Origin of the sequence: Wolbachia endosymbiont (group A) of Longitarsus flavicornis (assembly GCF_963931955.1) — a bacterium.
GTDB lineage: Bacteria > Pseudomonadota > Alphaproteobacteria > Rickettsiales > Anaplasmataceae > Wolbachia.
The window spans coordinates 980418-1627592 of record NZ_OZ008337.1; the positions used below are offsets into that span (position 1 = coordinate 980418).

Below are 647175 nucleotides of genomic sequence, written 5' to 3' on the forward strand. Positions count from 1 at the left end.
TGTTAAGTGAACATCAGCAACTGAACTTTTATATATGCTTGAAGAGTGAAAAGACATATCACTAATTGTTGAATTGCTCAAATTGCTAAGAAAAAAACTAGTTTTCCTAAAGGCATTAGCGTGAAGCAAAGAAGATCTGAAATCGCTTTCAATAAAATTTGAATTAGTTACTTTTAAATTGGACCAACTCGAATTATCAGCTAATAAATTAAAGAATGTTGAATTTTCTATTTCACTGGAATCAATATTATGGCGAGAAAGCGTACTGTTATAAACTTGAGAGTCTTGGATTTTTATCTTATACATTGAAGTTGTAGAAAGGTCTGAATCTTCTATCTTTGCAGAGGTAAATAGTGAATGGTCAAAAAATGAGCCATTCATGTTAGAATTCGCAACTTTAGTATTATGAAACTTTCCATGACGAATGTCAGCATTAGAGACATTAACTTGATGCAGTTCACTAAAACTAAAATCAATATTGGATAAATCAGCATCCTGAAGATTTGTTTCAGAAACATATGCATGTTTTATCTTGGAACCATTTAGTATAGATTGAACAAAACTTGAATTATCGTCATTCACATAGGAAATTTGTGTGTTGCTTAAATTAGTTTCGTCGAAGTTACTGTCAATTATGATAGAAGAATTAAGGCAGGCATCGGAAAGATTGCTACCTGTAAAGTCTGATTCTTTTAACTCTGCACCATATATGTTAGCATTTTTTAATGAAGAAAATTGTATCTTTAATTTATATGCATCCACTCCAAAGAAACTTGCATTATCAAGGTTGTTTTTCTGCATAACGGTATCGTTTATTTCACTATCACTAAAATTTACGTAGCTAACATTCGAGTTTGATAAGCTAGAAAAACTCATTTTCACATTCGAGAAATTAGTATGCACACCAATTACATTGTGCATACTTACTTTTTTGAGATCGGAACTGATAAAATCAGCATAACTAACATTGGACTGGTCAAATACGATATCTGTTAAATTTGCAGAAACAAATTTTGTAAAACTCAAATTTGTACCTTTTATTTTAATGCCATGTAAATTAGCATTGGAGAAATTAGCACCACGTAAATCAACATCAATGAAAGACACATCTGATAAATCGGTGTTAGAAAAATCAGCACCAATTAGACTTACTCCATCAAAAACAGATTTATTGAGATATAATTGACTAAAATTAGCTCCATTTAAGTTAGAACCAAAACCTTTCTTAAAATCTTCTGGCACGCCCTCTTTGTGGCACTGCACCAAAAATTCAGCAAAGTCTTTTTTACTATAAGATACATATTTTACATCATGCAGAGCGTTTAAAAAATCACTAATCGGATTTTTTTCATCATTTATTTCGTTTCCATAACATAAATGACCAACTAAAATTAATATCAAGAATCTAATCATCTTGCTTATCGCACTGTATTTCTTTCGTTTTCACAGCCCAATCGTACATTGCTGAGCTTTCTTTATTGTCTATTTTTCTATCCTCCAAAAGATGTGGCATCATTTCAGCAATCGCATTTATTATCTTGACTTGCTTTTTTTCGATTGCTATATCAATTGAGGATTGAAAATTATTATTAACTACTCTAAGATCAGCGCCTTGTAATAAGAGAAAGCGCACTATGTCTACCTCACCTTGTTTAACTGAATAAATGAGAGGAGTATCACCCAATTTATTTCTAAATCTTAGTATCTCTTGAATTGTTAATCCAATTTTTTCTAGCTTACTTATTACTCCTCTTAAGCAAGTTAAGTTGTTCTTCTTAATGCAGTAAAAAAATTGTTTACTGTAATCGTCAATAAATATAGTTGTAGGAAGATGCTCATTAAGGCTATCATATTGTCGTTTATATATTGACTTGCTTTGTATATCTTTATGACCCCATTCTTTTATTGGTTCTCTGTTTAGCTTTGTCCATTTTTGTAAATTTTTCTTTTCACTTTGCTCTTCTTCATCTTTTTTAGTTATAGGTTTTACTCTATTGCGGTCCTTAGAATTATTGTTTATTTCTTTCACTTTTTTTTCTTCAGACTGACTTCCTACTTCTTCTTTTTTTTCTTCTGATAATTGACTCGCATCACTTTTTGAAAGTTCATTATCTTTTATATCAATCTTCTGATCAGCTTGTAGATTTTTTTGCGGGTTAGCTGTATTCTCATTTAAATCAGCACTTAAAGGCAAAGGCTCTGGTTTTAAATCTTTATTCACTTCTTTATTGGCCACATTTGGTAAATTTCGAGCAAATTTGTCTGTGCTTTCTTCTAGCGGGTCATTTGGCAAATCTTTATCAATCTTTTCACCCCCACTTATAGTTTTTTCAACCACGGAAGCTTTATTCTCGTTGTGTTGCAGCTTCTCTTTATCGGTAGTGTCGTCTAATCTTTTGCTCTCAGCCTCTTGTGTTTGTTTAGCATCGACGTTGCTTTTCAACTCATCTTTTTGATTTGTACTGCTCAGTAAATCTTGCTTTCTTGCACCTACATTTTCGTTTTTATGAACTGACCCAATTTTCTTTTCTTCACGCTGCTCTATGGCAAACAGGCTCAGTGATCCAAATACAACAACTAATAGTATGAAATATAAAATATTTTTCATAAATGTTCAAAACATAAGCTTAATTAAAATGATACTATAATCAAATGATTAATCTACAGTAAAAAATGCCTAAGAACCTGTACATGATCTCAAGAAAGGAATAAACTAAGAGATAATGTATATAAGTTAGGATATATGAGGAGTTTATACCCAAGTAATATAAGTCGGGAAAGATTTGAGATTATATTACCAGATCTAGAGTCCTGTAGAAAAAAAACAAAACCAAGAAAACTTGATTTGTATGATGTATTTTGTGGAGTGTTATACGTTCTGAAAAGCGTTTGTCAGTGGAGAATGCTACCAAAAGAGTTTCCAAAATGGCGCAATTGTTACGACTATTTTAAGAAGTGGAGTGAAAAACCAGATGCAAATAAAGAAAGTGTTCTGGAGCTGGTGTTAAAAAAAAATAGTTGGCGTAGTCCGACAAAACAATGGTCGGAAAGAAAAAACCAGCTTCTGCATAATTGATGCACAGAGTGTAAAAAATGCAGATACTGCTGAAGAAAAAGGCTACGATGCAGGCAAAAAGATTTCAGGAATAAAACGCCATATTGCAGTAGATACGCAAGGTTTGCCACATGCAATTTATGTAACAACAGCAGAGATAACTGACCGTAGCAGTGCTGTGAGAATGGTAGAAAATGCAAAAGAAAACCTCTCGGGAGTTAAAAATGTACTGGTTGATGCAGGCTATACGGGAGAGAATTTTGCAACACAAATAAAAGCAACTATTGGTGCAACTGTTGAGGTAATAAAACGCAGTGAATTACATACCTTTGCTGTATTGCCAAAAAGATGGGTTGTAGAGCGTTCTTTTGCTTGGTTGGAAAAATGTAGACGGTTATGGAAAAATTGCGAGCGTAAACTCAACACCAGCTTGCAAATGGTAGTTCTTGCTTTCACTGCTTTGTTCCTCAAAAGATTATGAACAGGTTCTAAGAAATTTTGATTTGGTAAAGATGCTTCAAATTCTCTATGTGTTTCATTTATTGATTGCTCAAATTTTTGGAACTCCTTTTCCCACTTTAAATTTATCTGTCCTGTAATGTTCTCATCTTTGCGTAAAGGGCCAATAAAATACCAGATTAAATTTTTTCCTCCAATTGTTTTATAGTCTCTTGAAAGCTGCTACAAGATTCAATCACATCTAAAATATCCTTTTTCTGCTGTTCATCTACATCTAAACTTTGACTTTCAGCTATAAATACATTTTCGTTTTCCTGTGGCATAATTTTACATTTTAAAAAATATACTATAATATTAACAGATTTCTTTAAAAAGTCAACTAATTGTTGGATAAATAAACTTGAGCATTTGGCCAAAATGTTATATAGTAGTCACTTCAAGAAGTACAGTATGGACAATACCATTATAAGAAAATACGATATTAGAGGTATAATAGGCAAAGACTTGCAGATTAATGATGGGTACGAGATAGGTAGAAAGTTTGGCCAAACCGTAGCTAGTGTTTGTGTCGGCTACGATAGTAGAATAGATTCACCAGGTATAGAAAGAGAATTAATGAGGGGCTTAACTTTATCCGGTGCAAATGTTATACGCGTTGGACTATGCTCTTCACCTATGCTTTACGCTGCAACACAAATCACACAGGCGGATCTTGGTATCATAATAACTGCCTCTCATAACCCCAGCGAATATAATGGCTTTAAATTTTTTAGTAATAAAAAAGTCTTCTCAGATCAAGAAATGAAGGAAATTATAAGCAGTCCAATTAAAAACAGTACAAGAATTGGAAGCTTAATTAACATAAATATACATGGTGAGTACATTAGCATATTAAAAAGTGCAGTGAAGAACGATACTACACAGAAATTAAAAATAGCCTGGGATTGTGGAAATAGTCCAGCAAGTGGAATTATAAGGTATATTGAAAAGATCTTGCCCGGTCATACGCACATCGTAACCAATAACTCTATAGATGGGGCATTTCCACTGCATGATCCAGATCCCATAGAGGAAAAGAACCTCGCTCAATTAATTGACATTGTGAAGGAATGTGAATGTGATCTTGGCATTGCGCTAGATGGTGATAGCGATAGGGTGCGCTTAATTGATAATAAAGGCAACGTTGTTTCCAATGACCATTTATTTATAATTTTTGCACGTGAAGTGTTGGAGGAATATCCAGAAAGCAAAGTTATTGCTAACGTAAAAATGAGTATGAAAGTGCATGATTTTGTTAGCAAGTTAGGAGGGCAAGTTATTACCTGTGCTACTGGACATTCACTGGTTAAGAAGAAGATGGTAGAGGAAGAGGCAAAGTTTGCTGGTGAATTAAGCGGGCACTTCTTCTTTTCTGAGCTGGGTTTTGATGATGGACTATATTCTGCTGTTAAAGCAGTTGATATCTTACTTAAGAAAAACCAAAGCCTATCTCAGGTGATTGAGGATTTACCAAAGTTATATATCACTCATGAAGTGAAGATTGTAGTGAAAGATGAGAAAAAGTTTCAAATAATTGAATCAATAAAGAAAACACTGGAGCAGCAAAATATTGTATTTTCAGATCTTGATGGTGTTAAAGTAACCGATAATAAAGGTTGGTGGCTTCTTAGGGTATCAAATACGCAAAACTGCATTACAGCAAGATGCGAAGGAGAGACTTTAGAGGGTTTTGAACTTACTAAAAAGGTTTTGTTCCATTACATTGATGAAGCAAGGTCTTTAAATTGTAGCTACTCACAGAAATAAACTTGATTTACAAAGTTGGCATAAAAGTATTATCAGAAGTATATATACGCAGCTTAAGAGATGGTATGAAAAAGGAGTTTGGCTTGAGCTGATTGAGAATTGCCATAATTCTTGTACAGCAATGAACATGTTTATAAATGAATATTTACTCTTCTTTTTTATTGTTTTTGGGTTTTTCTTGATCAACCATTTCTCCACCGATCTCTTTTATTTTTAGTATCAACGACTCTGGTACATATATGTCAATTACTTCTTCTGCTGTCACAAATAGAGTCTGATAAGAGTGTGAATTTATTATCCAATTAGGCAATATGTCTTCTGCTTCTATTTTAGACTCTCCCTCTTTTTTGTCATATACTGTGTAGCAATATAAGTGCACAGCAAAAAATAATACATAAGAGAGCAATATTCCTTTAAGCACTCCGAGAAAGATTCCAGTAACTCTATCGATAAACCCCAATCTTATGGGCGATAATATGTACATTAGCCAGTTATTTATTATCATCAATATAATATTAAGTATAATAAATACAGAGATTGTAGAAAGTATGTTTAATGTAACTTTAGAATCAAAATATTTACTATAATTTAGAGTGAAAAAATCATAGTGATTAGCTGTCAGAAAAACTGATAAAAATAGAAACATTAGTGCGCATAGCTCTTTTATGAAGCCTCTAGTTACCGAGATTATTACACATAGAACAACAATGAAGATAATTAGACTATCGAAAAGCATATTTTATATCTGTATGGTTTTCAAGATATAATAGTTATAAATAACGAGGTTGTAAAATTAATTGTATTTATGCTGCATCAGTTGATCTAAATACCTAGCGATCATGTCAATTTCTAAATTCAGATAATCATCTACTTTGTTGTACTGAAAAGTTGTATTTTCCCATGTGTAGGGAATTATATTTACTGTAAATTCGGCAGACCCCTTTTGAAATTCGATTTCTGATGGCAATTTTGTTGTCAAAGCTTGACTGTGCTCCTCAAATACATTTAAGTATTCTGCGGTGCTCGCCTGTGCTTCTCCTAAAAATTTCTCACCACAAACAAATTTCGAAAGGGGTCTGATGATAACTGAGTTCACTGTGAGAGAAACCCCATCTAGTGTAACGGAGCCTTTTTTTGCAACAAATTTAATTAATTCTTGTGAGCACGATAGCTTGATTTCATGAGAATCTAAATTTCGCTCAATTGTTAAAATTTTTACTATCCCGTCAACATGACCCTGAACTAGGTGGCCATCGATCTTATCACTTAATCTCATTGCTTGTTCTAGGTTTATTTTTTCCCCTATTTTCCACGTATTTAAGTTAGCAACCTTCATAGTTTCTTGAGACACTTGGACTGTAAATATATCGCTCATTATATCAACAACAGTTAAACACACACCAGAGCAAGCTATTGAATCTCCTTTACTTATAGAGGATAAATTTTGTGTTTTGATATGGAAAGAGTTGGAGTGGGTGGTAGTATCAGTTATAGTCCCGATATCCGTGATAATTCCTTTAAACATATGGTGAAAATAAATAATTTTACCATGAAAGATCTCTTAGGACAACTTGTTTACATTAGACTTCTTTCAAAATTCATGTATGGAGCTCAAAATTGTGAATTGCAGCAATCAAATTAAACCTTAAACCAAAACGTTTTCGTCGGTTTCTATACCTGTCCGAGATGATTTTAAACCTTTTCAATAAGCCAATTACGTTTTCAACAATTGCCCTTTGGCTCATAAGTGCCCTGTTCTCTTTTTTTTGTTCTTTGCTTAACGGATTCTTTTTCATTTTCCTGTGCGGTAATACAACATTTTTGTGTATCTTCTGCATTCCCCTGTAGCCGGCATCAGCTAAGATTTTGGTGTCCGGTAATATTGCTACCTTTGATTCTCTAAACATCCGAAAATCGTGTTTTCTACCATTCGAGAAAGATGTGCATATGACTTTTTTACTCTTCTTCTCTGTTACTATTTGTGTTTTTATAGTATGCCTTTTTTTCTTTCCAGAGTAGAAGGGCTTTTGCTTTTTTTTGGTCTCTCTACTGGCGTTTCAGTTCCGTCTATTACTAAAACTTCATATTCTACATCACTCTTTAATAGCTCTTTTTTTCCTGGTAATGCAAAATCTGGATGTTTTATTAATATGTCTTCTACCTATCTTATTATTTTAAAACTGTTACTTTCACTCATGCCATAGCTTTGCCCAATATGAAAATATGTACGATATTCTCTTATATATTCCAGTGCCATAAGTAGCCTGTCTTCTATGCAAAGTTTACTTTTTCTTCCACTTCTAGCTTTTTTTCTTTTATCCTCCACTTCTAGAATTTCTACCATTCGCTCAAATGTTGCTTTTTTTACCCCTGTTAAACGTCGAAACTTTTCTCCTTCTAACTTTTCTATTTCCTTATATTTCATGCTTTCAAATACTTCATCTTACACTCCCTCTAACAATTTTGAAAGAAGTCTATTTTGGGTAAGTTTAAATGCGAGAAGGAGATTTGTTCTGTTCAATAGATTCTACAGAATATTCAGAATATATAAAGCGAGCTAAATTCAAAATACACAGCGCGATTAATATTGGTAGTCCTATGTTCAATGCTAGCCCAATACTTTCTCTTTTTTCTGGTGGTACTAATCCTTTTAACATTGACACTTTTCCTAACGGAAAATGCCATAAGCAAAGTGTCGATGCAGATGCTACTATTATAAATAGACAAAAATAAGCCTTTTTTGAGGAAAATACAGTTTTTAATGATGATTTGAGTGTAATGTTAGTAGGTGGTAGAGTTTTAGCTTCATTTGTTGCTGGTGAAAGATCTTTAATTGGTAAAGGGTTTGTAGATTTGTGAGGAGTATTTTCATGTTGTGGAGAAGGTTGTTGTATATAAACACCTGAAACTAATTTAAGCAATTGCTCTTTTTTTCTATATACTTGTTTTTGTAAATATTCTCTACCTAAAAGTGAGTTACTAAGAGGTTGTGGCCTTTCGAGTATCTGTAATACTTCTGATATTTCGCCTGGCTCTAAGATTGCATGTAATTGTTTATCTTGAAAGTAAACAATATTGAATACTGAGCTAAAAATATTGCGAAATGTTTCTGGATCTTGATTTTTGTACCCACTCATCACTTCAATAAATATTTCATCGAGTTTTTTTCCCCTGCGCTCAATCTGGTTATCTATCATAGCTACTCTAGCATCATTTCGTGCTTGTTTTATGGTAGGTTGTTTTTCTTCTTCTGGTAGTTCTTGAGCTTGCTTTTTCGATTTTTTTCTATTAGCTTTAAAATACTCTGTGTGCGAAGTAATTTGACCGAAATCAGAAATAAGCATTGTGACGTCTTCTATTCTTCTTTCGTCGATTCCATCTTTTTGTGTTACCTTGTCCTGTTTTGTCTCTTGAAGTGTTGGATGGTAAGTCAAAGCCCTCTGGTTTCGTATGGACAGTTTTGGTGGCTGTTGAAAGAAGAATTGTATTGTATTAAAAAAATTGGGTAGCCGAAAAGAAGATCCAAACCAAAAAAAATTGTCACGCATTGCAGCAACAACTATTGGAACCCGCATCACTTGCTTTTTACTACTTGTTAAATTATAGCCAAACAGGCCTGTAACTGGTACGATTTGTCTATTTTGTGCGTTTTTTTGGTTAGTCTCACTCTGTTCTTTTTTGTCTTCATTTTCAGTTTTTTCTGTATGTTGTAGCTTTTCATTTAGAAATAACTCGATTTGGTGCAAGTTGTCCAGGTTAATGTTTTCAACGTCTGTTTGTAGCGTTATCGTTGTGCCCTGCAGAAGGATTTGAGGCGGAGCATTATTTACGAATTCTTCTACAGTTTTATAACTGTTAGTTTTACAGTAGTTATTATATAGTTCACTGCTTTCTTTGGGCACTTTTATGTTTGCTGTAAAATTTTTTTCCCGGGAAAGGCAGATTTTGAAAAAATTAATTAAAGAGTTTATTCGAAATAATCTTATATTAAAGGTGTCTTTATCTGTTGCTGTTAGCTCAAATGAAAATTCTTGTATATTACTTTCAATACTTCTCGAGCGAATAGTACTGATCTTAATTGTTTCGCTAGAAAATGCTTTACTTATGTTTCTGGATTTTTCCTTAAAGAGCTTAGGTAAATCCTCTATTTTATACTTATTCTTAGTTTCAGTATTACTGTTGTGCATAGTTGATACAGCAAATTCATCAACGCAAAGGTAAATAAAAAAGATTAATCAGTCAATAAATTAATAATCAGAATAGGGCAATTTTTCGGATTGTTGATGATATTTAAAATTTCACTATAATGAAAGTTTAAGCCAGCGTTTTTAAGATGAATAAAGAGTTATTAGATGACATACTTTCACTTGAAGATAAAGCAGTTTCCGAAATTGAGAATGCTTCTTTTTTGCAAGATTTAGAAAAAGTTAGACTATTATATTTGGGAAAAAAGGGTGTAGTTAGAGCGTATTTTGATAACTTAAAAAAGATAGAAAATGCAGAGAAAAAGCGTGATTTAGGCGCAGTTATTAATGCTTTACGTGATAAGATAGATCATCTTATCATGAATAGGGAAAATGTGCTAAAAACAGAAGAAGTTAACTTTAAATTGCAGAACGAGGCAGTTGATATTACGTTGCCTGTTAGACCAGAAAAAATCGGCAAGATCCATCCACTCAGTAAAGTTATAAATGAAGTAAAGCTTATTTTTGCACATATGGGTTTTAAAGCAGTTGATGGCCCTGATATTGAAGATGAATTTTATGTATTTGATGCACTGAATACTCCAAGTCATCATCCTGCGCGAGAGGAGCAAGATACCTTCTACTTAAAGAATAAAATAAACGATAAAAGAATGGTACTGCGCACTCACACTTCATCTGTACAGATTAGAACCATGGAAAAAACAAAAAAATTCCCAATTAAAATAGTAGCCCCTGGTAGGGTATACAGAAATGACTTTGATGCAACTCATACTCCTATGTTTCACCAGATAGAAGGGTTATATGTCGATGAAAACGTCAATATGGGCCAGTTAAAATTTACTATTCATCACTTCCTTAATAAGTTTTTTGGAGATAAAGGGCTGAAGATACGTTTTCGTAATAGTTTTTTTCCTTTTACTGAACCCTCTGCGGAAGTGGACATAAGTTATAAAGGTAGTAAATGGATAGAAGTGCTTGGATGTGGTATGGTGCATCCAAATGTCTTTCAAAATGTTGGAATAGACCATACTAAATACAACGGTTTTGCGTTTGGCATTGGTATAGAAAGGCTTGCGATGCTAAAATATCAAATCAGCGACCTAAGAAGCTTTTACGATAACAAAATCAGTTGGCTTGATCATTATGGTTTTCATTTTTCATCTTTAAGATAAGTGATAAATAAAGCTCATACTTTTATCATACTTGCTGCCGGGCATGGCAGGCGGATGAATTCAGATTTGCCTAAGGTTCTGCACGAAATAGGCAATTTTTCCATGCTTCAGCATGTCATTTACAATGCAAAACAGTTAAATCCTGAAAATATTGCTGTTGTAGTTGATCAGCCTTTAATTGAAAGACTAAAGTGCTTTGAGGATATACAGTTAATTACACAAGAATCAACACTCGGCACGGGGGATGCAGTCAAAACTGCGATGAGAAACCTGAAAGAATTGCCAGATTCGAACATAGTTGTTGTGCAGTATGGAGATACTCCGCTCATAAAAAGCAGCACAATAACTAAAATGATTAGTTATTTAGAAGGCAAGGCTCTAGTTTGCCTAGGTTTTAGGGCAAGCAATAAAGAATATGGTAGGTTAATCATTGAGAATGGTTCCTTAAGAGAAATCGTAGAAGCAAAGAGTGATAAAAATAATCATGAAGAGTTTCTTGCCAATGCTGGAATAATGGTTGCATATGCAAAGAATTTACGTGAATTGGTGGAGAAAATAGAGTGCAATAGCTCAACTCATGAATATTATTTGACCGATATAGTTTCCATTGCAGTGAAGAGTAATTTAAATGTCGGTTACGTTATTACGGGTGGAGAAGAAGCAACGGGAATAAATAACAGAAATGACCTTATAAAAGCTGAATTTTACTTTCAAGAAAATAAAAGAAAAATTTTTACCGACGCCGGAGTAACACTTGTTGCGCCAGAGACTGTTTTCTTTTCTCTTGATACGCAAATTGCCAGAGATTCAGTGATTTACCCATACGTTTTTTTTGGTCCTGGAGTGAAAATAGAGTCTGGTGCGAAAATGCTGCCATTTTTGTATTTAGAAAACTGCTTAATTAAAAGTAATGCTGAGGTCGGTCCATTTACCAGAATACGCGGAAACACAACAATTGGTAATAAGGCAAAAATAGGAAATTTTGTGGAAGTGAAAACAAGTGAAGTTGGTCAAAACACTAGAATAAAACACTTAAGTTATATAGGAAATGCTAAAGTAGGGCAGGGGAGTAATATAGGAGCAGGCACTATTGTTTGTAATTATGATGGGAAAAATAAATATGAAACGAATATAGGGAGCAATTGCTTTGTTGGCGCCAATAGCTCACTAATTGCGCCGCTTAATATTCATGATGAATCTGTAATTGCAGCAGGTAGTGTTATAGTTGAGGATGTACCAGAAAAAAGCCTTGCAATAGCAAGAGAAAAGCAGGTGATTAAGAAAATAAAGTAATTTGCTGTAATTATATTAGACTTCTTGCATAACCATATAACAAACTTTTATTAGGAATAGAAACGAAAAAACTTACTTGACAAACTCCGCCAGCGCCCTTATCATGAAACTGAAGCTATATTATTTAACTTCCCAATCTGTGCAGATTAAAACGACAAGAAAACTTGTATTTGGCGTACTATGCTTAATTTTTTGCACTATGTGTACCTTATGTCTTTATCAAATTTCTAGGTTTTTACCTATATAAGCTGAAACGCGCTTATAAAGCGTTCAAGACATCACCCAACGTCAAATTTTAAAATAGAGAGTGAATAACTAGCTACTGCGGGTTTTCTATGCCTTTTTTTTCTGCCTGGTAAATTTCTTAAATATTAAAGCTAAGGTTAGTTGCATTTAAAAGCAGCTAAATTGCAGCGTTTAAGACTTAAAAACGCCAATACTGAAAATAGACAATGACTAGGGCTTCTTTTGCCTTTTTTTTCGTTTGGTAAATTTCTTAATGTTTGTAGCTAAAAGAGCCCAAGAGAGGTGTCATTCCAATGCCCCTGTGATGTCATTCCAGCGCGTGACGCTGGAATCCCAAAAAAAGGATGATGTCATCCCAGTGCCCTGACTACTTGGATCCAGAAAACTTAACTTTAAATAAGTGGCTGCATAATAAAGACTAGATTCCAGACTGGAATGACATCACAGGGGTACTGGGATAACATCATCATAAAGGAACCAGTGTCAAGCTACTCGGATGACAGGAGAAGGGGCTACTTGCATGACGGTGTCGGTAAACTTAGAGCTATAATAACTATTTGCCTTTTTTCTGCTTAGGTTATGCAAGAAGTCTACTGTCTGAGAAAAGGTAGATAAAAGATGAAAACAGATAGAAGTATTTAAGTAGCTCAAAAGGAACGTTAAGTCATGTTTTTTATTTATATTGACAGTATATATGACATCGTTTACGATTAAAGTTAATAACAATAATTTATATTTATCATGTTTGCAGTAATTGAGACTGGTGGAAAGCAATATTTAGTAAAAGAAGGCAGTATAATAAAGGTAGAGAAGTTAGAAGCTGAAGAAAAAAAAGAGGTGGAAATCAATAAGGTGATTTGTATTTCAAATAATGGCTTATCTTATTCATCTAATGCTACTGTTAAAGCTGAAGTATTGGAGCAGTGTAGAGGAGAAAAAATTATAATCTTTAAGAAGAAAAGAAGAAAAAATTACCGTAGGAAAACTGGTCATAGGCAGTATATAACTGTTCTTCGTATCAATGAAATTAATCTTCAAAAGTAAGAGGTAAAATATGGCAACTAAAAAATCAGGTGGTAGTTCCTGTAATGGTAGAGATTCGGCAGGTCGTAGGTTAGGAATAAAGAAGAATGGGAAGGTTATTCCTGGTAACATAATTGTGCGCCAAAGAGGCACAAAATTCCATCCTGGAAAGAATGTTGGTATAGGTAAAGATCATACGATTTTTGCTAAAATAGAAGGCTGGGTCAGCTTTAGAAGGTCAGCAAATAAAAAGACTTTTATTGATATCTTGCCTACAGATAATATGAAAGCTTCAGCTTGAATAAATCATGGGTCTGTAGCTCAGGTGGTTAGAGCGCACGCCTGATAAGCGTGAGGTCGGAGGTTCAACTCTTCCCAGACCCACCATTTAATAATTACTAACTGTGTTTTTTATAGCGGTTTTGGTATTATATAAGCAGAAACCTAAAGCATGAGTTTATATAAAAATTTAGTAACCAGTGAATCAGTGGCGGCTGGTCATCCAGATAAAGTAGCAGATCAAATTTCAGATGCAATACTTGATGAATACCTTTTCACTGATCCTTTTGCGCGAGCTGCAATAGAGACTTTAGTCACCAAAGATAACGTTATTATAGCTGGGGAAGTATTCGGACCTAACATCAAAAAGGGCAGGATTGAAAGTATTGTACGGAATACAATAAAAGATATTGGTTATGAGCATGATGGTTTCCACTGGAGAAAAGTGAAGGTAAATATATTATTACATGAGCAATCAAATGACATTGCAATAGGGTTGGATCAAGGTGCTGGAGATCAGGGCATAATGTATGGCTATGCAACAACAGAGACAAAAAACCTTATGCCGGCACCCATTTTTTATGCGCACTCGATTCTGAAAAATATCATGAGCGCAGTTAAAGAAGCAAAACTTGGTCCAGATGCAAAGTCACAAATCACTTTGGCATATGAGAATAACCTCCCGGTACGTGCTGAAAGTATTATTGTCTCAATACAGCACCCTGAGGATTTGGATCAATCAAAAGTAAAAGAAATAATTTACCCTTACATAGTTTCATTTTTACCTGAAGGATGGATGTGTCCTGAGGAAAATCTCTTAGTCAATCCAACTGGTAGATTTGTTATTGGTGGGCCGGTTGGTGATTGTGGATTAACCGGACGGAAAATTATGGTTGATACTTATGGAGGTTATATTCCACACGGTGGAGGAGCATTTTCCGGAAAAGATGCAACCAAAGTTGATAGATCTGCAGCTTATATGGCAAGATACCTTGCTAAAAATATTGTCTTTGCAGGGTTGGCTGAACGTTGTCTGGTGCAGTTTTCTTATGCAATTGGTATATCAAAACCTACTTCATTCTATATTGATACATTTGGTACGAATACGGTAGAGGAAGGAGTAATTAAAAAGTTTATCGAGAATAATATAGATTTATCAACAAAAGGCATAATCAAGCATTTATCGCTTAATCATCCTATATATAAACGTACAGCCTGTTATGGACATTTTGGTAAACAGTCGGAAAGTGACGGTGGATTTTCTTGGGAAAACATGAACTTGTCCGCTGATCTTTGTAGAGAATTCAATATAGAAGGTAATAGTAAGATTTCTTTAGATTGCTAAAATTTTTGATTTACAGCCCAATATTTATATACTAGCTTATTGTTAAAGTATAATTGCTTTTTCATAATAATTATACTATATTAGTGATAATTTTTTTATATTCAGTTTTTATTGTGAGGCTCATAAGGTGTATAACGAAATAGAAGGAGAACTGTACAACGTAATTGTAAAAGAGTTTTCCGATCTTATTGATAGGATGAAAGAACATCCTTTTTATGTTGAATTGGTGAATGGTACTTTAGATTATAAAAGATTTAAATTTTACCTTCAGCAGGATTTTCTATGTTCTGTAGATAACGCTCGTGCTCATTTAGTGGTTGCAGCTAAAGTTAATGATGTTGAGACAATGAGTAGGTTAATTGATATAACAAAAGGAACATTTGATTTTCGAGAACAATATAAAAAATATTTCGAGGATTGTGATCTATCTGATAATAATAAAAAGTCAAGAGCTTGTTCTGCCTATGCTGACCTTTTCATGAGTACTGCGTATCACAATTCTGTTACTGAGACCTTAGTGTTGTCTTATTCTCTCTTTAATGTATACCAAATTGTTATATGCCATATGGCAAATGAGATAACAACTAAGGGGATTAAAAGTAACAAATACAAAAAGTGGATTGATATCTGTAATAGCAAAGGAATGGACGCGGTGGTTGAAGAGGTTAGTGATATTACAAGTGAGCTATACAAAAAAGCTAGTGACTGTGAAAAGGAAAAGATATATGAGCTTTGTAGAAAAGGACTGGAGCTAGAGATAGTGTTTTTGGATGAGGCATATTACTCTAATATACCTCAATAAAAACGCATTAGCACAAATTGTTTACGTTGGCAGTATTGTAGTGTTCAGTGGTATAATTAAGAGTTGTTATGGATCAAATCTTTTAAAGGATATAATTGAGCATCCTTTTAATGTTGAATTGGCGAATAACACTCTAAGTATAGAAAGTTTCAGATTCTATATTCAACAAGGTACATTACTCTTGAGTGATTATATTCGTACCGTTTTAATTACTGCATCCAGGGTAGAAGACTGTAACAATGTTGTTTCACTTATTAGGGTGGCTCGAGGGGCAATTGCTATTGAAAGAATTTTGCATAACCACTACTTTGCTATATATGCTATAAATCGTGGAGAGAAATCTCTTGAGTGCTTAAATTTCACTAATTTTCTTTTGTCTACATCATATAGCAACACTTATGAAGCCATAACAGTTTTGTATTCTTATATGTTTATATACAAGACTACCGTTGATAGTATGAAAAATAGATTCAAGAAAAATAATAGATATAAGGATTGGTTTGATTTTTATAGCGGTAGTTTTATAGAATCTGGATGCATTATTTTAGAAAATATTGTTGATGAATATTGCAGCAGGGCAAGAGAAAATGAAAAGAGCAGAATGCTTAAGTTATTTAAGATAAGCGCCCAATTCATATTGGATTTTTTGAACGGTGCATATAATTTTTCACAAATCAATCAAGATTTTAAGGAATATTGACAATTTTAAGCTAATTTGTATTCTTAGTATGTATTTTTAAGATGGTATGAAAAGTAAGGAACATGATTTTCATTTAGTGGACCAAAGTCCTTGGCCAATTGCTATATCAGCAGCAATTCTTATTCTTGCACTTGGATTAGTTGGCGCGCTTCATAAACAAATTTTCGGAATGTTTTGTTTAGTTCTGGGAATCTCCGCAGTATCAGGGGTGCTGTTCTACTGGTGGAGAGATGTAATAAGGGAGGCCATTTATGACAAATGTCACACTGCCATTGTAAAACATGGACTCAAATTTGCAATGTACTTATTTATTCTCTCGGAGGTTGTATTTTTTATAGTGTTCTTTTGTTCATTCTTTAAAGCCTGGCTTGATCCAGTTTTTTTATTTGAGGCGTTTTCTCCTGCAAAAAAAGTTGAATGGCCCCCTGAGGGAATTTTGCCGCCTGATCCGTGGTCACTACCATTCATGAATACGTTAATATTATTGCTTTCTGGTACAACAATTACTTGGGCAAATCACTCTTTACTCGAAAACGATAAAAAGAGCATGATTAAAATGCTGTCCATAACTATATTGCTTGGGGTTTTTTTTATAATAGTGCAAGCAATAGAGTATCATGAAGCGAGTTTTTCTCTACAAGAAACAGGAGAAAAGCTTATTTATACATCCAATTTTTATATGATTACCGGTTTTCACTGTGCACACGTTATAATAGGAATAATATTTTTATCAGTGTGTTTATTTAGAGCGCAGAAAGACCAATTTACACCTCAGGACCATTTGTGCTTTGAGTTTGCCTCCTGGTATTGGCACTTTGTAGATATAGTCTGGATATTTTTATTTTTATTTGTCTATTGGTTAAGCATTTAATTAAGTGGTTAAAATAATAGGTCTAGATCCAGGGATAAGCAAGACTGGGTGGGCCATTATCGACCTAAACGAAAAAAATAATATTGAATTTTTGGGCGGTGGTACCATATCAACTGATGGTAAATTGGATACAGGTGAACGCTTACATATAATTTTTGAACAATTAAAGAAAGTAATTTCCCTATACTCTCCGAATGAAGCTGCGGTAGAAAAAATTTTTGTTAATAAAAATCCTAAATCTTCACTAACTTTAGGATATGCAAGAGGGGTCGTAATTTTAGCGTTGAAAATAACAGATCTAACTATAAATGAATATGACGCAAACTATGTAAAAAAAAGCATTACCGGAAATGGCCATGCTGATAAGGATCAGATTATATTTATGGTGAAGCAGATAGTTAAAAATTTGAATATAAAATGTCACCATGCTGCTGATGCTCTTGCTGTAGCAATTTGTCATGCTTATACGAAAGGTTCTTGTTTTGTTGAGTAACTTTATATGAGGTTCAGTTTGAAAATTTCCAGATCTGGAAAAACTATTTGATTGCCTTTATTTTATCTAAGGCTCGTTGCAAAATAATACATGCGGAAATTTTATCATCTATTTTTTTCGATTTTGTGATTGATATTCCAGTGATTTTTAGTGTATGAGTTGCAATAGATGTTGATAAGCTCTCGTCTTGTAAGTATATATTTACTTTATATTTTTTTATTATTTTATTTGCAAATTGGATTATGGTTTTACACCATTTAGTTTCTTGCTCGTCTATGTTTAATGGTATTCCTATTACCATTGATCCAGCTTCATTTTCTTTGAATATTCTATGCAGATAACCTAAATCTTTGCTCATATTTTTCCTGTAATATATACTATGAGCTGTGGCTATAAGCTGTGTTTTATCACTGAATGCTATGCCTATTTGCTTTTCTCCCATGTCAAGGCACATTATGCGCTTATCTTTTGGAATAGACTTTAGAAACTCATCTGGACTGCTATGTAGCATCTATTGACACGACAAGCATTCATCGTAGTCAATATCTGTTTTTTGTTGCAATATTTCACTTTTTTTGAATATGTCATGCGAGACCTTATCGGCTCTCTGCATTGATTGTGATCTGCAGTAATATAAGCTCTTCAATCCTTTTTTCCAAGCAAGCATGTGTATTTTGTGCAAGTAACGTTTATGTACGTTGGCAGGTAAGAACAGATTTACTGATTGAGACTGGCAAATATACGAAGTTCTATCACTTGCATGTTCTATAATCCATCTTTGGTCAAGCTCGTACGCTGTTTTAAATGTCAATTTTTCATGCTCACTAAGAAAATCTAAATGCTGAACGGAACCCTCGTTTGTTGAAATTGAAGACCATATTTTATCATTGTCTTGATTTTTTTCTGCTAATAGTTTTTGCAAGAATTTATTTCGCACTACAAATGAGCCTGTAAGTGTCTTTTGTATGAATACGTTTGCTGCGTATGGTTCTATTCCAGGGGAGGTATTACCTGCAATAATGGAGATCGAGGCAGTAGGAGCAATAGCGAGTTTGTGTGTAAACCTTTCCATTAGATCAACTTCTTTGGCATCAGGACATGCTCCCTTTTCTTCTGCTAATTTTTTAGAAACTATATCTGCTTGCTCGCGTAAATACTTAAATATTTTTTTATTCCATTGTTGTGCTGTTACTGATTCAAAAGGAACCATTTTGCTTTGTAAAAATGAGTGAAAGCCCATCACACCAAGACCAATACTGCGTTCTCTGGCTGCAGAATATTTTGCTCGCTGCATTTCATTCGGTGCTTTATTTATGAAATCTTCCAATACATTATCAAGGAAACGCATTATATCTTCTATGAAGAGTTTATCGTCTTTCCATTCTTCGTAGTACTCAAGATTTACGGATGATAGACAACACACAGCAGTGCGTGACTTATTCAGGTGATCATAACCTGTGGTTAAAGTTATTTCACTGCATAGATTTGACATCTTGATGTCTAAGTTGAGCTTTTTGTAAGATTCTGGCTTATTGTTATTTGTTGCATCAAGGAAAATAATGTAAGGTTCTCCAGTTTCAACTCTTGCTGTTAATATCTTGATCCATATATCCCGCGCTTTTACAGTTGAAATAACCTTATTGTTGTGAGGGCTTATTAAATTCCATTCTTGATCATTCTCAACAGCCTGCATAAATTTATCTGTTACTATTACAGCATGATGTATATTTAACGCTTTGCGATTTGGGTCACCGCCTGTTGGCTTGCGTAAATCCAGAAACTCTTCTATCTCCGGATGGAATACAGGAAGATAAACTGCTGAACTTCCTCGCCTTAAGGATCCCTGACTAATTGCAAGCGTTAGAGCATTTTGCACTACAATAAATGGAACAATTCCTGATGTTTTGCCGCTACCCTTTACGCTTTCGCCTATTGAACGCAGGTTTCCCCAATAACTACCTATTCCTCCACCACGTGCAGCAAGCCAAACATTTTCATTCCATAGATCAACTATTCCCTGCAAGCTGTCTTCGGTTTCATTAAGAAAGCAAGAGATAGGTAACCCTCTCTTAGTGCCACCATTGCTGAGTATTGGTGTTGAAGGCATGAACCACAAGTTGCTCATGTAGTCATAAAGACGCTGCGCATGTTCTTTATTATCAGAATAGTAATTAGCAATACGTGCAAAGAGGTCTTGATAACTTTCATTTTCTATTAAATACCTGTCTGATAGAACTGCTTTTCCAAAGTCGGTTAATTTGCTGTCCTTTGCGTAATTAATGGTAATGTTATTCATAAAGTTCCTTTTATTCTTTTATTATATATAGGTACTTAAAAGTCATTTTGAGCGATTTTTAAGTTAGGTTTTTCGGATTTTTTTGTTGATGCTGTAATGCAAACAAGATACCGTCAACCTGACTGCCATATATTTTACAGTAACTCATATAACTTATTTGCATATTTATTTCTTTTGCAACATGTTGAACATAACTTTCTGAGTGACGAAAATAGTCTCCTTTGTTTACAAAGTCAATACCTTCACCTTCCTTTCTTCTTATTAAACATACAATAACCCCTTTTTTGCTCGTAGATCTTTTTGCTAATTCCAATTCTTCTTGAAAGTCATGTAGATAATGTAGCACTTCAGCAAAGATAATTACATCATACTGCTGGTTTTTCTCTTGTTTAAGAAACTCTTTCATTTCCATATGTATTAATTCATTGTAAACAGGCTTACCTTTTATAAAGCATCCTCTTGCGATATTTAGCATTCTACTTGAAATGTCAATTCCTGTTATGTGGTTTCCAATACTATTTATTTTCAAGAAATGACCACATATTCCAGTTCCACAACCAAGGTCAAGTATATTGAGCTCAGAAGTGGAGTTGTTGAAGATTTTTGTAATTATCATGTGTACAAGTTCATGCCCTCTATACTGTTTAGCAATCAACCAATGTTCAACAAAATATTCACCTGTGTAATCAAAATATTGTCTTATGAGGTTTTTTGGCAATTCTGTAATAGGCGCTGAGTTTGTCATTTTTTTTATATAGTAAGACGCCTCCTCGTGGTCACTATCTAATTTTAGTGTCTTTGTTAAATAATTATAAGCTTTGTTAGTATTCCCTACCGCAAAATGACACCTTCCGATGTTATACCAGACTATAGGTAAATGGGGGTAAAATATGCTAATTAACCAAAATCGTAACTTTGCATCTGATATGCTACCTTTATAAAAGTGATATAAACCGATTTCAATGTTGGTATTTAACAGGTTCTTAGATTTTTTAAGAAGCACTATCATTTCTTTATGAAGAGTATTATATTTATTCACAATGAAGTGTTTTACTTTCTTAATATTTAATACGCCAATGAGCTTAGACATACAATTTAAAGCAACGTTTTTTATAAAAGAGAGATTACTTTTCATACATTAGAAATACTCCGAATGTTCATTATCATTTTTAGGCAATTGATTTTAACACATTTTATCTTACAAAATATCTTTTTCATTAATTTTTACTGTATATATAAGTTTACCGCATATTTCTCAGATTGTACTGTTTAGGATTGCTAGTATATTGTTGTTGATAATATAAGTAAATGTTTTGTGCAAAAAGGCGTTGACATATTATTTATTAGGTTATAATATATAAAAGATTAATTTAGTTTTTAGATGTTTGACAAGTTTTATGGTAGAGATTAATTTAATCTCAATTCAATTTTAATAATATTTAACTCTGCATATTCTGCATATAGTCGGATAAATAAATTATTAAGAGCACTTGATGGATGCCTTGGCGTTAAGAGGCGATGAAGGACGTGGCAGGCTGCGATAAGCTGTGGGGAATTGTCAACAAATTTTGATCCGCAGATTTCCGAATGGGGAAACCCAACTAGCTTAGCTAGTTATTACATACTAAGTATGTAAAGTAAACTTGGTGAACTGAAATATCTAAGTAGCCAAAGGAAAAGAAATCAACCGAGATTCTGTTAGTAGTGACGAGCGAAAGCGGAAAAGGCTAGTGATTTAAGAATAAGAATTAGAATACTCTGGAAATAGTAACCATAGAAGGTGATAGTCCTGTATAAGTAGAAAGTTCTTAAGTCCTTGAGTAGAGCGGGGCACGTGAAATCCTGTTTGAATATGGGGGGACCATCCTCCAAGCCTAAATACTCCTTAACGACCGATAGTGAACAAGTACCGTGAGGGAAAGGTGAAAAGAACCCCGGGAGGGGAGTGAAATAGAATCTGAAATCAAGTGCTTACAAACAGTTGGAGCTCTATATCAATTTATTGATATTTAGAGTGACAGCGTACCTTTTGCATAATGGGTCAGCGAGTTAATCTATGAAGCAAGCTTAAGCCGTTAGGTGTAGGCGTAGCGAAAGCAAGTCTGAATAGGGCGTTTTAGTTTTATGGATTAGACCCGAAACCAAGTGATCTAGTCATGACCAGATTGAAGGTGTGGTAAAACACACTGGAGGATCGAACCAGTTAATGTTGCAACATTATTGGATGAGTTGTGATTAGGGGTGAAAGGCCAATCAAACTTGGAAATAGCTGGTTCTCCGCGAAATCTATTTAGGTAGAGCGTTGTATGTATGTTGTTGGGGGTAGAGCACTGGATAGACTAGGGGGATTCACCGTCTTACCAAATCTAACTAAACTCCGAATACCAACAATTAATTATACAGCAGGCACACTACGGGTGCTAAGTCCGTGGTGGAAAGGGAAACAACCCAGATCACTATCTAAGGTCCCAAAATTACAGCTAAGTGGGGAAGGAAGTAGAAAAACCATTACAGCTAGGAGGTTGGCTTGGAAGCAGCCATCCTTTAAAGAAAGCGTAACAGCTCACTTGTCTAAATAAGTTTTTCTGCGCCGAAAATGTACCGGGGCTAAAGCTGTATACCGAAGATGTGAGTACTTGTTGATTTCGATCAATGGGTGCGGTAGCGGAGCGTTCCGTAAGTCTGTGAAGGTGGTTTGTGAAAACTGCTGGAGATATCGGAAGTGAGAATGCTGACATAAGTAGCGTAAAAGAGTGTGAAAAACACTCTCACCAAAAATCTAAGGGTTCCTACGTTAAGTTAATCTGCGTAGGGTTAGTCGGTTCCTAAGGCGAGTCCGTAAAGGAGTAGTCGATGGCAATTAGGTTAATATTCCTAAACCTCTTAAGTGTGACGGGTTTCGTATTTGTATAGATCTTATTGGATTGATCTATGCTTAAAAGAAGCTCCAGGAAATAGCACTTATATTTATGAGGCCGTACCGCAAACCGACACTGGTGGATGAGTAGAGTATACTAAGGTGTTGAAAGAATGATGTTGAAGGAACTCGGCAAATTATACCTGTAACTTCGGAAGAAGGGTAACCTGCTTTTAGGCAACTATGAGTAGGTGGCACAAAATAGGGAGTAGCGACTGTTTACTAAAAACACAGGACTCTGCAAACACGTAAGTGGAAGTATAGGGTCTGACGCCTGCCCGGTGCTGGAAGGTTAATAGGAGGGGTGCAAGCTCTAAATTGAAGCCCCAGTAAACGGCGGCCGTAACACTGACGGTCCTAAGGTAGCGAAATTCCTTGTCGGGTAAGTTCCGACCCGCACGAATGGCGTAACGATTTCTCCACTGTCTCCAACATCACTTCAGCGAAATTGAATTCCCCGTGCAGATGCGGGGTACCCGCGGTTAGACGAAGAGACCCCGTGCACCTTTACTATAGCTTTACATTGCTATTAAAAGTGTGATGTGCAGGATAGGTGGGAGACTTTGAAGTTATGGCGCTAGCTATAATGGAGTCAACCTTGAGATACCACCCTTTACACTTTTGATATCTAACTATGTTTCATTATCTGGAACTAGGACATTGTATGGTGGGTAGTTTGACTGGGGTGGTCGCCTCCTAAAAAGTAACGGAGGCGTGCGAAGGTAAGCTAGAGCTGGTCGGAAATCAGCTTGATAGTATAATGGCATAAGCTTGCCTGACTGCGAGGCTGACAAGCCAAGCAGAGACGAAAGTCGGTCATAGTGATCCGGTGATTCTGTATGGAAGGGTCATCGCTCAACGGATAAAAGGTACGCCGGGGATAACAGGCTGATGGTGTTCGAGCGTTCATAGCGACGACACCGTTTGGCACCTCGATGTCGACTCATCACATCCTGGGGCTGAAGAAGGTCCCAAGGGTTCGGCTGTTCGCCGATTAAAGTGATACGTGAGTTGGGTTTAGAACGTCGTGAGACAGTTCGGTTTCTATCTGCCGTGGGTGAAGGAAATTTGAGAAGGTCTGACTCTAGTACGAGAGGACCGAGATGGATATACCTCTGGTGTACCAGCTGTTATGCCAATAGCATCGCTGGGTGGCTATGTATAGATGGGATAATTGCTGAAAGCATATAAGCAAGAAACCCTCTTCAAAAAGATTTCCCAATTAAGGCCGTGGAAGACTACCACGTTGATAGGCTAGGTGTGGAAGCATGGTAACATGTGAAGCTAACTAGTACTAATAGCCTGATTGATTTATTTGCTTTCTGTATGTGTGTATGCAGTGTTAAATATTAAGTTAAAATTGTTAAGTTAGAAATTTTTATTGACTTGGTGGCTATAGCAAAAATGAACCACCCGATCTCATATCGAACTCGGAAGTGAAACTTTTTAGCGCTGATGGTACTTGAAAAGGGAGAGTAGGTCGCCGCCAAGTCTATAAAAATTTCTTTGTTAATTGGATAGTAGGTATACTTATATTGTAACTTTCTTGTTGTGTTACTATTCTTTAAGTTTTTACTTTAACCACGATGTCTTTTTTTTCTTATATGTTCTTGGTCGTTTTCTACATTATTTAGCATTGTTCCTACTTTCCCTAATTGACTCCCTTTTGAAGGAGAATTACTGATTTCTGGTAATATTACATTACCTCCTACTTTTTTAAATAATTCTTCTTGTTGGCGAAATGCTGACCTCCAATCTGTTCCTGTTCCTTTAGGAAGAAATAAGAATTGATACATCTGACCAAAGCCTGTGTTATTTACCTCTTTTATATGCTCCACCATTCACCACACCCATTAACTATTTTTAAAAATTTTACCTATATTATCATAAAAAATATAGTTGTAAATACCTTAATTGAGATTTTTTTTTATTTTATCTTTTTTAAGCAAATAGTTAGATCTTTTTGTAAGTTTTTATAACTTGCTTGCATAATGTTTCTATGAGTTAGTATTATGTAGTAGTGCCCTATATTACTTATATTTAAAATGCTAATTTTAGCAAGTATTCGTAGTTGTCTTTTTATTTTATTTCTTTTTGCTGCTTTTCCGGCTTTTTTACTGATAGCCAGACCTACTCTAATAGTATGAATGTACTTTTCAGGTTCTCTTTCTTTTATAGCGTACAGTGATATATAAAGCCCACGATAAAAAAGACTGCTGAGTGCTAACTTATTTTTGAAAGCAAAGGAAAAATCTTTTTTTTTATACTTACTATGCGCATAACTTGTTACACCCTAATGAACGGCGCCTATTAAGGATTTTTCTTCCAGCTCTTGTTGCCATACGTGAACGAAATCCGTGTCTACGCTTTCTTATCAAATTTTTTGGTTGAAATGTTCTCTTCATTGTTTTTATATTAATATAATTATTTATTTTAAATTATTTTACTTTATTGTCAAATAATGGTGAACTTGTATGACATTTTCGTAGAATAAAATTTGATGCATGGGAAAATGAATTCGGTGATAATCATACCTGTCTTACTAATCCTTTTATTTTGTTTTAGTAGGTTTCAAGAAGTAAATAAGGTTAAATCTTATCTATATCTTAGTTGTGTAATGGTGAACTTGTATGACATTTTCGTAGAATAAAATTTGATGCATGGGAAAATGAATTCGGTGATAATCATACCTGTCTTACTAATCCTTTTATTTTGTTTTAGTAGGTTTCAAGAAGTAAATAAGGTTAAATCTTATCTATATCTTAGTTGTGTATGGATGCTAACTTGGTTGTCAGTATTCTATAATAATTGTTTTGTAACTTTTATTTCTATAGCGTTACTTTTTTTCATGCTTGCTTTTATCTTTAAAAATAAAAGAAATAAGGTAATAAAACTTTCGTTATTTGTGGCTTTGGCCATATCATTTTTTATCACTTTATTTATAATGCTATCTATTTTTATTCAATCCATTAGTTTTTTTAATAAAGTAGCTATTTCAGAATTCTTGTTCTGCTTGAAATGGGGCCACAATGTAGTCACTATCAATGAAGAGAAGATAGGATGTTTTGGTATAGCGCCGCTTTTAGTTGGTACATTACTTATAACTATTATAGCAATGTTAGTTGTCGTTCCGCTTGGTTTATTTTCTGCAATATATATTAGTGAATATGCGAGTGAGAAAGTGCGTTATATTGTTAATACAACTTTGCAAGTTTTGTCTGCTATTCCTACGGTTGTATATGGATATTTCGCGGTTGTGTTTTTGTCTTTCTTTATAAAGCAGGTAGCAAATTTTTTTGGTTTAAGTATACACTCAGAAAGTGCCTTAGTTGCCGGTTTATCGATTGGGATAATGATTCTTCCTTTTATTATTTCTTTACTCGAAGATGCCATAAGATCTGTTCCAAAAAGCTTGCGTTATGGCTTCATGGCACTTGGTGCAACTCCAGCGGAAACTATATGGCATATAACAATACCTTATGCAATGCCTACAATTTTAAGTGCAATTTTATTGTCAATTTCAAGAGTAATAGGTGAAACAATGATTGTGCTAATGGCTGTGGGAATCAACGCAAATTTGACTTTTAACCCTCTTAATTCAGTTACTACCATTACCGTGCAGATCGCTACATTACTTACCGGAGATCAGGATTTCAATAGTGTACAAACTCTTGCTGCTTATGCGCTTAGTTTAGTGTTGTTTGTTATTACTTGGCTATTAAATGCATTTGCATTGTTTGTAATGAAGCGTAACTAGTAAGCGTTTTAATGTTGCAAAATTTCTATTAATAATATAAAATTTATTTTCTTTAGAAGTTCTTTTATGGAATTATAGTGTTAGGTGATAAAAATAAAGAGATGAATATAGGTAGAGCGATTAAGGTAACTCAAGCAGTTGTTGATATAAAATTTGAAGGTGAATTGCCTAAAATATTTAATGCTTTAAAAAGCAAACTAAAATATAAGGATAAGGAGCTGGTTTTAGAAGTTTCGCAGCATATAGGTGACAATATAGTTCGTTGTATTGCTATGGATAGCACAGATGGTATGTCAAGGGGGGATGAATTTGTTGATACAGGTGCACCAATATCGGTGCCAATTGGGCGTTCAACTTTAGGAAGGATTTTTAATGTTGTTGGAGAGCTTATAGATGAGTGTGGTCCACTGAAGGGAAAATATAACTTAGAGCCTATACACAGAGCACCTCCAAGTTTTACTGAACAGAGAATACAGGAAGAAGTTTTAGTTACGGGAATAAAAGTTATAGATCTTCTTGCACCTTATCTTAAAGGAGGAAAAATTGGCTTATTTGGTGGAGCCGGTGTTGGTAAAACAGTCCTGATAATGGAATTAATTAATAATATAGCAAAAGCTCATAAAGGATTTTCTGTGTTTGCCGGGGTAGGGGAGAGAACGCGTGAAGGTAACGATCTTTATCACGAGATGATCACTTCAAATGTAATAAATATAAATGAGCATGAAAAATCTCAAGCTGTTTTGGTTTATGGTCAGATGAATGAGCCTCCTGGAGCAAGGGCTAGAGTTGCTTTAACAGCACTTACTATGGCAGAATATTTCCGTGATAAGGAAAATCAAGATGTTCTATTTTTTGTAGATAATATCTTCCGTTTTACACAAGCTGGTTCTGAAATTTCTGCTTTACTTGGAAGAATACCGTCAGCTGTTGGTTATCAGCCAACCCTTGCAACTGATATGGGTGCAATGCAAGAAAGAATAGCTTCAACAACTTCTGGTTCTATTACTTCTGTGCAAGCTATATATGTTCCTGCGGACGATTTAACTGATCCAGCTCCAGCAACTACATTCTCTCATCTTGATGCCACCACAGTGTTATCAAGGCAAATAGCTGAAATGGGAATATACCCTGCTGTTGATCCACTTGATTCAACTTCTCAGTCTTTATCTGCTGAAATCATTGGTGAAGAACATTATAAGGTAGCTTCTGAGGTGAAACGTATATTGCAAACTTATAAATCACTGCAAGATATTATCGCAATACTTGGTATGGATGAGCTATCTGATGAAGATAAAATTATTGTTGATAGGGCTCGTAAGATTCAGAAATTTCTTTCTCAACCTTTTCACGTTGCAGAAATATTTACTGGCATGCCTGGTAAATTTGTTTCACTTTCTGATACTGTTTCCAGTTTTAAAGGGATTGTTGAAGGCAAATATGATCACTTACCAGAGGCCGCTTTTTATATGGTGGGGAATATAGATGAAGCAATAAAAAAGGCTGAATTAATACAAACTGAAGCTAAGTAAAAGTTAAAGATTATGAATACTTTTAAAGTGCAATTTTTCTCTCCTGATGATCAAATTTCATTCAGTGGAGTGGTTTCTCTTTCAGTAACTGGGCTCGAAGGGGAGCTTATGATTTTAGCTCACCATGCTCCTTACTTAATTTATTTATTGCCTGGTATGATTACTGTTAAAATGAGTAACCAAACAGAAAAGAAGGTTGTAATTGATAGTGGCGTATTAGAAGTTGCAAATAATAATTGTAGCATTATAACAAGTCAAATTCAGTTTTTTGATCATTTGATTCATGATGAGAGATCGTTTAAAAATAAGAGAATTAGTATATATTTAAGTTATCTTGATGAGAAATTTCTTTCTTAGTTATTTTAGGCAAAAAGTCGGTCTTGTCATCCGAGTAGCCCAACTTTTGTCATCCAAGTGCTTTTTTTTCTGTCATCCAGTATTCTCTTCCCTGTCATTCCAGTGCTCACCTTTGTCATCCCAGTGCGTGACACTGGGATCTAGGTGTAAAAATATTTGTAAATTATGCAATTGGCAGGGGATTCTAGGAACATATGTCAAAAACAATTTCTATGATGAAATAGGCTGGATTCCAGTGTCAAGCACTGGAATGACATGAAAAAAAAGTACTGGAATGACAAGAGGAGGGCGTTTGGATGACAAGATTTTGCAAGGGTATTTTTTTTATGGGAGATTAATATGGAAATTTTTCTTGATAGCGTTGATTTAAATGAAATTAAAGAACTAAAGGAGTTCATTGACGGCATAACAACTAATCCTTCTTTAATAGCAAAGTCCGGGCGTAAAGATAAATACGAGGATTTAGTGCGTGAAATATGCTCTATTATCAAGGGGCCTGTTAGTGTTGAAGTTGTTGCAGATAGCCATGAAGAGATGGTTAAAGAAGGCCTTAAGTTAGCGAAAATCGCTGATAATGTTGTGGTAAAATTGCCCCTTACATATGAAGGATTAATTTCTTGTAAAAAGTTGTGGACAGAGCATAAAATACCTGTTAATATCACATTATGTTTTTCTCCTGGACAAGCACTGCTTGCCGCTAAGGCCGGTGCTTGTTTTATTTCTCCCTTTGTTGGTCGTCTTGATGATATAAGCTATGATGGCTTATCGCTCATAGAAGATATATGCACTATATATTCTAATTACGGGTTTGATACTAAAGTTCTTGTTGCATCAGTGAGAAGCCCAGCACATGTAATAGAAGCTGCAAGGATTGGTGCTGATTCAATTACTGTTCCAGCAAAAGTACTTAAACAATTAATTAACCACCCGCTTACTGACCAAGGGCTAGCAATATTTGAAAAAGACTGGGGTGCAAAACAATAAACGGTTACAAATGTAAAGATTGGCAAGTTTAGGGTATCTGTTTAGGAGAGCGGCAAATAAGGTAAACTTGGAAAAAGAGAATGAAAGTTTAAAAGCAGAAAATAAGGCTATAAAGATAGAGGACGCTGAATTAAAGGAATGGCAATGAATTTGTACAATTTTTGATAGAAGATCATCAGTTGAGTTACCTATCAATCTCACCAAAAACTATATCGAGTGAGCCAATAATTGCTGCAATATCAGCAAGCATATGTCCTTTTGCCATGAAATCTAAGGCTTGTAAATGTGCGAAGCCAGGTGCTCTTATTCGGCATCTATAAGGTCTATTGGTACCATCTGAAACTATATATACTCCAAACTCGCCTTTTGGTGCCTCAACAGCAGCATAAGTCTCACCTTCTGGTACATGATATCCTTCTGAGTAAAGTTTAAAATGGTGGATCAGAGCTTCCATAGATTTTTTCATCTCCGCTCTTGGCGGTGGAGAAATTTTTCTATCTTCAGTTTTTATTGGGCCTCCAGGCATCTTCTCTATACATTGCTTAACCAAACTAATAGACTGTCTAATCTCTGCCATTCTAACTAGATAACGGTCATAACAATCGCCATTTTGGCCAATAGGTATATCAAAATCCAGTTGATCATATATCTCATATGGCTGGCTTTTTCGCAAATCCCAAGCAAGCCCAGCAGCACGTAGCATTGGTCCACTAAAGCCCCAATCAAGTGCTTGCGCTACTGATATTTCACTGATTCCTACGGTGCGTTGCTTCCATATCCTATTTTCTGTTAAAAGCTCATCAACATCGTCTATATACTTTGGAAATTGCTCTATAAACTTTGCAATATCCTCAATCAAGCCTTCTGGAATATCTGCTGCAATTCCACCTGGCCTTATGTAAGCTGCGTGAAATCTTGCACCTGAAGCTCTTTCGTAAAATTCCAATATTTTTTCTCTTTCTTCAAAGAGCCATAAAAGAGGAGTCATTGCTCCAACATCAAGTGCTTGAGAAGAGACATTCAGTAAATGATTTAGTATTCTCGTCAATTCACAAAATAAAACACGCAAGTATTTTGCCCTAATTGGTACTTTACATTGCAACAATTTCTCCACACATAGTGAATATGCATGCTCTTGTGACATTGGTGATACATAATCAAGACGATCAAAATAAGGCAAAGCTTGAAGATACGTTTTGTGTTCTATTAATTTTTCAGTGCCACGGTGCAAAAGCCCAATGTGAGGATCAGCTCTTTCAATCACTTCGCCATCCATCTCTAAAACAAGACGCAACACTCCATGTGCAGCTGGGTGTTGAGGTCCAAAATTTAACATCATTGTCTTTAGATCGGGCATATTTGACAGCTTAAGATATTGAAATTGTATAGGCTAAAGTGCGCTTAAAGTCAATAGACTTCTTTCAAAATTCATGTATGGAGCTCAAAATTGTGAATTGCAGCAATCAAATTAAACCTTAAACCAAAACGTTTTCGTCGGTTTCTATACCTGTCCGAGATGATTTTAAACCTTTTCAATAAGCCAATTACGTTTTCAACAATTGCCCTTTGGCTCATAAGTGCCCTGTTCTCTTTTTTTTGTTCTTTGCTTAACGGATTCTTTTTCATTTTCCTGTGCGGTAATACAACATTTTTGTGTATCTTCTGCATTCCCCTGTAGCCGGCATCAGCTAAGATTTTGGTGTCCGGTAATATTGCTACCTTTGATTCTCTAAACATCCGAAAATCGTGTTTTCTACCATTCGAGAAAGATGTGCATATGACTTTTTTACTCTTCTTCTCTGTTACTATTTGTGTTTTTATAGTATGCCTTTTTTTCTTTCCAGAGTAGAAGGGCTTTTGCTTTTTTTTGGTCTCTCTACTGGCGTTTCAGTTCCGTCTATTACTAAAACTTCATATTCTACATCACTCTTTAATAGCTCTTTTTTTCCTGGTAATGCAAAATCTGGATGTTTTATTAATATGTCTTCTACCTATCTTATTATTTTAAAACTGTTACTTTCACTCATGCCATAGCTTTGCCCAATATGAAAATATGTACGATATTCTCTTATATATTCCAGTGCCATAAGTAGCCTGTCTTCTATGCAAAGTTTACTTTTTCTTCCACTTCTAGCTTTTTTTCTTTTATCCTCCACTTCTAGAATTTCTACCATTCGCTCAAATGTTGCTTTTTTTACCCCTGTTAAACGTCGAAACTTTTCTCCTTCTAACTTTTCTATTTCCTTATATTTCATGCTTTCAAATACTTCATCTTACACTCCCTCTAACAATTTTGAAAGAAGTCTATTATCTTCTCATGCTTCCAACCAAGCAATAACTATTCATACCATCTGGGTAAGGTCAATTCTAGCTGGAATGACAGAGGGTAATGCAAGAAATCAACGAACTGCCTGTCATTTCATCCGGTTTCTTAATTCCAAGTAGCTGTAAAATAGTAGGGGCAATGTCAGATAACCTTCCGTCTCTTAGTTTTAGATTATTGCAAGACACAATAAATGGCACTTTATTTAGAGTGTGTGCTGTATGAGGTGTATTATTTTCTTCATCGAACATACATTCCACATTACCATGGTCTGCAGTGACAATTAACGCGGTGTTGCTTGACTTTTTAACAGCACTCAGCACTTTTGCAAGACAATCATCTACAGCTAGCACAGCTTTCTCGGCTGCTTTTATATTACCTGTATGCCCTACCATATCAGGATTAGCGTAATTTACAACTATCAGTGCGAATTCTTGGGAGTGAATTTTTTCTACAAGCTTTTCTGTGAGCTCGAAGGCTGACATTTCGGGCTGCAAATCGTAAGTTTGAACTTTTGGTGAGGGAATGAGTATTCTTTCTTCACCAGAGAAAGGTTCTTCTTTTCCACAATTGAAAAAGAAAGTCACATGAGCGTATTTCTCGGTTTCGGCGATACGTAATTGTCGTAATTTATTGTCTTCTATTGTTTGTCCTAGAGTATCAGCGAAAGAAGTAGGAGGAAAAATATAAGGAATTTTGAGATCTTCTTTATACTTCATCATACTTAAAATTGAAGAGAATTTTGCTACCTTAGCGTAATCTGTTTTGCCAAGCAAAATACTTGCTAATTGTATCATTCGATCAGCACGAAAGTTAGCCAACAGCACTCCATCTTCTGGTTTTATACCTTGATAGTCACCTATTACTGCGGGCCTAATAAACTCATCAGTTATGTTATTTTGATAATTTTCATCAATCAACGATACTGCATTATCATGACAAGGTGCCTTTGCAAATGCGATAGCCTCATAAGCTTCGATTGTTCTCTCCCACCGATTATCACGGTCCATAGCATAGTAACGCCCAGAAACAGTAGCAATTCTTGTGTCATTTCCCTTTATACTCTTTGTAAATTCTTGAATGCATTTTTTTCCTGAATTTGGCAATGTGTCTCTGCCATCTAAAAATGCATGTATCACCACTTTTATTCCATGCTGTGATATTTTATTTGCTAAAGTTGAAATATGCTTTTGATGCGAATGAACACCACCATCGGACACCAATCCCATTATATGGCATACTCCATTCTTACTTTTTAGATCATTAATAAAACTTTGTAGATTTACATTGTTTTCTATTGTTCCAATCTCTTGATTAATGCGCTGAAGGCTTTGTATTACCACTCTACCACTGCCAATATTCATATGGCCAACTTCTGAGTTACCTATTTGACCACCAGGTAACCCCACATCAGTTCCACAGGCGGATAAACTGCATTTTGGATAATTAGAGCTAATATATTGCCAACAGGGTGGATTTGCGTTGCTGATAGCATTGTATTTACTGCTTTCTACTCCATTTCCCCAGCCATCTAGTATACATAAAACGACTGATTTAATGCCCATATAAAATCAACACTAGAATTCAACAGAGAAGAGCTCCCCGGGCCGGATTCGAACCAGCGACCAATTGGTTAACAGCCAACTGCTCTACCACTGAGCTACCGAGGAATAAACCGTCTTTAATTTATCATATTGAGCGCTGATTGTAAACGGTTTTTGTATACAATTATGATCAAAGCAATGTTAAATGCGCGAAAAAGTGTACATTGACATGAGATACAAGCCTAATGAAAGAAACTGCGAACGCCAGTGAAAAACATAGCAATTTTATTTTCATTTGCAGCTTTTATCACATCTTGATCTTTCAGCGAGCCACCAGGCTGAATTATAGCTGTAATTCCATGTTTTGCACTTTCTACTATGCTATCTGGGAATGGAAAAAATGCATCTGAAGCAAGCACCGCACCTTTACATTTTTCACCTGCTTTTTTCACTGCAATGTTAACACTATCTATTCTGCTTGTTTGTCCTGCACCGATGCCAATAGCACAACCATCTTTTGCTATAACTATTGCGTTGGATTTCACATGCTTACATATTTTCCAGGCAAAAATAAGATCTTTTTTTTCTTTGTCTGTTGCAGTGCATTCTGTTACTTGTTCTGCTTTTATTGTGTGGTCATTATTTTCTTGCACCAAAAACCCACCAATAACATTTTTAGTTTGGTATTTCACATTTTGTTGAAAAGATTTATGAATAATCACTCTTAAATTTTTCTTTCTTTGTAAAATTTTTAGCGCCTCATTGTTTACTGATGGTGTTATCACAACTTCTAAAAATATCTCGTTTAATTTTTCTGCTAGCTTTAAATCTACCTCCCGATTTAAGGCAACTATACCACCAAAACTGCTTACTTCATCACACGATAGGGCCTTTTCATATGCCTCCAAAGCATTATCACCAACAGCAGCGCCACACGGGTTATTGTGCTTGATTATCACTGCTGCAGGTTCTTCGAATTCAGAAGTTATGTTAAGTGCGGATTCTATATCTACTATATTATTATAACTCAACTCTTTTCCATGTATTTTTTCCAACGGATATTTGGTAAATTGATTACTATAAAATGCAGCTTTTTGATGGGGATTTTCACCATACCTGAGTTCTTGCACTTTATGCCCGTACAGAGCGAAAAACTCTGGCAACTCATTATTTTTACTCTGTGATAAAAACCAACTGTGAATATTAGAATCATAGTGTGCAGTGAGAGCAAATGCTTTGGTTGCTAAATGTTTTCTATATTCCAATGTTGTTTTATTGTTATTTTTTATCATCTCAGCTTTTAGTGCTTCATAGTCTTGAATGCTAGAAATAACTGAAGTAAAACGAAAGTTTTTTGCTGCAGCTCTAATTAACGCCACTCCGCCGATATCAATTTGTTCTATAATTTGCTCTTCATTTGAGCTGCTACTTACTGTCTCCCAAAATGGGTATAGGTTAGTTATAAGCAGGTCTATTGGCTCAATTTCTAGATCTTGCACTTCCTTTTTGTGCTTTTCTCGATCATAAAGTATTCCTCCATGAATTTTAGGGTGTAAAGTTTTCACTCTACCACCCAGTATCTCTGGAAATTGTGTGTAATCTGAGACCTCTTGTGTTTTTATTCCTGCACTAGATAGCACTTTATAAGTATTGCCCGTTGAAAGAATTTCTATTTGTTGCTGCGTTAAAAACGATGCAAGATCAATTATATTCGTTTTATCGTATACTGATATTAAAGCTCTTTTTATTTTCATTTTTATATGGAAAGTTTTTTAAAATTATATCTAAGAAAAAGGAATTTGTCTATATATAGCTACTACGTCATACCGCCGCGGTATCCACAACTGTACGAACATTGTGATACAAGAGACCAAGAAAGATGTCATCCCAGTCTGGGATCCAGAAAACTTCACTTTAAATGAGCACACCAGGTGGCTGTACAATAGAAACTGGATTCCAGACTGGAATGACACCATCTACTACTCAAATTACCTGCAAATTGCAATGTTCGTACACCAAAACGCGGTATCTTGTTGTAGATTCCGCTAACAAGCAGCGGAATACCAAATTGTAGAAGTTGCTTTAGCCCTCCTAACCTTCCCTTCAAAGTAGTCATTCTATAAATTTTTTTACCATGCTTGATTTTAAGCCACGAATAAAATCTTCAATACTGCAAGGATTTCTTCCTTCCATTTGTACAACTTTAGGAATTAAAGTGCCACCTTTTAAACTTATGTGCATATTATCGTTAACAATCTCACCTTGTTCTGAAGCGAAAGCTTCAAAGTCAGCATCAAGTATCCTGATACGTTTATTCTCTATCTTGATAAACGCTTTTGGGTAAAACGCTTTAACCTTTCTATAAGCAACTTCACAAGCATCACTTGCATAAATTTTATAGTCTTCCACTTTGTCAGCGTAACATGCATCATTATCGTTCTGTTTTAAGGGAAGCTGTTTTTCAATTTCGTTTAGCACTTTCAGCAGTAAATCACTGCCTAGCTTAGATAATTTATCATGCAATGTCTTGTAATTATCGTTCTTTTCGATAAGAAATTTTTCCTGTTTTAAAATAGGGCCGGAATCTAATCCTTCATCCAATTGCATAATGCTAACCCCGGTTTCTTGGTCTCTTGCTAAAATTGTGTGCTGTATCGGAGCTGCACCGCGCCACCTCGGTAATAATGAAGGATGAATATTAATACAACCACATTTTGGAATATTCAAAATTTCTCTTGGGAGTATCAATCCATACGCAGCTACAACTGCAACGTCTGGTTTGAAATTTCTAAATTTTTCCTGCTCTGCCGAAAACTTTAGAGAGATAGGAGTACATACCTCTATGTTACTTTCTTCAGCGATAACATGTACTGGAGATTTCGTTGGCTTCTGTCCACGCCCTGAAGGTTTTGGAGCCTTGGTGTATACTGCTACTATTTTATTCTGTGATTTCAATAGTAAGTTTAGCGTACTAACAGCGAATTCTGGTGACCCCATGAAAATAATTCTCATGGTGTCTTTGCTTTAAGAATTCTCTGCTAATTTACCACTTACAGCTTCTACTAATTTGGCAAAATCATCCTTATAATTAACGGCCATCTCAGCAAGAATCTTTCTATTTAAATCAATGCCGGCAAGTGTAAGACCATGCATAAACCTACCATAAGTAAGCCCATGCTCTCTTACTGCTGCATTAATACGTATTATCCATAAACCACGAAAATCACGTTTACGATTTCTTCTGTCTCTATAAGCATATTGCAGTGCTTTTTCAACTCTTTGTAATGCAATTCTATAACAACTTTTTGCGCGCCCTCTATAACCCTTTGCCAGTTTCAATATTTTTTTATGACGAGCGTGAGTAGTGACTCCACGTTTTACCCGAGCCATTTTATTTTACCTCCATTTTATTAAATACCATAAGGCATATAAAGCTTAACTATACGCGAGTCAGATTTACCAAGAATCGTTGTACCGCGCTGATTACGAATATTAGATTTACTTCTCTTTACCATGCCATGCCTTTTGCCTGACTGAGTAGAAATGACTTTACCCTTAGCTGTAAGGTGAAAGCGCTTTTTGACAGAGGATTTGGTTTTTAATTTTATTTTCTTCATATTCTAAACAAATTTACAAGCATTACTATTGAGTTCTTTAATAGTAATTAAGTAGTAGTATAAATAATTTTATTAAAGAATCAAATTAAAATTGTATATCAAAGGAGTTTAAAAGTAATTACGCCCAATATATGTGTTATACCTTCTTTATTCCCAAGTGGCAACAATACTTGCCTCATTTTAACACTTTCACTTTCTTCCTCTTCGTTGATTGGACATTTACTCTCTATTACAGTATCAAGTTTATCAATAACTGCATCTATTTTATATAGTCGCAAAAATGGTGCATCAATTGCATACTTATTATCAATGCGCGTCTTGTTTTCAAAACCATAGAATTCAACAGCCTTTTCTCCTGCATTTTCACAAATATAACCTTGATCCTTGACTTCAATGATAAAACAATGCTGCCATGACTCCATTATTTCTGCAGTGTCTATTTCATGCCTTTCTGGCCAATCTCTGTCTGATCCTTTTATGTCACTCCAGTGTTGAGTCACCACATTTGCTATTCTTTTTTCTTTGCCTACATAAATTTCCATTCTAATTTCCACATATAAAATACAGATATGAGGTGAATTTATCGTGAATATATTGATTTTTTCTTACCACAAGGTGCATGCCACTAGAAGTTCTTGTACCGATTCCTATTTATAGAATAAACAATATGGGAAACAAGATTATACAAGGTAAATATAGCTAGTTGGTTTAGGGTAGCATTAACACCAAAATTATTAAATGAAAAAGTTGTGGATTTAGTAAAGGAAATATTAAAACAGGATATACAATTCTATTGATTTATTAAAGAATCCTGTATGTGAATTTTGGGGATGTTTAAAAAACATCCCCTAGTTTGGACAAGCGCTAATATTCGGTGCTAATTTGAGAAGATAGATGCGCTACTGATGTGGCATTGCTTACTTTGCTGAGCAAAGATTCTCTTTCCTTGTTCTCAGAAAGGCTTTCCGTCTCACCATTGCCTCTCTGTGCTTTTTCAATATCATAGCTACCTTCCCTATTTTTTCTGTGCCATATCAAATATCCTAATCCTCCAACAGCCCCTAAAACTAACATTCCCAATATACCACCAGCAACCCCTGCTGCTGATATTCTTATATATTGTCCTCCATTTATTTCCGGTAATTTAGGCCCTTCCACATCCGTACTATTAAATATAGGACGTTCTAATACTTCTTTTGACTTGTGATCAAAACGGGAAACACTACTTATATCTTCAGGTGTAATTCCATCACTAGCATTTGATCTTATTATTTCCTCTATTACGTCGTTGATCTCTTTGGTAGTTGCTTTGCTTGATGCAAAATCAAATAATTCTGGCTCTTGTTTTTTTAAAGGAGCTGGTTCCATAGTTACATATTCGCTATCTTCTTTCATCTGATAATCAACCACTTCAGTAGTAGATCCTCTCAATTGGTTAAAATTAGATGATTTTGTTGTTGTGCTACCAGCAGTGCTAGTACCTTCAGTGGTTTTTTGACTGTTCAGGTCACGAAGTGCTTTGATAAAAGGTGAGAATGTCTCATTACAGAATTCTTTACCATCATAGTATGTCCAGATTTCAAGTTTTTTTATGTTGTTAAATACATTGGTTAATAATTTATAACCTTCACTTCCTTGTTTGAAGGAACATAAATCTGTGCTTTGTTTATAATGAGAACCATTTTCTTTTTTTACCCAGCCATATGATCCAAGTCCTATAATATCACGATAGTTTTCCACTGCGGAAAGACGACCATTACCATTGCTGTGCTTAATAGCAAAGAACTCAACGGCACTATTATAACTTCCTTTAACCTGAAAGGACATATAATTATCAGATCGAGATGTAACTTTAATTTCTACTCCATTGTTTGTAATTGAATTATAAAACTTTTGAAGCTGATTCATTTGTAATGACCCTCTGGGCATTCTATACTCCTTAAATTAATTAATAAAATATTATTTGAATTAACAAATATTACTACATATATGATGGATAAATTATTTTAGTCTATAATTTTTATTAAAATTTTTATATAAGAATTATATATATTATACTAAATAATATATATCAATATTTAAATTGATGAATTGATTTTATTTCCATTGCAGCTTATTATGCATAGATAACCTCAGTAAAAACGATGAAGCTAAACGAAATCAGAAAAAGATTTATAAAATTTTTCGTAAGTAATGACCACAAGCAGGTTTCTTCTTCTCCTTTGATTCCAGAGCATGACCCAACGCTCATGTTCACAAATGCTGGTATGGTGCAGTTTAAAAATATTTTTACTGGTGCTCAAAAAACTGAAATGAAGCGTGCTGTTTCAAGTCAAAAGTGCCTAAGAGCAGGTGGTAAACACAACGATCTTGAAAATGTTGGCTATACAACTCGGCATCACACATTTTTTGAAATGCTCGGAAATTTTAGCTTCGGTGATTACTTTAAAGAAACCGCGATAGAATTCGCGTGGAAATTTATCACTAAGGAGTTGTCCCTCGATAAAAACAGACTATCCATAACCGTCTACCATACTGATGATGAGGCGTACGAGATTTGGCGTAAGATAAGTGGCTTTTCAAGTGATAAAATCATAAGAATTGCAACGGATGATAACTTTTGGAGTATGGGAAGCACTGGTCCGTGCGGTCCATGTTCTGAAATTTTTTATGACCATGGGAGTCCTAATTTACAAGAGGGCGATAGAATTGTTGAAATCTGGAATCTGGTATTCATGGAGTTTAACAAAGATGAAGAAGGTAATTTACACAAATTGCCAAAAAAATGCATCGATACTGGAATGGGCATTGAAAGAATAGCGGCTGTTATGCAAAACGTCCATGATAACTATGATATTGATCTATTTTCTGCTCTGATAAATAAATCTCAAGAGTATTGTGGAAGAACAGAAAATAAAATAGCGCATAAGATCGTAGCAGATCATCTTCGCGCGGCTGCATTTCTCATCGCAGAGGGGGTACTCCCTGGAAATGAGGGTAGGAATTACGTATTACGCAGATTAATTAGGAGAGCCGCGCGTTATATCCACCTGCTTGGATATAATGATTCCCTACTCCATCGCGTTTTTCCGGTGCTGATAGATAGCACGAGTTCGGCTTATATGGGGGATATTTATCCTGAATTGATCAGAGCTAAAAGCTTAATAGAAACGACGTTAAAATCAGAGGAAGAAAACTTTAAAGACACTTTGATGAAAGGCATTAGTCTATTGGAAAAATTCACTGCAGATTTAAAACCAGGTGACACTCTGCCTGGAGAATTAGCGTTTAAGCTATATGATACTTATGGATTTCCTTTGGATATTACACTTGATATTTTAAAAGAGAAAAAAATAAATTTTGACCAGAAGGGTTTTGATGATGCAATGGGAGAACAAAAAGAGAGAGCACGTGCTAAATGGGCTGGATCTGGTGAAAAATCTGTTGAGCAAGTATGGTTTGATTTGATCGATAAATTTGGCAAAACAAAATTTGTTGGTTATGAGTTCAATGAAGTAAATGATGCGAAAATACTAGCTATAGTTTCCTCTAAAAATGAAGTAATTGATTCTGCAAAGGAGGGAGAAAAGATAACCATTATACTTGATAAAACACCTTTTTATGGCGAGTCAGGTGGACAGGTGGGAGATACTGGAAGTTTTATTGTCATCTCAGTTGGGCCAGCGTCACGCGCTGGAATGACACAAGACCTAGGTGTAATCACAGTGGAAAATACCAATAAGGTTAATGACCTATGTTTGCACAGATGCATAGTTAAATTCGGTTCAATTTGTAAAGGTGACACAGTTACAGCAAGCATAGATAAGGAAAGAAGGCAAACCTTAAGGAGAAATCATTCAGCTACACACCTTTTGCACTTTGTATTAAGAAAAATCTTGGGTGATCATGTCACTCAAAAAGGTTCCCTAGTTGCACCGGATAAGTTACGATTTGACTTTAGTCATAACACTCAAGTTACTCAGGATCAGCTATTCTTAGTAGAAGATATGGTAAACTCTCTAATCAGAGAAAACCTTTCTACGTCTACAAAAATTCAGAGCATGAATCAGGCAATAGACGAAGGAGCTATGGCGTTATTTGGTGAAAAATATGGCAACCAAGTAAGAGTAGTGAAGATTGGAGATTCAAGGGAACTGTGTGGTGGCACACACGTTGAACATACTGGAGAAATTGGTTTGTTTAAGATAGTAACAGAGAGTTCTGTTGCTTTTGGAGTGAGGAGAATTGAAGCTTTAACTGGTCAGGAAGCAATCAATTATGTACGTGATAATGAAATTAACTTAAAAAAAGTTGCAGAATTTGTAAAAGCGCCAGTAAGTGAAATAATAAACCGATTAAATATTTTAAATCAAGAGCGCAAAGAATCTGAAGCTAAAATAAAAAATTTATATAAAAAACTTATAAGCGCAGAGAGCATAAAAAGTACTGAAATAAATGGAATAAATTTTGTAAGTCATGCTTTTACCAATATTCCAGCGAATATAATAAGAGAGTTTGTTTTGCAGCAACAAAAACCAAAAACGATAATAGCTTTCACGGCAACAGAAAAAGATAAAACAGTCTTGATTATTAAAGTAAGTAAAGACTTAGCTAATAAAATTAGTGCAAAAGAACTAGTATCAATAGCAGTTGAAAAAAACTGTAGTGGGAATGCTGAACTTGCACAAACAGGCTGTGATAGCAATAAAATAGATGATGCCATTACAGCCATTTATAGCAAAATAACAGCTTCTAAGCACTGTACGTCATACCGCCGCGGTATCTCTTAGCCGCTAACAAGTAGCGGGATCTGATATTGCCCACATAATAGGTATCTTGAGAACCCAAATAACCTGGATGTTGCGTCTCAATTTCACCATGAGCTTCCCTTTGTTCTTTCACTTTTTCTAAAGCTGCAAGTTGTTCTTCAGTTAAAATCTTGAGCTACTTTTGTCTCTAGTGCTTTAAGTCTTCTAAGAAACTTCCTTCATAATCAGATCTTTCTCCATCATAACATAACCAAATTCCTTTGCTTTTTTGATCAAATTTTTTATAATTTTCTCTTTATAGCGTTTTTCATAATATTCTATACCTCTTTCCACATACTCTTTCCCAAACTTTAGCATATTGTAAAAAGTGCATGCTATTTTTCTTGCTGTAGCGGTAATAGCTTTAGGAGTGCCCAATCGTTTTTTTAATCCCCTGCCGTATGCACCAAGTGCACTTTTACTGTTTAATGCAGAATTAGCTGCCATTCTAAACGCATCTGCAGCGCGATTAATTACTCTACGAGTTCTTGTTCCTATTACTTTCTCACCTGTTATTCTATTAGCAGGACTCAACCCTAACCATGAAGAAAAATGTTTTTCTGTTGGCCATTTATTAGGATTCATACCAACTTCTGAAATAATAGTTTGTATAGTTAATACATCAAGTCCAGGAATTCCCGTAAAATCAACACCTATCACTCGATACAATTCCCCATGTAATGCAAAGTTCGGCTTGTTTTTTGTAGATTTATTTTTTGCTTTACTACACTGTTTGTTTTCGTCAGGTTTTGTTTCAAATTTTTTATAATAGCATTCAATAGCTTTATCACATTCTGCTATTTCTTCTTGATATACATTATATAACTTAAATTCTTGCTTTAGTGTAAATAAGTGCTCCTCCCTATAGTCACCTGTTAATGCTTTTGCAATAGTAGACTTATTACTTTTTATCCTATAGTCTTTCAACTCAGCCAATTTATCAGGGTTACTCTCTCCTTCAATTATGGCCTTGATAATTCGCATACCAGTTGTACCAGTAATATCACTTATTACCTTATGTAATTGAAGGTTCATTTGAGACAATGCTTTTTGCATACGATTAATATGTATAGCTGCAGTTCTAATCAGGCTTTCTCGTTGTCTAATGTAACTGCGTAACACACAGATTTGATCATCTGGCCTGAATGATCCTTGAAGTAGCCCATAGCTATGTAATTGTTGCAACCATTGGCAATCTTGGACGTCTGATTTTCTACCAGGAACATTTTTTACATGTCGTGCATTCACCAATATTACGTCAAATCCATAAGACTCTAGTACCTGAAACGGAGGAATCCAGTATACTCCTGTTGATTCCATAGATACTGTTTTGATTCCACATTCTTTCAACCATTTTGCTAAATTATGCAGATCTTCTGTAAAACACCCAAACTTTTGAATTCTTTGCTTACTCCTTCCTTCAGGTACACATGCATAATGTACTTCCGAACCAATATCAATTCCTGCTGCATCAGGATTAATCATTTTTAACTCACCTTTCATTTTTTTCTTTTTTACTTTTTTCATGTTAATTTCCTCTTTATAATTTATAATAGAGAAGTGCTTCAGCTTGGAACGGTTAAATAATACACTCTTCTAATCGGGGTTATATACCACCAATGGTTCAACCGTTCCTATCCAAAACCATGCTAACGCACGGGCACTTAAAGCACCATTGACTTAGTGGATCATAACTGCAAAAGCACTCCTGAAAAATTATATCCAAAAACTTCCAGGTGTATAAATGATTATGATAATGAAGTTTCTTTTTTTGGTATAACACACACCGTGGGTCGGAGCTAACGTGAAACGATTTCATGGAACGGAGTAACCACATGGAAGCTCTTATTATCCTTTGTTTAAAAAGGATAACTAAGAAGGTGGCCCACTGAATGCTTCTATGTGGAGGGATTGTTTAAGAAGCTAATGCCTAAAGTAATATTTGGGATATGCAGAAGTAAACACTGTAGTTTGGAAGGTAAAGTTGTGAATAGTAGTGAATATGTCATGAGCCAACAAAATGTTAGGTATGAATGGAATGAAACTCCCTGGCGTAAGCTGGAGAAATCTTCATTTAAGCTACAAAAACGAATTTACCGAGCTTCTAAATGTAATGATATCAAGAAGATGCATAAACTTCAGAGATTATTACTAAAATCAACAAGTGCAAGAATGCTCGCTGTTAGGAGGGTAACTCAGGATAACAGAGGGAAAAAGACTGCAGGTATTGATGGAAAGTCTAATCTTAATAAAAAGGAAAGATTGCTATTAGCAAATTCTTTAAATATAAGAGAAAAGGCAAAGCCATCAAGAAGGGTATGGATTGTATATTAAGTCAAAGTCGCAAGACTATAATGAGCTAGCTGTCAATTGGATTGATTGGGTAGGGATCTTAGTACACTCCTAGCTAGAAAAAATGTAGTACGAACGGTAGGGGGATCTAAAAGATCGAATCACAATCCTGTTACATTATTATTACAAGCGTAAACCTGCCAAAAATCTACTATTACATAGTGATCAAGGTTCACAATATACTTTGCAAGGTTATCAATAGACTTCTTTCAAAATTCATGTATGGAGCTCAAAATTGTGAATTGCAGCAATCAAATTAAACCTTAAACCAAAACGTTTTCGTCGGTTTCTATACCTGTCCGAGATGATTTTAAACCTTTTCAATAAGCCAATTACGTTTTCAACAATTGCCCTTTGGCTCATAAGTGCCCTGTTCTCTTTTTTTTGTTCTTTGCTTAACGGATTCTTTTTCATTTTCCTGTGCGGTAATACAACATTTTTGTGTATCTTCTGCATTCCCCTGTAGCCGGCATCAGCTAAGATTTTGGTGTCCGGTAATATTGCTACCTTTGATTCTCTAAACATCCGAAAATCGTGTTTTCTACCATTCGAGAAAGATGTGCATATGACTTTTTTACTCTTCTTCTCTGTTACTATTTGTGTTTTTATAGTATGCCTTTTTTTCTTTCCAGAGTAGAAGGGCTTTTGCTTTTTTTTGGTCTCTCTACTGGCGTTTCAGTTCCGTCTATTACTAAAACTTCATATTCTACATCACTCTTTAATAGCTCTTTTTTTCCTGGTAATGCAAAATCTGGATGTTTTATTAATATGTCTTCTACCTATCTTATTATTTTAAAACTGTTACTTTCACTCATGCCATAGCTTTGCCCAATATGAAAATATGTACGATATTCTCTTATATATTCCAGTGCCATAAGTAGCCTGTCTTCTATGCAAAGTTTACTTTTTCTTCCACTTCTAGCTTTTTTTCTTTTATCCTCCACTTCTAGAATTTCTACCATTCGCTCAAATGTTGCTTTTTTTACCCCTGTTAAACGTCGAAACTTTTCTCCTTCTAACTTTTCTATTTCCTTATATTTCATGCTTTCAAATACTTCATCTTACACTCCCTCTAACAATTTTGAAAGAAGTCTAGTGATAAAGTTGTAATTTTGGTGCATGTAAAAGACAAGACTTAATCTGACAGTGATGAATTAGCTGACAGAAGAATTGAGGTAGTCAAAACTAATATCAGACTGTTGTTTAATGCTACTAATATTTTTCTGAAAAGCAAAATGCTTCTTCTCCTCCATTTTCATATAACTCCTTAAAGCGATAAAATGTATCTCTTGAGTATCCCATCACTTTGCATGCTTGAGACACATTTCCTAGTTGTTTTGCTAGTTCTCTAGCTTTGGTTTTAATATTTTTGTCTGTATTGTACTCATATCTAACACTCCTTTATTTTTAACTTACTTTTTTAAAGTGTCAGGTCAAGTCTTGTTTAATACAATTTATCACTAGTGCCTAAAGTGATCTCCTTTATCCTCTCATCTGCTAATATTTTTAATTTCTCCCCGTATCTATAATAATTTCGCTTTATAATGTATAATTCAGCAGCAGCATCATCATCTAATTTAGGGTAATATTCGTAATCGCAATTTTCTTCAATGCTTATAGATGATGCTAAAAGTGGAAATAGAATTAATAGTAAAATAAGTAAAAAGCTTTTCATACCAATTATTTAAACTCAATTGTGTTATAAATGTATTAATAACGAAAAAAGAAAAACAAGGTTTAATTTTCTTTTTTATTTGCGATTTATCTATTAATTAACCGTGAAAGGTTACGTGTAATGCTCCTTCACATAATTATCAATAATTGCCTTAAATTCTTCAGAGACATTATCACCTTGTAAAGTTTTGAAATATTTGCCGTCTTTGTAGACTGCTGAAACAGGTTTTTCTCCATATCCAGGTAAGCTGATTCCCAAATTTGCGTGTTTGCTTTCTCCAGGACCGTTTACTATGCATCCCATGACAGCAATGCTCATATGCTCTACACCTGGATTTTTTTTCTTCCATATCGGTATATGAGTTTTTATATAGCCATTCACCTCTTCAGTTAATATACGAAAACGATCGCTACTCGTGCGCCCACAACCAGGACATGAATTAACCTGAGGGTTAAAGTATTGCAAGCCTATAGACTGCAATATTTCCTGACACACCACCACTTCATTAGTACGCGATTCACCAGGACGTTGAGTCAAAGAAGCCCGTATTGTATCTCCAATGCCATTTTGCAATAAATAAGTAAGCCCTGCTGCGGTATTTACCACACCTTTATTGCCCATACCAGCCTCAGTTAAACCCAAATGCAGCGCATAATTGGAAGATTTTGCAAGTGCCATATAAACTAAAATTAAATCTTGTACTTTGCTAACTTTACATGAAATGATTATTTTGTTTGAATTTAGACCAATTTCTTCAGCTTTTTTTGCACTATCAAGAGCGGACATCACAAGTGCTTTGCGCAGTATAACGTCAGAAGGCCTTGAATTACTAAGCGAAGAGTTTTCATCCATCAATTTTTGCAAAAGGTATTTATCAAGACTACCCCAATTTACTCCAATTCTAACCGGAAGATCGTGCATTATTGCATACTCTATCACCCTTTCAAACTTCTCATCACGTTTGTCGCCAAAGCCTATATTGCCTGGATTGATTCTAATTTTACCCAGCATTTTGATGTTGTCTGGATAATCTTGAACTAATTTATCTAGCTCATACTGACCACAGCCTACCAATATTTTACCGTCAAAGCCTTCTTTATTTATCTCTTCTACTATATAAGGTATTGCCCTTGCTACTTCCTCTGAATTCAAAGCAATCCGTACTAACTCTGAACCTGCACGTGCTAGTTCTGTTATCTCTTTTGCATAATGTTTTGCGCTACTTTTTATATTATCAGAATCTATATGCACGCCAAGCGCCATAGATTGTACAACTATAGGATTATTTCCACCTATCTTTACTTTTCCAACTTCTACAACATGAGTTTTGTGCCTGGAAATCGGCGATAATTCATATGCATCATCATTCAATATCAGGTCTTTATCTAGCATATTATTAATGGCCAATATTGTGATACTATTTTACTGTGTCAGCTACGCTGCCAAATGAACTCGAACCATTCAAACTATAAGCATCTACGTTATCCAAATTAGCAATAGAATCACGTGAGCACGTTCTTCTTGATGGAGTTTCTTTTATAGTGATATTCATAGGAGAAACTTTTTTTTCTCGTGTTGAAGTAATTTTTTTTCCTTCTTGTTGTTCACTTTCATGCTGCTTATTTTCATACTGGAAAACTGGCTCTTGATCTATAAATACAGCACCCCTTAAACGTGCGATATTAATACCATGCTGATTTATCATAGCGCTCTCTTCATCGTCGACTATGCAAGCTTCCACGTCATTTGGCTCATTATCAAGACTAGCAATTTTTTTCTCTTTTAATTTTTTGATTAGATCTTCTTTATTTATAGCTCGATCTTGTAACTTTTTTTTCTTGAGCAATTCCATACGCTTCTCATACAGTTTATATGACTCAGCAAAATCCTCATCTGTATGAAAGCTTGCACCACCAGGGTTACCAGGAGGTATGTATCTCTTACTGAGCTTAGATTTAGCTTCAGCACTATGCACAGTAAAAAAGCTAGAAACCAAAAACATTAATATAAACAAAACTTTAGAAAAAATCCTAAGCATATAGTGCTATAGTAAATATCGTGTTTTAAAAGATAGCAATTAACAAACTTTAAGTAAACCAGAATCTTTACTAACTTTACAATACAAATATTTTTCTAAAAAGTGATATGTTTACTATCAAAAAACCTACATAGGCTAAGAGAAGAGTAAGGTGCTACAAGTTGCGTAACACCTCCTCAAGAAGAGTGTTATTCAGCTACATGTTTGCAGCTTTCCGTAGTCCTTTAGTATCATCGGTATTCACATTATTAAGTTTTGCGTCTGGTGTATCTTGATCAAGCGAGTTCTTTTCTTTCTCCCTCTCAAGCTTAACTCCCTGATAGATGCAGAATGCAACAAAACTAGTTATCGCTATTACGGCAACAGCAGTGGCTATGGTACAAATTAGTAGTGTTTTTTCTTGATCTGCTACTGCCTCTGCAAGTGTTTCCACTTTTTCTTGCAGGCCGTTTAAGTGCTCTTGCATAGCTTGAAACTGCTCAGTACCAATCTTGTCTTCTAATGCACTAAAAACTTTTTCAAACTGCTCAGCATCTATCTTTTGAGCTTCTTGCCATTCTTTTAATGCACCAAAAACTTTTTCAAACTGCTCAGCATCGATTTTTTGACTTTTTTGAAATTCTCCTAACAGATTAGATATTTTTTGGAATTGCGTAGCATCACCTAATTGGCTTTCCTGCAGTGCTGTTACATCTGATTTGTCAAAACCGAACACAAATTTAGTTATACCCATTTTTAACCCCCTAGTTAATTAATATATTATAATTTTACATTCCCAATGTTTAAATTATTATTAAATTAACTGTCATTATGTATTGACCTTTTAATAATTTTGTTTGACTTGCTTTTTGAAAGTGCGAAAACTTAAATTAAGGTACTTACGAAATACATGAAGAAAAATGCTTATTGTATTTTTGTAACCATTCACACTTAATTCTGCAATTCTTTGATCTCACTCATGGAGAGGCCAGTAAACTTAACAATAGTGTTGACATCAACATTATTAGCTAGCATTGCTTTTACGACTTCAATTTTTCCTTTCCGTACACCTTTCTCTTCAGCAAGATCAAGTCTGTATTCAAGGATAGCTTCTTCTTTCTGTAGATCCATCACTCTTTCTTCATAAGCTAGGAGATCTTTTTCACTCCAGTGAAACTTGTCTAATTCATCGTATGCTAGCTTTATTATTGGTGATTCCTCTGCAATTTTCTTTAGATCTTCATCTGTCGTTTCTTCTGCATGCTTAAAAAAGAAGCACCACCTTTCTATTGTGCTTTCTAGTTCCTCCACTCTGCTTTTTGAAAATTTAGGTAATTCTATAAAGACAAATTGAAAATCTTTTAAGTAATGGCCGTTGGTTTTTATATCACGTATATTGTGAGTAGAAATATACTCAACCTCTTCAGGGAATAGCATACCATTGGAAATAGCAATGAAGAAAACCTTCTTTAAATTAATGTAATTTTTATCAGCCTGCCTTGAGTAAGCCTTAGCAGCATAGAGTTGTGCGCGCTTTTCAAAGCCCTTGTCGCGAGCGAGCTGCATCTCAATTATATATCTTGACCCACTAGAATCCCTGCAAAGAACATCAACTATACTTTGTCTATCAGAGGCAATTTCAGGGTCCATAATGGTGCTTAAGAATTCTACTTCTTGTATAGTATTGACTTCAGTACATCCTAAAATATCATTTAAAAAATGGATAAGAATATTCTTATTTTTTTCAGTACCAAAGATTTTCTTAAATGTTAAATCTAACTTTGGATCGAGAAATTTAGAAAGAGCCATGGCAAGAATGCTTGAAAATATTAATAATTATACACTATTATTAACAATTATTCAATTATATTTTTAAGGAAGACAACTTTTAACTTTGTAAAAGATAGCCAAGAAAGTTGCATTTGCAGCAAATTTTAAGATACCCATCTATGGCCTAACTTAACGCGCATGAACGTTCTCAGAAGCCCTGTTATTCTACTAATATCTCTCTTTTCCCTGAGTAATTTGGAGCGCTGACAATACCTTCCTTTTCCATTCTTTCAACGATGTTTGCTGCTCTGTTATAGCCTATTCTAAGCTGCCTTTGAATGTAACTGGTTGAAACTTTTTGATCTCTTTGAATGATGGCCACTGCTTGGTTGTAAAGGTCGTTTTCTTCATCCTCTGTTTCACCTTCTGATTCCACAGAAGAATTTTCATCTTCCTTGGTAATTTCCTCCATGTAATTTGGCTCACCTTGCATTTTCAGATGATCAACTATATCTTGCACCTCATCATCGCTCACAAATGGGCCGTGAATCCGAATAATCTTACCACCAGAGGCCATATAGAGCATATCACCCATGCCGAGCAATTGTTCAGCCCCTTGTTCGCCAAGTATTGTGCGGCTATCTATCTTAGAAGTAACAGCAAAACTGATTCTTGTTGGAAAGTTTGCTTTTATCACACCTGTTATCACATCCACAGATGGACGTTGTGTTGCCATTATGATATGTATTCCTGCAGCTCTGGCCATTTGCGCCAAACGCTGAATAGAGCACTCTATCTCTTTGCCGGCAACAAGCATCAAATCTGCCATTTCATCCACGATCACTACAATATATGGAAATGTTTCCATTTTGATTGGCATTTTTTCAAACAGAGGTTTGCCTGTTGTTGAGTTAAAGCCAATCTGTACAACACGTTCTAATTCTATCCCACTATTCATCGCTTCTATGATTTTTTGATTATAGTTTATAACATTGCGTACATTCAAATACGACATCATGCGATAGCGGTTTTCCATTTCTTTCACTATCCACTTAAGAGCGACTACAGCCTTTTTTGGCTCTGTTACTACTGGCGTTATTAGATGTGGTATTGCATCATATATTGAAAGCTCAAGCATTTTGGGGTCGATCATTATCATCTTGCATTCGTCAGGACTTAATCGATAAACGAGTGAAAGAATCATAGTGTTAATCGCAACTGATTTACCAGACCCTGTGGTTCCAGCAACGAGCAAGTGGGGCATTTTAGTTAGATCTGCAATAACTGGTTTTCCACTTATTTCTTTGCCAAGCGCAATTGGAAGATTTAAGTTTGCATTCTGGTATTCTGGTGATTCAAGCAAATCACGCAGCATTACAATTTCTCGTTCCTTGTTCGGCAACTCTATTCCCATAGCATTTTGCCCACGAATTATTGAAATACGTGCAGAGAGTGCACTCATCGAACGTGCAATGTCATCTGCAAGGCCAATTACTCTTGCAGATTTCGTGCCAGCTTGTGGTTCAAGTTTGTACAAAGTCACAACCGGCCCATAGCATACACTGATAATTTTTCCTTGCACGCCAAAATCACTCAGGACTTGTTCCAGCAGAGATAAATTTTTATTGCTCTCCATTTCATTTAGCTGTTTTCTCTGCAAAGACTCTTCTGCTTTAGAAAGTAAATGGATACTTGGAAACTTAAACTCACTTAAAACCTCCTCGGTAGCTTTTTTCTGTCTTTCTTTTGGTTGTTGTTTAGTAGTGATTTTAGTTCTATGTTTTTCTTCTACTACTAATGGTGCAATTGAATACTCAGTAGTTTTATGTGATCTGAAGAATGGAACATTTATAAATAAGCAAGCTATTTTTTTGAATAGGAAAAATATAGAGTAAATTGTTCTCTTCCAACCAACAGATCCTACAAGACCTATTGATGTTACTATCACAAATATATAAAACGGGCAGTTATTAATTAGTGCATTCCCTATTATTCCACTGTGTCTGTACCTTGCAGTGATGCCTAGCGAAAGTTGTGGTAGTATAGCACATATCCCTAAATTGATTAATATTAAATAGAGAATTTTTAGCAGCCTTTTTGATGGCCTGAAGATCAACAAGTAAACTATGGTTGTAGCTATTGTAACACTAGTTAATCCAAGAAATTGAACCAATATATCAGCTAAATATGAACTTACTATTCCACCTAAATTTGTCACTTCCTCATTTGTAGCTGTGTTTAAAGAAGGATCTTTATAGTTGTAGCTAAAAACTGATATATATATATATATTAAGAGTGAGAGATATACTGCTGCTTTTAGATATCTTTTTAGCATCTACTTAAAAGTAGTAATTCATTGTATATTGTACAAAGCGAATTGCTATTAGCAATATCATTATAGATAAATCTAATCCGTTGAACGGTGGTATGTATCTTCTGATAATTTTTAGTGGTGGATATGTCAATTGGTTCAAGATGTGCATTATGCTACTGACAATTTCATTATATATGTTCACCATATTAAGTTTAATCAGCCAGTTTAGGATAACCCAACATTGACCTTACCCAAAAAAGTGGAGAGAAAGTTAAGAAAATTTTTTACAAAAAGAATAATGAATCAAATAGCTCAGGAATGCAATAGACTTCTTGCATAACCCAAACTAAGTAGAAAAAAGGTATCATCTAAGTAGCTGACACTGGTTCACCTTATGGTGCAACCTCCCCTGTCATCCGAGTAGCTGACACTGGGATCTAGGTTTTTTAGAGCTATCATAGGATGACAGAAGCACACTTTGTCATCCCAGTGCGTGACACTGGGATCTCATTTCGTAACTTCATAGTATAAATTATTTCAAATTGTATCTATTTGCAAATATATAAATATAGTAATTTTGCATAAAAAATTAGATCCCAGTGTCACGCACTGGGATGACAAGAAGAGGGCTACTCGGATGACAAAAAAAGGAGCACTGGCCTACCTAGTAGAGATCGCTTTTGTAATTGCAGTATTCGTGCAATCTTTAGCTACAAACATTAAGAAATTTACCAAATGAAAAAAAAGGCAAAAGAAGCCCCGTGGTTGGCTAATTACTTACATTATACTTTCAAGTATGGCGTTTTTTTATTCTAAACACTTAATAACCGCGATTCAGTTGCTTTTAAACCGCAACTAATCTAAATTATAAACGTTAAGAAATTTACTAAACAGAAAAAAAGGCAAAAGAAACCCTAGGGTAGCTAGTTATTCACTATCCATTTTTTAAGTTGGCGTTTTTTTATGTTTTAAACGCTTTATAAGCGCGTTTCAGCTTATGTAGGTAGAAATTTTATAAGACATAAGGTGCACATAGTGCAAAAAATTAAACATGAGACGCCAGATACGTGAGTTTTTTTGTCATTTAATCTGTACAGAGAAGATAAATAAATAGCTTCAGCTTCATGATAAGAGGGCTGGCGGAGTTTGTCAAGTAATCTTTTGCATTTAACCCGTTTCTATGGGTAAAACAATCTGAATCGTTCAACTAATATGAGTTTTGTTTTGACTTTTTGTGTTAATTTTGCAGAATATTAAGATTATCATCTAAATAAAATACATGACAAAAGAGGATTGGGAAGCGGTAATTGGGCTTGAGGTGCACGCTCAAATTTCTTCTAATACGAAGCTATTTTCTAGCTCATCAACGGAGTTTGGTGCTGAGCATAACACTCAAGTTTCTCTAGTTGATGCGGCAATGCCAGGTACACTGCCAATACTAAATTATTACTGCATAGAGCAAGCAATACGCACCGGTCTTGCACTTTCTGCAGAAATTAATAAGTGTTCTTACTTTGATCGGAAAAATTATTTTTATCCTGATTTACCGCAAGGTTACCAGATAACTCAGTTTTTTGAGCCAATAGTTAAAAATGGTAGAGTATTTATCAACGACAATGAAAAGGAAATAAGAATCGCGAGAATTCATTTAGAGCAAGACGCAGGAAAGAGCGTTCATGAGGAAAGCAAAACTTATGTGGATTTAAATCGTGCAGGAGTTGCTTTAATGGAAATTGTTTCAGAACCAGATCTCCGTTCATCTGCGGAAGCTGCAGAATGCATGAAAAAATTGAGGCAGATTTTGCGGTACATTGGTTCATGTGATGGTGATATGGAAAAGGGATCACTTCGTTGTGATGCAAATGTTTCTGTCCGCCTAAAAGGCAGTAGCACATTTGGCACTCGTTGTGAGATAAAAAATCTGAACTCGATACGTTATATTGTGCAAGCTATAGACTATGAAATACAAAGACAAATTGAAATTTTAGAAGGTGGGGAAGAAATAAGTCAAGATACCTTATTGTTTGACGTTGCTTCGGGAAAAACAAAAGTGATGCGAAACAAAGAAGATGCAAGCGACTATAGATACTTCCCTGAGCCTGATTTATTACCTGTTGAGGTAAGCCAGGAGAAAATTGATTTAATTCAATCATCTTTGCCCGAGTTGCCAGATCAAAAAAAGCTGCGATACATTGAGGAATTGGGTATCAACGAATACGATGCAAACGTCATTACTTCCGATAAGGCAATTGCTGATTACTTTGAGGAATTGATAAAAAAACATGATTCAAAGCTCGCGGTCACCTGGTTAACCGTAGAGCTTTTTGGTCGTTTAAATAAAGCAGGTATTGATATTGTGAGCTCTCCAATCAAAGCAAATGCCTTGTTGGAACTCTTAGATTTTATCGTTGATGGAACAATCTCTGCTAAACTTGGCAAACAAATTTTTGATATTATGTTTGAAACTGGCAAACCTGCATCCCTTATTATAGAAGAGCAGGATCTCAAGCAAATAACCGATAAAGGTCAAATATCAGAAGTTATCGACACAATCATCAATAGCAACCAAGATAAAGTTCAAGAATACAAAAGCGGTAAAACAAGATTATACGGATTCTTTGTTGGTGAAGTTATGAAACTTACCAAGGGAAAAGCCAGCCCTGATGTCGTGAATTTAATTTTGAGTGAGAGATTAAGTAATTAGTCACATTTTTTTATTTACATAACAGCACATCTCGTAGATATTCCAAGGTCTTTGTTACGATATCTGTACATCATGACATATAACTTTTTTACCATTTGTCGGTACTATTTTTAAAATTATGTGAGGTTGAGGATGCTTGAAGATCATCCTGTTTGGGGGGCAAAATGTTCTCGCCATGGTATTGACTATCAAGAGTTGTGGCTCATATTATTTCTCATGCGTGTGATGGATAAAAAATGTCCTTTCCGCTTAGCTACAGAATTGAAGTCAGCTGCAGGCTTTGATGATGTTGTTCTCCAATGTAAGCAAAATAAAACAACAATACATAGGTTTGTGCAAGTCAAACACAAACAAGATGGAACTGAAAAAATCAGTGTAGGTAGCTTATTAACAAAGAGTGGTGAGTTTAATTTGTTGAAATACTTTATTGCTTATTTAAAGATCAAAAGTAATGGAAAGTTTAAGGGTGAGATGAAGTATTTTGCTATTGTTACGAATATTGATTTTGATTTCACAGATTCAGCACAACATGAAGTGAGAAAGCTGAGAATGATGTCGAGTGGAAAGAATAAAGAAAAGGAAATTTCAGTTATAAGAATAGACACACAAGATGAGTTTCTGGATGTAGGTGATGGTGTAAGATATAAATTTGATAATAGTATTATCTCATACTTGCAGGAAAATAAGGATTTTATAAAGGGTAAGGTAGGTAGAGAAGTCAGTGATAAAGAAGTCGAAGACTTTTTAAATGAACTAGTGTTTGCGGTTAATTTGCCCAATGAAAGTCAGCTAAAAGAATTGTTTAAAGGTGAGATGAGTGGTAGATTGGCCAAAAAGTTTGGCTATGTTGGTGACAATGAAATCTTTTGCAATGACCTTCTGGAGAAAATATCAGACTGGGTGAAAGATATAAAAGGACGTTTTCTTTCGCCAGAAGAAGGAAAAGAATTTTTCCAAAAAGTGGAGCTATGGGCCAGCACTCTATGTGGGATAGAACGAGGGGTAAAGAAAGGGAATAAAGGAATTGATAAAATAGCAAAACAACAGCATAAGGATAGTAAAACACTGAATGAAATACATGCAGCTGTAACAGCGCAAAATAACAAGCAAAGACCCCATAAGAAACCTTATGGTCCTCGTGACAAAAAATCGAAAGCAAGAGAAGAAGGAGATATAGAAGAATCAGATGAATTTGATGAAATAGAAGCTTTAGAATTTGTTAAAAGGGCTTTGAATATAGAAAACAATTTACAGAATAAGGAAATAAAAAAGCTAGCACAGGAACTACAATATTCCCAATTGGCTTTAAAACTAGCGGTTACATATATTAGTGAAGAAAATATTGTATTTAGTCATAGGGGTAGAAAAAGGATTAGAGTTGGTGGCTATCTGAAAAAGTGTGAAAAGATAGCAGAGAAGCTACTTGACTTTAAGTCCGAATATAAAAGTGATCGTTATGCTAAGGCAACTTTCATAACTTGGAAAATTACAATTGATGCTATAGCGCAAAAAAAATTTGGGCCGGAAGCATTGAGCATTCTCGAGATAATTGCCTATTTTTCTCCTAATGAGATTTATATAGAAGAAATCTTTTCACAGCAAGTAGCTAATGATAAAGAAGCGTTGTGGAATGCTGTTGAGTTACTTAATCGATATTCAATAGACTTCTTTCAAAATTGTTAGAGGGAGTGTAAGATGAAGTATTTGAAAGCATGAAATATAAGGAAATAGAAAAGTTAGAAGGAGAAAAGTTTCGACGTTTAACAGGGGTAAAAAAAGCAACATTTGAGCGAATGGTAGAAATTCTAGAAGTGGAGGATAAAAGAAAAAAAGCTAGAAGTGGAAGAAAAAGTAAACTTTGCATAGAAGACAGGCTACTTATGGCACTGGAATATATAAGAGAATATCGTACATATTTTCATATTGGGCAAAGCTATGGCATGAGTGAAAGTAACAGTTTTAAAATAATAAGATAGGTAGAAGACATATTAATAAAACATCCAGATTTTGCATTACCAGGAAAAAAAGAGCTATTAAAGAGTGATGTAGAATATGAAGTTTTAGTAATAGACGGAACTGAAACGCCAGTAGAGAGACCAAAAAAAAGCAAAAGCCCTTCTACTCTGGAAAGAAAAAAAGGCATACTATAAAAACACAAATAGTAACAGAGAAGAAGAGTAAAAAAGTCATATGCACATCTTTCTCGAATGGTAGAAAACACGATTTTCGGATGTTTAGAGAATCAAAGGTAGCAATATTACCGGACACCAAAATCTTAGCTGATGCCGGCTACAGGGGAATGCAGAAGATACACAAAAATGTTGTATTACCGCACAGGAAAATGAAAAAGAATCCGTTAAGCAAAGAACAAAAAAAAGAGAACAGGGCACTTATGAGCCAAAGGGCAATTGTTGAAAACGTAATTGGCTTATTGAAAAGGTTTAAAATCATCTCGGACAGGTATAGAAACCGACGAAAACGTTTTGGTTTAAGGTTTAATTTGATTGCTGCAATTCACAATTTTGAGCTCCATACATGAATTTTGAAAGAAGTCTAATGTCAATTTTGACGTTTTCATAATGTTTTTCCCCCTATTAAGATTTATTGATTTAGTTGTAGTAGTTGAAATAGCAAACCGGTTAGGTTGCCTAGTTTGGTTCTTTCTTTCAATCAAAGGTATTCTACTGTTTTAAATTCCCTGTAAAGATTTAGCTTATCTTTTACATCTAAACAGCATTAACACGATTTGGCTTTTTGTAGATGAGTAATTCTCTAGGGATTATCCTATTGAATTCTATGATATTATTTTTTGTAACATTGTTATACACGTCATGAAACTGAAGCTATATTATTTAACTTCCCAATCTGTGCAGATTAAAACGACAAGAAAACTTGTATTTGGCGTACTATGCTTAATTTTTTGCACTATGTGTACCTTATGTCTTTATCAAATTTCTAGGTTTTTACCTATATAAGCTGAAACGCGCTTATAAAGCGTTCAAGACATCACCCAACGTCAAATTTTAAAATAGAGAGTGAATAACTAGCTACTGCGGGTTTTCTATGCCTTTTTTTTCATTTGGTAAATTTCTTAATGTTTATGGCTAAACGACAACCGTCATCCCGCTGCTTGTTAGCGGGATCTATGTTGAGAGATACCGCGAATGAATCGCGGTATGACGGTGTAGATAGTATCCCACTACGTGTTAGCGGGATCTAGAGATACCACGGCGGTATTACGGTTCGTGGCGGCATGAAGATAAGCTCGTCATTCCGCTACGTGTTAGCGGGATCTAGAAATACCGTGAATGAATCGCGGTATGACGGTTCGCGGCGGTATGACGATAAGCTCGTCATCCCGCTGCTTGTTAGCGGAATCTCTTGTTAGTGGCTAAGAGATACCGCGGCGGTATAGCTATACTTAAAAATATGGTTGAATAGTTGTTAATAATAGTGTATAATTATTAATCTTTTCTCAGTATTTTTACTATGGCTCTTTCTAAATTTCTCGATCCAAAATTGGACCTAACATTTAAAAAAATATTTGGTACTGAGAGAAATAAGAATATTCTTATTCATTTTTTGAACGATATTTTAGGATGTACTGAAGTCAACACTATACAAGAAGTAGAATTCTTAAGCACCATTATGGACCCTGAAATTGCTTCTGATAAACAAAGCATTGTTGATGTTCTTTGCAGGGATTCTAGTGGGAACAGGTATATAATTGAGATGCAGCTCACTCGTGATAAAGGCTTTGAAAAACGTGCACAACTTTATGCTGCTAAGGCTTACTCAAGACAAGCTGATAAATCTGGTAAATACGTTGATTTAAAGAAGATTTTCTTTATCGCGATTTCAAATTGTACCTTATTCCCTGATAAGCTTGACTATATATCTAGCCATACCATAAGAGATGAGAAAACCAATGAACATGACTTAAAAGATTTTCAATTTATCTTCATAGAGCTGCCAAAATTTCCTAAGAGTAGAGAAGAACAACTGGAAAGTGTAGTAGACCGTTGGCTATTTTTTTTCAAATATGCAGATGAAACAACGGATGAAGATCTCAGAAAAATTGCGGAAAAATCACCAATAATAAAGCTAGCATATGATGAATTAGATAAGTTTCACTGGAATGAAAAAGATCTAGTAGCTTATGAAGAAAGAATAATGGATCTGCGCAAAGAAGAAGCCATTCTTGAATACAGACTTGATCTTGCTAAAGAGGAAGGTAGAAAAGAAAGGGAAATTGAAGTTGCAAAAAATCTATTTAAAGCAGGGGTTTCTATTGATATCATAGCTCAAACTACTGGTCTTTCCATGAGTGAGATCAAAGAATTGCAGAATTAAGTGTGAATGGTTACGAAAAATATAAGTTTTTGCGATAAACGACATAGTGATGTATTTGTTGTTCAGCATGTCAGTGGAATATTTTCTGAAAAATTTCCACATAACTCTTTCAGATTTCATAATATCTCTTGCCACTCATCTGAACAGATACCCATTTTGGAGGGATACCAATAATAGTTGTGAGCGGCTAGTCCACAAGCATAACACGCTCACGAAACTTTAATGCGATAGCTTGGTTTCTACTGAAAGACAGCATTATGCCAAGTGCGATGCTCGAAGATAAAAGAGAAGAACCACCATAGCTAAGTAACGGCAGGGTTATGCCGGTGGTTGGAAAAACACTCAATGTTACCCCTATGTTTATTATGAATTGTGTGATGAATTGAATTGAGATACCGAGAATCACCAACAGATTAAATAATTCATTTTCCCTATATGCAACGTAAAGCAAGCGGGCGGAAATGATGCCAAATAACATCAATGTGGCTAAGCACGTAATCAAACCAAATTCTTCTGCTAAAACAGAAAACACAAAATCTGTATGACAATCAGGAAGAGAGGCTTTTATGCTACCTTCACCAGGTCCAACCCCAGTTAATTGACCTCTTTTGAATGCTTCTAATGATTTTGTGACTTGAAAGTTATCGCGCTGCGTAAAAAAGACAAAATTGTAAATCCTTTGCTTTATATGTGGGAGGCATAAGTAAGCTATTGTAGTTCCAGTTGTGGCCATTCCTATTATGCATAGAAAGTATAAAAATGGTATACATGCAATAAACATTTGACCAATAAAAGAATATGTTAAAAGCATGGACATACTGAAATCAGGTTGCAAAAGTAACAACACAAAAACTAACAGAAATATTATGATTGATATGTGTATTTTAAACTTCATTTCGCTGGCCAAGATACTAGCTATAACAACAGAAAAAAATGGCCTTACGAACTCAGATGGTTGAACTGAAATTTTGACAATATGTAACCATCGTTTCGCACCTTTTACCTCTATACCAAGTATTATCGCAGTTGCTACTAGAATAGTAAATAAAGCGAAACCTGCGAATGAGAGGTTAAGTATAGTTCTTGTGTTGAGAAAAGAAAATGTCACCAAGGTAATTAGTGACAGGACTATATAAATTGTATGGCGCCGTATAAAATAATCCTGTGGTAGAGAAAGACGCTGCGCAATTACAGGGCTTGCTGAATAAACAAGAATGAAGCTTATAGTGAGCAAAAAAAACACTGGAAGGATGAGATAATAATCCAGCGTTCTATACCAGAGTTTAATATTCATTTTGTTCCAATGTGTAATGCCACTATTCCATAGCTCATATTATGAAACTCAACATTCTTAAAGCCTACCTCTTCAATTTCCATTTTAAAATCAGCCTGAGTTGGAAACTCTCTAATGCTCTTCACTAAATATTCATAAGAACTCTTGTCTTTAGCAACTATGCTGCCAATTTTAGGAATTACTTTAAATGAATATAAGTCATAAAGTTTGGTAAATATCTCATTTTGATAGTGCATAGGGGCAAATTCTAAGCAGATAAATTTCCCATGTGGTTTTAATACCCTGTGCGCCTCATTTAAAGCCTTCTTGCGGTCAGAAACATTTCGAATGCCAAAAGCTATTGTGCAATAATCAAATTCGGAGTCTTCAAATGGTAAACTTTCTGCACTTGCACATACCCAATCAAAATTAATTTGGTTTGAATTTATAGCTTTATCACGTCCTCTGTTTAGCATGTTTTGATTTATATCGCATACTGTAACCTTAGCACTTGGCTCTTTTCTTACTATTCTTATTGCTATATCTCCAGTTCCTCCAGCAACATCTAAAACCTTAGAGTTTTTTGTAAAATGCACACTATTTACCATCTTATCTTTCCATAATCTGTGCATTCCGAGGCTCATTATATCATTCATGGTGTCGTAGCGACTTGCTACGGAGTCGAATACCTCTTTAACTAATTGTGATTTCTTCTCGATTTTTATAGTAGACATTACGTAAAGTCGCTCAACTCCTTTATAATTAGTAAAAATTAATTTGAATTAACACAAATGTCAACGGCAGGCCTTGAGCCTGTTAAAATCTTCTTCAGCGTGGTATGATGACCGAGTTAGTGGGCTTGATGCAACCACTAAGAAACCTTTGGAGTAAGCAATATATTTATAATGCTCAAACTCTTCTGGGGTAACATACCTATCAAGTTTTGCATGTTTTGGAGTTGGTTGTAGATATTGACCAATTGTAATAAAATCAACCTCAGCACTACGCAAATCGTCCATAACCTGAAATATTTCCTCTTTTGTTTCTCCAAGACCAACCATAAGCCCTGACTTTGTGAAAACTTTAGGATTAATCTGCTTTACCATCTTCAACAAATATAGTGAATGAAAATAGCGAGCTCGTGGTCTTATTTTTGCATACAATCTCGGCACTGTTTCAATATTGTGGTTATAGACATCAGGTGATGCAACAGCAATTGCTTCAAATGCTCCTTTCTTATTTAAAAAATCAGGAGTTAAAATCTCTATTGTTGTTTCTGAAGTTATCTTTCTAATTTCTTCTATGCACTGTATAAACTGATTTGCGCCACCATCTGGTAAATCATCACGATCAACAGAAGTAATAACAACATGCTTCAAGTTCAACTTTTTTATCGCTTTTGCTAAATTTTCTGGCTCATGAGGGTCTAACTTATCAGGAATGCCAGTTGCAACGTTGCAAAATGCACAAGCACGAGTGCAAACAGAACCGAGAATCATCACAGTAGCGTGACGTTTATTCCAACATTCACCAATATTTGGACATGCAGCTTCTTCACATACCGTATGTAAGTTATGCAGTTTAACGATGTTTAAGGTTTCATTGAATACTTCACCGGTCGGAGCTTTTGCTCTGAGCCATTGAGGTTTGTTATGCATCTGAAACGGCTAACTCTACCTCTTGCTTTACTAAAACTTTTTTCAACCTTCTTTTTATCTTCTGCGCTTTCTCACTTAGTTTAATCGTTCTTGTGTTGAGCAAAAAAGCATCTAAATCACCTTTGTAATCTATAGTTCTCAAAGTTCTTGTTGCCACACGAAATCTAAACTTTTTATTCAATATATCACTTGTCAACGTAACCTTATGTAAATTTAAAAGAAAGGTACGCTTTGTTTTACGATTCGAATGTGATACCTTATTACCAAAAGATTTTTTTCTATTTGTTAATTCACAAACTCTACTCACTTCAATATACCAAATTATTCTATGTACTTAGATTACCTTATATAGTCAAATAGTCAATACTCTCTTGCTTAATTTTTATACCATATACTGCTTTATAACCAAAAAATATCGTAATTTTTTCTATTATAAGAGAAATCATATGCTGAATTTCCAATGCTTTACTGCCATTTGTTACTACCAGATGCAACACACCAGAATTTATATTCTGTGCATATGAGATCTTTTTCGGTTTTGTACACTCTGCTATTTCTTTCCCTACTATATTTCGCCAGTTTAAAATCAGACGTATTTCATTTTTGCTAATCTTATTTTTCATGCATTTTAATGCATAGTTTTCTATTATAGACTTTAATTTTTTTGGACCGCTACGTTTGAGCATTTTTCTGCTATGAACCAGATTCTTCCATGGTTACAACATAGTGTGATGGATATTGTTTATAAGCTCCAGTAACTGTGTCAATCACAAAACCAGGCAACCACAGTAGGTTTAATAAAACAACCTTATTAAAACTTTCACCTACCATCACATTTAATTGTTTATAACCTGCTTTTTACAATCAACAAACAGTGACCCTGAACCTCGCTGAATAACCATTACCCCAGGGTTAGATGTAATAGAATGGCTCATTCCAGATGGGTCATGTACGACGCATCTAACTTTTTCTATCAAGTCACCATTATCATCTACTACTTTCATTTGAATTGCTTGTGTAGAACCGGAAAACATTGTTGCAAAACAACCGGTTAGTAACACAGTTATAGACAATATTAAACAAATATTTAGTAATCTAGAATGCATGCAATATTGATATAATCTAAACATAGTAATCTCAAAAATCAATTTTTATCATTCTATAAATTTAATATAGAGTACAATTGTTTGTCAATCCCAGTGTTACAACTGGGATTGTAGCTGCTTTAACAACAACTCTACCCTCTGGCCTCACACCGTAAAAGCAGTATTTTTATGCAAAACTTATCTCAACGTAGCACTTGTCAAGATCGTTCCATTTACCAAATTTTGTGCTGTCATCTTTGCCTCATAATTAACCTTATAGCTGTTTTAATTGTAATTAGTTAAATTATTATTAACCTGCCAGGCTAGATCCAAAAAACAATTGTGTGCTGCAGTAACAAACAAAGTAATGTTTGTGAGAAGTTTTGTTGAAGATGAAGAAAGGTCCTTCGAAATCGATTTTCAGGAGCAGGTTTCAAACTCCTATACGAAGTCATTACATTTTGTGAATCTCACCGGTGGCAGAATCTGGGTAACGAGGTCTTCTTCCTATACTCCATAATAAGAACAGAAAGTACCTCAGAAAAAGTGCCACGCGCTGGAATGACAATTGGATTTTTGCTTTATGCAGAATAGTTTTCAAAGAGATCTGCTACATTTTCCTCATGCCACTTATAACTTCTACAAACAATGCAAACATAAATGAAGAATACAAATATCCTTTTGGTAGTTCTATGTGAAGTCCATCAAGTATGAGGTACATACCAACAAGTAAAATAAATAAAATGGCGATTATTTTTAACCCTGGGTTAGATTTGATTAACTTAGCAGTATAACTTGATAAAAATAGCATTGCTAATATAGAAAATGTAAATGCTGTAGCAATTATTACCATGTTATGAGTTAATGCTATAGCAGTTAATATCGAATCAACCGAAAAAACTAAATCTATTAATATAATTTGTAGCACAACTAAAAAAAATTTTGATTTAACGTTTGCCTTTGTTTTATTCTCCTTACGCACAAAAATGTCGTTCCATAACTCCATAGAGCTTTTAACAATAAGGAATAACCCTCCTGTAATCATAAGTAAATCCTTTGCTGAGATATCCAGCGATGCAGCGTGAAATATAGGTTTTTGCATTGACAATATAGATGATGTAAAAAATAGTATTACAAAACGCATTAATAGCGCTAATCCAAGACCCATAAGGCGCACTCTTTCTCTCAGCGCATTTGGTACCTTATCTATTGCTAGAGAAATAAAGATTAAATTATCTATACCAAGTATAGTTTCAAGTAGTGTAAGTGTCAGTAAAGTCCAAGCATCGGCTAGCATTTTTGTCCCAAATTCGGCTCTTCTTACTCTACAATAGATGTGTAAAAATTAAATGACTTCACTCAGAAGTTTTATAGCAGCTCTCCAGAAAAACAGAAGGTCATTAATTGAGAGAGTTTCTTAGGAGGAGACATAATATATATAAAACATGAGATGAATAAAGATTATGTTAAATATAGAATTAACGAATTATTATATAGCTTTTAGTAGGATGACAGTATTATAAAATTTAGAGGCATCAAAATGGAAAATCACGCTAAAGAGAGTATAAAGCATAAAATAGTGTTACCAAACTCAAAAACAATCAATATTGAAGGAACAAACTTTAAGTATGAAATACATTATGATCAATTAAATGATAAAGATCTTCTTACGATCGAAAAATACGCTAATTATATTTTTCATGCCTACCAAGAGAGATATGGTTTAGATATGAACACAGATCATACTGTTAAAGGCTTTATATATAACAACTTAGCAGATTTGTCTGACGATGCTTATCATTTTATTACCGCGGATTATCACGAATACCATTATCACAGTAAGTCTATAGCTAATGATTTGACAACAATGATTTATTCTACTCTAAATTTGTATACTCAGAAAAATTACGCTACTTCTTTCCCAAGAGGCAATTTTATAAGAGATGTAGTAAAAGAATTAGAGGAAAAAAGTTGCCAAGAAGAAATCAGTACAGAAACAATGTTGCCACATTCAAAAATAATCAATATTGAAGGAACAAAATTTAAGTTGAAAGTACATTACGATCAATTAGATGATAAAGATCTTCTTACGATTGAAGCACGTGCTAATTCTATTTTCCATGCCTATCCAGAGAGAAATGGTTTAGATATGAACAAAGATTATACTTTTGACACTAATGTGTATAATAACTATTTATCTGATGGAGACAGTTATCTACAGGAAGTTTTAGAAAATCAAATTTATTATTCTCTAGCTAAAGCTGGTTATGATATGTATTAAAGAGGACTTGATCTGACACTTTGATGTATAGTCCAAGACTCAACCATTATCGGCTCTCAGCCGATAATGGTTGAGTCTTGCGCTGGAAGCGGGGTTAAAGCTACTTCAATCTTATGCTAGATTGAGGTTGATGTGCATCTGTATGTTTATTGATGTACTCATTAATAACCTCATCTGTCACTGGTAGCAACTAAAATACCCTCTATACACCTATTTAAATTTTATGTTATCCACATGTACAATATAATCTATAATAACATTGAATTTATTACCAATATAATATGTCAAAAAATATTATGAGCTTCGTAAAAGAAAAAAACACCCCTGTGATGGAACAATATTTGAACCTGAAAGCTCAATACAAGGATCATCTGCTATTTTATAGGCTAGGAGATTTTTATGAGTTGTTTTTCGATGATGCTATTAAAGCTGCGAAATTGCTGAATATAGTGCTAACCAAGAGGGGCAATTCAAATGGGCAAGAAATACCAATGTGTGGAGTGCCAGCACACAGTAGTGAATCTTACCTACACAAGCTAATAGATTTAGGATTCAAAGTAGCAATCTGTGACCAATTAGAAACTGCTGATGAAGCAAAAAAGAGGGGCTACAAATCCATAGTAAAACGTGATGTAGTGCGAGTTGTAACTCCAGGTACAATTATAGAAGATTCGCTACTGGAGGATAAAAGCAATAATTATCTTGCGTCCATAGTTGAACAAAATGACGAATATGCTATTAGTTGGCTTGAATTATCAACGGGAAAATTTTTTCACACTTTAACGAGTTTGAAAGCTCTAGATAGTGATTTGTTGCGTATATCACCAAGAGAATTATTAATTTCTGAAAAATTCACTGAGGATGAAAAAATTAGATCGATTTTAAAAAATTATAAAATATCAATTACACAACACGCCCAGAGTTTTTTTGAGTATAGTAAATCTCACAGAACGTTATGCGAGTTTTATAAAATCAGGGAACTTGGGAGTATAGGAAATTTCAGCAAAGTAGAAATCATGGCGTGCGGTGCACTGCTTGAATATGTCAGAGTAACACAAAGGGGCTCCATTCCAAGGCTTGAATTCCCAAAAACCTATAAGCAACAAAATTTCATGCTTATTGATGCTTCAGCAAGGAGAAATCTTGAGTTGTTTTCAACTCAATTTGGTGAAAAGAAAGGTTCACTAATTTCAGTTATTGATCACACAGTTACAGCTTCTGGTGGACGCCTGCTCAAACAAATGCTCGCTTCACCACTTGCTTGTTCTAAGGCAATTAACCTAAGGCTCAGCACCGCTCAATTTTTTGTAAATAATCATGAGCCACGCAGAAAAATACGAGAGATATTATCTAACATTCCAGATATTGAGAGGTCTTTATCGCGCTTAATACTAGGGCGTGGTTCACCAAAAGATATGAACCTATTAAAAATAGGCCTAGGAAAGACTTTAGAATTGTCTGAGTTCTTATGTAAAATTGAATCAGGTGAAAATGGATCTCTCCCACAACAATATGTCATCCAAACTGAGATCCAGCCAGCGTCACGCGCTGGAATAACAGTAAAATCAGACGAGAGTGAACTAAGCACAATACATAAAAGCCTTGGCAATCATAAAGACCTATTTGAACTGTTAAATAGTGCTATACTCGATAATAACCTCAGTTCCGTGAAAGAAGGAGGATTTATTCACTCAAAATACAACTCAGAATTATCTGAGTTATCCTACATATTAAATAATAGTAATAAACTAATAACCAAACTCCGTGAATCTTATCGCGACCTAACTGGCATTGCCGCACTCAAAATATTACACAACAACATACTTGGTTATTACGTTGAAGTGTCGGCAAATCACAAAATAACTTCGGATATATTTATTCATAGGCAAAGCTTAGCAAATAGCATGCGCTACACTACTAATGAATTGAAAGAACTAGAAAATAAAATTCTTACGGCACGTGATGCTGCAATCGGCTTAGAAATGAAAATTTTTAGTGAACTGTGTAGTGAAGTCGCTAAAGAATCTGAAAAAATTGCTCTTGCTGCAAATGCTTTGGCAAAACTTGATATTAGAACCGCATTTGCAGAGCTTGCAGTGCAAAATAATTACGTAAAACCCATTATTGATGACAGCAAAGAGTTCAATATCTGTAGCGGAAGACATCCAGTGGTTGAAGTTAACGATAAATTCATTGCAAATAGCATCAATTTAGCTGGTATACATCTAATTACTGGTCCTAATATGGCTGGAAAAAGCACTTTCTTGAGGCAAAACGCTCTCATTGCAGTTTTAGCTCATATGGGATCGTTTGTGCCAGCAGAGAGTGCGCATATTGGAGTGATTGACAAGATATTCAGCAGGGTTGGCGCAACGGATAATATAACAGCTGGTTATTCTACCTTCATGGTAGAGATGATCGAAACAGCAACGATAGTAAATCAGGCAACGGACCGTTCCTTGGTGATACTTGATGAAATTGGTAGGGGCACAGGGGTGTATGATGGATTATCTATTGCACAGGCGGTGATTGAACATATTCACAATGTAAATAAGTGCCGCGCCATTTTTGCAACTCATTATCATGAATTAACTAAAGTAAGCAAATACTTGAAGAACGTGAAATGTTTTTGTGTAAAAATAAGAGAGTGGAACGGAGAGGTTATTTTTCTACATGAAGTAATTGAAGGCATTGCAGATGAGTCATATGGAATACATGTAGCAAAATTTGCTGGTTTTCCTGATTCTGTTTTAAATAGAGCAAGTGAAGTGTTTGATGAGCTGAAGGCTTGAGAGGAAATTCTTACATAACTATTGTTTAAGTGAAGAGTCGCCCACACAGTCCACCATATGTATCAAACCAAGCTCAAGCTTGTAAGCTTAAAATATGGTTAACCTTACCCAGAAAAAGTGGAGAGAAAGTTTGGAATGTTTTTTACAAAGAGAATAAAATGCTCAAGAATGCAATAGTTAATAGTGACGTTGTTTGTTATAAAAAATTTCTATATATTCAAATATAGCAGTTTTGATATGCTGTTTAGAGTGCCGAGAGGTGTCTATTGGTAACTCCCTTTTTAGAGAACTTTTCCACAACAGAATTGTCGTAACAACAACCTTTATGACTCATCTATGTTTTTTATGGACAAGAGATATTAGACTTCTTTCAAAATTGTTAGAGGGAGTGTAAGATGAAGTATTTGAAAGCATGAAATATAAGGAAATAGAAAAGTTAGAAGGAGAAAAGTTTCGACGTTTAACAGGGGTAAAAAAAGCAACATTTGAGCGAATGGTAGAAATTCTAGAAGTGGAGGATAAAAGAAAAAAAGCTAGAAGTGGAAGAAAAAGTAAACTTTGCATAGAAGACAGGCTACTTATGGCACTGGAATATATAAGAGAATATCGTACATATTTTCATATTGGGCAAAGCTATGGCATGAGTGAAAGTAACAGTTTTAAAATAATAAGATAGGTAGAAGACATATTAATAAAACATCCAGATTTTGCATTACCAGGAAAAAAAGAGCTATTAAAGAGTGATGTAGAATATGAAGTTTTAGTAATAGACGGAACTGAAACGCCAGTAGAGAGACCAAAAAAAAGCAAAAGCCCTTCTACTCTGGAAAGAAAAAAAGGCATACTATAAAAACACAAATAGTAACAGAGAAGAAGAGTAAAAAAGTCATATGCACATCTTTCTCGAATGGTAGAAAACACGATTTTCGGATGTTTAGAGAATCAAAGGTAGCAATATTACCGGACACCAAAATCTTAGCTGATGCCGGCTACAGGGGAATGCAGAAGATACACAAAAATGTTGTATTACCGCACAGGAAAATGAAAAAGAATCCGTTAAGCAAAGAACAAAAAAAAGAGAACAGGGCACTTATGAGCCAAAGGGCAATTGTTGAAAACGTAATTGGCTTATTGAAAAGGTTTAAAATCATCTCGGACAGGTATAGAAACCGACGAAAACGTTTTGGTTTAAGGTTTAATTTGATTGCTGCAATTCACAATTTTGAGCTCCATACATGAATTTTGAAAGAAGTCTAATCCTTGCTTCAAACCTGGCTTTCAAGGCTAATTCTTCTGTTCCAGGATCTTTTCCCGATTCTAAACTCACAAGCTCTACAAATACCGCTGGCGCTAATAATTCTTTTCTTATCGATGGATAAATTTCACATGTCTGTATAGCCGATATTTCTTCCTTCAGTGTGCTGCAAATTGCTTGATGTAAATCTGTCCAGAACTTTGTCATATCTTTAAAATATAGTTTAGCTCATGCTTAAAGTATTTCTCAAACTCTCTCTCACTCTCATAATTAACAAGGTCTTTTATTATTCTTGAGCCTTCAGGTTCCAGCGGTAGTTTTACTTCCTTTATTGGCAATGCTGCTCTTCCTTCACGTTTAAACATACCGCTATTTCCTTTTGGCATAACTGCTGCAAATCCTCCTATAAACTCATGCTTTCCTACTTTCGATCCTCTTCTTGTTTTTTGTATTTTGCCAATTGCCGATGCTCTAATGTCATAGAGATTTGCTCTAATTAACACTTCTAATCTGCTAGTTTTCGCCTTAAAAATTCTTAATCTCTTTCTTATCAAACTTAATTTTATCTTCTTTTCCTCACTGATTTCCTTAGCTGCTTGCGCTTTTAACCATAGTGCTGTTCTATTTAGTGCTTTTATAGCTGCCAGTTTTACTTTCTGCTCTTTTTCGTCAATATTGTAGACTATTTCATTAATATTGTTACTAATTTTAATATCAAACACTTTCTATTGCCTCAATTTTCCATATTTCACTCGAAGAATCTTTTAACGGTGGTTCAAAAATCTTGTAGAACCTTTTTTCAATCTTGATATAATCACCTATGCTAAAGGAAGTAACGTCCTGATCACGTATTTCTATAGAAGCAATTTGCTGAGTTAATGCTCCATCTGCACCTAGAGAGTACGTAGTCTCAGGACGTTTTATTAGCACTTTTATTCTACGAATACCCTCCTTATTTTGATTACAATATATGGCTTCCACTCCTAGATGCTTAAAACAATCCTCCAATAATCGCTTAATATTCTCTTGCATATTTCTTTTTGATATACTAACCTTTACATGCTAAGAAAGCGCATACCGGTAGAGTCGTTCTGTGCCTCACCACCTTGTAGTTACTCTACCAGTATGTTATGCTATAGTGACTTTGATTAATGTTCCTGGTCTATGGCACATTGGCAATGGATTCGACTGCGTATGTAAATCAGTTCCTCTATCAAACCTCCTTGGTTCTTGTTTTGCATAGAGTGGCTGTCCAAGAGTATTTACTGTCTCATTAAAGTCTGCTGGTGCAAAATATGTTGTAAATGTGCTCGCTGTTCCTAGTGGAAAACAGTGCCCTGTATCTTTTTCTATAAATCTTCTTACTGTTCCTTCAGGATCAGTTGCTTGCCCTCTATATTCCTCAAATGTTATACCACAAAACGTAAATCCTGACCTCATATCATTTCGAAGCGCTGCTCCTTCTTGCCATCTCTCGTATGCTTCTTTCACTTTACTATGCGAAGTTAGTGCATCAAAAAACTCAGGGCTTACCAAGGCATGAATTCCGGTCATATATTCACCACTTAGATTATCTTCTATATGCCGGAGTACTTCCAGACACTTACGTTTTACGTCAGTTGTTGCTGTTCCAAGGGCAAAATTTACTACTTTTGGTGTTATTTCAAATTCGTTGTACAGATTTAATAATTCTGACCCATCAGCATCTAAAATTATTCCTTTGAGCGCTCCCATTCGCAAATGCTCTAATGTTATTGCATGTTTGTTTCTCATTGATTGCAAATGATCAGTTATTACATCTGCTAGCGCTTTCAGTTCACTTTCTGATCCAAATGCCCTTATTCCTTGCACTTCTTCTGGCAGCACTACATCATCATGAGGAATGTGCGGAATCGTAAACGTCCTTACCTTTCTTTTTCCTCTTTTTCCTACTGTTGCTGGTGCTCCTGGAACTTGCGTTGGTAGTAAACTTAATACTCCGTTGTGTTCTTCTATGGTAATATGTCTAAATCTCACTGACCTACTTGGAAACAAATTTAGATTTTCAACTCGTCCATAATTTATCGGCAATATATTCATTGCATTTGTTAGTGCCGTCATGCTAAATGCTGTATTTGTAAATGGATTTTGCATTTTTTATTTTCCCCCTTTTGTGTTTTTAATAGTTTTTTTAAGCTCCCTTGCGGATAATGATCCCTCGTCCTTCAAGTTGCTTTATTGCTTCAGCTTTCTGTTCTTCAGTGATATTTGCTGGCCACACCACTGCATGATCTGCTAGCATTGCACTGCGAGTAATAATTACTCCTTTCATATCAGAATCTTTGCTATGTATATCGGTTGTAATTACTCCTACTGCTGTTTGTGTGCCGTCTGTTCCAGTGGGGTTCAGCATTCTAATAAAACCATCATCTGTCTTCTTGGCAACTACTGTACCAAGTTTAATATTTTGACCTTTTGCTACAGTTATTTGGTCTCTTGAATATAGACTTGATGTCTCATACTTTAATAAGTCACCCAGATTATTTTGTTCGCTTATACAACTCATAAATTTCTCTCCTTAACTGCTTACCGCCGCTTTTATCAATGCTATATACGGCGGTTATAAAAATACTTTAACTCCTACGACTTTTCGCTACCTGCATCATCAATTCTTCTCCTGAATTCTGTGGTATTGCACTCAGTATCTCTGTCTTCTTTGTTCTCTCTGCAAGTAATTCCATTAAAACTTCCCTAGCTTGCTCAACACTTACACTTTGCTCAATAAATTCTCCTATCTTTTCTGGCATCTTCGATAAATTACATAAACGTATTAATTCAAGAACTTCAGTACGATACTTGGTTAAATTATCAGTTTCTAGGTCATTTGTAGTTTGTTCATTCATAGTAATACTCCTGTTTTTATTAATAGATGAAAGAATTGTCATTCCGTCTGCAAGGCCTATTTCTACTGCTTTCTCCCCAAAATATAGCCCTGCCTCTGTTAATCGAATCTTTTCAATTGAAAGACCTCTGTTCCTTGCTATTAGCTGCAAAAACATTTCATATAGTCGGTCTACTTCTTTTTGTAAGCTTTCCAGACTTTCAGACGTCATTGGCTCATGCGGATTTAAATCATTCTTTCGACTGCCAGCAAAGATTGTGGTGTATTTTATTCCCTGTTTTTCATCAAACCCACTTTGATCTATATGACTTGCTATTACTCCAATACTGCCAACACCAGAAGTGCGGGTGAGAAAAATCTTCTCAGCGCTAGAGGCTATAGCGTACGCAGCAGAATATGCATCATCATTTGCTAATGCCACAATTCTCTTTTTTGCTCTTGATTCATAAATAAAATCAGCCAGGTCAAATATACCGTTTACCTCTCCTCCTGGGCTGTCTATTTCCAGTATAATTGTCTCTATGCTACTATCTGCTAATGCTTGTGTAATTTGCTCTTCTATTTGCTCATATGATGTCATTCCCAGAAAGACGTCAAAAGCTCCTGGTTTTTTAGTCAGAATTCCATGAATTGGTATTATTGCAGTTCTTTCTACGTTACTTTTGATGGAGTGCTTTATGTTTTTAAACGTGGGATGTTTTTGATTGTTCAATGACAATAGCTCAAAACTTCTTGGCTCAAGCATTAATGGTTTTCCTAAGAGCATCATAACCCTTTACAATCAGAGTCAAACATTAAATTGAGACTATTTGCACGCTTTTGATCTTCTGCTATTTCTTGATCAATTTCTTCAACATCGTAACCCATTTCTGATACTACTTCTGCTCGACTCTTAAATCCATTTCTTACTGCCATTTGCTGTGCTTGCTGATCTTTCAGTGGATCCACCCAATCAAATCCCTGTGGTATCCATTTTACTTCTTCTTTCGCTGCTTTTACTACTTTTTCATCTATACTCAGTTCTCCACAAAGCACTGCTAATTCTAGCCATCTATTCCAAATAGGTCTACAAAACTGGAACACTATCACGTTATGCTGTAACATTTCACACCTTCTGCGAAACTCTATCAGCCCTGCTCGAATGGATGAATAATTAACACCTGTTAAATCTCCTGTTAGCTGCTCATATGTTATTCCCGTACCTATTGCTATTGCCCTCAGTTGCTGTCTCATGAATGCTTCATAACTTCCTCCAACATCTGATGGCTCTGAAAATTTTATGTCCTCTCCTGGGTCTAAAAGCTGCATTGTTCCAGGTTCCAGGCCAGATAGTGCTACTCCTTGCTCACTTGCTTCACCTTCTCCCATGATATTTGCTTCTGGATCGAGTCTCGTAATAAATCCAGCAAACATTGCTGCAGTTTTCTTTCTCACCAGCTCTGCATCATCATATTGATCAAGCTCATAAAGCTTCAGCAGTATATTAGAAAGCCAAGGCTCCCCTCTAACTTGCCCAGGTCTTAGTGGTCTGTAAATATGTAAAACATCATTTGCTGGCACTCTCACTGATTCTCCAAACATACTTTCACCAGGGTGTTCTTTAAATAGGTAGTATGCTTCTCTTTGCCCAAGCCTGTTAAACTCAATCCCGTTTCTTATTACATTACCATTTCCTAAAGTTTGATTTGTTTTATTATCTAAATGTTCAGACTCAAGTACTTGCAGTTGTAATGGTACAGAAAATCTATCTTCCAGCTTTCTCGTTCTTAAACGTACAAAACATTCTCCTCCCTCTATCATACTTCTGCACACTAGAGCTTGTAATCCATAAAAATCACTTACTCCGTTACTGTCTGCTTCATCTGTCCATTTTAGCCATAATTCTTGTACTTTCTTTCGAAATTCTCCATCTCTTGCCTTTGATTGCGGCTTTATTCCTGTTCCAATAGAGTTACTCACTATTGTATCAATGATATTTGCTGCATACGGATTTTTTCTCACCATGTCACGTGATCGACTACGTAAAGTTTCAAGGTTTTGAGACAGCAAATTGTTTATACTTCCTGACTCTGGTTGAAAGTGAAAAAATCTTCTTCCTGAGCCTGCTGCATCCCAGGCTGAGCTTTTTATCTTTGGCTTGTTAAATAATTGTTTAAATGACTTTAATAGCATTACTTTTCCTTATCTGAAATTTTTGATAACTCAGCTTCCAGCTCTTCTATTGTTGGCAAGGCTGTCTTTACATTCTCTGGTAGATTTTCAGTAATTTTATATTCTGCCAACCCTATCGGTTTATTTATGTCTTTCAATGTATACTTAGCTAGTACATTATCCTTTGACTTGCATAAAATTAATCCTATAGATGGTTGATCTGTCTCATGCTTTAGTAAATCATCAACGGCTGAAAGATAAAAATTCATTTTACCTGCATACTCTGGCTTGAAATCCTTGTCTTTTAGCTCAATTACTACAAAGCAACGTAGCTTTAAATGATAAAACAATAAGTCAATATAGAAGTCTTTATTTCCAACATCTAAGTGAAACTGCCTACCAACAAATGCAAATCCTTCCCCTAGCTCTAGCAGAAATTTTTCCACATGGCCTACAAGACCTTTTTCTACTTCTCTTTCATGAGCGTCATCTCCTATACTCAAAAAATCAAAAATATATGGATCTTTTAATGTATAATGTGCTAAATCTGATTGGGGAGAAGGTAACTTATCTTTGAAGTTAGTAACAGCTTTTCCTTGACGTTTGTGCAATTCACGTTCGATTTGCATCACCATTATACTACGTGACCAACCGTGCTCTATAGCCTTTTGAAAATAAAATAGTCTTTCTTTTGGATCTTTTACTTTATCTAAAATAACTACAATATGAAACCAAGGCAATTGTGCAGCAACCTGCTGCGTAAATTCAGTATCTTGATACTCTGCAGCAAATTGACGCATATAAGTAAGATTCCTAGCGCTAAATCCCTTCATTTCTGGAAATGCGCTTCTTAAATCCTTACTTAGCTGATCTATGATTTTAGCACCCCAGCCATGTTCTTTTTGGCGCTTTAAGATCTCTGTACCAATATGGTGGTAAAGCACAATAAGCTTGCTATTTACTGCCAGTGCTGCTTTATAACGACTAGTAGCAATCTGTTCTTTGAGCTGCTCTAAAAATTCTGTATATTCTTTTGCTATAATTTTTGTCATGTGATTCCTTTCAACGATTTTCATCATTATATGATCCCCTTACTCGTTGAAAAAACAATCTTTCTCTTCGGCTTCATTCCAGCAATCTTTAGTTCACTTTTGATGCGTTGTCTGAGGCTGAGCAAGTCATTTATCTGTACTTCAGCATATCTCACAACATGATCACCATATGCAATTGATACCACTCTTTCGCCACTCTGAAGCTTCTTTATTGCTTGTTCAACTTGAAACAAATACTCTTCGTTATACATTTTTCAACCACTTACTCTGTCTTACTTTTTTAGGCTTTTTACTTTCCATTTTTCCACTCAAACTATTCCATTTACTCTCTGGCCATCTGTCTACTCCCAGTGCTATCGATGCTGCTCTTGCGTAAATTCGGCAATCTAGTACTTCATTTCTTTCTCTTACCTTTTGCCACTCTTGTTTAGTGTATCCTTTTACTACCTTGCTGACTAATTGCTCTGCCGTTAGCTGCTTAAAATATTCAGGTGCATACTCAGGAAAATGACAATAGACTTCTTTCAAAATTCATGTATGGAGCTCAAAATTGTGAATTGCAGCAATCAAATTAAACCTTAAACCAAAACGTTTTCGTCGGTTTCTATACCTGTCCGAGATGATTTTAAACCTTTTCAATAAGCCAATTACGTTTTCAACAATTGCCCTTTGGCTCATAAGTGCCCTGTTCTCTTTTTTTTGTTCTTTGCTTAACGGATTCTTTTTCATTTTCCTGTGCGGTAATACAACATTTTTGTGTATCTTCTGCATTCCCCTGTAGCCGGCATCAGCTAAGATTTTGGTGTCCGGTAATATTGCTACCTTTGATTCTCTAAACATCCGAAAATCGTGTTTTCTACCATTCGAGAAAGATGTGCATATGACTTTTTTACTCTTCTTCTCTGTTACTATTTGTGTTTTTATAGTATGCCTTTTTTTCTTTCCAGAGTAGAAGGGCTTTTGCTTTTTTTTGGTCTCTCTACTGGCGTTTCAGTTCCGTCTATTACTAAAACTTCATATTCTACATCACTCTTTAATAGCTCTTTTTTTCCTGGTAATGCAAAATCTGGATGTTTTATTAATATGTCTTCTACCTATCTTATTATTTTAAAACTGTTACTTTCACTCATGCCATAGCTTTGCCCAATATGAAAATATGTACGATATTCTCTTATATATTCCAGTGCCATAAGTAGCCTGTCTTCTATGCAAAGTTTACTTTTTCTTCCACTTCTAGCTTTTTTTCTTTTATCCTCCACTTCTAGAATTTCTACCATTCGCTCAAATGTTGCTTTTTTTACCCCTGTTAAACGTCGAAACTTTTCTCCTTCTAACTTTTCTATTTCCTTATATTTCATGCTTTCAAATACTTCATCTTACACTCCCTCTAACAATTTTGAAAGAAGTCTAATAGACTTCTTGCATAAGCCACAACTGTCATTATGTGTTAAGTAATTCCGTTTCTTATAAAACGCACTGATAAAGAGAAACTCTAAGTTGTAGTTGCACAACGTCTGCTGTTAATGATTATTTCACCTATTGTAACTGCTGCTAAAATAAAGCAATAATATACTTTTGTTAATAAAGAAACAGGTGATACAGAAGCTATACTTCCTGCTAGCAATAGTTGAGAACCATAAGGTAAGATGCCTTTTGTAGCACAAGCAAAAACATCTAATAAGTATGCGCTGCGATGTGGTGCAATACTGTGTTTTTGTGCAAGCCTTTTTGCAATACCACCACTTAGTAAAATAGCAATGGTATTATTGGCAACCAAGGTAGTAACCATAGACGCAATTCCTGCTATCACAAATTCAGCTTTAGTTTTTGTGATATTGCTTTCATCGATGAGTTTATGCAACGCTTTTTGACCTTGTTTGTACATTATATGGCTCAACCCACCGATAAATAGAGCAAATATCATTATCTCGTTTACTTTTTTGAAACCGTCATACACGTTATGAGGAAATTGAATGATAGCATAGTCAAAAAAAGTTATTCCTAGCACACCAGCAATAATTATGTTTACAGTTATTGTTACTAAAGTGGTGACTTCAAGCAGCCCCATGATTATTAAAGAAATATAAGGAATAATTTTTATTATAGAATAATAATCTAAATTTGATATAGAAATAATTTTTGTACTACTTGAAATCACTGCCAGATAGGTGAGTGTTATAATACCTGCAGTAAATGCAACCTTAGAGTTTATTTTAAGTTTATCTTTTGCTGAAGCTCCCTGTGAAGAAACAGATGCAATGGTGGTATCAGATATCATCGAAAGGTTATCGCCAAATACAGCACCACCTACTACAGTTGCAGTTCCTATTTCAAGACCAAAAGCTCCACTTTTTGCCAGATTAACAGCTATAGGTACCATCAGCGCAACAACTCCCATAGATGTACCAATCGCAGTTGAAATAAAAGCAGAAGCCAAAAATACTCCAGGAAGTAGTAATCGTGCTGGAAGGAAATTAAGAATTAAATTAGCAACAGTGTCTGCGCTGCCAATTGATTGAGTAACCGCAGAAAATGCTCCGGAAAATAGAAAAATCAAGCACATAGTAAGGGTATTTTTGTCACCCATGCCCTCGATAACAGTATCGATGTTATGCTGAATTTTATTTGTACCACGTGAGACAGCAAAAAATAGTGCTGGTAACAAGCATATTACTGGTGAAACCTGAAGAAGTGGATTATCAGTTCCGATAAAAGAAAAATAAGCACCGCTTCCAAGGTACAAGATTAAAAAAATAATCAAGGGGACAAAAGCTGTCATTTCACTGTACCTCAAACTTACAACTATAACTAATTAAGTGGTCTTAAGCAAGTTTGGTTCACTGGGAATGTTCAAAAAAGTGTGTCAAACCGAGAAAAAAAGTAATAAATTGATATAAAAAAATGGAAGTTTGACAATGAGTCAGAAAGTAGTAAACAGAATTACCGGTTTGGTAGATTATGAAGCAACTTATAAGATTTTTGACTATATATTATCAAGTATAGCGTGATTAATTTCGATTTTATACTTTGATTTCAGGTAGCTAATTAATTGCTCTTTTAGCGATATCATCACACGTTTTCCAGTGTCAAGCATGTTTAATTTGCCATTTGATGAATGCATTTCTTTTAGAACACCTATTATAATTTCATTATTGTATTGAATAGGGTCTGTCACTGAACCAGTTGTTTTCATATTGAAAATCTCTTCTACAAAAGAAAATGGGTAGTTTTGTTCATTGCGATGCATCTGCTGATCTTCAACTAATTCCACACCTTGAATTTTTTCCCAATCTGTTTTTTCTCTTAGTTGCACTGCAACCTCTTGCCCAATTTTAAACATTCTTTCTTTTATAAACTCACTCTGCCAAAGCTCTACTGCTAATGCCCTGCCTTCTTCAAAACTTTGTGATTTAGGTGGAACGATATCGATGATTTTTACACTAACAACAGCGTCCCCAACGCCCTTAAAATAACCTTTCTGATCCTTTTCTCGCGAAAAAATGAAAGAAATCAAATCACTAGAATCTCCTACGTTATTACCGTTTTGATCTTTTTCACTCGCATCTACTGGACCAATAGTTTGTATAGGTAAATTATATTCACTCAATATTTCTTCAATTGTTGAACCATTGTATATCTTATAGTTCACTTGGTTTATGAAATCATTGACTCTTTCAAAAGACTTTTGGTTAGTTAGAACTGACTTTATGTCTTTTTTTAAATCAACTAAGTCTTCATCAGAGATTTGATGCGCATTTTCCACTTTTATTATGTGCCAACCAAAACTGCTTGCTAAAACTTCACTTACTTCACCTACTTTAAGAGCAAACACCTTCTCTCTCATGTCTTCCGGTAGAAAATCCTTAGTTATATTATTTACTCTAGTTTCTTCAAGTTCTGCTTTGCCAAACTCTTCTACTATCTGTTCAAAGCTTGTTTTACCCTCCTCAAATGCTCTTCTTGCTGTCTCAGCTTCTTCTTTGGTAGAAAATATTACATTGAATATATCTCTTTGATCTTTAAGTTCTTGTTGTTCTATTATACCATCAACTTCTTCATCTGAGATCTTGATTTGATCTTCAAAATACTTTTGGCCTAGGGAAATATATTGCGCAGTTCGATACTCAGGATAATAAAAATGGGATTTATTTCTTTCGTACAAATCAAGTAAGGCTTGATCATCTGGTTCAGGAATGTTTGTAACTGCATCTTCAGTTATTTTAACAATATCAACTACTCTAGTTTGGTAGCGACTTTTGTATATCTGCTCATCAATTTTCTCGCCAAAAGTTACTGGATAATTATCTTTAAATAATGAAGTCATGAACATCATTGCAGGCAGGACTTTCTCTAGCTTTGCTATATACTCTTTCTCTGTCATATGCAGGTCATTTAGCGTTTCATAGAATTTATTTTTGTCAAATTCACCTTTATCATTTTGAAAGTATTTGGTGTTTTTAATATGGTTTTTTATAGACTCTTCTCCAACTGTCAACCCCAGCTCACTAATTAGGTTAAACAATAGTTTTTGCTCTATAAGTGCGTTAAGCAAATCATATTTCAGCTTTTTTACTTGTTCTCTACTCGCATCAGATCCAGAAATTTGCTTTTCATAATTTTGATATAGTGATTTATACTCATCTGACGTTATAACTTCTTTTCCAACCCTAGCTACCTCTTCTTTTTCATCATCACCTGATAAAAGGTTGCCAATTCCCATGAAGATTAACAAGCAAGCTAAAAGGACAACGGTTACTTTAGTGAAAAAATTTTTAACATTCATTTTAAACTCAGTTAATTAATGGTTAATTATAGAATAGTGATAATTTAATACTTGTAAACCTGTTGCTTTATTAGCTAATATATATAATATTACAATATATTAACTTAAAATTTAACTCTCTTCTTAAATAGAAACATATGTTTAACTGAGTTATACTATACCTTAAGAAGGGAAAATATGCTTAAAGGTGAGAGCATTTAATTAACTTAAGAGGTGGGAAGTGACAAACAAAAAATCATTGAATGACAAAATTAATGCTTTTTTAGTTTTAATAGCTTATATTTTAGCTCTGTATAACAGTAAGGGATACTTTGAATGGGAGATGCTTTTTTGATGTCAATGGAATCTTCTAAGGGCAATAACGATAGAAATAAACAGTTTCTCATGCAAATAGCTGCTTGGCTAGTAGATAACACTGGTTTAACTTTTAATCAAATAGCACAATGTTGCAGGTTGGCCCTTGAAGAAGTACAAGACATAGCTGATGAGGAAATAGAAGTTGAAAAATATAACCCTATTATTTCTGGGGTAATTACTGAAAAAGAAATCGATGATTGCAAAAAAAATCCAAACCGTGTACCAAATTTGATTATAAAAAATATAAAAAAAAGGAGTAAAGCGATTGGTAGCATTCTTGGCTTTGCCTCTACGGCAAGGCGTAGAGATAAACCTGATGCGATTTATTATTTAGTAAAAAAATTTCCTATCTTGGACAATAACGTTATAGCCAAATTAATTAGTACAACAAATTACACAGTTGAGCAGGTAAGAGATGGATCTCATCATAACATGCAAAATATAAAACCCCAAGATCCTGTACTACTTGGCTTATGTAGTCAAGAAAATTTAGAAGCAGAAGTGGAAAAAGCAAAAGTAGAAGAAGAGAAGCAAGAAAGGTTAAAAAATATAAAGAATAGCTATTGAAAATCCTCAAATTTTTGTGCTTTGTTAACATTAAATTAACTTGACTTGCTAGTGTTTATTAGTATAATATAAGTAAAGTACGGGGTTTAATGATAATTAAGCTTAATACGTACTGAAACTAGCTCAGCCTAATTTATTATCTTATAGTCACATTTTAGGTTAGTAAGCATCAATTAAAATTTTTGGAGGATTATGACAACAATCAATGAAGATGTTTTGGCAAAAGGAAAGGTTACAGCTCAACCTGAAACAAGTGAGCAAATTCACAATAACGATACAGTAAAACAGATGGTCAATGAAGGTACTGAGAAAAACAGAAAAACATTAGATCTGAGCGAATTAAAAGAGAAAACAGCAGAAGAATTGTTAGAGTTAGCTGAAGAAAGAAAAATTTTAACTAACGGTAAAAGCAATGGTAGAATGCTAAAGCAGGAAATAATATTCAGCTTAATGAAGAAAATGAGTGAAGAAGGAGGCATAACCACAGGGAGTGGAATAGTGGAAATATTGCCTGATGGTTTCGGTTTCTTACGTTCAGCAAGTGCAAATTATGCCCCAAGTACCGATGATGTTTATATTTCCAACGGGCAAATAAAGAAGTTTAATTTACGTACAGGAGATATGGCATATGGAGAAATAAGGCCACCTGGTGATAAAGAAAGATATTTTACTTTAACTAAGGTTCAAAGTATAAACTCTACTGAAGTCAGTGAATTAAGAAAGTATGTCCATTTTGATAATTTGCTTCCTCTTTATCCTGAGGAAAGCATAGTACTTGAGTGTAATAATGGTGATGATAAAAAAGGCTTAAGCATGCGTGCTATAGATATAGTAGCTCCTCTTGGGAAAGGGCAAAGAGCGTTAGTAGTTGCTCCACCTCGTACAGGAAAAACTGTATTGCTTCAGCAAATGGCTAACTCTATAGCTATAAATCACCCTGAAGTAGAATTAATAGTGTTACTTATAGATGAAAGACCTGAAGAAGTAACAGATATGATACGTTCTGTAAAAGGTGAGGTAGTAAGTTCTACGTTTGATGAGCCTGCTTACCGTCACGTACAGCTTGCTGAAATAGTAATAGAAAAAGCTAAAAGAATGGTTGAGCATAAAAAAGATGTGGTAATTCTACTTGACAATATTACTAGACTTGCACGTGCTTATAATGCTGTTATTCCTTCGTCTGGGAAAGTTCTAACTGGTGGTGTGGATTCAAACGCACTGCAGAGACCAAAACGCTTTTTTGGAGCAGCTCGTAATATTGAGAATGGGGGTTCTTTAACTATAATCGCCACAGCTCTTATAGAGACTGGCTCAAAAATGGATGATGTTATTTTTGAGGAGTTTAAAGGTACAGGAAACGCTGAGATCATACTTGATAGAAAACTTTCTGATAAACGTATATTTCCAGCTATTGATATTACAAAATCCGGAACAAGGAAGGAAGAGCTATTAGTTGATAAGGCTATACTAAATAAAATATGGGTGTTGCGTAGAATACTTAATCCTATGGGACCTGTTGAAGCAATGGAATTTTTACGTGACAAACTACTTTTAACAAAGAGCAATGCTGACTTTTTTAACTCCATGAATCACTAAAAGTAAGCCAGTTATGATGGACATGCTGAGCAAAAAGTAAAACGCTCTTATAGCTAAAATAATTTGGATTTACCAAAATATATTTATAGTTAAGTTGGCAATTTACCTTAAGTTAGCGCGTGACGCTGGAATGACAAAGAAGAGTGAGTTGCTAGTTTTTATATGGGTATGCAAGGAGTCTGATCTTTTTCTTTGTTAATATTATTCTAAATTTTCATCAAAATAAGCTGTTTTATCCTTTTTTTCCTTATATTCTTCTGCTGTATAGAGAGGTTGCTTTTTAGCTGTAATGTTTGGCCATTTTTGTGAGTATTCTACATTTATATCGTAAAATAACTTGAAAGTTTTTTGTTCGCTGCTCAGCAACTCTTCATCTAGTTCTAAAATGTCTTTTATGGAATCATCAGTTACAATTGCATCCACTGGACACTCAGGTATGCACACTCCGCAATCAATACATTCATCTGGGTTAATCACAAGCATGTTTTTACCTTCATAGAAGCAGTCAACGGGACATACTTCTACACAGTCCGTATATTTACATTTTATGCATTTATCTGTAACAAAATGCGTCATAAAACACTGTATATTTGCATTATCTTGGGTACACTAAATTGATAAGAAATTCAAGTCTTTTATGAAGATAAATAAATTGAACAACAAAGAATTAGAAGTATGGTTAAGCTTGGCTAGAACTATAGGACCAATAAAGTTTTTTAGTATACTAAGAACACATGGATCGCTAGATGAGGTGCTAAAATATCTCAATAGGGTGGCTAATAATAAGTTGTATGGCATTCAAGATGCACGAGAAGAAATCAATAATGCAGAAAGAATTGGAGCTAAAATTATACCCGCATGTGACCCAGATTACCCTGATCTTTTAAGAAATATCTCGAATTGTCCTCCTGTAATAACTGCACTTGGTGATATATCATTATTAAGCCGTGAGATAATTGCAATAATCGGTGGGCGTAACTCTTCAATGAATGGAAGAAATTTTGCCAATAAGTTGGCACTTGATTTAAGCGAAGCTGGTTTTGTTATTGTTTCTGGACTTGCAAAAGGAATCGATACTGCAGCAAACAGTGTAATATACAAAAATCATCCCACTATTGCTGTTACAGCAAGCGGAATTAGACTTCTTTCAAAATTCATGTATGGAGCTCAAAATTGTGAATTGCAGCAATCAAATTAAACCTTAAACCAAAACGTTTTCGTCGGTTTCTATACCTGTCCGAGATGATTTTAAACCTTTTCAATAAGCCAATTACGTTTTCAACAATTGCCCTTTGGCTCATAAGTGCCCTGTTCTCTTTTTTTTGTTCTTTGCTTAACGGATTCTTTTTCATTTTCCTGTGCGGTAATACAACATTTTTGTGTATCTTCTGCATTCCCCTGTAGCCGGCATCAGCTAAGATTTTGGTGTCCGGTAATATTGCTACCTTTGATTCTCTAAACATCCGAAAATCGTGTTTTCTACCATTCGAGAAAGATGTGCATATGACTTTTTTACTCTTCTTCTCTGTTACTATTTGTGTTTTTATAGTATGCCTTTTTTTCTTTCCAGAGTAGAAGGGCTTTTGCTTTTTTTTGGTCTCTCTACTGGCGTTTCAGTTCCGTCTATTACTAAAACTTCATATTCTACATCACTCTTTAATAGCTCTTTTTTTCCTGGTAATGCAAAATCTGGATGTTTTATTAATATGTCTTCTACCTATCTTATTATTTTAAAACTGTTACTTTCACTCATGCCATAGCTTTGCCCAATATGAAAATATGTACGATATTCTCTTATATATTCCAGTGCCATAAGTAGCCTGTCTTCTATGCAAAGTTTACTTTTTCTTCCACTTCTAGCTTTTTTTCTTTTATCCTCCACTTCTAGAATTTCTACCATTCGCTCAAATGTTGCTTTTTTTACCCCTGTTAAACGTCGAAACTTTTCTCCTTCTAACTTTTCTATTTCCTTATATTTCATGCTTTCAAATACTTCATCTTACACTCCCTCTAACAATTTTGAAAGAAGTCTAATGACAAGAAAGGGGTACTTGGATAACAAGAAATAGGCACTGGAATTGCAAAGAGTTTGCAAATGTTAATCGTTACCTGTAGAATATAGAGAAATTAGTAAGAATTTTAATAGGGAAATAATATGCCATCTGTTACTTTTATTTTACCTGATGGGAGTAAGAAAAGCTATGAAGCTGCAGAGGAAGAAACTTTGCTTAATTTAGCCCACAGAAGTGATCCAGATCTGCTTGAAGGTGCATGTGAAGGCTCTCTTGCTTGTTCTACATGCCATGTAATTGTTGACCCAAAATTCTATGATGCTGTAGAAACACATAACCCCATATCTGATGAGGAAAACGATATGTTAGATCTGGCTTTTGGCTTAACAGAGACATCAAGACTAGGGTGCCAAATTAAAATAACAAAAGATATTGATGGTTTGTGTGTTAATATACCAAGAGGTACAAGAAATATATCGCTGGATAAACAAGGGAGTGATTAGCTATGCGTAAGGTTTTTATCTATATTATCATCTCTCTACTTTTGTTTATTCCTGTAGCGTATAGTGGTTTTTGGTATTTTTCTGCATGTAAGGTAAAAAATCTTTTAGCTGAAACAATACTATACATTAACGACGAAAAGTTTGATATTTCACATGATTTTAGTGGACTTCCTTCTAACCTAATTTTCCGTGTGACAAACCCAAAATTTTCCAATGAGCAATTAACCATCTCATCTGATGCTTTATTGATAAAAAATAGATTGTTTGATAAATCAGTATATATCTACATACCAAGCAATGAAGTCAACATTGTTGTTCATGGTGATGAGAAAAAGAATATAAAATGCCACACAAACGATAGCAGCCACTTTGTTGTTAGACTAAATGATTTACCATCTTCATTGCGATTCAACAGAAATAGTACCGTGATAGACTATATAGATACACTTCGTTACGAAGATTATGGATTAAAATGTGATGTTTCAGAAAATCAGCAAAGTGTTATAACTGAAGTGAATGATAAAAGTAATTACATTCAATTTCACCTCGATAAAGAACCAAGTGGAAATACTAAACTAGGATTTGATTTTTATACTTATCGGTATAAAAATACTGCAAGTCCTGAAAGTTACCTTAGTATCGACACTAAATTTGATTACGAATTTGTAAACCACATCTCAGCTTCCAGAATTAATTTCAACATAGAGAAATTTTTAATTCAAAGTAATAATTTTTCTCTTGCTGCAGATGGTGGAGTGCAAAATTATAATTTGGTTACGTCTTCATTTAAAGACAAAATCAACGTGGCTATATCAAATTATAAAGAATTAATCTCGTTTATGATTGGTGACTCAAAAACTTCAGATGCGTTTGAAAAATTAATGTCTTCCTTATCAGAAAAAACAACTGATGACAGCGTTCAATTTTCAATAAAGTACGATGATGATGTAGGGTCAAGCTTTATTGGAAAGTTATCCATCACTGATTTTATGAACCAGCTCAGTAAAATAACCCAATTAACCAAGGATGAGAGCAGTAGTTAGTTTACTTTTCATATTGATATTCCACTCAGGCGTAAACGCTTTTACTCTGGATAATAAACTCAGAGATAAAGGCATGGAAAAACGAGCAACAAGTTTATTTGAAATAATAAGGTGTCCAATATGTTCTGGCGAATCATTGTCTGAATCTGGATCTCAGATCGCGTATGATATGCGAGGAGCAATTCGTAAAAAAATCAATGATGGATACACTGATGAAGAGATAATCTCAGAGTTAAAAAATTCTTACGGCAATTCAATTATAATCGTACCACCTAGCACTTACATTTTGTGGTTTATTCCACTTACAACTCTGCTTATTGGGTGTTTTCTAATACGAAAATACAGTATCCGTTCAGGAGAGTGACAAAATTACACAAATAAAAAACTTTAAAAAAAACATAGTTGATAAGGTAGTATAAAAAGATAACCATAGAGTAAAAGTGAGTTTACAGCAAATGCAAGTAGCTTGACTCTGGAATAACGTCCTCCTTTGTCATCTAAGTAGCCGACACTGGGATGACACCCTCTTGGTAGATAATGTTCGTACTATATATTATTTGCCAGCAAACAGAACTGCTCAATAGTTAAGTTTTCTGGACGTTCATTTCCACTCAATTTAGCGTTTTCAAGGACAGTTTCAGCGTGGTTCGTTATATTTTGCAAGCTATTTCTCAGCATCTTTCTTCTTTGAGAAAAAACGGCACGTGTTAATCTTGTTAAGGTTTCCAAATTTACTGCAAACTTTGGGGTAGGCAAAGGATTTACTGTAATTACTGAAGAATGTATTTTTGGTCTTGGAAAAAACTCTTTAGGTTCAATATCAAATTCCTTTTTTATATCACATAGTAACTGGCTTAGCACTGATAAGGAACCATAATCTTTAGAATTGGGTCTTGCCGTAATGCGATCTGCTACCTCTTTTTGAAACATTAATGTCAAACTCGTAAAAAATTTTATATTATTTAACCACTTTAAAAATAACACTACCGAGATATTGTAAGGCAAGTTAGCAATAACTTTAACTGGGCGCTCTATCAGCTCTTCTTCTATAACATGCAGTGCATCCGCTTCTATAATTCTATACTTTCCTTGATGCTCATTTAGCAGTTGGTCATGGTGTTTTACTAAATCTCTATCTTTTTCTATAGAAAGTAGAGACTTTGGATTATGCACCAATATTTCTCTTGTTAATGCACCATATCCAGGACCAATTTCAATGACATTAAAATTTTCCAGACTATCAGCTAAAGCGACGATTTTTTTTGTTATCTCACTCGATAAAATAAAATTTTGCCCTAGACTCTTTTTTGGCTTCAGTAAAAATTTTCTCATATTATTTTCATTATACAGTATTTTAAAAATCAGTTGACTAAAATCCATTGATAATTGTATATTATTAATGGCCGGCTTAGCTCAATTGGTAGAGCAACTGACTTGTAATCAGTAGGTTGTCAGTTCAAGTCCGACAGCCGGCACTCTCGCCCATATAAGTAAAGTTGATGTCCTTTTTAATAGTAGCAAATTGGAAAATGAATGGAATGCGTTCTTCATTTATTGACTTTATAGGCAAACTTAACGACAAGAGCAACGAAATTACCTCTAAATTAGTAATTTGCCCTCCTTTTACGTCATTTCCAAGCAGTATAGAGTTGAACAATAATATTAATATAGGAGCACAGAATTGCCATCATAAAAAGTTCGGTTCTTACACAGGTGAAATTAGCGCAGAAATGTTAAAAGCACTAGGGTGTACTTACGTAATACTTGGGCATTCTGAAAGGGCCAATGAAAAAGATAGTGAAATAAAATTTAAGTCGGAAATAGCAATAGAATCAGGCTTACACCCAATTATCTGTGTAGGTGAAAATTCAGAAGATTATAAGAATGAAAAAACAAAAGAAGTAATAGAATATCAATGCAAAAACCGCTTGCCAACACACGGTGAATATACCGTAGCATATGAGCCAATATGGGCAATAGGCACAGGTCATGTGCCAAATAATGATGCAATTACTGAGGTGATAGAGGTAATAAAATTGTGTACTGGTAAAAAACACATTATATATGGTGGTTCAGTCAGTTCAGAAAATATAGAAAATTTGCTCAGTATCTCAAATTTATCAGGAGTTTTAATTGGCAGTGCAAGCTTAGATTTCGATCACTTTTATCAAATCATACAACAAGTTGAAAAAAAGTTTTCTCTTATCAATTCTAAAATCAGCAACTAAGAATCCTATAACAAATGACATCATTTTAGTGTCAAGCATATATCTGTACGAACATCTAGTAAAACGACATACTGACCTATAGCTAAAGTGACTTAGGTTTACCGATAATTTGAAAAACAAAAATTCGTCATTCCGCTACTTGTTAGCGGAATCTATGCTGAGATACCGCGGCGGTATGACGTAGGAAAACCTTTCTTGGGTTAGCTATAGCTAAAGTAATCTAGAAAATTAACGATATTTTATTCCCCGGTGAACGCTCTATTTTGTTTTCCAACTCTAGTTCCAAAAGAGCCATTAGAGCTATGTTGGTAGAAAGTCCGCTTGCTAATATAAGTTCATCTATATCAACAGGTACAGAGTTAATATGATCAACTATAACAGATTTTGCCTGTTGTAATTTTTCTTGTTTTTGGTTAACAAAATGGTGCTCAACATCAAATAGGTTTTTTTGCTGCGGAGGTAAACTAAACCTAATACTCTCTATTATGTCATCAGCGGATTCGATAAGCTTAGCACCGTTTTTAATTAAATAATTACTACCACTACAGCGTGAATCTAAAGGGAAACCAGAAACTGCAAACACCTCTCTCCCTTGATTTAAAGCAAAATCTGCTGTTATTAGAGAGCCAGAACGTTTCGATGCTTCAATCACTGCAACACCCAGCGATAGACCAGATATAATTCGATTCCTTTGAGGAAAATATTGAGGCTTTGGTTTAGTAGCAAATGGAAGCTCAGTAATTACTAACCCACCGTTCTCAGTGATTTTTTTGTATAGATCAAAATTCTCTTTTGGATACACCACATCAATAGACTTCTTTCAAAATTCATGTATGGAGCTCAAAATTGTGAATTGCAGCAATCAAATTAAACCTTAAACCAAAACGTTTTCGTCGGTTTCTATACCTGTCCGAGATGATTTTAAACCTTTTCAATAAGCCAATTACGTTTTCAACAATTGCCCTTTGGCTCATAAGTGCCCTGTTCTCTTTTTTTTGTTCTTTGCTTAACGGATTCTTTTTCATTTTCCTGTGCGGTAATACAACATTTTTGTGTATCTTCTGCATTCCCCTGTAGCCGGCATCAGCTAAGATTTTGGTGTCCGGTAATATTGCTACCTTTGATTCTCTAAACATCCGAAAATCGTGTTTTCTACCATTCGAGAAAGATGTGCATATGACTTTTTTACTCTTCTTCTCTGTTACTATTTGTGTTTTTATAGTATGCCTTTTTTTCTTTCCAGAGTAGAAGGGCTTTTGCTTTTTTTTGGTCTCTCTACTGGCGTTTCAGTTCCGTCTATTACTAAAACTTCATATTCTACATCACTCTTTAATAGCTCTTTTTTTCCTGGTAATGCAAAATCTGGATGTTTTATTAATATGTCTTCTACCTATCTTATTATTTTAAAACTGTTACTTTCACTCATGCCATAGCTTTGCCCAATATGAAAATATGTACGATATTCTCTTATATATTCCAGTGCCATAAGTAGCCTGTCTTCTATGCAAAGTTTACTTTTTCTTCCACTTCTAGCTTTTTTTCTTTTATCCTCCACTTCTAGAATTTCTACCATTCGCTCAAATGTTGCTTTTTTTACCCCTGTTAAACGTCGAAACTTTTCTCCTTCTAACTTTTCTATTTCCTTATATTTCATGCTTTCAAATACTTCATCTTACACTCCCTCTAACAATTTTGAAAGAAGTCTAATGAGACAATCAGACAAATACTGCTATCCTATGCAAACTTTTGGATAGTAAACATATTGCTTTTCAAAAAAATATTAGTAGCATTAAACAACAGCCTGATATTAGTTTTAATTCTTCTGTCAGTTAATTCTTGTCTTTTACACATGCAAGTAGCTGACGCTGGAATGACATTGAAAAAAGGATCTACTCTGAATCGGTTGACAAATTGGACGTTTGATAAGCGTAATTTGGAGCTTCTTGTGTAATGACTACATCATGAGCATGACTCTCTCTTAATCCTGATGCAGTAATAGTCACAAATTTGCAGTTTTTCTTCATTTCTTCTATATTCCTGTTACCGGTATATCCCATTGCAGCTTGCAATCCGCCAATCAACTGATGGATTACTCCTGAAGCTGGACCTTTGAATGGAACTCTTCCTTCCACTCCTTGTGGAACTAATTTGAGTTTTGAATCTTTATCTTGAAAATAACGGCTAGCTGAACCTCGTTTCATTGCACTAATAGATCCCATTCCTCGATAGCCTTTATATGCTCTGCCCTTATACATGATAATCTCACCTGGGCTTTCGTCAGTGCCAGCAAAAATCGAACCAATCATCACAGAGTCAGCACCAGCTGCAATAGCTTTTGCAACATCTCCTGAGTATTTTACCCCACCATCAGCAATTAGTCTTACGTTTCTTGCTCTACACGCCTCTGCAACATTCTTGATTGCAGAGAATTGTGGCACACCAACGCCTGTAACTATTCTGGTTGTGCAGATTGATCCTGGTCCTATTCCAACCTTCACTGCATCAACACCCGCATCAATCAACACTTCAGCAGCCTCCTTTGTTGCAATGTTTCCGCCAATTAATTGCGTATTAGGATACATCTTTTTTATTTCCCTAATGGTATTGATAACGTTTTCGGAATGACCGTGAGCAGTATCCACAACAACTACATCAACTTCTTCTCCGATCAAAGCTTCACATCTTTCTATACCATCTTTTTTACCAGTGCCAATTGCAGCGGCAACTCTGAGCCGCCCTTTACTGTCTTTACATGAATTTGGGTATCTATTGTATTTTTCAATGTCTTTAACCGTAATTAAACCTATACAACAAGAATTTTCATCTACGACCAAAAGCTTTTCTATTCTATTTTCATGCAACAATTTCATTGCTGAGGCACTATTCACTCCCTGCTCCCGCACTGTTACTAACTTATCTTTTGTCATCACTTCGGAAACTTTTACATTCATGTTCTGGTCTTCAATAAACCTCACATCTCGATTAGTTAAAATTCCAACTAACTTGCGTTGATCAACTACAGGAATGCCAGAATAATTGTGCTCTCTCATTAATGAAATTGCTTCCGCAACCGTTTTATCTGGTGAAATCGTAATTGGGTTATACACGATCCAACTTTCATATTTTTTCACCCTTCTTACTTCTAAAACTTGTTCATCTATTGATAAATTCTTATGTATGCAACCTATTCCTCCATGTTGGGCAATAGCTATTGCAAAGCCCGATTCAGTAACAGTATCCATCGCAGAGGATATGAGAGGGATATTTAGTTCTATATTATTTGTTAAATAAGTTTTTGTATCTGTATCGCAAGGCAATATATTAGAATAGGCTGGCAAAAGAAGTATATCGTCAAATGAATAACAAGCTTCCATTTTTTTCATAGGCTTTATTTAAAGCTTATACGCCAATTAATTAAATTGCAATAGGGCTTTTGCAAAATGACCTTACCCAGATGGTATGAATTAGGTATTGCTTGGTTGGAAGCAAGAGAAGATAATCACTTCTCAGAGTGGATAGGTGGCAGGTTGGCACTTTTTCTGAGGCACTTTCTGTTCTTGTATAAAGTATATGAAAGAAGACCTCGTTACTCAGATTAACCGCCCCTGCCAACGAAAATCATCGTGAGGCTCACAAAATGTGATGACCTCGTATAGGAGTTTGGACCAACCAGTACTCTGATATATTGAAATGTGCAACTGGAGGAAAAATATGCGTCACGCGCTAACTTAAATTGTTCAATACAACCATAAAATTTGTTTCGGTAAACCTAATTTGGGTTAGCTATAGAATTAAATATTAAAAAACCTTGATTTATAATTAAATAAAGGTGATATAATCTATGTGTTACTTGACTCCAGTCAAGTTTTAATATTTAAAGGTCAATATTTTAAATGGAGGTGAAAATGAGTTTAGGACCATGGCAATTGTTTCTAGTCTTAATAATAATTTTAGTTCTGTTTGGTGCAGGCAAATTACCGCAAGTTATGGGTGATTTAGGAAAAGGCATCAAAAATCTTAAACAGGAGCTTAAGGACTCAGAAAAATTATCGTCTAACGAACCAGATCGTTAGCGTCTTCATACTTCGTGACACGCACTAAGGTGCGTGTTACTCACTTAAAGCATCAATTATTTTTCCGCTTAAGCTGTTGCGTCTGCTTCACCTTCCTCTGATTTTTCTAATATTGTTAAAATGCTTTATAGAAATTTTCGCGGTCACTTTATATAGCGTACAAACAAGTCTTGTAGTGAAAATTTAAAAATACAATCATTATTATTAATAAATTTTTATACATACTATACTGATAATGTAAGAGTAAATTTATTCAAATAGTGAGGTACGAAAATGAGTAAAAATAACAATCAACAATACAAAAACTATTCTGAAGGTTATAATGGTAAAATAGGTATTGACACTAATGGACAAAAGTTTCAATTCATCAAAAGTAACTCAGATCCTGTATACAATTATGAAGTTCGTGATATGGATGGAAATCATATATCTAACATTAGAGAACAATGTATACCAAAACTCTTTAATAAGATATATAAGCCTTCAGAGTCAAAGATCTTTGACAAAGCACCAGAAACTGTAGAGGAAGTATTATCAAAAGTATTTTCATTCGAAGATGAAGGTATAAAATATAACATAAGGTATGACGACATGTCATCAAAGGAAAAATTCCAAATTCAAAAGGACATTCAGGCTGCTTATGAAAATTTTAAAAAATTGTTTGATGTAAACAAACCTGAAACAACTTTAAATTTAGAAGTTAATGTTTTTAACAACAAGAATGATTACCAGAAATATAATGAATTAGCTGGTATCGACAAGGATGATACTTATGGTGCAACTGATGGTAAAACGATAATAGACTTCTTTCAAAATTCATGTATGGAGCTCAAAATTGTGAATTGCAGCAATCAAATTAAACCTTAAACCAAAACGTTTTCGTCGGTTTCTATACCTGTCCGAGATGATTTTAAACCTTTTCAATAAGCCAATTACGTTTTCAACAATTGCCCTTTGGCTCATAAGTGCCCTGTTCTCTTTTTTTTGTTCTTTGCTTAACGGATTCTTTTTCATTTTCCTGTGCGGTAATACAACATTTTTGTGTATCTTCTGCATTCCCCTGTAGCCGGCATCAGCTAAGATTTTGGTGTCCGGTAATATTGCTACCTTTGATTCTCTAAACATCCGAAAATCGTGTTTTCTACCATTCGAGAAAGATGTGCATATGACTTTTTTACTCTTCTTCTCTGTTACTATTTGTGTTTTTATAGTATGCCTTTTTTTCTTTCCAGAGTAGAAGGGCTTTTGCTTTTTTTTGGTCTCTCTACTGGCGTTTCAGTTCCGTCTATTACTAAAACTTCATATTCTACATCACTCTTTAATAGCTCTTTTTTTCCTGGTAATGCAAAATCTGGATGTTTTATTAATATGTCTTCTACCTATCTTATTATTTTAAAACTGTTACTTTCACTCATGCCATAGCTTTGCCCAATATGAAAATATGTACGATATTCTCTTATATATTCCAGTGCCATAAGTAGCCTGTCTTCTATGCAAAGTTTACTTTTTCTTCCACTTCTAGCTTTTTTTCTTTTATCCTCCACTTCTAGAATTTCTACCATTCGCTCAAATGTTGCTTTTTTTACCCCTGTTAAACGTCGAAACTTTTCTCCTTCTAACTTTTCTATTTCCTTAGAACCTGTTCATAATCTTTTGAGGAACAAAGCAGTGAAAGCAAGAACTACCATTTGCAAGCTGGTGTTGAGTTTACGCTCGCAATTTTTCCATAACCGTCTACATTTTTCCAACCAAGCAAAAGAACGCTCTACAACCCATCTTTTTGGCAATACAGCAAAGGTATGTAATTCACTGCGTTTTATTACCTCAACAGTTGCACCAATAGTTGCTTTTATTTGTGTTGCAAAATTCTCTCCCGTATAGCCTGCATCAACCAGTACATTTTTAACTCCCGAGAGGTTTTCTTTTGCATTTTCTACCATTCTCACAGCACTGCTACGGTCAGTTATCTCTGCTGTTGTTACATAAATTGCATGTGGCAAACCTTGCGTATCTACTGCAATATGGCGTTTTATTCCTGAAATCTTTTTGCCTGCATCGTAGCCTTTTTCTTCAGCAGTATCTGCATTTTTTACACTCTGTGCATCAATTATGCAGAAGCTGGTTTTTTCTTTCCGACCATTGTTTTGTCGGACTACGCCAACTATTTTTTTTTAACACCAGCTCCAGAACACTTTCTTTATTTGCATCTGGTTTTTCACTCCACTTCTTAAAATAGTCGTAACAATTGCGCCATTTTGGAAACTCTTTTGGTAGCATTCTCCACTGACAAACGCTTTTCAGAACGTATAACACTCCACAAAATACATCATACAAATCAAGTTTTCTTGGTTTTGTTTTTTTTCTACAGGACTCTAGATCTGGTAATATAATCTCAAATCTTTCCCGACTTATATTACTTGGGTATAAACTCCTCATATATCCTAACTTATATACATTATCTCTTAGTTTATTCCTTTCTTGAGATCATGTACAGGTTCTTAGACCCCGAATTAGTTGGAAATTTGATTGGGAATCAAGTAGAAGAAGAAAATAAAAAAGATATAGATAGTGGACGGACAGAAGAATATAAAACTGAAGAATATGGAAATCCAGCTCATAACTATGCATTAAAGCTTGGAAAAAGCGATGAAAATGATAAAAGAGAAGTGCAAGAAGAAACCGCTAAGCTAGATGACAGCACAAAAGAAAGTCAATCTACACAAACAAGTGAACCTGGTATATCTTCATCTATTGCATCTATTTTTGGAAGTTTTATATCATGGATATGGAGCACAGAAGAAGAAAGCGAATCTGTCAAATTATTACAGAGTTCATTGCATTCTGATTCATTAAGTGACGAAAGTCATTATTCGCAGTCAGATACTCATAATCTGCTATAACTTTTTTTTATAGGTAGTTTAACCCTTGCGTGTATACCCAAAAAACACGCAAGGGAAAACTGTATTGCATTGGTGCTGTAATAAACAACTTCATTTGCACCAACTGCAAGTATAATGATAAAATTACGATTGTACTTTAACTCTAACAATTAACAATAATAAATGTATATTGAAATACAGCAACAACTATGTTAGCTTAAGAGGAATATTTTATTAAAGGATAATTGTGCAAAAAAGTGAGAAACTAACTAAAGATAAAAAACTAGCTTCTGATATTCTAAAAGAGGTTGCAGATACCAATAACAATGATAGCAATAAAGTAACTTTGTTTGACATTAAAACAGCTTTGCATGAGCGCGGTTTTGGTATTTTAATAATCATCTTCTCCTTGCCGCTATCGGTGCCTATACCGGTTCCACCTGGTTATACAACTATTCTTTCTATACCTTTAATCTTATTCTCACTGCAGCTTCTATTTGGATTTGATTCTCCTTGGATGCCGCATTGGTTGGAAAGAAGGTCTTTTCAGCGTTCAACACTAGCTTTTGTGGTAGAGAAAACTTCTCCAGCATTAAAAAAAATAGAAAAGTTCATGAAACCAAGAATGTCTTTTATTTTCTATGGGCCCGGTGAAAAGATTTTAGCTTTTGTAATGTTGCTTTCTGCATTATCGATAGCTCTTCCATTGCCTCTTACTAACTTCATTCCTGCAATTGGTACGACTCTTATTTCGCTTGGCATTATGAGTAAAGATGGGTTTCTATCCATATTGGGAGTTTTAATATCATTGTGTGGGCTATTGCTTACTCTTGTTGTAGTAGTCAAAGGGCCACAACTTATCATTGGGGCATTTTCTTTTCTCAAAAGCTTCGTATATGGTTAGGCTTTACAATACCTTAACAAAAAAAAAGGAACTTTTTACACCAATCGATAAAGATCATGTGAAAATGTATGTTTGCGGACCAACAGTATATGACACAGCACATATAGGCAATGCACGATCTGTTGTTGTGTATGATGTGTTATTTCAGCTACTTAAGTTTTGTTATGGCAAAGTTACCTATGTGCGTAACATAACCGACATTGATGATAAGATAATTAATGCAGCAAGTGAGAAAAATAGCAACATAGAAAGTATAACCACATATTACATTAAAGCTTTTCATGATGATATGGAAAGCATAAATTGTAAAAAGCCAACATATGAACCAAAAGCAACGGAAAACGTAGATTATATTATAAAATTAATTGAACATTTGCTGCAATCAGGCCACGCTTATGAATCTGACAAACACGTGTATTTTAATATAGAATCTTACCATGAATATGGTGCTTTATCAGGAAAAAAAACTGATGAATTGGTTCCAGGTAGCAGAGTTGAAGTTAATGAAAATAAAAAGCACCCGGGAGATTTTGTGCTGTGGAAGCCTGCAAGTGATATTGACTACAAACTTTCAAGTTATTGGGATAGCCCATGGGGAGAGGGCAGGCCTGGATGGCATATAGAATGCTCAGCAATGTCATATGCTTATCTTGGCAAAGATTTTGATATTCATGGTGGCGGCATAGATTTACAATTTCCTCACCATGAAAATGAAATTGCACAGAGTAAGTCCGCATTTGCTGGATCAATGTTTGCAAAATACTGGATACATAACGGCTTTCTTACAGTAAATGAAGAAAAAATGAGCAAGTCCTTATTTAATATAGTCAAAGTAAGAGATTTGCTAGATAGTGGAATAAAGGGTGAAGTAATACGCTATGCACTGCTCAAAACTCACTACAGAAAACCACTTGATTGGACAGAAAACGTTATTTCTGATGCACAGGAAACCTTAAACAAATTTTATCGGTTATTACGTGGTTTAGATATAACGAATATTGATGAAAGTAACGCAGAGATTTCTAAAGATTTTATAGACGCTTTAAAAAACGACTTAAACATCCCTGAAGCTCTAGCTATATTACATGAAATGGCTGCAAAAATTAACAAAATGAGTAATGAAAGTGAAAAGCTTAAATTAACTGAGAGTTTTGTTAAGAGTGCCAGATTTATTGGTCTTCTTGAGTCAAGTTATCAAGAGTGGTTTACTGCTGGTGTGAGTCATCAAGAAATAGAAAGATTGATAGATTTAAGAAGAGCAGCAAAACAAAATAAAGATTATAATACTGCAGACAAAATAAGGGACCAGTTGAAACAAATAGGGGTTACAATTTCTGACAATGAAGATGGTACAACAACCTGGTAAATTCATATGGAAAACTACTTCCTGTTATTCACAGATAGTCTAGTATCATCATTAGTCTTACCCATACATCAAGGTTTTGTGTTCAATACCATGCTTTATTTCAGGTCGTATCACACTCCACTACTGATGTTATTTTTTGGAGTACTAGGATCAAGCCTTGGTGGAATAGTTAATTGGTACTTAGGTAAAATAACAATCTCTATACGAAAATCATACCACAAATTAGAAAACGAATATACAATGCCAAAAGTTACAAAAAATTTGCTAATTTTTGCAACTTTATTACTTTCGTGGGTGCCAGCACTTGGAAGTGTGATTCAAATTTTATCAGGTTATTTCAAGTTAAACCTTTATATCCTTGCCCCTTTAATCATTCTATCTAATTTCTTCTATTTGTTATATCTAATACTTACTTTTGGCGTATAACAGCTATAGTACTACAGCTATTCAAGCCCACTTCTGTCATCCTATGGCCTGACAGAGGCTGAGCTATAAATTAAATGCAAAATTTCAATAGTCACGGGATGCACCATGAGCTAAAAGCAATAGACTTCTTTCAAAATTGTTAGAGGGAGTGTAAGATGAAGTATTTGAAAGCATGAAATATAAGGAAATAGAAAAGTTAGAAGGAGAAAAGTTTCGACGTTTAACAGGGGTAAAAAAAGCAACATTTGAGCGAATGGTAGAAATTCTAGAAGTGGAGGATAAAAGAAAAAAAGCTAGAAGTGGAAGAAAAAGTAAACTTTGCATAGAAGACAGGCTACTTATGGCACTGGAATATATAAGAGAATATCGTACATATTTTCATATTGGGCAAAGCTATGGCATGAGTGAAAGTAACAGTTTTAAAATAATAAGATAGGTAGAAGACATATTAATAAAACATCCAGATTTTGCATTACCAGGAAAAAAAGAGCTATTAAAGAGTGATGTAGAATATGAAGTTTTAGTAATAGACGGAACTGAAACGCCAGTAGAGAGACCAAAAAAAAGCAAAAGCCCTTCTACTCTGGAAAGAAAAAAAGGCATACTATAAAAACACAAATAGTAACAGAGAAGAAGAGTAAAAAAGTCATATGCACATCTTTCTCGAATGGTAGAAAACACGATTTTCGGATGTTTAGAGAATCAAAGGTAGCAATATTACCGGACACCAAAATCTTAGCTGATGCCGGCTACAGGGGAATGCAGAAGATACACAAAAATGTTGTATTACCGCACAGGAAAATGAAAAAGAATCCGTTAAGCAAAGAACAAAAAAAAGAGAACAGGGCACTTATGAGCCAAAGGGCAATTGTTGAAAACGTAATTGGCTTATTGAAAAGGTTTAAAATCATCTCGGACAGGTATAGAAACCGACGAAAACGTTTTGGTTTAAGGTTTAATTTGATTGCTGCAATTCACAATTTTGAGCTCCATACATGAATTTTGAAAGAAGTCTAATGTAATATGTCAAGCGACTGGCCTACACAATCTTGAAGCTATAAGATAATTTCTTTAGAGAATCTCTTAAACTATTAACCTAATATTATCTCCTTTCTGCCATTTCCTCTTGACTTGAGTGGGCTTCATTCTTCTTTTACTTCATTCTTTCCTAACTTGGTGCGTATAATTACAATAACTCTGGAATGGTGTGAAGAATTATATTGTCGTTTTCATCGTTTCCTGTAAGGTAAAACTCGCTATTTGCATCTGTTGCTGTGTATTTTTTATTAATTTTAGAAGGATCATAAACACCATACTCTGCTTTTGTATGGTAATCACAATACTGAAACTTACCCTTTTTATTGAAAGAGCCAAATTCATCAATTAATGTAGCCATTTTCCTACCTTTTTTACCACTTATGAATTCGAACACGGCAACTGAATAGTGACCTGGAGAGCCTGGTTCAGGAGATTCTTCTGTAATAAAAAATGATGGCCGGTGGCTAAATAATTCCCAAAGATTCGGATTACATTCTTTTTTCGCACAATTTAAACTGATGAATTTATATTCGTCTGAAACGTTCGAATACTGTGGATCGTATTTTTTGTATTCAAAGAATTCATTACCTAAAAAATTACAAAACGTTAATTTATAATCATCATTATTAAATTTAATAGCTTTTAAATAGTGAAAATCCCTTGGGATAACTACCTTCTCTTGTGTAACGTGATTACGCATGACCAATTGATCATCGAGCATGTAGTAACCTATTTTTGGTAAAGTAGCTATGGGCTTATCATTCAAAGCAATATTTGCTTCATAGATATCAGGCAATAATTCTTCCCCTTTTTGCAAAGTGAATTTCTGTTTTTCGTTGTTAGTCTTGGTTAAATTGCCTATTATTGTTGATACATCACTTATTGTTAGTGCATCGCATGTATTTTGTTTATATTGATACTGGTAGCATTTACCTCTATCATATACTGAGACACAAGTTCCATCTTCACCTGATATATAGATATTATCATCTTTTATTGTAAAATAAAGTCCACCTTTTTCCTCTTTAATCTTGTTGAGTATTGGATCATTTTCATCATAAAAATTAATAAAGTTTAGTACTTCTGTTGTTTTCCTAGATCTAGGAATGAGTAAGGTGATAATAGAATCCGAACTACCTTCTATGTCTTTAAGAGAAATCTTTACTGGCTTTGATTCAAGCTTTTTTATAATATTATCCCTGTTTTCACATATAATAGCTTCTTGTTCTATAGTAAAGTCCTCTCCATTTTGGAGCTTCAGAGCTGAGTTTCCTTCATATAAAACTATTTTATCCTTGTCCCACTTTAATTCCACATCATCAGTATTCTCTATTTCCACCGTACCATTATTGTGTGAATAGATAGTATACCCGCTGCCATTTTTCTTTAATCTGTAATATGCAGTAGGAAGTTTTATCAGCTTTTTATAAAGCGGATCTTTATTATCTATTCTAAATGTGTATTGTCCCATAATTTTACCCAAACTTACTTCAAAAGCTTTTTACCTCAACAGCCCCCTGATTAATAGCATTTAGGCTTGTATCTTGTAAAAAGCATCTAATACTCCTGATCTTCTATATGATTTTTAGGGATAGAATCAAGAGTAACTATTTTGATAGTGTTTGGATTATTAAGATCATTATAGTAATCGTAATAATAATATTGACCTGAATTATTAACTAAAGCTAGCTTATAATCACCTCCTGCTTTTTCTAGCTTTAATTGTAGTCCTTGAGATAAATTGGTTAGTACGCTGTTCATCGGATTGTGTCTAAAGTTAGATATGACAAAATGATCCTTATCGAAAATGTAAGATGTGAAAGGTAAGTTAATTCTTTCTTCGTTATTTATTTTGACAGCTACGAGCTTACTTCTACCATCACAAAAAGCATCTCCTGGTTCTAAATTAAAACGCACTTTTACCCCCTTTGTGGTCTATATTTTAGATATAGTTAATTTGCAAATACTAATTATTTATATGCTGTAGCTACAGGATTGTACCTTCCTGTTTGTGTGATTGTCTTTTCCTAACCAACCCATTCCAAAACAAAATCTTCAAGACCTTTGTTTCTAGTTGCTGAAAATGGCCATATTGTTTAGGCTTTTAATATCACATACTAATAAGTTAGTAATGATTTACTTGAAAATTTGAATAGCAACAGAAGCACATATCATTCTTTGATTTGCTTATATTTTCACAACATATATAGTATATATTCAGAAAAGTAGATTTCTCAGTGTATTTGCATATCAATAAAGGTGTAGAGGCTTTAACTGAATGAAAATACCAAAAAGACTACATAATCATTCAGCAACTAGCCTCCTCAATGAAAAAGATGAATTCATTCAAGTCATAGTTGGTAAAGTAAAAGCAGATGCCTTGAGAGAGTTTTTAAATACAGATAAAGGACAAAATATGTTTGATATTGTCTGTGAAAATAAAGTTAGACGTAATATGTCCAGTATCTTGAGTGGAGCAGGAGCTAATGCTAAAGATGCCTTTCAAGATTTATATAACCTTTGGTTTGATGAGAAAGGAAACAAAACAGAATGTTTGAAAACTCTAGAGGAAGAAGGAATAGATCTGGCTCGTATGTCCAGCATTCTAAATGGAGCAGGAGCACGTGCTAAAGACGCTTTTCAAGGTTTGTATGGTCTGTGGTTTGATGATAAAGGAAACAAAACAAAGTATTTAAAAACTTTAGAGAAAGAAAGAATGGATCTAGTTCGTATCTCCGGTATCCTAAGTAAAGCAGGAGCGCGTGCTAGAGATGCTTTTCAAGGTTTATATCATCTTTGGTTTGATCAGCAAGGGAAGAAGAGAAAATGTCTTGAAACTCTGGAGAGAAAAGGAATAGATCTAGCTCGTATTTCCAGTATTTTAAGTGGAGCAGGAGCTAAGGCAAAAGAAGCTTTTCAAGGTTTATATCATCTTTGGTTTGATGAGAAAGGAAACAAAACAAAGTATTTAAAAACTCTGGAAAAAGAAGGAATAGATCTAGCTCGTATCTCCAGTATTTTAAGTGGAGCAGGAGCTAAGGCAAAAGAAGCTTTCGAAGGCTTATATAAGCTTTGGTTTGATGTAGAAGGAAATAAAACACAACATTTGAAAACTCTAGAAAAAAATGGAGTAGATCTAGCTCGTATTTCCAGTATTTTAAGTGGAGCAGGAGCTAAGGCAAAAGAAGCTTTTCAAGATTTGTATGGTCTGTGGTTTGATGATAAAGGAAACAAAACAAAGTATTTAAAGACTCTAGAGAAAGAAGAAATAGATCTAGCTCATATGTCCGGTATCTTAAATGGAGCAGGAGCTAAGGCTAAAGACGCTTTTCAAGGGTTGTATCATCTTTGGTTTGATAAAGGCAAAAAAACGAAATATTTAAAAACTCTAGAAAAAGAAGGAATAGATCTGGTTCGTATGTCCAGCATCTTAAATGGAGCAGGAGCTAAGGCTAAAGATGCTTTTCAAGGTTTGTACCATCTTTGGTTTGATGAGAAAGGAAACAAAACAAAGTATTTAAAAACTTTAGAGAAAGAAAGAATGGATCTAGTTCGTATCTCCGGTATCCTAAGTAAAGCAGGAGCGCGTGCTAGAGATGCTTTTCAAGGTTTATATGAATCTTCGGTTTGATAATAAAGGCAAAAAACCAGAGTATTTTAATGATATAGGTTATGTGTAAAAGACAAGAACCTTCCTGTCTGTGTGATTGTCTTTTCCTAGACCATGCCATCCCAAAGAAAAGTGTTCTCACCGCCCTTGATTTTGACCATTGGAAATGGCTGTTTTATTTGAGATCTTAATAATATATTTTGCTAAATTAATATTGATTTACTTGCGGAAGAATTAAGACAAGCTTATGACAAAAATAAAATTTAAAATAAACAAGAGATCATGTATTTTGACTATTAAGAGGCTTTTGTCAAAAGTTATTCAAGCCTAAAAAATTTTTCTAAAATAGTGATTGACAAAATTTAGAGATAGGATATCTTGCCTAAAATAGTATTAAATTACTATGGTGTATGTTAGGTGTACCAGTTTCTATGTTTTTCCATTTATAGAGGGTTGATTATGCTACGTTCAGATATTCCAGAAATTTTATTTTCATCTATTAGAGAAGATGACCCTTATAGAGCATCTAAGCTTTTTCAAATTGAACGCTGGTGCTATGCAAATTGGCGTTTACACCAAAAAAGTGGCAAGAAAGGACGTAATTTTCTTGCACAAGTGCTGTCTAGTGAGGATTGTTGGAAAAAAGTAGACAATTTACACGGAGTTAAGCTTGATAGGCAAGTGGTAGGCAAAAAGTTGATTGCGCCAGATTCAGGTAATCTCTTTGATAAGTATGCTATTGCCTGTCGGTACTGTCTAGAAGAAGATATTATTGCTTTATTTGAGGAAAGAAAAAAAAGTCTATCAGCTCAAGGTAAGAGTAGTCTGTTGGAGTATGAGCACTTAGTTAGGTGTTGCGGATCGGGTCTTTTAGCGCAGTTTTGGTCACATTTTATCAGCGGTTATATCTCTAAATTAAATTTAGATGGCTGTCATCCATATGAGTACGGGCTTAAATGTGCTATGAGTTTTACGCAAGAGCAGGCAGTAGAATTCTTCTGGAATAAAATAAAGTCATTACCTGAAGATGAAATGAGCGCACAAAAAAAGGATGAGATCTTCATGAAAACAGCGGTGTATGCAGCAGGTAGTCGTTGTAATAGTTATCCTGAAATATTCGAATTTTGTTTTAGTCAAATAAATCCTGATAAATATCCAGAACTTCTAAAAAGAGACTTAGCTGAAAATGGTTATTATGGTAGTTTAGATACTCTACAGAGTGCACTTCGCTTCGATCAATTCCAAAAATTGTTTGACTGCTTAGGGTCAAGTGATGTTTCAGAAGATTATTATTATATTTGGTTAAGGTATATAGAAGAATTAGAAAATTATTCAAAATCTTGTATAGATGAAGGAGTAAAGCTTTTTATGTATGTGTGGACAAGGGAGGGATTTGATAGTCATCGTGCCTTATTATTAAATAAAGAGATGAATAGCAATTCCGTATTTCAAGGGAGGTTGTTAGTCCCTTTAATTGATAGAGCTTGTATGGTACCAGTATGGGCAATATTAGATAAGGCTAATTCTGGTCAGATTAAAGAATTTATGGATTCTAGACAAGCGGAGTATATACGATCTGTATTAGAGAAAAGAGATATTGATTCATTAAATAAATTTTTATCATATGGTAAGTCTAGATCTGAAGGGCCTGCTAGCTTAACTGAAGTAAAATTAAGCAAAGCATGTGAGCAATTAGGGTTGGGTAATTAAGAGGTATTATAAGGCAATTCTATAAAGCAGGTGGTGGTTTCTTGTTACTACTTTAGCTTCTGTCAAAAAGGTGTTGCATTATAATACAAATGTTATATATAAGTTGGTATATAGATAAAAATAGCTTTTATTGTTGGTATCTCTGATAATAAATAGTGGGTTTGGTATAATGTAATGAAGGGGGCTTTATGTTTAAGACACAATATCCAACAGATCATCTAGAAAAAGAAGGCGTTAATTCAAAGATTACCGAATCATCGGGTGAGATACAATATATAGAGCAAGCTAAAGAATTTCCTCAATTTAAGCGCTATCGGAGGTCTGATGTTGATTCCGAAAGTGAAAGTAGGTTTAAAAGAATCGATGTTCCAGGAGATGGTAGCTGCTTATTTTGGTCCATTACGCTGCTTATTTTGGTCCATTACTATGGCTTACTTAATACCTGTCAGAAACGACGACGCTCTATTTCGACAAAGGTATGAAGCTCTGTTTGGAAATGAAGGAGCTGTAACCCAAAATTTAGATCATATTAGAAGTTTGGTTCGGAATTTAAGTGCTGCCAATTATGATGATACATTTGCAAACTTAGTAAGAAATGTGTTTCGCAGTCGAGTAGTTAATTATATAAGTGCTCATGAGAACGAGTTTAGAAATTTTGTTGAAGGTGAAAGTGGACTCAGTTTCAAAGATTACTTAGAAAATATGAGAAAACTTAATACTTGGGGAGGTGAACCTGAAATAAGAGCAATGAGTGAAATGCTTAGCGCAAGAGTTAGTGTTTCTGGTGAAGTTGAAACCCAATATGATAATGGAGATATTCGAATACAGTTATTTCATGTTGGCGCACCAGGCAAACGAAACCATTATAATTTTGGTCTTGAGAGAGGTACTGTTGATAATGATGTAGAGCTTGCGAAAGGTTTAAAAAAAGTCATGGGCAAAGGAAGGCCACAAGATTTTGAATTAATACAGTTATTAATAGAGGAAGCAGGTAAAAAAGTTGGTATAAGCCGGCAAGATGAGGATTTTAAATCTTTTGAAACGAGATTTCAGTCATTTGTGGATCAGATTCCATCTTATTTACACTCTATAGAAAAAGCAGGGTTTTTTACGCACTTCTTCTTAGGGAGTTTTTCTACTTTGCTGGATACAGAAATTGCAGAAAAGTTAAATATTAAAAAGATTTATTTTAGTTTTGATACTTCAAGAACCTTAAAGGTAGCTATTGTTAAAAATGGTCAAATTGGAAATGCTGAAGACGCTGTTAATAATATAAATTTATTCTCCATTTCAGAAGGTAAGCGCGGCCATCAATTTACTTCTGGTGAGTTGGAGAACATATTAAAAGAGAACATAGCGTCTGAGGGACTGACTGAACAAGATATTAAGAATAGAATTGAAGAGATTAAGAATAAAATTAATGGTAAAATGGAATCCAGATTAGTACAGATCTACAAAGGAAAGGATGGTATTTTTGTTAATATGGAAGCTAAAGAGATACTTGATTCTGCTACTAGCAAGGAATTTTATGAAATAGAAAAAGGAATATGGAGTAATCCGGAAGGTGATATAGCTGGGCTAAGTTCTAGTAGAGAGATAGGGGTTAAAGAATCTCTTAAGGGAATTCTTAGAGAGATTAGTAAAGTGCATTCTAAATATGAAAATTCATTAATCTATGATAATAGTGCACGTGAAGCAGCACATCATGGATTTATGGTAGGCGTTTTCATGAATTTCCATTATAGGTACAACCTTAGAGTCTATCCAGAGCAATTTGCAGGAAGGGGTTATGCAGATATTATCTTGTTAGCTCGTGGTCCTAATCGTGCATTGGATTCTATTCCCATTATTATTGAATTAAAAGCAGGAGCAGCTACTCCAGATAAGGCTTTGCAGCAAGCAGAAAAGTATGTGCAAGGTTTCCAACCAAATGTTCAGCGAGTTCTAACCACTGCAGGTGGCATTTTATGTGTTGGTGTAAATCTTGATAATCCATCTCCTATCTCTGATATTAAAGTATCAAATCGTGGGAAAGAAATAATTCCTCTTTTTCAAGATATGCTAAAATCTGCTGATGACTGGGATACGCAAAGGATTGGAACAATAGAATTAAAGGGACAGGTGAAAGATAATCTAGAACGTATTTATCATACGTTTCCTGGTACACCGGAGAAGGGAAATAATCATTATTTTAGTAGGTTTTTACTAGGGCAATCACTATTGCTAAATAGAGTTGAAGATTTAAAAACTGGTTTTAAAAAATACATTTTTATCTATGGAGATAATATACCTACTGAAGTGCATCCTAATCTTCGTGAGCTTGGACGTCCAGCAGCTAAAAGAGCCAGAGAAAGACTGTCAACTAATCTTGATGCAAGCCACGCAGTTGTAACAATGGTGCTGATTCCAGGAAATACAGAGAAGTTGGTTTATGTAATAAATATTGTTGAAGCTAACAGAAAGGATGTTCTGAACGGTCTGGATGAAGTGCTTCCTTTTGATAGATTAAATAGAGAGATAGGAAATAGGGAAATAGTTGAATTAAGTCTTAATTTTGATACTAGATACAAGTCAGATTTTAAAAGATATCTTACTGTTTGGACTGAAAAATACAATTCTTTACAAGAGTACAACAACGGAGATAATAGATTTCAAGGTACTTTCAAGGAAGTTACTTATCCTAATGAGTTAAAAGAAACATTTGATAAAGCGCTAGATACCCAGTCTTCATCAATAAATGAGTATAATAAATTATTAGAAAAAATTGGAGAGGGAACATTTCCTTTTAAGACTCTTGTCAATAAAGAAGCTCATTTTCAAGGGATATTGCATGGAGCATTTAGTTATTATAGCGACCTAAAATTACAAGAATCACCAGAAACTAGAGCATTAGTTTTAACTGAGTTTCAAACTGGCAGAGGGGAACGTATTGACATGCTAGTTCATGGTATTAAGTTTGTGGCTCAAGGTGGAAATGCTGAGGAGTACAATCCAATAGGATTGGAACTTAAGGCATCAAGGCAGGGTAAGGGAGCTCAAGCTTTATTGAAGGAAGCAAATGATCAAATAAATGAAGAGTATAAAGAAGGTGTTACCTATAAAACACTGACAGATGGTGACGAGGTAAAATTTATCGGTGTTGTTTTTGATAAAGGATCTAATAATCCAAATAAACTTATTTTAACAAGTAGGACAACCAAGGAAGGATTTATTCCTGTTGAAGTAGTTCATAGTTCAGTTCATATGCTGCCTACTGGTGAAGCAACACAATCTTTGAATAAGTTAAATCTTAATGGCTGTGCAAAGCAAAGCAATAGAAAGAAGAGAAGTATTAAATGTTTATTTTCAAAGGATGATGTGGAAAAGTTTAGTAAAGGAAAGGTAGATGAAAATAATGTAGATAAGATTATAATTGATAGTGAAAAGTTCCTAACTTATGTTAAAAGCAGTCAAGATGAAGGGAAAAATGCTCAGCTAATAGAGTTCATTGGAAACAAAAATATTGAAGGTGACTATAAATATTTAGTTGATAAGGTGATTGGAGATCAAGGATATGAGCGCTATATTCAGAATGAGCGTATCAAGGATTTATATGGTGACGTTTTACAGCAAAACAGTGATTTAACAAAAAAAACAAAATTAAAAAGCAGGTTAATGAATGCTGCAGGTAGAATACAATTAATCAGAGGAATTCATGGTGCTATTGTATCTTGCAAGGATGGAACAGCAACGGATTGTGGATTAAATCTAGGCGGAATAGGATGGTCTTTTGCGTCTCAACCAATTGAGAATGTAATGGTTAAAATTGCTCCAAAAGTTGTAACATCAGCTGAAAAAGTTGTAGGAAGGATTATACCGGGTACTTTAGGTAAGCAGACAAAATTTGTTGTTCAAGTTGCAGGAGTAAAATTTGGAAGTAAAATAGCGAAAGGCACGGCAGGAGCTATAGCTGGTATATTTGATATTATTGATATAGGCATATCAGCAAATAATCTTGTAGACTGTAAAAATAGAGAAGATAGTAATAATCCATGTGGAGAAAAGGAGATAAGAGATAATATAGCTTCTATAGCCTTTTCTGGTGTGTCATTTGTTTCTGGTGTTGCTCTTACAGCAGCTAGTCTGCCTGGAGTTGGTATTGGAGTTGGATTTGGACTCATGGTAACTCATGGAGTTTATAGTGGTATTAGCAATATTATAGAGTATGAAAAGAAGTATGATACAACTCATGGTGAGAATTTGGATATTTTTTTGCATACGCTTTTACTTTCATCTATGCCATATGACCTAGAGCACCTTGCAGCCAGAAATAATATGGTTAATAGTCAAGCTAAAAGAGCCTGGAAAGCTTTAAGTGATAGTCCTCATGATGTAGTTGCCTATGGAATTGGTTTTGGGGTGGATAGCGACACACCATCTCTTCATGCAGGGTATGGAAAGATTCTAATGAATAGAACAGATGCTGATACAACAGGCCTCTCACGTATTATACCTGACCCAATTCAAAATGCTACGATGATTTGCTTACCACAAGTCACTAGCGAAATTTATGAAAAAGGTATTAAAAAATCAGTTCCAACAGCTGTGCATCACTGTGAAAATACAATGGTTATTGCTGATAGAAGAAGAATGCAAAATGGTACAATAATTCTTTATAATTTAGAAAGCATAGATGAAGGTACCATTGTTGGAAGTAATAAATTAAATAACTACTTCTTGATTTTTAGAGGAAACACAGGAATAACTGGTGGTAATAATACTGTTAACAAATTTATTCTTGTGAAACCTGGAGGTTTTTCGGGTAAAATTATTGGTGGAAGTAATGCTACTAATATACTTGACCTAAGTCAATCAACAGAATACGACTTTGTACAAGCAAAAATTGACTATCGTTTTAGACCTAACGCTCCCGGTCTTTTAAGGTTAACAACAAATCTTCATCGATTGATCAATGATTATGTTGATAGCAATGTCGATGCTTTCAGGTATAGCTATATTGGAAGGCAAAATAAGACAGATAATGTTTTATGTACATATAATTCTAGGCGTCTTACCAGAAACGATAATCGTGACGTCTTTATAAATAGTGGTGGAGGTTTGAGCAAAAATGAGAAGGATACAGTTGATAATTGTAAAAAAGTAGCTATTGCGCCATACACTAAAGTTACAGGTGCAAAAAATGATTATACCTTTTATATAAAAACCACAGATTACGAGGCTAAAGATTTATATTCAGAAATTGATGTAAAAGGAACGGGAACTGTAATCTTTCCGGAAACTAATCTGCTAGATGATTGTGATGAAATATCTTATTTCTCGACTAATAATACTTTATCTTTAAAAATAGGGCTGGGTCAAGGTAATCAATATACCCTTGACATTAAAAATTATATTAAGCAAGGCAGTAATCAACCTAATTTTATGCTGATAGATAAAAATGGTAGTAATATTATTCCTAAAATTGAGAAACTAGAATCATCCATTACAAAAATTAACTCGTTCGAGTTACATACAGAACATTCTCTTGATAGCTTTGATGCTGCAGAAAATCATTACAAGGAAATACTCATTAATAATAAGGACTATAAAGTCTTTGGTGTTGTTAGAGCAAAACTACAAAGCAATAGCGCATTCCAACATATGGTATTTGGTTCTTCAGGAGAAGATATAATAAATTTTGACCAAAGGAGTATGTTTGCTAGAGGTGGAAATGGAAGTGATATGTATGTTATTGATAGTAACATAGAGAAAAGAGAGATTATTATTGATAACAACTCAGATGATAAAAAATTAGATATGTTAGTTATGCCAGAAGTTCCTGAGGAATTTTCAATTCAACAGTGTAACTTGCATTTAAGCTACAATAATACTCGTGTTCAAGTAAGGAATTATCTTCAGGGTAACAGCTATAGGCATCTTATGGTTATGAACAGCAAAGGAGAAACCTTTATTCCTTATGTACAATCAATGTCATGTGCTGGCTCTTCCGTAGAAAGTGGCAAATTATCTCCCTTTTTCCATGCCACACAGACTCAGAATATGTTTTTGTTGCCTAAGGATTTTGAAGGTGATCATGTAGTGATTGATTCTAATCTTGAAGATATCGAGAAATATAAAGATGAAGATGATCTCTTATTAACAAGAGAAGGTGAGATTCCTTTTATTATTAGAGTAGAAGATTTTTATAATGACCAAAGTAAATGGAGAGATGTTAATTTTCTTCTGTGGAACAATGGTAATTTTTTTCCATATTTAGGTTTACAGCAAGAGGTTGATGGAATAATGGACTATCAAGATAAACTTAAGGGTGATTATAGAAAGATCATAAAAGAATATAATGTAGATTTTACTAAGTCTATCAGTATCACACATAATCAAGATGGCACTTTAACTTCGGTGGGGCAAGATGAAGAACGCATAGGAGTAGTGATATTAAAAGATATTACTCCAGATCAGATTAGGGTTTCCAGTAGTAATACAGATTTGGTGTTTTCCGACGAAGTATCTAACCATGTAATCAATGTAAAAAATTGGAATAATTCTGAGTCTTATAGGATTTCTACATTGGAATTCGATTTAGGGTTAGAACCAATAATAATCCGGAGATTAGACAGGTTTAGTTTGTCTGATATAGCAGAAATACAAGGTCTGATTAATAAAGCTTCAGAGATTTGCCAAAAGAAGGCTGGGTGCGAAGCTAACATTGAAGCTAAAAATAACGATGGCCAAACACTTTTTCATGTTGCTGCTCAAGAAGGCAAATTGCGTTCTATTAGGTTTCTTATAGGTAAAATTGAAAGTATGAATTTTGAAGATAATTTGTATGCAGAACCTGATGAACTAGTAAAAGCAGTTCGCCAAAGAGAAAGATTAAAGTCTCTCATAAATGAAAAAGATAAGTTCGGTTATACACCGCTGCAATATGCTGCTAAAAATGGTAAGTGGGATATAGTCAATCTTTTCCTTGATAAAACTGCTGAAAGAAATCCAGATGATGTTGCAAATAAGGATCGATTCTCAATAAGCTGGACCACTGTCCACTATGCTGTTTACAATGGTGATTTGAATCTACTTAATGATATATTTCAATTTCTTTCAGATAAAGAAACTATCATTAATACTAAAGACAGTAGTGATTGGACACCTCTACACTATGCTGTATATTACAATGCTCTAGATGTGGTAAAATTTCTTGTGAACAAAGGTGCTGATATCAATGCTAAAGATAAGGATAGTAAAAGACCTTTAGACTTAGCTGCTCAAGAGAATGACACAAGTGTAGCAGAGTTTCTAAAGCAAACGGAATTAGATAAAAAATTGTTAGCTGCAGTGCAAAATGCAGGTCTTAATGAAGTTAAAGATCTTATTAATCAGAAGGCTAATATTAATGCTAAAGACATGTACGGTTGGACGCCTTTACACTTTGCTGCTTCTCGTGATAAACTTAGTGTAGTTGAGTTTCTCTTCAATAACAATGCTAATATTAAAGCTAAAGATGTGTATGGTAATACACCATTACATGTAGCTGCCCAGTACAGTAGTAATCTTGAAATAGTTAAGTTTCTTTTAGACAAGGATATTAGCGGTATTAATGATATAACCAATAATGGTTGGACACCATTGCATGTAGCTATACAAGGAAACAAATTAAATACAGTCGAACTCCTTCTCGGCAGAGGTGCTGACATTGAAGTTAGAGATATTTATAACCAAACATCTTTAGACTTAGCTACTCGAAAAGGTTACCTAGATATAGCAGGGATTTTGAAGCAAGTACAATTAGATAGAAAATTGTTGACTATTGTGGAAAGCGGTGGTTTTAATGAAGCTAAAGGTCTTATTGCTCAAGGTGCTAACGTTGATACCAAAGACAAGGATGGCAGTACACTACTGTATTCAGCTGCTGAAATGGGTGATTTAGATAGAATAAAATTCCTTCTTGATAATGGCGCTAATATTGGAACTAAAAATGGGAAATATCAAGCAAATCCTTTACATGGAGCAGTTGCAAACTACAGACTGGATGTAGTCAGGTTGCTTCTTAGTCGTAGTGCTAATATTAATGCTGAAGACAAAGATCATCAGACACCTTTACATTATGCTGCTAACACCGATAGACTTGATATAGTGAAGTCTCTTGTAGATGCTGGTGCTAATCTCAGTGCTACAGATGATTACGGTAAAACACCACTAGATATTGCTAAAGATAAAGGACATAGTAGTATTGAAGAATATTTAGAGAAAAAACTCAATGAAAAAGGAGAAAAACCTGTGCAACGCAGACGCCTTCATCACTATGGGGATCACAATCGCAATCATAATCACTCATCACATAAATTCCTTTCTATAGATTCAAGTAATCAACCTGAAATAGCAACAAGCAATGCGGCAAGGACATCTTCATGGATAAATGATTTGTTTAGTTGGGTAAAAAGCTCTATAGGTGGGTTATTAGATTCCAAACCAAATACTGCAAATTCAATCTCACAAGTTAATGCACCAATAGATGTAAATGGCACAATAATGTTACTTGACGTGCTCATTAGAAAGATTACAGGTCAAAAATATATGTCTTCAGTAGATCAACCTGTATCCTTATTAGAAGCACAAGGTCATGCATTTAATATTACAAAGGAATTTAAGAAAGTAGTAGAGCAAGCTGCATTAAAAAGTGACATATCAATGCACAGGTTAAATATTGATTTTATGGAAATGCAGAAAGAGATTACTAGAAAAATCATAGGTGGTAAATTTGATGAGGTTTCAGGGGTTTTAAAATCACATATAGAGAAAGCATGCCCTGGTAGAGAAGCAGGATGTCCTGGTAAATTAAGTCCGAAGAGATTTGACAAGTTTATAGCTCAATTTAATAAGGGGCTGCTAAATCAATCAATACAACAGATATTACACAATGGAGATGGTACATTAGAAGTTGGTGGTGCAAAGCAAATGAATTTAGAGCCTCAAAGTTATTTAAGTAATGCTTCCGTTCAAGGCCATTTGACTCAGAATAAGGTTAAATTAATTTCTTAATCTCATCTAAAGAAAGGCCCGTAGTTTGTGATACAACGTCAATAGAGATGCCAGCTTTAAGTAAATTTTTTGCAACTTCAATTTTACCTTCAATTTTACCTTTTTGATGGCCGATTTGAATGCCTCTTTCTTCTCCAACCCTAAGGCCCTCATCAAATTTTTGAGCGAAAGCAGCAATCTCATCCATTATGCGTTTTTTCATTTGTTCATATGCTAGTAACTCTTCTTCTGACCAATTAAACTTATTCATCTCTTCATAAGCTCGTTTTATTATTATGTCACTACCAACTATTTTATCTAGGTCCTCTTCGCTTGTTTCTGCTGCATATCGAAAAAAATAACACCATTTTTCTACTATATTTTCTAATTGATCTTCCTTCGTCTTTGTAAATTTAGGTAGTTCTATGAATACGAAGTAAAAATCCTTTAAGTCATGTTCAAAGCTATTTTGATCTAAAATGACATGATTAGATTTGTACTCAGCCTTATCTGGAAAAATAATACAATCAGCAACAGCAATAAAGATAATTTCTTTGAGGTTATGATACTCATCACCTTGATCAGCTTGACTTGAGTAGGCTTTGGCAGCATAATATTGAGCACGCTTTTCGAAGCCCTTGGTCTTAGTGAACTGCATTTCTATAATATATCTTGAACCTTGAGAGTCTTTACAAAGAACATCGACAATACTCTGCTTTTTAGCGGCAATTTCAGGGTCTAAAATGGTAGCTAGGAATTCAACATCGTGAATAGCAGCCAAGCCAGTAAAGCCTAAAATATCGTTCAAGAAATGAATGAGAATATCTTTATTCTTCTCGGTGCCAAATATTCTTTTAAAGGCATAATCATTACGTGCATCAAGAAATTTAGAAAAAGCCATGATAAATTAACCTAAAAAGCATTAATAATTATACACAATTGTGAAGAAATATTCAACTAAAATTCAAACATAGAAGTTTTTGTATATCTTTATTTGGTAGTATTAACCTGTATAATATCTATTTCTGTATGGCAAAGCATACTACTACTATCTCTCTAAGATACCAAATAGCACAAAAAGTAAGAAGCTGGAGGTTAAAGCGAGGTTATACTCAAAAAGATTTAGCAAAAAAAATCGGCGTAACATATCAAATAGTACTACAATATGAAAAAGGAACACGAAAAATTTCGATTGAAAAGTTGTGCGCTATAGCAAAGGTGTTATCAATTAATATTACGGATCTTATTCCTGTATCAAATGAAAAAATTTGCCTTAAAAACGAAGAAGAAGAGATACTAAATCTAGTAAGAGAATATAAAAAGATTAACGATCAGGAGTTACGTAGAATGCTTTGTTTACTAACTAAAATTGCCAGAGTGAGTGAAGAAAATAGTAAAAAAACGGAGAGAATAAAAATTGCAAAAGCTCTGGTTAAAGCAGGAGTTTTTGTTGATACTGTTTCAAAAACAATTGGTCTATCTGCTGATGAATGTGTTGAAGAAAAAACGGATTCTATCTACTACAAAATAGGAAAAAAGATAAAAGAATGGAGGGTATTACGGGAGTATACTCAAAAGGATTTAGCAGAGAAAATGAGCACAACACGTGACGAAATAAGCAATTATGAACAAGGAAGGGTTGCTGTTCCACTTGATAAATTATATGGAATGGCAGAGGTGTTATCGATTAATATCGTGGATCTACTTGAACTAGCAGAAGATGCAGATGAAAGAGTAGGAAATGAATTACCGAATTTAATTGAAGAATACAAAAAGATTGAAAGCCAAGAACTACGTAATGCACTAATAAAATCTTTGTTTGAAGGGATACGAATTTGCGAAGAGAAAGTGAAAAGAGCAGAAAAGATGAAAATTGCAAAGGATTTAGTGAAAGGAGGAATTTCTATTGATATTATTTTGCAAGCGGTAGGCATTTCTTTAGATGAAATTCAACAAGTTTAAAATAAAAAAATCACCATATATTAATATCTTCACTTCTTGATGAAAAAATAAGTAAAAAAGATTGAGAAATTGATTTGACTTCACTCGAAAGCTATGGCTCTATGCCAATGCTGATAAAAAACAGCAGTAAATATTTAAAAAAAGTTTGTTGTTAGTGAAAGGTAAATTATATGAATAAAAGTAAAGAGGAAATAGAGTTCAGAATATTAGAAAGCAAAGGCAAAGCACTACTTGATCGTGAAATAATGGAAACGTTTCTAAGTGCAGTACATGAAAGACCACAGGCTCAAGAAATTGCTAAAAATCTGGTGAATACTTATACGGGAGTAGGAAGGATTTTAGGTAGAGAAATGGATGACCTGAAAGTTATAGAAGGAGTAACTGATTCTGCAGTAGCAATGATTATGTGTGTTAAGGAAACACTAGAAAGGGTACTGAGAGAAAAGCTCAAGAGTGAGCCAATAATGGACTTACAAGGGCTAGTAGAGTACTTAAACGTAAGTATAGGACACTCAGAAAGGGAATGTGTAAAAATACTGTACTTGAATAAAAGGCGCCAATTAATCGGAGAAGAATCCTATATTGGTGAAATGGAAAAAGCACCAGTATACATAAAGGAAATTACAAGAAAAGCATTAATAAAGAATGCAACATTAGTAATAATGTCACACAACCACCCTGGGGGAAGTTTAGAACCTTCAGAAGAAGATCAAGCAGTAACGAAGAGCTTAGCAGCAGCGTGTAGTACTGTAAGTGTTAGATTATTTGATCATATTATCATTACAAGTGGGGGTTATTTTAGCTTTAGAGAAAACGGATTGTTATAGCAGAAAGTATTTGCAAATCTACCCACTATAATTTATAATGAGTAATATAATGTATAATAACAAAGTTTATTGTACACTTAAAAAGTATTTTTAATATGAGGTTTATATGACTAGTAAAGATCAGAATAAAAAGACTAATGTTAATCACAAGAAAATATTTGGTGCTCTTGAAAGCGTTGATATAGAGCAGTCTAAATTTGTGAGTAAAATTAATAGCCAGAAGGAGATAAAACTGGAAGATACAATGCCTTTCCCTAGCAGAAACGTTCGCGAAAACAAAATCAACTATGGAAAAGGACTTGATTATATATATGGCACAAAACCTGTAAGTGATCAAGAAGATAAAAATCCATTTGCCTCAGCTTTGCAAAAAATAAAGCCAAATACAGAGAAGCTGAGCTGGTTTAAGAGTTCTATAGTAGAGGCAAAAAACGTAAATGAATTGCACAAAGTTATAGACAAAGTACTAGCTTCTGGAGCAAGGATAAATGCATGTAATGATGGAGAATGGAGCTTCGCGGAATATGTGATACTGGGCACACATTTTCATAAATTTGATAAGGCTGATCGTAAAAAGCTAATACGTAAATTAATGCTAAACGGTGCAGAGTTTCATGATACTTTATTGGAGAATAAATTGATAGGTGAAATCTATAATGAGCTACAACCAGAAGTTCAGCCACAGATAGATGAGAGACTAGAAGAACTAGAGAAAGCTGGCGAAAGTGCTGTGCAAGAAGGAGAATTAATAGATGTTGAGATAGATAATACAACATCGTATATAGAATTTTCTGGGAATAGTAAGGTAGAGGTAGCCAAAATACTGGAAGCAAACAGAAAATTAGGAAGTAATATTGTAAAAATTGGCAATGATGCAGTTGAGGTTAAAAGTGAGAAAGGAGGTGTAAGAAACTATACCGATATGTCAGATGGAAGTTCTGTTGTATTAGAATTTCCTACAAGCATTGGTGAGCTAAATATTATATTGTACCAGGACGTAAAAAATTGCAATCAAGTACAAGTAAAAGTAGCGGATAAGGAACTATGGGCTGAATTACAAAAAAGGGGGGAAGAAATAGGAAAAAATTGCCTTTTCGGTGGAGTAAAACTTAAAGAAGCAGTAGAGAGAGGTAATTTCACTAGATGTGGCATATGGAATGAAAAGTATGCTATAAAAGAGGTTAGCAATAATGAAGTATTGTCTCCGTGGGTAAATAGAATACGTGAAGGTAGTAAAGAAACCTTTAGAGAACTTTAATGCGTCTACAGCCAACTTTAAGGTTCCAGAGGTTTTTTCTTACCGTTATATCTGGAGCCTTTGAGCTATAGTAGAAAATATTATATGTATGGTTCTTTGTATGGAAAAAAGTCTAGACTATGAAGTAGGGCAAAAAGTGAAAAGTTGGAGGTTAGAGAGAGGGTATACTCAGAAGGATTTAGCGGAGAAAGTTGGTGTAAAGTATTGGGTGATACTGCAATATGAGAAAGGGAACCGTAGAATTTCAATTGAAAGGTTGTATGCTATAGCTGAGGCACTATCAATCAGTATTACTGATCTTATTCCTGTATCAAAAAGTTGTCTTGAAGATGAGGGAGAGGAAATATTAAATCTAGTAAGAGAATATAAAAAGATTAACGATCATGAGTTACGTAGGATGTTTTGTTTATTAACCAAATTTGTTCAAGTTAGTGAGAAAAATAGTAAAAAAACGGAGAGAATAAAAATTGCAAAAGGTCTGGTTAAAGCAGGAATTTCTGTTGACGTTGTTTCGAAAACAACTGGTCTCTCTGCTGATGAATGTGTTGAAGAAAAAACAGGTTCTATATACTGCCAAATAGGAAAAAAGATAAAAGAATGGAGGCTAGTGAGGGAGTATACTCAAAAAGATTTAGCAGAGAAAATGAATACAACACGTCACGAAATAAGCAACTATGAACAAGGAAGGACTGCTGTTCCACTTGATAAATTATATGAAATGGCAGAAGCGTTATCGATTAATATTACAGATCTACTAATAGAGAAAGATGAAGGTAGTACAGTGGAAAATGAGCTGCTTGATTTGATTAAAGAATACAAAGAAATTGAGAGCCAAGAACTACGTAATGCACTAATAAAATCTCTGTTTGAGGGAATACGTATTTGTGAGGAGAAAGTGAGAGAGATAGAAAGGATTAAAGTTGCAAAGGATCTAGTAAAAGGGGGAATTTCTATTGATATTATTTTGCAAGCAGTAGGTTTATCCATTGATATGGTTTTAGATGGATAGCTCGTAAAAAAATTATAGCAATAAAGTTTTTTCTTAAATGGAGGTATATGTGTTTGTTTCTGCAAGCAATGTTAGTTATAGAATAGGGCAAAAAATAGAAAATTGTAGGTTAATGCGAGGTCATACTCAAATAGGATTAGCAAGTCAAATAGGTTTAACATACCAAGAAGTAAACAGCTATGAAAGTGGCTATAGCGCTATTCCTGTTGAAGTATTATATATAATAGCAAAAGCATTATCAGCTACTGTTATAGATCTGCTACCTGAATCAGTAGTAGTAAGAGAGTATAAAGATGAAGACGAAGAAATACTCTATCTAACGAAAATATACGAGGATCAAAAGTTAGGTAAAATAGTACCTTCATTAGTCAGGTTTGTTCATATTAGCGAGAAAATCAATCAAGAGGAGGCAAGATTAGAGGTAGCAAAAAATCTAGTTAAAGAAGGAGTTTCTACTGATATTATTTCCCAAGCAACCGGCTTATCTATTTACGAGTATGATAATACAGAGAGAGAAATCTGCACTGATTCTATATACTACAGAATAGGACAAAGAATAAGAGAATGGAGATTGATAAGGAGATATACTCAAAAAGATTTGGCGGATAAAGTTGGTTTAACACTCAAGGAAATATACGAATATGAAAAAGGATACGCTGCTATATCATTTGACAAATTATATCAAATAGCAGGAGCATTGTCAGTGAATATTAAAGTTCTGCTACCTAAAACAAGAGAAAGCAAAAAGCTATTGAGTTTAATGGATGAGTACAGAGAAGATGAGACTCAAGAATCACTAGTCAAATCTCTATCTGAAAGTATAAAAAGTGGCAAGAAAAAAGTTAAAAAAACAGAAAAAATCAGGGTTGCAAAAAATTTAGTAAAGGCAGGTATTGCAATTGATATTATTATGCGAGCAAGTGGCCTAACTGCCGATGAGTTGGGTGATTGTGAAAATTGAATTGTGTTAAATAATATATTAAGATATGAGTAAAGATGGTTATGTATTTAATACATCTATTCTGAAAATTTGTTTAGCTGACTCAACTGAAGCATTTTCATAAAGTTTTGCTGCTAACTTGCTTGTTTGATAACTTTCTTTAACGTCATCACAGCTAACACTGAAAACACATATTGCTAATGCTAGCAGAGAAGCTAGTTGGTAAAATCGCCACAGCCGTCAGTACTCCCGATTACTTTTCCTGATAATGTGATAGTATCCGCAAGTATTATCATATATTACAAAAAAATCAGTTAGCATTTCTGTTTATTAAAATTATGCAATAAAGCTGCATTTTATATAACACTTCTCAAATTATTTCTACTAAATATTTATGAATATGGTTAAACAGTAGATAGAAGAAACCTTTTCTATTATTGATCTTTTGTACAGTAAAGTTATCTCATAAAATATTAAATTTGGAGTTTTATGGATCACAGACTAAGAGCTTATTTGCTTGGAGTTACCTGGTTTATACTCAGTTTACTTAGTAGTGTAGTTAATGATACTATATCAAAGTGTCTCGGTTTACACCTTCAAAGTTTTGAGATAATCTTTTTCCGTTTTTTATTTAGCACTATTACTCTTATACCTTTTATATTTTACTATGGAATAGGAGTTTGTAAAACAAGTCGAATATCTATTCAAATAACTAGAGGTGCATTGTTGTTTTGTGGAATGACCTTATGGACCTATGGGTTGACTATTTGCCCAATAGTAACTGCAACAATTATAGGTTTCTCAATACCATTATTTGTTATGCTTCTTGCAATTCCTTTTCTGGAAGAAAATATAATTTGGCAAAGATGGGTAGTAGCTGTCATTGGTTTTATTGGTATTGCTATTACTACTAAAGCTTATAGCGAAGACTTTAATCCTAAAATTCTTATTTTTATTGTATCCGCATTAATCTTCGCTACACTAGATGTACTTAATAAGAAGCTTGTAATGAAGGAGTCAATAGTAAGTATATTATTTTACTCAGCTCTAACAACAACAATTTTTTCCATTCCATCTTTGTTATTTTATTGGCATATGCCTTCCTTGTCAGAATTAATATTACTGCTGATTTTAGGAATAAGTTCAAACCTAATTCTGTTCTTCATGTTAAAAGCTTTTGCTCTTACTGATGCCACTGCACTTGCACCGTATAGATACATAGAGCTAATAATTTCTGCAATAGTAGCATACGTTATATTTAATGAATTACCTGATAAAAGTGCTTTATATGGTACTTTGATATTAATACCATCAACCTTGTTCATAGCTTATTCGGAAGGTAAGGCAATTAAGAAAAATAGTGTAACAACAAAAGTTTATGACTCAAATTGTTAATGATGTTTATTTTAGATGCTAAGCTACATTTTTAAGGATTAGGAGTAGTATCTGGTACAATGTAAGCGTTTGACATAAATACTAAGAACTTTTGAAATCAGGAAAAATTCCCTTATATGAACCTGGATTAGCAGACATTAGACTTCTTTCAAAATTCATGTATGGAGCTCAAAATTGTGAATTGCAGCAATCAAATTAAACCTTAAACCAAAACGTTTTCGTCGGTTTCTATACCTGTCCGAGATGATTTTAAACCTTTTCAATAAGCCAATTACGTTTTCAACAATTGCCCTTTGGCTCATAAGTGCCCTGTTCTCTTTTTTTTGTTCTTTGCTTAACGGATTCTTTTTCATTTTCCTGTGCGGTAATACAACATTTTTGTGTATCTTCTGCATTCCCCTGTAGCCGGCATCAGCTAAGATTTTGGTGTCCGGTAATATTGCTACCTTTGATTCTCTAAACATCCGAAAATCGTGTTTTCTACCATTCGAGAAAGATGTGCATATGACTTTTTTACTCTTCTTCTCTGTTACTATTTGTGTTTTTATAGTATGCCTTTTTTTCTTTCCAGAGTAGAAGGGCTTTTGCTTTTTTTTGGTCTCTCTACTGGCGTTTCAGTTCCGTCTATTACTAAAACTTCATATTCTACATCACTCTTTAATAGCTCTTTTTTTCCTGGTAATGCAAAATCTGGATGTTTTATTAATATGTCTTCTACCTATCTTATTATTTTAAAACTGTTACTTTCACTCATGCCATAGCTTTGCCCAATATGAAAATATGTACGATATTCTCTTATATATTCCAGTGCCATAAGTAGCCTGTCTTCTATGCAAAGTTTACTTTTTCTTCCACTTCTAGCTTTTTTTCTTTTATCCTCCACTTCTAGAATTTCTACCATTCGCTCAAATGTTGCTTTTTTTACCCCTGTTAAACGTCGAAACTTTTCTCCTTCTAACTTTTCTATTTCCTTAGAACCTGTTCATAATCTTTTGAGGAACAAAGCAGTGAAAGCAAGAACTACCATTTGCAAGCTGGTGTTGAGTTTACGCTCGCAATTTTTCCATAACCGTCTACATTTTTCCAACCAAGCAAAAGAACGCTCTACAACCCATCTTTTTGGCAATACAGCAAAGGTATGTAATTCACTGCGTTTTATTACCTCAACAGTTGCACCAATAGTTGCTTTTATTTGTGTTGCAAAATTCTCTCCCGTATAGCCTGCATCAACCAGTACATTTTTAACTCCCGAGAGGTTTTCTTTTGCATTTTCTACCATTCTCACAGCACTGCTACGGTCAGTTATCTCTGCTGTTGTTACATAAATTGCATGTGGCAAACCTTGCGTATCTACTGCAATATGGCGTTTTATTCCTGAAATCTTTTTGCCTGCATCGTAGCCTTTTTCTTCAGCAGTATCTGCATTTTTTACACTCTGTGCATCAATTATGCAGAAGCTGGTTTTTTCTTTCCGACCATTGTTTTGTCGGACTACGCCAACTATTTTTTTTTAACACCAGCTCCAGAACACTTTCTTTATTTGCATCTGGTTTTTCACTCCACTTCTTAAAATAGTCGTAACAATTGCGCCATTTTGGAAACTCTTTTGGTAGCATTCTCCACTGACAAACGCTTTTCAGAACGTATAACACTCCACAAAATACATCATACAAATCAAGTTTTCTTGGTTTTGTTTTTTTTCTACAGGACTCTAGATCTGGTAATATAATCTCAAATCTTTCCCGACTTATATTACTTGGGTATAAACTCCTCATATATCCTAACTTATATACATTATCTCTTAGTTTATTCCTTTCTTGAGATCATGTACAGGTTCTTAGAAGAGCTAAGGAGAGTTTGGAAGAAGGTATATGGAGAAGAAGCGCCTAGATACTCAAAGAAATACCTGATACCGAGATTAGCATATAGAATACAGGAGGAAGCATATGGAGAAATGTCAAGAAAAGGGTCAAAAAGACTAGATTATTTAGCAGATCGACTAGAGAAGGGAAAAAGAATAAGTAGCGATAAATTACCAGTAGAAGGGACAGAATTGATACTAGAGAGAGGAGAAGAGACTCACGCGGTAAGGGTAACAGATAAGGGTTTAATCTACCGAGAAGAATTTTTCACGTCATTGTCAGCAGTAGCCGGAAGAATAATGGGAATGAGTTACAACGGACCTTTATTATTTGGAATGCGTGATAAAAATGGGAGCTGAAGAGGAGAAAATGCTGAAAGAGGTGAGATGCGCAATATATACGAGGAAGTCAAATGAAGACGGTCTAGAACAAAAGTTTAATAGTCTTGATGCGCAGCGAGTAGCATGTGAAAAGTACATAAAGAGCAGAGAAGGCTGGGTAGCATTGGCAAAAAGGTACGATGATGGAGGATTTTCAGGGAAAAATTTAGAAAGACCAGCAATAAAGGAATTATTTGAAGATGTAAAGGCAGGAGAAGTAGATTGTGTAGTAGTATATACGCTAGATAGGCTCTCGAGAGAAACAAAAGATAGCATTGAAGTAACATCATTTTTTAGAAGGCACCGAGTAAATTTTATAGCAGTAACGCAGATATTTGACAATAATACGCCAATGGGAAAGTTCGTACAAACAGTGTTATCAGGAGCAGCACAACTAGAAAGAGAAATGATTGTAGAAAGAGTAAAAAATAAAATAGCAACATCAAAGGAGCAGGGGTTATGGATGGGTGGAACTTTACCGCTTGGATATGATGTAAAGGATAAAGAATTAATAATAAATGAGAAAGAAGCAAAGTTGGTAAAGCATATATTTGAGAGGTATATGGAGCTGAAGTCAATGGCAGAGTTGGCGAGAGAGTTAAATAGCCAAGGTTACAGAACAAAATCAGATATCTTTAAAAAAGCAACGGTGAGAAGAATAATAACAAATCCAATATATGTGGGAAAGATAAGACATTATGACAAACAGTATGAGGGAAAGCATGAAGCAATAATAAAAGAGGAAAAATGGCAAAAAGCGCAGGAATTGATAAAGAATCAACCATATAGAAAAGAAAAATATGAGGAAGCATTGCTTAGGGGAATAATTAAGTGCAAGAGCTGTGGTGTAAATATGACACTAACGTATGCAAAAAAAGAAAATAAAAGGTACCGATATTACGTGTGCAATAACCATTTAAGGGGAAAAGGTTGTGAATCAATAAACAGAACTATAGTAGCGGGAGAGGTGGAAAAAGAAGTAATGAGAAAGACAGAGCAGCTATATGAAAAATGGGGAGAAGAATGGAAAAATTTAAGTTTCAGAGAACAGAAAGAAGTAGTGAAAAAGTTAATAAAAGGAGTAATGATAAAAGAAGATGGAATAGAGGTGAGTTTAGAGGATAAGGTGGAATTTACACCAATAAAAAAGAAAGGAAATAAATGTACAGTAGTAGAGCCAGAAGGAAAAACAAATAATGCGCTACTGAAAGCAGTGGTGAGAGCCCATTCCTGGAAACGTCAACTAGAGGAAGGAAAATATGGGAGTGTGAAGGAGCTGAGCATTAAAATTAATATAGGTACAAGACGAATACAACAAATTTTAAGATTAAATTATTTAGCACCAAAAATTAAAGAAGATATAGTAAATGGGAGGCAGCCAAGGAGTTTAAGGTTAGTGGATTTAAAAGAAATACCGATGTTATGGAGTGAGCAAATAGAAAAGTTTTATGGATTAGCAATGTAACGTTTATAAAAGTAACAATATGAAAAAACGTTGAAAAAAGTATGTGCCAGAAAATTAAAAAAGGTTATTACAAAAGGAGCTACTACAAAGGGCCACACAAAAAGATGCTGAAATTGATATAGAAAAGTATAGCTTTTCTTATAGTAGTCCGAACAGGGTAAGATATGTGTTTATGGCTATAGTAGGCCAGTAGCATATTATGATTTATTTGGATTATTGTGAAAAGAGCTATAAGTCAATGTTACAGAATCAATTATGTGAAAATATCAATATAAATAATGAAGATTTTAGCATACTGGATGCAACAATGGTAGAAAATGATCCAAAATCTATAAATTATAGTAGTTTATATTTAAATAATAATCTTTAACCTTTATGGCAAATTAATCTACCTAGAAACTTCTCCCCCTAGAATCAGAAGTTCTTCTTAACTCTTCACGTCCTGTCCATTTGTTGTTAGACTCGCTTATTACTTCAGGACGCATTAATCCACCAGATCTAGCAAAAACACCTTGATCTATAGCTTCAATAACCGATAAACCTCCCAATAAGCAATTTTGCCCTATTTCTTCATGACTTGCTATTTCTTCAAATAGATCTTCATCGCTCACTTCTACTCTTATCAATTTTTTATTGTTCTCATCAGGATATAATCTAACTTCTAATTCTCCTAAACTAGTATAAAAAGTTAATACTATACCGCTGCCTTCTGTAAGGTCTGTGTAATTCCTTTTGCCATCTTCAGTTTTAATTTCTACTTCACTATTGCCGATCTTTACTATATTTCTTCCACACTTTACATCTCCATGGGTTAGTCCTAAATCCCTTGTTCCATCTGTAATCTGCGCAACATCTATTATACTGTCTTCTGAATATTCTAAGTAAAAAGTAGCGTTATCCATTTTTGCACAATTTAACTTGCCGTTGGTCGCATTTTTTGCGATTTTCAGAAATTTATGAGTACGATCAACACACTGTTCATGAGCTTTTATCATATTAGCTTTGTGCTCTTTAAACTCCAGTTCTATTTCATCAATAACGTTTAAACTATTCCAGTCACTTAACCTTGCTCCTTTTGATATTAATGTACATACTATATTGCTAGCAACTTCATGGTTTTTTTCTAGTTGGTCAATTCTTTCTAGTATGTAATCTGTGAAACACTGACCTCCATCTTTAGTAAGATTCAATCCCACTCCAGACATGATAGCCTTATCGACAACTTTCTGTAATTCAGCTATGTTTGCAGCTTTTGGTATTTCACTTACAAACTGATTTAGTTGCCTTAGTTGATCTGTTAAACAAATGTCCAATAAACATTGATGTGGTACATAAGTTTCCTCTGTCTCTTGCTCAGTTACCATTAATTGTGATTGAGTTGCCGAGAGTAAATTTATCACTTCAGTATACATATAATCTTTAAGTATTTCTAAATTATTTTCTTCATCCCTAATACTCAAAATCATCTTTAAATCTTCATTGTTTTTATTTTTATCTAAGAACTTTTTCAGGTCCTCAACACCTTGAACGTTATATTTGGAAGAACCATTCTCAAGTTTAGATGTACCTTCAATTAGCTTGTTTAATTCTTCATACAATTTCTTTTGCTCTAAATTAAAGAAGCACTCTGCAACATCCAAAGTACCTTTATCAATTGCAATTTGTAGAGGAGTTTTTCCATTATTATCCTTTATATTCAAATCAGCTCCATAGCTTACAAGAGAATCCACATATTTCTTTTCAACAGGATAAGTAGCAGCATAGTAATGTAGAGGTGTTTTTCCCTTATAATCTTGTATATTTGGTTCAGCTCCTGCTTTTAAGAGACAATCCACTAAAGTACAACTATCAAATGAATTTAGGATTGTTGGAAGTATATGTAACAATGTTAACTCTGACGCCCCTACTTTAAGATCGAGAACAGTTTTTAGATCTGGATTACTCTTAGTTTTCTGTAAAAATTGTTGGAGTGTTGAAGTATCACGACTATTAATAATATGAAATAACTTTTGAATTAACTTCTCCTGATTCTTTGTTAATTCTGATCTATGCGCTTTAATAACCCATTCTTTTTCTAATAAGCTCCAATTACTTGTATTATCCATTAAGTTCATATTAATCCAAAATAAACTTTGTTTAATGAGTTCGTAGTAGTCATCTTTACTACTTGTTGGTAATTGAGTTATTTCTAATTCCTGGTCATCTGTGCTTGGCCATCTTTGCCCAGTGCTTGGTTTCCATTTCGGTTCCTGCTCATTTGTTTGATCACTTTGCCGATTGGTAAGTTTTATAATATGTTCTACAAATTCTTTAGTCTCAACCACAGCTACCCCCTAATTCTAAATATAGGATGTATTATGTATAATATATAATATTGGTCAAGCTAATTTCAACATAATATTTTTACTACTCATATTTTTGTTAAGTTTTTATGGTGAGTACTACTACTAGGTTAAAAGTTGTTTATTACTGGAAGTTTTAGCCAGTTTTACTATAGATCAAAAAAATTGAGAACACCAGCTATATTTAATATTACTATTATAGGAATATGATGCTTTAAAGGAGTACGGAAACTGCTGAAGTTTTTTTACAACAAACTTGTACGGAGCAACTTCAGCAGAATAAACAAACACATGCCAGTATTAGTAGAGAATTATTTATAAGTCAACTAACTTTTTCAAAAAATATTTTAGTGAAGATACCATGCTAGCTAGTGTTATAAAGAATTGAATTATTGACTCTTCCTAAGATTGCAAAAAAGGTCGTATATTTGTGAGAACAAGCCGCGTAAAAATAAAGTTACAAAAATAGAAGATTTAAATTATTTCCATAAGTTTAGGCAAATCAGTTCGTATGTAAATGTGGTTGAAGTAGGCTGGTATAGCTAGTTTTGCGGTATAGTAAAATCGTTATATAGAAAAGTTCGTACGGATCACGTGGTAGACCAACCCATCCCAAAACAAACTCTTCTCTCATTAGCTGGTTTTGAGTTCTGGAAATGGTTATCTTACTTAAGATCTTAATAATACATTCTGCTAAATTAATACTAGTTTATTTTAGAATAATAACTAAGGTAGACTTATAAAAAACAGAATTTAAAATAAACAAAACGTCATGTATCTCTCATATTAAGAGGCTTTTGTTGAGAGTTATTCAAGTCTAAAAAAATTTTTCAAATTGAGGATTGACAAAACTTAGAAAAGGGATATCTTACTCGAAATGGTATCAAGTTACTATAGTGTATGTTAGACGTAACAGTTTCCATGTTTTTCCATTCATAGAGGGGTAATTATGCTGCGTTCAGATATTCCAAAAGTTTTGTTTTCGTCTATTAAAGAGGATGATCCCTATAGAGCATCTAAGCTTTTTCAAATTGAGCGCTGGTGTTATGCAAATTGGGACTTGCACAAAAGGGGTGGTAAAAAGAGGCACAATTTTCTTTCACAAGTGCTATCTAATGAGGATTGTTGGAAGAAAGTAGACAATTTACATAAAGTTAAACTTGATAGGCAGGTGATAGGTAAAAAGCTGATAATGCCAGGCAGTCCCTTTAGTAACCCTAGCTATGAAATTGCCTGTAGGTGCTGCTTAGAGGAAGATATTATTGCTTTATTTGAGGAAAGAAAAAAAAGATTATCAGCTCAAGGTAAAAGTAGTCTGTTGGAGTATGGTCACTTAGTTAAATCTTTAACAAGCGACCTTTTAACAGGTTTTTGGTCACATTTTGTTAGCGGTTACATCTCTAAACTAAATCTAGATGGTCGTCATCCATATGAATATGGACTTAAATGTGCTATAGATTTGAAACAAGCGGAAGCAGTAGAATTCTTCTGGAATAAAATAAAGTCATTACCTGAAGATGAAATGGGCTCACAGAAAAAGGATGAGATCTTCATGAAGACAGCAGTGTATGCAGCAGGTAGTCGTTGTAATAGTTATCCTGAAATATTCGAATTTTGTTTTAGTCAAATAAATCCTGATAAATATACAGAACTTCTAAAAAGAGATTTAGCTGAAAATGGTTATTATGGTAGTCTAAACACGCTACAGGGTGCACTTCGCTTTGATCAATTTCAAGCATTGTTTGACTATTTGAAACCAAGTAATGTTTCAGAAGATAAATATCTTGTCTGGCTACACTATATAAAAACAGAGAACAGCTCATATTATGCTGGTGAAGGTGCAAAGCTTTTTATGCATATGTGGAGAAAGGAGGGATTTGATAGCCATCGTACTTATGTGCTGAAGGAAGAAGTTTCTAATAGATCTTGCTTTCTTGTTACAAGTTTATTAGTACCTTGGGTAAATCAAAGTTACATGGAACCGGTATGGGCAATATTAGATAAGGCTAATCCTGATCAAATCAAAGAATTTATGGATTCTAGACAAGCGGAGTATATACGATCTGTATTAGAGAAAAGAGATATTGATTCATTAAATAAATTTTTATCATACGGTAAGTCTACAGCTGAAGAGCTTACTAGCTTAACTGAGGTTAAATTAAGTAAAGCATGTGAGCAATTAGGGTTGGGTAATTAAGAGGTATTATGAGGCAATTCTATAAAACAGGTGGTGGTTTCTTGTTACTACTTTAGCTTGTTTAGTTTTCGTCAAAAAGATATTGCATTATAATACACATATTATATATAAATTAGTATATAGATAAAAACAGCTTATATTAATTAGGCTTGATATAGTGAGTTTAATATAATGAAGGGGGTTTTATGTTCAAGATACAGTATCCAATAGATCATCTAAAAAAAGGAGGCATTAATTCAAAAATTACCGAATCATCGGGTAAAATACAATATATAGAGCAAGCTAAAGAATTTTCTCAACTTAAGCGTTATCGTAGATCTGATGTTGATTCCGAAAGTGGAAGTCAGGTTAAGAGAATCGATGTTCCAGGAGATGGTAGTTGCTTGTTTTGGTCTGTTACTATGGCTTACTTAATACCTGTCAGAAACGACGATGATTTATTTCGACAAAGGTATGAAGTACTATTTGGAAATGAAGGAGCTGTAATTCAAAATTTAGATCTTATTAGGAATTTGGTAAGGAATTTAAGTACTGCCAATTATGATGATACATTTGCAAACTTAGTAAGAAATGTGTTTCGCAACCGAGTAGTTGATTATATACGTGATCATGAAAATGAGTTCAGAGATTTTGTTGAAGGTAATTTTGATAATTACTTAGAGAACATGCGGAAACCTAATGCTTGGGGAGGTGAACCTGAAATAAAAGCAATGAGTGAAATGCTCAGAGCAAGGATTAGTGTTTCTGGTGCAACTGAAAGTCGATATGAAAATGGAAATACTCAAATACAGTTATTTCATGTTGGCGCACCAGGTAAACGAAATCATTATAACTTTGGTCTTGAGAGAGGTAATGTTGATAATGATGTAGAGCTTGCGAAAGGTTTAAAAAAAGTCATGGGTAAAGGAAGACCACAAGATTTTGAATTAATACAGTTATTAATAGAGGAAGCAGGTAAAGGAGTTGGTATAAGCCGGCAAGATGAGGACTTTAAATCTTTTGAACCGAGATTTCAGTCATTTGTGGATCAGGTTCCATCTTATTTACACTCTGTAGAAAAAGCAGGATTTTTTACGCACTTCTTCTTAGGGAGCTTTTCTACTTTGCTGGATACAGGGATTGCAGAAAAGTTAAATATTAAAAAGATTTATTTTAGTTTTGATACCTCGAAAACTTTAAAAGTAGCTATTGTCAAAAATGGTCAAATTGGAAATGCTGAAGACGCTATTAATAATATAGATTTATTTTCCATTTCAGAAGGTAAGCGTGGCCATCAGTTTACTGTTAATGAGTTGGAGAGCATATTAAGAAATAATATAGATAGGAGTAAGATTAGAGATCGGAACGTTGAGCAAAATATTAAGAATGAAATTCAAGATAGAATAAAATCCAGATTAGTACAGATCTACAAAGGAAAGGATGGAATTTTTGTTAATATGGAAGTTAAAGAGATACTTGATTCCCCTGCTGGTAAAGAATTTCATGAAGTAGAGAAAGGAATATGGAATAATCCCGAAGGTGATATAGCGAAGCTATCTGATTCTGATGCGCAAACAGTTAGCAGGTCTTTAAAAAAAGTTCTTGAAAAAATTAATAACGTTCATTCTGAATATGTAGAATCAGTAGTCTATGATAATAGTGCACGTGAAGCAGCACATCATGGATTTATGGTAGGCGTTTTCATGAATTTCCACTATAGGTATAATCTTAGAGTTTATCCAGAGCAATTTGCAGGAAGGGGTTATGCAGATATTATCCTGCTAGCTCGTGGTCCTGATCGTGCATTAAACTCTATTCCCATTATTATTGAATTAAAAGCAGGGGCAGGTCCTAATGCCACTCCAGATAAGGCTTTGCAACAAGCAGAGAGGTATGCACAAGGCTTCCAACCAAATGTTATGCGGGTTTTAACCACTGCGGACGAAATTTTATGTGTTGGTGTCAATCTTGATAGTTCATCTCCTATTTCTAATATCGGAGGGTCGAGCCGTGAGGGGAGAGTAATTCCTCTTTTTCAAGATATATTAAAGTCTGCTGATGATTGGGATACGCAAGAAATCTACACAAATGCGCTAAAAAAACGAATAAAAAATAATATGGAACGTATCTATCACACGTTTCCTGGTACACCGGAAAAGGGAGATAATCATTATTTTAGTAGGTTTTTACTAGGGCAATTGTTATTATTAAGTGAAGATTCAGGAACAAGTTTAAAAAAATACATTTTTATCTATGGAGGCAATATACCTACTGAAGTGCATCCTAATCTTCGTAGGCTTAGACGTCCAGCAGCTGAAAGAGCCAGAGAAAGACTATCGGCTAATCTTGATGCAAGCCATGCAGTTGTAACAATGGTGCTTATTCCAGAAAATACAGAGAAATTGGTTTATGTGATAAATATTATTGAAGCTAACAGAAAAGATGTTCTGAACATGCTAAATGAAGTGCTCCCTCTTGATAGATTAAATAGAGAAATAGGGAATAGGGAAATAGTTGAATTAAATCTTAATTTTGACACTAGATACAAGTCAGATTTTAAAAGATATCTTACTATTTGGGCTGAAAAATACAATTCTTTACAAGAGTACAACAACGGAGATAATAGATTTCAAGGTACTTTCAAAGAAGTTCCTTATCCTAATGAGTTAAAAGAAACATTCGATAGAGCATTAGATATTCAATCTTTATCAATAGGAGGATATAGTAGATTATTAGAAAAAATTGGAGAAGGAATATTCCCTTTTAAGAGCCTCGTTAATAAAGAAGCTCATTTCCAGGGAATATTGAATGGAGTATTTAGTTATTATAGCGACCTAAAATTACAAGAATCACCAGAAACTAGAGCATTAGTTTTAACTGAGTTTCAAACTGGTAGAGGGGAACGCATTGATATGCTAGTTCATGGTATTAAGTTTGTAGCTCAAGGTGGAAATGCTGAGGAGTACACTCCAATAGGATTAGAACTTAAGACATCAAGGCAGGGCAAAGGAGCTAAAGCTTTATTGAGGGAAGCAAATGATCAAATAAATGAAGAGTATAAAGAGGGCGTTACCTATAAAACACTCACAGATGGTGATGAGGTGAAATTTATCGGTGTTGTTTTCGATAAAGGATCTAATAATCCAAATAAACTTATTTTAACAAGTAGGACAGCTAAGGAAGGATTTATTCCTATTGGTGTAGTTCATAGTTCAGTTCATATGTTACCTACTGTAGGGCAGTGTTCTAAAGGAGAAAAAAGAGAACCTTCATCACCAGAGTATCCACCAAGTAAAAAACCAAGAAGAGAAAGAAGTGTAAATATGGCCTGCAAGGATTCGTTTGATGAAGAAGAGATTACAGAAGAGGAAAAAGAACAACGTATCAAAGAGTTGTTTAATGCTGACAAGGTAGCAGAAAGAGTAAAGAATATTGAGTTTTATGATCAGCTTTTCAAGGTTTCTGAGCGAATATCTAGAGGTGAAACTATAGACCAAAATGTTGAAGAAGCATTTATCGCAAAAGTTAAAAATATAGATCTAAGTTCAATAGATCCAGAGATTAGGGATATTGTGAAGGAGATGAAGGACAACATAGAAAATAAAGAAGAAATGAAAAATATCCTGAGAAGGTCTGGAGTAGCAGAAAAAATAGGGAAAGTAGCAGAAGGTGCAGGTCTTGCCTTTACGGTATTTTTAGTTGGTAAACATATAGCAAATGGAGATGTAGAAGGGCTAGGTTATGATGCATTAAATCTCTGGGTAATGCCAAAGATTGGTGAAAAGATCTCTGGAAAAATATTAGAGTTAGGAACAAAGCTTGATTCTCAGATGTTAAAAGGATTTGCCCCAGTTATGGGACGTGCTATAGGTAACTTTGCAGCATTTTTAGGGCTAGCAGAGTCAATAAAAGCAAGGCAGAATGCAATAGATCCTGTAGATATAAAGATTGCTGACTTAAACATAGCAACTAACTCCATCTTTATATCTGCAGATGTACCTGCAGTTGTTACTGAAACAATGTCAGTAGCAGGTTTAGAAACCGGGGTAATAGGAGAATTTGCTGGTCCAGTTGGTGCTGGTATCTCAGTTGCTGCTATTATCATATCACAATTTGCAGAAGCAAAGCTTGAGGTAGAAAAACTAGAAGAGCACATAAATCTTACAGATCAGGAAAAGCATGACTTTTATTGGGATTTCTTTCTTGGTAAAAAGGTACCAGATTATATAGAAAATGATATAGAAGCAGAAAACATTTATAAACAGTATATATCAAATGTTATAAATAAATTTAGAGATAGGTATGATAGAATAGCTATGACATTACCTACAATACTGGAATCCAAGGGAGTATATAATGCTTGTCATCTTAGGCGAGTTGGAAACAAAATTGCTTCAGGCGGCTATTACAAGAATGAATGTAGAGATGGTTCCGAATCATATAGTATGACTTTAGATTCTAGTATCCAAACACACATTAAGTATCCTTTGCAACTTGATGGTACTGTCTCAAGGTTAGTTCCTATTATAGATGAGTATAATGTGGTTTGTGGGCCTATTAGTAATGATATATCGTTCAAAGTATATAATCGAACAACAAAAGGTGAAGAGTATAGTGCTAGTTACACCAGAACAGTAACAACAACAAAAACAAAATTTTTTTTCAAGAATTTCCCGTCTGCCTGTAGTAACATAATTATATATGAGAGAAAAAGTTCCCGTGGATATGGGCATATATATTATATTACATCTCAAAATACTTTTATAGATGTAACTTCTAACTATACCATCGATGTTATTTTTAATGGTAATAATATACTACTTAATAGTTATGGAATCGATAATCAAGGATCTAGTGCACAGAATAGGTATTATTTTACAAATCAGTTAAGTAATTGTGATGTTCATAAACAAGGAACAAATTTCTTCTACATAGCAAAAGATAATTTTGTATGTAATTTAGGTGGATCTTCTATTGGACAAAATAATATAGTTGTAACGCGAGGTAATTTTACAGATTCAGAGAATATATATTCTATTATTGGCAGTGATAAAGCTAATCATATAGAAGTTTCTCATGCGGATTATGTAGATGGTAAGGGTGGAAATGATGTAATAACAGCAAAAAACTTTACTACAATAAAGGGTTATTTTGGTGATTCCATTCATGGAAAAGGTTTAGTATTATTACCGATAAATTTTAATGATATAGGTAACATAACACACATTAACAATATAACAACCATCTATAATAAAAGTAGAGCTTTTATAAGTGTAGATAAACAAACATTGGTAAAAACAGCAGATGGTTTATTTGTAACACCAACAAAAGTAGATGATAAGACTGGCGTAGTAACAAACTTGCATGTGACAAAAAGCATAAGTGGTGATGTTGTGTTAGATGATGAGTTGGATAATTTACGGAAGATAGATAATTCAAACTTTAATATTACAAAGCAATTATCAAGTGCCAATTATCATAGCACTATAGGTAGTTCCAGTAATCATATTTTTTATCCTGATAAAGAACATCATAATTTTTACTGGGAAGCTCCAAGCAATATAAGTCATCTTTATCTTTTCGATAATAGAAACGCTAATATTACAATTGCTCAAGCAAATGGTATATTGGATTTTAGCCAATTAAATTGTACATTAGATGATATACCATTTATAGAAAATAATAAAGGAGAAATAAAGATTAATAAAAATGGCCTAAATGTAACCTTGCTACCAGATTATAAAGATGTCACAGTTACATTTGATGGGCAAGAATATTACAAACTTCAGAATGGAGAATTAGAGCGAGATTATTGCTCTCATAGCTTGAAAATAGATGGAAGATTTAGTGTTAATGGTACTGACCTTTTAAATCATCATAATTGTTTTGTATTTGACTCAGATAAAGTGCTTTTTTTGAAACTAAATAATGATTTGCTGTTGTTATCAGATAGAGGGGCATTATCAATATCGGATTACTATTCTTCTGTTCATAAAAACTGGGATTTATCTGTAGGACTGAACAATAGAATTATAGAACCAGAAGAATTTGGAGAAAGAGCTGATGAATTTAGTTCTTTCAGATATTACCAACCAGATGAGCAAGGGTTACAGATTTATCATAATCAACCTATTAACAAGAATGATATTGGTTTAGTTGATTTGAAAGATAAGTCTATATTAGATTGCGATATGAAAGTTATGAATGATACCTTATTGCTATCACATAAAAATAACACTCTTGTAAAAGTAGAGAACTGGAATACTTATCAACCAGCAAGAGAAATGATGTTTGCTTTCAATGATACAATGGTTTCTAACTCAAAATGTATAGCTTCTACTTGTAATTCAGAAGATGTTATAGTGGAGCTTAATAAAGAAAAAGCAGTTCTATCGACAGAGCAGCTGTTTAATGCTGTGAGACAAAATAATCTTAGTGAAGTTGATAATCTTCTTAGTATGGGTGCAGATGTTAATATTAGAGATAGACGTAATTGGACACCTTTGCACTGTGCTGCCGACAATGATAATAAGCTTGATATATCTAGGGCAATTTTAAATCGAAATGCTGATATTGAGGCTAGAACTAACGTTGGTGAAACACCTTTACATATAGCAAATGCTTATGGTCAATTGAAAATAATTGAGCTTCTTATAGATAAAGGGGCTAGCCTTGAAGCTAAAACTAATGATGGTTTAACGCCTTTGCATGTGGCTATTCAGCATAATAGTGCTACACCTGAAATAATTGAGTTTCTTCTTAATAAAGGTGTTAATATTGAAGCTAAAACGAAAGATGACTGGACACCTTTACATTATGCAGTTTTCAAAGACAGGCTTGATATAGTTAAAGTACTTTCAAGTCGAGGGGCTAACATTGAAGCTAAAAATAAAGATGGAAAAACACCCTTAGACTTAGCTATTCAAGGTAATTACACAGATATAGTAGGGTTTTTAAAACAAACACAATTAGACAAAAAATTATTGACTGCTATAGAAAATGGAGATCTTCCTGAAGTCAGGAAATTTGTTAGTCAGGGTGCTAGTGTTAATGCTATAGAAGTGGGCATTTTTGGTAGGAAACCTATACACATTGCTGCTGAAAAAAATTACAAAGATATTATAGAGTTCCTTCTCGGTAAGGGGGTAAGCGTTGATGATACCAGTAACTATGGTTGGACACCGCTACATTATACAGCGTCGAAAGGCTGTTTAGAAGTTGCAAAGTTTCTCGTTGACAAAGGGGCTAATATTAATCCTCAAAATGTTTATGGCAGAGAGCCTATACACATTGCTGCTGAGCACGATAATAAAAATATTATAGAACTTCTTCTTAATAAAGGAGTAAGTGTTAATGAGGTTGACAAAGACGGCTGGATGCCTCTGCACTGGGCTTCTTGGAATGGCCATCTTGATATAATAGAATACCTTGTAGGTAAGGGAGCCAATATCAATACTAAAGATAGGAATGGTAAAATGCCGCTAGATATTGCTAGAGATAAGGGACATGATAATGTTGTAGAATACTTACAACAAACACAATTAAGTCTAGATAAGCAATTGTTTACTGCAGTACAAGATGGTAGTCTTAATAAAGTTCAAGATCTTGTAAGTCGAGGTGCTAACTTAGATGCTATAGATATTCATGACGCTACGGATGACAATAATCATGGCTGGACGCCTATACTCTATGCTGCTAAAGGAAGTAAATGGGATATAGTAAAATTCCTTATAGTTCGTGGTGCTAAGTTTAATAATGAAATAACGTATCAAGGAACACCTTTGCATTTTGCGGTTCAAAAAAATGATTTGGGTATGGTTCAATTTCTTCTTAATAAAGGTGCTAAAGTTGAGTCTGAGGACAGCTATAATCGTAAACCTTTGCATCTTGCTGCTGAAGTAAGCGGATTAAATATAATGAAGCTTCTTCTGGGTAATGGCGCTAATGTTGATGCTATAGATATGTATCGTCAAACACCTTTGTATTTTGCTATTGATAAAGATAAATCAGACGTAGTGAAGCTTCTCCTTGACAGTGGTGCTAATGTTGATGTCGTAGATGTGAATGGCCAGACACCTTTATATTTAGCTAAACAAGAAAGGCATGCGGGTATAGTAAAAATTTTAGAACAAGCCAAATTGAATCAAGAATTGTTGACTGTTACGAAAATTGGGGATCTTAGTAAAGTGAAAGATTCTGTTAAGCAAGGAGCTGATATTAATGCTGAAGACAAAGATGGTAACACTCCTTTACACAATGCTGCATCGAAAGGTTACTTAAATGTAGTTAAATATCTTATTGAGAAAGGTGCTAATTTAGAGGCTAAAGATCATGATGGTAGAACCCCTATATATGATGCTTCCTGGAATGGTCATTTAGATATAGTAAAGTGTCTTATTGAAAAAGGTGTTAATGTTAATGCTACCGATAAAAATGGTTGGACACCATTACATTGGGCTGCATCAAAAGGCAATTTAGAGATTGCAAAATCTTTAATAGAAAAAGGTGCTGATATTAATGCTAAAAATATTTATGGTAAGAAACCTATACATCGTGCTGCTGAAAAAAATTATGAAACCGTTATAGAGCTTTTGCTCAGCAAGGGAGCAAATGGTGTGCCGTAGAGACACAAAGAATGTTCAAGTAAGAGCAAACTAAGTGCAAAAGCTGCACAGTAGATGAGGGTAGGTCCCTTGGAGCCGGTTTACAAGAGCAGGCTTCAAACAACCATAAGCTGCTTTGGTAAAGAGCCAAGGTAGTGAGCGTTATGGAAAAGGCATAATTATATGTCATGTAAGGAATAGAGAGATGAACGAAAGTGAACCACTGATGAAGTGTCGAAACCTTTTAAATGACGTCAAAACCAGGGGGTCGTTTGTAACCTGGGATAAATCTATCGGGAGCTTGTTTACTGGATAGATGGCGTCCGGCATAAAGGTGGCATGAATCTATTTCAGGCTATTGTGTGGAACTACGGGAACCTGTCGTTTCGATGATAAGGGAGAAATCCAAGGAGCTAAACTCTAAGGATGAGAGTACCGATGCGAAAAACAGGGGCGGATCAGCTCGTAGTAGTGAAGAAGTTTCTGTAATGGAAATGGAGCGAAGGAGCTGAGTTATTCAGTTTTAATTATGTATCAACCGAAAGGGAGGAGTTAATGAATAAAACAAAGTCTTTTGATATACCAAAGCAACTTATTTGTAGGGCTTATAAACAAGTATCGAAAAATAAAGGTGCGGCTGGTGTGGATGAGGTTTCGATAACAAAGTTTGAAGAAAATCTAAAAGATAATCTGTACAAACTATGGAATAGGATGTCATCCGGAAGTTATTTTCCAGAGCCGGTAAAAGCTGTTGCGATACCAAAAGATACAGGAGGGCAAAGAATTTTATGTGTTCCTTCAGTATTCGACAGGATAGGGCAAACGGCTGCTGCTATGTATCTAGAGCCGCTGGTAGAACCAAAATTTCATGAGGATTCATATGGTTATAGACCAAATAAGTCTGCACTGGATGCGGTAGATACAGCTCGTAAAAGATGCTGGAGGTACGATTGGACGATAGATCTTGATATATCTGGATTTTTCGACAATTTGGACCACGGCTTGGCATTGCAAGCTATCAAAAAGCACACAGACTGCAAATGGGTCATACTGTATGTTGAGAGGTGGATGAAAGCCCCCATTCAGCAAGCAGATGGCAGTAAGGTAGTTAGGGATAAAGGAGTTCCGCAAGGAGGTTCAGTTAGCCCAATCATCTCTAATATATTCATGCATCATGTGTTTGATATATGGATGAAAAAGAACTACCCGACAGTACCATTTGAGAGGTATGTGGATGATGCGATAGTGCACTGCAGAACAGAGAAACAGGCAGAGTTTGTGAAAGTAATGATCGAAGAAAGATTGGCTGAGTATAAGTTGAAATTGCATCCTGAAAAGACACAGATAGTGTACTGTAAGGATGACAATAGGAGTGGTGAATTTCCTAAACAAAGTTTTAATTTTCTGGGTTACACATTCAGACCCAGGTTAGCAAGAAATAAAATAGGGAAGTATTTTGTTTCATTTCTTCCAGCAATTAGCAACAAGGCCAAGAAAAAGATTACTACAACCATAAGGTCATGGAAAATGCTACGAAATACGCATATAACATTAGAGGAGATATCAGGAAAAGTAAATCCAATAGTCAGAGGCTGGTATCAGTACTATGGCAAATTTTACAGAACTGAAGTATACAAATCTCTAAAGAATATAGAGCGGCATCTAGAAAAGTGGGTGAAAAGGAAATATAAGAGACTCAGGAGTCACGGAAGACTAGCAAGACAATTTCTAGGAAAGGTGAGAAAGAGGTCTCCGGATATTTTCTATCACTGGACACTAGGGTTAGGCCAAAAGGCTGAATAATGGAAGCTGTATAAATCGAGAGGTTTACGTACAGTTTTGCGAGAGACTGGTGGGGAAGTTCCACTGGTCTACTCTCCTTAATGATACTGATAAAAGTGGTTGGACACCATTACATTGGGCTTCTCAGAATGGCCATTTGGATGTAGTAAAGTATCTTGTAAACAGAGGAGCAGAAGTTAATGCTAAAGCTAATGATGGCAAAACGCCGCTAGATATTGCTATTGAGCAAAAACATAATAATGTTGTAGAATATTTGGAAAAAGTTAAGGAAGAAAGAGGAGAACCTTTACAACGCAAACGCCGTCATCATCATGGAGATCATAGTCGTCATCACTTATCACGTAAACCTCTTGCTATAGATTCAAGTAATCAACCTGAGATAGCAGCAAGTAGTGGCACAAGACCATCTTCATGGATAAATGATTTATTTGGTTGGGTAAAGAGCTCTATAGGTGGGTTATTAGGTTCTAGAGCTGCTTTACCTGAGAAAACATTCACTCAAAGTTCAATCTCACAAATTAGTGCACCAATCGATGTAAATGGTACAATAATGTTACTTGACGTGCTCATTAGAAAAGCTACAGGTCAGAAGTACATTTCTACAGTAGATCAGTCTATATCTCCACTAGAAGCACAGGGCTATGCATTGAATATTACAAAGGGATTTGAGAAAGTAGTAGAGCAAGCTGGATTAAAAAGTGGTGTGTCAATGCATCGATTAAATATTGATTATATGGGAATGCAGAAAGAGATTACTAGAAAAGTCATGAGTGGTAAATTTAATGAAATTTCAGGGATTTTAAAATTGTATGTAGAGAAAGCATGTCCTGATGAAGAAGCTGGTAAATTAAGTCCGAAGAAATTTGACAAGTTTATAGCTCAATTTAATAAGGGTCTGCTAAATCAATCAATAGAGCAGATATTACACAACAGAGATGGTAGATTAGAAGTTGATGATGCAAAGCAAATGAGTTTAGAGCCTCAAAGTTATTTAAGTAATGCTTCAGTTCACAGCCATTCAAAAGTATCAACTTGTCTTTCTGAGATAGGAGTAACCAAGCTTAGAGGTAATCTCAATAGGTGAGTTATAATATAAGGGGTGGAGCTATAATATGCCAAGTAGTGGAAAATTTAAAGTGAAGGTAGCCAAAATAATTAGAGATACCAGACCAAGTTTGATGGTTCTAATACTAACATGGATGAAGTAGATATTACAGATAATAATGCTAAGTGGTTAATGTGTTTTCCATATTGAACTTACAGCACGTAGCTTTGATATAGAAGTTTGGGTAACGTTATGATAGTAATTTATATAATTCTTTGTGCAATCTTTATAGCTGTTTTAGACAGTTCATTAGACTCTTAATTATGGGGTATGTTTAACTTAAGAAAGGTTTTCATAAATGTTGAAGTGAATAAGTTGTAGTATTTATGTTTTTTCCCTGAGTTGTAAAATTTCAGAATGAGAGAGACCGGTAATTTGAGCTATAACATCTATAGAAACACCGGCCTTGAGTGAGTTTTTTGCAACTTCAATTTTACCTTCAATTTTACCTTTTTCATGGCCGATTTCGATGCCTTCTTGTCTACCTTCTTGTCTACCTTCTTGTCTACCTTCTTGTCTACCTTCTTGTCTACCTTCTTGTTTAGCATCATCGAGTTTTTGAGCAAGAACAGCCTGTTCATCACGAATACGCTTGATCTCTTGTTCATAGGCAATAAATTCTTTTTCAGACCAGTTGAACCTATTTAGTTCTTCATAAGCTCTTTTAATTATTAGATCACTTCCTATTATTCTCTCTAGCTCTTCTTCACTAGTTTCGTCTGCATATCTGAAAAAGTATACCCATTTTTCAACTATACTTGAAAGCTGATCTTCTTTGGTTTTTGGAAATTTAGGCAACTCAATAAATATAAAGTAAAAATCTTTTAGATCATGTTCATTAGTATCTTCATCGCGAATAGTGTGCTTTGATTTATACTCAGACTTATCAGGAAATAAAATACAATCTGCTATAGCAATAAAGATAATTTCCTTAAGGTCATGATATTGATCACCCTTACTAGCTTGTCTTGAGTAAGCTTTAGCTGCGTAATATTGGGCACGTTTTTCAAAGCCTTTGGTTTTAGCGACCTGCATTTCGACTATGACTTGCAGCCCATTTTCATCTCTACAAAGAACATCGACAATGCTTTGTTTTTTAGAGGCAATATCAGGGTCTTGAATAGTACTTAAAAACTCTATATCCTTTATTGCACTTTTGCCGGTGAAGCCAAGAATATCATTAAGAAAGTGAATAAGGATATCTTTATTTTTTTCAGTGCCAAAGATGCGCTTGAACGATATATCATTCTTTGGATCGAGAAACTTCGAAAGAGCCATGACGGATTAACCTAAAAAGCATTAATAATTATACACAATTGTGAAGAAATATTCAACGTTTTTGTGCTAAAGTCTATTAAAGTTAGCTAAATTTCAAGAGTTGGCAAAAAACTACCTTCATAGATGACCATAGAATGCTACTGCGCACCTTAGCTGTTTATTTTATCATCTTTTACAACTCCCTCCATAAACCCCAGCAAATGAATTCATGAGCTATAAAGAGCTTTAAAAACACTTATTTTGGGTGTGAGAGATTAACCTCCTAATAAAAATACAAGCCCAAAAGCTCAATTACGATTTACCTAATATCGTGAGGACAGGTTCATTAATCTCCCACACCTTTACATGATAAAGATCTTGAAACTTAGTGTCAACATTTCAGTAGCAAATTTATGTTAAATCTATATCTTGTCAATATGGACAAAAAGAAGGTTATAATATATACAGATGGAGCTTGTTCTGGAAACCCTGGTCCCGGTGGATGGGCAGCCGTGGTGATGTATGAAAATAAAAGTGTCTTTATCAAAAAACGTATCTCTGGAGGTGAAGAAAACACAACAAATAACAAGATGGAGCTAAAGGCTGTAATTAATGGACTAAAGATGTTAAAAATTTCCTGCAAAGTTATTGTACACACTGATAGTCAGTATATTAAACAAGGTATAACAGAGTGGATCAACAAGTGGAAAATAAATGGTTGGAAGACAGCCGATAAAAAGCCAGTGAAGAACAGAGAATTATGGCAGGAACTAGATGAAGTTGCTTTGCAGCATGATATTAATTGGAAGTGGGTTAGAGCTCACAACGGTAATATGTACAATGAGGAGGCAGATAGACTTGCTAGAAAGGAATCTAAAAAGCTAAAATATAGAGATTGTGAGGTCAAGAAATCACCAAAAAATAGAGGGAACTCTAAGTTTCATAGATTGGGTGGAGTATTATGGCAATAATTCTTTTAGACACAAAAACTATAAATCGTATAGCAGCGGGAGAGGTAATAGAGAGGCCAGCAAAAGGAATTAGTAGAAAATGCAATAGATGCTGGAAGTTCAGAGATAGAGATCAAGATAGAAAGTGGTGGACGTAACCTTATAACTGTAACGGATGATGGAAATGGAATAGAAAAGAACGATCTGGAACTAGCACTTATGAGGCATGCCACTTCAAAATTAAGTGATAGTGAGTTAATAGAGATCAGACATCTTGGCTTTAGAGGAGAGGCTCTGCCTTCAATTGCAGCAGTAAGCAGAATGAAATTATCATCTAAGGCAAGTGGAGCAAAGGAAGCATGGTCTATAAGATATGAGGGAGGAGAAAAAATAAGAGAGATTATCCCTTGTTCTTTGTTGCAAGGTACATATATTGAAATTCGTGACTTATTTTTTGCCACACCAAATAGATTAAAATTTCTAAAAACCGAGAGGGCAGAAACACAAAGTATTGTTGATATTGTGAATAACTTAGCGATGATTAATTATAGTATTGGGTTTACTCTCACTTCCGGTAATAAAAAGCTCTTAAAATATGTTAAGCAAACTTCATTATTTAACAGATTATGTGAAACAGAAGAAGAATTTCAGAGCAATTCGCTGGAAGTTAAAGAGGAAGAAGACGGCATCAAACTTACGGGACACATCTGTAAACCAACTATTAGTCGTGGTAATTCAACTCAGATCTATACGTTTGTTAATGGCAGGCCAATAAAAGACAATCTACTTATTGGTGCAATTAGATATGCGTATCAAGATTTTATTCTAAGTGGGAGGTATCCTTTTGCAGTGTTGCACTTAGAGATACCATACGATCAAGTAGATGTAAATGTGCATCCAAATAAATCAGAAGTAAGATTTCAGAATAAAAGGTCAATATATGAAATAGTGAGAAGAGGGATAATAAAAGCATTATTGACGAGGTTCGCAGCAAGTGATGTTAAGTCTCAAAGTATTGAAGAGTTTGATAGCCAAGAGAAGGTTAATAGTGAAGAGGAAAAAAATCAAAAAGAGTTTTATGAAAAGAGACCAAGTCTTTTAGAAAATCGTCTAATGAAAGAATTCAATGCACCAGATGAAAGAAGGCAAAGCTTACCAGAAACGTTTAAGTATGGAGAATCTCCACCCCAAAAGGGAGCGATGGTTCTAGAAAGGGAGCAAATTGATTTAATAGAGGATCATCCTCTAGGGTATGCACGCTGTCAGGTCCACAGTACTTACATTATTGCTGAGGCTAAAGGCAAATTAATTATAGTAGATCAGCACGCAGCTCATGAAAGATTGATATACGAGTGCTTAAAGCAAAAATCAAGCATAAAAAGACAGAAACTTCTTCTTCCTGAAACAGTTGAAATCAAAAACCAAGCTGGAATGGAGATGATTGAAACTTATAAAGATGAGCTTTTTGAAATGGGTTTTGGTATTGAAATAGAATCAGAAGATAAAGTAAGGGTGAAAGAAATACCTGCAATCTTGGGAACAATAGATATAAAAGAGATGCTAGTTGATATAGTAGATAAGTTAATGGAAATGAAAGATACGGTGCCAATAGAGGATAAGGTGAATAAAATATCAGCCACAATCGCTTGCCATGGAGCAGGAAGAAAAATGAAATTGGAAGAGATGAATGAGATACTAAGACAAATTGAGAAAACTCTATATTCTGGTCATGAAAGACCAACGTATATAGAAATAAAACTAAGTGATATAGAAAAATTGTTTGAAAGGAGATGAGTTCAGTTTGTCAAAAAGGTTCCCAATTAGGTATACGTAACGGCTCTTCTGATTATGAGTATAAAATGTGAAAAAAGAGAATAATTACTCTAATTTTTTATATTATAAAGTAGTAGGACAGAAAGTAAGAAGTTGTAGGATAGCAAAGGGGTATACTCAAAAAGATTTAGCAAAAAAAATCGGTGTAACGTATCAAATAGTACTACAATATGAAAAAGGAACACGAAAAATTTCGATTGAAAAGTTGTGCGCTATAGCAAAGGTGTTATCAATTAATATTACGGATCTTATTCCTGTATCAAATGAAAAAATTTGCCTTAAAAACGAAGAAGAAGAGATACTAAATCTAGTAAGAGAATATAAAAAGATTAACGATCAGGAGTTACGTAGAATGCTTTGTTTACTAACTAAAATTGCCAGAGTGAGTGAAGAAAATAGTAAAAAAACGGAGAGAATAAAAATTGCAAAAGCTCTGGTTAAAGCAGGAGTTTTTGTTGATACTGTTTCAAAAACAATTGGTCTATCTGCTGATGAATGTGTTGAAGAAAAAACGGATTCTATCTACTACAAAATAGGAAAAAAGATAAAAGAATGGAGGGTATTACGGGAGTATACTCAAAAGGATTTAGCAGAGAAAATGAGCACAACACGTGACGAAATAAGCAATTATGAACAAGGAAGGGTTGCTGTTCCACTTGATAAATTATATGGAATGGCAGAGGTGTTATCGATTAATATCGTGGATCTACTTGAACTAGCAGAAGATGCAGATGAAAGAGTAGGAAATGAATTACCGAATTTAATTGAAGAATACAAAAAGATTGAAAGCCAAGAACTACGTAATGCACTAATAAAATCTTTGTTTGAAGGGATACGAATTTGCGAAGAGAAAGTGAAAAGAGCAGAAAAGATGAAAATTGCAAAGGATTTAGTGAAAGGAGGAATTTCTATTGATATTATTTTGCAAGCGGTAGGCATTTCTTTAGATGAAATTCAACAAGTTTAAAATAAAAAAATCACCATATATTAATATCTTCACTTCTTGATGAAAAAATAAGTAAAAAAGATTGAGAAATTGATTTGACTTCACTCGAAAGCTATGGCTCTATGCCAATGCTGATAAAAAACAGCAGTAAATATTTAAAAAAAGTTTGTTGTTAGTGAAAGGTAAATTATATGAATAAAAGTAAAGAGGAAATAGAGTTCAGAATATTAGAAAGCAAAGGCAAAGCACTACTTGATCGTGAAATAATGGAAACGTTTCTAAGTGCAGTACATGAAAGACCACAGGCTCAAGAAATTGCTAAAAATCTGGTGAATACTTATACGGGAGTAGGAAGGATTTTAGGTAGAGAAATGGATGACCTGAAAGTTATAGAAGGAGTAACTGATTCTGCAGTAGCAATGATTATGTGTGTTAAGGAAACACTAGAAAGGGTACTGAGAGAAAAGCTCAAGAGTGAGCCAATAATGGACTTACAAGGGCTAGTAGAGTACTTAAACGTAAGTATAGGACACTCAGAAAGGGAATGTGTAAAAATACTGTACTTGAATAAAAGGCGCCAATTAATCGGAGAAGAATCCTATATTGGTGAAATGGAAAAAGCACCAGTATACATAAAGGAAATTACAAGAAAAGCATTAATAAAGAATGCAACATTAGTAATAATGTCACACAACCACCCTGGGGGAAGTTTAGAACCTTCAGAAGAAGATCAAGCAGTAACGAAGAGCTTAGCAGCAGCGTGTAGTACTGTAAGTGTTAGATTATTTGATCATATTATCATTACAAGTGGGGGTTATTTTAGCTTTAGAGAAAACGGATTGTTATAGCAGAAAGTATTTGCAAATCTACCCACTATAATTTATAATGAGTAATATAATGTATAATAACAAAGTTTATTGTACACTTAAAAAGTATTTTTAATATGAGGTTTATATGACTAGTAAAGATCAGAATAAAAAGACTAATGTTAATCACAAGAAAATATTTGGTGCTCTTGAAAGCGTTGATATAGAGCAGTCTAAATTTGTGAGTAAAATTAATAGCCAGAAGGAGATAAAACTGGAAGATACAATGCCTTTCCCTAGCAGAAACGTTCGCGAAAACAAAATCAACTATGGAAAAGGACTTGATTATATATATGGCACAAAACCTGTAAGTGATCAAGAAGATAAAAATCCATTTGCCTCAGCTTTGCAAAAAATAAAGCCAAATACAGAGAAGCTGAGCTGGTTTAAGAGTTCTATAGTAGAGGCAAAAAACGTAAATGAATTGCACAAAGTTATAGACAAAGTACTAGCTTCTGGAGCAAGGATAAATGCATGTAATGATGGAGAATGGAGCTTCGCGGAATATGTGATACTGGGCACACATTTTCATAAATTTGATAAGGCTGATCGTAAAAAGCTAATACGTAAATTAATGCTAAACGGTGCAGAGTTTCATGATACTTTATTGGAGAATAAATTGATAGGTGAAATCTATAATGAGCTACAACCAGAAGTTCAGCCACAGATAGATGAGAGACTAGAAGAACTAGAGAAAGCTGGCGAAAGTGCTGTGCAAGAAGGAGAATTAATAGATGTTGAGATAGATAATACAACATCGTATATAGAATTTTCTGGGAATAGTAAGGTAGAGGTAGCCAAAATACTGGAAGCAAACAGAAAATTAGGAAGTAATATTGTAAAAATTGGCAATGATGCAGTTGAGGTTAAAAGTGAGAAAGGAGGTGTAAGAAACTATACCGATATGTCAGATGAAAGCTCTATTATATTAGAATTTCCTACAAGCATTGGTAAGCTAAATGTTATATTGTACCACGATGTAAAAAAATATGATCAAGTACAAGTCAGAGTAGAAAACAAGGAAATGTGGGCTGAATTACAACAAATAGGGGAAGAAATTGGAAAAAATTGCCTTTTCGGGGGAGTAAAACTTAAAGAAGCAGTAGAGAAAGGTAGTTTCACTAGATGTGGCATATGGAGTGAAAAGCAGAAGGAAGTAAGTGAAAAATTGTTTTCATGGGTAGACAAAGTACGTGAAAATAGTAAAGAAACTTGTAGGGCACTTTAATTTAAAGGTTCCAGAGTCTGGCTATTATATCTGGAGCCTTTGAGCTATAATAGAAAATATTATATGCAAGGTTCTTTTTGTGGAAAAAAGTCTAGATTATAAAGTGGGAGAAAAATTAAAAAGCTGGAGGTTAGAGCGAGGGTACACTCAGAAAGATTTAGCAGAGAAAATTGGTGTAAAATACTGGGTGATATTGCAATATGAGAAAGGGAATCGTAGAGTTCCAATTGAAAGGTTGTATGCTATAACTGAGGCACTATCAATCAGTATTACGGATCTTATTCCTGTATCAAAAAGCTGTCTTGAAGATGAAGAAGAAATATTAAATCTAGTAAGAGAATATAAAAAGATTAACGATCAGGAGTTACGTAAGATGTTTTGTTTGCTAACCAAATTTGTCCAAGTTAGTGAGAAAAGTAGTAGAAAATCGGAAAAAATAAAAATTGCAAAGAGTCTGGTTAAAGCAGGAGTTTCTGTTGATATTGTTGCAAAAACAATTGGTCTGTCTGCTGATGAATGTGTTGAAGAAAAAGTTGGTTCTATCTACTACCAAATAGGCAAAAAGATAAAGGAATGGAGACTAGTGAGAGAGTATACTCAAAAGGATTTAGCGGAGAAAATGAGTACAACACGTGACGAAATAAGCAACTATGAACAAGGACGCGTAGCTACTCCACTGGGAAAATTATATGAGATAGCAGAAACATTATCGATTAGTATTACAGATCTACTAACAGAGGAAGATGAAGGTAGTAAAGTGGAAAATGAGCTACCGAATTTGATTAAAGAATACAAAGAAATTGAGAGCCAAGAACTACGTCATGCACTAATAAAATCTTTGTTTGAAGGGATACGTATTTGTGAGGAGAAAGTGAGAGAGATAGAAAGGATTAAAGTTGCAAAGGATCTAGTAAAAGGGGGAATTTCTATTGATACTATTTTGCAAGCGGTAGGTTTATCTATTGATATGGTTTTAGATGGATAGCTCGTAAAAAAATTATAGCAATAAAGTTTTTTTCTTAAATAGAGGATAAATGTTTGTTTCTGCAAGCAATGTTAGTTACGGAATAGGGCAAAGAATAGAAAATTGTAGGTTAATGCGAGGGCATACTCAAATAGGATTAGCAAGTCAAATAGGTTTAACATACCAAGAAGTAAACAGCTATGAAGATGGGTATATTCCTATTCCAATTGAAGTACTATATATAATAGCAAGAGTATTATCAGTTGACGTTGTAGATTTATTACCTGAACCAGTAATAGTAAGGGAAGACAGCTATGAAGACGAGGAAATACTCTATCTAACGAAAATATACGAGAATCAAAAGTTAGGCAAAATAGTACCTTCATTAGTCAGGTTTGTTCATATTAGCGAAAAAATTAATCAAGAAGAGGCAAGGTTGGAAATAGCAAAAAATCTAGTGAAAGAAGGGGTTTCAGTTGACATAATTTCCCAAGCAACCGGCTTATCTATTTACGAGTATGATAATACAGAGAAAGAAGTCTGCACTGATTCTATATACTACAGAATAGGGCAAAGAATAAGAGAATGGAGATTGATAAAAAGGTATACTCAGAAAGATTTAGCAAACAAAGTTGGTTTAACACTCAAGGAAATACACGAGTATGAAATAGGATACACTGCCATATCATTTGACAAATTATATCAAATAGCAGAAGGATTATCAGTGAATATTAAAGTTCTGCTGCCTAAAACAAATGAAGATAGTGAACTACTTAATTTACTAAGAAAAACTGAAGAGCAAGAATTAGTGAAGAAATTTTTATCTAGGGATATGAAGAATAGCAAAGAGAAAGTTAAAAAAACAGAAAAGATCAAGGTTGCGAAAAATCTAGTGAAGGCGGGTGTTTCTACTGATGTTATTTTGCGAGCAAGTGGCCTAACTGCCGATGAGTGTGAAAATTGAATTGTGTTTAAGATACAAGTAAAAATAGTCAATATATTAACCATTCTAAATCCTTGTTTAGCTGACTCAACTGAAGCATTTTCATAAAGTTTTGCTGCTAATTCGTGTTGTTTGATAAACTTCAAATTTAATGCTTTTAAAATTGATGCTGAAAACACATATTGCTAATGCTAGCAGAGGAGCTAGTTGGTAAAATCGCCACAGCCGTCAGTACTCCCGATTACTTTTCCTGATAATGTGATAGTATTCGCAAGTATTATCATATATTACAAAAAAATCAGTTAGCATTTCTGTTTATTAAAATTATGCAATAAAGCTGCATTTTATATAACACTTCTCAAATTATTTCTACTAAATATTTATGAATATGGTTAAACAGTAGATAGAAGAAACCTTTTCTATTATTGATCTTTTGTACAGTAAAGTTATCTCATAAAATATTAAATTTGGAGTTTTATGGATCACAGACTAAGAGCTTATTTGCTTGGAGTTACCTGGTTTATACTCAGTTTACTTAGTAGTGTAGTTAATGATACTATATCAAAGTGTCTCGGTTTACACCTTCAAAGTTTTGAGATAATCTTTTTCCGTTTTTTATTTAGCACTATTACTCTTATACCTTTTATATTTTACTATGGAATAGGAGTTTGTAAAACAAGTCGAATATCTATTCAAATAACTAGAGGTGCATTGTTGTTTTGTGGAATGACCTTATGGACCTATGGGTTGACTATTTGCCCAATAGTAACTGCAACAATTATAGGTTTCTCAATACCATTATTTGTTATGCTTCTTGCAATTCCTTTTCTGGAAGAAAATATAATTTGGCAAAGATGGGTAGTAGCTGTCATTGGTTTTATTGGTATTGCTATTACTACTAAAGCTTATAGCGAAGACTTTAATCCTAAAATTCTTATTTTTATTGTATCCGCATTAATCTTCGCTACACTAGATGTACTTAATAAGAAGCTTGTAATGAAGGAGTCAATAGTAAGTATATTATTTTACTCAGCTCTAACAACAACAATTTTTTCCATTCCATCTTTGTTATTTTATTGGCATATGCCTTCCTTGTCAGAATTAATATTACTGCTGATTTTAGGAATAAGTTCAAACCTAATTCTGTTCTTCATGTTAAAAGCTTTTGCTCTTACTGATGCCACTGCACTTGCACCGTATAGATACATAGAGCTAATAATTTCTGCAATAGTAGCATACGTTATATTTAATGAATTACCTGATAAAAGTGCTTTATATGGTACTTTGATATTAATACCATCAACCTTATTTATAGCTTATTCGGAAGGTAAGGCAATTAAGAAAAATAATGTAACAACAAAAGTTTATAATTGTTAATGGTATTTATTTTAGATGCTAAGCTATATTTTTAAGGTGATAATAAAATGCACATAACTATTATAGGAGTAGGGTATGTAGGCTTAGTATCTGGTACAATGTTATCGGAGCAGGGCCATAAAGTTGATTGCATTGACATAAATACTGAGAAGATTGAACTTTTGAAATCAGGGAAAATTCCTCTATATGAACCTGGATTAGCAGATTATTTAGAGAATAATATAAAGTCACAAAGGATAAGATTTTTTGATTCGTATTCTCAAATAAATCCCAATACAGAAGTAGTATTTGTAACTGTAGATACTCCATCAGACTCCCTAGGAAATGCAAATTTAAAGAATGTATATAATGCAGTAAGTGAAGTTTCTGAGAGAGTTAATCAAGATTGCTTAATAGTGATAAAGTCAACTGTTCCTCCTGGTACTGCAGAAAATATACATAATTATTTATCTAATAAGGGCTATAACTTTGATTTAGGAGTTAATCCAGAGTTTCTCAAGCAAGGCTCTGCAGTATCAGATTTTTTATACCCAGATAGGATAATAATAGGAGTAAAAACTAAGCTAGCTAGGGCAAAACTAGAAGTTATATATAGATCATTTATAGATAAGAATATTCCGTTAATAGTCACTGATACAGTTACTGCTGAAATGATTAAATATGCTTCTAATGCCTTTCTAGCAACAAAGGTTGCTTTTATCAATGAGATGGCAGGTTTATGTGAGCTATTAGGAGCAGACATTGACCTTTTAGCTAACAGTATGGGAATGGACCATAGAATAGGTAAGGAATTTCTCAAAGCTGGTCCAGGATTTGGAGGATCATGTTTTCCTAAAGATTTATCGGCCTTAATAAGGCTTGCTGAAGATCACAATGTCAAGCTACAAATTTTAAATTCAGTTAAGGAATCTAACTATAATCATATAACAAACATTGCTAAAAAGGTAGAATATCTATTAAATGGAGTCCAAAATAAAAAAATAGCAATATGGGGGCTAACTTTTAAGTCTGGTACTGATGATGTAAGAAATAGCCCAGCTATAGATATTGCACAATTGTTAGTGAATAACAAGGCTAAAATCACTGCATATGACCCAATGGGGATGGATAATGCTAGGCAAGTTCTAAAGGATATAGAGTACGCGGACAATGCTATAGGGGCTGCAAGGGACGCGGAAGCCTTGTTATTATTAACAGAGTGGGGGGAATTTAAAAATCAAGATTTTGCAAGTTTAAAGAGTATTATGGCTGCACCTAATGTTTTTGATTTCCGTAATTTATTAGATAGCGAGCTGTTACTAAGATATGGTTACCATGTTTATTCCTTGGGTAAAAAATCTATCTACAAAGTTTAACTGTTGAGAAATGTTTTTTACACCGCTTTACTTAGTTTTTTAAGATCTTTGCTTGATAATATGGAAAAGCAAACGAGTGCAATAACAGAGCAAATGGAAAAAAATGAAAACATAATACTGTTACCACAGTGCTTAACAAGTACTCCTAAGAGCACGCATGAAAATATTGAACTTGCAATATACCCAAATAATCCTGTCAAGCTTACAATTGTACATACATTATTTTGTGGAGCAATGTCTACAGCTATAACACCTGTTAGTACTTGTACTCCAAATATAAAAAATCCTGATAAAGCTGCACCAAGACTCATAAGAACTATGTTTTGACAAAAGTTCATTCCAATAAAAGTGAGTGCTATACCCAGCATGTAAAGTAATGCTAGCAAACTTCTATTTTGAAAGAAATACATATCACTAATTCTTCCTGTGATTAAAGTTCCAAGGATTCCACCCAAATCATAGACACCTGTGATTAGTGAGGATTGTACAAGAGAGATTTGTAATCTATCTTTTAAAATTATAGGAAACCAAAAGAAGATTCCCATTTTTATAATATAAGTACAAAAAGTAGCATAACATAGAAACCATATGGAACTTGTCACCTTAATGCCAATTTTAGGTTTCTGCACCTTATAGATAGTAGGAGTAGTACTTTCTCTGTAATATGCTTTTAATGTTATGTAAATTCCAAAAAGTAAGCATAAGAGGCCAGAATACAAAAATGCACTTTTTACACCATATATTTTGATTATACTTGGTAACACAATTAAAGTAAGGCAAGAACCAAGTTGCTGAGATGCACTCATAACCCCCCACAATGATGCAATTGAAGAGATACTAGAGTTTGTAATCATAAACTTGGTAATAGCTGGCCAACCTACTCCTTGTGCCCAAGCTAATAATATCAATGTTAACAGTAATAAGGTTAGGTTATTGTATGATAAAATTATACCAATGGTTGATATTCCAGTTACAATATTGCATAGCCCAAACATAAATAATGGATTATCTTTGAAGTCCATGATTATCCCGTTAAAGAATTTCGATACTCCGTAAAAAAAAGAAAAGCAGGCAAAAAAATAGCTTAATTTTACATGGTCAGTATCTATTAACAGTGGTAGAGCAATTGGTATACTCTGCCTTGAGAAGTAAAGTAGCACATATCCAAAAAAGAATAGTAAATATTGAAAGAAAACAAAGTTCACACCTATTCCCCAAACAGTTCCATGCAAATACTAGCATAATACTATGTTGGTATAATATTGTTTTACAAGAAGTTTGCAAACCATTAATGTAGAAAATTGATAACAATCGAAATTACCTATTCAGTATCTTTCTTATAGTAGATATAGTAGTATTAATATCTTCACAGCTTATATCTCTATGTGTTATAACTCTGATTTTACCTCTTATGTTAGCCATCCTAATTCCATAATTTGTCATTAGTATATTTATTAATTCTTGAGCAGATATACAATCAGTACGTAATGAGAAATACGCTATATTAGTTTTGTATAGGTCAATATTGATTATAACTTGATCTATAGAGCTAAGACCTTTTATAAGGTGCTGCATTTTTTTATGATCTTCTATTAAAGAATTCATGTTGTTGTTGAGAGCATATAAACATGCAGCTGAAATAATGCCAGCTTGGTGCATACCTCCGCCAATTTGAAACTTATAGTACCAAGCTTTTTCAATAAACTCTTCACTTCCAGCCAATACTGCACCCATTGGAGCGCCTAATCCCTTACTAAAATCAATAAACACCGAATCAAAATAATTTGCATATTCTTTTGGAGATATTTTAGCATAAGCACAAGCATTGAACAGCCTTGCTCCATCTAAATGAGAGGATACGTCGTTCTTTTTGCAGAGACTTGAGATCTCTTGAATATACTCTAAAGGCCACACAGCTCCACCACCAAAATTCGTTGTTTGTTCGACAGAAACAAGCCCAACTTTTGGAACATTCCTTAAGCTAGGACGAGTAATAAACTCAACGATTTGCTCTCCAGTAAATATTCCTCTTGTTCCTTTAATAGGTAAAGGAGTGGCATGTGCCTGGGCTGCAATTAATCCAGATTGCACTATTAATGGATGCGAAGTTTCATCGAGTAACAAATAATCACCAGGTCTTTGAATGTGCACTTTATAAGCAATTACATTACACATCGTTCCCGAAATCAAAAATATTCCTGCTGGCTTACCTAATATTTTACATGTGGTTTCTATTAATTCGTTTACAGTTGGATCTTCACATGCAGCTTCATTTCCAACTTTTGCTTTAGCCATTACTTCCCTCATTTCAGATGAAGGATTAGTGTTTGAATCGCTAAAGAAATCTATTTTTACTCTCATACTAAATTTAATACAACCTCCTTTATAATTTCAGCAGCATTTATTATGTCTGCTTCCTCTATACCAAGATGAACAACTGCTCTTATATGAGATTCGAGCCAAGGAAAGAGCAATAAACCATAAGCTTGGCATTTACTCAAAAAAAACTCATTAGTCACATTTAGTTCTTTTATACTAAAGCTTACTATGTTAGTTTCTGGATAAGGTAGTATCAGCTTTACATGTGGAATTTCTTTAATCTTGTCTGCAAACAATTTAGCGAGCTTATTATCTTCTTTAAGCCTAGAGATATTATTCTGTAGTACATATTTTGCTGCATTAGCGCAGTACCCAATTTGATGATAACCACTCCCCAACCAAACCTGTAACTTCTTAGCCTTTTCAATTATCTCTCTTTTACCCATAAGCATTGAACCAAAAGGAGCTCCAAGTCCTTTAGTAAAAGAAAAGCTCATTGTATCTACATATTTAGCATAGTCAGCTAAAGCAACATTTGTTTCAGCATGAGCATTAAATATTCTCGCACCATCTAAATGAAGACTTATATTGTGAGCTTTTAAGAAATTATATAACTCTACTTGTTTCTTAAAAGGATAAATTTTACCGTTAAACCCGTTTATACTATTTTCTATAGAAACTAGACTCACCTGAGCAAAAATTTTATATCTCGGTTTAGAGTTAATAGCATATTCTACTTCATCAATATCTAAGATTCCGGTATTATTCCTAATACAGTTAAACACTATACTATTTACTTTTGCATTGCCTGCACTATCGAAAAAATTAACATGATAATTATAATGAGTAATTAGTTCATCACCAGGACTTGTTTGACTGGCAATAGCTAACCTATTTGCAAGCATACCACTGGTTACGAACAATGCTTCTTCTACTTTGAATAATTGTTTACAATATTCCGATAAGTTGTTACAGCTTTTGTCTTCACCGTAAGCAAAATCTCCAACGATTGCACTACTTATTGCGTGTATAACGTTGGAGCTTTGTAAAGTTGTAGTGTCACTTCTCAGGTCGATAGTTTTTTCCATTTTCTTTTTTGATATTTAGACAGCCAATTTGAGCATCCCAAAGTTCTTTATAAAGACCTTTCTTGCAAACTAGTTCAGAATGTTTACCATCTTGGACAATTTTTCCTTTGTCAAATACTAGAATTCGGTCCATATGTAAAAGTGTAGAAATACGGTGTGCTATAGTAATGGTGGTTTTATTTTCCATCAACTTAAATAAACTCATTTGAATTGTTTTCTCTGTTATAGAATCTAACTGACTAGTTGGCTCATCGAGAAATAATATCGGAGCGTTTTTTAGAAATGCTCTCGCTATGATTATTCTTTGTCTTTCCCCTCCAGATAGCTTTATACCTTTTTCTCCAACTATAGTTTCATATTGATCGGGTAGAGTCATAATAAAATCGTGAATACCAGCTAGCTTGGCAGCTCTCATTATTTCTTTGACAGTAGATCGAAGTTTACCATACATAATATTTGCTAAAATAGTATCATGAAATAACAATGGGTCTTGAGGTATTACAGATATGTGCTGCCTCAAAGAACTCTGTGTAACTTCCGATACTACTTGATTATCAATCTGTATATTACCTTTTTTAACATCAAATAGTCTTAGGATTAGGTTTATAAAAGTAGATTTACCACCTCCAGAATAACCAATTAGACCTACTTTTTCGCAAGGATTAATAGTAACTGAAAAATCTTGAAATAATGGCTTCTGACCTTCATAAGAAAAAGAAACATTATTAAATGTTATCTTTCTGCTTAATATATTTAATTCCTTAGCGTTTTTCTTATCTTGAATTTCCGGTACAGTAGTTAAGATTGGCAATGCATATAAAACTTTGCCAAAGTGAGCAGAAAATTGGGTAAGATTTTTAGTTAAATGGTTAAGAAACTCTACAATGGATATATTAATTCCAAGTACAAGAGCAATATCTCCTATTGCAATTTTGTTCAATTGATAATCATGGATTAAAAAATACAAATTTACTGCTTGTAGTAGGTCAAATGAATAGCCATATATAAACCAAAGCCAAAAGTATGCCCATTGTAATTTTCTTTCTGCAATAGTTTTTTTCTTGCATACTTGAAAAAATTTATGCCTCTCATGCGCTTGCCGAGAAAATAACCTTACTGATATAACATTTAAAATACTGTCGGCTATACCCGCTATTACTTGTGAACTTTGTTTAGAATGATCATCGGCTAATCTGGTAAGCACCCGAAAACTGAAAACCGAAATCAAAATAAAAATGTTCACCCAAATGAATGTAGCTATTGCAAACTTTATATTTACTAGTGATAAAGTATAAATAGCCAAGATTAATGCTATACTATAACTAAAGAAACAGTCTATAAGCAGTCTTATTAGCTCTATCACACTATCCATTAAGTTACTGACCTTATATACTAAACTTCCGGATAGGTTGTTTTGATAATAGGAATGGTCTTGCTGAAGCAGCCTGTAAAAAGACATATCAGCTATTTTTTGACGCATTGAGGTAAACATTCGAATGTCAACAAAATAGCCATAGAATCTAAAAGCAGTAGTAATAAGTAATGCCATACAAACATAAGCGCTTACAGGTAATAAAAGATTTTCAATTACATTACCTTCTTGATATTTTACAGCTGTATCTAAGATATTTTTTACTAAATACTTTCTAAAAGATAAATCAACAGCCACTACTAGGGCAACCAGGAACATTACAAGCACATTAAGCTTAAACTTGGATAAGATATTCAAAATGAACACCAATATATACTTGAAACTACCAACTCTACTTTTGTTCATTTATAATGCTAGCTCCACCACATTGACTTTTTTATTGAGAAATACAAGCAGTGAAAACCATAAATTTTTGTATATTTTTCCTGAAATGTCTCCAGCATCATGTAGTGCTGACGCTTGATTCAGAATAAGTAGTTTATATAAATCTCGCTTAGCTTCAGCAGTGTTGACCTCAGAAATATTTGTAGTTGTGTCTGTAATAAAGGCTAACCAGCTCTTAATAAGTTCTTCCATATTTTTTATTTTTATACTTTCCTGGCGACGAAATAATGATAAGTATTCTCTCAGTATAAATTCTGTTAATGCACCACAGTTTAATATACCAAAAACTGAAGGCTGAGGTTTTGGCACACAAGGAAGACTTTTATCTTTTACAACCCATCTCGTAACATAAGCAAACCTATCTTTAGCATCTATATTCTTATCACTACCATGCCATAACCGTGAATCAAAAACTATCGCATCTCCTGCTGAAATAGGTAGTGACTTAATTTTATAATTTTCCCGGTTATCCGAGTATTGATCCAAAAAGTATGGATGCCAAAAATCAACTAGAGGCTGTATTTTCCAGTTGTGACTATCTTCTATAACTTGTAGTGCACCTGAAGTTTTATTGACATTATTCAAAGCTAGCCAAACAGAAAAATGATAAGGGTCATTAAAGCTATAAGAGATGTCCTGATGGAAGGGAACTGCATCTATTAAATCAGCAGTTTTACATATAACATTTGATTTTTTCTGCAGTATCTGGCATTGAAGTGACTTTTCAAGATAATTTTTAATAATTTTATCTAATACTTGAGATACAATTCTAGTTACCTGAGATGACGTGCCCCATCTGCCGGTACAGTTTAAGTAGTCAGAAGTTGAAACACTTAGTTCTTGGGATAGCTTTGATATCTTATTTGTTATATCACTTAAAGACTGAGTTATTAGCTCTAAAGGAACCAGATTTTTGATAATAAAAAAACCATTTTTTTGTAATGTTTCCATATGATTAACACCTGACATCAATAACTGATAAGTAATCTGTTAAAGGTATAACAGCAAAAATTTTGAATCCTTTTACTTGTTTGAGTATTTTTTCCCAATCGCTTAATGTTCTTAGTTTACCTCCTGTTTCAACCATGACATTAATATCTACAGAGCCTCCAGCTGGAGAGCGGTAATCTAAAATAGTTTCTATCAATAAAATACGAGATATTCCTTTGACCAATTTTAAATAAGATAATACTTTATCATCATCATAATGCTGTAGAAAGCGGCAAAAGACACCTAATTCATAATTTGTAGCTGATAGTTCTTCCTGAGTTATAAGTTTGACTTTTAAATTTTCTACTAACTGTCTTGGCACTTTATGTTCGTTATATAGGCCTATGGAACCTTTATTGTGTATATCAGAATAAGCAAGAAATAAAGAGTGTACACCAAATAGCAATATATTCTTAGCACCATCTATATTAATCCTAGAATTAAACTCTTTAGTATCAAACCTAGAATATCCTAGCAATGCTTGGTAAAACGCTATTTTCTTATCTTCTGATGCTTCTCTTTCCTTAAAAGATTCAAATGAAGAGATTGACTTCTGTTTTAGTATATCGGCAATCTTTAACCAATTCTTTTCAGCGGCAACTCTTGCCCACATCGTTGCTGCTTTTGGCAAAAATGGTATTTCCTTAAAACACTTACCTTTTGATGATAGTTGCCATAAGTCCTTGTCCTTATCGTAATCAATAAACCCTATTTCCCACAACGCCCTTAACAGCCTTTCTAGATTTGGTACGATAATGTTTAACTTTTTAGATAAAAACGGCACAGTTGCAGGTAAAATATTTAACAAATCAAGTTCAATAGCAACGCTTGTTAGGTAAGTTTTCCAAAAGGCTGAAAGTTCTGCAGAAATCCTATGCACTTGAGATTCTTTACCTAAATCAAAAATACTAAACTTTACATTTCCGGTAATATCGATTTGTCCTAACACACCTTCAAAAGTTTCAACTTTTGCCATCCCATTATAAAATGCTTCTACCATTTTAAATCTCTGCTGGTAAACAGGATCACCATTAATATCTATATGAAACCAACCATGTTGATCTTCTGCAATAGAATACCCTTTATGAAAAACATTAAGTTTTTTATACCATTTATTATGTACTAACTTTCCATGATGATTAATATGTGTAGCTTTACCATCCTTATAGACTACAGCGATACCATCCTTAAAATCTCCAACATAATCATATTCCTCCTGATAAATCCTGTTGCCATTTAAATTAATATGAAAACATTTATCATGTCTTCTAACTACACAAATATCTTCCTGATAATTTCCAATCCATTGATACAACTGTTTGTATACTCTACATCCAGATGAATCAATATGGTAACACCCTGTATCATCTTCTACGGCCGCTCTATTAAAGTAGAATCCAAAAGTTTTTAGAAATCTATGATGATAAACTGCTTCTCCTCTTACATTGATATGATAAGCACCTGTCTGATCATAAACCGGTGCAAGACCGGGCTCATGAAATTTACCAACCTTTATAAACCTATCTTCATACAAAGGATTTCCTAGTAATTCGTGAAAACTCTCACACGGTGAAATTTTAATAGATTTAAGATTATCTTTGATTAATTGATCAAAGGTTTTCTCATGTTGCATGTTTTGCATAATTTGTAATTTAAATAATTCTTTTGTAAGCTTAGGTACTCACTACTCTGCCATATTTCCTCGAGTTTAACCTCATTAACATTACCAAAATTTCCTAATGTCTTACGGAGTTCATCTGGAGCACAGCAAGGACTAAACTTTCCTTCATTGTTTATCCATGCTTCTTTACCTAAAAATGGGCATTGACCACCTGGAGCCAAATCCTTAATACCTTCTTGAGAAAGAATTGTAAAATTTTCTAATTTTATCTTTTTACCATTTGGTAATAGCATATTATCTCTAAGCTCATATAACCTTCTCACCTCTGTATTCCATCTACTAATTGCTAACTCATCTCTTCTCATAGATAGATCCTTAATTTCCTCAAAATGTGCCCAAAGATGATGTCCTTTAACTCTATCTATGCCGTTTTTTATGGCCATCTTAACTATGTCATAGAGTTCATGTAAATTACTTTCCAAAAATGTTAATTGTAAAGTAACGGTACACCTTTCACCTGTATCGCTAAAGTATTTATCTCTAACTTCAAGGAAAGTTTTTAAATTTTCTGTCACTACTTCCCATTTTGAACCTTTCATGATTCTTTCATGAGTTTCTTTAGTTGCCCCATTCCAGGAAATCTTAACATCAGATAAAATTGGTACCAATAGTTCAGCCCATTTTCTAGCTCCTTTAATGGGAAAAGAACCATTGGTTGTGAGGTTAAGCTTAAGGCCGAACTCATGGCACAAATTGATTATTTCATCAAAGCTTTTATACATTAAAGGCTCACCCATAGTAGAAGGAATGATTTCCCTTAAAGGTGTTCCATCTGCTTCCTTAATTACCTTCCTGATAGTTTCTATTGACATTATCTTGGGTTTTATCCCTTTAGCTTTCTTCTCCTCTTTAACTTTACTATATGGTGAAAAGCATTCACACATTACACAAGCAAAGTTGCAGTAATCTGGATTAGTATCAAAAGTAATTCTCCAAGGACCAGGTTTTGTAGCCACTGATTTGCCTTTATTTTCAATAACATTACGGTAAATTTTGTTAAGTTTCTCAGTATGCTCACTTATAGAAAGCACATTACCATTTTTAGTATAAAGATAGCCTCTTTGGGTCAGTTCACTGTATAATTCCTGGTCTGTAGATAGGACTTGCATTTTTTCTGACAAACTATTTGTATCTCTATGCTTAAATAATAGTCCGTTTATTCCATCTCTTACATATTCTGCCATGCCACCATAATCAGCCGTTATTACTGGTACACTCAGTTGCTGTGCTTCATGTGTGACTAATGGTGAATTTTCACCCCAAATTGAAGGAACAACTATCGCATCAACTTTATTAAATACATCAGTAACTATATTTTTATTGTTATAACTTCCCATCCATTCTATCCTTTCTTTAACAGCATGTGGAAACTGATCGGCAATTGCTTTTAAAGCTTTAGTTTCTTCCCTTGCCGCTCCCCAAATTCTAAGTTTTGCTTTAGATGATAAGTGAGAAAAAGCCTTCAATAATAGGTCAACACCTTTCTCGGGAGTATGAGTACCTATATAACCGAAAATAAACTCTTTTTCTTGCACCCTATTTCTATTCTTAAGACGATTTAGATCAAAACCATAATCAAGATAAGAAATTTTGTTTATCGGAACATTAAAGTCTTGAGTAAATTTATCCATTAAGAATTTTGACGGAGCAATGAAGTAATCTATATAGTCCACTACTTTCTTTGTTTGCTTCATTCTAGTTGCAACCCATTGTTCCCAATAATTTAAGTCTGAATTCAAGAATTCTTCATCTCCTGTAAAATACCCCTTGTAACATTGGGTTGCACATTTTTGATCCTTCTGTCCATCACAAAGCCGTAACAAATCTTCAGAATTACGTTGAATAAATCTTCCTCTTGGACACATTAACCAAAAATCATGTAGCGTAAAAATTGTAGATATATTTTCTTTAAAAGCAACTTCTGGTAAAGTAATTGATAGATGATTAAGATGACCAAAATGTATAAGATCTGGTTGAAAGTTATCTATTATTCTTTTGAATTTTATATTTACTTCTTCATTGATAAATTTGTAACGATATTTAGTTGTAGGTATATTAATTAAATTCAGTAAGATCCGGGAATCACTACAGTCCAGAGCTGTAGTATAATGGAAATCAGGTAAGAAGCTGTTTTCATGCCTAGTAAATATTTGTACCTCATTATTATTGGCTAGTTCATGGGCAAGAGTTTGGCTGTAAACCTCCGAACCAGCGCTATAATAAGGAGGGTAACCATGAATAACTTTTAATATTTTCATATATTACCATATCTATATTGTTAGGATATTCTTGTGTATTGTTTTGTAGACTTTTTATAAATTTACCTAATCCTACTTTTAATGAATGCTTTGGAGACCAACCAAGTAGCTCTTTAGCTCTAGTAAAATCACCATGGAACTTAGTTACGTCAAAATTTCTTGGAGGATAAAAATCAATTCTAGAATCACTTTCCGTGACTTTTAATATTGTTTTTGCTAAGTTTTCTAAAGTACATGGGCTATTAGTAGTAAGATGAATAGCAGGAAGAGAAGATTTCTCGTTTTGTAAATATTTAACAGTTAAGTATATACCCTCTATAACATCATCCAAATAGGTAAAATCAAAAACACATTCTTTACCTTCTATCCTAATTGGATCGCCTTTCAATGCATTGATACAGAGTGCAGGAATTACTCTACTACTATGATCTAGTAAACCACCATATACATTTGAGAAGCGTAATATTGCTACATTAAAGTTAGAACCTTTTAAATTTATTACTTGTTCTTCAATAAACGCTTTACCTTTGGCGTAATTATTTATTGGGTTAATACTAGCAGACTCTGCAACTGGTAGTTCCTTTTGTTCTCCATATACTTCTCTACTGCTTGCATATATAAACCATGGTTTATTCGGAAGCGACTTGCAGAATTCTAAGAATTGGATTGTACCATCGACATTAACTTTTTGGCACAATTTAGGATAAAGCTCACCATGTATAACTCGAGAAATTGCAGCCAGATGAATAACCCCCGTACACTTAGCGAGTAGCGGCATTATATCTTCTGAAAAAAAACTGAGTGGGTTGTCGCGAAACCTAATATCGCAGCTTATTACTTCATAACCCTGCTTTTCTAACTTTTCTACTAAAGCCGATCCTATCAAACCTGCAGCACCTGTTATTAATATTCCCATGTGTCCCTCTCACTACAACCAGGAAAATCTTTCACACCTATCATCTTACAAGTAAGACTTAAAAAGCATTATAAAACTAGTATAAAACAAATGTCAACTTAAATTAAGGATCAATGAATAAAAAAATATAGTTATGAAAGAAGGGTTGGTTGTCTTCTTCTATTTGCCTGAAAATAACGTTCTGCTTTGACCAAATCCTCTTTGTTATTTACCCCCATTGCTTCCTTTTCGTCAGCGACTACATAACCTGCACGTAAGTTATTGCTTGCTGCAATGGGTATTATATCATTAAGACAACATTCGTTGGTCGAATCATTAAATTTTACTTCTTTTATTAGGGTATAAAGATCTTTAGCGTATGAAACCATTATTCCAGAGTTTGCAAGAAGAATTTCATCTTCACTTTTCAAGACTTTTTGAACATTGTCATTATCATCAATTACTAATCTTCCATATTGCTTATCTTGACTATTAAATCCAAGAAGAACTAAATTTTTATTATTACACTTTAAACAATCAGTCATTCTCATAACTGTATCACTAGATATAAACGGGGTGTCTCCGTACTGTATTAAAACTATGTCTTGGTCAGATAACCGCTCCAGGCTTTCTAGGGCAATTTTAACTGCAGTGCCAGTACCTGTAATATTTTCTTGAATTATCAATTTTATATTATATTTATCAATTATATCTTTTAAGGTACTAAATCTTTCTAACTCCTTTAGAAAAGGCTTGTTAATGACAATTGATAGACTTTTTAAACTCAGCGGTTTTGCATTGTGAATTATATGCTCTAAAAGAGTAAAATTTCCCACTTGGTGCAACGCTTTTGAATATTCAGAATTCATTCTACTGCTCTTTCCTGCTGCTAATATTATCAACGTGTTATCCATACATAACTCAAGAACTTACTAGGAGGTAAGTTAAGTGATAATTAATGAGTTGTAAAGTCTACTATAGTTTCCTAAATGATCCAGAAAAAATAATTAACATGCTTGAAATATATAAATCCTCTATGACGCTAATATAGATTAGCCGATAAAGTAAGCTTCCCAGAACTACTCATTTATATTGACCCATCAGTACTTATACAAAAGCTAGTTGATCGAGAAAATAGGCAAATCCTTATCAACGGCCTACTACTTTCCCTAACTTATGCTTCCTTGTTATATTGTTGAGTATACTTTTTAAATAGTTTTTTTCTGTTTTCTATCAACCAATAGAAGTTTCTTTTAGCCCATAAGGATATTTATATAGGAACTGATATTTTCTATGCTGGCAAGAGTCTTGACGCCGTAAAAAAAACTACTCAATAATTGGGTAACTTCTGATGACATTTTCACTGTACATTTATCGCACAACATTAGTGCTACAATCACAGGTGTAAAGGTATTAAACAACCTTTAAAAAGTTTCACTTTTCCCTTAATCAATTTTTCCTTTGATATAAGTGTTTATTGCTTTTGCCCTCTCTGTTGTTATAATTAACATTTTGTAGTAGTTCAAGATGAGTTTTGCATATTCAGAGAAAATCATCCATAGAATCAGCATCTAGCTTATCTAGGTTAAAATATATAGTTTTACAAGATGACTATTTATGGAAGAACATGGTGGGGAGAAAAATGGCTTCAGTGCTTCAATAGAATTGATTATGATAACCGTCTTCCACGTGGCAGAACTTGTGCTAATACTGGTCGAGCTTTTGGTATTAAAATTAATGGTCACATAGTTACAGCTAAAGTTCATAGCTCAGGATCTTACCCATATCGTGGTTCAAAACCTCAACCATATAAAGTCAAAATTATACTCAATGAATTAAGCTCATCAGAACAACAGACCATTCGTCAAATTATTGAAACTTCACCTTCTATACTATCTAAATTAATAAATAGGCAATTACCAACCAGCTTGTTTGATAAGCTTAATGATCTTGGGATTAAATTGTTTCCTTCAAATTGGGAAGAGATGAATGCAAATTGCAACTGTCCTGATTGGGCTATGCCTTGTAAACATATTGCTGCTGTAATTTATCTTATTGCTGCAGAAATTGATAAAAACCCCTTCATGATTTTTAATATTCATAATTGTAATTTGTCAGCACTTATCGATGATTTTGGGAATGGAAAATTAGAAAATGCTCAAAATATTTTAAAGATAGATGATATATTTAAGGCATGTTCTAAAATTAGAATACATAACCAAGCAATTTTAAATGATATTGATTTATCAACTATTCCTAACCTTTTTGATTGTATCAGTAGTATTTTAACAGATAATCCACTTTTTTTTGAAAAAAACTTCCATAATATTTTACAGATAGCTTATAAGCACTGGCAAAAGTATCCTGCAGGAAAGTTAGTGTACTATCCAGCTTCTAAGAAGGAACTATCAGAAGAGGAGCTATTTATTAAAAGATGGGGAAATATTGAGAATTGGCAAACATTTCAACTATTCATTAGACTTCTTTCAAAATTCATGTATGGAGCTCAAAATTGTGAATTGCAGCAATCAAATTAAACCTTAAACCAAAACGTTTTCGTCGGTTTCTATACCTGTCCGAGATGATTTTAAACCTTTTCAATAAGCCAATTACGTTTTCAACAATTGCCCTTTGGCTCATAAGTGCCCTGTTCTCTTTTTTTTGTTCTTTGCTTAACGGATTCTTTTTCATTTTCCTGTGCGGTAATACAACATTTTTGTGTATCTTCTGCATTCCCCTGTAGCCGGCATCAGCTAAGATTTTGGTGTCCGGTAATATTGCTACCTTTGATTCTCTAAACATCCGAAAATCGTGTTTTCTACCATTCGAGAAAGATGTGCATATGACTTTTTTACTCTTCTTCTCTGTTACTATTTGTGTTTTTATAGTATGCCTTTTTTTCTTTCCAGAGTAGAAGGGCTTTTGCTTTTTTTTGGTCTCTCTACTGGCGTTTCAGTTCCGTCTATTACTAAAACTTCATATTCTACATCACTCTTTAATAGCTCTTTTTTTCCTGGTAATGCAAAATCTGGATGTTTTATTAATATGTCTTCTACCTATCTTATTATTTTAAAACTGTTACTTTCACTCATGCCATAGCTTTGCCCAATATGAAAATATGTACGATATTCTCTTATATATTCCAGTGCCATAAGTAGCCTGTCTTCTATGCAAAGTTTACTTTTTCTTCCACTTCTAGCTTTTTTTCTTTTATCCTCCACTTCTAGAATTTCTACCATTCGCTCAAATGTTGCTTTTTTTACCCCTGTTAAACGTCGAAACTTTTCTCCTTCTAACTTTTCTATTTCCTTAGAACCTGTTCATAATCTTTTGAGGAACAAAGCAGTGAAAGCAAGAACTACCATTTGCAAGCTGGTGTTGAGTTTACGCTCGCAATTTTTCCATAACCGTCTACATTTTTCCAACCAAGCAAAAGAACGCTCTACAACCCATCTTTTTGGCAATACAGCAAAGGTATGTAATTCACTGCGTTTTATTACCTCAACAGTTGCACCAATAGTTGCTTTTATTTGTGTTGCAAAATTCTCTCCCGTATAGCCTGCATCAACCAGTACATTTTTAACTCCCGAGAGGTTTTCTTTTGCATTTTCTACCATTCTCACAGCACTGCTACGGTCAGTTATCTCTGCTGTTGTTACATAAATTGCATGTGGCAAACCTTGCGTATCTACTGCAATATGGCGTTTTATTCCTGAAATCTTTTTGCCTGCATCGTAGCCTTTTTCTTCAGCAGTATCTGCATTTTTTACACTCTGTGCATCAATTATGCAGAAGCTGGTTTTTTCTTTCCGACCATTGTTTTGTCGGACTACGCCAACTATTTTTTTTTAACACCAGCTCCAGAACACTTTCTTTATTTGCATCTGGTTTTTCACTCCACTTCTTAAAATAGTCGTAACAATTGCGCCATTTTGGAAACTCTTTTGGTAGCATTCTCCACTGACAAACGCTTTTCAGAACGTATAACACTCCACAAAATACATCATACAAATCAAGTTTTCTTGGTTTTGTTTTTTTTCTACAGGACTCTAGATCTGGTAATATAATCTCAAATCTTTCCCGACTTATATTACTTGGGTATAAACTCCTCATATATCCTAACTTATATACATTATCTCTTAGTTTATTCCTTTCTTGAGATCATGTACAGGTTCTTAGATGAAAGTTTATTTGGAGATCTTCTTTCTGATTATTCAGGGGTAAAAATAGAAAAAGATGGACCAGTGTTATCATTTGGAAGAGTAAATTTTTTCAGGTCTAGTGGTCCAGTTATTAGGATTATAGAAAACTATCTACGCGATCATTATGAACGAGCTTTAAGCAATGATATATATCGCCTAGATGTAGCAATCCTTGGAGAAACCGAGCCTCACACAAAGAATTATAACGGTATTTATGAAAGAAATCATTTGTGGTACAACTTAAAAGCACTATATCCATTACCACAGAGTTTATTACCATCGATTAAATTTGCAAAAGCGCAGATAGTATTATCGGACAGTTGGAACTTAGGAGAAACAAATGCGTGCTTTCCGGTTGGTAGCATAGAAGAAGAAGGAAATAAATTTGTATTGGGAAACGATAAACTTTCATGGCAACGTTGGAATTTAAAACACAAACCAATTTTAGAAAGGTTTAGCGTTACTCACCACTACAAAGTAGAAAATTATACTGATCAGAAGATTACAAACTATGTTTTAGCAGAACACAATGTTTACTATAAAAACGATTTAGAGCAAGAAGACTCAATACATGAATTAGAAAAGCATATTTTGGTATTTTACCCAGGAGTACTGAAATGGCACGAACATCGACATTTGCACAGAAGTTGGAAAAATAGTCAAGCAATATGTGTAATAAGTTAAATGCTTGTATTTAGATCCTCATATATTATATTAATAATAGGTAAAAGTGTATGAAATAAAAAGAAAAGGACTTGCTTTCTCATGCTAAAACGGACATAACTTGAATAGCAGCAGGTAAATATAAGAAATTTATCTAACGCTAGAAAAGCTAGTTTTGTGAGGTAAGTATGAAGTTTAGCAAAGAATCTTTTAGTAAGTTTTTTAAAGAAGTATCAAGTAACGATATTAATAAAAGAAATGAAGAAGGAGAGACGATATTGCACCAAGCAGTGGAAATCTCTGATTACAAAACAGTGAGATTATTAATAAAAAAAGGGGCAGATGGTGTGCCGTAGAGACACAAAGAATGTTCAAGTAAGAGCAAACTAAGTGCAAAAGCTGCACAGTAGATGAGGGTAGGTCCCTCGGAGCCGGTTTACAAGAGCAGGCTTCAAACAACCATAAGCTGCTTTGGTAAAGAGCCAAGGTAGTGAGCGTTATGGAAAAGGCATAATTATATGTCATGTAAGGAATAGAGAGATGAACGAAAGTGAACCACTGATGAAGTGTCGAAACCTTTTAAATGACGTCAAAACCAGGGGGTCGTTTGTAACCTGGGATAAATCTATCGGGAGCTTGTTTACTGGATAGATGGCGTCCGGCATAAAGGTGGCATGAATCTATTTCAGGCTATTGTGTGGAACTACGGGAACCTGTCGTTTCGATGATAAGGGAGAAATCCAAGGAGCTAAACTCTAAGGATGAGAGTACCGATGCGAAAAACAGGGGCGGATCAGCTCGTAGTAGTGAAGAAGTTTCTGTAATGGAAATGGAGCGAAGGAGCTGAGTTATTCAGTTTTAATTATGTATCAACCGAAAGGGAGGAGTTAATGAATAAAACAAAGTCTTTTGATATACCAAAGCAACTTATTTGTAGGGCTTATAAACAAGTATCGAAAAATAAAGGTGCGGCTGGTGTGGATGAGGTTTCGATAACAAAGTTTGAAGAAAATCTAAAAGATAATCTGTACAAACTATGGAATAGGATGTCATCCGGAAGTTATTTTCCAGAGCCGGTAAAAGCTGTTGCGATACCAAAAGATACAGGAGGGCAAAGAATTTTATGTGTTCCTTCAGTATTCGACAGGATAGGGCAAACGGCTGCTGCTATGTATCTAGAGCCGCTGGTAGAACCAAAATTTCATGAGGATTCATATGGTTATAGACCAAATAAGTCTGCACTGGATGCGGTAGATACAGCTCGTAAAAGATGCTGGAGGTACGATTGGACGATAGATCTTGATATATCTGGATTTTTCGACAATTTGGACCACGGCTTGGCATTGCAAGCTATCAAAAAGCACACAGACTGCAAATGGGTCATACTGTATGTTGAGAGGTGGATGAAAGCCCCCATTCAGCAAGCAGATGGCAGTAAGGTAGTTAGGGATAAAGGAGTTCCGCAAGGAGGTTCAGTTAGCCCAATCATCTCTAATATATTCATGCATCATGTGTTTGATATATGGATGAAAAAGAACTACCCGACAGTACCATTTGAGAGGTATGTGGATGATGCGATAGTGCACTGCAGAACAGAGAAACAGGCAGAGTTTGTGAAAGTAATGATCGAAGAAAGATTGGCTGAGTATAAGTTGAAATTGCATCCTGAAAAGACACAGATAGTGTACTGTAAGGATGACAATAGGAGTGGTGAATTTCCTAAACAAAGTTTTAATTTTCTGGGTTACACATTCAGACCCAGGTTAGCAAGAAATAAAATAGGGAAGTATTTTGTTTCATTTCTTCCAGCAATTAGCAACAAGGCCAAGAAAAAGATTACTACAACCATAAGGTCATGGAAAATGCTACGAAATACGCATATAACATTAGAGGAGATATCAGGAAAAGTAAATCCAATAGTCAGAGGCTGGTATCAGTACTATGGCAAATTTTACAGAACTGAAGTATACAAATCTCTAAAGAATATAGAGCGGCATCTAGAAAAGTGGGTGAAAAGGAAATATAAGAGACTCAGGAGTCACGGAAGACTAGCAAGACAATTTCTAGGAAAGGTGAGAAAGAGGTCTCCGGATATTTTCTATCACTGGACACTAGGGTTAGGCCAAAAGGCTGAATAATGGAAGCTGTATAAATCGAGAGGTTTACGTACAGTTTTGCGAGAGACTGGTGGGGAAGTTCCACTGGTCTACTCTCCTGAATGCTAAAGATATAGAAGGATATACAGCACTGCACCTAGCGGTAACGGAGAAACGTCTAGAAATCGTGAGAGAATTGATAAAATCAGGAGGGAATGTAAATGCTGAGGAATATGGAAATAAATGCATACCTCTACACCTTGCGTGCATGGTAGGTGAAAAAGAAATAGTGGAGGAGCTGGTAAAAGCTGGAGCAGAAATAGAGCAAGCGGATAAATTTGGAATGACAGCGATGGATTATGCGAAAAATAGTAAAGAGGTAGCTGAAGTATTGAAGAAAGAAACAGACAGAATTGAAAAGTTATTTATGAAAGGCTAAAAATATGGAGAAAGAAACAGAAAAGAAAGTAATGAATTTAAAGAGAAAACCTTTGGATGAGCTGAAAAAAATATGGAAGAAGGTATATGGGAAAGAAGCGCCTAGGTATTCAAAGAAATATCTGATACCAAGATTAGCTTATAGAATGCAGGAAAAAGCGTATGGAGAAATGTCAAGAAAAGGAGCAAAAAGACTAGAGTATCTGGCAGATCGGCTAGAGAAAGGAAAAAGAATAAGTAGTGACAAACTTCCAGTAGCAGGAACAGAGTTGATATTGGAGAGAGGTGAGGAAACGCATGCAGTAATGGTAACAGATAAGGGTTTAATCTACAGAGAAGAATTTTTTACGTCATTGTCAGCGGTGGCAGGCAGAATAATGGGAATGAGCTATAACGGACCTTTATTATTTGGAATGCGTGATAAAAATGGAAGTTGAAAATGCTAAAAGAAGTAAGATGTGCGATATATACGAGAAAATCAAATGAAGACGGTCTAGAACAAAAGTTTAATAGTCTTGATGCACAACGGGTAGCATGTGAAAAGTACATAAAAAGCAGAGAGGGCTGGGTAGTATTGGCCAAAAGGTACGACGATGGAGGCTTCTCAGGAAAGAATTTAGAAAGACCAGCGATAAAGGAATTATTTGCAGATGTGAAAGGAGGAGAGATAGATTGTGTAGTAGTATATACTCTGGATAGGCTATCAAGGGAAACAAAAGACAGCATTGAAGTAACGTCATTTTTTAGAAGGCATCGAGTAAATTTTGTAGCAGTAACGCAGATATTTGACAATAATACGCCAATGGGAAAGTTTGTACAAACAGTGTTATCAGGAGCAGCACAGCTAGAAAGAGAAATGATAGTAGAGAGAGTAAAAAATAAAATAGCAACATCAAAAGAGCAAGGATTATGGATGGGAGGAACTTTACCGCTTGGGTATGATGTAAAAGATAAGGAATTAATAATAAATGAGAAAGAAGCAAAGTTGGTAAAACATATATTTGAGAGGTATATAGAGCTGAAGTCAATGGCAGAACTGGCAAGAGAGTTAAATAGCCAAGGGTACCGTACGAAAGGGAAATCAGATATCTTTAAGAAAGCGACGGTGAGAAGAATAATAACAAACCCAATATATATGGGAAAAATCAGGCATTATGAGAAAGAGTATGAGGGAAAGCACGATGCAATAATAGAAGAGGAAAAATGGCAAAAAGCGCAGGAATTGATAAAGAATCAACCATATAGAAAAGCAAAATATGAGGAAGCATTGCTTAGGGGAATAATTAAGTGCAAGAGCTGTGGTGTAAATATGACGCTGACGTACTCAAAAAAGGAGAATAAAAGGTACCGATATTACGTGTGCAATAACCATTTAAGGGGAAAAGGTTGTGAATCAATAAACAGAACTATAGTAGCGGGAGAGGTGGAAAAAGAAGTAATGAGAAAGACAGAGCAGCTATATGAAAAATGGGGAGAAGAATGGAAAAATTTAAGTTTCAGAGAACAGAAAGAAGTAGTGAAAAAGTTAATAAAGGGAGTAATGGTAAAAGAAGATGGAATAGAAGTATGTTCTGAATCAGAGGAAAAATTTATACCAATGAAGAAGAAAGGAAACAAATGCACAGTAGTAGAGCCAGAAGGAAAAACAAATAATGCGCTACTGAAAGCAGTGGTGAGAGCCCATTCCTGGAAACGTCAACTAGAGGAAGGAAAATATGGGAGTGTGAAGGAGCTGAGCATTAAAATTAATATAGGTACAAGACGTATACAGCAAATTTTAAGGTTGAATTATTTAGCACCAAAGATTAAGGAAGACATAGTAAATGGGAGACAGCCAAGAGGTTTGAAGCTATCTGATTTGAAAGAAATACCGATGTTGTGGAGCGAGCAATTAGAGAAATTTTATGGATTAGCATCTTAATTTACAAAAGCAACGGGAGATTGAAAAGAGTATGTGCAAGAAGGAGCTGCTACAAAGGGCCATGCCAAAAGATATTGAGATTGATGTAAGTCGATATTACAAAATCAATTATGCGAAAATATTAATATAGATGATGAAGATTTTAGCATACTAGATGCAACAGTGGTAGACAATGTATACAATTTAGCTGCATATTTTAATAGTATAGCTTTTCTTATAGTAGTCCGAACAGGGTAAGATATGTGTTTATGGCTATAGTAGGCCAGTAGCATATTATGATTTATTTGGATTATTGTGAAAAGAGCTATAGATCTGGAAAAAAAATTCTGTAAAAGGTCGGCTCAGCCAATCGTGTTTTAATACAGTCTCATATCCTGAAAATACACCTTGTGGCCAGCTCCTGTACAATGACATCTCATTTTCCTGAAAAACAACATAAAAGAGTATTCTTAAAAGATTATTGATATCGATTCGACTCCTTTGCAATAATTTATTAACTGTAGTAATTTATATTTAAATAATAATTTTCAATTTTTATGGTAAATTAGCAATTTTTTCCCTAGAATCAGAAACTCTTCTTAATTCTTCACGTTTTACCCATGAACCCTTCTGCTTATTGGATTCGCTTATTAATTCAGGACGCATTAACCCACCAGATCTAGCAAAAACACCTCGGTCTATGGCTTCAATGACTGATAAACCTCCCAGTAAGCAATTTTGTCCTATTTCTTCATAATTTTCTATTCCCTCATTACAATCTTCTATTGCTTCATTATAACTTTCTATTTTATCAAGTAGAAGTAGGCCTTCTTCACTCACCTCTACTTTTATCCAATTTTTATTTTTCTCATCAGGATATAACCTAACTTCTAATTCTCCCAAACTAGTATAGAAAGTTAATACTACATCGCTGCCTTCTGTAAGATCTGTGTAATTCCTTATGCCGTTTTCGGTTTTAATTTCTACTTCATTATTACCGATCTTTACTATATTTCTTCCATATTTTATATCTCCATCGGTTAGGCCTAAGTCCCTTGCCCCATCTGTTATCTTTGTAATGTCTATTTTACTATCTTTAGAATATTCTAAGTAAAAAACGGAGTTGTCTATTCTTATATCTTTCAGCTCGCTACTAGTTGCACTTTTTGCGATTTCAATAAACTTATGAGTATTGCTAATATAATCTTCATATGCTCTTTTCGTGTTAGTTCTATGCTCTTTAAATTCTGATGTCAGCGTGTTAATCATATTAGCATCAACTGTATTACCAAACACTGCTCCTTTTGATACTAATTTACATATTATACTACTAGTAACTTTAGGATTTTTTTCCAACTCACTGATTTTCCTTATCACATAGTCAGTAAAACTGTACTCAGTACCTAAAAAGTAATCTTGTAAAGAAGAATAATTTAAACGTACACCAGACTTTATAGCATCATTTACAATCTCTTCAAGTTCAGCCATGTTTTGAGCTTGAAATACCTTACCAGAAAACTTACTTAGCTTTTCCTTTTGATTTGAAGTTAACTTAACAAGTAAGGTACTGGTTTGTCCTTTCTTTTGCTTAGGGTGATTGATATTTATATCATAATTTAATGCTCCTGCTTCTAGAAATATCTTTCTCAATTCTTGAGCAAAATCCTCATTATCCCAATAAAGACGTTCAATATATGAAAACACTTTTGACTCACCCATTCCGTGCCGAATATTTAGCACCACTTTTAGATCTGAATCTCTTTTATGCTTACTTAAAAACTCCTTTAAATTTTTAGTGCAGTCTGAATCGAGTACAAGTAAGTCATACAATTCCTTGTTCAACTTTTTCTGTTTATCAGTTAAGAATAATTCTTCTATATTATAGCAGAGTTTATTAGTTGCTATTTGTTGTGGAGTTTTGCCCTTTCTGCTTGTTATATTAGGTTTAGCTCCTTTCAAAAGAAGAGAGTTTGCATTATCGTGGTGACCTTTGGCAGCAGCAAGGTATAATGGTGTTTTTCCTTTATTATCTTGTATGTTAGGATCTGCGCCTGCTTCTAAGAGTAAATCTATAGCCTGATTTCCTGTGCGACGAAATCCACCAATATTTGCTCCTGCAATCGCATGCAATACTGTTGATTGAGATTCTCCTCTTCTGAGATTAAGAATTACTTTTAAATCTTTATTGTTTTTATTATCATCTAAAAATTCTTCAAGAGGTTCAGTATTATCAAATGAACCACAGTTAGAAGCTAAACATTTTAGAGCACTAAGTAACTTCTTGTTTAAATTTTTTTGACTTGGCGTAAGATCGTGGTCCAGAGCAAACCAAACACAAATTTGTTCGTTTAGTCCAAGTTTGCTATCTATTAAAGAAGGTAGTTCATTATGATTTCTAACTGATGGTAAATCTCCTGAGTACCACATATCATTCATCAGCTCATTTAATAAATGTTCTTTAGATGATAGATGTTCTATAATGGATTCATATTCAATATCAGATAGTTCTGGTTTGGATTTTGGTTGATTGATGATAGATTTCATCGTCTCAGTAAAATCACCCATACTTACCCCTCTAAACATACATACATAATATATTATATGCAATATATAACATTAAATCAATAACCATAATCTTTTTACTACTTATGTCGTTTGTTAAGTTTTTATGGTGAGTAACAATGGAGTATGTGTTGCTTATGACTCCAAATTTGAGCTAATTTTACTATAAATTAACATGGTTAAGACCTATATTTGATATCACTACTATAAGAGCATGATGGATTATGCTTTAAAGGAGTACGGAAACTGCTGAAGTTTTTACAGCAAATCTGCATGGAGCAACTTCAGCAGAATAAACAAACACATGCCAGTATTAGTAGAGAATTATTTATAAGTCAACTAACTTTTTAAAAAAATATTTTAGTGAAGATACCATGCTAGCTAGTGTTATAAAGAATTGAATTATTGACTCTTTCTAAAATTGCAAAAAAGATCGTATATTTGTGAGAATAAACCACGTAAAAATAAGGTTCTAAAAATAGAAGGTTTAAATTATTGTAACAAAGTTAGGCAAACCAGTTCGTATGTAGATATGGATAAAATGGGCTAATATGGCTAGTTTTAGCGTATAGCAAAATCACTATATTAAAAAGTTCGTATGGTACACTTGGTAGACCACACGATCCCAAAACGAAATGTTCTCACCGCCCTTGTTTTTTGGTGCTGGAAATGGTTGCTTTATTTGAGATCTTAATAATATATCTTGCTAAGTTAATAATAATTTGTTTGTGGAAGAATTAAGATAAACTTATAAAAAACAGAATTTAAAAATAAATAAAATATCATATATTCAGCCTATTAAAAGGCTTTCATTGAAAATTACTTTGGGTTAGAAAGTTTTTCTAAAATAGTGATTGACAGGTTACAAAGATGTAGTACGATGTTAAAAATGATATAGAATGTATAAATTATCATAGTTCTATATCTTAATACGCTTTTGTTTGTGGAGGTAAGAATTATGGACTTAGATGACCTAACCAAGGCAGCTTTCTCTATTATTAAGGATGACGATCCTTATAAAGAATCTAAACAACTTCAAATAAGGAATTGGGGGCGTGGGTACTTGGAGACTATTAATACCGGAAACCTTCCTTTTTTCCTTGATATATTGTCAGATGAAGAATGTTGGGAAAAAACCGATACGATACATGGTATCAAACTCAATAGAAGAATAGTGGCTAAAAAGATGATTGAACCCAAGAGTTGGAAAGGTACAAATAATCCGCTAGATGATTTTGATCGTTACCAAATTGCATGTTGGTGTTGCTTAGAAGAAGACATCATTACCCTATTTGAGCATTTTAAACGGGAAGATGAAATAAAGGATGGAGATTCAGATGCATTAAAAAAGTTAGTCAAATCAGTAAGTGGAAGTTGGTATACAGATGCGATGATGCAATTTTGGTCGCATTTCGTTAGTGGATACATTGCAGAGTTAGATCTAAAAGATCAGCATCCCTATGTGCTTGGTTTACACCGTGCAGCAATAAGTATGCGTAGAAAACGTGTAGAAGCAGTAGAGTTCTTTTTGAATAAGATAAAATCATTACCTGAAAGTGAGTTAAGTGCTCAGGAAAAAGATAAGGTTTTTATGAAAATTGCAGTGCATGCAGCACACGATAATGGATATCCTGATGTGTTTGAATTTTGTTTAAGCCAAATAAATCCTGATAGATATCCAGAGCTTTTGAAAAGAGATTTGGAGAAAAATGGTTATTATGGTTCTCTAGGTAGAATGTTAGAAATGTTTAACTTTGATCAATTTCAAAAGTTATTCGACTGCTTAAAGCCAAGTGATGTGGTGGTGGGTAGTTATTATTGTACCTGGTTAAGAAATATAAAAATTGGAGGTTGTTCTGGGCAATACTTAAATGTAGGTGCGAAGCTTTTGATGCATATGTTGATGAAAGATGGATTCGATAGTCATCGTACCTTAGCATTAAATGGAGAAGTGATGAACAATTCTACTTTTCAAGGAAGTTTATTAGTACCTTTGGTTGAGAAAGGTTGTATGGAGCAAGTGTGGGCAATATTGGACAAAACTAATTCTAAACAGATTGAAGAATTTATGAGTTCTAAGCGAGCAGGTTACATATGTTCCATCTTAGAGCAAGGAGATCGCGCTTCATTAAATAAGTTTTTATCTTATAGTGGTTCTGTTGATGTAGATCTTGACCAAAAGAGTATACCTGGTCCAAGTGGTGATTTATCTGATGTAAAGCTTAACAAAATGCATGATAAATCTCATATAAGGTTAGGTGAATAAAAAGTTATTATATAATTTAGGGGGCTATATGTTAAGTCAAGAAAAACCACAAGATTTTGAATTAATAGAGCTGTTAATTCGAGAAACAGCGGGAGTTAGTCAACCTGGCCCAAGTACTTCAACCCAACAAAAAAGTGATTTTGAATCTTTCAAAGCAAGGTTTCAATCATACATTGACCAGGTTCCATCATATTTACATTCGGTAGGTAAAGAAGGGTTTTTTCCGCATTTCTTTTTAGGAAGCTTTTCTATTTTACCAGATACACAAATTGCGGAAAGATTAGGTGTTAAAAAAGTTTATTTTCGTTTTGACACTGCAAAAACATTAAAGGTAGTTGTTGTTAAAAATAGTCAAATTAAAAGTGATGTAGATGCTATTGAAGGTATAGAACTATTTTCTATTTCAGAAGATGGTAATTCTGGTCATCAATTTACTTCTGGTGAACTGGAATATATATTAAAAGAAAATTTGCATCCTGACACTCAACAAAAGATCGGTACGGCACGAGGCATTAAAGATAGAATTAAAGGTAGGGTTAAATCTAAGTTAGTGCAAATCAACAAAAATGAAGAAAATATTTTTGTTGAAACACAAGATAAAGAAATACTTGACTCTGCTATTAGTCATAATTTTTACGAAATTAAAAAAGAAGAGGAAATATGGAAAGATCAAAATGATAATACAAAAAGCAAGCCCGAGGATTATATAGCTGAGTTAACTAATTCTGATGCAAGTAAAGTTGAAGAATCTTCCAAGAAAGTCATTGATAGAATCAGTAAAGTTCACTCAAAATACAAGGGTTCGTTTACTTATGCTGATAAAGCACGAGAAGCAGCACATCATGGGTTTATAGCAGGTGCTTTAGTAAATTTCCGCTATAGACATAATCTTAGGGTTTACTTGGAGCAATTTGCAGGAAGAGGTTATGCTGATATTGTTCTAGTGCCTCGTGGTAAGGATAGATCATTAAATGCTGTTCCAATTATTATAGAACTGAAAGCTGCCACTAAAGAAGAGTTAAAAGAGTTAGAGAAAGGAGGTAAAGTAAAAGATGGGAGTCAAACTACACCAGCTATTGCATTAGAGCAAGCAAAAGATTATGCAAAAGGCTTTCAGCCAAATACAATGCGTGTTTTGACTATTTCAGATAATGTACTGTGTGTAGGGTTAAATTTGGATTCAACTGAAGGTGAAAAATTTTCAATGCATATATCACCTCGTGAAGACAGAGAAATTGCTCTACCTACAATGCAAGCACTCTTGAAGGAAGCTTCAGATTGGGATGGAAGACAAGATACGGTCACTAATGTTAAAGAAAAAATCAAGCAGCCACTGGAGCGTGTTTATCACACATTTCCTGGTACGCCAGAGAAAGGAGGTAATTACTTTAGTAGATTTCTCTTAGGGCAACTTCTTCTTGCTGATAAATTTAAAAGAGCGGATCTAAAGAAATTTATATTTTCATACGGTGAATATTCTCTTGCTTCTACCACAAGATCCGGAAAGCCTGTAACAACTTTTGCGTTGATTAGAGAAGGTCGTAGTAAAGAGGTATTTATTTTTCATGTTAGAGAAGGGGGAAGAGGGGATCGTAGCAGTAAAAAGATACCTATACCTGGTGATCTACCGGAGCAAAGCAAAATCACAGAGGTATACATAAGTTTACATGAGGAAAAGAAGTCAGATTTTTTTAACATAGAGGAGGTTAATAGATATAATTCCTTAAATGAATACAAAAAAGGGAAAGAGTTTTTCAAAGGAGAATTAAAAGATGTTCCTTACCCTAATGGACTAAGAGAGGCATTTGATGAGGCACTTAAGTCTCAAGTTACTCCTGCAGCAGGTCAGTCTCTACCAGTAGATAAATATAATTCACTACTAAAGAAAGTTGGAGAAGGAATGTTTTCTTTTAGAGATTTTATTAATGAAGAGGCTCATTTTCAAGGAGTGTTACATGGGGCATTTAGTTATTATAGTGATTTGAAATTAGAAGAATCTCCTAGAGCATTAGTATTAACAGAGTTTCAAACTGGCAGGGGAAAACGTATTGATATGCTGGTTCATGGTATTAAGTTTGCAGAAGGAGCTAGTAATGCTAAGGAGTATGATCCAGTAGGATTAGAGCTTAAGGGACCAAGGGAAGGTAAAACAGCTGATGCATTAGTAAAAGAGGCAAATGATCAGATAAATAAGGAGTATGTAAAAGGTGTTACTTATAAAACGCTTACAGATGGCAGGAAAGTGGCTTTTATGGGTGTTGTCTTTGACAAAGGAGCGAGTAATGCAGATTCTCTTATTCTACCAAGCAAAAATGAGTTTACTCCTGTTAAGGTAGTTCATAGTTCTATTTTTAGTTTTAGCCAATGTGCAACAAGGAAAAGACGTGATATAGGTATACCCTGCATAGATTCACGTGATGAAGAAAAGATTACAGAGGAAGAAAAAAAGCAGCGTGTTAAAGAGTTGTTTGATGCTAATAAGGTAGTGAAGAAAGCAAAGGATATTGAGTTTTATAATCAGCTTTTCAAGATTTCTCAACAGATGTCTAAAGGTGAAGCTGTAGATCCAAGTATTAAAAAGGCTCTTGTAACAAAAGTTAAAAACGTAGTTTTTTTAAATTCAATGGATACAGAGATTGAGGGTATTGTAGGAGAGAACAAGGAAAATATTGAAGCTTTAAAAACTTTTACACAGATTAATGAACATTTATCCGATAATTTAGATGTTGTTAGTAAGCGTCAAACAGACGAAATCTGTCAAACCAGGAAGAAACTCCCAATTTAAGTTTTGAGTAATTTCTGATATAACTTTGTGAGAAGCGCTTTTGCAGTTATAACCGACCAAGTCACTGGTGCCTTTAGTGCCCGTTCGTAAGCGTGGTTTTGGGAGGAACGGTCAAATCATTGATGGAGTTTTTGTAGACTACCTCGGTTAGGAGATTGTACTATCAACCGTTCCAAGCTGAAGCGTTTCCCTATTACAAATTATACGAAGGAGTTGCCATGAAAAAAGCAAAAAGTAAATTAGAAATAGTGAATCCTGATGCAGCAGGGATTGATGTTGGTTCATCTGTACATTATGTATGTGTACCTGAAGGAAGAGATGAACAACGTATCCAAAAATTTGGCTGCTTCACTGAAGACCTTCATAATTTAGCACGGTGGTTGAAAAAATGTAAAGTTACAACTGTAGCTATGGAATCAACAGGAGTATACTGGATTCCTTTATTTCAAGTACTCGAATCATATGGGTTTGAAGTAAAACTGGTAAATGCGCGACATGTAAAAAATGTACCTGGAAGAAAGTCAGATGTTCAGGACTGTCAGTGGTTACAACAACTACACAGTTATGGACTACTTCATGGATCATTCAGACCCGATGATCAAATTTGTGTATTGCGTAGTTATGTGCGGCAACGTAAAAGTCTTACTGAAAGTGCATCTACACATGTTCTGCGTATGCAGAAGGCATTAATTCAAATGAATATACAGCTGCATAAAGTTATAAGAGATATTACTGGAGTAACTGGTATGAAAATTATCAAGGCTATAATCGAAGGCGAAAGGGATCCTGAGAAATTGGTTGAATTCAGGGATGCACGAATAAAAAATGATCAGTCTACTATTGCAAAAGCGTTAGCTGGTGACTATAGAGAGGAACACTTATTCACGCTAAAGCAAGAATTTGAACTATATAATATCTATCAAGAAAAAATAGCAGAATGTGATAGAAATATTGAGGCCTATTACAAAACGTTCGAAACAAAACCTGGCGAAAGTAAACAGTTGAGTAAGGAAAAGAATAAGCATAGAAAAAGTAAGCCAAACTTTGCTTTGCACGAGGAACTGCACCGGATAACTGGTATGGATTTTACTAAAGTTCCAGGGCTTGATGTACTAAGTGTACAGACCATAATTTCAGAAACTGGTATAAACCATAGTAAATGGTCAACAGAAAAACACTTCTCATCGTGGTTAGGACTCAGCCCTGCCAATAAAATTACAGGAGAAAAAGTGTTTAGCACAAGAACGCGTAAAGTCATTAATCGTGCTGCGAATGCATTTCGAATGGCTGCTAATTCTGTGGGAAATAGTAAAAGTGCATTAGGTGCATACTACAGGAAATTAAAAAAACGATTAGGAGCGCCAAAAGCAATAACAGCTACTGCAAGAAAGATAGCGTGCATATTTTATAGTATGCTCAAATACGGACAGGAATATGTAGAAAAAGGAATGGAATACTATGAAATACGCTATAAAGATAGAACTGTAAAAAATTTGATCAAAAGAGCAAAGGAACTTGGCTATCTCTTGGTAAAAAAAGATGAGTTAGTTCAAGGAGTTTCTTAGGAGGTATCAGGTGAAAGTTCAGGTTATTTTTTACAGATATGCAAAATTGATCTATTGAAAATTGTTTTACCTCTAATTAAAGATAAAAATTTTAAAAATCTTCTAATGAACAACTCGGAAAAATTGACAAAAGACGCAGAATTATTAAATGATGTCTTTACAGAAATTAGTGAGAAAGTTTCTACGAAATATAGCCATTCACAGCAACTACAAGATGCTGATTTTGAAAATTTTAAGGATGAAATCGATCAAGAGATCTTTAGTAAACAACGTGAAAGAGTTAATCAAATCGCTACTTTAGATGTAAATAAGAGTAATTTGCTAAATCATGTACTTGAATCTATGAAATTGAGTAAAGTACTACTATCAATGAATCAACAAGAGATTAATAAAAACTTACAAAAGATGGTGTGTTATAATACACTAATTGATCTTGGAATACTTGTTAGTGATCATAGGAATTATGTTCAGACAAATAATCTAGGTAATTTATATTCTCTAGCAGATAGAGTTTGCAGCAGCCAATTATTAAGCATAGCTCATGGTTTGCACAGCTTAAGAGACGAAATTGATATCAATTATAGTAAATTTAGTGATGCAGTAATGAAGAATTACTTCAGTGATGATAATATTATGGATTTCAATATTGAAATTGAGGCTTACGACAAGGAAATTATTACCAAAGAAATTATAACTATAGGTCATGATCAAGTGTTTGATGAGATAGGTAATGCTGATAGGACTGATGTATATGTAGAAGTAAAAGATGATAATGGTAATAATAAAAAATTGGTGATAGGCGATATTACAGAAATGAGGAATGCAGAAAGATATTTTGTAAATGATTATAGTGATGGTATTGAGATCTTAGTAAAAGTAGGTAGAAATAAGAATCACGTTATAAAAGAAAAAATAAAAGGACAAAATATTGAGTATTATTTAAGCATCGATGGCTATGAAGTAAAATTCGATAATATAATTAAAGATTTTACTACAGATGTAGAGGAAGAGGCAATTCTTGATAAATTACATCAACTATCAAATGATAAGCAGTTATTAGAAAATAAAAAATATATTGAAGATATAGGTGATGTTCAAGATGTTGAAACTGATCAAGGTTACAATAATATTGTAGAGGAAATTAAACAGAACTTATTAGCAAAAGGAGTTAGGGAAGATACTTTCGACAGGTTTAAAAGTCATTTTGATGATCTTGGTGAAAAAGTTTTTGCAGATTATATTAGTAATGTAGAAGGCAGTTTTAAAGAAAAAGGAATTGCATTTGATCGTAATAAATTTGATTCAGCAAAAATAAAAGGAGTAAAAGGTGGAAAGTTTTTCTCCCTTATGGCTATATATGACTTGCTTGATAGTATAGGTGATACAGCAACACTTGGACGGCATGATAATGATGCTTTAAAGCAAATATTTGGTATCAATGGTATACTAGATGCTATGGATGATGTTAGAACCAGTTTAAATATTTCTCCTAATAGTAAAGTAGGAAGATTGATTAACAAAATACCACAACCTATACGCCAAGCTTTTGTTAAGATTATCGATAATCCTGTAGTTCAAAGTATTACATTTGCGACTATCGCTTATCAATTTGGATATAGTGTAAATGAAATAGCTCAAGGTAATAATCATCCATTAAATTATTATTGGACAGCTAGTAGTGGTATAAAACTAGCAAGCATGAGTATAAGGCCTATAAGTGCAGGAGTTAGTTTTACGATAAAAAGTATAAGTGCTACTACTAAGATTTTAAGAGGGTTATCTGCTGCAGGTAAAGTTTTAGGCAGAGCAGCAGTAGTTACTATGGTTGCTGATGTATTAATAACAATTGGTGTAGAGATTCATGAGAGAATAGAGTATACAAAAGCAATAGCAGAGCAAGTACCTCTACTACCTGGTAATGAGCAGGCAGAAGTCTTTTTTGCAAAGGTGATCAAGTTTTTTACAGGGAGAGATGTAGAAAAGGAATATGGGGATATAATTAGAGTAAAAGGTTATTTAAACCATGTAAAAGAAGTAGCTATTAAATTGTTAGATGATAATTATAATATAGCCGCAATTGTACAATATGTAATCTCTATTGAAGAAAAATATAGTGAGATAATTAGAGATGCAGATCGTGTGTGTCCAACTGCTGTCGCATTCGCGGGGTTCTGTGATAATATGTGTAAGTTAGAAAAAAAATACAATAACATCTCTTTTAGTAATGTTAACACAGCTTCTAATGCGGAGAAAGATTTATCTTCCCTTGATATCTCTAAAACACTACCTATGAGATCTTATACTTTGGTTATGAATGAAGGTTGGGAAAGGTCTATCTGTTATATAAAGAATAGTCCTCAATGCTATCAAGGGATCGAAGAAAAGAAAGTTTATGTTGTTAATACGGATGCAAAGCATATTCCTCATCTGACCAAGTATGAATATGAAAACCTTGGCTTAAGAATTGTAAAGGTACCGTTAAAATACTCAGGACCAAAATCGCAATGCGGTAAAGTAATTAATGAAGAGAATAAATATGGTGATATTCACCGCCCGTGTAATACTGGGAAAATCCATAAGAGGTGTCAAGAAAGCTTTACTCTTTCAGGAGAACCTTTTATTTTTACTAATCCAAAAAGGAAAGATCCTGGTAATACAAAAAAGCAAACATTTCCTAGAGGATCAGTATTATATATTTCAGGACCGAAAACGTTGACAGCAGCAAATTATCCAGCAGTAATGCATATCCCAGAAGGTAGTTATATACGTTATGTTGGCTCAAAAAATAATGAAACTATTTTTATTATTAATGACCATACGTCTGGTACTCTTGAAGGTGGAGCAGGAAAAGAAAATACTCTAGTAATGAATGTTAAAGCTAATAATATCGCTGCAAATTTGCATAGTGGAACTATACGTTATGGTAATAGTAATAACATAAGATTGGTTAACACATATAACTATGTATCTAACTCTGACAACAAGCAAAATATTACTACTCACTGTGAAACGAGATTAATTAATGTAAAAAACGCGGAAGTTTGGCAGAATTCATCTAACTGCACAGATAAAGATTATGAAGTTAGAGTAGTCAACAAAGAAAACGTGCATCACAGGGGATTAAAGCAAACAATATTTATCGTTAATGAAGACAGTGATAATGCTAGGATAATAAGTGATTTAGGCAGTACAGAAAAAATAAAAGGAAATATTGATGTAATAAGGGTTCAAGTTAATAATATCACACAGTGGGGAGTAAGTAAAGATACAGAAAAAGACAGCTATAGCTTAGATCTTTTAGCTAATGATACACAAAGTATTGCTTCAAGTACTACAATCGATGATTTTAAAAATCTAGTAATTCAAGTAAATTGCCAGGGGATAACAGAGTCTGTTACAATACAAGATAAGTCTTTGTCTGATACAATAGAAGATATTAGGTATCAAAAGTTGAGAAATTCAGGAAGTGATACTGACAGAGAAATCATACAAAATAGTGAAAAAAAGTTAAAAGCATTTATACAAGCAAGTATTCTAGATCAAGAATTGCCTAGTACTTATCAAGTTGTAAAAGATATTGCCAATAACAATAATTTTAACATACCAATATTTCAAATAGAAGTCACTAAAAATCATATGGGAATACCTAGTGAAAAAGTGATAATTGCTGGCATGTACTCAGATCAGGTAATTGTTGATTTTAGCTATAATAATTCTGACGTTACAAGTAGTTATCAGAAATACCGTAATAATGGAGGAAGCTATGATTATGATCACTATATGACACTATGTAATTACTATCAAGATGTTACAGTAGAAGGGGGAGAAGGACAACATCAGTATATTATCAAACTACCAGATACATTAAATAGCGAAGTTTCATCGTCGCCGATAAGGATCAATCTAAAAATAAAAAACAAAGCAGCACCTTATCAAAGTATGTCTTACAATATTATTGACTTTGCTGAGTTGAATGTAACAGATGTTGATAGTATAAGCATACAGAAAGGTAAAAGGAGTTATACAAATGAATGTTATAACCAATCGATCTCTGACCTTACAGAGGATAGCTTAGAGATAAAAGATATTACAGTACTTGGTAGTGAAGGTACTAGATGGTCTTTATCCGTTGGTTTAGTTGATTATTTTCAAAGTCCAGAGCATCAGCAAATTGTATTACAAATGAACAATAAGCTTTATAAAATTGACAGTACAAATTTAAAGCTTGAGCATGTAGAGATGGATCCTAACTCTTTCAGATACTATCAGCCAGATGAACAAGGATTACAGATTTATCATAATCAACCTATTGACAAGAATGAGGTTGGGTTGGTTGATTTTAGAGATAAGTCTATATTGGGTTTTGATATGGAGATTGCTGATGATAGTTTAGTGCTATCATATGGAAATAGTACCATTGCAAAAGTGGAGAATTGGAGTAATTATCAACCAGCAAGAGAAATGATGTTCGCTTTTAATGATACAATGGTTTCTAACTCAAAATGTATAGCTTCTGCTTGTAATTCAGAAGATGTTGTAGTGGAATTTACCAAAGAAAAAGAAACTTTATTAGGGGAGTTATTGAATGCTGTGGCACAAGGTAATCTTGATAAAGTTAAAGATTTTATTAAGAAGGGTACAAACGCTAAGGGTAAGTACAATAATGGCTGGACTCTTATGCATTATGCTGCTTATGAGGGTAAGCTAAATATAGTAATATATCTCGTAGATAAATGGGCTATTTTAGAGATAAAATACAATGATGGTAGAACTTTTTCATGCAACACATCTTTAGATAGTGCCTCAGATCTTGTGAATAGTTACTTCGATACAATGAAATGTCTCGTAGGCAAAGAAAATAGTTTAGAGATTAAAGATAATAATGGTAGAACTCCTCTGCATTATGCTGCTTACAATGGTAAGCTGGATATAGTAAAGTATTTTATAGATGAAGAGAAAATTGACGTTAGCATTAAGGACAATGGTGATTGGACGCCACTACACTGGGCTTCCTGGAATGGTCAATTAAATGTAGCAAAGTATCTTATAGGTAAAGGAGCTAATCTTGTTAATATAAAAGACAAAGATGGAAAAACACCTCTAGATATTGCTGATCAAAAAGGTTACACAGATATAGTAGAAATTTTAAAGCAAGCGCAATCAGGCCTATATAAAAAATATAATGAGTTGTTGATTGCTGTACTGGAAAATAATCTTAGTAAAGTCGAAGATCTTGTAAGTCAAGGTACTAGCTTAGAAACTAAAGATAGTTATGGCTGGACGTTATTACATTTTGCTTCTATTCATAATTACTCAGATATGGTAGAATACCTTATAAATAAAGGTGTTGATATTAACGCTAAAGACCAGTATGGTAAAACTCCTCTACACCTTACTTCATGGCTCAATCGCTTAGATGCAATGAAGTGCCTTATAAGCAATGATGCTAATATTAATGCTAAAGATAACAATGGTAAAACACCTCTAGATGATTCTGGTTTTAATTCAGATGCAAAAAGAGTTTTAATGCAGGCATACTTAGATAAAGCATTATTAATCACTGTAGAAGATAGTGATCGTGAAAAAATTAAAGACCTTGTTGCTAAAGATGTTAGCGGAGGCGAATTTAAGCATGGTGCGTATTATTGTGCTTGGAGTGGTCACTTGGATATGGTAAAGCTTCTTGTTGAGCGAGATGTTGATGTTAATGGTACTGATAAATACGGTTGTACATTACTGCATTGGGCTGCATTGGGGGGATTTTTAGAAATTGTAAGTTTTTTAATAGAGGCAGGTGCTAATATTAACGCTGAGGATATCTTTGGCAGAAAGCCCATGGATGTTGCTATTATAAGCAATCATAAGGATATTATAGAATATCTTAAAGGATATAGTGATAGTATGAAACGTTTAGAAGAAAAACTCAGTAGAGACATAGAAAAACCTGCACAACGCAGACGTCGTCATCACCATGGAGATCATAGTCGTCATCAGAATCACTTATCACGTAAACCTCTTGCTATAGATTTAGGTAATCAACCTGAGATAGCAGCAAGTAGTGGCACAAGACCATCTTCATGGATAAATGGTTTGTTTGGGTGGGTAAAAAGTTCTGTAGGTGGTTTATTTTATTCTAGAGCTGCTTTATCTGAGGAAGCATCAAATACTGCAAGTTCAATACCACAAGTTGATGAGCAATTTGCCAAAGCTTCGGTAAGTAATAGTAGTTCAATAAGTACCACACTACCATCTGATGGTACAGATAAAAAACAAGAAAATGGAGGTTTCTTTCGAGACAACATTGATTATGTAAATGCAAATATAAAACAAATGCGTGAAAGGCAAACACCTGTTAAATTTAAACCTAGTGGCGGAAATACAATACTAGAAATGGGAGATCACTATCTATCACAGGTTGATTTTAATGGTACAATAATGTTACTTGATTTATTAATTAGAAAAGTTACAGGTCAGAAGTATATTTCTACAGTAGATCAGTCTATATCCCCACTAGAAGCACAGGGCTATGCATTAAATATTACAGAGGGATTTGAGAAAGTAGTAGAGCAAGCTGGATTAAAAAGTGGTGTATCAATGCATCGATTAAATATTGATTTTGTGGAAATACAGAAAGAAGTTACAGGAAAAATCATGAGTGGTAAATTTGATGAGATTTCGGGAGTTTTAAACTCATACCTAGAAGAAGCATGTCCTGGTAGAGAAGCAGGATGCCCTGGTAAGTTAAGTCCGAAAAAGTTTGACAAGTTTATAGCTCAATTTAATAAGGGTCTGCTAAATCAATCAATAGAGCAGATATTACACAACAGAGATGGTAGATTAGAAGTTGATGGTACAAAAAAACAGCAGATGAGTTTAGAGCCTCAAAGTTATTTAAGTAATGCTTCAGTTCACAGCCATTCAAAGGACAAAGTATCAACTTGTCTTTCTGATGTAGGAGTAACCAAGCTTGGAAATACTTTGAGTAAGTAGATGAGAATATGGAAGGTATAATATGCCAAGTAGTGGAAAATTTAAAGTGAGGGTAGCCAAAATAATTAGGGAAACAACCAGTAGCAAGTTTGATAGTCTTAATACTAAAATGGATGAAGTAGACATTAAATGCTAAGTGGTTAATGTGTTTTCCATATTGAACTTACAGCACGTAGCTTTGATACAGAAATTTGGATAACGTTATGATAGTAATTTATATAATTCTATGTGTAATCTTTATAGCTGTTTTAGACAGTTCACTAGATTCTTAATTAGGGGATATGTCTAACTTAGAAAAGGTTTTCATAAATGTTAAAGTGAATAAGTAGGAGTATTATGTTTTTTCTTTGAGTTGTGAAATTTCAGAATGAGAGAGACCGGTAATTTGAGCTATAACATCTATAGAGATACCGGCCTTGAGTGAGTTTTTTGCAACTTCAATTTTACCTTTTTGATGGCCGATTTGGATGCCTCTTTCTTCTCCAACCCTAAGGCCCTCATCAAATTTTTGAGCGAAAGCAGCAATCTCATCCATTATACGTTTTTTCATTTGTTCATATGCTAGTAACTCTTCTTCTGACCAATTAAACTTATTCATCTCTTCATAAGCTCGTTTTATTATTACGTCACTACCAACTATTTTATCTAGGTCCTCTTCGTTTGTTTCTGCTGCATATCGAAAAAAGTAACACCATTTTTCTACTATATTTTCTAGTTGGTCTTCTTTTGTCTTTGTAAATTTAGGTAGTTCTATGAATACGAAGTAAAAATCCTTTAAGTCATGTTCAAAGCTATTTTGATCTAAAATGACATGATTAGATTTGTACTCAGCCTTATCTGGAAAAATAATACAATCAGCAACAGCAATAAAGATAATTTCTTTGAGGTTATGATACTCATCACCTTGATCAGCTTGACTTGAGTAGGCTTTGGCAGCATAATATTGAGCACGCTTTTCGAAGCCCTTGGTCTTAGTGAACTGCATTTCTATAATATATCTTGAACCTTGAGAGTCTTTACAAAGAACATCGACAATACTCTGCTTTTTAGCGGCAATTTCAGGGTCTAAAATGGTAGCTAGGAATTCAACATCGTGAATAGCAGCCAAGCCAGTAAAGCCTAAAATATCGTTTAAGAAATGAATTAGGATATCTTTATTCTTCTCGGTGCCAAATATTCTTTTAAAGGCATAATCATTGCGAGCATCAAGAAACTTCGAAAGAGCCATGAGAAAGTAAGATAAAAAGCATTAATTATTATACACAATTGTGAGGAAATGTTCAATCTTTTTATTGTTTTAAATGTGTTGATGAAAAAACGTCTGTCAGAGATCATCTGAGAATTGCATTTAAGGCTTTAGATGTAGAATTTGGATCATCTTTTTATAATTGCCTTATAAAATACCTTAAAAACCCCAGCAAATGAATTGATAAGCTATGAAGAGCTTAAAAATATTTATTTTCAGTGTGAGAGATTAACCTCCTAATAAAAATACGAGCCCAAAAGCTCAATTACGATTTACCTAATATCGAGAGGACAGGTTTGTCAATCTCTCACACCTTACATTTTAAAATATTCAAAAAATAATATCAACATATTTCGGTAGCAAATTTACGTTGAATCTATATCCTGTAAGTATGGGCGAAAAAAAGAAGGTTACAATATATACAGATGGAGCATGTTCTGGAAATCCGGGGCCTGGTGGATGGGCAGCTGTGATGATGTATGAAAATAAAAGTGAAAAAACGTATCTCTGGAGGTGAAGAAAACACAACGAACAACAAGATGGAGTTAAAGGCTGTGATTAACGGGCTAAAGATGTTGAAAGTTTCTTGCAAAGTTGTTTTACACACTGATAGTCAGTATATTAAACAAGGTATAACAGAGTGGATCAATAAGTGGAGAACAAATGGTTGGAAGACAGCCAATAAAAAATCAGTAAAAAACGTTGAGTTATGGAAGGAATTGGATGAAATTGTCTTGCAGCATGATATTAACTGGAAGTGGGTTAAGGCTCACAGTGGTAATACCTATAATGAAGAGGCAGATAGACTTGCTAGAAAGGAATCTAAAAAGCTAAAATATAGAGATTGTGAGATCAAGAAATCACAAAAAAATAGAGGGAGCTCTAAGTTTCATAGATTGGAGGGAGTGTTATGGCAATAATTCTTTTAGACACAAAAACTATAAACCGTATAGCAGCAGGAGAGGTAATAGAAAGGCCAGCGAGTGTAGTAAAGGAATTAGTAGAAAATGCAATAGATGCTGGAAGTTCAGAGATAGAGATCAAGATAGAAAGTGGTGGACGTAACCTTATAACTGTAACGGATGATGGAAATGGAATAGAAAAGAACGATCTGGAACTAGCACTTATGAGGCATGCCACTTCAAAATTAAGTGATAGTGAGTTAATAGAGATCAGACATCTTGGCTTTAGAGGAGAGGCTCTGCCTTCAATTGCAGCAGTAAGCAGAATGAAATTATCATCTAAGGCAAGTGGAGCAAAGGAAGCATGGTCTATAAGATATGAGGGAGGAGAAAAAATAAGAGAGATTATCCCTTGTTCTTTGTTGCAAGGTACATATATTGAAATTCGTGACTTATTTTTTGCCACACCAAATAGATTAAAATTTCTAAAAACCGAGAGGGCAGAAACACAAAGTATTGTTGATATTGTGAATAACTTAGCGATGATTAATTATAGTATTGGGTTTACTCTCACTTCCGGTAATAAAAAGCTCTTAAAATATGTTAAGCAAACTTCATTATTTAACAGATTATGTGAAACAGAAGAAGAATTTCAGAGCAATTCGCTGGAAGTTAAAGAGGAAGAAGACGGCATCAAACTTACGGGACACATCTGTAAACCAACTATTAGTCGTGGTAATTCAACTCAGATCTATACGTTTGTTAATGGCAGGCCGATAAAAGACAATCTACTTATTGGTGCAATTCGATATGCGTATCAGGACTTTATTCCAAGTGGGAGGTATCCTTTTGCAGTGCTGCACTTAGAGATACCATACGATCAAGTAGATGTAAATGTGCATCCAAATAAATCAGAGGTAAGGTTTCAGAACAAGAGGCTAGTATATGAAATAGTGAGAAGAGGGCTAATAAAAGTGTTGTCAATGAGAATAGGTACCTCTTCAGTGAGTGATATTGATGGATCTAGGTGTCAAGGTATTGGAGAAGAACTGGGTGGTTCGTCTTTTGATGTTAGTGAAAGTCAAAGGAATAATGAGCGTGTTAATAATGGAAAAAGCAGAGAAGTAAAGGGTCGAAAAGAATTTTACGAAAGAAGGCCAAGTCCTTTTGAGAATCAGCTAATGAAAGAATTCAACTTGCCAAATGCAGGAGAGAAAGGCTTATCAGAACGGTCAGAATCATTTGACTATACTGGTATACAGAGATTACCACTACAAGCGGAGACTATGGTTTTAGAAAGGGAGCAAATTGATTTAATAGAGGATCATCCTCTAGGGTATGCACGCTGTCAGGTCCACAGTACTTACATTATTGCTGAGGCTAAAGGCAAATTAATTATAGTAGATCAGCACGCAGCTCATGAAAGATTGATATACGAGTGCTTAAAGCAAAAATCAAGCATAAAAAGACAGAAACTTCTTCTTCCTGAAACAGTTGAAATCAAAAACCAAGCTGGAATGGAGATGATTGAAACTTATAAAGATGAGCTTTTTGAAATGGGTTTTGCTATTGAAATAGAATCAGAAGATAAAGTAAGGGTAAAAGAAATACCTGCAATTTTAGGAACAATAAATGTGAGAGAGATGGTGATGAATATAATTGATAGATTAATGGAGATAGGAGATACTCTACCTATAGAAGAAAAAGTGAGCAAGATACTAGCTACCATTGTGTGCCATAGAGCTGGAAGGGAAATGAAGTTGGAGGAGATGAATGAGTTGATGAGACAAATGGAGGAAACACCGTATGCTGATCACGGAAGACCAACGTATATAGAAATGAAACTAAGTGATATAGAAAAATTGTTTGAAAGGAGATGAGTTCAGTTTGTCAAAAAGGTTCTCAATTAAGCATACGTAACAGCTCTTCTGGTTATGGAGTATAAAATGTGAAAAAAGAGAATAATTACTCTAATTTTTTATATTATAAAGTAGTAGGACAGAAAGTAAGAAGTTGTAGGATAGCAAAGGGGTATACTCAAAAAGATTTAGCAAAAAAAATCGGAACAACATATCAGGTAATACTGCAATATGAAAAAGGAACACGCAGAATTTCAATTAAGAAATTATATGAATTAGCAGAAGCATTATCAACAACTGCTAGAGATCTAGCTTGCGGACAAGAAGTATCAAATGAGGAAAGGTATGAGGAAGAAGAGATATTAAATCTAGTAAGAAGACATAAAGAGATTAAGGATCAAGAATTACGTGAGACGTTTTATTTATTAACTAAATTCATCCGTATTAGTGAGGAAGAAAGTGGAAAGGCAGTAAAAATAGAGGTGGCAAAGGGTTTAGTTAAGGAAGGAGTTTCTGCTCATGTTATCTATCAAACGACCAGTTTATCTATTGATGAATATGATAATGATGAGAAAAAAATTTCCATTCCGTATAAAGTAGGTCAAAGAATAAAAGAATGGAGGTTGAGAAGAGGATACACTCAAGAAGATTTAGCAAGTAAAGTGGGTATAATAAATCAAAGAATATATGAATATGAACAAGGACGAGCTGCTGTTTCACTTGAAATGTTAGATGAAATAGCAAAGGTACTATTAATTAATATTACAGATCTGCTTCCAGAAACAAGAGAAAATGAGAATAGTGAAGTGGAACTATCAAGGTTAATAGAAGAATACAAAAAGATTAAAAGCCAAGAACTACGTAATGTACTAATAAAATCTCTGTTTGAAAGCATACAAATTTGCAAAAAGAAAGTGAAGAAAGTAGAAAAGATGAAAATTGCAAAGAATTTAGTTAAGGAAGGAATTTCTATCAATATTATTTTAAAAACAGTAGGCATCTCTTTAGACGAAATTCAACAAATTTAAAATAAAAAAATCAGTATCTATTAATATTTTTACTTTTTGATGAAAAAATAAGTAAAAAAGATTGAAAAATTGATTTGACTTCACTCAAAAGCTATGGCTTTATGCCAATGCTGACAAAAAAACAGCAGTAAATATATAAAAACATTTTGTTATTAGTGAAGGGTAATTTTTATGAATAATAAGAAAGATCGTAGAGAAGAAATAGAATTCAGAGCATTAGAAAGCAACGGTAAAGCACTACTTGATCGTGAAGTAATAGAAACGTGCAGTGCATGACAGGGAAGAAGCTCGAGTTATTGCTAGAAAGCTAATAGATAATTTTGGAATAGGAGGAGTTCTAGGCCAGGAAATAGATGACTTGAAAACTATAGAAGGGATAACTGACTCTACAGTAGCAGTAATTTTATGCCTAAAGGAAGCTGCAAAGAGGGTACCAAGAGAAGAGTTAAAGAAAGGACCTGTAATGGATAACTTGGAAACCATCGTAAAATATTTGAGGGTGAGTATTGGTTATTCAGAGTAGGAAAAGATGAAAATAATATATTTTGATCAAAAGTGCCGTTTAAAGGGGGAAGAAGTGTTTACTGGTACAGTGGATAAGGTACCTTTTTACATAAGAGAAGTAACAAGAAAGGCATTAATAAGAAAAGCGACGTCAATAATAATATCGCATAACCACCCAGAAGGAAGGTTAAAGCCATCTGATGAGGATCAAGCTGTAACTAAAGACTTGGCTGAAGCTTGTCAGACTATAGGGATTAGGTTACTGGATCACATTATCATTACAAGTGTTGGATATTTTAGTTTTAAAGAGCAAGGACTGTTATAAAGCAGATATTTGAAGATTTTCATGAGTTGTTTAACTACTTGAATGAAGAAAGTATTTGCAAGTACATTAACCATTGCTTATAATTAATGAGAAAGTATATATTGAATTAATAATAAAGTAATAAAGTCGGTTGTAGACTTAGTAAAGTATATTTAATAGCGGAGGCTAATATGAGTAATAAAATAATTGTACCTTTTGATGATCAAGAAGGAGGTACTTACGAGTTAAACATTGATCTTGATAGATTATCAAAAGGTGAGGTGTTAAATGCTATTGTAGGAATTGGTCGTACTAAGGAGCAATCCACCTTTATAAGCAAAATTAATAAGGCTAAAAAGCCTGAAGAAATAGCACCTTTCCCTGGTAGAGAAGTTCGCGAAAACAAAATCAACTATGGGAAAGGATTTGACTATGTTTATGGCACAAAACCTGTAAGTGATCAAGAAGATAAAAATCCATTTGCTTCAGCTTTGAAAAAAATAAAGCCAAGTGCAGAAAAGTTGAGCTGGTTTAAGAGTGCTGTGGTAAGAGCAAAAAGTCCAAATGAACTGCACAAGGTTGTAGACGAAGCACTAGCTGCTGGAGCAAGGCTAAATGCATGTAATGATGGAGAGTGGAGATATCAACTATGTTTAAAATTTTTTATTTGTGTAATTTTGCAACTTCATATGGGCAATAAAACCCCGTTTTGTTGTATAAGAATAGAATTTATATCAAACAGCTACTACCTTAAGCCAATGAATATGTGCTTTTAGTGTGTGTGGACGCACATATTCATTAACTAATTTTAATTATTGCCATGTAAATTTCTAAACATGCAAATTAATTGCTTCTTTAAGTCTGGCATTGGCGATGACTATAATTTTACGCATAAGTGCAGTGAGTGCTACCATCTTTCTTTTACCACTATCAATAAGCTTACAATAGACTTCTTTCAAAATTCATGTATGGAGCTCAAAATTGTGAATTGCAGCAATCAAATTAAACCTTAAACCAAAACGTTTTCGTCGGTTTCTATACCTGTCCGAGATGATTTTAAACCTTTTCAATAAGCCAATTACGTTTTCAACAATTGCCCTTTGGCTCATAAGTGCCCTGTTCTCTTTTTTTTGTTCTTTGCTTAACGGATTCTTTTTCATTTTCCTGTGCGGTAATACAACATTTTTGTGTATCTTCTGCATTCCCCTGTAGCCGGCATCAGCTAAGATTTTGGTGTCCGGTAATATTGCTACCTTTGATTCTCTAAACATCCGAAAATCGTGTTTTCTACCATTCGAGAAAGATGTGCATATGACTTTTTTACTCTTCTTCTCTGTTACTATTTGTGTTTTTATAGTATGCCTTTTTTTCTTTCCAGAGTAGAAGGGCTTTTGCTTTTTTTTGGTCTCTCTACTGGCGTTTCAGTTCCGTCTATTACTAAAACTTCATATTCTACATCACTCTTTAATAGCTCTTTTTTTCCTGGTAATGCAAAATCTGGATGTTTTATTAATATGTCTTCTACCTATCTTATTATTTTAAAACTGTTACTTTCACTCATGCCATAGCTTTGCCCAATATGAAAATATGTACGATATTCTCTTATATATTCCAGTGCCATAAGTAGCCTGTCTTCTATGCAAAGTTTACTTTTTCTTCCACTTCTAGCTTTTTTTCTTTTATCCTCCACTTCTAGAATTTCTACCATTCGCTCAAATGTTGCTTTTTTTACCCCTGTTAAACGTCGAAACTTTTCTCCTTCTAACTTTTCTATTTCCTTATATTTCATGCTTTCAAATACTTCATCTTACACTCCCTCTAACAATTTTGAAAGAAGTCTAATATCTACAAACTTATCAGCAAGAAGAAGTTGCCCTAATAGAAATCTACTAAAGTAATTACCCCCTTTCTCTGGCGTACCAGGAAATGTGTGATAAATACGTTCTAGTGGCTGTTTTATCTTTTCTGTTATATCAGTAATTGCCTCTTCTCTTCCATTCCAATCGGAAGCTTCTTTCAAAAGTGCCTGCATTGTAGGTAGAGCAATTTCTCTGTCTTCACGAGGCGATATATGCATTGAAAACTTTTCACCTTCAGTTGAATCCAAATTTAACCCTACACAAAGCACATTATCTGAAATAGTTAAAACACGCATTGTATTTGGCTGAAAACCTTTTGCATAATCTTTTGCTTGCTCTAATGCACTACCTGGCGTTGTACCAGCAGCTGTTCCTGCTTTTAATTCAATAATAATGGGAACAGCATTTAATGACCTATCCTTACCACGAGGCACTAGAACAATATCAGCATAACCCCTTCCTGCAAATTGCTCCAAGTAAACCCTGAGATTATGCCTATAGCGGAAATTTACTAAAGCTCCTGCTACAAACCCATGATGTGCCGCTTCTCTTGTTCCTTGAGCATAGGTAAGTGAATCCTTATATTCAGAGTGGATTCCACTAACTTTTTTAAGAATATTTTCAACAGGTTTTTTCACTTTTTCCACATCAGGATTAGTCAGCTTAGTTATGTCATTCTCTGGTTTATTCCATACCCCCTTTTTTATTTCCTTAAACTCATGTATTGTAGAAGCATCATTGTCCAATTTATTATTTTCCACATTAACAGATATTCCTGCCATTTTCCCTTTGGCATCTTTTTCTTTAGTGATTTCTACCAATCTCACACCTAGCTTACCTTGATCTCTAGCTAGCCTCACAATGTTATTCCTGGCGACTTTAGTATTGCCTAATATCTTATCTAACTCACCATAACTAAACTTTTTCTTTGTGCTACCAGATTCTGCAATAACAAAGAGCTTTACTTTATCAGCAACATCCTCTGGGCTTTTGATTTCTTCATTTTTTATAACAGCTACTTTTAGAGTCTTTGAACTGTCAAAACTAAAATATATTTTCTCAATATTCAGCTTTGTTGCAATTTCTGTGTCTATCAAAGTAGAAAAGCTTCCTAAAAAGAAATGCGGAAAAAATCCTTCTTTACCTACTGAATGTAAATACGATGGAACTTGGTCAACATACGATTGAAACCTTGCTTTGAAAGATTCAAAATCATTTCCTTGTTGAGTCGAAGTGCTTGAAGCAGCTCCTGTTTCTCTAATTAATAACTCTATTAATTCAAAATCTTGCACTCCTTCATTATCAACTTCTCCTTGTTTTCGTTTAGGCATATAACCCTCCTTTTAGATATATAATACTCTTTAATGATCACCTAACCCCACATAAGATTGACCATGCACTTTACTGAGCTCTACCTCAGCTAAATCACCACTTGGGCCAGGTATGTTTTTTTGATCAAGTTCTTCATTAGCAAACTTACCATACGCTAAAAACTTATTTAATGAAACATGATCTCCTTGCTCTAATATAGAACGTATATAATTTGCTTTTTTAGAAGACATAAACTCCCTGATTTGTCTAAGATTAGCCTTATCTAGCATTTCCCATACTGGCGCCATATAACTTTTTTCAACCAAATGCACTGAAAATTTTCCTTGAAAAGAAGAATCTTCCATCATTTCCTCGTCCAATGTGAAAGTACGATGATTATCAAATCCTTCTTTTTTCCACATATGCATAAAAACTTCCACACCAGCACCTAAATAATGCTCTGGACAGTCCTTTATCATGAATTTCAACCAAAGAGAGTAATCATCTTCTGAAATTTCACTTGATTTTAAACAATCAAATAATTCCTGAAATTTATCAAAACTAAATACATCCTTCATTCTATTTAAAGATCCATAATAACCATTCTTTCCTAAGTCTCTTTTCAAGAGCTCCGAATATTTATTAGGACTTATCTGACTTAAACAAAATTCAAACACATCGGGATAGCCACTATCACCTGCTGCATGCACTGCAATTTTCATAAAAACTTCATCTTTTTCCTGAGCACTTAACTCACTTTCAGGTAATGAATTAACCTTATCCCAAAAGAACTCTACCGCTTCTACACGTCTTCTCCTCGAACTTATTGCTGCACGGTGTAAACCAAAGACATAAGGATGCTGGCCTTTCAGATCTAGCTCTGAAATGTATCCACTAATGAAATGTGACCAAAATTGCATCATTGCATCTGTACACCAACTTCCACTTATTCTTTTTGCTAGCTTTTTTAATGCGTCTGGGTCACCATCTTTTACTTTATGCTTCTGTTTAAAATGTTCAAATAGAGAAATTATATCCTCTTCTAAGCAACACCAACACGCGATTTGGTAAAGATAAAAGTCCTCTAGTGGATTACTTATACCATTACAACTTTTTGGTTCTATCATCTTTTTAGCCACTACTCTTCTATTGAGTTTGATACCATGTATTGTATCGGTTTTTTCCCAACATTCTTCATTTGATAATATATTAAGAAAAAAGGGAAGATTCCCGGTATTGATAGTCTCCAAATATCCCCGCCCCCAATTTTTTATTTGAAGTTGTTTAGATGATTTATAAGGATCGTCATCCTTAATAATAGAAAAGGCTAACTTGGTTAGGTCATCTAAGTCCATAATTCTTACCTCCATAAAAAAAGCATACAGAGCTATAATAATTTATAAACCCCATACCAATTTCAACATCATATTCCACCTTTGTAATCTGTCAACTACTATTTTAGAAAAATTTTCTAACCTAAAGTGATTTTCAGTAAAAGGCTCTTAATAGGCTTAATATACAGTCTTTTGTTCACTTTTTAATTCTGTTTTTTATAAGTTTATCTTAATACTTATTGTTAAATGAATTACTATTAATTTAATATTATATATCGCTAATGAATTAAATAATATAACCATCTCCATCACTAAAAACCAGCTAGTGAGAGAAGAGTTTGTTTTGGGATGGCATGGTCTACCAAGTGTACCATACGAACTTTTTAATATAGTGATTTTGCTATACGCTAAAACTAGCCATATTAGCCCATTTTATCCATATCTACATACGAACTGGTTTGCCTAACTTTGTTACAATAATTTAAACCTTCTATTTTTAGAACCTTATTTTTACGTGGTTTATTCTCACAAATATACGATCTTTTTTGCAATTTTAGAAAGAGTCAATAATTCAATTCTTTATAACACTAGCTAGCATGGTATCTTCACTAAAATATTTTTTTAAAAAGTTAGTTGACTTATAAATAATTCTCTACTAATACTGGCATGTGTTTGTTTATTCTGCTGAAGTTGCTCCATGCAGATTTGCTGTAAAAACTTCAGCAGTTTCCGTACTCCTTTAAAGCATAATCCATCATGCTCTTATAGTAGTGATATCAAATATAGGTCTTAACCATGTTAATTTATAGTAAAATTAGCTCAAATTTGGAGTCATAAGCAACACATACTCCATTGTTACTCACCATAAAAACTTAACAAACGACATAAGTAGTAAAAAGATTATGGTTATTGATTTAATGTTATATATTGCATATAATATATTATGTATGTATGTTTAGAGGGGTAAGTATGGGTGATTTTACTGAGACGATGAAATCTATCATCAATCAACCAAAATCCAAACCAGAACTATCTGATATTGAATATGAATCCATTATAGAACATCTATCATCTAAAGAACATTTATTAAATGAGCTGATGAATGATATGTGGTACTCAGGAGATTTACCATCAGTTAGAAATCATAATGAACTACCTTCTTTAATAGATAGCAAACTTGGACTAAACGAACAAATTTGTGTTTGGTTTGCTCTGGACCACGATCTTACGCCAAGTCAAAAAAATTTAAACAAGAAGTTACTTAGTGCTCTAAAATGTTTAGCTTCTAACTGTGGTTCATTTGATAATACTGAACCTCTTGAAGAATTTTTAGATGATAATAAAAACAATAAAGATTTAAAAGTAATTCTTAATCTCAGAAGAGGAGAATCTCAATCAACAGTATTGCATGCGATTGCAGGAGCAAATATTGGTGGATTTCGTCGCACAGGAAATCAGGCTATAGATTTACTCTTAGAAGCAGGCGCAGATCCTAACATACAAGATAATAAAGGAAAAACACCATTATACCTTGCTGCTGCCAAAGGTCACCACGATAATGCAAACTCTCTTCTTTTGAAAGGAGCTAAACCTAATATAACAAGCAGAAAGGGCAAAACTCCACAACAAATAGCAACTAATAAACTCTGCTATAATATAGAAGAATTATTCTTAACTGATAAACAGAAAAAGTTGAACAAGGAATTGTATGACTTACTTGTACTCGATTCAGACTGCACTAAAAATTTAAAGGAGTTTTTAAGTAAGCATAAAAGAGATTCAGATCTAAAAGTGGTGCTAAATATTCGGCACGGAATGGGTGAGTCAAAAGTGTTTTCATATATTGAACGTCTTTATTGGGATAATGAGGATTTTGCTCAAGAATTGAGAAAGATATTTCTAGAAGCAGGAGCATTAAATTATGATATAAATATCAATCACCCTAAGCAAAAGAAAGGACAAACCAGTACCTTACTTGTTAAGTTAACTTCAAATCAAAAGGAAAAGCTAAGTAAGTTTTCTGGTAAGGTATTTCAAGCTCAAAACATGGCTGAACTTGAAGAGATTGTAAATGATGCTATAAAGTCTGGTGTACGTTTAAATTATTCTTCTTTACAAGATTACTTTTTAGGTACTGAGTACAGTTTTACTGACTATGTGATAAGGAAAATCAGTGAGTTGGAAAAAAATCCTAAAGTTACTAGTAGTATAATATGTAAATTAGTATCAAAAGGAGCAGTGTTTGGTAATACAGTTGATGCTAATATGATTAACACGCTGACATCAGAATTTAAAGAGCATAGAACTAACACGAAAAGAGCATATGAAGATTATATTAGCAATACTCATAAGTTTATTGAAATCGCAAAAAGTGCAACTAGTAGCGAGCTGAAAGATATAAGAATAGACAACTCCGTTTTTTACTTAGAATATTCTAAAGATAGTAAAATAGACATTACAAAGATAACAGATGGGGCAAGGGACTTAGGCCTAACCGATGGAGATATAAAATATGGAAGAAATATAGTAAAGATCGGTAATAATGAAGTAGAAATTAAAACCGAAAACGGCATAAGGAATTACACAGATCTTACAGAAGGCAGCGATGTAGTATTAACTTTCTATACTAGTTTGGGAGAATTAGAAGTTAGGTTATATCCTGATGAGAAAAATAAAAATTGGATAAAAGTAGAGGTGAGTGAAGAAGGCCTACTTCTACTTGATAAAATAGAAAGTTATAATGAAGCAATAGAAGATTGTAATGAGGGAATAGAAAATTATGAAGAAATAGGACAAAATTGCTTACTGGGAGGTTTATCAGTCATTGAAGCCATAGACCGAGGTGTTTTTGCTAGATCTGGTGGGTTAATGCGTCCTGAATTAATAAGCGAATCCAATAAGCAGAAGGGTTCATGGGTAAAACGTGAAGAATTAAGAAGAGTTTCTGATTCTAGGGAAAAAATTGCTAATTTACCATAAAAATTGAAAATTATTATTTAAATATAAATTACTACAGTTAATAAATTATTGCAAAGGAGTCGAATCGATATCAATAATCTTTTAAGAATACTCTTTTATGTTGTTTTTCAGGAAAATGAGATGTCATTGTACAGGAGCTGGCCACAAGGTGTATTTTCAGGATATGAGACTGTATTAAAACACGATTGGCTGAGCCGACCTTTTACAGAATTTTTTTTCCAGATCTATAGCTCTTTTCACAATAATCCAAATAAATCATAATATGCTACTGGCCTACTATAGCCATAAACACATATCTTACCCTGTTCGGACTACTATAAGAAAAGCTATACTATTAAAATATGCAGCTAAATTGTATACATTGTCTACCACTGTTGCATCTAGTATGCTAAAATCTTCATCATCTATATTAATATTTTCGCATAATTGATTTTGTAATATCGACTTACATCAATCTCAATATCTTTTGGCATGGCCCTTTGTAGCAGCTCCTTCTTGCACATACTCTTTTCAATCTCCCGTTGCTTTTGTAAATTAAGATGCTAATCCATAAAATTTCTCTAATTGCTCGCTCCACAACATCGGTATTTCTTTCAAATCAGATAGCTTCAAACCTCTTGGCTGTCTCCCATTTACTATGTCTTCCTTAATCTTTGGTGCTAAATAATTCAACCTTAAAATTTGCTGTATACGTCTTGTACCTATATTAATTTTAATGCTCAGCTCCTTCACACTCCCATATTTTCCTTCCTCTAGTTGACGTTTCCAGGAATGGGCTCTCACCACTGCTTTCAGTAGCGCATTATTTGTTTTTCCTTCTGGCTCTACTACTGTGCATTTGTTTCCTTTCTTCTTCATTGGTATAAATTTTTCCTCTGATTCAGAACATACTTCTATTCCATCTTCTTTTACCATTACTCCCTTTATTAACTTTTTCACTACTTCTTTCTGTTCTCTGAAACTTAAATTTTTCCATTCTTCTCCCCATTTTTCATATAGCTGCTCTGTCTTTCTCATTACTTCTTTTTCCACCTCTCCCGCTACTATAGTTCTGTTTATTGATTCACAACCTTTTCCCCTTAAATGGTTATTGCACACGTAATATCGGTACCTTTTATTCTCCTTTTTTGAGTAGGAGAGTAGACCAGTGGAACTTCCCCACCAGTCTCTCGCAAAACTGTACGTAAACCTCTCGATTTATACAGCTTCCATTATTCAGCCTTTTGGCCTAACCCTAGTGTCCAGTGATAGAAAATATCCGGAGACCTCTTTCTCACCTTTCCTAGAAATTGTCTTGCTAGTCTTCCGTGACTCCTGAGTCTCTTATATTTCCTTTTCACCCACTTTTCTAGATGCCGCTCTATATTCTTTAGAGATTTGTATACTTCAGTTCTGTAAAATTTGCCATAGTACTGATACCAGCCTCTGACTATTGGATTTACTTTTCCTGATATCTCCTCTAATGTTATATGCGTATTTCGTAGCATTTTCCATGACCTTATGGTTGTAGTAATCTTTTTCTTGGCCTTGTTGCTAATTGCTGGAAGAAATGAAACAAAATACTTCCCTATTTTATTTCTTGCTAACCTGGGTCTGAATGTGTAACCCAGAAAATTAAAACTTTGTTTAGGAAATTCACCACTCCTATTGTCATCCTTACAGTACACTATCTGTGTCTTTTCAGGATGCAATTTCAACTTATACTCAGCCAATCTTTCTTCGATCATTACTTTCACAAACTCTGCCTGTTTCTCTGTTCTGCAGTGCACTATCGCATCATCCACATACCTCTCAAATGGTACTGTCGGGTAGTTCTTTTTCATCCATATATCAAACACATGATGCATGAATATATTAGAGATGATTGGGCTAACTGAACCTCCTTGCGGAACTCCTTTATCCCTAACTACCTTACTGCCATCTGCTTGCTGAATGGGGGCTTTCATCCACCTCTCAACATACAGTATGACCCATTTGCAGTCTGTGTGCTTTTTGATAGCTTGCAATGCCAAGCCGTGGTCCAAATTGTCGAAAAATCCAGATATATCAAGATCTATCGTCCAATCGTACCTCCAGCATCTTTTACGAGCTGTATCTACCGCATCCAGTGCAGACTTATTTGGTCTATAACCATATGAATCCTCATGAAATTTTGGTTCTACCAGCGGCTCTAGATACATAGCAGCAGCCGTTTGCCCTATCCTGTCGAATACTGAAGGAACACATAAAATTCTTTGCCCTCCTGTATCTTTTGGTATCGCAACAGCTTTTACCGGCTCTGGAAAATAACTTCCGGATGACATCCTATTCCATAGTTTGTACAGATTATCTTTTAGATTTTCTTCAAACTTTGTTATCGAAACCTCATCCACACCAGCCGCACCTTTATTTTTCGATACTTGTTTATAAGCCCTACAAATAAGTTGCTTTGGTATATCAAAAGACTTTGTTTTATTCATTAACTCCTCCCTTTCGGTTGATACATAATTAAAACTGAATAACTCAGCTCCTTCGCTCCATTTCCATTACAGAAACTTCTTCACTACTACGAGCTGATCCGCCCCTGTTTTTCGCATCGGTACTCTCATCCTTAGAGTTTAGCTCCTTGGATTTCTCCCTTATCATCGAAACGACAGGTTCCCGTAGTTCCACACAATAGCCTGAAATAGATTCATGCCACCTTTATGCCGGACGCCATCTATCCAGTAAACAAGCTCCCGATAGATTTATCCCAGGTTACAAACGACCCCCTGGTTTTGACGTCATTTAAAAGGTTTCGACACTTCATCAGTGGTTCACTTTCGTTCATCTCTCTATTCCTTACATGACATATAATTATGCCTTTTCCATAACGCTCACTACCTTGGCTCTTTACCAAAGCAGCTTATGGTTGTTTGAAGCCTGCTCTTGTAAACCGGCTCCGAGGGACCTACCCTCATCTACTGTGCAGCTTTTGCACTTAGTTTGCTCTTACTTGAACATTCTTTGTGTCTCTACGGCACACCATCTGCCCCTTTTTTTATTAATAATCTCACTGTTTTGTAATCAGAGATTTCCACTGCTTGGTGCAATATCGTCTCTCCTTCTTCATTTCTTTTATTAATATCGTTACTTGATACTTCTTTAAAAAACTTACTAAAAGATTCTTTGCTAAACTTCATACTTACCTCACAAAACTAGCTTTTCTAGCGTTAGATAAATTTCTTATATTTACCTGCTGCTATTCAAGTTATGTCCGTTTTAGCATGAGAAAGCAAGTCCTTTTCTTTTTATTTCATACACTTTTACCTATTATTAATATAATATATGAGGATCTAAATACAAGCATTTAACTTATTACACATATTGCTTGACTATTTTTCCAACTTCTGTGCAAATGTCGATGTTCGTGCCATTTCAGTACTCCTGGGTAAAATACCAAAATATGCTTTTCTAATTCATGTATTGAGTCTTCTTGCTCTAAATCGTTTTTATAGTAAACATTGTGTTCTGCTAAAACATAGTTTGTAATCTTCTGATCAGTATAATTTTCTACTTTGTAGTGGTGAGTAACGCTAAACCTTTCTAAAATTGGTTTGTGTTTTAAATTCCAACGTTGCCATGAAAGTTTATCGTTTCCCAATACAAATTTATTTCCTTCTTCTTCTATGCTACCAACCGGAAAGCACGCATTTGTTTCTCCTAAGTTCCAACTGTCCGATAATACTATCTGCGCTTTTGCAAATTTAATCGATGGTAATAAACTCTGTGGTAATGGATATAGTGCTTTTAAGTTGTACCACAAATGATTTCTTTCATAAATACCGTTATAATTCTTTGTGTGAGGCTCGGTTTCTCCAAGGATTGCTACATCTAGGCGATATATATCATTGCTTAAAGCTCGTTCATAATGATCGCGTAGATAGTTTTCTATAATCCTAATAACTGGACCACTAGACCTGAAAAAATTTACTCTTCCAAATGATAACACTGGTCCATCTTTTTCTATTTTTACCCCTGAATAATCAGAAAGAAGATCTCCAAATAAACTTTCATCTAAGAACCTGTACATGATCTCAAGAAAGGAATAAACTAAGAGATAATGTATATAAGTTAGGATATATGAGGAGTTTATACCCAAGTAATATAAGTCGGGAAAGATTTGAGATTATATTACCAGATCTAGAGTCCTGTAGAAAAAAAACAAAACCAAGAAAACTTGATTTGTATGATGTATTTTGTGGAGTGTTATACGTTCTGAAAAGCGTTTGTCAGTGGAGAATGCTACCAAAAGAGTTTCCAAAATGGCGCAATTGTTACGACTATTTTAAGAAGTGGAGTGAAAAACCAGATGCAAATAAAGAAAGTGTTCTGGAGCTGGTGTTAAAAAAAAATAGTTGGCGTAGTCCGACAAAACAATGGTCGGAAAGAAAAAACCAGCTTCTGCATAATTGATGCACAGAGTGTAAAAAATGCAGATACTGCTGAAGAAAAAGGCTACGATGCAGGCAAAAAGATTTCAGGAATAAAACGCCATATTGCAGTAGATACGCAAGGTTTGCCACATGCAATTTATGTAACAACAGCAGAGATAACTGACCGTAGCAGTGCTGTGAGAATGGTAGAAAATGCAAAAGAAAACCTCTCGGGAGTTAAAAATGTACTGGTTGATGCAGGCTATACGGGAGAGAATTTTGCAACACAAATAAAAGCAACTATTGGTGCAACTGTTGAGGTAATAAAACGCAGTGAATTACATACCTTTGCTGTATTGCCAAAAAGATGGGTTGTAGAGCGTTCTTTTGCTTGGTTGGAAAAATGTAGACGGTTATGGAAAAATTGCGAGCGTAAACTCAACACCAGCTTGCAAATGGTAGTTCTTGCTTTCACTGCTTTGTTCCTCAAAAGATTATGAACAGGTTCTAAGGAAATAGAAAAGTTAGAAGGAGAAAAGTTTCGACGTTTAACAGGGGTAAAAAAAGCAACATTTGAGCGAATGGTAGAAATTCTAGAAGTGGAGGATAAAAGAAAAAAAGCTAGAAGTGGAAGAAAAAGTAAACTTTGCATAGAAGACAGGCTACTTATGGCACTGGAATATATAAGAGAATATCGTACATATTTTCATATTGGGCAAAGCTATGGCATGAGTGAAAGTAACAGTTTTAAAATAATAAGATAGGTAGAAGACATATTAATAAAACATCCAGATTTTGCATTACCAGGAAAAAAAGAGCTATTAAAGAGTGATGTAGAATATGAAGTTTTAGTAATAGACGGAACTGAAACGCCAGTAGAGAGACCAAAAAAAAGCAAAAGCCCTTCTACTCTGGAAAGAAAAAAAGGCATACTATAAAAACACAAATAGTAACAGAGAAGAAGAGTAAAAAAGTCATATGCACATCTTTCTCGAATGGTAGAAAACACGATTTTCGGATGTTTAGAGAATCAAAGGTAGCAATATTACCGGACACCAAAATCTTAGCTGATGCCGGCTACAGGGGAATGCAGAAGATACACAAAAATGTTGTATTACCGCACAGGAAAATGAAAAAGAATCCGTTAAGCAAAGAACAAAAAAAAGAGAACAGGGCACTTATGAGCCAAAGGGCAATTGTTGAAAACGTAATTGGCTTATTGAAAAGGTTTAAAATCATCTCGGACAGGTATAGAAACCGACGAAAACGTTTTGGTTTAAGGTTTAATTTGATTGCTGCAATTCACAATTTTGAGCTCCATACATGAATTTTGAAAGAAGTCTAATGAATAGTTGAAATGTTTGCCAATTCTCAATATTTCCCCATCTTTTAATAAATAGCTCCTCTTCTGATAGTTCCTTCTTAGAAGCTGGATAGTACACTAACTTTCCTGCAGGATACTTTTGCCAGTGCTTATAAGCTATCTGTAAAATATTATGGAAGTTTTTTTCAAAAAAAAGTGGATTATCTGTTAAAATACTACTGATACAATCAAAAAGGTTAGGAATAGTTGATAAATCAATATCATTTAAAATTGCTTGGTTATGTATTCTAATTTTAGAACATGCCTTAAATATATCATCTATCTTTAAAATATTTTGAGCATTTTCTAATTTTCCATTCCCAAAATCATCGATAAGTGCTGACAAATTACAATTATGAATATTAAAAATCATGAAGGGGTTTTTATCAATTTCTGCAGCAATAAGATAAATTACAGCAGCAATATGTTTACAAGGCATAGCCCAATCAGGACAGTTGCAATTTGCATTCATCTCTTCCCAATTTGAAGGAAACAATTTAATCCCAAGATCATTAAGCTTATCAAACAAGCTGGTTGGTAATTGCCTATTTATTAATTTAGATAGTATAGAAGGTGAAGTTTCAATAATTTGACGAATGGTCTGTTGTTCTGATGAGCTTAATTCATTGAGTATAATTTTGACTTTATATGGTTGAGGTTTTGAACCACGATATGGGTAAGATCCTGAGCTATGAACTTTAGCTGTAACTATGTGACCATTAATTTTAATACCAAAAGCTCGACCAGTATTAGCACAAGTTCTGCCACGTGGAAGACGGTTATCATAATCAATTCTATTGAAGCACTGAAGCCATTTTTCTCCCCACCATGTTCTTCCATAAATAGTCATCTTGTAAAACTATATATTTTAACCTAGATAAGCTAGATGCTGATTCTATGGATGATTTTCTCTGAATATGCAAAACTCATCTTGAACTACTACAAAATGTTAATTATAACAACAGAGAGGGCAAAAGCAATAAACACTTATATCAAAGGAAAAATTGATTAAGGGAAAAGTGAAACTTTTTAAAGGTTGTTTAATACCTTTACACCTGTGATTGTAGCACTAATGTTGTGCGATAAATGTACAGTGAAAATGTCATCAGAAGTTACCCAATTATTGAGTAGTTTTTTTTACGGCGTCAAGACTCTTGCCAGCATAGAAAATATCAGTTCCTATATAAATATCCTTATGGGCTAAAAGAAACTTCTATTGGTTGATAGAAAACAGAAAAAAACTATTTAAAAAGTATACTCAACAATATAACAAGGAAGCATAAGTTAGGGAAAGTAGTAGGCCGTTGATAAGGATTTGCCTATTTTCTCGATCAACTAGCTTTTGTATAAGTACTGATGGGTCAATATAAATGAGTAGTTCTGGGAAGCTTACTTTATCGGCTAATCTATATTAGCGTCATAGAGGATTTATATATTTCAAGCATGTTAATTATTTTTTCTGGATCATTTAGGAAACTATAGTAGACTTTACAACTCATTAATTATCACTTAACTTACCTCCTAGTAAGTTCTTGAGTTATGTATGGATAACACGTTGATAATATTAGCAGCAGGAAAGAGCAGTAGAATGAATTCTGAATATTCAAAAGCGTTGCACCAAGTGGGAAATTTTACTCTTTTAGAGCATATAATTCACAATGCAAAACCGCTGAGTTTAAAAAGTCTATCAATTGTCATTAACAAGCCTTTTCTAAAGGAGTTAGAAAGATTTAGTACCTTAAAAGATATAATTGATAAATATAATATAAAATTGATAATTCAAGAAAATATTACAGGTACTGGCACTGCAGTTAAAATTGCCCTAGAAAGCCTGGAGCGGTTATCTGACCAAGACATAGTTTTAATACAGTACGGAGACACCCCGTTTATATCTAGTGATACAGTTATGAGAATGACTGATTGTTTAAAGTGTAATAATAAAAATTTAGTTCTTCTTGGATTTAATAGTCAAGATAAGCAATATGGAAGATTAGTAATTGATGATAATGACAATGTTCAAAAAGTCTTGAAAAGTGAAGATGAAATTCTTCTTGCAAACTCTGGAATAATGGTTTCATACGCTAAAGATCTTTATACCCTAATAAAAGAAGTAAAATTTAATGATTCGACCAACGAATGTTGTCTTAATGATATAATACCCATTGCAGCAAGCAATAACTTACGTGCAGGTTATGTAGTCGCTGACGAAAAGGAAGCAATGGGGGTAAATAACAAAGAGGATTTGGTCAAAGCAGAACGTTATTTTCAGGCAAATAGAAGAAGACAACCAACCCTTCTTTCATAACTATATTTTTTTATTCATTGATCCTTAATTTAAGTTGACATTTGTTTTATACTAGTTTTATAATGCTTTTTAAGTCTTACTTGTAAGATGATAGGTGTGAAAGATTTTCCTGGTTGTAGTGAGAGGGACACATGGGAATATTAATAACAGGTGCTGCAGGTTTGATAGGATCGGCTTTAGTAGAAAAGTTAGAAAAGCAGGGTTATGAAGTAATAAGCTGCGATATTAGGTTTCGCGACAACCCACTCAGTTTTTTTTCAGAAGATATAATGCCGCTACTCGCTAAGTGTACGGGGGTTATTCATCTGGCTGCAATTTCTCGAGTTATACATGGTGAGCTTTATCCTAAATTGTGCCAAAAAGTTAATGTCGATGGTACAATCCAATTCTTAGAATTCTGCAAGTCGCTTCCGAATAAACCATGGTTTATATATGCAAGCAGTAGAGAAGTATATGGAGAACAAAAGGAACTACCAGTTGCAGAGTCTGCTAGTATTAACCCAATAAATAATTACGCCAAAGGTAAAGCGTTTATTGAAGAACAAGTAATAAATTTAAAAGGTTCTAACTTTAATGTAGCAATATTACGCTTCTCAAATGTATATGGTGGTTTACTAGATCATAGTAGTAGAGTAATTCCTGCACTCTGTATCAATGCATTGAAAGGCGATCCAATTAGGATAGAAGGTAAAGAATGTGTTTTTGATTTTACCTATTTGGATGATGTTATAGAGGGTATATACTTAACTGTTAAATATTTACAAAACGAGAAATCTTCTCTTCCTGCTATTCATCTTACTACTAATAGCCCATGTACTTTAGAAAACTTAGCAAAAACAATATTAAAAGTCACGGAAAGTGATTCTAGAATTGATTTTTATCCTCCAAGAAATTTTGACGTAACTAAGTTCCATGGTGATTTTACTAGAGCTAAAGAGCTACTTGGTTGGTCTCCAAAGCATTCATTAAAAGTAGGATTAGGTAAATTTATAAAAAGTCTACAAAACAATACACAAGAATATCCTAACAATATAGATATGGTAATATATGAAAATATTAAAAGTTATTCATGGTTACCCTCCTTATTATAGCGCTGGTTCGGAGGTTTACAGCCAAACTCTTGCCCATGAACTAGCCAATAATAATGAGGTACAAATATTTACTAGGCATGAAAACAGCTTCTTACCTGATTTCCATTATACTACAGCTCTGGACTGTAGTGATTCCCGGATCTTACTGAATTTAATTAATATACCTACAACTAAATATCGTTACAAATTTATCAATGAAGAAGTAAATATAAAATTCAAAAGAATAATAGATAACTTTCAACCAGATCTTATACATTTTGGTCATCTTAATCATCTATCAATTACTTTACCAGAAGTTGCTTTTAAAGAAAATATATCTACAATTTTTACGCTACATGATTTTTGGTTAATGTGTCCAAGAGGAAGATTTATTCAACGTAATTCTGAAGATTTGTTACGGCTTTGTGATGGACAGAAGGATCAAAAATGTGCAACCCAATGTTACAAGGGGTATTTTACAGGAGATGAAGAATTCTTGAATTCAGACTTAAATTATTGGGAACAATGGGTTGCAACTAGAATGAAGCAAACAAAGAAAGTAGTGGACTATATAGATTACTTCATTGCTCCGTCAAAATTCTTAATGGATAAATTTACTCAAGACTTTAATGTTCCGATAAACAAAATTTCTTATCTTGATTATGGTTTTGATCTAAATCGTCTTAAGAATAGAAATAGGGTGCAAGAAAAAGAGTTTATTTTCGGTTATATAGGTACTCATACTCCCGAGAAAGGTGTTGACCTATTATTGAAGGCTTTTTCTCACTTATCATCTAAAGCAAAACTTAGAATTTGGGGAGCGGCAAGGGAAGAAACTAAAGCTTTAAAAGCAATTGCCGATCAGTTTCCACATGCTGTTAAAGAAAGGATAGAATGGATGGGAAGTTATAACAATAAAAATATAGTTACTGATGTATTTAATAAAGTTGATGCGATAGTTGTTCCTTCAATTTGGGGTGAAAATTCACCATTAGTCACACATGAAGCACAGCAACTGAGTGTACCAGTAATAACGGCTGATTATGGTGGCATGGCAGAATATGTAAGAGATGGAATAAACGGACTATTATTTAAGCATAGAGATACAAATAGTTTGTCAGAAAAAATGCAAGTCCTATCTACAGACCAGGAATTATACAGTGAACTGACCCAAAGAGGCTATCTTTATACTAAAAATGGTAATGTGCTTTCTATAAGTGAGCATACTGAGAAACTTAACAAAATTTACCGTAATGTTATTGAAAATAAAGGCAAATCAGTGGCTACAAAACCTGGTCCTTGGAGAATTACTTTTGATACTAATCCAGATTACTGCAACTTTGCTTGTGTAATGTGTGAATGCTTTTCACCATATAGTAAAGTTAAAGAGGAGAAGAAAGCTAAAGGGATAAAACCCAAGATAATGTCAATAGAAACTATCAGGAAGGTAATTAAGGAAGCAGATGGAACACCTTTAAGGGAAATCATTCCTTCTACTATGGGTGAGCCTTTAATGTATAAAAGCTTTGATGAAATAATCAATTTGTGCCATGAGTTCGGCCTTAAGCTTAACCTCACAACCAATGGTTCTTTTCCCATTAAAGGAGCTAGAAAATGGGCTGAACTATTGGTACCAATTTTATCTGATGTTAAGATTTCCTGGAATGGGGCAACTAAAGAAACTCATGAAAGAATCATGAAAGGTTCAAAATGGGAAGTAGTGACAGAAAATTTAAAAACTTTCCTTGAAGTTAGAGATAAATACTTTAGCGATACAGGTGAAAGGTGTACCGTTACTTTACAATTAACATTTTTGGAAAGTAATTTACATGAACTCTATGACATAGTTAAGATGGCCATAAAAAACGGCATAGATAGAGTTAAAGGACATCATCTTTGGGCACATTTTGAGGAAATTAAGGATCTATCTATGAGAAGAGATGAGTTAGCAATTAGTAGATGGAATACAGAGGTGAGAAGGTTATATGAGCTTAGAGATAATATGCTATTACCAAATGGTAAAAAGATAAAATTAGAAAATTTTACAATTCTTTCTCAAGAAGGTATTAAGGATTTGGCTCCAGGTGGTCAATGCCCATTTTTAGGTAAAGAAGCATGGATAAACAATGAAGGAAAGTTTAGTCCTTGCTGTGCTCCAGATGAACTCCGTAAGACATTAGGAAATTTTGGTAATGTTAATGAGGTTAAACTCGAGGAAATATGGCAGAGTAGTGAGTACCTAAGCTTACAAAAGAATTATTTAAATTACAAATTATGCAAAACATGCAACATGAGAAAACCTTTGATCAATTAATCAAAGATAATCTTAAATCTATTAAAATTTCACCGTGTGAGAGTTTTCACGAATTACTAGGAAATCCTTTGTATGAAGATAGGTTTATAAAGGTTGGTAAATTTCATGAGCCCGGTCTTGCACCGGTTTATGATCAGACAGGTGCTTATCATATCAATGTAAGAGGAGAAGCAGTTTATCATCATAGATTTCTAAAAACTTTTGGATTCTACTTTAATAGAGCGGCCGTAGAAGATGATACAGGGTGTTACCATATTGATTCATCTGGATGTAGAGTATACAAACAGTTGTATCAATGGATTGGAAATTATCAGGAAGATATTTGTGTAGTTAGAAGACATGATAAATGTTTTCATATTAATTTAAATGGCAACAGGATTTATCAGGAGGAATATGATTATGTTGGAGATTTTAAGGATGGTATCGCTGTAGTCTATAAGGATGGTAAAGCTACACATATTAATCATCATGGAAAGTTAGTACATAATAAATGGTATAAAAAACTTAATGTTTTTCATAAAGGGTATTCTATTGCAGAAGATCAACATGGTTGGTTTCATATAGATATTAATGGTGATCCTGTTTACCAGCAGAGATTTAAAATGGTAGAAGCATTTTATAATGGGATGGCAAAAGTTGAAACTTTTGAAGGTGTGTTAGGACAAATCGATATTACCGGAAATGTAAAGTTTAGTATTTTTGATTTAGGTAAAGAATCTCAAGTGCATAGGATTTCTGCAGAACTTTCAGCCTTTTGGAAAACTTACCTAACAAGCGTTGCTATTGAACTTGATTTGTTAAATATTTTACCTGCAACTGTGCCGTTTTTATCTAAAAAGTTAAACATTATCGTACCAAATCTAGAAAGGCTGTTAAGGGCGTTGTGGGAAATAGGGTTTATTGATTACGATAAGGACAAGGACTTATGGCAACTATCATCAAAAGGTAAGTGTTTTAAGGAAATACCATTTTTGCCAAAAGCAGCAACGATGTGGGCAAGAGTTGCCGCTGAAAAGAATTGGTTAAAGATTGCCGATATACTAAAACAGAAGTCAATCTCTTCATTTGAATCTTTTAAGGAAAGAGAAGCATCAGAAGATAAGAAAATAGCGTTTTACCAAGCATTGCTAGGATATTCTAGGTTTGATACTAAAGAGTTTAATTCTAGGATTAATATAGATGGTGCTAAGAATATATTGCTATTTGGTGTACACTCTTTATTTCTTGCTTATTCTGATATACACAATAAAGGTTCCATAGGCCTATATAACGAACATAAAGTGCCAAGACAGTTAGTAGAAAATTTAAAAGTCAAACTTATAACTCAGGAAGAACTATCAGCTACAAATTATGAATTAGGTGTCTTTTGCCGCTTTCTACAGCATTATGATGATGATAAAGTATTATCTTATTTAAAATTGGTCAAAGGAATATCTCGTATTTTATTGATAGAAACTATTTTAGATTACCGCTCTCCAGCTGGAGGCTCTGTAGATATTAATGTCATGGTTGAAACAGGAGGTAAACTAAGAACATTAAGCGATTGGGAAAAAATACTCAAACAAGTAAAAGGATTCAAAATTTTTGCTGTTATACCTTTAACAGATTACTTATCAGTTATTGATGTCAGGTGTTAATCATATGGAAACATTACAAAAAAATGGTTTTTTTATTATCAAAAATCTGGTTCCTTTAGAGCTAATAACTCAGTCTTTAAGTGATATAACAAATAAGATATCAAAGCTATCCCAAGAACTAAGTGTTTCAACTTCTGACTACTTAAACTGTACCGGCAGATGGGGCACGTCATCTCAGGTAACTAGAATTGTATCTCAAGTATTAGATAAAATTATTAAAAATTATCTTGAAAAGTCACTTCAATGCCAGATACTGCAGAAAAAATCAAATGTTATATGTAAAACTGCTGATTTAATAGATGCAGTTCCCTTCCATCAGGACATCTCTTATAGCTTTAATGACCCTTATCATTTTTCTGTTTGGCTAGCTTTGAATAATGTCAATAAAACTTCAGGTGCACTACAAGTTATAGAAGATAGTCACAACTGGAAAATACAGCCTCTAGTTGATTTTTGGCATCCATACTTTTTGGATCAATACTCGGATAACCGGGAAAATTATAAAATTAAGTCACTACCTATTTCAGCAGGAGATGCGATAGTTTTTGATTCACGGTTATGGCATGGTAGTGATAAGAATATAGATGCTAAAGATAGGTTTGCTTATGTTACGAGATGGGTTGTAAAAGATAAAAGTCTTCCTTGTGTGCCAAAACCTCAGCCTTCAGTTTTTGGTATATTAAACTGTGGTGCATTAACAGAATTTATACTGAGAGAATACTTATCATTATTTCGTCGCCAGGAAAGTATAAAAATAAAAAATATGGAAGAACTTATTAAGAGCTGGTTAGCCTTTATTACAGACACAACTACAAATATTTCTGAGGTCAACACTGCTGAAGCTAAGCGAGATTTATATAAACTACTTATTCTGAATCAAGCGTCAGCACTACATGATGCTGGAGACATTTCAGGAAAAATATACAAAAATTTATGGTTTTCACTGCTTGTATTTCTCAATAAAAAAGTCAATGTGGTGGAGCTAGCATTATAAATGAACAAAAGTAGAGTTGGTAGTTTCAAGTATATATTGGTGTTCATTTTGAATATCTTATCCAAGTTTAAGCTTAATGTGCTTGTAATGTTCCTGGTTGCCCTAGTAGTGGCTGTTGATTTATCTTTTAGAAAGTATTTAGTAAAAAATATCTTAGATACAGCTGTAAAATATCAAGAAGGTAATGTAATTGAAAATCTTTTATTACCTGTAAGCGCTTATGTTTGTATGGCATTACTTATTACTACTGCTTTTAGATTCTATGGCTATTTTGTTGACATTCGAATGTTTACCTCAATGCGTCAAAAAATAGCTGATATGTCTTTTTACAGGCTGCTTCAGCAAGACCATTCCTATTATCAAAACAACCTATCCGGAAGTTTAGTATATAAGGTCAGTAACTTAATGGATAGTGTGATAGAGCTAATAAGACTGCTTATAGACTGTTTCTTTAGTTATAGTATAGCATTAATCTTGGCTATTTATACTTTATCACTAGTAAATATAAAGTTTGCAATAGCTACATTCATTTGGGTGAACATTTTTATTTTGATTTCGGTTTTCAGTTTTCGGGTGCTTACCAGATTAGCCGATGATCATTCTAAACAAAGTTCACAAGTAATAGCGGGTATAGCCGACAGTATTTTAAATGTTATATCAGTAAGGTTATTTTCTCGGCAAGCGCATGAGAGGCATAAATTTTTTCAAGTATGCAAGAAAAAAACTATTGCAGAAAGAAAATTACAATGGGCATACTTTTGGCTTTGGTTTATATATGGCTATTCATTTGACCTACTACAAGCAGTAAATTTGTATTTTTTAATCCATGATTATCAATTGAACAAAATTGCAATAGGAGATATTGCTCTTGTACTTGGAATTAATATATCCATTGTAGAGTTTCTTAACCATTTAACTAAAAATCTTACCCAATTTTCTGCTCACTTTGGCAAAGTTTTATATGCATTGCCAATCTTAACTACTGTACCGGAAATTCAAGATAAGAAAAACGCTAAGGAATTAAATATATTAAGCAGAAAGATAACATTTAATAATGTTTCTTTTTCTTATGAAGGTCAGAAGCCATTATTTCAAGATTTTTCAGTTACTATTAATCCTTGCGAAAAAGTAGGTCTAATTGGTTATTCTGGAGGTGGTAAATCTACTTTTATAAACCTAATCCTAAGACTATTTGATGTTAAAAAAGGTAATATACAGATTGATAATCAAGTAGTATCGGAAGTTACACAGAGTTCTTTGAGGCAGCACATATCTGTAATACCTCAAGACCCATTGTTATTTCATGATACTATTTTAGCAAATATTATGTATGGTAAACTTCGATCTACTGTCAAAGAAATAATGAGAGCTGCCAAGCTAGCTGGTATTCACGATTTTATTATGACTCTACCCGATCAATATGAAACTATAGTTGGAGAAAAAGGTATAAAGCTATCTGGAGGGGAAAGACAAAGAATAATCATAGCGAGAGCATTTCTAAAAAACGCTCCGATATTATTTCTCGATGAGCCAACTAGTCAGTTAGATTCTATAACAGAGAAAACAATTCAAATGAGTTTATTTAAGTTGATGGAAAATAAAACCACCATTACTATAGCACACCGTATTTCTACACTTTTACATATGGACCGAATTCTAGTATTTGACAAAGGAAAAATTGTCCAAGATGGTAAACATTCTGAACTAGTTTGCAAGAAAGGTCTTTATAAAGAACTTTGGGATGCTCAAATTGGCTGTCTAAATATCAAAAAAGAAAATGGAAAAAACTATCGACCTGAGAAGTGACACTACAACTTTACAAAGCTCCAACGTTATACACGCAATAAGTAGTGCAATCGTTGGAGATTTTGCTTACGGTGAAGACAAAAGCTGTAACAACTTATCGGAATATTGTAAACAATTATTCAAAGTAGAAGAAGCATTGTTCGTAACCAGTGGTATGCTTGCAAATAGGTTAGCTATTGCCAGTCAAACAAGTCCTGGTGATGAACTAATTACTCATTATAATTATCATGTTAATTTTTTCGATAGTGCAGGCAATGCAAAAGTAAATAGTATAGTGTTTAACTGTATTAGGAATAATACCGGAATCTTAGATATTGATGAAGTAGAATATGCTATTAACTCTAAACCGAGATATAAAATTTTTGCTCAGGTGAGTCTAGTTTCTATAGAAAATAGTATAAACGGGTTTAACGGTAAAATTTATCCTTTTAAGAAACAAGTAGAGTTATATAATTTCTTAAAAGCTCACAATATAAGTCTTCATTTAGATGGTGCGAGAATATTTAATGCTCATGCTGAAACAAATGTTGCTTTAGCTGACTATGCTAAATATGTAGATACAATGAGCTTTTCTTTTACTAAAGGACTTGGAGCTCCTTTTGGTTCAATGCTTATGGGTAAAAGAGAGATAATTGAAAAGGCTAAGAAGTTACAGGTTTGGTTGGGGAGTGGTTATCATCAAATTGGGTACTGCGCTAATGCAGCAAAATATGTACTACAGAATAATATCTCTAGGCTTAAAGAAGATAATAAGCTCGCTAAATTGTTTGCAGACAAGATTAAAGAAATTCCACATGTAAAGCTGATACTACCTTATCCAGAAACTAACATAGTAAGCTTTAGTATAAAAGAACTAAATGTGACTAATGAGTTTTTTTTGAGTAAATGCCAAGCTTATGGTTTATTGCTCTTTCCTTGGCTCGAATCTCATATAAGAGCAGTTGTTCATCTTGGTATAGAGGAAGCAGACATAATAAATGCTGCTGAAATTATAAAGGAGGTTGTATTAAATTTAGTATGAGAGTAAAAATAGATTTCTTTAGCGATTCAAACACTAATCCTTCATCTGAAATGAGGGAAGTAATGGCTAAAGCAAAAGTTGGAAATGAAGCTGCATGTGAAGATCCAACTGTAAACGAATTAATAGAAACCACATGTAAAATATTAGGTAAGCCAGCAGGAATATTTTTGATTTCGGGAACGATGTGTAATGTAATTGCTTATAAAGTGCACATTCAAAGACCTGGTGATTATTTGTTACTCGATGAAACTTCGCATCCATTAATAGTGCAATCTGGATTAATTGCAGCCCAGGCACATGCCACTCCTTTACCTATTAAAGGAACAAGAGGAATATTTACTGGAGAGCAAATCGTTGAGTTTATTACTCGTCCTAGCTTAAGGAATGTTCCAAAAGTTGGGCTTGTTTCTGTCGAACAAACAACGAATTTTGGTGGTGGAGCTGTGTGGCCTTTAGAGTATATTCAAGAGATCTCAAGTCTCTGCAAAAAGAACGACGTATCCTCTCATTTAGATGGAGCAAGGCTGTTCAATGCTTGTGCTTATGCTAAAATATCTCCAAAAGAATATGCAAATTATTTTGATTCGGTGTTTATTGATTTTAGTAAGGGATTAGGCGCTCCAATGGGTGCAGTATTGGCTGGAAGTGAAGAGTTTATTGAAAAAGCTTGGTACTATAAGTTTCAAATTGGCGGAGGTATGCACCAAGCTGGCATTATTTCAGCTGCATGTTTATATGCTCTCAACAACAACATGAATTCTTTAATAGAAGATCATAAAAAAATGCAGCACCTTATAAAAGGTCTTAGCTCTATAGATCAAGTTATAATCAATATTGACCTATACAAAACTAATATAGCGTATTTCTCATTACGTACTGATTGTATATCTGCTCAAGAATTAATAAATATACTAATGACAAATTATGGAATTAGGATGGCTAACATAAGAGGTAAAATCAGAGTTATAACACATAGAGATATAAGCTGTGAAGATATTAATACTACTATATCTACTATAAGAAAGATACTGAATAGGTAATTTCGATTGTTATCAATTTTCTACATTAATGGTTTGCAAACTTCTTGTAAAACAATATTATACCAACATAGTATTATGCTAGTATTTGCATGGAACTGTTTGGGGAATAGGTGTGAACTTTGTTTTCTTTCAATATTTACTATTCTTTTTTGGATATGTGCTACTTTACTTCTCAAGGCAGAGTATACCAATTGCTCTACCACTGTTAATAGATACTGACCATGTAAAATTAAGCTATTTTTTTGCCTGCTTTTCTTTTTTTTACGGAGTATCGAAATTCTTTAACGGGATAATCATGGACTTCAAAGATAATCCATTATTTATGTTTGGGCTATGCAATATTGTAACTGGAATATCAACCATTGGTATAATTTTATCATACAATAACCTAACCTTATTACTGTTAACATTGATATTATTAGCTTGGGCACAAGGAGTAGGTTGGCCAGCTATTACCAAGTTTATGATTACAAACTCTAGTATCTCTTCAATTGCATCATTGTGGGGGGTTATGAGTGCATCTCAGCAACTTGGTTCTTGCCTTACTTTAATTGTGTTACCAAGTATAATCAAAATATATGGTGTAAAAAGTGCATTTTTGTATTCTGGCCTCTTATGCTTACTTTTTGGAATTTACATAACATTAAAAGCATATTACAGAGAAAGTACTACTCCTACTATCTATAAGGTGCAGAAACCTAAAATTGGCATTAAGGTGACAAGTTCCATATGGTTTCTATGTTATGCTACTTTTTGTACTTATATTATAAAAATGGGAATCTTCTTTTGGTTTCCTATAATTTTAAAAGATAGATTACAAATCTCTCTTGTACAATCCTCACTAATCACAGGTGTCTATGATTTGGGTGGAATCCTTGGAACTTTAATCACAGGAAGAATTAGTGATATGTATTTCTTTCAAAATAGAAGTTTGCTAGCATTACTTTACATGCTGGGTATAGCACTCACTTTTATTGGAATGAACTTTTGTCAAAACATAGTTCTTATGAGTCTTGGTGCAGCTTTATCAGGATTTTTTATATTTGGAGTACAAGTACTAACAGGTGTTATAGCTGTAGACATTGCTCCACAAAATAATGTATGTACAATTGTAAGCTTGACAGGATTATTTGGGTATATTGCAAGTTCAATATTTTCATGTGTAGTTTTAGGGTTACTTGTGGAATGTTTTGGTAATAACATGATGTTCTCATTCTTCTTTATTTGTTCTGTTATTATATCCATTTGCTTTTGCGTATTATCAAGCAGGAACCTAAAACAACTGCATAAAGTTGACATAGGGAATATTTCTTAACATTAAACTTCCCAGGTAAACTTAGATTTTTTGCCCAGAGAGTAAACATTGTAACCATATCTTAGCAACAGTTCACTATCTAATAAATTACGAAAGTCAAAAATATTAGGTGTAGCCATAACATCCTTTAAAATTACAAAGTCTTGACTTTTAAATTCCCTCCACTCCGTTAACAATAACAAGGCTTCTGCGCCCCTTGCAGCTTCTATAGCGTTATCCGCGTACTCTATATCCTTTAGAACTTGCCTAGCATTATTCATTCCCACTGGGTCATATGCAGTAATTTTAGCGTTGTTATTCACTAACAATTTTGCGACATCTATAGCTGGACTATTTCTTACATCATCAGTACCAGGTTTAAAAGTTAGCCCCCATATCGCTATTTTTTTATTTTGAGCTCCATTTAGAGCATATTCTACCTTTTTAGCGATGTTTGTTATATGATTATAGTTAGATTCCTTAACTGAATTTAAAATTTGTAGCTTGACATTATGATCTTCAGCAATCCTTATCAAAGCTGACAAATCTTTAGGAAAACAGGATCCTCCAAATCCTGGGCCAGCTTTTAGAAATTCCCTACCTATTCTATGGTCCATCCCCATGCCATTAGCTAAAAGGTCGATGTCTGCTTCTAACATCTCACATAAACCTGCCATTTCATTGATAAAAGCAATTTTTGTTGCTAGAAAGGCATTAGAAGCATATTTAATCATTTCAGCTGTAACTGTATCAGTGACTATTAACGGAATATTCCTATCTGTAAATGATCTATATATAGCTTCTAGTTTTACTCTAGCTCGCTTAGTTTTTACTCCTATTATTATTCTATCTGGATATAAAAAATCTGATACTGCAGAGCCTTGCTTGAGAAACTCTGGATTAACTCCCAAATCAAAGTTGTAGCCCTTATTAGATAAATAATTATATATATTTTTTGTAGTACCAGGAGGAATAGTTGATTTTATAACTATTAAGCAATCTTGATTAACTCTCTCAGAAACTTTACTTATTGAATTATATACATTTTTTAAATCCGCATTTCCTAAGGAGTCTGATGGAGTATCTACAGTTACAAACACTACTTCTGTGTTGGGATTTATTTGAGAATACGAATCGAAGAATCTTATCCTTTGTAACTTTATATTATTCTCTAAATAGTCTGCTAATCCAGGCTCATATATAGGAATTTTTCCTAATTTCAATAATTCAATCTTCTTAGTATTTATGTCAATGCAATCAACGTTATGACCCTGCTCTGATAACATTGCACAAGATACTAAACCTACATACCCTATTCCTATAATGGTTATATACATCTTGTCATTACCTTAAAAATATCCTAATGTAGCTCAACTGCTTAAACATTTAAAAAGAACATCATTAACAATTAGAGTCATAAATTTTTACTCTAGCGTTGCATACATTATTTTTCTTAATTACTTTACTTTCTGAATAAACTATAAACAAAGTCGATGGTATTAATATTAAAATACCATACAAAGCACTTTTATCAGGCAACTCATTAAACATAACATATGTTACTATTGCAGAAATTATTAGCTCTATGTATCTATATGGTGCAAGTGCAGTAGCATCTGCAAGAGTAAAAGCTTTTAATATGAAGAACAGAATTAGATTTGAATTAATTCCCAAAATCAGTAGTAATACTAATTCTAACAAGGAAGGCAAATGCCAATAAAACAGCAAAGGCACAGTGGAAAAAATAGTTGTTGTTAGAGCTGAATAAAATAACATACTTATTACTGACTCTTTTATTGCGAGTTTCTTATTAAGTATGTCTAATATAGCAAAGATTAATGTAGATACAATAAAAATAAAAATTTTAGGATTAAAGTCTTCACTATAAGCTTTGGTAGTAATAGCAATACCAACAAAGCCAATAACAGTTACTGACCATCTTTGCCAAATTATATTTTCATTTAGTAAAGGGATTGCAAGAAGTATAACAAATAATGGTATAGAAAAACTTATAATTGTTGCAGTTACTATGGGAAAAATAGCTAACCCATAGGTCCACAAGGTTATTCCAACAAATAACAATACTCCTCTAGTTATCTGAATAGATATTTGACTTGTTTTAAAAGCTTCTCTTCCATAGTAAAGCATAAAAGGTACAAGGGTAATAGTGCTAAATAAAAAGCGGAAAAAGATTACTTCAAAACTTTGGAGATGTAAACTTAGATATTTTGATATAGTATCATTAGCTACACTACTAAATAAACTAAGTATAAACCAGATAACTCCAAGTAAATAAGCTCTTAGTCTGTAATCCACAAAACTCCTAATTTAATATACAAACTTCCATGATGTGCTCATATAACTTCGCTGCAAAAAAGGTTGATAGCATACAGGCTCTCTTCTACTTACTGTTCTAACCATATTCACAAATTTTTGCTAAAAGTAGCATTAGAAGTATTATACAAGATATGTCTTTAATTGCGTAATTTTAATAGATTTAGAATAGAGATTATCTGAGCAGGGAGTTACTGACTGATTTTTTTGTAATATAAGATAAGAATGATAGACATTAGACTTCTTTCAAAATTCATGTATGGAGCTCAAAATTGTGAATTGCAGCAATCAAATTAAACCTTAAACCAAAACGTTTTCGTCGGTTTCTATACCTGTCCGAGATGATTTTAAACCTTTTCAATAAGCCAATTACGTTTTCAACAATTGCCCTTTGGCTCATAAGTGCCCTGTTCTCTTTTTTTTGTTCTTTGCTTAACGGATTCTTTTTCATTTTCCTGTGCGGTAATACAACATTTTTGTGTATCTTCTGCATTCCCCTGTAGCCGGCATCAGCTAAGATTTTGGTGTCCGGTAATATTGCTACCTTTGATTCTCTAAACATCCGAAAATCGTGTTTTCTACCATTCGAGAAAGATGTGCATATGACTTTTTTACTCTTCTTCTCTGTTACTATTTGTGTTTTTATAGTATGCCTTTTTTTCTTTCCAGAGTAGAAGGGCTTTTGCTTTTTTTTGGTCTCTCTACTGGCGTTTCAGTTCCGTCTATTACTAAAACTTCATATTCTACATCACTCTTTAATAGCTCTTTTTTTCCTGGTAATGCAAAATCTGGATGTTTTATTAATATGTCTTCTACCTATCTTATTATTTTAAAACTGTTACTTTCACTCATGCCATAGCTTTGCCCAATATGAAAATATGTACGATATTCTCTTATATATTCCAGTGCCATAAGTAGCCTGTCTTCTATGCAAAGTTTACTTTTTCTTCCACTTCTAGCTTTTTTTCTTTTATCCTCCACTTCTAGAATTTCTACCATTCGCTCAAATGTTGCTTTTTTTACCCCTGTTAAACGTCGAAACTTTTCTCCTTCTAACTTTTCTATTTCCTTATATTTCATGCTTTCAAATACTTCATCTTACACTCCCTCTAACAATTTTGAAAGAAGTCTAATGTTGGTAAAATTGCCACAATCGTCCCAGCGGTCAGTAAAAATGCTAACTTCTTGCTCCCGATTATCTTATTTTTCTTAACCTTTATTGGGTTTAATTTTTTTATTTTCCCTTTTAGCTTTTTGAAGCCTTTTTTGAACACGTTGCCCTTTTTCAGCTCTTTCTCTACGGGTTTCGTTTTGAAGCTTTTTATTTTTTCTTTTATTCCTTTTTTATCTTTTTTTACTTTAGAGGTCTTCTGCTCTAGTGCCATCAACTTTAGAGGTTGCTCATGTAGCGGTTTTGGCTTATCGTTTGAAATTTTAGCTTCTTGATCCTTAGTTACGGCTTTATGTTTTTTGGGCGAAATTATATTCTTCAAGCCCTTCTTTGCTTTTTTGTATAAGTTCTTTATCTTGCTTGGCATTTCAAAAATTTATCTATTACTTCCTGGTTGTCCTCTATCATTGCATTTGCCTCCTGCTGCAGACATTTAATATTTTTTGATGTAATATTATCCATCTCAGCCGACGCTACTTTTAGTTGTGATTGAATAGACTTCTTTCAAAATTGTTAGAGGGAGTGTAAGATGAAGTATTTGAAAGCATGAAATATAAGGAAATAGAAAAGTTAGAAGGAGAAAAGTTTCGACGTTTAACAGGGGTAAAAAAAGCAACATTTGAGCGAATGGTAGAAATTCTAGAAGTGGAGGATAAAAGAAAAAAAGCTAGAAGTGGAAGAAAAAGTAAACTTTGCATAGAAGACAGGCTACTTATGGCACTGGAATATATAAGAGAATATCGTACATATTTTCATATTGGGCAAAGCTATGGCATGAGTGAAAGTAACAGTTTTAAAATAATAAGATAGGTAGAAGACATATTAATAAAACATCCAGATTTTGCATTACCAGGAAAAAAAGAGCTATTAAAGAGTGATGTAGAATATGAAGTTTTAGTAATAGACGGAACTGAAACGCCAGTAGAGAGACCAAAAAAAAGCAAAAGCCCTTCTACTCTGGAAAGAAAAAAAGGCATACTATAAAAACACAAATAGTAACAGAGAAGAAGAGTAAAAAAGTCATATGCACATCTTTCTCGAATGGTAGAAAACACGATTTTCGGATGTTTAGAGAATCAAAGGTAGCAATATTACCGGACACCAAAATCTTAGCTGATGCCGGCTACAGGGGAATGCAGAAGATACACAAAAATGTTGTATTACCGCACAGGAAAATGAAAAAGAATCCGTTAAGCAAAGAACAAAAAAAAGAGAACAGGGCACTTATGAGCCAAAGGGCAATTGTTGAAAACGTAATTGGCTTATTGAAAAGGTTTAAAATCATCTCGGACAGGTATAGAAACCGACGAAAACGTTTTGGTTTAAGGTTTAATTTGATTGCTGCAATTCACAATTTTGAGCTCCATACATGAATTTTGAAAGAAGTCTAATGTCTATCATTCTTATCTTATATTACAAAAAAATCAGTCAGTAACTCCCTGCTCAGATAATCTCTATTCTAAATCTATTAAAATTACGCAATTAAAGACATATCTTGTATAATACTTCTAATGCTACTTTTAGCAAAAATTTGTGAATATGGTTAGAACAGTAAGTAGAAGAGAGCCTGTATGCTATCAACCTTTTTTGCAGCGAAGTTATATGAGCACATCATGGAAGTTTGTATATTAAATTAGGAGTTTTGTGGATTACAGACTAAGAGCTTATTTACTTGGAGTTATCTGGTTTATACTTAGTTTATTTAGTAGTGTAGCTAATGATACTATATCAAAATATCTAAGTTTACATCTCCAAAGTTTTGAAGTAATCTTTTTCCGCTTTTTATTTAGCACTATTACCCTTGTACCTTTTATGCTTTACTATGGAAGAGAAGCTTTTAAAACAAGTCAAATATCTATTCAGATAACTAGAGGAGTATTGTTATTTGTTGGAATAACCTTGTGGACCTATGGGTTAGCTATTTTTCCCATAGTAACTGCAACAATTATAAGTTTTTCTATACCATTATTTGTTATACTTCTTGCAATCCCTTTACTAAATGAAAATATAATTTGGCAAAGATGGTCAGTAACTGTTATTGGCTTTGTTGGTATTGCTATTACTACCAAAGCTTATAGTGAAGACTTTAATCCTAAAATTTTTATTTTTATTGTATCTACATTAATCTTTGCTATATTAGACATACTTAATAAGAAACTCGCAATAAAAGAGTCAGTAATAAGTATGTTATTTTATTCAGCTCTAACAACAACTATTTTTTCCACTGTGCCTTTGCTGTTTTATTGGCATTTGCCTTCCTTGTTAGAATTAGTATTACTACTGATTTTGGGAATTAATTCAAATCTAATTCTGTTCTTCATATTAAAAGCTTTTACTCTTGCAGATGCTACTGCACTTGCACCATATAGATACATAGAGCTAATAATTTCTGCAATAGTAACATATGTTATGTTTAATGAGTTGCCTGATAAAAGTGCTTTGTATGGTATTTTAATATTAATACCATCGACTTTGTTTATAGTTTATTCAGAAAGTAAAGTAATTAAGAAAAATAATGTATGCAACGCTAGAGTAAAAATTTATGACTCTAATTGTTAATGATGTTCTTTTTAAATGTTTAAGCAGTTGAGCTACATTAGGATATTTTTAAGGTAATGACAAGATGTATATAACCATTATAGGAATAGGGTATGTAGGTTTAGTATCTTGTGCAATGTTATCAGAGCAGGGTCATAACGTTGATTGCATTGACATAAATACTAAGAAGATTGAATTATTGAAATTAGGAAAAATTCCTATATATGAGCCTGGATTAGCAGACTATTTAGAGAATAATATAAAGTTACAAAGGATAAGATTCTTCGATTCGTATTCTCAAATAAATCCCAACACAGAAGTAGTGTTTGTAACTGTAGATACTCCATCAGACTCCTTAGGAAATGCGGATTTAAAAAATGTATATAATTCAATAAGTAAAGTTTCTGAGAGAGTTAATCAAGATTGCTTAATAGTTATAAAATCAACTATTCCTCCTGGTACTACAAAAAATATATATAATTATTTATCTAATAAGGGCTACAACTTTGATTTGGGAGTTAATCCAGAGTTTCTCAAGCAAGGCTCTGCAGTATCAGATTTTTTATATCCAGATAGAATAATAATAGGAGTAAAAACTAAGCGAGCTAGAGTAAAACTAGAAGCTATATATAGATCATTTACAGATAGGAATATTCCGTTAATAGTCACTGATACAGTTACAGCTGAAATGATTAAATATGCTTCTAATGCCTTTCTAGCAACAAAAATTGCTTTTATCAATGAAATGGCAGGTTTATGTGAGATGTTAGAAGCAGACATCGACCTTTTAGCTAATGGCATGGGGATGGACCATAGAATAGGTAGGGAATTTCTAAAAGCTGGCCCAGGATTTGGAGGATCCTGTTTTCCTAAAGATTTGTCAGCTTTGATAAGGATTGCTGAAGATCATAATGTCAAGCTACAAATTTTAAATTCAGTTAAGGAATCTAACTATAATCATATAACAAACATCGCTAAAAAGGTAGAATATGCTCTAAATGGAGCTCAAAATAAAAAAATAGCGATATGGGGGCTAACTTTTAAACCTGGTACTGATGATGTAAGAAATAGTCCAGCTATAGATGTCGCAAAATTGTTAGTGAATAACAACGCTAAAATTACTGCATATGACCCAGTGGGAATGAATAATGCTAGGCAAGTTCTAAAGGATATAGAGTACGCGGATAACGCTATAGAAGCTGCAAGGGGCGCAGAAGCCTTGTTATTGTTAACGGAGTGGAGGGAATTTAAAAGTCAAGACTTTGTAATTTTAAAGGATGTTATGGCTACACCTAATATTTTTGACTTTCGTAATTTATTAGATAGTGAACTGTTGCTAAGATATGGTTACAATGTTTACTCTCTGGGCAAAAAATCTAAGTTTACCTGGGAAGTTTAATGTTAAGAAATATTCCCTATGTCAACTTTATGCAGTTGTTTTAGGTTCCTGCTTGATAATACGCAAAAGCAAATGGATATAATAACAGAACAAATAAAGAAGAATGAGAACATCATGTTATTACCAAAACATTCCACAAGTAACCCTAAAACTACACATGAAAATATTGAACTTGCAATATACCCAAATAATCCTGTCAAGCTTACAATTGTACATACATTATTTTGTGGAGCAATGTCTACAGCTATAACACCTGTTAGTACTTGTACTCCAAATATAAAAAATCCTGATAAAGCTGCACCAAGACTCATAAGAACTATGTTTTGACAAAAGTTCATTCCAATAAAAGTGAGTGCTATACCCAGCATGTAAAGTAATGCTAGCAAACTTCTATTTTGAAAGAAATACATATCACTAATTCTTCCTGTGATTAAAGTTCCAAGGATTCCACCCAAATCATAGACACCTGTGATTAGTGAGGATTGTACAAGAGAGATTTGTAATCTATCTTTTAAAATTATAGGAAACCAAAAGAAGATTCCCATTTTTATAATATAAGTACAAAAAGTAGCATAACATAGAAACCATATGGAACTTGTCACCTTAATGCCAATTTTAGGTTTCTGCACCTTATAGATAGTAGGAGTAGTACTTTCTCTGTAATATGCTTTTAATGTTATGTAAATTCCAAAAAGTAAGCATAAGAGGCCAGAATACAAAAATGCACTTTTTACACCATATATTTTGATTATACTTGGTAACACAATTAAAGTAAGGCAAGAACCAAGTTGCTGAGATGCACTCATAACCCCCCACAATGATGCAATTGAAGAGATACTAGAGTTTGTAATCATAAACTTGGTAATAGCTGGCCAACCTACTCCTTGTGCCCAAGCTAATAATATCAATGTTAACAGTAATAAGGTTAGGTTATTGTATGATAAAATTATACCAATGGTTGATATTCCAGTTACAATATTGCATAGCCCAAACATAAATAATGGATTATCTTTGAAGTCCATGATTATCCCGTTAAAGAATTTCGATACTCCGTAAAAAAAAGAAAAGCAGGCAAAAAAATAGCTTAATTTTACATGGTCAGTATCTATTAACAGTGGTAGAGCAATTGGTATACTCTGCCTTGAGAAGTAAAGTAGCACATATCCAAAAAAGAATAGTAAATATTGAAAGAAAACAAAGTTCACACCTATTCCCCAAACAGTTCCATGCAAATACTAGCATAATACTATGTTGGTATAATATTGTTTTACAAGAAGTTTGCAAACCATTAATGTAGAAAATTGATAACAATCGAAATTACCTATTCAGTATCTTTCTTATAGTAGATATAGTAGTATTAATATCTTCACAGCTTATATCTCTATGTGTTATAACTCTGATTTTACCTCTTATGTTAGCCATCCTAATTCCATAATTTGTCATTAGTATATTTATTAATTCTTGAGCAGATATACAATCAGTACGTAATGAGAAATACGCTATATTAGTTTTGTATAGGTCAATATTGATTATAACTTGATCTATAGAGCTAAGACCTTTTATAAGGTGCTGCATTTTTTTATGATCTTCTATTAAAGAATTCATGTTGTTGTTGAGAGCATATAAACATGCAGCTGAAATAATGCCAGCTTGGTGCATACCTCCGCCAATTTGAAACTTATAGTACCAAGCTTTTTCAATAAACTCTTCACTTCCAGCCAATACTGCACCCATTGGAGCGCCTAATCCCTTACTAAAATCAATAAACACCGAATCAAAATAATTTGCATATTCTTTTGGAGATATTTTAGCATAAGCACAAGCATTGAACAGCCTTGCTCCATCTAAATGAGAGGATACGTCGTTCTTTTTGCAGAGACTTGAGATCTCTTGAATATACTCTAAAGGCCACACAGCTCCACCACCAAAATTCGTTGTTTGTTCGACAGAAACAAGCCCAACTTTTGGAACATTCCTTAAGCTAGGACGAGTAATAAACTCAACGATTTGCTCTCCAGTAAATATTCCTCTTGTTCCTTTAATAGGTAAAGGAGTGGCATGTGCCTGGGCTGCAATTAATCCAGATTGCACTATTAATGGATGCGAAGTTTCATCGAGTAACAAATAATCACCAGGTCTTTGAATGTGCACTTTATAAGCAATTACATTACACATCGTTCCCGAAATCAAAAATATTCCTGCTGGCTTACCTAATATTTTACATGTGGTTTCTATTAATTCGTTTACAGTTGGATCTTCACATGCAGCTTCATTTCCAACTTTTGCTTTAGCCATTACTTCCCTCATTTCAGATGAAGGATTAGTGTTTGAATCGCTAAAGAAATCTATTTTTACTCTCATACTAAATTTAATACAACCTCCTTTATAATTTCAGCAGCATTTATTATGTCTGCTTCCTCTATACCAAGATGAACAACTGCTCTTATATGAGATTCGAGCCAAGGAAAGAGCAATAAACCATAAGCTTGGCATTTACTCAAAAAAAACTCATTAGTCACATTTAGTTCTTTTATACTAAAGCTTACTATGTTAGTTTCTGGATAAGGTAGTATCAGCTTTACATGTGGAATTTCTTTAATCTTGTCTGCAAACAATTTAGCGAGCTTATTATCTTCTTTAAGCCTAGAGATATTATTCTGTAGTACATATTTTGCTGCATTAGCGCAGTACCCAATTTGATGATAACCACTCCCCAACCAAACCTGTAACTTCTTAGCCTTTTCAATTATCTCTCTTTTACCCATAAGCATTGAACCAAAAGGAGCTCCAAGTCCTTTAGTAAAAGAAAAGCTCATTGTATCTACATATTTAGCATAGTCAGCTAAAGCAACATTTGTTTCAGCATGAGCATTAAATATTCTCGCACCATCTAAATGAAGACTTATATTGTGAGCTTTTAAGAAATTATATAACTCTACTTGTTTCTTAAAAGGATAAATTTTACCGTTAAACCCGTTTATACTATTTTCTATAGAAACTAGACTCACCTGAGCAAAAATTTTATATCTCGGTTTAGAGTTAATAGCATATTCTACTTCATCAATATCTAAGATTCCGGTATTATTCCTAATACAGTTAAACACTATACTATTTACTTTTGCATTGCCTGCACTATCGAAAAAATTAACATGATAATTATAATGAGTAATTAGTTCATCACCAGGACTTGTTTGACTGGCAATAGCTAACCTATTTGCAAGCATACCACTGGTTACGAACAATGCTTCTTCTACTTTGAATAATTGTTTACAATATTCCGATAAGTTGTTACAGCTTTTGTCTTCACCGTAAGCAAAATCTCCAACGATTGCACTACTTATTGCGTGTATAACGTTGGAGCTTTGTAAAGTTGTAGTGTCACTTCTCAGGTCGATAGTTTTTTCCATTTTCTTTTTTGATATTTAGACAGCCAATTTGAGCATCCCAAAGTTCTTTATAAAGACCTTTCTTGCAAACTAGTTCAGAATGTTTACCATCTTGGACAATTTTTCCTTTGTCAAATACTAGAATTCGGTCCATATGTAAAAGTGTAGAAATACGGTGTGCTATAGTAATGGTGGTTTTATTTTCCATCAACTTAAATAAACTCATTTGAATTGTTTTCTCTGTTATAGAATCTAACTGACTAGTTGGCTCATCGAGAAATAATATCGGAGCGTTTTTTAGAAATGCTCTCGCTATGATTATTCTTTGTCTTTCCCCTCCAGATAGCTTTATACCTTTTTCTCCAACTATAGTTTCATATTGATCGGGTAGAGTCATAATAAAATCGTGAATACCAGCTAGCTTGGCAGCTCTCATTATTTCTTTGACAGTAGATCGAAGTTTACCATACATAATATTTGCTAAAATAGTATCATGAAATAACAATGGGTCTTGAGGTATTACAGATATGTGCTGCCTCAAAGAACTCTGTGTAACTTCCGATACTACTTGATTATCAATCTGTATATTACCTTTTTTAACATCAAATAGTCTTAGGATTAGGTTTATAAAAGTAGATTTACCACCTCCAGAATAACCAATTAGACCTACTTTTTCGCAAGGATTAATAGTAACTGAAAAATCTTGAAATAATGGCTTCTGACCTTCATAAGAAAAAGAAACATTATTAAATGTTATCTTTCTGCTTAATATATTTAATTCCTTAGCGTTTTTCTTATCTTGAATTTCCGGTACAGTAGTTAAGATTGGCAATGCATATAAAACTTTGCCAAAGTGAGCAGAAAATTGGGTAAGATTTTTAGTTAAATGGTTAAGAAACTCTACAATGGATATATTAATTCCAAGTACAAGAGCAATATCTCCTATTGCAATTTTGTTCAATTGATAATCATGGATTAAAAAATACAAATTTACTGCTTGTAGTAGGTCAAATGAATAGCCATATATAAACCAAAGCCAAAAGTATGCCCATTGTAATTTTCTTTCTGCAATAGTTTTTTTCTTGCATACTTGAAAAAATTTATGCCTCTCATGCGCTTGCCGAGAAAATAACCTTACTGATATAACATTTAAAATACTGTCGGCTATACCCGCTATTACTTGTGAACTTTGTTTAGAATGATCATCGGCTAATCTGGTAAGCACCCGAAAACTGAAAACCGAAATCAAAATAAAAATGTTCACCCAAATGAATGTAGCTATTGCAAACTTTATATTTACTAGTGATAAAGTATAAATAGCCAAGATTAATGCTATACTATAACTAAAGAAACAGTCTATAAGCAGTCTTATTAGCTCTATCACACTATCCATTAAGTTACTGACCTTATATACTAAACTTCCGGATAGGTTGTTTTGATAATAGGAATGGTCTTGCTGAAGCAGCCTGTAAAAAGACATATCAGCTATTTTTTGACGCATTGAGGTAAACATTCGAATGTCAACAAAATAGCCATAGAATCTAAAAGCAGTAGTAATAAGTAATGCCATACAAACATAAGCGCTTACAGGTAATAAAAGATTTTCAATTACATTACCTTCTTGATATTTTACAGCTGTATCTAAGATATTTTTTACTAAATACTTTCTAAAAGATAAATCAACAGCCACTACTAGGGCAACCAGGAACATTACAAGCACATTAAGCTTAAACTTGGATAAGATATTCAAAATGAACACCAATATATACTTGAAACTACCAACTCTACTTTTGTTCATTTATAATGCTAGCTCCACCACATTGACTTTTTTATTGAGAAATACAAGCAGTGAAAACCATAAATTTTTGTATATTTTTCCTGAAATGTCTCCAGCATCATGTAGTGCTGACGCTTGATTCAGAATAAGTAGTTTATATAAATCTCGCTTAGCTTCAGCAGTGTTGACCTCAGAAATATTTGTAGTTGTGTCTGTAATAAAGGCTAACCAGCTCTTAATAAGTTCTTCCATATTTTTTATTTTTATACTTTCCTGGCGACGAAATAATGATAAGTATTCTCTCAGTATAAATTCTGTTAATGCACCACAGTTTAATATACCAAAAACTGAAGGCTGAGGTTTTGGCACACAAGGAAGACTTTTATCTTTTACAACCCATCTCGTAACATAAGCAAACCTATCTTTAGCATCTATATTCTTATCACTACCATGCCATAACCGTGAATCAAAAACTATCGCATCTCCTGCTGAAATAGGTAGTGACTTAATTTTATAATTTTCCCGGTTATCCGAGTATTGATCCAAAAAGTATGGATGCCAAAAATCAACTAGAGGCTGTATTTTCCAGTTGTGACTATCTTCTATAACTTGTAGTGCACCTGAAGTTTTATTGACATTATTCAAAGCTAGCCAAACAGAAAAATGATAAGGGTCATTAAAGCTATAAGAGATGTCCTGATGGAAGGGAACTGCATCTATTAAATCAGCAGTTTTACATATAACATTTGATTTTTTCTGCAGTATCTGGCATTGAAGTGACTTTTCAAGATAATTTTTAATAATTTTATCTAATACTTGAGATACAATTCTAGTTACCTGAGATGACGTGCCCCATCTGCCGGTACAGTTTAAGTAGTCAGAAGTTGAAACACTTAGTTCTTGGGATAGCTTTGATATCTTATTTGTTATATCACTTAAAGACTGAGTTATTAGCTCTAAAGGAACCAGATTTTTGATAATAAAAAAACCATTTTTTTGTAATGTTTCCATATGATTAACACCTGACATCAATAACTGATAAGTAATCTGTTAAAGGTATAACAGCAAAAATTTTGAATCCTTTTACTTGTTTGAGTATTTTTTCCCAATCGCTTAATGTTCTTAGTTTACCTCCTGTTTCAACCATGACATTAATATCTACAGAGCCTCCAGCTGGAGAGCGGTAATCTAAAATAGTTTCTATCAATAAAATACGAGATATTCCTTTGACCAATTTTAAATAAGATAATACTTTATCATCATCATAATGCTGTAGAAAGCGGCAAAAGACACCTAATTCATAATTTGTAGCTGATAGTTCTTCCTGAGTTATAAGTTTGACTTTTAAATTTTCTACTAACTGTCTTGGCACTTTATGTTCGTTATATAGGCCTATGGAACCTTTATTGTGTATATCAGAATAAGCAAGAAATAAAGAGTGTACACCAAATAGCAATATATTCTTAGCACCATCTATATTAATCCTAGAATTAAACTCTTTAGTATCAAACCTAGAATATCCTAGCAATGCTTGGTAAAACGCTATTTTCTTATCTTCTGATGCTTCTCTTTCCTTAAAAGATTCAAATGAAGAGATTGACTTCTGTTTTAGTATATCGGCAATCTTTAACCAATTCTTTTCAGCGGCAACTCTTGCCCACATCGTTGCTGCTTTTGGCAAAAATGGTATTTCCTTAAAACACTTACCTTTTGATGATAGTTGCCATAAGTCCTTGTCCTTATCGTAATCAATAAACCCTATTTCCCACAACGCCCTTAACAGCCTTTCTAGATTTGGTACGATAATGTTTAACTTTTTAGATAAAAACGGCACAGTTGCAGGTAAAATATTTAACAAATCAAGTTCAATAGCAACGCTTGTTAGGTAAGTTTTCCAAAAGGCTGAAAGTTCTGCAGAAATCCTATGCACTTGAGATTCTTTACCTAAATCAAAAATACTAAACTTTACATTTCCGGTAATATCGATTTGTCCTAACACACCTTCAAAAGTTTCAACTTTTGCCATCCCATTATAAAATGCTTCTACCATTTTAAATCTCTGCTGGTAAACAGGATCACCATTAATATCTATATGAAACCAACCATGTTGATCTTCTGCAATAGAATACCCTTTATGAAAAACATTAAGTTTTTTATACCATTTATTATGTACTAACTTTCCATGATGATTAATATGTGTAGCTTTACCATCCTTATAGACTACAGCGATACCATCCTTAAAATCTCCAACATAATCATATTCCTCCTGATAAATCCTGTTGCCATTTAAATTAATATGAAAACATTTATCATGTCTTCTAACTACACAAATATCTTCCTGATAATTTCCAATCCATTGATACAACTGTTTGTATACTCTACATCCAGATGAATCAATATGGTAACACCCTGTATCATCTTCTACGGCCGCTCTATTAAAGTAGAATCCAAAAGTTTTTAGAAATCTATGATGATAAACTGCTTCTCCTCTTACATTGATATGATAAGCACCTGTCTGATCATAAACCGGTGCAAGACCGGGCTCATGAAATTTACCAACCTTTATAAACCTATCTTCATACAAAGGATTTCCTAGTAATTCGTGAAAACTCTCACACGGTGAAATTTTAATAGATTTAAGATTATCTTTGATTAATTGATCAAAGGTTTTCTCATGTTGCATGTTTTGCATAATTTGTAATTTAAATAATTCTTTTGTAAGCTTAGGTACTCACTACTCTGCCATATTTCCTCGAGTTTAACCTCATTAACATTACCAAAATTTCCTAATGTCTTACGGAGTTCATCTGGAGCACAGCAAGGACTAAACTTTCCTTCATTGTTTATCCATGCTTCTTTACCTAAAAATGGGCATTGACCACCTGGAGCCAAATCCTTAATACCTTCTTGAGAAAGAATTGTAAAATTTTCTAATTTTATCTTTTTACCATTTGGTAATAGCATATTATCTCTAAGCTCATATAACCTTCTCACCTCTGTATTCCATCTACTAATTGCTAACTCATCTCTTCTCATAGATAGATCCTTAATTTCCTCAAAATGTGCCCAAAGATGATGTCCTTTAACTCTATCTATGCCGTTTTTTATGGCCATCTTAACTATGTCATAGAGTTCATGTAAATTACTTTCCAAAAATGTTAATTGTAAAGTAACGGTACACCTTTCACCTGTATCGCTAAAGTATTTATCTCTAACTTCAAGGAAAGTTTTTAAATTTTCTGTCACTACTTCCCATTTTGAACCTTTCATGATTCTTTCATGAGTTTCTTTAGTTGCCCCATTCCAGGAAATCTTAACATCAGATAAAATTGGTACCAATAGTTCAGCCCATTTTCTAGCTCCTTTAATGGGAAAAGAACCATTGGTTGTGAGGTTAAGCTTAAGGCCGAACTCATGGCACAAATTGATTATTTCATCAAAGCTTTTATACATTAAAGGCTCACCCATAGTAGAAGGAATGATTTCCCTTAAAGGTGTTCCATCTGCTTCCTTAATTACCTTCCTGATAGTTTCTATTGACATTATCTTGGGTTTTATCCCTTTAGCTTTCTTCTCCTCTTTAACTTTACTATATGGTGAAAAGCATTCACACATTACACAAGCAAAGTTGCAGTAATCTGGATTAGTATCAAAAGTAATTCTCCAAGGACCAGGTTTTGTAGCCACTGATTTGCCTTTATTTTCAATAACATTACGGTAAATTTTGTTAAGTTTCTCAGTATGCTCACTTATAGAAAGCACATTACCATTTTTAGTATAAAGATAGCCTCTTTGGGTCAGTTCACTGTATAATTCCTGGTCTGTAGATAGGACTTGCATTTTTTCTGACAAACTATTTGTATCTCTATGCTTAAATAATAGTCCGTTTATTCCATCTCTTACATATTCTGCCATGCCACCATAATCAGCCGTTATTACTGGTACACTCAGTTGCTGTGCTTCATGTGTGACTAATGGTGAATTTTCACCCCAAATTGAAGGAACAACTATCGCATCAACTTTATTAAATACATCAGTAACTATATTTTTATTGTTATAACTTCCCATCCATTCTATCCTTTCTTTAACAGCATGTGGAAACTGATCGGCAATTGCTTTTAAAGCTTTAGTTTCTTCCCTTGCCGCTCCCCAAATTCTAAGTTTTGCTTTAGATGATAAGTGAGAAAAAGCCTTCAATAATAGGTCAACACCTTTCTCGGGAGTATGAGTACCTATATAACCGAAAATAAACTCTTTTTCTTGCACCCTATTTCTATTCTTAAGACGATTTAGATCAAAACCATAATCAAGATAAGAAATTTTGTTTATCGGAACATTAAAGTCTTGAGTAAATTTATCCATTAAGAATTTTGACGGAGCAATGAAGTAATCTATATAGTCCACTACTTTCTTTGTTTGCTTCATTCTAGTTGCAACCCATTGTTCCCAATAATTTAAGTCTGAATTCAAGAATTCTTCATCTCCTGTAAAATACCCCTTGTAACATTGGGTTGCACATTTTTGATCCTTCTGTCCATCACAAAGCCGTAACAAATCTTCAGAATTACGTTGAATAAATCTTCCTCTTGGACACATTAACCAAAAATCATGTAGCGTAAAAATTGTAGATATATTTTCTTTAAAAGCAACTTCTGGTAAAGTAATTGATAGATGATTAAGATGACCAAAATGTATAAGATCTGGTTGAAAGTTATCTATTATTCTTTTGAATTTTATATTTACTTCTTCATTGATAAATTTGTAACGATATTTAGTTGTAGGTATATTAATTAAATTCAGTAAGATCCGGGAATCACTACAGTCCAGAGCTGTAGTATAATGGAAATCAGGTAAGAAGCTGTTTTCATGCCTAGTAAATATTTGTACCTCATTATTATTGGCTAGTTCATGGGCAAGAGTTTGGCTGTAAACCTCCGAACCAGCGCTATAATAAGGAGGGTAACCATGAATAACTTTTAATATTTTCATATATTACCATATCTATATTGTTAGGATATTCTTGTGTATTGTTTTGTAGACTTTTTATAAATTTACCTAATCCTACTTTTAATGAATGCTTTGGAGACCAACCAAGTAGCTCTTTAGCTCTAGTAAAATCACCATGGAACTTAGTTACGTCAAAATTTCTTGGAGGATAAAAATCAATTCTAGAATCACTTTCCGTGACTTTTAATATTGTTTTTGCTAAGTTTTCTAAAGTACATGGGCTATTAGTAGTAAGATGAATAGCAGGAAGAGAAGATTTCTCGTTTTGTAAATATTTAACAGTTAAGTATATACCCTCTATAACATCATCCAAATAGGTAAAATCAAAAACACATTCTTTACCTTCTATCCTAATTGGATCGCCTTTCAATGCATTGATACAGAGTGCAGGAATTACTCTACTACTATGATCTAGTAAACCACCATATACATTTGAGAAGCGTAATATTGCTACATTAAAGTTAGAACCTTTTAAATTTATTACTTGTTCTTCAATAAACGCTTTACCTTTGGCGTAATTATTTATTGGGTTAATACTAGCAGACTCTGCAACTGGTAGTTCCTTTTGTTCTCCATATACTTCTCTACTGCTTGCATATATAAACCATGGTTTATTCGGAAGCGACTTGCAGAATTCTAAGAATTGGATTGTACCATCGACATTAACTTTTTGGCACAATTTAGGATAAAGCTCACCATGTATAACTCGAGAAATTGCAGCCAGATGAATAACCCCCGTACACTTAGCGAGTAGCGGCATTATATCTTCTGAAAAAAAACTGAGTGGGTTGTCGCGAAACCTAATATCGCAGCTTATTACTTCATAACCCTGCTTTTCTAACTTTTCTACTAAAGCCGATCCTATCAAACCTGCAGCACCTGTTATTAATATTCCCATGTGTCCCTCTCACTACAACCAGGAAAATCTTTCACACCTATCATCTTACAAGTAAGACTTAAAAAGCATTATAAAACTAGTATAAAACAAATGTCAACTTAAATTAAGGATCAATGAATAAAAAAATATAGTTATGAAAGAAGGGTTGGTTGTCTTCTTCTATTTGCCTGAAAATAACGTTCTGCTTTGACCAAATCCTCTTTGTTATTTACCCCCATTGCTTCCTTTTCGTCAGCGACTACATAACCTGCACGTAAGTTATTGCTTGCTGCAATGGGTATTATATCATTAAGACAACATTCGTTGGTCGAATCATTAAATTTTACTTCTTTTATTAGGGTATAAAGATCTTTAGCGTATGAAACCATTATTCCAGAGTTTGCAAGAAGAATTTCATCTTCACTTTTCAAGACTTTTTGAACATTGTCATTATCATCAATTACTAATCTTCCATATTGCTTATCTTGACTATTAAATCCAAGAAGAACTAAATTTTTATTATTACACTTTAAACAATCAGTCATTCTCATAACTGTATCACTAGATATAAACGGGGTGTCTCCGTACTGTATTAAAACTATGTCTTGGTCAGATAACCGCTCCAGGCTTTCTAGGGCAATTTTAACTGCAGTGCCAGTACCTGTAATATTTTCTTGAATTATCAATTTTATATTATATTTATCAATTATATCTTTTAAGGTACTAAATCTTTCTAACTCCTTTAGAAAAGGCTTGTTAATGACAATTGATAGACTTTTTAAACTCAGCGGTTTTGCATTGTGAATTATATGCTCTAAAAGAGTAAAATTTCCCACTTGGTGCAACGCTTTTGAATATTCAGAATTCATTCTACTGCTCTTTCCTGCTGCTAATATTATCAAAATGTTACTCATACATAACTCAGGAATTGATTAGGTAGTAAGTTAATTTATAATTAGTAAGATGTAAAGTCCACTTTGATTTTCTAGAGGAAAATAACTACCATCGAACAGACAAAATTCGTTAAATTAGCATCTGTAGTAATTCTTAGCAATTATTAAGTAAAATTTTAGAAAGAGACGCCCCATAGTTATAATTGAGTGTGTGCTACTTTCAAGTATGGTTTTTATTGATGAAACCTCTTAGACCACTCTGTTTGAAATAAGGTAACTACTGCTTAATTCACCAAAAAGCCTGTAATTAAGTTTTAAAGCGAGTGCGCCCCCAACCCCATCGATTGTACCTCTTTAGCGTCTGTAATGCCCTTTAAAATTTGAATAAGATGTACTTATACTAATTCTATTAGTATAAAATAAACTTGCGCATGATTTTGTCGTCATTTTTATTCATTGTAAAGAAAATTTTGTATGAAGGTTTTTTTAGAAAAATCACTTGCCCCTCTTAAATGCTCTCAACATCCTGAAAATTTGAATAAGTGAAAACATAGGCTGTTTGTAAACAAAAAAGTAATTGCTATTTTCAGAAACTTTTTGAAAAATTACCACAAAATATCTAAATCTTTAATAGGCAAGACCGCACCATTTGCTTGTAGATAGTAATGTGTTGGCTTTATTAACTTGTGCTCTACTTTATCTCCTACTGAAACTTTAAATTCCATATCCTGCACACAAAGAAATCCATATTTAGAATTGGTCCCATATCCTGCAGCATTACGAAAGAATTTAATCTGTCCAAGAGTTGCAAGATTATTTATTCTTTCTCTAATATTGCGCTCACTGCCAAGACCCTCTTCTCCTTCAAAACGCTTTGCAAATTGTCCAGCAGTATAAATATTACCTTGATATGCGCTACTGCGAATTAAACTCAAGATAACCTCATGTTTTCTCATCCGTTCTAAATCCAACTTTTTACTATATTGATCTCTGATTATTGGTTCTGAATTTAAAACTGAATTGTCATGTACAAATGCCCCATTTTTCCAGTAAAGTGTCATTTGCCCGTTATTGCACTGCGAATAGTTAGATTTTTTGCGCGATAAAATTCTCTCATCAGGAGAAGCATTAGCTTTATCTGGTCTAGTCAAATACCAACGAGACCTTACTGTATTATTCCATGCTGTTGAACCACCTGTACCAGTTTTACGTATTATTCCCGCATCAGAAGGATGGGCAAGTAATAAAACAGCTCCTTTTATTGCTTGAGCTATTCGACCACAACAACCTTGAATAAATTGTCTCACATGAGAACGGTCGTTTTCATTTCCTCCAAATAGGTCTGCTGCTGTATCTAATACCACAAGCTTCGGCTGAAACGATTTAATATCCTCAAGTAACTCTTGAAAGTAAGTAGTTAATTGACCAGTATCTTTATTATTAAAAACCATAAGTTGATTATTGTGCCCTGCTCGTGACCATAAGCCAACATTATCCTGAAAATCAGAAGATTCCATACCTGATTGATAAAATTCATTTATTGCGCATTGCCGACGCCAAAGTTCTTCTTCATCATCTTCACAGAACACACCGTATGTCTTTATTTTTTCCAGATCTATTCCAAGCCAAGGTTTACCAAAAGCAGCGGCTGTCATTAATTGTTGAGCAAGGAGAGATTTTCCAACACCACCATCACCATAGAGAGCTGTAACACTTCCTACAGGGAGCCAATCCTTAATAACCCACTTTCTTTCTGGAGGGATATTGGTCCAAATTGTAGTATCAATTCTTTTTGACTTTCTTGAAGAATAAGGGCTTTTGTTGTTAAGGATAAATTCTTCAACGTTCATTCCTTCTAGCACACTATCTGCAGCATCCCAAGATTTTGGCTTATCTTGAGGAATCTTGAGAATAGAAAGTGATGCAACTCCAAAACCAGAAAGCTTTTTTGCGGCTTCTTGAGCATAATCTTTTCCAGGATCATCGTTATCTGGCCATATAATAATGTGTTTACCTTTAAGTGGAGTCCAATCAGTTTTCTCAATAGGTGCTTTTGCTCCAAACATTGCTGTTGTTGCAGTGATCCCTTGTTCTATGAGTAGCTCAGCACATTTTTCCCCTTCTACCAATATCACTCTATCAGATTCAGTGATGCCTGGAATGTTATACAGAGGCCTGATCTCAGGTGCAGTAAAGGTAGATTTTTTAGCATCAAATGGTTGATAACTTTTTCCTGAAGCAGTATCATAACGATATTTGCTGGCAATCAACTGATTATCCTGATCGAGATAGTCCCATTGAGTTATTTTCTTTTGCTCTTTAGTAGGTCGCTTGTTACATCCTATCCATTCACTTATCGAAGAAATTACTTCAACAAATTCTATTTTAGCATTTTTCCCATGTGCAGCTGCCCAAAGATCAATAATGTCACCACCGTCCCAAGTTGCAAAATCAATCCATAATCCGACCTTGCCATACGCTAATTCAACTTTGAGGCTTTTGCCTTTATTACCTTGTACATCACCTATCTGAAATTTGTCACCATGAAAAGTTCCTCTTGGAAATAAATAAGAAAGGCATGATCTGATGTTTAATAATAGTTGTCTTTTTATTTCTTCTACATCAAATTGCTCTAATGGTTCTAAATGTGAGACAGCGTTGTTAAAATCATAATTTAAAGTATTTTTTTCTTTGACATCAGTTAAAAAATCTTGTACCATAGGTTGAAGCTCCTTTTAAAGTTAAGTGTTTGAAAGGTTTTTGAGCAAGGCTGTATTGGTTGCGGTCTTGTTCTCTTATCATGAAGTAAAAAATGCAGTAGGTGGTTCTCTTGGCAAAGCTTGAAAAATATATTAATAAGTGAAGGAAGTTAGTTCAGGTTTATAGTAAAGGTAAGATTGAAGGCTCTTAGGGTTTTCTTTCTTTTAAGACAAAATACTCTAATATAATTCTACAATATTTTCCTCACTATGTCAACTTCCTATTAAATAATCATAATGCTTCTATTTTGTCACATTGATATATTACATATTTATAGTATGTAATATATATTATATATAAGGAAATTTGCCATTTAACATTTTGGTTAAACCTCCACATATACGCAGCTTTGGAGCCGATTGGCAATTTTGCCAAATGAAATTTTATTTGCCATTTGAAATTCTCTTAAGATATTGATTTTCTTGTATTTCTCTTTGTAAGTTCATCTGGTTATTTGGTAGGTTTGCCAAATGATTTGCATTTTGAAGCTTACTTTAATAAGTAAATATACTTATATGGTAGAAAATTTATAACAGTTGCTTACTGCATAAACTAAGTTCACTTATTAACATAACTCAAGAGATGCTTATATTTCTGTACCATTTACTATAGTATACCGGATACCTTATCGATCTTTCCGGAAGTGAGGGAAATTTTTCCAAAACACTTTTACTCCTTATTATAAAAACATCTAACTTTAAACTTACACTGTTCCCTTACTATATATGTTCACCAAAATTATAAAAACTGTTCACTTTTTTAAAAAATTTTGCACAATTCCGCTTTCTATTAGCTTTCATACCCCACTAAATGACCTCTTTTCTAAACAATATATACTAGAAATGCAGTCCGAAATATGAATTGCTCTAAAATTTTTTTTATTACGATTTTTCTATTAAACTTTAATAGAGCTTAACGTGTTTACAATATACCCAGGGGAGAGATTTTCCGTCTATAAGAAGTATCCACAAAAATGCTGTATTAGTAAAGTTATTCATAATAATTATTTGTGAATTAAGTACTTTAGATTCGAGATTACATAGATTTTTGGCAGTTTAAGCCATTTTAGATTGGAAAATGAAATCTCATTAAGCTGAGAAGTGGGCTACTGTAGGGGAGTTTAACATAATTTAAGGTTACAAGTCAAGCAAACTACTATAATATCATAAAAGGCTGCTCCTTGGCTGATTTTGAGTGTTTCTTAGTTTAGAGAAAAACCCTATTATTATAAATAATAAAAATAAGGTATATAATAATACCCTATTTATATTTTTCATTCTTATTTATTCTTTAATTTTTTAACCTTTGTAGATGACTCTCTAAAAAAAGGATTTGAGACAGGAAACGTTAAATTCTTTTTAAAAAATTTTCTTTACAAGGCATGAAGATTTTATTAAACTTACAAGTAAGTTTGCTTCGTGATAGTAAGACTACTGAAAATACCTTTTAGTTGAGTTTAGAGTTGTTTTATAAGCGATCTTTAATCAGGTGGCTACTGTTTTTACTTAAAAATTGTAGCTAGCTTTAAAGAGAAACGCCTTTTTCATGTTTGTATCTTTGTGCCAAGAACTTTTTTACTACAGTAAGCAGAGATGACTAAGGTTGGTTTGTGAAATTTGCAAATTTGTTTTTTAGCTGGTAAAAGTTCTAACTACTTATGCATATAGGTGGACCAGGGAATAGATTACCAGCTGCATTATATTAGTAGACATAAACCTAGTTATTGTAAGATAGTCAAAGGCATCACTCAAAGGAAGATAAATGTGTGGCCTATTCTTCAAAGTAAGGTTTTAAGGAATAAGAAGCCGTTCTGAGTTTTGTGATTTCCAGTAAAATTGAAAAATTAGGAACAAAAACATACTATACTTAACTCACTGAATTTCTATGCTTTTAGCCACTTAGTGTATTACTTTTCTATTTCCAAAAGACTTAATGAATCAGATCGCCCTAAAACCCGCCACAGTAGCTAGCTTTCCACTTTCCGAGAATCTTATATATTATTATAATATGTAAATAATACTATACATATATATACTAATAATAATAGGAAATAATAATAAACAATATGAAAGTATAATGAATTAATAAGGTTAAAAAGTAATACCTAGGGAATGAAAAAAAAGAAGTCAAGGGAATTGGAAAAGTTTTAAAATATTCATAAGTACAAGAAATAGCCTTTAATGCGGATTTAAAGTGATTCTACGACTTCAGGGTACAACACCAAAACCTAAGTTGCTTATGTAAGGTAGCTTAAAACTCGATTAAGAGTATCCATTCAGACTTACGGCTTACTGAAATTTTTCACGATATGGAAAGAGACAAACTAGAACGTATGGTACAGTAACTTTTACAGGTGAAACAGTTAGTAAAAGGAATGTCTAAAGGTTCAGAGAGGATAAGTGGCTTGAAGTTATAACAGGACCATTTGCTCGTGGTATAGGAAAATTCACCCCTGGAGCTGAAGATTTTAGCTATAGGCAAAATTTAATGTTAGGATAAGTCTTTTTTTATGGGTAAAAATATTTTAGAGTTTACCAAGTTTTCTCTATTGCCCTTTCAATCTATAGCTACTATCAATTTACATCCACTCAACTAAAACTTAGCACTTAAGAAATAGCACCATCAATGATTGTATTACATTCCTAATTCCTAGGTTCCTAAATCAGTAATTAGAAATCAGGAACCTAAATTCTGCGTGAGAGCTAGCTTTTTTGCCTACGTTCCTAAAAGCGTTCCTAGAAACCACATGTCTAAAGTCAGCCAGTGAGGCGGATTCTAGCTTCCTAAAACCCTTATATATTATATATATATAATAGTAATAAATAATAACAGTAATAATAAATATAAAATATATTGGATAAATAGAAATAAAGAAGACCTAGAGAGATTACCACAAAACATTACTTAAATTTAATGAAAAAAATACAACTTTGAGACAATTGCATTTAGTGCGGATTTAAAGCGATTATACGACTCCAGGGTACAATTATACTACTAAGACCTAAGTTACTTATGTAAGGTAGCTTAAAACTCGATTATGAGGCACTTCTAAATTATCTTTTACCTTAAACTTTTACTTGCTATAAAAAAGCCTTACCTTAGTCTATCACGTTTTTTATTTGTTGTAAAATATTTTTTCAAAAAAGTGAATGGTCTTTTAAATCGGTGCAATAAAAGCTGGTTATTTTGGAGGTCTTATTGAAATATAACGACTTTTATCTAAAACTCTTAAGAAAATATTTCAGATAATCTCTATAAACAAATTGTAGGTGAAGATAAAGAAAAAAGTTTGAAATTGCTGCAAACATAAGCTACAAAACCGCTTAAAACAGAGACAAAGATCAAAATTTATTTATTTACGTCTCCAATTTTATCGCATATAATAGAGACAAAATTTCCACTATATTATTGGTAGATAGAGATATAGAGCTTTCTAAAGGGTGGGTCACCCCCCTTGAAATTAAAACAAAAGCAAGATGTCAAACACAGATAACTCAACTATAAGCTGGTCTTTGTTGTAGTTATTTTCTCACCTGCTTTAATTAATTCGTCAAAATCAGATTCATACTCTGTACAGCCTTTCTTATAATAGTCCGAATGCGATAAGATATGTGTTAGCAGGCCAAATGTTGTTTTTTTACATTTTTAAGATAAGAAGTGGATAGCTGAACTTGTTTTTTATACAGCATTTCTTATATTGATCAAATCTTTCAATTGATTATTGCTAAATTCTGTAATCCAACTCTCGCCGCTACTTATAGTTAAGTTTGCTAACTCTTTCTTACTTTGAATCATCTCATCAATACGCTCTTCAAAAGTACCTGTTGAAAGTAGCCTGTACACCATAACATTACGTTCTTGCCCAATACGGTACGCTCTATCTGTTGCTTGTGCTTCCACTGCTGGATTCCACCATAAATCGTAATGTATTACATGGTTTGCTGCTGTTAAATTAAGCCCTGTTCCACCAGCTTTTAAAGATACTATGAGAATATTTGATCGAAATGAGTTTTCAAAATCATTAACCATTTTGTCTCGTGCTTTACGGGATAAACTTCCATGCAAAAATGGCACTTTTGATTCAAACTTTTCTTCAAGTAGCCTAGCTATAATCTCACCCATTTCAGTGTATTGAGTAAATATCAATGATTTTTCTGCAAGCTCACTAATTCCTATCAATATCTCTTCTAGCATCTGCATCTTTCCTGACTGTTCAATACTTGCACGCTTTTTCTTGCCAAAATGCGATGGATGGTTACAAACTTGCTTTAAAGCATTGATAAGCTTAAGAATTAGACCCTTACGCTCAATTCCTTCACTCTTTTCTATCTTTTTCATAGTTGTGTTAACTACTTCTTGATAAAGTGCTGTTTGCTCTGGAGTTAGAGAACAATAACGATTATTTTCAATTTTATCTGGTAGATCCTCTATAATGCTTTTATCACTTTTTACCCTACGTAGCATAAAGGGATGAGTAACTTTCATGAACTTCTCTAGACAAACTTTGTCTCTCGCTTTTTCAATTGGTGTTGCAAAATGAGTTTTAAATTCCTTAGGAGTACCAAGGTAATATTTATTAGTAAAATCAAAAATACTCCAATATTCTAGTAGCCTATTTTCAACAGGTGTACCACTCATTGCTATTCTATTTTTTGCTGCAATAGCTTTTATAGCTTTGCTCTGTTCACTGTGGGGATTCTTTATATTTTGGGCTTCATCAATCACGAGCAAAAACCATCCTACTCTGTTAAGCTCTTTTTTATCACGACGTGCAAGACCATAGGATGTGAGAGCTACATCATAATCATTTGCCAATTCTCGATTTTGTCCATGATAGATAAAAAGCTTTAATTCTGGTGCAAAACGTTCCATCTCTCGTTGCCAATTGCTTAATATGCTTGTTGGTGCTACTATCAAGACTTTATCTTCATCTAAAAATCCTGCATTCTTACAGTATAAAATGGCTGCAATAACTTGTAGTGTTTTACCAAGACCCATGTCATCAGCAATTATACTACCAAATCCCGTCTCTATGTTCTGCACAAGCCAACTAAATCCACGTTTTTGATATGGACGTAACTGTGCTGTTAGGTTACTTGGTACATCAACAGGTACATAAGTGTTAAGCTTTTCAAATAGGCTTTTAATCTGCTGATCAAGTCCTACCTTTGCTCCATCTAGTTCACCTCCTAAAGCAGCTTGCATCAGCTCTGCTTGACTCAAGTGTTCAGGTAACTTATCAAATTTTTTCAGTAGAGCTTCTACCTCCTTATCATCCAAAAGCACATATTGGTCTATAATCTTTATAAGTCCACGAGAATCTTTCAGTAGCTTTTTAAATTCTGTAATGCTTATCTCTTTATCACCTATCGCTATTTTCCAATCAAACTTCAATAATTTTTCAAGCGTTAAGAAACTTTTCCGATCTTCTTCAATTTTGCCTTTAGCAGATAAATTAAGACTCAACTTTGGCTTTAGGATTTTTTCCAGTGATTTTGGTAAGATAACTATAACGCCAATTGCTTTTAACACCGGCAAGATATTTAAAAACAATGGTGCAAAATCATCTAAGCTAAACAGTAATCTACTGCTGTCGTCAATCGATCTTTCTAGCTCAGGTATGTATTCGGACAGCATTCCCATATCAGATAAAATGCTCAGTTTTGTGCTGCAGTTAGACAATGCTTTTTTCAGCTTTATTATCGATTTTCCATCATCTAAAGATACCTGTATATCAAGCTCAAATCTTTCATAATAATCTTTTACCATTAAGTAAAGTTTGTATGGTTTATCTGTTAAATAAAGCCGTGATAACCAGAGATTAATTGCTTGAGGTATTTCTCTGTTGCTAAACTCACTAAACTTGTATGCTGATCCAGTAAAAAATAATGCAAAGATGTGCTTGTCTCTATACTTGTCCATTGATGAAGGAAAGGTATTCTTTTCTCTATACTTATCAAGTGCTGCAGGAAAATTATTTGCCATGTATTCCAAAAGGATTAAAGAAATTGCAATATTAACCTGTTCTTCAGGCTCTATAGAAGTTTTCTGATATTGAATTAGCAGAGGTGGACACATAGATGATATTTTTCTATGAATTTCTTTGACTGATTCATTAAACAACGCAGGGATCCACCTAATTATGAATTCTTCTCTTTTATTTTGTAGTATTTGTGGTACTAGTGCTGATTTTTCCATGAGCATACGTGCAAACTGTGAAATCATATGCATGAAGCGAAGCTCAGGATTAAGCTTATGAAGCAATGAAATAGGAATATCGTTTAAAAATTGTGCTATATTCCTCGAAACACTTTCGCTGAGCATAAATGAATTAGCTATACCATTGCTTACTTGAATAACTTGGTATTGGTCATTGATAAATAATTGAAATGTTTGCCAGTGTTCAATACTTCCCCATTTGCTAGTAAACAATTCTTCTTCCGATAGCTTTTTCTTGGAAGAGTAGAAAGAATTTCCCGTAGGATATTTTTGCCAATGCTTGTAAGCTATTTGCAGAATACTGTGAAAATTTTTTTCAAAAAAGAGTGGATTATTCGTCAAGATATTTTCGATACAGCTAGCAAGGTTAGGAATAGTCGATAGATCAATATCATTTAAGTTTACTTGGTCATATACTTTAACTTTAGAAGACGATTTAAATAGATCATTAATTTTTAGAATACTTTGAATGTTTTCTAATTTTCCATTTCCAAAATCATCAATCAGCGACAACAAGTCACAATTATGAATATTGAAAATTACGAAAGGGTTTTTATCAATTTCTGCAGCAATAAGATAAATTACAGCAGCAATATGTTTACAAGGCATAGCCCAATCAGGACAATTGCAACTTGCGTTCATTTCTTCCCAATTCGAAGGAAATAATTTAATACCTGAGTCGTTAAGCTTATCAAACAAAAGTGTTGGTAATTGTCTATTTATTAATTTAGGCAATATAGAGGGCGAATTTTCAATAATACAACGGATAGCTGATGAATTTAATTCATTGAGTGTTATTTTAACTTTATATGGATGAGGTCTTGAACCACTAACTTTGGCTGTAATTGTATTGCCGTTGATTTGAATACCAAAAGCTCGACCAGTATTAGCATAAGTTCTACCACGTGAAAGGCGGTTATCGTAATCAACTTCACTGAAAGATTGAAGCCATTTCTTACCCCACCATGTTCTCCCGTAAATAGACATTATATATATTTTAGCCTAAATAAACTCAAGTAATCTAACATAAATCACTACAAAATGCCAAGAAAACAACAGAAAAGGCAATATGAAAACCTTTTTTTCTACAGTCTCTTCATTTTTTGTGATTAAAAATTATTTTAACTTTTTTTTAGAAAATCTCGGAAAAAGTAGTAAGAAATCCGGTATATATATAATAAAGGGGCATTGTTTCAATGAGGTTAGTTTACCTCTACGCGCTTCAAACACAAAAGTTTCAAATAAATGTCAATCCTAACACTAGACCTCGGCAAGCAAACTGGCTGGGCAATTCTGACAGATGGAGTAATTGAAAGTGGAAGCAAAAGTTTTCATGGTAGTCGTTTCAGTGGTGGTGGAATGTGTTTCTTGAATTTTCGTAATTGGCTTAACTCTTTGAGAGACATTTCTGCAGTGTATTTTGAAGAAGTGAGAAGACATCTAGGAACTGATGCAGCGCATTGCTATGGCGGTTTTCTCGCAGTTCTGTCTGCTTGGTGTGAAGAACATCATGTGCCATACAAAGGTGTTAATGTTAAAACTATAAAACGCTTTATAACAGGCAAAGGCAATGCAAGTAAGAGTGAAGTTATTGAAGCGATACGTGAAAAAAGTTTTTTACCTAGAGATGATAATGAGGCCGATGCTTTGGCATTAATGTTCTATATTAGTAAAGATATTAATAAGATGAAAAATCCATAAAAAGTGGGTCCTTTCGGCCATAATGGCGGGTTTGGTGGGTCAGACCCCAGGCCTTCTTTAGCGTCAGAGATATTTTGAATATTAACTTTTTAATTAGTACAGTAATTATATGAATTTAGCAATCCACTATTATCCTACTCAAAATCTGGTCGAATATGAGCGTAATCCACGTAAAAATGATGACGTAGTAAATAGAATGTGTGCTTCAATCAGGGAATTCGGCTTTCGTATTCCAATAGTTGCAAAAAGCGATGGAACTGTGGTTGATGGTCATTTAAGACTTAAAGCAGCAAGAAAACTTGGTATGGAAAGTATTCCAGTAGTCCTCAGTGATAATTTAAATGAACCACAAACTAAAGCTTTTCGACTGCTTGCCAATCAATCAGCTAATTGGGCAAAGTGGGACGATGATCTTTTGAAGGTGGAAATTCAAGAGCTAGAAGATTTGCAGTTTGACTTAAAAATGACAGGATTTGAATTGGAAAAAGTTCAACGGTTTCTTGATGATTTAGATGGTGAAGAAGAAGATCTTTCTGACTTAGTTGTTGATGACAAAAAAGTAGAAATAACAAAACCAGCTGATCTATGGATTTTAGGTGATCATCGAATCTATTGTGGTGATAGCTCTTTAGTTGAATCATATAAAGCGGTATTAGATAATAAAATGGCAGATATTACCGTATGTGATCCTCCATATAACGTTGATTACGGTAGCAGTCAGGAAAGAGAAGAGAAAAAAATATTAAACGATAATCAAGGTGAAAAGTACGAACTTTTTCTCTACGACATCTGTTCCCATATTTTAGCATATACGAAAGGTGCAATTTACATCTGTGCATCATCATCAGAGTTTTCAACGTTGCAAAAAGCATTTGAGGAAGCGGGAGGAAAATGGTCAACTTTTATCATTTGGGCGAAGAATCACTTTACGCTAGGAAGATCAGATTATCAAAGACAATACGAAGCAATGCTCTATGGATGGAAAAGCGGCAATAAACGTGAGTGGCATGGAGGTAGAAATCAAAGTGATCTGTGGTTTTATGATAAGCCAACGCACAATACACTACATCCAACGATGAAGCCAGTAGAGCTAATGGAGAGAGCAATAGTAAACAGCAGCAGACCAGGAGACATAGTACTTGATCCATTTAGCGGTTCTGGAAGTACACTGATTGCATGTGAGAGAACAGGAAGAATTTGCAGAACAATAGAGCTAGATTCAAAATTTGTAGATGTAACCATAAAACGTTGGCAAATATATACCGGAAGAGATGCCATTTTAGCCGGTACTGGTAAAACTTTTGCAGAAATTCAAGGAGAAAAACAGTAGGAAAAAAGTGAAAATTACACAAACAGAATGGGCAAGAGAGATAGGAGTATCAAAGCAATATGTCTGTTATTTAGTAAAGAAAGGAATAGTTGAGTTGGAGGATGGTTTGATCAATAGAGAACAAGCAAATGAAGCAGTAGCGGCAATAAGAGATCCAAGTCAGCCACTGAGGAGGAAAAATCCAGAAAACGAAAATACAAGTAACCTTTCCACGATGTTGCTAAAAACTCGAATAAAAAATGAAATGGAACGAGGTAAACTTCTTGAGGCAAAAGCTAGGGCTGAGATAGGAGAACTTGTAGCAGTAGAAGAAGTAAAGCGCGATGCATTTAATGTAGCAAGAGTTGTCCGTAATAATTTACTTAATATTCCAAATAGAGTTTCAGCATTGCTTGCATCACTGAGTGACACTGAAAAGATTCATATGGCGTTAACTGAAGAGATTACAAACTCATTACAAGAATTATCTAACACTAAATTTCAAATATAAGAAAGATTTTGAATATAAAATGGCTAAGTTTAGAGTTAATAAAGTGTCTAACCTGGATTAGATGTAAATGTTAGAGGATTAAACGGAAAAACCCCACTACATTGCGCTATAGAGTTTGATGAATTAAGTATGGTAGATCTGTTACTCACGAAAAAGAACATTAATCCTTTTATAGAAGATAATGATGGTAAAACATCTCTTGATTACGCCAAAGAAGGGAAAAAAGCAGAAATATTACAAGCGCTAATCAACAATAAATATGGATCAGAGCAAGATAGTTTACTTCATTTAGCTGCAATGATAGGTGAAGTTAATGCAGTTAGATATTTGATAAGAAAAGGTGTTGACGTTAATGTACGAAATGCTCTGCATCATACTCCATTACATCTAGCAGCAGGAATAGGACATGCAGAAGTTGTAAAGATTTTGATAAGAGAAGGAAAAGCTGAAATAGATGTCTTTGATGCACGAAATCAGACACCAATGCACTATGCAGTTAATAATAAAAAGTTGGAGATAGTAAAGTTACTGCTGAAGCTAGGAGCAGATGTAAATAGTGCACGCATGGGACAAAACTCAATGAAATTGTCGCCTGTGCATATAGCTGTAAGTAATACTAATTACGATGAAAGAGACTTATGTCTTGATATCCTCAAATGCTTAATAAAGGAGCCTAATGCTCAAGTCAATTTGCAAGACTACGAAAATAAAACACCACTACATTACGCTGAAAGACTTAAAACAATAGAAGTTTTACTAACGCGAGAAGATATAGACCCTCTGGTAAAAGACGATAGCGGCAAGACACCATTTGATTACGCTAAACCTGAGATAAAGAAGGCTTTGGTGAGTAATAAATACGGTTCTGAAAAGAATAGTCTACTCCATTTAGCTGCACAAAGAGGAGAAATTGAGATTGTAGATGCAATTTTAAAAGAAGAAATCAATATTGATATTGTAAATAATAAAGGTCTATCACCAATTTATCTTGCTGCAGAAAAAAGGCATTTACATGTAGTAAAGTTATTGCTGAAAAAAGGAGCAAACTATACACCTGTTTTGCACTTAGCAATCAAGTCAAATAATTTAGAATTGCTAAAAACTTTATTTAAAGAAAAGAGCATCAAATTACCAGACGAGATAGGCAAGTCTGTACCAGTTTATTATAGTGTATAGAACATAGAGATGCAAAAGTAAGAAAATACACCAATGTGATCTGTGTTTTTACCTCAGTAAGTGCAGTAGCAATAGCGGTATGTATAGGGTTAACAGCAACAACAATAAGCAGTGCAATCATTTTTGCAACAATAACAGGGATATTTGCGCTTATTATAGCAATAATGATAAGTGAGATGAGCAAAAGATATATAGAAAACGAATTTCAGAAAAAGATGTTTATGGAATTGGAGGAGTGTGGAGGAATAAACTCTACTGTTAACAATATTGAGATAGAACCAATTATGAGTAGATGCAGACAATGATATACGCTAGAGCTTTTTCTGAAGGTTTAAGACCAGATCCAGAGCTTAAAGTATCAGAGTGGGCGAATGAGTATCGAGTTTTAGCGCCAACTGCAGCATCAGAGCCAGGAAAGTGGAGAACGGAAAGAACTCCTTATTTAAAAGAAATAATGGATTCACTATCTCCTTCTTCACAGGCTGAAAAAGTAGTATTTATGAAGGGAGCGCAGATTGGAGGAACAGAAGCAGGCAACAATTGGATTGGCTATATCATCGATCAAACACCAGGACCAATGCTAGTAGTACAGCCAACAGTTGAAATGGGAAAGCGTTGGTCAAAAGGAAGATTTGCGCCACTGATTGAAAGTACACCATGTTTAAAAAGTAAAGTAAAAGACCCAAGATCAAGAGATTCAGGCAATACTGTACAAAGTAAGGAGTTTCCAGGTGGAATTGTAGTAATAACCGGAGCAAACAGCAGTGTGGGACTTCGCTCTATGCCAGTAAAGTATCTCTTTCTTGATGAAATAGATGCATATCCAGGAGATTCAGGAGGTGAAGGAGATCCAGTACTGCTCAGTATTGCACGAACTAATACATTTGCACGGCGAAAGATTTTTTTAGTATCAACACCAACGATTCATGGAATAAGTAGAATTGAGAAAGAATTTGAAGCAACAGATAAGCAGTACTTTTTTGTACCATGTCCGTATTGTAATTACTATCAAGTTCTAAAATGGTCACAAATTAAATGGGAAAACAACGACTCAAGAACAGCACATTATGTCTGCACTGAATGTAGCGGCAAAATAGAAAATCATCAAAAGACAGAGATGCTAGACCGTGGAGAATGGAGAGCTACAAATCAAGTACACAATAGCAAAGTAATAGGATTTCACCTTTCAAGTCTTTATAGCCCAGTTGGGTGGTATAGTTGGCAACAAGCAGTAGAGGATTTTCTGCATGCAAAGGAAAGTGAACAATTACTGAAAGTTTGGATCAACACAACGCTTGGAGAAACCTGGGTAGATAAGGGAGAAGTACCAGACTGGAAGCAATTATTCAACAGAAGAGAATTTTTTCCCGTAGGCACAGTACCAAAAGGTGAAGTGGTTCTCACAGCAGGAGTAGATGTCCAAAAAGATCGGTTAGAAGTAGAAGTTGTAGCATGGGGAAAAAGCCGTGAAAGTTGGTCAATAGACTACCGAGTATTTGAAGGAGATACAGGAAGTGGAGAAGTATGGAAAAAGCTTTCAGAGCTGTTAAATCATCATTTTATCGGTGAAAATGGGCTTGAATATATGATAAGCATGATGGCGGTTGATGCAGGGTATGCAACGCAGGAAGTATACAACTGGGTAAGAGGTCATCAGGGCTCTGGAAGAGTAATGGCAGTCAAAGGTGTAAATAAAGCTCTAGTGCCACTTAGCAGCCCAAGTAGAGTAGATATAACAGTTGGTGGCCAAAAGCTAAAGAGAGGAATAAAGCTCTGGCCAGTAGGAGTATCGATATTAAAGTCAGAGCTTTTTCAATTACTTAATATTTTAAAAGATGGTGAAGAAACACCGCCAGGATATTGTCATTTTCCGGAGTATGCACCTGAATATTTTAAGCAGCTAACGGCAGAGCAATTAGTCAGCAAAGTGGTAAAAGGATACACCAAACAAGAGTGGCAAAAGGTAAGAGAAAGAAATGAAGTACTGGATTGCCGAATTTATGCGAGAGCAGCATCTATTGCGCTTGGAATTGATCGTTGGCCAGAGAGTAAATGGAATAGTTTGAGTGGAAAAATGGAAAGCAAAAAGCCTAAAAAAGTAAGACAGAGTAAGTGGCTTGGTAATCAAAATGTACAGTGAAAAATATTTAACTCAAGTTGAGAAAGCAATTCAAAAACTGCAAAGCGGAGAAAGAGTTGTCTCAATTGCATATGGTGACCATGTTGTGCGGTACGGGGAAGTTCAAATAAAGGATTTATTGGAGCTCAGGCAACGAATAAAAGCGGGGTTAAAAGTTGCAGGCATGAGGCCAAAGAGGAAAATTGTTTTTTCAACGAGTAAAGGAATTTTATAAATGCTGCTCAAAACCTTCAAGCAATTATTTAACAAACCAAAGATAAAAAGCTCTGCATGGGATGCAGCAGGCTCAGGAAGAAGATTTTTTCACTTTCAACCAGAGTTAGGAAGCATAAATAATTTACTTTCTCAGAGCCTTGGGCACTTACGTAGCCGCTCTCGGGATATGGTAAGAAAAAATCCATATGCAGCAAATATCATTGATACAATAGTAAGTAACTCTATTGGAACAGGAATAAAACCGCAATCAAAAGCAAAGAATGCAGAATTTAGAAAGAAAGTGCAAGAATTATGGCTAAGATGGACAGATGAAGCAGATAGCTGTGGAATAAGTGATTTTTATGGATTACAAGCTCTAGTATGCAGAAGTATGATAGAGGGAGGAGAATGTTTTGTACGTTTAAGAACGAGAAAGCTGGAAGATAGATTTTCTGTGCCATTACAACTGCAAGTACTTGAGTCTGAACATTTAGATAATAAAACAAATCAAACTTTAGGAAATGGTAATGTAATAAGAAACGGGATTGAGTTTAACAAGCTTGGGCAAAGAGAAGCATATTACCTATTTAAAGAACACCCTGGTGAAGGCTCGTTTGGTGAATCAGTGAGAGTGCCAGCAAATGATGTTTTACATATTTATAGACCATTAAGACCTGGGCAAATCAGAGGGGAGCCTTGGCTTTCTAATATACTGCTGAAGCTTTATGAGCTTGATCAATATGATGATGCAGAGCTGGTGAGAAAGAAAACTGCAGCAATGTTTGCTGGATTTATTACGAGACTCGATCCAGAAGCAAATATTTTAGGAGAAGGTGAAAGTAATGAGCAAGGAGTAGCATTATCAGGTTTAGAGCCAGGAACAATGCAGCTTTTAGACCCAGGAGAAGATATAAAATTTTCAGAGCCGTCTGATGTTGGAGGAAGTTATGAAGCATTCATGAGACAGCAACTGAGGGCAATAGCAATAGGTACAGGAATAACATATGAGCAGCTAACAGGAGATTTAACCGGTGTTAATTATTCATCAGTCAGAGCAGGATTAATAGAGTTTCGTCGTAGATGTGCTATGCTGCAACACAACATTATGGTATTTCAATTTTGCAGACCAGTATGGAGTAGATGGCTAGAACTTGCCACTTTATCTGGAGGGCTTTCTACAACAGATAATCAAATATTTAAAGATGTAAAATGGATACCACAGGGATTTGATTGGGTAGATCCACTGAAAGACCAGCAAGCACAGCAAATGGCAGTAAGGAATGGATTTAAGAGTCGAGCAGAAGTAGTATCAGAAATGGGTTACGATGTAGAAGAAATTGACCAAGAAATAGCAGAAGATCAAAAGCGTGCAAATAGTCTCAACTTAATGTTTGACTCTGATTGTAAAGGATTATGATGCTCTTAGGAAAACCATTAATGCTTGAACCAAGGAGTTTTGAGCTGCTATCGTTATACAAAGAAAAACAGCCAATTTTCAAAAATCTCAAGCACTCCATCAAAAGTAACGTAGAAAGAACTGCAATTATACCAATTCATGTAATTTTAACTAAAAAACCGGGTGCGTTTGATGAAATGCTCGGGATGACATCATATGAGCAAATAGAAGTACAAGTAAAGCAAGCATTAGAAGATAGTAGTATAGAGACTATTTTACTGGACATAGATAGTCCCGGAGGAGAAGTAAACGGTATTTTCGACTTAGCTGATTTTATCTACAGTGCAAGAGCAAAAAAGAGAATTGTGGCAATAGCAAACGATGATGCGTACTCTGCTGCATATGCTATAGCTTCTAGCGCTGAAAAGATTTTTCTCACCCGCACTTCAGGAGTTGGGAGTATAGGAGTAATAGCAAGTCATATAGATCAAAGTGGGTTTGATGAAAAATGTGGAATAAAATACACAACTATTTTTACAGGCAAGAGAAAGAATGATTTAAATCCACATGAGCCGATAAGTTCAGAAAGCTTAAAAAGTTTAGAGTAGGAAGTAAATCGCTTATATGAAATTCTGACTGAACTTATAGCACGTAACAGAGGACTTTCTGTACAAGCAATAAAAAATACAGAAGCAGGGCTTTATTTTGGCAAGAATGCAATAGAAGTGGGACTTGCCGATGGAATAACAACATTTTGTGAATTTATTAACAAAGGAGAAAATACTATGAATGAACAAACTACAACTGACCTAAAAACTGATAATTTAACTAAGTATCGTACTGAAGTTCTTGAATTAATACGTTTATGCAATTTGTCAAAGGTGCCAGAGAAAATAGGAGAATTTATAGAGCAGGGCGTAAGTGTTGAGCAAGCCAGGGAAGTTTTAATGGAATTACTTGCAGAGAGAACGAAGAAGACAGAGATTTTGAGTACAATACCACAGAATTCAGGAGAAGATTTAATGATACAGGTAGCAAGAAGTCGTAGGAGTTAAAGTATTTTTATAGCCGCCGTATATAGCATTGATAAAAGCGGCGGTAAGCAGTTAAGGAGAGAAATTTATGAGTTGTATAAGCGAACAAAATAATCTGGGTGACTTATTAAAGTATGAGACATCAAGTCTATATTCAAGAGATCAGATAACAGTAGCAAAAGGGCAGAACCTAAAGCTTGGTACAGTAGTGGCTCTCGATAAAGATAGCATGGTTAAGATAATAAATCCAACTGCCACAGATGGTACACAAACAGCGATAGGTGCAGTAGTAAGTGATGTAAATGCGACAGAAAATGCTAAAGCAGTAATTATTACTCGTGGTGCAATACTAGCAGATCATGCAATTGTGTGGCCAGCAAATATCACTGAAGAGCAGAAAGCTGCAGCAATAAAGCAACTTGAAGCACGAGGGATCATTGTCCGCAAGGGAATTTAACTAAAATTAATAGGAAAAAAAGGAGAGAAAAAATGCAAAATCCATTTACAAATACAGCATTTAGCATGACGGCACTAACAAATGCGATGAATATATTGCCGATAAATCATGGACGAGTTGAAAATCTAAATTTGTTTCCAAGTAGGTCAGTAAGATTTAGACATATTACCATAGAAGAACACAACGGAGTATTAAGTTTATTACCAACGCAAGTACCAGGGGCGCCAGCAACAGTAGGAAAAAGAGGAAAAAGAAAGGTAAGAACATTTACGATTCCACATATTCCGCATGATGATGTAGTGTTACCAGAGGAAGTACAGGGAATAAGGGCATTTGGATCAGAAAGTGAACTGAAAGCGCTGGCAGATGTAATAACTGACCATTTACAGCTAATGAGAAACAAACACGCAATAACATTAGAGCATTTACGAATGGGAGCGCTGAAAGGAATAATTTTAGATGCTGACGGGTCAGAATTATTAAATCTGTACAACGAATTTGAAATTACACCAAAAGTAGTAAATTTTGCCCTTGGAACAGCAACAACAGATGTAAAACGTAAGTGTCTGGAAGTATTGCGGCATATAGAAGATAACCTAAGTGGTGAATATATGACTGGAATTCATGCCTTGGTAAGCCCTGAGTTTTTTGATGCACTAACTTCTCATGCAAAAGTAAAAGAAGCATATGAAAGATGGCAAGAAGGAGCAGCACTTCGAAATGATATGAGGTCAGGGTTTACATTTTGTGGCATAACGTTTGAGGAATATAGAGGGCAAGCAACTGACCCTGAAGGAACGGTTAGAAGATTTATTGAGAAAGATACAGGGCACTGTTTTCCACTAGGAACAGCGAGCACATTTACAACATATTTTGCACCAGCAGACTTTAATGAGACAGTAAATACTCTTGGACAGCCACTCTATGCAAAACAAGAACCAAGGAGGTTTGATAGAGGAACTGATTTACATACGCAGTCAAATCCTCTGCCAATGTGCCATAGACCTGGCGTATTAGTAAAAGTCGCTATAGCATAACATACTGGTAGAGTAATTACAAGTTGGTGAGGCACAGAACGACTCTACCGGTATGCGCTTTCTTAGCATGTAAAGGTTAGTATATCAAAAAGAAATATGCAAGAGAATATTAAGCGATTATTGGAGGATTGTTTTAAGCATCTAGGAGTGGAAGCCATATATTGTAATCGAAATAAGGAGGGTATTCGTAGAATAAAAGTGCTAATAAAACGTCCTGAGACTACGTACTCTCTAGGTGCAGATGGAGCATTAACTCAGCAAATTGCTTCTGTAGAAATACGTGATCAGGACGTTACTTCCTTTAGCATAGGCGATTATATCAAGATTGAAAAAAGGTTCTACAAGATTTTTGAACCACCGTTAAAAGATTCTTCGAGTGAAATATGGAAAATTGAAGCAATAGAAAGTGTTTGATATTAAAATTAGTAACAATATTAATGAAATAATCTCCAATATTGAAAGAAAAGAGCAGAAAATAAAACTGGCAGCTATAAAAGCGTTAAACAAAACGGCACTATGGTTAAAAGCGCAAGCAGCTAAGGAAATCAGTGATGAAAAGAGAATAAAATTAAGTTTGATAAGAAAGAGATTAAGAATTTTTAAGGCAAAAACTAGCAGATTAGAAGTGTTAATTAGAGCAAATCTCTATGACATTAGAGCATCGACAATTGGTAAAATACAAAAAACAAGAAGAGGATCGAAAGTAGGAAAGCATGAGTTTATAGGAGGATTTGCAGCAGTTATGCCAAAAGGAAATAGCGGTATGTTTAAACGTGAAGGAAGAGCAGCATTGCCAATAAAGGAAGTTAAATTGTCACTCGAACCTGAGGCTTCAAGGATAATAGGGAATCTTGTTAATTATGAGGTTGAGGAAGTGTTTGAAAAGTTCTTTGAACGTGATATTACAAGAAATATATGAATTTTAAAGATTTGCATAACGCAATCTGCACTACGCTGAAGAAAGAAATACCAGCAATTCAAACTTGTGAAATTTATCCATCGATAAGGAAAGAATTATTAGCGCCAGCGTTATTTGTAGAGCTTGTGAGTTTAGAATCGGGAAAAGATCCAGGAACAGAAGAATTAGCACTGAAAGCAAGATTTGAAGCACGAATTGTGATTGATAGCACAATAGAAAATGCAGCTATTATTGTCAGAACATTAGCAGCAGAAGTAGCAAGAGTAGTGAATAAAAATACTTGGAATGTGGAAAATGTTTCACCAGGAGAATTTATATCAGGAGGAGGAGATGATTTTAGGCCAGAACTTGATGCATATTTAGTGTGGTTGATTGAATGGGTCCACTATCTGCATGTGGGAGAATCAGTCTGGTTAGAGGGAAAAATTAAGCCACATACAATAAACGTAGGAAATATAAATGTTGGATCATAGTTTTGCGATTTCAGAGCTGAATAGGAAGCTAGCAAACGTTATTCGTATAGGAGTTGTAAAAGAAATAGATTATGAAAAAGCAAAAGTAAGAGTTAAAATAGGAGAATTTTTAACAGATTGGTTGCCATGGATAACGAGCAAAGCAGGAAAAGATAGAAATTGGTCTCCGCCAGATATTGATGAGCAAGTAGTTATACTTTCCCCGCTGGGAGAATTATCTTTAGGAGTAGTACTTCCTGGAATATATCAACACAAGTACTCTGCACCAGAAAATAAAAAAGAGGTGAGTAGCTTAACATTTCAAGATGGAACAAAGTTGTCATACGATAAAGATAAACATCATTTAGAGATTGAAGTAGTAGACAAAATAACACTGAAAGTTGGGGGATCAAGTATAGAAATGACAAAAAGTGGAATAAAACTGAAAGCAGAAAGGATCGACTTAAATTGAACAAAGGAATAGTGAGGTTAGGAGACTACTGTGGAGAAGCTATACCACATTTCTGCATTAGCGGAAGTAATAATGTTTTTGTAAACGGTAAGTCAATATGTAGACAAGGAGACAGTTTTAGTGAAGGAAAAGTAATGATTCAAGGATCAAAAACAGTGTTTGCAAATGGTCTTAGTGTAGGAAGAGTAGGAGATATAGTTTCATGTGGGTTTAAAGTAATAAAAGGCAGTGAAAGCGTCTTTGCAAAATAGAAATGAAGGGTATGGATGCTAAAACAGGAAAAACGTTAGAAGGAATAGAGCACTTAAAGCAGTCGATAATTGATATACTGACCACTCCTATTAACAGTAGAATAATGAGGAGAGATTATGGGTCAAGACTATTTGAATTAGTAGATAAGCCAATAAATAGAGATTTAACTTTGGAAATCTATTCAGCAGTAGCAGAAGCTCTACAAAGGTGGGAGGAAAGATTTAAGCTAGAAAAAGTAAAAATGACAGAGGTGAAAGAAGGAAAAGTAACGCTTGACCTAGAAGGATTATACTTACCAAGCGGGAAAAACATTCATTTTGATGAAATTGTAGTTTAAAGATGCAGCAGCTAAATATTGTAGAAAAGCCAAATTTCGAGGAAATATTTTCAAGAATGAAAGAAGAGTTAGTCCGTAGAGATGAAACCTTTTCAGGATTAGTAGAATCGGATCCAGCAGTGAAAGTTCTGGAGGTAGCAGCATGGCGAGAACTTTTACTCAGACAAAGGATAAACGAAGCTGTAAAGGGTAATTTACTTAAATTTGCAACGGGAGAAGATCTTGATAACTTAGCTGAGTTTTATGGAGTGGAAAGACAAAAAGAAGAAGAGGATGAAAGATTTAGAAAGAGGGTAAAAGCAAAAATAGCAGGTTGGTCAACAGGAGGAAGTAAGGAATATTATAAATATCATGCACTGTCAGCAGATAGTAGAGTAAAAGATGCACTAGTGGAATCAACTATACCAGGGAAAGTACAAATTTCAATCTTATCAACACAATTATCCACAACTGGCATAGCTTCAGAAGAGCTACTTGAAATTGTAAAAAAGCAGGTTACTAGAGATGATATAAGGGTTTTAACAGATACAGTAACAGTAATTGGTTGCAATATTACGGAAATAGATATTCACAGCAGAATGAGCATAAGTCCTGTAATATCGAAGGAGGAAATCAAGAAGCAGTTCATTAAGAAGTTTGAAGCAAATAGAAGGCTGGGATGGAATGTTACAAGATCTTGGATAATAGCAAATTTGTTTGTAGAGGGTGTAGAAAACGTAGAATTAATCGAGCCAAGAGAGGATGTTGTGGTTCTGGGGAATGAGTGTGCAGTGCTTGGCTACGTCAAGTTAGATAGGATTTAAAACGTATTTTTTTGTTTTGTGGAATCGTACCAGTGAGGGGATTGCGTGCAATAAGTGGTTTAAGGTTTACTGGATCCAATGTTAGGGAGAGGAAAGTATTGATTTTCTTCCAGAAGTTGTAATTTGTTTTTTAAAGTATGGATAATATGGTCAAATATTAAGGAAAGTGTTTTTGATATTAAGAACATCTTTATTTTTGATCAGTTCTGCAATGATCTCTTGCTTACTCATAAGCTACCTAAATAAAGGAAATTAAAGCAACTTGAAAGAAAAGACAAATGAAAAGTTTATTACCGCCAAACGCAACAAAGCAAGAGCAAGCACTGGTTGATGCAATAGATTATAAGGTTGATCCAAGCTGTATCAAAGGATTTAAGTTTAATCTTAAAGAAGAAACATTGCCGTGGTTGATTGAGGAATATGAATTGGGGGAAATACTACGTTGGATAAAGGATAAAAGAAAAGCCGTAGTAGAAGGAGTAAAATTTCAAAGACTGAGAGGAACTCCAGCATCACTAAAAATAGCATTAAAATGGGCAAATATAGAAGATATTACAATTATTGAAGAGCCACCCGGTAAACACTTTTTTGAGTTGCAAGTAGGGATAAAAGAGGTACCAAATGACTTCTTCGTGGATGCAGTAGTAGAGCTGGCAAAACTATCACTGCCTGTAAGATCCAGATTGATGAGGATTTTTAACGATTATTATAATGTGCAGAGATTTATATTGGATGAGAGTTTATTTGGAGATCTTCTTTCTGATTATTCAGGGGTAAAAATAGAAAAAGATGGACCAGTGTTATCATTTGGAAGAGTAAATTTTTTCAGGTCTAGTGGTCCAGTTATTAGGATTATAGAAAACTATCTACGCGATCATTATGAACGAGCTTTAAGCAATGATATATATCGCCTAGATGTAGCAATCCTTGGAGAAACCGAGCCTCACACAAGGGATTATAAAGGCATCTATGAAAGAGATCATTTGTGGTACAACTTAAAAGCACTATATCCATTACCACAGAGTTTATTACCATCGATTAAATTTGCAAAAGCGCAGATAGTATTATCAGACAGTTGGGATTTAGGAGACATAAATACGTGCTTTCCAGTAAGTAGCGTAGAAGAAAGAGGAAATAAATTTGTATTGGGAAGCGATAAACTTTCAGGGCAATATTGGAATTTAAAACATAAGCCAATTTTAGAAAGATTTAGCGTTACTCACAACTATAAAGTAGAAAATTATACAGATCAGAAGGTCAGAAAATATGTTTTAGCAGAACACAACGTTTACTATAAAAATGATTTGGATTCAGAGCAAAAAGACTCAATACACGAATTAGAAAAGCACATTTTAGTATTTTACCCGGGAGTACTGAAGTGGCATGAACATCGACATTTGCACAGAAGTTGGAAAGATAGTCGAATAATATCTATAATAAGTTAAGTACTTATATTTAGATACTCATATATTATATTAATAATAGGTAAAAGTGTATGAAATAAAAAAACGGACTTGCTTTCTCATGCTAAAAAGGACATGACTTGAATAGCAGCAGGTAAACATAAGAAATTTATCTGGCGCTAGAAAAGCTAATTTTGTGAGGTATGAAATGAGTTTTAGCAAGAGTAAGTTTTTTAAAGAAGTATCAAGTAACGATATTAATAAAAGAAATGAAGAAGGAGAAACGATCTTGCATCAAGCAGTAGAAATCTCCGATTACAAAACAGTGAGATTATTAATAAAAAAAGGGGCAGAGGTTAATGCAAGAGATAAAAATGGTTATACACCTCTGCACTGTGCAGTATTCGCAAAAAGTTTAGAAAATGTAAAAGTACTGCTAAGAGAAGGAGCAGAAGTAAATGCCACTCAATATGTTACTGGATGTACGCCACTGCACTCTGCGTGCAAAATAGGAGGAGCAGGAGTTGAAATAATAAAAGAGCTAGTAAAGGCAGGAGCTGAAGTTAATCAACTGAATAAGTATGGTGCAACACCAATGTATTACATCTGGGAAAGTGAAAAGTATCGTCTATGTGATAGCAAAGAGAGTGAAAAGGCGAGTAAATTTTTGAGAGAAAAAGGAGGAATAACAAAAAGTAGAGAACTGACGTGCTATGGAATAGAGAGGCTAGTGGGAGAAATAGCAGACATGTTGAATGGAAGCTACATGCCGGAGCTAAAAATAATAGAGATAGGAGAAATAAGGAAGAGAGACAAATCGCTAATAAAGAAAGAATGTAAAAATTTAGCAAGCAAAATAATGAGCCAAGTGAACGAAATGATAGATGAGGTAGCGAAAAGGAAGGTTTAAAAGAGGGATTTAAATTTAAAGAAAAGGTGAGGTGGATTATGTTAAAGCTTGGCAAATTTAATAGGTCAGCAAAAGAATTATTAGAGAACTCATATGAAAATATTTATGAAAGAGACGAGAAGGAAAGAACAGCTCTGCATTATGCAGTAGAAGTAAAAACAGTGAAGTTATTAGTTGAAAAAGGAGTGAATGTGAATGCAGCAGATGTGAAAGGATACACAGCACTGCACCTAGCGGTAACGGAGAAACGTCTAGAAATCGTGAGGGAATTGATAAAATCAGGAGCAGAGGGTGTGCCGTAGAGACACAAAGAATGTTCAAGTAAGAGCAAACTAAGTGCAAAAGCTGCACAGTAGATGAGGGTAGGTCCCTCGGAGCCGGTTTACAAGAGCAGGCTTCAAACAACCATAAGCTGCTTTGGTAAAGAGCCAAGGTAGTGAGCGTTATGGAAAAGGCATAATTATATGTCATGTAAGGAATAGAGAGATGAACGAAAGTGAACCACTGATGAAGTGTCGAAACCTTTTAAATGACGTCAAAACCAGGGGGTCGTTTGTAACCTGGGATAAATCTATCGGGAGCTTGTTTACTGGATAGATGGCGTCCGGCATAAAGGTGGCATGAATCTATTTCAGGCTATTGTGTGGAACTACGGGAACCTGTCGTTTCGATGATAAGGGAGAAATCCAAGGAGCTAAACTCTAAGGATGAGAGTACCGATGCGAAAAACAGGGGCGGATCAGCTCGTAGTAGTGAAGAAGTTTCTGTAATGGAAATGGAGCGAAGGAGCTGAGTTATTCAGTTTTAATTATGTATCAACCGAAAGGGAGGAGTTAATGAATAAAACAAAGTCTTTTGATATACCAAAGCAACTTATTTGTAGGGCTTATAAACAAGTATCGAAAAATAAAGGTGCGGCTGGTGTGGATGAGGTTTCGATAACAAAGTTTGAAGAAAATCTAAAAGATAATCTGTACAAACTATGGAATAGGATGTCATCCGGAAGTTATTTTCCAGAGCCGGTAAAAGCTGTTGCGATACCAAAAGATACAGGAGGGCAAAGAATTTTATGTGTTCCTTCAGTATTCGACAGGATAGGGCAAACGGCTGCTGCTATGTATCTAGAGCCGCTGGTAGAACCAAAATTTCATGAGGATTCATATGGTTATAGACCAAATAAGTCTGCACTGGATGCGGTAGATACAGCTCGTAAAAGATGCTGGAGGTACGATTGGACGATAGATCTTGATATATCTGGATTTTTCGACAATTTGGACCACGGCTTGGCATTGCAAGCTATCAAAAAGCACACAGACTGCAAATGGGTCATACTGTATGTTGAGAGGTGGATGAAAGCCCCCATTCAGCAAGCAGATGGCAGTAAGGTAGTTAGGGATAAAGGAGTTCCGCAAGGAGGTTCAGTTAGCCCAATCATCTCTAATATATTCATGCATCATGTGTTTGATATATGGATGAAAAAGAACTACCCGACAGTACCATTTGAGAGGTATGTGGATGATGCGATAGTGCACTGCAGAACAGAGAAACAGGCAGAGTTTGTGAAAGTAATGATCGAAGAAAGATTGGCTGAGTATAAGTTGAAATTGCATCCTGAAAAGACACAGATAGTGTACTGTAAGGATGACAATAGGAGTGGTGAATTTCCTAAACAAAGTTTTAATTTTCTGGGTTACACATTCAGACCCAGGTTAGCAAGAAATAAAATAGGGAAGTATTTTGTTTCATTTCTTCCAGCAATTAGCAACAAGGCCAAGAAAAAGATTACTACAACCATAAGGTCATGGAAAATGCTACGAAATACGCATATAACATTAGAGGAGATATCAGGAAAAGTAAATCCAATAGTCAGAGGCTGGTATCAGTACTATGGCAAATTTTACAGAACTGAAGTATACAAATCTCTAAAGAATATAGAGCGGCATCTAGAAAAGTGGGTGAAAAGGAAATATAAGAGACTCAGGAGTCACGGAAGACTAGCAAGACAATTTCTAGGAAAGGTGAGAAAGAGGTCTCCGGATATTTTCTATCACTGGACACTAGGGTTAGGCCAAAAGGCTGAATAATGGAAGCTGTATAAATCGAGAGGTTTACGTACAGTTTTGCGAGAGACTGGTGGGGAAGTTCCACTGGTCTACTCTCCTGAATGCTGAGGAATATGGAAATAAATGCATACCTCTACACCTTGCGTGCATGGTAGGTGAAAAAGAAATAGTGGAGGAGCTGGTAAAAGCTGGAGGAGAAATAGAGCAAGCGGATAAATTTGGAATGATAGCGATGGATTATGCTAAAAATAGCAAAAAGATAACCGAGGTATTAAAGAAAGAAACAGACAGAATTGAAAAGTTATTTGAACAGCAAAGTAGGAAATCTTCTATGAGAGGCTAAAAGCATGGAGAAAGAAATAGAAAAGAAGGTAATGAATTTAGAGAAAAAAGCGTTGGTAGAGTTGAGAAGAATATGGAAGAAGGTATTTGGGGAAGAAGCGCCTAGATACTCAAAGAAATATCTGATACCGAGATTAGCTTATAGAATGCAGGAAAAAGCGTATGGAGAAATGTCAAGAAAGGGAACAAAAAGACTAGAGTATCTGGCAGATCGGCTAGAAAGGGGAAAGAGAATAAGTAGCGACAAATTACCAGTAGAAGGGACAGAATTAATACTAGAGAGAGGGGAAGAGACTCATACAGTAATGGTAACAGATAAGGGTTTAATCTACCGAGAAGAATTTTTCACATCATTATCAGCAGTAGCCGGGAAAATAATGGGAATGAGCTACAACGGACCTTTATTATTCGGTATGCGTGATAAAAATGAAAATTGAAGAGAATAAAATGCTAAAAGAAGTAAGGTGTGCGATATATACAAGAAAATCAAATGAGGATGGGCTAGAACAAAAGTTTAACAGTCTTGATGCCCAGCGAGTAGCATGTGAAAAGTACATAAAGAGCAGAGAAGGCTGGGTAGCATTGGCAAAAAGGTACGATTATGGCGGATATTCAGGGAAAAATTTAGAAAGACCAGCGATAAAGGAATTGTTTGAAGATGTTAAAGGAGGAGAAGTAGATTGTGTGGTAGTATATACGCTAGATAGGCTCTCGAGAGAAACAAAAGACAGCATCGAAGTAACGTCATTTTTTAGAAGGCATAGAGTAAATTTTGTAGCAGTAACGCAGATATTTGATAATAATACGCCAATGGGAAAGTTTGTACAAACAGTGTTATCAGGAGCAGCACAGTTAGAAAGAGAGATGATAGTAGAGAGAGTAAAAAATAAAATAGCAACATCAAAGGAGCAGGGGTTATGGATGGGTGGAACTTTGCCGCTAGGGTATGATGTGAAAGATAAAGAATTAATAATAAATGAAAAAGAAGCAAAGACGGTGAAACATATATTTGATAGGTACATGGAGCTGAAATCAATGGCAGAACTGGCAAGAGAGTTAAATAGCCAAGGGTACCGAACAAAATCAGATATCTTTAAAAAGGCCACGGTAAGGAGAATAATAACAAATCCAACATATATGGGAAAAATCAGACATTATGAGAAGCAATATGAAGGGAAGCATGAGGCAATAATAGAACAAGAAAAATGGCAAAAAGCGCAAGAATTAATAAAGAATCAGCCATATAGAAAAGCAAAATATGAGGAAGCGCTACTAAAGGGGATAATAAAGTGCAAGAGCTGTGATGTAAATATGACGTTGACCTATGCAAAAAAGGAAAATAAAAGGTACCGATATTATGTGTGCAATAACCATTTAAGGGGGAAGGATTGTGGATCAGTGAACAGAACAATAATTGCTGGAGAAGTGGAAAAAGAAGTGATGAAGAAAGCTGAACAGCTATATGAAAAATGGGAAGAAGAGTAGAGAAATCTAAGTTTTGGAAAGCAGAAAGAAGTAGTGAAAAAGTTAATAAAGGGAGTAATGGTAAGAGAGGATGGAATAGAAGTGAGTTCAGAGGATAAGATAGAATTTATACCAATAAAAAAGAAAGGAAACAAATGTACAGTAGTAGAGCCAGAAGGAAAAACAAATAATGCGCTACTGAAAACAGTGGTAAGAGCCTACCTGTGGAAACGGCAACTAGAGGAAGGAAAATACGCAAATATAAAAGAGCTAAGTGCCAAAATTAATATAGGTACAAGACGTATACAGCAAATTTTAAGATTAAATTATTTAGCTCCAAAAATAAAGGAAGACATAGTAAAGGGGAGGCAGCCAAGAGATTTGAAGTTAGCTGAATTAAGGGAAATACCGATGCTTTGGGGTGAGCAATTGAAGAAATTTTACGGCTTAGCATCGTAACGTTTATAAAAACAACAATATGAAAAAACATCGAAAAAAGTATGTGCCAGAAAATTAAAAAAGGGAACGTTCAAAAAAGTGTGTCAAGCCGCATTTTTAGTTCAACTCAATTTTCAATCTATCTGGAAAGAAAATATCAAGTTGAGACATAGTTAAAGCCCAATTAGGGAGAGCCATAATCCACTTTTGCTCTACCTTTTTTATAGCACAATATACCTGTTTGTACAAGGCATTTGTACTAGTAAATGAACCCTTAGTTTTAGTAAATTTCCTGATTTGTCTATGCAACCCCTCAATTGGATTAGTGGTGTAAATCAGCTTCCTAACTGGCCCAGAATACTTAAAATAACTGGATAAGTTTTCCCAATTGTTCTGCCAGGATTTTATAACTAAAGGATACTTTTCTCCCCATTTTTCTTCCAGCTCAAGCAGATAATTCTCAGCAATTTCTTTACTTGAAGCACGATATATTTTTTTCAGATCATTCATGAAAACTTTTACATCTTTACTGGATACATATTTCAGAGAATTTCTTATTTGGTGTACTATACATAGCTGCACTTCTGCACTGGGAAATACACTGTTGATGGCTGCAGGAAAGCTTTTTAGCCCATCTACACATGCAATCAGAATATCTTCTACTCCTCTTTCTTTGAGGTCATTTAAAACTCCCAACCAGAAGTTAGCTCCCTCACTTTCAGCCAGATAAAAACCTAATACTTCTTTTCTGCCATTTTGATTTATACCCAATATATTATACATGCATTTACTTACGCAATGTCCGTCCTCCTTGACCTTAAAAAACATGCCATCCATGAACACTATTGGATACACTGATTGCAGTGGACGGCTGCGCCATTCATTGATTATTGGTAGCAGTTTATCAGTAATACTGGATATCTCTGCTGCTGATATTTTATGGTCATATATTTCCTCAACGTGTGAAGCTATGTCTCTGTATCCCATGCCACTGGCGTATGTACTTAAGACCTTTGCTTCAAGTTCTGGATGTAGGCTTGTTTGCCTTTTTTTGACTATTTGCGGTTCAAAGCTTCCTTCTCTGTCTCTTGGTGTTAATAGTTCAAATGAGCCTGAACTTGTACGTAAAGTTTTTGCATTCCTTCCATTTCTTCGGTTATTTTCTTCACTTTTAGCTGACATGTGGCTTTCTATTTCACCTTCCAGACTTGCCTCTAGCAACCTTTTTATAAACGGTGTTAATGCTCCATCTCTTCCTGTCAATGGTCTTCCTTCTCGTATAGATGACAGGATATTTGTTTCTAATTCTTTATAATCTACCAAACCAGTAGTTCTATTTGCTTGACTCATATCAAACCTCCATTTTTTATATCAATTTATTACTTTTTTTTTCGGTTTGACACACTTTTTTGAACGTTCCCTTAAAAAAGGTTATTGCAAAAGGAGCTACTACAAAGAGCCACACAAAAAGATGTTGAAATTGATACAGAAGAGCAAATAAATGTTACAAAATCAATTATGCGAAAATATCAATATAAATGATGAAGATTTTGACATATTAGCTGCAACAGCGGTAGAAGATGTATCCAATTTTAGCTGCATATTTTAATAGTAGATCTGGAGAGAAATTCTGTAAAAGGCGGCTCAGCCAATTGTATGTTCCATATCCTCATTTTGTAGCCAGCTTAAAAACAATATAAAAGAGTATTCTTAAAAGATCATAGACATTGATACGAACTCCTTAATCTATAAATTACAGTAGTTTATATTTAAATAATAATCTTCAACTTTTTTAGCAAATTAATCTACCTAGAAACTTCTCTCCTAGGATCAGAAGTCCTTCTTAACTCTTCACGTTCTGTCCATTTGTTGTTAGACTCGGTTATTACCTCAGGGCGCATTAATCCACCAGATCTTTCAAAGTACCCATTTTCAATAGCATCATAAACCAAATCTTCACCAAGTGCGCAATCATTACCTAATTCTTCTTTTCGATCTTTGAATTTTTCTAATATTTCCTCTCTATTACTCACTTTTACTATAATTTTGCTTTTATCCTGTATGTCAGGATACAGTCTAACATCTACATTTCCCAAACTAGTATAGAAGGTTAATACTATATCGCTGCCTTCTGTAAGATCTGTGTAATACCTTATTCCACCTTCAGTTTGAATTTCTACTTCACTACTACCGATCTTTACTATATTTCTTCCACACTTTACATCTCCATCGGTTAGACCTAAATCCCTTGCCCCATCTGTTATCTTTATAATGTCTATTTTACTATCTTTAGAATATTCTAAGTAAAAAACGGAGTTGTCTACTCTTGCATCTTTTAGCTCGCTATTGGTTGCACTTTTTGCGATTTCAATAAACTTATGAGAATTGCTAATATAATCTCTATAAGCTTTTTTTAGGTTAGTTTTATGCTCTTTAAATTCTGATGTCAGTGTGTTAGCATCAACTTTATTACCAAACACTGCCCCTTTTGATACTAATTGACATATTATATTACTAGCAACTTTAGGATTTTTTTCTAATTCACTGATTTTTTTCATCACATAATCGGTAAAAGTGTACTCATTACCTGAAAAGAAATCTTGTGAAAGAGAATAGTTTAATCGTACACCAGACTTTATAGCATCGTTTACAATCTTTTCAAGTTCAGCCATATTTTGAGCCTGAAACACCTTATCAGAAAACTCATTTAACTTTTCCTTTTGATTTGAGGTTAAATTAACGAGTAATTTACTGACCTGTCCTTTCTTTTGCTGACGATAAATAATATTTTTATCATAATCTAATGCTCCTGCTTCTAGAAATATTTTTCTTAACTCTTGAGCAAGATCTTCATTATCCCAAGCAAAACGATCAACATACGAAAACACTTTTGATTCACCCATTCCTTGCCTAATATTTAGCACTACTTTTAGGTCCGAATCTCTTTTATGCTTACTTAAAAACTCCTTTAAATTTTTAGTGCAGTCTGAATCACACACAAGTAAGTCATACAATTCCTTATTCATCTTTTTCTGTTTATCAGTTAAAAATAATTCTTCAATATCATAGCAGAGGTTATTAGTTGCTATTCGTTGTGGAGTTTTGCCCTTTCTACTTGTTATATTAGGGTTAGCTCCTTTTAAGAGAAGAGAGTTTGCATTATTGTAATGACCTTTGGCAGCAGCAAGGTATAATGGTGTTTTTCCTTTATTATCTTGTATGTTAGGATCTGCGCCTGCTTCTAAGAGTAAATCTATAGCCTGATTTCCTGTGCGACGAAATCCACCAATATTTGCTCCTGCAATCGCATGCAATACTGTTGATTGAGATTCTCCTCTTCTTAGGTTAAGAATTACTTTTAAATCTTTATTGTTTCTATTATCATGTAAAAATTCTTCAAGAGGTTCAGTATTATCAAATGAACCACAGTTAGAAGCTAAACATTTTAGAGCACTAAGTAACTTTTTGTTTAAATTTTTTTGACTTGGCGTAAGATCGTGATCTAGAGCAAACCAAACACAAATTTGCTCGCTTAGTCCAAGTTTGCTATCAACTAAAGAAAGTAGTTCATTATGATTTCTAACTGATGGTAAATCTCCTGAGTACCACATATCATTCATCAGCTCATTTAATAAATGTTCTTTAGATGATAGATGTTCTATAATGGATTCATATTCAATATCATATAGTTCTGGTTTGGATTTTGGTTTTAGTAGATTGATGATAGATTTTACCATCCCAGTAGACTCACCCATACTTATCCCTCTAAGCTAAGATATATGATATATTGTATGCGATATGTAACATTAAGTCAATAACCATAATCTTTTTACTACTCACGTCGTTAAGCTTTTGTTAAGTTTTCATGGTGAGTAACAATGGAGTATATAGAGAGGTTAAAAGTTGCTTATGACTCCAAGTTTTAGCCAGTTTTACTATAGATCAACAAAATTGAGAAGCACTAGCGATATTTAATATATAGGAATATGATGCTTTAAAGGAGTGCAAAAACTGCTGAAGCTTATACAGTAACCTGCGGAGCCACTTCAGCAGAATAAAAAACACATGCCAGTATTAGTAGAGAATTATTTATAAGTCAACTAACTTTTTTAAAAAATATTTTAGTGAAAGTACCATGCTATAGTGTTTTCTAAAATAAATGATAGTGCACTAACATACAAACTCGCAGCTTTTAGGGGGTAATCTCGTAATGAAAATTTATCATTCATTTTCGAAACTACTATAGTTAGTGTTATAAAGAATTCAATTGTTTACTCCTATGATTGTTGTCAATAAGAAATTTCATATTTTGTAAAATCTTTGAAAATCCAGTTGTTTTTAAGAGTATAGAAAATAGTTGTGAGAAACTTCCTAGCAGTAGCAATAATAGCCTTAGCAGAACCACGCTTTTTTTTCACACGCTCGTAAAAACTTTTCAGATAAGGACTATAACGTATAGCAATCCAAGTACACTGTACTAAAGAAGTACGCCCAATTTTTGATCCACGTTTAGTAATTCTTCCAATTGTGCATTGTTGATTGGATTGAGAAACTCGCGGTACAACTCCAAAATAAGCTGTAAGTTTTTCAGGATTACTAAAATCATTAATATCACCAATTGTTGCAACAAAAACTGCTGCAGAAATCGCACCAATACCTTTAATGCTGATGAGATTATTAAATCCAGGAAGCTGCTGAGCAAAAGCTATAATTTCCTTTTCAAGTTTTTTGAGACTTTCTCGAATGACTTCCAGATTACTGCTAATCACTTCAATCTCAACCTTTTCCAAGTGACTCCAATCATGTTTACCAAGAGAGCATTCAAATCCCGCTTTGGTTGTCAGTACTTCCTTTTTAATCTTTATTCCGTGGTAATTGAAAAGTCCATGTATTTTATTGATTAAAGATACCCGTGATTTTACTAACTGATCTCTTGTTTTAAGAAGAGAAGCTAACTGTTGGCATTGTTTGCTCTTGCATTTTGCTTCAGGCAACATATCTTTGCTGAGAAAAAAAGCAATAGCTCTTGCATCATGTTTATCTGTTTTGTTCACAGAACGACGAATAACTTCAAATTGCAAGGGAGCAACCACAACAACGCGCTTAACGTAAGGTGACACTTCATCATAAAAGAAACAGCTATTTCCCGTTGCCTCTAAGGCTACTTCATCTGTTTCTTGAAGATTTTTGATAAAATTACCTAAATCCTGTAAGCGAAACGTTTTAATATACTCTGGTTTTTCCTGTTCTAAGTAGCAAGCAGTGAAACTATTAGTATGTAAATCAACACCTATGTAACGCATAAATCTTCTCCCTTATTGAATACTCCAACATATCAGAGTAGAATATTACCGGTTGGTCCATTCTCCTATACGCGGTCACTAAATTTTATAGGCCGCACGATGGTTTTCGGTGGCAGGGGCGATTAATCTCCTTCACGAGGTCTTTTTCCTATACTGCAAAAAGCAGAAAGGGCCTCACAAACATTTTCAATCTGCCACCTATCCACTCTGAGAAGGTATTATCTTCTCATGCTTCCAACCAAGCAATAACTATTCATACCACCTCCTTCAAAAAAGGTCATATATTTGTGAGAACAAGCCGCGTAAAAATAAGGTTATAAAAATAGAAGATTTAAATTATTTTCATAAGCTTAGGCAAAATAGTTCGTATATAGATATGGATGAAATAGGCAATGATCAAATTTACGTACAGGGCAAACTTAAATAAAAATGTGATATAAAAAGAAGTAAGACGACTATTTCTTAAGACTAGATCACTGATTAACTGCTCGAGATGGACCTGCTTGTTGAACATAAGGTTGTTGGAGATTACCTGGCTGTTGACCAAAAGCAACCACAGAACTATGTCTTACATCTACCTCTACAAACTCATCACTAATTTTTATAAGGGAACCTTCATCTGTTGCACCTTCATTAAAAACAGCATACACCAGTTTCACTTTGCCAGCATCAGTAATTACCTTATACGCTTCACCTTCTTTATATCTTGTCAACTGGTCCTTAGCCTCTTTTTCTTTTTTATCCAAATCTCCTTTCTTAGCAAATTTTAGCTCTATTCCAACTGGGGGGTATTCTTTTTTTTGATCAGTAGCATTTATAACCAACATAACATCCAACTTCTCTCCACCACCTATTTGAAATTCAGTAATAACTTTTATATTATCTTCTCCGTAGCTACTAAATAAACCATGCAATACAGCTTGAAATGTAGCCTCATTGCTTATTAATGATTTGAAAGGATGTAGTATATGAGAAATTTCTTCAAATAGTTTTTTGTAATCATCATATTTACCAGATTTTATAGCTTTGCTCAAAGCTGCTTTAAATTTTTTATTTTCCACAATTGGAGTAAAATTACCTTGTAAAATTTCTTTACCTCTTTTATATTTATCCAATGAGTCATACGTATTTACTGTAATCCCCTTATTCTTATTACAGTACTGATCAAATGGATTCTTATTACTAGGTGTATCATCCAGATGGCAATTCACCTCACTTATTTTTATATCTTTAATTTTTTTAACTCCGTCTATATTTTCAATGGGACTGATTTTATTATCTTTCATCGCCTCTACTTCATGTATAACGAAATTACCCAAAGCAGCTTTTAAGCTTTTTTTATTATCTTCAGACATCTCAGTAATATTCAATATAAGTACTTTATTACCTAAAATTAATACGGTAGTCGTAACACAATCTAAAGCGTACTTATCTATAACGTTTGGACGATTTCTCGAGGTTCGTTCTGATGTACCTTGATTACAAATAAAAATACGTTTGCTTAATTTTTCATCTTCAATTCTATCAGGAATAAGCATTAACTGTCCTATAATAAACCGACTTACGTAATGTATATTATCACTACCTCCATTGCTCCAAACAATTCCATAGTAAAGATACTCTAGCTGTGTTCTTATCACCTCAGCATTCGCTGCTTCAGTGCCAAGTAACTTTTCTATTACAGAATTACCTTCTCGACTAAGAAAATTTTCTACATCAATTTTAACATTTTCGTGATGAACCATGTCAAAATTTAATCCTACACAAATAGCTTCATTAGCTATAGTAATCATTCTTATAGAGTTAGAAAAAGAGCCCTTAACATAATCTTGTGCTTGCTTCAATGCTTTTATCACTGTACTTATCTCACCAGTACCTGCTTTAAGCTCAATAATAATAGGAATAGAGCTTAGCGACTTATCAGAACCGCGCACAAGTAAAATAATGTCTGCGTAACCTTTTCCAGCAAATAATTCGAGATAAAGTTTTAGGTGAAAACGATACTTAAAATTTATCAAAAACCCAGCTAAAAACCCATGATGACTTGATTCTTTACCGCTAAATAGAGTTTCTTTTTCATATTTCTTATAGACATTTGTAATATAATTAAACATTCTTCTAGCGTTCTTTTTTACTTCTTCGAAATCTTGATTACTCAATTTTGAAATTAAGCTCTCTAGGTCTTGTTGGTCACGATCTTTTTCTATTTCTGTAAAACCTTTTTGTGAATAATCAGTCTTTTTACTAAAAGCTGGATCAACCTTTCCGTACTTTACTTCTTTTCCTGTAATTGTTATTTCATGCTCTTCTTTTTCTAGTTTATCAAACTCTGCTCCCATTTTCCATTTCTGTGCTATTTTTTCTAACTCTCCTTGAGAGAACTTTAGATGCATGTTACCATCAACTTGATCAGACACCGTTATACACTTAAGTCCCTCATTAGTTAATATAGCTATTTTTAAAGTTCTATTATCATCAAAACGAAAATGAAGTTTTTTGATACCAATTTTAGTAGCAAGTTCTGTGTCTAATACAGTAGCAAACATACCAAAAAAGAAACTAGGGAAAAAGCCTGGCTTTCCAACTGAATGCAAAAAAGAAGGAGATTGATTGATAAACGATTGGAACCTTTTTTGAAAATCTAGGAACTCGTCTTTTGATTTATTTCTCATTAACAGAAGCTGTACCAACTCAAGCGGCTTGACATTACTTGGCATATTACTCTCCTATTTGCTATGGCCTAAAGATTTTATATTATATGGGGTATCAGTCGTACTGAGACTTGACTGTGGCAAAGTATCACCAGCTTCACGCAAAATTGATTCTTTAGAAGCTTCTTGAGCTAATTTAGAAAATACTTGTTCTCCTAATTGCAATTTTTTACCCCCATGAAATAACTGAATTTTACTTAATACAGAATCTTTAACCTTTATCATCTCTTCACCACTCATTTCTTTTACGTGCTTTAATATCTTCCCTAATATTTCTTCTTTACTTACCCCTTGTCTACTTGGATCCACAATTAAATTTGCTATTGTATATGTAACTGAATAGTCTACAAAAATAGAGGAAATAGATTGCTCCCCGCGGTCTTGAGTTTTTAATTTTATTATACGTTCCCAAACATTCATCATACATTTTTTTGTTTCTTCAGACAGATCTGGATTCTTCAGTACTTGATCCGATAATGAAGATAAAAAAGTTGTGTAACGTTCACATTCAATCTGACTACACAATCGGCTTAATTCCATAAAAGAATCAAAGTAATACTGACCTACTAGCACATTCAACACTGCATAATAAGTATTTTCCTTATAATCTCTATTTAGTAATTTTTTCTTTTGTTCATCATCCATTTTAGACAGGCAAAACTCTATGGTGTCTACTTCTTTGTAACCCTTTACTGCAGATAAAGCTGCTTCAATTAACAGATCATCTTTATCTTGACTAGAAATATTAGGATCTCTGTGCAATTTATTATAAAAGTATTCTATACCCTCTTCCCAATTTTTACGTGAGTTTACTCGTATGGCTTCTTTTAAACCTTCAACTGTTGTATATTCGTTTAGTTTTCCAATCTGTTTATTAATAAGGGAAGACCAAAAAGCTTTTATAGGGCTACTCTCTTTATGGTGATCCAAAAGTTCATCTTTTAGCTCATCATCAGAAACATCTTCTTCAAATGCACTATTTTTAAACTTTATAAATACTTGCTCAAATAATCTAGGTATCTCACCTTCTAAGCAGTATTTACATGCTAAGTAATATCTTTTAGAAATGTTTAATGGATTCTCTTTTCCATTTTTATTTTTTTCTTCAGTTAACCTTTCACCAACAATTTCATTTTTTAATCTTACTCCATCCCAACAAGAATTATCAGAGAATATATCAGAAAAAAAAATTAGTTTTTCCTCATCAAAATCTTCAATTAATTGAATATAAACCCTCAACCATCTTTCTACTCTAAGATGTTTTCTTGCTTTAACTTGATTATCGTCGCCTTTAATAGCACCTTTTAATATATCAAGTATTTTATTGTAATTGTGATCCAAACCAGATTCCATACCCGCAACCCCATTTTGTATTTTAATATAAACTTTAGTCTAGTAAATTATCGTTGCCAAGCCAATCTTTTTCTCCAAACCTTACCACTGCACAACAGGAAATTTCTTGAGAGCCAAGTATGATATTTTCATTCTAATAATTAATTATTATAAAACATTTTTATTTACGAAAAAATAGACCTTGTTGTAACTAAAGAAACGTCTATTTTAGTGCTGCAAAAATTTGAATTATTGACTCTTTCTAAAATTGCAAAAAAGGTCGTATATTTGCGAGAACAAGCCGCATAGAAATAAGGTTATAAAAATAGAAGGTTTAAATTATTTTCATAAGCTTAGGCAAAACAGTTCGTACGTAGGTTTAGTAAAAGTGAGCCAATATAGCTGATTTCAGCGTATAGTGAAATTATTATCTAGAAAAGTTCGTATGTATCGTTTGGTAGACCATCCCATCCCAAAACGAACAATTCTCACCGCCCTTGGTTTTGACCACTGAAAATGGTCACATCGTTTAAATTTATTAATGCTATATACTACCAAATTAATAGTTGCTCATTTAAGAACCTCCTTCAACTTTACCCAACTCGACACATATACTTTTTGAAACATTGCTGCAAGTAGAAAAAAACAGGTTACCCACCTTAACTTCTTTAAATTTGCTCACAATCTCTACTTGATGCATAAGGTTTTTGTTACACTCCTTTCATCTACCGATTACCTCTACCTACCGCCTTTACCTTTGCTAAGGTCAGAAACACGACTAGCTTCAGGACCTTCTAAACTCGACTGTGGCAGGCCACCAAAATTACTGGAATCACTAACACTAAGCGATATAGGTGCTTCTACTGGTCCACACCCTCCTCCCACTCTGTGATATCCTAATTCTAGATAAGTACGTAGTAATGGATCAATTTGTTCTCTATTTTGAATGTATGCTTGCAATTGCACATCTTGAAATCCCGGATCATTCCTGAATAATTGTGAAATGCTCACTCTTATGTTCTGAAAGTAATTTCTATCTCTGTTTGGGTGGCCTCTTCCAAGAAAATCACGCATAATATTTACAACATTCTGAACTTGTTCTCCAGGATTTTCATTTAGGACTCTATTAATATCTGTAGCATTTTCTAATGCCCATAAACCACAATTCCAACCATCTGTTTGCTGACGAACAGAAACATTATTAATCCTGATATTATTGCCTAAGTTATTTTGAATGATATCGATAATACCACCTGGAACAGCAGTAGCAGTTGAATCAGCATAGTACCCAACATAGTTCCCATTTTGACGTTCAATCACTAGTGTAACCCAATGAGTATTATTTAAAGTAATGATTAAAGTTAAACGCTGTTGTTCTTCATTTTCCCTAAATTGATTTAATACTCTAACAATGTGCTCGTTACCGTCATTCCTTGCCAAATTAGCTACTTCAAAAGTGTGATTACCTTCAGTACGAAGCTGATATCGCAATCTTCCAGCGTGAGCTATATCAATTTGTTGAAGCCAGTAATCATAATGTCCATTTCTCGTCGCAAATTCTAGTGTAAGTAGATCATTTACTTCTATCCCTTGATTTCTAAGAATATCTCTTATTTGTCTTCTTATCTCTTGTGCTGTAGGAATGGAATTATCACCTCCCCTTATTCTTGACCTTAGTATTTCTAGGAGTTGTTGTATACTACCTTCGAAGGTAATAATAGTAACACATCGATTATCACCTAGATCAAACGGTAAAATCCGATTCCGTCCGGGATTTTCTCGAATATAATTTATTAAATTTTCACGAGTCTGATCTGATAATAGACCCTCTGGTGGATTTTCATCAATAACACTATTAGGCCCTAATAGCCCTCTAGTTCGTCCTGAAGCATGACTGCGGTCAAACCTATGTATATATAGTTCTTGTGGAACAGATATAAGATCTTCTACTCTCTGTGCACCTGCATTAAATACAGCATAAGATAAAACCACCTCATTTCCAGGAGTAATGGGCAAATATCCTCTTTGCTTGTCCATAAGTCTTGTTATTTGCTGTTCTGCATTACGTCGCTCTTGTGCTAATGCTTGTTGAGTATTAGCAAACCCTAATACATATCCAATTGGATGAGTATCTTCTGGATGATTTATTGTAGATCTCAATAATAGAAGACCTAATCTCTGTTCTGTAACTCTTGTACTTACTTCTCCTGCCATTCTTATATCAGGACTATACGTTTGACCTACCTTGTATGCAGTAACCACTTTATCAGGATTGTCACAAACATAAAATATACTGTGCAGTATAGAACGAAATTTGTCATTGTTACTTACATCTATTATTGCATTACCATTCATATTATCTGGCATTAACACTCTAGAAATAGCTCTCAATAATTCTCTATGCTGAGGTATACTTTGCCACCCATCATTCATAACTTGATTCAAAGTATTATGTACATTTTCAGCATTAGGCACTTCTATAAGATTACCATCAAAAGAAGCATACCTAGTTATACGTAGGTAATGATCAGGCGAATTAAATCTATCTAATAGAACATTTAGTCCATATTGATCATTAAGTATGTATGTAACTCTATTCACAGCACCATTATAACCTGGTGGTAGAGCGATGGCTTTTACTGATCGTATATCATGGGGATTTCTAATATCAAGTATAACTATAGGAAAGCCTTGAGCATGGAAGACCATAGTTAAAGCATGTTTTCTTAAATTCTCATTATCATATCTAAATATGTATTTTATTACTCGCAGTCTATTGTTTTGTATTAATACCTGCTCGTGATCAAAAGCACTGTTCCCAAAAGCAAAACCAGTTATACAATCAAGTATTCTGTCACGATTTTCTGCATTTCTTGGTATTTCGATAGGAAAATGTTGAAGCAAGAAATCTATAACATTTTCTCTAATGCCTCCATCTTCTACACACTCAAATAATCTTTGTACTAAAGGAAATCTATTCTGTTGAAGCTCTGCTATGCCAACCCTAAAAGGGGCTAGATGTGAATTAAAATTTAATCCAACACAAACAGCATATCCTGATTCAGTATGCACAGGTATAAATGAAGAAGCATGTAATCTTTGAGCGTCACCTCTAGCGCGTTCTAATGCAAACAATGTTCTCCATCCAATATTAATAACGATAGGAATGTTTTCTCTCTCTGCTTGATGGTGTACAAGAAAAGCAACGTACGAATTTACAAGAGATAAGTTAAGGTCAATATCTATTGTGCAAAGATGACTAAAATTCGCTAAAAAACCTAATAAAAACCCATGACTCTCAAACTTTTGATTGCGATCTTGAATATCATTTTCTAATGTGCCTGCGTAATTACGATAGATTCGAGTTATATATCTAAAAATTACTGTGCTATTGTCTCGTAAAGTTCGTACAACTCCACTTCTTAACATTTCCGCAAAGTTATCAATTCTTTGTTGACCTAGTGCAATTTGCACAAAATCGACCAACTCATCAAGCTGTCCATGCTGATTTTGATCGAGGTCCATCCCTTCTATTTCCTTAATTGTTAATTCGTGATCTTCTAAGAGCACTCTAATAAGATTGATTTCAGATGCTGAATATTTGGCAAATCTATCTCCACCTCGAGAATCTTTTTCGCGAATTTCTTCAAATACTACTGCTCCTTTCTCTCCCTGGCTCTTGCCTTTCCCATGCGTACACACTTTGTATTGCTCAAAACTTAGGCCTTCTTCCCTTAAATCCCGATTTTCCCGTCCAATCTCTTGCACTAGAGAATTTTTCTCCCTTTCACTAAATCTTAACCCATCACTATTAGGGACATCAGAGATGCTGTAACACCTGACAACTCGCTTTTTACCAAGGGATTTATTAGTTAAAACTGCAACCTTCAGGTTTCCTGTACTTCTATTCCTACCATCTGTATCAATACCATGATTATCAAAACGAATATAGACTCTCTCATCTGGAGCTAAAATACCTGCGTCATGTGCAGTAGCAAACATACTGAAAAAGAATACAGGAAGGAAACGACCTGTACCCACGTGATACAAGAAAGATGGACATTGATCTAAAAAGGATTCAAACTCTCGTCTAAAACCTTCAAGATTTTTATTGACCAAACTTCTGATAAATCCATCACCATTATTCATATAATATACCTTTCTACTTGCTACGGCGAGAAAAATCACTTACACCAGGGGTTCCAAGAATGGATTTTGGAGCATCACCAGAACCATCATGTCTAATAGAAAGACTAGAATCTTCAGCTTCCACTATGGATATGGACCGTCTTCGATAATCACCGGAACCATCATCTCTAGGAGGTAAAGTTGCTTTTTCTAACTCAGAAAACAATTCTTTTGCGAAATTACCGTAGTCTATATCTTCTTTCATTCCTTCTCTACCACATAATCTAAGGTCTTCTATCATAACTTCTTTGAAGGACTCAAACTTTTCAGGAAAGCAATCCTTGGCAAATAACATTATCTCTAATATTTCTTTTTTTTCATCAGACTTACGACCAGATCGTTCCCAATTAACCACTAACCCTGCAAGTGCATTTTCTATAGGAACTTGGAAGTTAGAAGTATCGACAGCAGCCTCCTTGTGTTTATAAAAGCGATCACATCTCCACATTTCCATAATAAGAGATCTAGCTTGAGCATTAAACTCAGGATTTTCCAACATAACATTTGAAAGTGAGGAAAGAAGAAGTTTATATTCTTCATATGAGAATATTTTCTCTGAATGATCTCCGCCTCCACGTTCTGAAACTCCTTTATAACACCAGCACTGTACTAAATCATGCACTGTATCAAAAAAATACGAATCTATTAATTCAGCAAAAAGGGAATATACTCCTTTATCTTTCTGCGATAATTTCTGCAAAAGAGTATCTTTGTCAGCTACCTTATTTACACAAAAATCTAAAATAGGAGCATCTTTCTCAACAGATTGAACGCGAGACAGAACAAGAATAGTGTCTGTAAGCTTCTTCTCTTTATCTTCTTCTTTTAAATGATTATAAAAATACTCTACTCCTTCACTCCACTTAAGTCTTACAGCACTGTCAAAACCTTCTGCTGCATTACCAGGTTGCCTTAATTCCCCAGATTCCTTATCTATCCAGAAACTTAGTACAGGATCTTCCCTTTTCATCCCATACAAAAGTGAATTTAGTATATATTTATTATCATCTTTTACAGGACGACCATTACCATCAACTGCATTAGATGAAAAACTTCTTTTATAGGAATCAAATTGCTCTTCAAAGAGAGAAGGAATTTTATCTACTACACAGTATCTACAAGCCATATCATATCTGCGAAGCGGATTATCAATTTCTCCTATTTTCTCTTCAGTTAATCTTTGACCTAAAACAGCATTATCTAACCTTGCACCTGACCAACAATTTTCATTTTGGAATATATTGTACAAAAACTGCAGCTTATCACCCTCAAAAGATTTAATATTCTCTATATAGGTCTCCGCCCACCTTTTAATAGCTAACTTCCTCCCAGCAGCAATTTCAGGATCTGTATGTTTTATAATATCTTGTAGATTTTTAAGTAGTGCAGCTTGACGCTTTGTTTCTATTGGCATTTCACCCCCTATAAAAAATATTTACTGCATTATGCAAAAGTTAGAATCAAATATCAACACTAAATTTATCAAGAATAAGAAAAATTTTATGAAAAACATTTTCTATATTTAGATATTATGCGTTTAACTGATACGTAGAATTGGTGAGAAAATCAAACAGGCCATAGCGAGAATAGCGAAAGAGTTAGATATAGGCTCTAGACTAGTGGATAAAGAAATATAATAAGTTAAAAATGGACAGAGCTTTAAGGGAGTTGCAATACTTAGGCTTTTTCTTTAAGTTGTTCAGTTTCATCTATCGAAAGGCCGGTAGACTCAGCTATTAAGTTAACAGATACGCCAGCTTTCAGTAAGTTTTTTGCAACTTCAATTTCCCTTTCTTTTCTGCCTTTTTCGTGACCGATTTGGATGCCTTCTTGTCTACCTTCTTGTCTACCTTCATGTTTAGCATCATCGAGTTTTTGAGCAAGGACAGCCTGTTCATCACGAATACGTTTGATCTCTTGTTCATAGGCTATAAATTCTTTTTCTGACCAGTTGAATCTATTTAGTTCTTCATATGCTCTTTTAATTATTAGATCACTTCCTATTATTCTCTCTAGCTCTTCTTCACTAGTTTCGTCTGCATATCTAAAGAAGTAGACCCATTTTTCAACTATACTTGAAAGCTGATCTTCTTTGGTTTTTGGAAATTTAGGCAATTCAATAAATATAAAGTAAAAATCTTTTAGGTCATGTTCATTAGTATCTTCATCGCGAATAGTGTGCTTTGATTTATACTCAGACTTATCAGGAAATAAAATACAGTCTGCTATAGCAATAAAGATAATTTCCTTAAGGTCATGATATTGATCGCCTTTGTCAGCCTGTCTTGAATAAGCTTTAGCGGCATAGTATTGGGCACGTTTTTCAAAGCCTTTAGTTTTAGCGACCTGCATTTCGACTATCACTTGCAGCCCATTTTCATCTCTACAAAGAACATCAACAATGCTTTGTTTTTTAGAAGCAATATCAGGGTCTTGAATAGTACTTAAAAACTCTATATCCTGTATTGCATTTTTTCCAGCAAAGCCGAGAATATCATTAAGAAAGTGAATAAGGATATCTTTATTTTTTTCAGTGCCAAAGATGCGCTTGAACGATATATCATTTTTTGGATCGAGAAACTTCGAAAGAGCCATGAGAAAGTAAGATAAAAAGCATTAATAATTATACACAATTGTGAAGAAATATTCAACTAAAATTCAAACCACAGGAGATAACATTTCGGGCTGGGTTTTTACAACTATTTCTGTTTTTAAATTAGTTGAGACATCTAATAGAGAACTTGATTTGCATTGATATTCAAGCTATATCCTGATAAGACTGAGAGTTGGAAATATGGCAATAATTCTTTTAGATACAAAAACAATAAACCGTATAGCAGCGGGTGAAGTAATCGAAAGGCCAGCAAGTGTAGTAAAGGAATTAGTAGAAAATGCAATAGATGCTAGAGATAGAGATCAAAATAGAAAGTGGTGGGCGTAATCTTATAACTGTAACAGACGATGGAAATGGAATAGAAAAGGAAGATTTGGAACTTGCGTTTATGCGCCACGCTACTTCAAAATTAAGCGATAGTGAGTTAATAGAGATCAAACATCTTGGCTTTAGAGGAGAGGCTCTGCCTTCAATTGCAGCAGTAAGCAGAATGAAATTATCATCCAAGGCAAGTGGAGCAAAGGAAGCATGGTCTATAAGGTATGAGGGAGGAGAAAAAGTAAGAGAGATTACCCCTTGTTCTTTGTTGCAAGGTACATATATTGAAGTTCGTGACTTATTTTTTGCTACACCAAATAGACTAAAGTTTCTAAAAACCGAAAGGGCAGAAACACAAAGTATTGTTGATATTGTGAATAACTTAGCGATGATTAATTATAGTATTGGGTTTACTCTCACTTCTGGTAATAAAAAGCTCTTAAAATATGTTAAGCAAACTTCGCTGTTCAACAGATTATGTGAAATAGAAAAAGAATTTCAAAGCAATTCACTGGAAGTTAAAGAGGAAGAAGAAGGCATCAAACTTAAGGGACACATCTGTAAACCTAATGTCAATCGTGGCAACTCAACTCAGATTTATACGTTTGTTAATGGAAGGCCAATGAAAGACAATCTACTTGTTGGTGCAATTAGGTATGCGTATCACGATTTTATTCCAAACAATAGGTATCCTTTTGCAGTGTTGCATTTAGAAGTACCATATGACCAAGTAGATGTAAATGTGCATCCAAATAAATCGGAAGTAAGATTTCAAAATAAGAGGTTAATATATGAAATAGTGAGAAGAGGGCTAATAAAAGCGTTGTCAATGAGAATAGGTACCTCTTCAGTGAGTGATATTGATGGATCTAGGTGTCAAGGTATTGGAGAAGAACTGGGTGGTTCGCCTTTTGATGTTAGTGAAAGTCAAAGGAATAGTGAGCGTGTTAATAATGGAAAAAGCAGAGAAGTAAAGGGTCAAAAAGAATTTTACGAAAGGAAGCCAAGTCTTTTAGAAAATCGTCTAATGAAAGAATTCAATGCACCAGATGAAAGAAAGCGAAGCTTATCAGGAAGTTTTAAGTATGAAGGTATAGAGAAATCTACACCACAGAAAGGAGTTATGGTTCTAGAAAGAGAGCAAATTGATTTAATAGCGGATCATCCTCTAGGGTATGCACGCTGTCATGTCTACAATACTTATATTATTGCTGAGGCTAAAGGCAAATTGATTATAGTAGATCAGCACGCAGCTCATGAGAGATTGATATACGAGTGCTTAAAGCAAAAATCAAGCATAAAAAGACAAAAACTTCTTCTTCCTGAAATAGTTGAGATTAAAAACCAAGCTGGAATGGAGATGGTTAAAACTTATAAAGATAAGCTTTTTGAAATGGGTTTTGGTATTGAAATAGAATCAGAAGATAAAGTAAGGGTAAAAGAAATACCTGCAATCTTGGGAACAATAGATATAAAAGAGATGCTAGTTGATATAGTAGATAAGTTAATGGAAATAGAAGATACGCTACCAATAGAGGATAAGGTGAACAAAATATCATCCATAATCGCTTGCCACGGAGCAGGAAGAAAAATGAAATTGGAAGAGATGAATGAGATACTAAGACAAATTGAGAAAACTCCATATTCTGATCACGGAAGACTAACGTATATAGAAATGAAACTAAGTGATATAGAAAAATTGTTTGAAAGGAGATGAGTTCAGTTTGTCAAAAAGGTTCCCAATTAAGTATACGTAACAGCTCTTCTGGTTATGGAGTATAAAATGTGAAAAAAGAGAATAAATGCTCTAATTTTTTAGATTACAAAGTAATAGGACAGGAAGTAAGAAATCGTAGATTAGCAAAGGGCTATACTCAAAAAGATTTAGCAAAAAAAATCGGAACAACATATCAGGTAATACTGCAATATGAAAAAGGAACACGCAGAATTTCAATTAAGAAGTTATATGAATTAGCAGAAGCATTATCAACAACTGCTAGAGATCTAGCTTGCGGACAAGAAGTATCAAATGAGGAAAGGTATGAGGAAGAAGAGATACTAAATCTAGTAAGAAGACATAAAGAGATTAAGGACCAAGAATTACGTGAAACGTTTTATTTATTAACTAAATTCATCCGTATTAGTGAGGAAGAAAGTGGAAAGGCAGTAAAAATAGAAGTGGCAAAGGGTTTAGTTAAGGAAGGAGTTTCTGCTCATGTTATCTCTCGAACAACCAATTTATCTATTGATGAATATGATAATGATGAGAAAAAAATTTCCATTCCGTATAAAGTAGGTCAAAGAATAAAAGAATGGAGGTTGAGAAGAGGATACACTCAGGAAGATTTAGCAAGTAAAGTGGGTATAATAAATCAAAGAATATATGAATATGAACAAGGACGAGCTGCTGTTTCACTTGAAATGTTAGATGAAATAGCAAAGGTACTATTAATTAATATTACAGATCTGCTTCCAGAAACAAGAGAAAATGAGAATAGTGAAGCAGAGCTATCAAGGTTAATAGAAGAATACAAAAAGATCAAAAGCAAAGAACTACGTCATGTACTAATAAAATCTCTGTTTGAAAGCATACAAATTTGCAAAGAGAAAGTGAAGAAAGTAGAAAAGATGAGAATTGCAAAGAATTTAGTTAAGGAAGGAATTTCTATCAATATTATTTTAAAAACAGTAGGCCTCTCCTTGAACGAAATTCAACAAATTTAAAATAAAAAATCAGTATATATTAATATCTTTACCTATTCATGAAAAAATAAGTAAAAAAGATTGAGAAATTGATTTGACTTCACTCAAAAGCTATGGCTTTATGCCAATGCTGACAAAAAAACAGCAGTAAATATATAAAAACATTTTGTTATTAGTGAAGGGTAATTTTTATGAATAATAAGAAAGATCGTAGAGAAGAAATAGAGTTCAGAGCATTAGAAAGCAACGGTAAAGCTCTACTTGATCGTGAAGTAATAGAAACGTTTCTAAGTGCAGTGCATGACAGGGAAGAAGCTCGAGTTATTGCTAGAAAGCTAATAGATAGTTTTGGAATAGGAGGAATTTTAGGCCAGGAAATAGATGACTTGAAAACTATAGAAGGGATAACTGACTCTACAGTAGCAGTAATTTTATGCCTAAAGGAAGCTGCAAAGAGAGTACCAAGAGAAGAGTTAAAGAAAGGACCTGTAATGGATAACTTGGAAACCATCGTAAAATATTTAAGGGTGAGTATTGGTTATTCAGAGGAGGAAAAGATGAAAATAATATATTTTGATCAAAAGTGCCGTTTAAAGGGGGAAGAAGTGTTCACTGGTACAGTGGATAAGGTACCTTTTTACATAAGAGAAGTAACAAGAAAGGCATTAATAAGAAAAGCGACGTCAATAATAATATCGCATAACCACCCAGAAGGAAGGTTAAAGCCATCTGATGAGGATGAAGCTGTAACTAAAGACTTGGCTAAAGCTTGTCAGGCTATAGGGATTAGGTTACTGGATCACATTATCATCACAAGTGTTGGGTATTTTAGCTTTAAAGAGCAAGGACTGTTATAAAGCAGATATTTGAAGATTTTCATGAGTTGTTTAACTACTTGAATGAAGAAAGTATTTGCAAGTACATTAATTATTGCTTACAATTAATGAGAAAGTATATATTAAATTAATAATAAAGTAATAAAGTCGGTTATAGACTTAGTTAAATATATTTAATAGCGGAGGCTAATATGAGTAATAAAATAATTGTACCTTTTGATGATCAAGAAGGAGGTACTTACGAGTTAAACATTGATCTTGATAGATTATCAAAAGGTGAGGTGTTAAATGCTATTGTAGGAATAGGTCGTACTAAGGAGCAATCCACCTTTGTAAGCAAAATTAATAAGGCTGAAAAGCCTGAGGAAATAGCACCTTTCCCTGGTAGAGAAGTTCGCGAAAACAAAATCAACTGTGGGAAAGGATTTGACTATGTTTATGGCACAAAACCTGCAAGTGATCAAGAAGATAAAAATCCATTTACCTCCGCCTTGCAAAAAATAAAGCCAAGTATAAGCGAAAGTGAAAAGTTGAGCTGGTTTAAGAGTGGAGTGGTAAAAGCAAAAACCCCAAAAGAGATGAACAAAGTTATAGATGAAGTAATAGGTGATGGAACAAGGCTAAATGCATGTAATGATGGGGAATGGAGTTTCTCAGAGTATGTAGTATTAGGTACACATTTTCATAAATTTGATAAGGTTGATCGTAAAAAGGTAATACGTAAATTAATGTTAAGCGGTGCAGAGTTTCATGATACTCTACTACAGAATAAACTGATAGGTGAAATCTATGATGAGCTACAACCAGAAGTTCAGCTACAGATAGATAAGCAACTAGAAGAACTAGAAAAAGCTGGCGAAAGTGCTGTTCAAGAAGGATCCTTAATAGATCTCGAGATAGACAATACAACATCATATATAGAATTTTCTGATAATAGCAAGGTAGAGGTAGCCAAAATACTGGAAGCAAACAGAAAGTTAGGAAGTAATATTTTAAAAATTGGTAATGATGCAGTTGAGGTTAAAAGCGAGAAGGGAGGTATAAGAAACTATATCGATATGTCAGATGAAAGCTCTATTATATTACAATTTCCTACAAGCATTGGTCAGCTAAATATTATATTGTACCACGATGTAAAAAAATATGATCAAGTACAAGTCAGAGTAGAAAACAAGGAAATGTGGGCTGAGTTACAAAAAAGAGGCGAAGAAATAGGAAAAAACTGCCTTTTTGGGGGAGTGAAACTTCAAGAAGCAGTAGAGAAAGGTAATTTCACTAGATGTGGCATATGGAATGAAAAGTATGCTATAAAAGAGATTGGCAATGATGAAGTATTGTCTTCATGGGTAAATAGGGTATGTGGAGGTAGTAAAGAAACCTTTAGGGAACTTTAATTCATTTATTTTAAGGTTCCAGAGTTTACTGGAGCCTTTGAGCTATAGTAGAAAATATTATATATATGGTTTTTTGCGTGGAAAAAAGTCTAGATTATGAAGTAGGACAAAAAGTAAAAAGTTGGAGGTTAGAGCGAGGTTATACTCAGAAGGGTTTAGCTGAGAAAATTGGTGTAAAGTACTGGGTAATACTGCAATATGAGAAAGGGAACCGTAAAATTCCAATTAAGAAGTTATATGCTATAGCAGAAGCATTATCAGTAAATGTTAAAGGTCTAGTTTGTGGAGAGACGCTACCAAATGAAAAAAGATATTTTGAAGATAAAGAAATATTAAATTTAGTAAAGGGGTATAAGGATAAAGAATTAAGCGAAGTATTTTATTTATTAACCAAATTTATTCGTTTGAGTGAGGAAAGAAGCAGAAAAGCGGTAAAAATGGAAGTAGCAAGGGGTTTGATGAAAGTAGGAGTTTCTGCTCATGTTATCTCTCGAACAACTAACTTATCTATTGGTGAGTATGAGGAGAACAAAATTCCGGTTCCATACAAAGTAGGGCAAAGGATAAAAGAGTGGAGATTGATACGAGGATATACACAAAAAGATTTAGCGAATAAAGTTGGCATAACAAATCAAGGAATATACGAGTATGAACAAGGGAGAGCTGCTGTCTCACTTGAAATGTTAGATGAAATAGCAAAGGTATTATCAATCAGTATCATAGATCTACTTCCCGAATCAGATGAGGATAGTGAAGCGGAAGAAAAGCTATCAAACTTGATAGAAGAATACAAAAAGATTGAGAGTCGAGAATTACGCGATATGCTAATCAAGTCTTTATTTAAAGGTATACATGTTTGTAGAGAAAAGGTCAGAGAGGAAAAGAAGATTGAAGTTGCAAGTGAAAGAAGGAATTTCTGTTGATATTATCTTGCAAACGACAGGCTTATCAAATTATATGATTGAGAAATTTTTGTGATTTCATAAAAACTTAGCCAATAGTGGATTTTTTTGTGATAGAATATATGTTTGCTTCTGTAGGAAAAACAGCTTTTAGAGGATTTATCTATGATAATTCAGAGCATATTGGCTCAGTAAGCTACGAGCTAGGGAAAAAAATAGAAGGTTGTAGGATAGTACAAGGGTATACTCAGGCAAAACTAGCAAGCAAAATTGGTTTAACACATAAGGAAATACATAACTTTGAACTAGGGTGCAAGGCTATTACAATCAAAGAATCGTATATAATAGCAGGAGCATTGTCAGTTAGTGTTGTAGATCTACTTCCAGGACCAACAGTACTAAAAGAAAACAGTTGGTATGAAGATGAGGATAAAGAAATAGTCTATCTAACAAAAATACATAGAGAAATTAAGGATCAGGAATTACGTAAGAAGCTGTATCCATTAGTAAGCGTCAAACAGACGAAATCTGTCAAACCAGGAAGAAACTCCCAATTTAAGTTTTGAGTAATTTCTGATATAACTTTGTGAGAAGCGCTTTTGCAGTTATAACCGACCAAGTCACTGGTGCCTTTAGTGCCCGTTCGTAAGCGTGGTTTTGGGAGGAACGGTCAAATCATTGATGGAGTTTTTGTAGACTACCTCGGTTAGGAGATTGTACTATCAACCGTTCCAAGCTGAAGCGTTTCCCTATTACAAATTATACGAAGGAGTTGCCATGAAAAAAGCAAAAAGTAAATTAGAAATAGTGAATCCTGATGCAGCAGGGATTGATGTTGGTTCATCTGTACATTATGTATGTGTACCTGAAGGAAGAGATGAACAACGTATCCAAAAATTTGGCTGCTTCACTGAAGACCTTCATAATTTAGCACGGTGGTTGAAAAAATGTAAAGTTACAACTGTAGCTATGGAATCAACAGGAGTATACTGGATTCCTTTATTTCAAGTACTCGAATCATATGGGTTTGAAGTAAAACTGGTAAATGCGCGACATGTAAAAAATGTACCTGGAAGAAAGTCAGATGTTCAGGACTGTCAGTGGTTACAACAACTACACAGTTATGGACTACTTCATGGATCATTCAGACCCGATGATCAAATTTGTGTATTGCGTAGTTATGTGCGGCAACGTAAAAGTCTTACTGAAAGTGCATCTACACATGTTCTGCGTATGCAGAAGGCATTAATTCAAATGAATATACAGCTGCATAAAGTTATAAGAGATATTACTGGAGTAACTGGTATGAAAATTATCAAGGCTATAATCGAAGGCGAAAGGGATCCTGAGAAATTGGTTGAATTCAGGGATGCACGAATAAAAAATGATCAGTCTACTATTGCAAAAGCGTTAGCTGGTGACTATAGAGAGGAACACTTATTCACGCTAAAGCAAGAATTTGAACTATATAATATCTATCAAGAAAAAATAGCAGAATGTGATAGAAATATTGAGGCCTATTACAAAACGTTCGAAACAAAACCTGGCGAAAGTAAACAGTTGAGTAAGGAAAAGAATAAGCATAGAAAAAGTAAGCCAAACTTTGCTTTGCACGAGGAACTGCACCGGATAACTGGTATGGATTTTACTAAAGTTCCAGGGCTTGATGTACTAAGTGTACAGACCATAATTTCAGAAACTGGTATAAACCATAGTAAATGGTCAACAGAAAAACACTTCTCATCGTGGTTAGGACTCAGCCCTGCCAATAAAATTACAGGAGAAAAAGTGTTTAGCACAAGAACGCGTAAAGTCATTAATCGTGCTGCGAATGCATTTCGAATGGCTGCTAATTCTGTGGGAAATAGTAAAAGTGCATTAGGTGCATACTACAGGAAATTAAAAAAACGATTAGGAGCGCCAAAAGCAATAACAGCTACTGCAAGAAAGATAGCGTGCATATTTTATAGTATGCTCAAATACGGACAGGAATATGTAGAAAAAGGAATGGAATACTATGAAATACGCTATAAAGATAGAACTGTAAAAAATTTGATCAAAAGAGCAAAGGAACTTGGCTATCTCTTGGTAAAAAAAGATGAGTTAGTTCAAGGAGTTTCTTAGGAGGTTTGTATATATTAGCGAGAAAATTAGCCAAGAAGAAGCGAAAATAGAAGTAGCAAAGAATCTAGTGAAAGAAGGAGTTTCAGTTGATATTATTTCCCAAGTGACTCGCTTATCTACTTATGAATATGATGATATAGAGAAAGAAATTTGTACTGATTCTATACTCTACAAAGTGGGGAAAAGGATAAAAGAGCAGAGATTAATACGGGAATACACTCAGGAGGACTTGGCAAATAAAATCGGTTCAACACCTAAAGAAATACACGACTATGAACGAGGATATACAGACATTCCAATTGAAATATTATATAAGATAGCAAAGACATTATCAGTTAACATTAAAGCTCTTGGACTAACAGAATATGAAAATGAGCCAGTTTTTGGGTTTATAGGTAAATGCGAAAAAATTGAGGATCAAGAATTACTGGATACGGTAGCCAGATCTTTATCTGAAGGAATGCAAACTGGTAAAGAAAAGGTTAAAAAAGCAGAGAAAATCAAGATTGCAAAAGATCTAGTTAAGGAAGGTGTTGCTATTGATATTATTGTGCGAGCAAGTGGCCTAACTGCTGATGAGTTGGGTGAGTGTGAAAATTGAATGTCTTTAAGATATAAGTAAAGTTAGTTAATGATTTAACCAGTAGAATTTGCTAACCAACTTTTTTGGCTCAGTTGAATTTTGCTTGGTATAAATTAAGATATGAAATCGCAAAGTTTATCTATTAATTTCTGGTTGTCCTCTATCATTGCATTTGCCTCTTGCTGAAGAGATTTGATATTTTTGAGTGTAATATTGTCCATCTCAGTCGATGCTACTTTCAATTGCGATTGTATTCTTATATATTTATCGTCTATTACTTGTTCTAGTTGATAATCAACGCAATCCAATCCAGAGGCAAACATCACATTCAGTAGTGGCTTGATCCACCCTATTTTGCCAAATTTCCTTGAGTTAGCATACTTTATACTTCTATCTGTTCCACCAGTGCCTATTGATAGCAGTATAATCTCATCATTTGGAAATAACCTCTTACCACTTGCATATGCACAAGCCGCTGGATTATTTGCAAACACTCCACCATCTATCAATACTCTCTCTGTTTGGCTAATTTTCAGACGTTTTGGTGTGAAGTACGTTGGAGCAGCTGTTGTAGCTCTGAGTGCATCTTTCAACTTAATGTTTTTTTCTTTCCAACTTTTGAAGAAAAATTCACAACTATTGTGAATGTCATAACTGGTGAGTAGTAGATTACTCGCAACATCGGCCATAGTACTTTCACCAAAGTATTTGTTGAGAATAAATTCCATATTTCTATATGAGTACTGAGAACCACTCAGCCAAGAAGCAATTGATTTTCTCCAAAATGATGATTGAAAGATATATGCTCCATACTCTTGATAAAGTTCAACCAAATCATTGGCAGAGTATTGAAGTTTATTGCTTTTACAAAGTCCAGCAACAATAATCCCACCGGTTGAGGTTCCTGCCATTAAATCAAAAATCTGGGAAATTGGCTTTTTTGTCCTAGATTCAATTTCTGCTAGAATAATGGCAGGTATTATCCCTCTAATGCCACCTCCATCTACAGATAAAATGTACTTTGTCACTGTAAAATTTATTTGTGTTTGTGAATAGCTTCAAGTTCGTTGACTTCTTCAGTGAGGTTTTTCACTCTCTCTTCAAGTCGATAGACTATTTCGATTAGTTCTTGGTTTTTTTCTATAAATTTATCATGGATGTGTACACGTAAGTCAAGTTTTGCCAACCACCATATGAATCCTACAGTCTGTAGAACTATTGTTATTATTACCGCTATTGGGATTTTTTGCTTTTTCATGTGAAAGTATTAATCTATTATGGATGGTTTTGGGAGTTTATATAGAGATCATAAAAAACTTACAGCTTTAGTGATTTCTTTATGTTATCGGTTCTCTGCTTCTGCAAGTAGCTTTATTATTTGATCGTAGGGCTTGTCTTTGTTTTGCCTTGATTCTATTACAGCTACATCTCGAGGGTTTTTTCCACTTCTATCTCTAACATTAGGATTTGCACCTCTTTCCAGTAAAAAACTCACTACTTCTAAGTGCCCTTCTAATGCAGCAAAATGTAATGCTGTCCATCTTTCATTTTCACCTAATGCACTAATGTCAGCTCCTTGGTATACTAAAAATTTAGTAACTTTCAAGCATCCTGAATCAGATGCATGATGTAATGCTGTTAATTTAGGAACTCGTGTGTTAACACTTAATAAATTTTCTACTGAAAACTTTACTACATCTAAGTTACAATTTTGAGAAGCAATGCGTAGTATCGTTTTATAATTACCTTCAGCTTTTGCCTTCATGTAGGAATAGGTAGCAATAATACATACTATTACTGTTATAAGCCACCAAAAATGCAGCTTGTTTTTTGTATCTTGACCCAATTTATCCATATTCAACATCTTTTTAATATTAAATAGATCATTTACTCATTTTTTATTAACATTACTTACTCAAAGATGCTGACAACATAGTAAGGTAACCTGAGCTATTTAAAGTATGCTTCGCTCTATTAACTATCCATTTACCATCTACCGCTTGATTAAAACCTATAAGATTAAGTTTAGCTTCTGCAAATAACTCTGGATTACCAGGCATAGTTATATCTAAAGTTTCATTGTTACGCTTCAATTGTTTCAACTTGGCATTTGCTGCACTCAGCGCTGACTCTGCATTTGGATAGATTTCTAGCATAATATAACTTGGCTCGCCACTACCAACTGTTTCTTTAATAGTCTCACCCTTTTCATAGCTATGCCATTTTGCTACTACTGAATTATACTTATCACGTACAGTAAAATGCACTTTCCAATTAATTGTGTCTTGAGGTCTAATAGTCGTTGTTCCTAAAGCTTTTCCTGTGGCTGATTTTGCCATGTTTTTTGAAATAAATAATATGTACCCACCAGCTAATTTTGCCATTGCTTCACGCTCTGTTGCGATCTTTGTTAACAGACTTATATCACTTTCATCTACCTGATTAATATGGGGTATTAATACATTCTTAAATTCCTCAGCGACTTTGTATCCATATCCATGTTTTTGGGCTATTTCTTTTACTAAGTTTTCTATGGTAATTTGGCGCCATTCTTTTGATACTTTTGCCTTCAAAGATATTCTTAAATTTGTTGCATGAGCTTTGATTAGTAGAGTCTTAGGTGGGCCTTGTATCGTAACTTCGTTGACTGTATATATACCCATTGGAAAGATTCCCGTTTCCTTATAACCTAGTGCTATGTTCAATTCATTTGGAACTTCTACATTTTCATTGCCATAATCAACGAATACCTCTGCAACATCATCTATAGTACCAGATTCATCAGTAAGATGCACCGATATTACATGATCTTTTATTCCTTCAATGCTAAATTCAGGTTTCATTTATTCCCACACTTTTAACTTCGATTTTTTTAATTGCTTTTGTATTGTAGGTAACTTGATCTTTAATCCTGTAGGCAAAAAACTTCCATACTCTGCAAGACCAGGGTTTTCTTCTAATACTATTTCTACTGCTCCAGAGCTATATCCATAGTGCTTAAAACATATGTAATCTAACATTTCATTTTCTCGGGTTATATAATGTACTGTCATACATAACTCCTTAAACTTAAGCTAAATTCAACCTTTTTTGGTAATCCACAGGGAAAATACGACGTTTGCTTTTCTTCTAACCGCACAATAACAAATCTTCCCAAAACATTTCCTAATTTGTCTACTAAGATACTTGGTTCATGATTTTTCTCAGTTTCTTTCATACTTTTTAATTGATTTAAATCATTGAGATTATGGAAATAAATTATTCCTTCTAAGTCTATATTTTCTGTACCTTGGCCAATATTTTGTAATGAAGGTATTTTACCAATAGACTCAATTGTACTCCAACGATTTTCTTTACTATACCTTACACTTGTTGGAGAAAGCTTATGTTGACCAAGTGATAGCATTAGTAAATTGGTTCTATTGAATCAAATAAAACATCACGAGATTTTTCCCTTATTCTTTTTATTACTGCATCAGCAAGACTACGTACATCTTGGTTAGGTTCTGCTTTTATACTTATATTAAATGTAAAAGTTTGATTGAAAATTTTTTGTTCACACTTTTCACAGTCTTTTAAAACTTTCTCTGAATTATCTGCTACAGAACTTTTTTCTGTAATCACACTTTCAATATTCGTTCTACTATTCGAAATTCTACTAAAAGCATTATTATTCAATAAAGGATTTCCTTTACTAAAAACATTATTTTCACTAGTTGCACTGCCTATTTTTGCTTCTACTGGTTTCTCTAATGCTTTTATTGGACTATCATTAAAAAATTTTCCTATACCAATCCAATTTTCTATAGATTTTGTAATTGATTTCCAGAGACTTGAAAAAAAGTCCTTTACCTTTTGCCAATTAGCAATTACAAGCGCTGCACCAACTGATAGTCCAGCAATAGCAGCTCCTATAGGATTGGTTAGCGTTAAAGCTTTCAGTCCCATGATTACTGCTGGAATTACTCGCGCTGATAACGAAGTTAATACTGGCAAAAGTGTTCCCTGCAAAATAGCCTTAAAAGTTAGTATTCCACCTCCAGCCAATGCAAATGCATAACCAAAACCTACCACTGCAATCTTGCCAATAATAAGAGCTGAAATTATGCTCATAACTCCTGTAGTTAAAATTGGACATTTCTCTGCGAACCAAGCTATACCTGTAGATATTGACCTCAAAATCTTACTTATCCAATTTAAAGGAGGTAGCATAACTGACCCTAAGTTCATTCCTAGCTCTGCTATTGTATTTTTAAGTAGCTGCAAATTATTTGCTGTAGTACTTGCACGGTTATTAAATTCCTTTTGCATAGATTTATTATACTTTTCTTTATCAGCCACAAAATCTATTGCTTTTTTATATTCTTCCAAACTCCCAACTATCAATGCAATATCATCTTGATATTCTTGACCAAAGAGATTGAGAAGGATTTGTGAACGTTCCTGTCTATCTACTTTTTCTAAAATTTCAAAAAAATGAAGTAGAGCGTTTTGCCCGTTTTCAGCAACCTTTTGTGACATTTCCTCTGCAGTGATACCTATCGATTCCAATGCTGCTTTGAACTCTTTTCCTTGCCCTTCAGCAGTTTGAAGTTTAGAAAGCAGAGCATTGACAGCAGTTGCTGCTTTTTCAGGTTGTTTACCTAAACTAACGAAGGCATTTACTAAACTACTTGTCTGATTAATATCTAAACCAAATTGTTTTGCATTACCACCCACTCTAGCGAGTGCTTCAATCATATCGTTCGCCTTAGCTGCAGTATTATCTGATAGGTAATTTATAACATCACCAACTTCTTCCATCTTCTCTACTGCGATTCCATAAATGTTAGCGAGTTTGGCAATAGAATCACCAGCTTGTTCAGCAGACATGTCAAATGCTGTGGCCATTTTAGCTACTGTTGTGGTAAATTCAAGTAGCTTACCTTTGTTGATACCAAGCTGTCCACCACTTGCAGCTATTTGTGCTAACTCTGAAGCTGATAATGGTATTTCACGGGATAATTTCTTCAATTTTTGAGCAAATTCTTCGGCTTCATTTGTTCCATCCTTGAAATTTACTACCTTTTTAACATCAGCCATAGCACTTTCAAAGTCAATCGCAACTTTAATTGGTGCTGCAAGTGAAAGACCTAGTCCTATAGTTTCCATTACTTGTGATCTATAATGCGCTTTTTTTGCCAAAGCATTTCGCTGTTTTTGTATTACAGATCCTAATTTACTGTATTTTCCTTTTAGTACTTCAATAGATGAACCAAGTTTAGTTTGATCTCTCACTAAAGATTTGACATCCTTTCCACTTTTCCTGATTTCTTCATTTAATGTGTGAAGTGCATCTCTCTTTTTGATATAAGCCTCTTTTGCTTTTGATGCTGATGCTTTCAATTTTTCGAATTCATTTCTCAGTGCTTTGCTTGGCTCTTTTTTTTCCTTCTTCTCTTTAGCAATTGCTGCAGCTGATTCTTTTGCTTTTTTCTCCGCTTCCTTCCAATTCTTCATTGCTTCAAGGGCATCATAATTTAGTTGCTTAAATTTGGAAACAGATTTCATTGACGAATCAAGCTGCCTTATACTATCACCCAGCTTAGAAAGCTTTGCTGCACTACCTGTCATTGCATTATTAAAACTTCCATCTAACGTCGCACCTATTTTTATTGAAAGCATTGACATTTTTTTGCTACTCCTTTACTTATTTCTACCCATGATAAAAATTCATTTACATCCATATTAGTAATCTGCTCAATTCCACTTCCTGAAATAGAACTGAGTAGTAATACATTATACTTTAAGTTCTCTGTTCCAGCGGTGACAAAAAATCTTTTAGCACCTTTTGTATTTCTACATAATCTTTAATACATAAATCCTCAACTGCTTCTTTTGGCACGGATGTTAGATTAGCAATTAAAGCTACTTCTTTCAAGGCTTCTCCTTCTATACGTTCTATAGCAAGTAAATCTCTTACTTTAGGTTCGCGCATCGATAACTCTGAGACAGAAATTCCATCAACTGTAATTGGGTTGTTTAGTGTTATAGTTTTCATAAAATTCTCCTAAAAAATAAAATATTTTTACACTTTTAAAGTTATTTTAATATGCTTCTCCTTAAAAAATAAAATTTCAAATAAGTTTTCATATTCCTAAAACCGTTTGCAGCAAGGCCATTTGATCAACGCCATTTATCTTTCTTATCATATTTTCAGCATCGATCTCTATCAGCTCATTGCCACCTATGGTAAGTTTATAGTAATGAGCAGCTACAGTACACTTCAGCGTTGCTTTTTCAGCAGGTTTCCAGCTACCAAAATCAAATTCTTTGAATATGCCTCTAAGGTTGATAATTACTCCTTCAACCTCATTGCTACCACTACCTTGCATTCCTCCACGGAGCGTTAAAGATACTGAGTTTCCATCTATCAAGCCAAAAAGTCTAAATAGTTCTGAATCATACTCAGCGAAAGTAAAGTCTGCTTCAAGTTTCTCCATGCCCATATCAATATTTATTGGAATATCCATACCACCAGCACGGTACTCCTCTGTTTTTATGGTAAGTTTTGGTAGGGTAATTTCATCTATTTTTCCTGCGTAACCCCGACCATCTACGAATACGTTAAAATTCTTTAAAATCTTCGGTAACATTTTTTCCTCTTTTTTATAATATTGTACCACTCACAAGATGTGACCTGAAAGTAATCTGTTCTGCTGGATATGGTGGTGTAAACTCAAAGTCAAAGTATACTTTTCCACTTGCAATGTTTGTTGGTGTATTGAGTTCTGGGGTTGCATAACATTTTCCACTGATAATAGCTCCTTGCGCTTTTAAATTGGCCAAATAAGAATTCACCCCCTCAATCACATCATCTATATAAGTTTTGGTGATATTGCGATCAACTGCCCATAGATGAGCTCGAAGTAAACTATCGTTGATTAAATCTGCAGTCCTTCTCACTGACAGAAAAGCCCATTTTGAGTCATTTGAACATGTTCTATTTCCCCAAAGCCTATAGCCGTTTTGATGAATTATCGTTGTTACTTCATTTTCATTTAAGTGGTTTGCTCTGCAATTTGTATTACCGAGCGTAAAATCAATAGGCCTGCTTGTTCCAACAATACCGTTTATTTCTTTATTTGAAGGTGAGTGCCAGAAGCCTTGCTCGCTGTCTATCTTAGCTATTAAACCAGCGACAAATGGACTTGCTGGCCTTTCTTCCCCTTCAAATACCTTAACCCATGGGTCAACCACGTAAACTCTTGAGCTGCCTACACTTTTTCTCCACTTTATTGCTTCTTCATCATTGGTATTTGGACCATCTGCTACTATTATGCTTCTCAGCTTTTCTGCTACTCCTATCAAAGCTGCTACTACTGGGTTTTTAGGATTTTCAGATTCAGGCAATTGATGAGTAAATTGAGGTGCAATTAATATTCTTGGAGCAACATGAATTATACTTTCACTGCTGAGGAATGCCTCTATCCCTTGATACTCTCCAGTCTCTTTATCAACACCGCCAATTATATTTTTCAGCGTCTCTTCTTCTTTTAATTTTGGATCGCTGTTTTCACTTTCTTCAACTCTAATTACTACTATTGTTGCACCAATTTGGGAAAATATTCCGTTTATTGCAGAAGGTAAACTGCCACTCTTTCCAAGCTTTGCTGCTTCCTTCAAGCTTCCTGCAATTAACACTGGTTTATTCAGTGGAAATTTTTGCCCATCTGCTTCAGGTGCGGTACCAATTACACCTATCACTGATGATTTAGCTGTACGTACTGTTTTTGCCCCTGAGGTTACCTCTATAACATTTACTCCGTGTAAAAATTCTTCAGCCATTTCTTTGTATCTTTTGTTTAAAATCGTTTAGTAAGTTCTCTAGCTCATTTTTACTTTTGGCTTCTGCAATTTTCTTCTTGGTAATGTCTTCCAACTCTTCACATTTAATTATTTCTTTTACTGCTTTTTTTGCTTTTTCTTCAATTATTCTTGCCATTTCAATAACCGTAATACCACGGACTTTTGCTAAAGGTTCTATAATTTCTTTATCCTTTTTATTCATAGATTCTGGTGCTGCTAGAATGTTTTCTGCGGCTTTTGCTTGTATTTCGTACGACTTAAGCTTCTGATGAGAATATCCTGCGTATTGGTGAGTATAGTTATTATAATAAGTACGGAGACTAGAAAGTGCAGAAAGTTTTGCATTTTCCAATAATTCCAGCTCAATATCTTCCTTATTCCTTTCAACAATTTTCTCCCCTTCTGTTAGACAATAGCTTTTTTGCCAATCAAAATCTTCTGGTGCTTCATGCCAATCATTTCCAGTTGGCTTGTTTTCAAGTGTTGTTGTTTCAATCTGCTTGTGGTTTTCAAAACGTATATAAATAGTCATAAATTCCTCCTCATTGCCATATTTGATTAGTTCGTTCTAATCCTGGACATTGCCAAGCTTTTAGCGTTCTCTCCACATCTACTTCAAGTCCTGTAGTTAGAACATTGCTACGTATGTTATAAATCCCCCACTGAATAAATTGACCATAGTTATGTACATAATTTGATGCAAGCATACCTTGACTAACTTGTGTCCTGGAATACAGGTAAGATGATGTGTAAAGTAATATTGCAACTGTTTTTCCTGCTGGAATCTCCACATTACCAGATCCAGCTAACTTGCTATCAGAACTCGTGTATTGGTAAACATTTTTCCATATTATTCTTGAAATACTTGATTTATTAGAATTGGTATTATCTGGTGTTCCCACAAATAACCCTGCTCCCCCATACTCCGTACTCGAATACGATGATCCAACAAATTCTATTGCTTTATTTATGTTCACATTGGTTGTATTTTTTACAAATACTACTCCAAGTGCAGCATATGGGTAATAGTATATCTCATCATAACTACCCGAAAAGCTTTTTGTGCATAACTCTCCGTAAATAAATGTTCCTTTACTTCCCTCTATAAAACTTAGTTGTCTTGGCCGATAAAAACTAACGTAATCTGTATTGTACGTATGGCTACCTGCTAGTAGTTGTAACATATAGTCAGTTTTTGTTATATCACTACTCCACTTTCCAAGCTCTGTCGTAAAAGTTCCGTGGCCAAAATAATTATTTTTTCTGCCAAGTACACCAAATAAGAAAGGTAATGACCCTGGTTCAACCATGTTGCGCTTTCTTATTTCATTTATAAGAGACGCTTTTAACTGTTCATCCCGAGTTTTTACCTCATTAAGGATGTTTTCAATTCGAGTTTCTATTTCCCTAATAATTGATGAGCCACTTGGCACATCATTAACAGTACGGAAGTTATTCACTAAACCTTTAAGACCATCTTTATGATCATTGCCAACACTATTTATTGCTGCAATATTGGCATTCTTTCTCGTATCAAGTAGCGATAAATTTGTTGTTCCTTTTTCATCAATTCTCTTTAATAACTGCTTCTCTGATTCAGAGATCACTGCTAAAGAACTAGCTTTTTTATTATCCAGATCAGCTAAGTGTTTTTTTGCACTATCAAGAAGTTCTTTTAGCTTACCATCAGTCATCTGTACAATTTCAGAAACTGCACTTTTGTCGACTATTGATTCCAATGCTTTAGCAAGATATGCTAATTGATCTGGTGTACTGTTTGCTGCTAAATCCTTAAGCCTCTTTTGTAGTGAATCAATTATCTCTTTTACCTCAGTCATCTGCACAATGTCAGCAATAGCTTTTTTATCTGCTATCAATTCCAGCGATTTTGCAAGATATGCCAGTTGATCAGGTGTGCTGTTTGCTGCTAAATCCTTTATCCTTTGGTATATTGCTTCTTTCATTTCCAAAAATTTAAAAAAGTCTCAAAATTAAACCGCTCAAAATTACTCTTAAGTTGATTATGCTCATCTTCTCTTTCGGTAATATCTTCATCTATTTTCTCAATTGTGGTACGGATACGAACAACATCCTGCACAGCAATATTTTCTGGATGTGGTAGTGTATATCCTCGTTTGCTTTGGTCATTTGGCATTGATTTAAGTAATAATCACTCGCAAATTTTTGACTTTAGGACGATAGACAACTGTTCCACTTAAAACTAATTTTATCCTTGTCTCATTACCATTAAAGTTTGTTAGCACATGAGTTCTCTCTACCCAATTTTCCCCTATTGGTTTTCCCGAGGTTAAATTTACTAGCTGCCATTCTTTGACGCTTTTCTGCACATATGCTTTTACGTCTGCAGTGCCAGGTATTAGCGCATCATATGTTATGGTAATCTTAGTGTTAGCTCCTGCTGTAATGCTTCTTGTAACATAATCTCCTTTTTCCCCTATATTACCCATAACTAGCTGTAACCCAGGATAAAGAACTGGACTTTTTTCTCGCCCTCCTTTTAGGCTTGCTTTTACCGTTAGCTCTCCAGATAATCTTTCACGCAGTGCAAGTGGCAAATTATCAGACAAAAAGTTTTCTCTTCCCTCTTCATCTGTTAAGATAAATTCTACATTGGTATCAAATGCTACTTTTTCGACGTTCGTCAAAACAATTAAATCTGATACGTTATTTGCAGTAACTTTGCCCAGATCAATAACGTGAGAACTTTCGCTAAATTTTGCAGCTAGTAATCGAAACGTTAAATCTAAATTTTGATGTGGAGTCCACGTACTTGCATTGCTAGACGACAGTAATACTCCTACTTGATATGGCTGACTTGTTACCCAACGGCTATTTACTGCATCATATTTGCCAAGTTCTGCTATCTTTACTGCAGTACCAGGATCATCAGTAAGCAGTACTATTGCATGCTCCTCTCCTGCATGGCAAAACACTGGCGACCATTCTATACGTGTTGCTGTGCCATCTACTTTTATATCTTTCGGCTCAATATAGCTTTCAGCAATAACAGTCTGCGATGGCATTCCCACTGCTGTTTCTCTAATCTGCACAACAACACGTTTTTTGCCTTTATTTATAAACCATAGCTCCACGCCTCCTATGTGTCTGCTCTCATTTAGCGTAAATGTTTGCGCTAAAGGATCAACTCTTCTTGCTGCGATAACTCTTCTTCTTTCCTCTATGGTAATAGTTTTTTTACCAGTATAAGTTGCTTCTCCATAACTGCCTTTATCACCGAAGAACTGCACTAACTTAGTCCCAGCAGGAATGTTTCTTGGTACAGTAAATCTTCCTTTTATTTTTCCTCTGTTATCAGCAATAAATGTTGCGATCATGTTTTTCTTTCAAATATTTTCTATGCTTGAGGTTGAATAAAAATTCCATCAAACTTTAATTTCTTAAGCTTTTCACCAGTTGCAAAACCTTCAATCTCAAAATTTTGAGTTGCTTCTCTCATAAATTCAGTTTCGTATGAAGTACTTGACAGCAGCTCTGTCGTTTCTTTAACATTAAATACTCTTGTTACTGGACTTTTCCAATTCGTGGTAACCTCTGTCCAGTGGTCAATGTTTTTATTTAGAGTAATTTGCGCCGGGACTGGATCAAAAGCTTGATATGGATTGATCTTTTCTCCTTTGGTCTGTAAAAGCTGCTCCAGTACCGGTTCAAGTTTATAAGGCAAAAGATATCTTTCCCCACCTTTTTCAATATCTGCAACTTCTACATCTATTGGCAGAACTAGCTCTCTATTTACTATTGCTGCAGACTGCGAAATTCCTTGATCACGCATATCATCATCAAAGAATGAATCAACAAATACTCCTTTTTTGGTGGTAGGTTCTCTTGAATTTGCATCATTGCGTAGACGTTCCTCTGCAACCAGCGCATAAAGATCATTTATTCCTTTTTTCATTGCTTCAAGCTCATTCATCGGTACAGCATGAATAGCATTATTCACTATTTTTACCCCTTCTTTTTCTCCGTTTTTCCACGTCTGATGAATGTAGCAGAGCAAAAGTTGTCCGCTAGGTGCTTTAGGCATTGATGGTCGCCAAGGGTGAGCTATACCTTTTATTCTCCTTACTACTCCTTTGCTATCGATAGTAATTAAATCATAGCGGGGCATTTTCCAGGTGTAATCAACCAGAACCAAGCTGTTATCAACGGCACCTCTTACTTTACATCCCTCTTCACTTATATCTTCAGGGCTTACATGAGTACGACAGCGGTAAGTTATTTGATAACTACTTCCAGGAGCTGGCTCTTTACCAGGTAATGACCAATCGACGTTTCCTGCGTTTAATTTGTAATCTATACTATTTTCATAAATAACATTGCCTTGTTTAATTTGAATAATTTCAAGTACTGCAGAGTCAGGTATCGGATCAATGGCTCCTGAATATGAACCGTGAGTAATGGTAATAGTTTTTTGAACAGTTATATCTACTTTTTTGATTTCACTTATTGGAAAATCATTAACCTTCAGTTCCATTACTCTTTGGCTATTTGGCTGAAAAGTATGTGGCTCTGATTCAACTGATTTTATATCCGGATCTTCATCAAAAGAAACACGAATACTGTGAGGAAGTTCAATCTCATAGCCATCAACATGAGCTTTGCCCTCATTAATCACAAATATTTTTTTTCCTCCTTCTCCCTCTTCCTTTTGCAGGAACATTACTTCAAGACCATTTACGACGTAGGAACCATTTGCCTCTTTGTCATAACGAGCAAGAGCGGTAGTTACTATATTTGCTTGTGGTGGAGGTGAATGTTCTATTAATACTCCATTTTCAATATTGTAAATTGGGTAAAATTCGCCATTTGTAGAGTTAACAGTAACACTTTCTACTTGGTATCCCCAAATGGTGGAAACTTTAAGCCTTGCTGCTCCTACTTCCTGATAATTTCTTGTACCAATTGCAGGATCACGAAGGTTTTCATCCTCAAGTTCTGTAATGGTAGATTCTACATAATAAACACCTATGCGAACTATAGTACTCAGTGGAATAGTAAATTCTTCTTTTTCGACTTTTCTAACTGCTCCACGAAGATAGATTTTTCCTGATTCAAGCGTAACTTTACCAGTTTCTCTATCTATAATACAATTGCTTCCTGTTATAACATCACCATCACGAAATATTGCATCGCCTATGCCTTTAAGCTTAGAGAGAGCATACTCCTGAGTCTCGTTTAATTCTGCAGACTGTAGACCTCTTCCTGCAAGAAACAAGCTTTTTTCGTATTCTTTATCAGGATTAAAGCGGTTATAATAGGCGTTTAAAGTCATTTTGTTTCAAAAAGTTACAACAAATGAAAAAGTTTCCCGAGTTGCAGATGTTCTGATAAGTGGTACGGTATGTTCCAAAACCAATAAAATCCCATGGTCTTCTATATCTTGAGGTTCAAAATATCTCTGTCCTTCAGGTAATTCTTTTTTTACTTTAGTACCAACCATAACCCCTAGCTCTCTGATCACTCGATTTGCTGCATCCGTGAAATCGAAAGTGAATTTGAGAAAAAGATTATTGGTTGGTACATCAGAAGGCCTAAACCTTCCAGAAGGAGTCACAAGTTCACCGTTTTCATCACCAGTACAAAAGAGCACTTCATCCGCAGTACGTCTGCCAAGTTCATTCAAGAGCTTTATAGAATTTATAGGTTCAGGTGGTGTGCTTTCAGTATACTGTACAGTAACTTTATCACTTACTGGAATAGAGCTATTTTCCGTACGTTTTATTAGACCAGTACTACTATCAACTGTATAGTCAACACTTGGCTGATAAGTTGTTTGTCCGATAAAAACTTTTACGTCTTTAATGGGATGGTGATCTAGGGCTATTTCATCCTCAACAAAAACTTTTTCGACTTGATGACTACTTTCCCAATTGGCATCACCACTGCCCCAAGCAAGATGTATTGGTTGCTCTTTTATGCTTGCTGCTATTGCTGCTCTTCCTGACTCTGTGAGTATTGACATTTCCCTTTTTACGCAGACCTATTACTTAATATATACATTTTTCATTGTTGTATGTTTAAGTGAAAGAAAAATATTTTTATCGATTTGTTTTCTTAAATCTTTGTTATAATTTTTACCGTTGACTAGTTTTTGAATTATGTTAAATGTAGCGTATTATATTACACATAATATATGGTTAATCTTTATCCTAGTAGAGAATTCTGGGAGAGTAGTTTGGAAATGCCAGTAGATCATTGGCTGACTAGCTTTCAAGATGAAGAAATACGTAAAAATTGGCTTTATTCTCTTTCAGGTAGACAACTAAATGTTATTTTTCAGTATTCCTTTGCACATAAGCAAAATGGCCAATTGTTTGAATTTCAGAAGCATGATGATATTTCAGTTCAAGAACAACGCAAAATGCTTATAGGTTGCTCAGACTCTTTGTTCAACTATTATCTACTTAGCCACTTCAACCATTCTAAACTTGAGTCTGCTGTTGTTGAAGTAGCAAGGTCTGTTTTGGCTGAAGAGTTGATCGCAAACTTTTTATGTAAAAATAACAAACATGATAAAAAATCCTTAGTTTTTGCTTTATTCCATAGTGACCCAGAATTAATCAAATGTGTTTACCATTTTGATAAAGTACAAAAGAGAGGATTTTCATCTTTTACTTTACAGAACTCTCCAAGGCAGATGAAAACTCCATTTAAAAACTTTATATCAAAAGAAGTTACTTACCGATTACTAAAAGAATACGATGCTGAAAAAGATGATGGCTTTGAAACTCAACTACAAGGTTTTTTCTATCACCAAAATCGTATATATGTGTTTATACGTCGAGCTAGCGATAAGGACCTACTCTTCAATTCAAATCGTATTATCCATGGATATAGACCAAGTTGGATTATTCTGGATTTTTCACTTCATGGTAATCAAGTAAACCTGTGTGCTAAGGATTTTAATGAAAGCCTAAAAATAGCAAATAGCATCGTAAGTAATTATTTTGAATGTGAATGCTTATTTATCGACATGAAAGACCAGAATTGTACACTTCTTGTTGCAACATTCTTAAAATCTTCCATAGAAGGTACTGATCCTAATATTTGTCTATTTGAGGTAAAATTTCGTTCAACTCAGCTGAAAAAAGACACGTACTTAGTTGTAGTTACTAATCCAGTTAACTCAATTGCTAGGGAATTACAAATGCTAAAACTAACAATTGAGCAAGATAATTCACTTGTTGAATCTATTCGTATTGTATTTCTAGAAAAGAAAGTAACTCTGTTCTTTAAAAGAAATGAACATTATACTATTATTTATTACTCAGAGCACATACTTAATAAAAAAGAGCGTGAAGATTTTAAATCATTAATGAAAGAAACCTATGGACTTACAATCCTCCCAAAAGCAAGCTGTTGCAGATATTCTGAGATCTCATGACTCTTGGATTGATCCTAGTAAAGCTTATTTAGAAACTGCATTGTGGTTGTCTGACCTCAGCTTTATTAAGCTAAAAGAAGTTGATTTTATTATTTGTTCCCGCATAGAAGACCATCTAGATTGGCCTAATGTATTCTACCCAGATTGTAATAATGAAATTCCTATTAGTCGAGATTTTGATGAAGAGTGTGATGACATGATTTGTGAAGATTGTTGTCGCTACATTTTACCAAATACACATCAAAAACAACGATTTCACCTACTATCAACCAATCTTAACTTAGAAAAAATTGCAAGTTGGTTCGAGGATTTATTAAGCGGCTCAAGATTAATCTGGCGAAGAGCAGCAGAAGGAGTTTATCACATAAGCAGCCAAAGTAGTATAGTAAGCGTAATTATTCTTGACCTTTGCACTGATGCAGTACATTTAACCGTAGATAAACTGAGAATTCAGCCCACTATTCTAATTACCGTAAGAGAATATGTACCAAACTTGCCATTAGTTTTACCTATTGTAAAAATGTCTGATCTTTTTTGTGAGCATAAAACTTTAAATGAAATACTTTGTGGAGCAGCTATACCAGAATTAATTGCTAATGTCTCCACGCAAATATTTCCCATTATTTCACTAAAGGAAGTCAAACCTAAATCACCAAAAAAGGTTCTACAACTAAAGTTTTCACATGGTGTAGTTTACATTAATGATATTGAAGTAGTAAATAAACGAGCTACATTGTGTATTAGTATTTTTAGTGTTTTATTCAAACAATTCCTTAATGATTTTGAAAATGATGTACCGTTAGAGAAACATATGCCCCTTAGCATTGAAAAAATAGCAGACCGTTTAACTTTTCATTCAGAAATTACAGATTTAGAACAACAAATAAGATATCCTCTGAATAAAATGCAAAGAACGATAAAAGAAAAACTAGCCAATCAATTGGGATTAAGCATTAAACGTGATGATGTTATTCAAACCATTGGTTGGCCAGAATTAACTTGTAAAGAACACGGTTATCGTCTTAATCCCTTTACTCTTATGTTAAAAAGGTAAATTTCTGCTTCACCTCTTGTATTTCCTTATTCTCAGTTAAACACACAAATGTATCTGGTTCATTCATTACACCAAATTCCGAAAAACCTTCTTCTTTAAACCCTATTCTTTTGCATACTAAATACCGCAAACTTGTGAATACCAACTGCCATTAACCTTACTGATAAACTTTGTTGGCAAGGACTGACCATTTTTTGACTCAAACATTAACTGGCGAATATTTTCCTCTTCGATTGGTTTTAACATGAGCATACCAGAAGTATAAACATTTCTTAAACTGCTTGCACCACTTAAACTTTGAAAAGGATTTTCCTTAGGAAGCTTTTTATTAACATTGTGAGTTAAGATAACTCCTGCACTTGGATTAATTGTAGAACGTAACTTTTCGACTTTTTCCTGCAAAAAGGAATACATAACATTGTTGTCATTTTCATTTCTATAGTTAAAGACATTGCGTAAAGAGTCAATAACGATAACATCTACCTCTGCTGGGTTGAAAAATTGTTTCACGGTATTATAAACTTTACTCTCGTCAAGTAGTAAATTAGTATCAGATGTAATAGCAAAGTTATTGACAACTAAGTTCAAAAGTTTGCTGTCAATCTTAAGTTGTTGTAGTCTCTCACGCATATAGTGATAGCCAACATCAGTTTGTAGATAAAAGATTTTTAGAGGTTTTACTGGTACCATATCAAAAAATGGAACACCTGCTGACATATTAGCGAGCCAAGAAATCAAAAAATCAGTTTTTCCCACTTTAGGAGTACCACCAAATACTAATAATCCACCTGGTATTAAGATTCTTGGGGAAATTATATCTTTTGGTATTGGTGACTTATCGTTTAAATACTGCTTTACAGAAAAAGCTGAGATGTTTTCTTTAACTACTGGATTGGCTGATATTAACAGCCGGTTTATATCTATTTCTTCTGCAATAGCATCAAGAGCACTCCATCCACTCTTTTTACCTTCTGGAATGTTGAGAATAGAGCACTTTAGGTTACTCAGCTTATTAGCTATTTTTTCAGCATACTGCTTACCTACTTCATTATTGTCTGGCCAAATGATGATCTGCTTTCCATTAAGAGGTGAAAAGTCTGTCTGATCAATTGAGTCAAACATTACTGTTGTTGCTGTGATACCATGATTTGTTAATTTTTCAGCACATTTTTCGCCTTTTACTATAACTACTCTGTCTGATTTTATGATTTCAGGAATGTTGAAAAGTGGCTTTGAATTACTACTGCGCGTTTTAGTATTCCAAGCATAACAACTGTTATCATTATAAAGATAGACATAAATAATGTCTTTGCCGTTTTCATCACGGTAAATGAATCTTTCAGCATTGAGCCATTTTGATATTAAGCCAATAACGTCAAAAAGTTTAGTTTTACCAGTAACAAATGCCCAAAGACTGATGATATCTCCACTTTTACCGGTAACTAGGCTAGACCAATTTCCTGCCTTCATGTCGACTACGATTTGGTCCTTTTGTAGATCAGCAATACAAAACTTCTTTTTATAGAATCTTCCATTAGGAAAAAGATGAGAAATGCATGCTTTAATATTATGAAGTAGCAGTGATCTAATTCCTAAAACATCTTCAGAATCTTTCCACAAAAAGTTTTCTGTAATACTCCAAAAATCCATATATCCCCCATATTTATTTTTTTACTTTTAAATTTTTTAATTCCAATTAACTGTTGCCTTCATAAAACTCGCGTAACTACCATATTCTGGAGTAATCACTGAGATAATCTTATTTTTTTCACCATATCCACTAGTTTCTGTGCCAATCTTAACTAAACATTCCAGGCCATTTAGTTCTGAAATGGATTTAATTTTACGGGCAAGATTTGCTTCTTCTCGATCATCATGAGGATAGATATTGCGAGCTGACTCCAAAATACTCCTAATCATCGAACGACCCATTTCTCCCCAGACATCTTCTCCATTTTCGTTGAGTTTACTCCCTTGAATACCAAAGATTTGATAGATCTTACGTTTTGAGTATGGTCCTTCTACCACAGTAAATTCGAGATTTAAGTAAATGCTGCCAGTATTTTTACTTTTCGTCAGTAAGCCATTTGGTTCATAGCCTCCAGGACAAATTTTAACCAATACTTTTGCTATGGTACCCGCTGGTATTAAGCTACTCCTTGGTTTCGCAGTATTAAAATCAGTTAAAAAATCTGTTAGCATATTGTTCCCCATAAATTAAGTAAAAAAAAGAATCAGCTGCTCCATTGGTCTACAAGCTCCCAACGACCATTTATCTTATCGACAAGCTTGCTTGCCACACGTTCACCATTACGCAGTTCAAATACTATCTGACGTACAGTACTTTCTTCATCATGAGAAAACATCACCATGCCAGTACTATAAAATCCCCTCAAAGAACCAGCACCGCTTAAACCCTGAAATGGATCTTCTTCCAGCATCTTTTTCGATAATTTTTTTGTATGATGAGTGAGTACAATACAAGCATCTGGATTGACAGCACTGCGCAGCTTTTCAAGAGTCTTTTGCAGAAAAAACAGCATAGCACTATTATCATTTTCATTTCCATACTCGCTGCTAAAGATGTTACGTAATGGATCTATGGCCAAAACATCAGGTTTAAAGCGTTCATTCACAATTTCCTTAATTTCACTCATTTCATCATGATTAAATGATAAGTGCACCTTTGGCGTAATGATTAAGTTGTTAGCAGCTATATCCAAAAGTTCCTCATCAAGTTGAAGTTGTTGCAAACGTTCTTTCATATATTCATATTCAATTTCAGTTTGCATGTAGAAAATTTTCAAAGGTCTATTTGGTGTCATACCGAGAAATGATCTACCAGCAGCCATGTAAACAAGCCAAGAGATCAAAAAGTCGCTTTTGCCAATCTTAGGAGGGCCACCAAATACTAACAAACCTCTTTTAGTTAGAATTCTTGGTGAGATTATATCCTCTGGTATTGGCGTTTGATCATTCAAGTATTCTTTCACACTGAAAAAGGGAATTTTTTGACCGATATTGAAAAAGCTTTGTTCCATATTACTCCTTTTAAAATTAAATTTAGGCAACAGAAGCCAAGGTTTTGGCTTTAATTTTCGCAAGTAATTTACCCAAATGAGGTTCTTCAACCATATTCAGGCAGCCACTACGATCTTTAGCTGGATATCCCCAAGAGTTAATAGTCTGACAGACAAATGAGCGAACCTCTGTGCCATCATCTTTCTTGATTCCAACCATGCTAATTACTTCATCAACTATCCCAGGAATTTCACTAGCAGTTTTAGCTCCTTCACATTGAGGCAGCCATGTTGAACGATTGCAGTCATCAAGATATTGACCTAATGTGCCAACTATGATGATGTCTTTATCTCGAATATGTTGAAATTGATTGAGCCAAGCCATCATTTCTTGAGCAAGCATTCCGTAAGCAGCTCTCATGTCTTGCTTTCCACTTCTCTCAGAAAAAGCTTCCGGTTGCATTTTTGCCCATAATAGACATAAACGTGAAGCAACAGTTATACTATCTACAAAGATGCATCGGTATTTAGAAACTTCAGAAAGAAGATCTTTATACTTGCCAGATACATGTTCATGGTGTCTTTGGCTGTATGCTTGATCAGATTTTAGTGCAGGGTTTGGCCCACCAATAAGACAAGCAATATCTCTGGCCTCATTCCAAGTGCGCATCTCGATTGAATCTCCTTTCCAGTCTTGAACGGCAAGAAGTCCTGCTTCAAAATCAAGACAAAGTGTTGGTTCATTTATGGTCTTTAAGAGACTAGTTTTACCTATACCATAAGGACCAAAGATTACTATCTTTACACCTGTGACCATTTTTGTCCTTTCTTTGCTGTTTATTATTTTTAAAGTCATATATCATGGCCCTCCTATAAGAGTTATACTAGAACTGTTACTTGTTGTTTGATTTGCTAAAAAAAATTTTTATGTGCCGTCTTATTCGTTGCAAAGTGTTATAAACTGTTGTGCGTGGTATTCCATTTATTTCAGCTATTTCTGGAACGCTGAAAAATTCCAGTTGTCTGCATAGTACTTGCCATTCTTGGGGTAGTGTTGAGATAACATCGTTCATATCAATACGAGTTGTGATTTCAGTGATAAAATGACATCTATCATCAACTACTTCATGTAGATCATCAGGATCAACATAGAATATACCTTCTCTGCCACCGCGTTTTTTGCAGAGTTGCTTATTGATAAAATTAATAGCTCGACACTTAACAAGTTGACATACAAAGGTAGAAAAAGAGCTTCTACTTTCGTCATATTTCTCAATAGTAGGCCAAATCATACAGAAAAGTTCTTGCTCAATATCTTCAAGACTTTCATGAACAAAACACTTTAAATTCTTTATGCATTTTGCGTAATGTCTGACGTACTTAACAATTATGGGATCAATCCCCGAGTAAGAATTCTTTGATTTCATTGAAGCTCCTTGAATAACTAACTGTCAAGGATGACCTTTATAGACGGTTAATTGCAGGTTCGGGGAAATTTAAATAATTGCGGTGCAATTTTTAACCTATTGATATTCGCTTGCTTTTTTTTGAGAATAATTGCGGTAGCATTTAAAATAATGTCGATGTAAACATTAGCCTTCAAAACTTGAATAACTCTTATATAAGGTTATTTGTGGTTTTATTATGAATATCGATTCTAAATCTTTAAATGATAAAACAGAACTATTGCTTAACATAAGATCTTGCCTTTTCTACCTTTTGCCAAGAGGAACTTTTCGTGGTGATAAGTTTTACGTAGGTGATGTGCATGGTAACAAAGGAAAAAGTCTGGTAGTAGAATTAAGTGGCAGTAGAGCTGGGTTATGGAATGATTTTGCAACTGGAGAAGGTGGTGACATTATCGACCTTTGGGCAGCTGTGCATAGAAAGAATGCAAGGACAGAGTTTCCTGAGGTAATAGCTTCAATAAGTGAATGGCTCGGAAATAATAAAAAATACATCGAGAAACAATATGTTGATGAAGACTTCGAGAAATTTATTACCCACAGTTGGAATTATTATGATGAAAATGGCCAGGTAATTGTAAAAGTTTACCGTTCTGATCCTCCAGGAAAGAAAAAAGTATACAAGCCTTTTGATGTCAAACAATCTAAGTTTGCAGCACCAGAGATAAGGCCACTCTACAACATTCCAGAAATCTTAAAGTCTGATAAAGTTATTCTGGTTGAAGGAGAAAAATGTGCAGAAGCGCTGATAGAACAAGGAATTGTAGCTACAACAACAATGTCTGGAGCAAACGCAGATGTTGATAAAACAGACTGGTCGCCCCTAAAGGGTAAACATATTATTATATGGCCAGATAATGATGAAGCAGGTAATAAATACGCAAAAAATGCTGAAAAAAAGCTTTTAGAGATCGGAGTTGAATCACTTGTTATTCTTAATATTCCACAAAATAAAACAAAAGGCTGGGATGCTGCTGATTGTGTGTTAGAAGGAATAAGAGCTTCTGAGTTTATTGAAAGGAGGTTAAAGAAAAATGATAAACTCAATATTTTAGATTGGAATCTCAGCCGTTATTTAGGTGAAGTACCAACACAAAAGTTCCTAGTTGAAGGGTTATTTCCTTTAGGCGTTACTTCAATAGTAGCTGCTATGGGAGATACAGGCAAAGGAATGCTACTACTTGATTTAGCCCTCAAAGTTGCAAGTGATACAGATCAGATCTGTGGTTTTGGTTCGCTTGTAAAAGAGCACGGATCAGTGGTAATTTTTTCAGCAGAAGATGATGCAGATGAGATACATCGTCGCTTAGAACGTCTTGATCCTGAAGGTAATAGAGCAAAGTACCAGGATCGTGTATTTATTGTACCTATGCCAAACACAGGAGGACCATTTTCTATAATAAAAACCAATACGCGTGGTAAATGTCCTGAAACTTCAGAAAAATTTGAAGGTATTAGCGAACAATTAAATGCAATTGAAAATTTAAAACTGATTATTTTTGATCCATTAGTATCGTTTGTTCATGCTGATATAAATTCAGATCCAGAACTTGGGTGGTATTCAACAGGATTGCTTGCAAGTTTGGCAACTGAAACAGGAGCGACTGTAATTGCTGCACATCATATGAGAAAACCTAAATGTGGATCAATTACAACCGTAGAACAAGCAAGAGATGCAATAAGAGGTACAACTGCACTTGTTGATGGAGTTAGATGCTCTTTTGCATTATGGCCTGCACCAGTAGAGCATCAAAATTCAGTGTGTAATACACTAAAGCTTGAAAGAACTCATAGTAAAATTTATCAGGGAGCAGTGGTTAAGTCCAATGGGGCAGCAGACAGAAGTGTAAGAACTTATTCGCGTTCATCAACAGGCTTGCTAGAAGATATATCTGAACAAATTAATGCTATTAAGTCCTCTGATGAAGAGTTAAAAAATATACTTATTCACTACATTAAACTTTCAGCCCACGAAGGCCATCCATTTACGCATACAGGTGGTCCTGGAGTTTTCAAGCAACGGCATAAATTACCACCCATGTTTCATAATGCTAGCAGACATAAACTTGAACGTTTAGTACAGAGTTTGCTAAATGAAAATAAGATAGTAAAAGGTATGGCTGCAGATTCAAAAGAAGATAAGTGGCTTGATGTTCCAACTGGTCCTTTTGCAAGAGGTGAAGGTAAATTTAAGCTGGGTGCAGGGAAATTCAAAGTTGCTAATAGTCTTTAAAAACAGTTTATACCAATATTCGTTATTGGGAAAACAAATGGGACGCGTTATAAATTTGCTTAATTCCCCAATTATAGGCAAAAAGAGCTCTTTTGCATTTGTTTCATTACTAACGGGACTTGGTATTACAGCCATCAGCATAAATCTGCTATAATAAAAGGTTAATTACAAACTTGAAAAAACTTTTATTAAAAAAATGGGTCATACAAAAAGCATTTAAGCCAAACTGGGAATACAAATTTCGCAACTATAGGCAAGCTTGATGTATTTCATTACTTTGGCTAGGCCGATCTGAGTTTTATAGTTTCCGTGATTTCCGGCAAAATTTCAAAATAAGGAAACAGAAATATAATACACCTAAACCATTGAAATTCAGTATTTTTATCCATTTAATATCTATAAGACTTTATCTTTCCATTTCCAAAAGACTTAATGAATCAGATCGCCCTAAAACCCGCTACAGTAGCTAGCTTTCCACTTTCCGAAAATCTTATATATTATTATAATATGTAAATAACACTATACATATATATATACTAATAACAAATAATAATAAACAATATGAAAATATAATGAGGTTAACTAGAATTAAAGTAATGCTTAGGGAGTGAAGAAAAAAGAAGTTAGGGGAACTGGAAAGGTCTTAAAATATTCATAAATACAAGAAATAGCTTTTAATGCGGATTTAAAACGATTCTATGACTTTGGGGTACAATTATACCACCAAGACCTAAGTTGCTTACGTAGAATAGCTTAAAACTCAATTACAAGGGACTTCTAAATTATTTTCTACTTTAAATTTTTACTTGTTATAAAAAAACTTCATTTTAGTTTATCACGTCTTTTATTCGTTGTAAAATATTTTTTCAAACAGGCAAAGTAGTCGTCAACTGATGTTTGAATTACGTATGCTATTCCATCAAAATATAAATCAATAACTGCTGGCATATCAGAGGCTTATAAATATGGTCATAAGTTAGATGCAGAACGTTCTCGTAGACATTTTTACACTTGTGTTGAAGGTATGGAAGAGAAAGTTACAAACCAACTAAATAAGGATATTACAGTGTATGAAAAGATTTTACCAACCGATTACAAATCGCCAGAATATGGAAGTATTGTGCCAGTTGAAGATTCAAACATTTGGCTTTACTATAATTAGATCTCAGCTACAATACCAGACTCCAGAGTCTTGGCAGAATCTGGTGCAGTTTATGAGATCTGGTACTTTCTGCTAGCAAAAAAATGATGTATTTTCAATAGTTTAAGGGTTGACAGATTTCTGAGCTGCAATCTGGTTTAGGTGGCAAAAAACTTAGGAATATTGAGGGGTTTTGACCAGTTTTCAGTCTCTAAAGTTTTCTATTATTATATAATAATAAGTAGTATGAATTAACATATACTACTTTCATCTTACTACTCAGAAAACTTAACTTCTGCAAAAAGGTAAAAGCCACTACAATTAAGTTTCAAAGCGATTATACAACCCACCAACAAGATAGCTTAAAACTCAATTAAAAGGCATTTCTAAATTGTTTTTTACTTTTATGAAATTTAGCTCTAAGTTTTTACACTTTTTTGATCAAGACTTTTCTTTTCTTCCACCAATTTATCAAAGTCTGACTTATATGACTTATCCTGTGTTTTTCTAAATACCTCATATTCTTTTGTAGCTAGGGCAATTGCTACTTCATGAGAGGTTTTGCCATAATTCTGTAATATATCTTGCTCATTAAATCTTAAAAATGCATCGAGTTTCTCTTTCCAATCCTTCATATACATTACTTTACCCCTGGCAGCTTGAAACTCTGCGTAATCTATATACATATTTACTATTCTGTTTAGCTGAGCAATTTCATTTTTATCTAAATAGTTTTTTGCTACTTGCGTGTCAGAAAGAAAGATTTTTCCCTTAGGCCCCTTACGCCAATTTGTTAATCCCATATTAGGTTTACTTCTATCCACTCTGTTAGCAATAATTTCTGCTGCTGTATTTCCAGTAATAGCAAAATGCAATTTATTCTGCACTATAGCAAAGAAATTTTTTGTTTCAGTTGAACAGCTTGCATAGTCTACTGAAGTTGCATAAATGTCTGTGATTTTCTGATAAGCCATACGCTCACTTGCACGAATTTCTCTAATTTCTTCAAGCAACTCATCAAAAAACCGAGTGTCAAATCTAGAGCCATTTTTAAATCTATTGCTATCAATCACGAAACCTTTGAAAATATACTTCTTTAGCTTATCAGTTGCCCATGTGCGAAAAGCAGCACCACGCTCTGAATTGACACGATAACCAACTGATATCACAGCCTCTAAATTGTAGAAAACCACATCACGTTTTACTTCTCTTTCTCCCTCTTTTTGAACTATCGAGGATTCCTCGGTAGTTGAGTTTTTATCTAGTTCTTTACATAGATAAATGTTTTTTAGGTGCAATGAAATATTATCAGTTGAACAGCCAAATAACTCAGCCATATGTTTCTGAGTAAGCCATAGATTTTCATTTTCAAATCTAACTTCAATACATACCTTTCCATCATCTGTTTCATAGAATAAAATTTCATTATGATTCCTGTTCATACACTTCCTTTAACACCCTTTGAAAAGCAAATAAAAAGTACTACTAATGATTAGATTGATATAAATAAACTTACAGGTAAGTTTAACACCGTTTTTATTCATTGTAAAGAAAAAATTTGTATGAAGGAGAAAACTCACTTTGCAACAGCTTTCATAAGTTCCTTGTATCTCTCATCTTTTTTTATTGAGTGTTCCCAGAAAACCTTTAAATTAGCTGATAGCAAGAGAAACAAAGTGTTTGCTAAGTTGCGTAATTGAGAAGAAATAACTTAACTCAAACAAAAAAAATTTAGTGCAAATCAAATTTCCAACCTCATTTCTAGTATATATCTGTTAAGAGGTAGTTGAAAGAGCTACTATAACGTAGACAACCTTAATCCATATACTTCTTATACCAATATTCGTTATTGGGAAGACAAATGGAACACGTTATAAATTTGCTTAATTCCCCAGTTATAGGCAAAAAGAGCTCTTTTTCATTTGTTTTATTACTAACGGGACTTGGTATTAGGAGTAGCACATGATTCTCGAATTTCCGTTGTTGGCCAACAAAAAAACTATAAACCGCTTTTTGATAGTACGTTCGAGGAACCAGACGATATTTTGGAATCAGTGCTACTTATAGTTTTAAATAATGTCAATCCTAACACTGGACCTCGGTAAACAGACAGGCTGGGCAATTCTAACAGATGGAGTAATTGAAAGTGGGAGCAAAAGTTTTCATGGTAGCCGTTTTAGCGGAGGTGGCATGTGCTTCTTGAATTTTCGTAATTGGCTTAATTCTTTGAAGGACATTTCTGCAGTGTATTTTGAGGAAGTAAGAAGACACTTAGGAACTGATGCCGCTCATTGCTACGGTGGTTTTCTTGCCGTTCTATCTGCTTGGTGTGAAGAGAACAATATTCCCTACCAAGGTGTTAATGTTAAAACTATCAAACGCTTTATAGCAGGCAAAGGCAATGCAAGTAAGAGTGAAGTTATTGAAGCGATACGTGAAAAAAGTTTTTTACCTAGAGATGATAATGAGGCCGATGCTTTGGCATTAATGTTCTATATTAGTAAAGATATTAATAAGATGAAAAATCCATAAAAAGTGGGTCCTTTCGGCCATAATGGCGGGTTTGGTGGGTCAGACCCCAGGCCTTCTTTAGCGTCAGAGATATTTTGAATATTAACTTTTTAATTAGTACAGTAATTATATGAATTTAGCAATCCACTATTATCCTACTCAAAATCTGGTCGAATATGAGCGTAATCCACGTAAAAATGATGACGTAGTAAATAGAATGTGTGCTTCAATCAGGGAATTCGGCTTTCGTATTCCAATAGTTGCAAAAAGCGATGGAACTGTGGTTGATGGTCATTTAAGACTTAAAGCAGCAAGAAAACTTGGTATGGAAAGTATTCCAGTAGTCCTCAGTGATAATTTAAATGAACCACAAACTAAAGCTTTTCGACTGCTTGCCAATCAATCAGCTAATTGGGCAAAGTGGGACGATGATCTTTTGAAGGTGGAAATTCAAGAGCTAGAAGATTTGCAGTTTGACTTAAAAATGACAGGATTTGAATTGGAAAAAGTTCAACGGTTTCTTGATGATTTAGATGGTGAAGAAGAAGATCTTTCTGACTTAGTTGTTGATGACAAAAAAGTAGAAATAACAAAACCAGCTGATCTATGGATTTTAGGTGATCATCGAATCTATTGTGGTGATAGCTCTTTAGTTGAATCATATAAAGCGGTATTAGATAATAAAATGGCAGATATTACCGTATGTGATCCTCCATATAACGTTGATTACGGTAGCAGTCAGGAAAGAGAAGAGAAAAAAATATTAAACGATAATCAAGGTGAAAAGTACGAACTTTTTCTCTACGACATCTGTTCCCATATTTTAGCATATACGAAAGGTGCAATTTACATCTGTGCATCATCATCAGAGTTTTCAACGTTGCAAAAAGCATTTGAGGAAGCGGGAGGAAAATGGTCAACTTTTATCATTTGGGCGAAGAATCACTTTACGCTAGGAAGATCAGATTATCAAAGACAATACGAAGCAATGCTCTATGGATGGAAAAGCGGCAATAAACGTGAGTGGCATGGAGGTAGAAATCAAAGTGATCTGTGGTTTTATGATAAGCCAACGCACAATACACTACATCCAACGATGAAGCCAGTAGAGCTAATGGAGAGAGCAATAGTAAACAGCAGCAGACCAGGAGACATAGTACTTGATCCATTTAGCGGTTCTGGAAGTACACTGATTGCATGTGAGAGAACAGGAAGAATTTGCAGAACAATAGAGCTAGATTCAAAATTTGTAGATGTAACCATAAAACGTTGGCAAATATATACCGGAAGAGATGCCATTTTAGCCGGTACTGGTAAAACTTTTGCAGAAATTCAAGGAGAAAAACAGTAGGAAAAAAGTGAAAATTACACAAACAGAATGGGCAAGAGAGATAGGAGTATCAAAGCAATATGTCTGTTATTTAGTAAAGAAAGGAATAGTTGAGTTGGAGGATGGTTTGATCAATAGAGAACAAGCAAATGAAGCAGTAGCGGCAATAAGAGATCCAAGTCAGCCACTGAGGAGGAAAAATCCAGAAAACGAAAATACAAGTAACCTTTCCACGATGTTGCTAAAAACTCGAATAAAAAATGAAATGGAACGAGGTAAACTTCTTGAGGCAAAAGCTAGGGCTGAGATAGGAGAACTTGTAGCAGTAGAAGAAGTAAAGCGCGATGCATTTAATGTAGCAAGAGTTGTCCGTAATAATTTACTTAATATTCCAAATAGAGTTTCAGCATTGCTTGCATCACTGAGTGACACTGAAAAGATTCATATGGCGTTAACTGAAGAGATTACAAACTCATTACAAGAATTATCTAACACTAAATTTCAAATATAAGAAAGATTTTGAATATAAAATGGCTAAGTTTAGAGTTAATAAAGTGTCTAACCTGGATTAGATGTAAATGTTAGAGGATTAAACGGAAAAACCCCACTACATTGCGCTATAGAGTTTGATGAATTAAGTATGGTAGATCTGTTACTCACGAAAAAGAACATTAATCCTTTTATAGAAGATAATGATGGTAAAACATCTCTTGATTACGCCAAAGAAGGGAAAAAAGCAGAAATATTACAAGCGCTAATCAACAATAAATATGGATCAGAGCAAGATAGTTTACTTCATTTAGCTGCAATGATAGGTGAAGTTAATGCAGTTAGATATTTGATAAGAAAAGGTGTTGACGTTAATGTACGAAATGCTCTGCATCATACTCCATTACATCTAGCAGCAGGAATAGGACATGCAGAAGTTGTAAAGATTTTGATAAGAGAAGGAAAAGCTGAAATAGATGTCTTTGATGCACGAAATCAGACACCAATGCACTATGCAGTTAATAATAAAAAGTTGGAGATAGTAAAGTTACTGCTGAAGCTAGGAGCAGATGTAAATAGTGCACGCATGGGACAAAACTCAATGAAATTGTCGCCTGTGCATATAGCTGTAAGTAATACTAATTACGATGAAAGAGACTTATGTCTTGATATCCTCAAATGCTTAATAAAGGAGCCTAATGCTCAAGTCAATTTGCAAGACTACGAAAATAAAACACCACTACATTACGCTGAAAGACTTAAAACAATAGAAGTTTTACTAACGCGAGAAGATATAGACCCTCTGGTAAAAGACGATAGCGGCAAGACACCATTTGATTACGCTAAACCTGAGATAAAGAAGGCTTTGGTGAGTAATAAATACGGTTCTGAAAAGAATAGTCTACTCCATTTAGCTGCACAAAGAGGAGAAATTGAGATTGTAGATGCAATTTTAAAAGAAGAAATCAATATTGATATTGTAAATAATAAAGGTCTATCACCAATTTATCTTGCTGCAGAAAAAAGGCATTTACATGTAGTAAAGTTATTGCTGAAAAAAGGAGCAAACTATACACCTGTTTTGCACTTAGCAATCAAGTCAAATAATTTAGAATTGCTAAAAACTTTATTTAAAGAAAAGAGCATCAAATTACCAGACGAGATAGGCAAGTCTGTACCAGTTTATTATAGTGTATAGAACATAGAGATGCAAAAGTAAGAAAATACACCAATGTGATCTGTGTTTTTACCTCAGTAAGTGCAGTAGCAATAGCGGTATGTATAGGGTTAACAGCAACAACAATAAGCAGTGCAATCATTTTTGCAACAATAACAGGGATATTTGCGCTTATTATAGCAATAATGATAAGTGAGATGAGCAAAAGATATATAGAAAACGAATTTCAGAAAAAGATGTTTATGGAATTGGAGGAGTGTGGAGGAATAAACTCTACTGTTAACAATATTGAGATAGAACCAATTATGAGTAGATGCAGACAATGATATACGCTAGAGCTTTTTCTGAAGGTTTAAGACCAGATCCAGAGCTTAAAGTATCAGAGTGGGCGAATGAGTATCGAGTTTTAGCGCCAACTGCAGCATCAGAGCCAGGAAAGTGGAGAACGGAAAGAACTCCTTATTTAAAAGAAATAATGGATTCACTATCTCCTTCTTCACAGGCTGAAAAAGTAGTATTTATGAAGGGAGCGCAGATTGGAGGAACAGAAGCAGGCAACAATTGGATTGGCTATATCATCGATCAAACACCAGGACCAATGCTAGTAGTACAGCCAACAGTTGAAATGGGAAAGCGTTGGTCAAAAGGAAGATTTGCGCCACTGATTGAAAGTACACCATGTTTAAAAAGTAAAGTAAAAGACCCAAGATCAAGAGATTCAGGCAATACTGTACAAAGTAAGGAGTTTCCAGGTGGAATTGTAGTAATAACCGGAGCAAACAGCAGTGTGGGACTTCGCTCTATGCCAGTAAAGTATCTCTTTCTTGATGAAATAGATGCATATCCAGGAGATTCAGGAGGTGAAGGAGATCCAGTACTGCTCAGTATTGCACGAACTAATACATTTGCACGGCGAAAGATTTTTTTAGTATCAACACCAACGATTCATGGAATAAGTAGAATTGAGAAAGAATTTGAAGCAACAGATAAGCAGTACTTTTTTGTACCATGTCCGTATTGTAATTACTATCAAGTTCTAAAATGGTCACAAATTAAATGGGAAAACAACGACTCAAGAACAGCACATTATGTCTGCACTGAATGTAGCGGCAAAATAGAAAATCATCAAAAGACAGAGATGCTAGACCGTGGAGAATGGAGAGCTACAGAGGCAAAAGAAGGGGAGAAAAAAGGATTTCATCTTTCAAGTCTTTATAGTCCAGTTGGCTGGTATAGCTGGACTCAAGCAGTAGAAGATTTTCTTCATGCAAAAGAAAGTGAACAATTACTAAAAGTTTGGATAAATACCACTTTAGGAGAAACTTGGGTAGATAAGGGAGAAGTACCTGACTGGAAGCAATTATTTAACAGGAGAGAATTTTTTCAGATTGGCACAGTACCAAAAGGTGAAGTGGTTCTCACAGCAGGTGTTGATGTACAAAAAGATCGTCTAGAGGTAGAAGTTGTAGCCTGGGGAAAAAGCCGCGAAAGTTGGTCAATAGACTACCGAGTATTTGAAGGTGATACTGGAGGAGGAGAAGTATGGGGAAAACTTTCGGAGCTCCTCAATCATCATTTTATCGGTGAAAATGGTCTTGAATACATGATAAGTATGATGGCGGTTGATGCTGGGTATGCGACACAAGAAGTATACAATTGGGTAAGAGGTCATCAAGGATCTGGAAGAGTAATGGCAGTCAAAGGTGTAAACAAAGCGCTAGTACCACTTAGCAGCCCAAGTAGAGTAGATATAACAGTTGGTGGTCAAAAGCTAAAAAGAGGAATAAAGCTATGGCCAGTAGGAGTATCGATATTAAAGTCAGAGCTTTTTCAATTACTTAATATTTTGAAAGAAGAAGAGAAAGTGCCAGCAGGATATTGTCATTTTCCGGAGTATGCACCTGAATATTTTAAGCAGCTAACGGCAGAGCAATTAGTCAGCAAGGTAGTGAAAGGATACACTAAACAAGAGTGGCAAAAGGTAAGAGAAAGAAATGAAGTATTAGACTGTAGGATTTATGCAAGAGCTGCATCTATTACGCTTGGAATCGATCGTTGGCCAGAGAGTAAATGGAATAGTTTAAGTGAAAAGCCAGAAAGCAAAAAACCTAAGAAAGTGAGACAAAGCAAATGGTTGAATGAGAAGTAAGATGTACAACGAAGAGTATTTAATTCAAGTCGAAGAAGCGATAAAGAAACTACAAAACGGAGAACGAGTGGTATCAATTGCATATGGTGACCATGTTGTGAGATATGCTGAAGTTCAGATAAATGATTTGCTCAGCCTCAGACAACGCATCAAAGGTGAACTAAAGATTGCTGGAATGAAGCCTAAACGAAAGATTATTTTTGCAACAAATAAAGGAGTTATATGAGGGAAAATTTTCTGAGAAAAGTTGTAAAAGAGGAATATTCTGAATTTTTAGAGCAATTAAAAACTTTTATAAAACTATGGGAGAATAGAGAGAGTTCAGTAAATGGAATAATAGATTTGTCACATTGGCAAGAAAATGTGGATTTTGAGTTAGCTAAAGAGAGTGGTATAATTGGAGTAATTCATAAGGCAACACAAGGACTAAAATATGTGGATTCAAAGTATGCGAAGAGAAGAAAGAAAGCTGAAGAAGAAGGATTACTCTGGGGAGCATATCATTTTGGCACAGAAGGAAACGGCAAAAATCAAGCTGATCATTTTCTAAAAACGGTAGGCGAAAGCAAAAATACTATACTTGCGCTGGATATTGAAGAAAATAAAAGTGGCAAAAATATTACAGTTAAGCAAGCTGAGGAATTTGTAAAGAGAGTTGAAGAAGTAACAGGAAGATTACCCCTAATTTATGGCAGTAGCTATTTTCTTAAGGATTTTGCCACGCCAACTTTGACAAAATGTCCATTATGGATAGCAAGCTGGAGAAAAGAGCTGACATTACCAAAAGGCTGGAATGATTGGATTTTATGGCAATATACTGACGGTAAAACAAGTCCAGAGCCACATGAAGTAGAAGGAATCGGAAAATGTGACAGAAATAAATTTAACGGAACTTTGAAAGAATTAAGAGAATTTTGGTTAGTATGATGCTGAAAAATTTCAAACAACTATTTAGTAAGCCAAAAATCAAAAGTTCTGCTTGGGATGCGTCAGGCTCAGGAAGAAGGGTAATATATTGGCAAGGAGAAGCGGGAAGCATAAATAATTTACTTTCTCAGAGCCTTGGGCACTTACGTAGCCGCTCTCGGGATATGGTGAGAAAAAATCCTTACGCTGCAAATATAATTGATACGATAGTAAGTAACTCTATTGGAACAGGAATAAAACCGCAATCAAAAGCAAGAGATGGAGAATTTCGAAAGAAGGTGCAAGAATTATGGCTAAAATGGACAGATGAAGCAGACAGTAACGGAGTAAGTGATTTTTATGGATTACAAGCTCTGGTATGCAGAAGTATGATAGAGGGAGGAGAATGTTTTGTACGTTTAAGAACGAGAAAGCTGGAAGATAGATTTTCTGTGCCATTACAACTGCAAGTACTTGAGTCTGAACATCTAGATAATAAAACAAATCAAACTTTAGGAAATGGTAATGTAATAAGAAACGGGATTGAGTTTAACAGGCTTGGGCAAAGAGAAGCATACTACCTATTTAAAGAACACCCTGGTGAAAATACCTTTGGAGAGTCAGTAAGAGTGCCAGCAAACGATGTTTTACATATTTATAGACCACTAAGACCTGGGCAAATTAGGGGAGAGCCATGGCTTTCTAATATACTGCTAAAGCTTTATGAACTTGACCAGTATGATGGATGCAGAATTAGTGAGAAAAAAGACAGCAGCGATGTTTGCAGGGTTTATTACGAGACTCGATCCTGAGGCAAATATTTTAGGAGAAGGCGAAGCGAATGAGCAAGGAGTAGCATTATCAGGTTTAGAGCCAGGAACAATGCAGCTTTTAGACCCAGGAGAAGACATAAAATTTTCAGAACCGTCAGATGTAGGAGGAAGTTATGAAGCATTCATGAGACAGCAACTGAGGGCAATAGCAATAGGCACAGGGATAACATATGAGCAGCTAACAGGAGATTTAACAGGAGTGAATTATTCATCAATCAGAGCTGGATTAATAGAGTTTCGTCGTCGATGTGCTATGCTGCAACACAACATTATGGTATTTCAATTTTGCAGACCAGTATGGAATAGATGGCTAGAACTTGCCACTTTATCTGGAGAGCTTTCTACAACAGATAATCAAGTATTTAAAGATGTAAAATGGATACCACAGGGATTTGATTGGGTGGATCCACTAAAAGATCAGCAAGCACAGCAAATGGCAGTAAGAAATGGATTTAAGAGTCGATCAGAAGTAGTATCAGAAATGGGTTACGATGTAGAAGAAATTGACCAAGAAATAGCAGAAGATCAAAGACGTGCAAGTGAACTGGGCTTAAGTTTTGATTCTGACGTTACGGCCAATCAAGAGGTGATATGAAACAACAATGGCTAAACAGATGTGTAATGGTAGAACCGAGGAGTTTTGAATTACTGTTACTACAAACAGGAAAGCAGCCCATCTTTAAAAATATAAAACATGCAGTAAGAAATAGTGAAAGAGGAATAATACCGATACATGGGATCTTGACAAAAAAGTCAGAAGCTTTTGATGATATTTTGGGAATGACTTCCTATAATCAAATAGAAGCACAAATTACACAAGCAATAGAAGATAGTGATATAGAAACAATCCTGTTGGATATAGACAGTCCTGGAGGAGAGGTCAATGGAGTGTTTGATCTTGCTGATTTTATTTACAATGCAAGGGAAAAAAAGAGGATAATAGCGATAGCAAATGATGATGCATATTCTGCAGCGTACGCTATAGCTTCTAGTGCTGAAAAGATTTTTCTTACCCGCACTTCAGGAGTTGGAAGTATAGGGGTAATAGCAAGTCATATAGATCAAAGTAGGTTTGATGAAAAGCAAGGTATTAAGTACACCACAATTTTTGCTGGTAGTCGAAAGAATGATTTAAACCCGCATGAGCCAGTGACGTCTGAAAGTCTGGGAAGCTTACAAAAAGAAGTAGACCGACTATATGAAATGTTTGTGCAGCTAATAGCAAGAAACAGGGGTCTTTCAATTGAAAAGATTCGATCAACAGAGGCAGGGCTATATTTTGGCGAGAAAGCAGTAGAAATAGGTCTTGCAGATGGAGTTACAACATTTTTTGAATTTATCAATAATCATAGGAGTGTTAGTATGACAACTAATGAGTTAACTGAGGAAGGCTACGAGAACTGTCGTAGAGAAATTTTAGAGATAATAAGATTATGTAATGTATCAAAGATGCCAGAAAAGATAGGAGAATTTATTGAGCAAGGCGTAAGTGTTGAGCAAGCCAGGGAAGTTTTAATGGAATTACTTGCAGAGAGAACGAAAAAGACAGAGATACTGAGTGCAATACCACAGAATTCGCAGGAAGATTTGATGACACAGGTAGCGAAAAGTCGGTGCATTTAAATTTTATAACCGCCATATATAGTGCTCTGCGGTAAATAAGTGTCCAAAATGTGCCATAATGGCTAATTATAAGGTAATAACCGCGGTGTATAGCAGTTATAAACACGGCGGTAAAAAAATAAAAAAAGGAGAGAAAAAGACATGATAAGTATAACTGAAGGAAATAATTTAGGCGATCTTTTAAAATATGAAGTGTCCAACCTATATTCAAGAGACCAAATAACGGTAGCAAAGGGTCAAAATCTGAAGCTAGGGACAGTTGTTGGTCGTGATAAAGACAACATGATTAGGATAATAAATCCAATTGCCACAGATGGCACACAAACAGCAATAGGTGTAATAACAAGTGATGTAAATGCGACAGAAAATGCCAAAGCAGTAATCATTACACGTATAGCAATGCTAGCAGATCATGCAGTTGTATGGCCAGCAAATATCACTGAAGAGCAGAAAACTGCAGCAATAAAGCAACTTGAAGGACGAGGGATCATTATCCGTAAAGCAGTCTAAGGCTATATTAAACAATAAAAAAACACAAAGGGGGAAAAGAAAAAATGCAAAATCCATTTACAAATACAGCATTTAGCATGACGGCACTAACAAATGCGATGAATATATTGCCGATAAATTATGGACGAGTTGAAAATCTAAATTTGTTTCCAAGTAGGTCAGTAAGATTTAGACATATTACAATAGAAGAACATAATGGAGTTTTAAGTCTACTACCAACGCAAGTACCAGGGGCACCAGCAACAGTAGGAAAACGTGGTAAAAGAAAGGTAAGGACATTTACCATTCCTCATATTCCTCATGATGATGTGGTGTTACCAGAAGAAGTGCAAGGAATAAGGGCATTTGGATCAGAGAGTGAACTGAAAGCGCTGGCAGATGTAATAACTGACCATTTGCAGCTAATGAGAAATAAACATGCAATAACGTTGGAGCATTTGCGTATGGGAGCGCTGAAAGGAATAATTTTAGATGCTGATGGGTCAGAATTACTAAATCTGTACAACGAATTTGAAATAACACCAAAAGTAGTAAATTTTGCACTAGGAACAGCAACAACAGATGTAAAGCGTAAGTGTCTGGAAGTACTCCGGCATATAGAAGATAATCTAAGTGGTGAATATATGACCGGAATTCATGCCTTGGTAAGCCCTGAGTTTTTTGATGCATTAACTTCGCATAGTAAAGTGAAAGAAGCATATGAAAGATGGCAAGAAGGAGCAGCGCTAAGGAATGATATGAGGTCAGGATTTACATTCTGTGGAATAACATTTGAGGAATATAGAGGGCAAGCAACTGATCCTGAAGGAACGGTGAGAAGATTTATAGAAAGAGATACAGGGCACTGTTTTCCAGTAGGAACAGCAAGTACATTTACAACATATTTTGCACCAGCAGATTTTAATGAAACGGTAAACACTCTCGGACAGCCACTATATGCAAAACAAGAGCCAAGGAGGTTTGATAGAGGAACTGATTTACATACACAGTCAAATCCTCTGCCAATGTGCCACAGACCAGGAACATTAGTAAAAGTCGTTGCAGCATAACAATACTGGTAGAGTAACTACAAGTTGGTGAGGCACAAGAGGACTCTACTAGTATATACCTTATTAGCATACTTATGAAAGAATGCAAGAGAATATTAAGAGATTACTAAAAGATTGTTTTGCCCATTTAGGAGAAGTGGCTTTGTATAAATCAAAGGATAAGTCATACATGGTACAAGTATTAAAGCAACAGCCAGATAAATTATACGAGATTGGTGAAGGACAATTTGTGGGAGAGATGCTTTTTCTTGAGGTAAGCATTTTTGATATACTGAGGCCAATTGTAGGAGATATTTTTGTTATAGGTGATTGCAAATACAAAATACACACACCACCACTTAGAGATAAATCTGGAATGGTCTGGCGAATCGAAGCGTATGGGGTGTAAAATGTCTGTGCATATAGAAGTTGAGGTAATAGAAAGTGTAAATGCTAAAAGAAAAAAAATAGAATTAGCAATAGTGAGAGCGTTAAACAGAACAGCACTATGGCTAAAATTGAAGACAGCAAAAGAAATTAGTGAGGAAAAGAAGATAAAATTAAGTTTGATAAGAAAGAGATTAAGAATTTTTAAGGCAAAAACTAGCAGATTAGAAGTGTTAATTAGAGCAAATCTCTATGACATTAGAGCATCAACAATTGGTAAAATACAAAAAACAAGAAGAGGATCGAAAGTAGGAAAGCATGAGTTTATAGGAGGATTTGCAGCAGTTATGCCAAAAGGAAATAGCGGTATTTTTAAGCGTGAAGGAAGAACAGCATTACCAATAAAGGAAGTTAAATTGTCACTGAAACCAGAGGCTTCAAGGATAATAGGTAATCTTGTTAATTATGAAGTTGAAGAAGTCTTTACAAAGTTTTTTGAACGTCAATTGAGCTATAAAGGATGAATTTGAAAGATTTACATGATAAAATTTGTACCACGCTGAAGAGAGAAATACCAGCAATACAGACGTGCGAAATTTATCCAACAATAAGGAAAGAATTGATAGCACCGGCAGTATTTGTGGAACTTAGTGGCTTTGAAAAAGGACATGATCCAGGAACAGAAGAATTAGCGTTGAGAGCAAAATTTGAAGCACGAATTGTAGTTGATGGAACAGTCGAGGATTCCTCGGTAGTTGTAAGGTCATTAGCAGCAGAAGTAGCAAGAGTAGTAAATAAAAATACTTGGAACGTAAAGAATATTTCTCCTGCTGAATTTCTCTCTGCAGAGCCTGATGGATTTAGACCCGAATTAGATGCATATTTGGTGTGGATGGTTGATTGGAGTCATCAGCTTCATTTAGGTAAATCAGTATGGGAAGAGGGGAAAATTAAGCCACATAAAATAGCAGTAGGAGAAATGCATGTTGGAAAATAATTTTGCCATTGCAGAGTTACAGAGAAAAGTAGCGAATATCATTCGTATAGGAGTTGTAAAAGAAGTAGATTATGAAAAAGCAAAAGTAAGAGTGAAAATAGGAGAATTTTTAACAGATTATTTACCGTGGATAACAAGTAAAGCAGGAAAAGATAGAAATTGGTCTTCACCAGGTATCGATGAACAAGTTGTGGTATTTTCTCCTTTTGGTGAACTATCATTAGGAGTGGTATTAGGAGGAATATATCAGAAAAAATACCCTGCACCAGAGAATAAAAAAGAAATAAATAGTATAAAATTTCAAGATGGGACGAAGTTTACATATGATAAAGGTAAGCATCATTTAGAGATTGAAGTAGTAGACAAAATAACACTGAAAGCTGGGGGATCGAGAATAGAAATGACAAAAAGTGGAATAAAATTGAAGGCAGATAAAATAAACCTTAATTAAATGAATAAATCGGTTGTGCGAGTAGGAGATCATTGTGCAGAAGCAACACTACATTTTTGCGTTAGTGGCAGTAACAATGTTTTTGTAAATGGTAAGCCAGTTTGCCGAAAAGGAGATAATTTTACAGAAGGTAGAGTATTAACTGAAGGATCAAAAACAGTGTTTGCAAATGGGTTTGGAGTGGGAAGAGTTGGTGATATGGTTTCTTGTGGTTCCAAGGTGATCAGTGGTAGCAGTAACATTTTTTCAGGATAAAATATGCTATACTTATCAAAAATAAAGTTATGAATATGGATATAACTACTAGCCTATTAGGAGACATTAGTAATTTAATAGATAGAGCAAAAAATCATCTTTCTGTTCAATTCAATTCTACTCTAGTATTGTTAAACTGGGAAATTGGCTCTAGAATTGATCAAGATATTCTAAAGCACAAACGTGCAGATTATGGGAAGCAAATCATCTCCCAACTTGCAAAAGAACTTCAGATTAAATATGGACGTGGTTTTGATAGAGCGTCATTATTTCGTATGGTGCAATTTTCTAAATTCTTTTCTGATCAAGAAATTGTCGCGACACTGTCACAACAATTGAGTTGGTCACATTTTGTAGAAATTATTGCAATTTCTGATGAGCTAAAGCGTAATTATTATATAGAAATGTGTCGTATTGAAAGGTGGAGTGTTAGGGCACTACGTAGTAAAATCGATACTATGTTGTATGAACGTACAGCGCTAGCAAAAAAAACTGAAGAGTTTATAAGAAGGAGTATAAAAAATTTACGTGAAGAAAATATGTTAGCACCAGAATTCATTTTTCATGACCCATACTTCCTTAGCTTCATGGAATTGCCATCAAGTTATAGTGAGACTGATCTAGAAAATACAATCTTGGATGAATTGACAAAATTTTTACAAGAGTTTGGAAATGATTTTTGTTTTGTAACACGTCAAAAAAGGATGAGTACTAAAACAACTGACAGGTATTTGGACCTGCTATTTTTTCACAGAGGATTAAAACGCCTTATAGCAATAGAACTAAAAATAGGTCGCTTTGAACCAGCTTATAAAGGACAGATGGAATGGTATTTAAATTGGTTAGATAAAAATGAACGAAAAGCAGGTGAAGAAAAACCGTTAGGGATTATTTTATGTGCTGATAAGGATCAAGAGGATATAGAATATCTTGAACTCGAAGGCTCTAATATTCATGTTGCACAGTATTTAACACAGCTTCCTTCTAAAGAAATTCTTGAAAAGAAGTTGAGAAAGGCTATTTCTATAGCACGTGAAAAACATGCAAGTATTAAGTCAAATCCATGAAAAATATATGAAAGGAATGGATGCTAAAACAGGAAAAGCGTTAGAAGGAATAGAGCACTTAAAGCAATCGATAATTGATATACTGACCACTCCTATTAACAGTAGAATAATGAGGAGAGATTATGGGTCAAGATTATTTGAATTGGTGGATAAGCCAATAAATAGAGATTTAACACTTGAGATATATGCAGCAACTGCAGAAGCACTGGGGAAATTTGAGAGGAGATTTAAGTTAGAAAAAGTAAAAATGACAGAGGTGAAAGAAGGAAAAGTAACGCTTGACCTAGAAGGATTATACGTACCAAGTGGGAAAAACATTCGCTTTGATGGAGTCGTAGTATAAAGATGCAGCAGACTAACATTATTGAGCCACTGAACTTCGAAGAAATTCTGTCTCGGATGAGGGAAGAGTTGGTGAAGCGTGACGCAAGTTTTACAGCATTAGTTGAAAGTGATCCAGCGATGAAGGTATTAGAAGTAGCAGCATGGCAAGAACTTTTGCTTAGAGAAAGAATAAATGAAGCAGTAAAGAGTAACTTACTTAAATTTGCGACAGGAGAAGATCTTGATAATTTAGCTGAGTTTTATGGAGTGGAGAGGCAAAAAGAAGAAGAGGACGAACGATTTAGAAAAAGAATCAAAGCAAAAATAGCAGGTTGGTCAACAGGAGGAAGTAAAGAATATTATAGATATCATGCACTTTCAGCAGATAAAAGAGTAAAGGATGCGCTGGTTGAGTCAAAAGTGCCAGGAAGTGTAGAGATCTCAATTTTATCCACAGAGTTATCCACAGTGCCAGAAGACCTACTTGAAATTGTAAAAAAGCAGGTTACCAGAGATGATATAAGGGTTTTAACAGATACAGTAACAGTAATTGGTTGCAATATTACGGAAATAGATATTCACAGCAGGATCAGTGTTAATTCACAGGCACTACCAGAAATTATTGAAATAGCAAAGAAACAATTTATCGAAAAATTTGAGTTAGCAAAGAGATTGGGGTGGAGTGTGACAAGATCATGGATAATAGCGAATTTATTTGTAGATGGTGTAGAAAATGTGGAATTAATCGAGCCAAAAGAAGATGTTGTGGTGCTAGGTAATGAGTGTGCTGCTTTAAGAAACTTAGAGATTGAGTTGAATTAATGTTATTGCCACCAAATGCAACAAAACAGGAAAAAGCGCTAGTAGATGCAACGGATTATAAAGTTGATCCAAGTTGCATCAGAGGGTTTAAGTTTAGTCTTAAAGAAGAAACATTGCCGTGGTTGATTGAGGAATATGAATTGGGGGAGATACTACGCTGGGTAAAAGATAAAAGAAGAGCGATAGTAGAAGGAGTAAAGTTTCAAAGACTGAGAGGAACCCCAGAATCACTCAAAATAGCACTAAAATGGGCAAATATAGAAGATATTACAATTATCGAAGAACCACCTGGAAAACATTTTTTTGAGCTGCAAATTGGAATAAAGGATGTGCCAAATGACTTTTTTGTAGATGCAGTTGTAGAATTGGCAAAGCTGTCATTACCAGCAAGATCAAGGCTAATGAGGATTTTCAATGACCACTACAACATTGATAGGTTTATTTTAGATGAAAGCTTTTTTGGAAGTTTGTTATCGGATTACTCGGGGATAAAAATTGAAAAAGATGGACCAGTACTGTCATTCGGTAGAAAGAACACATTTGAGCTAAAAAGCTTAAATCCAAATTTTAAGTTTAGCACTTTTCGGATTCATTATGAGCAAGCATTTAGTAATGATGTATATCGATTAGATGTAGCAGTACTTGGAGAAACAGAGACTCACACAAGGGATTATAAAGGCATTTATGAAAGAAGTCATCAGTGGTACAACTTAAAAGCACTATATCCATTACCACAGAGTTTATTACCATCGATTAAATTTGCAAAAGCGCAGATAGTATTATCAGACAGTTGGGATTTAGGAGACATAAATACGTGCTTTCCAGTTAGTAGCGTAGAAGAAAGAGGAAATAAATTTGTATTGGGAAACGATAAACTTTCAGGGCAACGTTGGAATTTAAAACACAAGCCAATTTTAGAAAGGTTTAGCGTTACTCACCACTACAAAATAGAAAACTATACAGATCAGAAGATTACAAAATATGGTTTGGCAGAACACAACGTTTACTATAAAAATGATTTAGATTCAGAGCAAAAAGACTCAATACACGAATTAGAAAATTACATTTTAGTATTTTACCCGGGAGTACTGAAGTGGCATGAACATCGACATTTGCACAGAAGTTGGAAAGATAGTCGAATAATATCTCTAATAAGTTAAGTACTTATATTTAGATACTCATATACTATATTAATAATAGGTAAAAGTGTATGAAATAAAAAGAAAAAGACTTGCTTTCTTATGCTAAAACAGACATGACTTGAATAGCAGCAGGTAAATATAAGAAATTTATCTAACGCTAGAAAAGCTAATTTTGTGAGGTAAGTATGAAGTTTAGCAAAGAATCTTTTAGTAAGTTTTTTAAAGAAGTATCAAGTAACGATATTAATAAAAGAAATGAAGAAGGAGAGACGATATTACACCAAGCAGTAGAAATCTCTGATTACAAAACAGTGAGATTATTAATAAAAAAAGGAGCAGATGGTGTGCCGTAGAGACACAAAGAATGTTCAAGTAAGAGCAAACTAAGTGCAAAAGCTGCACAGTAGATGAGGGTAGGTCCCTCGGAGCCGGTTTACAAGAGCAGGCTTCAAACAACCATAAGCTGCTTTGGTAAAGAGCCAAGGTAGTGAGCGTTATGGAAAAGGCATAATTATATGTCATGTAAGGAATAGAGAGATGAACGAAAGTGAACCACTGATGAAGTGTCGAAACCTTTTAAATGACGTCAAAACCAGGGGGTCGTTTGTAACCTGGGATAAATCTATCGGGAGCTTGTTTACTGGATAGATGGCGTCCGGCATAAAGGTGGCATGAATCTATTTCAGGCTATTGTGTGGAACTACGGGAACCTGTCGTTTCGATGATAAGGGAGAAATCCAAGGAGCTAAACTCTAAGGATGAGAGTACCGATGCGAAAAACAGGGGCGGATCAGCTCGTAGTAGTGAAGAAGTTTCTGTAATGGAAATGGAGCGAAGGAGCTGAGTTATTCAGTTTTAATTATGTATCAACCGAAAGGGAGGAGTTAATGAATAAAACAAAGTCTTTTGATATACCAAAGCAACTTATTTGTAGGGCTTATAAACAAGTATCGAAAAATAAAGGTGCGGCTGGTGTGGATGAGGTTTCGATAACAAAGTTTGAAGAAAATCTAAAAGATAATCTGTACAAACTATGGAATAGGATGTCATCCGGAAGTTATTTTCCAGAGCCGGTAAAAGCTGTTGCGATACCAAAAGATACAGGAGGGCAAAGAATTTTATGTGTTCCTTCAGTATTCGACAGGATAGGGCAAACGGCTGCTGCTATGTATCTAGAGCCGCTGGTAGAACCAAAATTTCATGAGGATTCATATGGTTATAGACCAAATAAGTCTGCACTGGATGCGGTAGATACAGCTCGTAAAAGATGCTGGAGGTACGATTGGACGATAGATCTTGATATATCTGGATTTTTCGACAATTTGGACCACGGCTTGGCATTGCAAGCTATCAAAAAGCACACAGACTGCAAATGGGTCATACTGTATGTTGAGAGGTGGATGAAAGCCCCCATTCAGCAAGCAGATGGCAGTAAGGTAGTTAGGGATAAAGGAGTTCCGCAAGGAGGTTCAGTTAGCCCAATCATCTCTAATATATTCATGCATCATGTGTTTGATATATGGATGAAAAAGAACTACCCGACAGTACCATTTGAGAGGTATGTGGATGATGCGATAGTGCACTGCAGAACAGAGAAACAGGCAGAGTTTGTGAAAGTAATGATCGAAGAAAGATTGGCTGAGTATAAGTTGAAATTGCATCCTGAAAAGACACAGATAGTGTACTGTAAGGATGACAATAGGAGTGGTGAATTTCCTAAACAAAGTTTTAATTTTCTGGGTTACACATTCAGACCCAGGTTAGCAAGAAATAAAATAGGGAAGTATTTTGTTTCATTTCTTCCAGCAATTAGCAACAAGGCCAAGAAAAAGATTACTACAACCATAAGGTCATGGAAAATGCTACGAAATACGCATATAACATTAGAGGAGATATCAGGAAAAGTAAATCCAATAGTCAGAGGCTGGTATCAGTACTATGGCAAATTTTACAGAACTGAAGTATACAAATCTCTAAAGAATATAGAGCGGCATCTAGAAAAGTGGGTGAAAAGGAAATATAAGAGACTCAGGAGTCACGGAAGACTAGCAAGACAATTTCTAGGAAAGGTGAGAAAGAGGTCTCCGGATATTTTCTATCACTGGACACTAGGGTTAGGCCAAAAGGCTGAATAATGGAAGCTGTATAAATCGAGAGGTTTACGTACAGTTTTGCGAGAGACTGGTGGGGAAGTTCCACTGGTCTACTCTCCTAAATGCAAGAGATAAAAATGGTTATACACCACTACACTGTGCAGTATTTGCGAAAAGCTTAGAAAATGTAAAAGTGCTGCTAAGGGAAGGAGCAGAAGTAAATGCCACTCAATATGTCAGTGGATGTACGCCACTCCACTCTGCATGCAAAAAGGAGGAGTTGAAATAATAAAAGAGCTAGTAAAAGCAGGAGCTGAGGTTAATCAACTGAATAAATATGGTGCAACACCAATGTATTACATCTGGGAAAGTGAAAAGCATTGTCTATGTGATAGCAAAGAGAGTGAAAAGGCGAGTAAATTTCTGAGAGAAAAAGGTGGAGTAACAAAAAGTAGAGAACTGACGTGCTATGGAATAGAGAGGCTAGTGGGAGAAATAGCAGACATGTTGAATGGGAGTTATTTACCAGAGTTAAAAATAATAGAGATAGAAGAAATAAGGAAGAGAGACAAATCGCTAATAAAGAAAGAATGTCAAAATTTAGCAAGCAAGATAATCAGCCAAGTGAATGAAATGATAGATGAGGTAGAAAATGTAGTAGGAAGAAAGGCTTAAAAAGGGGACTTGATTTTAAAGAAAAGGTGAGGTGGATTATGTTAAAGCTTGGCAAATTTAATAAATCAGCAAAAGAATTATCAGAGAACTCATATAAAAATATTTATGCAAGAGACGAGAATGGAAGAACAGCTCTGCATTATGCAATAGACGCAAAAACAGTGAGTTTATTAGTTGAAAAAGGAGTGAATGTAAATGCAGCAGACGTAGGAGGATATACAGCACTGCACCTAGCAGTAACGGAGAAACGTCTAGAAATCGTGAGAGAATTGATAAAATCAGGAGCAGAAGTAAATGCTGAGGAATATGGAAATAAATGCATACCTCTACACCTTGCGTGCATGGTAGGAGAAAGAGAAATAGTGGAGGAGCTAGTGAAAGCTGGAGGAGAAATAGAACAAGCAGATAAATTTGGAATGAAAGCAATGGATTATGCGAAAAATAGCAAAGAAGTAACCAAGGTGTTGAAGAAAGAAACAGACAGAATTGAGAAGCTATTTATGAAGGGCTAAAAATATGGAGAAAGAAATAGAAAAGAAAGTAATGAATTTAGAGAAAAAACCTTTGAATGAGCTGAGAAAAATATGGAAGAAGGTATTTGTGGAAGAAGCACCTAGATACTCAAAGAAATATCTGATACCTAGATTAGCGTATAGAATGCAGGAGGAAGCGTATGGAAAAATGTCAAGAAAAGGAGCAAAAAGACTAGAGTATCTAGCAGATCGACTAGAGAAGGGAAAAAGAATAAGTAGTGACAAACTTCCAGTAGCAGGAACAGAGCTAATATTAGAGAGAGGAGAAGAGATGCATGCGGTAATGGTAACAGATAAGGGTTTAATCTACAGAGAAGAATTTTTTACGTCATTGTCAGCAGTAGCCGGAAAAATAATGGGAATGAGTTACAATGGGCCGCTTCTATTTGGAATGAGAGATAAGGAGAAAGAATGCTGAAAGAGGTAAGATGTGCGATATATACTAGGAAGTCAAATGAAGACGGGTTAGAGCAGAAGTTTAACAGTTTAGATGCGCAGCGAGTAGCATGTGAGAAATATATAAAGAGCAAAGAAGGTTGGGTAGCATTGGCAAAAAGGTACGATGATGGAGGCTATTCAGGAAAGAATTTAGAAAGACCAGCGATAAAGGAATTATTTGAAGATGTAAAAAAAGGAGAAGTAGATTGTGTAGTAGTATATACGCTGGATAGGCTCTCGAGAGAAACAAAAGACAGCATCGAAGTAACGTCATTTTTTAGAAGGCATAGAGTAAATTTTATAGCAGTAACACAAATATTTGACAATAATACGCCAATGGGAAAGTTTGTACAAACAGTGTTATCAGGAGCAGCACAACTAGAAAGAGAAATGATAGTAGAGAGAGTAAAAAATAAAATAGCAACATCAAAGGAGCAGGGATTGTGGATGGGGGGAACTTTGCCGCTTGGATATGATGTAAAGGATAAAGAATTAATAATAAATGAGAAAGAAGCAAAAGTGGTAAGTTATATATTTGAAAGATATTTGGAGCTGAAGTCAATGGCAGAGTTGGCAAGGGAGCTAAATAGTCAAGGTTACAGAACAAGGTCTGATATCTTTAAAAAAGCCACGGTGAGAAGAATAATAACAAATCCAATATATATGGGAAAAATACGGCATTATGAGAAAGAGTATGAAGGAAAACATGAGGCGATAATAGAGGAAGAAAAATGGCAAAAAGCGCAGGAATTGATAAAGAATCAACCATATAGAAAAGCAAAATATGAGGAAGCGCTACTTAGGGGAATAATCAAGTGCAAGAGCTGCGATGTAAATATGACATTAACGTATGCGAAAAAAGAGAATAAAAGGTATCGATATTACATATGTAATAATCACTTAAGGGGAAAAGGTTGTGAATCAATAAACAGAACTGTAGTAGCAGGAGAAGTAGAAAAAGAAGTGATGAAGAAAGCTGAACAGCTATATGAAAAATGGGGAAAAAAAGCGGAAGAGTGGAAAAATTTAAGCTTTGGAAAACAGAAAGAAGTAGTGAAAAAGTTAATAAAAGGAGTAATGATAAAAGAAGATGGAATAGAGGTGAGTTTAGAGGATAAGGTGGAATTTATACCAATAAAAAAGAAAGGAAAGAAATGCACAGTAATTGAGCCAGAAGGCAAAACAAACAATGCACTACTGAAAGCAGTGGTAAGGGCTCATCTGTGGAAACGTCAACTGGAGGCAGGAAAATATGCAAGTGTGAAGGAACTGAGCGTTAAAATTAATATAGGTACAAGACGTATACAGCAAATTTTGAGGTTGAACTATTTAGCACCAAAGATTAAAGAAGACATAGTAAATGGGAGGCAGCCAAGGGGTTTGAAATTAGTTGATTTGAGAGAAATACCGATGCTGTGGAGTGAGCAAAGGGAGAAATTTTACGGCTCAGCGTCGTAACGTTTATAAAAACAACAATATGAAAAAACATCGAAAAAAGTATGTGCCAGAAAATTAAAAAAGGTTATTGCAAAAGGAGCTACTACAAAGGGCCACACAAAAAGATGCTGAAATTGATATAGAAAAGTAAGTCAATGTTACAGAATCAATTATGCGAAAAATATCAATATAAATAATGAAGATTTTAGCATACTGGATGCAACAATGGTAGAAAATGATCCAAAATCTATAAATTATAGTAGTTTATATTTAAATAATAATCTTTAATCTTTATGGCAAATTAATCTACCTAGAAACTTCTCTCCTAGGATCAGAAGTCCTTCTTAATTCTTCACGTTCTGTCCATTTGTTGTTAGACTCGCTTATTACTTCAGGACGCATTAATCCACCAGATCTTTCAAAATATCCCTGTTTAATAGCATCGTAGACCCAGTAGTTACCAAGCTCGCAATCATTGCCTAACTCTTCTTCGCGATCTTTGAATTTTTCTAATATTTCTTCTCTATTACTCACTTCTACTATAATTTTGCTTTTATTCTGTATGTCAGGATATAGCCTAACGTCTACATTTCCCAAACTAGTATAGAAAGTTAATACTATATTGCTGCCTTCTGTAAGATCTGTGTAATACCTTATTCCACCTTCGGTTTGAATTTCTACTTCACTTTTACCAATCCTTATTATATCTCTTTCATATTTTATGCTTCCCTGAGTTAATCCTAAATTTCCTGCTCTATCTGTAATCTTTGCAACATCTATTATGCTGTCTCCAGAATATTCTAAGTAGAGAGTAGAGTTATCTATTCTTACATCATATAACTCACCATTGATGGTACTTTTCGCCAATTCAATAAATTTATGAGCATTGCTAATATAATTTTCATGAGCTTTTACCACATTAGCTTTATGATCATAAAATTCTGACTCCAGTGCATCAACTACACCAATACCAATTTTATTGTTAAACACTGCTCCCCTTGATACCAACTTACATATTATGCTGCTGGCAACTTTAGGATTTTTCTCTAATTTACTGATTTTTTCTATTACGTGATCTACAAAATTATATGCTTTTTTACCTTGAGAAGAACGCTCAGAAAAACCAATCCTTACTCCGGAACTTATAGCTTTATTTACGACCTCTTCTAGTTTATACATATCTCGAGCCTCAGATATCTTATTTAAAAATTTGTTCAGCTTTACCTGATTTGGTGTATTCCATAAAGTCGATTTTACACAATACTTTTCTCCCACATTATAAAAAGATCCACGACAATCCAAGAGAGAATCTTCTTTCTTGCAAAAACTACCTGCGTCTACTGATAGAAATAAATCTACTACTTCCTTATCAATGTCCCGAGCATAATTAAGTATTTTTGACCTACCATCTCTGTCTCGAATACTGAGAATCATTTTCAGATCTTCACTACTCTTGTGTTTATCTAGAAACTCTTTTAAACTTTTAGTGGAGTGAACGAAGTTAGCGAAATAACCTGGACGATCTTCATCTTTACTCCAAATACAATCCTGATATGCATAAAAACATTCATTAAGTATAAAATACAATTCTTCACTCAAATTTTTTTGTTTGTCAGTGAAAAAGCATTCCTCAATATAGTAGTAATGATTATCAATTGCGATCTGCAGTGGGGTTGCTCCTTTTTTATCCTGTATGTTAGAATTAGCTTTTTTCTCTATAAGTAAATTAACATAGTCAGCATGACCAATACTAGCGGCATGATGTAAGGGTGTTTCTCCTCTGTGATCTTGTATATTAGGATTGGCCTTTCCTTTTAAAAGAGAAGCTGCACTAGCAAGAACATCAGTATAATGCAGGGGAGTCCTTCCTTTATCATTCTGTATATTAGGATTAGCACCTGCCTCTAAGAGTAAATCTACAGCTTCATTATATTCTTCAGTTACCTTACCTACAGAAGACACTAGGTGCAATACTGTTAATCCAGATTCTCCTCTTTTAAGGTTAAGAACAGTTTTAAGGTCTTGATTATTCTTATTGATTTGTAGGAAATTTTTAAGTTTTTCAATATAGTACTCACAATGTCTATCTTCTTTTTGATCATAATGACATGGATCTAAACTTTTAAGAATATTTAGTAATTCTCTATTTAACTCCTTTTGACTTCCTGTTAAATTAGGTGTACTAGCAATCCATGTACATACTATACCCTCAAACGAAAGTTTACTATCCATTAAAAGACGAGAATTAAGCGATGAAAAAAGATGTTTTTTTATCAATTGATACTCTGCATCTAATATTTTGTCAGTGCTTAAATCTTCTCCTAGCTTTTGCTCATATGCTTTTTTATCTTGCCCAGTAATACATTCATTAACAATCATATCACACCTCTTACTAGCCTAGATATATTATGTACAATATATAATATTAGTCAAGCTAATTTCAACATAATCTTTTTACTACTTATGTAGTTAAGCTTTTGTTAAGTTTTTATGGTGAGTAATAATGGAGTATATAGAGAGGTTAAAAGTTGTTTATTACTGGAAGTTTTAGCCAATTTTACTATAGATGAATATAGTTAAGACCTATATTTGATATTACTACTATAAGAGCATGATGGATTATGCTTTAAAGGAGTGGAAAAACTGCTGAAGATTATACAGTAACCTGCGGAGCAACTTCAGCAGAATAAACAAACACATGCCAGTATTAGTAGAGAATTATTTATAAGTCAACTAACTTTTTCAAAAAATACTTTAGTAAAAGTACCATGCTAGCTAGTGTTATAAAGAATTGAATTATTGACTCTTCCTAAGATTGCAAAAAAGGTCGTATATTTGTGAGAACAAGCTGCGTAAAATAAGGTTATAAAAATAGAAGCTTGAAATCTTTGCAACAAAATTGGGTAAAACAGTTCGTATGTAGATATGGATGAAATGGTCTAATATGGCTAGTTTTAGCGTATAGCAAAATCACTATATTAAAAAGTTCGTATGGTACACGTGGTAGACCATAAGATTCCAAAGAAAATTGTTCTCACGCTTGCTTGTTAATTATGCAAAGGTAAAATCATATTACTAATTTAATAATAAAAAATATAAATATATATACCAATCTTTTATTAGTCATAAAAAAAAACTTGCCTTGATGATTTTTTTTAAGTAACTTGCTAAAAGTTTAATATGATGAGTTTTATATGTTTAAAGCAAAAGTAAATGACATACCTGATAAATCACCTAATGATGCCGCTCTAAAAAGGTCTGTTACTAGAGAACCTATTTCCATTTTTAGTCAGATAAAAAATGCAAAGGATGAAGAGAAAAAGGAGCTTAATCAACTTTTAGAAATACTAAGAAAGAAATTGCCTGAGGGCTTTAAAATAGGAGCTGCTGTAGGTGAAGGGGATTGTTTCTTTGATTCCGTAGCTCAAGGGTTGAATGAGCTAAAAGATAAAGGTCTGATTACAGGTAGTAAAGGATTTAGTGTAAAGTCTTTGCGGGAAAGTTGTAAGCAATATGCACAACAAGTTGATCAATCAAAAGAAGGCTCATGGTTGGATAATGCTTTAAAAGTAGAAATTGAAGAACTTTGTGAATATATTCCGCGTATTGAATTTACTGCAGAAGACATTAAAAATGCAAGTTCTGGTTCAGAAATAAAAATTCTAAAGTTGGAAAACGCTATATGGGGAAGACCTGAAGTTGAAGGAAAAATGATATGTGAAAAGTATGGCGTAAAAATTAGGACTATAGAATTGAGAGATGAAGAGATAGATGGATTATATGTTACTAAAGGTAAGGTAGGTGCAGGTAATAATATTATTTATATAGTGAATTACAGGAACCATTTTGTACCACTTCTTAGCAATATTGAAAAAGATATAAAGAGAAGCATAAAAGTTTCTAGAGAGGAAGCTTACGGTAATGTGATAGGTTTAAATTCAAACAATATTTCTCAATCTTACATTTCTATACCATTACGAGATATTGAAAATTCCTCACATAAACAAAGTGGTTCTTCAAGGAGTCCAGGTAAGAAAAATCGTAAAACGAGTAGAAAACGTGGGCGTTCTGTTACAGACAAAGGTAATAATGCACCGAAATGGGCGCGCATGGATGTCAATGTCACTAGTAATGAAGATTCAGAATTTCCTAGTGATTTACAAGATGAACCTAGACAGGATGAATTACATAATGCTTATCAAACTAATCGATGCATTCCTCATAAGCTGATTAGACTTATGTATCAATTAGACTTGTCGGTGCTTTGCTCACTTAGAGAGTCTATATATAAACATAAATATCCTTCATTATCATTAGCGTTTGGAGATTCTGAAATTGATGAATTTAATAATATTGTTCTTCGTTATAAAAAGAAGTCTATTCATATACAAATTGAAAATGTAGACAAATATTATATAGATAATGGTATTAGTTATGCTAGATTATTTACTAAAGAAAAACGAAGTTTTTCTATTAATAATTACTTTGATAGTTTTGTTAAACATCTAATATCTAAATCAGATAGTTTATTAAATAATATAGAATATCTTATCATCTATACTGATTCATGCCTGGATTTTACAGAAGAAAAGGAATTAAAAAAAGGAAGATTTAAAAATTTTTACCCTTTTAAATTTAGTAGCATAGATATGGAGAAATATGACATTTTGAAAGACTTTTTGTTTACAAATGATAATGCGCAGGGGTGTGGTTTTTATCAATTTTCGCAAGATAAAACAAGAGAAGAACTTTTAAAGCGATTAGAGTTTTCATCTGTTATGCAGAAAGTAATAAAAGAAAGAAAACTTTCTCAGAAAGAAATAAAAGAAGCATTTTTAGATAAATTAGTATTTGCAGTTAATCAGCCCAGTAGAGAAGAGCTGAATAGTATTATTAAAAGTGAAATGGAAAAAAATAGTACAACTGAAGATGATTATATAGCATTACAAGAAAAAATATTACGTGATTTAACAGCTCCAGAAAATGATAAAAAACTTAAGAATTATGTGTCTGGAATTATATATGAATTCAATTTATTGATGCTCTTCTTGCATGACATGTTCTTGCATAAAAATATGTTTTTCATAAATTTTGAAGGAAAAAGCCGTGATATATCTAATGGCATTACTATCAATTATAAAGATAGATTTACTTACGTAAAGGCTCATAATACAAATAGTAATGTTGGTTATAGTCAGTTATTTCCCTCTAAACAACAGGATAATACATTTTCTATTGATAAGCTTTTTATTGAGAAATTAAGAGAAGATATAGAATATTTTATTATCTATACTAATGCAGATCTAGACCTTACAGAAGAAAAGGGATTAAAAAAAGGGCAATCTAAAGATTTTTATCCTTTAAAACTTGATAGTATAGATATTCAAAAGAAAAAGTATAAAATTTTAAGAAATTGTTCGTGTATAAATGAAAATGGTCTTTATCGATTTTCGCAAGAAGAAATAACAAGAGAGAAGCTTTTAAGTCTATTAAATCTTCCACCTTCTTTGCAGAAAGAAAAAGAGGAAGGGAGATTCTCTGATGAAAATGAAAAAGAAATAAAAGAGAAATTTTTAGATAAACTAATACTTGCGATTAACCAACCTAATAGAGAAGAATTGAATAGTGTTATTAGAAATGAGATAGATAAGTCTAATGTTCCATATAATTATGAAGAATTACATGAAATAGCGTTACGTTGGTCAGAATCTAATGAATTTGGCCCTATTACAAAAGGAATAATGGAAAAGCTTTTAGAAGATATCAAAAATAATAGATCTAGTTATCAGGAGATTCAAAATAAAGGCATTGATAAGGAAATTAAATTTGCTAAAAGTGTAGTTGGTAAAGAAGGTATACCTGCATTTGATCAGTTCTTGGGTTTTTTAATTAAAGGGGAAGGAATAAAGTATCTAGAAGTTCTAAAAAATAAAGGAATAAATCTATCTAATATGTCCAGTATTTTGAGTGAAGCAAGAGCTAATGCTGAAAAAGCTTTTAAAGACTTATATAATCTGTGGTTCGATAAGCAAGGAAATAAAACACAATATTTAAAAACTCTAGAAAAAGAAAGAATAAATCTATCTAATATGTCCAGTATTTTAAGCGGAGCAGGAGCTAATGCTGAAAAAGCTTTTAAAGACTTATATGATCTGTGGTTTGATGGAGAAGGAAATAAAACACAATATTTAAAAACTCTGAAAAAAAAAGGAATAAATCTATCCAACGTGTCCAGTATCTTGCATGGAACAAAAGCTAATGCTGCGAAAGTTTTTAAAGACTTATATGATCTGTGGTTTGATGGGGAAGGAAATAAAACACAATGTTTAAAAACCCTAGAAAGAGAAGGAATAAATCTATCTAATATGTCCAGCATTTTAAGTGGGGCAAGGGCTAAAGCTCCTAAAGCTTTTAAAGACTTATATAATCTGTGGTTTGATGGAGAAGGAAATAAAACACGATATTTAAAAGCTCTAGGAAAAGAAGGAATAAATCTATCTAATATGTCCGGTATTTTGAATGGAGCAGGAGCTAATGCTGAAAAAGCTTTTAAAGGCTTATATGATCTGTGGTTTGACGAAGAAGGAAATAAAACACAATATTTAAAAACTCTGGAAAAAGAAGGAATAAATCTATCCAATGTGTCCAGTATTTTAGGCGGGGCAGGAGCTAATGCTGAAAAAGCTTTTAAAGGCTTATATGATCTGTGGTTTGACAAAGAAGGAAATAAAACACAATATTTAAAAATTCTGGAAAAAGAAGGAATAAATCTATCCAATGTATCCAGTATTTTAGGCGGGGCAGGAGCTAATGCTGAAAAAGCTTTTAAAGATTTATACGATTTTTGGTTTGATAAAGAAATACAATATTTAAAAACTCTAGAAAAAGAAGGAATAAATCTATCTAATATGTCCAGTATCTTACATGGAGCAGGAGCTAATGCTGCAAAAGCTTTTAGAGACTTATATGATCTTTGGTTTGATGAGCAAGGAAATAAAACACAATATTTAAAAACTCTGGAAAAAGAAGGAATAAATCTATCTAACATGTCCAGTATTTTAGGTGGAACAGGAACTAAAGCTGTAAAAGCCTTTAAAGGCTTGTATGGTCTTTGGTTTGATAAGCAAGGAAATAAAATGCAATATTTAAAAACTCTAAAAAAAGAAGGGGTAGATCTACTTAATATATCCAGCATTTTAAGTGGAACGGGAGCTAATGCCGCAAAAGCTTTTAGAGACTTATATGATCTTTGGTTTGATGAAGAAGGAAATAAAACACAATATTTAAAAACTCTAGAAAAAGAAGGAATAAGTCCGGCCAATATATCCAGTGTTTTGAGTAAAGCGGGAACTAAAGCTCCTAAAGTTTTTAAAGGCTTATATGATCTGTGGTTTGATAAGCAAGGAAATAAAACACAATATTTAAAAACTCTAGAAAAAGAAGGAATAAATCTATCTAATATATCCAGTATCTTGCATGGAGCAGGAGCTAATGCTGTGGAAGCTTTTAAAGAACTATATAATACTTTTTGTGATGAGCAAGGAAGTAAAACACAGCATTTAAAGCGCTTTATTAAGAAAAAAGATGGGGAGAAAGAAGTTTTTACACTGCATAATTTATCTGGTATATTAAGTAAAGCAGGAGCTAACGCTAAAGACGCTTTTGAAAAATTGCATAGTGTTTGTTTTAACGACGAAGGAAAAAAAACAGAACTTTTAGATGATTTCTATAATGCAGGTTTTAGGCCACGTAACTTATCCTGTATGTTATGTGGAGCAGGAGTTCGTGCTGCTTCTATTTTAAAAAGATTGCATAGTGTTTGTTTTAATGAAAAAAGAGAAAGAACAAAACTTCTAGATGATTTCCATAATGCAGGTTTTAGGCTGTGCGATTTATGCAATATATTGAGTGCAGCAGCGGATAGTTTAGAAGAATTTCATAATTTTTGTTTTATAGGAGAAACAAAGGAGTATTTAAGTCATTTCTTAAACGAGAAAGAGGGTTTTACGCCGAAAAATTTATCTAAGATACTACATGGAGCAGGAGCTAACATTTGTTCTGCTTTAAAAGGTTTTCATGATATTTGTTTTGATGAAACAGAAAACAAAACACCGCTTTTGGCTGATTTCCATAATGCAGGTTTTACACCGAGCAATTTATCCAACATATTATCCATGGCAGGAAATAATGCTGCTTCTATTTTAAGAAATTTTCATAAATTGTGTTTTAATAAAGAAAATTATTTAAATCACTTCTTAGCCGAGGAAGAGCTTTTTACGTTGAAAGGTTTATCTAAGATATTAGATGGAGCAGGAACTAAGATTTGCTCTACCTTTGAAAGATTGCATGATCTTTGTTTTGATAAAGTAGGAAACAAAACAGGTTATTTAGATAACCTTATCAAAAACAACCCACAAAATAAGATACTTAATATATTATGCGAAAAAGTGAGAAAAGCTCCCTCTACTTTCTTAGATGAGCAGAGTATTAGTGAAGGAGACAAAGCAACCAATGCAGGTCTTAAACCGAGTAACTCATCTGGTAGAACGGAGCAAAAACAAAACTTAGATAGTTTACAACAAAGTGATTCTAAAGTTAAGAAAAAAACCCGGAAGGGTATCACTAACCAAAGTAAGAACAGGCAAGATGATAAAATTTTAGACACAGTAGCAGGAAGCTCTTGTAGCTCAAGAGATTTATCCCCAAAACAAATACAGTCAGTACACCATAACAAGAAGCAACGAGAAGTGTCTTCACACTTATCAAAATTTGTATCATCCATTGAACCAGCAAGACAAGGGCTTTATTTACCTTCATTTGAAAAACGTGGGGTTGAGATTGATGGTAAATGTGTAGCAATGACACGTAGCTTATCTCAAGCTTTATTATCGCAGAATGACAAATCATTTTTAAGTAATTTAGAAACTTCGGCTGAAATTTATGAGCGTATAGCACAAGGTAAGCAGGTATTTAAAAGGGAAGAAAGAGAAGTTTTTGCTTTTAGTAAATTACTTGATAGCTTTGAGAAACAATTAGATTCTTCTATGAATAGCCTACCTTCAAGCTCAATTCATACTAATGGCTACAAAACACTTGGTGATTTATCAAATTATATAGCTGGAGTTAAGGGTAATTTTGCTATTCATTTAGTAACAAGTAATCATGTTGTTGCTATTTATAGAACTGGTGACAACTATGCTTATTTTGATAGCAATGTAGCATTTGTTTCTGGGTTAAAAAGTGTTGATCAGCTCATGCAAGTTATAGAAAGAGAGGTAAAGTTTGCTGGCTATGAAGTGGGAGAAAAAGGCTTTCTTGTTGAACACTTTAATGTTGATAAAGCCAACAGCCAATTATCCAGTGAAGATAAACAAATTCTAGCAAAAGAAATTAAAACAGAGCGTCAACTTCTCGCAGAGCAAGATAAGGAATTTGGCCTTATTAAGATGAATGGTCAAGAAGTGTCCAGAGTACAGTTATATGATTTTGGAACTAAAATTGATGTAGAAGGTAGTGTACCGTTACTTATTAATGCTGATATGAACTTAAGTAGCAAAAAATTCCAGGATCTTATAGATAAAGAAGAAGTGGGTATGACAGCTAGAGAATATCTTGGTAACTTGAAAGATAGCAAGAATGTAGAAGAAGTGGTACAAGCAACCAAGTTTATTCCTTTCATAGGTTCAAAACGTGAAATTGAAGAAGCAAAGCAAACACGCAAGCCAAAACAATCTTTATTAGAGTTGGCTAAAGGAATAATTAATTGCATACTTGCTGCTGTTTCTCTTACTAGCGCTAGTTGGTCAAAGAGTCAGTTACCAGAAAAAGCAGGCAATGAACCTCAAACTTATTTAAATGATCCAATAGTAGACAAGCAGCTACAAAAATCACTGTGATATTTCTTCCTTGAGTTGTGCAATTTCAGCTTGAGGAAGGCCAGTAGATTCAGCTATCAAGTCGATAGATACACCAGCTTTAAGTAGGTTTTTAGCCACTGCTATTTTAGCCTGTTTTTCGCCCTCTTCTCTGCCTTTTTCATGTCCGATTTGGATGGCTTCTCTATTTATGAGCTGCATTAGCTGTGGTATTGTGTAGCAGGATTTCCTATTATCCAATCTGGTGCTTCTCTGCCATTTTCCCACTTAGCAAATCTCATCTTTTCCTTGAGATAATATCTCCTATAAGCTTCCACAGCACTGCTGCATTTATACTGATCTGGCAGTGCTTGTATAAAAGCTTGCATATCAGTTGATCGAAAAATGAGTAAATCCTTATTACTATCACACCAATTTATTACTTCCTCTGATTTATGCTTCCTTTTGCATCGCCAAGTGTACTCTTTACATAATTCTCTTCCGTACTCTATCAACCAATAAAAGTTCCCTTTTGATTGCCTAGCCCACAAAGAACAAGGATGATTGTTGTGAGTCAGTTTATATGGAATTTCTATATCCTGATCTATGACACTAACAAAAGGATTTGGCACTTTCAATGCTGTTGAAAAAACATTACTCAGTAATTGAGCAGTTTCTAATGGCATTTTTACTATATGCTTATCACATAACATTTGCGCCGCAATTGCTGGGTTTTCATCTAGTACAAAGATGTTCATCACACCCAAAGATAGAATTAGCTTAAGTCTTTGACTTCGTTAACTGTAAGACCAGTAGTTTGAGCTATAATATCAATAGAAACACCTGCTTTTAGTAGATTCTTTGCGACCTCAATTTTCTCTGCTTTTCTGCCTTTTTCATGTCCGATTTGGATGCCTTCTTGTCTACCTTCTTGTTTACCTTCATCTCTGGCATCATCAAGGCGTTGTTCCCAAATAGCAGCTTCTTTCTGTACACTCAATACTCTTTCTTCGTATGCTGCTAGATCCTCTTCTTCCCAACTAAACTTGTCTAATTCATCATATGCTAGCTTTATTATTGGTGATTTTTCTGCAATATCTTTTAGGTCTGCATCTGTAGTATCTTCTGCATACCGGAAAAAAAAACACCACCTTTCTACTGTACTCTCTAGTTGCTCTACTTTGTTCTTTGTAAATTTAGGCAACTCAATAAAGACAAATTGAAAATCTTTTAAATAATGTCCGTTGGTTTTTATATCACGTATATTGTGAGTGGAAATATACTCAACCTCTGTAGGAAATAGCGTACTGTTGGAAATAGCAATAAAGAATACTTTCTTAAAATCAATGTAATTGCCAGATTGTCTTGAGTAAGCTTTAGAAGCATAAAGTTGGGCACGTTTTTCAAAGCCCTTGTCACGAGCGAGCTGCATCTCTGCAATATATCTATTCCCGAAAGAATCCTTACAGAGAACATCAACAATACTCTGTTTATCAGAAGCAATCTCAGGATCCATAATAGTGCTAAGAAACTTAACATCTTGAATTGTGTTAACACCAGTAAACCCTAAGATGTCATTCAAAAAGTGGATAAGAATATTCTTGTTTTTCTCAGTGCCAAACACCCGTTTAAAGGGCAAATCGTATTTAGGGTCGAGGAACTTAGAAAAAGTCATAAGAAAGAACCTTAAAAAGCATTAATAATTATACACAATTCTGAAGAAATATTCAACTTTTTTATTTTTAGTTTATTTTTTAAGTTTTGAATGTGTTGATGAAAAAAATGTTTCCCATAGATGGCCCTAGAATGCTACTACGCACCTTAGACGTCTAATTTTGTGCATCTTTTATTAACCCTTCTATAAAGCATCTTAAAAGGCTAGCAAATGGATGCGATGAGTTTGAAGCTGTAGGAGACATCAAAGATACGCTTTTTGGTGTGGGAGCCTAATAAAAATACGAGCGTAAAAACTCAAATACGATTTACCTAACACCGTGAGATTAACCTCCCACACCCTTATTATAAATAACTCAAAAATAGTATTCAATAATTTTTAGTGGAAAATTTTACAATTGAAGTTATATCTGAGTAAGTATGAATACAAAAAAAAGTAATGTACACTGGCAAACGAGGAGGCGGATAGACTGGCTAGAAAAGAAACTAAAAAGCTGAAATACAAAAACTACCAAAAAAGAGACATAAATTGAAGACCATAGCAATATAAATTTTAGCATAATTTTCAATTAAAGATTCTATAATGCTTGTCATAGCGTGAGCATTGAATATACTAGTTTTCAACAGGCAGATCTTACTGCTGAGAGATAAAATCTTAAAACAGATGTTTGTTTGTGTGAAAAAGAGTGACCGCTAGTAACATTAATAATAGCCGTATAAAGCATATTAACGCTACAAGATACAAAATAGCACAAAAAGTAAGAAGCTGGAGGTTAAAGCGAGGATATACCCTGAAAGCTTTAGCAGATAAAACAGGCATAAAATATTACACGCTGCTAAAATATGAACAAGGGGTACAAGGTATTCCAACTAAAGACATAAAAAGACTAGCGGACGCATTCTCAATTAAGGCTGGAGCTCTATTTCCTAGACAAAAAGTACTAAGAGAAAACTGTTGTTTTGATAAAGCCAAGGAATAAGCAATATACAATCTCACGGCACAAACAAGAACGCGAGAATCACGCAAGGCAATTTATGGCTTCCCGTTATAATATCACCATCGCGGAATATCGCATCTCCTATGCCTTTGAGCCTCAAAAGAGCATAATCTTGAATCTCATTTAATTCTGCTGATTGCAAACCTCTTCCTGCAAGGAACAAGCTTTTTTCGTATTCTTTGTCAGAGCGATTGTAATAGCTATTTAACGTCATCTTTTTCCCCTTTTGCTAAAATGTAACGACAAAGGCAAAGGTCTCTCTTGTGGCAACAGTTCTAATAAGTGGTACCGTGTGTTCTAAAACTAATAAAATTCCCGGGTCTTCTATATCTTGTGGTTCAAAATATCTCTGCCCTGGAAGCAATTCTTTTTTCACTTTTGTACCAACCATAACCCCGAGTTCCCTGATAACTTGATTTGCTGCGTCCGTGAAATCGAAAGTAAACTTGAGAAAAAGGTTATTGGTTGGTACAGCGGAAGATTTAAACCTTCCAGATGGAGTCAAAAGCTCTCCGTTTTCATCACCTGTGCAGAAGAGAACTTCTTGAGCGGTACGTCTACCAAGTTCATTGAGCAGTTTTTCAGACGTTATCGGCTCTGGTGGTGTATTTTGAGTATACTCTATAGTGACTGCATTATTTGCCGTGATAGAGCTGTTTTCCACCAGTTTAATTACACTAGTATTGCTATCAATTGTATAGTCTATACTTGGCTGATAAATTATCTGTCCTGTAGTAACCTTCACATCTTTGATGGGGTGATGATCTAGGGTTAGTTTGCCATCAGTGGTAAAAATCTTCTCCACTTTATGGCTACTTCCAGAGTTTCCATCACCACTGCCCCAAGCAAGATGTATCGGTTGCTCTTTTATACTTGCTGCTATTGCTGCTCTTCCTGATTGTGTGAGAATTGACACCTGTGATGAGTTCGAAAGGCTTATATAATATATATTCAGGATTTGGAAAATTTTTGTCCAAAAAAAATGAATTTTTGCCTAATTTTTTGTTGCAGTATTATTTAAATTTGGATGTGTATTATTCTTGAAGAAAAGTAATTGAATATCAGTAGTTTAAAAATTGCATCTGTATTATTTATTTTTGCCCCTGTCCTACAAAGTGCACCTATAGGTTCTCATCCTTAAAGCATTAATTGTTTTAGGGAAAGATTATGAAACTAAAAACTGCTATAGTTGTTCAAAATATACGCTATCAAGCTAGGAGATTAAAACTTTTTGAATGCTTTACTCATGAAACTCATGAAGATCTTGAGCAAGAACTTTTCTGTGAAATTTGGACTTATCTTGATAGATATGATGAAAGTAAAGGTAGCTTTAACACTTTTGTAGCAAGATTAACTGAACGTCGTGCCAACAACTTATTAGAGAAACAACTATGTATAAAACGCAATATTAATAACTACATCAATATTGAGAAAACAGAAGCTTTTGAAAATGAAGTAGCGAAACGTACTGATGTAGATTACATGATTTCAACACTACCAAGAAAGATGCAAAAGATATGCGAGCAACTCAAGTACTTTAACTTATATGAAGTTGCTAAGATGAACAACATATCAAGAACTACTTTAAATACTATGTTAAGAAAAATACGTATAAAACTCTCTTCCATCTACTACAAGGGCAAAAAGAAAAATTGAACATAAATTTTACCTTTCCTGAATATATAACATATAACATTGAGGTGAATAAATGACTTTTAAAATTTTAAACAATAATGAAAGACTGAAAACAACTACAGGCATAAAAGTAGTAATTTTTGGTCCTTACGGTATTGGTAAAACCAGTCTCTTAAAGACTATAAGTGAACCAACACTTTGTCTTGACTTTGAAGCAGGTCTGCTTGCTGTTCAAGATTGGCAAGGAGATTCAATCAGTATTCGTACTTGGAATCAAGCTCGGGATATTGCCTGCCTAATTGGTGGTCCGAACCCTGCACTAAAATCTGATCAAGCGTATAGCCAAAAACACTATGAGCACGTATCAAGTAAATACAATGAAGAGTTTTCTAAATATCGATGTATTTTTATTGATAGCATCACTGTAGCATCACGTCTTTGTCTCTTATGGGCAAAAATGCAACCGGAAGCTTTTTCTGAGAGAAGTGGAAAGCAAGACATGAGAGCTGCTTACGGAATACTTGCGCAAGAGATGATGGGATGGCTCAATCAGTTTCAGCACATTCCAAATAAAGATATCATTACCGTTGGTACTTTAGGTCAATATTTAGATGACTTCAATCGTCCGACCTGGCTACCTCAATGTGAAGGGGCTAAAACTGCCAGTGAAATTCCCGGCATTGTTGATGAAGTAATCAGCATGGTTGGCCTCAAGAAAGATGATGGCACAGAGGTACGTTCATTTGTCTGTCAGACGATTAATCCTTGGGGATATCCGGCTAAAGATCGAAGTGGATGCCTGGATATGGTTGAAGAGCCGCATCTGGGAAAATTACTTACGAAAATTAAAGCTAAAGCCTTTTCTACTGCTGCTTAATGGAGAATAATTATGCTACAAAACATTTTCACTATTGGTCAAAAAGTCCCTTTTTTCAGTGTAAAAGAGTATTTAAGTGACAAAGCACCAATCCCAGAAGACATCATCTACCCAAGGATATTAACTCCAAGGGGTTTGTTGGTATTTGGCGGGCCACCTAAAATTGGTAAAAGCGATTTTCTAATTTCATGGCTCATGCACATGACTGCTGGTGTTTCATTTCTGGGTATGATTCCTAATCAGCCTATGAAAGTTCTCTGTCTGCAGACTGAAATTGATGATGGATATTTAAAAGAGCGTCTACAGGAGTTAAAACTTGATAAAGAGCTTTTGGATATTGGTGCAAACAACTTCATGATCACGCCAAGAGTACAACTATCGTTTAGTAGTGAAGAGATAGATGAAATAAAAAACTCTCTAGAGGAAAAAAGTTTCAAGCCAGATATTATCGCCATAGATCCTCTACGAAATATCTTTAATTCAGGTAATGAGAACGATAACAGCGCTATGCTATTCTTCCTGCAAAAAACGCTTGAAAGACTGAGAAATGTTATTAATCCAGACGCTGGGATAATTTTGACTCATCACACAAAAAAATTGTCCAAAAAGATGCTAGAAGAAGATCCATTTCAAGGTTTAAGTGGTGCTGGATCTTTAAGAGGGTTCTATACTACAGAAATGGTGATGTTCCGAAAGGATGAAGAAAATGACGATGAAAAAACCGCATGTCAAATAGTTTTTGAGTTACGCAATGGAAAACGTGTTCTGCGCAAGACTGTCGATAAGATAGATGGTCGCTGGCAGTTCGTTGACCAATGGAATAACTGATTTCAACTTTATTATGGGAGTATTTATGTTACAGGATTTAACTGATTTTAACACGGCAAAGTCGCAAAGTAATTTAATACCTAAAGGTACAACTGCAAAAGTCAAAATGGCTATTAAACCAGGAGGTTATGAATGCTGGTTCACCAAAAGTCCCACTACCGGTAGTATCTATTTAAATGCAGAATTTACCGTCATTGAAGGGCCATATGCAAAACGTAAGATTTATCAAGTAATTGGGATAAAAAGTGGCAAAGCAAGCGTTGAAGGAGAAGATACTTGGGGAGAATCTGGACGTTCTATGCTTAGAAGTATTTTAGAGTCAGCACGGAACATTCATTCAAATGACACTTCAGAAAAAGCAGTTATTGCTAGAAAAGTCAACTCTATAGCTGATTTTAACGGGGTAGAGTTTACTGCAAAAGTTGGTATTGAAGCTGATCGATATGGAGAAAAAAACAAGATTGCCACTGTTATTACTCCAGAACAATCTGAAGTTGATTGGTTGCCATTTTGAAGTACGACGAAGAGAAGCTCTGGATTGCTGTAATTGAGAGAGCTATCAAAGATGCAGCAGTAGAGCTAAAGAAAGAAGCAATTAAATGGTTTGATTCAGAGTCTTTTGAAACTGTTTGTGAGCTAGCTAATCTCAGCTCTAAACGTATGAAAAGTATGTATGGGGGTTTTATGCAGAGAAAGGAAATAAAAGGATTATTGATTGATAATATTAAGGAGTGTGTACCTTACCTAATTCCAAACGGTAATTTTTATCGAGAGAGGACTTATGTTGGCAATTGTGATGGGGATACGATTACAGTTAAAATAGTGGGTAAAGAAGCTGGAAATTGGCGTAATTTTACTAAAGGAATCAGTGGTGATATTATTGATCTTTGGACTTTAGTTAAAGGTGATATAAATTCCGCTAAGAAGTGGTTAAATACTAAAGAAAACACAACAGAACATAAAATTACATCGTTTTCAGCAAGGCATTACTTGAATGATAAATCACCAATGCCAAAAGATATAATAGGCCCAAGAATTTTAACTCCAGGCGGTCTTTTGGTTATAGGTGGAACTCCCAAAATAGGAAAAAGTAATTTTCTACTTTCCATGTTGGTACATTTAGCTGCAGGAGTATCATTTCTTGGTATGAAGCCTGCAAAGCCACTTAAGATATTCTATCTACAGAATGAAATGGAATATGATTACATAAGAGAGCGCTTACAGAAGCTAAGAATCAGCAAGAAAATCCTTGATACAGGAACAGAAAACTTAGTTATTACTAAAAAAGTACAGTTAACTTTGAATGTGGAAAAAATAAAAGAAATTATGTCGGAAAATCTCGATGTAAAAACAGTTGATCTTGTAGTGATAGACTCTCTTTTTGATTATAGAAGTATGATCTCTTTTCTGCAAAATGGCATTGATGAACTACGATCTATAACTAATCCTATGGCTGGAGTAATAGTTACACATTACACCAAAAAAGTGTCAACAACCACGTTAAAAAAGAATCCATTTCAAGCATTGAGTGGTGCTAATGTTTTAAGAAGTTTATATACATCTGGAGTAATAATATTTAAGCCAGAAAAGCAAAGGAATACTCTGCAATTGATGTACGAACTTAAAAACGGCAAACCAATACCAACAAAATTCATAAACATGATAAACGGACGCTGGATAGCTACAGCTTAACCAAATTTCTAAACTTTAAATATGTTGGAGATTTTATGGATATCTATTGTGATTTTAATACTGCAACTCCACTAAAGAATGGACATTATAAGCCATTAGAGGAGAAAAAACAGTTAAAAGATCAACTTCTACTAAATATCAGGTCTTGTCTTTCATACCTATTACCAAAGGGAACTTTTCGTGGTGATAAGTTTTATGTGGGTGATGTACAAGGTAATAGAGGCAAAAGTATGGTAGTAGAATTAACTGGTAGTAAAGCCGGACTTTGGAAGGATTTCGAAAAAGATGAAGGTGGTGATATCATCGATCTTTGGGCAGCAGTACATGGAAGAAGTGTCAGAACAGAGTTTCCTGAAGTAATGGCTTCTATAGGTGAATGGCTTGGAAAAAAACATACTAGGAAATATGAAAATCTAGAACAATTTTTAACATGCAGTTGGAACTACTATGATGAAAACAATCAAGTTATTGTCATAGTCAACCGTTATGATCTTCCCGAAGGAAAAGAATATCGTCCTTTTGATGTGAAAAAATCTACTTTTACTGCACCAGAAATCAGACCTTTGTACAACATTCCAGGTATCTTAAAGTCCGATAAAGTTATTCTAGTTGAAGGGGAAAAATGTGCAGAAGCATTAATAAAACAAGGTATTACAGCAACAACAACAATGTGTGGGGCAAACTCAGATGTTAAAAAAACTGATTGGTCACAACTTAAGGGCAAGCATATTACTATTTGGCCAGATAATGATGAAGCAGGTCAGAAGTATGCTGAAAATGTTATTACAAAACTCATCAGCTTAGGTATTGCATCACTTTATATGGTTAAAATTCCAGAGGGTAAACCGGAAGGCTGGGATGCTGCTGATTATTTACAAGAAAATACAAACGTCTCTGACTTTATCAAGAATAATGCAAAAAAAGTAATTATCAAACCACCACTAAATATTTTAGACTGGACTGCAGAGCGCTTTATAGGCCCAGTACCAGAACAAAAGTTTCTTGTTGAGGGTTTATTTCCTTTAGGTGTTACTTCAATAATAGCAGCAATGGGAGATACAGGCAAAGGTATGCTTCTTCTTGACCTAGCGCTTAAGGTTGCAAGTGATAAGGATCAGATGTGTGGCTTTGGTTCACTTGTTACTGAACATGGATCAGTAGTGATTTTTTCAGCAGAAGATGATGCAGGTGAAGTACACCGCCGCTTAGAACGACTTGACCCTAAATGTGAAAGATTAAAATATAAAGATAGATTATTTATCGTGCCACTACCAAACGTAAGAGGGTCACTTACAATACTGAGAAATGTTCGTGGTAAAATTGTTGAAGTCTCTCCTGAATTCGAATCTGTAATGAAACAGCTTGAGGAAATTAAAGATTTGAAGTTAGTTGTATTTGATCCTCTTTCATCGTTTATCCATGCAGACATAAATGCTGATCCTGCTGTAGGAGATTATTTAATGTGTTTATTATCTGATTTAGCAAATAGCACTGGAGCTTCAGTAATTACTGCACATCATATGAGAAAGCCAAAGAGTGAGAAGCCTATATTAACTGCTGAACAAGCACGAGATGCCATCCGTGGTACCTCTGCTCTTGTTAATGGTGTCAGATGTTCCTATGCTTTTTGGCCAGTGGAAGATACAGCTAAGCCAGAGATCTTTAGGTCAATGGGGGAGATTCCAAGACAAAATGCTTTATTTTATGGGGCGGTTGTTAAGGCAAATGGGTTAGCTGATCGCACTGTACGTACTTACCTAAGAAATCAAGAAACAGGGCTACTAGAAGATATAACAGCACAATTGAAAGTTAAAAACATTAGCGATAAAAGTCTTAAGATATATCTTATCGATGCAATTAAACGATCTGCTATTGCAGGGCATCCATTTACTCATACAGGAAGTGCAGGAGTATATAAACAACGGCATAGACTGCCTGAAATTTTTCACAATATGGGAAGAGATAAATTAGAACGTATGATACAGGAACTTTTACAGGTAAAACAGTTAGTAAAAGGAATGTCTAAAGGTTCAAGAGAGGATAAGTGGCTTGACGTTACAACAGGCCCCTTTGCTTGTGGTATAGGAAAATTCACCCCTGGAGCTGAAGATCTTAACTGCAAATAAAACTTCTGTAGGTAAATTCTTTACAGCTATTTTTAATAGATCTCTTATTCAAATACTTGTTCTGTAGGCTTTGTTGCATTGCTCCTAACCATACTTTTCTATATATGGATATATACAATATTCAGTTGCTAGTTTACGTTGAATGCTACAATAGATAGATATATAGTAGAATGGAGAAACAACCAGAAATAGCTATGCAACAAAACCATACCAGATGGGCTATTGGTTTTTCAACAGCTATGCAAGAATATTTTTACAAACAGACATTAATCTCTTAAAAATTGATATCTATTATAGGTAGCATTATATTCCTAATTCCTAGGTTATCAGCTAAATAGTTAGAACCTGTTCATAATCTTTTGAGGAACAAAGCAGTGAAAGCAAGAACTACCATTTGCAAGCTGGTGTTGAGTTTACGCTCGCAATTTTTCCATAACCGTCTACATTTTTCCAACCAAGCAAAAGAACGCTCTACAACCCATCTTTTTGGCAATACAGCAAAGGTATGTAATTCACTGCGTTTTATTACCTCAACAGTTGCACCAATAGTTGCTTTTATTTGTGTTGCAAAATTCTCTCCCGTATAGCCTGCATCAACCAGTACATTTTTAACTCCCGAGAGGTTTTCTTTTGCATTTTCTACCATTCTCACAGCACTGCTACGGTCAGTTATCTCTGCTGTTGTTACATAAATTGCATGTGGCAAACCTTGCGTATCTACTGCAATATGGCGTTTTATTCCTGAAATCTTTTTGCCTGCATCGTAGCCTTTTTCTTCAGCAGTATCTGCATTTTTTACACTCTGTGCATCAATTATGCAGAAGCTGGTTTTTTCTTTCCGACCATTGTTTTGTCGGACTACGCCAACTATTTTTTTTTAACACCAGCTCCAGAACACTTTCTTTATTTGCATCTGGTTTTTCACTCCACTTCTTAAAATAGTCGTAACAATTGCGCCATTTTGGAAACTCTTTTGGTAGCATTCTCCACTGACAAACGCTTTTCAGAACGTATAACACTCCACAAAATACATCATACAAATCAAGTTTTCTTGGTTTTGTTTTTTTTCTACAGGACTCTAGATCTGGTAATATAATCTCAAATCTTTCCCGACTTATATTACTTGGGTATAAACTCCTCATATATCCTAACTTATATACATTATCTCTTAGTTTATTCCTTTCTTGAGATCATGTACAGGTTCTTAGATTATAAGGTTGAAAATAATCCAGATTCTAAATTATTGCTAGGAATGAAAGGATTATTATCAGAACGTGAAAGTACAATTATTATGGAACATAGTCGTAGAGGAAAGCTCCATAGAGCAAGGAAAGGTTGTGTAAGTGTAATTAATATTGTGCCTATTGGTTATAAGCGTATAAAGCATGTAGATAGAGAAAAGACACAAATTGAAATTAATGAAGAAGAAGCAAAAATAGTAAGGCAAATATTCATGTGGATAGGACAAGAAAGAATAAGCATAAGGGAAGTGATACGAAGACTAAGAGATAGGTCAATAAGAACAAGAACTGGAAAGAAGGTTTGGCGTCCAATAATAATTTGGAAGATGTTAAGAAACCCAGCGTATAAGGGACAAGCAGCGTTTGGTAAGTTAAAAAGGGTTGAAAGAATATCAAGAAAAAAAAGTAAACAAAAGGTAAAAAATGTTTCTGTTTATCGTACAGATGAAGAAAGTTGGATTTATATACCAGTACCAAAGATAGTTGATGAAGGATTATTTAACAAGGTACAAAAGCAACTGGATGAAAATAGAAAAAGAGCAAGAATGCAGAGAAGGGAAGAGATAAATCTACTACAAGGTCTAACTATATGTCAAAACTGCAAAAGTACGTATAGTGGTGTGCATCATAGGGATGGGGAAAAAACGTATAGCTATTATCGCTGTAGTAGTATAGTACGTATTACTGATGATGAGGAAAAATGTAACAATAAATTAGTCCGAGCAGATATGTTAGAAATAGCTGTATGGGGAAAGGTGAAAGATGTACTAAAAAACCCAGAGATGATAAAAAAGGAATACCAACGTAGAGTATTAGAAAATAAAAATGATGAATCATCAGAGAAAAAGTTTGCAAGAAGAGAAAATCAAATAAAAGAAGGTATCGAAAAATTAATGGAAGATTATTATAGTCAAGAAAATGTAGGAGAGAAAGGATATATAAGCGAGGAAGAATTTAAACAGACAATGAAAAAAATGAAGGAACGCTTACAAGGGATAGAAGAAGAGAAAAAAAAGGTAGTTGATCAGAAGGCAGTAGAAAAAGGAATAAGTCTTATTATAAATAGTATAAAGAATTTTTATTCTAGTGTAAAATCGAACCTGGAACAGCTAGATTGGCAAACTAAGCGCGGCATTATTAAAGCATTAATAGGACAAATTAACATTGGTCGTGATCAGGTAGAAGTAGGATTTCAGATCGAAGAACCAGAGTAGGATGGGGGAATTCTTAATTTGTATCATTGTACTACACATCATGATAAGGGCGCTGGCGGAGTTTGTCAAGTAAGTTTTTTCGTTTCTGCGAGCTACTACCCTTTCTTGGTGGACTAAAATCACAACAGCTGCAGAACCTAAATTGCTTCATACTACACCTTTCCCCTGAAACTAAAATCTATATACTTAACTTTAGAAACTTTAAAATAAGATGCGATCTAATATTAGGCAGTTATTTTACTATATAAAGCCTAATCTATCTTATTTCATCATAGCTTTTATTGCAGTTTTATTTTCAGCCTTAACGATCCTCCTCTTTGGCAGAGGCTTAAGCAATATAATTGATTCTGGCACAGAGCACGATTTTACTACCAAACTATTAGTTGCAATACTTATAGTTTTAGCCATTTCTCTCACTGCATTTACTCGGTTATATTTCATTGGCATTGGCAGCGAGAAAGTTATCGCAAGAATCAGATATGACTTATATAGCAGTATCACTGACTTGCAACCAAGTTTCTTTGAGAACACAGGCGTACAAGATGTTATTTCAGCATTGATTACTGATACATCTGTGCTGCAATCAATAATAAACAGCAGCTTACTAACCATATTACGAAATTTTGTGATTCTGATTGGTAGTGTTGCCATGTTATTATATACAAATATACAACTAACTGCGTATGCAGCCGCAATAATACCTATACTACTCATTATCATGACCTCACTTGGAAAAAAAGTGCGTAGCTATGCACGCTTTGCCCAGGATAAATTAAGTGAGCTTGCGTCATTTAGTGAGGAAAATTTTAGATCTATAGTGACTATCAAGTCGTTTGTACTCGAAGAAAATGAAAAAACCCGTTTTAAAGAGTATTTAAACTCAGTATCAAAATCATACGTAAAATTAGTACTCTTGCGTGCTATTCTAGTAACTCTCGTTATCATGTGTGTGATAGGTTCACTAGTTGTTTTGCTCTTTTTTGGTATTAAAGAAGTCTTAAGCAATAATATAACTATTGGAAAACTCTCCTCATTTGTGTTTTATTCAGCGCTCGCAGCAGGAGCTATAAATAATTTGAGCGATAATATCAGTGATTTACAACGAGGTCTTGGAATAGTAGAGCGTTTATTTGAATTTAAAAATATGAAAAGCTCTATAGCAGATGCCGATGATCCTATAAAAATTTGTAGTGTTCAAAAAGGAATTTCGTTTAATGGCGTAACATTTTTTTATGCTGATAAGCCAGCATTAGATAACGTATCATTTTCTATAGAGGCAGGTCAAGCAGTATCAATTGTTGGACCATCTGGCAGTGGTAAAAGCACCATTTTAAAACTTCTGCTCCGTTTTCATGATCCAAACAAAGGCAGCATTACTATCGATGGGCACAATATTAAGTCAATTGCGCTAAATGACCTCAGATCGTTGTTTGGCTTAGTGCCACAAGATCACATGATATTTTCTTGCTCAATAATGGAAAATATACTATATGGCAAACCGGGTGCTGAATATGAGGAAGTGAAGCAAGCAGCTATCAGTGCTTATGCGATGGAATTTATTGATAAGCTGCCTGATAAATTTGATACATTTGTAGGAAAAAGAGGATTAAAACTTTCTGAAGGACAAAAACAACGTATTATAATAGCAAGAGCCATACTCAAAAACCCTCAGGTTTTAATACTGGATGAAGCAACCTCTGCCCTTGATTATAAAAGTGAGAACCTCGTGCAAAAAGCATTGAGCGAGTTAATGCAAAACAGAACAACAATCGTAATTACACACAGGCTATCAACCGCACTCAAGACTGACAAGATTATAGTAATTAATCATGGAGAGGTAGAAGAAGTAGGAACTCATGACTCTCTAATAAGTAAAGACGGGCTATATGCAAAATTAGCGAAGATACAATAGGCATGAAATATTATGTAAATTAAAAGAGAATTTAAGCTATATCGTTGTTGATTTAACGAGTATGCTAGATTTAATATTAAAATTATTAATTTTTTAATTTTATTATTTTATAATGGTTCCATAGTTATCCGGAAATTTCGTGATCTGTGGTTTCTTTCATTCACGTTATATTCATAGCTTGTTCTATCTTAATGTAATTCCAATTTTGACTGTATAGGAGGTCTCTATGTTAAAACATAACTATAGTGATAAAATCAATAATCGCTATTCATATACTAACAAATTTTCTCATAGTGACGAAGGTGTAGATGAGACGATCAAGGATCAAATCACAACTGAAGATCAGGTAGTAACTGATGATGAGGTTACAACTGAGGATCAGGTTACGGATCTAAGAGATCAGATCGAAAAAGGGAAAAGGGATGCTGAACTTGCCAGAGAAGCACTTGGAAAGTGCGAAGACAAGGCTAAGAAGGCAGAAGGTGATGCTGAAAAGACAATAAAACGTGCAAAAGAGGATGCTGCAAAGGCAAGAGAACGTGCAGAAGAGGATGCTGAAGCTAAAGAAGCAGCTGAGAAAGTAGCAAAACAAGCACAGGGTGAAGCTAAAGAAGCAAAAGAGCAGTTTACAAAATGCGAAGAAAATGCTGAGAGGATAAAAAAAGACGCTGAACAGGCAAGAGAACGTGCAGAAGAGGATGCTGAAGCTAAAGAAGCAGCTGAGAAAGTAGCAAAACAAGCTCAAGATGAGATTGAAAAAGTGAAAGCAGAAGCTAAACAGGTAAAAATAGAGGTTGAGAAAGCAAAAGAGGAGGCTGAAAGGATAAAAGAAGCACTTGTACAGTGTGAAAAGAAAGTTGAGAAAGCCAAAGAAGAAGTTGTAAAGTGTAAAATTGGAATGGCAAAGGCAGAGGTTGAGTGGTATAAAAAAGAAGCTGAAGAATGCAAAAAAGAGAAAGGAATTGGTACAGGCAAACCTGATACTGGTGAAAAAGGAGATGAAACTGGTACAGGCAAACCTGATACTGGTGAAAAAGGAGATGAAACTGGTACAAACAAACCTGATACTGGTGAAAAAGGAGATGAAACTGGTACAAACAAACCTGATACTGGTGAAAAAGGAGATGAAACTGGAAAAGCAAGTGTCATTACATCTCAAGAAATAACCTTAGATTGTTCCCGAGCTGAAAATTGTGGAGCGCATGCTTCTTGGTATACAACTTATAATAAGATAGGTCATCAAGGTTTTAATACATCTGATTTACTAAAGGAATTGTATCCTGAGATGTATAGTAATCCTAAAATTGCGACACATATAGAAAAGGGAATAGAGGGTTATTACGGTGTAGTAAATTTTAAATTTGCCTTTACAGAGCTTTTTGATTCAGCACACTATTTTAGTAATATGTCATGTAAAAAATGTATGGATAATCCACAAGAGATAGCCTGTCAAGACGATGAAATTAAGAGTTTCTGTTACCCTGCCGGTTATCATAATAATAAAGAATACAACAAAAGCTTTTTTGTTAGAGAATCATGTCCTGATCTCATTAGAGAGTCTGATCGAACAATTGTTGCAAAAGCAAAACAAATTGCACCATTGATACTTGTTAACACATTAGGACAAATGATAGATAAAGAGGGCAATAACACTCAGATATTGTATGGTTCATTAAAGCCTTATCTAAAGGCTAATGGCAAAATAAAGGACTGTGGAGTTGACAAAAAGTGTGAAGATTTTGCTAAAATTATGAAGAAAGTTGCATGGGACAGTGATAAGGAAGTACTATTAAAAACTGTTTTCGATAGTACGGAAACAAATCCTTACTATTATGATAATGAGGATAGTCCTGTTTCTGTTGATACTAGTTTTATATAAGATTGAATGCTTTCTGGGCTTTTCAGCCCAGATGGCATTTTTGCAGAAAAATAGGGTGAGTAACCAGGATCGAACTGGCGACATTCAGCACTACAAACTGACGCTCTGCCAACTGAGCTACGGTTGCCAATAGGAACTCACAACTCTCTAATAAGTAAAGACGGGCTGTATGCAAAACTGGCGAAGATACAGTGGAATTGAAAGAAAATTTAAATCATACCGTTAGTTGATATGCTAGATTTATAATTAAAATTATTAAATTTTTAATCATTTTAATTTATAATAATCTCATAGTATTTTTTAAAGGATCATTATGGTTTATAATTATAGTCATTTACCAAAGCTACCATGTACGGCTTTTAATTCGCCAGCATCAGTTTCACCAACACCAGTATCGAACTGTGCACAAGCTTGTGCACCTGCACAAGCACCTTGTGCTACTAATTCGTGCCACAATCATTTTAACTCATATCATAACTATTATGACACATGTCATAATCCTTGTGATGAATTTGGGTTTCTTTATTAGAAGATTGTTTTTAAACAACTCATAAACGCACGTCTAGCTATACGTGCTTCCAAGAGCACATGGGTGTTATTCAACCCATGTGTTTCATGTTTTGCTTGAGAAGATAAGCAATTGTTATTCACAGTAACCATATATTACAATTTATTTCAGCAACACGACTAATTTGACTACTGACAGCTTCTTCTTGGGATCTTGTCATTATTCTACCATAGTAAAACTTTTAACTCTAATATCTGCTACATTAAAGTCGTATTTTGAAATGTACTGTAAGTTAAGGACTGTGTGTATGCTAATTTTAGCCTTAAAATTATTAAATCATTAACTTTTTTATCCTATAATAATCTAATAGTTGCTTTTTAAAGGATTTTTATGACTTACAATTTTTCTTCGTATCCACGTATGGATTCATGTACTCCTGTGCGCACAGCTTGCATAACTGACCCACGGTACCATCATAACTTTGACCCACGTTGCCATAACCGCTTTGACTCGCGGCATGATGGACTCGAATTAAATATACAGCTTCCCGAATTCGATTTAAATATACCACCTTGTCCTGCTTGTCCTGATACTGTTTGTCCCCCTGCTCCTGCTTGCCCCCCTGTTCCTGCTTGTCCTGCTTGTCCCCCTTGTCCACAAGTTAAGCCTGAACCTGAATCTAAAACAATCGTTGATTTTTCAAAGCTTGCAATAACGGTCAACCCAATAACTGATGATATTCTTGATATTGAGACCAAAGAGCCAACAGGCTACAAGTTTAAAGAATGTGCAAAAACTATTCAGAATGCTAAAAACAACCTTCAGGTTATAGATGGTAAACTTGTGGGCAGTTGTGAAAACAATTCTGAATGTGATGAATGTGTAGAAGCAATAAACTCTTCTATATTAGATGCAAAAAGTGCTGAAGCCTTTTTTTCTACCCACAATATGTCAGTGCTAGAAGGCACTGTTCATATTATATAAAAGTAATACAGTGTGTACATTGTTAGTACACACTTCCATCTTATGGTTAATTTTTTAATAATTTTATTTACTAATGGAGATATTTTATGCCAACGAATACTTTTTCTTGTCCGAATCAAAAAAATGCAAATCATGTACGTATATTGCCACTTGATACGTGCTATGTCAGTGATATGTTGAAAATTAATTTGTTCACAAAGTTGGATGATTGTAAAGTCAATAAGAGTAAGTTGATTTATGATAAATGTGGTAAAGATCTTAAGTGTAAGATTGATGATAAGACTATGAATGAACTGAAAAAATGTTTTAAGTTTGAGATTGATGATAAGACTAAGAATGAACTGAAAGAAAATATTAAGGATGAACTGGAGAAAGGTCTTAAGTTTGAGATTGATGATAAGACTAAGAATGAACTGAAAGAAAATATTAAGAATGAACTGGAGAAAAGTCTTAAGTTTGAGATTGGTGATAAGACTAAGAATGAACTGAAAGAAAATATTAAGAATGAACTGGAGAAAGGTCTTAAGTGTGAGATTGATGATAAGACTATGAATAAACTGAAAGAAAGTATTAAGAATGAACTGAAGAAAGGTCTTAAGTGTGAGATTGATGATAAGACTAAGAATGAACTGAAAGAAAATATTAAGAATGAACTAAAGAAAGAGAAAGAGCCTGATGATGTTAAAGAACCTGATGGTGTTAAAGAACCTGATGATGTTAAAGAGCCTGATGATGTTAAAGAACCTGATGATGTTAAAGAACCTGATGCTGGTAATGATGGTTACAGCGAAGGTATGGCTTTCTCTTACCATGGTTACAGCAACGACTTAATATAAACTCTGATCCAGGAAGATAAAATAGTTAAGATAAACCTTCAACTAGCCCCACTTATTCGCTATATTGTTGGAGGTTTTCATAGTTTTTCTAGTTGATGAACATTTTCAAAAGGGCTTCTTCCTTAATTTTGAGTAAATTAAACGAGTTGAAGCAAAGGGGTATTATAAATACAGATACAACAAACTTTATCGTAGAACCCCCAAGTAACAGAGCACATGGAGACATTTACACAAACGTTGCCATGGTGCTTGCAAAGCATGAAAAGAAGAATCCCATTGAAATTGCAGAGGTTTTAGCCAAAGAATTTGAACTTTTTGATGAAGTTGCAAAAGTGGAAATAGCGGGCCCTGGTTTCATCAACATACACTTAAAAATAAAAGTATGGCATGGGATTTTAAAACAAATAAATGAGCTAAAAACAGAGTTTGGCACCCTAGATATAGGGAACAATCAGGCCATCAATGTTGAATTTGTATCTGCAAATCCAACTGGTCCACTGCATATTGGTCATGCAAGAGGGGCAGTATTTGGTGACGTTCTGGCAAACTTACTAAAAAAAGTTGGTTATAAAGTTACTAAGGAATACTATATTAACGATGCTGGAGCGCAGATAGATACACTAATAAAGTCAGTATATCTGCGGTACAAAGAAGCTCTGGGAGAAAAAATCAGTATAGAAAAAGGTTTATACCCAGGTGAATATTTAAAACCGATAGGGGAGGAGCTGGCCAAAAAATATGACAAGGAGCTTCTAAAAAAGCAAGATAATCAGATAATTAGAGACTATACTTTAAGTTCTATCTTAGAACTTATAAAGGAAGACATGAACTTGCTTGGAGTAAATCATGATGTTTTTACTTCAGAGTATGAGCTACAAAAAAGTGGCAAAATTGAAGAGAGTATAAAGATATTGTCTGACAAGGGTCTAGTGTATGAAGGGTACTTGGAGAAACCAAAAGGCAAAGAAAGCGAAAATTGGACTTCCAGAAAAGAAATGTTATTTCGCTCTACAAAATTTGGTGATGACGTTGACCGCGCACTGAAAAAAGAGGACGGCAGTTGGACTTATTTTGCCTCGGATATTGCTTACCATTTTGATAAGATATCACGTGGTTTTAACAATATGATCTTAGAGGTTGGTAGTGACCACGGCGGTTATGTCAAAAGACTCAAAGCAGTCGTCTCTGCGCTCAGTGATGATCAAGCAAAAATAGAGGTAAAACTGCATAATATTGTGAATTTTTTCGAGAACGGCAAACCTGTTAAGATGTCCAAAAGATCAGGAAACTTCCTCACAGCAAGAGATGTAGTGGAAGAAGTTGGCAGGGACATAACTCGTTTTATAATGTTAACACGCAAGAATGATATGGTCTTGGACTTTGATTTTGCTAAAGTTAAAGAACAGTCAAAAGACAACCCTATTTTTTACGTGCAATATGCGCATGCTCGTGCTCACTCATTAATGCGTAATGCTCCAAAAGAGCTCCCAACAGCAGATTCTTCACTTTTAAAGACCGATGGGGAGCTCTTCCTCATAAAAACCTTAGCAAAGTGGCCAAATGTGATAGAAACTGCAGCAAGGCTTTATGAGCCACACAGAATTACTTTCTACTTACTTGAAGTTGCAGAAGCGTTTCACGTTTTATGGGGGTATGGCAAGAGTGATTTAAACATGCGGTTCATACTGGAAGACAACTTAAACCTCACCGCTGCAAGAATGTTTCTCGTACAAGCCTTAGCGCACGTCATCGCTTCTGGACTTTCTATCTTCAATATAGAGCCTTTGGAAGAGATGAGTTGATTTTTTTATGCAAGATTGTTTTTTCAACGAATAGAGAAGTTGACAAAATTAAGTAAAAATGTTATAGTTTATAGTAGTATTTTCTGGTTAATATATGGCTCACAGTCAAAAAAAGCTCAATGTTAATGTAAGTTTTGACAGTAAATTGGCTCAGTATCTTACAGAAATGGCAGAGACTCAAAATAAAACTATTCCTGAAGTTTTAGTAGATTTAGTGGAAGAAGAGTTCGAAGAAGATGTAGAGCTATCCAAAATAGCTGACGATCGCCTCTCTGAAGGTGAAGAAGAAGTAGAGGATGATGAAAACATCTGGAAATAAAACTTACACTATAAAATTCTTAAAAAATGTTATTGAAAAAGAAATTCCAGCTCTTCCGGCAAAGATTAAATTAATGGTTCAGGAGGCCATAAAGAACGCCTTACAGTTGATCCTTTTAATCTAGGAAAGCCTTTATGTCATAGCTTTAGAGGGCAATATAGGATAAGGGTTAGCAACTACCGTATATATTTACAGCATAAATCATTCAGAGCGCAGAGTACTTATTACTGCAGTGGGGCATAGAAAAAACATTTACAAACACAGGAGATTACACAATTAAAAATATAAGAAGACAACTTAAACCTTACCGCTGCAACTCGTGCAAGCCTTAGATCGCTTCTGGACTTTCCATCTTTAATATAGAACCTCTGGAAGAAATGAGTTGATTTTTTTTTGTTACAATATGTAATGATCAAAATATTATTCAAAGTAGGGTAAAGTTATGACAATCAGTTTTAGGGAGTATTCAACTGTATTCACTGAAGTTGCGGAACAGACAGATTTAAATGGAAATAACATAATTGAAAGAATAAAAGGGCAGTTTAAATCACGCCAAAGTGACTATGAGGAGTGGCAAGCAGCCAATTTTCATGTGGACTTCTTATTTCAATCTATTCTTTGTCAAGGTAACGAAGAAGATAAACACACGTTATTACATTTAGCTGCTCACACAGGCCGTATCAAGATAATCAAAGCTCTAATAAAAAAAGGGGCAGATGGTGTGCCGTAGAGACACAAAGAATGTTCAAGTAAGAGCAAACTAAGTGCAAAAGCTGCACAGTAGATGAGGGTAGGTCCCTCGGAGCCGGTTTACAAGAGCAGGCTTCAAACAACCATAAGCTGCTTTGGTAAAGAGCCAAGGTAGTGAGCGTTATGGAAAAGGCATAATTATATGTCATGTAAGGAATAGAGAGATGAACGAAAGTGAACCACTGATGAAGTGTCGAAACCTTTTAAATGACGTCAAAACCAGGGGGTCGTTTGTAACCTGGGATAAATCTATCGGGAGCTTGTTTACTGGATAGATGGCGTCCGGCATAAAGGTGGCATGAATCTATTTCAGGCTATTGTGTGGAACTACGGGAACCTGTCGTTTCGATGATAAGGGAGAAATCCAAGGAGCTAAACTCTAAGGATGAGAGTACCGATGCGAAAAACAGGGGCGGATCAGCTCGTAGTAGTGAAGAAGTTTCTGTAATGGAAATGGAGCGAAGGAGCTGAGTTATTCAGTTTTAATTATGTATCAACCGAAAGGGAGGAGTTAATGAATAAAACAAAGTCTTTTGATATACCAAAGCAACTTATTTGTAGGGCTTATAAACAAGTATCGAAAAATAAAGGTGCGGCTGGTGTGGATGAGGTTTCGATAACAAAGTTTGAAGAAAATCTAAAAGATAATCTGTACAAACTATGGAATAGGATGTCATCCGGAAGTTATTTTCCAGAGCCGGTAAAAGCTGTTGCGATACCAAAAGATACAGGAGGGCAAAGAATTTTATGTGTTCCTTCAGTATTCGACAGGATAGGGCAAACGGCTGCTGCTATGTATCTAGAGCCGCTGGTAGAACCAAAATTTCATGAGGATTCATATGGTTATAGACCAAATAAGTCTGCACTGGATGCGGTAGATACAGCTCGTAAAAGATGCTGGAGGTACGATTGGACGATAGATCTTGATATATCTGGATTTTTCGACAATTTGGACCACGGCTTGGCATTGCAAGCTATCAAAAAGCACACAGACTGCAAATGGGTCATACTGTATGTTGAGAGGTGGATGAAAGCCCCCATTCAGCAAGCAGATGGCAGTAAGGTAGTTAGGGATAAAGGAGTTCCGCAAGGAGGTTCAGTTAGCCCAATCATCTCTAATATATTCATGCATCATGTGTTTGATATATGGATGAAAAAGAACTACCCGACAGTACCATTTGAGAGGTATGTGGATGATGCGATAGTGCACTGCAGAACAGAGAAACAGGCAGAGTTTGTGAAAGTAATGATCGAAGAAAGATTGGCTGAGTATAAGTTGAAATTGCATCCTGAAAAGACACAGATAGTGTACTGTAAGGATGACAATAGGAGTGGTGAATTTCCTAAACAAAGTTTTAATTTTCTGGGTTACACATTCAGACCCAGGTTAGCAAGAAATAAAATAGGGAAGTATTTTGTTTCATTTCTTCCAGCAATTAGCAACAAGGCCAAGAAAAAGATTACTACAACCATAAGGTCATGGAAAATGCTACGAAATACGCATATAACATTAGAGGAGATATCAGGAAAAGTAAATCCAATAGTCAGAGGCTGGTATCAGTACTATGGCAAATTTTACAGAACTGAAGTATACAAATCTCTAAAGAATATAGAGCGGCATCTAGAAAAGTGGGTGAAAAGGAAATATAAGAGACTCAGGAGTCACGGAAGACTAGCAAGACAATTTCTAGGAAAGGTGAGAAAGAGGTCTCCGGATATTTTCTATCACTGGACACTAGGGTTAGGCCAAAAGGCTGAATAATGGAAGCTGTATAAATCGAGAGGTTTACGTACAGTTTTGCGAGAGACTGGTGGGGAAGTTCCACTGGTCTACTCTCCTTAATGCAGTGAGTCAAAATCATAAAAATACTCCTTTGCATGTGGCTATTGGCGAGATAGATGTAATAAATGCTCTATTAGACAAGGGTGCAAAGGTTAATGCAGTGAATAAATTGGGAGATACTCCTTTGCATATAGCTGTTAAGGATGGCAATGTAAATTTAGTAAAGGCTCTATTAGATAAGGGTGCAAATTTTTTATTAAAGAATAAAGATGGCAAGACTCCAAAAGACTTAGCTATAGATGATAGAATAAAAAAGCTTCTGAAAGAATCTACATCAGCAACCCAAAAAGGTATTTACGCCGGTAGTGCAACCGCATTATTAGGCACTGCAGCAGCAGCACTAGCAGTTGGTGGTGTTACATATATGATGTTAAAGCCTAGTACTGAAATGGATGAAGTGAAAGAAGAACAAGGCATAACTGGTGATGAGCGGAAAGTATAGCCGCTTGATCTGCTGGATCCCAGTGGGCTTTGTTGCATAGCGTTCAGGAAAACTAGCAGTTACTGACAAAATTCATTATAAAATAGCCATTTAACTGCTTAAAGAAAAAATATGCCACAGAAAATGAAAGTCAGTAACCAAAACGAATATAACAAATTCCTTGAAAAAAGGGGAAATATTTTTCACTTCATTAACGAAGCAATTGAAAATTGGTATGAAAATAGTCCAAAAATGCAAGGCGGCAGCTATATTTACAGTGATAAAGTTGTAATTTTGGTGCATATAATCGTCAATCTCTTTAGAATTGGTTTAAGACAAACAGTCGGATTTATAAAAGGATATTTGCAACAAATAGGAAAAGATTTGCAGCTATTCGCAAGCTTCAAAAAAAACTTAATATTAAGATCAATGATTGCAGAAAATAATATGAAAGATATTGAAGTTGCCGTAGATAGCACAAATTTATAACATGTATTAAACAAGACTTGACCTGACACTTTAAAAAAGTAAGTTAAAAATAAAGGAGTGTTAGATATGAGTACAATACAGACAAAAATATTAAAACCAAAGCTAGAGAACTAGCAAAACAACTAGGAAATGTGTCTCAAGCATGCAAAGTGATGGGATACTCAAGAGATACATTTTATCGCTTTAAGGAGTTATATGAAAATGAAGGAGAAGAAGCATTACATGAAATAAGTAAGAAAAAACCGCTATTAGCAAACAGAGTTTCCGACGATATAGAAAGAGCAGATAGCAACAGAATTTCCAGCATATGGGCAAGAAAGAGCTGCAAATGAACTGAGAAAAAGAGGTATCCCAAGGAGGATGTATGGCTTCTAAGAAACTCCCTCAACTAGTTCCACAATGTTCGTACAGTTGTGCATAGGATGACAAAAGAGTAAACTTTATCTATGTGAGCTATATCTTATAACAATTCCAGACTAGATTATTTTCTTGCAGCGAATAAGTGGAAACTTTTCGCTTAACTGTAGAGTAGAAGAGAGCTCACTAAAAAACTTTGCTAGCGTATCATCTTTAGGCTTATGGTATATATCGCTAGAAACTCCTGATTGAATAATTTTACCATTTTTCATTACGTAGATAAAATCTGCAACTTTCAATGCTTCTTGCGGGTCATGAGTTACCATTAGCACAGGGATATTTTTACTTCTAAAAAGGGACAATATATGTTGTCTTATTCGGCACTTGAGCAGTATATCTAAATTAGAAAATGGTTCATCTAACAACACAACATCAGGGTTTTGTGCCATCACTCTTGCTATTGCAACTAATTGTTGCTGTCCTCCAGATAAGGCGTTAGGGTACATATTTTCGTATTTTTCTATATTGAGTAACTTCAAAATTTCCAATGCAATTAGGTGCTTTTCTCTCTTGGAAGAGCTGCGGATAGCAAAGGTTATATTTTCTACTACTGTTTTATGAGGAAATAATGCAGAATGCTGAAAAATCAATCCGATATTTCTATGCTCTATAGCGACTGATGCCTTATTGCTTGCAACTAACCTATCATTTATAAAAATAGTTCCAGATTTTGGATTTTCTATCCCCGCAATTAATTTCAAAATTGTTGACTTGCCACAGCCAGAATGCCCCAATAAACATGCAACATTTCCTTTCTTTACTTTAATGTTTATATTGTTTAAAGCAAAGTCGTTTTGATTGTTATAGAAATAACCAATGTTGTTAACTAGCATTAATCTTACTTAAACCATGTTATTAAATATAATAGCATTATACTCAAGAAGTACAGAAATGTTTTTTGTCGTCATAAATTGGTTATGCAAGAAATCTAGAAAAGAGAAGGATTTTTTGCTATAACTTTACATAAATGGTAGGAAACATGGGACTATAGCTCAGCAGGATAGAGCGTTGGACTCCTAATCCGAAGGTCGTGCGTTCGAATCGCACTAGTCCCACCACATTAAATTTCATGGAGATTTTTTCTCACAAATACACACACCTTTTTTTGCGGTTTTAAGATATAAATTCCCTTTAAGTTAATATTTATAGCGAAACAACAACCGTCATCCCGCTGCTTGTTAGCGGGATCTAGAGATACCGCGGTGGTATGACGTAGAGCCAGCATAACACAACACTTTTATACTCACCAACTCAGTATCCTGGATTCCAGTGTCAGCTACTTGCATGACACCGTCATAAAGAGAAGAGATGCTACAGCGGAAAAGTTGAAAAAGGCAGCTACCACTGAATTGAAATAAGTAGCTACCCAAAGTTCAGTACAACATGGTGTTTGTAAAACTTAATTTGTCGCTTCCTAGTAATTCTGATATAGTTACTTTAGTTAAAGTCTACAAAAGTTTATAAATGGCAACCTTAAGTGTAAGAGAAGCTTTATGCACAGCAATTAGAGAAGAAATGCAAAACGACCCTGATGTGCTTATCATGGGTGAAGAAGTTGCAGAGTATGATGGTGCTTATAAAGTAACGAAAGGATTACTGAAAGAGTTTGGAGAAAGTAGGGTAATTGATACACCTATTACCGAACATGGATTTGCTGGTCTTGCTGTTGGAGCAGCATTTGCTGGGTTAAAGCCAATCGTTGAGTTTATGACTTTTAATTTTTCTATGCAGGCTATTGACCAAATTGTGAATTCCGCAGCAAAAACAAATTATATGTCAGGCGGACAACTTGGATGCCCTGTAGTATTTCGTGGACCAAATGGCGCTGCAGCAAGAGTTGCTGCACAACACTCTCAATGCTTTGCATCTTGGTATTCGCATATACCGGGGTTAAAAGTAATAGCACCCTATTTTGCCTCCGATTGCAGAGGTCTGCTTAAAGCTGCAATTCGTGACCCTAATCCGGTAATATTTCTAGAAAACGAAATAGCTTATGGACATGAGCATGAAGTTTCTGACTCTGAGCTATCAAACAAAGATTATCTACTTGAGATAGGCAAAGCTGCTGTTATACGGGAAGGAAAGGATGTAACTATCACTGCTTTTTCATTAAAATTAATGGATGCCTTAAATGCAGCAGATTTACTTTCTGATGAGGGCATAGAAGCTGAAGTTATTGACCTCAGAACCTTAAGACCACTTGACACTCAAACTGTTATTAACTCTATTCAGAAGACTAATAGGTTAGTTAGTGTAGAAGAAGGATGGCCATTTGCAGGAATAGGAGCAGAGCTGTCAGCCGTTGTCATGGAACAAGGATTTGACTACCTTGATGCTCCAGTTATACGCGTAACTGGCGAGGACATCCCCTTACCTTATGCTACGAATCTAGAAAAAAAAGCATTACCACAAGTGGAAGATATAGTTGAAGCGGTGCATCAGGTCTGTTTTAGAAAAAAATAAGTTTTAATTTCCAATACGATAAAGAAAGCAACTTATTGACAAAAGGATCTATTTCTTTTTGTCCACTCCACATTGGTCCATCAAAGAAGTATTTCCACCTATACCACCCATTACTTTTGTCACAATAGTTTTAGCACCGAAAAATACAGCACAAAATACACCGAGTGCAAAAAGAGCTGGCCATGGCATTCTACCAAATATCGCAAGCAAAGCTGCACCTATTATCACTACGGTCATAAGCGGTCCACCTATTCCCCAAACGTAGCCAATGATATTACATATTACTTGAGCAGTTGTATCGTCATTAGCGTTAGCAGCACTTCCAACATGAGAGAAAGAAATAAATAATACTATAAGAAAAATATTGAAAATTCTCTTGATTGTAGGGTTCATCCCTATACCTTAAATTTAGATATTGCAATTATACCTAAAATACTATAATTTTTAGTAAAACTAGCATAAAGATTGAATAACAAGCGGTGCCACAAAAGTAGTTGACACACAACTGCACGAACATTGTAATATGGCACGATATCACATAGTAAACGATGTCATCCCAGTGCCCAGACACTGGGATCCATTTTCTTTTTTCTAGATTCCAGCGTCACGCGCTGGAATGACAGCAGTCCTACGTCATACCGCCGCGAACCGTCATACCGCGATTCATTCGCGGTATCTCGGCAATAGATCCCGCTAACAAGCAGCGGGATGACGGTTGTCGATAAACATTTAAGAAATTTACCAAACGAAAAAAAAGGCAAAAGAAGCCCTAGTCATTGTCTATTTTCAGTATTGGCGTTTTTTAAGTCTTAAACACTGCAATTTAGCTGCTTTTAAGTGCAACTCACCTTAGTTTAAATGTTTAAGAAATTTACTAAGCAGAAAAAAAGGCAAAAGAAACCCCGTGTTAGCTAGTTGTCACTCTCTAATCCTGCAAAATCGGCGTACTATACTGTCTTAAACGACTTATAAGCGCGTTTCAGCTTATATAGGTAAAAACCCAGAAATGTTGTGAAGACATAAGGTGCACATAGTGCAAAAAATTAAAAATAAGACGCCAACTACGTTGTTTTCTTGCTGTTTAATCTGCACAGATGAAGGTAACTGAATACCTTCAGTTTTATGATAAGGGGGCTGGCGGAGTTTGTCAAGGAATTTTTATGGCTGCGCTGGAATGACATTTGGGAGTTGTGGTCCACTTCTAAATGATAAGAGCCTCAATGAATTTATTAGTTTATTACATGTCTCTTTTCATGTATAAATCTATAGAAAGTTTTATACGGAAGTTGTTTTATGAGCAAAATTATAGAAATCAGAGCACCAAAAACTCTTGGTGGTGAGTCAGTTACGGAAGGTATAGTAAAAATAAAGAAAAATATTGGCGAGGCAGTAAAAGTAGATGATCTGATTTTTGAAATTGAGACTGATAAAACAGCACTCGAATTAACTGCAGAAACTTCGGGGCAAATAACTGAATTTCTTGTAAAGGAAGATGATGTGATAAGTCCTGATCAATTATTAGCGAAGCTTTCCGTGGGAGAAGTAAAAGAGGAAGCAAGAAAAGAAGATACAAGCGAAAGTGCTGCTAAAAAAGATGCTCCATCAGCTCGTAAAATTATGGAAGAAAATGCAATCAGTGCAGAAAGCGTCAAAGGAACTGGCATGGGAGGCAGAGTAACAAAAGCAGATGTAATAGGTCATATGAACAAAGCAGAACAACCTGCAATAAAACAATACGAATTGCCAAAAAGTGTAGTAAGTGGAGAGCAAAGAGAGGAACGGGTGAAAATGAGTAAAATAAGGCAAGTAATTGCCGCTCGTTTGAAAGCGTCGCAAAATACTGCCGCAATACTGACCACGTTCAATGAAATCGACATGAAAAATGTCATGGATCTAAGAGCAAAATATAAGGACGCCTTTGAAAAAAAATATGGAATAAAACTTGGTTTTATGTCGTTTTTTATAAAGGCAGTGGTGCAAGCACTGAAAGAAATTCCTGAAATTAACGCTGAAATCTCAGGCGATGAAATCATATATAAACATTACTATGACATAGGTGTTGCTGTTGGCACTGACAAAGGCCTTGTTGTGCCAGTTATTCGAAGTGCTGATCAGATGTCATTTGCAGAAATTGAGTTGACTTTAGTTGCTCTTGGCAAAAAAGCTCGCGAGGGTAAATTACAAGTATCAGAAATGGAAGGTGCAACATTTACCATCTCAAACGGCGGAGTATACGGTTCGCTCCTTTCTACTCCCATAATAAACCCTCCGCAATCTGGAATACTTGGAATGCATTCAATACAAAACAGGCCAGTTGCTGTTGGTAATGCAGTAGAAATCAGACCTATGATGTACATTGCTCTCTCTTACGATCACAGAATAGTTGATGGCAAAGGAGCAGTAACTTTCCTCGTTAAAATAAAAAATTATATAGAAGATCCAAGCAGATTAGTTTTGGAAGTGTAGCTCAAATGAGTTATTGTTAATCTAGTGTTGCTAAAAGCCTAAATATCATCTAGCTCTGCCAGCAGTTTAGCAACTTCCGGATGATTTGAGTAGCGATGTTTCCTAAAGATGGATGAAGCCCGTGCAAACAACTCCTTTTGTTTCTTATGGTTACCTAGAGCACTATAGGCGTCGCTTAGGTTTATCAGTAGTGTAGCAACTTCCGGGTGATCAGGGCCATAATGTTTTTCAAGAATAGGCAAGGCCTGTTCAAACAGCTCCTTTTGTTTCTCGTGGTCACCTAAGTCCCCATGAGAGATGCCGAGGCTTACCAGTAGCTTAGCAACTTGAATATGACCAGAGCCATAATGTTTCTCAAAAATAGGTGAAACCCGTTCAAACAACTCTTTAGCTTTCTGAGGATTACCTAAATCCCTGTAAACGTTACCTAGATTTGCTAGTGTTCTGGCAAATTCGAAATGATCAGGCCCATAATGTTTCTTTTGAATCGCTAGAGCCCGTTTAAGCAGCTCTTTAGCTTTCTGAGGATTACCTAAATCCCTGTAAGCATTACCGAGACTCACTAATACTCTAGCAACTTTGAAATGATCAGGGCCATAGTGTTTCTCGAAAATAGGTAAAACCTGTTCAAGCAACTTTTTTGCCTTCTGAGGATTACCTGAAGCCCCAAGAGCATTGCCTAGAATTTCCCATAGTTCAACAACTTTAGAAGTAATCATGGACATGATGCTTCTCAAGAATAAATGAAGCCTGCTCAAGCAACTCCTTTGCTTTCCGAGGGTTACCTAAATCCCCATAGGTGATACTTAGGTTTGCCAGTAGCTTAGCAACTTGAATATGACCAGAGCCATAATGCTTCTTAAAAATAGGTAGAGCCTGTTCAAATAACTCTTTTGCTTTCTGAGGATCACCTAAATCTCCATAAGTTCCGCCTAGGTTTTTTAGTATTATAGCAACTGTAAAATGATCATGCCCATAATGTTTCTCTTGAATTGCCAAAGCTCGTTCGAGCAACTCTTTTGCTTTCTGAAGATTGCCTAAATCCCCATGAACATTACTTAGGTTTGTCAGTGTAATAGCAACCTGGAAATGACTGGAATCATAATGTTTCTCTTGAATTGCCAAAGCTTGTTCAAGCAACTCTTTTGCTTTCCATGGATTACCTAAGCCCCTGTAAACGGTACCGAGGCTCACTAGCGTTCTAGCAACTTCGAAATGATCAGATCCATAATGTTTCTCTTGAATTGCTAAAGCCCGTTCGAGCAACTCTTTTGCTTTCTGAGAATTACCTAAATCTCCATAGGCATCACCTAGATTTGTCAGTGCAATGGCAACTTGGAAATGATCAGAGCCATAGTGTCTCTCAAGAATAGGTAAAACCTGTTCAAGCAACTCCTTTTGTTTCTGAGGATCACCGGAGGTACCATAAACGATACTGAGGTTCATCAATGTAATGGCAGCTTGAAAATGATCAGAGCTATAATGTTTCTCTTGAATTGCTAAAGCTCGTTCAAGCAACTCTTTTGCTTTCCGGGGATTACCTAAGCCCCTGTAAACGGTACCGAGACCTACTAATGTGCTAGCAACCTGGGGATGATCAGGCCCATAATGTTTCTCTTGGATTGCTAAAGCCTGTTCAAGCAACTCCTTTTTTTTCTCATGGTTACCTAAATCCCCATAAACAATACCAAGGTTTGTCAGTGCAATGGCAACTTGGAAATGATCAGAGCCATAGTGTCTCTCAAGAATAGGTAAAACCTGTTCAAGCAACTCCTTTTGTTTCTGAGGATTACCCAGATTCCCATAGGCGTTGCTTAGGTTTGTTAGTGTAATAGCAACTTGGAAATGATCAGAACCATAATGTTTCTCAAGAATAGGTAAAGCCTGTTTAAGTAACTCCCTTTGTTTCTTATGATTACCTAGATTCCCATAGGCGATACTTAGGTTTGCCAGTGCTATAGCAACTGTAAAGTGATCAGAACCATAATATTTCTTAAAGATAGATAAAGCCTGTTTGAGCGACTTCTTTTGTCTTCTAGGATTACCCAAGTAATAATATCCATCATTCATCCACGTTAACAAATTCACAAGATAATCCTTTTCTATTGCTTGTTTTTCTGGAGGATTTTTTGCTAGCCAATTATCTATATGTGACAGAAATGCTTCTAAATGAGGCAATAATTGTCGTTTCTTAGCGTGATCTTCTAATTTATCACTGTCATGAGGAAAACTTTCTTTCAGTAATTCAAAAGTCTTTTTCACAACCTTGTTTTTGCCTTGTTTTTCTAACTCTATTCTTGTTACTTGCTGTACTAACCTGTGAACGTTGACTGAACTTTGCTCTTCTCCTGAGTTGATCATTGAATATTGCTTAAGTAGTTGGATAGCATCACCTAACTTTTCTCTATTGCGTTCTAATCCTAAAAACATTTCTACAGGAATATTGTCAGAGGCAATATAGGCGATAATATCTAAAATTTCTTTGGCTTGCTGGCCATACTCTGCGTTGTCTTTGATTTTATTAATAGTAATTCTCCAGGTTATAAAAGTTGTCTCGGTGTAACTATCATTGCTGTCTTCAGGAAACTTGAAATCAAGCAATTTTTCTGCTTCCTCTTTATACCTTTTTAAATAATCACTGATTTCAAACCTCAAGCCTACATTCTTTAATGCTATATCCCTTTCTTTTATGTATGCAACTGCCTGCTGCAGGGCTAAAGGAAAATGCTGTAATGTCTCTGCTAAATTCTTTATTTCATTTTCTTGTGATCCATCCTTTATATCCAATGCTTTTCTAATGAAGTCTATGGACTCTTTAAATATACCCAATGTTAATACTTCTATATCTCCCCATTTTTGATTACGCGAGGTAATCAAAACACTAGGTTTATTATCATCAGATGATAAAAAGTGGGACGGTAAAAATTGACTAATACCAGCATCTTGACCTTCACTTCTATATTTTTCTGCATTATCGAAAACAAAGAGACTTTTTCTCTTGGCAAAAAAAGCATATATATCTCTTACAATAGATTCAACATCCCTATCTTCTGTAGGAATGCCTAAAAGACCTTTAGCTAATCTGAAAAAAGACTGCACTATAGTTTCATAGGTTGCAGCATTTATCCATATAATATTGTTGTCATAATCTTTACTGTGCTTTTCAATATATTTTCTGACTAACTCAGTCTTACCGATTCCTCCCAAACCACTGATAGAAGCTAGATGCGATATTACTGTGGCTACACCTTGGCTTTCTTGTATTGACTCATGCAACTTTTTTAGCTCTGTCTTTCTTCCAGTAAACGATCCTACTGGGTTTCTTACCTCAAATCGAAAGCCTCCTAAGAACCTGTACATGATCTCAAGAAAGGAATAAACTAAGAGATAATGTATATAAGTTAGGATATATGAGGAGTTTATACCCAAGTAATATAAGTCGGGAAAGATTTGAGATTATATTACCAGATCTAGAGTCCTGTAGAAAAAAAACAAAACCAAGAAAACTTGATTTGTATGATGTATTTTGTGGAGTGTTATACGTTCTGAAAAGCGTTTGTCAGTGGAGAATGCTACCAAAAGAGTTTCCAAAATGGCGCAATTGTTACGACTATTTTAAGAAGTGGAGTGAAAAACCAGATGCAAATAAAGAAAGTGTTCTGGAGCTGGTGTTAAAAAAAAATAGTTGGCGTAGTCCGACAAAACAATGGTCGGAAAGAAAAAACCAGCTTCTGCATAATTGATGCACAGAGTGTAAAAAATGCAGATACTGCTGAAGAAAAAGGCTACGATGCAGGCAAAAAGATTTCAGGAATAAAACGCCATATTGCAGTAGATACGCAAGGTTTGCCACATGCAATTTATGTAACAACAGCAGAGATAACTGACCGTAGCAGTGCTGTGAGAATAGACTTCTTTCAAAATTCATGTATGGAGCTCAAAATTGTGAATTGCAGCAATCAAATTAAACCTTAAACCAAAACGTTTTCGTCGGTTTCTATACCTGTCCGAGATGATTTTAAACCTTTTCAATAAGCCAATTACGTTTTCAACAATTGCCCTTTGGCTCATAAGTGCCCTGTTCTCTTTTTTTTGTTCTTTGCTTAACGGATTCTTTTTCATTTTCCTGTGCGGTAATACAACATTTTTGTGTATCTTCTGCATTCCCCTGTAGCCGGCATCAGCTAAGATTTTGGTGTCCGGTAATATTGCTACCTTTGATTCTCTAAACATCCGAAAATCGTGTTTTCTACCATTCGAGAAAGATGTGCATATGACTTTTTTACTCTTCTTCTCTGTTACTATTTGTGTTTTTATAGTATGCCTTTTTTTCTTTCCAGAGTAGAAGGGCTTTTGCTTTTTTTTGGTCTCTCTACTGGCGTTTCAGTTCCGTCTATTACTAAAACTTCATATTCTACATCACTCTTTAATAGCTCTTTTTTTCCTGGTAATGCAAAATCTGGATGTTTTATTAATATGTCTTCTACCTATCTTATTATTTTAAAACTGTTACTTTCACTCATGCCATAGCTTTGCCCAATATGAAAATATGTACGATATTCTCTTATATATTCCAGTGCCATAAGTAGCCTGTCTTCTATGCAAAGTTTACTTTTTCTTCCACTTCTAGCTTTTTTTCTTTTATCCTCCACTTCTAGAATTTCTACCATTCGCTCAAATGTTGCTTTTTTTACCCCTGTTAAACGTCGAAACTTTTCTCCTTCTAACTTTTCTATTTCCTTATATTTCATGCTTTCAAATACTTCATCTTACACTCCCTCTAACAATTTTGAAAGAAGTCTAATGGTAGAAAATGCAAAAGAAAACCTCTCGGGAGTTAAAAATGTACTGGTTGATGCAGGCTATACGGGAGAGAATTTTGCAACACAAATAAAAGCAACTATTGGTGCAACTGTTGAGGTAATAAAACGCAGTGAATTACATACCTTTGCTGTATTGCCAAAAAGATGGGTTGTAGAGCGTTCTTTTGCTTGGTTGGAAAAATGTAGACGGTTATGGAAAAATTGCGAGCGTAAACTCAACACCAGCTTGCAAATGGTAGTTCTTGCTTTCACTGCTTTGTTCCTCAAAAGATTATGAACAGGTTCTAAGAAAACGTCTCCCTTTTTCTTTCAGCCAATCTAGCATTTCTTCTTGAAATCGGGCGTAAACATTCTTTCTGTCAATATCATTAAATTGCTCACCTAGCTCACTTTTGATAATATCCGCTAGTTTTATTTCATTAGGCTGATTTACTGCAAATACTAATTTGTCAAAAAATTCTTTTATACTCTCTTCTAACCCATTCTTTATTATTTGTTTAAATTTGCCTTGCCACCTTTGATTTCTTTCCAATTTTCTTTTTGAGTCCTGATCTGGTTTACTTTGAAGTTTTTCTATCTCCTCTTTTAATTCTTTTATCGTCTCTTCCACAGCACCCTTAAATGTCGGTTGCATTATTGAAATCATGTTATCGTGAGTACAAAAGAACTTATATCTAGTGCCGCCGTCTTTAAAAAAGACATCACTAGTGTCGATTACTTCAACTAAAATTTCTATTTCCTCGTTTGGTCCTGAAGTTTTTACCTTCAATTTCCTCACTGTGTTTTGTGCTGTACTTTGATCCAGATCAAAATCGATATTAGTACAGATAATAAAATCTTTCAGGTTACCATCTGCAAAATCTTGATTATTTTTAATCTTTAGATAAGAGATGAAATACTTTGCTAACCTAAATTCATCTCTATTTTTATCTTTTGTAAGTAAGTCCCTTACTTCAATTTTTCTATTATCTTCATCTTGTGTATGTTTAGCCTGCAAAAAGCGGTATGCTTTCTTACTACCCTGGGTATATTCAAACACTAAGTCATCAAACTTTCTGGCTTCTTCTATTTCTCTACCTAAGCGAAAAGAATGCTGATAAAGTACTCCGCGATGCAAAAACAGCATCAATACCTTTAACTGATAGATATTACCGTGCATAACTAGTTACCCCATACAGGCTGCAATAAATTTATTTAGTCTAGAATTAAAGATTACCAAATACCTCAAATAATACAACGGTATCTTCAATATTTTGATAGAAGGCCTTCGAGGGTAGGAATTGCTTAGCAAACTCTTAATTCTTGATTTAAAAAAGACTTTCCAAAGATTTCCCAAATCTAATATATCATTGCCGCAGGCTGCATTTAGTAATATAATCTCATATTAAATAAGACTTTACTTAAGTTTATGCTAGATTCTCCGCTAATTTTGACAGCCATTCTTATATTTTTCATTTTTACGTTGTCATTCTTTTTTATAAGAAAGATATTTGGGTCAACAAATAAGAAGATAATAAAATCCTTTAGGAAAATTGTTCAGCAAATAAATGCATTAGAAACAGAAATGCAGAGCTTATCTGATGAGGAGCTTGCTGGTAAAACTGAAGAATTCAAACGAGAATTGAAAAATGGGAAAACGTTAAATGATCTTCTCGTACCTGCATTTGCAGTTGTGCGTGAAGCCTCTCGAAGGTTTCTTAACATGAGGCACTTTGATGTTCAACTGATTGGTGGAATGGTGCTCCACAATGGCATGATATCAGAAATGAAAACAGGAGAGGGAAAGACACTCGTTGCAACTTTAGCAGCATATCTAAATTCCTTAGAAGGGAAAGGCGTACATGTCGTAACTGTTAACGACTATCTTGCAAAACGGGACACAGAGTGGATGAGCAAATTATATAATTCTCTTGGGGTTTCTGTTGCGTTTATTACGAATAACTTGACAGACGAAGAGAGGAAAGAGGCTTACAGTGCAGATATCGTGTATTCCACAAATAACGAGCTTGCCTTTGATTACCTGCGAGACAATATGAAATTTTCTCAAGAAGACATGGTTCAGAGAGGCTTTCACTACGGAATAGTTGATGAAGTGGACTCAATACTCATTGATGAAGCTCGCACTCCGCTTATTATTTCTGGCCCGGTTGAGGAAAACAATCAGATATATAAGCATATCAATAAAATAGTAACCAAATTAGTTGACTCCGATTATGAAGTAGATGAAAAAGGTAGAACGGTATTCTTGACTGAAGATGGTATTTCACGAGTGGAGGAACTACTAAGGTCATACAATCTCATTCCTGAAAATTCCTCGCTCTATGATACTGACAGCATGATAATGACTCATTATATAGACCAAGCATTACGTGCATATAAGCTGTTTACTGCTGATAAAGATTATATAGTAAAGGATGGCAAGGTAGTGATTATTGATGAATTTACTGGGCGTATGATGGAGGGCAGGAGATATTCCGATGGTCTTCATCAGGCACTTGAAGCGAAGGAGAATCTTGAAATTCAGCATGAAAACCAAACTTTAGCATCGGTCACATTTCAGAATTACTTTCGTATGTACAATAAACTTTCCGGAATGACGGGAACAGCAGCAACAGAGGCAGAAGAGTTTCGTGATATATACAGATTAAATGTAGTAAAAATTCCAACCAATGTACCTGTAAAAAGAGTTGATATTGATGATGAAATTTACGGTACAGAAAAGGAAAAATTTAATGCTGTACTAAAATTTATAGAAGAATGCCACAAACGCCTTCAACCGGTCCTTGTTGGCACGGTAAGCATTGAAAACTCTGAGAAGCTTTCTGCGCTTTTGCAAAGCCATTCTCTTAAGCACTCAGTATTGAATGCTCGTTATCATGAACAAGAGGCGTACATAATAGCACAAGCTGGAGTGCCAGGCAGTGTCACCATAGCAACTAACATGGCAGGGCGTGGAACTGATATTCAGCTTGGTGGAAATGCTGAAATGATCGCAAAGGTGGAGCTAAAGAAGATAAAAAATGCTGATGAAAGAGAAAAAAAATACCAAGAAATAGTCGAAAGAGTAAAAAAAGATAAGGAAATTGCTATAAAAGCTGGTGGTTTATGTGTGGTTGGAACCGAAAGACATGAAAGCAGGAGAATAGATGATCAATTACGTGGCCGTTCTGGCCGTCAGGGTGATCCTGGACTTTCTAAGTTCTTTTTATCACTTGAAGATGACCTAATGAGAATATTTGGTTCTGATAGAATGAGAAGCTTTTTACAAAAAGTAGGGTTAAAGAATAACGAAGCTATTCATCATCCATGGATCAATAAGGCACTCGAGAAAGCGCAAAAGAAAGTTGAAGCTAGAAACTATGATGTGCGAAAATCTTTGCTTAAGTTTGATGACGTAATCAATAACCAACGTAAAGTTATTTTTAAGCAGAGAAACAATATCTTAGGTGACGAAATTAATGATTTGTTTGAAGTGTATAGCGAAGTAAATGAGAGCGTAGTAGAAGGTATAATCCAAAGTGGCTATTATGAGGATTATATTGAAGATATAGTCAAAGAATTCCATACGAGGTATGGAATAATGCTTGATAAAGAAGATTTAGCAAAGTTTTTAAACAAACAAGAAGTTTTGAATTATATAAATGATAAGATACAAGAATTTTTTACTGAGAAAGAAAAATATTTCAACAGTCAGCACACTACAGATTTGTGGAATACGATCGTGAAGCAAATGATGATAATGACACTTGATCATTTATGGAGGGAACACCTTTCAGTTCTAGAGAGCCTAAGACAAAGCATAAGCTTACGTGCCATGGGGCAGAAAGATCCACTGAATGAATTTAAACGCGAAGCTTTCTTGATGTTTGAGTCAATGCTTGAAAAATGGAAGGAACTCACCATTCACCGCCTAGCGCACTTTAAGTTGGCAGACAACCAAGAGATAGGCAATAGGTTACATTCTGCTAGAAATAGCAGACTTCCCAAAGTCTCAAGAAACGACAAATGCCCTTGCAACTCCGGAAAGAAGTACAAACACTGCCACGGTGCGGTTACTGTGGTAAATTAGCAGCTGTGGTCTGTTCACCTATATTACTGCAGCTAACCTCACTTAATTCGCTATTTAACGAATGTTCTGATACCTTATATGCAACTCCATAGGCAATACCACCAACGATCAGTGCAGATGCTACAGTAATTCCAACTATTGCTAGTGGAGGTAATGCAGTGGGATAGGCAAGTACTAGTGGAACTACAACGGCAGATATAACAACCCCAGCGGCTCCTGCTTTTGTAACTTTAGGTCTATGAATAAATGATGGATCTGCACCATATTCTAGTAGAAGTTTTGCTGTTTTTGAATATTTACTATGCAAAGCATGACCCAAAGGGGTATATCCATTTTTATCTTTCAGATCGATATTAGCTCCATTTTTTAGTAGAAGTTTTGCTGTCTTTATATGCCCATGTTCGGCAGCATAATGCAGAGGAGTTTTTCTATCTTTACCTTGTAGATTAACCTTTGCTCCTTCTTTTAACAAGAGTTCTACTACTTGCGTATGCCCGTATGCGGCAGCCCCATGTAAAGGAGCTGTACCATACTTAACTTTTACATCGATCTTCGCTCCATTTTCTAGAAGATTTTTTACTACTTTTATACATCCATGTCTAGCAGCAACGCACAAAAGAGTTTCTCCTTGCTTCAGGAAGAATTTTAGTAATTCTTCCTCATCTTTAGCTAATTTACTTAATACAAAATCCTGTATAAATAGGTGATTTATATCAAATTCGCTTTTTTTCCACTCATCATATATAAGTTGATTTGCCTGCTGCAGCTTATCTTTAATTCTATCAATTAAATTTTCCTTACTCAGACCTGGACTACTGTTAACTTCTTCTAATATTGCTTTGAACATTCTCCTAGTACAAACCATAAAAATTCATCACAGTGTATAGTTAGACTATATCATGTCAATGAGAATTTAAGAAAACACAGTAGGATTTTTACCTTATGATTCAATTACTATAACGGACTGCTTGCCTATCATCAAATTAGCGGTACAGGTTCTTCTTTTTTTCTAGATTCCAGCGTCACGCGCTGGAATGACAAGAAAGGAGTGCTGTAATGACAAAGAAGAGTGAAATTAGCACTCATTTATTATTTGTGTCGTTTTCAGTAAAAGCTTCCTCCCATGTGCCTTGAGTTGCTGCGCGGCTATACTCTGTTACTCTATTTTCAAAGAAATTCGTATGTTCCACGCCATTTAGTATTTCATCAAGCCATGGAATAGGATTATCATTGACATCATATATGGACTCAAGACCTAATTGCATTAACCGTCTGTTTGCTACGTAGCGTATGTAATTGCGCACTTCTTCTGCGGATAGTCCTTCAACGTCTCCAAAATCAAAAGCAAGCTTTATAAACTCATCCTCAAGCTCAACAATAGTGCGACATGCAGAATATAATTCCTCTTTAAACTCGTCGTCCCAAATTTCATTATTCTCTTTAATAAATGTATTAAACAACATGATAATTGAATTGGTGTGCAAAGTTTCATCACGGGCTGACCAGGCGATTATCTGCCCCATTCCTTTCATTTTTCCAAAGCGTTGGAAATTGAGCAAAATTGCAAACGATGCGAATAACTGCAACCCCTCGGTAAATGCACCAAACACTGCTAGGGTTTTAGCTACATGTTTTTTATCATGTTTTTTGCTTTCCTCAAATTCTAGCATGTACTCATACTTCTTTCTCATAGCATCATACTTTAAGAATGCTTGATACTCGCTTTCTGGCATGCCAATTGTGTCTAAAAGATAAGAATAAGCTGCAATGTGTATAGTTTCCATATTGGAAAAGCTTGCAAGCATCATGCATATTTCTGTTGGCTTAAATATATTTGAATAATGCCTCATGTAGCAGTTATTTACTTCAATGTCTGCCTGAGTAAAAAATCTAAAGATCTGGGTTAGTAGATTTTTTTCTACACTTGAAAGTTTAGTTTTCCAATCCTTCACGTCATCAGCGAGCGGAACTTCTTCAGGTATCCAATGTATCCTTTGTTGCTGTAGCCACGCATCATAAGCCCAAGGGTAATTAAAAGGTTTGTATATTGGATCTGCTTTTAACAATGACATAAGACACCTATTATTTTCTAAAGTAAATATTATATTAAGTGATATTTAGAATCAGTCAATTTAACTTTTTGAAATTTGACGGCAGGTAATTTATTAGTGTATTATAGCTTCAAGTAATTTATCAACAGAAATGCGAGTATTAATTTTTATTTTATTATTTACAGTGAGCTGCACTCACACTATTCACAATCACGGAGCTCCTGGCATTAATTTTGAATTGTGGAACAAGATAAAAGTAGGTGACGATAAAGAAAAAGTGGTTCACACTTTAGGATCACCAACATTAGTATCAAAGTTTGATGGTAACGTTTGGTACTATGTCTCATATAAAATTAAACAAGCTAACTTCTTAGGAAAAAGGAAGTATAGCAGTAAGTCTCTGCAAATTTCATTTGATCAGGACGGTAAAATTGCAGATATAAAAGAAACTGACATCTCAGAGAGATCTTTGGCTGTTTTTTCTGATTGAAAATCTGCTCAGATCTCTTCACGTCATACCATCACAACTGTACGGATTTCTTGCGTTGTAGTAGAATGAATGTAGGATGTTAACCGCCGGTAGCGCGTGACGCTAGGCCATAAAAATTCCTTGACAAACTCCGCCAGCCTCCTTATCATGAAACTGAAGCTATTTATTTATCTTCTCTGTACAGATTAAATGACAAAAAAACTCACGTATCTGGCGTCTCATGTTTAATTTTTTGCACTATGTGCACTCTATGTCTTTATCAAATTTCTGGGTTTTTACCTACACAAGCTGAAATACGCTTATAAAGCATTTAAAACATTAAAAAACGCCAACTTAAAAAATGGATAGTGAATAACTAGCTACCCTAGGGTTTCTTTTGCCTTTTTTTCTGTTTAGTAAATTTCTTAACGTTTATAATTTAGATTAGTTGCGGCTTAAAAGCAGCTAAATCGCGGTTATTAAGTGTTTAGAATAAAAAAACGCCATACTTGAAAGTATAATGTAAGTAATTAGCCAACCACGGGGCTTCTTTTGCCTTTTTTTTCGTTTGGTAAATTTCTTAATATTTATGGCTAAACGACAATCGTCATCCCGCTACGTGTTAGCGGGATCTATTGCCGAGATACCGCGAATGAATCGCGGTATGAAGGTTCGCGGCAGTATGACGTAGGACTGCTTTCATCCGAGTAGCTTGACACTGGGATCCAGTTTTCTTTACAAATTCACAAAAAGTGCTTCATTCTATAACGCAAAACCCATACTCACCAAACCCAATGCATTACTTGCAATTAAGTTTCCTGGATCCCAGTGTCAAGCACTGGGATGACACCCTTTTGGATGGAAAGCTACTTGCATGACACCATTCTTTTTCCTGGATTCCAGTGTCAGCTACTTGGATGACAAAAAAAGGAGTACTGGGATGACACCCTCTGTTGTACGTCACGCGCTGGAATGACAGAGAAATCTAATTGAAATTGTTAGACCTAATTAGGTTCTTAGTTTCTCAAAAAAATCCTTTAACAAAAAAGAGCATTCTGTTTCTAATATTCCACCATAAACTTCAGGTATATGGCTGCAAAATTGAAATATCTTAGCACCATTTTCAATACCTCCACCTTTTGGATTATAAGCTCCAAAGTACAATCGTTTAACTCTGGCAAAGGAAATAGCTTGAGCACACATCGGACATGGTTCTAATGTTACGTACATATCAGTATCACAAAGCGTGGAAGTTGAAAATGCTTGTCTGATCGCTAACATCTCTGCATGTGCAGTTGGATCGCTGGATATATTGTGTGCAGAAGAAACAACATTGCTTCTACTTACTATTATAGCACCTATGGGAACCTCATCATTTTTTTGAGCGAGTTTGGCTTGCTCTATGGCAAGCTCCATATATTGATACTTGAACACTTTCCTTTGCTAATCTTCTTTTTTTAAATTTTTTTAACTGCTGCCTTAATAAACGATATAAAAAGAGGATGAGGAGAAAACGGCTTTGATTGAAACTCTGGATGAAACTGCACACCAATAAACCACGGATGACTCTCTAACTCCACTGCCTCTATGCACGTTCCATCTTCTGATATGCCACTGCATAGAAGCCCATTTTTTTCCAAATCATCTTTATAATCTGAATTGATTATGTATCTATGCCTATGCCTTTCTGAAATAGTAGTGTTACTATATGCATCCATCATTTTAGAGTTTGCATTTATATTACATTTGTATGCCCCAAGTCTCATGGTTCCACCAAGATCGTCATCTTGATCGCCAGCTAACTTAACGATTGGATGTTTACAGTTATGAAATTCTTCAGAGTGTGCATCTTCAAGCTTAACAACATTACGAGCAAACTCAATAATTGCAAGCTGCATACCAAGGCAAATTCCGAAAAATGGGATATTATTTGTACGGGCATAATTTATTGCTAATATTTTACCCTCTACTCCGTCATCACCAAACCCCCCTGGGACAAGGATTGCATGAGAATTCTGTAATTTCTCTCCTATAAGTTTTTCATTTATAGGCTTTTCTTCCTTTTCTCTTGAGTTAACCCAATTTATCCTTATTTTGACTTTATTACTAATCGCACCATGATTTAATGCTTCAACCAGTGATTTGTACGCATCAGGGAATTCGGTATATTTCCCTACTATAGACACAGTAACTTCCTGTGTTGGGTGCCTTATAGAGTGCACTATTTGATCCCATTCAATCAAGCTTGGTTTTGGCTTACTTAAATGAAAGTGCTCTAAAATTTGCGTATCAAGCCCACATTGGCTATATAACACCGGTAACTCATATATATGACTCACATCAGGAGCAGGTATCACATTGGACAAAGAAACATTGCAAAGCTTAGCTATTTTCTCTCTTTGATTATCGAAAATTTCTTTCTCACTGCGGCATAATATAATATCTGGTTGTAACCCCGCGGAATTTAACTCTCGAACTGAATGCTGCGTTGGTTTTGTCTTTAATTCTTGCGCTGCGGTAAGATATGGTATTAAAGTTAAGTGAATCAGGATAACTCTTTGTTTTCCTAATGTGTAGTTAACTTGGCGTATAGCCTCCAAAAATGGTTGGCTTTCAATGTCACCTACAGTTCCGCCTATTTCACATATTACAAAATCTAAACCTTCCGTACCATTAAAAATGAACGATTTGATCAAATCTGTCACATGAGGAATGACTTGCACAGTTTTGCCCAGATAATCACCACGCCTCTCTTTCTTCAATAACTCATGATATATCTTACCAGTTGTTATATTGTCATCTTTTGTTGCTTTAATTCCAGTAAAACGCTCATAATGCCCAAGATCCAAATCAGTTTCAGCACCATCCTCGGTAACAAATACCTCTCCGTGCTGAGTTGGGTTCATTGTCCCAGGATCAATGTTGAGATACGGGTCAAGTTTTCTGATACGGATCTTAAAACCGTGAGCTTGAAGAAGCGCACCAACGCTTGAAGCAACTAAGCCTTTACCAAGCGATGACACAACTCCACCTGTGACAAAGATAAATTTAGCTTCCTTCATTAATTTTCAAATGGAACAGAAGTAGGTTCACTTTCTTGCTTTTTTTCTAATATAATTTTTTCTGCGATCGATTTTTTATGTACGTCTTTTGAACATAATCCTGACAATAGCAATGTGTTTATAATAAACAATCCAGCAACAATAGCCGTTATTCTGCTGAGCGGGTTTTCAGAAGATTTCACCGGAATCATCGAATTGACCCCCTGTTGTGCATTACTAAAACCACTTAACGAACTACTTCCAGGTGGCTGCAAGAGCACTAAAATTACTAACACAACAACCAATATTATTTGAAATATACTTAATACCGCTACTGACATTATAGATAGGGCTGAAAATAAAAATTTTAGCAGTACAAAGCACGTAAGTCAAGAACATCTGTCACCCAAATAGCTTGAAACCTAAGTATGTATTTACTGCCTACCTTATTTTGATTAACATATGCATAAGACTTTGGGCTTAATATGTATCACATTTTAAAATACAAAGATTATGAACCAAAAATAGACGAAAGTGCTTTCATCGCAGGTGGTTCGCATATCATAGGTAAGGTTGAAATAGGAAGAAATGCGAGCATCTGGTTTAATTGTGTAATCAGAGGGGACGTTGGATCAATAAAAATAGGTGATGGAACAAATATTCAAGATGGAACGGTAATTCATGTGGATAGAAACCCAGGTGGTGACACAATTATTGGCAGCATGGTAACAGTGGGACATTTTTGTATGTTGCACGCATGCACGGTGCATGATAAAGCGTTTATTGGTATGGGCTCTACCGTGATGGACCATGCAGTTGTGGAGCCTGAAGCTATGGTAGCTGCTGGCTCACTGGTGACACATGGAAAAGTGATAAAAAGTGGAGAAATATGGGCTGGCAGGCCAGCAAAATTCTTCAAAAAAATGTCGAATGAAGAAATTAAACATATCGCGCAGTCGGCACAAAATTATATCATGCTAATGAAGGAATATAAAAATTGTAGTTGAAAGCATATGCGTTAAATTAAGAAGAAGGCTCGTTTGTTTTTGTGTATCTTACTATCTTTATATTCTGTGCAAATAAGTTCTTCTAAATCTTTACAAGATTTTTCCCTTGCTTCCTCTGGCTGCAGTTTTCCACTCATTATTAAATCTATTAAAGCAGTATAATTAGCCAGCGTTTCTGACATGAACCAAATCTTTCAAATTCTGCACTCACCACTACCTATAACTCACTTTCACGCAATATTGATCGTTCTTAAAAAGCAATCTAACATTTTTTATTCCTTGATTGCGAAGCTTTGATGCAGCTGATTTAGCAGCCTGAGCACTTTTAAAAAATGCAACATATCCCTTACTTTCTGCACTGTCTTGTTTTGGGTGACGTTTCTGCATTTCTTTTTCATATTGCTTTCTGTAATGAGGAGTATTTTGTATCAATTGTTCTGACATCTTTCTTAGGTATTGGACTTTTACCTTTGCAAGCCCTACTTTATGAAATCCTAAGACTTGAGCTGCTTTTTCTGATAAGTCTATTATTCTGCCTTTAATAAATGGTCCTCTATCGTTAACCCTTGTAACAAGCTTTCTTCCATTTTCTAAATTAGTGACAAGAACAAAGCAGGGTAGGGGCAAAGTCTTATGCGCTGCAGAGATCAAGTGACGGTTAAACACTTCACCATTTGCTGTAAGCGTGCCATGATCTTCTATTCCATACCACGACGCTGTCCCTATCTCTTCGTAGTGTTTACAGTTTTTTGGATAATAAGTTATACCATTTATTGTGTAGCTGCTGCCAATTTTGTAATGACCTGCAGTGCAATTAAACCTGTTGCTAAAACTGCAACTACTCATCAAAACGAATATTAGACATAGGAAGGCTAGGTTTTTTATCATTGTATTCGGTAAGAGGGTTCGATACTATGAGGATTTTAAATTATACTATAATAAATTTAGTAATGAGTAAACATCTACTGCTAAATATTAACAAAACTCAAGAAGGAATAATACATATTATTGGTATAGGTGGAATCGGAATGAGTGCCATTGCTGAAATTCTTCACAATTCCAATTGCAAAGTTCAAGGCAGTGATGCACAATCAAACGACAATATAAATAGGTTACAAAAGCTGGGCATAGAGGTTTTTATTGGTCACAATGCTAATAATATAAGCCAAGCTCAAATAGTCGTACATTCTTCTGCAATAAAATCTGATAATGTGGAGTTAATTGCGGCAAAAAATAACAATAAAACCGTTTTGCATAGATCAGACATACTTACTGAAATTATGAAAGATAGGTGTGTAATAGCGGTTTCAGGTTCAAGCGGAAAGACAACGACAACAGCAATGATTGCTTCCATTTTTGATCATTCTGGCATTGATGCGACTGTAACTGTAGGAGGGATATTAAATTCCTATAAGAGCAACTTCAAACTTGGAGGGAGTGACACTTTTCTGATCGAGGCTGATGAGTCTGATGGAACTATGCTAAAAATCCCTGCAAAGATTGCTGTCATAACAAGTATCAACAATGACCACATAGATTATTACGGCACATTTGATAATATCAAAAATGCATTTTCCCAATTCGTGAATAATGCAGGTTCTGCAGTTTTACCTGATTCTGTAGACATCGATTATGATGCGGGTAATTCTATAACGTTTGGGTTTGAGAATGGTAGCATAAGAGCCAGCAACATCGAACAACATAATAACAGCATGGAATTTGATGTGTTGATTGACAATAACCACAGAATAAAAAACGTAGTACTATCAAACACAATAGGAATGCATAAAGTAAGCAACGCCTTAGCTGCAATATCAGTTGCGATAAAGCTCGGGATTAGCGATGCAGAGATTAAAAAAGGCCTTTTGGAATTCAAAGGAGTAGCAAGAAGATTCTCTTTGATTGCCAATATTAAAGGTGTTAAGTTAATTGAGGATTATGCCCATCATCCAAATGAAATATATGCAACTTTAACGGCTGCACGTTCGATTACTAAAGGAAAAGTAATAGGAATTATCGAACCACTTCGTTTTGCTCGCATTCGTAATTTTTTTGATGAATTCATACGAATTTTCATGATGTTTGATTATGTCATCCTCACTCCTGTTCATCCCCCAGAAGACAAGCCTATTCCTGGTTGTGGAATTGATGATATACAAAAAGCTTTAATCAGTAATGGATTTAATAACACAAAAATTATGAATGATGCTTTGCTCATTTCACATTTTATTAGTGATTCGACAAGTCCAGGTGATATAGTATTATTTATTGGTGCTGGTAGTAATATAGCTAAATTGGCAAAAGAAACTGCAGCACTTATTGCAGAAGTTAAGGTTTAATGCGATGAATAAGATAATCAATAACGTATTTGCAAGAGAAATTTTAGATAGCAGAGGTTATCCCACTGTTGAGGTGGAAATTGAACTCTGTGATGGAGTAATAGGTAGAGCATCTGTACCTTCTGGAGCTTCAACCGGTAAATTAGAAGCCTTGGAACTCAGAGACCAAGATGAGAAAAGGTATTGTGGTAAAGGAGTGCTGAAAGCTGTTCAAGCTGTAAATGGGATAATAGCAGATGAAATCATTGGAATGAATGCAGCGGACCAAAATGCAATTGATAAAGCATTAATTGAACTAGATGGAACAAAAAACAAATCAAAACTTGGAGCAAATGCAACTTTGGGTGTGTCTCTTGCGGTTGCAAAAGCAGCAGCAAACAGTTTTAAAGTGCCGCTCTACAGATATTTGGGGGGAGAGCAGACGAGTGTTATGCCGGTTCCACTCATTAACATAATTAATGGCGGAGTACATGCAGACAATAAGCTCGATTTTCAAGAATTCATGATTCTTCCGGTCGGGGCTGAGACTTTCAGTGAAGCAATCAGAATGTCTGCGGAGGTGTTCCACAACTTACGTAGCATTCTTAAGAAAAAAGGTTATAGCACAAACGTAGGAGATGAAGGTGGTTTTGCACCAAATATTGAAAGTACTGAAGAAGCACTTGACTTGATCATATACGCTATAGAATCAGCAGGTTATTCAGCGCAAAGTGATTTTGCACTGGGCCTTGATGTTGCTTCATCTACTTTTTATGAAGATGGAATTTACAAATTTGAACACAGAGATCTTACTTCGGAAGAATTGGCTGAATACTATTGTAACCTTGTGGAAAAATATCCAATAGTTTCTATAGAAGATGCAATGAGTGAAGATGACTATGAAGGTTGGAAATTACTTACTGCAAAATTGGGGAGTAAAATTCAATTGGTTGGGGATGATTTGTTTGTTACAAATTGTGAACTGATATGCAAAGGAATAGAGGAAAAAATGGCAAATGCTGTACTGATCAAGCCAAATCAAATAGGGACGTTAACAGAAACTTTTGCTGCTATTGAAATGGCAAAATCAAATGGCTATAAAGCTGTTATTTCTCATCGCTCAGGTGAAACAGAAGACACAACAATATCTCATATAGCAGTTGCATCAAATTGCGGACAAATAAAAACCGGATCGCTATCGCGTTCTGATAGACTCGCGAAGTATAACGAGCTAATGAGAATAGAAAGCACGTTAGGAAAGGATGCTAAATATTATCGTGGGTTAGCATGGGTTTTATAGACGAAGTAAAATTGTGTTTAAAAGCCGGTGACGGTGGTGATGGCTGTGCAAGTTTTCGTCGAGAAAAGTTCGTTGAATTTGGTGGTCCAAATGGTGGTAATGGAGGAAAGGGTGGAAACATAGTTTTCATCAGCGACGCTAATCTCAACACTTTGCTTCATTTTCGTTATAGAAGACACATTAAAGCAGATAGTGGAAAAAATGGTGCAGGCAGGGATAGATCTGGCACAGCAGGGAAAGACGTTATACTTAAAGTTCCAGTCGGTGCACAAATAATTGATGAAGAAAGTGAAGAGATAATAGTAGACCTTGACAAGCCTGTTATGGAATTTCAAGTAGCACAGGGTGGAAAAGGTGGACTTGGAAATACTAATTTTAAATCTTCTACTAATAAGGCACCAAGACATTTTACTTACGGTCAGCCTGGCGAAGAAAAACATGTATTATTAAAACTAAAAGTTTTATCAGATGTTGGAATTATTGGCATGCCAAACGCAGGTAAATCAAAATTTTTGACTCGCTGCTCAAATTCCGATACAAAAGTAGGCGATTATCCATTTACCACCGTAAGACCCCACTTAGGTGTGACAAAAGTGGATGATAGCGAAGTTATAATAGCAGATATTCCTGGAATAATCACCGATGCTCACCTTGGAGTTGGGCTCGGGCATAAATTTTTAAAGCACATAGAAAGGTGTCAAATTTTACTTCATTTAATTGATGCAACTCACGATGATGTGATAGCAGCTTATAATTGTATCCATAATGAATTGGAACTTTACAATAGTGATCTTGTTGAAAAAGAAGAGATTGTAGTACTGAACAAATGCGACTTATTGAGGGAAGCAGAAATTCTGGAAAAGAAGAATCACCTAGCTAATTATCTTAATAAAGAAGTGCTGTGCTTATCAATTAATGATGATTTACAGCCCATTTTGAGATTATTAAGTGAAAAATTGAAAAAGAGTAATCCTAAGGAAATCGATGTATATGATCCTTTTAAGATGTGAATTTCATTTATTTTATCATATAACTAGAATATATTTGTACGAACGTTTGTTTTTGAAGGTGATTTGCACTCCGCTTGTTCTGTGCGAACTTTTCTTTATAATAATTCTACTATATCGTAAAACCAGCCACATTAGCCTACTTTTGCCACATTTAGATATGAACCAATTTACCTAGCTTTGTTGCAACAATTTTATGTTTTCATTTTCACAACGCCGCTTTTGTTTAAATTATTCTCACAAAGGTAGGTACTTTTTTGTGCTTTTTGGAAAAGTAAATAATTAGAGGTTGTCCGGAAACTAGTAAATTCAGTCATATTCCCTCTTTAACATAACCCTACTCATAGCTAGGTATATGAAATTCTCAGTGGATGTTGTGAGTAAATCATACTCCTTCGATAGCCTTCTATTCCTATTAACCCAAGCAAAAGTCCTTTCTACAACCCATCTTCTTGGCTGTACTTTAAACCCTTGTTCTCTTGTTGGTAGTAGCTCAGGTGGCGTATCTTTGTGCACCCAAAATCTACATGGAGGCCTTTTAACAATTTCAATATCTATGTCATATTCTTCCTTTATGTGATTCTTTAAATTTCTTCCTTGGTATCCCATGTCAGCCCACATTTTTTTAACTTTAGTATATTTTGTTCTCATATTGTTTAATGCTATTTTAATACCATCTCTATCATTTTCGTTAGCAGCGCCTACGTAACAACCTAGTATAAAACCCTGAGTGTCTGTAATTATATGCCTTTTTCTACCCTTTACTTTTTTACTTCCATCATAGCCTTTGATCCCCCTTTTTCTGTAGTCTTTACAGATTGACTATCTACTATACAAGCACTCGGCTGCTCATTCCTTCCTATTTTTCTTCTACTATATTTTGTAATTTCATAATTCATTTTCTCAAAAATTCCCTGCTTCTTCCATTGCCTGAACTGCTCATACACAGTCTTCCATAGCGGAAAATCATTTGGTAAATACCGCCATTGACACCCTGTACGCAATACATAGAAAATTGCTTCTAATATTTCTCTTTTGCTATACTTTGGCGGCCTTCCTCCTTTCTTGTATGATACTCTGAAGTGTTTTTCTATTCTTGCCCATTCCCTTTCGCTTAGATCTGTTGGATACTTTTTTCTCATCTTTACCCCGTACTAAAATTTCAGATATTATAGCCTTTTACTAGTTTCCGGACAACCTCTAAAACTTTTGTGATGCTACAGAATCCAGTATTTTCTATAAATTATTATGTGGCTTGTTAACATCATATAAAGTAATTGACAGTTACTAAAATGTCAGCTAGTATATTTACATAATGTATATAGAAATCAGTCATTGGTTATGTGCTGCCTGTTTTTCTAGTTATAGTATAATAAAATAAATAATTTGAGGTGTAAATTATGGAATTTAACCAGTGGTCAGAAATATTAAGTGCAATAAATGCTGACAATAGTTTAAATGAGAGTAACGTAATTGAAAAAATAAAAGAAAAATTAAAGGAAGAAGACAAAGATGAGTATGAAAAGTGGGAAAAAGCTGATTTTGATGTAAGTCACCAGTTTAAAGATGGATCTACATTATTATATTGGGCTACTAAAATGGGAAATAAGGAGGTAGCAGAGCTTCTAATAGAAAAGGGAGCTAATCTGGATTTACAGGATAACGATGGAAAAACTCCTCTACGTTTTGCTATTGAAAAGCAGGATAAAAATGTAGCAGAAGCCCTAATTCGAGGAACATTAATACAAAATTCTAGTATACAAAAACCAGATTACTTGACAGATGAATTTTCTACTTATTGGGATAAACATAAAAAAGTCGTTACTGGTCAATTAGCTGATCGTGAACGTAGTACAGCTTCTTCAAGTGCTAATCAATCTATATCCAATAGTAATCATACTTCAGTGCAAAGCAACATAATGCCAATTTTAAAAAAAGGTAACACTAAGAATAATAATGTACCACCGAGCGATTTAAGTAAAAACGTTAATACTCCACACAGTACACAAGAAAGTAAGCTGCCTATCATAACTGCTTCCATTGGCTTGTTGTTAGGCTTAAGCATAGCATACCTTACAGGGGCTGCTGCTTTAACTCCAGCTATTGCTGCTGTTGCAGTATTTATTGCAGCTGCAGTAGCGGGTGCGTTGTTAGGTTATGGTATTGGAAAGGTTAGCGGCCAGTTCTCTGATGCATCTATTTCTGAACATGATTCAAAACAAGCAGCAGCCGGTTTAATTTAAATTATCAAGCATATGCTATAAGCTCTGTTAGTTTTAGCATATGCAAATTTTCTATCCAGCCAGCTTTATTGCGTAATTGCCTGTGAAGGGTACAGATGGGATATAGCGAGTTCAAGAGTACGTGCGCTCAAGAACAGTTAAATGACTATTTTATAATGAATTTTGTCAGTAGCCACCAGATTTTTTCGGTTGCTATGCAACAAAGCCATTCCAGTGTCAGCTACTTGCATGACATCGTCATAACATTGTACCATATTGCAATGTTCGTACACTTGACACTGAAATCCAATATGATTTAATTAACCAAGAAATGTAGTAAGTAGTAGAATAACAGAATTCTAATGCAAAGGAAAAAGTATGGTAAGAATAGAATCAGATAGCTTAGGGGAAGTAAAAGTACCAAGTGAACATTACTGGGGAGCGCAGACTCAGCGTTCTTTAGAAAATTTTAAGATTGGCACAGAAAAAATGCCAGAGCCTCTGATTAAAGCATTAGCAATAGTAAAACTTGCAGCAGCGCGTGTTAATATGAAACATGGTGTTATAGATGATAGGGTAGGGGACGCAATTTGCACAGCCGCGAGGGAAGTAATAGATGGCAAATTTAATAATGAATTTCCGCTTGTTGTTTGGCAAACCGGATCCGGAACGCAGACTAATATGAATATGAATGAAGTAATCAGCAATCGTGCAATAGAGATTTTAGGTGGTAATTTGGGTAGTAAATCTCCGATACATCCAAATGATCATGTGAATTATGGTCAGTCGTCAAATGACACCTTTCCAACAGCAATGCATATAGCAGCAGCAGAGCAAATAAACTGCTTGCTTATTCCAAATCTTGAAAAATTGCATAAGGTGCTGGATAATAAGGTTCAGGAATTTAAAGATATAATAAAAGTAGGACGTACTCACTTACAAGATGCAACGCCCCTAACACTGGGACAGGAGTTTTCTGGCTATGCAGCCCAGATTAAAAAGGGGATAGAGAGAGTAAAATCAACTTTAAGTGATATATGTGAGCTTGCACAAGGTGGCACTGCAGTTGGCACGGGACTCAATACTAAAAAGGGTTTTGCTGAAGATTTTGCTAGAGAAGTTGCAAAAATCACTAACCTTCCATTTACTTCAGCAGGCAATAAATTTGAAGCGCTAGCAGCAAATGATGCTTTAGTTGAGCTCAGTGGAACACTCAATACAGTAGCAGTCAGTTTAATGAAAATTGCAAATGATATAAGGTTGCTTGGTTCTGGTCCAAGATGCGGAATTGGGGAAATAATGTTACCAGAAAATGAGCCTGGTTCTTCAATTATGCCAGGTAAAGTGAATCCAACTCAGTGTGAAGCAGTAACTATGGTGTGCACTCAAGTTATGGGAAATCATGTTGCTGTGACCATTAGTGGTTCAAACGGTCATTTTGAATTGAATGTGTTTAAGCCAGTGATAATTTACAATGTTTTGCAGTCTATAAGACTTTTAGCTGACGCAAGTTTAAATTTTACAGAAAAATGTGTAGTTGGTATTAAGGCAAATGAAGAGAGGATAAAAGATTTACTGAACCAGTCGTTGATGTTGGTCACTATATTAAATACGCATATAGGGTACGACAATGCAGCAAAAATAGCAAAGCTTGCTTATAAAGAAAATATCACTCTAAAAGAAGCAGCAGTAAAACTTCAACTGCTCACTGAGGAGGAGTTTGAAAGGATAGTGAAACCAGAGGAAATGGTAAATTATTTGTAACTGCTCACAGATTTCCACGCAATCTCATCAAAGACGTTTTTTTAGCATAAGACAGCTGCTTTCTATGCTTACCAACTCAGTTATACTTATTTACAATCAAAATTCCTGGATTCTAGTGTCTGGGCACTACCTTTGTGTTTTAGGCAAAACTGACTATAACATTTCTTCGCAAACAAATGTTCGTACAGTTATGCGTCACGCGCTGACCATTTGTTGTACTTAACAAAAGCAAATGTTCGTATAGGTGTGGGCTTGACCATAAAATGATTCTTAAGAAAGCAAATGCAATTTTTTGCAGGTTTCACACGTGATAAAAATTAACAGTTTTATTTTTAGCCAAATTAATTGAATCAAGCTACAAAACCTGCTAAAGTTAACTTTGTGAAAGCACCCTTAGCTCAGTTGGATTAGAGCATTTGACTACGGATCAAAAGGTCGGGCGTTCAAGTCGCTCAGGGTGCACCACATTTTATAGGAAACAGAAGTCACACTTGAAATTAATATATGTAATACCTATCTTTAAAGGTTAAACACTAAACTATTATATATGAGCAAAAAAGACTACTATGATCTGCTGGAAGTAGGTAGAAATGCCAGTATTGATGAGATAAAAAAAGCATATAAAAAATTAGCGTTAAAATATCATCCTGATAGAAATCCTGGCAATAAAGAAGCAGAGGAAAAATTTAAAGAAGTAACAGCTGCATATGAAGTTCTGTCTGACTCTGAGAAAAGGGCAGGCTATGATCGTTATGGCCACGAAGGTGCTTCTGGTGGGTTTCAAGGCTTCAGCTCTGCAGGAGATTTTAGCGACATATTCAATGACTTCTTTGGTGGAGGATTCGGTGGTGGTGCAAGTAGATCAAGAGCAAAAAGGAGCACAACAGGAGTATCTGGAGCAGACCTACGTTATGATCTTGAAATTACTTTGGAAGATGCATTTCAAGGAATACAAGCGCCTATACATTATGTGACAAATGTAAAATGTGATGCATGCCAAGGCACAGGTGGCGAAGGAGCAATTAAACCAGTTCAGTGCCACACATGCCAGGGAAGCGGTAGGATTAGAACTCAACAAGGCTTTTTTACCATCGAAAGAACATGTACTACATGCTATGGGGAAGGAGAAATAATACAAAACAAATGTAAGAAATGTGGTGGAAGTGGACGTAGAAGAGATGAAGTAAATATATCCGTTTCAATTCCAAAAGGCATAGAAGAAGGAGCTAAGGTAAGGGTAAGTGGTAAAGGAGAAGCTGGAGCAAGAGGTGGAAAAAGTGGAGATTTATACGTATACGTGAAAATAGTTTCCCATAAAATCTTTACTCGAAATAAAGCAGATTTACACTGTAAAGTGCCTATAAGGATGACATTAGCAGTGCTTGGTGGTGAAATCGATGTACAATCAATTGATGGAGCTAAAATAAAAGTAAAAGTTCCAGAGAGCACTCAAACTGGTACCAAGTTACGTTGTAAGGAGAAGGGTATGCCATATATGAACTCATATGCTCGTGGTGATTTGTATGTACAGGTAATAGTTGAGACTTTAAATCCAAAAAATTTAACTAAAAAGCAAATTGAGCTATTAAAAGCGCTTGAAGAAGAGGAAAATGCAAGTGTACAACAGCAATCTGAAGGGTTTTTTAGTAAAGTAAAAAAAAAATAAGAAATCTGCTAAATGACATGAAGGGGTAACTGTTTATGGGTTTTCATTTAATCCTGCAATTCTTTGACCTTATTAATGGAAAACTTAACAATAATTAGCCAACAGAAACTTCTTAGTTCCTTAAAACTATGTAAAAGCAATAAATTTCTTTATTTAAGGTCGAAGTTTTGCTATTCTCAGGTTTTAATAATTTAAATTTAATGAATATAAACAAAAATGAGTTTTTATTTCTTCCGCTTGGGGGAGTAGGAAGAATCGGGATGAACGTTAGCCTATATCATTACCAAGGCAAGTGGATTATGATCGACCTTGGTATCGGTTTTGCAGATGAAACTATGCCAGGTGTTGAGCTACTCATTGCTGATGTGGATTTTATTGCTCAAAGAAAAAAAGATTTGCTTGGAATAATAATTACACATGCACATGAAGACCACTGCGGTGCAGTGCCCCACTTGTGGGAAGAATTGCAGTGCCCCATATATACAACAAAGTTTACGGTTAATTTTCTCAAGGAGAAACTAAAGGAGTTTCGATTGGAAGGTGTGGTGCCTGTGAAAGAGGTAGACATAAATGGCAGCATAAATTTGGGTCCTTTTACCGTTGAGTTTATAAATGTAACTCATTCAATTCCTGAGGCAAATTCAATATTAATTAGCACTGAAATGGGTAGTGCACTTCATACTGGAGACTGGAAATTTGATCCAAAACCTGTTGTTGGATTAACTTCCAATATGGAGCGTTTAAAAGAAATTGGCGATAAAGGTAATCTGCTTGCAGCAATTTGCGATTCAACCAATATATTAAGCAAGCATCACCCTGAGTCAGAAGGTGAAATTTATAATAATATTTATAACATAATAAAGCGGTCTAAAAAATTAGTTGCTGTATCGCTATTTGCTTCAAATGTGGCACGAATTGAAACGATAAGCCAAGCTGCAAAAGCACTAAATAGAAAAGTGGTTTTACTTGGTAGGTCTTTATGGAGAATAGTAAAAGTTGCGCAAGATAGTGGTTATTTAACCGATTCTGCTCAGTTTCTTGAAGCAAAAGATGCGGCAGATTTGCCAAGGGAAAAACTGGTACTGCTTTGCACAGGTTGTCAAGGTGAGCCACTGGCAGCTACCGCAAGACTTGCTGCTAAGAGTCATCAAGCATTTAAAATGCAGCAAGGTGATACCATGATCTTTTCGTCAAAAATTATTCCTGGAAATGAAACTCGTGCGCACAACATGCTCAATGCCTTTATTGAGATGGGAGTGGAAGTTGTTACTGAAAAAATAGAGCATGTTCACGCTTCTGGACATCCAACAAGAGCAGAGCTAAAGGAAATGTATTCTTTAATAAAACCGAAGATGTCTATTCCAGTTCACGGCGAATATATTCACACGCATGCACATGTAAAATTTGCTAAAGAGTGCGGTGTGGCAAAAGCAATAATGATTGCACCAGGTGATATCGTTAATTTGGAGAATGGAGAAAAAGTTAATTCAATCGATGTTGACTACTTTGGTATTGATGGTATGTTGCTACGTCATCCGGAGTGCAGTGTTATAAAAATGCGTAAGAAAATGAGAGATGCTGGAGCTATTGTAGTGACAGCGGTTGTAAACAAGAAAAATAAATTGCTTGCTAAGCCAAAAGTATTTGCACCAGGTGTTTTCGAAGCGCAAGAAGATGCAGTCATTGTGCAAAGGATCATAGAGAAGGTTGAGTCAGCGTTTAGTTTACAGCCGACAAAAAAAATAAGAAATAAGATTGAAAGTTCAATATTTAGTATCTTAAAGGAATATTTACTAAAAAGACCTATAATTGAAGTCCAGATAGAACAGGTATGAAATGAATGAAGTTATTCGTTCAGCTGGTGTTATTTATTTCGTTATTTATTCCTTATTTTACAAAAGCTGCTTTATATGTTGATATAAAAAAAAGCAGTGTTGGTAACATCAGTCTTGTTGTATCTAAATGTACATGTAAAACAGCGCTGGAAAGCGAATTAAGCGAAAATATTGCAAAGGTAATAGGAACAAACTTATCTAATTGTGGCTTATTTAATGTAAAACGTGGTGCGGAAGTTGAATCTTGGAAAAGCGATACTGTAGTCACAGTAAGTTTAAGTGAAATATCTGGTAGTGCCTTAGAGCTATCATTTCGTTTGTTTGACACTTTTACAAAAAGAGAATTACTTACTCAGTCAGTTGTTTTTCCAGCAAAAGACTGGAGAAAAATTGGTCACCTCGTTTCGGATGTGATACATGATAGATTGATTGGTGAGAAAGGGCACTTCAACACAAAAATCACGTATATCGCTGAAGAAAAAGATAGCAACTACAAATCTGTGCGTAAAATTGCTGTGATGAATCAAGATGGAAGTAATATAAAATACTTAACAAATGGCGATAGATTTGTGTCAACACCGAGATTCTCACCAAATGGAAAGGGTATTGTTTATATCTCGTACGCAAATGGTAAAAGTTATATAATATTAAAAAATTTAAAAGATAACACTGAATCAATAATCAGCGCATTTGAAGGAGTTGTTTCTGCACCAAGATTTTCTCCTGATGGTAAATCTCTTTTAATTTCCCACTCATTGGGTGGTGAAACGAATATATTATCTTTAGATTTAAGTAGTAAACGGACAAAAAAAATTACTAAAGGTTCAGCTATAAGCACTTCTCCCTCTTTTTCTCCAGATCAAAAGTATATGGCTTTTAGTTCTGATATAAGTGGGAGTCAGCAACTGTACGTTATCGATTTTACTAACAAAAGTAAAAAACCTAAAAGAATTAGTTTTGGAAGTGGAAGATATGCTACGCCTGTTTGGTCGCCAAAAGGAGATCTGATAGCTTTTACAAAGATTCAGTCAGGAAAATTTTACATAGGAGTTATGAAGCCAGATGGCAAAGAAGAACGTCTGCTTTCAGAGGGGCATAAAATTGAATCCCCGGCATGGCTACCAAGTGGTAGAGAAATCATTTTTACAAGAACAGAATCACCAAGCAACTCTAAACTATATTTAGTAGACTTAGTAAAGAAAAATCAAAAAATGGTTTCCACTCCTACAAATGCTTCTTTACCGGATTGGTCTTATTTTTGAAAGTAGATTTATTGTATCTGTTCAGACAATGGCGTCAACTTAAGGAAAAATATCGGTGATAATGTATAAAATTTCTCTCTAAAATTTTTACCATTAAATTACCTAAAAGCTGCAATAAATAGCACTTTTGTTGCTGTTTTATTTCAACAAAGAAGTCTAAAATGTCCTTAAGTTGACGCCATTGTCTGTTCAGATGCATGGCTAATGCTGAAACAAAAATTCCAGTGCTCCCTTTCTTGTCATTCCAGTCTGGGATCCAGATTGGGCACTAAGTTGGTAAACACGAAAGCCTCTACAACGTTTTTGATGGAACTGTGCAAAAGCCAGTGTCAAGCACTGGAATGACACCCATTTGTTCCTATAGTTGTCTTTTCTCGTCTACCTTATTTTGCCACTCTGCTGAACAGATACGATCTATTATAGGTTTGATATAAGCTTGTTTTACCTTAATCGTTTATAACCTTTGGCACTACAAAATACCCATGCTCAGGTTTTGTATTGGACAATATCTCTTCTTTAATATTTTGAGAATTTATAACATCATCGCGTACATGAATGTCCTTGTCTATACTGCCATAACGCATAGGAGAAACACCTTCAGTATTAACTTGCAATAAAGTATCATGTATCCAATCCAGCATTGTCAGTTCTTTGGAGTAGTGATCAATCTCGTCATTTGATAACTTAATCCTTACAAGCTGTGCAATTTTAAGCATTTCTTCTTTGGTAATTGTGATTTTTCTCTTATTTGCAAATTCTATTAGTGAAGTAATAACGTCTTCTGTTGACTTAGCTGGCATTTCTACCTCCTTGGATGAAGTGAGTTAAAATATTTACAACCGAAACAACTTCTATTTTACCAGTTTTTTCAAGTTTGTGAAGTATGGTATCCGTAATCACTAATTTATCTAAAGAAGAGGAAGAGATTTTCTCAACTGCACTTCCTGAAAGCACACCATGTGTGATGCATGAAATTACGGATTTTGCTCCGCAATTTTTTAGAGTAAGAGCTGCATTACACAACGTTCCACCAGAGTCAACTATATCGTCAACAATGACACAATTTTTGTTTGCAACTTCTCCTATTATGTTCATTACTTGAGATGTGCCTGCTTTCTCTCTATATTTATCTACTACAATAATCTTATTACTTAACTCTATCTTATACTTTTTCTCTAAAGTCTTTGCAAAAGCACGTGCTCTGCCAATTGCTCCAACATCAGGTGCAACAATTGCCAAATTTTCCGTGTGTATAGAGTCAACAAATGCTTCAAAACAGTTCAAATTAGTTACCGGTACATCAAAGAATCCTTCAATTTGACTTGAGTGCAAATCAATAACTGCAACACTACTTGCACCTGCAGTTTGAATAAGATTTGCAACTAATTTAGCACTTAAAGCAGATTGCATATTATTGTTTTTGATAATTCTATCTTGTCTGCTATATCCATAATAAGGAATAATTGCCGTTATTCTTTTTGCTCCTGACCTATTTACTGCATCAATTATAAGCAGAAGCTCCATAAGGTTATCATTCACAGGGGGAGAAAGAGATTGTACTATGTATACTTCTTGATTATACAGATCATTTGCTACTTCTACATTTACCTCGCCATCGGTAAACTTTGATATCCAAGCAGAGGATGGTTGAACATCTAGCCGGTTAACTACTGATTCCCCTAATCCTTCACTAGCACTACCTATTATTATCTTCATAATATACTAATTGAGTTTTTAAGATTATACAGAAATTGTAAAATAATTGAAATGTAAGTTTCTTTATCTGTATCTGTTCAGCAGAGTGGCAAAATAAGGTAGACGAGAAAAGACAACTATAGGAACAAATGGGTGTCATGCAAGTAGCTGACACTGGAATCCAAAAAAAGGATGATGTCATCCCGCTGCTTGTTAGCGGGATCTATGTATAAGGTATGACAGTTAAGTAACTCGTCATCCCGCTACGTGTTAGCGGGATCTAGAGATACCGCGGCGGGTAGCTATTTCTTGCAATCAAGTTTCATCAAAAGTCAGATTGCAAGGTTAAATCTTCCACCCAAATGACCATGAACTCTACCTGCTTGTTTGGATATATTTCTTGTACTAAGGTTTTATAGGTCAACATTTGCTTTTTTATTTCATTTAATAAGGAAACAGAAACGTTACGGTGTGATTTGTAGTCAATTATGATTGCTTTATCTTGCGTTATGCATAGCCTATCTAGTCGTACTAATACTGGTTCGCCATCAATTGTTCCACTCAGTGTAATCTCTGATTTGCCTTCCAAGTCAAACAAATAGCCATATCTTTCATTAAAGGCTAATATTTTACTATAAATTTCATCCTTATCTTCGCTGGTGTTTATGTTATCAAGGTATTTTCTGACCCAATTTTTTCTCCTTTCTTTTTCTATCTTGGGCATATATTGCAATATGCTGTGAATAATCAGGCCTCTTGCATAACCATCTGTCATCCAAGTAGCTGACACTGGGATCCATTCTGCTCCTTCTTTTTCACTGGATTCCAGCGTCACGCGCTGGAATGACATTGATAGGTTTGGCGGAAGGGAAATGACCGGAACGTCAAAGTAATCACGTTTTTTATAAATGTAAGGGTAGTTTGCGTTCACACATAGTACTTCAACTTTTTCTTTAAATATTGGCTGTAAATATGCTTGTTTCTTTTCATATGGTTCTCCATACTGAGTGATTAGATCATACCAAGAGCCCTTTTGCACTGGCTCTTTACTTAAGATGTATAACTCATCTTCAGCACGTGTGAGTGCTACGTATAATAAACGCAAATATTCATTATAATCCTCTAGTTTTTTCTCTCTTTTTACTTGATCGCAATAAGCGTTGTTGTTTTTTCCACACCAAAATGGCACTTCTGTTCCATCAAAGATAATGCTTTCACTGTTTCTTGGCACCGTATTTGTATCAACCAAAAATACTATGGGAGCTTGCAGACCTTTTGATTTGTGAATTGTCATTATTCGCACAGCATTGCGTTCTGATTGCATATCATTCTTAATCTCTGGGTTATTCTCCTTGATCCATTGAACAAATGCTTGAAGAGATGGGTTTTTAAATTGCAACACAAGGTTCATAAATTCGTCTAGAACCTCGAAGCACTCAAGACCTAGCCTTGCAGCAAATTTCTTCTTACCTGTACGCAATATATGTGTAAATAGTGCAAGAGGAGACTCTATGCGAGATAAGTTAATGAGATAGTTTAATTCACTATAGATAACCACAGAATAATCCTGAATTCTTTCCCATAGTGAATGCTCTTTACGGTCGTATGCAATGTTAAATAAATCATCCTCGGTAAAATTAAACAGTGGTGATTTTAAAGCATTTGCAAGAGCTAAATCATTTGCTGGAAGGAGCAAAAACTCAGCCAAAGCTATTAAGTCCTGCACGGCTATATAGTCCATAATTCTAAAATAGTCCCGTCCTACAACTGGTACGTTTGCTTTTTTAAGTTCGCTTATTATGTAATCAACTAATACGTTTCGTTGCCGTACCAGAATCATAATGTCTCTTGGTTCTATATGGCGATCTTTAGCGACTAAAATTCGCCCTTCATTTAACCAATTGTGAATTTTGTTGGCTATTGTTTGAGCAAGTAATCGATCTGCTATTATATAATTTTCCCTGCATGTCAGAGGAATTTGTAAAGCTTGCTGTTCTTTCTCTTTGCGCCTTGGTAACGCTGGCCAAATTTCAATATATCCTTGGTCATTTTCTCTATGTGGAACATGTTTTATTTCATTATCATTAAAAGATATTTCTGCGCGGAAGTTATTAAATATTCTATCTACAAGCATCAAAACTTCTGGAGTTGAACGAAATGACTTTTCAAGTTGGCATGATATCCAATCTCTGCCACCAGTTTTCGTATGAAAGTATTGTTGCATGTAGTTGAATAGATGGGGATTTGCTCCTTGAAATCTGTATATGGATTGTTTTACGTCACCAACTACAAATAAGGTTCGCTTTTCATCATTGCCGGCAAAAAATTCATCGCAGAGATTTGTTATAATTTTCCACTGGCTGATGCTATTGTCTTGTGCCTCGTCAACAAGGATGTGATCTATTTTTTGATCTAAGTTAAACAATATCCAATCTTTATAGTTTGGATTGCTGAGAAGATTTGTTGCTAAGTCAATTATATCATTGTAGTCAAGCAGTGCATTTTTTGATTTTTCACTATTATACAAATCAACATATACTTTGAATACACCAAGTAAGCTACTGGTTCTCTTGAATATTTGATAAGAGTTCATGTCTCTTATATGGGTAAATACTACATTCTGAACGCTCTCTATTATTTGCTCTGCATCTTTGAATTTCTCCAAAATACTTTTTGTTGCAATGGATGATATGCTCTTTTTTTCGTGCGATTCTGATTTTAGAAATACCTTGGCTAGACTTTCTATATCCTCCTTATTGGTGCTATTACACCAATCATAAAGTATTTCACTGTAACTCTGATCTCTCTTACTACCCTCGCTTAATATTTCAGCTAATTTTTTTATGTGCTCAGTCGTTTCACTCTGTAAATCATGAATTCCATCTGGAGCATTGAGTTTATCTTTGATATATTCCGAATCATTTGCTGACATCGATCTTTTTATACATAAAGTATAAAGCAAATCGCGTAGTTTATTTTCATCAAATTCAGCCGCAATAAGATTGATATCATCCTGCACAGTTTCGTTATGAAGCACTTTATTGAATATGATGGGATGTAATTCTTTGCATTCGCTCAGCGTGCAATTTGGGGCGATGCCAGCTTCTATGGGAAAGCTGGAGATTAATTTGTAACAGAAAGCGTGTATGGTTTGTATGGTTAGACCAAGATTTTCCAGTTCAGAGAAAAGCCTTCTTGCTCTTGTTAAATAATCTTTATTTTCTCTGGATCCCAGTGTCACGCACTGGGATGACATCGGAAAGAAATCTAGTTGTTCCAGATCCATTATTAATTCACTATCTGAACATATTGCCCACTTACTGAGTATGCTGTGAATGCGATTTTCCATCTCGTTTGCTGCAGCATTGGTAAATGTTAAGCAAAGAATATTTCTTTTGTTTTCTAATAAAAGTCTCAATACTCTGTCTATTAAGATTTTTGTTTTGCCTGTACCAGCGGACGCATTTACCCATACAGAGAAATTAGGATTTATGGCATTTGATCTCATCAGAAGTGCGAAAACCTTATAAAAGTTGACTAGAATAGCATTATACATATAATGTAAAAATAATCTTAGTGAAGATATATAATGAAAAGTTTTTGTGTAAAGGCGCCTGCAAAAATCAATCTTTTTTTGCATGTTGTAGACAAAAAAGAAACAGGGTATCACTTGATTGAAGGTTTATTTGTCTTTGCTAATCTCTCTAATTTTTTGGAAATAAAAGTAGGTGAGAAGGATTCTAGATACGATAACTCTACAGTTGAATTTATAAACTCCGAGTCTAGAATAAATAACCAGTATAACACTGTAATGAAAGCGGTTAATCTGCTGCTTAGACATGCTCCAGTGCGTACTAGAGTTTCTATCAGAGTTGTAAAGAACATACCAATTGCTGCAGGACTCGGTAGCGGGTCCTCAGATGCTGGAGCTGTGGTACGTACGCTAGGGAAGCTGTGGGAGATTGATAGGACGATTTTAAATGAAATAGCCTTAAACGTTGGTGCTGATGTTCCCGCAAGCGTAGATAGCAAGCCAGTTTTTGTTAGAGGTATTGGCGAAGAATTATGCCACATTAAAAAATTCTCTTTACCTACAAATGTGGTGCTTGTGAAACCGAAAAAAAGGTTTTTGAGTACACCAGAGGTATTTTCCAAACATGAAGGAAAATTTTCTGAGCCAATTAAATGGAGCGATGACGCTGAAAAGGATTTGTTGAAGCTTCTTAAAGAGACGAGAAACGATCTTCAAGAAATAGCAATAAGCCTTGTACCTGAAATTAAGGATGTGATATCAACACTTGAGTCACAAGAAGGCTCTATACTTTCTCGCATGTCGGGCAGTGGTGTATCATGTTTTGGAATATTCGATAGTGAGGAAAATGCAAAAGCTGCTGCAGTTAATATCGGAAAAAAGCAACCAGAATGGTGGGTATGTGACACTCAATTAATAGTTTGACTTATGCCCTTAATTTCCGAGAATAAAAATCTTATAAATGGTTACAGGGAAGGAAAATTTTTGGTAAACAATCAAGAATATTGCGGCTCAATTATAGTTTTTCCTGAAAAGGTGATTAAATTGAAAGAAAGTGATATAAATAGCAAGGAACATTTTGAATCTTTTTTAACGGAGGAAATAGAAATTTTGTTAATAGGTACTGGTAAAACACGCAATATACTAAGTTCTTCAGTAAAGTCCTATCTTATGGAGCAAAAAGGTTTAAATTTTGAATTTATGACAACCGGTGCAGCATGCAGAACCCATAACGTTTTAATATCCGAAGATAGATTTGTTGTCAGTTATCTAATAGCCATATAGCATGCTTGAAATATTTACTCAGGATTTTTTCATCAATAGTCTAATTGCAGTAGTTATGATTAGCCTAGTAACAGGCGCTTTAGGATCGTTTATGATATGGCAAAGGTTATCTTATCTTGGTGATAGTTTGTCCCATTCTTCATTGCTCGGTGTTGCACTTGCTTTGATTTTTAAGATTAGCCCATCGCTTAGCATAATGCTTATTGCAATTACATTTGCTATACTACTTTCTCTTAATTTTAACAGATTATATTCTGCCGATACGATATTGAATATCGTTACCAATGTAGTTTTATCATCGAGTTTAATACTTATGTCTTTTCTTCCATCTGGCAATAATAGTATTATTAGCTCACTGTTTGGTGATATATTAACGCTCGATCAAAGTGATATAGTATTGATTTTTTTAACTTCTGCAGTAGTTACTTTGATATTAATATTTAGATGGCGTTATTGGTTAATGATTTCAATTAATCAAGATTTAGCAGTAGTTGAGAAGATTAATGTTACCTTTGTTAGACTAGAATTTTTAATCACTCTTGCTATATTTATAGCAATTGCTGCCCAACTAATAGGAATATTACTCATTGCTGCATTTTTGCTAATACCAGCAGCATCCGCAAGACTCATCTCAAAAACTCCAATGGAGATGATTATTGTTGCAACAGTTTTTTCTGTAATCTCTGGGATATCGGGTCTCATGTTATCTGCAAGTTTTGATTTGTTAACTGGACCTGCAATTATACTTGTTGCAGCGGTATATTTAATTATCGCTTATTTTATAAGGCTAATATTAAGTAGGTTGGCTTAATTTTAGTCTCGAATGTTAATAATTTTGTAATATACTCATTATAAAACATCACTATCTTAGCACAAAATAGTTTTTGCTATACTATTATTTATATGCTAATGATAAGTTGTTAATTTTATGGAGTAAGCAATATGAGCGAAGAAGGATTTTTTTCCAAATATATATCTCAACCTGTGAAAAAATTTTATAATTATATTACAGGAAAAACAGAAGAGTCAGATGATGTAGCAGGTGATGTGCATAATATTGCACAAGGAGACTCAGAGTCTTTGGACACTCATGTACAATCAAATGAGAATGATATCATATAGGTGGCATGAGGGTTACACCATCCAAAGTTAAAAAATTCCTAGAGAAACCTGATGCTTTACGTGGTGTGTTAATTCATGGAAGTGATAACAGTAGGGTTGATTTTTATGTACAAGAAATAATTGCCAGTTTGGATGAGTATTCAGTTCAGGTGATGGATTTTGCAATAGTGAATAAGTCACCCGGTTTACTATTTTCTGAATTGGCAAACATTTCGATGTTTACCAGCAAAAAATTAATTAAGCTGATAAATGTGAGTGGAGGTATATCCAAAGAGTTAAAAAACGTATTGGATTATAATGCAAGTGGTCATTATGTAATGATGACAGCAACTGATCTTCCACACAATTCTGCAACCAAAAGTTATATGGAGAGTTCAAAAATTTTTGGTGTAATTGCTTGCTATAAGGACAGCAACAGCAATCTTTATGACATTATATCAAGTTACTTAAAACAAAATGATATAAGATGCACAAATGAGATAATCTACCATTTGCAATCTTACTTTAATCATAGCAAACTGCCTATATGTTCAGAACTTGAGAAGTTAGTTTTATACTTAGGGGAGAGAAAAGACCTAAAACTTACTGATATAGAATTATGCTTTTCAACTTCCGGCAACGACTATGCTACACTTGATGATTTATGTTCTGCCATAGCAAGTAAAGGTATGTCGCGCTTCATTAGAATTTCTGATGCATTGATATCACAAGAAAATTTTTCACCGATAGCGCTGATTCGTATTATATCAAATTACTTTTTGCGTCTTGAAAACGTTTTGCTGTCAGTGCAAGGTGGAATGAGTGAGCAGGTTGCAATTGATCAACTGAGTCCTCCATTGTTTTTTAAACAATTGCAGAGCTTTAAATCTCATTTGAAAAATTTGCAACTTTCAGAACTTAAGAAGATCTTGGAAAAATTGATAAGCTTAGAAGTTACCTGTAAAAAAACTGATTTAGATCATAAAATGATTTTTCAACATGAGATTAACTACTGGTGTCATTCAAGCAGCCCCTTATGATGTCATCCAAGTAGCTGACACTATTTGTTGTAAACTCACTTTTACTCTATGGTTATCTTTTTATACTACCTTGTCTACCTTATTTTGCCGCTTTCCTGAACGGATATAACTTAGAGCTATAATAACTATTTGCCTTTTTTCTATGCAAGAAGTCTATTGTATAGCTATTGCTGATCGTATATTACTTATAGCTTATCTATTCAAATTTTGACTTTATTTTTCATAATTAATTATTGACAGAAATTATTAATCGGGTTATTATTAAATTATCGTTAACAAATGAGGCAAAGAAATAATGGCATCCAATAATTCTTCATTGCTAAAAGATAGTCAGGAGCTTACTAAAACTAAGGGGACTATATGGAAACCTTTAATTGCTGTTTCATTATTATCTGTATTTAGTTTTACAGCTGGTCAATATCTTCCTTATGTTATTATAGCAGTTTCTGGTTCTGGTGCTATTGCAGCGGTTCCTTTAGCAATTTTTGCTGTTTCTGTGGTTGTTGCATTGGCTTCAGTAGCATATCTTATTAAACTTGCCGTTTCTAGAGCTGGTGATGAGAAAAAATAGATCTTAGTGGAGAAGAACTTGGCCATACTGCATCTCAAGAACCACAAAAATTTGTGTGTGAAAGTTGTACTAATCTGGAAAATCGATCAAGTGTGCCTACTCCTACACCGCCTCCAGTAACGCTTGGAACACAACCAAATCCAAGTCCACCGCCGCCACTTCCTCCATTGCCACAAGGTGCTCTACCACCACCTCCTCTGCTTCCGCCGCCTCTTCCTCCAAGTTCAAATGGAACTTCTTTGCCAAAAGATGATAGTAAGGCTACTCTTTGTGAGCAACTAAGAGAAAGTAAAAAACTCATGAGCAAGGAAGAGCGTGACAAGAGGGAGGAGAAGAGGTTAAAGAAGTTAGAAAACGAGAATAAAGATACTAGAAATACTTCGCCTGAGCAACAAGGAAAAAATGAAAATCTTATGGGTGATTTGCACAACACACTTCAGAAAAGAAGGCTAGGCATTAGTGGAAAGCAAAAGAACAACTTACAACCGCAAGGTAACCAGCTAGAAGGAGCATTCAGTAAAATATCAAATATGATCCCACTACCACGAAGTCGTAGTAATAGTGTATCGAGTAGCAGTAGTGAAGAGTCTGAACAAGATTGGAGCGATAATGAAAGTACATATTTAACACCTCTAAACCCTCAACTAGACAGTAACAAAAGAAGGAATAGTTCTGATAGTGATTATAGATCTGGTTCTGAACCCACATCTCCGTTACATTCTGTGCCAAAGGCCGGTAGGCCACCGATACCGCCTAAGCCTAGCTCTTTTACAGAAGAAGCTAACTCTTCCTCACAGAACCTCAAACTCCTCCTGCAACAACGTTTGATGATACGAGTATAGTAGATGGGAAAGATCCATCTACTCTTCCTTTTAAGGATCGCATAGCAAAGTTTAATAAAGAAGCGTCGCTATGCCAAAAGGAAAATGTTGTACAAGGACTATGATAACTATGAAATGGTCAGCCATGCACTTCCCTTCCTTTTTAAAATAAGTTTACCTACAGATCTGATTGTATTAAGATTGTTTAATGCAATCAGATCTATTATATGCGTTTATCTAAGTATTACTTACCAACTTTAAAGGAAAAGCCTGCTCATGCTAAAATTATCTCCCATCAATATTCTTTACGTGCAGGTTTAATAAAGCAGATAGCATCTGGCATTTATTCCTGGTTACCACTTGGTCTCTTAGTGCTTAAAAATATTGAAGACATTATCAGAGATGAAATGGATAAATCTGGCGCTATTGAAGTGTTAATGCCTTGTGTGCAACCAGCAAATCTTTGGCGAGAATCAGGGCGTTACGATGATTACGGTAAGGAAATGTTGCGTATAAAGGATAGGCATGAGGAAGATATGCTTTTTGGTCCAACGCACGAGGAGGTAGCAACTGATCTAATTAGAGATGTGGTAAAAAGTTACAAAGATTTGCCACTTTGTTTATACCAAATTCAATGGAAATTCCGTGATGAGGTAAGACCACGTTATGGTGTTATGAGGGGCAGGGAATTTTTGATGAAGGATGCATATAGTTTTGATGTGGATTACGAAAGTGCACAGAATTCATATAATTTGATGTACAAGACTTACATAAAAATCTTCAAACGCATGGGACTTACCCCAATTGGAGTTCGAGCTGATACGGGGCCAATTGGAGGAAATTTGAGCCACGAGTTTCATATATTGGCAAACACTGGTGAGAGCACTTTATATTATGACAATAAATTTTCTGAACTACTAGAGAGTGAAGATATTGAAAGTTTAAAGAGTATATACGCAGTTGCAGATGATATGCATGATCCTGAGACTTGCCCTATATCACAAGAGCAGTTAAATGTTAGTAAAGGTATTGAAATAGGGCATATTTTTTATTTTGGCGACAAATACTCAAAGTCTATGAAGGCAAGTGTTACTTCTCAAGATGGAAAAAATGTCAATATACATATGGGTTCGTACGGCATTGGGGTTTCAAGACTTGTTGGTGCGATAATAGAAGCTTTTCATGATGATAAGGGAATTATCTGGCCGGAGGAGGTAGCTCCTTTCAGAATTGGTTTAATCAATTTACAAACGAAAGTAACGGAGGCTGCAGATAAAATATACAAAGCTTTGAAGAGCGATGAAGTGCTTTACGATGATACGGAAGGGAGTGTAGGAGTAAAATTTTCTAGAATGGATCTGATAGGCTTGCCGTGGCAAATAATTGTCGGAAAGAAAGCGGTAAGTGAAAATATAGTTGAAATAAAAAATAGAGCGACTGGAGAGGTAAAGGAAATGCAGATTGAGGAAGCAATAAATCACTTTAGCACAAAATGATACACGGTATCGGCACTGACATAGTATATATACCAAGAGTATCGAGGATATTACAAAAATACGGGGAAAAATTTCTCAATAGAATCTACACTGAAAAAGAAATAGAGCTAAGTAGAAAGTATAATAGTCAAGAAATGCGAGCAAGGTATTTTGCTAAACGCTTTGCAGCAAAAGAAGCTTTTGTTAAAGCACGAGGTACTGGATTTAGTCAGGGCATTACAATGAAAGATATAGAAATATACAATGATGTGAGAGGCAAGCCGTATCTTACCGTTAGCAAGGATTTTATCTCCAAAATTCATCTTTCTCTAAGTGACGATGGAGATTACGCTACTGCATTTGTTGTAATTTGCGTCTATAGCTCACACAGATAAAGTTTACTCTTTTGTCATCTTATGGCTTACTGTATAAACATTGCAATTTGGGCCTACCAGGAGGGCAATACCTCTTATCCAAGTACCCTCTTCTTGTCATCCGAGTAGCTGACACTGTCCTCCTTTGTCATCCCAGTGCCCAGACACTGGCTTTCTGCAATCTCATCGAAAACGTTTTTCTATGCTAGTTTGCTTGCTCACAAGCAAACTTTCCTGGATCCCAGACTGGGATGACATCTTTGTTGTGTTTAACAAAAACAAATGTTCGTACAGTTGTGGAATGAATCGCGGTATAGCTATAGCATACACAAACAACTAGTTTGCCAAAAAAACATAGCAGTTTTTCTATGATTTGAGTATAATTCCAGCTTTACCTAAACAGAAAATTTAATGGACTATATCTTAATGTATCTTTCCTTACCATTTTCAATTACCGAGAATTATTTATTAATTACTGCGTTGATTCCACTTTTAAGTGCGTTAGCTATTTTTCTTACTGGTAAATGGCCCAGAGTGAACAATAGTATCACTGTCACTTCTTCTGTACTTCTGTTTACGTATACGTGTCTGTGCACTTTATATTGGGTATATGGTGATTATTCTCAATTTATTCTCATGGATTTTGGTAATAATTTGCACATTAGTTTAAAGCTAGAGTCTACCGGAGTAATATTCAGTTTATTAATATCGTTTTTATGGGTGCTGACCAGTATATATGCAATATGTTATATGCAGAATAACTATGCTGATAGCAATCACTCAAGTTTTCTATGCTTTTTTTCAATATCAATTAGCTGTGCAATGTTTATTGCTTTTTCTGGAGATTTGCTCACTACATTTGTCTTTTATGAGCTTCTAACTATTAGTACATACCCTCTGGTTACTTACAACTCAACAAATGAATCAATGATTGCAGGACGCTATTACTTTGGCGTGCTATTTTTCTCTTCTTTGGTATTGTTTTTTCCTGCAATAGGCCTTTTATATAATGAATTTCATACTTTAGACTTTGTAAGTGGTGGAATATTCAAATTTGATACTTCACTCAGCACTTTTATTGCGGTGTGTTTTGCTATGCTGATTTACGGAATAGGAAAAGCTGCATTAATGCCAATGCATTTTTGGTTACCAAAAGCAATGGTTGCACCAACTCCTGTAAGCGCACTACTGCATGCTGTTGCTGTTGTGAAATCCGGAGTTTTCATCATCATAAAAGTTATATTATACACTTTCGGCGTCGATAACATGCAACGTTTTGTGCAGCAAAATTGGTTTGCTGGAGGGTGGCTTCCGTACGCTGCTGGATTTACTATTATTACTGCATCATTGATTGCATTAAAGCAAAAAGAATTAAAGAAATTGCTTGCTTATTCTACCATCTCTCAATTGTCGTATATTATATTATTTGCTTCAATTTTTAGTGAGCTCAGCATGAGAGTTGCAATTTTTCAATTAGTTTGCCATGCATTTGCAAAAATCACTTTGTTTTTCATTGCCGGAGCAATAATAACGAAAATAGGTGAGAAATATATAGATAAGATTCACGGTATAGGACGCAGTATGCCAATTAGCATGACAGCATTTGCTATAGGTGCGTTGTCTATGATAGGGGTGCCGCCTGCTCCAACTTTTTGGGGTAAATTTCTCATTTTTCAAGCTGTTTTCAACTCTGGCAATGTAATACTTTCTGTGTTTGTAACTCTAGTGTTAATTGTTAGTACTATACTCAACGCTCTGTACTTTTTACCGATGATTTACAATGCCTTTTTCTTAAAACCTTCTCAGAATTACTTCATTAAAAAAACGCCAATTCTTCTAGTTTTACCTCCAGTTATTACTGCTACATGCACTTTGGTTATTTTTTTGTATATGTTCAGCATAGTGGTTTAAGAAATAATAGATAGAAGGTTTTGGTATCCGTTCAGCAAAGTGGCAAAATAGGTAGACAAGATAAACCAAAAAATCGAGAAAAAGTGAGTTTACAACAAATGGTGTCATCCGAGTAGCTGACACTGGGGTCCAGGAAAAAGAATGGTGTCATGAAATTATCTGACACTGGTTCCTTTACACTACCGACAATGTTGCAAAAAACATAAAAATAAAACTAGAGAAAACCATTTCTCGAAAACTTCTGTGTCCAGAACCAAGAGTCCGATTTACTTATAGCGCTAATAATCAATTAACCATCGGCTTTAAGGAATGATATGAACATATTATTTCAAGGAAAGTTCATGGGAAACAAGAGATTAGCTATACGAATTAGCTGTAGCTATGAACCTAACCGGTTGGCAGAACAATGCTTATCAGATGCTTATGAAAAGGTAGCATCAAAGGAAACAAGTCAAAAAAACTTAAAACATAAAAATGGGATTCAAGGAGGGTCAAATGGTAACAGTATGTTTATATGCGAGAGTTTCTTCGGGGAAACAAGTAGAAGGAAATACGATAGAAAGTCAAATTGCAGCTTTAGAGAAGCAAATTAATCTGGACGGATACAAATTGTTAAGTGAGTATAAATTTATTGATAACGGCTACAGTGGATCTCATTTAGTCCGCCCTGATTTAGAAAAATTACGTGATAAAGTAACAGAAGGTAAAATTGATAAGATTTACATTCATTCTCCTGATCGTTTATCTAGAAAATATGCATATCAAATGGTGCTGATTGAAGAATTTGAAAGAGCAGGAGCAAAAGTGGTTTTTTTAAATTATGAGATTAACGGTAACCCAGAATCTCAATTACTGTTACAAATGCAAGGTATGATAGCAGAATATGAACGTGCGAAAATTATGGAACGAAGTCGTCGTGGTAAAATCTATGCAGCTAACAAAGGCTGTGTAAATGTAATGGGAGGGGCTCCTTATGGTTATCGTTATATAGATAAACATATGGGAGGAGGACAAGCTTTATTTGAGATTAACGAAGAAGAAGCTGATGTCGTTCGCAAAGTATTTTTGTGGGTAGGCAGAGAAAGAACAAGTATTGGGGAAGTATGTCGTCGGCTAAATACTATGTCCATTAAGACACAAAAAGGAAAAGAACGCTGGAATAAAGGTACAATTTGGAGTATGTTGAAAAACCCTGCTTACAAAGGACAAGCAGCCTTTGGTAGAAGAAGGTTAGGAGTAAGATTAAAACAAGTAAGACCACAGAAAGGCTCTTGTGAGCAGCCAAAAAGTAACCATTCTGTCTATCCTGTTGAAAAAGCAAATTGGATTTATATTAAAGTGCCAAATATAGTAGATGAAGATATATTTGATATTGTTCAAGAACAATTAGCTGAAAATAGAAAAATAGCAAGGACAAGAAAAAGAGGAGCAAAGTACTTACTACAAGGTTTAGTCATATGTAAGCGTTGTAATTACGGATGTTACGGAACTTGCATGAAAAGTAGACGAGAAGAAGAAGGTGGCCATTATGCATATTACCGTTGTAGTGGTAAAGATTCTTACCGTTTTGGTGGTAATAAGATTTGTGACAATAAACTCATCCGCTCAGATGCATTAGAAACAGCTGTGTGGGAAGAGGTTAAGCAGTTATTGAAAAATCCAAATAGGGTTTTAGAAGAATACAAGCGTAGGCTTTCAGAACTAAAAAAATCATCATTGGATCAAAAAAGCGACCTGCTAGAGAAACAAGAAAATAAATTAAAACGTGGTATTGCTAGACTTATTGATGGTTATGCTCAAGAATATATCAATCAAGAGGAATTTGAACCACGAATTAAAGCAATGAAACAAAGCTTAAAAACAATTGAAGAAGAGAAGAAAAAGATATTTTATCAAAAGGAATTAGAACAGGAGGTCACTCTGGTTGTGACCAATTTAGAAGACTTTTCTTCCAATATTACGTTAAACCTTGATAACGCAGACTGGCTAACTAAACGTGATATTATCAGAACATTGGTCAAGAGAATTGAAATTAACCTTGAGGACGTAAATGTGGTATTTCGCGTAAAAGAGCTACCGAACTCTTCTGGACATAATGGAGAGGAAAATAAAAATTTGCAACATTGTCGTAGGTGTATTTATGACGGCAGTACCCAGAGGTGTCATCCGAGTAGCCCCTTCGGTGTCATCCAAGTAGCTGACACTGGGATCCCAGCACCTTCTTCTGTTATCCCAGTGCGTGACACTGGGATCTAGTTTCACCTTATGATGGTGTCATGAAAGTAGCCTCCTTCTCCTGTCATCCCAGTGCCTTCTTCTTGTCATCCCAGTGCCCTGACTACTTGGATCTCATTTTACTTTATGATGATGTCATGAAAGTAGCTGACACTGGTTTCCATCCAAGAGGGCAGTGCCCCCTCTTGTCATCCCAGTGCTCCTTTTTTTGGGGTTCCAGCGTCACGCGCTGGAATGACACCTTCCGTATAAATATTAAGAAATTTACCAAATGAAAAAAAGGCAAAAGAAGCCCCGTGGTTGGCTAATTACTTACATTATACTTTCAAGTATGGCGTTTTTTTATTCTAAACGCTTAATAACCGCGATTTAGCTGCTTTTTAATGCAACTAACCTTTAGTCATAAATGTTTAAGAAATTTACTAAACAGAAAAAAAGGCAAAAGAAACCCTAGGGTAGCTAGTTATTCACTATCCATTTTTTAAGTTGGCGTTTTTTTATGTTTTAAATGCTTTATAAGCGCATTTTAGCTTATATTAGGTAAAAACCTAGAAATTTTATAAAGACATAAGGTGCACATAGTGCAAAAAATTAAACATGAGACGCCAGATACGTGAGTTTTTTTGTCATTTAATCTGTACAGAGAAGATAAATAAATAGCTTCAGTACCATGATAAGGGCGCTGGCGAAACTTGTCAAGGAAGTTTTTCGTTTCTATATGAGCTACCTTAAGACTTCAACGTTTTAACGCACCTGACCCTACCAGCATATAAATTTGCATGGCTCTTTCCAGTATTAAGCAATGCAAGTCCAATGTTGTCTACACTAGAGCGCAGTTCCCCTATTTCTTCATTATTTTCATTTGTCACTTTAGTGCCAATATCTGGAAGTGCGTTATCTCCCTCAACAAGGTAAAGTTTTCTTCTGAATATTTCTTGTCTGCTCATTCGATTTACGACTTCCTGACCTATATAACACCCCTTATTAAAGCTTATACCGTTTACTTTATCGATTAAAAATTGCAGCGGAAATGACGAATTCTGCACCATATCTTTCGCTCCATCTGGAACGAGATTTTGAATTCTAACTTTTTCATACTGAGTAAAATCCCCAACCGGCTCTTTCATTTCATCTTTATGTATGATCCTCATTCCTAGCAGTTTGTGCCTTGGATCTTGAAAAATAACTTGTGACTCACTACTACACTCCGTTGACTTAGTATTAAACAAAACTCCAACCTTATATAGTGCGCTAACGTCTTTAATTTTCACTCTCAAGTAAGTTTTAAGCAAATCCAGTTTCTCGATTATTTGCTGCAAGTGCATGTTTTCGCACTCTAAGAGGGTGTATTTACCATATTCAATAAGAAAAAAATCATATAGATATTTTCCCTGAGGGCTAAGCAATAAAGAGTAAATGGCTTTTTGGCTATCCAACTTATTAATATCATTGGTTATAATACCCTGCAGAAAATCTCTAGTGTCAGGCCCATATAGCACTATCACACCACGACTTAAGAATGGTATATAACTCATGAAATCTCTATAAATAAATCCAAATTTTATTATATAACATTAGGCTCTTTATAGAAACTGCTTTTGGCGTACATATTTTATATGGTGTACATATTTTACAAACTCCAGCCCTTGAAATCTAACTTACGAGTATATATATAAAGTTATAGGTTAATTTGTTGAGAGGAAAAGCAAATGTCAAATGTAAATTTAAATGTATTAGATGATAGCGTGCTGATCAAGCCTATTAGCGAGGAAAAGCAAGGTGGAATTATGCTTCCATCAAGTGTTGAAAAGAAACCTACTAAGGGTGAAATCATAGCAACTGGTGAAGGTTCACGCAACTCAAATGGCGAACGCGTAACTTTAACTGTAAGGGCTGGTGATAAAGTGTTCTATCGTCAATGGGCTGGTACAGAAATAGAACATAATGATGAAAAGCTTATCGTGATGAAAGAGTCCGATATACTTGCTGTCATTAAATAGCAGTCTTTATTTTACTAAACTAAAACAAAGCACGACATAGTGCATTGTAAGTAATTTTATTATAGTTTTCTAAATTTTTTATTAACAAGAGGTGATAAAAATGACTAATGTAGTAGTATCAGGTGAGCAGTTGCAAGAAGCCTTTCGTGAAGTCGCAGCAATGGTAGACTCAACGGTGGCAATAACTGCGGGACCTAGAGGAAAAACAGTAGGGATTAATAAGCCCTATGGTGCACCGGAAATCACAAAAGACGGTTATAAGGTAATGAAGGGTATCAAGCCTGAAAAACCACTAAATGCTGCAATAGCAAGCATCTTTGCCCAAAGTTGTTCTCAATGTAACGACAAAGTTGGTGATGGTACAACAACGTGCTCAATACTAACTAGCAACATGATAATGGAAGCTTCAAAATCAATTGCTGCTGGAAACGATCGTGTTGGTATTAAAAACGGAATACAGAAGGCGAAAGATGTAATATTAAAGGAAATTACGTCAATGTCTCGTACAATTTCTCTAGAGAAAATAGACGAAGTGGCACAAGTTGCAATAATATCTGCAAATGGTGATAAGGATATAGGTAACAGTATTGCTGATTCCGTGAAAAAAGTTGGAAAAGAGGGTGTAATAACTGTTGAAGAGAGTAAAGGTTCAAAAGAGTTAGAAGTTGAGCTGACTACTGGCATGCAATTTGATCGCGGTTATCTTTCTCCGTATTTTATTACAAATAATGAAAAAATGATCGTGGAGCTTGATAATCCTTATCTATTAATTACAGAGAAAAAATTAAATATTATTCAACCTTTACTTCCTATTCTTGAAGCTGTTGTTAAATCTGGTAAACCTTTAGTTATTATTGCAGAGGATATCGAAGGTGAAGCATTAAGCACTTTAGTTATCAATAAATTGCGTGGTGGTTTAAAAGTTGCTGCAGTAAAAGCTCCAGGTTTTGGTGACAGAAGAAAGGAGATGCTCGAAGACATAGCAACTTTGACTGGTGCTAAGTACGTCATAAAAGATGAACTTGGAATCAAGATGGAAGATCTGATACTTGATGATCTTGGTACTGCTAAAAATGTTAAAATTACTAAAGATAATACCACAGTTATCAGCGAAAATAGCGATTCTGACAGTGTGAAAGCTAGAATCGAGCAGATTAAATCTCAAATTGAAACTTCAACTTCTGATTATGATAAAGAAAAGCTAAGAGAGCGTTTAGCGAAATTATCAGGTGGCGTTGCTGTGCTAAAAGTTGGTGGAGCAACTGAAGTGGAAGTTAAAGAACGTAGAGATAGAGTTGAAGATGCGCTGCATGCAACAAGAGCTGCGATTGAAGAAGGCATAGTTCCAGGTGGTGGAGTTGCGCTTCTTTATGCTTCATCTGTTCTCGACAAATTAAAAGGTGCAAGTGACGAAGAGCAAATAGGCATAAACATTATCAAGAAAGTTCTCAGTGCTCCAATTAGAAGGTTAGTCAAAAATGCTGGTCTTGAATCTGCTGTTATAATTGACTATTTGATTAAGCAGAATGATAAAGAGCTTATATACAACGTTGAGGCTATGAATTATGCTAATGCGTTTACAGCTGGTGTGATTGATCCAGCAAAAGTGGTGCGTATTGCTTTTGAAACAGCGGTATCTGTTGCGAGTGTGCTGATAACTACTGAATCTATGATAGTTGATGTACCAAGCAAAGAAAATGCTTCATCTCCTATGGGTGCAGGAGAAATGAGTGGCATGGGTGGATTCTAAGTAGAATGAAACCGTGGAGCAATTGCTCCACGGTAGTTCCAAAAAATCTCACATTTTACTATTCGTTAAAGGTAATACGTTTGGTGCAGAAATGCACTACTGTTTGCATCCGTTTCATTCCTTTATATTGTGGTTGTCTATAGCTAACCCAAGAAAACGTCATACCACCGCGATATCTTGGCATAGATTCCGCTAACTAGTAGCGGAATGACGGTTTTTCAAATTGTCGGTAAATCTAAGTCAGTTTAGCTATATGTGTTTTCCACAATGACTTATTCTTTTCACCCATTTATATTACAGTTGTATATATTAGAATAATGCTATGTTAATAAATAATCTATATAATACTATTAAATATAATAATTAAAATCTAAATCACTTTCTCTATAAAAGGAGAAACTTACCTTAATGAAAATATATATATATTTAATATTGTTTTTATTTTTTTCTTGCGCTCAACTATATGCTGACGAGGAAATTGCAAAATTTGATTTACTTATTGGCGAGATAAATGAAGCAAGTCTCACTCTTAAAGGTGCAATAAAGGTTACAGTAGAACCAGGCTGGCACATATATTATAAAGATCCTGGAGATTTCGGTTTTCCCACTTCTTTTGATTGCAAGGGTAACACATTAAACATAGATATTTACTGGCCTACTCCAAAAAAACATAGAGATAAAGTAGGAAGAGAGGTATTTATCAGTAACGTATATGAGGACATGGTGTTATTTCCCTTTAAGATGAATGTGTTTTCAAATCAAGGGTATATTGACCTTAACTTCCATATAAATTATGCGATATGTAAAGATAGGTGCATCCCTAAAAATGTTGAGATAAAAATCAGGCAACCATTAAAGGATTTTATAGATTTTGATATCAATAAACTTATAAATGAGTGGTATGAAAAATAGAGTTCTCAGGGGGCGAGTAAGGCAGTGATAATTACGCAATAGTTTAAAAATGTTATTCCTGCTAATTTTTGAACAGATTGTTTAGTGGCTTTAGTTAGTTCAATAAGGTGTTGTGAAATTTCTGGATCGAAGGTTACATTAACCCTTGAATCTGCCATAAAATTTGCCAATAACTATACAGCATTTTCCTGAATTTTTCAATAAAGAATTTACAGATCAAACAATAAAAGGCATGAGTTTTTTCAAAAGGTATCATAAAGCTATATCTCTGAAAAGTAATTATGCTAGTATTAGTATAATATTAATACTTATATGTTAAAATTATGTTAATTTTTTAATTAAGGAGTATATTATGGTAAAATCTACACAAAACTTGCCTTCATTGGAATGGAAGGGAGTCAATCCACATCACGATTGCCACAGAGCATGTGAACGAGATTCATGGACTTCGGTCACTGAGGCACTATGCAAACACAAGTGTGATTTGTTTGTGAGGTCCCCATCTCATTCACAAACACCAACGCTTAGTGAGAAATTAGCAGCTAGTGCAAATAATCTCCTTGATGAGAGCTTAAAATTATCATCTATGGCAGATGAAATACACGCTCAAGATCCAATGTATCTTTAATCACAACAAGAAAAGAAGATATTCAATATCTTCTTTTTTTAATACGATTACTTCGATGCTAGCTACTTGATTCTTGCCAAGGGTTCTAAGGCATCCACATTAACCTATAGACTTTGTATAGTTCTCAACTGACGTTAAATTCTGGGTAAAATTATGTAAAGGGCAATTCTGCCCTTTACATATCATTGCGAACAGAGCGCAGAAAGAAGCGGAAAAATACTCTGTGGAGTTTGATACTGACTTTGACTAAAAACTGAGTATGAGAGCAGCTAGTATTGTGTTAAAATAAAAATTTTTGATACGGAAAACTGGTTCTAGTGTCAGCTGCTTGGATAACAGAAACGAAGTCATACATAGAAAATAGGTTAGGTATTTTCAACTTTTGTATGTATACTTAAGTCAAAACACTCACTTTTAGTATGTAAATGGATATAGTAAAGTTTGTTTTATTACTGCCAACAATATTACTTATGTTAATCGCTGGTGTTTACCTATCGATTAAACTAAAATGGCTACAGGTATTTAGATTACCATACGCCCTTTCACTCCTTGGAGCTAAAAAAGGAGAAAATAAATTTTCTTCTATAGCCGCTCTGTTTACAATTTTAGGGGGAAATTTAGGAGTAGGAAATATTTCAGGAACTGCTGTTGCTCTAAAAACCGGAGGACCGGGCTCTATTTTATGGATGGCAATAATTATTGTTATCACTTCTGTGATAAAATATGTCACTTGTTATCTAAGTATAAAAACCAGAAAGGAAAAGAACGGACGGTTTATAGGTGGCCCTGTAGCCTACATGACTGATGCGTTTAACTCTAGGAAGGCCACAATTGTCTTTCTAGTTATCATGATGATGGTTTCAATAACAGTTGGTAACCTTGTTCAGGTAAATTCTCTATCAATACCACTTAACATGATAGATGTGCCTGTAGTCATTGGTGGCATTGTAATGGCCATAATATTTTTTGTTGTTGCAGTTCTCAGCTTAAAAAAAATTAAAATTTTTATATCGGCTATGATACCGATAATGACGGTAAGTTACCTCACACTTTGCGGTATCATATTATTTAAATTTAGTGAAAATATTCTTCCTTCTCTAAAACTAATAACAAGCAGTTTTTTTACAACTAGTAGCTTTAACTCTGGTTTATCTTTAGGTTTGATTTTAGAAATGTTGACTATTATTCAAGTTGGAACTTTGCGAGGTATTTTTGCAACAGATATAGGGCTTGGCCTTGAAGGAATCGTACATTCTTCAATTGTTCCTAAGAAAAATAATAATAAATTTATTATTGAGCAGAGTCTAATTACAATAATATCGCCTTTTATAGTTGCATTTATAGTGTTTATTACAACAATGGTACTGCTTGTCACAGATTCTTGGATTACTGATTTAGAGAGCACTAACATGTGCATATTTGCTTTTAGAAAGGCAATGAGTTGGCCTTATATTGACTATTTAATTATGGCCATAATGTTTTGTTTTGCTTTTACTACTATTTTTACTTGGTTTTTTTGCTCAAAACAGACAATACGCTATGTGTCTATGGATAATAAATACACTAAAATCTGGATTGTAATTTTTACCTTGATTATTCCGCTTGGTGCGATAGGTAAAGTTCAATTGCTATGGGATGTTGCTGATATTTCGATCGCTGCTTTGTTGTTTATCAACATACTCGCTATACTCAAGCTAACCTCTCAAGATCCAGAAGTGTTTACTATGAGTGACAGATATTTGAAATTAGGTGCCAATTAAAAGTTGCCATCTGAGTAACAACACAACCTCCTTAATAAAAATTCAACCAATGCTCGTGATAATTATATTAGCTAGTATTAGCTAGAACTAAAGGCAGAGGGTTATTAGTGAGGGGTATATGAACACTAACGATACACAACAAGAACACATTTATAATGAGCGCATTCAAGAAATTTTTCCTTTATTTGATAAAATAAAAAAGGAAGACGACCCAATTTATAATGCTAGAGTTGATTTTAACACAGTAAAGTTTTTAACAAAACACGCCAACTGGAATTGGGACGAAGAAGAAAACAAAAATAAAGCATATGGAGTTATTCTTCAGGAATGCGACAAGACAAAGAAAGCTGGACAAGACCTTGAAAGTGAAGTTAAAGAAAGGTTGAAAGAGTATGTTGATGATGTTGCAGGAGTTTCAATATACGGTAATCACGCAAGTATTACGCTGGGAGATAACAAAAAAGAGTTTAAAATCAGCGAATTTTTAAATAGTGATTTTTGTGAAAAGAATGGAATCTCGGGATTTTCAACGTTGCATAGTGATGGAAAGAGCGGAATGCATGGTTTTGTTGCCGAGGAAGAAGGGAAAAAAATAAGACATTATGTCGTAACCGATGGTTCATGTGAAATGACGCTAAATTGGTATGTAAATGGGGAAAAGTGTACTATTAAAGTCGATATTGATAAAGAAGGTGTGAAACTTATTGAAGGTAATGGCGTTACTGAAGATCAGCTAAAAGCAAATAAAGACGTAAAAATAGGTGGTTTATTCTTGCATGAAATACAATTCAGGGAAAAAGGACAAGGAAAAGCGAATGAGATGCAACATAATAAAGACAGTAACGAGCTATCATCTGAAACTACAACAAGAATTGATGTTAATAGAGATGTTAGCGTTCAAGCTGCTCATATGAATCGAGAAGTTGGGTCTCAGACCCCTCCGCTGCCACCACTTAGAACTAGTTCACTCAAAAAAGATGTTTTCGATGAGCAAGGGAGTGGAAGCCAAAAATCAGGTAAAAGTGAGCAAACACCTAATGGTCAGCAAAAAGATGCAACTTCTGATTCTTCAGATAGTTCTACTTTCACCAAATCCGTAAGCCAAGATAATAGGCAAGAAGATGAACAGTATGACAATCCTACATTTGGACATGCTGTACCTGGAAGCCAAAAACCAGATAGAAGTGAGCAAACACCTAATAATCAGCAACAACCTGAAACCCAGCAACAAGAAGAAAATAGCAAAGGCGATCTATTACAAGACATCAGAAATTTCAAGAAAAACAACTTAAGGCACACTGATGTTGATGATAGAAAAGCATCAATTGCAGGAAGTAGAAAAAATAACCCATCACCGTTAGAAACATTAAAGGACAGAATTCCTTATTCATCTTCTCCAGATAACAGTGATAACCAAGATGCTAGTGATGTTAAGTGGAAAGAAAGTGAACAGCCGCTCTCTGCTACAGCACTCAATAATAAAAGTGACTCGGGCTATTCATCTCCAACTCATGACAATAATGAACAATCTCAAGTAAATCCTGAACAGTTAAAGAAGAGCTTAGAGAACATTGAACAAAGTAACCAAACTCCACCTGAAAATCTTCTTAAAGAAATCAGAGATAGATCACAGCAAGATAATAGAGGATTAAGGCAAGTTGATCCTACTGATAAACTGTCACAAGATAAAGAAGATGGGTTGCAAAAAGACAATTTAGCAGATGTAAAAACAGTGGAAGGTCCAACCGTTAATGTCTCTGCTTCAACACCAAATAGTATAAGTGATTCAGGTTATATATCTCCAACTAGTAGTGATAGTAAACCTCAAACAGATTTAAAACAGGTAGGAAGGAAATTAGAAGAACATATTAATCTAACTCTATTTGAAGAACTTAAAAATACATTAGGTCAAGAAAATCTCGGGTTAAAACCGGCTGATCAGAGTCAGATTAGTGAAGAAACTAAAAAACGCTTGAGAGAAGATGGATTGCTAAAAGACAGTTCAACAGATGTAAAAACAAATGATTCGGGCTATTCATCTCCAACTCATGCCAATCATGAACAATCTCAAGTAAATCCTGAGCAGTTAAAGAAGAGCTTAGAAAACATTGAACCAAAAGAAATCGGAGATACGAGTGAGTTAAAAGAAGCATTGGATAAAGGGTTAAGAGAACCGGCACAACAGGCTACTAAAGAAAATATTCCTAAAGATTCATTCTCAGAAAACGTTTTAGAAAAGATAGGAGAAGGTAAACAATATGACCCTATACGTAAGTGGTTAGAAAAAACAGTGGCAGAACGAGAAAATGCTGACACTAGTCCAACCGTAGATAAAAATAGCGAACTATATAAATTGCTAGAAAAAAATAAGATACAACTGGAAGTTGGAGTAATAGAAGAAGAAAGAAAAGATACTTTAACAGAACACACTGATGGTTATGATCGCAATAGAATTGCATTAGCTAACAGAAATAAAAGACCACTAGATTGGGCTAAACAGGTTGCTGAGTCACAACAAGAAAAAGATACTAAGAAAGGTATTTCAATATAAATTGAGGGGAAATGTTCAAATAAGTGGGAGTGTAAAAGACAAGACTTAATCTGACAGTGATGAATTAACTGACAGAAGAATTGAGGTAGTCAAAACTAATATCAGACTGTTGTTTAATGCTACTAATATTTTTCTGAAAAGCAATATATTTGCTATCAAGAAAAGTTTGCATAGGATAGCAATATTTACCCGTTTGTCTCATTGTAAGAACGCAACCAATGATCAACATCGATCTTCAAAGAACTGTAGATTTTCTTTCTAAAGATGATATTGTATAGCTCTTTCCATAATAGTCAGAACAAATCATAAAAAAGCATAATCAACAGCATGACAAGAAGATGTGAATAGAGGAATGTTTTTCCTGGCTCTGTTTTTTATAGCAAACCAATGATGCTCAATTTTATTGAAATCTGGAGAATATGGAGGAAGATAAAGAATTTCAGCACCTACTCCTTTAGCAAGATCATCGATTTTTTTAGATTTTATGTACGATATTCTCTTATATATTCCAGTGCCATAAGTAGCCTGTCTTCTATGTAAAGTTTACTTTTTCTTCCTCTTCTAGCTTTTTTTCTTTTATCCTCCACTTCTAGAATTTCTACCATTTGCTCAAATGTTGCTTTTTTTACCCCTGTTAAATGTCGAAACTTTTCTATTCCCTTATATTTCATGCTTTCAAATACTTCTTCTTACACTCCCTCTAACAATTTTGAAAGAAGTCTATTGTCTGAACAGATACCTGGGTACTGGTTTCTTGGTACTTATTCCGCAATAATTTTTTTTTCTTTTAATAAGCTTTGCAATTCACCTTTTTCGTACATCTCGCGGGTTATGTCGCAGCCACCGATAAACTCTCCCTTTATATATAATTGTGGAATTGTTGGCCAATCAGAAAACTTTTTTATAGATTCACGTATTTCATCATTCTCCAATACGTTAATACACTTAAACTTCACATTCAATTTTTTAAGGATTGACACAACGAGTCCAGAGAATCCACATTGAGGAAAATCAGAAGTGCCTTTCATATACAATACTACATCATTTTCTGCTATATTTTTTTTTATTTGTTCAAAATTGCTCATAAATTCACCTTATTTTTAAGTATTAGTTTCTAGCTGCAAGGCGTGTATAGACTGACCTTCCAGAGCTTTATGTACCATTTTATGCTGTTCTATTTTTGTCTTTCCAAGAAAGCGCTTGGAGGTTATTTTTAAATGATAATGATCATCATCTCCAGCAAGGTCATGAACCTTTATATCAGCGTCGGGGAACGATTGTTTGATGATCCTCTCTAATTCGTGAATTGCAATAGTCATTGATTTGCTTTAAATTACAATACTTTCATTATAAATCTAAAACGACTGGGTGCAATTGAATTATTGATTATATAGTTGTGAAGATAGTAGATTCAGCGTGTTGAGTGCACTAGCAAGGCGAGATTTTAATTGATTTTCATATTTGCTCCAATCTTGTATTGCCTTTCTTGCAACACCTGAGTAAACTGCAGCTTTTGCAACAGCAGGAGATACTATAGAAATTAATCTTGGGTCAAATGGAGTAGGTATTATATATTCATGCCCATAGCTCATTTTACGACCACCATAGGCTGCAGATATCTCACCTGGTACTGGCTCACGGGCAAGCTTTGCTATTGCATCTGCAGCTGCAATTTTCATCTCATTATTTATTGTTGTTGCATGTACATCAAGCGCCCCTCTAAATATGTAAGGAAATCCCATTACGTTGTTGACTTGGTTGTTGTAATCTGACCTACCAGTTGCGATTATTGCATCTGGCCTCACAGATTTTGCAAACTCAGGCCTTACTTCTGGATTGGGGTTGGCGAGAGCGAAAATAATCGGGTCTTTGCCCATACTCTTTAACATCTCTTCATTTAACACATCTTTTGCAGATAGTCCGATGAATACATCAGCGCCTTTTATTGTATCAAGTAGAGAACGTTCGGAAGTATCAATTGCATACTTTTCCTTCCACTCATTCATGTCTTCGTTTCTACCTTTGTATATTACTCCTTGCTTATCACACAGCACTATATTTTTAGCACCCATGGACTTTAGTATTTCTAAACATGCAATACCGGCTGCTCCAGCACCATTCATGATGATCTTAACGTCCTCTAATTTCTTTCCGACAATATCAAGAGCATTTTCTATACCAGCTGCAACAACTACTGCAGTTCCATGCTGATCATCGTGGAATACTGGAATGTCCATCAGTTCATTCAGACGTTTCTCTATTATAAAACAATCGGGAGATCTTATATCTTCTAAATTTATTCCTCCCCAACTTGGTCCAAGATATCTTACTGCATTGATGAAATCTTCTATATTTTCTGTATCAACTTCTATATCTACTGCATCAATATCAGCAAAACGCTTAAATAAAACAGCTTTGCCTTCCATGACCGGTTTTGAAGCAAGAGGACCGATATTACCAAGTCCAAGCACTGCAGTGCCATTTGAAATGACAGCAACACAGTTGCTTTTTGCCGTATAATCATAAACAACCTCAGGATTTTTAGCTATTTCAAGGCACGGAGCTGCAACGCCAGGGGAATAAGCAAGTGACAAATCATACTGGGTAGATAAAGGTTTTGTTGGCATGATTGAAATTTTACCAGGTTTACCACCTCTACTGTGATAATTAAGTGCCTCTTGTTTTGTGGTACTATCTAAATCATCGTTCATCATTACATCCTTATATTTTAAGCTTGTATTTTTTAAGTATATGGAGTTTTTATAAATGTTCAATTGTAAACTATTAGCTTGTGAACTCTGGTGTACTTCTGTATAAGTTTACCTACTACGTAGAATGGTATTACATGCTTAAGAAAAACGTGCCTAATTTGCTTACAATTTCTCGTGCGCTTGCAGTACCAGCAATAATATTAAGTTTTTATATAGAAAATAAATATGCAGGCCTGATAACAATATCAATCTTTGTATTTGCGTGCATTACGGATTTTTTTGATGGTTACCTGGCGCGTGCGTGGAAAGTCCAATCAAAGTTTGGCAAGCTATTTGATCCAATTGCTGATAAATTAATAGTGGTTTCAACGATAATTATGCTAGTTTATAAGCAGAAGATAAATGATTTTACAATAGTACCATCGATTATCATCATCTGTAGGGAGATATTAGTCTCGGGTTTGCGGGAGTTTTTGATAGCTACAAATGTTAGTCTACCTGTAAGCAAAGCTGGCAAAATTAAAACATTTTTGCAGATGGTTGCTGTAGTAGCGCTAATAATGAACGATTATTATATGATTCAATATACAGGTGCGATTTGTTTATGGGTTGCAGCTATTATAACTGTGTGGTCAGGCTATAATTATATCCTAGCCGGCATCAAATAGATTGATTAAATCTCCTAGGAAATAGTTAATAGACAAGAGTAGTTAATATCTTAGTGATATTGACTCAGAAAGCAAAAAGGTGTATAATTGTATTAACTTACAACTAATTAGGTTAATATTATGAAAACACCTAGTGGCAAATTTTCTTCTACCAAAAAGGTTCCAGGAAAGAATAAGAAAAAAAGAGATTTTGAACCATTAGAAGAGTTTTTTTGGGATTTTTGGCCAACAGTTGATAAAGAAGTCAAAAGAGAAAGGCTAGAACAAGAGCTATTAACACTAAAAAAAAGAGAGCTATATAGACAATGTGCATCATTGGTAACAATGGTTCCATTTGCATTATTTATGGCTATTGAACTGGAAAAAATATGTAGCGATCAGGTATTACTTGGCGTGATAAGTGGCGTGCTAAGCCACACTATATTACCTTTCATGGTCCTATCTCTTATTTGTACGCTATATTTAATTTACAATAATAGGAAAATAGCACAAAAAGAACGAGAGTTGAAAAATATTGAAAATGAAGAGGAAGTAAAGGAAAAAGAGCACAATATTTCTGATATAGGTCAGTGTTTGATCTATATTGAGGCTATAACAACTGCACTGGTTATTGTAGGTATGATAATGGGTGAAACATCTTCACTTGAAGCAGCAGAGGATGCAATTTTATTTCTTGCCAATGCAATTGCTTTTCTTGTAACTATTGTTTCTTATATTGATAAGCATGAAAAAAATAAGAAAAAGGAAACAGAAAAGTCTGATCTTGATGAGAAATCTAGCAAGAAAACTAGCAATATGTCTGTAGCCGGATTGGCGCTTGCTGGTTCTTCTATATTTTTAATAAGAAGGATAATGTTAATGGCATTAGCATCGTCCTTAAATCCTGCTGTTGGACCTACTTTAGGCTTGATAGGTATTGCAATTTTTATGGCTGTACAGGTCTTAACTATACATTCCTACAGTAAGACGCTGAAAGATCCAAAAGTGGAAGGACGAGGTGAATCAAGAAATGCAGGTAGTTCTGACCGTAGTTATAAAGAAGAAGGACCGGCTATTGCCTAAGAAATTTATTTATTTAAGTAATATTTAGGTCTATACTTTATTTTGATCGAAAAAAATCTTATGTATAAGACTTTAATCACGTGCTTTATTTTCCTAATTTGCTCCTTTACACAATCGTATGCGGATGATCTTGAAAAAACTGAAACTGAACTATATGAAGAAGCAGTTGAACTTTTTGACCAGAAAAAATATAAACAAGCTATTAGGGCATTTCATAAGATAGAGGATTTGTATCCTTTTTCTTATTGGGCAATGAAAGCAAAATTATTATCTGGGGTCTCTCACTATAATATGGGTAACTATAGCAGTGCTGCAAGTGATATGGATGATTATATATATGTTTATTCAAATGGTGAAGATTTACCATATGTATACTACTTAAGAGTATTATCTTATTACATGCAAATTAATAAAGTGCAACTTGGACAGCAAACTGCATATAAAACTTTAGAGCTGGCTACAGAGTACATTAATCTCTTTCCAGGCAGCGAATATGTAGACGAGATAAAGGAGAAAGCAAAGCTAATCACAGAGCATATATCAACAAAAGAGTATTCTATCGGTAAATTTTACCTGAGGCGTGGTGAATATTTAGCAGCAATTAAGCGTTTCCAGAATATGGCAAGCTATAAGGATTCTAAATATTTTTCTAAATCTATTAACTATTTAATAGCAGCCCATTCAGCTATTGGCCTTGACTTAGAAGCTGAGCAGTATGAAAGTATGTTATTAGCAGAAAACCTGCAAGATGCCAAGCCGGAGGCTTGAAAATTTGCTTTAGCTTTTTCTATGCTTTTATATATAATTTAGATTTTTAACTATTTGAATATGGCTGGTCATTCACAATTTTCAAATATAAAACACCGGAAAGGTGCTCAGGATGCAAAGCGCTCTCAAAAATTTACGAAGCTGATTAGAGAAATAGCAGTTGCTGCAAAGCAAGGGCTACCCGAACTCAACCCGCGCCTTCGCTCTGCTATATTTGCTGCACGCAAGGAAAATCTACCAAAAGATAAAATAGAAACAGCAATAAAAAATGCAACTGGTAACGTTGCTGGAGAAAATTACGAGGAAATACAATATGAAGGTCATGGGCCTTCTGGCACTGCACTCATTGTCCATGCCTTGACTAATAACCGCAACCGTACTGCTTCTGAGGTACGTTATATCTTTTCTCGTAAAGGTGGAAATTTAGGAGAAACAGGAAGTGTTAGTTACCTTTTCGATCATGTAGGCTTAATCGTCTATAAAGCAGAGGGTGTGAATTTTGATGATTTATTCAGTCATGGAATCGAATTAGAAGTATTGAATGTTGAGGAAAATGACAAAGAAGGATTACACGTTATAACTTGTGAAATAAAAGATTTTGGTAAAGTACGCGATGCCTTTTATGCAAAATTCGGAGAACCAGAACTTGCTCGTCTTTCACGGCAGCCAAAAGATCTGATTGAAATTAGCGATAAAGAGTTGATTGATAAATTATCTGCATTGGTTGAAGAGCTGGAAGATAGTGATGATGTACAGTATGTGGAAGGTAATTTTACTTTTGTTGATGCTGTTTAAATGATGAAGCTGATTATATTTATACTGCTCTTTATCTTACCGTTATATACCGCTGAAACATCAACAGATTTTGCAGTGCTGTTCCAGCATGGGATCAGGAAAAAAGAGCCAGTGTCAAACAAACAACTGTACGAACATTGTGATATAAGGGTAATTTCCACCAAGAAAGATGTCATCCCAGTGCTTGACTACTTGGATCCAGAAAATTCAATTACAAATGAACACATCAAGCGATTGTATAATAAAAACTGGATTCCAGCGTCAAGCGCTGGAATGACAGGAGAGGATTTTGAGGTGACAGAAAGCAACCATGATAGAAGATTATTATTCATATCCAGTACCATAAAATCTTCCTTTTTTGCCACGGGAATTGAGCAAGGGTTGGCGCCAAATACAGTGGTGAAATTGATCAACATATATAAAGATTTCGGTGTTGATTTTAAAAAAGACATTGTGCCGAAGAGTAAATTGGAGGTTCTTTTTGAGAGATTGCCTAATAATCAGAAGACTGAAGAAAAAATTTTATATGCTTCACTGACAATAAACAAGAAAGCTATTAGTTTATATCATTATAAATCGCAAGACGGCAAAGAAAGGTATTTTAATAATGAAGGAATAAGCTTAAAAAATGGCGAAATTTTTGCAAATCCTTTAAATGGAGATTATCGCATATCCTCAAAATTTGGCAATAGAAAGCATCCTGTTCGCGGTAAAATTGCTTTTCACAAAGGAGTGGATTATGCAGCTAAACTTGGCACTCCCATATACGCTGCTGCAGAGGGTGTGATAGAATATATAGGAAAGAATGGTGGCTATGGAAATTACATCAAAATAAAACACAAAAATGAATATTCAACCTGTTACGCGCATATAAGTAGATTTAGTGGCGATATAAAGTTAGGCTCTAAAGTAAAGCAGGGGCAGATCATCGCTTATGTTGGTAGCACTGGTGTTGCAACAGGACCCCATTTACATTACGAAGTTATATATAACGGCAAACACATCGATCCGCTTACGATAGAACATAAAACTGAAGTAAAATTGCCTGATCATGAATTAAGAGAGTTTAAACTATTTGTAAATAAGATAAATAAAACGATCAACAGAGAGGGTTCAAGTGAAAAAGAAGTTTAAAGACAGTATGGATAAAAATACGATAAACGATAGAAATTTGAATCAAATTCGGGCTTTTCCTGTACTAATAGCGCTAGGATTAATTTTATCGCTGCTTTTTTTGGCATATGACAGCACAATTGCACTTGGAGTTGCTGCCGTTTCAATTTTGACTTTTCTTCAAGGATTTTTTATTAATGACCCTAATGAAGCAAGAGTGATAGAATTTTTTGGTCATTATATTGGAACTTATTTTAAGTCTGGAATATGTGTAACGCTTCCCTTTTCAAGCAAATATATAGTTTCCCTAAAATTTCAGAATATTAACACAGAAAAAATAAAAGTTAATGATGCAAATGGAAGTCCAATAGAGATTTCTGCAGTAATTGTTTGGAGAGTGAGCAGTCCTGCAAAGGCGTATTATAATGTTAACAACTATCACGAATTTGTTTTTGTACAAAGTGACTCGGTAATTAGAGAATTGGCGAGCAATTATCCGTATGATAGCGAAAGCGATGAGGAATCTTTACGTAAAAATTCTGATAAAATTTCAGATGAATTGCGGTCAATGTTACAACAAAGATTAGATATTGCAGGAATTGAGATTACAGAAGCAAGAATATCGCATTTGGCGTATTCGTCCGAGATTGCACAAGCAATGTTAAGGCGTCAACAAGCACATGCTATCACTTCGGCAAGAAGGCATATAGTGCAAAATGCAATAGGAATTGTCGAGGAAGTAATAGCTCATTTTGAAAAAAACAAAAGCTTACAATTAGATGGCAAGCAAAAGGTTCAATTGATAAATAATTTGTTGGTTGCCCTAATCTCTGAGCAAGATGCACAACCGACGATTAGTTTAGATAATAATTAGCATAGAAGCCGATTGGGTTTCATAAATGCAAGTCACTATTAATTTCTTGATTAATAGACTAAATGATGTTATAAATTACACGCATTAGGGGTGCTCTAGAAAAGCTGAGAGTACATAAAGTACAACCCTTTGAACCTGATATTGTTAACGCAAGCGTAGGAAAATGTATGTATATAAATATTGAAGAATGCTTCGGCTTCATTGCGTTAATTGCATCTCTAATTGGATTATCACCTCAAGTATATAAAGCATATATCACTAAAGTTACTCGTGATGTATCGATGTTAATGTTAGTAAACTATCTTATTTGTTCATTGTCTTGGATTGGCTATGGTCTTTACCAGAGCTCAATTTTTGTGGTGCTTAGCAATATTGCTGGATTAGTGATTAGCATAATATCAATTATTCAAAAATGTTACTACGATGCAAAATCTGCACCATGATCATGTGCTCCACTGCAGTACACAACAACAATATCGTTCTATTGTAGTGCTAAATGGAAAAATACCGAGCTCATCGTTTTTTAAACGAGATATACCTATTATTGCTGTAGATGGAGGAGCAAACAAGCTTCTATCAATTGGCGTAAAACCTGATCTTGTAGTAGGAGATTTGGATAGCGTAAATCTGGATTTACGTGCTAATTTGAATACGATATATCTACCTGATCAAGATTATTGCGACTTTTCTAAAGCAATGGCTCACTTAAAGACAGTAAAGTTATTGCCATCAATAGTAACGGGTATTACTGGGGGAGCAATTGATCATATACTACAAAATATTAACGTTTTTCTAAGTACAGATAGTATCTTTTACACACCTTCACCTCCCATGGTAGGTTACACTTTACAAAAAGGTATTACCCATTTTTTTTCTTTGCCAAAAAATACTAAAATATCTTTACTTGGTATACCGAGAGCTCAAATATCAACCAAAGGATTAAAATGGGAACTGTACTTTAGTGATCTTGCTTTTCCAGGAAAGAATTCTTGCTTTAATCGAAGTTTAGGCAATAAGTTATCTATAGAAGTACACAGTGGTATATGTTTGGCGATGGTTTATTTAGAAGCAGTAGATGATGCTGCAAGACATCATGTGCGTCAAGTTAAGAAGTAAATAGACTTCTTGCATAACCCAAACTAAGTAGAAAAAAGGTATCATCCAAGTAGCTGACACTGGTTCCTTTATGACGTGTCATTCCAGTTTCAGCTACTTGAATGACAGCAGTCCTACGTCATACCGCCGCGGTATCTCTTAGCCGCTAACAAGCAGCGGGATGACGAATTGCTTAACCGTCATACCGCCACGAACCGTCATACCGCCGCAGACCGTCATACCGCGATTCATTCGCGGTATCTCTTAGCTGCTAACACGTAGTGGGATACTTGATCTTTACAGGGATGACGGTTGTCAGGCTAGCCTGTCATCCCAGTGCCCAGACACTGGGATCCAGGAATTTTATTAAGTTGGTAAGCATAAAAGTGTTATGTAAAATACAACGTTCTTGATGGGATTGCGTGAAAGGCTGGATCCCAGTGTCAGCTACTTGGATGACAAAAAAAGGAGCACTGGCATGACACCTCTCTTGGACTCTTTTAGCCACAAACATTAAGAAATTTACTAAATGAAAAAAAAGGCAAAAGAAGCCCTGAGGTTATTATCCGCTTTAAAATATTGGCGTTTTTTATGTTTTAAACGCTTGACAAGCGAGATTCAGCCGCTTTTAATTGCAACTAACCTACGCTGCAAATGTTTAAGAAATTTACTAAGCAGAAAAAAAGACAAAGAATCCCCGAGTTAGCTAGTCTTTTACTATCTCTGTCGAGTATTGGCATTTTTTGATGTCTTGTAACGCTTTATAAGCGCGTTCAGCTTATTTAGATAAAAATCTAGATGTAGATGAAGTTTTGTAAAGACATACAGTATCTATATACTGCAAAAAATTGAACATAAGACGCCGATACATTAAGTAATCCTTACCTTTTAATCTGCAGATTGGCGAAAGCAAATACAATAGCTTCAGTTTCATAATAGGGGGGCTGGCGGAGTTTGTCAAGTAAGTTTTTCGTTTCTACTGAATGACAGTTGTGGCTTGGGAGGTAGTGCAAGAAGTCTATTGTATTACTGAATTATTAATAATCTAGTAATAGTGCCTGCTATGTAGCTAAAATTTTCCTTTAACTTAAGCTACATGTAGCTAAAATAACTTGGGTTTACCGACGATTTGACAAACGACAAATTCGTCATCCCGCTGCTTGTTAGCGGGATCTAGAGATACCGCGGCGGTATGACGTGGGGAAACCTGACTTGCATTAGCCATGTATAATAAAGGGAATCTATGACAAAAGAATCATTGGTAAAAACTGATATAGTGAAAGTTGAAGACAAAAAAGCGGTAAGGAGCTTTTTTAAAATACTAGGTGGAGTGGCAGATGCTGTAAGATCATGGATTGGTAACATCGGTCCTGATTTAAGTAACAGTCGCGATATCGATAGTTTAGTCTTGAAGATGAACGAGTGCTTAAACCCAAAGGGAGGGGAAGTTTCAGCACGTAAAAACGCTGTATCTCTTGGTAATCTGTACTTGAACTTATCAGAGAAAGGTAAAATAAAATTTCTACAAACCCTGGCAGAAAAATTTAATCCGAATAAAGCGGAAATAGATGAGAAAATTAAAGAGTATAAGAAAAATCAAGATCCCGAGTTAAACTATAAATTTGAACAGGATTTAATAAAAATTCTTGAATCACCGCGTTCTAAAATATTAAAGCAATTTATTTCTTTACCAGAAGGCCTTAAGTTTATTGTTGATATGCGTTCTGATGTGCTTAAGCTAAAGAACCAATATAGAAGCTTGAATCCACTAGAGAACGAATTAAAAAATATACTCTATACTTGGGTTGATGTTGATCTACTTGATCTTCGTCAAATCACCTGGGATTCACCTGCATCATTGCTAGAAAAACTTATAAAATATGAAGCTGTGCATAAAATTTCCTCTTGGGGCGACCTAAAAAACAGACTAGACTCTGATCGTCTCTGTTTTGCTTTTTTTCATTACAAGATACCAAACGAACCTCTAATTTTTGTAGAGGTTGCATTGGTGGATAAGATTGCAGATAGCATTCAACACCTTTTAGATGAGTCGGTACCTTCAAATGATCCAAGTAGTGCGAGCACTGCTATATTCTATTCAATATCAAATACTCAAGCAGGGTTATCTGGAATCAGCCTTGGTAATTTTTTGATCAAAAGGGTTGTAGAAAAGCTATCACAAGAGTTTAAAAGTATAAAAACATACGCAACTCTTTCTCCAATACCTGGCTTTACGAAATGGCTAAAAAACAATCTAAACCAAGATGTCACTTTATTGGGCAAACTAAATATAAAACAATCTAGTGCAGAAATTTTAGAAAGTGCAGAGCAATTAAAAACTAATGTTGAATGTACAAATGAAACTAAACAATACATGCTTAAACTATGTGCATATTATTTACTAAAAGTGAATAATAGTAATGGAAATACTTATGACCCGGTGGCGCATTTTCATTTAAGCAATGGTGCATCGATAAAACAATTAAACTGGATGGCGGATACTTCTGAAAAAGGTATTAGTCAGTCGGCTGGAATGATGGTAAATTATCTGTATGAGTTGCCTAAAATAGATAATAATCATGAGAATTATATGATTAATAAAGTGATTTCCTGCTCGAAAAAAGTGTCGTCTATGTTGAAGGAGTAAATAGTCTCTTAATAAAGGATTGCCCTCACAACACTTAAAATGTAAAATGGTTCTACTTAAGTAAAATAGCCATAAATGAACAACATAAGAAATTTTGCAATAATAGCGCATATAGACCACGGTAAGTCAACGCTTGCTGACCGTTTAATAGAGGAATGTAACGGCCTTGAAGCAAGAGAAATGACCAATCAAATACTCGATTCAATGGATATAGAGCGTGAACGTGGCATTACAATTAAAGCACAGACGGTAAAACTCAATTATACGGCAAACGACGGTAATCAATATTGCCTAAATCTCATGGACACTCCAGGTCATGTTGATTTTTCATATGAAGTGAGTCGAAGCTTAGCAGCGTGCGAAGGTTCACTTTTAATAGTAGATAGCAGTCAAGGCGTTGAAGCACAAACCCTTGCAAATGTATATAAAGCTATTGACAACAACCATGAAATAATAGTTGTGCTCAATAAAGTTGATCTTCCTGCTGCAGATCCAGAAGGAGTAAAACTCCAGGTTGAGGAAATAATTGGTATTGACGCAAGTGAGTCAGTTTTAATATCAGCAAAAACTGGACTTGGAATAAAAGATGTACTTGAAGCAATAGTGGCAAAACTTCCAGCTCCTCAAGGTGATGTAAATGCTCCACTGCAAGCAATTTTAGTTGATAGTTGGTATGACACTTACTTAGGAGTAGTAATTTTAGTGCGAGTTAAAAATGGAGTGCTAAAAAAAGGCATGAAAATTGTTATGATGTCTAATAATGCTACATATCAGATAGATAATATCGGTATTTTCACCCCTAAAAAAGTGATGACGGGTGAACTTTCAGCGGGTGAAGTTGGTTTTATAACTGCTTCAATGAAGGAAGTAGCAGACTGCAAGGTAGGGGACACTATCACTGAGGAAAAGAGACCTTGTAGTGAAGCACTTCCTGGATTTAAAGAAGTGCATCCTGTGGTATTTTGTAGCATTTTCCCTCACAAAACGGATGATTTTAAATATCTAAGGGAAGCTCTAGAGAAGTTACATTTAAATGATGCAAGTTTTACCTTCGAAGCTGAAACTTCAAATGCACTAGGCTATGGATTTCGTTGTGGTTTTTTGGGAATGTTGCATCTTGAAGTTATTCAAGAAAGGCTCGAGAGAGAATTTGATTTAGACCTAACAGCAACTGCACCGAGTGTTATATATAGGGTTACAACACGAAGTGGTGAAGTTTTGAATATTCATAACCCAAGTGATATGCCAGATCCAACAAAGATTGAAATGGTAGAAGAGCCGTGGATTACCGCAACCATAATGGTCCCTGATCAATACTTAGGTGATATTCTATCTCTATGTGAAGAAAGGAGGGGAGAACAGGAGGATTTATCTTACATTGGTAACACAACAACAGCATTGTTAAGATATAAATTACCACTGTCTGAAGTTGTTTTTGACTTTTATGATCGATTAAAATCAATTTCCAAAGGATATGCAAGTTTGGATTGGGAAATTTCCAGCTATCTGGTAAGCCAAATAGATAAATTAAGCTTTTTAATTAATGGAGAGCCCGTAGATGCATTAGCCTGTATTGTTCACAAAAGTAGGGCAGAAAAAAGGGGGCGTGAAATATGTGCACGCTTGAAGGATCTAATACCACGTCAGCAATATAAAATCGCGATTCAAGCGGCAGTGGGCGGAAAAATTATTGCCAGAGAAACGATTAACCCATACAGAAAAGATGTAACAGCTAAACTCTATGGTGGAGATGTAACGCGAAGAATGAAACTACTTGAAAAGCAAAAGAAGGGTAAAAAAAGGTTACATTCTATAGGGAACGTAAATATTCCACAGAATGCTTTTATTCAAGCCTTGAAGATAAGTGATTGATCTTAAAAGACTTCTTGTATAGTTTTTGGCAACAACCGCTAGAAATAAAAAACTTACTTGACAAACTCCGCCAGCGCCCTTATCATGAAAATGAAGCTATTTATTTATCTTCTCTGTACAGATTAAATGACAAAAAAACTCACGTATCTGGCGTCTCATGTTTAATTTTTTGCACTATGTGCACCTTATGTCTTTATCAAACTTCTACCTACATAAGCTGAAACGCGCTTATAAAGCGTTTAAAACATAAAAAAACGCCAACTTAAAAAATGGATAGTGAATAACTAGCTACCCTAGGGTTTCTTTTGCCTTTTTTTTCCATTTGGTAAATTTCTTAATGTTTATGGCTAAACGACAACCGTCATCCCGCTACTTGTTAGCGGCTGAGATACCGCGGCGGTATGACGTAGGACTGCTGTCATTCCAGTGTCAGCTACTCGGATGAAACCCTTTCCTGACCTATCAAATCACATAAGAGAAAACTAAGACCAATCAAATTTTTTATCTTGCGGCTTTATTTGCAATATTGCTACCACACTGATCAATAAGCAAAAGACTACATAAAGCCCAGCGGCAAAGTTTACTTGAGGAAATGTTATAGTAAACCAAGTGCATATCATAGGAGTAAATCCTCCATGTAATGCATAAGAGATGTTACGTGATAAACTCACTCCACTAAATCTAACATTGGTAGGAAAAAGTTGAGCAGCAACTATTCCTATAGGATTTATACCCCTTTCTGTTATAGAAAGAGCCATTACACTAAGCATAATTATAAGATAACTTTTATAGTAGTATGCAGTAGATAACACAGGACAACACAGTACCATTGTGATCACTGTAAATAAGATTGCAGTGCGCTCTTTTCCTACTTTATCAGCTAACATTCCGAGCGCTATTGAAGATATCGGCATTAATATACTGGTTATAATGAGCACAATTTCATTGACATATGTTGTTACATACGTCTCAACCGACACTATTTCTTTTGCAATTGTTCGAAGAAATATGGTAAATCCAACAGCAACATTAACAGGTACAGATATTAAAATAGCAAGTATCAGAGCTCTCTTGTAGCGTTTTATAAGCTCTATTATTGGCAAATCAGATAAATTCCTTTGTTTTCGATTTTCTTCATATGCTGGAGTTTCTCCTAATGTGTATACACTATATGCGCTGATTAACCCCAAAACAAATGAAAAAGTAAACGGCAACCTCCAACCCCAAGCGTTAAAATCAGTGTTTTTTTTGCAGATAATCACTACAATCACAGAGAGCAAGATGCCAATGGAGCGACCAAAACTTATTATTCCAAAAAACATTCCTAGTTTTTTCTTATTAGGTAAATGCTCTATGAGATAAACAGAACTGCCTCCTTGTTCAGCGCCAAGCGCAATCCCTTGTGTCACATGGATTGCAAGAAGCAATATAGTAGAAGTTATACCTATTTTGCTATAACTTGGAATAAACGCAATGAGACTAGACGGAATCGATATTAGCAAGATAGCGATTGTTAATGCCATTGTCCTTCCATACCTGTCACCAATGTGACCAAATATGAATGCGCCAAGTGGCCTTACCATAGCACCCAGTCCTGCAATTCCAAACAATTGCAGTATGCTGTAGTAAACATCTTTTGCACAACAAAACTCTCTACTAATTATGTTAACCAGATCGATAAAGAGCATATGGTCATACCATATTGCGATTCTGCAGAGAATAGCTGATATCAACACCCTTGTTTGCACTAAATTTAATTTGTAAATGTTTGCTTATTTCATTGTGGCTGCTTTTTGGGATTTTGCAACCTAAGGTGTGGGTTGACTTTTTTATTATGGTGTGTGATAATTGCAGTGTTATTAAGTTTAGTGGTAAAGTTATAATAGATATAGCCTATTTAGCAGCACTTATATCAGCAGCTATAATAAAAATAGCAGAGTAATACTTTGTGCTATAACGTGTATAAGCATTTTCTTTGGGAGTATTGTATGAGTTTCTTCCCGACCATCTGAATGTTTTGTGGTCATTTCTTCATTCAGAACTTCCTTTAATAGTTTTTGTGTATCTGTTCAGGCAATGGCGTCAACTTAAGGGAAAATATCAGTGATTGTGTATAAAATTTCTCTCTAAATTTTTTATCATTAAATTATCCAAAGAGTGCAATAAACAGCACTTTTGTTTCTGTTTTATTTCAACAAAGAAGTCTAAAATGTGTCCTTAAGTTGACGCCATTGCCTGAACGGATACGTTTTTGTTTTTTGGCTTCTTCTAAAAGATCCTTTACAGCTTGATTATTTTTATGACTTATAGCATAATGTAGTAGTGATAATGTCTCCTCTCTACTCTGATACTTGCGAGTTATTTTTGCTAAAAGAATCGTGCTTGCGTTATAGCTGGACCTTTTGAATATTCCATTTTGAACTTTTCGGCAACACCTTTCCCTTCCTCTATTTCTCTTGCTAGCTTTTGAATATTCTTTCCATCTTTATTTGTTTATGTCACATACTAATGTCAGTTTTGACGTTTAAGAACATACAGAAAAGAGGAACCGTCGCCATGCTGGCGGACTCAAATCACAACGTTCGTACAGTTGTAAGCAGTATAGCTATAAATCACTCACAATCGATATGCTTGAATTATTCTCAGTAAATAAATCAAGCATAATGTTAGGTATTCTACCATCAACTATGTGAACAACTCCAGCACATTCCTCCGCCATTTTAACGTATGCCATAAGCCTTTCAATAAATTTTTCCCCTTTAATTTTCCCACAATCAATCGATGCATTTAAACTTTTAACAGATATCTTCCTGCCACCAATTTTATCTATTTCTTCATCTGTGTCACTCAAGATTATCATTTTAGATGCAGAAACTGCAATTGCAATTGCGCTTGCAGTGCTATCGGCATCAATATGATATGTTTCCCCATCTTTTCCATGACCAATTGGTGCAATAACTGGTATAAAATCTGATTCTTCAATAAAAAATAATATATCAGGATTGATTTCAGTAGGTCTACCGATGAACCCCATGTCTAATATCTTTTCGATATTATTTGATCTATCTTCTCTAAGCGTAGCGGTTATTTTTTCGGCTTTAATTAAGTTACCATCTTTTCCACATAATCCAATAGCTGAACCACCAGCAGAATTTATATGCTGAACAATTTTTTTATTAACTGAGCCACACAGTGCCATTTCAATGATTTTCATAGTGTCTCTGTCTGTAAGTCTGATACCATTCACAAACTTACTGTCCATATCCAGCACTTTTAACACCGAGTTAATTTCATATTCTCCGTCATGAATTATTACCGGATTTATACCAAGCTGCTTCAACAAGACAACATTATGCACAAAAGTATTAAATAGTGTTTCATCTAAGATTATTGTACCACCGCATTTAATGACAAAAGTCTCGCCTACAAAGCTAGGTATATTAGATAGCACTTCAAGTAATATTTCTGCTTTTTGTTCAAATGATACCTCACCCTTTAAAAATTCACTACTCTTCATTTTTTTATCTTGTAAACTTGAAAAACTCATCTCTTACCTTGGTTATTTTATGCTTAACACGGATGCTCATTTGATGAATTGACACATTCTCATTATTAATCCATCTTTGAATATCTTCTATAACAGCACCTAAGCTTTTTTGACTTACTTTATCTATTTTTGTTAGCACAACGTTAAAGTTAATGTTATTATATATTAACCAATAAATGAAGTCTTTGTCTATTTCTTTTAATCCTACCTTGCTATCTATCAACACAAACACTCTTCTTAGATTTCTTCTTTGAATTAGATAATACTCAATTAAGTTTAAATATTGTATAATTTCTTCCTTACCTGCATGAGAATAACCATACCCTGGTAGGTCAACAAGTCTGAACTTATCATCGTACATAGAGTAAAAATTTATTTGTCTAGTGCATCCAGGTTTAGAGGAAACTCTGGCAGCTTTTTTGCTGTTTATCAGTAAGTTGATCAGACTGGATTTTCCTACATTTGATCTACCAGCAAACGCAATCTCTGGAGCCGACTCATTTGGTAATGTTTTTATGTCCGAAGCTCCAAATATGAAATTGCAGTTTGATGTTATCTGTTTTGCCATTATATTCAACTAGAAGGTAGTAGGTATATTATAGTGTTATTGCTTGATATAAGAAATTTTTTATTTCAGTATATATTACTTAGCTAGATCTGTGCTATATGGATATGGAAAATAATTTACAAGACTTAAAGAAAAAATTTAATGATATAGAGAGGAATTTGGAAAATCCTACCAATTTAAGTCAAAAAGAATTCATTACCCTTTCAAAGGAATACTCTGAGCTCAGGCCAATAATCAAGATAATTGATGAATATAACACGCTGAAAGAGGAAATTTCAGACTTAGAAGAAATAATGAAAGATGAAAACAGCGAAGGTGATATAAAAGAGTTAGCAAAAGAAGAATTTTTCGAAAAGCACAAGGTATTATTGCCAAAAGTAAAAGCAAAACTAAAGTTAGCATTATTGCCCAAAGATGAAGATGACTCAAGAAATGCAATATTGGAAATCAGAGCAGGTACAGGAGGAGGAGAAGCAGCATTATTTGCAGCAATGTTATTTCGTATGTATCAAAAATATGCAGAAAGAAGAAATTGGAAGTTCGAGCCAATAAGCATTTCTAATACAGGTATAGGTGGCTATAAGGAAGCTTCTGCACTCATTAATGGAACAGAAGTTTTTGCAAGGTTGAAATTTGAATCAGGGGTGCACAGAGTACAGAGAGTGCCAGAAACTGAATCCTCAGGAAGGTTGCATACCTCTGCCGCTACTGTTGCGATATTACCTGAAGTAGAAGAAGTTGACTTTAAAATAGAAGAAAAAGACTTACGAATAGATGTTTATAGATCCAGTGGTCCTGGAGGGCAATCAGTGAATACAACCGATAGTGCAGTAAGAGTCACCCACTTGCCAACAGGGATAGTTGTAATACAGCAAGATGAAAAATCGCAGCACAAAAATAAAGCTAAAGCGCTCAAAGTATTGAGGGCAAGGCTATACGAAATTGAAAGACAAAAAAAAGAAATGGAAAGGTCAACAATGAGGAAAAGCCAAATTGGCTCTGGTGATCGTTCCGAGCGCATAAGAACATATAATTTCCCGCAATCAAGAATAACAGACCACAGAATTAATCTAACTTCACATCGGCTAGAGCAGATCATAAAAGAAGGTGAACTAGATGAATTTATTGAGGCATTAATTTCACGTAATGAAGCAGAAAGATTGGCCGGGGAAAGTTAATCGCTCACATCTGTAAAAAGATCATTAATTATACCGGATCTTTTAAAAACAATAAACAGGCAGTAAAAACAAGTTCTAGTACTATCGCGGATAGAACAAGAACAGCTACACTAATTGTTTGACCATTGTAAACGTAGCTTGTTAAGCCGATAAAAATAGCCATGATAAAAGCTCTAATGAACGAGACTGCAGAAGAAGCTGTGCCTTTAATTTCAGGGAAAACATTTATTGATGCATTAAAAATCACTGCCTGGCAAATTGCACAACTGATAGAAAAAATAATCATAGACAGTGTTACTAAGTAGAAAGAGTGGGGTACAATTATACTGAATATTACAAGCAATAGAGACCCAATAGCACCTACGCTCGTACCAGAAATTACACACCATATTTCTCCAAGTTTCTGCAAGATTTTGCCAGCAAATAGACTAATGAGTGAGAAGCACCCAACTATTGCACCTTGATGTAGTGCATAAATAGTGCTAGATAAACCAAAAGTCTTCATATACAGAAAAGGTCCACAAGTAATGAATGACATATAAGCGGCAGAAAAGAGGCTTGACATCAAAGACAACGTAACAAACCTCGGATTAGATAGTAGTTTTCTGTAATCTTTCATCGTTTTTTTTAAACTGAAAATATCGCGGTCCTTTTTTGTTTCTGGTAACGCTAAAAGCAGCAAAACCCAAGAGATTAAACAAAGTATTGCAACAGTTGCATAATTACCACGCCATCCTACAGCACCATTGATAAAACTTCCTAAAACAGGTGCAATTGCCATGACAACTGTAAGAACCTGTACATGATCTCAAGAAAGGAATAAACTAAGAGATAATGTATATAAGTTAGGATATATGAGGAGTTTATACCCAAGTAATATAAGTCGGGAAAGATTTGAGATTATATTACCAGATCTAGAGTCCTGTAGAAAAAAAACAAAACCAAGAAAACTTGATTTGTATGATGTATTTTGTGGAGTGTTATACGTTCTGAAAAGCGTTTGTCAGTGGAGAATGCTACCAAAAGAGTTTCCAAAATGGCGCAATTGTTACGACTATTTTAAGAAGTGGAGTGAAAAACCAGATGCAAATAAAGAAAGTGTTCTGGAGCTGGTGTTAAAAAAAAATAGTTGGCGTAGTCCGACAAAACAATGGTCGGAAAGAAAAAACCAGCTTCTGCATAATTGATGCACAGAGTGTAAAAAATGCAGATACTGCTGAAGAAAAAGGCTACGATGCAGGCAAAAAGATTTCAGGAATAAAACGCCATATTGCAGTAGATACGCAAGGTTTGCCACATGCAATTTATGTAACAACAGCAGAGATAACTGACCGTAGCAGTGCTGTGAGAATGGTAGAAAATGCAAAAGAAAACCTCTCGGGAGTTAAAAATGTACTGGTTGATGCAGGCTATACGGGAGAGAATTTTGCAACACAAATAAAAGCAACTATTGGTGCAACTGTTGAGGTAATAAAACGCAGTGAATTACATACCTTTGCTGTATTGCCAAAAAGATGGGTTGTAGAGCGTTCTTTTGCTTGGTTGGAAAAATGTAGACGGTTATGGAAAAATTGCGAGCGTAAACTCAACACCAGCTTGCAAATGGTAGTTCTTGCTTTCACTGCTTTGTTCCTCAAAAGATTATGAACAGGTTCTAAGAACAGAATTCATGATTCCAATAAATTTCACCGCTTCGTCACCTTTATAGCTGTCTGCAACGATTGCAAACACAACTACAGATGTGCTGGCACCAATGCCCTGAACAAAGCGAGAGATTAAAAGCCAAAAAATCGACGGTGCAAAAACACAACCAACAGCGCCGATTAATAACAAAGTGTTACCTATGATCATAATTCTCCTTCTGCCGTAGCATTCAGACAAAGGACCGAAAAACAACCCTCCTATGCAAAAGCCTAAAAAATTATAAGCAATAGTTAATTGAATTGTTCCTTCTGATACGTTAAAATAGCACACCATATCAGGAAAACTAGGTACGGAAATGTCAATTTCAATGAACTTGGCAATTAGAGACAGGATTAATAGAAAGGGTAGTAACATTTGAGATTTTCAATTAATGAATAAAAATATCACATTTAAAGCGTTGAAAGAAGAACATTTTTTACTGTTATTAAAATGGTTAGAAACACCTCATGTGAAGGAATAGTGGATAAATTGGACACTAGGGTTAATTAAAGAAAAATATGACAACTATGTTAAAGCTCTTACTCTCTGTCCTAACTTTACTTATTTCCTCTTACTTTTTCAACAGTCCGTCTAAATTACTACAAGCAGTTTAATTTTTAGTAAATATGTCATTATTCAAAAATATGCAAGAAGCTTTACAGAAACTTAACATAATTTTATCATAAAAATGTCATTCTTAAGTCCTATGTAAAAACAAATTTTGGCACTAATTTAATTAACTATGAGCTGGGTAAATTGGAAAATAAATTTTGTTTACTTTTACAATACCTTAAGATCTAATATCACTTTATCAGTCAAAAGTATCACAATAGGTTAGTATGTTCTTTACTCTTTTCCTAAAAATATTACCTATTTATATTACGATATTTATTGGTTATTTAGCAGGAAAATGTCTTAAAATTGATAGAAACACTATATCTCAAATACTCTTTTATATAGCTAATCCAATAGTGATTTTATATGGAGTTTCTCATACAGAAGTTAATTTAAAAGTAATTTCTCTGCCGATTTTGATATGGTTTATAGGTAGCACTATGTCCTTATCAGTGTATTATCTTTCTTCTTTTTTATTTAAGGATAACACGAGAAACATATTAGCATTTAGCTCGGGTAGCACAAGTATGGGTTATTTTGGCCTGCCGATTGCCATGGCTTTATTTGATGAAGATTCAGTATCTGTATATGTTGTTTGTTATATAGGAATGGCGCTATTTGAAAACAGCTTAGGATTTTACATAGCTGCAAATGGTATTTATACCGCAAAAGAATGCATATTAAAGTTGTTCAAACTTCCTTCGCTTTATGCGATGGTTCTGGGCTTCTTTTTAAGTATATACGATATACAAATACCTACTTTTTTAACAGATGTTATGATGAATATTAGAAGTACATTTGTCACATTAGGAATGGTGCTACTTGGAGTGAGCATTGCGAATATTGCAAGCTTTAAAATAGATTGGAAGCTTGCTTTGATCACTATTACAGCAAAGTACGTATTCTGGCCACTGTTTGTTTTAGGAATTGTCCTTTTAGACAAGCATGTTATAGGTATATACGATGAGAGCATATATAAAGCACTGATGTTGCTGGCTATTATTCCAGTTTCTGGGTCCAGTATAATACTTGCTAATATTTTGAATTATCAACCAGATAAAGCTACTCTGTTGCTTCTAATCAGTACTGCAGTGGGACTGTTTTATGTTCCACTAATAATATCATTATTTTTTACTAAACTTGTTCCTTTTTGATCAAAAAATTAAGCGCTTGCACAACCATTATTTGAGTAACAACACAAGACATTAGACTTCTTTCAAAATTCATGTATGGAGCTCAAAATTGTGAATTGCAGCAATCAAATTAAACCTTAAACCAAAACGTTTTCGTCGGTTTCTATACCTGTCCGAGATGATTTTAAACCTTTTCAATAAGCCAATTACGTTTTCAACAATTGCCCTTTGGCTCATAAGTGCCCTGTTCTCTTTTTTTTGTTCTTTGCTTAACGGATTCTTTTTCATTTTCCTGTGCGGTAATACAACATTTTTGTGTATCTTCTGCATTCCCCTGTAGCCGGCATCAGCTAAGATTTTGGTGTCCGGTAATATTGCTACCTTTGATTCTCTAAACATCCGAAAATCGTGTTTTCTACCATTCGAGAAAGATGTGCATATGACTTTTTTACTCTTCTTCTCTGTTACTATTTGTGTTTTTATAGTATGCCTTTTTTTCTTTCCAGAGTAGAAGGGCTTTTGCTTTTTTTTGGTCTCTCTACTGGCGTTTCAGTTCCGTCTATTACTAAAACTTCATATTCTACATCACTCTTTAATAGCTCTTTTTTTCCTGGTAATGCAAAATCTGGATGTTTTATTAATATGTCTTCTACCTATCTTATTATTTTAAAACTGTTACTTTCACTCATGCCATAGCTTTGCCCAATATGAAAATATGTACGATATTCTCTTATATATTCCAGTGCCATAAGTAGCCTGTCTTCTATGCAAAGTTTACTTTTTCTTCCACTTCTAGCTTTTTTTCTTTTATCCTCCACTTCTAGAATTTCTACCATTCGCTCAAATGTTGCTTTTTTTACCCCTGTTAAACGTCGAAACTTTTCTCCTTCTAACTTTTCTATTTCCTTATATTTCATGCTTTCAAATACTTCATCTTACACTCCCTCTAACAATTTTGAAAGAAGTCTAATGTCAACACTATTGTCAAGTTTACTGGCCTTTCTATTAGTGAGATTGAAGAATTAAGTGAAAATCTGTGAACGGTATCGTCTCTCACACCGCTTAGCTGAACGGACAATGGCGTCAACTTAAGAGCCTCCATTAGCAAACTCTCCTAAAGACATGATGGCGTTTGGGCTTATCTACCTTATCGCGGCTGTCCTGGTCGGATTTTAACTTTAGCGCGTATACTTGCTCTATCAAAAAGGGCTTGAAAGTTTTTTGGCGAACAATTTCCAATAAGTACCTGATAGAGTTTCTGCCTCATTACACCAAATAAAACTGAAAAATTTAAACGATACTCAGCAATTTGATCTGGATTCCAAGGCCCTTGTGCATCACACATATGAAGCGACAATATATTACACATGACTAAGTTTGCCCAAAATTCTTGTAATACAGCCTCTAAATTTACGCCAGAAAAATTCTCTAATTCTGCACCTATTTTGAGTCGTTTATAGCACTCCTCTATATGCCACCTTAACACATAAGCTTTGCTGATATCTTCCAAAGTAAATTTTACTCGGTCAAAAAGTGAAGTAATCAATACCTCTGTTTCTCCGTTGGCTAATGTCAGCACTATAACTCTTACTTTCTGTCCTTTCATTTTATTTTTTAGCTTTTCATTTTCTAATATAAAATCGAAATCTAATTCTCCAGATGCAATTCGTTCCCATAGCTTGCTATAATTTCTTTTTTGCAAGCGAAAAATAAAATCTACTTCCAAATCATAATGCTGCTGAATGAATTTTACTGAAGGATAACCACGATCATAGATAAATAATAATTTCTTTTGATTTAATGAACGCATTTGAGTGATAACTTCGGGTAATTGCTCTTCCGCCAACGTTTGTTCACCTATATTCCAAGCCGCAAGACGAGCACTACAAATCAGCGAAGTACACAAATCAACAAACAAATTGCCAATGGTGGCATTGTGCCTGTTGTTCCATTTGGTTTAAAGCGGCCAAACTCGGATACAATTTCCTCAGAGCTGGGTAATCTCATACCAGAACCATCTGCTGCAATAAGTCTATAGCCTCTCCAAGTTCCATACTCAGGTTCATCCTGATAGGCTGTTTGGATGCTTAGCTCTAATAATTCTTGAAAGCCTGTATGGCAAATCTTATACCTTGCTTTAGAAAAAGCTTGCTTTGAGGGTGGAGTTTTACATGTCAATGGCTCCATAAGTTCACATTCTATTCCCAAACTTTTTTTAACTAACTTTAAAATCATAGAAAATACTGTCGAAAAAGGAAGTTTTCTTGTTCGTGTAAAACTGTTTTTTCCAACACAATGGATTCTCTGAAAAGCTTTCGAGTATATTATATTTTTAATTTGTAGAATAAAATTTTTCCTTTTTGCATGTTTCACCTAAAAAGGACACATTTTAAACTTCTTTGTTGAAATAAAATAGAAACAAAAGTGCTGTTTCCTGCGGCTTCTGGATAATTTAATGGTAAAAGTTTTAGAGAGAAATTTTATACACTATCGCTGATATTTTTCCTTAAGTTGACGCCATTGGCTGAACGGATACGTAAATTTTCTCGGTTAAAAACTCTATTTCTCCATTGGCTAGCACCCTTTTAAAGCTGCTATCAGAAAACAGGTTATGTGGAAATCTTAAAATACTTCTTGTTCGCCAAGCAAAATAAATACATTCCTGCAAACAAGCAGATGCTCAATACTGACGCATAAGAAAACTTAAAAATTAAGTCTCTAGTATATATTGATAGGCATTTACCTGCAGAAAATTTGTATAGTAATCCAACACATACAACGGCACTATCAACCACTGATGCTATAATTAAAGTAATGAGATTTGCCATATGAAAATTCAACTTGGACTTCAATTTTTCAAAAATAATTATGCTTGAGAGAAGAGATACTAAAATTGCAGTATATGAAATCAATATCATCAAATTAAAACTTTGCCATTTAAAAACACAACATAGCGCTATACACACTATTAAGTTGTACGTAGCTTTGCTTCTGCCATAAAATTCAACCATTGAATTTACAACTAAAGCAGCTCCCACAAATAAGGCAGCACATATCATCAATTTATTTGAAGTGTTGAGTAAAGAAAGACTGATAAACAGGAGTATCGATAAAATAGACATAATCAAATTTAATAACATACGTTCATTCTAAATAAACATTACATATAGTAAAAGAGTTATTTAGCATAATCAAAAAAAATATTTTAAACTGACATGCTATAGCTAGTGCAAGTCAGGGTCATACCGCCGCGGTATCTCTAGATCCCGCTAACAAGGAGCGGGATGACGGTTGTCTGTAAACCTAAGTTACTTTAGCTATATAATAACTATTTTTTAAATTTTTTAAATCTACTTTTAAAACATCCTTTATGTTTAGCACCTTTTTCTCTGTTACTTTGCCAATACATGAATAAACCGCACCTTTAAACAACTCTTCAAACCTCTTCTGGCTTTGTGGTGCAATAGTAACCAAAATTCTACTTTGCGATTCAGAAAACATTATTATCTTGTTTATTATGTCTGTATTTTGTGTTTTCCCTATTGGTACTAGTGAAAGATCGATTTCAGCACCGAGATCTCCTGCAATTAACGATTTTGCCAGAGCAATAATTAATCCGCCCAAGTTTGGTGCAATTGCAGAGGCAATTATGCCATCTTTTATTGCTTGGTTGTAACGCTCATACAACTTCCTAGCGCTCTTTGCATCAACTTTTGGTACGTTGTTATTACCTATTCCACTGTATAATTGATATTCAGATCTACCAAGTTCATCAAGTGTTTCTCCAAGTACATATATCAAGTCTCCCGGCATTTTCACATCAAGCGATACCGCATTTTCAATATTTTCTATAATTCCAATTGCTGAAATGAGTAATGAAGGTGGTGCAGATATCATCACTTTCTCGCCATTTTCATCATATCCCTTAAAGTCGTTAAACATACTATCTTTTCCGGATATGAATGGTGCTTTAAATGCGGTTGCGTAATCATAACAAGCCTCTGCAGCTCTCTTTAGCTGCCATAGCCTTTCTGGATTATAAGCGTCACACCAGCAAAAGTTATCGAGCAACGCTAGATGGTCTATATTTCCTCCTGCGGCTACATAGTTACGTATGGCAGTGTCGATCGCACATGCTGCCATGTGATAAGTGTCGATTTCTCCGTAACTTGAGCCAAACCCTTGCGATTTTACAATCCCTTTATTTGAGGAAAAAACTGGTCTTGAGACAACAGCTTCGCTGCACACTCTTCCCTTGCCCTGCAGTGGTTTCAGCACTGACGAACCCTGAACTTCGTGGTCATATTGCACCACTATGAACTCTTTGCTGCGTATGTTTGGTCTGCTCAGCATTTCTTTTAGTTCAACATCTATTGAACTAAGTGGGAGCTCAGAAGCTCGGTCTGGTGTCATGCAAGTAGCTATCCACTCTCCAGTCCACGGCTTTGTCTGTAAATGCACTTTGGGATTACCGTCATGCAGAAACTCGGTTTCCATATCCATTATTACTGTCCCTTCAGGACATTTAACAACAGCTTTACCACTCTCATTAAACTCTCCAATCACACAAACCTCCACATCATGTTTTTTCATGATTTGCCTAAATGAAGGAAGATTTTCTTCTGGCACTGCTAAGGTCATTCTCTCTTGTGATTCTGATATCCATATTTCCCACGGAGCCATACCATCGTTTTTAAGGAGAACCTTGCTCAAATCAACTTCAAATCCGTCTTTTCCCATTTCACCAATAGAAGATGATAGACCACCTGCTCCGTTATCCGTTATTGCATTATAAAGACCAAGATCTCTTGCTTTTATGACGGCATTGGATAGTTTTTTTTGTGTTATGGGGTCACCAATTTGCACAATTGTTGAAGGGCTGTTTCCCGACAAAGCCTCTGAAGAAAACGTTGCACCGTGAATTCCATCTCTTCCAACTCTTCCGCCAATAATTACGATTTTATCGCCGTTTTTAGGCCCTTTGATGTGTGAAGGTACATTATTTATACTGCGCGGAATAATTCCGACACTGCCAACAAAAACCAGCGGCTTTCCACAAAATCTATCGTCAAAATATACCGATCCAAGTTGCGTTGGAATGCCAGAGCAATTACCAGCAACATTAACGCCATGAATCACTTCTTTCATTATATATTTCGGTGGTAAGATCTCATCAGTACGCTCCTTGTCCCTATAAAATTTGCCTTTTGCTTCTTTGGCAAAGCAAAAGTAATAGGTATTCATTATAGGCTCCGCGCCTTTCCCGAAACCCACTATATCACGATTAACTCCAAGCACTCCGGTCATTGCTCCACCAAATGGATCAAGAGCTGAAGGGCTATTGTGAGTTTCAACTTTATCTACAATCAAGTAATCGTCATCAAAAATTATTCCTCCTGCGTTGTCGGAGAAAACTGACACGCATATGTCAGAATTTATCTCACGCGTTGCACGCTTAATATAATGTGCGTACAGGCCATCTTTTATTTCATCAATAGGAGAGCAAAAAATATTGTGTTTACAATGTTCAGACCAAGTCTGTGCCAGAGACTCAAGTTCAATATCATATGGATTTCTACCGAGTTTTTTAAAGTAATCCTTTATAGCTCTCATTGCTGCCAGCGAGAGCCCTAAAGTGCCGTTACCATCGATTCCATCTCTGCTGATTTTCTCAAGTTCTTGGTCAATTACATTTAAGTTAACAGATTTGGCTTTGCCATTAATGGTGTCATTTGAGTAGCTGACACTGGAATCTACATCTTTTTTCTGGATCCCAGTGTCTGGGCACTGGGATGACAAGTAAGAGAGCGCTGAAGAGTTTGCTTTGTATTTACCATAATATTTCCAGCTATAGTTCTTACAGATAAGTGTGCAATACTGAGTGATAGGATTAAATTCTTGTTTTATGTCATCTTCAGTTGGCAAATTCCCTTGACTTAGAATCAATTTTGAACTTCTTGCTTTGATATAAACATTTTCATCAATGTAGTTCTTGTTTATTAAATATTCTCTAACAATTTGTTTCACTGTGTTGCCTACATTATCGGTCATGCCAGGTAAAAAGCTTATTTCCAAGCCCCACTCAGCTTGTGGTTCTATGAAATCATATTGAACTTCTTCAAGGTTTTCGTTGTAGGAATAATAACGGCAATCTTGTATGACTTTATTATAAAATAGCCCGCAAATTTCTTCATATAATTTGGATGGTAATCCTTTGCGTATGTAAATCGAGTAAACGTTGACTAACCATCTGCGGCCAATTTGCTCGCATTTATTTAAAACTTCTATTCTAATGTTTGCCATGTAATGTTATAAAAAATTTTAATATATAATAGCATACAAGCACGTTTATATTTTGAATAATTTCTATACAATAAAATATTGTATTAATTGTTACTGTTAGTGGGAAGAGTTTTTACCGTTAATGTGGATGAATCTCTTTTTGATGTGCTGGTTCAGCACATATTTTCTGAATATGAAAGAGAAAAAATTCCTGAAGTAAAAATTATACTTCCTTGCAAGAGGGATGTGATAGCGTTGCTGAGTGCATTCAAGAATCATAACGCTAAAAAATGCATAATTTTGCCAGAGATAGTTTCGCTAGAGAATATTGATGAGGAAGATTTAATATTAAATCTTGATAGGGTTAAAGTTATCAAGCCAACAAAAAGGACACTGCTACTCATTCAATTCATATTAGAGTGGAATAGAAAAAATAATGATAATTTTCCAATTGATTTAGCTTATAGCCTGCCATCACTGCTTGATAAAATTCAATCTACCCAAACAACGGATTATGATCAATTTAATGAACATTCAAAAAAAATAGAGAATTTCATAAGCTTACTCACTGAGACTTGGAGTAAAACTTTAAAAGATTTAGAAGTAGTAGATATATTAAAACATAAGAGTGATTACATAAACAATATGATAATCTCTTTACAAAAAGACCAACATATAATCTTTGTTGGAATTGGAAAGGATAAGTCGTTGATCAAGGCTATATATGATCTGCCATTTGGAAAAATAATTTTGCCTAACTTGAATTTGAAAATTAAAGAGAAAGACTGGAAATCGCTTGATAAAAAACACTATCAATATTGCCTGAAAGATTTGTTGGATTATTTAAATGTAGATAGAAGGGATGTGAGTTTTCTGCCAGAAGCGTGTTCTGGTGTCATCCCAGTGCTCCGACACTGGGATCCAGAAAACTTAACTTTAAATGAGCGCACCAGGTGGCTGTATAATGAAAACTGGATCCCAGTGTCAAGCACTGGGATGACAGAAGAAAGGGCTGGGATAACAGGAAGTCCTGAGGAATATCTAGATTACGTCTTTGATACAACTGCCGATCTAAGCAAAGTTAGTAGTGGACATGTTGGCAATATTGAAGTCATCACTTGTGATTCCAGAGAGGAAGAAGCACAAGTGACATCATTAATTATAGAAAATGAAGGTTATGAAAACATTTCTTTGGTTGTCTTTGATAAATTACTTGCAACTCGTATAGCATGTTTATCAAGGCAACACAGTGCCATACCGGAAAATTATCCTTATATAACGCTCCTACTTTATAGTATCGAAGTTTTGACCTCAAATTGGAGCAGTGTGTCATTACTTTCGCTCCTTAAACATAGGCTAGTGACTTTTGGTTACACTCAAGAAGAGTACACTCGGATTTTATCTGAATTTGAAATAGAGATATTACGCAACTTTAGTACAAATGGCCTGAGCGATATTATAAATGCTATCAATGCCCATAAAAAGCTAAAATACAAAGAAGATATATTACTTATTATCAGTAAGTTAGAGGTTATATTTAATCCTTTACTTCGTTCTATAAATTGCTCTATTTTTGATGTGGTAGCAACTCATTTGCAGTGTATTAATATGCTATCTGGTATAAATTTTTCAGAGCTAAATGGTGAAATAGGTAATTTTACCTATAGCTTCTTGAATGCATGTGAGGGTGTAGAAATTAAGTGCTCCTTAGAGTTATATAGCCAAATTCTGACTTTATTTTTAGAGAAGGAGTTTTTCTCTGTAGCAAATGACTTAAATAAATTCAGCTTATATCACAACAAAGTTGTAATACTCGCTGGGTTTAATGAAGCGCCAAGCTTTCAAAGTCCGCTTTTGAATGCACTTACGAGAGAAAAATTTAACCTTCCTTCTGCGCAAGAAGAGCAGGGGTATTTTTTTTATACTTTACACAATTTGTTTTGTGCAAGTAAGGTTTATATTACAAGATCGCTAAGCCATAGAAAACCAATTCTATTGCAGCGTTTGGAAATTATGTTACAGGGGTCAAAATATCCTTATCGTGATTGGCTGCGAATATTAAATACGCCTGAATGTGTTGTTCCATGTACTCAACCTATGCCGAAACCTCAAACCGAGGTCAGAAAAGAAAAAATGCAGGTGATGTCTTGCAGCGCGGTGGAAAAACTAATCCGCAACCCTTACTCATTTTACGTTGAATATATACTGGGCCTTAAACAATTAAGAGACTTGAATTTTAAGCCATCGATATTGGAATTTGGCACTATGGTACACAACATTCTTGCAAGATATTTACGCAACAAAAAATCTCCAATGAGCATTGCACAAGAAGCATTTTCGACTAGTCAGTTTAATTTTTCAAATATGTGGTGGGTAAGACTACAAAAGATAATTCAATCTTTTGTCGAATTTGATGAAACTCGAAGCAATTATGTTGAGTTGGAAAAGAGCTTTTCCTGTCCGATATTTCATATTCCAGCGCGTGACACTGGTTCTTGTGATCAGTATGAAACTGCTTGGATGACGAATAGAGATCTGATCCCACAAGAAATCTTACTGACAGCAAGATGTGATAGAGTTGAGTATCTACCAAGTGGGCAAGTAGCAATTATAGACTATAAGCTTGGTTCACCACCTTCCAATGAAGAAGTGATGTCGGGGTTTTTTCCGCAATTAATTTTACAAGCCTTAGCGGTAGAACATATAACAAAAAGAGAAGTCTCAGAACTTGCTTATTGGAAACTTGATTATGATAAAATAAAAGTTGTTTCTATACAAAATTATAGATACAAAATGCAAGAATTAAAAAATGATCTGCCTGGTTTTTTATCTAATTATTTAAGAGATACTATTCCCTTTATTGCCTCTCCATATTTTGATAAATTCCTGAGATTTAACAGCTATAAACAGCTAGAAAGGGTAGGGGAGTGGTTGTAAATGGTGTCATGTGTGGTAAGTTTTTTCCAGGGTAAATAATTTTATGCGAATATTTCAAATTTAGGCATACCAATTGCAGTAAATTTGTTCATTAAGTAGCATTTTATACTCCTGTAATTGCCGTAAATTCTCGGCAAGAGCCGCCATTGGCAGCCACTTCGGACTATGTACCAAACAATTTTAATCCTATAATCCCGAATGTAACTAAAATAAAGCATATTACTTCGAATAAATTAACTGGTTCATTAAATAGATAAACTCCAAGTATCGAAGCTCCTATAGCGCCCACTCCAGTCCAAATTGCATAGCATACTCCGATAGGTATAGAACGTGTAGCGAGCGAAAGTAAATACGTACTAAGAGCCATGGAGAATATGCTAATTATTGATGGTACGAGATGAGTAAATCCACAACTATGCTTAAGTGTTATGACCCAGAACACTTCAATTAGTGACGATAAGAGTAAATATATCCAATTCATGCATAAACTTTAGGTTTAAATAGAGAGCTTTAGCCCTATGGTTCCTATTACAATTAAAATGATACATAAAACTTGAGATAAATTAATATTCTCTGTGAAAGCGGTTGCACCAATTATAGTTATTCCAATTGTGCATATTCCAGAGGAAACTGCATAGCATACTCTAATAGGTAGAAAGCATGCTGCAAGAGATAAAAAATAAATGCTAATGATCATAATTACCAATGTTGCAATCGAAGGCACAACTTTAGTAAAACTGTTACTAAACTTTAGCGTTACAGCCCACAGTATCTCTAGGATACTAGACAGCAACAAATATAACCAGCACATTTTCGTAACATTTCAATCTTGTATTGTAACAGAAATTGTTAGTTAAAACTACACTAAAGTGCAATAGATCTCTCTTTCGGAATTGCTTTAATATCAAACTTAAAACAACATCCTAAAAAACTTTTCTACGAAATTCAATTCCTGCACGTCATTTGCTGCATAAAGAGGTGTGGTTTGTTGCTCAATACCTGGTATTTCTACAAAAACTTTGCCCACTTCTTGACCTTTTTTAATTGGTGCAGGTATCATATCTTTATATTCAATACGCACCTTAATTTGGTCATGTAATTTGCGGTTGTAAGTTATGGTAACATCGTTTGCAACTGTAATAGGCACTTTTTTATCTTTTCCATAGAGAACATTTACTTCCTCAACTACGCTATCCTTAGCGAATATTTTCTTGGTGTTAAAATGATTTAAGGAGTATTGTATCAGTCTTTTTGCTTCTTCTATTCGCTCTTTCTCAGTGTTTAAACCATTTACAACAGCAAAAATTCTCCTATCATTTCGTTTTGCAGATGCTACAATGCCGTAACCACCAGCATTTGTATAACCGGTTTTTAAACCGTCAACCCCAATATCGTGAAAAAGTAGAAGATTTTTATTCTTTTGTGCAATTTCATTATATGTCAAATATTGTTCGGAAAATAAATCATAATATTCAGGAAAATCGGTGAAAATCCTTTTTGCTAGCATTATCAAGTCTTTTGCACTCATAAAATGATCTCCATCTGGCCACCCGCTTGAGTTGACAAAATGACTGTCATTCAGATTCAAATTTTGTGCAACCTCATTCATTTCAGCCACAAAGTTCTCTTCTGATCCTGCAATGCCCTCGGCTAGTGTTATGCATGCATCATTACCTGAAACTATTGTAATTCCTTCAAGTAATTCTCTCACTGTAACAAATTGACCTTCTTTCAAAAACATAGAAGAGCCTCTCCTTTCCCACGCTTTTCTACTTACTCGAAATTTATCCTCCATATTTATTATTCCAGCTTTTAGATAATCGAAGGCTACATATAAAGTCATCAATTTGCTCATTGAAGATGGGGCCATTTTTTCATCGGAATTATGGTCAAAAATGAACGAGTCTGAAGCTAAATCTAAGACTACTGCTTGCTTTGCTTTGGTTCTAAACTGGTATGAGTATGAAGAAAAAGGAAGTATAAAAACTAATAGCAAAATTACCAATCTGCTTAACATATCTATAATTTTAAATTTATAGTGCACTAATTAATAGTATAATTTTACAGGGGCATTTCAATAGATCTCTTGCATAAAAATTCCTTGACAAACTCCGCCAGCCCCCTTATCATGAAACTGAAGCTATTTATTTATCTTCTCTGTACAGATTAAATGACAAAAAAACTCACGTATCTGGCGTCTCATGTTTAATTTTTTGCACTATGTGCACCTTATGTCTTTATAAAGTTCTAGGTTTTTACCTAATATAAGCTAAAATGCGCTTATAAAGCATTTAAAACATAAAAAAACGCCAACTTAAAAAATGGATAGTGAATAACTAGCTACCCTAGGGTTTCTTTTGCCTTTTTTTCTGTTTAGTAAATTTCTTAAACATTTATGACTAAAGGTTAGTTGCATTAAAAAGTAGCTAAATCGCGGTTATTAAGTGTTTAGAATAAAAAAACGCCATACTTGAAAGTATAATGTAAGTAATTAGCCAACCACGGGGCTTCTTTTGCCTTTTTTTTCGTTTGGTAAATTTCTTAAATATTTGTGGCTAAACGACAATCGTCATCCCGCAGCGGGATCTCTTGTTAGCGCCGCGGCGGTATGACGGTTCGCGGCGGTATGACGTAGAGCTCGCGTTAGCTACTTTCATGACACCATTTGCTGTCTTTAAAAATGAATGTTCTTGCAATTGTACGTCATGCGCTTTATTAAATATTTTACTTAAAAATCTAATTTCTTATTATACAAGAGATAAGCAATTCATTAATGATGAAAGATTACAAAAAGGGGCATAGAAAGCGCCTAAGAGAGAAAATTATTTTAGATAATGGACAATCATTACTTGATTATGAAGTTTTAGAGCACATTTTATATTCAGCATACAGTAGAATTGATGTGAAACCGATAGCAAAGAGTTTGATAGAAAGTTTTGGCAGCTTAAATAAAGTTTTTAATGCTGACCTGGAAGCGCTGCAAAACGTTGATGATGTCAGCAATGCAGCGATATCTGCCATCTTTTGTGTAAAACAAGCCTTCGTTCGCTCTGCAAGAGAAGAAATAAAAGACCTGCCTATAATCGATAACTGGGAAAAATTGCTTGATTATTTAAGAATAAGTATAGGAAGCCTCAATAAGGAAAATTTTCGGGTCATCTACATGAACAAAAAGTATCGTCTAATAGCAGAAGACCTGCAAAACATTGGTACAGTAGATCAAACTCCTCTTTATGTCAGAGAGATCATCAAGCGCGCACTTTTGATTGGTTCAACATCCATTGTAATATCTCACAATCATCCAAGCGGAGATACACAACCTTCAAATAGCGATATATCTCTCACTAGACAACTAGCAGAAGCTTGCCAAAGTATAGGAATAGAATTAATAGACCACATTATTATTACATTCAGTAGCTATTTTAGTTTCAAGGAAAATAGGTTATTGTGAAAGCTTTTATAGCTACAGTAACTTAGGTTTATCGACAATCGTTATCCCGCTGCTTGTTAGCGGGATCTAGAGATACCGTGACGGTATGACGTAGGGCTGCTGTCATTCCAGTGCCCCTATGATGTCATTCCAGTGCTCCTTTTTTTGTCATCCGAGTAGCTGACACTGGGATCCAGTTTTCTTTACAAATTCACCAAAAGTGTTTCATTCTATAACGCAAAACCCATACTCACCAAACCCAATGCATTACTTGCAATTAAGTTTCCTGGATCCAAGTAGTCAGCTACTTGGATGACAAAATGACAAGAAGAGGGCAACTGGGATGACAAAATGATAAGAAAAGGGCACTTGGATAACAAGAAATGGGATGGAAGATAGTAGTGCGAAAGCCTCTTACAACTTACTTTTAAGTAGCCTAACCCATGCGTGCCAATCCCTCTCACCAAGATTGCTTTCAAAAGATAGGAGATCCTTTACAGCTTTTGAGCAAATTTCTTCACTTGGAATTGATAACTCCTTATTCATTGCTAACGTTAAACATTGAGTTTTGCACGCTCGTTCTAAATGATATGTGTAGAACATTGCTTCTTGTATAGTCCGACCACACGTTATGGATCCATGATTACGCATTAACATGACAAAATTTTCTTTCAGATCAGCTATTAACCTCTTTCCTTCTGTATCGCTAAGTGCTAGGGAATTATAATTATGGTAAGAGATTTTATTGTAAAAGTGCAGTGCCCATTGACTTATAGGAAGCAGCCCATCTTTGAGAGAAGAAACCGCTACAATAGAAGGTGTATGCAAGTGAAAAATTGCTTGAATATCTTTCCTTGCTTGATAAACAAAACCATGAATTATATAGCCAGTTCTATTATATTGATATTCTTTGCCTTCAATTACATTCCCATCAAATGATACTTTCATTAACGAACGTTCATCTACTTCATCAAAACGCATACCAAACGGATAAATATAAAACGACTTTTGATCTTCAGAACGCACTGAAAGGTGAGTATATGTATGATCATCGAACTTAAGGTAGGACAAAATTTGATAGGCGTAAACCAGATCCCTTTTTACTTTGCTTTCTGTTAACATCCCTGTTAAAATCTTCTGAAGATTTATACACGAAAAAAGGCTTGTAGTAAACTAATAAGTCTATGCCACTCCGTCTTGCTTTCTGAATACCAAACACTTTTGTGTTGTAACTTGCTTGAAAATAGTTATCGTTATTATATGGAATTTATCTTTCTAAATTACATAATATCTTAACCATAAAAATAATTTTCTATATAATATTTCATATGTTTTAAAGCTTCATTTTTGTGTTATTATAAATGTAGATTTTAACATTGAAGATAATATGGTAAATATTAACATAGAAAAACAGCTAACAGGATTTTTCATATACCTCTCTGGTCTTTCAGGAAGTGGTAAACTTTCCACAGCAATAGAATTATCCAGTATGATAGACGCATTAATTGTAGATAGTAGCTTCTCTAACAACACTCAAATTTGCTCTATATACAATGGTGTCTTTGAACATAATCAAATTCCTAAAGAAGTTCAAGATAGAATATATGGCATTACGCAAATTATGCTTCAGGTAATAGAAAATTATCCAATTGATTCAAAAAATTACATATTTATTGATGAGTTAACAAAAAATAATGACCAGGATATGAGGATGTATGACTTAATAGTAAGGCTCAGTAAAAAAATGGGCACAGAAATCCTTCCTGTAGTACTCAGGTGCGATCTACTGACATTACAAAAGCGTATTGCATTAAAAAGGCAAAGAAAAAATAGGAGGGTGATTAATGTAAATAACGTTATAGAGAAATTGAGGACTAACGATTCATTTATACCACCGAGTGCCATAGAGATAGAAAATTCAGATATGAGTATAAAAGAAGTAGCTCAAGAGATAGTAAACCAGATGCACAAGCTTAGCCAAATTGCGTGTATGCAAAAAAATAGTCTATAGCAATTTCATATACTGAGGCTCATTTAAATATAGAGCCTCAACTTCATTTAATTTTTGCTTGTTCTTCAGTCTATAATGAACTAATAGCCCTGCATGGCTAGCATTTAAATTGCAATCCATATGTGTACTGCTTGTAGCGTGACCAGGGTCACATGCTACAGTTGGACCAGACAGCGGCAATAAATTGAAATCAAATAACTGCGTATAAAACCCTTGAGCATTTTTGATTATAGCTCTGATATTTTTTTTGTTATTCATACAAAGCAAAGATATTGCGTAGGCTTGAACTTCCAGCGCACTAACTCCGTATAATGGCTTATTTGTAGCAAGATTTATACCTTGTGCTGCTGATATACCAACTCTAATTCCAGTGAAACTTCCTGGTCCAACTACTACCGCTAAATGGTCTATTTTATCATAGTTATAATTGTGCTTATTAAATAAAGTATTTAAAGTTTTAAAAAATGATTCTGCATGACTATTGCTGGCGGAATTGCGCTCTACAAAACAATTACCATCATAATCAACTATTGCTATTGAACTACCAATACCTACAGTATCAATCGCTAAAATAGACATTACTTAAGCTTATCATGGAGTTTTGCAAACATCATAGTAAAGGCACCATTACCCATAACATTTGCTGAAGTGATTATTGGATCAAACACTATATACAATGCTGTAATTAACGAAAGCATTTCTGGAGAGAATTTGAGATATTTCTCAAGAATAGGTAGCATTACCATAATTCCTCCTGCCGGCACTGCCACGATAGCAAACTTAAATAACAAAAAATAGAGAAGAAAAGTTACATAATCTATTGTGAACAATGAATAACCGGAGGCAATTATCATTGATAATATTATGATAAAAAAGCAATCACCTACTAAATGAAAGCTAGCAGTTATTGGTATGACAGATGATGCTATGTCAGGTTGCTTTACATTTTTTTTGCTTCCTTCAAGAGTAAGTGGCATAGTTGCATTACTAGACATTGTGCTCATTGCAGTAATAAATGCCGGTATCATATTGCCTATACTAGCTATCCAGCTTGTAACCTTGAATGAATTTGCTGCTCCATATAAGAGGAAAACATAAAGGTAGGTTGCAGATGCTATAATAATGAAAATTATTGAGTAATCCTTAAATATTATAGATAAAACTTGATCATGCTGCATTTTTAAAGCAAGCCCAAGTACAAATATTGGAATAATCGGCGTCAAAAACGTCTTCAAAATAAAGAGAGTTAAATCTAACATTTTGTTCGAAAGCTCTTTACTTTTCTTGGGTAGCAATGTGGACACTACTATGCTGGATACAAATCCACAAGCAAGGGCATAAAAATTAGAAAGGAGTAGCGGCAGCCTAAACGACCATAAAGGAACAATTGTTTCTTCATACGTTATATCTTGTATTGAATGAGTGTTTTGTATGATAAAATGCCCAACAGAATAAGCTATTAAACTTGAAGCCAGATTCGATAAGAAGATCATTATAATAAGTAACAATATAAACTTTATAGCTGACTGCTTAAGATTGTTAACACTGCTAAAGATTAACGCAAAAATAACAAAAGGCATTATAAATAGCAAAACCTCTTTTATACTCAGGCTCACTGAGTACAAGAAGGTTTTTATTTCCATTGGAACTAAATGACCAAAGAATGCAACTGAAGTGATGACCGTGAGTAAGATTAATAGTTGTAGCACGTTCTTATATACCAATGTTCTATGGACATATATATGGTAAGTTAGTTGTTAAGTAAAGCAAAACTGCCTATTGCTACGAAACATTATGAAAGACAAGCAGCTTTTGTTACTCCCGCACGTACTGCACGAATATTGTGATTTTAGTCCACTAGGAAGGATGTTACCCAAGTAGCATGACATTTGTATCTGGAATCTATTTTGTACGCAATTCCATCATTGAATTACATTTTCGTGTGAAATGTGACGTTCACAACATTCATGCAGCTGCATAACCTTAATTACTTTAGCTATAGAATAAAGTCTAGTGTTACTTCACGCCAAATGTGGTGGTGCTGAGTAGGCAAGCCGGTTAATGGGCTACATTTATATACTGCACGCATTGCGTTATCTGCTATCGACCTGAAAAGTGGATTATCTCGATAGGAACTACTGTCTGCTACATCGGCCATAATTATCTCACCTTGACTGGATAATAATAAGTTAATTTTTATACTAAAATTTTCTTTGTAAGCTATGCTTTCAGGAATGCTCCAGCATTTTGTAAGTTTGTCTCTTATAGAGTTAATAATTTCTGTTACAACTAATTCATCCTTTTTGCTCTCAACGCTTTTTTCGTTTCCTATTTCATTCTTTGCCTCTCTGACATCCCTTCTTAGTTTCTTCTCTACACTTTTTTTTCTTTTTGGAATTGGAATGAATTCTTTACCCTCGTTAATAATGGCTTCTTCTTGCATTTCGATAATTTGCCTCGGTTGTGCTACAACAGTGTGCTCAACTATTTCTTTTTTCCTTTGTGGTATAGGAACAGCTAACGTATCATTCGTTTGGGCTTTTGTTGAAGATAACGAAAAAAGCAAAAAACAACATAAAGACAAAAAAAGAATATAATTAGAATAGAAAAAACGCATATGTTAAGCAGCTTGTTTTACTGGTTTAAAGCTAATATTGCACGTAAAGTCAATATATTTTAGTTGATGGACAAGTTTGAAGTCAATAAGGAATCCCTTCAAAGCTGAAGGCAAGCGAAAGATTGCCTTCTCGACAGACAAAGGAATTGTATAATGGATTAAAAGGAACCGTATGACAAAAATTATAGCAAAAGAATATACAGAACTTTTAGAGCAGTTGAAGGATCATATTGCAACAAGCCGTTATAAGGCAGCGCTTGCAGTAAATAGTAAGCTTATCTTGCTCTACCATTATATTGGAACAGAAATCTTAAAACGGCAAAGAGAACACGGCTGGGGAGCGAAAGTTATTGATCAATTAAGTAAAGATTTACGGAATGCTTTTCCTGATATGAAGGGGTTTAGTATTCAAAATCTAAAGTATATGAGAAGATTTGCAGGAGAATATAGCGAAAATGAAATTGGTCAACAAGCTGTTGACCAATTACCTTGGGGTCACAATATCGTAATAATGTATGAAATTAAAAATAAAGAAGAAAGATTTTGGTATATTAAAAAGTCGCGTGAACACGGCTGGTCTCGCAACATCTTATCTATGCAGATTGAAACAAATTTGTATAAACGTGAAGGTAAAGCAATAACTAATTTTAAAGAAAAATTACCATCTCCACAATCAGATTTAGCACATTATACATTAAAAGATCCGTATATTTTTGATTTTTTAAGTATAGGTAAAGATGCTCATGAAAGAGAAGTAGAAAAAGGACTCGTAGGACATATGGAAAAATTTCTGTTAGAACTCGGTGAAGGATTTGCTTTTGTTGGTAGACAATTTCATTTAGATGTTGGTAATAAAGACTTTTATATTGATTTATTATTCTATCATTTAAAGTTACGTTGCTTCGTAGTGATTGAACTAAAAGATAAGGATTTTAAGCCGGAATATGCTGGTAAAATGAATTTTTATCTTTCTGCAGTTGATGATTTACTGAAGCACTCGACAGATCAACCTTCTATAGGGTTAATCTTATGTAAATCTAAAGACGATGTACTTGCTAAATATACACTCCGAGACATGACCAAACCAATAGGTCTTGCAGAATATCAAATCACTGAGAATCTACCAGAAAACATAAAAACAGCTCTGCCAACAATAGAAGAATTAGAAGCTGAATTATCGAAAGTTTCAGATAAGGAAAAGTAATGCTACTAAAATCATTCAAACAATTATTTAGCAAACCAAAAGCTCAGCATGGAGGCTCAGGAAGAAGAGTGGCAGCCAATAACTTACTCTCTCATAGCCTTGAAACTTTGGAAGCAGACAGTGACGGAGTAAGTGATTTTTATGGATTACACGCTCTAGGTGCACTATCCTATAATATCATACGGTCAATATACTCTAAATGAGATGGAAAGATGAAGGCATCATTATAGCTGCTAAAAAATACGGCGATAAAAACTTAATTCTCTCTCTGTTTACAAAAAATCATGGAAAGCGCAGGGGATTAACTAAGCTAACAAACAATAGCAATTATAAGTTTCAAATAAGTAATCTATTACATGCAGAATGGAGTGCTAGGTTACCTGAAAATCTAGGTTTTTTTAAGTGCGAATTAATCGAATCTCCATTCCATCATTTCTTTCAAGATAGGTTAAAAAGCATTACTATTGTTTCTTTCTCCTCTATTTTAGAAAAAGTGCTTCCAGAAAGTGAACCCTGTGCCGTGCTGTATGACAATTTTCGATATTTCATCGATGTAATTAAACACAACAATCAGTCTTGGCAAAGCCATTATCTTAACTTAGAGCTTCTGCTTCTTACGCAATTGGGATTCAAGTTAGACTTATCCAAATGCGCTGTAACAGGTGTTAAGGAAAATTTACAATTTATTTCTCCAAAAACTGGTAGAGCAGTGTCAAAAAAAGTAGGAGATTATTATGCAGATAAACTCCTACCTTTTCCACAAATGTTACATGATGTATACAATAATAACCTACAAAACAGCTACTCATTCCAAGAATTTCAGTTAGGACTGAAAGTCACAGGATATTTTTTAAATAAGTATCTATTTTTGCAGTTAAACGTGAAATTTCCAGAGCTGAGAAACCTCATGTTGTCGCTTTAATCTTAGCAGTCCTACGTCATACCGCGATTCATTCGCGGTATCTCAGCATAGATTCCGCTAACGAGTAGCGGAATGACGGTTGTCGGTAAACTTAAGCCACTTTAGCTATAGCCAGTAACCACTCTATTTCTACCACTGTTTTTTGCCTTATATAAATATTTGTCGGCACGTACTATAAATTCTTTAATATTGTCAAGGTCAGATTCTTGCATTTCTGCAATTCCAATGCTCACAGTTACATCGTGGGTTGTATTTTTATCCGCAAGTATAAAAGGTTTTTTAGCAATAATTTTGCGTATTCTTTCCGCAATAGTATACGCATCTGATGTATCGGTATCTGGCATTACAACAACAAATTCCTCACCACCAAATCTAGCTAACAAATCTGTCACTCTAATATTTTCAGAAATTCTTCTCTGTATTTGCTTTAAAAGTTCATCTCCAGCACTATGTCCAAAATTGTCATTCACCATCTTAAAATAGTCTATATCAAGTATCATAAGAGACAACCTTCTATCTTTTTCTACAGAGTCCTTAACAATGTTTCTTAAGTGTGCATCAAAATATCTTCTATTATAACAGTTAGTTAATGGGTCCTTTATAGACATTTCCGCATTATTAAATAAATTCATTCTCAAGGCATCTTGATATCTTTTGCGTTTTACTTGCGAATTAACCCTTGCTATTAACTCACCCTCATCCAAAGGTACTGTTAAATAATCATTAGCACCTACATCAAGTGCTTTTACTAAATTGTTTTTATCATAATCCTCAGAAAGAATTAGAATTGGTGTATAACGTGTTTCCACCTTACTACGAAACCCAGAACACAAACGCAAGCCGTCAGTTTTTGAAAACTGCATATCAGAAATGATCAAGTCGTAATTATCCTTAATACCAACCTTTAATGCCTCTATTGGATCACTCAGTATTTTAATTGACCTAAAGCGTTGCTTTAGTACATTATATATCTGCTCTGCTTGAAAGACATCTTCATCTACAACAAGTATGTTAGCATCAAAAATCTGATTAGAATAATCCATAATACTGTTTCCTGCGACTCCACCAATCTCAGCGTTGGTTTCTCCTCTTAAACGCAATTCATCTATAATCATTTTTAAGCGCGTGAGAGACTTAATTCGTGCAGATAAAGCAGTTTCGTTTATTGGTTTAGTCAGAAAATCATCCGCGCCAGCATTAATACCTTGCACTCTATCATGAGTGTCATGCAGTGCAGTTACCATAATTATTGGAATATGGGTTGTCAAGGGATCACTCTTTAGCTCCTTACAAACTTGAAAGCCATTCATCTTTGGCATCATGATATCAAGTAATATAATATCAGGCTGCTGCTTTGCTACTAAATCTATAGCTTCTTCACCATCATGAGCTACGATAACCGTATAGTACTCTGCTTTTAGTCGAGCTTCTAAAAGCTTGACATTAGATAGTACATCATCTACTACCAGAATCTTCGCTGTCATTATCTTTAGATGTATTATCTATATCGTAAGTAGGATAAAGCTTACCATTTTTACCAACTATGTAATTTACTTTCTCAGTATTACACTCTTTATATAAGTCTTCAATTCCGGCATCCTTCAATAACCTTTTGGCTTTTGACTTTGCAATTATAAAATACCTATATATAGTCTTAATAAAATCAATAAATACAGGTACCTTATTTTTATCAAGAACAATTATGCTCACTAAAGCTACAACTAAAATTTCTGAAAGACCTATATTGAACATTTTCCTATGAAGCAAGTACTTTAATCCTTCTGATTATAAATATTAATTTGCTTAAATCAAGTTTAGAAGCAACCATCTCATCTAAAAAACTATTATAACGTTCTATGTAGTCCTTATCATTACAAGCCCAGGTTTGAACCTTATCTTCGGGGTTATCAGTAGCTTTTATGACTTTAACAGCTAGCTTGTGATGGTAATTGCTTAAATCGTCCAATAAATCATTAACTAAGCTGCGATCCCAATAAGAAGAGCGGCTTTTCATCTTGATGGCAATTGTTCTAATCAGATCGAATCTTAACAGCGACTTTAACTCAAAGTATATTTTACCAGCATCAAGAATGGACAAAGATGTCTGTTCAGCAACAGATATAATATCCAGTGCATAAGTAAGAACGCACAGGTCAGCAATTTTTTTTGCTAGATCTTTATCTATATTAAGTTCCACTAAAGAAGTGTATCCATGATTATAGACCTTTAACAGGTGTTCATCTAAAACATCATGGCCTAAAGTTTCAATTGCATCTTTAAATTTTGTAACATCATCCAATTCTACAAAGCTAAGATTTTTTACTAACCAAAACGATACTCTGCCAATAAATTTCTGCACATTTCTCACTATTTGCAAGTATGAGTTAATATCAATTTTTCCATCCAATTCATCAATTTTCTGCCACAGGTTATTTAAATCATATAGGTGGTTAACAACGATATATATGTTAACTGCTTCGTGTACCTTAATTCCAGTATTCTCAACTAAATTATTAATAAATATACAGCCCATCCTATTTACAACATCATTTGCAATGCAAGTGGAGATAATTTCTCTACGAAGTTGGTGTTTTAATATGAAATCCTTAAACTCTGTTAACATCTTTTTAGGAAAATAACCTAGCAAGTAGTCATTAGATATAAGATCTTTTTCAGGCAGATCGGAATGTATAATTTTATTTTTTATTGCCGTTCTAGCATAAGATATTAGAATAGAAAGCTGAGGAGAACTGAAACCTTCTGCACCAGTTAACATCCTTGCTATCTCTTCTTCAGTTGGAAGAAATTCTACGCTTCGGTTTAACAGCCCAGATTTTTCTAAACTGAGCAGTAACCTGTGGTCCTGCTCCAATCTCTCTTTAGCTTGCAAACACTCAAGAAGTAATGCTTTTGTTTCAATTCTGTTGTGGTTCTCAAGCACCTTGGATGCAACTTCATCCACCATACTTGCCAGTATTTCATTCCTTTTTTCTAAAGAAATACCCCCTGCTTTCATAGCTGAAACAAATGCAATCTTAATGTTAACTTCAAGGTCCGAACATATCACTCCGGCTGAATTATCAACAAAATCTGCATTGATATATCCACCTCTTTCAGCATATTCTATTCTCCCAAGCTGTGTACAACCAAGATTTCCACCCTCTATAAACATAGAAGCTCTAATATCCTTACCGTTTACTCTTAATTCATCGTTTGCTTTGTCACCGACCATGCTATGACTTTCACTCTTTGCCTTAACAAACGTGCCGATTCCTCCGTTCCATATGAAGTCCACTTCTGCTTTGAGTAGATATCTAATCAAATCACTTGGAGATAACGTATCTTCCGTTATATCAAAGCATTTTTTCATTTCTTGAGAAATGTTTACTTGCTTACTGCTACGCTCAAATACCCCGCCACCCTGAGAGATTAAATCTTTGTTATAATCCATCCAGGTTGAAAATGGTAACTTAAAGAGACGTTTACGTTCTGTGAAACTCTTTTCTGCATCAGGATTTGGGTCAACAAAAATATGCATATGGTTAAATGCGCCGATTAAATGTATATTTTTTGAAAGCAGCATACCGTTTCCAAATAGATCGCCAGCCATATCTCCAATTCCAATAACAGTTGCATCCTGGTAAATATCCTTATTCATTTTCCAAAAATGCCTTTGTGCTGCAATCCATGCACCTCTTGCTGTAATACCCATTTTCTTATGGTTGTAACCTACTGATCCACCAGATGCAAATGCATCGCCAAGCCAAAAGTTATATTCAGAGGCTATCTGGTTGGCATAATCAGAAAATGAAGCAGTTCCTTTATCAGCAGCAACCACGAGATATGGATCATCTTCATCATACCTAATCACATTCTCTGGTGGAATTATTTTACCATCAACCACGTTATCAGTAATATCAAGCATTCCTCTGATAAAACTCTTATAGCATTCAACACCTTTCTCTCTTAAAGTATCTTTGTCTTTATAAACTTGCTTAATTACAAACCCACCCTTTGCGCCAACAGGTACAATAACCGCATTTTTTGTCATCTGAGCTTTCATGAGCCCCAAAACTTCAGTGCGAAAATCTTCCGTCCTATCCGACCACCTTAAGCCACCACGGGCTAATTTCCCTCCTCTTAGATGTATTCCCTCAAAAAGGTTTGAATAAATATACAATTCACGATACGGACGAGGATCAGGTAAACCATTTATTTTACTTGAGTCAAATTTTGTAGATAAATATGGTTTATCGTCTTGATAATAACTGGTCCTTAAAATAGCCATTATCAAGTTAAATATCGAGCGCAAAACGTAATCATGTGAAACATTGCTGATCTCTTTTAGAAGTTCCTCAATTTTTTCTCTGACAATGTCCGTAGTTTCTGCTCTATCAATGTCTATGTTAGGATCAAATCTTGCATGAAATAGTTGTATCAAATACTTTACTATTTTTGGATGCTCTGAGACTACCTTTTGGATATATTCTGGATTGTAGTTAAATGACGTCTGCTTTAGGTAAGCACTTAACGCTCTAACCAGAAGCACTTCTTTCCACTTGAGCCCAGCAATAATGATCAAACTATTGAAATAGTCATTTTTAATTTCCTTGCTAAACACTTTCGCAAGTGTTATTTCAAATTGCTCTTTTAGAGTAATGTTGTCTATTAATTCATCGACTCTTGACAACACAAAATGGTGTATCCATATTCCGCCGTTAATTTCTATGTAATAGCCATTATGAGATAGAATCTTAGCTCCCAAATTCTTAGTAATTCTTAATATCTTCGATAATTCAAGACCTCCATTGCTCGAAGTGTAAACCTTTAATTGATAATTAAGATTGTCACGAGTAAGTCTTAAATCGACCTCGCTAACTCTTTTTTTCCTCACTATCTCCAATTTTTTCATATCGTAATATGCGTCATGAGGTTCGAAACTCTCTTGATAGCTTATTGGAAATGCCTTGCAATAACGGATGAATATATCCTCAACGGTGCTAAAAGTATTATATAAATTGTCTATAAAACGATCTTCCCATTTTTCCGTAATGTTCCTTAATTTGTTTTCGATACGCAAAACTTCATCATCAGGAACACTAGCGTTTTTAGCCTTTAGCACCACGTGCAATTTCATTAAGTCATATTCGTTTATAATGTGGTGGTTATAAATATCTGAACTTTCTGCATTTATCTCATCCTTCAATATATTGCTTATCTTGAGCATTAGCCTGGAGCTAGCATAACGCATCGGTATCAGCACTATACAACTAGTAAACGCTCCCTTACTTCTTAAGCATAACTTGACTCTTGGTCTTATTGCAAGGGACATAATAGAAGTACAAATTTGAAATAATTCTTTCTCATTAGACTGGAACAATTCATCACATGAGAATACTTGTAAAATATAAATTAGAGCTTTGTTATTGTGGCCCCCGGTTACAAACCCTGCACTTTTTTCTATAACTTTAACTTTATCTCTTATTATTGGAATAGTTCGAATATCTTGGACCTCCGCTACAGAAGTAAATAGCCCGAAAAAACGCCGTTCCTTTACCACATTACCCTGGTCATCAAATTCTTTTACTCCTATACAATTCATGTATGTACGCCGATGGACTATTGAGATTAGATCTGATCTCAATATGTATAGGGAATCAAGGTTTACAGAAGGAATCAACGTACTTTGACCTACTCTCATCAGGCCAAGGTCCTTTTTGCTATCACAGATGAGTTTTTCATCTTTACCAGCAATATATTCTTGATAACCTAGAAATACGAAGTTATTATTCTTTAACCAAACTAGAAAATCTTTTTGCTCTTGATTTCGGTCTGGTGTCATTCCAGTGCGTGACACTGGAATCCACGTGTCCTTTTCCTGGATCCCAGTATCAAGTACTGGGATGACAGAAAGACTTGCCTCATCAAGTTTCTTGAGCATTAAGTGCCAATCTTTCACAACGCAATTAACCGCTTTCAGCGTTTTTTGTAGAGATTCTTTTAATGTATCAACAAAACTGTCACTTATACCTTTGATAATTAAATATATAACTGACTCTTTGATTCCATTGCTTTCTTCCAAAGGGTAAATCTCGTCTATTAGGCCATCTTTTCTTTTAATGTTAATTATGCTGTTGCTGTAATAGCATATGGTTAAATCGTGCGACTTAATAGTTGCAATAACAGAATCAACCAAAAATGGCATATCATCGTTTGTTATCTTAATCGTGGTAAAATCGCCTTCTATTCCTGGTATATCATCTATATTATTTACTACTAACTTACTTTCATCTTTCTCTTTTTGAGAAACAAAATTGTAAGCATCGTTTACAATATATAGCAAAAACTTATCGTTGGCTTTTAGGTCGCTTTTATAAACAAAACTATAAAAATACTTAATAAATTTTTTAATTTTTTCTTTATCTTGCTGATTTTCTTGATCAGCTAACTTAAATAAAGACTCAGTGTCAACATTATGATCTATACACATTTTTTTTAACAAAAATACACAGTGAACTTAAACCTTTTTAACTAAGATTTCATTATCAAGAGCGTACACTATTAGTTCATCATTTTCTACTACTTCCCCTGATAAAACTAATTTAGCTAAATTATTTTGAATACACTCTTGTATAACCCTTTTTAGGGGCCTTGCTCCATATTCAGGGTCATAGCCAGTTTGTGCTATTAGTTCTTTAGCTTCCTGCAACAAACTTATACTCAGTTTACGCTTAGCAAGTGTTTTTTGTAAATAAGAAAATTGAACATCTATAATTTTATAGATGTCATCTCTGGTTAAACTGTGGAATATAATAATTTCATCCAGCCTGTTTAAAAATTCTGGACGAAATGCTGATTTAACTATTTGCATCACTTCATTTCTTACAGAATCAACATTCCCTTTTAGCATTATCTCAGCGCCAAGGTTAGATGTTAAAATCAGTATGGTGTTGCGAAAATCAATTAATTTGCCATGACTATCAGTGAGTCTACCCTCATCCAAGATCTGTAGCAATAGATTAAATATATCTGGATTTGCTTTCTCGATTTCATCAAACAGAATAACCTGATATGGCCTTCTTCTTACTGCTTCGGTTAATCTGCCACCTTGCTCATAGCCAACATACCCTGGAGGCGCGCCAATTAGCTTTGAAACAGAATGTTTTTCCATGTATTCTGACATATCAAAACGCAAAAGCGCTGATTGATCATCAAACAGAAATTCAGCAAGGGCTTTTGCCAGTTCTGTTTTTCCAACCCCGGTTGGGCCTAAGAATAAAAATGAACCGAAAGGTCGATTAGTATCTTGCACACCAGAGCGAGAGCGCCTAACTGCATTACTTATTGCTTCTATTGCGCCTTTTTGCCCTATTACTCTTCTTCCTATTTCATTCTCCATGTTAAGAAGTTTTTCCTTTTCGCTGTGCATCATGTTATCAACTGGAATTCCTGTCCACTTTGAAACAATGTTTGCAATATCATCTCCAGTCACTTCTTTCTTTAAGAAACTATCAGTAACCTTTTCCTGATTTTTTAATTCATTCTCAAGCTGAGGAATCACACCATACATCAATTCCCCTGCCCTTCCTAAATTCCCACTACGCTGAACTAATTCCAACTCTTTTCTAGCGTTATCTAATTTTTCAACTGTTTCTTGTATTCTAGCTATTTTATTCTTTTCCATCTGCCATTTACTGTTTAAGTCAGCAAATTTACTGTTTAGGTTTTCAATCTCCTCATTTATCTTTTTTAAACGCTGTTTAGAATTTTCATCACTTTCTTTTTTTAGAGCTTCTGCTTCAATCTTTAGCTGTATAACCTTTCTCTCAAGTTCATCAATAACTTCAGGCTTGCTATCCATTTCAATTCTCACCCTACTTGCTGCTTCATCAATCAAATCAATTGCTTTATCAGGTAAAAACCTATCTGTTATATATCTATTGGACAACGTTGCAGCAGCAATTATTGCACCGTCTGTAATTCTTATACCATGATGCACTTCATATCTTTCCTTCAAACCCCTCAGTATTGAAATGGTATCAGTTTCAGTTGGTTGAGAAATAAACACGGGCTGGAAACGCCTTGCAAGTGCAGGATCTTTTTCTATATGCTGACGATATTCATCTAAAGTTGTGGCCCCTATACAGCGAATTTCTCCACGCGCAAGAGCAGGCTTCAGCAGATTCGAGGCATCCATTGCACCACTTGTTGCTCCTGCTCCAACTAAAGTGTGCAATTCATCGATGAATAATATAATTTTTCCCTCCGCTCTCGAAAGCTCATTAATCACTGCTTTTAACCTTTCTTCGAACTCTCCTCTAAACTTAGTGCCAGCAATTAGTGCGCCAAGATCCAAAGCTAAGACCTTTGCATCATGCAAACCAAGTGGTACATCGTTTGCAACAATTCTATTTGCAAGCCCCTCAACTATTGCAGTTTTTCCAACACCAGGTTCACCGATCAGCACTGGATTATTTTTTGTCCGCCTCAGTGATACCTGCATAGTTCTTCTGATCTCTTCATCACGACCAATTACAGGATCAAGCTTTCCTTGCATAGCAAGCTCTGTAACATCTTTTGTATATTTCTTTGCCGCGTTTAATTTTTCTTCACTGTTTGGCGAGTCCGCACTGCTGCCCTTTCTCATTTCTGCAACAACTGAGTTCAGTTTTTGTGGAGTCACACCATTCTCTGCCAGAATTTTGCCTACAGTATCATCTTTTTGTGCAGTGAGGCCCTGCAGTAAACGCTCGACAGCAACAAATGAATCTTTATTTCTCTTTGCAATACCAATTGAATCTTCAAAAACTTTTGCTATTTCTCTTGAAAGTTGAAGGCCACCACTTCCTGGACCTTCAATTACTGGCAACTTTTTTATTGCACTATCCACAGCATCGGAAATACTCTGCACATTTCCACCACAAGCGTTTATCAAATCCTGAACTAAACCTGATTCATCTTCAAGCATCACTTTTAGTAAATGCTCAGGCATAAAAATCTGATGCCCAGCTCCCAACGCTTTCATTTGAGCACTTTGAATCAGGCCTTTTGCTTTTTCAGTAAATTTGTTCAAATCCATAACACCAGTTAAATTCGTATTTGCTGATGTATATAACAACTGATTTCATAAATTTAAACCTAAAGTTGCTTATTGCTAAGTATGAAATTTAAAACTTTCTTAAAAAAGGAACTATAGCTGACCAAGCAAGGTTTCCCTACGTCATACCGCCGCGGCGCTAACTAGTAGCGGAATGACGGCTATAAGTAAACCTAAATTACTTTAGCTATAAAAGTCTAATTTTGCTTAGTAAGTACGCTAACTATGAAACAGTCTATATTACCATCAAAAACAGAATTTATATTACCCATTTCATGTCCGGTTCTTAGATCCTTCACCATTTGATATGGATGCATAACGTACGATCTGATCTGATTACCCCAGCCTATATCGCATTTTTTACCATACTCTTCAGCCATTTTCTGTTCTTTTTTTTCCAGTTCAATTTGGTATAAACGTCCTTTAAGTAATTTTAATGCCTCATCTTTATTTCTATGTTGAGAACGACCATTTTGGCATTGAACTACAACACCAGTTGGAATATGCGTAATGCGTACTGCACTTTCAGTCTTGTTCACATGCTGACCGCCTGCTCCGGAAGCACGGTAGGTGTCGATCTTTAGATCCTTTTCATCCACAGCAATATCAATTGAATCTTCTATTACTGGAGTTACTCCTACACTTGCAAAACTGGTATGACGTTTACCATTTGCATCAAACGGCGATATTCTAACCAGCCTGTGAATTCCACTTTCACTTTTTGCCCACCCATAAGCTTTTTCTCCAACGATTTTTATCATTGCGGACTTTATACCAACCGACTCTCCTTCTAATTTTTCTACAACTTCAACTTTAAAGTTGTGATAAATTTCTGCCCACCTTACATACATGCGCATCAGCATTTCAGCCCAATCATTGCTCTCGGTTCCGCCAGCTCCTGAGTGGATTTCTAAAAAGCAGTCATTGTTATCTGCTTCACCAGTAAATAAGGATTCTGTTTCTTTACACTTGATTAATTTTTCTAACTTTACCAGTTCATTTTCAACTTCGGAGAAAAATTCTTCATCATTTTCATCAATAGCGGATTTCATTAAATCGATAGCGTTACTGTAGTCGCTTTCCAGCTTTAAAAACGACTCTACGTCATTCTTAATTTTAGAACGTTCTTTTAAAATTTCTTGTGCTTTTTGGTTATCTTGCCACAGATCATCATCTGCAGCTTGGGAGTCAAGCTCTTCAAGACGCAACTTTAATTTTTCTATGTCAAAGACACCTCCTGATAAGAGAAATACTTTTATTTAAGCTTTGAAAGTGTTCAAGAATTTCTGAATAAGTTTTCATTATACTTTAGATTTTAATATATTTACTATTACTAACAATAACAGCAAACAAAATAGAAATTTAACCATATAGTAGTTAATTTGAAATAATTTTATTATACTTTAATGCTCAACGGAATCAAGCACGTATATTTAAAGGTAAAATAATGAATATTAAAATAAGTTCTCATTATGGTTTAGACAAAAAGGCTATTGATGACTTAATAGAGTCACTTGATAACGATGAACTAGAAAATGTTCGTAATATTGTAAAAACGATAGATAGCGTTCAGTTAGCTTATTTTTTATCTACTTCAATCAGTGATCACAGGGAGAAACTAGTTAATATCCTCGATCAACATTTGTTAAGTGATGCCCTAGTGCATGTAGTGCCAGATTTACAAATAGAGATCATAGAAACATTGGGAATAGAAAATACAGCAAAGTTACTAATGCTCCTTGATGTAGAAGATATAGTAACCATAGTGAAAGATTTAGATAGAAAGTCTGTAGAAAATATGCTTTACTATTTGCCCAGCAAGACTCAGAAATCAGTAGAGGAGTTGCTATCATACCCAGAAGAAAGTGCAGGAAGGTTAATACATAAAGATATGGTTATAGCTCCATATTATTGGACAATAAATCAATTGACAGAATTTGTGTGCAACTATAAAAAAATACCAGAAAAATTTCACCAGATATTCATTATCAACTCAAAATTAGAGCCTATAGGCAGTGTTAATTTAAATAAGGTAATATCTCACTCAGGAGACACAATAATAAAAGAGATAATGGATCATGACATAAAAATCATTAAAACTGGAATAGACCAAGAGGAAGTAGCAAGAATATTTAAAGATTACTCTTTATTATCAGCTCCGGTAGTAAATAAGAATGGTAAAATTATTGGTGTGATCTTAATTGAAGATGTGATAAAAGTTGTTCAACAAGAAACAGAAGAGGATATACTCAAAATAAGCGGTGTATCTTCTAAAGCCGATATAAATGCCCCTATACATAAAACTATAATTAAAAGGCTACCTTGGTTACTGTTTAACCTCTTAGCTGCAACAATGTGTTCCATAGTAGTTGGCTTTTTCGATGATGTAATAAAAAGTTTTATAGTACTGCCAATAATCATGCCGATAATTGCATCAATGAGCGGAAATGCAGGATCCCAAACAGTAACGCTAACCATCCGGGCAATCGCAACAAAATATTTAACTGAGCAAAATGCAAAAAGAATACTGATGAAAGAATTTTTAATAGGTCTTATAAACGGGGTGATCTTATCTACTATTTCATTAGTAGTGTTAGCAATAATGTTTCACAACTTCAAAGTGGAGATGATTTTTGTGGTCTCCATGATTATGATGTCAATTATTGCAACGTTCATCGGAACTTTCATTCCTATAATGCTTCACCGTTTAAAGTCTGACCCTGCAGTTTCTTCTTCAATCCTAACATCGGCAACAACTGATATTCTCTCAGCTTTTATATTTCTTGGTTTAGCTACGATCTTTTTATTAAACAGCTAATACTATCTATAGCTATACCGCCGCGAACCGTCATACCGCGATTCATTCGCGGTATCTCTTAGCATAGATCCCGCTAACAAGTAGCGGGATGACGAGAAAGGGGCTACTTGGATGACATTCTTCCTGGTGTGCCCAAATCACAATGTTCGTACATCTGTGGATTTATTCGCGGTATAGATATCGCTAACGAGTAGCGGAATGACGGTTTTTCAAATTGTCGTAAGTCAGTTTAGCTATAATATCAAGTTTCACCAACTATTTCTCTCTATTAAATAAGAATAAATTACCTATACAAAAATAGATTGGCAATATTTCAAGTCTGCCAAGCAGCATTAAAAACGATAGAAATAATTTTACTTCATTACTGAAAGAAGAATAGTTACCTGAAGGGCCTATTAAGTTGCTGAACCCTGGACCAGAGTTTGTAAGCGTTGCAGAGACTGAGCTGACGCTAGTTATAAAGTCCGCATTGCTTAAGTAAGACATCACTATTGATGAAATGGTAAACGTTAACATGAAAATCGCAAAAAATATAAAGACAGAATGAACTTCATCATTCTCCAGGGTTTTTCCATTGAATTTTACTTTATTACCTGCGCCTGGGTTTAATAAAAGGCGAAAGTGATTTTCTATAGACCTTAGAAAAATGATCAAACGAAAGATTTTGATTCCACCACTTGAAGAACCACTACATCCACCAACAAAGGTTAGAAAAAAAGCTAAGACTGAAATGAAGCTCCAATCTATATGATTACAGATTGCATAACCAGTTGACGTAATTAAAGAGGTGATGGTAAATGTGCTGTATCTAAATGATAATGACACTCCTAAATCAACATTTTTATACAACCAAAAACAAGCAAATAAAGATGAAACAATAGCTATCTTAACAAAGTAAGAGACTTGCTCATCATAGCAAATGTCTAATCGTCTTATAATTTTTAAATAGCTAAGAAAAGGCAGAGAACCCAAAATCATAAAAATGATCGTTATGACTTCTAACATAGGGTTATTATAGTGCCCTATAGAATCATTATAGTTAGCAAATCCACCAGTTGATACAGCGGACATTCCGTGACATATTGCATCAAACAGTGGCATACCAGCTAGATAATAGGAAAATATGCATAACAAAATTAGGCCATAATATATTGCTGTAACATGAATCACTACGCTTCGCGTGTTCGGCAACTTCCTTTTGGTAGCATCTGAATATTCAGAATAAAGTAAATTATTTAGGCTGAGAATCTTGAGCATAGGAAAAACTGCAATTCCTAAAGTGATTACACCAAAACCACCTATGCCATGTAGCATTGCTCTCCACAGCAATATTCCCGGAGATTGCTTTTCAATATCATCAAATATAGTTGCTCCTGTCGTTGTAAAGCCGGATATTGTTTCGAATAATGCATCAACATAGCTCAGATTATCAAAATAGAAAGGAATAGCTGCAAACAGAGACAAGGCAATCCAGGTGCAACTAGTAATCGCAAAAATTGCCGGCATGCCATGCAATCTACTTAATTTACCGAACAAAATAAAAGTTACGCCAGATGTGCAGGTAATTATGAATCCAGCGAGGAAATTTTTCCATTCGTAGCTGAGATACTTATTGGTAATAGCAGGAATAAGCATTGCTAAGCTAAACAGCAATAGGAATATTCCCACAATAAATACAATTGAGCGTAAGCGTTCCATAGAGTTACTTTCTAGCTATACAAAACCATAAAAGCTATTCTAACGTCAAGCACTTTGTTGGCCTTTATTAACAGTTATTCTTGACTTACTTGTAAATATGTGTGATAATTAAACTTGTTATAGAAAATAGAGGTAAAATATGGTTGGATTAACTGATACACAAGAAGAAATTCTAGATTTATTAAGACAGGCAATCCAGGATAACAATTCTCAAGAAGTCAAGAACATATTCGACAATAAGGAATATAATGATATACAAGCAGTTTTGAGCCACGAGGGGACTTTGACTAGTGACAAAGGTACCATTTTAAATGATGTTATTGACTGTTCTAATGCTAGCGTTAGCACTAAAGTAGAGCTCATTAAATTAATTTGGCAGAAAGCTGATCAAAAAACTTGTGATTTTTTGTGTGATTACAAGGTAGTAAATTCTTTTGAAGATCAACCATATTTTACGGGCATGATAGATGATCTTAAACGCTTTCAACAAAAAATTGACCATAATAACACAGAATATTCTGCTCTTGCACAAGTTATTCAAGAAATGAAAGAGCACGAGAGGGTAATGGGTCTTGATTCCGACTTACAAGAAGCAATAGAAGACCTTGATGTTAATCGAGTTAAAGCAGTATTAGAAAATTGTGGTGCAGATGCAGCAAGGGTTTTAGAGCGATGTGTATATTGGAATGATGGAAGCGTAGATGCCCTTTTAGTTTATCCTCTGATAGTTGACTATGAAGGAAGTCTTGACAAAGAAGAATTTGAAAAGAAAAAAGAAATCACTAAACTTCTTTGGGATAAAGCTTCCCCTGACGTTCGTAACTTCTGGCTCGAAGACCACATGGTTAATAGCAAAGGTCAAAATACAGGAGATAATTATATAATATGGTATCTTGAAAAGCAACAAAAAAAGCATGCTGGTATAGCTGGTGAGAGATGGCTTAAAGACTTTATTCAAGAAGTTAAGGATTATAAAACGAACAGAGAAATAGAGCTTAATGAACCTGTATTGAAAGGAATTGAGGAAAGAGAGTGTATTGCCCAAAGTGATAGAGAGCTTGCAAAAAAAACTTGCACAGGACAACAAGAAGAAGGATACCGTTGTTAATAATGCAGCTACAACCCCAGCAAATAGCAGCGAAACAAGCCCTGCACCAACTGCTGGTAACACAACCCCAGCAAAGAACGATACAACCTTCTGGAGTGAACACAAGGGGAAGATTTCTCTAGGCGTTGTTGGACTGTGCGCAGTTGGTGCTGTTGCAGCCTATGTGCTAGCGTATCCTGCAGTTGCACTGGCTTTAACAGTTTTGGCAGCAGTTATATTAATGGGTGCTGGTATTGCTAAGGTTTTAGAAGATCCAAGTGTAGAAAGAACGTTTACAGAAGTACAACGTTAATAATGTCATCCCAGCGCGCCGCGCTGGGACAAAGAATATAAAAGACCGTCACGTTATATCATAAACCTTTGCTGAAGCTTTTTTCATGTCTTCACTTGAAAGTGGGATTAGACCAAGCCTAGATAGATACCCACCTTCAATACCGATCGAATCTATAATTTCTTTTACGAATTCTCTTAATCCATCAACAGTATCCAAGTGTTCCCTCTTTATGTAAAGGTATAGAGGTCTTGCTAATATATATTTTCCCGATGATATATTTTCGTAAGTTGGCTCAATTCCTGCAATTGTGCTCCCTTGTATTTTATCTTGATTCCTCATTAAAAAGCTGAAACTAAATATCCCTAAGGCGTTTTTGTTGCTTTTCAATTTTTGTATTATTATATTTTCATTAATTCCAACTTCTATATACCTTCCGTCATCCCTTATATTACCACATGCTTTCTTTCTTTCTTCCTGATCTTTATAATTCTCTTTGAAAATTCTCGAGTTCATGCATGAATATTGATCAAGCATAATAGAATTAACCAAAGTTTCGTATGTACCTGTATTTTGATGTGGACCATAAATTTCAATTTCTATTTTTGGTAAGGCTTGATTGACATTAGACCAAAACTTCTTACTATTTTTTACTAATTTATCATTTTCTTGAGAATATGCAGATAAAGTTTCAAATAAGTCCTTCTTTGTGAAATCAAATCTATGGCTTTGATTTGAATTTGCAATGACAATTCCATCATAGCCAATGATGATCTCTATCACTTCATTAATTTTATTTCTTTTACATAGTTCTCTTTCTACTTCCTTCATAGGGCGAGATGAAGTGGTGATGTCTGGCGTGTCTTCCCCTATTCCTGAGCAAAACATTTTGAACCCTGATCCACTTCCTATCGATTCCACAACTGGAGTCTTGAAAGGGAATACACGATTGAACTCCTCGGCTATAAACGAGATAAAAGGAAAAACAGTTGAAGATCCAACAATTCTGATGTATTTCCTGGCATCAGCATTTGACAGCGGCGTGAATAATACGAATACAAAAATCAGGAGAAAGTTTCTAAGCATTATTTTTAGTTAAGAACATAAATCTAATTATTGTAACAAAAAATCAAACTGAAAAGCTTTAATTGCATGACAAAAGCTACAGTTTACATTTAAATTTTATTTTATATTATTGTAAGTATTACACAACTTTAAGGGGCAATTATGGCAGTTATGCCAGATAAATGGATAAGAGAAAAAGCTGAAAACTTTGGAATGATAGAACCTTTTGTGAATCACAAAAGCAGTAAGGGGGTCATATCTTTCGGACTATCGTCTTATGGTTACGATGCAAGAGTGGATAATAAATTTAAGATTTTTACTAACGTTAATTCAGCCATCGTGGACCCTAAAAATTTCTCTGAGAATAGTTTTATAGATAAAGAAACAGATGTATGTATAATTCCACCAAATAGCTTTGTGCTTGCAAGTACAGTGGAATATTTTCGTATACCAAGAAATGTACTGGTCATTTGTGTTGGTAAATCAACTTACGCAAGGTGTGGAATTATAGTAAACGTTACTCCCTTAGAACCTGGATGGGAAGGTCATGTCACACTCGAATTCTCAAACACCACTCCACTTCCTGCAAAAATTTATGCTAATGAAGGCGCATGCCAATTCGTATTCTTAAGCGGCGAAAGTGAGTGTGAGAAATCATATGATGATATGAAAGGAAAATATATGAATCAGCATGGTATCACTTTGCCGCTGGTGAAATAATTACTACTTTCGTTGTGAGCTACCAGGCTGCTCTATAGACAATATTCCACTATCACCAGATAGCAAAGTTCGCGCTGATTCACTTTCTCTCAAACGTTCAATTGCCTGCTTTTTGTCAGTTCCAGTGCGCATACTGCAGCCAAATTGCATATCTATTCCATTTTCAACAATTTGACACGACAACTTTGTAGCAGTAGCGAAACCTTCTTGTTTATTAGTAGCATTTCCGGTAACAACACCACAAACAGTGATGTTACGATCATTTCCAACTGTTCGCACCATCATTTCACCATTTCGTATACCATCATTATTTATATCCTTTGCTATAACAGTCTTATCTACGGTTTGTTCACCTTCTACTACTCGAGATATTACCTCTACATTTGGTTGATTATGCAACAGACCACTTCTCATTAGTGGTTGGCATAAATCAGTATTTAATTGATCCTGCTCCACATCATTCTGTTGCCCTAGCTTGTTAACTTTTTCTTCAACACACTTATTGTATTCTTCATCATTACTTATCTCGACTTTATTTACTGGTTGACCTTGACTGTTTTCTATGTCTTTTTGACTAAACATGTCTTTATTAATGTAATAAAAAATAAGACCAGGTATCAGTGAAATTATTAGATTTAATACAATGCACGGAATTAAAACCACGGCAGCAGCTATATAGATTAGAGAGCTAACTATAAACTTTATTACTTTAGATAATTTAGAATCATCTTTTTGAGCATTAACAGCATTCAAAAAAAGCATAGTTAAGCTAAGAGATAATGCTGTTATAGCAGTAGGCACGATGATTGGAACAAGTAAAAAAGCATTGATTAATTTTTTTCCAGAACTAGTTGGTTTAGTGCTATTATTCAGTGATGTAAGATAGTTTTGAACAACATTAGTAATCCATTTTGTACCAGACAAGACTCTTTTACTATTTTCTTCCGACATTTCAAATTTCATTGGCACCCCCAGATTATAATGCTAAATTGTACTAAAAATTAATATAAAATCAACATAAATTTTTTACTTCCGCACTTTTTCATTGTTGCTTACAATAATTATAGCTACATGATTTGCTCATGTGCTTTTCTTAATTAAAAACTTCAATTATTCATTGTAAGCTGCTGAATTTCCTACTATTTAGTGGCAAATTGTTATCCAAGTGGCTGTAAAACGACAAATTCGTCATTCCGCTACTAGTTAGCGGAATCTATGCTAAGAGATACCGCGAATGAATCGCGGTATGACGGTTCGCGGCGGCATGACGTAGAGCCTACATTAACTATAGAAACAAAAAGGAGGATTATCATGTCTACAATAGTTTTATCATCAATTTTTGGTCAAGCAGGCAGCATTTTTGGTCCAATTGGCCGGATTATCGGCTCAGAACTCGGTGCTCTTCTTGGTGCACAGCTAGATAGCGCAATGTTTGGTCTTGATGCCGAGCAAAAAGTAACGCATGGGGCAAGGCTAAAAAATCTGCAAGTTCAAACCTCAACCTACGGCAGAACGATCCCAATTATCCATGGCACTGCTCGTGTTGCAGGGAACATTATTTGGTCACAGCCAATAAAAGAAGAGGCGATAACCACCAAAAGTAAAATTGGAAGAGGTATGAACGTTACATATAATTACTATGCAACGCTTGCAATTGCGATCTGCAAGGGGAAAGTAGAAAAATTAAACAGAATCTGGGCAGATACAACATCACTTAGCTTTGATGAAATAGATTATACTTTTTACCGCGGTGCAGAAGATCAAAATCCTGATCCATTTATGTCATCAATTGAAGGAGAGGGGAATGTGCCGGCTTATAGGGGAATATCTTACATAGTCATCAAGAATTTTCCTTTAGCAGACTATAATAATCGTGTTCCGGTATTTACATTTGAAGTGCAAACTGCAGTAAAGTCAAATGAGTTTTCAGTGGCGAAAAATATTCAGAATATCAATATCATACCAGGTTCAGGAGAGTTTGTATATGATACAAAAATACAGAAGAAAATCGCGCAAGAGAAAATAAGCAGCAACCAATATATCCCATATGGACTGGCGCAAAGGGTAAATCACAACAACCACACTAAAAAGAGCGATGCAATGCTTTCTTTGGATCAATTAAAAGAAGATTTGCCAAATGTTGAGTGGGTGTCGGTAGTAGTCAATTGGTTTGTGAATGATCTGAACATTAAAGATTGTAAAATATATCCTGCAGTTGAATTTCAAGATGATTCCGCAATATTACCTGATGATTGGCAAGTAGGGGGTGTAACCAGAGATAATGCTCAGCTAATTTCAAAAGATGCGAGTGGAAACCCAAGATATGGTGGCACAGTTAGTGATGCAGCGCTGATAAGATATATAGAAGAGTTACGCAGCAGAGGCTACAAGGTGATGCTCTATCCGATGCCCTTGCTTGACACAAAGAACAAAGAGTGACGAGGAAAATTGAGCGGGACCCCTGGGGATATAAGTGATTTTTTTAAGAATCAATATAACAAATTTATAGAGCATTATGCAAGCATTGCCAAACAAACTAAAGTGGAAGGGTTTATCATCGGTTCTGAACTTGTGCGGCTTACCAAAATTAGAGATGAACAAGGTAATTACCCTGCCGTTATAGAGCTAGTTAAGCTTGCAAAGCGAATAAAACTTCAGCTTGGAAAAGAAGTAACGGTAACTTACGCTGCTGATTGGAGTGAATACCATTCATATGATGGTTGGTATAATATGGATGAACTGTGGTCTTCAGAGTACATCGACGTTGTTGGCATAGATGCTTATTTTCCACTGACTGATGGTCCAGAGCCTCCTTTTGGCTATTCTGCGGAAGATGTAATGGGTGGTTGGAGCAGTGGAGTGGGGTATGATTATTTCTATGATTACTCAAAGGGTGAGCCTGAAAGAGTAAAGTATAACGACAGCAGGTATGCGTGGAAAAATATAGAGAAATGGTGGAGTGAAACTCACATAAATCCAAGTGGTAGTAAAACGAAATGGCAACCAAAAATGAAAAAAATATGGTTTACCGAGTATGGATTTCCCAGTATGAACGGCTGCACTAATGAGCCAAATGTGTTTGTTGATAAAGGCAGCATAGAGAGCAAATATCCACGATATTCAAACGGAGAGGTGAGCTTTCTTTCACAGAAAATTGCAATTGAAGGAACGCTAAAAAAGTGGCAAAGCTCGGAAATGGTAGAAAAAATGTTTCTCTGGGCATGGGATGCAAGGCCATTTCCTTACTTTCCCAATTTGTGTGATATGTGGACTGACTGCCATAATTGGCAGACAGGACATTGGATTCAGGGAAAGCTTTCACAGCTTAATATTTCCGATGTTTTATCGGATCTGTTACAAAAAACAGGTTTAAAAAGCGATCAGTTCGATACAAGCAACATCAAAGGGTTATTGTCTGGGTATGTGATAAACGATCAGCAACCCGTACGTTCAATTATTAAAATGCTGCAAAGTTGCTATTTTTTTGATGTGGTTGAACAGGACTCTAAACTGAAATTTGTCCAAAAGGGCAGGGGAGTTACAACTGTAATGCCAATTGGTGAAACGGTTTTCAGTAACAATTCAAAACTTGTTAATATTAGTCAACTGGATTTAAACAATAAAGTTAACATTGTTTACTTTAACCGCAATTTTGGCTATCCAATTGATGTTAAATACGCTGAATTGCCAAAGCAAGGCGCTGCTATAACAGTTGAAATACCGCTCATTATGGAGGAGGGAGAGGCGCAAAATATCGCTGAGGTTTTACTTTATTCTTCGTGGCAAGAGAGAAATATATACAATTTCAAGCTACCGATAAAATATGCATGGCTTGTGCCAAGTGATATAATAACGATTTTAGACAGTGAGAAAAAACATACGGTGAGAATTATAAAAACGAAATTTGAAAGCATGTCCATTCAAGTAAGTGGTGTTGGTTATGACAGCTCCATATATAAGCTTTCTTTTCCTTCAACAAGGTCTCTTATGCTGAAGGAATACCCTCCTTCTCATATCAGCAAAACCATCGTAGAAATGATAGATTTACCGCATGTTAAAGGTAATATCGCAAGCTTTACTTTAATTGGTGAGGAAAGGAATTGGAAGGGAGCAACGCTCTTTATTTCGTACAACGATAAGGATTATAAGCCTATCGCAAGCACAAATAAGCAGTCTACTTACGGATATGTAATGGAATTAACAAATGAGGGAATTACAGTAGTGTTGCGTTTTGGTAAGCTGCGAGGAATTATCGATTCAAATTCAGCATTAATCGGAAAAGAGATAGTGAAATTCCAGAATACTGAACTAATAGATAAAAATAAATATAAGCTTAGTAACCTAATCAGAGGACAAGAAGATACTAAAGAATATGATCATGCCACAGGTGAAAAATTTGTTCTACTTGATGATTCAATAATATCTTTCGAAGTGCAAATTGGGAAAAAGTTTTACCTAAAAGCAGTGACTTACGGTGACTCGCTGGAAAATACGGAAGTGAAAGTGATAAATTCATTTAGTAATTAAAATTTAATAAAGTAAGTGCTAGAATTAATATACAGGTATTAATGGTAGAGATATAACATGTCAAAGGAAATGGTCAATGCGTTGAAAGCTGAAGTGAAGAAGCTCAAATATGCTGATTTCAAAGCTAACACTTGGGACGAAGTAATTTCTGGTGAGGGAACATATAAGGATCTTAATAGAACACACGGCCTTGCTATTAACGGACAAAAAATAACTAACGAATTTATTAACAATCTGTATTCAAAACATAAAAATCTAATTCTACGGGATGAAAACGGAAAAGGGAATTATCGTCCATTTCTCAGACAAATTTTTACAGAAATGTTTAAACACGTTGGTGCAACAATTCCCAATAACTCTATTATTGAGGAGTTAATAAATAACTATTATCAGGGCGGATATACTCATTTTCTTCCTAATGATATGAATCAAGCTCTTGGATCTTTTCATTTGTTAACGCAAAGCAGCTGTATGACAAGAGAGTATATTATGGATTGTCGTGAACCCAATTGTATAAAGCTTAGTTTTAGCATGAAATATACAAAAATGCTTAACTATGATGATCGTACATATATCGAAACACCAGGTTTTTGCAGTTCAGCGGAGTTTAAACTGAAATGTGAAGATAAAAATGTAACATATGAAGATGGTAAAGTACTTCTTACCATTCCTAAAGAGCTAAAAAACTACAAAGTAAGTGGTAAGAATTTGTTTGATGTTATTGTTGAATATTTTCAGAAGCTTTGCGAAAAATTGGGCTTTAAATTTGAGACAAAAGTGGAACATAGCCTTGGTGAACCACTAAAGGTAGTAAGTGAGGCAAATGCATCTTCTGTTGAAGACTTAAAGCTTAAAGTGAATAATCAAAGATAAGGTATTGAAATTCAGGCTTTTCATGATTTTAGCTTAAGATTTCAGTGTCCGCTACTCGAATGACATCGTTTACTATGTAACATTGTACTTATACTAATGAAAAAAATACATTATAATTAAGTATATTTAATCCAGTAAATCATTAAGTGAAAACAGCTCTTTCGCAAAATATCATCTCTCTTATTATGATATTGTCTGTAGCAATTGTCGATATGGCAACTGACCTATACTCAGTTGCACTACCAAGCATTGCCAATTATTTTAAAGTAGAAGGCAGTGTAGTGCAGCTTACAATTAGCTTGAATCTAGTTGGATTTGCGGTGTCTGGATTAATTTATGGTCCATTATCGGACCATTATGGTAGGCGTCCAATGATGCTGATTGGTATGACAATTTTTACTTTGGCAAGTGTCATGTGTTATATAGCCGACAGTATTGCGCTCTTGATACTAATTCGCTTCATACAAGGAACAGGGGCTGGTGTTGCAGGTGTTGTTGGGTATGCAGCAATAAGGGATATGTATTCGGGTAGTGAATACTCGAGAGTAATTTCAAAATTAAATATGGTTGTGGCACTCTCACCTGGAATAGCTCCAGTGGTGGGCAGTTATATAATTTCACATGGTTATCATTGGAAATTTTTGTTTTTTATTATGTCACTCGCAGCAATTGCTATACTTATTTTTATCTACTTTAAGTTACAAGAAACACTCACTGTAAATAAAAATGAAACCAGTATAACTAACATAACTACTAATATCTGCAAGCAATATATATCAATATTTAGAAATTATCGTTTCCTTGGGTTTTCAGCCATTCATGGATTAACTTTCATGTGGCTTTGGGCATACATTGCTAACTACCCGTTCATATTTGAATCGATGGGCATTGAAGTACAGTATTTTGGCTACCTCATATCGATCATAGTCATATTTTACATAATTGGAACTTTAATTAATAGAAGGTATGTACCAAAAGTAGGGGTTAGCAAAATGCTAATAATAGGTTTGGTGTTACCGATAATATCCGATAGTTTATTGGTATATTTTTATTTCGCGGACAAGTTGAATATATTAATTCTTCAAGTCGCCTGGATTCCAGCCAATATCGGACTTGCATTAATAATAAGCAATAACGTAACTTCTGCTTTAGAAACGATCAAAGGTATAGGGCTTGGTAGTGCAGTTCTCTCATTCTGCAATATGATGTTTGGGGCTATTGGAATATATATAGTAGGAAAATTTTTTCGCTATGGTATTTTACCAAATTTACTATTAACAATAGCATGCTCTACAATTGCAATTCTTATGTACAGCCAGCTCAAATGTACTGAAAAACATAGGGAATAACCATTATTTGCGTGATCCAGAGCTCATGGGTTATTAATGACTTTATCATGATAATATAATTTTACAGGGGGTGAGAGCTCATAGATTATTAACGACTTTATCATAACAATATAGTTTTACAGGAGGTTTGGGATGAGCAATTCAAACAGAGATATAAATGCTGATTTATTTCAGGCTGCTAAAAGTGGTGATTTTAATGTAGTAAACGATCTAATAAAGGAAGGAGCAGATGGTGTGCCGTAGAGACACAAAGAATGTTCAAGTAAGAGCAAACTAAGTGCAAAAGCTGCACAGTAGATGAGGGTAGGTCCCTCGGAGCCGGTTTACAAGAGCAGGCTTCAAACAACCATAAGCTGCTTTGGTAAAGAGCCAAGGTAGTGAGCGTTATGGAAAAGGCATAATTATATGTCATGTAAGGAATAGAGAGATGAACGAAAGTGAACCACTGATGAAGTGTCGAAACCTTTTAAATGACGTCAAAACCAGGGGGTCGTTTGTAACCTGGGATAAATCTATCGGGAGCTTGTTTACTGGATAGATGGCGTCCGGCATAAAGGTGGCATGAATCTATTTCAGGCTATTGTGTGGAACTACGGGAACCTGTCGTTTCGATGATAAGGGAGAAATCCAAGGAGCTAAACTCTAAGGATGAGAGTACCGATGCGAAAAACAGGGGCGGATCAGCTCGTAGTAGTGAAGAAGTTTCTGTAATGGAAATGGAGCGAAGGAGCTGAGTTATTCAGTTTTAATTATGTATCAACCGAAAGGGAGGAGTTAATGAATAAAACAAAGTCTTTTGATATACCAAAGCAACTTATTTGTAGGGCTTATAAACAAGTATCGAAAAATAAAGGTGCGGCTGGTGTGGATGAGGTTTCGATAACAAAGTTTGAAGAAAATCTAAAAGATAATCTGTACAAACTATGGAATAGGATGTCATCCGGAAGTTATTTTCCAGAGCCGGTAAAAGCTGTTGCGATACCAAAAGATACAGGAGGGCAAAGAATTTTATGTGTTCCTTCAGTATTCGACAGGATAGGGCAAACGGCTGCTGCTATGTATCTAGAGCCGCTGGTAGAACCAAAATTTCATGAGGATTCATATGGTTATAGACCAAATAAGTCTGCACTGGATGCGGTAGATACAGCTCGTAAAAGATGCTGGAGGTACGATTGGACGATAGATCTTGATATATCTGGATTTTTCGACAATTTGGACCACGGCTTGGCATTGCAAGCTATCAAAAAGCACACAGACTGCAAATGGGTCATACTGTATGTTGAGAGGTGGATGAAAGCCCCCATTCAGCAAGCAGATGGCAGTAAGGTAGTTAGGGATAAAGGAGTTCCGCAAGGAGGTTCAGTTAGCCCAATCATCTCTAATATATTCATGCATCATGTGTTTGATATATGGATGAAAAAGAACTACCCGACAGTACCATTTGAGAGGTATGTGGATGATGCGATAGTGCACTGCAGAACAGAGAAACAGGCAGAGTTTGTGAAAGTAATGATCGAAGAAAGATTGGCTGAGTATAAGTTGAAATTGCATCCTGAAAAGACACAGATAGTGTACTGTAAGGATGACAATAGGAGTGGTGAATTTCCTAAACAAAGTTTTAATTTTCTGGGTTACACATTCAGACCCAGGTTAGCAAGAAATAAAATAGGGAAGTATTTTGTTTCATTTCTTCCAGCAATTAGCAACAAGGCCAAGAAAAAGATTACTACAACCATAAGGTCATGGAAAATGCTACGAAATACGCATATAACATTAGAGGAGATATCAGGAAAAGTAAATCCAATAGTCAGAGGCTGGTATCAGTACTATGGCAAATTTTACAGAACTGAAGTATACAAATCTCTAAAGAATATAGAGCGGCATCTAGAAAAGTGGGTGAAAAGGAAATATAAGAGACTCAGGAGTCACGGAAGACTAGCAAGACAATTTCTAGGAAAGGTGAGAAAGAGGTCTCCGGATATTTTCTATCACTGGACACTAGGGTTAGGCCAAAAGGCTGAATAATGGAAGCTGTATAAATCGAGAGGTTTACGTACAGTTTTGCGAGAGACTGGTGGGGAAGTTCCACTGGTCTACTCTCCTTAATGCAGAGGATGATAAAGAAGAGACTCCCTTAGATTTAACTACTAACGAAGAAATAAAAACTCTATTACAAAGTACAGCTCAATTACTTAAGGCTGCTGCTGAAAAGGGTCATGAGGAGGAGGTACAAGCTCTATTGGAAAAAGGAGCAAATGTTAATGCAACAGATCAAAATGGAAAGACTCCTTTACATTCGGCTGCTCGAAATAACAACAAAGAGGTAGTAGAAGCCCTACTGCAAGTAAATGGGATCAATATTAATGCACAAGATAGAGATAACATGACTCCTTTACATTGGGCTGCTGTAAAGGGCCATAAAGAGGCAGTAGAAGCCCTATTGGGAAAAGATGGAATCGATGTTAATTTAGCAGATAAGAATAAAGATACTCCTTTACATTCTGTTCTTAAAAAGGACAACATAGATATAAATGTATTGAACGCTCTACTGGGAGAAGAAGGAATCGATGTTAATGCACAAGATGGGCTTAACAACACTCCTTTGCATTTAGCTGTTAAAAAGGACAACATAGATATAAATGTATTGAACGCTCTACTGGGAGCAGAAGGAATCGATGTTAATATAAAAGATAAACTTAGAGAATGGACTCCTTTACACTGGGCTGTTTCAGAGAACAAGATAGACAAAGTGAAAGCGCTACTGGGAGCAGAAGGAATCGATGTTAATATAGAAGATAAATATGAAAAAAAGACTCCTCTACATTTGGCTGCTCAAAATAACAACCAAGAAATAGTAGAGGATCTAATAAAAGCAGGAGCAAATATTAATGTAAAAGATAAAGATGAAAAGACTCCTTTAGATTTAGCCACTGATGAAAAAATAAAAACTCTATTGCAACCCGCAGAAGAATCTGATCCAGTGGATGGATCATCGACAGAGAGTGAAGGGGGTCAAGAGGAAGAAAAACGAGTAGGTGATGATACTGAACTACAATCAGATAATAGCAAAGAAGGGGAAAAAACCAGCACCACCAGTGCAGAACAAGGAACTGGTGTAAGCAACGGTAGTCAACCTACTGGATCTACACAAAATAAGGGAGGACAAACCAGCACCACCAGTGCAGAACAAGGAACTGATGTACAAGACAACGATGTAGGTCCTGTTGCTTCCACAGAACCTGCACAAACAGAAGAACAGCCGAGCTCTTTTTTTGGTAGTTTGTTTAGTATACTTATGAAGCCTTTTTCATTAGTTGCATCATTTTTTGGTGGTTTTTTTTCATGGTTGTTTGGGTCTGACGAAGAAAAGTCTGACACACAACCTTATGATGATTCTTCTTCACCTGGGGTCGATCAATCAGTTGAACAAAATAATGGTGATCATAATGACCAGAGCAATGTGATTTGATAGTGATCTTCTACCGGAAAAGGTGTCATCCCAGTGCTTGACACTGGGATCTCATTTTACTTTATGATGATGTCATGAAAGTAGCTGACATTGGGATCCAGAAGACTTAATTTCAACCAAATAATAAAGGCTAGATCCCAGTGTCACGCACTGGGATGACAAAAAAAGGAGCACTGGAATGACACCATCTTGGATGGAAATAACGTCACGCGCTGGAATGACAAAGAAGAGTGGGCTTTCATATGGTTATGCAAGAAGTCTACTGAATATAAACCAGTTTCTCACACACACATTTTACTACGTGATCAGCACTGATATTAAAATGCTCATAGAGTGTTTTATAAGGTGCTGATTCTCCGAAGCTTTTCATGCCAATAAATATACCGTTTGAACCTATGTATTTATGCCAACCCATTTCACTTCCGGCTTCAATTGCAACTTTAATGCTGTCATTATTTAATATTGCCGCTTTATATTCATCGCTTTGCTCGTCAAAAAGCCTCCAGCATGGCATAGAAACAATCCTTGTACCTATACCCTTTTCCTGCAATTTCTCCCTTGCTTCAACTGCAATTTCAACCTCGGACCCCGTAGCAAATATCGTCACTTTTAATTCTTTTGAACATTCACACAAAATATATGCACCAAACTTCGATAAATTAGCAGATTGATCGATATCAGAGTAGAACTTGCGCATGTAACTTACGTTTTGCCTTGAGAGCGCAAACAGTGCAGGTGATTCTTTTTTTTCGAGTGCAATGCTAACACACTCTAGAGTTTCAACTGCATCGGCTGGCCTAAAAACATATAGATTTGGTATAGCACGCAAAGAGGCTAAATGCTCTATTGGCTGATGAGTTGGGCCATCTTCTCCCACTCCAATTGAGTCGTGAGTCATGACATACATAACCTGCTGCTTCATCAGAGCTGAAAGACGTATAGCAGGACGACAATAGTCGGAAAATACCAAAAAAGTGCCGCCATAAGGAAGAATCGCGCCGTGAAGTGCCATACCATTCATACAAGCTGCCATAGCGTGCTCTCTCACTCCATAGTGGACATAAGAGCCACTATAATTATTGCTATTTATTACCTGCATGTGCTTATATTTAGTGCAATTTGACCCAGTAAGATCAGCAGAACCGCCGATTAATTCCGGCATAGACTCAGTTAAAAGTTCCATTACTCTGCCGAAAGAAGATCGAGTAGCTTCGTTTGGCATTAGCTCACATATTTGTTTCTTCAGGTCAGCTAAAACACCAGCGATATTATCTGGTAGATGTTTATCTAACCGTCTTTGAAGTTCTGCATGATACCCTGTCATCCCAGCATTCTCTTCTGTCATCCCAGTGCTTGACACTGGGATCCATTCTTTTTCTTCTTTCCTGGTCACGCGCTGGAATGACATCGTGTAGTTTTGTTTTGCTCTCTCAACAGTTTTCTTCCAGGCATTTTTCACATCTTCTGGTACATGGAATGGTTCATAATTCCAGTTTAATTTCTCTCTCATCTGTTTTATGTCTTCCTCCGAAAAAGCACCACTGTGAGCAGAGGATGTGCCAGCACGGCTTGAAAATTTTCCGATAATAGTTTTGCAGCAGATCATTGTAGGTTTATCAGACTTTTTTGCTTGCTCTATTGCAAGGGATATGGCATCAAAATCATGGCCATCAATTTTGTCAACATTCCATCCATACGCTAAGAAGCGTTTCTCTACATCTTCAGAACAGGAAAGGCAAGTAGCGCCATCTATAGAAATATCATTATCATCAAAAAGAGCTATAAGCTTATTCAATTTAAGATGCCCAGCAAGTGATGCTGCTTCATGGCTTATTCCTTCCATAAGACAGCCATCCCCTAGCATCACGTAAGTGTAGTGATTAATTAAGCTATCTCCAAATTGTTCTTTAAGAATCGATTCAGCAAGTGCCATGCCAACAGCAGTGGCAAACCCCTGACCGAGCGGGCCTGTTGTTGCCTCTACTCCGGAAGTCAAGCCAAACTCTGGATGACCTGGGGTCTTGGATCTCATTTGCCTAAAGTTTTTTAGCTCATCTATACCGATATAACCTGTCAAATATAATATTGAATATAGTAACATTGACCCATGACCGTTTGATAAAACAAAGCGATCTCTATTGAACCATTTAGAATCATCAGGATTATGATTCAGATATTTAGCAAACAAAACAGTTGCAACATCTGCCATGCCAAGTGGCATACCTGGGTGTCCAGAGTTTGCTTTTTGTACTGCATCAATTGATAAAAAACGGATGGCGTTTGCCATAGATTTTAAATGTGAATGATTCATGTGTTAATAGAAAAACTTAAAAATGAAGTATAAAAGATTATATCAGCAAAAACAAGTTGACACTGAGTGCTAAAATCCTTAATAATCTAAAGTTAAATCGTGAGAGTTTTTATATGACAACTGTTATCACTAGAAAGTATAGGATTAGCCGTAGACTTGGTGTAAATTTATGGGGTAGAGCTAAAGACCCAGTAAACAAAAGGAAATACCCTCCAGGTCAACATGGTATTCTTGGATTCAAGAAGTTATCCGACTTTGGTAAGCAGTTTGCTGCGCATAAGAAATTTAAGTTTTACTATGCGATTTCAAGTAAGCAGCTCAGACGTACATTTTTAGATGCTTATAACAGAAAGGGTTATACGGCTGATAATTTTATCGGTATCTTAGAATCGAGATTAAGTTCTGTTTTATACCACTCTGGTCTTGTTCCAACAATTTACTCAGCAAAGCAGCTCATATCTCACAAGCACGTTACAGTTAATGATAAGGTGGTTAACATATCGAGTTATCGAGTGAAGCCAGGTGATATAATAAAAATAAGAGAAAGGGCAGCAAAAATCCCTGTAGTAGTAGAGGCTGAACAAAAACAAGAGCGCAAGGCTCCGGATTATTTAGAAGCAGATAGTAAAGAGCATTCAGTGAAGTATTTGAGGTCACCTCAATATTCTGAGGTTCCTTATTCAGCAGACATGGAAGTCAATTTAGTAGTAGAGTTTTACTCTAGATAGATAAAAAAAGCCCGTGTGGCGGAATCGGTAGACGCAGCGGACTTAAAATCCGTGGGTTTTGCGACCTTGGGAGTTCAAGTCTCCCCATGGGCACCAATTTAACTTAGCAGATAAATACAAAAAAGTATGAAATGGCTTGATATAGAAGATATTGTGGAAGCTCTGGAGGAAAAATTTCCAAATGAGAATATAATTAGTATCAGATTCACTGAGCTTAAAAAAAAGGTCTTGAGTTTAGAGGAATTTGATGATGATGAAAAACGCTGTAACGAAAAAATACTCGAAGCTATTCAAGCAGCTTGGATTGAGGAAAGATTAGCAATAAACCATACGCAAATGTGATTTCTATTGCAATTATTGCTTTTTAGAAAAATATTAGTAGCATTAAACAACAGCCTGATATTAGTTTTAATTCTTTTGTCAGTTAATTCTTGTCTGTCAGATTAAATCTTGTCTTTTACAGAATTTGGGAACTGATTTTTAAACCAAGTATATTGACGTTTCGCATAGTGTCTTGTGTTTGTTTGAGCAATTTGTATCGCTTCGTCTAAAGTAATCTCACCTTTCAAGTACTTTATAATTTCTGGCACTCCGTGTGCTTTCATAGCTGGCAAATGTGGAGCTAGGTTCATGCTAAGTAGCTTCTTTACTTCATCAATTGCTCCATTTTTAACCATTGTAATGAAACGAGAATTTATTTTTTGATATACGTCTTCACGCTTAGGCAAAATTGTGTGTATCTTAAAATTATTGAACAAGGGAGGCTGTCTATGTTCTTGCCACACAAAAATTGACTTGCCAGTTTCAGTGATAACTTCAAGTGCCCTTGAAAGGCGATGCAAGTCATTCATGAATATTTTATCCTGAATTTTTGAGTCTTTACTTAGCACTAACTTATAGAACTCTTCTTTACTTAAATTTTTGCTTAATTCACTTACATTTTTCCTCACTTCCTGACTTATTTGTGGCATTGATGATAAGCCCTTGATTAAGCTGCTAATGTAGAGCCCGCTTCCTCCAGTGATAATAGGTATCTGAGCATTTTCTAATGCGTGATTAACTTCTTTTTCTAAATCTTCTAACCATAGACCCACGGAATAATTTTCTTTTGCTAAAACATAACCATATAGTTTATAAAATTCTTCTTGCTTTGGCGGTTGAGCAGTAATTATGGGAATTTCTTTGTATACCTGCTTTGAATCACAATTTATTATGCTAATATTATTATATTTTTTTATCAGGTTATCACACAATTCTGATTTACCTGAAGCTGTAATTCCTGTAATAATTACTATATTGTTTCTCATTTATATTAATTTAATTAACATATGATAGAGTGTAGTAAAAGTTTAGGTTCTACAATCTAAAATTTGAGGATTTTTATGGCAGAAAAAAACGATAATGATTCATTTGCTAAGCGTTTTGCAAACAGGATTTCTAATAATGGAAATGCTTCAGGAGAAGGTTTTTCCAGCAAGTATTCATCTCAAAATACCAAAGAACGTGCATTAGGGGAAAAAGGAAAAATTTCTGAGTTAGCAGGCAAAAAAACTGAATCTAAGGAAGCTTTTTCTGAAAGTGGCGGCATAAAAAGCAAGAGCAGAACTGTCAATGAAAGATCTTTTGCTGATGCAACAAAAAGAAGTAGGTCAGATCTTGTATATTTAGTCCGTGGTAAAGATCGTGGAAAATCAGCGTGGCATTATGTATTAGTTGATAAAGAGAAAAGAGAAATGTTTCTAGCAAAAAGCAGAACTGGCTCTATAGATGTTGCAGACTATGGAGGGATTTTGTATTCAGGATGGGGAGAGGATCCACCACAGGCAATAATTGATAAAGTCAATGAAGAGTTTGGGTTGTAGCAAATCTGTATAACAAATGGTAAGCTGCGTTGCATTACGTTCACAAAAACTAGCAGTTACTATATAAGACACAATGCAACAAAACTGATCTAGTTGTTATGAATAAGTTTTTAGCTATATGGTATCTAAAATAATAAATGCAATACAGAACAACTTGTTAGTGTGTTTTCCAACAGAAACAGTGTATGCTCTTGCTTGTAATGCATTAAATAATGAATCTATAGGAAAAATATATCAGATAAAGAAACGCTCTCAAAATAAGCCACTCTCCATATTTGTTAGTGATATTTACAATTTGACAAAAATAGCAAAGCTAGAGAAAAAGTATATTGGGTTAGTAAATCACTTTTCTCCTGGACCAATTACCTACATTTTACCACTTAAAAACAACAACATATTGCCAAATGAATTCTTTAAAGATAGTATAGGCATCAGAATCCCTAAGCATCCTATTGCAATTTCAATATTAAATAAACTGAAAGTTCCAATAGTTGCAACTAGTATAAATATTTCAGGAGAAAAAAGTGTATGTAAGGCAGACGATATACCACAATCCATTAAGCAACATTTATCTGCAGTGATTGAAGATGACGAATTAGTTTCTGGTATAGAATCTACTATTATTGACTTAACCGAAGATAAGATTAAGGTTTTAAGGGAAGGTGCAATTTTATTACAAACAGTAAACAATGCATTTTCAAACTAAGATCTATAGGAGAAAGAATGAAAAAAGTAATAGGCCACAACCAGGCCAAAAAAAAATTAATGAACAACTTATCTGTTCAGTCTTGGCTGATCTGTGGTAAAAAAGGTATAGGAAAAGCAACACTTGCAAAATCCTTCTCCAATTGGTTACTCATAAAAAGCTATAATGAAGTAGCATTGGACTTACACATTGTTGAAGGTGATACTATCGGAATAGAAAAAGTCAGAGAAATGAAAAACTTTCTACACTTAAGTCCCATTCAATCAGAACACAAAATAGCTATAATAGATAGCTTAGAGGCAATGACTAATAACGCTAAAAACGCAATATTGAAAATATTAGAAGAGCCGCCAAAAAATTCTAAGATATTTATAATTAGCCATAAGCCATATGATATACAAACCACTATCTTGTGTAGGTGCTTTCAGCTGAATTTACTTCCATTAACTTATGATGAAACAAAGCAAGTTGTTTCATCTCAATGTAAATTTGATGATCAAATATTTGATGAAATCATTACTTTATTTCCTGGAATGCCAGGAATGATAATAAATGCAATAAGTAGTGATGCTTATGAAGCATACAAGTGCTTTTATAAATTCCTTCATGATTTAAAGAATCCCAATATGATTAATAAAGTAATTAATAGCGAAATCGAACTAGAATTAGCATCATATATAATTCAGGCCTTCATTTTAGAAAGCATAAAGAGAGAGGTAAATGATGTTGAAATTCTGCTAAGTCAGTGGAAAAAAATAGATGAACTTTTTGTTGTTGCTAAGCAACTCCACTTAGATAAAAAGCATGTTTTAGCTAATGTAGTTAATATCATGACATAAGTTTACAAAGTATAATACTTTTAACATAAATTCATGATAAAATCCTGTTAATTTAATACTTGAAGTATATAATTTGACTGATAATAAATTAACTGTATGGCAATCAATAGAAGTTTTGACAAAAGCCATACTGAACATGCAAAAAGAATTGAGTTCAATCAAGAATATAGCTTTAGACCAGGACGTCACCTTAGAAAAAGGAAAGGAGTTATTAAGTGGCATCTATGAGGCAAATTTTAAGCTAAACAAGGCAATCAATATAGCCACTTTGCCAAAAATTGGCTATCATATGCTAAATGGTGAGTTTGTTGTACGTAATCATATCACGGAAGAGGAAGTAAGGATTCCTAGAGATTTTCATTACCTTAAAGTCGTAAAATCCAATCATGATGATTATAAATTAACGTTTTGTAATTTTTTAGGTAACGAGTTTTTTGAATATAAAAAGTATGATCCACAATATTCTGGTATTTCAGATGAATATAAATTTGTGAATTTTGGTAGTGTAAAAAAGACTCATAATCTAAAATTTAAGGAATACATTGGTCATGCACCTAAATTTTTTGCTGCAGAAGGGCCTATTGAGCCTGGATCCCAAAACCATGTAATTGATCTATTTGAGCTAGTCAAAAGTGGTAAAGGTAGAAAAGTGGGAACCTTTGCTGATGAATTTGGTTATTTTGATGATCAAAATAAATTACATTATTATAATTATCACAAAAGTGTAGAAAGTAATACTTATGATCCTGAAAATTTCAGTGTAAAAATGATAAATATAGATGTGAGCAAAATCGATAAATTCTACCTCATTGCAGAACAAGGTGATATAATCATTCATCCTATTTGGGAAAATTTAGACATATTTTAAAGTTTTTTTTAGAGTATCTAAGCTTATTGTTATTATAATGATCCGATTAGGTCTGGTAGTATTGTGTTATGGAAGATAAATTGCTTGAATCAGTAAAAAACAAAAGTTATTTCAGTAAAGCAGTCGAATGGTACTGCCATAGGTATCTGTTTTGTGTAGCAGAAAGATCTTGGATGGCATTAATAGTATCGCTTCTCCTAGTATGCTTATGTTTATTAACATTAAACATATACCTGTTATTTCCTGTTAAAAAAGATTTAAATTTTGTGAAGTATATGAACCACACAGAAGATGAGTTCTCTGCAATGCATAAGCTTAGTTTCAGTAAAAAGGAAGATGAATACACTTCCACAGCGAGGTACTTAATAAGTAAATACATTGAAATATACGAGTCCATTAAGACCGTTGAACCGAAGTACCAAGAAAATTTTATAAGAAACAATTCTATACATAAAATCCATCAAGGCTTTCAGGAAAAAACGAATAATGAAGCTGTTTCATCCAAAAGAAAAATTACCAACATAAACGTAATAACATTATCTATTGACCGATCGACCAAGGACCTAGTTACATTTGCTGGAAATGCTACTGTAGTTCTTACAATTGAGCAAAATAAGGAGGTAAAAAATCAGGCTGTTGAGATCAGCTTTACTTTGTCCAATATTCAGGCGGCCCTGGGTGGCATAATACCATTTAAATTTATTGTTAATGGTTATAAATACAGATAATCACATTTAAAATATTACTTGGTAGCTAAAAAAATGGTATCTGTTCAGACAATGGCGTCAACTTAAGGACACATTTTAAACTTTTTTGTTGAAATAAAATAGAAACAAAAGTGCTGTCTCTTGTAGTATTTTACTCCTTAACATCCCTTAAGTTGACGCCATTGCCTGAACAGATACCAAAACCTTCTATCTATTGTTTCTTGAACCTCTTCCCTGAATGGATGCACTGTAGAAGGAAGAGCTCGAAAAGGGTAACTACTACACATTAAACCTAAAGTGCATTATATCGCCATCTTGCACGATGTAATCTCTGCCTTCAAAGCGAATTTTTCCTGCGTCTTTGCAAGCTGATTCACTTCCATACTTTATGTAGTCTGCAAAGCTTATTGTCTCTGCTTTTATAAAGCCTTTCTCAAAATCAGTGTGGATTACACCTGCAGCTTTGTCAGCTGTTGATCCTATTTTTACTGGCCAAGCTCGTGCTTCTTTTGGCCCTACAGTAAAGAAAGTTATCATACTCAGCACTTCATACATAATACGCGCTACTCCATCAAGGCCTGATTCTTGTAAGCCAAATTCTGATAAAAAACTCTGTTTTTCCTCTTCACTATCAAGATTTGCAATATCTGCTTCGAGTTTTGCTGAAATGCAATAAAATTTGCTTTTATTTTCCTCCGCCATTTTTTTCACTTTTTTAGATAGTTCATTGCCAGTTATAACATTTGTATCTTCAACATTGCAGACGTACATAACGGGCTTTGTTGTCAGCAATTGAAGCAACTTCATCTCATCTCCATCGATATTCTCCAAACTTCTTGCAGGTTTACCTAATTTTAAAGTAGCTAAAACCTCTTGCATTAATTCAAGTTGTCTCTTTAGCTCTTTATCACCTTGCTTTGCTTTCTTTTCCAATTGAGGAAGCCTTTTTTCTATGCTATCAATATCAGCTAGGATTAATTCCATTTCTACCACTTCAGCATCTGATATTGGATCTATTTTACTGTGTACATGGCTGATATCGTCATCCGTAAAGCACCTGAGCAGATGAACGATAGCATCAACTTCTCTGATATGACTTAAAAATTTATTGCCGAGCCCTTCACCTTTGCTCGCACCCTTTACCAGACCTGCAATATCCACAACTTCTAATTGATTGTAGATTACCTTCTCTGAGCCTGCAATTGCTGCGATTTGTTTCAAACGTTGATCTTTTATCGAAATCTTGCCTATATTTGGCTCAATTGTGCAGAAAGGGTAGTTCGCAGCTTCGGCTGCACTTGACTCTGTAAGCGCATTAAATAAGGTTGATTTTCCTATGTTTGGTAACCCAACTATACCGCAGTTAAAGCTCATATTTGCTATGTAAAATTATAACTATTGCATAATTTAAAAATTTCTGCTATACTTAATTAGTTACAATCTTGTTGGTATATAGCTTAAATTAAGGTAAAAACTATGACTACAGCTAAGAAACGGAAACTACCAAGTGATTTTTACAATGTTGAGAGTGAAGTAACTTCTTTAAATAGTCCTGACAATTTCCATGTAGGACAAGCAATTGGTAATGGAAGCTGCTTTTTTGACTCGTTCAGACAAAGTCTAGAACAACAGACAGGAGAGCAAGTTACTATCGAAAAATTAAGAAATGATTGTAAAGAATTTGCGCAAAAGAATCCACCAAAGTGGTTTACAAATGCAATTGTCAATAGTCATGATAACAATGGCCAGCACCGTAGTGAAACTGTAGATGATTATACAGCAGACATTATGCGTAACAGTAGGTGGGGTGATCCTGACGTTGAAGGCAGAATACTTTGTGAAAAGTATAAGGTAAAGCTACATGTTATAGAGAACCAGACTGTTGATAACCAAGATCTGTCTTTGCATGAATTAATAGACAATTCAGGTTCAAAAAGTGCAGGTGAATACAATAAAGTTGATTATGATGATAGTAGTATTGTGCATATAATAAACAAAGGCGGATTGCATTTCGAACCATTGCTTGATAGAAATAAAAGTTTAGCAAAACAACTGCAAGAGGAAACCAAACTTAAACAAGAGCAAGAACAAGAAGATTTCCTATTAGCAAAAAAACTGCAGCTAGACGAGATCTTAGAATATTGTAACCTTTCAAAGGATATCTCTGAGAGAGCAGAGGTTGAGAAGAGATTTGATGAGTTATTGGCAGAAAATGCTGATGGAAAAATTGGTGATGTTGTAGGGCAGTGCGTTAGTGAGATAAAGCAGCGCATAGAGTGCTCTGAAGAGCAAAACCCTTCAAGTTTACCAAGATGTAGTATGGAGGAATCAAGAACAGAAAAAACATTTCATCAACAACAAATACCTGCACAGTAAATTTTCATAGCTCTATATATTTTTATATAGGGCTTTTGCAAGCATTTCATATAATATGAACTTGCAGTATGTACTAACCTAAATGCAAGTTGACCGTGAAACTAGTTTAATCATTGATGTCATAGAGAAATTTGGTGGTGAGGCTAGGCTTGTAGGTGGATGCGTAAGGGATTCGATTTTGCAGCGCGATGTTCACGACATCGATTTAGCTACTAATTTGCTTCCCAATCAAACGATTAAAGCGCTAAAACTCTGTAATATAAAAACTATTCCAACTGGCTTAAAACATGGAACTATCACTGCGGTTCTAAATCAAAGATCTTTTGAGATCACAACACTAAGGCATGATGTAAAATGTGATGGTAGGCATGCAAAAGTAGAATTTACCAATAATTGGCAAGCGGATGCTTCAAGGCGCGACTTTACATTTAATGCTCTGTATGCAGATAAGCATGGCCATATATATGATTACTTTGGTGGTATAGAGGACTTAAAGGCGCGAAGGTTAAACTTTATAGGCAACGCTGAAGATAGAATTAAAGAAGACTATCTACGTATTTTAAGAGCGTTTCGTTTTCATGCAAAAATATGTGTCGGAGATTTGAGTGATGAAATACTAAGCGTATGCAAAAAGCATTCGCATATGATTCAAAACCTCTCTGGAGAGAGAATAAGAGATGAAATATTTAAATTGCTAGAGTGCAATGATCCTTTTCCAACACTTAAGAGCATGCAAGAATCTGATGTGTTACAAAAAATTATTCCAAAAGAAGTCAAATGCGAAATTTTGTCTTCGTCACTTCTTTTGGGCACTGATGTGCTAGTAAAATTAGCGTTACTCCTTAGGACCACTAAAAAAAATGACAGGCTAAGTCTTGGAGAATATGTAAGCAAATTTTTACGTCTTTCGAACAAGCAAAAGAAAAAGCTGCTATTTTTACTATCCAACGATATCAAAACAGAACTTTCAGAAAAAGAGCAAAAAAAATACATATCTTTGTTTGGTAGAGAACTATATTGTGATTTAGTGAAAATTTGTGGTGTTGAGTCTGGAGAAAATGTTGATAAATACATTTCATTTGCTAATACATTCAATATTCCAAAATTTCCTTTATCTGGCGATGATTTAATAAGTATAGGTCACCAGCCAGGAAAAAATTTAGGTAGGAGCTTGGAGTTGCTAAAACAACATTGGGAAGATAGCTCCTACACTTTAACAAAAGAGGAGCTGGTGCTTTATGTTAAGAGCCTACTCTAACTTGCTTTCCGACTGTTCAATGAATGTATGCTTGCAGTATTAGTGTAACTCATCGAGGAATTAGGTATATGTTCTTTTTTAGCTTTTTCTGTTAATTGGTATTCGTTTACTCCTCCTTGAGTTTGATTACACATTCCCTGATCTGTAGATAAAAATTTATCTCTTATGCTTGATGTCAGTTGTAACTCTTGAATCTTATCTGAAAAAAATCTCATTCTAGCTTCTACTAGCTCTTCCACAACAATTTCTTTAAGTAATTCTCCTGAGTCGTTATTATTATTATTCTTGCTATTAAAGCTGTGCAAGATAGAGTCTACAATCTTATTTACCCCTTCTTCTTGTTTGTTAAATTCTAATTTTTTTATGCATTTTCTAACAGAAGGTGATAACTTGGCTTTTAACGTGCCATCTCGTAGTTCTTTTATATTTTTTTCAATGCAATGTTTATTGACAACTTCTTTAACCTTAGCTTCTATGATCTCCCTTGCGGATTGTTTCAAATCACTTTCTAATAATTCAAGCAGCTTACTGCTTTCAAATTTGCCATCATCTTGATTTGATAGAGATTTTATGGTTTCATCAAGCACGTTATGGCAAAAGTGCTTTTCTTTAAATTCAGGAAAACCTTTTTTTAACTCCTCGTTTTTCCTAGATAAAAAGTTATTGAGACCCTTATCCCTAGAAAGCTTATTGGGCAAGTTTCGTAATTTTGAAAGGGTTGATTTACTAGAGCCTGTAGTTGATTTTACAGTAGATACTGTGCTTACCAAACTCACTGCATCTGGCTTGTGAGCTTTTGTTTGTTCTTGTGATTTTTTAGTTTCTCCATCAATATCTTCTAACCTTTTATCAACACCCTTTAACTTTTCTTCCAACTTTTGTTGTTCTTGATTATTTAACAGTTGTTGTTGCATTATTTTTAATTGTTCTTCCATGTTTTCTTTTTCTCCCTGTAGTTTCTTAATATCAGCTTTTGATTGATCTTCTGCTTGCTTCCGTTCCTTTTGTAACTGCTCTATCAACTTCTCTTGTTCTGCAATCTTTCCTCTGGTTTCTTGTAACTCTTCATCTGATTCTTTCTTTAATCCTGCCTTTAGTCTTTCTATTAAGTCAACTTTTTTTCCCTGTAGTTGTTGCTCTTGATTATCTAGTGGTAGTTGCTGCGCTAACAATTCCATCACGCTCAAAGAAGTTTTATTTAAGATATCACCTATTCCAGCTAACTCCCATTCTTTAATTTCTTCTAATGTCCGTACTTGTTCTTGCAACCTAGCAACCTCATTTTCTGAGCTCTTTTTCTCTACTTTAGCAGTGCTTAATTGACTGCTTAAATCTTTCAATTTACCTTCTAAATCAATCTTTTCTTTCTCTAATTGTTGCTTAGATTCCTGAGTGCTTTTCAATTGTATTCTCAATTCCTCCATTCCAGCTAATTGATCATTCAATCTGTCTATATCTGATTTCTGCCTTCCTATTTCATGATCTAAATTCCCAACTTTGCCTTCTAATTCTGCATTTTTTTCTTGAGCTTGCTTTAATTCACCTGCTAGCTTGCTAATTTCTTCTGCCTTTTCCTGAAATAATACACTAGAAGTACTATCCAGTACAGATTCTGAATTTGTTAAAATATCAATAAATTTTTGTACCTTCTCTTTAAGAACTTCACTTTCCTGAGCAATCAAATTTTGTTCATTAAGAATTCCCTTACATCCATCTTTAACGGTACTTATTAACTGATCATGCGTACTACTTATGCCCTGTGCTCCGAACTTGTCCATAAGCTTCTTTAGATCAGCGTCAAGGTGCTCATGTTCTTTTTCAATTCTACCCACCTCCAATAAAATGCCATCTATTTTTTCTACAGTACTATCACTTTCTGGCAACACTGTAAAATTCTCTAAATATTCTTCATCTTCTTGAACCTCTCCATCCTTACTTACTATTTCACTCTGGCTCTCTTTTACTGCAACTCCAGGTTTTAAATCAATTTGAGCACTTTCATCTGTTGTTTTAAGACCATCAGTATGACTTCCAGTAGCTTTATCGTAATATAGAATATTTTCCGCCCATTTGTTCCATTTCTTTGGTAGTATTCGTCCAATCGTTTTTAAGTACAACCAAGCAAACACAGTAGACCAACTGTATTTTTGTTTAACATTAATTTCATAATTAACCTTATTATTAATATTTGACATAAAATTACCTTGTTTTTTAACTTTAATTTACAGAAAATTTTAAACCTGAGCAGCTAAGTTTGCAGGAAAAGTGACCAAACTAACTTCCCATAATTCCACTTGTTTTAACACTCTAGCTCCGCTTTTATGATCAACATCATACTCTATAGGTATATAGCCGATGGAAAGTCCGTTAATTGCCCCAGTTTTGAGCATCAAATACACTTCTTCTGCTTTCTGAATACCCAAAAGTAAATGTGCAATTATATATAGACCAACATCATTTTCATAAATATCCATGATACTACCTATAGGTTCGTCAGGATTATGCTGCCAAAGGAGTTTTATTTTATTTCTGTTTAAATTTTCCTTAAATGCCCCAGGCAATATCAGATCATTTTGTTTATCAACTATATTAAAAACGCTAGCATAACCAGAAAATACACCGTTTTCTCCTATGCTTTTTATTGACAATGGTGAATAGAGAAATTTCTTATTCATAAGGCCTCCTGTAGTATTGGGAATTCTGTTTGCACAATGCACTGCAATGTCAAATTTATTATATGCAGTTCTCTAAAAAGGGGAAGTATTTTTTTTAGTTACTAAAAACGCTAACTGGAATCCAGATTGGACACTGGGTTATAAAATTCTACGTTATACCACCGCGGTATCTCTAGATCCCGCTAACACGTAGCGGGATGACAATTGTCAGGCCAGCGCCCCTATGATGTCATCCCAGTGCCTCCTTCTCCTGTCATCCGAGTAGCCCCTTTTTTGTCATCCCAGTGCGTGACACTGGGATGACACCCTCCTAGTAGAAACGCTTTTGTAATTGCAACATTCGTGCAATCTTTAGCCATAAATATTAAGAAATTTACCAAACGAAAAAAAGGCAAAAGAAGCCCCGGTTAATATCTATTTTAGAACATTGGCGTTTTTTAAGTCTTAAACACTGCAATTTAGCTGCTTTTAAATGCAACTCACCTTAGTTTGAATGTTTAAGAAATTTACTAAGCAGAAAAAAAGGCAAAAGAAACCCCGTGTTAGCTAGTTGTCACTCTCTAATCCTGCAAATTGGCGTACTATACTGTCTTAAACGACTTATAAGCGCGTTTCAGCTTGTGTAGGTAAAAACCTAGAAATATTGTGAAGACATAAGGTGCACATAGTGCAAAAAATTAAAAATAAGACGCCAACTACGTTGTTTTCTTGCTGTTTAATCTGCACAGATGAAGATAACTGAATACCTTCAGTTTTATGATAAGGGAGCTGGGGGAGTTTGTAAAGCAATTTTTTAGCCCTGTCTCCTTGCTATAATGTTCATATCGATAGAAAAGCAAAAGAATAGAATGAAATATCAAGTGATATCCTCTATAATTAAATTTTTTGAATGAAGAGATGACGATTCGTGTAGGAATTAATGGCCTTGGTAGAATAGGCAGAGGCGTATTGCGTGCTATTTATGAAATAGAAAAGTATAGTGAGCAAATAGAAGTTGTAGCTATCAATGGATCGCTCAGTGCAAAGCAGCATGCACATTTGATTAAATATGATTCTATTCATGGCAAATTCAGTGGTGATATTGATTTTAATGAGTCTCAAAATTGGCTATCCATAAATGGCAGAAAGTTTTCTTTGTATAGAGAACGGAGCCCTGAAAATATTCCTTGGAATGTTGATGTAATACTTGAATGTACTGGTGCATTCAACAAACGTGAAGAAGCAATAAGGCACAATGCAGAGAAAGTAATTGTCTCTGCTCCAGTTCCGGATGCTGATGTCACTATAGTTTATGGTGTGAATAACGATATGCTCGAAAAAGAGCATAAAGTGATATCAGCAGGTTCTTGCACTACAAATTGCCTTGCTCCGATTGTGAAAGTCCTACATTCTAGTTTAGGCATAAAAAGCGGTTTTATGACTACTATACATGCCTACACGAATGATCAAAATGTTCTTGATGGTAATCATAAAGATTTGCGTAGAGCAAGAGCTTGCGGATTATCTATGGTGCCAACTACAACCGGGGCAGCAAAAACAATTGGTTCTGTCATTCCTGAATTAAAAGGAAAGCTAGATGGCACTGCCGTCAGAGTTCCGGTTAGCAATGTTTCTATGGTTGATTTTACATTTACGACTGATAAGAAAGCGACCGTTGAAGAAATCAATGAAATATTTAAGGATGCAGCTCTCTCCTCTACGTCATTCCAGCGCGTGACGCTGGAATCTAATTTCTGGATCCCAGTGTCAGCTACTCGGATGACATCAGAGGGTACTAGGATGACAGAGGGTTATCCAATGTCAAATGTACTTTCTATATGCGAGGAACCTTTAGTCTCAATAGATTTTGTGCATAACCCTTATAGTGCAATTGTGGATTTAACTGGTACATATGTTATAGGTGATATATGCAGGGTTGCAGCGTGGTACGACAACGAATGGGCTTTTTCACTGAGAATGTTAGATATAGCATTATTGAGCCATAGTAAAGTATGAATGAAAACTCGAACAAATATGCCTCATTTTATGAGCACTTTGCGGAACTCAGAAAAAGAGTTATCTTTTGCTTTCTATTTTTTTGCGTTGCTTTTGGTTTTTGTTATTACTTTAAGGAAAATATATACCGTTTTTTACTCGCACCTTTAATAGAAGCAACAAAAGATAGCAAAGGTTTTTCTTTAATTTACACAGACTTAACAGAGGCATTTTTTGTGTATCTTAGAGTTGCAATGATGAGTGCACTTTTGCTCTCTTTTCCTGTGTTTGCATGGCAATTCTATATGTTCTTAGCACCTGGGTTATATAAAAGTGAAAGGGCAGTGTTGTTGCCATACTTAATTGCAACACCGGTTTTATTTGTAACGGGAGCTACTGTAGTCTATTACTATATATTTCCTTTAGCCTGGAAGTTTTTTATCAACTTCGAACACAGTGGTAAATCCTTCGATATACCGATAGAGTTTATGCCATCAGTTAGCGAATATTTAGACCTTGTTCTCCAATTTATGTTTGCATTTGGCACTGCATTTCAAATTCCAGTCATACTCACATTAATGGTGAGAGTTGGGCTACTGACTGCACAAAGTTTGTCAAATAAACGTAGAATTGCAATAGTGGTAATTTTTATTATTGCTGCAATCTTAACTCCACCTGATGTATTAAGCCAAGTAGGGCTTGCAATACCTATGCTGATTCTATATGAATTGTCCATTCTGATATGTAGGTATATTGAAAAAAAGAAGACAAAGATTTAAACAAAGAAATCCCTCTTATCTCCTTTATATCACATTTTTAACTTACAACATTCTTATTCAGGACTTAAATATGGAAATGTTTCATAAATTGATTGTAATACTTTGTTAAGTTCAGTCTTACTTTTGATGATCAATAATACTGTATCATCACCTGCTATAGTTCCTATAATTCCTATGTTTTTGCTATTATTTAATGAATAAATAACATATTTCTGATCTAGAAAGTAAGCCAGACTGCTAGCTTGTCCTGGTTGGGTATGTAGTACTATTAAACCAAAATCCGAAATTTGCATATTAAGTATCAATGGTAATTGATACTGGTTGATATCGATTACTTTATATACACCAGCAACTTTGGCAATTTTAAGTTTTTTTAATTTTCTTGATAAAGTAGCCTGAGGAATATTATGCCCTCTTTCTTTAAGCAAAGTCTGTAAATCGCTCTGCTCTAAAATTTCGTGATTTTGAATAATATTTAAAATATGTTCACCTAGTGTGTTGTCATGCATTATGCATTTTCCTCATATTGAATATGTAATAAGTATATTTGAAATTATATTCATTATTCCTTGACCATTCAATTTTTAATGTCTATACTCATAAGATGAATAAAATATGAATATAAATTAGTAATATGAAAAAATATATTTTAAATGCTATTATAGTGATAAGTATTCTATTAACAGGATGCAAGGAAGATAAACACGATAATATCATTAGATTTGCAATTTCTGCAGATTATCCACCTTTTGAATATTATGAAAATGGTAAATTTACTGGCTTTGACATTGAGCTTGCTCAATTAGTAGCAAAAGAGTTAGGTAAAGAAGCAATGTTTAAAGATATGCAGTTTAGTACTATATTTGCAGCATTACAAAGTAATTCTGTAGATGCTGCTATATCTACTATTGGTAGTACAGCAGAGCGTGAAAAAAATTTTGATTTTTCAAATAGTTATTATACAGGGGAATTTGGTATTCTATATCACAAAAATAAACCCATAGCTGGTATAAACAATTTAACTCACGAGAAGATAGCCGTTCAACTAGGAACTGTCATGGAAATTTGGCTAAAAGAGCATGTTCCTACAGCTCAAGTTATTGCTGTGGACAATAATAATCAAGCTGTAGAAGCATTGAAGTCTGGTCATGTTGATGGCGTCCTAATTGATGAATTCCAAGGTAAAGTATTTAGCAAAAAAAATCCTGGTCTATCATGGTCAGCCATCGCTAAGTCAGATAATGGTTATTCTATTGCTGTGAATAAAGGATCTGATTTAAAGGATAAAATAAACGAGGCGTTAAAAAGTTTAGAAAGTAAAGGTGTAATACAAAAGATAGCAGAAAAATGGCTAGGAGATAACTGATGCAAGAATTAATTTCTAATTTCTTGTTTGTTGGAACAGGCCTTGCCTTTACTTTAAAATTATTGATTGGAGGACTGCTTTTAGGTGTGAGTCTAGGGGGATTATTGTCAGTACTCAGATATAATAAGATCTGTATTCCATTAATTAATGGAATTATATCTGTAATACGTGGCACCCCCCTTATATTACAGTTAAGTATTGTTTATTTTATGACTCCAACCATTGCAGGAATTAAATTAAACATATTTAGTGCTGGCATTATAGCATTTGGTCTAAATAGCTGTGCTTATATTGCTGAGATTTTACGAGCTGGTATTGAAACTATATCAAAAAACCAGTTTGAAGCAGCTAAAACTTTACAAATACCTAGTTTCTATATGTGGAGAGATATTATATTACCACAAGTTATTAAAAATATTCTTCCTGCAATGATAAATGAGATCATTGCACTCCTTAAAGAAACGGCATTAATCTCTACTATTGGTGGTGTTGATATTATGCGCTCTGCGCAAATGCTTGCAGCAGAACAATTTACTTATTTTATACCACTTTGTCTTGCTGGGGCTTATTATTACGCTCTTGTATTACTAATTGAATATATAGGCAAAAAGATTGAACAGAAAGGTATATATGATAAAAATGCATAATATTTGTAAATTATTTAATAATATTCCAGTACTTAATAATATTAACCTGATTATAGAACAATCTATAGTTGGTCTTGCTGGTCCTTCTGGTAGTGGTAAATCAACATTGTTACGTTGTATACAAAAACTCGAAGTTTTAGATTCTGGTAGCATTGAATGCGATGATAGTACTGGATTTGTATTTCAGGATTTTCAACTTTTCCCACATATGACTGTCTGGGAAAATCTTACATACGCTCCCAAGCTTAAAAATAAAACTCAGGATCAAAGTTATTCACTACTTGAGTCTTTGGGTATTGCCTCTAAAAAAAATGATTACCCTAGTAATCTATCCGGTGGGCAAAAACAGCGGGTTGCGCTTGCCAGAAGTTTAATGATGAATCCAAAGATTCTATTATGCGATGAGCCAACGTCTGGTTTAGATGTAGCAACAATAGTCGACATTGTGGAACTACTACAATCAGTTAGAGATATGGGTATTACTATGATTATCGCTTCTCACAATTTGGATTTTTTAACGAAAATATCAGATCGGATTATTCTGTTAAAAAATGGAAAAATAATTGTAGATATCAATCCTAAAGAAATTGATGAACCAACAAACTATTTAAAAAGTAATTATTAAAAGAGAATCACTCACATCATACTGAGAGCTATAACAGATCTTAGTATCGAAAATTACATAATGTATATTATGGAAAATACAAGAAACACCATCTCTCAGCAGAAGATAACACCATTTTTGCTTCTTTCAGACAGCAACTCATTGAACCCCCATAGTACTTTAGAAAATATTAAAGTAATACTTTAAAAGTATCACTTTAACAGCACTTAAATTTTTAACCTTTAGCTCCAATGCAACCCTTTATTTGTCTTTTTTTTAAAAATATTAAGATCTTTATCAATTAGGTAAGTTTTTCTACGAATATTCTAATCCAATCATACTCTTTTTGATGTCTTTTTTGGTCTTTTTCAGAGTTATCCACAGTTTTTTTGCTCTCAATTATATATATATTAGTATTTGGAGATCATATTTATTATAGATCTCCAAAGTACTCATAACGCGTAAACTATGTATTCCACTGGGTTATCAACCAAGTTATTCACATAATACTGCCTGAGCAACACTCGCTACTTTGTTTGAGTCTGGTTCATCTAGTTTATTACTAGGTTCTAATATTGCATATGTAATAACGCCAGCAATGATTCCAACTGCTAGCGCAGCAGCTACAGCAATGCCAACTATAGCTAATACTGATACCCTTAACTTCATCTCGCGTAAGTGGTTCGCCGTATTTCGCTTCATTATCAAAAGCTTTGGCAAAATCACTGGTAAAATCTTCGATAAAACACTTAACTTTATTAAGTTCATCTTGTGTAAATTGCTTGCTTTTTATTTTACTATGAAAACTTTGAATAAAATTCATAACTTCATCATAAAATAACAGCGTATAAAAATACTGTCGTCCTTCTGTTAAACTAAACATATAATTATCTCCATAAGTACTTAACTCAAGTATTACATATTTTATGTAAAAAATCAAATACAAAAAGTCTTATCAGTACTAATCACACACATTCAAACAAGAAAAAGGGGCTTTTGCTCGAACAGAAACGCTGTTTACAGCGTCATTCTTCAATACTGCAGGATTATACATATCTTCAGGACAAGCTATTCCTAGACGGTTTTTTTCAGGAAACCAGATGATAAATTCACTTAAGACATCAGCTATATCATCGGTAAATTCAGTTTCAGTATGTATTTTTTCAAATTCATCAAATATTAAATAATGAAAATTTTGTTCCGCTTTCTCAAGAAAGATGTGACCTTGCTCTACAAACTGACTACAAGATTGAAACACTTCCATCTTTGATCTAGTTCTTCTTGAGCCTAAAATCAATGTATTTGGCAGTAGCGTTCGTAAATCTGCTATAACTTTAAACCCTATACCATGTTCCTCCACTACTATGGCATGTAATCTCTGTTCGTATTTTCTCAAAAACTCATGAATATCATGTTCAACCGTAGCAGGATCGAGCTTTGCTGCCAGTAAGTCTACCCATACTCCGCACCGTTTTGGTTCATATGAAAAGTCACTCTTCATAAAAAACGGCTGAAATACTCCCACCGCTGTTCTATCTAGTGTTTTTATTGAACCGCTATTTAGATCTATAAATGCTACCAGATCTTTTTCACCAATTCTTTTATAAGCAAAATCAATCTTCTTAAAATATTTCTCATTAAATATTCGCCATTTTGGCTCTGGTGGATCCTGCATATATTGCGACTGATAAACATAAGGCTCTGCTTTTTCCTTGATCCTAAGTTCCTGCATTGGCAGTCTGTTTTCATCAATACTCGTGCCATCTTCAAGTACTGCAGGTATTATGATCTTCTCAAACTGTCGCTCTGATTTTTTCTCTAAATAACCAAATATGTCATAAACACTGATTCTTTGACCAATCACTAAAAACGGCGTATCAGCAGTATTACGCCTTGAAGTTATGCATTGTTCAAACTTTTGACAGGCACTGATGAGCGATACCCGACTATAAGCGCAACTAGCATCGTGTAAATCATCAAGGATAATGCAACCACCGTATTTCCGACCTTCATCAAAATCAAGAGAACTATCCCCAGCTCCTGTACCTGTGACGTGCCCTGATATTGAAAAACCATTAACAAAACCTCCTTCTTTAGTTCTAATTACTCGCGTACTTCTGCGACCAACTCTCTTTAAATGTGGAAAAACCAGGCGGTAAAATGAAGACTCAAGTACAATATGTAGTTCATTAGACTTCTTTCAAAATTCATGTATGGAGCTCAAAATTGTGAATTGCAGCAATCAAATTAAACCTTAAACCAAAACGTTTTCGTCGGTTTCTATACCTGTCCGAGATGATTTTAAACCTTTTCAATAAGCCAATTACGTTTTCAACAATTGCCCTTTGGCTCATAAGTGCCCTGTTCTCTTTTTTTTGTTCTTTGCTTAACGGATTCTTTTTCATTTTCCTGTGCGGTAATACAACATTTTTGTGTATCTTCTGCATTCCCCTGTAGCCGGCATCAGCTAAGATTTTGGTGTCCGGTAATATTGCTACCTTTGATTCTCTAAACATCCGAAAATCGTGTTTTCTACCATTCGAGAAAGATGTGCATATGACTTTTTTACTCTTCTTCTCTGTTACTATTTGTGTTTTTATAGTATGCCTTTTTTTCTTTCCAGAGTAGAAGGGCTTTTGCTTTTTTTTGGTCTCTCTACTGGCGTTTCAGTTCCGTCTATTACTAAAACTTCATATTCTACATCACTCTTTAATAGCTCTTTTTTTCCTGGTAATGCAAAATCTGGATGTTTTATTAATATGTCTTCTACCTATCTTATTATTTTAAAACTGTTACTTTCACTCATGCCATAGCTTTGCCCAATATGAAAATATGTACGATATTCTCTTATATATTCCAGTGCCATAAGTAGCCTGTCTTCTATGCAAAGTTTACTTTTTCTTCCACTTCTAGCTTTTTTTCTTTTATCCTCCACTTCTAGAATTTCTACCATTCGCTCAAATGTTGCTTTTTTTACCCCTGTTAAACGTCGAAACTTTTCTCCTTCTAACTTTTCTATTTCCTTATATTTCATGCTTTCAAATACTTCATCTTACACTCCCTCTAACAATTTTGAAAGAAGTCTATTGTCGCTTCATATGTGTGATGCACAAGGGCCTTGGAATCCAGATCAAATTGCTGAGTATCGTTTAAATTTTTCAGTTTTATTTGGTGTAATGAGGCAGAAACTCTATCAGGTACTTATTGGAAATTGTTCGCCAAAAAACTTTCAAGCCCTTTTTGATAGAGCAAGTATACGCGCTAAAGTTAAAATCCGACCAGGACAGCCGCGATAAGGTAGATAAGCCCAAACGCCATCATGTCTTTAGGAGAGTTTGCTAATGGAGGCTCTTAAGTTGACGCCATTGTCCGTTCAGCTAAGCGGTGTGAGAGACGATACCGTTCACAGATTTTCACTTAATTCTTCAATCTCACTAATAGAAAGGCCAGTAAACTTGACAATAGTGTTGACATTAGACTTCTTTCAAAATTGTTAGAGGGAGTGTAAGATGAAGTATTTGAAAGCATGAAATATAAGGAAATAGAAAAGTTAGAAGGAGAAAAGTTTCGACGTTTAACAGGGGTAAAAAAAGCAACATTTGAGCGAATGGTAGAAATTCTAGAAGTGGAGGATAAAAGAAAAAAAGCTAGAAGTGGAAGAAAAAGTAAACTTTGCATAGAAGACAGGCTACTTATGGCACTGGAATATATAAGAGAATATCGTACATATTTTCATATTGGGCAAAGCTATGGCATGAGTGAAAGTAACAGTTTTAAAATAATAAGATAGGTAGAAGACATATTAATAAAACATCCAGATTTTGCATTACCAGGAAAAAAAGAGCTATTAAAGAGTGATGTAGAATATGAAGTTTTAGTAATAGACGGAACTGAAACGCCAGTAGAGAGACCAAAAAAAAGCAAAAGCCCTTCTACTCTGGAAAGAAAAAAAGGCATACTATAAAAACACAAATAGTAACAGAGAAGAAGAGTAAAAAAGTCATATGCACATCTTTCTCGAATGGTAGAAAACACGATTTTCGGATGTTTAGAGAATCAAAGGTAGCAATATTACCGGACACCAAAATCTTAGCTGATGCCGGCTACAGGGGAATGCAGAAGATACACAAAAATGTTGTATTACCGCACAGGAAAATGAAAAAGAATCCGTTAAGCAAAGAACAAAAAAAAGAGAACAGGGCACTTATGAGCCAAAGGGCAATTGTTGAAAACGTAATTGGCTTATTGAAAAGGTTTAAAATCATCTCGGACAGGTATAGAAACCGACGAAAACGTTTTGGTTTAAGGTTTAATTTGATTGCTGCAATTCACAATTTTGAGCTCCATACATGAATTTTGAAAGAAGTCTATTGATTTCTTTGATGAAAATCCTATCTACATCAGTTCTATCCTGTGAGTCGGCATAAGGTCTTAAAAACTGCCATGAAAGCCCAGCAATTGGCAGTTGCGAAAAGTTAGGCAAAACATAACCAGCCCCCTGCCCTCTATCATCAATTTGCAGACCAATATTGAACTGACCATCAATAAATAAGTTATCAGAAAGCACTGCAGTAACCGGATCAGCTCTCTGCTGCTCTTGAAAATATGGCAAATCCTGAAAGATGAGTTCTGGAGCTACAGCATTACCGTAACGGCACTTCAGTTCTACGGTGTAACGATCTTCAGGATCATCAACATCAACAAAATAATACAACTTATGAGGCAAGGCACCATTTTCATCAAGCTGCAGCGGATTTGGTGCTGGTACGGTATTTCCCTCTTGGTTTTTATAGTAGGCGTGGCGTAAAGTAGTTGGACTTCTTTTATCATAAAAATACATCCAGTACCCGCTAGCTGGCATAACATCTTTATTCTTAATGATATCCTGCAATACTATGCTTAGTATTAACTTTTGTGTCATTTCTCCCTAACATCAGCAAAAGCCAGTTCTAGTATATGCCAAATTATTAATAGCTTATTAACACAGGTGCACAAAATTCTTTTTACACATCATCAACTTTCTTTATTGAAAAATTCAGAAAAATGTTGTAAAATTGTTACAGTAGTAGAATTTGGTAAAATGTATGGCAAATTCAGGCGTTAACATTAGTGAAAAAGTTTTAAAAGATCTTGCTCGTCTAGCTAAAGTAAAAAACCAATCAGTTCAAGAGCTAGCAGAGCAGTTTATACAAGAAGCAATTGAAAATGAAGAAGATATGGCGATAGCCAAACTCGCTGTTCAACGCGACACTCGAAATGCAAAATTCATTAGGCATGAAGACATCAACTGGTGATAATTACTTAATCTGTTATGAGGAAAATGTAGTTCATAAAGATATTTCAAACCTTCCTAAGACAATATGGTCAAGGATAAAAGAAATTGTAAAAGAGCGCCTTACACTTTCTCCTGAGAAGGCAGGGGATCCCTTGCTTGGTGAATTCAAAGGACACCGTAGAATACGAACAGGTGATTACCGCTTGATCTATCGAGTAATTAAATCAGAACGTATAGTAATAATTACTGCAATAGAGCATAGAGAATACATTTACGGAAATTAAAACATTCTATAAACATTAATATATTTTTATACACCACTCCTTCCTTATCCATTTTCCTTATTGAAAAATTAAAAACAATGCTGTACAATTGTTACAGTATTAGAATTTGGTAAGACATATGGCAGATCTAGGCATTAACATAGCTCTTGATTCAGAAACTTCAAAGCACCTTGCTAAATTATCTGAATTTACTAAACAGCCCGTTCAAGAGTTAGCAGGAAAACTATTTAGAGAAGCAATAGATCGTGAAATGGAGGACTTTTTACTATCTGTGGTTGCTAATGAGTACGACGTTGACGGTGCAGAGACAGTTAGAAGCGAGGATGTAGATTGGAATACGCTATTGTCTTCTTAAAAAACGTCCTTAAGAAAAATATTCCTGACCTTCCAAAAACGATAAGGTCAAGAGTTGTAGATGCAATACATGATCGGCTTACAGTCGATCCATTGAATCTTGGTGAACCCTTACATCACAGCTTTAAAGGGCATAGAAGACTAAGAGTTAGTGATTATCGTATTGTATACCATGTAAACACTGTGAAATATGAAGTAACTATCGTTGCAATAGGACATAGGGACACTATTTATGAAGAAGCTTTGAAGATAATTAATACATATACTCTTCAGTAAATCCTACCTTCCTTTTTTATCAAGTTACATAAGTAAATTATACAGAAAACTATAAAGATTGTATATATTTTTATACACCACTCCTTCCTGATCCATTTTCCTTATTGGAAAATTCAGAAAAATGTTGTATAATTGTTACAGTAGTAGAACTTTGGTAAAACATATGGCTGATTCAAAAGTTGTTATAACTCTTAACTCAAAAGCTCTTCACAATCTCACCCAGTTAGCTGTATTCAATAAAGAGTCCGTTGAAAAACTAGCAAAAAGGTTAGTCATAGATGGAATCGAGTGTGAAATTGAAAATATCGCACTTTCCAAAATCATCAAGGAAACTGATTCTCCTGATGCAAAGATGGTTAAAAGCGGGGATGTAGACTGGGATACACTATTATCTGCATAAATAAATTGTGAAATATGAGGTTGACTACCCAGAAAAAATTTTTAAGAGAGATTTTCGTCCCTTATCGCCAGAAATAAGAAAAAAAATAAAAAAACTCATAGAAAATGAAATTGCAGCTAATCCATTCAAGGTTGGTAAACCGCTAAGTGGTAATTTGAAAGGATATAGAAGCTTCAGAACTAAAGATTGTTGTGTTGTGTACCGTATAAACATTGCAGAACATAAAATAATTCCTGCTTCGGTAGGATATAGAAAGGATGTTTATGATAAGATACCATTGGATTTACTGTAGTAAACATTAAATATATTTTTATACACCACTCCTTCCTGATCCATTCTCTACCTTAGGTGGCTTCGCTCAGCTCAAAAAAAACTCATTTTTTTGGTTACCCCCCTATAAATTATATACTATATTATATTTTATATATAATATAGTATATAATTAGGGGAGAGGCGACGAAAACAAGATTTAGAGTTTGAGGAGCCTCCGGTTCAAGGTAGAGAATGGATCAGGAAGGAGTGGTCAGGGTCGACCAAATGCCACATGTTGATGAAGACATCAAACCAATCATTGATTATTTTGAAGCTTATAAAAGCTACATCAATAAACTACTTGCAAACAACAATGAAATAGAAGGAGTAACAACAGGAATACCCAGGCTTGACACCATAACTGGTGGCTTAAAAGAAGGAGAATTAACTGTACTTGCAGCTCGCACTTCAATTGGCAAGACTTCAATAGCACTACATATGGCTCTGCAAGCTGCAAAATTGCTGAAAAATCAAGAATATGTCTGCTTTTTCTCACTTGAAATGTCAGCAAATCAGTTAATCAATAGAATGATCAGTATTGAAGTAAATGAGACAATAAACAATATTATCAAGAAACAAAACACAGAACTTTTACATAAAGGGATAAATCAAATAGTTTTTTTAAATATTCTTGTCGATAATTCAGGAAATATGGATTTAAATATCCTAAAGAAAAAAATCTCATCAATTTGCGGAAAATATAAAATGAAGTGCATATATATTGACTACTTACAGCTACTCAGAGGATCAAGAATAACCGAAAATAGAACTCTTGAAGTAACAGAAATCAGTAGAACTTTAAAAAATATAGCAAAAGACTTTAATGTTCCTATTGTAGCATTATCACAAATAAGCCGCAAGGTAGAAGACAGACAAAATAAAAGACCACAATTGGCAGACCTACGCGAATCAGGAAGCATTGAACAAGATGCTGATCTAGTGTTATTACTCTACAGAGAAAATTATTATAAGGCTGATTCTAATAACGACTTAGAGATAAATGTGGCAAAAAACCGTAGTGGATCAACCGGAAAGGTTACAGTATCATACCTGGTTGATACGGGGAGAATATTAAGTTGAAAAATCGCGGAAAATAGTGTATACTATTAATGCTTTTGAAGTGAATTTCTTATAGCTTTGTCAAAATTTCTAGATCCAAAAAACAATTACGCGTTCAAGCGTATCTTTGGCACTGAGAAAAATAAGGATATTCTCATTCATTTTCTCAATGATATTTTAGGTCGCACTGGTGAAGCTAAAATAGAGGATGTAGCTTTTCTAAGTCCTATTCAAGACCCTGAAATTGCTGCTAAAAAGGAAAGTATTGTTGATGTATTGTGTAGAGATTCCACAGGTGTTCGATTCATTTGCGAGATGCAAGTTGCTAGAACAAGTGGTTTTGAAAAACGTGTACAATTCTATGCTTCTAAAGCTTATTCAAGCCAAGCTGGCGTAGGTGACCAATACCAAAACCTTAAAGAAGTTATCTTCATTGCTATCACTGATTTTATTCTATTTCCTCATAAATCAGACTACAAATCCGATCATGTTATTCTTGATAAGGTTACTTACGAACATGACCTGAAGGACTTTAGTTTTACTTTCATAGAGCTACCGAAATTTCCAAAAACAAAAGAAGATCAATTAGAAAACATAGTCGAAAAGTGGTGCTATTTTTTTAAGTATGCAAGTGAAACTAGTGAAAAGGATCTAAGAAAAATAGTGGGAAGTGATGTAATTATCGGTAAAGCTATGATGAGTTGGTTGGATATAATTGGACCGAGGAAGAACAGGCTATGTATGAATGGACTAAGAAAAACGAGGATGATAATGTATCTTGCCTCAAACAAAGTAGAATGGAAGGAAAAATCGAAGGAAAAATTGAAGTGGCAGAAAACCTACTTAAAGCTGGGATATCTGTCGACTTAATAGCTGAATCCACCGGTCTTCCAATCGACGAGATCGAAAAACTAAAGTCAAAAAAATCTTAGGTTCTACTTTACACACTAACTAATTTATAGTAGAACTGTCCTTTATGCCTTAAAAAGCATAATCAACCTATTAGAAACAAACCTATGCAAGAACAGAAGGGATTAATTTTTCTTTGTTGTTGTGATTTCAATATTTCAGAAAAAACCGCGTAAAGCGCAATCTTACACTTTACACGGTAAAAATTTTCTTGTAGACTCCTGCTGCGAAACAAATTCTACACGCCCTATGCAAGACAGAGCAATAATAGAATATCAGAACGAAAAGAGTAGTCAAGAGAAAAATACAAGAAAAAACTTGACTTCTTATTATCGTATATCCCATAACTTCAATATACGTGGTAGCTCTCACGTAATTAATACCAATAGCAAACATGTCAGGGCACAAATCAACTCTAGAAGAAGAATAAAAGCGCGAGAAAAATCCGTTGAGTTCAGTAGTGCAGTTAGAACTTTTTATACTGATACTTATCTTACTTCTCATGAATTGCTGCAAGTTATCAAAAACAAGGAAGTAAAGGAGTTTAAAAATGGTATCTCTGCTCAATTAAGAGGACATAGCACCTATGTTTCAGAACCTTTTAATCCGCATAAAGCAAAGAAAATTTATGCCAACCAAGCACAAAAAGAAGCGACAGAATATTTTATGGAGTTAATGACCGATAAATTTTACAGTTTTAAAAGGTCAAAAATTACGGACTTAGTTCCTATCAGAGAAAATGTTATAAGAAAAGTTTTTGAAAAGTTCCAAGATCACCCTAAAATTAAGGCAATAATGGTCTACATCAGAAACCTATGGATAACTTACGATAAACATTTGTACAATATTGAAGGTATGAAAGAAAGGGTTGATCATCATATTAACCTTATCATTAAAAACACTAGTCAAGAAAAGATCGAAAAACTACTGGTATTAGGAGCAACACCCCATGAAGTGTATTGCACCCTAAGAAAAATTCAGGGAGCTAATCTTTACCGTATAGGTATTTTAGCAACTCGTGGCGGCTACCTTCTTAAAGTATACATTGAAAAAAGGGTGAAGGGATCATTAAAGTGCTACTTTAACAATTTTAAAGTTGAAATGTATAATATAGGTGTAACCACTGGAAAAGGTTTCTTTCTCATTGTACGGAGGCACCTCCCCTTCCTCTTTAACGAAAAATACAGAAATACCTATCGTAATTTGCGTTTATGGAAAGCAAGATTATGCTACCTACATAATGTATATTATATAAAATAAAATCACATAACATAAGAAGCAACGCTAAAAATAAAATTACATAATAAAGAGCTATTTCAGCAAAGTTTCAAACAAATAAAGTTCATTAGCCTCACAATTGGCACTTTATGGGATACACTTGATACATAAATTTAAAACACAAGTTAACGAATTATTATGATTTTTACCAAGATAATAATATAGTAAGGTTTGGTAGTGAGGTATCAAAATGGGAAAATACACTAACGCATGGTTTTATAAGAAGACTGACCCAAATCATCATGATTGTGCAAATGATGGCACTTGTGGACAATCTATACAAAATTGCAAAATTGGTAATACAGACATTTCTTTTTTTGATAGTAACAAAAACTTAATTGCCAAAGTACCTAAACTACCAAAGTATTCTAGTGATAAATATGGGCATCAATTGTATAAGGAAGCTGAGTCAAAGCAGTTCAATTATTTTTCCACAAATATACATGATGTTTTGCCCAACAGCTTTATCGCTAAATACGGGTATATACATTGTACTATAAAATACGACAACTTATCTCAACAAGAACGAAGTCAAATAGAAACAGACATTAAAACTGCCTATGAAGCATTTAAAGAAAAGTTTTGCTTGAAAAATAGTAATGCAAGTTACGATATAACGGTTTACATTTTTAATAATAGAAGCGATTATACAAAGTATAATGATCTTCTCGGCATAGATGAAGATGGTAGTCCAGGATATATTACACGAGGAGTAACAGATAGTCAGAATATTCTGACATATAAGCAAAGTGCCATGGATTTTGTTCTAGGTCATGAGCTAGGCCACATATTTCAATTGCGTTTTTCACCATCGGCAACAGTCAAAGCTTTGTATAATCTGGATACTGAACTTATAGCAAATGTTGTTGGACGAGAAGTGGAGGAAAAAAATTATAAAGCTATTTGCAAGCAGATGGGTGTAGATGAATATAAAAACCGTGGATCGGAGTTTATATTTAAATACAAAGGTACAACTGGTAGTATATACCGCAAGGACCTTTCAGAAGCAGAGAAATTTCAAATTATACAACGTGTCAAGAATTCTGGACTAGATGAATATGAAGATCGTGGATCGATGTTTAAATTTAAATATAAAGATACAACTAGTAGTATATACCTCAAGGATCTTTCAGAAGCAGAGAAATTTCAAATTATACAACGTGTCAAGAATTCTGGACTAGATGAATATGAAGACCGTGGATGGATATTTAGTTTTAAATACAAAGGCACCACTTATAACGTAAGATACAAGGACTTTTCAGAAGATGAAAAATTTAAAGCTATACAAAATGTCAAGAATATTCATGAACTAGTAGATGAATATAAAGACCATGGATGGATATTTAGTTTTAAATACAAAGGCACCACTTATAACGTAAGATGCAAGGACTTTTCAGAAGAAGAAAAATTTCAATTTATCAAAGACATTAAGAACTCTCATGAATCGCTCGTTAGTGAATGTGATGGATTGGGGAATGAGAATACAGTTTTATCGATTCACGTTGATGAAAATAAGGAGATAAGTCAAATGTATTTTCATAATCCAGACAAGAATATGTCCGAATGGTTAGATAAGACACTTATAAGCAGAAGTAAACCTGAAGAAGAGGTGGATGACACAGCAGGAAAAGAGCCTGAACCAGAATCAGCCGAAGAGGATACTCAGCAACCCAGTAATTTCTTATCCAATATTTTTTCAACAATTAAATTCATTATTGGTTCTATCTCATCACTCTTTTCATGGTTATTTGGGTCTAAAGAGGAAGAACAATCTGATAAAAACCTTTCTTTGCTTAACTTATCAGAAGAACAATCCGATGACAATCTTTCTTTGCTTAAACCTGATGTTAATCACGATGCTGAAGAAAACTACGTAGGCAATTACTCACTATGTAATCATGATTATCACCAACATGATGACCTAATATAGTAAAATAACGAACTTTTATCCCCTACCCTTCTAGTTGACTTTGCAGATATGGGGAGACGATAAAGGGTGCTGAGATAAAAAACTAGGTGGATCATTCTGAAATTCTTGCACTTTTGTCCATAATTTTGTTAAACAACTTCCCTTTTGGTCATATCGAACCAAATTTCTTTTTCACACCACCTTTTGAGCCACTTTCGTTAGTTTTTGTCATAATGCGATCAAACACTCCCAATAACCTCTTTAATAGGTTTGGAGTTAGCGAAGAGATAAGATCAACAGATACGTTATTGTTTTTGTCATCACCACTTGCTTTATAGTCTATTGAAACGATTCCCCTACTTTTCCCGCCAGTAAGAAGTTTCCCAATTATAGGAATTTTAAACAAAGATTTATTAATTGAATATGCCGGTATTACCTGCCCTTCAACCTGGAATTTATAATCTTTAATATCGAGCTTACCACCAGTGCTAATGCCTAATTCCGCTCCTTCAAGCCAAGATTCTTCAATTTCGACAGAGCCGTCTTTGTATGAGAAAGGTGCATTACATTTATAAAAGTATACACCTTCGTTCTTTATGGCATTTACGATACCAGGCAATGAAGACATCGACAATAAAGTAGTAAGTAGTGGAGCATCTTTGATGTAGAAATTGCTAATGGATAACGTACCATAATGTTCTCCACTTTCTCTCTGAGGAGAGAGATAAAAAGACAATTTGCCGTTTTTAATTGATTTACTAATGCCTAAGGAACGCGAAAGTATACCTGCATTATCCGCATATATTTCGAGCCCTATTCCACTGTATTCCGCTAGTATGTTGCTGCTATCTTCTAGAAACTGTCCTGTAAATTGACTTCCATTGCAATTACCTTTAGTACAGGTTACATTCAGCTTAGCATTTTTGATAACGATGCCTTCTTTCATAATTACATTGTCAACATTCATACTAATCTCTATATCTTTGTTTAATCCATTACTGTTTTTGCCAAGCAAGCCTAAAATATCACTTAAGTTAATTTCCTTACCATAAATAGTTATGGCATTTTTTTCCTTACCTGATTCAATTTCTATACTAAAATCATTATCAGGCAATTTAAAGCTACTAGAATTTAAATATAAATTTCCATTTTCTACTCTTCCGCTGAATTTTATATCTAGGTCATTTCCTACAACATCTAATTTGTCTATTAACAATTCACCTGCTCCTTTTAACCTTGTAGAAAACAAAATTTTATTGTGATCTTCAAAACGATTTTTCCACCCAAAATAACTTGAACGTGATTCAAGCTCTGATAAATCCATATTACCATTAACATGCCCCGTCTTATCTTGATTTATCACCGATTCTATATTTGTATTGACATAGCCACCTATATTTTCATCAAAATTAAGTATTTGAGCGGGTAAATCTCCGGTCAAATTCCAGGCGAAACTTTCATTCCTATTGCTACTTTTCAGGTCAAATAATAGCTGTGTATTATTCACCATACCACTACCATTTAAATCTATAAAGTCACTGCCAAAACTAAGCTTAATATCATATTTACCAAGACTTGCATTATAGACGGCCAAATTGTCAATTTCAGAATGAAAATTGGCCGAAAAATCTACTTTTTTGTCATCAACGTTTAGATTAAAAATGCGAAAATTAAATACAGATTTTGCCATTCCACTTACTTTATCCCTTTCAACCTTCACCACATCATCCAGCTTAAATCTTATAGGCTCATATAAACCATACGCATCACTTACAGCTTGGCCATTAATGGTTAAAACTGAATTTTCCTTATCGAGAGATTTCATTTCAATATCACCACCATTAATAGTGAAATTCTGAAACTTAGCGCTATTTACAGTAATTTCAAGATCGTTATTCTTGATGATCAAATCACCCTTTAATTCCTTTACTTGCTCAAAATCTTCATCAAATTTTACGCTACCGTTTTCTATATCAGCAACTACTACGATATCTGACAGATCGTCATTAAATAAATTTTTAATTTTGCCATTGAAACTTACAATTGTGTTTAAAACATTCCCATCAATATTATCACAATACCAGCTTTTAAATTTACTATTCACTACACTATCTGGTACATAAGTACATAAATCCTTTGCAGCAAACTTGCTAATATTAATTCTAAGCAAAGCATGACTTGTACTAAAGTTCATCTTGCCTATTAAAGAGAGATACGTGTCATTTAACTTAAAATGGAAGTTTTTTACACTAATAATTCCATCACTATATGTTAAATTTATATTTACATTAGTTAAGGCCAAATTTTTGTTCAAATAATTTTCTGTATTCAATACGTATATATTTCCATCTACAATTTCATCCTTTTTATTAATTTTCACTGAGAAGCTTCCTTTGAATCCTATATTTTTGTCCAAATTGTAGCTTTTAACTAATGTAGAAAACTCGCTCAATAGTCCCAATTTTAGATCATAAAATGTCCCGTACACATTTAACAAATTGTTGCGATTTTTTACCGTAATTGATAAATCGTCCAACAATCCCTTTCCATCTTTTGTATTCACATGAATATCTAAAACATTAAAATCTTCCCCCTTCCCTATATACAATTTATCAATAAAAAATTCATCTTCCGTGCCTTTATTAATAGCGATGTTAGTAAATTCAATTTTTGAATCCGCATTTAAGTCAAAAAAAAATTCCCTTATTGTTTTTACTGAGTTTTGCAGATTAAAATTTACTGCTTTAAAGTCAGCTTCTTTCTGATTGATACATACATGCACATTATCAGCTGAAACCTGAGAGAGATTTGTGCTAGCTTTAAATAAGGAACTTAACTTAAAATGTACAAAAAGCTCAGGAACTTTTATAGTAAAATTAGGATTTGCTATTGCCAAATCTGTAATGACTAAATACGGATCTTTACTACCTTTCTGCCAAACAACTGAGGTATTCTCCATATTAACGCTTGAGCCAACAAATGTTTTTGATATTTTATGTTTAACATAAAAATTAATATAATTAATATTGATTTCTAAAGGACTCTCACCCTTAAAAAAGACAAATAAGCAGAATACGAACAATAGAACTATGGAAAGTGATATAGTGATTTTTTTAAGCATCGATTATTGCTTTTCTTGCTAAACTATCAGCCTCTTCATTATACTTATCGCCACTGTGTGCTTTAACCCACTTCCAATCAATTTCGTGTTGTGAAGCAACGTTGTCTAGCTCTTTCCACAATTCCATATTTTTTACTGATTTTTTATTACTTGTTTTCCAGCCATTCATTTTCCACTTATTTATCCACTCTGTTATGCCATATTTAACATAAAGACTATCCGTATATAAATTAATATTACAAGAAAATTTCAATACTTTCAGCCCATTGATCACCGCTGTTAACTCCATTTTATTGTTTGTGGTATTTTCTTCTCTACCATAAATGTCTTTTCTGTAATCTTGAAATAATATGATAGCTGCCCATCCTCCCGCTCCAGGATTACCAGAACACGCCCCATCCGTATATATTGTCACTTCTTTTTTACTCATCTTTGTTTATATCGGTTAACAAAGTATATAGTTGCTTTTATGAAAGCACAATTTCTAAAGGTAGTTTAAGCTGCACCTTTAAATTTTATTATAGAAACAAAAAAAAGTGTGACAACGAGCATTACCAAAAGGAAAAGGAAAAAATAGTTTTTATGTTTCTGCCGTTCTTTCATAACTAAAATAAATCAATAGAACAAAAAATAATACTGGCGAATAGGGAAAATAGATAAGAAATTGAGTAAGAAAACATTTGTTTCTGTGAGTTGTGGTTCTTGAATCTAAGAATTGATATAGCGTACCAAATAAAGATGCAACCTGCAAAAATTGCCATGCTTAGATAAAGTAAAGCCTTTTTCAAGAATAGAGCTGGAAGCAAGCTAGTTAGCACCAGCAAGACACTATAAATTAATATATATTTTCTTGTTTTTTCCGGACCATAAACAATATTGAACATAGGAATCGATGCTCTTGCATAGTCTTCAGACTTATTTAAAGATAGGGCCCAAAAGTGTGGTGGAGTCCACATAAAAATTACTAAAAATAAAATGAAACTTTCCCAACTGACAGAATTAGTCACAGCTGCCCAGCCAATCATTGGAGGAAAAGCACCTGCTGCACCACCGATAACGATATTCTGCGGAGTGCGCCTTTTTAGCCAAATTGTATATACGAAAACGTAAAATAATATGCTAACTGCAAGCAAAGCAGCAGAAATATAGTTTACTGCTATTGCCATGATAAATACTGACAATATTCCAAGAGTGATACCAAATTCAAGCGCGCTTTCTGCAGAAACTCTACCTGAGGGTATAGGGCGGTTTTTTGTCCTTTCCATGAGCAGATCTATATCTCTGTCATACCACATATTTATAGCACCTGCAGATCCTGAGCCAAGAGCAACACATATAAGAGATATTAGTGCTAGAAAAGGGTGCATACTACCTGGTGCAGTAACCATACCAGCAACTGCAGTAAACACCACAAGATACATTATCCTTGGCTTCAGCAAACGCCAAAAATCCAGTATTGTTGATTCAACATTTAGCAAAACACTTGTGTACATTCTATTTTACCACTGGTGGCTTTTCGAAAGTATGAAAAGGCGGTGGTGAAGATACCGTCCATTCCAAGGTGTCACCTTCCCAAGGATTATCTCCAGCTTTCTTGCCCCATTTAAAGAGATGTATAACTATAAACACAAAAAACATAACTGAAACAAAGGACATATATGAGCCAATTGAGGATATATAATTCCAAGGGATAAACGCATCAGGATAATCAGGTATACGTCTTGGCATACCAGCTAATCCCAAGAAATGTTGAGGTAAAAAAGTGATATTGGTGCTAATAAAAGTAAGCCAAAAGTGGATTTGACCTAAGCGCTCATTATATTGTTTACCCGACATTTTACCAATCCAATAATAAAAGCCAGCAAAAGCTCCAAATAATGCAGCAAGTGACATGACATAATGGAAGTGAGCAACAACATAATAGGTGTCGTGCAAGAGCTTATCTATTCCACCATGAGAAAGAATTATTCCCGTTATGCCACCGCCAACAAACATAAAAATAAAACCTAGTGCAAATAGCATAGGGGTTTTAAACTCAATTGCTCCGCCCCACATAGTTGCAATCCAGCTAAAGACTTTTACACCAGTTATAACACCGATAAAAATTGTGGTAGTGCTAAAAAATGCAGCAGCGTCAGCACTAAGCCCAACAGTGAACATATGGTGAGCCCAAACCATAAAGCCAAATACTGCTATACCTATCATTGCATAAACCATTCCTATGTAACCAAATACAGGTCTGTGAGAAAAAGTTGATACAACCTGACTTATGATGCCAAATGCAGGAAAAATAATTACGTAAACTTCTGGATGACCAAAAAACCAAAATAAATGTTGAAATAACACAGGGTCACCACCACCGGCAGGATCAAAAAAGGAAGTACCAATATTTCGATCAGTAAGAAGCATAGTTATAGCACCGGCAAGCACCGGTAAGGCAACAATCAACATAAATGCTGTTAGCAAGACAGACCAAACAAATAGTGGCATCTTAGTCAACGACATGCCTTTCGCACGCATGTTAAATATAGTAACTATAAAGTTGATTGCCCCAACAATTGACGACATACCAGCAACATGAAGTGCAAGTATAGCAAGGTCAACTCCTGCACTTGGATGGGACATTACCTGTGATAAAGGTGGATATAAAGTCCAACCCGTACCTGCACCTTCGCCAGCAAATGCTGAAAGAATGAGCAAAATAAAAGATGACACTAATAACCAAAAACTTAAATTATTCATACGAGGAAATGCCATATCGGGTGCACCGATCATAAGAGGCACAAACCAATTACCAAATCCTCCCATGAGGGCTGGCATTATCATAAAAAACACCATTATCAACGCATGCCCTGTAACCATTACGTTATATAATTGATAATTATTGTTAAGTATATTAATGTGCATTAGCTGAGTGCGAATAATCACCGATAATAATCCACCAATAATTCCAGCTAATATGGAAAAAATAATGTACAGTGTCCCTATGTCTTTATGATTAGTGGAAAACAACCAACGCTTTATGCCCTTTGGTACGTCACTCATATCTATACTCCAAATTTAACTCACTAATTTTCTATTTTCAATCCACTTATTAAAATCTTCTTTGCTTACTGCTTCAACAACAATTGGCATAAATCCATGGCCTTGACCACATAATTCGTAGCACTGCCCGTAATAAACACCAGGCTTTTTGATATTAAACCACGCCTCATTCAGCCTTCCTGGTATTGCATCAATTTTTACACCGAAAGCTGGTACTCCCCAGCTGTGTATCACATCTCCTGCTGTAACTTGTAAACGAACGTTAGCATTAACGGGTAAAACGATGTTGTTATCAACAGAGAACAGCTTTAAATCTCCTTCGATAAAGTCTTCTTTTCCCTTAATATAACTATCAAACGACACGCCTTGATATTCTGGATATTGGTAGCTCCAATACCATTGATGGCCAATAACTTTTAGTGTTATGTCAGCCTTCGGTATTTCTTCCTGTAGCTTCAGTAATTTAGCGTTTTCAAAGGCTAATATTCCAACAATGATAGTTGGTATAACAAACCAAATAATTTCTAAAGGAACACTATGGGTAGTTTTACTTATGTTTGTTACTTTGCTTTTACGAAAGCGAAACGCTATATAAGCAAGCAGCGCCCACACAAAAAGCATTATTGTAACCATCACAAGCATCACAAACGAATGTGACCTAACTACAGCCTCCATTACTTCAGTTGCAGGAGCAGGAAATCCAAATTGCCAGGAAGTAGGAGCAGAGGCAACAGATATATTTGAGTAAAATATTATCAATAGTGCAAATAACTTCACCATATCTTTTGTTTGTTTGCTGTAAAACTAAATGATATACTGTATAATAGTATATATAAACTTACTATGCAAATAGAGATTAGTGATGGTTAATAATTTTTTAGCATTCAACAAGTATAATAGTACAATACTAATTTGAGGAAAAAAGCATTTACATAAATCTATTGTAAGTAAAAATATTATAATATTTTAAATTAAGTATTTACTTTAAGTAAATTCTATAATAAGTTTAATAGTGTCTGTTACTGCTAATAACCCTCTAGCCTCACACCTAAAAGCAGTAACAGACACTATTAAACTTTATGACAAATTTGCTTATCTATAACTTGCAAGATCAAAATCTCCTAAGAAACTCCTTGAACTAACTCATCTTTTTTTACCAAGAGATAGCCAAGTTCCTTTGCTCTTTTGATCAAATTTTTTACAGTTCTATCTTTATAGCGTATTTCATAGTATTCCATTCCTTTTTCTACATATTCCTGTCCGTATTTGAGCATACTATAAAATATGCACGCTATCTTTCTTGCAGTAGCTGTTATTGCTTTTGGCGCTCCTAATCGTTTTTTTAATTTCCTGTAGTATGCACCTAATGCACTTTTACTATTTCCCACAGAATTAGCAGCCATTCGAAATGCATTCGCAGCACGATTAATGACTTTACGCGTTCTTGTGCTAAACACTTTTTCTCCTGTAATTTTATTGGCAGGGCTGAGTCCTAACCACGATGAGAAGTGTTTTTCTGTTGACCATTTACTATGGTTTATACCAGTTTCTGAAATTATGGTCTGTACACTTAGTACATCAAGCCCTGGAACTTTAGTAAAATCCATACCAGTTATCCGGTGCAGTTCCTCGTGCAAAGCAAAGTTTGGCTTACTTTTTCTATGCTTATTCTTTTCCTTACTCAACTGTTTACTTTCGCCAGGTTTTGTTTCGAACGTTTTGTAATAGGCCTCAATATTTCTATCACATTCTGCTATTTTTTCTTGATAGATATTATATAGTTCAAATTCTTGCTTTAGCGTGAATAAGTGTTCCTCTCTATAGTCACCAGCTAACGCTTTTGCAATAGTAGACTGATCATTTTTTATTCGTGCATCCCTGAATTCAACCAATTTCTCAGGATCCCTTTCGCCTTCGATTATAGCCTTGATAATTTTCATACCAGTTACTCCAGTAATATCTCTTATAACTTTATGCAGCTGTATATTCATTTGAATTAATGCCTTCTGCATACGCAGAACATGTGTAGATGCACTTTCAGTAAGACTTTTACGTTGCCGCACATAACTACGCAATACACAAATTTGATCATCGGGTCTGAATGATCCATGAAGTAGTCCATAACTGTGTAGTTGTTGTAACCACTGACAGTCCTGAACATCTGACTTTCTTCCAGGTACATTTTTTACATGTCGCGCATTTACCAGTTTTACTTCAAACCCATATGATTCGAGTACTTGAAATAAAGGAATCCAGTATACTCCTGTTGATTCCATAGCTACAGTTGTAACTTTACATTTTTTCAACCACCGTGCTAAATTATGAAGGTCTTCAGTGAAGCAGCCAAATTTTTGGATACGTTGTTCATCTCTTCCTTCAGGTACACATACATAATGTACAGATGAACCAACATCAATCCCTGCTGCATCAGGATTCACTATTTCTAATTTACTTTTTGCTTTTTTCATGGCAACTCCTTCGTATAATTTGTAATAGGGAAACGCTTCAGCTTGGAACGGTTGATAGTACAATCTCCTAACCGAGGTAGTCTACAAAAACTCCATCAATGATTTGACCGTTCCTCCCAAAACCACGCTTACGAACGGGCACTAAAGGCACCAGTGACTTGGTCGGTTATAACTGCAAAAGCGCTTCTCACAAAGTTATATCAGAAATTACTCAAAACTTAAATTGGGAGTTTCTTCCTGGTTTGACAGATTTCGTCTGTTTGACGCTTACAAGTGTCTTTATTTCATTATACATTGCAGTTTGTTAATTAACTTTTAATGCCTATGGTAGCATTTATTGGACCAAAGGTTTATGCATTATAGAAAATAGTTATAAAAAAACACACTATTTGTATACCATACAAACTTTTTTCATTCTGCATAGCTGAGTTACTAGGTCCAGAGTGTGATGGTGTGGATTTAGTATGAACAATTCAGGAGCACTGTAAAGATATAAACTCAAAAGGTGTAAGACCCCTAAGAACCTGTTCATAATCTTTTGAGGAACAAAGCAGTGAAAGCAAGAACTACCATTTGCAAGCTGGTGTTGAGTTTACGCTCGCAATTTTTCCATAACCGTCTACATTTTTCCAACCAAGCAAAAGAACGCTCTACAACCCATCTTTTTGGCAATACAGCAAAGGTATGTAATTCACTGCGTTTTATTACCTCAACAGTTGCACCAATAGTTGCTTTTATTTGTGTTGCAAAATTCTCTCCCGTATAGCCTGCATCAACCAGTACATTTTTAACTCCCGAGAGGTTTTCTTTTGCATTTTCTACCATTCTCACAGCACTGCTACGGTCAGTTATCTCTGCTGTTGTTACATAAATTGCATGTGGCAAACCTTGCGTATCTACTGCAATATGGCGTTTTATTCCTGAAATCTTTTTGCCTGCATCGTAGCCTTTTTCTTCAGCAGTATCTGCATTTTTTACACTCTGTGCATCAATTATGCAGAAGCTGGTTTTTTCTTTCCGACCATTGTTTTGTCGGACTACGCCAACTATTTTTTTTTAACACCAGCTCCAGAACACTTTCTTTATTTGCATCTGGTTTTTCACTCCACTTCTTAAAATAGTCGTAACAATTGCGCCATTTTGGAAACTCTTTTGGTAGCATTCTCCACTGACAAACGCTTTTCAGAACGTATAACACTCCACAAAATACATCATACAAATCAAGTTTTCTTGGTTTTGTTTTTTTTCTACAGGACTCTAGATCTGGTAATATAATCTCAAATCTTTCCCGACTTATATTACTTGGGTATAAACTCCTCATATATCCTAACTTATATACATTATCTCTTAGTTTATTCCTTTCTTGAGATCATGTACAGGTTCTAAGAGTTTTGAGTCTTTTAGCGTAATATAACAAAGTCATAAAGATGCTCTTTGAGTTGCTGGTGAGATAACTTCGCCATCAACATCTGGTAGTCTGCTAATGCTGTAGCAACGATGTAGACTAGAAGTGTGGGATTGAGGTTGTAGAGACAGTCATCTAATGGCAATAGAGTATGCTTCGGACCCATATCAGCGTCTTTGGCAAAAGACCGTTTTCTCCATTTAATGATAGTTTTTGGATTAAGGTTTAGAGAGTTTTGCTATGCTCTCTTTACTATTTTGTATTACTCTACGAATCGTCTCTGTTGTTTTGGCGCACCCATGTAACCATAATTCCTCCTTTGATGGTATTTTTTCTCATATTTTATCATACCATTACACTCTGGGACTGTACACCAGAAGCCATACAGATCTTACTTTTGGTACTGTTTTATGATTGGACTTTGTACCAGATTTGCCAAATTCTTTGGCAGCATATTTAAACTTTTCTAGTAAATATTCCTTACGCTCTTTTGATACTGACATTTTTACCTCACCAACTATTATTTTATATCACTTTAGACAAAAAGTCAACTTTTTCCTTAATATGTTAATAAAACGAAACTTGAGTGAGAAATATTTAAGTAATAATTTTCCGCCACAAACAATACTTTCTTTGTTTGCTAGTGCAATAGAAGTCTAATCTACTTTCAGTTCCTCAGTATGTAAACTGCGTGGTAAAGATTCTAACTCCTTTGCAGCACTTAAACTTTTATTTTTTGCATGTATACCAAGCTTATTGAATTCTCGAGCAGCAGGAAACACCCTTGCTTCAAGCGAACCAGCAGTTTTATTATAATGATCAACAGCACTTTTTAAGCTCCTGCGCAAATTGTCAAAGTTTTCGCCCATTGTGCAAATGCGCTCATATAAAATATGACCTAGTTCACTGATTTTCTTTGCGTTTTCAGCTATCATCTCCTGCTTCCATCCATACGCTATTGCTCTCAGCAACGCAATTAGAGTGATCGGTGTTGCAATGATCACTTTTTTTTCCACTCCAATCTCTATCAAAGCAGGCTCATACTCCAGTGCTGCGCTAAAAACCCCCTCCCCTGTTAAGAAAAGCACCACAAGTTCTGGCGTATTTTCAAATTGATTCCAATACTCTTTTTTACCCAAGTCATTTATGTGTTTTTTTATTGCCAGGGAATGATTCTTTAATTTCTCCTTTTGTATTTGCAAATCATTTTGTGATATAGCATCCATGTAGGAATCAAGCGGCACTTTAGCATCTATTATTATTTGCTTTCCAGATGGCATTTTGATTATTAAATCAGGGCGTAATAAATTGTCTTCATTTTTATCAATTACCGATGGCTGAGTGAAAAAATCGCAATACTCAATCATTCCTGCCATTTCTACCACTCTTTTGAGTTGCATTTCACCCCATTTGCCCCTAATGTGAGGTTTCCTCAAGGCATTAGCAAGGCTGGAAGTTTGGTTCATCAGCGCTCCAATTTGCTCCTTTAAACCTTCATAGGCCCCTACCCTCTCTTTTTCCAGCTCGCGTATTTCATTATCGAATTTTTCTAATTTTTCTTTTATTGGAGTTACAACTTCGTTGATCGTTGCTTGTCTTTTTTTGAAATCGCTTTCCGTTTCTTTTAATTTGTTATCAATGACTTCCTTTGCTAAGTTCAGAAAATTGTTATTGTTCACTTGCAAGGCATCAAGAGAGAGCGCTTTAAAAGTGTTTGTTAATCTCTCCTCTGCTTGTGTTAACAGTTCTATTTCCTTTTTCTTTTCCTCACGTTCTTTTTGCAGAGTTACTTCAAGTTCTGCTCTTTTGACCCTTAAATCAACTATTTCTTCATTCTTCGTAAGCAAAGTTTGCTTTGTTTCTTGAAGTTCTTGCTCTAATTTACATAAATTACCCTCAAGGTTTGCTTTCTTTTCGCTCAGTTTTTTTACGATAATGTAGAAAAATAGTAATAGAGAGACAACCAGAGCTATAGAATTGAAAAGCATCAGAATAAAAAAACTGCGTTTACAATTCTATATGATTTTTGTGTGTATAAGAAAGAAAAAAAGAGCACCTAAAGAGGTGCCACTTTTGAAGGGAAAGTACTCTTTTAGAAAATTGGTAGAATAATTTTTGACCACATAAGTTGTTCTTTAGATGGATTTTCTAGCAGCTTATCAGGTTTACTATTGTTAGTATTAACAGTATTAGCAGCTTCTGAGCTTAGTGCCTTGCTATCATTTACAGGCACTTTAGATGCAGAATTTGCAACTTCAGGTTTCTGAGATATCTGAGTTATAGTACCAACTATATGCTTACTATTTAAACCTAACATCCTTTTCATGCCTTCTAACTCACTAGACGAAGTTTTACCATCCTCTACCGACTTTACTATAAAAGATATCACATTATCGCTAATGATAGGAAGTTCGCTGTAAGCAATTTTGAACATACCTTTATCACATCTGACACGTACATAATATTTTGATAGATCTTTATGATTAATATTTTTTACATCCATAATTTCTTGTACATTCTCTTTCTTTACATGCAGTATCAACTGCTTATTACCATTTTCTTTAATAATACCCCAATCATTGGATTTGCCCTTTATTAGCTCAATTAAATCATTTTTATGTGATTGACCAGACCACCAGCTTTTAATACTGTTCCAGCCTAATGAAATTTTTCTTGCAACCCATGAAATTCCTGTGTGATCAGCAATCCACTTAAAAAACTTTTTTATGTTTTTCCACATATTTTACTCCTTAAATTAATAATAAATTAACTTAATTATTTCATAAATAGTATAACATGTCAACTATTTTTTACTTTAAAGAGGAAATAGACTTCTCACATTATAAAAAACCATTAGCCCACTCTTTGATGTCATTCCAGCGCGTGACGTACAGCTGTACAAACATTGAGATATAAGAGTAATTTGTACCAAGAAAAAAAGATGTCATCCCAGTGCCCAGACAATGGGATCCAGGAATTTTATTAAGTTGGTAAGCATAAAAGTAGCCGTTTTATGTTACAATACAACGTTTTGATGATTATGAAAAGGCTGGATTCCAGTGTCAAGCACTGGAATGACAGGAGTGGAGCTATACAAAAAGAAGTAAAACGGCTATAAAGATGATGCTATAGAAGTTTTTAGTACTTGCTCGCAACTTTCAACAATTTAATAGCACTGGTGTTTACAACCTCTCCGCCGACACGCTTAGTGACAAAAAACCTCACATAAGGTTTATTCGTATAAGGGTCTCTTAATATTCTCATTCCTCTGTTATCTACAATCTTATAAGCTTGTTTGAAATCTGCCATCGCAATTACTGGTAGCTGATTGTTTGATGCAGGTGGCATATCGGCAGACTGGTATACTGGCACTCCCATTAAGGTATCTGGAGCTTTAAGCGACAAACTTGGTTGCCAAAGATATTGACCTGTTTGAGCTTTTAGTAGCCTAAGAACCTGTTCATAATCTTTTGAGGAACAAAGCAGTGAAAGCAAGAACTACCATTTGCAAGCTGGTGTTGAGTTTACGCTCGCAATTTTTCCATAACCGTCTACATTTTTCCAACCAAGCAAAAGAACGCTCTACAACCCATCTTTTTGGCAATACAGCAAAGGTATGTAATTCACTGCGTTTTATTACCTCAACAGTTGCACCAATAGTTGCTTTTATTTGTGTTGCAAAATTCTCTCCCGTATAGCCTGCATCAACCAGTACATTTTTAACTCCCGAGAGGTTTTCTTTTGCATTTTCTACCATTCTCACAGCACTGCTACGGTCAGTTATCTCTGCTGTTGTTACATAAATTGCATGTGGCAAACCTTGCGTATCTACTGCAATATGGCGTTTTATTCCTGAAATCTTTTTGCCTGCATCGTAGCCTTTTTCTTCAGCAGTATCTGCATTTTTTACACTCTGTGCATCAATTATGCAGAAGCTGGTTTTTTCTTTCCGACCATTGTTTTGTCGGACTACGCCAACTATTTTTTTTTAACACCAGCTCCAGAACACTTTCTTTATTTGCATCTGGTTTTTCACTCCACTTCTTAAAATAGTCGTAACAATTGCGCCATTTTGGAAACTCTTTTGGTAGCATTCTCCACTGACAAACGCTTTTCAGAACGTATAACACTCCACAAAATACATCATACAAATCAAGTTTTCTTGGTTTTGTTTTTTTTCTACAGGACTCTAGATCTGGTAATATAATCTCAAATCTTTCCCGACTTATATTACTTGGGTATAAACTCCTCATATATCCTAACTTATATACATTATCTCTTAGTTTATTCCTTTCTTGAGATCATGTACAGGTTCTAACATTCTTCAACGTACTCCTGTTCATCAAAAATGATGCATTTTTGGAATAATATTCATCTAGAGAGTAATACAACATCATTATTGAATCACTATCTAATTTTTCAGTTTTAACTTGCTCTATTTTATTATAACTGTTTCCATTTTCATAAGCTAAAATTCCTTTGGGTTGAAAAGTGCCCTCACCCTTAATGAAGGCTTCGCTTTCTTCCTTACTAAAAGTCTCGGCAATCTTTTCCACCAGCCAACTCTCAACATCGACAAACGCATCATCGAGTAACTTTTGTGATATTTGTGGTTGAGCATATAACTCGTAAGTCGTGATGGAAATCTTTTGGATTTTGGGCGTGTCCGTATCTTTTGCAAAATCATACTTAGATTTATTGCCACCGTCCTCATCATCTACTGTTTCACTGCTCCAACCTGCACCGGCGCGGTCAAAATCTTCTATAATGTAATCCAATGTTTCAGTAGAGATTCTTTGACTGGAGCATATTTGTCGCATTGGGGACGAATCAGTTACGCGCTTGTTTATGCGTTTTACAATATGCGGAGTAACTAGATACCCCCCGATATCACTGTCATCTCCACTGAGGGTTTTGTGTGATAAACCGCTTTCCATTCCCTTGCGGATGTAATCAGAAAAATATTTATCGCTTGTGCTAAAATCTGTATTTACTTCTGGACGTTGAGCTGCAGTTTCGATCAAGTCTAAACGCTCTTTGCAACTATCAATGGCATTATTTACCTTGCATAGCTGCTCAATCGTTGCAGAATCAGCACGCCCTTTGCTTTCAATTTCTTTTAGTTTGCGATCATTTATTAATTTAAATTGCTCCCATGATGAAGCGAGTTCATTGATACGGTGAGCGATATCGGTGAGTGACATAATAGCCTCCTTTGAAAATGAAATGAAAATGGAAATAAGGTAATAGGAATGGTACTCATAGATGTTTCCTACAGTTGTACGAATATTGCAATATGGTACATAGTAAATGATGTCATTCCAGCGCTCCCTTTCTTGTCATCCCAGTGCTTGACACTGGGATCCAGATTGGGCACTAAGTTGGTAAACACGAAAGCGCTTTACAACGTTTTTGATGGAATTGTGCGAAAGCCAGTGTCAAGCACTGGAATGACATCATCTGTTGTCTTCAAAAATAAATGTTCGTACAGTTATATGCCCAGACACTGGCATGATATCATTTGTTTATCTGTTGAAAATGTAAACCGGAAAATAACGTGGCACAAAGTGCCACGCTTAGTACTGTAAGCTTAATCCAGTAATTAAATTAAGCGAGGTAAAATAAAAGATAATAATACTATATAATGTTCGTTCTTTTATGTCAAGCACTTTTTTTATCTGCTTCAATTAGATAAGGGATTTCAATATTAATTCTGCACTACTTGCAGTTTTTGTAATGGGTCTGCCAATGACGATATAATCAGCTCCTAAATTTATTGCTTCTTTTGGTGTTGCTGTCCTTTTTTGGTCGTCATGACTTGGATCTATACGAATTCCTGGAGTAATAATTTTAAAGTCTTCACCGCATTCTCGGCGCACTTCTTGAGCTTCCAATGCAGAACAGACTATTCCATAGAGTCCAATCTTTTTTGCAAGCTTTGCAAGCAAAATTACCTGTGATTTTGCCTCTCTTGCTACTCCAAGCTCGTTCAAATCCTCATTGCTCATACTAGTTAGCACTGTCACTCCAATCAGCTTTATTTTTGTGCCTTGCACTACATTTAGCGCTTCTTCAAGCATTTTTGTCCCACCGCTGATGTGCAGAGTTAACATTTCAACGTTCAGAACTTTTATTACTTCAACTGTTTTAGCTACAGTGTTTGGAATGTCATGCAATTTCAGATCTAAAAAAATTGGTACATTGCATTTTGCAACTTCTTGCACTCCAGAAAGACCTTGAGCAGCAAAAAATTCTAATCCCAGCTTTACCATGCCAACTTTACCACGCAGAGCATTAGCTAGAGAAATAGCCTTATTTAAGTCTTGTGTATCCAGTGCACATATTATTGGGTTCATTATCTTGCATGATTTATCTTATAATAAGACTCATTGTTGTGTTTTGCAAATACTTTCACTCTGATTGAACTGACTGCGTTCATAAGATTCTGTCAATAGTGAATTTGGCAATTTGATCGGGGTGGATGAGCGACTTACATATCCAAGATCATCCAGTGAAAAATCAAACGTTTCCTCTGATGGTGATTCACATCTAGAATCTTCACCTGGCGTGAATTGCATAATTTCCTTCAATATAAACTTTATTTTTTGAGTCTCCTGTAATATTATTTTTCTACTATGATCTCCGATCGCTTCATTATTGTTTACCAATTTTTCTACCTCGTCTACCACAGGTTCTAACATTTCCAGTAAATAACCCTTTTTCTCTTCTGCATTTCTCAACAAATCTTCTTCAAGTTGTTCTATTTGAGCGTCTTGCTTTAAAAGTAAATTTTTTAAACTTTTTACCTCATTGTTACAATCTTTTCTTATTCCGTCTAACTCACAACATTGACTATTAATGCAATCATTTGCTTTATCTAACTCTTCAGATTTCTCTTTTAATTCTTGAGATAAGTTTTTATTTTTCTGATTAATTTCTTTAAATCTACATTGTAACTCATCTAATTCTACATAAAGTTCTTTTTGTCTTTTATACAATTCTTCTTTTTTATTATACAATATATGTTTTTCTTTACATAATTTTTCTATTTCTTTATGAATTTCTTTATTTTGTAATTCTTCATATTTATTATTGTCTACTTTCCTTTTCAATTCCGTTATACGTTCTTCTTTTTTAGCTATATCATTTTCTTTTTCTTGTAACTGTTCACATAAACGCGAGATTTTACAAAGTAATTCTTCTTCTTGCTCACCAAGCTCATCTTTTTCCTTCATTATTTTTTCTAATTTGCCTGTTATTTCAAATACACGGTTTATTTTAGCTTCTAATTTTTGCTCTAAAGATTCTTTTTCTTTAAGAAGAGATTCTCTCTCAGCTTCTAACTCATTTACTTTCTGAGCCAATTTTTTTGCTCTCTTGTCTAAATTTTGCTTTTCTTGAGTTAATTCATGTTTTAATTTTTCCACTTCTTTGTTTGCAGCTTCTTTTTCCAGAGTTATTTTATTTTCTAACTCTTGCTCTTTTTGAGCGAATTTATTTCTCTCAATCTCTATTTTCTTATTATTACGAATTATTTTATATAAAAGTGCAAGCACCAAAACAGATAATGCAGCTAAAGCAAGAGTTAGAGGAAGAGGCACATTAGAAGTTACAATAAGCGCTAAAGATGTAAGTAACGTAAGAGTAGCTAAGGAACTAGCTATAAAATAAAATGCGTTAGCTTTGTTAAACAAATTGCTCATTACTCCCCTCCCTCCATGAACAAAACTTCAGCAGTCTTGTACTGTATTTATTAAAATTCTCTTATCTGTGGAGGTTCCTGCACTTACATCTTTTAGGTGTGATAGGAATTATTTGTTGTATCTTTAAAAGGCGATAAATTATGGCTGCTGAAGCTTGTATGAGGACTTTTTTGATTTTGTGGCCCTGAGTTTTCTTTATTCTCCTTAGAACCTGTTCATAATCTTTTGAGGAACAAAGCAGTGAAAGCAAGAACTACCATTTGCAAGCTGGTGTTGAGTTTACGCTCGCAATTTTTCCATAACCGTCTACATTTTTCCAACCAAGCAAAAGAACGCTCTACAACCCATCTTTTTGGCAATACAGCAAAGGTATGTAATTCACTGCGTTTTATTACCTCAACAGTTGCACCAATAGTTGCTTTTATTTGTGTTGCAAAATTCTCTCCCGTATAGCCTGCATCAACCAGTACATTTTTAACTCCCGAGAGGTTTTCTTTTGCATTTTCTACCATTCTCACAGCACTGCTACGGTCAGTTATCTCTGCTGTTGTTACATAAATTGCATGTGGCAAACCTTGCGTATCTACTGCAATATGGCGTTTTATTCCTGAAATCTTTTTGCCTGCATCGTAGCCTTTTTCTTCAGCAGTATCTGCATTTTTTACACTCTGTGCATCAATTATGCAGAAGCTGGTTTTTTCTTTCCGACCATTGTTTTGTCGGACTACGCCAACTATTTTTTTTTAACACCAGCTCCAGAACACTTTCTTTATTTGCATCTGGTTTTTCACTCCACTTCTTAAAATAGTCGTAACAATTGCGCCATTTTGGAAACTCTTTTGGTAGCATTCTCCACTGACAAACGCTTTTCAGAACGTATAACACTCCACAAAATACATCATACAAATCAAGTTTTCTTGGTTTTGTTTTTTTTCTACAGGACTCTAGATCTGGTAATATAATCTCAAATCTTTCCCGACTTATATTACTTGGGTATAAACTCCTCATATATCCTAACTTATATACATTATCTCTTAGTTTATTCCTTTCTTGAGATCATGTACAGGTTCTTAGAAGAATTCCTTTCACCTTTAGTTGAATGATTGCTCATAATTGGAGATATAGATGAATTAGAAGATTTTTTGTTGTGAGAAGCTATTGGTGTAGATGTAGCAGGAGAATATTTATTACTGCTTTTTTCTGGCGAACGTGTGCAAGAAGAAACAGACGCTTCTTCTTGCACACATTGTGCAGAGCTTTCTTGTAATTGTGTAATTAATAAAGATCTTATTTTTTCTATCTCTGATAATGTTACTTCTTTAGCATTATCTTCGATCTTTGTACTTACTCTTACTGATTCTTTTAACTCGCCTGTCACGCATTCTATTATCTGTTGTATAGAAGATACATTTTCTTTTTCTTTTTCCGATAAAGCTTCTTCACATTGTCTCCTTTCAAGGGATTTATCCAAAAGTGATTCCTGCAAATTTGCTACTTTACTACCATAATCTTGCCGTATCTCTTTTAACTCAAGAGACTGATTTACAAGGAGTTCTTCTAAATCAATTACCTTTTGAAATAACTCTTCGTTTTCTTTTTCTCTTTGACCCAAAAGTTTATTTAATTCTCCGATCTTATCAAGATTTTTAGTTTTTTCCTCTTCTAATTCCTTGCATAGTTCTTCTTTTTGTTCTAAATCTTCAGCTAGCCGGATCGTTTCTTGCTTTTTTTTACTTAACTCTTCTTCCAATCCTTCTATTTTTTGACTTTTCTCTTCTGAAGACATTTCCAATTCTTTTATTTCTTTTTCTAATGAAGAGACTGAATTTTTTTCATTTTTTAATTCTTGCTGTGAGTTAGTGAGCTGTTTCTCTAACTGATTCACTTTCTCACTTAACTCTTCAATTTGGCTTTTTAAATCTTGATTATTTTTAGCCGGTTCATCAATTTCATTTGTGAATTTTCCCTTTTCCTTTTCAAGTTGAGATAATTTCTCCATTAAAGAACTTACTTTTTCATTCAATTTCTTATTTTCATCACGTAATCCTTGATACTGATCTTTTGCACTCGGTTCTGTATTGTTAATACGTAACTCTTGTATCTTGTCATGCAGAGACTTTATTTTCTCATTTAACCTTTCAACTTCGCCTTCTAAACCTTTCACCTTTTGCTCTGACTCAGCTTTTTCCTTCTGCAGCTTATCGAGAGTATTTTTATTGCCGGCTTTCAGTTGTTCTTTCTCATCATTTAACTTCTTCACTTCGCTTTCTAAACCCTGCTTTTCTTGAGTTAATTCATTTAATCGATCCTCCACTTCTTTGCTTGCAGCTTCCAATTCTTGACCTTTCCGATTTGATTCTTGTCGTGCATCAGTTAGCTGTTTCTTTAACTGCTCTATTTCCTCATTTAACCTTTCAACTTCGCCTTCTAAACCTTTTATCTTTTGCTCTAACCCAGCTATTTTCTTCTGCAAATTATCAGTGGCATTTTTATTGTCAGCTTCTAATTGTTCTTTCTCACCATTTAACTTCTTTACTTTACTCTCTAAATTCTGCTTTTCTCGAGTCAATTTACTTAATTGATTGTTTAATTTCTCCACTGCTTTGCTTGCAGCTTCTTTTCCTAAAGCTATTTTATTTTCTAACTCTTGTACCTTACTCTCAAATTGTTGTTTTACGCTTTCTAACTCTTGCTCTTTTTCAGCAAATTTATTTTTCTCAACCTCTATTTTCTTATTATTACTAATTATTTTACATGAAAGTGCAAGCACCAAAATAGAAAGTATAGACAAACTCAAGGCAACAGGAAGAGCTACATTAAAGGCTGCAATTGGAGATAAGAATGCAACATAAGGAGCAACAGCAAGTGTCCCAGACGCAAGCAATACCAAAGTAGCAAGAGCACCAGCTATAAGATATGGTGCATTGGCTTTATTATATAAATCCCTCATTATTATTCTCTCACAATCAATAATGACTATGATAGCATAGATATCAAAGGAAGTGAAGCTATAAAAATCAGTATAAATCTATATTCACTATGTATTTCCCGTCTTCAGTTTCAAGCTCAGACTGCATCCACTCTATCATTTCCGCATTGCACACTGCCTGCAAATCATCCTGTGCAGATTGATCTAACTTATCCTCTTGTACGCTCGCTTTTATCATCAACTTTTTTATCAGATGCTTAACTGATACATTATTATCTGCCTTCATCTTTCTGATAATGTTTAATATCTGAATAACATTATCTCCCATTTCCTCTGAATATTTATCATAGATAAGTTCTTCTTTGCTCGGCCAATTGCTTTGATTGTGTACAGAACTATAACTATACAACTGGTGGTATATCTCTTCTGTAATGTAAGGCAAGAAAGGTGCAAATAACCGCAAAATAATATTCAGTACATACGCCAAGCTTTGTTTTGCACTTAAACTGCTTCCGTACGCACGTTTTTTTACTAACTCCAAGTAACTATCACAAAAATCCTTCCAAAAAAATTCCTCTATTACACCCAAAGCTTCGCAGTATTCAAATTGTAATAGGTTATTCGTTGCTCTTTCTATAACTTTGTATAACTTAGACAATATCCACTTATCCATTGTCTCGTGAGCAGAATTTATGCTCATCACTTGATGCTTTTCCATGAACATGGAAACGAACTTGCTAGCGTTCCAAAGTTTTGTAACTAGGCGCTTGCCAATTTTGAATATATTTTCAGAGTAGACTGTATCAACTCCAAGCCTTGAGTTCGCTGCCCAATAGCGCACTACATCAGCTCCATAAGTTTCAAGTATTACATGAGGAGTGATGATGTTACCTTTTGATTTACTCATCTTTTTCTTATCATCGGCTAAACACCAACCGCTGATCATAATGTTTTTCCAAGGTAAAGAATCTGCATGATAATGTGCCTTTAAAATAGTATAAAAAGCCCAAGTTCTTATTATCTCATGGCTCTGGCTGCGCAGATCTGCAGGAAATATCGTATCATAGCGATGATTTGGTAAGCTAAACTCACTGTTTACTGCCAGTGCACTCAGTTGAGGAGTAATTGAACTTGTGGCCCAGGTATCCATTACATCTTGATCTGGGATAACCTCTTCTTTGCTATACCCTTTTGGCAAATCTTTCAATGGATCTATAGGCAGGTCCTTTACTTCAGCTAGAATAATTTTACCTTCTTCTCCCTTACGTTTGGAATACCATGCTGGAAATGGCACACCAAAATAGCGCTGCCTTGAGATGCACCAGTCCCAATTTAGCCCTTCTATCCACACTTCCATGCGTTTACGCATATTAGCTGGATGCCAATTGCATTCTTTTACTTCATCTAACACTTGAGCTTTTTGCTCTAAGGTCTTGATAAACCATTGATAAGTAGGCAATATCTCAAGTGGTGCACCAGATCTTTCTGCACACTTAACAGAATGAGAAATGCTAGTGCTTTCTATCAAAAGTCCTTTTTTAGTTAGGATTTCGATCATCCTCTTTCTTGCTGCTACAATTTTTAGTCCATTTATTTCATTTAGTATATTGTTTGTCATCCAAACATGAAGGTTCATCCTCCCATCCTGATCGATGATAATTTTCATCGGCAGATTATGCTTTTGCTGCCAATATATGTCGAGTTCATCACCAAACGTACAGCACATAACAAGCCCAGTGCCTTTATCTATTTTGACCTTATCGTCAGCAATGATTAGTACTTTTTCCTTTGTTATTGGCACCACCGCTGTTTTTCCGATTAGATGAGTGTAGCGCGCATCCTCTGGATGACAAAAAACTGCAACACATGCGGGAAGTAACTCAGGTCGTGTAGTTGCAATATTGATCTGCTCATTTTCTTGAGTAGAGAAAACTATCGTGTTTAAGGATGACTCAAAAACTTTATCTTCTATTTCTGCTTGCGCAATTGCGGTTTTATCAACCGGGTCCCAAAGGATGGGCTGCATTTTTCTATATGCATACCCTTTATTATATAGATCAATAAACGACATCTGTGAAAGCGTCACAGTTTCCTTGCTGATCGTGTGATATTCCAAATCCCAGTCATAACTAATGCCGACCGATTTAAATAGTTCCTTGAATTCTTGCTTTGATTTTTCAATAACCTCATGGCACATCTCTATAAATTTTTCCCTGCCAACTTCTTTTGCGCGGGTTTTATAGGTTTGCTCAACCAATCTTTCAGTGGGAAGCCCATTATCATCAAACCCAATTGGATAAAACACATTTTTTCCCAGCATGCGCTGAAACCTTGCAATAAAGTCTGTATGGCAATAGCTGAATATATGGCCAATATGGAGTTTTCCCGATATTGTCGGTGGAGGTGTGTCTATAGTAAAAGTGTTATCCTTTTCACCATTCCATTTATAAACTTTACTTCCTTCCCACAATATGTTGCATTTGTCTTCAATTTCTTTAAAGCCGTATTTTTCTTTTAACATAAATATTTCTCAATTTTAAACCTTAAGCTAGCAACGTCATACCGCCGCGGTATCTCTAGATCCCGCTAACAAGCAGCGGAATGACGATGGTCGGTAAACCTAAATTACTTTAGCTATAGCACAATTAAGTAAATACAGCTACGCCAAAATTTTACGAAAATAACACACTATGGAAAATATTACTTGATGTTAAGTTTTAAAGGCATCATACTACCTAAATATTATTTATATTGAGGTTTAATATGCTTACAGGGATTAATGGTACAATAAAGTTAGTTGGTAAAGAAGGTGGTCAGAAAATACAGCTTGCCATTTCAGAAGATGATTATGAAGAATTTAAAAAGTATAAAGACGTAGGTAGGAGTGGTGATATAATTAATGACAAGTTTTATGCGGGCTATACGCTAGATGATCAACAACTATATATTACTGGTTTTTATCCTCAAGGAGATAATATAATCATAGATGTAAAATGCGTTGGGGAAAAGGGTGGCAAATATCAGAGTCGCCTAGAAGAAATGAAAAATCTGTTAGGCCTTAACAATGGGAAAGAGGAGATTATAGTAAAAAACCTATCTAAACATCCCATAACACAATTGTTAAAAGACAAAGAGGATAAAATAAAAGAATTAGAAACTGCAAAGAAAGAAGATGAGGGGAAACAGAAAGAATTACAAACTAAAGACGAGGAAATAACAGCATTAAAAGCTCAACAAAATACACAAGAAGTTGCGGACTTACAGCAACAGTTACAAGCCAAAGACGAGAAAATAAAAGATTTAGAAGCACAGTTAAGCAACCAACCAAACGCTGTTCAGTTACAAGCTAAAGAGGATAAGATAAAAGAATTAGAAGCTAAAATAAACCAACCAAATACTGAAGTTGAAAACCTAAAGAAAGACTTACAAGCTCAAAATTCTCAAGTTCAGCAGTTAACGCAGAAAAATAAAGAACTAGAAGCTAAAAACAAAACAACTGAGCAACCAAAACAAGGCAATGGAGCGAAGTACACCGCTACCGTTGGTATGGGTCTTGCTGCTGGACTGATAGCATTTACTGCACTTGAACGTACAGTTAAGTTAGAGATGTTAGTAATGATTGGTATAGCAGTAGCATCTGCACTTGTAGCCGGTGGTATTACATATGCAGTATTACCTAGTACTCAAGTAGATGGAGCGGAAGCACAAGAAGTAAGTGGGGATAAGAAAAGCAAGCAATAAGGGTTGAGCTATAGTATCAAGTTAAGCTTAAAATATGGTTGAATAATTGTATGTATAATTATTAATCTTTTCGCAGTATTTTTACTATGGCTCTTTCTAAATTTCTCGATCCCAAGAATGATGTTGCGTTCGTGCGACGTGAAAAGTCGCTTATTAAATTGTTTAGCAGGTCACCCTGACTAAACCGAGTGTTTTGCCGCTCGTACCCTACTAGACTGTACAAAAGCAGTAATGCTTTGTGCAAAGCGTTTAGGACAATGAACCCGCCTGAAAAGGAGAAGTTCGGTCTGCGAAGAAAGAACAATGCTATAAGTGTCGAGTTGGCACGGGGGCTAGGGTTAATGGTATGGATAGCGCAAGCAAATGATCCTAAGCATCGTTACGTCGAACAAGCCAAAGACACTGATAGGCTTGAACCAAAAGGTAAGTAGACTGGTTATCAAACTGAACGCATTTGATACGCAAACATCAAGGTCACCGGTGTAGAGATCAATCCTAACCCGTTGTTGTTTAATAGGTGGAACACGGAAACCCCATATATCTCTGGGTTGGATATTCAGTAAGGCCGATCGTGAGAAAGGCTTATGGGTATGTGGGATTGGGAGTGTGGAAAAAGTGAACGCTCATCTGTAATGGATGTGATACAGGTTTAAACGTTACCTGGCTCGAAAGAGAACTGACGTCCACAATGGTCATCTTGGACAAGATTGTTTGTAAAACTTTTAAAGAGAGGAAAGCAGATGGTTACAGGTAAAATTGTAAGTGCACCTTTCGGTACTGCCGAGCACTGGAACCAAATTAATTGGTCTCAATGTAAGAAAAAAACCAGGAAGCTACAAGCTCGTATTGTTCAGGCAACAAAAGATGGGAGATGGAATAAAGTGAAAACTTTACAACATCTTCTCACACGTAGTTTTAGTGCTAAAGCATTAGCAGTGAAACGCGTAACTTCGAACAAAGGAAAATACACGGCTGGTGTTGATAATCAGTTGTGGCAAAGTCCTTCAGCTAAATCTCAAGGAATTGCTAGCCTAAAGCGACGTGGATATCGCTCTCAACCTATGAGACGCATTTATCTAATCAAGCCTGAGGGCGGCAAGCGGCCGATTAGTATTCCAACTATAAAAGATCGTGCGATACAAGCCTTATACCTTATGGGCTTGGACCCTGTTGCAGAAACAATAGGAGACACTCACTCATATGGATTCAGGGTGCATCGTTCAGCAGCAGATGCGGTAAGTCAAATTTTCATAACATTGGCAAGACGTGATGCTCCGCAATGGATTTTAGAGGGGGATATTAAGAAGTGTTTTGATTATACATATTGATACTCCTATAAAAAATTTAGATTGTTGAACTTACCATCTTTAAAGTCCATAAACATTTTAACAGTTTCTGGTTTATCCTCAAATAGATATTTACCCTTTCCAATACTATCATCTTTCCGTATTTTAATTTGACCATTGTTTATTCTATCGTAAAGCCAGTGGCTGGGAACTTTAAGGATTTTTGCGATTTGTGGAATAGTAAAGTAACCAGGCACTTTAGTTGGATGTGATTGCCACTTTTTCAGAAAGATGTTATTCTTTAATCTAATTGTTTTTACTGTGCTTTCTAATACAACATTTTTCATGGGAGAGCGATGCCCATGTTCTTCTAAGTATTTAGCAATTTCCATATCTGTCTTGCCTTCTTTACTGAGCTTTATTATAGATTGCTCCATTTCTGTTGCTGCAGTTAATTCACGAAAAGATCTTACTGGAATAGGCACATTAGAAGTAGTAGTTTCTCCACCATGCCATACAATGCGTATTTGTAAGCAGTCGCGTTTAATTCTGTGTGCTACTACTTTATCAATTAGGCAACGGAGAAAGGACTTTCGTTGTTGACGTGACAGAACTGGCTTATGCCAAATCTCAGGTAATCTTTTGCCTACATCTAAAAATACTGTTTTCAATTTCTCAGATAATTGAGGTGTTGGTTTACGTGGATGCTGACGTTCGAACATAATTTCTGCTTGCTGGAGTTCTTTCAATGCTTGTTCCCAGCGTCTTTCAAGTTCTGCAGCTACAAGACGATTGTCAGGGTCTACTTGATTAAATTGTCTTTCTGCCAATCTAACTTGATACCTTAGAACCTGTACATGATCTCAAGAAAGGAATAAACTAAGAGATAATGTATATAAGTTAGGATATATGAGGAGTTTATACCCAAGTAATATAAGTCGGGAAAGATTTGAGATTATATTACCAGATCTAGAGTCCTGTAGAAAAAAAACAAAACCAAGAAAACTTGATTTGTATGATGTATTTTGTGGAGTGTTATACGTTCTGAAAAGCGTTTGTCAGTGGAGAATGCTACCAAAAGAGTTTCCAAAATGGCGCAATTGTTACGACTATTTTAAGAAGTGGAGTGAAAAACCAGATGCAAATAAAGAAAGTGTTCTGGAGCTGGTGTTAAAAAAAAATAGTTGGCGTAGTCCGACAAAACAATGGTCGGAAAGAAAAAACCAGCTTCTGCATAATTGATGCACAGAGTGTAAAAAATGCAGATACTGCTGAAGAAAAAGGCTACGATGCAGGCAAAAAGATTTCAGGAATAAAACGCCATATTGCAGTAGATACGCAAGGTTTGCCACATGCAATTTATGTAACAACAGCAGAGATAACTGACCGTAGCAGTGCTGTGAGAATGGTAGAAAATGCAAAAGAAAACCTCTCGGGAGTTAAAAATGTACTGGTTGATGCAGGCTATATGGGAGAGAATTTTGCAACACAAATAAAAGCAACTATTGGTGCAACTGTTGAGGTAATAAAACGCAGTGAATTACATACCTTTGCTGTATTGCCAAAAAGATGGGTTGTAGAGCGTTCTTTTGCTTGGTTGGAAAAATGTAGACGGTTATGGAAAAATTGCGAGCGTAAACTCAACACCAGCTTGCAAATGGTAGTTCTTGCTTTCACTGCTTTGTTCCTCAAAAGATTATGAACAGGTTCTAAGAAGGAATTTGTTATGTCCAAATATTCGATAAAAACTGTTGCCGGTTCTAAAGAAAAGGACTTAAGGTGGCTCGAGCCGTATGAAGGGAAACTTTCACGTACGGTTCCTAGAGGAGGGTTCGATGGGTAAATATCTTAGTCCATTGAACTCTTACTCTTTCCTGGCGTATCTTTGGCACTGAAAAGAATAAAGATATTCTCATTCACTTTCTCAATGATATATTGGACTTCACTGGCAAAGATGAAATAGATGAAATAGAATTTCTCAGCACTGTCATGGATGCTGAAATTGCTTCTGATAGACAAAGTATAGTTGATGTTCTTTGCAGGGATTCTAGTGGGTCCAGATATATAATTGAGATGGTGCGACCTGAAAGTCTTCGGTCATATTGTTTAAAGGGAGAGGAATTCCTTCAGAAAGAAACTGAAAGAGTTCTAAAACTTATTAAACCAGGTGTCACCTAACCCACTGTTGTATGACAAAAGGAACAGGGTAAGGTCAGACACTAATGAGTAATAGAAAGTCCTACAATAAGTCATTAATTGCAAAAATTTAATATAAATTATAAAATAAATCCACTGAATAAAAAATATATGCTAATTAGTACAACATCAGAACTGGAGAATACATGTGAAGAGTTAATAGCAAAAAAGCCGAAATTTATAGCAGTTGACACGGAGTTCATTAGAAATAATTTAACCTACTACCCAAAATTATCGTTAATTCAAATTTCTTATGGAGAGAAGAGTTTTGTTGTAGACGCATTAGTGCCAGAAATTGATTTGTCATTCATTAAGAAAATAATGCTGAATCAAGAAATAACTAAAGTGTTTCATAGCTGCCGGCAGGATATAGAATCCTTACTCACTGTGTTTAAATGTATTCCCACTCCCATTTTTGATACCCAAGTTGCCGCTATGTTTTGTCATTATTATCATGACTTTATTGGTTACTCAAAAGTAGTGGAGCAATATCAAGGGATAGCACTGGATAAAATTAAAGCTAAAAATTCAGATTGGTTAAGGCGTCCGTTGTCTGAGGATCAGTTAGACTATGCAATAAACGACGTGATACACCTGTATGACCTACACCAAATATTGTGCAATAAACTTGAAGAAAATAATAGGATGGGTTGGTTTCAAGAAGAGATGGAATCAATAGTTAATATAAATAAGTATTTACATAATCCAAAAGATGCATGGAAGAGGATTAAATTTAATTATGAAGTAAATCCAAGGTTGATACTAACTGTTAAAGCAGTTAGTGAGTGGCAAGAAACCTTAGCACAGCGCTATAATATGAACCGTAATAAAATAATCAATAATGCTGTAATAGCTGGTTTTATTGAAAAAAATATAGAGCATGTTGATGAGATTTTAGATGATCTCAAGAGGAATGCAAAAAATATAAAAGATGCAGATTTACTAGAGTTTGTGAATATTTTTAATGAAAATGAGGGAAATTGGATGCAGCAAAACAATACCTTATCGAGTAATTATGACAAATCTGTACTTGATATACTCTCAATTATTTTAGATAGTAAATGTAAAGAAAGTAACATATCAAGGAAATTAGTTTCTTCAAAAGATGAGTTAACCGGGTCAATATCTAGACAGACAGATAAATTATTCAAGGGGTGGAGATACGATTTTTTTGGCAGGTCAGTTGAATCATTTTTGAACACAAGCTCAAAATTTGAGATTTCAGCAGTGAAATCCGCAAATAATATAACCAAAATTCAGAGTAATTTGGTAGAGAATAACTGTTGCTAAAGTAACTTAGATTTATCGACAATCGTCATCCCGCTACGTGTTAGCGGCCAAGTGACGGTATGACAAGGGAGAACAGTTGCTACGTGTTAGCGGCTAAGAGATACCGCGGCGGTATGACGGTTAAGTAGGGTGTCATCCCAGTGCCTACTTCGATCCAGGAAAATTGATTGTGCACTATACAACATAAAAGCTGGATTCCAGACTGGAATGACACCACCTACAAATTGCAATGTTCGTATAGTTATGTGCTTGACACTGGGATCTAGAAAATCTAGTTAATATATATAGAGAAACCTTAGCTATAGTTTCGAAAGAAGTCTAATGTGTTTTTGTTATATGATTATAGGTCTAACAGGCGGAATTGGGGTAGGAAAGAGCTTTGTAGCTAATTGCTTTCAAGAGTTTGGTGCTGCTGTATTTGATGCTGATTCTGTTGTACACCAACTTTATAAAGTGGATAAAAGCATAATAAGTTATGCAGAGAAAAATTTTCCTGGAGTGGTAGTAAATGGTGAAATAGATAGAACAGTACTGTCTAAATATTTCTTAGCCTACGATGAAAATTGGAAACAATTTCAATCTTTGGTTCACTCTGCTGTGCTGCGTGAATTAGAATTTTTTATTGCTAAGGAAAAAAAGATCGATAGAAAGTTCTTAGTTTTAGATGTTCCACTTCTATTAGAAACAAAATTTTATTTATATTGCAACCTTATTGTTTTTGTTCATGCAGATAGCGTTGTGCAAGCTCAAAGACTTAACGAACGCAACATAGATAAAGAAAAGCTTAATCTAATCTCCGATGTTCAGTTATCTATTGAGGAGAAAAGGAAGATAAGTGACTTTATTATCGATACCAGTGTAAGCAAAGAGTATGTTTTTTCTCAAGTAAAAGATATAGTGGATTCATTAAACCTAAACACGTAGCTCTACGTCATACCGCCGCGGTATCTCTAGATCCCGCTAACAAGCAGCGGGATGACGGTTGTCAGGATCCCAGCAGCCTCCCTCCCCTGTCATCCCAGTGCTTGACACTGGGATCCAGAAAAGTTTGCTTGTAAACTAGCACGGAAAGTGGTTACAACGCTTTCGATGAGATTATATGGAAAACTGGATTCCAGACTGGAATGACACCCTTCCGGTGGGAACTGCTCTCAAACTACAACAGCGTGAGTAGCTATAGAAGCTTTAATGATACAAGAAAAAATAAACAGCTATCATTTTTTTAGTAATTAAGTAAAATAGAGTGAAAGATTGCGAGGAAGTTTTGAAAAATAAGATAAAAAAAATAGTAATTTCAGGAAAGAAAGTGTGGCCAATCATCGAAGGTGGTAAAGGCATTGCAATTAGTGATGGAAGATCAAGCGGAGCATTTGCTGCAGCAGATGCTGTGGGTACGTTCTCTGGTGCAAATGCTAAGCTTATTGATGATAATGGCGAGTTAGTGCCACTGATTTACAAAGGCAAAACAAGAAATGAAAAACACAGTGAATTGATAGAGTATAGTATTGAAGCTGGGATTAGTCAGGCAAGAATAGCAAATGAAATATCAAAAGGTCATGGAAGAATACACATGAATGTACTTTGGGAGATGGGAGCAGCAGAACGCGTGCTTCATGGCATATTGGAAAGAGCAAAAGGCTTAGTTCATGGTATTACCTGCGGTGCTGGTATGCCTTATAGGCTTGGAGAAATTGCAGCTAAATATCAGGTTTATTATTACCCTATTATCTCATCGGTGCGTGCTTTTAAAGCATTATGGAAGCGTACTTACAAAAGAATATCTTCCTATTTGCTTGGTGGAGTAGTGTATGAAGATCCATGGCTTGCTGGAGGGCACAATGGACTCAGTAACAGTGAAGACCCAGAGCTACCACAGGCTCCATTTGAAAGAGTTGCAGAGCTTAGATCTTTCATGAACGAGGTCGGTCTCTCAGAAACACCAATTGTTATGGCAGGAGGAGTGTGGCATTTGAAAGATTGGGAACATTGGTTTGATAATCTGCAAATTGGACCAATAGCTTTTCAGTTTGGCACTCGTCCACTTTTGACGAAAGAAAGCCCAATTTCTGCAGAGTGGAAAAAGAAGCTACTCACTTTAGAAGAAGGTGATGTATTTTTGAATAAATTCAGTCCAACAGGGTTTTATTCATCTGCGGTGAGGAATAATTTTATACGTGAGTTACAGGAACGAAAATTACATCAAGTAAATTTTTCAGAAAATGCCAGCGAGGAATTCAATAGTGAATTTGCAATGGGTAGCAGAGGTAGGAAGATCTACCTTACTGCAAAAGACAAAGAGCTGGCAAATACATGGACTAAAGCAGGGTACACAGAAGCAATGAAAACCCCAGATTCAACTGTTATTTTTGTGACGCCAGATAAATTTAAACAAATAAGAGAAGATCAAATCAATTGTATGGGATGTTTGAGCCATTGTTTGTTTAGCAATTGGAAAGATCATGGTGACCATTCAACAGGGCGAAAACCAGATCCACGGAGTTTTTGTATACAAAAGACACTGCAAAACATTATACATGACGGCGATATTGAAAATGAACTCATGTTTTCTGGGCACAATGTGTACAAATTTAAGCAAGATCCGTTTTATGAGAATGACTATGTACCGACAGTAAAAGAACTGGTAGAAAGGATATTAACTGGGTATTGAGTTAGCAATGGTCTGAAAAGTCCATTTTTCTATGGATCACCTCCTCCTTACTCTCCCCCAAGCGCTCCTCCTTATAGTGGACTTAATAATTCTAATGCGGGAGGGGTGTTTTTGAATTGTAAGAGGTGCTAAACCCACAACTTGTATCTTTCACTATGTAAGATATTAGAGCTAAAATATCTTACAGGAAGGGTGAAGCTGACGCACAACTGATGCCAACAAGGCCGACGTACAGATTTGCTCCCCTTCCACGTAGAGTTAAAAGACTGAACAGTATCTTTGGAATTATATCCCGTATTTACAAGGTTGGTCTAAACTCTCAGTTTTATTTATAGTTTTGGAGACGGGTTTATGCAAGTAAATGCTATTTTAGGTGTAGACATTTCTAAACAAAAATTTGATGCTTGTTTGTTGGTAGGCAGCAAAGAACGACATAAAGTTTTTCACAACAACAAGGAGGGCTTTGAAAAGCTTGTAGCTTGGTGCAATAATCATGAAGCAAAACTTATTCATCTATGTCTCGAGGCAACTGGTTGCTATAGTGAAGATTTGGTTAACTTTATGTACGATCTGGGACATAATAGACTTCTTTCAAAATTCATGTATGGAGCTCAAAATTGTGAATTGCAGCAATCAAATTAAACCTTAAACCAAAACGTTTTCGTCGGTTTCTATACCTGTCCGAGATGATTTTAAACCTTTTCAATAAGCCAATTACGTTTTCAACAATTGCCCTTTGGCTCATAAGTGCCCTGTTCTCTTTTTTTTGTTCTTTGCTTAACGGATTCTTTTTCATTTTCCTGTGCGGTAATACAACATTTTTGTGTATCTTCTGCATTCCCCTGTAGCCGGCATCAGCTAAGATTTTGGTGTCCGGTAATATTGCTACCTTTGATTCTCTAAACATCCGAAAATCGTGTTTTCTACCATTCGAGAAAGATGTGCATATGACTTTTTTACTCTTCTTCTCTGTTACTATTTGTGTTTTTATAGTATGCCTTTTTTTCTTTCCAGAGTAGAAGGGCTTTTGCTTTTTTTTGGTCTCTCTACTGGCGTTTCAGTTCCGTCTATTACTAAAACTTCATATTCTACATCACTCTTTAATAGCTCTTTTTTTCCTGGTAATGCAAAATCTGGATGTTTTATTAATATGTCTTCTACCTATCTTATTATTTTAAAACTGTTACTTTCACTCATGCCATAGCTTTGCCCAATATGAAAATATGTACGATATTCTCTTATATATTCCAGTGCCATAAGTAGCCTGTCTTCTATGCAAAGTTTACTTTTTCTTCCACTTCTAGCTTTTTTTCTTTTATCCTCCACTTCTAGAATTTCTACCATTCGCTCAAATGTTGCTTTTTTTACCCCTGTTAAACGTCGAAACTTTTCTCCTTCTAACTTTTCTATTTCCTTATATTTCATGCTTTCAAATACTTCATCTTACACTCCCTCTAACAATTTTGAAAGAAGTCTAATACCTGATCTATTCTAGTTAGTTGGTCATTGCTGCTTTTAAAATTAGTTAGATCACATAACATAGCACGTTCTTCAGTTTCAGCAGGCAAGTATTTAAAGTGACCAAAGATATTTTGCCTAATTTTCTCTAGCATATTTACCTGTATACTTACAAAGCTACCTAATACCGCATACTGATTTCTCTCTTTATTTTGTACGAATTAATCAAATGAAGTGAATACAGTATCCACACTACTAAAAAAAATGTGGCACAAAACATAAACATTACAATGAGTGGCAACAGCAAAGAACCTTCTATTGCTACTCCACCTCTTCTCAAAATGCTTGCAGGCTGATGGAGAGTAGACCATAAATTTACGGAAAATTTTACTATAGGAATATTTATAGCACTAAAAATGGCAAATACTGCTGCTGATTTTTCTGCCCTCGCTTCATTATCAAAAGCGCTCCACAATGAAAGGTAGCCAACATATAGGAAAAATAAAATCAGCATTGAAGTAAGCCTTGCATCCCATACCCACCAAGTGCCCCAGGTTCCTTTTCCCCAAATGCTGCCTGTGATTAAGCATATTGCAGAAAAGATTGTCCCTGCAGGAGCAGCAGCATGTGCCAAGACACTAGCAATGCTATTGTTCCACACTAATGAAATGAAACTGAGTGAAGCAATTAATCCATATATTCCAAGAGCAAGCCATGCAGAAGGCACATGAAGATACATAATTCGTACAATTTCTCCTTGTTTATAATCCTCTGGGGAGAAGAATAACGCCAAAAACATTCCAATTAAAAAACATGCGAAACAAATCACCCCAAGCCAAGGTAGAGCTTTCTTAGAAAAATAAGAGAAATTTGTAGGCTTTAATAAAAACATTCGTTTTGAGAATAATTGTGTTAAGAATTTACCAATTAGTTTGAGTTTTATCAACAGGATAGTTTTTCTATATTTACGTAGGTCAACAAATTAGCATAATTTCAGTAGCAGATTGCTAGCTATTATTTTTAGTATATGACCCTTAAAAAGCTTAATCTACATTTAGTATCAGATTCAAGTGGTGAAACTGTTATATCAGTTGCAAAATCAGCCCTGAAACACTTTCGTTCTATAGAAACGATCGAATATGTTTGGTCTTTTGTAAAAGGAGAAGAGCAGATTGACAAAATTCTGGAGGAAATTAATAGGAAAAGTGATGAGCATAATTTTGTTATATGCACTATTACTGATGATGAGCTAAGAAAATATCTAAAAGATAACTGTATAAAGTTGAAAATTCCCTATAGAGCAATATTATCACATATTATTAGAGAAATTTCGTCTTATCTTGAAATTGAAAAAGACGAAAAGCTTGACTTGCATACTGAGATAAATAACGAATATTTTCAGCGCATTGAGGCAATAAACTACACTATTAATCATGATGATGGACAAAATATTCAAGATATTGATAAAGCAGATATAATTTTGGTTGGAGTTTCACGTACATCAAAATCTCCCACCAGTACGTATTTAGCTTACCGAGGCTATAAGGTTGCAAATATTCCTTTTGTTAGTGGGGTACCCTTTTATGTCGACTTGGCAAAATTAAAAAATAAACTAACGATAGGGGTAACAATAGACGTAAGTAGGCTAATAGAAATACGCAAAAATAGACTTACTTCAATTAACAACGAAGATAATAGTATATATGCTAATCCTGAAAAAGTAGAAAAGGAAATTAAGGAAGCAGAGGAACTATTTAAGCAGAATAACTGGCCAATTATTGATGTTACGCAAAAGTCAATTGAAGAAGTATCAGCAACAATTATACAATATTTTAATAAAATGTTATCAATTGACTAACTCTTGATAAGTGATTATAATGTAAGGTAATTTAATTCTTACTATAGATATGAAAGTCAAGAGTTCGCTAAAATCTCATCGTAACAGAGATAAAAATTGTAAAGTTGTGAAAAGGGGTGGTAAGATTTACATTATAAATAAGGTAAAGCCAAGGTGTAAAGCGCGTCAAGGTTCTTAGCTTTTTGTTCACCTTTTCATGTTATATATTTTTTATATGTGAAAGTACGGTGCTTATATCTAAAAAGAAGCAAAAATTACTGTGTTTAAGCGCAGCCTTACTCATTTCTTCTCTTACATTATATTTCAGCATTAGCACAATTACAGGTAAACGTGGCTTATTGACGTTAATCGATTTAAAAAAAGAAATCGAGTACAATGAACTTTTGCTAAAGGATGTCTCTTCTGAAAAGAAAAAGTTGGACAACAAAGTATTTGGCTTGTATGAAAAAAGCTTAGATTTAGATCTGCTTGATGAGCAAGCAAAAAATGCTTTAGGTTATGTGAACCCTAATGAACTTATGGTTGTTCTTGACGTGGAATAGCAGTAGAGATCTCCCTACGTCATACCGCCGCGGTATCTCGTTGTAGATTCCGCTAACAAGCAGCGGAATGACGGGTTATCAAATTGTAGGTAAATCTAAGGTAACCGCTCACAGATTTCCACTTAATTCTTCAATCTCACTAATAGAAAGGCTAGTAAACTTGACAATAGTATTGACATCAACATTATTAGCCAGCATTGCTTTTGCGACTTCAATTTTTCCTTTCTCTATACCTTTTTGTATACCTTTCTCTTCAGCAAGATCAAGTCTGTATTCAAGAATGGCTTCTTCTTTGCGTAGATCCATTATCCTTTCTTCATAGGCTACTAAATCTTTTTCGTTCCAACGAAACTTGTCTAACTCATCATACGCCAGCTTTATTATTGGTGCTTTTTCTGCTATCTCTTTTAAGTCCTCTTCTGTTGTTTCTTCTGCGTATTTAAAAAAGAAACACCACCTTTCTATTGTACTTTCTAGCTGCTCTACTTTACTTTTTGAAAATTTGGGCAATTCTATAAAGATAAATTGAAAATCTTTTAAGTAATGGCCGTTGGTTTTTATATCACGTATATTATGAGTAGAGATATAATCAACTTCTTCAGGAAGTAAGTTACAATTTGATATAGCAATAAAGAAGACTTTCTTTAAATCAATGTAATTTCCAGATTTATCTAATTGTCTTGAGTAGGCCTTAGCAGCATACAGTTGGGCACGTTTCTCAAAACCTTTATCACGAGCAAGCTGCATCTCAATTACAAACCTATTACCAATAGAATCCTTGCAGAGAACATCAACGATACTTTGTTTATCAGAGGCAACTTCTGGATCCATGATAGTACTTAAGAATTCAACTTCTTGTATTGCATTTATCTCAGTAAACCATAAAATATCGTTCAAAAAGTGGATAAGGATATTCTTATTTTTTTCCGTTCCAAAGATTTTTTTGAAACACAAATCATTGCGAGGATCGAGAAATTTTGAAAGAGCCATAGCCAAAGTGCTTAAAAATATTAATAATTATACACTATTATTAACAATTATTCAACCATATTTTTGAAGATAGCTATAGCTAACACGTCATAACCGCCGCGGTATCTCTTAGCCGCTAACAAGTAGCGGGATGACGATTGTTGGTAAATCTAAGTCAGTTTAGCTATAGGCAGCAATTTTCTGTATTTATTTTAAATTGAAGAAAGCTCAAATGAAAGATCGTGTTTTGCTAAAAATTGTAGAATGCAGTCTGGTTACAATCTAAGTTGCTTTAGCTATAAATTCAAGTTTTATCAATAGACTTCTTTCAAAATTGTTAGAGGGAGTGTAAGATGAAGTATTTGAAAGCATGAAATATAAGGAAATAGAAAAGTTAGAAGGAGAAAAGTTTCGACGTTTAACAGGGGTAAAAAAAGCAACATTTGAGCGAATGGTAGAAATTCTAGAAGTGGAGGATAAAAGAAAAAAAGCTAGAAGTGGAAGAAAAAGTAAACTTTGCATAGAAGACAGGCTACTTATGGCACTGGAATATATAAGAGAATATCGTACATATTTTCATATTGGGCAAAGCTATGGCATGAGTGAAAGTAACAGTTTTAAAATAATAAGATAGGTAGAAGACATATTAATAAAACATCCAGATTTTGCATTACCAGGAAAAAAAGAGCTATTAAAGAGTGATGTAGAATATGAAGTTTTAGTAATAGACGGAACTGAAACGCCAGTAGAGAGACCAAAAAAAAGCAAAAGCCCTTCTACTCTGGAAAGAAAAAAAGGCATACTATAAAAACACAAATAGTAACAGAGAAGAAGAGTAAAAAAGTCATATGCACATCTTTCTCGAATGGTAGAAAACACGATTTTCGGATGTTTAGAGAATCAAAGGTAGCAATATTACCGGACACCAAAATCTTAGCTGATGCCGGCTACAGGGGAATGCAGAAGATACACAAAAATGTTGTATTACCGCACAGGAAAATGAAAAAGAATCCGTTAAGCAAAGAACAAAAAAAAGAGAACAGGGCACTTATGAGCCAAAGGGCAATTGTTGAAAACGTAATTGGCTTATTGAAAAGGTTTAAAATCATCTCGGACAGGTATAGAAACCGACGAAAACGTTTTGGTTTAAGGTTTAATTTGATTGCTGCAATTCACAATTTTGAGCTCCATACATGAATTTTGAAAGAAGTCTATTGAATCGAGATCAACTTGAACATTTTACCAACGTTCTTGAAACATATGATGCAACGGCACGTAGTTTTTACGATGAGATGCACTGTAAAATAGCAACCGTTGCAACCATGAACTCTAAAATATTTAAGGAGCCTACTAGTATCTTTAAAGTAAATGTTCATGTGATTCCACAGATAATTTCTGTTTTTTGATTCTATCTGTCCATTTATCATTTTCTATATCTTGTTTGTTGGTTGCTCTTTTTTCTTGCTCAACAATTGCCTTATCTACCTTCTGATAAATTGCATTAATTGCATTTTTTTCTTTGTATACTTCGCTTTTCCCTTCAATAATTAACTTAATAAAAGTATTTACAACAGACTGCACTTGATTATGATTAACCTGACCTTTTATCAAAGAAGGTAAAGAGCCTAATTCCATTACATGTTGACCTATGTTATTATCTATGCCTTCTGTATGCATTAACATTTCATCATCAAACTCTTTCAATACTTCTGATGCTATTTTACCTTGAAAGGAAAGCCCTAAATTATCTGCTACTTCACTTATTAATAACTCTCTGTTTTCTTTATTATCTTCCAATTTAGCATAATCACTCAATAGATCCATAACTGTAGATACTCTGACCTCAACAAGATCATTAACATCTTCTAGAGCAAGTCCTAACCCCAAGAACCTCTCTCTGAGATTTTCGCTTAAAAGATTGATAAACTCTTCATTTGCATCCGATCCTGTAGTAGATATTGTACCATCTAAATAGTTACTTTGAGTACCTAAGCTATGCTCTATTTGTATTTTTGTCTCAGGTTTAAATCCTAATTTTGCACAGAATTTCTGAAAATATTCTTTAATAATGTCAAACAAGTTCTTGCCATTATCTTTATAATTTTTTAACTCTTCAGGAATAGTAAGTGACAATTTACCATCTCTGTATGTTACAAAGTCTTCACCATTGTGAGATTCAATTGTAAATTCCAATGAACTGGGCAGATTACATATCTTATCGCCATGTATAACTTGATTTTTAACAGAGAGTATTGGTAGCCTCATATCAGATCTAATTCTCACATTATTTTGGTTAGCACAATCAATGTTTATTACTTTTTTAGGATTTTCTACTATGAACGACTGTCCAAGTGCAAGTTGAGTTTGTATAAATGGAGCAGCCTCATACCCTGCTTGATTACAATTGGTGACTAGCTCTGCTAAAATAGCATCACTTGGAACTTCCGCACTAGCGTATCTAAACATTTTCTTGAAAACTTCTTTTGCAAAGGAACGGTAATCCTTGTTTTCATCTCTCTCTGTAGGTAATAAATGGATATACCCGTGGCCAGCATTGTAAAATTCTTCAAATTCTTTCTTATATGAATCAGTTTTTTGATAATCAGCAGTTTTGGGATTCTCGCAGTGATCCTTCCACAGCTCACCCAATGCATCACTTGCAAGCTCTTTCTCAATATCTTCAAGTACTGAAGCAACAAATGCTTTGCCATGATCCGTATCTATTTCTCTTGTTCCTTTTTTGTTAAATATTTCGTCATTATATATATCATCACTATTAAAAAGTTCGCTTTTGCGGTGCTTAGCTCCTTCCTTAAATGCAATAATAAAATTTTTATCTATTTCTTTTCCGTTAATAATAAAATTCATCCTTTGAAAATCTAAGAACATTGTTTCACCAGAATTTGCTAATTCATTATCTTGATCTGCTCTTAATTTACTAAAATTGAACTCTTTAGCTGTGGCCTTTAATCTAACTACTGGACTCTTATTATTTTTTCCTTTTGCCTCTTTCATAAATAGCACCTTACTGTAAATATGCTGTAAGTTGTATCATATAATGATGAATAATTTGATAATATATTAAGAAAATCGACAGTATATTTCTTTATTTAAGAGGTGCAGGAAAGGCATAGATTTCTCTTTTCATTTGTAGCATATTGCATTAATATTTATGTATTAATCTAGAAAATAATGATGAATAATATTGTAATTGTTGGTCTGCAATGGGGTGACGAAGGCAAGGGTAAAATAGTAGATTATCTTTCTGAGAATGCAGATGTAGTTGTGAGATTTCAGGGAGGAAATAATGCAGGGCACACTATAGTAATAGATGATGAGGTTTATAAATTAAATTTACTGCCCTCTGCTGTTTTGAGAACGGGCAAAATATCTATCATAGGAAACGGTGTTGCTCTTGATTCACATGCTCTAATCTCAGAAATAGAGTTATTGAAAGTGAAAGGGATGGATATCAATCCCAATAATTTGATAGTATCTGAAAGCTGTCCATTAATACTTAGCGTACATAAGGACAAGGAAAAGCTATTTGAAGATTTAAACGGAAATCGCAAAATTGGTACAACAAACAAAGGAATAGGGCCATGTTATGAAGATAAAGTTGGAAGGAGAGCTATACGCCTTTGTGACTTAGAAAACGCAGATGAGCTCAATAAAAGAGTGGATACTCTTTTGAATTACCACAATGCTATCAGAAAAGGCCTTAACTACCAGGTGGTTAAAAAAGAAGAAATATTAAAGGAAATTCAAGAGATTTCAGAAAAAATTCTTTCATATAAAAAACCTGTGTGGAAGATATTAAATGACTTGATGAAAGAAGGTAAGAAAATAATATTTGAAGGCGCCCAAGGCACATTTTTAGATATCGACCACGGAACTTACCCTTTTGTTACTTCAAGTAATACTGTAGCATCGCAAGCAATAACAGGCTCAGGATTAGCCTCCAATGCTTACATTATTGGTGTGGCAAAAGCTTATACAACAAGAGTGGGTAATGGTCCATTCCCTACTGAGCAAAAGAACGAAGTGGGGGACAGCTTATTTACTATAGGCAAAGAACTTGGAACAGTGAGCAATAGAAGAAGGCGCTGCGGATGGTTTGACGCAGTTTTAGTGCGCCAGGCCGTACAACTATCTGGAGTTTCAAGCATTGTATTAACCAAATTAGATGTGCTTGATTCTTTTGATACAATTAAAATATGCACTGATTACAAGTACAGTGGAAAAATGTATGATTATTTACCCGCATCACATTCAATACAAGAGGAATTAGAGCCAATATATGAAGAATTTCCTGGCTGGAAGGAAAACACTCAAGGTAAAAGGTCGATTGAAGCATTGCCTATTAATTTAATAAAATATATAGACAGGTTAGAAAAATTAATAGGTGTACCAATTCATCTAATCTCAACTAGTCCAAAGAGAGAGGATGTTATTAAGCTTAAAGATTTCTGAAAACGTCTTTGTATCTTATTAACTCTTATCCAATAAAAAAAATACTTGCATAACTTCGAATACTAAGTCTATCATATAAGATATTATTGTAAACTTATAGTGAGCAGTGTATAATGAAAGATAAAAAACCAAACCCAAGTTTAACACTTGCAGTTATTTTCAACACAATTAAGTTAATCATAAAAGTTGGTGTAGAACGAGATTATACAGCCTAATTGTTTTTGAAAAAAATATATATTAATTAGTATAATATAAATGTAGTAAAGGAGGTGTGTTATGCCAGTGGATGTTTTGATGCAGGCAAAAGAGTTGTTCTTAGCAAAGCTGAAAGAGAAAAGCAATTTCGCTGCTCTAAGAGATCAAGATGAGTGGGAATTTCACGATCTGTTAAGAGACTTAACAGATGAGGATTTTAAACAAATTTGTATAGATAAAACAGCAACAGAATCTGCAGGTAAGAGCTTTAAGGAAGATATAGATAAATGCGTAGAATTAGCAGAGCAGGGAAAAAGAGCTGCAAGTAAGTATTTTAAGAAGGGAGTAAAGCTTCAAGCTTATTACATAGAAAATGATAACGCTCATAGAGTTTTGAATGTTAACCTTATTCATTACGATAAGAGTGAGCCAACGAAGATTAGTGACATTTTGCAGCAAGAGAAAGATATTAAAGAACTGAATATCTATTGCAATAAAAAACATGAAATACACGCTCATCGAGAAGGTAAGAAAAGACATTATAAATTTAAAGAGGGCGCAGATTATGAAATGACAAGCACTTGGCCTGTAAAGGATGAGTTCGGGAATGTTTCAATTTGTACCATGACTATGAATGTAAGTAGCGATGGCATAACTGAAATACTAAAATTTAATGGTAAAGATTTTGTGCTATCGGAGGAGATCTTAGAATTAATAAAGCAAAATGATGAATTATATATTCAAGGTCTCTCCTTATGTGATGCTGTAAGGAAATCACTAGAAAAGGGTAAGACTGCTGATGTTGTACCTACTGCTAATAATAATTTGCAAAGCGAATCTATAATGGCCTATCAAGATAAGGAACCAGAGGGGAAATTAGACCCTAAAGTTGATGCTGACAATAGCCTTCCTCCTTCTTCTATTAATAGCAATGTATTAATTCAAACGGAAGTTAAATTACAACAGATTGCAACTCAGACAGAAATTGATTTACAACACACTGAAACTCAGACGAAAATTGACTCACAACAAATTGAAACTCAAACGGAAGTCAATTTACAGCACACTGAAACTCAGACAGAAGTTGCTTCACAACAAATTGAAACTCAAACGGAAGTCAATTTACAACACACTGAAACTCAGACAGAAGTTGCTTCACAACACATTGGAATTCAAACAGAAATTAACTCACAACAAATGGATGAATTGATTTTAAATAATCAGACGCTGTCCAAAGAAAACGTTGAACTGAAGCAAGAAATGTCAAATTTGAAAAAAGAAACTGTTGAATTGAAGGAAGAAAAGTCTGATTTAGAGGACAAGCTTGATCAGTTAAAACACTTGAATAAGAAGATGAATGAAAACCTAGAACAGCTTTTAAAACAAGTATTAGGTTTGCAAAAGGAGTCATCAGAATCGAAAGAGGAAACCCAAGAATTAATCAATAAGTTAAAAAATGCTGAAGCTGAAGCAAAAGGAAAAGAAGTGAATAAGAAATTTGCAGAAGCTAAGCAAAGAATTGAAGAATTAGAGAAACAGACTAGTGATTTACAAGGTAAACTTGAGAAAAAGGAGCGAGAATTCAAGGCAAAAATAGATGCAATGTGCAAGAAGTTGACGCAGCTTGAAGAAAACCTGAAGAGGAATGAGGAAGAATTTAAAAGTGTGGATGAAGAAAAAAGAAGGCTAGAGGACAAGCTGAAAATTGTTAATGCAGGAAAGAAGGAATCAGAAGACAAATTAAAAGAATTTGAAGAATGGATAGACCAAGTAGTACACATAATGGAGGAAAATGAGCAGTTTATAAGCAATTTAAAACGTCAAATGCAAGGGTTGGAAAATGAGCATAAAGCACAACAGGAATCTTATGAACAAGAGATAGACGAACTAAAATGGAAAGTTGGAAAGTCAGAAAATAGGCGCGATGAGTTAAAAAAGTATGTAGCATCAACATTAGAATCCATGAATAGAGAGCACGAAGATCATGTTGATGGATTGGAAGAGGAATTTAATGAACGGAGTGAAATCATTGGAAACAAAGTTTGGGAAGTTGAAGATCTGAAGAGCGAATTACAAAACAGTGAAAAAGAGTTTTTTCGTGATCAAGTAAAAGAGTTAAGTGAAGAAATTTATCCACCTAATGATAAATCAAGAGAGGACAAGATCTCCAGTGATCATGCAAAAAATATTATACTCTAACGGGAGACATTTTCAATGAGCCTGATAATGTTCCACGAAAGAAGAGAAAATTATCCGGATCTTTCAGCCTTGATAGCACATATTATAGCGATGAGGAGAATTGTGATAATGATTTATCTTTCAACATAAGTCCTATAAGTTCTACTGAGAAGGTAGCAGAGAGTAGATGTAGGGAGGCATTATTGTGAAGATAGTTGTGCAAGAGAAATACTTAAGTGAGGTGCAAAAGGTCTTTTGTGTTGATAATAATTTAAAATCTATAGTAGACTGAAAAAGATTATTAAATTATAATATAACATATGATAAAAGACGAGAAATCGAAAACAATTTTTGAAGTGGAAGGGGCAGTAACTGCTTTACTACCTGCAGCAGAATTCAGAGTGAAACTGGACAATGAACATGAGATTATCTGTCATGTATCAGGGAAAGTGAGAAGAAGTAAAATACGCATCATTATAGGGGATAGGGTGTTAGTTGAGATGAGCATTTACGATAGGAATGCGAAAAAAGGTCGGATCATTAGAAGGCTTAAAGGTACAAGTGACAGAACGATCTCTAAATAATCTTATTCTTGCTTCATCATCGAAAAGGCGTATAGCTTTACTAAAACAAATAAATATTGAGCCAGGTTTAATTTTGCCAGCAGACATAGATGAAGCCCCTTTAAAAAAGGAACTTCCGAAGGATTACTCAATCCGTATGGCAAAAAGCAAAGCTGAGAAAATACAAAGTTTAAATCCAAATTATTTTGTGCTTGGTGTTGATACAGTTGTTGCTTGTGGTAGAAGAATATTGCTCAAAGCTGAAAACGTTGAGCAAGCAGAAAAATGCATCCGCTTGTTATCAGGAAGAAGGCATAGAGTATACACCAGTGTGTGTCTATTAACTCCCGATCAATCTAAACAACATATTAGAACTGTGGTTACAATAGTGAAATTTAAACGTCTCAGTGAACAAGAAATTAAGTATTATTTAGCATCAGAAGAGTGGAAAAATAGGGCAGGGGGATGCAATATACAAGGCCTTGCTGGAATGTTCGTATTGTTCTTACGCGGCTCCTACTCTTCCGTTATAGGGTTACCATTACATGAAACCTATTGTTTGCTAAGCAATTATTTTAACCTCAATTGGGAATGTTCAAAAAAGTATGCGCGTCAAGTTAAGGGAAAATGAGCAAATTTAGTGCACTCAAAGTTGATATTCTTGTTTTTCTGTATTTGTCTTTTAAGGAAAATTTTGACCAGGTTGAGGTGAGTTTTTTGAGGAAAATTTGTACCTTACTGACGTAATATAGAGCTCAATAAGATGTGTATTCATTTTGAATTATAGGTAAACCTTAGCTATAGAATATAGATCAGAAGTGACAGACCTTGAAAAAAGGCATAACATTCTTAATAAACGTAAAAAGCTTTATGAAGATCAGAATTGGAGTAATAGGCTGCTTAGGCAGAATGAGCAAGAAAATACTCAATGAATTAATTACAAATACCAAAGTGGAAATAGCAGGTGCTGTTGCCCGTTCGAGCAGTAAGTACATAGGCTTAGATATTGGACCAATTATAGGCTGCAGTTCCAATCTAGGAATTAAAGTTACAAGTTCTATTAGTGGCATATTTGAGTCATCTGACGTTGTAATAGATTTTACAACTAAAGAATGTATGTTAGACTGCCTTAAAGCAGCTGTAAAATTTAAAACACCGCTGGTTAGTGGCACAACTGGAATAGAAGGTGTCGATTTGAAAGAATATGCTGCTGAAGTTCCAATATTATGGTCAGCAAATATGAGTGTTGGGGTTAATGTGTTGCTGAAATTGGTAAAAAAAGCTGCTGAGCTTTTAGGTAATGAATATGACGTTGAGATTTGGGAAATGCATCATAACTTAAAAAAGGACTCACCATCTGGAACAGCTATGGAACTTGGCAAAACAATTGCTAACGCTTCAAGAGTGGATTTTCAGTCCAATCAATATCTACATAGCGGTTCAAACATAAGAAAAAAGGGGGGAATAGGTTTTGCAGTATCTCGTGGAGGTGGAGTAATAGGAGATCACAGCGTGATGTTTGTTAATTCTGATGAACGGATAGAACTAAACCACAAAGCAATTGATCGCACAACGTTTGCTAGAGGAGCTGTTCAAGCAGCAGTATGGCTATACGAAAATAAAAGAGAAATTCCGGGGCTCTATTCAATGCAGGATGTGATATGAGCAATACACGTGCCTCTGTTAAAGATTTAAATCTCTGGTACGGCTCTAAGCAAGTTTTATTCGATATAAATTTGGATATTTATAAGAAAAAAGTTACTACTTTTATCGGACCATCCGGGTGCGGTAAATCGACATTTTTGCGTTGTTTTAATCGTATGAATGACTATGTACCAGGTTGCAAAACTGTTGGTGAATTAGATATCGATGGGCTGGGTGATATATATTCACGCGATATGGATGTTGTGCTACTTAGAGCAAAAGTTGGCATGGTATTTCAAAAGCCCAATCCTTTTCCAAAATCAATATATGACAATGTTGCTTATGGACCAAAACTGCATGGTATGGCGAAGGATAAGCAAAAATTGAATGAGATGGTGGAAAATAGTTTAACTAAAGTTGGCTTATGGAAAGAATTAAAAGACAGATTGCAAGATAGCGCACTCAATTTATCCGGTGGCCAACAACAGAGGCTATGCATCGCTCGCGCAATTGCAGTGAAGCCAACTATTTTATTAATGGATGAACCGTGCTCTGCTCTTGATCCGATGGCAACCAATGCAATCGAAAATCTTATACAAGAGCTGAAATTAAGATTTACTATAATTATGGTGACTCATTCAATGAAGCAAGCTAAAAAGTTATCTGATAGTGTAATTTTCTTTCATAATGGCAGAATTGTTGAGTCTGGAAGCACTCAAGAAATATTCGAAAATGCCCAATCTCCCTTAACAAAAGAGTATATCCTGGATCATTAAATTTCTGCAATCAAAATAGCTTGGCTACCTTAAAAAATGTATCCGTATGCTGTATCTGTCGTGGGAATGTTCAAAAAAGTGTGTCAAACCGCATTTTTCAGTTCAACTCAATTTTCAATCTATCTGGAAAGAAAATATCAAGTTGAGACATAGTTAAAGCCCAATTAGGCAGAGCCGTAGCCCATTTTTGCTCTGCCTTTTTATAGCACAATATACCTGTTTGTACAAGCTAGTAAATGAGCCCTTGGTTTTAGTGAATTTTCTGATCTGTCTATGCAGCTCCTCAATTGGATTTGTGGTGTAAATTAGCCTCCTAACCGGACTAAAATACTTAAAATAGCCGGATCCAATTGTTCTGCCACGATTTTATAACCAAAGGACACTTTTCTCTCCATAATTATTTCTGACTTTTTAGTTCAGTTTTTAACCATTCTTTCCTTAACTTAATGGCAGCGAACCTTAGGATAAACAGGCGAAGTAATTTTTTACTGAATTTTGTTTTAGCTATCAATCAACCGAAGCTCAAATATCTTGACATTTATTTAATGTTGCTATATAATAGCTATGTATATTTTGTGTACTATAGCAATAAAATTACCTTGTAATAGGTGTATTGGACCCGAGGGCAGTACTCGGCGCCTCCACCATGTTTTTTAATTTATATGGGGGCGAATAAGGATCGACATGCATAGTAAAGATGGTAGCTTTGCTCGGTTAGACACCACCGCTAAGAGTTCATAATTTAAATGCAAACGATAATTTTGCTGCTGAAGACAATGTTGCAATAGCTGCTTAATTTAAGCACTATAACTTCATTGCTATAAGCACGGTTCAGGGAACGCCGGGTAACAGAAGTTCCCCAAAAATTTACGTATGTGAAAGTTGTATGGAGCAAACAGATTACAAAAAATTGCTTAATTCTGTTAAGTTTCAAGTTATCAAAAAAACTTTAGATGTTATATCAGGTAATGGTTTTACCCCTCACTTAGAAATATTATTTTTCACGTATTTTAATGGTGTGATCATGCCAGATCGTTTGAAAAAGTCATACCCTACTCAAATGCTTATCATATTACAGCATCAATTCTATGATTTAAAAGTTTCTGAGGATAAATTTAGCGTCAGTTTGAGTTTTCAAGGAAAACAAGAGCGAATTACTATACCGTTTTTTGCTATTAGTGAGTTTCGTGATAAAATTTCAGGAGATGTTTTAATATTTGACAAAATCAGTATCGATTCTGATAAAGAATACAAAAGTGAAAAATGTACTGAAAAATTATCAAACGGTAGTATTATATCCATAGATCAACTGCGTGATAAATAGTTACTCATAAAATGGTTTGCATAAGTTATCTAGCAGTGCAACTAAACAAATACAAAAATCAAAACGTTGCGGTTTTTGGTCTTGGTAAAACTGGTTTATCCGTCATTAACGCTCTAATAAAGAGTGGTGCAAGAGTATATGCATGGGATGATCATGAAGAGCAAATAGCAAATGCAAAAATGATGAATAAAAAATGTAATTTTATTCATCCCAAGGAATACAATTGGCATGAGATCAGTGCATTGGTTTTAAGCCCTGGAGTGCCAACAGAGCCACATTGGATAGTAAAACTTGCAAGGAGATTTGATTGCAAAATAAAATCAGACATTGAGCTATTTCTTGAAGCTAAAACTACAAACCAGAAGGTAATAGGCGTCACAGGAACAAATGGTAAATCAACCACTACATCACTAATAGGGCACATATTAAAATCTGCAGGGAAAAAAGTAGCTATTGGTGGAAATTTAGGCGTTCCTGTTTTGGATCTAGAAAGAGATGCAGAAATTTATGTAATCGAACTCTCCTCTTTTCAATTGGAGTTGATGAATGAAATTAACGTGGACATTTCAGCACTGCTCAATATTACACCAGATCACATAGATAGGCATGGAAGTATGGAGAACTACATAGCAACTAAATTAAAACTGATAAACGGTAGTGAGGTTGCCGTAATAGGATGTGACAATGAGATTACTGCTGATATATTCAACAAATTCACTGGAGACAAAATTCCAATCTCAGTAACATATTCCCCGATGTCATTCCAGCGCGTGACGCTGGAATCCAGAAAAGAAAAACCATTGCCAACTACTCAGATGACAGAGGGTGGTGCAAGAGATCTAATATCATTGGCAGGTAACAATTTGCTTGATTATAGTGAACAGATTACTGGTATAGATCGAAATTATCTGGATCCCAGTGTCAGCTACTTGGATGACAAAAGGGACACTGGGATCCAGAAGATCTCGTTAAAACTAGAGAATCATAGCTTATCAGTAAGCGACGTGAAAATAAACCTAATATCCAATGCAGAAAACATAGCAGCCGCATATGCCGTATGTAAGCTACTTGGAGTAGATAGCAACACTATTATCAATGGAATCAAGTCCTTTTCAGGACTGAGGCATAGGAATGAACCGCTCGGCAAAATAAGAAATGTGTTTTTCGTGAACGATAGCAAAGCAACTAATGCAAAGTCGAGCGAAAAGGCGATCTTATCTTATGAAAACATATATTGGATTGTTGGTGGAAAAAGTAAAGAGGGTGGAATAGAATCATTAAGCAAGCATTTCACAAGGATTAGAAAAGCTTTTCTTATTGGAGAATCAACCGAGGCTTTTGCAAATGTTATGGAGGATAAAGTAGATTTTGTGAAATGTTGCAATCTAGAAGATGCATTCAGATTGGCTTTTGAAGAGGCCTTAAATAGCACAGAAGAAGTAACAATATTACTTTCTCCCGCGTGTGCTTCTTTTGATCAATGGAAAAATTTCGAGGAACGCGGCGAAGCATTTTGTAGAATGTTTGAAAATCTCAGGTACAATCACACATGCTGTTTAGTATAATGTTGCGTGGAACAAAAGTTAATAATAGATAAGCTAATTAGGGTTATTCCATTTGAAGGGATAAGCGATGAAACCCTATTAAAGGTGTGCACTGACCTTAATCTAGCTAATAGCTTTTGCAAATTTCAGAATGGAATATATAGCGCTTTGGAGTACATAGCAGAGGACTTAAATAGCTCAATGGAAGCTGAACTAAGAAATTCTAATTTAGAAGATATGAAAGTGCGAGAGCGAGTAAAGTTAGCTATTCAAATACGCCTTTCAAACTACGCTAAGCTACCGAATTATAGAGAACTTTTAAAAAATGTTTTATCATTCTCTGTATCACCAAAAAATACATATTTTTCTAGTAAACTTTTATATAGAACTATTAGCGCGATTTGGTATGGCATTCATGATCAATCAACAGATTTTAACTACTATACAAAAAGAGCAATATTAGCTGGAGTGTACTTAAGTACGATACTTTTTTTTATCAATGATTATTCAGAAGATTTTGCGGATACTTTATCGTTTCTTGATAAACGTATCAACAATGTCATGACATTTCAAAAATTCAAAACTCGCTTAAAAGGAATCATAGGAAATTTCTTATAAGCTTTTCATCATACTGGTTATTCATATTTATATTCTCTTGTTTTTTTTTGATCTTTATGTTAAAATAACTAAATATTCATTAACGATAAAATGAAAGTTATTTATCATACCAATGGTAATATCAAGCCAGGAGAAAATACAAAACACGTGATAAACTTTTTTGGAGTACTTGGGTGTATTAAGGTTAATGCACTCGGTAAAAATGCACCTGAGAGGCAAGAAAGTAAGTTAGTTAAGCATTATTTTGACTATCCTTATTTTTCTAGAATTGTTAACTCACAACTCTTCCAAGAAGAATTGAACGATGAAGAAAAAAAATTCAATAGGAGAATAGTATTACTATGGTTATGTTCTGCTATATTGTCCACTGCTTCTATTGTGTCGTTATACTTGGCATACCAGAATCAAAAATCAAAAAAGGTACTTACAGGGTTAGCTTTTGCATCAGTAGTGCTATCAATTTTGGCTACCATATGTTTTATCGTACTTTGCCTATGGATGCTTTTTGACTTTGTTAAGGAAAGGTTCGTTGTACATAGAATCAAAAGCTTTTTGGAAAATGAAGTCAGCCCTGAGTGGATAAAGCGTTACAAAAAAGAACTTGTAGGTGATGATAAGGAAGTGGATGCAGAAGCTCACGATCAAGAGTTAGGAGAAAATAAAGATATAGAAGATATTGTAGAGTTCCTCTTGGAAAGAAAGAAAATTGTAGCGCTATATGAATTTCTAACAAACGGTGAAAAGTTGGTTCAAGCTGGAATGGCAATGGTAAACATGTTACTTGTAAAAGGTGTGCGTCCAAACGATATAATTTTGGATACTAACTCTCTTGGAGGAGGAATTGCAGCAGAAGTTTTAAAAAGGTTTGAAAAGCAAGGGATTTATTTAACGCTAATTCATAGTAATTCTTATAGCTCGCTTAAGGATGCAACTAATAACTTTCCTCATGGGGTAGGGAATTTTTTCATGAGACAGCTTCCTGCAAAGTTCTTGAATTTTTGGTTTAGTCGTTGCGGATTGGAATTTAATTCACGAGAGATTATAGAGAATACAAAATGTCCTGTATTGATTGTTGGTAGAAAAGGTGATACTGTAATTCCACAGGAAGCACAACTCGTTGGTAAACTTCCAGATTCATCCACATCTGAACGGTTTAGATGGAATATAGTACTTGAACACGATCCTCAAAACACGGAGTGTAAGAGCAAAAATATTCATGCTGATCATAAAGAACATTTAGTTTATCGTGAGGATAACGATAATGTGATAAAGTGTGAAGAAAAAGAAAATCAATTCATTAATGACGCACATAAATATTTAATAGACTCTGAATTTAATAAAAATTTTGATCTAGGGAAGTACAGAAAAAGTGGTTTCTCTGGAAAATTGACGGAAATAGAGCTGAAATCCATCAATGAAAAGTATATGCAAGTTTAAGCTAATAGAGAAAGAAAAATTATTCTTGCTATACCGTAGGTGCGTTCCAAGATTATACTAAAGTTTTTATTGCACTCAAAACCTTCGTTTTTCCTAATCTCTAGAATTATCAATGCATCATCACTTAACCAGCCTGAGTGAGCTAGTCCATTCAACGTTGATTCAACTAGATTGCTATTGTAAGGTGGGTCTATAAAAACTACATCGCACTTTGAAATAGGTTGTGGCAATTTGTTAGCACTGCAACAAATTAGCGTGATATTGTCTGTAATTCCAAAATCTTCTGCTGTTTTTTTAGGCAGTTGCAAATTGTAATAATCTGAATCCACCATGAATGCATGTTTAGTGCCGCGAGAAAGCGCTTCAAATGAAAAAGAGCCACTTCCGCAGAACAAATCAAGTACATTCAAGTTATAAATAGGTTTTCTTGAGGAAAGTATACTAAATATTGCTTCTCGGACAATACTCATAGTTGGTCGTGCAGCTAAATGCTTACCTGTAGTTATTTTTCTTCCGCGATATTTGCCTGCAATGATGCGTAGCATACTAAATAAGCTCCAAAATAACTAATTATTTTATACTATATGATTAATGTCAATATGACTTTAGCAGTTTAATAGAGAGAAGCTATCGAGTTGCTTGTAAGAAAAACACAAGACTCATCAGTTATTTTTTTTTGATTTGCCTGTTGCATTTATTGCTTGACCAATCTCATCTTGTAAATCACCATAACTATCTCCTTCATCGTGATTGATCCCTTCAATTCTGCTTTCTAATTCTAACTTAATTATGGTGTTGATTTTATCTATATCATCTAGGAAGCCTTTACATTCTTCATTACTATATTCCTCACCAGATGCTTTTTTTTCAATAAATAGGTTTTTAAATCCTGCTAGATCAGAATTCTGATCGGTATTTAGTACAACATTTCTCTCTATGAAGCTAAGGTCTGATAGCAATAAACTAACCTCTAACAGATCCTCACTTTTCACGCTTTTAAGGTCTTCAAGGCTTTCTAAAATACTAAACACCTTAAGCCTTTCTTGCGCAATTTCTTGGTCTTCCTTATCAAATTCAGACAATAAACCATGATTATCTACAAATTTCTCACTCAAAGCTTTATTTAACCTAGTGAGGTCGATATTGTTGTCCGGTGTGTTATCTAATAGTAGATCTACTCTCGCCCTACGCGCATTTAAAATGTCGTCGTAGTCATTTAACTTTATGTTGCCATCATCGTCTTGCTGCAATTTATAATAATCAAGGCCTTTGAAATTTTTATTAGTCTTCATCTTCAATCCTCTTCTCCTTTTGCATCTGGTTTCCTCATTGGTTCCGGTAATTTCCTTCTGACCGGTTGATCAAGCTTGTCTTTTTCTGGTTCTCTCTTGCGTCCTATGGTGTAATCATGAAGCTTATTCAAGAAATCTTGCCTATGCGATTTTGCTCTACAGAGCAGATTACCTTGGTAACCATCTTTTTCTCCTGTACGGTGGCTAACTCCTATAGAATCAAGGCCATGCTCCCAAGTAAATTTCATAGCATCTTCTATTGTATAGCCCACATGTGATCCTACATACCCTTTGTAATATTCTAAATATCTATCAATTCTTCTATGCGCAATATCTTCTTTATCAACTCCAAATGCCCTGTAGATCTTTTCCTCAAGTTTATCAACGTCATTTTTAGGTGATGTTGCAAATTTTGTTGCTTCAATAGTAGCACCTACAAATTTACGTGGCACATCAATAGCGTATTTCAGCACTCCTCCAACTCTTGGTACTCTCCCCAGCAGATTAGCTGCACCTCCGGCTAATCTATCCGGTAAATGAGTAGCCCAACTGCCTAAAGACTCAAGTCCTCTACCAGCAAAATTTTGCCACTGCTGTTTGAATTCTTCCATTATGCCAACCAAAGGCGATGCTTCATACATTCTAGATATATTGTAAACGCTGAATCCACCACCAGCTATACTTGAGCCCATTTGTTGTACGAACTCGCGTAAAGAGAACATTAAAAATGAAAGCAGGAATAATACAAAGATTTCCCCTGCATTGATTAAATAACCTCTCTGTATGTCTTGCACCCTTTGGTAATCACTATTTTCTTGATAGTTTTTGCAATCCTCACAATCTGTATAATTTTTGCAATCCTTACAATCTTTACATTTCTTACAGTATTCACTGTTGGGATCCTTATATAACTTGCGCAAATCCTGTAATCGGCAATGTGGATCTTTTCCAATAATATCCTGCACCAAAGACTTTATCTCTCTTTTTAGATCTGGTCTTATGGTACCTTTTCTGTAGTTATCCACTATTTCCCTATAATTTTTACATTTTTCTTCATCTTGCTGAGATTGACAGTAAAGCTCTGTTATTTTACTATTCATACCACCTATCTTTTTGTCTATATTGTTGATCAACAGTAGAATATCAGCTTTTTCTGATGCATGTGATAAACTATTTGTTAAGCGTACTAGATCTTTTGCTCTACAGTCATTCTTCACTATCATATCACTTTCTGCAATATAATGGTCTGCTGGATTCTTCTCAGTACCAGGAATTGGGTTAAAGAAAGGATAATCTATATAACGAAACCCTTTTTCAATGTAATCAGGTGGAAGAGGGATATATCCAGCGCCGCCAGTAAATTTTATTGTACCACCTTCTCTGCTTATCTTTTCTATGCCTTCTATGCTTTTGTCTATGTTAAGTGAAGAAGCTTCTCCAAGAGTGTAAGGTACAAAAATTTGCCCTGGAGTCCAACCAAAGTACTGCTTATCAATGATGCAAAAACCGCCAAACACCCATTTTGGAGCACATAACCTTACCTCGAACCATTTATTGTAGCATACAGTGAAACCTAACTGCCTATAAAAGGTGTTCATTATCATTGAAGCTAACAATGACAAGAGAGCAAATATCATAATCGACTGTAAACAAAAGCTGATGCAGAATTTTATCCAACCTTCAAATAGACTTTTCAGCGGTGAAAATAAAATAGAAATTAGAAACAGTGGCATAATGGCTATAAGAAAAGCTATACCCATAAAACCAGAGAGAAATATTATGTAAGCATATAAGCACAGCAAGAAGTATAGCACAATCCCTATGAAAATTGCCGGTATCATAAGAAGGCTTGCCCACATTTGGTAATGCAAAAACGCTGCAAACTTTTTCCAAACAGAATAAGCAAAAAACTTATTGAACATGTCCTCCATGAAGCTAAACAACTTAATATGAGCAGTTTCATCTCCTTGAGCAATACTTCCGGTGTTCATGTTGGGAGCAAAATTAGTAATTATACTTATCAGTTGTTCAAGACCTTTAACGAATAAAACAAGAAAATGATCATAGAAAAACTTAAAACTTCCAGGAGATATAAGCACTATCACTAGAGTGATTTTCATCATTCTGATGAGCATATCATGCTTAGTCTCTTGTATCATGCCAAAAAGATAAAGAAGCGATGAAATCATTACAAATAGAACAAGCAAGGAAAGAACAAAATTGTGAAAGCTCGTACTTTTTTCAGCTATATTTTCGAACATAGCTTGTGCAACTGCAGGATCATTGCTATTAAAATGTTCTTTGCAATTTTTGTTAATCAATAATACACATTTTAGATAATGATAAACTTCATTGAAAAATCCAAAGGTACCTGGTTTTTGTACTCCACCCAAAAACTCAAAAGAGTAGCCGCCTACATTATCTAGATAATATCTATCTAATATTTTTACATATATTTTCCATCCCTTTTCTAACTTCAACTCATTACAATTTCTGTCCTTTAATTTAGTGTTATCTCTGTCTAAAGTAAAAAATCCATTGTCGCCCTCTGCTGTGGAGTTATAACCTAGATGTACAGTAGGATATTGAGGATCGCGCATTAACTTTAGATTTTCGTTAGGATCATCTTTCCCCGTTTGAAACAAAAGATAAGCACCATGACCATTGGTAAACCAACATGGAGCACCACGTGATACTGTATTTGCGCTATCATCTTCATTAATGCACTTGCAATTTACAGTGCAACTTGCATTAGGCTTACTTGAAAATTTTTGTATGCTAGGTTTATAATCATTACAAACTAAGTGAAAGTCAGGTAGACTATTATCACCTGACTTGCCTTCAAATTTAGTTGCATATTTTAACTGCTCCAAGCTTTGTAAGGTATAACTGCCTTTTTTAGATTCCTTCTTGTTATTATTACTCCAAGATGTCCATGCACCATTCACTCGCACTTTTAAACTATCTCCATTGGTTTCGAGTCCGGTATCCTCCCACTTCACCACTTGGTTATGGTGAAAACCATAATTAATTTCACCAGTTTCAGGATCAATAACTTCTCCATCTCCTGGAATAAACGCATCGTGGTCGCTTGAAAAATGAGCGCTTACTGCAATAGTTTTAGGACCAAAATAGTCGGCAGATATGCACCTTGGAAAAGGCATATCGTTTTTACTACAACCTGTGATCAGCACATAAGCTGCAAGAAGTAATACTCTAAACCAACATTTGCCTAAACGTGATTGCATATCTAAACTTTTTCCAAATACAGAATAAATTTCTAAAACTTTACTTAAAATATCTTTTTAATTAGTTACTCCATAATATCATTTATATCTTACTCCTTTCAATTTCCTTCCTTGTCTTTAGCTTTAGTACTAGGATCACTTCTTATTGTTTCATCAAAACCTTTTTGCTGATCTGGTTGTTTTAGTACTTCAGGTTTAGGGCTTTTAGAGTTTCCACCCATTGTTTTACCAGAACTTTCTTGCTTACCTGATTGCTTTGGTGTTTCAGATTTAGGGCTTATGGAGTTATCCTTCACTTCAACTTTTGGTCGATCTTTACCCACTTGTTGCTTGATGCCCTGTATCATATGCTGAGTCTTATCATCAAGGCCAACGGTTGACAGCATAGCTTGCGATGCGCTCTTAGCAACTTGACCAACACTGCCAGCAACCCCAAAACCAGAGCTGAATAGTGCTTGTGCCATAGTTTCCGATATAGAAACAAAAGCTTCCATTGCACCGGCAATAATTAAGTACATAAATGCTTGGATCAGATCTATGGGCAACGCTGCAAAGTGCCCACCAGCTCTTTCTCCGGTACTTAATGCAACATCAACATTAGTGCCAGGACTGTATCCAAGAGGCAGTATTGATTTCATCAGGCATAGATCATACGATAAGAAATTTACGCTAATTAAACATTGATAGCATGCAGAAAAATTTGTGAGATTGTATAGAACTGAATACATCAACTGATTTAAAAGAGATAAAGATGAAAATAAAATAACTGGTTGTACTGCAACGTGAGCCAGCGTTTTTATCCAGTTATCAAACAAGGGTTTAGTCTTTTGAAATAGAATAAATACGATAAATAAAGGTGTTAATGACAGTAAAAACGCCACTAGAACAGTAGATATTACATATTTAAACGTAGCGCTAATAATGCATTTTAAGAACATAAAAGTAGCGTAGAGTATTGCCAAAAATGCAATAAAGCCAAAAGGACCAGAGAGCATCAACGATAAAAACTTTAACCAAGTTTCTGTTGTGAATAATACTCCTGCTGTCAAGTCTAAGAATGCAAATTTTCTCCCCCCTTCCCCTATATAGCCAGAAAAGCTATCAACTAAATAAGTGCTACCATCTATAAAAAGTCTGGATAAAGTTGTACCAAAAAGTTCCCAGCTTCTATCGCTAAAGGCAAAAGCTATAAATGCTATCTTGAACATTCTTACAATGAAATCAAATTTACTTAGCTGTATTGTTCCAAGCATATAGCCAACGACAGTAAATATAACGTATAGAGTAAGCAAAGCTCTTACTCCTTGAAGAAGACCTCTTGCATATCCTTTGTATGAATCTTTAACGCTGTCCCCAATTACTTCTTCTTTTATAAGTTTAAATACCCCGTTTACATTCGATGAAATAAAATCATTAATTTTTCTTTTGACAAATAAAGTTACTGTGTACTTATTATTTTCATAATATTTGCCATATTTGTCTGTAATATCACCTTTCTCTACATTGCTTACATCAATACCGAAATATATCTTCTTAGATTCTTCGTTCTGAAAGTGTTTTCCGCTTATTACATCTAATATGGTGTACTCATCTTTTCCGTTTATTCTTTCTCTCACTCCTACCACTTTGAAATCATTAGTTCCCACACCATGCAGATCTTTAGGTGGCTCATCACCCAAATACACATACAGTTTTTCGCCATTAATGTATTCACATGATCTAGTGACTTTAACATGGTAACCGCCCCTATTAGCTTTATAGTGACCATAATCTGCAATAGCGAGCATCACACTACTACCAGATGTTACATTTTTTACTGTATAGTCACTATTTAATTTCAGAGAAAAATCCTCAAAATTATCACTAATTTGCGAACACACATTATCCTTTCTTGCACCTACTTCATTATCTGGAAGACATTGCATACCTTTAGCAGTATCTTGATCATCAAGATCACCAATTTTTGCAACAAGAGCCTCAGCCCAGGAAATATCTTTTTCAGTGTTTGATGTAAAATCAACGTTAATCTGCTTGGGATCCCCTTTATTTTCTTCTATCTTCTTAAGCTTATCTTCAACTTCTTTAAGGTGAGAATACATATCACATTTGTCGTTTTCATTATCATATTTTTTGTATCTTATAGAAGAGACACGGTTTTGTTCTCCCGCTTGACCTGAACCATAGTTCCATATACCCTTCTTAGTATAGTATATATTTTGATGGTAACAGTTAAGCTCATAGGAGGAGTACTTTTTTCTCTCATCAAGACTACAGTTTTTTCCATCACATAACTCGTTCAATCCTATTTTAGCGCGGCGTAAATCAAGTAGCGAACCATATATCCATGGTTTGTTGTCTTCAATATAACCTTTATTAAAATGTACCTTATTATCATATGGAGTGTACCCATTGCCAACTAGCACTTTACTTTCCTTTGCTTTTGTTTTATCAAGAGGTAAAAATTTTATTTTATTTCTCTTTCCATCCTTGCCCTCACAAAAAAATTCCTCTCCCTCTTGCTTGCTAACATTCAATATTTCACTTGCTGACACTTTTTCACCTCCTTCTTCAGCTCTATAACAATTGTCATCAAAACTGATGCCTTTCCCTCCTGGATTGTCATAATCAATTGTTATTTTTCTGGGAACTAAGCTAAAGCTTAACTTATCACCAGGACTTACTTTAATTCCAGTGTCCACATAACGTCTATTGCTGCCAAATCCTTTACCACCGCACAATTCGTTTTCATTTACGCCTTTTTCATCAACGCCATAATTATTAGGCACATCGTTAATATTTGCAGCTTTACTATAATTTGGTTCTGAGCCATCAGCACAAAAGCTAGCTGGCACAAGTACTTTCCTTGGATTTTTGTCTTCTTTAAAAGGGCAAAAATTTACTGATCCATCGAGGGTGAATTTGATTTCCTCACCCTTACTAATTACTTGACCAGAATCAACCCAATGAATTTTAACTTCTTCACCAGCTTTATGAACTGGAACATCCACGTTAACACTAGTGTTTCTGCTCTGCAACCCAGGTTCGACACAATCCATGTTACAACCAGTGATTGCAAGACACAGTATCAACAATAGTGATCTTTTACTTATCATTGCTGTCTTCCTGGTGGTGGTATCTGAGGCGTTGACCTTTGAGTCCCTTGTGGTATTTGAGGTCTTGACGTACCTGACTGTTGAGAAGCACCTCCTCTTTCTCTTCTTTGAACGCTTTGTTCATCTAACCCTACTATTCCCATTAAGCTTTGTTGATATTGTCCCCCAGGTTCGTTTTGCACATAAACACCAACCAACGAGTCAGATATTGTCGAAGAAGCTTCAACTAAAGCTTTCATAGCGTGTCCCAAAATAACAAAAGCCATCATAGCGGTAATATTAGGTGTATATTTGGAAGCATAACCATAAAAAATACAAGGGTTAAAAATCTTTAAGTTAATACTAAGTATACACGTAGAGCAGACTTCAAAATCAAATACTGAATATATGATATAATCCATAACCTGACTTATCAGTGATATAAAAATTAAAAGGACCACTGGATGAATCGCAAATCTTGCTAAATTGCTAACCCAGCTGTGAAACATCTTCCTAGTATACGCAAATAAAAGACAAATAATAAAAATAGGTGCTAAAGAAAGCAATAACGCAACTATTGCTATAGATGTAATAAAAGAAAACAAGGCATTAAAAATAGATAAGCTCACTGTGATTAAACCCCAGATCACCAAGCAAAAAGATACAATGCCTAAAGGGCCAGAAAATATAAGAGACACTATTAACAACACTGAATGCGATGACAAGAACCTATTGAGCGGTAAATCAAGAAACTCAAAAACATTTGAAGTAGTGCCTCTAAAATTTGCTATTTCTATTAGTTGTTTTGGAGTGTTAATAAATATAGAGAATGCATTGTTATAAAAAAAGTCCCAGCTATTATCCTGCAATAGCTGGGCGATGACTCCTATCTTTACGCATATAATTAAAAACTTATATATAGAAATATGAGTTAATCCAAAAAAGTAGTAAAGGGTATATAAGGTTATGTATAATACTAACAGCGATATTATCGTGGATCTAATGGTATTTATTTTGCTTGATTTTATAAAACTTTCGTAAAGAAACTTTACAGGACTAGTATCAGAATGAATTGCGTTAGAGTCTTTATAACTAGAACCAAAAAATGCAGTTTTCACTTTTTCATCAAAGAAATTATATATTGCACTAAAAGTTCTTGTAGGTGGCTCTTTAGTTGTTAGGTTAATGCTAAACTGACCTTCATTTTTGTAATCGCAGCCATGGTCTCTTATTCCGTAATATATGGTGCCTGTTTTGTCTTTTAATTTTCCTTTCAAGTTTTCCATGCTGATATCTACAGATATATCCGCTTGGTTTTCACCAGGCTTATGTTCAGGAAGTTTGTCAGAGACGCTTATATACAAGCTATTCTCCAGACTGTGGTTCTTTGTCACCCTTATGTTGTAACCGCCCTTGCCTTTAGTATTAAAGGTGAAAGTTAAATTCTCACCTTGGGAGTGATCCTTCTCCACTTCATAATCATAGTTAGTCCATGTATTGTCTTGCATATATTCAAAATTTTCTTTCTGCATTGACACTACCAATGATGGAATGTAAGTCCTTACTCCCTTTTCTCTTATACCATCCACAGCCTCCTCGATAGCTTTTCCTTTACTTGCTTCATCGTTACCAACAGCTAAAGCGTTAGCAAGGTCTCTGGCCACACTGCCACCATCTATAGTATTAGACTCAATCTGAACACAATTTTGACCAGAATAATAACATGTATTTTTACATGCAAGGTTTAAAAGGTACGTATCTATTTTGCTTTTCTGACTACTTGAAAGCGAGCTGCAGTCTATATCTTTTCCTTGTCGTTTTATAGAGTTAATAATATTTTCAATTTCCTTTTTTCTTTCATCTTGATCTAACTTCGAAAAATCTGAATCCCAGTACTCTCTTCCACTCAACCATTGCGCATCGCCTATTATATATTTATTAGGACATATCCCATCCTTGCCACCTTGGCATCTCTCTTGATTTAAAACATGTGCAAAATGTTCCGTTTCTTGCTCGCTACACTTTTCATCGATTTTCACATACCTGATTTTTGTCTCACTCTCTTTATCTTTACACACTTTACTTCCAATAACACTAAAGCTTATCGTATCGCCTTCCTTAAGTGCAAATGGTAATGTAACGCTATTTTTCCCAGGCCCAATTGCAAAATCTTCATACTGCTTAGGGCAAAAATTAACCTTACTAGGCACTATACCAATCTCTGTTACTCTTATTCTATCTGAGATATTAACACCGGAATCAACCCACTTCTGCTCTGTTGACACTATATCTAGTTTTTCACGCAAACCTGATAAATTTTCTGGCTTAATACAGTGATCCTCCCCGCATCCAGACAATAAAAAAAGCACCACAAAACTTATGCATAGCTTACCCAAGTTTTGGTTACTTAAACGTTTAAGCATCTGTTACTTACCTTAACTAGCATCACCGCCACCTTAGTTAATCTTTTCGCTGGAACCTTTACCACTATCTCCACCTCCTCCACCAATACCTCTTGCCTTCTTGACAGCCGCAGCAGCAGCTTGACCAACACCTCCAGCAGCAGCTTTGGCAGCAGATAAAGCTTTGCCCACCATTTGTCCAGGTGTATGACCTGAGCCAAGTGCTGCTCTATGGTTACCAGCAAGTTCAGCAGCCATGCCAGGAAGAATGTTTAAAAAGTGGTAAAAGAGGAATAATACTAAACACAATTTTAATAATTCTCCGATGAGAGAGCTGCCAAACTCCATGTATGTAAAGTCGAATAGACCAAGTATGCTGCTCTTTTTAAAGCTATAGTTTTGCATCATACATGCTAGAGTAGTTTCATTGTTATTACATTCTCCATCTTTCAATTTAAACCATTGTTTTTTGCTACCACCCGAGGCTTTTATTTTATCCTCATATTCCTTGTCCGACTCAAAGTTCAAATTTTTAAAATAAATTTTATCACATGCTATGAACATAAAGGACAAAAACGCAAAAAGGATAACCGGGTATAAGCTATAGGTAATCAACTCTTTCACCCAGCCTTCAAAATATCCTTTGGTGTGTTGGAATAAAACCATAGGAATGAACAAAGGTGATAAAATGATGATTACACTTAAAGCAACTAGAGATAAAATAAATACATAGCACAGCCACAAAATAACCATCATCAGCAAAATGGCCATAAATATAGCAACAAGAGCTATTAAAATCTGTCTACCAGCGAAAATAATACCAATCACCGAACCTGCAACTAACAAGACAGGAGCAGCGCCAAGCAAGACCGCTAACGTTGCAACACCTCCGGTACCAATTTTGCCACCAATTCCATCTAAAGGGGCACCTAAATAAAATAAAATTCTGCAATCAAGCCTATCCCAAGGTGCAAGGTAGCTGTAAGATATTTTCTTCCCATGACGCATGTATTCATAATCCCTACCTGCTTCATAATTACATATACCTTTACTTTCAGATGATGCCTTCAATACTATTTCTGACAGCCCATTAGAAAGTTTTGTCAAATACTCATAGCCCTGTTGCATGCCACTACCTGTTGCAAAGTAAATCACTAAAGCGAATTTAATGATCAACATGTACATTTCTTGTGGACTACGCACTCCGCCAGACATGGCTTTTATAGAAAACAGTATTAAAGCTAGAACCAAAACAGCAGTTACAGTGTTTTTCAACCTCTTTTGTGCTACAGATAAGAAACTGCCCTTGTTATGTCCATCTTTATCCTTAAGTGGGCTGCCACTTAAATCAATACCTGCAACTAAATTATCTAACGATTCCTTAATGCATTGCACTATCATAGAAGTCACGGGAATAGGAGCTAATGATTTACTCCCTGCCTGGTTATAACAAGCTTCAGAGACATACGAGCTAAAACAGCCTTTATTGTCGTAACCTACAAAAATTTTTCCTTCTCTTTCCTTATTTCTTATATTAATTTTATAGTCATTATCATTACCAATAGAAACTTCTTCTTTCCCTGTGCCATCTTTATTTTTGAATATCATCACAGATTTTTCACACATAGGAGCAATCGGGTCAGGTGGCAATTCCGTGCACCCCATATCAACCCCTTGCGGCCAAGGAGTCATTTCGATACCAAGCATTTTCACACTTGCTAACTCCACACATAATCTGCCCATTTTTCTTACTGCTTTGAATGTAGCTCCATGTATGGGTTCGCTCTGTCCTGCTTTGAGAACTTTACATTCCAGCTCACCATCAACCTTCGGGGACCATGACCCACCTTCATATCCAGTATCTTTCTCTCTTACATCAAAGTCTACATCACTAAAAATATGACCAAATGTCAAAGGATTTCGATGACATACTTCTATATATTCACTGTATTGCACACCGTTTTTTGGCCAGTAATAACTCTCTGTACTCTCCTGAACGTTAGAATTTAAGGCTTCTTTTTCTGCTCTTTTCCCGTCATAATCTTTTTTGTTCACGTCTTCCCGAGCTTTATTTTGCAAACAAGAAAAATATTCATCTTCTGTTTGGTAATTTTTATTGGTACAGCCACTATAACCTGTGTCTTCTAATTTAAAATTTTTGTATTCCCCATCATGACCACGTGCAACTGGGTGTTTAACAAAACTATGTTCACAAACAACAAGCCCTCCTATGGCTTTCCAGACTCCAACGATTGCAGCTATCATTCCAACGACAACAAGAGCAGTAAATAAACCAGCAGAAGAAACGATCAAAACAATGCCAGTAAATATTGCACCAACAGCAATTGCTATTCCAGCAAGTGCTGCAGCTGTTTTAAACGCTCCACAATCAGGGTTAGAGGCACGGCTAAAGCTGCCAGTAGAATTAAACCTGCTGACAAACTCTGTCTTGTCAGTACCACTTACTCCATCTGCAAGCACTGGATATGAGAGTAAAAAGTCTATATTTAGTAAAAATATCGCAATTAATAGCAATGACAGTTTAGTCTTAAACATTTTTTACCTTCTGATAAAATATAGGCAACCATACTTTTGGGTTGTCCCCAACTTCATTTAATATATCGTGTAACAATAGAACACTTTCTGCACGTCCGGATAATACGTTGATTATATCATCTAGGTCTTTTAAGTCTATCCTAGCTACTACAGCATTAACTCCCTGTTTCACCAAAAAGAATCTAGTACTTGGATCTGTGTGCTTAATTAATATATATTCACGTTCAGTTAACATAAAAACATCCCGATAGACACTAGTAGCTTTCAGATTTGGTAAAAAAATCTGTGTCGCTGTTTGTTGTACAAGCGTATCGCTAATAGCACTTTTACTTGCATCTTCAACACTCTGAGTAGCAAAAATTACAAAAGCATTTAGTTTTCTCAGTACCTTCAACCAGTCTTTTATCTTGGGTGCAAAAACTGGATTATCTATTAATGCCCATGCCTCATCCAGAACAATAATAGATGGAGTGCCATCAAGAGATATACTAATCCTATGAAATAAATAAATCAAGACCGGTCCAAGGGCAACAGGATCTTTGAGCAAGCTAGCCATCTCAAAACCAAACACTCTTGCTCGTGAAAAATCTAGTAAATCTTCTTTATTGTCAAATATTGCAGCATGAGAACCACTATCATGCCACATAGATATTGCCCCAGCTAGAGTATCAGGACCTGCAAGCCCTAAAAACGGTACGAGGTTTCTCAAGAACCTGTCTTCTTTTCTTAATTTAAAATTTCCTTCAATTGCATCATTAATTCGTGCAATATCTTCTGAAGTAAATTTATCATTATATACCGAAATTAAAGACTTTATCCACTCCATTAAAAACGTTCTATTATCAGAGGTGTCATCAAGTTGCAAAGGATTAAAATTTGTTTTAGTTCTTGGTTCTATTACAGTATAAATACCACTAAGTGCTCTCAAAAAAATCTCTGCACCGCGATCTTTATCAAAAAAGAATATCCTTGGAGAAAACTTCATTGCTTGGGCACACAGGAAATTCATTAAAACAGTTTTACCAGCACCAGTTGGGCCAATTATCATAGTGTGTCCAACATCCCTTATATGAAAGTTGAAAAAAAATGGAGTACCAGATGTCGTGTCAAAAACTGTAACGGCATCTCCCCAGTGGTTATTGAATTTACTGCCAGTAGGATAATTATGTTGAGATGCAAATCCAGCCAAATTAAGACTACTTATTGTAGCTTTTCTCACTATATAATCGAAATTACCAGGAATTTGCGCCCAAAATGCTGGTTCAAGGTTAACTCTTTCGCGAATAGGGTAAACACCGCAATTAGAAAGCTCAGATTCTACCAATGACAGAGCGTTATCCAATGATTTAGGACTTTTTGCTATACATAAAATAGTCAGGTGATGGTGACCAAACGCAATCTTACCACTCATTGCGTCATCAAGTGCTTGAGAAATTTCTGCTATTTGAGAAATAGCTTTATCTGCAGACTGTATCATTCGATTTTGCTGTATCTGCATTTTTCCAATCGCCATTTGCCTATTTGTAAATTGAAAAGATTGCGTAATTATAAACTCGTAAGGAAGTTGTAAAAATGAATCAAGCATTCCTGCAGAAGTATTATTTCCATACTCTTTTATACTAACTATTCCAGCATATTTACTCTCATTATGAGTCACAACCTGTATCATTTTACGGCCAAAGAATAACCTATGTATTGGTAAGTATCTTGATATTTCAGTTCTTAGCGGAAAAAGCGTATTTGTAACGAAGCCACAATTTACAATTCTAGATAGAAACTCCATTATTTCACAGAACAAACCACCTGAAGTTTCTTTTACTCCAAGAATTTTAGGCGAATAATTCCTAAGGCTTGTCACTACACGATTTGTCGTTTCCTCTAAATCTTCATATGTGGTACGCATATCACTTTCCCAAGCATGTTTTGAAGTTACATGCCCGAATTTTTTTAGCAGATGTGACAAAAATTCTACTCCTTTCGTGTCCGCTCTACGAATAATCGTAATGTATAGGTCATTAATAAATGATTGCCTTGTTGCGTGTTTTTCTCTCCATTTTAGATTTACGTGATTAGCGAAAAAATTCGGCAAACCTTGACTTGCAAATTCATCAGAAAAAATATTTTTCTTACGTCTGATAGTATGAAAATACAAACTAAATGCCGGAGATGAAATGCTTCTTAGCATCTGATTCCTGATGTTGTTCTGTATGACTAAATCCTCGTCATCGGCGGTTTCAAATGCAAAACCACTTAATTTTATAACCTTAACCAACCAATTTTCTTTTGTCATCAAGGTTGTGCTATCCCAATAGCAAGAATAAGGAATAAATTCAGCAGCGTGAACTTCCCTGTTCAAAGTAGATTTATTCTTTGATTGAATAGCCCTAAACCTCAGCATCACACAACGTTAAGCAATATCATAAGAATTGGCTCCATGATAAAAACGATTTAAACATTTCGAGCACTTTCCTAATTTTACCATAAATAATTCAATAAACAACGGTTCTTTTGCAGAAGCTATATAACCAAGTCCATGTATACCTGGTAACATTAAGAGAATCACTCTTAAATCATTTGAATTAATGAAAATTAGCATGCAAATCAGGACGTTTAATATTGCAAACATATAACTCACACCAAAGAGCATTGCAGGTCTTGTAAGACCTTTAAATAATTGATCTGTTTGTATACTACCTGTGGACATATCTTTAACCTTCTAATAATAGCTCTAACACTAATACTATATCATTATATTAAAAATCCATTGAAACTAGTAGCACTTTAAGTTAAGATACATTATTTAATCCCGATAATGACAAGTTGGCCATTTCAAGAAGCAGAAAAAATATTGCAAGAGTTTCCTAATAAAAAAGAAATAATATTTGAAACTGGTTATGGACCCTCTGGTTTACCCCACATAGGAACCTTTGGAGAGGTTTTCCGCACTACAGTTATTGTAAATGCATTAAAAAAAATAGCTCCTGGTATAAAAACCAAAATCATTGCAGTTTCAGATGATATGGATGGTTTGCGAAAAATACCAGATAATGTGCCAAATCAAGAGATGCTAAGAGAGCACTTAAATAAACCATTGACTATGATACCTGATCCATTTGGCACTCATCAGAGTTATGGTCATCATATGAATTCATTGTTGTGTAAATTTCTTGATATGTTTGAATTTGAATACGAGTTCAGGAGTGCAACAGAGTGTTATAAATCTGGCGTTTACGATGAAAAACTTTTACTCTTACTGAAAAATTATGATAAAGTGATGGACGTAATGCTTCCATCATTTCGGGAAGAAAGACAGCAGACTTATAGTCCATTCTTGCCAATATGCCCAAAAACTTCTCAAGTTTTACAAGTTCCAGTAATTGAAACAAATACAGATAAAGGAACAATCACATATGAAGACCCAAACGGGGAAAAAATAGAAGTTCCGGTGACAAAAGGAAAATGTAAACTGCAGTGGAAACCTGATTGGGGAATGAGGTGGGCCGCATTTGGAGTAAATTACGAAGCTCACGGAAAAGATTTAACTCCATCTGCTGTGCTTTCAAGTCAAATATGTGAAATACTCGGAGAAAAGCCACCACTTCTGTTTTGCTACGAGCTTTTCCTTGATAAAGAAGGAAAGAAAATATCAAAATCAAAAGGAAATGGCATTTCAATTGAAGAGTGGTTAACTTACGCACCAACAGAGAGCTTAGCATTGTACATTTTTCAGAGCCCTAAAAAAGCTAAACGTTTATATTTTGATGTGATACCAAAATCAACTGATGAGTATCTAGAGTTTGTTAAGCGTTATAATGAAAATAAGGATAATGTGCTCGATACAGAATCTTCAGAATCATCTATTGTCATTCCAGAGTTCTCTTCTGTCATCCGAGTAGCGGACACTGGGATCCAGGAAGAAAAAATATGGATTCCAGTGTCAAGCACTGCTGACCGAGGTGCTAATTTTTCACTAGAACAACGATTAGACAATCCTGCATGGCATATCCACCAGGGCAATGTTCCCAACATAGAAACTTCAGGCATAAATTTCTCACTACTTTTAAACCTAGCAGCGGCTTGCAACGCCGAGAACAAAGAGATCCTATGGGGTTTTATATCCTCTTATGCACCGAACGTTACACCAGAAAATAATAAAATGCTTGATAGACTTTCAGACTTTGCAGTAAAGTATTACCACGATTTTATCAAACCAACAAAATCGTATAAAACTCCAAATGAAAAAGAGAGAGAAGCGTTACTAGATTTGAAGGACACTTTACATTCTCTATCTATAACTGCTACTGCTGAAGAAATTCAATCTCAGGTATTTTTTATTGGAAAAAAATATGATTACACCAACTTACGTGATTGGTTTCAGCTATTATATGAAACATTACTTGGCCAAAAAACCGGTCCAAGAATGGGATCCTTCATAAAGCTTTATGGAATAGATAATACGCTTTCTCTCATAGAAAGCGCTACTAAACGCATACTTTAGAAGGCCAGTTCATCAATCCAACTATTTGCCAATTCCACCCAATTTAACTTTTTCCTGAACTCCATCCAACTTTTCAGCATCTGGAGAAGCTATTAAGCTTGCAGGAAATGAACCTTGTGATGCTTTCTTATAATCTTCGATAATTTTTGAACATGGCAAGTATTAAGCGAAGTTTCCGGCAAATCACCAGGCTCCTGAGGTGGATAGTAATTACGACCATTTAATCCTGCTCTCAACATCTCCAAATATTCATAAATATATTTTTCTGCAACCTCTTTATGTACATCTTTACCTAATCTTGCAATTTCTTCTTTCGCTCTTCTAATACTACTATCGCCAAGAAACCCAAGTGCTTTGTTTAACGTACTATTTTGATCATTTCCATCATGAGCTTTGTAATCTGCCATAATAGCTAACCCTCTCATTATTACATTAAGCGTTGAAAACATAGTTGTTCCAGTGTTGCAGTGATTACCACGAATTCCTTTGCTTATAGGATTATGATTCTTTAGACGGTTAAATGCTTCTTCTGTAGTTTTGTTACTTGAGAAGAATTTTTCCGCAATATCTTGTAATACATTTTTTTTCTCATTATCAGTGTTATTGTTAGCGAAATTCTCCTTCAGAAGACCAATCGGATCAAGAGAACCAAACGTTAAAGGGCTTATAAGATCAAGATCCTTGCTAAGAGCATTAGCGTGATGATTGAGTTTTGTAAGTACAATTAACACACACAATTGTGCTGTATCCTTTAACACATTATCCATGTTGTCCCTTATAAAACCTTCATCTAAATTCTTATTTAACAAACTTTGATAAAATTCACAGATTCTTTCTGCACCGTCTTTTGAACCTTCGCCACTTTTGTCAAATATATCGAGTGCTATTTTGAGATTTCCTTCGTTAGCAAGTGGTGCCACGATATTAGTAAAGAGCTCTAAGAAAATAGGGGAGCTGAGATACTTCATCTTGAGATCAAGATTCCCTTCACCTTGAAACTTTGGCAAGAATTCAGTAAGTACTGCACCCAGCCACACAATACTTCTTACATCGTAATTCTTATTGATACTCTTAGATACTTTCAATCTTCTGCAAATATCAGTTAGTGTTGCATCATTGGATAACTCGGTTTTTTCACCTTCTAATTGATTTTTTTTCTCCTGCAATTCTTCTATCTTTTTCTTCTCATCTGCAAATTCATCAAAATACGTGAGCAAACTTTGAGCACCACCAAGATTGCACTGCAGCCCTTTATCGGCAAGATCTGTATTTTTGAGACCATCAATTTTATGATTTATTGTATTGTACAACTTCTCAAATTTAGTTCTACCTTCTTTAGTTCTACCTTCTTTTGTATCTTTCCCTTTCAGGCCCACTGAAGTTTTACCTTCCTCTTTCACATTCATGCAATCTAATAGCTGTTCAACTATTTTCTTGGCCTGTTCTTCTTGTTTCTCACTGTTGTTTGGATTGTGCAGATCATTAATTTGATTTATTATTTTTTTCTTATCATCATCATTCATCAACTTACAACTGTGCAAATCTATTGCTACCACCTCCATCTTTTTTGCGAATAATTCCAGATTATTCGCTAATGGCTCTTCTATGATTTTACATTTTAGAAGTACTAAGTTATCCTTAGTTTTAGCTAAATTAACAATCTTTTCTAATTCCCCCCTGAGAGATTCCATACAGCGTTCTAAGATTGCTACATCTCCACTATCATTGAGCTCATTAAACACTTTCACATCATTCTCATTTTTACGCAAACAACTTTGCACTTCTTTTAACTCTAATTTAATGTATCTAAGTTGTTCTTTTTCTACCTTCTTTTTGTACTCATCCGTTATTTCTTTTTGTTTCACATTACCTTTGATTTCCTTTATCTCTATAAATTGATGCATTTTATTATACTGCTTTTGAAGATTTGTCTTTTTTTTCTTAAAATCTTCCATTTCGCTCTTCTGTCTATTCTGTCTCTTCTGCAAAGCTGACTCTTCTTGTTTAATCTTCTCTTCTTCCCTGACAAGGCCAACTCTTTCTTTGAAAGTAAGCTTATCTTCTTTCTCTAAAACTATTTTCACTTGTGACTTGTCAAGGGTGAATCTCCAATACCACAAACGTAGCACCAGGGTACAAAATTTGATGATAATAACCTTTAAAAAATTCCCTTCTATCTTCAGTTTGTTACTAACCTTATCTTTTTCTCCTTGCTTACGTGCGATCTTACCTGAAGAGTTCTTATGTTTTTCGAACAGATCATCTATTTCTCTTTCAAGAATTTTAATTCCAAGCTCAATTTCACAATCTCCTACTACTATTCCTTTTTGATCAAGTTGTTTCTTCAAGGTAGAAGTTGCAGACTTTAAAACCTGATAAAAGCATTTATTTGCTTCGTCGCGCCCGTTGCTGTATCCACTGCGATTATAAATTTCCTGACGCACATTCAAAATGTGCTGGAAAGTCTCTCCAATCAGTCCATTGTATGCTTCTTCACCAATAAACTTAGGTTCTTGCTTTTCACATTTAGAGTTAACAAGTCCCTCAATCCCCTTAACCATTCTTTCAGCATACTTCTTCGTATCAATTTTATGCTTTACCTCCTTAAGAGAGTCAAAGGGATCACCCTTTATTAACTGATTCTCTACTGTACCAGGACTATTGATCTTTGCAGAATCAACATAAGATAATGATATAATAGGACCTTTCTTCCTACCTCCCCTACCCACGCACTGCTTCTTATTTTCTGCATTATCTTCCATCGTCTCTCTCATAAGAACGTTATGCAGTACTTGGTTATTATAACCTGATTTCCTTTCCCAATTGAAATAATACCCAACAAGACCCGCCTTTGATAATTTATCACCGGTGGATTCATTTATGCCTTTAGTCTCTACATCTTTTGATGATTTATCACCGGTGGATTCATCTTTACCTTTAGTCTCGTAGACAGATAACTCTTCACAAATTTCTCGTAATTCTCTTAATGGATACTTTTCTTTACTTCCAAACTCTGTTTTAATCTTCTTAAATGCATCAATCAGTTTTCCTCCCTCTTCTTTTACTTTTCCTTCTTGACCATTATATTTAGTTTGACAGGCAGTCATATTGTCTGCGGCTGTCTCTTCATTCTTCTCTAAACCTTCCAGCTTTCCTTCCTCTTCTCGTAACTCTTTCTTCATCTCATCGATTTTGTTTCGATCCGCGCTTTTTGCTTTTCCTATCCCATTTTTTAATTCTTCTATTCTTCTTTTACATGCGCTATGTTTTCCATTTGCTCGAGAAAACTTCTCCTTAGCTTGTTTCAGTTCTGTTCTATTATATTCATCTGCATCATCCTTTGCTTTTTTATACCCTGGGTACAGTGCGTTACACTCTTCTTCTATCCTTGCCAACGCTCCATCTGTTTCATAGTGCTCTTTTAGGTATCTGAAAAAAGCACCTCTATTTTCCTCAATAATTTTTAGAATATTTTCATCACTACTACCCCTAAGAGGCCTTAGAGTATTTTCGTATAGAGAATGAGCACCTGTAGAATCAGATGGAAACATGGAACCCAAATCAGGTGGCATCATTCTGTGAATTTCTTTGCTGAGATTATGATTATCTAGCAACTCATTTAGCCTTTCATCGGTGCTATCTTTTAATACTTCCCATACAGCTCCCATTGCTAATTTTATACCGTTTTGATATTCATCATTGCCAATATTTAGACCTTTAACATAGCCTTCTATCTTCTCGTGAGCTTCCTGATTGTTAAGCTCTTTGATCTTATCTTTAACCTTCTTTCTGAATGATTCTATATTTGAGAACCGTTGATTATCGAGCTCACTCAGCTTATCTTCTAATTTACCTTTCTTTAGTTCATCTTGTGTAATAGCTATGCACGATATGACATTGTTAATAATCCCGTGCTCAACAGCAAATGTACCACTATCAACAATGCTGCCTTTATAGTCAAAGTTTTTGAGAACTTTATCAATTACTTCTCCATTCTCTTGACCAAACTGACCTAAAAGTTTTTCCTTTACTTCACTGGTTGAATCATGTGACTTACTATTATAAAGAAATTCCCCTATCTCTGAACTTTTTTTTCTCTTTCCACAAGCACTTCTTCAACTGCTTTTGAGCTTGATCAGAATCCATGCACGCAAGGGTCATTCTATTGCGTACACTCTGCATATTCCATATGATGTACTTCCTTATCTTCTCCTCTATAGTAGAACTTTCGTCCTTCTTGGGATTATAATAATATTTATTATCTTCAGATTCAGATCTTTCCAATAATTCCTTATTATGATATTTTACATAATTACTAACAAAATTTCTATCTTCTACATTATTGCAAACTTCAACATCAATTCTCGCGCCAATACCCAATATAATTTTTTGCTGCAACGACTGACTTTCAATATGCGCTCTTCCCTCTTTTTTTTCCTCTTTTATATAGTCCTTCATCCAAACAGGAGGAGTTGCTGTTGTTATTACCAGGTTTATTTTTTTCCAATGTGCAAGCAATAGCAAAAGCTGGGTTGTTTTATAATATGCTTCCCCCTTGTCAACCATATCCTGCACTTCATCAAGCATTAAAAGTAACTTGCGGTCATTAAAAATACTTTCCTTATGTTTCTTGCCCCTAATCGTATAGTAATCTTCATAGATCTTGATATTTTCACCAATTGTTATTCTTTTATTTTTCAAATCTACCTTAAATTCCTTATCTTCCGCTCCTTCATCTTTCAGCAGCTTGGAAAATTTACTAAAATCTAATATTTCATTTGAGTTATTAAAGAAAGTCTCTAGACCCACCACATTGTGCTTTTATTCTTTGACGTAACCACCATTATGGTTAACACCACTTAGATTAGATACAGCTCCTTTTTGCTCTTCATATTCTTGCCCTACCAAATCAGCACGGGGAGTAACCGATACAACATCCATTCCACGTAATTTTGCTACAAGAGCAAACATGAGCTTTGTTATGGTTTTACCAGACCCTGTTGCTGTTGCAATTAATGCTAAATGCTTATCAAAACCACCTTCTAATGCACTTACTTGTGATTTATATGGTAACTTTTCATTATCTCCACCTATGGTGAATTCTTCTCCACCTTTACCAAACTTTGCTCCAAATTTATATTCTTCTTTGCCATCCACCTCCTTCCTGTGTGCAAACAACTGCACTTTCTTAAGTGTATTTGATAGTTTTTTGAATGCATCTAATTCTTCAATTCGTTTCTTATCTTGAATTTGAACTGGTTTAATTTTAATATCTGTAAATTTAATGTTGTATACATCTTTTTCACCAGATTCTATCTTAATTTTAGCATTTACTTCATCAGTATCAACTTTGACCTCACCCAGAGCTTGTATTTTTGCTTCAATCCCCTCTACAATCTTCTTAATAATGCTATTATCACTCACGCCATTTAGAAATTCGACAGAGTGTTTTATTTGCGTTGTATCCTTTGCTATCTTCTGCTCTACAGCTTCTACCTTTGTACCTTCTTTTAAGAACTCATTTGGTATTACCGTTGCCGCACTTATGCCAGTCATATTACCCCCAAATTAACACTATTTTAAAGCATTATACATAATATTATACGTCTTCACAACTAAAAATTCCTAGTTCTGCATGCCAGAGGATCGAAATACAGCAGGCAAACTAGGTGATGTAAGGTAAGCCTTCTAAAACTTTAAGCACTTCTGCTTCACTCAACGACTCACTTTGTTTATTTTTTTCTGAAGAATTGCCCACAGACAAAGAAGGCAAGATGTAAGGCAAGTCTTCTAAAGCTTTAAGCACTTCCGCTTCACTCAATGGCTCACTTGGTTCATTTTCTTTTGAAGAAGAAGTAATAAGCTTAGCAGTAAAAGTTCCCAATTTGTTAATTGCAGACAGGTTACCAATAAAAATTTCTATTGGGAACACTATCGCTCCTATTACTGTACTTGCTAAAGCTATCGACCACACCCCAAGCATTACATTAGGAAAAACAGCACTGACAGCAACGCCAAGACCAACTCCAACTGCTGTACCGATTACTGTCACAATGCCTAACTTTATGAAAAATGCTTTACTATTTTTAAAGATTTCACCGAAAACTCCATTTTCCTTATCAGGATTACGCAACAAAAGTACTGAAAGCAATATAAACAGCGCCGGATATATAAAACCAATCACTCCTCCCATAATCAAAGGCGACGAGCTAATAAAGTTCAACACAAAGCCAGCAACGTATCCTATTAAAATTATTCCACAAATAACAATAGGCGGAACAATTATCTTTTTGATTAAAGGTGATTTTACTTGCCTACTAATGATAATAGCTCCAATTAAGCCTAGCGTAATACAAGCAAGAGCCACTTTTAATCCTATTAAACTTAATACGAAATTAACAGGAATTCCTACAAGACTTAGTGCAAAACCAATAACCATCCCTATTAATTTTATTAAATTTAGCACAAGACTGACAATGCCTCCAATTATAGCACCAATTGCTCCAAGAGCTATAACCTTATCCCTAGTATCTTTTACCACACTGCTTTACTTAAATACTTGTCAACAATATGATATTATAACGTTATTACTTCAATTTGCAAAGTTATCTTAGCATTATAGTAGACTTCTTGCATAACCATATAAAAAAAACATTTTTTGGTAGCGCATAGCCGTAAGAAACGAAAAACTTCCTTGACAAGTTTCGCCAGCGCCCTTATCATGAAACTGAAGGTATTCAGTTATCTTCATCTGTGCAGATTAAACAGCAAGAAAACAACGTAGTTGGCGTCTTATTTTTAATTTTTTGCACTATGTGCACCTTATGTCTTCACAACATTTCTAGCTATATAAGCCGAAACGCGCTTACAAAGCGTTTAAGACAGTAGAGAACGCCAATTTGCAGGATTAGAGAGTGACAACTAGCTAACACGGGGTTTCTTTTGCCTTTTTTTCTGCTTAGTAAATTTCTTAAACATTTAAACTAAGGTGAGTTGCATTTAAAAGCAGCTAAATTGCAGTGTTTAAGACTTAAAAAACGCCAAATACTGAAAATAAACAATGACCAGGGTTTCTTTTGCCTTTTTTTTCGTTTGGTAAATTTCTTAATGTTTGTAGCTAAACGACAACCGTCATCCCGCTGCTTGTTAGCGGGATCTAGAGATACCGCGAATGAATCGCGGTATGACGTAGAAGGACGATATCATCCCAGTGCTTGACACTGGGATCCAGTTTTCCATATAATCTCATTGAAAACGTTGTAACCACTTTCTATGCTAGTTTGCTTGTGAGCAACCGGATTCCAGTGTCAAGCACTGGAATGACATCATAGGAGGCTTGGATGACACCTTAACGATTTAAAGAACCGTCATCCCGCAGTGGGATCTAGGCTAAAATATACCGCGAATGAATCGCGGTATGACGGTTAAGTAGGGTGTCATCCAAGTAGCCCTGACTACTTGGATCCAGGAAAATTGATTGTAACCGAGCAAACATTTTCGATAAAATTACCAAAAAGCTGGATTCCAGACTGGAATGACACCCTCCTGATGGGCCCAAATCACAATGTTCGTACAGATACTGTCTTTCATGTCAATAGTAATTTTAAAAAACTTTTTAAACCGAATTTAAATTCCATTGATTAGTGTAGCTGTGCTTTAAGTTTGTGCGGACGCACAGCTACACTAATTTAGGGAAGCTGACCTATTTGTTACATTTCTCAGTAAAAACTCTACTATCTCTGGTCAAAGAGTTAGAAAAGGTAAGCAACTTTCTCATGTCAATGAGTCACTTAACTAAACCACCATTGAATGGTTGATTGTTTTTAAGAATACCAAAAAATACATGCATTAGTTTTCTCATCAGCGCAACAATTATAACCATTGGGCATTTTCCTTTACTTTCTAAACGTTGGCAAAACTTTTGAAAGTGAGAATTATGATTCTTGGCTACTATAGCTGGCATATAAAGAGCTTTGCGAATACGCTCAGATCCTATTTTACATATTCGACTTTTTTTACTTACGGATGATCCTGATCGATAATGCTGTGGATTTAAACCAGCAAAGGCTGTGAATTGCCTAGCATGATCAAAATTATCAACTGATGGCATTTCCGCAACAACAGCTATAGCAGTAAGATGTCCTACACCTTTTACAGTCTTGATATTTTCTATCATATTTTTTAGGTGTGGATGGTTATCTATATGCCTATTAATTTCTCTCTCTAGCGCAGCAATTTGTGTTTCTATTGTAGCAATTACTTCAAGTATGGCTTGTTTACAACTGGAATACATGTTTTTGTTTTCTAAGCGATTCGTTTGTTGCAACTTGTCATCTTTGAGCGTTTGCAAACAACGATAAAGTTCTCTTAAACACCTAACTTCAAGAGGAGCAGGTTTCCAAAGATTAGGTTTATTAGCAATACAAAACCTAGCAATCATGGCAGCGTCTGACTTATCTGTTTTGTTTCTCAGTAGCTCACTTTTGCCAAAAGCTTTCTGGGTTTGCCACACTTACATTAGACTTCTTTCAAAATTGTTAGAGGGAGTGTAAGATGAAGTATTTGAAAGCATGAAATATAAGGAAATAGAAAAGTTAGAAGGAGAAAAGTTTCGACGTTTAACAGGGGTAAAAAAAGCAACATTTGAGCGAATGGTAGAAATTCTAGAAGTGGAGGATAAAAGAAAAAAAGCTAGAAGTGGAAGAAAAAGTAAACTTTGCATAGAAGACAGGCTACTTATGGCACTGGAATATATAAGAGAATATCGTACATATTTTCATATTGGGCAAAGCTATGGCATGAGTGAAAGTAACAGTTTTAAAATAATAAGATAGGTAGAAGACATATTAATAAAACATCCAGATTTTGCATTACCAGGAAAAAAAGAGCTATTAAAGAGTGATGTAGAATATGAAGTTTTAGTAATAGACGGAACTGAAACGCCAGTAGAGAGACCAAAAAAAAGCAAAAGCCCTTCTACTCTGGAAAGAAAAAAAGGCATACTATAAAAACACAAATAGTAACAGAGAAGAAGAGTAAAAAAGTCATATGCACATCTTTCTCGAATGGTAGAAAACACGATTTTCGGATGTTTAGAGAATCAAAGGTAGCAATATTACCGGACACCAAAATCTTAGCTGATGCCGGCTACAGGGGAATGCAGAAGATACACAAAAATGTTGTATTACCGCACAGGAAAATGAAAAAGAATCCGTTAAGCAAAGAACAAAAAAAAGAGAACAGGGCACTTATGAGCCAAAGGGCAATTGTTGAAAACGTAATTGGCTTATTGAAAAGGTTTAAAATCATCTCGGACAGGTATAGAAACCGACGAAAACGTTTTGGTTTAAGGTTTAATTTGATTGCTGCAATTCACAATTTTGAGCTCCATACATGAATTTTGAAAGAAGTCTAATTTGATTTTGGCAGTTGGAAACCGGCTGAAAAAGCAACGCTGAAGTGTACCGTAGCTGCGCATTATTACAAACTTACTATCGGTGCTAGAGAGCTTATCGAAATCGATGCTGAGAATATGATTCGCAAGATTAATGGTGTTGATCAAATGGCCTTGCTACAAACGATTTTAGGAATCTGATGTAGTTTACATATTTTTTTATTGAAAAATTCAGAGAAATGTTGTATAATTATCGTGGTATATTTTGGTAAAACATATGGCAGATTCAAGAATTAGTATAACTTTTGATCCAAAAATTTCACATAATCTTATTAAATTAGCTGAAATCACCAAAGAATCCGTTCAAGAACTAGCAAAAAGGTTAGTTGTAGAAGGAATCGAGTGTGAGATAGATGAGATTGCAGTTGCTGACATTGTTAAGGAATGTACTGCTCCAGGTGCAGAAACAATCGATTATGAGGACTTCAAACGGGGGTAGAGTATCTACAAAATTGAGCTTTCAAAGAGGTACATTAAAGACTTTCCAGCTTTACCGGAAGAAATAAAATCTAACATTGAAGAAGCTATAGAAAAGGAGCTTAAGATTAACCCCAACAAAGCTGGTAAACCTTTACGTGGTAAATTACTAGGGTTTAGAAGGTTAAGTTTCGATAAATATCGTCTTATCTATCATGTGAATACTTCAAAACGCAAAGTACTTATCATCACAATAGGACATAGAGATAACATTTACAAGCAGACAGGATTGTTAAATCTACGATCAAAACTTTAAATATATTTTTTATTGAAAAAACTTAGAAAAAGGGACTTCAATAAAACACAAAGCTATAGACCATAATCATAATAAAAAAATTAGTTATGTAAAAGCCACGAAGACTTTTATTTAATTAACTTTTAGGGGGAAACATGACAACAGTAAAACTTGATAATCCAATAACAGTTGATGGTATTTCTGTTTCAGAATTACCTATGCGTGAGCCTACAGTGGGAGATCTGCTGGCTATTGAATGTGTAGAAGGTGAAGCCAGAAAAGAAGTAGCTTTAGCTGCTAACCTGACATCTATGCCAAGGGAGGTAATAGAGAAATTACTTATCAAAGACTACGTAAAAATACAAAAGGTACTCAGGGATTTTTTGTCGCCTTTAGAACAGAGGACTTAAGATTCAATGTTTTAAAGCTTAGTTCAATAACAGGAAGTGGAATTGAGCAGATTATTAATATGGGTATAAAAGAATTTCTAAAATGGTTAGAAGTAAGTGAAGGAGTAACAAAGAAATGTCAATGCTTTCAATAAAGATAGGTGCTGCATTAGATGGTAGCTTTAATAGCGCAATGATAGGTAGTACAGCTAAGCTTTCTAAGCTGGGTGATAGTATAAGGCAGCTTGATTCGTCAATGAAATCAGTCTCCAAATTTAAGCAATTAAATCATGATGCCCTTGAAGCCATGAAGAATTGGAAAGAAGCGGAGAAGAAAGCGAAAGAATCAGCTGCAGCAATTGCTAAAGAAAAGAAGGAAAAAAAAGAACCAAGCAAAGCACTAAAAAATGAATTTGAAAAATTGAAAGCATCGGCATCAAAGGCAAAAGAGGCTTATATTAAAAAGAGAGATGCACTTCACACATTAAATGAAGAAGTAAGGAAAAGTGGAAAAGATATTAAATCCTTAGTGAGGGATCAAACTAAACTTGGTTCATCTATTGAAGTACTAAAAGGGAAATATAGTAAACTAGGATCTGTGATACAAAAACAGCAAAATGCCTTGGCAAAAAAAGCGCATTATAGATCACAAGTAATGGAGACTATAGGACTAGGGCTTTCACTTGCAGCGCCAATTAAAGTTGCGATTGACTTTGAATCTGCTATGGCTGATGTTAAAAAAGTAGTGAGATTCGCTAAGGATGATGCAGCTCATAACCAAGGAGCCGTGGAATTTGGCCAGAAATTAAAGGAATTATCCCGTACAATACCATTATCGGCTGCAGAGTTAGCACAAATTGCTGCAAGTGGTGGCCAACTTGGTGTTGAAAAGGAAGAGCTACTCGGATTTACAACAACAGTGGCTAAAATGTCTACAGCATTTGATATGTCTGCAGAAGAAGCAGGTGATTCTATAGCTAAGCTTGCCAATGTTTATGGGATTAAAGTAGCAGGTATGGAAAGAGTAGGTAATATTATAAACCACCTTTCAGATAATAGTGCTGCTAAAGCAGGAGATATGGTTAAAGCATTAGCTATAGTTGGTGGTACTGCAAAACAGTTTGGTCTTGATATTAAGGAAACAAGTAGTTTAGTCAACGCCTTCATTAGTTTAGGTAAACAACCAGCAAAAGCTGCTACTGCAATAAATGCTCTACTTAGTAAACTCCAGACCGCTGAGGGACAGAGCAAAGAGTTTAAAGCAGCATTGGAAGATATGGGAATAACTGCAGAAGAGATGACACAAAGGATTAGCGAAAACGGCCAAGATGCACTACTTTATTTTTTTGAAACTCTGGAGAAAGTAGATAAACAGGAACGTTCACAAATCCTTCTCAAGCTATTTGGTCAAGAATATCAAGATGATATAGCACTATTAGTAGGAAGTTTGGAGAAATATAAAGAGGCAATAGGTCACTTAGCTGATGAGAAAAAATATGAAACTTCAATGCAAGATGAGTTTAACAATCGTGCAGCAACTACAGCAAATAATTTACGACTACTAAGGAATGCAATAGCAGAAGTAGGAATGAACCTGGGCTCAGTAATGCTGCCTCCTTTAAAGTGGATAAGTAATATTCTAAGAGAGATAACTAACCCCATAGCTTGGTTTGCAGAAAAGTTTCCAGTTATTACTACAGGAATAATGAGCATAATTTCAGCTCTTATTATTGGTAAGATTGCAGTAGTAGGTTTTGGTTATGCATTTGCATTGGCTGGAGGTGGAATACTAACTTTTAAGGCTATTTTGCATGGAACACTTTTGCCAGTATTAACTTCATTATCAGCACGAGTAATTCCAGCAGTAATTATGGGACTGAAAGCTTTAACGCTAGCCATGGTTACTAATCCTATAGGAGCTGTTGTTGCTGGACTATCAGTTGGTGCAGCGCTTGTAATCGCTAATTGGCAAAAGGTGAAGGACTTTTTTTCTAGCATCTGGAAATCAATTGTAAAACCTATAGGAGAATTTTTCAATTGGATTGGTATAGGAAAATTGTTTAATGATAGTCCGCTAAAAGCATTTGAGACACCAGTAGAAACAAAAATTGGTAAGGTAGTTACTGAAAGTAATGTTTTGAGTAATGGAAACCCTTTATTAAATAATAAGGAAATTTCTGAAAGCGGAAAGAGTATTATTGGAAATACTAAAATCGGTAGCGTTATTGAGGAAAAAAGTTCTGTAGCGGATGACTTAGAGAAAGTTTTAAAAGACTGTGAAAAATGTAAGTGTGAACAAAAAGAATCAAAAATTTTCAATCAAACTTTCACATTTAATATAAGTATAAAAGCAGAGCCTAACCAAGATATACGTAGTCTTGCTGATACAGTAATAAAAAGAATAAGAGAAAAATCACGAGATGTTATGTTTGATACGGTAGATCCCATTTACTAATGTTATCCTTCGGTCCATATAAACTTTCTCCAACAAGCTTAAAGTATAGCAAAGAGAAGCGCTGGAGTGTGGTTGAGTGTATTGGCAAGCAATTACTACAGAATATTGGCCAAGGGGCAGAAAATATAGATTTAGAAGGGATTATTTATCTTCACAATGGGTTAGATAAATTAAAGAACATGAAAGAAGCAGAAGAAAACCAAATACCTCACACTTTAGTTGATAGCATGGGAAATGTTTTAGGACAATTTGTCATTACTCGCTTTGAAGAAAAGCAAACATCATTTTTCCCTTGTGGACTGCCGAAAAAAGTTGAATTTAATTTAAGTTTAAGTCGTTATTCATGACTATATATTACTCGACAAAAGAGAATAGACTTCTTTCAAAATTGTTAGAGGGAGTGTAAGATGAAGTATTTGAAAGCATGAAATATAAGGAAATAGAAAAGTTAGAAGGAGAAAAGTTTCGACGTTTAACAGGGGTAAAAAAAGCAACATTTGAGCGAATGGTAGAAATTCTAGAAGTGGAGGATAAAAGAAAAAAAGCTAGAAGTGGAAGAAAAAGTAAACTTTGCATAGAAGACAGGCTACTTATGGCACTGGAATATATAAGAGAATATCGTACATATTTTCATATTGGGCAAAGCTATGGCATGAGTGAAAGTAACAGTTTTAAAATAATAAGATAGGTAGAAGACATATTAATAAAACATCCAGATTTTGCATTACCAGGAAAAAAAGAGCTATTAAAGAGTGATGTAGAATATGAAGTTTTAGTAATAGACGGAACTGAAACGCCAGTAGAGAGACCAAAAAAAAGCAAAAGCCCTTCTACTCTGGAAAGAAAAAAAGGCATACTATAAAAACACAAATAGTAACAGAGAAGAAGAGTAAAAAAGTCATATGCACATCTTTCTCGAATGGTAGAAAACACGATTTTCGGATGTTTAGAGAATCAAAGGTAGCAATATTACCGGACACCAAAATCTTAGCTGATGCCGGCTACAGGGGAATGCAGAAGATACACAAAAATGTTGTATTACCGCACAGGAAAATGAAAAAGAATCCGTTAAGCAAAGAACAAAAAAAAGAGAACAGGGCACTTATGAGCCAAAGGGCAATTGTTGAAAACGTAATTGGCTTATTGAAAAGGTTTAAAATCATCTCGGACAGGTATAGAAACCGACGAAAACGTTTTGGTTTAAGGTTTAATTTGATTGCTGCAATTCACAATTTTGAGCTCCATACATGAATTTTGAAAGAAGTCTAATGACATGTTGGACTATATTTGTTGGAAGCACTATGGATTTACTTCAGGAGCAGTAGAAATAGTATTAGAAGAAAACCCTGGACTTGCAGAACATGGTAGTTTTTTGCCAGCAGGACTGAAAATTAAGCTGCCTGTAATCGAGAAACCTCTACAGAAATCAACTTTAAAGATTTGGGGATAAAATGCAACCAGACTTTGTCATTGAAGGGTATGAATTAACAAAAGACCGCTTAGTGTCAATGCATATTACTGATGAATCAGGGACTATAGAAGATATAGCTGAAATATGTGTCGATTACAGGGATGATAACATAAAAGTTCCAAAAGAGCTAAAGATTGCTTTGGGATATAGAGAAACAGGAGTACTACCCATAGGTGTATATACAGTCAATGAAATTACAGTACAAAGTCCACCAAAAACCTTGATGATCAAAGGTCATGCAACAAATTTGATGATCTCACTAAAGGAAAAAGTATCCAGAGAGTGGCACCAGATTACGTTAGGTGATTTAGTCAAGGAAATATCAAGTAAACATGGGTATGGATACAAAGTTGCTGAAGAATTTAAAGACATATTGATATCACACATTGATCAAACTGAAGAAAGTGATATAAATTTGTTAACTAGAATAGCCATAGAGCGAGAAGCTATGGCAAAACTGGCAGGAGGATATATATTGTTTATTCCAAAAGGTGCAGCAAAATCAGCAACAGGAGAAGCTTTAGGAACGACAACTATCAGACCTCAAGACACAATTAACTGGAAAGTGCATTTTACTGTACGTGATAAATATAATTCAGTGATAGCAAAATGGTATAGCTATGAAAAGGGAGAACCCATATCAGAAACAGTAGGTAGCGGTGAACCAAGTTACCCTATACAAACAATTTACCCAAATGCAGAATCAGCATTAAGTGCAGCAAATGCCAAATTTAAACAACTACAGCGTAATAATGAGACTTTAGAAATGACAATACCAGGTAATCCAAAGTTATTTGCAGAGGCAAAACTTAATCTTGTAGGGTTCAATCAAGATATAGATGGTGAATGGGTAATTGATAGAGCAGAACATACTCTAGACAGTAGAGGATACCAAACTACGGTGGAAGCCACAAGAAGCAAAGTTAGTTAAGGGAAACTTAATTCAATGATAGTCTAATGCTAAGTAGAAGTGATATAGGTGTGTATGAATAAGCATTTAAGACGGTTTCTTCGCGCAACTTCAGGCCCAAGTATTATGCCATCAGGTAAGGCTATTGTTGTGGGGCTTATAATATGCTTTGTTCTTTGGGTTATCAGTCTTTTTGATAGTTATAAAGAGGAAGTTAAGTCAGCAAATGCTAAAGCTGCTAAGAATTATGAATCGATATTATGGATTGCTGCTAAAAATTGCAGTGTGGAGGTTGAGAAATTCTTGGTAAAAAACTTAGTAAATATTAATGATACTCGAAATTCCGGGATAATGTTATTACAGTATGCTACAAAACAAGGGTGCTTAGAAGCTGTTCAATTTTTGATAGATACGGTATAATATTAATTATTGCTATTAAAATATTTCTCTTTTTCAGAAGAATATACAAAAATCTCGTCAGAAAGGCTCCATTGAGAGAGAGTGAAAAGAAAACAGAATATAACTTTGACGACATCCAGGTTTATAAAGAGAATCCGGAAATAGTTGCTATTGCAAAACCAGTGGGTAAATGGACAAAGATGGCTATACTCAATAATGAATTGATGCAGCGGTTAGCACAATTGATACAGGAAGAAGGCGATGAGAAGGGATATTGGGAGCTATTTGTGAAAGCTCAGTCTTCAACCCAGGGTAAGTATAAGGGAAGAGGGCGGTAGCTCCGTTTGTAGGAAGCTGCGAAAAAACGGCAACTTGATGCAACAGTCTAACGGTTATAGAATAGAACGCTTTTCATATGTCAGTCCCAACCTGTCGTCTAATTTCTTTATCGGTTGCAAAGAGATCTTGAACCAAAGATTTATTTTGAGATAAGTCATATGCTGTTTTGCCTTTTTTATTCTTTATAAATAGCTGTGCACAGTTACAACAGGTATATTTTCCAGCATTATAGCCTTGTGCAAAGGTGTTACTGCTGCATTCATTAACCACTTTCTACCAATGACTTTATTTTTTCCAAATCTTTGCTTGAAACAGCTTGGAGGCTCACAAAATTGGCTATAGATACACCTTTTATAGCTCTTATTATTTTCTGTAGTTTTTCCACTCTTAGCTCCTAAATATAAAAGCTATGCGTAAAAAAAATATTATATATAAATATCTATAAAGGTATATCTTTTTATCTTAGGTTTTCCTCGCTGATTTTTACTATCTCAGACACAAATGTGCACAATGAATCCTTTAATCTTTGATCACCAATTTTTTGATATTCTTGCATTATACTCAATATCTTGTTTTCTCCTTGACCATCCTCATCTTCACAATAGGTTTCATCTTTTGATGTAGGCAGTAGAACTCCATAATGTAATGATAATCCTCCTGCTATTTTAGGTACTGTTTTGAACGATATTTCCCCTTCCTCATATCTTCGTATTTGTGAATTTGTTAATCCGGTCCTATCTGCTAACTCTGTCTGTGGATAACCTCTTGCAAACCGCCAATCTTTTGCCTTATGCGCCATTTGGTAGCTTATAGGTCTTATCTCTGTTGTAACCTTTCTAATTTGAATCCCCTCTGACACACATCTGGTTAATGCGCACACCGCATCACGAACTTTTTGGTCCTTAATTCTTTTTAGGTTTTGCACTAAATCAAATGCCTTCTTGTCCTCACTGTTAATACAATTTATTGGCTTCGGGAAGAAATATTCAACATCACGCGGTGATTTTTGTGCTATCCTTTCGAGCGTTTCAGGTAGAATGCTGTGTATCCCTCGCTCATACTTTCCTATTAGTGACTTTGCTACACCAGTTTTTTCTGCGAAATCCGCTTGAGAGCAATTTAGCTCTAGCCTAAGAACCTGTTCATAATCTTTTGAGGAACAAAGCAGTGAAAGCAAGAACTACCATTTGCAAGCTGGTGTTGAGTTTACGCTCGCAATTTTTCCATAACCGTCTACATTTTTCCAACCAAGCAAAAGAACGCTCTACAACCCATCTTTTTGGCAATACAGCAAAGGTATGTAATTCACTGCGTTTTATTACCTCAACAGTTGCACCAATAGTTGCTTTTATTTGTGTTGCAAAATTCTCTCCCGTATAGCCTGCATCAACCAGTACATTTTTAACTCCCGAGAGGTTTTCTTTTGCATTTTCTACCATTCTCACAGCACTGCTACGGTCAGTTATCTCTGCTGTTGTTACATAAATTGCATGTGGCAAACCTTGCGTATCTACTGCAATATGGCGTTTTATTCCTGAAATCTTTTTGCCTGCATCGTAGCCTTTTTCTTCAGCAGTATCTGCATTTTTTACACTCTGTGCATCAATTATGCAGAAGCTGGTTTTTTCTTTCCGACCATTGTTTTGTCGGACTACGCCAACTATTTTTTTTTAACACCAGCTCCAGAACACTTTCTTTATTTGCATCTGGTTTTTCACTCCACTTCTTAAAATAGTCGTAACAATTGCGCCATTTTGGAAACTCTTTTGGTAGCATTCTCCACTGACAAACGCTTTTCAGAACGTATAACACTCCACAAAATACATCATACAAATCAAGTTTTCTTGGTTTTGTTTTTTTTCTACAGGACTCTAGATCTGGTAATATAATCTCAAATCTTTCCCGACTTATATTACTTGGGTATAAACTCCTCATATATCCTAACTTATATACATTATCTCTTAGTTTATTCCTTTCTTGAGATCATGTACAGGTTCTAAGACTTCTTCTCTTTTTTCTAGTACCTCTTGAAATTTTTCTAATGCAATATCATACTTTCCTGCATAAAGGAGGTATAACATAGCTATTCCATATTTAGTAAATAAAGGATCAAGATGATTAGAGCCAAGCAGGCAGTCTTCTCCATTTATTAAGTTTTTAAACATATTGTATACAACAGTATATCTTTTTTGCTTTAGCCGTATCATAGCCATTTCACGCTCAGCAAATAAATTATCAATAGTATTCAATCTTGGCACATGTGAAAATATTTTGAATGCATCTTCATACTCTCCTTGGTAACTCAATATCAGACCTTTTACATTCTGAATACGTACGTTCTCAAGATCGCCTTGTGGCAATTTCAAGATTTGTAGTTCTTCTTCCAGTGCCTTAATTCTCCTAAGAAACTCCTTGAACTAACTCATCTTTTTTTACCAAGAGATAGCCAAGTTCCTTTGCTCTTTTGATCAAATTTTTTACAGTTCTATCTTTATAGCGTATTTCATAGTATTCCATTCCTTTTTCTACATATTCCTGTCCGTATTTGAGCATACTATAAAATATGCACGCTATCTTTCTTGCAGTAGCTGTTATTGCTTTTGGCGCTCCTAATCGTTTTTTTAATTTCCTGTAGTATGCACCTAATGCACTTTTACTATTTCCCACAGAATTAGCAGCCATTCGAAATGCATTCGCAGCACGATTAATGACTTTACGCGTTCTTGTGCTAAACACTTTTTCTCCTGTAATTTTATTGGCAGGGCTGAGTCCTAACCACGATGAGAAGTGTTTTTCTGTTGACCATTTACTATGGTTTATACCAGTTTCTGAAATTATGGTCTGTACACTTAGTACATCAAGCCCTGGAACTTTAGTAAAATCCATACCAGTTATCCGGTGCAGTTCCTCGTGCAAAGCAAAGTTTGGCTTACTTTTTCTATGCTTATTCTTTTCCTTACTCAACTGTTTACTTTCGCCAGGTTTTGTTTCGAACGTTTTGTAATAGGCCTCAATATTTCTATCACATTCTGCTATTTTTTCTTGATAGATATTATATAGTTCAAATTCTTGCTTTAGCGTGAATAAGTGTTCCTCTCTATAGTCACCAGCTAACGCTTTTGCAATAGTAGACTGATCATTTTTTATTCGTGCATCCCTGAATTCAACCAATTTCTCAGGATCCCTTTCGCCTTCGATTATAGCCTTGATAATTTTCATACCAGTTACTCCAGTAATATCTCTTATAACTTTATGCAGCTGTATATTCATTTGAATTAATGCCTTCTGCATACGCAGAACATGTGTAGATGCACTTTCAGTAAGACTTTTACGTTGCCGCACATAACTACGCAATACACAAATTTGATCATCGGGTCTGAATGATCCATGAAGTAGTCCATAACTGTGTAGTTGTTGTAACCACTGACAGTCCTGAACATCTGACTTTCTTCCAGGTACATTTTTTACATGTCGCGCATTTACCAGTTTTACTTCAAACCCATATGATTCGAGTACTTGAAATAAAGGAATCCAGTATACTCCTGTTGATTCCATAGCTACAGTTGTAACTTTACATTTTTTCAACCACCGTGCTAAATTATGAAGGTCTTCAGTGAAGCAGCCAAATTTTTGGATACGTTGTTCATCTCTTCCTTCAGGTACACATACATAATGTACAGATGAACCAACATCAATCCCTGCTGCATCAGGATTCACTATTTCTAATTTACTTTTTGCTTTTTTCATGGCAACTCCTTCGTATAATTTGTAATAGGGAAACGCTTCAGCTTGGAACGGTTGATAGTACAATCTCCTAACCGAGGTAGTCTACAAAAACTCCATCAATGATTTGACCGTTCCTCCCAAAACCACGCTTACGAACGGGCACTAAAGGCACCAGTGACTTGGTCGGTTATAACTGCAAAAGCGCTTCTCACAAAGTTATATCAGAAATTACTCAAAACTTAAATTGGGAGTTTCTTCCTGGTTTGACAGATTTCGTCTGTTTGACGCTTACTGATAAATTCAGAACTACTGTTCTCTAATGCTTGTTGACCATCAGGTGACAGTAGACCTTTATTTTGATCAGCTTTGCTTAACTCCTCTAATCTTTTAATACCTGCATCCCATTGAGAATCAGAACTGTGCTCCTTTATGGCTAATTGAAGTGGTGTTTCACCTTTGTTATTACGAATATTGACATTTATTCCATTGTCTAAGAGAAGACTAGCAACATCTGGTATGTTTTCAACGATGGCAGCATGTAAAAATGTATCGCCATCACCATCCTGATAATTAATACTTACACCTTCATTTTCAATCAATTCTTTAATTTTTTTGATTAGATTTTCTAGATTGGAACCTTGGCAATCTCTACATCCCCTAATGAAATAAAGTAAATCTGCCTCCTTAGAACCATACCTTCGCTTTCTTATTAACTTAGACTGGCTAACTGTTTGCTTAAAAACTCCTGAATTACTTCCTTTAGCTTGTTGGATATTGTATCTTTCTTCTTTCAAAAACATAATAACCTCCCCTAGTTATTTTCAAGACATGCTACATTGGAAAAAAAACTACCTTGTTCTAATTTTAAACCCTCATTAGTAATACATTTTGAGCATAATACTCCATCTTTAAAATTTGTCGACTCATATTTAGAAATTTTTTTGGAATAATTTTTGATGGAAGTCTTCAATGAACTATTATTAATTTAGCAATATATACTGTTAAAAACTTAAACTATATAACCATTTCCAGCACCCAAAACCAGCAAACGTGAGAGGTGTTCGTTTTGGAATCTTATGGTCTACCATGTGTACCGTTCGAACTTTTCTTTATAATAATTCTACCATACCACAAAGTCAGCTATATTAGCCTACTTTTACCACATTTAGATATGAACCAATTTGCTTGGCTTTGTTGCAACAATTTAAATCTTCTATTTTTATAACCTTATTTTTACGCGGCTTGTTCTCACAAATATACGATCTTTTTTGCAATTTTAGGAAGAGTCAATAATTCAAATTTTTGTGGCACTAAAATAGACGTTTCTTTAGTTACAACAAGGTCTATTTTTTCGTAAATAAAAATGTTTTACAATTAATTATTAGAATGAAAATATCATACTTGGCTCTCAAGAAATTTCCTGTTGTGCAGTGGTAAGGTTTGGAGAAAAAGATTGGCTTGGCAACGATAATTTACTAGACTAAAGTTTATATTAAAATACAAAATGGGGTTGCGGGTATGGAATCTAGCTTAGATCACAATTACAATAAAATACTTGATATATTAAAAGGTGCTATTAAAGACGACGATAATCAAGTTAAAGCGAGAAAACACCTTAGAGTAGAAAGATGGCTAAGGGTTTATATTCAATTAATTGAAGATTTTGATGAGGAAAAACTAAAATTTTTCTCTGATATATTCTCTGATAATTCTTGTTGGGATGGAATAAAATTAAAAAATAAAGCTGTTGGTGAAAGGCTAACTGAAGAAAAAAATAAAAACGGAAAAGAAAATCCGCTTGATCTTGCAGATAGACATTACTTGGCATGTAAATATTGTCTAGAAGATAAGATTCCTGGATTATTTGAACAAGTATTTATGAGATTTAAGAGAAGTGCCTTTGAAGAGGATGGATCTGATGATGATCTGAGAAGAGAATTATTGGAAAATATTGAAGAAACTAGCCCTATAGAAGCTTTCTGGTCTTTTCTTATTGATAAGCAGATTGGAAAACTAAACGAATATAAATCATTTGAAGGTTTGCAAAAATCTATACAGATAAATTCTAATAAAAACTGGGAAGAAGGTATAGAGTTCTTCTATAATAAGTTGCACAATGATTCTAGTATTTCTAGTCAAGATAAAGATAATTTGTTAATTGAAGCAGCTTTATCTGCAGTAAAGGGTTACAAAGAAGTAGACACTATAGAGTTTTGCCTGTCCAAAATGGATGATGAACAAAAGAAAAAATTACTAGATAGAGATTATAAGGAAAATACTTATCATGCAGTATTGAATGTGCTAATAGATCAGTATTGTTTTGATTCTTTTATGGAATTAAGCCAATTGTCTAGTCAGCTTGAATGTGAACGTTACACAATCTTTTTATCTTCATTATCAGACCAAGTATTGAAGAATTTAGATCTGTCTGAGGAAACAAAAAAATGTATGATGAATGTTTGGAAGCATATAGTAAAACATGAAACTCAAGATTGTGGAGAACAGTCTATTTTTCCTGTTTTCGTAGATTATTCAGTTACACGTACAATAGCAAATTTAATTGTGGATCCAAGTAGACAGGAAGGAAGTAAAGAAGGAGTATTAGAGGAGGTATTAAAGCATGTAAATAACAAAGAAATGAGTGATGAAGAGATAATAAAGGTTAAAGATTCTGTATTAAGAAAAATTCAGTTATTTCATGGAGGCAAAAAGTTGCAGTTAGGAGAACAAGTATTTTCTAAATTAGCTGAAGAAGCTTCTAAAGAGTCACTTCGTGAAGTTGGTGATACTTTGCCACAGTCAAGTCTCAGTCCAACTGATACCCCATATAATATAAAATCTTTAGGCCATAGCAAATAGGAGAATCATATGCCAAGAAATGTAAAGCCATTTGAATTGGTACAACTTCTGTTAATGGAAAATAGATCAAAAGATAAGTTTTTAGACTTTCAAGAAAGGTTTCAGTCATTTATTAGTCAGTCTCCTTCTTTTTTGCATTCAGTTGGAAAGCCAGGCTTTTTTCCTAGTTTCTTTTTTGGTATGTTTGCTACTGTATTAGACACAGAACTTGCTACTAAAATTAGTATCGAAAAACTTTATTTTCGTTTTGATGGTGATAGAACTTTAAAAATAGTTGTATTAACTGGTAAAAAGAAATTGAAGTGTATAACAATTTCTGATGAGGCTAGTAATAACAAGCATCTAAAGTTTAGTGAAGAAGAATTAGAAAAAATAAAACAAGTGATAAGATTGACGCTATTTGATAGCTATGAAAAAGAAGAGCATAAAATAACAATTACAGGAAAAAAAGTAAAGTATAGAAAGGTTGATCCAGCTTTTAGTAAAAAGACTGACTATTCACAAAAAATTTTTACAGAAATAGAAAAGACTCAAGACCGGCAAAACCTAGAGAGCTTAATTTCAAAATTGAATGATCAAAGTTCTAAAAAAGTAAAAGAGAACGCTGGAAAAGTGTTTGATTATATTACAAATGTTTATAAGAAGTATAAAAAAGAAGAAATTCCATTTAGTAGCAAAGAATCAAGTTATCATGGTTTTTTAGCTGGGTTTTTGATGAATTTCAAGTATCGTTTTCATCTAAAACTTTATCTCGAATTGTTTGCTGGAAAAGGTTACGCAGACATTATTTTACTTGTGCGCGGTTCTGATAAGTCGCTAAGCTCTATTCCCATTATTATTGAGCTTAAAGCAGGTACTGGTGAGATAAGTACAGTGATAAAAGCATTGAAGCAAGCACAAGATTATGTTAAGGGCTCTTTTTCTAACTCTATAAGAATGATTACTATAGCTAATGAAGCTATTTGTGTAGGATTAAATTTTGAAATGGTTGATCATGGAAATGTTGGAATTGATGTAGAAAATTTTCTTAGTCGAGAAGGTAATTCTGTAATAGAAAAGTTACTTGGCACTGAAGCAGCGAATGCTGAGGTGATAAGAAAACAGCTAGAGTATCTTTACTATGGGATTGTTTGGAGCAATGGTGGAAGTGATAATATTAATTATGTCAGCAGAATGATCTTAGGTCAACTAGCACTTATTCCTAATATTATTAAGCGTGAAAAGTTAGGTAAACATATTTTTATTTATGATCAAAACGATAAAATGGTTACTGGATCACAGACACGCTTAGAGGCAGCAAAAGAAAGTATTGCGGATTGTGTTACAACTATAGTGCTAACTGTAGGTAAGAAGGTGCTTATACTCAACATAAATGAAAAAAATAAATTTGTATTGAGAGTGCCAGCCAATAAAGGAATTCCTATTGAAAATATTAGAGGAATTCAAAACGTTAATGACATACAGATACAAGAAATAACCTGTAACTTATACAGTACACCTAGTAATAAGAATCCATTTGATCAGTACTGTGATGAGAATAAGGGGATTACAGTAAATACGTATAACTCATTGGACAAATACAAAAGAGATAAAGAAATTTTACAAGGTAATTTTACTCCAATTATGGAAAATAAAAAATTTAAAGCAGCTTTGAGCAAAGCTATAAAGTCTGGTAAATATGATGATTACAAAAAACTATTTGAAGAAATTTCTCGTATATTACATCCTTTCAAATCATTAATAAGCAATGAGGCTACATTTCAAGCTGTATTGCATGGTTTATTTAGTAGCTACGGTGACGATAATATAAAAGTTATTACTGAATTTCAAATAGGTGGTGGAGAGAAGTTGGATGTTATGTTGGTTATAAATGCTACTGATGAAAAAGAAGAATACCCTCCAGTTGGAATAGAGCTAAAATTTGCTAAGAAAGGAGAATTAGATAAAAAAGAAAAAGAGGCTAAGGACCAGTTGACAAGATATAAAGAAGGTGAAGCGTATAAGGTAATTACTGATGCCGGCAAAGTGAAACTGATATATGCTGTTTTTAATAAAGGTGCAACAGATGAAGGTTCCCTTATAAAAATTGGTAATGAGTTTGTAGAGGTAGATGTAAGACATAGTTCTGTGGTTGCTCTTGGTCAACAGTCAGGTAGTCTCCAACAACCTTATGCTCAACAAGCGGGTCAATCTCGAGCAGTTAATCAGTGATCTAGTCGGGAATGTTCAAAAAAGCATATGCGTCAAGTTAAGGAAATATTGCCCAATATAGCAACATTTAAAGGGGTATCTTATTTGTTAAATTTACTTTTCGAGGAGGTTTTGATCTAAAATAAAATAATTTTTTTAGAAAAATCCATAAACTATTAGCTTTATTGCTTACTATCTAAAATAGTTTTTACCATTTCCCTTTATACTACTTTCCCTTAACTTGACGCGTATGCTTTTTTGAACATTCCCACTCTTGCTATCCTTTCTCAACTTGAGCTATTTAAAACTTTCATAGCCGCAGAATCAACACCATTTTTAACTTCAACATTGCTAAGTACTGTATTTGCTTTATACGAACAGTAACATCCTACTGCAAGAAAAGTTAATGCGGCTACAGCAAGTGAAATACATATTGCTAAATAAGGTATTGTTAAAATTGCACCAACAGCAAATACCCCAGATAATAAAAAAGAAACAGAGGCGTAATTACTTGCCTTTTACAGAATTTCTTGACTTCCCTGCTGAAACATGTAATAATTAATTTATTATTTATATAGGTAATTATATGATCGGTTATTGGACGCAATAAAAAATGATGGTGACGTTGCTGGAATTCTACAAGGAGCTTCAAAAGATGATTTCCTGAATGTTTTTAGAGAAAAGCAACATGGTAGTAGTAATGCACTGCTTGGCGAGTTTGAAGATGAAGGGGAAGCCTTGAAAGTTGTTTTTAATGTGGCTAAAGAGAAAAATGTATTAAAAGAAATTGTAACTGATGAGATTTGCTCTGTTATTTATAATAGTACAGAAATTTATGCCTCACTGATTGACTTGATTATGGCTCCTAACTCCCCATGTATAAGATATTTAAATGTAATTGAGGAAAGTTGTGGGTTAGAAGCATTTTGGAAGGTTATAAGCAAAGATGATCGTGGACACATTAAAGATGCTTTAGGAAGAGTTAAAAATCAGAATATGCTAGACAAAATTTGTCAAGTTGAAAAGAGCATGTCTAAAGCAGTGAAAGAAAACTCACCTAGTAACGGAAGTGCGACGCAGCCTCTAAAAAACGAAGCAAAAACTAAACAAGCAACTAGTAAAGCAATGATAACTGGTGGTGTTTGTGGTGTCATAGCTGCATTAGCAGTCATTGGTGGATGTTTTGCTTTCGGTGTTCAATTACCAATGTTGGCTTTAATTGGCATAGCTGTGGCTGCTGCTTTGGTAGTTGGGATTGTTGCTGGCGTTATTACATATGCAATATCAGAACCTAGTAATAAACTAGATGAACCAGACTCAAACAAAGTAGCGAGTGACCTTACCCAGAAAAAGTAGAGAGAAAGTTAAGACGTTTTTGGAGTAAAATAAAACGTTTTTTCAAAGAGGTGTAATATGACAAATGGGAATGTTCAAAAAAGCATACGCGTCAAGTTAAGGGGAAGTTGTTTTAAATGTTAAGTGATAGCCATAGAGATTCTTCTTAAGAGGTTATCTTGGCGCTTATGATCTTTCAAGCATACCACTAGCTTTAAGATTTTTTAGGTCAGTCGCCTATATTAATAGGAACACCTACCTCAAGTAGATTCTTCACCAACTCTTGAAATTCAGCTAACTTTAATAGACTTTAGCATAAAAAGGTTGAACATTTCTTCAGAATTGTGTATAATTATTAATGCTTTTTAGGTTAATTTCCTATGACTTTTTCTAAGTTTCTTGATCCCAAAAATGATATATCGTTCAAGCGTATCTTTGGTACTGAAAAAAATAAGGACATTCTTATTCACTTTCTCAACGATATCCTTGGCTTCACTGGTAAAAATGAAATAAAGGATATAGAGTTTTTAAGTACTGTTCAAGACCCTGATATTGCTGCTAAAAAGCAAAGTATTGTTGATGTTCTCTGTAGAGATGAAAATGGACTGCAAGTAATAGTCGAAATGCAGGTCGCTAAAACTAAAGGCTTCGAGAAACGTGCTCAGTACTATGCTGCTAAAGCTTATTCAAGACAAGCTGACAAGGGTGATCAATACCACGACCTTAAGGAAATTATCTTCATTGCTATAGCAGATTGTGTACTGTTTCCTAATAAATCTGAGTACAAGTCAAAGCATACTATTCGAGATGAAGACACTAATGAACACGATCTAAAAGATTTTTACTTTATATTTATTGAGTTGCCAAAATTTCCAAAGAATAAGGAAGATCAGTTGGAGAATATAGTAGAAAAGTGGGCTTATTTCTTTAGGTATGCAGAGGAAACCAGTGAAGAGGAGCTGGAAAAAATAATAGGGAGTGATTTTATAATCAAAAAAGCCTATGAAGAGCTAAATAGATTTAACTGGTCAGAGAAAGAATTTATTGCCTACGAACAGGAAATAAAACGTATTCTTGATGAACAGGCTGTCCTCGCTCAAAGACTTGATGATGCTACTGAAAAGGGCAAAAAAATTGGTAAAGAGGAAGGAAAAATTGAAGGAAAAATTGAAGGAAAAATTGAAGGAAAAATTGAAGGAAAAATTGAAGTAGCAAAAATAATGCTGGCTAATAATGTTGATATTGACACTATTGTCAAGTTTACTGGTCTTTCTATAAGTGAGATAAAAGAATTGCAGAAAGTTTAATAACTTATAGATTCTTCTAAAGAAATTACTTTATTTGAAATTTACTTGACGTTTTTTGAGTATGTCCTTTTATGTTGGATTCAAAGAAGACTCAACAATTGGTTGTTCTATGTCCTCTACTTTCTCGAGCTTGGTGTTGGGATTTATGATATTATACAGCGCAAAACCTATGCAAGCTAATCCAACAATTCCCACAATCACCGCTATGGCATACATTTTCAAGATACAAGCTACGATACTACTGACTAGTAATGCCGCACCAACACTACCAAATATGATTGCTTGCCTTTGTTGCAGTGCTTTTGCTGATAGGTTTTTGTCTGCAGCATCACCATCAAAACATAGTTCAGCGGAAGATGGGCTGTCAGGGGCATTTGGCTCTTGCTCATTAGTTTCTCTATCGACGGAAGTTGGTTCTACAGTGGTTTCTACTGAATCATTTTGCGCTTTTTCGCTACTTTCACATATAGGTTGAAGATCTTCACTATTTATATTACATAATTTAGTGTCAGTCTCTGTAGCTTTATCAACTGTATTGGTTTGCTTTTTTATTTCAACTTTAACTTCCTCAACATCTGCCGGCATCTCCATATCAGCTCCTTTTGCGGTAGTGGTACCTTTTTTATTTCTAAGCTTTTCAGCAATATCTTTCCATATTTTTTTCGGTGTTCTCATAATGTTTTTCTCCTATTGTTTTTATAAATTAAGATCATAAAATTTCTCCAATTGCTCACTCCACAGCATCGGTATTTCTCTCAAATCAACCAACCTCAAACTACTTGGCTGCCTCCCATTTACTATGTCTTCTTTTATCTTTGGAGCTAAATAATTTAATCTTAAAATTTGTTGTATACGTCTTGTACCTATATTAATTTTAACGCTCAGCTCCTTCACACTTCTATATTTTCCTTCCTCTAGTTGACGTTTCCAAAGATGGGCTCTCACCACTGCTTTCAGTAGCGCATTGTTTGTTTTTCCTTCTGGTTCCACTACTGTGCATTTGTTTCCTTTCTTCTTCAAATTCATTGCTATAAATGTCTCCTCTGATTCAGAACATACTTCTACTCCTTCCTCTCTTACCCACACTACCTTTATTAATTTTTTCACTGCTTCTTTCTGCTCTCTGAAACTTAAATTTTCCCATTTTTCTTTTTTTGCCCCTTTTTCCCAATTTTCATATAAGCATTCCGCTCTCTTCATTACTTCTTTTTCCACTTCTCCTGCTACTACGGTTCGATTTATTGATCCACAATCTTTTCCTCTTAAATGGTTATTGCATATGTAGTATCGATACCTTTTATTTTCCTTTTTTGCATAGGTCAGCGTCATGTTTACTTCACAGCTCTTGCACTTTATTATCCCCTTTAGCAGCGCTTCCTCATATTTTACTTTTCGATATGGTTGATTCTTTATCAATTCTTGCGCTTTTTGCCATTTTTCTTCTTCTATTATCGCTTCATGTTTTCCCTCATATTGCTTCTCATAATGTCTGATTTTTCCCATATATATCGGATTTGTTATTATTCTCCTCACTGTGGCCTTTTTAAAGATATCTGATTTTGCTTTCGTTCGATATCCTTCTCTGTTTAACTCTCTTGCCAATTCTGCCATTGATTTCAGCTCCATATACCTCTCAAATATATGCTTTATTACTTTTGCTTCTTTTTCATTTATTATTAATTCTTTATCTTTTACGTCATACCCTAGCGGCACATTCCCTCCCATCCATAGACCCTCTTCCTTCGATGTTGCTATTTTATTTTTTACTCTCTCTACTATCATTTCTCTTTCTAGCTGTGCCGCTCCTGATAACACTGTTTGTACAAATTTTCCCATTGGTGTGTTGTTATCAAATATTTGCGTCACTGCTACAAAACTTATCCGGTGCCTTCTAAAAAATGACGTTACTTCTATGCAGTCCTTTGTTTCTCTTGATAACCTATCTAGCGTATACACTACCACACAGTCCACTTCTCCGGCTTTTACATCTTCAAACAATCCCTTTATCGCTGGTCTTTCTAAATTTTTTCCTGAATAGCCTCCATCATCATACCTTTTGGCTAATGCTACCCACCCTTCTCGGCTTTTTATATATTTTTCACATGCTACCCTTTGTGCGTCCAAGCTATTAAACTTTTGTTCTAGTCCATCTTCATTTGATTTTCTCGTATATATCGCACACCTCACCTCTTTTAGCATTTTCTCCCCCTCAACTTACCTTTTTATCACGCATCCCAAATAATAAAGGACCGTTGTAGCTCATTCCCATTATTTTTCCGGCTACCGCTGATAATGACGTATAAAACTCTTCTCGGTAGATTAAACCAGTATCTGTTACCAATACCGCATGCGTTTCCTCACCTCTTTCTAGTATCAACTCCGTTCCCTCCACTGGCAGTTTATCGCTACTTATTCTTTTTCCCTTCTCTAGTCGATCTGCCAGGTATTCTAGTCTTTTTGCTCCTTTTCTTGATATTTCTCCATACGCTTTCTCCTGTAACCTATATGCTAACCTCGGTATCAAGTATTTCTTTGAGTGTCTAGGTGCTTCTTCCTCAAATACCTTCTTCCATATTTTTTTCAGTTCTGCTAGTGGTTTTTTCTCTAAGCATTTTACCTCTTTTTCTACTTTTTTTTCCATATGATCACCTTTTCAAACACAGCCCTTCTGAATTTTTAAAACGCTATAGCACTTTCTCATCCACAGTTTCTAGCTCTTCCTTTGCTACTATCACACCTGCTGTCGTACTTTCCGATACAACCCTTATTCTTTCTATAAACTCCCTCTGTTTATTTGCGATTCTTACGTTCTCTAACACTTCTTTTATCTCTTTATTATTTCTCGCATAATCCATTGGGGTTTTGCCAAATTTATCCTTTTGCTCTATATTCGCTCCTGCTTTTACTAGCTCTTCTACTATTTTTATTTCACTTACCATGCAGGCAAGGTGTAACGGGGCAAATTTGCTATTTCGTTCCACTGCGTTTACATCGACTTCTGCCTTTATCAGCTCTTTTGTATTTTCTAGACGTTGGCCCATCACTGCTAGGTGTAGTGGTCTATATTGCCCTGCATCCGCCACATTTATATCTGCTCCTTTTTTGATTAATAACCTCACTTTTTTTGGATCTAGCATCCCTACTGCATAATGTAATATCGTCCTTCCTTTTGTGTCTTTTTTATTAATATTTTCTATTGGGTTATCTAATACTTCTTTCCACGACTTATTAAATTCTTCTCTTTCTTTCTTACTAAATTTTACCATAAGTTCCTCAGCTATTAATACAATATAAAGTGGCTCCAATTTGGCTCACTTTAGCGCTTAGCAAATCTTGTTTATTTACTAGCTACTTTTTCACTTAGGGCTGTTTTGGCATAAAAAGCAAGTTTTTTTTTACAAAATATACACATTTTTTCAGCATATTATATTAAGATATAAATCTATATGTTTAATCTGTTAAATCTACCTCCTGCTGTTGTAATTCATTTACGTTTCGTTTCTCCATTATCTCCTCTATTGCCTTGTTTGCTTCTCCATACATCACCGCCACATCTCTCATATTCACTCCCCTTTTCTCTAGAAAATTCGTTACCTTCTGGTAAATCTTCGCATAGTTTAGTGGACTACATCCAAATTTATCTACTGTATCAAGATCTCCTCCCGCCTTCATTAACTCTTCTATTGTTCCTTTCCTCCCTGCTAAACAGGCTAAGTGTAGTGGTACTGCTTTGTTGTTCGACTTTGCATTTACCTCGGCTCCTTTCTCTATCAGTGCTTTCACATTCTTTCTATTTCCTAAAAATGCTGCTAGGTGCAACGGTGTCTCGCCTCTATTGTTTCTATCGTTTATACCTGCACCTTTTTCTATTAATAACTTTATTACTTCTGGGTTTGACACTTGTGCTGCTCGGTGCAATGCCGTACAACCACCTGAATCTTTTCCTTTTATGTTTTCTTCTGATATTGCTTTCAGTAACTTATCAAAAGCATTTTTTGTTTCTTTGTTAAACTTTACCATAATATACCTCAACTATCTATCTTTCATCAAATTCTTTAATCATAGTGTTCATCTTGCCCACCACCCTGCTTATTACGTTGTTAAAATCTTCTATTATTAGCGACTCATCTCTTTTTCTTATTTCTTCTAAACTTACCACCTTCCCTTTTAACTTCGGTAAAAATTTTCTACTCCATACATCTACCATTTCTCCAACCGACTCCACTATTTCATCGCATATCTCTGGTCTATCTCTTACTACACCTCCTTGCTTTTCCAGGAATTTCTTCACCTCTTTATTCTTTTCATTGTCCATTAGCCAATACATTGGTGTACAACCAAATTTACTCTGTTGATTAATTGCCGCTCCTGCTTTCACCAACACTTTTATTATACTTTCTGCTCCTACCATACATGCAAGATGTAGTGCTGTATGTTTACTACCATACTCTATAGCGTTTATTTCCGCTCCTGACCTTGTCAGCTCTTTTACGTTTTCTAGACGTTTCGCTAATGCTCCCCAGTGTAACGGTGTAAAACCCTTGTTATCTCTCGCATTGACTTCCGCTCCTTTCTTGACTAGAAAACTTACTTTTTTTCTTGTCGACATTCTTGCTGCCTTATGTAGTATCGTTTCCCCTTTTTCATCTTTTTCATTAATATTCTTAAACGAGTTGTCTAATAATTCATAAAATGACTTATTAAAAGCTTCTCTCTTTTCCTTGCTAAACCTCATTACATACCTCACTATAAAAACATACATAAAATCGCCAATTTGGCTCATTCTAGCGTAAAGTAAACTTCTTATGTTTACCCACTACTATTCTAGTTATGCCTGTTTTGATATCAAAAAGCAACTTTTTTTTTCAAAAAACACACATTTTTACCGAATGTTAATGTAATATATGAAGATATAAATATAAGTATTTAGCGTATTAAACATATGATCTGTTTTTCTTCCCAAGACCTGTTCAAATGACGATGTTCGTGCCACGTTAGTACACCTGGGTAAAACACTAAAATGTAATTTTCCGGTTCATGTATTGAATCCTTTTGCTCTGAATTTAAATCGCTTCCAAAATGAACATTGTGTTCTGTTAAACCAAATCTCCTAAGAAACTCCTTGAACTAACTCATCTTTTTTTACCAAGAGATAGCCAAGTTCCTTTGCTCTTTTGATCAAATTTTTTACAGTTCTATCTTTATAGCGTATTTCATAGTATTCCATTCCTTTTTCTACATATTCCTGTCCGTATTTGAGCATACTATAAAATATGCACGCTATCTTTCTTGCAGTAGCTGTTATTGCTTTTGGCGCTCCTAATCGTTTTTTTAATTTCCTGTAGTATGCACCTAATGCACTTTTACTATTTCCCACAGAATTAGCAGCCATTCGAAATGCATTCGCAGCACGATTAATGACTTTACGCGTTCTTGTGCTAAACACTTTTTCTCCTGTAATTTTATTGGCAGGGCTGAGTCCTAACCACGATGAGAAGTGTTTTTCTGTTGACCATTTACTATGGTTTATACCAGTTTCTGAAATTATGGTCTGTACACTTAGTACATCAAGCCCTGGAACTTTAGTAAAATCCATACCAGTTATCCGGTGCAGTTCCTCGTGCAAAGCAAAGTTTGGCTTACTTTTTCTATGCTTATTCTTTTCCTTACTCAACTGTTTACTTTCGCCAGGTTTTGTTTCGAACGTTTTGTAATAGGCCTCAATATTTCTATCACATTCTGCTATTTTTTCTTGATAGATATTATATAGTTCAAATTCTTGCTTTAGCGTGAATAAGTGTTCCTCTCTATAGTCACCAGCTAACGCTTTTGCAATAGTAGACTGATCATTTTTTATTCGTGCATCCCTGAATTCAACCAATTTCTCAGGATCCCTTTCGCCTTCGATTATAGCCTTGATAATTTTCATACCAGTTACTCCAGTAATATCTCTTATAACTTTATGCAGCTGTATATTCATTTGAATTAATGCCTTCTGCATACGCAGAACATGTGTAGATGCACTTTCAGTAAGACTTTTACGTTGCCGCACATAACTACGCAATACACAAATTTGATCATCGGGTCTGAATGATCCATGAAGTAGTCCATAACTGTGTAGTTGTTGTAACCACTGACAGTCCTGAACATCTGACTTTCTTCCAGGTACATTTTTTACATGTCGCGCATTTACCAGTTTTACTTCAAACCCATATGATTCGAGTACTTGAAATAAAGGAATCCAGTATACTCCTGTTGATTCCATAGCTACAGTTGTAACTTTACATTTTTTCAACCACCGTGCTAAATTATGAAGGTCTTCAGTGAAGCAGCCAAATTTTTGGATACGTTGTTCATCTCTTCCTTCAGGTACACATACATAATGTACAGATGAACCAACATCAATCCCTGCTGCATCAGGATTCACTATTTCTAATTTACTTTTTGCTTTTTTCATGGCAACTCCTTCGTATAATTTGTAATAGGGAAACGCTTCAGCTTGGAACGGTTGATAGTACAATCTCCTAACCGAGGTAGTCTACAAAAACTCCATCAATGATTTGACCGTTCCTCCCAAAACCACGCTTACGAACGGGCACTAAAGGCACCAGTGACTTGGTCGGTTATAACTGCAAAAGCGCTTCTCACAAAGTTATATCAGAAATTACTCAAAACTTAAATTGGGAGTTTCTTCCTGGTTTGACAGATTTCGTCTGTTTGACGCTTATAACTTTCTGGTTGGTAAAATCTTCTACCTTGTAGCGGTGAGTAACGCTAAACCTTTCTAAAATTGGCTTGTATTTTAAATTCCACAGTTGTTCAGATAGTTTGCTACTTCCCAATAAAAATTTATCCCCTTCCTCTTCTATACTAGTAACCGGAAAACATGCGTTTATTTCTCCTAAACTCCAACTGTCCGATAATACTATCTGCGCTTTAGCAAACTTAATTGCCGGTAGTAAGCTCTGTGGTAGCGGATATAGCGCTTTGAAGTTATACCACACATGATTTCTTTCATAAATACCGTTATAGTTCTTAGTATGAGGCTCGGTTTCTCCAAGTATTGCTACATCCAAGCGATATATGTCATTGCTTAAAGCTCGTTCATAATGATCGCGTAGATAACTCTCTATAACCTCAATTAATGGACTGCTAGATCTGAAAAAGTTCACTCTTCCAAATGATAACACTGGTCCATCTTTTTCTATTTTTACCCCCGAATAGTCAGAAAGAAGATCTCCAAATAAACTCTCGTCCAATATAAATCTCTGCGCATTATAATAATCGTTAAAAATCCTCATCAATCTGGATCTTACAGGCAGTGATAGTTTTGCCAGCTCTACTACTGCATCTACGAAGAAGTCGTTTGGTACGTCTCTTATCCCTATCTGTAATTCAAAAAAGTGTTTACCGGGTGGCTCTTCAATAATCGTAATATCTTCTATGTTTGCCCATTTTAATGCTATTTTCAGTGAGGCAGGTGTTCCTCTTAAACGCTGAAATTCTACCCCTTCTTTTATCGCTCTTCTTTTGTCTTTTGCCCAACGCAGAATCTCTTCTATACCATATTCCTCTACTATCCATGGCAATATTTCTTCTTTAGGATTAAACTTAAATCCTCTTATCCCGCTTGGATCTACTTTGTAATCGATTGCTTCTACTAGCGCTTTTTCCTGTTTTGTTGCATTTGGGGGTAATAAACTTTTCATTTGTCTTTTCTTTCAAGTTGCTTTAACTTTCTTTATTTAGGTAACTTATGAGTAAGCAAGAGATCATTGCGGAACTTATGAAAAATAAAGATGTTCTTAATATCAAAAACACTGAACACGCTTCCATAATATTTGACCATATTATCAATACTTTAAAAAACAAGTTACAACTTCTGGAAGAAGATCAATATTTTCGTCTCCCTAACATTGGTCATTTTTATCCAGTAAACCTTAAACCACTTATTGCACGCAATCCCCTCACTGGTGAAACTTTTACGATTCCACAAAACAAAAAAATACGTTTTAAATCCTATCTAACTTGACGTAGCCCAAGCACTGCACACTCATTCCCCAGTACCACAACATCCTCTCTTGGCTCGATTAATTCTACGTTTTCTACTCCTTCTACGAACAAATTCGCTATAATCCACGATCTTGTCACCTTCCATCCTAATCTTTTCGTTGTTTCAAATTTTTCTATAAATTTCTTCTTCACCGTTTCAATAATATCTGGTCTTTTAATACTAATTCTGCTGTGGATATTTATTTCAATAATATTGCAACCAACTACTGTTATCGTATCTGTTAATACCCTTATATCATCCCTGGTGACTCGTTTTCTTACAATATCAAGTAGTTCTTCAGACGCTATGCCATTTGTGGATAACTCCGTGGATAAAATCGAGATCTCTACACTTCCTGGCACTTTTGATTCAACCAGCGCATCCTTTACTCTACTATCTGCTGAGAGTGCTTGAAACCGATAATGCTCTTTACTCCCTCCTGTGCTTGAGCCAACTATTCTTGCCTTGATTCTTTTTCTGAAGCGTTCATCTTCTTCTCCATCTTGCCTCTCTGCTCCATAAAACTCAGCTAAATTATCAAGTTCTTCTCCCCTTGCAAACTTCAGTAAATTGCTTTTTGCTGCTTCGTTTATTCTTTCTCTAAGCAACAGTTCTCGCCATGCTGCTACTTCTAATACCTTCATCGCTGGGTCACTTTCTACTAATGCTGTAAAACTTGCATCACGCTTCACTAACTCTTCTTTCATCCGAGAAAAAATCTCTTCAAAGTTCAGTGGTTCGATAATATTTGGCTGCTCCATCTTTATACCACAACCCCGTCAAAGCGAATATTTCTTCCACTTGGTAAGTATAATCCTTCTAGATCAAGCGTTACTTTTCCTTCTTTCACTTCTGTGATTTTTACTTTCTCGAGTTTGAACCTTGTTTCCCACTTTTGTAGTGCTTCTGCTACCGCTGCATAAATTTCTAACGAAAAATCTCTATTTATTGGCCGATCTACTAATTCAAGTAACCTCGATCCATAGTCCCTACGCATGATTCTGCTGCCTATCGGCGTGGTCAGTATGTCAACTATCGATTGCTTTAGATGGTTTAATCCTTCCAATTCTTTTCCAGTATTAACGTCCATTCCTCGCATAAATACGTTGCCTTTTGTGTTATATCTGTTTAATCATTTTCTTCTTAGTACTTTAAGTCGTTCGTATTTTTCACGAGCTATAGAGATAGCTTTTCTCAACTTCTCCTCAAGAATTTCCTTAGGAGGCAGATGTGTTAAATACTGCGCAACATGAATATTAGATCCTTCAAGCTCCAGGTATTCTATATCTTCTTGATCCTTATCAGCACATAAAATAATCCCTAGAGGTTTTTCTTCATCTGGTTTTCGTTCATTTTTATCTAACCAATTTAAGTACCATTCCATCTGTCCTTTATAAGCTGGTTCAAATCGACCAATTTTTAGTTCTATTGCAACAAGACGTCTTAATCCTCTATGAAAAAATAGCAGGTCTAAATACCTATCAGTTGCATCAGTGCTCATCCTTTTTTGACGTGTTATAAAGCAAAAATCATTACCAAACTCTTGTAAAAATTTTATCAGTTCATCCAAAATCGTATTTTCTAGATCAGTCTCACTATGACTTGATGGCAATTCCACAAAGTTAAGGAAGTATGGATCGTGAAAAATGAATTCGGGGGCTAACGTATTTTCTTCACGTAACTGTTTGATGCTTTGTCTTATGAAGTCCTCAGGCTTTTTTGCTAGTGCTGTACGTTCATACAACATGGTATCGATTCTACTACGTAGTGCTCTAACACTCCATCTTTCAATACGACACATTTCTATATAATAATTACGCTTCAGCTCATCAGAAATTGCAATAATTTCTACAAAATGTGACCAACTCAATTGTTGTGACAGTGTCGCGACAATTTCTTGATCGGGAAAGAATTTGGAAAATTGCACCATCCGAAATAATGAAGCTCTATCAAATCCACGTCCATATTTCATCTGAAGTTCTTTTGCAAGTTGGGAGATGATTTGCTTCCCATAATCTGCACGTTTGTGCTTTAGGATATCTTGATCAATTCTGGAGCCAATTTCCCAGTTTAACAATACTAGAGTAGAATTGAATTGAACAGAAAGATGATTCTTTGCTCTATCTATTAAATTACTAACGTCTCCTAATAGGCTAGTAGTTATATCCATGTTCATAATTTTACTTTTGGTAAGTATAGCACATGGTTTATTTTTATTCTGAAAAAACATTACTACTTCCACTTATTACTTTGAACCCACAAGATACTGAATCCCCAACTCTTCCTATACCATGACCATTAGCAAACACTGTTTTTGACCCTTGTGCCATTACCTTATCTTCACTAAAACTATCTCCTTGCCTACAAATTGGTCTACTATTCGCAAATACATCACTGCTTCCTCTTAGAACCTGTTCATAATCTTTTGAGGAACAAAGCAGTGAAAGCAAGAACTACCATTTGCAAGCTGGTGTTGAGTTTACGCTCGCAATTTTTCCATAACCGTCTACATTTTTCCAACCAAGCAAAAGAACGCTCTACAACCCATCTTTTTGGCAATACAGCAAAGGTATGTAATTCACTGCGTTTTATTACCTCAACAGTTGCACCAATAGTTGCTTTTATTTGTGTTGCAAAATTCTCTCCCGTATAGCCTGCATCAACCAGTACATTTTTAACTCCCGAGAGGTTTTCTTTTGCATTTTCTACCATTCTCACAGCACTGCTACGGTCAGTTATCTCTGCTGTTGTTACATAAATTGCATGTGGCAAACCTTGCGTATCTACTGCAATATGGCGTTTTATTCCTGAAATCTTTTTGCCTGCATCGTAGCCTTTTTCTTCAGCAGTATCTGCATTTTTTACACTCTGTGCATCAATTATGCAGAAGCTGGTTTTTTCTTTCCGACCATTGTTTTGTCGGACTACGCCAACTATTTTTTTTTAACACCAGCTCCAGAACACTTTCTTTATTTGCATCTGGTTTTTCACTCCACTTCTTAAAATAGTCGTAACAATTGCGCCATTTTGGAAACTCTTTTGGTAGCATTCTCCACTGACAAACGCTTTTCAGAACGTATAACACTCCACAAAATACATCATACAAATCAAGTTTTCTTGGTTTTGTTTTTTTTCTACAGGACTCTAGATCTGGTAATATAATCTCAAATCTTTCCCGACTTATATTACTTGGGTATAAACTCCTCATATATCCTAACTTATATACATTATCTCTTAGTTTATTCCTTTCTTGAGATCATGTACAGGTTCTTATACAAAAATGCGGCATAGCTTCTCCACAGTAGTCTCCTAGCCTCACTATTCCTTTTTTCACCTTTTCCTCAATTTAGATTTATTCTTTGTGCCTTAAGTTTTATTCCGTCTTTTGTCATCTCTATGCTTGATCCTCCTACTTTCAACATTAGTTTATCTACTACATCAATCTCAAGATGATGCTTCTCCTTATCGTACGATAATTTCGTTCCATCCTGAAACTCAAAAATATGAGCATCTTTTCGGCATTCTGAGGGAAAATACTTCTGCTGATAAATTGCTGGTAACACTACCCCTAATGATAATTCCCCAAATGGCGATAATACTATCACTTGTTCATCGAGACTCAATGGTGACCAGATTCTATCTTCTCCAGCTCTTCTTGCTATCCATGGCAGATAATCTGTTACAATATCTCCTATTTGCACTTTTACTCTCGCTTTTTCATAATCTACTTCTTTCACAAGCCCAATACGTACAATGTTAGCTAACTTTCTTTGCAACTCTGAAATAGCAAAATTACTTTCCAACATTAATTCCTCCAACATTTATGCTATGTGGCTTAATTTTTTCCTCTAACCAGACTGATTCTCCTAAATGTAGCTCGTGTACCCATTCTACCATCCACACTAAATACGCATCCAATTCGGGTCTAAATCCGTCAATTTCCGCAGATATAAATTCACCTGGCGAAACATTTTCCACGTTCCAAGTATTTTTATTCACTACTTTCGCAACTGCTGCTGCTAATTCTCTCACAACCACCGAGTAATCCTCGACTGTTCCATCAACTACCACTCTCGCCTCAAATCTTGCTTTCAGGGCTAATTCTTCTGTTCCCGGATCTTTTCCTTGCTCTAAACTTGACAATTCTACAAATACCGCTGGCGCTACTATTTCCCTTCTTATCGTTGGATATACTTCACATGTCTTTATCGCTGGTATTTCTTTCTTCAACATCCTGCAAATTGCTTTGTGCAACTCAGTTAAAATCATACTTTTACAATATAGTTTAATTCACGCTCAAAATATTTCTCAAATATCCCTTCTGTTTCATAATTAACTAGCTCCTTTATTATTTTTGATGCTTCTGGCTCCAGTGCTAATTTTACCTCTTGTATTGGCAAAGCTGTTCTTCCTTCACGCCTAAAAACACCACTATTTCCTCTTGGCATTGTTGCCATAAATGCTACTATAAACTCATGTTTTCCTATTTTTGTACCTCTTTTTGTTTGTCTCATTTTACCCATTGATGAAGCTTTGATGTCATACAAGTTTGCTCTTATTAAAACCTCCAATCTACTTGTTCTTGCCTTAAAGATTCGCAACCTTTTTCTCATTATCGTTAATTTTATCTTCTTTTCCTCACTAATTTCCTTAGCAGCTTGCGTTTTTAACCAAAGTGCTGTTTTGTTTAGTGCCCTCATCGTCGCTTTTTCCACTTTTTTCCTTTCAGCATCTATACTTTGCATAACTTTTTCTATGCTACCGGTGACTTCGATGTTAATACGCATCTATACCCCCACTGCTTGTATTTTCCATACCATTCCCGAATTATCCCTAAGTGGTGGTGAATATATTTTGTACTTACGCTTATCAATAATAAAGATATCTCCTACTACTGGCTGCAATACATCGAATATACTCACCTCCAAAATCAACATCTCCCCTACAAATTGTCCTTCACCAATCTCGTATAATTTATCTGGCTGTTGTTTTAATATCTGCACCAGGTATGACTTATCCTTTGACTCATACAACGCTTGCTCTCCTAAATGTGCAAAACAATCTTTCAATAACCTTTTAATATTTTCTTGCATTCTTCCTTTATACTTACTAAACTTCTAAAGCTTGTGTAGGCAGAGCAATCTTTTTTCGTACCTCCTTTCTTGTAGTTGCTCTGTCTACAAAAACCATTTGCATACCTTGCCTTTATATAGTAACTTAAAAAGCACGCTAAGAAAGTGGCTATATTGGTAGGAGGGTTTGATTGAAGTCATTCTCTCCTCTATGCTGTAACAAGCTTGACTAATATGCCTGGACGATGGCACATTGGTAAAGGATTTGACTGAGTATGTAAATCGGTCCCTCTATCAAATCTTCTTGGCTCTTGTTTTGCATAGAGTGGCTGTCCAAGGGTATTCACCGTTTCATTAAAGTCCGCTGGCGCAAAATATGTCGTAAATGTGTTAGCTGTACCAAGTGGAAAACAGTGTCCCGTATCTTTTTCTATAAATCTTCTCACAATTCCTTCAGGATCAGTTGCTTGTCCTCTGTACTCCTCAAATGTTATTCCACAGAATAGACTTCTTTCAAAATTCATGTATGGAGCTCAAAATTGTGAATTGCAGCAATCAAATTAAACCTTAAACCAAAACGTTTTCGTCGGTTTCTATACCTGTCCGAGATGATTTTAAACCTTTTCAATAAGCCAATTACGTTTTCAACAATTGCCCTTTGGCTCATAAGTGCCCTGTTCTCTTTTTTTTGTTCTTTGCTTAACGGATTCTTTTTCATTTTCCTGTGCGGTAA

509 protein-coding genes, 7 tRNA genes, 2 rRNA genes, 1 other RNA gene, 82 pseudogenes and 1 riboswitch (1 of these 602 cut by a window edge) are annotated in these 647175 nt (G+C 34.8%); of the genes and pseudogenes, 325 read left to right on the forward strand and 276 right to left on the reverse strand.

What is annotated here, in order from left to right; genetic code table 11:
* Positions 1-1413: the 5' portion of a pentapeptide repeat-containing protein gene (locus tag AABM58_RS04860; protein WP_338406538.1), read on the reverse strand. The gene continues 393 nt to the left of window position 1, outside the view; only the first 1413 of its 1806 coding nucleotides appear in the window; its start codon is at positions 1411-1413; its stop codon lies off the left edge, out of view.
* A complete protein-coding gene (locus AABM58_RS04865; protein WP_338406539.1) occupies positions 1406-2608 on the reverse strand; it encodes an ankyrin repeat domain-containing protein in 1203 nt (400 codons plus the stop codon). Before AABM58_RS04865 ends, AABM58_RS04860 begins: the two co-directional genes overlap by 8 nt.
* Positions 2609-2743: 135 nt before the next feature.
* On the opposite strand from AABM58_RS04865, the gene AABM58_RS04870 reads away from it, so the two are divergent.
* Positions 2744-3536, forward strand: a protein-coding gene (locus AABM58_RS04870; protein WP_338405927.1) for an IS5 family transposase whose coding sequence is annotated in 2 segments (ribosomal slippage) — positions 2744-3007 and positions 3009-3536 — 792 coding nt in all. Because the reading frame shifts where the segments join, the coding sequence is not laid out codon by codon here.
* Between the two features lie 157 nt (positions 3537-3693).
* Here the strand turns inward: AABM58_RS04870 and AABM58_RS04875 are convergent.
* A complete protein-coding gene (locus AABM58_RS04875; protein ID WP_338406540.1) occupies positions 3694-3837 on the reverse strand; it encodes a hypothetical protein in 144 nt (47 codons plus the stop codon).
* 127 nt (positions 3838-3964) lie between these two features.
* On the opposite strand from AABM58_RS04875, the gene AABM58_RS04880 reads away from it, so the two are divergent.
* Positions 3965-5320 carry a phosphomannomutase/phosphoglucomutase gene (locus tag AABM58_RS04880; protein ID WP_338406541.1) on the forward strand — a complete coding sequence of 452 codons (1356 nt, stop codon included), beginning with the start codon at positions 3965-3967 and terminating at the stop codon, positions 5318-5320.
* Positions 5321-5465: 145 nt separating this feature from the next.
* Here the strand turns inward: AABM58_RS04880 and AABM58_RS04885 are convergent, their stop codons facing one another.
* The 4 genes and pseudogenes from AABM58_RS04885 to AABM58_RS04900 all read right to left on the reverse strand — a co-directional run bounded on the left by AABM58_RS04885 (position 5466) and on the right by AABM58_RS04900 (position 9507).
* Positions 5466-6056, reverse strand: coding sequence for a CvpA family protein (locus AABM58_RS04885; protein WP_338406542.1), 591 nt, complete (start codon positions 6054-6056; stop codon positions 5466-5468).
* Between the two features lie 57 nt (positions 6057-6113).
* A complete protein-coding gene (locus AABM58_RS04890) occupies positions 6114-6845 on the reverse strand; it encodes a riboflavin synthase (RefSeq protein WP_338406543.1) in 732 nt (243 codons plus the stop codon).
* A gap of 73 nt (positions 6846-6918) precedes the next feature.
* A pseudogene (locus AABM58_RS04895) lies at positions 6919-7745 on the reverse strand (IS5 family transposase).
* A 64-nt stretch (positions 7746-7809) separates the two neighbouring features.
* Positions 7810-9507, reverse strand: coding sequence for a hypothetical protein (locus AABM58_RS04900; protein WP_338406544.1), 1698 nt, complete (start codon positions 9505-9507; stop codon positions 7810-7812).
* Between the two features lie 146 nt (positions 9508-9653).
* Between AABM58_RS04900 and pheS the strand changes: the two genes are divergently transcribed.
* From pheS to ruvC, 10 genes are all read left to right on the forward strand, one after another.
* On the forward strand, positions 9654-10697 hold the full coding sequence (gene pheS / locus AABM58_RS04905; protein WP_338406545.1) for a phenylalanine--tRNA ligase subunit alpha: 1044 nt from the start codon (positions 9654-9656) through the stop codon (positions 10695-10697).
* The gene (glmU, locus tag AABM58_RS04910) at positions 10698-11990 is read left to right on the forward strand and encodes a bifunctional UDP-N-acetylglucosamine diphosphorylase/glucosamine-1-phosphate N-acetyltransferase GlmU (RefSeq protein WP_338406546.1); all 1293 of its coding nucleotides are present in this window, start codon (positions 10698-10700) and stop codon (positions 11988-11990) included.
* A gap of 987 nt (positions 11991-12977) precedes the next feature.
* Entirely contained in the window at positions 12978-13280 is a 303-nt protein-coding gene (gene rplU / locus AABM58_RS04915) for a 50S ribosomal protein L21 (RefSeq protein ID WP_182366585.1), read from the forward strand.
* Positions 13281-13290: 10 nt separating this feature from the next.
* Positions 13291-13560 carry a 50S ribosomal protein L27 gene (gene rpmA / locus AABM58_RS04920; RefSeq protein WP_010082252.1) on the forward strand — a complete coding sequence of 90 codons (270 nt, stop codon included), beginning with the start codon at positions 13291-13293 and terminating at the stop codon, positions 13558-13560.
* 9 nt (positions 13561-13569) lie between these two features.
* Positions 13570-13646, forward strand: a tRNA-Ile gene (locus AABM58_RS04925).
* Positions 13647-13710: 64 nt separating this feature from the next.
* On the forward strand, positions 13711-14883 hold the full coding sequence (gene metK, locus AABM58_RS04930; protein WP_338406547.1) for a methionine adenosyltransferase: 1173 nt from the start codon (positions 13711-13713) through the stop codon (positions 14881-14883).
* 127 nt (positions 14884-15010) lie between these two features.
* Complete coding sequence (locus tag AABM58_RS04935; protein ID WP_338406548.1) at positions 15011-15685, forward strand: thiaminase II/PqqC family protein; 675 nt, start codon at positions 15011-15013, stop codon at positions 15683-15685.
* A 40-nt stretch (positions 15686-15725) separates the two neighbouring features.
* Positions 15726-16385, forward strand: a complete 660-nt coding sequence (locus AABM58_RS04940) for a thiaminase II/PqqC family protein (RefSeq protein WP_338406549.1) — start codon at positions 15726-15728, stop codon at positions 16383-16385.
* Positions 16386-16431: 46 nt separating this feature from the next.
* On the forward strand, positions 16432-17256 hold the full coding sequence (locus AABM58_RS04945; protein ID WP_338406550.1) for a cytochrome c oxidase subunit 3: 825 nt from the start codon (positions 16432-16434) through the stop codon (positions 17254-17256).
* Positions 17257-17260: 4 nt separating this feature from the next.
* Complete coding sequence (gene ruvC / locus AABM58_RS04950) at positions 17261-17749, forward strand: crossover junction endodeoxyribonuclease RuvC (protein ID WP_338406551.1); 489 nt, start codon at positions 17261-17263, stop codon at positions 17747-17749.
* 43 nt (positions 17750-17792) lie between these two features.
* Here ruvC and ruvX read toward each other — a convergent pair whose 3' ends face one another.
* The 3 genes from ruvX to AABM58_RS04965 are packed head-to-tail and all read right to left on the reverse strand — an operon-like array spanning position 17793 to position 21180.
* Positions 17793-18260 carry a Holliday junction resolvase RuvX gene (gene ruvX / locus AABM58_RS04955; RefSeq protein ID WP_338406552.1) on the reverse strand — a complete coding sequence of 156 codons (468 nt, stop codon included), beginning with the start codon at positions 18258-18260 and terminating at the stop codon, positions 17793-17795.
* Complete coding sequence (locus AABM58_RS04960; RefSeq protein ID WP_338406553.1) at positions 18261-20045, reverse strand: ribonucleoside-diphosphate reductase subunit alpha; 1785 nt, start codon at positions 20043-20045, stop codon at positions 18261-18263. It abuts the gene before it with no gap.
* A 58-nt stretch (positions 20046-20103) separates the two neighbouring features.
* On the reverse strand, positions 20104-21180 hold the full coding sequence (locus AABM58_RS04965) for a methyltransferase domain-containing protein (RefSeq protein WP_338406554.1): 1077 nt from the start codon (positions 21178-21180) through the stop codon (positions 20104-20106).
* Positions 21181-21515: 335 nt separating this feature from the next.
* Between AABM58_RS04965 and AABM58_RS04970 the strand changes: the two genes are divergently transcribed.
* Both AABM58_RS04970 and rrf read left to right on the forward strand, forming a co-directional pair.
* Positions 21516-24281: ribosomal RNA gene (locus AABM58_RS04970) — 23S ribosomal RNA — on the forward strand.
* A gap of 66 nt (positions 24282-24347) precedes the next feature.
* Positions 24348-24454 (forward strand): 5S ribosomal RNA (gene rrf, locus AABM58_RS04975).
* Positions 24455-24539: 85 nt separating this feature from the next.
* On the opposite strand, the gene AABM58_RS04980 is transcribed toward rrf, so the two are convergent.
* The 3 genes and pseudogenes from AABM58_RS04980 to rpmH all read right to left on the reverse strand — a co-directional run bounded on the left by AABM58_RS04980 (position 24540) and on the right by rpmH (position 25367).
* Positions 24540-24803, reverse strand: coding sequence for a hypothetical protein (locus AABM58_RS04980; protein ID WP_338406555.1), 264 nt, complete (start codon positions 24801-24803; stop codon positions 24540-24542).
* Between the two features lie 86 nt (positions 24804-24889).
* Positions 24890-25165, reverse strand: a pseudogene (gene rnpA, locus AABM58_RS04985) (ribonuclease P protein component); the annotation flags it as partial.
* A gap of 67 nt (positions 25166-25232) precedes the next feature.
* The gene (rpmH, locus tag AABM58_RS04990; protein WP_006279898.1) at positions 25233-25367 is read right to left on the reverse strand and encodes a 50S ribosomal protein L34; all 135 of its coding nucleotides are present in this window, start codon (positions 25365-25367) and stop codon (positions 25233-25235) included.
* Between the two features lie 263 nt (positions 25368-25630).
* On the opposite strand from rpmH, the gene pstC reads away from it, so the two are divergent.
* The 5 genes from pstC (at position 25631) to fsa (ending at position 29589) form a co-directional block, all read left to right on the forward strand.
* Positions 25631-26719 carry a phosphate ABC transporter permease subunit PstC gene (gene pstC / locus AABM58_RS04995; protein WP_338406903.1) on the forward strand — a complete coding sequence of 363 codons (1089 nt, stop codon included), beginning with the start codon at positions 25631-25633 and terminating at the stop codon, positions 26717-26719.
* Positions 26720-26820: 101 nt separating this feature from the next.
* On the forward strand, positions 26821-28248 hold the full coding sequence (gene atpD / locus AABM58_RS05000; protein ID WP_338406904.1) for a F0F1 ATP synthase subunit beta: 1428 nt from the start codon (positions 26821-26823) through the stop codon (positions 28246-28248).
* A 12-nt stretch (positions 28249-28260) separates the two neighbouring features.
* Positions 28261-28605 carry a FoF1 ATP synthase subunit delta/epsilon gene (locus AABM58_RS05005; protein ID WP_338406556.1) on the forward strand — a complete coding sequence of 115 codons (345 nt, stop codon included), beginning with the start codon at positions 28261-28263 and terminating at the stop codon, positions 28603-28605.
* The gene (locus AABM58_RS05010) at positions 28586-28864 is read left to right on the forward strand and encodes a hypothetical protein (protein ID WP_338406557.1); all 279 of its coding nucleotides are present in this window, start codon (positions 28586-28588) and stop codon (positions 28862-28864) included. Before AABM58_RS05005 ends, AABM58_RS05010 begins: the two co-directional genes overlap by 20 nt.
* 80 nt (positions 28865-28944) lie before the next feature.
* On the forward strand, positions 28945-29589 hold the full coding sequence (fsa, locus tag AABM58_RS05015; RefSeq protein ID WP_338406558.1) for a fructose-6-phosphate aldolase: 645 nt from the start codon (positions 28945-28947) through the stop codon (positions 29587-29589).
* Between the two features lie 184 nt (positions 29590-29773).
* On the opposite strand, the gene AABM58_RS05020 is transcribed toward fsa, so the two are convergent.
* The 5 genes and pseudogenes from AABM58_RS05020 to purH all read right to left on the reverse strand — a co-directional run bounded on the left by AABM58_RS05020 (position 29774) and on the right by purH (position 35210).
* A complete protein-coding gene (locus tag AABM58_RS05020) occupies positions 29774-30946 on the reverse strand; it encodes an NADH-quinone oxidoreductase subunit D (protein WP_338406559.1) in 1173 nt (390 codons plus the stop codon).
* 71 nt (positions 30947-31017) lie between these two features.
* Positions 31018-31844, reverse strand: a pseudogene (locus AABM58_RS05025) (IS5 family transposase).
* 112 nt (positions 31845-31956) lie between these two features.
* A complete protein-coding gene (gene gpmI, locus AABM58_RS05030; protein WP_338406560.1) occupies positions 31957-33477 on the reverse strand; it encodes a 2,3-bisphosphoglycerate-independent phosphoglycerate mutase in 1521 nt (506 codons plus the stop codon).
* Positions 33478-33510: 33 nt separating this feature from the next.
* Positions 33511-33582: transfer RNA gene (locus tag AABM58_RS05035), tRNA-Asn, on the reverse strand.
* A 116-nt stretch (positions 33583-33698) separates the two neighbouring features.
* The gene (purH, locus tag AABM58_RS05040) at positions 33699-35210 is read right to left on the reverse strand and encodes a bifunctional phosphoribosylaminoimidazolecarboxamide formyltransferase/IMP cyclohydrolase (RefSeq protein ID WP_338406561.1); all 1512 of its coding nucleotides are present in this window, start codon (positions 35208-35210) and stop codon (positions 33699-33701) included.
* Between the two features lie 142 nt (positions 35211-35352).
* Between purH and AABM58_RS07940 the strand changes: the two are divergent.
* Positions 35353-35482, forward strand: a pseudogene (locus tag AABM58_RS07940) (WPE palindromic element domain-containing protein); the annotation flags it as partial.
* 86 nt (positions 35483-35568) lie between these two features.
* Here AABM58_RS07940 and fmt read toward each other — a convergent pair.
* The 5 genes from fmt to AABM58_RS05070 all read right to left on the reverse strand — a co-directional run bounded on the left by fmt (position 35569) and on the right by AABM58_RS05070 (position 38981).
* Positions 35569-36468: a methionyl-tRNA formyltransferase gene (fmt, locus tag AABM58_RS05050; RefSeq protein ID WP_338406563.1), complete on the reverse strand. Its 900-nt coding sequence runs from the start codon at positions 36466-36468 to the stop codon at positions 35569-35571.
* Between the two features lie 12 nt (positions 36469-36480).
* Complete coding sequence (gene rplT / locus AABM58_RS05055) at positions 36481-36846, reverse strand: 50S ribosomal protein L20 (protein ID WP_015589254.1); 366 nt, start codon at positions 36844-36846, stop codon at positions 36481-36483.
* Between the two features lie 20 nt (positions 36847-36866).
* Positions 36867-37073, reverse strand: a complete 207-nt coding sequence (rpmI, locus tag AABM58_RS05060; RefSeq protein ID WP_015589253.1) for a 50S ribosomal protein L35 — start codon at positions 37071-37073, stop codon at positions 36867-36869.
* A gap of 98 nt (positions 37074-37171) precedes the next feature.
* Entirely contained in the window at positions 37172-37615 is a 444-nt protein-coding gene (locus AABM58_RS05065; protein ID WP_338406564.1) for a PAS domain-containing protein, read from the reverse strand.
* A gap of 322 nt (positions 37616-37937) precedes the next feature.
* A complete protein-coding gene (locus AABM58_RS05070; RefSeq protein ID WP_338406565.1) occupies positions 37938-38981 on the reverse strand; it encodes a hypothetical protein in 1044 nt (347 codons plus the stop codon).
* Between the two features lie 236 nt (positions 38982-39217).
* Between AABM58_RS05070 and alaS the strand changes: the two genes are divergently transcribed.
* Positions 39218-41863, forward strand: a complete 2646-nt coding sequence (gene alaS / locus AABM58_RS05075) for an alanine--tRNA ligase (protein WP_338406566.1) — start codon at positions 39218-39220, stop codon at positions 41861-41863.
* A gap of 19 nt (positions 41864-41882) precedes the next feature.
* On the opposite strand, the pseudogene AABM58_RS05080 reads toward alaS, so the two are convergent.
* Together AABM58_RS05080 and AABM58_RS05085 are read right to left on the reverse strand one after the other, a co-directional pair.
* Positions 41883-42054, reverse strand: a pseudogene (locus tag AABM58_RS05080) (IS481 family transposase); the annotation flags it as partial.
* Positions 42047-43384, reverse strand: a complete 1338-nt coding sequence (locus tag AABM58_RS05085; protein ID WP_338406905.1) for an IS110 family RNA-guided transposase — start codon at positions 43382-43384, stop codon at positions 42047-42049. The gene AABM58_RS05085 and the pseudogene AABM58_RS05080, both read right to left, overlap by 8 nt.
* Before the next feature lie 408 nt (positions 43385-43792).
* Here AABM58_RS05085 and AABM58_RS05090 point away from each other — a divergent pair, with 408 nt between their 5' ends.
* On the forward strand, positions 43793-44215 hold the full coding sequence (locus tag AABM58_RS05090) for a reverse transcriptase N-terminal domain-containing protein (protein ID WP_338406567.1): 423 nt from the start codon (positions 43793-43795) through the stop codon (positions 44213-44215).
* A 234-nt stretch (positions 44216-44449) separates the two neighbouring features.
* On the opposite strand, the pseudogene AABM58_RS05095 reads toward AABM58_RS05090, so the two are convergent.
* From AABM58_RS05095 to AABM58_RS05135, 9 genes and pseudogenes are all read right to left on the reverse strand, one after another.
* Positions 44450-45276 (reverse strand): annotated as a pseudogene (locus AABM58_RS05095) (IS5 family transposase).
* Between the two features lie 193 nt (positions 45277-45469).
* Positions 45470-45598, reverse strand: a pseudogene (locus AABM58_RS07880) (helix-turn-helix domain-containing protein); the annotation flags it as partial.
* A gap of 79 nt (positions 45599-45677) precedes the next feature.
* Entirely contained in the window at positions 45678-45908 is a 231-nt protein-coding gene (locus AABM58_RS05105; RefSeq protein ID WP_338406568.1) for a hypothetical protein, read from the reverse strand.
* 111 nt (positions 45909-46019) lie between these two features.
* A complete protein-coding gene (gene ispG / locus AABM58_RS05110; protein WP_338406569.1) occupies positions 46020-47300 on the reverse strand; it encodes a flavodoxin-dependent (E)-4-hydroxy-3-methylbut-2-enyl-diphosphate synthase in 1281 nt (426 codons plus the stop codon).
* Between the two features lie 25 nt (positions 47301-47325).
* On the reverse strand, positions 47326-47946 hold the full coding sequence (locus AABM58_RS05115; RefSeq protein ID WP_338406570.1) for a TRP75-related protein: 621 nt from the start codon (positions 47944-47946) through the stop codon (positions 47326-47328).
* Between the two features lie 196 nt (positions 47947-48142).
* Positions 48143-48679 (reverse strand): hypothetical protein, encoded by a 537-nt coding sequence (locus AABM58_RS05120; RefSeq protein ID WP_338406571.1) that lies wholly within the window; start codon positions 48677-48679, stop codon positions 48143-48145.
* A 197-nt stretch (positions 48680-48876) separates the two neighbouring features.
* Complete coding sequence (locus AABM58_RS05125; RefSeq protein ID WP_338406572.1) at positions 48877-49734, reverse strand: Rpn family recombination-promoting nuclease/putative transposase; 858 nt, start codon at positions 49732-49734, stop codon at positions 48877-48879.
* 181 nt (positions 49735-49915) lie between these two features.
* Entirely contained in the window at positions 49916-52030 is a 2115-nt protein-coding gene (locus AABM58_RS05130; protein WP_338406573.1) for an FtsK/SpoIIIE family DNA translocase, read from the reverse strand.
* A 4-nt stretch (positions 52031-52034) separates the two neighbouring features.
* Positions 52035-52241 (reverse strand): YggT family protein, encoded by a 207-nt coding sequence (locus tag AABM58_RS05135; protein WP_338406906.1) that lies wholly within the window; start codon positions 52239-52241, stop codon positions 52035-52037.
* A gap of 1047 nt (positions 52242-53288) precedes the next feature.
* Here AABM58_RS05135 and gatB point away from each other — a divergent pair.
* From gatB to AABM58_RS05155, 4 genes and pseudogenes are all read left to right on the forward strand, one after another.
* Positions 53289-54713, forward strand: coding sequence for an Asp-tRNA(Asn)/Glu-tRNA(Gln) amidotransferase subunit GatB (gatB, locus tag AABM58_RS05140; protein WP_338406574.1), 1425 nt, complete (start codon positions 53289-53291; stop codon positions 54711-54713).
* 132 nt (positions 54714-54845) lie between these two features.
* Complete coding sequence (locus AABM58_RS05145) at positions 54846-56396, forward strand: hypothetical protein (protein WP_338406575.1); 1551 nt, start codon at positions 54846-54848, stop codon at positions 56394-56396.
* A gap of 29 nt (positions 56397-56425) precedes the next feature.
* Positions 56426-57252: pseudogene (locus tag AABM58_RS05150) on the forward strand (IS5 family transposase).
* Positions 57253-58202: 950 nt separating this feature from the next.
* Positions 58203-59066: an Rpn family recombination-promoting nuclease/putative transposase gene (locus AABM58_RS05155; protein WP_338406576.1), complete on the forward strand. Its 864-nt coding sequence runs from the start codon at positions 58203-58205 to the stop codon at positions 59064-59066.
* Positions 59067-59253: 187 nt separating this feature from the next.
* Here AABM58_RS05155 and AABM58_RS05160 read toward each other — a convergent pair whose 3' ends face one another.
* From AABM58_RS05160 to AABM58_RS05190, 7 genes are all read right to left on the reverse strand, one after another.
* Positions 59254-60360, reverse strand: coding sequence for an FtsW/RodA/SpoVE family cell cycle protein (locus tag AABM58_RS05160; RefSeq protein ID WP_338406577.1), 1107 nt, complete (start codon positions 60358-60360; stop codon positions 59254-59256).
* Positions 60357-61073 (reverse strand): bifunctional demethylmenaquinone methyltransferase/2-methoxy-6-polyprenyl-1,4-benzoquinol methylase UbiE, encoded by a 717-nt coding sequence (gene ubiE / locus AABM58_RS05165; RefSeq protein WP_338406578.1) that lies wholly within the window; start codon positions 61071-61073, stop codon positions 60357-60359. Before ubiE ends, AABM58_RS05160 begins: the two co-directional genes overlap by 4 nt.
* 60 nt (positions 61074-61133) lie before the next feature.
* Positions 61134-61997, reverse strand: a complete 864-nt coding sequence (gene lipA, locus AABM58_RS05170) for a lipoyl synthase (protein ID WP_182366771.1) — start codon at positions 61995-61997, stop codon at positions 61134-61136.
* Positions 61990-62304: a 50S ribosomal protein L28 gene (rpmB, locus tag AABM58_RS05175; protein ID WP_006279619.1), complete on the reverse strand. Its 315-nt coding sequence runs from the start codon at positions 62302-62304 to the stop codon at positions 61990-61992. Before rpmB ends, lipA begins: the two co-directional genes overlap by 8 nt.
* Positions 62305-62341: 37 nt before the next feature.
* Entirely contained in the window at positions 62342-62683 is a 342-nt protein-coding gene (locus AABM58_RS05180) for a DUF721 domain-containing protein (RefSeq protein ID WP_010082513.1), read from the reverse strand.
* A 150-nt stretch (positions 62684-62833) separates the two neighbouring features.
* Positions 62834-63127 (reverse strand): hypothetical protein, encoded by a 294-nt coding sequence (locus tag AABM58_RS05185; RefSeq protein WP_338406579.1) that lies wholly within the window; start codon positions 63125-63127, stop codon positions 62834-62836.
* 565 nt (positions 63128-63692) lie between these two features.
* Positions 63693-64379, reverse strand: coding sequence for a TerC family protein (locus tag AABM58_RS05190; protein ID WP_338406580.1), 687 nt, complete (start codon positions 64377-64379; stop codon positions 63693-63695).
* A 243-nt stretch (positions 64380-64622) separates the two neighbouring features.
* Here AABM58_RS05190 and AABM58_RS05195 point away from each other — a divergent pair, with 243 nt between their 5' ends.
* On the forward strand, positions 64623-65363 hold the full coding sequence (locus AABM58_RS05195; RefSeq protein ID WP_338406581.1) for a hypothetical protein: 741 nt from the start codon (positions 64623-64625) through the stop codon (positions 65361-65363).
* Between the two features lie 100 nt (positions 65364-65463).
* Here AABM58_RS05195 and AABM58_RS07945 read toward each other — a convergent pair.
* A pseudogene (locus AABM58_RS07945) lies at positions 65464-65544 on the reverse strand (IS200/IS605 family transposase); the annotation flags it as partial.
* 115 nt (positions 65545-65659) lie between these two features.
* On the opposite strand from AABM58_RS07945, the gene mutS reads away from it, so the two are divergent.
* Positions 65660-68155 (forward strand): DNA mismatch repair protein MutS, encoded by a 2496-nt coding sequence (gene mutS, locus AABM58_RS05200; protein WP_338406907.1) that lies wholly within the window; start codon positions 65660-65662, stop codon positions 68153-68155.
* Positions 68156-68259: 104 nt separating this feature from the next.
* Here the strand turns inward: mutS and AABM58_RS07950 are convergent.
* Positions 68260-68489, reverse strand: a pseudogene (locus AABM58_RS07950) (hypothetical protein); the annotation flags it as partial.
* Positions 68490-68567: 78 nt separating this feature from the next.
* Here AABM58_RS07950 and AABM58_RS05205 point away from each other — a divergent pair.
* Positions 68568-69394, forward strand: a pseudogene (locus AABM58_RS05205) (IS5 family transposase).
* 16 nt (positions 69395-69410) lie between these two features.
* On the opposite strand, the pseudogene AABM58_RS05210 reads toward AABM58_RS05205, so the two are convergent.
* The 13 genes and pseudogenes from AABM58_RS05210 to AABM58_RS05270 all read right to left on the reverse strand — a co-directional run.
* Positions 69411-69617: pseudogene (locus AABM58_RS05210) on the reverse strand (hypothetical protein); the annotation flags it as partial.
* Entirely contained in the window at positions 69614-70105 is a 492-nt protein-coding gene (locus AABM58_RS05215; RefSeq protein WP_410529785.1) for a phage tail protein, read from the reverse strand. The gene AABM58_RS05215 and the pseudogene AABM58_RS05210, both read right to left, overlap by 4 nt.
* 19 nt (positions 70106-70124) lie before the next feature.
* Positions 70125-70442, reverse strand: a complete 318-nt coding sequence (locus AABM58_RS05220) for a head-tail joining protein (protein WP_264953789.1) — start codon at positions 70440-70442, stop codon at positions 70125-70127.
* A gap of 96 nt (positions 70443-70538) precedes the next feature.
* Positions 70539-71543, reverse strand: coding sequence for a major capsid protein (locus AABM58_RS05225; protein ID WP_264953788.1), 1005 nt, complete (start codon positions 71541-71543; stop codon positions 70539-70541).
* A gap of 37 nt (positions 71544-71580) precedes the next feature.
* Entirely contained in the window at positions 71581-71955 is a 375-nt protein-coding gene (locus AABM58_RS05230) for a head decoration protein (RefSeq protein ID WP_338406583.1), read from the reverse strand.
* Between the two features lie 67 nt (positions 71956-72022).
* On the reverse strand, positions 72023-73057 hold the full coding sequence (locus tag AABM58_RS05235) for a S49 family peptidase (protein WP_309165785.1): 1035 nt from the start codon (positions 73055-73057) through the stop codon (positions 72023-72025).
* Positions 73057-74463, reverse strand: a complete 1407-nt coding sequence (locus AABM58_RS05240; RefSeq protein WP_338406584.1) for a phage portal protein — start codon at positions 74461-74463, stop codon at positions 73057-73059. Before AABM58_RS05240 ends, AABM58_RS05235 begins: the two co-directional genes overlap by 1 nt.
* Entirely contained in the window at positions 74463-75494 is a 1032-nt protein-coding gene (locus tag AABM58_RS05245) for a PDDEXK nuclease domain-containing protein (RefSeq protein WP_264736377.1), read from the reverse strand. The genes AABM58_RS05240 and AABM58_RS05245 overlap by 1 nt, the downstream gene beginning before the upstream one ends.
* Positions 75495-75520: 26 nt before the next feature.
* Complete coding sequence (locus tag AABM58_RS05250) at positions 75521-75745, reverse strand: gpW family protein (protein ID WP_264736301.1); 225 nt, start codon at positions 75743-75745, stop codon at positions 75521-75523.
* Positions 75738-76010: pseudogene (locus AABM58_RS05255) on the reverse strand (terminase gpA endonuclease subunit); the annotation flags it as partial. The gene AABM58_RS05250 and the pseudogene AABM58_RS05255, both read right to left, overlap by 8 nt.
* A gap of 15 nt (positions 76011-76025) precedes the next feature.
* A pseudogene (locus AABM58_RS05260) lies at positions 76026-76852 on the reverse strand (IS5 family transposase).
* A 134-nt stretch (positions 76853-76986) separates the two neighbouring features.
* Positions 76987-78273, reverse strand: a complete 1287-nt coding sequence (locus tag AABM58_RS05265) for a Na+/H+ antiporter NhaC family protein (RefSeq protein WP_338406585.1) — start codon at positions 78271-78273, stop codon at positions 76987-76989.
* 204 nt (positions 78274-78477) lie between these two features.
* Positions 78478-80280 (reverse strand): annotated as a pseudogene (locus tag AABM58_RS05270) (peptidylprolyl isomerase); the annotation flags it as partial.
* 312 nt (positions 80281-80592) lie between these two features.
* Between AABM58_RS05270 and AABM58_RS05275 the strand changes: the two are divergent.
* Positions 80593-81201, forward strand: coding sequence for a cell cycle transcriptional regulator TrcR (locus AABM58_RS05275; RefSeq protein WP_338406587.1), 609 nt, complete (start codon positions 80593-80595; stop codon positions 81199-81201).
* Between the two features lie 192 nt (positions 81202-81393).
* Entirely contained in the window at positions 81394-82797 is a 1404-nt protein-coding gene (gene rho / locus AABM58_RS05280; RefSeq protein ID WP_338406588.1) for a transcription termination factor Rho, read from the forward strand.
* Positions 82798-82998: 201 nt separating this feature from the next.
* Here rho and AABM58_RS05285 read toward each other — a convergent pair whose 3' ends face one another.
* Positions 82999-83373: a ferredoxin family protein gene (locus AABM58_RS05285; protein ID WP_010082601.1), complete on the reverse strand. Its 375-nt coding sequence runs from the start codon at positions 83371-83373 to the stop codon at positions 82999-83001.
* Between the two features lie 61 nt (positions 83374-83434).
* Between AABM58_RS05285 and AABM58_RS05290 the strand changes: the two are divergent.
* Positions 83435-83980: pseudogene (locus AABM58_RS05290) on the forward strand (DNA-processing protein DprA); the annotation flags it as partial.
* On the opposite strand, the pseudogene AABM58_RS05295 reads toward AABM58_RS05290, so the two are convergent.
* A pseudogene (locus AABM58_RS05295) lies at positions 83952-84778 on the reverse strand (IS5 family transposase). The pseudogenes AABM58_RS05290 and AABM58_RS05295 overlap by 29 nt on opposite strands.
* Before the next feature lie 174 nt (positions 84779-84952).
* On the opposite strand from AABM58_RS05295, the gene AABM58_RS05300 reads away from it, so the two are divergent.
* From AABM58_RS05300 to AABM58_RS05310, 3 genes are read left to right on the forward strand one after another with little or no spacing between them, the layout of a single operon-like run.
* On the forward strand, positions 84953-85312 hold the full coding sequence (locus AABM58_RS05300) for a ferredoxin family 2Fe-2S iron-sulfur cluster binding protein (protein ID WP_338406589.1): 360 nt from the start codon (positions 84953-84955) through the stop codon (positions 85310-85312).
* Positions 85313-85314: 2 nt separating this feature from the next.
* The gene (locus AABM58_RS05305; RefSeq protein WP_338406590.1) at positions 85315-86355 is read left to right on the forward strand and encodes a hypothetical protein; all 1041 of its coding nucleotides are present in this window, start codon (positions 85315-85317) and stop codon (positions 86353-86355) included.
* On the forward strand, positions 86339-86719 hold the full coding sequence (locus AABM58_RS05310; protein ID WP_338406591.1) for a cytochrome c-type biogenesis protein: 381 nt from the start codon (positions 86339-86341) through the stop codon (positions 86717-86719). Before AABM58_RS05305 ends, AABM58_RS05310 begins: the two co-directional genes overlap by 17 nt.
* A gap of 182 nt (positions 86720-86901) precedes the next feature.
* On the opposite strand, the gene rsmA is transcribed toward AABM58_RS05310, so the two are convergent.
* Positions 86902-87687 carry a 16S rRNA (adenine(1518)-N(6)/adenine(1519)-N(6))-dimethyltransferase RsmA gene (gene rsmA, locus AABM58_RS05315; protein WP_338406592.1) on the reverse strand — a complete coding sequence of 262 codons (786 nt, stop codon included), beginning with the start codon at positions 87685-87687 and terminating at the stop codon, positions 86902-86904.
* 70 nt (positions 87688-87757) lie between these two features.
* Here rsmA and AABM58_RS05320 point away from each other — a divergent pair.
* A tRNA-Thr gene (locus AABM58_RS05320) sits at positions 87758-87830 on the forward strand.
* 24 nt (positions 87831-87854) lie between these two features.
* Positions 87855-88583 (forward strand): triosephosphate isomerase, encoded by a 729-nt coding sequence (locus AABM58_RS05325; protein WP_338406593.1) that lies wholly within the window; start codon positions 87855-87857, stop codon positions 88581-88583.
* Positions 88584-88803: 220 nt separating this feature from the next.
* Here AABM58_RS05325 and AABM58_RS05330 read toward each other — a convergent pair.
* Positions 88804-89394 (reverse strand): annotated as a pseudogene (locus AABM58_RS05330) (DNA-processing protein DprA); the annotation flags it as partial.
* A gap of 16 nt (positions 89395-89410) precedes the next feature.
* Positions 89411-90237: pseudogene (locus tag AABM58_RS05335) on the reverse strand (IS5 family transposase).
* 61 nt (positions 90238-90298) lie between these two features.
* Here AABM58_RS05335 and AABM58_RS07885 point away from each other — a divergent pair.
* Positions 90299-90416, forward strand: a pseudogene (locus AABM58_RS07885) (IS481 family transposase); the annotation flags it as partial.
* Between the two features lie 56 nt (positions 90417-90472).
* Here AABM58_RS07885 and guaB read toward each other — a convergent pair.
* Positions 90473-91966: an IMP dehydrogenase gene (gene guaB, locus AABM58_RS05340; RefSeq protein WP_338406594.1), complete on the reverse strand. Its 1494-nt coding sequence runs from the start codon at positions 91964-91966 to the stop codon at positions 90473-90475.
* 522 nt (positions 91967-92488) lie between these two features.
* Here guaB and tatA point away from each other — a divergent pair.
* Together tatA and AABM58_RS05350 are read left to right on the forward strand one after the other, a co-directional pair.
* A complete protein-coding gene (tatA, locus tag AABM58_RS05345; RefSeq protein ID WP_250296673.1) occupies positions 92489-92656 on the forward strand; it encodes a twin-arginine translocase TatA in 168 nt (55 codons plus the stop codon).
* A 273-nt stretch (positions 92657-92929) separates the two neighbouring features.
* The gene (locus tag AABM58_RS05350) at positions 92930-93523 is read left to right on the forward strand and encodes a hypothetical protein (RefSeq protein WP_338406595.1); all 594 of its coding nucleotides are present in this window, start codon (positions 92930-92932) and stop codon (positions 93521-93523) included.
* Here the strand turns inward: AABM58_RS05350 and AABM58_RS05355 are convergent.
* A pseudogene (locus AABM58_RS05355) lies at positions 93473-94284 on the reverse strand (IS5 family transposase). The gene AABM58_RS05350 and the pseudogene AABM58_RS05355 sit on opposite strands and share 51 nt — an antisense overlap.
* Before the next feature lie 15 nt (positions 94285-94299).
* Positions 94300-95092 (reverse strand): IS5 family transposase gene (locus AABM58_RS05360; RefSeq protein ID WP_338405927.1). Its coding sequence is split into 2 segments (ribosomal slippage): positions 94300-94827 and positions 94829-95092, totalling 792 coding nucleotides; the frame shifts between segments, so codons are not numbered across the junction.
* Between the two features lie 50 nt (positions 95093-95142).
* On the opposite strand from AABM58_RS05360, the gene AABM58_RS05365 reads away from it, so the two are divergent.
* From AABM58_RS05365 to AABM58_RS05385, 5 genes and pseudogenes are all read left to right on the forward strand, one after another.
* Complete coding sequence (locus AABM58_RS05365; protein WP_338406596.1) at positions 95143-95556, forward strand: hypothetical protein; 414 nt, start codon at positions 95143-95145, stop codon at positions 95554-95556.
* Positions 95557-95782: 226 nt separating this feature from the next.
* Entirely contained in the window at positions 95783-96439 is a 657-nt protein-coding gene (locus AABM58_RS05370; RefSeq protein WP_182282481.1) for an exopolysaccharide biosynthesis protein, read from the forward strand.
* Positions 96432-97805 (forward strand): cysteine--tRNA ligase, encoded by a 1374-nt coding sequence (gene cysS / locus AABM58_RS05375; protein WP_209473224.1) that lies wholly within the window; start codon positions 96432-96434, stop codon positions 97803-97805. Before AABM58_RS05370 ends, cysS begins: the two co-directional genes overlap by 8 nt.
* A 6-nt stretch (positions 97806-97811) precedes the next feature.
* A complete protein-coding gene (locus AABM58_RS05380) occupies positions 97812-98231 on the forward strand; it encodes a DedA family protein (RefSeq protein WP_338406597.1) in 420 nt (139 codons plus the stop codon).
* A gap of 172 nt (positions 98232-98403) precedes the next feature.
* A pseudogene (locus AABM58_RS05385) lies at positions 98404-99230 on the forward strand (IS5 family transposase).
* 187 nt (positions 99231-99417) lie between these two features.
* Here AABM58_RS05385 and AABM58_RS05390 read toward each other — a convergent pair.
* Positions 99418-100740: a hypothetical protein gene (locus AABM58_RS05390; RefSeq protein ID WP_338406598.1), complete on the reverse strand. Its 1323-nt coding sequence runs from the start codon at positions 100738-100740 to the stop codon at positions 99418-99420.
* Positions 100741-100826: 86 nt separating this feature from the next.
* The gene (locus tag AABM58_RS05395; protein ID WP_338406599.1) at positions 100827-101186 is read right to left on the reverse strand and encodes a hypothetical protein; all 360 of its coding nucleotides are present in this window, start codon (positions 101184-101186) and stop codon (positions 100827-100829) included.
* Positions 101187-101547: 361 nt separating this feature from the next.
* On the opposite strand from AABM58_RS05395, the gene AABM58_RS05400 reads away from it, so the two are divergent.
* The 4 genes from AABM58_RS05400 (at position 101548) to AABM58_RS05415 (ending at position 113622) form a co-directional block, all read left to right on the forward strand.
* Positions 101548-102900, forward strand: coding sequence for a hypothetical protein (locus AABM58_RS05400; protein ID WP_338406600.1), 1353 nt, complete (start codon positions 101548-101550; stop codon positions 102898-102900).
* A 438-nt stretch (positions 102901-103338) separates the two neighbouring features.
* Positions 103339-104589 carry a hypothetical protein gene (locus AABM58_RS05405; RefSeq protein ID WP_338406601.1) on the forward strand — a complete coding sequence of 417 codons (1251 nt, stop codon included), beginning with the start codon at positions 103339-103341 and terminating at the stop codon, positions 104587-104589.
* Positions 104590-104777: 188 nt separating this feature from the next.
* On the forward strand, positions 104778-105071 hold the full coding sequence (locus AABM58_RS05410; protein WP_338406602.1) for a hypothetical protein: 294 nt from the start codon (positions 104778-104780) through the stop codon (positions 105069-105071).
* A complete protein-coding gene (locus AABM58_RS05415; protein WP_338406603.1) occupies positions 105016-113622 on the forward strand; it encodes an ankyrin repeat domain-containing protein in 8607 nt (2868 codons plus the stop codon). Before AABM58_RS05410 ends, AABM58_RS05415 begins: the two co-directional genes overlap by 56 nt.
* Here the strand turns inward: AABM58_RS05415 and AABM58_RS05420 are convergent.
* The gene (locus tag AABM58_RS05420; RefSeq protein ID WP_338406604.1) at positions 113606-114502 is read right to left on the reverse strand and encodes an Rpn family recombination-promoting nuclease/putative transposase; all 897 of its coding nucleotides are present in this window, start codon (positions 114500-114502) and stop codon (positions 113606-113608) included. The genes AABM58_RS05415 and AABM58_RS05420 overlap by 17 nt on opposite strands.
* A gap of 128 nt (positions 114503-114630) precedes the next feature.
* On the opposite strand from AABM58_RS05420, the gene wmk (AABM58_RS05425) reads away from it, so the two are divergent.
* The 6 genes from wmk (AABM58_RS05425) (at position 114631) to AABM58_RS05450 (ending at position 120992) form a co-directional block, all read left to right on the forward strand.
* Positions 114631-115563 carry a WO male-killing family protein Wmk gene (gene wmk / locus AABM58_RS05425; RefSeq protein ID WP_338406605.1) on the forward strand — a complete coding sequence of 311 codons (933 nt, stop codon included), beginning with the start codon at positions 114631-114633 and terminating at the stop codon, positions 115561-115563.
* 170 nt (positions 115564-115733) lie between these two features.
* A complete protein-coding gene (locus AABM58_RS05430; protein ID WP_338406606.1) occupies positions 115734-116390 on the forward strand; it encodes a JAB domain-containing protein in 657 nt (218 codons plus the stop codon).
* Positions 116391-116496: 106 nt separating this feature from the next.
* On the forward strand, positions 116497-117648 hold the full coding sequence (locus AABM58_RS05435) for a hypothetical protein (protein ID WP_338406607.1): 1152 nt from the start codon (positions 116497-116499) through the stop codon (positions 117646-117648).
* 88 nt (positions 117649-117736) lie between these two features.
* A complete protein-coding gene (gene wmk, locus AABM58_RS05440; RefSeq protein WP_338406608.1) occupies positions 117737-118657 on the forward strand; it encodes a WO male-killing family protein Wmk in 921 nt (306 codons plus the stop codon).
* 37 nt (positions 118658-118694) lie between these two features.
* Positions 118695-119618, forward strand: coding sequence for a WO male-killing family protein Wmk (gene wmk / locus AABM58_RS05445; protein WP_410529778.1), 924 nt, complete (start codon positions 118695-118697; stop codon positions 119616-119618).
* Positions 119619-120086: 468 nt separating this feature from the next.
* Positions 120087-120992 carry a DMT family transporter gene (locus AABM58_RS05450; RefSeq protein ID WP_338406610.1) on the forward strand — a complete coding sequence of 302 codons (906 nt, stop codon included), beginning with the start codon at positions 120087-120089 and terminating at the stop codon, positions 120990-120992.
* A gap of 155 nt (positions 120993-121147) precedes the next feature.
* Here AABM58_RS05450 and AABM58_RS05455 read toward each other — a convergent pair.
* Together AABM58_RS05455 and AABM58_RS05460 are read right to left on the reverse strand one after the other, a co-directional pair.
* Positions 121148-121959, reverse strand: a pseudogene (locus AABM58_RS05455) (IS5 family transposase).
* Positions 121960-121974: 15 nt separating this feature from the next.
* Positions 121975-122767 (reverse strand): IS5 family transposase gene (locus tag AABM58_RS05460; protein ID WP_338405927.1). Its coding sequence is split into 2 segments (ribosomal slippage): positions 121975-122502 and positions 122504-122767, totalling 792 coding nucleotides; the frame shifts between segments, so codons are not numbered across the junction.
* 50 nt (positions 122768-122817) lie between these two features.
* Here AABM58_RS05460 and AABM58_RS05465 point away from each other — a divergent pair.
* The 3 genes from AABM58_RS05465 to AABM58_RS05475 all read left to right on the forward strand — a co-directional run bounded on the left by AABM58_RS05465 (position 122818) and on the right by AABM58_RS05475 (position 125069).
* Positions 122818-123213 (forward strand): DUF2924 domain-containing protein, encoded by a 396-nt coding sequence (locus AABM58_RS05465; RefSeq protein WP_338406611.1) that lies wholly within the window; start codon positions 122818-122820, stop codon positions 123211-123213.
* 10 nt (positions 123214-123223) lie between these two features.
* Entirely contained in the window at positions 123224-124699 is a 1476-nt protein-coding gene (locus AABM58_RS05470) for a recombinase family protein (RefSeq protein WP_338406612.1), read from the forward strand.
* Between the two features lie 199 nt (positions 124700-124898).
* Positions 124899-125069 (forward strand): hypothetical protein, encoded by a 171-nt coding sequence (locus AABM58_RS05475; protein WP_338406613.1) that lies wholly within the window; start codon positions 124899-124901, stop codon positions 125067-125069.
* 22 nt (positions 125070-125091) lie between these two features.
* Here the strand turns inward: AABM58_RS05475 and AABM58_RS05480 are convergent, their stop codons facing one another.
* Positions 125092-127023, reverse strand: a complete 1932-nt coding sequence (locus AABM58_RS05480; protein ID WP_338406614.1) for an ankyrin repeat domain-containing protein — start codon at positions 127021-127023, stop codon at positions 125092-125094.
* 967 nt (positions 127024-127990) lie between these two features.
* Between AABM58_RS05480 and AABM58_RS05485 the strand changes: the two genes are divergently transcribed.
* From AABM58_RS05485 to AABM58_RS05505, 5 genes are all read left to right on the forward strand, one after another.
* Positions 127991-129238, forward strand: a complete 1248-nt coding sequence (locus tag AABM58_RS05485) for a hypothetical protein (protein ID WP_262986536.1) — start codon at positions 127991-127993, stop codon at positions 129236-129238.
* A gap of 185 nt (positions 129239-129423) precedes the next feature.
* Positions 129424-137841 (forward strand): ankyrin repeat domain-containing protein, encoded by an 8418-nt coding sequence (locus AABM58_RS05490; RefSeq protein WP_338406615.1) that lies wholly within the window; start codon positions 129424-129426, stop codon positions 137839-137841.
* A gap of 368 nt (positions 137842-138209) precedes the next feature.
* Positions 138210-138332: a hypothetical protein gene (locus tag AABM58_RS05495; protein ID WP_338405986.1), complete on the forward strand. Its 123-nt coding sequence runs from the start codon at positions 138210-138212 to the stop codon at positions 138330-138332.
* Positions 138333-138375: 43 nt separating this feature from the next.
* Positions 138376-139623: a group II intron reverse transcriptase/maturase gene (gene ltrA, locus AABM58_RS05500; RefSeq protein WP_338405985.1), complete on the forward strand. Its 1248-nt coding sequence runs from the start codon at positions 138376-138378 to the stop codon at positions 139621-139623.
* A gap of 49 nt (positions 139624-139672) precedes the next feature.
* Complete coding sequence (locus AABM58_RS05505; protein ID WP_338406616.1) at positions 139673-140707, forward strand: ankyrin repeat domain-containing protein; 1035 nt, start codon at positions 139673-139675, stop codon at positions 140705-140707.
* Between the two features lie 345 nt (positions 140708-141052).
* Here AABM58_RS05505 and AABM58_RS05510 read toward each other — a convergent pair whose 3' ends face one another.
* The gene (locus AABM58_RS05510) at positions 141053-142006 is read right to left on the reverse strand and encodes an Rpn family recombination-promoting nuclease/putative transposase (protein WP_338406617.1); all 954 of its coding nucleotides are present in this window, start codon (positions 142004-142006) and stop codon (positions 141053-141055) included.
* Positions 142007-142422: 416 nt separating this feature from the next.
* Between AABM58_RS05510 and rnhA (AABM58_RS05515) the strand changes: the two genes are divergently transcribed.
* The 9 genes and pseudogenes from rnhA (AABM58_RS05515) (at position 142423) to AABM58_RS05555 (ending at position 152447) form a co-directional block, all read left to right on the forward strand.
* Positions 142423-142956, forward strand: coding sequence for a ribonuclease HI (gene rnhA / locus AABM58_RS05515; protein WP_264376578.1), 534 nt, complete (start codon positions 142423-142425; stop codon positions 142954-142956).
* Positions 142947-144729, forward strand: a pseudogene (gene mutL / locus AABM58_RS05520) (DNA mismatch repair endonuclease MutL). The gene rnhA (AABM58_RS05515) and the pseudogene mutL (AABM58_RS05520) overlap by 10 nt, the downstream one beginning before the upstream one ends.
* Before the next feature lie 67 nt (positions 144730-144796).
* Positions 144797-145735, forward strand: coding sequence for a WO male-killing family protein Wmk (gene wmk / locus AABM58_RS05525; protein ID WP_338406618.1), 939 nt, complete (start codon positions 144797-144799; stop codon positions 145733-145735).
* 170 nt (positions 145736-145905) lie between these two features.
* Positions 145906-146562, forward strand: coding sequence for a JAB domain-containing protein (locus AABM58_RS05530; protein ID WP_338406606.1), 657 nt, complete (start codon positions 145906-145908; stop codon positions 146560-146562).
* Positions 146563-146668: 106 nt separating this feature from the next.
* A complete protein-coding gene (locus tag AABM58_RS05535; RefSeq protein ID WP_338406619.1) occupies positions 146669-147808 on the forward strand; it encodes a hypothetical protein in 1140 nt (379 codons plus the stop codon).
* Between the two features lie 79 nt (positions 147809-147887).
* On the forward strand, positions 147888-148793 hold the full coding sequence (gene wmk / locus AABM58_RS05540; protein WP_019236554.1) for a WO male-killing family protein Wmk: 906 nt from the start codon (positions 147888-147890) through the stop codon (positions 148791-148793).
* 49 nt (positions 148794-148842) lie between these two features.
* Positions 148843-149736 carry a WO male-killing family protein Wmk gene (gene wmk, locus AABM58_RS05545; RefSeq protein ID WP_250120255.1) on the forward strand — a complete coding sequence of 298 codons (894 nt, stop codon included), beginning with the start codon at positions 148843-148845 and terminating at the stop codon, positions 149734-149736.
* Between the two features lie 456 nt (positions 149737-150192).
* Complete coding sequence (locus AABM58_RS05550) at positions 150193-151092, forward strand: DMT family transporter (RefSeq protein ID WP_338406620.1); 900 nt, start codon at positions 150193-150195, stop codon at positions 151090-151092.
* Positions 151093-151139: 47 nt separating this feature from the next.
* Positions 151140-152447 (forward strand): UDP-glucose dehydrogenase family protein, encoded by a 1308-nt coding sequence (locus AABM58_RS05555; RefSeq protein ID WP_285520194.1) that lies wholly within the window; start codon positions 151140-151142, stop codon positions 152445-152447.
* Positions 152448-152464: 17 nt separating this feature from the next.
* On the opposite strand, the gene AABM58_RS05560 is transcribed toward AABM58_RS05555, so the two are convergent.
* The 9 genes from AABM58_RS05560 to AABM58_RS05600 form a co-directional block, all read right to left on the reverse strand.
* Entirely contained in the window at positions 152465-153652 is a 1188-nt protein-coding gene (locus AABM58_RS05560; RefSeq protein WP_338406621.1) for an MFS transporter, read from the reverse strand.
* 112 nt (positions 153653-153764) lie between these two features.
* Positions 153765-154808, reverse strand: coding sequence for a threonine aldolase family protein (locus AABM58_RS05565; protein WP_174516730.1), 1044 nt, complete (start codon positions 154806-154808; stop codon positions 153765-153767).
* Positions 154805-155854, reverse strand: a complete 1050-nt coding sequence (locus tag AABM58_RS05570; protein ID WP_174516731.1) for a threonine aldolase family protein — start codon at positions 155852-155854, stop codon at positions 154805-154807. The genes AABM58_RS05565 and AABM58_RS05570 overlap by 4 nt, the downstream gene beginning before the upstream one ends.
* Positions 155826-157631: an ABC transporter ATP-binding protein gene (locus tag AABM58_RS05575; RefSeq protein WP_338406622.1), complete on the reverse strand. Its 1806-nt coding sequence runs from the start codon at positions 157629-157631 to the stop codon at positions 155826-155828. The genes AABM58_RS05570 and AABM58_RS05575 overlap by 29 nt, the downstream gene beginning before the upstream one ends.
* On the reverse strand, positions 157632-158621 hold the full coding sequence (locus tag AABM58_RS05580) for a phytanoyl-CoA dioxygenase family protein (RefSeq protein WP_338406623.1): 990 nt from the start codon (positions 158619-158621) through the stop codon (positions 157632-157634).
* Positions 158622-158625: 4 nt separating this feature from the next.
* A complete protein-coding gene (locus AABM58_RS05585; protein WP_338406624.1) occupies positions 158626-160302 on the reverse strand; it encodes a WG repeat-containing protein in 1677 nt (558 codons plus the stop codon).
* Positions 160263-162599 carry a glycosyltransferase gene (locus tag AABM58_RS05590; protein WP_338406625.1) on the reverse strand — a complete coding sequence of 779 codons (2337 nt, stop codon included), beginning with the start codon at positions 162597-162599 and terminating at the stop codon, positions 160263-160265. Before AABM58_RS05590 ends, AABM58_RS05585 begins: the two co-directional genes overlap by 40 nt.
* A complete protein-coding gene (locus tag AABM58_RS05595; protein ID WP_015588901.1) occupies positions 162556-163515 on the reverse strand; it encodes an NAD-dependent epimerase/dehydratase family protein in 960 nt (319 codons plus the stop codon). Before AABM58_RS05595 ends, AABM58_RS05590 begins: the two co-directional genes overlap by 44 nt.
* A gap of 131 nt (positions 163516-163646) precedes the next feature.
* Positions 163647-164408, reverse strand: a complete 762-nt coding sequence (locus AABM58_RS05600) for an NTP transferase domain-containing protein (RefSeq protein WP_338406626.1) — start codon at positions 164406-164408, stop codon at positions 163647-163649.
* Positions 164409-165101: 693 nt separating this feature from the next.
* On the opposite strand from AABM58_RS05600, the gene AABM58_RS05605 reads away from it, so the two are divergent.
* Entirely contained in the window at positions 165102-166031 is a 930-nt protein-coding gene (locus tag AABM58_RS05605) for an SWIM zinc finger family protein (protein ID WP_338406627.1), read from the forward strand.
* Here the strand turns inward: AABM58_RS05605 and AABM58_RS05610 are convergent.
* Both AABM58_RS05610 and AABM58_RS05615 read right to left on the reverse strand, forming a co-directional pair.
* Positions 165988-166799: pseudogene (locus tag AABM58_RS05610) on the reverse strand (IS5 family transposase). The gene AABM58_RS05605 and the pseudogene AABM58_RS05610 sit on opposite strands and share 44 nt — an antisense overlap.
* A gap of 15 nt (positions 166800-166814) precedes the next feature.
* Positions 166815-167607, reverse strand: a protein-coding gene (locus tag AABM58_RS05615) for an IS5 family transposase (protein WP_338405927.1) whose coding sequence is annotated in 2 segments (ribosomal slippage) — positions 166815-167342 and positions 167344-167607 — 792 coding nt in all. Because the reading frame shifts where the segments join, the coding sequence is not laid out codon by codon here.
* Between the two features lie 62 nt (positions 167608-167669).
* Here AABM58_RS05615 and AABM58_RS05620 point away from each other — a divergent pair.
* The 7 genes and pseudogenes from AABM58_RS05620 to AABM58_RS05650 all read left to right on the forward strand — a co-directional run.
* Positions 167670-168380, forward strand: a pseudogene (locus AABM58_RS05620) (phage tail protein); the annotation flags it as partial.
* A gap of 167 nt (positions 168381-168547) precedes the next feature.
* Positions 168548-168703, forward strand: a pseudogene (locus AABM58_RS05625) (ankyrin repeat domain-containing protein); the annotation flags it as partial.
* Between the two features lie 380 nt (positions 168704-169083).
* Entirely contained in the window at positions 169084-169206 is a 123-nt protein-coding gene (locus AABM58_RS05630) for a hypothetical protein (RefSeq protein ID WP_338405986.1), read from the forward strand.
* Positions 169207-169249: 43 nt separating this feature from the next.
* Positions 169250-170497 carry a group II intron reverse transcriptase/maturase gene (ltrA, locus tag AABM58_RS05635; RefSeq protein ID WP_338405985.1) on the forward strand — a complete coding sequence of 416 codons (1248 nt, stop codon included), beginning with the start codon at positions 169250-169252 and terminating at the stop codon, positions 170495-170497.
* Between the two features lie 76 nt (positions 170498-170573).
* Positions 170574-170894 (forward strand): annotated as a pseudogene (locus tag AABM58_RS05640) (ankyrin repeat domain-containing protein); the annotation flags it as partial.
* Positions 170895-170898: 4 nt separating this feature from the next.
* Positions 170899-171330 carry a DUF2924 domain-containing protein gene (locus AABM58_RS05645; protein WP_338406628.1) on the forward strand — a complete coding sequence of 144 codons (432 nt, stop codon included), beginning with the start codon at positions 170899-170901 and terminating at the stop codon, positions 171328-171330.
* 2 nt (positions 171331-171332) lie between these two features.
* Positions 171333-172814 carry a recombinase family protein gene (locus AABM58_RS05650; protein WP_338406629.1) on the forward strand — a complete coding sequence of 494 codons (1482 nt, stop codon included), beginning with the start codon at positions 171333-171335 and terminating at the stop codon, positions 172812-172814.
* A gap of 534 nt (positions 172815-173348) precedes the next feature.
* Here AABM58_RS05650 and AABM58_RS05655 read toward each other — a convergent pair.
* Positions 173349-175376, reverse strand: coding sequence for an ankyrin repeat domain-containing protein (locus AABM58_RS05655; protein WP_338406630.1), 2028 nt, complete (start codon positions 175374-175376; stop codon positions 173349-173351).
* Between the two features lie 937 nt (positions 175377-176313).
* Here AABM58_RS05655 and AABM58_RS05660 point away from each other — a divergent pair.
* The 4 genes from AABM58_RS05660 to AABM58_RS05675 all read left to right on the forward strand — a co-directional run bounded on the left by AABM58_RS05660 (position 176314) and on the right by AABM58_RS05675 (position 188961).
* A complete protein-coding gene (locus tag AABM58_RS05660; protein ID WP_338406631.1) occupies positions 176314-177621 on the forward strand; it encodes a hypothetical protein in 1308 nt (435 codons plus the stop codon).
* A 28-nt stretch (positions 177622-177649) separates the two neighbouring features.
* Positions 177650-180406, forward strand: a complete 2757-nt coding sequence (locus tag AABM58_RS05665) for a hypothetical protein (RefSeq protein WP_338406632.1) — start codon at positions 177650-177652, stop codon at positions 180404-180406.
* 218 nt (positions 180407-180624) lie between these two features.
* Positions 180625-181971, forward strand: coding sequence for an IS110 family RNA-guided transposase (locus AABM58_RS05670; RefSeq protein WP_338406860.1), 1347 nt, complete (start codon positions 180625-180627; stop codon positions 181969-181971).
* 105 nt (positions 181972-182076) lie between these two features.
* Positions 182077-188961 (forward strand): ankyrin repeat domain-containing protein, encoded by a 6885-nt coding sequence (locus AABM58_RS05675; RefSeq protein ID WP_338406633.1) that lies wholly within the window; start codon positions 182077-182079, stop codon positions 188959-188961.
* A 334-nt stretch (positions 188962-189295) separates the two neighbouring features.
* Here the strand turns inward: AABM58_RS05675 and AABM58_RS05680 are convergent, their stop codons facing one another.
* Positions 189296-190189, reverse strand: coding sequence for an Rpn family recombination-promoting nuclease/putative transposase (locus AABM58_RS05680; RefSeq protein ID WP_338406634.1), 894 nt, complete (start codon positions 190187-190189; stop codon positions 189296-189298).
* A gap of 409 nt (positions 190190-190598) precedes the next feature.
* On the opposite strand from AABM58_RS05680, the pseudogene rnhA (AABM58_RS05685) reads away from it, so the two are divergent.
* From rnhA (AABM58_RS05685) to AABM58_RS05705, 5 genes and pseudogenes are all read left to right on the forward strand, one after another.
* Positions 190599-191025 (forward strand): annotated as a pseudogene (rnhA, locus tag AABM58_RS05685) (ribonuclease HI); the annotation flags it as partial.
* Between the two features lie 92 nt (positions 191026-191117).
* Positions 191118-192989 carry a DNA mismatch repair endonuclease MutL gene (gene mutL / locus AABM58_RS05690; RefSeq protein ID WP_338406635.1) on the forward strand — a complete coding sequence of 624 codons (1872 nt, stop codon included), beginning with the start codon at positions 191118-191120 and terminating at the stop codon, positions 192987-192989.
* Between the two features lie 68 nt (positions 192990-193057).
* Complete coding sequence (gene wmk / locus AABM58_RS05695; protein ID WP_264731835.1) at positions 193058-193996, forward strand: WO male-killing family protein Wmk; 939 nt, start codon at positions 193058-193060, stop codon at positions 193994-193996.
* Positions 193997-194167: 171 nt separating this feature from the next.
* Positions 194168-194825: pseudogene (locus tag AABM58_RS05700) on the forward strand (JAB domain-containing protein).
* A 170-nt stretch (positions 194826-194995) separates the two neighbouring features.
* A pseudogene (locus tag AABM58_RS05705) lies at positions 194996-195448 on the forward strand (hypothetical protein); the annotation flags it as partial.
* A 186-nt stretch (positions 195449-195634) separates the two neighbouring features.
* Here the strand turns inward: AABM58_RS05705 and AABM58_RS05710 are convergent.
* The 4 genes and pseudogenes from AABM58_RS05710 to AABM58_RS05725 all read right to left on the reverse strand — a co-directional run.
* Positions 195635-195754 (reverse strand): annotated as a pseudogene (locus tag AABM58_RS05710) (IS110 family transposase); the annotation flags it as partial.
* Between the two features lie 12 nt (positions 195755-195766).
* Positions 195767-196593 (reverse strand): annotated as a pseudogene (locus AABM58_RS05715) (IS5 family transposase).
* 18 nt (positions 196594-196611) lie between these two features.
* Positions 196612-197994 carry a hypothetical protein gene (locus AABM58_RS05720; RefSeq protein WP_338406636.1) on the reverse strand — a complete coding sequence of 461 codons (1383 nt, stop codon included), beginning with the start codon at positions 197992-197994 and terminating at the stop codon, positions 196612-196614.
* A 30-nt stretch (positions 197995-198024) separates the two neighbouring features.
* Positions 198025-199329: a hypothetical protein gene (locus tag AABM58_RS05725; RefSeq protein WP_338406637.1), complete on the reverse strand. Its 1305-nt coding sequence runs from the start codon at positions 199327-199329 to the stop codon at positions 198025-198027.
* A gap of 930 nt (positions 199330-200259) precedes the next feature.
* On the opposite strand from AABM58_RS05725, the gene AABM58_RS05730 reads away from it, so the two are divergent.
* Positions 200260-202287: an ankyrin repeat domain-containing protein gene (locus tag AABM58_RS05730; protein WP_338406630.1), complete on the forward strand. Its 2028-nt coding sequence runs from the start codon at positions 200260-200262 to the stop codon at positions 202285-202287.
* Between the two features lie 534 nt (positions 202288-202821).
* On the opposite strand, the pseudogene AABM58_RS05735 reads toward AABM58_RS05730, so the two are convergent.
* The 5 genes and pseudogenes from AABM58_RS05735 to AABM58_RS05755 all read right to left on the reverse strand — a co-directional run.
* Positions 202822-203427: pseudogene (locus tag AABM58_RS05735) on the reverse strand (recombinase zinc ribbon domain-containing protein); the annotation flags it as partial.
* 71 nt (positions 203428-203498) lie between these two features.
* The gene (ltrA, locus tag AABM58_RS05740; RefSeq protein WP_338405985.1) at positions 203499-204746 is read right to left on the reverse strand and encodes a group II intron reverse transcriptase/maturase; all 1248 of its coding nucleotides are present in this window, start codon (positions 204744-204746) and stop codon (positions 203499-203501) included.
* Between the two features lie 43 nt (positions 204747-204789).
* Positions 204790-204912 carry a hypothetical protein gene (locus AABM58_RS05745; protein ID WP_338405986.1) on the reverse strand — a complete coding sequence of 41 codons (123 nt, stop codon included), beginning with the start codon at positions 204910-204912 and terminating at the stop codon, positions 204790-204792.
* Positions 204913-205292: 380 nt separating this feature from the next.
* Positions 205293-205448: pseudogene (locus tag AABM58_RS05750) on the reverse strand (ankyrin repeat domain-containing protein); the annotation flags it as partial.
* Between the two features lie 167 nt (positions 205449-205615).
* Positions 205616-206326 (reverse strand): annotated as a pseudogene (locus tag AABM58_RS05755) (phage tail protein); the annotation flags it as partial.
* Positions 206327-206388: 62 nt separating this feature from the next.
* On the opposite strand from AABM58_RS05755, the gene AABM58_RS05760 reads away from it, so the two are divergent.
* A protein-coding gene (locus AABM58_RS05760; RefSeq protein WP_338405927.1) for an IS5 family transposase occupies positions 206389-207181 on the forward strand; the annotation gives its coding sequence in 2 pieces (ribosomal slippage) (positions 206389-206652 and positions 206654-207181; 792 coding nt in all).
* A 15-nt stretch (positions 207182-207196) separates the two neighbouring features.
* Positions 207197-208008: pseudogene (locus AABM58_RS05765) on the forward strand (IS5 family transposase).
* Here the strand turns inward: AABM58_RS05765 and AABM58_RS05770 are convergent.
* Positions 207965-208894: an SWIM zinc finger family protein gene (locus AABM58_RS05770; RefSeq protein ID WP_338406627.1), complete on the reverse strand. Its 930-nt coding sequence runs from the start codon at positions 208892-208894 to the stop codon at positions 207965-207967. The pseudogene AABM58_RS05765 and the gene AABM58_RS05770 overlap by 44 nt on opposite strands.
* A 693-nt stretch (positions 208895-209587) precedes the next feature.
* Between AABM58_RS05770 and AABM58_RS05775 the strand changes: the two genes are divergently transcribed.
* From AABM58_RS05775 to AABM58_RS05815, 9 genes are all read left to right on the forward strand, one after another.
* Positions 209588-210349 (forward strand): NTP transferase domain-containing protein, encoded by a 762-nt coding sequence (locus AABM58_RS05775; protein ID WP_338406626.1) that lies wholly within the window; start codon positions 209588-209590, stop codon positions 210347-210349.
* Positions 210350-210480: 131 nt separating this feature from the next.
* The gene (locus AABM58_RS05780; protein ID WP_015588901.1) at positions 210481-211440 is read left to right on the forward strand and encodes an NAD-dependent epimerase/dehydratase family protein; all 960 of its coding nucleotides are present in this window, start codon (positions 210481-210483) and stop codon (positions 211438-211440) included.
* Positions 211397-213733: a glycosyltransferase gene (locus tag AABM58_RS05785; protein ID WP_338406625.1), complete on the forward strand. Its 2337-nt coding sequence runs from the start codon at positions 211397-211399 to the stop codon at positions 213731-213733. Before AABM58_RS05780 ends, AABM58_RS05785 begins: the two co-directional genes overlap by 44 nt.
* Positions 213694-215370, forward strand: a complete 1677-nt coding sequence (locus AABM58_RS05790) for a WG repeat-containing protein (RefSeq protein ID WP_338406624.1) — start codon at positions 213694-213696, stop codon at positions 215368-215370. The genes AABM58_RS05785 and AABM58_RS05790 overlap by 40 nt, the downstream gene beginning before the upstream one ends.
* Before the next feature lie 4 nt (positions 215371-215374).
* Positions 215375-216364, forward strand: coding sequence for a phytanoyl-CoA dioxygenase family protein (locus tag AABM58_RS05795; protein ID WP_338406623.1), 990 nt, complete (start codon positions 215375-215377; stop codon positions 216362-216364).
* Complete coding sequence (locus tag AABM58_RS05800; protein ID WP_338406622.1) at positions 216365-218170, forward strand: ABC transporter ATP-binding protein; 1806 nt, start codon at positions 216365-216367, stop codon at positions 218168-218170. It begins immediately after the preceding gene.
* Positions 218142-219191 (forward strand): threonine aldolase family protein, encoded by a 1050-nt coding sequence (locus AABM58_RS05805; RefSeq protein WP_174516731.1) that lies wholly within the window; start codon positions 218142-218144, stop codon positions 219189-219191. Before AABM58_RS05800 ends, AABM58_RS05805 begins: the two co-directional genes overlap by 29 nt.
* Positions 219188-220231 carry a threonine aldolase family protein gene (locus AABM58_RS05810; protein ID WP_174516730.1) on the forward strand — a complete coding sequence of 348 codons (1044 nt, stop codon included), beginning with the start codon at positions 219188-219190 and terminating at the stop codon, positions 220229-220231. The genes AABM58_RS05805 and AABM58_RS05810 overlap by 4 nt, the downstream gene beginning before the upstream one ends.
* A gap of 112 nt (positions 220232-220343) precedes the next feature.
* The gene (locus AABM58_RS05815; protein ID WP_255498567.1) at positions 220344-221546 is read left to right on the forward strand and encodes an MFS transporter; all 1203 of its coding nucleotides are present in this window, start codon (positions 220344-220346) and stop codon (positions 221544-221546) included.
* Positions 221547-221548: 2 nt separating this feature from the next.
* On the opposite strand, the gene AABM58_RS05820 is transcribed toward AABM58_RS05815, so the two are convergent.
* The 5 genes and pseudogenes from AABM58_RS05820 to AABM58_RS05840 form a co-directional block, all read right to left on the reverse strand.
* Positions 221549-222862 carry a UDP-glucose dehydrogenase family protein gene (locus AABM58_RS05820; protein ID WP_174516729.1) on the reverse strand — a complete coding sequence of 438 codons (1314 nt, stop codon included), beginning with the start codon at positions 222860-222862 and terminating at the stop codon, positions 221549-221551.
* A gap of 64 nt (positions 222863-222926) precedes the next feature.
* Positions 222927-223841 (reverse strand): DMT family transporter, encoded by a 915-nt coding sequence (locus AABM58_RS05825; protein WP_197907416.1) that lies wholly within the window; start codon positions 223839-223841, stop codon positions 222927-222929.
* 271 nt (positions 223842-224112) lie between these two features.
* Positions 224113-224939 (reverse strand): annotated as a pseudogene (locus AABM58_RS05830) (IS5 family transposase).
* Between the two features lie 29 nt (positions 224940-224968).
* A complete protein-coding gene (locus AABM58_RS05835; protein ID WP_338406638.1) occupies positions 224969-225397 on the reverse strand; it encodes a hypothetical protein in 429 nt (142 codons plus the stop codon).
* Positions 225382-225525: pseudogene (locus AABM58_RS05840) on the reverse strand (patatin-like phospholipase family protein); the annotation flags it as partial. The pseudogene AABM58_RS05840 and the gene AABM58_RS05835, both read right to left, overlap by 16 nt.
* 51 nt (positions 225526-225576) lie before the next feature.
* Between AABM58_RS05840 and AABM58_RS05845 the strand changes: the two are divergent.
* The 3 genes and pseudogenes from AABM58_RS05845 to AABM58_RS05855 all read left to right on the forward strand — a co-directional run bounded on the left by AABM58_RS05845 (position 225577) and on the right by AABM58_RS05855 (position 228967).
* Positions 225577-226403 (forward strand): annotated as a pseudogene (locus tag AABM58_RS05845) (IS5 family transposase).
* A gap of 271 nt (positions 226404-226674) precedes the next feature.
* Entirely contained in the window at positions 226675-227589 is a 915-nt protein-coding gene (locus tag AABM58_RS05850; RefSeq protein WP_197907416.1) for a DMT family transporter, read from the forward strand.
* A gap of 64 nt (positions 227590-227653) precedes the next feature.
* Positions 227654-228967 carry a UDP-glucose dehydrogenase family protein gene (locus AABM58_RS05855; RefSeq protein ID WP_174516729.1) on the forward strand — a complete coding sequence of 438 codons (1314 nt, stop codon included), beginning with the start codon at positions 227654-227656 and terminating at the stop codon, positions 228965-228967.
* 2 nt (positions 228968-228969) lie between these two features.
* Here the strand turns inward: AABM58_RS05855 and AABM58_RS05860 are convergent, their stop codons facing one another.
* The 11 genes from AABM58_RS05860 to AABM58_RS05910 all read right to left on the reverse strand — a co-directional run bounded on the left by AABM58_RS05860 (position 228970) and on the right by AABM58_RS05910 (position 250873).
* Complete coding sequence (locus tag AABM58_RS05860) at positions 228970-230172, reverse strand: MFS transporter (protein ID WP_255498567.1); 1203 nt, start codon at positions 230170-230172, stop codon at positions 228970-228972.
* A gap of 112 nt (positions 230173-230284) precedes the next feature.
* Positions 230285-231328: a threonine aldolase family protein gene (locus AABM58_RS05865; RefSeq protein ID WP_174516730.1), complete on the reverse strand. Its 1044-nt coding sequence runs from the start codon at positions 231326-231328 to the stop codon at positions 230285-230287.
* Positions 231325-232374 carry a threonine aldolase family protein gene (locus AABM58_RS05870; RefSeq protein WP_174516731.1) on the reverse strand — a complete coding sequence of 350 codons (1050 nt, stop codon included), beginning with the start codon at positions 232372-232374 and terminating at the stop codon, positions 231325-231327. Before AABM58_RS05870 ends, AABM58_RS05865 begins: the two co-directional genes overlap by 4 nt.
* Positions 232346-234151 carry an ABC transporter ATP-binding protein gene (locus AABM58_RS05875; protein WP_338406622.1) on the reverse strand — a complete coding sequence of 602 codons (1806 nt, stop codon included), beginning with the start codon at positions 234149-234151 and terminating at the stop codon, positions 232346-232348. Before AABM58_RS05875 ends, AABM58_RS05870 begins: the two co-directional genes overlap by 29 nt.
* On the reverse strand, positions 234152-235141 hold the full coding sequence (locus AABM58_RS05880; protein WP_338406623.1) for a phytanoyl-CoA dioxygenase family protein: 990 nt from the start codon (positions 235139-235141) through the stop codon (positions 234152-234154).
* Positions 235142-235145: 4 nt separating this feature from the next.
* Complete coding sequence (locus AABM58_RS05885; protein ID WP_338406624.1) at positions 235146-236822, reverse strand: WG repeat-containing protein; 1677 nt, start codon at positions 236820-236822, stop codon at positions 235146-235148.
* The gene (locus AABM58_RS05890; RefSeq protein WP_338406625.1) at positions 236783-239119 is read right to left on the reverse strand and encodes a glycosyltransferase; all 2337 of its coding nucleotides are present in this window, start codon (positions 239117-239119) and stop codon (positions 236783-236785) included. Before AABM58_RS05890 ends, AABM58_RS05885 begins: the two co-directional genes overlap by 40 nt.
* Positions 239076-240035 carry an NAD-dependent epimerase/dehydratase family protein gene (locus tag AABM58_RS05895; protein WP_015588901.1) on the reverse strand — a complete coding sequence of 320 codons (960 nt, stop codon included), beginning with the start codon at positions 240033-240035 and terminating at the stop codon, positions 239076-239078. Before AABM58_RS05895 ends, AABM58_RS05890 begins: the two co-directional genes overlap by 44 nt.
* A gap of 131 nt (positions 240036-240166) precedes the next feature.
* The gene (locus AABM58_RS05900) at positions 240167-240928 is read right to left on the reverse strand and encodes an NTP transferase domain-containing protein (RefSeq protein WP_338406639.1); all 762 of its coding nucleotides are present in this window, start codon (positions 240926-240928) and stop codon (positions 240167-240169) included.
* Positions 240929-241512: 584 nt separating this feature from the next.
* Positions 241513-243627, reverse strand: coding sequence for an AAA family ATPase (locus AABM58_RS05905; RefSeq protein ID WP_338406640.1), 2115 nt, complete (start codon positions 243625-243627; stop codon positions 241513-241515).
* Between the two features lie 3718 nt (positions 243628-247345).
* Positions 247346-250873: a DEAD/DEAH box helicase gene (locus AABM58_RS05910; RefSeq protein WP_338406641.1), complete on the reverse strand. Its 3528-nt coding sequence runs from the start codon at positions 250871-250873 to the stop codon at positions 247346-247348.
* A gap of 258 nt (positions 250874-251131) precedes the next feature.
* Between AABM58_RS05910 and AABM58_RS05915 the strand changes: the two genes are divergently transcribed.
* From AABM58_RS05915 to AABM58_RS06035, 25 genes and pseudogenes are all read left to right on the forward strand, one after another.
* On the forward strand, positions 251132-251587 hold the full coding sequence (locus AABM58_RS05915; RefSeq protein WP_149168970.1) for a crossover junction endodeoxyribonuclease RuvC: 456 nt from the start codon (positions 251132-251134) through the stop codon (positions 251585-251587).
* Between the two features lie 109 nt (positions 251588-251696).
* Positions 251697-252917, forward strand: a complete 1221-nt coding sequence (locus AABM58_RS05920; protein ID WP_338406642.1) for a DNA modification methylase — start codon at positions 251697-251699, stop codon at positions 252915-252917.
* Between the two features lie 7 nt (positions 252918-252924).
* Positions 252925-253407, forward strand: coding sequence for a hypothetical protein (locus tag AABM58_RS05925; protein ID WP_264337554.1), 483 nt, complete (start codon positions 252925-252927; stop codon positions 253405-253407).
* Positions 253408-253421: 14 nt separating this feature from the next.
* A pseudogene (locus AABM58_RS05930) lies at positions 253422-254888 on the forward strand (ankyrin repeat domain-containing protein).
* Positions 254885-256723 (forward strand): phage terminase large subunit family protein, encoded by a 1839-nt coding sequence (locus AABM58_RS05935; RefSeq protein WP_338406643.1) that lies wholly within the window; start codon positions 254885-254887, stop codon positions 256721-256723. The pseudogene AABM58_RS05930 and the gene AABM58_RS05935 overlap by 4 nt, the downstream one beginning before the upstream one ends.
* The gene (locus AABM58_RS05940) at positions 256713-256937 is read left to right on the forward strand and encodes a gpW family head-tail joining protein (protein ID WP_174516715.1); all 225 of its coding nucleotides are present in this window, start codon (positions 256713-256715) and stop codon (positions 256935-256937) included. Before AABM58_RS05935 ends, AABM58_RS05940 begins: the two co-directional genes overlap by 11 nt.
* Complete coding sequence (locus tag AABM58_RS05945; protein WP_338406644.1) at positions 256938-258335, forward strand: phage portal protein; 1398 nt, start codon at positions 256938-256940, stop codon at positions 258333-258335.
* Positions 258335-259369, forward strand: a pseudogene (locus AABM58_RS05950) (S49 family peptidase). Before AABM58_RS05945 ends, AABM58_RS05950 begins: the two are co-directional and overlap by 1 nt.
* Before the next feature lie 67 nt (positions 259370-259436).
* A complete protein-coding gene (locus tag AABM58_RS05955; protein WP_265016608.1) occupies positions 259437-259805 on the forward strand; it encodes a head decoration protein in 369 nt (122 codons plus the stop codon).
* A 32-nt stretch (positions 259806-259837) separates the two neighbouring features.
* The gene (locus AABM58_RS05960) at positions 259838-260842 is read left to right on the forward strand and encodes a major capsid protein (RefSeq protein WP_338406645.1); all 1005 of its coding nucleotides are present in this window, start codon (positions 259838-259840) and stop codon (positions 260840-260842) included.
* A 96-nt stretch (positions 260843-260938) separates the two neighbouring features.
* A complete protein-coding gene (locus AABM58_RS05965) occupies positions 260939-261256 on the forward strand; it encodes a head-tail joining protein (protein WP_114517895.1) in 318 nt (105 codons plus the stop codon).
* Complete coding sequence (locus AABM58_RS05970; RefSeq protein ID WP_410529779.1) at positions 261249-261761, forward strand: phage tail protein; 513 nt, start codon at positions 261249-261251, stop codon at positions 261759-261761. Before AABM58_RS05965 ends, AABM58_RS05970 begins: the two co-directional genes overlap by 8 nt.
* Positions 261758-262234 carry a hypothetical protein gene (locus tag AABM58_RS05975; protein ID WP_338406646.1) on the forward strand — a complete coding sequence of 159 codons (477 nt, stop codon included), beginning with the start codon at positions 261758-261760 and terminating at the stop codon, positions 262232-262234. Before AABM58_RS05970 ends, AABM58_RS05975 begins: the two co-directional genes overlap by 4 nt.
* Positions 262221-262685 carry a phage baseplate assembly protein V gene (locus AABM58_RS05980; protein WP_338406647.1) on the forward strand — a complete coding sequence of 155 codons (465 nt, stop codon included), beginning with the start codon at positions 262221-262223 and terminating at the stop codon, positions 262683-262685. The genes AABM58_RS05975 and AABM58_RS05980 overlap by 14 nt, the downstream gene beginning before the upstream one ends.
* Positions 262682-262936, forward strand: coding sequence for a PAAR domain-containing protein (locus AABM58_RS05985; protein WP_038250997.1), 255 nt, complete (start codon positions 262682-262684; stop codon positions 262934-262936). Before AABM58_RS05980 ends, AABM58_RS05985 begins: the two co-directional genes overlap by 4 nt.
* Before the next feature lie 2 nt (positions 262937-262938).
* A complete protein-coding gene (locus AABM58_RS05990; RefSeq protein ID WP_264376986.1) occupies positions 262939-263274 on the forward strand; it encodes a GPW/gp25 family protein in 336 nt (111 codons plus the stop codon).
* 2 nt (positions 263275-263276) lie between these two features.
* Complete coding sequence (locus AABM58_RS05995) at positions 263277-264077, forward strand: baseplate assembly protein (protein ID WP_338406648.1); 801 nt, start codon at positions 263277-263279, stop codon at positions 264075-264077.
* 278 nt (positions 264078-264355) lie between these two features.
* Positions 264356-265522 carry a phage tail protein gene (locus tag AABM58_RS06000; RefSeq protein ID WP_338406649.1) on the forward strand — a complete coding sequence of 389 codons (1167 nt, stop codon included), beginning with the start codon at positions 264356-264358 and terminating at the stop codon, positions 265520-265522.
* Positions 265523-265688: 166 nt separating this feature from the next.
* Entirely contained in the window at positions 265689-266390 is a 702-nt protein-coding gene (locus AABM58_RS06005) for an ankyrin repeat domain-containing protein (RefSeq protein WP_338406650.1), read from the forward strand.
* A 38-nt stretch (positions 266391-266428) separates the two neighbouring features.
* A pseudogene (locus tag AABM58_RS06010) lies at positions 266429-266674 on the forward strand (ankyrin repeat domain-containing protein); the annotation flags it as partial.
* Positions 266675-267060: 386 nt separating this feature from the next.
* The gene (locus AABM58_RS06015) at positions 267061-267183 is read left to right on the forward strand and encodes a hypothetical protein (protein WP_338405986.1); all 123 of its coding nucleotides are present in this window, start codon (positions 267061-267063) and stop codon (positions 267181-267183) included.
* Positions 267184-267226: 43 nt separating this feature from the next.
* Positions 267227-268474, forward strand: a complete 1248-nt coding sequence (gene ltrA / locus AABM58_RS06020) for a group II intron reverse transcriptase/maturase (RefSeq protein WP_338405985.1) — start codon at positions 267227-267229, stop codon at positions 268472-268474.
* A gap of 76 nt (positions 268475-268550) precedes the next feature.
* A pseudogene (locus AABM58_RS06025) lies at positions 268551-268796 on the forward strand (ankyrin repeat domain-containing protein); the annotation flags it as partial.
* Positions 268797-268800: 4 nt separating this feature from the next.
* Positions 268801-269232 carry a DUF2924 domain-containing protein gene (locus AABM58_RS06030; RefSeq protein ID WP_338406651.1) on the forward strand — a complete coding sequence of 144 codons (432 nt, stop codon included), beginning with the start codon at positions 268801-268803 and terminating at the stop codon, positions 269230-269232.
* 10 nt (positions 269233-269242) lie between these two features.
* A pseudogene (locus AABM58_RS06035) lies at positions 269243-270718 on the forward strand (recombinase family protein).
* Positions 270719-270814: 96 nt separating this feature from the next.
* Here the strand turns inward: AABM58_RS06035 and AABM58_RS06040 are convergent.
* From AABM58_RS06040 to AABM58_RS06075, 8 genes are all read right to left on the reverse strand, one after another.
* Complete coding sequence (locus tag AABM58_RS06040; protein WP_214303132.1) at positions 270815-272047, reverse strand: IS256 family transposase; 1233 nt, start codon at positions 272045-272047, stop codon at positions 270815-270817.
* 455 nt (positions 272048-272502) lie between these two features.
* Positions 272503-274452 carry an ankyrin repeat domain-containing protein gene (locus tag AABM58_RS06045; RefSeq protein ID WP_338406652.1) on the reverse strand — a complete coding sequence of 650 codons (1950 nt, stop codon included), beginning with the start codon at positions 274450-274452 and terminating at the stop codon, positions 272503-272505.
* Between the two features lie 534 nt (positions 274453-274986).
* Complete coding sequence (locus AABM58_RS06050) at positions 274987-276000, reverse strand: IS110-like element ISWpi14 family transposase (RefSeq protein ID WP_338406653.1); 1014 nt, start codon at positions 275998-276000, stop codon at positions 274987-274989.
* Between the two features lie 473 nt (positions 276001-276473).
* Positions 276474-278672, reverse strand: coding sequence for a hypothetical protein (locus tag AABM58_RS06055; RefSeq protein ID WP_338406654.1), 2199 nt, complete (start codon positions 278670-278672; stop codon positions 276474-276476).
* A 54-nt stretch (positions 278673-278726) separates the two neighbouring features.
* A complete protein-coding gene (locus AABM58_RS06060) occupies positions 278727-280064 on the reverse strand; it encodes a hypothetical protein (RefSeq protein WP_338406655.1) in 1338 nt (445 codons plus the stop codon).
* Positions 280065-280781: 717 nt separating this feature from the next.
* Positions 280782-284192 (reverse strand): cytoplasmic incompatibility factor CifB, encoded by a 3411-nt coding sequence (locus tag AABM58_RS06065; protein ID WP_338406656.1) that lies wholly within the window; start codon positions 284190-284192, stop codon positions 280782-280784.
* Between the two features lie 13 nt (positions 284193-284205).
* Positions 284206-285645, reverse strand: a complete 1440-nt coding sequence (locus AABM58_RS06070) for a cytoplasmic incompatibility factor CifA (RefSeq protein WP_264685594.1) — start codon at positions 285643-285645, stop codon at positions 284206-284208.
* 263 nt (positions 285646-285908) lie between these two features.
* Entirely contained in the window at positions 285909-286826 is a 918-nt protein-coding gene (locus tag AABM58_RS06075) for an Rpn family recombination-promoting nuclease/putative transposase (protein WP_264685595.1), read from the reverse strand.
* A gap of 199 nt (positions 286827-287025) precedes the next feature.
* Here AABM58_RS06075 and AABM58_RS07890 point away from each other — a divergent pair, with 199 nt between their 5' ends.
* The 9 genes and pseudogenes from AABM58_RS07890 to AABM58_RS06115 form a co-directional block, all read left to right on the forward strand.
* Positions 287026-287172, forward strand: coding sequence for a hypothetical protein (locus AABM58_RS07890; RefSeq protein WP_410529780.1), 147 nt, complete (start codon positions 287026-287028; stop codon positions 287170-287172).
* On the forward strand, positions 287132-288880 hold the full coding sequence (gene mutL / locus AABM58_RS06080; protein WP_410529781.1) for a DNA mismatch repair endonuclease MutL: 1749 nt from the start codon (positions 287132-287134) through the stop codon (positions 288878-288880). Before AABM58_RS07890 ends, mutL (AABM58_RS06080) begins: the two co-directional genes overlap by 41 nt.
* 68 nt (positions 288881-288948) lie before the next feature.
* Positions 288949-289887, forward strand: a complete 939-nt coding sequence (gene wmk / locus AABM58_RS06085) for a WO male-killing family protein Wmk (protein ID WP_338406657.1) — start codon at positions 288949-288951, stop codon at positions 289885-289887.
* A gap of 170 nt (positions 289888-290057) precedes the next feature.
* Positions 290058-290723, forward strand: coding sequence for a JAB domain-containing protein (locus AABM58_RS06090; RefSeq protein WP_108783952.1), 666 nt, complete (start codon positions 290058-290060; stop codon positions 290721-290723).
* A 170-nt stretch (positions 290724-290893) separates the two neighbouring features.
* Entirely contained in the window at positions 290894-292096 is a 1203-nt protein-coding gene (locus AABM58_RS06095; protein WP_338406658.1) for a hypothetical protein, read from the forward strand.
* Between the two features lie 65 nt (positions 292097-292161).
* Positions 292162-293074: pseudogene (gene wmk / locus AABM58_RS06100) on the forward strand (WO male-killing family protein Wmk).
* A 34-nt stretch (positions 293075-293108) separates the two neighbouring features.
* A complete protein-coding gene (locus AABM58_RS06105; protein WP_338405975.1) occupies positions 293109-293564 on the forward strand; it encodes a helix-turn-helix domain-containing protein in 456 nt (151 codons plus the stop codon).
* Positions 293565-293775: 211 nt separating this feature from the next.
* Positions 293776-295122, forward strand: coding sequence for an IS110 family RNA-guided transposase (locus tag AABM58_RS06110; protein ID WP_338406860.1), 1347 nt, complete (start codon positions 293776-293778; stop codon positions 295120-295122).
* Positions 295118-295723, forward strand: a pseudogene (locus tag AABM58_RS06115) (helix-turn-helix domain-containing protein); the annotation flags it as partial. The gene AABM58_RS06110 and the pseudogene AABM58_RS06115, both read left to right, overlap by 5 nt.
* A gap of 95 nt (positions 295724-295818) precedes the next feature.
* Here AABM58_RS06115 and AABM58_RS06120 read toward each other — a convergent pair.
* From AABM58_RS06120 to AABM58_RS06195, 16 genes are all read right to left on the reverse strand, one after another.
* Positions 295819-296733: a patatin-like phospholipase family protein gene (locus AABM58_RS06120; protein WP_019236454.1), complete on the reverse strand. Its 915-nt coding sequence runs from the start codon at positions 296731-296733 to the stop codon at positions 295819-295821.
* 8 nt (positions 296734-296741) lie between these two features.
* Complete coding sequence (locus AABM58_RS06125; protein WP_019236453.1) at positions 296742-296963, reverse strand: hypothetical protein; 222 nt, start codon at positions 296961-296963, stop codon at positions 296742-296744.
* Positions 296964-297047: 84 nt separating this feature from the next.
* Positions 297048-297560 (reverse strand): ankyrin repeat domain-containing protein, encoded by a 513-nt coding sequence (locus AABM58_RS06130; protein ID WP_019236452.1) that lies wholly within the window; start codon positions 297558-297560, stop codon positions 297048-297050.
* A 52-nt stretch (positions 297561-297612) separates the two neighbouring features.
* Positions 297613-298548, reverse strand: coding sequence for a phage late control D family protein (locus AABM58_RS06135; protein ID WP_338406659.1), 936 nt, complete (start codon positions 298546-298548; stop codon positions 297613-297615).
* Complete coding sequence (locus AABM58_RS06140) at positions 298549-298758, reverse strand: tail protein X (protein WP_253303070.1); 210 nt, start codon at positions 298756-298758, stop codon at positions 298549-298551. It abuts the gene before it with no gap.
* On the reverse strand, positions 298755-299111 hold the full coding sequence (locus AABM58_RS06145) for a phage tail protein (RefSeq protein WP_253303071.1): 357 nt from the start codon (positions 299109-299111) through the stop codon (positions 298755-298757). The genes AABM58_RS06140 and AABM58_RS06145 overlap by 4 nt, the downstream gene beginning before the upstream one ends.
* Positions 299111-301375 (reverse strand): phage tail tape measure protein, encoded by a 2265-nt coding sequence (locus AABM58_RS06150; RefSeq protein ID WP_338406660.1) that lies wholly within the window; start codon positions 301373-301375, stop codon positions 299111-299113. Before AABM58_RS06150 ends, AABM58_RS06145 begins: the two co-directional genes overlap by 1 nt.
* Before the next feature lie 115 nt (positions 301376-301490).
* The gene (locus AABM58_RS06155; RefSeq protein ID WP_019236447.1) at positions 301491-301745 is read right to left on the reverse strand and encodes a phage tail assembly protein; all 255 of its coding nucleotides are present in this window, start codon (positions 301743-301745) and stop codon (positions 301491-301493) included.
* A gap of 88 nt (positions 301746-301833) precedes the next feature.
* A complete protein-coding gene (locus AABM58_RS06160; protein ID WP_264723598.1) occupies positions 301834-302340 on the reverse strand; it encodes a phage major tail tube protein in 507 nt (168 codons plus the stop codon).
* A 13-nt stretch (positions 302341-302353) separates the two neighbouring features.
* Positions 302354-303532, reverse strand: a complete 1179-nt coding sequence (locus AABM58_RS06165) for a phage tail sheath subtilisin-like domain-containing protein (protein ID WP_338406661.1) — start codon at positions 303530-303532, stop codon at positions 302354-302356.
* The gene (locus tag AABM58_RS06170) at positions 303525-304085 is read right to left on the reverse strand and encodes a hypothetical protein (RefSeq protein ID WP_338406662.1); all 561 of its coding nucleotides are present in this window, start codon (positions 304083-304085) and stop codon (positions 303525-303527) included. The genes AABM58_RS06165 and AABM58_RS06170 overlap by 8 nt, the downstream gene beginning before the upstream one ends.
* Before the next feature lie 10 nt (positions 304086-304095).
* Positions 304096-305517, reverse strand: a complete 1422-nt coding sequence (locus AABM58_RS06175) for a hypothetical protein (RefSeq protein WP_253303074.1) — start codon at positions 305515-305517, stop codon at positions 304096-304098.
* Entirely contained in the window at positions 305514-305708 is a 195-nt protein-coding gene (locus tag AABM58_RS06180) for a hypothetical protein (protein WP_065094988.1), read from the reverse strand. Before AABM58_RS06180 ends, AABM58_RS06175 begins: the two co-directional genes overlap by 4 nt.
* 4 nt (positions 305709-305712) lie before the next feature.
* The gene (locus AABM58_RS06185; RefSeq protein WP_253303075.1) at positions 305713-306909 is read right to left on the reverse strand and encodes a hypothetical protein; all 1197 of its coding nucleotides are present in this window, start codon (positions 306907-306909) and stop codon (positions 305713-305715) included.
* Between the two features lie 20 nt (positions 306910-306929).
* Entirely contained in the window at positions 306930-308864 is a 1935-nt protein-coding gene (locus AABM58_RS06190) for a DUF4815 domain-containing protein (protein WP_338406663.1), read from the reverse strand.
* Between the two features lie 6 nt (positions 308865-308870).
* Complete coding sequence (locus AABM58_RS06195; RefSeq protein ID WP_338406664.1) at positions 308871-309554, reverse strand: hypothetical protein; 684 nt, start codon at positions 309552-309554, stop codon at positions 308871-308873.
* 219 nt (positions 309555-309773) lie between these two features.
* On the opposite strand from AABM58_RS06195, the gene AABM58_RS06200 reads away from it, so the two are divergent.
* Together AABM58_RS06200 and AABM58_RS06205 are read left to right on the forward strand one after the other, a co-directional pair.
* Positions 309774-310976, forward strand: coding sequence for a hypothetical protein (locus AABM58_RS06200; RefSeq protein ID WP_230440372.1), 1203 nt, complete (start codon positions 309774-309776; stop codon positions 310974-310976).
* A complete protein-coding gene (locus tag AABM58_RS06205; RefSeq protein ID WP_253303078.1) occupies positions 310921-312030 on the forward strand; it encodes a hypothetical protein in 1110 nt (369 codons plus the stop codon). Before AABM58_RS06200 ends, AABM58_RS06205 begins: the two co-directional genes overlap by 56 nt.
* Before the next feature lie 117 nt (positions 312031-312147).
* Here the strand turns inward: AABM58_RS06205 and AABM58_RS06210 are convergent, their stop codons facing one another.
* Genes AABM58_RS06210 through AABM58_RS06230 form a run of 5 tightly spaced genes read right to left on the reverse strand, consistent with a single transcriptional unit; the run spans position 312148 to position 316477 of the window.
* On the reverse strand, positions 312148-313680 hold the full coding sequence (locus AABM58_RS06210; RefSeq protein WP_019236437.1) for an AAA family ATPase: 1533 nt from the start codon (positions 313678-313680) through the stop codon (positions 312148-312150).
* A gap of 36 nt (positions 313681-313716) precedes the next feature.
* On the reverse strand, positions 313717-314232 hold the full coding sequence (locus AABM58_RS06215) for a hypothetical protein (RefSeq protein ID WP_026097204.1): 516 nt from the start codon (positions 314230-314232) through the stop codon (positions 313717-313719).
* Positions 314233-314264: 32 nt separating this feature from the next.
* On the reverse strand, positions 314265-315071 hold the full coding sequence (locus AABM58_RS06220) for an AAA family ATPase (protein WP_019236435.1): 807 nt from the start codon (positions 315069-315071) through the stop codon (positions 314265-314267).
* A 22-nt stretch (positions 315072-315093) separates the two neighbouring features.
* The gene (locus AABM58_RS06225; RefSeq protein ID WP_019236434.1) at positions 315094-315906 is read right to left on the reverse strand and encodes an ATP-binding protein; all 813 of its coding nucleotides are present in this window, start codon (positions 315904-315906) and stop codon (positions 315094-315096) included.
* A gap of 37 nt (positions 315907-315943) precedes the next feature.
* Positions 315944-316477 carry an RNA polymerase sigma factor gene (locus AABM58_RS06230; RefSeq protein WP_017532588.1) on the reverse strand — a complete coding sequence of 178 codons (534 nt, stop codon included), beginning with the start codon at positions 316475-316477 and terminating at the stop codon, positions 315944-315946.
* A 217-nt stretch (positions 316478-316694) separates the two neighbouring features.
* Here AABM58_RS06230 and AABM58_RS06235 point away from each other — a divergent pair, with 217 nt between their 5' ends.
* A complete protein-coding gene (locus AABM58_RS06235; protein WP_253303079.1) occupies positions 316695-318749 on the forward strand; it encodes an AAA family ATPase in 2055 nt (684 codons plus the stop codon).
* 1560 nt (positions 318750-320309) lie between these two features.
* Here AABM58_RS06235 and AABM58_RS06240 read toward each other — a convergent pair.
* A complete protein-coding gene (locus AABM58_RS06240) occupies positions 320310-321332 on the reverse strand; it encodes a virulence RhuM family protein (protein WP_172758862.1) in 1023 nt (340 codons plus the stop codon).
* Between the two features lie 634 nt (positions 321333-321966).
* On the opposite strand from AABM58_RS06240, the gene AABM58_RS06245 reads away from it, so the two are divergent.
* The 27 genes and pseudogenes from AABM58_RS06245 to AABM58_RS06375 all read left to right on the forward strand — a co-directional run bounded on the left by AABM58_RS06245 (position 321967) and on the right by AABM58_RS06375 (position 343088).
* On the forward strand, positions 321967-322422 hold the full coding sequence (locus AABM58_RS06245) for a crossover junction endodeoxyribonuclease RuvC (RefSeq protein ID WP_253303080.1): 456 nt from the start codon (positions 321967-321969) through the stop codon (positions 322420-322422).
* A gap of 109 nt (positions 322423-322531) precedes the next feature.
* On the forward strand, positions 322532-323752 hold the full coding sequence (locus AABM58_RS06250) for a DNA modification methylase (protein ID WP_338406642.1): 1221 nt from the start codon (positions 322532-322534) through the stop codon (positions 323750-323752).
* Positions 323753-323759: 7 nt separating this feature from the next.
* On the forward strand, positions 323760-324242 hold the full coding sequence (locus tag AABM58_RS06255) for a hypothetical protein (RefSeq protein ID WP_264337554.1): 483 nt from the start codon (positions 323760-323762) through the stop codon (positions 324240-324242).
* A gap of 14 nt (positions 324243-324256) precedes the next feature.
* A pseudogene (locus AABM58_RS06260) lies at positions 324257-325723 on the forward strand (ankyrin repeat domain-containing protein).
* A complete protein-coding gene (locus AABM58_RS06265; RefSeq protein ID WP_338406665.1) occupies positions 325720-327546 on the forward strand; it encodes a phage terminase large subunit family protein in 1827 nt (608 codons plus the stop codon). Before AABM58_RS06260 ends, AABM58_RS06265 begins: the two are co-directional and overlap by 4 nt.
* A gap of 1 nt (position 327547) precedes the next feature.
* Positions 327548-327772, forward strand: a complete 225-nt coding sequence (locus tag AABM58_RS06270) for a gpW family protein (protein ID WP_264336184.1) — start codon at positions 327548-327550, stop codon at positions 327770-327772.
* Positions 327769-328473, forward strand: coding sequence for a glycoside hydrolase family 25 protein (locus tag AABM58_RS06275; RefSeq protein ID WP_264336183.1), 705 nt, complete (start codon positions 327769-327771; stop codon positions 328471-328473). The genes AABM58_RS06270 and AABM58_RS06275 overlap by 4 nt, the downstream gene beginning before the upstream one ends.
* Positions 328470-329880: pseudogene (locus tag AABM58_RS06280) on the forward strand (phage portal protein). Before AABM58_RS06275 ends, AABM58_RS06280 begins: the two are co-directional and overlap by 4 nt.
* Positions 329877-330908, forward strand: coding sequence for a S49 family peptidase (locus AABM58_RS06285; protein ID WP_264336181.1), 1032 nt, complete (start codon positions 329877-329879; stop codon positions 330906-330908). Before AABM58_RS06280 ends, AABM58_RS06285 begins: the two are co-directional and overlap by 4 nt.
* A 141-nt stretch (positions 330909-331049) precedes the next feature.
* Entirely contained in the window at positions 331050-331418 is a 369-nt protein-coding gene (locus AABM58_RS06290) for a head decoration protein (protein ID WP_264336180.1), read from the forward strand.
* A gap of 44 nt (positions 331419-331462) precedes the next feature.
* Positions 331463-332467 carry a major capsid protein gene (locus tag AABM58_RS06295; RefSeq protein WP_338406666.1) on the forward strand — a complete coding sequence of 335 codons (1005 nt, stop codon included), beginning with the start codon at positions 331463-331465 and terminating at the stop codon, positions 332465-332467.
* An 82-nt stretch (positions 332468-332549) separates the two neighbouring features.
* Positions 332550-332855 (forward strand): head-tail joining protein, encoded by a 306-nt coding sequence (locus AABM58_RS06300; RefSeq protein WP_265024147.1) that lies wholly within the window; start codon positions 332550-332552, stop codon positions 332853-332855.
* A gap of 1 nt (position 332856) precedes the next feature.
* Positions 332857-333357, forward strand: coding sequence for a phage tail protein (locus AABM58_RS06305; RefSeq protein ID WP_265024314.1), 501 nt, complete (start codon positions 332857-332859; stop codon positions 333355-333357).
* Positions 333354-333830 carry a hypothetical protein gene (locus tag AABM58_RS06310; protein WP_265024146.1) on the forward strand — a complete coding sequence of 159 codons (477 nt, stop codon included), beginning with the start codon at positions 333354-333356 and terminating at the stop codon, positions 333828-333830. Before AABM58_RS06305 ends, AABM58_RS06310 begins: the two co-directional genes overlap by 4 nt.
* Complete coding sequence (locus tag AABM58_RS06315; RefSeq protein WP_265024145.1) at positions 333817-334281, forward strand: phage baseplate assembly protein V; 465 nt, start codon at positions 333817-333819, stop codon at positions 334279-334281. The genes AABM58_RS06310 and AABM58_RS06315 overlap by 14 nt, the downstream gene beginning before the upstream one ends.
* On the forward strand, positions 334282-334536 hold the full coding sequence (locus AABM58_RS06320; protein WP_019236415.1) for a PAAR domain-containing protein: 255 nt from the start codon (positions 334282-334284) through the stop codon (positions 334534-334536).
* A gap of 35 nt (positions 334537-334571) precedes the next feature.
* The gene (locus tag AABM58_RS06325) at positions 334572-335603 is read left to right on the forward strand and encodes a PDDEXK nuclease domain-containing protein (protein ID WP_338406667.1); all 1032 of its coding nucleotides are present in this window, start codon (positions 334572-334574) and stop codon (positions 335601-335603) included.
* 7 nt (positions 335604-335610) lie between these two features.
* Positions 335611-335946: a GPW/gp25 family protein gene (locus AABM58_RS06330; protein ID WP_265024142.1), complete on the forward strand. Its 336-nt coding sequence runs from the start codon at positions 335611-335613 to the stop codon at positions 335944-335946.
* Positions 335947-335948: 2 nt separating this feature from the next.
* Positions 335949-336749, forward strand: coding sequence for a baseplate assembly protein (locus AABM58_RS06335; RefSeq protein WP_265024141.1), 801 nt, complete (start codon positions 335949-335951; stop codon positions 336747-336749).
* Positions 336749-337909 carry a phage tail protein gene (locus AABM58_RS06340; protein WP_265024140.1) on the forward strand — a complete coding sequence of 387 codons (1161 nt, stop codon included), beginning with the start codon at positions 336749-336751 and terminating at the stop codon, positions 337907-337909. Before AABM58_RS06335 ends, AABM58_RS06340 begins: the two co-directional genes overlap by 1 nt.
* 167 nt (positions 337910-338076) lie before the next feature.
* Positions 338077-338232: pseudogene (locus AABM58_RS06345) on the forward strand (ankyrin repeat domain-containing protein); the annotation flags it as partial.
* Between the two features lie 380 nt (positions 338233-338612).
* Positions 338613-338735, forward strand: coding sequence for a hypothetical protein (locus AABM58_RS06350; protein WP_338405986.1), 123 nt, complete (start codon positions 338613-338615; stop codon positions 338733-338735).
* 43 nt (positions 338736-338778) lie between these two features.
* The gene (ltrA, locus tag AABM58_RS06355; RefSeq protein WP_338405985.1) at positions 338779-340026 is read left to right on the forward strand and encodes a group II intron reverse transcriptase/maturase; all 1248 of its coding nucleotides are present in this window, start codon (positions 338779-338781) and stop codon (positions 340024-340026) included.
* Between the two features lie 76 nt (positions 340027-340102).
* Positions 340103-340659: pseudogene (locus tag AABM58_RS06360) on the forward strand (ankyrin repeat domain-containing protein); the annotation flags it as partial.
* A gap of 38 nt (positions 340660-340697) precedes the next feature.
* Positions 340698-341171: an ankyrin repeat domain-containing protein gene (locus tag AABM58_RS06365; RefSeq protein WP_338406668.1), complete on the forward strand. Its 474-nt coding sequence runs from the start codon at positions 340698-340700 to the stop codon at positions 341169-341171.
* 4 nt (positions 341172-341175) lie between these two features.
* Positions 341176-341610, forward strand: a complete 435-nt coding sequence (locus AABM58_RS06370) for a DUF2924 domain-containing protein (protein WP_338406669.1) — start codon at positions 341176-341178, stop codon at positions 341608-341610.
* Positions 341604-343088 (forward strand): recombinase family protein, encoded by a 1485-nt coding sequence (locus AABM58_RS06375; RefSeq protein ID WP_338406670.1) that lies wholly within the window; start codon positions 341604-341606, stop codon positions 343086-343088. The genes AABM58_RS06370 and AABM58_RS06375 overlap by 7 nt, the downstream gene beginning before the upstream one ends.
* 285 nt (positions 343089-343373) lie before the next feature.
* On the opposite strand, the gene AABM58_RS06380 is transcribed toward AABM58_RS06375, so the two are convergent.
* Positions 343374-345446 (reverse strand): ankyrin repeat domain-containing protein, encoded by a 2073-nt coding sequence (locus tag AABM58_RS06380; RefSeq protein WP_338406671.1) that lies wholly within the window; start codon positions 345444-345446, stop codon positions 343374-343376.
* A gap of 815 nt (positions 345447-346261) precedes the next feature.
* On the opposite strand from AABM58_RS06380, the gene AABM58_RS06385 reads away from it, so the two are divergent.
* Positions 346262-352963: an OTU domain-containing protein gene (locus tag AABM58_RS06385; RefSeq protein ID WP_338406672.1), complete on the forward strand. Its 6702-nt coding sequence runs from the start codon at positions 346262-346264 to the stop codon at positions 352961-352963.
* Here AABM58_RS06385 and AABM58_RS06390 read toward each other — a convergent pair.
* From AABM58_RS06390 to AABM58_RS06400, 3 genes and pseudogenes are all read right to left on the reverse strand, one after another.
* Positions 352955-353125, reverse strand: a pseudogene (locus AABM58_RS06390) (Rpn family recombination-promoting nuclease/putative transposase); the annotation flags it as partial. The gene AABM58_RS06385 and the pseudogene AABM58_RS06390 overlap by 9 nt on opposite strands.
* A 17-nt stretch (positions 353126-353142) precedes the next feature.
* A complete protein-coding gene (locus AABM58_RS06395; protein ID WP_338406673.1) occupies positions 353143-353679 on the reverse strand; it encodes a pyrimidine dimer DNA glycosylase/endonuclease V in 537 nt (178 codons plus the stop codon).
* 17 nt (positions 353680-353696) lie between these two features.
* The gene (locus AABM58_RS06400) at positions 353697-354596 is read right to left on the reverse strand and encodes an Rpn family recombination-promoting nuclease/putative transposase (protein WP_338406674.1); all 900 of its coding nucleotides are present in this window, start codon (positions 354594-354596) and stop codon (positions 353697-353699) included.
* 685 nt (positions 354597-355281) lie between these two features.
* On the opposite strand from AABM58_RS06400, the gene AABM58_RS06405 reads away from it, so the two are divergent.
* On the forward strand, positions 355282-355575 hold the full coding sequence (locus AABM58_RS06405; RefSeq protein WP_338406675.1) for a helix-turn-helix domain-containing protein: 294 nt from the start codon (positions 355282-355284) through the stop codon (positions 355573-355575).
* 37 nt (positions 355576-355612) lie between these two features.
* Here AABM58_RS06405 and AABM58_RS06410 read toward each other — a convergent pair.
* Positions 355613-355807: pseudogene (locus AABM58_RS06410) on the reverse strand (DUF4815 domain-containing protein); the annotation flags it as partial.
* Between the two features lie 15 nt (positions 355808-355822).
* Complete coding sequence (locus AABM58_RS06415; RefSeq protein ID WP_338406677.1) at positions 355823-356509, reverse strand: hypothetical protein; 687 nt, start codon at positions 356507-356509, stop codon at positions 355823-355825.
* Between the two features lie 251 nt (positions 356510-356760).
* Between AABM58_RS06415 and AABM58_RS06420 the strand changes: the two genes are divergently transcribed.
* Genes AABM58_RS06420 through AABM58_RS06445 form a run of 6 tightly spaced genes read left to right on the forward strand, consistent with a single transcriptional unit; the run spans position 356761 to position 362751 of the window.
* Positions 356761-357249 carry a sigma-70 family RNA polymerase sigma factor gene (locus AABM58_RS06420; RefSeq protein ID WP_338406678.1) on the forward strand — a complete coding sequence of 163 codons (489 nt, stop codon included), beginning with the start codon at positions 356761-356763 and terminating at the stop codon, positions 357247-357249.
* 52 nt (positions 357250-357301) lie between these two features.
* On the forward strand, positions 357302-358105 hold the full coding sequence (locus AABM58_RS06425; RefSeq protein ID WP_338406679.1) for an ATP-binding protein: 804 nt from the start codon (positions 357302-357304) through the stop codon (positions 358103-358105).
* A 12-nt stretch (positions 358106-358117) separates the two neighbouring features.
* On the forward strand, positions 358118-358933 hold the full coding sequence (locus AABM58_RS06430; RefSeq protein WP_338406680.1) for an AAA family ATPase: 816 nt from the start codon (positions 358118-358120) through the stop codon (positions 358931-358933).
* Positions 358934-358958: 25 nt separating this feature from the next.
* Positions 358959-359447, forward strand: coding sequence for a hypothetical protein (locus AABM58_RS06435; RefSeq protein WP_338406681.1), 489 nt, complete (start codon positions 358959-358961; stop codon positions 359445-359447).
* Positions 359432-360625: an AAA family ATPase gene (locus tag AABM58_RS06440; protein ID WP_338406682.1), complete on the forward strand. Its 1194-nt coding sequence runs from the start codon at positions 359432-359434 to the stop codon at positions 360623-360625. The genes AABM58_RS06435 and AABM58_RS06440 overlap by 16 nt, the downstream gene beginning before the upstream one ends.
* Positions 360626-360660: 35 nt before the next feature.
* Positions 360661-362751, forward strand: a complete 2091-nt coding sequence (locus tag AABM58_RS06445) for an AAA family ATPase (protein WP_338406683.1) — start codon at positions 360661-360663, stop codon at positions 362749-362751.
* A 349-nt stretch (positions 362752-363100) separates the two neighbouring features.
* On the opposite strand, the gene AABM58_RS06450 is transcribed toward AABM58_RS06445, so the two are convergent.
* Positions 363101-363893 (reverse strand): IS5 family transposase gene (locus AABM58_RS06450; RefSeq protein ID WP_338405927.1). Its coding sequence is split into 2 segments (ribosomal slippage): positions 363101-363628 and positions 363630-363893, totalling 792 coding nucleotides; the frame shifts between segments, so codons are not numbered across the junction.
* A gap of 50 nt (positions 363894-363943) precedes the next feature.
* On the opposite strand from AABM58_RS06450, the gene AABM58_RS06455 reads away from it, so the two are divergent.
* The 3 genes from AABM58_RS06455 (at position 363944) to AABM58_RS06465 (ending at position 368997) form a co-directional block, all read left to right on the forward strand.
* Positions 363944-365206, forward strand: coding sequence for a recombinase family protein (locus AABM58_RS06455; RefSeq protein WP_338406684.1), 1263 nt, complete (start codon positions 363944-363946; stop codon positions 365204-365206).
* Positions 365207-365417: 211 nt separating this feature from the next.
* A complete protein-coding gene (locus AABM58_RS06460) occupies positions 365418-367118 on the forward strand; it encodes an ABC transporter ATP-binding protein (RefSeq protein ID WP_338406685.1) in 1701 nt (566 codons plus the stop codon).
* 226 nt (positions 367119-367344) lie between these two features.
* Positions 367345-368997 carry a hypothetical protein gene (locus AABM58_RS06465; protein ID WP_338406686.1) on the forward strand — a complete coding sequence of 551 codons (1653 nt, stop codon included), beginning with the start codon at positions 367345-367347 and terminating at the stop codon, positions 368995-368997.
* Between the two features lie 56 nt (positions 368998-369053).
* On the opposite strand, the gene AABM58_RS06470 is transcribed toward AABM58_RS06465, so the two are convergent.
* Together AABM58_RS06470 and AABM58_RS06475 are read right to left on the reverse strand one after the other, a co-directional pair.
* Positions 369054-369118: transfer RNA gene (locus tag AABM58_RS06470), tRNA-Tyr, on the reverse strand.
* Between the two features lie 209 nt (positions 369119-369327).
* Complete coding sequence (locus AABM58_RS06475; protein WP_338406687.1) at positions 369328-369453, reverse strand: hypothetical protein; 126 nt, start codon at positions 369451-369453, stop codon at positions 369328-369330.
* 442 nt (positions 369454-369895) lie between these two features.
* Between AABM58_RS06475 and AABM58_RS06480 the strand changes: the two genes are divergently transcribed.
* The 10 genes and pseudogenes from AABM58_RS06480 to AABM58_RS06525 form a co-directional block, all read left to right on the forward strand.
* Entirely contained in the window at positions 369896-370489 is a 594-nt protein-coding gene (locus AABM58_RS06480) for a hypothetical protein (RefSeq protein ID WP_338406688.1), read from the forward strand.
* A gap of 86 nt (positions 370490-370575) precedes the next feature.
* A complete protein-coding gene (locus tag AABM58_RS06485; protein ID WP_338406689.1) occupies positions 370576-371325 on the forward strand; it encodes a hypothetical protein in 750 nt (249 codons plus the stop codon).
* 95 nt (positions 371326-371420) lie between these two features.
* Entirely contained in the window at positions 371421-373127 is a 1707-nt protein-coding gene (gene argS / locus AABM58_RS06490) for an arginine--tRNA ligase (protein ID WP_338406690.1), read from the forward strand.
* A gap of 94 nt (positions 373128-373221) precedes the next feature.
* Positions 373222-373446 carry a hypothetical protein gene (locus AABM58_RS06495; protein WP_010962565.1) on the forward strand — a complete coding sequence of 75 codons (225 nt, stop codon included), beginning with the start codon at positions 373222-373224 and terminating at the stop codon, positions 373444-373446.
* A gap of 442 nt (positions 373447-373888) precedes the next feature.
* Entirely contained in the window at positions 373889-374176 is a 288-nt protein-coding gene (locus tag AABM58_RS06500) for a hypothetical protein (protein ID WP_338406691.1), read from the forward strand.
* A 368-nt stretch (positions 374177-374544) separates the two neighbouring features.
* A complete protein-coding gene (locus AABM58_RS06505; RefSeq protein WP_338405986.1) occupies positions 374545-374667 on the forward strand; it encodes a hypothetical protein in 123 nt (40 codons plus the stop codon).
* A gap of 43 nt (positions 374668-374710) precedes the next feature.
* Positions 374711-375958: a group II intron reverse transcriptase/maturase gene (ltrA, locus tag AABM58_RS06510; RefSeq protein ID WP_338405985.1), complete on the forward strand. Its 1248-nt coding sequence runs from the start codon at positions 374711-374713 to the stop codon at positions 375956-375958.
* Between the two features lie 49 nt (positions 375959-376007).
* Complete coding sequence (locus tag AABM58_RS06515; protein WP_338406692.1) at positions 376008-376481, forward strand: ankyrin repeat domain-containing protein; 474 nt, start codon at positions 376008-376010, stop codon at positions 376479-376481.
* 123 nt (positions 376482-376604) lie between these two features.
* A pseudogene (locus tag AABM58_RS06520) lies at positions 376605-376946 on the forward strand (transposase); the annotation flags it as partial.
* A gap of 69 nt (positions 376947-377015) precedes the next feature.
* A pseudogene (locus AABM58_RS06525) lies at positions 377016-377300 on the forward strand (helix-turn-helix domain-containing protein); the annotation flags it as partial.
* Between the two features lie 125 nt (positions 377301-377425).
* Here the strand turns inward: AABM58_RS06525 and AABM58_RS06530 are convergent.
* Complete coding sequence (locus AABM58_RS06530) at positions 377426-378199, reverse strand: ABC transporter ATP-binding protein (RefSeq protein ID WP_253302498.1); 774 nt, start codon at positions 378197-378199, stop codon at positions 377426-377428.
* A 148-nt stretch (positions 378200-378347) separates the two neighbouring features.
* Between AABM58_RS06530 and AABM58_RS06535 the strand changes: the two genes are divergently transcribed.
* Both AABM58_RS06535 and AABM58_RS06540 read left to right on the forward strand, forming a co-directional pair.
* Positions 378348-378424, forward strand: a tRNA-Arg gene (locus tag AABM58_RS06535).
* Positions 378425-378830: 406 nt separating this feature from the next.
* Positions 378831-379829: a pyruvate dehydrogenase complex E1 component subunit beta gene (locus AABM58_RS06540; RefSeq protein ID WP_338406694.1), complete on the forward strand. Its 999-nt coding sequence runs from the start codon at positions 378831-378833 to the stop codon at positions 379827-379829.
* A gap of 48 nt (positions 379830-379877) precedes the next feature.
* On the opposite strand, the gene AABM58_RS06545 is transcribed toward AABM58_RS06540, so the two are convergent.
* On the reverse strand, positions 379878-380222 hold the full coding sequence (locus AABM58_RS06545; protein WP_264374165.1) for a TrbC/VirB2 family protein: 345 nt from the start codon (positions 380220-380222) through the stop codon (positions 379878-379880).
* 158 nt (positions 380223-380380) lie between these two features.
* Positions 380381-380590: a hypothetical protein gene (locus AABM58_RS06550; protein ID WP_338406695.1), complete on the reverse strand. Its 210-nt coding sequence runs from the start codon at positions 380588-380590 to the stop codon at positions 380381-380383.
* Positions 380591-381122: 532 nt separating this feature from the next.
* Here AABM58_RS06550 and odhB point away from each other — a divergent pair.
* Complete coding sequence (gene odhB, locus AABM58_RS06555) at positions 381123-382295, forward strand: 2-oxoglutarate dehydrogenase complex dihydrolipoyllysine-residue succinyltransferase (protein ID WP_338406696.1); 1173 nt, start codon at positions 381123-381125, stop codon at positions 382293-382295.
* Positions 382296-382333: 38 nt separating this feature from the next.
* Here odhB and AABM58_RS06560 read toward each other — a convergent pair whose 3' ends face one another.
* On the reverse strand, positions 382334-383020 hold the full coding sequence (locus tag AABM58_RS06560) for a tetratricopeptide repeat protein (RefSeq protein ID WP_338406697.1): 687 nt from the start codon (positions 383018-383020) through the stop codon (positions 382334-382336).
* Positions 383001-385655, reverse strand: coding sequence for a tetratricopeptide repeat protein (locus AABM58_RS06565; protein WP_338406698.1), 2655 nt, complete (start codon positions 385653-385655; stop codon positions 383001-383003). Before AABM58_RS06565 ends, AABM58_RS06560 begins: the two co-directional genes overlap by 20 nt.
* A 50-nt stretch (positions 385656-385705) precedes the next feature.
* Between AABM58_RS06565 and AABM58_RS06570 the strand changes: the two are divergent.
* Positions 385706-386198 (forward strand): annotated as a pseudogene (locus AABM58_RS06570) (IS5 family transposase); the annotation flags it as partial.
* A gap of 21 nt (positions 386199-386219) precedes the next feature.
* Here the strand turns inward: AABM58_RS06570 and AABM58_RS06575 are convergent.
* A pseudogene (locus AABM58_RS06575) lies at positions 386220-387046 on the reverse strand (IS5 family transposase).
* A 55-nt stretch (positions 387047-387101) separates the two neighbouring features.
* On the opposite strand from AABM58_RS06575, the pseudogene AABM58_RS06580 reads away from it, so the two are divergent.
* Positions 387102-387395, forward strand: a pseudogene (locus tag AABM58_RS06580) (transposase); the annotation flags it as partial.
* On the opposite strand, the gene AABM58_RS06585 reads toward AABM58_RS06580, so the two are convergent.
* A complete protein-coding gene (locus tag AABM58_RS06585; protein WP_338406699.1) occupies positions 387390-388277 on the reverse strand; it encodes a hypothetical protein in 888 nt (295 codons plus the stop codon). The pseudogene AABM58_RS06580 and the gene AABM58_RS06585 sit on opposite strands and share 6 nt — an antisense overlap.
* Before the next feature lie 249 nt (positions 388278-388526).
* Between AABM58_RS06585 and secA the strand changes: the two genes are divergently transcribed.
* A complete protein-coding gene (secA, locus tag AABM58_RS06590) occupies positions 388527-391187 on the forward strand; it encodes a preprotein translocase subunit SecA (protein WP_338406700.1) in 2661 nt (886 codons plus the stop codon).
* On the opposite strand, the gene AABM58_RS06595 is transcribed toward secA, so the two are convergent.
* Positions 391171-392034: an ankyrin repeat domain-containing protein gene (locus tag AABM58_RS06595; RefSeq protein WP_338406701.1), complete on the reverse strand. Its 864-nt coding sequence runs from the start codon at positions 392032-392034 to the stop codon at positions 391171-391173. The genes secA and AABM58_RS06595 overlap by 17 nt on opposite strands.
* Before the next feature lie 235 nt (positions 392035-392269).
* Positions 392270-393259: a ribonucleotide-diphosphate reductase subunit beta gene (locus AABM58_RS06600; RefSeq protein WP_338406702.1), complete on the reverse strand. Its 990-nt coding sequence runs from the start codon at positions 393257-393259 to the stop codon at positions 392270-392272.
* Positions 393260-393389: 130 nt separating this feature from the next.
* Here AABM58_RS06600 and AABM58_RS06605 point away from each other — a divergent pair, with 130 nt between their 5' ends.
* Entirely contained in the window at positions 393390-393728 is a 339-nt protein-coding gene (locus AABM58_RS06605) for an outer membrane protein assembly factor BamE (protein WP_338406703.1), read from the forward strand.
* 987 nt (positions 393729-394715) lie between these two features.
* Here AABM58_RS06605 and AABM58_RS06610 read toward each other — a convergent pair.
* Genes AABM58_RS06610 through secG form a run of 3 tightly spaced genes read right to left on the reverse strand, consistent with a single transcriptional unit; the run spans position 394716 to position 397089 of the window.
* Positions 394716-395123, reverse strand: a complete 408-nt coding sequence (locus AABM58_RS06610) for a nucleoside deaminase (protein WP_338406909.1) — start codon at positions 395121-395123, stop codon at positions 394716-394718.
* A gap of 41 nt (positions 395124-395164) precedes the next feature.
* Entirely contained in the window at positions 395165-396769 is a 1605-nt protein-coding gene (locus AABM58_RS06615; protein WP_338406704.1) for a CTP synthase, read from the reverse strand.
* Positions 396769-397089, reverse strand: a complete 321-nt coding sequence (secG, locus tag AABM58_RS06620; RefSeq protein WP_182319295.1) for a preprotein translocase subunit SecG — start codon at positions 397087-397089, stop codon at positions 396769-396771. Before secG ends, AABM58_RS06615 begins: the two co-directional genes overlap by 1 nt.
* Before the next feature lie 144 nt (positions 397090-397233).
* On the opposite strand from secG, the gene AABM58_RS06625 reads away from it, so the two are divergent.
* A complete protein-coding gene (locus AABM58_RS06625) occupies positions 397234-397755 on the forward strand; it encodes a gamma carbonic anhydrase family protein (protein WP_338406705.1) in 522 nt (173 codons plus the stop codon).
* A gap of 11 nt (positions 397756-397766) precedes the next feature.
* Here the strand turns inward: AABM58_RS06625 and AABM58_RS06630 are convergent, their stop codons facing one another.
* Entirely contained in the window at positions 397767-397937 is a 171-nt protein-coding gene (locus tag AABM58_RS06630; protein WP_338406706.1) for a hypothetical protein, read from the reverse strand.
* Positions 397938-397968: 31 nt separating this feature from the next.
* A complete protein-coding gene (locus AABM58_RS06635) occupies positions 397969-398643 on the reverse strand; it encodes a septal ring lytic transglycosylase RlpA family protein (protein WP_338406707.1) in 675 nt (224 codons plus the stop codon).
* 26 nt (positions 398644-398669) lie between these two features.
* Between AABM58_RS06635 and murC the strand changes: the two genes are divergently transcribed.
* Genes murC through cgtA form a run of 3 tightly spaced genes read left to right on the forward strand, consistent with a single transcriptional unit; the run spans position 398670 to position 402383 of the window.
* Positions 398670-400094: a UDP-N-acetylmuramate--L-alanine ligase gene (gene murC / locus AABM58_RS06640; RefSeq protein ID WP_338406708.1), complete on the forward strand. Its 1425-nt coding sequence runs from the start codon at positions 398670-398672 to the stop codon at positions 400092-400094.
* Between the two features lie 4 nt (positions 400095-400098).
* The gene (gene eno / locus AABM58_RS06645; protein WP_338406709.1) at positions 400099-401373 is read left to right on the forward strand and encodes a phosphopyruvate hydratase; all 1275 of its coding nucleotides are present in this window, start codon (positions 400099-400101) and stop codon (positions 401371-401373) included.
* Positions 401361-402383 carry an Obg family GTPase CgtA gene (gene cgtA / locus AABM58_RS06650; protein WP_338406710.1) on the forward strand — a complete coding sequence of 341 codons (1023 nt, stop codon included), beginning with the start codon at positions 401361-401363 and terminating at the stop codon, positions 402381-402383. The genes eno and cgtA overlap by 13 nt, the downstream gene beginning before the upstream one ends.
* A gap of 306 nt (positions 402384-402689) precedes the next feature.
* Here cgtA and AABM58_RS06655 read toward each other — a convergent pair.
* Positions 402690-403522 (reverse strand): IS5-like element ISWpi1 family transposase gene (locus tag AABM58_RS06655; RefSeq protein ID WP_338406711.1). Its coding sequence is split into 2 segments (ribosomal slippage): positions 402690-403153 and positions 403153-403522, totalling 834 coding nucleotides; the frame shifts between segments, so codons are not numbered across the junction.
* Between the two features lie 258 nt (positions 403523-403780).
* Here AABM58_RS06655 and AABM58_RS06660 point away from each other — a divergent pair.
* The 6 genes from AABM58_RS06660 (at position 403781) to AABM58_RS06685 (ending at position 411129) form a co-directional block, all read left to right on the forward strand.
* Positions 403781-404623 carry an ankyrin repeat domain-containing protein gene (locus AABM58_RS06660; RefSeq protein WP_338406712.1) on the forward strand — a complete coding sequence of 281 codons (843 nt, stop codon included), beginning with the start codon at positions 403781-403783 and terminating at the stop codon, positions 404621-404623.
* Positions 404624-404980: 357 nt separating this feature from the next.
* The gene (fumC, locus tag AABM58_RS06665) at positions 404981-406366 is read left to right on the forward strand and encodes a class II fumarate hydratase (protein ID WP_338406713.1); all 1386 of its coding nucleotides are present in this window, start codon (positions 404981-404983) and stop codon (positions 406364-406366) included.
* A 387-nt stretch (positions 406367-406753) separates the two neighbouring features.
* Positions 406754-406831 (forward strand) — tRNA-Arg (locus AABM58_RS06670).
* Positions 406832-406913: 82 nt separating this feature from the next.
* On the forward strand, positions 406914-408032 hold the full coding sequence (dnaJ, locus tag AABM58_RS06675; RefSeq protein ID WP_338406714.1) for a molecular chaperone DnaJ: 1119 nt from the start codon (positions 406914-406916) through the stop codon (positions 408030-408032).
* Positions 408033-408232: 200 nt separating this feature from the next.
* Positions 408233-409867 carry a ribonuclease J gene (locus AABM58_RS06680; RefSeq protein ID WP_338406715.1) on the forward strand — a complete coding sequence of 545 codons (1635 nt, stop codon included), beginning with the start codon at positions 408233-408235 and terminating at the stop codon, positions 409865-409867.
* A 5-nt stretch (positions 409868-409872) separates the two neighbouring features.
* Entirely contained in the window at positions 409873-411129 is a 1257-nt protein-coding gene (locus AABM58_RS06685) for a protein TolB (RefSeq protein WP_338406716.1), read from the forward strand.
* 446 nt (positions 411130-411575) lie between these two features.
* Here AABM58_RS06685 and gatC read toward each other — a convergent pair whose 3' ends face one another.
* The 3 genes from gatC to AABM58_RS06700 form a co-directional block, all read right to left on the reverse strand.
* Complete coding sequence (gene gatC, locus AABM58_RS06690; protein ID WP_065094978.1) at positions 411576-411929, reverse strand: Asp-tRNA(Asn)/Glu-tRNA(Gln) amidotransferase subunit GatC; 354 nt, start codon at positions 411927-411929, stop codon at positions 411576-411578.
* A complete protein-coding gene (locus AABM58_RS06695; RefSeq protein ID WP_338406717.1) occupies positions 411919-412845 on the reverse strand; it encodes a ribose-phosphate diphosphokinase in 927 nt (308 codons plus the stop codon). The genes gatC and AABM58_RS06695 overlap by 11 nt, the downstream gene beginning before the upstream one ends.
* A gap of 304 nt (positions 412846-413149) precedes the next feature.
* Positions 413150-416332, reverse strand: a complete 3183-nt coding sequence (locus tag AABM58_RS06700) for a UvrD-helicase domain-containing protein (protein WP_338406718.1) — start codon at positions 416330-416332, stop codon at positions 413150-413152.
* Positions 416333-416413: 81 nt separating this feature from the next.
* On the opposite strand from AABM58_RS06700, the gene AABM58_RS06705 reads away from it, so the two are divergent.
* From AABM58_RS06705 to AABM58_RS06760, 12 genes are all read left to right on the forward strand, one after another.
* On the forward strand, positions 416414-417280 hold the full coding sequence (locus AABM58_RS06705) for a 4-(cytidine 5'-diphospho)-2-C-methyl-D-erythritol kinase (RefSeq protein ID WP_338406719.1): 867 nt from the start codon (positions 416414-416416) through the stop codon (positions 417278-417280).
* A 3-nt stretch (positions 417281-417283) separates the two neighbouring features.
* Entirely contained in the window at positions 417284-417640 is a 357-nt protein-coding gene (locus tag AABM58_RS06710; protein ID WP_338406720.1) for an Mth938-like domain-containing protein, read from the forward strand.
* A gap of 1 nt (position 417641) precedes the next feature.
* Positions 417642-418451: a metal ABC transporter permease gene (locus AABM58_RS06715; protein ID WP_338406721.1), complete on the forward strand. Its 810-nt coding sequence runs from the start codon at positions 417642-417644 to the stop codon at positions 418449-418451.
* A 131-nt stretch (positions 418452-418582) separates the two neighbouring features.
* Positions 418583-418762, forward strand: a complete 180-nt coding sequence (locus AABM58_RS06720) for a hypothetical protein (protein WP_010082539.1) — start codon at positions 418583-418585, stop codon at positions 418760-418762.
* A gap of 5 nt (positions 418763-418767) precedes the next feature.
* Positions 418768-419781 (forward strand): DNA polymerase III subunit delta, encoded by a 1014-nt coding sequence (gene holA, locus AABM58_RS06725; RefSeq protein ID WP_338406722.1) that lies wholly within the window; start codon positions 418768-418770, stop codon positions 419779-419781.
* Between the two features lie 295 nt (positions 419782-420076).
* Positions 420077-420352 carry a hypothetical protein gene (locus AABM58_RS06730; protein ID WP_338406723.1) on the forward strand — a complete coding sequence of 92 codons (276 nt, stop codon included), beginning with the start codon at positions 420077-420079 and terminating at the stop codon, positions 420350-420352.
* Between the two features lie 53 nt (positions 420353-420405).
* A complete protein-coding gene (locus tag AABM58_RS06735) occupies positions 420406-421194 on the forward strand; it encodes a hypothetical protein (protein WP_338406724.1) in 789 nt (262 codons plus the stop codon).
* A gap of 206 nt (positions 421195-421400) precedes the next feature.
* Positions 421401-422669: a proline--tRNA ligase gene (proS, locus tag AABM58_RS06740; protein WP_338406725.1), complete on the forward strand. Its 1269-nt coding sequence runs from the start codon at positions 421401-421403 to the stop codon at positions 422667-422669.
* Complete coding sequence (locus tag AABM58_RS06745; protein WP_338406726.1) at positions 422666-423043, forward strand: holo-[acyl-carrier-protein] synthase; 378 nt, start codon at positions 422666-422668, stop codon at positions 423041-423043. Before proS ends, AABM58_RS06745 begins: the two co-directional genes overlap by 4 nt.
* A 181-nt stretch (positions 423044-423224) precedes the next feature.
* Positions 423225-423362, forward strand: coding sequence for a hypothetical protein (locus AABM58_RS06750; protein ID WP_338406727.1), 138 nt, complete (start codon positions 423225-423227; stop codon positions 423360-423362).
* Between the two features lie 71 nt (positions 423363-423433).
* Positions 423434-424933 carry a proton-conducting transporter transmembrane domain-containing protein gene (locus tag AABM58_RS06755; RefSeq protein ID WP_338406728.1) on the forward strand — a complete coding sequence of 500 codons (1500 nt, stop codon included), beginning with the start codon at positions 423434-423436 and terminating at the stop codon, positions 424931-424933.
* Between the two features lie 474 nt (positions 424934-425407).
* Positions 425408-427189: a recombinase family protein gene (locus AABM58_RS06760; RefSeq protein ID WP_338406729.1), complete on the forward strand. Its 1782-nt coding sequence runs from the start codon at positions 425408-425410 to the stop codon at positions 427187-427189.
* Positions 427190-427292: 103 nt separating this feature from the next.
* Here the strand turns inward: AABM58_RS06760 and AABM58_RS06765 are convergent, their stop codons facing one another.
* Together AABM58_RS06765 and ygfZ are read right to left on the reverse strand one after the other, a co-directional pair.
* Entirely contained in the window at positions 427293-427439 is a 147-nt protein-coding gene (locus AABM58_RS06765) for a hypothetical protein (RefSeq protein WP_338406730.1), read from the reverse strand.
* Positions 427440-427896: 457 nt separating this feature from the next.
* On the reverse strand, positions 427897-428703 hold the full coding sequence (gene ygfZ, locus AABM58_RS06770) for a CAF17-like 4Fe-4S cluster assembly/insertion protein YgfZ (RefSeq protein WP_338406731.1): 807 nt from the start codon (positions 428701-428703) through the stop codon (positions 427897-427899).
* A 174-nt stretch (positions 428704-428877) separates the two neighbouring features.
* Here ygfZ and AABM58_RS06775 point away from each other — a divergent pair, with 174 nt between their 5' ends.
* The 3 genes from AABM58_RS06775 to AABM58_RS06785 all read left to right on the forward strand — a co-directional run bounded on the left by AABM58_RS06775 (position 428878) and on the right by AABM58_RS06785 (position 431830).
* A complete protein-coding gene (locus AABM58_RS06775; RefSeq protein WP_151807579.1) occupies positions 428878-429168 on the forward strand; it encodes a co-chaperone GroES in 291 nt (96 codons plus the stop codon).
* A gap of 100 nt (positions 429169-429268) precedes the next feature.
* The gene (gene groL / locus AABM58_RS06780; protein ID WP_338406732.1) at positions 429269-430918 is read left to right on the forward strand and encodes a chaperonin GroEL; all 1650 of its coding nucleotides are present in this window, start codon (positions 429269-429271) and stop codon (positions 430916-430918) included.
* A gap of 408 nt (positions 430919-431326) precedes the next feature.
* Complete coding sequence (locus tag AABM58_RS06785; RefSeq protein ID WP_338406733.1) at positions 431327-431830, forward strand: protein-disulfide reductase DsbD domain-containing protein; 504 nt, start codon at positions 431327-431329, stop codon at positions 431828-431830.
* Positions 431831-431835: 5 nt separating this feature from the next.
* Here the strand turns inward: AABM58_RS06785 and AABM58_RS06790 are convergent, their stop codons facing one another.
* Complete coding sequence (locus AABM58_RS06790; RefSeq protein WP_338406734.1) at positions 431836-431988, reverse strand: hypothetical protein; 153 nt, start codon at positions 431986-431988, stop codon at positions 431836-431838.
* Between the two features lie 194 nt (positions 431989-432182).
* On the opposite strand from AABM58_RS06790, the gene AABM58_RS06795 reads away from it, so the two are divergent.
* The 3 genes from AABM58_RS06795 (at position 432183) to AABM58_RS06805 (ending at position 436769) form a co-directional block, all read left to right on the forward strand.
* Positions 432183-432458, forward strand: coding sequence for a hypothetical protein (locus AABM58_RS06795; protein ID WP_264736122.1), 276 nt, complete (start codon positions 432183-432185; stop codon positions 432456-432458).
* A gap of 425 nt (positions 432459-432883) precedes the next feature.
* Positions 432884-434218, forward strand: coding sequence for an alanine:cation symporter family protein (locus AABM58_RS06800; protein ID WP_338406735.1), 1335 nt, complete (start codon positions 432884-432886; stop codon positions 434216-434218).
* A 118-nt stretch (positions 434219-434336) separates the two neighbouring features.
* The gene (locus AABM58_RS06805) at positions 434337-436769 is read left to right on the forward strand and encodes a hypothetical protein (RefSeq protein ID WP_338406736.1); all 2433 of its coding nucleotides are present in this window, start codon (positions 434337-434339) and stop codon (positions 436767-436769) included.
* A gap of 64 nt (positions 436770-436833) precedes the next feature.
* Here AABM58_RS06805 and AABM58_RS06810 read toward each other — a convergent pair.
* The 6 genes and pseudogenes from AABM58_RS06810 to AABM58_RS06835 form a co-directional block, all read right to left on the reverse strand.
* Positions 436834-437050: pseudogene (locus AABM58_RS06810) on the reverse strand (IS481 family transposase); the annotation flags it as partial.
* Between the two features lie 22 nt (positions 437051-437072).
* Positions 437073-437252 (reverse strand): annotated as a pseudogene (locus tag AABM58_RS06815) (transposase); the annotation flags it as partial.
* A 2-nt stretch (positions 437253-437254) separates the two neighbouring features.
* Positions 437255-437440, reverse strand: a pseudogene (locus AABM58_RS06820) (IS5/IS1182 family transposase); the annotation flags it as partial.
* Between the two features lie 90 nt (positions 437441-437530).
* Positions 437531-437854 carry a Grx4 family monothiol glutaredoxin gene (grxD, locus tag AABM58_RS06825; protein ID WP_338406737.1) on the reverse strand — a complete coding sequence of 108 codons (324 nt, stop codon included), beginning with the start codon at positions 437852-437854 and terminating at the stop codon, positions 437531-437533.
* Positions 437855-437869: 15 nt separating this feature from the next.
* Positions 437870-438088, reverse strand: a complete 219-nt coding sequence (locus tag AABM58_RS06830) for a BolA/IbaG family iron-sulfur metabolism protein (RefSeq protein ID WP_338406738.1) — start codon at positions 438086-438088, stop codon at positions 437870-437872.
* Positions 438089-438148: 60 nt separating this feature from the next.
* Positions 438149-439480, reverse strand: a complete 1332-nt coding sequence (locus AABM58_RS06835) for a malic enzyme-like NAD(P)-binding protein (protein WP_338406910.1) — start codon at positions 439478-439480, stop codon at positions 438149-438151.
* A 134-nt stretch (positions 439481-439614) separates the two neighbouring features.
* On the opposite strand from AABM58_RS06835, the gene pgsA reads away from it, so the two are divergent.
* The 8 genes from pgsA to AABM58_RS06875 all read left to right on the forward strand — a co-directional run bounded on the left by pgsA (position 439615) and on the right by AABM58_RS06875 (position 445876).
* On the forward strand, positions 439615-440148 hold the full coding sequence (gene pgsA, locus AABM58_RS06840) for a CDP-diacylglycerol--glycerol-3-phosphate 3-phosphatidyltransferase (protein ID WP_338406739.1): 534 nt from the start codon (positions 439615-439617) through the stop codon (positions 440146-440148).
* A 120-nt stretch (positions 440149-440268) separates the two neighbouring features.
* Positions 440269-441210, forward strand: a complete 942-nt coding sequence (locus AABM58_RS06845) for a hypothetical protein (protein WP_338406740.1) — start codon at positions 440269-440271, stop codon at positions 441208-441210.
* Between the two features lie 60 nt (positions 441211-441270).
* Complete coding sequence (locus tag AABM58_RS06850; protein WP_338406741.1) at positions 441271-441978, forward strand: outer membrane protein assembly factor BamD; 708 nt, start codon at positions 441271-441273, stop codon at positions 441976-441978.
* 60 nt (positions 441979-442038) lie between these two features.
* Positions 442039-442773, forward strand: coding sequence for a YebC/PmpR family DNA-binding transcriptional regulator (locus tag AABM58_RS06855; protein ID WP_338406742.1), 735 nt, complete (start codon positions 442039-442041; stop codon positions 442771-442773).
* Between the two features lie 273 nt (positions 442774-443046).
* On the forward strand, positions 443047-443907 hold the full coding sequence (locus AABM58_RS06860) for a M23 family metallopeptidase (RefSeq protein WP_410529786.1): 861 nt from the start codon (positions 443047-443049) through the stop codon (positions 443905-443907).
* Between the two features lie 7 nt (positions 443908-443914).
* Positions 443915-444760: an SPFH domain-containing protein gene (locus tag AABM58_RS06865; RefSeq protein WP_338406911.1), complete on the forward strand. Its 846-nt coding sequence runs from the start codon at positions 443915-443917 to the stop codon at positions 444758-444760.
* Positions 444761-444836: 76 nt separating this feature from the next.
* Positions 444837-444939, forward strand: a riboswitch (TPP riboswitch).
* Positions 444928-445203 carry a SemiSWEET family sugar transporter gene (locus AABM58_RS06870; protein ID WP_338406744.1) on the forward strand — a complete coding sequence of 92 codons (276 nt, stop codon included), beginning with the start codon at positions 444928-444930 and terminating at the stop codon, positions 445201-445203. It overlaps the preceding riboswitch by 12 nt.
* Complete coding sequence (locus tag AABM58_RS06875; RefSeq protein WP_338406745.1) at positions 445184-445876, forward strand: thiamine diphosphokinase; 693 nt, start codon at positions 445184-445186, stop codon at positions 445874-445876. The genes AABM58_RS06870 and AABM58_RS06875 overlap by 20 nt, the downstream gene beginning before the upstream one ends.
* A 307-nt stretch (positions 445877-446183) precedes the next feature.
* Here the strand turns inward: AABM58_RS06875 and AABM58_RS06880 are convergent, their stop codons facing one another.
* On the reverse strand, positions 446184-446369 hold the full coding sequence (locus tag AABM58_RS06880) for a hypothetical protein (protein WP_338406746.1): 186 nt from the start codon (positions 446367-446369) through the stop codon (positions 446184-446186).
* Between the two features lie 729 nt (positions 446370-447098).
* Between AABM58_RS06880 and AABM58_RS06885 the strand changes: the two genes are divergently transcribed.
* Together AABM58_RS06885 and lepA are read left to right on the forward strand one after the other, a co-directional pair.
* Positions 447099-448502, forward strand: a complete 1404-nt coding sequence (locus AABM58_RS06885) for a malonyl-CoA decarboxylase (protein WP_338406747.1) — start codon at positions 447099-447101, stop codon at positions 448500-448502.
* 75 nt (positions 448503-448577) lie between these two features.
* Positions 448578-450374, forward strand: coding sequence for a translation elongation factor 4 (gene lepA, locus AABM58_RS06890; protein WP_338406748.1), 1797 nt, complete (start codon positions 448578-448580; stop codon positions 450372-450374).
* Between the two features lie 482 nt (positions 450375-450856).
* Here the strand turns inward: lepA and AABM58_RS06895 are convergent, their stop codons facing one another.
* Entirely contained in the window at positions 450857-452122 is a 1266-nt protein-coding gene (locus tag AABM58_RS06895) for an MFS transporter (RefSeq protein WP_338406749.1), read from the reverse strand.
* Between the two features lie 53 nt (positions 452123-452175).
* Between AABM58_RS06895 and AABM58_RS06900 the strand changes: the two genes are divergently transcribed.
* Entirely contained in the window at positions 452176-452316 is a 141-nt protein-coding gene (locus AABM58_RS06900) for a hypothetical protein (RefSeq protein WP_338406750.1), read from the forward strand.
* A 663-nt stretch (positions 452317-452979) separates the two neighbouring features.
* On the opposite strand, the gene argB is transcribed toward AABM58_RS06900, so the two are convergent.
* Together argB and yihA are read right to left on the reverse strand one after the other, a co-directional pair.
* Entirely contained in the window at positions 452980-453891 is a 912-nt protein-coding gene (gene argB, locus AABM58_RS06905; protein ID WP_338406912.1) for an acetylglutamate kinase, read from the reverse strand.
* A 4-nt stretch (positions 453892-453895) separates the two neighbouring features.
* Positions 453896-454489 carry a ribosome biogenesis GTP-binding protein YihA/YsxC gene (yihA, locus tag AABM58_RS06910; RefSeq protein WP_410529782.1) on the reverse strand — a complete coding sequence of 198 codons (594 nt, stop codon included), beginning with the start codon at positions 454487-454489 and terminating at the stop codon, positions 453896-453898.
* 98 nt (positions 454490-454587) lie between these two features.
* Between yihA and prfA the strand changes: the two genes are divergently transcribed.
* Positions 454588-455667, forward strand: a complete 1080-nt coding sequence (gene prfA / locus AABM58_RS06915) for a peptide chain release factor 1 (RefSeq protein ID WP_265025604.1) — start codon at positions 454588-454590, stop codon at positions 455665-455667.
* A 28-nt stretch (positions 455668-455695) separates the two neighbouring features.
* Here prfA and AABM58_RS06920 read toward each other — a convergent pair whose 3' ends face one another.
* Complete coding sequence (locus tag AABM58_RS06920; RefSeq protein ID WP_338406751.1) at positions 455696-456448, reverse strand: MFS transporter; 753 nt, start codon at positions 456446-456448, stop codon at positions 455696-455698.
* 73 nt (positions 456449-456521) lie between these two features.
* On the opposite strand from AABM58_RS06920, the gene AABM58_RS06925 reads away from it, so the two are divergent.
* A protein-coding gene (locus AABM58_RS06925) for an IS5 family transposase (RefSeq protein WP_338405927.1) occupies positions 456522-457314 on the forward strand; the annotation gives its coding sequence in 2 pieces (ribosomal slippage) (positions 456522-456785 and positions 456787-457314; 792 coding nt in all).
* 9 nt (positions 457315-457323) lie between these two features.
* Here the strand turns inward: AABM58_RS06925 and AABM58_RS06930 are convergent.
* Positions 457324-457725 (reverse strand): annotated as a pseudogene (locus AABM58_RS06930) (MFS transporter); the annotation flags it as partial.
* Between the two features lie 16 nt (positions 457726-457741).
* On the opposite strand from AABM58_RS06930, the pseudogene AABM58_RS07955 reads away from it, so the two are divergent.
* Both AABM58_RS07955 and AABM58_RS06935 read left to right on the forward strand, forming a co-directional pair.
* A pseudogene (locus AABM58_RS07955) lies at positions 457742-457828 on the forward strand (N-acetyltransferase); the annotation flags it as partial.
* A gap of 361 nt (positions 457829-458189) precedes the next feature.
* On the forward strand, positions 458190-459119 hold the full coding sequence (locus AABM58_RS06935) for an AEC family transporter (protein WP_141456821.1): 930 nt from the start codon (positions 458190-458192) through the stop codon (positions 459117-459119).
* 69 nt (positions 459120-459188) lie between these two features.
* Here the strand turns inward: AABM58_RS06935 and AABM58_RS06940 are convergent.
* From AABM58_RS06940 to AABM58_RS06950, 3 genes and pseudogenes are all read right to left on the reverse strand, one after another.
* Positions 459189-460015: pseudogene (locus AABM58_RS06940) on the reverse strand (IS5 family transposase).
* 184 nt (positions 460016-460199) lie between these two features.
* A pseudogene (locus AABM58_RS06945) lies at positions 460200-461471 on the reverse strand (IS4 family transposase).
* Positions 461472-462401: 930 nt separating this feature from the next.
* Positions 462402-465401 (reverse strand): phosphoribosylformylglycinamidine synthase subunit PurL, encoded by a 3000-nt coding sequence (locus AABM58_RS06950; RefSeq protein ID WP_338406752.1) that lies wholly within the window; start codon positions 465399-465401, stop codon positions 462402-462404.
* A 99-nt stretch (positions 465402-465500) separates the two neighbouring features.
* Between AABM58_RS06950 and AABM58_RS06955 the strand changes: the two genes are divergently transcribed.
* Positions 465501-468317, forward strand: a complete 2817-nt coding sequence (locus AABM58_RS06955) for a WPE palindromic element domain-containing protein (RefSeq protein WP_338406753.1) — start codon at positions 465501-465503, stop codon at positions 468315-468317.
* 163 nt (positions 468318-468480) lie between these two features.
* Here the strand turns inward: AABM58_RS06955 and AABM58_RS06960 are convergent, their stop codons facing one another.
* The 3 genes from AABM58_RS06960 to AABM58_RS06970 form a co-directional block, all read right to left on the reverse strand.
* Positions 468481-468798, reverse strand: a complete 318-nt coding sequence (locus AABM58_RS06960) for a DMT family transporter (RefSeq protein WP_338406754.1) — start codon at positions 468796-468798, stop codon at positions 468481-468483.
* Positions 468799-468813: 15 nt separating this feature from the next.
* Complete coding sequence (locus AABM58_RS06965) at positions 468814-469128, reverse strand: DMT family transporter (RefSeq protein WP_064124961.1); 315 nt, start codon at positions 469126-469128, stop codon at positions 468814-468816.
* Between the two features lie 99 nt (positions 469129-469227).
* Entirely contained in the window at positions 469228-470334 is a 1107-nt protein-coding gene (locus AABM58_RS06970; protein WP_338406914.1) for a D-alanyl-D-alanine carboxypeptidase family protein, read from the reverse strand.
* A gap of 759 nt (positions 470335-471093) precedes the next feature.
* Here AABM58_RS06970 and radC point away from each other — a divergent pair.
* Positions 471094-471768 carry a RadC family protein gene (gene radC, locus AABM58_RS06975; protein WP_338406915.1) on the forward strand — a complete coding sequence of 225 codons (675 nt, stop codon included), beginning with the start codon at positions 471094-471096 and terminating at the stop codon, positions 471766-471768.
* A gap of 393 nt (positions 471769-472161) precedes the next feature.
* Here radC and AABM58_RS06980 read toward each other — a convergent pair whose 3' ends face one another.
* Positions 472162-472869, reverse strand: a complete 708-nt coding sequence (locus tag AABM58_RS06980) for a class II aldolase/adducin family protein (RefSeq protein WP_338406755.1) — start codon at positions 472867-472869, stop codon at positions 472162-472164.
* A 265-nt stretch (positions 472870-473134) separates the two neighbouring features.
* On the opposite strand from AABM58_RS06980, the gene AABM58_RS06985 reads away from it, so the two are divergent.
* Positions 473135-473758 (forward strand): hypothetical protein, encoded by a 624-nt coding sequence (locus tag AABM58_RS06985; protein WP_338406756.1) that lies wholly within the window; start codon positions 473135-473137, stop codon positions 473756-473758.
* Here the strand turns inward: AABM58_RS06985 and tsaB are convergent.
* The 3 genes from tsaB to AABM58_RS07000 all read right to left on the reverse strand — a co-directional run bounded on the left by tsaB (position 473753) and on the right by AABM58_RS07000 (position 476375).
* On the reverse strand, positions 473753-474337 hold the full coding sequence (gene tsaB / locus AABM58_RS06990) for a tRNA (adenosine(37)-N6)-threonylcarbamoyltransferase complex dimerization subunit type 1 TsaB (protein WP_338406757.1): 585 nt from the start codon (positions 474335-474337) through the stop codon (positions 473753-473755). The two genes, AABM58_RS06985 and tsaB, sit on opposite strands and share 6 nt — an antisense overlap.
* Positions 474337-475467: a cation:dicarboxylate symporter family transporter gene (locus AABM58_RS06995; protein ID WP_338406916.1), complete on the reverse strand. Its 1131-nt coding sequence runs from the start codon at positions 475465-475467 to the stop codon at positions 474337-474339. Before AABM58_RS06995 ends, tsaB begins: the two co-directional genes overlap by 1 nt.
* Positions 475468-475754: 287 nt before the next feature.
* Positions 475755-476375 (reverse strand): hypothetical protein, encoded by a 621-nt coding sequence (locus tag AABM58_RS07000; RefSeq protein WP_338406758.1) that lies wholly within the window; start codon positions 476373-476375, stop codon positions 475755-475757.
* 172 nt (positions 476376-476547) lie between these two features.
* On the opposite strand from AABM58_RS07000, the gene AABM58_RS07005 reads away from it, so the two are divergent.
* The 3 genes from AABM58_RS07005 to recO are packed head-to-tail and all read left to right on the forward strand — an operon-like array spanning position 476548 to position 478501.
* Positions 476548-477579: a PDDEXK nuclease domain-containing protein gene (locus AABM58_RS07005; protein ID WP_338406759.1), complete on the forward strand. Its 1032-nt coding sequence runs from the start codon at positions 476548-476550 to the stop codon at positions 477577-477579.
* A complete protein-coding gene (locus tag AABM58_RS07010) occupies positions 477579-477782 on the forward strand; it encodes a hypothetical protein (protein ID WP_338406760.1) in 204 nt (67 codons plus the stop codon). The genes AABM58_RS07005 and AABM58_RS07010 overlap by 1 nt, the downstream gene beginning before the upstream one ends.
* Entirely contained in the window at positions 477779-478501 is a 723-nt protein-coding gene (gene recO, locus AABM58_RS07015; protein WP_338406761.1) for a DNA repair protein RecO, read from the forward strand. Before AABM58_RS07010 ends, recO begins: the two co-directional genes overlap by 4 nt.
* A gap of 101 nt (positions 478502-478602) precedes the next feature.
* Here the strand turns inward: recO and AABM58_RS07020 are convergent, their stop codons facing one another.
* The 5 genes from AABM58_RS07020 to prfB form a co-directional block, all read right to left on the reverse strand.
* A complete protein-coding gene (locus AABM58_RS07020) occupies positions 478603-479985 on the reverse strand; it encodes a PleD family two-component system response regulator (protein WP_338406762.1) in 1383 nt (460 codons plus the stop codon).
* The gene (tatB, locus tag AABM58_RS07025) at positions 479957-480253 is read right to left on the reverse strand and encodes a Sec-independent protein translocase subunit TatB (RefSeq protein ID WP_151807733.1); all 297 of its coding nucleotides are present in this window, start codon (positions 480251-480253) and stop codon (positions 479957-479959) included. The genes AABM58_RS07020 and tatB overlap by 29 nt, the downstream gene beginning before the upstream one ends.
* 4 nt (positions 480254-480257) lie before the next feature.
* Entirely contained in the window at positions 480258-484991 is a 4734-nt protein-coding gene (locus AABM58_RS07030; protein ID WP_338406763.1) for an NAD-glutamate dehydrogenase, read from the reverse strand.
* A gap of 27 nt (positions 484992-485018) precedes the next feature.
* On the reverse strand, positions 485019-487580 hold the full coding sequence (clpB, locus tag AABM58_RS07035) for an ATP-dependent chaperone ClpB (protein WP_338406917.1): 2562 nt from the start codon (positions 487578-487580) through the stop codon (positions 485019-485021).
* Between the two features lie 215 nt (positions 487581-487795).
* A protein-coding gene (gene prfB / locus AABM58_RS07040) for a peptide chain release factor 2 (protein WP_338406764.1) occupies positions 487796-488900 on the reverse strand; the annotation gives its coding sequence in 2 pieces (ribosomal slippage) (positions 487796-488824 and positions 488826-488900; 1104 coding nt in all).
* Between the two features lie 145 nt (positions 488901-489045).
* Here prfB and mgtE point away from each other — a divergent pair.
* Entirely contained in the window at positions 489046-490416 is a 1371-nt protein-coding gene (gene mgtE, locus AABM58_RS07045; protein ID WP_338406765.1) for a magnesium transporter, read from the forward strand.
* A gap of 255 nt (positions 490417-490671) precedes the next feature.
* On the opposite strand, the gene AABM58_RS07050 is transcribed toward mgtE, so the two are convergent.
* The gene (locus tag AABM58_RS07050) at positions 490672-492114 is read right to left on the reverse strand and encodes a TrkH family potassium uptake protein (protein ID WP_338406766.1); all 1443 of its coding nucleotides are present in this window, start codon (positions 492112-492114) and stop codon (positions 490672-490674) included.
* Positions 492115-492253: 139 nt separating this feature from the next.
* Here AABM58_RS07050 and AABM58_RS07055 point away from each other — a divergent pair, with 139 nt between their 5' ends.
* Entirely contained in the window at positions 492254-493222 is a 969-nt protein-coding gene (locus AABM58_RS07055; protein WP_338406767.1) for a hypothetical protein, read from the forward strand.
* Complete coding sequence (locus AABM58_RS07060; protein ID WP_338406768.1) at positions 493173-493514, forward strand: hypothetical protein; 342 nt, start codon at positions 493173-493175, stop codon at positions 493512-493514. The genes AABM58_RS07055 and AABM58_RS07060 overlap by 50 nt, the downstream gene beginning before the upstream one ends.
* 48 nt (positions 493515-493562) lie before the next feature.
* On the opposite strand, the gene AABM58_RS07065 is transcribed toward AABM58_RS07060, so the two are convergent.
* On the reverse strand, positions 493563-494579 hold the full coding sequence (locus AABM58_RS07065) for a substrate-binding domain-containing protein (protein ID WP_338406769.1): 1017 nt from the start codon (positions 494577-494579) through the stop codon (positions 493563-493565).
* 141 nt (positions 494580-494720) lie between these two features.
* On the opposite strand from AABM58_RS07065, the gene dcd reads away from it, so the two are divergent.
* On the forward strand, positions 494721-495278 hold the full coding sequence (gene dcd / locus AABM58_RS07070) for a dCTP deaminase (protein ID WP_006280485.1): 558 nt from the start codon (positions 494721-494723) through the stop codon (positions 495276-495278).
* Between the two features lie 3 nt (positions 495279-495281).
* On the opposite strand, the gene AABM58_RS07075 is transcribed toward dcd, so the two are convergent.
* On the reverse strand, positions 495282-496241 hold the full coding sequence (locus AABM58_RS07075; RefSeq protein WP_338406770.1) for a hypothetical protein: 960 nt from the start codon (positions 496239-496241) through the stop codon (positions 495282-495284).
* Between the two features lie 252 nt (positions 496242-496493).
* Between AABM58_RS07075 and AABM58_RS07080 the strand changes: the two genes are divergently transcribed.
* The 7 genes from AABM58_RS07080 (at position 496494) to AABM58_RS07110 (ending at position 505496) form a co-directional block, all read left to right on the forward strand.
* A complete protein-coding gene (locus AABM58_RS07080; RefSeq protein ID WP_338406771.1) occupies positions 496494-497717 on the forward strand; it encodes a hypothetical protein in 1224 nt (407 codons plus the stop codon).
* Between the two features lie 9 nt (positions 497718-497726).
* Positions 497727-499805 carry a glycoside hydrolase/phage tail family protein gene (locus AABM58_RS07085; RefSeq protein WP_338406772.1) on the forward strand — a complete coding sequence of 693 codons (2079 nt, stop codon included), beginning with the start codon at positions 497727-497729 and terminating at the stop codon, positions 499803-499805.
* 57 nt (positions 499806-499862) lie between these two features.
* Positions 499863-500678, forward strand: coding sequence for a hypothetical protein (locus tag AABM58_RS07090; RefSeq protein WP_338406773.1), 816 nt, complete (start codon positions 499863-499865; stop codon positions 500676-500678).
* Between the two features lie 146 nt (positions 500679-500824).
* The gene (locus tag AABM58_RS07095; RefSeq protein WP_458694037.1) at positions 500825-502027 is read left to right on the forward strand and encodes a multidrug effflux MFS transporter; all 1203 of its coding nucleotides are present in this window, start codon (positions 500825-500827) and stop codon (positions 502025-502027) included.
* Between the two features lie 611 nt (positions 502028-502638).
* A complete protein-coding gene (locus AABM58_RS07100; RefSeq protein WP_338405986.1) occupies positions 502639-502761 on the forward strand; it encodes a hypothetical protein in 123 nt (40 codons plus the stop codon).
* Positions 502762-502804: 43 nt separating this feature from the next.
* Positions 502805-504052 (forward strand): group II intron reverse transcriptase/maturase, encoded by a 1248-nt coding sequence (ltrA, locus tag AABM58_RS07105; protein ID WP_338405985.1) that lies wholly within the window; start codon positions 502805-502807, stop codon positions 504050-504052.
* Positions 504053-504101: 49 nt separating this feature from the next.
* Complete coding sequence (locus AABM58_RS07110; protein ID WP_338406774.1) at positions 504102-505496, forward strand: ankyrin repeat domain-containing protein; 1395 nt, start codon at positions 504102-504104, stop codon at positions 505494-505496.
* Between the two features lie 259 nt (positions 505497-505755).
* Here the strand turns inward: AABM58_RS07110 and tkt are convergent, their stop codons facing one another.
* Positions 505756-507807 (reverse strand): transketolase, encoded by a 2052-nt coding sequence (gene tkt, locus AABM58_RS07115; protein ID WP_338406775.1) that lies wholly within the window; start codon positions 507805-507807, stop codon positions 505756-505758.
* Positions 507808-507920: 113 nt separating this feature from the next.
* On the opposite strand from tkt, the gene rpsD reads away from it, so the two are divergent.
* The 3 genes from rpsD (at position 507921) to iscX (ending at position 508877) form a co-directional block, all read left to right on the forward strand.
* The gene (rpsD, locus tag AABM58_RS07120) at positions 507921-508535 is read left to right on the forward strand and encodes a 30S ribosomal protein S4 (protein ID WP_010962555.1); all 615 of its coding nucleotides are present in this window, start codon (positions 507921-507923) and stop codon (positions 508533-508535) included.
* 9 nt (positions 508536-508544) lie between these two features.
* Positions 508545-508631: transfer RNA gene (locus tag AABM58_RS07125), tRNA-Leu, on the forward strand.
* 30 nt (positions 508632-508661) lie between these two features.
* Entirely contained in the window at positions 508662-508877 is a 216-nt protein-coding gene (gene iscX / locus AABM58_RS07130; protein ID WP_338406776.1) for a Fe-S cluster assembly protein IscX, read from the forward strand.
* Between the two features lie 101 nt (positions 508878-508978).
* On the opposite strand, the gene miaA is transcribed toward iscX, so the two are convergent.
* Positions 508979-509842, reverse strand: a complete 864-nt coding sequence (gene miaA / locus AABM58_RS07135; RefSeq protein ID WP_338406777.1) for a tRNA (adenosine(37)-N6)-dimethylallyltransferase MiaA — start codon at positions 509840-509842, stop codon at positions 508979-508981.
* 75 nt (positions 509843-509917) lie between these two features.
* Between miaA and AABM58_RS07140 the strand changes: the two genes are divergently transcribed.
* The 5 genes from AABM58_RS07140 to AABM58_RS07160 all read left to right on the forward strand — a co-directional run bounded on the left by AABM58_RS07140 (position 509918) and on the right by AABM58_RS07160 (position 513538).
* Positions 509918-510397, forward strand: a complete 480-nt coding sequence (locus tag AABM58_RS07140) for a hypothetical protein (protein WP_338406778.1) — start codon at positions 509918-509920, stop codon at positions 510395-510397.
* Between the two features lie 118 nt (positions 510398-510515).
* Positions 510516-511103, forward strand: coding sequence for an L-threonylcarbamoyladenylate synthase (locus AABM58_RS07145; protein ID WP_338406779.1), 588 nt, complete (start codon positions 510516-510518; stop codon positions 511101-511103).
* A 17-nt stretch (positions 511104-511120) separates the two neighbouring features.
* Complete coding sequence (locus AABM58_RS07150) at positions 511121-511942, forward strand: AAA family ATPase (RefSeq protein WP_141457205.1); 822 nt, start codon at positions 511121-511123, stop codon at positions 511940-511942.
* Positions 511943-512015: 73 nt separating this feature from the next.
* A complete protein-coding gene (locus AABM58_RS07155) occupies positions 512016-512810 on the forward strand; it encodes a hypothetical protein (protein WP_338406780.1) in 795 nt (264 codons plus the stop codon).
* Positions 512811-512878: 68 nt separating this feature from the next.
* Entirely contained in the window at positions 512879-513538 is a 660-nt protein-coding gene (locus AABM58_RS07160) for a conjugal transfer protein TraJ (RefSeq protein ID WP_338406781.1), read from the forward strand.
* A gap of 258 nt (positions 513539-513796) precedes the next feature.
* Here AABM58_RS07160 and ychF read toward each other — a convergent pair whose 3' ends face one another.
* Positions 513797-514891: a redox-regulated ATPase YchF gene (gene ychF, locus AABM58_RS07165; RefSeq protein ID WP_338406782.1), complete on the reverse strand. Its 1095-nt coding sequence runs from the start codon at positions 514889-514891 to the stop codon at positions 513797-513799.
* A 102-nt stretch (positions 514892-514993) separates the two neighbouring features.
* Here ychF and AABM58_RS07170 point away from each other — a divergent pair, with 102 nt between their 5' ends.
* Positions 514994-515893, forward strand: a complete 900-nt coding sequence (locus AABM58_RS07170; protein ID WP_338406783.1) for an OTU domain-containing protein — start codon at positions 514994-514996, stop codon at positions 515891-515893.
* Between the two features lie 82 nt (positions 515894-515975).
* Positions 515976-517151, forward strand: coding sequence for a CCA tRNA nucleotidyltransferase (locus AABM58_RS07175; protein WP_338406784.1), 1176 nt, complete (start codon positions 515976-515978; stop codon positions 517149-517151).
* On the opposite strand, the gene AABM58_RS07180 is transcribed toward AABM58_RS07175, so the two are convergent.
* The 3 genes from AABM58_RS07180 to AABM58_RS07190 all read right to left on the reverse strand — a co-directional run bounded on the left by AABM58_RS07180 (position 517148) and on the right by AABM58_RS07190 (position 520185).
* Complete coding sequence (locus AABM58_RS07180) at positions 517148-519346, reverse strand: hypothetical protein (RefSeq protein ID WP_338406785.1); 2199 nt, start codon at positions 519344-519346, stop codon at positions 517148-517150. The genes AABM58_RS07175 and AABM58_RS07180 overlap by 4 nt on opposite strands.
* 39 nt (positions 519347-519385) lie before the next feature.
* On the reverse strand, positions 519386-519826 hold the full coding sequence (locus AABM58_RS07185; protein WP_338406786.1) for an HK97 family phage prohead protease: 441 nt from the start codon (positions 519824-519826) through the stop codon (positions 519386-519388).
* 221 nt (positions 519827-520047) lie between these two features.
* A complete protein-coding gene (locus tag AABM58_RS07190; protein WP_338406787.1) occupies positions 520048-520185 on the reverse strand; it encodes a hypothetical protein in 138 nt (45 codons plus the stop codon).
* A 538-nt stretch (positions 520186-520723) separates the two neighbouring features.
* On the opposite strand from AABM58_RS07190, the gene AABM58_RS07195 reads away from it, so the two are divergent.
* Complete coding sequence (locus tag AABM58_RS07195) at positions 520724-521821, forward strand: type I glyceraldehyde-3-phosphate dehydrogenase (protein WP_338406788.1); 1098 nt, start codon at positions 520724-520726, stop codon at positions 521819-521821.
* A complete protein-coding gene (gene tatC / locus AABM58_RS07200) occupies positions 521818-522579 on the forward strand; it encodes a twin-arginine translocase subunit TatC (protein ID WP_338406789.1) in 762 nt (253 codons plus the stop codon). The genes AABM58_RS07195 and tatC overlap by 4 nt, the downstream gene beginning before the upstream one ends.
* Before the next feature lie 53 nt (positions 522580-522632).
* Here the strand turns inward: tatC and AABM58_RS07205 are convergent, their stop codons facing one another.
* Positions 522633-523088, reverse strand: a complete 456-nt coding sequence (locus AABM58_RS07205) for an arginine repressor (protein WP_338406790.1) — start codon at positions 523086-523088, stop codon at positions 522633-522635.
* Positions 523089-523213: 125 nt separating this feature from the next.
* Between AABM58_RS07205 and AABM58_RS07210 the strand changes: the two genes are divergently transcribed.
* Genes AABM58_RS07210 through AABM58_RS07220 form a run of 3 tightly spaced genes read left to right on the forward strand, consistent with a single transcriptional unit; the run spans position 523214 to position 525217 of the window.
* Complete coding sequence (locus AABM58_RS07210) at positions 523214-523945, forward strand: substrate-binding periplasmic protein (protein ID WP_338406791.1); 732 nt, start codon at positions 523214-523216, stop codon at positions 523943-523945.
* Entirely contained in the window at positions 523945-524592 is a 648-nt protein-coding gene (locus tag AABM58_RS07215) for an amino acid ABC transporter permease (protein WP_338406792.1), read from the forward strand. The genes AABM58_RS07210 and AABM58_RS07215 overlap by 1 nt, the downstream gene beginning before the upstream one ends.
* Positions 524576-525217, forward strand: a complete 642-nt coding sequence (locus AABM58_RS07220; RefSeq protein ID WP_338406793.1) for an amino acid ABC transporter ATP-binding protein — start codon at positions 524576-524578, stop codon at positions 525215-525217. The genes AABM58_RS07215 and AABM58_RS07220 overlap by 17 nt, the downstream gene beginning before the upstream one ends.
* Before the next feature lie 474 nt (positions 525218-525691).
* Here AABM58_RS07220 and AABM58_RS07225 read toward each other — a convergent pair whose 3' ends face one another.
* The 3 genes and pseudogenes from AABM58_RS07225 to AABM58_RS07235 all read right to left on the reverse strand — a co-directional run bounded on the left by AABM58_RS07225 (position 525692) and on the right by AABM58_RS07235 (position 528230).
* On the reverse strand, positions 525692-525964 hold the full coding sequence (locus AABM58_RS07225) for a hypothetical protein (protein ID WP_338406794.1): 273 nt from the start codon (positions 525962-525964) through the stop codon (positions 525692-525694).
* 193 nt (positions 525965-526157) lie between these two features.
* Positions 526158-527060 (reverse strand): hypothetical protein, encoded by a 903-nt coding sequence (locus AABM58_RS07230; RefSeq protein WP_338406795.1) that lies wholly within the window; start codon positions 527058-527060, stop codon positions 526158-526160.
* A 343-nt stretch (positions 527061-527403) separates the two neighbouring features.
* Positions 527404-528230, reverse strand: a pseudogene (locus tag AABM58_RS07235) (IS5 family transposase).
* 46 nt (positions 528231-528276) lie between these two features.
* Between AABM58_RS07235 and AABM58_RS07240 the strand changes: the two are divergent.
* Both AABM58_RS07240 and AABM58_RS07245 read left to right on the forward strand, forming a co-directional pair.
* Positions 528277-528538 (forward strand): annotated as a pseudogene (locus tag AABM58_RS07240) (IS4-like element ISWosp8 family transposase); the annotation flags it as partial.
* 184 nt (positions 528539-528722) lie between these two features.
* A pseudogene (locus AABM58_RS07245) lies at positions 528723-529549 on the forward strand (IS5 family transposase).
* Here AABM58_RS07245 and AABM58_RS07250 read toward each other — a convergent pair.
* A complete protein-coding gene (locus tag AABM58_RS07250; RefSeq protein WP_338406796.1) occupies positions 529506-530117 on the reverse strand; it encodes a hypothetical protein in 612 nt (203 codons plus the stop codon). The pseudogene AABM58_RS07245 and the gene AABM58_RS07250 sit on opposite strands and share 44 nt — an antisense overlap.
* A 163-nt stretch (positions 530118-530280) precedes the next feature.
* Here AABM58_RS07250 and AABM58_RS07255 point away from each other — a divergent pair, with 163 nt between their 5' ends.
* The 10 genes from AABM58_RS07255 (at position 530281) to AABM58_RS07300 (ending at position 537273) form a co-directional block, all read left to right on the forward strand.
* The gene (locus AABM58_RS07255) at positions 530281-530490 is read left to right on the forward strand and encodes a DUF6290 family protein (protein ID WP_250296703.1); all 210 of its coding nucleotides are present in this window, start codon (positions 530281-530283) and stop codon (positions 530488-530490) included.
* The gene (locus AABM58_RS07260) at positions 530471-530755 is read left to right on the forward strand and encodes a type II toxin-antitoxin system RelE family toxin (protein WP_338406797.1); all 285 of its coding nucleotides are present in this window, start codon (positions 530471-530473) and stop codon (positions 530753-530755) included. The genes AABM58_RS07255 and AABM58_RS07260 overlap by 20 nt, the downstream gene beginning before the upstream one ends.
* A gap of 118 nt (positions 530756-530873) precedes the next feature.
* A complete protein-coding gene (locus AABM58_RS07265) occupies positions 530874-531110 on the forward strand; it encodes a hypothetical protein (RefSeq protein ID WP_338406798.1) in 237 nt (78 codons plus the stop codon).
* A complete protein-coding gene (locus AABM58_RS07270) occupies positions 531086-531385 on the forward strand; it encodes a type II toxin-antitoxin system RelE family toxin (RefSeq protein WP_338406799.1) in 300 nt (99 codons plus the stop codon). Before AABM58_RS07265 ends, AABM58_RS07270 begins: the two co-directional genes overlap by 25 nt.
* Positions 531386-531548: 163 nt before the next feature.
* A complete protein-coding gene (locus AABM58_RS07275; protein ID WP_253301976.1) occupies positions 531549-531785 on the forward strand; it encodes a hypothetical protein in 237 nt (78 codons plus the stop codon).
* Between the two features lie 7 nt (positions 531786-531792).
* Positions 531793-532077: a type II toxin-antitoxin system RelE family toxin gene (locus AABM58_RS07280; protein ID WP_338406800.1), complete on the forward strand. Its 285-nt coding sequence runs from the start codon at positions 531793-531795 to the stop codon at positions 532075-532077.
* A 212-nt stretch (positions 532078-532289) separates the two neighbouring features.
* Complete coding sequence (locus tag AABM58_RS07285) at positions 532290-533177, forward strand: replicative DNA helicase (RefSeq protein ID WP_338406801.1); 888 nt, start codon at positions 532290-532292, stop codon at positions 533175-533177.
* 57 nt (positions 533178-533234) lie between these two features.
* Positions 533235-534026, forward strand: coding sequence for an Rpn family recombination-promoting nuclease/putative transposase (locus tag AABM58_RS07290; protein WP_338406802.1), 792 nt, complete (start codon positions 533235-533237; stop codon positions 534024-534026).
* Positions 534027-534209: 183 nt separating this feature from the next.
* Positions 534210-535325: a hypothetical protein gene (locus AABM58_RS07295; protein WP_338406803.1), complete on the forward strand. Its 1116-nt coding sequence runs from the start codon at positions 534210-534212 to the stop codon at positions 535323-535325.
* Positions 535326-535533: 208 nt separating this feature from the next.
* Positions 535534-537273, forward strand: a complete 1740-nt coding sequence (locus tag AABM58_RS07300; protein ID WP_338406804.1) for a hypothetical protein — start codon at positions 535534-535536, stop codon at positions 537271-537273.
* Between the two features lie 148 nt (positions 537274-537421).
* Here AABM58_RS07300 and AABM58_RS07305 read toward each other — a convergent pair whose 3' ends face one another.
* The 14 genes and pseudogenes from AABM58_RS07305 to AABM58_RS07370 all read right to left on the reverse strand — a co-directional run.
* Complete coding sequence (locus AABM58_RS07305; protein ID WP_338406805.1) at positions 537422-540373, reverse strand: YhdP family protein; 2952 nt, start codon at positions 540371-540373, stop codon at positions 537422-537424.
* Positions 540366-540803: a ribonuclease HI gene (gene rnhA / locus AABM58_RS07310; RefSeq protein ID WP_265023240.1), complete on the reverse strand. Its 438-nt coding sequence runs from the start codon at positions 540801-540803 to the stop codon at positions 540366-540368. Before rnhA (AABM58_RS07310) ends, AABM58_RS07305 begins: the two co-directional genes overlap by 8 nt.
* A gap of 175 nt (positions 540804-540978) precedes the next feature.
* Entirely contained in the window at positions 540979-541866 is an 888-nt protein-coding gene (locus tag AABM58_RS07315) for a heme o synthase (protein ID WP_338406806.1), read from the reverse strand.
* 1 nt (position 541867) lies between these two features.
* Positions 541868-543418 (reverse strand): cytochrome c oxidase subunit I, encoded by a 1551-nt coding sequence (gene ctaD, locus AABM58_RS07320; RefSeq protein ID WP_253302366.1) that lies wholly within the window; start codon positions 543416-543418, stop codon positions 541868-541870.
* A 15-nt stretch (positions 543419-543433) separates the two neighbouring features.
* Complete coding sequence (coxB, locus tag AABM58_RS07325; RefSeq protein WP_015589127.1) at positions 543434-544198, reverse strand: cytochrome c oxidase subunit II; 765 nt, start codon at positions 544196-544198, stop codon at positions 543434-543436.
* A 341-nt stretch (positions 544199-544539) separates the two neighbouring features.
* Positions 544540-545886 carry an IS110 family RNA-guided transposase gene (locus AABM58_RS07330; protein WP_338406860.1) on the reverse strand — a complete coding sequence of 449 codons (1347 nt, stop codon included), beginning with the start codon at positions 545884-545886 and terminating at the stop codon, positions 544540-544542.
* A gap of 528 nt (positions 545887-546414) precedes the next feature.
* Positions 546415-547207, reverse strand: a protein-coding gene (locus AABM58_RS07335; RefSeq protein WP_338405927.1) for an IS5 family transposase whose coding sequence is annotated in 2 segments (ribosomal slippage) — positions 546415-546942 and positions 546944-547207 — 792 coding nt in all. Because the reading frame shifts where the segments join, the coding sequence is not laid out codon by codon here.
* Between the two features lie 131 nt (positions 547208-547338).
* Positions 547339-547620: pseudogene (locus AABM58_RS07340) on the reverse strand (IS481 family transposase); the annotation flags it as partial.
* 24 nt (positions 547621-547644) lie between these two features.
* Positions 547645-547794 (reverse strand): hypothetical protein, encoded by a 150-nt coding sequence (locus AABM58_RS07345; protein WP_338406807.1) that lies wholly within the window; start codon positions 547792-547794, stop codon positions 547645-547647.
* 153 nt (positions 547795-547947) lie between these two features.
* On the reverse strand, positions 547948-549279 hold the full coding sequence (locus AABM58_RS07350; protein WP_338406808.1) for a DNA recombination protein RmuC: 1332 nt from the start codon (positions 549277-549279) through the stop codon (positions 547948-547950).
* A gap of 104 nt (positions 549280-549383) precedes the next feature.
* Positions 549384-550031, reverse strand: coding sequence for a hypothetical protein (locus AABM58_RS07355; protein ID WP_338406809.1), 648 nt, complete (start codon positions 550029-550031; stop codon positions 549384-549386).
* Between the two features lie 398 nt (positions 550032-550429).
* A complete protein-coding gene (locus tag AABM58_RS07360; protein WP_338406810.1) occupies positions 550430-550786 on the reverse strand; it encodes a phage major capsid protein in 357 nt (118 codons plus the stop codon).
* Positions 550752-551544 (reverse strand): IS5 family transposase gene (locus AABM58_RS07365; RefSeq protein WP_338405927.1). Its coding sequence is split into 2 segments (ribosomal slippage): positions 550752-551279 and positions 551281-551544, totalling 792 coding nucleotides; the frame shifts between segments, so codons are not numbered across the junction. Before AABM58_RS07365 ends, AABM58_RS07360 begins: the two co-directional genes overlap by 35 nt.
* A gap of 60 nt (positions 551545-551604) precedes the next feature.
* A pseudogene (locus AABM58_RS07370) lies at positions 551605-552495 on the reverse strand (phage major capsid protein); the annotation flags it as partial.
* Between the two features lie 48 nt (positions 552496-552543).
* Here AABM58_RS07370 and AABM58_RS07375 point away from each other — a divergent pair.
* Positions 552544-552879 (forward strand): hypothetical protein, encoded by a 336-nt coding sequence (locus AABM58_RS07375; protein ID WP_338406811.1) that lies wholly within the window; start codon positions 552544-552546, stop codon positions 552877-552879.
* 99 nt (positions 552880-552978) lie between these two features.
* Here AABM58_RS07375 and pyrF read toward each other — a convergent pair whose 3' ends face one another.
* The 5 genes from pyrF to AABM58_RS07400 all read right to left on the reverse strand — a co-directional run bounded on the left by pyrF (position 552979) and on the right by AABM58_RS07400 (position 560444).
* Positions 552979-553647, reverse strand: a complete 669-nt coding sequence (gene pyrF, locus AABM58_RS07380; RefSeq protein ID WP_338406812.1) for an orotidine-5'-phosphate decarboxylase — start codon at positions 553645-553647, stop codon at positions 552979-552981.
* A 30-nt stretch (positions 553648-553677) separates the two neighbouring features.
* The gene (locus AABM58_RS07385) at positions 553678-554994 is read right to left on the reverse strand and encodes a coiled-coil domain-containing protein (protein ID WP_338406813.1); all 1317 of its coding nucleotides are present in this window, start codon (positions 554992-554994) and stop codon (positions 553678-553680) included.
* 215 nt (positions 554995-555209) lie between these two features.
* Positions 555210-556002, reverse strand: a protein-coding gene (locus AABM58_RS07390) for an IS5 family transposase (protein WP_338405927.1) whose coding sequence is annotated in 2 segments (ribosomal slippage) — positions 555210-555737 and positions 555739-556002 — 792 coding nt in all. Because the reading frame shifts where the segments join, the coding sequence is not laid out codon by codon here.
* Positions 556003-556033: 31 nt separating this feature from the next.
* On the reverse strand, positions 556034-557944 hold the full coding sequence (locus tag AABM58_RS07395; protein WP_338406814.1) for a hypothetical protein: 1911 nt from the start codon (positions 557942-557944) through the stop codon (positions 556034-556036).
* 67 nt (positions 557945-558011) lie between these two features.
* The gene (locus AABM58_RS07400) at positions 558012-560444 is read right to left on the reverse strand and encodes a valine--tRNA ligase (protein ID WP_338406815.1); all 2433 of its coding nucleotides are present in this window, start codon (positions 560442-560444) and stop codon (positions 558012-558014) included.
* Between the two features lie 242 nt (positions 560445-560686).
* Between AABM58_RS07400 and AABM58_RS07405 the strand changes: the two genes are divergently transcribed.
* Both AABM58_RS07405 and AABM58_RS07410 read left to right on the forward strand, forming a co-directional pair.
* Entirely contained in the window at positions 560687-561664 is a 978-nt protein-coding gene (locus AABM58_RS07405) for a hypothetical protein (RefSeq protein ID WP_338406816.1), read from the forward strand.
* Between the two features lie 740 nt (positions 561665-562404).
* Positions 562405-562992 (forward strand): reverse transcriptase N-terminal domain-containing protein, encoded by a 588-nt coding sequence (locus AABM58_RS07410; RefSeq protein ID WP_338406817.1) that lies wholly within the window; start codon positions 562405-562407, stop codon positions 562990-562992.
* Between the two features lie 5 nt (positions 562993-562997).
* Here AABM58_RS07410 and AABM58_RS07415 read toward each other — a convergent pair whose 3' ends face one another.
* Positions 562998-563780, reverse strand: coding sequence for a hypothetical protein (locus tag AABM58_RS07415; protein ID WP_338406818.1), 783 nt, complete (start codon positions 563778-563780; stop codon positions 562998-563000).
* A gap of 79 nt (positions 563781-563859) precedes the next feature.
* Here AABM58_RS07415 and AABM58_RS07420 point away from each other — a divergent pair.
* The 6 genes and pseudogenes from AABM58_RS07420 to AABM58_RS07445 form a co-directional block, all read left to right on the forward strand.
* A protein-coding gene (locus tag AABM58_RS07420; RefSeq protein ID WP_338406819.1) for an IS5 family transposase occupies positions 563860-564652 on the forward strand; the annotation gives its coding sequence in 2 pieces (ribosomal slippage) (positions 563860-564123 and positions 564125-564652; 792 coding nt in all).
* A 133-nt stretch (positions 564653-564785) separates the two neighbouring features.
* Positions 564786-565026 (forward strand): annotated as a pseudogene (locus AABM58_RS07895) (PD-(D/E)XK nuclease family transposase); the annotation flags it as partial.
* A gap of 231 nt (positions 565027-565257) precedes the next feature.
* Positions 565258-566436 (forward strand): ribonuclease D, encoded by a 1179-nt coding sequence (locus AABM58_RS07430; protein ID WP_338406821.1) that lies wholly within the window; start codon positions 565258-565260, stop codon positions 566434-566436.
* 336 nt (positions 566437-566772) lie between these two features.
* Positions 566773-567360: a dephospho-CoA kinase gene (coaE, locus tag AABM58_RS07435; protein WP_338406822.1), complete on the forward strand. Its 588-nt coding sequence runs from the start codon at positions 566773-566775 to the stop codon at positions 567358-567360.
* Between the two features lie 340 nt (positions 567361-567700).
* Entirely contained in the window at positions 567701-569104 is a 1404-nt protein-coding gene (locus AABM58_RS07440; protein WP_338406823.1) for an NAD(P)H-dependent flavin oxidoreductase, read from the forward strand.
* 351 nt (positions 569105-569455) lie between these two features.
* A pseudogene (locus AABM58_RS07445) lies at positions 569456-569686 on the forward strand (IS110 family transposase); the annotation flags it as partial.
* A gap of 16 nt (positions 569687-569702) precedes the next feature.
* On the opposite strand, the pseudogene AABM58_RS07450 reads toward AABM58_RS07445, so the two are convergent.
* The 3 genes and pseudogenes from AABM58_RS07450 to ccmC form a co-directional block, all read right to left on the reverse strand.
* A pseudogene (locus tag AABM58_RS07450) lies at positions 569703-570529 on the reverse strand (IS5 family transposase).
* 29 nt (positions 570530-570558) lie between these two features.
* The gene (locus AABM58_RS07455; protein ID WP_338406825.1) at positions 570559-570717 is read right to left on the reverse strand and encodes a hypothetical protein; all 159 of its coding nucleotides are present in this window, start codon (positions 570715-570717) and stop codon (positions 570559-570561) included.
* A 26-nt stretch (positions 570718-570743) separates the two neighbouring features.
* On the reverse strand, positions 570744-571454 hold the full coding sequence (ccmC, locus tag AABM58_RS07460) for a heme ABC transporter permease CcmC (protein ID WP_265025583.1): 711 nt from the start codon (positions 571452-571454) through the stop codon (positions 570744-570746).
* 135 nt (positions 571455-571589) lie between these two features.
* Between ccmC and AABM58_RS07465 the strand changes: the two genes are divergently transcribed.
* Genes AABM58_RS07465 through AABM58_RS07475 form a run of 3 tightly spaced genes read left to right on the forward strand, consistent with a single transcriptional unit; the run spans position 571590 to position 572962 of the window.
* On the forward strand, positions 571590-572420 hold the full coding sequence (locus AABM58_RS07465) for a pyruvate, water dikinase regulatory protein (RefSeq protein WP_338406826.1): 831 nt from the start codon (positions 571590-571592) through the stop codon (positions 572418-572420).
* Positions 572421-572469: 49 nt separating this feature from the next.
* Complete coding sequence (gene ykgO, locus AABM58_RS07470; RefSeq protein WP_250296744.1) at positions 572470-572598, forward strand: type B 50S ribosomal protein L36; 129 nt, start codon at positions 572470-572472, stop codon at positions 572596-572598.
* 49 nt (positions 572599-572647) lie between these two features.
* Positions 572648-572962: an FtsB family cell division protein gene (locus AABM58_RS07475; RefSeq protein WP_338406827.1), complete on the forward strand. Its 315-nt coding sequence runs from the start codon at positions 572648-572650 to the stop codon at positions 572960-572962.
* A gap of 108 nt (positions 572963-573070) precedes the next feature.
* Here the strand turns inward: AABM58_RS07475 and AABM58_RS07480 are convergent, their stop codons facing one another.
* Positions 573071-573952 carry an Rpn family recombination-promoting nuclease/putative transposase gene (locus AABM58_RS07480; RefSeq protein ID WP_338406828.1) on the reverse strand — a complete coding sequence of 294 codons (882 nt, stop codon included), beginning with the start codon at positions 573950-573952 and terminating at the stop codon, positions 573071-573073.
* 349 nt (positions 573953-574301) lie between these two features.
* On the opposite strand from AABM58_RS07480, the pseudogene AABM58_RS07485 reads away from it, so the two are divergent.
* Positions 574302-575128, forward strand: a pseudogene (locus tag AABM58_RS07485) (IS5 family transposase).
* 162 nt (positions 575129-575290) lie between these two features.
* Here the strand turns inward: AABM58_RS07485 and AABM58_RS07490 are convergent.
* Positions 575291-576946 (reverse strand): hypothetical protein, encoded by a 1656-nt coding sequence (locus AABM58_RS07490; RefSeq protein ID WP_338406829.1) that lies wholly within the window; start codon positions 576944-576946, stop codon positions 575291-575293.
* A gap of 180 nt (positions 576947-577126) precedes the next feature.
* On the opposite strand from AABM58_RS07490, the gene AABM58_RS07495 reads away from it, so the two are divergent.
* The 6 genes from AABM58_RS07495 to pstB all read left to right on the forward strand — a co-directional run bounded on the left by AABM58_RS07495 (position 577127) and on the right by pstB (position 583760).
* A complete protein-coding gene (locus AABM58_RS07495; RefSeq protein ID WP_338406919.1) occupies positions 577127-578404 on the forward strand; it encodes an adenylosuccinate synthase in 1278 nt (425 codons plus the stop codon).
* Between the two features lie 276 nt (positions 578405-578680).
* Entirely contained in the window at positions 578681-580798 is a 2118-nt protein-coding gene (locus AABM58_RS07500; RefSeq protein ID WP_338406830.1) for a hypothetical protein, read from the forward strand.
* Positions 580799-581097: 299 nt separating this feature from the next.
* On the forward strand, positions 581098-581361 hold the full coding sequence (gene infA, locus AABM58_RS07505; RefSeq protein WP_164224845.1) for a translation initiation factor IF-1: 264 nt from the start codon (positions 581098-581100) through the stop codon (positions 581359-581361).
* Positions 581339-581971 carry a Maf family nucleotide pyrophosphatase gene (locus AABM58_RS07510; RefSeq protein ID WP_338406831.1) on the forward strand — a complete coding sequence of 211 codons (633 nt, stop codon included), beginning with the start codon at positions 581339-581341 and terminating at the stop codon, positions 581969-581971. The genes infA and AABM58_RS07510 overlap by 23 nt, the downstream gene beginning before the upstream one ends.
* A gap of 239 nt (positions 581972-582210) precedes the next feature.
* Positions 582211-583005 (forward strand): 4-hydroxy-tetrahydrodipicolinate reductase, encoded by a 795-nt coding sequence (gene dapB / locus AABM58_RS07515; RefSeq protein WP_338406832.1) that lies wholly within the window; start codon positions 582211-582213, stop codon positions 583003-583005.
* Positions 583002-583760, forward strand: a complete 759-nt coding sequence (gene pstB / locus AABM58_RS07520) for a phosphate ABC transporter ATP-binding protein PstB (protein WP_338406833.1) — start codon at positions 583002-583004, stop codon at positions 583758-583760. The genes dapB and pstB overlap by 4 nt, the downstream gene beginning before the upstream one ends.
* A 97-nt stretch (positions 583761-583857) precedes the next feature.
* Here pstB and AABM58_RS07525 read toward each other — a convergent pair.
* Positions 583858-584154: pseudogene (locus tag AABM58_RS07525) on the reverse strand (transposase); the annotation flags it as partial.
* Positions 584155-584287: 133 nt separating this feature from the next.
* On the opposite strand from AABM58_RS07525, the gene ssrA reads away from it, so the two are divergent.
* From ssrA to AABM58_RS07550, 5 genes are all read left to right on the forward strand, one after another.
* Positions 584288-584624: a transfer-messenger RNA gene (gene ssrA / locus AABM58_RS07530) on the forward strand.
* 22 nt (positions 584625-584646) lie between these two features.
* Positions 584647-585084 (forward strand): ClpXP protease specificity-enhancing factor SspB, encoded by a 438-nt coding sequence (locus tag AABM58_RS07535; protein ID WP_338406834.1) that lies wholly within the window; start codon positions 584647-584649, stop codon positions 585082-585084.
* A gap of 11 nt (positions 585085-585095) precedes the next feature.
* Positions 585096-586649, forward strand: coding sequence for a Mur ligase family protein (locus AABM58_RS07540; protein WP_338406835.1), 1554 nt, complete (start codon positions 585096-585098; stop codon positions 586647-586649).
* Between the two features lie 6 nt (positions 586650-586655).
* Positions 586656-587246, forward strand: coding sequence for a COQ9 family protein (locus AABM58_RS07545; RefSeq protein WP_338406836.1), 591 nt, complete (start codon positions 586656-586658; stop codon positions 587244-587246).
* A gap of 90 nt (positions 587247-587336) precedes the next feature.
* A complete protein-coding gene (locus tag AABM58_RS07550; protein ID WP_338406837.1) occupies positions 587337-588683 on the forward strand; it encodes a hypothetical protein in 1347 nt (448 codons plus the stop codon).
* Here the strand turns inward: AABM58_RS07550 and rsmD are convergent.
* The 8 genes from rsmD to AABM58_RS07590 all read right to left on the reverse strand — a co-directional run bounded on the left by rsmD (position 588680) and on the right by AABM58_RS07590 (position 603977).
* A complete protein-coding gene (rsmD, locus tag AABM58_RS07555) occupies positions 588680-589228 on the reverse strand; it encodes a 16S rRNA (guanine(966)-N(2))-methyltransferase RsmD (RefSeq protein ID WP_338406838.1) in 549 nt (182 codons plus the stop codon). The two genes, AABM58_RS07550 and rsmD, sit on opposite strands and share 4 nt — an antisense overlap.
* 117 nt (positions 589229-589345) lie before the next feature.
* Positions 589346-589975 carry a WD_0853 family protein gene (locus tag AABM58_RS07560; protein WP_338406839.1) on the reverse strand — a complete coding sequence of 210 codons (630 nt, stop codon included), beginning with the start codon at positions 589973-589975 and terminating at the stop codon, positions 589346-589348.
* Between the two features lie 2 nt (positions 589976-589977).
* Complete coding sequence (locus tag AABM58_RS07565; RefSeq protein ID WP_338406840.1) at positions 589978-593223, reverse strand: TrbL/VirB6 family protein; 3246 nt, start codon at positions 593221-593223, stop codon at positions 589978-589980.
* Positions 593224-593321: 98 nt separating this feature from the next.
* The gene (locus tag AABM58_RS07570; RefSeq protein ID WP_338406841.1) at positions 593322-596336 is read right to left on the reverse strand and encodes a TrbL/VirB6 family protein; all 3015 of its coding nucleotides are present in this window, start codon (positions 596334-596336) and stop codon (positions 593322-593324) included.
* The gene (locus tag AABM58_RS07575; protein ID WP_338406842.1) at positions 596333-598738 is read right to left on the reverse strand and encodes a TrbL/VirB6 family protein; all 2406 of its coding nucleotides are present in this window, start codon (positions 598736-598738) and stop codon (positions 596333-596335) included. Before AABM58_RS07575 ends, AABM58_RS07570 begins: the two co-directional genes overlap by 4 nt.
* Positions 598739-598771: 33 nt before the next feature.
* The gene (locus AABM58_RS07580; RefSeq protein ID WP_338406843.1) at positions 598772-601273 is read right to left on the reverse strand and encodes a TrbL/VirB6 family protein; all 2502 of its coding nucleotides are present in this window, start codon (positions 601271-601273) and stop codon (positions 598772-598774) included.
* On the reverse strand, positions 601266-603671 hold the full coding sequence (locus AABM58_RS07585; RefSeq protein WP_338406844.1) for a VirB4 family type IV secretion/conjugal transfer ATPase: 2406 nt from the start codon (positions 603669-603671) through the stop codon (positions 601266-601268). Before AABM58_RS07585 ends, AABM58_RS07580 begins: the two co-directional genes overlap by 8 nt.
* 9 nt (positions 603672-603680) lie before the next feature.
* The gene (locus AABM58_RS07590; protein ID WP_007548615.1) at positions 603681-603977 is read right to left on the reverse strand and encodes a type IV secretion system protein VirB3; all 297 of its coding nucleotides are present in this window, start codon (positions 603975-603977) and stop codon (positions 603681-603683) included.
* Between the two features lie 108 nt (positions 603978-604085).
* Between AABM58_RS07590 and lysS the strand changes: the two genes are divergently transcribed.
* A complete protein-coding gene (lysS, locus tag AABM58_RS07595) occupies positions 604086-605771 on the forward strand; it encodes a lysine--tRNA ligase (protein WP_338406845.1) in 1686 nt (561 codons plus the stop codon).
* 92 nt (positions 605772-605863) lie between these two features.
* On the opposite strand, the gene AABM58_RS07600 is transcribed toward lysS, so the two are convergent.
* The 5 genes and pseudogenes from AABM58_RS07600 to AABM58_RS07620 form a co-directional block, all read right to left on the reverse strand.
* Positions 605864-609439, reverse strand: a complete 3576-nt coding sequence (locus AABM58_RS07600) for a hypothetical protein (protein WP_338406846.1) — start codon at positions 609437-609439, stop codon at positions 605864-605866.
* A gap of 391 nt (positions 609440-609830) precedes the next feature.
* On the reverse strand, positions 609831-610583 hold the full coding sequence (locus AABM58_RS07605; protein WP_338406847.1) for a hypothetical protein: 753 nt from the start codon (positions 610581-610583) through the stop codon (positions 609831-609833).
* 9 nt (positions 610584-610592) lie between these two features.
* Positions 610593-611327, reverse strand: coding sequence for a DEAD/DEAH box helicase family protein (locus AABM58_RS07610; protein ID WP_338406848.1), 735 nt, complete (start codon positions 611325-611327; stop codon positions 610593-610595).
* A gap of 109 nt (positions 611328-611436) precedes the next feature.
* A complete protein-coding gene (locus tag AABM58_RS07615; protein WP_338406849.1) occupies positions 611437-612312 on the reverse strand; it encodes a hypothetical protein in 876 nt (291 codons plus the stop codon).
* Between the two features lie 1245 nt (positions 612313-613557).
* Positions 613558-614268 (reverse strand): annotated as a pseudogene (locus AABM58_RS07620) (IS110 family transposase); the annotation flags it as partial.
* A gap of 73 nt (positions 614269-614341) precedes the next feature.
* Between AABM58_RS07620 and AABM58_RS07625 the strand changes: the two are divergent.
* The 12 genes and pseudogenes from AABM58_RS07625 (at position 614342) to AABM58_RS07680 (ending at position 621899) form a co-directional block, all read left to right on the forward strand.
* Positions 614342-615168 (forward strand): annotated as a pseudogene (locus AABM58_RS07625) (IS5 family transposase).
* An 18-nt stretch (positions 615169-615186) separates the two neighbouring features.
* A pseudogene (locus AABM58_RS07630) lies at positions 615187-615366 on the forward strand (phage major tail tube protein); the annotation flags it as partial.
* A 76-nt stretch (positions 615367-615442) separates the two neighbouring features.
* Positions 615443-615664 carry a hypothetical protein gene (locus tag AABM58_RS07635; protein ID WP_096617466.1) on the forward strand — a complete coding sequence of 74 codons (222 nt, stop codon included), beginning with the start codon at positions 615443-615445 and terminating at the stop codon, positions 615662-615664.
* A 12-nt stretch (positions 615665-615676) separates the two neighbouring features.
* Positions 615677-615958 (forward strand): type II toxin-antitoxin system RelE family toxin, encoded by a 282-nt coding sequence (locus AABM58_RS07640; protein WP_338406920.1) that lies wholly within the window; start codon positions 615677-615679, stop codon positions 615956-615958.
* 134 nt (positions 615959-616092) lie between these two features.
* Positions 616093-616347 (forward strand): phage tail assembly protein, encoded by a 255-nt coding sequence (locus AABM58_RS07645; protein WP_155969105.1) that lies wholly within the window; start codon positions 616093-616095, stop codon positions 616345-616347.
* Positions 616348-616462: 115 nt separating this feature from the next.
* Positions 616463-618781 carry a phage tail tape measure protein gene (locus tag AABM58_RS07650; protein ID WP_338406850.1) on the forward strand — a complete coding sequence of 773 codons (2319 nt, stop codon included), beginning with the start codon at positions 616463-616465 and terminating at the stop codon, positions 618779-618781.
* Positions 618781-619128 (forward strand): phage tail protein, encoded by a 348-nt coding sequence (locus AABM58_RS07655; protein WP_338406851.1) that lies wholly within the window; start codon positions 618781-618783, stop codon positions 619126-619128. Before AABM58_RS07650 ends, AABM58_RS07655 begins: the two co-directional genes overlap by 1 nt.
* A gap of 77 nt (positions 619129-619205) precedes the next feature.
* Positions 619206-620032: pseudogene (locus tag AABM58_RS07660) on the forward strand (IS5 family transposase).
* A gap of 22 nt (positions 620033-620054) precedes the next feature.
* On the forward strand, positions 620055-620231 hold the full coding sequence (locus AABM58_RS07665; RefSeq protein WP_338406852.1) for a tail protein X: 177 nt from the start codon (positions 620055-620057) through the stop codon (positions 620229-620231).
* Position 620232: 1 nt separating this feature from the next.
* Positions 620233-621183 (forward strand): phage late control D family protein, encoded by a 951-nt coding sequence (locus AABM58_RS07670; protein ID WP_338406853.1) that lies wholly within the window; start codon positions 620233-620235, stop codon positions 621181-621183.
* Positions 621184-621237: 54 nt separating this feature from the next.
* On the forward strand, positions 621238-621582 hold the full coding sequence (locus AABM58_RS07675) for an ankyrin repeat domain-containing protein (RefSeq protein ID WP_338406854.1): 345 nt from the start codon (positions 621238-621240) through the stop codon (positions 621580-621582).
* Positions 621583-621653: 71 nt separating this feature from the next.
* Positions 621654-621899, forward strand: coding sequence for a hypothetical protein (locus tag AABM58_RS07680; protein ID WP_338406855.1), 246 nt, complete (start codon positions 621654-621656; stop codon positions 621897-621899).
* Between the two features lie 458 nt (positions 621900-622357).
* Here the strand turns inward: AABM58_RS07680 and AABM58_RS07685 are convergent, their stop codons facing one another.
* From AABM58_RS07685 to AABM58_RS07705, 5 genes are all read right to left on the reverse strand, one after another.
* Positions 622358-623077: a helix-turn-helix domain-containing protein gene (locus AABM58_RS07685; RefSeq protein ID WP_338406856.1), complete on the reverse strand. Its 720-nt coding sequence runs from the start codon at positions 623075-623077 to the stop codon at positions 622358-622360.
* Positions 623043-623835 (reverse strand): IS5 family transposase gene (locus AABM58_RS07690; RefSeq protein ID WP_338405927.1). Its coding sequence is split into 2 segments (ribosomal slippage): positions 623043-623570 and positions 623572-623835, totalling 792 coding nucleotides; the frame shifts between segments, so codons are not numbered across the junction. Before AABM58_RS07690 ends, AABM58_RS07685 begins: the two co-directional genes overlap by 35 nt.
* Before the next feature lie 26 nt (positions 623836-623861).
* Entirely contained in the window at positions 623862-624266 is a 405-nt protein-coding gene (locus tag AABM58_RS07695) for a tetratricopeptide repeat protein (RefSeq protein ID WP_338406857.1), read from the reverse strand.
* Between the two features lie 34 nt (positions 624267-624300).
* The gene (locus AABM58_RS07700) at positions 624301-625647 is read right to left on the reverse strand and encodes an IS110 family RNA-guided transposase (protein ID WP_338406860.1); all 1347 of its coding nucleotides are present in this window, start codon (positions 625645-625647) and stop codon (positions 624301-624303) included.
* 218 nt (positions 625648-625865) lie between these two features.
* Entirely contained in the window at positions 625866-626426 is a 561-nt protein-coding gene (locus tag AABM58_RS07705) for an ankyrin repeat domain-containing protein (protein WP_338406858.1), read from the reverse strand.
* Between the two features lie 718 nt (positions 626427-627144).
* On the opposite strand from AABM58_RS07705, the gene AABM58_RS07710 reads away from it, so the two are divergent.
* Positions 627145-628485: a hypothetical protein gene (locus AABM58_RS07710; RefSeq protein ID WP_338405915.1), complete on the forward strand. Its 1341-nt coding sequence runs from the start codon at positions 627145-627147 to the stop codon at positions 628483-628485.
* 9 nt (positions 628486-628494) lie between these two features.
* The gene (locus AABM58_RS07715; protein ID WP_338405916.1) at positions 628495-630696 is read left to right on the forward strand and encodes a hypothetical protein; all 2202 of its coding nucleotides are present in this window, start codon (positions 628495-628497) and stop codon (positions 630694-630696) included.
* Positions 630697-630962: 266 nt separating this feature from the next.
* Here AABM58_RS07715 and AABM58_RS07720 read toward each other — a convergent pair.
* Positions 630963-631193: pseudogene (locus AABM58_RS07720) on the reverse strand (TomO hydrophobic C-terminal domain-containing protein); the annotation flags it as partial.
* A gap of 79 nt (positions 631194-631272) precedes the next feature.
* Here AABM58_RS07720 and AABM58_RS07725 point away from each other — a divergent pair.
* Together AABM58_RS07725 and AABM58_RS07730 are read left to right on the forward strand one after the other, a co-directional pair.
* Positions 631273-632031 (forward strand): hypothetical protein, encoded by a 759-nt coding sequence (locus AABM58_RS07725; RefSeq protein WP_338405917.1) that lies wholly within the window; start codon positions 631273-631275, stop codon positions 632029-632031.
* Between the two features lie 359 nt (positions 632032-632390).
* Complete coding sequence (locus AABM58_RS07730) at positions 632391-633317, forward strand: Rpn family recombination-promoting nuclease/putative transposase (RefSeq protein ID WP_338405918.1); 927 nt, start codon at positions 632391-632393, stop codon at positions 633315-633317.
* Positions 633318-633386: 69 nt separating this feature from the next.
* Here AABM58_RS07730 and AABM58_RS07735 read toward each other — a convergent pair whose 3' ends face one another.
* The 9 genes and pseudogenes from AABM58_RS07735 to AABM58_RS07775 all read right to left on the reverse strand — a co-directional run bounded on the left by AABM58_RS07735 (position 633387) and on the right by AABM58_RS07775 (position 641026).
* Positions 633387-633992 carry a hypothetical protein gene (locus tag AABM58_RS07735; protein WP_338405919.1) on the reverse strand — a complete coding sequence of 202 codons (606 nt, stop codon included), beginning with the start codon at positions 633990-633992 and terminating at the stop codon, positions 633387-633389.
* Positions 633993-634013: 21 nt separating this feature from the next.
* Positions 634014-635516 carry a recombinase family protein gene (locus AABM58_RS07740; RefSeq protein ID WP_338405920.1) on the reverse strand — a complete coding sequence of 501 codons (1503 nt, stop codon included), beginning with the start codon at positions 635514-635516 and terminating at the stop codon, positions 634014-634016.
* A gap of 10 nt (positions 635517-635526) precedes the next feature.
* A complete protein-coding gene (locus AABM58_RS07745; protein ID WP_338405921.1) occupies positions 635527-635958 on the reverse strand; it encodes a DUF2924 domain-containing protein in 432 nt (143 codons plus the stop codon).
* 43 nt (positions 635959-636001) lie between these two features.
* Entirely contained in the window at positions 636002-636583 is a 582-nt protein-coding gene (locus AABM58_RS07750; protein ID WP_338405922.1) for an ankyrin repeat domain-containing protein, read from the reverse strand.
* A 184-nt stretch (positions 636584-636767) separates the two neighbouring features.
* Positions 636768-637337 carry an ankyrin repeat domain-containing protein gene (locus AABM58_RS07755; RefSeq protein WP_253302212.1) on the reverse strand — a complete coding sequence of 190 codons (570 nt, stop codon included), beginning with the start codon at positions 637335-637337 and terminating at the stop codon, positions 636768-636770.
* 16 nt (positions 637338-637353) lie between these two features.
* A complete protein-coding gene (locus tag AABM58_RS07760) occupies positions 637354-638100 on the reverse strand; it encodes an ankyrin repeat domain-containing protein (RefSeq protein WP_338405923.1) in 747 nt (248 codons plus the stop codon).
* 143 nt (positions 638101-638243) lie between these two features.
* Positions 638244-638426: pseudogene (locus AABM58_RS07765) on the reverse strand (phage tail protein); the annotation flags it as partial.
* A 1-nt stretch (position 638427) separates the two neighbouring features.
* On the reverse strand, positions 638428-639774 hold the full coding sequence (locus tag AABM58_RS07770; RefSeq protein WP_338406860.1) for an IS110 family RNA-guided transposase: 1347 nt from the start codon (positions 639772-639774) through the stop codon (positions 638428-638430).
* A gap of 211 nt (positions 639775-639985) precedes the next feature.
* Positions 639986-641026 carry a phage tail protein gene (locus AABM58_RS07775; RefSeq protein ID WP_338405924.1) on the reverse strand — a complete coding sequence of 347 codons (1041 nt, stop codon included), beginning with the start codon at positions 641024-641026 and terminating at the stop codon, positions 639986-639988.
* 47 nt (positions 641027-641073) lie between these two features.
* On the opposite strand from AABM58_RS07775, the gene AABM58_RS07780 reads away from it, so the two are divergent.
* Positions 641074-641349 (forward strand): HU family DNA-binding protein, encoded by a 276-nt coding sequence (locus AABM58_RS07780; RefSeq protein WP_253302209.1) that lies wholly within the window; start codon positions 641074-641076, stop codon positions 641347-641349.
* On the opposite strand, the gene AABM58_RS07785 is transcribed toward AABM58_RS07780, so the two are convergent.
* The 11 genes and pseudogenes from AABM58_RS07785 to AABM58_RS07835 all read right to left on the reverse strand — a co-directional run.
* The gene (locus AABM58_RS07785) at positions 641337-642131 is read right to left on the reverse strand and encodes a baseplate assembly protein (RefSeq protein ID WP_338405925.1); all 795 of its coding nucleotides are present in this window, start codon (positions 642129-642131) and stop codon (positions 641337-641339) included. The genes AABM58_RS07780 and AABM58_RS07785 overlap by 13 nt on opposite strands.
* A gap of 2 nt (positions 642132-642133) precedes the next feature.
* A complete protein-coding gene (locus AABM58_RS07790; RefSeq protein ID WP_253302207.1) occupies positions 642134-642469 on the reverse strand; it encodes a GPW/gp25 family protein in 336 nt (111 codons plus the stop codon).
* A 33-nt stretch (positions 642470-642502) separates the two neighbouring features.
* Positions 642503-643600: a PDDEXK nuclease domain-containing protein gene (locus tag AABM58_RS07795; RefSeq protein WP_253302206.1), complete on the reverse strand. Its 1098-nt coding sequence runs from the start codon at positions 643598-643600 to the stop codon at positions 642503-642505.
* On the reverse strand, positions 643584-643820 hold the full coding sequence (locus tag AABM58_RS07800) for a PAAR domain-containing protein (RefSeq protein WP_338405926.1): 237 nt from the start codon (positions 643818-643820) through the stop codon (positions 643584-643586). Before AABM58_RS07800 ends, AABM58_RS07795 begins: the two co-directional genes overlap by 17 nt.
* A protein-coding gene (locus AABM58_RS07805) for an IS5 family transposase (RefSeq protein WP_338405927.1) occupies positions 643786-644578 on the reverse strand; the annotation gives its coding sequence in 2 pieces (ribosomal slippage) (positions 643786-644313 and positions 644315-644578; 792 coding nt in all). Before AABM58_RS07805 ends, AABM58_RS07800 begins: the two co-directional genes overlap by 35 nt.
* A gap of 133 nt (positions 644579-644711) precedes the next feature.
* The gene (locus tag AABM58_RS07810) at positions 644712-645176 is read right to left on the reverse strand and encodes a phage baseplate assembly protein V (RefSeq protein WP_253302204.1); all 465 of its coding nucleotides are present in this window, start codon (positions 645174-645176) and stop codon (positions 644712-644714) included.
* Positions 645163-645639, reverse strand: a complete 477-nt coding sequence (locus AABM58_RS07815; RefSeq protein WP_338405928.1) for a hypothetical protein — start codon at positions 645637-645639, stop codon at positions 645163-645165. The genes AABM58_RS07810 and AABM58_RS07815 overlap by 14 nt, the downstream gene beginning before the upstream one ends.
* A complete protein-coding gene (locus AABM58_RS07820) occupies positions 645636-646157 on the reverse strand; it encodes a phage tail protein (protein WP_338405929.1) in 522 nt (173 codons plus the stop codon). Before AABM58_RS07820 ends, AABM58_RS07815 begins: the two co-directional genes overlap by 4 nt.
* Positions 646158-646463, reverse strand: a complete 306-nt coding sequence (locus AABM58_RS07825; protein ID WP_253302202.1) for a head-tail joining protein — start codon at positions 646461-646463, stop codon at positions 646158-646160.
* A 188-nt stretch (positions 646464-646651) separates the two neighbouring features.
* A pseudogene (locus AABM58_RS07830) lies at positions 646652-646945 on the reverse strand (major capsid protein); the annotation flags it as partial.
* A 17-nt stretch (positions 646946-646962) separates the two neighbouring features.
* On the reverse strand, positions 646963-647175 hold a 213-nt coding region (locus AABM58_RS07835), incomplete at its 5' end, for a transposase family protein (protein WP_338406859.1).

What these genes read in the sequence shown, in the direction of transcription:
- AABM58_RS04865 (WP_338406539.1), bottom strand. Translation starts at nt 2,608, where the DNA reads ATGAAAAATATTTTATATTTCATACTATTAGTTGTTGTATTTGGATCA.
- AABM58_RS04875 (WP_338406540.1), bottom strand. Translation starts at nt 3,837, where the DNA reads ATGCCACAGGAAAACGAAAATGTATTTATAGCTGAAAGTCAAAGTTTA.
- AABM58_RS04880 (WP_338406541.1), top strand. Translation starts at nt 3,965, where the DNA reads ATGGACAATACCATTATAAGAAAATACGATATTAGAGGTATAATAGGC.
- AABM58_RS04885 (WP_338406542.1), bottom strand. Translation starts at nt 6,056, where the DNA reads ATGCTTTTCGATAGTCTAATTATCTTCATTGTTGTTCTATGTGTAATA.
- AABM58_RS04890 (WP_338406543.1), bottom strand. Translation starts at nt 6,845, where the DNA reads ATGTTTAAAGGAATTATCACGGATATCGGGACTATAACTGATACTACC.
- AABM58_RS04900 (WP_338406544.1), bottom strand. Translation starts at nt 9,507, where the DNA reads ATGCACAACAGTAATACTGAAACTAAGAATAAGTATAAAATAGAGGAT.
- pheS (WP_338406545.1), top strand. Translation starts at nt 9,654, where the DNA reads ATGAATAAAGAGTTATTAGATGACATACTTTCACTTGAAGATAAAGCA.
- rplU (WP_182366585.1), top strand. Translation starts at nt 12,978, where the DNA reads ATGTTTGCAGTAATTGAGACTGGTGGAAAGCAATATTTAGTAAAAGAA.
- rpmA (WP_010082252.1), top strand. Translation starts at nt 13,291, where the DNA reads ATGGCAACTAAAAAATCAGGTGGTAGTTCCTGTAATGGTAGAGATTCG.
- metK (WP_338406547.1), top strand. Translation starts at nt 13,711, where the DNA reads ATGAGTTTATATAAAAATTTAGTAACCAGTGAATCAGTGGCGGCTGGT.
- AABM58_RS04945 (WP_338406550.1), top strand. Translation starts at nt 16,432, where the DNA reads ATGAAAAGTAAGGAACATGATTTTCATTTAGTGGACCAAAGTCCTTGG.
- ruvX (WP_338406552.1), bottom strand. Translation starts at nt 18,260, where the DNA reads ATGCTACATAGCAGTCCAGATGAGTTTCTAAAGTCTATTCCAAAAGAT.
- AABM58_RS04960 (WP_338406553.1), bottom strand. Translation starts at nt 20,045, where the DNA reads ATGAATAACATTACCATTAATTACGCAAAGGACAGCAAATTAACCGAC.
- AABM58_RS04965 (WP_338406554.1), bottom strand. Translation starts at nt 21,180, where the DNA reads ATGAAAAGTAATCTCTCTTTTATAAAAAACGTTGCTTTAAATTGTATG.
- AABM58_RS04980 (WP_338406555.1), bottom strand. Translation starts at nt 24,803, where the DNA reads ATGGTGGAGCATATAAAAGAGGTAAATAACACAGGCTTTGGTCAGATG.
- rpmH (WP_006279898.1), bottom strand. Translation starts at nt 25,367, where the DNA reads ATGAAGAGAACATTTCAACCAAAAAATTTGATAAGAAAGCGTAGACAC.
- pstC (WP_338406903.1), top strand. Translation starts at nt 25,631, where the DNA reads ATGAATTCGGTGATAATCATACCTGTCTTACTAATCCTTTTATTTTGT.
- atpD (WP_338406904.1), top strand. Translation starts at nt 26,821, where the DNA reads ATGAATATAGGTAGAGCGATTAAGGTAACTCAAGCAGTTGTTGATATA.
- AABM58_RS05005 (WP_338406556.1), top strand. Translation starts at nt 28,261, where the DNA reads ATGAATACTTTTAAAGTGCAATTTTTCTCTCCTGATGATCAAATTTCA.
- AABM58_RS05010 (WP_338406557.1), top strand. Translation starts at nt 28,586, where the DNA reads ATGAGAAATTTCTTTCTTAGTTATTTTAGGCAAAAAGTCGGTCTTGTC.
- fsa (WP_338406558.1), top strand. Translation starts at nt 28,945, where the DNA reads ATGGAAATTTTTCTTGATAGCGTTGATTTAAATGAAATTAAAGAACTA.
- AABM58_RS05020 (WP_338406559.1), bottom strand. Translation starts at nt 30,946, where the DNA reads ATGCCCGATCTAAAGACAATGATGTTAAATTTTGGACCTCAACACCCA.
- gpmI (WP_338406560.1), bottom strand. Translation starts at nt 33,477, where the DNA reads ATGGGCATTAAATCAGTCGTTTTATGTATACTAGATGGCTGGGGAAAT.
- purH (WP_338406561.1), bottom strand. Translation starts at nt 35,210, where the DNA reads ATGAAAATAAAAAGAGCTTTAATATCAGTATACGATAAAACGAATATA.
- fmt (WP_338406563.1), bottom strand. Translation starts at nt 36,468, where the DNA reads ATGAGAATTATTTTCATGGGGTCACCAGAATTCGCTGTTAGTACGCTA.
- rplT (WP_015589254.1), bottom strand. Translation starts at nt 36,846, where the DNA reads ATGGCTCGGGTAAAACGTGGAGTCACTACTCACGCTCGTCATAAAAAA.
- rpmI (WP_015589253.1), bottom strand. Translation starts at nt 37,073, where the DNA reads ATGAAGAAAATAAAATTAAAAACCAAATCCTCTGTCAAAAAGCGCTTT.
- AABM58_RS05065 (WP_338406564.1), bottom strand. Translation starts at nt 37,615, where the DNA reads ATGGAAATTTATGTAGGCAAAGAAAAAAGAATAGCAAATGTGGTGACT.
- AABM58_RS05070 (WP_338406565.1), bottom strand. Translation starts at nt 38,981, where the DNA reads ATGAATCAGCTTCAAAAGTTTTATAATTCAATTACAAACAATGGAGTA.
- alaS (WP_338406566.1), top strand. Translation starts at nt 39,218, where the DNA reads ATGAAGCTAAACGAAATCAGAAAAAGATTTATAAAATTTTTCGTAAGT.
- AABM58_RS05085 (WP_338406905.1), bottom strand. Translation starts at nt 43,384, where the DNA reads ATGAAAGGTGAGTTAAAAATGATTAATCCTGATGCAGCAGGAATTGAT.
- AABM58_RS05105 (WP_338406568.1), bottom strand. Translation starts at nt 45,908, where the DNA reads ATGAAAAGCTTTTTACTTATTTTACTATTAATTCTATTTCCACTTTTA.
- ispG (WP_338406569.1), bottom strand. Translation starts at nt 47,300, where the DNA reads ATGCTAGATAAAGACCTGATATTGAATGATGATGCATATGAATTATCG.
- AABM58_RS05115 (WP_338406570.1), bottom strand. Translation starts at nt 47,946, where the DNA reads ATGCTTAGGATTTTTTCTAAAGTTTTGTTTATATTAATGTTTTTGGTT.
- AABM58_RS05120 (WP_338406571.1), bottom strand. Translation starts at nt 48,679, where the DNA reads ATGGGTATAACTAAATTTGTGTTCGGTTTTGACAAATCAGATGTAACA.
- AABM58_RS05125 (WP_338406572.1), bottom strand. Translation starts at nt 49,734, where the DNA reads ATGGCTCTTTCTAAATTTCTCGATCCAAAGTTAGATTTAACATTTAAG.
- AABM58_RS05130 (WP_338406573.1), bottom strand. Translation starts at nt 52,030, where the DNA reads ATGCTAAAAAGATATCTAAAAGCAGCAGTATATCTCTCACTCTTAATA.
- gatB (WP_338406574.1), top strand. Translation starts at nt 53,289, where the DNA reads ATGACAAAAGAGGATTGGGAAGCGGTAATTGGGCTTGAGGTGCACGCT.
- AABM58_RS05145 (WP_338406575.1), top strand. Translation starts at nt 54,846, where the DNA reads ATGCTTGAAGATCATCCTGTTTGGGGGGCAAAATGTTCTCGCCATGGT.
- AABM58_RS05155 (WP_338406576.1), top strand. Translation starts at nt 58,203, where the DNA reads ATGGCTCTTTCTAAATTTCTCGATCCAAAATTGGACCTAACATTTAAA.
- AABM58_RS05160 (WP_338406577.1), bottom strand. Translation starts at nt 60,360, where the DNA reads ATGAATATTAAACTCTGGTATAGAACGCTGGATTATTATCTCATCCTT.
- ubiE (WP_338406578.1), bottom strand. Translation starts at nt 61,073, where the DNA reads ATGTCTACTATAAAAATCGAGAAGAAATCACAATTAGTTAAAGAGGTA.
- lipA (WP_182366771.1), bottom strand. Translation starts at nt 61,997, where the DNA reads ATGCATAACAAACCTCAATGGCTCAGAGCAAAAGCTCCGACCGGTGAA.
- AABM58_RS05180 (WP_010082513.1), bottom strand. Translation starts at nt 62,683, where the DNA reads ATGCTCAAACGTAGCGGTCCAAAAAAATTAAAGTCTATAATAGAAAAC.
- AABM58_RS05185 (WP_338406579.1), bottom strand. Translation starts at nt 63,127, where the DNA reads ATGTTTAGATTATATCAATATTGCATGCATTCTAGATTACTAAATATT.
- AABM58_RS05190 (WP_338406580.1), bottom strand. Translation starts at nt 64,379, where the DNA reads ATGCTAGCCGATGCTTGGACTTTACTGACACTTACACTACTTGAAACT.
- AABM58_RS05195 (WP_338406581.1), top strand. Translation starts at nt 64,623, where the DNA reads ATGGAAAATCACGCTAAAGAGAGTATAAAGCATAAAATAGTGTTACCA.
- mutS (WP_338406907.1), top strand. Translation starts at nt 65,660, where the DNA reads ATGAGCTTCGTAAAAGAAAAAAACACCCCTGTGATGGAACAATATTTG.
- AABM58_RS05220 (WP_264953789.1), bottom strand. Translation starts at nt 70,442, where the DNA reads ATGCAAGAGAATATTAAGCGATTATTGGAGGATTGTTTTAAGCATCTA.
- AABM58_RS05225 (WP_264953788.1), bottom strand. Translation starts at nt 71,543, where the DNA reads ATGCAAAATCCATTTACAAATACAGCATTTAGCATGACGGCACTAACA.
- AABM58_RS05230 (WP_338406583.1), bottom strand. Translation starts at nt 71,955, where the DNA reads ATGAGTTGTATAAGCGAACAAAATAATCTGGGTGACTTATTAAAGTAT.
- AABM58_RS05235 (WP_309165785.1), bottom strand. Translation starts at nt 73,057, where the DNA reads ATGCTCTTAGGAAAACCATTAATGCTTGAGCCAAGAAGTTTTGAGCTA.
- AABM58_RS05240 (WP_338406584.1), bottom strand. Translation starts at nt 74,463, where the DNA reads ATGCTATTAAAGTCATTTAAACAATTATTTAACAAGCCAAAGATAAAA.
- AABM58_RS05245 (WP_264736377.1), bottom strand. Translation starts at nt 75,494, where the DNA reads ATGACAAAAATTATAGCAAAAGAATATACAGAATTTTTAGAGCAGCTC.
- AABM58_RS05250 (WP_264736301.1), bottom strand. Translation starts at nt 75,745, where the DNA reads ATGTATAACGAAGAGTATTTGTTTCAAGTTGAACAAGCAATAAAGAAG.
- AABM58_RS05265 (WP_338406585.1), bottom strand. Translation starts at nt 78,273, where the DNA reads ATGACAGCTTTTGTCCCCTTGATTATTTTTTTAATCTTGTACCTTGGA.
- AABM58_RS05275 (WP_338406587.1), top strand. Translation starts at nt 80,593, where the DNA reads ATGGGAGATGCTTTTTTGATGTCAATGGAATCTTCTAAGGGCAATAAC.
- rho (WP_338406588.1), top strand. Translation starts at nt 81,394, where the DNA reads ATGACAACAATCAATGAAGATGTTTTGGCAAAAGGAAAGGTTACAGCT.
- AABM58_RS05285 (WP_010082601.1), bottom strand. Translation starts at nt 83,373, where the DNA reads ATGACGCATTTTGTTACAGATAAATGCATAAAATGTAAATATACGGAC.
- AABM58_RS05300 (WP_338406589.1), top strand. Translation starts at nt 84,953, where the DNA reads ATGCCATCTGTTACTTTTATTTTACCTGATGGGAGTAAGAAAAGCTAT.
- AABM58_RS05305 (WP_338406590.1), top strand. Translation starts at nt 85,315, where the DNA reads ATGCGTAAGGTTTTTATCTATATTATCATCTCTCTACTTTTGTTTATT.
- AABM58_RS05310 (WP_338406591.1), top strand. Translation starts at nt 86,339, where the DNA reads ATGAGAGCAGTAGTTAGTTTACTTTTCATATTGATATTCCACTCAGGC.
- rsmA (WP_338406592.1), bottom strand. Translation starts at nt 87,687, where the DNA reads ATGAGAAAATTTTTACTGAAGCCAAAAAAGAGTCTAGGGCAAAATTTT.
- AABM58_RS05325 (WP_338406593.1), top strand. Translation starts at nt 87,855, where the DNA reads ATGTCCTTTTTAATAGTAGCAAATTGGAAAATGAATGGAATGCGTTCT.
- guaB (WP_338406594.1), bottom strand. Translation starts at nt 91,966, where the DNA reads ATGAAAAAAATGGAAGCTTGTTATTCATTTGACGATATACTTCTTTTG.
- tatA (WP_250296673.1), top strand. Translation starts at nt 92,489, where the DNA reads ATGAGTTTAGGACCATGGCAATTGTTTCTAGTCTTAATAATAATTTTA.
- AABM58_RS05350 (WP_338406595.1), top strand. Translation starts at nt 92,930, where the DNA reads ATGAGTAAAAATAACAATCAACAATACAAAAACTATTCTGAAGGTTAT.
- AABM58_RS05365 (WP_338406596.1), top strand. Translation starts at nt 95,143, where the DNA reads ATGTACAGGTTCTTAGACCCCGAATTAGTTGGAAATTTGATTGGGAAT.
- cysS (WP_209473224.1), top strand. Translation starts at nt 96,432, where the DNA reads ATGGTTAGGCTTTACAATACCTTAACAAAAAAAAAGGAACTTTTTACA.
- AABM58_RS05380 (WP_338406597.1), top strand. Translation starts at nt 97,812, where the DNA reads ATGGAAAACTACTTCCTGTTATTCACAGATAGTCTAGTATCATCATTA.
- AABM58_RS05390 (WP_338406598.1), bottom strand. Translation starts at nt 100,740, where the DNA reads ATGGGACAATACACATTTAGAATAGATAATAAAGATCCGCTTTATAAA.
- AABM58_RS05400 (WP_338406600.1), top strand. Translation starts at nt 101,548, where the DNA reads ATGAAAATACCAAAAAGACTACATAATCATTCAGCAACTAGCCTCCTC.
- AABM58_RS05405 (WP_338406601.1), top strand. Translation starts at nt 103,339, where the DNA reads ATGCTACGTTCAGATATTCCAGAAATTTTATTTTCATCTATTAGAGAA.
- AABM58_RS05410 (WP_338406602.1), top strand. Translation starts at nt 104,778, where the DNA reads ATGTTTAAGACACAATATCCAACAGATCATCTAGAAAAAGAAGGCGTT.
- AABM58_RS05415 (WP_338406603.1), top strand. Translation starts at nt 105,016, where the DNA reads ATGGCTTACTTAATACCTGTCAGAAACGACGACGCTCTATTTCGACAA.
- AABM58_RS05420 (WP_338406604.1), bottom strand. Translation starts at nt 114,502, where the DNA reads ATGGCTTTTTCTAAATTTCTTGATGCACGTAATGATTATGCCTTTAAA.
- wmk (WP_338406605.1), top strand. Translation starts at nt 114,631, where the DNA reads ATGGCAAAGCATACTACTACTATCTCTCTAAGATACCAAATAGCACAA.
- AABM58_RS05430 (WP_338406606.1), top strand. Translation starts at nt 115,734, where the DNA reads ATGAATAAAAGTAAAGAGGAAATAGAGTTCAGAATATTAGAAAGCAAA.
- AABM58_RS05435 (WP_338406607.1), top strand. Translation starts at nt 116,497, where the DNA reads ATGACTAGTAAAGATCAGAATAAAAAGACTAATGTTAATCACAAGAAA.
- wmk (WP_338406608.1), top strand. Translation starts at nt 117,737, where the DNA reads ATGGTTCTTTGTATGGAAAAAAGTCTAGACTATGAAGTAGGGCAAAAA.
- wmk (WP_410529778.1), top strand. Translation starts at nt 118,695, where the DNA reads ATGGAGGTATATGTGTTTGTTTCTGCAAGCAATGTTAGTTATAGAATA.
- AABM58_RS05450 (WP_338406610.1), top strand. Translation starts at nt 120,087, where the DNA reads ATGGATCACAGACTAAGAGCTTATTTGCTTGGAGTTACCTGGTTTATA.
- AABM58_RS05465 (WP_338406611.1), top strand. Translation starts at nt 122,818, where the DNA reads ATGTACAGGTTCTTAGAAGAGCTAAGGAGAGTTTGGAAGAAGGTATAT.
- AABM58_RS05470 (WP_338406612.1), top strand. Translation starts at nt 123,224, where the DNA reads ATGCTGAAAGAGGTGAGATGCGCAATATATACGAGGAAGTCAAATGAA.
- AABM58_RS05475 (WP_338406613.1), top strand. Translation starts at nt 124,899, where the DNA reads ATGATTTATTTGGATTATTGTGAAAAGAGCTATAAGTCAATGTTACAG.
- AABM58_RS05485 (WP_262986536.1), top strand. Translation starts at nt 127,991, where the DNA reads ATGCTGCGTTCAGATATTCCAAAAGTTTTGTTTTCGTCTATTAAAGAG.
- AABM58_RS05490 (WP_338406615.1), top strand. Translation starts at nt 129,424, where the DNA reads ATGTTCAAGATACAGTATCCAATAGATCATCTAAAAAAAGGAGGCATT.
- AABM58_RS05495 (WP_338405986.1), top strand. Translation starts at nt 138,210, where the DNA reads ATGATAAGGGAGAAATCCAAGGAGCTAAACTCTAAGGATGAGAGTACC.
- ltrA (WP_338405985.1), top strand. Translation starts at nt 138,376, where the DNA reads ATGAATAAAACAAAGTCTTTTGATATACCAAAGCAACTTATTTGTAGG.
- AABM58_RS05510 (WP_338406617.1), bottom strand. Translation starts at nt 142,006, where the DNA reads ATGGCTCTTTCGAAGTTTCTCGATCCAAAGAATGATATATCGTTCAAG.
- rnhA (WP_264376578.1), top strand. Translation starts at nt 142,423, where the DNA reads ATGGACAAAAAGAAGGTTATAATATATACAGATGGAGCTTGTTCTGGA.
- AABM58_RS05530 (WP_338406606.1), top strand. Translation starts at nt 145,906, where the DNA reads ATGAATAAAAGTAAAGAGGAAATAGAGTTCAGAATATTAGAAAGCAAA.
- AABM58_RS05535 (WP_338406619.1), top strand. Translation starts at nt 146,669, where the DNA reads ATGACTAGTAAAGATCAGAATAAAAAGACTAATGTTAATCACAAGAAA.
- wmk (WP_250120255.1), top strand. Translation starts at nt 148,843, where the DNA reads ATGTTTGTTTCTGCAAGCAATGTTAGTTACGGAATAGGGCAAAGAATA.
- AABM58_RS05550 (WP_338406620.1), top strand. Translation starts at nt 150,193, where the DNA reads ATGGATCACAGACTAAGAGCTTATTTGCTTGGAGTTACCTGGTTTATA.
- AABM58_RS05555 (WP_285520194.1), top strand. Translation starts at nt 151,140, where the DNA reads ATGCACATAACTATTATAGGAGTAGGGTATGTAGGCTTAGTATCTGGT.
- AABM58_RS05565 (WP_174516730.1), bottom strand. Translation starts at nt 154,808, where the DNA reads ATGAGAGTAAAAATAGATTTCTTTAGCGATTCAAACACTAATCCTTCA.
- AABM58_RS05570 (WP_174516731.1), bottom strand. Translation starts at nt 155,854, where the DNA reads ATGGAAAAAACTATCGACCTGAGAAGTGACACTACAACTTTACAAAGC.
- AABM58_RS05575 (WP_338406622.1), bottom strand. Translation starts at nt 157,631, where the DNA reads ATGAACAAAAGTAGAGTTGGTAGTTTCAAGTATATATTGGTGTTCATT.
- AABM58_RS05580 (WP_338406623.1), bottom strand. Translation starts at nt 158,621, where the DNA reads ATGGAAACATTACAAAAAAATGGTTTTTTTATTATCAAAAATCTGGTT.
- AABM58_RS05585 (WP_338406624.1), bottom strand. Translation starts at nt 160,302, where the DNA reads ATGCAAAACATGCAACATGAGAAAACCTTTGATCAATTAATCAAAGAT.
- AABM58_RS05590 (WP_338406625.1), bottom strand. Translation starts at nt 162,599, where the DNA reads ATGAAAATATTAAAAGTTATTCATGGTTACCCTCCTTATTATAGCGCT.
- AABM58_RS05595 (WP_015588901.1), bottom strand. Translation starts at nt 163,515, where the DNA reads ATGGGAATATTAATAACAGGTGCTGCAGGTTTGATAGGATCGGCTTTA.
- AABM58_RS05600 (WP_338406626.1), bottom strand. Translation starts at nt 164,408, where the DNA reads ATGGATAACACGTTGATAATATTAGCAGCAGGAAAGAGCAGTAGAATG.
- AABM58_RS05605 (WP_338406627.1), top strand. Translation starts at nt 165,102, where the DNA reads ATGACTATTTATGGAAGAACATGGTGGGGAGAAAAATGGCTTCAGTGC.
- AABM58_RS05630 (WP_338405986.1), top strand. Translation starts at nt 169,084, where the DNA reads ATGATAAGGGAGAAATCCAAGGAGCTAAACTCTAAGGATGAGAGTACC.
- ltrA (WP_338405985.1), top strand. Translation starts at nt 169,250, where the DNA reads ATGAATAAAACAAAGTCTTTTGATATACCAAAGCAACTTATTTGTAGG.
- AABM58_RS05645 (WP_338406628.1), top strand. Translation starts at nt 170,899, where the DNA reads ATGGAGAAAGAAACAGAAAAGAAAGTAATGAATTTAAAGAGAAAACCT.
- AABM58_RS05650 (WP_338406629.1), top strand. Translation starts at nt 171,333, where the DNA reads ATGCTAAAAGAAGTAAGATGTGCGATATATACGAGAAAATCAAATGAA.
- AABM58_RS05655 (WP_338406630.1), bottom strand. Translation starts at nt 175,376, where the DNA reads ATGTTTAGAGGGGTAAGTATGGGTGATTTTACTGAGACGATGAAATCT.
- AABM58_RS05660 (WP_338406631.1), top strand. Translation starts at nt 176,314, where the DNA reads ATGGACTTAGATGACCTAACCAAGGCAGCTTTCTCTATTATTAAGGAT.
- AABM58_RS05665 (WP_338406632.1), top strand. Translation starts at nt 177,650, where the DNA reads ATGTTAAGTCAAGAAAAACCACAAGATTTTGAATTAATAGAGCTGTTA.
- AABM58_RS05670 (WP_338406860.1), top strand. Translation starts at nt 180,625, where the DNA reads ATGAAAAAAGCAAAAAGTAAATTAGAAATAGTGAATCCTGATGCAGCA.
- AABM58_RS05675 (WP_338406633.1), top strand. Translation starts at nt 182,077, where the DNA reads ATGAACAACTCGGAAAAATTGACAAAAGACGCAGAATTATTAAATGAT.
- AABM58_RS05680 (WP_338406634.1), bottom strand. Translation starts at nt 190,189, where the DNA reads ATGGCTCTTTCGAAGTTTCTTGATGCTCGCAATGATTATGCCTTTAAA.
- mutL (WP_338406635.1), top strand. Translation starts at nt 191,118, where the DNA reads ATGGCAATAATTCTTTTAGACACAAAAACTATAAACCGTATAGCAGCA.
- AABM58_RS05720 (WP_338406636.1), bottom strand. Translation starts at nt 197,994, where the DNA reads ATGCCTAAACGAAAACAAGGAGAAGTTGATAATGAAGGAGTGCAAGAT.
- AABM58_RS05725 (WP_338406637.1), bottom strand. Translation starts at nt 199,329, where the DNA reads ATGGACTTAGATGACCTAACCAAGTTAGCCTTTTCTATTATTAAGGAT.
- AABM58_RS05730 (WP_338406630.1), top strand. Translation starts at nt 200,260, where the DNA reads ATGTTTAGAGGGGTAAGTATGGGTGATTTTACTGAGACGATGAAATCT.
- ltrA (WP_338405985.1), bottom strand. Translation starts at nt 204,746, where the DNA reads ATGAATAAAACAAAGTCTTTTGATATACCAAAGCAACTTATTTGTAGG.
- AABM58_RS05745 (WP_338405986.1), bottom strand. Translation starts at nt 204,912, where the DNA reads ATGATAAGGGAGAAATCCAAGGAGCTAAACTCTAAGGATGAGAGTACC.
- AABM58_RS05770 (WP_338406627.1), bottom strand. Translation starts at nt 208,894, where the DNA reads ATGACTATTTATGGAAGAACATGGTGGGGAGAAAAATGGCTTCAGTGC.
- AABM58_RS05775 (WP_338406626.1), top strand. Translation starts at nt 209,588, where the DNA reads ATGGATAACACGTTGATAATATTAGCAGCAGGAAAGAGCAGTAGAATG.
- AABM58_RS05780 (WP_015588901.1), top strand. Translation starts at nt 210,481, where the DNA reads ATGGGAATATTAATAACAGGTGCTGCAGGTTTGATAGGATCGGCTTTA.
- AABM58_RS05785 (WP_338406625.1), top strand. Translation starts at nt 211,397, where the DNA reads ATGAAAATATTAAAAGTTATTCATGGTTACCCTCCTTATTATAGCGCT.
- AABM58_RS05790 (WP_338406624.1), top strand. Translation starts at nt 213,694, where the DNA reads ATGCAAAACATGCAACATGAGAAAACCTTTGATCAATTAATCAAAGAT.
- AABM58_RS05795 (WP_338406623.1), top strand. Translation starts at nt 215,375, where the DNA reads ATGGAAACATTACAAAAAAATGGTTTTTTTATTATCAAAAATCTGGTT.
- AABM58_RS05800 (WP_338406622.1), top strand. Translation starts at nt 216,365, where the DNA reads ATGAACAAAAGTAGAGTTGGTAGTTTCAAGTATATATTGGTGTTCATT.
- AABM58_RS05805 (WP_174516731.1), top strand. Translation starts at nt 218,142, where the DNA reads ATGGAAAAAACTATCGACCTGAGAAGTGACACTACAACTTTACAAAGC.
- AABM58_RS05810 (WP_174516730.1), top strand. Translation starts at nt 219,188, where the DNA reads ATGAGAGTAAAAATAGATTTCTTTAGCGATTCAAACACTAATCCTTCA.
- AABM58_RS05820 (WP_174516729.1), bottom strand. Translation starts at nt 222,862, where the DNA reads ATGTATATAACCATTATAGGAATAGGGTATGTAGGTTTAGTATCTTGT.
- AABM58_RS05835 (WP_338406638.1), bottom strand. Translation starts at nt 225,397, where the DNA reads ATGCCAAGCAAGATAAAGAACTTATACAAAAAAGCAAAGAAGGGCTTG.
- AABM58_RS05855 (WP_174516729.1), top strand. Translation starts at nt 227,654, where the DNA reads ATGTATATAACCATTATAGGAATAGGGTATGTAGGTTTAGTATCTTGT.
- AABM58_RS05865 (WP_174516730.1), bottom strand. Translation starts at nt 231,328, where the DNA reads ATGAGAGTAAAAATAGATTTCTTTAGCGATTCAAACACTAATCCTTCA.
- AABM58_RS05870 (WP_174516731.1), bottom strand. Translation starts at nt 232,374, where the DNA reads ATGGAAAAAACTATCGACCTGAGAAGTGACACTACAACTTTACAAAGC.
- AABM58_RS05875 (WP_338406622.1), bottom strand. Translation starts at nt 234,151, where the DNA reads ATGAACAAAAGTAGAGTTGGTAGTTTCAAGTATATATTGGTGTTCATT.
- AABM58_RS05880 (WP_338406623.1), bottom strand. Translation starts at nt 235,141, where the DNA reads ATGGAAACATTACAAAAAAATGGTTTTTTTATTATCAAAAATCTGGTT.
- AABM58_RS05885 (WP_338406624.1), bottom strand. Translation starts at nt 236,822, where the DNA reads ATGCAAAACATGCAACATGAGAAAACCTTTGATCAATTAATCAAAGAT.
- AABM58_RS05890 (WP_338406625.1), bottom strand. Translation starts at nt 239,119, where the DNA reads ATGAAAATATTAAAAGTTATTCATGGTTACCCTCCTTATTATAGCGCT.
- AABM58_RS05895 (WP_015588901.1), bottom strand. Translation starts at nt 240,035, where the DNA reads ATGGGAATATTAATAACAGGTGCTGCAGGTTTGATAGGATCGGCTTTA.
- AABM58_RS05900 (WP_338406639.1), bottom strand. Translation starts at nt 240,928, where the DNA reads ATGAGTAACATTTTGATAATATTAGCAGCAGGAAAGAGCAGTAGAATG.
- AABM58_RS05905 (WP_338406640.1), bottom strand. Translation starts at nt 243,627, where the DNA reads ATGGTACAAGATTTTTTAACTGATGTCAAAGAAAAAAATACTTTAAAT.
- AABM58_RS05910 (WP_338406641.1), bottom strand. Translation starts at nt 250,873, where the DNA reads ATGTCTATTTACGGGAGAACATGGTGGGGTAAGAAATGGCTTCAATCT.
- AABM58_RS05915 (WP_149168970.1), top strand. Translation starts at nt 251,132, where the DNA reads ATGTCAATCCTAACACTAGACCTCGGCAAGCAAACTGGCTGGGCAATT.
- AABM58_RS05920 (WP_338406642.1), top strand. Translation starts at nt 251,697, where the DNA reads ATGAATTTAGCAATCCACTATTATCCTACTCAAAATCTGGTCGAATAT.
- AABM58_RS05935 (WP_338406643.1), top strand. Translation starts at nt 254,885, where the DNA reads ATGATATACGCTAGAGCTTTTTCTGAAGGTTTAAGACCAGATCCAGAG.
- AABM58_RS05940 (WP_174516715.1), top strand. Translation starts at nt 256,713, where the DNA reads ATGTACAGTGAAAAATATTTAACTCAAGTTGAGAAAGCAATTCAAAAA.
- AABM58_RS05945 (WP_338406644.1), top strand. Translation starts at nt 256,938, where the DNA reads ATGCTGCTCAAAACCTTCAAGCAATTATTTAACAAACCAAAGATAAAA.
- AABM58_RS05955 (WP_265016608.1), top strand. Translation starts at nt 259,437, where the DNA reads ATGAGTTGTATAAGCGAACAAAATAATCTGGGTGACTTATTAAAGTAT.
- AABM58_RS05960 (WP_338406645.1), top strand. Translation starts at nt 259,838, where the DNA reads ATGCAAAATCCATTTACAAATACAGCATTTAGCATGACGGCACTAACA.
- AABM58_RS05965 (WP_114517895.1), top strand. Translation starts at nt 260,939, where the DNA reads ATGCAAGAGAATATTAAGCGATTATTGGAGGATTGTTTTAAGCATCTA.
- AABM58_RS05975 (WP_338406646.1), top strand. Translation starts at nt 261,758, where the DNA reads ATGAATTTTAAAGATTTGCATAACGCAATCTGCACTACGCTGAAGAAA.
- AABM58_RS05980 (WP_338406647.1), top strand. Translation starts at nt 262,221, where the DNA reads ATGTTGGATCATAGTTTTGCGATTTCAGAGCTGAATAGGAAGCTAGCA.
- AABM58_RS05990 (WP_264376986.1), top strand. Translation starts at nt 262,939, where the DNA reads ATGAAGGGTATGGATGCTAAAACAGGAAAAACGTTAGAAGGAATAGAG.
- AABM58_RS05995 (WP_338406648.1), top strand. Translation starts at nt 263,277, where the DNA reads ATGCAGCAGCTAAATATTGTAGAAAAGCCAAATTTCGAGGAAATATTT.
- AABM58_RS06000 (WP_338406649.1), top strand. Translation starts at nt 264,356, where the DNA reads ATGAAAAGTTTATTACCGCCAAACGCAACAAAGCAAGAGCAAGCACTG.
- AABM58_RS06005 (WP_338406650.1), top strand. Translation starts at nt 265,689, where the DNA reads ATGAGTTTTAGCAAGAGTAAGTTTTTTAAAGAAGTATCAAGTAACGAT.
- AABM58_RS06015 (WP_338405986.1), top strand. Translation starts at nt 267,061, where the DNA reads ATGATAAGGGAGAAATCCAAGGAGCTAAACTCTAAGGATGAGAGTACC.
- ltrA (WP_338405985.1), top strand. Translation starts at nt 267,227, where the DNA reads ATGAATAAAACAAAGTCTTTTGATATACCAAAGCAACTTATTTGTAGG.
- AABM58_RS06030 (WP_338406651.1), top strand. Translation starts at nt 268,801, where the DNA reads ATGGAGAAAGAAATAGAAAAGAAGGTAATGAATTTAGAGAAAAAAGCG.
- AABM58_RS06040 (WP_214303132.1), bottom strand. Translation starts at nt 272,047, where the DNA reads ATGAGTCAAGCAAATAGAACTACTGGTTTGGTAGATTATAAAGAATTA.
- AABM58_RS06045 (WP_338406652.1), bottom strand. Translation starts at nt 274,452, where the DNA reads ATGGGTGAGTCTACTGGGATGGTAAAATCTATCATCAATCTACTAAAA.
- AABM58_RS06050 (WP_338406653.1), bottom strand. Translation starts at nt 276,000, where the DNA reads ATGCGTTACATAGGTGTTGATTTACATACTAATAGTTTCACTGCTTGC.
- AABM58_RS06055 (WP_338406654.1), bottom strand. Translation starts at nt 278,672, where the DNA reads ATGAGAAATAAATCAAAAGACGAGTTCCTAGATTTTCAAAAAAGGTTC.
- AABM58_RS06060 (WP_338406655.1), bottom strand. Translation starts at nt 280,064, where the DNA reads ATGGAATCTGGTTTGGATCACAATTACAATAAAATACTTGATATATTA.
- AABM58_RS06065 (WP_338406656.1), bottom strand. Translation starts at nt 284,192, where the DNA reads ATGAATAATGGTGATGGATTTATCAGAAGTTTGGTCAATAAAAATCTT.
- AABM58_RS06070 (WP_264685594.1), bottom strand. Translation starts at nt 285,645, where the DNA reads ATGCCAATAGAAACAAAGCGTCAAGCTGCACTACTTAAAAATCTACAA.
- AABM58_RS06075 (WP_264685595.1), bottom strand. Translation starts at nt 286,826, where the DNA reads ATGGCTCTTTCGAAGTTTCTCGATCCAAAAAATGATATATCGTTCAAG.
- AABM58_RS07890 (WP_410529780.1), top strand. Translation starts at nt 287,026, where the DNA reads ATGGCAATAATTCTTTTAGATACAAAAACAATAAACCGTATAGCAGCG.
- mutL (WP_410529781.1), top strand. Translation starts at nt 287,132, where the DNA reads ATGCTAGAGATAGAGATCAAAATAGAAAGTGGTGGGCGTAATCTTATA.
- AABM58_RS06090 (WP_108783952.1), top strand. Translation starts at nt 290,058, where the DNA reads ATGAATAATAAGAAAGATCGTAGAGAAGAAATAGAGTTCAGAGCATTA.
- AABM58_RS06095 (WP_338406658.1), top strand. Translation starts at nt 290,894, where the DNA reads ATGAGTAATAAAATAATTGTACCTTTTGATGATCAAGAAGGAGGTACT.
- AABM58_RS06110 (WP_338406860.1), top strand. Translation starts at nt 293,776, where the DNA reads ATGAAAAAAGCAAAAAGTAAATTAGAAATAGTGAATCCTGATGCAGCA.
- AABM58_RS06125 (WP_019236453.1), bottom strand. Translation starts at nt 296,963, where the DNA reads ATGAAAAAGCAAAAAATCCCAATAGCGGTAATAATAACAATAGTTCTA.
- AABM58_RS06130 (WP_019236452.1), bottom strand. Translation starts at nt 297,560, where the DNA reads ATGGATAAATTGGGTCAAGATACAAAAAACAAGCTGCATTTTTGGTGG.
- AABM58_RS06135 (WP_338406659.1), bottom strand. Translation starts at nt 298,548, where the DNA reads ATGAAACCTGAATTTAGCATTGAAGGAATAAAAGATCATGTAATATCG.
- AABM58_RS06140 (WP_253303070.1), bottom strand. Translation starts at nt 298,758, where the DNA reads ATGACAGTACATTATATAACCCGAGAAAATGAAATGTTAGATTACATA.
- AABM58_RS06145 (WP_253303071.1), bottom strand. Translation starts at nt 299,111, where the DNA reads ATGCTATCACTTGGTCAACATAAGCTTTCTCCAACAAGTGTAAGGTAT.
- AABM58_RS06150 (WP_338406660.1), bottom strand. Translation starts at nt 301,375, where the DNA reads ATGTCAATGCTTTCAATAAAAATAGGTGCGACGTTAGATGGAAGTTTT.
- AABM58_RS06155 (WP_019236447.1), bottom strand. Translation starts at nt 301,745, where the DNA reads ATGAAAACTATAACACTAAACAACCCAATTACAGTTGATGGAATTTCT.
- AABM58_RS06160 (WP_264723598.1), bottom strand. Translation starts at nt 302,340, where the DNA reads ATGTTACCGAAGATTTTAAAGAATTTTAACGTATTCGTAGATGGTCGG.
- AABM58_RS06165 (WP_338406661.1), bottom strand. Translation starts at nt 303,532, where the DNA reads ATGGCTGAAGAATTTTTACACGGAGTAAATGTTATAGAGGTAACCTCA.
- AABM58_RS06170 (WP_338406662.1), bottom strand. Translation starts at nt 304,085, where the DNA reads ATGACTATTTATATACGTTTTGAAAACCACAAGCAGATTGAAACAACA.
- AABM58_RS06175 (WP_253303074.1), bottom strand. Translation starts at nt 305,517, where the DNA reads ATGAAAGAAGCAATATACCAAAGGATAAAGGATTTAGCAGCAAACAGC.
- AABM58_RS06180 (WP_065094988.1), bottom strand. Translation starts at nt 305,708, where the DNA reads ATGCCAAATGACCAAAGCAAACGAGGATATACACTACCACATCCAGAA.
- AABM58_RS06185 (WP_253303075.1), bottom strand. Translation starts at nt 306,909, where the DNA reads ATGATCGCAACATTTATTGCTGATAACAGAGGAAAAATAAAAGGAAGA.
- AABM58_RS06190 (WP_338406663.1), bottom strand. Translation starts at nt 308,864, where the DNA reads ATGACTTTAAACGCCTATTATAACCGCTTTAATCCTGATAAAGAATAC.
- AABM58_RS06195 (WP_338406664.1), bottom strand. Translation starts at nt 309,554, where the DNA reads ATGTCAATACTCACAGAGTCAGGAAGAGCAGCAATAGCAGCAAGCATA.
- AABM58_RS06200 (WP_230440372.1), top strand. Translation starts at nt 309,774, where the DNA reads ATGCCAGTAGATCATTGGCTGACTAGCTTTCAAGATGAAGAAATACGT.
- AABM58_RS06205 (WP_253303078.1), top strand. Translation starts at nt 310,921, where the DNA reads ATGGACTTACAATCCTCCCAAAAGCAAGCTGTTGCAGATATTCTGAGA.
- AABM58_RS06210 (WP_019236437.1), bottom strand. Translation starts at nt 313,680, where the DNA reads ATGGATTTTTGGAGTATTACAGAAAACTTTTTGTGGAAAGATTCTGAA.
- AABM58_RS06215 (WP_026097204.1), bottom strand. Translation starts at nt 314,232, where the DNA reads ATGCTAACAGATTTTTTAACTGATTTTAATACTGCGAAACCAAGGAGT.
- AABM58_RS06220 (WP_019236435.1), bottom strand. Translation starts at nt 315,071, where the DNA reads ATGGAACAAAGCTTTTTCAATATCGGTCAAAAAATTCCCTTTTTCAGT.
- AABM58_RS06225 (WP_019236434.1), bottom strand. Translation starts at nt 315,906, where the DNA reads ATGACTTTAAAAATAATAAACAGCAAAGAAAGGACAAAAATGGTCACA.
- AABM58_RS06230 (WP_017532588.1), bottom strand. Translation starts at nt 316,477, where the DNA reads ATGAAATCAAAGAATTCTTACTCGGGGATTGATCCCATAATTGTTAAG.
- AABM58_RS06235 (WP_253303079.1), top strand. Translation starts at nt 316,695, where the DNA reads ATGAATATCGATTCTAAATCTTTAAATGATAAAACAGAACTATTGCTT.
- AABM58_RS06240 (WP_172758862.1), bottom strand. Translation starts at nt 321,332, where the DNA reads ATGAACAGGAATCATAATGAAATTTTATTCTATGAAACAGATGATGGA.
- AABM58_RS06245 (WP_253303080.1), top strand. Translation starts at nt 321,967, where the DNA reads ATGTCAATCCTAACACTGGACCTCGGTAAACAGACAGGCTGGGCAATT.
- AABM58_RS06250 (WP_338406642.1), top strand. Translation starts at nt 322,532, where the DNA reads ATGAATTTAGCAATCCACTATTATCCTACTCAAAATCTGGTCGAATAT.
- AABM58_RS06265 (WP_338406665.1), top strand. Translation starts at nt 325,720, where the DNA reads ATGATATACGCTAGAGCTTTTTCTGAAGGTTTAAGACCAGATCCAGAG.
- AABM58_RS06270 (WP_264336184.1), top strand. Translation starts at nt 327,548, where the DNA reads ATGTACAACGAAGAGTATTTAATTCAAGTCGAAGAAGCGATAAAGAAA.
- AABM58_RS06275 (WP_264336183.1), top strand. Translation starts at nt 327,769, where the DNA reads ATGAGGGAAAATTTTCTGAGAAAAGTTGTAAAAGAGGAATATTCTGAA.
- AABM58_RS06285 (WP_264336181.1), top strand. Translation starts at nt 329,877, where the DNA reads ATGAAACAACAATGGCTAAACAGATGTGTAATGGTAGAACCGAGGAGT.
- AABM58_RS06290 (WP_264336180.1), top strand. Translation starts at nt 331,050, where the DNA reads ATGATAAGTATAACTGAAGGAAATAATTTAGGCGATCTTTTAAAATAT.
- AABM58_RS06295 (WP_338406666.1), top strand. Translation starts at nt 331,463, where the DNA reads ATGCAAAATCCATTTACAAATACAGCATTTAGCATGACGGCACTAACA.
- AABM58_RS06300 (WP_265024147.1), top strand. Translation starts at nt 332,550, where the DNA reads ATGCAAGAGAATATTAAGAGATTACTAAAAGATTGTTTTGCCCATTTA.
- AABM58_RS06305 (WP_265024314.1), top strand. Translation starts at nt 332,857, where the DNA reads ATGTCTGTGCATATAGAAGTTGAGGTAATAGAAAGTGTAAATGCTAAA.
- AABM58_RS06310 (WP_265024146.1), top strand. Translation starts at nt 333,354, where the DNA reads ATGAATTTGAAAGATTTACATGATAAAATTTGTACCACGCTGAAGAGA.
- AABM58_RS06315 (WP_265024145.1), top strand. Translation starts at nt 333,817, where the DNA reads ATGTTGGAAAATAATTTTGCCATTGCAGAGTTACAGAGAAAAGTAGCG.
- AABM58_RS06320 (WP_019236415.1), top strand. Translation starts at nt 334,282, where the DNA reads ATGAATAAATCGGTTGTGCGAGTAGGAGATCATTGTGCAGAAGCAACA.
- AABM58_RS06325 (WP_338406667.1), top strand. Translation starts at nt 334,572, where the DNA reads ATGGATATAACTACTAGCCTATTAGGAGACATTAGTAATTTAATAGAT.
- AABM58_RS06330 (WP_265024142.1), top strand. Translation starts at nt 335,611, where the DNA reads ATGAAAGGAATGGATGCTAAAACAGGAAAAGCGTTAGAAGGAATAGAG.
- AABM58_RS06335 (WP_265024141.1), top strand. Translation starts at nt 335,949, where the DNA reads ATGCAGCAGACTAACATTATTGAGCCACTGAACTTCGAAGAAATTCTG.
- AABM58_RS06340 (WP_265024140.1), top strand. Translation starts at nt 336,749, where the DNA reads ATGTTATTGCCACCAAATGCAACAAAACAGGAAAAAGCGCTAGTAGAT.
- AABM58_RS06350 (WP_338405986.1), top strand. Translation starts at nt 338,613, where the DNA reads ATGATAAGGGAGAAATCCAAGGAGCTAAACTCTAAGGATGAGAGTACC.
- ltrA (WP_338405985.1), top strand. Translation starts at nt 338,779, where the DNA reads ATGAATAAAACAAAGTCTTTTGATATACCAAAGCAACTTATTTGTAGG.
- AABM58_RS06365 (WP_338406668.1), top strand. Translation starts at nt 340,698, where the DNA reads ATGTTAAAGCTTGGCAAATTTAATAAATCAGCAAAAGAATTATCAGAG.
- AABM58_RS06370 (WP_338406669.1), top strand. Translation starts at nt 341,176, where the DNA reads ATGGAGAAAGAAATAGAAAAGAAAGTAATGAATTTAGAGAAAAAACCT.
- AABM58_RS06375 (WP_338406670.1), top strand. Translation starts at nt 341,604, where the DNA reads ATGCTGAAAGAGGTAAGATGTGCGATATATACTAGGAAGTCAAATGAA.
- AABM58_RS06380 (WP_338406671.1), bottom strand. Translation starts at nt 345,446, where the DNA reads ATGATTGTTAATGAATGTATTACTGGGCAAGATAAAAAAGCATATGAG.
- AABM58_RS06385 (WP_338406672.1), top strand. Translation starts at nt 346,262, where the DNA reads ATGTTTAAAGCAAAAGTAAATGACATACCTGATAAATCACCTAATGAT.
- AABM58_RS06395 (WP_338406673.1), bottom strand. Translation starts at nt 353,679, where the DNA reads ATGAACATCTTTGTACTAGATGAAAACCCAGCAATTGCGGCGCAAATG.
- AABM58_RS06400 (WP_338406674.1), bottom strand. Translation starts at nt 354,596, where the DNA reads ATGACTTTTTCTAAGTTCCTCGACCCTAAATACGATTTGCCCTTTAAA.
- AABM58_RS06420 (WP_338406678.1), top strand. Translation starts at nt 356,761, where the DNA reads ATGAAACTAAAAACTGCTATAGTTGTTCAAAATATACGCTATCAAGCT.
- AABM58_RS06425 (WP_338406679.1), top strand. Translation starts at nt 357,302, where the DNA reads ATGACTTTTAAAATTTTAAACAATAATGAAAGACTGAAAACAACTACA.
- AABM58_RS06430 (WP_338406680.1), top strand. Translation starts at nt 358,118, where the DNA reads ATGCTACAAAACATTTTCACTATTGGTCAAAAAGTCCCTTTTTTCAGT.
- AABM58_RS06435 (WP_338406681.1), top strand. Translation starts at nt 358,959, where the DNA reads ATGTTACAGGATTTAACTGATTTTAACACGGCAAAGTCGCAAAGTAAT.
- AABM58_RS06445 (WP_338406683.1), top strand. Translation starts at nt 360,661, where the DNA reads ATGGATATCTATTGTGATTTTAATACTGCAACTCCACTAAAGAATGGA.
- AABM58_RS06455 (WP_338406684.1), top strand. Translation starts at nt 363,944, where the DNA reads ATGTACAGGTTCTTAGATTATAAGGTTGAAAATAATCCAGATTCTAAA.
- AABM58_RS06460 (WP_338406685.1), top strand. Translation starts at nt 365,418, where the DNA reads ATGCGATCTAATATTAGGCAGTTATTTTACTATATAAAGCCTAATCTA.
- AABM58_RS06465 (WP_338406686.1), top strand. Translation starts at nt 367,345, where the DNA reads ATGTTAAAACATAACTATAGTGATAAAATCAATAATCGCTATTCATAT.
- AABM58_RS06480 (WP_338406688.1), top strand. Translation starts at nt 369,896, where the DNA reads ATGACTTACAATTTTTCTTCGTATCCACGTATGGATTCATGTACTCCT.
- AABM58_RS06485 (WP_338406689.1), top strand. Translation starts at nt 370,576, where the DNA reads ATGCCAACGAATACTTTTTCTTGTCCGAATCAAAAAAATGCAAATCAT.
- argS (WP_338406690.1), top strand. Translation starts at nt 371,421, where the DNA reads ATGAACATTTTCAAAAGGGCTTCTTCCTTAATTTTGAGTAAATTAAAC.
- AABM58_RS06495 (WP_010962565.1), top strand. Translation starts at nt 373,222, where the DNA reads ATGGCTCACAGTCAAAAAAAGCTCAATGTTAATGTAAGTTTTGACAGT.
- AABM58_RS06500 (WP_338406691.1), top strand. Translation starts at nt 373,889, where the DNA reads ATGACAATCAGTTTTAGGGAGTATTCAACTGTATTCACTGAAGTTGCG.
- AABM58_RS06505 (WP_338405986.1), top strand. Translation starts at nt 374,545, where the DNA reads ATGATAAGGGAGAAATCCAAGGAGCTAAACTCTAAGGATGAGAGTACC.
- ltrA (WP_338405985.1), top strand. Translation starts at nt 374,711, where the DNA reads ATGAATAAAACAAAGTCTTTTGATATACCAAAGCAACTTATTTGTAGG.
- AABM58_RS06530 (WP_253302498.1), bottom strand. Translation starts at nt 378,199, where the DNA reads ATGCTAGTTAACAACATTGGTTATTTCTATAACAATCAAAACGACTTT.
- AABM58_RS06540 (WP_338406694.1), top strand. Translation starts at nt 378,831, where the DNA reads ATGGCAACCTTAAGTGTAAGAGAAGCTTTATGCACAGCAATTAGAGAA.
- AABM58_RS06545 (WP_264374165.1), bottom strand. Translation starts at nt 380,222, where the DNA reads ATGAACCCTACAATCAAGAGAATTTTCAATATTTTTCTTATAGTATTA.
- odhB (WP_338406696.1), top strand. Translation starts at nt 381,123, where the DNA reads ATGAGCAAAATTATAGAAATCAGAGCACCAAAAACTCTTGGTGGTGAG.
- AABM58_RS06560 (WP_338406697.1), bottom strand. Translation starts at nt 383,020, where the DNA reads ATGTCCATGATTACTTCTAAAGTTGTTGAACTATGGGAAATTCTAGGC.
- AABM58_RS06565 (WP_338406698.1), bottom strand. Translation starts at nt 385,655, where the DNA reads ATGTACAGGTTCTTAGGAGGCTTTCGATTTGAGGTAAGAAACCCAGTA.
- AABM58_RS06585 (WP_338406699.1), bottom strand. Translation starts at nt 388,277, where the DNA reads ATGCACGGTAATATCTATCAGTTAAAGGTATTGATGCTGTTTTTGCAT.
- secA (WP_338406700.1), top strand. Translation starts at nt 388,527, where the DNA reads ATGCTAGATTCTCCGCTAATTTTGACAGCCATTCTTATATTTTTCATT.
- AABM58_RS06595 (WP_338406701.1), bottom strand. Translation starts at nt 392,034, where the DNA reads ATGTTCAAAGCAATATTAGAAGAAGTTAACAGTAGTCCAGGTCTGAGT.
- AABM58_RS06600 (WP_338406702.1), bottom strand. Translation starts at nt 393,259, where the DNA reads ATGTCATTGTTAAAAGCAGATCCAATATACAAACCTTTTAATTACCCT.
- AABM58_RS06605 (WP_338406703.1), top strand. Translation starts at nt 393,390, where the DNA reads ATGCGAGTATTAATTTTTATTTTATTATTTACAGTGAGCTGCACTCAC.
- AABM58_RS06610 (WP_338406909.1), bottom strand. Translation starts at nt 395,123, where the DNA reads ATGGAGCTTGCCATAGAGCAAGCCAAACTCGCTCAAAAAAATGATGAG.
- AABM58_RS06615 (WP_338406704.1), bottom strand. Translation starts at nt 396,769, where the DNA reads ATGAAGGAAGCTAAATTTATCTTTGTCACAGGTGGAGTTGTGTCATCG.
- secG (WP_182319295.1), bottom strand. Translation starts at nt 397,089, where the DNA reads ATGTCAGTAGCGGTATTAAGTATATTTCAAATAATATTGGTTGTTGTG.
- AABM58_RS06625 (WP_338406705.1), top strand. Translation starts at nt 397,234, where the DNA reads ATGTATCACATTTTAAAATACAAAGATTATGAACCAAAAATAGACGAA.
- AABM58_RS06630 (WP_338406706.1), bottom strand. Translation starts at nt 397,937, where the DNA reads ATGTCAGAAACGCTGGCTAATTATACTGCTTTAATAGATTTAATAATG.
- AABM58_RS06635 (WP_338406707.1), bottom strand. Translation starts at nt 398,643, where the DNA reads ATGATAAAAAACCTAGCCTTCCTATGTCTAATATTCGTTTTGATGAGT.
- murC (WP_338406708.1), top strand. Translation starts at nt 398,670, where the DNA reads ATGAGGATTTTAAATTATACTATAATAAATTTAGTAATGAGTAAACAT.
- eno (WP_338406709.1), top strand. Translation starts at nt 400,099, where the DNA reads ATGAATAAGATAATCAATAACGTATTTGCAAGAGAAATTTTAGATAGC.
- cgtA (WP_338406710.1), top strand. Translation starts at nt 401,361, where the DNA reads ATGGGTTTTATAGACGAAGTAAAATTGTGTTTAAAAGCCGGTGACGGT.
- AABM58_RS06660 (WP_338406712.1), top strand. Translation starts at nt 403,781, where the DNA reads ATGGAATTTAACCAGTGGTCAGAAATATTAAGTGCAATAAATGCTGAC.
- fumC (WP_338406713.1), top strand. Translation starts at nt 404,981, where the DNA reads ATGGTAAGAATAGAATCAGATAGCTTAGGGGAAGTAAAAGTACCAAGT.
- dnaJ (WP_338406714.1), top strand. Translation starts at nt 406,914, where the DNA reads ATGAGCAAAAAAGACTACTATGATCTGCTGGAAGTAGGTAGAAATGCC.
- AABM58_RS06680 (WP_338406715.1), top strand. Translation starts at nt 408,233, where the DNA reads ATGAATATAAACAAAAATGAGTTTTTATTTCTTCCGCTTGGGGGAGTA.
- AABM58_RS06685 (WP_338406716.1), top strand. Translation starts at nt 409,873, where the DNA reads ATGAAGTTATTCGTTCAGCTGGTGTTATTTATTTCGTTATTTATTCCT.
- gatC (WP_065094978.1), bottom strand. Translation starts at nt 411,929, where the DNA reads ATGCCAGCTAAGTCAACAGAAGACGTTATTACTTCACTAATAGAATTT.
- AABM58_RS06695 (WP_338406717.1), bottom strand. Translation starts at nt 412,845, where the DNA reads ATGAAGATAATAATAGGTAGTGCTAGTGAAGGATTAGGGGAATCAGTA.
- AABM58_RS06700 (WP_338406718.1), bottom strand. Translation starts at nt 416,332, where the DNA reads ATGAGATCAAATGCCATAAATCCTAATTTCTCTGTATGGGTAAATGCG.
- AABM58_RS06705 (WP_338406719.1), top strand. Translation starts at nt 416,414, where the DNA reads ATGAAAAGTTTTTGTGTAAAGGCGCCTGCAAAAATCAATCTTTTTTTG.
- AABM58_RS06710 (WP_338406720.1), top strand. Translation starts at nt 417,284, where the DNA reads ATGCCCTTAATTTCCGAGAATAAAAATCTTATAAATGGTTACAGGGAA.
- AABM58_RS06715 (WP_338406721.1), top strand. Translation starts at nt 417,642, where the DNA reads ATGCTTGAAATATTTACTCAGGATTTTTTCATCAATAGTCTAATTGCA.
- AABM58_RS06720 (WP_010082539.1), top strand. Translation starts at nt 418,583, where the DNA reads ATGAGCGAAGAAGGATTTTTTTCCAAATATATATCTCAACCTGTGAAA.
- holA (WP_338406722.1), top strand. Translation starts at nt 418,768, where the DNA reads ATGAGGGTTACACCATCCAAAGTTAAAAAATTCCTAGAGAAACCTGAT.
- AABM58_RS06730 (WP_338406723.1), top strand. Translation starts at nt 420,077, where the DNA reads ATGGCATCCAATAATTCTTCATTGCTAAAAGATAGTCAGGAGCTTACT.
- proS (WP_338406725.1), top strand. Translation starts at nt 421,401, where the DNA reads ATGCGTTTATCTAAGTATTACTTACCAACTTTAAAGGAAAAGCCTGCT.
- AABM58_RS06745 (WP_338406726.1), top strand. Translation starts at nt 422,666, where the DNA reads ATGATACACGGTATCGGCACTGACATAGTATATATACCAAGAGTATCG.
- AABM58_RS06750 (WP_338406727.1), top strand. Translation starts at nt 423,225, where the DNA reads ATGCTAGTTTGCTTGCTCACAAGCAAACTTTCCTGGATCCCAGACTGG.
- AABM58_RS06755 (WP_338406728.1), top strand. Translation starts at nt 423,434, where the DNA reads ATGGACTATATCTTAATGTATCTTTCCTTACCATTTTCAATTACCGAG.
- AABM58_RS06760 (WP_338406729.1), top strand. Translation starts at nt 425,408, where the DNA reads ATGGGATTCAAGGAGGGTCAAATGGTAACAGTATGTTTATATGCGAGA.
- ygfZ (WP_338406731.1), bottom strand. Translation starts at nt 428,703, where the DNA reads ATGAGTTATATACCATTCTTAAGTCGTGGTGTGATAGTGCTATATGGG.
- AABM58_RS06775 (WP_151807579.1), top strand. Translation starts at nt 428,878, where the DNA reads ATGTCAAATGTAAATTTAAATGTATTAGATGATAGCGTGCTGATCAAG.
- groL (WP_338406732.1), top strand. Translation starts at nt 429,269, where the DNA reads ATGACTAATGTAGTAGTATCAGGTGAGCAGTTGCAAGAAGCCTTTCGT.
- AABM58_RS06785 (WP_338406733.1), top strand. Translation starts at nt 431,327, where the DNA reads ATGAAAATATATATATATTTAATATTGTTTTTATTTTTTTCTTGCGCT.
- AABM58_RS06790 (WP_338406734.1), bottom strand. Translation starts at nt 431,988, where the DNA reads ATGGCAGATTCAAGGGTTAATGTAACCTTCGATCCAGAAATTTCACAA.
- AABM58_RS06795 (WP_264736122.1), top strand. Translation starts at nt 432,183, where the DNA reads ATGGTAAAATCTACACAAAACTTGCCTTCATTGGAATGGAAGGGAGTC.
- AABM58_RS06800 (WP_338406735.1), top strand. Translation starts at nt 432,884, where the DNA reads ATGGATATAGTAAAGTTTGTTTTATTACTGCCAACAATATTACTTATG.
- AABM58_RS06805 (WP_338406736.1), top strand. Translation starts at nt 434,337, where the DNA reads ATGAACACTAACGATACACAACAAGAACACATTTATAATGAGCGCATT.
- grxD (WP_338406737.1), bottom strand. Translation starts at nt 437,854, where the DNA reads ATGAGCAATTTTGAACAAATAAAAAAAAATATAGCAGAAAATGATGTA.
- AABM58_RS06830 (WP_338406738.1), bottom strand. Translation starts at nt 438,088, where the DNA reads ATGACTATTGCAATTCACGAATTAGAGAGGATCATCAAACAATCGTTC.
- AABM58_RS06835 (WP_338406910.1), bottom strand. Translation starts at nt 439,480, where the DNA reads ATGAACGATGATTTAGATAGTACCACAAAACAAGAGGCACTTAATTAT.
- pgsA (WP_338406739.1), top strand. Translation starts at nt 439,615, where the DNA reads ATGCTTAAGAAAAACGTGCCTAATTTGCTTACAATTTCTCGTGCGCTT.
- AABM58_RS06845 (WP_338406740.1), top strand. Translation starts at nt 440,269, where the DNA reads ATGAAAACACCTAGTGGCAAATTTTCTTCTACCAAAAAGGTTCCAGGA.
- AABM58_RS06850 (WP_338406741.1), top strand. Translation starts at nt 441,271, where the DNA reads ATGTATAAGACTTTAATCACGTGCTTTATTTTCCTAATTTGCTCCTTT.
- AABM58_RS06855 (WP_338406742.1), top strand. Translation starts at nt 442,039, where the DNA reads ATGGCTGGTCATTCACAATTTTCAAATATAAAACACCGGAAAGGTGCT.
- AABM58_RS06860 (WP_410529786.1), top strand. Translation starts at nt 443,047, where the DNA reads ATGACAGGAGAGGATTTTGAGGTGACAGAAAGCAACCATGATAGAAGA.
- AABM58_RS06865 (WP_338406911.1), top strand. Translation starts at nt 443,915, where the DNA reads ATGGATAAAAATACGATAAACGATAGAAATTTGAATCAAATTCGGGCT.
- AABM58_RS06870 (WP_338406744.1), top strand. Translation starts at nt 444,928, where the DNA reads ATGTATATAAATATTGAAGAATGCTTCGGCTTCATTGCGTTAATTGCA.
- AABM58_RS06875 (WP_338406745.1), top strand. Translation starts at nt 445,184, where the DNA reads ATGCAAAATCTGCACCATGATCATGTGCTCCACTGCAGTACACAACAA.
- AABM58_RS06880 (WP_338406746.1), bottom strand. Translation starts at nt 446,369, where the DNA reads ATGTTTGTGGCTAAAAGAGTCCAAGAGAGGTGTCATGCCAGTGCTCCT.
- AABM58_RS06885 (WP_338406747.1), top strand. Translation starts at nt 447,099, where the DNA reads ATGACAAAAGAATCATTGGTAAAAACTGATATAGTGAAAGTTGAAGAC.
- lepA (WP_338406748.1), top strand. Translation starts at nt 448,578, where the DNA reads ATGAACAACATAAGAAATTTTGCAATAATAGCGCATATAGACCACGGT.
- argB (WP_338406912.1), bottom strand. Translation starts at nt 453,891, where the DNA reads ATGAAGAGTAGTGAATTTTTAAAGGGTGAGGTATCATTTGAACAAAAA.
- yihA (WP_410529782.1), bottom strand. Translation starts at nt 454,489, where the DNA reads ATGGCAAAACAGATAACATCAAACTGCAATTTCATATTTGGAGCTTCG.
- prfA (WP_265025604.1), top strand. Translation starts at nt 454,588, where the DNA reads ATGGATATGGAAAATAATTTACAAGACTTAAAGAAAAAATTTAATGAT.
- AABM58_RS06920 (WP_338406751.1), bottom strand. Translation starts at nt 456,448, where the DNA reads ATGGCAATTGCACCTGTTTTAGGAAGTTTTATCAATGGTGCTGTAGGA.
- AABM58_RS06935 (WP_141456821.1), top strand. Translation starts at nt 458,190, where the DNA reads ATGTTCTTTACTCTTTTCCTAAAAATATTACCTATTTATATTACGATA.
- AABM58_RS06950 (WP_338406752.1), bottom strand. Translation starts at nt 465,401, where the DNA reads ATGGCAAACATTAGAATAGAAGTTTTAAATAAATGCGAGCAAATTGGC.
- AABM58_RS06960 (WP_338406754.1), bottom strand. Translation starts at nt 468,798, where the DNA reads ATGAATTGGATATATTTACTCTTATCGTCACTAATTGAAGTGTTCTGG.
- AABM58_RS06965 (WP_064124961.1), bottom strand. Translation starts at nt 469,128, where the DNA reads ATGTGCTGGTTATATTTGTTGCTGTCTAGTATCCTAGAGATACTGTGG.
- AABM58_RS06970 (WP_338406914.1), bottom strand. Translation starts at nt 470,334, where the DNA reads ATGTTAAGCAGATTGGTAATTTTGCTATTAGTTTTTATACTTCCTTTT.
- radC (WP_338406915.1), top strand. Translation starts at nt 471,094, where the DNA reads ATGAAAGATTACAAAAAGGGGCATAGAAAGCGCCTAAGAGAGAAAATT.
- AABM58_RS06980 (WP_338406755.1), bottom strand. Translation starts at nt 472,869, where the DNA reads ATGTTAACAGAAAGCAAAGTAAAAAGGGATCTGGTTTACGCCTATCAA.
- AABM58_RS06985 (WP_338406756.1), top strand. Translation starts at nt 473,135, where the DNA reads ATGGTAAATATTAACATAGAAAAACAGCTAACAGGATTTTTCATATAC.
- tsaB (WP_338406757.1), bottom strand. Translation starts at nt 474,337, where the DNA reads ATGTCTATTTTAGCGATTGATACTGTAGGTATTGGTAGTTCAATAGCA.
- AABM58_RS07000 (WP_338406758.1), bottom strand. Translation starts at nt 476,375, where the DNA reads ATGCGTTTTTTCTATTCTAATTATATTCTTTTTTTGTCTTTATGTTGT.
- AABM58_RS07005 (WP_338406759.1), top strand. Translation starts at nt 476,548, where the DNA reads ATGACAAAAATTATAGCAAAAGAATATACAGAACTTTTAGAGCAGTTG.
- AABM58_RS07010 (WP_338406760.1), top strand. Translation starts at nt 477,579, where the DNA reads ATGCTACTAAAATCATTCAAACAATTATTTAGCAAACCAAAAGCTCAG.
- recO (WP_338406761.1), top strand. Translation starts at nt 477,779, where the DNA reads ATGAGATGGAAAGATGAAGGCATCATTATAGCTGCTAAAAAATACGGC.
- AABM58_RS07020 (WP_338406762.1), bottom strand. Translation starts at nt 479,985, where the DNA reads ATGACAGCGAAGATTCTGGTAGTAGATGATGTACTATCTAATGTCAAG.
- tatB (WP_151807733.1), bottom strand. Translation starts at nt 480,253, where the DNA reads ATGTTCAATATAGGTCTTTCAGAAATTTTAGTTGTAGCTTTAGTGAGC.
- AABM58_RS07030 (WP_338406763.1), bottom strand. Translation starts at nt 484,991, where the DNA reads ATGTGTATAGATCATAATGTTGACACTGAGTCTTTATTTAAGTTAGCT.
- clpB (WP_338406917.1), bottom strand. Translation starts at nt 487,580, where the DNA reads ATGGATTTGAACAAATTTACTGAAAAAGCAAAAGGCCTGATTCAAAGT.
- mgtE (WP_338406765.1), top strand. Translation starts at nt 489,046, where the DNA reads ATGAATATTAAAATAAGTTCTCATTATGGTTTAGACAAAAAGGCTATT.
- AABM58_RS07050 (WP_338406766.1), bottom strand. Translation starts at nt 492,114, where the DNA reads ATGGAACGCTTACGCTCAATTGTATTTATTGTGGGAATATTCCTATTG.
- AABM58_RS07055 (WP_338406767.1), top strand. Translation starts at nt 492,254, where the DNA reads ATGGTTGGATTAACTGATACACAAGAAGAAATTCTAGATTTATTAAGA.
- AABM58_RS07065 (WP_338406769.1), bottom strand. Translation starts at nt 494,579, where the DNA reads ATGCTTAGAAACTTTCTCCTGATTTTTGTATTCGTATTATTCACGCCG.
- dcd (WP_006280485.1), top strand. Translation starts at nt 494,721, where the DNA reads ATGGCAGTTATGCCAGATAAATGGATAAGAGAAAAAGCTGAAAACTTT.
- AABM58_RS07075 (WP_338406770.1), bottom strand. Translation starts at nt 496,241, where the DNA reads ATGAAATTTGAAATGTCGGAAGAAAATAGTAAAAGAGTCTTGTCTGGT.
- AABM58_RS07080 (WP_338406771.1), top strand. Translation starts at nt 496,494, where the DNA reads ATGCTAAGAGATACCGCGAATGAATCGCGGTATGACGGTTCGCGGCGG.
- AABM58_RS07090 (WP_338406773.1), top strand. Translation starts at nt 499,863, where the DNA reads ATGTCAAAGGAAATGGTCAATGCGTTGAAAGCTGAAGTGAAGAAGCTC.
- AABM58_RS07100 (WP_338405986.1), top strand. Translation starts at nt 502,639, where the DNA reads ATGATAAGGGAGAAATCCAAGGAGCTAAACTCTAAGGATGAGAGTACC.
- ltrA (WP_338405985.1), top strand. Translation starts at nt 502,805, where the DNA reads ATGAATAAAACAAAGTCTTTTGATATACCAAAGCAACTTATTTGTAGG.
- tkt (WP_338406775.1), bottom strand. Translation starts at nt 507,807, where the DNA reads ATGAATCATTCACATTTAAAATCTATGGCAAACGCCATCCGTTTTTTA.
- rpsD (WP_010962555.1), top strand. Translation starts at nt 507,921, where the DNA reads ATGACAACTGTTATCACTAGAAAGTATAGGATTAGCCGTAGACTTGGT.
- iscX (WP_338406776.1), top strand. Translation starts at nt 508,662, where the DNA reads ATGAAATGGCTTGATATAGAAGATATTGTGGAAGCTCTGGAGGAAAAA.
- miaA (WP_338406777.1), bottom strand. Translation starts at nt 509,842, where the DNA reads ATGAGAAACAATATAGTAATTATTACAGGAATTACAGCTTCAGGTAAA.
- AABM58_RS07140 (WP_338406778.1), top strand. Translation starts at nt 509,918, where the DNA reads ATGGCAGAAAAAAACGATAATGATTCATTTGCTAAGCGTTTTGCAAAC.
- AABM58_RS07145 (WP_338406779.1), top strand. Translation starts at nt 510,516, where the DNA reads ATGGTATCTAAAATAATAAATGCAATACAGAACAACTTGTTAGTGTGT.
- AABM58_RS07150 (WP_141457205.1), top strand. Translation starts at nt 511,121, where the DNA reads ATGAAAAAAGTAATAGGCCACAACCAGGCCAAAAAAAAATTAATGAAC.
- AABM58_RS07160 (WP_338406781.1), top strand. Translation starts at nt 512,879, where the DNA reads ATGGAAGATAAATTGCTTGAATCAGTAAAAAACAAAAGTTATTTCAGT.
- ychF (WP_338406782.1), bottom strand. Translation starts at nt 514,891, where the DNA reads ATGAGCTTTAACTGCGGTATAGTTGGGTTACCAAACATAGGAAAATCA.
- AABM58_RS07170 (WP_338406783.1), top strand. Translation starts at nt 514,994, where the DNA reads ATGACTACAGCTAAGAAACGGAAACTACCAAGTGATTTTTACAATGTT.
- AABM58_RS07175 (WP_338406784.1), top strand. Translation starts at nt 515,976, where the DNA reads ATGCAAGTTGACCGTGAAACTAGTTTAATCATTGATGTCATAGAGAAA.
- AABM58_RS07180 (WP_338406785.1), bottom strand. Translation starts at nt 519,346, where the DNA reads ATGTCAAATATTAATAATAAGGTTAATTATGAAATTAATGTTAAACAA.
- AABM58_RS07185 (WP_338406786.1), bottom strand. Translation starts at nt 519,826, where the DNA reads ATGAATAAGAAATTTCTCTATTCACCATTGTCAATAAAAAGCATAGGA.
- AABM58_RS07190 (WP_338406787.1), bottom strand. Translation starts at nt 520,185, where the DNA reads ATGGCTAAAGATTGCACGAATGTTGCAATTACAAAAGCGTTTCTACTA.
- AABM58_RS07195 (WP_338406788.1), top strand. Translation starts at nt 520,724, where the DNA reads ATGACGATTCGTGTAGGAATTAATGGCCTTGGTAGAATAGGCAGAGGC.
- tatC (WP_338406789.1), top strand. Translation starts at nt 521,818, where the DNA reads ATGAATGAAAACTCGAACAAATATGCCTCATTTTATGAGCACTTTGCG.
- AABM58_RS07205 (WP_338406790.1), bottom strand. Translation starts at nt 523,088, where the DNA reads ATGCATGACAACACACTAGGTGAACATATTTTAAATATTATTCAAAAT.
- AABM58_RS07210 (WP_338406791.1), top strand. Translation starts at nt 523,214, where the DNA reads ATGAAAAAATATATTTTAAATGCTATTATAGTGATAAGTATTCTATTA.
- AABM58_RS07215 (WP_338406792.1), top strand. Translation starts at nt 523,945, where the DNA reads ATGCAAGAATTAATTTCTAATTTCTTGTTTGTTGGAACAGGCCTTGCC.
- AABM58_RS07220 (WP_338406793.1), top strand. Translation starts at nt 524,576, where the DNA reads ATGATAAAAATGCATAATATTTGTAAATTATTTAATAATATTCCAGTA.
- AABM58_RS07225 (WP_338406794.1), bottom strand. Translation starts at nt 525,964, where the DNA reads ATGAACTTAATAAAGTTAAGTGTTTTATCGAAGATTTTACCAGTGATT.
- AABM58_RS07250 (WP_338406796.1), bottom strand. Translation starts at nt 530,117, where the DNA reads ATGACACAAAAGTTAATACTAAGCATAGTATTGCAGGATATCATTAAG.
- AABM58_RS07255 (WP_250296703.1), top strand. Translation starts at nt 530,281, where the DNA reads ATGGCAAATTCAGGCGTTAACATTAGTGAAAAAGTTTTAAAAGATCTT.
- AABM58_RS07260 (WP_338406797.1), top strand. Translation starts at nt 530,471, where the DNA reads ATGAAGACATCAACTGGTGATAATTACTTAATCTGTTATGAGGAAAAT.
- AABM58_RS07265 (WP_338406798.1), top strand. Translation starts at nt 530,874, where the DNA reads ATGGCAGATCTAGGCATTAACATAGCTCTTGATTCAGAAACTTCAAAG.
- AABM58_RS07275 (WP_253301976.1), top strand. Translation starts at nt 531,549, where the DNA reads ATGGCTGATTCAAAAGTTGTTATAACTCTTAACTCAAAAGCTCTTCAC.
- AABM58_RS07285 (WP_338406801.1), top strand. Translation starts at nt 532,290, where the DNA reads ATGGATCAGGAAGGAGTGGTCAGGGTCGACCAAATGCCACATGTTGAT.
- AABM58_RS07300 (WP_338406804.1), top strand. Translation starts at nt 535,534, where the DNA reads ATGGGAAAATACACTAACGCATGGTTTTATAAGAAGACTGACCCAAAT.
- AABM58_RS07305 (WP_338406805.1), bottom strand. Translation starts at nt 540,373, where the DNA reads ATGCTTAAAAAAATCACTATATCACTTTCCATAGTTCTATTGTTCGTA.
- rnhA (WP_265023240.1), bottom strand. Translation starts at nt 540,803, where the DNA reads ATGAGTAAAAAAGAAGTGACAATATATACGGATGGGGCGTGTTCTGGT.
- AABM58_RS07315 (WP_338406806.1), bottom strand. Translation starts at nt 541,866, where the DNA reads ATGTACACAAGTGTTTTGCTAAATGTTGAATCAACAATACTGGATTTT.
- ctaD (WP_253302366.1), bottom strand. Translation starts at nt 543,418, where the DNA reads ATGAGTGACGTACCAAAGGGCATAAAGCGTTGGTTGTTTTCCACTAAT.
- coxB (WP_015589127.1), bottom strand. Translation starts at nt 544,198, where the DNA reads ATGGTGAAGTTATTTGCACTATTGATAATATTTTACTCAAATATATCT.
- AABM58_RS07330 (WP_338406860.1), bottom strand. Translation starts at nt 545,886, where the DNA reads ATGAAAAAAGCAAAAAGTAAATTAGAAATAGTGAATCCTGATGCAGCA.
- AABM58_RS07345 (WP_338406807.1), bottom strand. Translation starts at nt 547,794, where the DNA reads ATGTCAGTATCAAAAGAGCGTAAGGAATATTTACTAGAAAAGTTTAAA.
- AABM58_RS07350 (WP_338406808.1), bottom strand. Translation starts at nt 549,279, where the DNA reads ATGCTTTTCAATTCTATAGCTCTGGTTGTCTCTCTATTACTATTTTTC.
- AABM58_RS07355 (WP_338406809.1), bottom strand. Translation starts at nt 550,031, where the DNA reads ATGTGGAAAAACATAAAAAAGTTTTTTAAGTGGATTGCTGATCACACA.
- AABM58_RS07375 (WP_338406811.1), top strand. Translation starts at nt 552,544, where the DNA reads ATGGTACTCATAGATGTTTCCTACAGTTGTACGAATATTGCAATATGG.
- pyrF (WP_338406812.1), bottom strand. Translation starts at nt 553,647, where the DNA reads ATGAACCCAATAATATGTGCACTGGATACACAAGACTTAAATAAGGCT.
- AABM58_RS07385 (WP_338406813.1), bottom strand. Translation starts at nt 554,994, where the DNA reads ATGAGCAATTTGTTTAACAAAGCTAACGCATTTTATTTTATAGCTAGT.
- AABM58_RS07395 (WP_338406814.1), bottom strand. Translation starts at nt 557,944, where the DNA reads ATGAGGGATTTATATAATAAAGCCAATGCACCATATCTTATAGCTGGT.
- AABM58_RS07400 (WP_338406815.1), bottom strand. Translation starts at nt 560,444, where the DNA reads ATGTTAAAAGAAAAATACGGCTTTAAAGAAATTGAAGACAAATGCAAC.
- AABM58_RS07405 (WP_338406816.1), top strand. Translation starts at nt 560,687, where the DNA reads ATGCTTACAGGGATTAATGGTACAATAAAGTTAGTTGGTAAAGAAGGT.
- AABM58_RS07410 (WP_338406817.1), top strand. Translation starts at nt 562,405, where the DNA reads ATGGTTACAGGTAAAATTGTAAGTGCACCTTTCGGTACTGCCGAGCAC.
- AABM58_RS07430 (WP_338406821.1), top strand. Translation starts at nt 565,258, where the DNA reads ATGCTAATTAGTACAACATCAGAACTGGAGAATACATGTGAAGAGTTA.
- coaE (WP_338406822.1), top strand. Translation starts at nt 566,773, where the DNA reads ATGATTATAGGTCTAACAGGCGGAATTGGGGTAGGAAAGAGCTTTGTA.
- AABM58_RS07455 (WP_338406825.1), bottom strand. Translation starts at nt 570,717, where the DNA reads ATGCTAGAGAAAATTAGGCAAAATATCTTTGGTCACTTTAAATACTTG.
- ccmC (WP_265025583.1), bottom strand. Translation starts at nt 571,454, where the DNA reads ATGTTTTTATTAAAGCCTACAAATTTCTCTTATTTTTCTAAGAAAGCT.
- AABM58_RS07465 (WP_338406826.1), top strand. Translation starts at nt 571,590, where the DNA reads ATGACCCTTAAAAAGCTTAATCTACATTTAGTATCAGATTCAAGTGGT.
- ykgO (WP_250296744.1), top strand. Translation starts at nt 572,470, where the DNA reads ATGAAAGTCAAGAGTTCGCTAAAATCTCATCGTAACAGAGATAAAAAT.
- AABM58_RS07480 (WP_338406828.1), bottom strand. Translation starts at nt 573,952, where the DNA reads ATGGCTCTTTCAAAATTTCTCGATCCTCGCAATGATTTGTGTTTCAAA.
- AABM58_RS07490 (WP_338406829.1), bottom strand. Translation starts at nt 576,946, where the DNA reads ATGAAAGAGGCAAAAGGAAAAAATAATAAGAGTCCAGTAGTTAGATTA.
- AABM58_RS07495 (WP_338406919.1), top strand. Translation starts at nt 577,127, where the DNA reads ATGAATAATATTGTAATTGTTGGTCTGCAATGGGGTGACGAAGGCAAG.
- AABM58_RS07500 (WP_338406830.1), top strand. Translation starts at nt 578,681, where the DNA reads ATGCCAGTGGATGTTTTGATGCAGGCAAAAGAGTTGTTCTTAGCAAAG.
- infA (WP_164224845.1), top strand. Translation starts at nt 581,098, where the DNA reads ATGATAAAAGACGAGAAATCGAAAACAATTTTTGAAGTGGAAGGGGCA.
- dapB (WP_338406832.1), top strand. Translation starts at nt 582,211, where the DNA reads ATGAAGATCAGAATTGGAGTAATAGGCTGCTTAGGCAGAATGAGCAAG.
- pstB (WP_338406833.1), top strand. Translation starts at nt 583,002, where the DNA reads ATGAGCAATACACGTGCCTCTGTTAAAGATTTAAATCTCTGGTACGGC.
- AABM58_RS07535 (WP_338406834.1), top strand. Translation starts at nt 584,647, where the DNA reads ATGGAGCAAACAGATTACAAAAAATTGCTTAATTCTGTTAAGTTTCAA.
- AABM58_RS07540 (WP_338406835.1), top strand. Translation starts at nt 585,096, where the DNA reads ATGGTTTGCATAAGTTATCTAGCAGTGCAACTAAACAAATACAAAAAT.
- AABM58_RS07550 (WP_338406837.1), top strand. Translation starts at nt 587,337, where the DNA reads ATGAAAGTTATTTATCATACCAATGGTAATATCAAGCCAGGAGAAAAT.
- rsmD (WP_338406838.1), bottom strand. Translation starts at nt 589,228, where the DNA reads ATGCTACGCATCATTGCAGGCAAATATCGCGGAAGAAAAATAACTACA.
- AABM58_RS07560 (WP_338406839.1), bottom strand. Translation starts at nt 589,975, where the DNA reads ATGAAGACTAATAAAAATTTCAAAGGCCTTGATTATTATAAATTGCAG.
- AABM58_RS07565 (WP_338406840.1), bottom strand. Translation starts at nt 593,223, where the DNA reads ATGCAATCACGTTTAGGCAAATGTTGGTTTAGAGTATTACTTCTTGCA.
- AABM58_RS07570 (WP_338406841.1), bottom strand. Translation starts at nt 596,336, where the DNA reads ATGATAAGTAAAAGATCACTATTGTTGATACTGTGTCTTGCAATCACT.
- AABM58_RS07575 (WP_338406842.1), bottom strand. Translation starts at nt 598,738, where the DNA reads ATGCTTAAACGTTTAAGTAACCAAAACTTGGGTAAGCTATGCATAAGT.
- AABM58_RS07580 (WP_338406843.1), bottom strand. Translation starts at nt 601,273, where the DNA reads ATGTTTAAGACTAAACTGTCATTGCTATTAATTGCGATATTTTTACTA.
- AABM58_RS07585 (WP_338406844.1), bottom strand. Translation starts at nt 603,671, where the DNA reads ATGCTGAGGTTTAGGGCTATTCAATCAAAGAATAAATCTACTTTGAAC.
- AABM58_RS07590 (WP_007548615.1), bottom strand. Translation starts at nt 603,977, where the DNA reads ATGTCCACAGGTAGTATACAAACAGATCAATTATTTAAAGGTCTTACA.
- lysS (WP_338406845.1), top strand. Translation starts at nt 604,086, where the DNA reads ATGACAAGTTGGCCATTTCAAGAAGCAGAAAAAATATTGCAAGAGTTT.
- AABM58_RS07600 (WP_338406846.1), bottom strand. Translation starts at nt 609,439, where the DNA reads ATGGGAGCTGTATGGGAAGTATTAAAAGATAGCACCGATGAAAGGCTA.
- AABM58_RS07610 (WP_338406848.1), bottom strand. Translation starts at nt 611,327, where the DNA reads ATGACTGGCATAAGTGCGGCAACGGTAATACCAAATGAGTTCTTAAAA.
- AABM58_RS07635 (WP_096617466.1), top strand. Translation starts at nt 615,443, where the DNA reads ATGGCAGATTCAAGAATTAGTATAACTTTTGATCCAAAAATTTCACAT.
- AABM58_RS07645 (WP_155969105.1), top strand. Translation starts at nt 616,093, where the DNA reads ATGACAACAGTAAAACTTGATAATCCAATAACAGTTGATGGTATTTCT.
- AABM58_RS07650 (WP_338406850.1), top strand. Translation starts at nt 616,463, where the DNA reads ATGTCAATGCTTTCAATAAAGATAGGTGCTGCATTAGATGGTAGCTTT.
- AABM58_RS07655 (WP_338406851.1), top strand. Translation starts at nt 618,781, where the DNA reads ATGTTATCCTTCGGTCCATATAAACTTTCTCCAACAAGCTTAAAGTAT.
- AABM58_RS07665 (WP_338406852.1), top strand. Translation starts at nt 620,055, where the DNA reads ATGTTGGACTATATTTGTTGGAAGCACTATGGATTTACTTCAGGAGCA.
- AABM58_RS07670 (WP_338406853.1), top strand. Translation starts at nt 620,233, where the DNA reads ATGCAACCAGACTTTGTCATTGAAGGGTATGAATTAACAAAAGACCGC.
- AABM58_RS07675 (WP_338406854.1), top strand. Translation starts at nt 621,238, where the DNA reads ATGAATAAGCATTTAAGACGGTTTCTTCGCGCAACTTCAGGCCCAAGT.
- AABM58_RS07700 (WP_338406860.1), bottom strand. Translation starts at nt 625,647, where the DNA reads ATGAAAAAAGCAAAAAGTAAATTAGAAATAGTGAATCCTGATGCAGCA.
- AABM58_RS07705 (WP_338406858.1), bottom strand. Translation starts at nt 626,426, where the DNA reads ATGTTTTTGAAAGAAGAAAGATACAATATCCAACAAGCTAAAGGAAGT.
- AABM58_RS07710 (WP_338405915.1), top strand. Translation starts at nt 627,145, where the DNA reads ATGGAATCTAGCTTAGATCACAATTACAATAAAATACTTGATATATTA.
- AABM58_RS07715 (WP_338405916.1), top strand. Translation starts at nt 628,495, where the DNA reads ATGCCAAGAAATGTAAAGCCATTTGAATTGGTACAACTTCTGTTAATG.
- AABM58_RS07730 (WP_338405918.1), top strand. Translation starts at nt 632,391, where the DNA reads ATGACTTTTTCTAAGTTTCTTGATCCCAAAAATGATATATCGTTCAAG.
- AABM58_RS07735 (WP_338405919.1), bottom strand. Translation starts at nt 633,992, where the DNA reads ATGAGAACACCGAAAAAAATATGGAAAGATATTGCTGAAAAGCTTAGA.
- AABM58_RS07740 (WP_338405920.1), bottom strand. Translation starts at nt 635,516, where the DNA reads ATGCTAAAAGAGGTGAGGTGTGCGATATATACGAGAAAATCAAATGAA.
- AABM58_RS07745 (WP_338405921.1), bottom strand. Translation starts at nt 635,958, where the DNA reads ATGGAAAAAAAAGTAGAAAAAGAGGTAAAATGCTTAGAGAAAAAACCA.
- AABM58_RS07750 (WP_338405922.1), bottom strand. Translation starts at nt 636,583, where the DNA reads ATGGTAAAATTTAGTAAGAAAGAAAGAGAAGAATTTAATAAGTCGTGG.
- AABM58_RS07755 (WP_253302212.1), bottom strand. Translation starts at nt 637,337, where the DNA reads ATGGTAAAGTTTAACAAAGAAACAAAAAATGCTTTTGATAAGTTACTG.
- AABM58_RS07760 (WP_338405923.1), bottom strand. Translation starts at nt 638,100, where the DNA reads ATGAGCCAAATTGGCGATTTTATGTATGTTTTTATAGTGAGGTATGTA.
- AABM58_RS07770 (WP_338406860.1), bottom strand. Translation starts at nt 639,774, where the DNA reads ATGAAAAAAGCAAAAAGTAAATTAGAAATAGTGAATCCTGATGCAGCA.
- AABM58_RS07775 (WP_338405924.1), bottom strand. Translation starts at nt 641,026, where the DNA reads ATGAAAAGTTTATTACCCCCAAATGCAACAAAACAGGAAAAAGCGCTA.
- AABM58_RS07780 (WP_253302209.1), top strand. Translation starts at nt 641,074, where the DNA reads ATGAGTAAGCAAGAGATCATTGCGGAACTTATGAAAAATAAAGATGTT.
- AABM58_RS07785 (WP_338405925.1), bottom strand. Translation starts at nt 642,131, where the DNA reads ATGGAGCAGCCAAATATTATCGAACCACTGAACTTTGAAGAGATTTTT.
- AABM58_RS07790 (WP_253302207.1), bottom strand. Translation starts at nt 642,469, where the DNA reads ATGCGAGGAATGGACGTTAATACTGGAAAAGAATTGGAAGGATTAAAC.
- AABM58_RS07795 (WP_253302206.1), bottom strand. Translation starts at nt 643,600, where the DNA reads ATGTTTTTTCAGAATAAAAATAAACCATGTGCTATACTTACCAAAAGT.
- AABM58_RS07810 (WP_253302204.1), bottom strand. Translation starts at nt 645,176, where the DNA reads ATGTTGGAAAGTAATTTTGCTATTTCAGAGTTGCAAAGAAAGTTAGCT.
- AABM58_RS07815 (WP_338405928.1), bottom strand. Translation starts at nt 645,639, where the DNA reads ATGATTTTAACTGAGTTGCACAAAGCAATTTGCAGGATGTTGAAGAAA.
- AABM58_RS07820 (WP_338405929.1), bottom strand. Translation starts at nt 646,157, where the DNA reads ATGCGTATTAACATCGAAGTCACCGGTAGCATAGAAAAAGTTATGCAA.
- AABM58_RS07825 (WP_253302202.1), bottom strand. Translation starts at nt 646,463, where the DNA reads ATGCAAGAAAATATTAAAAGGTTATTGAAAGATTGTTTTGCACATTTA.